Origin of the sequence: Nocardia sp. CA-135398 (assembly GCF_050955845.1) — a bacterium.
GTDB lineage: Bacteria > Actinomycetota > Actinomycetes > Mycobacteriales > Mycobacteriaceae > Nocardia.
Genome location: NZ_CP192084.1, coordinates 5,734,901 through 6,657,646, shown reverse-complemented (window position 1 = coordinate 6,657,646; position 922,746 = coordinate 5,734,901). Strand labels below are relative to the sequence as shown.

Below are 922,746 nucleotides of genomic sequence, written 5' to 3'. Positions count from 1 at the left end.
ATTGCCACCCGCGACGAGGACGACGGCTCGCAGCTGAGCGAGAAGGAACTCGTCGACACCCTGATGCTGGTCATCAATGCCGGTCACGAGACCACGGTCAATCTGCTCGACCAGGCGATCTTCATCCTGCTCACCCATCAGGAACAGCGCGCCGATCTGGTCGAGGGCCGGGTGCCGTGGTCGGATCTGGTGGAGGAGACGCTGCGCTACGAGGCGCCGGTCGCGCACCTGCCGCTGCGCTACGCGGTCGAGGATATCGAGCTCGGCGAGATCCGAATTCCCAAGGGCGAGGCGATTCTCGCGTCCTACGCCGCCGCGGGCCGCGATCCGAATCTGCACGGCGCCACCGCCGCGACATTCGACCTGCACCGAGTCAATAAGGAACACCTGTCCTTCGGGCACGGCGCGCACCACTGCATCGGCGCCCCGCTCGCTCGGCTGGAGGCGACCATCGCCCTTCCGGCCATCTTCGAGCGCTTCCCGAATATGCGGTTGGCCGTGGATCCGGCGGAGTTGTCGCCGGTCGGCAGTTTCATTTCGAATGGACACCGCGCGCTGCCGGTCTTCCTGGACTAGACCGTTGTCGGGGTGCCGCACAGCGGCACCCCGCTCGATCCCGCGGTGTGAACGCGGCAACGGTCATATCCGGCAATTGCCGCGCAACGTGAGTTATGGGGTTGTCGGTTGTTCCTGGGGCGGTATCGGGGAGACGGCGCCATCGATCGCGCCGACCGCTGCGCCCACTGCCGCGCCAGCCGCTGCGAATGGTGCGGCGATCACCGTGTAGCCGATGGCCGCGCCGATGACGGGTACGACCACGAGTCCCGCGGGGGCGAAGACCAGTCCGGCGACGAGACCCGAGACCGCGCCGACGACCGCGCTGGTGGCCGCGAGCGGCGTGGACACGGTGGCGCCCACCGCAGCGCCGACGAGCGCGTCACCGATCACGGCATCGGCGATATGGTCCGAACGTGTGCGTTCGACGCCCACCGACTGAAGGCCTTGGGACAGTGCGGCTTCGGTACCAGCGGACGCGTCGTTGATCTGGGTGGCCTGTTCGGGCGAGAGCCAGTCCGGGCGATCGATCCGGATATTGCCGACGCTGACCCGGTTGGTAGGGGCTGCGGATGCCGGTGGACCCTGGTCCGGCTGCGCCGCGTTATCGGTGGGGGCGGGCGCTGCGGGATCCGGATCGGCCACGAATGTGGTGGCGCTCCGCAGTGGTAAGGGTGCGAATGCGGCGTTGTCGTCGATCGGAGCCGATGGTTCCGCAAATCCGTATGGAGTCGGATTGCCGAGTGTTTGTGCATCAGCGGTCGCGGGCGCGGTGCCGATGAGGATGACGGACAGCGGAACCGCACTGGCCAAGGCGAATGCGGCGGTACGTCGACAGATGGGTCGAATCTGAGCGGCGGGCTTATGTGTGCCCATAAATAACCTCATTCCGAACGTCGATGCCTATTTACCTACATTCGGAACAGTCGGCCTTTCGGATGAAAACGCGCGGGGGCAATTTGCCGAGTCCGCCGCCGGGTATACAGCGACCATGACCGGACGAAAGATCGATCCGCGGACAACCGAGAACGCCGAGGGTGACTTCGCGGACGAGCACAGCAAACCCACGCATGCCGACGAACATCCGCAGGAGGAGCAGTTGGAGACCGACGAATCGACGCCCGAGTCCTACGGCGGCTCGGACATCTGACGCCGACGGCGCGCGGTACGAATCCGTACCGCGCGCCGGCGGACTCAGGCGACCGCGACCAAGCGCGCGGCGTTGGCCGACTCGTCGTCGGCGGCCTGGTTGGCGGCCAACTCCGCCTGTACCCGCTCGCGATAGCGGGTGATTTCGCGATCGGTGGTCGCGGCATCCCAGCCGAGTCGAGCGCCCATGAGGTAGGCCACCGCGGGTGCGGCGGTCAGGCCGCGGTCGGCGGCCTCGATCGAGATGCGGGTGCGGCGGGTCAGGACATCGTCGAGATGCAGTGCGCCCTCATGGGACACCGCGTAGACCACCTCGGCGCCGAGGTATGCCCCGGCACCGGGCAGCGGCTCGGCCAATTCCGGTTCGGCGGCGATCACCTCGAACAACTCGGATACGCCCGACCCATAGCGCCCGAGCAGGTGCTCGACGGTCGCGACGGACAGACCGGCCCGCTGCGCGACGCTGTTCACATCGGCCGCCAGCTCCTGGTATCCGACGGCGCCGAGCAGCGGCAGGTGTTCGGTCACCGACGGTGCGGCCGCCCGACCGAGACCCTTGACGGCCGCGTCCACCACATCGGCGGCCATCACACGGTAGGTGGTGTACTTACCGCCCGCGATCACGAACAGACCCGGAACCGGTTCCGCGACAGCATGTTCGCGCGAGAGCGTCGCGGTATCGGCGGACGCGCCCGACAGCAGCGGCCGCAGCCCCGCGTAGGTACCGACAATATCGTTGCGGGACAACGGCTCTCGCAGCACCGCATTCATATGGTCGAGGATGTACTGCACATCGGCATCGCTGGCCACCGGATGGTTCTTGTCCAACGCCCAATCGGTATCGGTGGTGCCGATGATCCAGTGCCTGGCCCACGGGATCACGAACAGCACGCTCTTCTCGGTGCGCATGATCAGACCGGTATCCAGATCGAGCCGATCGCGCGGGACCAGGATGTGCACGCCCTTCGACATGCGTACGTGGAATGGGAAATCCACGCCGGTCATCTTGTTCATCTCGTCGGTCCAGACGCCGGTCGCGCTGATCACCCGGCGGGCGCGCACGGTGTATTCGCGACCGGTCTCCACATCGGTGACATGTGCGCCGATCACCCGCTCGCCGTCGCGCAGCAGTCCGGTGACCTTGGTGCGGGTGAGCACGGTCGCGCCGTGCTGGGCGGCGGTGCGGGCGATGGTCATGGTGTGCCGGGCGTCGTCGACCTGCGCGTCGAAGTAGCGGATCGCGCCGATCATCGCGTCATCGCGCAGTGCGGGCGCCAATTCCATTGCGCGCGTGTGCGACAGGTGCCGGTGCATGGGCAGCGCCCTGGCCCCGCCGATGGTGTCGTACAGTGCGACGCCCGCGCCGATGTAGGCGCGCTCCCAGACCCGGTGCTGCAGTGGCAGCAGGAACGAGACCGGGCGCACCAGATGCGGGGCGAGCCGGTGCAGCAGCAGGCCGCGCTCCTTCAAAGCCTCACGCACCAGCCAGAAGTCGAGTTGCTCCAGATAGCGCAGGCCGCCGTGGATGAGCTTGCTGGATCGGCTCGATGTGCCCGCCGCGAAATCCCGTGCCTCGACCAGGGTGACGGTCAGCCCGCGGGCGGCGGCATCGAGTGCGGCACCTGCTCCGACCACACCGCCGCCGATTATCAGTACGTCGATTTCGTTGTCGCCCAATGTGTCCAGTGCATCGGCGCGGTAGTTCGAGTCCAAACGTGCGGACACGGTATGTCTCCTTGTTTCGGTGCTGTTGAGTCTTCGAGCGCGGATCTCAGTCGTCGACGTCGATCCAGTCGAGCGTGCGTGCGACCGCCTTCTTCCAACGGGCGTAACCACGTTCGCGCTGCTCCGCGGTCCAGGCGGGCGTCCAACGCTTGTCCTCGCGCCAGTTCTGCACGAGTTCGTCGGTGTCGCTCCAGAATCCGACGGCCAATCCGGCGGCATAGGCCGCGCCGAGTGCGGTGGTCTCCGCGACCACCGGCCGGGATACCGGCACATCGAGGAAGTCGGCCTGCAATTGCATGCACAGTTCGTTGGCCGTGACGCCGCCGTCCACGCGCAAGGTGTCCAGGCGCACACCGGAATCGGCCTCCATCGCCTCGACGACATCGCGGGTCTGATAGCAGATCGACTCCAGCGTGGCCCGTGCGAGATGGGCATTGGTGCTGTAGCGCGACAGCCCGACGATCACACCGCGGGCGTCCGAACGCCAATACGGCGCGAACAGGCCGGAGAACGCGGGCACGAAGTACACCCCGCCGTTGTCCTCGGCCTGCCTGGCCAGCGATTCGCTTTGCGCCGCACCGGAAATGACGCCGAGCTGATCGCGCAGCCACTGCACGGCCGAGCCGGTGACCGCGATCGAACCCTCCAGCGCGTACACCGGCTTCTCCGCGCCGAACTGGTAGGCGACGGTGGTGAGCAGTCCGTGCTGTGAGCGCACGAGTTCGGTTCCGGTATTGAGCAGCAGGAAGTTTCCGGTGCCGTAGGTGTTCTTGGCCTCACCGGGCCGGAAGCACACCTGACCCACGGTGGCCGCCTGCTGATCGCCGAGTACACCGGCCAGCGGTACCTCGCCGCCGAACGGTCCGTCGGCGCGGGTCCTGCCGAACAGTTCCGGATTCGACGAGGGCGCGATGGTCGGCAGCATGGCGCGCGGAATTCCGAAGAGGGACAACAGTTCGTCGTCCCAGTCGCAGGTCTCCAGATCCATCAGCATGGTGCGGCTGGCATTGGTCGGATCGGTGACGTGCACGCCGCCATCGATGCCACCGGTGAGATTCCACAGCAGCCAGCTGTCGGTGGTGCCGAAGACCGCCTCGCCCTGGTCCGCGTCGGCGGCGACACCGGGGACATTGTCCAGGATCCAGCGCAACTTGCCGCCGGAGAAGTAGGTGGCGGGCGGCAAACCCGCCTTGCGGCGGATGATTTCGCCGTGACCCGCGCGTTCCAGTTCGGCGGCGATCTTGTCGGTGCGGGTGTCCTGCCAGACGATGGCATTGCAGTACGGCCGCCCGGTCCGGCGATTCCACACCACGGTGGTCTCGCGCTGATTGGTCACCCCGACCGCGGCCAGATCGCTCGCAACGAGATTCGCCTTGTTCAAGGTGGACACGATGACCGAGCGGGTGCGCTCCCAGATCTCGGTCGGATTGTGCTCGACCCACCCCGCGCGCGGCAGGATCTGCTCGTGCTCGAGCTGGTGCCGGGCGATCTCGTTGCCGCGGTGGTCGAACACCATGAAGCGGGTGCTCGTGGTGCCCTGGTCGATGGCACCGACGTACTGGCTCATCGCCGTCCTTTCGGAGAACGCGTCGGGAGTGAAGGCAGCGACTCCGGCGAGCGCACCGGCCGAGTGGCTTTGGGCAACAACACATTCGCGACCACGCCGACATCGGACAGGAATCCTGTGTCGAGCGCCGCGTGTACGAATATCGCGCCGAAGTTCACCGTTGAGCCTCCGTCTGCAAAAGCCCGCCGCGGTTGCGGCCGCTGAGGCGACGTTACGACCGGATTGCCGGAACGGACATAGTGCGCGTTCGACAATGCCGAACGATCGTGATGGACGTCGCCGGTCCGTGGGTGTTCGACATTGTCGAATCATCGGGATAGGTTTCGGCGTATGCCCGGTCCGATCCAATCGATCGAACGAGCGGCGGCCGTTCTGCAGCTGCTCGCTCGGGGTTCCGGCCGTCTCGGCGTCGGCGAAATCGCGGGTGCGCTCGGGCTGGCCAAGCCGACCGCGCACGGCATCCTGCGCACATTGCAGGGCGTCGGGTTCGTCGAACAGGATCAGGCCAGCGGCAAGTACCAGCTCGGCGCGGCCGTACTGCATCTCGGGACGAGTTATCTCGACAACAACGAACTGCGCTCGCGGGCGATCAACTGGTCCGATGCGCTGGCCGCGCGGACCGGAGAGTCGGTGCGAATCGGTGCCGCGGCCGACGACAGCGTGGTGGTCGTGCACCACGTCTTCCGGCCGGACAACACCGAACAGGCGCTCGAGGTCGGTGAACTGCTACCGGCGCACGCGACCGCGCTCGGCAAGGTACTGCTCGCCTATGACGCCGAGCTCGCCGCCGCGGTCCGCGGTGCTGAATTGGCGCCGCTCACCCGGCGCACCATTGTCGATCGGGCGGCGCTCACCCGGGCGCTTGCCACGGTCCGGCAGACCGGATGGGCCGGGGAGACCGAGGAATTCCGGTCCGGGATGGCCGGTATAGCCGCGCCGATCCGGACACACGGCGGACTCGTGGTCGGTGCGATCGGGATCAGCGGCCCGGTCGATCGGCTCTGCGATCCGCAGCTACGGCACCGGCCGACGCTGGTCGGGCACGTCCGCGATGCCGCGCATGCGGTATCGCGGGACCTCGGTGCCGGACACTGAGCTTCGTCCAGTCCTACAGAAAGTGGCCGATGTCGCAACGCTATGTGCTGGCGATCGATCAGGGCACCACCTCCACCAGGTGCATCCTGTTCGATCAACGCGCCCGTCTGGTCGGCGTGGCACAGCGCGAACACCAGCAGCACTATCCGCGGCCCGGCTGGGTCGAGCAGGATGCGCTGGAGATCTGGCGCAATGTCGAGCGGATCGTGCCGCAGGCGTTGCGGGATTCCGGTATCGCCGCGGAACAGGTTGCGGCCCTCGGCATCGCGAATCAACGCGAGACCACGGTGGTGTGGGATCGCCGCACCGGTGTGCCGATCCGGCGGGCGATCGTCTGGCAGGACGTGCGCACCGACGAGTTGGTGCGCGAATTCGAAAGCAAGCCAGGTGCGGAACGGATTCGCGAACTGTGCGGCCTGCCGCTGGCCGGTTACTTCGCCGCGCCACGGTTGCGCTGGCTGCTGGATACCATTGCGGGACTGCGGGATCGGGCCGAGCGCGGGGAAGTGCTTTTCGGCACCATGGAGACCTGGCTGATCTGGAATCTGACCGGTGGGCCGGACGGCGGTGTGCATCGCACCGATGTCACCAATGCCAGCCGCACGCTGCTGATGAATATCGCATCTCTCGGCTGGGGTCGAGAACTGTTGGAGTTCTTCGGAATTCCGGCCGCGATGCTGCCGAGCATTCAGCCGTCCACCGCGTCCTATGGCACGACCAGTCGAGTGGTGCCCGGAATCCGGATCGCGGCCGCGCTCGGCGACCAGCACGCCGCACTCTTCGGCCAAACCTGTTTCGCGCGTGGGGAAACCAAATGCACCTACGGCACCGGTGGCTTCCTGATGATGAATACCGGGCGCGAGTTGGTGCAGTCCTCGCACGGTCTGCTCACCACCATCGGCTATCAGATCGAGTCCGAACCGGTGTACGCGCTGGAGGGGCCGATCGCGGTCACCGGCTCGCTGGTGCAGTGGGTGCGCGACAATATCGGTCTGGTGTCGAGTGCGCCCGAGATCGAAACGCTCGCTCGCACAGTCGAAGACAACGGCGGCTGCTATATCGTGCCCGCATTCTCCGGTCTCTACGCACCGCATTGGCGCAGTGACGCAAGGGGTCTCATCATCGGTCTGACCTCCTACATCAACAAGGGCCACCTCGCCCGCGCCGTCCTGGAGGCCACCGCATGGCAGACACGCGAAGTCGTCGACGCCATGAACGCCGACTCCGGTCTCCAGGCCCGCACCCTGCGCGTCGACGGCGGCATGACCTCCGACAACCTGCTCATGCAGATCGTCGCCGACGTCCTCGATATCCCCGTCATGCGCCCCTTCGTAGCCGAAACCGTCTCTCTCGGAGCCGCTTACGCCGCCGGACTAGCCGTCGGCTACTGGCCGGACCTCGAAGGCCTGCGCAACAATTGGCGGCTCGCCGGACAATGGCGGCCCCAAATGGACCCCACCCACCGCGAAGACGAGTACCACAACTGGAAACGCGCCGTAGCCCTGACCTTCGGCTGGTCGCGCTCGAAGCGATAAGTTGTGGTGATCTTTGCGGGGCTCGTCGGTGGCGGAGAGGGATCCAGATGATTGTGTCACGCGTTGTCGGCGTTGTGGTTGTCTTGTAACGACTCGGCGAAAAACCTGGATCGAATACGGCAAGGAGTCGCGATGGGTATCTCACTCGTCAAGGGGCAGAACGGTTCGCTCGCGGCATCGAATGTCGTTGTCTCGGTGCGGTCTATCGCCCCCGCCGATGTCTCGGCGCTATTGGTGACCGAAGCGGGACGCGTTCGCACCGACGCCGATTTCGTCTTCTTCAATCAGCCGCAGGCCCCCGGCGTCGAGCTGCGGTCGGGGACGCCTGCGGCGCTCGCCGTTTCCGCGGCTCATGTGCCCGCCGACATTGCCCAAATACGGGTGGTCATCACATTGGGCGAATCCGGGGCAACTTTCGGACAATTCGCGCCGCCGGTTGCCACCGTCGCAGACGCATCCGGGAATGTGCTCTACGAGTACGTGATCGATGGACTCGACAGCGAATCTGTCGTTATCGCATTGGAACTGTATCGGCGTAATTCCGAGTGGAAGGTCCGCGCGGTCGGACAGGGCTATGCGGGCGGATTCGCCGCGCTGGTCACCGACCATGGGGTGAGCGTCGACGACGAGCCCGCGCCCGCCAGCGCGCCAGAGGTCCGCACCGTACCCGGCGAAGCCGAACTTTCCTTCGAGAAGCGCGCCAAGCTAGACCTGCGCAAACGTGAGGTCGTCAAGGTGCTGATCAACAAGAACGCCTTCGGAATTCGCGCCCGCGTCATCCTGGTCATCGACAAAACCCTCAGTATGAGCGGGCAATACAGCAAACAGGTCGTGCATCGCGTTGTGCAGCGGATGATCCCGGTGGCCACCCAGCTCGACGAGGACGGCACGCTGGAGGCCTACCTCTACGCGCTGTCCTTCGCGAAACTGCCCGATATCACCGTCGAGCACGGCGAGGCATGGGCTCAGACCTTCTTGCATCTCACCGGCACTCACCAGGGCATCGACTACGCCAGGATCGGCGGCCGCAATGACGAACTGCCGATCATGCGCGACATCATCGCCTCGCTGCGACCCGGCGATGCGCCGACCCTGGTGCTGTTCTTCACCGACGGCGGCTTCGCGAAGAAGCGCGAAATCGCCGCACTCATGCGCGAAGCGTCCCGGCTGCCCGCCTTCTGGCAGTTCGTCGGCCTCGGCCGGGCCAACTACGGCCTGCTGCGCACCCTCGACGAAATGTCGGATCGCGTCGTGGACAACGCGGGCTTCTTCGCTCTCGACGACATCGATCAGGTGGACGACGCGCAGCTGTATGCCCGGCTACTGGGCGAATTCCCGGACTGGCTACGGGCGGCCGGGCAGGCGGGCATCCTGCGCTGAATCGTGCCGGTCCGCAGTCGAAGTCGCGGATTCAGCCGATGACGGCGTTCATGATGGTGCCCGCACTGGTGGCCACCACACCGCCGATCATGGCTCCGGCCACCATCTTCGGCGATTCCAGACCGCCGCCGGTCCACTTCTCCCAGGCGAAGCGGCCACCCGCGTAGATGATGGCGACTATGCCCGCGAGCAGCACGAACCAGGTGAAGTAGCGGACCAGTTGAAGAATCTTGTCGGACACCGGAGGGGCCTCAGGGGTGGGGTTGCCGATCTGCGCCCAGGTGTCGTAAACGGTGGCCAGGATCATCTCGTGTTGCTCATTCTGGATGCGGGACAAGGGGGTTAACTCGCTCCCCGCGATGGTATCGGTTTCTCGGCGACCATGCAGTCACGATCTTCGCCGCCTTGCGAGACCTCTCGTTGTGCGGATCATGGAGAGGGCGTGATAGTCGAGGAGTAGACGATGAACATCTATCTGATGTCGATCGGCGATGCCTATGCGACGTTGGCGCAGATTCAGAATCCGACGCCGCAAGCTCCGCCGCTATCGGACAAGCTGCTGCAGATGGTGCGCTATCTGACCTGGTTTGCCCTGCTGTCCGGAATAATCAGCATCATCTATGCGGGCGGCCGGTTCGCCTGGGAGAAATGGAGCGGCGGCCCGATGCAGTCGCCGAAGATGGTGGCCGGAGCCATGATCGGTGGTGTTGTCGCCACCAGTGCGGGCACTATTATGAATTCGATTCTCGGCACCGGCTGATCGCCGAAAACCCGGCCGCATCGCCGCTTGCCCGGTTTATGGCAAATATGTGGCTATACTCCGGCTGATCTCTCTCGAAGTTGTCCGACCTGATCGGGAAGTAGGGAGAAGGCATGAGTATGTCGCGGCGATCAATGCTGCTGGCCGGTGCCGTTACGGGCGCGGGCCTGGTCGCGTGCGGCAAATCGGCGGATTCCGGTAGCGCGGCGAGTTCCGGCAGTGTGCCGCCGAGTGATCCGCGTTCGGTCGCGACCGACGCCTATATTTATGGATTTCCGCTGGTGTTGATGGATGTCACGCTGCGGACGAATACCGCCGCCGTAGCCGCCAATCGGATGGCGGCCATCGGTGCGGTGAATCCCAGGCTGACCGCGGTCGTCATGCCGAATATCGACACTCTGTATGCCACAGCCTGGCTCGACCTCGGTGCCGAACCGGTGGTGCTGCAGGTTCCGGCAATGGACGGCGACCGGTACTGGATCATGCAGCTCCTGGACGCCTGGACCAACACCACGCACAGTCCGAGCAGCGTCGCACCGCAGCTGCCGCCCGGTCAGGATCCGCCGTACGGGTACGTGATCACCGGCCCCAATTGGTCTGGCGCGCTGCCGGATAACCTGACCAGACTGGCGATGCCCACCGACACCGCATGGCTGATCGGTCGCATCGAACTGCGCAATCAGGCCGACCTCGCCACCGCCCAGAGCCTGCAGCAGCAGGTGCAGCTCGCACCGCTGAGCGCCTGGCTGCGCGGTGAACGGCCGACCCCGGTGATCAATCCCGATATGTCCACCCCGATCTCGCCTCCGCAGCAGGTTGCCCGGATGGATGGGCGCACCTTCTTCGACCGGCTGTGCGCCCTCATGCTCACCAATCCGCCGGCCCCCGCCGATGCCCCAGCGCTGCAGCGTTTTTCGAAAATCGGCATCCGGCCGGGCGGCACCATCTACGGTACGTCGGTCGCCGATCTCGACGCGGCCGTTGCGGCGGGCCAGATGCGCATACCGGACTATGCCAACCCCAAGGCCAGACGTGAGAACGGATGGGGTTTCGCGACGAATCTCGGCACCTACGGCACCGACTACTCATTGCGTGCCTCGACCGCGTGGACCGCGCTCGGCGCGAATCTGCCCAAAGACGCCGTCTATCCGGAGATCAGCGCGAATGCGGGGGAGCAGGACGCGCCGCACAGCTACCGGCTGCACTTTCCGCCGGGCGAGACTCCACCCGCGCGGGCCTTCTGGTCGCTGACCGCCTATACCGCCGAACGTTATCTGGTGCCGAACCCGGCTGGCATCTACGCGATCGGTCATCAGCGTCCGGTCGTACCGCTGCCGGACGGCTCGGTGGAACTCGCCATCCAGGCCGCCGATCCGGGAAGTGATGTGCCATACGGTAATTGGCTGCCGATCCCGGAAACCGGCACCTTCCGGCTGGCGCTTCGCCTGTACGTGCCCGAGGAGCGCGCGCTCGATGGGCGCTGGCAACCCCCGAGTCTGAACCGAGTCGGGTGAAGGAGATTCGACGGGCATCGGCAACAGCCGGTCCTGACCGTAGTGCCGTAGGAGGCGAGAAACTATGGGCCGCTTGGCATTTCCGATCTCGGTCGCAGCGACGGCAATGCTGGTATTCGCCGCGCCGATTGCCGCCGCCGAGGTGGGCGATGAGGACGGTGTGCCGTCGCGAACTGCCTTCTCCTTCCGTTCGGTGATGCCTGGCGTCCAGTGGGGCACCAGCAACGAATATGAGATGCGCACCGGGTTGTCGCTGGTCAAGCTCTATATGGTCGACTACGCGCTGCATCGAGGGGACGGGTCGGCGACGGATCTGGCGTTGGCGGAGCGGATGATCCGCTATTCCGACGACTCCGCGGCCGATGAGCTCGGCGCGAAGTATCCGCAGGCGATCGATGCCATCGCGGCGGAGTACCGCCTGACCGCTACCAAATCGGGCCCTGCCTGGGGCATGTCGTACACCAGCACCGCGGATGTGGCCACCTTCCTGGCGACGAAGAAGCGCACCGAACCCGGTTCGCCGATCTTCGGCTGGATGGCCGCGGCGGGTGAGCAGGCGGCCGACGGCACCGCACAGGATTGGGGGACCGCGCGGCTGCCCGGCGTCGTTGGCAGCAAATGGGGCTGGTCCGACAGCGGACCTCTGGAGGTGGCCTCGGCATCGTTCGGCGAGAGTTTCGCGGTCGCGGCGCATACCCGCGGCACCCCCGAGGATCAGACGGCCGATGTCTCGGCCACCATGCCGTTTCTGATACTGGCCCTGGTCGCGCGCGTGGCGGGATAGACGGCGATCAGTCGTCGCCGTCCCAGGTCCAGTGCGGCACCGCGCGGATCAGGTGCAGTTCGTCGTCGGATTTGGCATGCGAATTCTGTTGTGCCACTCGGGCGCCGAATTCGGCATGCTCGCGCACCGCGTCCCGGAAGGCGGGATCGTCTGATAGGCCCGCCTCCTCGAACGCTTCCAGGTACAGCTCGGCGAAGCGTTCGCGCTGTTCGTCGGTGATTTCGAGGCCGCGGTGCACGGCGATGATGTACTCGAAGCCGAGGTCGCGGGTGAATCGGTCCGGGCCGCCGAAGGATTCGGCGGTGAACCAGGTGAGATGGTCGACGTGCGTCGGGCGGCGTTCGGTGAACTGGGTTTTCAGCACCGGATCGTCGAGGACCTTGTCGTAGAAGGCTTCTTCGACGCGATGCAATGCTTCGTCGCCACCGGCGTGCTCGTACAGGCTGGGCATGGGGACCTCCGAACAGTGACCTGTTGGGTCCCATTACAGGCTGGTTCACCCGGTCGCGTCCACAGTTTCGCGACAAGCGATCAACCTGGCAATTTATAGCCGTCAGCTATCTAGGGCGAGCGACCGTGCCGCTATCGCAACTGGAGTAAACGGCGTTTACTAAACGCTATTCACAAAATCGAGGATGTGTGGTTTCATCGGCTTGTCCACATAGTTCTTACCCGCCCCGCCGGCTCCGCCGGCTGCCATCCCCCAGTGTCGTGAGGTCTGCAGCCCAAGTCAGACCGGTAGGAGATAGCCGTGACCGTGACCACGCCATCGATTCCCGCGGGATTCGACTTCACCGACCCAGATCTGCTCTCCGCCCGCCTGCCCATCCAGGAATTCGCCGAGCTGCGCCGGACCGCCCCGGTCTGGTGGTGCGCGCAGTCCGGGCGGGCCAGCGGCTTCGATGACGGCGGCTACTGGGTCATCTCCAAGCTCGACCACATCAAGGAGATCTCGAAGAATCCGGAAGTGTTCTCCTCGCACGAGAACACCGCGATCATCCGGTTCAACGAGGAAACCACCCGCGAGCAGATCGACCTGCTCGGCAATATGCTGCTGCTCAATCAGGATCCGCCCCAGCACACCAAGACCCGTCGCATCATCTCCAAGGGCTTCACTCCGCGCGCGGTGGAGAGCCTGCGCGCGGCGCTCACCGAGCGCGCGGCCCGAATCGTGCACGAGGCCAAGCAGACCGGTCGCGGCGACTTCGTCGAACAGGTCGCCTGCGAACTGCCGCTGCAGGCCATCGCCGAACTGATCGGGGTGCCGCAGGACGACCGCAAGAAGCTGTTCGACTGGACCAACCAGATGATCTCCTACGACGATCCGGAATTCGACGGCAATCACCACGCCGCCACCGCCGAGGTCATGGGCTACGCCTGGAATATGGCCGAGGAGCGGCGCAAATGCCCGGCCGACGACATTGTCACCCAATTGATCAATGCCGACATCAACGGTGAGAACCTTGGCTCGGACGAGTTCGCGTTCTTCGTGATCCTGCTGTCGGTCGCGGGCAATGAGACCACCCGCAATTCGATCACCCACGGCATGAAGGCCTTCGTCGACAATCCGGACCAGTGGGAGCTCTACAAGGAGCAGCGGCCGCGCACCGCGCCCGATGAGATCGTGCGTTGGGCCACCCCGGTGACCGCATTCCAGCGCACCGCCACTCAGGACACCGAGGTCGGCGGCCAAGAGATCAAGAAGGGCCAGCGCCTCGGGCTGTTCTACAGCTCGGCCAATTTCGACGAGGACGGATTCGAGGATCCGTTCACCTTCAATGTGCTGCGCAACCCCAACCCGCACGTCGGCTTCGGCGGCACCGGCACGCACTACTGCGTCGGCGCCAACCTGGCCCGGCTGCAGATCGATCTGATGTTCAACGCCATCGCCGATGTGATGCCGAACCTGCGTCAGGTCGCCGATCCGGTGCGGCTGCGCTCGGGTTGGTTGAACGGCATCAAGCGCTGGGAAGTCGAATACGCTTGAATTCCTTTGTGAACGTTCCCAAGCCGCGGGGGCGGGCGCCGGTGGTTTCGGATGCGGATATCCGCCGGGTGGCTCGCGCACTGCTGGTCGAGCACGGTCCCGATGCGGTCACGCTGCGGGCGATCGCGCGTGAACTCGGCATTACCGCGCCCGCGCTGTATCGGTATTACAACTCGCGTGAGGACCTGTTGGAGAGTCTGCGCCTGGAGTTCTGTGCGGACCTCGCCGCCGAGCTGTCCGAGCAGATCGCCACGCTGCCCGATGACGGCGCGGTGCAATTCTTCGCCATCTGCAAGGGATTTCGGCGCTGGGCGCTGGCGCACACCAGGGAATTCACCCTGGTGTTCGCCTCGCCCGGCGCGGGCCGCGCGCGCATGCTGCGCCGATTCGACGAACCGTTCGGACGGATCTTCCTCGCGGCCGCCGGTCGGCTGCTGGCCACCTACGATGTCGTTACCCCACCGACCGATGTGATTCCGGCGGAGCTGCGCGATGACCTCGTGCTGTTCCAAACCGAGCTGCTGGCAGCGCTTTCGGAGTCCGGGCAGAAATTTCCGGCCGAAAAGCTCGACCTCGGCGTGACATATCTGATGATCCAGATCTGGGCCCGGCTCTACGGGCACGTCACGCTCGAGGTATTCGGGAATTATCCGATCCCGCTGTCGAATCCGGAGATTCTGTTCGATGCGATGCTGGCCGATCTGGGGCGCACGGCCGGGTTGATCAGCGAGTGAGTCGGCGGGACAGCCATTCGGCGTAACCGATGCCGATTGCATCGCCGTTTCCGTCCAGGCAGAGCGCGCCGGACCGTAGGGCACGCCCCGCGCGGCCCGGAATGGGTACCGGGAGTGGCAGCACCTTGCGGCCGGTGTGTGCGCGGTAGATATCGGCCAGTTCGGTGAGGGTGTGCACGGTCGGTCCGGCGATATCCGGGATGCGTCCGGCCGGGCCGTTGTCCACCGTGTCGGCGAGTCTTGTCGCGACGGCGTCGACATCGATCGGCTGTATCTTCGCCGACGAGCGCGGTGCGAGCCGCCAGCGTGCCGATGCGGCGAGGATTTCGGTCACGAGTTCGTGGAATTGACTGGCGCGCAATAGCGTCCAGGGGATCTCGCCGGTGCTGACCACCTGCTCCTGTTCCACCTTCGCGCGGTAATACCCGAAGGGGACGAGATCGCAACCGACGATGGAGATTTCGACGTGGTGGCCGATACCCGCCTGCTTTTCGGCGGCCAGTAGTCGGCGCACGCCGTCCACCATGACCGATCGGGTCCGGCTGCGGGCGCTGACCGCGTCGACGACGGTGTCGCAACCGTCGAGTGCGGATTCCAGACCGGAGCCGGTGGCCAGATCCGCGGACCGATGCTCCTGAGTTCGATCCGCGGGGGCGGTTCGGCTCACCACCCGGACCTGATGTCCGCGTGCGTTCAGCTCTCGTACCACCGAGGCCCCCAGGACCCCGGTTCCACCGATTACCGCTACCTGCATTGATCCTCCCAAACGGCGCTGTTCGGTATTGGACGCTACGGTGACATGACGGACCGCTCAACGTGCTTCATCGCATATGCATTGTTCGCCACATCGGTATTCCGGTGTGTGATTGTGTGCGGTATCCGCCTCAGATCCGCGCGCCCTTGGCGCGATTGCAGGCGCGGCAGAGGATCTGCAGATTGGTCGCACTCGTCGCGCCACCTCGGCTCAGCGGAATGATGTGGTCGAATTCGAGATAGTGGCCGTCGCCGCATTCGACACACTTACCGCCGTCACGTTGCCACACCTCGGCCTTGACCTCCTGCGGAATGCTGCGCGTGTCGCGCTGGCCGGGCGTGAGCACCAGGCGTTTGGCGACCCGCAGCGCCCCTTCCAGCGCGGCCGCGACGTAATCGGGATCCTCGACATCGAAGGTGGCCCCACCACGGGACGAGGTCGCCGCGACGACCACCGAACGCTGCTCTACATGCACCGAAACCACCCTGTTCCACGGCAATTCGGTGCCGGTGTCGGTACCGACGAACCGCAGCTTCTTATTGCTGGCGATCAGCCTGCCGTCGGTGAGTTTCGGCCCCCTGGCGAGCTGGCGGACGTGCACGGCGGGCAGATCGACGTGCACCTTCTCCTCCGGATCCAGGTGCAGCCCTGGCGTCCGCACCACCGGCAGATCCCCGCCGCGCAACCGCGACAGGGTGCGGCCGCGATACATTCGCCTGCGCAGATCCTCGACCAGCGGTCCGCTGAGCGCCAATTCTTCGATCGCGTACTCGAACGCCTCGAACTCGGTCTGCTCGATCTCGCCATCCGCGAACGCGAAGGTGACCAGCCGCTCGACATAGGTCAGCGCCACATCCCGCAGCGCTGCCCGGCCCAGCCCCTCGTCGATTCGCTGATACCGCAGCGACGCCCACAGCGCGTCCCACTCCGCACCCCGCGGCCCGGCCGCGGTCAGCGCGCGCCAGGCCTGGGTATGCCAGTGCGTCAGGAATTCCTCGATCTCGTGCTCGCAGCTCTGACACGGTGCGAGACCACCGAACAGCTTGCGGCGCCGGAGATTTCCGCACCGTGCGCAGCCGCGCGGGCCGGGCGGTCGCTGTTCGTAGGTGGCACCGGTCCATTCGGCCCCATCCCACCATCGCAGCCGTGCGGGGTTCTCGGGGTCCGAATGCCAGTCCGCGCGTTCGGGATTCGGCGGTGCTGGTGTCGGCGGTTCGACCTCGTGCCGCTGGCGCTGAAGGTCCACGGGCCTGCCGGGCCGCGGTCGAGCAGGTCGTTCGTCGGCCGAGTCGGCTCGGTCCCGGGGGCCTCTCGCGGCGGTGAGGTGCCAAGCCTGATCCGCGCGGTTTGTGCCGAGGGTCCGTGGTCGGACCGGTGCATCGGGCCGATCGTGCTGTTCGGTCGGGTCCGCGTGGGTGCCGTCCTGGTTCCACGGCGCACTGTCGAGCTGCCTGGGACCGGCCAGCGCAGTGCCGGTCGAGATACGTTGCTGCACTGGGTAAGTGGGTGTCCGGTCCGCGTGCGAGCGATCGGGTGTCGGTTCGGCGGGGTCTTCGATGGTGACGCCGAATTCGGTGACGAGGCCGGGGAGCCCGCTGGCCCAACCCTGGCCGATCGCGCGGAAGCGCCACTGGCCGTCGCGGCGGTAGAACTCGCCGAACATCATCGCGGAGACCGCATCGGAATCGGTGATCTCGAACTGGGCGATCGGCCCATGCGCGGCCTCGATGGTGAGGGTCAGATCCGTGATATCGCCGAAGGTGCCGTCGTCGACCGATCCGGCGACCACGATCCGCGCCACATCCGGTTCGGTGCGCGGTAGCGACACACTCAGCCGCGCCGTGCCGGGTGCCGGTTCTTGATCGAGCGTCACCGCCTGCGACACATGTCGTGGTGCATTGAAGAACACCAGATCCCGATCGGTGCGCACCGTCCCGGCCTGCGCCAGCAACAACGCATGCGCATCCACCGCATGCCCCGACCGCCATGAAACAACCACGGCAAGAAGGGAAGTCGGCACTGCCGCATTGGCCCCTTTACTGAGTTTCATCGTGCTCGAACTATGCCACGAACCACCGACACGCCGACGCCGGCGGTCCATATCTTCGGCGGTGCGAGCGAGTGCTCGCGGACGCGACACAAACTGATCGGTCGGGGATATCCGGCCTCGCGGGCTATGGGTGCGGCAGAGTGAAGGGATGACTACCCCGAAGGGAGGGGGCCGGAAGGCCTCGACTCCGAAGGTGCCGGGTGGGCGAGTGCCGAGTCCCGGCGATGTTCTGGCGGCCGCGCAATCGGCGGTCGAGGCGGCACAGTCGGCTGCGAGTCAAGTATTGGATGCCGCACAACTCACGGCTGGTCAGGCCTTCGATGCGGCGGTGCGCCTGCCGCCGGCCTCGGCGCAGCTCGCGGCGCAGCTGCCGGATCTGATCGAGAGACTCTCGATCGCCATCGACCGGCTCAACTCCACCGTCGACCGCATGGACCGCACCCTGGCACTGGCGGATCCGGCCTTCGCCGCCTACGACCGACTGCTGCCCCGCCTGGAGGCAATGATCGGCTTGGGTGAAGACCTGTTCAACGCCCTCGCCAAACTCCCTGGCGTCTCTCTCCTCGGCCGACTTACCGGCAAACCCGCCGAACCTCCGCCGCCGCCACCCGAGCCCCCGAAGCGCACCCGCCGACGCAAATAGCGGCACTTTGTGCGGGCTCCCGAGGGGTGCGAATTCGAGCGGTTGGGCGGGCGCTCAGTGGGCTGCGGCGCGGTGGGTGGCGGCGGCCTTGAGCAGGGTTTCGTGGTACTCGTCCTCGGGATCGGAGTCGAGGACGATGGCACCGCCCGCACCGATGCGCCAGCGGCCGTCGTGGCGAACCGCAGTGCGGATGACGATATTGAGGTCGGCGGTGCCCGACAGCCCGAGGAAGCCGATGGTGCCCGAATAGATGCCGCGCGCTTCGGTTTCCAGTTCGTCGATGATCTCCATGGTCCGCAACTTGGGCGCTCCGGTCATCGAGCCGCCCGGGAAACACGCACGCAGACAATCGATCACATCGACGTTCGGCCGCAGTGTGCCGCGCACGGTGGAAACCAATTGGTGCATGGTCGAATACGTCTCGGTGGCCATCAATTTCGGCACGTGCACACTGCCGACCTGACAGACCCGGCCCAGGTCATTGCGCAACAGGTCGACGATCATCAGATTCTCGGCCCTGGTCTTGGGACTGTCGGCCAGTTCGCGCCGCAGCCGCTCATCCTCGGCGGCGGTGGTCCCACGCGGCGCGGTGCCCTTGATCGGCTTGCTCTCCACGGTGCGGGCACGGTCCACCTTGAGGAAGCGTTCCGGTGACGAGCAGGCGATTTCGAGATCGTCGAAGCGCAGATACGCCGCATAGGGTGCGGGATTGCAGCGGCGCAGCGTGCGGTAGAAATCGAGCCCGTCCGATTCGGCGGCCACCATGGACGCGGTGTCGGTTATGCAGATCTCGTAGGACTCGCCCGCATGCAGCCGCTCCTGGCAGACGGCGATATCGGCGAGATACCGCTCCCGACCGCGGGTGAACAGCGGTCCGACGGCCGCGGTATCGGAGCACACCTCGAGCGTCGGCGGATTCGCCCATGTCGGTAGGGATTCCAGTATCTCGTGGGTGTCACGCAACCAATCCGCGCCCGCCCGAAGGGCTTCCGGCGTTGGATCGGTGAGTGCGAGCAGATGGGTGCGCCCGCCGACATGGTCCACGACCACGATCCGATCGGCGAAGATCCACTGCGCATCCGGTGTCGAGGCGCGATGCACGGCATTCCCGCCACAATCGGCCTTCACCTCATAGCCCAGGTAGCCGACGTAACCACACGCGAAATCGAAAGGCAGATCGGGTAATTCGGTATGTCTCAGATGTAGCTGTCCGGCGAGATAGTCGAGAATTCCGCCGGGCACGGTCCGCCGGTTACCGTCCGAGGATTCGACCGTCACCGCGTCCTCGCCGACCCGGTAGCGGATCACCTCGGCCAGCGGCCCGCTGGCATCGCCGAGAAAGGAGAACCGATCCAGTCCCGGTTCGACATGTTCGCTGTCGAGCCAGAATGCGGTGGGGGAGTTGCCATATAGGCGCAGGAACGCGGCCTCGGTATCGATCGCCCGCTCGATCACCGAATGCCGCAGCTGCCAGGAGCGCCGGGATTCGCGGAACTCGTGTCTACCCGTCAGCGGCTCGGCATTCTCGAAGGGCGCGATAATGCTGGACCGAATTCGCTGGCCCGCAGTGAGTTTCGCGAAATTGCCGAGCAGTGCCGCACCGTACTCGCTGGCAATCGATTCGGGATGGAACTGCACCCCCCACTGCGGTCTGCTCCGGTGTCGCACGCCCATGATCACCCCATCCGCCGCGACGGCGGTGATGTCGAGACTGTCCGGCAGCGGCCGCTGCGCGCACAGCGAGTGGTATCGCACCGCGGTGAAACCCTCGGGCAGCCCGGCGAACAGTTCGTCGCCGTCGTGCTCGATGTGGTCGAGATAGCCGTGCCGCGCGACGGGCGCGGTCGTCACGATGCCGCCCGCCGCGACGACGATGGCCTGATGTCCGAGACAGACGCCGAGCAGCGGCAGTTCGGTCTCGCGGATCACCGCGGCCGAGATACCGATATCCCGGCCCACATCCGGGCGACCCGGCCCGGGGGAGATGACCACATTGTCGAAGCGCTCCAGCCGCAGCCGCGCGATATCGTCGACCTCGTCATTGCGCACGACCGTGGGTTCTTCCCCGTTCACCTCGCTGATCAGCTGATACAGGTTGTAGGTGAACGAGTCGTAATTGTCGATCAAGAGCGTGCGCATCGTGCCCCGAACCCTACGCCGCGCCGGTCGAAGCAAACTGTGGTCATGTGCCTTCAGTTAGGTTCGTCGCGTGGTGCACAATGTGGGACATGTCAGAGGTGGATCGTGAGCTAGTCGACTTCGCCGTCGTCGGCAAATGGATGGACGAGCAGGGGCTGCCTGCCGGTGAGTTCGAGGATGTGACCGCGCTTGGCGGCGGCACTCAGAACATCATGCTGCGCTTCGCGCGCGGCGGCCAGGACTATGTGCTGCGCCGCGGTCCGAAACACCTGCGCGCCAAGAGCAATGAGGTGATCCGTCGCGAGGCGCGGCTGCTCGGCGCGCTCGACGGAACCGGCGTACGCGCGCCGAAGGTGATCGCCGCCTGCCCGGACGAATCCGTCCTCGGCGCGGTGTTCTATCTGATGGAACCCATTACCGGATTCAACCCGCAGAACGAATTGCCCGAGTTGCACGCGGGAGATCCGGAGATCCGGCGGCAGATGGGGCTTTCCGCGGTGGAGGCCATCGCCCGCCTCGGCTCGCTCGACTATCAGGCGCTCGGACTCCGGGACTACGGCAAGCCGGACGGCTTTCTGGAGCGGCAGGTGCCGCGCTGGCTCGGTGAGCTCGAGTCCTATTCGGCCAATGCGGGATATCCGGGCCCGGAGATTCCCGGTGTGCAGCAGGTCGGGGAGTGGCTGGATCGGAATCGGCCCGCACAGTGGACACCCGGCATCCTGCACGGTGACTGTCACCTGGCCAACATGATGTTCTCCTACGACGGCCCGGAAGTCGCCGCGATGGTGGACTGGGAGATGTCGACCATCGGCGACCCGCTGCTCGATCTCGGCTGGCAGATCGCGACGCGTCCGGAGCCGGGGACGACGGGCGCGGCGTTGATCGGCAAGCTCGGCGCGGTCGGCGGTCTGCCGACGCCGCAGGAGATGATCGAGCACTACGGCAAGTTCTCCGGTCGCGACCTGAGCAATGTCACCTGGTACACGGTGCTCGCCTGCTTCAAGCTGGGAATTGTGCTGGAGGGCACACATGCTCGCGCATTCGCCGGGAAAGCCCCGAAGCAGGTCGGTGACTTCCTGCATGCCATCACACTCGAACTCTTCGAGCGGGCACATCGTCTGATGGCGTGAAGCGCCTGTCGGGATCTTGCCGATAGCTGGCTGAATATCTATCGCTGAAGATATTCAGCCAATCTAAGGTAGCCGCATGCCAATCGTTCCCGACGTCAAGAACTGGACCTGGGTCCTCGAACGACCGTGTTCCGAATGCGGATTCGATCCGGAGTCGATCACCTATGCGGCGGTGCCCACCCTGGCCCGCGAATACGCGGGCCGCTTGGCGGCAACGCTCGGGCGTACCGACGCCGCCGTCCGGCCGGACGACTCCACTTGGTCGGCGCTGGAATATGCCGCCCACGTTCGCGATGTCTGCCGGATCTTCACCTACCGCGTGGCCGTCGCGGCTCGCACCGATGCGGTGGATCCGAAGGTGCCCGGGTTCGACGCGCAAGGCCTCGAGGCCGCCGACGGCGTCCCGGTGTTCTCCAACTGGGATCAGGACGTCACCGCCATCGCCGATCAATACGACAAGCAGGATCCGCGAAAGGTCGCCGCGGAGCTGACCGACGCGGCCGAGGCCGTCGCGAACGCCTTCGCGTCGGTCCCCGCAGCCGCCCTCGGCAACCATGCGCGGCGCAGCGACGGCTCGGTCTTCACGCTCGAATCCCTGGCCGCCTACTTCCTGCACGACGTAATCCACCATGTGCACGACGTGCGCGGCTGAAGTCGGGCAATATCGGATTCGATCGGGTTCGCATTGGGGTCGAACTGGAACTCGTTCGGGGGTTCGGTCAATCCGTGTCGACGAATTTTCGATCCAGTACTAGAACGCGTTCCAGTTTTCTCGTAGTGTGGGTGCAGTCACATAGAAGCCCGTGCATGCGAGAGGTCGACACGAATGAAGACGAAAGGCGCGATCCTGTGGGGGACCGACCAGCCCTGGTCGGTCGAGGAGATCGAGGTCGGCGATCCGGTATCCGGTGAGGTTCAGATCCGGATGGAAACCGCCGGTATGTGCCACTCGGACCACCACATCGTCACCGGTGCGACGCCGATGCCCGCATTCCCGGTGATGGGCGGGCACGAGGGCGCGGGCGTCATCACCAAGCTCGGGCCGAACTGCCCCGCCGATCTGCAGGTCGGCGACCACGTGATCCTGTCGTTCATCCCGGCCTGCGGTCGCTGTCCGGCGTGTGTGAGCGGCAATATGGCGCTGTGCGATCTGGGCGCGGGCCTGCTGATGGGCCAGGCCATCAGCGATGGCACCTACCGCATCCAGGCGCGCGGTGAGAACGTCATCCCGATGTGCCTGCTCGGCACGTTCGCGCCGTATATGACGGTGCACCACACCTCGGTGGTCAAGATCGACCCGAGCATTCCGTTCGAGGTCGCCTGCCTCGTCGGCTGCGGCGTCCCCACCGGCTTCGGCTCCTCCACTCACGTCGCCCAGGTCGCGCCCGGCGAGACCGTGGTGATCGCGGGCATCGGCGGTGTGGGCATGAGCGCGCTGCAAGGCGCGGTGCTCTCCGGCGCGTCCAAAGTCGTTGCCATCGACCCGAATCCGTGGAAGCGCGAGCAGGCGCAGAAGTTCGGTGCGACGCACACCTACGAGAGCATGGCCGCCGCCATCATGCCGCTGATGGAGGCCACCGAGGGCCGGATGGCGCAGAAGGTCATCCTGACCATGGGTGAGATGCACGGCGAATACATCGAAGAGGGCCTCATCCTCACCGCCAAGGCGGGCACCCTGGTCGTCACCTCCATGGGCCGGATGGACGAGAACGATGTCAAGCTGAACAGCTTCCTGCTGTCCATGCTGCAGAAGACGGTCAAGGGCTGCATCTTCGGTGGTGGCAACGCCCGCCAGGATGCGCCGCACCTGCTGTCGCTGTACAAGTCGGGCCAGCTGAACCTCGACGATATGGTCACCCGTCAGTACTCCCTGGAGCAGATCAACGAGGGCTACCAGGACATGTTGGACGGCAAGAACATTCGCGGCATCATCAGGTACACCGAGGCCGACTGGTAAGCCGTCGGGTCACCGCTCGGCGAGCTACGGAATCGGCTTGCCGAGCGGAATTTCGGTGGGGCAGCGCGGTAGCGAGGAACGTGCCAACTCTGCGCTCGATACGGCAGTAGACCTGCCCGAACTCAATCGATTTCACAAACTAACGTATTAACGTGTGAGACATGGCCGGTACGCATGTGAAGCGGGCGTACAAGTATCGCTTCTACCCCACCGAACAACAAAAGCGGGAACTTGCGCGCACGTTCGGGTGCGTCCGTGTGGTCTACAACAAGGCCCTGGAAGCTCGCACCGCCGCGTGGTACACCGAGCAGCGGCGGGTGAACTACAACGACACTTCCGCGATGCTCACCGCGTGGAAGAAAACCGACGAGTTCGCGTTCCTATGCGACGTATCGTGCGTGCCATTGCAGCAAACACTGCGCCACCTCCAAGGAGCGTTCGCGAACTTCTTCGACAAGCGAGCGCGCTATCCGCGGTTCAAGTCGAAGAAGAAGTCCCGCGCTTCCGCCGAGTACACGAGGTCGGCGTTCCGGTACCGCGATGGGCGGCTGACCTTGGCCAAGATGGCCGAACCACTGGATATCGCATGGTCGCGTCCCTTGCCGGATGGCGCGGAACCGTCCACGGTTACAGTGTCGCGGGATGCTGCGGGTCGCTGGTTCGTGTCGCTGCTGGTGGAAACCGGCATCGCGCATCACTCCCCGACGTCGAGTGCGGTCGGGGTCGATGCGGGGATCACGTCGTTGCTGACGTTGTCTACCGGGGAGAAGATCGCCAACCCGAAATATCAGCAGCGCGAACACGTTCGGCTGGTGAAGGCCCAGCGGTCTCTGGCTCGGAAGGCGAAGAAATCAGCTAACCAGGACAAGGCTCGCCGGCGGGTTGCGCGTGTCTACGCGCGCATCGCTGATCGCCGTCGAGACCATCTGCACAAAGTGACTACTCGGCTCGTTCGTGAGAACCAAACGATCGTGATCGAGGACCTCAATGTCGCAGGGATGCTGCGGAACCGGAGTGTGGCGCGTGCGATCTCCGACGCCTCGTGGTCGCAGTTCCGGTCCATGCTGGAGTACAAGGCCCGCTGGTACGGACGTGAGGTGATCGCTGTCGATCGCTGGTGCCCGTCGAGTAAGACCTGCTCGGTGTGCGGACTGCTGCTCGACAGCCTGCCGTTGCACGTACGGGAATGGATATGCCGCTGCGGTGCGACCCATGACCGGGACGTGAACGCGGCGAATAACATTCTGGCCGCCGGGCTGGCGGTGACGGCCTGCGGAGGCGGTGTAAGACCAACCCGACGAACGTCGGTGCGGCTGTCGCCTGTGAAACAGGAAGCCCAACCTGTGAAGGTTGGAGTTCCCGCCTCTTGGTTTGGGAATGAAGCCAAGATCAGTTGATGGTACCCCGGGGCTGCCGGCCCGGCCGGGGGCGCGGCATCGTCTACCGCCTTTCCCGCGAGGACGGTGCGGGCGCGTCGGAAACCGGCGTCTCGTACGCTCGTTTCGTGCGTGCATTCGAGCAGATCAAGGACTGGCCGGTTCGGCATGCGGCGGCGGGTGTCGTCACCCGGGACGGGGCGCGGACGGCGGGTGATACCGAGCGCGTGTTCCCGCTCGCTTCGGTGACCAAGCCGCTGGTCGCCTACGCGGTACTCGTCGCGGTGGAGGAGGGCGCGATCGAACTCGATCAGCCCGCCGGACCGCCGGGAGCTACCGTCCGGCATCTGCTCGCGCACACTTCCGGCATCGCCTTCGACACCACCGAGGTGATCGCCGCGCCGGGCACCCGACGCATCTACTCCAGCGCCGGATTCGAAATTCTCGCGGCCTTCGTCGCGGAACAGACCGGGATCGCGTTCCCGGAGTACCTGCGCGAGGCCGTATTCGAGCCGCTCGGCATGACGGCCTCGGTGCTGGCCGGTGCGGCCGGACATGCGGGCCGGTCCACCGCGGCCGATCTGATGCGCTTCGGTGCGGAACTGCTGGATCCCCAACTGATTTCGACGCAGACCCACGCCCAGGCGACCACGGTCGAGTTTCCCGGACTCAACGGTGTGCTGCCGGGTTACGGATCGCAGCGTCCCAACGACTGGGGACTCGGATTCGAGATTCGCGACGGGAAATCACCGCACTGGACCGGCGGATCGAATTCCGCAGGTACCTATGGCCATTTCGGGCAGTCCGGCACATTTCTGTGGGTCGATCCCGAATTAGGGGTGGCGAGTGTCGCTTTGAGCGACGAGAATTTCGGCGACTGGGCACGGGAGGCTTGGCCCGTCTTTTCCGATGCGGTGATCGCCGAGGTGATCCTCGCCAGGAACTCGGTTCCGAAGTAACAGCTCGGACACGCCTCCGAAGTAACATGTGTAACTCGGGGCACTCCAGTACACTCGGGCAACGCCAGTACGACGGATCGTTGGGGAAGACGTTTCTCGTCGAAGCTGGAGGTGTCAGTGGTGCGCGCATCGAGTCAGTTCGCCGACGCGACGGCGGGTGTGGTCTACATCCACTCATCGCCAGCTGCGCTGTGCCCACATATCGAATGGGCACTCACCTCGGCCCTCGGCTCGCCCGCGAAATTGCGCTGGACCGCGCAACCCGCCGACGGACAGCTGCGGGCGACCACCGACTGGATCGGCCCGGTCGGCACCGCATCGCGAATTGCCCAATCCTTGCGGTCCTGGCCGGTGCTGCGCTTCGAGGTCACCGAGGACCCCAGCGACGGCGTCGACGGCGAGCGCTACAGCTTCGTCCCGACCCTCGGACTATGGCACGGCTCCACCTCCGCCAACGGCGATGTCACCATCGGCGAAATGCGCCTGCGCGCCATGCTGCAAGCCAACAGTGAACTCGGCAACTACACCGGCTACGACCTGGCGACCGAACTCGATCGTGCGCTTGGCACCCCCTGGGACGAAGACCTGGAGATCTACCGCCACGGCACCGAATCCGGCGCCGAGGTCACCTGGCTGCGCCGCGACGTCGGCTGATCGCGCCGTCAGCACGAGAATGCGCTGGTGCAGCGGTCTCTCGACGTTTGCCGCCACAGACGCATTCTCGGCTGTCGCGCGTCTCAGGCGAGTAGGTGTTCGAGGGCTAGTTGCTGGAGTCGGACGAAGCCGAAGTCTCGTTCGGCGGCCTTGTCGGGGTCGAAGTCGTCGTCACGTAGGAATGCTTCGATCGACTCGCCGTTGTCGAGGGTGGGTTGTGCCAGGTCGAGGACCCCGGAGTAGGTCATCGCCTCCTGGACGCGGGAATCGGCGCGGAAGGCGCGTGCCTTGTCGGCGAGCATCAGATAGGTCGCCATACAGGCCTTGGCCGATTCCCATACGCCGGTGAGGTGTTCGGTGCGCGATGGCTTGTAGTCGAAGTGCCGTGGTCCGGTATAGCGCGGGCCGTCCGGGTAGCCAGGGAAACCGTTTTCCAGCAGGTCGACGGTGAAGAATGCGGACATCAGGTCGCCATGTCCGAAGACCAGGTCTTGGTCGTATTTGAGACCGCGTTGGCCGTTGAGGTCGATGTGGAACAGCTTGCCGCTCCACAATGCCTGGCCGAGGGCGTGCGTGTAGTTGAGGTTGGCCATCTGTTCGTGGCCGGTTTCCGGATTGAGGCCGACGATATCGCCGTGCTCCAATTCGGCGATGAGCGCGAGTGCGTGGCCGACGGTGGGCAGGAAGATATCGCCGCGCGGCTCATTTGGCTTGGGCTCCAACGCGATTCGCAGGTCGTACCCCTGCGACTTGATGTATGCGGCGACCGTATCCAAACCCTCCTTATAGCGCTCGAAGGCGGCGAAGATGTCCTTGGATCCGTCGTACTCGCTGCCCTCGCGGCCGCCCCACATCACGAAGGTGGTGGCGCCGACCTGCGCGGCCAGATCCACCGCGCGCAGGATTTTGCGCAGACCGAAGCGGCGGATGGAGCGGTCGTTGGCGGTCAGCCCGCCGTCTTTGAAGACCGGATGGGTGAAGGTGTTGGTGGTGACCATTTCGATGGTGAGACCGCTGCGATCGGTCGCGTCTTTGAGGCGCGCGAGGTTGCGCTCTTTGGTGGCGTCGTCGGCATCGAACGGGAATACATCGTTGTCGTGGAAGGTGATTCCCCAGACGCCGAGTTCGGCCAGGCGTTCGGCGTACTCCCACGGTGCGAGTGTCGGTCGGGTCGGCAGGCCGAAGGGATCGGTACCCGTCCAGCCGACCGTCCACAGGCCGAAGGAGAATTTGTCGTCGGTGGTGGGTTGACGGGTCACGCGATGCCTCCCAGATGTGTCTACGACGGGGCCCGACATCCGGTGTACCCCTCGGCGAAGTATGCCGCGCCGCGCCGTGATCCGGTGAGCATTGCGAGTTCCCCGTGCTGGCGCTCGATGTCGAAGAGGGAGGCGCCGTCGATCGAGTGCAGCAGGGTCGTCGCCCAATAGGAGAAGTGCTGTGCCTGCCACACTCGGTCGAGTGCGCGATCGGTGTACTGCCGCAACGATTCCTCGCCACCTCCGGCGAAGTAGTCGACGAGGACTTCATGCAGTACCCGCACGTCCGCGAGTGCGAGATTCAGGCCCTTCGCGCCGGTCGGTGGGACGGTATGGGCGGCATCGCCTGCCAGCAGGAGTCTGCCGTGGCGCATCGGCGCGGTGACGAATGAGCGGAACGGCAGCACCGTCTTCGCGCTGATCGGTCCCTCGTGCAGCGCGAAGCCGTTGCCGTTGACGCGGCGGCGCATTTCGGCCCAGATCCGCTCGTCATCCCAGTCTTCGGGGCGCTCGGTGGGCGCGCATTGGAAATACATGCGCTGCATCGTCGACGTGCGCTGGCTGACCAGAGCGAAGCCGTGTTCGGAGCGCGCGTAGATCAGCTCCGGATGTGACTGCGGCGCTTCGGTGAGGAAGCCGAACCAGGCGAAGGGATATTCGCGAAACCATTCGGTGCGCAGACCATCCGGAAAGGCATGACGGCAGATCGAGCGTGAACCGTCGGCACCCACGATCAGATCGGCCGCCAACCGGGCCGGGCGGCCGTCCGCCTCGATGAATGTCACCACCGGCGGATCGAGGGAAACCGCGGTATCCCGGACGCCGTAGCGGACGTCACCGCCGTCGGTCTTACGGCGGTCGGCGAGGTCGATGAACACCTCGGTCTGTGGATACAGCCACACCGATTCGCCGACCAGTTCCCGGAAATCGATCCGATGGTTGTCACCGTCGAAGCGCAGCACCACACCGTCGTGCCGGTCGCCTTCGGTGAGTACGCGATCGGAGACGCCGGAATCCACCAGCATGCGAACCGAACCCGCCTCGAGGATGCCCGCGCGAATGGTGGTCGCGATCTCCTCGTGTGTGCGGATATCGATGACGACCGAGTCGATCCCGCTGCGATGCAACAGATGTGACAGCAGCAGACCCGCCGGACCCGCGCCGACAATGGCGACCTGCGTGCGCGTATTCCTCATAGCGCGAACCCCTTCGAAGTGTCGAGGGTGGCGGGTGCTGCCGATCGAATGCTCAGCCGGGTTACCGTCGTCATCGCGAGCATGCCGACGCCCGCCACCGCGGCGAAAAAGTAGAAGCCCCATGGGTATGCGGATCCGGCGACGATGAGCCATCCGGTGATGGTCGGACCGAAGATCGCGCCTAGCCGACCCACACCCGAGGTGATGCCGAGGGCGGTGGCTCGCACCTCGGCCGGATATGCCTGCGTGACATAGGCATAGATGAGCACCTGGGCCGAGAATACGAAGATGCCGGTGACCAGTACCAGCGCATCGAGCAGCACGGTGCTGGAAACCTTGATACTCAGTAGCGCCAGCAGCACTGCGGCGGCCGAGAACCAAACGAGGACAATCGGTTTCGTGCCGCGGCGGTCGGCGAGTGTCCCGGCGACGAGCAGCCCGATGACCGCGCCGACATTCAGCATCAGCAACAGCGTCAGCGAGGTCGACATGTTGTATCCGGCGTCATGCATCAGCTTCGGCAGCCAGGTGTTGAGTCCGTAGACCAGCAGCAGGCCCATGAACGAACCGACCCACACCCCGAGCGTCGTGCGCAGATAGCGCGGTGCCAGCAGGACAGTCGGCCGTACCGGTTCGGGCGCGGCCTTGGCGGCCAGATACGCCTCGGATTCGGGCAGTTTCGCCCAGATCAGCGGCAGCAGCAGGAATCCGGCGAAGCCGCCGAGGTAGAACAGCGGCTGCCAGTGCGGAACGAGTTGTAGCGCGATGAGCGAGCTGATCACCGCGCCGGTGTGATAGCCGGTCATGGTGATGGTGCTGGCGAACGCGCGGCGGGCGGCGGGGACCTGCTCGGCCATGAAGGTCAGCGCGGTCGGCAGACAGGCACCGAGCCCGATCCCGGCCAACAGGCGGAACAGGCCGAAAACGGTGACCGATCCGGCCGCCGGGACGGCCGCGGTGAACGCCGAGAACAAGGCGATCGAGGCGAGCAGGACCTTGCGGCGCCCGTACCGGTCGGCCAGCGGTCCGCCCGCCGCGCCGATGGCGACACCCACCAGTGAGATCGTCGCGACGAAAGTCGCTCCGGCCGCGGTGAATCCGATGTGGTGCTGCTCGATCAGGGTGGGGATGACGGCGCCGAGCACGACCAGGTCGTAGCCCTCCAGCAGGACGATGAGCCAGCACAGCGCGGCGGGCCACGACGACAGCTTGTTCATGATGATTCGTTTCTGCAGATTCGGGCCGGTCATAGCGGGCCCTGATTGTGATGGCTCTCACGCTAAAATGACCGGCAATCAGAAATCCAATTGATATTTTTCGCGTTTCACATAGAGGAGATCTATGGCAGCCGAGTTCGATCTGAACCTGGTGCGCACCTTCGTGCTGCTGTACGAGACCAGGAGTGTCACGGCCGCCGCCGACCTACTCGGAGTTACCCAGCCGACGGTCAGCTATGGGCTCGGCAAGTTGCGGCGGCGGCTGGGTGATGAGCTGTTCGTGCGCGGTCCGGGTGGTCTGGTACCGACCGCGGAGGCCGAGCGGTTGTATCCGCCGCTGCGCGCGGCCGTCGCGGGAGTCGATGAAACACTCGGTGCCGCAACCGAATTCGATCCGACCCGGCCGGCCCGCTTCGCGCTCGGACTCTCCGACCTCGGTGAGGTGACAGTGCTGCCGCTGGTGCTCGCCGAATTGGCGGTACGGGCACCACAGGTGACGCTGCAGGTCGAGGCATTCGATGTCGATACCGCGACCGATCGGCTGGCCCGCGGCGAGGTCGACGTGGTCGTGGCCAGTCCGTTACTCGACGCAACTCGGCTGACTCGGACGCCACTGTTCACTGAGGGCTATGCCGGGCTGGTCGCGATGCAACACCCTCGACTGCGCGGTGCTTCCGCCACTCGAACCGAACTGGATCGTGAGCGGCATATCGTCGTCGAGGGCGTGACGGGCCACCCCGGTCCACGCAAGGCGCTGCGCGAGCATCACCTCGAAGATCGCGTCGCCGTGCGCGTCACTCGATTCGCCACCCTGCCCTATGTGGTGCAGGACAGTGAGCTGGTCGCCATCGTGCCCGAACGGGTGGCGCACGCGTTGGCACGCACCCATCCGGTGCGCGTATTCACCCTCCCGTGGCCCATCGAGCCGGTGGAGGTGGCGGCCTATACCCGGCGTGCACCTGGTCGGGCGGCGGCTCAGGGTTGGTTCCTGGAGGTGGTTCGGGCGGCGCTGGCGAATCTGGCGTCGGTCAGCCCAGCCGGGTAGTCGGTTTCGCGGCGGTGAAATCCGCTTCGATTCGGTGGGCCGTCTGCAGGCGTGGAATCAGTTCGGCCCGAATGGATTCGATGCTGCGCCGTGATCGCCGCATTCTCCGCGCGCCTGACATTCCGCATCCGCTCGAAGACCTCGGCGCACCGGACGCGGCCCCGCTGTCACGCGAGGACTATTCGCGCCCGCGCGCCGAGGGCGATCGGGGCGGAGCGATGCACGGTGCGGGCGGATCAGGCGGCGAACAGGCCGACCAGGGTGCCGCTGGCGATGACGTGGTCCGTGATGGCGGATCGAACCACGTCGGCCGTGGTGTCCTTGGTGAATCCGGCCGGTTGGTCCAGGGCGTAGAGGCGGAAGAAGTACCGGTGCGGTTTATCGCCTACCGGTGGGCGCGGACCGCTCCAGCCGACTTCACCGAAGTCATTGGGACCCGCCACCGCCCTTGGTGGCGGCGCCTCCGCCCGGATGCTGGTCGCGTTCGGCGCGATGCCGGTCAGCAGCCAATGGGTAAACGGGCCGCCCGGTGCGTCCTCGTCCTCGCACAGCAGGACGAGCTCTGCGGCGTCGTCGGGGATACCACTCCATTCGAGCGGCGGAGCAACATTGCCGCCGTCGTAGGAGTAGCGGTCCGGAATTGTCGAGTGGTCGGTGAATGCGGCACTGTGCAGGTCTACGCGCACCGGTGTCCGTCGCACGTCGTGTTGGTGGCTGGTGGGATTCGGCATGTTTTCCTCCGGTCGACGGGCTTCTGGTTCGAAGCTGCCCGGAGATCCGAGGTCCGCGCTGTGCCTCGTCCTCGCCGAGCAGCGTCACTGTGCGGGTTGCCACTGGACAGTCCGCTAAACCGTGGCTACCCGGACTGGACCGGGCAGCCGAGCATCAACCGCCTATCGGGCAGCTCGTCGATCTCGACCAGGTACCAACACGGTGGCGCAGGCGGTGAGCACGATGTCGCCAGGCGCGGCGTGCTCGATCGGCTGATAATTTCGTCATCACTGAGATCGCTCGTCAAATCTGCCTGCGGACAATCTGACGTTTTCATCATTTTCGCTTGACAGCGAGTGTGATCGTGACTGATTATTTCATCAACAACGTCGTGGAGGTAGCTGTGCCAAGCATCGACAAGGGGTCGGCGCCGGACGGACGATTCGCGTCGGCAAGCGAGAACTCATCGAGTTGCGTCTAGCCGGAAGGGCATCGCTGTGAAAGATTCTTATCCGCCGATGGTCAGCCGTCGACGTGCGCTCGCGGGCGCGACGCTGGGCACCCTCGGTGCGGCCGCCGTGGCAGCACTGCCGAGCGCCAATGCGGCCCCGGCCCGCGCCCAGCGGCCCGCGCCGTCGGGCACCTATCGCATCGATCTGCACGCGCATTTCCTGCCGCCGGATTACCGTGCCGCACTGCTGGATCACGGTCACCTCACCATTGGCGGCTACCCGACGCCGCAGTGGTCGCCGGAGGCGGCGGTGGCCTTCATGGACTACTACGGCATCCAGGCGCAGGCATTGTCGGTATCGGATCCGGGGGTGTCGTTCCTGGCCGGTAAAGAGGCCAGCGATATGGCCCGCTATTGCAATACCTATGCCGCCGGGCTGTTCCGCTCGAATCCGACGCGGTTCGGCGCGTTCGCCGTGCTGCCGATGCCCGATATCGCGGCCTCGATCGCCGAGGCGATCTACGCACTCGACGAACTGCACCTCGACGGTGTGATCCTGCTGTCGGCCTATGACGGTGTCTACCTGGGTGATCCGCGCTTCGAACCGCTGATGATCGCATTGAATCAGCGCAACGCCTACGTCTTCGTGCATCCGGCCGCGATTCCGGATGCGGCCAAGCCGAAGCTGCCGCTGCCGGACTTCCTCGAGGAGTTCACCTTCGACACCACGCGTGCGGCGACGATGATGATGGTCACCGGAATGACCCAGCGCTACCCCGACATTCGCTTCCAACTCGCGCATGCGGGTGGCACGGTGCCATTCCTGTCCTGGCGCATCAGTGTCGCGTCGCAAACGGTAATCGGCGAGTTATGGCCGCAGGACCTGCCGAAACCGTCGGTGCTGGATATGCAGAACCAGATCTCGCGCTTCTACTACGACACCGCACTCAGCGGTTCGGCCGCTGCGATGTCCGGGGTGCTCGCCGTGACGAACCGTGATCACATCGTCTTCGGCTCCGACTGGCCCTTCAGCGCGCTCACCCTCCCGCAGAGCGGTTCGCACGATCCCGCGCCCGGGCTCAGCGATATCTTCGATGCCGATCAGCGCATCGAAGTCGAACACCACAATCCGCTGCGGCAACTGCCACGACTGGCCGCAGCGGTCAACAGCTGATCAGAGCTGGGGCTGCGGCGGCAATTCACTGGACACCAGCTTCTGCGCGCTGCGCTTGTTCATGCCGAACATCCGCAGCACGTGCAGGGTCATCTCGTCGGTGAGCGCTCCGGCGTCGGCTTCGGGCCGGGCGTCGAGCAGTTGCAGCAGTCCCAGCAGCGCCCCGCCCGCGGCCATGATCGCCATATCCGGGTCCATCTGCTCGAACCGGCCCGCCGATTGGGCGGCCATGATGTCGCGGCGGGCGCGCGGGGCCAGGCCCTCGTCGCGCAGCAGCACCGACGTACCGGAATTCAGGATCACCCGCACGCCCTCCGGGATCTGGCGCTGCAACCGGCCGGTCATCCGGAAGCTCACCGCGAATACCTCGGCCGGATCGTCGTACAGGGCGACGATCTCATCGCGCATCTCGCTGTAGATCTGCAGCACCGACCGCACGGCCTCGTCGAACAACTGCTCCTTGGACTGGAAGTGGTTGTAGAACGAGCCGAATCCGACATCGGCCGCATCGGTGATCTCCTGGATGCTCACCGCGGATCGCCCCTCCGACAAGAACTTGCGCGCCGCCCCGATCAGCGCGTTGCGCGTCCGCTCGCGCCGCCTGTCGATGCGGTTGCCCACCACCCCTGTCACCATGTCCTCTTCCCTCGATTCCGTTATCGAAATCGTATCTGATAAAAGAATCAGAGTCGATCGCGGAGGCAGTGCGGCGAAGTCGACCTGGTTGCCACCCTCGGCCGCACGGAAACCTCCGCGGTGAGCACGACGACCGTCGAGGCGAGTAGCAGAACTCGAGCGCCAAAGGCCTGATCTCCCAACGGCCAGGGGGGCGTCACGGATTCGGTTCCGGCTGAACGTAACTATCGACGCGACACCTCGCGCTTCTTAGTGTTCGTTGATGTGACAACCAGCGACCAGACCCAGGCCGACCCGAGCGCCGACTGGAGCTTCGAGACCAAGCAGATCCACGTCGGACAGGCACCGGACGGCACGACCAATGCCCGCGCCCTGCCGATCTACCAGACCACCTCCTATACCTTCCGGGATACCGCGCATGCGGCCGCGCTGTTCGGTCTCGCCGAGCCGGGCAATATCTACACCCGCATCATGAATCCGACCCAGGATGCGGTGGAACAGCGCATCGCGGCGTTGGAGGGCGGTGTCGCTGCGCTGCTGCTGGCCTCCGGTCAGGCCGCGGAGACCTTCGCGATCCTGAATATCGCCGGTGCGGGCGATCACATCGTGTCCAGCCCGCGGCTGTACGGCGGCACCTACAACCTGTTCCGCTACTCGCTGCCGAAATTGGGCATCGAGGTCAGCTTCGTCGACAATCCGGACGATCCGGACCAGTGGCGTGCGGCGATCCGGCCGAATACCAAGGCGCTGTACGGCGAAACGATCTCCAACCCGCAGAACCACATCTTCGACATTCCGGGCATCGCCGAAATCGCCCATGCCGCAGGCGTTCCGCTGATCCTCGACAACACCGTCGCGACGCCGTACCTGATCCAGCCGCTCGCCCACGGCGCCGACATCGTGGTGCATTCGGCGACAAAGTATCTGGGCGGGCACGGTGCAGCCATCGCGGGTGTGATCGTCGACGGTGGCACCTTCGATTGGACCGGTGGCCGCTTCCCTGGCTTCACCACGCCGGATCCGAGCTACCACGGTGTGGTGTACGCCGACCTCGGCGCTCCCGCCTATGCCCTCAAGGCCAGGGTGCAACTGCTGCGCGATCTCGGCTCGGCCGTCTCGCCGTTCAACGCCTTCCTGATCAGCCAGGGGCTGGAGACGCTGAGTCTGCGGATCGAGCGGCATGTGCAGAACGCGAAGGCGGTCGCGGACTTCCTCGCGGCCCGTCCGGAGGTGACCTCGGTGTCCTACGCCGGGCTGCCGTCCTCGCCGTGGTACGAGCGCGGTCGCACCCTCGCGCCCAAGGGCGTCGGTGCGGTGATCGGCTTCGAATTGGCCGGTGGGATCGATGCGGGTAAGCGTTTCGTCGAGGCGCTGACTTTGCACAGCCACGTGGCCAATATCGGCGATGTGCGTTCGCTGGTGATCCATCCGGCCTCGACCACCCATTCCCAGCTGACTCCGGAAGAGCAGTTGGCCGCGGGCGTCACTCCGGGCTTGGTCCGGCTCGCGGTCGGCATCGAGGGGATCGACGATATCCTCGCCGATCTCCGTGCCGGATTCGCGGCCGCTCAGTAGTCGACGTGTCACCCACTGCCAGTCGTGCCGCCGGGGTCGCATTGCGCGGCCTCGGCCGCAGGTTCGGCGCCCATACCGTCCTGCGCGATATCGAATTGGAGATCGCGCCGGGTGAGGTGATCGCGCTGGTCGGTCGGTCCGGCAGTGGGAAGTCGACACTGCTGCGGGTCATCGCCGGATTGGACGAGCCGACCGAGGGCGAGGTCGTGCTCGACGGCCGCCCCATGCGCGGCATCGACCCGCGCTGTGCGGTGGTTTTCCAGGAGCCGCGGCTACTGCCGTGGCGCGATCTCGCGGGCAATGTCGCATTGGGTCTGCCGCCGACCATTTCGCGAGCCGAGGGCGAGGCCGAGGTGCGGCGCGGGCTCGAAATCGTCGGCTTGGCCGGATTCGAAGGACATCGACCGCGGCAGGTGTCCGGGGGTATGGCGCAGCGAACGGCATTGGCTCGTGCGCTGGTTCGGCATCCGGGCGTGCTGCTGCTCGATGAGCCGTTCGCGGCGCTGGATGCGCTGACCAGGCTGCGGATGCAGGATCTGCTCGACGAGGTGCAGCGCGCCGCTGGCATCACGGTCGTACTCGTCACCCACGATGTGGACGAGGCGCTGCGCCTGACCGACCGCGTTGTGGTACTCGAAACCGTCAGTGGTGAAACGGGTTTCACGATCGGTACGGCCATGGCGGTATCCGCCGATCGGCCCCGCGACGATTCCGACCCACGGTTGGCCGCACTGCGGCTCGACCTACTAGAACGACTCGGCGTTCCGCGCCGCGCCACCGTCAAGGAGACACTCTGATGAGACGAGCCACAATCGTCCTGGCAGCCGTCGCTGCGACGGTGATGACGCTGCTTTCGGGCTGTGCGGAGGGCGAAAAGTCCGGTGCGGCCGGTGCGGGTGCCGATGAGGTGCGGCTGGACTACGCCTACTACAACCCGCTGAGTCTGGTCATCCGGGACCAGCACCTGCTCGAGAAGTCCGGCGCAAAGGTGACCTGGGTGTTCTCCGCGGGCAGCAACAAGGCCAATGAGAGCCTGCGCGCCAATGCGATCGATGTGAATTCGACCGCGGGTTCGGCGGCACTGCTGGCGAAGGCCAATGGCACACCGCTGCAAAGCATTTCGGTCTACAGCAAGCCGGAATGGACCGCGCTGGTCGTCGCGAAGAATTCACCCATCACCTCGGTGGCCGAGTTGAAGGGTAAGAAGATCGCGGCGACGAAGGGCACCGACGCCTATTTCACACTGCTGCAAGCACTTCAGACGGCCGGTCTCACCGCCAAGGATGTTGAAGTGACCAACCTGCAGCACGCCGACGGCAAGACCGCGCTCGAGCGCGGCGATGTCGACGCCTGGGCGGGCTTGGATCCCTATATGGCGCAGACCCGACAGGAGCAGGGATCGCGATTGCTCTACCGCAACGCCAACTTTCAGACCTATGGCGTGCTCAATGCTCGCGCGGATTTCATCACCCAGCATCCCGACCGCGTCCAGACTGTGGTCAATGCCTATGAGCAGGCGCGGGTTTGGGCGCTGGAGCACCCGAACGAACTCGCGCAGCTGTTGGCAACGGAATCGAAGACTTCCCTCGATGTTGCCAGGGAAACTCTCGAGCGCACCGTCTTGAAGGTCGATCCGGTGCCGGGCGAGGTCCAGCGGGCGGTGCTCACCCCGATCGTGCCGATCATCGTGGCCGACGGTGACGTGCGATCGAAGGAAGCCGCCGAGACCGCACTCGGCGCACTCTTCGAGCCGAAATTCGCACAGCAGGCCCTTCGGTGACGGTGACGCAGACCGCGCCGCCACGCGCTGTGCGTCGGATCCGTTGGGACCGGGTGGCGCTCGGACTGGTCGTGCCCGTGCTGCTGCTATTGCTGTGGCAAGGGGTGACCTCGGCCGGACTGTATTCGGCGAGCCAGCTCGCGCCGCCCGCGGAAGTGCTTGCCGCACTGCGGGAGTTGGTGCAGCGCGACGAATTGTGGAGCCATCTGGCGATCAGCATCCAGCGGGTGCTGCTCGGATTCGTCAGTGGCGCGCTCATCGCGCTGGTGCTCGGTGCGGTGGTCGGGCTGTTCGATAGCGCGCGGGTGCTGTTGGCGCCGACGGTCGGCTTGTTCCGCACGGTGCCGTCGCTGGCGTGGGTGCCGCTGCTGCTGTTGTGGCTCGGCATCGGCGAGGAACCCAAGATCGTGCTGGTGGCGATCGGTGCGTTCTTCCCGATCTACACGACAACCGCGTCGGCTCTATCGCAGGTCGATCCACACCTGACCGAACTCGGCCGGGCCTACGGACTGCACCGGGCCGCGCTGTTGTTCTCGATCCAATTGCCCGCGGTGGCACCGGCTGTCGTCAACGGCTTGCGACTCGGCTTGGCGAACGGCTGGCTGTTCCTGGTCGCGGCCGAGCTGATCGCCTCGTCGAAGGGACTCGGATTCCTGCTGATCGACAGCCAGAACAGCGGCCGCACCGACATCATGCTGCTGGCCATTGTGCTGCTGGCCTTGCTCGGTAAGATCAGCGACACCGTATTCGCCATCGCGGAAACGAAATTGATCGACAGCCGGTTCTGAAAGCAGCGGCTCGGCACCGGGCGCTTGCCGAAATCCGGACCGGCGGACTTGCATTCGATCTGATCGCAAACCTGTTCTGCAGGAGCGCAATACGGTTGTCTCGAGCAAATGAGCTCTGTACGACGTCGGCCGTTGAAAACAGTTACCGGAGTCAGCGGCGCGGTGAGCGTCTATGCGGCCGCGATCGATCCGCACGAATCGACGGTCGCGTCCTCGATCGAGATCGCCAGGATCGCCGAGGCCAATAAGTTCGACGCCCTGTTCGCCGCCGACCTGTTGAGCTTCGGCGCGCAGGGCGCGATCGGCGCGCAGGAGCCGCTGATCTTCCTGTCCGCACTGAGCGCGGTGACTTCGCACGTCGGCTTGATCGCCACCGTGACCAGTACCTTTCATCACCCCTTCAATCTCGCTCGGCTGTTCGGAACGCTCGACCATGTGAGCAACGGCCGCGCGGCCTGGAATATCGTCACGTCCTCGGTCGGTGAAGAGAACTACGGCGATCAGGATCTGCCGAGTCCGGAAGAGCGGTATGCGCGCGCGACCGAATCACTCGAGGTCGTCAATGCGCTGTTCGACAGCTGGGAACCGGGGGCACTGACCCCCGACGGGCATGGCGGCGCGGTCCTCGACGCGACCAAGGTGCGCCCGATCGACTACGCGGGGCAATACTTCACGGTCCGGGGGCCGCTCAATATCCCGCCATTGCCGCAGCGCCGCCCGGTCCAATTCCAGGCCGGTCAATCTGCGGGCGGTATCGAACTCGGCGCACGGTTCGCCGAGGTCGTCTTCACCTCGCTGCCGACGCTCGAAGACGCGGTGACCTATACCAAGACGATTCGCGCCCGTGCGACGGAACTCGGTCGCGCACAAGGATTACCGCTGATCATGAGTTCGTTCCACGCGACTTACGGGGCTACGGAGCAGGAGGCGCGCCGGTTGGTCCGCGAGGCGGCCGAAGCGACCGACTTCGATGCGGGGCGAATCCAATTGGCGGATATGTTCGGCGGTGGTATCGATCTTTCGGAGCTGGCCCTGGACCGGCCGATCCCGGAATCGCTGCTGCCGGAGCTCGATTCGGTGAACCGTCGCCGTGGTCGGGTGGAGATCTTCACCAGGTTGGCGGCGTCGGGACGCACCCTGCGCGAGCTGATCATCGCGGCGAAGGACACCGGTCACTGGGCTGCTGCCGGAACGCCGGAACAGTTGGCGGATGCCGTCGAAGAGCGTTACCGCGCAGGCGTTCTCGATGTCATCTCGTTGGGTGGGCTGGCCGATTCGCGAACTCGGGACTTCGTGACCAATGGACTCCTGCCCGAATTGCGCCGTCGGGGCATCGCCGGAAACGATTATGTCGGTGACACTTTCCGCGAGAATCTGGAACTACCCGCGCTGCCCGAGCGCTGAGTGCGCTGTCCACGCCGGGCGTTGCTGCGCGGCGACCGGCTGAGCGGTTTCGGTGGCTAGTTCGGCGTTACCGCGAGGCCGGTTGGGGATGGTGCCTGCACCAGTGTCAACAGCGAGCGCTGGCGCAGGGTGAATCCCAATGTCTCGTACAGACTGATCGCCGTCGCGTTGTGGGCGACGGCGTGCAGGAACGGCGTCTCGCCACGCGCCCGGATGCGTGCACCGACCGCACGGGTCAGGCGGGAGGCGAAACCGCGGCCACGGAATTCGGCATCGGTACACACGGCGCTGATCTCGGTCCAACCCGGCGGGTGTAGCCGCTCGCCCGCCATTGCCACCAGCTTGCTGTCCACCCGAATCCCGAGGTAGGTGCCCATTTCAATGGTCCGAGGCGCATAGGGGCCGGGTTCGGTGCGGGCGATCAGCTCCAGGATCTCGGGCACATCAGCGGCCGTGAGCACCTCGAGATCCGGATCGTGGGCGACGCGTAGTGCGGTGCCGTCCATTTGCACCGAACCGAATTCGTTCAGCACCGTCCAGCCTTCCGGTGGCACGTGACCGTAGCCGCGCAGTGCGGTGCTGCCGCCCGGTCCGAGCAGCGTGGCCAGATCGGCCCAATCCTGTTCGTCCAGGGCCGGCGGATGGCCGACGAACCTGGCGACCTCCGGGTCGTAGCGGCCGATGCGACCCACCCAGCGGGCGAAGCGGCGGTGCTCGCCGCGCAGCGATGCCCGCACCGGATCGTCGAGCGGGTGCAGTGGGGTGGTGATGTCGATGGTCGACTCGGTGGTCATCGCGCATTCCTCCGCAACAGGGTCCGACCGGAGAACGTTAGCGAGGCACACGAGCGTCGGCACCGGTTGCGCTCAGCGGAATTTCTATCCGGCGCGCTCGTCGATTCCGCTTCGCTCGCAGGGTATTTCCCAGCGCTCGAGCAGATCTCAAACGTTGACAGCATCGAGTCGGTCCCGCCACGAATATCGCCTGGCCACGCGATACGAGGTTTTCGCGGAGTCGTGCCCGGCAGCGCAGTGTCCGGTCGGATCCGACGCTTCAGCGGGCGGCAGCGGTTTCGCGCGTTGCAGGACACAACATTCGCGCATGCACAGGAACGGGAGACGATGGCACCGAAACAACTACACCTCGGCGTCGCGCTCGATGGAGCGGGCTGGCATCCCGCCGCGTGGCGGGAGCCGAACTCCCGACCCGCCGAGCTGTTCAGCCCCGGCTATTGGACCGATCTGGTCGCCACCGCGGAGCGCGGCCTACTCGATTTCGTGAGCATCGAGGACACCCTGCGGATTCCGGGTACGCCGCACGAGCCATCCGATGACGCCGTCGACCGGGTGCGGGCCAGGATCGATGCCAATCTGATCGCCGCGCGGGTCGCGCCGGTCACCCGGCACATCGGGCTCATTCCGACCGTGACGGTCACCCATACCGAACCGTTCCACGTCTCCAAGGCGATCGCCACCCTCGACTACACCTCGCGCGGCCGGGCGGGCTGGCAGGTGCGGGTATCCAGCAGCGCCGAGGAGGCCGCGCACTTCGGCCGTCGCGAAGTGCACGAACTGACGGCCGCCGATATCGCGGAAGCTGTTGCCTCGGGCGTATTTCCGAAGCAGGCGCACGAGCTGTTCGAGGAGGCCGCCGATGCGGTCGAGGTGGCGCGGCGGCTGTGGGACAGCTGGGAGGACGATGCGGAAATCCGCGATGTGGCGACCCGCCGTTTCATCGATCGCGACAAACTGCACTACATCGATTTCGAGGGCCGCTTCTTCAGTGTCCGTGGGCCGTCCATCACACCGCGTCCGCCGCAGGGGCAGCCGGTGGTCGCGGCGCTGGCACACGGGCCGCTGATCTACGAATTCGCCGCTCGCTCAGTGGATCTGGTCTTCGTCACGCCGAGCCTCGCGGCCGGTCCTCGTGCGCTCCTGGAGCAGGTTGCGGCGGCGGGAGCCGAACGCGTCGGCGAACCGCTGCGGGTCTATGCGGATATCGCCGTCTTCCTCGACAGCGACCAGGAGACGGGTTCGCAGCGCCTGGCGCGGCTGAACGAGCTCGCCGGTGCCGAATTCGTCTCGGATACAGCCTCTTTCGCGGGCAGTGCCGACGAACTCGCCGAACTGCTCACCGCATGGAGCGAGCAGGGGATCGATGGCTTCCGGCTTCGACCGGGCGTCGCCGTCGATGATCTGGCCGCCATCACCGACCGGCTCGTTCCCGCCCTGCAACGCCGCGGTGTTTTCCGCACCGGCTATCCGGACGGTCCGCTGCGCGCGCTGCTCGGCTTGCCCACCGATGTTCCCAACCGTTACGCGACTGCCTGAGCGAGGTCAGCATGAGTACTCCACGTAAGCAGGTCATCCTGGGCGCCTACCTCGGCGGCGTCAACCACCACACCTCGTGGTGGCATCCCGAGGCGGGCAGCCAGATCGACTTCAGCAGTTTCGAACACACTGCGCGCACCGCCGAACGCGGCAAGTTCGACTTCTTCTTCCTCGCCGAAGGTCTCATCCTGCGCGAACGCGCGGGCAAGATCTTCGATCAGGACATCATCGGCCGCCCCGATACCTTCACCGTGCTCGCCTCGATCGCCGCGGTCACCGAACATCTCGGGCTGGCGGGCACGATCAACGCCACCTTCAACGAGCCCTATGAGCTGGCCCGCCAGCTCGCGAGTCTGGACCACCTGTCCGGCGGTCGCGCGGCCTGGAATGTGGTGACCTCCTTCGACGCCTTCACCGGCCAGAACTTCCGTCGCGGCGGGTTCCTCGACCCGGCCGACCGCTATGTGCGCGCCGAGGAAACCTTGAATGCCGTTCGTGCCCTGTGGGATTCGTGGGACGCCGCCGATATCGTCGCCGACAAGGAGTCCGGCCGGTTCCTGGCCCGCCCGGACGCCGGGGCATTCGCCTTCCACGGCAACCAATTCGATATTTCCGGCCGATTCACCGTGCCGCGCAGCCCGCAGGGGCGGCCGGTGATCCTGCAGGCGGGTGTCTCACCGCAGGGTCGCGCCTTCGCCGCCGCCAATGCCGACGCCATCTTCTCCCCGTACGGCAAGCTGCCGGAGGCCGCGGACTTCTATCGCGATATCAAGGCGCGCGCGGTCGCGGCCGGACGTGCGGCCGATGACATCAAGATCCTGCCGTCGGCGAGTTTCGTACTCGGCGATACCGAGGCCGAGGCGATCGAGAAGTTCCACACGGTGCGCAACGAGCAGGTCACCGGACAGACCGCGCTGATCCTGCTGGAACAGATCTGGAATCGCGACCTGTCCGGATACGACCCGGAGGGCCCGGTACCCGATATCGATCCGGATCCCGATGCGCCGCCGATCATCCAGGGGCGAGCCTTCGTCCATCAGGACCGCTTCGCAACAGTTGAGCGCCTGCGCCAAGTGGCCGAGGCCAAGAAACTCACCCTCCGTGAGGTCGTCATCGATCAGTTCGAACGCGGGCCCCTGGTGGGCACTCCCGCCCAAGTCGCGGAGCAGATCGACACCTTCGTCCAGCACGACGGCTCCGACGGCTTCATCCTCGGCTCGCATCTGGTGCCTTGGGGCATCGACGAATTCGTCGACGAGGTGGTGCCGCTGCTGCAGGACCGCGGTGTGCTTCGCACCGAATACAGCGGGAACACGCTGCGCGACAACCTCGGCCTGCCGAACATCCGGTCCACGGTCTCGGCCTGAACTCGATAAGATATGGAACTCATATAATCTCGGGTAGGATCGTGCGCATGAGTGCAGATAGTTACCGTCGGACAACCAACACCATCAACAAGGTCATCGTCGGGCTGCAGCGGGTAGGCGTCGCCTTCGGCCCGATGCAACTGCTCACGGTCGCGGGACGGCGCAGCGGGCAGTTGCGCACGTTTCCGATCGCGGTGAACACGCTCGACAGCGGTCGCTTCATCTTCCAGGCGTTCCCGAAGGCGGCGTGGGTCGCGAATGCCCGTGCGGCAGATATCGTTACGCTGACACGTGGCCGAAAGTCGTCGACGGCGCGCCTGGTCGAGGTGCCGGTGGACGAGCGCCCGTCGCTACTGCACGAATTGGTGTCGACGAGTCCGAAGAGCGTCGGCAAGCGTTTCGTCACCACCGGACTGGCCGAAGCCGCCACTCCCGATGGCGTGGCCGCATCGGCGCATCGAATCGCGGTCTTCCGCGTCGTTCCGGTCTGACGGAGCGAATCGGACACCTCGGCGAGTCGTATCTGCCCCTCGCCTACGTATGATACGAAAACCGTATAAACGTAGGCGAGGTGGCGGAATGAGTTCAGTAACGGGTCGTACTTCGACGCGCAGCCGTCGGCGGTTGACGGCCGACGTGCGGGAAGCGTTGCGTGACTTGAATATTCAGCTGTCCCTGCTCAATCGCCGTTTCGGTGTCCGGGTCGAACTCAAGGACGTCGACTGGACTTGTCTCGACCTGATCAACCGGCACGGCCCGATGTCCCCGACGGCGTTGGCGCGCCGCGCCGGACTGCACCCCGCGACCATGACCGGAATCCTGGATCGTCTGCAGAAGGGTGGATGGATCGTCCGCGAACGGGATCCGGACTCCACGGATCGCCGCGCGGTCACCTTGCACCCTGTGCGCGAACGGAATTCCGAACTATTCGAGCTGTTCTCCGGCATGAACAACCGCATGGATGAACTCTGCTCCCGCTACTCCGAGGCCGAACTCGAGGTGATCGCCGACTTCCTACAGCGAACCGGAGTGGCGGGTCAGGAGTCCGCCCAGGAGTTGGCGGAGGGTGTTCGAACGAGTCCCAGCTCGCCACCAGACCTGATCGGCCCGGCTCGGTAGCATGCAACGCATGGCCATCAAACTCGAGAACGTCGGCATCGCCGTTCGCGACCTCGAAGCAACGATCGCGTTCTTCACCGACCTTGGTCTCACCGTCGTCGGCCGTGACACGGTCAGCGGCGAGTGGACCGACACTGCCGTCGGCCTTGATGGCAACCACGCAAACATTGCGATGCTCCAGACGCCAGACGGTCATGGTCGCCTCGAGCTCTTCGAGTACATCCATCCCGAAGCGATCGAGTCGGAGCCCACTCGTCCCAACGAGATCGGCATGCACCGCGTCGCGTTCTCAGTCGATGACATCGACGAAGCCCTCGAGATAGCGGCGAGGCACGGCTGCCGTCCGCTTCGTGGCGTGGCGATCTATGAGGACGTCTACAAGCTCACCTACGTCCGCGGTCCCAGCGACATCATCGTGATGCTCGCCCAGGAGCTGAAGAAGAGCTGACGGCCGATCGACCCACTCAGGGTGTGTTGCCAGACCTCGTCGAGGTCGCAAGTCTGCCCACTAGACCATCACCGCGCAGCCGTCGCCCTCAAACGCCGTGATCGCCTGACCCGAGCATTATCAGACACGCTCTAGATGGCCGACTCGCATGGGCCGAAAGTTGAACTCGACGTCAGAATCGAATACGGTGGCGACCTATATTGCCGTGGTAGACGAGGTGACCCGTGGACTCACGTAATCTGCTGGACGAGTGGCTGGGGCTCAATAGTCGCCAGGTCGCGACCAATGGGATCGAGTTGCGGGTCGTCGAGCATGGCGACGGGCCTGTTGTGGTGTTCTGTCACGGTTTTCCGGAACTCGGATTCTCTTGGCGGTATCAGGTTTTCGCGCTTGCCGAGGCGGGGTTCCGGACGTTGACGCCGGATATGCGTGGATATGGTGGCAGCTCCCGGCCGAGTCGGATCGAGGACTACGACATGGCCACGCTGTGCGCGGATCTCGTGGGACTGCTCGATGAGGTCGGTGTCGAGGATGCGATTTTCGTCGGCCATGACTGGGGTGCGTCGGTGGTGTGGCAGTTGGCCCTTCGGCATCCGGAGCGGGTGCGGGCCGTTGCGGGGTTGAGCGTTCCGGCCACACCGCGGTCGGTCGCGCCGCCGATACCGATACTGCGGTCGCGGCTCGGCGACGACTTCTATATGTGTTGGTTCCAGGAACCAGGTCGCGCGGACGCGGAGCTCGCGTCGAATGTGCGTCGCACCCTGCTCCAGGACGATGTCGTCAGTGCCCGGGATATGTTGAGCGGCAACGGTTCCGAGATGGCGGCTCCGGCCTGGCTGAGCGAGCAGGAACTCGGTCACTACATAGAGAGCTTCACGGCCACGGGCTTCACCGGCGGCCTCAACTACTACCGCAACCTCGACCGCAACTGGGAACAGAGCGCCCACCTGGCCGATGCGAAGATCCATCAGCCCGCGCTGTTCATCGCCGGATCGGAGGATGCCGTCATCCGCTTCACCCCGATCGCCAAGATGGCTCACATACTGTCCGATCTGCGGGCGTCCATTGTTCTGGACGGAGCCGGACACTGGATTCAACAGGAGCGTGCCGCCGAAGTCAGCGCCGCGCTGATCGATTTCGCCCGCGGCGTCGGCTGAAACGCCTACCCGACCACCTGCCGATAGCGTGCGGACAGCAGCTGCGGGAAGCCGAGGCCACCTTCGATCACCCGAATCGCCAACGGCGAAGCGAGCGCCCGCAGGCGCGCACATCCGGCTTCGCCGATAGCTTCGTACGGATAGATCGAGAGTTCGTCGGTCCGGCTCTCGATCGCGCGGCGACGCTCGGCGCCGTGCTCACTCAGCGCGAGGGAATCGTCCACCAACCATCCACGCTCACGAAGCCGTCGCACACCGTCGGCCCAGTCCGCCTCGCTCCAGGATCGGCTGGCGCGCAACACTTCCGGCAATATCTCACCGGTCGCGCTGTGCGTGATCAATGCCTCGATTCCGTCCAGGCCCTCCGTCAGCAGCATGGCGACGTGTCCGTCGCCGCGGTACTCCCGCAGCAGTGTCTGTGCATGCCACAGCACCAGATGCGGTTCGTCGGGCCATGGCAGCGCCGCATGCGCCGCGAACAGCGGACGGCCCTGCGGGCGTTCGCAAGCACGCTCGGCCGCTTGCCGGGCAAGGTCGGCGGCCGCACCGACCTCGGGGCCGGCGATGTCATCGCCCCACGCCTGCCGAAGCGACCGATCGACCGCATGCATCCGAGCTCGGAAAACATCTGCGGGAGAGGCGATTTCCCATGCGGCCGGGATGACGGCCCGCACCGCGGCCGGATTGAAATTGAAGAACGTGGCGATGGTGACATCGGCGGGCACCGGTCCGAATGCCGCGGACCGGGACGCGAAGTACATCATGCGCGGATCCGTAATGCCCAACTCGCGGTAGGCATCCGGGCCGTGCGGGGTGAAGTAGATCACCCCGTGTATCGGCTCGAGTGCGCGGAACGTCAGATGGGCACTACGCGGGGAGACGGCAGTCAACGGCGTTGCTCCGGTATCTATTCGGATCACTTCTCGAAGTACCGGCGCGGATTGCGCACCAGAATCGCGTCGATATCGTCGTCGGTGAGTCCCCGCGCTATCAGCGCCGGAATCACATCTTCACTGATGTGCCGGTAGTTCCACCGCGGCGCCACCTGTGCTTTGGCCTCCGGATCGAACCAGTCGATGTGGCACGCGGCGTCGTGTGCGATAACGACCTTGTCCAGGTAGCCGCGGCGCACCAGTTCGACGATGGTGTCGATCCGATCCTCGAACGGCAGCAGGACATCGAGCCCGAATCGATCCATGCCGAGCAGCGATCCAGCGTCGGCGAGTTCGGTGAGGTAATCAATGTCGGTGGTGTCGCCGGAGTGGCCGATCACCACGCGACTCAGGTCCGTGCCTTCCTCGGCCAGCACCCGCTGTGCCACCAGCCCGGACCGGGTGTGCGGGTTGGTGTGTACGGTGATCGGCGCACCCGTCTGCGCCGATGCCTGCCCGACCGCGCGCATGACCCGTTCGACGCCGGGCGTCAGTCCGGGTTCCTCGATGGCGCACTTGAGGAATCCGGCGCGCACACCGGTATCGGCGATGCCCTCCGTGAGGTCCTTGACGAACATTTCCACCATCGGCTCCGGGCGGTCGAACAGCAGACCCGGCCCGGTGTAGTGGAACTGGAAGGGCACATCGTTGTAGGTGTAGATGCCGGTGGCGACGATGATCCGCAAATCCGTTCTGGCCGCGATCTTCTGGATGCGCGGCAGATAGCGGCCCAGCCCGAGCACGGTCGGGTCGAGGATGGTGTCGATGCCGAGGGATTTCAACTCGTCGAGTTGCTTTACGGCATCGTCGACCCGGGCGTCCTCGTCCCAGTCGGCGTAATTCTGCCGGAATTCCTCGCCGAGTACGAAGACGTGCTCGTGCACCAGGACGCGGCCGAGTTCGGCGGAGTCGACGGTTCCGGTCGCGGTGGGGATTGCGGTCATCGGCTCGCCTTGTCTGTGAAGAGGTTCGGATCGAGAGCGCGTTTGAGGATCTTGCCGGTGGCGCCCTTGGGTAGCTGGTCGGTGAAGGCGAAGCGATGCGGCACCTTGTACGCGGAGAGCCGCTCCTTGGCCCAGGACCGCAGATCCGCCGGATCGAGTTCGACCCCGGGTGTGGCGGCGACGACCGCGCCGACCTCCTCGCCGTAGTGATCGTCCGGAATACCGATCACCGCGACTTCGACGACGTCCGGATGCTCGTACAGCACTTCTTCGACCTCGCGCGGATAGACGTTGTATCCGCCGCGAATGATGAGATCCTTTGCGCGGTCGACGATGTAGACATAGCCATCGGCGTCGACGCGGCCCAGATCGCCGCTCTTCAACCAGCCATCGGACAAATCGGCGGCGGTGGCGTCGGGCCGGTTCCAGTACCCCTTCATGATGCTGGGGCCGCGCAGGAAGATCTCGCCGACGGTGTCTGGGGGCAGTATTTTTCCGTCGGGATCGCGAACCTCGATCGATGTCCCGGGCAGCGCGGCGCCGACCGAACCCACCCGCTGTTCGCGATTCAGCGGGTTGTAGGTAGCCGCACCGGTGGATTCGGTGAGGCCATAACCCCCGAGGATGGTGCAGCCGAAGCGTTCCGAGAAGGCCCGGATCACCTCACCGGGCAGCGACGCCCCGCCGGATGCCGCCAGCCGCAGGCTCGCGAAATCGGCCGTGCCGTAGTCACCGGCCGCGTGCAGCATGGCATTCCACATGGTCGGCACACCGGCGACGTGGGTGAGCCGCTGATCGCGGATCATCGCGATCATGGCCCGGGGTTCGAAGGGCGTCACCATGGCGAAGGATGCGCCCGCATGCAGTGCGGTGAGCAGACATACCGCCTGCCCGTAGACATGGAACAGCGGCAGTCCGGTGCCGAAACGATCGTCCGGGCCGAGTTGCAGCTGATCGGTGAAGATTCGAGCGGTCTCGGTCAGGTTGGCGACGGTGAGTTCGACGCCCTTCGGTTTGCCGGTGGTTCCGGAGGTATAGAGCAGCACGGCGGTGTCGTCGGCGCGTCGGCGCACCGGTTCGTCCACGGGCTGGGCCGTTTCGGCATGCGCGCCCGGCGCGAGCACGACCAATGGCAGATTTCGTTCGGCGGCCGCTTGGCGTGCGGCCTCCTGCGCGCCGTGCCATGCGATGACGATCCGCGCACCGGAGTCGTCCAGCACGTACCCGATTTCGGGCGCGGTAGCCATGGTGTTCATGGTGATGGCGATGGCGCCGATGAGCTGCGCGCCCAGATATGCGACGACGAATTCTCCGACGGTGGGCGCCACCAGCAGTACCCGATCGCCCGTGGCGATGCCGGATTCGCGCAGCAGACCACCGTAAGCCGCACTGCGCCTGGCCAATTCGCCGTAGCTGAGCTTTGTGTCCGCGGTGAGCAGCGCGATGGCATCGGGGCGTTCGGCGGCGTGCTGCCAGCACCGGTCGGCGACATTGGTCGGCTGATCCGATGCGGTTGGGGAAGCCGGATTCGCAGGCATGGCTTGCTCCAGTTTCATGAGTGGGCGAGAACTGATGTGACCCAGGCCACGTCAGTGGGTCGGACGCTACTTGAATTTGGCGTCATGTTCAATAGATGTTGTGCCGATACGGGTTGCCCAGCGACGTCGTGGGGTCGCGGGAGCGGCGGGCGCTGTTACGATCCACCACGTCAGCGAGCCGGACGACAGCGAGTGAGGCAGTGAACGCCCAGGAAGCCACCGAGGACCAGCCCGGTCGGGTGCCCCCACGGAGTAAGCGTGGCATGCGCACCAGGTCCGCGCTGGTGACCGCGGCGCGTGAGGTGTTCGAACGCGACGGCTTCCTCGACGCCAGGATCAGTGATATCTCCAAGGCCGCCGGGGTCGCCTCTGGATCGTTCTACACCTATTTCGACAGCAAGGAAGAGGTGTTCGCCGCGGTCGTCGAGCAGGTGCGCGAGGAAATGCTGCACCCGCACATTCGGGAGCGGGTCGGCATCGATGACCCGCGCGAACTGATCGCCGCCGCGAATCGCGAATATCTGCTGTCGTATCGGCGCAATGCACGGCTGATGGCCGTGCTCGAGCAGGTGTCGAAGATCGATGAGAAGTTCCGGGTGCTGCGCTTCGAGCGTGCCCTGGCCTTCGTCGATCGCAATGCCGAGATGATCCGGAATCTGCAGGATCGTGGTCTGGTGGACGCCGAGTTGGACGCCGAGGTCACGTCGCTGGCCTTGTCGAGCATGGTGAGCCGAATGGCGTATTTCGTATTCGTCGAGGGCAGGAAGGTGTCCTTCGAAAAGCTGGTGAAAACGCTGAATCAGTTGTGGTTCAACGCTCTTCAGTTGAAAGAAGCGCCCTGAGCAAGACGCTGTGACCTGTATCACCTGACGCGGAGCAACTTCTGAACTTGACGTCGGAATCAAGTTCGGTGAGTCTGGGTCACGCAGGTCGGGCATCAGGAGAGGCTTACATAATGGGTCGTTTCGACGGAAAGACGGCGATTGTCACCGGAGCCAGCCGCGGTATCGGGCTGGCCATCGCGCAGCGGCTGGTTGCCGACGGTGCGCGGGTCTGTGTGACCGCCCGCAAAAAGGACGCGCTGGACGCGGTGGTCGCCGAACTCGGCGGACCCGAGCACGCCATCGCCGTCGCGGGACGAGCCGATGACGTCGAACATCAGACCGAGGCCATCGAGCGCACGCTGGAGACCTTCGGTTCGGTCGACTTCCTGGTCAACAATGCCGGTATCAACCCGGTGTACGGGCCGATGGTCGAGCTCGACCTGGCCGCGGCCCGTAAAGTCTTCGAGGTGAACTGCCTCGCGGCGATCTCCTGGGTGCAGCAGGCGCACAAGGCATGGCTGGGCGAGCACGGCGGCTCGGTGGTCAATGTCGCGTCGGTGGCCGGAATCAAGCCCGCGCCCGGTATCGGGTTCTACGGGGCGACCAAGGCGATGCTGGTGCACATCACCCAGGAACTCGCGGTCGAACTCGGCCCGTCGATCCGGGTGAACGCGATCGCGCCCGCCGTGGTCAAGACCCAATTCGCCACCGCGCTCTATGACGGCCGCGAGGAGCAGGTCGCCTCGGCGTATCCGCTCAAGCGGCTGGGTGTACCCGAGGACATCGGCAGTGTCGCCGCCTTCCTGCTCTCCGAGGACGCGGCGTGGTTGACCGGCCAGCTGATCGTCGTCGACGGCGGTGTCACCCTGACTGGAGGCGTGGCGTGAAGGCTTGGCGGGTAACGGAATTGGGCGAACCGGCGCAGGTATTGCGCCTGGTCGAACTGGAGCAGCCCGAGCCGGGTCCCGGCCAGGTTGTGGTGCGGACCCGCGCCGCGGCCGCGAACTTCCCGGACGTGCTGATGTGCCGGGGCGAGTACCAGATCAAGCCGGAACTCCCGTTCACTCCCGGGGTGGAACTGTGCGGTGAGGTGGTCGCGGTCGGTGCCGACGTCGACGGCATCGCGCTCGGTGACCGGGTGCTCGGCAGTACGGCGCTGCCCTGGGGCGGGTTCGCGGAACTGGCGGTCATGGACGCCGCGGATGTCTTTCCCGCTCCCGCGTCGCTCGACGACGCCGAGGCCGCCGCCCTCTTCATCGGCTACCAGACGGGCTGGTTCGGACTGCATCGGCGCGCGGGTCTGCGGGCAGGGGAGACGCTCCTGGTACATGCGGCGGCCGGTGGCGTCGGTAGTGCGGCAGTGCAATTGGGTAAGGCGGCCGGAGCCCGGGTGATCGGGGTGGTCGGCAGCGCGGCCAAGGCCGAGGTCGCACGGGCACTCGGTGCCGATATCGTGGTGGATCGCAGCGCAGAGGATTTTGTCTCGGTCGTGCGGGACGCGACCGACGGTCGCGGTGCGGATGTGGTGTACGACCCGGTCGGTGGTGAGGTGTATCAGCGGTCCACCAAGTGCATCGCCTTCGAGGGACGCATCCTGGTGGTCGGTTTCGCGGGCGGGCAGATCCAGTCCACCGCACTGAATCACGCACTGGTGAAGAACTATTCGATCCTCGGCCTGCACTGGGGCCTGTACCGCGCCAAGGATCCGCAGGCGGTACGCGATTGCCATCTGGAGTTGACCGGGCTGGCCGAGCGGGGTTCGGTGAAACCCTTGATCGGCGAGCCGCTTTCGCTGGATGACGTGGCTGCTGGACTGCAGCGCCTCGCCGACGGCAAGACCGTCGGCCGTGTGGTTTTCGAACCGTGAACGGTGCCAATCGAATTCGACAAGGGAGAACCGTAATGAGCAGTGAGACAACCCGTACCGCCATCGTGACCGGCGCAGCGCGCGGAATCGGTGCGTCCGTCGCAAAGCGGCTGGCGGCGGACGGATTCGCGGTAGCCGTCCTGGATCTCGACGAGCAGGCTTGCAAAACCGTTGTCGCCGAGATCGAATCGGCCGGTGGCCGGGCACTCGCGGTGGGCGCGAACGTCGCCGACGAACAAGCCGTGGCTTCGGCGGTCGAGCGGGTCGCCGCGGAACTGGGCGCGCCGACCGTCCTGGTGAACAATGCGGGCATCATCCGCGACAACATGCTGTACAAGATGAGCGTCGACGACTGGGACGCGGTCATGGGCGTGCACCTGCGCGGATCCTTCCTGATGAGCCGCGCGGTGCAGAAGTATATGACCGATGCGGGCTGGGGCCGCATCGTCAATCTCTCCAGCACTTCGGCGCTCGGGAATCGCGGCCAGGCCAACTACGCCGCGGCCAAGGCCGGATTGCAGGGATTCACCAAGACTCTCGCGATCGAACTCGGCAAATTCGGCGTGACGGTGAACGCGGTCGCGCCGGGATTCATCGAAACCGAGATGACCGCCGCTACCGCCGAGCGCATGGGTGTTTCGTTCGAGGAGTTCAGCAAGACCCTGGTGGCGCGGATTCCGGTGGGACGCGTCGGCAAGCCCGAGGATATCGCGCACACGGTGTCGTTCTTCGTCAGCGAGGGCGCGTCGTATGTCACCGGCCAGGTGCTCTACGTTGCCGGCGCGCCGACGGTCTGAGGCGCGAATATGAAGGTATTCAATGGAATCGGTGAACTCGAGCAGGCCGTCGGTACCCATCTCGGCTACAGCGAATGGCACACCGTGACCCAGGAGCAGATCGATCTGTTCGCCGAGGCGACCGGTGACCGGCAGTGGATTCACGTCGATCCGGAGCGGGCCGCGCAGGGACCGTTCGGCACCACCATCGCCCACGGCTATCTGACCCTGTCGCTACTGCCGCTGCTGGTGTCGCAGGTGTATCGCGTCGACGGGCTGAAGATGGGAATCAACTACGGCAGCAACAAGGTTCGCTTCCCGTCGCCGGTGCCGTCGGGTAGTCGGGTGCGGGCGGGAGTGGAACTGGTGAAGCTCGAGCCGACCAGAGCGGGGGTTCAGGTGACGGCTCTGGTGACCATCGAACGCGAGGGTGGCGACAAGCCCGCCTGTATCGCCGAAGCGCTGTCGGTGCTCGTGCCCTGACAGAAGTAGCCGCCGGACTCCTGTATCCGGCGGCTATTCGTTCGAGCGAATACGCGAAACGGCCTGTCTCCCTGGCAGTATCGGGAGGCAGGCCGTTTCGTCTCAGAACCCGGCTTCGGTGGCGATTCGATCGGCGGTTTCGGCGAGCCCGTCGACCAGATCGGTAGTCGGAATGCCCGCTGCGGCACGGTTGCGGGGGTCGTCGAGCGTGCGGCGGTACACACCCTCGGCGATGACCGCGAGCTTCCACAGGCCGAGCGCATGCCAGAACCCGAGCGCCCGCCGATCGCGTCCGGTGATCGCGAGATACTCCTCGACCAGTTCGGCGCGGGACGGAAAACCCGGGAGCAGGCACATTTCCGTGCCCGGAATGGCCGCTTCGCCGGGCATCGGCCAGTAGGCGAGCAGACTGCCGATATCGGCCAGCGGATCGCCGAGGGTGCACAGCTCCCAGTCGAGCACGGCGGCGATCGCGCCCGTCTCCGGTGTGGTGATCACATTGCGGAGGTTGTAATCGCCGTGCACGAGCGCGAGTTCGCGCTGTTCGGGAACGGCGGCGCGGAGCCGCTCGGTGAGGCGGTCCAGCAGCGGCAGGTCCCGTGTCTTCGACTTCTCCCACTGTGCCGACCATCGTTTGAGCTGTCGCTCCGCATACGGCTTGTGACTGGCCAGATCGTTCAGTGCCGTGGCTTCCAGATCGACGGCATGGATGCGGGCCAGCGTCCGCACCAGCGACAGCCCGGCGCTGCGGCGCAGGTCGAGGCTGAGTCCTTCGGCGGTCTCGACTCCGTCGATGACCAGTCCGTCGATGAATTCCATCAGCACGAGCGAGATTTCGCCCTCCTGCCGGACATCGTGGACCCGCGGCACCGGGACATCGGTGGGCGCGAGCGCCGCCATGACGCGAGCCTCCCGCGCCACATCATGCGCGGACGCCAGCAGGTGGCCGAGCGGCGGACGGCGCAATACCCAACGCCGCCCGTCCGCGTCGGTGATCAGGAAGGTCAGATTGGACTGGCCGATCCCGACCCGTTCGGCCCGCACCGGGGTAGTACACGTCGAACCGAGCGAGGACACCCAGTCCGCGAACGCGGCCGCATCGATATCGAAGCCGGTCGCGTCCGCGGTGGGCTGAATGAGCCCGTTACTTGTCTGCATTCGTTCCTGTCCGTCCCTACGCCCCGGCCCTGAACTTACCGAGTTCGGCGCGCGCGATGGCTCGTTTGTGTACTTCGTCCGGTCCGTCGGCCAGACGCAAGGTGCGCAGGTGCGCGTACATGCTGGCGAGCGGGAAATCGTCGGTGACTCCGGCGCCGCCGTGCACCTGGATGGCCCGGTCCACGATCCGCAGCGCCATCTCCGGTGCGGCGATCTTGATCGCGGCGATCTCGACCTGGGCCGCCTTATTGCCGACGGTATCCATCATCCAGGCGGCCTTGAGCGTCAGCAGCCGCGCCTGCTCGATATCGATGCGTGCCTCGGCGATCCAGTCCTGGATATTGGCGCGCTCACTCAGCTTCTGCCCGAAGGTGATTCGCGATTCGGCGCGTGCGCACATCAGCTCCAGTGCGCGTTCGGCCATACCGATGGCGCGCATGCAATGGTGGATTCGGCCCGGTCCGAGCCGGGCCTGGCTGATCGCGAAACCCTCACCCTCGCCCTTCAATACGTCCGTGACCGGAACCCGCACGTCGGTGAAATCGATCTCGGCGTGGCCCTCGCGGTCGGCGTAGCCGAAGACCGGCAGATTGCGCATGATCGTGACACCCGGCGCATCGATGGGAACGACCATCATCGACTGCTGCCGGTGCTTGGGCGCATCCGGATCGGTCTTGCCCATCACGATGAGCACCTTGCAGTTCTTGTGTAATGCGTTGGAGGCGAACCACTTCCGACCGTTGAGCAGATAGTGGTCGCCGTCGCGCGTCATGCTCAGCTGGATATTGGTGGCGTCGGAACTGGCGACGGCGGGCTCGGTCATGGCGAAGGCGGAGCGGATGGTGCCGTTCAGCAGCGGCTCCAGCCAGCGCTCCTTGTGCTCCTGGGTGCCGAAGAGGGTGAACACTTCCATATTGCCGGTGTCGGGCGCCGAACAGTTGCACGCCTCCGGCGCCAGATGCGGACTGCGGCCCATGATCTCGGCCAGCGGGGCGTATTCCAGATTGGTCAGGCCCGGACCCCATTCGGGATGCGGATGGAACAGATTCCACAGACCGCGGGCGCGAGCCTCCGTCTTGAGATCCTCGACGATCTGCGGATGGTGGTGCGGATCGCCGGATGCCGCCACCTGCTTTTCGTATTCCGACTCGGCCGGGTATACGCATTCGTCCATGAAGGCGCGCAGATCGCGTTGGTACCGCTGGCTGCGCTCGGACGTGCCGAACAGGTCCATCGAGGCTCCGATCGTTGGTGCGAGCGGTCGAAAGAGACTGCGCCGCAAGGTGGGTGGGTCAGCTGGGCGTTTGTAGCGCGGGCCACAACATGGCGGCTGTCGATGCGGCGTCGCGGTGCACGATGCCGCCGAGTCCGAGCAGTTCGGCCGCGGTGATGTTCTGCTCGAGGTCGTCGACCATGATGGTCTGCTCGGGCGCGACACCGAGCCGTTCGCAGCCGACGAGATAGGCCCGGCGCGACGGTTTGCGGGTGCCGATCTCCGCCGAGATGGTCACCGCGTCGAACATGGCTGGTAGGTCGAAGCCCGCGTAGCAGTCGTCGCCGAGCGAATTCGACAGCAGGCCGACGCGATAGCCCGCCGCGCGGACACCGGCGACCAGCTCGATCATCTCCGGGTCGGGATGCAGCCGGGACTGGATGCGATCGATAAGGCCCGCATCGTCGATTTCGGCGCCGTGCGCGCGCAGCCGCCGCGCGAACCCGACCTCGAATTCACGCTGACCGATGCGGCCCTCCTCGTGATCCACCAGCAGCGCACTGCTTTCCGGATCGCGCGCGAGCAGTCGCAGCGGCAGCCGCGGGTCGCCGATCTCCGCGCCGAACTCGGCGAAGGCGGCCAGTACGGCGGTGGTGAGCACGCCGCCGAAATCGAACAGCACGGCCGTGCGCCCACTCATGACAGCGATCTCCGATACCGCTGCATGCCCGCGATCCACCGGTCGTGGTCGGAAGCCTTGCGTTGCAGGAATTCTCGGACCTCCTCGTGTGGTAGCACGAGGAAACGCTCGGCCTCGATCGCCTCGATCACCCGATCGGCCACATCGAGGGGAGCCAGCACCGCCCCGGCTCCGGTGACGGCCCGGGTGGCCAGGTCGCCGTCGGATCCGCCGTCTGTGCCGAGTCCGGTGAGCAGGGCGGTATCGACACCCATCGGGCACAGACAGCTGACCCGCACACCCAGATCCCCGTAGGTCACCGCCAGCCATTCGGCGAACCCGACCGCCGCGTGCTTGGAGACGGTGTAGGTGGCCGAACCGATCTGGGTGAGCAGTCCCGCCGCCGATGCGGTGCTCACGAAGTAGCCGCTACCGCGCTCCAGCCAGCCGGGGACGAGTAAGCGCGCCGCCCGCACGTGCGCGAGGGTGTTGACCTCGAGTGCTTGTTCCCACTGCGCGTCGGTGGCGTCCAAGCCGGGGCCGCCGCCGACACCGGCGTTCGCGAAGAAGATGTCGACCGGGCCGAATTCTGTTGTGGCCGTGTCGATGAGCTTGCGCAGGTCGGATTCGGATGCGGCGTCACCGGCCTGTCCGGACACCGCGCCGGGAAATGCCTCGGCCAATTGCCGTGTCGTCGCCGCGAGCCGGTCCGCGTCACGGTCGGTGATCAGGACCCGGGCGCCGTGCTCGAGCAGGCGTTGCGCGATGGCCGCACCGATGCCGCCCGCGGCGCCGGTGACGATCGCGACCGTGTTCTGCACGCGCATCAGTTCGCCTCGGCATTCAGCCGGACCAGCATCTTGCCGGTATTGGCACCGCGCAGCAGGCCGAGGAAGGCGTCGACGGCGCTATCGATACCGGTCAGCACCGTGGTGGGGACGCGGAGACTGCCGTCACGCACCCAGTCCGCCGCGAGCGCCGCGTACTCCGTCGCGAGTTCCGGGTGGTCGGTAACGATGAAGCCGCGCAACGAGAGTCGGCGAACCACCGCCAGCGCCAGATTCTTCGGGCCGGGCGGCGGAGTTTCGGCGTTGTACCCGGCAACGGCTCCGCACAGGGCGATTCGCCCGTAGTCGTGCATCGAGGCGATCGCCGCCTGCAAATGGTCGCCGCCGACATTGTCGAAGTAGACATCGATGCCGTCCGGGGCGGCCTCGTGCAACCGTTTCCCGAGGTTGCCCGCCCGATAGTCGATCGCGGCGTCATAGCCGAACTCCTCGACCAGCCGCCGTGCCTTCTCCGGACCTCCGGCCGAGCCGATGATCTTGGACGCGCCGAAGTGCCTGGCCACCCGGCACGCGGCCAGACCGACGGCGCCCGCAGCACCCGAGATGAATACGACATCACCCGGCCGGACCGGCGCGATTTCCTTCAGCCCCACATACGCCGTCAGCCCTGGGATGCCGAGCGGGCCGAGGTAGGCCTCGCCCGGGGCAAGCGCGGTGTCGACCACGCGCGCCTGCCCCGCCTCCAGCAGCGCGTACTCTCGCCAGCCGAGATCGTGCAGCACGGTCGCGCCGACTTCGATTCCCGGTACGCCCGAGGCGACGACAGTGCCTACCGCCCCGCCGTCCATAGGCTTGTCGAGCCGGAACGGGGGAATGTAGGACTTCACGTCGTTCATGCGGTTGCGCATATAGGGATCGACGGACATCCAATCGTTGCGAACCAGCAACTGCCCGCTGCCGGGATCCGGAACATCCGTGGTCACCATCCGGAAGTCGGATGGTGCGGGTTCGCCGGTGGGCCGGGCCACCAGATGTACCTCTCGGCTCTTCACGACCAGAAACCTCCATGTTCAAGCGCGCTGACCGGGGCGTTCGTCAGGAACACCGACCTCGGTGGGGAGCGGATCGAGCTCCGTACGGCTCCGACACTAATTGAAACTGACGTCGGATTCAATTGTTGCCGCACCGTGCCGTCGGTGGGACACGGGCGACGATCCGCGGCGCCAGCCGAACGAGGGGTCGTCCGGCTGGATCCCTCCGCTGATGACGATCAGTATTCGAGTTCGGTCCAGGGAATGGTGATCGGGAACGGGAAGTCGAAGTCGATGCCGTTGGGGTTGTCGTGGGTCCACTCGTCGATGAGAAGGTAATTGGCCGGGCGCAGGGGGTGGACGCCTTCCGGGAGACTGCCGTGCGCGGTCTCGAGGGCGTACGCGCGAACTACCGCGATGGCGCTGGCCTCGCGGGCCAAAGTGACCTCCCAGTACCAAGGAATTCCCGCGCTGGCGTAGCGGCCTTTCTTCGCTTCCATATCGTACTGGGTATTGGACGGGGACAACACCTCGCCGACGAGCAGTACGTCACTCGCGCGGACGTCCTGGTAAGGGGATTCGAGACAGCGGTGTACAAGGAAATCGGGCGTCACGAAGTCCGACTTCCCGGTCGTCCCGAAGAAGACGTTGGTCTCGAGGTTGGCGCGCCAGCAATGTGCGGTACGCGCCGACATGTCTTCGCGTGCGCAACGTTCGAAAGCGTTGGTCAATCGGCGCATGAACACCTGGTGTTCACCTGGGCCCCGGCGAAGCCAGACCACGCGACCGTTCCACAGCTCGATCTGGTCGGCTATCTCTTCGGGAAGTCGTTCCAGTTCCTCCCAGGTCATGTACTCGGGGAGGTCGGGCCGCTCGAGGTGCGGAGTGGACATGCCGCAATGTTAGTGGTCGCGCCGCACCCCGCGTATTAATCGAGCAGCTCCGCGAGGGCATCGCGTAGGTAATCGGCGATATCCCACACATCGGGCACCGCGTCGGGGCAGGCGAGGATGCCGAAGTCGAGGTGCCCGTCGTAGGACATGACGGTGATGTTGAGGCCGCCGGAGAGTTCGGTGAGCACCGAGACCGGGTAGCTCGCGCTCACTCGGCTGCCCGCGGCGTAGAGCGGGAACTGTGGCCCCGCCACATTGGAGATGATCACATTGGCCAGCGGTAGCGCCGACGCCGAGACCCGCAGCAGCGTGCGGGTGGCCAGGCCGTGCAGTAGCGGCGGGATCATCGATGTGGCCTCATGCAGAACGGTCGGCGAGTTGGACCGGAACCGTTGTTTCACCTCGAGCAGGTTGCTGTGCAGGAGTTTCATCCGGTGCTGTGGTTCGGGTTCGTCGATCGGCAACTCGCACAGCATGATCGAGAACTGGTTTCCGGCGGTGCCGAGTTGTTCGGCGGTGCGGACGGAGGCCGGGACGGCGGCCAGCAGTGGCCGGTCGGCCGGTGCGTCGTGTTCGATGAGCCATCGGCGCAGTGCCGAGGTGCACAGGGTCATGACGACATCGTTGACGGTACCGCCGAAGCTGTTCTTCACCACCTTGACCTCGTCCAGCGAAAGCGAGGTATAGGCGAAACTCCGATTCGCGGTGGTGGGGCCATTGAACGGCACCGCGGGATGCTTCTTCCCGATATCGGCAAGCGCGCGCAGCAGCGTGGGACCCATGTGCATCGACGATCGCACGCGGTCGGACTGGCGGGTGAGGGCGTTCGGGACACTGCGAACGAGCATTTCGGCGGTGCCGGGGGTGCGGTGCAGGCGAACGCCGTCGGCGGGGACCGGCACCGAGTGTGGTTCGGCCGTGACATCGAGCAGCGCCGCCATGATTTCCGCCGCCGATACGCCGTCGATCACCGCGTGGTGCACCTTGGTGTAGAGCGCTTGGCGCCCGTCGGGCAGTCCCGAGATCAGTCGGCATTCCCAGAGCGGGCGGGTTCGGTCCAGCGGTATCGCGTGCATGCGGGAAACGAGCTCGGCCAGTTGTACTTCGGTCGCTTGGTGGGGCAGGCGCGTTTCACGGACGTGATATCCGAGATCGATCTGGGCGCAATCCTCCCAATACGGCAGGTCGAGGCCGAGCGGGACGGTGCGCAATCGCCACCGCAGTGGTGCGAGCATGGGCAGCCGATCGGCGATCAACCGACGCACGGCGGTGACAGTCAGCGGCTCGGCGGCGGGCTCCAGCAAGGTGATCGCACCGACATGCAGTGGCGTACTAGGCGATTCGCCGTCGAGCAGTTGTAGGTCGAGCGAACTCAGTTGCCGCGGCGTCCGATATTCATTCGACAGCGGGATCGTGACGTCCGGCGCGATGGTAGCCATACGATCTGGGCTCGCCGCGTACTGTTCGCCCGGTGTCGTGATCCGGACACCCAGCTGGCTGGCGCCGGGCGCCGTCGACCGGGCGGCACCCGGTTCGTGGCATGCGAGATCGTCGAGGTGCGTCTGGTCCGTGATGGTCATGCGCTCTCCCATGTTGTCGCTGATGACTCGGGGACGACGCTGTCGATCCAAGATGCGAAGTCACGGTAGTGCCAGAGTGTTCGGATCCTGTTGTGCATCACTTGCGGGGGCGTTAAATCTGCGCAAACACGCGGCAAGTGCTGCTGGGCCAGCGCATACGACAGATCCGGTGGGCGCTCCGGCTATGAGTGCGGTGAAGTGCGAGTGGGACGACCACGCTGCTCGGACCGTCCTCAGCGCGATCGGCGTGGCCTGGGCGCAGACGGCGCTCTCCCCGGGTGGCTCGGCCGAGAGCGGTGGCGTGGACGCCGTAGGCCAGCCACGCCGGGCCACTCCGAGTCCGCTCGTGCTGGCTCCGGCGATCACCGCGCCGTTCCTGGCCCGCCGAGTCGCCCATCGACACCCCATTCGAGGCATCATCCGTCGCGGGTTCCGATGGTGCGCTGCAGCAGGATGAAGGCGAGTAGCAGGACGCCGATGAAGATCTTGGTCCACCAGGAACTCAGGGTGCCTTCGAAGCTGATGATCGTTTGGATCACGCCGAGGGTCAGCACGCCGAGTACCGAGCCGAGGACGAATCCGGAGCCGCCGCTGAGCAGGGTGCCGCCGATGACGACGGCGGCGATGGCGTCGAGTTCCATGCCGACGGCGTGCAGGCTCCAGCCGGACAGGGTGTAGAGCGTGAACAGGATGCCCGCGAGTGCCGAACAGAAGCCGCTGATCGCGTACACGGCGACCTTGGTCCTGGCCACCGGCAGCCCCATCATGAGCGCCGACTGTTCATTGCCGCCGATCGCATACGCGGTGCGACCGAGTCGGGTGTAGTGCAGAACGACGAAGGCCGCGGCGACGATCACCAGCGCGACGAGCATGCCCACCGTCAGGAACACATCCCCGCCGAGCCGGAATCGACGCTGCGCCAGATCCGTGTACACCGGATCGGTGATCGTGATCGAATCCGTGCTGATCACATACGCCAGCCCGCGCGCGAGGAACATACCGGCCAGCGTCACGATGAACGGCTGGATCTCGAAATAGTGGATGACCGCGCCCATCGCCGCTCCGAAGAGCGTGCCGCCGACCAACATCAGCGGCATGACCAGCAGCGGCGGCCACCCGTGCACGGTCACCAGCCACGCCGATACCACGGTGGACAGGGCCAGCACCGCACCGACCGACAGATCGATGCCGCCGGTGAGGATCACGAAGGTCGTCCCGACGGCGAGGACGAGCAGAAAGGCGTTGTCTATGAACAGGTTCACGAAAACCTGCGGGTAGCCGAACGCCGGATAGCGGATCACTCCGACGCCGTAGATGACGGCGAACAGTGCGGCGGTGGCCAGCACCGGAATGTATCGACTGTGGTGTCCGCGAATCGTTGGTCGGCGCAGCGCAGGGGACTTGGCCACGGCCTCGGTCAGCGCGTTCATATCGTCGCCTCCGTCGGTGTCGATGGGGTGCGGATCGGTGCGCGGCGACGGCGAAATACCTTGGCGCGGAACGCCGGTGACTGGATCAGGCACACCGCGATGACCACGACCGCCTTGGAAACCAGCGTCGTCTCCGGTGGCACCCCTACGGTGTAGATCGTGGTGGTGAGCGTCTGGATCACCAGCGCACCGAGCACGGTGCCGCCGAGCTGAAATCGCCCACCGGTCAGCGCGGTACCCCCGATGACGACCGCGAGAATCGCATCGAGTTCGATCCACAATCCGGCGTTATTGCCATCCGCCGCAGAGACATTCGAACTGATCATCAGCCCCGCGATCGCCGCGCAGCAGGCACAGACCGCGTACACGGCGACGATCAGACCACCGGCCCGGATGCCGACCAAACGTGCCGCCTCGGCATTACCGCCCACCGACTCCAACAGCAGCCCGAGCGCACTGCGCCGCAACAACACCGCCAGCCCGACGAATACAGCGGCGGCGACCAGGACGGGCACCGGCAACCCGAGCAGATAGCCACCACCGATGACCTTGTACGGCGCACTGTTGACCGTGATGATCTGTCCCGAGGTAATCAGCTGTGCGACACCGCGTCCGGCCACCATCAGGATCAAAGTCGCCACGATCGGCTGAATCCCGAAGCGCGCCACCAGCAGCCCGTTCCACAACCCGAGCACGACCGCCACACCGAGCGCGATCAGCACGGCGACGGCGACGCCTCCGGCATCGGCCTGATCCGGCATATTGCTGATGTGCAGGCAGGCCAGCGCGCCCGCGATCGCCACGACCGTGCCGACCGACAGGTCGATGCCGCGCGTCGCGATGACCAGCGTCATGCCGAGCGAGATCAGCACCAGTGGTGCGCCGTAGCGCAGGATGTCGATCAGGCTGCCGTAGAGGTGTCCGTCCTGGATGCGGATCGAGAGAAAGCCGGGTGTGAACGCGACGTTGACGATCAGCAGGGCGATGAGTGCGGCCGCGGGCCAGAACAGGTGGTTTCGGAGGATCGTCATGAAATCGCCCCGCTCGCAATGGTTTCGGTGAGGCGGTCCATGGTCAAGCTGGCATCGTTGACCAGTTCGGCGACCAGCCGCCGATCGCGCAGGATCGCCACCTTGTGACTCAGCCGCAGCACTTCCTCGAGTTCGGCGGAGATGAACAGCACCGACATGCCCTCCTCGGACAGCGAGATGACCAGCCGCTGGATTTCCGCCTTGGCACCGATATCGATGCCGCGGGTCGGCTCGTCGAGGATCAGCAGTTTCGGCCGAGTGGCCAGCCAGCGGGCCAGCAGCACCTTCTGCTGGTTGCCGCCACTGAGGAATTTCACCGGCGTATCCGGATCGGCCGGGACTATCCGCAGCGACGTGATGTACCCGGCGACGAGCTCGTCACGCTTGCGCGCGGACAGCGGTCGGGCCCAGCCGCGCGCGGCTTGGACCGCGAGCACGATATTGTCGCGCACCGACAGGTCGAGGATCAGGCCCTGGGATTTGCGATCCTCGGGGCAGAAGGCGATCCGATGGTCGATCGCGGTGCGTGGGGAACGCAGTGCTGTCGGCGTTCCGGACACGCGGAGATCCCCGGTGGACGCGCGGTCGGCACCGAAGAGCAGCCGCGCCACCTCGGTGCGGCCGGAGCCGAGCAGTCCGGCCAATCCGACCACCTCGCCGTCGCGGACAGTGAGATCGAACGGCGCGACGGAATTGCGGCGCCCGCCGATTCCGGTGGCCTGCAACAGCGGATCGTGCAGTGCCACCACCGCGGTATCCGGTTTCTCGTGTTCGATTTCGTCGAGCGTGCTCAGCGCGGTACCGAGCATGTGCGCGATGAGATCCTTCTGGGTCAGCTGCGCCACCGGATACTCACCGACCAGGGTTCCGTTGCGCAGCACCGTGGCTCGGTCGCAGATCTCGAAGATCTGGTCGAGGAAGTGGGTGACGAACGCGATGGCCACGCCCTCCGCGGCGAGTCTGCGCATCACCGCGAACAGTTGCTCGACCTCACCGGTATCCAGCGACGAGGTCGGCTCGTCGAGGATGAGGACCTTCGCATCCAGGTCGACCGCCCGCGCGATGGCGATAAGTTGTTGCACCGCGAGCGAATACGAGCCGAGTTGAGCGGCCACATCGATGTTCAGATGCAGTCTGTCCAGCAGCCGGGCGGCATCGCGACGCATAGCGGCGAAGCGGATCAACCCGGACCGCCGCGGTTCCCGTCCGATGTAGATGTTCTCCGCGACCGACAGATTCGGGCACAGATTCACCTCCTGATAGACGGTGCTCACCCCGGCCCGCAGCGCCTGCTGCGGGCCGGTGAATCGCACTGGGCGACCGTCGAGTTCGATGGTCCCGGCGTCGGCGTCGTGGATTCCGGTGAGCACCTTGATCAGGGTGGATTTGCCCGCGCCGTTCTCACCGACCAGTGCGTGTATCTCGCCGGGGAACAGTCGCAGGTTCACCTCGGACAGCGCGGTGACACCGGCGAATCGTTTGACGATGCCCGACATCCGAAGTGCCGGTGTCACAGTGTGTTCCGACATGCACTCCCTCCGGCTCAGTACGTCCGGGTGGGCAGCGCGGCGGCGGCCTGGTCCTGGGTGTAGACGCCTTCGTCGGTGACGATCCGCTTGGGCGTCGGGTGACCCGCCACGACCTCCTTGGTGATATCCATCAGCTTCGGGCCGAGCAGCGGATTGCATTCGACGACCACATTGATCTTGCCGTCGGCCATGGCCTGGAAGGCATCGTGGGTCCCGTCGATCGAGATGATCTTGATGTCCTTACCCGGCTTCAGCCCGGCCTCCTCGATCGCCTGGATCGCGCCGAGCGCCATATCGTCGTTGTGCGCGTAGAGCACGTTGATATCCCGGTGCGCGGCCAGGAACGCCTGCATGACCTCTTTACCCTTCGCGCGAGTGAACTCCGCGGTCTGCGATGCGATGATCTTGAACTTCGGGTCGGCGCCGATGACCTCCTGGAAACCCTTCTTCCGATCGGTCGCGGGCGCGGATCCGGTGGTGCCCTGCAGTTCGGCGATGTTCACGGTGTCATTCGAATTCTTGGTCGCATCGACGAGCCAATTCGCCGCCCTGCGGCCCTCTTCGACGAAATCCGAGCCGAGGAAGGTGACATACAGCGAGGTGTCGGCCGAGTCGACCGCGCGGTCGGTGAGGATCACCGGAATCTTGGCGTCCTTGGCCTCCTTCAGGACGGTGTCCCATCCGGATGCGACGACGGGGGAGAAGGCGATGACGTCCACGCGCTGCTGGATGAAGGTGCGGATCGCCTTGATCTGGTTTTCCTGTTTCTGTTGGGCGTCGGCGAATTTCAGCTGTATTCCGGCCGCGGCCGCGGCGTCCTGGATGGATTTCGTATTCGCGGTGCGCCAACCGCTTTCGGCGCCGACCTGGGAGAACCCGAGTACGGTCTGGTCGCTTCCCGAGCTGCCGCAGCCGACGGCTGTTGCTGCGGTGAAGACAAGTGCGCTGGCGGTGATCAGAAGCCTCTTCAACACGATCAGGCTCTCCCTCGAATTGTGAAACGTGTTGCACCGAGGTGCGGTAGTCCTGTTAGTGTTAGCGCTCACATTCTTCTAGTCAAGAGCTCTGACGGCCGTAATCTGGTGGCGACGACCGGATATCGGTTGCCGAGGTCGGTACGGCAGTTCGGGTCGTGCCGCGGCCATTGGCGGTGTGAGCGTTAACCTGGGGAAACCGGGACGAGACGCTGTGGAAGGTGAGATGTGAGGGACAGGGACGGATTTGCCGCCGGGGACACCTCAACGGCGGTTCGCCCGACGGGTGCGCGCCCGGCGGTGATGACCGATGTCGCCAAACTCGCCGGAGTCTCCCACCAGACCGTGTCGCGGGTGCTCAACGGCAGCGCGAACGTGCGCCCGGAGACTCGTGAGCGGGTATTGCGCGCCGTCGAACAACTCGGCTACCGCCCCAACGCCATGGCCAGAGGGCTGGTCAGCAGGCGCTCGAATATGCTCGGCGTGGTCAGCTTCGACACCATCCTGTATGGGCCGGCGTGCACCCTGCTCGGCATCGAACGTGCCGCTCGCACAGCGGGTTACGGTGTCAGCATCTTCGCGCTGGAGACGGTGGACCGCTCCAGTGTGTTGGCGGCCGCGAACAGTCTGGCCGATCAGGGCGTGGACGGGATCATCGTCATCGCCCCGCAGATGGCCGCCGCCGCGGCACTGCACAATCTGCCCGAACGCCTGCTCGCCGTCGCGGTCGAGGCCGGACAGGACAGTGGCTTGCCGTCGGTTTCGGTGGATCAGGTCGAGGGCGCCCGGCTGGCGGTGCAGCATCTGCTCGATCTCGGGCATCGCACGGTATGGCAGGTCGCCGGTCCCAGTGACTGGTTGGAGGCGCGCGACCGCATCGAGGGTTGGCGACGGACACTGGAGGCCGCGGGCGCACCGATTCCCCCGGTGATCGGCGGGGATTGGAGTGCCCGCTCCGGCTACGAAGCGGGCCTGCTGCTCGCCGCGCAGCCCGATGTGACCGCGGTATTCGCGGCCAATGACCAGATGGCGCTCGGCATGCTGCGCGCCTTCACCGAACGCGGTATCCGGGTGCCCGCCGACATCTCGGTGGTCGGTTTCGACGATATTCCGGAGGCCGCCTATCTTTCGCCGCCGCTGACGACCGTCCGACAGGACTTCGACGAGGTGGGTCGCCGCAGCATGCAGATCTTGTTGCGGCTCTTGGAATTCGACGGCATCACCGCCGGACCGGCATCGCCTTCGGTGCTGCCGACGCTGGTCACGCGCGACAGCACGGCGGCACCGGCCCAGCGGTGATGGGTCAGGCCGCCGCGCGCTTCTTGTTGTAGACGTCGAATGCCACCGCGGCCAGCAGCACCAGACCCTTGATGACCAGCTGCCAGTCGCTACCGACGCCGAGCATCGACATGCCGTTGTTCATCACGCCCATCACCAGTGCCCCGACGATCGCGCCCACGACCGTGCCGATACCGCCGCTGGCCGACGCGCCACCCACGAATGCCGCGGCAATGGCATCGAGTTCGAAGTTCTGTCCCGCCTTCGGAGTCGCCGCGCCGAGCCGGGCCGCGAAGATGACACCCGCGAGCGCCGCGAGCACGCCCATATTCACGAAAACCCAGAACGTATTCGCCTTGGTATTCACCCCGGACAACTGTGCGGCCTTCTCGTTGCCGCCGACGGCGTAGATCCGCCGCCCGATCACCGAGCGGTTCATGACGAACGAATACAGCACGATCAACACGATCAGAATGACGCCGATAATCGGAATCCCGTTGTAGGACGCCAATACGAAGCTGAATGCCAGGATGACCGCGCCGAGCGCCGTCAACTTCGCGATGAACAGCGAGCGTGGTCCGGCAGGCAGGCCATAGGAATGGCGGCGCTGGCGCACCCGCCATTGCGACCACACCAGCGCCGCGACCGCGAGCACGCCGATGAGCAAGGTCAAACCGTTCAGCTCACCCACGCGCAGCCGGATGGCGATCCCGTTGAACCCGGCGAACTGAACGGCATGCAGCGGCAACCAATTCGGGAGATATCCGGCCGCGATATTCACGAAGCCCTGCGGGAACGGGCCGATCGACTGGCCCTCGAGTACCAGCTGCGCCAGACCACGGAACAGCAGCATGCCGCCCAGGGTGACGATGAACGCCGGAATTTTGACGTAGGCGATCCAATACCCCTGCCACGCACCGATGGCCGCGCCCATCCCGACGGCCGCCAGCACAACCACCGGCCAGGGCCAATGCCACTGCACGATGGCGATACCGGTCACCGCGCCGACCAGCGCGCACAGTGATCCGACCGATAGGTCGATGTGCCCGTTGATGATCACCAGCATCATCCCGATGGCGAGCACCAGGATGTAGCCGTTCTGCAGGATGACATTCGTGACATTGAGCGGCGTCAACAGACTGACGCCGTCGGAAAGTTTTGCCGTGGTGAGGATTTGGAACAGCAACGTGATCACCACGAGCGCCACGATCATGCCGTATTGGCGCACGTTGCCGCGCAGTGTGCGGCGAAGCGCCGCGAGCGCGCCGACCTGTTTCTGCTCGACGGCCTTCGCGATGACCTCGGCGGAATCGTCGTCTTCGAGCTTGTCCAACAACGTCATTCGGATACCGCCTCGGCTGTGGCGGTGCCGCGTGTCATCAATTTCATGACAGCCTCCTGTGTGGCTTCGTGTTTCGGTAGTTCACCGGTGATCCGGCCCTGGCTCATCGCATAGACGCGGTCACACAGGCCGAGCAATTCCGGCAGTTCCGAGGAGATGATCAGCACGCCTTTTCCGGCGGCGGCGAGCTGCTGAACGATCAGGTAGATCTCGTATTTGGCGCCGACATCGATGCCGCGGGTCGGCTCGTCGAGGATCAGCAGATCGGGTTCGGTGAAGATCCATTTGCCGAGCACCACCTTCTGCTGATTCCCGCCGGAGAGATTGCCCACCTTCTGGAATACCGTCGGCGTCTTCACGGTCAGCCGGGTGCGCAGGCGCTCGGCTTCGACGATCTCCCGGTGGGTGTCGATGACGGTGTGCCGGGAGACCGCGGGAAGATTGGCGAGGGTCATATTGCGGCGGATGTCCTCGTCGAGGATCAATCCGTATTGCTTGCGGTCTTCCGAGACATAGGCGATCCCGGCACCGATAGCGTCACTTACCGACGAAACTTTCAGTACCGCACCGTCTTTGCGAATCGTGCCGCGAATATTTCGGCCGTAGGACCGGCCGAAAACACTCATCGCCAATTCCGTGCGCCCGGCGCCCATCAACCCGGCGATACCGACGATTTCACCGCGCCGCACATTCAGCGCCGCATCACGCACGATCCGCCGGTCGGCAATAGTCGGGTGGTCGACATTCCAGTCGGCGATCTCGAAGAACACCTCGCCGATCTGTGGATCCGCCCGCGGTGGGAACCGGTGATCGAGATCACGCCCGACCATTCCTTTGATGATGCGATCCTCGGTTACCTCCGCGGCCGCCGCGTCCAGGGTCTCGATGGTCCGGCCGTCACGCAGCACGGTGATCGAGTCGGCGACGGCCAAAACCTCATTGAGCTTGTGCGAGATAAGGATCGAGGTGATGCCCTGCTCACGCAGTTGCCGCAGCAGCGCGAGCAGGCTCGCGCTGTCGGTCTCATTGAGCGCCGCGGTCGGTTCGTCGAGGATGAGCAACCGCACCTGTTTGGACAGCGCCTTGGCGATCTCCACGAGTTGCTGTTTTCCGACACCCAAAGCGGCGACCAGCGTTTCGGGATCCTCGACGAGACCGACCTGCCGCATCAGCAGCATTGCCTGCCGATTGGTCTCGTGCCAGTCGACGGTCCAGCTGCGCAGCCGTTCATTGCCGAGGAAGATGTTCTCCGCGATCGAAAGCTGCGGCACCAGCGCCAATTCCTGGTGGATGATCGCGATACCCGCCGCCTCGCTGCCGCGAATATCCTTGAACGCCACATCGGTACCGTCCATGCGTATCTGTCCGCTGTAGGAGCCGTGCGGGTAGACGCCGCTGACCACCTTCATGAGCGTGGATTTGCCCGCGCCGTTCTCGCCGACCAGAGCGTGGATTTCGCCGTCGGCAACCGCGAAATCCACCGCGTCCAGCGCCTTCACACCCGGGAATTCCATGGTGATCCCGCGCATTTCGAGAATGTGCTTGGTCATGCTGTGTCCTTCTCTGCATACCGGAGGGGCCCTCTGTGGTTACGCAGGCTGCCTCCTCCGGGCCCTGACTCGGCCATGCGGGGCCTTCCGGGTCGTCAGGCGAAGTCGCGCTCGGAGTAGTAGCCGGAGTCGATGAGCACCTTGCGGTAGTTGTCCTTGTCGACCGAGACCGGTTGCAGCAGATACGACGGCACCTTCTTCGCGCCGTTGTCGTAGGAGGTGGTGTCATTGGTTTCCGGTGTGCCGCTGGTCAAGATCGCATTGACCATCTGCACGGCGCGTTTGGCGAGGTCGCGGGTGTCCTTGAAGACGGTCATGGTCTGCTCGCCCGCGATGATCGACTTCACCGATGCCTTCTCCGCGTCCTGACCGGTGACCACCGGCATCTTCTTATCGCCCCTGCCGTAACCGACCGCCTTGAGGGCCGAGACGATGCCGATGCTGAGACCGTCGTAGGGGGACAGCACGGCGTCGATATTCGCGGTGGAGTAATTGGCGCTGAGCAGGTTCTCCATCCGGGACTGGGCGGTGGCGCCCTCCCAGCGCAGGGTGGTCACCTGGTCCACGGCGGTTTGCCCGGAGCGCACGACCAGCTTGCCGGAGTCGAGATAGGGCCGGATCACCGACATGGCACCGTTGAAGAAGTAGTAGGTGTTGTTGTCATCGGGGGAACCGGCGAACAGTTCGATCGAGAACGGGCCCTTGCCATCCCGCAGACCGAGTCGGTCGACGATGTAATTCGCTTCCAGCACACCGACTTTGAAGTTGTCGAAAGTGGCGTAGTAGTCGACGTTCGTGGTGTCGCGGATGAGCCGGTCGTAGGCGATCACCGCGATCTTGTTCGACTTGGCCTGCTGCAGTACGCCGGTGAGCGATTTGTTGTCGATCGCCGCGATCACCAGCGCCTTGACGCCCCGGGTGATCATGTTCTCGATCTGCGAAACCTGCGTCTCGATGACGTCCTCGGCGTACTGCAGATCGGTGTCGTATCCGAGGTCCTTGAACTGCTTGACGATATTGTTGCCGTCGGCGACCCAGCGTTCGGAGGATTTCGTCGGCATGGCGATGCCGATCGTTCCCCCCGCCGCGGACGAATTCCCGCTGTCCTCAACGGAACACGCGGCGGCCAACAGCGCGGCGACACCGGCGGCGCCTGCGAAAAGTCCGCGTCGGTTGATGGTGGGCATGGCACAACTCCTTGACTAGACCTGGACGAACTCGATGCCGGTGAGCTGACAGAAGACCTGCCAGTCGGCGGCGTGGTGGCCGATATTCATGACTTGGTGATGCGGCCCGCCCGCGGTGAGCCAGCCGTCCATGCAGGCACGCACGCCACTCGCCGGCCGGAACTGGCCGTAGGGCATTTCCAGGGCGGGCAGTTGCTGGCTGTCGAGGACCTCGCCCTCGGCCACCACCATTCGGAACTTTTCGCCGCCGAGCGAAACCAGGCAGGCCAGCGTCGCGGGCCCCGGCCGGTAGCGGAACAGGAAGGTCGGCGGTTCGTCGAGATTGCCGATGCCGAGTTCGCGCCGAATCAGCCGGACCGGTTCATCGTCGCGCGCTATGCGCCAATTCCCTTCGCCCATATGGCTCATCAGGATCGAGTCGGAGGGGAAGTCCATCGCGTACATCTCGGTGAAATGGCCGTCGCCGATCAGCTGATGACCCGCGTAGACCATGGCGGCGGCCATCGCATCGCCCTCGGCGCCATAGCCGTACCCCTTGGCCATCAGACTCGACGCCGCGGCCAGCGGCAGCCGCTGGAACCGGCCGTCCTCGCCGATCGCGTCGAAATGCGTCGAGTACGCGCCGTAGCCGCGGTCGGTGAGAATGCGTTCGATGGCGATCTGCATCCGGGCGTGGTCCTCGCGTTCCGCACCGGTCAGCGCCGGATCGATGGCGAATTCCCGGTCCTCCCATGCCATCAGCGCCGCCACCTCGTCATCGGTCACGGCCTGGCTGCCGCGATAGAGGTCGCCGGGTGCGACGAAGCTGATCTCCGGACCGAGCGCCCGCAACAGTGCGTTCTCGTCGACGCGGATATCGCCCATATCGTTCATGGCATAGCCGAATACGCCGACCTTCAGCGACCGCCATGCGGTGACCGCACGTGCGGCTCGCACCCAACGATCGACGCGCACAGCGAATTCCGGGCTCTTCCAATCATCGGTGACGACCGTGAACGGACGGTCGGCCCGGACCATCGCATTCGCGGTGTCCTGGGCTCCGTGAATGCCCTGGTTGTAGGTCATATCCGCCATATCCCACGCGGGTGTGACGGCCGGTTCGGGTTGAATATTGGCCAGTAGCACCGGAAGTCGGTTCTCGTTGAACAACCGCGCCACCCGCATCGCCGGGCCGTAGGTGAGCATCACCACCATGACGCCGTCGAGATCGGCATTGACGAATTCGCGCATGACCGCCTCGGCGTCGCGACGGTCCTTGACCGGGCGTCCGACGGTCCAGTCGGCGATGTCGGCGAGTTGTTCGGCGATGTCGTGGGCGTAGCGGTCCTGGCGCTCCGCGATGCCCGGGATCATGTCGTCGTAGAGGGCCTGCATGATGCCGAGTAGGCCGATGCGTGGTTTCGGGTTCATCGAGGACGTACTCCTTTGTCGGCGGCCGGAATTCAGTGCTGGCCGTATACGTTCTGGTAGCGGTCGTGCAGGCTGTCCACATCTGCCTGCGCGATGGGGACCGGTTCACCGAGCTGACGCGCGATATGCACGGTGCGAGCCACGTCCTCGCACATGACGGCCGCCTTGACCGCGGCACGGGCGTCGCGGCCCACCGCGAAGACGCCGTGATTGCGCATCAGGACGGCGGGGGAGCGGTGCCCCGACAGCGTCGCGACCACACCTCGGCCGATATCGTCGTTGCCGATCAGCGCGAAGGGACCGACCGGAATTTCGCCGCCGAACTCATCGGCCATCGCGGTCAGCGCACACGGAATCGGTTCCGCGCGTGCGGCCCACGCGCTCGCGTAGGTCGAATGGGTATGCACCACACCGCCGACCTCGGGCATGGCCCGGTAGATATAGGCGTGCGCGGCGGTATCGCTGGACGGTGCCAGATCGCCCTCGACCAGCTTGCCGTCGAAATCGCAGACCACCATCGAATTCGGGGTGAGTTCGTCATAGGACACCCCGCTCGGCTTGATGACCAGCAACTGCTCGCCCGGTACCCGGGCCGAGACATTGCCCGCGGTCCACACCACCAGACCCCAGCGCAGTAGTTCTCGATGCAGATCGACCAGCTGCTCGCGCAGCCCGGTAATGGCGGTTCGACTCATGCGGTGGCGACTTCCCTTCGTGCGCTGTTGCGGATGCGTCGCAGCCGGTGCAACATCTCGGTGCCGCCGCGGCCGAAATGGTCGTGTAGGGCTTGGTATTCGGCATAGAGGGCGTCGTAGGCGGCGGTGCGTTCGGGATCGGGAAGGTAGGCGTTGCGGTGCACTCGGCCCATCGCCTTGGCGGCGGCACGGACATCCGGGTAGGCCCCGGCGGCGACAGCGGCATGGATGGCCGAGCCGAGCGCCGGGCCCTGATCCGAGCCGATGATCGACAGCGGTAACCGCGTCACATCGGCGTAGATCTGCATCAGCAACGAGTTCTTCAGCAGGCCACCGGCAATCACGAGTTCGTGAACGGGTACGCCTGCGGCATTGAAGGTTTCGATGATGGTGCGGGTGCCGAAGGCGGTGGCCTCCAGCAGTGCGCGATAGATGTCCTCGGGTTTCGTCGCGAGCGTGAGGCCGACCAGGACACCGGACAGATCGTGATCGACCAGTACCGAACGGTTTCCGCTGTGCCAGTCCAGCGCGACCAAGCCGTGCTCACCGACCCGCTGCCGCTGCGCCAACGCAGTCAGATATGCGTGGGCATCCAGGCCGCACGCGGCGGCCTCGGCGTGATAGCTGCTCGGCAGCGACGAGTCGACGAACCACGCGAAGATATCCCCGACCCCGCTCTGCCCCGCTTCGTAACCCCAACTGCCACTGGTGATTCCGCCATCCACCACCCCGCACATCCCGGGTACCTCGGCGAGGTGATCGCTGTTCATGACATGGCAGGTGGAGGTCCCCATCACCGCGAGCAGCTGCCCGTCATCGACGGCCTGTGCGGCGGGCGCGGTGACGTGCGCGTCGACATTGCCGACAGCGACCGCGATCCCGGGCCGCAGCCCCGTCCATCCCGCTGCCCGCTCGGTCAGGCCGCCGGCACGGCCACCGAGCGGGGACAGCGGGTGGACCAGCTTGCCGACCGCGAAATCGGCGAAGTCCGGATTCAGCGCAGCGAGGTAGTCGCGGCTCGGCCAGCTTCCGTCCTGGTGAATTCCCTTGTAACCGGCCGTGCAGACGTTGCGAGTCTCGCGGCCACACAGCTGCCAGACGATCCAGTCCGCCGCCTCGATGAAACGCTCGGCCCTGGAATAGATCTCGGGATCTTCTTCCAACATCTGCAGCGCCTTGGCGAACTCCCACTCCGCCGAGATCTTGCCGCCGTACCGGTTGATCCACGGTTCGGCTCGTTCATGGGCGAGGGTGTTGATCCGGTCCGCCTGCGCCTGTGCCGCATGGTGTTTCCACAACTTCGGATAGGCGTGCGGACGCCCCGCGAACTCTGGCACCCGACATAGCGGTGTCCCGTCGGCAAGTGTCGGCAGCACCGTGCAAGCCGTGAAATCCGTAGCGATCCCGATGACATCGGCCGGGTCGACCCCCGAATCCGCCAGCGCCGCCGGTACTGCCATCCGCAGCACATCGAGATAATCCTCGGGTTCCTGCAACGCCCAATCCGGTGGCAGCTCGACGCCCGTCACAGGCAGCGCGCGATCGATGACCCCATGCCGGTATTCGCTTACCGCACTGGCGAACTCGGCTCCATCCCGCACCCTGACAACAACTGCCCGCCCGGACAACGTGCCGAAGTCGACACCAACCACATACGTGTCCGCCACTGTGACGCTCCTAACAATGTTAACGCAAACATTGTTAGCGCGAACATTTGCTCCGTGTCAAGGAGTCACTGGTTTAGTGCGTTGTGATCGCTCACGTTGCGGTGTGGCCGAGTCTCCGGCGGGGCACGGTGAGGTCCACCGTGCCCCGCCGGAGGTGGTCAGGAGCGGACGAAGCGCAGCAATGCCTCGTTGACCTCCGCGGCGTGGGTCCACAGAAGCCCGTGCGGGGCTCCCTCGACCTCGACGTAGTCGGCCTCCGGGAAGGCTTGGTGGAAGGGGCGTCCGGTCGCGTCGATCGGCAGGATGTTGTCGCTGGTGCCGTGCAGGATGAGCGCGGGCTTGCCCGAGGCGCGGACCGCGGCGACGTCGTCGCGGAAATCCTCGATCCAGGAGGAGACGACCGCGTAGGCGGCTACCGGTGCCGAGCCGGTCGCGGTGTTCCAGTTGGCGGTGACGGCCTGCTGGCTGATCCTGGTGCCGAGTGTCTCGCCGAGGTTGTAGAAGTCCTCGTAGAACTTGGTGAACCAGGCGAACCGGTCGGCGCGGGCGGTCTCGGCGATGCCATCGAAGACCTCCTGCGGCACACCGGTCGGGTTGTCGTCGCGCTGTACCAGGAACGGTTCCAGTGAGGCGAGGAACGCGAGTTTGGCGACACGCTCATGGCCGTACCTGTTGACGTAGCGGGCGAGTTCGCCGGTGCCCATGGAGAAGCCGACGAGGATCACCTCGCGCAGGTCGAGCGTCTCCAGCAGCGTATTGAGGTCGGCGGCGAAGGTGTCGTAGTCGTATCCGGTGCCGACCTTGCTCGACTGCCCGAAGCCGCGGCGGTCGTAAGTGATCACGCGGTAACCGGCGGCGATCAGTTCGCGGCTCTGCCGCTCCCAGCTGTGGCCGTCGAGTGGGTAGCCGTGGATGAGCACGATCGGCTGACCGGTCCCGTGGTCTTCGTAGTAGAGCTCGATGGGTGTGCTGTTCTCGGTTCCGACGGTGATGGTGGCCATTGCCATCCTCCTGAATTCAGCTGGAGAACGGTCGTTCTCCGGACTGTGCACTACGCTAGAGAACGGACGTTCTCAGCGCAAGGGGAAAGACCATGATCGACGACACAGCAGCTCGGGATCAGGTGCTCGAAGCAGCCGACCGACTCTTCTATGCGCGCGGAGTCCAGTCCGTGGGCATGGACGCCGTCCGGGGCGAGGCGGGGATATCTCTGAAAAGGATCTACTCCCTGTTCCCCTCCAAGGACGACTTGATCGTCGGTGTCCTGAATCGCCGCAGGGCGCAATGGAACGCCGGTATCGCCGCCAGCGCCGAGAACGCGGTCACCGCACGCGAGAAGGTGCTGTCCGTCTTCGACTTCCTCGACGTCTGGTTCCGCCAGCCCGACTTCCACGGCTGCGCCTTCATCAACATTTTCGGTGAACTGAGCGCCGGTTCGCCGAACGTCACCCGCGTCGTGCACGAACAGAAGGACGACTTCCAGCGCTACCTCGCCCAACTGGTCCACGACGCGGGTGCCCCCGAGGCTGTCGCAGCGCAGATCGCGATTCTCGTCGAAGGCGCCCAGACCACCGCCGCTATCGCAGGGCAACCTGACGCCGCGGCCCACGCCCGCGCCGCCGCGGCAACCCTTCTCGACGCCGCCATCGGCTCCGCCCGGTCTTAGAAACCCCTATGGCCGACCAGGTTTCGGCTGAACGTATCGGTGCGCGGACTACCCCGCGGCGGCCGCGGGAACGGCGGTGCGATCCGGTGCGCCCAGCTGCGGGTAGGTCGGGTACTCGATGCCCGAGATGTACTGCACCGTCCGCACAACCTGGCAGGAATAGCCGAATTCGTTGTCGTACCAGAGGTAGAGGATCGCGGTGTCGCCGTCGACGATGGTGGCATTGGCGTCGACGATGGATGCCGCACGGGATCCGATGAAATCGCTCGAGACCACGTCGGTGGCCGCGGTGTAGTCGAGGTTGCGGCTCAGTGGTCCGGACAGCGATACCTGGCGCAGGTACTCGAGCACTTCGGTCTTCGTGACCTCGCGCTCGAGTTGCAGGTTCAGGATCGCGACCGAAACATCCGGAGTGGGAACGCGAATCGAGTTGCCGGTGATTTTGGCCTTGAAGTCCGGCATCGCCTTCGCGACCGCGGATGCGGCGCCCGTTTCGGTGAGTACGAGGTTGAACGGTGCGGACCGACCACGACGGTCGGCCTTGTGGAAGTTGTCCAGCAGGTTCTGGTCGTTGGTGAACGAGTGCACCGTCTCCACGTGACCGCGGACGATGCCGTACTCGTCATCCATCGCCTTCAGCGGCGGCACGATCGCGTTGGTCGTGCACGAGGCGCACGAGTAGATCTGCTCCGACAGATCCAGGTCGCGGTGGTTGACGCCGTGCACGATATTCGGCACATCGCCCTTGCCTGGCGCGGTGAGCACAACCTTCGCGATGCCGGGACGCAGGTGCTGCGACAGTCCGTCGCGGTCACGCCACTTACCGGTGTTGTCGATCAGGATCGCCTTGTTGATCCCGAACTCGGTGTAGTCGATCGTGCTCGGATCATCGCTGTAGATGAACTTGATGACGTTGCCGTTCGCGATGATCGTGTCGTTGTCGACGTCGACCTTGATCGTTCCGTTGAATTGCCCGTGCACCGAATCCCGCCGCAGCAGCGATGCACGCTTGGCCAGATCACCCTCGCCACCCTTGCGCACTACCACGGCCCGCAGGTTCAGCCCGTTGCCGGACCCGACCTTCTCGATGAGCAGACGAGCGACCAGACGACCGATCCGCCCGAATCCGTACAGCACCACGTCCCTGGGGCCTTGCGGCTCGGCCTTGTTGCCGTCGGTGACATCGGCCAGCACCGCAGCGGTGAACTCCGGAATCGACAGTCCACGACCATCAGTGCGATAGGCCATCACCAGTCGACCGAGGTCGATCTTGCACGGTCCCAGATCCAACGCGCTCAGCACTTCGAGGAATGGCAGTGTCTCCTCGATCGAGAGCTCCTCACCCTCGATCTGTCGCGCGAACCGATGCGTCCGCAGAATGCTGATCACCGACTTGTTCACCAGCGACCGGCTGTGCAGGAGGATGGTCACACCCTTCTCGCGATACAGCCTGCCAATGATCGGAATCATCGCCTCCGCCGAAGCCTCGTGAGCGTTCCAGCGGTCAAGATGGTCGGTAGTCAACACAAGCCCCTCGGCGTTCCTCGATCTGTACGGTGATCGATGCTATCCAGGGCCGCGCTATCACAAGGCCCCGCTACCCCCCTGTGAGGTCGACTCGCCGGCGCGGTTGGCGGTGGGACACGCGGCGCGAGCGCACCGGCGACCGAAACTGGCATCGAGGATTGTCACCTGATGGCAAGGCCGGCGGACGTATGATTCCCACGGCATCGTTTGGGCCGGTGCCTTTTGCAGAGTGGGTCGCCGACGCCGCGCGGGATGGATGACGACTCGTCGGCTGGCCATTTCAGGTAGTGCTACGACCGTGACCAGAGCATTGCTGGCGTCGTTCCAGGTGATGGCAGCGTCGATGACATCCAGGGTTGGCCGATTACCGTTCGAGAATCGCCGGCGCCGCTGCCTCGGTCCGCTGTGGTGAGGTCCCCGACGCCGCCGCTCCCCAGGGAAAGCGAGGATACCGATGTCTACTCATCAGGCTGTTCACGTGCAGTCCGCCGGTGCGGCGTTGAAACTGGTCGATGTCGAAACAGACGCGCCGCCTCGCGACCATGTACGCCTCGCGGTCTCGGCGTGCGGGATCTGCGGCACCGACCGAGCGTTCGTCAGCGGAGCATTTCCGGACATGTCGTGGCCGCTGACACCGGGCCATGAGATCGCCGGCACCATCGCCGAACTCGGCGCCGGCGTCGACAACTACGTCGTCGGTGACCGCGTTGCCGTGGGCTGGTTCGGTGGGCATTGCGGCAAATGCGTCCCATGCCGCGGCGGCGACTTCATCCACTGCCAGAACATGCAGGTCCCCAGCTGGCAGTACCCGGGCGGATACGCCGAGTCGGTGACCGTGCCGGCCAATGCGCTGGCCCGCATCCCTGACGCGCTCTCTCTGGCCGAGGCCGCGCCGATGGGTTGCGCCGGAGTCACCACCTACCACGCGCTTCGCGAAACCCGGGCGGTACCCGGCGACCGCGTTGCCATTCTGGGTATCGGCGGATTGGGCCACCTCGGCGTGCAATTCGCCCGCGCGATGGGCTTCGAGACCATTGCGATCGCCCGCGGCGCGGCCAAAGCCGAAGACGCCCGCGCGCTCGGCGCCCACCACTACATCGACTCGACCGCTGCCGAGGTCAGCCAAGCGTTGCGGGGACTCGGCGGTGTATCGGTTGTCCTGGGCACCGTGGGCAACGCCAAAGCCATGGCCGAAACCGTCGATGGGCTACTACCGCGCGGCGAGCTCATCACCATCGGGGTCTCCGCCGAGCCATTGCCGATCAGCCCGATGCAGCTGATCACCCGCGGGCTCAGCGTCACCGGCCACGCCTCCGGCACCGCCCGCGATATCGAGGAAACAATGCAATTCGCGGTCCAATCCGGCGTGCGCACACGAATCCAACAACGGCCGCTGGATCAAGCCGCCGAGGCATACACCGCAATGGAACAGGGACAGGCCCGATACCGCATGGTCCTCACGGTCTGACCGACCAGCGTTGGCCGCAACGCAACGCCGACCAACTTCGGCACGGCTTTGTCAAAGGAGTTGGGGCCGAAGAACATTCGCATCAACTCCATTAGCCCGGACCTGTGACGACCGGGCTGTGGCTGGACGAGGGGGAGTGATCGACGCGATCGCCGATAACATCGGTCAGAAGAGCTCGTCGACCAGTCACTCTCACAGAACAGAAGGAAATTCGTCACCAAGGGCTCCGGTCATCCGGCGACTGCGTACGGGTAGGCGGGGGCACGGCCCTGGAAGGAAAGAATCCGCGGATTCTGGACTCGGCCTTCGCGGATCTCGATCGCCCGCCGGATCGTCTCGTTGCCGTCCCAGGCGTCGGGGCCCGCCATTACGATCGGCAGGAACTCCAGAAGGGCTTCGGAGTTCTCCCAGGTCGCGGAGTTCCACAGGAATGAGGGGCTGTGGTCGACGCTGTAGTAGTGCAGGTTCTCGCCGACGATGAACATCGGGTCCGCGAAGGAGGTCGGACGGGCCCATTCGAAGCCCATGGCCTCGTCGCACGAGACGTCGACGAACAGCGTCCCGGCGCGAACAGCTCGAGATCCTCGTTCATCACGAACATCAGCGGTTCCTCGGTGTCCTGCAGGATGCAGTTGACGACCACGTCGTAGTTCGCGAGCACCTGTGCCAACGGTCCCGGTTCCGGAGCTTTCAAGGCGAGGGTCCGAGCCGGGCTCTCCGGGTCGCGCGGCGCCAAGTGCGCATCGGAGTAGCCGAACCGGTCGCCGTAGCCACACTCGAGGTACAGGCGGTCGCGACTTCCGGGGTCGATCCGATCCAGGTGCGCCGGGTGGATCGCCAGCCGGTGCTCGTCCTGTTTGCGAGAGGTCGCTACGACACCGACGGTTAGTTGCTTCACGAACTGAGCCTCCGCACGCTGACAACTGCACAACTGAGCCCTGCCGGGCGGGCACGATGGCACGTTCGATGATGACAACCGCACCAGTCACGCACTGGAATTCCGCATATCACGCGACGCTGTCGGTCCGCGTTCCGGACGGTTCGTGCCGACGCATAGCCGATCCCAATAGCCCTGGGGCACTGTCGATTACAGCCCAGCATGGGAGAACAGTCCGGGCGAGCCGATCGCCTGTTGCGCAACCGGCTCGGCCGACTCGGTGCGTCGTCCGGATTCTCGTATGATCCGCTCGAACAGAGCTGAGTAGGCATCGATCATGCGATCAGCGGTGAAACGTTCGAAGACATCGTCCCGACATGCGGAACGATCGAGTTGCCCGACTTTCGACACCGCCGCGACCGCACCGGCGACATCGGCGACGAGGAATCCGGTCCGACCGTGGCGGAGGATCTCCGCGATCGAGCCCAATGGTGTTGCGATGACCGGTGTTCCGGTCGCCATGGCTTCGATGACCGACAGACCGAACGGCTCGGCGAAACCGACCAAGTGCAGTAGTGCGCGGGCGCCACCGAGTAGCGCATCCCGATCGACCGGCCCGACCGGACCGAGATAGGTCACATCGGTGCCGGTGAGGTGCGGTTCGACCGCCGAATGGAAGTATTCCTCGTCTTGAATCACACCCGCGATGATCAATGGCAGTCCGGCCTGGCGCGCCACTTCGATCGCCAGATGCGTCCCTTTGTCGGGATGAATTCTACCCAGAAACAACAGATATTCGCCGTGCTCCGGCCGGAATGTGAACTGGGCGAGATCGATACCGTGATGAATCGTCGCGGCATAGCGCAGGTCCGGGTCGCGATCGGCATCGGCGGTCGCCACATAGTGGGCAATATCACCGAATTCCCGATAAACCGGAACAATTTTCGGCGAGGAGCGGCCGTGAATCGTCGTCACCATCGGCGTCGTCACCAGTCGGCTGTAGGTCAGCGGCATGAAGTCGAAATGGTTGGCGATGATGTCGAATTCACCGGCTCGCGCGAATACCGTCGAATTATGGAGTGCTTCAAAGACTTTCGCATCCGCATCGGCCGTCTCCTCATACCCCGACGGTACGGCGGAGACCAGCCGTGCCGAGGTCTCGGAGTCCGCCGTCGCGAACAGTGTGACATCGTGCCCGCGCGCGACGAACCCCTCGGCCAGCGTTGAAGCGATTTGCTCCCGCGGGCCATAGTTTTTCGGAGGTGAACGGTGGGCGACCGACGCGATAACGCCGATTCTCATAGAATCCTCGATTACTGGCGGCAATACCGCCGAAAGTCGACCCAGATGTGGACCAACATGATGCGGTGATCATATCACACCAATTTGCGCCGATCCGAGTGTTATGATCGAGACCTGGTTGCCGATCCCTTCGTGCCTTTCCCCGGAGCGGATTCTCAAGCGCTTCAGCGCAACGATCAGCCAGTTGAGTGGCTGCAGACAGCGGCACCGTCGGCGCTGCCTCGAATGAGAAAGGCTGACGTAGTGTCGGTTCGGTCCTACGGCGTTCTGAGCACCTATTCACCGACCCAGTGCGGGCTGGCGGCCTTTACCGGCGCATTCGTCGACGCATTGACCGGGCCCGGTGAAATCGGTGTCGTGCCGGTCGATTTCGGGCGCCGCCCGACGGTCGGCGTCGTCGCCGTGGTCGACAGTTCGGATCCGACACCGCCGCCCGAGGTGGCGCATCAGTGGGAGCGCAGCGACCGCCGCGGGGCCGCCGCCGCGGCCACCGCACTCAACCGTTTCGATATTGCGATCGTCCAGCACGAATTCGGTGTCTACAGCGGGCGGGACGGCATCGATGTCCTCGAAACCGTTCGCGCCCTTCGGGTTCCGACCATTGTCGTGTTGCATACGGTGCCGGTCACTCCGACACCGCAGCAACGGACGATCCTCGAGCAGCTCACCCGCAACTGCGCGGCCGTCGTCACCACGACGAATACGGCCCGCCGACGACTCATCGACCACTACCCGGTCGACCCGACCATGGTCCGGGTAATTCCGCACGGCGCCACGGACAATCGCTCCGGACAGCCCGGCGACCAACACCAGCCGATCTCCCGGACACCGGTAATCCTGACCTGGGGACTGCTCGGCGAAGGCAAAGGCATCGAATGGGGCATCGACGCGATGGCCCACATCGCCGACCTGCGCCCGGCCGCACATTACCGGGTGGTGGGACAGACACATCCGAAAGTGCTCGCGCGCCACGGTGAGTCCTATCGCACCGGTCTCCGCGACCGCGCCCAGCGCCGCGGTGTCACCAATGCCGTGCACTTCGACGCCCGCTATCTGGCCGATGTCGAGCTGTACCGGCTGATCCGCCAGGCCGATGTCGTTCTGCTGCCCTACGATTCACGCGAGCGGGTGACATCCCGTGTGCTGAGCGAAGCGATCGCGGCGGGCAAACCGGTGATATCGACCGCTTTTCCACATGCCGAAGAACTGCTGTCGACCGGTGCGGGCCTGCTGGTCGATCGTGAGTCGCCGACCGATATCGCCGCCGCACTGCGCCGCGTGTTCACCGAACCCGGCCTCGCGGCAAGAATGCGAGCCGAAGCGAAACGCATCGCCCCAGAACTGCTGTGGACTTCGGTAGGCCGTAGGTACCGAGACCTGGCCGCGGAAACGCTGCGGACCGACACGAAGCTGGCTACGGCATGAATACCATCAGCGTCTCCTACACGCACCTCTACCGTCTCAGCGACGAGTGCGGCATCTTCGAACACGCGAAGTTCAGCACGCCGCGCACCGAAAACGGCTACTGCGTCGACGATGTCGCGCGTGCCCTCGTGGTGGCCGTCCGCGAACCCGAGCCGAGCGAACAACTACGCGACAACATCGCGGTGTATCTGGACTTCATCATCGCGGCACTGAACGAGGACGGAAACTGCCACAACCGTCGAGGCGCGGACCGGAGTTGGCAGGACGAACCGAGCGTCGAAGATCACTGGGGCCGTGCACTGTGGGCACTCGGCTCGGTCGTCGCCCGCAAACCCGACCTGGCGCAGGTCGCGTTGGCGCACTTCACCATTGGGGCGCGACGGCGGTCGCCATTTCCTCGGGCAATGGCCTTCGCCGCAATCGGCGCGGCCGAGGTGCTGCGCGTCCAGCCAGGAAACACCCCAGCGCGTGAACTACTGGCCAGTGCCGCCGCCGCGATCGGCCCGCCGACCCGTCGTCTCGACTGGCGCTGGCCCGAGCCGCGGTTGCACTACGCCAACGCGGTACTGGCCGAAGCACTGCTCGCCGTCGGCACCATGCTGCCCGGACAGGGCCGCGTCTATGCCGATGGACTCGCGATGCTGCGCTGGCTCCTCGAAATCGAAACCTCGGGCGACCACTTATCGGTCACCCCGGTCGACGGCTGGGCGACCGGCGAAACCCGGCCCGGCTTCGACCAGCAACCCATCGAGGTCGCGACCCTCGCGGACGCCTGCGCCCGCGCCTACGACGACACCGGCGACCAGCACTGGAAGGATGCGGTACTGCTGTGTGAAGCGTGGTTCCGCGGCACGAACGACGTCGACACTCCCCTGATCGACCCGGTCAGCGGCGGTTGCTGTGACGGACTCGAACACACCGGCCGCAACGAGAACCAGGGCGCCGAGTCGACGCTCGCGCTGATCGCCACCCAGCAGCACGCACGCCGACTTACCCGGACACCGTAGCGGCAGATCTCGTGGCAGTGCACGGCCGTTCTGGGCGGTGGCTTGGATGAACGCCGAACTATCTTCTGGGGCAAGGGATTGCGCAGCGCGCGACAGCTGGGCCGCTGCCGTGAACTCAGCGCCGGTCAGTTGCTGCCGTGCTGGTGTTTCCAGGCACATGCCGCGATTTCACTTGCCCCGCCTCGTCCGCGAGCTTCCATGCCGGGTGCCCCGTGCCGCTGCAGCGGTCCTGCGTAGCCGAGATGCTGCCGGATGCGAACGAGTAGTTCACCGGGCGGAGTGGCGGAGTACGCCGCAGCGGAGAGGTAGTCAATGAGTGGACTCGGGTCCGCGCTCGGGCGCGGCCTGTAGATCGGGCGCGGCGGCGGCCAGCAATTCGTCGCGGTCGCGGCTCAACGGAGGATAGATACGCCGGGTGTTGATGGCGCGCTTGGTGTTCTTAGCCTCCTCGCCGCACGCGACCACATGGCGGTCCCAGCCCTCGGTGTACACCGCGCCTGCCGGTCCCAGATCGAGAACCGTTACATACCAAGGGATCCGCAGCGGCTTCATGGGTTCGCCCAGCAGATCGCCGATGACGTTGTATCCGGCCCAACGGCCCATCGGGCGGCTGTGCTGGCAGGACATCACCGACATATGCTCGTCGTCCATTTTCGCGGCGGCGACGTCACCGGCGGCGAATACCGCGGGCACACCGCAGACTCGCAGGTAATCGTCGACGGGGAGTCGCCCCAGCCGGTCACGGTCGACCCCGAAGTCCGCGGTCAACGGGTTGGCCCGCATGCCAGCACACCAGACGACGGTCGCGGCGGTCACCACTTCACCGGAGGTGAGCGTCACGCCGCGCTCGTCGATGGCGATGACCCCGACGCCCAACTTGGTCTCGATCCCGATGCGGGCCAGCGCGGCCTCGATGACCGGACGCGCCGATGCGCCCATGTCGGAGCCGACGAGTGGGTTGCGGTCGATCAGGATGACCCGAGGTGCGACGACACGTGGCGCGAAGGCGTCGGTGAGCATCGCGGGCAGCTCGGTCGCCTCTTCGATCCCCGTCAAACCCGCTCCGACGACGACCACTGTCGCGGCCGCCGGGTCAGTGGGGCCCTTTCCGAGCCGGCGCAGGTGGGCTTGCAGTCTGGTCGCCTCGTCATGGGTGTCGATGTCGAATCCGAACTCCCGCAGGCCAGGGATATCGGGCTTGGCGACCTGGCTGCCCAACGCGAGCACGAGCCGGTCATAGCCGTGAGTCCCCGCAGTGGATTCCACGACCCGCGCCAGCGCATCAATCGCCGTCACTTCACCGATGATGTGCTCGATTCCGACCGGATCGAGAAGAGCGCTGAGCGGGATGCGGGATGTGCTCAGATCGGTCTCATAATCGCGCACGCGGATGTCGTGGTACGGCGTGGAACTGATCATCGTGACGTCGACGGTTCCGACCGCCACGCCGAGCTCGTCCAGCCGCCGGGCCGCCGCGAGCGCCGCCCAGAGGCCCGCGAACCCGGACCCGAGAACCACGACCCGCGAAGGATCCGTCACGGCAGCGCGCTGCACCTCGTCATTCTGCGCGGCGCTCTTCGATTTGTCTGGAGATTGTGATGTCGCGATAGCGCCGCCGCTCATGTGACCCACCGATCACCGCATGTCATGCGGTACTGGTCGTACACCGACGATTGCGCCCGACTATTGATCATCCGGCCTGGCCGAATCAACTAGTCTGGGGCTACCTGCTCGCGGGCGCGGGTTGGAATGCAAGCGAGTACGGCCGTTAGCCAGACAAGTGGTCACGGGACGGCACAATGGGTGACATGTCAGTGGGTGGCGCGGACGCCACTTGGGGGCCAGCGCAGGCGTTCGGACGCTATCAGCTTCTGTCGCTACTGGGCCAGGGCGGCATGGGCCAGGTGTGGCAGGCGAATGATTCGCTGACCAACCGGGTGGTGGCGCTCAAGCTGTTGCCCGAGCGCTTCGCCGATGACGAGCAGCTGCGCGAGCGCTTCCGTCGGGAGTGCCGGGCGGTGGCCCAGTTGACCGAGCCGCATGTGATCCCCATCCACGACTTCGGCGACATCGACGGTCGGCTCTATCTGAATATGCGCTTGATCGAGGGCACTGACCTGCGCAAAGTGATTTCGCGTGAAGGGGCCTTGTCGCCTCGGCGGGCAGTGGCGATCATCGCGCAGGTGGCTGGAGCACTGCAGGCGGCCCACGACGCCGGGTTGGTTCATCGCGATGTCAAACCCACCAACATCCTGTTAGGGGCCGAGGAGTTCGCCTACCTGATCGACTTCGGGATCGCCCACGCCGCCGACGACCGTACGCTGACCACGGCCGGCGAGACCATCGGCACCGTCGCCTACATGGCTCCGGAGGAGATCGGCTCGGAGGTCAAGGCCGATGCCCGGGTGGACGTGTACGCGTTGACGTGCGTACTGCATGAGTGCCTGACCGGCCGGCCGCCGTTCGCGAGCACCTTGGGGATGCAGGGGGTACTGGCCCATCACCTGCACACCCCGCCGCCGCGTCCCAGCACGACTACCCCCGATGTACCTACTGCGTTCGATGCGGTCATCGCCAAGGGAATGGCCAAAGACCCCGACGATCGTTACCAGACCGTGCGCGAGCTGGCCGATGCGGCTTGCGCGGCGGTGGGCGATTCCGCGGTCAGCACCAGCGGGGGCGTAGCGGCACGCCTCGGGCGGCGAATCAGATTGTCGCGCAAGGCCGCCGGGCTGCTCGCCGCCGCGGTCGCGGTGACGGTGGTGGCCGCCGTAGCTGTGGTCATCGGTGTCCAACGGGAATCAGGCGGCGGTGGCAGCTCGCCCGCACCTATCGCCGGGGGCTACTCGCCACAGACTTCCCTGCCGTTCAGCGAGGTAACCCTCCCGACCGGCGTGGCGGTCGACGCTGCGGGCGACGTGTACGTCACCGACATGGGTGACGATCGGGTGATGAAATTGGCGGCGGGTGCGTCGGCGCCGACTCCGCTGCCGTTCACCGGCCTGAAGAATCCTCAGAATGTGGCGGTCGACACTGCGGGCAACATATACGTCAGCGATACGAGTAACGATCGGGTGATGAAATTGGCGGCGGGTGCGTCGGCGCCGACTCCGCTGCCGTTCACCGGCCTGAAGGACCCGCGTGGTGTGGCGGTCGACAGGGCGGGAGACGTATATGTCGCAGACCGGGGTAATGATCGGGTGTTGAAATTGGCGGCGGGTGCGTCGGCGCCGACGACGCTGCCGTTGACGGGGCTCCAAGGTCCCGATGGTGTGGCGGTCGATATGGCGGGCAACGTATACGTCACCGAATTGGGTACCGAGCACGTGACAAGGTTGGCGGCGGGCGCGTCGGCACCGACCATTTTCCCGTTCACCGGGCTCAAAGATCCCCAGGGTTTGGCGGTCGATGCGGCGGGGGACGTGTACGTCGTGGACTGGGGTAACAAATGGGTGGTGAGGTTGGCGGCGGGAGCGTCGACGCCGACCCCGCTACCATTCACCGGCCTGAAGAATCCCCAGGGTCTTGCGGTCGACACAGCGGGAGACGTATACGTCACCGACCTGGGCCCCGATCCGGTGGTGAAACTCCCGATCGGCTGAACCACCCAGACCTACCCGATCCCAGTGGTGCCGCAATCGGGAAGGCACGGCGGGCGTTTGCGTCACTGTCGCCCATGACATAGCTGCCTCACCGAATGGCTCCATGGCTGAGCTGACACCGAACCCGAACCAGGAGAACAACATCGGCGAAGCTGCACCGGAGCCGGCACCCCGGCGACCTGCCGGATGCGCATCTGCTGTAGGCGCGGTGATCGTGTTCATCGCGGCCCTCTTCTGGCCCGAGCGCATCGCGAAAGTTCGCACGGTGGAAGCGATCCGGCAGCGTATCGAGTCCGAAGATGATCCGCCGCCACGGAGTTACCGATAGCTTTCACACGCCAGACATGGGTGATGTTGCGGTGCAAGGTATTTCACGGTCCGCCCATGGGTCGGAAGCGAGTGTGGCGGACCGACTTCAGCGAGTTCGAAACGATCGGTGGTGGGATCTGGTGGAGGTCTTCTCATCGGCGGAAAACGCGTAATCGCCTGCGACTAACTGGTTTTCGTTCCAGATGCCGACGTACAGGTCCAGCATCCAACAACGATGTCAGCGGGTAGGCGGCTCGAATGTCAAGGGGGGTTGCACCGTCGGTCAGGCAACGACGTGGCAGCTGGCAGTGATCGTTCTCGGGGAGGATTCCGCAGGTGCTGCGCCGGGACGTCGGGACAACGAGGTTGCCGGTCAGGCGCTAATGGATCCATTCGGGCCGTCGCAGCCACCTGGCCTCACTCCCGAAAGTGACCGAAACATTGCACCAACAAGTAACGGCACGTTTAATAGTGGGGCAACGGTGACGTAACTCACAGGCAATCTGGCCTTCCGGGCTGGCCGAGGGGAAGCCACATGCGACAGTATCTGCCGAGGCTTGATCCGGACTTCCGTCTTCGCTGGTCCAAGGCATGGGACCCGATGTGCTGGTCGCCATGGGCCGTACTCGGACGATGTCGGGTCTGGGCCGCCGCCACCCGCCCCCGGCGCATCGCCGTCCGTCTCCTCATCACCTTGCTGGTTCTGCTGGTGATCTGGCCCCTCTCGGGCGGTGCCGCCGCCGGGCGCGCGGACACGGTCGGCGGCGGCAGGAGCATATCCGCGATCGACGGACTGGCCTGGACGGATATCCGCGACTCGTCCGGAATTCCGTTGTCGGACTACCTGTTTGCGACCGACAGCAGCATTCTCAACCCGCGGGAGACGGCTTTTGCGATGGTGTTGGGCCTGCTCTTCACGGTGTACATGGTCATCGTGATCAGTGCGATCTGGCTGACCGGCTTCGTGGTGAGTTTTCGCTGGCTCGATTGGCTCAGCAAACCGTTGAATGCGGTCGCCGACGGCCTGAGGGATCAGATCGCGACCCCGATCATGCTGACCGTGGCGGTGTCTATCGGCGCATTCGTCGTGGCTTGGTTCGTCGTCCGTGGATACCACGCCAAGGCTGCACTACAGGTCGTGTTCATGCTGGTGGTAGGCGTGGTCGGCGTCGGCTATCTGGCGCATCCGCTGGCCGTTGTGTTGTCGTCGAACGGCCTTCTGGCCCAGGGGCGCGACGTCGGGATCTCGGTCGCGGCGGGGCTCAACGGCGAATCCAACGCGGACCCGAGAGCAATTGTCGCCGACCTGAACAGCACCGTGGCCGACAATTTCGCTCGACATCCGCTGCAGGTATGGAATTTCGGTCATATCATCGACGATTCGCCGAGATGCCGTACAGCCTGGTCGTCCGGAACTCTAGCCGGCAGTGAATCGCAGGTCGCAAAAGGCATGCGCGACTGCGGTGACGCCTACGCCTACGCCAAGATCAGGAATCCGAGTCCCGGGCAGATCGGCACCGGGCTGATACTTCTTATTTTCGGCACCATCCTCCTGCTGTTCATGTCCTATCTTTCGATCAAAATCTTCCTCGCCGCACTGTCGGCGGTCTTCCGCGCGATCTTCCTCATCCTCTGTTTCGCCGTGGGGGGTTTCATACCGGGTCTTCCTCAGACAATTCTGGTGCGCAACGCGGTCGGCATTGCAGCCGATACCGGGTCGCTGGTGGGCTACATCGTGTACTTAGGCGGTTACTCCCTTGTGCTGGAAGATGTCTTCGAATCGGCACCGGGCAGCGGTACCGCCACGATCTTCGTCGGCGGGGTCGTGCTGATCGCAGGCTTCGCACTGGTGCGACGTCTCGATCTCAACATGCTCGGTGCCCAGAGTCAGACCGTCGACAAGATTCGTGCGGTGCTCGAGGGCAGGCCGCCGGCCGGCGGGCCAGCTACCGACATCGGCACGGCGGGCCTGCGCTACTCGCTGTCACCGGGCCATGTCATGGGAACGGCAATGCGTGGTATCGCCGAATTCAACGCGAACCCCGTAGCGTCCTTTATGTTCCGTCGCCCATCACCGTTGACGTATTACTCCGGGCGCATGCAGGAAATGAATTACCTGAATTACGAATTGCTCCGAGGAAATGTACCGCCGCGGGCCGCCGGGAGCTGGATGGCGCGGCTCACCTTGGGAAAGAATGCGCACGATGCGGCCGCCAGGGCTGCCGCGGACGACTTCGGCGGCACCAACGCGCGAGCCGCTTCGGCAGCCATGACTACAATTCTCAGTCTCGGTGCGGACCGCGCCGACGCCATCGGTGCTCTCGCTGTCGCCCGCTTTCCCAACCAAATTCGCAGATGGGCGGCCGAGGCGCATGCCCGTACCATGCAGTCCGCCGATGACAACCCGGTGGAATACGGCCCGCTGAAACGAGTTGCGGCCGCCTTGGACCTGGCCGAAAACTCCCGCCAATACGGTGGCGCCGAGCGAGACGCCCACAATGCCCAATTCGCGGAATCCGCGGCACTGTTCCACCGCCTCAGCCCCCGGCCCATGCGCAATCGCAGTGATGCGGATTGGGAAACCGATCCATTGGTCCGGGATACGGTGCGGCGGAACTATGCGACGTTCGATGATTTTCAGCGTGTCGTAACACCAGAAAGGTTTGCACAAGCCGATGAAGACACCCGCAGGTACATTGCGTACCGGCTTTCCCGGGATCTGGCCGAAACGGGAGAACGATATTACCGAACTCCGGACGATCAAATTCTCCGCCAGGAAGCGATACGGCAGAAGAATAGGGCCGTATATGTCGATCTGCGACTAGCTGGAACCAATATAGGCCCGTGGACGAATTAATTTCCATCGACAGGTTGGGTGATCGTCAAGTGACAACATCGCAAAAAGAAGTAATCCGGAGCCTCGTTCCCGCCCGAATGGACCGGCTGCCGTGGACGAAGTTCCATTGGCTCATCGTCGTCGGTCTCGGTGTGTCCTGGGTTTTGGACGGTATCGAGATCCAGATTGTCAGCAGCATGGGCGGGCCCCTGCAGCATGCCGGCACCCTACATCTGACAAGCGGGCAGGTCGGCGCGATGGCGTCGTGGTATCTGGCGGGGCAGGTCGTCGGCGCGCTCGTGTTCGGCCGGCTTACCGACCGGCTCGGACGCAAGCGACTGTTCATCCTCACACTGGCGATCTACCTGATCGGCAGTGGTCTCGCCGGGTTCGCCTGGAGTGCCTGGTCGCTGTATCTGTTCCGCTTCATCGCAGGCACCGGAATCGGCGGTGAATACACCGCGATCAACTCGGCCATCGATGAAATCATGCCTTCCAGGTATCGCGGCCGCGTGGACATCGCGATCAACGGGACCTATTGGGGTGGCGCGGCAATAGGCGCGGCGGCCAGCCTGATCCTGTTCAACGAGCGATTCATTCCAACCGAATGGGGATGGCGGCTCGGCTTCTTCATCGGACCCGTCCTCGGATTCATCATCATATTCGTGCGCCGCCACATTCCCGAAAGCCCGCGCTGGCTGCTCACCCACGGGCGGGCAGCCGAAGCCGAACGCACCGTCGATGAGATCGAAGCTCAGGTCCGCGGCCAAGGCGTCGAACTGCCTCCGGTCGATGACAGCAAAGCCCTCGACATCGTCGACACCGACCGGCTCTCCTATATTCAGATGGCTCGGATCTTCTTCGGCCGCTACCCTTCCCGGTCTTTTCTCGGCTTCACGATGATGGCAACGCAAGCATTCCTCTACAATGCAATCTTCTTCACTGTCGGTTTGGTGCTGATCAATTTCTACGACGTCCCAGCCGATCACACGGGATACTATTTCTTCCCGTTCGCCATCGGTAACTTGATCGGCCCATTGGTACTCGGCCCCCTCTTCGACAACATCGGTCGCCGGAAGATGATATGCGCGACCTACCTGGGCTCCGGTTTCCTGCTTTTCGTTTCCGCATGGGCATTCAATGCAGGCATTCTCGACGCCACCACCCAGACTCTCTTCTGGTGCGTCATCTTCTTCTTCGCCTCGGCGGGGGCGTCTTCTGCTTATCTCACGGTCAGCGAGATCTTCCCGCTGGAATTGCGCGGTCAAGCCATATCGTTCTTCTTCGCCATCGCGCAGGGCACTGGCGGGGTCGTAGCGCCGTTCCTCTTCGGGCATCTGGTAGGTGGCGCCGACAACCCGAGTCCCGACCGGTTCCCGCTCACGGTGGGGTACATCATCGGCGCCGGGTTCATGATCTTCGGTGGTCTGGTCGCCTGGTTCTTCGGCGTGAACGCCGAAGGCCAGTCCCTGGAGGACATCGCGGATCCGCTGTCCGTGGCGAAACCAACGGAACAACCTCCTGCCATGATCAGCGAACCGTTAATTGATGGCACATCATCTATCGATCCATTGAAGAGGAACTAGCGCGATGGTGCAGCCAACTCCTTGGCGAGCGAGTGGAGACCGGCAGCAGCAGGCAGGCTCGACGAGAAGCTCTCCGGGCCGTGCCCGGAGGCGCCGGGTCGACCTCGCCAAACTCCGGATGAGGGTGCAACCGCTGGCGACCCTGCTCCGTGACAACTCGGGTTACCTGTGTGCCGCGATCGGGAGCATCATCACGTTCACCCTGTTGTTCAAACCGTGGCTCGCCACGGGCGGCCCCGACGGCACGATCTGGAGCAATGCCTTCGGCCAAACCCACATCACCACCACGCTCGTGGGTCTCTGGTCGAAGAATCCACCGGCCCACTCCAACCTCAGCGGCAAGTGGGCCATTCTCGCCAGCATCGCGATCTTCCTGACCATCCTCGCCGCGTCGATCAATCTCTGGGCGCGCACCAAGGCCCTTGCTGGTTTGACGACCGTTTCCGCGGTGGCAGTGGCGCTTTTCATCGCGTTCACGCTGGTCTATCTCAACGGGAAGGGACCGGAGCTGCGCTCCATGATCGGCTCCGGCCCTCCGACCGACCTCGGGACCCAGGTCGGCTTCGTGATCCGGTGGGCCTCGGGCAATGGACAATATCCAGTGCCGGGGCTACGGAAGGTCGAGTTCGAGACCGCGAAACTTACCGATACCGCGTGGCTGGCCGGTGCGACGGCGATGTTCTCGGCCATCGCGGCCATCGCGCAATGGGTTCAGAGAATGAAGTCGGGCTACAGCACCGGCTTAGTGAAGGCCCTTGTTTCTGCTCGAGCACTACCGCGACCGTCGCATCCTCCGCGCCCATGATCTTCTCCAGCAGCAGCGTGGAGCAAAACGTGGAGCAGCCTGTCGTTTCGTGTCGTTGGCCGGAAACTGGCGTCAGCGAGGGTTGGTGACCGAAATGCTTTGCTGTGGAGGTTGATTCGCTGGATCGGTGGGCGTGTGGTGGTTGCATGTCGGTTCGTGGGTGATGAGGACCGGGGCAGGGTACGGCCAGTTCGGTGTGCTGTCGCGGGTCGAGCTGGAGCGGTTCTTTCATCTCGATGCCAAGGATCGCCTCGTGTGCGGTCTTCGCCGGACTTGGCTGCCAGCAGGTAGGTCCGGTCGCGGACGGTGACCAGTCCGATCGGATCGACAATATGCGAACGAGGCGCCTTGTCGGGTGCGGCGTAGTCGAAGCGGAGCCTGTGCCCAGTGAGTACCGCATGGCGGACCTCGCTTATCACCCCGCTCGCCACCTCCTCGGTGACCAGTCGCCGTGAGAGCAGGTCGGCCTCCGGCTCGACCAGGAAGCGCTTGGCGGCGGCGTCCAGGCTGGCTCGGTGGCCCTCCGGCAAGGCGTCGACCACCTTGCGCATCGCGGAGGCGAGGGCTGTGCTGAGGCCGAAGATCTTCTCGCCGCGTCCAGATCCGGCTGTGAGCAGTGCGAGGGCTTCGTCGTGGTTCAGACCGGTCAGTTCGGTGCGGAAGCCGGGTAGCAGCGAGAACCCGCCGTGCCGGCCACGGTCGGCGTAGACGGGGACGCCTGCGGTGGACAGTGCTTCGATGTCGCGCAACACCGTACGTGCAGACACTTCCAGCTCGCTCGCCAGTTCGTCCGCGGTCATCCGACCACGCTGGCGCAGCAGCAGCACCAGCGAGACCAACCGATCCGCACGCATGGGTTCATTCTCGCCAAAAAACACGACACAAGGTGTCGTGATTTCTTGGAAGGCTGATCTTGCGGGTGTCGAAGACGGTGGCTACCGAGTCGCCGGGCGCTCGCGGTCGCAACGATTTGGAGTGGCAATGGAACGAACAGCAGTCAACCCGGTGACGTGGTCGCTCGAGATGGGGTTCAACCAGGGTGAGGTCGTCTCCGGGGAGACCCGAACCCTGTACATCTCGGGGCAGACAGCGATGAGCAGCGAGGGCAGGCCCGAGCACGACGGAGACATCGCGGCGCAACTCGCGCTAGCAGTGGACAACCTCGAAGAGGTGCTCGGCGAGGCCGACATGTCGCTGGCGAACCTCGTCCGTCTCAACGTCTACACCACCGACGTGGACGCGCTGTTCCCGCACTACGGTGTCCTCGCCGGACGGCTGGGAGCCGCAGGTGTCGCCCCTACGACCACGATGCTCGGGGTCACCCGTCTCGCGATCCCCGGCCAGATGGTCGAACTCGAAGCAACCGCCGTCGCGTAGCGCGACCTTGCCGCTCCTGCTGCTCACGCCGATTCATTTCGGCGCGAGCAGCGGGCAGATGGGGAACATCCGATACCAAAGATGAAAACGATCGGCGTTTACGGCTTCGACGCTGCGTCCTTCCCACGACGGTTGCGGGAGGCGAGAGTCAGCCTGTTGCTTGACGTGCGTCAACGTCGAGGGGTCCGCGGAACCGAGTACGCCTGGGCCCACTCGCTCCAGTCTTGCCTTGGTGCCCCCCCGTTTGCCCCACGAACTGCGTGTGGGGCAGAGGTTTTGAACGAGCTAACGCTTGTCTACCTGCATCTTCTTCGGTGGGCGCAGAGGGGTTCGAACCCCCGACCGCTGGTGTGTAAAACCAGAGCTCTACCACTGAGCTATACGCCCGGGATCCGTCGGTGGGTGACCGACGGGCCGGTCTAGGACTCTAGCGCGGCTAGCGCTTTCTCCCAAGCCGCCTGGTCACGGGCCTCTCCGGGGCCGTTCATTTCGGCGAAGCGGATGACGCCGTCGCGGTCGACGACGAAGGTGCCGCGGTTGGGGTAGCCGGATTTCTGGTTGAAGACGCCGTAGGACTGGGCGACGGCACCGTGTGGCCAGAAGTCGGACAGCAGCGGGAAGATGTAGCCCTGTTCGGCCGCCCAGATTTTATGGGTGGGCGGCGGGCCGACGGAGATGGCGAGGATTTCCGCGTCATCGTTCTGGAACTTGGGTAACTCGTCGCGCACCTTGCACAGCTCACCCTGGCAGATGCCGGTGAAGGCAAGCGGATAGAACACGATCAGCACGTTCTTCTTGCCCCGGTAGTTCGAGAGCGTGACGTCCTGGTTGTTCTGATCCTTGAGAGTGAAATCCGGCGCGAGCGTGCCGACTTCCAGTGGGCCAACCTCGACTGGCATCACTGATCCTCCTCGTGTCGGGCTTCACCGGGCGGTGAAACACCGCCCGGTGAACCATAGCGAAAGCGGTCAGCGCTGTTTCGAGGGTGCCTTGGGCTGCACGAGGCGGCTGCCGGACCAGGCACCGAGGCTGATCGCCGAGGTTTGTGTCAGACCCGCGGTGGGTGCTGCTTCGGCGATATCGCTTGGATCGACATGACCAGGTTGGCCGGTCTTAGGGGTGAGTACCCAGACGAAGCCTTCGTCGGCCAGTGGCGTGATGACATCCATCAGCTCATCGGCCAAGTCGCCATCGCCTTCTCGCCACCACAGCAGGACAGCGTCGACAACCTCGTCGGAGTCTTCGTCGACCATCTCCCCACCGCTGGCCTCTTCGACGTCGGCCCGCAGGTCGTCATCGGTGTCCTCGTCCCAGCCCAGCTCCTGGACAACCATGCCGTGTGTAATGCCAAGCTTCTGAGCGTAGTTCTGCGCGTCCGCCGCGGCGACCACGGTGGTGTCCTCCTCAACTCCAGACAATAGGTAGTTGCAAGCGAACATGGTTATCGCCTCGAGCGCAAGCTGATCGGACGAAATACCCATGGAATGTCGCATGACAACCTCGTGTCGTTGGCCGATTTTCGCCACCGGCACCCGGTTCGTGGGACGAGTTCAGCGTTTCGGGCAGGCGTCCTTGACCGCATTGCGCGCGTCGTTGACGCGCTTGCTCGCATCGTTGAGTGCGCCGACCGGAGCGGTGTAGGTCATCTTGCGGGTCTCTGCCGCGAGCTGGCGTGCGGCGGCGACGTATTCGGTGAATTTGGCCTGCAGGTCGGCGGGCAGCGCGCCGTTGGCGTTGTTCACCCCGGTCTCGACCTTGGTCGCGGCGTCTTCGAGGGTTTTGGCCGCGGTATCGCGCTTGGCGTTGTAGTCCGCGGCGTTCGCATCGTGCGCGTCTACGAATTCGTTGTACTTCGAAACGCCGACACCTGTGGTTGTGGGGAATTGACCGCAGTTGTCGCTGATCGCCTGGGCCTGGGCCGCCGCCTTGCGCGATGAGGTCGCCGCCGCGGAGGAGGAGGCCGCTTCGGTCTTGTAGGCGGCCAGCTCCGAGGTGTTCGGATTGGCAACGCCGTCAACGTGTTTCGCGCATCCCGCGATGGTCAGGCCGACCACGACCGCCGCTGCCGCGCACACCGCTGCGAACCCGCGTGGGTCCAGCACCTTCATTGTCCTCCGTGCCTCTCTGTGTCACCGGCGGTCCTCGACTCACGTTCCCTGCGGAACCGTACTGCAGATGCCCCTGACATGATGACCTGGGCCACATCTTCCGCAAGGATGGAGGTGCGCCCGAACCTTTCGTAAAACGGGTGGTCCGCCAACCAAGTGTGCCGCCCGGGGAAACAGACGCCCATCAGCTTGTCCACCCCTGTACGAGGAGCAGATTTGACCGACCTGATCCACTCTTCCGCGCCAGCGAAATCCGCTGGCACCGACTCCGCGCCGCGCGATCCGAGTGGATCGCAAGTGCCGCCTGCGGGCGGGCGGGTGCGGGTTATCCGCGAAGGGGTGGCGTCCTATCTACCGGACATCGACCCGGAGGAAACCTCCGAATGGCTCGAATCGTTCGACGACATGCTCGACCGGGAAGGTCCGGGCCGCGCGCGTTACCTCATGCTCAGGCTGTTGGAACGCGCCGGTGAGCGTAGGGTCGCCATTCCATCCCTGACCTCCACCGACTACGTCAACACCATCCCCACCGAGAACGAGCCGTGGTTCCCCGGCGACGAAGAGGTGGAGCGGCGTTTCCGTGCCTGGATCCGCTGGAACGCGGCGATCATGGTGCACCGGGCGCAGCGTCCCGGCATCGGTGTCGGCGGCCATATTTCGACCTACGCCTCCTCGGCGGCGCTCTACGAGGTCGGCTTCAACCACTTCTTCCGCGGTAAGGACCATCCCGGCGGCGGCGATTCGATCTTCATCCAGGGGCACGCCTCGCCGGGCATCTATGCCCGCGCCTTCCTCGAGGGCCGGTTGAGCACGGACCGGATGGACGGCTTCCGGCAGGAGTACAGCCATGGCGGTCCGGGCCACGGCCTGCCGTCGTATCCGCATCCGCGGTTGATGAACGACTTCTGGGAGTTCCCGACGGTGTCGATGGGCTTGGGCCCGATGAACGCCATCTACCAGGCGCGGTTCAACCACTACCTGCACGACCGCGGCATCAAGGACACCTCCGATCAGCACGTCTGGGCCTTCCTCGGCGACGGTGAGATGGACGAACCGGAGTCACGCGGCCTGATCCAGGTGGCCGCCAACGAGGGGCTGGACAACCTGACCTTCGTGATCAACTGCAACCTGCAGCGTCTCGACGGCCCGGTGCGCGGTAACGGCAAGATCATCCAGGAACTGGAGTCGTTCTTCCGTGGCGCGGGCTGGAATGTCATCAAGGTCATCTGGGGCCGGGAGTGGGACGCGCTGCTCGGCGCGGATCGCGACGGCGCGCTGGTGAACCTGATGAACACCACCGCCGACGGCGACTACCAGACCTACAAGGCCAATGACGGTGCCTACGTCCGCGACCACTTCTTCGGCCGCGACCCGCGCACCAAGGCCCTGGTCCAGGACCTCAGCGATCAGGAGATCTGGAACCTCAAGCGCGGCGGTCACGACTACCGCAAGGTCTACGCCGCCTATGCGGCCGCGATGGCGCACAAGGGTCAGCCGACGGTGATCCTGGCCAAGACCATCAAGGGCTACACCCTCGGCAAGCACTTCGAGGGCCGCAATGCCACCCACCAGATGAAGAAGCTGACCCTGCAGGACCTCAAGGATTTCCGTGACCTGCAGCGGATTCCGATCTCCGATGCCGAACTGGAGAAGGATCCCTACCTGCCCCCGTATTACCACCCGGGCATGGAGGCGCGCGAAATCCAGTACATGCTCGATCGCCGCAAGGCGCTCGGCGGCTTCCTGCCCGAACGGCGTGCCGTGGCAAAGCCGCTGCAACTGCCCGGGGACGAGGCATACAAGTCGGTGCGCAAGGGTTCCGGCAAGCAGAATGTGGCCACCACCATGGCCCTGGTCCGGCTCATGAAGGAGCTGCTGCGGGACAAGGAGATCGGCAAGCGGATCGTGCCGATCATTCCGGACGAGGCCCGTACCTTCGGTATGGACTCGTGGTTCCCTTCGTTGAAGATCTACAACCGCAACGGGCAGTTGTATACCTCCGTGGACGCGGAATTGATGCTTGCCTACAAAGAGAGTGCCGTCGGGCAGATTCTGCACGAGGGCATCAACGAGGCCGGATCGACCGCATCGTTCACCGCGGCGGGCACGTCGTATGCCACGCACGGCGAGCCGATGATCCCGCTGTACATCTTCTATTCGATGTTCGGGTTCCAGCGCACCGGCGACGGATTGTGGGCGGCGGCAGACCAATTGGCGCGCGGCTTCGTGCTCGGGGCAACCGCCGGGCGAACGACGCTGACCGGTGAGGGGCTGCAGCACAACGACGGTCACTCGCTGCTGCTGGCTTCCACCAACCCGGCTGTGGTGACCTACGATCCGGCGTTCTCCTTCGAGATCGCGCATATCGTTCGCGATGGTCTGCGTCGCATGTACGGCGGCGGAACCCCGGTGCCCGGTCCCGGCGCACTGCCCGGCACGCATCCGCACGGTTCGGCGGGCGGTTTCGGCGGCGAGGACGTCTTCTACTACATCACCCTCTACAACGAGCCGTATGTACAGCCTGCCGAGCCCGACGATCTCGATATCGCCGGACTGCTCAAGGGTCTCTATCTGTACAAGCGCGGCGGTGCGGGCGATGTGCGCGCCCAGATCCTGGTCTCGGGCGTCACGGTGCCCGATGGCGTGCGCGCCCAGGCGCTGCTCGCCGAGGAGTGGGGTGTGCAGGCCGATGTGTGGTCGGTGACCTCGTGGGGTGAGCTTCGCAAGGAGGCACTCGACAAGGAGGTCGCCCAGCTGCGCAATCCGGGCACCGATGCGGGCGTTCCGTACGTCACTCAGGCGCTGGCCCGGGTCGAGGGTCCGTATGTGGCCGCGACGGATTGGATGCGCGCGGTGCCGGATCAGGTGCGCAAGTGGGTGCCCGGCGACTTCACCACGCTCGGCACGGACGGTTTCGGTTTCTCCGATACCCGTCCCGCCGCGCGGCGGGTCTACAACGTCGACGCGCAGTCGATCGTAGTCGCGGCCCTGGCCGCACTCGGCCGCACCGGCAAGATCGATCCGGCCAAGGCCGTGGAGGCGGCGGCAAAATACCGCATCGATGATGTCGACGCCGCGCCGAAGTCGGCTCCCGGCACCGAAGATGAAGTCGCGTAGCGGACGATTGGATGGTGGAACGTAAACCGCCGCGGCCGCGTCGGATCTCCGAAGGCTCCTCCGAGCACGAGGTGTATCTGCCGACGGGCGCGCTCTCCCCGAACCGGCAAACCCGCGACCCGCTGCCGGACACGCTGCTCAAACGCGTGAAGCAGTTCTCCGGACGCCTCTCCACCGAGGCGGTCGGGTCGATGCAGGATCGGTTGCCGTTCTTCGCCGATCTGGATGCCGCGCAACGCGCTGGCGTGCAGATGCTGGTGCAGACCGCGGTGGTGAACTTCCTGGAATGGCTACAGGATCCCGATAGCGATATCCGGTTCAGCCTGGACGCCTTCCAAGTGATCCCGCAGGATCTGGCGCGGCGGCTGACGCTGCGCCAGACCGTCGACATGGTCCGCGTGGCCATGGAGTTCTTCGAACAATGGCTGCCCGCGCTCGCGCGCAACGACCGGCAGCTGGTCGCACTCACCGAGGCGGTGCTGCGCTACGGACGCGAGCTCGGGTTCGCCGCCGCCTCGGTGTACGCGAGCGCCGCGGAATCACGTGGCGCGTGGGATACCCGTCTCGAGGCATTGGTCGTGGACGCGGTGGTGCGCGGCGATACCGGCCCGGACATGCTGTCGCGGGCCGCGACCCTGAACTGGGATGCCACCGCTCCGGCGACCGTGCTGGTCGGTACGCCGCCGGGGGATCAGGGCGTCTCGATGGTCGGCTCGGTGCACACCATCGCCGCGCGGCACGGTCGCGCGGCGCTGGCCGTGGTCCAGGGTTCGCGGCTGGTGATGGTGGTCAGCGGGAATCTGGGCGATACCTCTTATGCCTCACCATTTCTCGCGGATCTGCTGGCCGAGGTGTTCTCCGATGGTCCGGTGGTGATCGGCCCGACCATGCGTACGCTCGGCGCGGCGCATGCCAGCGCGGTGGAGGCCCTGGCCGGAATGGAGGCCGTGGTCGGCTGGCGCGGGGCTCCGCGGCCGGTGCACGCTGCGGAATTGTTACCGGAGCGGGCACTGTTGGGTGACCGAGCTGCAATCGACGCGTTGAACGAGTATCTTGTCCTACCGTTGGCCGCCGCCGGATCGGCGCTGGCCGACACTCTCGAGGCCTATCTGGATTGCGGTGGCGCGGTCGAGACGTGTGCGCGTCAGCTGTACGTTCATCCAAATACGGTCCGCTATCGGCTCAAGCGGATAGCGGAGATCACGGGGCGTGATCCGATGAATCCGAGGGACGCCTACGTGCTCCGGATCGCCGCCACAGTAGGTCGTTTGACACGAACCCGTAACGAATCGTCGACTTCTGCCCCAGAAGTCACTCAATTCCCGGTAGGGCACGAAGGCCTGTAACGCATCCGGCGAAGCGGTCGATCTGGACAACCCACATGCGCTTTTGTGGGACCCCCACAAAAGCGCTCCGCAAGGTTCATTCGCGTCGACATCTCGTGCGGCACACCTCACAGTGTTTTCTTAGAGGTGTGATCGCGTTGTTCGCCCCAGGACAGGGGTCCCAGACACCCGGCATGCTCGCGCCTTGGCTCGACCTTCCCGGCGCGACTGATCGCCTCGCCCTCTGGTCCAAGGCCTCCGGCCTGGATCTGGTTCGGCTCGGCACCAGCGCTACGGCGGAGGAGATCACCGATACGGCCGTTACCCAGCCGCTCGTGGTCGCCGCCGCACTGCTGGCCTTCGCCGAAATCGAGTCGGATTCACTTCCGGCCGATACCATCGTTGCCGGACATTCGGTCGGTGAACTCGCCGCCGCCGCGGTCGCCGGAGTCATCTCCGCCGACGATGCGGTGCGACTGGCCGCCATCCGCGGTGCGGAGATGGCCAAGGCGTGCGCACTGGAGCCGACCGGCATGTCCGCGCTGCTCGGTGGCGATGAGGCCGCCGTGCTCGCCCGGCTCGAAGAGCTCGAGCTCGTCCCGGCCAACCGCAATGCCGCGGGTCAGGTCGTGGCCGCCGGACGTTTGACCGCCCTCGCGGAACTCGCCGCCAACCCGCCCGAGAAGGCGCGGGTGCGTGCGCTGCCCGTCGCGGGCGCGTTCCACACCGCGTTCATGGCCCCGGCTCAGGACGCTGTGACGGACGCCATATCCAAGATCGCACCGAACGAGCCGACCCGGACCCTGCTTTCGAACTTCGACGGCAAGCCGGTTACCTCGGGAGCCGATGCGGTCGCTAAGCTCGCGGCGCAGGTCACCCGGCCCGTCCGGTGGGACCTGTGCACCGCGACCGTCCGTGCAGCGGCGGTTTCGGCAGTGGCGGAGCTGCCGCCGGCGGGCACGCTCGTCGGCATCGCAAAACGGGAACTGAAGGGCACACCGACACTGGCCCTGAAGACCCCCGAAGACCTCCCCGCGTTGGCCGGGCTCACCATTTCCGGCTAGCTTTCCCCCCGCGACCGTGTAACCCAACACACGATCGTGACCGAGCGGACGGTAACCATCGGCCCGCTCGATTCGAAAAACAACAGTGAAGCCCTACAAAGTAGATAAGAAGGGAGCCACGAAGTGGCCGCTCTGACCCAGGAACAAATCGTCGAGGAACTCGGCAAGATCATCGAAGAGGTGACCGGTATCGAGCCCTCCGAAGTGACGATCGAGAAGTCCTTCGTCGATGACCTGGACATCGACTCGCTGTCCATGGTCGAGATCGCGGTTCAGACCGAGGACAAGTACGGCGTCAAGATCCCGGACGAGGATCTGGCCAGCCTGAAGACGGTCGGCGACGCAGTCGGCTACATCCAGAAGCTCGAGGCCGAGAACGCTGAGGCGGCCGCGGAGCTCAAGGCCAAGTTCGACGCCGAGTAGGGCCGACACCGTGACCACTCCTTCCACCTTGAACGGGAATTTCCCCAATGTCGTCGTCACGAGTATGGCGGCGACCACGTCGATCGCTGGTGATGTCGATGCGACGTGGAAGGGACTCCTCAACGGCGAGAGCGGTATCGACGTTCTCGAGGACCCCTTCGTCGAGGAGTACGACCTTCCGGTCCGCATCGGCGGTCACCTGAAGGTCCGGCCAGAGACCCTGCTGAGCCGTGTCGAATGTCGGCGCATGGCCTACGTCGAGCAGCTCGCGACCGTACTCGGTCGCGAGGTCTGGCAGAACGCGGGCAGCCCCGAGGTCGACCCGGAACGGCTGGGTGTGGCGATCGGTACCGGGCTCGGTGGCGGTGATGCGCTCATCGACTCGGTCGACAAGCTGAAGAACGGTGGCTATCGCAAGATTTCGCCGCTGGCTGTTCAGATGGTCATGCCGAATGGTCCGTCGGCCGTCGTCGGTCTCGAATTGAAGGCCAGGGCAGGAGTGGTCACTCCGGTCTCGGCATGCTCATCGGGCTCCGAGGCCATCGCCAATGCGTGGCGAATGATCGTCATGGGTGACGCCGATATGGTCGTCACCGGTGGTGTGGAGGGTTTCATCGACGCGGTGCCGATCGCGGCATTCACCATGATGCGCGCGATGAGCACCCGCAATGACAACCCGAAGGGCGCCTCGCGTCCGTTCGACAAGGATCGCGACGGTTTCGTCTTCGGCGAGGCCGGTGCGCTGATGGTCATCGAGACCGAGGAGCACGCCAAGGCTCGTGGCGCGACGATCCATGCGCGCCTGCTCGGCGCCGGAATCACTTCCGACGGTTACCACCTGGTCGCACCCGATCCCACGGGTGACGGTGCCGCCCGGGCGATGACGCGGGCGATGCAGACCGCGGGTCTGACGCCCAAGGACATCACCCACATCAACGCGCACGCGACCGCGACACCGATCGGCGACACCGCCGAAGCGAATGCGATCAACAAGGCCGTCGGCAACCATGCTTCGGTGTACGCGCCGAAATCCGCGCTGGGACATTCGATCGGCGCGGTTGGCGCACTGGAATCGATTCTGACCGTGCTCAGCATCCGCGACGGCATCGTGCCGCCGACCCTGAACCTGGACAACCAGGATCCGGAGATCGATCTGGATGTGGTGCACGGCGAGGCTCGCCGTCAGGAGATCGAGTACGCGATCAACAACTCGTTCGGATTCGGTGGGCACAACGTCGCGCTCGCCTTCGGTCGCGCATAGCCGCGCGGTATCTGATTTGGTCTGTGCGGAGCCCTCGGCGGTTACGCAGGCTGCCTCCTCCGGGGCTTGACCGCGCAGACCGGCCAGACTGCACAACGATCTCCGGTGGGGTCGACCAACGCCAAAGTCGGTCGACCCCACCGGCGTTCGCCATACGCAGCCGCGGTAGCGGCGCACTTGCTCGAGGTGAGGAGTAAACGCGATGACAATCATGGCTCCCGCGTTTCGACCAGAAACTGAAACCGATCCGCGTGATCCGCTCGGTCGGCTCCAACGCTTCTTCGACCCTGGAACCGTTCTCCCGCTGCATCCGCGCGACAAGTCCGGTGTGCTCGCCGCGATCGGCGAGGTAGACGGTGTCCGCACCGTCGCCTACTGCTCCGATGCCACCGTCATGGGCGGCGCGATGGGCGTGGAGGGCTGCAAGCACATCGTCGACGCGATCGACACCGCCATCGATTCCGCCATTCCGGTGGTCGGCATCTGGCATTCCGGCGGCGCTCGACTGGCCGAGGGGGTCGAGGCGCTGCACGCGGTCGGTCTGGTCTTCGAGGCCATGGTTCGCGCATCCGGTCTGGTGCCGCAGATTTCGGTGGTGCTCGGCTTCGCGGCCGGTGGTGCCGCCTACGGTCCCGCGCTGACCGACATCGTGATCATGGCGCCCGAGGGTCGGATCTTCGTGACCGGTCCCGATGTGGTGCGCAGTGTGACCGGTGAGCAGGTCGATATGGCCACCCTGGGCGGTCCGGAGACGCACGGCAAGAAGTCCGGTGTCACGCATATCGTCGCCAACGACGAGGCCGATGCGCTGCATCGTGGTCGGCGTCTGGTGTCGATGTTCGCCGAACAGGGCGAATTCGATCTGGTCGCGGCCGCGCACGGTGATGTCGATCTGAAGGCGATGATGCCGGAATCGGCCAAGCGCGCCTACGACGTGAAGCCGATCGTCCACGAACTGCTCGACAACGTCGACGGTGAGTCCTCGTTCGAAGAGCTGCAGGCTGGTTACGCGCGCAGCATCGTCACCGGTCTCGGACGGCTCGGCGGGCGCACCGTGGGTGTGCTCGCCAATAACCCGATCCGCCTCGGTGGTTGCCTGAACTCCGAAAGTGCCGAGAAGGCAGCACGTTTCGTGCGGTTGTGCGACGCTTTCGGCATTCCGCTGGTGGTGCTCACCGATGTGCCCGGTTACCTGCCCGGTGTCAGCATGGAGTGGGAGGGCGTGGTGCGGCGCGGCGCGAAGCTGCTGCACGCATTCGCCGAGGCTCGGGTGCCGCGGGTCACGCTGGTCACCCGCAAGATCTACGGTGGCGCCTACATCGCGATGAATGCCCGTTCGCTCGGTGCGACCGCGGTGTACGCCTGGCCCGGTTCCGAGGTCGCCGTGATGGGCGCCAAGGCCGCGGTCGGCATCCTGCACAAGAAGGCTCTCGCGGCCGCGCCGGAGGAAGAGCGTGAGGCGCTGCACGAGCGTCTGACGGTCGAGCATGAGCGCATCGCGGGCGGTGTCGAGCGGGCCATGGCGATCGGTGTGGTGGACGAGATCATCGACCCGGCCAAGACGCGTAGCACCATTGCCGCGGCATTGGCAGCGGCGCCGGTGCGCAAGAGTCACCACAAGAACATTCCGCTGTAAATCGAGTTGGGAAAGCGGGCCTCGGGATTCCCAGGGGCCCGCTTTTCGTTCGTATTGTTCTGCTCGGCGGACCTGGGGTGACGATCGGGTTTCCGGGCGGCAATATAGTTGAAACTTCGGCGATACGAATAGCTCGTATGTTGCGCGCATGAGCGTGACGATCGAAACCACCGCAGCAGCCGACCCGGTGCGGAAACCGCCCTGGTACCGGTCGCTATTCCTGCAACTGCTGGTGGCGATCGTGGCCGGAATTCTGGTCGGCAAGCTGTGGCCCGGCTTCGGCGCGGATCTCAAACCGCTGGCCGACGGATTCATCAAGCTGATCAAAATGGTGATCGCGCCGATCATCTTCTGCACGGTGGTGCTCGGCATCGCCCATGTGGGCGATATGAAGTCGGTGGGGCGGATCGGTGTGAAGGCGCTGATCTACTTCGAGGCGATCACCACCTTCGCCTTGCTCTTCGGCTTGCTGGTCGGCAACCTGGTGAAGCCGGGTGCGGGCTTTCATGTCGACGCGCAGACCCTGGCGACCGGTGCCGAGAAGATCGCGAAGACCACCAAGAACGGCGAGCTGCCGCATACCGTCGACTTTTTGCTGAATATAATTCCGGCGTCGGTGATTTCGGCATTCGCGGAGAATGCGTTGCTGCAGGTTTTGTTCTTCGCGGTGCTGTTCGGTTTGGCGCTGGCTAAGTTCGGCGAACACGGCCCGCCGGTGATTCTGGAGGCGGTCGATCACATCGGGAAGATCTTCTTCACGATCATCGGCTGGATTATGAAATTGGCACCGATCGGCGCGTTCGGGGCGATGGCTTATATCGTTGGGCAGTACGGACTTTCCGCACTCAGCAGCTATGGCAAGTTGATTGCTTGTTGTTATGCAGCGGCGGTGTTGTTCCTGCTGGTGCTCGCGGTGGTGGTCCGGGTCTTCGCGGGGGTGAGCCTGTGGAAGCTCGTCAAATACATCAAGGACGAGCTGTTCCTCGCGCTGGGCACCGCGTCGACCGAGGTGGTGCTGCCGCGGATCATGATCAAGCTGACCGAGGCCGGTTGCTCCCGGGCGACCACCGGGCTGGTGATACCGACCGGGTATTCGTTCAATCTCGATGGCGCGACGCTGTATTTGTCCATCTGCGTGGTGTTCCTGGCGCAGGCGCTCGGGGTGGATCTGAGTCTCGGCGAGCAGATCACCGCGGTCGGCGTGCTGATGCTGACCTCGAAAGGTATGGCGGGTGTGCCGGGTTCGTCATTCCTGGCGCTGTCGGCGACGATCACTGCGATCGGGCACGGTTCGATTCCGGTGGCGGCGGTCGCGCTGCTACTCGGGGCCGACCGGCTGATGGATTCGATGCGGGTCACGGTGAATCTGCTCGGCAATTGCGTCGCGACATTCGTGGTCGCGAAGTGGGAGGGCCAGTTGGATTCGGAGCGAATGCGCAAGGTGCTCGATGGGGAAGCGGTGCCGCCGTTGGAAGACAAGGACCCGATGGTCGCCTACTCGGGTGCAGAGGCTTGAGCATCGGTGCCCGGCGGTAAGCCGCCGCCGGGCACTGCTGGCTCGGTAGCATCGACAGGTGCGCTACGAGGAACTTGCCGATGAGCCGTGTTCGATCACGCGGCCGCTGGTGATCCTGGGCGACCGCTGGACCCTGGTGATCCTGAAATATTCGTTCGCGGGCGTCCGGCGATTCAACGCATTCCACAATGTGCTCGGTATCTCCCGGAGCCGATTGCAGGATCGGCTCGATCGACTGATCGAACACGGAATTCTGGTCAAACAGAAGGCGGCCGTCGGCGCGCATGAGGAATACCGGCTGACGCCCAAGGGACACGACATCTACCCGATCCTGATGGCGATCCGCGACTGGGGCGATACCTACATGGCCCCGGACGGTCCACCCGTGCACTACCGCCACCGGGACTGCACGGGCGAGGGCCACATCAAATTCGAATGCGACTCGTGCGGAACCGAACTCACCGCCCGAGACATCTCCGCCGACCCCACACCCCAAGCCAGCCGCCAAGCAGGCTAGCCCCGCCACCCCGCGCTGTCGTATAACGAGTGAGTGCCTCGCAAGCTAGAGCCTGTGCGAGGCACTCATTGGATATGCGACAGCGCAATTATGAAGCGAGGCGGGCCTTTTCGGTGGGCGCGCGGGTCAGCGAGGGAGGCACGGTGTCGGGCTGGCCTCAGGATCGCGGCGTTAGTTTGTGTGCCAGGCGGTGACCTGGTCCAGGTCTTCGCGGGCGGTGCGAAAGGTATTGATCGGATGGGCCGGGTCTGGATAGCCGAAGGAGATCGCGGCGACCACTCGGCGGTGTTCGGGCAGGTCGAAGTAGGTGCGCAGGAAGGGGATGTAGGAGGCGAGGGCGGCTTGGGGTGCGGCGCCGAGGCCCAGGCTATGGGCGGCCAGGAGGAAGGTGCCGATATAGAGGCCGCAGTCCCTGAACGGCGGCCGCGATCAACCGCTGGCGCTCATGTGTCGCTTTGCCCGTGCGCCTCCCTCGACGACGCGAAACCGGTTGACCGCGTTACCGCCTCGGTTGCGGCGTGACGGGGCAGAATCCCAGACATGAATCCCGGCGAGCCCGCCGCGCGCGACCGCAAACGACACGGTAGGCACTACACGCCACCCGCCCTTGCGCGCTTTCTCGCGCGGCGGCTGCTCGAACATGCGCCGGGTGGCGCGGTGTTGCGGGTGCTCGATCCGGCCTGCGGCGATGGTGAATTGCTGCTTGCGCTGGATGGGGTGGTGCGGGAGTTGTTGCCGGGGGTGCGGGTGGAGTTGGTCGGGTACGACCTGGATGCGGCCGGGGTGGCGACGGCGCGCGAGCGCGCGGCGGCCGTAGGTGTCGCGGTCGAGTGGCATGTCGGGGATTTCCTGACCGAATCGGCGGGGATCGCGGCGGGATCGTTCGATGCGATCATCACCAATCCGCCGTATGTGCGGACCCAGCAGTTGGGTGGGACGACCGCGCGGTTGCTCAGCAAGCAGTTCGGGTTGCAGGGGCGGATCGATCTGACCCATCCATTCGTCGCCGTTGCCCCGCGCCTGCTGCGGTCGGGCGGGGTGCTCGGGTTGCTGTGCGCCAACCGGTTTCTCACCACCAAGGCCGGTGCGAATATTCGGAGTCTGCTGCGCACCGAGTTGGCTCCGGTCGAGCTGTACGATCTCGGCGATACGAAGTTGTTCGAGGCGGCGGTGCTGCCCGCGGTCACCATCGCCACCCGCACGCCATCGCACGCGGTCTGCCGCTACGTTTCGGCCTACGAGGTGCAGGCTGCCGAAACCATCTGTGGGACAGATCTTTTCGAGGCACTTGCCGCCGAAGACAGTCACTGTGTCGAGCATGCTGGGCGCACTTTCGCGGTCGAGGTCGGTACGTTGGCGACGGGTGACCATGCGGTGATCGGTCCGGCTTCCGGCGATCAGATCGCGGGGGATGGAGCGATCCGAAGCGATCCGATGGTTGCCTGGCCGATCACCGACTCCGGCCATGGTGACGATGCGGATGCGGGGTCGGGCTGTGACGCGGATGGGGACGGCGGCGCGTGGCGGATGTCCCGGCCGGAGGTCGACAGGTGGCTTGCGGAGGTAGCGGCCGGGACCTGGCGGACATTCGGTGCCGTGGGGCGGATTCGGGTGGGGATCAAGACAACTGCGGATCGGGTGTTCATTTCCGATCGGTGGGGCGAGATGCGGCCGCGGCCGGAGGGGGAGTTGCTATTCGATTTGATCACCCATCAGGATGTCGATCCGTGGCGGATCTCGCGGGAGCGCGACGTACGGGTGCTGTATCCGTATGACACGGCGCAGCCCGCGCGCATGCCCGTCGACCTGCGGGAATTTCCTGGCGCCGCGGCATATTTGGAGTCACATCGGCAGACGTTGGCCGGTCGGCAATATCTGACCGACAGCGGCAGGGAATGGTTCGAGATCTGGGTGCCGCAGCGGCCGCACCTGTGGCGGGTGCCGAAGGTGGTCTTTCCCGATATCAGTGAGCGGGCGCGATTCGCCTTGGATCGGTCCGGGGCGGTGGTGAACGGCGATTGCTATTGGATGTCGCTCGCCGATCTCGGGGTGGACGGCGCCGCGGAGCGGTTGGCGTATTTGCTGATGGGCGTAGCGAATTCGGCGTTGGGGCTGCGATTCTACGATGCGGTGTGCGGGAATCGGCTGTATTCGGGTAGGCGGCGGTGGATCACCCAGTATGTGTCGCGGTTGCCACTGCCGGATCCGACCACGATGCGGGCGGGGGGCGTCGTCGAATTGGTGCGCGAATTCATCGACGACGACAGGGTGCCCGACGCGAATTCGCTCCGGTTGCTCGATGAGTGGGTGGCGGCCGCGTTCGGCACCCGGGCATTCGAAACGCGTTGACGGCTATGCGGTGGCGCGGACGCCGACCATCGGCAGCAGGGTGCGTCGCGCGAAATCCCGACCCGCCGCCACATCATCGATCGGAATGAGCCCGTCGGGCGTCAATGCCAGCGACAGCGCCAGCCGCGCCATGATCTCGGCGACGAGTTCGAAGTCGAAATCGTCATCCGCGCCGCTGCGGAGTTCGCGGAGCTTCTCCGCCAGATAGCTGCGCCCGACCGCGAGAATCGGTCCGGCCTCGGTGGTCAGTCGGGGCAGGATGAGATCGGGCTCGGTGCGCAACAGCCGCCGCAACAGTTCGTTGCCCGCGATCGCGGTGATGACCGCGACGAAGATCTCGATCAGCTGTTCCTCGACGCCATCGACCTTTTGCACCCGCTTATCGATCTCGGCGACGAAACGCTGCGCCTCGCGCACGCTGACCGCCTCGACCAGTTCGTTCTTCGATTCGAAGCGGCGATACAGGGTGGCCGGGCTGATTCCGGCGCGGCGGGCGATCTCGCCCATGCTGGTGCGTTTGATGCCGAAGTCCAGGAACGCCGACAGTGCGCTCTCCAGCAGTTTCTCGCCGTCGCTGACGGGCTTTTCCAGGATGCGCTGGAGGATGGGCGGAACGGTCGGCATCGAGGCTCCAGTCGAAATCGGCTCGGGACGCCGATGGTTTCCGGGCGTCGCGACGGTGCGGGTGAGTGCCGTTCATTATTTCACCGGGGCGCGGCGGTTCGACCGCGGATCGGCACCAGAGCTCGACAGGCGACAGGCGCACGCGCGACTATGTGCGCGGCAGATCCAGTTCCGCCATCTCCTTTTCGATCGCATTCGCGGCGAAATCCACTCCACTGGAGCGCAACTCGTGCACCCGCCGCTGTAGCGCCTCGATCCCACCCGGTTGGGCCGCGATATCGGCCACGCTGATCCGCCCCGACGGCCGGTGCATGCTCTGCTGCACGTACGCCACCGTGATACCTCCTACCTGCACACGCTTCGCGGCCACCATCCCGGTGGGCTCGCCCTCCGCGCTACAGGCCACTCGACAGCTGCGTCGGCGGGAGATCCCGGGACACCGGGCACGCTGGCAGCATGCTATCAGCGATTTAGTTTGGACAATTGATCAGTGTGCTCTGTCTCACACCTGCTTCGCGTCTCGGTGGTTGGCCATGTTGTGGAGGTACACAGCGCCATTCAATCGGATGCCGTCCTGCTCGGCCTCGCTCAACTCGCGCCGCACCTTGCCGGGCACACCCGCGACCAGCGAACCGGGCGGAATCTGGGCACCCTCCGGAATCAGGGCGTTGGCGGCGATCAGACTCCCCGCGCCGATCACCGCGCCATTGAGCACCGTGGCGCCCATGCCGACGAGCACATCGTCGCCGACGGTGCAGCCGTGCAGGATCGCATTGTGTCCCACCGAAACTCCGGTGCCGACGGTCAGCGGGAAGCCGGGGTCGGCGTGCAGTACGCAGCCGTCCTGAATATTGGTGCGCGCGCCCACGCTGATCGCTTCGAGGTCGCCGCGCAGCACCGCGCTGTACCAGATGCTCACCTCGGCGGCGAGTTGCACGCGTCCGATCACGGTGGCGTTCGGTGCGATCCACGCGGTCTCGTCGATTTCGGGTGTATGTCCGCTTACCTCGATCCTCATGCCGAAAACATAAAGGGCCCGAAGGCGGCGGAGCCGACGCGGGGGTGGGCGAACGAAATCCCGTCGCTGTTACTGCGCGGCCGAGTATTCGAGCACCGGCGTTCCCGCGAACAGTGCGCGATGCGCGGCCGGGCTGGTGCCGAGGATGCGGTGGAAGTGGTGGCGCAGGCTGACCGCGGTACCGAAGCCGGTTTCGGCGGCAATGCGATCCATGGTGTCGGTGGTGGATTCCAAGAGTAGTCGGGCGCGATCGGTGCGCTGTTGCAGCAGCCATTGCTGTGGACTGGTCCCGGTGCGTTCGCGGAAGCGGCGGGTGAAGGTGCGTTGGGACATGAGGGCGATGCGGGCCCAACTGTCCAGGTCGATCGGCTCGCCGAGATTCGTACGCGCCCAGACCATTGCGCGCTCGATCGGATCGTCGTCGGCGGCTTCGGGTACGGCGACCGGGATGTACTGGGCCTGTGATCCGCTGCGGTGCGGAGCGGTCACCAGCGACCTGGCCAGTTCGGTGGCGGCGCGGCTGCCGAGATCGTCGCGGACCAGGTGCAGGCAGCAATCGAGTGCGGCGGCGACGCCCGCGGAGGTGACGATATCGCCGAGGTCCGTCCAGAGGGTGTCGGCGCGGACCCGGACCCGCGGATAGGTCGCGGCCAACTCGGCGGCCGCGGCCCAGTGGGTGGTGACTTCCCGACCGTCCGCCAAGCCGCTCGCCGCCACCGCGAAGGAACCCAGGCACAGGCCGACGATCCTGGCACCCCTGGCATGTGCGGCATGGAGTGCGTCGCGCAGTTGCTCGGAGATGCCCATGCCGCGCTGCCAGCTCGGGATCACCACCAGGTCGGCGCGCTCGAAGGCGTCGAGTCCGGTCTGTACGACGATGTCGAAACCGGCCGGGGTGTGCAGCGTGCCGGGCTGTTCGGCGCACACCTCGACGCGATAGTCGGGTGTCCCCTCGGTGCCGACCCGGCCGAAGACCAGCGTCGGCACCGACAGATGAAAGGGGATGACCCCATCGAAGGCCAGAGCGGCTACGGAACGCATGGCCCGATATTATCGCTACACGGCTCGCGGGCCACTATTGATCGAATATCGGGCCGACAAGTATTGATCCCATGACCGAGACGATCGCACGCACAACGTTCGAAGCCCTGCACATCGGCGGGCCCACCCTGCGCTTCCGGTACGGCACCCTGACCTGGCTCACCGATCCGACCTTCGACGCTCCGGGTGACTACCCCGGCCCGATCACCCTGCACAAGCTCACCGGTCCGGCGGTTCCGGCCGATCAGGTGGGACCGGTGGACGTCGTGCTGCTCTCGCATGACCAGCACGACGACAATCTGGACCACTCCGGCCGGGAATTCCTCTCGACCGTGCCGACTGTCCTGTCGACACCGGATGCCGCCGGTCGCATCGAAGGTGTTCGGGGACTTGCGAATTGGGAGACCGTCACACTGGATGACGTGCGCGTGACCGCGGTGCCCGCACTGCACGGGCCGACGGGGTGCGAATCGCAGACCGGCGTGGTCACCGGGTTTGTATTGCAGGCCGAGGGGCTGCCGACCGTGTACGTGTCGGGTGACAACGCATCGGTCGAGCTCGTCGAGCAGATCGTGGCGCGGATCGGCCGGATCGATATCGCGATCCTGTTCGCCGGTGCCGCGAATGTCGGCCGGTTCGGCGATATCGATCTGACGCTGAACGCCCGTACCGCGGTGCAGGCCGCCGAGGCGCTGGGTGATGCGGTGATCGTGCCGGTGCACGCCGAAGGGTGGGCGCACTTCAGTGAGACGCTCGAGCGCCTGGAGCGGAGTTTCGGGTACGCCGGGCGTGGCGCGCAGCTTCGGATTCCGAAGCTGGGTGAGACGTTCACTGTGTGAGCGACCTCGGAAACCGACGGCGCCGCCAGCGCGGCGTTCATGGCGCGGGGACCGTCGGTGGTCCACGATGGCGATATGAGGATCGCAGTTCCGCGGGAGGTCAAGGAGCAGGAGTTTCGGGTGGCGCTCACCCCGGCCGGTGCCGGGGAACTGGTGCGGCACGGGCATGAGGTGCTGATCCAGGCCGGTGCGGGGGTGGGGTCCGGGTTTTCGGATGCGGACTATGTCGCCGCGGGTGCTCGGATGGTGCCCGCCGCCGAGCAGCTGTGGTGGGAGGGCGAGTTGGTGCTGAAGGTCAAGGAGCCGATCGCCGAGGAATATCCGCGGCTGCGGCGCGAGCAGGTGCTGTTCACCTATCTGCATCTGGCCGCGTCGCGCGAGTGCACCGATGCGATTCTGCGGTCCGGGATCACCGCGATCGCCTACGAGACAGTGCGGGCGGCCGATGGGTCGCTGCCGCTGCTCGCGCCGATGAGCGAGGTCGCGGGCAAGCTCGGCCCGCAGGTCGGCGCGTATCACCTGATGGCGCCGCTCGGCGGTGCCGGGCTATTGCTCGGCGGCGTGCCCGGGGTGCTTCCGGCCCATGTGGTGGTGCTCGGCGGTGGCGTCGCGGGGACGAACGCGGCCACCGTCGCGGCCGGGATGGGTGCGAAAGTCACTGTGCTGGATACGAATTTGACGCGACTGCGCGAGCTCGACGCGCGGTTCGAAGGGCGTGTCTCGACGGTGGCCGCGAATGCGGTCGAGATCGAGCGGGCCGTACTGGCGGCGGATCTCGTCATCGGTTCGGTGCTGGTGCCCGGCGCGCGGGCGCCGAAGCTGGTGTCCGAGGAACTGGTTCGCGGTATGCGGCCCGGCTCGGTGCTGGTGGATATCGCCATCGATCAGGGCGGTTGCTTCGCCGGTTCGCGTCCGACGACGCATGCGAATCCCACTTTCCGCGTGGCCGATTCGCTGTATTACTGTGTGGCGAATATGCCGGGCGCGGTGCCGCACACCGCGACCGTGGCGCTCACCAATGCCACCCTGCCGTATGCGCGGGCGATCGCCGATCACGGGTGGCGAGAGGCGTGCAGGGCGCATCCCGATCTGGCACAGGGCGTCACCGCGGACAAGGGACGGCTGCTGTCGGCGGAGGTTGCGGCGGCGCACGGATATTCGATACCCGAACCGGTTGGGTTGGCTGGCTGACGTGGTGCGATTGCGCGGCCGCGCAATGAGAAGGGCGAAAGCGTGACTGCTGGATTTCTGCGGCGGGCAGTGGTTATTGCATTGTTCCTGGTGCTGTTTCCGTCCGTCGGTGCGGCGGTTGCGGCACCGACGGCGGAGGGCGTCGATCCGGCGGCCGTGGATCGGTATATGTCCGAATACCTGTCCCGGACGAGGTTGCCGGGGGCTTCGATCGCCATTACCCACGGGGATCAGGTGGTGTATGTCGCTGGGTACGGTCACGATTCGAGCGGTGCGGCGATCAGCGCGACCACGCGGATGCCGATCGCTTCCGTGAGCAAGTCCATGACGGCGTTGGCCGTGCTCCAGTTGGTCGATGCGGGGAAGGTACGTCTCGACGCACCCGTGCGTGACTATGTCACCGACTTTCGGTTGGCCGATTCGCGCGGTGATCGGATCACGGTGCGGGAGTTGTTGAACCAGACGTCCGGAATGTCGGATACCGCATTTCCCGATCTGCGGCGGCCGCAGGCCGATTCGCTGGCCGGAGCGGTCGATCGACTACATGCGGCGAAATCGGCCGCCGATCCTGGGACGGAATTCCACTATCACAACCCGAATTACCAGGTGGCCGCTCGGTTGGTGGAAGTGGTCAGCGGGGAACCGTTCGCGGACTATATGCGGCGAAATGTTTTCGGGCCCATCGGAATGCGTGAGAGTACGACGGTGAATTCGGCGCACGACGCCGAGGATGTGACGCATGGATACATTCGGGCATACGGCTTCGCGATACCGGTTGCCGAACCGGACTGGTTCGTCGGCGGTAGCCACGGTGTGATCACCACGGCCGCCGACCTCGCTGCGTGGCTGATCACCCAGAACAACGGCGGCGTGGCACCGGACGGGCGGCGGGTGGTGTCGGCGGCGGCGGTGACCGAGATGCACACCCCATCGGGCGTCGGCGACGACGAGTACGCAATGGGTTGGCAGCGTGCGCAATCCGATCAGATCGTGCACTACGGTGACTGGTTCACCTATACCGCCGCGCAGGTCCTGCTGCCCGACACCGGGTACGGTATCGCCGTCATCGCCGATACCGGCTTGGCACTCGAGGACGATCCCAGGATCATCGCGCAGGGCTTGGTCGATCTCACCCACGGCGGGTCACCGGATGTGCACCGCCCGTGGAGCGTCTACGCCGACTGGGGGATGGCACTGCTGACGCTCGGGACGATTGTCGGCGGGGTGCTCTGCCTGGTGCGATCGCGCCGTTGGGCCGACCGTCAGGCCGCCCGGCCCAGCTGGCTGATCGCCCTGCGCCAGTTGCCCTATCTCGCTGCGATACCGATCCTGATCGCGTTGCCGCAGCTCGCGGGTCTGGTCTTCCGTGGCCGAGCTGGAACCTTTCTCCAGGTGACCTATGTATGGCCTGCTCTCGTGGTGTTTCTCGGTATTGCCGCGATCGCGGGCGGATGCGTTCTCATCGCCCGCTGTGGGTGGCTCATCGTGTTGCGGCGCAACCGATCCGGGACCGATGCCGAGCGCGAAGCGCCGGTGGCCCGAGCACCCGCCTAGCGGCCAGCGGCCCGCACATCGAAATGTGCGGGCCGCCTGGATTTATTCGGCGTTCGGACCGAGATACCAGTCGGGGGCGCCTTCGGTGGGCAGGTCGTGCAGCTTATCCGGGTTGCGGACCACATTGATGGCGACGATGCGGCCGTTATCGATGGTGAAGGAGAAGACGCCGGTGTGGTTGCCGTCGAAGACGACCAGACCGGGCGCACCGTTGACCAGGACCGCGCGGCCCCACGCGCCCGCCGCGGACGGTGCGTGATACCAGCCGAGCAGCATCTTCGCGATGAGTTCGGCGCCGCGCACGGGTTGGCGGATGGCGGGGACCTTGCCGCCGCCGTCTGCGGTGAGGCTGACGTTCGCGTCGAGCACGCCGAGCAGCGCGCTCAGATCACCGGAACGCCAGGCCACCGCGAAGGCCGAGACGACCTTCTCCTGTTCGTCGGGTGAGGCGGGGAACCGGGGTGTGCCGTCCTCGACGTGCTTGCGTGCCCGCGAGGCGAGCTGTCGCACCGCCGCCGGTGTGCGCCCGACGACCTCGGCGACCTCGGGACCGCTCATACCGAATACATCCTGCAATACGAATGCGGTGCGCTCGGCGGGCGAGAGGGATTCCAACACGACCAGCAGCGCCGTGGTGACGCGCTCGTCCTGGGTGATCCGATCGGCCGGATCGTCCCAGGTGGTGACCTCGGGTTCCGGCAGCCATTCACCGACATACTGCTCGCGCCGGGCGCGGGCCGATCCGAGCTGATCGAGGGCCAACCGCCCGGTGACCGTGGACAGCCAGGCCCGCAAATTCTCGATCTCGCCCGCGGTACCGGCTTCGTACTGGCGCTGCAGCCGCAGCCACGCGTCCTGCACCACATCGTCGGCATCGGTGAGGCTGCCGAGCGTGCTGTAGGCGAGCCTGCGCAGATACGGCCGATGCTCCTCGAAACGCCGAGCCAACTCGGCCTGGTCGATGGGTTCGGAGGAAGGCTGGTCTGCGGTCACTGGTCTCGCCGTTCGGTCGTACGGCCCCGTCAGGGGCGAGCTTATGCGTCGTCATGCTGATGACGACGCAGGGCTAGCGAGTGTGACATCTCGACTGGCACGGCGCGCTGGCGGGCTGCTCGCGGCGACCGGCTACCCTCGCCGGGTGCGAACGGGGACTTCCAGGGCGGCCGGGCTGGTGCTGGGATTCGCGCTCGACCGTGCGTTCGGTGATCCGCGCCGGTGGCATCCGGTGGCCGGATTCGGTACGGCGGCAAGTGCGCTGGAGCAGGTGACCTATACCGATCGGCGTTCGGCGGGGGTGGTGCACGAACTGGTGTTGGTCGGTGCGACAACGGCGTTCGGATTCGGGCTACGGCGCAGTGGGGTGGTCGCGACTGCGCTGGCGACGTGGACGGTGCTCGGCGGGCGCAGCCTGGTGCGCGCCGGACGGGAGATGGCCGACCGGCTCGACTCCGGTGATGTGGCGGGTGCGCGGGCGCTGCTGCCTTCGCTGTGCGGGCGGGATCCGGCGGTGCTCGATGCGGACGGATTGGCGCGCGCCGCATTGGAATCCATTGCCGAGAACACCTCGGATGCGGCGGTCGCGCCGCTGCTGTGGGGCGCTGTCGCCGGGACGCCCGGGCTGCTCGGCTATCGCGCGATCAACACACTCGACGCGATGATCGGCTACCGCAACGAGCGGTACCTGCGCTTCGGCTGGGCCGCCGCCCGCGTGGACGATCTGGCCAATCTGCTGCCCGCGCGAATCACCGGCATGCTCACTGCCGCGTTCGCCCCCGCGGTGGGCGGCCATCCGGCGGACGTGCTGCATGCCTGGCGACGAGACGCGGGCAAACACCCCAGCCCTAATGCCGGGGTTGTCGAGGCCGCGATGGCAGGTGCGCTCGGTGTCCGGCTCGGCGGGCGGACTCAATACCGGTACGGCACCGAACTGCGTCCAACCCTGGGTGACGGTCCCGCACCGCAGGTCACGGATCTCCGGCGCGCTGTACGTATGTCGGAGGCGATCCAGGTGGGCGCGGTCCTGGCCGCCGCGCTCTGGTCGATCCTGCGTCGCTGATCCGCCAGTGGCGGCGTGCTCTGTTCGCTTGGCAGCAATTGCCTGATCGGCGCAGAAATCGCACGCGCAGACCCGGTTGGACCCGGTGAGCAGGGTCCCGCCGCGGTGGTCAGTCCTTCGCCCAGCCGCTCGAGGCTTGCTCGCGGCGGCTTGTCTCGCCGCTGGTGGTCAGCGCGTGCCGCCGTAACGGTCGGCAAGGCGCTGCTCAGTGGTGGATGCCGGTGCGGGGGTTGGGGTTTCGGATAGGGTTGGTTCCGGGGTGGCGGTGGCCTTTTCCTTGCGGCGCTCGCGGATCTCGGCGTAGATGAAGTAGCCGAGGCCGAGGGGAGCCATGATGCCGAAGGCCAGCCATTGCAGGCCGTAGGAGAGATAGGGACCCGCATCGAGTTGCGGGAGAGGGGTGGGGGTGAACGCGCCGGGCTGATTTTCGCTCAGCTGCAGGTATCCGCCGCGTTCGCCGGTCGGGATGACGGTCAGGGGCTCCTGCAGGACGGTCATCTCCTGGGTGGTGTCCACCGAGTACACCTGTCGGTGGCCGTCCTGGACGGTCGGGTCCTTACCCGGGGTGACGCCCTCGGACATCCGGATGCGCGCCTCGATCTTCTGCGGTCCGGCGGGCGGGTCCGGAATCTGCGGTGGTCGGGAGCCGTCGACGGCCGCGACCAGACCGCGGTCGATGAGCAGGATGCGGCCGTCGTCGAGTTCGAAGGTGGCCAGAACCGAGTAGCCCGGCGCGCCGTCGAGGTGGCGCAGCCGGACCAGCACGGTCGAGTTGGGCATATAGCTGCCCGTCGCCGTGACACGTCGCCATTCGGCGTGCGAATCGGTGCTCTGGTCGTCCAGGACCGTGGCGATATCGATCGGGGCGGCGTCCACCGAATCGGCGATCAGTTGGTTGCGGTGCGAGGTGGTGGTGTTCTTGCCGAGCTGCCAGGGTGCGAGCACGGTGAAGCAGAGGTAGGCGAAGGCCGCCACGAGTACGGCCAGGATCAGCCAACTCGGGCGCAGCAGGAAGGTCAGTCGGCGCATCACGAGCGTCCGTCGGAGACGTAAGAGACTGCTTGGTCTGGTACTTGTCCGGACTCGTTGCCACTGAGGGGGCTGAGGCCGTCTGCGGCTGTAGCGATGGCGTGGGGTGTGTCGACTGTGCGGCCGTGGGCGGTTGCGTCAGGGTGGGCCGAGCGGGGGATATCGCCCGGCTCCGCGTCGTCGGCGTGGGCGGAGCCGATTGCGCCGATCGCTTGGCCCACGTCGCGGGTGTGCAGGGCGAGTGTGGTGTCGGCGGCTCGGTCCGTGGAACCGGGGCGTGCGGCGAGGGCGGTGCGTACCCAGTCCAACAGTCCCGGGATGGCGGCTGCGATCTGGTCGTGGACCAGGTCGAAGTCGGCGGTGTCGCCGTAGTACGGGTCGGGGACGTCGAGGGTGTCGGCGGCGGGGTCGAAGCTGCGGAGCAGGCGGCGGCGCTCCGAGGGTATGCCGAGCGTGGCGAGGCGGCGTTCGTGGCCGGTGTCGAGGGCGATCAGCAGGTCGGCGTCGCGGTGTCGGTCGCCGAATTTCGCGGCGATGTGGCCGGTCGGGTAGCCGTGGCGGCGCAGTGTGGCGTTGGTGCGGGCGTCGGCGTCATCTCCGGCGTGCCAGCCGTCGGTGCCCGCGCTGCTGACCCGCACGCGGTCGGCGAGTCCCGCGCGGGACAGGTGTACCGCGAACATCTTCTCCGCCATCGGCGATCGACAAATGTTGCCGGTACAGACGAATGACACGTGCAACTCACCCACGACAGCCATTCTGGCCGGTCGTCCCGACGGACCGCCACGTAGGGTGTTTTCCCGTGTCAGCCGAGCGAGTCGAGCACGCGAAACTGCGTCACCACGGTGATGTCGACGCGCGGCCCGGCATGCTCGATTTCGCGGTGAATGTGCAGGGCAGCGCGCCGCCGGACTGGCTGCGCAACCGCTTGGCCGCGCGTCTGGACGACCTCGGCAGATATCCGAGCGCGGCCGACGAACTCGCCGCACGCACCGCGGTCGCGGCCCGCCACGGCCGCAGCGCCGACGAAGTGCTGCTGCTGGCGGGCGCCGCCGAGGGTTTCGCCATGCTGCCCCGGCTCACACCGCGACTGGCCGCGGTGCTGCACCCCTCGTTCACCGAACCCGAACTGGCGCTGCGCGAGGCCGATATCCCGGTGACCCGCGTCGTACTCGAACCGCCCTACACCCTCGACCCGGCGCTCGTCCCCGTCGCGGCCGACCTGGTGGTGCTCGGTAACCCGACCAACCCCACCTCGGTCCTGCACCCCGCCGACACCATCCGCGCGCTACGCCGACCAGGCCGCATCATCGTGGTCGACGAGGCCTTCGCCGATGCGATTCCCGGCGAACCGCAGGCACTGGCCGCTTCGCCCGCACCGGACATCCTCGTCCTGCGCAGCCTCACCAAAACCTGGGCGCTGGCGGGTCTGCGCTGCGGCTACTTTCTCGGCGCCCCCGAGCTGCTGGCACGGCTGAGTCACGGCCGCGCGCACTGGCCGCTCGGCACACTGCAACTGGAAGCGATCACCGCGACCGCCGCGCCGGACGCGGTCGCCGCGGCACAGCGGCGAGCGCACACGATCGCCGCCGAACGCGACTCGATGATCGAACGACTGACCGTGCTGGGCATACACGTCCACACCCCCGCCGGCGGACCATTCCTACTGCTGCGCGTGCCAGATGGTGAACTTTTGCGAAAGCACCTGTCGGACCAGGGAATCGCGGTCCGCCGCGCGGACACCTTCCCGGGCCTCGGACCGGATTACCTGCGTGTTGCCGTCCGCGCTCGCGCCGAGGTCGATCGGTTGATTGCCGGAATCCATGCGGCAGGGGTTTGATGTCGGCCAAGACGGATTGTCGTTGTGCTTCGTCCGTCCCGCGCGGTGCGGTGCCAACTATGGCGTGCAGGATTCAGATGCGACGGCAATCCCGGCCGCATGGAAGTACCTGCCCGCCACTGGACGGCGGAGTGCTGGAATTCGGGCGGTGTGGTGGGACGGCGCTCGCCCCGGAGCGCCGGGCGTTGGCCGGTGATCTCGAGTAGTCGGAAGTGGTCGGGATATGGAGGTAGGCGGATGACGACGCTGGCGGATCTCATCGGGGTGCTCGACGCGGCTTATCCGCCGAAGTTGGCGGAGTCGTGGGATTCGGTGGGGTTGGTATGCGGCGACCCGGGGGATGAGGTCGCTCGGGTGCTGTTCGCGGTGGATGCCACTGCCGCCGTAGTGGATGAGGCGATCGATTGGCGCGCACAGGCTCTGGTGGTGCATCATCCGCTGCTGCTGCGCGGGGTCGACACCGTCGCGGCCGATACGCCCAAGGGCGCTCTGCTGCATCGGCTCATCCGCTCCGGGTGTGCTTTGTTCGCGGCGCATACCAATGCGGATTCCGCTGATCCGGGCGTTTCCGATGCGCTGGCCGATGCGCTCGGACTCACGGTCACCGGCCCCTTGGATTCGAAACCACAAGCCGCCGTGGACAATTGGGTGGTGCAAGTGCCACGTTCGCATGCGGATGCGGTGCTGGCGGCGCTGTTCGCGGCCGGCGCCGGTGGCAGCGGAACCTATCGTGACTGCGCTTTGCGGGTGCCGGGAGTCGGACAGTTTCGTCCGGTGGCGGGGGCGAATCCGGCGATCGGCGCCGTCGGGGAATTGCAGCGGGTCGACGAGGACCGCCTCGAAGTGATCGCACCGCCATCGGCGCGTACGGCCGTGCTGGCTGCGCTGCGGTCGGCACATCCCTACGAAGATCCCGCCTATCACGTCACCGAGCGCGCGGCGCTGCCATCCGGGCTCGGCATCGGTCGGGTCGGCACCCTCCCGGATCCGGAGTCGTTGCGCGAGTTCACCTCTCGGGTTGCCGCCGCGTTGCCCGCGACCATTTGGGGTGTCCGTGCGGCCGGTGACCCGGACCGCATGATCCGGACCGTCGCGGTATGCGGCGGCGCTGGCGACTCCTATCTGGACACGGCGGCGCGCTTCGGCGTCGACGCCTACGTCACCTCCGATCTGCGTCATCACCCGGTCGACGAACACCTGCGTCGCGGCGGCCCCGCCGTGATCGATGCCGCCCACTGGGCAACCGAATTCCCTTGGTGCGCACAGGCGCAGACGGCGGTCCGAACCGCCCTGCCCGACCTCGAAACCCGTATTTCCACGCTGCGCACCGACCCGTGGACGATCGCCGCCCCGTGACCCGATCCCGAAGCATCCAGTGCGACGGCGTGTTCGGGCGTGTTGCCGGACTTGGTATCTGGTTCAGGTGAGTTGACCCGCCCGCTCGGGGTACAACTACCGCATGAATTTCCCGGTGGACTTCGGGATCGTGCAGATCGGCCTGATGCTGATCATCCTGGTCGCGGTCGCGTTGCTGATATCGGCGCTCGTCATGGTGCGCAAGGTCGGATTGCGGGTTTTGCTCGGGCGCGGCGCGGGCGGACTAGCGCTGTTGGTCGTCGCGGTACTGCTGCTGTGGGTGATCACGCTCGTCCAGACCTTTCTCGGACTGAGCGGGGAGGTCAAGGCGGCGCACGTGGTGGTGAATCAGGTTGCGGGCCAAGATCACCGGCTCGAGGTCGACCTCACCCTCTACGGCGACGAGCACCATCCCGACAAGCACGAGAAGTATCAGGTCGAGGGTGACCTATGGGTGCTGCAGGCCAATATCGTCGAGTTGGAACCCTGGGTGAACGCCCTCGGCTTCCATTCCGGCTACAAGGTCACCCGCCTCTACGGCCAACGCCTCGACGGCGTCGCCACCACCCAGAACCAGATCTTCGTCAACGGCGACGACCAGGACTTCTTCAACGATATGCGCAACCATAAATGGTGGACCGATCCCTTCGTGCGCTCCGCCTACGGCAACGCCGTCATCGCCACTCCCGGCAGCTACGACGTCTTCATCTCCCGCGACGCCATCAAGACCCGCGCACCCGGCAGTTGACGCACACACCGGATAAGACGGGCACCACCACCGCCGGTCCGCGCTTCTTCCGCGGTCGATGACGCACCGACCACTCCCCTCGGACCGAATCACCGGCCATCCGGGGTACGGTTGAAGACTGGCATCGCCACCCCCGTGGCTCGCGTGCCCCCACATCCGTCCCCAGCGTCCAGGAGTTTGTCCGCGTTGAATGTCGAACCGCCTGTCCAGGCCAAGCTGCTCCAGCTCGCCGCCGTCGACGCCGAATTGACGCGGATCGCGCATCGGCGCACCGTGCTGCCCGAGCAGCAGGAGGTGGCGCGGCTGGAGGCCGAGCGGAACGGCCACAAGGACGCGGCGGTGGCGGTCGAGATCTTGCTGGACGATCTCGACCGCGATATCCGCAAGCTGGAGGGCGAGGTCGATGCGGTGCGCAAGCGCGAGGAGCGCGACCGTGGCATGTTGACCGCTGGTTCGGTGAGTGCCAAACAGCTCTCGGAAATTCAGCACGAACTGGGCAGCCTGGAGCGGCGCCGTTCGGTGCTCGAGGACGAGCTGCTCGAGGTGATGGAACGCCGTGAGGCCTCGGCATCCGATCACGATCACGCGGGTGCGCGGCTCAGCAAGACCGAACAGGAGCTGGCCGACGCGCAGCGCCTGCGTGCCGAGGCGCTCGCGGATCTCGATGTGGCACAGGGCCGTTGCGATGCCGACCGCAAGAATCTGGTCGCGCTGTTCCCGGACGAACTGCTGAGCATCTATGACCGGCAGCGCACCCAGCACGGCACCGGCGCCGCGCTGCTGCAGGCCCGCCGATGTGGCGCGTGCCGGATCGAATTGGACCGCGGTGAGATCGCGCGGATCGCCAAGACCGCGCCGGATGTGATCGTGCGGTGTCCGGAATGCGGTGCGATCCTGGTGCGCACCAAGGAGTCGGGTTTGTGAGGTCTCCGGTGCGGGTACCAGTACTCGCGTCGGTCCGCTCCCAGCGACGGATGGTCGGCTGTCGAACAGGACGAGGGGAACAATGACCGAGCGCGAGGTGATCGTCGAGGCCGATGGCGGTTCCCGGGGCAATCCGGGCCCGGCCGGTTACGGCGCGGTCGTCTTCGCTGCCGATCACACCCGTATCCTCGCCGAGCGCAGGGAATACCTCGGCATCACCACCAATAATGTCGCCGAATACCGCGGGCTCATCGCGGGTTTGGAGGCGGCGGCGGAGTTGGGCGCGCGCGTGGTGTCGGTGCGCATGGATTCCAAGCTGGTCGTCGAGCAGATGTCCGGACGCTGGAAGGTCAAGCACGCGTCCATGATTCCGCTGGCCGACCGCGCCCGCAGGCTGGTCAGCGGATTCGACAGCGTGACGTTCAGCTGGATTCCGCGCGCCGAGAACTCCCACGCCGACCGGCTGGCGAACGAGGCGATGGACGACGCCACGTTGATCGGCGAGGTGCACGCCGCCGAGCGGCAGTTACTCGATGCGGGCGCGGCCGCCGCCACGCTGGGAGAGGAGGTGCGCGAGGCCGAAGAACAGCTGCTCGGCTGGACCGATGAACCCCCGGCGTCCGCCCGCGGCGCCGAAGCCGAGCTGTCGAGCTGGATCGATGAAGCCAGGGACGCACAGTCGACCGCGGCTGATTCCCGAGCCGCCGAAGGTCCGACGCCGACCGCCGCCGAAAAGGCGCCCGGCTGGACCGGCGCGACCGGCCGTCCGACCCGCTTCCTGCTGCTGCGCCACGGCCAGACCGCGCTCTCGATCGAGCGCCGCTACTCAGGTCGTGGCAACCCGCCGCTCACCGATCTCGGCCGGGAACAAGCCGCGCGCGCCGCGAAAATGCTCGCCGCGAAGGGCGGAATCGCCGCCGTGGTCACCTCCCCGCTCGGCCGGTCCCGCGAGACCGCCGAAGCCGCCGCCACCGTACTGGGCGTGCCGATGCACGCTGTGGATGGCCTCACCGAAACCGACTTCGGCGCATGGGAGGGGCTCACCTTCCTGGAAGCGGCACAACGAGATCCGCAGCTGCACGCCCGCTGGCTCGGCGATCCGTCGCTGCCCGCACCGAACGGTGAGAGCTTCGACCAGGTCCGCGAACGGGTCGAGGCGGTCCGTCGCGATCTGGTCGCGCGGTTTCCGGGCCAGAACATCGTGGTGGTCAGCCATGTGACCCCCATCAAGACCTTGCTGCAACTGGCGCTCGGCGTCGGCCCGTCGCTGCTGTATCGCCTGCACCTGGACCTGGCGTCGCTCTCGATCGCGGAGTTCTATCCGGACGGCGGTTCGTCGGTTCGGTTGGTCAACGACACGTCCTACCTCTGAGAAATTTGGGCATCGGACCAACCCCATCTTTTTCGCGAACCGTGAATTATGGCCCATCACAATGGATTCGGCTTGTCGAAACGACCCCTTTGGGTGGAATCTCACACGGTAACGTTTCAGACACGGTTATAGCGGTAGGCTTCGGATCGGTCAGGCACAGGCATCCCGCCCCGCCTGTCTGGTCGGGGATAACGAAGGTCTTCGAACAGTGCTGCTCGGGGGGATGAGAACCTGCGGGCAGCGTTGCTCGGTGGTCGCTTCGAACGATGAAGTGTCCTGTGCGGTCGAGTGATTCGATGGAAGCGCAGGTTCGAATGAGTAGTCCGATCAAGGTTATCGTGCTCGGTGCGGGGATCGGAGGGCTCACCACGGCCGCCGCATTGCGACAGGCGGGCTTCGCGGTCGAACTCTATGAGGCCGCATCCGAGCTGCGTGGCCAGGGATTCGGACTTTCGGTGCAGGCCAACGGAATCAAGGCACTGCGCGCAATCGGCCTCGGTATCGAGGAGGAACTGTTCGAGCGTGGCGGCAAGGTCGAGACCTTCCGCTTCAACAACCCCGACGGCACGCCGATCCGAGTGCTTCCGGTGCACCGCCAGGACGAGCGGCTCGGCGCACCGAGCGTCGCGCTGCACCGCAAGGATCTGCACGCGGTTCTGCTGCGCGCGATCGGCGACACCCCGACTCATGTTGGCGCACAAGCGACTCGGTTCATCGATGACGGTGAGCACGTGCGTGTCGAATTCGCCGACGGCCGCATCGCCGAGGGCGATCTGCTGATCGGCGCCGACGGCATCCACTCCGTGGTGCGCGCCCAATTGCACGGCCGCGCCGAACCGCGCCCCGGCAATTTCGTGGCCTGGCTGGCCTGCATTCCGTTCGAACATCCCGCCGTGCCGCGCGGCTACTCCGCTCACTATTGGGGCGCCGGAATGCGTTTCGGCATCCACGACATCGGCCACGGCCGGGTGTACTGGTGGGGCACCATGACCATGCCGGGCGCGCAGGCCGCCGATTGGCAGGGCACCAAGGAAGATCTGCGGCGGCTCTATGCCGACTGGGCGCCGGAGGTGCGTGCCTGCGTCGATCAGACCGATTGGGCCGACGTGCTCGCCGTGCCCTGCCAGGACCGGCCGCCGCTGGACGGCTGGGGTCGCGGCCGGGTCACCCTGCTCGGTGATGCCGCGCATCCCATGCTGCCCAGCCTCGGCCAAGGCGCCAACTCCGCTATCGAGGACGCGGTCGTACTCGCCCACACGCTGAAGACCTCGCTGGATCCCGTTGCGGGCCTGCGTCGTTACGAGCAGACGCGCGCCGAGCGGACGGCCATGTTCGTCAACGGCTCGTGGTCGCTCGGGAAGGTCGAACAGACGACCGACCCCAGGTTGGTCACGGTGCGCGACACCTACTTCCGGCACGCCCCCACCGAATTCTTCCTGCGCGAATTGGCCAAGCCGATGTCGTTCCCTCCACTGGAGGGACCGACCGCGCGGCTGCCACGCCAGCTGTCCCCGGTGGAGCGCTGGCACTGGATCGCGGATCAGCTTGCGCCGCTGCATATTCTGGCCCGAGTGCGAGTGCACGGCTCGATCACGGCGGAGCAGGTGCGTACCGGTCTGGACGAAGTGCAGCGTCGACATCCGCTGCTCGGTGTCGCGGTGGCGGCCGAACCGGACGGCACCGCACCGCGTTTCGTGCCGGTGCCGACGCCGATTCCGCTGCGGGTTGTCGAATCCGCCGATCCGGATGCCTGGCTCACCGAGGTCGACGAGGTCGAATTGCGCGAACCCTTCGACTGGCACTCCGGTCCGCTCGCGCGCGCCGTGCTCATCACGGATGCGACCGGTGCGACCAGCGATCTGATCGTCACGCTGCACTATGCGATCGCCGACGGCGAGAGCGCGATGTCGGTGGCCAAGCAGGTGCTGCAGGTCGCCGCGGGCGATGGCCTCGAGCTCGAGCCAGCCCCGGTCCGACCGGGTCCGGAGCAACTGTTCCCGGCAAAGTTCCAGGGCGCCAAGGGCTTCGGTCGCACCGTCGGATCGCTGCTGCGCGACCAGAAGTCGCAGTTGAAGCGGCCGCGCCGAGTCGAGCCGACCGAGCTCGCACCGCCGTCGCGGCGACGCAGCCGGGTCCTGCACCGCAGCCTGGACGCCGATCAACTCGACGCATTGACCGCAGGTTGTGAACGCGAAGGCGTCGGCCTGCAGGCCGCGCTCTCGGCGGCGCTGCTCATCGCGGCGGCCCGCGAGTCGGGCACCTACACCGAATCCTGGTACACCGTCGGCAGTTCGGTGAACTTCCGCGGCCACCTCGGCGGCGTGGTCGCCGACACCGAGGTAGGCACCTACCAGGGCATGATCGCGACCCCGGCGAAATACGCGCCGTGGTCGTCGCTGTGGCAGATCGCCGCCGAGATCGAGCGCGAGTACGGCGCACGGATGGACCGTCGCGACCATCTCGCGGCATTGAGCCTGCTGAAGGTCGCCGCACCGAAATCGGTGGCCGCCAGTGCATCCACGGTAAAGCTGATGGACACCCGCGGTCCAGGTCACCTGTGTATGACCTACCTGGGTAGCTACGCGTTCCCGGACAAGATCGGCGCGTGGCAGCTCTCGGGCGCGCAATTCGTCTCGGGCATGTCGGTGAGCGGCTTCATCATGGCCACCGCCAATGCCACGCACGGCGAATTGTCGTTCAACCTCGGCTATGTCGAGCCAGCGGTGTCGCGCGAGCGCGCCGAGCGTCTTGCCGATGAGAGTGTGCGCGCGTTGCTGTCGGTGATCTGACCGGCTCGCACCCATAAACGAGCGCGAATCCCGGCATCGATGTCGATGCCGGTAATTCGCGCTGTCTGAAAACTGGATACAAGTGGTAACAGCTTTGCGTTTCGGCGTCATCAGGGGTGGGTCCTGGACAGTTTGCGCACGGTCTGTGCCGCGACTGTCGCGATAGGAGTGACTGTGACGTCGGAAACCAGCGCAAATCCCGAGAGACCCATCGAAGCATGGCCGGTGAGCGCATATCAGCGCGATGTACTCGGCCTGGCATTCCGGCTGGCGCCGGAACCTGTTGCGCAGCAGACCTATAGCCTGCGCATCGATGAGCCGCTGGATATCGAGCGGCTGCGCGCATGCTGGCAGCGAGCACTGATGAGCGATGACGCATTGCGACTGCGCTTCGCCTTCGAGAACGGCGAGTTCCGCCAATGGATTTCGAATGAGATTCCGCCGGTCGAGGTCATCGACCTGACCGGTGCACCGGATCCGGAGGCAGCTACCCAGGAATGGCTGTGGCGCGAGGTCGGCGCGCCGGAGCGGCCTGATCGGCCCGCGCGGCTGGCCGCGGTGGTGGACAGGCCGGACCGGTTCTTCCTTTTCATATCCTTCCACCACGCGCTGGCCGACGGCTATGGCATGAATCCGGTCATCGCCACGCTCGATACCAGCTACAAGATGAAAGACGTTCCGCTCGACCAGCTTGCGATGCCCGAGCCCGCCGACGAGCACACCGATCGTTCCGTGGCCACCTATCGTCGAATCGTCGCGGACGACGCGGCGTACCGGGCATCCGACCAGTACACGGCCGACCGTGCCGGTCTGCTCGCCGCGCTCGACGGCGTCGAACCAGCCTTGTTCGCCAACCGGACCAGCTCGCCGAGAATCGCCCGCGGCCACTACAACACGATGATCTCGGGAAAGTACCTCGATCGTGTCCGTGCCACCGGTGTGACCGTCTTCGCGTATCTGACCGCCGCGGTGGCAACGTATCTCGCGACGGTGCACCGCACCGATCAGGTGGTGATCGGCGTCCCGATGCTGAACCGGCACTCCGCGGAGACCTATCGCACCCAGGGCCATCGCGCCAATGTGGTCCCGCTGCCGGTACGCGTCGATCGTGAGGTGCCGCTCAGGCAGATCGCGGAGCAGGTGACCCAGCAGATTCGAAAGCTCAAGAAGCATCAGCGCTTCCCGTACGGCGAGCTGACCCGCGCACTGAATCCGGATCCGGCGGCGCCGCCGCTCTACGACGTCGCTTTCTCGCACACGAAACTGCCCGATGCCGATTACGTCCACGAACTGCTTTCGAAATGGACGGTGCACAATCCGGGTTCGGTGACCAACGCACTCACCATCGTCACCGCGGAAAACGGTCGGGACGGCTCGATCAGCCTCCAGTTGTTCTACGACACAGACATTTTCGACGCGAGCTTTCCGATCGAATCGGCACTGCGCGGTGTCGGCGAAATGGTGACCGCATCGCTGGACCATCCGGAGACCGCGGTGCGTGCGCTGCCGCTGCTTTCGGAGCGGGCGAGTGCCGAAGTGGCTGCTTTCGAGGCGGGTCCGCGCGTTGAATTCCCATACACCACCATTGATCGGCTCTTCACCGAAACGGCCGCCGAACATCCGGACCGGGTGGCGGTGGTGTCGGCCGACTCCCGCGAACTCAGCTACGCCCGATTGTCCGCTCTGGTGGACGGATTCGCGGCGCGTCTGCACGAGCTCGGCGTCACCGGCAACGAGTGCATTCCGATGGTCCTGCCGCGTTCGGCCGACATGCTCATCGCGGTGCTCGGCATCCTTCGTGCCGGATGCGCCTACGTGCCGCTCGATCCGGATTATCCGGCGGCGCGTATCGAAACGGTACTCGCGGACTGCGAAGCGCGGTTCGTGGTCGCCGGAAGTGAACATGCGCGGGTCTACCAGGATCTCGGCGTCACTCGTATCACGGTGGCCGACACACTGCCCGGCACCGCCGAAAATGTCTCGCACCCACACGATTTGAGTTATCTCATCTACACCTCGGGCTCGACCGGTGTGCCGAAAGGCGTGATGGTCGAGCATCACTCGGTGGTCAACCGGCTGACCTGGATGCAGCGCCGCTACCCGCTGTTCGCCGATGATGTGATCCTGCAGAAGACGCCCGTCACCTTCGACGTTTCGGTGTGGGAGCTGTTCTGGTGGGCGATCACCGGAGCCAAGGTGGCGCTGCTCGAGGTCGGCGGTGAGCGGGATCCGCGCCGCATTGCCGAGGCCATCGAGGCGAATGCGGTGACCGTCATCCACTTCGTGCCGTCCATGCTGGCGGCCTTCGTGGACGAACTGGAGGCCGATCGCACGATCGTGCCGCGCATCGCGGGCCTGCGCCAGGTGTTCTGCAGCGGCGAGGCGCTGCCGCCCGCACTGGTCCGGCGCTTCCACGCCGCCTTCGCCGCGGTCGCGCAGCGGGCGCCGCAGTTGGTGAACCTCTACGGCCCGACCGAGGCCACCGTGGACGTCTCGTATTTCGATTGCCCGCACGGTGATTCGCTCGATCTGGTGCCCATCGGCCGTCCGATCGACAATATCGACCTGCTGGTGCTCGATGAATCCGGACGCCGCATGCCCATCGGTGTACCCGGTGAACTCAATATCGCCGGAGTCGGCCTCGCGCGCGGCTACCGTGGTCGACCGGACCTGACCGCGGCCGCATTCGTCGACGATCTGACCGTGCCGGGCAGACGTCGCTACCGCACCGGTGACCTGGCGCGCTGGCTGGTCGACGGCACCCTGGAATACCTGGGCCGCTTCGATGATCAGGTCAAGATCCGCGGTAACCGGATCACGCTCGGCGAGGTGCAGAATGCGATCCTCGGCTGCGCGGGTGTGCGTGCGGCTGTCGTCGTCGACGAGCAATCCGAGACGCATGGACCGCATCTGGTCGGATATTTCGTCGGCGACGACGTGACCGGTGACGAGATCGCCGAACAGATCGCGATTCGCCTGCCGCGCTACATGATTCCGACCCGCCTGCTGCGCGTCGATCGTATTCCGTTGACTCCCAACGGCAAGACCGATCGCAAGGCACTGGCACGGGCGGCGGCGGTTTCGGAGCATGCCGACTTCGTCGGTGTGCCGATCGAACCGCGGCTGGGTTCGATGGCCGCGCCTGCGGCGCGGACGCCGGTCGAGGCCGAGCTGGCACAGGTCTGGCGGACCGTGCTCGGTATCGACTCTATCGGTGTACACGACAACTTCTTTACCCACGGCGGCGACTCCATACTCGCGCTATCTGTGCGCACCGCCGCCGAACGCGCCGGACTGTTCTTCGATGTGGATGCCTTCTATGAGCATCCGACGATTGCCGAATTGGCCCGGATCGTCTCGGATGGCCCGGGCGGCAACCGGATTCGCATCGCCGATCCATTGGCGACGGTGCCGCTGATCGACCGCGCCGCACTGCATCGGGCCGAGGATGCCTTCCCGGCCACCGCATTGCAGCTCGGCATGCTCTTCCACAGCATCGAGCGCGCCGATTCGGTGACCTACAAGGACGTATTCCGGTATCGGTTCGAAATGCCGTGGGACGCCGCGCGATTCCACGCCGCATTCGACCGGTTGGTGCGTCGACAGCCCGCACTGCGGTCCTCGTTCGAGCTGAGCAAGTATTCGGTCCCGCTGCAGGTGGTGCACAGGACGATCGAGTACGAGCTGGAGGTCGTCGATGTCTCCGATCTCGATCCGGTGCTGGCCGATCAGGAGGTGGAGGACTACACGCAGGAGCGCAGGCACGCCCGGTACGACCTCGCACGCGCGCCGCTACATGCCGTCCGGGTATTCCTGCGGCCGTCCGAAAGCGCCCTTCAGACCGTCGATCTGGTGCTCAGCTTCCACCACGCGATTTTGGATGGGTGGAGCGTCGCGACCTCGGTGCTCGAACTGCTGGTCGACTACCTGAACAAGCTGGGACTTATCGAAACCCGTATCGATGACACGCCGCATGCGGCCACCGTCCTCGCCGAGTATGCCCGGTCCGAAATCGCTGCGGTGCACGATGATTCGGCCCGCGAGTACTGGCGCGAGGCGTTGGCCGGAGCGGACCCGACCGCGCTTACCGCCCTTGGCGTCCACGAGGGCGCGGGTGCGGAGGAACCGGAGGCCGCCGCCGTGGTGCCGCGTCGGCTGGCTGATCGGGTCACCGCATTCGCCGCCCGGCATCAGGTGCCCGAGAAGGCGGTCTACCTGGCGGCGCACTGCCTGACCCTGCGCACGGTGACCGGCCGCGCCGATATCACCACCGGTGTGGTCAGCCACGGGCGACCGGATCGGGCAGGTGCGGAAAGCATTGCGGGCCTGTTCCTGAACACGCTGCCGATAAGGCTGGACGACACCGCAACCACCTGGCGCGCGGCCGTCGAGCAGATAGCGCGCCGGGAGCGCGACGCCTACCCGCACCGGCGCTATCCGCTGCGGTCGATCCTGGCCGATGGCGGGCCCGCCTTCGAGACGGCATTCAACTTCATCAACTACCATCTGTTCGCACCGATCCTCGGTGCGGACCGAGTCACCCTGCGCGACTTCGACGTTCGCGAGGACACCAACTTCCAGCTCTTGGTCACGGTGGCCCATGACCCGCGCGATGGCCGAATGTGGTTGCGGGTCAACGGTGATCACACGCTGACCAAGGATCAATGCGAGACCGTCGCGGTCACTCAGCTGCGCATATTGGCGGCGATCGTGGCGGATCCGGATGCGGCGATCGATCGTTGCACCGGTCCGGCGACCGCGCGCGATGTCGGCACACTGGTCGCCGACGCGGCCGCGCTCAATCCGCACACCATCGCCGTCCAGGGCGACGAATCCAGCCTCACCTACGACGACCTGATCGAGCGCAGCGAGCGACTTGCCCGGTGGCTCAACGGTTTGGGGATCAGATCCGGCGACCGGATCGGCATCCTGATGAGCCGTCGCCCGGAATTGGTGCTGCTGGTGCTGGCACTCATGCGGATGGGCGCGGCCTGCGTGCCGCTCGATGTCAGCTATCCGCGGGCCCGGCTGAATCTCATGATCGACCGCGCCCGCCCACACCGGGTGATCGCCGACGCCGCCTATGCCGAGATCGTCGACGATGTCCGACTGGTGCTGGACACGGCGGAGGTGTTCGATCCGACCGCTGACAGTGACATGGATTTCGCTGTTCCGGATTACATTTCGCCCGACGCGCTGGCCTACGTGCTGTTCACCTCCGGCTCCACCGGCGAGCCCAAGGGTGTGGCCATGCCGCACCGCGGCCTTACCACGCTGGTGGATTGGCAGAACCGCAGCCCATCGGGCCTGAACCTGGCCAGCACATTGCAGCTGGCGCCATTGAGCTTCGATGTGTCGTTCCAGGAGATCTTCACGACCCTGGCCGCGGGTGCCACGCTGCGGATGAGTTCGGCGGATTTGCGCTCGAATGTCGAGGAATTGCTGAATATCGTTATCGCCGAAGGCATAGAGCGGCTGTTCCTGCCCTATGTCGCACTGCAGGCCTTCGCGGAGGCCGTGGTCGCCCGGCGGAAGTTCCCGGTCGACCTCAAAGTGCTCGCGTCCTCCGGTGAGCAATTGCGCATCACCGACGAGATCCGCGCACTGTGCAGAGTGGTGCCGGGGCTACTGCTGGAAAACCAATACGGCCCAACGGAATCCCACGTCGCGACCGTATTCACCCTCGCGGGCACACCCGACGACTACCCGGCGCTGCCGCCCATCGGCCGCCCGGTCGACGGCGATACCGTCGAATTGCTCGACAATGCGCTGCGTCCGGTGGCCGACGGTGTGATCGGTGAAATCTACCTCGGCGGCCGTTCCCTCGCCCGCGGCTACCAGGACCGAGCGGCGCTGACCGCACAGCGCTTCGTGGCTGCGCACGGCGGCGCGATCCTTTACCGCACGGGTGATCTCGGCGTCCGGCTGGCCTCCGGCGATCTGGTATGCCTCGGCCGCAGTGACAGTCAGGTCAAGATCCGGGGCTTCCGGGTGGAGCCCGCCGAGGTGGAGCTGCACATCCTCGGACTGGTCGAGAAGTATCCGACCATCACCGAAGCGGCCGTGGTGGCACGGGGATTCGGCGGGATCGACGGTGCGCTGATCGCCTTCCTGGTCGGCGACGCCGAACAGACCGATCTGACCGCGCTGCGCCACGATCTACGCGGCGTACTGCCCACGCATATGGTGCCTTCCCGATTCGTCTTCCTCGACGAGCTGCCCCGCACACCCAGCGGCAAGCGTGACGACGGCGCACTTCGCGCGATCGTCGAATCCGCACCGGAATCAATTGCCGCACAACGTGAACCGGCCGACGAATTCGAGCACTCCGCGGTCGAACTCCTCGCCGAATACGCCGGACTGCGCTCGATCGGTCTCGACGACGACTTCTTCGCGGCGGGCGGCACCTCCATCGGCGCTATGCGCGTGGTGATGGGGTTGTCGCGGCGCTTCGGCACCGAAGTGCCATTGGATTCGTTCATCGGCGCGCCGACGGCTGCCCAACTCGCGGCGCTGATCCGGTCCGGAAATACCCGGCGCACCTTCGATCCGCTGGTGCCGATCACGGTCGGCGGGCATAAGCCACCGCTTTTCCTGGTGCATCCGATCGGCGGAAATGTGCTGTGCTACTTGGCACTTGCCCGCTACCTCGATCCGGATCGCGCGATCTACGGGCTGCAGGCCGCCGGTGCGGATGCGGGCAGCACGCCGGAGAAGACGATCGTCGGAATGGCCGAGTCCTATCTGGCGGCGGTGCGTCGCGTGTATCCGGAGGGGCCCTACCACTTGGCCGGGTGGTCCTTCGGGGGCAATGTCGCGCTCGAGATGGCGCGGCAACTGCCCGAGCGGGAGGTGGCCAGTGTGACGCTGCTGGACACCATGGCCTTGCGCGAGCAGGCTCGCGAACCCATTGCCGAGGAGCAGCTCATTCGCTGGTTCTTCCTCGAATTGCTGTGGTACGCACGCGGAAACAAGGCCGCGCTCGTCGATTTCGAACCCGACGTACACGGATCCGAGGAACTCTTCGACGCGATGCTCGCCGAGTCGATCCGGTCCGGCATCCTGCCCGCCGACAGTTCACCGCAGGCGATCCGGCGGCTCTACGAGGTGTTCTACGCCAACTACACGGCGTTGCTGGACTACCGGCTCGAACCCTATGACCGCGATTTCACCCTGCTGCGCGCCGAGGAGGGCCTGCCGCCGGGTGTGGATCTCGCGCATCAGGCCGTCGGCAGCATGTTCGACAGCGCGAACAACGGGTGGCAGCAGTACGCGGCCCGGCGCTTCACGCTGGTCCCGGTGCCCGGCGACCACCTGCACATGATGACCGAACCGCACGTTCGCGAGGTCGCGGTGCAGTTGGACTCGGCGCTGGCGGCGGCCGATCCGGATCCGGACCGGGAGCTCGGCGCCGAAATGCTCGACGCCTGATCGGTTTGCCCCCGATGGTTACGGTTAACCGGAAGCGTGAACTAGAGTTCCGGAGTGGCCGCAGCTATCGGGGGCGGCTCTCCGTCATGTGTGCGCGATTGGCTGACGACTGTGTCGATTCCGATGTCGGCCAGCGCTTTTCGAGAAGGAGAGTGGTTGCCGTGAAGTTGGGGATGATCGCGCTGTGCTCGGCCGTAGTGGGACTGGTGGGGACAGGAACCGCGCAGGCCGCCGAAAATGCCGTGGTCGGCGGCGGTTCCGGCCTGGTCTTCGACAACAACGCCGCGTGCTCGCTGACCGCGATCGGCCACGACAGCGCCGGGCACCTGGTCGGACTGACCGCGGGCCACTGCGCCCCGACCGGTGCGCGATTCGGCGCCGAGCGCTTCCTGGACGCCGGAGTGATCGGCACGGTCGCGTTCTCCGATGACGGCGAAGGACTCGATTTCGCTGTGCTGCAATTCGATTCGGCCAAGGTCACGCCCGTGCGCAATGTCGGCCCGACTACCATCGCGGGATTGGGCGCGGCACCGGTTCCCGGTGAGTCGGTGTGCACGAGCGGGCGCAGCAGCCGATTCGACTGCGGCGTGGTCTGGGGTTCGCTGGACGGCACGACGATCAACCAATCATGTTCCAAGCCTGGCGATTCCGGTGGACCGGTCACCGTCGGTGATCGACTGGTCGGCATGAATCAGGGGCGGCTGACCGGAATGAACGGCGTCGGATTCAACATTCCATGCATCTTCCCGGCGATACCCATTCACTCACCGGCATTCTTCGCGCCGATCGAGCAGATACTTCAGGCCGTGGACGCCACCGGCGGGGTCGGCAGCGGATTCCAACTCATCTGATTCGGCGCGAGTCCGCGCAGTGCTGCTGCGGTGAATTCGTCCAGTGGGTAGAACAATTCGATCGCGAGTTCGGATAGCGTGACATCCGCGGGCGCGCCGAACGTGGCTATGGTGCTGAACATGCGAAGCTCGCCGAACGGAGTTCGGATGCGCAGCGGGACCTCGATCGGATTGGGTTGTGCCGCATCGTCATCGGGTGCATCGTTGAAATCCGGCGGTAGGGGTTGGGCGGCGACCTCGTCGTTGGTCTTGGCGTTCTCAGGTCTGCTCGAGTTGACCGGGCTCGGCGTCGCGTTCCTGCTGATCGGCGCGCTGTGGGTTGCGGTCTTCGCGGCGCTGGAGGTCAGCGGGGTGCGGCGGGCGGGATTGTGGACTCGGTGCCGGAGCTTGTGTGACCGTCGAGATGTGATTCGCGAGGTCGAGCCGGATCGACACCGGACGTCATCGCAATGTACATCTCATTCTCCAGGCGCGGATCATCCTCGCCGCAGCGCTGTCGGCGTCCGGTAAACGCGAAACCAGTTCGTAGATACAGGGACTCGGCGTGACGGTTGCCCTCGACGACCCAGAGCCGAAGTTCCCCGTGACGATGCGCCCTGGTCCAGTCGATGGTGGCAGCTAATAGGCGGTCCGATGCTCCGGTGCCGCGTGCGCACGGATTCACCCAGACCGACACCACGATCGGCGGGCTGTCGTCGGCCTTGGTGACGATACCCGCCGAGCCGACGACCCGGCCGTCGCGCTCGGCGACGAACAGCAGCCGCGTACCCATCCACTGCCGCCACTGCGGCTCATCCCACCGCGATGCGACCGCTAATGTCGAAGCGAACGTCCCCGCTGGCGATCCCGCCAGGGCATCGAGCCGAATCTCCCGGGCGACCGTCCACTCGTCCCCACCCAACTGCCGCACCCTCATCAGGCGATCGTAATGCGCTGAGTCGGCAGCTCAGCGTAGTCGGCCGCGACGGTTCGTCAGTCGTCCGGCGTGTATCGCTTGGCTGTGCGGTGGTTCGGTTGTCTCGGTGTCGCGTTCGTGGGCGAGATCCAGCATGGCAAGTCCGGTTTCGCGGATCAGCCCATCCAGATCGTCGAGCATCGCGGCGATCGCATCGCTCGCCGTTCGTAACTCTGCGGCGCTCGGGTCCGGCCGATCGAAGACCATGCGGAGTTTGTGTAGCCGCAGCCCGGTATCGAAGAGGCGGCGCACCAGCCGATCGCTGGAATCGGCGAACGCGGTGGCGTTTCCGGATAGCTCCTTGGCGGGGCCGAATGATCGTCGCGGCCGACTACGCCACGTGCTTCGGCTGCTGCTACCGCGGGCGCCGGTCCGGGAGCTCGACCGCACATCGTCGGGCATCGAAATTCCTCCTGAGTATTGGTGGGCCACGTTTCGGGACCCGGAGACGTGGCCGTTCTACTGCGCCCGATTTCGGCGGGTATGAACGGCTCCTTCGGAAACCGCTACCTGTTTATCCTTCGTACCGTGTAATTGCTTGGTAGGCAACATGATCACCGCCTGTCCGGTATGAGGTGACCGATACGGGCTGCTTCACGCCGCGAACTGGTGGACAATGGGGTATGGCAGCACACGGTGTGCGGGAGTCACGCGAACTGTCGGTCGATACCGCACTGCACCTGCTTGGCACGATCGGATTCGGGCGTGTCGCCTTCTCGCGCTACGCCTTACCCGCGATTCGCCCGGTCAGCCACGCGATGGTCGAGGACCATCTGGTCATCTATGCCGACGCCGCGACGACCGGTTCGCTCGATCGTCAAGTCGTGGCCTACGAGGTGGACGCGATCGACCACCAAACCTCTCTCGGCTGGTGTGTGATCGTGACCGGTATCGCCGACACCGTGCGCGACCAACACGAAATCGTGCACTACCAACAGTTCTTGCCCGCTCGGACTGTCGGTGCCGGTGATCGAGTGACCAGAATCCTGCCCGATATCGTCACCGGAATCGAGTACGTGGGGCCGGAAGCGGTCGATCGGTAGTGGCTCACAGGTCCGGAATCCTCTCGGGGAGTAGCGGTTCTAGTTTGGTGAGGAAGCGCGCGAAATGTGGATCGGCGTCGGTGCGGTCGAAGGTGTCGATATCCCACCAGCGTGCCGCACCGAATTCGCCCGGGTCCAAGGTGTATTCGCGGGTGCGGTCGCCGCGGATGACGTACCAGAGGCTGACATCTCGATGTCCGCTGTGGGTGCCGACGGTCGTGGTCACGGTGAGGAACAACGGTTCGGTTCCGATGACGGTGAATTCGGGATCGATGCCCAATTCCTCCGCGGCCTCGCGTCCGGCGGCCGCCAGCGGGTGTTCTCCCGGCGAAATATGACCGCCGGTCGGCAGCCACAGTCCGGCGAGGAGATGGCGGCCGAGCAGGACGCTGTGCGCTCGCGGGTCGACGAGCACCACATACGAGACCAGATGTCGTGGCGGAGTGTCGGGTTTGACGCGACGGAACACATCATCGGTCGAGGCCAGCCAGGCCCGGGTGTCCTCGATATGCTGTCGCTCGAGCGCGTCGAGCGGCGTGATCCCGTCGACGATCTCGGCGACGGTCGCGGTCGCGGGGTTCATGGCAGGCGACTGTAGTCGCGGGCACCGACAGGTTCGCCCAGCGCGGGCTATTCGAGGACCACCGGGCGCAGCCGGGTGGTGTAGACCCCCGCACGATCGAGTGCATCGGCGGCGGCATCGAGCTCGATCATGGTCTCCTCGAAGACTTCTCGCGCCCCGGCAATGCAGTATGCCGGGGTCGTGAGCGCCCCGATTCCCTCGGTATCGACCAATATCCCCGAGGCCTGCAACGAACCGTAATCGGCATCGAGCCCGGCCAGTTCCCCACGCAGTTCCCGCAGCCGATGAAACACCTGCTGTCGCCGAATCTCCAACGCCAATGGATCGGTCATCCCATGCTCCCCACCTCCGAGGTGAACTCCACCGCAATCTACCGCGACCTACCTCGATGGCTCGAACTCCAGCAGCACCGGTCCCTGCGGAAGCGGGAAGAAACTGTGGTGAGTTTCCGGATCGACGGCAACCGTGTGCGCGCCGTCGGCGAGATGACTCGACCCGAGCGCGGTCGTATGCCCCGCACGCTGCTCGAACAGATTCACCCAACCGCTCTCGGCGGCCACATACAGCCGCTGCGCCGAGCCGTCATAGACCAGCACATCGGGAGTTTCGCCGGCGCTGTTCTCGCCGACCACATTCCGTCGGGTGAGATCGACCGTGACCAGACGGGCATTGTCCTCACACCCCACGAACATCAGCCGATCAGCGGTGTCCAATGCCTGCCCGTGTGGTCCAGCGCAGCCCGGCACCGGAATCCGATCGGTCACCGCGAGCGTCTCCGGATCGATGACCGCGAGATCGCCCTTGCCCTGCACGGCGACAACCATGCGATCGGCATCGGCGTCGTAGACCACATTGCCCACCTCCCCGCCCAGTGACACTGTGCCACGGACGGTTCCGGTATCCGCATCGACAACCGTCTCGGTGCCGGCGCGTTGATCGGTGGTCCACACCGCACCGCGTCGCGGATCGTAGGCGAGTCCGTCCGGATATTCGCCGGTCGGTGTGGTCCACACGATCGTGCCGGTCTCCGAATCGATGGCCGCGAGCTGGTTGCGTCCCGTCGCGGTCGCGTAGGTCCGCCGCCGCTGTGGTACCGCCAGCACACCGTGCACGTCCGGCAGGTCCGATATGGTGCGCACCACCCGATGCGCACGAATATCGACCTCGACAACCGCGCCCGCACCCATATGCGCCACCCACAGCCGGCCGGATCCGCTGTCGAGGCTCATATAGTCGAATCGCACTGCCGCACCGGGCAAGTCGACCTGCCCGACCTGACGCAGCGGCAGTGCGTCGGAGGGCACCGAGGTACCGCACCCGGCCGCCATCATGACAACCGCGCAGGCCAGGCCCATCCGCCACATCGATCCCATCGAGCCTCCCGTGGAGGTGATCGTGGTTTCAGGCTAGTGAACTCAGCACAGGCCCGCGAGTTTGTAAAGCACCAGGGACCCGGCGACGGCCACGTTGAGACTGTGTCCGGTGCCCACCATCGGGATCTCGACGGCCATATCCAGCAGCTCCAGCCCCTCGGGTGGGATACCGGTGGACTCGTGGCCGAGCACGATGACGGTGCGTTTGCGGGCGACGGGCAGATCCGCGAGCCGAATGGACTCGTCGGTCAGCTCGACGCCCACGATCGCCGAACCTCCGCCCCGTTGCCGCTGCAGCCACCGATCGACCCGCCCGTCGATCCAATGCACGCACTGCCGGTGGCGCAGCGTATTGCCATGGTTGAGCGCATCCGGCACCCACGGCCGCCGCGGCACCGCCATACACGCACCGACCGCATCACATGTGCGAAGCAAAGTGCCGAGATTGACACCGTGCTTGGGCCAAAGCGGTGCCGCGAGTAGATGATTCCAACAGCCATGCGAACGCGGACGGCGCTGCCGGCGGATCTCGGGGCGGGTACGCACCCGCGCCGCCGTCACCGGCGCGCGGGAATACCCTTCCCGAGGGAGCGGAAGTCTTGGCAGACAATGAATTCCATCAGCGAGATGCTTCGCGGCGCATCCGAGCCATCGCCGTGGCCGATCATCCTGACGACCGACCGTACCGTTCCAGCATACCGTCGGTATTGCGGCATGCAGTGCGCGATCGCGCTGGGTCTGCGTCGCGCGCCTCGCTTAGTAGACGCTGCCTGGTCGAGCAATTCTATGCTGAGACCGAGGCAACCACCGAACCCGGGTGCGCGATAGCGTACGGGTATGCAAGTCGATCAGCTGCCATGATTACTTCTGCCATCGTGCATGGGTAATCAAGCCGATAGCCCTCGTTCGGCATTCCGGCGCCGTCAGCGTCGTTTGTCGAGTGCTGCTCCGATCAATTTACGTGCAGCCTCACCGGTCACGGACTGGCTGACCAGGATATCGAACGTCCGGTGATACACCTTTATTTCTCTGGGCTGAGTAATGTTCAGCTCTGCCGTGACACCCTCAACCAAAACCATTTTTGAGTCGAACATCACGAAGCTGGTGGTTGCGGTTTCGAACGGTGCCATAAAGGGAACGATCCCCAACGTCACCCGCGGCATTCCCTGAACGGCCAGCAGTCGGTCTAGTTGTCCGATCATGGTCTGATCGTCTCCGACCGTCGTATATAGAGCTTGTTCGGCGATGACGAAGTGGAATAGATGATCTCGCTGGTACAAGACCTGTTGGCGTTGCATCCTCTTCGAGACGCCTTCGTCTAGATCGTTTGGTATCTGCTGGAACTCGATAACCTTCCGCAGGATGCCGGTAGCGTATTCGGCCGTTTGGAGCAGGCCCGGAATCAGCACAGACTCATACCATCGGAGTATCCGAGCTTCGGATTCCCATTTGATGGATGCTTGTTGGCGGCGCTTGGTTCCGGTACCGAGGATCTTCCGCCATTCGAGGTATGCGGATTCTATGTTTTGCCGAGTAGCGAGCAGGTCCGCTAGCTGGTCTTCCGCCATGCACTCTCGGCAGTATGCGTATATATCGTCAGGCGACGGCTTAATTCTGCCGTACTCGATCTTCGAGACCTTGCTCGGGTCCCAGTCGTTACGTCGCGCTAGTTCTGCGCCGGATATACGCGCAGTAAAACGAATCTCCCGAAGCCGTGCCCCGAGAGATTCGCGTTGCTGGTGTACGGAATCGGTCACCGCGTGACGTACTCCGAATAGGGTACAGCCAGAGACCAGAACCGTTCTTTTAGTCCGTGGCAGTAAGCGGCAATGTACGGGTCGGTAGTTACCGCCCCGGACCAGCCCCCGGAGTCTCCAAACGCAGAGAATATGACTAGCTCATCATCGAACAGCCAGAAATCATCCGGTGGCACTTCCCCGGCGAGATGCCGGGGAAGGTACCGGATGTCCTCACCAGCTCGAGTGTTGAGTTCTGCTGCGGCCATCGAGAATCGGGTGTAATCGGTGTGCGGCTCGGTGACGATCCGCACCCGTGTAACCGCTACGCCGCGGTTGACCGTTTCCTGTATCAGGTTCGTCCAGTCCTGGAACCATTCGTAGTCATCTGGCTCGCCCGCCAGGAATCGCCGTAGCGGTTCGCTCTCGTACGGCTCGGCGTAGGAGTCGAGCACTTCGAGATGAAATGCTTCCCGCTTGCAGGACCGGAGTAGATCCGGGAAACCTTCATCGGCCACTAGCCGCACCGTAGAACGTCCTTTCTAGCTTCGGGACCTCGATAGCCGTCTCGTCGTCGGCCAGGTCGAGCTGGCTCAGTGTCTCGTCATCTGTGATCGGTCGACCGGTCAGCCGGAACGTACCCCGGCCGGTGTCGGTCAACGTCGCACCGATGAACGTATCCGGCTCCAAGAAGCCGAGCAGTAGGTGAGGTAGCTCAACGGTATCGGTCCGGTCTGTCTTCCATGCTTGGACGACGTACCCGCCAGGGTCGTTCGCCAGCAAGGTAGGACATCCGTTGTTGGTGCTTCCGCCTTTGCCTAGAAAACGTAACGACATCGCTGTACCTCCCTGTTGAGTCGTGCATGAGGTTGCACACACCTAATCGATTGTGGCTCAGCGATACTGGCTGTGCAGTGGGAATCTTCGATCTGTGCATGATTGAGCATGATCGTGGACCGACACGGTAAGCGGTTCGTAGCGTTCGAGTCGGCCCCCGTGGCATGTGACGCCAACCGGTCACGGGGTGCCTACCAACATCGGACTACAGGAGTCGAGATGGACAGGCGCACACGACTGTTCGTGTTCCCAGGCGGGTTGTTGGAGGTCGCCGACTACGGCGACGGGGACGACTGTCCGGGTGTGTACCTGGAGTTGCAGACTCGAACCGATCGTGTGCTACCGCAACGGGTTCCGGGTGCGGAGATAGCCGCGCCGAGTGGCCCGGTCGAGCCAGCCGACACCGAGACGTGCGCCACAGTGCTGCGACTGCTCCGAGACCTGCCGTGATCATGCTCGGGTGGGTCGTGTGCTTCGGCCTGCCGATGGCGGTGACGGTCGGAGTGATCGTGTGGCCGGAACGGATTCCGAAGGACCACACCGTCAGGGGGATCCGCGAACGGATCGAACGCGAGGACACGGGCGGGATGAAGCCCGACCCGTCACGGGAGTACTGATCGGCTCCCGGCTGGTCAGGTTATTGTGAACGCGAAAGGGTTGCAGTACAACTTTTCTCGGCCAAAAGGGCGTCAGATGGGGTAGCCGAAGCTGATTTTGCGGGTGGTGGGGTCGGCGGCGACCAGGCGGACCTGGACTTGTTCGCCTTCCGGGGGTGCACCTATGCAGGGGCCGACTACTGGCGGGTCGGCGATGAAGACCTCGGCGGGGCGGGTGCCGTTGGCTTCGCGTACTACTACGGCTTCGAAGATCGCGCCGCTGCGTTCGGCGAGCAGGGTGGATTCGGTGAGGTCGATGCAGGCGCGTTCCACCTTGCCGGCGAGGCTGTCGCTGCGCTTCATCGATTCGGCGGTGGGGACCAAACCGTCGCGAACCCATTGCGGGACTTCGGTTCCGGCGCAGCGGGCGAGGCAGATCTCGGTGGCGAAACGGTCGGCGAGGCGGCGCAGCGGTGCGGTGACGTGTGCGTAGGGCGCGCCGATTGCGCTGTGCTGCAGGTTGTTCACGGTTTGCGGGTTGCTCGGTGGCCTGGCATTGGTTCGCCCGCCGCCCACCGAGCCCGCGTTACCGACCGCACCCCTGCTGTTCGCCGAGCCCTTGCCGCCGTCCGCGCCCGTGCCGCCTGACGTGCCGACGCCGCCGACGGAACCCACCCTGCCCGGCGAGCCCGTACCGCCCCGTGACCCCGCGCCACCCAGCGACTCGGAATAACCTGCCGACCGCGAATTACCCTCCAGCCCCGCACCGCCCGCTGCCCCCGCACCGCCCGCCGACCGCGCACCGTCCGCCGACTGAGCACCCACCCCAGAACCATTCGCCCCTGCGACAGCCCCATCGAGCACCGTATATCCGGCACCACGCAGCAACCCGGTCGCCTCGGACATCAACACCAACGTCGCGGGCGCATTCGGATCGAGCCCGGCCAACATCCGCCCGACGGACTGATCCGCGGGCCAGTCAACCCCCAACGCCGCGGCGGTCCTGCGCATCGAATCGATCGCCGAATCGGCGGGCGGCGGCATCGTCCGCAGCAATGCGATCCGCTCACCGACATTCGGCGCATCGTCGGATCCAGTGCCGTTCAACATGATTCGCGCCGCACACATGCCGGTCAGCAGGGAAATCTGTTCGTTCCAGTCATCGGCGGCGGTGCGCGGTTCCACCACCAGACGCCAGTGGCCGACGGCCTTGTCGTCTCGGATAACGCTCTGGGCGGGCAGGCGCAGTCCGATCGCGCCGCGGGCCAGCCCGGCCTCGATGCGCCGCTTGCCGAATTCCGGCAGGGCCGCGATCGAGGGATGTAGGCGCTTCGCGTCGGCGTCGGCCTGGACGCTCGCGTAGTCGAGTCGAGCCCGCGAGCGCACGGTCGCTCGGATCACCGAGAATCGTCGCGGTTCCGCGTTCTCATCGCATTCGATGGTCCATAGGGCGGCGGGCCTGGTCTGGTCGGGCAGCAGGCTCGCGGAATTCTCCGAAAGGATCGGCGGGTGCAGCGGCACGGTGCCGTCGGGGAGATAGAAGGTCTGGCCGCGCGCGCCCGCTTCCTGGGCCAGCGGGCCCGCGGGATCTATTACGGCGCCGACATCGGCGATCGCGTAATGGACGGTGAAACCGGAAGAGGTGTGTTCGATATGCACCGCCTGGTCCAGATCCATGGCGCCGGGCGGGTCGATGGTGACGAATGGAATATCGGTTCGATCGGCGCGAGCGCCCGCGAACGCGTCGATCGCGTCGCGGGCCGCCGCGGTGGCCTCGGCGGGATACGCCGAGGCCAATCCGAATTCGGATCGAATGGCGCCGAAATCGACCGGCGCCGACACGATCCGCTGATGGAGTTCCACGCTGTCGCAGTCGGTTGGTTACTGCAGTGCCAGCATGGTGCCGTTCAATTCATTGAGCGGGCCGTACACGGTAAAGGTCACCCGTCCACCCGGGACGCTGGCGGAAACGCCCGCCGCCGCGTCCAGCGCGTCGCCGAACGACGCCGCCGACGGATGCGGCAGACCAGCGATGGCCTGCCCGATGTGGTTCTGGTGCACCCAGGCGGTGTCGGCCGAGTTGAGGTCGACCTGGACCCCACCCGCCAGCGGGGTGACCGCGACCGCCGAGGCGGCCCCGGTGCCCAGCATGGCGAAAACCGATGCGGCCCCGGCGATCAGCGCACCGGTGACCAGTGAACGAACAATCCGCATAGAGTTGTGACCTGCTTCCGTGATCGAAGAATGTGAGTTTCGTGGCGGACCGGCAACGGGTCTTACCAACGGCGCCTACTCTATGACGTCGCTCACGTTCTAGGCCAGTTCCTACCGAATCGCCATGCCGGACACGCCGAACCCGGCGGCGTCACAGCCCGGCTGCTAGGGTTCCCCGGCGTGGCGGGATCGAGCTTTTCCCGCACATTCGCAAGTGACCCGTACGTCGACAATTGGGAGTTATCCACTGATGTCAACGATTCTTTTCGATTACCTGATGCCGCTGCTCGGTCCCGACCAGGCGGCGTATTGGGCTCAGGTTTTCATGGTCAACCCGCTCTGACCTCACCGTCAACGATGCGGTCTTCGTCGCCTTCCGTTAACCACACGGGAGGCGACGTTTCCCAAGTGCCGCTAGCATCCCGCTGCGTGACCAGAACTACCGCCGCAATCGCGGCAAGCTCCGCCGTGTTAGCCCTGCTCCTTGCCGGTTGCGGCGATGACAAAGACTCTTCCGCAACGCCAGCTTCCGCGACGACTTCGGCAGCCAAGTCCGCGGGTGGCGAGACGCTGGACAACGTCAAGGCGGGGACGTTCGTCGTCAGCTACCGCAGCGCCTTCCCCAAGCTCGCCGAGGGCAAAGACGACGTCAAGATCCGCGACATCCTGGTCGATACCTGCAAGGACATCAAGGACGGCAAGGGCGAGGACGAGGTCGTCCAGAACGTCATCAAGCGCACGAAGGGCGCCAGCCAGGCCTCCAAGGAAGAGGCCCAGGCGATCTATCAGATGGCGAAGATGCTCTGCTGAGCTGAAATTTCAATCCTTCAGCCACGGTAGGTAATTGGGCAGGTATTTCAATACATACCCCACGGTGATCATGACGATGATCGCGATCACGGGAATCAGTATGGACATCGGCCCGGTTTCCTTACGTTGTTCCGATGCGGTCGTACGGCGCAATCACTGCCGTACCCGTATCGGTATACGCCCGTCGTGTTACGGACGCATTCCATCTTGTTCGGCTACGGGCGTGTTGCCCTGACCCAGCGCGGGCGTCGGCTCGGGCGGGGTGATCTCCGGTGTGGATTCGGATGCCGTCGGGGTGGGCTCGGCCGCGGTGCCGGCGCCGGTCGTCCCGGACGGCGTACCCCGTTCCAGGAACCGCAGCAACTCCACAGGGAACGGCAGCACCAATGTCGAATTCTTTTCCGCCGCAACCTGAACCACGGTCTCCAGCAATCGCAGCTGCAGTGACGCGGGCGATTCCGCCATCTGCGCCCCCGCCTGCGCCAACTTCGTCGACGCCTGCAATTCACCCTCGGCGGAAATCACCCGCGCCCGCCGTTCCCGTTCCGCCTCGGCCTGCCGCGACATCGAGCGCTTCAGTGAATCCGGTATCGACACATCCTTGATCTCCACCCGATCGATATGGATACCCCAGCCGAGGGCCGGGCTATCGATCATGATCTCCAGCCCCTTGTTCAGCTCCTCACGATTGGACAACAGGCTGTCCAGATCACTTTTTCCGATGATCGAACGCAAGGACGTCTGCGCCACCTGCCCCACCGCGAACAAATAGTTCTGCACCTCGACTACCGCGCAGACCGGGTCTATCACCCGAAAGTAGACCACGGCGTCGACGCGCACCGTCACATTGTCGCGGGTGATGCCGTCCTGCGCGGGTACCGGCATGGTGACGATCTGTGTGGAGACCTTGCGCATCCGGTCGACGAACGGAATCAGCATGCGCAGTCCCGGATCTCGGGTCCCGACCACCCGACCGAACCGGAATACCAGCCCCTTCTCGTATTGGGTGACAATGCGCGCGCTCATCGCGGTGATTACCCCGCCCGCGATCGCCCCCACCCCGAGAATCGCCCCGATAACAGCAAGAATATCCATGGCTACACCCCATGCGAAGTGCCTGACCGCACCGAATTCCGGCTCAGCGGTCACTTCCATCATGGCACCGGCGAGCACCGGATTGCAGGGGCGGACGAGTTGGCCTGTAAGCCGGATCCTGTCCCCGGTTCACACCGGGTGACGGCCATCCATCTGGACACACCGTTGCCGGGTGCCTCGAGCGGTCCACCCGCAGGCTCGGGCGAGCAACCCTCGAACACCTGCGCAGCCGCACCGCCAACGATGCGACCTTCGACCTTGCTCCGGGCGGGGTTTACCTAGCCGCCCCGGTCACCCGGGGCGCTGGTGCGCTCTTACCGCACCGTTTCACCCTCACCGCACGATCCCGAGGGATCGTGGGCGGTCTGTTTTCTGTGGCACTTTCCCGCGGGTCACCCCGGGTTGCCGTTAGCAACCGCCCTGCTCTGTGGAGTCCGGACTTTCCTCGGCGACGGGCGGCGGCACTCGCGTACCCGTTCCCATCACCGCGGCCGCCCGGCCAACTCGTCCGCAGCGTTTAGCCTACTTTGATCACGGGGTAACTTGTTCATTGGCCTGACCCGCGATCGGTCGGAGCGCAAGAGTTCGGACCGAAACAGTACGGTGAGGTGCCATGGAACGTGTCGAGGTCAGTTTTCCGTCGGGTAGCGAGCACTGCGCTGCCTGGCTGTATCCCCCCGCTGGCATCCCCAAGCCCCGCCCACTCGTGGTCATGGGGCACGGACTCGGCGCAAATCGGGAGATGGGTCTGGATAGGTACGCCCGGCGCTTCGCCGCCGCCGGCATGGGTGTATTGGTATTCGATTACCGGCATTTCGGGGCCAGCCAAGGTGCGCCACGTCAGCTACTACATATCGCCCGGCAGCGCGAGGACTGGCGCTCGGCCATCGCTTACGCGCGCACCCTGCGCGGCTTCGACGCGACCCGAATTGCGCTGTGGGGCACCTCTTTCGGCGGCGGCCATGTGCTGTCGGTCGCCCCCGACGACGACTACATCGCGGCCGTCGTCGCCCAGGTACCGTTCACCAGCGGCCTGGCATCGGCGCTGGCGAAGGGCCCGACCAGCCTGACCAAGGTGGCCACCATCGCGGCCACCGATCTGCTCGTGGGCCCGATCCGGCGCAAGCCCGTTCGCGTCCGGTTGGCCGGTCGCAAGCGTTCGGCGGCGCTGATGAGCGCGCCGGACGCGCCTGAGGGTTACGGCAGGCTCGCCGATGAGAGCGAGACCTACGAACCGAAAGTCGCTGCCCGCGTGGCATTCTCGACGCTGTTCGATTCGCCCGGCCGCCGGGCCAAGGCGTTGAAGATGCCGGTCTTCTACGCGATCGCCGATAACGACACCATCGCGCCACCGAAGGCGACACTGCGCGCAGCGGAACGCACCAAGCATGCGATCGTAAAGCGTTATCCGGTAGGGCATTTCGATGTCTACTTCGACGATATCTTCGAGCAGACGGTGTACGACCAGACCGAGTTCCTGGTTTCGGTGCTGCGGCCCTAGCTGCCGCGCTGACCACGGCCGGATTCGCCTTTCCGTGCTGATGCCTCCCACCGCCCGTCTCGACCGCCCTGTCGCGTCCTGTCGATGCGCTGTCAGGCTTGGCCGATGGCGGGCGGGGTGCCCGGCCAGTCAGGCCGATGCGAACGCGGCTGCGGCGGGATATTTGGCCAGCGCTTCGCCCGCGGCGACCTCCTCGGCGTCGGCGAGCAATTCATAGATGGTGGCGTTGACGCCGGTGGCGTGGGTTTCGGCGGCACGGGCCAGGATGGCTTCGCGGGATTCGACGGCGTCGCGGTGGTCGCCGAGTACGTTTTGCAGGCGTTTCGCTTCGGTGCCGAGATCCTTTGCGGCATCGCCGAGTACGTCGATCGCGCCCTCGCACGAGTAGCGCAGGCGTTTGGCGCCCTTGCGGATATCGTGCAGCAGTTCGACGCGCTCGGCGGGGGAGACGGCGGGTTCGGCAAAGACCAGCCGGCGTAGGCGCTTGTGGTCCTTGCGCAGAATGCGTTCGAAGACTTCGGCGGCGGGCTGTTTCGATTTGTCGGCATCGAGCGGCGGGTCGGTACGCCAGGTCGAAAGACGGTGGCGCAGTGCGTGATAGCGGTGGTGGTCCAGGGCTTTGAGAACCTCCGCATGCGCGGTCCGGTATCGGTCGCGTTCCGCATCGACCAGTTCGGTGCGCACGTACTCGGTGGTGCCGGGCACATAGGCGCTGCCTGCTGCCTTGGGAACGGCCGATTCCATTGCGAGGCGGGCGAATTCATCCTGCGGTGCGTGTGCGGCCAGCAGTGCCGTGAACCGTTCCGCCCGCACTTCGGCATCGCGCGCCACGCCGAGTAGATCGGCCAGCCACTTCAGTTCGTGCTGCATCTCGGCGACCGGCGTGGCGTCGAAGAGCGCGCGGTAGGAGCGCAGCACACTGCGCAGTCTGCGTGTCGCGACCCGCATCTGGTGCACCGAATCCCAGGCGTCGGCGCGGACGTCCGGTTCGGCGGCCAGCAGCCGGTCGACGTCGTCACGCAGTGCCGCGACGATGGCGGTTCCGGCCGTGACCATGATCAGCTCACCTTCGCGAATCCATCGGTCGCCTCGACGAGATGGTGGGTGATTCCGGGTTCGGCCGCGGCGTGACCGGCATCGTCGACGATGTGCAGTACCGAACCGGGCCAGGCGCGATGCAGCTCCCATGCGCTGGTCGCCGGGCAGACGACATCGTGGCGTCCCTGCACGATAACGGCCGGGATATGCGCGATCTTGTCGATATCGCGCAGCAGTTGCCCTTCGTCTAGGAATCCGCCGTTGACGAAATAATGGTTCTCGATCTTGGCGAAGGCCAGCGCGAACCGCGGCTCGGCGCTGTCCTGCACCCGATCCGGGTGCGGCAGCAGCGAACTCGTCGCACCCTCCCAGGTGGACCAGGCGATGGCGGCCGCTTCGGCGACCTGCTCGTCGGCGGAGTGCAGCAGCCGGTGATACACCTGCACCAGATCGCTGTCACGCTCGTTCTCCGGCACCGGGGCCAGGAATTTCTCCCACTCGTCGGGGTAGATATAGCCCGCGGCGCCGTTGTAGTACCAGTCGATTTCCTTGCGCCGCAACAGGAAGATCCCGCGCAGCACCAGTTCGGTGACCCGCTCCGGATGCTGTTGCGCGTAGGCGAGCGCGAGCGTGGAACCCCAGGAGCCGCCGAATACCTGCCAGCGGTCGATGCCGAGATGAATGCGCAGCGCCTCGATATCGGCGATCAGATGAGCGGTGGTATTGGTCGCCAGACTCGCCCCGTCCGCGATATGCGGCGTGGACCGCCCGCAGCCGCGCTGATCCAACAGCACGATCCGGTAGGCGGCCGGATCGAAGAACTGCCGGTGGAACGGTTCGGTGCCGCCACCGGGTCCGCCGTGCAGGAACACCACGGGCTTACCGTCCGGATTGCCGCTGACCTCCCAGTACACGGCCTGGCCCGCGCCGACGTCGAGCATGCCGGTGTCGTACGGCTCGATCGCGGGGTAGAGAGTTCGCATCAGAAGGCGATTCCCGAAGCCAGATCGGGAAGTTCCAGCGCCTCGATCGCCTGCTGGTGCACATCGGCGCAGCTCTTGGTGGTGATCCGGTCGATCATCGCCTTATCGGCGAGCACATGGCCGTTGATGCCGCCATTGCGCAGCGCCCATTCGTGCACCAGCGCGTTGAGCCCGATCCGGCCGAGCGTCGGACCCTGGACCCGCCAGTTGGACAACTCCGGGCGGATCATGTCGCACAGTTGGGTGGCCGACGCATCGGAGATCGCCAGGGTCGTCGTCGGTGCGCTGGTGGTCTTGCCCGCGCTGGTGGCCGTCGCCGATCCGGTGGTCGAGCTCGAGCTGCCGGTGGGCGCCGGGCTGGAGTCGTTTCCGCAAGCGGTGAGCGCGGCGGCGGCGAAAATACCCGCCACCACTAGCGTGCTGCGTGAAATCCAACGGGGTTGCGGCATCGGTACCTCTGCTCGTGTCGGCATTGTCGGCTTCGAGTCTGCCATTATTTGCCGCGCGTGGCCCGCGTGAGTTTTGCCGGACACTATCGATCAAACCTGGCCGAAGCCCGCGCGCAGATCGTCGAGCAAGCCCTGCCGGAAGCGCGCGAACCGCGGTGGGGACGCGTCGATGGTGCGCCAAGGATGCAAGGCGACCAGTGGTGCCAGCCGATCGGCGAGGGCGATTTCGGCGTCGGTAACGGCGCTGGCCCGCCGCCAACGGTCCAGGTATTCGGCGCGGTGTGGACCACGCAGCACCCGCCAGGACAGCAACGGGTGGGTAATCACCGCATCGCCCCAGTCGAACAGCATGTCCGAATCGGTGAACACGTTGCCCGGCTGCAGATCATTGTGCTCGATGCTCAGCCTGCCGGATTCGGCGAGCGCCGCGGTGGCTTCGGTGATCGCCGCGCCGAGGCCGGGAACGCGTGGCTCGAAATGCCGATACACCGTGATCAGTTGTGGTGGCGGCAGATACGGTGTGCCGGTGTCGCGCAGTTCATCGATGTGATCGCCCACCGCCACCTGGAGATCGGCGTAGCGGCGGACCAATTCTGTCCACGCTGCCGTCGAATCCCGTGCGGTGGCACCACCGTCGGGACTGAGTATCCAGCCGCGATCCGGTTGCACCGCAAGCGGTTCGAGCACGCTACCGGGCCGCAGCCGGGCCAACGTCTGCAGCAGCGGGCCCTCGTGCGCACTGGCACGAGCATTGGCCTTCAACCACACCGGACCAGCATCGGTCGGGATGCGCACGATCAACGACCACGCCCGCCGTCGTGTTTCCTGCGGCGTTCCAACGATTTTCACGCCGCGATCGGTGAGAACACCGGTGGCCCAGTCGAGCATCGGTTGCACGGGTCGGCCGAGCAGCGCCGCTGGCGCGTGTACTGCTCGGCCGGTCATCGCGAACTCAGAAGCCGTGCTCGGGGCCGGGGAAGGTCCCGCGCCGCACCTCGTCGGCGTAAGCGGCTGCGGCGGAACGCAATTCATCACCGATCCGGCCGAACCGCTTGACGAACTTGGCGGTCTTGCCGCTGGTGTAGCCCGCCATATCCTGCCAGACCAGCACCTGCGCATCGCATTCCGCGCCGGCGCCGATGCCGACGGTCGGGATGGTCAGCTTGCGGGTCACCTGACCGGCCAATTCGGCGGGCACCATCTCCATCACCACGGAGAACGCACCGGCCTCCTGGACCGCGATGGCATCGGCGATGAGCTGCTCGGCTCCGTCACCGCGTCCCTGCACCCGGAAACCACCGAGGGTATTGACGCTCTGCGGGGTGAAACCGATATGCGCCATTACCGGAATACCGGCCGAGGTGATCAGCGCGATCTGCTCGGCCACCCGCTCACCACCCTCCAGCTTGATCGCGTGCGCACCGCCCTCCTTCATGAAGCGGGTCGCGGTGGCCAGCGCCTGCTGCGGCGAGGATTCGTAGCTGCCGAACGGCAGATCGGCCACCACCAGCGCATGCGGTGCACCACGGACCACACCGCGCACCAGCGGGATGAGCTCGTCGACGGTGATCGGCACGGTGGTGTCGTAGCCGTAGACGACGTTGGCGGCGGAATCACCCACCAGTAGGACCGGAATTCCGGCCTCTTCGAAGATGCGAGCGGAGGAATAGTCGTAGGCGGTCAACATCGACCACTTCTCGCCATCGGCCTTCATCTGCTGCAGATGAGGTACCCGCGTCTTGCGCTTGGTCGGCTTGGCAGCCACCGGGGCAGCGCCGTAGGCGGGGGTTTCCGATTCGGATACGGACATCATCGTCCCTTTCGTGGTTGTCGCCTCGAGGCCCTGCGGGTCCCCGGGTTTGTATGACGAATCCAGTGTGCACCCCCTGCGCGGCCCGTTTAAGGCCATAAGCGGTGCAATTGGTCACATCGCAAGCCGCAGCGCGGCGACTGGGACAGGCATGCCAGGATCTTCCCCATGTCTGTGGTGCGGAGCGGGTCGCGTGGGGTGCTGGTCGCGGTGGCGTTGGCGGTGGTGGCGGCCGGATGCAGCGCGGCCGAGGAGAAGCCGGGCAGTGCGTTGCCCCCCACGCCCGCGGGTCTCGAAAAGTTCTACAGCCAGACCGCGAACTGGGGTTCCTGCGACGATTTCGGCTCCCCGGACGACCGCCTCTCCCCGAATACCGAATGCACGCGCATCACCGTGCCCGTCGATTACGCCAAGCCGGACGGCGCGACCGCGCAGATCGCGCTGGCCCGAATTCCGGCCAGCGGCAAGCGGATCGGCTCACTGCTGCTCAATCCGGGTGGTCCGGGCGTCTCGGGTTTGTCGATGGCGGGCATCGCGGGCAAGACGCCGCTGGCCGAGCGTTTCGACCGGGTCGGGTTCGATCCGCGCGGTGTCGGCTCCTCGATCCCGACCGTCGCCTGCCTGACCCCGCAGCAGAACGACGCCGAACGCGCCGAACCGCCGACCGACAACACCCCGGACGGTATTGCCAAGGCCGAGGACGAGAACCGTCAGTTCGTCGGCCACTGCGTCGAGCGCACCGGCACCGAATTCCTGGCCCATGTCGGCACCCGCGAGGTGATCCAGGACATGGACGTGATCCGCGCGGTCCTCGGCGATCCGAAACTCAGCTACCTCGGCTACTCCTACGGCACCAAGCTCGGCTCGGCCTACGCCGAGAAGTTCCCGGACAATGTGCGCGCGCTGGTGCTCGACGGCGCGGTGGACTCATCCCAGGATCCGATCCAGGAATCGCTGCGTCAGGCGGCCGGCTTCCAGCAGGCCTTCGAGGCCTACGCCGCGGAATGCGCCAAGCAGGCGGACTGCCCGATCGGCACCGATCCGGCCCAGGCGGTCGCGAAGTTCCGCGCGCTGGTGAATCCGCTGGAGACCAAACCGGCCGCGACCACCGATCCGCGCGGCCTCAGCTACGGCGACGCCATCACCGGCGTGCAGCAGGCGCTCTACTCCGATGATTTCTGGAAGGTGCTCACCCTCGGCCTGTCCGAATTGCGCGACGGCCGTGGCGACACGCTGTTGAAACTCGCCGATCTGTACGACGGTCGCCGCGACGACGGCAGCTACGACAACACGCAGGAGGCCTTCAACGCCATCCGCTGCGTCGACGATCCGCCGATCAACGATCGTGCGGTTGCGGGCCGACAGGACACCGAATACCGCAAGGCGGCACCGTTCCTGGACGACGGCCGTGGCACCGGGACCGCACCGCTGGAGTTGTGCTCGGTCTGGCCGGTGCCGAACACCAGCACACCGCACAAGGTTTCGGCGCCGGGTCTGCCGAAGACGGTGGTGGTCTCGACCACCGAGGATCCCGCGACGCCGTATCAGGCCGGTGTCGACCTGGCCGACCAGTTGGGCGCCGTGCTGATCACCTACAAGGGCAACCGGCACACCGCGGCACTGGTCGCCGGTGACCAGTGCCTCGACGACGCGGTGATCTCCTACCTCACCGATCTGAAGGTTCCCGAGGCCGGTCTGACCTGCTGACCCCCGCTGACGAGTACGCCACGCCGAGGCTCGGCTCCGTCGTGCGCGGGGTGCACTGTGCTGGTGGTTCGCCCGCTCACGAGGCGATCTTGCACCTCGTGCGATTCATTCCGAATGATGGGATTGCAATCCCTAAGCGTGTATGTAACACGGATTTAACGCCGGGTGCTTACGCTCGGCGACATGGATCGCCAGAAGGAATTCGTGCTGCGGACGCTCGAAGAACGGGATATCCGCTTCGTGCGTCTCTGGTTCACCGATGTGTTGGGCTATCTGAAGTCCGTTGCCATCGCTCCGGCGGAGCTGGAGGGCGCCTTCGAAGAAGGCATCGGCTTCGACGGCTCGGCCATCGAGGGCTTCGCCCGGGTGTCCGAGGCCGATATGGTGGCGCGGCCGGATCCCTCGACCTTCCAGGTGCTGCCGTGGTCGACGAGTAAGGGCCACCAGCACTCCGCGCGCATGTTCTGCGATATCACCATGCCCGACGGTTCGCCGTCCTGGGCCGACCCGCGGCATGTGCTGCGGCGTCAGCTCAACAAGGCCGGTGATGTCGGGTTCAGCTGCTATGTGCACCCCGAGATCGAATTCTTTCTGCTGGAAAACGGCCCGCAGGACGGTTCCATGCCGACCCCGGCTGATTCCGGCGGCTTCTTCGATCAGGCCGTGCACGATTCGGCCCCCAACTTCCGACGCCACGCCATCGACGCGCTCGAGTCGATGGGCATCTCGGTGGAGTTCAGCCACCACGAGGGCGCCCCGGGGCAGCAGGAGATCGACCTGCGCTACGCCGACGCGCTGTCCATGGCCGACAACGTGATGACCTTCCGCTACCTGATCAAGGAAGTGGCCATCGACGAGGGCGTGCGCGCGACCTTCATGCCCAAGCCGTTCGCCCAGTACCCGGGCTCGGCCATGCATACCCATATGAGCCTGTTCGAGGGCGAGGCGAACGCCTTCCACGATGCCGACGATCCGCAGAATCTGTCGGTGACCGCACGCGCCTTCATCGCGGGCATCCTCGAGCACGCACCGGAGATCAGCGCGATCACCAACCAGTGGGTGAACTCCTACAAGCGACTCATCCACGGCGGCGAGGCGCCGACGGCGGCCTCGTGGGGTCGGTCCAACCGCTCCGCGCTGGTCCGGGTGCCGATGTACACCCCGAACAAGTCCTCCTCGCGCCGCGTCGAGATCCGCAGCCCAGATTCGGCCTGCAACCCCTACCTGACCTTCGCCGTGCTGCTCGCGGCCGGTCTGCGTGGCATCGAGAAGGGCTACACGCTGCCGCCCGAGGCCGAGGACGACGTGTGGTCGCTGACCGCCGCCGAGCGGCGCGCCATGGGCTTCCGCGAGTTGCCCGGCACGCTCGACGAGGCGCTGCAGGCGATGGAACGTTCGGAACTGGTCGCCGAGACGCTCGGCGAGCACGTTTTCGACTTCTTCCTGCGCAATAAGCGGCGGGAATGGGCGGACTACCGCAGCCAGGTGACCCCGTACGAGCTGAAGGAGTACCTCGGCCTGTAGCCGGTTAAACCAGGCCTTGTCGGCTACGTTTACGACTCTTTCCACCCCGGCCGGGTGGAAAGCGATGATCGGCCAACTAAGTTGGACTTATGGTCCGGCCGCCGTCTGCTCGTTCAGCTGTCCCCGGTGTCGGTCGGCTCGGCTTACTCGAGCCGACCGCCGCCGCCTCGTTACGAGAGTTGGCTTGGGACAATATCGACAGCATTCCCCTGCTGTGGGCGCTGTCCCGCGCACCCGATGCCGATCTCGCGCTGCTGACCCTGACGCGATTGCAGGCCGCGCTCGGCGATGACTGGTCCGAGCTCGATTCGACGCTGCGGACCGATACCGCCTTGCGCGGCAGGCTTTTCGCGCTGATCGGATCGTCGAGCGCGTTCGCCGATCATCTGGTCGCCGACCCGGCCGCATGGCGAATTCTGCTGCGGGACAAGCTACCCGCGCGTGCGGAGTTGATCGCCGACCTGCTGGACGCGGTGCGGGCGGTACCGGCCGATGGCCCGCATGCGGATGCTGTGCTGTACCGGGCCGAGCTCTCCGGTCCCGAGGCAATTCCGCTGCTGCGCAAGCGATATCGCGATCAGCTCATGCTACTGGCCGCACTGGATCTGGCGGCCACCGTGGAGAACGAGCCGGTGCTGCCGTATCAGGTGGTCGGTCGCCATCTCACCGATCTCGCCGATGCCGCATTGACCGCGGCGCTGGCGGTGGCGGTGACCCGGGTCTGCAAGGACGCCCCGGTGCCGGTGCGGCTGGCCGTGGTCGCCATGGGTAAGAGCGGGGCGTGCGAACTCAACTACGTCAGCGATGTCGATGTCGTGTTCGTGGCCGAACCGGCCGATGCCACCGCCACCCGGTTGGCCGCGGAGATGATGAGCGTGGGCAGCGCGGCCTTCTTCGAGGTCGATGCGGCACTGCGGCCCGAGGGCAAGGCGGGTGCGCTGGTGCGCACCCTCGACTCGCATATCGCGTACTACAAGCGCTGGGCCCGGACCTGGGAGTTCCAGGCACTGCTCAAGGCGCGGCCGATGACCGGTGATCTGGCGCTGGGGGAGCGGTATCGCGACGCGCTGATGCCGATGGTGTGGACCGCCTCCGAGCGCCCCGACTTCGTCGCCGATGTGCAGGCGATGCGGCGCCGGGTAGAGGATATGGTGCCCGCGGATCTGCGCGAACGCGAGCTCAAACTCGGCCACGGCAGCCTGCGCGATGTCGAATTCGCCGTGCAGCTACTGCAATTGGTGCACGGTCGGGTGGACGAGACCTTGCACGTGCAGGACACCGTCGAGGCGCTGACGGCGTTGGCCGCTGGCGGGTACGTCGGCCGCGACGATGCCGCGAACCTCACCGCCTCTTATGAATTCCTGCGGCTGCTCGAACATCGGCTGCAGTTGCAGCGGCTCAAGCGCACCCACACCCTGCCCGCCGCCGATGACGAGGAGGGCATGCGCTGGCTGGCGCGCGCTGCGCATATCCGCCCGGACGGACGGCAGGACGCGGTCGGCGTGCTGAGCACTGAGATTCGCCGAAATGCGGTGCGGGTGCGGCGATTACACGCCAAACTCTTCTATCGGCCGCTGCTCGAATCGGTGGTCAAAATGGATCCGGACGCGCTGCGGCTCAGCCCGGACGCGGCGATCCGGCAGTTGGCGGCGCTCGGCTACGCGGCGCCGGAAAACGCACTGGGACATCTGAAAGCGCTCACCGGCGGGGTATCACGCAAGGGTCGGATTCAGGCGCTGCTCTTGCCGACCCTGCTCGAATGGCTCGGGGACACACCGAACCCCGATGCCGGACTGCTCGCGTACCGGCGGGTCTCGGAGGGGCTGGACGATCAGATCTGGTTCCTGCGTGAATTGCGTGACGAGGGCGCGATCGCACAGCGGTTGATGATCGTGCTGGGGTCCTCGGAATATCTGCCGGATCTGCTGATCAACGCACCGGACACGATCCGGATGTATGCCGACGGTCCGGGTGGACCGCTATTGCTCAGCCCGCAGCCCGAAGACGTCGCGCGCGGGATCCTTACCGCCGCGGCGCGCTACGACGATCCGAAACGTGCTGTGGCCGCGGCCCGTTCGCTGCGCCGACACGAATTGGCGCGGGTGGCCTCGGCCGATCTGCTCGGCATGCTGGATGTGCCGCAGGTGTGCCGGGCATTGTCCTCGGTGTGGGTCGCGGTGCTGGAAGCCGCACTGCGCGCGGTGATTCGGGCCAGTGAGGTCGAACTCGGGGCACCCGCACCGGCCGATTTCGCGGTGATCGGCATGGGTCGACTCGGCGGTTTGGAACTCGGCTACGGTTCCGATGCCGATGTGTTGTTCGTCTGCGATCCGCGTCCCGGCGAGGACGAGACCAAGGCCGTGAAATGGGCGATCGGCGTCGCGGAGAAGGTGCAGCGGTTGCTCGGCGCGCCGAGCACCGATCCGCCGCTGCAGGTCGACGCCGGACTGCGCCCTGAGGGTCGCAACGGTGCCCTGGTGCGCACGTTGGCCGCCTATGCCGCCTACTACGAGCAGTGGGCGCAGCCGTGGGAGGTGCAGGCCCTGCTGCGCGCGCATCAGGTGGCCGGGGATCAGGACCTGGGTGTCCGGTTCCTGCGCACCATCGATAAGGTGCGCTATCCCGAGGGCGGGGTATCGGCGGAGGCGGTGCGCGAGATCCGCCGGATCAAGGCCAGGGTCGATGCCGAACGTCTGCCGCGCGGTGCGAATCCGGCGACCCACACCAAGCTCGGGCGCGGTGGCCTCGCCGATATCGAATGGACCGTACAGCTGATGCAGCTGCGTTACGCCGACGATGTGCGCGCACTGCACAACACCTCGACGCTGCAATGCCTCGATGTCATCGAGCAGACCAAATTGCTTGCCGTCGAAGATGTTTCGCTGCTGCGCGAGGCCTGGATCACGGCGACCAGGGCGCGCAACGCACTGGTGCTGGTGCGTGGCAAGCCGGCCGACCAACTACCCGGCCCGGGCCGTCTACTATCGGCCGTCGCGCGGGTCGCGGGGTGGCCCAACGATGACGGCAGCGAGTTCCTGGACAACTACATGCGCATCACTCGGCGGGCGAAAGCGGTGGTAGAGCGCGTCTTCGGTGGCTGAGTCCGCTCAGGGCAGGGTGATACCGGCGCGGTCGGCGCGTTTCTGTCCCCATTCGTAGAGGGCGGTGAGTACCGGGACCAGGCTCCAGCCTTCCTCGGTCAGGTCGTATTCGACCTGGGGTGGCACGGTATCGAAGGTGGTGCGGCGGATGAGGCCGTCGGACTCCAGGTCGCGCAGCTGCTGGACGAGCATCTTCTCGCTGGTGCTCGGCATCAGGCGCCGCAATTCGCCGTATCGTCGCACGCCCTCCTTGAGGTGGGCCAGGATGACCGGCTTCCATTTGCCGTCGATGAGATCGACGGTCACCTCCACCGCGCAGTAATAGCGCTTCTCCGGCATCGCTCGCCTCCGGTACTCACCAAAAAGTGCGTTCTTGTAACACTGTAATCATCGGGCTTACATGGAACTCGCACTGCGGCGCGGCCGCACCACATTCTGCAGACATGGAGTTCGATTTCCCATGAAAGTCATCGTTTTCGACAGCTTCAAGCCCGGCGTGACGATGGAGACCATCACCCCTTATCTCCCCGAAGAGGTCGCCAACGTGTGGCGGCTGTGGAAGGCGGGCATCGTGCGCGAGAACTATGCGCGCGCCGATGAGCCGGGCGTGGTGATCGTATTCGAGGTCGACAGCGTCGAAGAGGCCAAGCGTTATGTCGAGGATTTCCCGCTGACCAAGGCCGGTCACCTGGAATGGACCTATGTTCCGGTGCAGGCGCCGCTCCCGCTGGAGGCGCTGATGGATCCGTCCGTCGATGTCGCCGAACCCTACGACCGGACCAAGGTGGGATCGGTCTGATGCAATATGCCTACGGTCTGAGCATTCCGCGGACCCTCGCGGATGCCTGCGATCCGACCAGGATGGCGCTGCTGATCTACGACATGCAGGTCGGCATCGTGCGGCAGCTGCCCGACGGCGACAAGGTCGTCCAGACCTGCGTGCAGCTGCGGGATGCGGCGCGGGAGAACGGTTTTCGCGTCTTCTACACCCGGCACATGTCGCTGCCGCCCGCGGCGGCCGGTGTCTCGCAACTGCGCACGGCCATGGAGTGGCAGCGAGTCGACGATCCGAACGAGGTGAATTCCAGCTTCCCGCAGGGTTCGCCCCAATATCAGCTCGTCCCCGAGCTGACGCCCGGTCCGAACGAGGTGGTCATCGATAAGATCACCATGTCCGCCTTCGCGGCGACGCCGCTCGATTTCGCCTTGCGCGACTTGGGCATCGACACCTTCGCCATTGCGGGCATCGCGCTGGAGGTCGGCATCGAACCCACCGTCCGGCACAGCCTCGATCTGGGCTATCTCCCGATCCTGGTGACCGATGCCTGTGGTGCGGGCCATCCGGCCGCGGCCGAACGCTCCTTGGCCACTCTGGCTTTCGCCGGTGGTTCACTCACCACGGATGCCGCCGTACTCGTCGAGCGGATGCACCGCCACTGAGCGGAAGCCGCGCCGGGACATACATCGCGACCACCCCACTCCGCTGGCAAGTGTAGGGGACGCGGCACCTCCACAGGATCTCCACAATCGCCGCACCTGGTCTCCATCGCAGCCGGTTAGGGTCAGGCATGCGTAAATGGGTGGACCGGGTGATGCTCGGGCTGGGGTGGTGTGCCTCGGCGGCGGGAGTTCTCGGGATCGTGCTGCATTTCGGGACATGGCGACGGCAGGCTTGGGTGCTGTTGGCGTCGGGGGCCTCGTATCTGATGCTCGGGGCGGTGCTGGGGTTGGTGTTGTTCCTGATCGCGCGGGGATGGAAGAGTGCGGCGGCGGCCGGGGTGATCGTCGCGGCGGTGTTGTGGACGCAGGTGCCGATGTTCGTGCCGGAGGGACGGGCCGCGAGTGGGCCGGAAGTTTCGGTCATGCAATCGAATCTGTTGTTCGGGGCAGCGGATGCGGCGGCGGTGGTTCGAGCGGTGCGGGAGAACCGCGTCGAGGTGCTCACGGTCGACGAGCTGACACCGGAGGTCGGGCAGCGCCTCGCGGCGGCCGGAATCGATGAGCTACTGCCGCATCAGTTCCTACAAACCCGTGGGGGCGGCAACGGCACCGGGATCTACAGCCGATATCCGTTGCGCGACACCAAGAAATACGACGGCTTCTGGATGAACAATCTGTCCGCCACCATGGAGCATCCACAGCGCGGGCCGGTCACGGTGTTCGCATTTCATCCGGTGCCGCCCTCGGTCGACTTCGCCGCGTGGAGTTCGGAGCTCGACAAGATCCGCGAAATACTCGACGCACAACAGGGTCCCGCGATCGTCGGCGCGGATTTCAATGCCACCCGCGATCATTCGGCATTCCGTGATCTGCTGCGCGGACGGTTCGTCGCGGCGGCGGACAAGGCGGGCGCCGGACCGCTGCTCACCTATCCCGCGGACCGCCGGTGGGGTCCGGTGATCGGCATCGACCACATTCTGGTCGCTGACGGTACGGCGGCCGACGTCCGCTCGCTCACCATTCCCGGATCGGATCATCGCGCGTTACTGGCACAGGTGCGGTTGAACGCCTGACGCAGCGAATGCGCTCAGACGTATACGCGCGCAGGGGTTTCTGCGATTACCATGTGATCGCTCGATGGGCAAGCGTGCACCCATCGGGTCGGGTTCGCCGAGGACGGACCCACAGTGAGTTCGGGGAGGAAAGATCTGATGAGGACGAGACGGCTGCGGTTCGGGGTGGTCGCGGTATTGCTGTTGGTCGGCGCGGCGCTGGTCGGCTGCGATGGCAAGACGGGCCAGCAGCGTGCGAGCGCGGTGACCGCGGACAATCCGTGGGAGCTGACCGGCGCGGTCACCAACAACGGTCCGAGCGGCCCGCGCAAGGGCGTCCCGGACGCGGCGCTCACCGCGGAGAACGGCGACGGCGGCGCGGTCGACAAACTCGCCCTCAACACCATCGCCGATCTGGAAGACTTCTGGAAGACCGAGTACGGCAAGAACTTTCCCGGCACCTTCAAGCCGGTGAGTCGCTACATCTCCTGGGATGCCGAGGCCGCCAAGGAGCAGGCGGTCAAGTTCTGCAAGTCCAGCACCTATCACCTGGTCAACGCCGCCTACTGCAGTGTGGACCACACCATCGGCTGGGATCGTGGTGTGCTGTTGCCGCTGCTGCAGGAGAAGTACAGCGATATGGCGATCGTGATGGTGCTCGCACACGAATACGGTCACTCCATCCAGGGCCAGGCCAAGATCGCCGGATTCTTCACCGGGTCGCTGGTGCGTGAGCAGCAGGCCGACTGCCTGGCCGGTGTCTTCCTGCGCCATGTGGCGGAAGGGAATTCGGCGCATTTCACGCTGAATATGACCGACGGGCTCAATGCGGTGCTCGGCGCCACTATCGCCGTGCGCGATGCAGATCCGGATAACCCGAAGAATGTGCACGGTTCCGCCTTCGAGCGGGTGACCGCGGTGCAGATCGGCTATACCGACGGTGCGCAGGGCTGCAAGAAGATCAATAAGAAGGAGATCGAGCAGCGTCGGGGCACCCTGCCGACAACATATGAGGACGGCGAAGAGGATGCTCAGCTTGCGGTCGACGTGGCATCGCTGACCAGCCTGAGCCAGGCACTGGCGAAGATCTTCCCGCTGCGGCAGGCTCCGCAGTACGACTACAACGGGATCATCGCGAACTGCTCGAAAGTGACTGCCACCGAACCCGTCTCGTACTGCCCGAGTTCGAACAAGATCGGCATCGATGTGCCCGAGCTCGCCAAACGTGGCGGGGCGATGAAGGGCGACGACGAACCGCTTTCGGCGGTGGTGGACGGTGACTACAACGCCTTCGCCGTGTTCATCTCGCGCTATGTCCTTGCGGTGCAACAGGAACGCGAGCTCTCGATCAGCGGAGCCGAGACCGCTGGATTGCGCACCGCGTGCCTCACCGGCGTCGTGACGACCAAGCTGAGCGAGCCGGGCAGCGATCCACGACTGTCGGCGAACGACCTCGATGAAGCGGTCTCCGGACTGCTCGCCGACGGTCTGGTCGCCAGCGATGTGGACGGCAAGGTGGTGGCGAGCGGCTTCCAACGATTGGAGGCGTTCCGCACCGGAGTCCTCGACGGCGAGCAGGCCTGCCTGACGAACTACCGCTAGCGGCTCACTCGTCCGCTACGTGGGCCTGCAGCCACTCCAGGACATCGGAGAGCACCTTGTCCTGTTCGGGTTCATTGAAGACCTCGTGGTAGAGGCCCTCGTAGCGGATCACCGTGAGATCCTTCGAGCCCGCGCCCCGCTCGATCAGATCGGTGCTCGACGGTGCGGCGATGACGTCGGCCGTGCCGTGCAGTACCAGCAGCGGCACGGTGAGCTTGTCCAAACGGCTCTTGACGAACTCGGTGGCATTCAGCATCTCCATACCGGTGCGGGCCGGGAGCTTGCCGCGGAAGACCAGCGGGTCATTGTCGTAGGCCCGGACCACCTCGGGATCGCGGCTGATCATCGACGAATCCAGTTTCAGCACACCGGTATTCGGCGCGAACCGGGACAGCAGCGGGCCGACCAGGCGCTGCAGCGGATTGCCGACGGCGATATCCAGCGGCGGCGCCGACAATACGATGCCGTCGACGTCGATCGGCGCCCGGACCGCCAGATACAACGTGATCAGACTGCCCATCGAATGCGCGAGCAGGAACCGCGGTAAATCCGGATGTTCGCGGCTCGCGATCTTCAGCATCTCCGCGACATTGTCGGCCGAGCCCGCCATCGAACCGATATTCGCGTTATTGCCCGCCGACTTGCCATGGCCGATATGGTCCAGCGCGTAGACCGCGAAACCGTTGTCCGCCAGGCGCTTTCCGACATGGGCATAGCGGCCGGAATGTTCGGCGACGCCGTGCACGAGCACGATCACCGCACGCGCCGTGGTATCGGGAAGCCATGCGCGCCAAGCGATTCGGCTGCCGGTACCGTCGAACTCACCCTCGGTGCCCGGTGTCGGCTCGACGGGTCGGTCGGTCGTCGGATCGGTTGTCATGCATCGGCTCCTTGGGTACGTGGCGGCGCCGCGAGCTGATCGATCAGCCGCCGATTGAACTCGATGAGCCGAGCGTAGTTCACCAGCGAGATGCGCTCATCGGTTCCGTGGATCGATTCCACATCGGCCTTGGTCAGCAGGATCGGGGCGAAGTTGCACCGGGTCGCGGCGAGGTCGTGGTAGTGCCGGGAATCGGTCGCGCCCGGGACGATGCCGGTGGTGACCGCGATGCCAGGGACGACGGACTCGGCCAGGCCCGCGATCATGTCGAATGCCGGGCCGGGCGGCTTGCCGGGTGAGGGCTCGGAGGTCATGCCGATGAGTTCTATCCGCACGTCCGCGTCACGCACCACCTTGCGGCAGTGTGCGAGCACCGATGCGACCGAATCGCCGGGCAGAATGCGGAAATTCACCAGGGCCTCGGCCTGCTGTGGCAGCACATTCGGTTTGACGCCGCCGCGGATGACCGTCGGCGCGGTCGTGGTGCGCACCAGCGACTCGGTTTGCGGCCGCGCCGCGAGCACCCGAGTGATCACCGGCGTGGCCAGCCCGGCGAATCTGAGCAGGCGGCGGCGATATGCGGGCATGACGTGGCGCAGCCTGGTGACCATGTCCGACACTACCGGCGTCAATCGCAGCGGCATCGGATGGTCCTGGATTCGGCTCACCGCGCGGGCGATCCGTCCGACCGCGGTCTGTTTGCCGGGCATGGACGAATGCCCGCCCACCGCCGATACCGAAAGGCGAACGGTCGCATAGCCTTTCTCGCCCACCATGATCGAAGCCACCGGTTGATCTATGCCGTCGGCGATACCGTCGAGGATGACGCCGCCCTCGTCGAGCAGCAGATCCGCGTGCACGCCGGATTCCCTCAGCCGCTGGGCCATTCGCACCGCGCCGTCATCGCCGAACACCTCTTCGTCGTGCCCGAAAGCGAGATAGATGGTGTGCCGCGGGCGAATTCCCGCGGCGAGTGACGATTCCACCGCTTCCAGAATCGCGATCAATCGACTCTTGTCGTCGATTGCCCCACGGCCCCATATGAATTCGTCATCCACCACGCCCGCGAACGGCGGATGCGTCCACCGCTGTAGATCATCGACCGGAACCACATCCTGATGGGCGAGCAGAATCGCCGACACCCGATCCGGTTCGACGCCCGGCCAGCGATACAGCCTGCTGTGCCCGAACCGCTCCAATTCCAGTTCGGCGTGGACCAGTGGGAACGACTGCTCCAGGTGCGCGCCCAGCCGGAGGAATTCGGCGTCGCTGGGCTCGGCGGGTTCCGCGGTATCCGGCGGCTCGTAGGAAACTGTCGCGCAGCGCAGGGCCTGCGCGAGGCGTTCGGCGACGTGCGTATCGACGACATCCGGTGTGCTGTGGGTCTGCGCGGCATTGCCTGTCATCGAGGGCCGGTCTCATTCGACAAATTCATGGGCATCACTGCATTGTTCAACACCTCGGGCCCGAGTGTGCGCACCTTCTGGACGCGCCACTTCGCCCAGGCCTCGCTGGTGCCGCCGGTGAGGTCCGGGGTGCGCGGGATGCTCAGCAGGGGCAGGTCGAGGCGGGCCGCCAGCACGGTGACCTGGGCATTGGCGGCGGCATGGGACCAGACATCGTCGACCACATCGGTGATCCGGACGCCGAGGCGGTGCCCGGCGATGATCGGCCAGTCCTGCGCCAACAGTCGGATATCGGCGGTATCGGCGACCGGAGCGATGCCGCGGGTGATGATAGTGCCGCGGCCGTCCGGGGCGATATCGAACAATTCGACCGCGACCGTCGCGGTCGGCGGACCCGACAGGCGCAGCGTTGCCGTCGGAATTCCGGAGATGTGCTGAGTGGTGCTGAGCGGTTCGGAAATGGACCAGATTTCGCGGTCGGGGCCGGGCAGCAGGCCGCGATCGGTATAGGTGCCGGTGCGCAGATCGATCGGAATGCGGCGCGAGTCGGCGGGCGGCCATGCGGTTTCGGAGCGCCAGCCGCCATCGAATTGGCCGACCGTCACGCGCGGGCCCGGCACCTCGATATCGCGGTCCGCGACATGCTTATCGAAAAAGGCGAGTAATTGGGTAGCGAAATCCGGTGCACCGCATTTGCTATCGCAATCGCTGTGGCCCCACTGGCCGAACCAGGCGCGATGATCGCCGGGTCCGAGCGCATTCCAGACGTCGAAGATGCGATACGCCCGGGTGTTGTAATCGAGAAAGCCCTGGCCGACGAACAACGGAATGGTATTGCCGCGCAACTCTGCCACGAGATCACGCTCGCGCCAGAACGGGGTGCTGGCGTCATGGTTGGTGGTGTTCGCCGCGTATTGCTCGTAGCACCCGGCCGAAATCTGGACCGCATTGGACTGGTACTCGGGGGAGTCGTCGGGGCGACCCGGTGTGGACGCGATCAGCAGATGCTCGAAACCCGTCATTTCGGCCGGGCGAATGCCGCTCTCGGTGACCGGCTTTCCGGAGAACTTCCAGGCGACGCCCTGCATGTACATGTACGCGTACGGGTCGACATCCGGTCCGAACGCCGCGACGGCGGCAAGGCCCGCGGGTGCGGCGGCCAGCGCCATCATCCCGGTCCAGGCCTCGTAGGAGGTGCCGATCATGCCCACCCGACCTGTCGACCACGGCTGCCCCGCCGCCCAGGCCACGGCGGTCGCAACATCCGAACGCTCGCCCGGCCCACCGAAATCCGGGCATCCGGACGAGCCGCCGTAGCCGCGCAGATCGACGATGACGTAGGTATAGCCCGCGTTCAGGAACATCGCTACATGTAGATCATCGGTGGACGGACCACCCTCGAGCCGCGGCACACTCAGATACGCGGTATGCGAGCGATACGGGCTGACGGTCATGACCACCGGCGTGCGGGTATCCGCGGCAATGCCCTCGGGGCGCAAGATATCGGCGTGCAGCCGGGTGCCGTCCGGCGCGGTGATGAAGCTCTGCGACCACTGATACGGCACACCGACCGGGTCCGCGGCAGTCACCGGCGCCAGTACGCCGAGCATCAACAGAACCCCGGCCAACCCGCGCAACAGCACCGAACCCACAGTCACCCGAGAACTATCGACCTCTGCTGGTCGATAGTCCAGCCCCCGGAACGGGGGTGCCGCTCGGCGCTCCGCGGTCGGACCGAGGGCCGGCTATTTGCATTCGCTATCGACCGGGTGAAGGGCGTGCTCGGACAATAAGATTCGGCTGGTGTCTGAGGCAGCGCGGCGTATGATCGGCCCAGTGCGAGTCCCCGGGGGGAATATGAGTGAGCCGGTGACCACGGATTGGGAGCCATTCGCGCGGTCGCTGGCACAATGTCTTTCCGAACTACCCTCCCGGGCAACGCTGATCATCGCCGCGCCCGGCAATCGATATGTCCAATTCGTGCAATACGACATCAAACTGTCCGTCGAACTGGCGGGCAATTCCTATCTCGCGCAGCCCATCTCGCCGACCGGTGAACGCACGCTGCGCGATCTCGGCTGGCGCGAACCCGTCGCACGGCGCGAGATCGACAACTGGACCCGCACCCTGTTCTGGCCGCTGTCCGCGGACACTCTGCTCGGACTCGCCCGCTCGGTCGCCGTCGGCCTGCACGACGCGCTCGGCGTCGGCACGCCCGCGCAGCTGCGCGCTATGGGATGGACCGAGAGCTCGGGTGATCTGGATCTCACCGCATTGGGCGAAATCGCGCGTCGCGGCGTGAACTGACGCGGTGCGGAGACCCGCCCGACGTGCCACTATTCTGTGAATATGGCAGTAGGCAAGGGCGGCACGCCGTCCAAGGAAGCGAAGGCCGCGGCGAAGGCGGCCCGCAAGCAGCAGTCGAAAGAACGCCGCCAGCAGCTCTGGCAGGCGTTCCAGATGCAGCGCAAGGAAGACAAGCTGCTGCTGCCGCTGATGATCGGCGCCATCGTCGGCATCACGGTCGTATTCCTGGTGGTCGGCCTGATCTTCGGCCTGCAGTGGTACCTGCTGCCGCTCGGCCTGCTGCTCGGCGTGCTCGTCGCGTTCATCATCTTCGGGCGCCGGGTGCAGCGCAATGTCTACGCTAAGGCCGAGGGCCAGGCGGGCGCGGCGGCCTGGGTGCTGGACAACCTGCAGGGCAAATGGCGGGTCAGCAATGGCGTCGCCGCGACCACCCAGCTGGACGCGGTGCATCGGGTGATCGGTCTGCCGGGCGTCATCCTGATCGGTGAGGGTTCCCCGCAGCGGTTGAAATCGCTACTGGCCCAGGAGAAGAAGCGCACCGCGCGGCTCATCGGCGACACCCCGATCTACGACATCATCATCGGCAACGACGAGGGCCAGATCCCGCTGAAGGAGCTGCAGAAGCACCTCACCAAGCTGCCCCGCAATATCGATACCAAGCGCATAGACCTCATCGAGGGTCGCCTGTCCGCGCTGAGTTCGCGCAGCGGTCCCGCACTGCCCAAGGGCCCGATGCCCGCGGGCGCCAAGATGCGCGGAGTGCAGCGCACCATCCGTCGGCGCTGATCCCTGCTTCGAGGCCCGCATCCGATGGGATGCGGGCCTTCGCATTTCTAAGAGGTCGTTCCGGTTCGCCCGTTGTCGAGCAACCAGGTGATCCGGTCGTAGCCGATGGCGTGGTAGACGACGAGCACCGCGGTGAAGGCCAGGGCCCAGCGCGGCAGTCCCGCGATCCAGAATGCGGCCGCGCCACCGAACAGCACCACGAGCTCGACCAGCAGACGTACCCAGCCGTCCACCGCGACCGGGGCCTTTCCGCTGCGGCTCGGATCGCCGGGCACCGCGAACGTTCCCCAAGCCGCGGCGGCGGCCAGCGGCAGCAGGACAACCAGCACATAGCGCCAGGGCGAATCGAATGCGCGCCAGCCGCAGACCGCGAACGAGGAAATAGCCGCGAGTTCGAGGAACAGGCGGACGGCCAGCATGACCGGATTCAGAGACACCGCCGGAGCGTACTGCCGCGACGCCCGCCCGGCGACGCTAGCGGGAGCGGACGACCGCGGTGCCGGTGGCGCGGTCGTGCATGCCGCGACCATCGGCGTCGGTGAACAGCGCAGGAACCACGAAGACCAGCAGCACCTGGCGGGCCAACGCACGCACGACACCGACGGCCACCGGCGCATCGACACGGATGACGCGCAGGCGCAGGAAGTACTGACCGGGCGTGTACCCGAACAACGACACCGCGACGACCCCGATCGCGAACCACACGAGCAGATTGGGCGTCGTGAGCGCACTCACAATCGCCTCGAAGTTCGACGGACGCGGCTTCCCGGCCGGAATATCCATCCCGGAGATGATCTTGTCCGGATTCGGCCGCACGATGATCGCGGTCACACCGAGGGAGATGAACCAGTCCACCACGAGTGCGACGATGCGTCGGAACATGCCGACCAGCGACCCCGCCCCCGAGCGCGGCAGCCCCAGGGTCTGACCGGGGAACTCGGGGGTTGCCGGATCGCCCGGGTCCGCCGAAGGTCCGGAGAGCCAGGATCCGCTGATGCGTGCCATAACCCCCAGAATAGGCCTCTACGACCGGTCGTAGGACATCGCATTAATCGGAGTTGACCTCGGCGGGCGCTGGTAAAGATGGCAGGACTACCATGCTGTTCGAGCCCGGGTGGTCCGAAACACCTGGCCCGCCGCACGTGTAACACTGGCGAAACACAGCCTTGATTGCTGGGAAACACCGCGTCCATACCGTCTGGACGCGACGAACCCATGCAATCGACACTGGCTGGGAACCGATCCGTAAGGAGAACAAGTGACGTTCAGCACGGCCGACGAGGTCATCAAGCACATCAAGGAAGAGGAAGTCGAATACGTCGACATCCGCTTCAGCGATCTTCCCGGTGTGCAGCAGCACTTCTCGATCCCCGCGAAGGCTTTCACCGCTGACCTCGCTGAGGAAGGGCTAGCGTTCGACGGCTCCTCCGTCCGTGGCTTCCAGTCCATCGACGAGTCGGACATGCTGCTGCTCCCTGACTTCAGCACGGCTCGGCTGGACCCGTTCCGCCAGGCCAAGACGCTGAACCTCAACTTCTTCGTGCACGACCCGTTCACCAGGGAGGCCTACAGCCGCGACCCGCGTAACGTCGCGCGTAAGGCGGAGGAGTACCTGCGCTCGACCGGTATCGCCGACACCGCGTACTTCGGTGCCGAGGCGGAGTTCTACATCTTCGACTCGATCCGCTACGACTCGGCCATGAACGGCGCCTTCTACGAGATCGAGTCGGTTTCGGGCTCCTGGAACACCGGTGCGGAGTTCAACCCGGACGGCACCCCCAACCGCGGCTACAAGGTCCGTAACAAGGGCGGTTACTTCCCGGTCGCCCCGTACGACCACTACGTCGACCTGCGCGACAAGATCTCGACCAACCTGCAGAACGCGGGCTTCGAACTCGAGCGCGGCCACCACGAGGTCGGCACCGCCGGTCAGGCCGAGATCAACTACAAGTTCGGCACCCTGCTCGGCGCGGCCGACGACCTGCAGCTGTTCAAGTACATCGTCAAGAACACCGCGTGGGCCGAGGGCAAGACCGTCACCTTCATGCCGAAGCCGCTCTTCGGTGACAACGGCTCGGGCATGCACGTGCACCAGTCGCTGTGGAAGGACGGCAAGCCGCTGTTCCACGACGAGGCCGGCTACGCGGGCCTGTCGGACCTGGCGCGCCACTACATCGGCGGCATCCTGCACCACGCGCCGTCGTTGCTGGCGTTCACCAACCCGACCGTGAACTCCTACCACCGCCTGGTCCCGGGCTACGAGGCCCCGATCAACCTGGTGTACTCGCAGCGCAACCGCTCCGCCGCGGTCCGCATCCCGGTCACCGGCAACAACCCGAAGGCCAAGCGCATCGAGTTCCGCGCGCCCGACTCCTCGGGTAACCCGTACCTGGCCTTCGCCGCCATGATGATGGCCGGTCTGGACGGCATCAAGAAGAAGATCGAGCCGAAGGCCCCGGTCGACAAGGACCTCTACGAGCTCCCGCCGGAGGAGGCCAAGGGCATCCCGCAGGCCCCCACCAGCCTGGCCTCGGTCATCGACCGCCTCGAGCAGGACCACGACTACCTGACCGAAGGCAACGTCTTCACCCCCGACCTCATCGAGACCTGGATCAACCTCAAGCGCGAAAACGAAATCGCGCCGGTGAACCTGCGTCCGCACCCGTATGAGTTCGAGCTCTACTTCGACGTGTAAGCCTGACCTGTGCGTCTACGCCTGATTCGGGCGTTCGGTACGCAGTAGACGAAATCGAGTCCACCCGTTCGGCGATTGCCTGGCGGGTGGACTCGTCTGTATCCGGCCGTAGGTGTCGAGCGGGGTGTTCGCGATGGTGACCGGAGTTCTCGAGCGCTCACTCAGATGCACCAGACGACACTGCCGAGGGGGATACACCACGTAGCTGATCCGAATGATCCGTCGACCTGAGTGGTCGAGGACGACGGAGGTGCCGCGGCAGTCGAATCGGCAGCGGCTGCGGGCGCCGCGAGGACGAGCAGGGGCGCGGCAATAACAGTCGCGGCTAGGGTTTTGACGATCTTGCTGGACATTTTGCTTCCTTACAGCGAGCTTTATGACGTCCGCGTAGTAGGCCGCGCTGCCGAGCTACCGGACTGGGGCTGCGAATGCGTTACATGCCGAATCGACTTTGCAACACGCGATTCGCTACTTGGTGAAGTACATGATGCGTCCCGATAGGAACGCGCATTCGGGCTGGCCAACAGCTGCAGCATCGACCGGACCGAACAAGACGTCATTTGATACCGGCGGAAGGCGTCAACAACAGCGTACCGCTGGCTACCCGAGCTACTGAAGAACGACCGCCACATCGTGATTCATGGTGAGCCCATCGGAGCCTTGCTGAACCACTCGCGCCGCGTCTATGTCTGGGCGGCTGCCTACGGCAGGCAGCAGGGCATCCGGTACGACGCTGAGCTGCTGTTCGCGGCTGCGATGTTCCACGACATCAGCCTGGTACCGGAGTTCGACAGCCACACCGTCTCCTTCGAGGAGGCCGGCGGCCATGTCGCCCGGGTGTTCGCCGCCGGCGCCGGTTGGCCGAGCGAGCGCCGCGAGCGCCTCGGCGAAGTGATCGTCAGGCATATGTGGCCTGACGTGGACGTGGCCGATGATCCTGAAGGTCACTTGCTGTGGCGGGCGGCGGCATTGGACATCGTGGGGAAGAACATCGACGACTTCAGCCCCGCCTTCCGTGCCGAAGTACTCCAGCAGTACCCCCGACTCGGGCTGGCCGACGAGTTCCTTGCCTGCTTCCAGGCTCAGGCCGACCGGAAGACCGGCGGCTCCGCCGCACGCGCAGTGCAGTCCGGCCTCGCCACCAGGATGGCCGCAAACCCCCTCGACGCCGGTTCCGAGCGCACGCCCGACGAAAACTAGCAACGGGCCAGATGGAACGACAGCCTGGCATACGGGACCGACACATACGATGCTTCGCCGCTGCGGCGCGATAGGTTGCAACCGTATTGCCGTGCGGGCAATTTCGAGTAGGCATATACTGTTTCGGTACCACCGCAACCGATCTCGGGTTTTGTTGGCGAGGTGGGAGCTTTTGCGTCCGAGGTACAGTCTGAATCCCATTGAGCGGCACGGGAATACCGGTGAGTGGGGTAATAGCGGCGGGTTCGGTGCGAAGTGGCGCACCAGGGGTGGGGTGGGTTCTACTGTCCCGCGCCATGAGGATTTCACTTGTTTCACTAATAGGTGCTGCCGCCGCGGCATTGGCGTTGACCGCGACGGGGGCGCAGCCTTCGGCGGTGGCCGAGCCGAGTGTTGCGGCTGCCGGCGGGAAGATCGATCTGCAGGGCGCGGTCAATGTCCGGGATATCGGGGGGTATCGGACTTATGACGGGGCAACGGTCAAGTCCGGGAAGGCTATTCGGTCGGATTCGTTGGAGAAGTTGACGGACTCCGACGTGCAGAAGCTCGGCACCCTGAACCTGAAGGCCGTTATAGATTTGCGGACACCCGCGGAGGTGCAGTTCGCGGGGGCCGACAAGGTGCCCGCGGGGGTGCAGAAGGTGGCGCGGCCGATCGATGACACCGGGCTGTTCCAGCAGATGCTTGCGGCCATTCAGTCTCGGGATCCGGTGAAGCAGGAGGAACTGCTCGGGAACGGGAAAGCCGAGGAGATCATGGCGAATGTATATCGGAGCTTCTTCACCGATGATTCGCGGGCGAAGTTCGGGCAGACGATTCGGGATCTCGCGGCAACCGACCGGGCGACCCTGTACCACTGCACCTCGGGTAAGGATCGGACTGGTTGGCTGACATATGTGGTGTTGCGCGCGGTCGGAGTGCCGGAATCTACTGCGCGACAGGACTATCTGCTGTCGAATCAGTACCGGGCTGCCGCGGACGCCAAGTTGCGTGAGCAGGTGAAGCAGGCAGGACTGATGCAGAACCCCGATCTGCTCATTCCGCTGCAAGAAGTTCGTACCGAGTACTTGGATACCGCGATCGCCGAGATGGAACAGACCTATGGCGATTTCGGAAAGTTCCTGACCCAGGGCCTCGGCCTCGACGGCGGCACCCTCGTCCAACTCCGCAAGAACCTGGTGAACTGACGCAAACCCGTCGGGCCCACTCCTCTCCGAGGAGTGGGCCCGAATCCGCGCGCTGTCGCACAACCATTCACGATCGCGCACACAGCCTGTGCGAACTCCGCATCCCTTGTGCGACAGCAGAAGTTCAGATCGGGAGGACCCACTCGACCAGGTCCCATAGTGAGACGCCTCCGGTGCCGAATGCCGTGACCAGGGTGTAGGCGATGAGCGCGTCCTCCAGGGTCGGCTGCCAAACGGTTACCTTGTGGTCGCGCGATCTGAAAGGCAGTGCCCATGCGACATCGATCTGGTGCGTTCCGGTCAGCATGAATTCGCCGAGAACATGCTCGCCGTGGCTCTTCTGCCCCAGCATCAAGGTGCTGGAGTGCAGATTTGTCGGCATGAGCCGCATAGTCTTGCCATCGACCTCGGCAACCGCTCGATAGGTCCACCGGTAGTAGAAGTGCCCGCGCCCGACCGTCAACCTGATGGGGCGATCATTGATCGAGGCCCGCAATCGCTTCGCATTGCGGGTTCCGATGGGAACACGCTGACGTGTGCGCGGACCGATGCGCTCGATGGTCACCACGGTGGCATCGTCGAATACCGGTGTGGTGATGACTCTTTCGTCGCCCCGCGTGATCACGAGCTTGCCGAAATGCTCGGTGTCGACAACAAAACGCTCTGGACTGCTCACCCGGCTCCTTCGACGCTAGCGAAACATCCTGTGGCGCTGGGTATCAGCCCGACTTCTTGGCCTGCTCGCGGACCGCGCCCGCCAATGCGTTCGGCATCGGCTCGTGCCGGACATACGAGCGCGTGAAATCACCCGCGCCATGTGAGAGTGAGCGCAGATCTATTGCGTAGCGGGTGAGTTCGACTTCGGGCACCTCGGCGTGGATGCGGGTGCGGCCGGTGCCGTGCGGTTCGGTACCGAGGACGCGTCCGCGGCGGCCGGACAGATCGCTGAGTACCGGACCGACGTAGTCGTCGGTTACCACCACCCATACGTCGGCGATCGGTTCGAGTAGGTCGATACCCGCGGCGGCCGCGGCTTCACGCAAGGCGAGCGCGCCCGCGGTCTGGAATGCGGCATCGGAGGAGTCGACCGAATGCGCCTTGCCGTCGAACAGCGTGACACGCATATCGACCAGCGGGTACCCGGCCGCCACCCCGCGCGCCGCCTGGGCGCGCACCCCCTTTTCCACCGACGGAATGAACTGCCGCGGTACGACTCCACCGACCACCCGGTCGACGAATTCGATACCCGATCCGCCGGGCAGCGGTTCCACCTCGATCTCGCAGACCGCGTACTGTCCGTGCCCGCCCGACTGTTTGACGTGCCTGCCCTTACCGGTCGCCTTGCCCGCGAATGTTTCGCGCAGCGCGACCTTGTGATCGATCACGTCGACCTGCACGCCGAACCTGGTGCGCAACCGCTCCAGTGCGACATCGCGGTGCGCCTCGCCCAGACACCACAGCACGATCTGATGGGTATCCGGATTCTGTTCCAGCCGGACCGCGGGATCCTCGGCCGCGAGCCGGGCCAGACCGCTGGAGAGCTTGTCCTCATCCGCCTTGCTGCGTGCCTGAATGGCGATGGGCAGCAGGGGATCGGGCATCTGCCATGGTTCGATCAGCAGCGGGGCGGCGGTGCCGGACAGGGTATCGCCGGTTTCCGCGTGGCTCAGCTTCGTGACATAGGCGATATCACCGGCGATCGCCTGGCCGAGTGGGCGCTGCTGTTTGCCGAACGGTGCGGTGATGGCGCCGATGCGCTCGTCCACAGCGTGGCTTTCATGGCCGCGGTCCTCCAGTCCGTGGCCACAGACATGCACGGTGTCGTCGGGTCGCAGCGTGCCGGAGAAAACGCGGACCAGCGAGACGCGCCCGACATACGGGTCCGAGGCCGTGCGGATCACCTCGGCGGCCAACGCGCCGTCGGGATCGCAGTGCAGCGGGGTCGGCGCGGCGCCGTCGGAGGTGGTGGTCGCCGTGACCGCATGTTCCGACGGTGTGGGGAATCCGCCGGTGATCAACTCCAACAGTTCTATGGTGCCGAGGCCCTGTTTGGCCCCCTCGGGAGCGGGCGCGCCGAACAGCACGGGATGGAAGCTGCCCCGGGCGACCGCGCGTTCGAGGTCCTCGACCAGTGCCGCCAGCTCGATCTCCTCGCCGCCGAGATAGCGCTCCATCAACGTCTCGTCTTCGCTTTCGGCGATGATGCCCTCGATCAGCCGGTTGCGCGCCTCCTCCAGCAGCGGCACCTGATCGGCGGACGGTTCGCACTGGACTTCCTCCCCGGAGGAGTAATCCGCGACGCAGTGCGGCAGCAGTTCGACCAATCCGGTCACCGGGCGATGACCGTCCGGACTCTTCGGCCCGTACACCGGAAGATGCAGCGGCAGAATGTTTTCCGAGGAACCGCCGCCGAGCACCAGCCGACAGGTCTCGGTCATCTCGTCGAATTCGGCGCGTGCGGTATCGAGGTGGGTTATCACGATGGCCCGCGGCATCCCGACCGCCGCGCACTCCTCCCACAGCGCGCGGGTCGCGCCGCTCACCGCCTCGGCGCCCTCGGCCGCGGAGATGACGAACAGGGCCGCATCCGCCGCGCGCAGACCCGCGCGCAGCTCACCGACGAAATCGGCGTATCCGGGGGTGTCCAACAGATTGATCTTGATCCCGTGCCACACCATCGGTACCACCGACAACTGCACCGATCGGTGCTGGCGGTGTTCGATCTCGTCGTAATCCGATAGCGACGTCCCGTCCTCTACCCGGCCCGCGCGATTCACCGCGCCTGCCGTGAGCGCCAACGCCTCTACCAACGTGGTCTTACCCGACCCACTGTGCCCGACCAGCACCACATTCCGGATGTCCTCCGGCCGCTGCGCCGTCATAGCCTTACCGTTGGTCCCTGCGGACGCACTCGCTTTCTCGACCATGTGTCTCGCTTCCTCGGTCGACACCTGCGGTCCTTCGAGCTTCCCACCAGCGGTCCAGTCGCGTGTGCAGATCGGGCGATCCAGTGTGTTCATCTGCACGTGGGGTTGCGGCCATGTGCGGATCGGCCGCGCATTGCGCAAGTGCGGCACAGGCGCGTGGCGCGGCAGTGAAACGCCACTGGCGATCGAACCCAGCAGCATCAGCCGCCTGGTCCGATCGCCGCAGCGACACTCAGCCGCCGAAGCGTGCCAGGACCGAGCTGGCCTCCTGGGAGGCGGTGCCCTCCTGGGCGAGATGCGCCATGGCGGGGGAGATTTCGCGGCCGTGGTGGGCCATTGCCTGGGCGTAGAGGCGGCCCGCGCGGTAGGAGGAGCGGACCAGTGGTCCGGCCATCACACCGGCGAAGCCGATTTCCTCGGCCATGCGGGAGTGCTCGACGAATTCCTCCGGCTTGACCCAGCGGTCGACCGGGTGGTGGCGCGGGGAGGGGCGCAGGTACTGGGTGATGGTCAGGATGTCGCAGCCAGCGTCGTGCAGGTCGCGCATGGCCTGGGTGACTTCCTCGGGGGTTTCGCCCATGCCGAGGATCAAGTTGGACTTGGTGACCAGGCCGTCTTCGCGGGCAGCGGTCAGCACGGCGAGGGAGCGCTCGTAGCGGAATGCCGGGCGGATCCGCTTGAAGATGCGCGGCACCGTCTCCAGGTTGTGCGCGAGCACCTCGGGGCGGGACGAGAAGACCTCGGCCAACTGCTCGGGGACCGCGTTGAAGTCCGGGATGAGCAGTTCGACGCCGGTGTTCGGGTTCAAAGCCTTGATGGCCCGGACAGTTTCGGCGTAGAGCCAGGCGCCGCCGTCCTCGAGATCGTCGCGCGCGACACCGGTGATGGTGGAGTAGCGCAGGCCCATCGCCTGGACGCTTTCGGCAACCCGGCGCGGCTCGTCGCGATCGAGTGCGGCGGGTTTGCCGGTGTCGATCTGGCAGAAGTCGCAACGGCGGGTGCACTGTTCGCCGCCGATCAGGAAGGTGGCCTCACGGTCTTCCCAGCATTCGAAGATATTGGGACAGCCCGCTTCCTCGCACACCGTGTGCAGGCCTTCGCGTTTCACCAGGCCCTTGAGTTCGGTGTACTCGGGGCCCATCTTGGCTCGGGTCCGAATCCATTGAGGCTTGCGCTCGATCGGGGTCTCCGCGTTGCGCGCCTCGATGCGTAGCAGTTTGCGTCCTGCCGGTGCTGAAGCTGAGGTCACTCGATCGACCTTACGCCTGCCGTGCGCCGCCGTCGGATGCAGTCCGTCACTGTCCGTGGCAACGCGACAGCAGCCGACTCATTCGGCGCTCGCGGACCCCACAACCGGTGCGGCACGGACGATATCGTGTGCGGTCACCGGAAGTTCGCCATTGAGCGCGCGGGTGATCGCATCGGCGACAAGCGGCTTGACTTCGGTCACCGTGACCTCGCGGCCGAGTTCACGCGTCAGCGTGGTTACCCCGGCGTCGCGAATGCCGCACGGGACGATGGCCTGGAAGCCGTCGAGTGCGGAGTTGCAGTTCAGCGAGATACCGTGCAACGCGACGCCCTGCTGGACCCGCACACCGATCTGGGCGACCTTGCGCTCGGAGTAGAGCTCGGTCGCGGCCAGCCAGACACCGGAACGGCCCTCGACCCGGCCGCAGTCCAGCCCGAGGTCGGTGCAGACGGTGATCAGCGCTTCTTCCAGCCTCCGGACGTAGTGCACGACATCCACCGGCTCGGCCAGCCGCACGATCGGGTAGCCGACCAGCTGACCCGGCCCGTGCCAGGTGATCTTGCCGCCGCGATCGACCTGAACCACCGGGCTGCCGTCCATCGGCAGATCCTCGGCCTCGGTGCGGCGACCGGCGGTGTAGACCGACGGATGCTCCAGCAGGAGCAGATGGTCGGAGCCCTCCCCGGCGGCCCGCCGCGCGGCGATCGACCGCTGCATATCCCAGGCACTGTGGTAATCGATGAGTCCGAGATCCTCGACCACGATCGGGGTCGTATCGAATCGGGCGGACCAGGTGGTGCGCGTGTCGTTCACGTCATTGACGGTACGCCGAGTGTGACGATTCGATAAACCAACCCGATGTGGGCGATGCCACAGGGTTGCCGGGTTTGGTATTGGGGCATATGTGCGCGCTGGCCCAGCGGCTGCCGTCAGTCGCCCTCGATCGGCAGCGTCAACTGCATCAGGGTCAGGTCCATCCACCGTCCGAACTTCCGTCCGACCTCCGGCAGTACCCCGACGGTGCGGAAGTCGAAGCGCTCATGCAGCGCGATCGAACCGGTATTGCCGGATTCGATGGCGGCGACCATGGCGTGCACGGTGCCCGCCTGGCGGGCGCGCTCGATCAGCTCGGTGAGCAGGGCGCTCGCGATACCGCGGCGGTGGAAACGGTCGGCGACGTAGACCGAATTCTCCACGGTGAAGCGGTAACCCGATCGGGTCCGCCACGGACCGTAGCTGGCGTAACCGGCGACCTCGCCGCCGATCTCGGCGACCAGAATGGGCAGCCCGGCGGCGGTGCGCCCGCGGAACCAGGCGCGTCGATCATCCAGATCGACCTGCTCGTGATCCCAGATGGCGGTCGAGGTGGCGATATTCGCGTTGTGGATGACCAGGATCTCGGGCAGATCGCCCTCGCGCGCGTCCCGAATGACGGTGGCGGGTCGGGTGTCCAGCTCGGTCATCGATCTACTCCATGGTGGGTTTTCGGCTGCGGCGTCAACGGTCGTCATCGCGGCCGAGGGCGGCCGCCAGCGCCGCGCCGATCGTCTGGTGCTGGAACGGATAACCCGCCTGTTCCAGTGCCGTCGGAATCGCGCGCGGCCCATTCAGGATGGCCTCTTCGGCGAATTCGCCGATCAGCGCGCGTAATGCGAACGCGGGCACCACGAATGGGGTCGGCCGGTGCAGCACGCGGCCGAGTGCCCGATTGAATTCGGCATTGGTGACCGGTGCCGGACCGACCGAATTGATCGGCCCGGCAATGCTGTCGTGGGTGAGCGCGAAGATGATCGCACCGATCTCGTCGGCCATCGAAATCCACGGCGTGTACTGCCGTCCATTACCCAGTCGGCCGCCGAGGCCGAGCGTATACAGCGGCTGCAGCATGCCGAGCATGCCGCCGTACTGGGAGAGCACCACGGCACTGCGCAACAGCACCGTGCGCACACCAGCATCGACGGCCGGTTTGGTCGCGGCCTCCCAGTCCCGGCAGAGGGTGGCGAGGAAACCCGTTCCCGCAGGGGTGGTTTCGTCGACCACCCGGTTGCCGGTGGCGCCGCCGTAGTAGTGCACGCCGCTGGCATTCACCAGCACCGGCACACCGGCGGCGGCCACCGCATTGGCCAACACATCGGTCGGGGTCAGGCGACTGTCGCGCAGCTCCTGTTTATAGCTGCCGTTCCAGCGCCGCCGTCCGATGCTCGCCCCGCAGAGGTTGACCACCGCGTCGGCGCCCCGCAGGGCCCGCTCGTCCAGATCGGCGCGAGCGGGATCCCAACGGTATTCGTCCGGCGCGTTGGGGGAGCGGCGTACCAATCTGGCGACTTCGTGCCCTTCGCGGCGCAGCGCCGCGACGAGTGCCGTCCCGATCAGCCCGGACGAACCGGCGATCACCACCTTCATGCGCGACAGACGACCCTTTCCGACTACAGACCGAGGTCCGCCTCGAACGCCGCTTCCTCGAGCCGGTGCCGGATCGTGGTCAGGAAGCGACCGGCATCGGCGCCGTCGATGAGGCGGTGATCGTAGGTGAGCGGCAGGTAGCACATGGACCGGACGCCGATGGACTCGTTGCCGGTCTCATCGGTGACCACCACAGGACGCTTGACGATCGCACCCGTGCCGAGCATGCCCGCCTGCGGCGGAACCAGGATCGGGGTGTCGAACAGCGCGCCCTGGCTGCCGATATTGGTGATCGTGAAAGTGCCACCGGCCAGCTCGTCCGGCTTGAGGCCGCCGGTGCGTGCGCGGTTGGCGATATCGGCGATCGCGCGGGCGAGTCCGGCCAGCGACAGGTCGCTGGCGTTGTGGATCACCGGGGACAGCAGACCCTGCTCGGTGTCGACGGCGATGCCGAGGTGCACCGAGGCGTGGTAGGTGATCTCCTTGGTGGACTCGTCGTAGCTGGCGTTCACGTTCGGGTGCACGCCGAGCGCCTCGACGACCGCCTTGGCGAAGAACGGCAGGAACGTCAGGTTGACGCCCTCGCGGTCCTTGAACGCGGCCTTGGCCTGGCTGCGCAGCGCCGCGATCTTGGTGACATCCGCCTCGTGCACCTGGGTCAGCTGCGCGGTGGTCTGCAGCGATTCCCGGGTCTTGGTCGCGGTGATCTGGCGGATGCGGCTGGCCTTCTGCACGGTGCCGCGCAGATGCGCCAGCTGCGAGGTGGCCGCGGCGGCGGGCGCCTTCGCGGCCGGTGCGGCTGCCGCGGGGGCGGCTGCGGCCGGAGCCGGTGCCTTCTTGGCCTCGACGGCGGCGAGCACATCCTGCTTGCGGATGCGTCCGCCGACACCGGAGCCGGTGACGGTGGCGAGGTTGACGCCGTTCTCCTCGGCCAACTTGCGGACCAGCGGGGTGACGTACGGGGTCGCGCCGTTGCCGGAGGTGTCCTGGGTGGGCGCCGGAGCCGTGGCGGCCGGGGCCGGAGCAGGCTTGGGTGCCGGTGCCGGTGCCGGTGCCGGGGCCGGAGCCGGAGCCGGAGCGGGGGCAGGTGCCGGAGCGGCGGCCGCGGGAGCCGGTTCGGGCGCGGCTGCCGGTGCCGGTGCGGGGGCTGCCGGTGCCGGTGCGGGGGCTGCCGGTGCCGGTGCGGCGGCCGCGGGGGCGCCGCTGCCGATCACGCCGAGCTGTCCACCGACGGCGACGACATCGTCTTCCTGCGCGGAGATTTCCAGCAGGGTGCCCGCGACGGGCGAGGGGATCTCGGTGTCGACCTTATCGGTGGAGACCTCGAGTAGCGGCTCGTCGACGGCGACCTGGTCACCGACCTGCTTGAGCCAACGGGTGACGGTGCCCTCGGTGACCGACTCACCGAGTTCCGGCATCTTGACCGGGGTGCCCGACGCGGCGGCGGGCTCGGCCGCGGCGGGAGCCGCGGGTGCGGGGGCCGCAGCGGCGGCGGCCGGCGCGGGAGCCGGTTCCGGCTCCGGTGCCTGGGCGGGTGCAGGCGCGGCTTCAGGTGCGGGTGCGGCGGCGGGCGCGGGCGCTTCGCCGGCTTCGCTGATCACACCGAGCTCACCGCCGACCTCGACGACGTCATCCTCGGCGGCGACGATCTTCGACAACACACCCGCCGCCGGCGACGGGATCTCGGTGTCGACCTTATCGGTGGAGACCTCGAGCAGTGGCTCGTCGACCTCGACCGTGTCTCCTTCCTGCTTCAGCCACCTGGTCACCGTTCCCTCGGTGACGCTCTCACCAAGAGCCGGCATCTGGACGGAGAAGGCCATGTCCGTTGACTCCTCTGACTGCTCGACGGGTTCTACAACAGTTGATCTCACTGCGGACACCCACCGCGGGTCGCGATGGGTGTCCGAAAGCCACCGATCATTGTGCGTGGCACCGGAGATCTGTGTGGTTCTTGTACCGCGATCCATCCTTGCACTCGGCCGCGAGACGTGTAGCACAGGGCAGCGAACTGCACGGGGCTGGCAAGATGGAATGACCGGTGCCGAGCACTTGGTCACCGGGGTGAGGAGGTCGGCGTCGTTGGGTTTGCTGGATCGTTTCCGAGGCGGCGCAGCCCGGGGTGGCAGCGGTTTACGTGGGGGTTCGAGTAGTGGCGATGATGCTCGCTATCTCGCCGAGTGGGTGCGTACCCATACCGGGGTGGAGGGCTACGTGGAGCCCAAGACGACCGTGACGGATGTCACTGTCGTATTGATCGCGGCCGACGGCGAATGGACCCGTCGCGTCGTCGGCGAGCGTGGCGCGAAACGGCTAGCCGCAGATTTGCGGATTCCCGTTTACGACGTCCGCAAGACCGGTTATCCGCAACGGATGCGCGACTACGACGCGCGCAAGCGGATCGAACGCAAGCGCGCGCTGGAACGCGATCTGGGCGAGTTGTAGGGCTGTTCTTTTCGTTCAATTTGTTCGCGGACCGCGGTACGACGTCCGGGAATCCGGACGCCGCACCGACATTCGGTTACTCCGCCGCGTCCTCGTGCGCGATGTCCTCGATCACCGAGACCAGGGTGCGGACCGGAACCCCGGTGCCGCCCTTGCCGATGTAGCCGAACGGGCCGCCGGTGTTGTACGCCGGACCCGCGACGTCCAGGTGCGCCCACTGCACACCCTCAGGGACGAACTCCTTCAGGAAGATCGCGGCCGAGAGCATGCCGCCCCAGCGGTGCGGTGCGACATTCGCCAGATCGGCGACCTTGGAGTTCAGATCGGCGCGCAGTTCGGTGGGCAACGGCATGGCCCAGCCGTTTTCACCAGCCAGCCGCGACAGCCGGGCGACGCGGTCGCGGAATTCGTCGGTGCCCATCACGCCGGGGGTGCGGGTGCCGAGCGCGACCATCTGCGCGCCGGTGAGGGTGGCGACGTCGATGAGGTACTCCGGATCGTCCTCGCTCGCGCGCACGATCGCGTCGGCCAGGATCAGGCGGCCCTCGGCATCGGTGTTCAGCACCTCGACGGTCTTACCGCCGTACTGGGTGAGTACATCGCCGGGGCGCTGCGCGGTGGCCGACGGCATGTTCTCCGCCATAGGCACGGTCGCGATCACCGTGACCGGTAGCTTCAGCTCGGCGGCGGCGATGGTCGCGGCGATGACCGCGGCGGCGCCCGCCATATCGGAGGTCATATTTTCCATATTCGCGGCGGGCTTGATGGAAATGCCGCCGGTATCGAAGGTGATGCCCTTGCCGATGAGCGCGACCTTCTTGGCGCCACCGTTGTAGGTCAGGCGCACCAGGCGCGGCTGACGCGAGGAGCCCTTGCCGACGCCGAGCACGCCGCCGTAGCCGCCGTCGGCCAGCGCCTGCTCATCGAGCACCTCGACTTGCAGACCCGCCGCCTCGGCCAAAGCCTTTGCCCGGGTAGCGAATTCGGCCGGGTACAGGTGACTCGGCGGAGTGTTGACGAAATCGCGTGCGGTGGCGATGGCTTCGGCGATCACCCGGTCGTGGTCGAAGCCCTTGCTGTGCGACACGCTCGGGTCGCCGACCAGGAGTTCGACCTTGCGCACCGGCTGCTCGTCCGGCTTGCCGTTGGCATTCTCGGATTTGAACGCGGTGAAGGAGTACGCGCCGAGGAAGAACCCTTCGGCGGTGGGGCCGATGCCGCCCTCGAGACCCGAGAGCGTCGTCACGGCCGAGCCGATACCGGTCAGTGCGCGGCCAGCGACACCGGCCGAGCGGCGGATCTGTTCGGCATCGATCTTGTCCGCGGCGCCGAGTCCGACGGCCAGCACGCTTTTCACGTCGAGGCCGGTGGGCGCCGGAATCCGGGTGAGCTCCTCGGCCTTACCCTTCGCGCCGACGGCGCGCAGCTGTTCCTGCAGCGCCGCGCGGACATCCGAGGCGAGGATGTTGTCGACGAATTCGTCCTCCAGTGTGGCGATCGTCGGGCCGTCGTCACCGGACACCAGGCCGATCACCAACACATCGGTGTCGGCGCTGATGGTGTCGACCAGGTCCAGGTCCGGTCCGAGCGAGCGATCTGCAACAGCGGTCATGGGCACAGGCTATTCGGTCTGCTTCGGGTGGCGCATCGCGACGCCACCGCCGGGCTAAGCTCGGCCGGTGACCGATGCGAACCTGCTGCAAGGCCCGATTCATGCTGTGCACGTCGAACTCGGGGCGAAGTTCGCGCCGTTCGGCGGCTGGGAGATGCCGGTCTCGTACGCGGGGACGGTCGGCGAACATCAGGCGGTTCGCACGACCGTCGGGCTGTTCGATGTGAGCCACCTCGGCAAGGCAACCGTCCGCGGCGCGGGGGCGGCGGAGTTCGTGAACTCGGCGCTGACCAATGATCTCGGTCGGATCCGGCCCGGCAAGGCGCAGTACACGCTGTGCTGCGCGCCCGACGGTGGTGTGATCGATGATCTGATCGCCTATTACGTCGGCGATGACGAGATCTTCCTGGTACCCAATGCCGCCAATACCGCGGCGGTGGTCGCCGAACTGCAGAAGGTCGCGCCGGAGGGCATCACGGTGACCGATGAACATCGCGAGTACGGCGTGTTCGCGGTGCAGGGACCGCGCTCGACGGAGGTGCTCACCGCGCTCGGGCTGCCGACCGATATGGAGTACATGGCCTACGCCGACGCCGAATGGGACGGCCGCCGGATTCGGGTCTGTCGCACGGGATACACCGGCGAACACGGCTATGAGCTGCTGCCGCGGTGGGCCGATGCCGAGCCGCTGTTCCGTGCGCTCGTCGAGCAGGTCCGCGCGCACGGTGGACAGCCCGCCGGGCTCGGTGCCCGCGATACGTTGCGCACCGAGATGGGGTATCCGTTGCACGGACATGAACTGTCGCTGGAGATTTCGCCGGTGCAGGCGCGCTGCGGGTGGGCGATCGGCTGGAAGAAGCCCGAGTTCTGGGGCAAGGACGCACTGGAGCAGGAGAAGTCGGCCGGTCCACGTCGAATGCTGTTGGGGCTGAAGGCACTCGACCGCGGTGTGCTGCGTCAGGGACAGACCGTGCTGCGTGATGGTGAGCCCGTCGGCGAAACCACTTCGGGCACCTTCTCGCCGACGCTGCAGATCGGCATCGCCCTCGCACTGCTCGATACCGCTGCGGCTATCGAACCCGGCACGGAGGTCGAGGTCGATGTTCGTGGGCGACGGTTGCGGTGCGAGGTCGTGCGCCCGCCGTTCGTCGACACCAACACCAAATAGGCGGTACCGCGGATTTCGGCAGGCGACGCGGACACGTTCGCGGCGCGCCGACACTCGCACCGCGGCAAAACCGCGACCGATAGGATCTGCCTCATGACCGCTGCCGCACAGTTCACCCATGTTCCGCATCCCGCGCCCACCCCGGCGCAGCGGGTACAGGAGATTCTGGCGGCACCGGGCTTCGGACGCTTCTTCACCGACCACATGGTCTCCATCGAATACACCGAGGGTGAAGGCTGGGGCAATGCCAGGGTCGAGCCGTACGGGCCGCTGGCGCTGGATCCGGCGACGATGGTGTTCCACTACGGCCAGGCCATCTTCGAGGGTCTGAAGGCCTACCGGCAGAACGACGGCAGCGTCTCCTGCTTCCGCATCGACGCGAATGCGACGCGCTTCCGCAAGTCCGCGCGTCGGATGGCGATGGCGGAACTGCCCGAGGAACTCTTCATCGAATCCGTGCGTCAACTGCTCGAGGTCGATAGCCGCTGGGTGCCCGCGGCCGGTGGTGAGGAGTCGCTGTACTTGCGGCCGTTCATGTTCGCCACCGAGGCCGGGCTGGGTGTGAAGCCCGCTTCCGCTTACAAATACCTGCTGCTGGGATCGCCTGCGGGCGCGTACTTCCCGCGCGGTGTGAAGCCGGTGCGGGTCTGGCTGTCGACCGAATATGTGCGGGCCGCGCCGGGCGGCACCGGTGAGGCGAAGGTCGCCGGTAACTACGCGGCATCGCTGCTCGCCCAGGCGCAGGCCTCCGAGAAGGGCTGCGATCAGGTCGTCTGGCTCGATGCCTGCGAGCGTCGCTATGTCGAGGAGATGGGTACCAACAACCTGTTCTTCGTCTTCGGTTCGGGTTCCGAGGCGCGGCTGGTCACCCCGGAACTGTCCGGATCGCTATTGCCCGGCATCACCCGCGATTCGCTGCTCACCCTCGCCGCCGATTCGGGCTATGTGGTTGAGGAGCGCAAGGTTTCGGTGGAGGAGTGGCGCAAGGGTGCCGAATCCGGTGAGATCACCGAGGTTTTCGCCTGCGGCACCGCCGCCGTGATCACGCCGGTCGGCTGGGTTCGCTCCGCCGATGGTGAGTTCGCCGTCGGCGGTGGTGAACCGGGCGAGGTCACCATGGCGCTGCGTGACACCCTCACCGGGATCCAGCGCGGCACCTTCGAGGATATCCACGGGTGGATGCGCGGCATGTGACTACGGCAGTCTCGCGAAGTGCCGCGGTCGTGTGCCGTTCGCGGATCAGCTGGGCATGAAGGTGCGCCATTCCTCCAGGGTTTGCGGGCGCATGACGTAGTTGGCGTCCTTGACTGTGGACAGGGTGGCGGAGGGGTCCTGGGAATACCAGTGACCGGGGTAGACGACCGGGTCGCCGGATAGCTCGGCTAGGTAGCGCAGGCTGCGGAACATGGCATCGGAGTCGCCGCCGGGGAAGTCGGTGCGGCCGCAGCCGTCGATGAAGAGGGTGTCGCCCGCGATGAGGCGATTGTCGAACAGGAAGCACTGGCTGCCGGGGGTGTGGCCGGGGGTGTGCAGCAGTTCGATATCGAATGCGCCGACGCTGACCTTGTCGCAATGCTGGTGGCCGGTGAGTTCGCTGGGCGCGATGCCGGTGACATTGGCGACCCAGGACAGCTCCTCGGCATTGACGTGCACCGGCACGCTCGTCTTTTCGAGCAGCTCCCGCACCCCGCGCAGGGTGAATCCGAGCATGGTGCCGCCGACATGGTCCGGGTGGTGATGGGTGGCGAGCACCCCGGTCAGCCGCAGCCCGTCCGCCTCGGCGATATCCACCAGATCACCTGCCGCATAGGCCGGATCCACCACCACACACTCGCCGGTCTCCCGATCGCCGATCAGATACGCGAAATTTCGCATCTGTGTCGCGATCGGATCACCCACGGCGAAATCTCGACCGGACAGCAGTTGACGAAAATACAGACGTTCGGAAGGCATGCCGTCCACTGTATTGCCTGACCCAGACAATGCGCGCACCATGCCAGCTATCTCGGTGCGGAATGCATCAGGATGCGCGTGACGGCGTGCTCGTGTGTGAATGTCCTGTCGGCGAGCGCTGGACAGACGGGGTCGGTATCGTCGCTGCTGGCCCGTTCGATTCAGGCCCGCGGTGGATCCGAACCTGCAGTGCGTCTTTGGGATGAATGTGCTGCCGTGCCGATTTCACGCTCGGACCATCATTGCGCTCGCTGGCGGCATATGTCCGAAATATCCAGGGCGGCAAGGCAACACGCTGCCAGTGACACGGATGCCGGTCGGCGGAGTCAGGTGCCCAGTGTTGATCCGGCGGCGGTGATCGCGACGGATATTTCGAGTGTCGCACCGAGGATGTCGCCGGAGAGTCCGCCGAAGCGGTGGACGCAGTGTCGGACCAGCAGGACCGAAATGCCCAGGGCGACAAGGACAACGGTGGGGCCGAGCCAGCGGTGGTCCGGGACGGCGAGGACGCCGGCGGCGACGGCGAGTGCGGACCAGAGTGCGATGGTGATCGGGCGTTGGGTCCCCGCTACCAACGCGCCGAAACCCGTATCGGGCGCGGCTGCTATGCCACGCCGACACGCGAGGACCACCACCACTCGACCCACGGCCACCGCGAGCAGCACCGCGAACCAACGCTCGGCCTGTGCCAGCGCGGCGAACGAAAATGCTTGGAGCCCAACGGCGAACACTAATGCCGCCACCCCGAACGGACCCGTGTCGCCACTCTTCGATATCGCCCTGGCCCGCTCGGGCGGACCATAGGACCCCAACCCGTCCATCGTGTCGGCCAACCCATCCAGATGCATCCCGCGAGTGACGAGCGCCAACCCGGCAACCACCACCAACCCCGCGACCGTCGCACTCGCCCCACCCCACACCAACACCCAAAGCACCCCGGCCGCGGCCACCCCGAGCCCCGCCCCCACCAACGGCGCCAACCCGATCGCCCGCCCCGCCGCGCTCCGATCGACATGCTCCGGCCCGCGCACCGGCAACACCGTCAGCCACGACACCGCAAGCCGCACACCACTCATATTCGCCGACCTGAACTGCACGCAATTGGTCGGCAGCCGCCGTCGGCGGTCACCGTCTACTTCCGCAAGTCCGGTTGCGCGGTCGCTTCGGCGGCGAGGCTGGTCTCGGCCTCGGTGGCCGAATCGGCCGTGCTCACACCGGCTTCCGCGAAGGTGGCCATGTCGGCGAGGGTGGCTACGGCGGCGCGGAGGACGGGGAGGGCGGTGAGGGCGCCGGAGCCTTCGCCCAGGCGCATGTCCAGGTCGAGCAGGGGCTCGAGGCGGAGGTGGCGCAGGGCCAGGGTGTGGGCGGGTTCGGTGGAGCGGTGGCCAGCGAGCCACCAGGCGCTGGCACCGGCGGCCAGATCTTCGGCGACCAAGGCGGCCGCGGTGACGACCACGCCGTCGAGGATGACCGGTGTGCGGCGGGTTGCGGCTTGGGCGAGGAAGCCCGCCAGGGCGGCGAAGTCGGCTCCCGCGGCTACCCGCAGCAGTTCGACCGGGTCCTTGGCGACCGGGCGGGCACGGCGCATCGCGTCACGGATCGCGGCGACCTTGCGGATCCAGCCCGCATCGTCCACGCCGGTACCGCGGCCGACAGCGGCGATGGGTTCGGTGTCGGTGAGGGTAGCGATGAGGACGGTGGCGGGTGTCGTATTGCCGATCCCCATATCGCCCGCGATGAGCAGGTCGGCGCCCGCATCGATCTCCTCGTCGGCGATCGCCTTGCCCGCGGTGAGCGCGGCATGGATCTCGTCCTCGCTGAGCGCGTCTTCGCGATCGATCGCCCCGCTGGAGCGCCGCACCTTGTACTTGGCGACCTGCGGCTCGGTATCGGCATCGACCGACATATCGACGACCCGCACGGTTGCGCCCGCCACCGAAGCCAGCGTATTCACCGCCGCGCCGCCGCCGAGGAAATTGGCGACCATCTGCGCGGTCACCTCACTCGGATATGCCGAAACACCATGGCGCGCAATGCCATGATCCCCAGCGAACACCACCACCCGCACCCGTTCGAACTGCTTCGGCGGACAGACACCCTGGCACGCCGACACCCAATTCCCGAGCGTCTCGAGCCGCCCGAGCGCCCCACCGGGTTTGGTCAGCTGCGCCTGCCGCTGCTCCGCCGCCGCTCGAACTCCCGCGTCGGGTGGCACCACCGGTCCGAATCCGTCTGTCACTATCGAGCCTTTCCGGGTCGGGGCAGTTAATTCCTACACCGCGCAGTCCATATCCGGCCCAATCTTGCCGCCACCCCACCGATCCGCACCACCCGCCCCGCACCCGACGCCTCATCTCGCCCTCGCCACCCCACTCGGGCGGTCCGCATGGCGCGTCTTGCACCGTTCCGGAGAGTGCGGCTATCGCCGGTGGCGCGGCGTGATCGTTGCGGTTGCTATTGTTTTGTGCGGACTGCATCCCCCGCCCTGCACCCAATGCTTCGTCCTGCGCTTTCGCGGCCCCATCCGGCCGTTCCGGATGGTGCATCCTGCACGGTTCCGGAGGTGCGGCCATTGCCGGTGGCGCGGCGTGATCGTTGCGGCTGTCCGCCTCTATTTTTATGGGAACTGCATCCCGCCCGCACTCGATGCCTCGTTCCGTGCTCGCCGCCACACTCGACCGCACAGCGCGTACGAGGGCGCGGCCCTCGCGACGTGATCGCCGCGGCCGTGCGTTCCTATTTCAGGCGAAGGGGGAGTCCGGCGACAACCAAGAAGGCTTCATCGCAGGTTTGCGCGAGGCGTTGGTTGAGGATGCCGATTTCGTCGCGGAAGAGGCGACCGGAGCGGGTGGCGGGGATGACGCCCATACCTACCTCGGGGGTGACGATCACCAAGCGGCCGGGGTAGCCACTGACCGCGGCGACCAAGGCGTCCGCGTCGGGGGCGACGGTGCCGCGCGGCGCGTCCCAGGCCTCGCGGGCGTCGATCCGGGCGGTGAGCCAGGTGCCGATATCGTCGATCAGTGTCGTTCCGGCCGGGGGAGCGGCGGTGAGAACCGTTGCGGGATCGGCGCTTTCGAGGACCGTCCAGTCCGCGGGCCGGCGATCGCGGTGGCGCGCGATGCGTTCGGCGAAGTCGAGATCGGCCGGATCGGGAATCGCGGTGGCGATATACCGCACCGGACCGCCCTCGGCCGCCAACACCTCCGCGAAGGTCGACTTACCGGATCGCGCGCCGCCGAGTACGAGGATGCGGTGCGCGCGGCTGCTGGTAGATGAGCGGTCCGACACGGCAGCACCGTATCAATCCGCCGCGCTTATGCCTGCACGTCGCTGGCGCTCGGTTCCGGCATGACGCGTTGGCGGCTGCGTTGATAATTCGCTCGCTATGCGCGCTGCTCGGTCGGCTCGGCGCCCCCGAACCGGCGGCGATACTCGGTCGGTGCGATGCCGACGACCTTCTGGAAGTGATGCCGCAGCAGCGCACCGGATCCGAAACCGGCTTGTGCGGCGATCTGTTCCAGCCCCTCGTCGGTGTCCTCCAGCAGATGCTTGGCGTACAGCACCCGCTGATTGGTCAGCCATTTCACCGGTGTGGTTCCGGTTTCGGCGGCGAAGCGGCGGGCGAAGGTGCGGGTGGACATCATCGAGCGGGCGGCCAGGTCGTCGATAGTGTGCGGCAGGTCGAGGTTCTCGTTCATCCACTGCAACGTGGAGCTGAGGCTGTCGGAGGTGCATTCGGGTACCGGACGCTCGATGAATTGGCGCTGCCCGCCGTCACGCTGCGGTGGCACCACCATGCGCCGGGCGATCGCATTCGCGACGGAACTGCCGATCTCCCGGCGCACCAGATGCAGGCAGGCATCGATGCCCGCCGCGGTCCCCGCCGAGGTGATCAGGTTGCCCTCGTCGACGAACAGCACATCGGGATCGACCGTGGCCAGCGGAAACTGTGCCGCCAACTGGTCCACATAGCGCCAGTGCGTTGTGCACTTGCGCCCGTCGAGCAGCCCGGCCGCCCCCGCCAGGAACGCACCGGAACATACGGTGAGCACGATCGCTCCGGCCTCCGACGCCTCCTGGATCGCGCCGATGACCCGCGGATCGAGCCCATGCTCGACGGCCGATGCCGGAAAGGCCGGAATCGCGACCAGATCGGCCTTCACCAACTCCGCCAGCCCGTACTCCGGCGTGACGGTGATACCCGGGGTCGTGGATGGCAGGGGCTTCCCCGGCTCGGCCCCGCACACCTTGAAATCGAATCCCGGCAGTCCGTCCGCGGTCCGATCGAGCCCGAAAACCTCACAGACCACACCGAATTCGAACATGGCCAAGCGCTCGGAGAGCACCACCGCGACCTTGGACAGCATGCGGTCAGCATACCTGGCTGGATCTTTACGAACAATGTCAGAACAGCCACTTTCGGCGGTAAATCACCGAGCGCAAAATTACTGCCATGATTACTTTTCTCATCAGCATGGCGGTCGTAGTGGGCTTCGCGGTCCTCATTACACGAGGCGGCGGTCACGCCGGATCGGCGAATGTCATCGATCGCGACGCCCAGCGCTTGCAGTCCGATCTGTCCGCCATCGTCGCCCACTCCCATCACCATTGAGGGCTGCTGCACGTGGGCTATCGGCTCTATTGCCGCTCTTGCTCTCCAGACCACTGCGGAGCGAGTCTTACGAGCGACCCGTTCGCGGCCCGTCTCGCGTCCGAGTCGTCGAAGCGCATGCGACGAAGTCGCGAGTCTACGGCGCCGCTAGCGACTGCTTGCAGGTCGCTCGAAATGGTCGGCCGCGAGACATTGGGGGCCGCGAACACGCAGCGCCGAAGGCGCTGCAAATCAAACACTGTCGCCGGGGCCGACCCGCGGCTTCGGCGCCCGCATCTTGCGAATCTGCGAGGCGCGGACAAAGGCGTACCAACCCAGCTTGTAGCCGGTATCGGTGCTCTCCGGGAATCGCTCACGCACCCGCCCGTTGACGATCCGGCCGAGCAGGAAGCCCTCGGCGATCATGAAGAACATCATCACCAGCATGGCCAGCGTCACAATCGTCTGCAGCGCGGGCGCGACGAACATCGACAGGATCAGGACCAGCGCCATCGGCATGAACAATCCGACCAGGTTGCGCCGGGCATCGACGATATCGCGCACGAAGGCCCGCACCGGACCCTGATCGCGCGGCAGCAGATATTTATCCTCGCCCGCGAGCATCCTGGCGCGCCGGTCCTGGGCTGCCAGCCGACGCTCGGCGGAGGCCGCCTTGCGGTCCGCGCGGTTACCGCGGGTGGCCTTGCGCCGGGCGCGGGCCTCCTTCGCGGTGAGCGGGGCCGGAGCCACCGGACCGCGTCGCTTGCCTTGGGCGTCACGACGTTTCGGAGTAGGTCGGCCCTTGCCCTCGGTGACGGTGGCCGCTTTAGTGGTGGAGACTGCGGTCGAGCCGCCGTCCGAGCCCGCCGTCTGGTCGGCGCTCTCGTCGGTGGTGCTGGACTCGCCGCGACGGAACAATTTCACGCGACCAGGCTATTCGATGCGGTACCCAGCAGGAAATGAGGTCGGTGGGAGGTTGTGGCCACCGCGGTACCCGGTGATGGCAAGATGGGGGAATAACAGCCCGCTGAGTGGTGTTGACAGCCACGAGCCGTGCGCTGTTCACGGGTTGAACACAGCTGTCTTGAGGAGAGTTCATGACTGTGCAAGACGAGACGACCACCCACGGTGTGACTCTGACCGATGCCGCCGCCAGCAAGGCGAAGGCGCTGCTCGACCAGGAGGGTCGCGACGACCTCGCCCTGCGTATCGCCGTGCAGCCGGGCGGCTGTGCGGGCCTGCGCTACCAGCTCTTCTTCGACGACCGCTCGCTCGACGGTGACCTGACCGTCGACTTCGGCGGCGTCAAGCTGGCCGTCGACCGGATGAGCGCGCCGTACGTGCAGGGCGCCTCGATCGACTTCGTCGACACCATCGAGAAGCAGGGCTTCACGATCGACAACCCGAACGCGACGGGTTCCTGCGCCTGCGGCGACTCCTTCAACTGACACCTGCGCGCCCGACTCGCCGAGCGGTATCGGGCCCCGGTCGCCCCTGCTGTCGACGCGGCGATTTCGTAAGTACACCCGTCGGGGACGTCCAGAACTGAACTGGGCGTCGACCGCCGGTCCGCGACGAAAGCCTTGGGCCACTCACCGATCGGCAAGAGACTCGGGGAGGCGGGTGAGCTACGGTGAAGGCGCGGGTTTTGTCCCGCGCCTTTCGTCGTCTGCCGCCTACTCGAAGGGGCTCAGCCTCGTGTCTATCGCCGTGTCCGCGTCCATCGCAACCGACCACCTCATGCGTTTCCCCGGACGGTTCGCCGACGCGCTGCTGGCCGATCAGCTCGACCACGTTTCGGTGAGTTTTCTCGTTGATGATCTGCAGATCCGCAAGGGTGGTGTCGCGGGCAATATCGCTTACGCCATGGGGGTTTTGAACCGCACGCCGCTGCTCGTCGGCGCGGTCGGCGCCGATTTCGCCGAGTACGGCGCCTGGCTGGAGAAGCATGGCGTCGACTGCTCCACCGTCAAGATCTCGGACCGGGCGCATACCGCGCGCTTCGTCTGCACCACCGATGACGATATGGCCCAGATCGCGTCGTTCTATCCGGGCGCGATGAGTGAGGCCCGCGATATATCGATCGGCGAACTCGCCGAGCAGCACAGCCTCGACCTGGTGCTCATCGGCGCCAACGATCCGGAGGCGATGCTGCGCCACACCACCGAATGCCGCGAACTCGGCATTCCGTTCGCCGCCGACCCGTCCCAGCAGCTGGCTCGCCTCGACGGTGATCAGGCCGTGCAGCTGATCGACGGCGCCGCATACCTTTTCACCAATAAGTACGAGTGGGCGCTGCTGCTGCAGAAGACCGGTCTGAGCGAGGAAGAGGTCGCCCGCAAGGTCGGCATCCGGGTCACCACGCTCGGCAAGGACGGCGTGCAGATCTTCGACCGCGACGGTACCGAGGTGACTGTCGGTGTGGTGCCCGAGGTCGACAAGGTCGAGCCCACCGGCGTCGGCGATGCTTTCCGTGCGGGTTTCCTCACTGGCCACACCACGGGTCTGTCGCTGGAGCGCTCCGCCCAATTGGGTTCGCTCATCGCGGTTCTCGTCCTCGAGACCATGGGCACCCAGGAGTGGACCCTCAACAAGGACGACGCTCTCGAACGCCTCACCAAAGCCTACGGCCCCGAGGCCGCTGCCGATATCAAGCCCCTGCTCTGAGGCACGCCGATCTCGACGGCCGCACCGTATTCCGGTGCGGCCGTTCGCATCTGCTCACTGCGCGCCTTTCAGCGCCGCCCGCGCCGATTTGGGGTGCCGCGCATGCTCCAGCGCCGTCCATCCATGCGCGGCGTACGAAAGGATGCGCGGCACAGTCGCATTGCACGGTGCCGCGTCGCTCTGGTCCCGCGTTGCGCACACATTGGGTCCCGCTGCGCACGAATCGCCCGCGGGTCGGCGGGCGAAACGTGCGCGTTCCCACTGACTACAGCGAGACCGGGTAGACCGGCTCCTGAATATCGGGAGTAATGCGCTTCTCCACGAAGATCCCGTGCCAGACCATGAAGACCAGCAGCGTCCACAACCGGCGGCTGTGATCGCCGCGGCCCGCGCGGTGGTCTTCGAGCATGCCCTTGATCGCGCCCTTGTCCAGCAGGTGATCGGTCTGCGATTCGGCGATCTGCAGGTGCGCCCAGTCGTAGAGTTCGGTGCCGCGCAACCAATGCCGCAGCGGAACCGGGAAACCCAGCTTCGCCCGGTGCAGCACATGCGGCGGGACGATGCCCTCGAGCGCTTGGCGCAGTGCGTACTTCGTGGTCTCCTTGGTGATCTTCTGCTCGTAGGGCAGCTGCTCGGCGACCTTCAGCACCTCGGAATCCAGGAACGGCACGCGCAGCTCGAGCGAATTCGCCATGGTCATCTTGTCGGCCTTGACCAGGATGTCGCCGCGCAGCCAGGTGTAGAGATCCAGATGCTGCATGCGCGCCACCGGGTCCCAGCCGCGCGACTGCGCGTAAATCGGCGCGGTGACGTCCTGATGGGTCCATTCCGGCCGGAATTCGCGCAGTACCGCACGCAACTGCGCATCGCTGAAGCTGCGCGCATTGCCGTAGTAGCGCTCCTCCAGCGGGAGCGAACCCCGGTGCAGCAGGCTCTTACCGCGGGTGCCGTCCGGAATCCGCTCCGAGAGCTTGCCCGCCAGCTTGCGCACGCCACGCGGCAAGTGCTCGAAAGGCTTGAGCGACAACGGTTCCCGGTAGATCGTGTATCCGCCGAACAGCTCGTCCGCGCCCTCGCCGGAGAGCACCACCTTGACGTGCTTGCGCGCTTCCTTGGCCACGAAGTACAGCGGAACCAGCGCCGGGTCGGCCACGGGATCGTCGAGGTACCAGACGATTTCGGGGATCGCGGCCGCGAATTCGGCGGGGGAGACCACCTTCACGATATGCCGCGCGCCGATCGCCTCCGCACTCTCGGCCGCCACATCGACCTCGGAGTAGCCCTCGCGTTCGAAGCCGGTGGTGAAGGTGATCAGCTTCGGGTTGTGCCGCATGGCCAGCGCCGCGACCGCGGTGGAATCGATGCCGCCGGACAGGAAGGATCCGACCGTCACATCCGCGCGCATATGCTTGGCGACCGAGTCCTCGAGGGCCTCGGCGATATCGCGATAGCGTGCGGCCGCCGAACCGGGTGCGAAGGCCCGCACCTTGAACTGGGGGTCGAAGTAGCGGGTGATCTGCGGCGCCACACCGGCCCGCACGGTCGCGTGGTGCCCGGATTCCAGCCGACGGATGTCCGTGTGCAGCGTTTCCGGCTCCGGCACGTACTGCAGCACCGTGTAGTGCTCCAGCGCCCGCGGGTCCAGCGCATCGGACAGCCCGAGCGCGGGCAGCAGCTCCAGCAGACTCTTCTTCTCACTGCCGAACGCGGTCCCGCCGGGCCCGGTCGCCAAGAACAGCGGCTTGATTCCGAACGGATCGCGCGCCAGGAACAGCTCCTGGGTTTGGGTATCCCAGATCGCGAACGCGAACATGCCGCGCAGCTTGCGCACCGCCTCCGGCCCCCAGTAGTGGAAGGCCGCGACGATCGCCTCGCTATCGCCCTCGGTCTCGAAGATCCTGCCGTCCGGGTACTCCTCGGCATGCGCCTTCGCGAGTTCCTCGCGGATCTCGATGTAGTTGTAGATCTCACCGTTGAAGGTGAGCGCGTAGCGCTCCCGATTTTCCGCCGGACCCCAGCGCAGCGGCTGGTGCGAATGCTCGATATCGATGATCGACAGCCGGTTGAAGCCGTAGATCACATGATCGTCGTGCCAGGTCCCGCGCTCGTCCGGGCCGCGATGGCGCACGCAGTGCAGCGCGTCGTACACCCGCTCCACGACGTCGTCGGTTGCCGCATCAGATGTCAGAAATCCGAGCAGTCCACACACGGCCTCGGCAACCTCGTTTCCTACTTGGTACGGGCGCTGGCCCGATTCATTGGGTGGCTGCGCCCGATAGGTGGGCGCACAGGACGAAATCTCGTGTCCGAGTATGCCGCACAGGGCGGATTCGTGTGTCGCGCCCACCGGACAGACGCACTGCGAAATGTTGTGTCCGCCTGCATCGCACCTGCCCGATCCGGTCGCGGCGCACGCCGTGTACTGCGACGATGTCCGGGTGACCCGATCAACCCCCGCGTCGGTGGAGTGTCGAATGCGACCCGACGTCAAACGGGGCGCCGGTTTGGTCTACGCTGCGTAGTACTCAGGACATTCTCAGTTGGATCGCGCGCGAAGCAAGCGGCCGACGGAATGCCCTGAAACGTGCTTAGGACGTACCGCCGGGCGATCGCAACCCGGGCGGTGCACTGTCGGAATGTGTGGCGACCAGGAAGGCGTGAGCGTGGCGCACAAGGCGAGCGAAGAGATCGGGGCTCGACCCGTGAAGGGTCGGCAGGGCCGTCTCCTTCGACGGGTCGGCTTGGCGGTGTCCTTGGGGATCACCGCGATGCTCGTCTCGGGCTGCTCGATCGACAATGTTTGGCTGCGATTCGGCTGGCCCTCGGGCATCACGCCGCAGGCCACCCGGATGCGGGAACTGTGGACCTGGTCGGTCATCGCGGCATTGGCGATGGGCGTGCTGGTGTGGGGTCTGACCTTCTGGACCGTCACCTTCCACCGCAAGAAGAAGGACTCCCCGGAGTTCCCGCGCCAGACCGGTTACAACGTGCCGCTGGAACTGACCTACACGGCCGTGCCGTTCGTCATCATCGCGGTGCTGTTCTACTTCACCGTGGTCGTGCAGAACTACGTGCACGAGAAGGTCGCCAACCCGGACGTGACCGTCGACGTGACCGCCTTCCAGTGGAACTGGAAGTTCGGCTACCGCAATGTCGACTTCAAGGACGGCTACCGCTTCGACGGCATCGACAAGGCCCGCGAGGACGCCAACCAGGAGCAGCTCGAGGAGTACAAGGAGCGGACCAAGGACGGTCACCCGCAGCCGGGCCCGGTGCACGGCAAGCCGGAGAACGACATCCTGTCCTATCTGCACTACGACAAGATCGAGACCGTCGGCTCCAGCAGCGAGATCCCGGTACTGGTGCTGCCGACCGGCAAGAACATCGAATTCCAGCTGGCCGCCGCCGATGTGGTGCACGCCTTCTGGGTGCCGGAGTTCCTGTTCAAGCGCGACGTGATGCCGAATCCGAAGGAAAACCACTCGGATAACGTCTTCCAGATCACCAAGATCGAGAAAGAAGGCGCGTTCGTCGGCCGCTGCGCCGAGATGTGCGGCACCTTCCACTCGATGATGAACTTCGAGGTCCGCGCGGTATCGCCGGAGAAGTTCACCAAGTACATCGATGCGCGCAAGGCGGGTAAGACCAACGCCGAGGCGCTCGAGTCCATCGGTGAATCCCCGGTCGCGACTTCCACCCAGCCGTTCAACACCAAGCGCGACACCAAGAGCGCGTCCGCGGTAGAGAGCAAGTGAGGACTGAGCTGAAATGAAGATCGAAGCGCGGATTTTCGAACTGCTCACGGTGTTCTTCATCATCGTGGCAGTCGTGTACGGCTACTTCACCGGCCAGTCGCGGACCGGTGTCGAGTGGGCGGGCACCACCGCGACGGTGCTGACCGCCGGTCTGTCGCTGATCATCGGCACCTACTTCCGTTTCGTCGCACGTCGTCTCGACCTGCGTCCGGAGGACTACGAGGATGCCGAGATCGTGGACGGCGCGGGCGATCTGGGCTTCTTCTCGCCCGGTAGCTTCTGGCCCATCACCCTGGCCGGTGCGGGCTCCATCACCGCCCTCGGCCTGGCGTTCTTCCAGTTCTGGCTGATCGGCATCGGTGTGGTCTGCATTCTCGGTGCGGCCGCCGGTCTGGTCTTCGAGTACTACCTCGGCCCCGAAAAGCACTGAGCGAATAGCTATTTCCGAAGCGCCCCACCGGATTCGGTGGGGCGCTTCGGCGTTTCGGGATCAAACCGCACGGGCGGTCAGAGCGAGGCGAGGCGGGAGAGGATGCGGTTGGTGCAGCGCGGCGCGACACCGGCCAGCCCACGCAGCGTGCGCGCGAAGCGGGGTTCCAGGCGGGCAGGGCGGGTGCGGATGGCCGTTTCGATCAGGCGGGCGGCGTCGGTCGGTTCCAGCGCGGGTTCGGTGACGTAGTGCGCGATGGTGCCGGTATCCGGTTGCACGGCCGGATATTGGACGGCGGTCACCTGGATGCCGCGGGGCGAGAGTTCGGCGTCCGCGCATTGACCGAAGGTGGTCCAGGCGGCCTGGGAGCTGGCGTAGGAGGCGAAATTCGGGGTGGCGCCGGTCTTCAGGCTCCACGGGCCGACATTGATCACATGGCCGGAGCCGGATTCCAGCATGGCGGGCAGCAGGCCGAGGGTCAGGCGCAGCGGACCGAAGTAGTTGGTCGCCATCATGCGCTGGTAGTCGCGGAAGCGGTCCAGGGATTGTGAGACGGGTCGTCGCAGCGGGCGGCCCGCGTTGTTGACCAGCACATCGACCCGGCCGAAATCGCTGAGCACCCACTCGACCAGCTGATCGACATCACCTAGTGCGGAGATATCGCAGCGGAACCAGTTCGCCGCACCGCCCGCATCGACGATCTGATTGCAGGTGGCGACGAGTTGATCCCCGCGCCGCGCGACCAGCAGCAATTGCGCGCCCTGCTCGGCAAGCAGCATGGCGGTGGCGCGACCGATCTCCGAACACGCGTCCGTCACGAGAATCCGTAGCCCCTCGACCGATTCGGGCCGCTGACGCTTGCGGTCCGGCAAACGGGGTGGGGCAGTGCGGAATTCGAGCATCAGAGCAACCTTCACCGTAGATGGGCTGAACCAACGCATCGACACCCCGCCGACAGTGCCGAAGTCGACCGCCGTCGCCAACAGATAGCCGAACCGCTCGATGGCGGTAAAGCTATTTGTCGGCGACTATATGCGGCGCGACACAGTCTAATCCGTGGAGTCGTACCGCAGGGCGTGTTCGGATGTGCAGATCTCGTCGATTCCGGTGACGATGTCGCGCAACAGTTCTGAGGGCAGCGCCGAGGGCCGCAAACGGCAGGTGAAGGTGATCAGTCCGTGGTCCTCGACCGCGAGTCCGCGCGCTTGCGCCTCCGCACGCAGGTACTTCGAGCGCACGCCGTAGGTCATCGCGGAGATGACGGTGAAGCAGCCGGTCCGTTCCCGGTGTCCAGCAAACAAATCGTGCAGTCTGTAGAAAACCGAGGCGTAGGTCGACAGCGGCGCGAAAATCGCCACCCGGTAAGCGGGTCCGCGTTCGGAGGAGCTGATGACGGTATCGGCCAGATACTCAGCGTCACGCAGCGTCAGCACCTTCGGGGCGAACATGAGCGCGCCCGCCGCGGCATTGCGCACCGGCGCGCCCGCGCGCCCGCCCGCGGCAGAGGCGATGACGCCCAACGACTTCCTGGTCTTGGTGCCGACCTCACGACGCGCACGCAGCGAACGCGTGGGCGTGGTGGGGTAGAGGCTCGACCACTGACCGAACCGCACGGTCCCCAACTGCACGTGTCCGGTGCCGACCGGACGCGACACCTTCAGCGGCGCGGTATCGACCCAACGACCGACCTGCAGTGCGACATTGCCCGGCCGGGCGATTTCGGCGTAGGCGTGTTCGACGAAGGAGTCGAAGTCCAGGAAGCGATCGGCATCGGTGGTGAGCCAGGTGTGGTCCTTATCGATATCGACCGCATCGAGGGTGAGCGCGGTGATGATGCCCGCGCGCCCGCCCGCGCCGAGGATCCGGTGGAAGCGCTCGGTGTGGTGGTTGCGTCCGCAGGTGCCGATGCGTCCGTCCGGATCGACGTACTCCAGGTCCACGATCTGATCGATGAACATGCCGTACTTGTGCGATGCCGTGCTGACACCGCCGACCGAGGCGAAACCGCCCGCGGTGATATCGCGGTGGTCGCCGACGATCGGCAGACCGAGTCCGTGCGCGCCGAGGCGACGATCGATATCGGAGAGTTTGGCCCCCGCCTGCACGCGCACGGTGCGCCTGCCGAGGTTGATATCGAGCACCGCGTTCATCTTGCGCAGCGAAACCACCGCGCGCGGATCGGGTAACGACAGACCATCGTCGATCGGTTCGCCGCCACGCACCGTGAGGTTCTCCGCGCGACCGCGTGAATTCCGCACCGTACGAACGACATCCGCGGTGTCACGAGGTAGATATTCTTCGGCGGCGACAGTGTGCGGCGTGCTCATGGACCGAAAGCTAACCACAGCGCGGCCTCCGATGCTCGTTCGATCTTGTCTGTTATCGGACCGGCGGCGCGAGCCGCTGGCTGAACAGGACGGATCCGGTCGCATCGCAGAGATTGACCGTCAGTTCCCTTGACTTGCCGTCGATCAGCACCTCGCCGAAATGTTGGAAGCCGTCCAGCGGTGCGGCGTTCTGAACGGGCGGCGCGTGCACGAAAACCGCCTCCGGACCGAAGGTGCCGTCGAGCGGATTCGGGCCGAACGCACCGGCATTCAGCGGTCCGGACACGAACTCCCAGAACTCGTCGAAGTCGGTGAAGGCGGCGCGCGCGGGCGAGTAGTGGTGAGCCGCGGTGTAATGCACATCCGCGGTCAGCCAGACCACGCCGCCGACCTTGTTCGCCTTGATCGCCGAGAGCACTTGCGCGATTTCGGTTTCCCGGCCGGACGGGGCGCCGTTGTCGGCATTGGCGGGGCCCTCGTAGGCCGTCACTTTCTGTTCACCGTCCTTGACGACAAGGCCGAGCGGCAGATCGTTGGCGACGATTTTCCAGGTGGCCTTGGAGTCGCGCAGACCTTCGATGAGCCACTTCGTCTGTTCCGGACCGAAGATGCGACCGTTGGGTCCGTTGTCGATGTCGTTGGTGTCCTTATAGGTCCGCATATCGAGCACGAAGATGTCCAGCAGCGGGCCGTAGGAGATCTTGCGGTAGAGGCGGCCGTCGACGGCCTCTTCGGGCTCCAATGGCATCCACTCGTGGAAGGCCTGCCAGGAGCGCGTCGCCAGGGTGTCCATGCTGCGCTCGCGGTAGCCCTTGGTCTCGGCGACCAATCCGCCGTGGTACCAGTTGTTGACGGTTTCGTGGTCGTCCCACTGGACCACCTGAGCGACCGCGGCATTGAAGCGACGGTAATTCTGGTCGGTCAGGTTGTAGGCGTAGTTGCCGCGGAACTGGTCCAGCGTCTGCGCGACAGCGCTTTTCGCCTCGGAGACGGTATTGCGCCAGATCCGGCCGTCGGGCAGCGTCACCGATTCCTGCAGCGGAACATCGGCGTAGATGGAATCGCCGGAGTGGATGAACAGGTGCGGGTCGCGCGCGGCCATGGCGGAGAAGATCTTCATACCGCCGAGTTCGGGGTTGATGCCGTAGCCCTGGCCGACCACATCGCCGGACCACTGCAGTTTGATATCGGACGCGCTGCTGGGCACGGTGCGGAAGACGCCGGTGATCGGTTCGGAGCTGGCCCCGTCCTCGCCTTCGAGGGTGACCCGATAGTGCACCTGCTGGCCCGCGGGCAGACCGTTGACGCGCACGCGTCCGGTGCCGTCGGAATCCGGGGTGAGCAGCGGGCCGGTGAATCGTTTGGCGTCGGTGAAGGATTCGGTGGCGGCGGTCTCCACGATCAGCTTCGCGGGCTGATCGGAGCGCGCCCAGATCAGCGCGCCGTCGGTGCGCGGATCGCCCACCGCGACGCCGTGCGTGAGATTCGGGCGCGCGCGCACCAGTGCGGGCCCGTCGTTCGAGCAGGCCGCCAGGGCGGGGAGCGCGACGAGACCGAGGGCGGAGGTGCGCAGCAGGGTGCGCCGGGAGACGCCGAAGTCCGAACCAGTCATCGGCCCACCTTGGCGCAGGGAGCCCAACACCATGTGAACTCCCATCGTCGACTGGGCCAACAGGCGAGGCGGTATCAGCTGCGCGGTCGGAGTTCGATGATCGGGATGAGCCGGTCGGTCTTCTTCTGGTAGCCGAGATAGCGCGGTTGCACGGCCGTGATCTGCTGCCAGGCCTGTTCACGTCGTTCGCCGTCCAACTGTTCGGCCGTGACGTGGTACTTCGTGCCGCCCACCTCGGCCCACACTTGATCCGGATGCGCGGCGATATTGTGATACCAGCCCGGATGCTGGATCGCGCCGCCCATGGAGGCGACGACCAGCCAGCCGCCGTCATCGGCCGGGAACCGGCTCACGGTCACCCGACGTTCCGCACCGCTCTTCGCGCCGACGGTGGTCAGATACACCAGGTCCATCCCCATGAATCGGTCGTGGCGGAATCGGTGATATCGCTCCATCGCCCGGGTGAGGAAACGGAATACCGGATTGGGTGAGGGCGGTCGGGAACCCCGGGTTCCCGCCGGAATCTTCTGAAAGCTCATGATCCGCTCCCATACCGCTCGGAACTGTCTCCCTGACAGCATTCCACTTCGGTGATCATTTCGTGGCCGGTCGCCAGATGATCGAAGACCCCGAGCCGAGATGGCTCGGGGTCTTCCGGGCGCCTTCAGATGGTGTTGTCGCAGAGGATTTCGAATGCGCGGACGGCGTCCTCCGGGAAGACGAGCACGCGATGGCGGGCGGGGTTGGCCGAGCCGATGGTGGCGCGGATCCCGTTATCGCGCAAAAGGTCGCGGACCGTGCGGGCGGTGGTTTCGGTGGCCACCGTCGCGGCCGCGACAAGCAGGCCGAAGTCCTCGGTAACCGGCTCATGCGAGCGCGTGAGCCACATCATGGGGTGTGCCTTTCGCCGTCGGAGATTCGGTCCTGGTACTTCTGCAGCACGGCGAGCTGTTTGCGCTCCTCGGCGTGCTCGATCTCGAAGAATCGCTCGGATTCCGCCACCGGATCGGGCCGCAGAAAGCTGCCGGTTCCCGGTTTGCCCGCCGAACCGAGTTTGTTCATCTTCTTCGGGATCGCCGCGCCCTGGTAGGCCAGTGGGATCGGATGGCCGTGCTCGTCGACCGGTCCGAGCGCCTGGTGCACCTCGACGTACTCACCGTGCGGCAGTCGCTTGATTATGCCGGTTTCGATGCCGTGCTCCAGCACCGCCCGGTCACTGCGCTGCAGACCGATACAGAACCTATAGGTGATGAGGTACGCGATCGGCGGCGCGACCAACAGGCCGATGCGGCCCATCCAGGTGGTGGCATTGAGCGAGATGTCGAACTTCAACGCGATGATGTCATTGACGCAGCTGAGCGTCAGCACCAGATAGAAGGTGATCGCCATCGCGCCGATTCCGCTGCGCACCGGCACATCTCGCGGCCGCTGCAACAGATTGTGCGCCGCGTAATCCTTGGTGAGTCGCTTTTCGATCCAGGGATAGGCGGGCAGGATCACGATCACCAGCCCCATCACCAGAGCAACCCAGAACGCCGCCGGAATGGTGTAGTTGCCGAGGTATATCTCCCACGGCGGCATGAGCCGGGCCAGGCCGTCGGTCCACATCATGTAGAAGTCCGGCTGTGAACCCGCCGACACCTGCGCCGGGTTGTATGGCCCGAGCTCCCAGATCGGATTGATCTGGAAGACACCGCCCATGACCGCCACTGTGGCGAGGGTGAACATGAAGAACGCACCCTGGTCCGCGGCGAAGACCGGCACGATGCGCGCACCGATGACATTGCGCTCGGTGCGGCCGGGCCCCGGGAATTGCGTGTGCTTCTGATACCAGACCAGGGCGATATGCGCGGCGATCAGCGCGAGCATGATGCCGGGGAACAGCAGCACATGCGTGATGAACAGGCGCGGAATCAGCACGTCGCCCGGAAATTCGCCGCCGAACAGGGCGAAGTGGATCCAGGTTCCGACGATCGGGACGCTCATCGCGATACCGCCGAGCGGTGAACGCAGGCCGGTGCCCGACAGCAGGTCATCGGGCAGGCTGTAGCCGAAGTAGCCCTCGAACATGGCCAGCACCAACAGCGTCGAGCCGATCACCCAGTTCGCTTCGCGCGGTTTGCGGAACGCGCCGGTGAAGAAGATCCGCAGGCAGTGCACGATGATCGCGGCCAGGAACATCAGTGCGGCCCAATGGTGTACCTGCCGGACGAACAGACCGCCGCGCACCTCGAACGAAATGTCCAGTGAGCTGGCATATGCCGCCGACATGTGCACACCGCGCAGCGGTTGATACGCGCCGTCGTAGACCACCTCGGTCATCGACGGATCGAAGTACAGCGTCAGGTAGATGCCGGAGATCAGCAGAATGATGAAGCTGTACAAGGCGATCTCGCCGAGCAGGAAGGCCCAGTGCGTCGGAAAGACCTTATTGATCGACCGTTTCACGAAGGCCGCGGCACGGTAGCGCTCGTCCGCGGCGTCGGCATGGTTGGCCGCGCTCGAGCTCATCGCGGGGTCCCGTCCGAGCCGAGTGGTGCCACCTCGTAACGAATGAACAGCACAGGCATTGAAATCTCCTTCGCGATCGGAAGCCGGTACGCATAAGACGGTTGAGCGGTCCGAAACGTGACGGCCTGGATGCGAGCGGTGCTGCTGTGTGACGGAGATCTCGTCAGGGGTCGGGGAGTTCGTTCAATGCGGCGAGGAAGTCGTCCGACGGATAGATGCAGAGCGACTCACCGGTGTGCTGGGAGGCGGCGGCCAGCTCGATGGCGCCACCGTGCCACCAGTAGACATCCTGGCTGACCGGCCACGGGCGCTGCGTGTAATCGAGCACCGCGACCTGGGCAAGCACCGTGGTGGCCTGGACCACTTCGAGATTCGCCACGGGGTGGGCGTAGATATGGCGCTGGGTCGGCACCACGAATACCGCACCCGCCGGTCCGATCACCGGATACTCGTCGAGCCAGCACGCGTGCGCGGTGATGTAATCGGAAATGCCGCACAGCATGGTGATCTCGACACCGTCGGCGGTCGGCGTATCGATCCTATGGGTGAGCACTTCCAGCGGACCGTCGCCGCGGGTGTTCTGCTCGGCGAGGGCGAACAGGTCGTCTTCGTCGATCGGCCACTGCCGCAACATCGCATAGGTGACCGGAGCCATGGTGTGAACCTGATCGATCAGCACCCTCTGGATCAGCCCTGGCGCGACCTGGCGACGCACCACATCCGGCGCACCGCCGTGCCCGGAGTAGAGCCGAGTCCTGATGAGACCCTGCATCATCGCGAAGTCACCGGTATCGAGCGGATCACTGTCGACCTCCAGATCGACCAGCCCGGTACTCAGATAATCCGCCACCAGTGCGGGCCACTGATCCGGCGGCTCATCCGCGGCCATCCGCCGCAAATTCGTCAGCCCGACCATCACATCCCCCGCCGGCCCGGACAACATCACGTCATCGGCCGCCGCAACATGACACGAATACCCCAGCTGATGCGCCGCCGCCACAGCGAGAGACAACAACAGATCCGGCGCTACCTCCGACACCGTGACTCCCTCGCTCGTCTTGCGGTGCACCAGCTTTCACCACCGCACGCCCGCAGTTGCCGCACTCGGAACACGTACCCCCCCGTGATTGTGCCCTCCAGCCGCGACCCGCACCCCGGTGTTGGGCCAGATCGCTCAGCTGTCAGACGCCATGGGTTCGGACCGTCGTCCGCCCGCGTGGCGGGTTCTGCGCCGCTGCCACGAACGCCGCACATGCATCGGGATCTTTATCCCCGGTGGCTGTTTCGACTCCGCTATTGACATCCACCGCGAACGGACGCACCCGTGCGATGGCATCGGCGACATTGTCCGGACCGAGACCACCGGCGAGGATCACCGGGCAGCCCAGTTCCCGCAGCGCCGCCACGACGGCCGCACTCACCGACCAGTCGTGTGTGCGTCCGGTCCCGCCCAATCGATCCGCCGTGCGCGAATCGAGCAGCACCGCATCGCAATTCGCGGCGGCCTGACGTGCGATATCCATGGCCTCGGGTCCGGTGACATGCACAGCCTCGATGATTTTTCGGCCACCGGCGCTCTTGCGAACTTCACGAACCGTGTCGATGGTGACCAGCCCGTGGACCTGGATCGCGTCCACCCCGACGCGGTCGGCCAGATCCACGATCGCCGCCGCGTCCTCCAGATGGGTGACCAGGACCCGGGTGACGAAGGGCGGAGCGAGCCGCGACAGCGCCGCGGCGCGCTCGACGTCGAGGGCATCTTCGCTGAGATGGGTGATACCGGAGATGAATCCGATGGCGTCGGCACCGGCGGCCAGCGCGATCCCCAGATCGTCTTCGGACCTGATCCCGCAAATCTTGGCGCGCACCGTCACGAATGAACGATATGCGCACCGGGCGGTCGAGTCGCCGAAACAGAACGAGCCCGGTGCGTTCGGCACCGGGCTCGTGGAGGTCGGAGGGCCTAGCTGGCGGCCGTCTCCGGGATGCGGGTGGGTTCGGGGGCGGAACCGCTGGGGACGCCCTTCTTCAGGCTGGCTGCGTAGACGTCGACGTATTCCTGGCCGCCGAGTCGCATGAGTTCGTACATGACCTCATCGGTGACGGCGCGTTCGACGAAGCGGTTGCCGCCCATGCCCTCGTAGCGGGAGAAGTCGATGGGGGCGCCGAATTTGACGGTCACCTTGTGGCGGCGCCAGCGGAACGGGCCGGGCGGGCAGACCTCGAAGGTGCCGATGACGGCGACCGGGATGACGGGGACGCCGGTCTCGAGCGCGAGGCGGGCCAGGCCGGTCTTGCCCTTGTATAGGCGACCGTCGGGGGAGCGGGTGCCCTCCGGGTAGAGGCCGACGAGGTGACCCTTGTCGAGCAGTTTGCGCGCGGCATTGAGCGCGTCCTCGGCCGCGGAGGCGCCGCTGCGGTCGATCGGGTACTGCCCGGTGGCGCTGAAGAAGAACTTCTGCAGCCGACCCTTGAAGCCCGGGGCGGTGAAGTATTCGGCCTTGGCGAGATAGCTGATCCGACGCGGGCTCATCAGCGGAGCGAACAACCAGTCCGAGAAGGACAGATGGTTCCCGGCCAGGATGGCCGGTCCGTCGGCGGGGATATGCTCAACGCCTTCGACCGTCGGACGGTTGTAGAGGTGCATGAACGGTCCTGGGAACAGGTACTTCAGCATCCAGTAGAGCATGGCGTCCTAACCCCCGCGGCCGGGATCGTTTACGGGTACAACCGTCAATTGCCGACTTTACCGCTGGGTACAGATCACATCCAAGCCGAGCGGCGTATCTCACCACATGTTCTCGAGTACTGATAACCGACCGCTCAGTGGGTGGAACGAGCCACCCAGGAACGGCCGCGGCCGGTCTCGGCAAGCGTGGCCCTGGCGAGCTCCGCCGCGCCGATCATCCCCGCCGCCTCGCCGAGCTGCGTGGTCCGGATCCTGGCGAGCGGTCGATGGCCCGCGCCGGTGATCGCCCGCGCGTACTCCTCGCGCGCCTCGTCCAGGAACTGCGGGGCCGAACTGCTTACGCCACCGGCGATCACGATCAGTCCGGGATCGAAGATATCGCTGACGAAGGCCAGCCCGAGCCCGAGCCAGCGGGCGAATTCGGCCATAACCGCAACGGCCAACGGGTCGCCGTCCTGGGCGGCCCCGGCAACCCGGCGTCCGGTCAGCGAACCGGGATCGCGCAGCACCTCGCGCGCGAGCACCGTCGAATGCACCGGGTCGGTGGCCAGCATTTCGATCGCGGTATCGACCAGAGCCGTTCCGCTGCAATACCTTTCCCAGCAGCCACGCTTACCGCACGGACAGGACCGGCCCTGCGGCACCACCTGCAGATGTCCCAGCTCCGGCGCGACGCCGTGCGTGCCCCGATACAATTCGCCGTCGATCAGCAGCGCCGCGCCGATGCCGGTGCCGATCGCGACGAGCACCGAATTGTGCCCGCCCGCCGCCGCGCCGAATCGGTACTCGGCCCACATGGCGGCATTGGCGTCGTGTTCGAGGATCACCGGTAGTTCGAGGCGTTCGGTGAGCCGCTGCGCGACCGGGGTGTCCTGCCAGGGCAGGTGCGGTGCGAAGCGCACCGTCGAGCGATCCGCGTTGATGAATCCGGCCACCGCCAGGCCGACCGCGCTGATCGGATGTCTGCGGCACAGTTCGCGGACCGCGCGGTCCAGCGCATTCTCCAGTGCCCGCGCCGAATGCGGTGTCGGCGCCACCACGGTGTCGAGCACCTCGCCGTCGCCGTCGACCACCGATGCGCGAATATTGGTGCCGCCGACGTCGATTCCGACGGTCAGCGGTCGCGCATCCGCCACTCGTGCCGTCATGCCTTGATCGTCACGGGGATGCCGATATAGCGGGATCGCTTGCGCCCGGAAGGTTTCGGCTGCGGTGCGCGGGTATCCGCTTCGGCGGGTGCGGATTCCGCGTCCGGTGTGTCGTCCTGCTGACCGTGAGCGAACGAATGATCATGCGGCACACCGTCTTCGGGCATCACCGGGTCGACCGGCACTCCGGCGAGGGCCTCGCGCAGCACCGTGACGATCGCGGTCCCGTGATCGGCCACCACCGCGAGCACGTCGTGATGTTCACCGCGCACCAGCGCCGCGGCCGCGCAGACCGGGCACCAACTGCAGTTCGACCAGTCCGGCTGTCCGTCGGCGGCGCGCCGCAGCACGGGTTCGACCCGTTCGAGCACCGCCTCGGCCAGCAGCTTCAACTCCGCGGCGAATTCGCCGAGGCCCTCACCGGGCTCGGCAGCGCCGGGCCATTCGTTCGAATCGCTCATGCCTGCGCCTCGCTAGCACTCGGCTCCGGCATGCGCGATGCGCGCTGTGACATGATTCGCTCGCTCATACCGGCCACGCTTCCGGGTCCGGGAGGAACCGCACGATCAGATGGCCGTTGTCGAGTTCGGCGCCGTCGACCGTGCACCGTCGTAATACCGGCGCCAGGCGCACCCGGCGTCGGACCCCGTCCGCTCCCACGATCAAATCGTCCTCCACTCGTCCCAGTCGCAGCGTCGCCGGATCGACGACGGGCAGGTGCATCCGCAACGCGTACACCGAATGCAGACCGGTGCCCGATTCCAATCGAACCACCGGCTCGCCGGAACTTGTGCGAGCCTTCGCCGGATTGTCGCTCAGCTTCGAGTCGACATTCAACCGCTCACCCGAATCCATCGCATACGACAGCGCGGACAGGGACGTGAGCCCGACCGGTTCGGGCCCGGTGTGCTGTGCGATCAGCACCCGTGTCCCGTTCATACCCCGTTGCAGCCGGTTCACCACATCCAATTGCTCGGCGCGTCGATTCAGATACCACTGCACCGCGGGATGCGAGGCCACCTCCAGTGCGGTCGGCGGGGGCACGGCGGGCAGCACCTTGTTCACCACCACCGCGTCCAACCGCAGACCGAGTAGCGCCGCCGCCGAACGCATCCGCTCCGATTCGGCGATGGCGACCTGTTCGGCGACAGTGATCAGCCGCGCACCGGTGCGTCCGTGATCGGCCAGCAGATCGCGCACCTCGGTCACCGACTTGACGATCCGCTCGACCGTGCTGGCCAGCACCGCGCGCCGCAGATCGGCGCCGACCATACTCATCGCCCGCGCATGCGGCGGCCACATCCGCTCCACATATCCGAGCAGCGTTTCCGGCGCGGTGATGATGCGCAACATATCCGCCGAGGGCGGGCAGTCGACGACGATCACATCCCAGTCGTCCTCGGCGGCGAACTGGGTGATCTCCACCAGCATCAGCAGCTCCTGCACACCGGGCAGTCCGGTCAGCTCGGCCGGATCCAGTGCGGCCAGGTCGATGCCGTGATCGTGGTCGGTTCCGGTCGCGAGCACGCGCACCACCTCGCGGAACCGATCCTCCAGCAGCGCAAGGGAATCGACCTCGATGACATCGAGGCCGGGCAGCACGCTCGCGACGCCGGGCACGGTTCCGGGATCGTGCGGGAATCGGAAGCCGAGCGCGTCGCCGAGCGAATGCGCCTGATCCAGCGAGGCCACCAGCACCCGCTGCCCCGCCCTGGCATAGGACATGGCGGTAGCGCAGGCCAATGTCGTCTTGCCGACCCCGCCTTTGCCGATGAATAGTTCGACCCGAGTACCGGCCCCCTCGGGCTTGTGCGCGATCAGCCTTCGACCCGTTTCTTCAGTTCCTTGAGCGCGGTATCGGTGATCACCTTCTCGGCCTTGCGCTTGAACATGCCGATCATCGGGATATTCAGGTCGACGGTCAGCTCATAGATCACCTCGGTGGTGCCGTCGGGCTGGTCGACGAGTTCGTAGGTGCCGTCCTGCGCCTTCTGCAGATCACCGCTGATCAGCGTCCAGCTGACCGATTTATCGTCGGGCCGCCAAGTGTAGGACAGCACATAGGTGTCCTTGACGACTCCGGCATCCAGCACGAAGCGCGCGGTCCTGGCCCGGCCGTCGGCGCTCTTCTCCAGCACCTCAACGGTTTTCGCCGCCGAGACCCACTCCGGGTAGGACTCCAGATCGGCGATGACGGACATCACCCGCCGCGACGGTGCATCGATGATGATCGACCTCTGGGTCCTGTCGGCCATGGCGGACAACGATTCCTTTCAGCTGCTGTGCTGTGCTCGTGTGCGTCAGCGGGCGGTCGGGGCGGCGTGTGCCGGGGCGACACCGGCCGCGCGGCCCGCCTCGAGCCTGGCCTTGATCTCGAACGACATATCCTTGCCCGCCACCCGGCGCGCCCGATTGGCCGCGGCCGGATCCCGGGTCGGCGCCTTCGGTTCGGCGTGCAGGAAGTAATGCAGGATCACCCCGTCCAGGGCGGGCTCCAGCCATACTTCCATGGTTCCGGTCAGCGCACCGGTGACCGACCAGCGAATACCCTTGTCGGCCCGGTCTTCCCGGACGCCGAGGGTCAGATCGGGCCACCAGCGGCGCCAATTGTTCGCCCCGGCCAGGATCTCGGCGACCGCGGCCCCGGGGGCGGCGACAAACGTCTGATCAGCGACCTGAATACTGCTCACGGCCCGAGCGTAGTAGATCACAGCCCCAACTTGTGAGCCGCCGTCGCGTTTATTGCAGCAGTTGACGCAGCCGAGCGCCCAGGCTGTCCCAGCGCCACTGTTCCTCGACCCACGCGCGTCCCGCGGCGCCCATCTCGGCGGCGGCATCGCGATCGGACAGGATCTCGACGATGGCATCGGCGATCTCGGTGCTCTTGCGTCCGTCGACGACGCGGCCGGTCTTGCCCTCCAACACAGTCTCCGGCGCACCACCCGAACGTCCGGCGACCACCGGCACTCCGGACGCGGAGGCCTCCAGGTACACGATGCCGAGACCTTCGACATCGAGCCCGGCCCCTCGGGTGCGGCTGGGCATGGCGAACACATCGGCAAGGGTGTGGTGGGCCGCGAGTTCGCTGGACGGGACCCGGCCGGTGAAGACCACGTCATCGCTGACGCCGAGGGCCATTGCGAGCGCGTGCAACTTGTCCTCGTACGGTCCGCCGCCCGCGATCACCAGCACCGCACCGGGAATCCGCGCGCGGATCTCCAGCATGGCGACGATCAACGCGTCCTGTCCCTTGCGCGGAACCAGGCGGGACAGGCAGAGGATGGTCGGGCGATCGCCGAGGCCGTAGCGCTCGCGCAATTCCGCGCGCGCGGCCGGATCCGGCCGGAACACCTCTGTATCCACTCCCGGCGGCAGATATTCGAGCGCGGCATTCGGCCCGAACGCCGAGGCGAACCGGCCGCGGGTGTATCTGCTGACATAGGTGACGACATCGGTGTGCTCGCCGATCGCGCGCAGTGCCTGCCGCGCACCCGGCAGCATGGACCAGCCGACCTCGTGGCCGTGGGTACTCGCCAGAATCCGGGTGGCGCCCGCGCGTCGCAGCATCGGCGACAGCAGTGCCAGCGGCGCCGCCGCACCGAACCACACCGTGTCGCAGTTCTCGCTGCGCAGCAGGCGCGTGGCCCGCCGCAGCACCAGTGGTGTCGGCAGCATCAGCGTGGTCGGATGGCGCACCACCTGGAACTTCTGTTTAGCATCGAATTTCAGATGACTGTCGCCACGCCACCGCGGAGCGTAAACGACCAGATCATCGGGCGGCAGCTCACCGGCCAACGCCTGCAGATACGACTGGATACCGCCCGGCCGCGGCGGGAAATCATTGGTAACCAGCAGAGTTCGGGCCATGCGAACAAACTACTGGGTGGGATTTACCGCGCCTTCGGCACTCTGTCTATTTGCCGCGGCTCCGCCGCGGCGTGTTCGCGGCCCCTGGTGTCTCGCGGCTGACCCTTTCGAGCGACCTGCAAGCAGTCGCTAGCGGCGCCGTCGAGACTCGCGACTTCGTCGCATGCGCTTCGACGGCTCGGACGCGAGACGGGCCGCGAACGGGTCGCTCGTCAGACTCGCTCCGTGGTGGTCGGTGATGGCGGGGTGTTCGGCACCTGATGCACTCGGTGGGAGGAGTCCCGTGCCTGCGGCGCATGCGCTTCGACGGCTCGGACGTGAGACGGGCCGCGAACGGGTCGCTCGTAAGACTCGCTCCGTTGTGGTCGGGGATGCGGCGACGCTCGGCTCAAGTGGCTCGGGCCGACAACCAACCGCGCCAGGCGGCGACCAGTTCGTCACGGCTGGTGCCGAGGACATCGCGCATGATGCGGTCCTCGCTCGCGGGATCCTGTTTGCCCGCGGCGATGCGCCGGTAGAGCTCGACCAGGCGCGGCTGGTCGAATTTATCGGCGACGAACGCGCAGACGGTCCATGCCTGCTCATAGGCGGCGACGGCACCGCTGCCCGCGAAGTCGGCGGCGGTCGGGAGATCGCGCGGGACATCTCCGGCGCGAATGCGGGTGGTGACCGTCGGTGCGATATCGGCGAAATGGTGTCCGGTGCCGAGGTGGGCCACGAATTCGGCGAAGCCCTCGAGCATCCACTGCGGTGCGCCGTCGACGGTCTGGGCCCGGGTGGCGATATGGGTGAGCTCATGGCGCAGCAGGGTGCGCAGACCGTCGGCGTCGAGGCGACGTCCGGCATCGGAGCTGAAGACGACGCGCTGGCCGGTCGGCTTGGTGCCCGGTACGAACGGATCGGCGACCGAGGCCGCGGCGACATCGGCGGGCATGCTCGCACCCGAGCGCACCAGCGCGGCGAACTCCGACGGATTCGACGCGACGACCACCATCGCGGACTCGGCCCAGTCCGGCCCCCACACTCCGGTCACGGCCGTGGTCGCGGCGGCGAGTTCGCCCGCGAGCGTATCGATTTCGGCCCGCTGCCCCGGATGACCGACGACCAGGGACTGCTGGCCGCTCCCGGTCGGCACCTGCTCGGTGACCAGCTGTCCGAAGGGTTCGAGTGTGCGCCGCACCGCGGCAAGGCGCGGATCGTCATCGGCGGCGCGCAGGCTGCCGATCGAAGTCGGCTGGGCCGCATGCAGTTTCGGCAGTACCGAATTCGGCATCATCAGCAGTGCACCGCAGGTGCCGGTCAGTACTGCCACCATCGCGACGGTGGCGACGAACTGGAAGCGGCGCCGCACGAACAACCAGGCGCGGGCCCGCCGAAAGCTACTCATAGCTGTTCAGTATCGCCGAGCCGAGTGATAGGGCGTCGACCCCATCGGCGCAACGGCTACCGGAACCCCGAATGTGGAGGCGTGCAGCATCAATCCATTACCGGCGTAGATGCCGACATGGGAGATATCGGAGTAGAAGAACACGACGTCGCCGGGTTGCAGATCCGCCTTGTCCACCGGGGTGCCGTAGCTGGCCTGCTGCGAACTTGTCCGCGGCACATCCTTGCCGACCTGTTTGAAGGCCCACTGCACCAGGCCGGAGCAATCGAACTGATGCGGTCCGGTCGCGCCCCAGACATAGGGATCGCCGATGCGGGTGAGTCCGGCGGCCAATGCGCTGGTGCCGCTGCCGGGAACGAGTCCGCGCAGCAGGGTGTCGGTATCGAATCCGGGTGGGAAGGGCGATCCGGCCAATGCCGATTTGTCCTTGGTGGACAACTGACCCCACGCCTCGACCACCTGCGCGATGGATCCGGACAGACCGGCTCGCTTGCGCTCGAGGTCGGCACGCACCTGGTCGGCCTTATCGGAGGCCGCGCGGGCGGTATCGGCGGCGGCGCGTGCGGCCTTTTCCGCGTCGGTCGCGGCGGCGGTTGCCTGCTTGTAGAGATTGAGCTGCTCGGAGTTCTTGGCCGAGATCACGTCGATGGTGGACATCTGGTCGAGCAGACGCTGCGGCGAATCGCTCAGCAGCACAGCGGAGAGGCGGCTGGTGCGCGCGCCCTGATAGGCGGCGATTACGGTGCGATCGACAATCGGCTGGAACTTGCGGACTTCCTCGCGTGCCGCATCGGCGGTCTGCGTCGCCGCGGCGAGTTTGGCGTCCGCGTCGTGCAGCACGCCGAGTTTGGTATCGAGGTCGGCCTGTGCTTCGAGTGCCTGCTGATTGAGCTGCTCGGATTCGCGAGACAGATCGATCATCCGCTGCACGGCCTCACTGGCCGTGCTCGGCATGGCGGCCGGATCGGCTCCGGCTGGACTGCCACCGCAGAGTGCGGCGACTAGGACCGCCGCCGCGAATGCCCCTCCCACCAGACGTTTCGTGCGATGTCTCCGGTGATGTGCTGTCACAGCGCGCCAGGCCCCGTTTCTCTCGTGAAGCGATCTTGTCGCCTCCGTAAGCTGCGGAACCTCTGCGGCGAACTCCGCAACCCGGGAAGGTCTCGATTAGGTTACGGAACGGCGTAGCTCTGTGTCCAGTGGGCCACAAAATGATCACTCATGCCGTCCCGACGCCCGGCCGCTTCGTAGTGGCCGGGCGCGGTGATCGAAAGACTGCTCAGAAGCGGCGCGCGCCGGAGATCGGCATGGAGGAGATCGGCGCGAGTTTCACCGGGGTGCCCGAGGTGGAAGCGTGGACGACGTTGCCGTCACCGGCGTACAGGCCGGAGTGGCCGCCACCGTAGAACGACACCAGATCGCCCGGCTGCAGGTCGTCGAGCGATACCGGGCTGCCCGCGTTCAGCTGCTCACCGCTGGTGCGCGGCAGCTCGAGACCGGCCTGCTGGTAGGACCACTTGACCAGACCTGAGCAGTCGAAGGCGTTCGGGCCCGCGGCGCCGTAGACGTACGGTGAGCCGATCTTGCTCATCGCGGCGTCGAGTGCGATATCGCCGACGGACTTCTTGGGGGCCATGAACGGCAGCGGTCCGGGGTTGGGCACCTCGATGCCGGGGATGCCCTGCGGGATCGGGATCTCGTTCGGCACGTCGAAGGTGCCGACGCCGGGGATGGTGACCGGCTGGGCCGAGGCGGGCGCGGCGGGCAACAGGAAGACGCCGAGCGTGGCAGCTCCGACGGCTCCGGCCGCGACGGCACGCTTGGCATGTCGCTTGACGGTGTTGGTCGCCATGATGCGGTACTTCCAATCTGCCCCACGACGCCGCACCCGGTGATGCAGCGGACTGCGTGTCGAAGCACCGTCGGGTGGTGCGTCGAACTCCGTGAGGTCTCGAAAAGGTTACGAACACATCACGGTGGTTTGTAAAGTCGGAGACATCCGAAATGGCGGTGCTCAACAAATTTGCGGCCGAATATGTGCGACTTCAGTCACACCAATCACGAAACGATAACTACGCGCGATTTCCCAGGGCTGGCGGCATCGCTGCCGAGCCTTCCGTCGTCCGACCTCGGCGTGTCTCAGACGCGGGGTTTTCCGGAATCTCCCCAGGTCGTGACGGTATCTCGGCTCGTGCTCGGTCGGGCAAGTCGGACCGAACGGTCTTCTCTTTGGCGTCGCGGGCAGCACGCCGAGGGTGGTGCGGCAGGGCACCCGGGCGTGTCCGTCCGATTGATGTAATTTGCTTACCAATGTGATGTGCGCCACTTTTTGGTGTTCTAGATCATTTTGTGGGAATCAGCGCGAAATCCTCGCCGTGTAATTCGGACATTTCTCTGGTGAAATCCCAGGTGGCTTTCCCCGCGGTTCGTGTCGTACCGAGGCCATACGCTGCACGCCGTGCCCGATCCGACGCCGCGCCAGGCCGCCGCACTGCAGTTGGCCTTCGACGAGCTCGAGACCCCGCTCTACGACACCACCTTCGTGGTCGTCGACCTGGAGACGACGGGCACCAGCCCCGAAGGTGACGCGATCACCGAGATCGGGGCGGTGAAGGTGCGCGGCGGTGAGGTGCTCGGGGAGTTCGCGACCCTGGTGAATCCGGGACGGGCCATACCACCCGCGATCGTGCAGATCACCGGGATCACCACCGCGATGGTCTACGAGGCGCCACGGATCGAGGCGGTGCTGCCGGGTTTTCTCGAATTCGCCAAGGGCGCTGTGCTGGTCGCGCACAACGCCCGCTTCGACATGGCCTTTCTGCGTGCCGCCGCGGCCCGGATGGATACACCGTGGCCGAGCGGGCCGGTGTTGTGCACGGTGAAGCTGGCGCGGCGCGTGCTCGCCCGCGACGAGGCGCCCTCGGTCCGGCTCGGTGTGCTCGCGCCGCTGCTCGGTGCGAGCACCCAGCCGAACCATCGGGCCCTCGATGACGCCAGGGCCACCGTGGACGTGCTGCATGCCCTCATCGGACGGGTCGGGAATCTCGGCGTGCACAGCCTGACCGAACTGCTCGACTATCTGCCGAATGTCACACCGCGCCAACGCGCCAAGCGGGTGCTCGCCAACGATCTGCCGTCGAGTCCGGGCGTCTATCTCTTCCGCGGGCCCTCGGACGAAGTCCTCTATATAGGCACGGCCGTGAACCTGCGCCGTCGCGTGCGCAATTACTTCACCGGATCCGAGACCCGCGGCCGGATGAAGGAGATGGTCTCCCTTGCCATTCGGGTCGACCACGTGGTGTGCGCGCACGGCCTGGAGGCCGGGGTGCGCGAGCTACGACTGATCGTCGCGCATACCCCGCCCTATAACCGGCGCTCGAAGTTCCCGAAGCGCGGTTGGTGGATAACGCTGACCGACGAACCGTTTCCGCGATTCGCGATCGCGCGCACACCGACCGCGGATGCTTTGGGGCCCTTCCCTTCTCGGATGGCCGCGAACGACATCGCGCTCACCATCGCGGAGCACAGCGGCCTGCGCACCTGCACCACGCGACTGCCGCGCGACGGTCGCCACGACTGCCCGCCCGCCGTGGTCGGCGGCTGCCCGGCGGCAGTCGGTGACACTCCTATATATAGAGAGGAATACGAACCCGCCGCCGCGGCCGTTCGGGCGCTGTTCGCGGGGCACGGCGACGCGCCGCTGCGGGCCATGCTCGACCGCATCGAAACCCATTCGCGAGCAGAGCATTTCGAGGCCGCCGCCAGACTGCGCGACCGGACCGGCGCGGTGGTGCGGGCACTGCACCGCACCCAACGGCTCGCCGCGGTGGCGCGGATAGCCGAACTGATCGCGGCGCATCCGGACGGCGCGGGCGGTTGGGAGTACGCGGTGATCCGCTATGGGCGGCTGGCGGGGGCCGGAACCTCGGCGCGGGGTGTGCCACCCATGCCGGTGATCGAACGCATCGTCGCGGCCGCGGAGACCGTACTGCCGGACCCGATCCCGCCATTGCGCGGTGCGTCGCCGGAGGAGGTCGGTCTCGTGACGCGATGGTTGGGACGGCCGGGGGTGCGGATCGTGCGCACGAGCGAGGGCTACCGCGAACCGATCCGAAGCGCCGGACGCTGGGCCGGGTGGGCGGATCTCGCCGATGCGGCCGCGCGGGCCCGGCTGCACGGACCGGAGGCCGAACTCGCGCAGTACCACGATGGTGACCGCCTAGGCTGACAGCCATGATTACCGCGATCGTGATGATCCAGGCCGAGAACGCCCGCATTCCGGAGACCGCACAGGCGGTTGCCGATACCGAGGGCGTCACCGAGGTCTACTCCTGCGCGGGCGATGTCGACCTGATCGCGATCGTGCGGGTGCGCGACCACGAGGAGATCGCCGAGGTGGTGACCGGCCGGATCGACAAGACTCCCGGCGTCGCCCGCACCACCACGCATATCGCCTTCAAGTCGTATTCCCGCGCCGACGTCGAAGCGGGCTTCTCCCTCGGCGAGTGAGCCGTAATCAGGGAATGCGGAGAGAAGAACCGGAGAAGGTTCGGGAGGCGCCGGACGGGAGTACCGCGCTGGCTTCGCCCCGGCAACCGGCCATATAGAAGACGGTGATGGTCGCGTCGGTGTGGTTCTCGATGGCCAGGGGGGCGGCGCCGCCACCGATTTGCAGGCAGCCCGACGGTTCGCGGTAGACCATCCCGTTGACGACCAGACTGCCCTGTGCCGCGTGTGCGTCGGGTGCGCTGGCGACCGTCGCCGCGATCGCCAGCACGGCTAGTGCCGCGTAAACGCCCCGCTTCATCGTGTGCTCCTCAGCAGTCGAGCCGGGCGGCGTACGCCCGACGCGAAACGGGGCAACGCCGGATTGCCGCGTCACTGTAACCTGTACCGCCACAAGAGGTCTGCCGACATGCGGCGCCCGATTCGCGGCGCGGGAGTCAGTTATCGCCGAGGGTGTTGGTGAGTTTGGCCCAGCGGTCGAGCAGGGCGGCGGATTTTCCGGTGTCGATGGCCTCGGCGGCGCGATCGATGCCCGCGGCGATGGCGTCGTGGATATCGGCATCCGGATCGCCGACACCCTGAGACCAGTCGTAGGCGACGATGGCGGCGGCGGAATTGAGCAGTACCGCGTCGCGCACCGGGCCGGCGGTGCCCGCCAATACACTGCGCGCGACACCCGCGTTGACCTCGGCGTCGCCGCCGCGCAATGCGTTCAGATCGACGCGCGCGATGCCGATGCGGGTCGGATCGATGGTGGTCTTCCGCAGTTTTCCGCCCGACACGATCCACGCGTCGGTGGTGTCGGAGGTGGTGATCTCGTCCAGCCCGTCATTGCCGCGCACCACGATCGCGCTGGCGCCGCGCTCGGCGAATACCCCGGCGATCACCGGCAATAGCTCGGGAAACGCGCAGCCGACCAGCCCGGCACGCGGTTGCGCGGGGTTGGTGAGCGGGCCGAGCACATTGAAAACAGTGGGTATGCCGATTTCCTTGCGGGCCGGACCGGCGAAGCGCAACGCGGGGTGGAACAGCGGCGCGAAGCAGAAGCCGATGCCGACCTCACGCACGCAGCGAGCCACCGCCTCGGGGCCGAGGGCCAGCTTCACGCCCAACGCCTCCAGCACATCGGCGCCGCCGCTCTTCGAGGAGGCCGCGCGATTGCCGTGCTTGACCACCGGCACACCGGCCGAGGCCACCACGATCGAGGACATCGTCGAGATATTCACCGAACCGGACCGGTCACCGCCGGTCCCGACAATGTCGACCGCATCGCCGTCGACATGGACCAGGCGGGCGTGGCCGAGCATGCCCGCGGCCATGCCGGACAGTTCGACAGGAGTCGGGCCCTTGATCTTCATCGCGACACCGAACGCGGCGATCTGTGCCTGCGTCGCATTGTCGGTGAAGATCTCATCGATCACCCAGGTGGTGTCCTCCGCCGCCAGATCGCCGCCATCGGCAAGGGTCCCGAGTACTTGGGGCCAGCTGCGCATGTCCACTTCTCCTGTCACCACTGGTTCGCGCACCAGTCTGTCGCGATAGAGCGTAGTGGTCGAGGCGTTATCAGCGCTGCGCGGTCGCGGAACCCGGTTGCAGGGCGTCCCAGCCGTCCACGACGCCGTCGTGACGCTGGGCGAGACCGACCATCCTGTTCCGCTCCTGCGAACAGTGCAGCGAATCGAGTAGCTGAACCCGTTGCAGGATCAGCGATTCCAACTCGTGCGGACCTTCGGTGCGTGGGGCCGCGGTGTAGCCGTCTTGGGCGGCAACCGCACAGACGTCATCAATCCGATCAGGCGGAATACGCAAATGATGGCGCAGCAGGGCGGGTTCGTCGGCTTTGAGAGCCGAGGCGCGCGAGAGTGTTGTCGAACACGCCTCGGAGTCATCGAAGCACTCCGCGACGACTACTAGATCGGAACGGGTCGGATCGAACGGTTCGGGTTCGTTCCCGCCGAACAGCCGTTGCCACCACCGCGTCACATCCGCCTCCTGATCTCAGCTTTTCCTTATTCGCGTCTGCCATGCTCGCCGCGAGAGTCGCACCGCTCGTCCCACCTGCGCGCCGCAGCCGCGCGCGCCCGTGATCAACACGCCGACCCCCTGGTCGAGACACCATCTGTCCGTGCGTTTTCCGACACGGGAGGACAAGTTTCGCACCCGGGTACTTGTGTCGTACTACGACGAGTCATACTTACCCCCGTGACGACCGCAGTAGGGACCCCAGGATCGGCCATAACTCAGCGTGTGCATTCGCTGAACCGGCCCAACATGGTGAGCGTCGGTACCATCATCTGGCTGTCCAGCGAGCTGATGTTCTTTGCCGGGCTCTTCGCGATGTATTTCGTCGCGCGCGCCCAGGCCCACGGCAACTGGCCGCCGGAACCGACCGAGCTGAACCTCAAGCTTGCCGTGCCGGTCACCACCGTGCTGGTCGCCTCCTCGTTCACCTGCCAGATGGGTGTGTTCGCGGCGGAGAAGGGCGATGTGTTCGGCCTGCGCCGCTGGTACGTCGTCACCCTGATCATGGGTGCGCTGTTCGTGTCGGGTCAGGGCTACGAGTACACCAACCTGGTCAAGGAGGGCACCTCGATCTCGAGCAGCGCCTACGGCTCGGTGTTCTACATCACCACCGGTTTCCACGGTCTGCACGTCATCGGCGGTCTGATCGCCTTCGTCTTCCTGCTGGTCCGCACCAAGGTCAGTAAGTTCACCCCGGCACAAGCCACCGCCGCGATCGTCGTCTCCTACTACTGGCACTTCGTCGACATCGTCTGGATCGGGCTGTTCGCCACGATCTACTTCGTCCGCTGAGCCGGGCCAGTACCCCGAATCTTTTGCACAAGTCGGTTCCGTCTACTCCAAAGGGACACAGATGAGTTCATCTCCCCCGTCAGCGCCAGAGCCCGCCAGCCCCGGGAACGGCGAGGCCAGCAAGATCCGCAAGCAGCGCCGCATGCGGCGTCGCGTCGCGGGTGGGCTCGCGCTGCTGGTGGGCCTCGTCGGAGCCGGATTCCTCGCCACCGCGATCACGCCGGACCCGCAGGTCGCGACCGCGAACGAGGACCAGTCCGCGCTGATCCGCGACGGCAAGCAGCTTTACGAGACCTCCTGCATCACCTGCCACGGCGCCAACCTGCAGGGCGTGCCCGACCGCGGTCCGAGCCTGGTCGGCGTCGGTGAGGCGGCCGTCTACTTCCAGGTCTCCTCCGGCCGCATGCCGCTGGCCGCCAATCAGGCTCAGGCGACGCGCAAGCCGCCGAAGTTCGATGCCCACCAGACCGATGCCCTCGGCGCGTACATCGCCGCCAACGGCGGCGGCCCCTCCGTGGTACGTGACGCCAACGGTGAGATCGCCCAGGAATCGCTGCGCGGTCCGGATGTCGCCCGTGGTTCGGAGCTGTTCCGGATGAACTGCGCGTCCTGCCACAACTTCACCGGCCGCGGCGGCGCGCTGTCCTCCGGTAAGTACGCGCCGCCACTCGAGCCCGCCAATGAGCAGCAGATCTACGACGCGATGCTCACCGGCCCCGAGAACATGCCGAAGTTCTCCGACCGGCAGCTGAGTCCGGAAGAGAAGCGCGACATCGTCGCCTACGTCAAGAACGCCACCGAGGAGAGAAGCCCGGGCGGCTGGGATCTCGGCGGGTTCGGCCCCGCGACCGAGGGCCTGGCCATGTGGGTGGTCGGCATCACGCTCGTCGTCGGCGCCGCGATGTGGATCGGATCACGTTCATGAGCAATAAGGAGCCAACTGACATGGGTCGGCCGGATGAGGGCCACGACGGCGCGGAGCCGTCGAACGAGCGGGTGAACACCACACCGGCTGAGCCCACCGAGGAAGAACTCGACGCGATGTCGCGCGACGAGCTGGTCAAGCTCGGCACCGAGCGCGACGGCGTCGACGTCGCCTACCGGCGCGAGCGGTTCCCGGTGCCGGGCACCCGCGCCGAGAAGCGCGCCGAGCGGCAGGTCTCGTTCTGGTTCGCGGTCTCCGGTATCGCGGCCGCGGTCCTGGTCGGTGTCTTCCTGTTCTGGCCTTGGGAATTCAAGGGCAAGGACGAGGACGGCCACACCGCCTACTCGCTGTTCACCCCGCTGGTCGGCCTCAGTTTGGGTATCTCCGTGCTGGTCATCGGCGTCGCGGTGGTGCTGATCCGCAAGAAGTTCATCCCGGCCGAGCTGTCCATCCAGGACCGCCACGACGGGCCCTCGCCCGAGGTCGAGCGCCGCACCCTGGTCGCCGAGCTGCAGGACGCGCTGGACACCTCCACGCTGGGTCGTCGCAAGATGATCACCCGGACCGCGGGCGCCGGTGTCGGCGTACTCGGTGTCGGTGCGCTGCTGGTCTTCGTCGGCGGCCTGATCAAGAACCCGTGGGCCAAGGGCGACAAGTCGCCGCTGTGGGTCTCGGGCTGGACCCCGGATTTCGAGGGCGAGACGATCTACATCCGTCGCGACACCGGTCGCCCCGAGGACGTCGTGCTGGTGCGTCCCGAGGATCTGGACGCGGGTGCCATGGAGACGGTGTTCCCGTGGAAGGAGAAGTGGCGCGGTGACGAGCACGCGACGCTGCAGTCCCTGCGCGGTATCCGCAACGCCGTCATGCTGATCCGGCTGCGCACCGAAGACGCGCAGAAGGCCATCAAGCGCAAGGGGCAGGAGAGCTTCAACTACGGCGACTACTTCGCCTACTCGAAGATCTGCACCCACCTCGGTTGCCCGACGTCGCTGTTCGAGCAGCAGACCAACAAGATCCTGTGCCCCTGCCACCAGTCGCAGTTCCTGGCGACCGAATGGGGTAAGCCGGTCTTCGGTCCCGCCGCTCGCGCACTGCCGCAGCTGCCGATCACCGTCAATTCCGAGGGCTACCTGGTCGCCGCGGGCGACTTCATCGAGCCGCTCGGACCGGCCTACTGGGAGCGTCGTTCATGAGTCGGGTTGCAGCCCAAGCCAACGAGGCCGACGAGCGGTACCGCGCCGCGGCGTTCGTGAAGCGGTCGATCAACAAGGTCTTCCCGACCCACTGGTCGTTCCTGCTCGGCGAGATCGCGCTCTACAGCTTCATCATCCTGCTGCTGTCGGGTGTGTATCTGACCCTGTTCTTCGATCCGTCGATGAGCGAGGTCGTCTACAACGGCGCCTACCAGCCGCTGCGTGGTGTGACCATGTCGCGGGCCTACGAGACGGCGCTGAACATCTCCTTCGAGGTGCGCGGTGGTCTGTTCGTGCGCCAGGTGCATCACTGGGCCGCACTGCTTTTCGCGGCCTCGATCATCGTGCACCTGTTCCGCATCTTCTTCACCGGTGCGTTCCGCAAGCCGCGTGAGGCGAACTGGGTCATCGGCTGCCTGCTGTTGATCCTGGCCATGTTCGAGGGCTTCTTCGGTTACTCGCTGCCCGACGACCTGCTCTCGGGTACCGGTCTGCGGGCCGCGTTCGGCGGTATCACGATGAGTATCCCGATCATCGGCACCTGGATGCACTGGCTGATTTTCGGCGGTGACTTCCCCGGCGACATCATCATCCCGCGCCTGTATATCGCCCACGTGCTGCTGTTCCCCGGCATCTTCTTGGTGCTGATCGCCGCGCACGTCGCGCTGGTCTGGTACCAGAAGCACACTCAGTTCCCCGGTCCGGGCCGCACCGAGAACAATGTCGTCGGTGCGCGCATCGTGCCGGTGTTCGCCTCCGATCAGGGTGCGTTCTTCGCCTTCACCCTCGGCATCGTGGCGATCATGGCCGGTGTGCTGCAGATCAACCCGATCTGGAACATGGGTCCGTACAACCCCTCTCAGGTGTCGGCGGGTTCGCAGCCCGACTTCTACATGATGTGGACCGACGGTCTGGCGCGTCTGATGCCGCCGTGGGAGCTCTACATCGGGCATTACACGGTTCCGGCCGTGTTCTGGGTGGCGATGATCATGGGCCTGGTCTTCACGGTGCTGATCGCCTACCCGTGGATCGAGAAGCGCCTCACCGGCGACGATGTGCACCACAATCTGCTGCAGCGCCCGCGCGACGTGCCGGTGCGCACGGCGATCGGTGCGATGTCGATCGGTTTCTACGTGGTGCTGACGCTCTCGTGCGTCAACGACATCCTGGCGCTGAAGTTCGACATCTCGTTGAACGCCACCACCTGGATGGGCCGCATCGGTCTGCTGGTCGTGCCGCCGGCGGCGTACTTCATCGCCTACCGGTTCTGCATCGGTCTGCAGCGCAGTGACCGCGCGGTGCTCGAGCACGGCATCGAGACCGGTGTGATCAAGCGTCTGCCGCACGGTGAGTACATCGAGGTGCACCAGCCGCTCGGCCCGGTCGACGACCACGGCCACCCGATCCCGCTGGAGTACCAGGGCGCGACGGTGCCCAAGAAGATGAACAAGCTGGGTTCGGCCGGTAAGCCGGGCACCGGTAGCTTCTTGCGCGCCGATCCGCTGCACGAGATCGAGCAGGCCTTCGAGGACGACCACGCGGAAGAGCACAAGCAGCTCGCCGTCCTGCAGAAGGTCCAGCAGAAGGCGAACGGTCAGAACGGTAATCACTCGCACTGACGGATAAGCGAAAGGCCCCGAGTCGAATTCGACTCGGGGCCTTTCGCTTTAAAGGGATACCCGGCGGCGGGCGGCCTCGATGGCCTCGAATTTGGCCAGGTTGTGGCGGGCGTCGGCGAGGGCATCGTGGGCGTCCGGGGGGACCGGAGGCAGTTCGGGACGGCCATGGGCCTCCCAGTGCTGACGCAGTTCGTTGGTATAGCGCGGCAGGGCATTGGGCAGATCGACCATCGAGCCCCAGAGCTGGCACAGCGCGACGTGGTCGTAGGCGGCCACCCAGGCCCACAGTTCTGGTTGGACCGATGGCCGGGGCACCAGGAATTTATAGAGGTCGTCGCGGATCTGTTTGCGACTGCGCCACAACGGTGATGTGGACGGAGGAAGCTGTGGTAAGACGTATTTGCGTACCCACGGGCCTGCGCGATCGGGGTCGAATTCTGTGGAGACCGCGTAATATTCGCGGCCGTCTTCGCAGACAACGCCGATTGACACCAAGTCTATTATCTTGCCGTCTTCAATGAATTCTGTGTCATAAAAATACCTCAATCACTTCCGCCTTCCTGATAGCATGAACCCACGTATTTCGGCGACATGGGGGTGTTGTGAAAGAGTCTGCTTCGTGCAGCGAGTCCGATTGTTTTCGGCCTGTGCGGCTTCGGGGATTGTGTAATAAGCACTACAACGCTGATCTTGGTCGAAGATATCCGCGGTGTTCGGTCGAAAGTTGTTCTCGGCCAGCCATTCTCAAGCATGGCATCTGCAAGGCGCACATGCATAAGTTGCGGCGCTGGGGTGCGATCGAAGCGGCTCCGGGACGTGGTGCGCCAGGGCGTCGGCGAAAGAGTTCGCACGATGGTCGCCGTATTTCGTCGTGTGGTTACTGGATGCTGCGACTCGCGGAGGGCGGCTGGGAATTGGAGCATCGATTGATAATGGAAGCCCAACTCGGCCGAAAGCTGCAGCCGGGTGAGAACGTACATCACATCAACGGAGACAAACTCGATAATCGGCCGGAGAATTTGGAGCTCTGGCTCACCCGGCAGCCGACTGGTGCCCGTGTGGAAGATCTGGTGAAGTGGGCTCGGGAGATTATCGAACAATATGGAAATGACTATTGATTTTACCGCGGTGGCGGGCGGAAGTCGGGATCCCATTGCGATCATTCGGTGGCCTTCGAAGTACCCACAGATGTAAACCATATGTGGCGTGCTTCCTGTGTGGTGCAAAGGGGCACCACGGAGGGTGAGGATTTGTTACACCTCGATGTGAGGGATCAGCCCTACCTCCGGGTATCTACGCTTGTCGGGTATCCGTATTCTGAACGGGTGAACTGGACCGTCGACGTACCCATCGATCGCCTGCCGGAGCTGCCGCCGCTGCCCGCAGAGCTGCGGAGGCGGCTGGACGACGCGCTGGCGCGTCCGGCGCTACAGCAGCCGGCGTGGGATCCGGAGCAGGCGGCAATGATGCGCACTGTGCTGGAGAGCGTGCCGCCGATCTGCGTGCCCGCCGAGGTGGAGGAGTTGCGCACACAGCTCGCGGAGGTCGCGCGCGGCGAGGCCTTCCTGATGCAGGGCGGTGACTGCGCGGAGACCTTCGCCGACAACACCGAACCGCATATCCGCGGCAATATCCGTACCCTGCTGCAGATGGCCGTCGTGCTGACCTACGGCGCCAGCCTGCCGGTGGTCAAGGTCGCGCGCATCGCGGGCCAGTACGCGAAGCCGCGCTCCTCGGACACCGACGCGCTCGGCCTCAAGTCCTACCGCGGTGACATGGTGAACTCGCTGGTCGCGGATGCGAAGGTGCGCGAACACGACCCGTCGCGACTGGTGCGCGCCTACGCCAACGCCAGCGCCGCCATGAACCTGGTGCGCGCGCTGACCGGTGCGGGCATGGCGGATCTGCACCGCGTGCACGATTGGAACCGTGACTTCGTCGCCCAGTCGCCCGCCGGTGCGCGCTACGAGGCGCTGGCCGAGGAGATCGACCGCGGCCTGGCCTTCATGACCGCCTGTCGAGTGAACGATCCGAGCCTGCAGTCCGCGCGCATCTACGCCAGCCACGAGGCGCTGGTGCTGGACTACGAGCGCGCCATGCTGCGCCTGGGCGAGAACCCGGCGGGCGAGCCGGTGCTCTACGACCTATCCGCGCACTTCCTGTGGATCGGCGAGCGCACCCGTCAGCTCGACGGCGCGCATATCGCCTTCGCGGAGCTGCTCGCCAATCCGATCGGCCTGAAGATCGGTCCGACCACCACGCCGGATCAGGCCGTTGAGTACGTCGAGCGGCTCGATCCCAATAACGAGCCGGGCCGGTTGACCATCGTCTCGCGCATGGGCAATACCAAGGTCCGCGACGTCCTGCCGCCCATTATCGAAAAAGTGCAGGCGACCGGACACCAGGTCATCTGGCAGTGCGACCCCATGCACGGCAACACCCACGAGGCATCCACCGGCTACAAGACCCGGCACTTCGACCGGATCATCGACGAGGTGCAGGGCTTCTTCGAGGTGCACCACGCACTGGGCACCCATCCCGGCGGTCTGCACATCGAACTGACGGGTGAGGATGTCACCGAATGCCTCGGTGGCGCCCAGGACATCTCCGATCTGGATCTGTCAGGTCGCTACGAGACCGCATGTGACCCGCGGCTGAACACCCAGCAGTCGCTGGAACTGGCCTTCCTGGTCGCGGAAATGCTGCGCTGACCAAGGCTTTTCCTTTGTCGTCATGGCAGCGCCGTCAGCGAGACGGTGCTGCCCGCCTCGACATTGGAACCCACGCCGGGAACCTGGCCGATCACCACGGAGCTCTCGGACGGTGCGAGCTGACGCACCGCAACCACCAGGCCGAGCGCCTGCAGCTTGGAGCGGGCGTCGGCGACGCTCGAGCCGACCAGCAGGGGCACCTTCACGGCATTCGAGACGATAAGGGTGACGCCGTCGCCGGACTGGATCGTGGCGCCCGCGGCCGGTTCGGTGGCGATGACCTTATCCGCCTCGATCGTGCGGTCGTACTGAGCCCTGGTCTCGCGCACCGTGATTCCGGCCGCGGTGAGCGCCTTGTTCGCTTCCTCGGTGGTCTTGCCGCGCAGATCGGGCATCTTGACCGGCTGAGAACCCTTGCTGCGGTACACCTTTACCTGCGCGGCCAACGGCAGAACGGTGCCTGGGGCCGGTTCCACCTTCGCGACGGTGCCCTTGGACGCGGTGCTGCCGGCTTCGCCCGCGTCCACCGGTTGCAGTCCGGCATCGCGGATGAGCTGGTTGACCTTCGAAATGTCGTCGCCCGCTTTGATATCCGGCACGCGGGGTTTGCCGCTGGAGATCAGCACGGCCACCGTCGAACCCTTGGTGACCTTGGACCCGGCCGAGGGATCGGTGCCGACCACGCCGCCGACCGGGATGGTGTCGGAGGTCTTCTGTCTGATCTCGGTGTCGAAACCGGCTTCCGTCAGCGCCGAAATCGCGCTGTCCTGATCCTTCCCGGCCACCGACGGGACGGCCGAGTAGCGCCCGACGCCCAACCACCAGCCGCCGATCCCGACGAGCAAGGTCAGGATCGCGACGATGGCGACCCACAGCAGTACCGTGCGACGCGACTTGTTCCGGTCGTCCGCGAACGGTGACGGCTGCGGCGAATGCGATGGCGCATAGTGATCGCGGTAGTTGTCCGGAGGCCCGTAGTTGTCGGGCGGACCGTAATCGGGCACCCGCGGTCGCGCCGCCGTGACGACCTTGGTGTGCTGTGCGGACGGTGGCGGTGCCGCTGCGACCCTGGCCTGCTGCGGGGTCGGCGCGGCGGTCTTGAAGCTGGCGCTGAGATGTTCGGCCGATTCCTGCGGTGCGGGCACCCGATAGGGCGGCAGATTCAGCGCTACCCCGATCGCATGCAGCTCGGCCGCCATCTCGTTGGCATCGGCGAAGCGGTGCGCGGGTTCGCGGTTGGTGGCCCGCGCGATCAGCTCGTCGAACTCCGGCGGTACCCCGTCGATGAATTCGCTCGGGCTGGGCACATCGTTCTCGATGCGCTGATACGCCACCGATAGGGAAGTGTCGCCGGTGAACGGAACCCGGCCGGTGAGCAGTTCGAAGATCAGGATGCCGAAGGAGTAGACGTCGCTGCGGGAATCGGCGGTGCCCGCGGTCACCTGTTCGGGGGACAGATAAGCGGCGGTGCCGAGAATGACGCTCGCCGAGGTGGTGTTCGCGGCCGCGACGGCCCGTACCAGACCGAAATCGGCGATCTTGACCTCGCCGGAATCGGAGATCAGCACATTCTCCGGTTTGATATCGCGATGGATCAGGCCCGCCGAATGCGCGACGCCGATCGCGGCCAGTACCGGCTCGGCGACCGCGCGCACCGCATGCGGCGGCATCGGACCGCGTTCACGCAGCAGCTCGCGCAGCGTGCCGCCCTCGACCAACTCCATGATCAGGAACGGATATTCGCCGTCCACGCCCTGGTCGTAGACCGCGACCAGGGACGGATGCTTGAGCTTGGCGACCGCGCGCGCTTCGAATTCGAACCGGGAAAGGAACTGGGGATCGGCGGCGAACTTGGGATCCATCACCTTGATGGCGACCGGACGGTCCAGGCGGGTATCCACCCCTCGGAAGACCATCGACATCCCGCCCCGCGCGATCGGCGCATCGATGCGGTAACGCCCCTCCAGGATTTGCCCGATCAAGTGATGTCCTCCGGCTTTCACAAATTTCTCACCCCTCGCTCCGATGCGACAAGCGATCGACCGCCTCGCGCGGCCCGCTCACGATCGTAGCCGTGTCGATCGGCTGTGTTTTTGGCCGCGCGGGCGCGGCGTGTTCGTGGCTGGCCAGGGGCGGACTCATCGGGGCGAATCGTGCGGGAACGGTCCAGGGTGTCTCGAACCACTCGGCGCGGGACCGTCTACCGTTATCCGGGTGAGTGCATTTCCTTGCAGTGACGATGTTCTTCCCCAGTCGGAGGCGGTGATCCCGCTGCCCGAGGTGGCCGACAAGCTCGGGCTCGTGGTGACCCGGGTGCATCAGATGCTGCGCGACCACCAGTTGCTCGCTCTACGCCGCGACGGCGTAGCCGGCGTGCCCGAGCGATTCTTCGACGACACCGGCGCGATCGTGAAGTCGCTGCCTGGCCTGATCACCGTCATGAAAGACGCCAAATACACCGATGAGGAGATCCTGGAGTGGATCTTCACCGACGACGAGAGCCTGCCGGGTAAGCCCGTCGACGCATTGCATGGTCCGCTCGCGCGCGAGGTACTGCGTCGTGCGGCCGCGGAGCCCTTCTGAATTTTGGCCGCGCGGACGCGAGACGGGCCGCGAACGGTCGCTCGTGAGACTCGCTCCGTGCTGGTTGCGTTTGCGATCGAGTCTCAGAGCCGCAGCGCTGCGGAGGTGAACTCGATCGCCGCGACCCGCAGGCGTACGTGGCGGGGGACCACGGCGCGGCGCGCGAACACCGCGTAGTCGGAGTGTTCGATTTCATCCAGGATGCCGGAGTAGAGCGTGCTCGCGGTGCGGATGGCGGGGCGCACCCGGGGGGCGAGCAGGTCGATACCCGGGTTCGCGAAGCGGTAGAGGTCGCGGTTGATCGCGATCAGGTGGGCCAATGCGCGGCGGACGCGCTGATCGGTGTGGCCGATGCGGTGGCAGTGGGCCAGCAGGTCCGCGTCGACGCCGAAGGCCGCGAGTTCGTCGGTGGGGAGGTAGATCCGGCCTCGGTCCAGATCCTCGGCGACATCGCGGAGGAAGTTGGTGAGCTGGAACGCCTCGCCGAGTGCGGCTGCGGCGGGTTCGGCCTCGGCCACCGGGACGACCGTGCCGAATACGGGCAGCAGTTGCAGACCGATCGCGGCCGCGGAACCGCGCATGTAGTCGCGCAGTTCGGTCATGGTCGGGTACTGGGCGCGGAAGTGCGCGGTGCCGGGCACATCCATTCGCATGGAGTCCAGGAAGGTCCAGAAGTGCTGTGGCGCAATGTCATAGCGCTGAATGGTGTCGGCCAGTGCGGCGAGTACCTGGGTGCGCCGGTCGACGGGAGGCTTCGCCTGCTCCAAGGCGACGCGCAGTTGCTTCTCGACCAGATCGAGTTCGCCCGCGGGACCGTGTTCGGCGTCGTAGGTGGGGTGGTCGACGATGTCGTCGACCATACGCGCGAAGGCGTAGAGCGCGTGGACCGCGGGTCTTCGTGGTGCCGACAGCAGTCGGGTGGCGAGGAAGTAGGTGCGTCCGTGTTCGGCGGCGATCGCACGGCAGACGCGGTATGCCGCGGCCAGTTCGGAGCCGCGGGCGGTAAGAGCGACCTCGGTCATGACCGGGTGACAGCGACCGGATTGCTCTCCGGCGGGGTGGCGCGCAATCGCAATGGGTCGACACGCCGCAGCGACATGGCCGCGACCACGGCGGCGAAGGTCGCGGCGGCGACGTGTCCGAAGCTGTAGAGCCCGATCGAGCCGTCCGGTTGGAAGACCAGCATCAACCAGGTACACAGTCCGACCAGCACCATCAGCGTGGTGGTGGACAGTGCGAACCCGGCGGCCAGCGCCAGCGGCCAGGAGTAGTACCAGGGCAGCGCGGCGGGCGAGAGGATGACGATGGCGACGAAGGCGATGAGGATGCCGAAGACCGCCTCGCGTTCGCTGTGCCGGAACCGCCACCAGGTCCACCCCAGCACGGCGATCAGCGCAAGCGCGCAGAGGGCGCGGGTCACCGCGAGTACCGGATCCATCGGGAACGGCGTCACCCAGCGAACCATATGCGCCATGATCGTGGGCAGCGAGAGCCAGTTGATGATCTTCTTCGAGCCCGACAGCGCGGTCAGCCAGCCGATGCCGACCCCGGCGATGGCCGAGGCGGCCACGAAGACGACCGCGAAGACGCTCAAACCGAGTCCGGCGATCTTGGCGAACATCAGCGCCGGATGCGGCACTTCCGCGCTCGGTCGCGCGGGTTCGGCCTCGGTCTCGACGCTTTGGGTCGCACCCGGTGATTGGGCGGCGCGTTGCAGCGCGCGGCGTTCGCGCTCGTGCAGCATCCAGATCCACACCAGGAACGGCAGCGCGACACCGGCGGTCGCCTTGATGGCGACGCCGATCGCGACGACAACGATGCCCGCCACATGATGGCGCTCGAGCACCAGTGCGATGCCCGCGCACATGAGCCCGACCATGAGCATTTCGTTGTGCACGCCACCGATGAGATGGATCAGAACCAGCGGGTTGAGCACGGCCAGCCAGAGCGCGACGTTCGGCTTACCGCCCAGGTGCTTGGTCAGGTATGGCACCGCCCACATCATCAGCGCCAGGCCGGGCAGCATGACCAGCCGCAGCGCGATGGTGCCTGCGACCACGTTATCGCCGGTGATCGCGGTGATCGCGTTGCCGAGCAGGAGGAAGATCGGACCGTATGGCGCGGTGGTGGTGGTCCAGACCGGGCTCACATTGTCCAGCAGCACACCGGGATTGGCGACCGGCGGGGAGACGTAGGGATCGAAGCCGTCGCGTAGCAGCGCGCCCTGGGCCAGATACGAATACGCGTCGCGGCTGAACATTGGTACCGCGAACAGCAGCGGGAAGATCCAGATGCCGACGATCGCGCGCAGCTCGTTCAGCGTGACTCCGGCGTCGGGCCGGTCGCCGAATCCGATCGTGGTGCGGCCCAAGCGCACCCAGGCGGTGATCATCAACAGCACACCGACCCAGATGACCATGGTGGACAGCACATAGCCATGCCCGAATCGCAGCCAGGACAGATGCATCGCCTCGAGCAGCGGATCGCGCTTGCGGACGCTGCCCGCGCCGAATCCGCCGAAGGTGATCATCAGCGCGCCGACGAAACCGAGCAGCGCCGAATGTCCCTCCGGGCTGCGGGCGAAGTCGGCGGTGGTCCGCAGCCAGGTCCGGAATCCGTGTTCGGCGACGGCCGCGGTTGTCCGGCGCGCGGGGTCGCTCGATGGACGCGCCTCGTCTTCGGTCGCGGTGATCGAGTTGTCGGTGGGCGCGGCGGCCGTCGTCTCAGGGGGATGCATGTGGTGTCGGTCCCCCCGGAGTGGTCGGCGGTCGCAACCGCAGGCGAATAGGTCGGGCGATAGTTTATCGGCTCGCCGGGAACACTATCCCGCTGGTGCGTGGGGATTCATCCCGAGCGGGTCGTGCGGTGCCGATAATTCGGTTTGCCGCCAGTTTTCCAGACAGCAACGTGGTCGGCACTCCAACACCTGGAGTGGTGCCACAACCGGCGATAACCACGTTGTCGCTGCCGCCGGAAAAATTGCGCGGACGAAATGGGCCGGTTTGCCGGAACAGATGGGCCGCGGAGAAGGGTGTGCCAGCGAGCATGCCTTGTTCGTGCCAAGTGCCGGGTGTGTCGAGATGGTCGACGGTGAAGTGTTCGGCGATGCCGTGATATCCGCGTTGCGCCAACACATTCAGTAGTTCGCGCAGGTAGGAGGGGCCGAGCCGGTCCCAGTCCAGCGGTGCGGCGTCGAGGTTGGGGCAGGGGGCAAGCAGCGAGAACGGCTCGTGCCTGCCGTCGGTGCGGTCGATGTAGAGCGCCGGATCGGTCAGCGCGGGTCGAGTGAGCAGCAATGAGGGGTCGCTCATCAGGCGGCCGCGGCCGGGGCGGGCGGCGATCTCGTCGAAGGTCCGATCCCAGGCGTTGCCGAAATCGATGGTGTGGTGGGCCTGGATCGGCCAGGTCTCGGCGATGGCGGCGGGGATGGTGCCGTGTGCGACGACGGCCGAAGGTGCGGCGCGCAGCCGACGGCGACGGCGCACGCCGAAGCGCTCGTGCGCACCGAGATCGACGGTGAGGACGACGGCGTCGCAGTCGAAAGTGCGCCCGTCCGTGGTGCGGACCTGTTCGGCTCGGCCGCCCGCGTATTCGATTCCGGTGACCTCGGTATTCAGCTCGAGTGTGCCGCCCGCCGCGGTGAAGGCGTCGGCGAGTGCGGCGGTGATGGCGCGCATGCCGCCCTCGGGGAAGTAGACGCCCAGTGAGGTATCCATATGCGGGATCGCGCCGTATACGGCCAGTGCTTTCGCCGGGGCCATACCCGCGTAGAGCGCCTGGAAGGTGAACAGTCGGGCCAGCCGGGGATCGCGCAGGATGCGGGAGACGCGCGGGCCGAGTCGGCCGAATCCGCCCAGCCGTACGAGTGCGGCCAGTGCGCGTCGTTTGGCGGGGTAGCGGACCATATCCAGCGGCGAATCGAAGTTCGTGTCCATGAACTCGGTGAATTCGGCCTGGTAGATCTCGGCGAGCCAGTTGCGCAGCCGTCGGTAGCGCAGCGCCTCGTCATCGCCGCACACGCGGGCCACCTCGATGGCCATGGCCTCGGGCTCGGCGTAGACGCGAATGTTGGAGTCGTCGGCGAAGCGGGCGTGATAGCTGGGGGTGAGTTGCTGGATGCGCAGTGGTGGCGTGCAGGTTTCGGGGGTCGCGCCGACCGCGGCGAGGGCGTCGGCGATCAGCTCCGGCAAGGTGAGTACCGTTGCACCGGAGTCGATTTCGTAGTCGGGGCCGCGATACAGGCCGACTCGGCCGCCCGGATGATCGGCGCGTTCCAGCAGGGTGACCGTGCGCCCGGCCCCGGTCAGATACAGGGCGGCCGCGAGGCCGGACAGGCCCGCGCCCACCACCACGACGCGATCGGTCGGTCCCGCAACGGTTTTCATGTGGATCTCCTCGCGCGGTCGCGGCTAGTGCGTGCGACTCGTCGCGGCCATGGCCATGGCGCGCAACCGCTCCTTGGCCTCGGGTGTGGCGGTACTCGATGCGAGCGCGGCCAGACCCTGTTCGGTGAGTTCGGTGATGCGGCGCTCGACCTCGTCGACCGCGCCGAGTTCGGTGATCACCGCGCGCAACCGCTCGACCTGATCCGCGGTCAGGTCGGTGCCGATGCTGGTGCGCAGCAGATCGGCCGCGGCCGGATCGGTGGCATCGGCGCGCTGCAGCGCCTCGGCGACGAGCACGGTGCGCTTGCCCTCGCGCAGGTCGTCGCCGGAGGGCTTGCCGGTGACCGCGGGATCGCCGAAGACGCCGAGCAGATCGTCGCGCAGCTGGAAGGCGATGCCGATGTCGGTGCCGAAGGTCCGGTAGGCCTCGATCAGCTGCGGATCGGCGTCGGCCAGTGCCGCGCCGAGGTGCAGCGGGCGCTCCACGGTATAGGCCGCGGTCTTGTAGCGGTTGATGCGCAGCGCCGCCGCGACGGATTCGTCACCCGCCGATTCACCGTGGATATCGAGCAGCTGACCGCCGAGCACCTCGGTGCGCATCAGCGCCCAGACCGGCGCGAATCGGCCGAGCGCCGCGGCGTCGAGTCCGGCGCTGTGCACCATGTCATCGGCCCAGGCCAGCGCCAGATCACCGACCAGGATGGCGACCGAGGTGCCGAAGTGTGCGGCATCACCGGCCCAGCCGTGGTCGCGGTGGCGCTGTTCGAAGTCGACGTGCACGGTGGGGAAGCGGCGGCGGGTGCGCGAGGAGTCGATGATGTCGTCGTGGACCAGCGCGCAGGCCTGCACCAATTCCAGTGCGGCACAGGCGTTCAGGACCGCGGCGGCGGACGGGCCGGTGGGATCGCCGCCCGCGCCGAGCCAGCCGGTCCAGGCGAAGGCCGGTCGGGTGCGCTTACCGCCGCGCAGTACGAACAGTTCCAGCGCGTCCGCGGCCTGGACGAAGACCGGACCGAGCGGTTCGACGATGGGGCGGCGGGTCAGGAAAAAGGCCTCGAGCGCGTCCTCGACCGCCGCGACGAAGCCGGGAGTGCCCGGCGTGTGGTTCCCGGGCGGGGTGGCCTGAGGCGTCTGGATACCGGTTCCGGCGGACAGGGGAGCCTCCAAGGTCGTGCGGGTGCTGGTGCGCGCGGTGGATCGTGGGCGCTATAGGTACTTCGGTGCCGAGCGGCGACGGTCGCGCGTGTCGTTCGGCGATTAGCGAACGTGTCGCCTGGTCGCAGAATACGCGTACGGTTGCGACGACCTGACGGGCCGGTATCCGCTCACCACTACACTGAACCGGTGACTTTCGACAACGTGCGGGGAAGTTCGACCCCTGGCCGGCCGTCCCCGACGCCACCGATCGTCTCTGGAACACCCTCGGTTGTTCAGAGTTTGCGGACCCATTCCGGGGGCTCGGTGCCCTTCTCGGTGGAGTTCAATCCGCCGCGTGACGCCGCGGGCGAGGCGCGGTTGTGGCGCGCCGCGCGCACCTTCGAGCGCATGCATCCGGCCTTCGTCTCGATGACCTACGGCGCGGGCGGCACCACTCGCGACCGCACCGTGCGGATCACCGGCGCGCTGGCCGAGGAGACGACGCTGCTGCCGGTCGCGCATCTGACCGCCGTCGAGCACAGCGTCGCCGAACTGCGCTCGCTGGTCGGCGCGTACGCCGATTCGGGCATCCGCAATATCCTGGTGCTGCGCGGCGACCCGCCCGGCGATCCGCTCGGTGAATGGCGCAAACATCCCGAGGGTGTGGCCTATGCCGAGGAACTGGTGCGCATCGTGCGCGACCTCGGCGACTTCCACGTCGGTGTCGCCTCGTTCCCGCAGGGCCACCACCGCTCCCCGGATCTGGAGCACGACACCGCGTACCTGGCCGCGAAACTGCGTGCGGGCGCGGAGTATTCGATCACCCAGATGTTCTTCGACGTCGAGCACTATCTGCGGTTGCGCGATCGCATCGCCGCCTTCGACCCGATCGAGGGTGCGAAGCCGATCATTCCCGAGCTGATGCCCATCACTTCGTTGCGCACCGTGGCACGCGCTGAGGAACTGTGCGGGCGTCCCTTGCCGTCCGCTGTCATGCAGCGCTTGCGCAAGGCCGCCGGTGACGGGCCGGAGGAGAACAATGCCGCGGTCCGCGAGGTCGGCATCGAAATCGCCACCGAAATGGGCCAGCGCCTCATCGATGAGGGCGCACCCTGCCTGCACTTCATCACGCTGAACTTCGCCAAGGCCACCGGTGAGGTGCTCACCAATCTCGGCTACGGCGTAACCGCCGCACCTACCTCCCCGAGTCTTCTGCCGGTCGTGGGTGCCGCACCGGTGGCGTCGCGGGCCGATCGTTAGATCGGGGCCGGGTGCTGGGGGTGCTGGCTATGCCGCGCGTGCGGTCCGCAGCCCCCACGCATCGGCTAGGAGCCGGTGAGATTCCAGTCGGTCCTCGTGACGATGCGTGATGCTGGTGACGAGCAGTTCGTTCGCACCGGTGACCCGCTGCAGGGCCTGTAGCCGTTCGACGACGGTGCCCGGACTGCCGACGAATTGCGTGGCGAGGCGGTCGTCGACAAGTCGGCGCTGCTCCGGAGTCAGCGGGGTCGCGGTATCCGGATCGAGGTATTCCGCCGCGCCCGCACCGCTGCGGATGCTGTGCACCCAGTGACCGTAGGTGGCGGCCAAGTGCTGGGCGCGCGCGTCGTCGGGGGCGACGACCACGTCCGCGGAGATCACCACATACGGCTCGGCGAGGTCGGCCGAGGGCCGGAAGGCCGTTCGATAGGCCGCGACCGCATCCAGGGCGGTGCCGGGCGAGACGTGATAGGCCGCCGCGAAGGGCAGGCCGAGTTTGCCCGCCAATTCGGCGCTTTCACTGGCCGAGCTGCCGAACAACCACAGCTCGACCTGTGCGCCCTCGCCCGGAACCACATGTAGCGCAATGCCTTCGGCGCTCTTGTAGGTTCCGTTGAGCAGCGCGCGCACCTCCTCGACCTGGTCCGGGAACTCCGGTGCCTGCGCGCCCTGCTGTTGCAGTGCGCCGAGCGAGGCGATGAACCTCGACCGGTCGGTGATCCGTCCCGGATCGAACGGCGGTGGAACCACCACGCCGTCGCGGACCTCGGTGCGTCCGGTCACGGTATCGACGACCGGGTGACCGCCCTTGGGATGCGCGGGTTGTGCGCCGAACTGGGTGCGCCGATGGCCCGATCGGCCCAGGCCGAGGTCGAGTCGGCCCGGGTAGAGCGCGTCGATGGTGCCGAACGCTTCCACGATCGATGCCGAGGTGTGGTGGCCGACCTGAACCGCGCCCGACCCGACGCGAATCCGGGTGGTTGCCGCGGCGACCAAGCCGATCAGTGTGATGGATGAGGAACTCGCCACCGAGACGAAATGATGTTCTGCCAGCCAGTAGCGGCGGTAACCCCACTGCTCGGCGTGCTGGGCCAGATCGATGGTGTTGCGCAGGGCCTGCTGCGCGGTCGATCCGGCGCTGATCGGAGCGAGATCGAGGATGGAAAGCGGGATCGTCATGCGGACCGTCCTAGGCGCGGATGCTGTTCGCCCGCTTCGATGGCCACCCGCAGCCGGTTTTCCGCGGGTGCCAGCGGGCAGGTGGCGAAATCGGTGAAGGCGCAGGGCAGATTGGCCGTCCGATTGAAGTCGAGGCGTACCGTGCCATCGGCTTCGGGTGCCGCGACGGCCAGCGACCGGGCCGCCGGATAGGTGGTGACGCCGCTGGTGGCGTCGGTGAACAGCACTCGCAGGCTGGTCGGCTCGCCGAACGCGATGACCCGCTCGGTGACCTCGCCGATGGTGAATTCGATGGTGCCCGAGGCGGTGTGGTGGTGTTCGAGTCCGTCGACCACGGCTCCGGTGGTGATCGTGCGTGGCTGGTCGAACGGTTCGAAGCGACCCTCGACTACCCAGCGCGGGTCCGGAGCATAGGTCGGGATGCCAGCGAAGCTGAGCAGTGTGGGGGAGGCCGGGTCGTGCACGCGCACCGCGTAAAGGCCGCTGCGACGAATCACCTCGAGCACCCGATTCTCGTGCAGCACCTCGAGTCCCGGCGCGCCTTCGGCCGGTGTGACGATCTGGACACCGGCGATGTCGATGCCCTCGAACTGCAAGCGGTCGGCGGGCCGGGCGGTGATGAACACCTTGTCGTCGGTGACCCACCAGGTACCGGGAACGTCGGGGATGTGTTCGGGTTGGTCGGTGAGCCAATGTAATCCGGTCAGGCTCAGGAAGCCGAGCGGATCGCGCAACTGGTCCTCTCTGCTGTGGTGCCAATGCGCCCACTCGGTTTCGAAAAGGCTGGTAATGCTGGTCGTCATGGCGCTGTTACTCCTTCGAGTGTGGGAATGGTGCGGGCCGAGCCTGTCATCAGGCCGCCCCCGGTGCGGTGACGTGCACTGTGGGAATGGCCGACAGCAGTTCGCGGGTGTACTCGTGCTGTGGGTTGTCGAAAATGTCTGCGGTGGCGCCGGATTCGACAATGCGACCGTCGCGCATGACCGCGACACGGTCGCTGATGCGGCGGACCACGGCGAGGTCGTGCGAGATGAACAGGTAGCTCAGTCCGAGTTCGGTTTGCAGGCGGTCCAGCAGTTCCAGGATCTGCGCCTGGACGGAGGCGTCCAGTGCCGAAACCGGTTCGTCGAGTACGAGCAGGTCCGGGTGCAGGGCCAGCGCGCGGGCGATGGCGACGCGTTGGCGTTGTCCGCCGGAGAGTTCCGCCGGGCGGCGCTGTGCGAAGTTCTCCGGCAGCGCGACCTGGCCGAGCAGTTCACGCACCCGTTCCTGCCTGGCCTTGCGATCGCCGACGGCATAGGCCCGCAGCGGCTCCTCGATGATCGCACCCACCCGCCAGCGCGGATCCAGTGAGCCGTAGGGATTTTGATAGACCACCTGGAAGCGCTGGCGCAGGTCGCGCAGCCGTCCACCTTTCACTGCGGTCAGGTCTTGTCCGTCGAAGGTAATCGCGCCGCTATCGGGTTCGGTGAGTCGCAGGGCGATGCGCGCGGTGGTCGACTTGCCGGAGCCGGATTCGCCGACCAGCGACAGGGTTTCGCCGCGACCGAGTTCGAATCCGACGCCCGCCACCGCGGTGACCGAACCACCGGCCGGTGCGCGGAAGCGCTTGTGCACATCGCGGACGGTGAGCAGCGGCGGACCGGCGCTCACCCGTGGCGTGCGGAACCCGTCGAACGGGGCCAGGCTCGGCGAGGCGGCGAGCAGGCGCTTCGTATACGGATGACGCGGTTCCGTGAGCACCGTCGCGGTCGGACCGGTTTCGACGATCTCGCCACCGCTGAGCACCACGATCCGATCGGCTCGCTCGGCGGCGATCGCCAGATCGTGGGTGATCAGGAGCACCGCCGTGCCGCGTGCCGCGGTCTGTGCCGCGAGCTTGTCGAGTACCCGTCGCGCCACGGTGGCGTCGAGCGCGCTGGTCGGCTCGTCGGCGATCACCAGCTCCGGTCCGGCGATGAGCGCTGCCGCGATCAGCACGCGCTGCCGCTGGCCGCCGGACAGTTCGTGCGGATATTGCGCCGCCCGCAACTCCGGCCGGTCCAGGCCGGCGTCGGCGAGCAATTCGATCGCCCGCGCCGCCGCATCGCGACGATCGGCGAGTCCGTGCACGAGCAGCGCCTCGGCGACTTGATCACCCACGCGCCGCACCGGATTCAGCGAAAGTCCCGGATCCTGCGGCACGAATCCGATCCGTGCACCGCGAATCCGGCGCAGCGCCCGCTCGGATCCGGTATCCACCGTCTGTCCATCGAAGGCGACGGCACCGCCGGTGATCTCGGCATTGGGACCGAGCAATCCGATCACCGATTGCGCGAGAGTCGACTTACCGGAACCGGATTCACCGACCAGCGCGACGACCTCGCCGCGTGCCACGGACAGGGATACGCCTTTGAGCGCGGCGACATCGCCGCTGTCGGAGGCGTAGCGCACGTGCAGTCCGTCGATGCGCAACAGTGCCGCTGGCGACCCATTCGGTCCATGTGTGACGTCGCGGATATGCGGCGTGCCGTCCGTCGGTTCGGCGGACGTGCTGCGCTCACTCATGCGCTGTGACTCCTTCCTACGGCGCGGCCGAGGCGTTGGGCCGAGAGGACGACGACGATGATCACCAGGCCGGGCAGGGTGGTCATCCACCATGCCGTGGCGAGGAAATTGCGTCCCTCCGATATCAGTGAGCCCCATTCGGGGGTGGGGGGTTTCGCGCCGTAGCCGAGGAAGCTCAGCGCCGAGACCGATAGCACCGCCATACCGAATTCGACCGCGGCCAAGGCGAGTACCGGCTGATACGAGTTGGGCAGGACATGTCGGGCCAGCACCGTGTACCAGCGGACCCCGGCCGCATGTGCCGCCTCCACATACGGCGCCTGCCGCACCCGGAGCACCTCCGAGCGCATGACCCGCGAGAAGTTGGCGATCAGCGAAACACCCACCGCGACGGCCACATTGCGGGTACCGAAACCCAGTGCGGTGACCAGCGCGAGGGACAGCAGCAGCGACGGAATCGACAGCAGCACGTCGACGAACCGCATGATGACGGTGTCGACGAAGCCGCCGATCGATCCGGACAGCAGCCCGAGTATGGACCCGGCGACCAGGGCGATGGCAACCGCGGACAGGGTCGCGGTGAGCGAGAGTCCCGCGCCGTGCACCATGCGGGTGTACAGATCGCGCCCGAGATTGTCGGTGCCGAACCAATGTCGGGCACTCGGGCTCTGGAACTTCTGCGCGGGCACACCGGTCAGTGGATCGCCACTGGCGAAAACCGAAGGGAAGAGCGCCCAGCCGAGCGCAAGCACCGCGACGGCACCGGACAGGATCACTACGACATTGCCGCGCAGCGACTTCCAGCGCAGTGCCGGTCGGCGCAGTCCGGGTAGTGCGAGCCGCGGCGACTCATCGGCGACATCAACCATGATCGGTCACCTGCTTTCGGCCGGGCCACGGTGCGAGACCGTGGCCGCTGACTCCGGCCGTCGGTGCCAGTGCGGCGTTATCGCGCGCCGTAACGAGGAGTAGCTCAGGCACGGACGGCCACCTCCTCCGCGATATCGGTATCGGAACCGGTTGTCGCACGGCGGGATCGACCGGCGATGCGTGGATCGAGCAGCGGATACAGCAGGTCCACCGCCAGATTCACGGTGACGAAGACGGTCGAGGTGAGCAGCACGATGCCCTGCACGACCGGAATGTCCTGGGCCAGTACCGAGGTCTGGGTGAGCCGACCCACGCCCTGACGGGCGAAAACGGTCTCCACCACGACGGATCCGGCGAGCATATTGCCGACCAGCACCCCGGCAATGGTGAAGGTCGGCACGCTGGCCGGACGCAGCACATGTTTGCGCAGCACCCATCCGCGCGAGCCGCCTTTGGCGAGCGCCACATCCACAAACGGTTGACGCCAGGTCGAAGCGAGGCCAGCGGCGAGCACTTGGGCCAGCACCGCCCCGATCGGGATGGCGAGGGTGAGCGCGGGCAGCACCGTGCCCTCGAGACCGTGTCCGCCGAAGGCCGGGGCGAGCCGCCAGTGGAACGAGAACAGTTGCAGCAGTAGCAGTCCGGTCCAGAATGTCGGCACCGAAACCCCGAGGGAGGGCAGCGAACCGAGTGCGTCACGCAACCAGGGGCGGCGGACGTAGGTCGCCGCGAAGGCCACACTCACGCCGCCGAGCACCGCGAAAACCAGTGCCAGACCGGCCAATCCGAGGGTATTGGGCAGTGCGTCGCCGAGTGCGGTCGTGACCGGCTGGCCGGTGCCGATGGAGTGCCCGAGGTCGCCGGTCAGCGCGTGGGTCAGCGCGGTCCAATACTGTTCCCAGAGCGGACGATCGAGTCCGTAGCGCGCCTGCAGTTCGGCGATCGCGGCCTTGTCGATCGGGGTTCCCGCGCCCGCACCGTCGGCCGCGATGGAGACCGGGTCGGCGGGCAGCAGGTAGAGCACCACGAACGAAATGGTGAACGCCGCCCACAGCACCCATATCGCCTGCAGAATCCGCACAACCACATACCGAGCCATGGCTACCGCCCGCTCAACCAGGTGTCGAAGAACTGCAACCGAGCCGAGGCCTCGAACTTCAGATCCTGCACGCTCTGCGCCGCACCGATGGCCTGTGACAGTTCGACCGTCGGAATCCACAGCCCCGCATCGAGTACGGCCTGTTGCGCGGTGCGGACCAATGCGGTGCGTGCGGCGGTGTCCGAGGCGCTCAGCTGACCGTCGAGCACATCATCCAATGCCGGGATGCGTTCGCGGGCATTGAGATTGCGCCCGTCGACACTGAAGGAGGTGCGCAGAATGTCACCGTCGGCACGAGTGGTGTTGTAGTAGGTGGTGTCGAAATCCTTGACGTTCTGTCGTGCTGTGCTCTCCGGACCCGACACCAGATCCAGCTTCAGCTCCACACCCACCTGGCGCAGCTGCTGCTGCACCAGCTCCAGGATGGCCTGATTGCCCGCGAACGCCTGACTGAACAGCACCGAGAAGGACAGGCGTTCACCATTTTTCGCGCGGATACCGTCACCTCCGGGCGTCCAGCCCGCCTGGTCCAGGATGCCGCGCGCCTTGGCCGGGTCGTAACTCAGTCGGGCCGAAAGATCCTGGTAGCCGGGCGTGCTGCTGGCCAATGTGCTGGTGGCGGCTTTGAACTGCGGGCCGAGTACGGTATCCACCAGCTGTTTCCGGTCGATCGCGGGCAGCAGGGCCTGGCGCACCGCGGCATCGCGCAGCGGCCCACGGGTGACGTTGGTCTGGAAGCCGAACGGCACACCGGGATTCGCGGTGCTCAATACCCGCCCGCTCGCGGCCTCGATCTGCGGTGCGTCCTGTGGCAGCGCATCGCTGACGGCGTCGAGCTGGCCGGAGATGAGACTGCCGGTGCGGACACCGGATTCGGGCACCACCGTGAACTCGATCTTGTCCAGATATGCCGCGCCCTGATGGGCGAAGACCGCCGAACCCCAGCTGTATCCGGCACGCTTGGCCAGGGTGGCCGAGGCATCCTGGCGCCAGGACGCATAGGTGAACGGACCGCTGCCGACATTGTCGCCCAGGCAGCGCTGATCGGCGGGCTTCGCCGTGGTGACATCGCCCTGAATGCCGAGCTGCGCGGTCGAGGACGCCTGCAGGAACTGGGCATTGGGCTTGCTGAATTCGACCCGTGCGGTCAGCTTGTCGACCGCGGTGGTGCCGACGTAGTTGGTCAGATAGCTGGAGCCGAGCGGCGCCTTGGCCCCGCCCAGTTTGATCACCGAATCGAAGGTGTTGCGCACCGAATCCGCGGTGAGCGGGGTGCCGTCGCTGAAGGTGACACCGTCGGCGAGATGGAAGGTGAACACCTTCGCGTCGGGGGAGATCTCCCAGCTCTTGGCCAGCCACGGCTTGATCTCACCGGTCTTCGGATCCTGATCGGTCAGCGAATCCACGATCTGGCGGGTCACATACAGCGTCTGATTGGTGCCGGACTGCGCCGGATCCGAGCACGTCGGCGCCTGCGAAAGGCCATAGCGCAGGGTGCCGCCCGGTTGTGGCGGACCCGCGTCGGCGCCGCCGGTAGCCGAATCACTGCCGCAGGCGGCGAGACTCGCGGCCGCGGTGACGGCGGCGGCCACGGCCGCGATTCGGTGGCGGGGACGGATCACTGTGGTACTCCAGATGTTTCGGTGCGGACGAGTTCGCCGCGGGAATCGATGTCGTATTCGATGGGACGTGCGGTGGCGCGACCGTTCGGAGCGGTGGCCAGTGGTCGGCTCGGAATGCGTCGGCGTAGTTCGGGTGCGACTTCGGCCTGGAAGAGTTCGAGGCTGGCGCGATGTTGCGACTCGCCGCGGCCGTCGCGTTCGGCGGACAGATGGATCACCTCGTGCCCCAAGGCCTCATGCTGGCGCCCCACCTTGTCGATCACCTGCTCCGGGCTGCCGACCAGCGCCGAACTGCGCGCGACGAAATCGTCGAGCGTCTCGAAGACGATCGGCAGCCCGAGCTTGCGCGCCAACCCGAGTCGAGCCTCGAAGATCGGGCGATACACGTCGAGTGCCTCCTGTGACGTGCGCGCCACATGAAATCCCGCGGTGCCCGCGCCGACCAGGGCCTCGGCCGGATCGTGCCCGTAGTGCTCCCAACGCTCCCGATAGTGGCGCACCAGTTCGGCATACGGTTCGATCGGATTGGTGACATTCGCCGAGAACAGCGGATCACCGTGGCGCGCGGCGAGTTCCACCGAATCGCGGCTGGTCGCGCTGCCGTGCCAGATGCGAATACGCGGCTGCCATGGCCGCGGCAGCGCCTTGGCCTCGATCAGCTCCGGCCGGAATCGGCCCGACCAGGTCACGGTGTCGCTGTCCCACAGCGCCCGGAACAGTTCGTAGCCTTCGCGATTGCGATCCCACTGGTCCTCGGCGGTGACGTGATACAGCTTCGCCTGCGCCGCACCGTTGCCTTTACCGATGATCAGTTCGAGGCGGCCGCCGGAGAGATTGTCCAGCGTCGAATAGTCCTCGAACGCGCGCACCGGGTCCAACAGACTCAGCGTGGTGACGGCGGTGAAAAGACTGATCCGCGCGGTGACCGCGGCGATATGGGACAGGATCACCGGCGGTGCGGCCGAGAGGAACGGATCCTCGTGCCGCTCACCGACGGCGAAGCCGTCGTAGCCGAGTTCCTCGGCGATGCGAGCCTGGCCGATGACATCGAGTAGTCGGTCCCTGGTCTCGGGCAGCCGACCGGTATGCGGATCCGGCACCCGGGTGACGAGGGTGAACAGCAGGAACTTCATGCGTTCACGACTTCTTCGGTAGGCCGGGCGGATTGATCCGCGAACTCGGCACGGTCTCGGTCCGCAACCCCCAGCGATCGATGACCTGCTGGTAGGTGCCGGTCTGGATGGCGTTGTTGATGGCCTTGTTGATGGGGCCGATCAGCCCGTTGTCCTTCTTGGTGAGCACACCGATCTCGCCCTGCAATGTGTCACCGGCGCCGGAGAAGGTCGCGACGATCTTGGTCTGATTCGCCGTGCTGCTGTGATAGATCGCGGACGGGTTCGGGCCGATGTAGCCGTCCAGGCGCTGTGAGGCCAGCGCCAGGTAATAGTCGGTGACCTGCTGGAAGTAGGCGATATCGATCGGGCGCAGGCCCTCGGCGATATTCTGCTCGTTCCACTTGACCAGCAGCTGCTCCTGATTGGTACCGCTGCCGACGCCGATCCGCTTGCCCGCCAGGCTCTTACGATCCTTGTATTCCAGCGTGCTCTGCTTGGGGATCTCCAGCGCGACGGTGTCATTGCGGTAGGTGGCGAAGTCGTATTTCTCCTTGCGCTCCTCGGTCACGGTGACGTTGGAGATGAAGACATCGGCCTCGCCGGAGTCGACCCGCACGAAGTTCTGCGACCAATCGGCCACCTGCGCAACGAGTTTCAGCCCGAGGATATCGGCGACGAGTGAGGCGAAATCGACCTCGGACCCGACAATGGTCTTATCGTCGGTGGCGTAGAACCGCAAAGGCGGTGCGGCACCGCCGGATCCGGTGACAACCAGCGTGCCGCGATCCCGAATGGCCTGCGGCAGTTCGGCGGCAATGGCGTCGACCTTGGGCGCGTGGATCCGGCCGGACTGACCGGGGGAGAGGTCGAAGGTGATCGAACCGGCGGGCTGCGCGGAGTTTTCCGCGTCCGGATCGGTGCCGCAGCCGGTGGCCAGCAAGGCGACCGTGGCGGCCAGGCCGACCAGGGCAGAGAGCTTCATCGAATACCTGTTCATCGGGGAGCGCGCACCGCGCTCAGCGGACTCGGGACAGAAATGCGCGGGTGCGCGGGTGTTGCGGGTTGTCCAGTACGTCGGCGGGCGGACCTTGTTCGACGACCACGCCGCCGTCGAGGAATACGACGGTGTCGGCGACCTCACGGGCGAAACCGATTTCGTGGGTGACGATCACCAGTGCGGTCCCGCCGTCGGCGAGATCGCGGATCACATCGAGGACTTCGCCGACGAGTTCCGGATCCAATGCGGAGGTGGGTTCGTCGAAGAGGATCACCGGCGGTCGCAGTGCCAACGCGCGCGCGATGGCCACGCGCTGCTGTTGACCGCCGGACAGCCGCCGCGGATAGGCGTCGCTCAGTTCGCCGATGCCGACCCGCGCGAGCAATTCCCGTGCCTCGGTCTCGATTTCCGCACGCGGGCGGCCCTGCGCGGAAATCGGTGCGAGCGTGACATTGTCGAGCACCGTCAGATGCGGGAAGAGATTGAACTGCTGGAAGACGAAGCCGATATGCGAGCGCTGCTTGCGCACTTCGCGGTCCGACAGCGCGTGCAACTTATTGCGGCGCAGCCGATATCCGATCAACTCGCCGTCGATGTGCACGGTGCCCGCATCCAGCGGCTCCAGGTGATTGACCACCCGCAGCAGCGTCGACTTGCCGGAGCCGGACGGTCCGATCACGGTGACCACTTCACCGGCGCGCACGGTCAGGTCGATGCCAGCCAGTACGTCGGTGCCGCCGTAGGACTTTCGCACGCCGCGCACTTCGACTGCCGCCGCCACCGGCGCGCTCATCGGGTTGCCCCGCGCGGTGCGGCGGAACCGACTTCGGCGATTTCGCGTAGCCTGCGCCACACCCTCTGCACCGGTGTCGGTGGCGGCGTGCGGTGCGCGCCCTTGGCGTAGTGGCGTTCGATATAGAACTGCACCACCGACAGAATCGTGGTCAGCACGATGTACCAGACGGTGGCCACCATGAGCAGTGGCACCACCCGGCCGTTGCGCCCGTAGATCACCTGGACCTGGTAGAACAGTTCCGCGATCGCCATGACCGACACGATCGAGGTGCCCTTGAACAGGCTGATCACCTCATTGGTCGCATTCGGCAGAATCGAGCGCATGGCCTGCGGGACGATGACCGTGCGGAACTGGCGCACCCGTGGAATGCCCAGCGCCGCGGCCGCTTCCAGCTGCCCCGGATCGACCGAAATGTATCCGGCCCGGATGATCTCGGCCGCATACGCCGCCTGATGCAATGCGAGTCCGATGACCGCCGCGGTGAACCCGCTGATCACCCCGTTCACCTCGAAGGTGAGAAAGGAAGGGCCGAATGGGATTCCGAGCGAAATCGTGTTGTACAGGTAGGCGATGTTGAACCAGAACAGCAACTGCACGATCAGCGGAATCGAGCGGAACGCCCAGATATAGACCCACGAGATCACCCGCAGCACCGGATTATTCGACAGCCGGGCGATCGCCAATGCCGTGCCGATCAGGAATCCCAGTGCCGTACCCCACAGGGTCAGCTCCAAGGTGACCTTCAGCGCCGACAGCACCGATTTCGCGGTGAAGTACTTGGCGAACGTCGACCAATCCCAGCCGGGGTTGGTGGCCAGTCCGTGGATGAATTGTGCGAGCAGTACCAGTGCGATGGCACTGACCACCCAGCGCCACGGGTGCCAGGACCTGGCGATCGCGGGTGCATCGGTGATGCCTGCGGTAGCGGCGGGTGCACCCGATGCGGCGGCATCGGGTGTGTGGGCACCCGGTATCGGTACATCCGATACCGGAGTATCGGATGCGACGGACGCGCTCATGGTTCCGGTTCCTCCATCGTTCCCGGCGGAAGCACCCGCACCCGGTGACCGGGGGGTTGCTGCGACGTCGATGAGCCAGGTCTCTCGGTCGCTCTGGATGGTGTGTCCGACGCCGAGCACGGGTCGGTCAATGGGTCTAGCCGAAATATCATGCGAAGCAGGCGAAGTCCGGCACAAGGGTACGAATCAGCCTGAGCGCAGACCTTGTTTACATGGCCATGAGCAGGCACTATTGGCCCGGTTGTGCAGTGGATCGTGGCATTTCGGATATGGTTCTGCGCGCGCTGTTCGTCCGGATTGCCCCGCTGTGGTTTGCCGCGGCGGCGCGCGGCACGACCGTGTCGCTCGCCGAAATAGCCGCTGTTGCGAAGGTTTGCCGGAGTACTCTCGGACCTCGATTCGTGCCCGACGATGAGGAGGTTCGCCGTGACCCTGCTGCGCCGTCTGACGACGCTAACCGCCATCGCGACCGGTTCGGTCGCGCTGGCTCTCTCCCCCGGCATCGCCGCCGCCGGTCCGGCGCCGATGCCCGAACCAGCTGTTCCGGCCGCGACCTCCCCGCCTGCCCAGGCCGCGCCCGGTGATCTGTTGGCCGCTTACCGAACCGTTGTCGAGGCGCTGCGCACCTTCGGCATCGACCCGTTCCTATATCCCGCCGTCGCGCCGTTCTGCTCGGCCACCGGCAGCCTCGGTCTGGTCCCCGCCGTTGCGGGGGCGGTGCCCGGCCCGTGGCCGAAAGCTACGGTGGCCATTCCGGGCCTCGACCCGGCCGCCGTCAAGGCGGGGCAAGTCATGTTCACCTTCGTCCCCTACGGCCTCGGCCCGGACGGCACCAACGCCACGGGCATGAATGTCGCCTGGGTCAACCTGGCCAATGGCCGCAGTGGCGTCACCGCCATGGGATCGATCCCCGATGTGGTCCGCACGATGGTGCCCGCCGAAACCCCGACCGAGATAAGGCCACTGGCCGAACGTGCCATCCAAGACTTCTTCGCCGCCTTCCCGGTCGGCGGGGTACGCGCGGTTCCGGTCGACACCGGATCCGGCACGGTACTCGCCGCGGTCTTCGGAACCGTCGACAACGGCGGCAAGTCCTGCTTCTTCCTCCCGACGATAGGACTCACCTCGGTGCGCTGACTACGTCTCGGCCGATGCCGCCATGGATTCCACCTGATCTTGATCAGCGGGTGGGTGTGAGGGGGCGGGCCTTCCAGGTCAAGGTGTTGTGGTGGTGGGCGCGGCGGGAGCGGGTCCAGAGGCGGAGGTAGGCGTCGATGGAGAGTGGATGTGCCAGGGCCGCGAGGATGTCCGTGCGGGTCGTGGTGCCGCGTTCCAGTGAGCGCGCGAGGAGGCGGCTGGCGACTGCGGCGCTGTAACCGATGAGACCGGCGGTGCGTACCGAACCTCGGCCACCGATCGCAGCCAGTGGGGGCACCCAGTAGGCCAGTGCCGCAACAGCTCCCACTGCCGCACCGCCGGTTGTCCTACCGCCGTAGGCGGACCACAGCCAGCGGCTGTAGCCGTCCTCCAGTTCGGCTGCGCCGCGGTACATTCGGGTGCTCGCCGCTCGGCCTGCCGCGACCAGCGCGGTCCGGCGACCCGAACGACGCAGTGCGCGAGCGATATCCAGGTCCTCGGTGGGGCTCGCGGCGACCGCGGTGTGACCGCCGATGGCGCGGTAGGCGGTTGCGTCGAAGACCAGGAACTGGCCGCATGCGACTGCCGTCGAGGGGCGCAGGCTGCGATTGGCGGCGACGATCGGCAGGCTCGCCGCCCACGACCAGCACAGCAGCGGCTGCACCAGCGCCTCGGCCAGTGATTCGGTCGCCTGGTACGGCCACGGTGACAACAAGGCGGCTCGGCTACGGCGCAATTCGGCGGTCGCCGCGGCGATCGCATTCGGTGCCAATCGCACGTCGGCGTCGAGAAAGATCAACACCGTGGCATCCGCCAATTCGGCCAGTCGCGCGCAGGCTGCGGCCTTCCCGGTCCATCCGGGTGCGGGTTCGGCCTCGGAACGGAACACCGTGAAGCGCGAATCACCCGCGATCGCTTCGAGTGCGGCCGCTTCGGTCCCGTCCGACGACGCATCGTCGAGAATCAGCACCCGCAGGCGCGGCACACCCACTTGACCGCGGAGATCATCGATCAGTTCGGGCAGTCGCGCGGCCTCGTCGCGAGCCGGGATACACACCGTGACCGGCTCGATCACCGTAGTAGGTCCGGTCGACAGCCTGCGCACCGTCACGCGGTTGAATAATGCGGTCCCGCAACCGAACAGCGCGATACCCGCGCCCGTCCACGCGGCGATCGCCGCGCCGGTGCGCAGGGTTCGCGTCAGCGGCGGGTCAGTGAACGCCACAGATTGCTCAGTGAGAAGTCGCTTTCGGGTGCACCGGGCGGCGCCGGATTGCGGTCCATATAGGCGATGGCGGCGATGATCGCGGCGACGGCCAGAGTGATACCGCCGACGATGCCAGCCCAGCCCGCGAAGGAGCGGGTGTTCGGGTCGGAATAGCTGACCTCGGCGCGCACCGTGGAGACATCGCCGGGCGGCAGTTTCCAGGAGACGGTCGAGTCGTCCTCGCGATTGCCATTGGTCTTGGCGACGCGGGCTGGGAAAGCCACCGTGAACTGCACGTCCGACCCATGCGGCGGAACGGATTTCAGATCGACCCGGCCATTGAGGCTGACCAGGTCGCCGGTGCGCTGGAACGACAGGTTGAACATGCCCTGGGTCTGATCGGAGAGCGCGCCGAGTTGGCCGACCTCGCCGAAGGACAGATCCTCGAAGAACACCTTGCTGCCGACATAACCGTCCTGGCTGTACGGCTCCACCCGCACCTTCGCGGCCAGCGAATCGGGCGCCTTCAGCTGCGGGCCCTTGTCATTGGCGTCCGCGGGCACCACCGCTGCCACGATCCGACCGGAGACCCGGTCATTCGACGACACACCCATCGACACCTGCACCCGCAGGCAGCCCGCGAGCATGGGCACCAGCATCGCGGCAAGCAGCACCGCCGCGGCCACCCGCGCAGCGGGCCGGGGAGAACGCGGCGGTAGAACCGGTGTGTCGGGCATCGCGGTGAGAGGACTCGGCTGCACGGCACACATCGTGCCAGGCCCTCGCCCCGAATTGCCACGCGACGGGCGGAATGCACGCCGCCGAAGTATCGGACAGGTCGTATCAGCCCAGCCTGGTCGCGACCGACCGCACCAGCAGCGGCACCCCGAGCACCCCCAGCCCGACACACCCGTACCAGGCCGAATACGGCAGATCGAGGAACACCGCGTGTGCGAGCGTCGACCCGAGCCAGGTCCATATGAACACCGCCACCGGCACCACCACGTCCGCCGATATCGGCTCTCGGTATCGCTGCTCCGGAGTGATCGAGTCAGGAAACTCCCGTGCGGCGGCTCCCGCCGCCGGTCCCGTGTCGGCGATCAGTGCCTCCGATGTCGACAGCTGATGCTGTGCCGTCTGCACGCTCGCCGCGAACGTGTTCGCACCTCTCGTTCCGGCCGCGCGATCCAGGCCGATGAGCAGCAACGCCATCACCAGCGCCACCGCGAACCACCCCAGATAGTTGGTGTATGGAATGTCGGTGAGCCCGGGCAGCCCCCGACCGGTGGCACACCAAGTCCACTGTCCGTCCGCCACCATCTGCGGATCGAGGAACAGATCCCAGCCAACGGCCCCCACTGCGGTCAAAACAACTCGCCCGGCCCACCGTCTGCTCGACAAGCCCGCGACCACCCACACCGGATACAGCCCACCGGTCCAGGCCAGCGCGACCACCAACGGCACTCCCGCCACCGCGGGCCCCAACCTGCCGTCGGCATACTCATAACAGCCGAACGGGAACCCTGTTGCGGTACCGATGATTTCGGCAAGCAGACCGAGCCCGGAGACAATCGCCACGAACCCCAAGGCATACCGGACACCACGCGTCGCTCCCGCGTGCACCAGCGCCGTCCCCGCCGACAACAACACGACCGCCTGGGTCACCCGATCGCGAGCAACACCCGAGGCGAGCGGATAACCGATCTGCACGAGCACGAGCAGAACCGCCGAGACCGCGGGCACCAGCAACCGCGGCGTCCATCGAAAGTCCACCGTCGACCGCGGGTGCCGACCCGCGCCACGCCAACTTGCCAGATACCTGTGAGCACCGCGAAGGGCAGAATCCGTTGCGGGTGAGGCCTCGGCCCGCCCGATGCTCTCCGCATTCGCCGTGCCGTGGATGTCGGAGTCCGTTGTGTCGGAGGGTGCCCGTCCGATGGTCTCTGCATTCGCCGGACCGTGGATGGTGGAGTCTGTTGTGTCGGAGGCCCCCGCGCGCCCGGTGGTCTCCGGACTCGCCGAGCCATAGACATCGGAGTCCGTTGTGTCGGAGGGTGCCCGCCCCATGGTCTCTGCACTCGCCCCACTGTGGACGTTGGAATCTGTCGCGTCGGAGGCCCCCACCCGCCCGGCATTCTTCGGGCGAGGGCTTTCCACCCCGGACGTGCATCGCCCGTCCGGCTCCGGCACGGCTGGCCCAGTGGGCTCCGTCATCGCCTGCGCAGCAGCGGAAGCCGGTTGCGCCGTCGATCACGCAGCACCAACTGCGCCGCGCTGCGTCCGCTCGCTCCGGACACCCCGCCACCCGGATGCGTCGACGCGCCGGTGAGATACAAACCCGGCGCGCCGGGCACCCGCTGCCCGGACAGCTCCGGCAGCGGCCGCCACAACATCATCTGATCCAGCGACATCTCCACGTGCATCACATTTCCGCCGCGCAACCCCAGTTCGCGCTCGAGATCGACCGGGGTCTGCACATGCCGCCGCAGCACATTCGCCGCGAAACCCGGTGCGTAGGAATCGACTTCGGCGATGATTCGATCCGCCTCCGACTCCGCGTGCGCGGCCCAGTCACTCCCGTCGGCCAGCTCGTACGGATGCCACTGCGCCCACAGGGAGAGCTGATGCTCATCGGCGGGGGCGATGCTGGGATCCAGCGCGCTGAAACTCATGGCCAGCACCACCGGACGCGGCGGCAGATCACCAGCTTGCGCCGCACCGTGCGCCCGGCGCAGCTGCCGCCGGTCGGAGACGAGAAACTGCAGACCATTGGCGGATTCGGCGGTCGAGCTGCCCGGATACTGCGGCAGCGCGGAGGTCGCGAGCCGCACCACCATGCCGATACCGGGTCCGACCCGGATCCGCCGCCGCCAGCCGTCGAGCACCGCATCGTCGAATCCGCCGTCCCGCAGCAGATCCAGTGTGGTCAGCACATGGCTGCCCGCGATCACGGTGTCCGCGTGCAGACTTCGCCCCGCCGCTGTGCGCACCTGCCAGCCCGCTCCGGCCTGCCGCAGCTCGGTGACCGCATCACCCGCCGACACCACACCGCCATCGGCGCGCAGCCGTGCCACCAATGCGGTTGTCAGCGCCCCACTTCCGCCCACCGCCCGTCCCGGCGGCAGCGTATGCATCAGCGCGGCGAATCCGACCATCGGCGCGGTCCCCGGTTCCGACATCGGCGGCCCGGACTGCGCACCGAACCAGGCCAGCGACGCCTTGAGCCGCTCGTCGTCGAAGTAGCTGTCCAGCAGTGCATCGCCGGTCTGCAGGAATTCCCGCGACAACGCGCTCCCGCCGTCGCGCGCGTCCAGCCCCCAGAACGAACGCAGCAGCCGACCCGGCGTGGGCGCACCGCAGAACGCGCGCATCACCCGCGCCGACCGCGGTCCCCAGACCTCGACGAAGCGCCGATACGCCGCCGCGTCCCGCGCACCGCAGACCTCCGCGATCCCGGCGCAGGTCCGATCGAGATCACGATGGAATACGATCGGCGCGCCGCCGTCCGGTCCCGCGGGTGTGAAACCCCAAGGATCACAATCCATATAGCGCAGCCCGAAGCGCGACAGCTCCAGTTCCTCGATGATCCCGGTATGGCGCACCATGATGTGCGCCGATGATCCGCGATCGACCAGATGACCGGGAAAACGTTCGACCGTCGACACCGCGCCGCCGAGCACCTTGTCGCGCTCGAGCACCTCCACCCGTTCCCCGGCACGCGCCAGATAGCAAGCGGCGACGAGCGCGTTGTGGCCCGACCCGACGACCACAACGGTCACAGAGGCAGCCGCCGTCCCAGGATCGCGAACGGCCTGGTATCCCCGGCGAAGACGAAATTGCGGATCACATCGGTGAATCCGAGTCGCCGATATAGCTTCCAGGCCCGGTTGGCCTCGCCGTGCACCTCCGGTGTGGACAGCAGTACCGCGCTCTCGGTGCGGTCGGCCAGCAGCCGCGTCAGCAGTTCGCTGCCGATGCCGCGCCCCTGCGCCGACGGATGCACGTGCAGCTCGGTCAGTTCGAAATAGTCCGAAAGCAGTTCGCGCGCGGAATGTTCCGGCCAGCCCGAGCGGCGCATCCCGCTGTGCACCTGCTGGTGCCACCATTGATGGGCGGCGCCGCGATAGCCGTAGGCGATGGCCACGATCGGCGCGGTCCGCAGGTCGATCTGTCCGGAATCATCCGGGATGACGGCGGCGACGCCCTGCCAGCCGACGCGGGTGGTGTGCTCGGTCCACATCGGCGCGCGATGGTGTTCGGTGCCGTGCGGATATTCCATCGCCGCGACGTACACCGCCAGTGCGTCGTGCAGCCGCGAGCGCAGCGCCGCGACGGAGAGGTCGATGACGACAGGGGCGTTGGCGGGGATGTGTTTGGGCTTGACGGCTGTCATGGCTCTCGTCGGTCCGCGGAAAGTTGTCGGTGGGTGTCCTTATATTCAATCTCAATTCAAACGTTCGAATACCTGTTCGATCCTCGCGGTGCTGGGAACTCGGCATTCGCGCCCAGGATAGGCCAGGTGAGCGACTCGGAGGGACGGCTGATGTCTGGTCGGATCGAACACCCGGGGCAACCGGGCAGGGCGGGCAAGCTGCTGCAGCGCGCGGACGGCTTGCTGATGCAGGCCGCGGGGGAACGCGACCCGCGCGAGCGTTTTCGGACCGCGTATCTCGCCGCACTGCGCGGTGCCGGTGCCGTGCTCGCGTTCACCGGAGCCGACGCCGCACCGCGGGTGCGATCGCGCAATGCCTGGGTACTGATGCAGCGTGCCGCGCCCGAATTCGTCATGTGGGCCGACTACTTCAGCGCTCGTTCGGAGATCAGGGCGGCGTTGGAGGCGGGGCTCGATCGCGATGTGGATGATCAGCAGGCCGACGAGTTCTATTCGCGGGTGGGCGCATTCCTGCACGACGTGGAAGATCTGCTGAATGCCGGGGCTCGGTTGCGCCCCGCGCCGGGCTGGTCCGGCGGCATGACCGCTTAGTTATCGGCGAGTAGGTGGTACGGCACTGATCGAACTCGTATCATTGGTGGCAGATAGCCGACCTTGGCTATCTGTCGCCTACCCGGAGGCGACAGCCACGTCCTAGTGCCGGGGGAGGTACCGTGCCACTCTCCGAGCACGAGCAGCGCATGCTCGAACAGATCGAGAGCGCGCTCTATGCTGAGGATCCGAAGTTCGCGTCGTCCGTCCGCGGCGGACGCCTTCGCTCGACCTCGAGTCGTCGCAGACTCCAGGCCGCGGCCTTGTTCGTCCTCGGCCTGTTTCTACTCGTCGCTGGCATAGCCGCTCCGGTGAAGCTCGGCGACTTTCCGATCATCAGCCTGATCGGATTCATCGTGATGTTCGCTGCGGGCGTGCTGTTGCTGCTCGGCAGTTCCAAGGGCATCGCCAAGGGCGACCGGTCGGGCAATGCCCAATCCGGTGGCGCGAGTGGCGGATCCGGCGGACGTGCGCGAGGGCGCAAGTCCGGTGGTTTCTCCGAGCGCATGGAGGATCGGTTCCGCCGTCGCTTCGATCAGGAGTAGCGCGCCCGTAGCCGACATCGACATATCGAACGCGCCGCCGCACCGAAAAGGTGCGGCGGCGTGTTCTCATGCGTCGACTGCAAGGCTGCTGCATACTCGCCGCGCGCGGTTCCCCACAATGCCCCACGATCTTCCCCCACAACCTCCCACCGCCCACCTCCACGTCGTCCCGTGACCGGCCGAAACCGGGGGAACCTGGGCGTTTGCTGATAGTTGTCGGGCGCTTGTCTCGCCGTGCGGCGCGTGTCGCCAGAACACGGAAAAAGTTCTCCACCACGGTGATAGCTGGGATGACCTGCGCAATCGACGACGCGGGGAGCCAGATCACCCCGAGTTTCGATTGAAAGTGGGGGAAAGTGGGGTAATGTGGAGCGCGCACAAGAGGAAGGGCATACATCCGAGGTGATCGTGCTCCCCGTACCACGGGGTTGATCCGGGAGGTAGCGGGTTGTTTCTCGGTACCTATACACCTCGGTTGGATGACAAGGGGCGACTGACGTTGCCTGCGAAATTTCGAGACGATCTGGCGGGAGGGTTGATGGTCACGAAGGGTCAGGACCACAGCCTTGCCGTATATCCCAAGGAAGAGTTCACCGCCCTCGCACGGCGAGCCGCGGCGGCATCTCGAAGCAATCCGCAGGCGCGCGCGTTCGTCCGGGCACTCGCGGCCGGTACGGATGAACAGCGTCCGGACGCCCAGGGCCGGATCGTGTTGTCGGCCGATCATCGTCGCTACGCGAACCTTTCGCGGGATTGCGTGGTGATCGGATCGGTCGATTTCCTCGAGATATGGGATAAGCAGGCGTGGGAGTCCTACCTCGCCGAGCACGAGGAGGACTACGCACAAGCGAGAGACGAGTCGCTGGGCGGAATCTTCTAGCCCTGAGCGAACGAGTGCCACGCGGCCTCTGCCCGGACGCGCGGACCCTGACGTACTTCCCCGACGCCAGGTGCCGAGGCTCCGGTCAGAGACCCCGCGGCATTCGTATTTTCGAAGTAGCTGTGTAACAAGGCGACCCCGCAGCGAGTGATCCCACTGACACGGCTCGATGCGCGACGACGCGAGGCAGGATTCCGGGAGGTCGAGGTGAACCGTGAACAGGACGGTCCTCGCCATGTTCCGGTTCTGCTCCAGCGAGCCGACGCGCTCCTCGGTCCGGCACTCGCCGAACCCGGCGCGGTATATGTCGACGCCACATTGGGTTTGGGTGGACATGCCGAACACTTCCTGCGGACCTACCCGAATATCCATCTCATCGGACTCGATCGCGATACCCATGCGCTGGAATTGGCCGGTGCGCGATTGGCTCCGTTCGCGGACCGAATCACCTTGGTACACATCCGATATGACGGGATCGCGGCCGCACTGAAACAGGCCGGCCTGCCGACCACCGGTTCGGTGAGCGCCATCCTGATGGATCTCGGCGTGTCCTCGATGCAGCTCGACGAGGCCGAGCGCGGCTTCGCCTACTCCGTCGACGCGCCGCTGGATATGCGGATGGATCCGACCACGGGCATCACCGCCGCGGATGTGCTCAATACCTACAGCCACGGTGATCTGGCGCGGGTGCTGAAAACTTATGGCGAGGAACGCTTCGCGGGCAAGATCGCGTCCGCGGTGCTGCGCCGTCGCCAGCAGAAGCCGTTTCGCACAAGTGCCGAATTGGTCGAATTGCTTTATGCGACAATCCCGGCCGCTGCCAGACGGACGGGCGGACATCCGGCGAAGCGGACCTTTCAGGCGCTGCGAGTGGAGGTGAACGGCGAGCTCGATTCGCTGCGCGCCGCCCTGCCCGCCGCCCTCGATTCGCTGCGGGTCGGCGGCCGGATTGTGATCATGTCATATCAGTCGCTCGAGGATCGGGTGGTCAAACAGGAGTTGGCGCCGCGCACCACATCGCGGACACCGGTCGACCTGCCGGTCGAATTGCCCGGTATGGGACCGGAATTCAGGTTGCTGACCCGGGGTGCCGAGAAGGCGACCGAACAAGAGATCGAAGAAAACCCGAGGGCGGCGCCGGTGCGGATGCGCGCGGCGGAGAGAATCCAGGAGGGGACAGCATGAGTGTGCGCACGCGTACCGTCGAGGCGCCGGGCCGGATCGCCCGCCGGGTTCAGGCCGCCGAGCGGGTGAAATCGGGTGCCGCACAACGGGCCTACGCCAAGCGCCGGATGCGGGCCGAGCAGTCGGGGGACCATCACGATCTGCCCAAGCGGCGCACTTCGGCGATGGCCGGGCGAATTCCGTTCGTGGCGGCCATCATCGCGCTGCTCGGCTGCGGTCTCGCGCTCACCCTGCTGCTCACCACCCGTTCGGCCGAGGACAGCTATCAGCTCGGCGATGCCAGGGCGACCAATCGCAAGCTGGCCGATGAGCGCGCGGCGCTGCAGCGCGAGGTGGAGGCCGCCGATTCCGCGCCCGAACTCGCCGCCCGGGCCCGCGAACTCGGGATGATTCCGGCCAAGGATCCGGCCCGACTGGTGATCGGACCCGATGGCGGGGTCACGGTGATCGGCAAGCCGACGCCCGCACAGGGCGCACCGGTGCCGCCGCTGAACAGCTCGCCCGCCACCCCCACCCCCCCGCCGACAGGCAATGCCCAGGCTCGCGGTGAACGGTTGGTTCCGGTGACGACCCCGCCGAATACCGGTCAGCCCGCGAATGCCGTTGCGGGACAGGGGAGCCCGACGCCGAGCCCGACACCTGCGAGCGCGGTGCCGACGCCGAGTGCCGTCGCGCAGGCTCCGGCGGAGACACCGCAACCGGAAACTCCGCAGCCCGTCCCCGCGCAAGCCCAAGCGCCGCAGCCCGAGACGAACCGATCAGCGCCCGACCCTGACGAGGGCGCCCGATGAGCATGCGGCAGACCAGGCCCGCGTCGCGTCAGCGCCGCGGGCCGTCGGCAGCCGAGGCGGGCTCGACCAGAGCCGCCGGAACATCGAGGACGGCAACCGCATCCAGACCGCGGACGGCCGCCCCGGATCGGCCGCTGCGCCTGCGTCTCGGCGTCGGCCGGGTGATCATGCTGATCGCACTGGCGGTCGTCGCGCTCCAATTGCTGTGGGTGCAGAGCATTTCCGCGCCCAGCCTGTCCGCGCAGGCGGCCAGCCAGCGCACCACCCGCAAGATCGATACCGCGACCCGCGGCCCGATCACCGACCGCTACGGAAAGTCCCTGGCCTACACCTTGAGCGCGCAGGCGCTGACCTTCCAGCCGGTGGTCGTGCGCAAACAACTCGCCGATGCGAAGGAGAAGTCGGCCAAGGCCCCGGATCCCGATGAGCGGCTCAAAACCATCGCCAAGACCATCCACGACAAGATCGGCAAGGACGCACCCGCGGAATCGGCGCTGCTGGACAAGCTGAAGAGCGACACGCCGTTCGTCTACCTCGCCCGCAATGTGGATCCGCGCATCGCCTCCGATATCACCGTGCAATTTCCCGAGGTCGGCGCCGAACGTCAGGATGTGCGCGAATATCCGGGCGGCTCGCTGGCGGCCAATCTGCTCGGTACCACCGGATGGGACGGACACGGCCAGATGGGGCTCGAATCGTCGCTCGACTCGCTGCTGGCGGGCACCGACGGTTCGCACACCTATGACCGCGGCTCCGACGGTGCGGTTATTCCTGGCAGCTGGCGCGATAAGCAGCCCGCGGTGAACGGCTACTCCGTCGAACTGACCCTCGATTCGGATCTGCAGTACTACGTGCAGCAACAGGTGCAGCAGGCCAAGGAGATGTCCGGCGCGAACGCGGCCTCGGCCGTGGTACTGGATGCGAAGACCGGCCAGGTGCTGGCGATGTCGAATGACAACACCTTCAATCCCGCACTGGGACCGCAGCATTGGGGCAATGCCGAAATGCAGAACCCCTCGGTGCAGGACCCCTTCGAACCCGGTTCGGTCAACAAGATCGTGACCGCGGCCGCGGCCATCGAATACGGCTTGACCAATCCCGATGAGGTGCTTCAGGTGCCCGGCGAGATCCGGATGTCGGGCGTCACCGTGCACGACGCCTGGGAGCACGCCACCGTGCCGTATACCACCACCGGCATCTTCGGTAAGTCGTCCAATGTGGGCACGCTGATGCTGGCGCAGCGGGTCGGTGAGGACCGGTTCGCGGATATGGTCAATCGCTTCGGGCTGGGCCAGCGCACCGGAGTCGGGCTGCCGGGCGAGAGCCCGGGTCAGGTTCCCGCTCGCGACCAGTGGTCCGGCGGCACCTTCGCGAACCTGCCCATCGGACAGGGACTTTCGATGACCACACTGCAAATGACCGGGATGTACCAGGCGATCGCCAATGGTGGTGTGCGGATTCCGCCGCGCATCGTCAAGGCCGAGACCGCACCGGACGGCACCCGCACCGAGGAGCCGCAGCCCGACGGCGTGCGCGTGGTGAGCGAGCGGACCGCGGCCACGCTGCGCACCATGTTCCAGGCGGTCGTGCAGCGCGATCCGATGGGCGTGCAGATGGGCACCGGTTCGTCCGCGGCCATCGATGGCTATCAGGTGGCGGGCAAGACCGGCACCGCGCAGAAGGTCGATCCGAGTTGCCGCTGTTATTCGACCTCGTCGTTTTACATCACCTTCGCCGGTATGGCCCCCGCGGACAACCCGCGCTACGTCATCGGCCTGATGCTCGACGCACCGATTCGCAGCTCCGACGGCAGCGGTGGCGGGTCGGTTGCGCCGCTGTTCCACAACATCGCCTCCTGGGCGCTGCAGCGCGACCGTATCCCGCCATCACCCGAGCCGTCGCGACGGTTCGTTCTGCAGGCTTCATAAGATTGGAGCCGCGTTGCCCGGCCGTGAGCCGACGTCGGTAACCTGACTCGACACCCGATCCCATCCATGCCGATTCCCGAGAGGAGCCCTGTGCCCGCGCAGTCCAGCCAGCACGTGCTCCGGCCGACCCACCCACGGTCGACGTCGCTGTCCACCGTGCTGGCGCTGACCGGTGCCGGCTCGTCCCGAGCCGACCTCGCGCAGATCCAGGTCACCGGCATCGAGCAGCGCTCGCATGCGGTGCAACCGGGTGATCTGTTCGCCGCACTGCCGGGCGCGCAGGCGCACGGCGCCCGTTTCGCGCGCGATGCCGTCGAACGAGGCGCGGTCGCGGTCTTCACCGATCCGGCGGGCGCGGAACTGGCGGGCGAGCTCGATGTGCCGGTACTGGTGCGCGAGCAGCCCAGGTCGGTGCTCGGCGAGCTTTCCGGCGAGATCTACGGCAATCCGTCCGAGCGGCTGCGCATCGTCGGCATTACCGGCACTTCCGGCAAGACGACAACCGCCTATCTGGTGGAGGCCGGGCTGGCAGCCGGCGGGCTGTCCACGGCGCTGATCGGCACCATAGAGACCAGGATCGGCGGTCGTCGGGTGCCGAGCGCGTTGACCACGCCCGAGGCGCCGCAGTTGCACGCCATGTTCGCGCTGATGGTCGAGCAGGGTGTGGACGCGGTAGTGATGGAGGTGTCCAGTCACGCGCTGGCACTGGGCCGGGTGGACGGTGTGCGCTTCGCGGTGGGCGCGTTCACCAATCTCTCCCAGGACCACCTGGACTTCCACGCCGACTTCGAGGATTACTTCGCCGCCAAGCGCAGGCTTTTCGAACCGGAGTCGCCGATCGCCGCACGCACGTCGGTCATCTGCATCGATGACGAATGGGGACGGCGTCTCGCCGCCGGTCTGGTGGATCCGATCACCGTCTCCACCACCGGTTCCGGCACGTGGCAGCTGACCGGCGCGGTAACCGCGCACGGCGGTGAACAGGAATTCACCGCCGCCGGACCGGAGGCGAATGTCGATGTGCGCCTGCGGCTTCCAGGGCGCTACAACGTCGCCAACGGACTGCTCGCGGTCGCGGTGTGCACCGCCGCCGGAGTGGATCCCGCCGTCGCCGCACCCGCACTGGCCACCGTCGACGTGCCGGGCCGGATGCAGCGGGTCGAGCGCGGACAGGACTTCTTGGCCATCGTCGACTACGCGCACAAGCCAGCGGCGGTGGAGTCGGTGATCGCCACGCTGCGCGGTCATCTGGCGGCCGATACCGGCGGTCGGCTGGCCGTTGTCGTCGGTGCGGGCGGTGACCGGGACGCGGGTAAGCGACCGCTGATGGGTGCGGCCGGTGCGCGCGGCGCCGATCTGCTGATCATCACCGATGACAATCCGCGCAGCGAGGATCCGGCCGCGATCCGCGCCGCGCTGCGCCGCGGTGCGCTCGAGGTTCCAGAGGCCGAACGGGGTGTGGTGCGCGAAATCGGGGACCGGGCCGCGGCCATCGCCGCCGCCGTCGACTGGGCCCGTCCCGGTGACGTGGTGCTGGTGGCCGGTAAGGGACATGAGGCAGGGCAGGAGATCCAGGGTGTGAAGCATCCGTTCGACGACCGCGAGGTGCTCGCGGCGGCGTTGGAGCGACGGGGGCGGGGCTCGCGGGACGACAACACCGCCGCGGGAGCGACGGGCCCGGAGGCGGTAGCGCAGGGTGACCGCGTAGGGCCCCGGGAGCGCGGCCGATCCAACACTGAGCAGAGTCCGCAGGGGTCGGACGCGGAGGACTTGACGGTTTCATGATCGAGATGACACTGCGGGAGATCGCGGCGGTCGTCGGCGGCACGCTGCACGACGCCCCCGACCCGGAGGTGACGGTTACGGGTTCGGTCGAATTCGATTCGCGCCGAATCGGTTCCGGGGACCTTTTCTTGGCCCTGCCCGGTGAGCACGCCGACGGCCACGACTATGCCGAGGCCGCCGTCGACGCTGGTGCGGTCGCGGTCCTCGCGGCTCGCCCGGTGGGTGTGCCCGCGATCGTGGTGACGCCGAGTCCGGGTACCGTGCCAGCGAAATCCGTTGCGCTGGTCGGTGATTCGGACGGGTCGGGCGCCGCGGTACTGGCCGCGCTCGCTACCCTCGCCAGGGTGAGCGTCGAACGTCTTTCCGCGGCAGGCGGACTCACCGTGATCGGGGTGACCGGCTCATCGGGCAAGACCTCGACCAAGGATCTGCTCGCGGCGGTGCTCACGCCGCTGGGTCCGGTCGTCGCACCGCCCGGATCGTTCAACAACGAACTCGGCCATCCGTGGACCGCGCTGCGCGCCGACGCCGATACCCGCTTCCTGGTACTGGAAATGTCGGCACGCGGACCGGGCCATATCGCCGCGCTCGCACAGGTCGCGCCGCCGAAAATCGGTGTCGTGCTCAATGTCGGCACCGCCCATCTCGGTGAGTTCGGCAGTCGCGAGGCGATCGCGCAGACCAAGGGCGAACTCGTCGAGGCACTGCCGTCGACAGGTCTGGCGGTACTCAATGCCGACGATCCGCAGGTTGCCGCCATGGCCGCACGCACGCAGGCCCGCGTGGTGACGGTCGGCCAAGCGGGCAATGCCGAAATCCGCGCCACCGATGTACATCTCGATGCCGAGGCGCGCGCGGGCTTCACCCTGCACACCAGTAGGGGCAGCGTCCCGGTGCGGCTCGCCGTGCACGGCGAGCATCAGGTCGGCAATGCGCTGTCCGCCGCCGCCGTCGCACTCGAATGCGGTGCGGACCTCGACACCGTCGCGCAGGCACTCGGCGGGGCGCATGCCGCATCGGCGCGCCGCATGGATGTGCGCACCACCGCCGACGGCATCACCGTCGTCAACGACTCCTACAACGCCAACCCGGATTCGGTGCGCGCCGCGCTCAAGGCGCTGGTGACCATGGCGCGCGCGGGTGATACCCCGCGCCGCAGCTGGGCGGTACTCGGCGAAATGGGTGAACTGGGCGAGGAATCCGTCATCGAACACGACCGGATCGGCCGCCTCGCGGTGCGCCTGGATGTCTCCCGGCTGATCGTGGTCGGCACCGGAAGGCCATCCCACGCGATGCACCAGGGCGCGGTAATGGAAGGCTCGTGGGGCGAGGAGTCGATCCTCGTGCCCGATATCGGCGCGGCGATCGCGCTGCTCGACGACGAGGTCGAGCCGGGCGATGTGGTGCTGGTCAAGGCGTCCAAGGCGGTCGGACTGTGGGCGGTCGCCGAACACTTGACCAGCGCGGAACGTGCGGGAATCAGTCGGGGTAGCACGGAGGCGCTTGGATGAGACAGATTCTGTTCGCGGCGGGGATCGCGCTCGCGGTCTCCATCCTGTTGACGCCGCTGTTGATACGGATCTTCGCCAGGCAGGGCTTCGGGCAGGAGATCCGGGTCGACGGTCCGGCCAGTCATCAGGCCAAGCGCGGCACCCCGACCATGGGTGGTGTGGCCATCCTGGTCGGCATGTGGGCCGGTTACCTCGGCTCGCATCTGATCGGCATCGGCTACGACGCCGACGGGCCATCCGCCTCGGGCATTCTGGTGCTCGGACTGACCACCGCACTGGGTGTGGTCGGCTTTCTCGACGACTTCATCAAGCTGCGCAAGCAGCGCAATCTGGGGCTTTCGGCCGCGGGCAAGTACATCGGTCAGATCAGCGCCGCGGTGCTTTTCGGCATCCTCGCCTTACAGTTCCGCGGCGGCAACGGGTTGACCCCGGCGAGTAAGCATCTGTCCTATGTCCGCGATATCACCACGGTATCGATGGGCGTGATCATCTTCCTGTGCTGGGCCTGTCTGCTCGTCGTGGCCTGGTCGAATGCGGTGAACCTGACCGACGGCCTCGACGGTCTCGCCGCGGGTTCGATGAGCCTTGTGCTCGGCGCCTACGTGATCATCACGTTCTGGCAGTACCGCAATGCCTGCGCGACGATCCCGGAAGCGGGCTGCTACAACGTGCGCGATCCGCTGGACCTGGCACTGGTCTGCGCCTCGGCGGCCGCCGCGTGCGTCGGCTTCCTGTGGTGGAATGCCGCGCCCGCCAAGATCTTCATGGGCGATACCGGTTCGCTGGCCCTGGGCGGCATGCTCGCGGGTCTGTCCATCACTACCCGCACCGAGTTGCTGATGGTCGTGATCGGTGCGCTGTTCGTCGCCGAGACCGCCTCGGTGGTGCTGCAGGTCGCGGTGTACCGCACAACCCGCAACCGGCTATTCAAGATGGCGCCGTTCCATCATCACTTCGAACTCAGCAAGTGGGCCGAGACTACGGTGATTATTCGGTTCTGGCTGTTGGCGGCGATGGCGTCGGCGGTCGGGCTGGGCCTGTTCTACAGCGAATATCTCTCAGCGGTCGGGTGAAGTAGCGATGGTCGAACATTCTCCGCGGGCCCTGCGAACACCGGGGCCCATGCTCGAATTCCTGCGTGGCCGTGACGTTCTGGTGGCCGGATGGGGTGTCTCGGGTCGCTCGTTGATCGAACCGCTGCGCGATATCGGCGCGCGTCCGGTGGTCACCGACGGCGGCGCCGCCGCATTGGCCGAAGCGGCCGAACTCGGTCTGGACATCGCGACCTGCACCGAACTGGAAACCGCGGACTGGAGCCGCTTCGCGCTGGTCATCACCAGTCCGGGCTGGCGGCCGGATTCGCCGGTGCTCGCCGCCGCGGTGACCGAGGGCACCCCGGTCTGGGGCGACGTCGAATTCGCCTGGTGGGTCGACCAGGCCAGGATCTACGGTCCGGTCCGCAAATGGCTGGTGGTGACCGGTACCAACGGCAAGACCACCACCACTTCGATGGTGCATTCGATCCTGCGCGCTGCCGGTATCGCCAGTGTCGCCTGCGGCAATATCGGGCTGCCGATCCTGGACGCGCTGCGCCGCAATCCGGGTCCGCAGGTGCTCGCCGTCGAACTGTCCTCGTTCCAATTGCATTGGGCGCCTTCGGTGCGGCCGGAGGCCGGTGTGGTGCTGAATGTGGCCGAGGATCATCTGGATTGGCACGGCGGCCTCGACGCCTACGCCGCCGCCAAGTCCAGGGCGCTGTATGGCCGCGTCGGTGTCGTCGGACTCGACGATCCGGTGGCCGCCTCGCTGGCCCGGCGCAGTAAGGCGCGCCGGACGGTCGGCTTCCGGATCGGCGTCCCCGCCGACGGCGAACTCGGTGTCGTGGACGGCAAACTGCTCGACCGCGCCTTCACCAAGGCCGCCATCCTGGCCGAGGTCGGTGATATCAGCCCCAAGGGACCCGCCGGCGTCGCCAATGCACTCGCCGCCGCCGCGCTGACCAGGGCCATCGATGTGGCACCGCAATTCGTGCGCGAAGGTCTCATCGAGCACAAGGTCGGTCCGCATCGGGCCGCGTTCGTGCGCGAGGTGGCCGGTGTCGAATTCATCGATGACTCCAAGGCCACCAATCCACATGCCGCCCGTTCATCGATACTCGGTCACCCACAGGTGGTTTGGATCGCCGGTGGACAGTTGAAGGGTGCCTCGGTCGAGGATCTGGTCGAGGAGATCGCCGATCGCCTCGTCGCCGCCGTGCTGATCGGGGCCGACGCGCCGGTGCTCGCGGCCGCATTGGCGCGACACGCGCCCGAGGTCCCGGTTGTCGAGGTCCGCGCGGGAGACCATGCAGGGATGGGTGACGCCGGTGCCGATGAGACAGCCGACGCTGTGATGGCGCGGGCCGTGCGCGCCGCGGCCGGGCTGGCCCGTGCCGGGGACGCCGTTCTACTGGCTCCGGCCGCGGCCTCCTTGGATATGTTCGCCGATTACACCCACCGCGGGCGCAGCTTCGCCGCCGCGGTGGCCGCGCTGGAAGACGGTGACATCGGGCGGCATCTATGACCGAGACGACACGGCGGAATCGGCTGGCGGCCACCAAATTCGGCGCCTGGCTGGCGCGCCCGCTCGCGTCGTTCCATCTCGTCGTCACGATCGCGACACTGCTGACGGTGCTCGGTCTGGTCATGGTGTTGTCGGCATCGAGCGTCGAGGCGTATGTCGATGGCGGGTCGGCGTATTCGCTGTTCATCCAGCAGGCCATGTTCGCCGCGGTCGGCGCGGTGCTGTTCTATCTGGCACTGCGGATTTCGTTGCGGCGACTGCGGCAATGGTCGTTTCCGCTGTTCGCGATCTCGGTGCTGGCGCTTTTGCTGGTGCTGATTCCCGGCATCGGCTCAGAGGTGCAGGGTGCGCGGCGCTGGTTCTTCATCGGGCCGGTCTCGGTGCAGCCATCGGAGATCGTGAAGGTGACGCTGGTGGTGTGGGGTGCGCATCTGCTCGCCTCGCGTCGCTCGGAACAGGCCAGCCTGAAGGACATTCTGGTGCCGCTGGTGCCCGCCGGTCTGCTGGTGTGCCTGCTGGTCGTGCTGGAGCCGAATCTGTCGACCACCATCGCGCTCGGCATCGTCCTGGCCGCACTGCTGTGGTTCGGCGGGCTTCCGGTGCGGTTGTTCGTCACCATCGCGATTTCGGGTGTGATTGCCGCGGGCGTGCTCGCACTGTCCGCGGGGTATCGCTCGGACCGGATGCGCGCCTTCTTCAATCCGGGCGACGATCCGCAGGGCATCAATTATCAAGCGCGCCAAGCGCTGTACTCGCTGGCCGACGGCGGCATCTGGGGTCGCGGTCTCGGCCAGAGCCGGGCCAAATGGCAGTACCTGCCGAATGCGCACAACGACTTCATCTTCGCCATCATCGGCGAGGAACTCGGATTCCTCGGCTGCGCACTGGTTCTGGGTCTGTTCGCACTGTTCGTCTACACCGGCCTGCGCATCGCGAGCCGTTCGGTCGACCCGTTCCTGCGGCTGCTCACCGCGACCGCGACGACCTGGATCACCGGCCAGGCGCTGATCAATATCGGCTACGTGGTCAACCTGCTCCCGGTGACCGGTCTGCAGCTGCCGCTGGTTTCGGCGGGCGGTTCGTCGCTGGCGATCACCCTGTTCATGTTCGGCATCATCGCCAACGCGGCCAGGCACGAGCCCGAGGCCATTTCGGCGCTGCAGGCCGGACAGGACGGCCGATTCAGCCGACTGCTGCGACTGCCCAAGCCGGAGGTGTACTCACCGGCGAAGGCGGATGCGGCACGGGCCCGATCGGCGGCGGCCAAGGCCAAGGCGGCCGAGCAGCGGGCCAGGGCCGAACGGGCCAAGGCCGAACGGGCGCGGGCCGCGCTGCCACCGGGGCGGCGGACCCAGTCCGAATCCGCTCGACGGCGCGTGCCGGAGAGCCGGGGGACGAGTTCGCTGCGGGCGACCAGGGCATGGGAGCCGAACTATCCGATAAACCATGCGAGAGATCGGGGAAGATCCAGGTGAGTGCGGAGCGACCCCGCAAACCACTGTCGGTAATCGTCGCGGGCGGTGGTACCGCGGGACATATCGAGCCCGCGCTGGCCGTCGCCGACGCGCTGCGGCGACTCGACGATTCGATCCGGGTCACCGCACTCGGCACCGAACGCGGACTCGAGACCAAACTGGTGCCCGAGCGCGGCTATCCGCTGGAGTTGATCCCACCGGTTCCGCTGCCGCGCAAGCCGAGCGCCGATCTGCTGCGGCTGCCCGGCCGTGTCCGCGCTTCGGTGGCCAAGACCAGGGCGGTCATCGATGCGGTAGACGCGGATGTGATCGTCGGTTTCGGCGGCTATGTCGCACTGCCCGCCTACCTCGCGGCGGGGCGTGGCGTGCTCGGCCGCAGGCGCGCGGTGCCGGTGGTGGTGCACGAGGCGAATGCCAAGGCGGGCATCGCCAATAAGGTCGGTGCGAGGCGCGCGGCCAGAGTGCTTGCCGCCGTACCCGATTCGGGTCTGGCCAAGGCCGAGGTCATCGGCATTCCGGTGCGCGGGTCCATCACCTCGCTGGATCGGGCCGGGCTGCAGGCCGAGGCCCGTGCCCATTTCGGACTCCCCGCCGAGGGACCGGTTCTGCTGGTCTTCGGGGGCTCGCAGGGTGCGGTCTCGTTGAACAAGGCGATCTCCGGCGCGGCGGCACAGCTGGCCGCGGCGGGCGTCTCGGTGCTGCACGCGCACGGACCCAAGAACACCCTCGAGGTCCCGGAATCGGATGAGGGTGCGGCGCGGTATATCGCCGTGCCGTATGTTTCCCGGATGGACCTGGCCTATGCCGCCGCCGATGCGGTCGTCTGTCGCTCCGGTGCGATGACTGTCGCCGAGGTGTCGGCGGTCGGCCTGCCCGCGTTCTATGTGCCGCTGCCGCACGGCAACGGTGAACAAGAACTCAATGCCAGGCCGATCGTGCGCCAGGGGGGTGGCAGAATCGTCCCCGATGCCGAGCTGACCCCGAAATACGTGATCGACGAGGTGATACCGCTGCTGACCGACCGCGCACGGCTGATCGAAATGAGCCTGTCCGCCGCAGGCGCCGGACACCGCGATGCCGCCGACGAGCTCGCGCGCATTGTCGTCGAGGTGAGCGGCCGGTGACCACGGGAGCCGATGCCACCGAATCCGGGGCGGTCGGCGCCGCGGGAGCGACGGGTCCGGACGCGGTAGCGGAGAATAACCACGCAGGGCACCGCGAGCGCGGCCGATCCAACACTGCCGGCGGCGAGGCGCGCTCGGCGCTGCCACCCGAATTGGCGCGCGTGCATATGGTCGGGATCGGCGGGGCGGGCATGTCCGGCATCGCGCGGATTCTGCTCTCGCGCGGTGGCTCGGTCTCCGGTTCGGATGCCAAGGAGAGTCGCGGTGTGCTCGCGTTGCGGGCCCGCGGTGCGCAGGTGCGTATCGGTCACGACGCCAGCGCCCTCGATCTGCTGCCCGGCGGCCCGACCGCGGTGGTCACCACCTATGCCGCCATCCCCAAGACCAATCCCGAACTGGTCGAGGCGAATCGGCGCGGTATTCCGGTGCTGTTGCGCCCCGCCGTACTCGCCTCGCTGATGCAGGGGCATCGGACACTGCTGGTCTCGGGCACACACGGCAAGACCTCGACCACATCGATGCTGATCGTGTCGTTGCAGCACTGCGGATTCGACCCGTCCTTCGCGGTCGGCGGCGAACTCAACGAGGCGGGCACCAACGCCCACCACGGCACCGGCGAAATCTTCGTCGCCGAGGCCGACGAGAGCGACGGCTCACTGCTGCAATACGACCCGGATGTCGCCGTGGTGACCAATATCGAATCCGATCACCTGGACTTCTTCGGCTCCGATGAGGCCTACGTCCAGGTCTTCGACGATTTCGCCGACCGTCTCGGCCCCGGCGGCCTGCTGGTGCTGTGTCTGGACGATCCCGGGTCGCGGGCGCTGGCCGAGCGGGTCGGTGCGCGATTGGCGGAGCGGAACGTCCGGGTGCTCGGCTACGGATCGGGTGAACTCTCCGACGCGCCGGTGCCGGTCGGCGTGCGGCTGCACAGTTGGGAGCCGCGCGATGTCGGCGGGCTGGCCCAGTTCCAGCTCGCCGATGAGGCCGCGCCGCGCACCCTGCGACTGGCCGTGCCCGGTCGGCATATGGCGCTCAACGCGCTGGCCGCGCTGCTCGCCGCGCGCGCAGCCGGTGCGGATGTGGACGAAATCATCCAGGGGCTGGAGGGTTTCGGCGGTGTGCATCGCCGGTTCCAGTTCGTGGGCCGGGAGAACGGCGTGCGCGTCTTCGATGATTACGCCCACCACCCGACCGAGGTGCGCGCGGTCCTCGGCGCGGCCGCGGAGCTGGTGCAGCAGGAGGCGCGTGACGGTGCGCGGTCCCGACAGGGCCGGGTCATCGTGGTGTTCCAGCCGCACCTCTACAGCCGCACCGCCACCTTCGCCCAGGATTTCGGCGCGGCGCTGAGCCTTGCCGACGAGGTCGTCGTGCTCGATGTCTACGGTGCGCGGGAGAAGCCGCTGCCCGGTGTCAACGGCGCGCTCGTCGCCCAAGCCGTCACCAAACCCGTGCACTACCAGCCGGATATGTCACGGGTCGGCCGCCAGGTCGCGGGCCTTGCGCTGCCCGGCGATGTGGTGATCACCATGGGCGCGGGCGATGTGACGATGCTCGGCAGCCAGATTCTCGATGGGCTGCGAGCGCGTCCGCAATACGGGCGGTGACCCGCGATGCGAACCGCCGGTGACTGGTTCGACCGGGCACAGCGGGTTCGGCTGCGTCGGTGGAGTTTGCTCGGCGTGTGCGTCCTTACCGTTGTCCTCGTACTGGCATGGTTCACCCCGGTGTTTTCGGCGAGCACGGTCGAGATCGACGGTTTGGTCGCGGTTCCCGAGGAACAGGTACGCGACGAACTCGAGATCCCGTCCGGCCGCTCGATGTTGCGCATCGACACCGATGCGATGGCCCGGCGGGTGGCGAGCATTCCGAAAGTCCGCACCGCACGGGTGCAGCGCGTATTTCCGTCCACCGTCAAGGTGACGGTGGTCGAGCGCACGCCGGTTTTGTTCTGGGACAGCCCGCAAGGCGCGCATCTGCTGGACGCGGAGAGTGTGGAATTCGCGATCGAGGACGCACCCATCGGCGTCGCGAAGCTCATTACCGAACATCCGGGCGGCGACGATCCGGTCACCCGGGCCGCGGCCTCGGTGCTGTCGGTACTGCCTGCGGCGCTGGTCGTGCAAGTGGACGAGGTTGTCGCGCGGTCGATTTCGGATATTTCCCTGAACCTGCGCGACGGTCGCGCGGTACTGTGGGGAGGAACTAATGACGCGGAACGCAAGGCGGCCGTGGTGATGCCGCTGTTGACCCGCGATGGAACGGTGTTCGATGTTTCGAGTCCGAATCTGGTCACGGTAAAGTGATCGATACCCATTGTGCCCAGGGGTTTTTCGATGGAACTGTGACCGCAGTGGGAACAGCCCAACGAAACCATGGGTTCGGGGGCAACCGTTCACGATACGACGTGTTGCGCGGCGAGACGAGAGGGATCACACAAGATTCTGTCAGTCGTTTCGGCGCGCCTGCGCGCCTATCGCGGCGGCTGCGAATAGCGTTCCGCAGCAGTCGGATACTTGACATAACGCTAACCCTATGGTTGAGCTTTAGGGTTTGCCCGGACTTGCGACAGACCGCATGTCGAGAATTCGAAAACGACAGACTTTAGATCGAAGGAAGGCGAGAGCCCATGACGCCCCCGCACAACTACCTTGCTGTGATCAAGGTCGTCGGTATCGGCGGCGGCGGTGTGAATGCCGTCAACCGGATGATCGAACAGGGACTCAAGGGAGTCGAGTTCATCGCGGTCAACACCGACGCGCAGGCGCTGCTGATGAGCGATGCCGACGTCAAACTCGACGTCGGCCGTGAGCTCACCCGCGGTCTCGGCGCCGGTGCCGACCCGGAGGTCGGGCGCAAGGCCGCCGAAGATCACAAGGACGAGATCGAAGAGGTGCTCAAGGGCGCCGACATGGTCTTTGTCACCGCGGGCGAGGGCGGCGGCACCGGTACCGGTGGCGCGCCCGTCGTCGCGAGCATCGCGCGCAAACTCGGCGCGCTCACCATCGGTGTGGTCACCAGGCCGTTCTCCTTCGAGGGCAAGCGCCGTGGCAACCAGGCCGAGGTGGGCATCAACCTGCTGCGCGAATCCTGCGACACGCTCATCGTCATCCCGAACGATCGGCTGCTGCAGCTCGGCGATGCGGCGGTCAGCCTGATGGACGCCTTCCGCTCCGCCGATGAGGTGCTGCTCAACGGTGTGCAGGGCATTACCGACCTGATCACCACCCCGGGTCTGATCAATGTCGACTTCGCCGATGTGAAGAGCGTGATGTCCGGCGCGGGAAGCGCTTTGATGGGCATCGGCTCGGCGCGCGGCGAGGGCCGTTCGGTCAAGGCCGCCGAATCGGCGATCAATTCGCCACTGCTCGAGGCGTCGATGGACGGTGCGCACGGCGTACTGCTCTCGATCGCGGGCGGTTCGGATCTGGGTCTGTTCGAAATCAACGAGGCGGCTTCGCTGGTGCAGGAGGCCGCACATATCGAGGCGAATATCATCTTCGGTACCGTCATCGACGATTCGCTCGGCGATGAGGTTCGCGTCACGGTGATCGCGGCCGGTTTCGACGGCGGCGGTCCGGCTCGGCGCACCTTCGAGGCGGGCCGCGGCGCGATCGGTTCGGCTCGGGCCGGTGAGCTCGCCCAGAGCAGCCGGACCAGTGAGATCGCCGCCGCCGCGCGCACCGAAACCGCTTCCGCCGCAGGTCAAACCGGCTCCACCAGGGGTGCGGTGCCCAGCTACCGGGATTCCGAACGGGCCCGCACGCTGGCCGAGCCGACGGTCGCGCACAATACGCGCTCGCATATCGAGCCGCCGGATTCCGATGACGACGACGACGTCGACGTGCCGTCGTTCATGCGCCGGTAGGTCATAAGCAAATCGTTAGGCCGGACTGGCACACTGGGCGGTATGCCCAAGCAACAACTGATTTCGTACGTACATGGGTAACTCGTCGGGGACGCCCAGCACTCAGCCAGACACACGACCGTCGGCCCGCGACGGCGCTGTCGATAGGCACGACGACCGGCAAAAGTTCCGGGGCGGCGGGGGAGCAGCGCCGACACTGACCGTTCGACGGGTGACGACCACGAGGGCGGGTGGTTTCTCGGCGCCGCCATACGATTCGTTCAATCTCGGGGATCATGTGGGGGACGACCCGGCGACCGTGCAGCGGAACCGGGACCGGCTGGCCGAGGGTATCGGCCTGACACCGGATCGGCTCGTGTGGATGGAACAGATCCACGGGCGCAATGTCGAAATCATCGATGGGCCATGGGATGGCCCGGTGCCCGTGACCGACGCATTGGTGACGACCGTGCCGGGTCTGGCACTGGTGGTGCTCACCGCGGACTGCGTGCCGATCCTGCTATCCGATGACGAGGCGGGTGTGATCGCGGCCGTACACGCCGGTCGCATCGGTGCGCGCATCGGCATCGTGCCGCGGGTGCTGGACGCAATGGTTTCGGCCGGTGCCCGCATCGAGCGGATCGGCGCCTTCCTGGGTCCGGCCGCATCGGGTCGTCAATACGAGGTGCCCGCCGCGATGCGCGCCGATGTCGAGGCGCATCTGCCCGGCAGTGCGACAACCACCGTGCGTGGCACGCCCGCACTCGATCTGCGCGCCGGAATCAGCAGGCAGCTCACCGAAGCGGGAGTCGGCGGGGTCGCGATCGATCCGCGCTGCACGATCGAGGACAAGACGCTGTTCAGTCATCGCCGCGGCGCACCGACCGGGCGCATCGCCGGTGTCATCTGGATGCAGGCGGACGCATGAGTCCCGAATCCATTGCGGCCGAAGCCATGGACGGTCGGACCGCCGAACTCGCGGCGAATCTCGCCGATCTGAACAAGCGAATCGGCGCGGCCTGTCATGCGGCCGGGCGTGCTCCGGGCTCGGTGCGGCTGCTGCCGGTGACGAAGTTCTTCCCGGCCACCGATATCGCCATCCTGCATCGCTTGGGCTGCAGGGAATTCGGCGAGTCCAGGGAGCAGGAGGCCACCGCGAAGGTCGCCGAACTGACCGACCTCGCGGATGTGCGCTGGCACATGATCGGTCGGCTGCAGCGCAACAAGGCGAGGGTCGTCGCGCGCTGGGCACATGCCGTGCACTCGGTCGACAGCGAACGCCTGGCAACGGCCCTTGACGCCGCAGCGCGAGCCGCCTTGGACGCGGGCGAGCGTGGCGAACCGGTTCGAGTATTGGTCCAGGTGAGCCTGGACGAGGATCCCGGTCGCGGTGGTGTGGCCCCGGAAGATCTTGTGGCACTGGCCGATCGGGTGGCCACCGCGCCGGGATTGCAGCTCGCGGGCCTGATGGCGATTCCCCCGCTCGACGCCGTGCCCGACGCTGCTTTTGCGCGCCTTGCGCATTTGCATGCCCTGATACGCGCGGACCATCCCGAAGCGATCGAACTCTCCGCGGGAATGTCGAGCGATCTGGAATCGGCGATCGAACACGGTTCTACCTGTGTGCGTGTCGGTACCGCCTTGATGGGCGCTCGACCGATAACCTCGGCGTAGCAAAGAAACCTCATCAGTCACATTCGACACATATGCTGGGACTGGAGAGGACTGAGCAAGACTTCAACACCCGGCCGCCACCGGGGCCGAAGGAAGGTCTATGAAATGAGCACGCTGCACAAGTTCAAGGCGTACTTCGGCATGGTTCCGCTCGAGGATTACGAAGACGACTATGTCGCCGAACCCGCCCCCCGGGGTGCGGACGAGCGCGGCTCACGTCGTCCCCGGCCCCGTGACTATTCCGAGCGCGCCGGTTACGGCGCGGACCGCTATGCCGAAGACCGCTACGACGATGAGCCGGATTACCCTGAGCCGGCCTACAAGTCGCCGTACAAGGCGGGATATCCGGTGTCTCGGCGCGACGATTACGTCGACGAGCCCTATGTGGACGACCGCTACGACGCGCGGCCCCGTCCGACCAGGATCGATGCCGCGCCGGGCGCGTCCCGATTCCGTGCGGGCGGCAATGCGCCGATGCTTCGGGGAGCCACCAGGGGTGCGCTCGCCGTCGATCCCGAGGCCGAGGAGCGGCGACTGGAGGAGCGCGTGCGCCCCGAGCCCGCGCCCGCACGTCGGCCGGGGATCTTCGAGGACGGAGGTCCCTTGTCCAAGATCACGACGCTGCGCCCGCGCGATTACAGCGAGGCCCGCATCATCGGTGAGCGCTTCCGCGAGGGCAATCCGGTGATCATGGACCTGGTCGATCTGAGCAATGCCGACGCAAAGCGGCTGGTCGACTTCGCCGCCGGCCTCGCCTTCGCGCTGCGTGGCTCATTCGACAAGGTGGCGACCAAAGTGTTCCTGCTCTCACCCGCCGATGTCGATGTCTCGGCCGAAGAACGTCGCAGGATCGCCGAAACCGGCTTCTACAACCAGAAATAGCGCTGTGATCCGGGGGTTCTGTTAGACCCGTTGCGTATGGGGCGGTGTGGTCATTTTGCGCGACGCGGATTTTGGGGCAGAGTGAGATCGTGGCCTTGTTTGCGGTGCTCTACTTCGTACTGTTCATCTTCTGGCTGTTGTTGATCAGCCGAGTGATCGTGGAGTTCATCCGCAGCTTTGCCCGCGACTGGCGCCCTAGCGGCTTCGTCGTCGTCATCCTCGAGGTGATCTTCACGATCACCGATCCTCCGGTGAAACTCCTGAGGCGGTTGATACCACCGGTGTCATTGGGAGGAATTCGGCTCGATCTGTCGATTATGGTCCTGCTTTTCGTCGTCTTCATCTCGATGACGTTTGTGGGCGGCCACGCCGACGGGTAGCCCTGGTGTGACAGAATGAACCGAGAAGATAGCTTGCTAGATCTGCTAGATCTCCAAAAGACGCGTGAAGGGATCCTTCCATGCCGCTGACCCCAGCCGATGTGCACAACGTCGCGTTCAGCAAACCGCCGATCGGGAAGCGCGGCTACAACGAGGATGAGGTAGACGCCTTCCTGGATCTCGTGGAGCAGGAGCTCTCGCGTCTGATCGAGGAGAACGCTGACCTGCGCCAGCGGGTTGCCGAGCTCGATGCGGAACTGGCCGACGCCAAGAAAAATCGCGGTCCGGCCAATGCCGCCCAAGTCAAAGCACCGGTCCAGCAAGCTCCGCCGCCCCCTCCCGAACCCATCAAGCCGCCGGTGCAACAGGCCCCGCCGCCGCCTCCGATGCCGGTCGCGGCCCCGGTAGCCAAGGATGCGCCGAGCGCGGATGCGAATCTGCAGGCGGCCAAGGTGCTCAGCCTCGCCCAGGAGATGGCGGACCGGCTGACCAGCGATGCGAAGCTCGAAGCGGAGAACCTGCTTTCGAATGCGCGCGCCAATTCCGAACGCCTGGTCGGCGATGCCAGAACCCGTTCGGAGGCGATGATCGCCGACGCGCGGCAGAAGTCGGATGCGATGCTCTCGGATGCCCAGACCCGTTCGGACAACCAGCTACGGCAGGCCAAGGAGAAGGCCGACGCACTGCAGGCCGATGCCGAGCGCAAGCACACCGAGATCATGGCCACCATCACCCAGCAGCGCAGTGTGCTGGAGAGCCGGATCGAGCAGCTCAAGACCTTCGAGCGGGAGTACCGCGTGCGGCTGAAGTCGTACCTGGAGTCCCAGCTCGAGGAGCTGGAGAACCGTGGCTCGGCGGTGCCGGTGGACGGCGGCGAGGCCTTCGTCGATACCAATACCGCGAACAATCTCGCTCCCGCCTCGTTCGCCAAGGGCGCCAAGTAATCTCGTAGTAGAGAGTTATCTCCGCTGTAGTTGCTGTTCGAGTAGCTAGAGGTACGCCGAGCCGCCTGGCATGCCTAGGGGGTCAATATGCTCGTCTTGACGCTGGTCCTTGCCGCGATCGGGTTCGCCCTGCTAGTGGCCGCGCTGACCACCGGGTCGGTGCTGTGGGCCTGGGGGTGCATCCTCATCTGCATCGTGGGTGCTGTGCTATTGCTGGTGAGCGCGCTTTCCATGCGCAGCTCCGAGGGCGATTCCGCGCCGCCGCCTGGTCGGCATGCGAAACGGTAAGTTGTGGGCCCGACAAATTGGTTTGACCGTCCTGGTTAGAATCAAACATGTAATCGGCGTAGATCCGGCTATCACCGGGGAGTCTTCGGAAGAACGGTGCGCACACCGCACTCAGTAGAACCGAACGGGTGAGCCCGTCACAGCTCGAAACGAGAGGTCCTGGTTGGTCGCGGATCGGCGCGCCGCCCGGACAAGCGGGGTGGTACCGCGGTTTCGACGCAACCGGCGTCGTCATCGTCCCCGTGCTGACACATACGCGCCACGGCGCGGCGGCACGAGGAGACGGGATCCGCGATGGCGGACGAACCTTCCAGCAGCGCATACCCCCGCGTCGATCTTGCGGGCCCTGGCAGCGGGGCATCCTTCCCTGACCTGGAGCGTCGGGTACTCGACGCGTGGGCCGCCGACGACACCTTCCGCACCAGCATCGAGAACCGCTCGGGCGCGGCCGAGTTCGTCTTCTATGACGGTCCGCCGTTTGCCAATGGTTTGCCACATTATGGACATCTGCTCACGGGGTACGTCAAGGATCTCGTCCCGCGTTTCCAGACGATGCGCGGCAAGCGGGTCGATCGACGTTTCGGCTGGGACTGTCACGGATTGCCCGCGGAAATCGAAGCGGAAAAGCAGCTCGGTATCACGGACAAATCACAGATCGACGCGATGGGGCTCGCGGAATTCAACGCGGCCTGTAAATCTTCGGTTCTGCGCTACACCGGAGAATGGCGTGATTATGTGACGCGTCAGGCCCGTTGGGTCGACTTCGACAACGACTACAAGACGTTGGATCTCGACTTCATGGAGTCGGTGATGTGGGCGTTCAAGTCGCTGCACGAGAAGGGCCTGATCTACCAGGGCTTCCGGGTGCTGCCATACAGCTGGTACGAGCAGACCCCGCTGTCGAATCAGGAAACCCGGCTCGACGACGCCTACAAGATGCGCCAGGATCCGGCCGTCACGGTGGATATGGTGCTGCGCGTCCCTGGCGAGCATCCGCTGCACGAACTCGACGGCGCCAACGCGCTCATCTGGACCACCACGCCGTGGACGCTGCCGTCGAACCTGGCGATCGCCGTGCATCCGAATGTCCGCTATATACATGTGCGCGGCGCCGACGGCAAGCGCTATCTGCTGGCCGCCGAGCGGGTCTCGCACTACGCCCGCGAATTCGGCGACGAGCCCGAGGTGCTCGGCGAGTTCGACGGCGCCGCGCTCGCGGATCTGTCCTACGCCCCTCCGTTCGACTTCTTCGTCGGTCATCCCAACGCGCACCGCGTGCTGACCGCCGACTATGTGACCACCGACTCCGGCACCGGAATCGTGCACCTCGCACCGGCTTTCGGTGAGGAGGATATGGATGTCGCCAGTGCCAACGGCATCGAGCTCGTGCAGCCGCTGGATCCGGGCGGCAAGTTCACCTCGATGGTGCCGCCGTACGAGGGGCTGATGGTCTTCGACGCCAATCCGGTGATCATCAAGGATCTCAAGGCGACCGGAAAGCTGCTGCGGCACGAGACGATCGAGCACTCCTACCCGCACAGCTGGCGCTCGGGTCAGCCGCTGATCTACATGGCGGTGCCGTCCTGGTTCGTCGCGGTGACCAAATTCCGCGACCGAATGGTCGAGCTGAACCAGCAGATCACCTGGGTGCCCGAGCACATCCGCGACGGACAGTTCGGCAAGTGGCTCGAGGGTGCACGAGATTGGAATATCAGCCGTAACCGGTACTGGGGCAGTCCGATCCCGGTGTGGGTCTCCGATGATCCGGCGTACCCGCGCATCGATGTCTACGGCTCGCTGGAGGAGTTGGAGCGTGACTTCGGCGTGCGCCCGACCGATCTGCACCGGCCGATGATCGACGAGCTGACCCGGCCGAATCCCGATGATCCGACCGGCAGGTCCACCATGCGCCGAGTGCCGGAGGTGCTGGACTGCTGGTTCGAGTCGGGCTCGATGCCGTATGCCCAGGTGCACTACCCGTTCGAGAACAAGGAGTGGTTCGACAGCCACTTCCCGGGCGATTTCATCGTCGAGTACAACGGGCAGACCCGCGGCTGGTTCTACACCCTGCACGTGCTCTCGACCGCGCTGTTCGACAGTCCGGCCTTCAAAACCGTTGCCGCGCACGGCATCGTGCTCGGTGACGACGGACTGAAGATGAGCAAGTCCAAGGGCAACTACCCGGATGTGAACGAGGTGTTCGACCGGGACGGCTCCGATGCGATGCGCTGGTTCCTGATGAGTTCGCCGATCCTGCGCGGCGGCAATCTCATCGTCACCGAGCGCGGCATCCGCGAGGGGGTCGGCCATGCGCTGCGCCCGCTGTGGAACGCGTGGACCTTCCTGCAGCTCTACGCCTCGAAAACCGGTGTGTGGCGCACGGATTCGCCGCATGTGCTGGATCGCTACATCCTGGCCAAGCTGGCCTCGACCCAGGCCGTGATGACCGATGCGCTCGAGGTCTACGACATCGCGGGCGCCTGCGAGGAATTGCGTTCCTTCGCCGACGCGCTCACCAATTGGTATGTGCGCCGGTCGCGTTCGCGCTTCTGGGAAGAGGATCGGGATGCGGTCGACACACTGCATACGGTGCTCGAGGTCGTCACCCGGCTGGCCGCGCCGTTGCTGCCGCTGATCTCGGAAGTGATCTGGCGCGGGCTGACCGGCGAGCAGTCGGTGCACCTGGCCGATTGGCCCAAGGAGGGTGAGCTGCCGGAGGATCCGGATCTGGTCGCCGCCATGGACGAGGTGCGGGTGGTGTGCTCGACGGTGCTGAGCCTGCGCAAGGCGAAGAACCTGCGGGTGCGGCTGCCGCTGGCCGAGGTCACCATCGCCGCGCCCGATGCCGAGCGGCTGCGGCCGTTCGCCGACATCATCGCCGATGAGGTGAACGTCAAGAAGGTCGACCTGACCACCGATGTCGCCGTGCACGGCCGTTTCGAGCTGGTGGTGAACGCCCGCGCCGCGGGACCGCGCCTCGGCAAGGATGTGCAGACGGTGATCAAGGCGGTGAAGGCCGGCGAATGGTCCGAGAACGCCGCCGGTGTGGTCACCGCGGCGGGCATCGAACTGTTGCCGGAGGAGTACACCCAGCGCCTGGTCGCGGCCGAGCCGGAGTCCACCGCGGCGCTGCCCGGCAATGCCGGTCTGGTCGTGCTCGATTCGGTGGTGACCGAGGAACTGGAGGCCGAGGGCTGGGCCCGCGATGTGATCCGCGATCTGCAGGAGACGCGAAAGTCCCTGGGGCTCGACGTATCCGATCGCATCACCGTGGTGCTCGCGGTGCCCGCCGATAAGCAGGTCTGGGCACAGACCCACCGCGATCTCATCGCGGGCGAAATCCTGGCCACCGAGCTGACTTTCGGTGAGCCGGGCGCGGATGCCGCCGAAATCGTCGGTGGCGTGCGGGTGTCGATCGCGAAGGTCTGATACGGCCGGAACGCGGTGCTCGGGGCGGGATCTGGAGATCCCGCTCCGAGTTGCATCGCGACCCTTCGGATGTGATGTAGATCACATGCTGGAAAATAGCTGATTTCGTTGTCGTGCTCGCACAATGCCCGGCACAATCGGCATGTTGCTGCTGGTGTGCAGATCTACTTCTGTGACGGCAGTGAATGTTCGTGCTTGAACTGCTCTACCTGAAATACCTTGCGCCGCACGTGGATACGTGCCGCAGCGCAGGTGCAGTGACGTGCGGTTCCTTCCCCGGTATCGAGGCCGGTACTGCGCGTCGACCGGGTCGACGGAAGGGGCGAGCATATGACCACCGAGCGCAAAATGGCGTTGCGGCGGATAGCTATCGGATTTCTGGTATCGGCCGTGATGATGCTCGTCCTGGCCGGACCGGCGCGCGGTGATACCGGAAGCGCGTCCGGTTCGGGTAGTTCCGGCTCCGCATCCGGTAGTTCCGGCAGTTCCAGCGGTTCCGCTGCCCTGCCGCTGCCGAGTATCGCCGGACTCGGCGCCCTGACCGCGGCCTACACCCAGATCGGCAAACCCTACGAATGGGGCGCCACCGGCCCGTTCGCCTGGGACTGTTCGGGGCTGGTCCAGTGGGCCTTCCGTCAGGTCGGGGTGAAACTGCCGCGCACCACCTGGGAGCAGGCCAAGGTCGGCGCCACGGTTCCGTTCCCGGCCCTGTCGCTGGGTGATGTGGTAATCCTCAATGACGACGCCTCGCATGTCGGCATCTACGCGGGCTCCGGGCAGATCCTGGACGCGCACGACTGGGGCGTTCCGGTGGGTCTGCATCCACTCCGCGACTTCGACATCTACACGATCCGTCGTTTCTGATCCGGATCGGTGACGTTTCCCCGATCAGCTCAGTTGCGCGTAGATGGCAAAGGTGTGCCAGCACTGGCCGACGACAAGGTCGTCATCACGCCCTGTCCTAGGCGAACCCGATATCAGTCGACGAGCTGACGCAGCAGCGGCCCGTACTGCGGATGCGTCAGCGCCGAGGCGAATTGGGCGACCAGGTAGTCGGCCGGATTACCGGTGTCGTACCAGCGGCCCTGGATGACCTGGCCGAAGACCGGATTGTCGGCGGCGTGCACATTGATCGCATCGGTGAGGTACACCTCGCCGGTGCGATGTTCGTACCACTGCTCGGTCTGTCGGCGCAGTTCGCAGATGATGCCGGGGGTGACGACGTAGCCGCCGATCGCGGCATAGTTCGACGGTGCGTCCTCGGGCTTGGGCTTTTCCCGCAACCCGGTGATGCGCAGCAGGCCGTTGCCCTGATCGTCCGCGACGACCGGGACGCCGTAGCGCTGGGATTCGGACGGATCCATCGGCATCAGCGCGAGCACCGGCGCGTCGGTCGCCTCGTAGGCGTCGATCAGCTGCTGGGCCCGCGGCACCCCGGCGACGAAGACGTCGTCGGGCCACAGCACCAGCATCGGCTCGTCGCCGAGATTACGGGCCGCATTGAGCACCGGGGTGCCGTTGCCGTATGGCCCGTGCTGATCGAGGTAGGTGATATGCCCGAGTCGGGACAGCTCGCCGACCTCCTCCACCGCATCGGCGAACGCGTCCTTGCCGTCGGCGCGGAGCTGGGCCACCAGCGCTGGATTCGGGCGGAAATGGTCCTGGATCAAGGACTTTCCGCCGCTGACCACGATGGTGATATCGGTGATTCCGGAAGCGACCAGCTCCCGGACGGTGTGCTCGATGACCGGCTTGTCGCCGACCGGCAGCATCTCCTTGGGGATGGCCTTGGTCAGCGGGAGCAGCCGGGAGCCGATTCCGGCGGCCGGTATCACGGCCTTACGGATCTTCATGGTCCGATCATCACATACCCGACCGGGTCCGAACCGGTGATCCCTCCGCTTGGTCTGGGCATGTCGAGGCGGCAACACATCGGTATCTGGCCTGGTCACGGGCGGTCGAGCAGGGCAGAGCGCCGGGGCCGCCCGGTCGTCGCGCCGCGAAGATCGGGTAGCAATTTCGCAGAAATTACTCGGCTGACCCACATCCGGCACCCAGGTCGGCTGCCGGATTCACAGGTTTACGCCAGTCGCGCGGTGGGCCGACCTGTCGGTGCGACCGCGTAGATTCCGGTGCGTGAGCACCGACAACACCGCTGTGGCCGCCGGCGGAGGCGCGTCCGTGCGAACGGCTCGGCGGTGGGTGCTGCACATCGATATGGATGCTTTCTTCGCTTCGGTCGAACAATTGACCCGGCCCACGCTGCGCGGGCGCCCGGTGTTGGTGGGCGGCACCGGTGGACGCGGCGTGGTCGCGGGGGCGAGCTATGAGGCGCGGGTATTCGGTGCGCGCTCGGCCATGCCGATGCATCAGGCGCGGCGGTTGGTCGGGGTGACCGCGGTGGTGGTGCCGCCGCGCGGTGTGGTCTACAGCGTGGTCAGTGCGCGGGTGTTCGACGCGCTGCGCAGTCGCATTCCGGTGCTGGAGACATTGTCGTTCGACGAAGCGTTCGGTGAGCCCGCCGAGTTGGTGGGTGCGACCGTCGAGCAAGTGCGCGAATTCTGTGAGGACCTGCGTGCGCTGGTGCGGGAGCGGACCGGGCTGGTCGCCTCGGTCGGTGCGGGCACCGGTAAGCAGCTGGCCAAGATCGCTTCCGGAATGGCCAAACCCGATGGGGTACGGGTGGTTTCGCCGGATGAGCAGCAGCAACTGCTGGCCGGGCTGCCGGTGCGCAAGCTGTGGGGTATCGGTCCGGTGGCCGAAGCGCGGTTGCGTTCGCTCGGTATCGAGACCGTCGGCGCCTTCGCTGCGCTGCCGGAGTTGGAGGCGGTGTCCATTCTCGGCGGCAGCGTCGGCGCGGCACTGCACCGGCTGGCCCGCGGCATCGACGACCGGCCGGTCGCCGAGCGGGCCGAGGCCAAACAGATCAGCGCCGAGAACACCTATGAGACCGATATCGTCACGATGGCTCAGCTACGTCCGGCGATCGAGACCATGGCGGCGGCCGCGCACCGCCGTCTGGAAAAGGACGGCCGGGCCGCACGCACCGTGGTGCTGAAGCTGAAGAAATCCGATATGAGCATTGTGACCAGGTCGTTCACCTTGCCGTATGCGACGACCGAGCTCGCCACGCTGACGACGGCGGCCCAGCGCTCGGCCATTGATCCGGCCGAGCTCGGGCCGATTCGGTTGGTCGGGGTGGGTTATGGCGGGTTGTCGACGGTCCGGCAGGAGTCGTTGTTTCCGGAGTTGGATCAGGCTCCGGTCGAGGACGCGGGTGTCTGGGAGGGCGACGCGCCGCACGCCGATGATCGGGGCCGACCGGCGGGGCCGCCCACAGTTGAGGACGGCAGCATAGAGTTCGGCGCGGGAGCGTCGGTCGAGCCGCTGGGCGTCGAGGTGATGGACACCGCGACATCCTCGGTCCCCGCGACCACGCGGCCGAGCGTCGGTGCAGCTCAGGACGATTCGCCGGTGCGGAACGCGACGCTGTGGTATCCAGGACTGGATGTCACGCACCCCGAATTCGGGCACGGGTGGGTGCAGGGCGCCGGGCTCGGTGTGGTTACTGTTCGGTTCGAGACCAGCTCGACAGGGCCCGGTCCGGCGCGTACCTTTGCCGCCGACGACATCAGTCTGTCCCGGGCGGATCCGCTCGGCAGTCTCCGCTGACAGGTAGCCTGGGTCATTCGTGCAGCGTCGCCGGTTCGGGTGACGGCTGCCGTTGGTGGAACGACATGTACCTACTCGAACGTAAAGGACGAGCAGTTGAAGCTTCGTAAGACTGGACGCATCGCCATCGCCGCCTTGGCCGTCGTCGCCGCACTCGGCATGACCGCCTGCAGCGATGACAAAGACAGCAAGCCGGCCGCGAAGACCAGTACCAGCGCCAAGGCCTCGGCCAACGCGACCACCAATCTGCCGCCGGTCCCCTCCGTCGCGGAACTGAACACGCAGCTGCAGCGTGCCCTCGATCCGTCGATACCCAATTCGGAGAAGCTCGACGGCGTGCAGGGCGCCGAGGCCGATCCGGAACTGCCGAACCGCCTCGCCGAGGCCGCCAAGAACGCCAACATCAGTGTGACGGTCACCGATGTGACCAGCTTCGGCGACAGCGTCAATGCCAAGGCCAAGGTCGTGCTCAACGGCCAGGAGAACATTATCGACGTGCCGTTCGTCGCCGAGAACGGCAAGTGGAAGATCCAGAAGGCCTGGGCCTGCACCATGCTGACCAACCTCGGCCAGCAGTCCTCGGCCTGCGGCTGAGTTCCCTCCGTAGCGACTGCTTGCAGGTCGCTCGATAGGGTCAGCTGTCGCGGCCGACCCGGTGTCGGCCGCGCTGGCTGTGTGCTTGCTGAGAATCAATGCCGCACGCCGGCAAGAACTTTCGTTAGACATCGTTACCGTTAGGATCAGGCCCCGTGGCTGACACGATGGTGTGGGCGGGGCAGCCGTCCGTCGAGGAATCCGAACTCGGGACGGCACAATCGAAGACGCGGAGGGGTTGGGCCGGGCCGGTCGCGCTGGTCGCGGGCCTGTTGGGCGCATTGTTCGCCGTCGCGGTGCCACTGCTGCCGGTGCGGGTGGACGCGGCGACGCTGACCTGGCCGCAGGCGGGTTCGGCGCACAGTATCGAGGCGCCGCTGATCTCCTATGCGCCACTGACTTTCGACGCCACCCTGCCGTGCACGGCGATCAATCAGCTCAGCGCGAAGGGCGGAACGCTCGCGGCGACCGGGCCCGATGGCGCGCCGGATCTCGAGCGCTACGGCTTCGTCGCCCGTGTACAGGCCGGAGCCGACACTCCGGCGCGGTTGGATGTCGTGCTACGCAATCAGGCATTGCTCAGCGTGCCGGTGGCCGAACTGGTTCCGGGCTGTGAACTCACCGTGCACGCCGATAACACCAGCGCGACCGCCACGCTGGTCGGATTCGAGGCGCCCGGATTCCCGGTGCTGCTCAATGGCGACTACCGGCCGCAGATGGTCGGCATCTTCAGTGATCTGGCCGCGGCCGATGGTGCGCGCGTCACTGCCGAACTCGACACCAGGTTCTCCTCGACGCCCACTCCGGTGAAGCGCGCGGCGATCTGGCTCGCGGTGTTGTGCACGATTGTCGCGCTGGTCGCGCTGTATCGGCTCGACCGGGTGGACGGTCGTCGGGTGCGTCGATTCCTGCCGCAGCGCTGGTGGACGTTCACACCGCTCGATGCGGTGGTGCTCGGCACCATGGTGGTCTGGTACTTCATCGGGTCGACCACCTCCGATGACGGCTATCAGTTCGGTATGGCACGTGCGTCGGGTGTCGCGGGCTATATGGCCAACTACTTCGCCTACTTCGGGGTGCCCGAAAATCCGGTCGGCACACCGTATTACGACCTGATCCGGATCATGACGCAGGTCAGTACCGCCAGTCCCTGGGTGCGGCTGCCCGCGCTGTGCTGCGGCGTGTTGATGTGGCTGCTGCTCAGCCGTGAGGTGGCGCCCCGGCTCGGGGTCGCGGTGCGGCGCAACCGCGTCGCGATGTGGACCGGTGCACTCGGTTTCCTGACCATCTGGCTGGCCTATGACAACGGGCTCCGTCCGGAACCGCCGGTCGGGCTGGGACTGCTGCTCACCTGGTGTCTGGTCGAGCGTGCCATTGCCACCCGGCGGCTGTTGCCAGCCGGATTCGCGATCCTGGTCGCGGCCTTCGCCTGTACGGCCGGGCCGTCGGGTGTGATCTGTATCGCGGCGCTGCTGGCGGGATTGCGGCCGGTCGCGCGAATCATCATGGACCGCACCGGGACTCGGGGTTCGTTGCGTGACAGGGTGGTCGGCTATGCGGTGCTGCTCGGCCCGCTGCTGGCCGCCGGTGTCGTGGCGCTGGCGATCATGTTCGCCGATCAGCCTTTGGCGGCGATGTTCGAGATGAAGCGGATCCACCACATCGTCGGCCCGGATGTCGAGTGGTTCAACGACTATCTGCGCTATCAGTATCTCTTCCAGGGCGAGACGGACGGCTCGGTCGGCCGCCGGATCGGTGTGCTCGCGATGTTGGCGGGGCTCATCGTGTGTGTCATTGTCCTGCTGCGCAAGGGCGGTCGCATTCCGTTGCTGGCGGCGGGGCCGACCCGACGCATTCTCGGTGTCACCGTCGGCGCACTGCTGCTGATCATGGTCACGCCGACCAAGTGGACCCATCACTTCGGTGTATACGCGGGCGTCGCCGGTGCCGTCGCCATGGTCACCGCGATGGCCGTAGCCCCGAGGGTTCTGCGGGCGCCGCGCTATCGCGCGCTGTTCGCCGCGGTGGTCGCGTTCCTGCTCGCACTGGTGTTCTCCGGCCCCAACAAGTGGTGGTACGTCTCGTCGTACGGCATTCCGTGGTGGGATAAGCCGCCGGTGATCGCCGGTGTCGAGCTCAACAAACTATTCCTGCTCGCTGCCGCCGCATTGCTGGCGGTAGCCGCGTGGTGGCATGTGCGGGCACCGGAACCCGGTACTCCGCATCGGGTTTCGCGTCTCGCGTGGCGGGTCTCGGTGCTGCCGCCGCTGACCATCGCGCTGGCACTGCTCGTGGTTTGGGATGTCGGCTCCTTCGCCAAGGCGGCCGTGACCCAGGGCCCGGCGTTCTCGCTGGCGCGCTCGAATATCGAGGCGCTGACCGGGAAGACGGCGGGTCTGGCCGGTCATGTGCTGGTGGAAACCGATCCGAATGCGGGCATGCTGCGGCCGCTCACCGGCGATGCGGTGAGCACGCTAGCGGGCACCGGTACCGGATTCACCGGTTCGGGCGTTGCCGCCGATCTGCGCCCCGACGACGATTCGAGTCCGACCGGCAGCATCGCCGACGCGCTGAGCAGTAAGTCCGCCTCGGAGAACACCGCCGGAACCGCCACCGCCGCACTGCCTTTCGGGCTGAATCCGGCGACCACACCGATGCTCGGCAGCTACGGCTCCGGTGACGCGGGGCCCGCCGACCTGACCACCGGCTGGTACCGGCTCCCGGAACCCGGTGACCGCCATGGCATTATCGCGCTGACCGCGGCGGGCCGGATCCGCTCGGTGGACGCCGACGGTATCGTCACCCCGGGGCAGACCCTCGAAATCGAATACGGCGCAACCGATTCCGCGACCACCGTGCAGCCCATGGGCAAGGTCACCCCGATCGATATCGGACCGGCGCCGTCCTGGCGCAACCTGCGTGTACCGTTCAGCGAAATCCCCACCGGCGCGGATGTTATCCGGATCGTCGCCGTCGACCGCGACCGCAATCCGAAGCAGTGGCTGGCCGTCACCCCACCGCGGGTGCCGCAGACCAGAACGCTGAACGATGTTGTCGGCGCCCAGGTTCCGGTCCTCACCGACTGGATGGTCGGCCTGCAATTCCCCGACCAGCGCCCCTACGACCACCGCGACAATATCGCCGAGGTCCCGGCCTACCGCATTCTCCCGGACCGTCCTGGCGCCGAAATCACCACCCTTTGGCAGAGCCACGACGGCGGCGGCCCGCTCGGCTGGTCCAATATGCTCCTGCGTCCGCGCACTCTGGCCACCTACCTCGACCAGGACTGGCGTCGTGACTGGGGCGAACTCCAACAACTGGTCCGTATCGACCCCAAGGCCGACCCCGCCAAACCGGAAATCACCCAACAGGACCACTCCGGCTTGTGGACCCCCGGCCACATCAACACCGCCTACTGACCGGCGTCGACGAACTGTCGGTGCCCGGCGCGAGGCGGCTAGAGCTTGGTCGCGATGCGGATGGCCAGGGTGACGAGGTCCGCGGCGGTGTAACCCGGGTAGCCGTGCAAGAGTTGACGCCAGTGGTGCGGGATGGCGGTGGCGCCCCAGCGGGCGCCGAGCAGGCCGCCCGCGATGGCGGCGGTGGTGTCGGTGTCGCCGCCCGCGCGGACGCAGAGTTCGAGGGCACGGGGGAGGTGGTCCGGGCCGGAGGCGTCGGCGGTGGTGATGGCCCACCAGGCGGTCTGCAGCGCGTGGATGACCCAGCCGTTGTTCGAAAAGTCTTGCGGGGCACCGGCTTCGGCCTGGTCGAGTAGATGGGTCCAGTAGGCGGCGCTCGGTGCGGCGTCGACGAAGTCGCGGACACCGTCGAAGGTTCCGGTGAGTACGGCGTGCCGGATGGCGTAGGTCCAGATCTTGCAGGCCTCGATGGCCTGCTGGTCGTGATGGGTGAGTGCGCCGATCGCACCGGCCATGCGGACGCATTCGTCGGCATCGCCGAGGTAGGCGAGGGCGACGGGCGCGGTGCGCATCAGCGAACCGTTGCCGCCGGTCTTGCCGTGCAGGGACATTGCCTGCATCTGCATCTCCCTGGCCGAGCGCGGGCGCACCGAGAGCACGGCGCGGGTCTGGATGCCGATATCCGGGGGATCGGAATCGAACCACTGGACGAATCCGGCCGCCACCTCGTCGAGATCGATGCCAGGCCCCTTATCCGCGGCCAGCGCGATGGCAATCGCCATCGATGTGTCGTCGGTCCACTGCCCCGGCGCCCATCGGCACGGCCCGCCGCCGATCATATCGATCGCGACATGCGGTCCCGGCCAGGTGAATTCGTACCCCGCCCCGAGCGCATCGCCCGCCGCGGTGCCGAGCAGCACCCCCGCCGCTCGATCCAGTTGCGCATCGTCCAGCATCAAGAAACCTTCCGCCGCCTGCGGTTTTCGCGGCCAATGTACCCGAGGACGCGGGCGATTCCGTCCTGTCGAAATCGACAAGCGATCGCGCGGAAAACTGTGCCCGCACTACGAACCCATGGCTGGGAAGGGCAGGTCAGCGGCGGTCTGCTGAACTGGCCGGTTCGGGCGGCGCGGTCCTGGTCCGCCACCGACCGCGGATCAGCGCGTCGGCGGTGAATATCGCCAGTGCCGCCCAGATGAGCGCGAAACCGGCCCACCGCGACGCGGGCATCGGCTCATGCGCGACGGCCACGCCCCAGGCCATCTGCAGCGCGGGCGTGAGGTATTGCAGCAGCCCCATGGTCGAGAGCGGAACCCGTTGCGCGGCAACGGCGAACAGCAGCAGCGGCAGCAGGGTGACCGGACCGGTGGAGATCATCAGTCCGGAATGTGCGATGCCACTGGCGAATTCACTGCGCCCGGTCACCGCGAATACGATCACGAAGGCCAGTGCGAATGGTGCGGCGACCAGACCCTCGGCCGCGATTCCGTGCAGCGCGTCCAGCGGAATCACCTTCTTCACCAGCCCGTAGGTGGCGAATGAACAGGCCAGTGCCAGCGCGATGAGCGGTGGCCTGCCGTAGTCGACGGTGAGCACGGCGACCGCGACCGCACCCAGCCCCAGCGCAGCCCACTGCGCCCTGGCCAACCGCTCACGGAAGATCAGCACGCCGAATGCCACGGTCACCAGCGGATTGATGAAATACCCCAGCGCACACTCCACCACATGCCCGGAGGTGACGCCGTAGACATACACGCCCCAGTTGATCGATAGCGCTGCGATGGCCACCGCCGCCATCCGCCAGGTGCGCGGGGCGATTCCGCGCAGCCCGGCGAGCTGCCCGGTGATCGCCAGTACCACCAGCACCAGCACCAACGTCCACAGAATTCGCTGCGCCACCACCTCGGCCGGACTGGCGAAGGCCAGCAACCCGAAGTACGCCGGAAATAGCCCCCAGATCAGAAATGCGCCTGTACCGAACACCACACCCGGGACCGCCCTGCTTCGCTGCACCCTACCGACCGTAGTTCTCGGTAGCCTTGCGGTCATGTCGATTACCGTGCCCCATACGGCCGTCATCGGGCTGACCGCGGCGGAGGTCGAGCAACGTCGCCGCGACGGGCTGACCAATGATGTGCCGGACCGGGCCAGCCGATCCGTACGCGACATCGTCCGTGCCAATGTCTTCACCCGGATCAATGCCATCCTCGGTGTGCTGTTCATTCTGGTGCTGGCGACCGGCTCGATTATCGACGGCATGTTCGGTCTGCTGATCATCGCCAATAGCGCGGTCGGCATCATCCAGGAGGTCCGCGCAAAGCGCACCCTGGACCAATTGGCCATTGTCAGCCAGGCCAAGCCGACTGTGCGCCGCGACGGGCAGGCGCTCGAGGTGGCGCCGAAGGAGGTCGTCCTCGACGATCTGATCGAGCTCGGCCCCGGCGACCAGATCGTCGTCGACGGTACCGTCGAGGCGTCCGCACTGCTCGAGGTCGACGAGTCGCTGCTCACCGGTGAGGCCGATCCGGTGGACAAGCCGATCGGCGCGGCGGTGATGTCGGGCAGCTACGTCGTTTCCGGCTCCGGCGCCTACCGTGCGACGAAAGTCGGTAAAGACGCCTACGCCGCGAAGCTGGCCGAAGAGGCGAGCAAGTTCACGCTGGTCAAGTCCGAATTGCGCAGCGGTATCGACACCATCCTCAAGGTCATCACCTATCTGTTGATTCCGGCGGGTCTGCTGAGCATCTACAACCAGTTGTTCTCCAGTAAGGAGTCCTGGCGGCCCGCGGTCACCGGCATGGTCGCGGCGCTGGTGCCGATGGTGCCCGAGGGCTTGGTGCTGATGACCTCGGTCGCCTTCGCGGTCGGCGTGGTGCGTCTCGGCAGGCGCAAATGTCTGGTGCAGGAATTGCCCGCCATCGAGGGGTTGGCCCGCGTCGATGTGGTGTGCGCGGATAAGACCGGCACGCTCACCGAGAACGGGATGCGCCTGTCGGATATCAAGACGCTCGGCAGGTTCGACGACGCCGAGGTGCGACAGGCCTTGGCCGCCATGGCCGCCGACGATCCGCGCCCGAATGCGAGCGTGCAGGCCATCGGCGAGGAGCTGACCGATAAGCCGAATTGGCGGCACACCGCGGTCGCGCCGTTCTCCTCGGCGAAGAAGTGGAGCGGGTTCTCCTACGGCGAGCACGGCGACTGGCTGCTCGGCGCACCCGATGTGCTGCTGGATCCGAGTTCGGAAGATGCCCGTGTCGCAGAGGAACTCGGCTCATCGGGCCTGCGCATTCTGCTGCTCGCGCGCAGCGACCGTCCGGTCGATGCCGCCGACGCACCGGGCGTCGTCGACCCCGCCGCCCTGGTCGTGCTCGAGCAGAAGGTGCGTCCCGATGCCCGCGAGACCCTCGATTACTTTGCCAGCCAGCAGGTTTCGATCAAGGTGATCTCCGGCGACAACGCCGTCTCGGTCGGCGCGGTGGCATCGTCACTGGATCTGCGCGGCGGAGATCACGCGGTGGACGCCCGCGAATTGCCCGAGGACCGTGCCGCACTCGCCGATGTACTCGAGCGCGAGACCACCTTCGGCCGGGTCCGCCCGGATCAGAAGCGAGCCATGGTGGGCGCCTTGCAATCTCGCGGTCATACCGTCGCGATGACCGGTGATGGCGTGAACGATGTACTGGCACTCAAGGATTCCGATATCGGTGTGGCCATGGGTTCGGGCAGTCCGGCAACGCGCGCGGTCGCCCAGATCGTGTTGTTGGACAACAAATTCGCCACCCTGCCGTACGTGGTCGGCGAGGGCCGCCGGGTGATCGGCAATATCGAGCGGGTCTCGAATCTGTTCCTCACCAAGACCGTGTATTCGGTGCTGCTCGCCTTCCTGATCGGCATCGCCGGTGTGGGCTCGCAGATCTTCGACTACGAACCGATCGGATATCCGTTCCTGCCAAGGCATGTCACGATCGCGGCCTGGTTCACCATCGGCATTCCGGCCTTCATCCTCTCGCTGGCTCCGAACAATGAACGCGCCCGCTCCGGATTCGTCCCGCGCGTCATGCGTTTGGCGATTCCCTCCGGTGTGGTGATCGGCATCGCCACCTTCGTCGCGTATCTGATCGCCTATGCGGGACCGCACGCCACCTTCGAGCAGAAGGAGCAGGCGGGCACCACCGCGCTCATCACCCTGATCATGATCGCGGTGTGGGTGCTGGCCATCGTGGCCCGGCCATACGTGTGGTGGAAGGTGGTGCTCATCGGCGCCTCGATCCTCGCCTATGTGTTGTTGTTCACAATCCCGTTCACCAGGCATTTCTTCAAACTCGACCCCTCGAATATCGAGCTCACCACCGCGGCGTTCATCTGCGGCGCCGTCGGCATCGTGCTCGTCGAGGCCGCCTGGTGGATCGCGGGCGCAGTTCAGGGCGACAAGCACACGCTACTTCCGAGCTCACCGGGCGGGAGTGCCTGAACAACTGGACGCCCGACCCGCCGCGCCGCGAGATACCTTGTGCGAAGCGATCATTCAGGGTTGGAGTACCTTCTCGACTATGGAGGTATTGCTGCACCAGATCGACGCGTTCGCCGACGCACCGTTCTCTGGCAACCCGGCCGCGGTCATGCCGCTGTCGGCATGGTTGCCGGACGAGCTGTTGCAACATCTGGCCGAGGAGAACAATCTCGCCGAGACCGCCTTCTACACCTTGCAATTACCCGTCGAGGCGGGCGGCCCGCCCGGTGAGTGGCCCGCCGTGCACCTGCGTTGGTTCACCCCGACCAGGGAGGTCGACATGTGCGGCCATGCCACCATGGCGACGGCCGCGCAGCTGCTCGAGGACATCCATCCCGGCGAAGATCGGGTGAGCTTCTTCACCCGCAGCGGCTGGCTACACGTCGACCGCACCGATGACGACGAATACGTACTCGACCTACCCGCGCTGGAATCCAAGGAGGTCACGCCCGATCCCGCGCTGGTCGATGCGCTCGGCGTCCGTGCGGTGCGTGCCTACACCGGATTCGACGAGGTGATCGTGGTCGGATCCGAGCGCGAGGTGCGCGAGGCGCGGCCGAATTTCGCGGCGTTCCCGCCGCTGGCCTTCGATGCGGTACTCACCGCGCCCGGCGATACCGTGGACTTCGTCTCCCGGGTCTTCGGTCCGGATCTCGGCGTGGTCGAGGATCCGGTCACCGGATCGGCGCACGCACAGCTGGTTCCGCTGTGGAGCCGCGAATTCGGCCGGACCGAATTCAGCGCCCGTCAGTTATCGAGCCGCGGCGGCAACTTGCACTGTGAACTCGCGGGCGACCGGGTATTGCTCACCGGCCGCTGTCGCCGATACCTGGATGGTGTTGTGACACTGCCGGATTGACCCCGCGGCTACTGATCCGGGACGGGGCCGTCATCGGTACCTGGCAGCGCGATGTCCTCGTACTCCGGCAGTAGTGGAACGATGGCGAAACTGGTGGCGACCGCGTCGGCGGGCAGGGCCTGTACGGCGCGGATGTCGTTCTGGGTCGCGAGATTCCGGAGCTGGGGCAGCGATCCGCGGACCACGAGACCGACGGTGCATGCGCACCCGGCGCGCAGCCGACCCGCCGTCACCGCATTGATGCGATCGGTGCGTTCGCCGGCCGCGCGCTGTGCCAGCAGTTGCCAGGCGGCATTATCGGCGGACGCCACGGCTACCGCATTTCCGGCCGGCAGTTGCACCGTGACGATCGGGGTGTTCACCCGTGGGATCCACACATGGTGGCTGGCCCCGGCAATGCGCAGGCCGCCACTGTGTGCCGGAATCTGGTCTGGGGTAAGGGATTCGGTGAACGAGACCAACGCCCAGTGCTCCTCGGTATCCGAACCCGACAGCGAATCCCGTGCCCGCGCGAGATAGTTCGCGACGTGCTCACCTCGTTCCGGTCCGAGCCGATCGGTCGAAATGCCGGACGGCCGTGGGGGATTGAGTACACCGAGCACCACGATCAGCACTACGAAACCGACGGCTCCGACGGCAATGGCAATGCGGCGCAAGGTTTCAGGCATTGCGCAACACGTCGAGGGCGTTCTTCAGATCGTCCGGATACTCGCTGGTGATCTCCAGATAGCGGCCGTCGGCCGGGTGGTTGAACCCCAGCGAACGCGCATGCAGCCACTGCCGTTCCAGCCCGAGCCGCTCCGCCAGCCGCGGATCCGCACCATAGGTGAGATCACCACAGCAGGGGTGGCGGATCGCGGAGAAATGCACCCGGATCTGGTGGGTGCGCCCGGTTTCCAGATGAATATCGAGCAGGCTGGCCGCCTGGAACGCCTCGACGGTGTCGTAGTGGGTAATGCTCGGTCGTCCGTCCGCGGTGACCGCGAACTTCCAGGCATCGCCGCGAGCCCGGCCGATCGGCGCATCGATGGTGCCGCTGCTCGGATCCGGATGTCCCTGTACCAGCGCGTGATAGCGCTTATCGACGGTGCGCTGTTTGAATGCCCGCTTGAGCACGGTGTACGCGTGTTCGGACTGCGCGACGACCATCACTCCGGAGGTACCGACATCGAGCCGGTGCACAATGCCCTGCCGCTCGTGCGCGCCCGAGGTCGAGATGCGATAACCCGCCGCGGCGAGTCCGCCGACCACCGTGGGCCCGGTCCAGCCGACGCCGGTGTGCGCCGCGACGCCGACCGGCTTGTCGACCGCGACGATGTCATCGTCGGCGTAGAGGATCTTCATGCCCTCGACCGGTTCGGGCTCGATGGTGAGTTCCCGTTTCGGTTCCGGGAACTCGACCTCGAGCCAGGCTCCGGCGACCAGCCGATCCGATTTGCCCGCGGCGACGCCGTCGAGTTGCACCGAACCCTCCTCGGCCAGCGCCGCGACGGCGGTGCGGGACAGTCCGAGCAGTCGGGACAGCCCGGCGTCGACGCGCATGCCGTCGAGTCCGTCGGGTACCGGCATGGTCCGAGTTTCGCTCATGCCTCCACCTCGCTGGCGCTCGGCTCCGGCATGCGCGAAGCACGCTGTGACATGGTTCGCTCGGTGCGCTCGCTCACGCCGCATTCCCCTTGCTGCTGGCCGCACCGTTGGCGCCGTTGCCGGAAGGCTCGTCCGGCTCCGCGGAGTTGTCGGTGACGGTTTCTTCGGTGTGACCGTGTCCGGCGCGTGTGCCATCGGGTTCGAAGCCGAAGATCGTCAGCACCACCAGCAGGATCGCACCGCATACGATCGAGGAATCGGCGAGATTGAATACCGGCCACCAGCCCACGGCGATGAAGTCCACCACATGTCCCTGCAGCGGTCCTGGCGCACGGAACAATCGGTCGACCAGATTGCCGAGCGCGCCACCGAGCACCATGCCGAGCCCGATCGCCCACCACAGCGAGCGCAGCGTGCGCCCGATCCGGATGACCCCGATGACCACGGCCGCGGCGACCAGGGTCAGCAGCCAAGTCATGCCGGTGGCCATCGAGAACGCCGCGCCCGGGTTGCGTACCAGCGACAATCGTGCGAAGTCGCCGATGATCGGCACCGGATCGCCCGGGGTCAGCTCGGCCACGACAATGGTCTTGGTGAGCAGGTCCAGGCCGAGCAATACCGCCGCGATGATCAGCAGCGTGCGTAGCCGCAGCGGTGCGGCGGGCTTGCCGGGATCGGCGGTCGGGGTCGGAATCTCTGTGTCGTCGCCGGGGCGTACCGCGTTATCGGCGGGGTTGTCCTCGGGCGGCCGGTCGTCACTCACGCCGACCATCATCTCTCGAGTAACGATTTGCCCTACGCACGCGGTCACCTGCATGTCCCAGCTGACACTCAGGAAGCGGTCGTACTCTGATGCTCGTGACGGTGTTGTCTTCCTCCCACGTACCCCGAATCGCGCGCTCGGGTGTGCTGCTGATGGTGCTCGCGGTCGGATTGTCCGCGTTCGGTGTCGGCTGTAGTGACGGTGCCGAGTCGCGCGTCGAGTCCGATAGCACCGAGCCGGTCGGCATCGGCAAGGAAGTGACCGTGCCGATTTCGGCCGCGGTCGCCACCGTCGTCTCCGCGGGTGCGGAGCCGCGGTCGCTGCTGCGTCCCGACTATCCCGCGGGCACGGTACAGCAGGTGACGCTGCGCACCGACCACCACATCGAGCAGCAGATCAATGATCAGCCGCCGAGTGATTTCTCCTCACCCGCGCTGACGATTCCGATGACGGCGCAGACCGATGGTGACGGTGTCGAGCTGACGCTCGGCACCATTTCCTCCCCGGATCCGTCGCTGGCCAAGGCGCTCACCGCCGCCGATGGTTCGCACGCCGGATTCGATATGAGCGAACTCGGCGCGATCACCGCGCTGCGGCTGGCACCGGCGCCGGATACCTCCAATACCGCCCGCGCCGCCTTGGAGCAGGCCTTCTATCAGGCGGTCTACCGTTCGATCACCTTTCCGGACCAACCAGTCGGTGAGGGTGCGGTGTGGACGGTGCGTCAGGAGGTCGACGGCGGTGTCGCACTCGAGCAGGTGACCACCGCGACGCTGACCAAGCGCGAGGACGACCGGCTGACCATCGAACTCGATGTGACCCAGGTACCGAAGTCGCCGGTGTGGTCGCTGCCGAACAACGCGGGCACCCTCGACATCAAGGATTACGTCATGCAGGGCTCGGGCACGATCACCGTCGATCTGGGTCTGCCACTGCCGGTGGCGGGCTCGATCACCGTCGGCGGACATCAGGCCTACCGCGATCCGCGCAGCGCCAGCATGCTGCAGCAGACGATCAATACGCAGGTCACCTGGAACGAATGAGTCCGTAGCTGTTTGCGCCGATCAGACATGTCGTGCGCGGGTGAGGAATAGGCTCGCACCTGTCCGACAAAACGCCTCGATCGGAGGTAACTCATGTCCGATGTGAAACCGATCCCCGAGGGTTATCCGGTGGTCTCGCCGGGATTGGCGATCGATGGGGCCGCTGCCGCCATCGACTTCTACAAGAATATTTTCGGCGCATCGGAGCGGATGCGCATGCCTGGACCGGACGGCAAGATCGCGCACTGCGAACTCACTTTCGGCAATTCGCTCATCATGGTCGGCGATCCGGCCCCGGATATGGATTTCCTCGACCCGAAGACGGTCGGCGGCACTCCGGTCAATCTCTATGTCTATGTCGAGGACGCCGATGCCGCGTTCAACGCCGCCCTCGCCGCCGGCGCCAAGGAACTCACCCCCATGACCACCCAGTTCTACGGCGATCGCAGTGGTGCGTTCGAGGATCCGTGGGGTCACCGGTGGACTGTCGCCACGCACGTCGAGGATGTGCCGCCGGACGAGATGGACCGGCGGATGGCCGAACTGTTCGGCGGGTCGTGAGCGTTCCTGCGATCCGCCGCGCGGTCGGTATGCCGCGCGGCGGGTAGCGTGCTGGTTATCCCGCGACGATCGAGTCACCCTCGACGTGAACGGATTTCGGAGCGAGCGGCTGGGTGGCCGGGCCGTTGACGACCGACCCGTCGAGACCGAATTTGCTGCCGTGGCAGGCGCAGTTGATGGTGCCGCCGGATACCGTCGCGACCTTGCAACCGGCATGTGTGCAGGTCGAGGACAGGCCGACGAAGGATCCGGCGTTCGGCTGGGTTATCACCACATCGCCCTTGATCACACCGCCGCCGACCGGCACCTCGGCGGTCGAGGCAATGGCATTCGGCTGTCCGGCGGCCACATTCGGACCGGTCGATCCGGCGGCCTTGGGCGGTTCGGCCGCCGGGGGGTCGGTCTTGCCGTAAGTGGTGCACGCGGTCAGCGCGGCAACGGCCGCCGCCGCACCGGCGCCCGCGATTACCACCCGGCGGCGGTCGAGGACGAGATCATCGTTGGTCATAACGCACTCCGATCAGAAGGTGATGCCGTTGACGATCGCCGTCGCATTCGGCGCGGCCGCCAGCACCGCTGTTCGATCTGTCCACGTGGCAGACCAGGTGAGCGGTTCAACGCCGACATCCGCAGCAGCGGTAAGCGGCGTGTCTCGTGGCGTGTCGGTTCCTGACGTGAAGCGGCGGACCCGGTCCCCCTCATCGTTGTGGTGGCCGGGTCCGCCGCTGGGGGCGGCGCCTATCCGCGGGCGATGGCCTCGAAGACCAACGGATCGACGAGGGTCGACGTATCGCCGAGTTCTCGACCCTCTGCGACATCGCGGAGTAGGCGGCGCATGATCTTGCCGCTGCGGGTTTTCGGGAGTTCCGGGACGATATGGATCTCCCTCGGTCGGGCAATGGGGCTGATCTCCTGGGAGACAGCGGCTTTCAGCGCACCGATCAGCTCGTCGCCGGAATTGTGCGCGCCCGCGGTGAGGATGACGAAGGCGACGATGGCCTGTCCGGTGGTCGCATCGTTCGCGCCGACCACCGCCGCCTCCGCGACCGCGGCATGTCCGACGAGTGCGGATTCGACCTCGGCGGTGGAGATCCGGTGGCCGGAGACATTCATGACATCGTCGACCCGGCCGAGCACCCAGAGGTCGCCGTCGTCGTCGAGCTTGGCGCCGTCACCGGCGAAATACCAACCGCGGTCGGCGAATCGGTCCCAGTACGTCTCGCGGAATCGGTCCATATCACCCCAGATACCGCGCAGCATCGAGGGCCACGGCTCATCCAGCACCAGCAATCCGGAGCGCCCGCGGGGGAGTTCGGTGCCGTCGTCGTCGACGATCTTGGCGGAGATGCCGGGCAGCGCGGTCATGGCCGCACCCGGTTTGGCTGCCGTCACACCGGGCAGCGGTGCGATCATGATGGCACCGGTCTCGGTCTGCCACCAGGTGTCCACGATCGGAGTCCGATTGCCGCCCAATACCTCTCGGTACCAGCGCCAGGCTTCCGGATTGATCGGCTCGCCGACGCTGCCGAGCAATCGCAGCGAGGTCAGGTCGTGCCGGTCCGGAATCTCGCGACCCCACTTCATGAAGGTCCGCACCAGGGTGGGGGCGGTGTAATAGATGGTGACGCCGTACTTTTCGATGATGTCGAAATGCCGGTGCTCATCGGGAGAGTTGGGGGTGCCCTCGTAGACGACCTGGGTCGCGCGGTTGGCGAGCGGACCGTAGACGATATAGCTGTGTCCGGTGACCCAGCCGATATCGGCGGTGCACCAGTAGACGTCCTGTCCCGCTCGGTGATCGAAGACGTTGTGGTGGGTGTAGGCGGCCTGAGTCAGATAGCCGCCGGTGGTGTGCAGGATGCCCTTCGGCTTTCCGGTGGTGCCGGAGGTGTAGAGGATGAACAGCGGATGCTCGGCGTCGAAGGCCTGCGCCTCGTGATCGGGGGAAGCGCCGGTGACGGTGTCGTGCCACCACAGATCGCGGCCCTCGGTCCACGGCACCTCGATATCGGTGCGGCGCACCACGAGTACGTGCTCAACGGTGTGCGCGCCATCGGCCAGTGCCTCGTCGACGGCGGCCTTCAGCGGTGCGGCGGTACCGCGCCGCCACTGCCCGTCAGTGGTGATCACCAATCGGGCCCCGGCATCGTCGACTCGCTGGCGCAGCGCGGTCGGCGAGAATCCGGCGAATACCACCGAATGGGTGAGCCCGAGCCGGGCGCAGGCCAGCATGGCGACGATCGCCTCCGGCACCATCGGCATATAGATGGCGACCCGATCGCCGGTCCGCAGCCCGAGCTCGGTGAAATAGTTTGCCGCCCTTGATACTTCGGCGAGCAACTCGGCGTAGGTGATATCGCGAGAGTCGCCCGGCTCGCCCTCCCAGTGGATGGCCACCTGCTCGCCGTATCCGTCGAGTACGTGCCGGTCCACGCAGTTGTAGGCGACATTGAGTCTGCCGTCGACGAACCATTTCGCGACGGGCGCGTCGCTCCAGTCGAGGACCTGCGTCCACGGTTGATGCCAGTGCAACCGCCGAGCCTGTTCGGCCCAGAACTCCAGTCGGTCGGCGGCGGCGCGGTCGTACAGTGCCGCATCGGCATTGGCGCTCGCGGCGAATGCCGCATCCGGCGGGTATCTGGTCGGGTCGGTGGTCACACTGGTCAACGTCGATCTTTCCTCTCGAAACAATAAGGGCAGCAGTCGGATTCGGTCAGTGCGCGACTGCCTTTTCCGCGCCGACACCGGTGAGCGAGCGAACCTCCATCTCGGCCTGCTTCGCCGGATCCTCCGACCTACGCCCGCCGAGGAAGGTGCCGACCACGCCGAGTACGAAAGCCAGTGGGATGGAGACGATTCCGGGATTCGACAGCGGGAACCAATCGAAATCAGAACCCGGAATCATCGAGGTCTTCGTCCCGGATACCGCGGGGGAGAACACGATCAGCACAATGGTCGAGATCAGGCCGCCGTACATGCTGCACAGGGCACCGGTGGTGTTGAACCGCTTCCAGAACAGCGAGTACACGATGGTCGGCAGATTCGCCGCCGCGGCGACCGCGAAGGCCAGCGCCACCAGGAAGGCGATGTTCTGACCGTTGGCCAGGATGCCGAGGCCGATGGCCAGCGCACCGATCACCACCGCGGTGATCCGGGAAACCCTGACCTGCTTGTTCTCGTCGACCTGCCCCTTCTTGATCACGCTCGCGTAGATATCGTGCGCGAACGATGCCGACGCGGTGATGGTCAGGCCCGCGACGACCGCGAGGATGGTGGCGAAGGCGACGGCGGAAATAACGCCGAGCAGGATTACCCCGCCGAGCTCGAAGGCCAGCAGCGGCGCCGCCGAATTCTGCCCGCCCGCCGCGGCGAGAATGCGATCCGGTCCGACAATGGCGGCCGCACCGTACCCGAGTACCAGGGTGAACAGGTAGAACGCGCCGATCAGGCCGATCGCCCAAACCACCGAGCGCCGTGCCTCTTTCGCGGTCGGGACGGTGTAGAAGCGCATCAGCACATGCGGCAGACCGGCGGTGCCGAGCACCAGCGCCAGGCCGAGCGAGACGAAGTTCAGCTTGGATGTCGCGCTGCCGCCGTACTGTGCGCCGGGGGCGAGCACGTCACGGGCGGCCACGCCCTTGGCCTTCGAGCCGTGCACCGCATCCTGTGCCGAGCCGAGGATGTCGGAGAAGTTGAAGCCGAACTTGGCGAACACCATTACCGTCATCAGCGCAGCGCCGGTAATGAGCAGCACCGCCTTGATGATCTGCACCCATGTGGTGCCCTTCATGCCGCCGACCAGCACGTACACGATCATCAGCACGCCGACCACGGCAATGACGATGCTCTGCCCGGTCTTATCCGAGATGTCGAGCAGCAGCGCGACCAGACCGCCCGCGCCCGCCATCTGCGCAAGCAGATAGAACAGCGAGACCGCGAGCGTGGTCAGTGCGGCGGCGGTGCGGACCGGACCTTCTTTCAACCGGAAGCTCAGCACATCCGCCATGGTGAATTTGCCGGTGTTCCTGAGCATTTCGGCGACCAGCAGCAACGCGACCAGCCAGGCCACCAGAAACCCGATCGAGTACAGGAACCCGTCGTAGCCGTATACCGCGATGGCGCCCGCGATGCCGAGAAAGCTTGCGGCGGAAAGGTAATCGCCCGCGATGGCGATGCCGTTCTGCGGGCCGGAGAAGCCGCGGCCGCCGGTGAAGTAGTCGGCGGCGGTGCGGTTATTGCGGCTGGCCCGGATCACCACGACCATCGTGATCGCCACGAACAGGCCGAAAATGGCGATATTCGCGGCGGGATTGCCGACCGTCTCCCCGGCCGACAGGTATTGGGTCCTCACGCCTGGTCTCCCTCGAGGTAGTTGCGGATCGACGCGGCGCGCGGATCGAGTTCCTTATTGGCGAAACGGACATACAGCCAGGTGATCACGAATGTCGAGACGAATTGCCCTAGGCCGAGCAGTAGGCCGAGATTGATATTGCCGATGACCTGGGTGGCCATGAAGCCGTGCGCGTAGGCGCCGAGCAGCACATAGCTCAGGTACCAGACCAGGAACAGCGCGGTCATCGGAAAGATGAAGCGGCGCAACCGGCTTCGCAATTCCTGGAACTGGGGACTCGACTGGACGGCGGCGAAATCCTGCGCCGTCGGCGTGCGCCGCGGTGGCGTGCCGTCTTTGTCGAGGTCGATACTGGTCATCGCAGGGTCCTAGCGTGTGACGTGACTTACTGTCCGCCGACCATAAGGGGACGCCCATGAAGGATTCATGATGTGGCGTGGATCACTCTGTGAAGGCGCCGGTTTGTGCGGTGAACGGTCGGCTGGCCGCGACGAACGGTCAGCGGCTCAGCCCGATGGCGCGCTCCCGGTCCGCGCCCAAACCGAGCCGCTCGGGCGCGTGCATCCGGACGAAGACGCGCCCCACCGTGCGCGCACTCTGACCCCGCGTCAGCACGCTGACCAGGATCATCGCCGCGAATGCCAGCGGTACGCTGAGTGCGGCCGGATAGCCGATAACGGCCGCGGGCCAGCCGTTCGCCAGCTCGTCGGAGATGCCGCCGGTCACCGAAACCGCCGTCGCGCCGCCCGCCGCCAGACCGCCCGTGATCAGTCCGGTAGCGGCGCCCTTGGCGGTCAGACCACGCCACCAGATGCCGAGCACCAGCAGTGGACACAGTGTCGAGGCCGCGACCGAAAAGGCAAGGGCGACAGTGCGGGACAGATCGAGCGAGACCACCATGACCGAAACGGCAAGGGGCACAGCACCGGCGAATACCGCGGCGGCCCGGAAGTCACGAATCCGTCCGCGCAGCATATCCGTACTGAGCACACCCGCGATGCTGACCAGCAGCCCGGACGAGGTGGAAAGGAACGCCGCGATCGCACCCGCCGCGGCCAGTGCCGCGAGGAGTTGTCCAGGCAGGCCAGCCAGCACCGACCCGGGCAGCAGCACCACGGCGGCATCGGAGGTACCGGTGATCAGCAACTGCGGCACGTACAGCCGCGCGAAAACCCCCAGCAGAATGGGGAAGAGGTAGAACACCCCGACCAGACCGATCACCGCTAGCGCGGTCGTACGCGCCGCGCGTCCATCGGGATTCGTATAGAACCGCACCAGCACGTGCGGAAGTCCCATCGTACCCAGGAAAGTGGCGATGATCAGCGAATACACCTGGTAGGTGGGATGGGTGCCGCCGAATCCGCCGCCGGGTGCCAGCCAGGCCGCACCGTCGGTCGGCGCTCCGGCCACCACCGGCACGGCCGAGCCCGCCTCCAGGGTCAGCTCGGTGCCCGCCGCCAGTTCGTGTGCGCCGGGTGTGAGCAGGACCGGACCGTCTACCGCGCGATCGTCGAGCGTGCCGGTGATCGAAACCTGTTGCGGCGCTCCGATCCGCACCAGCACGCCGGTGCTGACATCAACTGTGGTGCGCTCGGTGACCACCGGGGGAGCGGGTGTGCCGAGTTCCCGATCCTCGGCCAGGAAATGTCCGAGCAGCACCAGTGCCGGAATCGCCACCGCGGTCAGCTTCAGCCAGTACTGGAAGGCCTGCACCAGCGTGATCGACCGCATACCGCCACCGGCCACATTCGCGATGATGATCGCGCCCACCGCCACCGCGCCGACCCATTTCGGCACATTCAGCAGGATATGCAGCGTGAGCCCCGCGCCCTGGAACTGCGGAATGAGATACACCCCGCAGACCAGCACCACCACGACCGCGGCCAACCTGCGCAGCCGCAGCGAGCCGAGCCGGAACTCGGCGAAATCGGGCACCGTATACGCGCCCGACCGCCGCAGCGGCGCGGCAACGAACAGCAGTAGTCCGAGATATCCCGCGGTGAACCCGACCGGATACCAGAGCGCGTCCGCGCCGTATTTGGCGATCAGTCCCGCGACACCGAGAAATGAGGCGGCCGAGAGGTATTCGCCGGAGATCGCCGCCGCATTCCAGCGCGGCCCGACGCTGCGTGAGGCGACCAGGAAGTCGGAGGTGGTGCGCGCCAACCGAACACCGTAGACGCCGATCGCGATCGTGGCGAGGGCGGCGAACAGCAATGCGAAAACCGTGAGCGCGGGGGCCGTCGCCGTGTTCATGGCGCGCCTCGATCCGTTCCGGCGTCCGGTCGGCACGGTCGGTGCACAGCATCGGGTTGTGCCGCGGCGCGGTCCGTTTCGGCGCTGTCGGCCGAACTCCGTACGAGACGAGGGGGCGCGGTGTGTGGATACCCGGCCGAGCGAGGGTGGGCTGGATGTGTTGCGGCGCGGGACATCTGTCAGTCCTCGGCCAGATCCAGGAAGTCCTGCTCATTGCGTTCGGCGAGTCGGACGTACAGCCGCCCGGCGCCGTACAGCACCGGGTACACGGCAATGCCGAGCAGCAACCACGGCAGCCGCACCCCGAGCAGAACCAACGATCCCGCCGAACCGAGCCGGAAAAGCACCGGGAGCGAACACAATACGAGCACCATGACCAATCCGACCCGCACCGCCAATCCCAACTGCGCCCGAATCAGCCCGCCGATCAGCGCCTCGCCGATCTCGGTCTGCTCGACCACCTCCGTGCGGGTCCGCGCGCGCCGCGCGCCACGGCGTTCGGCGAGCACGACGCGCTGTCTGGTCGGACGCTGCGGAGTGGTCACGGATTCGTCCACTGCTGTCGCGGCCCGTGCACCAGTCGCTGCTTGAGCTCCCGCACCTGCCGACGGCTGACCGGCAGCTCCACTGCCGCGGCATTCCCATCGGCCCGCAGCCGGACCACCGTTCCGGTGCCGACCGTGCGCAGCCCGGTCACCAGCCGAAGCGCTACCAGATAAGACCGATGCACCCGCAGGAATCCGGCGTTCTCCCAACGCGATTCCAACGCCGACAACGGAATCCGCACCAGATGCGAGCCGCCGCTGGTGTGCAGTCGCGCGTAATCGCCCTCCGCTTCCACCCAGCTCACGCTCGACCGGTGCACCAGCGTGGTGACCCCACCCAGCTCGACCGGGATCACCTCATTGGGATCGGTGCGCGGTGCCGCGACGGCCGGGGTAGGTGTCGCGCGTGCCGTGACGATCCGGCGCACCGCCTCCGCCAACCGCGCCTCGCGCAGCGGTTTGAGCAGATAGTCCACCGCCCCCAAATCGAAGGCCGCGATCGCCTGATCATCGTGGGCCGTCACGAACACCACGGCGGGCGGGTTCGCGAACTCGGACAGGATGCCAGCCAGTTCCATCCCGTCCAGCCCGGGCATATTGATATCGAGGAATACCGCGTCGATCGGATGTGCCCGCATCAGCCGCAATGCGCTGGTCGCATCGTTCGCGCTGTGGATCTCACCGACGCCCGGCTGGGCGCGCAGCAAATACACCAGCTCGTCCAGAGCGGGCTTCTCGTCGTCCACGGCGAGCACACGCAGTGCGGCGGCGGACTGGTCGGTGGTCCGGGTCACAGTCGTTCCATCGTAAGCGGAGCCTGTTCACGGCTGAGTCTGATGTCGACACCGGGGCGAATCGGGGCTGGCTTCGCACGCTTCGGCCCGGGCAGGCATGTGGGGTCACGCCTGGATGCCAGCGCGGAACTTCGGAACGCGCAGACTCACCTTCGTGCCCGCGCCGGGGGCCGTCTCCACGATCAGGCCGTAGTCATTGCCGAAGGCGGCCCGCAGCCGGTCATCGACATTGGCCAGACCCACATGGGCGGATTCGCCGGAACCCGCTGGGCCGGTTCCGGTTTCGATGGCATCGAGGGCACCGGAGCGCAGCAGATCCGGATCCATCCCGATGCCGTCGTCCTCGACGCTGATCACGCAGTCGGTACCCGCATCGGCCGCGACGATCGTGACCGTGCCGCCGCGCGTCGCCCCGGCCAAACCGTGCCGAACCGCGTTCTCCACCAATGGTTGCAGCGCCAGGAACGGCAATACGACGCCGAGTACCTCCGGTGCGATCTGCAACCGCACCTGCAACGCATCACCGAACCGGGCGCGCTCCAGCGCCAGATATCGCTCGATATTGCGCAGTTCGTCGGAGAGCAGCGTGAATTCGCCCGCGACGCGGAAGGAATATCGGGTGAAGTCCGCGAACTCCAGTATCAGCTCGCGCGCCCGATCGGGATCGGTACGCACGAAGGACGCAACGGTATTGAGCGCGTTATAGATGAAATGCGGGCTGATCTGGGCACGCAACGCACGCACCTCGGCCCGATCGAGCCGGGCCCGCGAGGCGTCCAATTCCGCCAATTCCAGCTGCCCACAGGCATATCGCGCCACCTCAGCGACCGCACCCAGCCGCCCCGGCTCCGGCTTCCCAGTGGTCACCACGCCCAAAGCGCCTGCCACCCCGGCATTTTCGATGAGCAGTGGCTGCGCGATCAGCGTCCGCCCGGCATGTTCACTGCGACCCGGTCCCGACACCAGCACCGGCCGCTCGGTCGCCACCGCCCGCCTGGCCGCATCGGCGAAGGGTTCGGCCAGATCCGAATGCGGTCCGTCCCAAGCCAGCAATATGCCATCGGGATCGGCGACGCCCAACGCGTCGGCTCCGGTCAGTGTGCGCAGATGCGGCGCGGCTTCCTGAGCGGACCGATCGTTCAAACCCTGCCGCAACGGGCGGGCGGCCAGTGACGCCGTATGCAGTGCGCTGTACACCGCCCGCTCGGCCGGAGTGGTCACCACCCGCCGCGTCCGTGACCAGACCAGCAGCGCGCCGACCATCAATACCGCCCCGGCCACCGCCGCGACTACGGCGGTCGTCATCGCGCTTCCACCGAACGTCTCCGCCACAGCCACCTCATCGCCTGATTATCGCGGCGGGCCGACCGAATCCGCGCCCGGCAGTGCCGATCGGCCCAACAGCACCAGCAGAATCAGCGCCGATCGGTCCCGTGCGCCTGCAGAATCCGTGCCGACAGCGCCGATCGACCTGACGGCACCGCCAGAATCCGCATCCCGCTGGGCCCGGTTGCCGATCAGCGGTGCCCAGGGGCCCTGCCGGATACAGTCGTGCCCATGACCGCGGGCTACTCCGGGACGCCGCTGGCGAAGAAGATCGGAATCAAATCTGGCCACCGGGTGCTGCTGCGGCATGCACCCGCGGGCTGGCGGATCCCCGATCTGCCACCGGACGTCGCGATCGTCACTGATGAGCCCGAGTCCGCGGACGTCATGCTCGTTTTCTTTCGCGAACTCGCCGACCTGGCCGAGCAGGCTCCGGAACTGGCCGCCGGACTGAAAGCGGGCGCGATGCTGTGGATCGCCTGGCCGCGCAAGGCGGGCGGGCACGTCAGCGATATCGCCGAGAACGATCTGCGCGAGTTGCTGCTCCCGATCGGCGTCGTCGATGTGAAGGTTGCCGCGCTCGACAACGATTGGTCCGGTTTGAAATTCGTCTGGCGCAAGCGCGCTTGATCGAGGGCTCGCGTAGGGTCGAGCGATCCGCGAACCACCCCACTGTCGCGGAAATCGGACAGCCGCAACAGTGGTCGCGAGACGCGCCGGTGATCTTCACCACCGACACGCCGAGCACCTGCGTCAGCCCGGCGCGGGAAGCCGAACTCGTCGGTGGGGACCCCTAGAATCGCTACACCAACCCCCGTCGAGACCTTGGGAGGAAGGACCGTCTTGGCCGCCTCGTCCGGATCGTTCGTTCACCTGCACAATCACACCGAGTACTCCATGCTCGATGGTGCGGCCAAAATCTCTCCGCTCTTCGCCGAGGCAAAGCGGCTGGGCATGAACGCGGTCGGGATGACCGACCACGGCAATATGTACGGGGCGTCGGAGTTCTACAACTCCGCCAAGAAGGCCGACATCAAGCCGATCATCGGCATCGAGGCCTACATCGCACCGGGTTCCCGGTTCGACACCAAGCGCGTGCAGTGGGGTGATCCCAGCCAGAAGGGCGACGACGTCTCCGGTTCCGGCGCCTACACGCATATGACCATGGTCGCGGAGAACGCGACCGGTCTGCACAACCTGTTCAAGCTGTCCTCGCTCGCCTCGCTGGAAGGTCAGCTCGGCAAGTGGGCGCGCATGGACGAGGAGATCATCGCCGAGCACGCCGCGGGCATCATCGCCACCACCGGCTGCCCCTCGGGCGAGGTGCAGACTCGGCTGCGCCTCGGCCACGACCGCGAGGCACTGGAGGCCGCGGCCAAATGGCAGGAGATCTTCGGACCGGACAATTTCTTCCTCGAGATCATGGACCACGGCCTGTCCATCGAGCGCCGGGTCCGCCAGGGGCTGCTCGAGATCGGCAAGAAGCTCGGGATCCGGCCGCTGGCCACCAACGACTGCCACTACGTCACCAAGGACGCCTCGACCAATCACGAGGCGCTGCTGTGCATCCAGACCGGTAAAACACTCAGCGACCCAACGCGTTTCAAGTTCGACGGCGACGGCTACTACCTGAAGTCCGCGGAGGAGATGCGGGCGATCTGGGATATGGAGGTGCCCGGCGCCTGCGATTCCACCCTGTTGATCGCCGAGCGGGTGCAGTCCTACGACGAGGTGTGGCAGCACCGCGACCGGATGCCGATCTTTCCGGTGCCCGATGGCCACGACCAGGCCAGCTGGCTGCGCCACGAGGTCGACCTCGGACTTCGCCGTCGCTTCCCGGACGGCGCGCCGCAGGAGTATCTGGACCGCGCACAATACGAAATCGGCGTCATCCTGGAGATGGGCTTCCCGGCCTACTTTCTCGTCGTCGGCGACCTGATCAACCACGCCCGCGAGGTCGGTATCCGCGTCGGTCCCGGCCGTGGTTCGGCGGCCGGTTCGCTGGTCGCCTACGCACTCGGCATCACCAATATCGACCCGATTCCGCACGGTCTGCTCTTCGAGCGCTTCCTCAATCCCGAGCGCGTATCGATGCCCGATATCGATATCGACTTCGACGATCGCCGCCGCGGTGAGATGGTCCGCTACGCGAGTGAGAAGTGGGGCGCCGACCGGGTCGCCCAGGTCATCACCTTCGGCACCATCAAGACCAAGGCCGCCATCAAGGACTCTGCGCGAGTGCTGTTCGGTCAGCCCGGTTTCGCCATCGCAGACCAGATCACCAAGGCGCTGCCGCCGCCGATCATGGCCAAGGACATCTCGGTTTCCGGTATCACCGACCCGGAGCACGAGCGGTACAAGGAGGCCGCCGAGGTTCGCGAACTCATCGCGAACAATCCGGATGTCGCCAAGATCTACGAAACGGCGCGCGGTCTCGAGGGTCTGATCCGCAACGCGGGTGTACACGCCTGCGCGGTCATCATGTCCTGTGATCCGCTCACCGATGCGATCCCGGTCTGGAAGCGGCCCCAGGACGGTGCGCTCATCACCGGCTGGGACTATCCGTCGTGTGAGGCCATCGGCCTGCTGAAGATGGACTTCCTCGGTCTGCGCAACCTGACGGTGATCGGTGACGCGCTGGAGAATATCCAGGCCAACCGCGGCATCGACCTGGATATGGACCGGTTGCCGCTCGACGATTCGCGCACCTACGAATTGCTTTCCCGCGGTGAAACTCTCGGCGTGTTCCAGCTCGATGGTGGGCCCATGCGCGATCTGCTGCGCCGCATGCAGCCGACCGCGTTCGAGGACATTGTCGCCGTAGGCGCGCTGTATCGCCCCGGCCCGATGGGCATGAACGCGCACAACGACTATGCCGACCGCAAAAACAACCGGCAGGAAGTCAAGCCGATTCATCCGGAGCTGGAGGAGCCGCTCAAGGAAATCCTCGGTGAAACGTACGGCCTGATCGTCTACCAAGAGCAGATCATGCACGTCGCGCAGAAAGTGGCCGGCTACTCGCTCGGTCGAGCAGATATTCTGCGCCGCGCGATGGGTAAGAAGAAGGCCGAGGTGCTGGCCGCGGAGTTCGAGGGCTTCGAGCAGGGCATGCAGGCCAACGGATATTCCAAGGCGGCCATCAAGGCGCTGTGGGACACCATCCTTCCGTTCGCCGGTTACGCGTTCAACAAATCGCACGCCGCCGCCTACGGCCTGATCTCCTACTGGACCGCATATCTCAAGGCGAACTATCCCGCCGAATATATGGCGGCCCTGCTCACCTCCGTCGGCGACGATAAGGACAAGGCCGCGGTCTACCTGTCCGATTGCCGCCGCCTCGGCATCACCGTGCTGCCGCCGGATGTCAACGAGTCCGAGATGAACTTCGCCTCGGTGGGTAAGGACATCCGCTTCGGCCTGGGCGCGGTGCGCAATGTCGGTGCCAATGTCGTCTCCTCGATCATTCAGGCGCGCAAGGAGAAGTCGAAGTTCACCGATTTCTCGGACTATCTGAACAAGATCGACGCCATCGCCTGCACCAAGAAGGTCACCGAATCCCTCATCAAGGCAGGCGGATTCGATTCGCTCGGACATCCGCGCAAGGGTCTGCTGCTGGTGCATTCCGATGCCATCGATGCGGTGATGTCCACCAAGAAGGCCGAGGCGATCGGCCAGTTCGATCTGTTCGGCGGACTGGACGACGGCGACGATTCGGTGGCCTCGGTCTTCAATGTGAAGGTGCCCGACGAAGAGTGGGAGACCAAGCACAAGCTGGCGCTCGAGCGGGAAATGCTGGGCCTGTACGTATCCGGACATCCGCTCAACGGCGTCGAACATGTGCTTGCGGCACAGGCGGATACGGCGATTCCGGCCATTCTCGAGGGCGATATCAAGGACGGCGCCCAGGTGACCATCGGTGGCATCCTCGCCTCGGTCAACCGTCGCATCAATAAGAACGGCCTGGCCTGGGCCTCGGCGCAGATCGAGGATCTGACCGGTGGTATCGAGGTCTTGTTCTTCCCGCAGGCCTATTCGGTGTACGGCGCGGACGTGGTGGAGGACGCGGTCGTGCTGGTGAAGGCCAGGGTGTCGGTGCGTGATGACCGGATCTCCTTGATCGCCAACGATCTCGCCGTCCCCGACCTCTCCTCGATCGGTGTGGCCAAGCCGCTGGCGGTCGTCATGCCGACCCGCCTGTGCACGCCGGACAAGATCGGCGAACTCAAGCGCATCCTGTCCAGACATCCGGGCACCGCGGACGTCCACGTCCGCCATGTGGGCGCCCGCGACAACACGTCATTGTGGAAATTGGATGACAGCCTGCGGGTTTCACCGTCCTCGGCCCTGATGGGTGACCTGAAGGCCCTGCTCGGTCCAGGTTGCCTCGCGAATTAGCGCTACGGCTGGATCGGTAGCGTCGCCGATTGTCGGCGATCCCGCGCACGAGGAGCACGCCGATAAAGGCGATGATTTCCACCTTCGGCTATGCGTTCAGACAGTAAGTTCGGCCATTGCGTGATCCGCCGGGCTGACCGCCTCGACCTGCTGGGCCCGGCGGTGTAGCGCGGCCGCCCATGCGACGGTGGCCAGTGCCGCGAGGCCGAGGGCAACGCCGATCCAGCCGACCGACGGGTAGCCGAGGCCGCCGCCTATGGCCAGCCCGCCGAGCCACGGGCCGACGGTGATGCCGACATTGAATGCGGAGAAGTTGACCGCTGTCGCGAGGGTCGGCGCAGCCCCGGCCAGCGCGAACACCCGAGTGTTCAGTGCGGGATTCGTGGCGAATCCGAAGGCGCCCAATAGGAATACCAGGATTACGACGGGTACGGGCATGGTTGCGGTCAGTGCCAGCACTGCCGAGATGCTGATCACCCCGATCATGCCGATCGTCAGTAGGCGGAATGGATGGGCATCGGCGGCGCGCCCGCCGAGCGTGATGCCGATCAGGGCGCCGATGCCATACAGCGTGAGCACCAAGGGAATCCAGGTCTCCGCGATGCCGGTGGTGCGGGCCATGAGTGCGCCGAGGTAGGCGAAGGTGACCAGTAGCGCGCCGGTCGAGAGCGCGGTTGTGCTGTAGGACAGCCAGAGACGCGGGTTGATCATGGTACGTAGTTCGCGGCGCAGGTTCGGCACCTCGGCGGGGCGTCCGGCCGGAATCTCGGCCGCCACCCCGGCCATGGCCAGCGCGGACAGGATGGCGACCGTCCAGAACGCGGCCCGCCAGCCCAGATGCTGGCCGATCACCGTGCCCGCCGGGAGCCCGACGATATTGGCCACGGTCAGTCCGCCCGCGACAATGCTCATCGCCCGACCGCGCGCGTTCTCGGGCACCAGACCCAGCGCCGTGGTCGCGGCGACCGCCCAGAATCCGGCGTAGACGAATGCGCCGACGACCCTGGTTCCGAACAGCACCCAGTAGCCCGGGGTCAGCGCGGCCACCACATGCGCGGCGATGAACACCCCGAGAAAGGCCAGCAGCGCGGTGCGGCGCGGCCAGCGCAGGGTGAGCACGGCGAGAGCGGGCGCGCCTACCAGCATGCCCAGTGCGAATGCCGAAATCAGCAGGCCCGCTCGGGGGATGGAGACACCCAGGTCGGTGGCCATTTGGGTGAGCAGGCCGGAGAGCATGAGCTCCGAGGTTCCCTGGGCGAAGATGGATAGCCCGAGTATGTAGACGGCGAATGGCATCGGGAGCCCTTTCCAGTTTTGGATTGATCAGTTCAAAATTGAGACAAAAAGAAGCTGAATCGCTCAACCTGCAGCACCCTGAGTCGGGCAGCGTGGCACGTGTCGAACGCTGTGCTGGATGAGTCGCGCCGGTGTGCGCTGCTGGTTCGGCGTGGGTGGTGGCCGAGGTCGGCGTCAGAGCACGCTCAATGCTGTTGTCGCGATCGCCTCCATGGTGTCCTTATCGGCTCCACCGCGCGCCGCGACGCGCATACCGCTGATCGTGGTGACCACGAAATGTGCCAGCGTGCGGGCGTCTTTGCTCGCATCGATCTCGCCGGACCGCTGACCCGCCCGGATAACCGTGGTCAATGCGTCGAGCCTGCGCTCCAGGTCGGCGCGCAATGTCGCCGCCACATCCGGATCGCGCGGCGCCAACTCGACCGTCGAGTTGACCACCAGACAGCCGATGGGGTCGTCGGCCGGTGCGTCGATGGTCTGGCGCAATAGCGTGCGGATTTTCGCCCGCGCGGGGAGATCGCTGTCGAGCACGTCGAAAATCGAGGCGTTCTTGCTGCTCATGTATCGCCGCAGTGCCCGATCGAACAGCTCGTGCTTACTTGTGAAGGTGTTGTAGATACTGCTTCGACCCAAACCTGTTGCCTCGCAGAGGTCTTGGGTCGAGGTGCCCTCGTAGCCCGCGGCCCAGAACGCCCGCATGGCCGCGTCCACCGCCCGGTCCTCGTCGAATGCCTTCGGTCGTGCCATGGGTGCACGCTAGCATATTTTGAACTAGTCAGTCCAATATGGCTACGGTGAGACCGCGGTTCCGAGCGAGAGCGCCGCGAGGAACTTCGGTCCGTCCGCGTAGAACTCGTCGAGCTCGCGGATTTCGAATCCGGCGCGCTCGACGGTGCCGCGAATATCGCGATCGAGATTGCAGCCGCCCGCGATCGCCTTCTCGATCGGATTCAACCGGTGCTGCCATGCCTGGACGCCCGGATCCGGCGCGAGCCCGTGTTCGACGAAATGCAGCGTCCCGCCGGGGACGAGCACCCTGCGCACCTCGGCCAGCGCGGCCGCGATATCCGGAATGGTGCACATCGTCCAGGTCGAGAGTGCGGAGTCGAAGCTGTTATCGGCGAAGGGCAGCGACTGACCGTCGAGCCCGGCGCGTTCGATCGGCACGGTCGCCTCGGCCAGGCGCTTATCCGCCAGACGCCAGCCGAGGTCGGCGGGTTCCACGGCACTGACCGACTCGACGGCGGCCGGGTAGAAGGGGATGTTCAGCCCCGATCCGAAGCCGATTTCCATCACGCGTCCGTGCAGCCCGGCGCAGGCGCGCTCGCGCTGCGGATTGTTCATCTTGGCCCCGCAGACCAGATTCACCAGCCGCGGTACGACCTGATCGTTGTAGATGCCCACGCACTCACTCTGTCAGGGTCCGTGTGCCGCAGGCAATGGTCAGCCGGTCGAAAGGGCGGGTCCGATGTCGACGGGCCGACTGTCCGGCGACATGCGATGCTGGCTCGGTGACCTTGTTCGAGGTATGGGCTCCACGACCGGAACGGGTGCGTATCGAGGTCGATGGCGCCGTGCATCCGATGACCAGGTCCGGCGACGGTTGGTGGCGGGCCGAAGTGCTCGCGGTACCGGGCACGCGCTACGGCTATCTGCTCGATGACGATCCGACCGTCCGGCCCGACCCGCGCTCGGTGCGGCAGCCCGACGGCGTGCACGGCCGATCGGCGGTACACGCCCTCGATCCGGCCGGGTGGACCGATGCGGGCTGGACCGGCCGCCCGCTGGCCGGTGCGATCATCTACGAGCTGCATCTGGGCACCTTCACCCCGGAGGGCACCTTCGACGCCGCCGTCGAGCGTCTCGACCATCTCGTCGAACTCGGCGTCACCATGGTCGAGTTGATGCCGGTCAATGCCTTCGACGGCAGCCACAATTGGGGCTACGACGGTGTGCTCTGGTATGCGGTCCACGAGCCCTACGGTGGGCCGGATGGTTTGCAGCGCTTCGTGAACGCTTGCCATGCACAGGGTTTGGCGGTCGCCCTCGATGTCGTCTACAACCATCTCGGACCCTCCGGCAATTATCTGCCCCGTTTCGCGCCCTATCTGACCGAGGGGCGCAATACCTGGGGTCAAAGCCTCAATCTGGACGGTCCAGCCTCGGATCCGGTGCGCCGCTTCATAATCGAGAATGCGCTGCGCTGGCTGCGCGATTTCCATATCGACGCCCTGCGCCTGGACGCGGTGCACGCACTCGTCGACCGCACCGCCACCCACCTGCTCGCCGAACTGGCCGCCGATACCGAATCCCTTGCCGCCCATGTGCGTAGGCCACTGACCTTGATCGCGGAGAGTGACCTCAACGATTCCCGCCTCATCACTCCACGCGCCGCGGGTGGTTACGGCCTGACCGGCCAATGGAACGACGACCTGCACCACGCGGTGCACACCGCGGTTTCCGGTGAGCGTCAGGGCTACTACGCCGATTTCGGTTCGCTGCGCTGTCTTGCTCAGACACTGACACGCGGATTCTTCCACGCCGGAACCTATTCCAGCTTCCGCGGTCGGATCCACGGCCGTCCGATCGATACTCGACTCATCCCGGCGAGTGCTTTGCTCGCCTACACCTGCACCCACGATCAGATCGGCAATCGGGCGATCGGTGACCGGCCCAGCGCCTACCTGACCGACGGACAGCTGGCGATCAAGGCCGCGCTGGTGCTGTTCTCGGCATATACGCCCATGCTGTTCATGGGGGAGGAGTGGGGCGCGCGCACCCCGTTCCAGTTCTTCACATCGCATACCGATCCGATGATCGCGGCCGCCACCGCCGCCGGCCGCAAGGCGGAATTCGCCGAACACGGCTGGGACAGCGACGATGTGCCGGACCCGCAGGAGCCCGAAACCTTCCTCCGGTCGAAGCTGGATTGGTCCGAACTCGAACATGATCGCCACGTACGACTGCTGTCCTGTTATCGAAAGCTGATCGGTTTGCGACGCGAGCGGGCCGAGATAACGGACCCGTGGCTCACACAGTTATCTGTCGACTACGACGAGAACGCTCGCTGGATCGCGGTGCGCCGCGGCCCGCTGACTTTGCTGTGCAATCTCTCCGAAGAGCAGGTCACCGTGCCTTTCGCCGGACTTTCGCTGCTGTCGTGGGAACCCGCGACCGAAGGCGTCTCCGCGACGGAGATACCGGGCCATTCGTTCGTGATACTCGCGGGTACATAGTGGAACCCCAGCTCGGACAGCGATTGCCGAAAACCTGCTGAATGTAACTGTCCGAGACACAATATTGCCGAGTGTGACCAGCGCTATTACCGTTGAAATATGAGCAACGTGGCTCCATCCGGGGATCTAGCGAATCTCCCCGATGGGATGGGTGGCAGCGCCGCCGCCGAATTCGCACCATTGGTACGCGCATTCGCGAAGGTCTTCGGGCACCGTCGGGGGGCGGGCGGCGCATTGGCCGTACATCTGCGCGGTGAGCCGCTGGTCGACATCTGGACCGGCAGCGCGGGTGACAAGCCGTGGAGCCAGGACACCGGCACGATCATCTTCTCCGCCACCAAGGGCATCACCGCAACGGTTATCCACCGGCTGGCCGATCGCGGTCTGCTCGACTACGAAGCGCCGATGGCCGAGTACTGGCCCGAGTTCGGCCAGAACGGCAAGGGCAATATCACCATTCGTCAGGTGATGACGCACAGCGCCGGACTCGGTGGCCTCAACCCGATCGCGGCCGGACTCGAGGATGTGCTCGACTACCAGTTGATGGAGCAGCGCCTCGCCGCCGCGAAACCCGATCGCCTGCTCGGCACCCCCGCCTATCACGCACTCACCTTCGGTTGGCTGCTGGCCGGATTGGCTCGCGCCATTACCGGCCAGGGGATGGCGGAGCTGTTCCGCACCGAGGTTTCCGAGCCGCTCGGCATCGACGGCCTGCATCTCGGCAAGCCGTCCGCGCAATCCTCGACCGTCTATGCGCCGCTGGCGGGGTCTCAGCTCAGTCTGATCGGAAAGCCGGTCAGTACAAGGTTTTTGGGTCGCAGCTATGGTCTGCCGGGCGCACTCGGCGCGGCTGCGCGGTGCCTATTCCTGCCCGGACTGGAGACCATCCTGGAGGGCGAAATGCCGCCGATCCTCGATACCGAACTCGGTGCGGGCAACGGCGTCTGCACCGCCCCCGCCCTGGCCACCATGTACGGCGCGCTGGCAAATGGCGGTATGGCGGGCGGCGTGCCGTACCTGACACCGCAGACCATCAAGGCGCTCAGTCGAATTCGGACCTTCCGACTCGACCGCGCCCTGTTCTACGCGCCGATGCTGTGGCGTCTGGGCTACCACTCACTGCCGATGCCCGGCGCATACGGCGGCTTCGGCCACATCGGCCTCGGCGGCTCCTTCGGCTGGGCCGAACCCCGCCTCGGCCTGTCCGTCGGATTCGTACACAACCGCCTCTCGGCCGCGCAGCTGAGCTTCGACCAGGCCACGGCTGGTTGGCTGTTGCCGATGGTCATGCAGGGCCTGCGTACGACCCGCCGGTCCGCGGTACCGGTGGAGACGCCCGAGGCCGCGTAATCGACGATCCGCCATCACCTGCCGGGCAGCGCCGAGCGTGCTGACGACGGAAGAGAGATCGGCGGAGTTCTGACCGGGCGCACAGTGCGGCCGCGCGGACCGTGTCCGCGCGGCCGGTGGCGAAGACCTCGGCGGTCGACGCTCAGGTGAGGTAGCGGTAGGCCGGGGAATCCGGTTCCAACCGCTCGCACTGGATCGGCGACTCTTCCATCCGCTGCAGCAGCGGGCCGAGCCCCTCCGGCGCACCGAGTTCGATACCGACCAGTGCGGCACCGGTTTCCCGGTTGTTGCGCTTGACGTATTCGAACAGGGTGATGTCGTCGTCGGGACCGAGCACCTCGTTGAGGAAGCGGCGCAGTGCGCCCGGCTCCTGCGGGAAGTCCACCAGGAAATAGTGCTTGAGTCCGCGGTGCACCAGTGAGCGCTCGATGATCTCGCCATAGCGGGACACATCGTTATTGCCACCGGAGACCAGGCACACCACCGTCGAACCGGGTTCGATGGCGATTTCGGCCAACGCCGTCACCGACAGCGCGCCCGCGGGTTCGGCGATGATGCCCTCGTTCTGGTACAGCTCGAGCATGGTGGTGCAGATCGCGCCCTCGTCGACCTGCATCATGCGGAAAGAGCCCGCGCCCCTTGGCGATTCGGTCGCGGTCAGCAGCGGCAGCGAACCGTGCGAGACCACCCGGCTGCCGAATCCGGCGACCGCCGCATAGGGCAGCTGACCGATCCGGCGCACCGCGGCGCCATCGACGAATGGATCGATCCCCGGCAGCGTCACCGGACCGCCCGCGACCAGCGCGGCGGTCATCGAGGCCGCGCCCGCCGGTTCGACACCGAGGATGCCGGTGCTCGGCGAGCGCTCCCGCAGATAGGTGCCGATACCCGCCAGGCAACCGCCGCCGCCGACCGGGATCACCACCAGATCCGGCGTCCGGCCGCCGAGCTGTTCCAGGAATTCGGGCGCGATGGTGCCCTGGCCGGCCGCGGTGCGCGGATCGTCGAACGGCGGCACCATGGTCGCGCCGGTGCGCTCGACATCCTCGACGGCGGCCGCGGCGGCGGCGTCGTAGGTTTCGCCGACCGCGATCAGCTCGACGAACTCGCCGCCGTGCACCCGGATGCGGTCGCGCTTCTGCTTCGGCGTGGTGGTCGGCACGTAGATGCGACCCTGGATGCCCATCGCATTGCAGGCGAAGGCCACGCCTTGGGCGTGATTACCGGCGCTTGCCGCGACCACGCCCGCGGCTCGCTCGGACGCGGTGAGCTGCACGATCAGGTTGTAGGCACCGCGCAGCTTGTAGGAACGCACGGCAGTGAGGTCTTCGCGCTTGAGATAGACCTGCGCCCCGGTCAGCGCGGAAAGCCGGGGACTGTGCTGCAGCGGGGTGGCCTCGATAATGTCGGCAATTCGCTTGGCGGCGGCGTCGATCTCGTCCGCGGTCAGCGCGGGACGGGATGTGGACTGGTCGTCGAGAAGTTCAAGCGGATTGGACACTCGAAATATGCTGCCACCCGCCGCGTCGGGCGGACGCGGCGGGTGGGAGTCGGAGGGCAAACGATCGGTTTACCGGCGTGAGCTACTGCGGAGTCAGGACGAAAACCGGAATCTCACGGTTCGTCTTGGTCTGATAGTTCGCGTAATCGGGCCAGACCTCGACCGCGCGCGCCCACCACAGCGCCTTCTCCTCGCCGAAGACCTCGCGCGCGGTGTAGTCCTTGTTCACGGTGCCGTCTCGCAGCTCGACATGCGGCTCGGCCTTGATATTCCAGTACCAGACGGGATGCTTCGGCGCGCCGCCCAACGAAGCGACCACAGCGTATTCGCCGTCGTGCTCGACCCGCATCAGCGCGGTCTTGCGCAGCAGCCCGGTCTTCGCGCCCTTGGTGGTCAGCACGATGACGGGCTTGCCCTGCAGCGTCAGGCCCTCGGTGCCGCCGGAATTCTCGATCAACTCGGCCTGCTCACGGGCCCAATCGGATGTGCTCGGTGCGTACTCACCTGTCAATGGCATGACACCCGCAACAACGCGAAGCCCGCCTCTGTTCCCCGCGAAATGTTAGGTAGCCCGAACTTCCTCATCCGTGTAGCCTGACGACATGGCAGTGGTCCCCCTTCAGGCCCGCCCCACGGCGGTAGATATCGCTGGCAGCGCGTGGCCGATGTACAAACTCGAGGCGATCGCCCTCGGGCTGGTCATCTGCCTGGTCCTCGCACTGATCACCGGATCGCTGCAGGTCGCCGTGTTGGTCGCCGCCGCTGTCGGAACCGGCCGCTGGGTCGTCGGCCGAGTAGGCGCGCACCGGCGGGCGTAGTCCGGGCGCGCACTGCCGCCGAGTGGCTCTTGGTCGAATGGTCGCTCGAGACCGACGTGGCCATGGACGCCATCCTATTTCAAGATCAGGTGGCACTGGTGGCGGCATCGGCCGAGAGGCCCCGCCACCAGTGCCACCTGATCTTGATCGAGACTTAGGCGATGTCGAGGGGGAGGCTGGGGAGTTCGGTGCGGGAGAGGACGCCGAGTTTGGGATAGGCCTTGTAGAGGTGGTGGCCTACGGTGCGGGGGCTGAGGAAGAGTTGGGCGGCGATGTCGCGGTTGGACATTCCTTGGGCGGCGAGGCGGACGATCTGGAGTTCCTGCGGGGTGAGGCGGGCGAGGACGCCGGTAGTCGGGCGGCTTGTGCTGCCGACGCCGAGGGCGGCCAGTTCGGTGCGGGTGCGGTCGGCCCACGGAGTCGCATCGAGGCGGTCGAAGGTCTCCAGGGCGGGCTGAAGGTGGTTGCGCGCCTCGGTCTTTCGACGGTTGCGGCGTAGCCATTCACCGAAGAGCAGTTGGGTCCTGGCCTGTTCGAAGGGACGTCCGCCGCGTTCGAGTGCGGCTTGAAAGTGGCTCTCCGCCTTGGCTTCCGGCCCGGCCAAAGCCAGACAGCGCTCGACGAGCGCGGTGACCCACTCTTGTCGCGAGGCCGTGGCCCAGCCGCGAAGCCGATCCAGCGCGTCACCCGCTCGCTCCGGACTGCCCATGCGTACCGCCGCCTCGATCAGGTCCGGTAGGGCGCGCAGACCGATCACATGGTGGCGGGCGGGTTCCACGGTCAGCAACTCCAGCCGGGACAGTGCACCGTCGACCTTGCCGAGCCCGAGATCGAGCACGCCGAGCGCCGCCAGCGTCCACGGTGCGCCCGGCGCGGCCGCACCACCGAGTTCCTCGGCGAGGGCACGATCGACGAACTCTCGGCAATCCTGTTCACGCCCCTCCAACGCCGCCAGATAGGCGAGGTAGCTCGACATCTGGCTGATCCAATGCCGCTGCCCGATATCCTGGGCGATCCGCAGCCCTTCGAGCGCGGCGATGCGGCCCTCGCGCGGTCGGCCGAGGAACAGTTCGGTCTCGGCGCGGAAGAACAGCAGGGTCGGCAGCAGCGCTATGCGGCCCTGGTCGCGGCATTCGGCAATGAGGGTCTGCGCCAGCTCCGCGGCCTGCTCGTCCTGCCCGACGACCAGCCCGGCACCGCACATCTGCACCAGATCGCGCGGGCTGTCGGCGCCGTTGCGGCGGGCGGCGGCGGCCGCGTCGCGCAGGTCGATGGTGAATCTGCCGTCTATGCCCGCGACCGTGTATCGGGCGATGGGTGTCATCGGTTCGGTGTCGGGCAGGTCCAATGTGTTGATGTGCGCGGCGATCTCCGCGAGTTCCGGTGCGCCGAGGTACCAGGCCGTATGCACCGCCTGCATGAGAATACGCGCGGCTCGGGCCGGATCGTCGGTACGCACCTGATCGGCGCCCGCGAGCAGCAGCCGGTGCGCCGAGAGTGGTTTGCCAGCACCGAATTCCGCGGTGGCGCGCACCAGATCCAGTCGGGCTCCGAGCATTCGGTCAGTGCTCAATCCGGCCGCGCGATCGGCCAGTCGGCTCGCCCGGTCCAATTGGCCCGCCTCACTGGCGGTTTCGGCGGCCGCCACCAGCCGCCGGACACGGGCGATGGCGTCGGTGCTCAAACCCGCGGCGCGTTCGTAGGCGGCCACGGCCCCGGAATAGCCGCTGCGCCGCCGTGCCCGATCGGCCGTGTCCTCGAGCGCTGCGGCGGTGGTCTCATCCGGTCCGGTCGCCGCCGAGGCCAAGTGCCAGGCGCGCAGGTCGGCATCCTCGGGCTCGGTCAGCGCGGTGGCGAGGGCGGCATGCGCGGCGAGCCGCTGCGTCAGCGGCGCACCCTGGTAGACGGCCGAGCGCAGCAGGGGGTGGCGGAAATTCACGCTCACGCCGTCACTGACGACCAACCCGGTGTCCGCGGCGGGCTGTAGGTCCGGTAGCCGCGCCCCGAGCTCATCGGCGGCGCGCAGCACCGTGCTGAGATCGTTGGTACCCGCCGCGGCCGCAATCAGGAGCAATGTCCGGGTGGCCGCGGGCAGTCTGGTCACTTGGCCGTGAAATGCCACCTGGAGCCGCTGGGTCAGCGGCAGGGGATTCGGCCCGTGACCCGATTCGGCGTCCTCGGCGGCCAAAACCGCGGGCAACTCCAGCAGCGCGAGCGGATTGCCGCTCGCCTCGGCCAGCAACCGGTACCGGATGGCGGGTGAAAGCCCCGGACCGCGACTGTCCACCAGCGCGGCCGCCGACTCCTGGGCCAAGCCGGTCAGCCTGAGTTCGGGCAGGCCGGGCGCGGGGAAATCCCGCTCGCCGGTGCGCGTCGCGAAGATGATCACCACACCTTCGGCATCGAGTCGCCGCGCCGCGAACAGCAGCGTCTCCGCTGTCGCCCGATCCAGCCAGTGCGCGTCATCGATCAAACACAGCAGTGGCCCCTCGGCCGCCTCCTCGGCCAGCAGTGACAGCACCGCCAACCCGATCAACATCCGATCCGTCGGATCATGCTGAGCCAGACCGAACGCACCGCGCAGCGCATCCCGCTGCGGTGCGGGCAACCCGTCCACCAGTGCCATTCCCGGCTTGATCAGCAGATGCAGCCCCGCGAACGGCAACTCCGCCTCGGACTCGATTCCGGCACTGCGCACCGCCGGAATCCCCTGCGCCGCCGCATAATCCAATAACGCCGTCTTACCGATCCCCGGCTCCCCGCGCACCACGAGCGCCCCGCTGCGTCCGGCGCGAGCCGCCTCGAGAAGCCGATCGATCCGAGCTTGTTCGACTTCTCTTCCGTGGAGCATCTGCCCACCGTAACCGTCGAACGAGTCCGAGTGACCGACACCCGTTTCATCGGCGCTTCGACGGCAACCGATCGCGGTCTTCGGCGACCCCACCTGGTTGTAGCCGCGCTAGGATACTCGCGAAAATCCCGTTCGCCGCAGGCTTTTGCGTTGAAAGACAACATTTTCATTAACATCCGCAGCCGCCGCATCGATGATTCGGGTAGTCGAGTACGCAGGATTCGACGGTAATCGGGGCGGAGGATTCATCCATGAAACGACTGGTGGTCTGCTGCGACGGCACTTGGAAGGCCGAATCGAGCAGCACGGTATCGAATATCATCAAGATCGCGCAGACGATCCGGTACGAGGCGCCGGGACCGTCGGGGGAGCCGATCCAGCAGTGGGTCAGCTACGTATCCGGGCCGGGTGCCCGCGGTTTCCTCGCCGACCGTCTGATGGGTGGTGCGTTCGGACTCGGACTCGAGGCGAATCTGTCCTCCGCGTACTGGCATCTGGCACTGAACTGGCAGCCGGGGGACGAGATCTACATCTTCGGCTTCAGTCGCGGTGCGTTCACCGCTCGTAGCCTGGCCGGTCTGATCGGCCGCATCGGGATCATGACACCGGATGCGATGATCGAGGGAAAGTACCCGGACGCCTTGCGAATTCACCATCAGCCGGCGCCGGCGCGGACCCCGGAGAACCCGGATCCGAAGGAACCGCAGGAGTGGATCGACTTCCGCAAGCAGAACTGCTGGGACGCCCCGGCCAAGATCGACTTCATCGGGGTCTTCGATACCGTCGGCGCACTGGGCGTGCCCGGACTGACCTCGCTGCGGCACCGGTTCCACGATGTGAAGCTCGGACGCAATGTCTACTGCGCGCGGCAGGCGCTGGCGCTCGACGAGCGGCGGCGCAATTTCGAACCATGCCTCTGGGAGGTGCCGATCGAACCGGATGTGAAGTACTCCCACGACTACGACCGAGTGAAGCAGGTCTGGTTCGAGGGCGTGCACAGCGATATCGGCGGCGGCTACCAGGAGTGCGGACTCTCCGATATCACCTTGCAATGGATGGTCGAGCAGGCCGAGGCGGTCGGGCTCGCCTTCGACCGCGACCGGTTGGAGGGGCTGTCCCAGCGGTGCGCGACCGCGGGTGCGAAGCATATGGAATTGCATCGCTCGCTCGGCATCGGATACCGAATCCTCAATGTGCTGCGCACCATTCGCCAGCCGCGCAACCCGCGGTTCTACTGGGACTCCTGGCGGCGGCTGTACACCGAGGGTGATCGTGGCGTGCGCCTGGCCTCCACCGTGCAGGACGCCACGGACTACCGCCCCGCGAATCTGCGGCGCTGGCTGCAGGACAATGACGGGATGGTCCCCGAGACGCTGATCGAGAAGACCGGCACGGTAACGGCCATTGCGCCGGAGGAGCCCTCAGCGCACCAGTAGCGCCACCGGCAGCCGGGCGAACAGCTTTTCCAATCGGGCCCGGCCCTGGAAGGTGTGGCCGGTCAGCCGATCGGTCCAATTGCCCTGCGGTAGTTCCAAAGTGGTATCGGCCCACCCGGTTTCGGCCAGACCGAGGCTGTGCCGGGTGGCGGCCACGATCACCTCGGGCGTCTCCCCGGCCCGGCCGCGCGCGTAGGCGACCAGTCTGCTCTCCTGCTCGCCCGTGGCGAACAGGGGCAGGTAGGTGCCGCCGACGAAACAGTCCGGACGTTCGCGGCGCAACCACAGCGCATAGGCGACGATCCACATCTTCGCCGCGCCGGTGGTGTCCAAAGCCGGTGTGCCGGTGAGCGATTGCAGCAGTCCCGCACGGGCCGCGAAGTCCACCGGGCGGCGATTGTCCGGATCGACGAGCGTGTCCTCCCAGAGCTCGCAGCCCTGGTAGATATCGGGAATTCCGGGTCCGCACAGCTGAAGCAGTTTCTGTGACAGCGAATCCGACCAGGCGTGCGGGGCGAGTTCGTGCACCAGATCACCGATTTCGGAGCCGACCGGTCCGTCGATCACCGCGTCCAGCCAGCCGTGCACCTTCGTCTCGAATTCGGCATCCGGCTCCTCCCAGGAGGTGTGCACACCGGCCTCGCGAATCGCCTTCTCCGCGAACAGATGCAGTCGCTCGCGCAGCCCGGCCACCGAGGACGCGGGGCGGCCATCGGCGGGCCAGACGCCGAACATGTTCTGCAACAGGAACAATGTCGTCGCACCGTCGGGACCGGGAGTGATCTCCTGCCAGGATTCGACGGCACGCGCCCAGGTCTCCGCGGCCTGGGACAGCACCCCGATCCGGGCCCGCACATCCTCACCGCGCTTGGTGTCGTGTGTCGACAGCGTGGTCATGGTGGCCGGCCAGCGTTGCGCGCGTTCGCTATTGGAGAGGTGGAATTCATTGAGCGAGTGGCCGAATCGGGCCGGATTGCCGCCCACCTCCTGCAGCGATACCAGCCGCGCCGCCTGATAGAACATGGTGTCCTCGACGGCCTTGGCGGTGATCGCACCGCAGACCTGACTGAATCGAACCGCCGCCTCCCCGTCGGATGCCAGCGCCGCCACCAGCACGCTCAGCGGCGCCGTCAGCTCGCTATTGCGCTTCTCCACCTCGGCGACCACCGCGCCGGTCATACCGGCCAGCGGCGCGTAATCCACCCGGTAGACCGGCATGAAGGCAAGCACCTCGATGGTGGCATTGGTCAATGCCATGGTATCGAAGCTTTCGGCATGCGCGTCGCGCTTGATCGCGGCGACCAGGCGCCGAATCTCCGGGGCCAGAATATTCTCCGCCACCGCGCGTTTGATGCGATGTTCGGTCTCGCCGATCCAGGCGCGGTCGCTGCCGTGTCCGGCGAGTTTGCGCGACAGTTCGGTCAGCGTCTGCTCACCGTCGGGGTCGATCAGCACGCCGCCGTAATCGGACAGGGCGTCGTAACCGGTGGTGCCGTCGACCGGCAGCGTCGCATCCAGCGGTTCGCGGTTGGCGAGGATCTTTTCCACGAGTAGTAGCCGGTGCGGGCCGATGAGCCGACGCAACTTCGTCAAATACGCGGTGGGATAGGACAATCCGTCCGGATGGTCGACCCGGACACCGTCGATCAGATCGTGTTCGCACCATGCGGCCAGCTCGCGGTGGGTGATCTCGAAGACCTCGGGATCCTCCTGGCGCACCGCGGCCAGGCTGCCGACCGCGAAGAACCGCCGGTAGGTGCACAACCCGGCCTTCCAGCTGACCAGCCGGTAATGCTGCTTGTCGTGGATGCGCAGCGCATTGTCGCCGTCGGTGCCCGCCGCGATGGGGAAGCGCAGATCGTGCAGTGCCAGCATCGGTTCCGAACCGGTTCGGTCCACCGTCAGCGCGGCGGGATCGTTTTCGCTCTGCAGCACCGGCAGCGCCAGCCGACCGCCCGCGCCGTTGCCCGCACTCCAATCGATATCGAAGAAGTGCGCGAACTGCGATTCACGGCCGTTGCGCAGCACATCCCACCACCACGGGTTCTGCCGGGGATCGGCCACACCGACATGGTTGGGCACCAGGTCGACGATCAAACCCATACCGCGGCTGCGCACTTCGTCCGCGAGCGCCTTGAGTCCGGCCGGGCCGCCGAGGGCCGCCGAAACCGTGGTGGGATCGGTGACGTCGTAACCGTGTGTCGAGCCGACCGTCGCGGTAAGGATCGGCGACAGGTACAGATGCGAAATACCCAGCTGCTGTAGGTATTCCGCGATGGCGCGGGCATCGGTGAAGGTCAACGCGTCGGGGCGCAGCTGGAGCCGGTAGGTGCTGCGGACCGGTGTCTGTCGGGCCGGAGTGCGGCCGCGGGAGATGGGATCGGTGTGGTGGGTCTGCATATCGGACTTGCGCGTCTCGATCTTCGGCGTCTCGGTCATCGGCGGTTTCGGTTATGCGGGGCAGTGGAGGACGAGCAGACAGCGGGCGGGGACGGCGATGGTGCTCGCCGCCGGATAGGTGGCATCGGCGCGGCCGTCGGGTGCCGAACAATCCAGTGCGACAGCCCATTGCGCGCCGTAGTCGGAGTTCGGTAGCGCGAAGTCCAGGCCGCTGTCGTGGGCGTTGAAGCACAGCAGGAACGAATCGTCGGTGATGCGCTCACCGCGTGGGCCGGGTTCGTTGATGCCGAGGCCGTTGAGATATACCGTCAGCGATTTGCCGAAGCCGCTGTCCCAGTCCGCGGGTGTCATCTCCTCACCCGCCGGGGTGAGCCAGGCGATATCGCGGGCATGATCTTTCGAGCGGATCGGTCGGCCGGCAAGGAAGCGGCGGCGTCGGAATATCGGGTGCGCGGTGCGCAGTGCGATCACCCGCTTGGTGAATTCGAACAGGTCCGAATTCGTCTGCATCAGCGACCAATCCATCCAGGCCAGCGGCGAATCCTGGCAGTAGACATTGTTGTTGCCCTGCTGTGTCCGCCCCATCTCGTCGCCGTGCGCGAGCATCGGGGTGCCCTGACTGAGCACCAGCGTGGCCAGCAGATTGCGACTCTGCTTGGCGCGCAATGCGAGTATCTCGGGATCGTCGGTGGGTCCCTCCACCCCGCAGTTCCACGAGCGGTTGTAGCTTTCGCCGTCGCGATTGCCCTCGCCATTGGCCTGGTTGTGTTTGTCGTTGTAGGACACCAGATCCCGCAGCGTGAAGCCGTCGTGCGCGGTGATGAAGTTGATACTCGCGCTCGGCCTGCGCCCGGTCGCCTCGTACAGATCCGAGGATCCGGTGAGCCGGGAGGCGAATTCGCCCAGGGTGGCGGGTTCGCCGCGCCAGTAATCGCGAACGGTGTCGCGGTACTTGCCGTTCCATTCGGTCCACTGGCCGGGGAAATTGCCGACCTGGTAGCCGCCCTCTCCGACATCCCACGGCTCGGCGATGAGTTTGACCTGGCTGACCACCGGATCCTGTTGCACCAGATCGAAGAAGGTGGAGAGCCGGTCCACATCGTGCAGTTCCCTGGCAAGCGTGGCGGCGAGATCGAAGCGGAAGCCGTCGACGTGCATATCCAGGATCCAGTACCGCAGCGAGTCCATGATCAGCTGCAGGGTATGCGGATGGCGCACGTTCAGGCTGTTACCGGTGCCGGTGTAGTCCATGTAGTGCGATGGGTCCTCGTCGACCAGGCGATAGTAGGCGGCATTGTCGATACCGCGGAAGGCCAGGGTCGGCCCGAGGTGATTGCCCTCGCCGGTGTGGTTGTAGACGACATCGAGGATCACCTCGATGCCCTCGGCATGTAGCGCTCGCACCATGGCCTTGAATTCGGTGACCGCCGCGCCGCCGCGCGGGCTGGCGGCATATTCGTTGTGCGGGGCGAGATAGCCGAAGCTGTTGTAGCCCCAGTAGTTTCGCAGGCCCTGATCCAAAAGGACGCGGTCGTGCAGGAATTGGTGCACCGGCATCAGCTCGATCGCGGTGATGCCGAGTTCCTTCAGATGTGCCACGATCGCCGGATGCGCGATACCCGCGTAGGTGCCACGCAATTCCTCCGGAATATCCGGATGGGTCATCGTCATGCCCTTGACGTGCGCCTCGTAGATAACCGTTTCGTGGTAGGGCCGATTCGGCGGACGGTCGGCGCCCCAGTCGAAGAACGGGTTGATCACCACGCCGGTCATGGTGTGCCCCAGCGAATCCTGGCCGTAGGTGTAGAGCGCGGAGTCGTTGTCGAATTCGCCGTCGAAGGCCTTGCCGTAGGGATCGAGCAGCAATTTGCTTGGATCGCAGCGCAATCCGTGCTCGGGATCGTAGGGGCCGTGCACCCGGAAGCCATAGCGCTGGCCCGGTCCGATGGTGGGCAGATAGGCGTGCCAGACGTAGGTGTCGACCTCTTCCAACGGCACTCGGGTTTCGGTGCCGTCCCTGGCGATAAGGCACAACTCGACCGCGTCGGCAACCTCGGAGAACACCGAGAAATTGGTGCCCGCGCCGTCGTAGGTCGCGCCCAATGGGTAGGCGGTTCCGGGCCAGACACCGAGGGGTGTCACCTCACCGGGCGCTGCGTCGGGCTGAGCCATGTCAACGACACTAGCGCCAGCCGGATCGCCCGCCGTGCGGGTGGTTGCGACCGGGGCGAGTCAGACCTGGTCGGGCCCGGTTTCGAGGCAGCTCCGCCGGTAGCGTGGCAATCCCGGTTCATTGCCGCGGCGGCAGTACCAGTCGCCAGGTCTGGCCGACCAGATCGTGGCCGAAGCTGTGGTGCGGATTCGATTCCACGAGTTCGAAACCCGCGCGCTGATAGATATGCCGTGCCGAGGTGAGGATGTCGTTGGTCCACAGCACCATGTCGCGGTAGCCCACCTCGGTGGCGAATCGCACGCAACGCTCGACCAGCGCGGAGCCGACGCCCAGGCCGCGCGCGGTCGGCTCGACGAGCAGTAGCCGCAGGCGCGCCGTGGTCTCGTTCTCCGCGACGCAGAACACGCAGCCCACCGGTTCGCCGTCGTATTCGGCGATCCAGGCGTGTTCGCGGTGCTCGTCGTGGTCGTCCAGATAGTCGGCGACAATGCGGGCCACGAGGGCCTCGTAGCTGGTGTCCCACCCGTATTCGGCGGCGTAGAGCGCGGCATTGCGATGGATGACCCAGCCGTAATCGCCTGGTTTGGGGGCGCGCAGCACCAATTCGCCTTGGCTCGGTCCGTCGAGAATGCGCTGGATGGTGCGCATGGAGGTGATCAGTCGCGCGCGCTCGGCCGGTTTGTGCGCATTGAGCAGGTAGCCGACTTCGGCGCTCGAGCGCCGATTGAGCACGGCGAAGATCTCCCTGCCACGTTCGGTCAGCCGGACCTCTTGGCGTCGCCCGTCGATTTCGGAGCGATTGCGCTGGACAAGTCCGTCCTTTTCGAAGCGGGTCAGGATGCGGCTCAGATAGCCGGGGTCCAAGTCGAGCGTGCGCCGCAGGGTGACGACCTCGGTGGCGCCGGAGTTGGCCAGTTCGAACATGATTCGCGCTTCGGTGAGCGAATATTCGCTGTCCAGCAGGCCCTCGCGCAGTACCCCGATGACTCGGGTGTAGCGGCGGTTGAATTCGCGCACGGCGTCGATATCGGCGGCGGCAACGGTGGTCACGGCGGCTCCCAATCTTTGACTGAGTCAAAGGATACGTCGGAATGCTCGCATCGGTGCGCACATTGGACCGGGGATCGTGCGCGCGCAGCTCGAGTGGTAACTTGAACACCGTTCAAGCCCCCTGCTGGGCTGTCACGCGACCGCGAGGAATCCTGTGGCATTGACCCCCGACGAAATCACCGCCATCGACGCCGAACATGTCTGGCATCCCTACGGCGGCTTTCCCGCGACGACCGAACCGCTGGTGATTTCCGGTGCTTCCGGAACCCGGCTCACCCTCGCCGACGGTCGGGAGCTGGTCGACGGGATGAGTTCGTGGTGGGCCGCCATCCACGGCTATCGGCATCCGGTGCTGGATGCCGCGCTGGTGGCGCAGTCGCAGCGGATGAGTCATGTGATGTTCGGCGGGCTCACCCATGAACCGGCGGCCCGGCTGGCCGCACTGCTCGTCGAGCTGACGCCCGCCGGTCTGGACAAGGTTTTCCTGTGCGACTCCGGTTCGGTATCGGTCGAGGTCGCGGTGAAGATGTGCCTGCAGTACTGGCGCGCGGCGGATAAGCCGGAGAAGCGGCGGCTGCTCACCTGGCGCGGCGGGTATCACGGCGACACCTTCACCCCGATGAGCGTCTGCGACCCGCAGGGGGGCATGCACGCACTGTGGACCGATGTGCTCGCCGAGCAGATCTTCGCCCCGGCGCCGCCGCGCGAGTATTCGGCCGAGTATGTGGCCGAGTTCGAGCGGTTGCTGGCCGAGCATGCCGATGAGCTCGCGGCCGTAATCGTGGAGCCGGTCGTGCAGGGCGCGGGCGGGATGCGCTGGCACGATCCGCGGTATCTGACCGATCTGCGGCGCCTGAGCGACCAGTACGGGGTGCTGTTGGTCTTCGATGAGATCGCGACCGGATTCGGGCGCACCGGAGCGCTTTTCGCGGCCGATCACGTCGGGGTGAGTCCGGATGTGATGTGTGTCGGCAAGTCGCTCACCGGTGGATATCTGACCTTGGCCGCGGCGCTGTGTACCTCACGGATCGCGCAGACCATCAGCGCCGAGCACGGCGGGCTCATGCACGGTCCGACCTTCATGGGCAATCCGCTGGCCTGCGCGGTTGCCGTGGCCTCGATCGAGCTACTGCTGCAACGGGATTGGCGCGCCGAGGTGAGCCGGATCGAATCGGAACTGGAAACCGGTCTGGCCCCGGCGCGTTCGCTGCCCGGGGTGGCGGATGTGCGGGTGCTCGGCGCGATCGGTGTCGTGCAACTCGATCATCCGGTGGATATGCGCAAGGCCACGCACGCCGCCGTCGAAGCGGGCGTCTGGCTGCGCCCGTTCCGCGATCTGATCTACGCCATGCCGCCCTTCATCAGCACGACCGAGGACATCGAACTCATTACCGCCGGAATGGTCGCCGCCGCCCAGGCCTGATGCCTCACGCGCGTTTGTGGATGCGGTGTTCGGTTCCCGCGCTCTCGGGACGGTCGGTGTCGGAGACGATCTCCCAGACCCGGAAGACACAGTGGTAGTCGTCGGCCCAGCCGCAGGCGATCAGCAGATAGTTGTCGCCGTCGCGCAGCAGGATCCGGCGGCCAGGAAGTCTCGGATGCTGCGGGGTGAAAGTGGGCACGAGCGAGTGCAATTTGGTCAGGGCCTGTTCGCGAGTGCCGACCACCTCCGCGAGTACCCGAGGCGACCAACGCTTGTGCTCGCCGGAACCTGTTGTCTCTTCGACGACTATCGCCCACCGTGGCATTCGGCCCTGCTCCCTTTGGCGGAAATGCCGCGCCACCGTTGGTCGGTGGCGACCTACAACGATTGGCTCCCACGGTACCGCACCTGACCCTGGGCAGGCGCCCTGAACGGTGTTCAAGTATGCTGCGGAGCTGTGACTACCGATCCGTTGCGCTGGCTTGACGAACGTGCCGCCGAGCGCGTGCGCGCCGGGTTGCGCCGTGAGCTGCGACCCCGTGCGGCACAGTCGCCGTCGATCGACCTCGCCTCCAATGACTACCTGGGGCTGGTGCGTCATCCGGAGGTGATCGAGGGCGCGATCGCCGCCGTGCGCCGCTGGGGCACCGGATCGACCGGATCCCGACTCGTCACCGGGACCACGGCCGAACACGAGCAGCTCGAGACCGAACTCGCCGAATTCGTCGGCGCCGAGGCCGGTTTGGTCTTCGCCTCCGGCTATGCCGCCAATCTGGGGGTGGTGACCGCACTCGCCGGGCGGGGTGCGCTGGTCGTCTCCGATGCGGGCAGTCACGCTTCGCTGGTTGATGCCTGCCGACTCTCGCGCTCACGGGTGGAGATCGCCGCGCATCGCGATGTCACGGCGGTCGAGCGGTTGCTGGCCGAGCGCAGCGAGCAACGGGCGCTGGTACTTACCGATTCGGTCTTCAGCGCCGATGGTGATCTGGCGCCGCTGGCCGAGTTGCATCGGGTCACCCGGGCCAATGGTGCGGTGTTGATTGTGGATGAGGCGCACGGGCTCGGTGTGCGCGGCGCGGGTGGGCGCGGGCTGGTGCACGAGGTCGGATTGGCGGGGGAACCGGATCTCGTCGTGACCGCGACCTTGTCGAAAGCCCTTGCCGCACAGGGTGGTGTGGTGTTGGCGAGCGAGCGGGTGCGTGCGCATCTGATCGATGCGGCGCGCACATTCATTTTCGATACCGGACTCGCACCCGCCGCCGTCGGTGCGGCGCGGGCGGCACTGCGGATATTGCGTAGCGAGCCCGAGCTGGCGGGCCGGGTGTTGGAGCGAGCCGCCGATATCGCACGCATTGCCGGTGTGGCGGAACCGGATTCGGCGGTTGTCTCGGTTGTGCTCGGCGAGGCGCAGGTCGCCTATGACGCCGCGCAGGCATGCCGCGAACGTGGACTCGACGTCGGTTGCTTCCGTCCGCCGACGGTGCCCGAGGGGACATCGCGGCTTCGGCTGACCGCACGGGCGAATCTGACTCCCAGCGAACTCGACACCATCGCAACGGTGCTCGGCGAGGTGCTGGCGCAGGCGCGTGGATTGGTGAGCGCATGAGTGTGCTGTTCGTGACCGGTACATCGACAGAGGTCGGCAAGACCGTGGTGACCGCCGCGCTCGCCGCCGCCGCGTTGGCGGCCGATCGGTCGGTGGCCGTGTGCAAACCGGCCCAGACGGGTATGGCACCGGGCGAGCCCGGCGATCTCGCCGACGTCGAACGCCTCACCGGTGTGACCCGAACGGTCGAGATTGCCCGCTATCCCGATCCGCTGGCTCCGGATACCGCCGCGCAACGGTGCGGGCAGCCGCTGTTGACACTGAGTGAAACCGCCGCCGCCATCGATTCGCTCGCCGATGCCGACCTGACCTTGGTCGAAGGGGCGGGCGGATTGCTGGTCCGGCTCGGCGAATTCACGCTGCTCGAGCTGGCGCAGAAGCTCGATGATCCGGTGCTCGTGGTCGCGGCCGCCGGGCTCGGCACCCTCAACCACAGCGAATTGACCACGCGCGCACTGTCATCCGCCGGCGTCCGCTGTGCGGGGCTGGTGATCGGCTCCTGGCCCGATTCGCCGGGGCTGGCCGAAGTGTGCAATCGCACTGATCTGCCTCGGGTTACGGGAGTGGAGTTGGTCGGTGCGGTGCCCGCGGGTGCGGGGGCGTGGGATCGTGAGCGGTTCGCTGCCGCCGCACCGGGTTGGTTTACTCCGGGTTTGGACTTCGCTGGGCTGGTAGGTCTCTGAGGTCGGTTGGTCGCCGGATTCCAGCGCTCGAGCTGTGCGCAGTTCTGCGACCTCGATCTGCTGGTCGTAGGTTTGTCGGCGAATATGATCGCCTGCGGCTCGGTGACGGCCGCGCGTACTCGCCTGGCAGCACTCGCGAACCGTACCTACAGTGGGATAGATGTCGCCGTTGGACGATCGGCACCCGTCCACCGTCTCGGACTGGGATGACGCGCGACGGAGGGCTCGGCTTCGGGAGACTCGTCTCGGGCACGGGTGGCAGACGTTGCGTCGTACCAGGTTGGCGCTGCTGCGGGTCGCCTTGATATTGCTCGCTGGGCTCATCGTGTTCGCCCAGTACTGGGTGCACGACGTCACCCCGGAACGTGATCGGCTCGCGCGCACGGAACCCGCGGTGCTGCCGATCGCCACCCCCGCGCACGATCGCGACTGGGACACCGTCGTGGTCGATATGGTCGGACTCGGTGGACTCAATGCCAGCAATACCGCGGCCGCACTGCCCGCCCTCAGCGATATGGGCGTGGTCTGGGCCATCAAATACGACAATCAAGGTATCGACACCAAGGTGATCGCGGATCTGATCATCCGCGCCGCCCAGATGTCGGGGCTGAAGAACATCGTGCTGGTCGGACACAGTATGGGCGGGGTGATCGCGCTCGAGGTCGCGCGACATGTCCACCTCGACAGCGACCTACGCCTGGTCGGGGTGATCCTGGACTGCACGCCGGTGGATCTGAATGCGGTGCGTCCGGAGAGCCGCGGCGCGGGTGAGGATATGGTGCGCTGGATGGGCTGGCTGCCGGGGGCGCGGGAGAGCCGTACGCTGCGGCTGGCGGTCGAAACCTATGCGCGCCGTGACCGATTCATCGAGCGCGGTGCCAATGGGCTGCCCGGATTCCGGCTGGAGCCATTGCGCGATGTCGTCGAAGAAGTGTTGCGCGAGAAGGTGTTCTCCAAAGACGTGGCCAGCAACGGACTGATCGAGACGCAGTTCCTGGCGATCGTGGCGGGCGGTGCGATCAACGATCTGCGCGCGCTGTCCCGGCCCACCGAGGGCAAACCGCGCCCCGCCATCGTCTTCATCCGCCCGCGCAATCCGGACAGCGACCGGGTGGTGGATGTCGAGTACTCCCATCAGGTGCTCATCGAGCGGGCAGGTGGCGTCGACGGCTCGCTGCTGGTCGTGATGCCGCGAAATACCGGGCACGCCAATCCGATGCAGCGCCCCGAGGAGTACAACAAGATCATCGACCAGCAGATCCTGCCGTACATCCAGCGATATCAGGATCAGGTGCGCGCGACGATCTCCGCAGCGGCACCGCGCTGAGTGGGAATCGGATGCCGAGTTGGAATCAGGCCAAGGCAAACCGTATGCGTGCCGGTTTCGTCTTGATTCAATCACCGCATGTTCCGACCACGTACGTTCCTGACCGGCCTGCGCGGCCGCACAATCGCCGCGTTGCTCGCCGCGGCGACCGTTGCGAGCCTGGGTGTGACCGGCTGCGCGAGCGACGATAAGCCGGTCGGTAAGACCGACGCCCCGCTGCCAACCGAAATCCCCGCCGGCACCAAACTCGTGCTCGCCGATCAGTCCGAGCGTTTCAAGTCGGTGCTGCAGTTCTCCGGCGAGCTCGACAAGTTGCCGTTCAAGGTGGAATTCGCCAATTTCGTCGGCGGACCGGCGATTCTGGAGGCCTTCCGTGCGGGCGCCGCCGATGTCGCGACGGTCGGCGATGTCCCGCCGATCCATGCGCAGGTGGCCGGGCAGGATGTGCCGATCATCGCCGCCTACCAAACCAATTCCACCGCACTGAAACTCGCGGTGGCACCGGGCAAGACGGTCGCCACGCTCGCCGATCTCAAGGGTAAGAAGATCGCCTACGCCGAAGGCACCGCCCAGCAGGCCGCGGTGCTGCGGGCCTTGGCCAAGGCCGGGCTGAAGCCCGCTGACGTGCAACTGGTTCGGTTGCAGCTCGCGGAATTCCTGGATGCCGTGCGTACCGGGCAGGTGGATATCGCGCCACTGATCGAGCCGAATGTCACCCGGCTGTTGCGCACCCCCGGAGCCTCGCTTATCCCGGATTCGGAAACCACCGGCATCTACGGTGGCCTCGCCTACTTGTACGCGCGCCGCAGCGTGGTGACGGATCCGGCCAAGGCCGCCGCGACCCGAGCACTGGTCGCCGCATATATTCGCGCCTACCAGTGGGCCAATACCCACCAGGATGAGTGGGCGCGCAAGTACTACGTGGAGAACCAGAAGGTCAGCGCCGATGATGCCAAGCGCATTGTCGACTCGCTCGGCACCTATGTCTTCCCGCATCTTGATCAGCAGCTCGTCGATCGCCAGCAGGGCACCATCGACGCGATCGACAAGGCGGGCGAACTGCCCAAGAAGGTGCGTGCCGCGGACGCCTTCGATCTGCGCTTCGACGCCGTCGTCACCCAGGCCGTCACCGAGAGCGGCGCCGCATTCGAGCCGAAGGCGAAATAGCGATGGCCACCGTGGATGTCGGCGTACTCGGCCGGATCGGACAAAGTTCGCGCACCGCCGCCGAGCCGGTTCTGGCGCGGCGCAAGTCGACTCGGCCCCGGCTCGGGCCTGGCCGCCCGATTCCGTTCGGGATCGCCATCGGACCCGCGCTGCTGATCGCGGCATGGTTGATCGGATCCGCCACGGGCGCATTGGATGAGCAGACACTGCCCGCGCCCTGGACGGTCGCCGAGACCGCACGCGATCTGCTCGCCGACGGCAGGCTGCAGTCGAATCTGGTGACCTCGCTGAAGCGCGCGGCCTGGGGTCTCGGGCTCGGCGTGGTGATCGGTGTCGTGCTGGCCTTGGTCGCCGGGTTGAGCCGTGTCGGTGAAGCCTTGCTGGACGGGCCGATCCAGATCAAACGCTCGATTCCGACGCTCGCGCTGATCCCGCTGTTCATCGTGTGGTTCGGCATCGGTGAGGAAATGAAGCTCATCGTCATCACGACCAGTGTGGCGATTCCGATCTACATCAATACCCACGCGCAGCTGCGCGGCGTGGACAGTCGATATGTGGAATTGGCTGCGACGGTGGGCCTTTCGCGGTGGGGTTTCATTCGCCGGATCGCGCTGCCCGGTTCGCTGCCCGGATTCTTCACGGGGCTGCGGCTCGCGGTCACGATTTCCTGGCTGGCGCTGGTGGTGGTGGAACAGGTGAATGCCACCAGCGGCATCGGCTATCTGATGACGCAGGCGCGCACCTACGGTCAGATCGACGTCATCGTCGTCGGCCTGGTGATCTACGGCCTGCTCGGACTGTTCGGCGATCTCGCCGTGCGCGCGACGGAACGGAGGGCGCTGTCATGGCGGCAGACGATCGCGGACTGAATGTGGTCCGAACCCGCGGGCTGCGTAGGGGTTTCGGCGATCGCGTTGTGTTGCACGGTATCGACCTCGATATCGCGCGCGGCGAATTCGTCGCTCTGCTCGGGCGCAGTGGTTCGGGTAAGAGCACCTTGTTACGTGCGCTGGCCGAGCTGGATCGCGACGTGCTGGGGTCGGGTGAGTTGCGGGTGCCGACGGAACGTGCGGTGGTCTTCCAGGATTCGCGGCTGCTGCCGTGGAATCGGGTGCTGGACAATGTGACTCTCGGTTTGAAGGGTGCCGATGCCGCCGAGCGTGGTCGTACAGCGTTGGCCGAAGTCGGCCTCGCGGGCCGGGAAAAGGCATGGCCCAAGGAGCTTTCCGGAGGTGAGCAGCAACGGGTCGCCCTGGCGCGTTCGCTGGTAAGGGAGCCGGAGTTGCTGCTGGCAGACGAACCCTTCGGGGCACTGGACGCGCTCACCCGCATCAAAATGCATGTGCTGTTGCAGGATCTGTGCGCCAGGCACAAGCCAGCGGTCTTGCTGGTGACGCACGATGTCGATGAGGCGGTACTGCTCGCCGACCGCGTGCTCGTCCTGGACGAGGGGCGCATCGCGGTCGACCAGCGCATCGATTTGGAACGTCCACGCCGACATATCGATCCGGACTTCAACCGGCTGCGCGAGCTGCTGCTGTCCAGCCTCGGCGTCGATGTCGCGGCCTTGCACGATGAGAAGAAAGCCTCATGACACGCCAACTCAGCCTGAATGCGTTCATCTACCCCTCCGGACATCACGAGGCGGCCTGGCGGCACCCGCAGAGCCGACCCGACCGGATCTACGATGTCGCCTACTACCAGGAGATCGGGCGCACGGCCGAAGCCGCGAAACTCGACGCGGTGTTCTTCGCCGACGGGCCCGCACTGCGTACCAATGTGAAGCACAATGCGGCCGCCGGGCTGGAACCGATCACGCTGCTCACCGCGATCGCGACGGCCACGACCCATCTCGGGCTGATCGCCACCGCATCGACCACCTACTACGAGCCATACAACCTGGCCCGGCTGTTCTCGACACTGGATCACATCTCCGGCGGTCGGGCCGGCTGGAATATCGTCACCACCGGAACCGACCTCGCCGCGGCGAATTTCGGGCTCGACAAACATCCCGATCACGCGACGCGGTACGCGCGGGCGCGGGAATTCGTCGATGCGGTCGTCGCGCTGTGGGACAGCTGGGAGGACGACGCCATCCTGCTGGACCAGGAAGCGGGCGTCTACGCCGATCCGGACAAGATCCATCCGATCGATTTCGTCGGCGAATACCTCAGTGTGCGTGGGCCGTTCAACGCACCGCGCACTCCGCAGGGGCATCCGGTGCTCGTACAGGCCGGTGCGTCGAATGACGGTCGGGCGTTCGCGGGCAAGTACGCCGAGGCGATCTTCACCGCGCACCAGCGGCTCGAGGATGCGCAGGCGTTCTACGCCGATATCAAGGCCAAGGCCGCCGAATTCGGTCGCGCCGCCGAGCAGATCAAGATCCTGCCCGGGATCAGCCCGTTCATCGGTGATACCGAGGCGGCGGCCAAACAGTTGGAGCGGGAGTTCAACGAGCTCACGGTGCCCGAATACGGACTGAAGCAGTTGGAGGGCATCGCGGGTGAGAGCCTGCGGCACCTGCCGCTGGATGAACCGGTGCCGCTCGAATTGTTCAGCGACGCGGGCGATGTCACCGATAACGAGCGCAGCCGTCGGCAGGTGGTCGCCGGAATCGTGCAGCGGGAACGGCCCACCGTGCGCGGACTGCTGCACCGGCTCGCCGGCGCCCGCGGACATCGGGTCTTCGCCGGTACGCCGGAGCAGGTCGCCGACACCATCGAGGAATGGTTCCGCAACGGCGCCGCCGACGGTTTCAACGTGATGCCGCCCTACTACCCGGGCGGTCTGGAGGTCTTCGCCGAGCAGGTCGTCCCGATCCTGCAGCGGCGCGGCCTGTTCCGCACCGAATACACCGGAACCACGCTGCGCGACCACTTCGGTCTGCCGCGTCCGGAAAGCCGGTACGCCCGGCGGCCGGCACTCGCCCAGTGAGCGTTTGTCCTCGGCAGCCACCCATGACGCGGCCGCTGTGAGCGAGCGGGTCGGCGTCACAAAGCAATCCGTTCGACTGCGCTCGCTGGTGTGGACGGTGTTCGTGCCGGTGGTGCTATACGGCATCGGATCTGGTGCGGCGGCCCCGATGTACGCGCTGCGGGCATTGGATCTCGGTGCGTCGGCCGGTGTTGCCGGAATTGTCGTCGCGCTGAGCGGGTTGGGGATGGTGCTCGCGGATCTGCCCGCGGGGCGGATCGTCGCGCGCATCGGGGAACGCTTGGCGATCGCCGTGGGTTCGGGCCTCGGGCTGGTCGGGGTGTTGTGTGCGATCCTTGCCCCGAATACCGGGGTGCTTGCGGTTGGTGTGCTGCTCAATGGAACCGCCAGTGCGGTATGGGGTTTGGCGCGACAGTCCTACATCGTGGCCGTTGTGCCACCGGATGAGCGGGGGCGTGCGTTCTCGGCGCTGGCTGGCGCCTCGCGCCTCGGATCCTTCTGTGGGCCGTTCGTCGGGGCCGGAATGGTCTACGCGATGGGGCCGAGCGGTGCGCTCTGGTTGCAGTTCGGTACCACCGTCGTAGCGGGCGCGGCAATGCTCGCCATCCGGTCGGCCGACGGTGACGATGCGGACGCCGCCGATCACACCCTGCGCTCGGTGGTCGTCGAAAACCGGAGGGTACTCGGCACACTCGGTCTGGCGGCGCTGCTGATGGGTGGTGCGCGCGCGACCCGCACCGCGCTGCTACCGCTGTGGGCGGCGCATATCGGCGTGGGTGCCGCGGCAACGAGCCTGATATTCGGCATCGCCGGGGCCATGGACGTGCTGCTGTCCTATCCGGGCGGCATCCTGCTCGATCGGTTCGGCAGCCGCGCCACCGGGGTTCCGTCGATGTTGCTGTTCGGGCTCGGCTTCGCGGCGCTTCCGTTCACCTCGACGGCGCTCGAACTCACCGGTGCCGCAGTACTGCTCGGGCTCGCCAATGGTGTCAGCAACGGCATCATCATGACCGTCGGCGCCGACGTCGCACCGCCGGGACACCGTGCGGAATTCCTCGGCGCCTGGCGGCTGACCCACGACATCGGCATGTTCGCCGGTCCCATCGCGGTCGGCTTGATCAGCGCCGCAACAGTTCTCGGCGCCTCAGCGCTCGCCGTCGCCGCGGCGGTATTCGCGGGCGCGGTCGCCATGCACCGCTGGTTTCCGGGTGCCTACCCCGTCCCGCTCCGAGACGCACGTCGCGCGACCGACTGAGCGCTCGCACCGCCGCCGATCGGTGCGCTGCGGTGGCAGATTCATAACGCGGTTGATCACCGAACCGAACTGATGCCGCCGCCCAGGCGCCAGTGCCCATCGCACAATTGCGCCTCGCATATGTCGCACCGTCTATTCGGTGTGCTTGCGCAAAGTCTGCACCGATGCGCTAGTGGTGGCACTTCAGGACACCGACCGTGCTCGGCGCACTCTTCCCAGCTATGGCGCAAACCTAGTGCGTACTTCGCATAGGTTGCACCTTGTGCGAGGTGCTCGCTGGGTATGCGTGGCCGCGTTTGGGTTCCTCAGGGCGCTGGTCGGGTTCGGCCGAGGTAGGCGAGGAGTTGGTCGCCAGGGGCGGTGGTCGGGGGTTCGATCGGCGCAGCGAACAGTGGCGATCGGTCGGCGATCGGGACGAGGTTCGGTGCTACCGAGAGCAATTCGCGGGCGAGGTGGTCCGGGATAGGTGGTGCATCCGATTGGGTGGCGGCGAGATCCCAGGCGTGCACTGCCAGTTCGAGAGCGCCGACGGTGCTCAAGACGCGAGCGGGTACCGGCCTTCCGAAGACGAGCACCGAGTCGGGGTGCTCATTCGCCCAGTCGCCGAGCAGGGCCACGGCTCGGCTCCGAATATGCAGCGTCCCGGCACAATTCGGCAGCGGTTGGCCCGGCATAGCAACCTGCCCGCCCGTCAGGCCTTCGCGCAACGCCGCGATGGACTCGTCCACATGCGCGAGCAGCATGCGCGTATTCCAGCCCCGGCACGGTGTCGGCCCCGACAGGTCGGAACCGGGCCCGGGCAGCACCGACAGTAGATACGCGACCGCCCGCTCGAGCAGGTCATCGCTCATGGCAGCGCAGGCCCGGGCGACGCGTTCGCCAGCAATGACGTGGGCAGTCCGAACGCCGCGAACATCGAGCTGTCGTGATACGAGACGACATGCGCGACCCCGGTGGGGGTAACCGTAAGGATCTGCAGCGATTGCGCCTGACCGCGCAGGTAGAACGCGAATCCGGGCTGACCGTTCGCGGCGATCGGCACCATCCGGACCTCGCCCGCGCGATACGGACACTTCGACCGAACCAGCTCCACGATCGTGGTATTGCCGCGGAACCATTCCTCGATCGGCGGCATCTCCCACACCGCATCCGACCGCAACAGCGTGACGAGGGTATCCATGTCGGCGGCTTCGAACGCGGCGGCATAGCGGTCCAGCAGGGCGCGGATCTCGGGATCGTTCGGTTCGGCCACCGGCGTGTCCGGTTCCAACTCCGCGAGCGCGGCATGTGCGCGCTGCAGCATGCTGTTGACGGCGGCCACGCTGGCCCCGATCAGCTCGGCGACCTCGGCGGCCTTCCAGCGCAGCACATCTCGCAATATCAGTACCGCACGCTGACGCGGCGGCAGATGCTGCCAGGCGGCGATCAATGCCAGCCGCATACCCTCGCGCGCTGCGACGATGGCTGCCGGATCCGAGGTCTCGGGTGCGATCAGCACATCCGGCATCGGTTGCAGCCATGGGGTTTCGGGCGCGAAGTGAACCGCACGTGTGGGATCCGCGGTGGGCTCGGCCAATACGGTGGGCAGTACGCGGCGTCGGTGTTCGAGCTCATTGAGGCAGGCATTGGTGGCGATGCGGTACAGCCAGGTCCGCATCGAAGCGCGTCCCTCGAAATCGCCGTACCCGCGCCAGGCCCGCAGCAGCGTCTCCTGCACCAGATCCTCGGCATCGTCGACCGAACCGAGCATCCGATAGCAGTGCGCGAGCAGTTCGCGCCGATAAGGCGCGGTTCGCGCGGCGAATTCGTCGCTGTCTGTCATGTGCTGTCCTTCCGGGGGAATGGTGTCCCTCGAATATCGACCGCCGTGCCGCCCGGAACTCATCGGTGCGATGAGTTTCGGGCCGCGGCCGGTCGGTATCTGTGCGTGTCCGAACCATCGGGCGCGCCGAAACCACAGGAAGGACCACCGTGAGCACACCGATCGTTGTTTCGGCGGTGACACAGCGCTGGGTATTGGTACTCGGCGCGGTCGCGTCGCTGATGGCGGCACTGGACACCCTGGTCGTCGCCACCGCACTCAGCACCATCCGGCACGACCTGGGGGCGTCACTGCAAACGCTCGAATGGACCGTCAACGGATATAACCTCAGCTTCGCCGTCCTGCTGATGACCGCGGCGGTACTCGGCGACCGCTTCGGACGTAAGCGGATGTTCATGGTCGGGCTCGGCATCTTCGTCGCCGCCTCCGCAGCTTGCGCGATATCGACCACCGTCGCGACCCTCATCGTCGCGCGAGTGGTGCAGGGCATCGGCGCGGCATTGATTATGAGCCTGGCATTGGCGCTGGTCAGTGCGGCATTTCCGCCGGAGAAGCGCGGTATGGCCATGGGGCTGCTGCAGGGCATCACGGGTCTCGCCGTAGCGTGTGGTCCGCTGGTCGGCGGGGCCGTTGCGGAGGGATTGTCCTGGCAATGGATCTTCTGGCTGAACGTGCCGATCGGGCTGCTCGCGCTCCCATTGGTGGCGGCCCGGGTTCCCGAAGGCTTCGGCGCCGACACCGCGGTGGACGGCACCGGATTGGCACTGGTCACCGACGGCGCATTCGGTGTGGTGTGGGGTTTGGTACGCGGCAATATCGCGGGCTGGTCGAGTTCGGAGGTGCTGATCGCACTGGTCGGCGGAATCGCACTGCTGATCGCCTTCGCGGTCTGGGAAGCACGTGCACGCGAGCCGATGTTCCCGATGCGGCTTTTCGTGAATCGCGGTTTCGCGGCGGGCAATACTGCCATATTCCTCACCTTCGCCGCTCTGTTCGGCGAGGTGTTCTTCTACGCGCAGTTCCTGCAGGCGGTCCTGCACTACGGTCCACTCGGCGCCGGATTGCGGCTGCTGCCATGGACTCTCACGCTGTTCTTCTGCGCACCGGTCGCGGGTGCGCTGGCCGACCGGATCGGGGAGCGGCCGCTGATGGTGAGCGGGCTGGCCTTGATGGCGGGTGGCATGTACTGGATCGCTGCCATCGCCGATCCGGCAATGACATACGGCTCCTTCGTCGTTCCGTTCATCGTTTCCGGCGTCGGCACCTCGATGGTGTTGCCGTCGGCGCAGAGTTCGGTGGTCGGCGCGGTGGAACACGCGATGCTCGGCAAGGCGGCCGGTGCCAACAGCATGATGCGCGAGCTGGGCGGCGTCTTCGGAATCGCCATCGCGGCAGCGGTTTTCGCCGCGACCGGTGGCTACGGTTCAGTGGATGAATTCACCACCGGATTCGGCTCGGCGATCAAAGTCGGTGCGGCATTGGCCCTGCTGGGGGCATTAGTCGCGCTCGCATTGCCTGGGCGTCGGGTGGCGGCAGTTGTTCTCGACGAGGCCACCGTATCGGTCTGAGTCCGGTCAATCCTTGTGGAGCGAAATGCTTTCCAGCCATGGGTGATCGGGGTGCACCCGGGAGATCCACTCGAACAGTCGGGACCTTTGGGATCGGTCCATCACGGGTAGCGCACGATGGAAGTCAGCTTCGTCCTTATCGCGGCGCGCCTTCGCCTTGAACAGCAGTGCGACCTCGGGAGTCGCGTACGGGATGCCCTCGCTGGTGTGGCGAATCAGTTCTTCGTAGGGCAGGGTGATCGATGGGTCGCGGCGGCACACCCATCGATCGCCGACGTGCGGTTCACGGAACACGTCGAGCCGATAGAACCCGGTCGCGGGTTCGCGTAGCCAGGTCTGATGGAACTCCGCCGACCTAGCCGGAAACGACCGGATTCGATCGTCACCGACGACATCCCACTCGAAGCCGGGAAATGCAGCGAAAACCTCGCCGAATCTGCCTTCGGGCACACCGATTTCGAGGTCGCTGTGCTCCCGAGCCGCGCCGCCGGTGAACAGATCCAGCGCCCACCCCGCGGTCACGCACCACGGAACCGTGACACCGGACAGCCGCTCCGCGACTTCGGCAGGCGTCCACGCCGCCCACAGTTTTTCGCATTCCTCGGCCGAAACCACGCGCCCGTCCTCGACTGACCCGCCACCATCCGGATCAGCCATCTGGTCGTTCCTTCCTGGCGTATGCGCCGACGAAGGATTCAGCGTACGCGGGTACCGAGCAGGTGCCGCACACCGCCGACGAACAGTTGCAGACCGAAGTCGAAACGTGCTGTCGCGTCCGGGGTTTCGTTCAGCGGTGAGGCATCCTCGGTCAACGCACCTGCCGAATCCATTTGCATCCTGGACTGTTCGTCCACGGTTTGTCCGAGCACGTAGTACAGCAGCGTGTATGCCGCGAGTTCCGCTTCCGGCCGCGGCATTCCACCGCGGATCGCCGCGCCGACGAGTCGTTCCCGACCCTTGCTCGTGGTGAGTCGGGAAGCGTAGGTGGCCGACACCAATTCCGCGCCGTCGCGATAGGCGAGCAGACAACCGCGCAACCGATGCGCCAATTCGGTGATCTGCCCCGACCAGTCCTCGGCCTCGATCGGATCCTCCATCGGGGCCAGGATGCGGTCGGCCACCGCACCGAGCAGCGCCTGTTTATTGGGGAAGTGCCAGTACAGCGCACCGGGCTGGACCTGGAGTGAACCGGCGAGCCTGCGCATGGTCAGGTCGGCGAGACCGTACTGGTCGAGAATGGCGATGGCGCCGTCGACCACGTCCGCGCGGTGCAGCTGCACGGTGTTTCCTTCCCCGAGGTGCTTTGACTCACTTGTTACCGCTACCCTAGCCTGAACACCGTTCAAGTTGCACGGCCACCTCGGCCGGACGAAGGGATTCGTGCAGTGACCCAGGCACCCGTCCAAACCGATATTCTGGCGACCGCCCGCGAGCAGGTGCTCGAGCGCGGCGAAGGCCTGACCCAGGAGCAGACCCTCGAGGTGCTCCGGCTCGGCGACGACCGGCTGGAGGAACTGCTCGCCCTCGCGCACGAGGTGCGCATGAAGTGGTGCGGTCCCGAGGTCGAGGTCGAGGGCATTATCAGCCTCAAGACCGGCGGCTGCCCCGAGGACTGCCACTTCTGCTCGCAGTCGGGTCTGTTCCAGTCGCCGGTGCGCGCCGCCTGGCTCGATATCCCCAGCCTGGTCGAGGCCGCCAAGCAGACCGCCAAGACCGGCGCCACCGAATTCTGCATCGTCGCCGCCGTGCGCGGTCCGGACGAGCGGCTGATGGCGCAGGTCGCCGCCGGTGTCGAGGCCATTCGCAACGAGGTCGACATCCAGGTCGCGTGCTCGCTCGGCATGCTCACCCAAGAGCAGGTCGACCAGCTCGCCGCCATGGGCGTGCACCGCTACAACCACAACCTCGAGACCTCCCGTTCGCACTTCCCGAATGTCGTCACCACGCACACCTGGGAAGAGCGCTGGGACACCCTGCGCATGGTGCGCGAGGCCGGTATGGAGGTCTGCTGCGGCGGCATCCTCGGCATGGGCGAAACCCTGGAGCAGCGTGCGGAATTCGCGGCGAATCTGGCCGAGCTCGAGCCCGACGAGGTGCCGCTGAACTTCCTCAACCCGCGTCCGGGCACCCCGTTCGGTGACCTCGAGGTGCTGCCCGCCGCCGACGCGCTGCGCGCGGTCGCCGCCTTCCGGCTCGCGCTGCCGCGCACCATGCTGCGCTTCGCGGGCGGTCGCGAGATCACCCTCGGCGACCTCGGTGCCAAGCAGGGCATCCTCGGTGGTATCAATGCCGTCATCGTCGGCAACTACCTGACCACCCTCGGTCGTCCCGCCGAAGCGGACCTGGATCTGCTCGGTGAGCTGAAGATGCCGATCAAGGCGCTCAACGAAACACTCTGATCCAGGTGGATCGGTCACGAAAGAGGCTGGCGCCGTGAGTACTGTCATGGATATGGACGAGCGCTACAACCCGTTCACCGGCAAACGCATCGTGCCGGGGCTCGACGATCCGGTCCCGGCCGCCGCGGCGCTGGGACTGGAACCGCCGCGCTTCTGCGAGCAGTGCGGTCGCCGGATGATCGTGCAGGTCAGCCCGGACGGCTGGTGGGCGAAGTGCTCGCGGCACGGTGTGCTGGATTCGAAGAATCTGGAACACCGCTAGTGGTGGCCGAATACGGCGCCGTCGTCACCGTGCCGCCCGGAGCGGCCCGAATGGTGGGTGTGCGGCGTGAGCTGCGGGCGTCCGTGTTGATCGCGGTCGGGGTGGCGTTGCTCGGCGTGCTCGGTGGTGTGGTGTGGGCATTCGTCGCGCCCACCGAGCAGTATCTGGTGGTCAAGGCGCGTGCCGGTGCGGTACCGGCCAAGGGCGCGGCCCTGACCGGGGAGAGTGTGCACCAGTTCGACGCGCTGGCGATCTTCGTCTGCATCGGCGCGGTGCTGGGTGTGGTGACGGCGATCGGCGTATGGCGTTGGCGTCGCGTGCGCGGACCGCTGCTGCAGCTGGGCCTGCTGATCGGTTCCGGCGCAGGCGCTTACGTGATGTCGAAGGTCGGCGAGCAGATCATGCAGTGGCAGCATCCGATGCCGTACGACCCCGCGGTCGGACAGATCGTGCGGCTGCCGGTGGAGGTCGGCAGTTGGCTGGCGCTGATCGTGCAACCCCTGCTCGCCTCGCTCATCGTGCTGTTCCTCGCGGCACTCAGTCCGACAGAGGATCTCGGCACCGGCTTCAGCGGACCGTTCGGTGATGCGCGGCCATACTTCACTGCGGCAAGCGGATTCGCGGCCGTCGACAATGCCGATTCGCATCGTGGCGCTGCGAACGGCGGGCCGGTGCCCTACGGTGTGCCGTATGGCGGCTTCGGACCGCCCGGTTCGGATCGCGCGCGCTGACGTTATCCGAACCGTTGCCCGCGCGGCGGCACAGTCGTACCAGAACGGCCTAGAATTGTGGGACACGCTGTGCGTTCAGAGAGGAACGGATCGTGGCGTTCGTCGGTAGCGGACCAGTGGTCGAAGAACTCGATGCGAAATTCTGGCGGGTCGTCGAGCCGCTCGTCTATCACGGTGCCACACAGGAATTCGTCATCCCAGCGGGCTTTCGCACCGACTTCGCCTCGGTGCCACGGGCATTGGTCTGGCTGGTACCCCGCTACGGCGCCTACACCCGCGCCGCCATACTGCACGACTATCTACGGAGTTCACATGAGGTGAGCGCCGCCGACGCGGACGGCCTGTTCCGGCGCTGCCTGCACGAGTTCAATGTGTCGATACCGCGCCGGTGGATGATGTGGGCCGCAGTGCGTTTGGGCAGCGGACTGCGCGGGGCAACACTCGGCGATATCGCACGCTTTCTGCTCGTCGCGATCCCCTCGATTCTGTTCCTGGCGATCCCGGTCGCCGTGGTGCAGATATTCCTGTGGCTGTTCTGGATAGTCGAGTTGCTGTTCTGGGTGGTGGCGCGCGTCGGTCAGCGCACCGCTGCCCCGCCACCACAACCACAGATGAAGACCGCATGACCGTCCGGTCCGGAACGCACCTTCCGCAGTCCTACCTCGGTATTCGCGCGTCGTGATCCAGGTTCGCGTGCGCGACCCGTCCTGATCTCATTGCACGCCAGGGTATCGCTCCCGCTCTCGAAACATGCAGGGGGACAGATGGAATCGCGTCCGCGACCGTCGCCGAGAACCTTCCGAACCGCCGAGTGTATGAAAAATCAGTGGTGGCGGCGTTGGGGCCGCGGATACCGTTGGCGCACAAGGTCGAGCAATGGGAAGGAGGTGGCGATGAGCGAGGACGTGTTGATCAGGCATGGGCAGGGGGTGCTGGTTCCGGAGGCCGGGGAGCGGGCTGATCTGGTGGCTTGGCGGCGGCGCGATGCGTTGCGGCGGTCCAGTGCCGCGCAGCCGATTCCCAGTGCGCGGCGGTATCGGCGGAAGACGAAACATAAGGGGCGGGAGCGGGATTGAGGTCGCTCCGTAATCGACCCCGTTTTCGCGTGCGGTTGCATGTGAAGGCGGGGTCTTTGTTGTAGGCGGGGGACGAGCCGTTGTTTCTCTGGTCCAGTTCCGACGATGTGCTCAGTCGGCTCCCCGAGCACTCCGGGGCAGCACGTGAATGTGATGGCGAGCAAGCGGGTGCTGGCGCGCGGCCTGTCCGGCGCCTGGTCTTCCGGGCGTAACCGTCTGGTCGCATTCGGTGAGCAACCTGTCGGCGGCGAGGCCGGAAAGTGCTCTGCCACAGGTCTTTCACCGACTCACGGCACCGTGTGTCGGTCTGGTACGGAACGTCGAGCGGCCTGCTCCTTCCGGTCCGGATAACTCGTATACGACTGTGACCAGCCGTATTCGGCGACTCTGCCCAGCGCTCCGTACCGCTGCGCGCGATCGGTCCGTACCGTCCGAGTTGTTCGATTCGTTCGAACCGCGGAGCCGGATTTCGGTCTCGACTCCGCGAAGCACCGGAAGGATTCAGCGATTCGGAGGGGGAGAGCAATGTCCTGGAAATCGGTGTTCGGGAAATCGGCGGTGGCGGGTGCCGTACTGGCGATCGGAATGATTTCCGGCGCGGCACAGGCGACTGCCGAACAGCCGGGCCAGTTGCCGGTCACCCGGGTCGAGGCTGCGGCCGCGTTCCCGTGCATCTGGCCGGTGTGCGTTTTGAGCTCCGGGCACCTGGGTGTGCCCGGCGGGCTGTCCGAGTAGAAGGGGAGTGCCTCGGTCGATGATGACCGGGACACGCTCGGATGCCGTGGCCCCTACGGCAGTGGCCACGGCACAGTCCATTTCGGGCTCGGCGACCGGGTTTCGGTCACCGAACTAGGGGGCGATCGAGGGCAGGCGATCGCGGGGGTCAGGTGGGTGGGCGCAATGCGGCGAATTCGTCGGTGACCCGGAGTTCGGAATCGGTGAACCGATAGACCGCCGCGGGGCGTCCACCCGCCCGGCCGGGGGATGCGGTCGCGCCGGTCGGCGTGATCACCTTGCGGCGGGTGAGGACGCGCTGCAAGTTCGTCGTATCGACATCGTAACCAAGTGCAGCACAGTAGATTTCGCGCAGCGTTGACATGGTGAAGCGCTCCGGTGCCAGTGCGAAGGCGATATTGGTGTAGGACAGCTTCGCGGCGAGCCGGGTGCGCGCGTGTTCGACGACCGTGCCGTGATCGAACGACATGCGTGGCAGCTGGGAAACCGGATGCCAGGTGGTGTCCGAGGGCAGCTGCGGGTCCGCGGTGAGCGGGACCAGACCCAGATAGGCCGAGGCGATCCGGCGCGGCGCGGGCACCCGGTCCGGATTGCTGAATACCGACAGCTGCTCCAGATGCGCCAGCTCACGGACATCGACCTTCTCGGCGAGCTGGCGACGGGCCGAGACATTGAGGTCTTCGTCATCGCGCAACCGCCCGCCAGGTAGTGACCAGGTGCCCTTCTGCGGGTCGAGTGCGCGCTCCCACAGCAGCACAGCGAGTTCGGTCCGCTGACCGGGTGGGCATGGCCGAATCAGCTCATCTGTCATGCGAGCAGGGCTGCTACCTGCACTGATGTCCTCGAGGAAGCGCCGAACCTGGAACACCGCGGTGAGGGTTTCGTGGATGGTGCTACTATGGGCCACGTTTTCGATTATAAGTCGAAAACCTGGTTTGGTGCGAATCGGCTGGCATGTGAATACGCACAAGGGCCGAGCGCACGAGGAGAGGAGCCATCCATGGCGACCATGGGTGTGAAGCTGGCGCCCCCGCTGATGGGGCAGGTAGTCGACGGTCCGACCGGATTCTCCGGTGTCGAGGCCACACCGGAGTGGGCGGCCGAGGTCAAGCGCCTCGCCAGGGAGCGCAACGCGACGATTCTCGCGCACAACTACCAATTGCCCGCGATCCAGGACGTGGCCGACCACGTCGGTGACTCGCTGGCGCTGTCGCGCATCGCGGCCGAGGCCCCCGAGGAAACCATCGTCTTCTGCGGTGTGCACTTCATGGCCGAGACGGCCAAGATCCTCAGCCCCGAGAAGACCGTGCTCATTCCGGACCAGCGGGCGGGCTGTTCGCTGGCCGATTCCATCACCGCCGACGAATTGCGGGCCTGGAAGGCCGAATTCCCGAATGCGGTGGTCGTCTCGTACGTGAACACCACAGCCGCGGTGAAGGCGCTCACCGATATCTGCTGCACATCCTCGAACGCCGTCGATGTGGTCGCCTCCATCGATCCCGACCGCGAGGTACTGTTCCTGCCGGATCAGTTCCTCGGCGCGCACGTCAAGCGGGTCACCGGCCGCGCGAATATGCACATCTGGGCGGGCGAATGCCATGTGCACGCCGGGATCAACGGCGACGAACTGACCGAACAGGCCCGCACCCACCCGGATGCCGAACTCTTCGTGCACCCCGAATGCGGTTGCGCCACTTCGGCTTTGTACCTCGCGGGTGAGGGCTCGTTCCCGGCCGACCGGGTGCACATTCTGTCGACCGGCGGGATGATCGATGCCGCCAAGGCCGCGAAGTCGAATCAGGTCCTGGTCGCCACCGAGGTCGGCATGCTGCACCAGCTGCGCAAGGCCGCCCCCGGCATCGACTTCCAAGCCGTGAACGATCGTGCGTCCTGCAAGTACATGAAGATGATCACCCCGGCGGCGCTGCTGCGCTCGCTGGTGGAGAACACCGATGAGGTGCACGTCGACCTGGAAACCGCCGCGCTGGCCCGCAATTCGGTGCAGCGCATGATCGAAATCGGCAATCCGGGCGGTGGCGAATGAACGGCCGCGATCGGAGCGCGACATGCGCGCTCGTCCGGAGTGGCGGTGCGGAATGAGCGCCGGGGTGGTCGGTAGCGATCCCGCTGCCGACCAGGTCGAGAAGGGCGGGGAGGCATGAGTTCCGCGCCGCGGATCGACTGGGAAGCCGCGGCCGATCTGGTCGTGATCGGCGGCGGTGTCGCCGGATTGACCGCGGCACGGACGGCGTCGCTGCGCGGTCTGCGGGTGCTCATTCTCAGCAAGGGCGGCCCGACGGATACCGCGACCCAGTACGCCCAGGGCGGTATCGCCGTTGTCGCGCCGCATGAGGATTCGGTGGAATCGCATGTGCTCGACACGGTCGAGGCCGGTGCCGGACTGTGTGACGAGGCCGCGGTGCGGTCGATCGTCGAGGGCGGTCAGGCCGCCGTCGCCGCGCTGACCGATCTGGGCGCGGTCTTCGATCTCGCTCGGGACGGTCAGATCTCACGCACCCGTGAGGGCGGGCACAGTACGCGGCGGATCATCCACGCCGGAGGTGACGCCACCGGTGCCGAGGTGCAGCGCGCGCTGAATGCGGCCGGACTGCCGATCCTGTTCGGTGCCGCGGCACTGGAAGTCGTTACCGGGCGGACCGGCGTGCAGGGCGTGATCGCGGTGTCGGAGAACGGGTTCGGGGTCGTGCACGCACCGGCGGTGCTGCTGGCCACGGGCGGGCTCGGACAGCTGTACGCGCTGAGCACGAATCCGCCGGGTGCGACCGCGGACGGCATCGCGCTTGCGCTGTGGGCCGGTGCCACGGTGGCCGATCTCGAATTCGTGCAGTTCCATCCGACCGTGCTCTACACCCCTGGTGGACTCGGCAGGCGCCCGTTGATCAGCGAGGCCGTCCGCGGCGAGGGCGCGATACTGGTCGATTCCGAAGGGAATTCGGTCACCGCCGGGGTGCACCCGCGTGGTGATCTGGCACCGCGCGATGTGGTGTCGCGTGCGATCGCCGCACGGATGCGTGCTCTCGGCACCGATCACGTCTATCTCGATGCCCGCGCGATCGACAGCTTCCCAAGGCGGTTTCCGACGATCACCGCATCCTGCCTGGCCGCCGGGATCGACCCGCGTACCGACCTCATTCCGGTCGCACCCGCCGCGCACTATCAATGCGGCGGGGTCGTGACCGACACCCATGGCCGGACCGCGGTTCCCGGTCTATACGCCGCGGGCGAAGTGGCGCGGACCGGCCTGCACGGCGCCAACCGGCTGGCCTCCAACAGTCTGCTCGAGGGATTGGTCGTCGGTGAGCGGGCCGGGATAGCCGCTGCCGAACGTCTCGACGAGGAAGCGCACGTCACGGACGTGTCCTTCCATACCATTCCGCGCGCGGCCCGCGCCTTGGTGCAGCAGTCGATGACACTGCACGCCTCGGTGGTTCGCGATGCCGCCGGATTGGCGGAGGCGGCCGTGCGGTTGCGTGATGGCGTGTCGCACAGTGCGGCAAGTCGATTGCGCGCCGAGCGGAGCAGCGCCGACCAGCGATTCGCGGGTGCGGCGCTCGAGCTCTCGGCGCTCGACAACAGCGGAGCGGTGAACGCCGGTGCGGCGGTGCACGACACCGCGGACCTCAACGCCGCGGCCGCGGCACAACGCATCACCGCATTCGAGGACGCCGCCCTCACCCTCACCGGCCAGGTCCTGCTGCTCTCCGCGGCAGCCCGCACCGAAAGCCGCGGCTCGCACACCCGCTCGGACCACCCGACCCCCGACGACCGCCAACGCCGCAGTCGCGCAGTGCGTCTGGGACCTGAAGGTCATCCCGTCCCCGCCCCCGACGGTCTCGACCTCACCAGCTGGACCCAGGACGCCATTCCCAGCGCCTCATGATCGCGGCAATACCCGAGAACAGCGAATGCGCGCGATGCGGGCAGTAGGACAAGGAGTGCACTGATGGGACTGGATACCGGCCTGGATCGTGACGAGGTGCTGGCCCTCATCCGCACCGCGCTGGATGAGGATCTGCGCTACGGCCCCGATATCACTACGGCGGCAACGGTTCCCGCCGACGCGGTGGTGAAGGCGTCGGTGGTTTCGCGCCGGCCGGGCACGGTGGCCGGGCTCGATGTCGGGCTGCTCGTGCTCGACGAGGTGATCGGTGCGGGCAATTACGAAATCACCGATCGGGTCGCCGATGGCACCCGCGTCGAGCCGGGTCGGTCCGTGCTCGGGCTCGTCGCGCCGACTCGCGGCCTGCTCACCGCCGAACGCACCATGCTCAACCTGGTCTGCCACCTGTCCGGCATCGCGACCGCGACCGCCGCGTGGGTCGACGAGGTCGCTGGCACCAACTGTCGCATCCGCGACAGCCGCAAAACCCTGCCCGGCCTGCGTTCCCTGCAGAAGTACGCGGTGCGCGTCGGCGGTGGCGTAAACCACCGCATGGGCCTCGGCGACGCCGCCCTGATCAAGGACAACCATGTGGTAGCCGCCGGTTCGGTGGTAGCCGCCCTGCGCGCTGTCCGCGACTCGGCCCCCGATATCGCCTGCGAGGTCGAAGTGGACAGTCTCGAACAACTCGATGCCGTCCTGGCCGAAAACGTCGAACTTGTGCTACTCGACAACTTTCCGCTGTGGCAAACCCAAGCCGCCGTCCAACACCGCAACGCCCAAGCCCCGGACACCAAGCTCGAATCCTCCGGCGGTCTGACCCTCGCCGACGCCGCCGACTACGCCCGTACCGGTGTCGACTACCTGGCCGTAGGTGCCCTGACCCACTCCGTACATGTCCTCGACCTCGGCCTGGACATGTAGTAGTCAGGCGGTGAGTTCGCGTTCCAACGGTGTGCGGAATCGTGGGATGGCGCGAACTTCGCCGTACCAGGTGGCGATGCGCTCGGCTTCGGCTTCGATGCGCGATTCGGCTTCGGAGCCGATGTCTTCCAGTAGGCGGTAGACGATTTCGCCATCCTTGCGTTGGGCCCAGCCGCCGACTATGCGGCCGTTGCACCAGATGGTCGGGCCGACGTTTCCGTTGCGGTCGAAGAGGATCGGGGCGTGTGGGCCGAGGTACCAGTCGCGGGACTGCCAGCCCATGGGGGTGGGGTCGAGTGCGGGGAGCAGTGCGGCCCAGGGTTCGGGCTCGGGGGTCGGCTCTTGGTCGTCGGCGAGTAATAGCCCGGTGGTGCCGTCGAGATCGACCTCCACCACATCGAGTTGGGCCAGGCCCGTCCGAACCTCCGCAAGTGTCCAGCCGGTCCACCACTTGATATCGGTGACGGGCGCGGGGCCGAAGGCGTAGAGCCACTGCCGGACGAGTTCGGCCCTGGCCGCATCGGCCGACATGGTCGCAACGCCTTGCGGCAGCCAGGTTTCGATCGGCGACCAGGTGTATTGGCTGCTCGTCCAGCCGCCGTTCGGGCGCCCGCGCACGATGCGGCCCTCGACACCGAGGATCACGAGCACCCAGGTGGTAATGCTGGTCGGACGCGAATACGCCTTGTCCGGAGCGGGATTCACCTGCGTGCGCAGCCGAGGCACGTCCTTGCTCAACTGTGCGCCGGTCGCGGCCCCGCGCGCCAGAAGTGCCTTGTGCGTTTCGACTTCGACGTCGGCGAGCCAGGCGCGCACATCCCCGTCGACAACTCCGGCCTGCTCGATGAACCTGCCGTAGGTGCGACGTTGCTTGTCCGCCAACGCATCCGCGCACGACGCCTGCAATACCGGCAGCAATTCGACCGGTGCGACGAACATCGTGCGCCGCATCGCCAGCAAGCGCAGCAGTGTCCGATCGTCGTACAGCGCCTTCTCGACATGGGCGGGCTCGGCGGTCACACTGCGAGCGCCCACCGACAGGTACACCGTTGCCGGATCGGTCGCATGCAGGACAACCAGGGATCGGACGATCTCGGCAATGTCATCGGTGCGACAAGCTGGCGTGAGCCGATGTCGTCGCGCGAGCCGAGCCCGCCGTTCCGCCGCATCAATCGAACGCATATGCGAATAGTAGCGGTCGGAAGCTCCGCCGAATTACCTCGGCTGCCAGGCGCGCACCAGATCGAGCAGGCCCGGGAAACGCGCGTCGAGATCCTCGATTCGCACCCGGCTGCGGCGCTCCAATCCGTACTGCCGCTGACGGGTGACACCGGCCTCGCGCAGCACCCGGAAATGGTGCGTCAGTGTCGATTTCGGCCGATCGATCTCGAACCAGCCGCAGGAGCGATCGGTCTCGGGGGATTCGAGCAGCAGTTTACGCACCATGCTCAGCCGCAGCGGATCGCTGAGCACGCCGAGCACATCCTCGAGCCGCAGTTCGGCACGCGTCGGCTCGGGCAGCGTGGTCGCGACGGTCTCGGTCGACGGCATCGGCTCTCCTGTGCATCGGCGAATCCTTAGTTCGACTTCTATCGTACTAGATGTTAAGTTCGACTCCCGTCGTACCAGTACGAGAAATATCGAACCATGGAGGTTGGGATGACGACCCTCGCGGCGAAACCGGAAATCGAGGTGCGGCGCAACGGCGCCGTCTGGCTGGCGGCATGGCCCGTGCTCGCGGTGTTCGTGCTCTCGAATGCGCCGACCCCGCTCTATGTCGTGTGGCAGCACCGGCTCGGCTTCTCCTCCGGCACGTTGACCGCCGTATTCGCCTGCTACATCGTCGGTCTGCTCGGTGCGCTGCTGGTCGCGGGAGTTGTCTCGGACCGGATCGGCCGCAAGCCCGTACTGTTGCCCGCGGTAATTCTGGCGATGCTCGCGTGCGTACTGTTCGCCACCGCGAATTCGGTCGCGATGCTGGCGATCGCGCGTCTGCTCACCGGAATAGCGGTCGGCGCGGCCGTCTCGGCGGGGATGGCGGCCGTCACCGATATCGGCGGCCTGGAGCGCAAACGCCTTGCCGCCCTTGCGGCCTCATCGGCCATGGTGCTCGGCGCCGGCTTCGGTCCGTTGCTGGCCGGTCTGCTGTCGCAGCTCGTGCCCGGCCCGACCATCACCATCTTCGTGGTCGAAATGGTGTTGCTTGCTTCGGCTTTCGCGGTCATCGCGCGGCTCGATCTGCCATCCGGAACTCGCGGACGCGGCCCATGGATCCGCATCCCCTCGGTCGCATCCGGCGGACGCACCGCCGTGCTGCTCGGCATCGCGGTGTTCGCGCCGGGTATCACCGCGACATCATTCGTGCTCTCGCTCGGCCCCTCACTCCTGTCGAATCTGTTGGGCGCCACCAACCGAGTACTCGCGGGCGGCTTGGCCTTCGTCATGTTCCTCGGCGCCACCGGCATCCAATTCGCGGTGCGGCGGCTGCGCCTGCGCACGATCCTGCTCGGCGGCACCGCCGCCACCCTGCTCAGCATGATCACCCTGGTCGCGGCGCTCCGGTTGACATCGATGGCGTTCTTCGCCGCCGCCGCGATCCTCGCGGGCATCGGCCAGGGTATGGGCCAGTTCGGTGGTCTCACGGCCATCAGTGCGAGCGTGCCCGCTGGTCGGCTCGCCGAGGCCAATGCCGCCCAGAATGTCGGCGGTTATCTGCCTGCCGCGGTGCTACCGCTCTCGGCCGGATTCCTCAGCGACGCAATCGGTTTGCCCGCGGGCACGACGACCTTCGCGGGCATTGTCGGTGCCGCGGCGGTACTCGGCGCGGTATTCGTCGCGACTCGCCCCCGCACCGCGACCGGACAGCGATAGCCGCATGTCATCATTCCAGCATGAGACACCTCCTGCTGACGCTCGGCTGCGCGCTGTTCGCCGCGGTGTCGACGACAAGCCTTGTCGCACCGTCGGTTTCGGCCGAACCCGAATGCGCGGTCCAAGTCGACGTGCGCCCGGTGACCCTCACGGTGGACGGTGAGGACGCCACCGGCCGGGTCTACGAGCCGTATCGCTGTGCGGCGGGTGATCTGACGCCGCGCGATCTGGTCGTCGCGGTCCACGGCCACGACGGCACCTCCGCCGATTACGCCGGATATCTGACCTCGATCGCCCGCCGCACCGCGACCCCGATCCTGTCCATGGACGCCCGCAGCGCGACAAGCGTCTGGCGCACCGGCGACTGGAATCTGTGGGAGGGTTGGCGCGATATCGTCACCGCCACCCAGTGGTACAAGAACGAGCACCCGACGATCGGCCGCACGGTGCTGTGGGGCTGGAGTCAGGGCGGCACCATGAGCGGACTCGCGGTGGCGCACGGTCCACAGGGACTCTTCGACTACTGGGTCGACAATTACGGCCCGGCGGACGATTTCACCATGTGGATCGCCTCGGCGGGCGTCGATCCGGCCCTGCCCGCCCAGATCGAACGCGATGCGGGCGGCTGCGCCCCGACGGTGTGCCCGCAGGCCTATGCCGAACGTTCGCCCGTTCTACTTGCCGCACGAATGAGCATGAAACGCGCCTTCCTCATCCACGGCACCGGTGACGATGTGGTGCCGTACCCGGCGACCCTGGAAATGCGCGCCGGACTACTCGCCGCGGGCAAGCCCACCTCGATGTACACGATCGTCACCGGTCGCGATCTCAACGGCACCGTGGTCCCCGGCGATCACAGCGTCGGTCCCGCGTACTTCGAGGGCGGCTGTGTCGTCGAGCGCCTGCTGCTCGGTACCGAACCCGTCGACGGAGCCGATCGCGACTATCTGGTCGACGTCGCCCACGACATCGTGACCGCTCCCGCGGCACCGCCGAACACCAAATGCGCCGCGTAGGGAACACCTGTCGGCGCGGTGTGGTTCATTCGGGCAGAACCGGATACAAGGAGAGGTGCAATGAAGCCGAATGACCCCGCGTACCACTGGAACGGCGCGGAATTGGACCTCGACGCGTACCTGACTCGCATCGGCTACACCGGCGACCGCACCCCGACGCTGGCCACCCTGCGCGCCCTGGTCCACGCGCACACCACCACGATCCCGTTCGAGAACCTGGAATCCATTCTCGGTCGCCCCGTCCCGCTGGATCTGGAATCGTTGCAGGACAAGATGATCCGGAACCGACGCGGCGGCTACTGCTACGAGAACGTCGGCCTGTTCGCCGCCGCGCTGGAACGGCTGGGCTTCGGCGTGACCGGTCTCAGCGGCCGGGTCACCATGGGCGCATCCGACGGTCTGCGCCCGGCCACGCACGCCCTGCTGCGTGTCACCACCGGCGATGACGATCGCGTCTGGATCTGCGATGTCGGCTTCGGCTCCGGACCGCTCGCGCCCTATGAACTGGTCGAAGGCGGCGAATTCGCGCTCGGCGACTGGCGCTTCCGCCTCGAACACACCACCGGCGAACTCGACAGCGACCTGTGGGTGCTGCACCAATTCGGCCGCGACGGCTGGATCGACCGCTACACCTTCACGCTGAACCCGCAGTACCGGACCGATTTCGCGGTCGGCAACCACTTCGTCTCCACCTCGCCGCGCTCACCGTTCACGACCCGGCCGTTCGTGCAGCGCTTCCTCCCGGACGTCCACCACGTACTGGACAACCTCACCCTCATCACCGAATATCCGAACGGCTCCAGCGAAACCCGCGAACTCGAACTCGCCGAACTTCCGAAAATCCTCACCGAGGTCTTCGATATCGCCCTGTCCGAACCCGACGCCACCGTCCTCGCCCAGGGGCCCTGGCTCACCTGAAAATCCGCTCCGTGCGGGCTACCCAGGCTCGTCGCCGTCCGGCACTAGAGTCGGCCGGGTGCGTGCTTACCGGAATCTTCTCGTTCTGTTCGCAGCCTCCGCCCTGGCCCTGAGTGGTTGCAGCTCAGGGCCGGACCAACCCGACAGTGTCGCCGGGCAGTTCGCCGATGCGCTCAGCCGCGACGATATCGCCGCGGCCGCCGCACTCACCGACGATCCTGCCAAGGCGTCGGATGCGCTGGGCAAGCTATACGACGGGCTCGGCAAGGATGTGAAATTCGAGGTCCGCAGCGCGGAGAAGAACTCCTTCACCCTCGCTGCCACCTGGAAGTTCGGCAAGAACGAGTGGAGCTACACGACCAACGGTTCCGCCAGTGATTCCGGCGACGGCTGGAAGATCAAATGGGATCCCAATGCCATCGCGCCCGGTCTCGCCCTCGGTCCGCTGAGCTACGCCACCACCTATCCGAAGCCCGCGCGCGTTCTGGAGGCATCGGGCGGTGAGTTGATGACCGAGCAGGTGGTCACCCTGGTGAACGTCGCGCCGGGCGCCGACACAACCGCGCTCGCGGCGGTACTCGCTCCCGTCGCCGCCGACATCACCGCGCAGTCATTGCAATCGGATCTGGCTGCGGCACAGGGCAAGTCGATCACCGCGGTCACGCTGCGCGATGCCGATATCGCCCCGATCCAGACCGCGCTCGCCGCGATTCCAGGCGTCACCCTCGCGCCGCAGACCCGCCTGCTCGCCACCGATAAATCCCTCGCGTCACCGGTGCTGTCCGGCCTCGCCGACCTCTGGCAGCGCTCCGCCGACGCGGCGGCAGGCTGGGCGGTGCGGGCACAGACCGCCGACGGCACCGAACGCGTCGCCGGACCGGATCCGAAACCCACCGCGGATATCGTCACCACACTCGACACCGATCTGCTGCGCTACGCGGAGAGCGCGTTGACGCCGATCACCCAGCCCGCCGCGATCGTCGCACTGCAACCCTCCACCGGAAAGGTGCTCGCCGTCGCGCAGAACGCGGCCGCCGACGCCCAGGGACCGATCGCGCTCACCGGTCTGTATCCGCCGGGTTCGACCTTCAAGACCGTCACGGTCTCGGCCGCACTGCAATCCGGTGCGGTGACACCCGACACCGTGCTGCCGTGCCCGGCCACCGCGAATATCGAGGGCCGCCGTATCCCCAACGACAACAACTTCGACCTCGGCACTGTGCCGCTGCACACCGCCTTCGCCCAGTCCTGCAACACCACCATGGGGCAACTCGCGGTGAACCTCGCACCGAACGGCCTTACCGACGCCGCGGCACAACTGGGCCTCGGCATCGACTTCGTCACACCCGGTCTGACCACCGTCACCGGCAAAGTGCCGACCGCGGACACTCCCGCGCAGCGCGTGGAGTCCGGCATCGGTCAGGGAAAGGTGACCGCATCGCCGTTCGGCATGGCGCTGGTCGCCGCATCCATCGCGCGCGGATCGATGCCGCTGCCGATGGTCGTCGACGGGCAGCCCGGCGTGGCCGATCACACCCCGGCGCCACTGCCGTCGACCACCGATGAGCAGCTGAAAACCATGATGCGCGAAACCATTACCGGCGGCACCGCCACCGCCCTGCGCGATATTCCCGGCCTGATCGGCAAGACCGGCACCGCCGAGTACATCGATGACAAGCACGCGCACGGCTGGTTCGTCGGCATAGACGGTGACCTGGCCTTCGCCGTATTCGTCAGCGATGCGAACAGCTCGGGTCCGGCCGTGGAGGCCGCAGGCCGTATGCTGCGTGCACGGCATTGAGCAATACTGTCGAATCGGCACTGCGTTAGCATTCGGCGCCTTGTGGGCGGCGAATATACCCCCGCAGCCGCGTGCCGAGGATTGCGCCCCGCTACACTCGTCGGCGGAACGCGTTGATGGTCAATACGCGTGATGTCACGATTTCGAGAAGGTTCGGAGTAGGCGCCATCGATACCGGTCAATTGATCGCGGAGCACTACCGCCTGGTCGAGCGGATTGGTAGCGGCGGCACAGGTGTTGTTTGGCGTGCCGTCGACGAACGCCTGCAACGCTCGGTCGCGGTGAAGCAGATCCACATCAAGCCCAGCCTGCCCGAAGCCGAGCGCGACGTGGTGCGTCAGCGTGCGTTCCGCGAGGCCCGCAATGCGGCGCGCTTCCAGCATCCGAATGCCATCGTCGTCTTCGACATCACCGAGCACAACGGCGATCCGTGCCTGGTGATGGAGTATCTGAAGTCGAAGAGTCTGGCCGGCGTGATCTCCGCGCAGGGCATGCTGCCGCTGACCCAGGTCGCGCGGATCGGCGAGCAGGTCGCCTCGGCGCTCATCGCCGCGCATCACGCCGGAATCGTGCACCGCGATGTCAAACCGGGCAATATCCTGCTCGACGACACCGGCACGGTGAAGATCACCGACTTCGGCATCTCCCGCGCCACCGGTGACGTCACCCTCACCGAGACCGGCCTGATCTGCGGTACCGCCGCCTATCTCGCCCCGGAGGTGGCCCGCGGCGCCGACCCGACGCCCGCCGCCGATGTATTCGCCTTGGGTGCAACGCTTTTCCACGCACTCGAGGGCGAGCCGCCGTACGGTTCCAGCGCCAACCCGCTCGCCGTGCTCTACGCCGCGGCGAACGGCCAGGTGAGCGAACCGCGGCATGCGGGCCCGGCGACCGACTTCCTGCTGGATCTGCTCAGCCCGGATCCCACGGAACGGCCGACGATGCGCGCGGCCCGCGAACATCTTTCCGCGCTCGCCGATTCCGGTTCCGCACCGGTGCACGCCGGATTCGTACCCGCCAGTGAGGCTTTCGGTCGGCACGGCGAATCCGCCACCCGCGCGCTTCGCCCGTCCGCGAATCCGACGCCGGAGCACCAGCCGACCGCTCGGCAGCCACGTCCGGCGCCGCCATCGCGAAATTCCGCCCGTCCCAACAACTCCGGTGCGTCGCATCCGAGCACTGCCGCGCATCCGCGGACCGCGACGCAGCCGCGTCCGGCGCCGCGCAAGTCCGGTGGCAAGCGCAAGGCCGTACTGGTCGGTGCGACCATCGGTGCGGTGGTTGCCGTCGTAGCCATCCTGATCGGTGCGCTGAATCAGTCGGGCACCAATACGCCGTCGGTGCAAGCGAGTCCGCCTTCGTCATCCGTGTCCAAAGGCACCAGTTCCACCGCCGCCGCGGGGGCCCCGGGGCAGACGAAGAGCGTCGGCCAGGCAGACTCACGGCAATCCATCGATCAAGTAGTGGACTTCTACAACAACCTCATCTATCTGAGGTTCGCGGCCGCGTGGAAACAGTTGACGCCCGCTGCCCAGCGGGTCTACGGCGGTCAGTCGGCCTTCCAGGATTACTGGACGCAGAATCGGGTCACGGGCTTCAACACTGTTGATGCGGCCGGTGGTGGTACGGGCGCCAACTCAGACGGTTCGGTGGACGTCAATGTGGCCAGCGTGACCTATGCGAGCCAGAACAGGTCGGTGACGCTGCGGTTGATCAACCCCGGCAGCGGGACCCCGCTCATCGACAGCGATACCCGCAGCGGCGACGCTCGCTGAAACGAGTTGTCCCGCAGCGGGATCCCGCCTAACGAGATCCGGAACGCACTGACGTCCGCGCCCACGTCGCCAGCAACTGCAATGCGGTCGCGCTCGGCGAATCCGGTTCGGTGGTGTGCATGATCAGCGCCTGATCCGGATCGTCGGGCAGACGCAGGGTTTCGAAGCCCAGCTCGAGTCGGCCGACAACCGGGTGCAGATAGCTGTACCGCCCGTGCGTCTTGTCCTTGAGTTCGTGACGCTGCCACATGATGGCGAAGTCGGCGGAGTTCGCGCTCAATTCCTCGATGAGCGAAGCGATTCCGGCATCGCCGGGATTGCGCGCCATATCCAGGCGCAGATAAGCCACGACATCGGCGGCCTTGGCCGCCCAGTCCTCGTACAGTTCGCGCATCCCCTCGTCGAGGAAGACCAGTCGCGCGAGATTGCGTTCGCGCGGCGGCAGGGCGGCGAAATCGGTAATGAGCGCGGCGGCAAGGGAATTCCAGGCGAGCACATTGGTGCCACGGCCCACGATGTAGGCGGGCACATCGGCGGCGGTGTCGAGCAGTCTGCGCAGTCCGGGGCGGACTTCCTGTTCGGCCGGTGGCTCCTCGCCGGACCACGGCCGCGCCAGTCGATATAGATGCTCGCGTTCCACCGGATCAAGTCGCAGCGCCTGCGCGACGGCATCCAGCACCGACTCCGAAAAGTGCAGGGTGCGGCCCTGTTCCAGACGCACATAGTGATCGACACTGACCCCGGCCACCATGGCCAATTCCTCGCGGCGCAGACCTGGCACCCGGCGGCGGCTGCCGTAATCGGGCAGGCCGACCTGCTCCGGGCTCAGCCGCGCCCGTCGGGAACGCAGGAATTCGCCGAGTTCGGCACGTCGATCCAGACTCACGTCGTCCAGTATCCAGGTGGTTGCCGGACCGCATCCTGGTCATGCCGTGCCCAGGCTCGCGCGGCGCTGTTTGTCGCCGCTGTCCGCGCCGAAAGTAGTAATCACCGCCGGAACGGTTCCGGCGGTGAACGGAGACAGACACAATGAGCAACACCCGCCCCCTCGGCGACACCGGCATGGACATCACCCCGCTCGGCTTCGGCACCTGGGTCTTCGGCGGATCCGGTTGGGAGTACTCGTGGGGCGCCATCGATGACGCCGATTCGATCGCCGCGATTCGGCACGCGGTGCACGCCGGAATCAACTGGATCGATACCGCGGCCGCCTACGGCGTCGGCCACGCGGAGGATGTGGTCGGCCGCGCGCTCGCCGACATCCCGGAAGCCGAGCGACCCTATCTCGTCACTAAAACCGGCCTGATCTGGGAAGAAGGCGACGACCGTTCCGGCCCGCCGCGCCGGATCATGCGGCCCGATGTGGTGCGCAAGGAAATCGAGGATTCACTGCGTCGGCTGCGGACCGACCACATCGATCTGTATTTGGTGCACTGGCCGGATACCGGCGCGGTCTTCGTCTACGGCGCCGAGGGCGAGGCCAACGACCAGGCGACTCCGCTCGAGGAGTACTGGCAGGTCATGGCGGATCTGAAGAAGGAGGGCAAGGTCCGCGCGATCGGCCTGTCCAACCACGACGCGGCCCAACTCGAGGTCGCCGAATCCATCGCCCATGTCGATGCGATCCAGCCGCCGTTCTCGGCGATCAACCGCTCGGCCGCGGCCGATATCGCCTGGGCACACGAGAACGGCACCGGCGTCATCGTCTACTCACCACTGCAATCGGGCCTGCTGACCGGCACATTCACCGAGGAACGCCTGCGCAATCTGCCCGATGAGGACTGGCGCGGTTCGCATCCGGACTTCACCACCGGCCTGTCCGCCAAGCTCGCCCTCGTCGACGCCATCCGCCCGATCGCGGCCCACCATGGCGTGACCGTCGCCGAGGTGGCTCTGGCCTGGGCGACCGCATGGCCCGGCATCACCGGCGCGATCGTCGGCGCACGTAACGCCGCTCAGATCGACGGCTGGCTCGGTGCCCGTGACCTGACGCTGACCGCCGACGACCTGGCCGCGATCGAGACCGCCATCACCACGACCGGGGCGGGCACCGGTCCCGCCCGCGCCTAATTTCCGAGGAACCACCATGACACTGCATGTCGTCGCCGAATTCCGCGCGAACTCGGGCTCCGAAGACCGCCTGCGCACGGCACTCGAAGCAATGATCGAACCGTCTCTCGCCGAGCCCGGCTGCCTGAACTACCACCCGTATACCGATCCCAACGATCCTGCCCACATGGTCCTCGTGGAGGAGTGGACCAGCCTCGAAGCCCTCGATGAGCACTTCACGACGACGCACTTCTTCCATGTGCGTGACGTACTCGACCTGATCCTCGCCGAACCGATGATCATCAAGCGTCTCGTCTCGGCCTGACATCCGCCGCGCCCCGGTCGCTATCCAGACCGGGGCAGGCGGCCGTACTTCGCGACACATCCGGCGACCGCAGCGGATAACGGGTGGCACCGGACCGATAGGCTGGTAACTGGAGCGGAGCGGAAAATACCGACCGCTCGGCGTCGGCCACGGCGTCCGAGAATCAGGACAGACAGGATCGCAGACCTCATGACATCCCGCCTCGAGCTCGCCCGCGTTGATCTGCGCGGCCGTACTCCCTCCGCTGCCGAGCTGCGCACCGCGCTGCCGCGCGGGGGAGTCGACGTGGACTCGGTGCTGCATCAGGTGCGACCGGTAGTGGAGGCGATCCGGGACCGCGGCGTCGCGGCGGCGCTGGAGTTCAGTGAGCAGTTCGACGGCGTCATTCCGGCGAGCGTGCGGGTACCAGCGGCCGAACTCGATGCCGCGTTGGAGAAGTTGGATCCGGCCGTACGCACCGCGCTCGAGGTCGCGATCGAACGGACCCGCAAGGTGCACACCGACCAGCGCCGCACCGACACCACCACCGAGGTCGTGCCCGGTGGCACGGTCACCGAACGGTGGGTACCGGTCGAGCGGGTCGGGCTCTACGTGCCCGGCGGCAATGCCGTCTACCCGTCGAGCGTCGTAATGAATGTGGTGCCCGCACAGGCGGCGGGAGTCGACTCGCTGGTGGTGGCCTCGCCGCCACAGGCACAGTTCGGCGGGCTGCCGCACCCGACCATCCTGGCGGCCGCGAAGCTGCTCGGCGTCGAGGAAGTATGGGCCGTCGGCGGTGCGCAGGGCGTCGCGCTGCTGTCCTACGGCGGTATCGACACCGATGGTGCGCAGCTCGAGCCGGTCGACCTGATCACCGGTCCCGGCAATATCTTCGTGACCGCCGCCAAGCGCCTGTGCCGCGGCCTGGTCGGCATCGATGCCGAGGCGGGCCCCACCGAGATCGCGATCCTGGCCGATGCCACCGCCGACCCGGGCCACGTCGCCGCCGATCTGATCAGCCAGGCCGAACACGATGTGCTCGCCGCCAGCGTGCTCGTCACCGACAGCGTCGAACTCGCCGATGCGGTGGACGCCGCGCTCACCACCCAGATGACCGTGGTCAAGCACGCGCACCGGGTGCGAGAGGCATTGTCCGGCAAGCAATCCGGCACCGTGCTCGTCGACGATATCGAGCAGGGCCTGCGGGTGGTCAATGCCTACGCCGCCGAACACCTGGAGATCCAGACCGCCGATGCGCCGGGCGTCGCGGCCCGAGTGCGCAGCGCCGGGGCGATCTTCGTCGGTGCCTACGCCCCGGTCAGCCTCGGCGACTACTGCGCGGGGTCCAATCACGTACTCCCGACGGCGGGCTGCGCGCGGCACTCCTCGGGGCTGAGCGTGCAGACCTTCCTGCGCGGCATCCACGTCGTCGAATACACCGAGGCCGCACTCAAAGACGTCGCCGGGCACGTGGTCGCCTTGGCCAATGCCGAGGACCTGCCCGCACACGGCCAAGCCGTACAAGCGCGATTCGAGGCATTGGCATGACCCCCGAGATCACCGTGCCCGGCTCCGACATCAGCCTGGACGACCTACCGTTGCGCGAGAATCTGCGTGGCAAGAAGCCTTACGGCGCACCGCAATTGACGGTGCCGGTGCAGCTGAACACCAATGAGAACCCGCACCCGCCGAGCCGGGCCCTCATCGACGACGTCGCCGAATCCATTCGCTCCGCCGCCACCGACCTGCACCGCTACCCGGACCGCGATGCCGTCGCGCTGCGCACCGACCTGGCCGAATACCTGACCCGCCAGACCGGTGTCGCGGTGCACACTGCCAATGTCTGGGCGGCCAACGGCTCCAACGAAATCCTGCAGCAATTGCTACAGGCCTTCGGCGGACCCGGCCGCAGCGCACTGGGTTTCGTGCCGTCCTACTCGATGCACCCGATCATCTCCGAGGGCATCGATACCGAATGGGTCGAGGCGAAACGCAATGCCGACTTCTCCCTCGATATCGACTACGCGCTCACCGTCATCGCCGAGCGCCGGCCCGATGTGGTCTTCGTGACCAGCCCCAATAACCCGACCGGACACAGCATTCCGCAGGCCGACCTGGCCCGGATCCTGGCGGCGGCACCGGGCATTGTGGTTGTCGACGAGGCATACGGCGAATTCTCCGCCGAGCCGAGCGCGATCGCCCTCATCGACCGGTATCCGACGAAACTCGTGGTCAGTCGCACCATGAGCAAGGCATTCGCCTTCGCGGGCGGCCGCCTCGGCTACCTGGTCGCCGCCCCCGCGGTGATCGACGCGATGCTGCTGGTGCGACTGCCGTATCACCTGTCGGTCGTCACCCAGGCCGCCGCCCGCGCGGCCCTGCGCCACGCCGATGAAACCCTCGCCAGCGTCGCCGAACTGGCGGCACAGCGCGACCGGGTCGCGCAAGCGCTGGCCGCCATGGGTTTCGCGGTGATCCCCAGCGACGCCAACTTCCTGCTCTTCGGTCATTTCACCGACGCCTCCCGCGCCTGGCAGCACTATCTGGACCGCGGCGTGCTGATCCGCGATGTCGGAATTCCGGGATACCTGCGCGCCACCATCGGCCTGGCCGCCGAGAACGACGAATTCCTGCGCGTCAGCGGCACATTGGCCGAAACCGACCTCACCATCCGATGAATCCGCCTGTGGAGGAAGCAAAGATGAATCGCACCGCGCGGGTGGAGCGCGTCACCAAGGAATCGAATATCGTCGTCGAACTGGACCTCGATGGCACCGGCAAGACCGATATAGCCACCGGTGTTCCGTTCTACGACCACATGCTGACCGCGCTCGGCGCACACGCCAGCTTCGATCTGACGGTGCGCGCCGAGGGGGATATCGAGATCGAGGCGCACCACACCGTCGAGGACACCGCCATCGTCTTCGGCCAGGCACTGGGTAAGGCACTGGGCGATAAGTCCGGCATCCGCCGTTTCGGCGATGCGTTCATTCCGATGGACGAGACCATGGCGCACGCGGCAGTGGACGTTTCCGGTCGCCCGTACTGCGTGCACACCGGCGAACCCGATCACCTGCTGCACGCGGTGATTCCCGGTTCCGGACCCGGCGCGCCCTATTCCACCGTGCTCAACCGGCACGTTTTCGAGTCGATCGCGCTGAACGCCCGCATCGCCCTGCACGTGCGCGTGCTGTACGGCCGCGACCAGCACCACATCACCGAGGCCGAATTCAAGGCGGTCGCGCGGGCCTTGCGCGCCGCGGTCGAACTCGACCCGCGGGTGAGCGGTGTGCCGTCGACGAAGGGGACGCTGTGACAACCAAATCCGTCGCCCTACTCGACTACGGCTCCGGCAATCTGCACTCCGCGCACCGCGCGCTGATCCGCGCGGGTGCGAATGTCGAGGTGACCGCCGATGCCGATATCGCACTGGCCGCCGATGGACTCGTCGTCCCCGGCGTCGGTGCGTTCGCCGCGTGCATGGCCGGGCTGCGCGAGGTGAGAGGTGAGCGCATCATCGGTCAGCGGCTGGCCGGTAGTCGTCCGGTGCTCGGTATCTGCGTCGGAATGCAGATCCTGTTCGAGCGTGGGGTGGAATTCGGGGTGGAAACCGAAGGATGCGCGGAATGGCCTGGCGTGGTCGAGCGCCTGTCCGCCCCTGTACTCCCGCACATGGGCTGGAATACGGTGTCGGCTCCTACCGACAGTGTCCTGTTCGCCGGAATGGCGAGCGATACCCGTTTCTATTTCGTGCACTCCTATGCCGCACAGACCTGGGATCTGCCACCGAGTGAACACTTCGCGGCGCCGAAGCTCACCTGGGCCGAACACGGCGTCCCATTCCTGGCGGCCGTCGAGAACGGTCCGCTGTCGGCAACGCAGTTTCATCCCGAAAAGTCCGGTGATGCGGGGGCCCAGCTGCTCCGCAATTGGGTGAACTCGCTGTAAACACCCGCTGGCCAGGCGATTTGACATCGTGCACGGCGGTAAGTAACTTTGTCCAAGTCAGAGCGACACGGACACCGACCCGGAGCCCAAAGCGCAGCGGAAACGTTGAGCACAGCGGCCTGGGAAACGAGGTAGGACGAGGAGCGCCTGACGATCACACTGGTTCGGAAGGTTCCTGATTTTGTGTCGGGAGTCGGCTGGGCTAAGCTTCACCAAGTTGCCTCACTGAAGCCCGGATTTACGCCGGAGTGAATGTGTGTGCGTGTGTTCTTTGAGAACTCAATAGTGTGTCGATGAATGTCAGTGCCAATAGTTTTATTGGTTCCGGCCCTTTCATACCCCCGTGTGATTGGGTTGGACATTTAGTCAGCAAATATTTTTTGTTGGCGTTTGATTTTGCCAAGGTTTTCGGACTCTGGTTAATTCTTCTGATTGCATCCTTTTTTGGAGGGTGTGGTTGAGAGTCTTCAACGGAGAGTTTGATCCTGGCTCAGGACGAACGCTGGCGGCGTGCTTAACACATGCAAGTCGAGCGGTAAGGCCCTTCGGGGTACACGAGCGGCGAACGGGTGAGTAACACGTGGGTGATCTGCCTCGTACTTCGGGATAAGCCTGGGAAACTGGGTCTAATACCGGATATGACCTCAGGATGCATGTCTTGTGGTGGAAAGATTTATCGGTGCGAGATGGGCCCGCGGCCTATCAGCTTGTTGGTGGGGTAATGGCCTACCAAGGCGACGACGGGTAGCCGACCTGAGAGGGTGACCGGCCACACTGGGACTGAGACACGGCCCAGACTCCTACGGGAGGCAGCAGTGGGGAATATTGCACAATGGGCGGAAGCCTGATGCAGCGACGCCGCGTGAGGGATGACGGCCTTCGGGTTGTAAACCTCTTTCGACAGGGACGAAGCGTGAGTGACGGTACCTGTAGAAGAAGCACCGGCCAACTACGTGCCAGCAGCCGCGGTAATACGTAGGGTGCGAGCGTTGTCCGGAATTACTGGGCGTAAAGAGCTTGTAGGCGGTTCGTCGCGTCGTTCGTGAAAACCTACCGCTCAACGGTGGGCTTGCGGTCGATACGGGCGGACTAGAGTACTTCAGGGGAGACTGGAATTCCTGGTGTAGCGGTGAAATGCGCAGATATCAGGAGGAACACCGGTGGCGAAGGCGGGTCTCTGGGAAGTAACTGACGCTGAGAAGCGAAAGCGTGGGTAGCGAACAGGATTAGATACCCTGGTAGTCCACGCCGTAAACGGTGGGTACTAGGTGTGGGTTTCCTTCCACGGGATCCGTGCCGTAGCTAACGCATTAAGTACCCCGCCTGGGGAGTACGGCCGCAAGGCTAAAACTCAAAGGAATTGACGGGGGCCCGCACAAGCGGCGGAGCATGTGGATTAATTCGATGCAACGCGAAGAACCTTACCTGGGTTTGACATACACCAGAAACACCTAGAGATAGGTGCCCCCTTGTGGTTGGTGTACAGGTGGTGCATGGCTGTCGTCAGCTCGTGTCGTGAGATGTTGGGTTAAGTCCCGCAACGAGCGCAACCCTTATCTTATGTTGCCAGCGCGTTATGGCGGGGACTCGTGAGAGACTGCCGGGGTCAACTCGGAGGAAGGTGGGGACGACGTCAAGTCATCATGCCCCTTATGTCCAGGGCTTCACACATGCTACAATGGCCGGTACAGAGGGCTGCGATACCGTGAGGTGGAGCGAATCCCTTAAAGCCGGTCTCAGTTCGGATCGGGGTCTGCAACTCGACCCCGTGAAGTTGGAGTCGCTAGTAATCGCAGATCAGCAACGCTGCGGTGAATACGTTCCCGGGCCTTGTACACACCGCCCGTCACGTCATGAAAGTCGGTAACACCCGAAGCCGGTGGCCTAACCCCTTGTGGGAGGGAGCCGTCGAAGGTGGGATTGGCGATTGGGACGAAGTCGTAACAAGGTAGCCGTACCGGAAGGTGCGGCTGGATCACCTCCTTTCTAAGGAGCACTTCTACGTAACTCTTCGAAGAGTCGAATGATGTTGCGTCAGAGACCGTTTAGTTCTCACATGTGGAACTGCGGACGCTCATGGGTGGAACACTGACAAGCTCTTCTCATTCACAACAGTCCTGTGTGGTTGTTGGAGCAGATATATCGGCACACTGTTGGGTCCTGAGAGAACACGCGAGTGTTTCTTTCGGAGCAAAATAACGATCTGTTCGGGTTCCCGGTCATACCGGCTTCAGTTTTCGGACTGGGGTGCTGGTGTCGGAGTTGGATTCGAGTGGGTGTGTTGTTTGAGAACTGCACAGTGGACGCGAGCATCTTTGTTTGTAAGTGTTTAAGAGCGTACGGTGGATGCCTTGGCACCAGGAGCCGATGAAGGACGTAGGAGGCTGCGATAAGCCTCGGGGAGCTGTCAACCGAGCTGAGATCCGAGGATTTCCGAATGGGGAAACCCAGCACGAGTGATGTCGTGTTACCCGCATCTGAATATATAGGGTGTGTGGAGGGAACGTGGGGAAGTGAAACATCTCAGTACCCACAGGAAGAGAAAACAATAGTGATTCCGTGAGTAGTGGCGAGCGAAAGCGGATGAGGCTAAACCAGTTAGATGTGATAGACGGCAGTTGTTGTCTGGCTGGGGTAGTGGGGCTTTTCTTCTCTGATCTGCCGGTCAGGGCGAGAGTCAGAAACCTAGATGTTAGTTGAAGTGGTCTGGAACGGCCCGCCATAGACGGTGATAGTCCGGTAAGCGAAAACATTTAGGCTCTCGTGGAAAGTGCCCGAGTAGCAGCGGGCCCGTGAAATCTGCTGTGAATCTGCCGGGACCACCCGGTAAGCCTGAATACTCCCTGGTGACCGATAGCGGACTAGTACCGTGAGGGAAAGGTGAAAAGTACCCCGGGAGGGGAGTGAAATAGTACCTGAAACCGTGCGCTTACAATCCGTCAGGGCCTGCGAGTGACTTTGTCGCTGTGGGTGATGGCGTGCCTTTTGAAGAATGAGCCTGCGAGTTAGTGGCATGTGGCGAGGTTAACCCGTGTGGGGTAGCCGTAGCGAAAGCGAGTCCGAATAGGGCGTTTCCAGTCGCGTGTTCTAGACCCGAAGCGGAGTGATCTACCCATGGCCAGGGTGAAGCGACGGTAAGACGTCGTGGAGGCCCGAACCCACTTAGGTTGAAAACTGAGGGGATGAGCTGTGGGTAGGGGTGAAAGGCCAATCAAACTCCGTGATAGCTGGTTCTCCCCGAAATGCATTTAGGTGCAGCGTCACGTGTTTCACACCGGAGGTAGAGCTACTGGATGGTCTAGGGGGCCTACAAGCTTACCGAAATCAGCCAAACTCCGAATGCCGGTGTGTGAGAGCGTGGCAGTGAGACTGCGGGGGATAAGCTTCGTAGTCGAGAGGGAAACAGCCCAGATCGCCGGCTAAGGCCCCTAAGCGTGTACTAAGTGGAAAAGGATGTGGAGTCGCGAAGACAACCAGGAGGTTGGCTTAGAAGCAGCCATCCTTGAAAGAGTGCGTAATAGCTCACTGGTCAAGTGATTCTGCGCCGACAATGTAGCGGGGCTCAAGTACACCGCCGAAGCCGCGGCATTCACACATAACACCGAGGTTGGTCTACGGATCTTCTTCCAGTGGTGTGGATGGGTAGGGGAGCGTCCTACAGCCATGGAAGCAGCAGCGTGAGCTAGTTGTGGAGGCTGTGGGAGTGAGAATGCAGGCATGAGTAGCGAAAGACGAGTGAGAAACTCGTCCGCCGAATGACCAAGGGTTCCTGGGCCAGGTTAATCCGCCCAGGGTGAGTCGGGACCTAAGGCGAGGCCGACAGGCGTAGTCGATGGACAACGGGTTGATATTCCCGTACCCGTGTATCCGCGCCCAATGGCGAATCAGTGGTGCTAAGTATCCAAAAGCGGATGGACTCCCTTCGGGGAGCTGGAAGTGGCTGCATACGACCCTTGCTGTAGTAGTCAAGCGATGGGGTGACGCAGGAAGGTAGCTGGGCCAGTCAGTGGTTGTACTGGTGTAAGCCTGTAGGGCGCAACATAGGCAAATCCGTGTTGCATCAAGCCTGAGAGGTGATGCGTAGCCGATTGAGGTGAATTCAGTGATCCTATGCTGCCGAGAAAAGCCTCTAGTGAGTTGGTACACGGCCCGTACCCCAAACCGACACAGGTGGTCAGGTAGAGAATACTGAGGCGATCGAGAGAACTGTGGTTAAGGAACTCGGCAAAATGCCCCCGTAACTTCGGGAGAAGGGGGACCACGTCTGGTGAACGGATTTACTTCGGGAGCTGGGTGTGGTCGCAGAGACCAGAGAGAAGCGACTGTTTACTAAAAACACAGGTCCGTGCGAAGTCGTAAGACGATGTATACGGACTGACGCCTGCCCGGTGCCGGAAGGTTAAGAGGACCGGTTAGCTGCTTCGGTGGCGAAGCTGAGAATTTAAGCCCCGGTAAACGGCGGTGGTAACTATAACCATCCTAAGGTAGCGAAATTCCTTGTCGGGTAAGTTCCGACCTGCACGAATGGCGTAACGACTTCTCTGCTGTCTCAACCACAGACTCGGCGAAATTGCATTACGAGTAAAGATGCTCGTTACGCGCGGCAGGACGAAAAGACCCCGGGACCTTCACTATAGCTTGGTATTGGTGTTCGGTACGGTTTGTGTAGGATAGGTGGGAGACTGTGAAACATGCACGCCAGTGTGTGTGGAGTCGTCGTTGAAATACCACTCTGATCGTATTGGACCTCTAACCTCGGGCCATGATCTGGTTCAGGGACAGTGCCTGGTGGGTAGTTTAACTGGGGCGGTTGCCTCCTAAAATGTAACGGAGGCGCCCAAAGGTTCCCTCAGCCTGGTTGGCAATCAGGTGTCGAGTGCAAGTGCACAAGGGAGCTTGACTGTGAGAGTGACAGCTCGAGCAGGGACGAAAGTCGGGACTAGTGATCCGGCACCGGCAAGTGGAAGCGGTGTCGCTCAACGGATAAAAGGTACCCCGGGGATAACAGGCTGATCTTCCCCAAGAGTCCATATCGACGGGATGGTTTGGCACCTCGATGTCGGCTCGTCGCATCCTGGGGCTGGAGTAGGTCCCAAGGGTTGGGCTGTTCGCCCATTAAAGCGGCACGCGAGCTGGGTTTAGAACGTCGTGAGACAGTTCGGTCTCTATCCGCCGCGCGCGTCAGAAACTTGAGGAAGGCTGTCCCTAGTACGAGAGGACCGGGACGGACGAACCTCTGGTGTGCCAGTTGTCCTGCCAAGGGCACTGCTGGTTAGCTACGTTCGGAAGGGATAACCGCTGAAAGCATCTAAGCGGGAAGCCTGTTCCAAGATGAGGTTTCTCACCACCTTCGAGTGGTTAAGGCCCCCCACAGACCATGGGGTTGATAGGCCAGAACTGGAAGCCCGGTAACGGGTGTAGGTGACTGGTACTAATCGGCCGAGGACTTACCAACAAAGAAGCTACGCGTCCACTGTGCAGTATCTGAAACAACACACAGACACTGCAGCAGACAAATGTTCACAGGGGTTTTCACTCCTGGGGGTTTGTCGCGCTGTGTGTGGATAGTTTCATAGAGTTACGGCGGCTATAGCGGTGGGGAAACGCCCGGTCCCATTCCGAACCCGGAAGCTAAGGCCACCAGCGCCGATGGTACTGCACTCGACAGGGTGTGGGAGAGTAGGACACCGCCGGAACATCCTTAAAATTTAGCACAGTTAGGAGGCTGCACACAGCGTATCAGAGCCACCGCAATGTATTTCAGTGCATCGGGCGTGAGCTAGTTCTTGATCGAGCGGCGAGCCTGTAGCTGGGCGCTGTCAGCTGCTGCACGACCCGCCGCCCAACCATTGGCGTTGCCGATGGAAATCCCGCGGTCTCGGATAGTGGGGAACAGCGCGTCGAACGCCTCATCCACTTTGTGTTGGTGGGAGCGGAGCGCCGGAAGCAAACGCGCCGGATCAGAGGATTCCGCAATTGTCGTCTCATTCGCTTCTTCGAGTCGCTCACCGATGCGCGTTGCATAGGCGATAAGGAACGACTTGCGATACGCGCGGCTTCTGGCATCGGTGCTGCGCTTCGATTCGTTGCCGCTGGCGATCATCGCTCTGGTGGCCTGAACGAGCAACGAGGTCGTCAGCAATTCGACTGCCTCCAGGTCACTTTCATCACCGACGACTGTCATGAATCCGAATGCCGAGGCGAAGATCGCGCGGCACAGGTTGGCTTTGGTGACCACATCGATCAGCAGCGCTTTCGCGTCGACATAGGGGGTGTCCAACCAGATCCGGCACGCGCCGGGCAGATCGGGCACGGCGTTGTCCGCGTCGACGAGTACCCGATCGAGCGCGTATTTGGTCATCAGCTCCTGGGCTTTGGCCGAAAGTGCCTCCGCCTCTTCGGGATATGACGTCGACTCGGCCTTCGCGAGCAGTCCGCGGACTCGGCTCAGGACCTTGGCGTCGACCCCGTGGTGGTGTGCTGTGGCTTGCGGCCGTGCAGTGCCGGGCAAGGGCCGGATCAGCTCCAGCTTGGGTAGTCGGATCAACATCGCGAGTGCCTCGACCACAGTTGTTACCGCCTCTGCGGCAGTCAGCAGTTGCTTCGCGGCCCACTGGCCGAGGTGCGGTTCCGATGCGGACCACCAGATGTCTGCTCCCAGCTCGGTGAGCTGCAACTGCCAGGTCTCATCGACCGATTTCGGCGGGAAAGGCCGGACGTAGGCGGCCATGACATCGATGAGCAGCGCGATCGCGAACTGGTCCACGCGTCGCCGCGCGACCTGGTGGATATCTTCCGGAAGCCAGCCGTATTGAAAGATTCGGCCGATGATGTGCTGTGCCGCCAGGTGCGCGCCGTCCGCCTGCTCGCGTGTCAGCGGCTCGCGCCCGACGAGCTGCTGCGCGAATTGCTCAGCGGCGCGGGCATTCCCCTGTGCGGCCTCCATGGCCGTGGCCATGATCACGTTCGCGATCTGTTCGGAATCCTGCGGCCCACTGGACTGCGCAGACCAGAATGCGGAGCCATTGGCAACGCCGTGCTCGCCCGAGCGCCGTCGACGATTTTGCTTGCCCACGACCGATCCCCCTCACATAGTCCGGAGGCAACTTCGCCCACAACCGTATAGGCAGGGAGAGGCCGAGGATGACGTGCATCCAATGTGGCGTGTATCGGAAGCCGTCGGATGCGGGAACACAGGAAGTCGGCGGCTCTCCGGAAAGACCCTGAGCTGGAGGCCGGCTAAATGGGGGATGCGTCCTGATCCGCCGGGCCGGAGTGCGAGCCTACGGTTGTGCCGAGGAAGTCGCAGTGAAATCCGTCACGGTTCAGTTGACCGTCATCGGGGACTATGCCGCGGTTGCGAGCTTCGCGTTCGCGGCCGCACTCACCGAGACGATCATGCTGTATCCCAATATCTTTCGTGATGTACCCGAATCGCTGGTGCAGACCCAGCAGTTCATGAGTGAGGTCGCGGTCGGTGATGTGATGCGCCCGCTCGGCGGCGTGCTGACGGTGTGCGCGCTGGTCGCCTGTGCTGCAGCGGTCCGGTATCGCCTCGCACGGGGATGGGTCGGCGCGTCGATGATGTCTCTCATCAGTGGCCAGTTCTTGTTGTCGATCCTGTACCTGTGGCCTCGCGCGACGATTCTGTTCGACGAACGCTCCCGGCACAGTCTCGCCGAAATCGAGAGTGCGGCCACCGAATTCCAGGTGGGCGAGTGGATTCGGATTGCGGCAGCGCTGGCGACCGCGGTATTTGCGGTCGCCGCCACGCTGAGTTGTTATCGCACACGGGTTCTCGCCACGGTCGACGCACGGCTCGAGCAGCTGGCTCAGGGGCGGGCGCCCGTGGACCACAGCGGCGTTGTCTCCACCCGTGACAGCCGCCAGCCTGCCGCCGTGCGGACCGCATCGAAACGATAGATCTCGCCGAGGGTGTACTGCGGCTCCGAAACGGCGGCCGTGGCAGGTGCGAAGGTGGCGATGAGATTCGCCCGCACCTCGGCCGTATCGCCGTGCAGATCGATCATCACATTGGTGATGAAGTGCTGAATGCGCTTGTCATCGGAGTGATTTCGACTCGCCTGCGCAATCAGCGCGTCGCGACCCTCGGCCTGACCGCCGGGTGTCTTCGCGGTCGCATCGGCGGTGTAGATCGTGTGGAAGTCGTCGAAGCATCCTTCGTCCAGCGCTCGGCCCAATTGGTCTACCAGTCCGGTGATCTCGTTGCGGTCCATCAGTTCGTCGAGCCGATGCGTGTCGTTCTTGGTGGCGGTGCTGCAGGCGGCGAGCAGCGCCAGCGGCAGTGCGACGAGGGGAAGGTAGCGGCGGATCTTGCTCATCGGTCGAACCTTTCGGATTAAACGTTGGTAGATCCAACGTTGGTTGGTCCAACAATAACAGATCGTGGGTGTAGCCAACAAGTCTTGCTACATTGCCCTCATGGAGATCGCGCACGAGGACACCCCGGGCAGGCTGCGCGCCCTGCCCACCCGACTGGTGAACCAGGTGGCCATCCTCGCCAACCGGGCGACGGAGCGCGCCTTCGAGACAACCGGATCGCGCCGCTACCACTACGCGCTGTTGACCACGCTCGGCGAATTCGGCCCCGCCAGCCAGGCCGATCTAGGCCGTCGCACTCGAATTGATCGCAGTGATATCGTCGCCGCCCTGAACGATCTGGCCGAACGCGGCTTGATCGAACGCGCCCCGGATCCGAGCGACCGCCGCCGCAATATCGTCACCATCACCAAGGCGGGCGGCCGCCACCTGGACGAACTGGACCGGCGGATCGAAGGCGCGCAGGACGAACTACTCGCCGCTCTCTCCGCGGCCGAGCGCCGCGAACTGGTACGGCTGCTCACCCGGGTCCTCGATGATCATGTACAAGGGTGAGCGCGCCCCTATTTCCGCAGGCCGGGGATAGGGTGCGCGAAGCGAGCAACTAAACTGCATCCGTGAGTCTTGTGCTGCTACCTGCTGTCGACGTCGCCAATGGAGAGGCCGTGCGCCTGGTTCAGGGGGAGGCGGGCAGCGAAACCAATTACGGCTCCCCGCGCGATGCGGCACTCGCCTGGCAGAAAGCCGGTGCGGAGTGGGTACATCTGGTCGATCTGGATGCGGCATTCGGCCGTGGCTCCAATCGTGAACTGCTGGCCGAGGTGGTCGGCGAACTCGATGTCAAGGTGGAGCTGTCCGGCGGCATCCGCGACGATGAATCCCTGGAGGCCGCGCTGGGTACCGGCTGTGCCCGGGTGAATCTCGGCACTGCCGCGCTGGAGGATCCGCAGTGGTGTGCCCGCGCCATCGCCAAGCACGGTGAGCGCATCGCCGTCGGTCTGGATGTGCGGATCATCGACGGTGAGCACCGGCTGCGCGGCCGCGGCTGGGTCAGCGACGGCGGTGATCTGTGGGAGGTGCTCGAACGCCTGGAGCGTGACGGTTGCTCGCGCTACGTGGTGACCGATGTGACCAAGGACGGCACCCTCACCGGCCCCAACTTGGATCTGCTGCGCGAGGTCTGCGCCGCCACCGACGCGCCGGTCGTCGCCTCCGGCGGTGTTTCCACCATCGAGGATCTGATCGCCATCGCCGAACTGGTGCCCGAGGGTGTCGAGGGTTCGATTGTCGGCAAGGCGCTGTACGCGGGCCGCTTCACGCTGCCCGAGGCGCTGGCCGCGGTCCGCTGACGATTCGATGACCGCCAACCGCCTCGACACCGAACTACCGGCCCTGCTCGACGTCGCCGGCGAAATCCTCGACGCCGCGAGCCCGCGTTTCGTCGAGGGGGTCGGCGCGCCGAGCGCGGTTGCCAAGGGCCGCAACGACTTCGCGACCGAACTCGATCTGGAGTTGGAGCGCACCATTTCCGCGCAGCTCGAGCAGCGCACCGGAATCGAGGTGCACGGTGAGGAATTCGGTGGTCCGCAGCTCACCTCGGGGACCGCATGGGTGCTCGATCCGATCGACGGCACCTTCAATTACTCATCGGGACATCCCCTTTCGGGCATGCTGCTGGCACTGGTGCACGAGGGGGAGCCGCTGCTCGGACTGACCTGGCTGCCGTTGCTCGGCCAGCGCTATTCGGCGGCCGTCGACGGCCCGGTGCTCCTGAACGGCCAACCGCTGCCGCGCCTGCCACACGGGAAACTCGGCGAGGCGATGATCGGCTTCGGCGCGTTCAATGTGGACTCCGCCGGACGCATTCCCGGCCGGTTCCGTTTCGACCTGCTCGGTCCGCTGAGCAGGCTGTCCTCGCGGGTTCGCATGCACGGCTCCACCGGCATCGACCTCGCGTTCACCGCATCGGGTGTACTCGGCGGCGCGATCGTCTTCGGGCACCATCCGTGGGACAACGCCGCAGGCGTCGCGCTGGTGCGCGCGGCGGGTGGGGTTGTCACCGATCTGGCGGGGGAGCCGTGGACCATCACCTCGGGTTCGGTCCTGGCCGCCGCGCCGGGCGTGCACGAGGAGCTGCTCGAGATGATTTGCACGGTCGCCGACGATGCGTGAGGCCGTGCACGAAGGACACTGGGCGATGGCAGTCGACGCAGTGGGCCGGGTGGGTGAACACAGGGTGATGGCAGTTGGCGCAGTCGGTCGGGTGGGTGGACCCAGGCCGCTGGCAGTCGGCGCAGTCGGTCGGATGGGTGGCCCCAGGCCGACGGCAGTCGGCCCAGTCAGCTGGGCGGGTGAACACAGGGTGATGGCAGTCGGTGTTGTGGCCCGGGTGGGTGAACGCAGGCCGATGGCAGTCGGCGCAGTCAGCGGGGTGGGTGCACACAGGCCGACGGCACTCGGTGCAGTCGGTCGGGTGGGTGAACACAGAGGGATGGCGGCTGGCGCAGGGGCCGGGGTGGGTGGACATAGGGGAACGGCAGTCGGCGGGGTCGGTAAACACAGCAAGTTTCGAAGAAGGGTGAGCCGATGACGTTGGCGGTACGCGTTATTCCGTGTCTGGATGTCGACGCGGGCCGGGTGGTCAAGGGTGTCAACTTCGAAAACCTGCGTGACGCGGGCGATCCCGTCGAACTCGCCGCCGCCTACGATCTGCAGGGCGCCGACGAACTGACCTTCCTCGACGTCACCGCCTCCACCGGCGACCGCGGCACCATGATCGATGTGGTGACCCGCACGGCCGAGCAGATCTTCATCCCGCTCACCGTCGGCGGCGGCGTGCGCACGGTCGAGGATGTCGACCGGCTGTTGCGTGCCGGCGCGGACAAGGTGTCGGTGAATACCGCCGCCATCGCGCGCCCCGAGGTTTTGCGGGAAATGTCGCAGCGCTTCGGCTCGCAGTGCATCGTGCTGTCGGTGGATGCCCGCACCGTTCCTGACGGCCAGCCCGACACGCCGTCCGGCTGGGAGGTCACCACACATGGCGGCAAGCGCGGCACCGGTATCGATGCGATCGAATGGGCCATGCGCGGAGCCGAACTCGGCGTCGGCGAGATCCTGCTCAACTCGATGGATGCCGACGGCACCAAGGCGGGCTTCGACCTGCCCATGATCAAGGCCGTTCGCGAGGCCGTCTCGGTGCCGGTGATCGCCAGCGGCGGCGCCGGTGCCGTCGAACACTTCGCCCCCGCCGTCCAGGCAGGCGCGGATGCGGTCCTGGCCGCCAGCGTCTTTCACTTCGGCGACCTCACCATCCCCCAAGTAAAAGCCGCCATGCGCGCCGAACAAATCACTGTCCGCTAACCCCAAACGGAGCTGGCGCATAACCAGTGACTGCCTCGCACAAGGTATAGCCTGTGCGAGGCAGTCCGCAGGGGTGCGACAGCTCAAGTTGTTTGCGGTCGGTACATCGGTCGTCGCGCTTTCTGCGGTGAAACTCGCAGTGCCGTAATGCCGATGCCCGCTGTGGTCGCGGGTGCCGAGCCGATGGGGCCGGTCATGGTCGCGGCGATGGGTGGCAGGCGCTGCGTGTGACCGCCGAATTGGGTGACGGCACAATGCAATTTCTGGTCGGTCCGAAAGTATTGGGCGAGCACATTGTCGAGCCGATCACTTCGGCCGCTGAACAAGCCGGACGTCCTCGTATTGTCGCCATCGTGCGTGGTCAACGCCGATATCGACAGCACTCGAGCGACGGCGGCCGAACAAACGGCTAATTCATCGAGATTCCGTCGTATCGGCGAATGATCGAACTATCGCACCGAGCTCGCCGTAATCGGTGACGAACAGCCCCGCCGATCAGATCGACGCTTACTTCGAAGGGGGCGCGACCGATGTCGTTGTGGCCCAAACAGATCTGGTCTCCGAGGCCGACAGTCGGCGCACCTGGCAGGTCCTCGGTGAGCTGAATCGCACTCGGACAGCTTGACATTCTTCGGATTCTTATGCCGCCACGCCGGGGCGGTGATTGCTATCTGCCCGATAGTTACCCAGGCTTAGCGACCATGTCCGCCACGTGTCCCGCATGCTCCTGGCCATCGCCGATACTGGTGTCGACACACGGTTCGGTTCGCTATCTGCGTTGCGTCTGTGGCAAATGGCTGGTTGCCCATCGGGGCGGGGTGAACCTGGTCACCGGCCGGGCCGCCTGCACCAAAAAGCCTGTGGCCGAACATCTCGAACTGATTCCGCTGCCCGAGGAGTAGGAGCTTTCGCATCGGGTGCGTTTCGGCACTACACGAAGTGTTCCGGTGGGCAGCTCCATGTATAACGGTGATATGACTCTCGACCCCGCCATCGCCGCCCGGCTCAAGCGCAATGACGCCGGACTCGTCGCCGCGGTCGCGCAGGAGCGCGGTACCGGCGATGTGCTGATGGTTGCCTGGATGGACGATGAGGCGCTGGCCCGCACGCTGGAAACTCGCAAAGCGACCTACTATTCGCGTTCGCGCCAGCAGTACTGGGTCAAGGGCGAAACCTCCGGCCACACCCAGTACGTGCACGAGGTCCGCCTCGATTGCGACGGCGATACGATCCTGCTCGTCGTTGACCAGGAGGGCGCGGCCTGCCACACCGGCACGCACACCTGCTTCGACTCCGACCTGTTGCTCGCCGACAGCTGAACCCGAACCTGCTATGGATTCGGTTGCTCGCCGCGCTCCTCGACCGGCGCTGACCTGCCGTTGGACTGACTCAGAGTGTCGCTGAGCTGCCTGACGAGCAGTTCGCTGAGATCGGCCAGTTGCGCCGTCTGTGCGGCGTCGAGACCATCGAAAACCAACTGCCGCACCGCTTCCAGATAGCCGGGCGCCGCCTCGACGATCTTCGAGTAGCCGTCGTCGGTGAGCACCGCCTGCACGCCGCGGCGGCCGGTGGTTGCTGAGCGTTGCGCCCAGCCCATTCGCTCCAGCTTCGACACCACGTGGGACAGCCGCGATAGCGATGCATTTGCTTTGTGGGCGAGCTCACTCATCTGCAGCCGATGGCCGGGCTCCTCGGATAACAGTGTGAGCACCCAGTATTCGAAATGTGTCACCCCGGATTCGCGCTGCAGCTGGGTATCCAAAGCGCCTGGTAGACGTGTCATCAGCGCGACAATCGCGCGCCAAGCTCGTTGTTCGTCCGGGTCGAGCCACTTCGTCACTGGGTGCCTTCTTTCGAGCCAAGTGACGTCTTATGGTTAGCGAACCTAGCGATTAACGAAAAGCGTGTTCACGGTCACTCGCGTGAATGAGTTTGCCACGACTTCGCTCGACCGTCATGGACTTGGTCAGTGACGTGAGGTCACTCACAGGGCCGCAGGGCGTGTCGGCTACGTGTCCTAGGTAACTTTCGGCGTTTGCGCAGTGGCAGCGGGCGGCGTCGGCGCAGTCTGTTTGCCCGGATGCCTGCGCCGCCAGCGGCGCCAACCGATCAGGCCTACCGCGGCGAGGAAAACCGCGACCGCCACGATGGCGCCGACCAGTGACGCGCCACGGAAGGCTGGTGCGTCGACATCGAGAATCCGTTGACCGGCATGTGCGGCACTACTGTCACCGAGCACGATCGACAGTGTCATCAGATTCGGAATCGCGATGATCAACGCGAGCAACGCGGCGGCGCCCGCGATGAACTTTCCGGCTCGCCGCTTCCAGATCAGCGCGGCGCACAGCAACAGCAACAACGGGATGGCGGTGCCGAGCAAGCCGTACACCAGACCCCAACCGATGCCCTTGCTGAAACTACCGCTGACCAGCTCGGCGACGCGCTGTGCCCACCAGCGCGGGATGAAAGCCGCCAGAATGAAGTAGGCGATGATCAGTACGGCGATGACCGCAAGTGCGCCGATGATCCGCGTGCGCCACGTGGTCAGCGTGGATTTCTGCCCGTCCGGCCGAACCTCGCTCGTAGTCATGAATCCAGCGTATGTCGGGCAACCAGCAGATCGACGGCGTTGGACCTGGCATTTTTCGCGGTGTTACCGCGGGCATGGCTACTGCAGAGCGCGCTCGCGTAGGAACTTCAGCGCCTCGTCCGCGTGTACATCGGCCCGCAACTCGCCGGTGATCACCTTGGCGACCTTGCGATCCCGGTCGATCACGAAGGTCTGCCGCTTGACCGGTGCGAGCTTGCCGAGCAGTCCGCGCTTCACCCCGAATGCCGAGGCGATCTTGCCGTTGGCATCCGACAGCAGCGGGTAACCGAGGTTCTGCTTGGACGCGAATCCGGCCTGGGTGTCGACGCCGTCGGTGCTGATGCCGACGCACGATGCGCCAAGCGCGGCGAATTCGCCGGACAGATCGCGGAAGTGGCATGCCTCCGCCGTGCAGATCGGCGTATTCGCGGCGGGGTAGAAGAACAGCACCAGCGGACCGTTCGCGAGCAGCGCATCGAGCGAACGCGGGGTGCCGGATTGATCGGGAAGCTCGAATTCGGGAGCGAGCTGACCTGTCTGCATAGTGGGGACAGTACCGGGCGCGAGGTCGGTTTGCCGCCCCCGCGCTCGGTCCCTGTCATGCCGGAGACCGGAATGACGGGTTCTTATCGCGACTAAGCGCCGATGAGTGCGGCGACCTCTGGATTTTTGATCTGCATGACATCGAGAATTCCGTGTGCGCGCAGCAGCGGCCTGAGTTCCCTGATCCGGTCGCTGTGAGTGGCGTACTCATCCGGAAAATGGTGCTTGTCCAGGGCTTCCAGCGCCTTCACGTAGGTGACGAAGGAAGCTAGGGCGTTCACCTGGTTGGAACTCGGTGATCCGGCCATCGAATGCAGGCCGACCATCCGCGGGGGTTGACCGGGCAGGCCAGAGCCGGCGGCGTGCCGCCCCTCCGGCGCACCTGGTGGCGAGGGGTACATCAGTTGTCTCCTCTCGAAATGGATACCGCGTGTGAGATCGAACGGGGCGAGTGTAGTGACGGCGGTCACCAGCCCCGACAGCACGTCGGAACCGGACAGTCGGTTCAGGAGGATGGGACGCGCCGACAAGGCTGTCGGTGCCGCCTGGGATGATGGACACATGCCTGGCGCGTCCACTCCCACCACCACGACCCGCGAACAGTTCCACGAACTGGCCGCGGAGCATCGGGTGGTTCCCGTGACCCGAAAGGTGCTGGCGGACTCCGAAACTCCGCTGTCGGCCTACCGCAAGTTGGCCGCGGATCGGGCCGGTACCTTCCTGTTCGAGTCCGCGGAGAACGGACGGTCCTGGTCGCGCTGGTCGTTCATCGGCGCGGGTAGCCCGTCCGCGTTGACGGTCGTCGACGGCGAAGCGGCCTGGCTCGGCAACACCCCCGCGGACGCGCCCTGCGGTGGCGATCCGCTGGTGGCGCTGCGGGAAACCCTGCAGTTGCTGCAGACCGAGCGGCTGCCCGGTCTGCCTCCGCTGACCGGCGGCATGGTCGGCTACCTCGGTTACGACGCGGTGCGTCGGATCGAGCGACTGCCCACCCTCGCCGTCGACGATCTGCGGCTGCCCGAGATGGTGCTGATGCTCGCCACCGATCTCGCGGCCTTCGACCATCACGAGGGCGCGATCACGCTCATCGCCAATGCGGTCAATTGGAACGGCACCGCCGAACGGGTCGACGAGGCCTATGACGACGCGGTGGCCAGGCTGGACCGGATGACCGCCGCGCTGGCCGCGCCCTCGGAGTCGACGGTGTCGATCTTCGATCAGCCCGACCCGGAGTACATCCGCCGCCGCACCACCGAAGAATTCGGTGCGGGCGTGCGACGTCTGGTCAAGGAGATCGAGGCGGGCGAGGCCTTCCAGGTGGTGCTCTCGCAGCGCTTCGAAATGGATTACGACGGTGCGCCTTTGGACCTCTACCGGATGCTGCGCGCCTCCAATCCGAGCCCGTACATGTACCTGATCCACATCCCGGACGGCGACGGCGGCACGGCGTTCTCGATCGTCGGCTCCAGTCCGGAATCGCTGGTGACCGTGAAAGAGGGTGTGGCGACGACACATCCGATCGCGGGCACCCGGTGGCGCGGCGCCACCGAGGAGGACGATCTGTTGCTGGAGAAGGGACTGCTTGCCGACGAGAAGGAGAATGCCGAGCATCTGATGCTCGTCGACCTCGGCCGCAATGATCTCGGCCGGGTCTGCCAGCCGGGCACGGTGCGGGTCACCGAGTACCGACACATCGAGCGCTACAGCCACGTCATGCATCTGGTCTCGACGGTCTCGGGGCGCCTCGCGCCGGGCAAGATCGCATTGGACGCGGTCAATGCCTGCTTCCCCGCGGGCACGTTGTCCGGTGCCCCGAAGGTGCGTGCGATGGAGCTCATCGAGGAACTCGAACCCACCCGTCGCGGCGTGTACGGCGGCGTGGTCGGCTATCTCGACTTCGCTGGCGATGCGGATACCGCGATCGCCATCCGCACCGCACTGCTGAAGGACGGTACCGCCTATGTGCAGGCGGGTGCGGGCATCGTCGCGGATTCGGATCCGGACTACGAGGACGTCGAATCCCGCAACAAGGCCATGGCGGTGCTGCGGGCGGTGGCGGCCGCGAAAACCGTTCGGGCGTATGGCGCACCCGCGGACGGCAGCGCGGAATGACCGATTCCGAACCCGCCGATACCGGGCCGACCGCCTCGGCGGACACGCAGACCTCGAAACGCAAATATCCGGTCGGCGCGATCGTCCTGCTCGCCGTCGCCGCGGCGGCGCTGTGGGGCTCCTCCCGAATGACGTGGGTGACCGTCTCGTCCACCGACGGCCTGACCGAACCGCGCACCGACAAACTCAACGGCGGTGTCTGGTTCGGTGCGCTCACGCCGCTGGCACTGGTACTGCTGGCCGCCATCGCCGCGGTACTGGCGACACGGGGCTGGCTGCGGCGGATGTTCGGCGTCCTGATCGGTCTGGTCGCGGCGGTGACGGCCGTTCCCGCGTTCGCGTTATTGACCAGATCCGGCGCGGCCGCGACCCGTGCCGCCACCCTGGCGGAGCTGCCCGGCCGTGCGACCGTCACCGACGTGGTCACTTCCCAGTTCCCCGCCGTACTTTCGTTGCTGGGAGCGCTGGCGGCCTTCGTGGCCGGTGTCCTGCTTGCCCGCATGCCCCAGGACGCCGCCCGCCTGTCCGGTAAGTACGACAATCCGGTCTTCCGCAGGGCCGCCGCCACCGAACAGGTGACGCGTCAGCGCACCGACGAGGCGGTGGGCGATACCGGACAGCTTTCCGAGCGCGTGCTCTGGGATGCGTTGGACGCGGGCACCGACCCGACCGAACAAGCGGATGGATCCGTTTCGGCCACCGACGATTCCGCCGATCATGATCAGCGGAAACAAGGGCATCGAGGTGTCTGAGCAGGTGACTACAAACCCCGGCGCAGTTGCGCCACAAGCAGCCATTTATTCTTTGTCAGCATCGGTGAGACAGCGCCTGGGGGGATTCTCAGGCAGCAAGTCCGTCTCCCCAGAAAGGATTCGAGCCAGATGACGGTACTCGACTCGATTCTCGACGGGGTCCGCGCGGATGTGGCCGCTCGGGAAGCCCTCATGGACTTCCAGGCGATCAAGGCGGCCGCGGCCGCGGCGCCCGCGCCGCTGGACGCCCGCGCCGCGCTCCTCGAAGACGGCATCGGCGTCATTGCCGAGGTCAAGCGGGCCAGCCCGTCCAAGGGGGAGCTCGCGGATATCCCGGACCCGGCGAGTCTGGCCAAGGCCTACGAGGACGGCGGAGCGCGCGTCATCAGCGTGCTCACCGAGGGGCGCCGCTTCAACGGGTCGCTCGATGACCTGGACGCGGTCCGCGCCACCGTGAACATCCCGATCCTGCGCAAGGATTTCGTCGTCGGGCCCTACCAGATCCATGAGGCCCGCGCGCACGGCGCCGACGTCATCCTGCTCATTGTGGCCGCCCTGGAACAGGACGTGCTGAGTTCGCTGATCGACCGCACCGAATCGCTCGGCATGACCGCCCTGGTCGAGGTGCACACCGAGGAAGAGGCCGACCGCGCCCTGGAGGCCGGTGCGTCTGTGATCGGCGTGAACGCCCGCAACCTCAAGACCCTCGAGGTCGATCGTGATGTCTTCGCGCGCATCGCGCCCGGTCTGCCCACCGAGGTCATCCGCATCGCCGAATCCGGTATCCGCGGTACCGCCGACCTGCTGGCCTACGCCGGTGCGGGGGCGGATGCCGTGCTCGTCGGCGAGGGGCTGGTCACCAGTGGCGACCCGCGCGCGGCCGTTTCCGAACTGGTGACCGCGGGCACCCACCCGTCGTGCCCGAAGCCCGCGCGGCGGGGTCGGTGACAAAGGTGACGGCACTGCCCAAGGCCTCCGACGGTATCCACGAGCGCAGCGACCACGAGCCGGATCCGGGCGGTCACTTCGGCGTTTACGGCGGCAGGCATGTGCCCGAGGCGCTGATGGCGGTGATCGAGGAGGTCACCGCCGAATACGAGAAGTGTCGACTCGATCCCGCCTTCCTCGACGAACTGGACCGGCTGCAGCGCGACTACACCGGCCGCCCGTCGCCGATCTTCGAATGCCGACGGCTCGCCGAGCATGCCGGTGGTGCGCGCATCATCCTCAAGCGCGAGGACCTGAACCACACCGGTTCGCACAAGATCAACAATGTGCTCGGCCAGGCCTTGCTCGCCAAGCGCATGGGCAAGACCCGGGTGATCGCGGAGACAGGCGCGGGTCAGCACGGCGTTGCCACCGCCACCGCGTGCGCGTTGCTCGGCCTCGAATGCGTCGTCTATATGGGTGCGGTCGATACCGCCCGCCAAGCGCTGAATGTGGCCCGCATGCGGCTGCTCGGCGCCGAGGTCATCTCGGTGCGCACCGGTTCGCAGACTCTCAAGGATGCGATCAACGAGGCGCTGCGCGACTGGGTCACCAATGCCGAGGCCACCTACTACTGCTTCGGCACCGCCGCGGGCCCGCATCCGTTCCCGATGATGGTGCGCGATCTCCAGCGCATCGTCGGCTTGGAGGCTCGTGCTCAGGTGCAGGCGCTCACCGGTCGGCTGCCCGACGCGGTCGCCGCCTGCGTCGGCGGCGGCTCCAACGCCATCGGCATCTTCCATCCCTTCATCGACGATCCCAGCGTGCGGCTGATCGGCTACGAGGCGGCCGGTGACGGTGTCGAAACCGGAAGGCACGCAGCGACTTTCACCGGGGGTACACCCGGCGCGTTCCAGGGTGCGTACTCGTATCTGCTGCAGGACGAGGACGGCCAGACCATCGAATCGCATTCGATCTCGGCCGGTTTGGACTATCCGGGCGTCGGTCCGGAACACGCCTACCTCAAGGACATCGGTCGCGCCGAGTACTACCCGATCACCGATATCGAGGCGATGGACGCGCTGCTGCTGCTCAGCCGCGCCGAGGGCATCATCCCCGCGATCGAATCCGCACATGCGGTGGCCGGTGCGCTGAAGCTCGGCAAGGAACTCGGCAAGGGCGCGATCATCCTGGTGAACCTGTCCGGGCGCGGCGACAAGGATATGGACACGGCGGCACGATGGTTCGGGCTGTTCGATGACCACGCCGACAAGGAGAGCCACCAGTGAGTCAGCAGTCCCGCCTCGCGAACACCTTCGCCGCCTGTCGCGCGGAGGGCCGCGCCGCGCTGATCGGCTATCTGCCCGCGGGCTACCCGGATCTGGCCGGTTCGATCGAGGTGTGCCGCACCATGGTCGAATCCGGTTGCGACATAGTCGAAGTCGGCGTCGCCTACTCCGATCCGGTGATGGACGGCCCCACCATCCAGGCCGCCGCCGACCAGGCGCTGCGCGGCGGTGTCCGGGTCCGCGATGTGTTCTCGGTGGTCGAGGCGATCACCGCGGCGGGCGGTAAGGCCGTCGTGATGAGTTACTGGAACCCGGTCCTGCAGTACGGCGTAGACCGTTTCGCGCGCGATCTGGCCGCCGCTGGCGGTTCCGGCATCATCACCCCGAACCTCATCCCGGAAGAGGCCGACAGCTGGTTCGTCGCCTCGGCCGCACACGATCTGGACCGCATCTTCCTGGTCGCGCCGTCGTCCACCGAGGAGCGTCTGGTCAAGACGCTGGGGGCCAGCCGCGGCTTCGTCTACGCGGCCTCGACCATGGGTGTCACCGGTGCGCGTGACGTGGTCTCCTCCGCGGCTCCTGCGCTGTGCGCGCGCATCCGCGCCCACTCCGATATCCCGATCGGTGTCGGCCTCGGCGTGCGCAATGGTGCGCAGGCGGCCGAAATCGCCTCCTACGCAGACGGAGTCATCGTCGGCTCGGCACTGGTGACCGCCGCGGCCCATGGACTCGATGCGGTGCGCACTCTCACGGCCGAACTGGCCGAGGGTGTTCGGTCCGCGACCGTCGCCTCCTAGCCGCCCACGAGAGGGGCACGCCGACCGCGAATCTCGCGATGTGGCCGTGCTCCGCTACGGTTGGGGCCGTGACCTTACGAGTCCTCGCAGACAGCGTCCTGAGCAACGGTGCCGTCACCGCTGATGTGCTGGCCTACATTCCTAGCCCGTCCCAGGGCGTATGGCATATCGGTCCATTCCCGCTACGGGCCTACGCCCTGTGCATCATCCTCGGCATCGTCGTCGCCATCTGGTGGGGTGAGCGGCGCTGGCAGGAGCGCGGCGGGCAGAAGGGCGCGATTCTCGATGTCGCGATGTTCGCGGTGCCTTTCGGTCTGGTCGGCGGCCGGCTCTATCACGTCGCCACCGACTGGCAGAAGTACTTCGGCGCCGACGGCCACCCGATCGATGCGCTGAAGATCTACCAGGGCGGCCTCGGCATCTGGGGCGCGGTCTTCCTCGGCGGCGTCGGCGCCTGGATCGGCTGCCGGGTGTACCGAATCCCATTGCCCGCGTTGGGTGATGCGATCGCGCCGCCGATTCTGTTGGCCCAGGCCATCGGACGGCTCGGCAATTACTTCAACCAGGAGCTCTACGGCCGCAAGACCGATCTGCCGTGGGGTCTGGAGATCTACCTGCGCTTCGATTCCGATGGCAAGCTCGACATGATGAACGGCGTCTCCACCGGCGTCGTCGACAAGGTTGTGCAGCCGACGTTCCTGTACGAGATGGTCTGGAACCTGCTGATCGTGGTGCTGCTGGTGCAGCTCGATAAGCGCTTCCGGATCGGGCACGGCCGCCTGTTCGCGCTCTATGTCGCCGGATACTGCCTCGGCCGATTCTTCGTCGAACTGCTCCGTGACGACGAGGCGACCAAGATCGCGGGAATCCGCATCAACTCGTTCACCTCGGCGATCGTATTCCTCGCCGCGGTTGCCTATTTCGTGTTCGCGACGAAGGGCAGGGAGACCGCCGATCAACTGCAGCCGTCGACGGTCGCGCGGCCGTGGCCGTGGCAGATCGGGGCACTGCGCGCGGCGGGCGCCGAATCCGAGGCCGCGTCGAAGGCCGCCGCCGCTGCGGAAGCAGTGCGACCGAAACACAGTGTCGGGAAAAGGGAAGCCGAGCCTGGCGCGGGCAAAGACGCGGAATCAGGACTCGGGGACGACGTGTCGGATCAGAATGGCCCGGAGAAGGACGCGGCTGCCGAGAATCCGGATCCGACGAAATCCGAGAACTCCGGCAACGAACCGGAGACCATCGGCGATAACTCAACGGAGTCCGAAACCTCGGACGCCGAGCGGGGCAAGGTCGATACCTCGAAAAAGGACGGCTGATCCCATAACGACTTGGGCAACCCGGCGGGGCACAGAGTAGACACGCGTACGCGTGTCCGCGACGATACCCTCGGGTGCCCAATTGCCCGGCAAAATACGCGGGGAGGCGGGTGAGTGCCCGCCGAAATGCACGAATGATGGAGGACATTTAGTGACCGACCCCTACCAGAACCAGCCAGGCTTCGGCGGCCCGCAGTACGGTCCGCCCGGGACGGGGCCGGACCTGAACAAGCAGCCCGAGGCGCCGGGTCAGCAGTACCCCTCGGATCCGTACAACCAGCAGCAGCCGCAATACGGTCAGCCCCAGTACGGTCAGCCGCAGTACGGCCAGCCCGATCCCTACGGTCAGCAGCCGGGCGGCTACCCGCCCGCGCCGTACCAGGGCGGCGGCTACAACCCGAACGATCCGGAAGCGCCCTACGGTCGCGACCCGTTCGGCGTGCCGTTTTCGGATAAGCAGAAGCTGACCGCGGGTCTGCTACAGATCTTCCTCGGCGGCTTCGGCGTCGGCCGTTTCTACACCGGCCACACCGGCATTGCCGTGGCGCAGATCGCGGTCACCTGGCTGACCTGTGGTTTCGGCGGCATCTGGCCGCTGATCGACGGCATCATGATGCTGACCGGCAAGGTGCCCGACAGCCTCGGGCGGCCATTGCGCGACTGACCGCCGCAAACAGTTGACCGACGGGCCGGCCGCATCGCACGACGATGCGGCCCGGCCCGTCGCCATTTTCGGCAGGCTGTGCGAGGATTCGGCGCACCATGATCGCAATACTGTCGGTCGGCGTCGTCCTGGCGTAGCCTGAGCCGGGTTTTTATGCCGTGTCTGGATGGTGTTCGTAGTCCAGACACCGAAGAGAGGGACTTCCGTGCGCCGCAAGCTGTTCGCCGCCGCCATGCTCGCCATCGTCACCGCTACCGGGCTCACCGCCTGCGGCAGCAGCAGCGATCCGAACGTGCTGAAGGTCGGCACCGAAGGCACCTACTCGCCCTTCAGCTACCAGGGCTCGGACGGCAAGCTCACCGGCTACGACATCGAGGTCATCCAGGCGGTCGGGGACAAGATCGGCAAGAAGATCGAGTTCGTGCAGACACCGTGGGACGCGATCTTCGCCGGTCTCGAGTCCAAGCGTTTCGATCTGGTCGCCAACCAGGTGTCGGTCACCGACGAGCGCAAGGCCAAGTACGCCCTTTCGCAGTCCTACACCACCTCCGAGGGCGCGATCCTCACCCGCGCGGACAGCAACAACATCACCTCGCTCGCGGACCTGAACGGCAAGACCAGCGCACAGTCGGCGACCAGTAACTGGGCCAAGGTCGCCCAGGGTGCGGGTGCCAAGGTCGAGGCGGTGGAGGGCTTCGTGCAGGCGGTCCAGTTGCTGAAGACCGGCCGCGTCGACGCGACCGTCAACGACAGCCTGGTCGCGCTCGACTACATCAAGAAGAACGGCGACACCGGCGTCAAGATCGCCGCCAAGGCCGGTGAGGTCAGCAATCAGGCCTTCGCCGCCCGCAAGGACGACGCGCTGATCGGTCAGGTGAATACCGCGTTGGATCAGCTGCGCGCGGACGGCACGCTGGCCAAGATCTCGGAAAAGTACTTCGGCACCGACGTCAGCAAATAACCGCCCGTGGATCCCGCGACCAGGGAACTGATCTGGCACAACCTGTGGCCGATGCTGCAGGCCACGATCGACAAGACCATCCCGCTCACCGCGATCAGTTTCGTCATCGGTCTGGTCATCGCGTTGTTCGTGGCGCTGGCGCGGATGTCGCCGCTGTGGTTGCTATCGGCGCCCGCACGGTTCTACATCTCGATCATTCGCGGCACGCCGCTGCTGGTGCAGTTGTTCATCGTGTTCTACGCGCTGCCGCAGTTCGATATCGTCATCGATCCGTTCCCGGCGGCGGTGATCGCATTCAGCCTCAATGTCGGCGGTTACGCCGCCGAGGTCGTGCGCGCGGCCATCCTGAGTGTCGCGGAGGGGCAGTGGGAGGCGGCCAAGGCGCTCGGCATGTCGTATGCCCAGGAGTTGCGGCTGATCATCCTGCCGCAGGCCGCCCGCATTGCCGTGCCGCCGCTGTCCAACACGCTCATCTCGCTGGTCAAGGACACCTCGCTGGCCTCGACCATCCTGGTGACCGAACTACTGCGCACCGCGCAGTTGGCCGCGGCCCCGACGTTCGACTTTTTCGCCCTGTACGGCGTCGCCGCGCTGTATTACTGGGTGATCTGTCTGGTCCTCGGCGTCGGTCAAACGCGCCTGGAAACTCGGCTGTCCCGCCATGTCGCACGATGACGAGGCCCTTTGTACTTTCCACTAAGCCTTCGTACATATTTTTCACCTAGCTTTCACCGAGGCCACAGCAGGCCAGGGGTGCTACACGGGACTAGGCTCTACTCGTGATGCGACGGACGAAGATTGTGTGCACTCTCGGCCCAGCGACCGCTACCGAGGAACGTATTCGGGAACTCGTCGAGAGCGGCATGGATGTGGCGCGGCTGAATTTCAGCCATGGCGAACACTCCGACCATGCCGAGAACTACAAGAAGGTGCGGCAGGCCTCGGACCATATCGGCCGGGCGGTCGGCATTCTCGCCGATCTACAGGGACCGAAGATCCGGCTGGGCCGCTTCATAGACGGCAAGACCGTATGGGCCAACGGTGAAGAGGTCCGCATAACTGTCGATGACATCGATGGCACCCATGATCGTGTCTCCACTACCTACAAGGAGCTGGCCAAGGACGCCAAACCGGGCGACCGCCTGCTCATCGACGACGGCAAGGTCGGCGTCACGGTCATTCGGGTCGAGGGCAACGATGTCGTCTGCCGGGTGACCGAGGGCGGACCGGTCAGCAACAACAAAGGCGTCTCGCTGCCGGGTATGGATGTCTCCGTGCCCGCGCTGTCGGAGAAGGACATCGAGGACCTCGAATTCGCGCTCAAGCTCGGCGTCGACTTCATCGCGCTGTCCTTCGTGCGTTCACCCTCGGACGTCGAACTGGTGCACGACGTGATGGACCGGGTCGGCCGCCGCGTTCCGGTGATCGGCAAGTTGGAGAAGCCCGAGGCCATCGACAATCTCGAGGCCATTGTGCTGGCCTTCGACGCGGTCATGGTCGCGCGCGGTGACCTCGGTGTCGAATTGCCGCTCGAGCAGGTGCCGATCGTGCAGAAGCGGGCCATCCAGATGGCTCGCGAAAATGCCAAGCCGGTCATCGTCGCGACTCAGATGCTGGAGTCGATGATCGAGAACTCCCGCCCGACCCGCGCCGAGGCCTCCGATGTGGCCAATGCGGTACTCGACGGCGCCGATGCGGTGATGCTGTCGGGTGAGACCTCGGTCGGCGCGTACCCGATCGAGACGGTACGCACCATGGCGCGGATCGTGCACGCGGTGGAGACCGAATCCACCCGGGTGCCACCGCTGACCCACGTGCCGCGCACCAAGCGCGGTGTCATCTCCTATGCCGCCCGCGATATCGGCGAGCGGCTCAATGCCAAGGCGCTGGTCGCCTTCACCCAGTCCGGCGATACCGTTCGCCGCCTGGCTCGTCTGCACACCCCGCTGCCGTTGCTGGCGTTCACCCCCCTTCCCGAAGTGCGCAGCCAGCTGTCGCTCACCTGGGGCACCGAAACCTTCATCGTCCCGACGGTGGACAGCACCGATGCGATGATCCACCAGGTGGATGTAGCACTGCTGTCCATGGAGCGATATCAAAAAGGTGATCTGGTGGTAATCGTGGCAGGCTCCCCGCCCGGTACTGTCGGCTCCACCAATCTGATCCACGTGCACCGTATCGGTGAGGAGGACCATTAGTCGTGACTGCTTCGCTAGGTGGCGCTGTCGGCCTCGGGGCCGCAGCGGAGGGTACCGATCTCGACGTGCTGCTCGGACTGCTCGATCTGGAACAGGTCGACGAGGATGTCTTCGTCGGCCAGCATCCGGAGAAGGTCTGGAGCCGCACGTTCGGCGGTCAGCTGGTTTCGCAGGCGATCATGGCGGCGGGGCGGACGGTCGACGGTGACCGTCCGCTGCACGCCGTCAACGCGCATTTCGTGCGTGGTGGCGATGTGAAGAAGCCGATCGAATATCAGGTCGACCGCCACCGCGACGGGCGTTCACTGGCCAACCGCACGGTCACCGCGACCCAGGACGGTCAGGAGCTGTTCGTCATGCTCGCCGCGTTCCAGGATTGGGGCAAGGGGCTCGAGCACGCGCACGCTCAGCCGGAGGTGCCGGATCCGGAGACGCTGCCGCGCGTCGAGGAGAGCTTCGCGGGCTTGGAAGACAAGCTGGAGATGTTCGTCAAGGCGCCGCATCCGATCGATATGCGCTACACCAACGACCCGGCCTGGATCCTGAAGGGCACGGGGGAGCGGCTCAACCACAACCGCGTGTGGATGCGGGCGGATGGCAGACTGCCCGATGATCCGCTGATTCACGTTGCGACGCTTGGCTATTCGTCCGACACCACGGTGCTGGATTCGATAATCACCACGCACGGCCTTTCCTGGGGTCTGGATCGCATCGTGGCCGCGACGATCAACCATTCGATCTGGTTCCACCGCCCGTTCCGCTTCGACGATTGGGCGCTCTACGCGACCGAGTCCCCGGTGGCCGCCGGATCGCGTGGTCTTGCCACAGGCCGATTCTTCTCCCGCAGTGGCGAATTGCTTGCCACCACGGTCCAGGAAGGCATCATCCGCCACTTCCCGGCGCGCCGCTGAGTCCGGGTGCCCATGTGTTCGGCGGACAGTGACAACTGATTTCGCAAGCACATGGGTAACTCGTCGGGTACGTCCAAAAGTCTTGTGGCACACGACGCCGGACCTGTACGTGACCTCCGTGCTGCCTGACTGGCATGGCCTCAATATCCGGGGAGGCGGAATCGTTCGCGCTCGGTTTCGAAGTCGAAGCTGTCGCGGCGCTGCACACGGATGGTTCGCGGGATCGCCAGATCCATTGGGCAGCTGGCGGTTTCCAACATCAGGCGCTTCTCCAGCGCGCCCAGGCTCGGTGCGGTCAGATCGCGCGGCGCACCGACCAGGCTGAGGGCGATCTCATAGGTGCGTCTCGCCCCGTGCTCTTGGCCGGGATGCTCTACGCGCCACTGGGTTTCGAGTAGTAGGTGCTCCGGTGCGTCGGGCTCGACGGGCAATGTGAAGCGCCACGCGAAGACATCGCGGTCCTGGAGGTGGTCGTCCACCACCTCGCGCACAGAATCGACAACGCGATCGAGGGCTTCCGGTGTGACATAAACATGGAGCGAAACATCCGAAATTCGTTTCGGCATGTCTGATTCCTGTCGTGTGTCGAACCATCAACGGCGGAAGTTATTCCGCGCGCGAGTGTAATCCCTTTACCCGCTAATTGGACACCGGGCCCTGCGTGTCAGCGGATCCGCTGGGCGGCAAGGAAGGCGGCCAGCGGCGCGGGACGCGCCCCAGGGGCCACTACGAGGCCGTTGCGTTCGTCGTCGACGGGCCTTTGCTGCTCGTGCGGCGCCAAGGCCAGCAGCAGCGGTACCAATGCTTCGGCGATGCGGTCACCGACCTCGCAGAACGCGGCCTCCGACAGGCCGACGGGGTCGGTGATATTTTCCCGCCCGACAAGGGCGAGATCGTGGCGGGCGCGGTGCAGATCGGCTATCGTCTCGGCGCCGGTGACCTTGGCGATCCGATGTGCTTCCAGCAGGGTGAAGGTGCGTGATCCGGCCCCGAATGCCAGCTGTGCCGCCTGATCCCGGATCTGCTCGGTCATGGCGAGCACCAGATCGGCGCGGTCGATCAGTTCCGGCTTCAGCTTGCGGGCCCGGAAATGGTCGGCGTCGGCGCCGAGTCCCTCGATGGTTCGCGCGGCGAGCGGTTCGATCGGAAAGCCGACCAGCGCACGGGTTCCCGCACTTTCCGCGGTGAGGCCGGGCAGGTTGTATTCGACCGCTACGGCGCGGGTCAGTCGCTCGGCGATAACCGAACGGCAGACATTGCCGTTGCAGACGAACAGGACGTGCATGCGGATACGGTAGGCCGCGCACGGGCCGACCAGAAGGCCGTCGGCATCGAATCACAGCCCGCAAAATACATATTCATCTGCTGGTCAAGTGCCGTACACGAAGTACGCCCCGGTATTCGGATAAACGCTCGATACGTGTTGCCGTCAGGCGGTCGATCGGTAATCGAGGTCTGGGCGTCCTGCTGAAGGTACCCGGCGCGAGCGGTTTCGACGATGCCGAGTATTGCCACGGTTGGGGATCGGATTTACTCGGACTCCCCACGGTAGTAAGCGGATTCGGCGACCACGGGTGCCACCTCGGGCGCTTCGCCGTACACCCGTTCCCGCGCCGTGAACATCCGGCCGCGCGAGGCCACGACCGGTGCGAACCGCGGCAGTCCGGAGCCCGCCCCCATATCGTCGTACATGGCATCGATACCGCCGCGCATGAAGTAGGCCTCATGCCAGAACCCGGTTCCGCCGGAGTCGCGCAGAAACTTCTGCCACCAATCCCGATGCGGCGCAGAGCGTGTCCATCGTTCCAGCGAATCCAGATCCCGCCAATACTGCCGCGCTCCCCAATGCGGCGGAAACAGCGACCAGATCACGTCCTCGTGCGACAACAGCCCGTCCGGCCGATCCTTGTGCGACCGATACAGTTTCGGGCCGAGACCGAGCAATCGCAGGAATCCGCGCGGCTTGCGCACCCGCATCCCGAGATAGATGACGACCAGATCCGGATACCCGGACAGATCGACAGTGGTCCTGTTAACCCGCATCGAGGCACCTCCGTGTCCGGCTGCCCACATGCAACCCTACGCCCGAAATACGAGACAGCCCGCGCCGGAGTTCGATCGTCGCCCGAGCGGGCCTCGCGCGAGAACGGCCCGTGCTCGCCAAGAGCACGGGCCGCCTATCTGGTGCCGATTGTGGGACTCGAACCCACACGTCCTTTCGGACAACGGTTTTTGAGACCGTCGCGTCTGCCAGTTCCGCCAAATCGGCGCACCGGTGGGAAAGCATAGCGGGTCACTGTCGAAAATCACGAATGGGCTGGGTCCGAAGTGATAGACGCCCGGTTTGCGCAGGGTATATGGGTTGTATGCGGAACTGAAAGGTACTCTTTACATCACTCGACGGCGACAGTGTGGGGCGATGGACCGGTGCCCCGGACCGCGGCCACTCCTTCGCGTGTCGGGGACACGGCATCGGAACCAGAGGGGTCTACCTATGAGCAACACAGCAGGGGGCGCCGGCACGAAGCGGGACGCCGGGGCGAAGCGGGTCGTCGTCGCGGAAGACGAAGCGCTCATCCGGATGGATCTGGTGGAGATGCTGACCGAAGAGGGCTATCAGGTTGTCGGTGAGGCGGGCGACGGCCAGCAGGCGGTGGATCTGGCGGTGGAGCATCGGCCCGATCTGGTCATCATGGATGTGAAGATGCCGCGCCGCGACGGTATCGATGCCGCCGCCGAGATCGCATCGAAACGCGTTGCGCCGGTTGTGATTTTGACCGCATTCAGTCAGCGCGATCTGGTCGAGCGGGCGCGCGACGCCGGTGCGATGGCGTATCTGGTCAAGCCGTTCACGAAATCGGATCTGGTGCCCGCCATCGAATTGGCGGCCAGCCGCTTCCACGAAATCACCGCGCTGGAGAGCGAGGTCGCCAATCTGGCCGACCGCCTCGAGACGCGCAAACTGGTCGAGCGGGCAAAGGGCGTGCTCATGCAGACCCAGGGCTTGTCCGAGCCGCAGGCATTCAAGTGGATTCAACGTACCGCGATGGACCGCCGCACTACCATGAAGGCGGTAGCCGAGGTGGTGCTGGAGAATCTGGCCCCGAAGTAGGCCCGTTCGTGCGCCCCGGCCGTTCAAGGCCGGAAACTTTACATTCCGGAAACCCGATCGCGATGAAAAATTCGAAACGATGTCGATCGGATGATCCGAATGTGATGCGCCGCTAACGTACCAACGCTATGTTCTGACCGGGCTGACGTGGTCGGCCTCCTCGGAGGAGAGCCCGGGGGAGCACAGGACGTAGAGGTGAAACGTGCTTAGTTCGACATGGCGCAGTCGTTCGATGCGGGGTGCATTGGCCATCGGTGCCGCCGCCGCGCTCGTGCTGACGGGGTGTAGCGATAAATCGACCGACGGTGGTTCGGGCACCTCCGGCACCAGTGGCGCGGGCGGTCTGAAGATTCAGCCGGTCATGCAGATCGACGCCAACGGCAAGCAGGTGCCGAAGTCGGACAGCGCCTCGGCCGCCGACCCTGCGGGCGACGGCAAGGCCACCTGCCCGGCCGGTACCTCGATCGCCATGGCGGGCGCGCTCACCGGCCCGGACGCGGCCCTCGGCATCAATATCGTCGACGGCGTGAAGCTCGCGCTGGACAAGCACAACAAGGCCAACCCGGGCTGCAAGATCGAGCTCAAGCAGTTCGACACCGAGGGCGACCCGCAGAAGGCCACCCAGGTCATCCCACAGATCGTCAACGACAAGTCGATCATCGGCCTGGTCGGTCCGGCGTTCTCCGGTGAGACCAAGGCCACCGGCAAGATCCTCAGCGATGCCGGACTGGTTTCGACGACCGCCTCGGCCACCAATGAGACGCTGACCCAGAACGGCTGGACCAGCTTCTTCCGCGGCCTGGCCAATGACGGCGTGCAGGGTCCCTCGGTGGGCAAGTACCTGGTCAACACCGCGGGCTACAAGAAGGTCTGCGTCATCCAGGACAACACCGACTACGGCACCGGTCTGGCCAAGACGATCATCGAGGGCCTCGGTTCGGCCAACGACGCGTCCTGCAATGCCAGCATCAAGAAGGGTGACAAGGACTTCTCCGCCACGGTCACCAAGATCGCCAGCGCCGCGCCGGACGCCGTCTTCTACTCCGGCTACTACTCCGAGGGCGCGCCGCTGGCCCAGCAGCTGAAGTCCGGTGGCGTCAAGGCGGTCTTCGTCTCCGCCGACGGCACCAATGATCCGCAGTTCGTCGCCCAGGCCGGTAGCTCGTCCAAGGGCGCGGTACTGTCCTGCCCGTGTGGTCCGGCGCCGGACAAGTTCACGGCGGACTACAAGGCACTCAACGGTGCGGAGCCGGGTGTGTACTCGGTCGAGGGCTACGATCTGACCACGATCTTGGCCAAGGGTATCGACGGCGGCAAGCTGACCCGTCCGGACCTGCTGGAATACGTGCGGTCCTACGACGGCAACGGTCTTGCGCGCCAGTACAAGTGGAACGCGACCGGTGAACTGACCAACGCGCTGATCTGGATCTACGAGGTCAAGTAGCCCTAGACAATCCGCACGGCGGCACGTACAGGGGTTCGTGGAATCCCCGTACGTGCCGCCGTGTCGGATGGGCGAATGAATGAGGGCAAAAGACGAATGACATCAACGGCATTGGCCGGTGTAGCACAACTCGCCGGCGGTTCGATCGACTTCAATTACCACGGAGTGATCGATAACTTCTGGCGACTGACCGTCGACGGGGTGACCTACGGCTCAATCTATGCCTTGGTCGCCGTGGGCTATACCCTGGTCTACGGCGTATTGCGGCTGATCAATTTCGCCCATTCGGAAATATTCATGCTCGGCATGTTCGGTCAATTGGTCGGGCTCATGCTGTTCGGATTCGTGGCGAATCCCGATGTATATACCCAGGGCATCATCCTGACCGTCACCTATCTCGCGTTGGCGATGATCATCGGCATGCTGGTGTCCGGTGGCGCCGCGGTCGGATTGGAGCGCGTGGCCTATCGGCCATTGCGCAAACGCGGGGCCAAACCGCTCAGCTTCCTCATCACCGCGATCGGCATGTCGTTCGTGATCCAGGAATTCGTGCACTTCATCCTGCCGAAGATCAATCCCAAACTCGGCGGCACCAATGCGCAGCAGCCGATCAAACTGGTCGAGCCGAGCGTGCAGTTCAGTTTCTTCGGCGCCGAGGTCGACAACATCAAGCTGCTGATCGTGCTCGCGGCGATCGCGCTGGCGATCGTGACCGAGGTGCTGATCAACCGGACCAAATTCGGGCGTGGCATCCGCGCCGTCGCCCAGGATCCCGATACCGCGACGTTGATGGGCGTTTCGCGGGAACGGGTCATCATGTTGACCTTCTTCATCGGCGGTGTACTGGCCGGCGCGGCCGCGTTGCTGTACGCGATAAAGATCCCGCAGGGGATTATCTACTCCGGCGGATTCATCCTCGGCATCAAGGCATTCAGCGCCGCGGTGCTCGGCGGCATCGGCAATCTGCGCGGCGCATTGCTCGGCGGCATCCTGCTCGGCGTGGTCGAACAGTACGGCCAGTCGCTGCTCGGTTCGGAGTGGCGCGATGTCGTCGCGTTCGTGGTGCTGGTGCTGGTGCTGATGGTGCGACCGACCGGCATCCTCGGTGAGAGTCTCGGGAGGGCCCGCGCATGACCGACTCGACCAAAACCCCTGATTCCGTGCCCGAGACGTCCAAGGCGGCCACGCCGAGACACGGTGTCGGAGATTCGATTCGGACCTGGTGGGACGGCCTGAGCCGCCCCGCGCAATGGGGTGTCGGCGTGCCGATCCTCATTCTGCTCGCACTGCTTCCGCTGTTCCCCCCGCCGCTGCTGGATACCCCCGGCTACAACTTCGGCCTGGTCATGGCGCAGGTCGCGATGTACGCGCTGATCGCCATCGGCCTGAATGTCGTTGTCGGACAGGCGGGTCTGCTCGATCTCGGTTATGTCGGCTTCTACGCCATCGGCGCGTATACGGTCGGCCTGCTCACCAGTCCGAACAGTCCGTGGAATCAGACCGACGGCGGCTGGCTGAATCCGACCTGGGCCTGGATGGCCTGCCTGCCGATCGCGGTCGCGGTGACGGCCATTTCCGGCATCATTCTCGGAACCCCGACCCTGCGGCTGCGCGGTGACTATCTGGCGATCGTCACCCTCGGCTTCGGCGAGATCGTACGACTGCTCGCCGACAATCTCTCCGATATCACCAACGGCAGCCTGGGGCTTTCCGGTGTCGCCTTCCCACACATCGGTGAGTCCGCCAGCAAGCCGGAGGGTGTGTTCTCCGGCGGCAACAGCGGCAATGCCGATAGCGCGAATCTGCTCGACCGGGCCAGTTACGGCACCTGGTGGTATTGGTTCGCGATGGTGCTGGTGATCATCGTGCTGCTGATCGTCGGAAATCTGGAACGCAGCCGGGTCGGCCGCGCCTGGGTGGCCATTCGCGAGGACGAGGACGCCGCCGAGATCATGGGCGTGCCGACCTTCAAATTCAAGCTCTGGGCCTTCCTGATCGGCGCTGCCGTCGGCGGCATGTCCGGTGCGATCTACGCCGGTCAGGTGCAGTTCATCAATCCGACCGGATTCAACATCATCAATTCGATGCTGTTTCTGTGCGCGGTCGTCATCGGCGGTCAGGGCAATAAGCTCGGAGTCATCTTCGGCGCGTTCATCATTGCCTATCTGCCCGCGCGGCTGCAGTCGGTGAAATTGGTGAACAATGAATCCACCGGGTACATCCTGTTGGCGATCGATGTGCTGATCTTCGTCGGGCTGATCCTCGTGTGGAAGTACAAGGGCGACAGTCTGGGTGCGTGGCCACGGCGCGGCTGTATTACCGGCATGGTTGTCACCGGCGTCATGGGTGCATTGTTGCTCGGCAGCGTGCTGCTGTTCCGCGTCGGCGGTGCGCAGTCCCTCGGTGACCTCAAGTACATGTACTTCGGAATTACCTTGGTGGTCATGATGATTCTGCGGCCACAGGGTCTGTTCCCGGTGCGGCAGAAGCTGCTGACCTTCGGTAGGCAGGTTTATCAGGCTGTGCGCAAACCGGGTGAGCGTGAATTGATCGGAGCGGGACGATGACCGGGCCGGGCGCGGGTGACGCGCTGTTCGACAACGAGGATATGGCGGCCGGATATGCGGCACCGCCCGAGGTCGAGAGCGCGGGCGAGGTCGATGTCACCGCCGTGATCCCGGTGCTCGCCGATGCCGAGGTCGTCGCGGATGTGGTTGCCCCGCACCGTGAAATCGAGACCGCGGTCGGTGCGCCGCTGCTGCGCACCGATGAGCTCACGGTGCAGTTCGGTGGTCTGACCGCATTGGACAAGGTCAGCTTCGAGATTCGTCGCGGCGAAATTCTCGGACTGATCGGACCCAATGGTGCGGGCAAGACGACCTGCTTCAACGCCATTACCGGTGTCTACAAACCGGCCTCGGGTCTGGTGTATTTCGACGGCAAACCGCTGACGAAGACCAAGCGCAACGAGATCACCCGGCTCGGTATCGCCCGTACCTTCCAGAATGTGCGGCTCTTCGGCGAGATGACCGCGCTGGAGAATGTGGTGGTGGGCACCGACGCCAGGCATAAGACCTCGGTGCCGGGCGCGATCTTCCGCACTCCGCGGCACCGCAGCGAGGAGAAGGATGCGATCGAGCGCGGCATGGCCCTGCTCGAATTCGTCGGCATCGCACCGCGTGCGGTGGAGAAGGCGCGCAATCTCTCCTATGGCGATCAGCGCCGATTGGAGATCGCCCGCGCGCTGGCAACCGAGCCGAAACTGCTCTGCCTGGACGAACCCGCCGCCGGGTTCAATCCGAGCGAGAAGTCGGCGCTGATGGATCTGATCCGCAAGATCCGCGACGACGGGTTCACCGTGCTGCTGATCGAGCACGATATGCGCCTGGTCATGGGTGTCACGGACCGGATCGTGGTGCTGGAGTTCGGCCGCAAGATCGCCGATGGGCTGCCCGCGGATATCCGCGACAACCCGGATGTGATCGCCGCGTATCTCGGTGTGCCCGATGCCGAGGCAGCGGCGGCCGAAAAGGCCACCGCCGTAACCGAAGTGGTCGAACCGGAACAGCCCGTCCACGAACCTGCTCCGGCCGTCGGCGAGCATCGCAAGCCGGAGTCGCGCGATTTCAGCGAAGCGCCGCCGCTGCTCGAGGTCGACGACATGGTCGTCAACTACGGCAGAATCCAAGCGCTGCACGGCGTTTCGCTCCGGGTCGCCGAGGGCGAGCTGGTGACCCTGCTCGGCGCCAATGGCGCGGGTAAGACCACTACCATGCGCGCGCTCTCCGGCCTGCTGCCGCTGACCCGCGGCAAGATCAGGTTCGAGGGCCGCGACATCACCCATATGAAGGCGCACGAGCGGGTGACGCACGGGTTGATCCAGGCGCCGGAGGGCCGAGGTGTCTTCCCCGGTATGACGGTCCAGGAAAACCTCGATATGGGTTGCTATGGAAGGGCTTTCAAGCAGAAGGCGGAATACGGGCAGACGCTGGAGTGGGTTTTCGAGCTCTTCCCGCGACTGTCCGAGCGACGCAAGCAGGTCGGCGGCACCCTTTCCGGCGGTGAGCAGCAGATGCTCGCCATCGGCCGCTCGCTCATGGCCCGTCCGCGTCTGCTGTTGCTCGATGAACCGTCGATGGGCTTGGCGCCCATGGTGATTCAGCAGATCTTCCGGATCATCAGCGAGATCAACCAGCAGGGCACCACGGTGCTGTTGGTCGAGCAGAATGCCCAGCAGGCGCTGACCCGCAGCGACCGCGCCTACATCCTGGAGACCGGTGAGGTGACCAAGAGCGGTATCGGCGGGGACCTGCTCACCGACCCCGCGGTGAAATCCGCCTACCTGGGCGTGGGCTAGAAGTCGGACCGTCCGTGGTCGCCTCGAGGCAAGATGGCGGCCACGGACGCTGGCCCGCGTTGGGCGCTGGCGCGCCCGATGACCCCTATGGAGGAATGGCGCTGTGGACGGGCACGACGAACTGACGAATCTGGCCGACCGCTATTGGGACAGCGTGCTGGCGGCCGCGCCGAGCACGGCCACCCTGCTCGGTGACCACCGCTTCGACGACCGCGTCGAGGACCTCTCGCCCGGGGCCGAGCAACGGTTGTTGGCGACCTTTCGCGAGTTGCGCGATCAGGTCGACGCCCTCGACGCCGAAAAACTGAACGGCACCGACCGGGTCACCCGCAGCCTGCTGCGCACCGAATTGGATTCGGCCATCGACAATCTGGGGTGGCGACCGACCGAGCTGATGTCGGATCAGATGGACGGCGTGCACGCCGGAATGCTCATGATGGCGCCCCAGATCAAGGCGACGGAGCCGCAGCACGCGCATGCCCTTGTGCAGCGCCACCGGCAGTTCGGCACCCTGCTCGACCAGGCGGTCCAGCAGTTCCGCAACGGTTTGGCGGCGGGCCGCGCACCCGCGCGGATCACCATCGAACGCTCGCTCAACCAACTCGACGGCTACCTGGCCTCGGATATCGCCACCGATCCGTTCACCACCTTCGCCGGACCGGCGGACTGGGATGGTGCGGCGGCGTGGCGCGCCGAACTCACCGAGGTCGCGCGTGCGGTGATTCGCCCTGCCTTCCAACGCTATCGGGACATCCTGGCCGACGAACTGCTGCCCGCCGCCCGTCCCGACGACAAATGCGGCCTGGTCTGGCTCGGTGCCGACGGCGAGGACATCTACCGGCGGCAGCTGCGCCGCCACACCACCCTGCCCGATCTCGGCGCGGACGAGATCCACGAACTCGGCCTTTCCGAATTGGTGCTGCTGCGCACGGAATACGCCGCGATCGGCACCCGATTGTTCGGCACCACCGATACCACCGAAATCTTCACCCGCCTGCGCCGGGATCCCGAACTGCGATACGTCAGTGGCGAGGAGATCATGGCCGATGCGCAACGCGCGCTCGGTGCGGCGGTCGCGGAGATGGGCAACTGGTTCGGCCGGCTGCCCAAGGAATCCTGCGATATCGCCCCGGTGCCGGACTTCCTGGCCGCGGATGCGCCCGCGGCGTACTACTTCCAGCCCGCGGCGGACGGCTCCCGGCCGGGCACTTACTTCGTCAACCAGCACGAACCCACCGGCCGCAGCCGCTACGAGACGGCGGCGGTCGCCTACCACGAGGCGATTCCTGGGCATCATCTGCAGCTCACCATCGCCAATGAACTCGATCAGCTGCCGCGCTTCCAACGGCAGTCGTTCGCGAATACCGCCTTCGTCGAGGGTTGGGCGCTCTATACCGAACGCCTCGCCGACGAAATGGGTTTGTACGACGACGATTTGGCGCGCATCGGCATGCTGGCCGCCGATTCCTGGCGTTCGTGCCGACTCGTCGTCGATACCGGAATCCACGCCAAGGGCTGGAGTCGCCAGCAGGCCATCGACTTCATGGTGGCCAATGCGCCGGTCGGGCTGGCCGAGATCGAGGTCGAGGTCGACCGCTATATCGCGATTCCCGGTCAGGCCGTGGCCTATAAGGTCGGTCAGCTCGAGATTCGTCGGCAACGTCGGCAGGCGGCCGAACGACTCGGCGCTGACTTCGACATCAAGGCATTCCACGATGTGGTGCTCGGCTCGGGTTCGGTCAGCCTGCCGGTGCTGCGCGAACTCGTGTCCACACTGTGACCCGTTGAGCGGTTCTCTGAGTTGCGGCCCGGTCCGGGCCGGAGTCCAATGAATGTGCGGTGATCGAGCTCTCTAGGTAGGTCATGAACAGCACGTTCGGCTCTCGGCTCGGTCCGTTGCGCGGCAATCGCATGGTGCTGATCTGGGTGGTGCTCGGTGTGGTGGGTGCACTCACCGCGACGGTTCTGCTCGTGACCGGACATTCCGCGGATACGGGTGAAATGCGTACCGCGCGTACGCTTTCCGATTATTCGACGACACCGGGATTCACCGGTGCCCTGCCCGATTCGGTGAATCCGATCGGCGATGCCGCACCCCCGGTCGCCTTCGCGCCGCTGGCCGGGTTATCGCAGGCCGGGATGGCGGTGGCGTCGAGCCGCGCGGTGCAGGCGCTGGCCGACCATCCGCTCTTCGCCCAGCACGTCGGACTCGGCAGGGTCGATTGCAAACTGCCCGCCTGGCACGACGATCCGGAGGCGGCGCGGGCCTTCTACCGGGCCGCGATCGCTTGCCTCGACGCGTCCTGGGAACCGACATTGCGCGGCGCCGGACTGCCGTTCCATCCGCCGAAGCTACTCGCCCCCACCGAATCCCGTGATGTGGCAAGCCAATGCATGCAGCGGCTGCGCAACGGGCCGGCAACGTTCTACTGCGCCGCCGACGAAACCCTGGTCCTGCCCTACGATGCCATGCGACCGCTGTCCAGTGGTTCGCGCCGCGGCGCCCAATTGGCCGTTCTCAGTACCGAATACGGCCACCACGTGCAGAACCTGATCGGCGTCATGCAGGCCTACAACGAAAAGCGTTCGACCCTCGGCAGGGACAGCACCGCCGGTCGCGAACAAAGCCGCCGCATGGAGTTGCAGGCCCGCTGCTTCTCCGGCATGTTCCTCGGCACCAACTTCGGCCGTGCCGATATCGATGAACAGACCTGGACCGAGGCCTCCCACACCGTCCAGAGCGGCCACGCCACCCGCGACGCACGGATGCAGGGCACTGAAGAGAACGTATGGGGTTGGTGGAAATGGGGTTCCGACAAGGGCGATACCTGGGAGTGCAACACCTGGTACAGCTCCCCGGCGCACGTGGAATGAGTGCGTGCCGCGGTCAGCGGTGCGCTTCGGTCAGCACCTCGACGACGGCCGCGGTGTCCAGGTAGAACGGTCGGATCTCGGCGATCAGGCCATCGCGAAAGGTCATCAGCTGCATTACCGAGGTCTCCAGCATCCGGCCGGTGGCGCGGGCCAGCATGCGGCCGCGGTTATAGATGACCACCGCGTCGCCGTCCACCACGAACCGCTGCTCGAGGAACTCCAACGATGCCCAGGTGCGGCTCATCGCCGCCATGAATTGCGCGATGCCGTCGGGGCCGTGCCATTCGCCGCCGTAGGGGAGGTGCTCGGCTTGGTACATGACGACATCGGGGGCCAGGCAGGCGGCCATCGCATCGAAGTTCGCGCCCTCGGTGATGTAGGCGGCTTCGGCGGCGAAGAAGTTCTGCAGTGCTGCGCGGGTTGTGGTCACCAGGAAATCATGGCCGCCGGGGTGAAGCACTTCTGGCGGAAATCGGACGGCTCACTGGGCTCGGATCAGAAGGGGGTGCCGCGGCTGTGGATTGTCGGTGGGGCTACCTAGACTCTCAGGCGTGACCCCAGCGACTACTGATCAGCGTTCCCGCGTCGTACCCGTGGCAGCCAGTGACGCGGGTGGTGAGCGGCCGACGTTGTTGCTGTTGGATGGGCATTCGATTGCCTACCGCGCATTTTTCGCGCTGCCCGCGGAGAACTTCAAGACGGTCACCGGGCAGACCACGAACGCGGTGTACGGATTCACCGCGATGCTGATCAACCTGTTGCGGGACGAGAAGCCGACGCATATCGCGGCGGCCTTCGACGTCAATCGCAAGACCTTCCGCACCGAGGCGTATCCGGAGTACAAGGCGGGGCGCAATGCCACGCCCGATGAGTTCCGCGGTCAGGTCGAACTGACCAAGGACGTGCTCGGCGCCATGGGCATCCCGGTCATGGCGATCGAGGGTTTCGAGGCCGATGATCTGATCGCCACCATCGCGACTCAGGCCGTGGCCGAGGGCTTCCGCGTGCTGATCGTCTCCGGTGATCGCGATGCCATCCAGCTGGTCAGCGATGCGGTCACGCTGCTCTACCCGCGCAAGGGGGTATCCGATCTCACCCGGTTCACCCCGGATGAGGTGATGGCCAAATACCAGCTCACCCCGGCCCAGTATCCGGACTATGCGGCCCTGCGCGGCGACCCGAGTGACAATCTGCCGGGCATTCCGGGCGTCGGGGAGAAGACCGCCGCCAAGTGGATTCGCGAATACGGCGATCTGACCACCCTGGTCGACAAGGTGGACGAGGTGAAGGGCAAGGTCGGCGACGCGCTGCGCGCCAACCTCAGCAGTGTGGTGCTCAACCGCCAGCTCACCGAGATGGTCCGCGACGTCCCGCTGCCATACACCCCCGACCAGCTGGCCCAGCAGCCGTGGGACCGCAATAAGATCCACCAACTCTTCGACGATCTGGAGTTCCGGGTACTGCGCGACCGGCTCTTCGAAACCCTCGCCCCGCCGGAGCCCGAGGCCGAATCCGGCTTCGAGATCAGCGGCGGCGCGCTCGAGGTCGGCGCGGTCGCCGCGTGGCTCACCGAACACGCGAAAGTAGGTGTCCGCCATGGCATTTCGGTGGTCGGCACCGGCACGCCCGGTAATGGCGACACGCGCGCGCTTGCCATCGCCGCCGCGGACGGCGAGAGCGGCTACATCGATGTCTCCGTGCTGACCCCGGAAGACGAAGTCGCACTTGGCGCTTGGCTGGCCGATCCGGCCGTGCCGAAGGCGCTGCACGAGGCCAAGGCCGCGATGCACGCGCTGCGCGGTCGCGGCTGGACCCTCGGCGGTCTCACCAGCGATACCGCCCTGGCCGCCTACCTGGTCCGCCCCGGCCAACGAAGCTTCAATCTCGACGATCTCTCGCTGCGCTATCTGCATCGTGAACTGCGCGCCGAAACCGCGGAAACCCCGCAGCTGTCGCTGCTCGACGAAGCCGACACCGTGGACGCCGAGCTGGCACAGACCGAAATGCTGCGTGCCAGGGCGGTTCTCGACCTGGCCGAGGCGCTCGACGGCGAACTGCGCCAGATCGAATCCAGCGCACTGCTCGACGATATGGAATTGCCGCTGCTCGGTGTGCTCGCCGAATTGGAGAATGCGGGCATCGCGGTCGATACCGATCAGCTCGAGTCCCTGCAGCGGCAATTCGCCGACAAGGTCACCGATGCGGCCAATGCCGCCTATGGCGTGATCGGCAAGCAGATCAACCTGGGCTCACCCAAGCAGCTGCAGGTGGTGCTCTTCGACGAACTCGATATGCCGAAGACCAAGCGCACCAAGACCGGCTACACCACCGACGCCGACGCGCTGGAATCGCTGTTCGAGAAGACCGAGCATCCGTTTCTGCGGCATCTGCTCGAACACCGAGATGCCACCCGGCTCAAGGTCACCGTGGACGGTCTGCTGAAATCCGTCGCCGACGACGGCCGCATCCACACCACCTTCAACCAGACCATCGCCGCCACCGGCCGCCTGTCCTCGACCGAGCCGAATCTGCAGAACATCCCGATCCGCACCGACACCGGTCGCCAGATCCGCGATACCTTCGTCGTCGGCCCCGGCTACCAGTCGCTGATGACCGCGGATTACAGCCAGATCGAAATGCGCATCATGGCCCACCTTTCCGGTGACGAAGGCCTGATCGAGGCCTTCAACTCCGGTGAGGATCTGCACACCTTCGTCGCCTCCAAGGCCTTCGATATCCCGCTGTCGCAGGTGACGCCCGAAATGCGGCGCCGGATCAAGGCGATGTCCTACGGCCTCGCATACGGTCTGAGCTCCTACGGCCTTTCGACGCAGCTGAAGATCAGCACGCAGGAGGCCAAGGAGCAGATGGAGGTCTACTTCGACCGCTTCGGCGGCATTCGCGACTACCTCTACGAGGTGGTCGAACAGGCGCGCAAGGTCGGCTACACCGAAACCCTCTTCGGTCGCCGCCGCTACCTGCCCGATCTGGACTCCAGCAACCGCCAGCGCCGCGAGGCCGCCGAGCGCATGGCTCTCAACGCGCCCATCCAGGGCACCGCCGCCGACATCATCAAGGTCGCGATGATCAACGTGCACAAAGCGATCAAGGAGGCGGGTCTGCGCTCGCGCATGCTGCTGCAGATCCACGACGAACTGGTCTTCGAGGTTGCCGAGGGGGAACGGGACACCCTGGACGCACTGGCCCGCGAACAGATGTCCTCGGCGATCACGCTGTCGGTCCCGTTGGACGTCTCCGTCGGCACCGGCCGCAGCTGGGATTCCGCCGCGCACTGATCGATGATGCGGCACACCGGATTTCCGGTGTGCCGCATCGCATTTCAGTGCCCGGCAGCAGTTCCATCATGCTGCCCGACCAGATCGACACTCGCGTCGGCGAATGCCTTGGTGGCAGCTCTGGCGACTGTGCGGATACACGTCAGACCGCTGGATCGTTCATGTCCGAATGACGTCGCACCAGCTTCGCCGATCCGGCGCTCAGATCGATCTCATCGCGCGGCGGGGCCCCGTCCGACTTATCTTCTTTATGCATCAAAGCCGTCTGCCGCTGCTCGAATTCGTGATGCTTCGAACCTTGAAAGGCCGCGGCGACCAGTTCGAATCCGGTCGCGGAGACCGGGGTGTGCTTGCGATTTTTGAACCACGGCAGGATCCGACTTCCGGTGAGCCGATTCCACAGCACCTCGACGAATGCGAGTCCGATCAGCAGTATGGCCAAACCGGGAATGGTCATGGCGACAAGGGCACCCATGTGACCGAAAGTACCGACGCGACCGCGGCTTGCCATCCGTCCTTGGTGCTATGCCCCTGAGCTGCGACGATGATACTCGCGAGTAGGCGCGACGAGGTGACAAATGTGGTTGCTATCGAGGGAAGATCGCCCTATTCTGGTCCGCGTGCCGAATCCCGCCGACCGCCACAGCGCCGCGCTCCATGTCGCAGACCGCGACAGCGCAGTGCTAATTCCGCTTACCGCGATGGTGGCAACCCGGCGACTTCTCGTAGTAACCCGCCGTAGCGGGGTCTGATTCGGACCGGCCCCCTCGCTGCGGGCTACTCACTACTTACTGCTGGTCCCCTCTGTCAATGAGAAGACAATCCTCGGGAAGACCTCCGCACAATGACCATCCTGACTCTTGATCCCAACATGTTCATCGCCGCCGCCCCCAAGGCGCTGCGCGCCGAATGCGCCGATCTGACACCTGCGCAGTTCCACCACCGCTATTGCGAGCACACCGGCCCGATTCGGGTCGGCGACTGGTCGCCCGCGGGCAAGCGGAGCGCTGAGTTCACGGCCACCCTCGAATTCGCCGACCACCTGCGCACGGTGATCGCCACCGGCAGTCCGGTCGCCGCGATGACCTCGGCCCTCTATGACGAGGGCTATCCGGTCGAAATCCTGCAATTCCACCAGCGCCGCACCGCTGCGGGTACCGCGACGTTCGTGCAGTGCGAATGCAACGGCAGGCGCGGCTGGGGCGCGGCCATGGCCGACGACGGCGCCGAATCGACGGTGCGCGCCATGATCGCGGGCGTCAACAAGCTCGGCGCCTGAGCGAGGCGAAAACGCAACGGGCCGTTCACATTCCACCGACTGTGAACGGCCCGTGCGAGTTCGACTTACTGACCGGCCTGCTGCTCGGCGAGCTGCTTGCGCACCTCGTCCATATCCAGCGCCTTCACCTGGGTGACCAGATCCTCCAGCGCGGCGGGCGGCAGGGCGCCGGGCTGCGCGAAGACCAGTACGCCCTCGCGGAACGCCATGATGGTGGGAATCGAGCGGATGTTGGCGGCGGCGGCCAGACCCTGTTCGGCCTCGGTGTCGACCTTCCCGTGCACGACATCGGGATGCTTGTCCGAAGAGGCCTCGAAGGTGGGTGCGAAACTCTTGCACGGACCGCACCAGTCGGCCCAGAAATCGACGAGTACCACGTCGTTTCCGGTGACGATCTCATCGAAATTCTGTTGGTTCAGCGTCTGGGTGGCCATGACGTCCTCTCGTGTCGTATGTCGCCAGCTATAACGTCCGGCGCGGTATATATCTTCCGGCGGTGCCGCTATCTTCCTCGGGCGACCGGCCACTCGCGCCGTTGATCGCCGTCCCAACGGCGGATACCCACCACCGTGGCCGGGAAATCACGGTCCCTGGCGACGGCGTGGATCGCCTCGCCCAAATGGTGCGGGGGCACCCGTCGGGCCAGCGTGATGTGCGGTGTCCATTCGTCGGGTCGCACATTCGACGGTATGCCGGGACACGGCGAAACGACCGAGAAAATACGACGTTGCATGGCGAGCAACTGTTCCGAGGGCACCACCGACCGAACCAGGATCGGATGGCGCGCGCCGAAGACCAGCAGCCCGCCGAGTCGTATCGGAATCGGCCGGAAACTCAGCTGGTCCAGCGCGTGATCGATGCGCGGCCAGATCTGCCTGGCCACCGCGATGGTGATATGCGGCCGATTGGTTTCGACATGCTTGGCGGCCAGACTCGGAATGCCCGCATCCGCGAGCAACTGCCACTGCCGCCGGATCTCCGCATCGGCCACATCGTCCAATAACAATTCGACCGACTGCACCATAGTTCACGAGAGGTTAGCCGCCCGCGCGGCTCGATGGGCGGCGAACACGCGGCCCAGTTGTCGGCGCACGAACCGTGGCGCGGGAGGATGGCCCGGTGAACCGTATGCGTCTCGGCCTCATCGAAGGTGACGGCATCGGCCCCGAGGTGGTCCGCGCCACCAGCGCGGTGGTCGACGAAGCACTCGCCGCGGTCGGCGCGCCCTCGGTCGACTGGGTTCGGTTGCCGATGGGGCAACGCGCCATCGAGGAATTCGGCGATCCGCTGCCGGAGCAGACGCTCGCGGCTCTCGACGAACTCGACGCCTGGATCCTCGGCCCGCACGACAATGCCGCCTACCCGCCCGAACTTCGAATCGCGCCAGGTGGCGTCATCCGCAAACGCTTCGGGCTCTACGCGAATATCCGCCCTGCCCGTGCCTTCGCCGGAATCAAGGCGAGCGCTCCCGATATCGACCTGGTGATCGTCCGGGAGAACAGCGAGGGTTTCTACGCCGACCGCAATATGTTCGCCGGGTCGGGCGAGTTCCGGCCCACCCCGGACGTGGCGATGGCGGTCGGCCTGATTACCAGGCAGGCCTGTGAGCGGATCGCGCACGAGGCCTTCCGGCTCGCGGCCGCGCGGCGCAAGCGGGTCACCATCGTGCACAAGGCCAATGTGCTGCCCATGACCATGGGCCTGTTCCGTGACGTCTGTTATGAGGTCGCCCGCGGCTATCCGGGCGTCGAGGTCGACGACGAACATGTCGACGCGGCCGCCGCCCATCTGGTCCGTGCGGCCCGCTACTACGACGTGCTGGTCACCGAGAACCTCTTCGGGGACATCCTCTCCGATCTCGCGGGCGAGCTGAGCGGCTCGCTCGGCCTCGCCGCATCGCTCAACTGCTCGGCGACCAAGGCGATGGCCCAGGCGGTACACGGCGCCGCGCCGACACTGGCCGGACACAATCGCGCAAACCCGGCGGCGCTACAGCTCTCGGCGGCAATGTTGTTGCACTGGCTGGGAATTCGCGACAACAATCGCACGCTGTCGAGTGCGGGTGAACGTATCGAACGCGCTGTCGCGGCCACCTTTGCCGCGGGCATCGCCACCGCCGACCTGGGCGGTCTCGCCTCGACCAGTGAATTCACCGAGCAGGTCGGCGCCAGGGTGCACCGGCGCTGACCCGGAGCGGCGCGGCGACCAGGAACCCGATTCATTCGAACATCGGACCGTCCGGTAGGGTCCAGCGCCGGTGCCTGAGTGTTTGCTGTGCTCGGAGTGTTCCGCACGGAACGGATAATCTTCCGTTACTGTCCAGCACGAAACGCCACGATCGCTTAGATTGCCAAACGGGTGGTGACACCCGGGTTTCTCGAATCCGAAATGTGGAGGGCTGCTGTGTCTGTTCGATCGGTTCTTGGCAGGCGCGCCCTGCAAGCGATGTGCGTACTCGCCGGTGGTGCACTGGTGTTGACGGGCTGTAGCAACTCCGAGGACGATTCGCCCGCGGTGGCGAAGGTGCAGGGTATCGACAAGTTCGATACGGCCGCCGCGCTGCTCCCGGACAAGATCAAGCAGTCGGGCAAGCTCGTCGTCGGAGTGAATATCCCCTATCAGCCCAATGAGTACAAGGATCCGAGCGGCAAGATCGTCGGCTTCGATGTCGACCTGATGGATGCGGTCGCCGCGACCCTCGGTCTCAAGGCCGAATACGTCGAATCATCCTTCGAGAAGATCATTCCCGCGATCCAGGCGGGCACCTACGACGTCGGCATGTCCTCCATCACCGACTCGAAGGAACGCGAACAGAGCGTCGACTTCACCACCTACTTCAACGCGGGCAGCCAGTGGGCGCAGCAGACGGGGAAGCCGGTCGACCCGGACAATGCCTGCGGTAAGCGGGTCGCGGTGCAAGCCACCACGGTTCAGGACACCGACGAGATCCCGGCGCGCAGCAAGAAGTGCGAGGCGGAGGGCAAGCCCGCCATCGATAAGAAGCCGTTCGACGAGCAGAGCGCGGCGACCAACGCGCTGGTACTCGGCCAGGTCGATGCGATGTCGGCGGATTCGCCGGTGACCGCGTACGCGATCAAGAAGAGCGACGGCAAGATCGAGGCGGCGGGCAAGGTCTTCGACTCCGCACCCTACGGCTGGGCCATCCCCAAGGGTTCGGCGCTCGGCAAGGCGCTGCAGGCCGCCGTCCAGCACCTGATCGACAACGGTAAGTACGTGGAGATCACCAAGAACTGGGGTGTGCAGGAAGGCGCGATCACCAAGTCGGTCATCAACGGCGCCGCGAGCTGATCGATGTCGTCATCCGAAACCACGTCGGCGCCCGGCGACAACACCGGGCCCGGCGGGCCGATCGACGCGGCAGAACCGGAGCCGATCAAGGCCGTTCCACTACGCAGGCCGGGCCGCTGGATCGCCGCGGCGATCATCCTCGCCCTGCTCGGGCTCTTCATCTACGGCGCGGCCACCAATCCCGCGTACGGATGGGGCACCTATCGAAAGTATTTGTTCGACAGCCGGATCGCCTCCGGCGCCGTGGTCACCCTCGAGCTGACCGTGCTCGCGATGGCGATCGCCATCGTGCTCGGCGCGTTGCTCGCGGTGATGCGTCTTTCGCCGAACCCGGTGCTGCGCGCCGTGGCGTGGGTGTATCTCTGGATCTTCCGTGGCACACCGGTTTTCGTGCAGTTGGTCTTCTGGGGTCTGTTCCCGTCGCTGTACAAGTCGATCCAGCTCGGTGTGCCGTTCGGGCCCGAGTTCGTGCGGGTCGACGTGCAGGGATTGCAGGCCGCGTTCACCTTCGCGGTGATCGGCCTCGCCCTGAACGAGGCCGCGTATATGGCCGAAATCGTCCGTGCCGGAATCAATTCCGTCGGCGAGGGGCAGCGCGAGGCCTCGACCGCGCTCGGCATGTCGTGGTCGCAGACCATGCGCAGGACCGTGCTGCCCCAGGCCATGCGGGTGATCATCCCGCCGACCGGTAATGAGCTCATCGGCATGCTGAAGACCACCGCGCTGGTCACGGCGATCCCGTTGAGCACCGATCTGTACGGGCGGGCCCGTGATATCTACGGCGTGAACTTCCAGCCGATTCCATTGCTTTTGGTCACTGCCACTTGGTATCTCGCGGTCACCAGCTTGCTGATGGTCGGTCAGTATTACCTGGAGCGCTACTACTCGCGAGGCGCGTCCCGGCAGCTGACCGCCAAGCAGTTGCAGGAATTGGCCGACGCTCAGACGATTGTGAAGGCGAAATGAGCGTGACGACAGACAAGGTCGAGCCGACCGGCGCACAGCCGATGATCCGCGCGGATCGGGTGTGCAAGAACTTCGGTGCGCTGCAAGTGCTCAAGGGCATTTCGCTCGAGGTCGGCCGTGGCGATGTGCTGTGCCTGATCGGGCCTTCGGGATCGGGGAAATCGACCTTCCTGCGCTGTATCAACCACCTCGAGCAGGTGAATGCGGGTCGGCTCTATGTCGACGGCGATCTCATCGGCTATCGCGAAAAGGGTGGCAAACTCTACGAATTGCATCCGCGTGATGCGGCCAAGCAGCGGCGCGATATCGGCATGGTTTTCCAGCATTTCAACCTCTTCCCGCATCGGACCGCGCTGGAGAACATTGTCGAGGCGCCCATTCAGGTGAAGGGCATCCGCAAGGCGGATGCGACGGCGCGGGCGCATGAGCTACTGGACCGAGTCGGTATGGGGGACAAGGCGAATGCCTATCCGGCCCAGCTCTCCGGCGGTCAACAGCAGCGCGTCGCCATTGCCCGCGCGCTGGCCATGGATCCCAAGCTGATGCTCTTCGACGAGCCGACCTCGGCGCTGGATCCGGAGTTGGTCGGCGAGGTGCTCGGGGTCATGCGGGAACTCGCCGCCGACGGCATGACGATGGTAGTGGTGACCCACGAAATGGGTTTCGCCCGTGAGGTTGCCGACCAACTGGTGTTCATGGACGGCGGTGTGGTCGTGGAGGCGGGTAATCCGCGCGAAATGCTCGCCGACCCGAAACATGAACGCACCAAGGCATTCCTGTCGCGTCTGCTCTGAATTCAGCTCCCGCCCAAGCCGATACGGAGTTGTCCGAGTAGGACTTTCGCCGCCGGACTGCCCGGACGATCGCGCCGCCACGCCAGCGCGAGTTGTCCGCGCAGCTCCGGTTCGGTGATCGGCAGTACCCGGACACCGAATGCCGCGGCCTCCTCGGTGGTCAGCGCGGGCACCACCGCGATGCCGAGGCCGCGGGCGGCGAGTCGGAGCAAGAGCGGGGGAGCGGCGGCCTCGAATGCGATATCGGGCTCGAATCCCGCTGCGGCACAGGCGCGATCGAATACGCCGCGGATGCCGGTGCCGCGCGGTAGACAGATCAGCGGTTGCCCGCGCAACTGCTCCAGGGTGATCGAGGCACGCTTCGTGCCGCCGGGCGCGAGGGCTGCGACCACCGGGGTATCGAGCACGACGTCGATGCCGATCTCGGCGCCGATCTGCGCGCCGGTCAACCCGACCAGGGCGATATCCAGCTCACCGCTGCGCACCGCCGCGAGCATCCGTTCGGAGGTGTCCTCGGTCAGGCTGATGCCGACCTGCGGGTGGTCGTCGTGAAAATCCGCGAGCACCGAGGAGATGTCGAATTCCTCGTCGCCCGCGCCGGAGATGCAACCGAGGCGGACGTGGCCGCGCAGCAGTCCGGTGAATTCGTCCACCGTCGCGGTGATCCGCTCGGTCGCCGCCAGCGCGGCCCTGGCATGCGGTAGCACCGCCGCGCCCACCTCGGTCAAGGTCACCGAGCGGCCGCCGCGATCCAGCAACGGTTGTCCCAGTTCGTGTTCGAGCTGGCGAATCTGTGCGCTGAGACCGGGTTGAGCCAGGTGCAATCGGGCGGCGGCACGGGTGAAATTGGCTTCCTCGACCACGGTGACGAAGTAGCGGAGCTGGCGCAGTTCCATAACTGTTGATTATAGGATCGAGCAGAACTATCTGTTGTACTTCTGACTCGGCTCGCGGCATTGTCTGAGGCATGGGAAACATCGCAGAGATCATCGACATCTTCACCGGCCCGGTCTTCCGTCCTGGCGATGGCGGATACGACGAAGAGATCGCAGGCTTCCAGGCCGCATACCACCACCGCCCGGCACTGGTCGTCGGCGCGGTGCACGCCGAGGACGTGCGCAGTGCGGTGGAATATGCCGCGCGCCAAGGACTTCCGGTCGCGGTCCAGGCCACCGGGCACGGCCTTTCGGTCGCGGCCGACGGCGGTGTGCTGATCAGCACACGCCGGATGACCGATATCCGAATCGATCCGCAGACGCGCACCGCCCGCGTCGGCGCCGGAGTGCGGGCGGGCGCGCTGGTCGAGGCCGCCGCACCGTACGGACTGGCGCCGTTGAACGGATCCTCGCCGTCGGTCGGGGTCGTCGGCTACAGCCTCGGCGGCGGATTGGGTCTGCTGGCACGGCAATTCGGCTACGCCGCCGAACATGTGCGCGTCATCGAGATCGTCACGGCGGACGGTCGGGTTCGCACGCTGACCCCGGGCGACGAGCTCTTCGGCGCGGTGCTCGGCAGCGGCGGCAACTTCGGCGTGGTGACCGCGCTGGAACTGGAGTTGGTTCCGGTCGCCACCGTCTACGGCGGCCAGTTGGTCTTCGATACACCATTGGTCGAGCAAGCCCTGGCAGCCTGGAAGGACTGGACCGCAACGCTGCCCGACGAGTTGACGTCGACGGTCACCGTGATGACCTTCCCGCCCATTCCGCAGATTCCGGAACCGCTGCGCGGACGCTATGTCGCATCGATTCGGATCGTCTACAACGGATCCGCCGAGGAGGGTGCGCGTCTGGTCGCGCCATTGCGCGCGGTCGGGGATCGTCTGAAGGATGACCTGCGGGTCATGCCGTACACCGAATCGCACACCATCCACAGCGATCCCGATCACCCGCATGCCTACGCCGCCACCAATGCACTGCTCGGTGAGCTCACCGGAGAAACCTTGTCGGCCTTGGTCGAGGCCACCGGACCCGCGTCGTCGATCCAGGCGGTGGTCGATATTCGCCACCTCGGCGGAGCGCTGGGCAGGCGGGGACCCGCGGGGATCAGCGTGGACAACCGGGACGCCGAGTACATCGTTCGCGTCATCACCATGCCCGGCCCCGATGCGGGTGACGCCGCACCCGAGGACCATGCGGCAGTCCGCGCGGCACTCGCGCCGTGGACCGTGGGTTACAGCCTGAACTTCCTCTACGGCGCGGGTGCCGCCGCCGACGAGGCGCAGACCCGAGGTGGCTATGCACCGGACAGCTACGCCCGGCTGGCCGCGCTGAAGGCGAAGTACGACCCGCGCAACATGTTCCGCTTCAACCGCAACATCGCACCCGCGAACTGACCATCGCGACCGCCCCCGGCACCTGTCGCCGGGGGCGGTCGAGTGCTATCTTCGTGATATCACTTTGATACTCGGAGGATGTCATGAAGCTTCGGTCGGCGTTCCACGTCAACGGCTTTCTCGTATTGGTCTCGTGGTTTGTCCTCACGCTCCTGATCGGTGGCGGCGCCATCGCCGGATACGCGGTGGCCGCGCACAACGACAATGTGCCCGCCATGGTCGGCGCGATCATCGCGACCGTGCTCGTAGTCGTGCTCCTGCTGCTGGTCACCGGGCTGACCGTGGTCAATCCCAATGAGGCCAAGGTCGTTCAGTTCTTCGGCCGCTACATCGGCTCACTGAGCGAACCAGGCTTCTACTCCGTTGTGCCGTTTACCGACCGCCGCAGCATCTCGCTGAAGGTACGCAACTTCGAGACCCAGAAGCTCAAGGTGAACGATGCCGACGGCAATCCGGTGGAGATCGCCGCCGTGGTGGTCTACCGGGTGGTCGACAGCTTCAAGGCTGCATTTTCGGTCGACGACTACGAGGAGTACGTGGAGACCCAATCCGAGGCGGCCGTGCGACACCTGGCCACGACCCACCCCTATGACGGGCACGACCAGAACACCACCAGTCTGCGCGACGGCGCCGAGGTGGCCGAGGAGTTGACCATCGAACTGCGCGACCGCACCGATCTGGCGGGCATCGAGGTCATCGAGGCCAGGATCACCCACCTCGCCTACGCGCCCGAGATCGCCCAGGCCATGCTCGTGCGGCAGCAGGCGGCCCAGGTGGTCGCCGCGCGCACCCGCATTGTCGAGGGCGCGGTCGGCATGGTCCGCCTCGCGCTGGACCGGCTCGCCGAACAGGGCGTTGTCGAACTCGACGAGGAACGCAAGGCTGCCATGGTCTCCAACCTGCTGGTCGTCCTCTGCGGTGACCGCGCCACCCAACCCGTCGTCAATACCGGCTCGCTCTACTCCTGAGTCGCCTGATGGCCGAGCGCAAGAAGATCCTGCTACGCCTGGACCCGGCGATACACGAGGCCATTGCCCAATGGGCCGCCGACGACCTGCGCAGTATCAATGCCCAGATCGAGTACGCACTGCGCCTCGCGTTGAAACAGGCGGGGCGCGTGGCGAAATCGAAGCCGGCTGACGAGTAGCCGGAATGGGCTCTGGCGCAACGATGCCGAACGCCCACACACGGGTGTTCGGCATCGTCGGCTGTCGAGGTGTCAGTGCGCGAGTTCGCCGAGGAGGTCGAGACTGTCGGCGTACAGCGCGTGTTGCGCGTCGCGGTCATAGGACGCCGGCGATGACGGTTTCGCGGTACGGCCCACGAAATGCTGGCCGGTCACCTTGTCGAGCGACGGATCGGTGACCAGCCACGCGAGATCCTCGCCCGATCGGCGCGGCGTATTCACGCCGGGCAATAGCACCAGACCCCGAGCGACCGTGCGCCACAACAGTTTTGCCGCCGCTCCGGCATCCCTGGCGAGTCCGGTGCCCGGCATCAGTCCCGGATCGAAGGCATTCACCGTGATGCCGCGCGTCTCGAACTGGCGCGCCAATTCGTAGGTGGTCTGCAGATTCGCCAACTTAGAGGTGCTGTAGCGGCGACGTCCGTCGCGCTGCGCGGATTCGGTCGGATCGGGTGGGTAGGCGAGTTCGCGGACATTGGTATCCAGCGGATCGGGCATGCCGGTGAACTGATCCGGATTGTGCGTACCCGAGGTGACGAAGACGATGCGCGCGGGTGCGATCAGATCGTCGACCAGTGCTCGGACCAGAGCGACGTGCCCGAGGTGGTTGACGCCGAAGGTGGCTTCCACGCCGTCTTCGGTGTAGCTGCGGCGGGTGAACTGCAGTCCGGCATTGCACACCAGTGCGCGCAACGGGGGCAGTCCGCGGCTGCGGAATTCGGCGGCGAAATGCGCGACGGAGGCCAGTGCGCCGAGGTCGAGCGTTACTGCTTGTGCGCCGATGGCGCCGGCTTCCGCCTGGGCGCGGTCGGCGTCGCGCCCGGTCACGACGACCGTCCACCGTGGCTCGGCGGCGAGTGCCCTGGCGCATTCGCGGCCGAGTCCGCTGGTGCCGCCGGTGATCACAACAGTTCTGTCACTTGTTGTCATATGGCAGAGTCTGCCATATGGCGCGCTGTGCGACAATACTCGGATGTCGTTGCGGGATCGGAAGAAGGAGCGGACCAGGCGCGCGATCGCCGATGCCGCGCTGCGGTTGTTCGTCGAGCGCGGGTACGACGCCGTGACCGTGGCGGATATCGCCGCCGAGGCCGAGGTGGGGACGCGCACCTTGCACCGCTACTACGCGAGCAAGGACGAATTGCTCTTCGCCGAGGACGACGAACATCGCGCGGAACTGGCCAGGCTGCTGGCCGACCGCCCGGCCGACGAATCCCCGGAGGAGACCATGGCCGCCGTCATCGGCCCGCTGGTCGAACGCTTCGCCGACCGACTCGCCGACGCGCGCGCCCGCGATGCGCTGATCGCGGCCAACCCGGCCCTGCAGGCTCGCGAGCTGGCCAAACGCAATGCAGTGGAATCTCTTGTCGCCGTACACCTTGCGCGCCGATCGGGGGTAGCGGCGGGCACCGATGTGCGGCCGCTGCTCTGGGCCAAGGTCGGCATGGCCTGTTTCTTCGCGGGCTATGAGATCTGGTTGCGCACCGGCGGGGACCTCGGCTCGCACATCGGCGATGCGCGAGCCGCATTACTCGACGGATTCCGATCGGCCGGTATCTGATTCGGTGTCTCAGGCCGAGCGCGAGCGACAGCACCGCCGCCCGCCTCGATCCGAACTTCGCGGCCCTCCCGGCGTTCTGAGAACTACGTGTTGACCGGTTTGTGGGTGACGAAAATGGCGGTGCCGGGGAACAACTCGCCACGCAGCGGACTCCACTGACCCCACTCCCGCTCCAGCCATTCCGGCCAGTCCGGTTCGACGATGTCGTCGAGCAGCAGCCCGGCGGCAACGATCTCGCGCACCCGATCGCCGATGGTGCGGTGGTGTTCGACGTAGGTCGGCGTGCCCGCACTGTCGACCTCTACATATGGCGTGCGGTCGAAATAGGGGATCGAGGCGGTCAAACCGGCGGGCCCTGGGTCGTCCGGAAATATCCAGCGCATCGGATGGTTCACCGAGAACACCCAGCGACCGCCCGGCCGCAACACCCGCGCAACCTCGCGCATCACCTGTTCGGAGTCCGCGACGAATGGGACGGCGCCGAAGGACGAACACGCCAGGTCGAAGGATTCATCGGCGAACGGCAGTGCCTCCGCCCCTGCCTGCACCAAGGGCACCCGCGGCCCGCCGCGCGCCATTGCCGCGAGTCCGCGCGCGAGCATCCCCATGGACAGATCGAGTCCTACCGGGCGCGCGCCCTGGCCCGCCAACCAGCGTGAACACGGCGCGGATCCGCACCCGATCTCCAGGATCCGCTTGCCCGCGACCTCGCCGAGGAAATGCATATCGCCCTCGTGCAGACCCTCCGGGCACCAGATGAACTCGCCCTCGGGGGAGTCGACGCCGAGAAAGTCGGCGTGGGTTTCGTGATACTGGTCGGCATCGGCGTCCCACCAGCGCCGACTGGCCTGCTGGCTGGCGGCCGAACCGATTCTGGTCCGCGCGGTCGCGGTGGTCCCGAGCAGTGCGTTTGCCTGCGTATGACGATCTTCCGACACGTCGTCAGACTATCCCGGCGTGGCGTCGGGACCGGTTTGCCCGGCTGGACCAAGGTCGCGTACGCTGAACGCGCGAGTGCCTTGGGTACTGCCCGTACCGGTGTCATTGCAGTAACAATCTGCGGCGGCAACTGTACAGAAGTAACGCCAACACCCGTGCTGAGTTTCACAAGCGTTTGCGTGCGGTACGTTCATTATGTCCGTCACGTCGCGTCATCGCGGTGAGATCGCAGCGTACCGAAAGTTCCAATGTCCGCAACCGACCACAATCCGTCCGGAGCAAACCGACACATGCCCACCACCGTCACCTCGCCGCAGGTAGCCGTCAACGACATCGGCTCCGCCGAGGACTTCCTCGCCGCCATCGACGCCACGATCAAGTACTTCAACGACGGCGACATCGTCGAAGGAACCATCGTCAAGGTCGATCGCGACGAGGTCCTGCTCGACATCGGTTACAAGACCGAAGGCGTCATCCCCTCTCGCGAACTCTCCATCAAGCACGATGTCGACCCCAACGAGGTCGTTTCCGTGGGCGATGAGGTCGAGGCTCTTGTTCTCACCAAGGAGGACAAGGAAGGCCGCCTGATCCTGTCGAAGAAGCGGGCGCAGTACGAGCGGGCGTGGGGCACCATCGAGGAGCTCAAGGAGAAGGACGAGGCCGTCAAGGGCACCGTCATCGAGGTCGTCAAGGGTGGTCTGATCCTCGACATCGGTCTGCGCGGCTTCCTCCCGGCCTCCCTGGTCGAGATGCGCCGGGTCCGCGACCTCCAGCCCTACGTCGGCAAGGAGATCGAGGCCAAGATCATCGAGCTGGACAAGAACCGCAACAATGTGGTCCTGTCCCGCCGCGCCTGGCTTGAGCAGACCCAGTCCGAGGTCCGCAGCGAGTTCCTGCACCAGCTGCAGAAGGGCCAGGTCCGCAAGGGTGTGGTCTCCTCGATCGTCAACTTCGGCGCGTTCGTCGATCTCGGCGGCGTCGACGGTCTGGTGCACGTCTCCGAACTGTCCTGGAAGCACATCGACCACCCGTCCGAGGTTGTCGAGGTCGGCAACGAGGTCACCGTCGAGGTTCTCGACGTCGATCTGGACCGCGAGCGGGTTTCGCTGTCGCTCAAGGCGACCCAGGAAGACCCGTGGCGTCAGTTCGCCCGCACCCACGCGATCGGCCAGATCGTGCCGGGCAAGGTCACCAAGCTGGTTCCGTTCGGTGCGTTCGTGCGTGTCGAAGAGGGCATCGAGGGCCTGGTGCACATCTCCGAGCTGGCCGAGCGCCACGTGGAGGTCCCGGACCAGGTCGTCGCGGTCGGCGACGACGCGATGGTCAAGGTCATCGACATCGACCTGGAGCGTCGCCGGATCTCGCTGTCGCTGAAGCAGGCGAACGAGGACTACCACGCCGAGTTCGACCCGTCGAAGTACGGCATGGCCGACAGCTACGACGACCAGGGCAACTACATCTTCCCCGAGGGCTTCGATCCCGACACCAACGAGTGGCTCGAGGGCTTCGACAAGCAGCGCGAAGAGTGGGAAGGCCGGTACGCAGAGGCCGAGCGTCGCCACAAGATGCACACCGCGCAGATGGAGAAGATGGCGGCCGACGCCGCGGCCGAGGCCGCGAACGGCGGCGGTGCGTCGGGCAACTACTCCTCCGAGAGCGGTTCGCAGGCGTCCTCCGGCCAGGCCGAGACCGCCGGCGGTTCGCTCGCCAGCGACGCCCAGCTCGCGGCCCTGCGGGAGAAGCTCTCCGGCAACGCCTGATTCGTAGAGCAGTAGCGAAGGCCCCGGTCCGTTCGGACCGGGGCCTTCGTGTTGCTCGCGGGAGCTTTCAGCGGATGTTAAGGATTCGCCAATGTCGTTGCGTGAGCCTCGGTGTCGAGAACAACAGCGACACGGCGAACCGACCTACTGTGGCAGCGCCTGGACCTCGGTCGTCGCGCAGATGGTGACCTGACCTCCACGGTAACTCTCCCCAAGAAATGGCGAAAGGTGCTCTGACCTACGATGATTCGGCAAACGTGGCTCCGGCCGCGCATGCTGAAGACCAGTCCGGCACCAACTGCACCCCACCGAGCCACCGGTTGAGTGCAGTCGTTCCGCGCCTGGCGCGTTGGGTGTGCGTCAACTGAATTCATCAGGTAGTTCTGCGGATTCGCCGGTAGTGTGCGCGGGCATGGGGAGCAATCCGGGCAAGAACGAATATCTCGACCAAGTGGTGGCGCAGCAGGCGGCACTGGAGGGGGATCTGCGGACACGCAAGCCGACCCCCGCACCCGCGCAGGCATTCGCCGGGGCGCCATCCGCACCGGGCGGTCCGGCGCCGCGCGGCGCGATCGCCAAGCGGGCGGATCGGGTCGGGCCGACACCGCAGGGTAGCGGCCCTGGCCCAGTGGAGGTTCGGGTCACCGGATTCTGGCGCTGGCAAACGGTTTTGGTGCCGCCCAATGCCTTCGTCGTGCACACCCGCCGCGGTCGCGGCGAACCGCTGCACATCGGACTCGGGGTGTCGTTCCGCTTCAATCCCGCGACGGATTCGTATCTCGTTGTGCCGGGCGCGATGCAGACGATTCTCATCAATGCCTACTGCATCTGCAGTGAATTGCAGGGCGTGCTGGTACAGGGCTATGTGCAGTGGATCATCGAGGATTTCGCCACCGCCTATCGCAAGCTCGACTTCTCCGATGCCGAAGATCCCATGCGGCTGGTCAATATTCAGCTGCGCGAGCAGGCCGAGGCCGCCATCAAGGACAAAGTCTCCACGATGGGCGTGCGCGATGTGCTCAGCGATAAGCAGCCGATCATCGAGGAGTTGACGGCGCGGCTGCGGGCGGTCGCCGAGGGCAGCGCCGATCGAAATACCAAGGCGGACAGCGATCGTGGGCTCGGTCTGCGCATTGTCACGGTGCAGATCAAGGAGGCGGTGGTCAGCTCCTCGACGCTATGGGAGAACCTGCAGAAGCCCTACCGCAGCGAACAGAACCAGATTGCCCGCCTTGCCGAACTCGCTGCGCAGGAAGTACTTTCGGCCCGCGAGACCGAGGCGAATCGCCTCGCCGAGGAACGCAGGATCGAGAACGAGCGGGAATTGGCCGAACTGCGAGCGCGCAGCGAGGCCGCTCGATTCGACCGGGAGACCGCGGAACAGCTGCGGCGCACCACCCGTGCACACGACGATCAGCGCACGGTGGCCGAGCTCGCCAAGGAGACCGCACTGCACGCGCTGCGGCTAGAGCGCGAGCAACACGGCGAAGAGGCCGAAAACTTGCGCAGGAAGCTGGAATTGCGGGAGCTGGAACTCGACGGTGAGATCGGCGTCGCGGCCCGTCGCGCGCGGGCAGCGCATGATGACGCCCTGCTCGATCTGGAACGGGATCGAATTCGGATCGACAATACGAATCACCGCTCGGCTGCGGCCACACATGCGCAATTGGTGGATTCGCTTCCACAGATCGTCGCGCAGTTGCCGACGCCCGCCGAGCTGAAGACCTATCAGCTGGGCGGCGACTTGTCCGGACTGTCAACGCTCATCGGCCAGCTGACACGCGTGCTCGATGCCTGGTCGACAGCGCGGCCCGTCCCGGAGTCCAGCAGGTCCGCGCTCGATGAGTAGCGCTGCGCCGCAGATCATCTCGACTGCCAGCGCGGTACGAGGCGAGGCGGCGTGCGCCATGCCGACCGGAATCGCTTGGCGCTACGTCGGCTCGCGTAGGCTCTGGCGTCGGTGCACGTAGATGGCAAGGGTGCAGGCGAATAGGCGACATCCGGCTCGACCGAGCCCATTCGGACCTGGCCACAAAGGAAGGGAACACCACGCATGTGCGCAGCGAGTCCGTTGAGCGGTCTCAACCGTAGGCAGTTCCTGGCGAAGGCCGCCGCGGCCGGAGCGGTGGGCGCGCTGGCGTCCTGGGCCGATCCGATCATCGAACGTGCCTACGCCGCCGATCCGGCCGGGACCGGCGGCCTCGGCGATATCGAGCATTTCGTGCTGCTCATGCAGGAAAACCGTTCCTTCGACCACTATTTCGGCACCATGTCCGGCGTGCGCGGCTTCGGTGAGGCATCCAAGGCCTGGCAGCAGTACGGCTGGACGCCCGGTGTCGGTCCGACCCCGGACGGTTTCGTGAACCCGTTCCGTCTCGACACCACCCGTGGCGCGACCCTCGACGGCGAATGCATCAACGATCCGGACCACAGCTGGGGCGGTATGCACCAGGCTTGGAACAACGGCGCCAACGATCAGTGGATGCCGATGTCCATCGCCAGTGTCGGCCCCGCCAACGCGCCCGCGGCCATGGGTTACTACCTGCGCGAGGACATTCCGATCCACCACGAACTCGCCGATGCGTTCACCATCTGCGACAACTACCACTGTTCGGTCCTCGGCCCGACGGATCCGAACCGGCTGTACTGGATCAGCGCCACCATCGACCCGGATGGTGTTGCGGGTGGACCGCTGCTGGAGACGCCCACACTGATCCCGCAGCACGTCTACAGCTGGCGGACCTACCCGGAGAACCTCTCCGAGGCGGGCGTCAGTTGGAAGATCTACAACAACCGGGATGTGGGCCCGCTGTCCTCGGTGATCCTGGACGGCATGCTCGGCTGTTTCACCCAATCCGCGGATCCGAATTCCGAATTGGCCCGGCGCGGTCTTGCGCCGGTGTACCCGAACGACTTTCAAGCCGATGTCGCCAACGACACGCTGCCCGCCGTGTCCTGGGTGATTCCGTCTTTGATCAACTGCGAACATCCCGCGTTGCCGGCGGCGTTCGGCGCGTTCGGCATCGTGCAGCTGCTCGATATCCTCACCTCCAATCCGAAGGTGTGGGAGAAGACCGCGCTGATCATCAGCTATGACGAGAACGGCGGCTTCTTCGACCACGTCACCCCGCCGACCGCACCCGCTGGCACACCGGGTGAATTCGTCACCGTCCCGCTGGATGGGGTGAAGGCCGCCAAAGGTATCGCGGGTCCGATCGGTTTGGGGTATCGCGTTCCCGGCCTGGTGCTTTCGCCGTACAGCCGCGGCGGGCTTGTCGCATCGGAGACCTTCGATCACACCTCCCAGTTGCGGCTGCTGGAGACTCGTTTCGGCGTGGAGGTGCCGAACCTGACACGGTGGCGGCGCAGCGTCACCGGCGATATGACCTCGGCCTTCGATTTCGGCTCGACCCCGAATGCGGCCAGGCCGGTGCTCAGTGATCCGAAGCCGAAGATGGATGCCGCGATCGCCCAATGCGGCCCGAATATCGCACAGGGCACCACGAACTCCGGTGTCCCGTATCCGGTGCCGCCCAACCAGATGCCGACCCAGCAACCCGGTTCGCGACGCCGTCCGAGTGGCATCGTGCGGGGCTAGGCCGCGGAAGCCGGTACGGCAGCACGAAGTGACCCAGCCCTGAGAGGGCTGGGTCACCGGAGGTTTGTCACCAGATGGGCGGCAGAAGTCAGCTGGCGGTCGCAGGCACCCAGTACGCGGTCGCGGCGGCGGAGCGTTTTCGCATGGCCGCGAAGCTGTGCCGAGCGGGGCTGATCAAAGCAGTGAACCACGAGCGGCGGTGCTCGGCGAGCGCTGCCGCGACGGCGGGGTGCTTGATGCAGTGCATGCCCCCCGCCTTGCCCAGGCGGTGGCGACCCGCCTGGTTGATTTTGGTGCCCAATGGTGTTCCTTTGCTTGCTGGTGCTGGCCTGGATCGCCACGGCGAAGATTAGTCGAACGAAAGTGTTCGGCACAGTATTTTGCACGAGTAATTGCCTCGGCGTGTCGGAAAGTCGTCGTTCGGCGGCGGGAATCGACCGGAAATGTTGCGAGATGGTCTCGGCCCAGTCACGGATCGGGCAAATGGTGTTTCACAAGGTGGAATGGGCGACGCGAGTGGGTATTCCGGCCGATTGGGTGGATTGCGCGCACAGGGGGTTGCGTTCGGCGCGATAGCGCGGATGCGAGACTGGTCGAATGTTACGGATCGGCCTCACCGGAGGCATGGGAGCGGGCAAGTCGACGGTGGCGCGGATTCTCGCCGATCTCGGCGCGGTGATCGTCGATTCCGATGTGATCGCCAGGGAGGTCGTCGAGCCGGGTACCGAGGGCCTCACGGCGTTGGCGGCGGCGTTCGGACCCGACATCCTCGCCGCCGACGGCAGCCTCGACCGGCCCGCGCTCGCGGCCAAGGCATTCGGATCCGACGAAGCGCGTGCCACGTTGAATTCGATTGTCCATCCATTGGTCGGTAAACGAACCACGGAATTGATTTCCGCCGCGCCGTCGGATGCGATTCTCGTTCAAGATATTCCACTTCTGGTGGAAAACGGTCTCGCGCCGCTGATGAATCTCGTATTGATCGTCGACGTTCCCGCGGAAACGCGGATACGGCGATTGGTGGAATTCCGCGATGTTTCCGAAACGGATGCCCGCGCGCGTATTTCGGCGCAGGCCACCGATGAGCAGCGCCATGCTGTCGCGGATGTGCTGTTGGACAATAGCGGCGAGCCGGGCGCCATTGATCCGGTTGTGCGGCAGTTGTGGACGCAGCGACTGGTGCCGTTCGAGCAGAACCTGCGCACCGCGACACCGGCGCGGCGCAAGCAGCTGCGGGTCGTTCCCGCGAACCCGGAGTGGGCGACGCAGGCGCGGCGGCTCATCGCTCGGCTGTGGGTGGCCTGTGGTGCGGCGGCATCGCGGATCGACCACATCGGCTCCACCGCGGTGCCGGGATTGCCCGCCAAGGATGTGATCGATGTGCAGATCACCGTCGCGGATCTGGCGGCCGCCGATGGTCTGCGAGAGGCGTTGGGGGCGGCCGGTTTTCCGGTGCGGCCCGATATCACCGGCGATAATCCGAAGCCTACGGCGGCGGATCCGGCGGGCAGCGATACGGCATTGTGGGCCAAGCGGTTTCACCAGAGTGCCGATCCGGGGCGGTTGGCGAATGTGCATATCCGAGTCGCGGGTTCGCCGGGGCAGGAGTTCGCCTTGCTGTTCCGGGACTGGCTGATTGCCGACGCGGCGGTGCGTGCGGAGTATCTGGAGGTCAAGCGCGAAGGCGAGGCCAAGGCGGCCGGGCTGACCGGCGAGGCGGCGACGCTGGCGTATCTGGATGTGAAGGAACCGTGGTTCGACGCCGCCTACGCGCGGGCCGCCGCCTGGCGTGACAGCGTCGAACGCTGAGCTACAGCCAGGTCAGGGTGATGTCGAGGGTCTCGAGCCAGCTGTCGAGAGAGTAGCCGTTGGCGGCGATGCCATCGATCGCGATGGACGCGTGTTCGATGGCGGCCTGGGCTTCGGGCGGGGTGATGAATCCCGCGGTGTGCGCGGCGAGTAACTCGTCCACGTCGAGCAGTTCGATCTCGCGCCCCGAGCGCACCACGATATCGAGGTAGTGGTCCACCGACTTCCACTTCTTCGGGCCGACCTCGGTGAAATGGCCGAGATCGAGGTAGTAGTCCTGGTCGCGCTGGTGCGCGGGGTGATAGTGGAAGATCGTCACCCGAATGGCCAGCCCGGGCAGCAGCCACGATTCGATGTAGTGGAACTGCGGGTGATCGGAGGTGCGCGCCATGTACAGGCCCCACGGCTCGGTCCGGTAGCGCTCGACCGGCCGGACGAAGCCCTTCGGGTCCGTGTTGGTCAGGTCCGCGAGGTTGAAGTACTCGACCTTGGGCCTGTGCACGTCCACTGATGGTGCCTGTGTCATGCAAATAGAATCTACCGCCGCTGCCGCGCCGTCGAGTGGTACGGCAGCGGTCGGTCGGACCGGATCGGGGCTACATCCAGGTCAGTGTGATCTCCTTGGCGGCAAGCCACCGCTCGACCTCGTGTCCGTGCGCGGCCAGGCCCTCCATCGCCTTGGTCGCCCGCTCCAGCGCGTGATGCGCATGCGTCGTATCGATCAGACCGGCCGAATGAGCCGCCAGCAGATCGTTCACGCCGCGCAGTTCGGCCGCGCGGGAGTGGCGCACCGCGATCTCGAGGTACTGGTCCATGGACTTCCAGCGCTTGGGCTCGATCCGGGTGTACTCGCCGATATGCAGGCAGTAGTCCAGGTCGCGGTGATGTCCGGGCTGGTAGTGCACGATCGTGACGCGTAACCACAGTTCGGGCAGCAGCCAGGTCTCCATGTATTGGATCCGTGGACCGCCGACCGTGCGCGCCACATACAGACCCCACGGCTCGACGTGCACGCGGTCGATCGGGCGCACGAAACCCTTGGGGTCGGTCATGGTCAGCTCGGCGATATTGAAATGTTCGATCTTCGGTCTTAGTTGGGTGGTGGTCATCGGCGATCCCGGTGCGGCGGCAGTGGTGGTGGGCTGGCTCAGGGGAGTGATCCCCCGGAAATCACGCGCGACGAAACCGGCGATACCGGTCACAGCGGGCGCGGCGGCAAGCAGTGGAATCAGAGCACTCATGGCCTCATCCTCAAGTCCGACAACTAAATCAGGCTACACCCGCCGAAGCTGCTTCGTTGATGCTGAAAAAGAGACGAATTACGTTGCGGCAACAGACATTAATGTCCGTTTACCTGCCCTATAGGACAGGTAACGGATTGTGCGTCAGCGCCGGTGCGTCGGATCGCGAAAGCGTACGCCGATCGTAATCCGGTGCCGGGCCGGTCGGCGGCGGATCCGCCGGGCCGCGGAATCTGTCGGTGCCTGCGCCTAGGCTGGTCACCATGGCATTCGCAACCGAAATCCCGGCGGAAGGCTACGAGGACCGGGGTACCCCGCTGGCGCATTCGGAGTTCCGGCCGGTCGGGGAGATCGAGCGGGCCGATGGGCAGTTCCAGGTCGTCAGCGAACACCGGCCGGCCGGCGATCAGCCCGCGGCCATCGCCGAACTCGAGCGCCGCATCAAGGCGGGCGAGCGTGACGTGGTGCTGCTCGGCGCGACCGGCACCGGCAAATCGGCCACCACCGCGTGGCTGATCGAGCGACTGCAGCGGCCGACGCTGGTGATGGCGCCGAACAAGACCCTCGCCGCGCAGCTGGCCAATGAGCTGCGAGAGATGTTGCCCAACAATGCCGTCGAGTACTTCGTCTCGTACTACGACTACTACCAGCCCGAGGCCTATATCGCGCAGACCGATACCTATATCGAGAAGGACAGCTCGATCAACGACGATGTCGAGCGGCTGCGGCATTCGGCCACCTCGAGTCTGCTCTCGCGCCGCGATGTCGTGGTGGTCGCGTCGGTATCGTGCATCTACGGTCTCGGTACGCCGCAGTCGTATCTGGATCGCTCGGTGCAGTTGGACGTCGGCACCGAAATAGATCGCGACGCATTCCTGCGACTGCTGGTCGATGTGCAGTACACCCGCAACGACATGTCCTTCACCCGCGGTTCCTTCCGGGTGCGCGGTGACACTGTCGAGATCATCCCGTCCTACGAGGAACTCGCGGTGCGCATCGAATTCTTCGGCGACGAGATCGAGGCGTTGTACTACCTGCATCCGCTCACCGGCGATGTGGTGCGGCAGGTCGATACCGTCCGGATCTTCCCGGCCACGCACTATGTCGCGGGGCCGGAGCGGATGGAGCGCGCTGTCCGCGAGATCGAAGCCGAACTCGAGCAGCGGCTGGCCGAGCTCGATCGCCAGGGCAAACTACTGGAGGCGCAGCGGCTGCGTATGCGTACCCAGTACGACCTCGAGATGATCCGCCAGGTCGGGTTCTGCTCGGGCATCGAGAACTACTCGCGTCATATCGACGGCCGTCCGGCCGGGTCCGCACCCGCGACGCTGCTGGACTATTTCCCGGACGATTTTCTGCTCGTCATCGACGAGTCGCATGTCACCGTTCCGCAGATCGGCGGCATGTACGAGGGCGATATGTCGCGAAAGCGCAATCTGGTCGAGTACGGGTTCCGGCTGCCGTCGGCGATCGACAACCGACCGCTCACCTGGGAGGAATTCGCCGAGCGGATCGGGCAGGCGGTCTATCTGTCGGCCACGCCGGGGCCGTACGAACTCGGCCAGGCCGGTGGTGAGGTGGTCGAGCAGGTGATCCGGCCGACCGGTCTGGTCGATCCGCAGGTCGTCGTCAAGCCGACCAAGGGCCAGATCGATGATCTTGTGCACGAGATCCGGCTGCGGACCGAGCGCGACGAACGGGTGCTCGTCACCACGCTGACCAAGAAGATGGCCGAAGATCTCACCGACTATCTGCTCGGACTCGGTGTCCGGGTGCGGTATCTGCATTCGGAGATCGATACGTTGCGTCGGGTCGAGCTGCTGCGACAGCTGCGACTCGGCGAGTACGACGTGCTGGTCGGCATCAACCTGCTCCGCGAGGGTCTCGACCTGCCCGAGGTGTCCCTGGTCGCGATCCTGGACGCGGATAAGGAGGGCTTCCTGCGCAGTAGCACCAGCCTCATCCAGACCATCGGCCGCGCGGCGCGCAACGTCTCCGGTGAAGTGCACATGTACGCGGACAAGATCACCGACTCGATGCAGCACGCGATCGAGGAGACCGACCGGCGCCGGGCCAAGCAGATCGCCTACAACGAGTCGATGGGCATCGACCCGCAGCCGCTGCGCAAGAAGATCGCCGACATTCTGGACCAGGTGTATCAGGAGGCCGACGACAGCGAGGTGGCCGTCGGCGGTTCCGGCCGCAATGTCAGCCGGGGCCGCCGCGCCCAGGGCGAACCGGGGCGGGCGGTGAGCGCCGGTGTGTACGAGGGCCGCGACGTCAAGTCCATGCCGCGGGCCGAATTGGCCGATCTGGTCAAGGAACTCACCGCGCAGATGATGAATGCGGCTCGCGAGTTGCAGTTCGAATTGGCCGGTCGACTGCGCGACGAAATCGCGGATCTGAAGAAGGAACTGCGCGGGATGGACGCCGCGGGGTTGAGTTGAGCGGCGGCGTCTTTCGACGCCGCCGGGCTCGGCGTGACTCAGCTCTGGGTGGCCAGCCATTCGTTGACGCGGCGCTCGGCCTCTTCGCGGGAAACATTCTCGACCTTGGTCAGCACCGCCCAGCGGTGGCCGAAGGGGTCGATGACCACGCCGAAGCGGTCGCCGGTGACGAAGGTCTGCGGTTCCTCCGCACTACGAGCGCCGTTCTCGATGGCCCGCTCGATGACAGCGTCGACGTCGGGGCAGTAGTGCACGATCGAGGTGTGCACCCATTCGCCATTGGGAGCCAGCAGATTGTTGTCCGGAATGGGCATGCCCAGTTGCAGGGTCGAGTCGCCGATCTTCAGTTCGGCGTGCGCCGGCTGTCCGTCGGGGAGATCGTTGCGGCTGATCACCTCGGCCTCGAAGACGTTGGTGTAGAACTCGATTGCCTTATTGCCGTCGGGGACAGCCAGAAAGCAGGTGATGGAGTGGTAACCGTCGGCGATGGGGTTCACGGTGTTCGTTGTTTCGCTCATGCCGATAAGCCTCGTCGAGCGCGGCGAAGTGGTCTTGTAAGAAAGCGACAGTCGTGACCGGGCCGGCTGACGCCCCGGTTCCGGTGCCCGCGTCCGACAACATGAAGGGCATTCTGCATCCCGCCGAGCAGGCCAGGCATCGCTCGTTGGCGCGGCTGTCGGCCGGACCGGAGGTCGGGCAGTTCGTCGAGTGGTATTGGTCGGTGCGCTGGGATCTGACCGGTCGGCCGCCGTACTACGCCGAGGTGCTGCCGTTCCCATGCGTGAACGTCACCTTCGAACGCACCGAAGCCCGCACCGGTGGTTTCGTCAACGGCGTCTGCACGACGAAGTTCGTCCGGGAGCTCAGCGGTGCGGGAGAGACCTTCGGCGCCCGCTTCCGCGCCGGTGGATTCGGCGCGTTCACCGGACTGGATGTCGGTGCGTTCCGGGACACCGCCGTACCGCTGACCGACGTGCTGCCCGAGGCCGCCGGACTGACCGAGCGGATATTGGCCGAATCCTCGGATATCAAGCGCCGCACCATAATCGAGGATTTCCTGATCGGTCGAAAGGCCGCGGCGGATCCCAACTATCGACTGGTGTTGCGCATCGTCGCCGCCATGGAACAGGATCTGGAACTGACCCGGGTCGACCAGGTCACCGATCGGTTCGATATCCCGATCCGCACATTGCAGCGGATGTTCCGGCGCTATATCGGCGCCGGACCGAAATGGGTGCTGCGCCGATACCGGCTCCAGGACGGCGCCGATCTACTCGCGGGCGGGCGCATCGAAGATCTCGCGGCGCTGGCGACCGAGTTGGGTTATTTCGATCAAGCGCATTTCTCCCGGGAGTTCACCGCGGAAGTCGGAATGGCTCCGCTGGAATACGCCAAGAATTCGCTACGCTCCCGTAACGAGGTTACTTCGAAGGTCGTTCCGACCAGAATGTAGTTTGCAGGACCGCTCGCGTTCGACCGCTTCGAGCACGAATCGGAATCGGCCCTTCACATCGGCGAGTGAGGAGTGGCGATGGATGTCTTGGTGTTGATAGGGCGCGTACTTTTCGTGGTGTTGTTCTTCAGTTCCGCGGTCGGACATTTCACGCAGACCGACGCGATGACCGAATATGCGCGGATTCGCGGCCTGCCGCAGCCGAGGGTCGCGGTGCTGGCCGGTGGTGTCGTGCTGGCCCTCGGTGGCCTCAGTGTATTGCTCGGCGTATGGGCCGACCTCGGGGCACTGCTGCTGGTGATCATGCTGGTGCCGACGGCAGTGCTGATGCACCAGTTCTGGAAGGAGATCGAGCCGGAGGCCAAGCAGGGCGAGATGATCCACTTCAACAAGGATCTCGCACTGGCCGGCGCCTCGCTGATGTTGTTCGCCTTCTTCGCGCATGTCGACGAACTCGGATTGACCATCACCGGACCGCTTTTCACCGGTCTGTAGATACCACCGGATTGTGCCGATCGCGCCGATATTGTGAGCCGTATAGCCACAGCCCGCATTTTCGGTCCGACGGAGCTCCATCAGGAGTAACTGGGGAACCGGCTGGATGCCGTCGGCCCGGCCGGGAACGTTCTTACCGGTCGCGGTCGGGCCGACATTGCCGTCGTATAGCGGCTTCGGCCCGGTAAATGTGATGAATATCCCAGGGGGACAAGAAGGTTCGGGCCGGTTGTGATGTATCACAAGTAGTGAACCGGCAAATTAGGTCCGCCCAGGTCGCAAAGGCCCTACGGCATTCCCCGGATGAACCCGAGTCGGTAAACCCGGAACTCCCGCAGTGTGATGTGTTGCGATTTCTGCTATTTCCGGCCGATTTGCCGCTATGGTCGACCCCAGTCGCCGCGCGGGTGCCACGACTCCACGTGGCACCGGCGCAGGCACCCGACACCACATAGTTGGAGGAGAAATGACCGCCTACCGGACCATTGTCGTCGGTACCGATGGCTCGGACTCGTCGTACGTCGCCGTCGACAAGGCCGCCTCGCTGGCCGCGGCCGCGGGTGCGACCCTGGTCGTGGCCTGCGCGTACTACCCGACCGACGATCGCGACGTGGCCGCCGCCGCCGATGTGCTCAAGGACGAGGCCTACCAGGTGCGCGGCTCCGCGCCCACCAATGAAATCCTGCGCACCGCCCGCGGCCGCGCGACCGCAGAGGGCGCCAAGGAGATCGTCGAGCGTGCGATCGTTGGTGAGCCCGTCGAATCGCTGCTCGCGCTCGTCAAGGAGGTCGAGGCCGATCTGCTGGTCGTCGGTAACCGCGGCCTGAACACCCTGGCGGGCCGGTTGCTGGGTTCGGTGCCCTCGGATGTGGCGCGCAAGTCCCGTTCGGATGTGCTGATCGTGCACACCGTCAGGTAAGTAGCAGAGCCGAAACGACAGCCGCACATTCCTCGGGGATGTGCGGCTGTCGTCGTTCTCGTCAATCCAGTCCGCTGAGCACCGGTGGCAGGTCGCCGGTGTGCACCACCGCGAGTCGCTGGGTCGCACGGGTCAGTGCCACGTACAGGTCGTTCATCCCACGTGGTGAATCGTCGAGGATGCCCTGTGGTTCCACCAGATAGACCGCGTCGAATTCCAGGCCCTTGACCTCGTGCACCGTCAGCACCCGAACGGATTCGCCCGCCAATTCGGCGAATTCCGCGACCAATTCATGCGGTGTGATGACGGCCGTGGTACCCGGGCCGGTCTCCGCGGCTACCAATTGTGCTACCGCACTGCGCAATTCGCTCGCATCGACGGCGTGGGCGCACGGCCGCACACCGGTCTCCCGCACCGACCGCGGCACTGCCGCAGCCGGATCGATTTCGGCGAGCACATCGCCCGCGACCGCCATGATCTCCGCCGGGGTCCGGTAGTTCACCGTCAGCTCGGTGAGTTTCCACCGTTGTGCCACATAGGGTTCCAGCATCCGCTGCCAGGACGATGCGCCTGCCGGATCGCCGGTCTGCGCGACATCGCCGACCACCGTGACCCACCGGTTCGGGATGCGGCGCATCACCATTCGCCAGGCCATTTCCGAAAGTTCTTGCGCCTCATCGACGATCACGTGGCCGTAGGTCCAATTGCGGTCGCCCGCCGCGCGTTCCGCGGTGGTCTGCCGGTTGCGCACATCCTGACGTTCGGCCAGCTGGCTGGCGTCGATCAGGTCGTAGGCCATCAGGATCTCCGGATCGAGGTCGTCCTCGAGATCCTGTGGCGCCGAACCGGTCAGGATGTCGAGTGCGTCCTGGGCCTCGGCTATTTGCGCCCGCCAGCGGCGGCGGGCGCGTTCGCGTTCCTCGGTGTCGTCGATACCGAGCAGTTCGGCGAGTTCGTCGAGCAGCGGTGCGTCCGGCGCGCTGAATTCGCCGTTGTCCGAGCGCATGAGTTCGGCTCGGTCGGCCGGATGCAGACCGCTCGCGGCCCGGTCCAGTCGCTTGGGATCGGCCAGCAGATCCGCGAGCACCTCCTGCGGCGACAGGATCGGCCAGAGCTTGCCGATGGCCGCCTGGATCTCGGGATCGGCGCGCATTTCGTCCCTGATCTCGGCAAGATCGGTGCGGCTGAGCAGACTTTCCTTACCCGCCCCGTCTCCTGCCGTCCCCCGGTGGCCGCCGGACAGATCCGCGCCCATGGTCTGGGCCAGCTGCTCGGTGAGCGCGTCGATGACCGAGGAGGCGAAGATCGGCCGGGCCAGATTGTGCGGCCGCCGCGAGGAGCGAGCCCGGCCGCGCGCCTTGGTGGCGATCTTGCGATCGAGTGTGACCGGGTAGCCGTCGAAGGCCAGGCGTATCGGTTCGGCGGGCACCTCTTGACGGTCGCGCACCGCCTGCTTGAGCACCTCCAGCATGGCCAGGGACCCCTTGATCTCACCGGCGCGCAGCGAATCCTCGCGGGTGGCCTTCACCCCCGGATACAGATCGCCGATGGTGGACAGCAGCACGCCGGTCTCACCGAGCGATGGCAGCACCTGGCCGATGTAGTCGAGGAAGGTGGCGTTCGGGCCGATGATCAGCACACCGCTCTTGGCCAACTGCTGACGGTAGGTGTAGAGCAGATACGCCGCGCGGTGCAGTGCGACGGCGGTCTTGCCGGTGCCCGGACCGCCTTGGACCACCAGCACGCTCTTGTGCTCGGAGCGAATGATCGCGTCCTGCTCGCTCTGGATGGTCTCGACGATGTCGTTCATATGGCCGGTGCGCGCCGCATTGAGCGCCGAGAGCAATGCGCTCTCGCTGCCGACTCCGCCCTCGCCATCGGAGACCCCCGCGGTCCGTGCCGCGTCGAGGTCCAGGTATTCGTCGTTGATGGCCGTGACTCGCCGATTGCGGGACCGGATATGTCGGCGCCGGATCACCCCGTCCGGTGCGGCGGTCGTCGCCAGATAGAACGGACGGGCCAGCGGCGCGCGCCAATCCAGCAGCAGCGTCTCGTAATCGTCCTTCTCGTCGAGGATGCCGAGCCTGCCGATATACCGGTATTCGCCTTCTTGGCCGCTAGCGACTGCTTGCGGGTCGCTCGAAACTGCGTCGCTAGCGACTGCTTGCGGGTCGCTCGAAACTGCGTCGCTAGCGACTGCTTGCAGGTCGCTCGAAACTGCACTGCCGTCGAGGTCGATGCGGCCGAAACACAGGCCGTGTTCGGCGGCGTCGTATTTGGCCAGGTCCTCGGAATAGAGCTGACTGAAGGATTCTCGTTCGGTGCGGGCCTGCGGGGTGCCACCGGTTTCCAGCAGGACGGTACGCAGTCGTTTCGTGGCGTACTCGCGCATATCGTCGAGTCGTTCATAGAGCACGGACAGGTAGGCCTGCTCCTGGTCGATCTCGCGGTTCCGCTCGGGTGCGCCGTCGTGCGCGTCACGATCCTGAGTGAGGCGGTCGGGCAAACTGAACTCCTTGTCACCGCGATGAGCTGGTGCACACGCAGGTCACGGTGCACGCGAACGCCATTGAAAACAGAGTTTTCGAGTCTACTGCCGGTTCGGCGGGCTCGCTGTAACCGCAGGTAGCGGGTCCGTGGCCAGCACCGGCGTGAAATGTTGGACGACGGGGAACGGTTCGTAGAAGTGATGCAGCAGTTGCTTCCAGCGCTGATATCCGGCGGACCCGCGGAAGCCGTCGACATGGTCGCTCAACTGCTCCCATCCGACCAGCAGCAAATAGGTGTCGGGCGCCTCGATGCATCGAGACAGCGATAGCGACCGGAAGCCGGGCGTACCCTCGATGATCGGTCTGGCCTCGGCGAACGCCGCCTCGAAGGCCGCCGCATCGGAGGGGCGTACGGGCAACAGCGCGTGTTCGATGATCAATGGAAAACCCTCAGGAAGCGTGCGTGTTATTCGGTCTGCGGCCCAGGCTGGGGCCTTCTCGGTGGCCGGTCGGCTTGGCACGGTACATCGCCAGATCGGCATCGTGCAGCACCGCCTCGGGTGTGCGGTTATCGCCCTCTTCGAGTTCGGTCACGCCGATCGAGGCGTTCACCTCGATCCGGTGCCCGCGCGCGATGATCGGCTCGGCCACGGTCGAGCACAGCCGCAGGACCAGCGATTCGAGATCGACGCGCCGGTTCCGGCCGGACAGCAGCACCAGGAATTCGTCGCCGCCGAGTCGGCCGACCAGATCCGTGCCGCGCAGTGCGCGTTGCAACCGCTGGGCCACGATCTGCAGCACGGTATCGCCGATCGCGTGGCCGAGGGTGTCATTGATCGCCTTGAAGCCGTCCAGGTCGATGAACAGCACCGTGGAGACCGGCAGATCCTCACTGGCGGCCAGCGCATTGGCGAGCTGGGACAGGATCAGCGAGCGATTGGCCAGTCCGGTCAGCGAATCGTGCGTGGCTTGGAACTCCAATTGCCTTCGACTGGCCCGGAATTCGGTGATATCGGCGAAGGACGACACCGCGGGTGAATCCGGATCGCCCGGATTGAGCAGCCGCGAACTGCCGGACAGCCAGCGCCGCTGGCCGTCGTGCCGGTCGACGCCGAAGATGTATCCGGTAATCGTTTCGCCGGTCGCCAGGGTGCGCGCGACCGGATGCCGACTCGGCGGAAGCGGTTGGGCATTGGCGTCGAGCAGGATCAGCGGCAGCTCGTCGATGGTGGCGCCGATGAGTTCGCCGGTGCGTTCGTCGGTCCCGAAGATCCGCACCGCCGCGGGATTGGCCGATTCGATGCGGCCGTTCCGGTCGATCACCACCACGCCCTCCTCCAACTGCGAGACCACCGTGGTGAAGTGCTGTTCGGCCCGGCGCTGCGCTGCCTCGGCGGCGCGCTGGGCGGTGAGATCGTGGATGACCACCTGATAGGCGAGATGGTCGTGCCATGCGGTGAGCACCGAAACAGTCTCCACCGGGACGATCTCGCCGTCGACCCGGATCAGCTCCATTTCGGTGGGCTCGGAGGCCGCGCCCGCGGTGGTCAGCTGGCTGATGCGGTCCACCATGCCGGGCACGGAGTCGGGATGGACGAATCGGGTCAGCGGCTGGCCGATCACCTGATCGGCGCTTTCGGCGGCCAGCATGCGCGCGGTGGCCTGGTTGGCGTACACGACGGTGCCGCGCTCATGTACCACGATCCCGTCCGGGGTGTGTTCGACCAGGGACCGGTAGCGCTGGGCCAGCTGCTCGGCGTCGACCCCGGCGTCGACTGCCTTGTCCTGATCCACTCGAACCCCCGATCGTCGACCCAATCATGGCCATTGGAACATGGGATTATTCTGGTCTCGACGTGTACAAGATCACATCGTCGACGCTATTGCTTCGCTCACAGTCCGGGCACCCCAGCGGCCGCCTGTGTGTTGATCATTACCGAACCCGGATTTGTGAACATTTCTCGAGCCGAACGTCGCTTCGGCCCCGGGAGCCGGTGAAGGAGCGATGCCATGTCGGGTACCGACCCGAACAATGAAAAGCGCCATCAAGATCATATGACGATCGCCGGGATCGGTGCGGTCAGCGGGTACGGCTGGGGTCGGGAGACCCTGTGGCAGGGACTGCTGAGCGGGAAATCCGCGGCCTCACTACAACCAGGCTACGGCGTCGGCCGCGATGAGCACGCCTGGGTTTCGCTGATTCCCGATGGCGGCGATCCCATGGTGAGCACCAGCATCTACGGGCGGGCCATGCAGGAGGCGAGTCGTGAGGCGATCGCCGACGCGTCTGCGCGCGGTTGGCGACCGGGCCGCACCGTCGGCCTGCTGCACGCCATCGTGCTCGGCGACGTCGCCGACTGGCGCGAGTTCTATCTGGCCGATGACGGTCACCGAAGCTCGCGCGAATACCTGCGATTACTGCCCTCCACACCGATCTCGGTGCTACAGCAGGAATTCGGCTTCCACGGTCCGTCGATGAATGTCTCGGCGGCGTGCAGTTCGGCGAACGTCGCGCTGATCACCGCCAAACTGTGGCTGGACTGCGGTGTCGCCGACGACGTGATCTGTGTCGCCACCGATATGTCGGCCACCCCCGAGATGCTCGAGCACTTCGTTCGGCTCGGCGCCGCGGTCGGCGATGCCGAACCGCTGTCGGCATGCCGCCCCTTTCAGGAGGGCAGCCGCGGTTTCAGTATGGGTGAGGCGTCGGTCGCCTTCGTCCTCACCCGCTCGGTCGAACGGCCCTATGCCGCGGTGCTCGGCGGTGGTATGACCAATGATGCCTATCACGTGGTTTCGGTCGATCCCGGGCACACCCAGATCTTCGACTGCGCGCGCCATGCGCTCGCCGACGCCGCTATCGCCCCGACGGACGTGCGGTATTTCAACGCGCACGGCACCGGCACCCGGCAGTGCGATGCGGCCGAGCGAGATCTGCTTCGGCGCATGTTCGACGATCGGCCGCACGTCTATTCGGTCAAGCCGCTGGCCGGGCATTGCCAGGGCGCGGCGGCCGGTGTCGAGGTGGCCGCGGCGGCACTGGCCTACGACCGCGGCATCGTGCCCGCCGCGCCGATCGTCGCGCCCGCCTACGAGCGACTATTGGATGGACCGACGCCCTTCGAGGGCGGGATCACGGTCAAGCTGTCGCTCGGCATGGGCGGCCATAATTCGATGGTCGTGCTCGGTCCCGTCGACCGAGCCCACTGACGGAAGCGGCACCGACCAGGACAATTTCGTGCCGGGCATGCTTTCCGTTTCATGCGAACCCGCTACCGCGGTCCCGATGGTGAATCGCCCGTCCGACTTCTCCGCCCGCTGCTCCAGATTCCGCAATCCGCTGCGGATCACGTGATTCGGGATGCCCCAGCCGTCATCGGTGACCACAATGGTCAGATCATCGGCCACGCTGATCTCCACCGAGACGGTCGCTGCTCCGGAATGCCGCACCGCATTGCTCACCGCCTCGCGCACCACCGCCTCGGCGTGATCGGCCAATTCGGCCTCCAGCACCGACAGCGGGCCGGTCACCTGCACGGTGGCCCGCAGCGGCGAATCGGTGGTCTGCTGGCGCACCGCGTCCTCGATCCGCTGCTGTAATTCGATGCTGCCGCCATTGCCGCCGTGCAGATCGAAGATGGAGGTGCGGATCTCCTGGACCACCTCCTGCAGATCCGTGATGACCGTCGAAAGGTGTTGGCGCACTTCGGGAACCTCGGCGCGCGGCACCGCGCTCTGCAAGGTGAGCCCGATGGCGAACAGCCGCTGGATCACATGGTCGTGCAGGTCGCGGGCGATGCGGTCGCGGTCGGCGAGGATATCGAGTTCGCGCATCCTGCGCTGGGTTTCGGCCAGCTGCATGGCCAGTGCGGCCTGGTCGGTGAAGGCGTTGGTCAGCTCGACGAGTTCGTCGGTGTAGGGCGGTGCGCCGATGGGACGCACGGTGACCAGCGTGCCGAGCGTCGCGTCGGGTGTGCACAGCGGCAGGATCAGCGCGGGGCCGACATCGTGCAGCGGTACGCCGAGGTCGATCAGGGCGGCATCGTCGAAGCGCAGCGGGGTGCGACGGGTGAAGGCCTCGCCGAGTGCGGTGCCGTCGGCGACCACGGTCAGTCCGTCGAATCCGCTACCAGGACCGGACCATTGGGTGATGACGAGTTCGGAGACCGCGGCGGGTTCCAGTTGCGGTATCACGGTGCTGGCCAGGAACGACTGATGCGATCCGGTCAGTGTGCGCGCATGGTCGACGACATGGGCGAGCACCAGATCGGGTTCGGTGCCCGCGAGGAATTCGGTGGCGATATCGCGGGTGGCCTCGATCCAGGCCTGTCTGGTGCGCGCCGATTCGTAGAGCCTTGCGTTGTCGACCGCGATACCGGCCGCGGCCGCCAGCGCCTGCACGAGCACATCGTCGTCCTCGGTGAACGGCTGACCGTTGGCCTTCTCGGTCAGGTAGAGACTGCCGAAGACCTCGTCGCGGATGCGAACCGGGACGCCGAGGAAGGTGTGCATCGGCGGGTGGTGTTCCGGAAATCCCACGGACGCAGGGTGTTTCGAGAGTTCGTCGAGGCGAAGCGGTTTGGGCTGGGTGAACACCTCGCCGAGTACGCCGTGCCCGGCGGGCAGTCGGCCGATGCGCTGCCTGATGGTGTCGTCGATGCCCTCGTCGAGGAATTGGGTGACCTGCTGTTCGTGCCCGCGTACGGCCAACGCGCCGTAGCGGGCGTCGACCAGGCTGATGGCGGTATGCACGATGGCGCGCAGCGTTTCATCGAGGTCCAGGCCGGAGGTGACGGTCAGCATCGCCTCGACCAAGCCGTCCATCCGGTCGCGTGAATCGATGATCAGCTCGACGCGTTCCTTGACCTCCGACAGCAGCTCCCGGAGCCGAAGTTGCGACAGCGTGTCGCGTACCGAGTAGAGGCCGCTGCCCAGCTCTTCGGTCATGACGGCATCCTGTTCTGGCAGGCGCGTAACAGCGCGTACGCCAGTCTAGTTGGTCGATCGAGGACTTTCGGCCCTGTTCGCGGTGGCGTAGCGGTGATGGCATGGTCGCACACCGGGAATAGAAAGTAGGGATGTCCTATGAATTCGCCGTTGCGTTCCTCGGAGCTGTGGGCCACTGCCGCCGACCCCGAACTGGCCGTGACCACCCGGGGTGCGGTGCCGCCCGCGGATGTGACCAGGGCGGTGCGGGGGATCGGCCGCGTACTGCGCCGGTACCACCTCGACGCGGCGGCACGGGTGCGGGTAACCGCGCCGGTGGATTCGGACGAACCCACCTTGGTACAGGCCAACATTCGCATACACGACACCCCGACCCGGGTGCAGGTCACCGGTCCACGCGGCTTCGCGGTGACTTTCGCGGTGGAACGGCTGGACCGTCAGATCGCCCGGTTGGCGACCAAACAGTCACGCGAGTGGCCCGATCCGGCGCGTCCGCCCCTGGCCAGGGTCACCGAGCCGCGCCCGATCGTGCGGAGGAAGCGCTGCGCGTTGCTGACCGGTACGCCCGCCGAGGCGACGGCGGTGATGGATGCGATGGATTACGACTCCTACCTGTTCATCGATGCCGAAACCGGTGAGGATGCCCTGGTGAGCTGGGCGGATCCGATAGGTGTCCGGCTGACCAGACAGCGCACGACACAGCCGCCGCAGGCGCCGGCGCAGCGGCCGCTCACGGTGAATTCCCTACCGCTGATCATGGATTCGGAGTCGGCGCCGACCCTGATCGAGGAGGCGGCGGTGACCAGGCTGTGCCGCAAGGGACTGCCGTTCCTGTTCTTCACCGATGCCGACAGCGGCCGCGGCCGCCTGCTGTACCGCCGCTACGACGGGGATCTCACTATCGTCGTTCCGGTCGAAATCCGCTAGCTCTGACGCAATTTGGAGGCCAGCACCGCGGCCTGGGTGCGGCGTTCCATTCCGAGTTTGGCCAGTAACCGGGAGACGTAATTCTTTACTGTCTTCTCGGCCAAAAACATTCGTGCCGCGATTTGTCGATTGGTCAATCCCTCACCGAGCAGCGCGAGCAGTCGTCGTTCCTGTTCGGTGAGGCCCGCCAGCGGTCCGTCCTTTTCGGTGCTGGAACGTAGCCGGGCCTTGAGTGCGGCCGCCGCGCGGTTATCCAACAGCGAACGTCCGGCACCGACCTGTTTGATCGCCTCGGCCAATTCCATACCCTTGATGTTCTTCACGACATAGCCACTCGCGCCCGCGAGTATCGCATCCAGCATGGCGTGTTCATCGGTGTAGGACGTCAGGATGAGGCAATGCAAATCGTCGATTTCGGCGAGCAGGTCACGGCACAGTTCGATACCGTTCCCGTCGGGAAGTCGGACGTCCAGTACAGCGACATCGGGTCGCAGCGCGTGAATACCGGCCATGGCGTCGGCGACGTCCCCGGCCTGGCCGATGACGGTGAGTTCCGGATCGCTCTCCAGCAGGTCGACGAGGCCGCGTCGGACGATCTCGTGGTCATCCACGAGGAACACTGTGATCACGCGACCTCCTTTGCGGTGCAGGGGATCTCGAGCGCACCCTGCGTTCAGTCCTACCCGACAAGGTAGCCCTCGGCGAGCCGCGCCGGTATATCGGAAGCGACAATTTCGAGTAATGGCAACTCGAATTTACCGGCGCACGCTATCGAAACGCCGGTAAAAACCGACCGCTCGAATGATATTGTGCGCATCGGGGTTCCGGGTATGCTGGGGCCGAAGTCATTCATAGCGGGATTAGGCAGCGCGGCCTTGGAGGGCCCCATGCAAAGGTGTCTCGAACAATGAGATATTCAGCGACGCTCGATTTCGGCAATATTTTCGGTCCGCCGCAGAGCTGTCCCGATTGCGGTTCGCAGGGTATCGGCACCCTCGTCGACCGCCGGGACACTTTGTTCCGGTGTCGCGAATGCGGCGTGCAATGGCGGTTCGCGCAGGGCCGCGCCATTCGGGAGATTCCCGTTATCGATCCGGAGCTGGGACCCGAAGAAGTGTGGACGTGTCCGTGAAGATCGGGCCGATCGCACCACACCGATTCGGACCGCTCCGCGTTGGCTACCTCGTCTTCGTCGGCCGGATGAAAGTGGAGCAGGACGGCGCACCGAAAACCGGTGACGATCACCGAGTTCCATGATCCGCGGGGATGCCGCCACTACACTGAGCGGGTGCGTCCACTGATGGGAGCCGACGACCCCGAACCGCACGAGGAGCCTTTGGCGTCTCGGGTAGCGCTGGTGCGGTGCGCCGATGCGCTGGAGCGGCTCGACACCTTCGACCGACGGGCCCGCCATCAGGCCGCGCAGCACTGGTTCAACCCGCTGCGGTCGGCCCGCAAGCCCGAACGGCCGTATCGACGCATCCTGACCGGTGAGCGGACGAGCCGGGCCGTGCTGCCCACCCCGGTCGCTTGACGAGCCCCTGGGGTGACGGCGCCGATCCCAGGGCGCCACGAGCCGTTGCCGGGGTGACACTGGTCGAGGGCTCGACCTTCTGCATCAGCGAGGACGGCGGTGTCATCAGCCCGAATCGGGCCGAGGGCTTGTTCGTGCGCGACACCAGGGTGCTGTCCCGGTGGCGGCTGACCGTCGACGGGTCGGCGCCGCAACCGCTCGCCGTCCAGCACACCGAACCCTTCAGCGCGACCCTGCTGGCCAGGACGCCGCCGCGGGCCGGGCGGGCCGACAGCACCGCACTGGTGACCATCGCGCGGTATGTCGGCGACGGCATGCGCGAGGACGTGACCGTCCGCAATCTCTCCGGTGCGGCGATCAGCTGTGCCGTCGTGCTCGAGCTCGATGCCGATTTCGCCGATCTGTTCGAGGTGAAGGAGGGCCGCATCGGCGACAGCGTGGTGGTCACCAAGAGCAAATCGACGGCGGGCACGGTCGAGATCAGCCGGACCGATCTTCCGCTGGCGGTGACGGTGACCGCCGCGGGGGCGACCGCGGTCGATCGCGAATTGCGCTGGCAGGTCGATCTGCCCGGGCGCGGCGAATGGTCGGTATGCATCCAGTATCAGCCGACGCTCGGATCGGCGGTGACGCCGCGGCATCTGTGTGGGAATCCGATATCGCACAGCGCGCCCGCCGTGCGGATGCGCGAATGGTACGAGAATTCGCCGTCGGTGCAGACCGACGATCAGACCCTCGCCGCGGTGCTGCGGCGTGCCGTCGTCGATCTCGGCGCACTGCGCATCTTCGATCCCGGTCATCCGGAGCGGGCGGTGGTCGCCGCCGGGGCGCCGTGGTTCATGGCGCTGTTCGGGCGGGACTCGCTGCTGACCTCCTGGATGGTGTTGCCGCTGGACCGGCGGCTGGCCGTCGGCACGCTGCAGAGTCTGGCGGGTCTGCAGGGCACCGAGGTGCGCCCGGTGACCGAGGAGGAGCCGGGGAAGATACCGCACGAGGTGCGGTTCGGGCGGGCGGCGACGACTCTGCTCGGTGGTGACACCGTGTACTACGGAACCGCCGATGCCACACCGCTGTTCGTGATGTTGCTCGGTGAGCTGCACCGGTGGGGACTGGATGCCGAAACCAGGGACGAACTGCTGCCGCACGCGGACCGGGCGCTGGAGTGGATCGAGCAATGCGGTGATGCGGACGGCGACGGATTCGTCGAGTACCAGCGCGCGGCCGATCACGGCTTGGCGAATCAGGGATGGAAGGACTCCTGGGACGGGGTGAACTTCGCCGACGGCAGGCTGCCGGATGCGCCGATCGCGCTGGCCGAGGTGCAGGGATATGTGTACGCGGCATATCTGGCGCGGGCCGAGCTCGCGACCGATGTGGGCGATCACCGGACCGCCGACCGGTTCCGCGTCAAGGCGGCCGCCTTGAAGGACGCGTTCAACAAGGCGTTCTGGTTGCCCGAGCACGGTTGGTACGCCATCGGTTTGGATGGGGACAAGCGGCCGATCGACGCGCTGACCTCGAATATGGGGCACTGCCTGTGGACCGGCATCGTCGATGCGGACAAGGCGCGCTCGGTCGCGGATCACCTGCTGTCGCCGGAGATGTTCAGCGGATGGGGGATTCGCACCTTGGCCACCAATATGGGTGCCTACAACCCGGTCAGCTATCACAACGGATCGGTGTGGCCGCACGACAACGCGATCTGCGCCGCCGGACTGATGCGCTACGGCTTCACCGAACACGCCAACCGGGTGATCGATGGAGTGCTCGACGCGTCGACCCGCTTCGGCTATCGACTTCCCGAGCTGTTCAGCGGTTTCGACCGTGCGGAATTCGACGCGCCGGTGCCGTATCCGACCTCGTGCTCACCGCAGGCGTGGGCGTCCGCGGCGCCGCTGCTTTTCATGCGGAGTATGTTGCGGTTGGAGCCGGGCACCGGGTCCGCGTCGGTCGCTCCCGCGGTGCCGGATCGGTATCTGCCGTTGCGGGTCAGCGGAGTGCGGGTGGGGTCGGATGTGCTCACCGTCACCGTGGACAATGGGGGCTGGCAGCTCAGCGGATTGGCCGGAAAGCTGCGTCGATCCGACTCCTGACCTGGACCGATGACCGGGTAACCCGGCGCGCGACGAAACTTGTCGGTGGGTCGTCCTAGCATGGCGCTGGGGGTTATCACGTCTGTTGGACCGACACGATCGAGAAGGGACACCTGGTGGCGGAACGCCTCACTGTGCGCGGAGCTCGGGAGCACAATCTCAAGAGCATCGACCTCGATCTGCCCCGCGACAGTCTCATCGTGTTCACCGGTCTATCCGGTTCGGGCAAATCCAGCCTCGCCTTCGACACGATCTTCGCCGAGGGCCAGCGCCGCTATGTCGAATCGCTGTCGGCCTACGCCCGCCAGTTCCTCGGGCAGATGGACAAGCCGGACGTCGACTTCATCGAGGGACTTTCGCCTGCCGTCTCGATCGACCAGAAGTCGACCAACCGCAACCCCCGGTCGACGGTCGGCACCATCACCGAGGTCTACGACTACCTGCGTCTGCTGTACGCGCGCGCGGGCACGCCGCACTGCCCGGTCTGCGGTGAACTGATCGCCAAGCAGACTCCGCAGCAGATCGTGGATCAGGTGCTGGCCATGGAGGAGGGCATCAAATTCCAGGTGCTCGCTCCGGTGGTGCGCACCCGCAAGGGCGAATTCGTCGATCTGTTCGACCAGTTGAACTCCCAGGGCTATTCGCGCGTCCGGGTCGACGGGGTGGTGTATCCGCTCACCGATCCGCCGAAGCTGAAGAAGCAGGAGAAGCACGACGTCGAGGTCGTGGTGGACCGGCTCCAGGTGAAGCCGAGTTCCAAACAGCGCCTCACCGATTCGATCGAGACCGCGCTGCGGTTGGCCGACGGCATCGTGGTGCTGGACTTCGTCGACCGCGACGAGCACGCCCACGATCGGGAGCGCCGCTTCTCCGAACGCCTGGCCTGCCCCAACGGTCACCCCCTCGATATCGAGGATCTCGAACCGCGCTCGTTCTCGTTCAACTCGCCCTATGGCGCGTGCCCGGACTGCACCGGACTCGGCATTCGCAAGGAGGTCGATCCTGATCTGGTGGTGCCCGATCCCGAATTGAGCCTGGCCGAGGGCGCGATCGCACCGTGGTCGCGCGGGCAGACCGCCGAATACTTCACCCGGCTGCTGTCGGGTCTGGCCGAATCCATCGGATTCTCCATGGATACGCCGTGGCAGGACCTGCCGCCGAAGGCACGCAAGGCGGTGCTGGAGGGCAGTTCGGATCAAGTGCACGTCTCCTACACCAACCGGTACGGGCGCAAGCGTTCGTACTACGCCGATTTCGAGGGCGTCATGCCGTTCCTGCAGCGGCGCATGGAGAGCACCGAATCCGAGCAGATGAAGGAGCATTACGACGGGTACATGCGGGATGTGCCGTGCCCGGTGTGCAACGGTGCTCGGCTGCGTCCGGAAATTCTGGCCGTCACCATCGCCTCGGGCGGTGAGCAGAAGTCCATCGCCGATGTGAGCGAATTGTCCATCGGTGATTGCTCGGCATTCCTGAACGCCTTGACGCTGGGGGAGCGCGAGACCGCCATCGCCGGGCAGGTGCTCAAGGAAGTACAGGCCCGCCTCGGGTTCCTGTTGGATGTCGGACTGGAGTATCTGAGCCTGTCGCGGGCCGCGGCGACGCTGTCCGGTGGTGAGGCCCAGCGCATCCGGTTGGCGACCCAGATCGGATCCGGGCTGGTCGGAGTGCTGTATGTGCTCGACGAACCGTCGATCGGTCTGCACCAGCGCGACAACCGGCGGCTCATCGAAACCCTCACGCGGTTGCGCAATCTCGGCAATACGCTGATCGTGGTCGAACACGACGAGGACACCATTCGGGCCTCGGACTGGGTGGTCGATATCGGTCCGCTGGCCGGTGAGCACGGCGGTGAGGTCGTGCACAGCGGTCCGTATCAAGAACTGCTCACCGATCCGAAATCGCTGACCGGCGCCTATCTTTCGGGCCGCGAGCGCATCGAGGTGCCGATGGTGCGGCGACCGGTCAGCAAGAAGCGGCAGCTCACCGTGGTCGGCGCGAACGAGCACAACCTGCGCAATATCGACGTCAGCTTCCCACTGGGTGTGCTCACCGCGGTCACCGGCGTTTCCGGTTCCGGTAAGTCCACGCTGGTCAACGACATTCTGGCGACCGTGCTCGCGAATAAGCTGAACGGTGCGCGGCAGGTGCCGGGTCGGCACACTCGGATCAACGGTCTCGATCATCTGGACAAGCTCGTGCAGGTGGATCAGTCGCCGATCGGCCGGACGCCACGTTCGAATCCGGCCACCTATACCGGCGTATTCGACAAGATCCGGACCCTGTTCGCGGCCACCACCGAGGCGAAGGTGCGCGGCTACCAGCCGGGCCGGTTCTCGTTCAATGTCAAGGGCGGCCGTTGCGAAGCATGTTCGGGCGACGGCACTTTGAAGATCGAGATGAACTTCCTGCCGGATGTGTATGTGCCGTGCGAGGTGTGCCACGGTGCCCGATACAACCGGGAGACACTCGAGGTGCACTACAAGGGCAAGACCATCGCCGAGGTGCTCGATATGTCGATCGAGGAGGCCGCGGGGTTCTTCGAGCCGGTCACCTCGATCCACCGCTACCTCAAGACGCTGGTCGATGTCGGCCTGGGTTATGTGCGTCTCGGACAGAGCGCACCGACTCTGTCCGGCGGTGAGGCGCAGCGCGTCAAATTGGCGGCGGAACTACAGAAGCGCTCCACCGGACGCACCGTCTACATCCTCGACGAGCCGACCACCGGTCTGCACTTCGAGGACATCCGCAAGCTGCTGCTCGTCATCAACGGCCTGGTGGACAAGGGCAATACGGTCATCGTCATCGAACACAATCTGGACGTCATCAAGACCTCCGACTGGGTTGTCGATATGGGTCCCGAGGGCGGTTCCGGCGGTGGCACGGTGGTCGCCGAGGGCACTCCGGAAGACGTCGCCGAAGTAGCACCCAGCTACACCGGCCAGTTCTTGAAGGAAGTCCTGGCGCTGCCCGCCGCGACCGAGCCCAAGGCTCCGGCCAAGAAGGCGGCGAAGAAGGCCCCCGCCAAAAAGGCCGCAACCAAAGCTGCGGCGAACAACTCCTCGACAACGAAGGCGGCGACGACCAAGATTCCGGCACCCAACCCCACCGCCGCGAAGCGCGCCGCACGAAAAGCCGCCGCACTGCGCTGATCTCGCCCGCACGCCTGTTGGTTGCCCGACACCGTCTGTATCGGTGTCGACACCGAGACAGCGGGCGTCCGGGCAGACGGGTTGGACGCCGGTGGCGCGAACGACCGCACGCTGATACCGAGGAGCGGACAGGCGAGCTCAGTTCTTGGGTCGACGTGCTGCGCTTGTCCTCCAGCCAAAGAGGGCGAAAGAGGTTGTTGATCCAGCCATCGAGCCCGGGCTAGCTCGAGCGGTTCGCGATGATGTGGATCAGTTCGGCGAGTTCCTTGTGTCTGGACCACATCGGCCAGTGGCCGGTGGGCAGATCGATGTATTCGGCGTCGATTTTCGACAACTCGGCGAACAGCGGCTCCTGACCCGCGTCGCGGAGTTGTCTGACCAGATCGGCGGTAATGCTGTTGCAGATCACCGTCGTCGGGATGGCAAGACGCGCCGGGGAATCGCTCAGTCGCAGGGGAGCGGCGGCGACTCCGGCGGGTTCGGAGACGGCACGCTCGCGGAATCGGGCGAGGGATACCTCGTCCAGTCCGGTGAGGCTATTGCCGTCGGCCTCCAACTGGTCCCAATCCGGCAGCGCGAGTTCGCGAACGGTCGCATCCAGTGCGGAATTGAGGATGAAGCCATTCGGTAGCGGAGCGGCGTCGACATATATGCCGCGACGGAAGCGTTCCGGTGCGATATCGGTGGCGAGATAGGCGGCCGCCGCGCCGCCGGAGTGCGCGACGACCACCACCGCTTCATCCGGGGCGATTTCGTCGAGGATGGCCTGCGCCTGCATTTCCAGGGTCGCGTCCAACCGGTCGTCATCGGCCGGATCGAGTCCGGGCAGGGTCAGCGCCGAAACGTCGTCACCCCGGTCGCGCAAATCGGCCGCGACGTCGTCCCAGGCCCACGCGCCGAGCCAGAATCCGGGAATCAGAAGTATCCGTGCCATTCAGTGAGCATCGCATGCCGAACCCGGTGGAACGCAAATCCGCAGCAATTTGTCTGGGTCACCGAGATGGCCACGCGCACAAAGCATTTCATTGTTCACAAGATGAACTACTTCGGGTCGAGTGGGATTGCCCGGTGAGATCGACGGGCAGTGGCGGCACGGATACCGGTGTGCCTACGAGCTTCGAGCTGGACCGAACCACCGCGTCAATGCGTTCCGGAGTCGGTCATCTTCGGTACCGACATCACCTGCCCAGGCCACATATCCGTCCGGTCGGATGAGTAGCGCGTGCGCGGGCGCGTCCGGACAGGTCGCGATCACGGTGTCGACGCGGTCGTTCCAGTCGCCCGCGATATCGGCGAACCGGCTGTTCTCGGTCAACTGGACCAGTACAGCTCGTGCCGAGTGCAGCAGATCGGCGATACGCGTTCGGCCGTCGGAGGTTTCGAGGGTGAGGTCCGGGACCATGCGACCGGACAGTGGATGCGGATCGCCGATGTCGTAGCGGATATCGGATCCGGCGAGCAGATGTGCGATATGTCCAGCGCTTTCAGGTGCTTTGAGTAGTTCGCCCATGAAGTTGCGCAGCGCGGTGACTTCCGGACCGGGCGCCATCAGTGCGAGCTGGGACAGTGAGTGCATCATTACGCGCTCGCCGACCGGGTATCGCTCGGAGTGATAGGTGTCCAGCAGGCCCTCGGGTGCCCAACCGTTCACCTGGGCGGCGAGCTTCCAACCCAGATTGGCCGCATCCTGCAAACCGAGGTTGAGGCCGGGGCCGCCCATCGCCGAGTGCACGTGGGCGGAATCGCCGAGCAGGAACACATTTCCGGCGCGATAGCGTTCGGCCAGTCGAGTGTTCTGACCTTCGGTCCGGCGCAAGGCGTGCGGGCCGGATCCGGGCGGTGGCGCGATCGGCAGGTCGACGCCTAGCACCCGCCGCAGACTCGCGCGCAGCTCGTCGAGCGTCATCGGCGTGTCCTCTGGTACCGGATCGCCGTCGAATTCCATGGTCGCGACCAACGGGCGGCCGCGTTCGAGCTCTGCGAAGATGAACATGCCACCTTCGAGTCGGTTATGTCCGAACGGAAGTCGCCCGAGGCCGGGAATCAGGATGCCGCCGTCTCCGGTTCGCAGTTCCTCCGGCACGCTCACATGTGCCATCCGGACCAACTTCGATGCGTTTGTGCTGCCGGGGAATTCGATTCCGGTGTGTTTGCGGACGAAGCTCTTGCCGCCGTCGGCCGCGACCAAGTAGGTGGTGGTCAGATCGTACTCGCGGTCGGGGCCCGTCACTGTGACGGTCACGCTTCCGTCCTGCTGGACCAGATCGGTGAGCTCATGGCCCCAGCGGATTTCGATACCGAGTTCGCGTGCCCTTTTCTCTAACAGGCGAACCAGTTTCGGCTGGGGGATGAGCAGCGCGTACATCGGATTGTTCGCGACTTCGGCGAATGACACCGGCATCCCGCTGAACAGACAACCGGGCACGGGCTGCGGAGCGCCCGGCGCGCCGCCGAATTCGTGGTATAGGCCGCGCATATCCAGCAGCCGAATCACCTGGCCGACAAGGCCGTTCGCTTTCGGCTCGGCGCTGGGCTCGCTCAATTTCTCCAGCACGATGGGACGCACGCCGGCCAGTGCGAGTTCGCAGGCGAGCATGAGCCCGTTCGGCCCTGCACCGGAAATGACTATGTCGGAGGAGTTTTCGGGCATGACAAATACACCTCTTGTTGCCTTTGAAAAGTGAGTGTGCGGTGAGTCAGTCGCCGACGGAAGGTGTGGGAAGTCCCGCGGCTACCTCGTCGATGGCTTGTCGTAGCAGTGTGGTGAGCAATACCGGCGGATCCGCGTACACATAGGTCGCGGTAGCGGCCTGGTAGATCGCGCCGATCGCGCCGACGACGAGGCGTGGATACAGATCGCGGGCCGCGTCGGTTCCGGTGCGGGCCGCGATCGCCTCGATCCAGTCGTCGGATACCGCCTTGGACACCGCGGTTCGGGTCTCGGGTGCCTCGAGCAATTCGCGAATGACCGCCAGTTGGCGCGCGGTCGGCGGGCGGTCCCCGGCGCCGTCGACTTCGAGTGGTTCGAGAATCGCCGCGGTGATCGCGGTCCAGAGCGGCTCGGCCGCGGGCCGGTTCCGCAGTGCGATCAGACTGCGCTGGATCCGCTCGGTCTGCCGGTAGGCCAGCGCCTCGTGCTTACCGGTGAAGTAGTTGTTGAAGGTCCGGACCGACACGCCCGCGCGGGCGGCGATGTCCTCTCTGGTGATATTGGCCAGTCCGCGTTCGAATGCCAGCTCGAGCGTCGCATCGCTGAGTGCCTTGCGGGTGTCGAGCTTCTTGCGCTCGCGAAGGCCGAGGACTTGCTCATCTGGCATGACACCAGAGTACGACGAAACTTGCCCAGCGGGCAATGTTTCCCGCTGGGCAAAATTTCGTGGCTAGGCGTAGACCGGACCGGTGTACTTCTCGCCCGGCCCCTTGCCCGGCTCGTCCGGATGCGCCGAGGACTCGCGGAAGGCCAGCTGCAACGACTTCAGTCCGTCGCGATACGGACCGGCGTGCGGACCGAAGTATTCGATGGACGAGGTGACCAGCCCCGCGAGCGCGGTGATCAGGCGGCGTGCCTCGTCCAGGTCGCGGCGCGGACTGTTGTCGGGATCCTCGTCGGCGAGTCCGAGCTTCTCGGCCGCAGCGCTCATCAGCATCATCGCGGCGCGGCTGATGATCTCGACCGCGGGGATATCGGCCAACTCGCGGACATCGGTCGGATCGGATACTGCCTCGTCACTCATAGGCACGAGGATGGCATCGTGGTGGTCGGGCGCGGTCGCCGGGGCGGGGCGATTCGGCGATAGCGAGTGGGAATGTTAGACTTTCCGCTGACGACCGCCCCGGGCTTGCTCGGGGCTGATAAGTGGAGCCCGACTCCCACCGTTGCCGACGAGCGATCGTACTGGTTAAACGGTCCGGTCCCCCGCCCTTCCGGGGCGGGTTTCTTGTGCGGACGGTCCTAGCGGGGATCATCACGGACAAGGACGACACGAGCACGCTCGTGGTCGAAGGCCGGTCGACTCGGGCCCCGTTGCGGAATACCGCACCGGGGCCTTTGTGTTGAAAAGGGGTTGCCGTTATTGCGTGCGGTCGTCTGACGACACCGCTTGACCTAGGAGGCCCCATCAGCACTGAGACCCGCATCAACGATCGCATCCGCGTTCCCGAGGTCCGACTCATCGGACCGGGTGGTGAACAGGTTGGGATCGTGCGTGTTGAAGATGCACTACGCGTCGCCCTCGAGGCGGATCTCGACTTGGTCGAGGTCGCGCCGGATGCCCGTCCACCGGTCTGCAAGATCATGGACTACGGCAAGTTCAAGTACGAGACGGCGCAGAAGGCGCGCGAGTCTCGCAAGAACCAGGTGCAGACCGTGATCAAGGAGCAGAAGCTCCGTCCCAAGATCGACGACCACGACTACGAGACCAAGAAGCGCAACGTTGTTCGCTTCCTCGAGGCCGGCTCGAAGGTCAAGGTGACGATCATGTTCCGCGGTCGTGAGCAGTCGCGCCCCGAATTGGGCTTCCGACTGCTGCAGCGTCTGGCCTCCGACGTCGCCGAATTGGGTTTCGTCGAGACCTCCGCCAAGCAGGACGGTCGCAATATGACCATGGTCCTCGCGCCGCATAAGGGTGCGAAGACGCGGGTGAAGGCGCAGGAGGATTCGCGGGCACCGCGTCCCGCGGCCACCGAAGCGCCTGCCGCTCCCGCACCTGCCGCGGGCGCACCGGCCGCCGAACAGGCCGCGCCGGCCGACCCGCAGTAATACCGATCAGAAAACCGGTGGTCCGACGCGGACCACCGGTACGAGACAGATAGAGGAATCCATGCCGAAGATGAAGAGCCACAGCGGCGCCTCGAAGCGATTCAAGGTTTCGGGCCGTGGCAAGCTGCTGCGTCAGCAGGCGAACCGTCGCCACCTGCTCGAGCACAAGTCCACTCGCCGGACTCGTCGTCTGGACGGCACGGAGGCCGTCGCGTCTGTTGACGTCCCTCGCGTCAAGCGCCTCCTGGGTCTCTGAGACCTAGCTACTCCGTAGCGACTGCTCGCCAGTCGCTCGCAAAGGCCAGCACCCGCGCGACCGGGGATTCCGGACGCCGACCACCGACCAATTCTTGGGCGTGACGCATGCGCCCCCTAGATCGACAAAGGACTGACCCATGGCACGCGTCAAAAGGGCCGTCAACGCGCAGAAGAAGCGCCGTTCCGTTCTCGAGGCCTCCAAGGGCTACCGCGGCCAGCGCTCGCGGCTGTACCGCAAGGCCAAGGAGCAGCAGCTGCACTCGCTCACCTACGCCTACCGGGACCGCCGGGCGCGCAAGGGTGACTTCCGCAAGCTCTGGATCGCCCGCATCAACGCCGCGGCACGCCTGAACGACATCACCTACAACCGCTTCATCCAGGGCCTCAAGGCCGCGGGTGTCGAGGTGGACCGCAAGATCCTCGCCGAGCTGGCAGTCTCCGATGCCGAGGCGTTCGCCGGTCTGGTCGCCGTCGCCAAGGCCGCCCTCCCGCAGGACGTCAACGCCCCCGCCGCCTGATCCGGGCTGCGTGACGACACAGCATTCGGAACGACCCGTGGATGCGCTCTCCGAGCACAATCCGCGGGTCGTTTCCGCTGTCAAGCTCCAGCGCGCCGCGCATCGCCGCAAGACCGGGCAGTTCCTGGCCGAGGGCGCGAATTCCGTTGCGGCGGCGCTGGAAACCGATCGGGTGCGCGAGCTTTTCTATTCGATGCACGCCGCGGTGCGGGAGCATCAGCTGATCGCCGGGGCCGCCGCCGCGGGCGTGCGCACCACGCTGGTCAGCGACCGCGCCGCCGAACACCTCGGTGAAACCGTCACCGCACCTGGGCTTGTCGCGGTGTGCGACCAGATCGACGTGCCGCTGGCGGACGTACTGGCCGAGCGACCGACACTGCTCGCCGTACCGGTGGAGATCGCCGAACCCGGCAATGCGGGCACCCTGATCCGCGTTGCCGACGCGGTTGGCGCGAATGGCGTTGTGCTGGCAGGGGATACCGTCGATCCGCACAATGGCAAATGCGTTCGCGCCAGCGCGGGCAGCCTGTTCCACGTGCCGATCGCGCGGCATCGCGATATCGGCGAGGTGCTCGATGCCATTGCGGCAGCGGGCATTACGGTGTTGGCCACCGCCGCCAAGGGGGAGGTCGACCTGGACGAGGCCGACGAATTGCTTGCTGGTCCGGTGGCCTGGCTGTTCGGCAACGAGGCACACGGTCTAGATCCCGCCGTCGCCGCACGCGCGGATCATCGCGTGCGAATTCCCATTCACGGCCGCGCCGAGAGCCTGAATCTCGCCGCAGCCGCCGCGATCTGCCTCTACGCCAGCGCCCGGATTCAGCACGCGAAATAGACTGGGCGCGAACTTTCAGCGCAACCCCCGAGCTGGTGTGAGCCCGTACTGACGCGGCTTCGTCGCAGGCTGCGGTGCCGATTGGTTCAGGAGCCTGGCGTGATCGGAGGAGATCGATGAGCAGCACGCCCATTCAGCCACGACCGCTGACCGATCTCGAATCCGATGTCGTCACCAAACTGCTGTCCGTCGGCGGCGCCGGCGCTGACGAGTTTCGCACGCAGATCCCGTACTCGCAGGTCGTCGCGACCTGGGGCGTCGGGTCACCCAGCGTAGATCTGGCTGTGCGGCCGGGGGCCGCGCATGCTGCGGGCTGTGCCGATGGGATCTTCGCCGATGGCGCGGTCACCGACCGCAACGGATCACCGGTCGGCGAAGTCATCCTGTGGGTCGAGAACGGATGGCTCAGTGGCATCGAGTACGCCTGGCATACCGACGAGCGTCCTCGCGCTCTGCCGGAACCGGCGCAGATCAAGGTTCTTCGAACCAGTTGACGCCACCGGCCGATCTTTCCCAGACACGTACCAAGGAACACGGGGGATGGTTGGTGGTGGCGCGGGATTCTTGACGGGCTTTCGCTCAACCGACCACCATGAATCTTCCGTAAACCGTGGGTGCTAGGCGACTTCTATCGCCGCATCCAGTCACCCCGATGGCCGTCCCCGCCGAAACCCGCCCAGGCGCCCGCCACAACAACTACCGCATCAAAGCCCGACGAAACCGTCAGCACCAGCAATCGTGGAAGCTGCGGATCGGGTTGGGGGAGGCCGACTTCGGGTGCGGTGGCCGCGCGAGCTGGAGGCGTAGCCCTTGCAGACCGACACAACGGGCGTGTGCTCCGTGCGATGGCGGCGCTCAGCCTGCGATGATCGCCTCGCGCTTATCGAATCCGCGCACCAAAAACTTCAGCATCAGGCGGATGGCCACTCCGGCCTCCTGCTTCATTCGCGCCAGCTCCGGTTCGGTCGCGTGTTGGAGCACGCGGGGCACCTCGAACTTCAGGTTGCCGCCCTGCTTTGCCGCCTTCTCGATGCGGGCCCAGTCTTCGAGGCTGACGTACTCGTCGATAATCGGGAACACCACCTTTTCCTCGTCGGCGATGTGCTCGGAGAGCAGTGCGTGTGCGGTTTTCAGCGTGTCGGCGAGTTCGGTTGCTGCCGCTTGTTTATCGCTGGCTGCGGCGAACGCGAACGCGCGTGCACGTAGTGTCGCCAGCAACTCGTCGACGTGGATGTGATCGTCTTCGAGTTCGCGCACGTCGACGGCGGGACCCGCGGACGCGATGAGGACCGGCCAGAGCACATCGTCCTCGATGGTGTGGTGATGGTGGATGGAGTCGCAGAGCAGGTTCAGGTATTCCGCGATGGCCGCGGCGCGTCGGGGCGGGCAGGGGGATCCGGCCGCGATCTGGGCGGTGATCTGCGCGAACCGCCGGGTATCGGAGATCATCCCGCGGTGCGCGATTCTCATCCCGGTGATGTCGGGGGTCACGCGGGTGGCGACGGCGGTGTCGGAATTGCTGGTCATGTCGGCTCCTCGAAAGTTGCGGCCCGCGAGCGTGGTGGCGGGCAGTTCGCGCTTTGTTGGAGTAACGATGCATCGCGTCGCTTGCACCGAACTTATCGGTGACTTAAGGCGGTTTCGCTTCCTGCGCGATGCCGACAATGAGTCCGTTCGGCTGCGGGACGCACCGCGCGACCTCGGTGCACGGCTCGATGCCATTGCGGCGGGCGGATATTACCGTGCTCGCCACTGCTAGGCACGGCTGCGGGACGCACCGCAGGCGGCCTCGGTGCACGGCTCGATGCCATTGCGGCAGTGGGCATTACTGTGCTCGCCACCACTGGGCACGACTGCGGCCCACACCGCACGCGATATCGGCGCACCGCTCGATCCCATTGCGGCAGCGGGCATTACGATGCTCGCCACCGCTGGTCAGGTGAGCTGTCGCATATCCAGTAATGCTCTCGCATAGGTTCTAGCTTCTGTGAAGTAGGCACTGGATATGCGACAACTGGGCTCGACGGGTTCGAATGGCCGGGCTAGGGACCGGCGGTGTGCCGCCTGGGGTTACTGGGAGGTCAACCGCTTGGCAGGCGTGGAAGCCGCCGATGCTAGGGGACGGGTGGGGTGCCGCCGGGGTTACTGGGAGGTCAACCGCTTGGCAGGCGTGGAAGCCGCCGATGCTAGGGGACGGGTGGGGTGCCGCCGGGGGTTACTGGGAGGCCAGCCGCTTGGCAGGCGTGGAAGCCGCCGATGCTTGGGGACGGGTGGGGTGCCGCCGGGGGTTACTGGGAGGCCAGCCGCTTGCCAGGCGTGGAAGCCGCCGATGCTAGGGGACGGGTGGTGTGGCGCCGGGGGCTACTGGGAAGCCAGCCGCACGCCAAGCCCGGAAGCCGCCGATGAGGTCGGTGGCTTGGTGCAGGCCGAGTTCGAGGACGTCGGCGGCGGCGAGGCTGGAGGCGTAGCCCTCATTGCAGACCAACACCACCGGAGTGTCCGCGGTGAGACCGGGCAGTCGGTGCGCACCGGTCGGGTCGAGGCGCCATTCCAGCACGATTCGTTCCACCACGACCGAGCCAGGGATTTCGCCCTCGGCGAGGCGGTTAGCGTGTGGGCGGATATCGACCACCAGTGCGCCCTCGGCCAGCAATGCCGCCGCTTGCTCCGGGTCGACGCGATTCAGCTTGGCTCGCGCTCGGTCGAGCATGTCCTCGGTGCTGATGGCGCTACCTTCTTTCATGGCCGGGACCTCCGGGGAACGCTCGCGTCTGATGACTGCGCCTCGCTAGGCGTGGCTCCGTCGTGACCACCTTGGCGACTGTGTTGAATGTTCGCTCGCTCATACGCCCACGAAATCCGTGAGAGTACGGTACTCGCGGACTGGTCGCAGCGGTGGTGAATACGCGTGCACCGAGGCGGCCGGGCGGGTGCTGTGATTGCGCAGCCGATGCGCGCGTTCAGGTCCGAAGGCGACGGTTTCGCCCGCCCGCCATTGCGTTGTGCGGACCGGGCCACCGGGGTGGCAGTATTCCTCGCCGAGCTCACCGATAGATACCGTGAACGAGCCGGACGCACCGCCGTGATCATGCGGTTCGGTGCCCTGTCCCGGTGCCCACGACAGCAGCCACACTTCGACGCCCATGGTCAGCGCCAGCCGGGTCCACCAACGTTGCTGCGTATCGAACCGCACGATGTCCAGCAGCGGTGTCGCGAGGGCATCGGTGACCGACCTGGTCAACTCCCGCAATTCCGCGGGTGACCACAGGGTCCGCTCCGGACACACCGCCTCGCGCATCAGCGGTATATCGACCGCGGGATGAATATCGTTGGTGTGCTTGAGATTCACCGGCAGTGATGTGGTCAAGCGAGCTACTCCTGACATGGTCGTGGTGGACGATCAACTGCGCTGCCAACAACCGCGACGAAGCGGTCTCGCGCATTTTCCGGCACCACGACGCCGTTGCCATCGGTCTCGATCACCATGAGCAAAACCCGCCCGCGCACCGTCATCGCTGAGGCGTACCCGCTGGAGGCAGCGCGCCAGTGCCGCGGCAAGTGTTGGCGGAGATGCATCCAATGACCGCACCGCCCGGGCTTTCCCAGCGACTACCAGCACCTTTCCGTGCTGGTTGCGGCAAGTGTGGGCGGAGATGCATCCGGGAACCGCCACCGCTCGGGCTTTGCCGCCGAGTAGCAGCCCCTTCCCGTGCTGGCCCAGCTCATCCAGGCGTGCGCGCAGGGCGGGACGGGTCCAACCGCATGGGCAGACGCGCTAATCTCCCTCGGCGCGGAGGTTTTCGAGTAGTTCGAAGGCCCAGCGGGCCTCGACCGCGCCGGGACCGGCCACACCCATGGCGGTCATTACGGTCAGCAGCATGCCGGTGCTGAGGAAGCGGCGCATTTCCATGACGGATGCGCCGGTGAGTTCTTCGACCACTCGGCAGATGCCGCCGAAGCGGGCGCGGACTTCCGGACCGATGGCTGGATCGGACGCGGCGGCGAACGAGTGCAACAGGACCAGGAGTAGTTCGCGTTCGTTGAGGAATGTCTGGTAGCCGGTGCCGAGGGCGCGGATCTTCTCCTCCGGGGTCGACTCCGGCGTGATGTGCTCGGCCGCGGCCGCGCGGAAGACCTCCTCGATGCGATCGCACACCTGATGCGTCGCGGCCAGGAATAGCTGCTGTTTGCTGCCGAAGAGGCGGATCACATACGGCTGCGAAACCCCGGCCAGCCGCGCGATCTCATCGGTTTTCGTTGCGGCATAACCCGATTCGGCGAAGGCGGTGACAGCGGCGCGCAATACTTCCGCGCTGCGTTCGGTCGCGGTCATCCGGGTTCGGGTTGAACTCGCCATCGTGCTCCACTTCGTCGTCGCTTGTTGACATGTTATCAGCCGATGCATACTCTTCGTGCAGTAAGTTATCAGTCGATTACAACAAAGGCTGGACATGTCCGAGACACTCGTAACCGCCGATCCGCAGGTGTCCGTCGAACCGCGCGCGGGCAGGCGGTCGCTGGCCGCCGTGCTGGCAGCCGTCGGCATCCCGATGTTCATGGTCACGCTGGACAACCTGGTGGTGACCAATGCGCTGCCGGTGATCCGCACCGAACTCGGCGCCTCCCTCGCCGATCTGCAATGGTTCGTCAACGCCTACACGCTGGCGTTCGCATCGTTGCTGCTCACCGCCACGTCGATCGGTGACAGGCTCGGCCGCCGCCGAATCTTCCTGGTCGGTATCGCGATCTTCACGGCGGCATCGGCGGCCTGCGCGCTGGCCACCGAGCCCTGGATGTTGATCGCCGCCAGGTCGATTCAGGGTTTCGGTGCGGCCGCGGTAATGCCGCTTTCGCTGACCCTGCTGTCATCGGCGGTCCCGGAGAAGATGCGCAGTGCCGCCATCGGCATCTGGGGTGGCATCTCCGGACTCGGCGTCGCGCTCGGCCCGCTGATCGGCGGGGCGGTGGTCGAGGGGCTGAGCTGGCAGTGGATCTTCTGGGTGAATGTGCCGATCGGCGTGCTGGTGCTGCCCTTCGCGGCATGGGCGCTGACCGAATCGCACGGGCGGGCCAAGCGGCTGGATCCGCTCGGGCTGGTGTTGTCCGCGGGCGGTGTGCTCGCGGTGGTGTGGGGCGTGATCCACGGCGCCGGTGACGGCTGGACCTCGACCGGCGTGCTGACCGCGCTGATCGGCGGGGCAGCATTGCTCGGACTGCTGATCGCCTGGGAGTTGCGGACACCGGATCCGATGCTGCCGCTGCGGTTGTTCCGCTCCCGGGCATTCCGGGTGAGCAATACGACCGTCTTCACCTTCTCGGTCGGCGTCTTCGGCTCGATCTTCCTGCTTGCGCAGTACTTCCAGGTGGTGCAGGGGTTGGGGCCGCTGCAATCCGGCATTCGGACCATGCCGTGGACGATGGCACCGATGGTGGTCGCGCCGCTGGCCGGATTGATCGTGGATCGGGTCGGTGCGCGGAATCTGCTCACGGCCGGACAGACAATGCTGGCGGCGGCGCTGGCCTGGATGGCGGCGGTGACCGCGGTCGACGCGAGCTACCTCGCATTCGTCGGGCCGTTCCTGCTGGGTGGTGTCGGGATGGGACTGACCTTCGCACCCGGTGCGACCGTGGTGATGGCCAGTGCCACACCCGAGGATCGGGCGATGGCATCCGGCACCAACAGCACGATTCGGGAAGTGGGTGTCGCGATGGGTGTCGCGGTGCTGGCGTCGGTCTTCGCCTCATACGGTTCCTACGTCGACCCGCAGAGCTTTGTCGACGGGCTGGTTCCGGCGGTGTGGGTCGGTGCGGCCATCGTCGCGGTGGGCGCGCTGGTGTCGCGGCTATTGCCGAGCCGGATTACTGCTGCGGACTGACGAAGCCGCAGGTCGGCGACCGGCGGCGCACTCCACGCACCAGAACAGCGTGTGGTGGGGGACCTCCGCGCCGGTGGATGGCCGGACCTTCCCGGACAGCGCCTCGATGATCGAGTCATCGGTGCGGATGTCGTAGTGCGCTCGTCCAAAGGCCAACGGCCGGAGGGCGAGCGCACTTGGTTCGGCCGGGGCTGGGTGCGCAGTTCGTTCAGCCCGGGCTGTATGCGTACTGCGTTCGGCTGGGCTGGGCTGTACGTACTGCGTTCGGCCGCGACATGTCGCGTGCTGTCGTCCACCCCGCCCATCGAGCGCTCGGGCAAGGCCGGTTCTCGGGCGTTACGGGCACTGCGATTTCGACGACGCGCCGCAGCCCGGTCTGGCCTGGGGGAACGGCGCGACCGCGCGCTGGCATACCGTTGGCAAGCGACACAGCGGTAATCCGGATGAATCGGCCCTCACGCATCGAATACGATTCGACCAGCAGCAATGTGGGTAGGCAATTACGCGGACCCGCGAACCGATCCCCAGGGGAGAGACGAACGATCGTGGCCGACGACAACGATGGAGTCGAGAACGCAGCGCTGAGCGAGGAGGCATTGGCCGCCGCCGCGGCGGAGGCCGAGAAGGCGTTTGCGGCGGCCGCCGATCTCGATGCGCTCGCGGTGGCGAAGACCGAGCATCTCGGCGGTAAGGCGCCGCTGGCCTTGGCGCAGCGCGCGCTCGGCAGCCTGCCTAAAGCGGAGAAGGCGGATGCGGGCAAGCGCGTGAACGTCGCGCGGGCGCGGGTGTCGGAGGCCTTCGAATCGCGCCGCACGGTGCTGCTCGCCGAGCGCGACGCGGCCGTACTGGTCGCCGAGACGATCGATGTGACGTTGCCCGCGCGCCGGGACGCCCTCGGGGCTCGACATCCGATCACGGTTATCTCCGAGCAGGTCGCCGATGTCTTCGTCGCGATGGGGTGGGAGGTCGCCGAGGGGCCCGAGGTCGAGACCGAGCACTTCAACTTCGACGCGCTGAATTTCCTGCCCGACCATCCGGCGCGCACGATGCAGGACACCTTCCATATCGCGCCCGAGGGCTCGCGGCAGGTGCTGCGCACGCACACTTCGCCGGTCCAGGTGCGTTCGCTGCTCGAGCGCGAACTGCCGATCTATGTGGTGTGCCCCGGTCGGACCTTCCGCACCGATGAGCTCGACGCCACCCACACGCCGGTCTTCTCCCAGGTGGAGGGCCTGGCGGTGGACAAGGGCCTGACCATGGCGCATCTGCGCGGCACCCTGGACGCGTTCGCGCGCGCCCTGTTCGGGCCGGACACCCGCACGCGCATGCGCCCCAACTACTTTCCGTTCACCGAGCCGTCGGCCGAGGTCGACGTGTGGTTCCCGGATAAGAAGGGCGGCGCTGGCTGGGTCGAATGGGGCGGCTGCGGCATGGTGAACCCGAAGGTGCTGATCGCCAGCGGGATCGATCCCGAGGTGTACAGCGGGTTCGCGTTCGGGATGGGGCTGGAGCGGACCCTGCAGTTCCGCAACGGCATCCCGGACATGCGCGACATCGTGGAGGGCGACGTGCGTTTCACGCTGCCCTTCGGTATCCGGTCCTGAGCTGGTCGATTCCAACGAACCTTCGATCGAGAGAGCGAAACGTCAAGTGCGAGTAGCGCAGTCCTGGCTGACCGAAATCCTGCGACGGACCACCCCCGACTGGTCGGTGACGCCGGAGGAGCTCGATGCCGGATTCGTCCGCGTCGGGCTGGAGGTCGAAGAGGTCGACAAGCTCGAGCCGGTGCACGGTGATATCGATAAGCCGCTGGTGGTCGGCCGCGTCGCCGAGATCACCGAGCTGACCGAGTTCAAGAAGCCGATCCGGTTCTGCAAGGTGGATGTCGGCAACCCGGAGTTGCAGGAGATCGTCTGCGGCGCAACGAACTTCGCCGTCGGCGATCTGGTGGTCGTGGTGCTGCCGGGCGGGGTGCTGCCCGGCGGATTCCAGATCTCCTCGCGCAAGACCTACGGGCATGTGTCCAACGGCATGATCTGCTCGGTCGCCGAACTCGGTATCGGCAAGGATCATTCGGGCATCCTGGTGCTCGAGCCGGGTACCGCCGAACCGGGCACCGACGCCAATGAGCTGCTCGGACTCGACGATACGGTGATCGAGCTGAACATCACGCCGGATCGCGGGTACTGCTTCTCGACCCGCGGGCTGGCGCGCGAGCTGGCTTGCGGATTCGATCTCGAATACGCGGATCCGGCGGTGCGGACCCTGCCCGATGACGAGCAGGACGCGTGGCCGGTCCGGCTCGAACCGGAGTCCCAGTGCACCCGTTTCGCGGTGCGCCGGGTCACCGGTATCGACCCGAATGCGGTGAGCCCCTGGTGGTTACAGCGTCGGCTGCTGCTCTCGGGTGTGCGCCCGATTTCGCCCGCGGTCGATGTCACCAACTATGTGATGCTCGAGCTCGGCCAGCCGCTGCACGCCTTCGATGCGGCCAAGCTCAATGGTGGTCTCGTCGTGCGCACCGCCGAAAAGGGCGAGAAGCTGCGCACGCTGGACGAGGTCGAGCGGGAGCTCGATGCCGAGGATGTGGTGATCGCCGACGATTCCGGCGCGGTCTCCCTCGCGGGCGTAATGGGCGGTGCGACAACGGAAGTCGGCCCGGAGTCGACCGATATCGTGCTCGAGGCCGCAACCTGGAATCCGCTGCTGGTCTACCGGACCGCGCGCAGGCACAAGCTGGTCTCCGAGGCCGGTAAGCGTTACGAGCGGGTCGTGGATCCGGAGATCAATGTCGCCGCGCTCGATCGTGCCGCCACGCTGCTGGCCGAGATCGCCGGTGGCACTGTGGAATCCGCGCTCACCGATGTGCGGGTTCCGGTGCCCGCCGCGCCGCCGATCCGGATCGATATCGATCTCGCCGATCGGGTGGCTGGCGTGGTGTATCCGACCGGAACGTCGGCGCGTCGGCTCGCCCAGATCGGCTGCACGGTCGAGGTGGGCGTCGATGAGGCCACCGGGCACGGACAGCTCGTCGTCACGCCGCCGAGCTGGCGGCCCGATCTGGCCCAGCCCGCCGACCTCGTCGAAGAGGTGCTGCGGCTGGAGGGGCTGGAGCAGATTCCGTCGGTCATTCCGACCGCACCGGCCGGGCGCGGGCTGACCGCCGCGCAGCGTCGCCGTCGGGCGGTGAGCCGGGCGCTGGCCTTCGCCGGATGCGTCGAGGTGCCGCCGCCGCTGTTCCTCGCTGCCGGGATTTTCGACGTCTGGGGCTTGGACGCCGACGATCCGCGCCGCAACACCACGCGGGTGCTGAACCCGCTCGATGTGGAGCGCGCGGAATTGGCGACCACGCTGCTGCCGGGGCTGCTGGAAGTGGCCGCGCGCAATATCTCTCGTGGCGCGCGCGATCTCGCGATCTTCGGGATCACGCAGGTGGTGCTGCCCGGTCCGAATGTGCGCGCGGTGGCGGCGCTGCCGGTGGATCGACGTCCGACCGATGCGCAGATCGAGGAACTGCTCGATTCGCTGCCCGCGCAGCCGGTGCACATCGGCGCGGTACTGACGGGTCGGCGGGAGCCGCGCGGACCGTGGGGTGCCGGGCGAACGGCCGAGGCCGCCGATGCCTTCGCACTCGCCGACGCCGTCGCCGATGCGGCGGGGGTGAGCATCGAGCGCCGTCCCGCGGTTTACCTGCCGTGGCATCCGGGGCGGTGCGCCGAGTTGGTGGTCGATGGTCAGGTCATCGGGCATGCGGGTGAATTGCATCCGGCTGTCTTGGAGCGGGCGGGTCTGCCGCCGCGCACCTGCGCCGTCGAACTCGATCTCGATGCGCTGCCGCTGCGTGAATCTCGGCCCGTCCCAGTGGTTTCCCCGTTCCCGGCGGTGCTGCAGGACGTCTCGGTGAGCGTCGCGAAGTCCGTGCCCGCGGCCTCGGTCGAATCGGCGCTGCGCGACGGCGGCGGAACGTTGCTCGAGGATATCGCCCTGTTCGACGTGTACGAGGGTGCGCAGGCGGGCGAGGGCCGCAAGTCACTCACCTACGCCCTGCGTTTCCGCGCCACCGACCGAACCCTGACCGAGGACGAGGCGAGTGCCGCGCGCGACTCGGCGGTCGCGGCCGCCGCCGACGCGGTCGGTGCGGTACTGCGCGGCTGATGAACTGGAATCGGCCCCGGGTGCTACTGCGTCCGGGGCCGATTTACGTTGCGCCTCGGCGGGGCGCGCGATCCGTGCGGGAAGGTAGTCGAGACCCGAAAACAGCTGGTGCGGTGATGATCAGGATGGTTCCGGCGGCCAGCGCGATGCCCGACCACAACGGCAGGGATGTCGCCGGGGTGTGGCTCAGCAGGGCGGCTCCGAGTGCGGAGCCGCCGGTGATGCCGAGTTGGTAGGACACGACGTAGGCACCGGACGGGATGTCCGGAGCGTCCGTAGCCGTGCGTAGGACGGCGTGTTGCAGGATTACCGGCAACGCCGCTGCGGCGGTGCCCCACAGCATTACGAGGACGAAGACGATCCAGCCGAGGTGCGCGATGCCGAGCGCCGTCACCGCGCATGTCAGCGTCATGGCCACGGCGAGAGCGGTGCGACGTGGATGGGCGTCGAGCACGCGTCCGACGAGAGTCACACCGAACAAGCCCGCAATGCCGTACCCGGCCAGAACGACCACCAGCAGCGATCCACTCAACCCAGCCGGCGCGATCAGCAGTGTCAGGTAGGTGTAGCTCACGTAGTGGCCGACGACGAGTGCGATCGTGACAAGGCAGACTGTGAGAACCGGTCCGGGACTGACGGTTCCGCAGGTGCGCACGCTGCGCGGCGGTGGGGGTGTTTCGGGTAACGCGGCTCGCAGCAGGACTGCGGTGGCGCCCGCGGCGCCGGCGAGCACGATCGAGGCTGCGCGCCAACCCAGTTCGTGCGCCAGGCCGGTGGCGATCGGCGCTCCGGCGATCATGCCCAACGAAGAGCCCGCGAAGACCGCCGCCGTCGCCCGCCCGCGCTCTGCGTCCGGTGCGTACCGTGCCGCTACCACGGGGACCTGCGACCACACCAGGCCGTGTGCGACCGCCGCCACGCCGCGTGCCAGTGCCGCCACCGTGAAGTTCGGAGCGAGACCGAATGCGACCTGCGAGAGGGCCAGCAGCACAAGGGATATGGTGAGGGCGCGCCGCCGGTCCAGCTGCCGGGAGGCCCACACCGCGGGTAGTGTCGCAGCCCCGGCCGCGATCGCGTACGCGGTGAGCAGGAGGCCGGCCGTGGCGGGGGCGACGTGCAAACCGATGGCGAGATCGTCCAATGCGCCGATCGGGAAAAGCTCGGCGGTCAGGTACACGAACAGCGCGAGGCCCAGCACCGCCAATCGTCCGTACAGTGCACCGGTCGTGGTCGTTTGCGTCATCGCGGCAGGCGGTCCAGGAAGGCGGATACCTCCGCAACCCAGGGCTCGGCCTCCGCGGGCGTGAAAATATGGCCGGCCGAGGGGTATTCGATCAGCTCGGCACCGGCGATGCCGGAAGCCAACTGGCGAGCGGTATCCGGTAGTACGACCCGGTCCTCGCCACTCACGATGACGAGGGTGGGAACGTCGACGGCGGCGAGCAGCGGTCGAATATCGGTGCGGCTCACCAGCTCTACATGATCGGCGCCGCCGACGGGGTAGCCGGCGCGGATCTGCCGGACCGCCGCCGCGTGCTCGTCCTCGGACAGACTTGTGAGCGTTCCGGGTGAGTTGGCGTAGAAGAGCAACTCGGCCAGGATGTCGAAATCGCCGTGCTCGGCCAGATGCCGCCACACCCGGCCCAGTGCACGTGCCTGCGCGTCCGGATACGTCAGCCCAACGGTGAGTACCAGCGCGCTGACGTGCGCGGGATGCCGGGTGGCGGCGGTCACGGCTACCGCGGAACCCAGCGAAAGCCCGACGATCGGAAATCGTTCGGCGCCGGCCGCCAAGGCGGTCGCGACCACCGTGTCGGCGAGTTCATCGATCGACAGCGGCGCGGTCGCCTTCGGTGTTTTGCCGGCGCCGGGATAGTACGGTCCGACGAATCGCCGATCCGCAATGGTGTCGATGAGTGGCGAGAAGTTCTCGCGGACACCACCGCCGGCGCCATGGGCGAGGGCGACCACCGGGCCGGTACCGCTGTCGACGACGTCTACCTGGTCCAACAACTGCTGACGCTGCGCATCGGAAATCATGCGGCGAACCTAAGCGTTGACGTTGGCGTGAAGGTCAAGACGGATTCCGAACACTGAGGGAGCGGCATGCGGATCGGTGAACTCGCCCGCCGCTCGGGCACGACGACGCGCGCATTGCGCTATTACGAGGAGCAGGGCCTGCTCGAGTCCGAACGGACCGGCAACGGCTACCGCGACTACGGCGAGGCGTGTCTGGTGCGAGTCCGCCAGATCCGGGCACTGCTCGACGCCGGATTCAACTCGCAAACTGTTGCGCAACTGCTGCCGTGTGCCAGCGGCGCGCGTCCACAGCTCGAACTGTGCCCCAACGTCGTCGCGGCCATGCGAACAACCCTGCAGCGCATCGAATCCGACCTGGAGACCCTCAACAGTCACCGTGCGACGGTGACCTCGTTTCTCGAGGGTGAATCATCCTCGGGTTCTGCCTGAGGAGATCCGTGCCGCAGATCCGTCCAGGCGCACGGGTTGCCCGAAGCCCGTGCAATTTGAACAGGACGGCCTCCATTGCCACTTTTCGCGCAGTACCGCGTCGGCCGAAAAATGCAGCGGGATGCCGGGTTCCATCTCGTGTGCGCCGACGCCCTCGACGATATCCCGCGGAATGTCGCTCGAGGATGGGCGCCGCCGCCGATCGTGGCGTCCGATAGACATACGAAATAGCCAGTGCGGCAAAGGAATTCGGACGATCGCCAGTGCGAAGTTGGTCTCGTTCGGGAGCGGGCCGGTATTGATGGCGTCGGGATACCGTTTGATATGGTATGGACCGCTGGACGGGTCGAGAGGGTGGGGATGGCTTACCGAGTGGAGTTGATGCTGCTCGCGGTGGCGGGGCGAATCGCCGGGCGGGTCGTCACGAATACCGCGCACTGCGATGCCGAATCGTTGGGTGGTTGACCCATGAGATTCGGGATGTTCGACTGGAGCGCAGGCGATCTCGGCTCCGCAATGCTGGAAAGTCTCACCGACTGGATCGCGGGGGAGGAACGTAAACCGGGCGTCGATCCCGCCGCTGTGCAGACCGAATTCAATCAGCAGCGCGACGGTGTGCGCGGCACCGCCAATGGAATCGGCTTTCAGGGCGACTACCGACCGCGTTCGGTGAAGAGCCGTGACGACTTCGATTCGCCGACTACCGCACAGCTGCGCGAGAAGGTCGACAAGATCGATCTCACCGCCGTCGACAATCTCGCGACCGCATGGAATGAAATCGGCAAACGCGCCGAAACCTCGTTGAATACCTTCAACGACGCGATCAAGCGCGCGACCGACGAAAGCATCTGGAAGGGCGCGTCGCGCAATGCCGTTGCCAAGGCGGTCAGCGACTACAGCACCCAGGCCGTGCAACTCGCCAACGCCGCCAAGCTGACCGGCAGTAAGGTCGCCGAATTGAAGACCGGTCTGGAACCGACGAAAGCCCTTGTGCCGCATGCTCCCGACCTCCGGTCGAATGTCGAGAACGCCCGGCATTGGATCGCGGGACGCGGGTGGCGCGATAACGACGAGGCCGAGAGCACCGCGCATGCCGAGGCGGTCCGAGTACTGAAGACTGTGTACGCGCCGGTGATCGAGGAGACCGACACCAACGTGCCGGTCATCCCGAAACCGGATAATCCCACCGCGAAGCCGAGCGAAACTCCCAACACCGGACCGGGACCTGGCGGCGGCCAGCCCGGTTCCACTCCCGGCGGCAACCAGCCGACGGAGAAGAAGGAGCCCACGGGCACCGAGCAGAGTCCATCCACCGATCCGTCGAGTACCGAGTCGACGGATAGCTCGACGACGCCCTCCACGAGCACCGAGCCGACCACGACCAAACCGGATACCACCGCCACCAACCCGTCGTCGACGACAAGGCCGACCACCACGGGTTCGCCGACCACCACCGGCAGCCCCAGCGGCACCCCCGGTTCGACCACTCAGTCCCCGGGCCGAACCGTCACGGGCACACCGAGCGGCACCGCCACGCCCGCCGCGGCGGCCACGACGACCACCGCCAGCACAGGCCGCAACGGCATGTCCGGCATGGGCTCGCCCGGCAATCGCGGCGGCAAGGACGAGAACGAGTCGAGCAAGGGCATCCCCGACTACCTGATCAACCAGCAGAACGGCGAAGAGCTCATCGGGCTCACCGATGCACCCAAGACGGTCCCGCCGGTCATCGGCGAGTGAACAGCGTCAGACAGGACGACCGCATGACAACCGCGCGGCGGTGGCGTTTCACCGCGCTCGAATTCCGAGTGCTCTGGGAATCGACCGGACGGGATGTGCTCCCGTATCCGCTGCGACATCGTTCCACCGAGGTCTACCAAGAGGATTCGGATCGGCTGCGTCGGGCTGCCGCCGAGGTAGTAGTGCCGCAACTGAACGAGGATCTGGTGCGCGCCGTCGAGGTACTGCTGGCGCCGGAGGCGCGGGTGGAGGTGGCGGGCTTCCGTGGTCCGCGCAACGAGCACAAGATCCGCGCGCACGGTGGCGTGCATTTCCAGCACGGCGCACTGGCGATCCAGCAGCCGGGACCCGATCACGAACACGGCGGGGATGTGGACCTGCTGTTCCTATCGGCCGATGATCTGGTCCCCGCCGTGGTCGATGTGTTGCCGGAATCCCGTCCTGGACAAGGTAAACCGATGCAGGTACCGGTCGAGGAGTTGGAGAAGCCGCCGCCTGTGGTGCGTGACGCGTGGCGGCCGACGGTGCGCGAGGAGTTCGACAAATTCTTCCGTCGGCCGACGACCGCCACCGTGCACGTCGGGGTGTATCCACTCGGCAGTGTCGACAATCGGCATACCAAGGGTCGCAAGGACTTCCAGATCACCGATTTCGAAAATGACGGCCGCTATGTCAGTTTCGGCAGTCGAACCGTGATCGTGAAGCCGACCGATCGCCAGCGCATTACCGCGACGCTGCGCGAAATGGTCGGCCGCACAGTCGAAGAGGTCCGCAACGGCGATCATTTCGCACGCTGATGGCTCAGCCTTCGACCTCGCCCAGAATCCCGAGCACCACATCCGAGGTGTAGAACGGCTCCAGCCGCTCGCGAATCAGCTTGCCCAGCACACCATTGCGCTTCGCACCTTCGATGACGGCGGGACCGTACCGCAGGATCTCCTTGGCGATATCGTCGCCGGACAGCCCGAGTTCCGGCAGCATGGCGGCCAGCGTGTAATCGCCGTACTTGGTGAAGAATACGTCCACGCACTCGTCCACGAGCAGCCCGAAGTACTCCTTCTCCCTGGTAGTGATAGCGATCTCGTAGCAGAGCAGCACCAGTTCGTTGAGATCCTTCTGGGTCAGATACTCCCGCAGTCCGCTCACCGGCTCATCGGCATGGATATCCCAGAACTCCATCGCGGCATCGTGCACGGGTGCGTCGCGCAACATCTCCCGAATCGCATTGTTGGTGCGCTTGAGCGCGAACACCGCGCCCTTGCCCGCCATATCGCCGATGAAGGTGCTCTCGGTGGCCTTCTTGGCGGATTTGGCCGCCGACTGTCCCATGGAGATCAGCGATGAGACACCGGGAATCTTGCCCGCGATCTGCTTATTCGCCTCCATGAAATCCGAGATGAGCTTATCCACGAACTTGGATGCGACGGTGGCAACCAGCGGGCTCTCGGTAAGCCGCTCCAGGATGCGCTCCTGCGCCTGGTGCATGCCGAAGATCTTCTCCAGTAGCGCCTCGACCGGTTCGCGGTCGACCACCTGGCCCAGGGTGTAGTCGTTGTTCTCGGCGATATTGTCGTAGATCGAGTCGGCGAATACGCCGACCATATCGGCGATGACCGGACTGCCGCCGATCAGATCGATGACGGTGCGGACGGTTTCCTTGGCATCGTCGATGCCGACGACATCACGGAAGACGAGGGTGTCGGCCACCCCGAGCACCGATTCCACGTCCCGGGCGACGACCTCGGTGAAGCGTTCGCCGCTCACCTCGGCCAGCAGGAATTCCACTTGGGCATCGAGTAGCCGTTCGGCGATCGCACGCGGCTCGCTCATCGAATATCACCATCACATTCGTAGTCCGTCGCGCTCGGTCAGCTTACGGATCGTTCGATTCGACGTCGTTGCCGTGCAACGATTTCCGTATCTGTGCCAGACGCTCGCGCGCCGCTTTCTCGCGCGCGTCCCATTGTTCGTCGGCGCTGCGGCCCGCAGGAGTCTGCCGGTCGAGTTCGCCCATCCCCTGCGCGGTGCCGAAGCGCTGCTCGACCTTATCGCGAACTGACTCAAAAGTAGGTACGCCGCCGGACGAATATCCGCCCACTTCCGAGCCGGACGGGATACCTGTCGGCGGTACCGGTACCGCTGGTACCGGGGAATAGCCTCCGACCTGCCCGGATGTACCGGTGCCCGCGTCTCGGTCATGCGATTGCGGCGTCACAGTGGTGGGACTCACAGCCGCCTCGGAGCTCGCATGACCGAGTCCAGTGGCCTCCGCAACCGCGGTGTGCACCCATGAGAGCCGAGGTCGCCCCGCGGTGGCAGCGCCGAGCACCGCCAAGAGTTCGTCATCGGACAGTGCCGCGAGCCGCGCGGTGATCTCACCCAAATCGCTCATATCGCCAGGCTACGCACGAGCGCGATCAGGGGGTGAGCAGATCACTCGCCCAGGAGCGGATCAAACCCTGCCAGTCGACTCCGGTCGACATGATCAGATCGTTGTGATGCCCGCCGGGAAAGACCACCAATCGCTTCGGCTCGGGCGCGGCCGCGTACAGCCGCTCGGCATGCCGCACCGGCAGGAGTTCGTCCTGGTCGCCGTGCATGATCAGGACCGGTGCGCGCAGCTTGCGGATGCGACGCAGGCTCGGATAGGCGTCCGGGACGAATGGGCTGGGCAGGAAGGGATAGACCGAGCGGGCCGCGTCACGCAGGCCGGTGAAGGTGGACATCAGCATCAGTCCCGTGGGCGGATGCTCGGTCGCCAGTTCGAGCAGTACGCCGCCGCCGAGCGATTTACCCAGATAGAGGAGGCGATCCGGATCGACGCCCGGCTGTTCCAGTAGCACCCGTCGGGCCGCGTGGGCGTCGAGATAGGTACCGTACTCGGTGGGTCGCCCGGTGCTGCGGCCGTAGCCGCGATAGTCGAAAGTCAGTACGTCCAAACCGATTTGGGTCAGCAGCGCGTAGATCGGCACCCGGTCGCCGATATTGCCCGCATTGCCGTGCGCGAACAGTACGTGCCCGATCGAGCGTGCGGCGGGCAGCCACCAACCCTGCAGCGTCTCGCCGTCGGGCGTGCGGATGGACAACTCGGTGTAGTCCAGGTCGAGGATCGACGGCGTCTGCACGATCTGCCGATCGGGCATGAAGGTCAGCGCATTGAGGATCGGACTGGCCGGATGTCGCATGCCATCGTTCTTACCCGGAACCCGCCACCGCTGCGCGCCGACTCCCCGAACGCACTACACCTCGACGACGTCGACGCCCTTCCAGAACGCGACCCGATCGCGCACCTGCTCGGCCTCCGGCTTCGGATCCGGGTAGTACCACGCGGCATCCGGATTCTTCGCGCCCTCGACCTCGACCGTGTAATACGACGCGAGCCCCTTCCACCCGCACACGGTATGCGTATCGCTGTCCCGGAAGTACTCCGACTTCAACGCCCCCGCCGGGAAGTAATGATTACCCTCGACCACCACGGTGTCGTCACTCTCGGCCAACACCGTGCCATTCCATACGGCTCGCACACTCATCGAATCTCCCACCGTCGCACTGAATTCCGCCGCGGACAAACCACAGGTAGCGTATGTAACCCAGCCCACATCCGCCCTATTCCCGGCGGCCGATATCGCCAATCGTGCTCGCGACGCCGCACACGATCTCCGCGCACCGGTTGCCCGGCGATCACCGCGTGGCCGTGATGAACGGGTGCGTTACGGCCGATAGCCGATCAGGACGCGGGAGGCCACACGCCGCGCATGGTCTCTTTTGCGCTCATACGCCGAGGCCCGCTTTGAGGGCTGGCCAGGATTTGGGCAGTGCGGCCTTCCAGTACGGCCACGAGTGCACGCCGACGGCGGCGTAATCGATGGAGAGGTCGGCGCCGAACAGTTTCATGGCGGGTGCGGTGGCGAGGGTGCAGTCATGCGAGATCTGTTCGATCTCGTTCGCCCGGATCGGGTCGTTCGGCCACGACCAGCGATCGTCGAATGGGGCATCGTCGGGGCCTGGCACGCCGGTGCCGACGTACAGGTGGACCGGCTTGCCGCGCAACGCGTCGAGGTGCTTGCTCGGATCGTGCGCCGCCCACTCCGGGTTGCCCGCGCTGCCCCACATGTTGTCCGGGTTTCCGCCCCTGGATTCGACCACCGGGCGCACCGAGAACTGCCCCAGACCGTCGGTGGAATAGCAACCGCTGAAGGCTGCCAGGGCGCGGAACATATCGGGGTGCCGCACGGCCAGAATGGCCGCCGCGCCCGCTCCCATCGAAAGTCCGCCTACGGCGTAGACCCCGTTGCCTTTCAGCTCGCGGTCGATCAACGGCGGCAGCTCCGAGGTGAGAAAGGTTTCCCACTTCTGGTGCCCGAGTTTCGGGTCGTCCTTCAACCAGTCGGTGTAGTAGGTTCCGCCACCACCGACCGGCATCACCACATTGACCGGCTTGTCGGCGAAGAATTCCTTGGCGCCGCCACGCAGCGTCCAAGTGCTGGCCGACTGCGATTCCGACGCCCCGTTTCCATCGAGCAACAGCAGGGTCGGCCGGGATGCCGATTGGTTTGCCGGTACCAGCACATCGAGGTGGATGGTCCGATTCATCGCGGGGGAGCGCACGTACATCTGCCATTGCTGCGCGGAGGTGTGCTCGATCCGCTCGACGGTGGCGGCCGCATTCGCCTGCGGCGCCGCGACGATCAGTGGGGCGACCGCGACCGCCACGGTCGCGGCGGCCGCCGCCATTCGCCGGAACCCCCGGCTTCCTCGCAACACCGACATACGCAAACCCATGTACACCCTCATCGACGGTTGGCCTCTGTGGGAGGCCGTGCAATTTTCGCGTCGACAATGCCATGAAGCGTCATGTAATCGGGGGCAGCGGATTCCCACAGTTGGTGAGTCGACTGCGGGCATCGACTGGTGACCATTCGAGCAACGGGAGGTTGCGTTCTCGAGAGTTTGTCGAGGGGAGCGAAATGGTGGTTGTGGGCGCCGTGCCGAGCGACCAGTTGACTACCCTCGATGGGTGGGGCGGCTTGGGTTGGCGGGTGCTAGGGCCGGGTGAACTCGCCGTTCTGGATGTCTGCGGTGAAGGCGTCCCACTCGGTGGGGGTGAAGACGAGCGCTGGGCCGGTTGGGTTTTCGAGTCTCGTACTCCGACCATGCCACCGTCGAGGTATGCGACCTCGACGCAGTCCGAACCGCTCGTGCTGCGGCTGCTCGAGAAGCATCTGAAACTGCCGCGGTTATGAGATGCGATGCAGAGTGCTGGGCGAAAGCGATTACGGCCCAGGGGTATTCAGATAGCTACAGTTTGATTGATGGCACCAGAAGGACCGGGCGTGTGGCATTAGCCGCCCGTTGATTGTGTGTTGGTATTGAAGTGGATGGAGTTGGTGACGTCTTGGCCGGTGATGCGTTTGATGGATAGAGCCATGATCTGGCCCATATCTTTGACGACCTCGATGTGCTCACGGATGATGGCATCGATGGAGTTGTTCTCGCCGCTGGCCTGGCCTTTGAACATCTTGGCCAGTTCGTCGGCCATGTGGAAATCGCCGAAGCCGGAGACGTTTTGGGCGTTTACCGACAAATTAAGCATGTCGTTAAGGTCTTCCAGACGTTGATCGCACGCGGCCATACACTGCTTAGCCGCCTCTTCGCTGTCCAGATAGAGCTCTCCGGACCTTGCCTGGGCGGCGAAGCGCGCCCACTGTGCTAGTTCGGTTTCGCTCATGATGTACCCCCTCGATTTACTGCGGTAAGACCGGAATGATCGCGTCACCGATCCGGTAGAGCACCTTGCACGGGTCCTCGGGATTGTCCAAGGACGCCTTGTTCAAGACCCGAAGCTGGAGGACGCCCTGAGTTGCTGGAAAGAGAACATCACAGCCCAAGTCCTTGGAAGCGCCAGCGACCTTGAACTGCCTGCCCTTTCGGCCAGCGACAGTGACATCCTGAAAGTCGACGTTGCCTTCCTTGTGCTCGAACTCCGCGACGGTGCGCGCGGTCGAGAAGACGGTCACGTAGTATTTCGTCCCTTTCCAATTGCAGATTTCCCAACCTGACTGGTGAACGCCCGCAATACCGCTTTCCTTCGTCGCCGGATCCACGCCAGCGGCGCTCAGCGCACTATCCGGGATGCCAGTGCACGGATCGAACAACTTCACCGACGCCGCACTCGTCGCACTGCTCGCGCTCGGATTACCGCTCTTCGAACTCCCGCACGCGACCAACCCCGGCAGAACAGCCCCCGCGAGCAGTAGAAACTTCCATCCGTGTGCCATCCCCGCCCTCTCTACCTGCGACTTCTGAAGATCTTGACCCTATCAAACGATATGTGGCGCAATGGTGGTCGCGATGGCGTGCGGGCTTTGAGGATTCGGTGCAGAATCGTGCGCGCTGAAACACTCGGCAACCCGGTCTGCGACGGCCGTCACGTCACACCTTCGTGCGGCGAGCTGTGAGCGGATCGATACCGCGGAAACGCTGGATTACCAGCGTGTATACAAACGTGCCCGATGTCCGTTTTGTCTAATTTTCGCGTTGACAGTCGCATACCCCTGCAGCAGGCTGCTGCGTGACTTTCCGTGCGTTCGCGGTGGAGCTGTCACGGCTTGGCAATCGGAGGAGCAGGGTGGTGCGTTTACGTCAACGGTCGGAAAAATCCGGTGGCACACCGGGTGTGACCGCCGACCTCGGAGGTGAACGCCAGGTTGCCGGGAACAGAATAGTGCGACCGCGCACGATCAAGGGGCAATTGGCCCGAATCCTCGTCGTCTCACTGGTATTGGTGCTTGCGCTACTCGGCTTGACGGTCGCCCGCGAGGTCGAAGCCTTCCGCGACAGCGGTGACACCGTGCACGCGGTCTCGCTCGCACTGGTCGTACAGGATCTGGTGCAGGAGGCGCAGCGCGAACGCGGGCTGAGCAATGGCCTGCTCGGCGGCGATATCCGGCTGGTACAGGCGGTGGCCGACCAGCGGGTCCAGACGAATCGGGCGCTGGCCGCAGCCGAGGCGGCGGCGGCCGGGAATGCGCCGGGCGCGGACCGAGTGCGTTCGGCGATCGGCCAATTCGATGCGCTCGATGCGACCCGCACGCAGATCGATGCCCGCCGCACCAGCAGGCAGGCCGCCTTTCAGTTCTATACTGACGGAATTTCCGCGCTGAATCGGCTGACGCTCGGGCTCGATCGGGCGCGCGACGCCGAGGTTCGGCACGGTCTGGAGGCGCTGTACGCGCTGGGCGAGGCCAAGGAGCAAACGGCCAAGGAGCGCGGATTCCTCAATGGCGTCTTCGCCGCCGATGAGTTCCGCAATGGCGAGTATGTCGAATTCCTCGATATCCGCGCCGCCAAAATGGCCGGTCTGACCGCCTTTGCGCGGGACGCGACCGCAGCACAGCAGGCCAGGCTCGATGACGCACTGCGCAGCGAAAACGCCATCAGGGCAGGCGAATCGGAGCGGATCGCGATCGCGTCGAGCGCCGGTCCGCTGGTGCGTCCGGTGGATCCGAGCACCTGGTGGGCGCAGATGACGACGGTCATCGATGAGCAGCGCACGGTGCAGCAGGCCGTTGGTGACGATGTGCAGCGGCGCGCGGCGGCGCTGCGCAGGGATGCGTTCCTGACGCTCGGCGGCTTCCTGCTCGCCGCGCTGATCGCCATTGCCGCCGAGGTGGCGCTGGTCTACGCCAGTGTGCGCGCCATCGTGCGTCCACTCGCCGAGCTGGCGGCGGAGGCCGATGATGTCGCCAATCATCGGCTGCCCGGGGTGATCGCGGCCTGGCGGGAATCCGATGACACCCAACCGGATCCGCCCGCGGCGGTGCGGACGCCGCGTGGCGCGAGTGTCGAAATCGCCGCCGTGGCAGGGGCATTGGACGGTGTGCAGACCACCGCCTTCGAATTGGCCTCGGAGCAGGCGCTGGTCCGCCGCAATACCACCGAATCGATGGCGAATCTGGCGCGGCGCAACCAGAATCTGGTTCGCCGTCAGCTCGGCCTGATCAGTGAATTCGAACGCGAGGAACTCGATCCCAAGGCGCTGTCCAATCTGTTCGAACTCGATCACCTCGCCACCCGCATGCGGCGAAATGCCGAAAGTCTGCTGGTGCTGGTGGGTGCGGGCAGCCCGAGGCGCTGGGCCGAGCCGATCGCGCTCACCGATGTGATTCGCGCCGGGTTGTCCGAGGTCGACGACTATCGCCGGGTGGTGCTGCGGCGGGTGGACGATATCGCCATCACCGGGGCGGTGGTCAGCGATCTCGCGCATATGCTGGCCGAGCTGATCGAGAACGGGTTGGCCTTCTCCCCACCGGATATGGAGGTGGAGATCTACGGGCGCAAACTGCCCACCGGATATCTGCTCGCGGTGGTGGATCACGGTGTCGGCATGCCGGTGGCACAGCTGGACGAGGCGAATGCCCGGCTGCGCGGCGAGACCGATTTCGTCGTAGCGCCGACCCGCTACCTCGGCCACTACGTGGTCGGCAGGTTGGCGCGGCGGCTCGGGATCGATGTCGAGTTGAATGTGTCGCCGGTGAGCGGAATCGTCGCGAGGCTGCTGTTGCCCGCGGGAATCATTGCAGGAGAGAAGGATCGGCGCGCCCCGGGGGATCGGCGCGAGACGGCTGCGGGGTCTCCCGGAGTGGTGCCGGGTGCACAAGATCCTGCCGAGTCGGCGGCGGGCCGTCTGGTCGGTGATTCGAAGGGATTTCTTGCGCGCGAAGCTGTTTCGGCGAGATCGATGCTCGACTCGCCGAGGCATGGTGCACCGGTCACCGCTGCTCCGATCAACGGTGACCGGGTCCATGGTGCGCCTGTCAACGGTGCGCCGATCGACAGTGGTCCGATCAACGGCGCTCCCGGCAGGGCTCCGCTCACCGGCGCTCCGGTCAGTCGTGGTCCAGATGGCGCCTCGAACGGTGGTCATTCGGTAAGTGGCACTCCGATCGGCGATTCTCGAGTAATTGGTGCTCCGGTCGGTGGCGCGGCCGATGGTGCTCCGGTCGGCGGCGTTGCGGTCAACGGTTCTCCGGTCGTTGGTCCTGCTGAGGTAAAAGATGCTCCAGTTCGTGGTACTCCGGTCGGCGGTTCTCTGGGTGCTTCTCTGACCGCCGAGGCTGGCGCAAGCGGTTCTCCAGTCGGTAGCGCCGGGGTAAATGACGTTCCTGTTGGTGGCGTTGCGGTCAACGGTGCTCCGGTCGATGGTGTCGCGTTAAACGATGCTCCCATCGGCGGTGCGCCGACCAGTGGCGCTCCGGCACCCGACGCGCCCATGCATCATGCGCGAATGACCGGCGGGTCCGACCCCGACGGCTCCGGGCCTCGGCAATCGAGATCCGGTGGACCCGCGCATTCACGACCGGGATTCGCGTCGCCGACATCGGTGCCGTTCGCCCACTTCCTTTCCACGCCGGACGATTCCGGCGACGGTGTCGTGTCGACCGCGAGCGGGCGCGAGGGGGCCATGCCGATCGGCGATTTGGCCGCGCCAGAGAAAATGGGCCCGGCCAGGGGCGATGGAGCCGTCTCGACCGGCGATATGGCCGCGTCGAAGATGACGCACCCGCCCAGGGGCAATGGGGCGGTGCCGGTCGGCGGTATGGCCGCGTCAGAGATGACGCACCCGCCCAGGGGCGATAGCGCCGAGTCAACCGGCGATATGGTCGCCTCAGAGATGACGCGCCCATCCAGAGGCAATGGAACTGCGAACGATGAGGCCAACCGATCCCTGACCGGCCTGCCCTCAGTCAACGGATCCGATCACCCTGCCGACGGCACGCTCACGGCCGGAGGGCCGCTGCCCGCCGCATCTTCGGCGAGCGATTCCCTGTGGCAGATACCCGAATCAGCAACAGCGGCACCGGAATCCGCTGCGGCCGGTGTGCAGCGGACTCGGAACGGATTGGTCAAGCGCAACAAGCGGGCACGTGCCGCCGGAAGCGACAGCGCGCCAAGGGTTCTCACCCCGCACCCGCCGAGTGCGCCGGCCGTCGAACGCTCACCTGTCGAAATCCGCAGCATGCTCGCGGCTTTCCGGGCGGGACACGAGCGCGGCACATCGGCACCGCCGCGAGCGGAGACGAACGAAAACATCCCGAGCGTCACGGATTTGGCGCAAACCTCGGCTTCACCCACCACCGCAGAGGAGATTCGGTGACCACCCACATACAGACCGCGGACCCGCATACCTTCAACTGGATGCTGGCCAATTTCGTCCGCAATACCGACGGCGTCCGCGACACCGTCGCCGTCTCCTCCGACGGCCTGCTCATCGCCATGTCCGATGGCCTGGACCGCACCGGCGCGGATCGACTCGCCGCCATGGTCTCCGGCCTGTCCAGCCTGGCCCGAAGTGCTTCGCGCAGTTACGCGTTCGACGGTCTGAAGCTGATCATGATCGAGATGAAGCGCGGCTTCCTGCTGGTATCCGCCCTCGGCGACGGTAGCTGCCTGGGGGTCATCGCCGACGGCGGTTGCGATGTCGGTCTCGTCGGCTACGAGATGGCGGTGCTGGCCGAACGCGCCGGTGCCCTGCTCGACCCGGTGCTCATCTCGGAATTGCGCGAGTCGTTGCGCAGATGAGAGATCCATACCGGCCGCGGTTGCCGGACCCGCGGATGATCCCGGTGAACCAATCTTCCGGCTGGCTCGCGGCCGACCGGTCGCCGAAAGACAGTCCGGATGAGCAGGCTCCCGACGATCGATTCGTGCGCCCGTTCGTTGTCACGGCGGGACGCACCACGCCACTGATCGACGGGCTGCGCATCGAAACACTGGTGCGGGCAACGCCTGCCGCGCTGTCCGCGCCGCTGCATTTCGAACAGCGCACCGTCGTTCGGCTGTGTCAGCAGCCGCATTCCATTGCCGAAATCGGGACGGCGCTGCACGTTCCGGTGGGCGTCGCGAAGGTGATCGTCAGCGATCTCGCGGCCGCCGGGCATGTTTCGGTCCGGGACGCCCCCGAACTTTCCACCGCAGCCATCGAGAGGATCAGGGACCTTGTACGGGCACTCTGAATATCGGACACCACAGGTCGAGCGGCCCATGCCCTCGTCGGTCAAGATCGTGATCAGCGGCGGATTCGGTGTCGGCAAAACAACATTCATCAGCGCGATCTCCGAGATCGAGCCGCTGGTGACCGAGGCGGCGATGACCGAGGTCGCCATCGGCGTCGACGATCCGGGGCATCGCGCGGATAAGACCCAGACCACCGTCGCCCTCGACTTCGGCCGCATCACCCTGGACAGCTCGCTGATCCTCTACCTGTTCGGCACCCCCGGCCAGGACCGCTTCGTCTTCCTGTGGGACGACCTGGTCGACGGCGCGCTCGGCGCGGTGCTCGTGGTGGACACCGGCCGGGTCGAGGACTGCTACCCGGTGCTCGACTACTTCGAAGAGCACAACACCCCATTCGTGGTGGTGGTCAACCGTTTCGAACAGGGCGAGCACTTCGAACTCGACGAGGTCCGCGAGGCACTGGAGCTCGACGAATGGATCCCCCTCCTGGAATGTGATGCGCGAGAACGGAGCTCGGTAAGGGACGTGCTCGTGGCACTGCTCGAACAGGTGCTGCTCCAGCGCCTGTCCGCCCCACCCCTACAAGCCCGCGAGGTCGTCTGACCCCATAACCTGGCGCTCGTGGGTGGGCATAAGGAACGGATGCTGCGCGGGGAGTTGTACCGCGACAGCGATCCGGAATTGGTGGCCGAGCGCGTCCGGGCACAGCGGTTGTGCGACGAGTTCAACCGCACTGGTCCGGGGGAAACCGAGCGCCGCGATGCGGTGCTGCGACAGTTGCTCGGCAAGCTGGGCGAGGGTTCGTGGATCATGCCCCGATTCCAGTGCGACTACGGCTATCTCATCGAGATCGGCGCGAACAGCTTCCTCAACTACGACGCGATTCTGCTGGACTGCGCGCCGATCGTGATCGGCGACGACGTATCGATCGGGCCGAGATGCCAACTGCTGACCGCGCTGCATCCGATGGCGGACCATGAGGCGCGCAGGCAGCGCTGGGAGTCGGCGGCGCCGATTCGGATCGGCAACAATGTGTGGTTCGGCGGCGGGGTCATCGTGTGCCCGGGCGTCACGGTCGGGGATGATTCGGTCGTGGGTGCGGGCAGTGTCGTCGCCCGGGATCTGCCGTCTCGGGTGTTCGCGGCGGGCAACCCGGCGCGGGTGCTGCGGGAGTTGTGAGCGCATCGGCGAGCCGAAAGATATTCACCGAGATCGCAGATTTTCGCGAGATCACCGATGAGTTCCGGACGCACTCGCCGTCTTTGCTGGTGATACCGCTCGACACAAGGAGATATCAATGAGCAACGGCAAGGATTTCACCCTCACCCACGTCGCCGTCCTGGTCGGTGACCAGGACAAGGCGCTGGAGTTCTACCGCGATGTCATCGGCTTCGAGGTTCGTCAGGATATGCCGTTTCCGGGCGGCCGCTGGCTGACCGTCGGTCCGGCGTCGCAGCCGGGTATCGAATTCATCCTGGAGAACCCGGAGATGAACCCGAACGAGACCGCCCGCGAGGCCGCCGAGGCCCGGCTGGCCAGTGGTGCGCAGGGCACCCTGATCTTCACCACCGAGGCCGTCGACGACACCTTCGCCCGGCTGCGCGATGCGGGTGTCGATATCGATCAGGAGCCGATCACCCAGCCGTACGGCGTCCGTGACTGCGGTTTCCGCGATCCGTGGGGCAACCACCTGCGGTTCTCCCAGCTGCTCGGCTGATACGGCGAGGACCGCCCGAGGCGAATGTCACCGCCGATGGTGTGGCACCGGGCACTAGGGTCGAAATATGACCGAAGAGCGGATCGAGACGGAACAGGACGCGACCCGGCCCCTGCGCGATGACATCCGCTTTTTGGGCGGTGTCCTCGGCGACACCATCCGCGATCACGAGGGCCCCGAGGTCTTCGATCTGATCGAGCGGGTGCGGATCGAGGCGTTCCGGGTGCGGCGCGAGGAGGTCGAGCGCAGTGCGGTGGCGGAGATGCTGGACGGCGTCGAGATCGCGGTCGCGCTGCCGCTGATCCGCGCGTTCACCTATTTCGTGCTGCTGGCGAATCTGGCCGAGGATATCCAGCGCGATCGGCGGCGCGCGGCGCATGAGGCGGCGGGGGAGCCGCCGCAGGATTCCTCGCTCGCGGCGACCTACCGCAAACTCGACGCGGCGGCGCTGGATGGCACCGAGGTCGCCGAGCTGCTCGCCGACGCGTTGGTCTCGCCGGTGATCACCGCGCATCCGACCGAAACCCGCCGCCGCACGGTATTCGATGTGCAGACCCGCATTACCGAGTTGATGCGAATGCGGCAGCGCTATACCGAAACCGAGCGGGCGCGTGCGGATCTGGAGCTGCGCATCCGCCGCCAGGTGCTCTCGCTGTGGCGCACCGCGCTGATTCGATTGCAGCGCTTGCGGATTCAGGACGAGATCGCGGTCGGCCTGCGCTACTACGACATCACGCTTTTCGACGTCATTCCGGCGATCAACGCGGAGGTTCGGGCGGCGTTGCGATCCCGGTGGCCGGGCGCGGAACTGCTGCCACGTCCCATCCTGCGCCCCGGATCGTGGATCGGTGGCGATCGTGATGGAAACCCTTATGTGACAGCGGATGTCGTGCGTCAGGCGGCATCGCAGGCATCGGCCGTGGCGTTCGGACGGTATCTGCACGAACTGGTGGAGCTGGAGAAGTCACTGTCGCAATCGGCGCGGCTGGTGCTGGTGACACCTGAGGTTGCCGCACTGGCCGAGGCCGGTTATCCCGATCCCGCGACGCATTCGGATGAGCCGTATCGCCGTGCGCTGCACCGGATTCGGGCGCGGCTATCGGCATCGGCGGTTGCCGCGCTCGGCGAATTGCCCGCCGACGGACTGGATATCGAGGCTCCGGCCTACCCCAGCCCGCAGGCGGTACTCGACGACCTTGACGCAGTGGACGTCTCGATGCGGGCCAGCGGTGACGGTCTGCTCGCCGACGACCGCCTGGCCGCGTTGCGACATGCCATCGAGACATTCGGTTTTCATCTGCAGGGCCTGGATATGCGGCAGAACTCGGAGGTGCACGAGCAGGTCGTCACCGAGTTGCTGGCCTGGGCGGGGGTGCATCAGGACTATGCGAATCTCGCCGAATCGGAGCGGGTGGAACTGCTCGCCGCCGAGTTGCGTACCCGCCGTCCGCTGCTCGGCCCGCATGCGCGGCTGAGCGAACTCGCCGCCAAGGAACTCGATATCGTCCGTGCCGCACGGGATGTCGTGCACACCTTCGGCGCCGAGGCGGTACCGAACTACATCATCAGCATGTGCACCTCGGTCAGCGACATGTTGGAAGCGGCGCTGCTGCTGAAGGAGGGCGGGCTGCTCGATCCCGGCGAGCCGGATGGCCCGCCGAGCTGTCCGGTGAATATCGTGCCGCTGTTCGAGACCATCGAGGATCTGGGTGCCGGTGCGGCGACCCTGGCCGCGGTGCTGGATGTCCCGGTGTATCGAGAGCTGGTGGCCGCCAAGGGAATGCGGCAGGAGGTAATGCTCGGATACTCCGATTCCAATAAGGACGGCGGGTATCTGGCCGCCAACTGGGCGCTCTATCGTGCGGAGCTGGATCTGGTGGAGGTGGCGCGCAAGACCGGAATTCGCCTGCGGCTCTTCCATGGTCGCGGCGGCACGGTCGGTCGCGGTGGCGGGCGCAGCTATGACGCGATTCTGGCCCAGCCCGTCGGCGCCGTGCGTGGTTCGCTGCGGTTGACCGAGCAGGGTGAGGTGATCGCGGCCAAATACGCGGAATCCGGTGCGGCGCATCGCAATCTGGAGTCGTTGATCGCCGGCACGCTGGAGTCGACGCTGCTCGATGTGGAGGGGCTCGGTCCCGATGCCGAGCCGTCCTATGACCTCATGGACGATCTGGCGGCGCGTGCTCGGGCGGCGTACACACGGCTCGTGCACGAAACACCGGGATTCGTGGAGTATTTCCGGCAGTCCACACCGGTTGCCGAGGTCGGCGATCTGAATATCGGCAGTCGCCCCGCCTCCCGCAAGCCGACGAATTCGGTGAGCGATCTGCGGGCCATCCCGTGGGTGATGTCGTGGAGTCAGGCCCGCGTCATGCTGCCGGGCTGGTACGGCACCGGTGCCGCGCTGGAGGAGTGGGTCGCCGGTGATCCCGACCGCTTGGCGGTTCTGTCCGACCTCTATCGCCGCTGGCCGTTCTTCCGGACGGTGCTGTCGAATCTGGCCCAGGTCATGGCCAAGAGTGACCTGGATATCGCGGCCAGGTACGCCGAACTCGTCGACGATGTGGCCTTGCGCGAGTACATCTTCGGGATGATCCGAGACGAGCACGCCCGCACCATCCGCATGCACGCCGCGATCACCGGCAACGATCACCTGCTCGCCGACAACCCGTCGCTGGCGGAATCGATCCACAACCGCTTCCCATACCTGGAGCCGCTGAACCAGATGCAGGTCGAGTTGCTGCGACGACTGCGGGCGGGCGACGATTCCGAACTCGTCAAACGCGGCATCCTGCTGACCATGAACGGACTCGCCACCGCGCTGCGCAACTCCGGTTAGCGCTTCCGCCGAACGTAGTCGAATGGTGGTCGCCGACGCCGAATTCGGCCGCCGTATCACTACGCTCGGCGAGAGGCAGCAATCTGGACGCGGAATGAGCTATGCCGACACGATAGCGAGCGCATCGATTTCGACCAGCATTTCCTCGCGGGGCAGGCCGGTGAATACCGTTGTGCGGCTGGGTAATACGTCGCCGGTGGTGTTGGCGGTGACGAATTCGCCGTAGGCGTCGTTCATGACGGCGAAATCCTCGCGCTTGGTCAGGTAGACGCGCAGCATCACCACATCGTCGAAGCTGGCCCCGCTCGCCTCGACGATCGCCTTGACATTCTGCAGGGTCCGAATCGTCTGGGCGGCAACGTCACCGGGGAAGAGGTATGCATTCGTTGCCGGGTCCACCGGGCCCTGGCCCGAGACCTGCACGAACGGACCCTTGCGCACGCCCTGGGAGAAGGTGTGCGCGGGTGCGGGCGCATCGGTAGTGCGGATGGCGATCTTCTCACTCATGGTTGGCCTTTCGTTGCGGTACGGCCGGGAGTCCAGCCGAGTTCGGCAGAGATGGCATCGGCCGCTGCCCGGACCCTCGGCAGTTCGGCCAACACCTGGTCGTGGTCGAGCAGCATGTCCGGCACCGACATCGAGACCGCGGCGACCACCGTCCCGGTGCCATTGCGCACCGGAACGCCGATGCAATTGACGAAGCTCTCGTGTTCCTCTTGGTCTTCCGCATAGCCCTGTGCCGCAACGAGTTCCAGCTCAGCGAGATAGCGCTCGGGGGTGCGGATGGTGCGGTCGGTGAACTTGTGATAGTCGAGGCGTTCGGCGATCGTTCGCCATTCCGCCCGCGGCTGCGCGGCGACGAGCACCTTCCCGACCGCCGTGCAGTGCAGCGGGGCGGGGCGCCCGATGCGGGAGTACATTCGCACGCTCTGGATGGCGTCGAATTTGTCGATATAGATGGCATCGCCGGATTCATAGGTCGCCAGGTGAATCGTCTGTCCGGTAGCGGAATTCAGCGCGCTCAGGTGCGGGCGGGCGAGGGTGCGGACGTCACGCTGTTCCAAGGCTCGGTTGGCGAGTTCGAAAAGCCGGGAGCCGAGGACGTACTGGTGCTGGCTGTCATGGGTGACGAAGCGCTGCGACTCCATGGTCTGCAGCAACCGCAGCACCGTCGACTTGTGCACGCCGAGTTCTCCGGCCAGCTGATCGAGCGAGCGGGCATCCTCCCCGAGCGAGAGCAGGATGGTCAAGGCGCGCAACAAACTCTGACTCATGAGGCCACATTCTCTGCTACGACATCTCTGCTGTAATGCACACGCCCCCAAGCGGACTCGTCGAGCAGCGCCAACGCCTGCAGCGCACCGGGTGAAGGCAGCTCCGCCACATCGCCGGTTCCGGTCAGCGCGGCGGCGGCGCACAGATGCCCGAAGCGCAACCGCTGCTCCAGCGGGCGGCCGTGCAGCAGCGCGGCCAGATATCCGCCCGCGAAGGCATCACCGGCGCCGATCCGCTCGGTGATCTCGAGGTCCAGTGCGGGTACTTCGACGCGCTCGGTTCCGGAGAATCCGGTGACCGAATGCTCGTTGTTCTTGACCACCAGGTGTTGCGGCTCCGGGAACAGTGCGCGTAATCGGTCGGCATCGGCGGTGCCGAAGACGGCGTGCGCCTCATCCGCGCCGAGGAACACCACATCGCAGCCCCGCACATGGCGAGCCAGCACCTCGGCCGCCTGCTCGACACGCCCCGCCCACAGTGCCGGACGGTAATTCAGATCGAAGCTGACCACCTTGCCCCGGCGAGGAAGTGCGACAAGGGATTCCGTCAATCCGGTCGCGGATTCCGAGAGCGCGGTGGTGATGCCGGTGAAGTGCACGAGGTCGCAGCGCTCGAGCAGTCCGGCCGCGGCCGTCAGATCGGCGGTGGACAGGGCGCTGGCGGCGGAACCGGTGCGGTAGTACAGCATGCGGCTGGCTCCATCGGCCAGATCGTTCGACTTGCCCGAGCCGCTGCCGCGCTCCTTCACATAGACGGCGGTCGGACGCGCGGGATCGATGACAACCGCCGAAACATCCACGCCGCGCGCGGCGAGGTGTCCGGTCAGATACCGGCCGAATCCGTCGTCGCCGACCCGGGAAATCCACGCCGCGGCCACCTCGAGCTGAGTGAGCACGGTGGCCACATTCGCCTCGGCGCCGCCCGCGGTTCGCTCGAAGTTCTCCGAGTCCTCCAGCGGACCGGGCCGCGCGACCAGCACGGCGAGCCCCTCGCCGATGGTCACCGCCCGCGGGCGGGGCGACGTAGTAGGACACGTCACATCGATCTCCCTTCTGCCCTTGCGGCCATCGGCCATCCAGTGCAGAATAACCACACAAAACACGATGTGCAACAAGCGTTGCAAAATATGCAATGCATACGAAGTATGATTCGGCGGACGCGATTCCGCGGGAAGGAGCGACATGGCGATCGATGAGAAAGCCGTTGCCGCACTGGCGGATCGGATGCTCGGGCCCGAGCACAAGGGTCTGCCGCCCGCGGCATGGGGTCGCACGGTTCGCGACTTCCTGGACTCCGCGCCGCACCTCGACGAGTTCGAAACCCCGGTATTGACCGTCGACCGCGCGGCCGTCGCGGCGAATGTCGCGGTAATGGCCGATTGGGCGGCCGCCGCGGGCGTGCGCCTGGCGCCGCATGGGAAGACCACCATGGCCCCGCAGCTGTGGGCCCAGCAGTTGGCCGCCGGGAGCTGGGGCATCACCTTCGCCACCGTGTGGCAGGTGCAGGTGGCCCGGTCGTTCGGGGTCGGCCGGATCGTGCTGGCCAACGCGCTCGTCGATCCGGTGGGATTGCGCTGGGTCGCCGCGGAATCGGCGCGGGATCCGGAGTTCGAATTCTTCTGCTGGGTCGACAGTGTCGAGACCGTCGCGCTGATGGAGCAGCACCTGTCCGGTACTGCGCGCATTCGGGTGATCGTCGAACTCGGGGGGCCGCACGGACGCACCGGCGCACGCACGGTCGAGCAGGCGCATGCGATCGCCGAGGCCGTCGGCCGCGCCGAGCGGCTGACGCTGGCCGGAGTCGGCGGCTATGAAGGTGCGCTCGCCCACGATCGCACCCCGGACGGGATCGCCGCCGTCCGACACTACCTGGACGAAATCGCCCGCCTACACCGCGAACTCGCGGCTGCGGGACGCTATCCGGAGGATGCGATCGTCACCGCGGGCGGCAGCGCCTTCCCGGATCTGGTGGTCGAATGTCTGGCCGGACTCACCGAGGAGCAAGGTGTTGCGACCACGGTGGTGTTGCGCTCCGGTGCATACATCATTCACGACGACGGTTTCTACGCGGGCATCTCGCCGCTGGCCGCACCACGCAGCGAACGACCGCTGCGCTCGGCGATGCACGGGTGGGCGCGGACCGTATCGCGACCCGAGGCGGAGCTCGCGCTGCTCGATGCCGGTAAGCGCGATCTGCCATTCGATGAGGGGCTTCCGGTCCCGCAATTCGTTGCGGGACCGGAGGTTTCATTGAATCCGGCGGCACACGTCAGTGCGCTCAATGATCAGCACACCTTCCTACGGCTGCCGGGCGGTGCCACCGGCGACCTGCCGGTCGGCAGTGTGGTGCGGCTCGGTCTGTCGCATCCGTGCACTGCATTCGACAAGTGGCGGCTGATCCCGGTCGTCGACGATGCCGATGCGGAACGGCCGCGCGTCGTCGACCTCGTCCACACCTTCTTCTGACGAGTAGCCATGACGGACTTAGTGTTTCGCGATATCGATGTCATCGACGGCACGGGAGCGCCACGCTTCCGCGCCGATGTCGGCATCGATCGCGGACGGATCAGCACGATCGCCGACCCGCGAACGATCACCGAGGCGGCCGGATTCATCGATGCACCTGGTTCGGTGCTCGCGCCCGGCTTCATCGATATGCACGCGCACTCCGATCTGCATCTGCTCACCGAGCCCGGGCATTTCCCGAAGATCAGCCAGGGCGTCACCACCGAGGTCATCGGCCAGGACGGACTCTCCTACGCCCCGATCGATGACCCCACCGTGGCGGTGCTGCGACGTCAGATCGCCGGGTGGAACGGCAATCCCACCGACCTGGACTTCTCCTGGCGCACGGTCGCGGAGTACCTGGACCGGCTCGATCAGGGCATAACACCGAATGCCGCCTATCTCGTACCCCAGGGCACGCTGCGGCTGCTGGTGGTCGGCAGCGAACAGCGGCCAGCGACGGTGGCGGAGATCCGGCGGATGCGGGAACTGCTCGCACAGGGACTGCGCGAGGGTGCGGTCGGTATGTCGAGTGGGCTCACGTATACGCCCGGAATGTATGCGGACACCGGGGAATTGGCGGCGCTGTGCGAGATCGTCGCCGAGTACGGCGGGTTCTATGCACCGCATACGCGCTCGTACGGCAAAGGTGCGTTGGCGGCGTACGCCGAGATGATCGGCCTGGCCCGCAGCACCGGCTGTGCACTGCATCTCACCCACGCGACCATGAACTTCGGCGTGAACCGTGGGCGCGCACCGGAATTCCTGGCGCTGATCGATGCGGCCAGGGCCGAAGGATGCGATATCACGCTCGACACCTACCCGTATCTGCCCGGCTCGACGACACTTTCGGCGCTGCTGCCCAGTTGGGCGATGTCCGGTGGGCCGGATGCGGCACTGGCTCGCATCGATGATCCCGAGATGCGTGCGCGAATCACGTCGGACGTGAACGTGCACGGTTCCGATGGCTGCCACGGCGTCACGGTCGAATGGGAGACCATTCAGATCAGCGGTGTCGCGAATTCGGAACTGGGGGAGTACGTCGGCAAGACCGTCGCGGAAATCGCGGCCGATACCGGTCGCGCACCGGTCGCGGTGTTCTTCGACCTGCTCCGCCGAGATCAATTGGCCACCACCATCCTGCAGCACGTCGGGCACGAGGAGAATGTGCGCGCCATCATGGCGCATCCGGTCCATATGGGCGGAAGTGATGCACTGCTCGTCGGGGATCGGCCGCACCCGCGCGCCTGGGGTACTTTTCCGCGCTATCTGGGTCATTACGTCCGCGAACTCGGCGTGCTCGGGCTGGAGGAGTGTGTGCACCACCTCACCGGGCGGCCCGCCGAGCGGCTGCGGCTGAGCGACCGCGGACACGTATTCACCGGGTACGCAGCGGATCTCGTGCTGTTCGACCCATCGACCATCGCCGATACCGCGACCTTCGACAACCCGAAGCAGCAGGCGCGCGGCGTTCAGCACGTGCTGGTCAATGGCGAGTTCGCCATCGAGAACGGTGCGCCCACCGGCAAGCTCGCCGGGCGCGCGCTGCGCATGGACGCCACGCGGAAGGAGACATATTGAACGCCATGAGCGCTCTGGAAGTCATGCGCGCCGACCGCGTGCTGAGTGTGGTGCGGGCGCCGGAGATTCCGGATCCGCTGGCACTCGCGGACGCGTTGGCGCGCTCCGGGATTCGTACCTTGGAGCTCACCTTCACGACACCGGGTGTGCTCGATTACCTGCGTATCGCCGCGACGGCTCCAGATGCGGTCGTCGGTGTCGGAACCGTAGTGCATGCCGATCAGGCCAAGGCCGCGATCGATAACGGTGCGCGGTTTCTCGTCACACCCGGTGTGCGTGCGGAGGTCGCGGCCGTCGCGGCCGAGCGCGACATTCCGGTCGTCATGGGCGCTTTCACGCCCACCGAGGTACTCACCGCACTCGACCTCGGCGCCGCCGCGGTGAAGATTTTCCCCGCCAGGGCGCTCGGTCCCGGCTATTTGAAAGACCTGCGCGGCCCCTTGCCCGATGTGGCGCTCATTCCCTCCGGGGGCGTCAATGCGGGCAATGCCGCCGAATTCCTCGCCAACGGAGCCGTGGCCGTGACCGCGGGTACCGATGTCGTGGCCCCATCCGACGTCGCCGCGGGCCGATGGTCCGAAATCGCTTCGCGTGCGGCGTCATTCGTTCGATCCATGAATTGAGAGGTACCCATATGGGCGCCACTGTCGACTGGCTGCGCACCACCACACCAGGTTTGCTGGTGCTGTGCGGTCTCGCGATTGCCGTACTGCTGTTCGGCATTATCAAGGTCAAGCTGGAGCCGTTCATCGCGCTACTGCTCACCGGACTCGGGTTGGCGCTGGCCGCCGGACTACCGGTGTCGAAGATCGTCGGTACCGCGATCAAGTCCGGTGATTCGCTGCTGGAGACCGGTTTCGGCGGCATACTCGGGCATATCGCGGTCATTATCGGCCTCGGCACGGTGCTCGGCGCGATCCTCGAACGCTCCGGTGGCGCCGACGTCTTGACCGGCAAGCTGCTGGGCGTCTTCGGTGAGAAGGGCGCTCCGGTCGCCATGGGGCTGCTCGGGCTCATCTTCGGCATCCCGGTCTTCTTCGATATCGGCATCTTCGTGCTCGCGCCGCTGATCTATGTGGCCGCCAAGCGCGGTGGCCGATCGCTGGTGCTGTATGCCATGCCGATGTTGGCCGGTCTGTCCATGACCCACGCTTTCCTGCCGCCGCATCCAGGTCCGGTGGCACTGGGCGGTCTGCTCGGGGTGAGCCTCGGCTGGCTGATCATCATGGGATTCATCTGCGGCATACCGGGTTTCATTGCCGCGGGCATCGTGTGGGGCACCTACATCGGCAAGCGCGTGCAGGTCGAGGTGCCCACCGAATTCCTGGTGCGGCCGGAGGTCGAGCCTGCGGGCAAGGGCGAAGGTCCGGGCACCGCGACGGATCCGGAGACCGTGCGCACCGAGGCCCGCCCGCCCGCGGTCGGGCTCATCGGCGGCATCATCGCGATTCCGTTGGTGCTCATCCTCGGTGCGACCTTCGGCACTCAGTGGCTGGACAAGAGCTCGCGACTGCTCCAGGTGCTCACCTTCCTCGGCACACCCGCTGTCGCGCTGCTGATCGCGGTGCTCGTCGCCTTCTATCTGCTCGGTGTGCGGCGCGGTTCCAGTGTGCAGGAACTCAGTACGCTGACCGCGGAATCGCTGAAGCCGGTCGGCATGCTGTTGCTGGTGGTCGGTGCGGGTGCGTTCTTCGGAAAGGTCATCTCCGCGACCGGAATCGGCACCGCACTCGCCGACACCATGTCGGCCGCCGGACTGCCGGTGATCGTGCTCGCCTACATCATCAGCTGCGGCCTGCGCATAGCCCAGGGTTCTGCCACGGTCGCCATCGTGACCACCGGCGGCATTGTCGCGCCGCTGGTCACCGGGCACGGCTACTCGCAGATGGCCATCGCGCTCATCGCCATGGCGATCGCGGCGGGTTCGATCATCCTCAGCCATGTGAACGACGGTGGCTTCTGGATCATTTCGAAGTACTTCAACCTGACGGTGAAGCAGACACTGCAAACCTGGACGGTGCTCGAAACCGTGCTGTCGGTGGTGAGTTTCGCGGTCGCGGCGGTGCTGTTCGCGATTGTCGGCTGAGCTCGGCTCTGCCCGGCGATCTCGGTGCCGGGCAGTTCAGTCGAAGTTCTGGAGTGCGGCGACGCAGCGGTCGGCTTGGGCACGAATCGCCGCGACGAGTTCGGGTGGGCCGCTGAGCAGGGTGAAGTCGATATCGACCGAGGTGATCATCCAGACCAGCGCCTCCGGGGTGTCCGCGCCGACGTGCAGTTGGCAGCTGTGGTCGTCGACGGCTTCCAGGACGCCCATGCCGGGCCAGACGTTCGCCGCGGCATCCTCGGCGGACTTGTGCAACAGGGCGATTGCTTGATGCGGCCACGCCCGGGAGGACAGTTGTAGCGAAAGGTGGGCCGCGACATCGCCTTCCGGGAGTTCGCGCGGAGTAAAGCGCGGGCCGGTCGGTGTTCGTGTCGAGATGCGGTCGGCTCGAAAAGTGCGCCAGTCACCGCGATCGACATCCCAGGCGACGAGGTACCAGCGCCTGCTGAAATGCACCAGGCTGTGCGGCTCCACCGTACGACGGGTGGTGGCGCCGCTGTGCGCGCGATAGTCGAAGCGCAGTCGCTCATGCCGTTGACAGGCCTCGGCGACGGCCATCAAGGTGTCCGGTTCGACCGTGGCGTCCGGCGTCCCGACCCGCACCGTCGCACCACGCAGCGTGCGGACCCGGTGGCGCAGTCGCGGCGGCAGCACCTGCTCGAGTTTGGTGAGGGCGCGCAGCGACGCCTCCTCGATGCCCGCGACGGTGCCGTCGGAGGCGCTGCGCAGGCCGACCGCCACCGCGACGGCCTCCTCGTCATCGAGCAGCAGTGGCGGCAGCGCGGCACCGGCGCCGAGCCGATAGCCCGCTGTGCCCTGAGTGGCAAGCACCGGGTAGCCGAGTTCTCGCAGCCGATCCACATCGCGGCGGACGGTGCGGCCGGTGACGCCGAGTCGTTCGGCGAGTTCGGTTCCGGTCCAGTCGCGGTGGGTCTGCAGCAGGGCGAGCAGTTTGAGTAGGCGCGCCGAGGTCTCCAACACGAAATCCAGGATGTCAGATGCTTAGGAACGATTCTGTCCTAAGGGCGTCATACCGTCGTTTCCATGAGCACCGAACAGGACATCCGCCCCTTCCGCATCGAGATCCCGCAGGACCGGATCGATGATCTGCACGCCCGGCTGGCGAATACCCTGTGGCCGGATGAAATCCCGGGCGGCGGTTGGGACAAGGGCGCATCGATCTCGTATCTGAAGGGACTCGCCGAGTACTGGCGGTCCGAATACGATTGGCGCGCAGTCGAAGCGCGACTGAACGAGCTGCCGCAGTTCGTCACCGATATCGACGGACAGCAGGTGCACTTCCTGCACGTCCGCTCACCCGAACCCGATGCCGTGCCGCTGGTTCTCAGCCACGGCTGGCCCGGCTCGTTCATCGAATTCCTCGATGTGATCGGACCTTTGAGCGATCCGCGGGCGCACGGCGGTGATCCGGCCGATGCGTTCCATCTGGTCATCCCGTCGTTGCCCGGATTCGCCTTCTCCGAGGTAGGGCCGAAGGTCGGGGACGGTTCGACCGAACAGTTCGCGCAGGTGGTGGCGAAGCTGATGGCGCGGCTCGGCTACGACCGGTACGGGGCGCAGGGCGGCGATGCGGGATTTTTCGTCTCGACCGAACTCGGGCGGATCGCCACCGACCACCTGCTCGGCATCCATGTGAACGGGCCGATCACGCTGCCGTCCTGGAGCGATGACGGAACGGAACCGGACTACAGCCCGCAGGATCGGGCGAAGCTGGACAAACTGACCGGGAGCGAGAGCTACACCCGGTTCGGCTACGCGATGGTGCAGGCGGGGCGTCCGCAGACCCTGGCCATCGGCATACACGATTCACCCGCCGGGCTGCTGGCCTGGATCGTGGATCTTTTTCAGCGCTGGACCAATCCCGCGCTCGAATTGCCCGACGAGGCGGTGGACCGCGATGCGCTGCTGACCAATGTCAGCCTCTATTGGTTCACCAGGACATTCGTCTCCTCGATCAGGCTGTACGGGGAGGGGGACTCGTGGGGGATGCCAGCGTGGAATTCCGGCGTGCCGACCGCGGCGGCGGTATTCGCCGGTGACAACTCCATTCGCGTGCTCGCCGAGCGGCAGCACAACATCGTGCGGTGGACCGAATACGACCGGGGTGGGCACTTCGCGGCAATGGAGGCACCGGACCTGCTGACCAGCGACGTGCGCGCGTTCTTCCGCTCGCTGCGCTGATCGGGTGTGCGGCTCGCGCCAGGCTGGCTCAGCGAGCGCGCGGGCCTCGATAGCGCTCGGCCATCGCGAAGGCCGTCGCGGCGAGCCGGTCGCGGAATTCGGGCGGGTCGAGAACCTCACAGAATTCGCCCAGCGGCAGGATCGCACCCGCAAGGACCTCGTAGGACTCCGACGGAATGGTTACCTCGACCCAACCATCGGCGTCCGGTTCGGTTGCCGATGCCATCGCCTCGGCGACCGCGGCGGGCTCGTTCATCAACCGGAGCAGTCGCAGCTGGGTAGCCGCGATCCGGCAGCGGGCCCGCACGCGCAGCATCGATCGGGCGAAATCGTCGGCGGATTCCGACCAATGCTCGGCGAGATCGAAATCTTCTGGCCGCGTGAAGGTTTCGTCGACCGGCTCGGCCGATGCGATCCGGCTGACGCGATAGGAGCGGATGGCGGATCCGTCGCGTGCGACGAGATACCAAGTCCCGGCTTTCAATACGAGGCCCAGCGGATCGAGGCGGCGTTCGACGGCGCGATCCTTGCGCCGATAACGGATATCGAGTCGCCGATCATGCCACAATGCATCGGCGACCGTTGCCAGCGTTGGTGTTTCGTCGGGGCGATGGAACCAGCCCGGCGCGTCCACGTGGACACGTTCCGCGATTCGCGTTGCCCGGCCGCGCAATTCGGGTGGTAGTGCGGCGAGCACCTTGAGCTGCGCGGTCGCCAATACCGTGCCGAGTCCGAGATCGGCGGCGGCCGCGGGTTGTCCGGCGAGCAGTACCGCATCGGCTTCCTCGGTGGTGAGACCGGTCAATCGGGTGCGGTACCCGTCGACCAGCCGTACGCCGCCGGTTCGCCCCGGTTCGCTGTAGATCGGCACGCCCGCCGCGGACAATGCCTCGATATCGCGGTACACCGTGCGCACCGACACCTCCAGCTCGCGCGCCAGCTCCGGCCCAGTGGTCCGGCCGCGGGTCTGCAGCAGCAATAACAGCCGCACCAGTCGACTCGCTCGCATGATTTCGAGACTAGCCGTAAAACTTGACAGAAGATGTCAGGTTTGGCCCGTACCGTCGACCCCATGACCACATGGAGTCAGTTCACCGAAGAAGCCCCACACATCGCCGCCGTGTTCACTCGTCGGCACCAGGCCACCGGCAATCTCTGCATGCTCGCGACCCTGCGCTCGGACGGCTTCCCACGAATCAGCCCCATCGAACCGCGGATCTTCGAGGGCATGCTGGTGATCGCGGGCATGCCGAACACCACCAAATTCAAGGACCTCGCCCGCGACCCACGCTTCTGCCTGCACACCGCAACCGTCGACACCCAAGTCGGCGACGGTGACGCGAAGCTCTTCGGTACCGTCACCGACCTCCCGGACAAAGAAGTACACGCCCGCTTCGCCCAACAACTCTTCGACGAAACCGGATTCGACATCCGCGACCAAGAATTCGACCACTTCTACACCGCAGACCTGACCAGCGCCTCCACCGTCGAGGTCATCGACGATCACCTGGACATCACCATCTGGAAGCCGGGGCAGGGGGAGCGGGTGGTGCGCAAGCACTGAGTGCTCGGTTGACGGTGATCAGGCTGGGCAGTTTGGCATGGTCACTACCGGGCGGTCTCGGTGCTGCGGGTGGAGGCCGCCGTGCAGTCACGCCGCCACTGCGGTGCGAGCGATGGCGAGCTGGGCGCTGACCCGTCAGTCCGGCGTGAGCTGGGCCGCGATCGACGCAGGAACTGGAACGCCGCGGCGGCGCAGATCAGCCGTGAAGCGTTGTACCAGTGGATCATTCGGCGTAGCGGTCATGGCGACGATCTGTCGGGTCAGACGCGGTTTCATGCTGGCCACCGCGCCAGTGAACGACGCGGCCAATGCGGTGGTCGGGACCAGTGCGATGCCGAGTCCGGCGGCCGCCAGCTGGGCCGCGGTGGTGACCTGGCGAGTGCGGGTTGCCGCGGTGAGCGTGACACCGTGGTCGGCGGCGATCTCGTCGAGCCAGGTGCCGAGGCCGTTGTCCGGGTGATAATGCACTATCGGGTGGCGTGCTAAATCAGCGAAAGTCACTGCCGCACTTGACTGTTCGTTGGCAGGAAGGGCCGCGACGATCTCCTCTTCGCCGATGACATCCAGAGACCCGTCCCAGCGCGAAGGCTGTGGGCCGACGGCGATATCCACCTGCCCCGATACGGCGAGTTCGGCCAGCGCGTCGGCGCTCGATTGTTCCGTCAGTGCGAGGTAGATACCCGGGTACCGCCGATGCCAGGCACGCAGGACCGGTGCCAGCAGTCCGGCCGTCATGCTCTCGGCACAACCGATGCGAAGTTGTCCGTCGGTGCCCGCGGCGACGGCGCGGCCCGTATTGACGACACGTTCCGCGGCGGCGAGCGCGGCCCGCGCGTCCGCGACGATCGCGCGACCCGCCGCGGTCGGGCGTACGCCACGCGGCAGCCGCTGCACCACCGGCGTGCCGATTTCGCGTTCCAACGCCGCGAGCTGATGTGACAGGGCGGGCTGCGACATGTGCAGGCGCGTGGCGGCTTCGGTCACGGAACCGCAATCCAGCACCGCCACAAGGCATTCCAGGGCGCGCAGTGTTGCCATTCGTAGATCTTATCGAAAGCTGACAAAAGATTCATAACGCGACGGGATTGCCGGGCAGCCGAACCACGTTCGATCTCGGTGAAAGGCAACCACTACGGAGGAGGCAAGACATGTCGGATGCGATGAATGGGAAGAAGCTGCTCGTCATCGGGGGACGTTCCGGAATCGGGCGGCAGATCGCCGCGGACGCTCTCGATGCGGGTGCAGATGTCGTGCTCGCGGGCCGGGATCGCGAGGCCGTCGATGACGCGGTCGCCCGGATTGCGGACCACTACGCGAGCGCTCTCGATGCCGACGCGCTGGGCGCACGAGTGGTCGGTGCGACCGTCGACCTGAACGATGAGGATTCGATCCGCCTGCTCGCCGAGCAGATCGGCGACCTGGACTACCTGGTCTCGGTGGCCGCCGCACACGCCAATGGTCCGGTCGCGCAGTTGGATCGAACCGCGGTCACACGGGCTTTCGATGCGAAGGTCATCGGCCCGCTGCTGCTCGCCAAGCACTTCGCCCCCCGAATCCGCGGCGAGGGAGCGATCCTCTTGTTCTCCGGTGTCGCGGCTTGGCGGCCCGCGCCAGGTCGGTCGGTCATGGCAACCGCCAACGGCGCGGTGAGCTTCCTCGCCGCAGCGCTCGCGGTCGAAATCGCCCCGATCCGCGTGAACGCGTTGTCCCCGGGCATCGTCGATTCCGGATCCTGGGACGCATTGGGCACGGACAAACAACCGTTCCTCACCACCGTCGCTGCCGCCAACCCCGCCCGCCGAATCGGCCGACCATCCGACATCTCTGCCGCCGCCCTCCTAGCCCTCACCAACCCCTTCCTGACCGGCACCACCCTCCACATCGACGGCGGAGGCCGCCTGGCATGAGCTACCACCAGTCGCATTCGCCATTGCGCTGAGCGGTCGGTATCTGGGCGAAGCGGATGCGCACTATCGGGCGGTCGGCATCACCGCCCAGCTAGGAACTCGTCTTCTGCTGGATAGTCGAAGAACTGGCCGAAGTATGGATCGTTGTCAGGGGGCAGGATTCGCGAGGGATCGCCGGATCTTGCCGCGGAAATCAGCCAGTCGAGTTGCGCGGTAACGGTTGTCGCGTAGTCGCCGACCGGTTGATAGCCGAGTGCGACGGCCGCGGAGGTGTCGAGGACGACGGGGTGGGCCGAGTCCCATGGTGTGCGGCCCAATGGCTGATCGTCGAGCAGGGCCTCGGTCCAATCGTGCACGAGATGACGGGCGACGATGCGCGAAATGCCGAGGGCAGTAGGAGCGTCCGGGTCCGCGATATTGAGGATGCGAGTGCCGGGATTGTGCGCGACGGTTTCGACCAAAGCCGCGATATTGGCCGCAGCGGTGGTGTGGACGATCCCATTGCCTCGGCGGCGCAACAGGATCGAGCGGCGTCCGTCGAGGATTCGTTTCACGAAAACCCATTCGCGTGGGCGACGGTTGCCGACACCATGGACGCGCGATGGTCTGAGCACGGTGATCGGAAGGCCGCTGTCGAGCGAGATCTGTTCTGCGGCAACCTTATTCGCGCCATATCCGGCGCGCGAGTTGTAGTCGATATCGCTTGGCGGCATTGTCGGTGCGGATTCGTCCAGTGGGCCGTCGAATCGAGGCTCGATATCCGAATTCGAGTGGTTACCAGCGGAATCGATATATACCGCCTTGCTGGACAGCAGCACCGTCGAACCGGCATCCCTCGCTAGTTCCACCAGCGCACGAGCGTCGTCGGCGGTATAGCAGACGCAGTCGACCAGGAGATCCACCCCGGCGGCCAACTCCCGGTTCATGTCCGCGCGGTCTGCGGCGATGAAACCGACACCGGCCGTGTGGAGTTCGGCGGGCAGGCTGGTGCGTCCGGTCGCTCGCACCTGCCAGCCCGCAGCCGCCAGGCGCAGTGCGATCGCGCGTCCGATCACACCGGAACCACCCACGATCAGTGCATGAGGCACTAGCCGATCCTAGAGCACCTGCAGGTTGTGAACTCGGCCATCAATTGGCGAGGTGAGATCGTTCCCGCGCCGTTGCGGCCGAGTCGGCGCAGGAGGTCAGCGTGGATCGCCGTGGTACAGATGGTGATTCGGGAGATGGATTCCGGGAGCAGCGTTAGCGCCTTGATCGCTGCGGCGGCTGGGGTGCACGTCATGGCCCGGCTACTCACCGTAGTGGTAGCGACATGCGAAGATTACCGCCGTGTCCTCGTCGATCTTGTAGACAATGCGATGCTCGCCGGTGATACGACGCGACCAGAGTCCAGACAGGTTGTGGCGCAATGGTTCCGGCTTCCCGATGCCCTCGTATCCGTTGCGTTTTATGTCTTCGATCAGGGTATTGATGCGTCGCAACGTTTTTCGGTCGTTTGCCAGGAACCATTGGTAGTCTTCCCACGCCTCGTCCATGAAGGTGAGTTTCACTTGCTCGCCTTCACCGCCCTGGTCCTCGGGGACTTGGTTGTCTTGGCCGCCTTGCGGGCCTTCTTGGCAGGCTTCGGTGCATCCGCCTCCGGTGCTGGCTCGTCGTCATCGGGCACATCGACGAGTTCGCGCGGTGTGCCACCGCCTGCCCGGTATGCGGCAATCGCAGACTCGAGACGCCGGGCATTCGCAGGGCTGCCAAGCAGGTAGGCAGTCTCCTTCAGCGCTTCGTACTCGCTAAGTGCGATGACTACGGCCGGTGCGTGTCCGGCGCGGGTGATCACGACCTCTTCCATATCTTCGGTGGCGGTGTCGAGAACGTCGGCTAGCTTGGCTCTCGCTTCGGTATAGGTCATCGGTCGCATATCTATACTGTACAGAAATCTGTACAGGTCGGAAAACAGCCCCTGGCATGTCACTGCTCATGAAGTACCTGGCCTGGCTGTGGTCAGCGAGCCGATGGACTTTTGCGATGCTCGGCATGCTAGTTCGCGGAGGTGAGTGCGTCTCTGCGCCGCCGCAGAAAGGTCTGTTCGGCGGTGTTCTCGGTGTGGGTGATGGCGGCATCGTAGGCGTGGATCGCGTCTGCGGTGCGGCCGAGTCGGCGCAGGAGGTCGGCGCGGATCGCGTGGTAGAGGTGGTGATTCGGTAGTTTGATTTCGGAGAGCAGCGTGAGCGCCGCATCCGGACCCTCGACCTCGCCGACCGCCACCGCGCGGTTCAGCGCTACCACCGGACTCGGTGCCATGGCGGCCAACTGGTCGTAGAGTTGCAGGATTTGTTGCCAGTCGGTGGATTCCGGATCGGGGGCGTCGGCGTGTACGGCGTTGATCGCGGCTTGGATCTGGTAGGGGCCGGGTTGGTTGCGGCGCAGGCACTCTCGGACCAGGGCATGGCCTTCGGTGATGAGGGCGCGGTCCCAACGGTGACGGTCTTGCTCGGGTAGTGGCACGAGCGACCCGTCCGGTGCGGTGCGGGCGGCTCGGCGCGATTCGGTGAGCAGCATCAGTGCGAGCAGTCCATGTGCTTCCGGTTCGTCCGGCATCAACTCGATGAGTAAGCGCCCCAAGCGGATTGCCTCGGTGCACAGGTCGGTGCGAATCAGACGATCGCCGGAGGTGGCGGTATGGCCCTCGGTGAAGATGAGGTAGATGACGGCCAGTACGGCGCGCAGGCGAGCGGGCAGATCGGCGTCGCGCGGGACTCGGTAGGGGATGCGGGCGTCGCGGATCTTGCCCTTGGCACGGACGAGGCGTTGCGCCATGGTCGATTCGGACGTCAGGAAGGCGTGCGCGATTTCGGATGTGGTGAGACCGCCGAGCAGTCGCAAGGTAAGTGCCACTTGGGCATTCAGCGATAGTGCCGGGTGGCAGCAGGTGAAGATCAGCCGGAGGCGGTCGTCCTGGACGGCGCTCATATCGTCGGGCTCGTTGTCGGCATGTAGGAGTGCGGCCTCGGCATGGCGGTCATCGCGAGATGCCTCGCGCCGCAGGCGATCGATGGCTCGGTTGCGTGCGGTGGTGATGATCCAGCCGGGCGGGCTCGGTGGGAGTCCATCGGTCGGCCAGCGTTGTACGGCGGCGGTGAACGCGTCCTGCACCGCGTCCTCGGCGATGGTGATATCGCCGAAGACGCGGATCAGGCTGGCGACCGCGCGGCCGTAGTATTCGGTGAATACGGCCGCGATCGCGGCATCGGCGCTCAATGATCGGCCAACGGCCGGACCTCGATCGGCAAGGTGATCACGGCGGCCATCTTCTTGCCCCAGTCGAGCGCCTCGTCCAGATCGGCCGCCTGAATGACGGTGAATCCGCCGATGTGCTCCTTGGTTTCGATGTATGGGCCGTCGGTGACGAGCATGTCGTTGCCTTGGGCGCGCACCACGGTTGCGGTGCTCGGCGCATGCAGGCCCGCGGCGAAAACCCAGGCGCCCGCAGCACGCATCTCGTCGTTCAGCGCGTACAGATCGCGCATGATCTCGTCGAGATTGTCCGGCGGCGGTGTGTCGTCGGGCTGATAGATGCTGAGCAGATACTCCTTCACGACTCCTCCTCATACCCGCTGGTAGGTGGCGATCACGACGCCGGTGGGGGTGGTGACGCTATCGGCGAGTCGCAGTTCGCCGAAGTCCGCGCCTTCGAACAGCCGCCGCCCGCCGCCGACCACGATCGGATGGATCAGCAATAGATACTCGTCGACGAGATCGTCGCGCATCAACGTTCGCAGCAGATCGCCACTGCCGAGCACCACGAGATCCTGCCGCAGTTCGCGCACCGCGGCGACGACATCGCCGCCGAGCAGCGTGGAGTTTTCCCATGGCAACGGTTCGGTCAACGTTCGAGACGCCACGAACTTCTCTGTCTTGTTCAGCACCTCGGTGTACGGATTGTCGGTTTGGTGCGGCCAGTAGCCGTAGAACTGCTGGTAGGTCCGCCGTCCGAGCAATAGCGCACCGTGATGGGTCGCCATATGTTCGCCCATCACCCTGGCCTGCATCGGGTCGTCGTGGCGATGGGCCCAGCCGCCGTGGCGGAAACCGTCCCGCGGGTCCTCATCGGCGCCGCCGGGGGACTGCATGACGCCGTCCAGGGTGAGGTGCTCGACCGCGATGATCTTGCTCATGGGAAGTCCTTTCCGTTGGCCGGTCGGTTACCGGCTTCACCGCCTACACGAACGGCCCTACGTCGAATCGACATCGCGGATGAAAATTTCTCGACCCGGATATTTCGGTGCCCGCCGAAAAAACCCGGCGCGATCATGGAGTGGTGCAAACCCGAGGAGCCGAGCTGGCCGGACTGGCGTCCCTGCTGGCCGACCGCACCCGCGCCGAGATGTGCCTGGCCCTGGTCGACGGTCGCGCTTGGACGGCGGGTGAGCTGGCCCGCCATGCCGGGGTGGCGCCATCTACCGCGACCGAGCATCTGAACCGGTTGTTCGACGGCGGTCTGCTCATCGAACGCCGTCAGGGCAGGCACCGCTATGTGCAGCTGGCCAGTCCGCAGGTCGCCGAGTTGTTGGAGACGATGGTCGCCCATCTGGAACCGGTACGTCCGCAAGCCACGACGCTGCGCGCGTCCACCGCGGCGGCCGCCCTGGCTCGCGGACGGACCTGCTACGACCATCTCGCCGGCCGACTCGGCGTCGCGATCACCGCCGCCATGATCGAGCGCGAACTACTCGACGACGAGAGCGGGTTCGCCCTCACCGAGGCGGGCTTGGCATGGCTGACGGGCCCGATGGGCATCGAGCCGAACACGCTGCGCACTCGCCGACCGACCGCCCGGCCCTGCCTCGACTGGACCGAGCGCCGCACCCACCTCGGCGGTGCCGCGGGAGCGCAATTGTGCCGCCGACTTCAGGCACTGGATTGGGTCCGGCGAATCGGGTCCGGTCGCGCCGTCCGCCTCACATCGCAGGGTGAGATCGGTTTGCGCGCGGTGCTCGGTATCGATCCCGCAACGGTCGCCTGAGCCGCAGCCCGCTTCGCGCGTCCGCGAGGGCGCGCAGCTGCTGGCCACGCTTGCCGCGCTCTGGCACGTCTTCGAGTGCGGAATCTCATCGACGCGATTGACCCGCCATCTCCCGGGTATCACTGCCCGGGCGATGTGAAACCGCCTGGTGACGTGGGAGGGTATCGGTAGAGCGGGACCCGGTTTATGAATGGGCTTGCATAATCGTGCATAATCATCACATGGTTGATTCGTCGGGCAACCCTGTCTTGCGGGTTGCGGTGGCCGGTGCGAGTGGATACGCCGGCGGTGAGGTGCTGCGCCTATTGCTTGGCCATCCGGCCTACCGTGACGGGCGCCTGGTCATCGGTGCGCTGACCGCGGGCTCGAATGCGGGCAGCAAGCTGGGGGAGCTGCAGCCGCATCTGCTGCCGCTCGCCGATCGAGTGCTCGCGCCGACCACGCTCGACGAGCTGGCCGGACACGACATCGTCTTCCTCGGCCTGCCGCACGGGCAGTCCGCCGCCATCGCCGAGCAGCTGCCGGAGTCGACGGTGATCATCGACTGCGGCGCCGACTTCCGGCTGACCGATGCGTCGGCCTGGGAGAAGTATTACGGCACCACCCACGCGGGCAGCTGGCCCTACGGCCTGCCGGAACTGCCGGGCGGACGCGAGCGGCTGCGCGGGGCGCGCCGGATCGCCGTTCCCGGTTGCTATCCCACGGTCGCCAGTCTCGCGCTGGCACCGGCGATCGCCGCCGGAATCATCGAGCCGAAGGTGCATGTGGTCGCGGTGAGCGGTACTTCGGGCGCGGGTCGCAAACTCGATATCGGTCTGCTCGGCTCCGAGGTGATGGGTTCGGTGCGGGCCTACGGCATCGCGGGCGCGCACCGGCACACCCCGGAGATCGCGCAGAACCTACAGGCCGCAGGTGGTAGCGAGGTCGCGGTATCGTTCACCCCGGTGCTGGCGCCGATGCCGCGCGGCATCCTCGCGACCTGCACGGCCCCGACCCGAGTCGATGCCGAACAGGCTCGCGCGGTCTATGAAAAGGCTTACGCCGATGAACCATTCGTGCAGCTGCTGCCGGAAGGCACACTGCCGCAGACGGGTTCGGTGCTGGGCTCCAATGCCGTCACCCTCCAGGTCGCGGTGGATGCCGACGCCGGACTGCTTGTGGTGATCGGCGCGATCGACAATCTGACCAAGGGCACCGCGGGCGCCGCGGTCCAATCCATGAATCTGGCCGTCGGATTCGACGAGACCGCAGGACTTTCCACCGTAGGAGTGGCACCGTGACGACGATCGAAACCTCGGAAGGAAAACTGGTCCGGAGCCAGGGCGTGACCGCACCGCTCGGCTTCCGGGCGGCGGGCATCGCCGCGGGCATCAAGGCCAGCGGCAAACCCGATCTGGCACTGGTATTCAACGAGGGGCCGGAATACGCCGCCGCTGGCGTATTCACCCGCAACCAGGTGAAGGCCGCACCGGTGCTGTGGTCGCAGCAGGTGCTCACCGGTGGCCGGTTGCGCGCGGTGATCCTGAATTCCGGCGGGGCCAATGCCTGTACCGGTCCGGGCGGATTCCAGGACACCCACCAGACCGCCGAGGAATTGGCCAAGGCGCTGAGTAATTGGGGCACCGAAACCGGCGCGGGCGAAATCGCGGTCTGCTCAACGGGTTTGATCGGCGATCGGCTGCCGATGGACAAGGTTGTTCCGGCCGTCACCGAGATCGTGCACGAAATGGGCGGCGGACTGTCCGGCGGACTCGATGCGGCACACGCGATCATGACCACCGACACCGTGCCCAAGGAAGCCGCCTTCCACCACCGCGACAAATGGAATGTCGGCGGCATGGCCAAGGGTGCGGGCATGCTCGCACCGTCGCTGGCGACCATGCTGGTGGTGCTCACCACCGATGCCGCCGCGAGCGCCGAACAACTGGATCGCGCGCTGCGCAACGCGACTCGGCTCACCTTCGACCGGCTCGATGTCGACGGCTCCTGCTCGACCAATGACACCGTGCTGCTGCTCGCCAATGGGGCGAGCGAGGTCACGCCGTCACAGGAAGACCTCGACGCCGCGGTGCTCGCGGTCTGTGACGATCTGGCCGCCCAACTGATGGCCGATGCCGAGGGCGTGACCAAGCGGGTGCGGATCACCGTCGCCGGTGCGGTCTCCGAGGACGAGGCGCTGATCGCGGCGCGCGCCGTCGCCCGCGACAGTCTGGTCAAGACCGCGCTTTTCGGTTCCGACCCGAACTGGGGCCGGGTGCTCGCCGCCGTCGGCATCGCCCCGATCACCCTGGATCCGAACCGGATCTCGGTGTCGTTCAACGGAAATCCGGTCTGCGTGGACAGCGTCGGCGCGCCGGGTGCGCGCGAGGTCGACCTGTCCGGCGCCGATATCGAGGTGCGGATCGAACTGAATGTCGGTGACGGCACCGCCACCGTGCGCACCACCGACCTGTCGCACGGCTATGTCGAAGAGAATTCGGCCTATAGCTCATGACCAGCGATGCGGTGCAGGAACTTTCGGCATTGGACAAGGCGCACGTCCTCGCCGACGCGTTGCCGTGGCTGCAGAAGTTCCGCGACAAGATCGTGGTCGTCAAATACGGCGGCAACGCGATGATCGATGCGGAGCTCAAACAGGCCTTCGCCGCCGATATGGCGTTCCTGCGCACCGTCGGCGTCCATCCGGTGGTGGTGCACGGCGGCGGACCGCAGATCAGCGCGATGCTGAAAAAGCTCGGTCTGCAAGGCGAATTCCGCGGCGGCTTCCGCGTCACCACACCCGAGGTGATGGATGTGGTGCGGATGGTGCTGTTCGGTCAGGTCGGGCGCGAACTCGTCGGGCTGATCAACGCGCACGGTCCGTACGCGGTCGGCATCTCCGGTGAGGACGCGCGGCTGTTCACCGCGACCCGGCGCACCGTCGATGTCGACGGCGAGGCCACCGATATCGGTCTGGTCGGTGATGTCACCGAAGTGAATGCCGAAGCCGTGCTCGACCTCATCGGCGCGGGGCGCATTCCGGTGGTCTCCACCATCGCCCCGGACGCCGACGGCGTGGTGCACAACATCAATGCCGATACCGCCGCCGCCGCACTCGCCGAGGGGATCGGCGCGGAAAAGCTGGTGATTCTGACCGACGTCGAGGGCCTGTACACCGACTGGCCGGACCGTTCGTCGCTCACCTCGCACATCGACGCCGCCGCATTGGCCGAGTTGCTCCCGCGACTGGATGCGGGCATGGTGCCCAAGATGGAAGCCTGCCTGCGCGCCGTGCAGGGCGGAGTACCGACCGCACATGTCATCGACGGTCGAGTCCCGCATTCGGTGCTGTTGGAACTGTTCACCGGAGAAGGAATCGGAACGATGGTGACGCCCGCCCCGCTCCCGACGAGCGCGGCGGACACACTGAACGGAACGAAAATATGAGTGACACAGCAGAGCTGCAACAGCGGTGGTCCGCCGCGTTGATGAAGAATTACGCCACGCCCAAGGTCGCGCTGGTGCGCGGTGCCGGTGCGGTGGTCTACGACGCGGACGGCAGACGCTACATCGACTTCCTCGGCGGTATCGCGGTCAACAGCCTCGGCCACGCCCATCCGGCGATTCTGGAAGCCGTCACCCAGCAGCTCGGCACGCTGGGCCACACCTCGAATATCTACGCCAACGAACCGGTCATCGAACTGGCCGAACGGCTGCTCGCGCACTTCGGCGACGGTGAATTCGGTGACGGCCACGGACGCGCGTTCTTCTGCAACTCCGGCACCGAGGCCGTTGAGGCGGCGTTCAAAATGGCGCGGCTGACCGGTCGGCCCAAGATCATCGCGACCGATGAGGCATTCCACGGCCGGACGATGGGCGCGCTGGCGCTCACCGGACAGCCGTCCAAGCGGACGCCGTTCGAGCCGATGCCCGCCGGTGTCGTCCATGTGCCCTACGGCGATGCGGCGGCACTCGAGGCGGTGGTCGACGAGGACACCGCGGCGGTATTCCTCGAACCGATCATGGGGGAGAGCGGCGTTGTCGTGCCGCCCATCGATTATCTGGTGAAGGCGCGGGAGATCACCGCGCGCCACGGCGCGCTGCTGGTACTCGACGAGGTGCAGACCGGTATCGGCCGGTGCGGAAAGTTCTACGCGCACCAGGCATTCGGCATCGTGCCGGATGTGATCACCCTCGCCAAGGGGCTCGGCGGCGGACTGCCGATCGGTGCGGTGCTGGCCACCGGACCGGCCGCCGATCTGCTGACGCCGGGCCTGCACGGCACCACCTTCGGCGGCAATGCGGTCTGTGCCGCGGCGGCTTTGGCGGTTCTGCGGACCATTGATGAGACCGATCTGCTCGCGCATGTCGAATCGGTCGGCAAGCGGCTCAGCGACGGCATCGAACTGCTCGAGCACCCGCTGATCGATCATGTGCGCGGCGCGGGGCTGCTGCTCGGTATCGTGCTGACCGACGATATCTCGGCCGAGGTGGAGAACCGGGCGCGGGAGGCGGGCTATCTGGTGAATGCGCCCAAGCCCAACATCATTCGGCTCGCGCCGCCGCTGGTGCTCACCGAGACCCAGTCCGACAATTTCGTCGGCGATCTGCCCGAGATCCTGGACGGTGCGATCGCGGACGCCAAGGGGGCCAAATGAGTACAGCATCGCGGAGCGATTCCACGAGCGGCGGCGGGCCGGTCCGGCACTTCCTGCGCGACGATGACGTCACCCCTGCCGAACAGGCCGAAATCCTCGCTCTCGCAGCGGAATTGAAGAAGGATCCGTTCGCGCACCGGCCTTTGGACGGGCCGCGCGGGGTCGGGGTGATCTTCGAGAAGAACTCCACCCGTACGCGGTTCTCGTTCGAAATGGGTATCGCGCAGCTCGGCGGGCACGCGGTGGTGGTCGACGGTCGCGACACCCAGCTCGGACGCGAGGAGACGCTCGGCGATACCGGCAAGGTGCTCTCGCGCTATGTCGATGCGATCGTGTGGCGCACCTTCGAACAGGTGCGTCTGGACGAAATGGCCGTCACCGCAACGGTTCCGATCGTCAACGCCTTGTCCAACGAGTTCCACCCGTGTCAGGTGCTCGCCGATCTGCAGACGCTCGCCGAGCGCAAGGGCAGTCTGGTCGGACGCAACCTCACCTACTTCGGTGACGGTGCGAACAATATGGCGCACTCGCTGCTGCTCGGTGGTGTGACTGCCGGGCTGAACGTAACCATCGCCGCGCCAACGGGTTTCGAGCCGCTGCCGTGGATCCTGGAGGCCGCGCGCAAGCGGGCCGCCGAGACCGGTGCGACCATCACCCTGACCGGCGATCCGGTCGCCGCCGCGGCGGGTGCCGATGCTCTGGTGACCGACACCTGGACCTCCATGGGACAGGAGAACGACGGCCTCGATCGCATCGGCCCGTTCCGTGCGTTCCAGCTCAACGACGATCTGCTCGCCAAGGCGCAGCCGGATGTCGTTGTGCTGCACTGTCTTCCGGCTCATCGCGGTGAGGAGATCACCGACGAGGTGCTCGATGGACCGCACAGCGTGGTGTGGGACGAGGCGGAGAACCGGCTGCACGCACAGAAGGCGCTGCTGGTGTGGTTGTTGGCCAAGAGAGGTGAGGCTCGGCCATGACAGTCCAGCCTGACGCGGGCAAGTCCGCCCCCGCTATCGCTCGAACCCGCGCCGGTCGCCAGTCCCGCATCATCGAACTGCTGACGGCGCACGCGGTCCGCAGCCAAACCGAACTCGCCGCACTGCTCGCCGCCGAAGGCATCGAGACCACCCAGGCCACCCTGTCCCGCGACCTCGATGAACTCGGCGCCGTGAAGTTGCGCGCCGCCGACGGTGGTGCGGGCGTCTACGTGGTGCCCGAAGACGGCAGCCCCGTGCGCGGCGTCACCGGCGGCACCGATCGCCTGTCCAAACTCCTCGGCGACCTGCTGGTCTCCACCGACTCCAGCGGCAATATCGCCGTGCTGCGTACCCCACCCGGCGCCGCCCACTACCTGGCCAGCGCCCTCGACCGCGCCGCCCTCCCCTTCATCGTCGGCACCATCGCGGGCGACGACACCATCGCGGTAATTGCCCGCGAACCCCTTACCGGCGCCGAACTAGCCGCCAAAATCGAGGCACTCGCCTGAGCCGGAATACATCCTCGGCGCGGTCATGCCGCAATTGGTGACGCACACCTAGTGACTACCTCGCACAGGGCACAACCCATGCGAGGTAGTCACTGGATATGCGATGCGATCGCAGGGTCAGCCGAAGGGGTATTGGCCGCCGCCATGCGGGGTGTTGCTGGGGGTGCCGACGTTGATGATGTCTTGTACGAGGTCGACCAGGGCGCGGCCGATGTCGAGGACGTCGTTGCCGAGGGTGCTGAATTCTCCTGCTATGAGGTGCAGCAGCATGGGGTCCGTCCTTTGCCCGCTCCGACAGTTACCGGATAAAGCGTGACATAGGCGCAAGGGGGTGCCAAGGTGCTAGCGAGAAGGTGGAACTCGGACCCGGTTGTGAATGGGCTTGCATCATCGTGCATAATCATTTGCATGACGGTGCGGGCCGCCTGACGTGCGATTTGGACGCGTCGGTGAGCGCCGCGCCCCGCCGCCCGCAGATGCGGGCAAGACCTGCAGACAAGCACGAAACCGAGGAGCACAAAGACATGTCCGAGCGCGTCGTACTCGCCTACTCCGGTGGGCTCGATACCTCCGTTGCGATCAGCTGGATCGGCAAGGAGACCGGCGCCGAGGTCGTGGCGGTCGCCATCGATCTGGGCCAGGGCGGCGAGGACATGAACGTGGTGCGCCAGCGTGCGCTGGACTGCGGCGCCGTCGAGGCGATCGTGGTCGACGCGCGCGACGAATTCGCCAACGAGTACTGCTTGCCGACCATTCAGACCAACGCCATGTACATGGGCCAGTACCCGCTGGTCTCGGCGATCAGCCGTCCGCTCATCGTCAAGCACTTGGTCGAGGCCGCCAAGTTCCACGGCGCGACCACCGTCGCGCACGGCTGCACCGGTAAGGGCAACGACCAGGTCCGCTTCGAGGTCGGCATCGGCGCGCTCGCCCCCGACCTGAATGTGATCGCCCCGGTCCGCGACTACGCCTGGACTCGGGAGAAGGCCATCGCCTTCGCCGAGGAGAACCAGCTCCCGATCAATGTCACCAAGAAGTCGCCGTTCTCGATCGACCAGAACGTGTGGGGCCGTGCGGTGGAGACCGGCTTCCTCGAGGACCTCTGGAACGCGCCGACCAAGGACGTCTACGGCTACACCTCGGACCCGACGGTCAACTTCGAGGCGCCCGACGAACTCATCGTCAGCTTCGACAAGGGTGTGCCGGTCGCCATCGACGGCCGCCAGGTCAGCGTGCTCGAGGCCATCGTCGAGCTGAACCATCGTGCGGGCCGCCAGGGCGTCGGCCGCCTCGATATGGTCGAGGATCGGCTGGTCGGCATCAAGAGCCGCGAGATCTACGAGGCCCCCGGCGCGATCGCGCTGATCACCGCGCACCAGGCCCTGGAAAACGTCACCATCGAGCGCGAATTGGGTCGCTACAAGCGGCAGGTCGAGCAGCGCTGGAGCGAGCTGGCCTACGACGGCCTCTGGTTCTCCCCGCTTAAGCGCGCGCTGGACGCCTTCGTCGCCGAAACCCAGCAGCACGTCACCGGTGATATCCGGATGGTGCTGCACGGCGGTTCGGTCGTGGTCAACGGCCGCCGCTCCGAGCAGTCTCTCTACGACTTCAACCTGGCCACCTACGACGAGGGCGACACCTTCGACCAGTCCCTCGCCAAGGGTTTCGTGCAGATCCACGGCCTGTCCTCCAAGGTCGCGGCGCGCCGCGACCTCAACCAGAAGTAGGCAGTGCGCCTTCGTTCGGGCCAGACGCAAGAGCGACCGACTTCGTCCGACTGCGGCTACTAGGCTCGATCGGGTCGGCGCGCCGTGAGTCGCCGACCCGAAAGGAGCGTCATGCGGACCGACGACGACAGCTGGGATATCGAATCGAGCGTGGGCGCCACCGCCCTCGGCGTCGCCGCCATGCGCGCGGCCGAATCCCGCCGTCCGGACGCGCTGTTCCACGATCCCTATGCCGAGCTGCTGGTGACGGCGGTCGGCTCGGAGTCGTGGACGCGCATCGCCCGCGGTGAGGTCGAGGGCCTCGAGGCGGCGGCGACCCGGGCGATGGGCCCGATCATCGGCTCCTTGATCGCTCGCACCTGCTACTTCGATGCCTACTTCCAGGATGCGGCCGCCGACGGCATCAACCAGATCGTCATCCTGGCAGCGGGTTTGGATGCCAGAGCCTACCGCCTCGAATGGCCTTCCGGTACAACGGTATTCGAACTCGATCTGCCAAAGGTATTGGAGTTCAAGGCGATCGCGCTCGCGGATGTCCAGCCTGCCGCGGAACGGCGCGAGGTCGCGGTAGACCTGCGCCAGGACTGGCCGACCGCGATGCGGGAGCACGGATTCGACCCGGCCGTGCCGACCGCATGGCTGGTCGAGGGACTGCTGCGCTACCTCCCTGCGGACGCGCAGGACCAACTGTTCGAGAACATCGTGGCGCTGAGCGCGCCGGGCAGTCGCATCGCGATATACCGCTCCGGAGGTTCCGCACCGGACCCGAACAGATTGCGCGAGGCGGAATCCGCCGGACTCGACATCCGGGTCGACGTCGGTGACCTGTGGTACTCCGACGAGGGCCGCAGCGATCCGATCGACTGGTTCACCAGCCAGGGCTGGACGATAACCCGGGCCGATCCGGTCGAGGTACTGCGCGGCCACGGCCGCGAAGTGCCCGAAGACGCCGCCGCGAAAATGACCACCGACACTTTGTTCACCGCCCGACGACCCGGAGGAGACAGCACACGATGACGCAGAGCGGCAGCACCAACGAAGGGGCGCTCTGGGGCGGACGTTTCGCGTCCGGACCGGCCGCGGCAATGGCCGCGCTGAGCAAGTCGACCCATTTCGACTGGGCGCTGGCTCCCTACGACATCCGCGCGTCGAAGGCGCACGCGCGCGTGCTGCACAAGGCGGGACTGCTGTCGGAAAGTGACCTCGCCGCCATGCTCGCCGGACTGGATCGCCTTGCGGCGGATGTGGATTCGGGTGCGTTCGCCCCCGCCGAGGCGGATGAGGACGTGCACGGCGCGCTGGAGCGCGGACTGATCGACCGGGTCGGCGCCGAACTCGGCGGACGACTGCGGGCCGGTCGATCGCGTAATGACCAGGTGGCCACGCTCTTTCGGATGTGGCTGCGCGATGCGGCGCGCCGGATCGCCGCCGGACTGCTCGATGTGGTCGACGCGCTGGTCGCCCAGGCGGCCGCGCATCCGGATGCGGTGATGCCAGGCAAGACACATCTGCAGGCCGCGCAGCCGGTGCTGCTCGCACATCATCTGCTCGCACACGCGCATCCGCTGTTGCGCGATATCGATCGGCTGCGTGACTTCGACAAGCGCGCGGCGGTGTCGCCGTACGGTTCCGGCGCGCTGGCCGGTTCCTCGCTCGGACTCGATCCGGAAGCCATCGCGGCCGAACTGGATTTCGATGCCGCGGCGGCGAATTCGATCGATGCCACCTCCGCACGTGATTTCGCGGCCGAGGCGGCCTTCGTACTCGCGATGATCGGTGTCGATCTGAGCCGGATGGCCGAAGAGGTGATCATCTGGAGTACACCGGAATTCGGCTATGTCACCCTCGCCGACGCCTGGTCCACCGGCTCTTCGATCATGCCGCAGAAGAAGAATCCGGATGTGTCCGAGCTCACCCGCGGCAAGGCCGGGCGTCTCATCGGCAACCTGACCGGACTGCTGGCCACCCTGAAAGCCCAACCGCTGGCCTACAACCGGGACCTGCAGGAGGACAAGGAACCCCTCTTCGATTCGGTCGCCCAGCTCGAGCTGCTGCTTCCGGCCATCGCGGGCTTGGTCTCGACGCTCACCTTCCACACCGAGCGAATGGCCGAACTCGCGCCCGCCGGTTTCACCCTCGCCACCGATATCGCCGAATGGCTTGTCCGGCAGGGTGTTCCGTTCCGCATCGCGCATGAGGCCGCGGGTGCGTGCGTGCGCGCCGCCGAGGCGCGCGGCGTCGGCTTGGACGAGCTGACCGACGAAGAATTCGCCGCCATCGATCCGGCATTGACTCCCCAGGTCCGCGAAGTGCTCACCGTGCAGGGCTCGATCGCCTCCCGCAATGCGCGCGGCGGAACCGCGGGCGTCCAGGTCGCCGCCCAACTCGACGAAATCCGCAACGCCCTCGCCGAACTGCGCTCCCTGTTCCCCTAGCAACCCTCGCGCACCCTCAACGACCAAGATCAGGTGGAACTGGCGGCGGCATCGCCCGAGAAGCCTCGCCACCAGTGCCACCTGATCTTGATCCAGCGCCCTCCCATGGGGGCGGATTTCGCACCAGAGACAGCGCGGAGCGGCGAGTGCCGGCATTGCGTTCGGATCGCCCAGTTGGACCGCGCGATGGGTCAGGGAACTCCTGCCCGATAGCGTCAGCGCCCTAAGAGGTCCGCGACCCGCGTCAGTGGGGCGACGAGGTTCGGGATGGCCTGCGGGTGGCCCAATTGGCCTAGGCGGTAGGTCAGCAGGTCCTGTCCGACCAGGCTCCAATCGGGCACGGCTGCGGCCAAGTGGGCATCCATCAGCGGTTTGCCCACCAGCCAGCGGGCGAAGCTCGGGTCGGCGGACCTGATCCGGAAGCGGGCATCGAATGCCTCGTTGCCGGTCGCCGTGGGCCGGTCGCCGAACAGCGCGCGGCCGACCTTCGATATCGCACCGCGGCTGATGACGGCGACGGACGGGAGCGGGCGATCCAGCACGACCACGACGGCGACGTAGTGATGCGTCTGGGTCCTAGTGGAGTTACCGCTCGATGTGGTCGTCGTGTACGAGTGTTCGGCCACGGTCACCAGGCGGCCGCCCATCGTCCCGGACAATGTCACGCCGAGAGCTTGCCTTCCGCCACCGGGCAGGCGTGACACCCAAGGAGCCTTCGAGCGCTCCGCGAACGACCAACCGTGCTGCACCGCCCACTGCCACAGCGCCCGCTTGCGTTGGCGCTCGGCACGAATCGCGAGCGGCAGTACCACGCTCAGGAGCACGATCGGCACCCCCGTCAACAGCGCCATCACGATCACCAATACCGCCAGAGCCACCCCATCCATCGGATCCTCCCCTCGGTCGGCGAGTGCCGCGAACCGAAGACACGTTCACGGCGATTGCCAGCGCCGCCGAAAACCGGCGGCCTGCGCGCCAGTCTGCGGTGGTGATCTTTCGATCCATCGGTGCAAACGCTTAATGCCGCACCGGTTTACGCTGCGCCGATGACCCTGTTGCTGCTGGCGCTGGCCATCGCCTCCGAAATCACCGCGACCGTATCGCTCAAAATCTCCGACGGTTTCACCAAATTGGTGCCTTCGATCATCGTCGTCATCGGCTACGGCGCGGCCTTCTTCTTCCTGTCCCAGGCACTGAAGCGCGGTATGCCGATCGGCGTCGCCTACGGCATCTGGTCGGCGGTCGGCGTCGCGGCCATCGCCCTCATCGGTGTCCTATTCCTCGACGAAAGACTTTCGCTGATCCAGGTCGGCGGCATCGCCTTGGTGATCCTCGGCGTCCTGGCACTGGAACTCGGTGGCGCACAGTGATATCCGCGCTCAGCGATCGTCGGTGGTTGTTGAATGACCGATCGGTCTCGTTGCGCCCTGCGCATTTTGTCGAATTCGTCCCATGGGAGGTGGCGGCGAACGTAGCATCGGCCGATGGATCGGACGTTTGCTCAGCTGAGTCGACGCGGGTGACGGTATGGCATCGGAACCGGGCGATGTAGTACTCGAGGCCCAAGCGTTGGTGAAACGTTACGGCGGTGTCGAGGCGTTGCGGGGAGCCAACTTTCAGGTGCGCGCCGGTGAGGTCGTCGCATTGATCGGCGATAACGGCGCGGGAAAATCCACGCTGGTGAAATGCCTTTCCGGGGCGGAACAGCCGGATTCGGGGACCATCCTGCTGGACGGTTCGGAAACGGTGCTCAGCTCACCGACCGCCGCACGCAGGCTCGGCGTCGAAACCGTTTACCAGGACCTCGCCGTCGCACCCGATCTGGACCCGGCCGCCAACCTCTTCCTCGGCCGGGAACTGGTTCGCCGCGGATTGGCGGGCAGACTCGGCATGCTCGACAAGCGGGCGATGCGAACCCAAGCCGTCGAACACTTCCGACGCCTCGGCGTGACGTTGCAGAGCACCGATGTGCCGATCGGCGCACTCTCGGGTGGACAGCGCCAGAGTGTCGCCGTGGCACGCGCGGTGCTGTGGGCGAGCAAGGTCGTCTTCATGGACGAACCGACCGCGGCCCTCGGCGTTGTGCAGCGCGAGCGGGTGCTCGAGGTGATCGGCAATGTGCGCGATCAGGGCATTGCCGTCGTCCTGATCAGCCACAATATGCCCGAGGTACTGGCGGTGGCCGACCGGATCGAGGTGCTGCGCCTGGGCAAACGGGTGGCCCGATTCGTCGCCGCCGACGCGACCCTGGAGCAATTGGTCGGCGCGATGACCGGCGCGCTGTCACATGAGGACGCGGCATGACGAAAGCTGCGGTGGAGACCGACGGCGCGCCCGATTTGCCGGAACGCACTGTACTGCAACGACTTCTGGGCGCGAGCACGCTGTGGATCGGTGTAGTGCTGATCGTACTGTGCGTCGTCTTCAGCATCCTTCGTCCCGACGCGTTTCCGACTCGCTTCACCCTGCAGACCCTGCTGATCGAAACCTCGGTGCTGCTGGTGCTTTCGGTCGGTATGACCTTTGTGATCATCACCTCCGGCATCGACCTCTCGGTCGGCATGGTGCTGATCTTCGCCGGCGTGCTCGGCGCGAAAACGATGGAATGGCTGAGTCCCGACGAGAACGCCACCGGGGCGGGGTGGGGGATTATCGGAATCGGCTTCCTGATCTCCATTGTGGGCGGGGGCATCTGGGGATTGCTCAATGGAATTCTGGTGGCGAAGGCCAAGATTCCACCGCTGATCGTCACACTGGGTTCGTTCGGCGCGGCACTCGGTGCGGCACAACTGATCACCGGCGGTGTCGACACCAGGACCGTGCCCGATAAGCTGCGCAACTCGTTGGGTTTCGGGACATCACTCGGCGGAGTACCGAATCTGGTGCTCGTCGCGGCGGCGGTGACAGTGCTCGCCGCCTGGGTGCTGCACACCACCCGATTCGGCCGCTACACCTACGCGATCGGCTCCAATGAGGAGGCCGCGCGGCGCTCGGGCATCGCGGTGACCCGTCACCTCGTGCTGGTCTATCTGATGACCGGATTGCTCGCCGGGCTGGCCGGATTCATGAATCTGGCCTACTTCGGCACCACCACCATCGGCGGACACGGCACCGACAATCTGGATGCCATCGCCGGAGTAGTCATCGGCGGGACAAGTCTTTTCGGTGGAATCGGCACCATCCTCGGCACGGTCATCGGCGTCTTCATTCCGTCCGTGCTGCGCAAGGGGTTCGTCATCGCGGGGGTGCCGGTGTTCTGGCAGCCGATCGCGGTGAGCGCGGTGCTGGTCGGGGCGGTGTGGTTCGACCAGCTGCGCCGCCGGGCCCGGGACCGCAAGTAGAGGTAAGCAGTTACAACACTGCGCGATAAGAAAATAAGGCGGAGGTAGCCGAATGAGGGTGGCGAAACGGACCGCGGTGGTGATCGGCGCAATGGCGGCGGTCGGCGCGCTGGTGGTGGGATGTGGTGGCTCGGTGAACACTTCCGGCGGCACGGATGCCAAGAAATTGGTGCTGATTCCCGGTGTCGCCGACGAACCGTTCTACATCTCCATGCAGTGCGGCGCGCAGGACGAGGCGAGCAAACTCGGCTACAAGCTGGAAACGCAGGCGCCGACGAAATTCGATGCGGGCGCGCAGACTCCGGTGCTGACCGGTGTGGTGGCCAATAAGCCAGGCGGCATCCTGATCGCCCCGACACACGCGCAGGCGATGGCGAATCCGATCAAACAGGCCAAGGATGCCGGGATCAAGATCATCGAGGTCGATACCGCACTGGACGACACCTCGATCGCGCTGTCATCGATCGCCTCCGATAACAAGAAGGGCGGCGAACTCGCCGCACAGACGCTGGCCAAGCTCATCGGAGACAAGGGGCCCGTGCTGGTGATCAATACCAAGGCCGGAACTTCCACCACCGACGCGCGTGCACAGGGCTTCGAAGATGCGGTGAAGGCCTTCCCCGGCATCACCTCGCTCGGCGTGCAGTACAACAATAATGAAGCGGCACAGGCGGCTTCGATCGTCACCGCGACGCTGGCCGCCCATCCCGACCTCGCCGGGATCTTCGCCACCAACCTGAGCTCGGCCGAGGGCGCGGCCACCGGATTGCGCAATGCCAATAAGCTCGGCCAGGTCAAATTGGTCGGCTTCGACGCGAGTCCCAAACAGGTCGAGGATCTGAAAGCCGGTACCGTGCAGGCACTTATCGCACAGGATCCGGCGGGGATCGGCGCGAAGGGCGTCGACGAGGCCGCGGCCGCACTGGAGGGCAAGCCGGTCACCCGCAATATCCAGACCGATATGGTGGCCATCACCCAGGCCGATATGGACGCCAATTCGAAGTATTTCTACAAGCGCAAGTGCTGACGGGATCGACGTCGGGTCCGAGTACGCTCGGACCCGCTCAGTCCTCCACGCGAACCGCGTACCCCGAATTCTCCAGCGCGGCAAGCACATCGTCGCGATGCGTCGGACCACGGGTCTCCAATGTCAGCGACACCTCGACCTCGTCGACCGCGAGCCACCCGCCGGTCCGCGAGTGCACCACATCCACCACGCTCGCACCGGTCTTCCCGACCACCGCGAGCAATCCGCTCAACGCACCCGGACGATCCGAAATTGTCACTCGCACAGCCAGATAACGCCCAGCCGCACCCAGACCGTGCCCGATGATCCTGGTCAGCATCATCGGATCGATATTGCCGCCGGACAGGATCGCGCACACCGGCCCGCGCAATCCGAGTTCCGTTGGTTCGCAACTCATCAGGGCCGCCACCGCAGCGGCACCAGCGGGCTCGACGATCAACTTCGCGCGTTCCAGACACAGCAGCAGCGCCTTGGACAGCGCATCCTCATCCACCGTCACCACCGCGGGCACATGCGCCGCGACGTGCGCGAACGGCACCTCGCCTGGCAGTCCGACCGCAATACCGTCGGCCATGGTCGACATCCGCGCCACCCGCACCGGCTTACCCGCCGCCAGCGAATCCGGCCATGCCGCCGCCTCCGCCGCCTGCACTCCAATCACCCGTACCTGGGGAGCGACATGATGCAGGGCGATGGCAACTCCGGCGAGTAGCCCACCGCCACCGGTCGGCACGATTACCGTCCCGACCTCGGGCATCTGCTCGATGATCTCCAGGGCCACCGTCGCCTGTCCGGCGACGATATCGGCGTGATCGAACGGATGGATCAGTGTCGCACCGGTCCGCTCGGCGAAATCGAGTGCGGCATCCAGCGAGTCGTCGATGGTCTCACCGACCTGCCGCACCTCGGCACCATATGCCTTGGTGGCCACCAACTTCGGCAGCGAAGCGCCCACCGGCATGAATACCGTCGAGCGAATCCCGAGTGAAGCCGCGGCCCATGCCACTCCCTGCGCGTGATTGCCCGCACTGGCCGCCACCACGCCGCGCGCCCGATCTTCTGCCGGGAGGTTCGCGATCCGGAAGTACGCCCCGCGCGGCTTGAACGAGCCGGTCCGCTGCAGGTTCTCGCACTTCAGTCGCACCTCGGTTCCGGCACGCTCGGATAGCACCCGTGACGCGACCATCGGCGTCCGCCGAATCACCGGCGCCAATGCCGCCGCGGCCGCCTCGATACGGTCCAGGTCCAGCAATTCCATGGCCCCATGTTGCCAGTTGCTGTGCACCCAGCGCCCACTCCCGCACGCAATCCGCGGGATCCAGTAGAATCTGCTCAGGAATGGGCGCTCAGGCCAATCCCGCCTTAGCCAAGTTATGCGCGATCGCACCGAGCCGCGCTAGCCGGGCATCACCCAACGGCGTCAGCTTCCCACCGAGTCGATTGGTGACGAAGGCCAGCGACATCCCGGTGGCCGGATGGGCGAACGCCCCCGAACCGCCGAGGCCGAAATGACCGAACGCGGAGACGGGTTCGGCCTTCGACGGCTTCATCGGCACACCGTGGTAACCCAGCGCCCACGGAATGCGAAACGCCAGAACGTAATCGGGAGTGAAGACCTGACGCCGCGTAATCAGCTCGATAGTCTCCGGCCGTAGCAACTGGAAGTCCCCGAGCCGACCATCGGTTGCGAGCGCGCTGTACATCCTCGCCAGGGACCGCGCCGAGAAGACGCCGTTGACGCCTGGAATCACCGAATCATGCAGGCGCGGATCGGAAACCATATCGGCGAATCCGCGCGGCGTGGTTTCCGCAGCCGCCGCGAAGCGAGTCCGGCCCATGAGCCGCGCACTGTTCTCCCAACTCATGCCCGCGACAGTGAGCCGAGGAAAGTTGGTGGCTATGCGGCCGCGCTCGGATTCCGGCACCCGGAACCAGAGTTCTTCCGCCGCAAGCGGTTCCGCGTTTCCGTGCGCAACACCTCGGTGAAGTCCGAACCGGAGACCCGCCGGATCAGCTCGGCGACCAAATGACCGAAGGAGATTCCGTGATAGCCGCTGGTCACCAGGTGACGTGGATCGGGGGAGCAGGCCGCTAGTGCGGCGGTGACCTCGGCATCGTCCAAGAAACGCGCCACCGGCCCCGGCAGCAGATCGCGCAGCCGATGCAGGCCCGCCCGGTGCGTGAGCATTTCCCGCACGGTAATGCGCTCCTTGCCCGCCGCCGCGAATTCGGGCCAGTAGGTGGCGACCGGTTCGTCGTAATCGAACAGTCCGCGCTCGGCCAATCGGTGCGCCAGCGTCGAGACCACACCCTTGCCGGTGGAATAGGCCATGGCCACGGTATCGGCGGCCCACGGCACGCCCGGATGCGCGAATCCGGCCCACACATCCACCACCGGTTCGCCGTGCTGATAGACCACGAGCGCGCCGCCGCCGTCACTCGGCCGACGGAACAGCCTGTCGAATTCGGCGACCAGACGCACATAGCGGCGATCCACCGACTGCGTTGTCGTAATTGTCATCGGAATACCTCTGTCATTCGACCGACCAACAGCATGGCACGACGGCCTCGTGGCCCATCGACGTGCCGAACTTCCAACCGTGAGACCAGTCGGTTCGGTGAACTTTTCCTGACCGTCACATCCGCGACGGAGATCGCAACACGGCTCGCATAGCGTGTCCGCATGCCCCCGAGACGACGATCGGCGCTACTGGCCAGGTTGGTTGTCGACGAACCAGGCCGACCGCAAGTGATCCTCGGCGAACTGCGCCGGGTGATTCTGGACGGTGCCGTGCCGCCCTGCACCGTGATCCCGCTGCGCGAGGTCGCCGAATTGTTCGGCGTCAGCCACATTCCGGTGCGGGAGGCGCTCAAGACATTGATCGGGGAGGGGTTGGTCACGCATCGGCCGCACGGCGGCTACGCGGTGGCCCAGCTGACCTCCAATGAGCTGCGCGAAATGTATATCGTGCGGGAGACCCTGGAAACCGCCTCACTCGCCGCCGCGGCGCGCAATGCCAGCGACGCCGACCGCGCCCACTTACTCGAGGTGAATTCGCTACTGGAACAGGCGATTCGCGATGACGACCCGGTCGCCTACCATCGCCAGTCACGTCATTTCCACGTGGCACTGACCAAACCGTCGCGGATGTTCCGGCTGATGCACATGCTCGAATCGGCGTGGAATGTCACCGAGCCGGTGCAGTCGATGGTGCATATCGGCCGCGGTGATCGGGTGCGCCTGCACACCGATCACGCGCTGATGCTCGATGCGTTCATGGCCCGGGATGTGGATCGCCTGCTGCTGATCGCCGAACGGCACCACCGCAGGCTGGAAACGGTAATCGCGACGCTGCCCACCGATACCGGGCTGCTCGCGCCGGAAGATATATCGATCGCGCAATAGCCGGGCAATAACTGCGCAACGGCGGGGCAATGCGCGGTTTCTACCGTCGTTTCGATCACAGTTTCACCTTCGGATGGGAAACACCATGACCGAAACGCTCACCACCGCGGCGCCGCCCGTACCGGCGCCGCCCGTACCAGCGCCGCCCGCCTACGCCCCACGGCTGACGAACGCGGATCTGGCCCCACTGCGCAAGCAGACCTGGGGTACCTACAACATCTTCGCGTTCTGGATGTCGGACGTGCACAGCGTCGGCGGCTACGTCACCGCGGGCAGCCTGTTCGCACTCGGACTCGCCAGCTGGCAGGTGCTCGCGGCGCTGCTGATCGGCATCACCATCGTCTATTTCTTCTGCAATCTGGTCGCCAAGCCGAGTCAGGTGACCGGGGTGCCGTATCCGGTCATGTGCCGCAGCGCATTCGGGGTGCTCGGCGCGAATATTCCGGCCATCATCCGTGGTCTGATCGCCGTCGCCTGGTACGGAATCCAGACCTTCCTCGCCTCGGCGGCACTGGATGTCGTACTGGTGAAACTGTTTCCGAGCCTGGCCCCGTATGCGGTCGTGGACGACTATGGGTTCCTCGGTCTTTCGCTGCTCGGGTGGGGCAGCTATCTATTGCTGTGGGTGGTGCAGGCCTGCGTGTTCTGGCGCGGCATGGAATCGATTCGCAAGTTTATCGACTTCTGCGGTCCCGCCGTGTATGTAGTGATGTTCCTGCTCTGCGGCTATCTGATCGCCAAGGCGGGCTGGAGCGCCATCGACCTGAAGCTCGGTGAGGTGAAGTACTCCGGCTGGGCCTCGGTGCCGGTCATGCTCGGTGCGATCGCGCTGGTTGTGTCCTATTTCTCCGGTCCGATGCTGAACTTCGGCGACTTCTCCCGCTACGGAAAGAGTTTCGCGGCGGTGCGGCGCGGCAATCTGCTCGGGCTGCCGGTCAACTTCCTGCTGTTCTCGCTGCTCGTAGTAATCACCGCGTCGCTGACGGTCCCGGTCTACGGTGAGCTGATCACCGATCCCGTTGCGACGGTGGCCCGTATCGACAGCACCTTCGCCATCGTCCTTGGCGCGTTGACCTTCACCGTCGCCACCATCGGCATCAATATCGTCGCCAACTTCATCTCGCCGGCCTTCGACTTCTCGCACGTCAGCCCGCAGCGGATCAGCTGGCGCGCGGGCGGCATGATCGCCGCGGTCGGATCGATTCTGATCACGCCATGGAACCTCTACAACAATCCGGAGGTCATCCACTACACCCTGGAGGTGCTCGGCGCATTCATCGGCCCGCTGTTCGGTGTCCTCATCGCCGACTACTACTTGGTGCGCAAACAGCATGTTGTCGTCGACGACTTGTTCACCTTGTCGCAGACCGGAACCTATTGGTACAGCAAGGGTTACAACCCGGCGGCGATCATCGCCACCGCCGTCGGCGCGATCGTCGCGGTTATCCCGGTACTCGCCAAGGACGTCACCGGCATGTACACCGCCGCGCAATACAGCTGGTTCATCGGCTGCGGACTCGGCTTCCTCACCTACTACCTGCTGGCCACGCGAACCCGGTTGGCAGTGCGGGGAGTCAGTGCCTGATGCGCATCCGGGTCGTCAACCCGAACACCACCCGGGCGATGACCGACACGATCGAGCAGTGTGCCAAGGCCGTAGCGGGTCCGGGCACACTGCTCGACGCGGTCACCGCCGAGATGGGACCGGCATCGATCGAGAGTCACTACGACGAAGCCCTCAGCGTCCCAGGCATTCTCGCCGCCATCCAACGCGGCGAACAGGAAGGTATCGATGGCTACGTGATCGCCTGCTTCGGGGATCCGGGCTTGGATGCGGCCAGAGAACTGGCACGCGGCCCGGTGGTAGGTATCGCGGAGGCGGCAATGCGCACCGCGAGTCATCTCGGCGGCGGCTTCAGCATCGTCACGACACTGAGCCGTACCGTCGGCCGAGCGGATGAACTGGTGTATCGCTATGGCCTGCAACGCTTTTGCCGCGGCATCCACGCTTGCGAAATCCCGGTGCTCGCACTGGAAGATCCGGATGCCCGCAAAATCATCACCGAGGCATGTCGCCACGCGGTCGACGCCGATGGCTCCGATGCGGTCGTCCTCGGTTGCGCGGGCATGGCCGAGCTATGCGACCACATTCGCGACGAGATCGGCGTACCGGTGATCGACGGCGTCGCCGCGGCCACCCTCACCGTGCAGTCGCTGATCACCCTCGGCCTGCGCAAATCGGGTAGGGGAGAGTTCGCCACGCCACCGCCGAAGTCGTACCGCGGTCTGCTGCGTTCGTTCGGCTCGGACCTCTGATCCATCAGGCGGCGGCGGTCAGAGTCTCCATCGCCGCGTCGGGATCGTCGACATCGACGACGAGACGGGTGAATCCGGGGCCGGCGAGGTCGATGAGAATGGCTTTGCCATCGAATCTGGTGTCCCAGAACTCTTTTCGGTGCCTGCCCCGGTAGGTTCCGGCCGCGATCACGCCGGGAAAGAAGGTGCCCGGTGCGCGGACCCACGGCGGGCGCAGATCGACGGGGGCGGGGGTTACCCCTGTGATATCGGCTAGATCGAAGGTCACGTGCTCGCGCAGGGCCAGCAGTCGATGCCCGCCGAGCACATGAACCGTCACCTTATCGTCCGTGACTTCGACTTCGACCATCGTGCACCTCGCTGAATTCAAGACCTCGTACGCAATCCAGGATCCGAGTCGCTCCTGTTCGTACCCTGTGTCGTGCCTGTGATTTCTCGAAGGCTTTGTTCGGCGTTACAAGTGCCGCATTTCGGCACGAAATACTTGCTGAAACGTAGATATGCGCATCTAAATATGTGAGCCACCCGGAGGCGAGGATGTGACTCACCACAAAACCGGCAAGGAGGAGACTTCTCCGGCTGCGGTCTACCCGGTTCGACTGGCTTGTAGGTCGATCGAATCAGGCAGTTGCGAAAGACGCAGCCAGCCGACTCGAGCTCGCCCGGACACGGCCGAGGCAGTTATGCGCGGATCACCACCGACTACGAGATCACGCCGGAGATGATCGGTGCCTGCCTCGGCCTACGTACCGGCATCGGCCGGGTCGGGTGGGGACCTTCAGAGGACCCGAACAGCTTCTTCCGCGATATCGAGCACACCGAGCAACCATGGGGTGTAGCTCGCCGGATCGTCGGCGATCGCGTCCCGCAGCGCCTCCGGCTGGATCCACGCGTAGTCGGCGACCTCCGCCGGATCCGGTCGCGGCGCCGCGGTCCGTAGGAACTCGGCATCGAGCCGCCCGATGAGCACATGATCCCATTCGTGCTCCACCCGACCGGTCGCGGAATCCTGCGCGTGATACCGGAAGATGCCGACCTCGGTCAGCGCCGTGGCCAAACCCAATTCCTCGGCCAACCGGACCGCGGCGGCCGCCGCCACCGGCTCACCCGGCGCGGGATGACCGCAGGCGGTGTTGGCCCACAGCAGCGGAAACCGCGTCTTCACCGCGGCACGCTGCTGCAACAGCACCCGACCCGCGTCGTCGTACAGCAGCACCGAGAACGCGCGGTGCAGCAGCCCAGGCGCGGTATGCGCCTGGGCTACCGGGCACACACCGACCGCGTGCCCGGCCTTGTCGACGAGCTCGACGGGCAGGGCTTCGCGGTCGGTGACGGGTTTGGCGAGCGTTTCGGTCACCGACCCACCTTATCGGCGGCGATCAGCAGGTATTGGAAGCTGCCCTCCTTATAGGCGGTCAGGAATGGCTTCTCCACCCCGGTCGCCAGTTCGGATTCGGTGCGCAACTCCCAGTACGGGATGGTGGCGGCGGTCAGATCGATGACATTGACCGGCACCAGATTGTTGTCGGCCAAGGCCCGGAAGTACTCGCTGCGCGGATGGATCATGCAGCCGTAATGGGCGTCGATCCAGCTGACCGATGCCGAGCGACCGCCGTTGACATCGTTGGAGCAGCCGGTGATGCAGACGTAGCGACCGCCAGGTTCGAGCAGCCGGGAGAACTCCTCGAACAGCTCGCCGAGGTCGACATACATGGTGGTTTCATTGGTCCAGATACCGCGCATGGATCCGTTGTCGAAACCGGTGTCGAGCATATTCCGGAAATGGAAGCGCACCTTGTCCGCGACACCGCGGTGGGCGGCCTGATCATTGGCGAAGCCGACCTGGTATTCGGAAATGGTGACGCCGTCGACCTGACAGCCGAAACGCTGATTGGCCATAAAACTGGTGCCGCCGCGGCCGGATCCGCCGTCCATGAGCCGATCGCCCGGCCGGATATCGCCGAGGTGGTCCAGCAGCAGCGAAGCCTGCGCGGTCTCGAGGCGGTGTAGTTCCTTGACGAGCCGTTCCTCGCGGGAATCCGCGGGCCCGGCCAGCGCCGCCTGATCGGGTTCGCCGATGCCGTAGTGGTGGTGGAACAGCCCGTCGACCTCACCGAGTTTGGTATTGACCCGGTCGTCGTTCGGGTTGTTGTTCCAGTACTCGGCAACGGCTTTCTGGTAGCTGGTGCGCAGGACGGACCCCGTGGCGGGATTGAGCATGGTCATGCCTGATCATCCTCTCGTGTTCCGGTACTACTGATTTCGTTGCCGTACTGGCTGATTCGATTCGTAGGCCGACGCGGTACCTAATCCGGTGGGGCCGAATGGAATTCGACCCCACCGGGATTCCGGCTCGGCTGCTGCCGGCGCGGCCCCCTGCGCCACGCCGACAGCGATCGATGGGGCATGAAACGCTACCGGTGGCGGCTGGAGACCAGCCGCCCTGATAGTAGGTGTGCGTGCGGGGTCGGGTACCTCAGTAGTAGGTAATCCCGCTTCGGTGGTGGTGGACGTCGGAAGTAGGAGTGCAGCCGCACCCAGGCCGCTGGGTCCGAGCAGGCTGCGCGGAACAATCGTCTCAGGTTGGGTAGGTCGGTCCAGTTCTGGCGAATCAGCTTCCACCACCTGGGTTTCGGTTGATTCGGGTATTGCTGTGCATTCGGGTAATTCCGTACTTTCCGGTGTATCGGTGTTTTCAGGTGAAGCCGAGGTTTCCGGTGCCGGAACCTCCAGCGGGAGTGTCGGTGGAGCGGTGGTGTCGAGGTTGGACAGCAGTGCCGCCACAGCGGCGGCCACCTCGTGGGTGGCCGGTGGTGCCGAGGCGCGGGAGTGCACCGACATCGGTCATCACCCCGGTCAGTCCGCCTGCCGGGCGACCAGGACGTTGTCGAGCACGCCCAGCGCGTCCGGCACCAGCACGGCCGCCGAGTAGTAGCAGCTGACCAGGTAGGAGATGATCGACTGGTCATCGATGCCCTTGAAGCGGACGTTCAGGCTCGGCTCGTATTCGTCCGGGATTCCGGTCTGGTGCAGTCCGATGACGCCCTGATCCTTCTCGCCGGTGCGCATTGCCAGAATCGATGTGGTCTGGGTATCGCTGACCGGGATCTTGCTGCACGGATAGATCGGGACGCCGCGCCAGGCGAACACGCGGTGTCCGTCCACCTCGACCGGATCCGGATACAGGCCGCGCTTACTACATTCACGACCGAAAGCGGCAATCGCCTTCGGATGTGCCAGAAACAGTTTCGTGCTGCGCCGCATACTCAGCAGCTCATCCATATCGTCCGGTGTCGGCGCGCCGGACTCGCTGTAGATGCGCTGTTTCAGGTCGCAATTGTGCAGCAAACCGAAATCGGGATTGTTGACCAGGTCGCTCTCGCGCCGCTCGTAGAGCGCCTCGATGGTAAGTCGGAGCTGCTGTTCGACCTGGTTCATCGGATCGTTGAACAGGTCGGCGACGCGAGTGTGCACCCGCAGCACGCTCTGCGCGAGGCTGAGCTCGTATTCGCGCGGGGCGGCGTCGAGGTCGACGAAGGTGCCCTCCAGCAACGGTTCACCGAAGTGACCCGAGGAGATCTCGATATTCGCCTCGCCCTTGGTATTTTGCGGGCGCGCCGGTGCGGCGGCGACACGGGACAATTGCTCGCGCAGCGCCGGGGTGGACTCGAGCATTTCTTCGAGCGTTTGCCGGGGCAGCACAAGCATGGTGGTCTGGGTGACGGTTTTGACCGTCACCGGCCAGATACCGGACCCGTCGATGAGGGTTTCATCGCCAAAGAAATCACCGCCGCCGAGCATGCCGAGCTTGGTTTGCTCGCCGAATTCGCCGGTGCCGATCTTGCTGAGTTTGCCGTGCACGATCAGCATGACCTGATTCATCGGATTGCCGAATTCGGCGACCACCGTACCGGGTTCGAGATCGCGCTGCTGGAAACGCTGAGCGAGCGCGCTCAACACCTCTTCGTCGTCGAAGTCCCGCAATTGCGGAAGTTCGGTGAGTTCCATCGGGATCACTCTGGCTTGCGAGCCGTCGATGACGAACTCGACCTCACCGTTGCCGACGGTGTGCGTCAGGCGTCGGTTCACCCGATAGATACCACCGTTGACCTGCGTCCACGGCAGCGAGCGAGTGAGCCAGCGTGAGGTGATGCCCTGCATCTGCGGCTCGGACTTGGTGGTGTGCGCGAGCTGATGGGCGGCACCGGTGCTGAGGCTCTTGCGCCCGTTGGTTTCTGCTTGGACTGGCATTTCGATGGTCATGCGTGGTCCTCACCTGAGATGGTCACCGAGACGGTCGATTGTGCTGTACTTGTGGTCGATGGCGTTTCGAAATCTGCGGTGGTGCACAACAATTCGACAGGCGGCGAGCCTGCTGGGTATGGCGGCATGGTTGCCGGGAGAAGTGGTGGGACCGAGGCATGCGAACGGTAACCGACTCTCCCGTGCGAATTGGCTTACGCGACATTGCGTTCCGAACGGGATCGATCCTAAACCGCGAAAGATGCTGTGCGCACACGAATCTCGAAGATGAAGCCATGAGAATGCTGGTATGTTTTTCGGATGGTTACGACATGACCTCGATGCGGATAACTGCCGATAACGACCCGGAAGAATCGGCGCGAACCGAGCCAGGCTGTACGGTCGGTATCTTTTGCGCACCGCCGCCGCGAACATCCCGCATCATCGGCCCCGACCTGGCATGGAACCCGTCACAGCCGACCCATAATGGATACACGGTGTGGGAAGCTCGTCTGAGCACATCGGGGTGTGTGATGCGGGTCACTTTGCAGGGTATGGCCAGGAGCGATCGTGAAGTTGAATGTGGAAAGTGTGGTCGGGTCGGTGCAGCGGTTGATGGCAACGGCCCAGAACGGCCTCGAGGTCATCCGCTTCGGCGGGTTGACCCACGATGTCGAGTCGTCGCCGTTCGAGATCGTCGAACGGCGCAGAATGTATCGGCTGCGCCATTACTTCCCCGACGATCCGACGCCGGATCGCCCGGTCGCGGTCCTGGTACCGCCGCTGATGGTCAATGCCGATATCTGGGATGTGAACGCCGACGACGGCGCGGTCGGCATTCTGCACCGCGGCGGAATCGACTGCTGGGTGGTCGATTTCGGTTCGCCCGCCAGTGAGGAGGGCGGCTGGGAACGGGATCTGGCCGATCACGTCCTGGCGATCAACAGCGCTATAGATACGGTCTGCGACGCGACCGGCAGCAATGTGCACCTGATGGGATACTCGCAGGGCGGCATGTTCGCCTATCAGACCACCGCCTACCGCTTCGGCAAGGGCGTGGCGAGCATCGTGACCTTCGGCAGCCCGGTGGATGTGGTCGCGGGTATGCCGTTCGGACTGCCCTACGGCATGGTCTCCGATGTCGCGGAGTTCCTGGCCGACCATGTGGTGACCCGGCTACCGATCACCGATTCGATGGTTCGGCTCGGCTTCCAGATGCTCGATCCGGTGAAGACCGCCAAATCGCGCATCGACTTCCTGCGCCAGCTGCACGATCGGGAGGCATTGCTGCCGAAGGAACGTCAGCGTCGGTTCCTCAACAACGACGGTTGGGTCGGCTACGCAGGTCCGGCCGCGGCGGATCTGCTCAAGCAGTTCGTCGCGCACAACCGAATGATGCTCGGTGGCTTCGTGATCCGGGACCAGCCGATTTCGCTGGCCGAGCTGAAGTGCCCGATCCTGGCCTTCGTCGGCGAGGTCGACGATATCGGCCAGCCCGCCGCGGTGCGCGGCATCGTGCGGGCCGCACCCAACGCCGAGGTATACGAAGCCAGTTTGGTGGCAGGACATTTCGGCCTCGTCGCGGGCAGCATGGCGACCAGGCACACCTGGCCGCTGGTGCGTCAGTGGATCGATTGGATGGACGGCGATCAGCCGCTGCCGCCGGAGATCGCGCCGATGGCCGAACATGTCGCGACCAACCGGCCGAATTCGGCGGCCACCCGGGTTGTGCACACGGCGGCCACCCTGGCCGAGGCGGGCGCGGGCGTCGGCAAGGCGCTGGAGGGCATTGCCAGCAATACCGTGCGCGGTTCGATCGAACTCGCCGGTGAGGCCGCACGCGCACTGCCGCGGTTGACCCGGCTCGGCATGATCCAGCCGCATACCCGTATCTCGCTCGGCCGCTTGGTGGCCGAGCAGGCCCGGCGGGCGCCGCTGCGCGATCTATTCCTCTTCGACGATCGCGTGCACACCAACGCGGCCGTCGACGCGCGCATCGATAATGTCGTGCGTGGGCTCATCTCCGTCGGCATCCGCCCGGCCATGCGCGTCGGTGTGGTGATGGAGACCCGGCCGAGCGCGCTGGCCACCGTGGCCGCGCTCTCTCGCCTCGGCGCGGTGTCGGTATTGCTCGCCCCTGGTGGCGAGTTGGATCGGGCCATCGAACTCACCGGGATCAAAGCCTTGGTCTCGGATCCGGAGAATCTGCGATCGGCGGCGGCTACCGGCACCCGGGTGCTGGTGCTCGGCGGCGGTTCCGCGCGCACTCTCGACATTCCGTCTGGCGCAGACGTGATCGATCTGGAACAGATCGATCCCACCCGGGTGCAGCTGCCCGCCTGGTACCGCCCGGATCCGGGTCTGGCTCGCGAATTGGCCTTCGTGCTGGTCACCGGCACCGGCGACCGCCTGGAGACCAAATACATCACCAACCACCGCTGGGCGCTGTCCGCCTTCGGCACCGCGACCTCGGCCGACCTGGATCGCAAGGACACCGTCTACTGCCTTGCGCCACTGCATCATTCGTCCGGTCTGCTGGTGAGTCTCGGCGGTGCGATCGCGGGCGGCAGCCGGATCGCACTGGCCAGGTCGCTGGACCCGATCCGGTTCGGCGAGGAGGTGCACCGCTACGGCGTCACGGTGGTCACCTACACCTGGACCATGCTGCGCGACATCCTCGACGCCGAAGTCTTCCCGGCCGGACACCAGCACCCCATCCGCCTGTTCATCGGCTCGGGCATGCCAGCGGGCCTGTGGCGACGCACCACCGAACAGTTCGCCCCCGCCCGGGTGCTGGAGTTCTACGCCTCCATCGAGGGCGATGTGGTGCTGGCCAATGTGGCCGGTGTGAAGGCGGGCTGCAAGGGTCGCCCCGTGCCGGGCACCGCCAAGGTGGAGTTGGTCGCCTACGACCCGGTCACCGAGCAGATTCAGACCGACGGGTCCGGTTTCGCGCGTCGGTGCGCCGATAACGAGGTCGGTCTGCTGGTCGGCAAGGCGACCGAGGGTATCGACCTGTCCGATGGCGGGCTCCGCGGGGTATTCACGGCGGGCGATGCGTGGATGCCGACCGAAAATCTCTTCCGCCGCGACAGCGACGGCGACTACTGGCTGGTCGATCGCAGGGACACGGTGATCCACACCGAACGCGGTCCGGTCTTCACTCAGCCCATCGTCGACGTGCTCAACGACATCACCGCGGTCGATATGGAGGTCGCCTACGGACTGCCCGTCGGCGAACATGCGCTCGCGATAGCGGCGGTCAGCGTCCGCGCGGGCTTCCGGCTGGAACCCAAGGATGTGACCGAGGCGGTCCGCGCACTCGATCCGAACCAGCGGCCCGACATCGTGTACGTCGTCGACGCGATCCCGCGCAGCTCCTCCTACCGCCCGTCGACGCGGGCCGTGCAGGCGGCGGGCCGTCCCGAGCCGGGTCCCGATACCTGGTGGTACAACCGGGAATCCGACGCCTATGAAATCTTCACCGAGGACGAGGCCGGAACCATCTTCGGCGCCGAATGAACGCGCGTCCCGCCGTTCCGGATTCGGCCGGAACGGCGGGGTAGCGTGGATGCCAGGTCCGCGGCGACAACGGAGGTTTCGAGATGTCGTGGAAGGTCAAACTGGGCGTCGGCATATTGGCGCTGCTCGGCGCGCTGATGGTGATCGGGTTCGTGAAGAGTCTGGTGCTGTCCCTGGTGCCGCTGGCGATCCTGCTGTTGGCGGGTTACGGCGTATATCGGGTGTATGTCGGCAGTCGCGGCAAAGCCACCGACGCCGAAGCCCAAGTCCCACAGCTGCCGAACACCACAGCACCCGCGCTCCCGACCCGCCCGACGAAGGACGCGGCGACCAGACTCCGCGAGATCCGCGAGGAAGCCGCCCGCCAGCAGGGTCAGCGTTAGGCAGGGTACGCTTGGCGCGCCGGATCGTGTTGGCGAGCCGGTTGATTCATTACCGAGAGGGCGCTGCCCGGGCGGGCTGCCGGTGCATCCGGCGATGACATGGTTGCCGGGTCGACAACTGTTCAGGGGTGATGTGAGGCCGAGCCTTATCTACCGCAACGGAACCATCTACGAGCTGTTGATGCGTGGGCTGTACGGTCGGCACTACCCGGCTCGGTTCCGCGCGATCGCCGAGCTCGTGCCGGATGGCGCCAGCGTGGTCGACGTGTGCTGTGGGCCCGCGACGCTGTACACCCGTTATCTGTGCGACCGGTCTATCGACTACACCGGACTCGACCTCAACGGTCGATTCATCGCCAGGCTGGCCAGGGCAGGCGGACACGGTGTGGTGTGGAACTTGCGTTCCGATATCCCGCTGCCCGAGGCCGACTACGTCATCATGCAGGCGAGCCTGTATCACTTTCTGCCCGAGCCTGCTCCGGTCATCGATCGGATGTTGGCGGCGGCGAGAAAACAGGTGATCATCGCGGAGCCGATTCGCAACTTGGCCACCAGCGACAACCGAGTGCTCGCCGCGATCGGACAGCGGTTCACCGATGCGGGCGACGGCGCACAGGCGCGTCGATTCGGCGAGGCGAGCCTGGACGCGTTCTTCCGCGGTTACGAACCGCGCGTGGTACAGCGGTCGCTGATCGCCGGTGGCAGGGAGAAACTGTTCGTGCTGACCGCGTGAGGCGGGACCTCGCCTAGACGGTGTACGCGGTGACCGCGTCGATGACCCTGGCGATCTGCTCGTCCGTGAGGTCGGGCCAAAGTGGCAGGCGCACAATGGTTCCCGAGAATTCGGCGCTGCGCACACAAGGCCGCGGGGTGCGGCCCAGTTTGAGTCCGGCCGGGCTGGAATCCAGCGGAACGTAATGGAACGGCGCCGAAATACCGCGTGCGGCCAGATGCGCGATCAGATCGTCGCGCTGCCGTTCGGTCGGTGTGCGCAGGTAGTACAGATGCGCGGTATGTGTCCGGTCCTCGGGCACCGCCATGAGTCGGACATCGTTGCGGCGCGCCCAATCCGGCAGCGCGGCGGCGTATGCGTCCCAAACCCGGTGCCGCCCGGTCTGTATCGTCTCGAATTCGTCCAGCTGCGCGTCCAGCACCGCCGCGTTGAGCTCGCTGGGCAGGTAGCTGGAGCCGATATCCTGCCAGGAGTATTTGTCCACCGCACCGCGTAGGAAGCGGGCCCGATCGGTGCCCTTCTCGCGGATGATCTCGGCGCGCGACATCAGGATCTCATCGGTGAGCAACAGCGCACCGCCCTCGCCGCAGTGCACGTTCTTGGTGTCGTGGAAGCTGAGTGTCCCGAGGGTGCCGAGGGTGCCGAGTGGGCGATCACGCCACCGACCGCCGAGGCCGTGCGCATTGTCCTCCACGATGGCGATGCCGTGCGCCTCGCCGAGAGCGAGCAGACCGGCCATATCGGCGGCCACCCCGCCGTAGTGGATGACGACAACGGCCTTGGTTCGCTCGGTGATCACCGCAGCGACCGATTCCGGATCCAAATTGCCCGTTTCCGGGTCGATATCGGCGAAGACGCAGGTGGCGCCGCGCAGTGCCATCGCCGTCGCGGTCGAGGTGAACGCGAAACTCGGCACGATCACCTCATCGTCGGGGCCGAGCTCGAGCAGCAGACCCGCCATCTCCAGCGCGGAGGTGCACGAGGTGGTCAGCAGCGCATGCGGCGCCTCGGTGATGGTCTTCAGCTTCGCCGTGGCCGAGGCGGTGAACCGCCCGTCGCCGTGACTGTGGTCGGAGGCGAGAACGGCCTCCAGATTGGCCAGTTCCCGGCGGGCCCGGAACGGGCGGCTGAAGATGACGCGGTCAGTGCTCAACCCGGTCGTTCCCCCTGCTGGCGGTGGTCGTGGTCATTTCTCGGTCCTCGGCCGGGCGCGGTGTCGGCGACCCGACGGTCAGATACAGCGGCTTGCCGACGAGGATATGCAAAGCCACACCGAGGTATTCGGCGATGAGTCCCAGCGAGAACAAGATCGTTCCCGAACATAGCAGCAGCACAACGATCATCGAGGCCCAGCCCTCGGGCGCCCAATTATCGGTGGTGAGCGCCTCGTATACGACGAACGCGGCCATCACGCCACCGGCCAGCGCGAGGGTGACCCCGAGCAGGCTGACCAGCCGCAGGCCCCGGGTACCGCTGCACAGCACCATCTTCCAGAACAGCGAGAACAGGCGGCGGTAGTTGTAGCCGGATTCCTCGCGGCCCTCGGCGCGCAAGGTCACCGGCACCTGCGCGACGGTGCCGACCACCCAGGTCAGCGCGACGTCGAGATAGGCGCCATTGGAGGCGACCTCGGCGAGCTGGCGGCCGATATCGCCGCGGATGAGCCGGTAGCTTTCGAACCGGGTGGAGTCCGGGAACGCGAAGATCGTCGCGAGCACCACCTTCGCGCCCCGCGAGGTGATGTTGCGCAGGAATCCGTGCGGACGGGTGTTGGTCGGCTTCGAATAGACCAGATCGGCGCGCTCGGCCAGGGCCGCGTCCAGGAATGCGCCGATGAAGGCGGGATCGTGCTGGCCGTCCTCGTCCATGGTGACGATCCAGTCGCCCTGGGCGGCCGACATTCCGGCAATGGTCGCGGCGTCCTGCCCGAAGTTGCGGCTGAGCCAGACGACGCGGACCTCGGGATAGGTCTGCTCCAGTTCCTGCAAGACCACATCGGAGCGGTCGGGCCCGTGGTCGTGTACCAGGATGATCTCGCCGACCGTGTAGGCGACGCCGCCAGGGGTGTCGGTGGGATCGGTCAGCCGATGCAGTTCTTGGACCAGTCCACCGATGGTTTCCTCGCCCCGATAGATCGGGACCACGACCGATACCGCGTGCGGCTGGTCGGCGCCCGGTCGAGCGGAGCGTCCGTTGGTCGCCCCCGCGGGCGCGCGGTTGGGGTGGGCGCTGGGAATCGGCATCAGCTGGATCAACTTTCGATGACGGTGCGTGCCGGTACTCTCCGCTGGACAGCGGAGCCCGAGCCGCCGTGAACTTTAACACGGTACGTATCCAGCATTCCGGAGCAGCTCATCGCCCCATCATGGTGGTGGCCGTGGTTCGGTGCCAAGCTCGACCGTGCGCTGTAGGGTTTGGAACTCGTGACGGTTGGTGCAGTGACGGAGGCGAAAAGCGCAGGACCCGACGCCCGCGACAGGGAACCCGATTCGCGTCGGGAGGTGTACCGGTGGGGTGGCGTCTGCACACTCGGTGTCATCGCGGGGTACCTGGCGGTCCTGCTGGCCAATGCCAGGCACTTCTACACCGACGACACCGAATCCCAGTACACCGGACTCTGGGTGGGATTGGGACACGCGCTACGTGACGGCACCTTCCCGGTGCTGGTGCCCGAGCGCTGGATGTCGGGCAACAACACGATGGATGATGCGGGCCTGTTCAACCCGCCGCAGCTGTTGATCGATCTGATCGCACCATCGGTCGACAACATGGCGGTGTACGCGACCGTCGTCAAGCTGATCTTCGCGATCATCGCGGCGCTCGGTGTCTACCGGATCTGCTTGGTCTACGGCGCAAGGCCGGTGTGGTCCGCGGTCGCGGGTGTCGCGTTCCCGCTGTCGGGTTTCTTCCTGTTCTTCGACGAAGCCAGCTGGATGACCGCGCTCACCGGTACCGCGTGGCTGGTCCATGCCTGGGCGTCGTCGGTGCGATACACCCGCGGTCTGGGTGGGCCGATTCCGGTCTTCGGCTACCTCTACCTGGCCATCTCCACGCAGTACATCTTCCCGGCCGTGGAGTCGGCGCTGATGCTGCTCGCCGTCGCGGTGGGCGAGCTCGTCTACCAACGCAGATGGCAGCCGGTGGCGCGGTTGACCGTCGCCGCGACGGGTGCCGGTCTGGCCGGGTTGCTGACCTTTCTGCCGAGCATGCTCTCGGCGAAGGTGACCTGGCGCGGCACCATGGAGATCAATAACGACCAGTTCCTGACGGTGCCGTGGTCGGAATCGCTGAATGCCAGTCTGCCGAGCACGTTGCCCGCGTTCACCTCCTGGTGGGGTTATATCCAGCCGATGCCGGTCACCTATATCGCCTGGTTCCTGATTCCGGCGTTGGCCTTCATCGATTGGCGACGCGCCCGCGAATCCTGGCGCGAGCTCAGCGGGGTCGCCCTGTTCGCGATCATCATGCTGATGTGGAGTGCCGGACCGGGTTCGATCGGTCCGCTGCGCTGGCCCGTGCGGGTGCTGCCTATGCTCGCGCTCGGTCTGCTCGTGCTGGTCTGTGTGTTGCTCGGGCGCTACGCCACCCTCCGTGATCTGAAGAGTCGCGGCATCGCCGCCGGGCTGCTGATCGGTCTGCTGTGGGTGCGGTCCTTCTCCGCGGATCCACACAATGTGATCCGGCATGTGCTGGCGGCCGCCGCGATCGGCGCCCTCGTCGCCGGGGTGGTATGGCTCGGACGTAATCGGAGTCTGGCCAGCGCGGGCGTGCTGACCATCGTCGCGATGTTCCCGATCGCGTTCTATCAGGTCAATGCCGCTCAGCCGACACCGATGACCTGGCATCTGCCGACCAACAGGTCCGAGGCGAAGGCCGCGTTCCCGGACTTTCCCGGTACCACGATCCAACTCGGCGAGCGTGGGCTGCTGCAGCGCGGTGATATGAGTCTCGACGGCGCCTATGGATCCTTGGTCTTCGGCAACTACGCCAAATCGCTCGAGCTGACCTATGTCAACGGGTACACCCCGACCGGTCACTTCTATTTCGGCGAACTGCTGTGCATGCGCTGGGACAGCAGCGTCTGCCCGGATGCCTATCGGCGGATGTTCGCCCCGGAGCCGACCACCGGGCGTCCCCTTGTCGATCTGATGAAGCTGGACCGGGTGGTATTGCAGCGCGCCCTGTTCCCCGACGCGCGCAGCCAGGCGGCACCGGAGGGCTGGAAGTGGGTCGACTATCCCGGCCATGAGCGCTACATCTCGGTACTGGAACGCGTGGACGGTCCGATCTCGGCGGTGAACGGGCGGGTCGCGGATGCGAAAAATGTAACGGCGACGTCGATTTCGGAGACCGATACCACCAGCCGGGTGCGGGTGTCCTCGGCCGGTGGCGGCAAGGTGGTATTCGCGCGCCTCGGCTGGCCGGGTTATCGGGTGACCCTGGACGGTAAGCAGATCCCGATCACCACCGTGGCGAAGTCCTTTGTCGCCGTCGACGTACCCGCTGGCACGCAGAACGCCGAACTGATGCTGACCTGGCGGCCGCCGGGCTGGAAGATCGGCATCGGCACCACGGCGGTCGGTGTTGCCGCCATCGGGGTGCTGCAGTGGCTGTGGGTGCGATCGCGGCGTCGGGACCCGGAGCCGCCGGCCACGGATCCGAGCCCCGGCGAGCCGGATCGTGAACTGGCGGACGTGGTCTCGTAGCGGTCGATCCGCGCAGGCCCGATCGGAGGTGTCCCTCGACCAGTGCGCCCTGTAGGGTCTGGAACTCGTGGTGGAAAGTAGCGCCCCCGCCCGGCGGGACGTGTACAAGTGGGGATTCATAACCGCGCTCGGTGTGATCGCCGGATACGGTGCCGTCCTGCTGGCCAATGCCAGGCACTTCTACACCGATGACAGCGAGTCGCAGTACGGCCCGCTGTGGGTGATGCTCGGCCGGTCCCTGCGCGATGGACAATTCCCGGTGCTGGTCCCCGAGCACTGGATGGCGGGTAACTACGCCATCGAGGAGGCGGGCCTGCTGAATCCGCCGCAGCTGTTGATCGATCTGATCGCGCCCTCGGTCGACAACATCGCGCTCTACACCACCGTGGTCAAGCTGATTTTCGCGGTCATCCTCGGGACCGGTGTGTACCGCGTCTGCCTGGAGTACGGGGCGAGGCTGCCGTGGGCCGCCGTTGCGGGCGTGTCGATTCCGTTCACCGGTTGGCTGCTGTTCTTCGACGAGGCCAGTTGGTACACCGCCTTCACCGGTACCGCGTGGCTGGTGCACGCGTGGGCATCCGGCGTGCGCTACGCACGGGGGCGCGGCGGGCCGGTCCCCACCTTCGTTTTCCTGTACCTGGCCATCTCGGTGCAATACATTTTCCCCGCGGTCGAGGCCGGGCTGATGATCGGCGCGGTGGCCGTGGGTGAGGTTGTCTACCAACGCAAATGGCAGCCGTCGCTGCGACTGCTCGCGGTCGCGGGGTGTGCCGCGGTGGCAGGGGTGGCCACCTACCTGCCGAGCATGCTGTCGGCCAAGGTGACCTGGCGCGGTACGGCTCAGATCAATAACGACCAGTTCCTGACCGTGCCGTGGTCGGAATCGCTCAATGCCAGCCTGCCCAGCTCGTTGCCCGCGTACACCTCCTGGTGGGGTTATGTGCAGCCGATGCCGGTGGTCTATATCGCCTGGTTCCTGATCCCGGCGCTGGCCTTCGTCGACTGGCGCAAGGCGCGGGCGTCCTGGCGGGAGTTCAGCGCGATCGCGCTGGTCGCGCTGATGGCGCTGATGTGGACGGCGGGGCCGGGCACCATCGGGCCACTGCGCTGGCCAGCGCGGGTGTTGCCGATGCTGGCCCTTGGACTGTTGGTGCTGGTGTGCGTGCTGCTCGGCCGCTTCGCCACCTTCGACAATTGGCGTGGTCGCGGTATCGCCGCGGGTGTGTTGATCGGGCTGCTGTGGGTGCGGTCGTTCTCGGCGGCGCCGCGCGAGGTCGTCTGGCACGTGGTGGCGGCGGTCGGAATCGCCGTACTGGGCGCGGCGGTCGTGTGGCTCGGGATGAAGAAGAGCATGGCCGCGGCCTGCGCGTTGACAATCGTTTCGGTGTTCCCGATCGCCTTCCTGCAGGTGCATGCGGCGCAGCCGACGCCGATGAGCTGGAACCTGCCCGAACAGCGGTCGCAGATGAAGGCCGCCTTCCCTGAATTTCCGGGCACCACTCTGCAATTGGCCGATCGCGGACTGATCCGGCCGGAGGATCGTTCGTTGCGGGGCGCGTACGGATCGCTGGTCTTCGGTAATTACGCCAAGGATCTGGAGAAGACCTACGTCAGCGGCTATACGCCCAACGGGCACTTCTGGTTCGGTGAAATGCTGTGCATGCGATGGGACACCAGCGTCTGTCCCGACGCCTTCCGGCGGGCCTTCGCGACGGAGCCCGCTACCGGTAGGACGATCGTCGACCTGATGAAGGTGGATCGGGTAGTGCTGCAGAAGGCGCTGTACCCGGACGCGCGCAATCAGCCCGCACCGCCCGGCTGGCAGTGGGTCGACTACCCGGGCCACGAGCAGTACATCGCGGTGCTCGAGCGAGTGGGTGGACTGCTCTCCGCGCAGAACGGCAGGGTCTCGGCGATCTCCGGCGGCACCGCGACATCGGTATCGGAATCGGAGCTGACCAGCCGGGTCCGCGTGAGTTCGGACAACGGTGGCCGCGTGGTCTTCGCGCGGCTGGGCTGGCCGGGCTATCAGGTGACGCTGAACGGCCGGGCGATCCCATTCGACGTGGTCGCGAAAACCTTTGTTGCCGTGGATATTCCGGCTGGCACCAAGAACGGTGACCTGGTGCTGACCTGGCGGCCGCCGGGGTGGAAGATCGGCGGCGTCGCGATCCTGCTCGGGCTGTGCGGAATCGGCGCATTGCAATGGATATTCGTGCGCGGTCGCGAGCGTGACGTGGACGTGGACCGGACCGAACCGCCGGTGACCGCGACGGTCTCGGAACCCGATCTGGCGGGAGCCGCTCGTTGACAGCTGACCAGCAGGCCGAATTCGCGGCGGATCATGCGGGTGCGACCGGTGCCGAGGATCCGGGTCTGCTGCTGCGGTTGGTGCGTCGGCAGGAGATCGCCTTCGCGATGGTCGGTGCGTTCAATACCGCGCTCGGTATGGGGCTGACAGTGCTGTGGCTATCGGTGCTCGGGAGTAATGTGCCGCCCGCGGTCGCGGTGGTCGCCGCCTATGCCGTCAGCATCGTCATCGCGTTCGTGCTGCATCGCACGCTGGTCTTCCGCGTGCGCGGACATATGCTGCGCGATTTCGTTCGCTTCGTGGCGGTCAATTCCGGGGGCCTGCTGATGAATATCGCACTGCTGTCGTTGGCCGTCTCGGTGCTGCATCTGCCGAGTAGACCGTCCGCGGTGGTGGTGATGGGTCTGGTCGCCGTCGCCAGCTTCTTCGGGCATCGCTACATCTCGTTCCACCGGGCGCCCGTGCCCGAATCGCCATCCGCAGGTTCCGGTGCGGAGCGATCCTAGGCGCCGGGTAAGTTATCGATCATGCCGGAGGAAACCGCCTTGGACGCCACCCTGTTGAGTCTGCTCGCCTGCCCGCAGGACAAGGGTCCGCTGCTGTTGGTCCGCGACGACAAGGGCGCCACCGCGCTCTACAACCCGCGCCTGCGCCGCGCCTACCCGATCGAGAACGGCATTCCGGTGCTGCTGATCGATGAGGCCCGCGATGTCACCGACGCCGAGCACGCCGCGTTCACCAGCCAGCACGCCGACGCCTGAGCAACCATCCACGCGGTGGCGCACGATAGCGTGCCACCGCGAATTACCCTGCGGGAGTATCGATTTCGCCGGTGAGATAGCGCTGCAGCGTGGGGGCCACGGCCGCGACCAATTCGGGACTCGGCATCGAGGCCAGCGGTTCTATCTCCAGGATCTTGCGCGCGACCAGCACGCCGATCATCTGTGTTCCCACCAGCGCGACCCGGGCGCGACCGTCATCCTCGGGTTTCGCGATGCGCATGCGTACCCGTTCCAGGACGACATCCAGGACAAATGTCCTGGCCAGCGCGGTATCGCCGCCGGCGAGGATGCTGCGCACCGCCGCGACTATCCCGGGACCAGCGGGGGAATCCCATACCGCGACCACCGAGCCGAGAATGGTTTCGCCGAGCCGATCCAACGGTGCGGCCTCGATCAGGCGCAGTGTCGCCTCTGGATCGATCGGCAACTCGACCACCGCGGCGAACAGCTGCTGTTTGGTCCCGAAATAGTGGTGGACCAGCGCGGGATCGACCCCGGCGTCGGCGGCGACGGCGCGGATCGAGGTCTTGTCGAAACCGATTTCGGCGAAGCGGGCGCGGGCGGCCGCGAGGATGTCCTCGCGCGCGCCCGACCGACCCGGCCGACGACCGGAGCGAGTGCCCCGGTCGCCATTGCTCGTCGGGTCCGACGCGATCTCTTCGGCCGTCACGCGGTCCGCCGTCGTAGCGTGGCCGCGCCCAGGCAGAGCGCGACAATGGCGAATCCGGCGACCACCGCCAGATCGCGCAGCATCTGACCGGTGACATCCGGATGCGTCGAAACCTGTTGCAGCGCATCGACCGCATAGCTCAACGGCATCACATTGCTGATCGCCTCCAGCCAACCGGGCAACTGCCCGCGCGGAACAAGTAAGCCGCACAGGAAGATCTGTGGCGCGACCACCACCGGCATGAACTGCACGGCCTGGAATTCGGTGCGCGCGAAGGCACTTGCCAATAGTCCGAGTGCGACGCCGCAGACCGCATCGACCATGGCGATCACCACCACCCAGGCCGGACTGCCCGCCGAATCCAGCCCGAGCAACCCGAAGGAGACCAGACAGGCCACCGCCGCCTGCGCCGCTGCGGCCACCGAGAACGCGGTGCCGTATCCGGCGAGCAGGTCGAGCTTGGACAGCGGGGTCGTCAGCAGCCGCTCCAGGGTGCCCGAGGTACGTTCGCGCTGCATGGCGATCGCGGTGATCAGGAACATCACGATGAACGGCAGGATGCCGAGCATGCTGATGCCGACACGGTCGAAGATCGGCACCGGGTTCAGAGGGTTGGTCGGAGTGTCCTTGTAGATGAAATAGAGCAGCGCCATTAGAACCGCGGGAACCACGAGAATCATTGCGACAGTGCGATGGTCGTTGCGCAGTTGACGGAGGATGCGTCCGGTTGTCGCGGCATAGGGACGCAGCGTCGGCGTCCGATGGCGCGGTACGAGGGTGGTGGTCATGCCGCACGTCCCATCGTGATCAGGGTGAGGAAGGCTTGTTCGAGGTTCTGCTCACCGGTCTCGGTGCGCAGTTCGTCCGGGCTGAGCTCGGCGAGCAGATCGCCCTCGCGCATCAGCAGCAGTTCGTCGCAGTGTTCGGCCTCGTCCATGACATGGCTGGAGACCAGCAGTGTCGTTCCGTTCGCGGCCAATTCGTGGAATTTCTTCCACAGGTCGACGCGCAGTACGGGATCCAGCCCGACCGTCGGCTCGTCCAGGATCAGCATCTCCGGCTGCGCGACCAGGGCGCAGGCCAGCGAGGCGCGGGTCTTCTGACCGCCGGAGAGTTCGTCGCCGCGCTGATGGGCGTGATCCAGCAGGCCGACGGCGCCGATGGCCTCGTCGGTGTCATCGCGATCGCGGCCGTAGAGCGCGGCATAGTAGGCGACGTTCTCGCGCACGCTGATATCGGAGTAGATGCTCGGCGCCTGGGTCACATAGCCGATCCGGTGCCGCAATTCCGCTGAGCCCGCGGGCAATCCGAGCGCGGAGATCTCGCCGGACGCCACGATCTGGGTGCCGACGATGCTGCGCATGAGCGTGGTCTTACCGCATCCCGACGGTCCGAGCAGTCCGGTAATGGAACCGCGCGGGATGGTCAGCGAGATGTTGTGTAGGACTTCGCGGCCGCCACGGCGCACGGTGAGGTTGCGCACCTCGACGGCGTGGGATGAGTGCAGGTCCGTCATGGGACGCCTCAATTCATCGAGTGTTGAATTCACTGTGTGATGAATTTAGCGCGCTCTGGTCCCGTGGGCAAGACCCGTTAGTGATGATGTGCCGGTGTACCGGCCGACTGACCGGGCTCGACCACGACAAACTGGCCCATCATGCCCTGGTCCTCATGCCAGAGCAGGTGGCAGTGATACATGTACGGCGAATTCGGATCGGCGGGTCCGTCGAACCGCATGGCGAGCTTCGCGGTGGCATTCGGCGGCAGGAAGATGGTGTCCTTCGGCCCGGTCAGCGCGGCGGGCGGCGGTGCGCCGTTCAGTTCGAGGACGCGGAACTGCACATCGTGAATGTGGAAGTTGTGCGGCATGCCGTCGTTGTTGTGCACCGCCCAGGTTTCGGCCGTGCCCCGAGTGACCGTCAGATCTATTCGGTCCATTGCCATCGGACTGCCGTTGATTCCACTCAGATTCAGTTCGAAGTTTCGCTCGCGAACCGAATCCGAGCCGTCCGGTGTGGACGGATATGCCAGTGCCGCAGGCAATTCCGGCGATGGCCGCAATGTCGATGCCGCGCGCAGTTCGAGGATGTCGAAGCTATCGTCTCCGCCCGCGAATCGCTGCGTCCAGAAGCTCAGTCCCGCATCGAGTTTCGTACTGCGCAGCACCGCCCGCTCGCCGGGGCGCACACGAACCACGATCTCGGCGCGTTCGCCCGGCGACAACCGCACCCGATCGAGTACGGCCGGATGTTCGAGTAGCCCGCCGTCGGTGCCGACCAGCGAGAAGCGGCGGTCATCGGCGAAGCCGAAGGTGTAGACCCGCGCCGTCGAAGCATTGAGCAGCCGCAATCGCACGAGCTCATCGTCGACATTCCGGTACGGCGTCAGGGTTCCGTTCACCATGGTCCGGTCACCGAGGAACCCGACGTCGCGAAATATGCCATGCGACGAATCGAGCTGATCGCCACGGAATTTCACATCCTGGACGATGACCGGCAGATCATCGACGCCATAGTTGTTCGGCAGCGAAAGTCCTTCGGACACTTCGTCATCGAGTAGAAACATGCCCGCGAGCCCACGCCGGACGTGCTGTTCGGTCGCGCCGTGCGGATGTGGGTGGTACCAGAGCGTGGCGGCGGGCTGGTCCACGGTCCAATGTGGTGTCCAGGTGCTACCGGGCTGCACCATCTGGTGCGGCCCGCCATCCATCGTCGCGGGCAGATGCATCCCGTGCCAGTGCACCGTCGACTGCTCCGAAAGATTGTTCCGGACTTCGACTTCCACCTTCTCGCCGCGCCGCGCCCGCAGCGTCGGGCCGAGATAGTCCCCGTTGAACCCCCACGTCGCGGTCGCCTGTCCAACCCGGAATTCCCTTTGTCCCGAACGCATTTCGAGCTCGAAGACGCGCGTTCCATCGGCTCGCACCCGGGACTGCGCCAGCGGCGGAATCGCCAGCTCATTGTCGAATTCAGCACTGCCGACAGTGGATACGGACGCACTGCTGTAGACCCACGTGACGCAGCCGCCGACCGATAGCAGCACCACCATCGTGACCGCCGCGAGAACCAGGAGAAACCGCCGCAACCGGTGCGGACGGGAAGTCGAAGACATGCCGCTGACGGTATGGATCACCGGCCCCTGACCACATCCGGGAGCGTCCCCATTTCGCCCCTGATCCGATGTGTGTCCCACGTCACATGGCACGGCTGTCACGTCCATTGGCGGTGCTTTGTCCGATGGTCGTCACCAACCAACAAACCTGCCCCGGTGACAACGACCATGGGAGCAAGCCATGACCACGCATCGGATCGTCGTACTCGGCGCGGGCTACACCGGCATGCTGGCCGCCATCCGGCTGGCCCGGCGGACCCGCAAGCTCGACGTCGAGATAACCCTCGTCAACCCTTCCGCCCGCTTCACCGAACGGCTGCGCATGCACCAGATCGCCGCGGGGCAGGAGTTGGCCGATAACCGGATCCCGGAGATCCTGGCGGGTTCGGGCGTCGAATTCGTCCAGGGCTGGGCGAGTTCCATCGATCCCGAGGCGCAGCGGGTCTACGTCGACGGCGCCGGAACACTGCACTACGACGAGCTGATCTACGCCCTCGGCAGCAGCACCGACACCAGCGTTGTGCCCGGTGCCGCCGATCATGCCTGGACCCTGAACGACCCGCGTACCGCGCACCGTTTCTCCGAACGCCTCGCGGTGGTAGCGGCCGATGCCGGCACCGTCGCGGTCTGCGGCGGCGGTCTGACCGGTATCGAGGCGGCGGCCGAAATCGCCGAGGGCTACCCGGGCCTGCGCGTGACGCTGATCAGCAGCACCGAACCCGGCGCGATGATGGGCGATAAGGCGCGCGCCTACCTGAACAAGGCGCTCGATCGGCTCGGCGTCGTCCGGCAGGTCGGCCAAGCGGTCACCAAGGTACTACCGGACGCGGTCGAACTCGCCGACGGCGAATTGGTTCCGGCCGATCTGACGTTGTGGACCACCGGCGTCCGCGTCTCGCCACTGGCCGCACAGGCTGGCATCGAAACCGATGCGCGCGGGCTCATCGTGGTCGATCCGACCCTGCGGTCGGTTTCGCATCCGAACATTCACGCCATCGGCGACGCCGCCGCGGTGCGCCAGGCCTGGGGCCAGATCCACGGCACCTGCCAGTCCGGTATGCCGACCGCCGCATACGCCGCCGACGCCATCGCGCGGCAGCTGAAGGGCAAGAAGGTCAAGCCATTCCGATTCGGCTACTTCCACCAGCCGGTGAGCTTGGGCCGCAAGGATGCGGTCATCCAATTCACCGAGGCCGACGACACCCCGGGCCGGTTCTACCTGACCGGACGCGCCGCCATCCTGTACAAGGAAGGCGTGAGCAGCAGCCCGGTGCCGAGCTTCGAGCTCAGCAAGAAGATGACCGTCTCGGTTCAGCTGTCCAAAGGCGGCAAAGCCACGCGTCGGCCCGCATGACGGCACAAATCTGCCGCTCGCCGGGAAACCATCGGCGGGCGGTAGATTGTCTTTCGACGACGTGACGATTGTTTTCGGAAGTACAGGGGTAACTCGCCGGGTACGCTCGAGCCTTGCTGCGCACCGTACGCAGGACCCGAACGCGATTCACCCGCACTTGACTTGTATGGCCTGAAATCCGGGGAGGCGGACGAGTCTGATGGTCGACGCAACGTCCACGCAGGATCCGTTCATCGAACACCGGCGGCTGCTGTTTTCCACCGCCTACCGGATGCTGGGAACCGTCACCGATGCCGAGGACATCCTCCAGGACACCTGGCTGAAGTGGAATGAGACCGATCAGTCGACAGTCCAGCATCCCAAGTCGTATCTGGTGCGCACGGTCACCAACCTGTCATTGAATCGGCTCACCTCCGCCAAGGCCAAACGCGAAACATACGTCGGCCCTTGGCTTCCCGAACCCCTGTTGACCTCACCGAATATCGCCGAGGAGACCGAGTTGGCCGACACCGTCTCCACCGCGATGCTGGTGGTCCTGGAGACCTTGAATCCGGTGGAGCGCGCGGTCTTCCTGCTGCGCGAGGTCTTCGGCTACAGCCACGCCGAAATCGCCGACACCCTCGACAAGCCCGAGGCCACCGTCCGGCAGATCGCGCATCGGGCCCGTTCACATGTGCAGTCGCGCCGCCCGCGCTTCGATACCGATAAGGCCGAGCGCACCCACATCACCGAACAGTTCATGGCCGCCTGCGCCGGTGGCGATCTCAACGCGCTGATGAATCTGCTCGCCCCCGATGTCACCTCGTGGTCCGATGGCGGCGGCGTGGTCACCGCGGCCCGGCGTCCGCTGTACGGACCGGATCATGTGGCGCGCTGGGTCCTCGGCGTACTCGCCAAGCCGTCGGTCGCGGGCATCGTCCTCGAGCCCGCGCATATCAATGGCGAACTCGGTGCGCTGGCGCGCATCGACGGCAACCCGGTGGCGGCGTTCACCTACGACATCATCGACGGCCACATCCAGAACCTGCGCTTCCAAGTGAACCCGAGCAAGCTGAAGGGGCTCTACATGGGAACCGACGTCATCGGGTGACCACTCGGCGGGTCAGGCCCGGCATGTTGCTCTACGATCCTGCCGTGACCAGCCAGACCACCGAAACAAACGTGGACGGAGGTCAGGTTCGGGTTTCCACCCTGGAGCTGTTCTTCGATCTCGTCTTCGTCTTCACCATCACCCAGCTCACCCACGTCTTCACCCACCATCCAGGCTGGGAGGCGCTGGCCCAGGTAGTGGTGCTGTTCGGGGTGATCTGGTGGATGTACAGCGGCTACGTCTGGCTCACCAACGAAGTGGCGCCGAGCAATCCGCAGCGCCGCACGCTGCTGCTGATCGGCATGTTCGGCTTCTTCGTACTGGCGCTGGCGATCCCGGACGCGTTCCACGGCACAGGTCTGGCCTTCGGTCTCGGGTACGTCCTGGTCAACACGGTGCACACCGGGCTGTTCTGGGTCAGTGGCGGTACCTCGGCCAGCCAAGCGATCAAACGCATCGCGCCGCTGAATGCCCTCGCGGCAGGGCTCGTGCTCGCGGGCGGATTCGTGCACGACTGGTGGCAATACCTGTGCTGGGGCCTGGCATTCGCGGTGCAGATACTGAGCCCATACCTGGTCGACACCCGCGATTTCGTGGTGCGGGCCAGCCACTTCTGCGAGCGCAACGGGCTGGTGATCATCGTCGCCATCGGTGAATCGGTCGTCGCGATCGGTCTGGGTCTGGCGGGGGAGAAGCTCACCGTGCCGCTGACCGCCACCGTCGCACTGGGACTCTGCTTGGCCTATGTGCTGTGGTGGGCCTATTTCGGAATCGATGACGAGCGCGGCGAGCACGCACTCGCCGCGGTCCCGGCTCGGGAACGCTCACGTCCCGCGGTGCTCGCCTACGGCTATGCGCTCTATCCGCTCTTGATCGGCATCACCGTCACCGCGGCGGGCATCAATATGACCATCGCGCATGGCAATGAACCCGCTTCCATCGCCGCCGCCACCGCACTCTCCGGCGGCGTCGCGCTGTACTTCTTCGGCCAATTCTGTTTCCGGCTCGCCCTCGGTCTGCCGCGCCCGTGGTCGCGACTGCTCGCGGCCGCGGCGGTGGCCACGACCATTCCGATCGGCATCGCATGGTTCGCCTGGGCACAGCTCGCGGTGTTGGTCGCGGTCGGCTACGCCTCGGTGATCATCGACGATCTCGTCACGCTGCGCTCGGGGCAGCACAGTCGCTACGTCTGACTTTCGGGAACAATGGAGAGTCGTGCGCAATGAGGAACTCGCGGTCGAACCCCCCGCCGCGGCTCGCCGACTGCTCGGCTCGACGCTGTGGTCCGGACCGGTCGGCGTGCGAATCGTCGAGGTCGAGGCATATGGCGGCGATCCGGCCGGACCCTGGCCGGATCCGGCATCGCATTCCGGACGCGGGCGGACCAAACGCAATGCGGTGATGTTCGGGCCCGCCGGAGTGCTGTACGTCTACCTCAGCTACGGCATGCATATGTGCGTGAACGTGACCAGCGGACCGGACGGCACGGCCAGTGCGGTACTCATCCGGTCCGGCGAGGTGATCGCAGGGTTGGAGGCGGCTAGGTCGCGACGACCCGCGGCCCGTAGCGACGTCGATTTGGCAAGGGGCCCTGGGAATCTCGGCAGCGCGCTCGGAATCACGCTGAGCGACTACGGAACTCCGCTCTTCGACCCGGCCTCGCCGATCCGGTTGGAGCTGAACGGCGCGATCGACCCCGCCGAGATTTCCGACGGACCGCGCGTCGGGGTCAGCAGCGCGGCGGATGTGCCGTGGCGATTCTGGCTCGCATCACCGGCGGTCTCGGTCTACCGGCGCAGCCCGCGCGCGCCAATCGAAGCGGTATAACGCCAGGTCACAAGAATTTTCGGGGTCAGCGATGAGTTTTCGGAGCGGTGTCCGTCCTATCTGTTGAACGCGCTCCACCCGGTGCGACCGACCCGAAGGAAAGACAGATGACCACCATCGCCCCCGCCGCCCCGACCATCACCACCACCGCCGTTGCCCACCGTCCCGGCAAGAAGATGAATGTAGCGCTCTGGACCGTGCAGATCCTGCTCGCGCTGTTCTTCATCATCGCCTCCGCCGCTCCGAAGCTGCTCGGCGCGCACGCGGCGGTCGAATCCTTCGACACGATCGGTTGGGGCCAGTGGTTCCGCTACTTCACCGGCCTCGTCGAACTCGCTGGCGGCATCGGCCTGCTGGTGCCCCGCCTTACCGGCCCCGCGGCCGTCGGCCTGACCATCACCATGGTCTGCGCCGCCCTGACCCAGGTGTTCCTGCTCGGCGCGGCCGCCCTGGCGCCCTTTCCGCTGGTGCTCGGCGTGGTGTTCGTCTGGATCGCCTGGCAGCGCCGCGACAGCATCATCGCGGTGCGGGAGCTGCTGGCCCGCTGAACATCTGAATAGCGCACACGATCGGCAGACTTCGGTCTGCCGATCGTCCTCGCCTTTACCGAAAATGGTTCGCCGTGCGTGGCGGCGCACGGCGACACTGAGGGGCATGCCGGTCGCGGGGACCGGTGCGGAAAGATGGGGCAGCGTGAGCGAACGAAGTGAGCGAACCATGTGCCAGCGCGCATCGCGCACGCTGGAGCCGAGCGCCAGCGAGGCGGAGGCGTGAGCGGCGACATCATCGACGAATTGACCTGGCGCGGACTGATCGCACAGTCCACCGACCTGGACGCCCTGCGCGCGGCGGTTGCCGCCGGGCCGCTGACTCTCTATGCCGGTTTCGATCCCACCGCGGCCAGCCTGCACGCCGGACATCTGGTCCCGCTGCTGGCGCTGAAGCGGTTCCAGCGTGCGGGCCATCGCCCGATTGTGCTGGCCGGTGGCGCCACCGGGCTCATCGGCGACCCGCGCGACGTGGGTGAGCGCACCATGAATTCGACCGATACCGTCGCGGAATGGGCTGGCCGGATCCGCTCGCAGCTCGAGCGCTTCGTCGACCTCGACGACTCACCCACCGGCGCGATCATCGCCAACAACATGGACTGGACCGGCCAGCTGTCGACCGTGGACTTCCTGCGCGATATCGGCAAGCACTTCTCGGTCAATGTCATGCTGGCCCGCGACACCATCAAGCGCCGCCTGGACGGCGAGGGCATCTCCTACACCGAATTCAGCTACATGCTGCTGCAGGCCAACGACTACCTGCAGCTGCGCCGCAACTACGGCTGCACATTGCAGGTCGGCGGTTCGGATCAGTGGGGCAACATCATCGCGGGCGTCGAGCTGAACCGGCGCGTCGACGGAGCGGCGGTGCACGCGTTGACCGTGCCGCTCGTTACCTCGGCCGACGGTAAGAAGTTCGGCAAGTCGACCGGTGGCGGCAGCCTATGGCTCGATCCGGAAATGACCAGCCCGTACGCCTGGTACCAGTACTTCGTGAATACCGCCGATGCCGATGTCGTGCGGTACCTGCGCTGGTTCACCTTCCTGTCCCGCGACGAGTTGGCCGAGCTGGAGCTGGCCACGGCAGAGCGTCCGCACGCGCGGGAAGCCCAGCGCAAGCTGGCCGAGGAAATGACGAATCTGGTGCACGGCGAGGCGAATACCCGTTCCGTGCAGTTGGCGAGTCAGGCCCTGTTCGGCCGCGCGGATCTGCGTGAACTCGATGAGCCGACCCTGTCGGCGGCCCTGCGCGAAGCCGCGGTCGATGGCACGGTCGCCGAGATCGGGGCCGGTGAACCGAGCACGATCGTCGATCTGTTGGTCGCCTCCGGACTGTCGGAGAGCCGTGGCGCCGCACGTCGGGCGGTGAACGAAGGCGGAGCGTCGGTGAACAACGAGCGGATCTCGGATCTGGAATGGACCCCCGCCGACACCGACTACCTGCACGGACGGTGGTTGGTGCTGCGCCGCGGTAAGCGGAACTTCGCCGGCGTACTGCGGGCAGGCGCATGAAGATCACGTGGCTCGGGTCACATTCGGGTGACCCGAGCCCGTTTTCCGGGCTGCCAGATGGCCTCTGACCTGCGAAATGACATCTGTGTAGTGCGGATTTGACTCGACGTTCTCCGCCGCGTAACTTTGTCCAAGTCAGAGCGACACGGACACCGACCCGGAGCCCAAAGCGCAGCGGAAACGTTGAGCACAGCGGCCTGGGAAACGAGGTAGGACGAGGAGCGCCTGGCGATCAGCATTGCTGGATCGGACGAGCGGACTTGACTCTGCGCGGACGGTTGGCTAGGCTAGGAAAGTTGCCTCAACAAGCCCCCCGAGAGAATCTGGGGTCGAGTTGCGTGCGTGTGTTCTTTGAGAACTCAATAGTGTGTCGATGAATGTCAGTGCCAATAGTTTTATTGGTTCCGGCCCTTTCATACCCCCGTGTGATTGGGTTGGACATTTAGTCAGCAAATATTTTTTGTTGGCGTTTGATTTTGCCAAGGTTTTCGGACTCTGGTTAATTCTTCTGATTGCATCCTTTTTTGGAGGGTGTGGTTGAGAGTCTTCAACGGAGAGTTTGATCCTGGCTCAGGACGAACGCTGGCGGCGTGCTTAACACATGCAAGTCGAGCGGTAAGGCCCTTCGGGGTACACGAGCGGCGAACGGGTGAGTAACACGTGGGTGATCTGCCTCGTACTTCGGGATAAGCCTGGGAAACTGGGTCTAATACCGGATATGACCTCAGGATGCATGTCTTGTGGTGGAAAGATTTATCGGTGCGAGATGGGCCCGCGGCCTATCAGCTTGTTGGTGGGGTAATGGCCTACCAAGGCGACGACGGGTAGCCGACCTGAGAGGGTGACCGGCCACACTGGGACTGAGACACGGCCCAGACTCCTACGGGAGGCAGCAGTGGGGAATATTGCACAATGGGCGGAAGCCTGATGCAGCGACGCCGCGTGAGGGATGACGGCCTTCGGGTTGTAAACCTCTTTCGACAGGGACGAAGCGTGAGTGACGGTACCTGTAGAAGAAGCACCGGCCAACTACGTGCCAGCAGCCGCGGTAATACGTAGGGTGCGAGCGTTGTCCGGAATTACTGGGCGTAAAGAGCTTGTAGGCGGTTCGTCGCGTCGTTCGTGAAAACCTACCGCTCAACGGTGGGCTTGCGGTCGATACGGGCGGACTAGAGTACTTCAGGGGAGACTGGAATTCCTGGTGTAGCGGTGAAATGCGCAGATATCAGGAGGAACACCGGTGGCGAAGGCGGGTCTCTGGGAAGTAACTGACGCTGAGAAGCGAAAGCGTGGGTAGCGAACAGGATTAGATACCCTGGTAGTCCACGCCGTAAACGGTGGGTACTAGGTGTGGGTTTCCTTCCACGGGATCCGTGCCGTAGCTAACGCATTAAGTACCCCGCCTGGGGAGTACGGCCGCAAGGCTAAAACTCAAAGGAATTGACGGGGGCCCGCACAAGCGGCGGAGCATGTGGATTAATTCGATGCAACGCGAAGAACCTTACCTGGGTTTGACATACACCAGAAACACCTAGAGATAGGTGCCCCCTTGTGGTTGGTGTACAGGTGGTGCATGGCTGTCGTCAGCTCGTGTCGTGAGATGTTGGGTTAAGTCCCGCAACGAGCGCAACCCTTATCTTATGTTGCCAGCGCGTTATGGCGGGGACTCGTGAGAGACTGCCGGGGTCAACTCGGAGGAAGGTGGGGACGACGTCAAGTCATCATGCCCCTTATGTCCAGGGCTTCACACATGCTACAATGGCCGGTACAGAGGGCTGCGATACCGTGAGGTGGAGCGAATCCCTTAAAGCCGGTCTCAGTTCGGATCGGGGTCTGCAACTCGACCCCGTGAAGTTGGAGTCGCTAGTAATCGCAGATCAGCAACGCTGCGGTGAATACGTTCCCGGGCCTTGTACACACCGCCCGTCACGTCATGAAAGTCGGTAACACCCGAAGCCGGTGGCCTAACCCCTTGTGGGAGGGAGCCGTCGAAGGTGGGATTGGCGATTGGGACGAAGTCGTAACAAGGTAGCCGTACCGGAAGGTGCGGCTGGATCACCTCCTTTCTAAGGAGCACTTCTCCAGACATGTCCACATAGGTGGGAGTGTTGTTCTGGCAGAGACCGTTTAGTTCTCACATGTAGAACTGCGGACGCTCATGGGTGGAACACTGACAACCTCTCCCGCGCATGGTCGAAGCTCAGTCTTCGGTCGCGGTGGATATATCGGCACACTGTTGGGTCCTGAGAGAACACGCGAGTGTTTCTTTCGGAGCAAAATAACGACAAGACCGAGCGGTAGTCATACCGGCTTCTGTGGAAGTGCTGGTGCTACATCGGGTTTCGGTTTTGTGTGTTGTTTGAGAACTGCACAGTGGACGCGAGCATCTTTGTTTGTAAGTGTTTAAGAGCGTACGGTGGATGCCTTGGCACCAGGAGCCGATGAAGGACGTAGGAGGCTGCGATAAGCCTCGGGGAGCTGTCAACCGAGCTGAGATCCGAGGATTTCCGAATGGGGAAACCCAGCACGAGTGATGTCGTGTTACCCGCATCTGAATATATAGGGTGTGTGGAGGGAACGTGGGGAAGTGAAACATCTCAGTACCCACAGGAAGAGAAAACAATAGTGATTCCGTGAGTAGTGGCGAGCGAAAGCGGATGAGGCTAAACCAGTTAGATGTGATAGACGGCAGTTGTTGTCTGGCTGGGGTAGTGGGGCTTTTCTTCTCTGATCTGCCGGTCAGGGCGAGAGTCAGAAACCTAGATGTTAGTTGAAGTGGTCTGGAACGGCCCGCCATAGACGGTGATAGTCCGGTAAGCGAAAACATTTAGGCTCTCGTGGAAAGTGCCCGAGTAGCAGCGGGCCCGTGAAATCTGCTGTGAATCTGCCGGGACCACCCGGTAAGCCTGAATACTCCCTGGTGACCGATAGCGGACTAGTACCGTGAGGGAAAGGTGAAAAGTACCCCGGGAGGGGAGTGAAATAGTACCTGAAACCGTGCGCTTACAATCCGTCAGGGCCTGCGAGTGACTTTGTCGCTGTGGGTGATGGCGTGCCTTTTGAAGAATGAGCCTGCGAGTTAGTGGCATGTGGCGAGGTTAACCCGTGTGGGGTAGCCGTAGCGAAAGCGAGTCCGAATAGGGCGTTTCCAGTCGCGTGTTCTAGACCCGAAGCGGAGTGATCTACCCATGGCCAGGGTGAAGCGACGGTAAGACGTCGTGGAGGCCCGAACCCACTTAGGTTGAAAACTGAGGGGATGAGCTGTGGGTAGGGGTGAAAGGCCAATCAAACTCCGTGATAGCTGGTTCTCCCCGAAATGCATTTAGGTGCAGCGTCACGTGTTTCACACCGGAGGTAGAGCTACTGGATGGTCTAGGGGGCCTACAAGCTTACCGAAATCAGCCAAACTCCGAATGCCGGTGTGTGAGAGCGTGGCAGTGAGACTGCGGGGGATAAGCTTCGTAGTCGAGAGGGAAACAGCCCAGATCGCCGGCTAAGGCCCCTAAGCGTGTACTAAGTGGAAAAGGATGTGGAGTCGCGAAGACAACCAGGAGGTTGGCTTAGAAGCAGCCATCCTTGAAAGAGTGCGTAATAGCTCACTGGTCAAGTGATTCTGCGCCGACAATGTAGCGGGGCTCAAGTACACCGCCGAAGCCGCGGCATTCACACATAACACCGAGGTTGGTCTACGGATCTTCTTCCAGTGGTGTGGATGGGTAGGGGAGCGTCCTACAGCCATGGAAGCAGCAGCGTGAGCTAGTTGTGGAGGCTGTGGGAGTGAGAATGCAGGCATGAGTAGCGAAAGACGAGTGAGAAACTCGTCCGCCGAATGACCAAGGGTTCCTGGGCCAGGTTAATCCGCCCAGGGTGAGTCGGGACCTAAGGCGAGGCCGACAGGCGTAGTCGATGGACAACGGGTTGATATTCCCGTACCCGTGTATCCGCGCCCAATGGCGAATCAGTGGTGCTAAGTATCCAAAAGCGGATGGACTCCCTTCGGGGAGCTGGAAGTGGCTGCATACGACCCTTGCTGTAGTAGTCAAGCGATGGGGTGACGCAGGAAGGTAGCTGGGCCAGTCAGTGGTTGTACTGGTGTAAGCCTGTAGGGCGCAACATAGGCAAATCCGTGTTGCATCAAGCCTGAGAGGTGATGCGTAGCCGATTGAGGTGAATTCAGTGATCCTATGCTGCCGAGAAAAGCCTCTAGTGAGTTGGTACACGGCCCGTACCCCAAACCGACACAGGTGGTCAGGTAGAGAATACTGAGGCGATCGAGAGAACTGTGGTTAAGGAACTCGGCAAAATGCCCCCGTAACTTCGGGAGAAGGGGGACCACGTCTGGTGAACGGATTTACTTCGGGAGCTGGGTGTGGTCGCAGAGACCAGAGAGAAGCGACTGTTTACTAAAAACACAGGTCCGTGCGAAGTCGTAAGACGATGTATACGGACTGACGCCTGCCCGGTGCCGGAAGGTTAAGAGGACCGGTTAGCTGCTTCGGTGGCGAAGCTGAGAATTTAAGCCCCGGTAAACGGCGGTGGTAACTATAACCATCCTAAGGTAGCGAAATTCCTTGTCGGGTAAGTTCCGACCTGCACGAATGGCGTAACGACTTCTCTGCTGTCTCAACCACAGACTCGGCGAAATTGCATTACGAGTAAAGATGCTCGTTACGCGCGGCAGGACGAAAAGACCCCGGGACCTTCACTATAGCTTGGTATTGGTGTTCGGTACGGTTTGTGTAGGATAGGTGGGAGACTGTGAAACATGCACGCCAGTGTGTGTGGAGTCGTCGTTGAAATACCACTCTGATCGTATTGGACCTCTAACCTCGGGCCATGATCTGGTTCAGGGACAGTGCCTGGTGGGTAGTTTAACTGGGGCGGTTGCCTCCTAAAATGTAACGGAGGCGCCCAAAGGTTCCCTCAGCCTGGTTGGCAATCAGGTGTCGAGTGCAAGTGCACAAGGGAGCTTGACTGTGAGAGTGACAGCTCGAGCAGGGACGAAAGTCGGGACTAGTGATCCGGCACCGGCAAGTGGAAGCGGTGTCGCTCAACGGATAAAAGGTACCCCGGGGATAACAGGCTGATCTTCCCCAAGAGTCCATATCGACGGGATGGTTTGGCACCTCGATGTCGGCTCGTCGCATCCTGGGGCTGGAGTAGGTCCCAAGGGTTGGGCTGTTCGCCCATTAAAGCGGCACGCGAGCTGGGTTTAGAACGTCGTGAGACAGTTCGGTCTCTATCCGCCGCGCGCGTCAGAAACTTGAGGAAGGCTGTCCCTAGTACGAGAGGACCGGGACGGACGAACCTCTGGTGTGCCAGTTGTCCTGCCAAGGGCACTGCTGGTTAGCTACGTTCGGAAGGGATAACCGCTGAAAGCATCTAAGCGGGAAGCCTGTTCCAAGATGAGGTTTCTCACCACCTTCGAGTGGTTAAGGCCCCCCACAGACCATGGGGTTGATAGGCCAGAACTGGAAGCCCGGTAACGGGTGTAGGTGACTGGTACTAATCGGCCGAGGACTTACCAACAAAGAAGCTACGCGTCCACTGTGCAGTATCTGAAACAACACACGAATCCCGTGTTTCGGGGTTATCGGGGTTTCAGGGGCTCGGCCCTCGAAACTTTCACCGGTGAACCTGTCACGGGGTGTGGATAGTTTCATAGAGTTACGGCGGCTATAGCGGTGGGGAAACGCCCGGTCCCATTCCGAACCCGGAAGCTAAGGCCACCAGCGCCGATGGTACTGCACTCGACAGGGTGTGGGAGAGTAGGACACCGCCGGAACATCCTTCACGATAGGGGACCCAGAGCCTGGGTCCCCTATCGTCGTTTTTGCACCTATATCTATGCGCGTTCGGGCCCGACCGCCGACACGTGATTGAATTCAGAGGTTCGACAACCTCTGGCGGAACCTAGAAAGGGGCCACCGTGTCGGAACAGAACGACGGCCGGAAGTCCTTCCGGCAGGGCGGTCCCGATCGCGATCGAGGCAGCGCCTCTCGCGGCTCCTCCGACCGAGGTGATTCCGGCGAACGGCGCGGCTTCAAACGCGGCAGCGACTCGTCCCGGAGTGGCTCGAACGACCGCGGCGACTTCAACCGCCGCAACGATTCCAACGATCGCAGCTCCGGTGACCGCGGCGGTTTCAAGCGCAGCGGCTCCAGCGACCGTGGTGACTCCGGTAGCCGTGGTGGTTACAACCGCGGTGCTGATGATCGCGGTGGGTTCAACCGCGGTGACCGTAGTGGCGAGCGCGGTGATTCCGGCGACCGTGGCGGTTTCAGCCGCGGCGGTTCAGGTGAGCGCGGTGGTTTCAAGCGCTCAGGTGATTCCGCTGACCGTGGTGGATTCAACCGTGGCGGCTCCGGCGAGCGCGGCGGGTTCAACCGCAGTGCCGATTCGAGTAGACGCGGCGATGCGGGCGAGCGTGGTGGCCGAGGTGGCTCCGGCGAGCGCGGCCGTTTCGATCGGGGTGATTCCGGCGAGCGTGGCTTCACCCGTGGCGGTGAATCCGGCGAGCGGCGCGGCTTCAAACGCGGAGCCGATTCCGGACAGCGCGGTGATTCCGGCGATCGAGGTGGCTTCGGCCGCAGCGGTTCTGGGGACCGTGGCGGTTCCAGCCGTGGTTCAGGCGAGCGCGGTGGTTTCAGCCGTGGTGGTTCGGGCGAGCGTGGCGGTTTCGACCGTGGTGGTTCGGGCGAGCGCGGCGGTTTCAGCCGTGGCGGCAGCGGTGATCGCGGTGGTTTCAAGCGCGGTGGCGACTCGACTCAGCGCGGCGACGTGACCGAAGGCGGTGGGTTCAAGCGCCGCGATGACGCCGGTCAGCGTGGCGGTTTCAGCCGTGGTGATTCCAGTGGTCGCGGCGATTCCGGCCAGCGCGGCGGCTGGAATCGCGGCGACGACGCACCGGATCGCCGTCGTGGTGGCGAAGGCGCACGTGCCGGGGCCGGTTCGGCTGAGCGACGCGCAGCCCGCCCGGAAGAGCCGGATCTGCCCGATGACGTGCAGGCCACCGACCTGGAAACCGAGGTGCGCCGCGACCTGTTGAGCCTGGACAAGGGCAACGCCGAAACGGTGGCCCGACATCTCGTGATGGCGGCCCGGCTTATCGACGACGACCCGCGCCTTGCCCTGGCGCACGCACGGGCGGCGCGCCAACGCGCTGGCCGCATCGCTGTGGTCCGCGAAACTGCGGGCGTCACCGCTTACCACGCGGGCGAATGGGCCGAAGCCCTTTCCGAATTGCGCACCGCCCGCCGGATGTCCGGCGGTTCCGGTCTGCTTGCCGTCATGGCGGATTGCGAACGTGGCCTCGGCCGCCCCGAACGCGCCATCGAACTGGGTCGTAGCGACGAGGCCAGAGCTCTGCGTGGTGACGAGGCCACCGAACTTCGCATCGTGGTCGCCGGGGCCCGCATGGACCTCGGTCAATATGACCAGGCCGTGGTCACTTTGCAAACCTCGGAACTCGACCCCTCCCGGACCGGCTCCGCTGCCGCCCGCCTCTTCTATGCTTATGCCGACGCGCTGGTCGCCGCAGGCCGCACCGCCGAGGGCCTCACCTGGTTCCTCAATGCCGCCTCCGCCGACCTCGACGGCGAAACCGACGCCGAGGAACGCGCCGAAGAACTGACCGGCGACTCCGAGCTGTAGCCCCGGCTGCTGGATCTCGTCACCGACGAGTTCCTCGACTGAAGTAACAGTGAGCGGCCGACCTGTCGACAGGAAACGAGCGAGCGTGCCAGGTTGTGCTGGCACAGGCGGTGCACTGATCCGCGTCGCTGGTTGGCCATGGCGAAGGCATAGCTGCGAAAGATTGGGGCACATAGTCCACGACGCGGATCGAGCGACTGGTCGATACGACCCGCTCGGAGCGCCTGGCGCGGCATGGCTGTGGAACCCGAGGTAGGGACTGTCGGTTCGACCCGGTCGACATATACGCCCGTCTCGGGCGCTGACCGTGGCGGCGGGCGCTGCCCCAAGGGGCGATATCACGCAACGTGCTGCCAGTTCGGGCGTGCGTTCGGAATAGGGTCGCCGCATACGGACGGTCGAGGCCGTCATTTTCCTGTCGGCGGGCTGGCGTAGGGTTCGGGAAGTGTCGGTCGGTTACGTGGAGTGAGAGTGGTGTGAAGCGGCTACGAGAGCGGTATGAAGCCCTGCTGCTGGATCTGGACGGCACGCTGTATCGCGGGCCCGCGGTGATCGAGGGTGCGCCGGAGGCATTGGCGGATTCCGTTGTGGCACAGCGGCTTGTGTATGTCACGAATAATGCGAGTCGTGGTCCGGATGTGGTTGCGCGGCATTTGGCGGAGCTCGGATTCGCGGCGGAAGCCGACGATGTCGTGACCAGTGCGCAGGCCGCGGCACGGTTGTTGGCGCAGCGGCTCGATTCCGGGGCAACGGTTTTGATCGTCGGCACCGATGACCTGGCCAAGGAGGTCGAAGCGGTCGGGCTGCGTTCGATCCGGCGCTTCAACGGTGCCGCGCCCGATGCTGTCGTACAAGGACATTCACCCGAAACGGCGTGGCCGGATCTGGCCGAGGCGGCCTATGCGCTGAGCGCCGACGCATTGTGGGTCGCCGCCAATACCGATAAGACGCTGCCGAACGAGCGCGGTCTGGCGCCCGGCAACGGAGCCATGGTCGCTGCCCTGCGTGCCGCCTCCGGCAGGGAGCCGGTAGTAGCGGGCAAACCTTATACGCCATTGCTCGAGGACGCCTTGGTGCGCGCCGGAACGCGCAGTGCGCTGGTGGTAGGCGACCGTCTGGACACCGATATCGAGGGCGCCAACCGTGTCGGCCTCGAATCGCTGCTGGTCTTGACCGGCGTGAGCACACTCGACGAACTGCGCGACGCCCCCGCGGATCTGATCCCGACCTATGTCTCGGAGTCGTTGGACGCACTGAATCACCCGCCGGTCGAGGACGCGGCAACCGACCTCGCCGAGGACTTGGCGGAACGCCTACGCCGTAACCCGGGACGAGCCGTAAGGGTGCGGGCGCCCGGTTCGGAAATCCGATAGCGTTGACCCCACGATGACTACTCCGATGCCACGCCCCAACGGACCCGGCTCGAACGGACCGCGCCCCGGGCCACCGCTGCCCGGCCAGCATTTGCCGGGTGCACAGGGACGCCCGGAGCCTGCCGATCCGACGCGGATCCGCGCCGAGATCGACAGTCTGCTCGCCGAACTCGACGCCCGTCCGGCCTGGACCGGCCTGGCGGCGCCCCCGCCGACGGACTCCGACTCCGGCGCCGATATCACCCGGCGCGCCCGCATCCTGGAGCAGGCACATGAGGTGCTCGTACAGGCACTGGCCACGGTGGACAAGATCTGAGGTGGCCAGGCGCGCGCGGGTGGACGCCGAATTGGTTCGCCGCGGATTGGCGCGATCGCGTGAACACGCGGTCGAGCTGATCGGTGCGGGCCGCGTCCTGATTGCTGGAACGGTTGCCGTGAAGGCGGCGACCGCCGTGGAGGCGGGCACGCCCTTGATCGTGCGCGCGGAGCCCGACGAGGTGTCGTGGGCGTCGCGTGGTGCGCACAAGCTGCTCGGCGCACTCGAGGCGTTCGAACCCCAGGGTTTGACCATCGCGGGCAAACGTTGCCTGGATGCCGGTGCCTCGACCGGTGGGTTCACCGATGTGCTGCTTTCCAGGCGGGCGCGTGAGGTCGTCGCCGTCGATGTCGGCTACGGCCAGCTGATCTGGCGGCTGCAGAACGACGACCGGGTGCGGGTCTTCGATCGGACAAATGTCCGCGCCATCACCCCCGAATCCATCGGCGGCACCGTCGAACTCGTCGTCGGCGATCTGTCTTTCATCTCGCTGAATCTGGTGCTGCCCGCGCTCGCGGCCTGCTCGGCGCCGGGCGCAGACCTATTGCCTATGGTCAAACCCCAGTTCGAGGTGGGCAAGGAGCGGGTAGGCTCCGGCGGAGTGGTGCGGGATCCCGCATTGCGTGCGGAAGTGGTGCGCGATGTCGCGGCGGCCGCCGCCGAATTGGGCTTGCGCACCCTCGGGGTGGCGGCCAGCCCGCTGCCGGGGCCATCGGGCAATGTCGAATACTTTGTATGGCTGCGCAAGGACGGGCAGTTCGAGTACGACGGCGAGCAGGTTGCGGCCCTCGTCGAACGTGCGGTTGAGGAGGGTCCACAGTGAACGCGCTGACGCCGCCCGCATCCCGAGAGATTCTGCTGGTTTCGCATCCGGGCCGGGCGGAGATCATCGAAACCGCCCATCGCGTCGCGAAGATTTTCGCGGACGCGGGTATCGGGCTGCGCGTGCTCGCGGACGAGGCGGACAGCACCCGATTCGACTGTGAGCCCGATACCGCGGGCAGGACGGCCGTCGCGGAACCGGGCGGATATCCGGCGCGCGTGGTCGAGCACTGCCCGGACGCGGCGGTCGGCTGCGAGATGGTGCTCTCGCTCGGCGGTGACGGCACCTTCCTGCGTGCGGCCGAATTGGCCAGGCCAGCGGGGGTGCCGGTGCTCGGAATCAACCTGGGCCGCATCGGGTTTCTCACCGAGGCCGAGGCCGAACATCTGGATGAGGCATTGGCCAGCGTGGTCCGCGGCGACTACCGCCTCGAGCATCGGATGACCATCGATGTGAATGTCCGGGTGGACGACGAGATCGTCGAAACCGGTTGGGCGCTCAATGAAGCCAGCATCGAGAACGCCTCGCGCATGGGTGTGCTCGAGGTGGTCCTCGAGGTCGACGGGCGGCCGGTTTCCCAATTCGGCTGCGATGGCATCCTCATCGCCACACCGACCGGATCGACCGCCTACGCGTTCTCCGCGGGCGGCCCGGTGGTGTGGCCGGAACTCGAAGCGCTGCTGGTGATTCCGAGCAATGCGCACGCCCTGTTCGCGCGGCCGCTGGTGACCAGTCCGGAGTCCAGGATCGCGGTCGAATCCGTTGCGGTGGGCCATGATGCGATAGTTTTCCTGGATGGCAGGCGCACCCTGGCATTGCCGAAGGGCGGGCGACTCGAAGCGGTCCGCGGTGCCGAACCGGTGCGGTGGGTGCGGTTGGATTCCGCACCGTTCGCCGACCGGATGGTGCGCAAATTCCAATTGCCCGTGACAGGCTGGCGTGGCCGACGGCGAACGGAGAGCATACGTGCTGACAGAGATCAGGATTGACGGGCTTGGCGTCATATCCACGGCCACCGCGCAATTCCATCAGGGTCTGACGGTTCTCACCGGTGAGACCGGTGCCGGTAAGACCATGGTGGTGACCAGCCTGCACCTGCTCAGCGGTGCGCGGGCCGATGCGGGACGCGTTCGGTTGGGTGCGGACCGTGCCGTGGTCGAGGGACGGTTCACTGTCGACGAGGTGAATACGACCGCGCAGAAACAAGTGCAGGAAGTCCTGGAATCGGCTGCGGCCGAACGCGATGACGACGGCAGCATCATCGCGATCCGCACCGTCGGCAGTGACGGACGTTCCCGCGCGCATCTCGGTGGGCGCGGCGTACCCGCGTCCGTCCTGGCCGATTTCACCGCGCCGTTGCTCACCGTGCACGGTCAGAACGACCAGTTGCGGCTGCAGCGTCCGGATCAGCAGCTGTCCGCGCTGGATCAGTTCGCCGCCGATGCGGTCGGTTCGCTGCTGCGCAAGTACCAGGCGCAGCGGCGATCCTGGCTCGACGCCCGCAATGAGCTGCTCGAACGGACCGCGCGCAGTAGGGAACTCGCGCTGGAGGCCGACCGGCTGAAGCAATCCTTGTCCGAAATCGATGCCATCGCACCGGAACCCGGCGAGGATGTACGCATCGTCGATGAGGTGCGCAGGCTCAGCGATCTGGATTCGCTGCGTGAGGCCGCGGCGGTCGCGCACGATGCCTTGGCCGGTCCCGCCGATTCGCCCGAAGACGGTTCGGGCGCACTGGGATTGCTCGGCGCGGCGCGCGCCCGCATCGAATCGGCCCACGATCCGGCGCTGACCGCGCTCGGGCCACGGCTCGGTGAGGCCATCGCGGTGGTCGTCGATCTCACCACCGAGCTCAGCGGCTATCTGTCGGATTTGCCGTCGGACCCCGGCGCTTTGGATTCGCTGCTCACCCGGCAGGCCGAATTGAAATCGCTGACCCGCAAGTACGCGCCGGATATCGACGGGGTGATCGCGTGGGCGGATGAGGCGCGCACGCGTCTCGGCTCGCTCGATGTCTCCGAAGAGGCGTTGGCCGCGCTGGCGGCGCAGGTGGATATCGCCGCAGAACGTGTTCGTGAGGCGGCACGCAAATTGACTGCGGCGCGCACCAAATCGGCGGGCAAGCTGGCGTCGGCGGTGAGCGCCGAACTCGGTGGGCTCGCCATGGGGAAGGCGAAGCTCGAGGTCGTGGTCCGGCCGGTGCCCGCGAGTCCGCAGGATTCCGCGCCGCTGACGGTGGACGGGCAGGAATTGCATGCGGGTTCGACGGGTGTCGACGAAGTGGAATTCCGGCTGTCCGCGCATTCCGGCGCGCAGTCATTGCCGTTGAGCAAGAGCGCATCCGGTGGTGAGCTGTCGCGTGTGATGCTGGCGCTGGAAGTGGTGCTCGCCAGTTCGGATCATGGCGCGACCATGGTGTTCGACGAGGTCGACGCCGGTGTCGGCGGCCGGGCAGCGGTCGAGATCGGCCGTCGGCTGGCCCGGCTCGCGCGCACCCATCAGGTGATCGTGGTGACCCACCTGCCGCAGGTCGCGGCATTCGCCGATACCCATCTGGTGGTGGACAAGTCCGATGACGGTAAGGGCAAGGTCAACAGCGGCGTCCGGGCATTGACCAAGGATGAGCGCGTCATCGAATTGGCCCGGATGCTGGCCGGTCTCGATGACACCGAAACCGGCCGAGCCCATGCCGAGGAACTGCTCGAAACCGCTCGCGCCGAACGCGCCCTCGCCTGAAAGGGTTCAGCGCAGGGCTTTTTGGGCGCCCTTGATGAACTGGTTGATGAGGTTCTTCAGGCCGAACTCCAGCACCTTCGCGGGGACGGGAAGGCTGGGTTCGGACTCCATCGTGTAGGAGACCAGGGTGCCGTTGTCGGCGTCGGTGAAGGTGATGGTGCCGACATGCCGCTTCACCGGGACACCCTTGATGATCTTGTATTCCATCAGTTCGCCGGGAACCAGCTTGGTGGTCTCCTCGACGAAGCCGACACCGGCCTTGCCGATGAGGTACTGCGCGCCGACGCCGGTCGGGGTAGGCGAGCCGGGGGTCTTCAGGGTGAAGTCGACCGGGATGTAGGGGTTGATGCCGTCTCGCTCGGTGAAGAACTTGTAGACGACATCGCGCGGTGCCGCGATCACGGCGTCGACGGTGCTGCTGACCATGGTGACTCCTCTTCGAGATATCTGTGACCCGCAGCATACGGGTACTGGGCGACGCGCTTCCGGCGCGGCGTGGTGTTCGTGTTATCACAGTGACGAATGTGACTGGTGATTCGGCGCGCCTCCACCAATGGTTGAGGGTTGGCGGCCAAGATCGGCCGCATGAAGATGTTGGCGTTGTTGTCGAAGAACACCGAAGCGCTACCCGGGCTGACCGGGACAGCACGGGTTGACCGCAACACCAGGCGTCTGCTGAAGCGGGTCGGGCCCGGTGATGTCGTAATACTCGATGAGATGGATCTGGATCGGCTCACCGCCGATCGGTTGGTCGAGGCGGGCGTGGCCGCCGTGGTGAATACTTCGCCCTCGATCTCGGGCCGCTACCCGAACCTGGGACCGGAAGTACTGGTCGCCAACGGAATTCTGCTGCTGGACACCGTCAGCTCGGATGCCTTCCGGATCAAGGACGGCACCAAGGTCCGCATAGATGAGGGCGTCGTCTACTCCGACAAGTTGGTCAAGAAGGAGCCCGAGGTCCTGGTCACGGCCATCGAGCTGACCGAATCCGATATCGCCGAGCGGATGATCGAGGCGCGCAACGGCCTCGCCGACCATCTCGAGGCGTTCGCTGGCAATACCATCGAATTCATTCGCACCGAAAGTGCGCTGCTCATCGACGGTATCGGGGTGCCGGAGCTAGGGCTGGACTTGAGGAATCGGCATGTGGTCGTGGTGGCCGACGGCCCGGACCATGCGGACGACCTCGAGCGACTGAAGCCGTTCATCAAGGAGTACGCCCCGATCATGGTCGGCGTGGGCCGCGGCGCGGACACCCTGATGAAGCAGGGCTATCGCCCCGATCTGATCGTCGGCGACCCGGACGAAATCACCACCGCCACCTTGAAATCCGGTGCCGAGATGATCCTGCCCGCCGAGACCGACGGCCACGCCAAGGGGCTGGAGCGCATCCAGGATCTCGGCATCGGTGCGACGACATTCCCGTCCTCCGGCGCACCTTCCGACTTGGCGTTGCTGCTGGCGCACCATCACGGCGCATCGCTCATCGTGACCGCCGGTGCCCCCGCTTCGCTGGACGATTTCTTCGACCGCGGCCGCCGCGAGAGCAATCCGGCGACCTTCCTCACCCGACTGAAAATCGGCACCAAACTCATGGATGCCAAGGCCGTCGCCACGCTCTATCGAAACCGGGCGTCCGGCACCGCCATCGCGATGGTCGTACTCGCCGCCTTGGTCGCGGTGATCGTGGCCATGCTCGCCTCCAATATGGGAACTGACGCACTGGATTGGGCTGCCGATACCTGGAATCGGTTCGAGCTCTGGGCCCAGGACCTAGCCGGTTCCGGAGGCAACCGATGATTTCGATTCGGCAGCACGCGGTTTCGATCGTCGCGATCTTCCTGGCCCTCGCCCTCGGCGTGGTGCTCGGGTCGCAGACGGTGGCGGCGGACCTGCTGTCCGGATTGCGCGCGGATAAAACGGATCTGCGCAAACAACTCGATGTGGCCACCGATCAGAATCGGCGGTTCGGCGAGGAAATGAATGCCGCGGACCGGTTCATCGCCGGATCGGCGGGACGCATCCTCGGCGGCACATTGACCGACCGCAGCGTCGTGGTTTTCACGACGCCCGACGCCGAACCCGCCGATGTCGAGGCCGTCGCAAAAGACCTGGAAACCTCGGGCGCCGCCGTGACCGGCCGCATCGCACTCACCGACGCATTCCTCGACGCTGCCGAGGGCGACCGGATGCGCACCGCGGTCACCAATGTCATCCCTGCTGGGGCGCAGTTGCGCACGGGGCAGGTGGATCAGGGCAGTATGGCGGGCGATCTGCTCGGCCTGGTGCTGCTGCTCGATCCGGCGAGCGCGCAACCGCGCAGCACCCCGCAGGAGTTGAGTCTGGTGCTGGAGACATTGCGCGGCGGCGGGTTCCTGGCCTACGGCGACACCCCGGCGCAGGCCGCGAACCTCGCCGTCGTTGTCACCGGCGATGGCGCGAAGTCCGCCGAGAACAGTCAGGGCAGCAATGTCGCTCGATTCGCGGGTGCCCTGCGTGGTCGTGGTGCGGGTGCGGTGCTCGCGGGCCGATCCGGCGCCGCGGACAATCCGGGCCCGATCGCGCTCATTCGTTCCGACGCCGCACTGGCCACGGCCGTCACCACCGTCGACAATCTCGACCGCGATATCGGCCGGGTCACCACCGTGCTCGGCCTGAGCGAGCAGCTCAACGGCGGTGCGGGACGATACGGAACCGGTACCAAGGCGACCTCCCTCACACTCGTCGCACTGCCCTCGAGCTGATCCGCCCGACCCGCACTGCCCCGGGCTGCGAACATGGTGCACGGGCCGGATCCCATCGATGGCAGCGACTCGGTGGCAAACGTGCGTGGCGTGTGATCAGACCAGCAATTTCGTGTTACCGTGAAGACCCGTGGGTCATACACGGAATCAGGCGCGAACGGCCACGAAGCACATCTTCGTCAGCGGTGGTGTCGCCTCCTCATTGGGTAAGGGTCTTACCGCCTCCAGCCTCGGTCAGTTGCTGACCGCGCGCGGACTGCGGGTGACCATGCAAAAACTCGACCCGTACTTGAACGTCGATCCGGGCACCATGAATCCGTTCCAGCACGGAGAAGTGTTCGTCACCGAAGACGGCGCGGAGACCGATCTCGATGTCGGCCACTACGAGCGGTTCCTCGATCGCGACCTGTCCCGGGACGCGAATGTGACTACCGGGCAAATCTATTCGTCGGTGATCGCCAAGGAGCGCCGCGGCGAATACCTGGGTGACACGGTGCAGGTGATCCCGCACATCACCGATGAGATCAAGAGCCGGATCCTGGCGATGCAGGGCCCGGATCTACAGGGGCAGGTGCCCGATGTGGTGATCACCGAAATCGGTGGCACCGTCGGCGATATCGAATCGCAGCCATTCCTCGAGGCCGCGCGCCAGATCCGCCATGATGTGGGCCGGGACAATGTGTTCTTCCTGCATGTATCGCTGGTGCCCTACCTCGCGCCATCGGGTGAGCTCAAAACCAAGCCGACCCAGCATTCGGTGGCCGCGCTGCGCAATATCGGTATCCAGCCCGACGCGCTGATCCTGCGTTGCGATCGCGAGGTGCCGCAGGCGCTCAAGAGCAAGATCGCGCTGATGTGCGACGTCGATGTGGACGCGTGCATCTCCACGCCGGACGCGCCGTCGATCTACGACATTCCCAAGGTGCTGCACCGTGAGGGGCTGGACGCCTATGTGGTGCGCAGGCTCGGGCTGCCGTTCCGGGATGTGGACTGGACCGTGTGGGGCGATCTGCTGGATCGGGTGCACCAGCCGCGGGAGACGGTCGAGGTCGCACTGGTCGGCAAGTACGTCGATTTGCCCGACGCCTATCTGTCGGTGACCGAGGCGTTGCGCGCGGGCGGATTCGCCTCGCGGGCCAAGGTGAATATCCGCTGGGTGCAGTCCGATGAGTGCGAGACTCCCGCGGGTGCGCAGGCCGCGCTGCGCGATGTGGATGCGGTGCTGATTCCGGGCGGGTTCGGTATTCGTGGCATCGAGGGCAAGGTCGGCGCCATCAAATATGCGCGGACCAGGGGGCTTCCGCTGCTCGGCCTGTGTCTTGGCCTGCAGTGTGTGGTCATCGAGGCCGCGCGGTCGGTCGGTTTGGCCGAGGCCAATTCGGCCGAATTCGAGCCGGACACACCGCATCCGGTGATCTCCACCATGGCCGACCAGAAGGAGATCGTCGCCGGTGAGGCCGATCTCGGCGGCACCATGCGCCTCGGCGCCTATCCGGCGACGCTGCAGAAGGGGTCGGTGGTCGCGCAGGCCTACGGCACCGACCAGGTCTCCGAGCGGCACCGCCATCGCTACGAGGTGAACAACGCCTACCGCGACAAGATCGCCACCAGCGGCTTGAAATTCAGCGGCACCTCCCCGGACGGGCATCTGGTCGAATTCGTCGAGTTGCCCGCGGATAAGCATCCGTTCTTCGTGGCCACCCAGGCGCATCCGGAACTCAAGAGCCGCCCGACCCGGCCGCATCCGCTGTTCGCGGCGCTGATCGCGGCGGCGCTGAAATATAAACTGGCCGAGCGGCTTCCGGTCGATATCCCGGACGAAGAGTTCGCGAACGCAGATCAGGCGTCCTAGATGAGTGATAACGGGGGAGCCCAGCCGGGCAGCCACGACTTCGAGACCGTGGCGAGCAAGACCATGTACAGCGGTGCCATCCTCGCGTTGCGGCTCGACCAGGTGGCCATGCCGGGCGGCCGCATCGTCGAGCGCGAGGTGATCGAACACCATGCGGCGGTCGCGGTCGCGGCCATCGATGATTCCGACAATGTGGTGTTGATCAGGCAGTATCGCCATCCGATCGGTCGGCGGCTGCTCGAGCTGCCCGCCGGACTGCTCGATGTGCCCGGCGAGGATCCGCTGGCGGCGGCCAAGCGCGAATTGGCCGAGGAGACCGGACTGGCCGCCAGGGAATGGTCGGTTTTGGTGGATGTCGCGCTTTCGCCTGGATTCACCGATGAGGCGCTGCGGGTGTATGCGGCGCGGGATCTGTACGAAACCGACCGGCCGGAGCCGGAATTGGAGGAGGCGGACCTGGAATTGGTACGCCTGCCGGTGGACGAGGCCGTGCAGGCCGCTTTGGCCGGTGAGATCGTCAATGCCACGGCCGTCGCCGGTCTGCTCGCGCTCGCGGCCGCCAGGGCGGGCGGGGTGCGCTTACGTCCGGCCGCCGCGCCGTGGCCGGGGCAACCCACCACATTCCTGCGCCGCAAGGCGCAGCGGCAGTCCGAAGACTGACGGGTCCGGGTGGTGCTCGCGCGGGAGGTAGACGCCTACCTCGATCATCTTGCGGTCGAGCGCGGCGCCGCCCGCAACACCCTCGGTGCGTACCGTCGCGATCTCGTTCGGTATCGGGATTTCCTCACCGGGCGCGGGATTACGGCATTGGAGCAGGTTTCCGAATCCGATGTCGCGGAGTTCACGATGGTGCTGCGGGCGGGTGGTCGGACGCATCCGCCGCTGGCCGCGAGTTCGGTCGCTCGTGCGCTGATCGCGGTGCGGGGGCTGCATCGTTTCGCCGCGGCGGAGGGTGTGACGAGTACCGATGTCGCGCATGCGGTGAAACCGCCTACGCCCGGACGGCGATTGCCGAAGGCGCTGCCATACGACCAGGTATTGCGGTTGCTGGCGGCCGCGGGGGGCGGGCCGATCGATGACGCGAATGGGCCTGGAACCGACGGCGGGCCGCGCGGATTGCGCGATCGGGCATTGCTCGAGCTGCTGTATTCGACCGGGGCGCGGATTTCGGAGATGGTCGGGCTCGATGTGGACGATCTCGATACCGAGGAACGGGCTGTTGTGTTGCACGGCAAGGGCGGCAAACAGCGCATGGTTCCGATCGGCAGGCCCGCGCTGGCGGCGGTCGATGCGTACCTGGTGCGGGGTAGGCCGGTGCTCGCCGCGAACGGGAAAGGAACTGCGGGCGCACTGTTTCTGAATGCGCGCGGTGGACGGTTGTCGCGGCAGAGTGCCTGGCAGGTTTTGCAGACCGCCGCCGAGCGGGCGGGCATCGGGGCCACGGTTTCGCCGCATACGCTGCGTCATTCCTTCGCAACGCATTTGCTCGACGGGGGCGCGGATGTGCGGGTGGTCCAAGAACTTCTGGGCCATGCCTCGGTGACGACCACGCAGATCTACACCTTGGTCACTGTGAACACGCTTCGTGAGGTTTGGGCCACCGCTCACCCCCGCGCTCGCTGACCCGGCTAGCGCGCTGTTCCGCGTGCCGCGCTTGGGTTTACCGATGATCCGTGAGTTGGACCAGGCCGCACCATCACACGAAGTCCACGGAAATCTTCTATGTCCTGGACGGGACAATGGAATTCCTGGTCGATGGCGAGCATCACGCGGTCGCGAAAGGTGGTCCGGTGGTGGTTCCGCCGGACACTGTGCATGCCTTCGGGGCGTCCGCGGACGGTCCCGCCGAGTTCTTCGCGGTCCTCACACCCGGTATCGTCCGGTTCGAGTACTTCCGGCAGCTCGGTCGTATCGCTCGGGGTGAGGCGGATTGGGACAGCATGGATGAACTCCACGATTGGCGTAGGGGGAGTGGCCGCCCGCGCAGGTAAACGCGGGTGTCGCGTGTCCGAGCGTGGGTCTTGCGCCGTCAAGCGGTAGCGTCTATCGAGAGCTGGACCGCACGAAAGCGAGGTCGGGCCCTGATCGGCCTCGCTACGCTCGGGCAGATGATGCCGGAGGCGGCGAAGGCAACGGGCAGGAACGTATAAGGAGCAGCGGATCGTGACGACAGCCGGTGCGGCAGAGCCGCCGATGAGTGCTGGGGCGCAGCCGCTTACGGGTCCCCGGACGGGTCCGTACTCGGCAGCCGCGGCGGAAACGCTGTGGGGCGAAGGCGCCGAACCCGTCCCCGACGATGCGACCCTCGGCCCGACCGGGCGCCCGCTGCGTGTCGTACCCGATCCACCGCCGGTCGACCATCACGGTGATGCGCTGATCGTCGCGATGTGCAATCAGAAGGGTGGCGTCGGCAAGACCACCTCGACCATCAACCTGGGCGCCGCGCTCGCGGAGTTCGGTCGGCGGGTGCTGCTGGTGGACCTGGATCCGCAGGGTGCGCTGTCGGCGGGATTGGGTGTGGCCCACCACGATCTCGATATGACCGTGCACAACCTGCTCATCGGATCCAAGGTCACGATCGACGAGGTCCTGATGGAGACCCGCGTCGAGAATCTGGATCTGCTGCCGAGCAATATCGATCTGTCCGCGGCGGAGATCCAGCTGGTGAACGAGGTCGGCCGGGAGCAGACGTTGGGTCGTGCGCTGGAATCGGTGCGTGATCGCTACGACTACATCCTCATCGACTGCCAGCCGTCGCTCGGTTTGCTCACGGTGAATGCGCTGGCCTGCTCCGATGGCGTGATCATTCCGATGGAGTGCGAGTACTTTTCGCTGCGCGGGCTTGCCCTGCTCAACGACACCGTGGAGAAGGTGCGGGACCGCCTGAACCCGCGGCTGAGCCTGTACGGCATCGTTGTCACCATGTTCGATGCGCGGCTACTACATTCGCGTCAGGTCATGGCGCGCGTCGTCGAGGTGTTCGGCGACCTGGTGTACGACACGGCGATCGCACGCACCGTGCGATTTCCGGACGCCAGCGTCGCGGGTGAACCCATCACCACGTGGGCGCCGAAATCCAGTGGGGCCGAAGCATATCGGGCGATGGCGCGGGAAGTCATCCACCGGTCCGGCCGGTGATCGGCGGTACGGAACCGGCGCCATCGACGAACACGGATACGCTCGGCTCGGGGTCTGATGAGTTCGTCGATCGGGACTCCGACGCCGGGCGTGCCGCGTCCGCCGCGGACGATCCGCCCGGTAGACCTGGCGGCAGCGAGCCGACGGCGCAGACATCCGGGTTCCAGCTGCGGCTGAGCAACTTCCAGGGGCCGTTCGATCTGCTGTTGAACCTGATCAGTTCGCGCAAACTCGATGTCACCGAGGTCGCGTTGCATCAGGTGACCGACGAATTCATCGCCTACACAAAGGCTTTGACCGCCAGCATCGGGCAGCAGGCGTTGCGTGCGGACAAGATCCTGGATCAGACCACCGAATTCCTGGTGGTCGCGGCGACATTGCTGGATCTCAAGGCAGCGCGACTGCTGCCCTCCGGTGAGGTGACCGACGCCGAGGATCTCGAACTGCTCGAGGCGCGCGACCTGCTCTTCGCGCGGCTGCTGCAATATCGGGCGTTCAAACAGGTAGCCGAGTTGCTCGGGGAACTGGAAGCGGTCGCGTTGCGGCGCTACCCGCGCGCGGTCGGACTGGAGGACCGCTACGCCGACCTCTTGCCCGAGGTTACGCTGGGAGTTGACGCACATCAGTTCGCCGCGATCGCCGCAACGGCCTTCCGGCCGCGCCCGGCGCCGCGGGTCGGACTGGACCATCTGCACCAGCACGCCTTCTCGGTCGCCGAACAGGCCGCGCTCGTGCTCGAGCAGCTCAAACTGCGCGGACCGGGTGGCTGGACGACCTTCGGCGAACTGGTCGCCGACTGCGATGTGCCGATCCAGATCGTCGCCCGCTTCCTGGCACTGCTCGAGCTGTACCGGGGCAAAACGATCGAGTTCGACCAGCCCGACCCGCTCGGCCCGCTCTCGATCAGCTGGATCGGCGACCCCAAGGACGAGACCGCAGACATCGTGACCATCGAGGAGGACTACGGGTGAGTGAGCGCACCGACGATGCGACACCCCTCGAGCACAATGGCATCGAGCACGCGGTCGTGAACGAGCAAGTCGATGGTGATGACCGTGCGCTGATCGCGCAGCGCGACGACGCAGGCGTGGCGGAATCGGGCGACGAGGTGGCGTCGCCTGGTGATGAGGGCATCGAAGGCGTCGCGCAGGCGGGCGTGCCAGGATCCGACGGCAGTGCTGGTGCGGCGGAGGCTGTGAGTAGTCCAATCGTGAAGACCGATTCTTCGGGCACGGCTGGGTCGGGCGCCAGCGAGCAGGCAGCGCCGAGCACTGATGGTGACGGGTTTGTAAAAGGCCGAAGCGATGCGCCGCCTGCCACCGGTGGTGGCCAGGTAGCCGCAGTATCCGGCCGGGTGGCGAAGACCACCCGGGCGACGAAGACCGAAGACAGCGCCGGTTCCGGCGACGACGTGGCGGAGTTCACGCCCGAACCGCTGGATGACGATGAATTCCGGTCGGCGTTGGAGGCGATGCTGCTCATCGTGGACGCTCCGGCCCCGGTAGAACTGCTGGCCGACGCGTTGCAGGACAAACCGGTGCGGGTGGAGCGGGCGCTGCACGAAATGGCCGCGGAACTGTCCGCGCGGGCCAGTGGCATCGATCTGCGTTTCGTAGGTGACGGGTGGCGCTTCTATACTCGCAGCGAGTACGCGCCGTATGTGGAACGGATGCTGCTCGACGGCGCTCGGTCGAAATTGACCAGGGCCGCTTTGGAAACATTGGCGGTGGTGGCATACCGCCAACCGGTGACCCGGACCAGGGTCAGCGCGGTGCGCGGCGTGAACGTCGACGGCGTGATGCGAACCTTGCTGGCTCGCGGATTGATCGCCGAGGCCGGAGTCGACCCGGAAACGAACGGTACGCAGTACTGCACGACCGAACTGTTCCTGGAGCGGATCGGACTCGCATCGCTGTCCGATCTGCCGCCACTGGCGCCCCTGCTGCCGGGCGTCGACCTGATCGACGAGATCAACGAGAGCCTGGACACGGACCCCCGTTACACCAGGCTGAAGAAATCCGCCGAGACCGATTTGGATCTCGGTACCGAAGAAGACTGACAGGACAATATGAATACGCCCGCTCGCCGAGATGGCACACCGGATCGTAGGACCAGAAGCGACCAGCCCGCCAGGGGCGGCGCAGGCCGAAACGCACGCGATACGCGTTCGGCGCAACGGGGAGGCACCCAGCGCGGGGCCGCATGGGGCGGCTCCTCGCAAGGGGGATACCGGGGGAGTTCAGAAGGCGGCGATCGTGGTTACCGCGGTTCGTCGCAGGACGATCAGCGCGGCTCCTCGCGTGGCGGCTACCGCTCGCAGGGTGAAAGCGGCTATCGCGGTTCCGCCGAGCGCGGTTCTGATCGACGTGGCTCGTCGCAGGGTGGTTATCGCGGTTCGTCGCAGGGTGAAGGCGGCTATCGCGGCTCTGCCGAGCGCGGTTCTGATCGACGTGGCTCGTCGCAGGGTGGTTATCGCGGTTCGTCGCAGGGTGAAGGCGGCTATCGCGGTTCCGGCGAGCGTGGCTCCGATCGACGGGGTTCCTCGCAGGGCGGCTCAGGCTATCGGGGTTCGCAGGGCGGTTCCGATCATGGTGGTTCGCGTGCCGACGCGTATCGTGCTGGCGGACAAGGCGGTTCGACATCACGCACCGGTGCTTCGCGCGGCTACGCACCGGGAGGCGCTGCGCAGCAAGGCAATCCGTCGCGCCGGACGACGTCTGCAGCGATGTCCGCGCCTGTCGGGAAGAAGCCCAAGAATCCGAAGCCGCAGAAGAAGGTCGTCTCCGCCCCGCTGCTGAGCAACGCCAAGCCCGCCAAGAAACAGCACGTCGACCAGCCCGCCGAGGGCGGCCACGAGAAGTTGCCGTGGGGCGAGGGCGAGCGGCTGCAGAAGGTTCTCGCCAAGGCCGGTGTCGCCTCGCGCCGCGCCGCCGAGGAGATGATCGCCCAGGGCCGGGTCGAGGTCGACGGCGCGATCGTCACCGAACAGGGCCTGCGGATCGATCCGCAGCACGCCGTGGTCCGCGTAGACGGCACCCGCGTGATGGTGCGTGAGGAACTGGTCCATATCGCGCTGAACAAGCCCAAGGGCTGGCAGTCGACCATGTCCGACGATCTGGGCCGCCCGTGTGTCGGCGATATCGTCGCCGAGCGCATCGCGGCCGGTCAGCGTCTGTTCCATGTCGGCAGGCTGGACGCCGACACCGAAGGTCTGCTTTTGCTCACCAATGACGGCGACCTCGCGCACCGGCTCATGCACCCGTCGTTCCAGGTGCCGAAGACCTATCTGGCGACGGTAAACGGTGAGGTGCACAAGTCGGTCGGCAAGCGCCTGCGCGACGGTGTCGAACTCGACGACGGTCCGGCCAAGGTCGACCGGTTCCAGGTGCTCGAGCTGGGCGAGGGACGTTCGCTGGTCAAGATCGTGTTGCACGAAGGGCGCAAGCACATCGTGCGCCGACTGCTCGACGCGGTCGGCCATCCGGTTACCCGGTTGGTGCGCACCAATATCGGTCCGGTCGCATTGGGCGACCAACGGCCTGGCACGCTGCGCGTGATCGGCCGCGATGAAGTCGGCAAACTTTACGAGGCGGTGTCGTTGTGAACGGTGTAGAGATTCCCGTGGAGGTCCCTGCGATGGTTGAAGGCAGCACGCCGCTGGTCGTTGCCATGGACGGGCCCTCGGGCACCGGCAAGTCCAGCGTGTCGCGGCGCCTGGCCACGCGGCTCGACGCCAGCTATCTCGATACCGGCGCGATGTACCGCGTCGCGACGCTGCGGGTGCTGCGGGCCGGTGTCGAGTTGACCGATTCGGCAGCGATCGGCGCCGCGGTGAAGGAACTTCCGCTGACCATCGGCACCGATCCCAGCCGCGAGCTGATCCTGCTCGACGGTGAGGACGTCTCCTCGGAGATCCGTGGCAATGCCGTCACCAAGGCGGTGTCCGCGGTGTCCGCCGTGGCCGAGGTGCGTGATCTGCTCGTCGCGTTGCAGCGTGAAATCGCCTCCGCCGCACAGCGAATCGTGGTCGAGGGGCGCGATATCGGCACCGTCGTGCTGCCGGATGCCGACGCCAAGATCTACCTCACCGCCTCCGCCGAGGCCCGCGCGCAGCGGCGCAACCAGCAGAACATCGCCGAAGGCCGCGGCGACGACTACGAGGGTGTGCTCGCCGACGTGCAGCGTCGCGACACCCTCGACTCCACTCGCACGGTGTCCCCACTGCGTCCGGCCGACGACGCGGTGCAGGTCGACACCAGCGAACTGAACATGGACGAGGTCATCGACGAGCTGTACCGCGTTGTGGTGCGGCAGGTTTCGATCGGCCGGACAGGTAGGGCACAGTGAGTGAAGACGTTCTCGCGGGGGATGGCGTCTGGAGTGACGAATCCGATTGGGAGATAGCCGATCTCGACAGTGACTTCGGTGCCGACGAACACCTCGCGATGCCGACGGTTGCGGTCGTCGGCCGCCCGAATGTCGGCAAATCCACCCTGGTGAACCGGATCCTCGGTCGTCGTGAAGCCGTCGTCGAGGATATTCCCGGCGTGACTCGGGACCGCATTTCCTATGAGGCGAACTGGGCGGGTCGCCGTTTCCTGGTGCAGGACACCGGTGGTTGGGAGCCCGACGCCAAGGGCCTGCAGCAGTCGGTCGCCCGCCAGGCCGAACTGGCCATGGAGACCGCCGACGCGATCCTGCTCGTGGTCGACGCCGTGGTCGGTGCGACGGCCACCGACGAGGCCGCGGTGAAGAAGCTGCGGCGGTCCAAGATTCCGGTGATCCTGGTCGCCAACAAGGTCGACGACGAACGCGTCGAGGCCGAGGCCGCCGCGCTGTGGTCACTCGGTCTCGGTGAGCCGCGCATGGTCAGCGCCGCGCACGGCCGCGGCACCGGTGACCTGCTCGACGATGTCCTCGAGGTCCTCCCGGAGACCCCGCGCGAAGGCACCGGCGGCACCGGCCCACGCCGGGTCGCGCTGGTCGGCAAGCCCAACGTCGGCAAGTCCAGCCTGCTCAACAAGCTCTCCGGTGATGAGCGTTCGGTCGTGCACGATGTCGCGGGCACGACCGTAGACCCGGTCGACTCGCTGGTCGAATTGGGCGGCAAGATCTGGAAATTCGTCGATACCGCGGGTCTGCGTCGCAAGGTCTCCCATGCCAGCGGCATGGAGTTCTACGCGTCACTGCGCACCAAGGCGGCGCTGGAGGCCTCCGAGGTCGCGATCATGCTGATCGACGCCTCCGAACCGATCACCGAACAGGACCTGCGGGTGATCAGTATGGTCGCCGACTCCGGTCGCGCGCTCGTGCTGGCTTTCAACAAGTGGGATCTGGTCGACGAGGACCGGCGCCTGCAGCTCGACAAGGAAGTCGACCGGGATATGGTCCGGGTGCCGTGGGCACAGCGCGTCAACATCTCCGCGCACACCGGTCGGGCCGTCCAAAAGCTCGTTCCCGCAATGGAAACCGCGCTGGAATCGTGGGATAAGCGCATCCCGACCGGTCGGCTGAACAACTGGCTGAAGGAAGTCATCGCGGCGACGCCGCCGCCGATGCGCGGTGGCCGATTGCCGCGTGTCCTGTTCGCGACGCAGGCCACCACCCGGCCACCGACCTTCGTGCTCTTCACGACGGGGTTCCTGGAGGCGGGCTATCGCCGGTTCCTGGAGCGTCGTCTGCGTGAGGAGTTCGGCTTCGACGGTTCGCCGGTTCGTATCTCGGTTCGCGTGCGCGAAAAGCGGGAACGCAGGAAGTAGGCCGTTCGGAACGGGCGTCGTTGCCTGGCAACGGCGCCGGTTCCCGGGTGCGTCATCCGGTTGCGCTGCACTCCCGCCGCCTGTTCCGTCGCGAAAGCCTTTGCGGCACGGGACGATACGTCCTTCATATATCTGCTCTGCGCTGACGCCCAGTAGCGAAGAACAGGAAGCCCTACTGCTGCACAACTTCCACGCACGATCCATGTCTGCGCACCTGCTGCTGTATGGATTCGCGCTGCCCGACGGTTGGTAGGGCTGGCCGCGCTGACACCCGACCAATTATTCGTACCGTCAAACGTGCGGGTTCGCTGCTCCTCTGACGTGTGCTGCGTCACGATGCCGAGCCGCCACATCCGGCGTAAATTCGTTAATTAGCGAAATGCCGAAGGGAGGTGGATGTGCTCGACGAGTGCAAAGCATTGGCGAATGAGACCCGCTTGCGCATCCTGGCGTGGCTCAAGGACCCGGACGAGAACTTCCCGGTGCGAGGCGATGACACCGCCGAGTTGGGGGTGTGCGTCGGCCTCATCCAGCAGAAGGCCGGGACCTCGGCCTCGACCATATCGGCGCACCTCGCGATCCTGCAGCGCGCCGGATTCCTCAGCGCCACCCGACGCGGCCAGTGGACCTACTACCGCCGCGACGAAGCCCGCATCCGGGCCTTCACCGAAGAACTGCACCGCGTTCTCTGAGCTACGAAGGAAGTCTTATGTCCACCGCACTGTCGATCCTCGACCTGGCGTCGGTCGCACCCGGCCGCACCGCACGCGACAGCTTCGAAAACAGCGTCGCGCTGGCCAGGGCCGCCGAGCGCAGCGGTTATCGGCGCGTCTGGTACGCCGAACACCACAACATGGGCTCGATCGCGTCCAGCGCCACCAGCGTGCTCATCGGTCACGTGGCTGAGCACACCGAGACCATTCGACTCGGCGCGGGCGGCATCATGTTGCCCAACCACTCGCCGCTGGTGATCGCGGAGCAATTCGGCACGCTGGAAACGCTGTTTCCCGGGCGGATCGACCTCGGACTCGGCCGCGCGCCCGGCAGTGACCAGAAGACCATGTTCGCGCTGCGCCGCAATCCCTCCTCGGCGGACACCTTTCCACAGGATGTGCTGGAGCTGCAGGGCTATCTGTCGGGCAACTCGCGGGTGCCAGGTGTGCAGGCCGTGCCGCGCGCGGAAGGCATTGTGCCGCTTTACATTCTGGGGTCGTCACTATTCGGTGCGCAGCTCGCGGCGCAACTCGGCCTGCCGTATGCCTTCGCATCCCATTTCGCACCGGACGCACTGCACCAAGCGGTCGCCGTCTACCGGGACAGTTTCCGGCCGTCGGAGCAGCTGGCCGAGCCGTATGTGATGGCCGGTGTCAATGTGTTCGCGGCCGAGGACCACGATGCGGCGGTGACGCAGAAGACGATCTCCTACCGTGCTCGTGCCCGGGCCATGATTCGGCGTGGTGCGGCGGGCGCGGACTTCACCGATGAAGAGATCGACGCTTTCCTCGCCTCGCCGAACGGCAGCCAGCTCAGCGCGATGACCCGATACACCGCGGTCGGCACACCCGCCGAAGTCCGTTCGTACCTGGCGGATTTCGCGGATTCCATTGATGCGGACGAACTTATCGTCGCCCATCACGCCACCGAAATCGATGACCGTCTCCGGTCCGTCGAACTCATCGGCGGTCTCATCGGCGAGCCCGTCGCTCGCTAACTCAATGACCCGCCGACGATCAGATTCGCGGTGATGGTGCCGTCGGCTTCCTTATTGCCGTAGACGACGATCGCGGCGCCGACCCTCACATCCGACATGCTGCTGCCGGTGAGGACAAGCACCCGGGTATCGGGGTTGACACGAACGTTCGTCGTTGCACCCAGAATCCCTTGCACCGCAAGCGTTTTGCCATCGTTGGCGGTGACCTTGCCGATGGTCAGCCCGTGATCGACCTGGGCCGCGTTCGCCCGGGCGGCGGTGGCATCGGTGGGCGTCGACCCGGCGGTCGGTGCCGAACCCATGGACGCGATGAAGAAGTACATCACCAACGAAAGCAGGACCGCGAAGCTGGTTCCGATGAGCATGCCGAGGTCGGGATAGTACTGCCCTCGCTTCGACGGGATCGTGATGGCAGTGAGTATCACCGGGTCGATGGCCAGCTCTGCGCCGCCGCTGGACTCCTTGCTCGGGAGGCCCTTGGGCTGGTTCGACCACGGCGTGGCCGTGGAACTCATAGCTTCAACGTTATTTAACCGAGTGCGAATACCTATCGCCACTGACGGGAGCACTTCGCCGCCGTTGACACGCCGAGCGGGTCGGGGTGCGGCCGAGGCGGCGGTACCTGGCATTATCCGTGCATGGTCATTCCCAGCGTGCTGCCGGAACGCCCTACCGTCGGAACTCCGTTCGAAACCGGTTGGCCGGTCCGCCTCGCCGATACCGACCGGGACCAGCGTCTGCGTCTCGACGCCATCGCCCGTTACCTGCAGGACATCGGCTTCGAACACCTCGAGGCCGTCCAGGACGGCGACATCCACCGCGGCTGGGTTGTCCGCCGCACCGTCATCGACGTCCTGAAGCCCATCGAATTCGGCGAGCACGTCACTCTGCGCCGCTGGTGCTCGGCCCTTTCCAACCGCTGGTGCAATATGCGAGTGCAGATCTGCGGCAGCAAGGGCGGTCTGGTCGAAACCGAAGGATTTCTCATCCATTTCGGCACCGAATCCGGTGTTCCCGCCCGCATGAGCGACCGCTTCATGGCACCCATGCTCGCCAGCACCACCGAACACCGCCTGCGCTGGAAAGCCGCACTCACCGACCCACTACCCACCGGCCCCGACATCGAGGAAGTGCCCTTCCCCTTGCGCGTCGCCGATTTCGACTGGCTCGACCACGTCAACAACGCGGTCTACCTCAGCGCCCTGGAAGAACTCCTGGCCGCGCACACCGACCTCACCTCCGGGCCCCACCGCACCGTCATCGAATACTCCAAACCGTTGACGGCAGGCGAGCAGGTCCGCGTAGTCGGCCGCCGCACCGGCAGCACCCTCGATGCCTGGTTCGCCGTAGCCGACGACCCCCGCGCCGCCGCCCGCGTCACCCCACGATGACTCCAGCCCCACCCGCCACACCGATAACCAGGCGATTCGGCGTCTGACCTTCCCCTGAGGTAATCTTTCCGAGCGCCCGAACACCAGGCGCAACGGGCTGTGGCGCAGCTTGGTAGCGCACCTGACTGGGGGTCAGGTGGTCGCAGGTTCAAATCCTGTCAGCCCGACAGTAAAACCCCTTCCGACCTGGGTCGGAAGGGGTTTTTGTTTTCAGGTCGAGGGTCGGGATTTGATCCGATCCCACATTAATCTCACACTTTCGGGCTTATTCGCCCCGTGCCCATCGCTCGAGGACGTCCCGATTGTCCGGCACCGTCTCCGGGATGTCGATGTAGTGGCCCTTCGCTACAGCCGTGGTGTTACCCAGCTGGCGGGCCGCGCGCTCGGGGTCGTCGTACTCGTGGTCGACGGCGGTGGCGGCGCCCTTGCGGAAGGTTCGCGGTGTGATCCATGCGAAGGTTTCGCCGCGGGCGGCGCGCCAGGTTCTGCCGAAGTTGTTCGGATTGCGCAGTGTCCCGACTCGGGACGGGAACAGCAATCCCATCGGGTTCGGCTGCCGGGAGGTCTTCAGGTGCTCGATGGCCTCGCGGATCGACTCGATGGTGTGTGGTGGCAACAGGATTCGGCGCCATCCGTTTTCGGTCTTCGGAGCGGGCTTTCGCACCCATCCGCCGGTGCCTTTGCCTTTCTGCTCGACCAGGGTTCCGGTGATGTCCAGATACGGGTCTTCGGCATCGAGATCGATATCGTCGAGTAGTAGCGCGAATACCTCGTGCGGGCGCATGCCTGTCCCGGTGATCACATCGATTACCCACACCACTGCCCAGTCCCGTGCGGGCCCGGTCGTGTAGGCAGGCGTACCGGGGATCTCCTCACCGCGAGCCCACGCGCGGACCTGGGCACGGAAAGCGGGCAACGCGTGCTGGTCTTGGACCTTGCCGCGCGCTTGCTTTTTGCGCCGGGTGAATGCGCCGACGCCGTCGATCGGGTTCGTCTCGACGGCACCGTGGCGGACGGCGATCTGCAGCATCGCGCGTAGGACGATCTTGTGCTGCTTGGCTTTGCGGCGTAAACCCAGGCTCACCAGCCGTTTGAGGTGCCGGTCCAGTTCTCCTGCCGTGGCTTGCCAGACCTGAAGGTTGCCCAGGGAGTTCTCGATCTTGATCGTCTTGGGGTCGGCACGCTTGTCTTTCGACACGTAGATTTCGCGGCGGTAGTCCTCGATGTTTCCGTCGGTGTAGGCGTCATCACCCTCCAGTTCGACGAGGAGTTCGGCGGCCAGATCGATCAGCTTGGTGGTGCGGGTGATGCGCCGAGATCCCAGTTGTTCGCGGTGGTCGCGCATGGCTTCGGCGAGCCGGTTGCGTGCGTCATCGGCGGTAACACCGATCCGCTCGATCTGGGTACTTCCCGCGGCACCATAGAACCGAACGGTGGCGCGCCAGCGTCCGTTCTTCTGCTTCTTCGGCTTCGTCGGTGTGCCGAAGGTCCCAATTGGTTTGGGGAGTCTGCCGCCCAATTGTGCTTTCTCCGTTCGGTACTCGATGTGCGGATTGCTGCGTGTTGCGCTTTGTCGAGTCGGGGACCTAAGTGGCCCGACAGGTCCGTGCGGTGGCTTCGTCGGATTGACTGATCGGCCGAGGTGGCTAGCGATGCCCAGCAGCGACGAGTCTCGAAGATCGAAAACTCGCTTTCAAGACCCGAAAGTTTGCTAATTAATAGCTGCCAACGGCAATGCTCAGCCTGGTTGCAGCGATTCCATGGTGAAACCGCCCGCGACAACGGACAATTGGGACGAGTGACTGCCTTGCGCTCGGTGCGCAGCAACACAGCAGCCGGTCACGTCTTGTCCAGTTGTTCTTGCTCCCAGGCGAGTAGATCGCTCAGTCGATAGCGCCGGTACCGTCCCATTCGTGCGAATCGAGGACCGCGTCCAGCGCTCGCCCAGGCGGCAAGAGTCTTCTTCGGAATCTTCAGCCGTTCGGCGACATCGTCGGTGCTGAGCCAGACCACGTCACCGCTCATCGAGGTCTCCATGCGAAACCGCCGCAGTGCACTGGCTGTCGATGTGTTCGTCGCCGAGGACGCGATGAGCCGAACAGGACTGTGCTACAGGCTGATTCGCTTCTCGTCGGTGCACAGGTGGCCCGGAAGACTCCCCCCGGAGTCGGTGCGCACCGACGAAACTGAGTGGCAGTCCATGGCCAGTGACCGAAGTGATGCCAAGCGGTCGACGGGGCCAACTGACAGCGATACGTCCTCGTTTGGAGTCCCGTGTCCCGAACATGGACAGCGCTGTTGTGCCTGGTGGCATGGCCGCGCTGGAAGAATCAACGGGGAGTGGATACATGGGTTACTCATTCCTCACCCGATCCGCGATTCATCCCCAACCTCCATGAAACCCCAAATCCCACATTTTCGCCACCGATCTTGTATCGGCGGTCGCTTTTCATGTGCGCGCCAGCCTTCACATTCGGTCGACAACTCGGGGAGCATGAGGTTGCCCGTCGACCGGAGCTGGCGCTGGATATGGCCAAAGACGATCGCCGAACGAAGCTTTCGGTTATCGGGGCCGAGAGCTTCACGGTGCGCTTGAAGACGCTGTCGCATCCGGTCGGCGGAACCCGTGGAGCGCTGAAAGTTCGAGTGCCACAGTCACATCGAGGTGAAGACACGTGTCTGTGTCCAGGAAACCTTGAAGGACAAGGGAAGTGCGCCGACTGGAGCGAATCGGCACGCTGGCGCTGGACTACCGTCTGTATTCGTTCGGGTGCCCACGTGGATGGTGGCGACCAATCCGCTTTTGCGTCATCGTCGCGGCGATAGCCGCCTGAGAACCTTGGCGGCGGCGCCCCTGTATCCGGCTAGCGCGTGAGTGAGTTCCTCGGATGATCCAGCAGAGCCTGCCGGGCTGATTCCCATGGGAAGAGCGGGATCTGGTTAGCGTCGTTCTCCGGCTCGTGGGGCTGATTGGTCAGCATGGTCACGCCCCATTCGGTCAACTTCCCGATCGCGTCCTGGATTGCGGGAAAACCGAGGTGAGCTCGATTGGAGAACGGCACGGCCACGACGGGCAGACCCTTGCCGACAGCCTCTACTAGCAAGCCGAGTACGAGAGTGTCGGAAATTCCGGCCGCCCACTTGGCCAACGAATTGGCGGTGATCGGCGCTGCGAGCGTGGCATCAGCGGGTCGGAGCACGTCGGGCGCGCCGGGTTCCTTGTATTGGCTGCGCACGGTATGCCCCGTCTTCGCGGCCAGGGCGGCGGCGTCGATGAATTGAAGGCCGTGCGGGGACGCGATGACGCATACATCCCACCCGTCGGCTTCGGCTAGGGCGCCTAGCTTGCCACCTCGTGAGCGGGCGGCGATCCGGTGACGATGGCGTACAAGACGGGATTTCCCTCGTCGTTCATCGCTCCATCGTGTCAGCCTGCCCGCAACTGCGCCGACATGCGGGGTGGCTACGCTAGAACGGCGCCGACCCGTTGAGCAAGGCGGCCCAGGTCGTCGGTTGACAGGTCGGGGCGGGACCTACGCCATGTGCCCGACCAGCTCGCGGACGATGTTCGTGCTTCGAACACGCTGCGGTGCAACATGTCTGAGCGCAGCAGTGCATTCAGAGATTGCCGATAGTTGCGTTGCACTGCGTGCGCCCGTCCGACTTCGACAAAGTACTGCGCCTTGCGGCCAGCCGCCTGACATTATCAAATCCACGCCTCTTTTGGGGTTCATGTCCGGAGGGGGAACTGACCCATATCCCCAACCTTGTTTATGCGGCTGACCTCTGCAGCTTCCTTGAATGTCGTAGGGTCCGGGACGGCGTAACTGATTCGCATCACAACCCGGACGAGATCGTTCAGTTGAGAATTGCGTCCACGAATGTGGATCTTGGTCATCGCCTTCGTTCGCCTGGCTTAACAGGTGAACCATGGCGGGGTTCGCCGCGGACCTCGGCGGCGTGGACCTACAGTTGCATCCTGCAATCCTGGTGCCTGCCTGGTTCTTTATTGGTCATGAAGTCGGCACAAGGATTCGCCTGGATCCCATCTTTGACCGACAAAGCCCGACAAAACCCGTTTATGCAGGTACATCGATTGTGGTCGTCCTATGGCGGCTCGCCGTGTCCCATCATTTCCCGGCGTGACTCCGCGCTAAATCGTAGAAAAATCGTAAATCTGGGTCGGGCCGTTGTGTGTCCGGCAACGCAGCAGTCGATGATGCCAGCCGCAGCGTCGCCGGTCACGTGGGTTCCCTCGAGACGAGCAAACGTCGGCACTGGAAGCCAAGCGGCTAGCGGCGGGCCGCCGCTAGCGTGAGTAGGAACCTGACGGCGAAGACCCTGCGACCGAGCATCGCCGAACAACCTATGCGTTTGATTCGGGCTGCGAGAACCGGCCGATCTCTACCAACGGCGATCACCGCTTGCCAGAGCAGACTACTAATCGGTGTGTCGGCAAGCCGACAGATGTGGCCGCGAGAGGTGTTGCGACGCTTGTGGTATCAGCAAGCTGGTGTGAAGTTCGCTTGTCACTCGGCAAGCACGACACCAGCCGTACTGACTTACCCTCCCGCAACTCGTTCACGAATCGGTATTCATCCCGACGTGGTCACTGCCCGTGGTTCTGTTCGCAGGCCCAATATTGCTCAGTTCGATCAGGACCGGACCGCCATCGTTGTTATTTTCTCCCCACGCCCAGCCATAACACTCCTCGTCAATCGCAGCCATACCCTCGATGGCGCGGGCACGAAGCATGGCATATTGGGTTTCGAGCGCAGGTCCAAAGTCGTCCTCATGGGCGATCACCCACACCGCCTCGCCAGACGCCAGCGAGATTCGACCGACGTCACCGATGTGGTTCATGACCGTCAGGTCGTCACGGTCACGAGCACCGAGAAGGACGATGAACCGCATCGACTTGCCTGATCCTGGACTTGGAAACCATTGCACTTTGTTGACGGAGCGTTCTGGAAAAGCGGGTACGAGGGCTGATGTCGGCACGTTGATCGTTGCCGCGAGCCTCCAGCCTCTGGCGCACTCTGGGGTGTGGTTCCACCGGGACAACACGCGATCCTGGTCCGGCTTCAGCCGAACCGCGGCAGCCTCTTTGGTCAGGGCCATCCGCCATTTGGCCGGGTGCAGGCTGAGTTTCATATCTCCCATGCCAGTGCGCAGGCCGATGTAGACGTCCCCATTCTTCTCGCCAATCACTGTCCAACTTCTGGACCGCAGACCATCGGGACTTCCGACGGCCCAACGGATAACACCACGTCTCTCGAAGATCTGAGGTTCCGGCGGTAGCAGTGACATCTGTGCATGCTCGCACAACGGGTGAGCCAGTGCGCCTGAGTTTTATATGAGCGATCTATGGCCACTTGGCCCGTACGGTGCTGGCGCATTTTGCGTCCCGCGCGCCTTACTTGCGAGTACATGGGTAACTCCATGTACTCACATGGAACTAGCTTGCGATTGGCATCGTTGTCAAGCGCGGGCACCCGTTGAGTGTAGTTGGTCTCATTGGGCCGCTGAGCTGCGGATACATTGGATACCTACCCGCTCTCGGGTGTGATGTCGATTGCTAGCGTTGGCGTGTTCGAGCGTCGTTGGTTGACGTCAGCCATTAAATGGCGGGTTTGATGACAAGTAGCGGGGGCTGGTCAGCAACCACGCCGGTCACGAACGAATCGCGCATGGTGGAACGTCGGCAATGACCGTATGTCCCTGGCCGCCGCGCAGCGCAATGCGCGCACCGCTATCACCCACACACAGCAGCGACGTCGCGACGATGGGCCATCCCGTCAACGAGGTAGTCCCAAACCGCGGCGAGAATCGGGAACGGACTCGTTGTGTGCCCGTCGGCTGCCTCACCTCGGACCTCAAAGTTGCGCCGTAGCTTCACCATTCTTCCGCTTGCAGATTGTCGCATGCGCGGCGTATTGCGGTCGCCACGGCAGACCATCGCCGCGCGGATCGACTCGCCACTGAAGCTCAGAGTCCATTCATCATCTGAGTAATAGGCGAGGTCACAACTGACCGTGCGTCCGCCGACTCCAGTTAGCATAAATCCATCAGTCAAGTTTTCGGCTTCAAGATCGACGCCAACTCCCGCCAGCGATGACAGGCTGTCCGTGAGCCAGGCGAGAGCAATGGCTGGCGTGTTGAACCACCGTGGTTCCGCTTCGGCGCGAGCCTCGCCTGCGGCAGTGACACCATTTACGTTGCCGTCTGAAACCTCCGCGACGAGCGGAACTTTGATGACAGCGTTCTCATTGGTGCCCTGCCAGGACCGCACAGTCCCATCGTCGCCGATCTCTCGCCTACTGAGATCAAGGTCACCAAAGAGAATTGCCTCGAACTCGATTGTGGCGTCGACAGCACCACCACTGACAACCTTGAGCTTCGTCATCCCAACCAGCAACGGTTCAGGGAGAATTCGGACATCTATTGCATCGAGCCCCTCGCCACCCCCACCTCCGAATGACTCGTAGTCGACGGAGATATCGTCTACTTTGAGCCAGGCATCAGTGACTACCCGCAGCCCTTTGTTCACTTCCCGGTGGCGGAGCTCAAGCAGATGGTGCGCAACGATGGCCGTCATCTGTTCGGATGCATTGGCGACCGCCGCAATCGAATCGAGCAGTCGATGTTCGGGCCGGACGTAGATATCCTCCGTGGAGATCCCCAGCCGCTGCATCGTGCCGTAGACGTCTTTGCTGTTCTTGGTGAGGAAGACAATTCGGCTAGGTTCGTTATTCGCGGCAATCAGAGCATCTCGCACCCACGACGAATCGGCCGCGCCGGTACGGACACCTTGTCGTACGGTCCCGGCCCCAGTCCGAAGTATCTGATCTCGGATACCCGCAACAGCTGCCGCCCCGTTCATCGGCAAGACCGTGACGTTGTCGACGGCGTTCACAGCCTCCAGCAGTTGGTTGAGCATGACTGAAATATCCTGCGACAGAGGAAGTCTGTCGTCCACCAGTCCTGCCCTCCGGAGGCTCGTCCACGACGGGATGATCAGTTCAATATCGTCGACGGCGTGTCTGGCCCACTCCATGACGACCTGTGTTGGGATCCAGACTTTTACGCGCAGTTTCGCAAGTCTTCTGGCGAGGTCCCGTAGGCGGGTGATGTCGAGTGTGCCTCGGCCCCAGAGGTTCGTATCGATGACAACCGCTGTCGGTACCCACCTCATCGGTTTCGGTAGCTCGTAGGATCCCACGCCGTCAGATTGTGCCTGGCAATGATCCAACTGTCCCCCGGTTTAATTGACCGGTCAGAGCAACGGCCCGTCACGGCCATACGCACCGATCCGGACTGTCAAAGCGGCGTCACCGGTGAAAATGACAACCCCCCTGATCGTTTGAGCCAAGGAGTAGCGCCGATGTCCAAGCGACCGGACGAGACCTGGTACCGGCTGCGGGAGTGGACCCATGGACAAGCCCCCTCAGAGCGCCTTGCCGCGCAAGTTCTGCTCGCCGAGGGCTACAAGAATCTCGACCCCTCTCGCCCGCTTGGCGGGCCGGACGGCCGCCGAGACGCTATCGCCGATCGCGACAGGAAGAAATGGATCATGGCCGTGTACTTCCCCCGCGGGCAACAGAGCGTCGGCGCAATCAAGAAGAAGTTCCTGGCGGACTTGGCCGGCATCGATTCGAACGGTGCCGACGGCATCGCCTTCGTCACCAACCAGGAGCTGACGATCAACGAACGGGACAGGCTGGTTGGCATGACCGACAAGGCAGTCGAGTTGTACCACCTGGAGCGCTGCGTTGCGGTGCTCGACCAGCCGCGCATGGGTCCGGTTCGTCGGCAGTTCTATCTAGAGGACGAGAATGCCGAGGAGCGGCGACACGCGACACTGACAGGTGGTGACACCTACGCGCACGTCATGCTGTACCACTTCGACCTCGTCGAAGCGGTGGCCCAGCAGTTCATCGTCATCAAGGACGGCGAGTACCCGCTCTACAACGTCAGCATCCGGATCATCGACATGGACACCGGCCAGCAGCAGTACGCGCAGGAGTGGGGCGACGTCGATGCACCCGCCTATTTCCGGTCAGCGAAATGGTCGTTGAAAGACGAGAACTACCTTCGGGTGTTCTTCACAGCCCGGAATGGTCACTGGCATCAGGACCTGATTCTCATGCGTTCCGAGCAGGACAGATGCTGGCTCGCGGCGACGAGGGTGTTCGGTCTCCAGCAAGCCCCTGATCTCCAGCACATCGACACCGAGTTCCGGGGACGGTTCGGCGACCCCGTATGGAAGCCCTGACGACTACCGCCCCGACCTGGGCCGACCGAACCGTTCGACCACATTCCTCGTGTTCAATAACCGAGAAACATGGGACGGATACCACCTCGTGCGCCCTGCGGGGGTGGGGATCCCACTGTCGTTGAGCACTCGGCAGATGGCACGGTATCCAGTTCCACCCCGGTGCATTTCGACGATCTTGCTCACGACGTCGTCGGGACACAGTCGGGGCCGCCCCCTGCGGCGTGGCGCGGTCATCGCTGGGACCGGCGCCGCAGTTGGCGGCCTTGACTCCGCGGTGAGCGCCGAACGCGAAGTACGGCGGCCACCAACCACAGAAGCGCCTCAAGAGCTGCCTCGAACAACTGGATTGCTCGGTCCCCGCGGGCGTCCGGGCAGAACAGAGCAACGAGGGCAGCGACCAGGGTGAGCAAAGTCATTGCGACCAACGGTGTCAGCACAATGGCCCCGAGCAGCTGGGATGCAGTTCCCCAGGCGAAGGTGGACAGGTCCAGCAAGGTGCACTCCTGTGGCGAGCACGGGGAGCGCACGGTCTATCAACGTGGGATGCGCTTGCCCCGCAGGTGGTTTGGAGGTGAGGAAGCACCTGCGGTGTTGGGGCCTCGGCATACGCGTGGTGAGGCAGCGACAGCCCTGCCCGGGTATCCGGGTACAAGGAGTCGCTCGGCAAGGACACGAATGGCGGCAGAAGCCGCTTGGCTTGCTTCGGCGGAGAGGCAGCGTCGGGGTACACCCAGCGCTTCACCGAGTCCAACGACCGTGCCGACGGTGAACAGTTGTGCCCGAGCGCGGTGGTAAGTGGTCTCCGCTGCGCGGAGCAGGACCTCCAGTGCGTGGTGGAACGCCGCGCGGGATGCCTCCGAGCCAGGGGACGCACCCGCTCGGATCATCCTGCGGCGTCGTTGCAGCCAGTCTGCAAGCAAGCGGTCGTCGCGCCTCGGGTAGCCGCCTGCGGGTGCCACGGGCGGCAAGACCACACTGCCCATTGCCAACGCTTCGCGGGCGAGCCTTGATGCCTGCTGGAAATTGAAATCGAGATAGACGGCATCCGTGGTGAGCGCGGACTCGGTTCCTACTCTGCCGAGCGCTCGACGTTCAACGTCAGTGAGAGCAAATCGGAGTGTGGCGGACCGGAAAGATCCAGAGCGGTGCAGCCACCTGATGCCATGTCGGGATTCACTTAGGCCATCAGCGTGGAGATGCGCCTGATGCTTGTCGAGGTGGCACATTTGGATGAGGCTGCGCCGCACCATCTCCTTGTTGAGTGAGCGCAAGATATCGAGGAACGCACTGTTGTCGATCTGAATGAAGCCAGCGGCTTTCCGCCATCGCACGTCGGACTTTGAGGTGTCGTGCCACAACGCGAGCATGTTCAGGCGCTCGATCTCATGATCGAGCGACACCACGGACGCTGTCGGGGTCATGTCGTCAGCGTAGAGGCGCGTTGGCTCTGTTCCGCTAATTTCTGGTCGAAACCAGGTCGGACTACGTCGTTTCGGCCGCCGCGACTGCTGCAGTGGTGGTCACTGGTCCCGCCCCAGTCCAGGTCTCGCTGTGCTTGGACCGCTCACACGGCCTCGTGTGTCCCCGCGGCCGTGCCTCGCCGCACGGCTGCGGCTGTGCGGCGCAACCGCCAGACGTGGCAGCGCTGCCACCGCTGGCCTCCAGCAGGTGTCGCGACGCCTTCATCATTGAGAACCTCGCTGATCTGCGAATCCGACAACCCGTCCGCCGACATCGCCAGCACCCGTTCCAACACCACGGTCGGGCACAGCATCGGCCTACCTCGCCCCCGCACCGCACTCACCGACGACCACCTCGCCGCAGCATCGCCAGCAGATCGCCCAGCACCAGCTGCGCCCGGGCGGACCGCTCGCCACCAGCCAGCACCGCCACCAACGCGGCAACGACCACCAACACCACGATCACGATCACCGGCAGCGCCAGCACCCACCACGGCATGGTGGGCTCAGGCTGCGCCGCCACGAACAGCAACAACGAGAAAAACACGCAATCCTCCTGCGCGAGAACGCGGGACAGCGTGCGAACGTACCTAGACGCGCACCAATCCCGCAGGTTGACAAGAAAGCTGGGCCAACCTACGGACATTCGGGCCACGAGTAAGGCGACGGCGCGCAACGAACAACCGGCCAGGCGGCTCACTCGCGCACAAATGACGATGCAACAACAATGCCCGAAGCTGATCGAGCGCGTGAATCAACGAATAACGACACCGGTAGTAGTCCGACGGTAGATGATCCTCAAGACCCACCACCCGCAGCGGCTGGGCCGGATCTACATCGTCAGGCAGCCACCCGCTCACGGCACGACGAAGGTGGCTACTCAGCCTTTCGCAGTCCAAAGCAGCTCTGACAGAATCGAATACGAGGAAGCCTCGCGGTTCTACATGGCCAGCCGCGTGCAACTCGACCTCACGCTCAGGTGTCAGGCTCTCCACCCACACGACCACATGACCCATATCCGTGCGTGAAACCAGATCAAGCCCCACATCGAACCCGGCACTTGACCACGGCTTGTCGGAGTGACCCAGCAGACGCTCCAGCAGGACAGCAGTGTCGGGTTCGGGTGTACTCCAACGAAGAGGGCGGCCTAGTTGAGCCCAACGCCAATGCCAGAAATGCTCTGCAACACGGATCATCAGCTCATACCAAGGCAATTGACGCGGGTCGATATCGTCCGGCGACGCCACCTCGCCCCAGTCCCATCGATGGAAAGGGCGCAGGTGCGGCGGCCAATCGCGGGGATTGCTGTCCGCAAGGGACAGCATCGCATCAATCGACGCTCCAGCCGACAACACCATGATCCGAGACTAGCTCCGGCTCAACAGTGTTCGTATATTCGAGTGCTCGCCCGTCAGCAGAAGCCTTGAGCTTCTCGTGGCTGGCGTGCTTGCCGCGCGGTACCGGTGCTGCGCGGATTTTGGCGATCGCGGCCTGTAGTTGGCTGGTTTTGACCTTGATCTCCGCGATAGCGGCGTCGAGGTCTGGGTTGTCATGCATTCAGCGGATCCGCGAACTCGGCCCGCATGGCGGGATCGTTGCCGATTTTCTTCACAGCGTCCAGGGGACTCGTCGATCCGAAGTACGACTTCATCGTCGCTTTGGTCGGGTCGGCTCCCCGGGCTCGCAGCAGGCGGACAGTGCCGATCGGGTCCGCGCCCGAGGACATGATCGCGCAGTAGAACGCCTGGCTGCTGGGCGAGAGCCTCGCCCTCGGCTCTGTCGGTGAAGATGCTTTGGAAGTCTGCTTCCGGGTTCGTTCGTGCTGTCTGGTTAGCGAAATACCGACTGCTGCTTTCCGTTCGGGGTGCTGGCCTTCGCTCCAGGGGTAAGCGCCAGTCGTCGTTGATCCGGTATTCGAAGGCGACGAGCCTGCCAGTGAGCTGGTCGCCCAGTTGCATCCGTCGCCGCTAGTTGAGCTGCAACGTGATTCGCAGCTGTCGCGTTCCACCCCCCGTCCACGTCCGCTGTTTCGAGACAAGCCCCACTCGCCCATACCGAGAATTCGGTGCCTGGATTTGGAAGCGGATGGCCGAGTCGCGGTCACCAGAGCCACTCGATGATACGGGTGCCGAGTTCGCCCAGGGCGCCGCTCACGACCCAGACGCCAGCGGTGGCCGAGGCAGTTACCAGCGGGGTGCGGACGCGGTGCCAGCATCGGGATATCCAGTTCGGTCCGGTGGGGTTGGAGCAACCGGGGGACTGTTGGGGGGTGGTGTCGGTCATCGGGTGGTCTCGCTTCCGGTCCGTGTGGGTTGTTGTGACCATGAAGCGGTGCGGATTCGATACCGTACAACGCGTCGATGCAGCTACGGTGGGGTGAAATCGCATGTAGGGACAGGTTTCTCGTTTCCGTCGAGTCGGGTCGAGTCGGGTACGAGTCGAGGAAGGAGACGCTGGGTGGGTGAGCAGGCGACCACAGCCTGGCGGGGGGCGGCACGGGAACGGTTCGTGACCGATCTGGCTGCGTTGCGTACTCGGTCTGGGTTGAGTGCGGGCAAGGTCTCGCAGTGGATTCGGCAGCGTCGTAACCGGTCGGTGTCGGCGGCGACGATCAGTGACTGGTTCAAACCCGATCCGCGTATCCCTCGTGGTGACGAGGATTTCGGACTGGTGTTGGAGTGCCTGCACACTGCGGCATCGTTGCCGTGGCCGGGGACCGCGCAGGCCCACTGGAGGAGGCTGCGCGCTGCCGCCTATGCCGAATCCCGATCGGCCACAGGTACCGAGGGTCTGGCAGCTGACCGGGATCAGGTTGTCGTAAAAGCACTGTCAGAGACGCCAGCGGGGGTGGCAGCGAGCGATCTGGCGCTGGTCGCCGCCGAGCGGGATCCGCAGCTGGGGCTGCCGCTGGCCGAGGTGGTTGATCCGTTCCTGTTGGAGGTGCACGAGCCGATCACCGCCGACCGGGCCGGTGAGCATCAATCGGTGTTGCCGCCGTATGTGCGTCGTGTCCACGATGACCGCTTGGCCGTGGTGGTGGGTCGGGCGGTGGCGGGTGAGAGTGGGGTCGCGATCTTGTTGGGTGGGTCCTCAACGGGCAAGACGCGGGCGTTGTGGGAGGCACTGGCCCCACTGCGTGAGCAGGGTGGGTGGCGGTTGTGGCATCCGCGGTTTCCGACTCGTCGACAGGATTTCGACGAGTGTCTGTCGCGGGTAGGGCCGCGGACAGTGTTGTGGCTCAACGAAACCCAACGCTATCTGCCGGTTTCGTCACCCGAGGAACGCGAGCGGGCCGCCACCGCGCTGAGCAGGCTGCTCACCGATCCTCGCTGCGGACCGGTATTGATCCTGGGCAGCCTGTGGCGCGAGCACTACAACACCTTGTGCACGGACGCGGTCTCGGAGACCCGCAAATTGCTCAACGGAGTGATCATTGACGTGCCGCCGACGTTCACCGGCACCGATCTCGAAGCGATGCGACGCGCCTCTGGCAGCGATGCGCGGCTTGCGCTGGCGTGTGAGTCGGCCGAGGGCGGGCAGATCACCCAATATCTGGCTGGCGGGCCGGAACTGATCGACCGCTATCGACGTCAGGTCTCGGTCTCGGCGCAGGCGGTGATCGAGGTAGCGATGGACGCGCTGCGGTTGGGTCACCCCAACACGTTGCCGTTCACCCTGCTGCGCGACGCCGCAGCCGCCTACATTCCCGACACCGTCTGGGATGGGTTGGGGGAGAACTGGTTCGAACTTGCCCTTGCGGAGACAAGCCGGAACTGTAAGGGGGCGCGGGGGCCGATTACCCTGATCCGTGATCGACCGCTGTCCTCCGGCACCAGTCGCGCGGCTAGGCGGAGTGGGGTGTCGGTGGTCGGGGAGCCGGTGTATCAGTTGGCCGACTACCTCGAACAGTTCGGGCGCAGCGAGCGCGCAAACCTGATTCCGCCGATCGGGTTCTGGGAAGCCGCCGCTGCCCACACCCAGCCGAATCACCAGCACACCTTCGCCGACGCTGCATCGGATCGTGGCCTGTACCGCGACGCCGCTCAACTATGGAAGAACGCCACCGGGCACGGCGAGATCGAAGCGGCGAGATCCCTCGTAGCCAAACTCCATGCCCTGTTCCACAACGACCATCGACCCGCCGCGTGGGCTGCTGCTCATGTTGCTCTCGACGACCCGCTCGAGGTGGCTGGATTGTTGGATCAGTTTCAGCGAGTGGGGGCCGAGGAGCAGGTAAGCGCGTTGGCGGAGCGGGCCGCTGCTCACTTCGTCCTCGACGACCCACAGCGCGTGGCCTTGCTGTTGGAAAGGTTACGGAAGGTGGGGACCGAGGAGAAGTTGCCGGTGCTGCTGGCTCGCGATCCCGCTACTCACGTCGCCCTAAACGACCCATATTGGGTGGCTCGGCTGTTGGGCGTGTTGTGGGAGGTGGGGGCCGAGGAGCAGGTGCGGGTGTTGGCGGGACGGGCCGCTGTCCATGTTGCCCTCGACAACCCAGACGGAGTGGCCGAGCTCTTGGACGGGTTGCGGGAGGTAGGGGCCGAGGAGTTGGCGGAGGTGTTAGCGGGGCGGGCCGCTGCTCACATCACCCTCGACTCCTACAACGTGACCGTGCTGTTGGACGGGTTGCGGGCGTTCGGGGCCGAGGTACAGGTTGGGGTGTTGGCGGAACGAGCCGCTGTGCATGTCGCCCTTGACAACCCGGAACGGGTGGCCAGGCTGTTGGGCGCGTTGTCGGCGGTTGGGGCCGAGGAGCAGGTGCGGGTGTTGCTGGCTCGCGATCCCGCAGTTCATGTTGTCCTCGACGACCCGACAGGGCTGGCCGAGTTGTTGGGCGTGTTGTCGGAGGTGGGGGCTGAGGAGCAGGTGGGGGTGTTGGCGGAGCGGGCCGCCGTCCATGTTGGCCTCGACAACCCAGCCGGAGTGGCCCGGCTGTTGGATGGGTTGTGGGAGGTGGGGGCTGAGGAGTTGGTGGGGGTGTTGGCGGAGCGGGCGGCTACGCATGTCGCCGTCGACGACCCGTATCGGGTGGCCGTGCTCTTGCGCGGGTTGCGGGCTGCGGGGGCTGAGGAGCAGGTGGGGGTGTTGGCGGAGCGGGCGGCTACGCATATCGCCCTCGACAATCCGGAGAGGGTGGCCGTGCTCTTGCGCGGGTTGCGGGCTGCGGGGGCTGAGGAGCAGGTGGGGGTGTTGGCGGAGCGGGCGGCTACGCATATCGCCCTCGACAACCCGTACAAGGTGGCCGTGCTGTTGGGCGGGTTGCGGGCTGCGGGGGCTGAGGAGTTGGTGGGGGTGTTGGCGGAGCGGGCGGCTACGCATGTCGCCCTCGACAACCCGTACAGGGTGGCCGTGCTGTTGGGCGGGCTGCGTGAATTGGGCGCCGAGGAGCAGGTGCGTGTCCTATTGGCCCGCGATCCTGCCGCTCGTGTCACCCTCGACCAGTCGGAGGAGGTCGCCATGCTGTTGGGAGCGTTGCGCTGGGTGGGCGCCGAGGAGCAGGTGCGTGTCCTATTGGCCCGCGATCCCGCCGCTCACGTCACCCTCGACCAGTCGGAGGAGGTCGCCACGCTGTTGGGCGGGTTGCGAGCGGCGGGCGCTGAGGAGCAGATAGCGACTATTTGTGGGCGGCTGCCAGCCGCAGGCATGTTCGAACTGTACTTGGACACCTCGCCTGAGTTGAAGAAACAGCTGCTCTTTGGCCGGGAGCCGGACGGAACTCCTGCCGAGGCATGGTCGTGGAGCGATCTGGCGTAGGGCGGTGCGGTGGGTTCAGTCGTGCGGATGTTGCAGTTCTAGCGGATTGACCTACGCCAGCGAATTCCTTTGGCGCCCTCCACAACAGCCCCGCTGACTTGGATGAGGTGATCGAGAGCCTCACGATGTTGCTGCCATGCGTTCTCGACTGCGTCCTCATCCCGCTGATCTTGTCGCCAAGCTTTGCCCAGCGCCCCACCTGCAGCCTGCATGTTCTGCAACGCATCGTGCAGCGCTTCATCCCTGCAAGCGACCTTCAAGCGGGCTTCGGCCAGCCGGTATTCGGCTAAGGGCCACTCGGATACAGGCCCCCGTAACCCGAGTGCGCGCTCCTCCCATACCCGATTCCGGATATCTTCCTCTAGCGCAATCACCTGCGCACACTGCTCCGGGACGAGGTCAACGAGTGCGTTTCGCCGGTCTGCCAGCCGTATGGCGTACTGGCCAATGATCGCGATCAAACCCCCGGTGACTGCCCCAACCAAAACGAACCAGCCTTGCATGACTTCAGTGTCCTGGAGCGACAGCGCGGGTGCCAGGTCCTCCGCACTTCGGTATTGTCGAGCGCTCAAAGGAGGCGGTAGATGCTCGGGCGGGCGGCGAGGTCGAAGCGGGAGGTGATCGAAGTCGATTACGTGGATCGCGTCGGTGATGTCGTGTATCGGGTTGCGTGGGGTGAAGTCCAGATAGCAGGGCGCCGTCGATGACTCGGAGCAGGTTCAGGCGACGATGTTGGCGTGGGAGCAGACAGTCGCCGCCGATCGCGAGCATGACCTGATGAGCCCTGGCGACAGAATATGCAGCAGCCCCAGTCTTTCCGGTGTGGATGATGGGCTCAGACTACCTCTATCTCGAATTTTTGTTCGAGGTCGTTGAGCATTGCTTGTAGGGGTGCCCAGCAGAGTCCGACGCTGTCGTTGTCGAAGTCGGGGTTGTCGGCGAGTTCTTTGCCGGGGTGGATGTAGTTGCGGAAGTTGCGGACGGTGTGCATGAAGGTTTTGGCGTCGAGTTGTATCCATCCGCAGGCGTGGGCGGTGTCGATCAGTGAGGCGAGGTTGGGGTGGGGGTTGGTGGCGAATTTTCCTTTGCTGTCGACGAATTTGTTGTTGCGGCAGCGGTCGTCGCGTTCGGTGAGCATTGTGAGGAGCATGCCTTCGACGAGGCTGCCGATAGCGATGACGGCCATGGTGTATGCGCCGTTGCGTTGGCAGATTCGGGCTTCGCCGGCTCGTTTGGTGAGTGTTTCCGCTGTTTGCTGGTTGCCGATGAGTCGGTGTATACGGGTGTCGAGGTCGTGGGGTTCGGCGTTGAAGGATCCTGTTCCGTTGGCGCCGAGTTCAGCGATCACGGGTCGGCCGCCGGTGTCGAGGATGGTGAGTCCCTCGGCGGCGAGTACGGTGTTGACGGCGTCACGGAATATTTGTGCTGCCGCGTGCCCTTCGTCGTATTCGAGGGGGTCGCAGACCCGGCACAGCAGACGTTCGAGATCGCGGTCGGGATCCTCGCGTTCGTCGAGTTGCTCGATGAGCCAGGGGATCCGGGGTGTTCCATCGTATTCGGGGGGATTCTGCCAACCGGCTTGTGCAAGTAGCGATTCGAGTTCGCGGCCGGTTCGTGCGTAAGGTCCGTCAGGGTCGATGATGATTCGCGCCAGTCGTTCCACGGTCTTGGGATCCAGAGTGGCCATTTATGATTCTTCCTTGTCTCGTATGCGCTGAGCTTCGTCGAGCGCGCTGCTCAGACGGGCGTCGATCTTGCTGCCGCGGCGTTTGAATCCCAGATCGGTGCGGATCTGCCGTGTCCGTTCCTCACGGTCGAGTAACAGTCCATCCGACATGCGCCACAGGAACATCGCGACCACCTGTTGGTGGGTGTAGCCGTCAATCGGTAGGCCGGGGTGGACGTCGGGTCGTGGCAGGGTCGGGCGGGCGTGTGTCGGGAACTCGGGGACAGAGCGCTGCGGCGTGGTGGTTTCCGGGGTGGGCTTCGTATCAGCGAGTTGGACGGCGCGTTCCCAGGCTTCGATGGTGCGGCGTAGTTCTTGTTCCGGGTGGGTGAACCAGGCTGATGCCCAGATGCGGTGGAATCGCCAGCCGAGTCGTTCGAGGTGTTGTTGACGCAGCCGGTCTCGGTCTCTGGCGCTGGTGCTGCGGTGGTAGCTGTCGCCGTCGGCTTCGACGGCCAGGACCATGTGGCCTGGTTTGTCGGGGTGGGCGAGTGCGAAGTCGATGCGGTAGCCCGAGACTCCCCACTGTGGGATCACTGCGATGCCGTGTCCGGTCAGTCCGTCGAGGATTGCTTGTTCGAAGCCGTTGAGGTCGGTCGCGGTTGGGCGGGCTACCGGGTCGGTGTGGCCGTGGTGGCTTGCGGCTTCCAGGTAGCGGCGCAGCATTTCTGTGCCGGTCATTCGACCGTCGGGTTGCAGGGCGCCGGGTGGAAACGAGCAGACAACGGTCATGCGCCGTTTGGCTCGGGTGACCGCGACGTTGATGCGTCGTTCAGTGCCTTCGTGGTTCAGCACGGCGAAACCCTGCTTGTTGACACCGCCTGTGGCGTTCTTCGCGACTCCGACGCTGAGGATAATGGCGTCGCGTTCGTCGCCCTGGACGGTTTCGATGTTCTTGATGAAGAAGCGTTGAGTGGGCCCGTGGTCCTCGGCGAAGAACTCATCCAGCTCCGGCCTGTGTTCACGGGCTCGCCGAAACGCCATGTCGAGTTTCTTCTGATGTGTGACGCCCAGAGTGATGACACCGAGGCTTTCGTGTGGCTGGTTCGCGGCGTGCTCGAAGACCAGTTCTATGACTCGTTCGACTTCCGCGTCCGCGGATCCACGTTCACCGGGATGGACTCGGCCGTCGACGGTTTCGAGTCGCACTGGTGGGTCGGTGCGGGCTCCGGGGAAGGTGACCAGTTCGCGGTCGTAGATTTCTTCGTTGGAGAATTGGATCAGTCGTTCGTCCTGGCTGCGGTAGTGCCATTGCAGGCGGCAGCGGTTGGGGATCAGTGGCTGGAGCGTGGTCAGGATCGACTCGTAGTCGCGCAGTTCCACATGGTCGTTGTCTTCGGGGTCTGCGTCGTCGGTGTCGGCGCGGTCGAAGAACGTCGTCGGTGGCAGTTGTTTGTCGTCGCCTGCGACCACGAGGCGTCGCCCGCGCATGATCGAGGTGATCGCGTCGTGGGGCTGCACCTGGCTGGCTTCGTCGAAGACGACGATGTCGAACAGCTGTTGTGCGGGTAGCGCTTGGCTGACCACCAGCGGCGACATCGCCCAGCACGGACGCACCGCCAACATAACATTCGGTGCTTCGGAGACCAGTTTGCGGACACTGCGGTGGCCCCGCTTCTTCTTCGCCTCGCTACGTAACAACGTGTACTCGGCATGGTGATCGATACTCACTTGCTGAGCGGCGCTCGCGACCTGGCGCAGGATTCGACGCACCGCGAGGTCTTGATGGTCCTGATCGCTGTGCTTGAACCGCTCCACGAGCTGGCTGTGTGAGTCGACCTTGAACTCGCGCAGCGGCTGGCAGGTGAGCATGAACTCTTCCTCGAGCGAGCGCATCAGCGCATGTCGGAATAACGTCACCGACTGTTCGGGATCGACAGCGCGAGTAGCGATCTCGTTCAACAGCGCCTCCAGTCCAGCGTTGCGCAGCCGCGCCCACTGTGCGGTGAGATCGGGCAGGAACGGAACCATCGCGCGATCCCCGGCCAGCACCTGCAGCTCCCGGTCGATCTCGTCGAGGGGCTGCTGATCCAACGTTAGACTCGCGCACATCGCGATCGCCGCCAGCTGCTCCCTCAAACGCCCGTACTGATGACCGACCGCCCGGAAATCACCGATATCCGCGGGTCCGGTACCAGCACCGGACATCCGCCGCCATTGTTCGAGCTGGTCGATGACCTTGGTGACCTCCACCCGCAGAACGGACTTGTCGGTAATACCAGCACGGTTGTGCCGCAGCTCTTTCAGCAATGCTGATCGGCGCCGCCACCCCAGTTTCGGTTCCTGACCGCGGCGCTCACGCCACGACATCGTCGCCATCTGATACTCGGCCAGCGGGCGGGCGAAGATATCACCACCCAGTGTTGCCGCGCTGTCCGACATCGCGCTCAGCAGGTTCAGAGTGCGGTCCCATCCCTGGAAATCGCGTGGCTCGGGCAACCCCACCTGCGCGACCAGCTCTCGCATGCTCGTCTGGCTGTGGCGCAGTGTGCGGGTGGTGACCTCCTCCAACTGCGCCAGCACCTGGCGCGCGTCCTCGACCGTCGACACACGCGCCCTCCACCATGGTGATTCTCGGCGAATGAGCCGCAGGCCACCGTTGGCAACGAATTGCTGAAGATCCTCCTCGATAGCCCGACGCACCTCCGGGGTGAAATGGGTCAAGGTCCCCAACCGCAGGGTCGTCTCGATACCGCCGCGTGATCGCACCAGCGCCTCCCGCACCTGATACGGGCTCAACTGCCACGGTGCACGGCAGGTGTGCACAGCCTGCACAAAGTCATTCAACTTCCTGCGACTGCGCTCCAACTCCCGATCCAGCTCCGTGCCTTCGGCGACAGGAACGCGAACCAACTGCTCGAAGCTTTCGGCCAACTGCGCCGCCACCGCGCGACCAGTGACCCTGGACTGGTGCAGATCCAGCACCAAACCACCCAAACCGATCTCGGTGAGCCGATTGGTCACCGCCTCGATCGCGGCGCGCTTCTCCGCCACGAACAAGATCTTCAACCCCGCCGCAGCCCCCGCCGCGATCAGATTGGCGATGGTCTGACTCTTCCCGGTCCCCGGCGGCCCATCGATCACCACATGGCGATCGGCCAGGGCTGTTGCCACCGCACGATACTGGGACGAGTCCGCGTCCAAGACCAAGTAGTCATCCCGCGGTCGAACAGCATCAGGCGCAGCGGGTGTGTAGAGACCACCCGTGCCCGCATCCACACCAGTGAGCCCACCACTTGCAAGCGCCACGATCAGGTCGTGCTCGGCAAGCAACACCGCCGCGGACATCAAGTCATCGACCATCGGCAGTTTCGAGTAATTGCAGATACCGACCGCGACCATCGCCGCCAGATCGAGAGTGACTCCGTGCTCACCAGCGGCGTCGGCGATCACACGAAATACACGTTCACCGTTCAGCCAACCCCCGTGGGCTGGACTCGATGTCAGCGCCGTTCGTCAGTTCGTCGAGTACCGCTGTGTCGACCCGCACACCGTATTCGCGCTCCAAACAATGCAGAAGAACCGGGTTCAGCTCCGGCTCAGCGGTGACCTGCAACGAAAAATCGTTCTCCGCGGCCGTACGGGCCTGAATCGCGATCTGATACAGCAGCAGCGGCGCCCGCAACGCAATCGGCGCCCGCGCACCTCCACGCTTGCCCCCATCGCTGGACACGCGACCGAAAACCAGACGTCCGACATCGACGCCCTGCTCCTCACTGAAACTCCGGATCCTGCGCACCACATTGCGGGTGCGGGTACACGCCTCCCGATACCCCTGCTCATCGCCGAACAGCTCCCTCAACCTCACCGCATCCCCCGAGAGCAGCCGCCCCACCGCTCTTTCCGGACTCGACGCAAGATCCAGCGTCGCCGTCTTGGTGATCCTGAAATTCAACAGGCTGTTACGGCTGTCGAGCTGAATAAGCTCCTTTGCCCACTCCTCGGCCTTGCCTTGCAGCACATCCGCCAGATCCCGCAACTGGCTCGTCATGAGCACCACTCCAGAAGAAGCTAACTTGAACGAGACTGCACAGACCACCCCGCAGTCCCCCGGCCAATGCCGAGTCCGACAGTATGGCTGAACAGTCACGAGCGTTCAACTCGGGGAACAACATTCCCGGTCGTGCCACGAAATCACGGACACATGTTGGCGCACTTCAATGAGTGAACGGCTCTGTCCCACTTTCGGTGGTGGTGGACGAATTATGGTTTACCCCAGTAGAGTTCGATGTCTGAGCAGGGAAAACCCTGCGCGGCTGTACATTTGGCGCTTGATCAGCTTCGTTTATCGTGTTGACGCCCTCGGTGAGGCCACTGCTGAAGGGCAGGGTCAGCCCGGCGACGACGGCGTCGTGGTCCTGGTCGAGGCCGGTCAGGAACGGTTCGAGTTCGACGAGCCCGGCCTCACGGACCTGTTTGATCCAGGCGGCGATGTCGGTGCCGCGTCGTTCGGTCATCAGCTGCGCAAACTCGCGCACCACGTCGGCGAGCGTGGTCATTTCGGGGCAGGCGGCCAGCAGTTCGTCGAGGTGAGCGCCGTCAGCGGGGCAGCGGAGCAGATTCGCAGACCTCGCCGCTCGGGCTGAGCAGGGTCGGCGCGGCTCTGACTCAGATCAACCTCAGTAGCGATCGCACCGAGGTTTCGATTGCGTAGTTGCTGCTGAGTAGTTAGGTCCGCCAGCCTTGTTGGTTCATGCGTTCGAAGTAGGCGTCGTCGTCGGCTTGTATCTCGGCTTCTGATTTCGGCTCACGCTGTTCGACGGGGGTTTTCTGTCCGCTGCCCAGACGTTGGAGTTGGTCGCGGATCCGCGGGTCGGCTTTGTTGACCAGATGCTTGACCTTGGCCTTTGCGTCAGCTCGCGCTTTGCGGTGGCAGTCTCGCAGCACTGCAGTGAGTTGGCTGCTGGGTGAGCGCATAGCGCCTGGCGCGATCTGCAGATCAGTGATGTCTCCGTCGGCGTCGACTTCGACGAGTACTCCACGTGCTTCGCTGCGGCCGCGCACCACAGCGATCGCTGCGGCGAGTTGCTGGCTGTGGCTGCGGATCTCGGCGAGTTCTCGTTGAAGTTGGCGCTCCCATTCCTGGATGTCTGTAGTCACGGTGAGCGCAGACCTTTCTCGGCGGGAACCGAGTAGACCACGTCGCCGGGTTCGATTCGAGACGACACCTCGGTGGAGAAGACGAGCGAGAACTTGCCCGGCGCGGGCTGGTGGAAGTCGAGCGCTTCCAGAACGCCCCGGTAGGTCGTTCCGTCTTTCTTATGCAGCTCGACCTGTTGGCCCACTGTGAAGTCTCCGACGGCCCGGCCGACGACGAACGGGTTCGGTCGGAAACTGACCGGGAAGATGTCTTCAACATAGAATTCGCTCACTGCTCATTCTCCTTTCTTCCCTGCGAGATATCGTTGCCAGAAGGCTTCATCGGCGGCGTATGCCTCGTCTTCCAGCTCTCTGGTCACTCCTGTTCCCACTCTGCCTTGTGCGTACTGGTCGATGTGCACGCGCTCGTGCACCAAGTTGCGCAGCAGTGTTTGTTCATCGGCAAATGCGCTGGGGGCCAACGCGATATGTCCGGGGGCGGTGCTGGCGCTGGCCTCCATGTAGTCGAAGTAGCGCACATCATCGGCGGAGCTTGCTACGTCCACTCGGATGCCCGTGAGGTCGACACCGGCTCGGCGGGCGTATTCCTCGATGGTTTCTTGGGTCATCGGCAGATGGTTTCCGCTTTCGAGAACCTCTTGGTTCGTGCGGGGTCCCATCCGGGAGAACAGTTGCCCATCGGTTAAGACGGCGTCGCGTCGTGCAAACGGAGTCATTTTTATCTTGGCGGCGCTGACCCAGTTGCGGACTCGCTCGAACAGCGGCTTGAGTCGTTCGGCAAGTGGTTTCACGACATCGGTGATGAGCTTTGTCAGCTTCGTCGCGAGTTCGCCGATGAATGTCGTGATCCGGCGGGCGCGGATCGCGATACGTCCGGCCAAGGCCGCGTTGCCAACCCATTCGGACAGGGTTGCAGTGAATGGCGCCAGCGCTGCGAAAGCGACCTCGCCGGCAGCGGTTTCGATGGCGATTCCGCGTAGTTCCTCCAGGATCTTGTGGTGTGCCTCGTCGAGGTGGTGGGCGTACTCACCGCAGGCATCGCCGAGTGTTTGGCATGCATCGGCCAACGCGGTGAAATCTGTTTGCCGGGTCTGGCAGGTACTGGCGGCGATCTCGATCTCGGGTGACTGTTGGTTGTTGAGGAGCTCAACCGCCTGCGGGGCGAGACCTGCGACGGTGCGGTAGTCGGCCGCCGCGGTGTGCCAGGCAATCTTGGCGGCATTCAATTGGTCTTGATGACCGTTTGGCCAAGCGAATCCGACGGCGTCCTTGATGATGGACCATCCGAACGGTTCAGGGATTCCATCCCCAGCTGCTGAAGGGGCGTCTCCCGGGAGGCAGGGATCGGTCGAGAGCTGTGGTGTGGTGGGCGGTTGTTGATCGGCTGGGTTCGCACCGGTCTCGGCAACCTGGTGGTTGAAGGCTCCGGCAACGATCAGGTTCCTGGTCTGGCCGCACGCGGTCGCCAGCTTGGACGAGGTCGATATCGCAAGCTCGGCGGCTTCGTCGTAGCCTGACGCCCACTGCCCGCCGACGCTGTCGCTGCCAGCCATCCCCGCGTACGTGGTCAGCACTGCGACCAACGCGGAGTGGGTGGTTACCGTGTCGGTAGACATCTGGCCGAAAACCTCACCGGCAGAGGTGTATTCAGCGCCTCGGTGCACGATGAGCGGCACTGTCGGTGTTGTCACTGCGGCCACATCCCGACGTTCGTTTGAACTGCAGTCGTGTAACTCGTGTGCGCTCGACGGGCCACCGCACGCAACTCGTCGAGGTTTTCCCGCATCTCTGCGGCGCCCGCCATCCAACTATCGTGGGCGGCGCGCTGAGCCTGGGCTGCCTTGCTCGACCACGTCTGGTGCAGGTCAGCGATATGCCGGTCGACTTCACCCAACCAGCCCTCAACGGTGCGCCCGAACTTATCCATCGTGTCGATCGCGGCATCGAGCTGCTCGAGATCGACGCGGTAATCATCACCGATCACGGCAGATCCAATCCCTGTAGTCCGGTGATCGCATCCTGGTTGGTGGTATCCCGCGCCTCGTACTGGTTCGCGGCTTCAGCGAGGTTCGCGGAGGATTCCTCCAGCGCGGCGATGACCGTCTCGGCACCGTGCTTCCACTCGAGCCAGGACTCGTCGTAGGCGCTTGCGGCTTTGCCTTGCCATCCATCGGCGAGCAGTTCCTTACCGATCGTGTCGTCGAGCTTCTTCAGCTCGTCTCGGATCGCCTGGGCCTTACCCGAGGTAAATCGTGCCGCCTCGCGTAGCCGGTCCACCTCGACCTGGAGCTCCCCGGACACCCCGCCTCCCTCCCTCGTGCAGCTCGCCCCTGAACTATATGACGCAGAGCGCACCCGCCCGGTTCCACACCATGGCATACCTGGACAGCTACGCCCGTTGAACCGTCTGGTGGATGTTGAGCCACTCACGAATGGGTCAGCCGGTTCAACAAGTCCCGGCTGATGCACCGGGCTCCGACGCGGCACTGGAAGTATCCCTACTTGGGTGGCACTCGTCGATCATGGTGGCAGGGACCGCGCTGGTTGGATGATGCGTGGCGGCGGATGTGCGGCTACCCAAAGTCTGGAGGGGACTTGTTGGTGGATCAGCAACGGGTGTCGGAGGACGAACTGGGCGGGTGGGGCGCTCAGGCACCGGATGATGATGCGGGGATCACGATGGCACGCAAGGAGTTTGAGCGCACTGGCTACGCCGCTGTGTCAGGGTTGATGCCTGCTCAGCTGCGTCGGCGGTCGCCGCCTCAGAAGCTCTCCAGTTGGTAGAGCACTCGGGTGTGCGGCGTGATCTCGTTCTCGCCGCGACCGGATACACGCCGCGGCGGATGCGGAATGTGACTCGGGCCGACATCGCGTGCAACGGTTCGGTGATCGAGGCGATCTACGATTCCGCGACGACAACACAGCTGCTGTCGGCAGTGGCTGGGGAACCGGTATTTCGGTGTCTGTACGAGCCCGAGCAGTTTGTGATCACCAGGCTGGAGGAAGCTGGTGATACGCATGGATGGCATTGGGACGATTACAGTTTCGCATTGGTGTGGGTGGCCCAATGTCCACCGGCCGACGATGGCGGGTTCGTGGAGTGTATCCCGGATACGGTGTGGGACAAGGCGAAGCCAGAGGTAGCCCGGCACGTGCGGGATCGAGTGGTACACACCTTGAGTGTCGGGGCGGGAGATGTGTACTTGATGCGGACGAACACAACGGTGCATCGGGTACACCCGATCCGGCGCGGGCGACGCACGATTGTCAACATGGCATTCGCGTCGGCGGGAGAGCTGAACGCGGCGGTGTCGCACGAGACGATGGACAGCCTGTGGTCGACGCCAGGGGCCGAGTGGACGGGAGCTGACCGGTGCAACGCCTCGAATTGCGTTCTGTGGACGGTATTCGGCTGGACACAGCGGTCCACCACTGCACGGTCGAGCCCGCATTAGGAGTGGTGCTGTTGGTGCACGGCATCACTGTGGACATGGACGAGGGTGGGGGCATGTTCGTCCGGTTGGCGCACCAGTTGGTGTCGCAGGGGTTCGATGTCGTGCGGTTCTCCTTAAGTTGGTTGGTGTTCAGTACGTTGTGCTGGACCCCGGGCGGGTCGGGTGAGGCTTGTGTTTTCTTGCCGGCCTTGGTGGTGCGGCTCGAAAGGAGTGGCCGCCCGGCCTGTCTGGACGTTCCTGGCCGCTGATTGAGAACTGCGGACTATCGCTTGGTTTAAGGAGATGACGGCGGGCTCGTCCATGGGTTGACCTGTAAGAACCGCACTGATGGAGGTCGGGTTGGGCAAGCTGTGGGTCGGTATCGACGTGGGCAAGGAAACCCACTGGGCCTTCGCGATGGACAGCGACGGCAACCGAATCCTTTCGCGCAGGGTGGCCAACGACGAAGCGGCAGTGTCGCAGTTGCTCGCCGATGTCACCGCACTGGAAGCCGATGAAGTGACGTGGGCGGTGGACCTGACAACCGTGGAATCGGCTCTGCTGCTTGCGATTTTGTGGGACCACCAGCAGCGCGTGATGTATCTGCCGGGCAAGGCCGTCAACCATGCGGCAGCCGGATATCGCAGCGAAGGCAAGACCGACGCCAAGGATGCCCGTATCATCGCCGATCAGGCCCGCATGCGCCGCGACCTGGCCGAACTGCGGCCGACCGACGAATTGATCCTCGAACTGCGCCTGCTCACCGGCCGCCGCACCGATCTTGTCTGCGACCGTACTCGGACCATCAATCGACTGCGCCAGCAGCTCACCGCGATCTGCCCGGCCCTCGAACGCGCCGCCGACATCGCCCACCAGCGTGGCTGGGTGCTGTTGTTGTCGCGATACCAGCGCCCCAAAGCAATTCGCCGCGCTGGCACCGCCCGTCTGATCAGCCTGCTCACCAGCCTGGGCGTGCGCGAGCAGACCGCGACCACCGTCGCTTCGGCGGCGGTCGCCGCGGCCAAGACCCAGACCACTCGTCTGCCCGGCGAGGATGTCGCCGCCGAGCTGGCCGCCGAGCTGGCGAAAGAGGTGATGCGCCTCGATGAGCAGATCGCCGAACTCGACTCCGCCATCGAGGCCCGATTTCGCCGCCATCGATTCGCCGAAGTGATCACCAGCATGCCCGGCATCGGGTTCCGTCTCGGGGCCGAATTCCTCGCTGCCGCAGGCGATCCCGGCTGGTTCGCCTCCGCCGATCATCTGGCGGCCTACGCCGGGCTCGCGCCGGTGCCCAACGATTCCGGTAAACGCACCGGACGCCTGCACCGACCTCAACGCTACAACCGCGCCCTGCGCAGGGTGTTCTACATGTCCGCACTCACCAGCATCCGATGCTGTCCCACCTCCCGCGCCTACTACGACCGCAAACGCACCGAAGGCAAAGGCGCCAAAGGCGCCACCATCGCCCTGGCACGCCGTCGCGTCAACGTCCTGTGGGCCTTGCTGCGCGACAACCGAACCTGGGAGCCCACAGCAGCGACTACCGCCGCCCGAGCGGCTTGACATTGTCATTGAGACTCCTTTCGAGGGCACGGTGGCAGCGGTGGAACGCAGTAGGGAGTGACGATCGCCGGTGAATGCCTGGATCTGCAGGCCGCGGTGACCGCGGTCCGCGAGCGATTCGCTGGGCAGCGAATGTCGATTGTCGCGGCGAGCTTCGGTGCCGTGTCGACGGCACTGTCGCTGTCGTGGCTCGATGATCTCTACCGGCTGGTGCTGTGGAACCCGGTGCTGGATCTGCGGCGCACATTTCTGGTTCCGGAGTTGGCGTGGGGCGAGCAGAATTTCGGCGCTGTTGGGCAGAAAGGTCTGGCCGACAATGGTTTTCTGCTCGTTGACGGGGAGTTTCAGCTCGGCCGTGTTCTGTTCACTGAGTTCGCGCATTACCAGCCGCTGGATGACTTCCGTGCCGCAGATGTGCCGACGCTGATCGTGCACCGCGACCACGACACGGTAGTGTCGTATGACGTCGCCGCCCAGGCCGCGCGATCACGATCACACACCACGCTGCACACGATTGCCGGGTCGGACCCACGGATTCGACTCCCGGCACGCGAAGACGAAGCGATCAGCACGACAGTCGACTGGCTGCTCGAACAGACAATGTCGTGACGGGGTGAAGCTCTCGCAGCTGTATGCGCCGATCCGACTCGGCGAGTCCGTGATCGTCGGGGAGCATTGCACGCTCGGGTATCCGAAGGAAGCCCGCATCCGAAACGCGCAACGCGTGCAGCACACGATCGGTGAGCTTGTCCACCCGGCTGGACAGGCTGCTCGGCGCTGCTGAGCCACGACGAGGCAAGATCGAGATCGACGGCTGCCATGTGGAGCAGATCGGTCAATCGGTGAAGTTTGCTTGCGCACACGAATGCGGTGAGTTCGTCGGCGGGACGGTCGTCACCGCTGACACATAATCCAGACCGGCGCCTTCGCGACCTCCAACGGCACTACGGTCGTCTCTATGGTTGGGCGATGGTGGACTGCTGGGAGTCCTGTCTCGTCTCCAACGTTGCGGCACATCCGCGTCGACACTCTGATCTCTACATGATCGAGCGCAAACTTATCCGCTACGCCAAAATGACGTCCGATGGCCAGGAACAAAACCCGTTCGTCTGAGGCGTCGGGCGCGATCGCACGCGGCCAGCCGAAACCGAGACCTTTCATGGCTGCGACTTCGGGAACATCCGGGCGTACGCGGATGTGCTGGCTCGGTGTGAAGTGGTTCAATGATGTATCGACGGCTACAGCCTCGTGAGGCCTTCAATCTTCTTCACCAGCTCGCCGATCTGCGTCGCCCACCGAACAGCAGCCGGTATGGTGTCGATCTTCGGCTCGAATGAATCCAGCTCACCTACAGGAACCCAGGCGTAATCCGAGTACTCCTCGTCCAGTTCGATGTCGCCGCCTTCGTACTCAGCGTAGAAGTGCGGCAGGACCATGCTGTTGCCGTCCTTCTTCTTGAAAAGGATGTTGTACGAAAGGTTTTCGGCGATTGCGATGATGGCCGCCTTGCCGATCTCCTCTTCCTTCTCGCGACGGATCGCATCCAGGATGGAGCCGTCGGTGGTCTCCATCTTCCCGCCGATGAGGGAGTAGACGCCGTCGTAGTCGGCTTCTCCCTTGCGCCGAGCCAGCAGGACGCTGTCAGTCGCGGGGTCGATGACCACGAGCTTCTGACAGTACTGAAAGTGAGTTTTGTCGCTCATGCGGCTGTGTCCAATTCCTTTCTTACCGCAGCTTCTTCGGTTGGGTAGTGCGGCTGCCGTCCACGTATACCGTGATCCCGCTCAAGTTTGCCTGGTAGCCCGCGAGGTAGGCGTCTTTGACGTCTTCGGCCGTGGACCTGGCCGGGAGGTTGATCGTCTTCGCGATGGCCTCATCGGTGTACCGCTGCAGCGCGGCAGCCATGGCAACGTGCCCATTCGTGCTGATGCCTGCTGCCGAGGCGAGGAGCTGCCGGACCGGCGCTGACTGTGCCGCGTGGTCGGCATAGATCGACTGGCCGTGTTTCATCCACACGATTTTCTCCAGTTGATCGAGGACGGCCTCGTTCGCGGCGAAGGTATCGAAATGCGGTTCCACCCCCGTGGAGGCGTCGATGATCAGGGCACTTCGGCCGGTTGGCGGCAAGGCGATCGTCGAGACGTTGCGGAGCATGCAGGTCGCAGCAATGTATCGCGAGAGTGCACGCCAGTCATCGGCCGCTACGGTGCCGGAGGTCAGGTCTCCGTAGAGCCTCTCAATATGTCCTGGCTGCCCGCGGTGACGGTTGCCCACGACCATCGTCCGCATCGCACCGCACGGACCGCGCGTCTCGGCCAAGCGGACGGAAGCTTCCTTGGACGCGAAGTTGATGAACGACAGTATGTCCGTCATCAGGTCGCGGGCGGGAGCCGAATCATAGTGCAGGCCTATGATGCTGAGGGCGTCGGCGACGCCGCAGAGGCCGATGCCGATCTTGCGTTTCTGATGCGAGATGTACTGTGCCCGTGGCCCGTTGAGGTTCTGCTCGCTGACTGCGAGGCAGTTGTCTAGTGCGCGGGTCATCAGGGCGGTGGTCTGTTCGAGCCTCGCGAAGTCAGCGACGGGCTGGCCCGCGCTGTCGGTCGAGACGAATTTGCCGACGTTGAGATAGCCGAACTGGCACGTCTCGCCCGCGATCAGTCCGACCTCGGCGCACGGAGCGGTCGTCGTGTACGCGCCCATGCCGGGAAGTGGGTTGCGGGCGTTCATCCGGTCGAGGAACACTACACCAGGATCAGCGCAGATTGCTGCGGCATAGCAGAGATCATCGAACAGGTGACGGGCACCGACCTGACGGCCATCCTCCAGCTCGACTTGTTCGCCTGCATGGACCGCAGTCATGAACACGTTGTCGAGGTTGACGGAGATGTTGAACTTCCAGTCGGTGGCACCGGAGGCGGCGTCGGCTTTGGCGGCGATGAACTCGTGAATCTTCGGGTGCCGGACACTGAGGATCGCCATGTTGCCGACGGGCCGGTCTTCCCGGCCGGACGTCGCGCTGTCGACCGCCACCTGGTTGAGAAACCGTAGTGTGACCACGGGATCCTCAGTCGTGTCGAGATTGAACCCGGTCCCCATACCCTGCTCGTGAAGCACGACGACTTCCTCGCGTAACCGTTGTGCATCGGACGAGCCGACGTCCACAGTCGGCACCGCGCACGCGGTAAGCGGCCGGTCAGCGTAGCGGCCCGCATTCGTCATGATCGGCGTGCTCATGACGATTTCCCGACTGTCGAAGGCAGATTCGAATTCGGCGGCAAAGGTCTCGGCCTGGCGCTGGCCGCAGAACGTCGCGTCTTGCTCTGCTAGACAGTGTGTTACGCGCTCGACCATGGCCGCTGGCGTCTCCTCTGGGCTGATAATCCTGCCGGTTCGAAGGATGTGCTCAGCCGATGCGGACGGGTAAAAGCGAGACATGATCAGCTCATTTCAATGACGCGAGCGCTTTTGGTTCGAGGTCTGAAGGCAGCACGCAGTAACTCCCGACAGCCGCAAGGCGTCTGTGGGAGTGCGGCACTGCGCGGGCTATTTCGGTGTGCGGCTACGTGGCACCGGGCGGACCGGTCACGGTCACCAGGCCCCACCGTGTGGCGTCTCCGGTAGCGGAGGCGAACTCCTCGACGCTGTTCACCACTCGGCCTTCGGTCAGATCAACGCCGAATGAGGCGAGGGCAACACCGGTTACCTCAGCGATCATGGAGTGTGCGGTGGCCTCGATCGCCTTCTTGTGCTCGACCAGGACCCATCGGTTCACGGCCGGCACATGGACCACCCACCGGATACCGCAGCAATGCACCTTCACCAGGTACTGACGCAAAGCCGTTCACTCCCCTCGCAGCAGATGGTGGGCACTCGGCACCAAGGAGATACAAGCCAATTGTGCTGTCCCGAGCAGGCTTTCACTGGTGCCGAGCGCCTGATCATCGACGGTAGAAGACCAGCTCAACGCGCTGCCAGGCTTTTGCTCGGATTTGCTTCGGGCATGCCTGGACCATTGACCGGCCGCCGCGTGACGAGCCACGATGACGACGTTCGAGCAAATTCGCGCATCATCAGATCAAGGACGGTCGCCATGCGTTTACGATGCCTCGGTGTTGGTAGTCAGAACGGAACGTGCCCAACGCTTTTCGCGTCCGATCAGGGAACGTATGTCATCCAGGGATGGCGTACCGAACCGGACGGCTCCGTGATCGAGATCCCGCACATGCTGCTGGGCTTTCTGGAGACCGGCACCTGCCTGGGGACGCCGCTCACGGATACCGGGCGCGGCACGTTCACGCTCAGCGGCACCCCCGTAACGGACCTGGAAGCCCTGCGGCAAATGGAGCTGCCCGATCACGAAACAGCCATCGAAGTGCCGATCGGAAAGGAAATCCGGCCCGTATGAAGCTGATCCAGGGCGAGAACTTTGTCGACCTCTTCCGCACTGGTGCGTGGAAGCGGGCCTTCCACCTGGAAACTCAGGACGAGTACCTCGTCGCCGATGAGCACGAGCCGTTCCGCAAGTTCCTCGCCGGAGAGCCCGACGACTACGAATGGTGCCGCTCCTGGGACGACCTGATCCGCGACGTCACCAGTCTCGGCAAGCAAGTGCACCGGGTGCGGCTGGTCAGCGTGCCGCACGTGGACTACACCCGGTTCGGACTGACCATCGCCCCGCTGAACATCGAAGCGGGTGAAGAGATCAAGTGGCTCCCGCGGCCCCTGATCGACCCAGCTGAGCTGACCAGTGATGACTACTGGTTGTTCGATGACCACCTGGTCGTTTTCGTCACCTTCAAAGACGATGGTGACTTCGGCGGGTTCGCTGTCACCGAGGATCCAGTGATTGCGGCTCACCTCGTGGCCATTCGCGACAAGGTGTGGGGCCTCGGCATCCCGCACGCTGACTATGTGGGAAGCGACTACGCTGCTGCCAAGTGACCAGCTCCAGCGTTCGTGATGCCAGAGAGGCATTAGGCTCCCGTCTTCGGGAGCTACGCAAAGATGCGGGCCTCTCTGGCGTCCAGCTGGCCGAGCTGGCCGGGTGGCACTCCTCCAAAGTCTCGAAGATCGAGAGCGGCAAGCAGACGCCGGCCGAAGCCGACATCCGCATCTGGTGCCGCCACTGCAAAGCCAGAGAGCAGATACCCGATCTGATCGCCACGCTGCGCAACGTCGAAGCCGCCTACGTCGAGTGGAAACGTATCGCTGGCATCCGGCGCAAGCAGCAACAACTGCACACCTTGGAAGAGGACACGCGGCTGACGCGCTGGTTCGAGCCGGTCATCATGCCGGGCCTGCTTCAAACCCCGGATTACATGCGCGCCATGCTCACCAAGGTCGCTGCGTTCTACGCTCACGACGAACCCGTTGATGACGGCATCACTGCTCGGTTGGAACGGCAGCAAGTCCTTCGGCACGGCAACCATCGATTCAATTTCGTTCTCGCCGAACAAGTTCTGTACACCACTGTCGGCTCGGACGACGTGATGATCGGTCAGCTCGACCATCTGCTCAGTGTGATGCGTCTGCCGAACGTGGTGGTGAGCATCATCCCTGCGATGTCCGACTACCAGGTGCCGACAACGAACTTCGCCATCTTCGACCGCAAGGTGGCCCATGTCGAAACGATCTCGGCTGAGCTGACTATCACGCAACCGCGGGAACTGGTGCTGTACGAGCAGGTATTCCAGACACTGCTGAACCAGGCGGTCGTTGGTGAAGCGGCTCGGGACCTCATCGGCAAGGCAATGGGACGGCGACAGCCGCAGTCCACTGGCGGACCGTGACCCCCGCCTTGATAGTTCTGAAAGGTCAGCGGCTGGCCGCCAGCCCCAGAAGCTCACGAACCTCCGGCACCGTTGCATGCGGATGAATCTCCTGCACGACGCTGTCGATAGTGGACTGCAGTCGCGTCGACGCGACACTGTTGATCTGGTCGAAGTGGTCGATCAGGATCTGGCAGCCGTCTGCGATCTCGCCGCCTTGAATGTGGTTCTCGGCCAACTTGATACGCCACCCGACATTCTCCCGTGGCCATGACGTCGTGCCGTCGACTGCCTCTTGCAAATAGGCCGTCGCGGTGCGGTGGTCACCGATCCGCATGTACGACCAGCCGGTCATGCCGGCCAGGGCCGCTGGTGGCAGATACACCCAGTCCGGATCGTGACCACGACCCGATTCGTAGGCACGGTGCGCTCGGCTGATGGCATTCGTCATCGCGCTTCCGTCGCCCACCGTACTGTGGGCGCCTGCTTCGTAGATAGCACCCAAGGCACGCACTCGCGGCCCACCGTCGCGACGCGCCGCAGTTTGAGCGGCGTCGGCCAGATTGACCCCGTCTCTGGGACGCGCCTCCCTCGAGGGTTTCGACGGGCCGAAGCCACCTTGGAAGCTCTGCATACTGGCGTTGAGCAGGGCATGGGATGCCGCGAGCCCGTTACCGGCGGCAGCTGCGGTCTGTGCCGCTTCCGCGTAGTAGCGCCGCGCTTGGTCCAAGCGGCCCGCGTCGTAGTGAACCCATCCGGCGGCGGTCATCATCTCGGCGGCGGCACTGGTGAGCTGACGACCGATGGCCTCGCTGTAGCTGGCGGCACTCAGCAGCTGCTCGACGTACCGAACTTCGTTGGCAGCGAGGCGACACAGCCGATCACCGCCAACGAGCAGATCAAGCTCATGGATCTGGTTTGTACTGGCGTTGATCTCAGCGATATCGGCGGCACCGACATGGATGGTTCCTGTGGATGAAGCTGCGGCAACGGCTTGTCCCGTGGCACCGACAGTCGTGGCGGTTCCGGCTCCGAATGCGCTGGCTCGTAGGAAATTGCGACGATTCACGTCTGCCTCCTCGTCCGACTCCACTACCAGTATGGCAAGCGGAACGTGAAGCGCCTTGGCAATTCGTCGCAGGACCCGTACGTCGTGCACGGCGGCACCATCGTGTTCGAGCTGCGAAATGACGGGCTGGGTGTAGCCGAGGATGGCTCCCAGCTCGGTTTGGGTCATCCCGAGTGATTTACGAACTCGGCGGATGACCTCGCCGGTTGTCATGTGCATCCTGCTGTCTCCGCTCTTAAATGAACGTGCATTTGCAAGATCGGCTAAACGCTCGGGACCCGTTGCCGGTCAAGGGTTTTCGTCCCTGACGGCACCATATACGGTTTTCCGAATATTTTAGAGGTTTCGCCTATTTGCGCCGGTCAACGGCCAAGAACCACCTTACGGTCGGGACCGCACCCGGCACCGGGACGACGCCTTCAGCCCCTCGGGCGGGCGCACCGGTCGCCGGAGAGGCTGGCAGACCGGTGGCTACGAGCCCTCGGTGCCGGGTGCATCTCCAATCCCGCTACGAACCGAGGTCCGACATGCACACCCTGGCCATGCACCAGACAATCGCGATGACCGAGCAGGAAACACACTCCGCGCCTGAGATTCCGTTCAGCGTCGACCGAGCCCACCTTGTCGTGCAGTTCCACATTGCCTGTCGCGCAATGTGCTGCCCGCGCAAGGCTGCCGCACTCCAGGTTCTCGCTGAGGCCGGCCGCTTGGTGCCGTCCACGACGCATCAGCGGTGAGCGGGATGAACCCACTGCCCGAACAGGGCGGATCAGAGGATCGCCCGTCTGGCACCAGCGACTCGGAGTCCGGTGTTGAAATCCCGGAGTGGGCACCAATTGAGCCGCTTCCGTCGAGCGAGATGGTCCTCGCTGCTTTCGCGGGCATGGTGCCGGTAACGGCGACTGACATCCTCGATCCGGCTGGGGAGTTTGTTGAATGCCAACGCCAGTACCGGTTGGCGCTCGCCGTGCTCAGCCAGACGGGTGCATCTGCCGAGCAGATGAAAGAAGCTGCCGCAGAGCTTGTCTCGGCGAGGTCGGATATCGAGATGCTGATCATGGTCATCGACGAGTCGGTGGCCGACCGGCTGTTGCGGCGTCGGAAGGACGAGTTGCGCGTGCGGCCGGTGATACCTCGTGCCGGAACCGCGCCGAACGTCGTTGTGCATACGGAGTCGGTCGGAATGATCGCTGCCCGGATGGCCGATTTGTGGGAGAGGTTGGTCGCGAAGGCATCGGACCTGGACGAACTGCCGGAGGCTTACCAGCTGTGCGAGTTGTGTGCGGCCTATGACGTTTTCGCGGCCGAGATCGAATCTGGCCGGCGCCTGCCGCCAGGGTTGTGATCCACCATGCGCCCGGCAAACCCACCGCGCCGCATCCGGCACATTCACATCGAGTCCGGCGCGTTGAAGCTGGATTACCAGGCTTCGGCCGAGCAAGCGCAGAACGTGGCTGACGCGTTGATGGGCAACGGCTACTCGGAGTTGAAGCTACGAATCACCGTCGACGACAACGTTGCCGACGATCTGCCTGCACTTCCCTGCGCCGAGCTGTGGGAAGAGTAATGCCGTCCCCAGACCCATTGCCGCACAGAACATTTGTCCATGCAGATAGCAAGCTGGCTGAATTCATGTGCCAGGTGTCCTTGCTGGAGTTGACGGTTGAACGCGCTCGAGAGCTGCGGCGCATCCACCGTTTTGATCATCCGGACGAGTGCATTGTGCATCTCGAGGCGGCGTATCTGCTGCTGATCGAGGACGGCTCCTGAATGACGGTATCACTCGTTTGGCTCCTCTGGCCTACCTCGGTGATCTTCACGGCGGTGCTGAGTTACCGGGTTGGTGCCTACTGGGATTCGGACGGTCACTCAGGGCGACACCGAGCGGGACGGATGCCGCGTCATGATTTGTGGGACGGCGAGCTGGTCGAGGATGAAGTGATCCGACCGCCATCATCGTTGCCACTACGGCCGGTGCGCTGGTGGAGCGACGAGGACGATACGGAAGTGCTGCCGCAGATTGAAGATGAGTGAGCGAGATTGTAAGAACACTTGTTGCGGGAGAGTAACTTTCGCTGAGCATGTACCGGGCTGGCGGCACGGGTGTGCTCTGCGCAACGCTTCCGGCTGAAGAGTTGGCGCCGATGTTTCGCGGTGGCCGACGTGGCTTGTGATATCCGCGGTTAAAGCTCGAGATCGTAGCCGCGCTGTGGCTCGCCAAGTTCGACAGCATCGTCGAAGCTGTCGAATGCGTCGTCTTCGGGGGCGCTGAGTTGTTGGCGTAGTTGTTGTTCGCTGGCGGCTTCGGTGGGGTTCAGTTGGGTGCGTCGGTGTTGTTCGGTTAGCAACTGGTCGAGTTGTTGTTCGAAGTCGGCGATGCGAGCGGCGTGGGCTTGTTCGGCTGTGTCGATGTTGGCTGGCTGTGGGGTGGTGGGTGTGGGGGCAGGGCGAGTGTCGGCGGTCAGGATGTGTTCCCATTCTTCGGCGGGGCCGGCGATCTGTAGAGCGCGACGTTGGGCGTTGCGGGCGGTGGTGCCTGCGGAATCCCTGAGGTTGGTGCGGCGTTGTCGTTCGGTTTCGAGGCGGGCGATCTGGGCGTTGAGGGCGCGGCGTTGGCTGCGGCGGTAGACGGGTGTGTTTGCGAGTGTGGTTCTGGCGCTGTCGAGTTGGGTGGCGAGGGCGCGGACGGCGTGTTCGGCGTCTTCGAGTTCGCGGATGCTGGTGTGGGCGTTGTGGATGGCTTGGCGTGCTTCTTGCTGATGGCGGTCTGGTTCTTCGTCGTGGGGGTCGGGCGGGTTCGGGTGGGGGTTGTAGATGATTGCGTCGGTGTCGGCGAGTGCGATGCGCTGGTAGAGGTCGTTGATGTTTTGTTGGAGTTCGGTTTCGCTGAGCATTGCGAGTGCGTCGAGCGTGGGTGCGGTGACGGGTTCGGGGAGGGGATGAGCTGTGGCCCATGCGGTGATTTGCGCGCGGGCGAGGGGGCCGCTGGCGCGCCAGTCGCGTCGCAGTATCGCGCGGGCTGCTTCAGGTGGGTGGGTGGCGGCGATGTGGTCGCAGCGGGCTCGGATGTGGTCGGTGGTGTCGTGGTCGGGGATGCCGGGTTCGTTGTTGTCGCGGCAGTCGCCGCAGAGTCCGTCGTCGCTGCGGCGCAAGGCGATCGGCGTGATGTCGATGCGGGCGCGTTCGAGTCCGCAGCAGACGCAGCTGAGGCCGTGGCTGTCGGGAATGGCGGCGAGGTCGTAGTCCAGGACGTAGCCATCAGGCTGTGATTCGGGGAGGACGTCGTGGTGGTAGTGGTGGGGAACTCCTTCGGGGAGTGGCTGATCGAAGGGGTTGTCGTCGAGATTGGCGCGTGTATCGAGGTAGTCCTGGACCGCTTTCGCAGTATCTTCGTCGATCGGCTTCGGGGTCGAGTCGGGTCGACTCGACCCTGTGCGGGTGGGGAGGTCGCGGGCGGCTTCGTGGCGCCGGTTGCGGCGATACGTGGGTGCGACGGAGTCGGTGGCTGGTTGGTATACGTGCGGATCGCTGTTGGGTGTGCAGGCTTCGATGAGTGCGCGATGCTCGGGAAATTGGTCGGCGGCGTGGCGTAGCCGAGCGAGCGCAATGGGAAATACGTAGTGGTACAGGGTTTCCGCGACGCGTTCGATGATTGCACGTTGTTCATCGGTGGCGTTGTCGGTCAGTTTGCGGAACGCGGCAGCGGCGGTACGGATCTGTCCGGTCCGCAACAATTCTGCGATCTCGCCGGTGTCGACCGGGATGCTCTCGGCGTCGAAATCACCACTGTGGTGGTGTGTTTCCGGATGGTCCCCAGTGGTGGTGTTGGAGGGTCGGTCGGATTCGGTGTCGGCATGCGTCTGAGGTTCGGCGTCGATGTTAGGTGCGTTGTTGATGGGGTTGTGTTGTAGGAGTGCCTCGATGCGCCATGCGAGTGCGCTGGCGAGTTGGTCGGGTCGTAGTGATTGGGTGTTGGCGGGTTGGGCGGCTTGGAGGAGTTCGTGTGCGGTGGTGAGGAGTTCATGAGGTGTCCAGTCGGTGCCGGTGGCGCGGTCGATGGCCGCGACGATGCGCGGCCACGCCGGATCGTTGATCACCCGGTCGGCGGTGTCGGTGCCGAGAATGTCGTGCAACTCGGTGGTCCATGTCGGGCGCAGATCGCGGTCACCACTGGTGATGTCGAGGGCGGAGGGTTCGAGTTCCAGGCGTGACCACAATGCGGCGGCGGGCATTTCGTCGGGCAGGGGTCGGAGGGCAGCGGCGTCGCGGAGGCGGGTTCGGATGTCGATTCCGGCGCGGTCGGCGAGGTCGAGTTTGTCGGCGAGGGTGGGCCAGTAGGGGTCGGTGGTGATGCGTTGGTCGAGTTGTTTGATCACGGGCGACCATGTGGTGACGGGCCGAACGATGTCGCCGATGGCGTCGACGACTTGGGCGTGGAGTAGTTGCTGATGTTCGCGTTCCAGGGTGCTGTGGCGGGCGGGTCCGGTGGGGCGTAGGTCGCGGTCGTCGACATGTAGGGAGGCTCGCCATACCGCGAGGTCGGCGAGTAGTTGTGGGTCGCTTCCGATGAGGGGTCGTGCCCAGAACGGTGCTGTGGCCGCGGTCCAGTCTCGGGCGTCGGTGCGGATCGTGGTGGCGAGGTCGGTGACGATCCGCGCTCGCGCCGCGAGCTGTCCGGGATCGGTGTCTTCGTCCAGGCCGCGAGGCAGTCCCCGTGTCCAGGGCAGCGGCCCAACCCCGCACGAATGCGTACCGGAGGAATCCAGGCGCCAATCCAACACGGCGGCAACATCGTCGGCGGTGTCGAGTTCCCGCACCGACGCAGCAGTGTGCAATGCGGTGATCGGATCAGCTCCGGTGAGTGCGATGCTCGCGAGGTGTTGCCGCAATATCGGGTAGGCGGGGCAGTCGGTGAGCCCGTTGTGCAGTGCTTCGGCGGCGGTGTCGAGTGCGGCGAGTCCGTCGGTGCCGAGGGCGTGTTCGGCGGCGACGCCGATCGCGTCGAGGTAGATATCGACCGCGTGACCGATGCGGCGCAACGGATTCAGTGCGTCCCGTAGCTCGGTGTGCGCGGATTTGTGTGTGCCGTCGCGCCCGAAAATGCGTAACAGTACTTCGACCGCGGTGCGCGGAAACACCGCCGGCTCGCTGTAAAACGATGCCTCGTTGCCGTCCAAAGTTGTTGGTAGGTAGGCGTGGTTGGTGTGCGCGCCGCGTGTCATCGCGACATACAACTGCGCGCGAGTTTCGTATCCGGTGAGCGCGACGTGACACGTTTCGGCGGTCACTCCTTGTGCAGAATCGATCGTGCTCGCGTACCCGAGCCGCACAAACGTGGACACGTATTGCGCGGGAAGTGTCACCGTGTGACCGCGTTCGCGACCCGGACGGAGGTGGGTGACGGTCAAACTTCCGTCGTCGTGCACTTCGGAAACGAGCCACCGATACCCGTTGCGAACCCAATCCGCATCGCCCACGCGCAGTCGTCGATCGTTGCGGCGGGTCAGGATCGTGTCACCCACCGACGCGTGAAGCCCGTCAGCGAGGGCGCATTCCGGGCCGACATGTGCACCGGAACGCGCGATCCGATCCTCGCGAGCGCGCTGGTTGAGCTCACCGACGACGTCGTGGGTGGCCGCGAGCATGATGCTGTCGCGACCGCCCAGGTGGTCGTCGATCCAGCCGGTGTAGGTGTCGTCGCGGGTGGTAGCGGCGGAGCCGGAGTGGATGCGGCGGTGATCGAGGTAGAACCCGAGGGCGGCCGGATCCCCCTCGCGTAACAGCAAACTCGCCGAGGCTTCGCCAGGAGAGGCGAAGCGCACGACGTGGCTGAGGGTGAGCGCAGCGTTGCTGGTGGCGTCGTTCATGTCGGTGTGGGCGCCACCGGCCTCGATGGAGGGCAGCTGTTTCGGGTCACCCAGGCAGCGGATCGTCGCGTCCCGTCCGGCCAGGAATTGGAGTAGGCGCAGCCGTTTGAGGTTCCCGATTTTGATGTGTTCGTCGATGATCACCAACGTGTCGGAGTCGATTTGCAGCACCCATTGCGGCAGCGATGGTGGTGGTTGATTTCCGTCGCGGGCACGGTTTTCTAGTGTCGGTGTGTGGCGGTCCAGGACGTCGAGGAGTTTGTCGACGGTCTCCACCCGTGCCCCGATCGATGTACCCAACTCCGCTGCCGCGGCCGCGGTGGGTGCTAGACCGAGGACGGTGCCGCCCCTGGCGTGCCAGGCCTCGGTGAGCACCCGCATCGCGGTGGTCTTGCCGGTACCGGCGGGGGCGTCGATGGTGTGCACCCGCAACGGGGACGACGCAAATCCGTGCACGGCCGCGATCTGCCCGGCGTTGAGCTGTTTGTCGGGGTGGGTGGTGTTGTATGCGTGGACCGCTTGTTCGATGGTGGCGGACGGGATTTGGCGGCCTCCGGGTTGGACCGCGAGGTCGATCAACTGCTGGGTGACACCCAAAACCTGCTGGGAGGTATAGACCTGAGACCCGGCGCGGGTGTGCACGCTGGAGCCGTCGCGGCGGGCGAACATCACCGGCACCGCTTGTAGTCGGGGCTCGTCGGCGATATCAGGGTCACCACGCGCGATCACCGAGCTCGGTGACAGTGCCTCGGTGACGACGGCGTCGGCGATGCGTTCCCACTCGGAAAGGCGGATGTGTCCGCGGATTTGGCGTTCGGTTTCGCTGCGGATGTGGTGGTGTTGCCAGGTCGAGCGCTGCGCCGACACCGTTTCGACCACCGTCGCGGCGGTGCGCGCGATCCACGCCTCATCAACGGCCGCACGCGCCCGCCGCACCGGATTCAGGGCGGCGGAAACCATCCGTGCCAACTCCTCCCGGCCACCCAACACCGTGAGGGCTTGGGCGCGCCAGTCGCTGCGCTGCTGGGCGCGTGAGCGTTTGAGGTGTTTGTCGGGGCGGGTTTGCAGGGTGGCGCGGTCCATCAAATCGAACATCTCCGCCGGTAGCGGTTCGCGCCCGAGGCGGCGTTGGAACTGCACGGTGAGCCGTCCGAGATGTTTGGTGATCGCCGCATCACGCGCAGACCACAACTCGTTCAACTGGGTTGGGATGCCGACGATTTCGCGGATCGGGCGTTTGGACGGGTCCAGGCCGGGCCGTTCGGTGAACTGGACACCGACCATGTCCTCGAGGAACAGCTCCAGGCTGGTGTTGTAGATCTCGGAGACGGTGACCACGTTCTGGTAGATCATCGCGCCGTCAAGGGTGCGCCACTGCCCATCCAGTGCGCGGACACGGTTGGCGATGAGCATGTGCGTGTGCAGGTCCGGGTCACCGGCACGGCTTTCTCGATGGGTGAACATCGCCGCAACTAGGCCCTCGACATCGACTTGGCGGACACCGTTGCGCCCCAATCTGGTGAAGATCGCGTGCTGTTCCAGCCATCGCACTGCCACCTCGACCGCGGCGTGGTGGGCGTCTTCGATCTTCTCCGCGACCGCCCTCGGTGCCAGCGCCCAGAGTGTGGAGACGGACTTGACGGGACTGAATGTGATGTCGAAACCCGCGACCGCGGTCGCTTTCGGGCGTGAGTTCCGTGCCACCCAGCTCGACAATTCACGTGCGTCCAAGGGTGCGCGGTCGTACTGTTCGGTGAACATTTCCGTCGCGATTTCGGTGCGGATCCGCGCGCGAATGTCATCGGGAATGTCGTCATCGAGGTCTGAACCGTTCGCGGTATTGTGTTCCTTGTAGGCTTGCGCGCACCGTTTCCGGTATTCGGTGACGTCGGAATAGACCCGGAAAGGATGCCCCAACTTCGATGCTTTATCGGCCGCGCGCGAGGCGTCTTTGATTTTCGCACCCGCATCTATCTGCTCGTCGAACGTGCGCGCTTCGATCGCGTCAGCGTTCGGGTGACGACCCAACCCGAACAGGGACTTCATCTGATCCTCGGTCACCTCGTCACCGAGTCGGATCCCCAACGCCGCCAACCCAGTACCGTGCCAACGCCCCGGCGACTCCCCATGAACCGAGTAGTAGTCGGCAAGGCTGGACCGGCCGCGAGCGGGATCATCATTCGCGGCCACATTACGCAGGTAATACTGGTAGCCATTTCCTGCGACGACTTTATGCAGTGTCGCGGTCATACCTCCAGCAGGCACCACATCCGCGATAAAAGCCAGGCCCGCAATTCACCTAATTATCGGCAAATCAAAGAAAACCCCTGGTCGTTATAAAATTGTGACAGACGTGGACGCTGGGGAATGATAAATGATGTATCAACAATCTTGGAATCAGTGCAAGAGGGGCGCGTGGTAACTGTTCCCGATAGTCCGCCTGGGAGACCGCGAGGTTGTCGCGTTTCCGGCGATAGTCCCGGTTCGCGTCCTCGATGCAAGAGGTCTGCTTGTGAGAAAGAGATAAAGAGAGGGGAGTAGGTGAGGGGAGTAGTGGAAGAAGTGTAAGTGGTGAGGAATGCGGGTGGGTAGATGGGGGTGATGTGTGTGGAGAAGTGATGAGGTGAAGAGTGAGGGAGACATGGTGGTCGGGAGAGTTTCGGCGTGAAGGCCGGGACTGTGTGCGCGGTCCCAGCGCTCGCCGCCGAAAGTTCGGGCTCAGTCGAGCGGTGCGGCGATGCGCGTCCACCCGGCGGACTCGCAGGCGTAGTGGCGGTCGTCGATGGCGACGACGTCGGCCACCGACAGCGACCGCAACGGTTTGTCGGCCCACGCGTCGGCGTGGGCGTGGTCGTCGGGGTGGGTGGGGTGGCCGTTGAACGCGGCGAAGGCGCGTTCAAGGATTACCGCGTCGGCCGGAGCCCCTTCGGCGGGGACGTTGTACTGGTAGGCGAGGACCAGCGGCGCGTCGGGGGTGTAGCCGTGGAGCAAGGAGTACGGGGCGCGGTTGAGGAACACCCGCACGGAGACGACACGTCGATGTCGTGCGAACGCGCGGCACAGCACTGTGGTCAGGCGGCGCAGGCGGGCGGTGTATCGCGTGGGCTCCTGAAGGTTGGGGTGGTGGACCGGTCCGCCGTGGGCGCGAGGCAGCCACGGCGGACCGGCGATCAAGGGGAGACAGCGGATGTCGGGTCAGGCTGCCTGCGACTGACGAGGGCGGGCGGGAATGAGGCCGAGGTCGATGCGGCAGGTGAGGCAGTAGTTGTCGGCGTGGATGACGGCGTAGCGGGTGCAGCCATCGCAGCGGCCGTGGCGCTGATCGGCTCCCAACCTCGCCCGACCCTTCCGCACGGTGGCGCGGGGACGCGGTGCTACCTCGGCGGCGAGCTGGAGCGGCTGGGCTGGGTTCGGGGTCAGCTCGGGATGGGTGGCGAGGAAGCGGGTGATGTGGCGGCAGATCGGGTGCGGTGCCGCGCGGTGCCAAACTTCGACAATTAAGGCGTGCGCCGCGGCGGGGTAGGTCGAGGCGAGGAACTCACAACGAGAGACCACGAAGTCCTCGACGGTGAACTCCTCTGGCAGCGGCGCTATCCCGGGACGGTCGTCGGAGCGGCAGGAATCACAAAGCCCGTCATCGGAAACCAACCGGCCATGGCGGATGTGGATGGGGCGCTGGTCGGTCATGGGGCGTTCGATGAAGCAGGACACGCACCGCCATCCCATGACCGGGACCATCGCGGCGTCGTCGTAGTCCAGGCCGTTGCCCTCGCGGGGGATCTCGGGGCGGGCGTCGTCACGCACCCGCAACCGGGTGCGGGCGTCGGCGAACGCCTTCGCCTCGTCCTCGGTGATCCGGCGGCCGCGCCTCGGCGCACCGACAGAGCCGCGACGACGCGAACGTCGACCACGCAGCGCGGTGTCTTCGTGGCTGTCGAAGTAGTCGCTGGTGCGTTCGTCGTACGTCTGGTCGGTGTGCTCGCCGTCGCGGCGGGTGTTCCAGGCGGTGCGGTGCTCGGTGTCGTACTGGCTCGCAACATAGTTGAGGTAGACGCGGTCCCACAGCTGAGTGGCTTCGGCGTGGTCGCGGGCATAGCGACGGCGCTGGCGCTTGGCGCGTTCGTCGTCGGAATCGGGGTCGGGCACCGGAACCTCGATCGGGCGCTGCGGCGGTTCGGGTGCGGCGTCGGGGTCGGCGATGGTGGTGCCGTCGGTGAACATGCTGCTGGTCGTGTACCTGGTGATCATTGCCTCGGTCGCGATCGCATACGGCAGCAGGTGGGCACGGTGATCCCCGGGAATGCTCGGCGTCGCGATGGGGCGGGTCTGGGTGCGCGCGGCGACCTTGTCGGGTGCGAGGCGGGCGGCATCGGTGGCTCGCGAGGGCGCACGCTGGGTGATGAGCGGCCGGTAGCGGTCCCGCGCCGGCATCGGCGGGAGTTCGGCGGCGGTGTAGGAGATCTCGACGATCTCCGGTAGTTCCCGGGTGTGCAGGCCTGGGTCGGTGTCGGGAGCGCAGTGGCTGATCAGCTCCCGGCGTTCGGCGTCGGCCGCCTTCCACATCGCGTCGAGCCGCTTGTGCGCGGTCGCGAACGGGTAGCGGGTGAAGATGTCGGTGAGCTCGTCGAGGAACACACGCTCGGTCGGTGTGGCGAGAGCGAGCACGTCGGGGAACATCTCGCGTGCGAGGCGCGGGTTCTCGACGTGGAAGAGGCAGTCCAGGTGGAATAGAGCATCGAGGAAAGCACTGGGCATGAGGAATGTCCTGTCTCGCGAGGAAAACGAAACCCACCCCGGGGAATCGCGCTGCGCTTTCCGCAACACGAGGGGTGGGCGGCTGGTCGGGTGACCCGCCTGAAGGGCGATCGACCAGGGCGGTGAACGACGCGCCGGAGGGAACGCGCCGAAACGGGTGGGCGCGAATTTTCTGCGCACACAAACCAACTCGCGCCCGAACCGCTGGGCGTCGCGCCGGAGGGAAATTCGTGCGCGCACGGGCGCGGGTCCGCAGACGCGGCGCGCGCCACCCTGGTAGCCCTTCACTCAGGCGGGGCGCTCGACCAGACGAACACCCCGGCCACCCCAGCTGACCCTGTTGTGTTCTTCTTTCGCGAGACGGGGGTCAGGCCACCAACAGCGGACGGTCCGCGAAATAGGCATCGGCGTCGGCTTCGCCGCGTCGGCGGCGTGTGGCGCTGCGTTCGTCGCGGGCACGGTGGCGCAGCGTCACGGCTCCGATAGGCCGGGGCGTGTGGCGGGCGCGGCGGCGCGCGATCGCCTCGGGCGCGGTCCGTGCCGCCTCGGTGGCCGCGGTTGGGGTCGCGTGCAGGCGAAGGTCGTCGGCGAGGTCACGGACCGGGGTCCGCGCCCACCGACCGAGTTCGACCTCCACCGGTACCTCGACGGCGTCAGCGGTCGCGTACAGACCGGTATCACCGTCGGTGATCTCACCGGGTTCGACCTCGGGTGTGCCGAGGCGGGAGCGTGCGATCGAGACTACCCGTGCCAGCGCCGTTTTCGGGCTGTGGGCGAAGGCCCGGTGGATCAGTCCCAGAAACGCCCAGTCTTCGGCAGTGACGCCGTCGAGCGCTTGGCGGATCTGCAGTCGCGCCCGATACGGTTCGGCGTCGATCAGCTCGGCGAGGGCAGCGATATCGGACAGCAACGGGGTCACCGCGATCGCGGTGCGGGAAGGAGAGGTCATAGTCACATCGGCTCCTGATCACGAAAGTGGAATGGACAGGCGGGATTCGCGTCGGCGTGCGAAACGGTGCCCGGCGGCGATCGCCGGGCACCGTATGGTGAGCGGGTAGGTCAGAACTGGGGGTCGTCGTTGCTGGTGCCGCCGCCGAAGGAGCCCGCGCCGTTGGCCGCCCACGGGTCGTCGGTCCCGCCGGTGCGGCTGGTGGCTGTTGCCGCGCCGACCAGTTCCCCGGACCGGTCACCGGCATTGCGGCGAGCGGCCGAGGACCTGCGACCGTTGTCGCCGTTGGTGCCTCGTTTGACACGGCTGACTTTCGCGGTGGCATACCGCAGGGATGGGCCGAGTTCGTCGACTTCGAGTTCGGTGGTGGTGCGGTTCTGACCGTCGGGGGTCTGCCAGCGACGCTGCCTGAGTCTTCCGGTGACGATGATGCGGGCTCCGCGGGTCAACGATTCCGCGGCGTTCTCCGCGGGCTCGCGCCAGATGTTGCAGCGCAGGAACAACGCCTCGCCGTCTTTGAACTCGTTGGTGGTGCGGTCGAAGTAGCGGGGTGTGGAGGCGACGGTGAAACCGGCGACCGCAATACCCGCAGGCGTGAACCTCAGCTCTGGCGAATCAGTCAGATTTCCTATCACGGTGATGACGGTGTCTCCGGACATTGTTGTGCTCCTTCACTATTGGCGGGTATGTGGTGCGATCACGGCGCGGTGCGGTGTCAGTGGTGTGCGCCGCTCGGTCGCGGTCTCGACGGCGGCGATCACGAGGGTGACGGTGGGTGACCGTGTGGGCATGGTTGTCGCCGATGAGTCGGTGATGGCCCCGTCGAGACCGCCGCGGGGGCGGTTGCGGGCACGGCGAGATCCGGCCGCCGCACCGGGTGGGCCTGCCCTGCGGCGTTGATCGATGCTGCCCGGCGGGCAGGGCAACGACCAGTGCCCGACCGCCGATTCGTCAGGTGCCGTTGTCGGTGAGCGAGAAAGCATGGAAGGCCGTCGCGGACAGAGACATCAGGCAGAGCCCCGGCCCGACACAGCGCAACGCAGAACGCCACCCCCGGAAGCGACGGGTTGACCGTGGACGTGAAAAGCAAGCGGCAGTAGGGAGGTGGATGCCCCCCCGGAGGGGGAGGGGTACATCCACTCTCGCGCCACGGCGACAACGGGTGTTGATGCGGGCAGCATCGGAATCGTTCAGCGGTGACGAATGCTGTGGTGCGTAACCCCGACGACCCGGACCCGACCCCGCAACCAGGCTAGCCTCGGGGCCGGGGTGCTGGTGTCGAATCGTCGCGGCTGGTGCGATGGTGGTCGAGGGGTTCGGCGGACAGGGCGATGTTGGTGGTGCGGTCGGGGATACCGGGGGAGTGGATCAGGATGTCGATCCCGGCGGTGATCGCGCGCGGGGAGGCGGGGATCGCCTGCCAGGGATGGTGGCGGTCTTCGTCGAGTTCGGGAAGGTTGGCCTGGATCCACGCCACCAAGCCCCCGGCGTCGGTGATCACGTGCCGATCCGATCGGCGGTGGTGAGGTGGTCGTGGCAGGCGCGGATTATTACGTCGGCGCCTTCGGGCATGCTCACTCCTTGGCGGGGTGTTGGGGTGTGATGGACTCGATGAACCGCACAGCGGCAAAAACACTCGGGAACTGAGCCGTGGTCGATGACGGTGTGGTGGCGGTGCACGCTATGGACACGGACACGGTCGTGGTGATGCCCGCCGACGGTGGTGATCGTGGCTGGCGGCGGCACGGCGCCGGCGATGCAGTTCGACGGCGAACAACGCGATCACGGGGTCGGCGTCGATATCGGCGAGTGGTGCGTGTCGGTGAGGACGCTCAGCCGCTGGTGCAGCAGATCCTGGATACGCGCGAGCCCGTGGTGACGGGTGCGGTAACCGAAGCAGTCATCGAGGCGGGCGAGGACGTGGCGCAGGAACATCACCTCTGCCGCGTCGAGGCTGGGCGGGACCCTGCTGTCGGCGCTCATAGCCGCGCACGCCAGCACACCAGCGGGCGCGTGAGCCGCCGCCGGTATCGGCCCGCGAGGGTAGCGGCGAGCCCGTCCGCAACGTAAGGTCCCAGATCGCGGTAACGCCAACCGATTCGGAGGTTCTCGATCTGACCTAACACCAGCGGCACGTGATAGCGGTCGGTGCAGGTGGTGACGGGTGGGTCGTCGAGGCCGGACAGCCGCTGCTGGCGGCGGGCGTTTATCGGGTGGTCGGGCCTAGGTCGATGCCGAGGTCGGCGGCGATGCCGAATCCACAGTGGGCGAGGCGGCGCAGCGTATCCGGGCGCATCCCGGTGCGCAGCGATATTTCCAGCAGTCTGGCCAAGGAATGTGTGGGGTCGGCGTCCAAGGCGGCGTGCACGGCGATACCGGCCAGGGGGCCATCGCCGCGGATGTAGGCGCTGTAACCGAGAAGTGTTGCGGCATCGGCACGATCGCTGCCCGAGCAGGCTCGCGCCAGGACGATCCACAGATTCTCCGCCGCGGTGGCGTGGTCACCGACCGCGAGGGCCAACAACGCATCGCGCACCATCCGATCACGCACTGCCGCAGCTAGCTCCGCACAATCTGTGGCCGACAGGACCGCGCCGGAGTCGATGTTCGCGATCTGGGACAACACCAGTTCGAGTGCGCCCCGCTGGTATCGGTCGGGGTCACCTTGGCGGACCGCTTCCGTGTGGCGTTGCCGTGCGAGGGTCAGGGCAGCATCGAGGTGAGCGGTGACCTGCTGGGCGAGTTCAGTGTCGGGGGTGAGCAGATCGGTCAGTTCCGAGCGGGTGCGGCGGATCGGGCGACCGGCGAGCACATGCGCCACCGTCACCATCGACGTCGCCGGATCCGGCAGCGCCCCATGATGATTCGCATCCAGCAGACTCCACCATCGCTGGCCCGCCTCGATCGCGCCCACCTCCCAAGCACCGGCGAGGAACACCTCCTGCTGCGCGAGCCACCGCGTGAACCCGGCGATGAGTGTGCCCCACGGCCCGATACCCGCCGCGCTATGTCCGCGCGTGCGGCGGGGTTCGCGCACCCGATCATCGACGATCACCGCGAGCACCTCCGAGGCTCCTGCGGCGGCACAGATCTGCATCACTGACCGCGCGTACGCTGCGGACTGACCACGCCGCGGGCCGGAGGCAGGGGGCAGATCGAAACGGACCACCGCATCGATGATCGGAGCGCGCTGCGGATCCGGGGAACTGGCCAGCACCGCGACGACCAGCGACCGTTGCGGTGTGAACCCGACCATCGCGGGCACCGCGGCAATCAATTCCCCGGGCTCATCGACATGCAACGCTCCGGCCGCAGCGTGGTGCTGGCGTTGCTGATCCGCAGCTGAGGAGGTCGAATTGCTGGCTTGCCTCCGGGCGTCTTCGGTGTTGTCGGACATAGGTTTTCATCTCCTTTTTGCGGATGTGGGTGGTCGATGCCGGGACGCCGCAGGTTGTCGGTGTCGAATGCGGCGGTTGCCGGCTCGACAGATGCGACGGGTTGGTGCCGATACCGTGGCCGGGTGGGCGCAGTGGCCTGCCCGGCGCAGCAGATCCCAGGGGGCGGGGCGAGTTGGATTGGCCGCTGCCTCGATCGGCAGGGTTAGGGCGCAGGCTCGGGTTGCGAGATGGCACGACGAGAATCAACGCGAATATCCGGCGTAGATCGATGACGGCGGGGAGGAGATCGGTATGCGGCCGGCCGTTTGCACTTACCCGCGGAGGAGTTCGGGTGGGGCGGGGTTCGTTGGCTACGCGGACCGCCGGAGGACCGCCGACATCGTGGTGGACCAAGCGGCGGCACGGCGCCGCGCCCGTGCAGGCAGGATCGGAATGAGACAGCGTGCGTGCGGTCGTGGGGTCGTGGACGCGCGGGCTTGCTGATCTACAGTGCGGTGATCGGGTTGTCGTCGAGGTCGACGCGGTAGGTGCGGCCGGGTTTAGTGGCGCAGCCGTCGGGGGCGTGTGCGGCTGTAGCGGAATCCGTTGTCGACGGTGCGTTGGGCTTCGTTGGCGGTGAATCCCTCGACGCCGAGATGGGTTGCGGCGGCGTCGATGAGGACGGTGCGGGCATGGTGTTCGCTGAGTTCGTCGGCGGCCACGAGCCGCCCGAGGACCAACGCCGATCGGAACAGGGTGTGGTTGCGCAGGTGCACCCGTGCGCGGGCGACCTGCTCGGCTTCGGCGGCCAGGATCGCCGCCAGATACGAATCCGGCGCCACCGCTACCGAACTCGACCAGCTGCCCGGCGCGACTGGAGGGCGCGGAGGCGGAATGATCCGTTGTATCAGCATGTCGGGAAGATCGGCGACCGGCCGGTGCACGGCGACGGTGTAATCGCCTTGTGGGGTGCGGGATCCGGGGGCGACGATGTAGCCGCCGTGCCCGCGGGAGTCGATGCCCTCGCCGATGCGTGCGACCGTGCTCCGCAACGGCGGCTCGTTCGGGGCACGAAAGTACAGGTGCCAGCCACCGGGGGTGGCGATCGTCAACGTCGACGGCACGGGCCACGGCAGATGCTCGGTGAGCCGAGCCAGGCCCTCGGCCAGATCGGCGGCGGGCGGAATCATATGTCGCGCGTCGAGATCGATCACGTGCAGACCACTGGGCCGACCGGTCGCGATCGCCACGTTGTAGCGCGGGTTGTAGCCCCACCAGCGGTGAATGCGATCTTCGTCGGTGCTGGCGAGTTCGGGCCAGCGTTTGATCGCCGGTGTTTTCCCACCGGGGCGCAGCGGGAACACCGGCCAGCCGCGGGCCGCGGCAGCGAAGGCCACCGCTCGCAGATCCAGGACAGCGGTCACGGGATGGACACCTCCTGCGAAAGGTTCAAGGGCAGGGACGATCCCGGGTGTGCCGGTGCGCGGGCCGTAATGAGCCAGCCGCACACCGGCATCCGGGTGGAGAAAACAGGTCGGTCAGGCGGCTTCGGCCTGCTGCTCGTCGGGTTCGGTGCCCGGGGTGTCGATGTCGATGGCGTCGGAGTTGACCTCGCCGAGGGCGGCGAGTTCGACGGGCACGAGTTGATGGCCGAGTTCGTGCAGGAATTTCAGGTAGCGGCGCACGCCGCGGTCGGCGTAGCGCCACAGTTCCTTGGTGGCGCGGTTTTCGTAGGCGCCGAGCACCAGGGCGAGCACGATCACCTGGCAGCGGGCCGGTTTCGCGGTGTCGAGGGTGGCGAGTACGTCGTCGCGGGTGCGGAAACCGTTGACACCGAGCAGTTCCACCGCGGTGGCGAAGGCGTTGTATTCGCTGAGCAACCCGGCATCGGAGACCAGGGCGCTGGCCAGGAACGCCGCGGCCTGCACCGGAGGAGTCTTGCGCGCAAGCAATCCGGTGACGAACTCGGTGCGGGTGGTTTTGGCCGCGACCCCCTGCTTGTTGAGTTCACGCACCCGCCGCCGGGCCAACCGCTCCTTCTCGCGTGCCTCCGCCTGGGATTGGGCGGCGGCCTGAGCGGCGGCGGCACGCCGTGCGACGGCGAGCTCCTCACCCTCACCCTCGCCCTCGCTGTGCCCGCCCTGGTCGTCCTGGTCGTCCTGGTCGACGTCGCTGGTGTCGATGTCGTCGATACCGATCTCGGTGTCGGTGTCGTCGCGCTGGCGCAGACCGGCCGCGTCGAGCAGGTCACGGGGCAGAAAGTATTCGGCGAGGATCCGTTCGCGCTGCGCGACCTCGCGGGCGTGACGCAACCCCTCGGCGGGTTCGGCATCGGGGCGGTCGCGGGTGTCGAAGTCCACGGTGTCGGGGTCGACGAGGGCACCGGTGTCGACCTCGACCCACACCAGCTCCTCACCGATCTCCAACCACACCAACCACAAACCCGGATTGGCGTTGATGTGGGCGATATCGACGGCGGCGCCTTCGGCGTCGACCAGCTCGGCCGCCGACACCAGCGGCCCGTCGTCGCTGAATTGTTCGGTGTCGGGGTAGTCGGTGAGGATCCCGAACCCGGCCTCGGCATACGGCAACGCCGCGGCCAGGTAGTCGCGTGCGTCGGCGCGGTCGGTCGCGATCCGGTTGGCCTCGTAGGAGAACCAGTTGCGGTTGGCGCGCAGGAGCCGCTCGACGGCGTCCGTGTCGCCGAGATTGTCGTATTCGGCGATCACCGCGGCTTGTTCGAGGTCGTATTGGCCCTCATCGATCAATCCGCGTGCGGTGGCGGAGGTTCCGATCTTGCCCGCGCGTTTGACCTCGTCGCGTTTGGTTTGCAACGCCTTCGCTACCCGGGTGACTGAGGCTCCGAGATCGAGCATCTGCGCGATGCCTGCGGCGCGGTCGCCGTCGGTGAGCGGGATCCGGCGGTCGTTGAGGGTGATCTGTTCGGTGATGCGGTCGATCTCGGCTTCGTCGGCATCCACCGAGGGGTCGAAGTCGGTGATCCACACCGGCACCTCGGTCTGGGCGAAGGCCAGTGCGGTGAGGGTGCGGACTTGCCCGTCCCGCACGACGTGGCGTCCGTCGGGCATGCGGATCACCTTGATCGGGTTCTTCACCCCGTGCTCGCGGATGGAGTCGGTGTAGTCGGGGTGGTCTTCGAGCCGAAAACTTTTGCGCACGTTCTCCGAAATTTCGAGCAGTGCCGGATCCATCATCGGCCCCCGACCCGGCACCGGCGTGGGCACCGCGCGGTTGGTCTCCGAGGCGGCGTCGAGTGCCGCAGGGTCGTTTTCGTGGATGGCGGTGTCGGTGTCGGACATGAGTGTGTCGGTGTCGTGCGACATTGGAGCGTGCTCCTATCGTGAAACAGGTAGGCACCGGCCAGCTTTGGACTGGTCGGTGCCTACCTGAGAGCGGATATGACAGGTATGAACTGGAATCGGCCCGCCTGGTGGGGCGGCGGCGTGGTGAAGCCGTTCGCGCGCTAGGTGTTGGTGCGGGGTGTGACGTTGATCGGATGCAGGAACCGCGCCCCGTAGTGGCCGGGGTCGCTGTAGCACCAGTGCTTGGCTTTCCAGTCCGGGTGCTGCTCGCGCCAGCGGGTGACGGTGTTCTCACCGAGGGCGGTGACGGTTCCGGCGGTACCGAAATGTTCGGCGCTGTCGAACTCCGCGCGGGTCAGGGTCAGGGTGTCGGGCATGCGGAACAACCTCCTCGAGGGTTCGGGGCCACAAGAGCCCACAGGATGGATAAGGGGAGAACAACGACAACGTCCGGTCGGCCAAGGCGCGCGGGCCTGTCGCCGCCGATGGTTCAGACGAGCGACATCGCTTGCAGAGCAAGGTCGTCGAGAGTGTCGGCGCGGTCGGCGTCGGGGATGGTTTGGCTGTAGCTGGTGACCGCGTTCGCGATCCCGGCGGCGGTGAGCTGACCGCCAGCGATGAAATGCGACAGGATCCCGGAGCGTTCGTCCTCGGTGAACCCCAACTTCTTGGCGACGACCTCGATCGTGCGGTCAGGATGCGCGACCGGGGTGGTGGCGTGGCGTTCCAATTCGGTGATTCGGGCGGCCAGGAATTGCGGGGATAGCCATTCGGCGACCTTGTCGCGGGTTTCGGCGGTGATCACCGCGAGCCGTTTGCGGTAGGTGTCTTGTGACCAGCCGCCGATGCCGCCGATCTCGAGGCGGTCCCCGATGTGGCGTTTGGTGTAGGCGAACATCGGCAGGGTGAGCCCATTGCCGCAGATCTCGACGACTAGTTCCGGTTTCAAGGTGACTGCGTGGTGGCCGATCTCGGAGTTGGAGAACCGGAACCCCGCGAATACGATCGGCTCGCTGCCGGGCCGATAGCCGCGCCCTTCGCGGGCCGCGATCGGGCGCCACCGATCCAGATCGCCGGCGGCGCGGCGGCGTTCGGCCTCGAGTTCGGGGTTGGCGAACGGGGTCCGATAGTTCGCCAGGAAACTCGGTGCCAGCGCCCGCACCTTCGGCGAGTACACCTTGCAGTGCATGGAGGACTCGGTCAGATCACACGAGCGGACCGACACATCCGCATCCGCTTGGCGGATGCCCTCCAAGACAGCGGTGAGGACGTCGAGGTTGTCGATGATGCCGTAGCGATCCGAGAGCACCGCCCGCAGAATCCCGGGCTCGCCCGCGACGCCGGAGGTGAACAACCGCAGCAGAAACGATCGATCATCGCCCGCACTTGTCAGGCGTGGGTCGTCGGAGCCGTGCAGTAGGCCGTTGACGTTGGCGTCGTAGAGATCGGTGCGCGACTGCTCCCGTAACCACTTCAGATACCCGACGGGGATCTTCAGCTTCGCTCCGAGGCTCGAGTCGGCGGCGGCGGTCGGCCGGTAGAGGCCGTCGACGAGGGTGAACCCCCGCTCGTCCAGGACCGGTTCGACACCTGACAACTGCAGCAGGCCATCACTGGCCCGCAACGCAGACGCGGGGGCGACAACATCGAGTTTGGCGGCCTGCTGGGCATTCAGTAGCCCGACCAGGTCACCTAGTTCGGCGTGACGTCCAGAGGTAGCGATCGACATAAGTCAAAACTCCTTTCCGACAGACGGATACGGACCTCAGAGCAGGCGGTGCAGGCGTTAGGTCGCCCGCAGGGTTCAGTGCTGTTGACGCAGCGCCTGCACCGGCGCCCACTCGTCGACCTCGGCTCGGGCGTAGCGTGGCGACGGAATACCAATTGCTCGAGGGTTTGAATGTGTTCCAGGGCGCCCGATGTCCGACAGGGCTACGCTGGCGTCGGCCCGGGGCAACAGGTCGGTGGCGGGGTGCAGCCAATTCAGGACTTCACGCAGTGTCGACGCGCCGAGCACAGTGATGCCCTCGATCGGCGGCAGATGTGCGGCGTGCTCGGCGGCGAGGACGGCGTAACGGAAGCGGGCCTGCGCGGCGGCGGTGACCGCGCTGGTGACCGCCGCGATGGTGCGGGCGTCGCTGGCGGGTCGTAGTTTGCCGTCGAGGCAGAGCTCGGCCAGGAACACGACCTGGTCCAGATTGCGCCAGTCCGGGGCTGTGGCCAGCGCGACGATGGTCACCGCGGCGGCGAGATCGTGCAGCGGACTGGTCTCATGGGTCCCGAGCCGGTACAGGCGGAACCCTTCCGGGGGATAGTGCGCACCGGAATTATGGACGGCGGCGTAGACCCGAGCGCGGACTTCCGGGCCGAGCGGATGCGCCGTGGGTGCGTCGGCGACCGGGTCCGCGACAGCGGCCGGGGATGCGGCGACCAGGGCCACCTCGGCGGTGTCCGCGTGTGCGGTGAGGGTCCAGGCGAAGAAGTCGATCATGATCGCACCAGCTCTCGGTTGGTCGGCATTGTGGGCTAGGGGACGGGTTCGGACGGCAGTTGGCCGCCGATGAGGTAGATGTCGCCAGGAAAGGCGATCGCTTCGGCGGCAGGAGTGAAGGGCCAACAATCAGGCCGCGTTCACGGGCACACCGCCGGGGGCCCGGTGATGGCGTCGTACTCCGGGCCTGCGCCGATGTCACGGCCCCGGCACCAATTCGTCCACGCGTCAGCGATATTCGGGCGCGAACCACCGGCGGCGACAAGCACGGCGAAGGCATGCCCGAAATCGATCGCCTCCCCAGAACCGACCCCGCGCGCGTCGCACCAGCGACGCACGTAGCCGATCGCCTCGAAACACAAACCTCCGCCGTCCGGTTCCGCATTGCCTCGCGGCACTGCTCCAACTCCGGTACCCGGCTCACCGGCCCACTCCGGATTCCTCGGCAAGGCCGCCACAGATCATCCACCCCCGCCACGTACCTGGGTTCGAGGGCACGACGGTGCGCCGCCGGGCGAGAAAGCCGGCGGCGCTTGTCGCCGCGACTGGTTCGAGTGCGGACATGACGAACAACTCCTACTTGTCTAGTAATGGTTAGTTCAGTCGGTTCCTGACGCCATTGCGGGATCGACGAAACCGACCCCGCACTCATGCGGGCGCCTGGCGGCATCGACAGGGTTTTCAGGCAGCGGCAGAGGGCAGATAGGCGCAGGCCTCGACAATGACCCGGACCTGGTTGTGGACCTCTTCGGGCCAGCACACACCGAGACCGACACCGCGAACTCGTTGACCGGCAATGCGAGTCGATTCGCCGTGCAACCGGCCTGGTTCGCGGCGGTGTGCGCTCGCCCGAACCATCCCCGGACCGGTGACCGGTTGCGGCGGGGTGGCACGGCGCCCGAACGTGCCTGCCTTCCCGGGTGCCCTGCACCGACCGGCCCAGCGCATCCCACGCCTGCTCGATCACATGCCGGTGCCTGTGCTCATCGCCCGACGCGGTCGTCGCGGGCAGTTCGATCCTCGGAAGTCGTTGAACGACTGGAACGCTCGCGAGATCGCATCCGGGAACGTCTAGCCTGGCACGTCAGCGAGCGCGAGCCGTCCATGAGGCGGTGAAGCGGTATCTCACCGGCTGGTAGGCAATCACCGTGTGTGGAACTAAGCGCGGCAGCGAGATCACGGCAGCAGATCACCGACGTCGAGGGGTACCAGCTCCCCCGGCGAGTTGATTTTGTACGACTTGGCCTTAGCATGCGCCGCTTCGCCGCTACCCTGGAGCTCAGGGAAGGACGTGGATCGGCTGGTCAGGAATCGTCGTGGACGACATCCATAAGCCGTCGCGCTCTCGCGCGAAGAGTTCACCCGAATTCGTTGAACGGCTTGAACGTTCCCGCGACCGCATCCTTGCGCGGCGTGCTGCGACGCGGGAGAAGGAGAAAGTCGTGACCGCAGCAGTAAAGCGGTATATCGGTGTTTGGCAAACGATCGGCGCGGTCGAGCGCCGCCGGGACAGCGAGATCGCCAGGCTCCAGCAGCGGATCGTCGAGGTCCGGGATGCTGCTGAGATGGAGATAGCCGAGCATCGGACTGAGCAAGCGGTCGCTGCGGCTGTGATTCGCGACCAAGGTCACGACGCCGATGACATCGCCGATTTGTTGGAGATCACTCCGAAACAGGTGCGCCAACTTCTGTCCGCTGCTCGCGACGCCGCAGCGATCGGCGCGCAGTCCGCAGAAAGCGCTGAGCGCGACAAGCAGTCAGATGTTCGGACAACAGCGAGGGACAACGGTCGGGCCGACAACGGTAAGGACCAACAGTTGAGCAAGCCCAACCCTGGGTCGCCGCCGACGGTAGTGAACAACCGACAGCCGAATTCGTTGGCACCGGAGCCGAAATGACATGCGCATGGTGTAAAAGCGTCAATAACACGGGCTGTACTGGCGTGTCGGTCAAATGTTGGCGTAGCCTCCGACGTTTCGCACTACCCAGGTGAACTGATGCGGAGATACTGACTGCCGCGCAGGCACATCCGGAGCAGGCGAAAACGGCCAGAAGCATAGTCCGCACCCGTGGCAGTACTGGCCGGCCCGCCATACTGGCGCAGCTGCTGACGCTCCACGCCCAATACGGTTGTTACGCCGGACACGTCGGATCGCTACCAAGAACACAAGGGCAGGCGGCGTTGCCAGGCAAGTAAGGACAGTGAGGCGGGAAGGAGCATCCAGCCGGCGCCAAGGTCGGGTGGTGGCTGCAAGACTGCGGCGGTCATAACTGGGAGTGCGAGAAGGAAGGGGATCGCCAACAGAAGACCGACCGCGACGAGTCGGCCTGATGTGCGCAGCGGCGGTGCGAGCGCGAGGGCGCCGGCGAGGTTTGAAGTCTGTGTCCGTTCGATCGTCGCGGAGCCGAATACCGGGACGAGTCCGGTAGTTCCGATTCCTATGCCGGAGTAGTGGTCGGTGCCGGTGACCGTGTGGACACCGCTCTGACGTATCGCGGGCACGCTTTGGATCCAATCGGTGCGCCCGCAGGTGGGGCAGGAAATATCGACGTCCATGCCTACGTCCCCTCCCGACGTGGTCGCGCCGCGGTGACGTCTGCTACGCAAAAGTTTGTCTGCTGATGTCTGATGCTGCGACGAAAGTTCCTTACATGGAACACTCTTGGCGGCCAGATGTCGAGATTGATGGCGGTCGCCGTGTGCGATCGGCGCGAACGTCGGCTTCATTGGTCGTCCTTGGATTTGTAGTGCCGTGGTTAGTGCTGTGGATCTTTGGGCGCACCTAATGGGCGAGATCCGGGGTGGTTGTTGCCAACACACTGGCTTGCCTGTCACAAGTGGGTTCAACGGTCAGTGCGTAGTGATCTGTGAACGGGTGGATGCATTGTTCCCGTGCCGATCGGGCTGGATCTCGGCTGCTTGGCTGATGATCCTGCTGACGGTGGATCGGCTGCGGTTGATCTCACGAGCGATCTGAGAGATGTTCCATCCGCTGTCGTGACGGAGCGCAAGGATCTGAACCACTTCGGCAGGGTCTCGTCGGTGGGCGGTGTCCTGATCGCAAATATAGGCGGCAAGTTCAGTCCAGCGTTCCGGGGATCGACAGCCCCAATAGATCGTGTGCACGGTGGATTGCGTCGCCTCCGTCGTGTGGGCACGGTGACTCACCGCCACCGCCAGGTCTGCGACGTGCTCGACAGCAGGTTGTTGGGCGCTGTGCATTGCGGTCTCGGTTCCGCTGTTGGAATGAGCGAGTGCGAGTAGAGCGACCGTCGATTGAGCCATCGATCCTTCGACGATCAGCGGCCACAACCACGCCTCGCTCACGGGAACTCCTGCCAGCAGCGCCATCGCTCGGAGCGCGGTGAACGAGAGCCAGAACGCTCCGGCAGCAATCAATACCGTCATGGCGGTTGCGATGAGTCGTGTGGCGTGTGCGGCCGCGTGCGCACGTAGCAGGATCGAGACGCCATGGACCGCGAACAGCAGTGCGATCGGAGGAACAATCGCTACGGATGCGGCGACGACCGGTGATGCAACGGTGTGTAGGACGGCCTGTGTTGCGTTGCCAGCGATGCTGACACCGGCGGCTGCGATCAACGTGCACCAGAAGAATGCGTGCGCACGCGGCGTGCGGTCGGCGATCGTTGCCGAACACGGAGCAACTGTCGGGCCTGGTGAGGCTGTCGTCGGCGTCGTTTGGTCGGAGGGAGACATGGATTCCTTCCTGGGATGCCCGTCAGTGTGCGGACGCCGTAGTCGCTGGTCGGTAAGCAGGAGCGAGCGGATGCGGCTCGCGGGTGAGAACTGCTAGGGCAGCGGCGACTTCATGAAGATGGGCTTTGACATAAGTGGCGGTGGTGCCGTGGGTTTTGCCTCGGTGGCCCGCGTATTCGCGGGCAACGGCGTAACTGAAGGTGCGTTCGACCCACGTCAGGGTTGTGTGGCGCAGCCAGTGTGCGGTGATACCTCGGCTTGCGACCCACGGCAGAGATTCACCGATTCGCTGCCAGAGATGGTCGTAGCGGCGGGAGGTTATCGGTTTGCCGTTGCGGTAGCGCAGCAGTCGCCCGGACTGTGGGCTGTGGCGTTCGGCCGCGTGAGCGAGCAGGTGCCGCATCAGGGTGGGGGAGACGGGCTGCCAGCGTTCGGTGGCGTCTTTCTCCCGCAGGTAGATCAGGCACATGTCGGGGTCGAGGTCGTGGGGGCTTAGGGCGAGCGCACCGCTACGGCGGCAGGCGGTTTCGATGTGCAGGCGCAGGATCAGTGAGTCGAGTTCGGGGTCGTCGCCGGTGGTGGCGGCGACCTGGCAGATCTCGGTGAGTTGGTGTGCTGGGATCGCGTAGCGGTGGGAGCGTTGCCGGGTCGGGATGCTCAGTCGTCGGGCTGGGTTGTCGGACGGGCGGATCCAGCCGTGGTCCTCGGCGTAGCGGTACACACAGCGTGTGGCTAAGACGAAATGCTCGGCGGCACTGGTGCCTCCGCGAGATGCACGATTCATCCGGCTCGACGCTTGGACCGCTTGGGCCATCTCGTCGAGACGGCGGTCGCGCCATAGTGTTTCGAGCCGGGTCAGCGGTGCACCGTAGGTGCCGCGGGTCCCCGCGGCGAGCGTCGCGCGGACCTGGGGGACGACCTCACCGAAGGTCGGAGCAGGGACACCAGCCGTGATCAGATCGGCGGGGGCGATCCCCATCTGGGAGAGCAGCAGCTTGGCGGCGGCCACCGTTTCCGCGTTCGCGGCGGGCTGGATGGACGTCGTCATGGGCGCACCGCCCCGGCGAGGTTCACGCTCGCGGCACAAAGCTCGTCCAGGGTGGCGCGAGGATGCACAACGAGGCGACTGGTGCCGCGGTGCCCGAGCAGCAGCACCTGATCGCCGACGAACAAGCACACCACCCGTCGCTGCCGATACGGGATGCGGAAGTAGCCCTCGCGGGTGACGATCGCCTGACCGTTCGCCTTCGGAGCGACGGTTAAGCCGTGATCCTCGGACTCGCCTCCGCGACGGGGCATCCCTTCCGCACCCAGCTCGACGACTTCGTCGACGTCCGTCCCCCCGTGGTTGCGCGAGCCGTCGACTACCTGCACGACCACGTCGCCGACCCGATCTCCGTCGCCGACGTCGCACGTCACTGCGGCATCAGCGTTCGGTCGCTGCAGGACGGCTTCCAGCGGCACATCGGCAGGTCCCCGTCCGCCTACCTCCGGACGCTGCGGATTCGGGGCGTCCACGACGAGCTCGTCGAGACGTCGCCGCAACAGGACACCGTCGCCGCCGTCGCCCACCGGTGGGGCTTCGTGCACCTGGGGCGGTTCGCGTCCCTCTACAGCGCCGAGTTCGGCGAGACGCCCTCGCAGACACTGCGCCGCGTCTACTGAGTCGCTGGCCTTCAGGACGGCGTTCGATCCGCGCATATCGGACAGCAGTCATGCGCGTTCCGGATCGGCTCTCGGGCGGCGACGCTTCTAACGTGTTCAACGACCGCTGTGGCGGACGCCACACCGCAGGACGGCAGAGCATATGCCGCTCCCGCGACGGACTGCGGACCCGAGCGCGGTCACCACTCGCCAGGAGGACCCGATGACTATCACCACATCCGCCGACGTGCCGGTTTCCGACTACGACCCCTACGACGACGCGAACCTGCTGGACCCGTGGGAGGGCTACCGCCAGCTGCGCGACGCGGGCCCGATCGTGTGGCTCCGGAAGTACGAGATGTACGCCGCCACCCGCTACTCGACCGTGCGCCGAGTGCTCGAGGACTGGCAGACGTGGTCGTCCGCGTATGGCGTGATGATGAACGACGAGATGAACCAGGTGCTCCGCGGGAACACCCTCTGCAGTGACGGCGCTGACCACGACGCCCTGCGCCGGGCGGTCATCCGACCGCTGCGTCCGACCTCGCTGAAGGCACTGAGCGACGACATCACGCGCGAGGCGGTGCTGATCACCGAGCGGCTGGTCGCGCGCGGCCGGTTCGACGCGGTAACCGAGCTCGCCCATCACCTCCCTCTCGCCGTGGTCTCCAACATGGTCGGCCTTCCCGAGGAGGGACGCGAGCACATGCTGGTGTGGGCCTCGGAGATGTTCAACTGCTTCGGCCCCCGCAACGAGAGGACCGTCTCCGCCTTCCCCGTGCTGGAGGAGATGGTCAACTACGCCGCCACCCAGGCGGTGCGCGGCAAGCTCAAGCCGGGCAGCTGGGCCGAGGCGCTGCACGACGCAGCCGACCGCGGCGAGGTGCCGCGCGAGGCCGTCCCGGTCATGATGATCGACTACATGGGCCCGAGCCTGGACACCACGATCTTCGCGATCGCCAATGCGGTGGACCTCTTCGCCCGCCACCCCGACCAGTGGGACCTCGTCCGTGCAGACCCGTCGCTGATCCCGGGAGCGGTCAACGAGGTGCTGCGCCTCGAGTCGCCGATCCAAGACTTCTCCCGCTACTCCGTGCAGGACTACGACCTCGAGGGCATCACCATCCCGGCCGGCTCCCGCGCGATCGCGTTCTACGGCGCGGGCAACCGCGACGAGCGTGAGTTCGTCGAACCGGACACCTTCGACGTGCGCCGCAACCCCCGCAACCACCTCGGCTTCGGGGCCGGCCCGCACCAGTGTGTCGGCATGAACCTGGCCCGGATGGAGATGAACGCACTCTTCACCGAGCTGGCGAGGCGTGTCGAGCGCTTCGAGATCCAGGACTCCCGGCGGAGCCTGCACAACATCCTGCGCGGCTTTGACAGGTTGGAGGTCACCGTCTCGTGAGCGAGGTCTCCCTATTTGTACGAGGCGAGGAGGCGACGGCGCAGATGCTGGATGTCGTGGTGGCAGGCTTGGAGCAAGTGGCAGACGGCGTCGTCGCCCTCACTCTCTCCTCGCCCGACGGTACGGACCTGCCCGCCTGGGAGCCGGGTGCCCACATAGACCTGCACCTGGGCGACGGCCTGATCCGGCAGTACTCCCTGTGCGGGGATCCGTCTGATCGCGCCAGTTGGCGCGTCGCCGTGCTGCTCGAGCCGGATGGAAGAGGAGGCTCGGCACGCGTCCACGCGCTGCGCTCGGGCGACCGCCTCGTCGCAGGCGAACCGCGCAATCACTTTCCCTTCCTCGACGGCGTCGATCGCTACGTGTTCGTCGCAGGGGGCATCGGCATCACGCCGCTGCTTCCGATGATCGCCGCCGCGGAGGCCGCGGGTGCCCTGTGGACACTGCACTACGGCGGACGGACCCGGGCTTCGATGGCGTATGTCGACGACCTCACCACCAGGTACGGCGACAAGGTTGTCGTACTGCCGCAGGACGAGGTCGGGCTGATCGACCTCGCGACAGTGCTGGCCCGACCCGCGCGGGGCGCGCTGGTCTATTGCTGCGGCCCGGAGCCCCTGCTGGCAGCGGTCGAGGAACGGACACAGGATTGGCCACGTGGGCTGGTGCACATGGAGCGATTCTCTGCCAAGGAGCAGGAGCCCTCGACGTCAGCCGACTTCGAGGTCGAGTTCCGCGCCTCCGGACGTACCGCCATCGTCCCGGCCGGGGTCAGCATCCTCGAGGTAGCCCAAGCCGCCGGCATCCCGGTCGAGTTCTCCTGTGGCGACGGCATCTGCGGCACGTGCGAGACGCTCGTGCTCGAGGGTGTTCCCGAGCATCGGGACTCCGTGCTCAGCCCGGCCGAGCAGGAAAGCAACGAGGTCATGATGATCTGCTGCTCGCGGTCTCGCTCGGTCCGCCTCGTCCTGGACCTGTGAGGCGGCGACTCTCCTGCCGCCCTCAGCAGCCGCCACACTCTCCTTCACTTGTCTTAAACGGACCCCGCGCATGCCCGATGACACTGCCCTCTCCGAACTCACCGCCTCAGCATGTGGGTGACACTGAAGCCGTCGACGGCGCCGTCGAGGGCTTCGCCCACCACGGCTCGCCGCCACGTCGTCGGGTGAGATCCTCTCCTTCCACGCCGGTCGGTTGGTCGTCTTCGGACCGGACGGCGACGTGCGCCGCACCCTGGCCGTCGGACTCACCGAGGGCCACGGCCTGACCGTCGTCGAGGACAACGGACGCGAGTCGCTGTGGATTGCCGACCCGGGCTTCGCGATCGCGTGCGGAACCGGCGCTGGCGACGGCAAGCTTCCGCCGACCTTCGGTACCGGTCTCGACCTGACGGTGGCTCCTGGTCGCGTCGTCCGGGTCTCTCTTGAGGACGCCATTGAAAGAGAGCTGCCGACACCACCGCACCTCGATGACGCGCCCGGCCCATTCTCGCCCTACGCGCCGACCAGCGTGGCGGTCGACGAGCCCGGCTTCAGTGGGCGGCGACATCTGGGTGGCAGACGGCTACGGAAGCAACGCGGTGCACCGGTTCGACGCGTCCGGACGCCATCTCCTGACTCTGACCGGCGCGGAGGGGCCGGTCGCTTCGACTGCCCCCACGCGGTCTTCATCCACCGCCGAGAGGGCCGCAATCCCGATGCGAGACCGTCAACGTCGGCGCGGGCCCGGTCCCCGACCAGCTCGAACATCTGCTCGGAGCACCCGAGGTGGACGCCGCCGTCGACGCGGTCGGCTTCGAGGCGCGCAGCCAGGGCCACGGTGCCGGCGCAGCGGATGGCACGCGTTCCCGGTGCGTCTTGGTGGGCCCGTCGGCGAAGCAGCCCAAACTGGACGCTCACCAGCAGTGACAGCGGTCACCACAACGCTGCCATTCAATGGGATGGTGGTGGTGACGCCAGTCACTTGCGACCGACAATCTGCGCAGGTCCATCGCAGTCTCGCCGCCGATCGTCCGCGTCGGCCGCTACAACTTTCGATCGTGAAGGCGAACCTATGACACGGCGCGCATCCCAGCCCACCACCCTTTGCGAGGCGTTCCAGCGCGTCGCTGTCATCGATCCCCACGCCGTTGCCGTGCGCAATGTCGGCGGCTCCCAGACCCTGACCTGGGGCGAGTACGCCGACAAGGTCCGCCTCGTGGCGGCAGGCCTGGCCAGCCTCGGCGTCGCGCGGGGTGACACCGTGGCTCTGATGATGTCCAACCGGATCGAGTTCTATCCGGTCGATGTCGGGGCACAGCACCTCGGCGCGACGTCGTTCTCCGTCTACAACACCTTGGCAGCCGAGCAGCTGGAGTACGTCCTCTCCAATGCTGGCAACAAAGTTGTCGTGTGCGAGCCACAGTACGTCGAGGTGATCCGCGCCTCCCGAGTCCCGATCGACCACCTCATCGTGCTCGACGAAACCGTCGACGGCGCGATCACCCTTGACGACCTGATGGCGCGCGGATCTGCCAACACCACCTTCGACTTCGAGGCGACCTGGCAGGCGGTGCAGCCCGACGACGTCGTCACGCTCATCTACACCTCAGGCACGACCGGCAACCCCAAGGGCGTCGAGATGACGCACTCCAACATCGCCTTCGAGTGCGCCGCGGTGACGTCCGTGCTCCCTGTCAAGTTCGGGGACCGGATTACGTCTTTCCTCCCGTCGGCGCACATTGCCGACCGGTGGAGCGCGCTCTATCTGCAGATGTGGGCTGGGATCCAGATCACCGTCGTACCCGACTCGCGCCAGATTGCCGCCGCCCTCCCCGACTGCCGGCCGACCATCTGGGGCGCCGTGCCGCGGGTGTGGGAGAAACTCAAAGCAGCCATCGAGAACATCGTCGCCACCGAGCCCGACGAACAACGCCGTCAAGGCATGCAGTGGGCCTTCGCCGTCGCGTCCCGCAAGGCGCGGGCGGACCTCGCTGGCGAGCCGGTCTCCGACGAGTTGGCTGCGGAGTACGCCAAGGCCGACGCCACCGTGCTGTCGCCGGTGCGGGCCAAGCTCGGCTTGGATCAACTGGGGTGGGCTATCTCGGGGGCCGCTCCCATCCCGGCTGAGACGCTCGCGTTCTTCGGCGGTCTTAGGGTGCCGATCACCGAGATCTGGGGAATGTCGGAGCTCTCGTGCATCTGCAGCGTCGTGCCGCCGGCCGAGTACCGGCTCGGGACTATCGGCAAGATCGTCCCCGGCATGGAGGCCCGGATCGCCGACGACGGAGAGTTGCTGGTCCGCGGGCCGCTGCTGATGAAGGGCTATCGCAAGGAGCCCGCCAAGACCGCCGAGGCCATCGACTCCGACGGATGGCTGGCGACCGGCGACGTGGTGACGATGGACTCCGACGGCTACCTCAGGATCATCGACCGCAAGAAGGAGCTGATCATCAACGCGGCCGGCAAGAACATCTCACCGGCCAACGTCGAGAACGTCATCAAGGCCGCCACTCCACTAGTCGGCGGCGTCGTCAGCATCGGCGACGCTCGCGCATACATGACGGCCTTGGTCACCCTTGACGCCGAGGCCGCCGCCGCGTACGCCGCGCGCCGAGGTCTGCCGGACGTGTCGGCCAAGGCACTCGCCGAAGATCCCGAGGTCGTCGCCGCGATCTGCGCCGGTGTCTCTGCCGGTAACGCGAAACTATCCCGGGTCGAGCAGATCAAACGGTTCCGGATCCTGCCCACCTTCTGGGAGCCGGGTGGCGACGAGCTCACGCTCACCATGAAGGTGCGGCGGAAGCCGATCCATCAAAAGTACGCCGCCGAGATCGCCGAGCTCTATTCCGCAACACCCGGCCCCGGGGTACTCGAACCGACGGCGGCCAGCTGACGCTTACGCGCGATCTTCCCGATTGGAAGAGATACCTCGAGGCGCCGTTCGATGCGGTGGTGGCGACGATCAGCGAAGAGAGCAACAGTGACTGACGTCGCCCCGATCGTGGGTTTCGAGCGCCCTCCATCAACCCTCCGGATTCGGCCTGAACGTGAGGGGAGCGGTCGGCTGAAGCGGAACCGATAGCGAGGACTCCTCCTTGTCGACACGGAGGATCCGGCGGCATCCCGCAACGTTCGGTAGCGGTCTGCAAGGCGCCGATCGAACCCAGAGGGTTGAGGTTCAAATCCCCGCGCTACTCGCCGAGGCCCGCGATCGTTCAGCGTCTCCCACCAACCAGCGCATTGCCCGGCGCCCCCGCAGCCGATCGCCGACCACGTCCAAATGGCACCGAGACCGGGGCACCGTGGACGGTTCGGTCGCGCGGGGCCCAAGGATGCCGGTGGGGCTATATTCAGGTAGCTCGTCGAAGGAGGGCCAAGTTGGCCAGATCTACCTCTGGGGAGTCGGTCCTGGAACGCGTCGTGCGCATCCTTGATGCGTTCGGGCCAGACACCCCGGCGCTGCAGGTCTCGCAGATCGCCACGCGAGCCAAGCTCCCTCTCTCGACCGCCTCGCGCATGGTCGACGAGCTCATCGACCAGGGCTTGTTGCGGCGCGATGCCCACCGCCAGGTGCGAATTGGTGTCCGCCTTTGGGAGCTCGGCCAGCGCGCCTCACCCACGCTTGGGCTGCGCGAGGCAGCTCTGCCGTTCATGCAGGACCTGCACGCGGTCATCGGCCACCACGTTCAGATAGGTGTGCTGCAAAACGACGAGGTGCTCTTCATTGAACGACTGAGTGCACGCAGCTCGGTCATCAACATCACCCGCATCGCCGGACGGCTCTCCCTCCACGCCTCCTCCTCCGGGCTGGTCCTGCTTGCACACGCAGGGCGCACCCTGCAGCAGCGCATCCTGAACTCTCCGATGGAGCGCTTCACCGACGCGACCATCACCACCGAGGCAGCACTGCGTTCCGAACTAGCCCGCATCCGACGCGATGGCTACGCATTCTGCCCCGGCTACATCCACCCGGACGCCGCCGGCATCGCCGCCCCCATCCGGGACAGCAGAAACCGCGTCATCGCAGCGCTTTCGGTCGTCGTACCGAACGACGACGCCGCGTGTTCACACATCCCCGCGCTGCTCGCTGCGGCACGGGGAATCCACCGCGTCTTGGTGGGCCCGTCGGCGGAGCAGCCCAAATTGGAAGCTCACGAGCAGTGACAGCGGTCACCACGATGCAGCCATTCAATGGGATGGTGGTGGCGACGCCAGTCACAGGCGAGCGACAGTCTACCCATGTCCATCGCAGTCTCGCCCGGTCGTGCGGTCGCATCGACCGCTACGACGTTAGTCGTGGCCTCCAAACGCATCGTCGCCGACGGGGTCGCCCAGCTCACGCTGCGTGATCCCAGCGGTGCGCGGCTGCCGGACTGGGCGCCCGGAGCGCACATCGACCTTGTACTGACCACGCCCGACGGCTCGCAGTACTCACGGCAGTACTCCTTGTGCGGCGACCGATGGGACGCCTCGACCTACCAAATCGCGGTCCTCCGTGAACCCGCCGGCCGCGGAGGCTCCGCGCTGGTTCACGACCACCTCGCCGAAGGAGACCTCGTTGGCGTCGGTGGCCCGCGCAACAACTTCGCCCTGGTTCCGGCCGACCGGTACCTCTTCATTGCGGGCGGCATCGGGATCACTCCCATCCTCCCGATGGTTGCTGCAGCTGAACGACTCGGTGCCAGCTGGCAGCTGGTCTACGGCGGACGTACGCGCGCCTCGATGGCGTACCTGCCCGAGCTCCAGACCTATGAAGATCGGGTCCAGGTGTGCCCGCAAGACGAGTTCGGCCTGCTGGACCTGGCCGCTGCACTCACGGACTTCGAGCACGGCACCGGCAAGGTTTACTGCTGCGGGCCCGCGCCCCTCCTGGATGCGCTGGCCTCGGCGACGCACGAGTGGCCAGCCGGAGCAGTGCGAACCGAGCGCTTCGTACCGAAAGAACAGGAGGCTCCGGCGCGTACGACCTCGTTCGTCGTCGACCTCGCCAGGACTGGCGGATCTGTGACGGTCGAGCCCGGTGTGTCGATTCTCGACGCCCTCGACCGTCATGGAGTGAACGTTCTGTCCTCGTGTCGGGAGGGCACGTGCGGAACCTGTTTGACAACCGTCCTCGAGGGCGCGCCGGACCACCGCGATTCGCTCCTCTCCGACGCCGAGCGGGAAAGCGGTGACTGCATGTTCGTCTGTGTATCGCGCTCCATCGGTGACCGACTCGTGCTGGACCTGTGAGGAGAGAGTCATGACTATTCCGAATCTAGAGCCTGCTCGGCTCTCGCTCGAGGCCGCGGAGCCACTCGACGGCCCCGGGGGCGTTCCGACAATCGACGCCGACCCGTTCGGGCACGACATCCTCGAGGACCCGTCGGAGTTCCACGAGCAGCTGCGTGGGGCCGGCCGGGTCGTCTACCTGTCCCGCTACGACGTGTTCGCGATGGGGCGCTACGCCGACGTCCGGGCTGCGCTCGTCGATTGGCAGTCGTTCCAGTCCGCAGCAGGAGTGGGCCTCAGCAACTTCAAGTACGAGAAGCCATGGCGGCCGCCGAGCCTGCTGCTGGAGACCGATCCGCCGCACCACGACGCACCACGCGTCGTGCTCTCCTCGATCCTGTCGGTTCGTGCCCTCCGAAAGCTCCGGGACAGCTGGATGGCTGACGCCGAGCAGCTGGTCGGTGACCTGGCCGAACGAGCGACCGGCAAGGTGCTGGAGATCGACGGGTACGCTGACCTGGCGGCCGCGTTCCCCATACGAGTGTTCCCCGACGCGGTAGGCATCGGAAAAGAAGGCCGCGAGAACCTTCTGCCGTACGGCGACCACCTGTTCAACGCCTTCGGTCCGAGCAACGACCTGGTCCAGAAGGGCGCGGACCGCATCGGCGTCATCTCCGCATGGGTCAACGCACAGTGCGCCCGCGACGCCCTAACCGCCGGTGGGTTCGGCGAGGCCATCTGGGCGGCGGCTGACCGCGGCGACATTACTCACGAGCAAGCACCCGTCATCGTCCGCTCACTGCTCTCCGCAGGCGTCGACACCACCGTGCACGGCATCGCGGCTGTTCTCCACGCCTTCGCCAGCCACCCGCACGAATGGGACGCACTCAGAGCCGACCGCGACCGCATCCGCGTCGCCTTCGACGAAGCCGTTCGCTGGGAATCCCCCGTACAGACGTTCTTCCGCACCGCCACCACAGACGTCCAGATCGGCGACGTCACCATCCCGGAGGGACGAAAGATTCTGATGTTCCTCGGAGCCGCCAACCGCGACCCGCGCCGCTGGGACAACCCCGACGTGTACGACCTCGCCCGAGACCCCTCCGGGCACGTGGGCTTCGGCATGGGCATACACCAGTGCGTGGGACAGCACGTAGCTCGGCTCGAAGCCGAGGCGCTGTTGCACGCCCTTCTCGACCGCGTGTGCCGCATCGAGATCGCTGAGACGCCTGAACGTCACCACAACAACACGCTCCGAGCGTGGAAGTCGATCCCGCTGCGGATCCACCTCAGCTGACTCCCTATGGGGGATCGCCTGTCAAGCGGGTCTCTTGTTCACCTGGGCGCCGGGTGCCGCTGAGGATCGTTGGTGGGGAAGGTCGCCCCGTAGCAACGGTCTTGCTGGGACTGTTTCGGGGCCTTCCCCGTCTTCTTGCTGCGGCGTCGGGCCCGGGCCTCGGGTGGGACGGTCCAGTGTTCGGCGACGAGGTTCTCAGCCCCTTGGCGCACAAACACGCATTGGCAGTCATCCACGGGCAGCGCATGAAACGTGAGAAGCGAGCGGGCGGTTAGCTCATCGGCAGCATGACTGTGCGGGAAGGAAACGGCTGAGGAGGGAGGTGTGCGTCGGTGATCTCGAAGGCTGGAAACTCTGCGGCCAAACGGCGGCCGCGGAGTCGGCGTGCCATGATCCTCGACGCGGCCCTCGACACCTTCGCGCACGGCGGCTATCACGGGACATCCATGGCCGATATCGCTGCGGCGGTGGGAATCTCGGCTCCGGCGTTGTACCGGCATTTCCGCAACAAGCGGCAGCTGCTGGCGCAATGCCTGCTCGCCGGTCTCGACGGCACTCTCGCCCGGCTCGAGGCCGCCCACCGCGCCGACGAATCCGGTGCGAGCGTGCCGGTGGAACTGGTGCGGGTCGCGCTCGAATTGCGTGAACTCCCCAGGCTGTGGCAGTTGGAGTTTCGCAATCTCACGCCCGAGGAACCGAGCGGCGGTTCTGGTCCGTGCGTCCCGGCTCACGGGCTATCTACGGCGCTGGATCCGGGGCCGTCGACCGGAGCTGGGCACCGCGAACATCGAGCTGCTGAGCTGGTGTGTACTGTCGGTCGCTGTCAGCCCGGCCTATCACCGGACCGAGCTGCCCGCGCCGATCGCGGCTCGGGTTCTCGATTCCGTTGTCTCCACGATGATCTGGACCCCTTTGCCGGAACCTCCCACAGGTGTGGTGACCAGACCGACAGGCATCGATGGTGCCAATACCGAACTGAACCGGGCTCTTCGGTCGGAACGTATGCTCGCCGAGGCGGCCAAACTGTTCAGCACCCGCGGCTACGCCGCCGTCGGGATCGAAGACATCGGCGCGGCGGTCGGCGTTTCCGGACCCGCTTTGTACTACCACTTCTCGAGCAAGGCCGAGGTTCTCGACAGGATCGTGCGGAGGCAGGACGAGTGGTTGCAGCTGGCGGTCATGCGGGCGGTTTCGGACACCCGTAGCGCCGAGGCGTCGATGCGTTCGCTGATGCGCAGCTTTGCCCGCTTCGGAGTCGATGAGCCCGACCTGCTGGCCATCACGGTGAGCGAGACCCGTCATCTGCCCGCTGACGCGGTGCAGCGGGTGCGTCTGGACGGCATCGCCCAGTGGAGTCGCATGCTGCAGGCTGCCCGGCCCGAGCTTCCGGCTGCGGTGGCGCGCTTGCTGATTCGGGCTTCCACCACCGTCGTCATCGACGCGGTGCGCAATCCGCGCCTGCGTCGCCGGAGCGATCTCGTCGACGTGTTGGTCGCCGTCGGTGCGCGTATCGGAGAGGCGCCGATCGGCTAACGCGCACCGGCCCAGTGAATTACGCCACTTAGCGGCCATTCACTTATTGGTTCGAATTGCCTGCTACCTGTGCGCAAAAGGATTGAATGCCGTAACCGTCTTACTTAGCGGTCATTAACAGTTGATTGTCAGGCTGTTGATCGTGATCCAAGGTGGCCGGTGAGCGATCAAATCTGTGCGCTCTGCTGCGACTCGTGCGGTAATCCTCCGCTTCTTCTCGAAAGGTGGCGCCGTGGGCCATTACAAGAGCAATGTCCGCGATCTCGAATTCAACCTGTTCGAGCTGTTCGGTCTCGATGTCGTCCTGGACGCCGGTGCCTTCGGGGACCTCGACCCGGACGTCGCCCGGACCATGCTGACCGAGGCCGCGCGACTGGCAGCGGGGCCGGTGGCGGCGCCGTTCGCTGAAACCGACCGCACTCCACCGGTTTTCGATCCGCGGACCCACTCGGTGCGGTTGCCGGAGACGTTCAAGCGTGCTGTGCGTGCGTGGTACGACGTCGAGTACTGGCGGGTCGGCAAGGCCGAGGGGATCGGCGGCGTGGCAGCGCCCGCCATGCTCGCCTGGGCGTTGAGCGAGTTCGTGCTCGGCGCACAGCCGGCCGCGTACATGTATCTGACAGGCCCGATGATCGCGAATGTCGTGCACGGCGTCGGCACCGAGCAGCAGCGGCACTGGGCCAAGCTGATGGTGGACCGCAACTGGGGCGCGACCATGGTACTCACCGAGCCCGACGCAGGGTCGGACGTCGGCGCCGGACGTACCAAGGCGATCCGGCAGGACGACGGCTCCTGGCATGTCGAGGGCGTCAAGCGCTTCATCACCGGCGCGGACTCGGACGATCTGTTCGAGAACATCGCACATCTGGTGCTGGCACGGCCCGAAGGCGCGGGCCCCGGCACCAAGGGGTTGTCACTGTTCTTCGTGCCGAAGTTCCACTTCGATCCCGAGACCGGCGAGCCGGGCGAACGCAACGGAGTCTTCGTCACCAATGTCGAGCACAAGATGGGCTTGAAAGCGTCGGCGACCTGCGAACTGACCTTCGGCGACCACGGCACGCCCGCCGTGGGCTGGCTGGTGGGTGAAGAGCACGACGGCATCGCCCAAATGTTCAAGGTGATCGAGGAAGCCCGGATGATGGTGGGCACCAAGGCAATCGCCACCTTGTCCACCGGCTACCTGAACGCGCTCGACTACGCGAAACAACGAGTCCAGGGCGCCGACTTGACCCGGCAGGCCGAGAAAACCGCCCCGAAGGTGACCATCATCCACCACCCGGACGTGCGGCGCTCACTGCAACTGCAGAAGGCGTACGCCGAAGGGCTGCGCTCGATCTACCTCTACACCGCCGGGCACCAGGACGATGCGGTGGCCCAGCATCTTTCGGGCGCGGATCCGGAACTCGCCGCCGCGGTCAATGATCTGCTGCTGCCGATCGTGAAGGGCGTCGGCTCCGAACGTGCGTACCAGTATCTCGCCGAATCGCTACAGACGCTGGGCGGCTCGGGCTTCCTGCAGGACTACCCGATCGAGCAGTACATTCGCGACTCGAAGATCGACTCGTTGTACGAGGGCACCACGGCGATCCAGGCGCAGGACTTCTTCTTCCGCAAGATCGCCCGCAATCGCGGTGTCGCACTGGCGCATGTGCTGGGGCAGGTCCGTGCCACCGCCGAATCCGAGAGCTGGGCACAGCTGAAGGTGGCCCGGGAGCTGCTGGCGACGGCGGCGGATCGGGTGCAGGACATGGCGGGTGCGTTGACCGGCTACCTCTTGGCCGCGCAGGAACAGCCCGACGAGTTGTACAAGGTCGGCCTGGGTTCGGTCCGGTTCCTACTGGCGGTCGGTGATCTGCTGGTGGCCTGGAGACTGCTCGTCGGAGCCGAAACGGCCCTTGCCGCACTGGATTCCGATCCTGCCGACTCCGATCGTGCGTTCTACGACGGCAAGGTCGCCACGGCGACCTTCTTCGCCCAGCAGATTCTGCCGCGCCTGGACGCTGACAGCGCGATCATTTCGGATCTCGACGGTGAGATCATGACCCTCGACGAGGACGCGTTCTGACACGAGCAGAGCCAGTTCTGCGACGAAACCCTCGGAACGCCCGAGGGTTTCGTCGTTTTCGACTCGAAGTCCTCCACACGGCACACCCGTCAGATCATCTCGAGTCCAAGGTCGGCGCAACGGTGGCGCAAGGTGTCGAGCCCGAACGCATCGACGGCACCCACGACACCGGGGGTGAATACCCTGAGATCAGATATTTGCTACCGATCGGTGAGTCGTCTCTCCCGCAGGTCATCAGAGAGTCGGCCTTGGCATTACGGTCGTGCGGGAACCTGCGAGGAATTCGTATCGGTCTATGGCAGCCGGATATTCGGCAACGGTGCCTGAACTCCTCGGATCTGGCTGTCAGTCTCCATCGCCCGGGCTGATGCCTCTGTCGAGAAGACCGATGACGGTCGCAAGGAGCAGTTCCATGCGGTGACCCTTGGCGCGCAGCCGATCGGCGCGCCAGTTCAGGGCCAGCACGCCGTTCATCACTGCCCACAGCACGGTCGAGGTGAGCTCGGGATCGAGGTCGGCGGCGATGGTTCCGTCGGTGATTCCATCGGCGAGCGCGGAGGCGAGTTTCGTGTTCTGTTCTTCGATGAGATCGGCGACGCGTGCGAGCGCGCGTGGTTCGTTGGGCGGGTCGATGAGCAGCCGGAATTGGTGTGGTCGTTCGGCGGCGAACCGGGCGTATGCCTCGGCTGCTCGCAGGATCCGTGCCCGGGGCGACCCGGGCGCGGCGTAGGCGTCGTCCATGTACTGGCGGTTCTGTTCCAGCGCTCGTTCGGCGACCGCGATCAGCAAGGCCGAGCGCCCGCCGATCCGGTTGTAGATGGTCTGTACCGCGACGTCGGCCCGCTCGGCGACGGCCTCCAGGGTGAGGGCGTCGGCTCCGTGGGCGAGGACGAGGCTTTCGGCGGCGTCGACGATCGCTTGCTGGGTGGCTGCGGCCCGTCGTGCCGTTCGTGTCATGCCTGCGGAGTCCATGCGCCCACTGTACGGCCAGCATGGAGCGGCCTCCATTGTTGGAATGCCTTCCATTTTTGGAACCTATCCCATATATTGTGTGGTGCCGGTCATAGTCGACCGGTGAGAGCAAAGGAGTTAGCCGATGGGTGATCGCCTCGAAGTCCGGTTCCCGTCCGGCCCCGCGGGGCTGGAGTGCGCTGCGTGGCTGTATCTGCCGGCCGGCGGTCCGGCCCCGATCATTGTCATGGCACATGGTCTGGGCGGTATCCGCGAGATGCGGCTCGACGCCTACGCCGAGCGTTTCCGTGCCGCCGGGTATGCCTGCCTGGTTTTCGACTACCGGCACTTCGGGGCCAGCGACGGCACGCCACGCCAGCTGATCGACATTCGTGAGCAGCTCGCGGACTGGGCCGCGGCGATCGCGTTCGCACGCTCGCTGGACGTGGTGGACACGAGCCGCATCGTGTTGTGGGGAACGTCCTTCGGTGGCGGACACGTCCTGGTGGCCGCTGCTGCCGATGGCGACATCGCGGCGGTGGTCGCGCAGTGTCCTTTCACCGACGGTTTCGCCTCCGTACTGGCGATGCCGCCTTCGAACGCTCTGCGTGTCACCGCGCGAGCGGTGCGCGATCTGATCGGGTCGTATGTGGGCAGGGAGCCGGTAATGATCGCCACGGCGGGGCGGCCGGGTTCGACCGCGCTGATGGCGTCGCCGGATTCGGAGCCGGGCTATCTGGCGTTGGTGCCGGACTCGGCGCCGTTCGCCAACGAAGTCGCGGCCCGGGTCGCATTGTCTATCACTCTGCACAGCCCGGGGCGTAGCGCCGCGAAGGTGAGCTGCCCGATCATGTTCGCCATCTGTGAACAGGATGCGGTCGCACCGGCGAAAGCCACTCTGCGCCATGCGAGTAAGGCTCCCCGTGGGGAGATCGCGCTGTATCCCGTAGGGCATTTCGACATCTACGTCGGTGACTGGTTCGAGCGCGTCGTCGCCGACCAGATCGCGTTCCTGCACGCTCACGTCGCATCGCGCGTCACCGTCGAGGAGTCCGAACGATGACCCGCTATCCACTCGCAGGCCGCACGGTCGCGTTGACGGGTTCCACCGGTGGGCTCGGCAGTGAATTGGCCCGAGCCTTGCGTGCCCGCGGAGCGAACCTGGCACTGCTGGATATCGACGTCGATAACGTGCGTGCGCAAGCGGCCGCGCTCGGTACTGCGCGTCAGGCTCGCGGTTGGCATGCCGATGTCCGCGACATGACCGGCCTGACCGAGGCGATGAACGCGGCCACCGAGCATTTCGGCGGTCTCGATGTCGTCATCGCCAATGCCGGAATCGACACCATGGCTCCCATGGCCACTCTGGATCCCGCGGCCTTCGAACGTGTCGTCGACATCAACCTCACCGGTGTGTGGCGCACCTTTCGCGCCGGGCTGCCCGGCGTGCAGGCCAATCACGGCTATCTGTTGGCGATTTCTTCGATGGCCGCGTTCGTCCACTCCCCGTTGCAAGCGCCGTATACGGCCACCAAAGCCGGTGTCTGGGCGATGTGTGACAGCATCCGCCTCGAACTGCGCCATCGGGGTGTCGGAGTCGGCAGCGTGCACCCGACCTTCTTCCGCACCCCGATGATGGACGACGTCATCGCCGATCCCGCCGGTCGAGTGCTGTGGGGCGGCAATGAGAAAGGGCTGTTCAAGATGGTGCCCAGCGCCACGGTCGTGCGCGGCATCGTGCGCGGCATCGAACGGCGCTCCGAGCTGATCGTGGTGCCGAAACGCAACTCGCTCATCGCCAAAGCGCCCGGCCTCTTCCGTCCGGTGCTGGACCGCGTCGCCTGGAAGGACACCACCATCGCCCACGCCACCGAACTGGCCGCTCCGGCCGGTTGGCACGACCACCGAGCTATCGACCGCCATACCGCAACCGCGGACTGACCCAAGGGAGAAGACGTTGTCCGAGATCTGGCCCCTCGCCGGAAAGACGATCCTCATCACCGGCGCAGCCGGCGGCATCGGTGCCGCCAGCGCCATCGCACTCCACACCCGCGGCGCCAACGTCGTGCTCACCGACATACACCTGGATGGTGTGGAGCGGCTCGCTGATCGGCTGGGTGGGAGCCGCGTGCTGCCTCTCGCACTCGATGTCACAGACCCCGACAGCCTGACGGACGCGGTCGAGCAGTCGGTGGAGAAATTCGGCGGCATCGACGTCACCTTCGCCAACGCGGGTATCGCCGCTGCCACGCCCAGCACCATCTTCACCAGCGACCCAACCGAATTCGAGCGCATCATCGAGGTCAACCTGCTCGGTGTGGTCCGGACCGTGCGTGCGACGCTGCCCCAGATCGTCGCAAGCAAGGGCCATGTGCTCGTCACGGCCTCGGTCTACGCGTACTTCAACGGAACGATCAACGCCGCGTATGCCATGTCCAAAGCCGGTGTCGAACAATTCGGCCGGGCACTTCGCACCGAACTCGCCGTGCACGGAGCCACTGCGGGCGTGCTGTATCCGGGCTGGGTGCGTACGCCGATCGCGCAGAGCGCCTTCGGTGGCAACGATCTCGTCACCGCGATGCGTCGGCAGCTCTATCCTCGTTTCCTCGCGGAGGCGATCGAGCCCGAGACCGTCGCCGCTCGTATCGTGGAAGGCCTCGAATCGCGGTCTCCACGCATCATGGTTCCCAGTAGGTGGGCGCCGATCTCCGCGCTGCGCGGCGTGGTCAACCCGTTGACGGACTGGGCTCTCGAGCGCAATTCGCAACTGCGAGAACAGCTACGACAGCTCGAACAAAGGGCTCAGTCGAGTATCCGACCCGGGCAAGGTAGCGAAAGCACGCAAAGCGGCCGAGAAACTCGGTCCGCCTCTCCAGCCGCACAGTAGGGCGCCGATTCGCTCGGATTGCGCGGCGGTGGCTCGACCATCTGCACGTAGTAGATCCGGGCCAGCTGGGGGTCTTGGTGTCGGGCGTTGTCGGCGGCCCGGATCAGGGTGGTGCGCAGCAGCGAGGAGCCGGCCTTGGACATGGTTGGCCCTTGCGGTCGGTGTCGCCTGTTTCGGATGCCTTGGGCACAAGCCCGGTGTAGGAGCGAAAGGCCTTGCCGTTGGGGAACCGGGTCGGGTCCCCGATCGCGGCGACCAAGGGCGGGCCCGCTGATCTGGCCACGCCGGGCAGGCTGCGGGCCAGCTCGAGCGGATCGACCCAGTAAGGCTTGGCCGCAGCTCGCCCTGTCGAGCATGACTACGCAGAGTCCGTCCGGTTGCGTATCCGCGGCGCTCGCCGTTCTACGGCGCCACCAGTCGTTGATCTTGGACGACGGCAGCGATTGCTCACACCATTCTCATTGAATGAAAGAACGGTGGTGTATTGAGTGCCGGAATGGTTGCCTTTGCGAGCGCGGCGATTGTTACTGGCCATCCGCCAAGGCGAACCTTTGATCGAGTAGGAAATGCCCATGCGTAGAGTTATTTTCGATGCCGACCACGAAGCCTTCCGCAAAACGGTGCGTTCGTTCATCGAGGCGGAGGTGGTGCCGGTATATGAGCAGTGGTGTGCGGCTGGGATCGTTCCGCGCGAGTTCGCATATAAGATAGCGGAATTGGGCCTGTTCGGCGTCGAGGTACCCGAACAATACGGCGGCGCGGGTGTCGAATCGTTCAAGTTCGCCGCCATCGTTACTGAGGAAATCCACCGCGCAGGTGTGAGCTTCGGCGGCCTGGTTTCCCACAATTATTTGTGTCTACCGTATCTGACCAAGCTCGCCGACGAGGAGCAGAAGCAACGATGGTTGCCCACCTTCGTCACAGGTGAGACCATATTCGCCATTGCGATGACCGAACCGGGCACCGGCTCGGATCTGGCCGGAATGCACACTACCGCAAAGCTTTCCGAAGACGGAACACACTACGTACTCAACGGCGCCAAGACGTTCATCTCGGGAGGGATGAACGCCGATCGCGTGATCGTCTGCGCGCGAACCGCACCTCCCAAGGACAACGATCGCCGCTATGGCATATCGCTACTCGTGGTCGACGCCCCGGGATTCACTGTGGGCCGCAAACTGGACAAGATAGGACTGCATGTCTGGGACACAGTAGAGCTGAACTTCACCGATGTCAGGGTGCCAGCTGAGAATCTGATCGGCGAACAGAACCGAGGCTTCGACAACCTCGGCCAGAACCTTCCCCGAGAGCGTCTCTCGATCGCCGTCGAGGCCTATGCGCAGGCCAAAGCCGCCGTGCAGTTCGCAGCGGACTACACGCGGCAGCGGCGGGTGTTCGGCCAGCTCGTGGCCGACTTTCAGAACACCAAATTCGAACTGGCGGCGTGCCAGGCCGACGTCGACGCGGCCGAGGCCGTCGTGGACCGCGCAATCGAGGCATATGATTCCGACTCGCTGACTCCCGCAGACGCGGCATCGGTGAAACTGTTCTGCACCGAAGTGTCGGCGCGGGTGGTCGACCGTTGCCTGCAGCTGCACGGGGGCTACGGCTACATCACTGAGTATCCGATCGCACGCTTGTATGCCGATAACCGTGTCAATCGCATCGTCGGCGGCACGAGCGAGGTCATGAAGACGATCATCGCCAAGAACATGGGACTTTGAGCCGCGATACCGGCACAGGGTACCGCGGATGCTGCATCGCGCGCAGTCCGGCCGACATCACGCGGTGACCACCCTCTATCCGGCTACGACACGCTCAGACATTCGCTGGCGTCCGGTCGTACACCATCCTGCTGGACTTAACCAGAATCGACTGGTGATTGTGTGGCATCCAGTGCCTCGATGGCCTCGCGGCACCAGTCAGCCCAGGCGCGTTCTATTGCCAGCCCCGCCTTGAGGACCGTGTGCCTAATCTTCTCGGCGTCGGTGCCAGTGGCCGAGAAGTCACGCTCTTCGATCTGTCGATAGGTCGCGTACGTCTTTTCATGTACCTCGAGATGGTGTGCCACTTCATCGCGAACGTCCTCGAAGGACCCGATCGCGGCCGCGGCGCGCAATCGCACCATCAAGGCCTCCCTTGGTGGAGTCGGCTGAGAGATTTCACCTACCCACTCGCGCAGGGCAGCGGTTCCCTCACGCGTGATCGAGAACCACTTGGGCTGACCACGTCCAGGGGCCTCGAGCTGGGCAACCTCGGCGACCAGGCCGCCGGTGCTGAGTCGATCCAACTCGCGATAGATCTGCTGGTGTGTGGCCGACCAGAAGTAGCCGAACGATCGGTCGAAGCGCCGAGCGAGCTCGATGCCAGTCGATTCGCGTTCGGCCAATGCGGTCAGGATCGCAAACTGCAGTGTCACCGGCCCATGATAGAGAGCATCAACCGGGCAGATCGCGGACCGGGTCACGGCTGTCGCCTGCCAGCGTGATGATCAGACGACTTCCTCACGAAGCGCATGAAAGCTACGTCCATGTGACGAGTGGCACACGTTTATGCAACTAGTTGCATAAACGTCAGGGCGGCGATATCTTCGGGCGCAGCGCACTGCTTGCGTGGCCTATCCGCTGCGAGACGAATTCTTCGAAGGACCCGCCATGGCCGTACCCGCTCTTTCTGGCCGCTTCACACCCGCCACTAGGCAATCGGTGCGATGGGCAGGGGGTACTGCATCTGACGACCGAATACCTCAACACACGTAAGCAATTCGGCGTCACGCTCGGCCACTTCATGCGCAGGCTCACCGTTATCGACCATCTCCTCGGAGACCAGCGCTACCACTTGGCATCACTTAGCACGCCGTGCGAGACCACGACCTCGTCGAAGCAATCTGAAACAACGAGAAAGGCATCCAGATGACAACGGTGTCCGTTGTGGCCAGCTCCACGGAGGGCGGCGTATCGACTGTTCGGCTGTGTAGGCCGCGCAGCCTCAACAGCCTGAACCTCGAGGCCAAGACCCAACTGTTGACCGCTCTGAACACCGCCGGTGGCGACCCGAATGTTCGCGCTGTGGTGATCACCGGAACCGGAAAGGCCTTTTGCGTCGGCCAGGATCTCAATGAAATGCAGTCCGGCGAGCAGAGCGTCTCACCAGGCGACGCGGTCAGGGAGCACTACATCCCGATCATCCGAGCGATCACGACCATGCCGAAACCCGTGATCGCGGCGATCAATGGGACGGCCGCGGGAGCGGGGTTGTCACTGGCGCTTGCCGCCGATATCCGCATAGCCGCCGACTCGGCAAGGTTTACTACCGCATTCGCCGGGATCGGACTGGCCTGCGACACCGGGATCTCCTGGACACTACCTCGCGTGATCGGGCACGCAGCGGCCCTCGATCTACTATTACGCCCTCGACTCATCCCGGCGGCAGACGCGCTGCGCCTCGGTCTCGTTCATCAGGTGGTCAACGACGAGGATTTCAGCGATATTGTTCGCGACACTGCCGCTGAATTCGCCGCGGGGCCGACCGTAGCGCTGGCGTCGATCAAGGCCGCGGTGAACCGAGCTGCCACCTCGACACTCGACGATGCCCTCGAGTTCGAAGCGACGCAGATTACTCTCACGAGTGCTTCACTCGATCACAAGATCGGCGTCGAGGCACTTTTGGCTAAAAGTAAGCCGCAGTTCACCGGCCGCTGAGCTACGAGGCACGTACACAATGCTTTCGCGGGGATCGAAACTTTCGACTTACTCGGCTGCGAAATACAACATCGGCAACAGGTATTGTGCTGCGGCGAACCGCGAAATCGGGGATTAGTTCAGGAAACCGGGTCGTGATTGACATCGCCCGAGATGAGCGTGTCGGCACCACGGTCAGATATAAGAGATAGCCGTCTTCGTCCAGGTGGCCGATATCGCCGCTTGGTGAGGGCCGAGAAGGGACACTCAGCCGAGGAAAATGGCAGGACGCAAAGCAGCTCCGCGGGGGACATCGTGCGGAAGCTGCGCCGTGTCGACGAGGCTGATCGCCGCCGGTAAGACCGGTGAAGAGGTAGCCGCCGAGATCGGGGTGTCGACGGCGACGTTGTACAACTGGCGCCGCCAGTACGGTGGCGTGGACACCGAGGCGGCCAAGGGGTCAAGGAGATGCGCGAGCAGAACGCCCAGTTGAAGCGGCTGCTGGCGGATGCGGAGCTGGAGAAGGAATTGACCGTTGACAATATTCCTCTCATTCAATGGAAAGTCGCTCCTTTGCGAGGCGACGGCGGTCCAAGCTAGAGGCAAGATTTTCAGCACCCGATGATTAGTGGGTGGGAAACGCTTTTCGGTGTGGCGCGTCTGGATCCATGGAAGGGTCTCTTTCGTTCCCGCAGCAGTAGTGGCGCGTGGCTTAGCTTTCACCCCGTTCAACGCGGCTCGCCTGCTTGCGACGAGAGGCGACGACGCCCGTGGGCGGCAATCAAATCATTCGCCCAAAGTCAATTCGGCACCACTGGGAATGTTCTCGGCGAACGCGATTCACCGTAAACGAAGGGCATCACTGTGACAGAGCAAACCATCACCGACACCGCAGTCGGTATCGTCGGCGCCGGTCCTGCGGGACTGATGTTGTCGCATCTGCTGGCTTTAGCCGGCATCGACTCCGTTGCAATCGATATCCGCACTCGTCAGGAGATCGAGCAATCTCATCGTGCCGGAATCCTCGAGCGCGACAGTGTCGATATGCTCGTGAACAGTGGAGTCTCTCGCGTGTTGCGTGACGGGCATGAGCACAAGGGCATTGACCTGCGCTTTGCCGGAGAGAGCCACCGTATCGACTTTCAAGGATTGGTTGGCGCTTCCACCTGGCTTTACCCGCAGACCGACGTGTTCGTCGACTTGGCTGATGCCAGACAGCGAGATGGTGGTGATGTCCGTTTCGGGGTGACTGGAACCGAGGTGCTCGATCTTACCGAACCCCGTCCACGTATCCGTTTCACCGACGCCGATGGTAGGCGGCACGAGCTCAGATGTCGCTATATCGTCGGTGCAGACGGGTCGCGGAGTCACTGTCGGTTCGTGGTTCCGGAGTCGCACCGGCGGTGGTACTTCCGTGAGTACCCGTTCGCATGGTTCGGCATCTTGGCCGAAGCGCCCCCGAGTGCGCCCGAGCTCGTCTATGCCCGATCGGATCGCGGGTTTGCGCTGATAAGTCAACGCACGGAAACTCTGCAACGCATGTACTTCCAGTGTGACGTCACCGAGAATATCGACGACTGGTCCGATGACCGGATCTGGCACGAGTTGCAAGCCCGTGTCGCCGGTGCGGATGGATTCAGTTTGCGAGAAGGTCCGATCATCGAGAAATCCGTCCTGCCATTCCGCAGCTTCGTCCACGAACCGATGAGGTACGGCAACATGCTGCTTGCCGGTGATGCCGCCCACACGGTGCCACCGACGGGAGCCAAAGGACTAAATCTTGCCCTCGCTGATGTCCGAATCCTCGCCGAATTGCTCGGCCGCGCGATCGGTGAGAACGATCCACGAGCATTGGAGCAGTACAGCTCGCGCGCACTCTCGCGGGTATGGAAGGCGCAACAGTTTTCTTATTGGATGACAACGATGTTGCATCGACTGCCCGAAGCCACGGATTTCGATGACCGTCGCCAGATCGGCGAGTTGGAGGCACTGGTTGGGTCGGATGCTGGGTCGCGGTACCTCGCAGAGGCTTACACAGGCTGGCCCGACTCGGAAAGATCCGAAGGCACACCGCGCCGCGGGTCGCCCGATCGTCCGCTTGTTCTCGGCTCGAGGTGACACCACAATCAAATGGGTGACCGGAATTCGACCGAGTCCGTCATTCGTGCATCGCCGACGCTCGGCCTCCGCCCGAACCACGTTGCGTGGCGGAGAAATTGCACATAGTCGTCGGACACGGCGTGTCGTTGAGCGCGCTTGACGACGAAATGATGCACCGACCTGTTATGAGATGAGTTCATCGACCATGGATTCGGCCCCGTCTCGGCGACCGCGGTCGGTGGTATCCAGTGTGTGAGGTGATCATGACGCGTGCAGGCCTGCGGCCACCCACAGTGATCGAGTGATCGGACATCGGCCGGTGAAGTGGTGCCGGACAATCTGCACCACGAGGCAGCGACCCTGCGACCGCCGGTGGCCGCGGGCGCGACGGTCTGCACACGGAGGGGACGGACTCGGCCTCGAGCCTTGTTTTAATCGACTGATTAACTACGGCTGTATCCGGAGTGTTATGGCGAGCAGGACCAGGATGACCGCCTCCGAACGGAGCGAGCAGGTGCTCGGCGTGGCGATCTCCGCATTCGCCGAATCCGGTTACACCGCCACCGGGACCGATGAGATCGCTCGGCGCGCCGGTGTCTCACAGCCGTACGTCATCCGCCTGTTCGGCACCAAACAGAACCTCTTCGAGGCCGCCTTGCACCGAGTGTGCGACCGGATCGAGGAGATCTTCCGTATGGCACGGTCGAAGGAGGTGCCCGAAGCAGACCCCGATGCGGCCCTGGCAGCGCTAGCCAGCGGCTACAGTCTCTTCCTGGCTGAACGAGAACTGCTCCAACTGCTGCTGCATGGCTTCGCGGCCAGCACTGCCCCGGCGATCGGCGACCAAGTCAGGGCCCGCCTGGGCGGGATCTACTACTTGATCCGCGACCTGACCGGAGCGCCAGAAACCGAGGCGCGTCGCTTCCTCGCCACCAGAATGCTGCTCACCGGGATGAGCGCGACGCACGTGGCGGGACCGGACGCAGTGCCCGCCGCCTGGGCGCAGGAGATCCTCCGGAACCTCAGCACACAAGGCGGCTAACATCCAAGTGGCTTCGCGTTGCAGGCCAGCTGTTGTGGGTCATGAGCATTTCGCTGAGATCTATGGGGCGTCGTTGTCGAAGGAGACCGTGTCCCGGATCACCGACGCGGTGGTCGCGGAGATGCAGGAGTGGTTGAGCCGGCCGCTCGACGAGGTGTATGTTGTGTGCTCACCGAGATCCGCAACCGCGGCACCAAGGACGTGTTCTTCCTGGTCTGCGACGGCCTGAAAAGGCCTGCCGGAGGTGGTGGGGAACGTGTGGCCGCTGGCCACGGTCCAGACCTGCATCATCCACTTGATCCGCAACACCTTCCGGCTGGCCGGCCGCCAGCACTGGGTGCGCATCGTGTCTCAACGCGTCACCCTGGGTAGCTATAGAGATCGATGCAACATCGGTCTTTCACTGAACGAAAGGCACGCGAGAGACGCGGCCTGTCCACTCCGGCTTCCAACTTCGCCGGAGCGGTCCAAGCAGTGACTTCACGAGTCCCGTGCACCCTGATTATGTATCGCTGGCCAGCCGTTGTGCCGTCTACCGGCACACCCTATTCGGGCCGCTGCTGCCAGTGATTCCACTGCAGGAAGTGTTCGACAGGGGCGCGGTTGACTGGGCCGAATCGACCGAGGGGGTAACCAATTGGCACGAGGGCGAATGTACGGACGTTGCGTGGTAAGCCGAGTATGTCTTTGAGTTCGCGCTCAAACATCAAATGCGTGGTGGTCAGGCTGGCACCCAGGCCGGACTCGCGGGCGGCCAGGAGCAAATTTTGAACCGCCGGGTAGACGCTGGCGGCGATGGATAGGCGTCCGAACTTGGCGAAGTTCGCACCGCCGGTCACGGCTCGGCGGATACCTAGGTCTCGGAAAGCACGTGCGACCGACCCAGTATGGGCGAGCCAAGCGTGCATGTTTGACGACACATCACAGCACACCACGATCAGCGCGGGCACGTCTTCGAAGTGGTCGGCGAGATGCTGCCCCGCCGCCAGCGTGCGCTGAAACTGCTCCGGTGACATTGTCGGTGGACACGCGTCGGCCTGCGCGGTGATGTAAAAGCGTTGAGCTCGCCTGCACAGCGGCGCAATTCGCGCGATTTGGGTTCGGTCGTCAACCACGATGTAGCGAGCGGTCTGCGAGTTGCCGCCGCTGGGCGCCCACGACGCAGCCCGGATCAGCCGTTCGATCACCTCACGCGGCACCGGCTCCGGTTTGAGTCGGCGCATCGCGCGCATCGTGCTCATGACGTCATACAGATCGCTGGCCGGCGGCCGCGTCGCTTCTTCCTTCGGGTCCGGCGGGATAGCTGCAGTGTGCTCAACAGGCGACACAGCGATGGGCTGATCCATTTATTGGTTTCTCCTCGTCTTGGTCGGTGGCGTTTTAGGAGGGGGCAGAAACTGGCCGCTCTAGGTATCCAATTGACACCAGGTCCGTCCCGGCGCCGGCGGTCGCAGTGGGCTTCGGCGGAGGTCATCAGACGACCTGATTCGATGCGTTCGGGAGGAGTGGGCGTCAGGACTCCTTCCGCAGACAGGGTTCGGCGGTGACGTTGCCCGCTCATGGGTATGCGGCCCGCGAAGGAGGGGCGCCTTACCCGGTGGTGCCTACAAGGTCACCGCACTGCGTCACTGAGTGACACCCCTCACAGCATCGACCGAAGTGGCGCAGACCACATCGGTTGAGGTACCCGTCCCCATACCTGTGGGCATACCTGTCTTTGCCCTGAGCCATGTTGCATTCGCGAACCGGTTTCTAGCGTTGAGGCGGCCGGCAGGTGAGGTTGGTCGACGCCAATTGCCATGCCACGCGGATCGGTCACCTCGGGGTGAGGCTCCCCCCGAAGCGTGGAGGCATGGGCTTGGAGGATCATGAGTCGTGCCTGAGAAGCGTCAACGGCACCGCTATCGCCGTCGACGGTGGGATGAACCTTGGACGGGTGTGAGATTTCAGGAGGCTCGGCTCGCCATCCACGCGGCCACCTGAGCTCGGGAACTGAAACCCAGCTTGGCGAGTATCCGCTCAACGTGACCGTCGGCCGTTCGTTTCGAGATGACAAGCCGCTCTGCGATCCCGCGATTCGAAAGACCGGTTTCGATCAGCGCAGCGACTTCGATTTCTCGCTTCGTCAACGGTTCACTCGGTAAGCGTGCGGATCTATGCGCCCCGTCGAGCACACCGAGCACGTAATCGATCACCTCGTCGAAATGGTGAAGGGGACTTTCACCATTTCGCTGGATCGAAGAAGGCTCGGTCTGATGTGGGCTGTGGGCCACGGCGAAACCGGACAATTGCGGGCCGAACGCGTCGATCGTGGTACCCATGGAGCGCCACACGTCAGCCGCGGTACGTGACAGAACACGCGCCCGGGCGAATTGCTTGCGGTCGTTGGCAATCCATGCCAGCAGCTCGGTCGTGAGTGCGACCGCAAAACCGTCGGGGAGTTTTCGCCGCATGGTTAACACCTGACGTGCCGATCGTTCTGCCTCATCAAGGTGACCCAACGTCCAATGCGCCACGGCGGCCGTCCACTCGGCGTACCCGCGCGCAGATCGTTCGCCATAGGTCTTCTCGCACACGACCGCGGTTTCGCGGGCTTCGGCCAGCGCTTCCTCCGCGCGGCCGTCGAGAGAAAGCGCGCCGGCAAGCATGTAACGAGCCGTCAGCTCCATCTCATGATCTCGACGGGCGTGGTGCCCCTCCGCAGCGAGCCGAAAGCCGTTCGCGGCGGCGGCAGAATCGCCGGCGAATATCGCGAGCAGCGCCCTCAAGTGGTGCACATGCGCGTCGAACATCCCGTCATTCAATTGCTCGGCAAGTACATTGAGCTCATCGAGCCAGCGCTGGGCTCCGTCCTGATCACCTTGCAACAAAGCAATCCAGGTGACGACCCACAGGCAGTCCGCGCGCGCAGGCGATGCTTCTGGCACAGCCGCTAGCATGGACTCGATTCGCATACGGCCTTCCGCGAGGCGTCCGCCCGACAGCCAGTGGTAGCGCAGCCACGCCAGCAGTTGTAGCGCCGTCTGCTCCTCGCCGGCCGTCGTGGCGCTCCATTGCACTGCTGCCACGTAGCTTGGGTGATCGAATTCCATCCGCAGGATGAGTGTGTCCTGATGCGGACCACACCATTGCTGCAACATCTGCCCAGCCCGTCGCAGCATCGCATCGCGGTGTCTCCGGTGCAATTCATCGGTCTCGCCGGCTTGGTCGGCCAATTCGGCGGCCACCTCACGCACGACCGCCCCGACGTGGTACCGCATCGCAGTCGCACTGCGGTCGGTAAGCAAAATCGATTGGGCGACAAGCCGATCGATGGCATCGATCACGTCATCGGGGCCGAATTCGCCGAACGCACAGACTTGCTCTGCAAGTTCGAGGTCGAACGTGCCGGGGAACACGGACAGCCGTCGCCATAGCACCTGCGCGCTCTTCGGGCACAGTTCGTAGCTCCAGTCCACCATTGACCGCAGTGACCGATGACGCGGCGCGGAGCGCGCATCCGAAGCGGTCAATGATGTCAACCGCTTGCTGAATCGCTCGATGACCTGCTCGACCGTCAGGGCTCGGAGTCTGGCCGCCGCAAGTTCTATAGCCAGCGGTGAACCCTCCAGCAAGCGACACAGCCCAATGACGGCCGCAGCATTGTCGTCGGTGATGTCAAAATTCGGATCGACCGCGCTGACACGCTCCAAGAGCAGACTCACCGACCCGTCGGTGATCAGCTGTTCGGCCGGCGTGCCCGGTTCCGGCACGCTCAGGGGTAGCACCGGCCGAAGCGCTTCGCCGACGACACCGAGCTGCTCTCGGCTGGTGGTGATCACGCGGATTTGGGGCGCCTCGCGGAGGATGACCGGCAGCGTCGTCCGCACTGCCGCGAGGACGTGCTCGCAGTTGTCGAGGACCAACAGCAGTCTGCGGTCCGGCAGGAAGGACAGCAGCTTCTCGCGTAGGCCGGTCGCGGACTGGTCGCTGATACCAAGGGCGCTGACGATCGCCGACTCGACCTCGGAGACTTCGGCGCCGACGCTCAAATCGGCGAGCCGCACCAACCAGGCACCGTCGGGAAATTTGTCGCGTGCGCGGTATGCCATCTCCAAGGCAAGCCTGGTCTTGCCGACGCCGCCGGGTCCGGTGAAGGTCAGCAGCCGCGACTGCGACAGTGCCCGCAAAGCGGCGTCGAGGTCTTGCCTGCGGGCGACGAGCCGGTTCAACGGGGGACCGACCCGCTCTCCTCGACGTCGAGGGCCCAGGCGTGAGCTCACGCAGAAATCTTAACCTGCTGGGCAAGGCTGACCGGCTGGTCTGCCCAGCTTTTCCGATTGTTGTCTCCGGTCGGACACTGGTGGGTGGGTGTCCTGATCAAGCTGTGGCTGGTGGGCCGGTGGCGAAGGCGGCGCCCCAGAGGGTTGTCCATGGTGTGGTCCAGGGCCAGTGCGTGGGGCAGATGCGGCATGTGGCGGCGTTGTGGTCGGGCGAGCCGGGCGGGGACGGTGACGAGCTGTCGGCGCAGGGTGGCGCCGCGGGCGGTGGCATGCCGGTGGCTGGTGACGGTCTCCGGCCCAGCGTCGTGACCGGCGTCGGTCAGTTGCTTGCGGACCCGCACGATGAGGTCAACAACCTCGGCAGGCAGCGCGGTCGGGGAGCTCGTCGGCCTTCGCGAGCCGGGCTCGAGTGCGACCTCGGCGGGGGTCTGGTGGTCGACGAATAGGGCGGTGCTGACCAGACGGTCCTTCGAGGTGGTCTCGGCATGGCCGAGCATCGAGAACCCCCGGTGACGCGGCTCGCGCACGGGAACAGGTATGCGAACGGGTATGGCAGTGGGCACATGTACCCGTGTGGGCTCCCGGCAGATCGGGGATGGTCCAGTGTCATGAGTCACAATCACGTGGACGCCGTCATCGTCGGCGCAGGATTCGCCGGCCTCTACGCCACCTACCGCCTTCGGGACCAGCAGGGCCTTTCCGTCCAGGCCTTCGAGGCGATGTCAGGACCGGGCGGTGTCTGGTACAGGAACCGCTATCCCGGCGCCCGATGCGACTTGGAGAGCATGTGGTACTCGTATTCCTTCGACGAGGACCTGCAGCGGGAATGGCGTTGGACCGAGCGTTTCGCCTCCCAGCCCGAGATCCTGTCCTACCTCGAGCACGTGGCGGACCGGTTCGACCTGCGGCGTAGCTTCCGGTTTAACACGCGGGTCACCTCGGCAGTCTGGCTTGACGACGCCGATCGCTGGGAGGTTCGAACTGACGACGGTGCGGTCACGATGGCTCGGTACTTCATCAACGCCACCGGAGGGTTCTCCGTGTCGAAGCCAAACGATTTTCCCGGTCAGGACGATTTCGCGGGCACGATCGCCCACACCAGCCATTGGCCGGCCGAGGGTGTGGACCTGCGTGGCAAGCGCGTGGCTGTGATCGGGACGGGGTCGACCGGGATCCAGGTCATCCAGACGATTGCGGCTGAGGTGGGCGAGCTCACGGTCTTCCAGCGCACTCCGAACTACGCGTGCCCGCTGGGCAACGGCCGGCTGTCCGACGAGGAGTTCGCCGAGATCGTCGCCGACTACCCCCGACTGCGCGCGGAGGCCAGGACCTGCTTGGCCGGCGCACCGTATCCACGCGCCCAGCGGCCGGCCCTGATGGACCCGCCGGAGCTTCGGCAGAAGGTCTACGACCAGAATTACGAGGCCGGCGGCTTCCGCATGCTGACCTCCACGTACACCGATCTCATGACGGACGCCGCCGCCAACGAGACCACGGCGGAGTACATCCGCGGAAGGATCCGGCAGCGCGTCAACGACCCTGAGGTCGCGGAGCTCCTCTGCCCCAAGGATCACCCGTACGGCGTGAAGCGAGCCACGTTCGAGTCCGGCTACTACGAGGTGTTCAACCTCCCGCACGTGCGTTTGGTGGACGCGCGATCGACCCCGATCGAGAGGATTACGAGCAGGGGAATCGCGACGACGGACCAAGAGTACGAATTCGACGTCATCATCCTGGCGACCGGGTTCGACGTGGGTGCCGCCGCTCTTCTCCAGATGGGCGTCGTGGGTCGCGAGGGCCGCAAGCTGGCCGATCACTGGAGCGAGGGCCAGCGAGCGTACGTGGGGATGGGCACGCACGGGTTCCCCAACCTGTTCCACATCAACGGCCCACAGAGTGGGGCCGCGCTGTCCAACAACCCGATCGGCATCGAGGACAGCGTCGACTTCGTGAGCGGAATCATCGCGCACGCCGATGCCGCCGGTTGCGCCCGTGTGGAGGCGAGCGAGTCGGCGGAGAACCGCTACAACGAGCTCGTCATGGAATGCGCGAATGCGACGCTGGTCCCGACTGCGACCACCTGGTACATGGGAGACAACATCGCGGGCAAGCCGCGCGCCGCGCTCTCCTTGTTCACCGGCGGTCCGATGTTTCGGGCGATGTGCGCCGAGATCGAAGCAATGGGATATGCCGGGTTCTCGTTCGACCAGGACGAGCAGCCGCTGTCGAGCCTGGTGCAGGTGGATGGCTCCGCGGTGTTCTTCCTCGCCGGCATGATGAACGGCGGGGTCAAACCACTCGAGGAGTGCAACCTCGAGGAGGCGCGGGCGGCCATGGACATGTTCAAGTTCTTCCAGGCGCCGCTTCCATCCGACGTCTCCATCAGTGAGGTGGACTTCCCCGCCAGTGACGACGGTCGAAAGCTCCGCCTGTACCACCCCAACGAAGCGTCGGGACCGCTGCCCGTGGTCCTGTTCGTGCATGGTGGCGGCTGGATCGGCGGCACCCTGGACGCGTTCGACGAGCCGTGCGCCGCTCTCGCCCACAACACCGGGGCCTTGGTGGTTTCGCCCGAGTACCGACTGGCGCCCGAGCACCCCTTCCCGGCTGCGGTCGAAGACACGCTGACGGCCCTGCGGTGGGTCGCGGACAACATCGCGACGTACGGCGGAGATCCGGAGCGGATTGCCGTCGGCGGCGAGAGCGCGGGCGGCAACCTCGCTGCCGTCGCCGCCCAGCGCGCTCGCGACGAGGGTGGCCCCCGACTCACCGCGCAGGTGCTCGTCGCTCCCGTCACGGACCCGTTGGCGGAGACGGAATCACGCAAGCTGTTTCCGAACGGCCCCGTGCTGTCGATGGAGCTCTGTGCACGGATGGCCGAAATGGTCGTCACGGATCCCGCCGATCTGACCTCGCCCCTGATCGCTCCTGCCCGGGCTGCAGACCTGTCCGGTCTCCCGCCCGCCCTGGTGCTCACCATGGGGGTCGACCCGCTGCGCGATGAGGGTGAGGACTACGCCCGCGCGCTGGCCGCGGCAGGTGTTCCTGCGGAGTCACGCCGGTTCGAGGGCCTGATCCACACCACTCTCTCAATGTCGGGCCCTATCCCGAGGGCCGCAGAGGTCCAGGACGCTATCGCGACGTTCCTCGTCCCGCTGTTCTCCGCCAGCAACGCGCGACGACAGCCGGCATCTGACCCGAAGAAGGCGGCGCAGTGAGCGGGTTCAAGGATCTGGCGGGCAGGGTCGCGGTGGTGACGGGCGGCGCATCGGGAATCGGCGCCGGCATCGCGCGGCAGTTGGCTGCGGAGGGCATGCGGGTGGTGATCGCCGACGTCGAGCGGGACCGACTCGAACAGGCGAGTGCCGAGATGGGTGTGCTGGGTCTGCAGGTGGACGTCGCCGACTCCGACAGCGTCAAGAACCTCGCCGACAGTGTGCTCGCTGAACTCGGCGCGGTGCACGTCGTCGTGAACAACGCCGGCGTCGGCGCGGCTGCCAACATCGTCGACATGTCGCTGACAGACTGGCGTTGGGTCCTTGATGTCAATCTCTATGGGGTCATTTACGGTGTGCATCACTTCCTGCCGCTGCTTCTCGAGAACACCGAAGGTGGCCACATCGTCAACACCGCCTCGATCGGCGGGTTGGCCGCGATGCCCGCTTTCGGTGGCTATTGCGTCTCGAAGGCCGGCGTTGTGGCATTGACAGAGACCCTCGCGCTTGAACTCGAGCTCGCTGAGTCCAAGGTCGGAGCATCCGTGTTGTGCCCGGCCACAGTACGTACGAATATCAAGAACAGCTCCCGCAATCGCCCGTCGGGATCGGAGCGAGGGGGTTTGTCCGACATCGATGTGGAAGCCGTGACTGCCGACCAGGGCTTGCGCTGGTTGGAGCCCGATGATGTCGGGCGCAGCGTCGTCAACGGTATCCGCGCTGGCGATCGCTACATCCTCACCCATCCCGAGACTTACCCGACTGTGCAGGCGCGACATGACGCGATCGCCGATGCATTCACCACCGCGTCGCTGCGCTTCTGACAACTCTTCGCTAGTTCTAGCTGATACCTGCGGCTTCGGTCTGATGGACATTGGCCGCAGGTTCAGCGCGCGTAAGTCAGGCGATGAGCCAGTCCGTCGGCGGTATGGGCCGACGGACTGGCTCATCGCCTGCAGTGCTGGGCTGGTCACCACATGGGTGAGCGGGTGTGAATCGTGGGAGCTGCTGCACGGAGAGGTGACAACTGAAATGGCTTGCCCATAGGCGGGCCTGAGAGGATGTCACTGTGCCCAAGCCGTATCCGAAGGAGTTCCGCGACGACGTCCGGGTCGCCCGCAAAATGGTTTGGGCTCGACTCGGCGTGAATCCGAACAGATGGCCGTTGCGCGAACGTCCTCACTCGGCGACGCCGGCCCACCAAACTGCGGGTAGTGGATCAGGCTGGCGGTAGCGACCGAGTGACCACGGCACGCCGTCGTACGTCGCTGGGGCGTTCACCGAAGCGGCGGGTGAAGGCGTTGGAGAAATGGGCGGCCGATACGAAGCCGCATCGGCGAGCGACCTCGGCGATCGTCATCGACGTGGCCTCCGGCGTCTGAAGCAACGCTCGGGCAGCCTCCAACCGGCGTCCCAGCACATACTCGGGCAGCGTGGTTCCCGCCTCGGCGAGCAGACGCGAGAGATGCCGTGTGCTGATGCCAACGGCGGCGGCGACCCGCCGCGCGGACAGTGCCGAATCGCGGTAATGCGCGTTGATATAGGTGTCCACAGCCCTCGAGTGCGCCGGGCGCAGATCGTGACGGCCAGGCGCGCATAGCGCCGCGACCAGATCGAGTAGAGATTCCTCGGCAACCGGTTGCGTCTCGTGAGCATCTACGGCAGCGCCCACGCATCGCGCCAAGGCATATGCGATCGGCTGCTCATCGTTGCCGAAATCACGGACGATGGGCCGCACAAGCTGGTCGATGTCGGTGACTGCGGCGAAAAGCTCGCGCGGGATCTTTAACACCAGCTCCTCGAGACCTTGAGAGAAGCCCCGCATAAAGGGCCGGTCAGCGTCGCATATCAACAACTGCCCCGGTCGCAGCGACCAGACCCCATCCTCGTGGTAGAAGAACGCCTCACCCACCAAATTGAAAAACAACGCCACCGACTCCGTCGGGCGCGCCTTTACCAGCGTCTCGTCGCGTTCCACCACGTGTGAAGTGGCGCGGACCCTCGCCAAGTGCATTCGGTCCAACTGAAGGTTGATCTCAGTCGCCTCGAGCACTTCCGCGCGCAAACTCCGACAACGCAGGCCGATCAGAGCGGTAGCGTTGTGGCTTTCCCACAGTTCCACCCGCTGCTGATCGGGCAGACCGACAGTCGTGAACGCGCGCGGCCGCGCGGGCATGGTCTGCATGACAAGAATCTACTACTAGGAGACTGCTGAATAAGTGGGTTTGGGGGCGGGAAGAGCGCCGACAAGGCTGTCTGTGCGGGGTGTGAGGTCAGGCCCTCGTGAGGGTCGACAGAGTGGTCGTTGTTCCCGCCGGTGTCAGTATGAGGTGCGGGGCTGGTCGGGGTTCGCGGGTTCACCGCCCTCAGGCGATGGCCCAGAGGTTGTCGATGCGGTCGAGTCCGAGGGTGAGCAGTCGGCGCAGGTTCAGAGCGGCCATGCGGGTGTGCAGCCATTGGTTGTTGGCGCGAACGCCTCGGTAGCGCAGTGTCCGGCAGCGCCCTTTGGGGCCGATAAGCCAGGCGATGGACCGTTCGACCATGGGCCGGTGGCGGCGGTAGGTGGTGAGGAGGTTGGTGTTCTCGCGCCGGTCGTGGCGGGCTCGACGCAGGTGGGCATCGTGTTCGTGCAGGTTGAGGGTGCGGCCGTCTGTTCGGGTGGTGCATCGTTGGCGCAGCGGGCAGCCGCGCGGTCCGCGTCCTGGCCGCCGTTGCCGGTTCGGATGTCTCGCCATACCGCGGTGCGAGTGTTGCTGCGGATTCCGCTCCCGCACCGACCGATTCCACCGGTCGTCAGCGTGGACGACTTCGCGCTGCGGCGCCGGAACCGTTACGGCACTGCGGTCATCGACGCGGTTACCCACGAACGGATCGGTGTCCTGGCCGATCGCACACCATTCTGCCCCGCGTTCGTCGCGTCCAACCTGGTTGCTTGATAGCAGCCCGGCCGTCGCCTCGGCTGGTGCCCCTAATGGCCCACCGCCGCCAGAGCAGCAGTCAGTCTCCGGACGATTCCCGTCGGCGGAAGAGTGTTCGTGTCCTCCCATGCCGCTGCGGCCTGTAACAAGCCCCTGACCAGCGCGTGGTTGTGGTGGTTTCGTGGCGGGGTGGGAGTCCACTCAAAGTTTATGCAACTAGTTGCAAAATCGGTTGGTCGGTCATAACCTGGCCTGCGCAGGTCGCGCACGGCCTGGTTGGAATATATGGAGGAACCGATGGCATTGCCCGACGTACTGATGCGGCCCCTGTCCCTGCCGGTGGTGGCGGCGCCGATGTTCATCTCGTCGGTGCCAAATCTCGTGACCGCGCAATGCCAGGCAGGAGTGGTGGGCTCGTTCCCGGCGTTGAACGCTCGCCCGGCATCACTGCTCAACGACTGGCTCGACCAGATCACCGAGGAGAACGCGGCCTATGCACTCGCGCATCCGGACGCACCCGTCGCGCCTTTCGCGGTGAACCAGATCGTGCACCGCTCCAACGACCGCCTCGACCACGACATGGGTGTGATCGTCGAGCACCAGGTGCCGATCGTCATCACCTCCCTGGGCGCACGACCGGAAATCAACGACGCCGTGCATTCCTACGGCGGAATCGTGCTGCACGACGTAATCGACAACGAGTTCGCCCGCAAAGCCATCGACAAAGGAGCCGACGGGATCATCGCCGTAGCCGCGGGCGCGGGCGGGCACGCCGGCAGGCAGTCCCCCTTCGCCCTGCTGCGCGAGATTCGCGAATGGTTCGACGGCCCACTGCTTTTGTCCGGAGCGATCGCCCACGGCTCCTCCATCCTCGCCGCACTCGCTGCAGGCGCCGACTTCGCCTATATCGGAACCCCATTCCTGTCCACCACCGAAGCCAACGCCCCCGCCGGCTACAAACAGATGATCGTCGATTCCACCGCCAAAGACATCGTCTACTCCAACCTCTTCACCGGCGTCCACGGAAACTACCTCCGCGGCAGCATCCTCGCGGCCGGGCTCGACCCCGACAACCTGCCCGAATCAGACCCCTCCGCCATGAACTTCGGCAGCGGCGGCAACATGAAAGCCAAAGCATGGCGCGACATCTGGGGCTCCGGCCAAGGAATCGCAGCCATAAAAAAGACCATGACCGTCAATGACTTCGTCACCCAACTCAAAACCCAATACGACCAAGCCCGCAACAACCTCAACCACAAAACCACCCCACACCAACTCCAAACCATCCATGACCCCCACGCCACACCCAACCACACCAGCGCGGTCGGCCGAGCCCAGCGATGATCTCGGCTGACCTCGACGCCCCGATGCCTCGAATCCAGTCCAACTCAGTTGGCTCAGCCGACGGTGCCCGGATTTACGTTCACGCCTCACCTGGCCTGAGGAGATCGCTCGATCATGCGGCCAGTGCTGCTCAGGCCGATAACCAGTGCGCAAACATCAACGCCCTGTTGGCGGCCGCTGCCAGTCTTGGCGAGACCGGTGCCGATACGTTTACCCAGAGCCGGTACCCCGTGCGCAGGGCTGTCGATCCAGTACACACGAGTCAACTTTTCGAAAAAAGAATACGGAATTGCTCTCCGCAGACGATGCGAATCCTCGAGTCGCAAGCTGCCGTCGGCGGAAATGGGAACTATACCTTGGCACTAAACGAAGTAATTGGTGCCGGAACCCATACGTGTACCCCGATCGAATCAGCCGAAGCGTTATGAGGCGAGCGCGCCGGTCGACCCGGCCGTGGGACGGGCAACTCCCGCAACGGGACCCGCTCCAAAACCGTGGTCACCGAGATCGGGCCGGTCGAGATCGATGTGCCCCGGGACACGAACTCCAGCTTCGAAAGGGACACCATGGAAAACGATGCCCTGGGGCGCATTGGGAAATTGCTTGGGCTCACGATCGAACAAGCGAACGGCGATACCGTCGTTCTGGCGCTGCCGATCCGGCCGGACCTGTGGCAGCCGGACGACATCGTCCAGGGAGGTATCTATGCGGTCCTCACCGAAGCGGCGGCGAGCCTCGGAGCGCATCTATGGTGGGGTGATCGGGGACGAGTCGTCGGTGTGAACAACAACATCGACTTTCTCCGTTCCGTTCACCAGGGCACACTCCGGGCCACCGCGAACCCCATTTCTCGAGGTGATCATCAGCAGCTCTGGCTCGTTACTGTGGTGGACGAATCCGGCAGGCAGGTCGCGATAGGTCAAGTGCGCCTTCAGAATTTGAGCCTCGCAACACCGAGTAGTGGCAGGTCATCTGGTGCGTGACAGTCCACACCAGATTTTGCACGGCTCACACCGGCGGCCGGGTCAGCTGGCAGTTAGTGAGGTCCCCGATGTCGGTGGTCTTGCCCGCGACAACTTCGTCGCGTCAGATGTTGGCCTGCACGAAGCGGAGGGCCGTGTCGGCATTCCACAGTAGGGCGGGTTGCAGGACCAAGCTCCTCGATCTCGGCGGCGCCCACCTCATGGTGGGGGCGAGGCACCTGCCGCCGTAGTCCCAGGTCAGCACGAGCTAGCCCGATCGTGAAAGCAACATCGAGCTACCGGGGTGGCAGCCGCGATGGGCGGAGACATCCTCGGGCCCGAATCCAGTCGGTCCCTGCTGTGGGGTGGTGCTCGACTCGAGCGATAATCGGGGCCGCAGGCATCATATATGGGCGCAAAGACTCTGAGGGAGCGTGCCACGATGCCGCGTTATAGAAGGCCTGACGGCGATATTCCGGCGACTCGAGCGCTGGCCGTCGGCGGGCACCGGCCGAGTCGACGGGGACGCCTCGTGCTGTGCCGGACGATCCTCGGTAGGCAGGCGGGCACATGCTGCTAAGACAGCTGGAATATCTCATTGCACTGGCGCGTGAGGGGCATTTCGGCCGGGCCGCGGAGGCATGCAACGTTTCTCAGCCTGCGTTGTCAGCCGGGATCCGTAAGCTCGAGGACGAACTTCACGTCCATATCGTCCTCCGCGATAAGCGGTTCGAGGGTTTCACCCCCGAGGGCAGACACGTACTGAAGTGGGCGCAGCGCATGCTCGCCGAACAGGAAGCGCTGCGCCACACCCTCGCCGACATGCGAGCCGGGTTGTCCGGCATATTGCGCATCGGGGCGATCCCCACGGCTCTCACCGTCGCGTCTCTGCTGACCACCCCCCTCTACCAACGACACCCGATGGTTCGGTTCTCTTTGGAGTCGATGTCGTCTCGCGACATCGTGGCGCGGCTCGACAGTTTCGACATCGACGTGGGGATGACCTACGTCGACGGCGAACCGCTGGGGAAGGTTCGAGTTCTTCCCCTCTATCGCGAACGGTACTTATTCCTCACGCCTCGCGCCGACGAGTTCACTGGAAGGACGTCGGTTGGTTGGGCGGAGGCGACGTCGGTGCCTCTTTGCCTTTTGACACCTGCCATGCAGAACAGGCGGATTCTCGACGGCCACTTCGCCGCTGCCGGCGTCGAAGCCACGCCTGTGGTCGAGACCGACACGGTCTCAGCAATATACGAGCATGTCGCGTCGATGGAGCTGTCCAGCATCATTCCGCACGCCTGGCTGCACGGCTACGAGGTACCGGAGGGCACCCGGATCTTGACCCTGCCGCCCCCGAAAAGGGCATTCCATGTCGGTCTGGTTCTGCCTACCGGCGGACGGGAGACGATGCTTGCCCGGTCGCTGGTCGATACCGCCGCCGAGGTAGACGTCGGCAGTGAACTGGAGCTCGCAGTCGCGGCCCGGCGACTGAATTCGTGAATCGACATAAGCGCACCGCAGCAGCGATGATAAAAGCGATTAATTATATGATCCAAATTTGATATTTGACGCGAATCAAGGTGTCGATTTAGTTTTGCCCACGACTAGAGAGCGTGGAGCGATTCATGAAGAGAGCCACTACGGATCTGCGGGAGCTGGTCCGCTCCGTTGTAGATTCGAATCGACATCTGCGAGGCCCGCTTTTGGTGGTACTACGTGAGATTCAGGATCACCTGGGATACATAGATACCGACGTGGTCCCCTTGGTAGCCGCCGAACTGAACCTTTCACGGGCCGATGTACACGGCGTGGCCACTTTCTATCGGGATTTCCGATCGGAGCCGACAGGTCGGAAGATCCTTCGGATCTGCCGCGCCGAGGCGTGCCAGGCGATGGGTTCTGAACCGTTGGTCGGTGCTTTGGAGCAGGCATTGGGCATAAAGGTGGGCCAGACAACGGCCGATGGCTCGATCACGCTCGATCAAGTGTTCTGCCTGGGAAACTGCGCCCTGGGTCCGGCCGTGCAAATCGACGGACGTTTGTACGGGCGGCTCGATCGGGAGCAGCTCCTCGCCATGGTCGAGGAGGCGCGCCCATGATCACGGTCTACGTTCCCCAGGATTCGGCCGCGAAATCGGTTGGTGCCGACGAGGTCGCTCGCGCGGTCGAGCACGCGGCTTCGGCCACAGGCCGCCGAATCCGGCTGGTACGCACAGGAACCCGGGGGATGCTCTGGCTGGAACCACTGGTCGAGGTCGAAACCGAACTCGGCCGTGTGGGCTATGGGCCGGTCCGAGCCGCAGAAGTTTTCGATCTGGTGACGCACGGGATGCTCGAGGGGATCCCGAACGACCGCTACCTCGGTGTCGTGGCGGAATTGCCGTGGATGCGTGATCAACACAGATTGTGCCTGGCCCGCGTCGGAGTCACCGATCCATTGTCTCCCGAAGACTATCTGAGCCACGGCGGTCTCACTGGGCTTCGGCGTGCGTTCGAACTCGGCCCCGAGGCGGTGGTGGCGGCGGTATCTGCTTCCGGGCTTCGTGGCCGAGGTGGCGCAGGCTTTCCGGCGGGAATCAAATGGAAGACCGTGGCGGACGCCGAAAGCGGTCTGAAGTTCGTGTGCTGCAACGCCGATGAAGGCGACAGCGGCACCTTCGCCGACCGCATCGTTCTAGAGGGCGACCCGTTCAGCCTCTTGGAGGGCATGATCATCGCCGGGTACGCCGTCGGTGCGGCAGAAGGCTATATCTATCTGCGCTCCGAGTATCCGGACGCGGCGGCCGTGGTCCGGGAGGCGATTGGGATAGCCCGCGCGAATCACTGGCTCGGAGAGAACATTCTGAACTCCGGCTTCAGCTTCGACATCCAGCTGCGAATGGGTGGAGGCGCCTACATCTGCGGCGAAGAAACCTCCATGCTGGAGAGCTTGGAGGGCAAGCGTGGCATGGTGAGAGCCAAGCCACCGATACCGGCCGTAACCGGACTTTTCGGCCGGCCGACACTGGTCAACAACGTGCTGACACTGGTCAGTGTCCCCACCATCCTCGCCGACGGCGACGAGGCATATGCCGAGCTGGGGGTCGAGCGTTCACGGGGTACCCAGGTATTCCAGTTGGCCGGCAACATCGCGCGCGGCGGAGTGTTCGAAACCGCCTTCGGCATCTCACTGGCCGAACTGATCCTCGAATACGGCGGCGGCACTCGCTCCGGGCGCCCGATCCGCGCCGTTCAGGTCGGCGGACCGCTCGGCGCCTACATTCCGAGTTCGCAGCTCGACCTTCCGATGGACTACGAGGCCTTCACCGCCGCCGGGGCGATGCTGGGCCACGGAGGCATCGTGGTGTTCGACGACACCGTGGATATGGCCGCGATGGCGCGGTTTGCGATGGAGTTTTGCGCCGAAGAGTCGTGCGGTAAATGCACTCCCTGCAGGATGGGCTCCGTGCGCGGCGTCGAAGTGATCGATCGCATCCTCGGCGGGGAGGATACGGACGGGAACCTCGCCTTGCTCAACGATCTGTGCGATCTGATGACCGACGGCTCGTTGTGTGCGATGGGCGGCCTCACACCGAATCCGGTGCGCAGTGCCCTCTCGCACTTTTCGGAGGACTTCACCGCTCGCCACGAGGAGAAGCGATGACCATGTTCAAGGAGCGCGACCTCGGAACCCCTGCGCCGCCGCCGGACGCCACGGCGGTGACAGTCGAGATCGACGGTCTGCCCGTAACAGTCGGCGAGGGAACCTCGGTGCTCCGCGCAGCCGCATCCGCCGGAATCGACATTCCGAAACTGTGTGCCACCGACAGCCTCGACGCGTTCGGCTCCTGCCGGCTGTGCCTGGTAGAAATCGACGGTCGCCGGGGAACGCCGGCTTCCTGCACCACTCCGGTAGCCGAAGGAATGCAGATACGCACCCAGACACCGCGGCTGGCGAAACTGCGGCAGGGCGTGATGGAGCTCTACATCTCCGATCATCCGCTGGACTGCCTGACATGTCCGGCCAACGGCGACTGCGAGCTGCAGGACATGGCCGGTGTCGTCGGGCTGCGTCAAGTGCGCTACGGATTCGAAGGCCAGAACCACCTCGAACTCGAAAAGGACCGCAGCAACCCATATTTCGACTTCGATCCTTCGAAGTGCATCTCCTGCTCCCGCTGTGTTCGTGCCTGCGGAGACATTCAGGGCACGTTCGCGCTCACTATCGAGGGACGAGGCTTCGATTCCAAAGTATCTGCGGGCGCGGGGGAGAAATTCGCAGACTCCGAGTGCGTGTCCTGCGGCGCGTGTGTCCAGGCCTGCCCGACGTCGACCTTGCAGGAGAAGTCCGTTGTCGAGCTGGGCATCCCGACTCGAACGGTGCTGACGACGTGCGCCTACTGCGGGGTTGGGTGCTCGCTCAAGGCGGAACTGCGCGGTGACGAGCTCGTTCGAATGGTCCCGGACAAGAACGGCGGCGCGAACGAGGGACACGCATGCGTCAAGGGCCGCTTCGCATTCGGCTATGCCACCCATCCCGATCGCATGCTCGAGCCGATGATCCGCGAGCGCCCCACCGACGACTGGCGAGTGGTCGACTGGGACACGGCGATCACTTACGTCGCCGAAAAGATGCGACAGATCCAGGACCGCTACGGGGCTGGAGCAGTCGGAGGGATCACCTCGTCGCGCTGTACCAACGAAGAGGTCTACGTCGTACAGAAAATGGTGCGAGCGGCGTTCGGTAACAACAACGTCGATACGTGCGCGCGAGTATGTCATTCCCCGACGGGCTACGGCCTCAAGCAGACATTCGGCGAATCGGCTGGAACACAAGATTTCCGATCGGTCGCCGATGCCGACGTCATCCTTTTGGTCGGAGCGAATCCCACCGACGGTCATCCGGTTTTCGCCGCGCGGATGAAGCGGCGGCTGCGGGAGGGCGCCCAATTGGTGGTGATCGACCCACGCCGGGTCGACCTGGTCCGGTCTCCACACATCGAGGCGGCTCACCACCTGCAACTCAACCCCGGAAGCAATGTCGCGATCGTCAACGCCCTGGCCCATGTGGTGGTAACCGATGGGCTGGTCGACCGGGAGTTCGTCGACGCCCGGTGCGAAGGGTTCGACCAGTGGGCAGAATTCATCGCCCGGCCGGAGCACAGCCCCGAAACGGTCGAACCCATCACCGGCGTACCCGCTCAGCAAGTGCGAGCCGCAGCGCGGCTGTACGCGACAGGCGGTAACGCAGCGATCTACTACGGGCTGGGCGTAACAGAACACAGCCAGGGTTCCACGACGGTCATGGCCATGGCCAACCTTGCCATGGCCACCGGGAACGTCGGTCGAGAAGGGGTAGGAGTCAACCCGCTGCGCGGCCAGAACAACGTCCAGGGTTCCTGCGACATGGGTTCCTTCCCGCATGAGCTTCCGGGCTACCGGCATGTCTCCGACGACGTCGTGCGCACCGCGTTCGAAAACCTCTGGCAGCGCCCACTCCAGTCCGAGCCCGGCCTGCGCATTCCGAACATGTTCGACTCGGCCATCGACGGCTCCTTCCGCGGTTTGTATGTCCAGGGAGAAGACATCGCTCAGTCCGACCCGAACACGAACCACGTCGCAGCGGCGTTGAGCGCGTTGGACTTGCTGGTCGTGCAAGACCTCTTCCTCAACGAGACGGCCAAATTCGCTCACGTCTTTCTGCCGGGGACCTCGTTCCTGGAGAAGAACGGCACCTTCACCAACGCCGAGCGTCGGATAAATCGTGTGCGACCGGTCATGGCACCTCGCACCGGCAAGCACGAATGGCAGATCCCATGTGAAATCGCCACCGCCATGGGCTACCCCATGTCCTATGACGACCCGAGCCAGATCATGGACGAGATCGCCTTACTCACACCGACATTCGCCGGCGTATCCTTCGCCAAACTCGACAGGCTCGGCAGTGTGCAATGGCCGTGCAACGACACGGCGCCCGAGGGGACGCCGATCATGCACGTCGACGAATTCGTCCGAGGCAAGGGCAGATTCGTCCCGACGGTCTTCGTCCCGACGACCGAGCACACCAGCCGCAAGTTCCCCCTGATCCTCACCACCGGCCGGATCCTCAGCCAATACAACGTGGGTGCGCAAACACGCCGAACGCCCAACGTCTTCTGGCACAAGGAAGACGTGCTGGAAATCCATCCGCACGATGCGGAAGGACGAGGAATCACCGACGGTGCCGAGGTGACGCTGTCGAGCAGAGTGGGCACCACCACCCTGCACGCAGTGCTCTCGGATCGGATGCCGCCGGGGGTGGTATACACGACCTTCCACTATCCGACAACCGGAGCCAATGTCGTGACGACCGACAACTCCGACTGGGCCACCAATTGCCCCGAATACAAGGTCACTGCTGTACAGGTCGCGCTGCGTACCGGGAGTGATGCCGCCACAGTCGGCGATCGATTCGATACTCTGGCTGTACCGAGGAAGTAGAACGAAAATGGGCTCTCTCCCAGCCATGAGGCTTGCCACCGAGATCGCGGCCCAGTTCCGGCATATCCCCCCTGACGCGGCTGCCGCGACAATCGCCGACCATATCCGCAAATTCTGGGAACCGCGGCTACGCGCGCAGTTGCTCGAGCAGGTCGCCCGGGCCGGCGCCGGGTGCGATCCTCACGTGGCAGCCGCGGCGGACATTCTCGCGAATTCTGCGAGCTAAGCGGTCTTGCGCCTTCGAAGGACGACACCGGAAGGACACCAATGGGGCGTGTGACCACGCGGCGGCCGGTTGTTCACATTCGCGACGGCCGATCTTCGCGCCGTCCCGACACTCTGGTGGCCGAGGAGCCGATGGAGATCAGGGTGGGTGCACAGCCTCTGACTGTGACGATGCGGACACCGGGCCACGATTTCGACCTGGCCGCGGGATTTCTCGTGAGCGAGGGCGTGATACACGACGCGAAACAAATAAGCGCCATCCGCTACTGCGCCGGCGGCACCGCCGACGGCGGAAATACCTACAACGTGGTCGACGTCGTCCTCGCACCCGAGGTGAACCCGCCGGATGCATCGCTGGAACGCAATTTTTACACGACCTCGTCCTGCGGGCTGTGCGGGAAGGCGAGCCTGGAAGCCATCCGGACCACCGCGACCTGGACCGTCGGCAGTGATCCGCTGCGCACCTCTCCGGAGGTGCTGGCGTCACTGCCCGGCCGACTTCGCGCAGCCCAGGCGGTATTCGACAGCACAGGCGGACTGCACGCAGCCGGATTGTTCACCGCTGACGGTGAACTGCTTTGTCTACGAGAGGACGTAGGGCGTCACAACGCGGTGGACAAGGTGGTCGGACATGCACTGCTCACCGGGCTCCTCCCATTGCGGGAGACCATCCTCATGGTGAGCGGCCGTGCGTCCTTCGAACTTGCGCAGAAGGCAGTCATGGCGGGGATTCCACTGCTCGCAGCGGTTTCCGCCCCTTCGGCGCTCGCCGTCGACCTTGCCGCGAGCCACGGACTCACACTTGTCGGCTTCCTCCGCGGTACGTCCATGAACATCTACACCGGGACGGAACGGCTGCAGTCCAAGTCCTCTTGATCCGGGTCGATGTCGAGGCCGACGGATCCGACGGTGCTGGCCGGCACGTCGACCATCGTTTTGACCTATGCCGCGCGCAGCGTAGTACTCGATCATACGGTCCGTCACGTGGCGATCGTCATGCCACCGCCGCTGCATCGCGGGCATCGCAAAGCGGTTAAGCAGCTCCAGCCCACGCACAGTCAACGGCGTGAACAGGGAGGACAGATCGAGTCTCGCCGTGCCGCGTTTGCTGGCTTTCACACCCGCCGCCCGGCTCCTCGGCGGTTCAGTAGCCGCGCGCGATCCATTCCGACAGGTGTGGCGCCTCGCCGCCGATCGTCGTGCTGTCACCGTGTCCGGTATAGACCCGGGTGTGTTCGGGCAGGCTGAGGATCCGCTCGCGGATGGAACCGATGATGGTCGGGAAGTCCGAGTAGGAACGTCCGGTCGCGCCGGGCCCGCCGGAGAACAAGGTATCTCCGGAGAACAGAGTTTCGGCTTCGGGCAGGTACAAGCACACTGATCCCGGCGAGTGACCCGGCGTATGGATCACCTGTAGCTCGGTGCCGGCCACGGCAATACGCTGGCCATCGGTGAGCGACCAGTACTTCTGGCCCGGATGGCTCAGTTGCCATAGGGGGTCGTCACCGGGGTGGAGCAGCACGGGCGCGAATAAATCTTCGGCGAGTTGGGGCGCGAATGTGACGTGGTCGTTGTGACCGTGGGTGCAGACAACCGCAACGACGTCACGGTCGCCGACGGCCTCGACGATGGGTTTGGCCTCGTGTGCCGCATCGATGACCACCGCACGGTCGTCATCGCCGATCACCCACACGTTGTTGTCGACTTCCCACGTGCCGCCGTCGAGCGTGAATACCCCGGAGGTGACAACGCGATCGATCCGGAATTCTCCACTCACAGCACGACCACCGAACGCAGCACCTCGCCCTGGTGCATGGTGTGGAAGGCCTGCTCGACTTCATCGAGTCCGATGCGCTCGGTGACGAACTTGTCCAATGGCAGTCGTCCCTGCTGGTACAGGTCGACCAGCATGGGGAAGTCCCGTTCGGGAAGGCAGTCGCCGTACCACGAGGACTTGAGCGCGCCGCCCCGTGAGAAGAAGTCGACCAGTGGCATATCCAGGCGCATATCGGGGGTGGGCACGCCGACCAGTACGACGGTGCCGGCGAGGTCACGGGCGTAGAAGGCCTGTTTCCAGGTTTCCGGGCGGCCGACCGCGTCGATGACCACATCGGCGCCGAAGCCGCCGGTGAGGTCCTGAATCGCGGTTACCGCATCGGTTTCGGCCGCATTCACGGTGTGCGTGGCGCCGAGCTCGGCGGCCCAGGTGAGCTTGCGAGCGTCGCGGTCGACCGCAATGATCGTCGACCCGCCGGCGAGATGTGCCCCGGCGATCGCGGCGTCTCCGACTCCGCCGCAACCGATGACGGCCACGGAGTCGCCGCGTCCGACACCACCGGTGTTCACGGCCGCGCCCAGGCCCGCCATAACGCCACAGCCGAGGAGTCCGACGACGGCTGGGTCGGCGGTGGGATCGACCTTGGTGCACTGGCCGGCATGGACGAGTGTCTTCTCGGCGAAGGCACCGATACCGAGCGCCGGGGTGAGTTCGGTGCCGTCGGTCAAGGTCATCTTCTGTGTGGCATTGAAGGTGTCGAAGCAGTACTGGGGTCGGCCTCGCTTGCATGCGCGGCAGCGGCCGCATACGGCACGCCAGTTCAAGATCACGAAGTCGCCGACAGCGACGGAATCGACTCCGGCGCCGACGCTTTCGACGGTACCGGCGGCTTCGTGGCCGAGGAGGAACGGAAATTCGTCGTTGATGCCACCCTCGCGGTAGGTCAGGTCGGTGTGGCAGACGCCGCACGCCGCGACGGCGACGACCACCTCGCCCGGCCCCGGGGCGGGCACGATGATATCGGTCAGTTCGACGGGCGCGCCCGACTTGCGAGCGATGACTCCACGAACCTGCTGTGGCATAACTGGGATCCTCCGAAACCGTCGATTGCTCGTACATGCGATCACGCGCATGCGTCCATGGAGGCTAGCGCTCGTCGGCGATATGCAAACCTGACCATATTCCTGGTCAGAACTGTCCTTTTGGCGGGGCCGACCGATTCACCGTCGGTTGGCGGACCTACACTTGACTGAGTGAGTGATGCTGCTGTCCTGCCTGCGAGCGATCATGCCGCGACCCTCGAAGAGCTCCGGAAGGTCATCGATGGCCCGCTCACCGATATCGCGAGGCGTTTCTCGCGTTTTCTCGGCGGGCGTTGGCCGCATCGCGCTCTGGTGATTTTCACGCGAGAATGCACCGGCCGGCCCGGGAAAGTCGCGGGCGCTGCCGATATCATCGACCGGATCACCATTGCCGAATTAGAGGAACTGAAATCGTCTGTCGGGCTGGGCCTTTCGTATGCGGGTGAGGCGGCACTGACCGGTAGCCGACTGTGGGTCTGGGCTATCCGAGACATATCGGGGACACTTCTGGTGTTGGTTCCGCACACTTCCAGCCGAATACCCGCGCTGAAAGAGTTGGGTAGCGTATTCGGAATAGTGGCGACATCGATTCGTCAGCAAGTTGTCCAGTCGAGTCCGGAGTATCTTGCCGAATCTCGGGCAGCATCTGCTGCGCGGGCGCGGACTTTTGCGGAGATGAGCGCTGCGCACGAGGCTGCGCTTGCTCGTATTCTTCTAACCTTGCGCTCGGCGAATCTGGACGATCGCGCCGCGCGGTCGATGGCGACCACGGCCGTATCGGACGCCTTGATCGCTTTGCGATCACACGAGGCCAGCCATAAGGCATTGGCCGAGGAAGCGCCGGGACCAGCCTTCGCGAGGCTGGGCCGGGAAATCTCGCCTTTGTTGCATCATCAGGGCGTTGAAGCAGAATTCGCGGCACCGCCGCTCGACGGCCGTCCGATTCCTGGGGAAGTCGCCTCGGGGGCGCGGGCGATGACCCAGGCAGCGGTGCTCGCGCTGGTTACCCAGCACGATCTCGACCGGGTGCGCATCGCGTGGGAATACGCTGACATCGACCTTGTGGTCGATGTTCGCGACCGTGCGGGCGGGCAGTTGGATCTGCAACTGGTGCGCCAGAACTTGGAAAGTCGGGTGGCGATGCTGCAGGCCGATCTCCAGATCGAATCGCTACCGGGCTGGGGGAGTCGGGTGCAGATCCGGATTCCGCTCGATCCGCCTAGGGCACTACCCAGCCCGCCGGAACTCTCGCTCTTGAACCGCCGCGAGCGGGAGGTGCTCGCGTTGGTTGCGATGGGTAAGCGCAACAAAGCAATCGCGACGGAACTGGGTGTTGCCGAGAGCACTGTCAAGTTCCATGTCGCCGGCGTGCTGAAGAAGCTCGAAGTGTCGTCTCGGGGCGAGGCCGCCGCCATAGGGATGCGCGCCGGCCTTGTTCCCCGACCCGATATGCCGTTTGAGCTCGAGCGCTGACGAGGCGGTCGATACTCGTGGCTGTGGTCAGCCGGCGACAGCCGAGTGTGGATCGCCCAGTGCCGCCGTTGCCGCCTGCAGGGCTGCTCGGAAGCCATGCGGTGGTATCGGCCTAATCCGCCGCCCAGGTAGCGATCTGTACTCGCGAGGCCAGGTCCAGTTTGGTCAGGATATTGGCGACATGCCCTTCGGCGGTTCGCTGAGAGATAACCAGCCGTGCGGCGATCTCTTTGTTGGACAGTCCAGCGGCGATCAGGTCGACGACCTGACGTTCGCGCTTGGTGAGTTTCCCGGTCGAGGGAATAGCCGGCGTCGACGTATCGGCATGCTCGCCGAGTGCGAAGGCAATCGCCGCATCGAGGGCCATCGCGGAGCCTTTGCTGTATTCCACCTCGAATACTCGTGCCCCGAGTGCCTCGCGACTCCGGCGGATGCAGTCGTCGTGGAAGATGTGCAGATCGTGGAACGGGTATGTCGAAGTGCCGATGCGGCCCAGTGCATCAGCGGCCCCGAGCAAGGTAGCTGCTTGCCGGCCGTTGCCTCGGTCGGCCGCGATCCATGCCGAAATCTCGAGATGAGAGGCAGCCATCACCGGATCCGCAACCGGTCGAGTCGATCGCAGCCCTTTCTCCAACAAGACTGCAGCACGGTTTTTTTCGCCTTCTCGCCAGACGACGAAATCGATAGCCAGATGCGCCCACGAATGGAAGAGCGTTTCCCCTGCGGATTCGGTGATGGCGAGTACAGCGTCGTAGCAAGTGCGAGCTTGCTTGGTTTCCCCTTGCAATGCGTGAGCCCATCCGAGCCATAGCAATGTGTCGAGACGTGAGCAGAGGTCGCCGGAGACTTCGTAGAACTGGAGGGCAGCTGCAAGGAGGGCCGCCGCACGCGCTGTGTCACCACCACCGCCGGCGAGAATTGCGTTTGCCTCCGCGTGTGCGCGGAGCGCATCAACGAGCGGGTCGCGCGTCTGCTCGGCCAAAGTCGCGAGATCGCTCAAATGACTGTCGGCGCCCGCGGTATCGCTCTGGATGGCAGCGATGACACCGGCGGCGAATAACGCCCTGGACCGGGGCGCGGTTGCTCCGCTGGAAAATCGGGAAAGGGTCCGTTCGCACCAACGGCGCCCCTCGCCGAGCCGTCCGCGCAGGGGCCAGAACCGGTAGAGCGCACCGGCGATCTGCAAGGCGGTCTCATCGCCGTCGGCTACACCGGATTCCAACGCTTTCCGCAGGTTCGGCAGCTCCCGGTCGAGGCGGGCAACCCATTGCAGTTGGTGCGGGCTGATCCACTGCTTCTCCGCTTCGAGCACCAGGCGGTGGCACCATTGCCGATGTCGGCGACTGAGTTGGGGATAGTCGCCGTCCTCCTCTGCCCTTTGTCTGCCGTATTCCTGGACTGTTTCGAGCATCCGGAAGCGGATGCTGTCGTCGGCGTCGTCGCGAATCAGAATGGACTTGCTGACCAGCGCTGAAAGCGCGTCGAGCAATTCTGCTTCGGTGCCGCCGGTGGCGCAGAGTTGCTCGGCGGCATCGAGTTCGAAGCCCCCTGCGAAAACCGATAGCTGTTTCCACAGTCGCTGCTCGGCCGTTGTGCACAGGTCGTAGCTCCAGCCGATGGACCATTGCAGCGTTTGCTGCCGTTTGGGGGCGGTGCGACTACCCCGGGTGAGTAGGGAGTAGCGATCGTCGAGTCGGGACAGGATCTGTTCGGGGGTCATCGTGCGAATCCGGGCGGCGGCGAGTTCGATCGCCAGTGGCAGCCCGTCGAGCCGGGCGCAGATCCGGCTCACGCTGTCCCGATTGGCATCGGTGAGCTGAAAGCTCGGCACGGCGGCGGCGGCTCGCTCGGCGAACAGAGCGAGTGCGCCGTCGGGCGCTGTTCGCGGGCGCGACGGGACTGAGGAAGCCGAAATTCTCAGCGGGGGTATCGCGGCCAGCGATTCTCCACCGATGTTCAGTGCCTCGCGGCTCGTCGCGAGAATTTTCAATCGCGGGCACGCCCGTAGCAAGGACTCGGCAAGTTTCGTGGCGGACTCGATGACATGCTCACAATTGTCGAGCACCAGCAGCAGCTCTCGGGAAGCAAGATATCGGATCAAGAGGTCCGACGTCGGTTCTGCGCCGCGGTGCCGCAGGCCGAGACCGGTGGCGACGACCTCGGGCACCAGCGCCGGGTCCTGCAACTCGCCCAGCTCGACGAGCCACACGCCGTCGGTGAAATCGCTCGCGAGCTTGCGAGCCACTTGGAGTGCGATGCGCGACTTACCCACTCCACCGATGCCGGTCAGAGTCACGAGCCGTGAGGTGGCCAGCCGGTTTTTCACCTCTGCTACTTGCGCGCGCCGGTCGATGAAACTGGTGAGTTCGAGAGGCAGGTTTCCCGCAGTGTTGTCTCCGAGGGAGGGGAGAGGCGGACGTTCGATACCGGGCCCGGCCCGCAGTGCCATCTCGTCCACCACCAGACCATGATTGCGCTCTATCTCCCGCAGCTGATCACCAAGCATTCCGGCAGTGGGGCGGTCGGTGGGGTGCGGTGACATTGCCGTCTCGACTACCGCACTCACATCGTCGGGAATGCCCCGCTCGCGCAGATCCGGAACGTCGTGTTCGGCGATACGCAGGAACTGCGCGACCACCTGCTCGCCGCTGCGGCGCTCGAAGGCCGCATGCCCGGTGAGCGCGCAGAACAGAGTGGCCGCCAATCCGTAGACATCGGAGGCACGGCTGGGTGCAGTGCCCTGCAGTATCTCAGGGGCGGTGAAGGCTGGTGAGCCGGTCATGGTGCCGGTCGCCGTATGAAAGCCGCCGGTGATGTGAGCGATGCCGAAGTCGGTGAGCGCGGGTTCGTCGTAGTCGGTGAGCAGGATGTTGCCCGGTTTGACGTCGCGATGCAAGATTCCGGCACGGTGCGCGGTTTCCAGCGCGCCGGCGATCTTGACTCCCCATCGCAGCACGTCGTGCAGTGGTTGCGGGCCCTGGCGGCGGATCAGATCTTCCAAAGAGCCGCGCGCCAGGTAGGGCATCACGAGATAAGGACGGCCTGTTTCGGTGGTGCCGACTTCGAGCATGTGCACGATGTTCGGATGCCCGGTCAGCCGTCCCATGGCTCGCTGCTCACGCAAGAACCGCTCCCGGTTCTCGTCGAGCTCACCGGTCAAAACCTTGACCGCGACCGTGCGATCGGCCGCGGCCTGGGTGCAGCGGTACACTTCCCCGAATCCGCCTCGCCCGATCTCAACGACATCCGCGAAACCGGCAGCAACCAACTCCGTGACGACATCTACGCCGACATCACGCTGGGTTCGGTCGCAATCCTTTTCGTCCATGGTCGTTCGTTTGCTGCCCGGCGGGCACATCCAGGATATCCCGCCGACGGCGCATCCCGGAGCTCCTGCAGCAAGCGGTGCGCGGTCGACAGCGGCATCTCGCATCGGCGGGCGATCTCGCTGAGACTCAGCTCCTGGTGCTCGATATCGAAGGAGTCCAGGATTCGGAATGCCCGGCCGATGACGGAGCCGGTAGGACCCGCCGGCGGCCCTCTGGTCACCATCGGAATTTACCAGGACAGCCTCACAGCGTCCGCCAGCTTCGCCCGGCCAACGCTGTGACTCGGTCCGCCCCGGACGGCCCCGCAGTGCGCGCCGGATACTCCTCGGGCTGATCGCCGAGCATCGCCTAATAGTGCAGGAGCGGATCGATCACACGCCAGGATTGCTCTATTTCCTCCCGCCGCGGGAACAACGTCGAGTCCCCGCACAGCACATCGTGGATCAGGCGTTCGTATGCCTCAGGCGCCGGGTCGAACATCGAATCGAAATCCACCGATAGGCTGACCTGTCGCACAACCGATCCCGCGCCGGGCTCCTTCATGCCGATATGTAGTTCGATACCTTCGTCCGGCTGCACACGAAACACCAGAGTGTTGGGCGCCGGATCGAGCGGCGCCGCGCCGTCGCGCCGAGACGGCGGCGCGAAAACCACAGCGATCTCCGTTTTGCGACACGGCATCCGCTTTCCGGTCCTCGATCGCCCCACCACAGTTGCGCTCCGAGGCTCGCCGCCGCTTCGGTGAGGATCGCATAGATACCTCCCTGGACGATGTCGTCCGGCTGCCACAGGTCCGGCCGGATCGGCAGCGCCAGAACGACGGTATCGCCGTTCGCTTGTTCGATCGTGATCCCAAGCAATTTCCCAATGCGCCCGAGGGCGTCGTTTTCCATGGTGTCCCTTTCGCGGCGGCGGCGACACCGGGAAACCGAACTGGTGGTACGCGGCCGAGGGGCGCTCACGCGGTCAAGGACCGCGCGATGATTTCTTTCATGATCTCCGTTGTTCCCGCATACAAGGTCGATCCGCGGGCATCGACGAAGTCGCGAGCAACGGAATACTCGGTGATGAACCCGTAGCCGCCGTGTAGTTGCAGGCATCTGGCCACTACCCGCTGTTGAAGCTCGGTCGTCCACCACTTCACCATCGCGGCGTCGACCGCGGTGAGTTCTCCGGCGAGCAGGGCTTCGGCACATCGGTCGAAGAACACTCGGGCGATTTCCACCTCGGTGGCGAGTTCCGCGAGGGTGAACTTGTTGGCCTGGAAGTCGATAACCGGCCGACCGAATGCCGTTCGCTCGGAGGTGTAGTCGACAGTGTTCTGCAACGTGCGCTCCATCGACGCTACTGCCGCGGCAGCGACACTCATCCGCTCTTGTGCGAGATTGTGCATCAAATAGCCGAACCCGCGCCCCTCCTCGCCGATGAGATTTGCCACGGGGACGCGGACGTTGTCGAAGAAGAGTTCTGCGGTGTCCTGCGCCTTCAGTCCGATCTTGTCGAGCTTGCGGCCACGTTCGAAGCCCGGCATGCCTCGCTCGAGCATCAGCAGACTGATGCCTCGGCTGCCTTTTTCAGGGTCGGTCACCACCGCGGTGATCACCAGGTCGGCATGGATGCCGTTGCTGATGAACGTTTTCGCTCCGGTCACGACGTAGTGGTCGCCGTCGCGTACGGCCGTGGTGCGAATTGCCTTCAGATCACTTCCTGTTCCGGGCTCGGTCATGGCGATCGCCGACACCGCGGTGCCCGCACACAGCCCGGGCAACCACCGACTCTTCTGCTCCGGCGTGCAGAGCGCGTTCAGATAGGGTGCTACGAGATCGTTGAATCCACTGATGTTCATCGTGAGAGCTGCCGCACCGATCTTGCAGAGTTCCTCGATGATGATCAGGTTGTAGCGGAAGTCCCGCACGCCGCCTCCGCCGAACTCTTCGTCGACGTCGATTCCCAGTAGTCCGAGTCCACCGGCGCGTGTGTAGAGCCGGCGATCGACCATTCCATCGCGTTCCCAATCCGCTAGGAATGGAACGACTTCGGAGGCGAGGAACTTGTTCACTGTGGAACGGAACGCCTCGTGCTCGGCCTCGAACAGCTTGCGCTTCATACTGCGATACCGCCTTCCGGATCGTCGATGAGCCGAAGGCGGATCACTCGAAGAAGCGGTAGAGAGCCTCGACGACGACCGCCGGCCGCTCGCTGTTCTCCAACTCGATGACACCGTCGACGGTCAACTGCACCCCACCCTTCGGCAGCTTTTCGACCGACTTCAAGGTGGCGACGAGGCGAATCCTCGCGCCGGCGGGGACGGGGCTGGTGAAGCGAACCTTGTTGAGTCCGTAGTTGATCGCGGTGGTCGTGCTGTCCACGATGAGCACTTCTGACCACATCGGGATGATCAGCGACAGAGTGAGGTAGCCGTGTGCGACCGGTCCCCCGAACGGGCTCTCCTTCTTCGCACGTTCGACGTCGGTGTGAATCCACTGGTGGTCATCGGTGGCGTCGGCGAAGGTGTCGATCTTGTCCTGTCCGACGGTGAACCACGAGCTGGTGCCGAGTTGCTGTCCGGCGAGTGACTCGAGGTCGGCGAGTGTCGCGACGCGAGTGGTCTGCGCGGCTGTGGTCATCATGCTCTCCTTGCTGTCGTGGTTGCGGTGTTGTTGGCGTCATCGCTGCGCGATGCGGAGGACGTCGCAGGCGTTGGCCTTGAACAGCAACGGCTCGACTTCGGGTTTGATGGTCAGTTCGGCGAAATCCTTCATCCACCGGTCCACGTGGATGACCGGCGAGTCGGATCCGAAAAGAGCCTTGCGGCGCAGGGGGCCGTTGATCGCTCGGACCAGTTGCGGCGGAAAGTATTTCGGGGACCATCCCGACAGGTCGATGTAGACGTTCGCCTTGTGGGTCGCTATGGAGATCTGAGAGTCGACCCACGGCACGGCAGGATGCGCCATGACGATCGTGAGTTCCGGGAAGTCCGCGGCGATGTCGTCGAGCAGCATCGGATCCGAGTAGCGCAGTTTGATTCCGTTGCCACCGGGCAGGCCCGCACCGATACCGGTCTGTCCGGTGTGGAACAACGCCGGCACACCCATCTCGACTAGTGCCTCGTACAAGGGGTAGAAACGTCGGTCGTTGGGGGCGAAGTTCTGCATGCTGGGATGGAATTTGAAGCCCCGCACGCCGTAGTCCGCGACGAGCATCCGCGCCCGCCTGACGGCCGCCTTGTCCTGCAGCGGATCGACGGAGCCGAACGGGATCAGGATGTCGTTGTTGCGCGCCGCGCCCTCGGCGATCTCCTCCACCGAATTGGGCGGATGCGCCATTGCGGATGTGGCGTCGACTGTGAATACGACCGCCGCGATGTTGCGCGCGCGGTAGTAGTCGGCCACGTCATCGACGGTCGGGCTCTGGTTGTCGTCGGACTTGAAGTACTTCTCCACGGCCGCGAGGGATACGCCGTCCAAGGCGTGGTGGCCACAGCTGTCGAGTTGAACATGCGCGTGGAAGTCGATGGCCTGGACGGCGTCGACATCGACGCCGAATTCGTATCGCGTGGTCATGGCGTCAGGCCTTCGCCGTGAGTTCCGCCGGAAACTCCTCGCCCACTGACTCCACACTGTCCGCGAAATCCGCGGGCCAACGCTCGGCTACCTCGTCTGCGCCGAAACCGCCGCGGTGATATGCGGTCGCGGTCAGCTTCGGATGAGACCACAGCGCGAGACGGTCTCCACCGACCGAGAAGGCCTGGCCGGTAATACCGGCGGCCGCGTCCGACGCCAGGAAGGCGATGAGACCGGCCGCGTCCTCCGGCGTACCCATCCCCACCTCCCGGCGCATGACGTCGGGGAGCGTGCCGGTCCGCTTCATCTCCTCGATGTGGGGCGCGAACAGCGGAACGGTCTCGGTCATCGCGGTGACCGCGACGGGGCATACCGCGTTCGCGGTGATCCCCGCCCGCTCGAGTTCCATCGCCCAGGTCCGGACCATCCCGACGATCCCGGCCTTGGCGCCGGAATAGTTTGTCTGGCCGAAGTTTCCGCGCTGGCCCGCAGGGGAACCGATCGCAATGATGCGGCCGCCGTCGCCCTGTTCACGGAACCGCTGGACCGCGGCTCGCACGCAGGTGAAAGTGCCCCGCATGTGAACATTGATCACCGCGTCGAAGTCCTCGTCGGTCATCTTCCACAGCACCTTGTCGCGCAGGATCCCCGCATTCGTGACCATGACATCGAGGCGGCCGAACTGCTCGACCGCCGCGGCCACCAGTCGCTCCGCGGTCTCGGTGGACCCGACCGCGCCGGCGAGGGCCGCTGCGCGGCCTCCCGCGGCCACGATCTCGGCCACGGCCGCGTCGGCAGTGCTTTGGTCCACATCGTTCACGATCACCGCGGCGCCGTGCCGCGCGAGTTCCTTGGCGTATGCCAGCCCCAGACCACGACCGCTACCGGTGACCACGGCTACTTTGTCTTCGAGATGCATTCTTACTCCTACAGATTCGATAAATCGGTGATACTCATCCGCCATGGGGGCTGGATGCGTCGGACAACAGCGCTTCGTCCCGGAGAACGCGCCGGAGGATCTTGCCGGACGCAGATTTCGGGATCCGATCGACGACCACGACGTCGCGCAGCTTCTTGTACGGTGCGACCCGCTCGGCCACGAAGGCCATGATCGACGCCACGTCCGGGATGTCCGGCCCGTCGACGACCACGTAGCCCACCGGTAACTCACCTGCTTCGGGATCCGGAAGGCCGATGACGGCCGCGTCGACGACTGCCGGATGCTGCAACAGCACGGCCTCCAACTCGGCCGGGGGGACCTGATATCCCTTGTACTTGATCAGCTCTTTGAGCCGGTCCACGACATAGAACTCGCCGTCGCGGACATGCAGGATGTCTCCGGTGCGGAGCCATCCGTTCACCAAGGTGGCAGATGTCTCTTCCGGCATGTTCAGATATCCCTGCATCACCTGCGGGCCGCGCACCCACAGCTCGCCGGTCTCTCCCGGGGCCACGTCGATCCCGCTGGCCGGGTCGACGAGACGCGCCTCCGTTCCCGGAACCAGTCGGCCAACCGCATCTGCCGGCGTCGAGTCGTAATCTCGGAAGGCGACGTTGTGCGTGCCGGGAGCCGCTTCGGTCATCCCGTATCCCTGCCGGATCACAATTCCGGTGCGTTCGAACGCTCTGTCAGCGAGTGCCTTGTCGAGTGGAGCAGCTGCCGACAGAGCTCTCGTCATCGACGAAAGGTCGTACTGCGCGACTTGGGGAGCATTTGCGAGTGCCAGCACGACCGGGGGCGCGAAGTGTCCGACGGTCACCCGTTTCTCCTGCACGATCCGCAGATACCAGTCCAACTCGAAGCGCGGCATGGTGATGACTTTCGCGCCCGACCGAATCGAAAGGTTCATGATCACGGAGAACCCGTAGATATGAAACAGGGGCAGAAAGGCGCATACCACGTCGTCGCTGGCGAGCGGCCAGCCATGCTGTATCTGCACGAGGTTGGCCACCAAATTGCCATGGCTCAACATCACGCCTTTGCTCGTTCCGGTGGTTCCACTCGAAAACGGGAGTACGGCGAGCTCGTCCGGCGACGACGGCTGATATGACTTCGCCGGCTCATACTCGAACAGCGCAGCGAACGCCGTCCCGGATTGCTCGCCGACCAGGGAGAACGTTGCCTGAACGGCGGTATCCCGGACGACTCGGGAGATGCGGTCACCATCGACCGCGTGGATGACGGCCGTCGCCCGCGCGCTGCGCAACTGACTGCGGATCTCGTCATCGGTGAACAGTGGATTCACCGGGCTGACGATGGCACCCGCTCGGAGGACGGCGTAGACGGCGACGGCGAACAGCGGCTGGTTGTGGCTGATCAACCCCACCACGTCGCCCGGCCGGACGCCGGCCGCGGTGAGCCCGGCGGCCGCGCGCGCGGACAGGTCGTCGAGCTGGCCGTAGGTGATCTCGGCACCGGACGCAGCATCCGTGATGGCCACACGGTCGGTCCGAGTACCAGCATCCGCTAGGACGAAGTCGGCAAGGTTCACCAACGGGACATCGATTTGAGGGATTTCAGATTTGTAGATCAAGCGAGGCGCTCCTACCACGGGCGATGCATCCGGCTCGCGAACGGTCCGATACTCTCCGGGTGAATCTATGACATATTCGTGTCGCCCGTCAATAAATCGTTAAACTTCCGAGGTGTGGCAAGGTAGCCGAATCGGCTCATAACGACATCAGGCGGCACACCGGCCGCCCTCGCAGCGATCTGGAGGTGAGGGAACTGTCCTCGTCGAATCCGTTCCCCGAGAACGCAACACCTGCCGATCCCGGTCGCCGAGCCACACCCACACAACTTCTCCTCGCCTTCTTCGGCGCCTTCGTCGCGGACCAACCGCAGCGAGAGCGAGTCCACGGGCGCGTGATCGTCGACCTGCTCGAATCGCTGGGTATCAGCGAGGGAACCACCCGTGTCACCCTGAACCGGATGGTCAACAGCGGTCTTCTCGACCGTCGGCGCGCCGGCCGAACGATGACCTACGGCCTGACCCCGCACGCTGTGGACGTACTGGCCGAAGGTGGCCGCCGAGTCGGTTCTGCGGAGCCGTTCCACCGGGACGACACAGAATGGACACTGCTCAGCTATTCCATTCCCGAGACGCGTCGGGACGTACGTCATCGACTGCGGTCGCAACTGCTGTGGCTCGGCTTCGGACGCATCCGGGACGGGATGTGGATCGCCCCCGGCAAGGTCGACCTCACCCCTGTACTGGAGACGCTCCAAGTCGAGAACGCCATCGCCTTCGCCTTCGCCGGCTCACCGGTCGACGCCGTGTCCACGCGCGATATCGTCGCGGCGGCATGGGATCTCGACGCACTTCGCGCGCGCCACGAAAAATTCATCGAGACGTGGCGCTTGGACGAGCCGGCCCCTGCGGACGCCTTGGCGGCACACACCGCGATGATCGCCGACTGGCTCGAACTCCTGCGGACCGATCCCCGTCTCCCCGCAAAATTCCTTCCCGCCGACTGGCCTGCGTCCCGCAGCGTAGCGGTGTTCCGACAAGCCACCGAACGCCAACTTCCGGCGGCGAACGAGGCGCTCGATCGAATGATCGAAGCGGTCGAACATCGCAAATGACACCAAGTCTTTTCAAGGAGAAGTCGTGAAGCTCGCCGAACCCGAAACACCGCGGCGGGGTGCACGATGGTCTTGAAACCGGCACCGCAGACACCGCTGACCGCGGCCGCGCTCGCCCAAGTGCTCACCGATGCCGGGCTGCCCGGGATGTCCTCGAGGTCATCCGTACCAGCCGCGCGGGCGAGGTCATCGAACCGGTCGTGCGCGACCCGCGGCTGCGCAGCAAGCTGGCGGGAAAGTCGCTGCGCCGGCCGATGATGGACCTACTCGCAGCTACCCGAAGACATCGACGTCCTCGCTCTGGGTTTGCTGGAGACCGGTGTCGTGAAAGGCGACCGTATCGGTATCTGGGCGCCGAACATGGCCGAGTGGACGCTGCTGCAGTACGCGACGGCGAAGATCGGCGCCATCGGGCGAGTGGGACGGATTGCTGGCGGCGGGGCATGGTGCGCCATCGATCCACGCCCCGACGGGAGCAGACCAGCACGGGGGTCTTCGTGTGCCCTCCATCGAGGAAGCATTTGCCACCGTCGCCGCCCGCTATGGCGTGTACGTAGTGCCGCAATGCTTCGCAGAAGCCCTCGGTCACGCCAACATCGTCTATCGCCGCATCATGCTGGTTGGTTCATCCCGGACCCCGAGGTCGCCCGCCTGGTCTGCCTCGGCCAATTGGCGACCATGCTGCGCGACGGGCGCACCGGCACCGCTACGTGGGGGCACTGGCGAGCGGGATGACCATCGTCGTGCGGCGTCTCTCGACCCGACGCTGTGACGTCGTTCACAGTCGGTTAACGATCAGCGCCGAAATGGACGTGGGCAACAGGTCCGCAAGGGCGCAGAATCTGGTTTGTCTTAATCTGTCAGCCCGAAACTTTGGAGCATCACATGCTCGAAGACGTCCCCGTCATTGACGCCGTCGTCCATGCCTACAACATCGACCCCTCGAACTTCGCGAACAAGTGGGGGCGTCCTTCGGCGGAATTGGTTACCGCAGCAACCTACGCTGCCCAAATTCCCGGCTATCGAGTGCCGGCAAATGAGTACATGCGCGATTGGAGCATGGAAGAGACAGCCTCTCTGGTATTCCTCGAAAGCAACACCGATCTTGCAGTGCATCACGTCCTTCCGGTCGGCGCTTTCAAGGATGGCATGGCCTCGGTAGAGAAGACCCATGAAGCAATCTCCCGGTGGCCCGATCGCTTTATTGTCTACGCCGGCGTCGACCCGATGGCGGGCCAGGCGGCGATCGATGAATTCGACCGGCAGTTCGAGCTCTTGGGTAATCCTCCTGGCCTGAAGCTGTACCCGAACAGTTGGCTCGATGATGAGGTTCTGGGCTGGAAGATGGACGATCCGGAGATCGCCTTTCCGCTGTTCGAGCATGCACTGAAGCGTGGGGTCAAGACAGTCGCGATCCACAAATCCGTCCCTCTGGGTCCGTACGCCATGGAACATTATCGCGTCGACGATATCGACCGCGCGGCAATGGCCTTCCCGGGCCTGAATTTCGAGATTGTGCACGGCGGCTCCGCCTTTATCGAGGAAACAGCCTGGCAAATCGCTAGATTCCCCAACGTGTTCGTCAACCTGGAGATCACCTGTGCGATGGCGGCGATCAAGCCCAAGATGTTCCAGTATGTGATGGCCGGCCTGCTGTCAGTGGGAGGCCCGTACGCCGCTCAGCAGATTGTCTGGGGGACCGGGGCCATGGCGTACCACCCGCACCCGCCGCTTGAAGCGTTCTGGAACTTCCAGTTCGACCAGGACGTCATGGACCACTACGGCGTGCCCCAGTTCACGCGTGAGATGAAGGCCGGGGTCCTGAGTGGAAACTATGCCCGGATCATGGGAATCGATGTGGCCGAGCGTCTAGAGCGAATTGCCGACGACGAGTTCAGCAAGGCCAAGGCGGAGGGTATCGCACCGCCCTACTCCACCACGCGATCGGCGGGCACGAATGAGTGAGCAAGCCGCGCAATGGCGAGGCGCCGACCTGGACATCCCTGTGATCGATGAGGACATCGCCGCGGCCCTGCGAACAGTGATCGACCCTTGCAGTGCAGCGACTGGTGCACCGCTCAGTCTGCTCGAGATGGGGCTGGTCCGTCGGGTGGAGCGGAACGGCTCCCACGTGGTGGTGGATCTTCGACTCACGTCACCGATCTGTTGGAACGCGGCTCCAATGAGAGAGGCCGTTGAGCGGGCCGTTGCTGAGCTTCCCGATGTGGACTCGGTCGTCTGCAACGCCGATCACGGGATGGATTGGACGCCCGCGAACATGACCTCTGACGCGAAGCGCCGACTGCAAGTCATCCGACCCGTGCCGGCTCGGTGACCGACCTGCACTGTCATTCGGCCCGCTGGGACCGAAAACAATCCAACGATTAATGAAAGACACTAGTCCATGGCCACGCTTAAACCTGTCGACGAGAGGTTCTTTTCCACCGCTCCGTTGCGCTACAGCCACACTTGGACGATTCCCAAACCCGCAGAGGAAGTTTGGGCCGACCTGGTCGCTGACAGGCCGCTGCAATGCATCCCGCGGCTGACACTGAGATGGACCTCCCCACGGCCCCTGAGCGTCGGGGCGACCAGGCGCGCGACGTTTATGGGCATTCTCAAACTCGATGAGAACTTCTTCATCTGGGATGAGGGACGCCGCTACACATTTTATATCCCCAAGTCCAACCTGCCGCTGTACCGCAGCTTCGCCGAGGATTACCGTGTTGAGCCGTTGGGAGCAGACCGCTGCCAGTTCAGCTTCCGCGCCGCGGGCGATCCCACGTTCGTGGGCAGGCTCGGCGGGCCGATCCTCGGGCGGTTCTTCCGCGACGCGTTTGACGCCATCGGGCGACATTTCGACGCGCTGCCCGCCGCGCAGCACGGTGCACCACAACCCGACGAAACCTGACCCGGCCGACTCATGCCGGGCCGCGCACAGATCAGTGATGTTCGGCGGCGAATTGGCTCCCGCGGCGCCGCTTCGCGCCACTGAGTGTGCTTCTTTTCAAACAGCGCTGTCGCCTCGGCGCCGCTCCAGCATGGCGGGAGCATGCCCCACTTTCCCGTACCTCAGCGCTATCGCATGGCGATGGCGGATCACACAGAAGGAGAAGCTACGTTGCCTAACATTCGCACCCGCCACGTTCTGGTCGACGGTATCCGTACCCAGTACCTTGAAGCCGGAGATGGCGAAGAGACCATTGTCCTGTTGCACGGCGGAGCTTTCGGCGAAGACGCCTGGCTGAGCTGGGAGCCGAACATTCCCGCCCTGTCGGAGCGTTATCGCGTCGTCGCGCCGGACTGGCTCGGCTTCGGCGGCACGGACAAGGTCCGCGACTTCGTGTCCGGCGCCGGTCGAATGATCGACCACATGACCCAGTTCCTGCGGGTGATGTGCATCGAGAACGCGCACTTCGGCGGTCTCTCGATGGGTGGCACCATGCTGCTCAAGGTCGCGGCGCTTGGAAAGCCGGCCTGGCCTATTCGTTCGGTGTTCGTTGCCTCCGGCGGCGGATTCATCCCGGCGAACGACGCTCGCCAAGTCCTGCTCGACTACGACCAGACCATCGACAAGATGCGCCAGTTGGTCACCGTCGCCTACGCCGACCCCAAGTTCGCTGAGGACGACGAGTTCGTGAAGCTGCGCTGGGAGAAGTCCCTCGTCCCTGGGGCTTGGGAGGCAAGCGCATCGGCGCGGTTCAAGGCGCCTGCGACCCCTCCCCGCTCAGAATTCGGCCTGCCCGATGACACGCCGTACGAGCAGATCTCGGTTCCGGTCCTGTATACGGCTGGAGGTAAGGATCAGCTCCGAGAGCCGGGCTACGCGACTGAACTTGCAAAGCGCACGCCGGACGCCCGGCTGGTCGAATTCCCCGAATGTGGTCACGTTCTTAACGTCGAGTCCGCCGACGAGTGGAACAAGCTCGTCCTCGGGTTCCTGTCGGACGTCTCAGGGTCTGCCTGATCCACCGCAGTCGGCCGCCCTCGCCGCCGCACTCCCGACACCATCCGGAGCCGCCCCGGTTATCCATCAGGCGGTCGAAACCCTCGGAAGGGAATTCACAGTGGTCAAGCTCGTCCTCATCGTCAAGAAGCACGCCGAAATGAGCCTTGAGGAGTTCAACAGCCATTGGAGAACTGAACACGCCCAGCTCGTGCAGAAGTTCGGCGAGACGCTGCGCATCGAGAGGTACGTGCAGTCGATTCGAATCCCGTCGCCAGGCGTGGACCACCTGCGCGCCGAGCGCGGGTGGACCGGCGAAGCTGAGGCCTCCGGGGTCGCGGAGCTCTATTGGGACTCCGAGGAGGACATGCTTGCGGGCATGTCGAGCCCCGCAGGGCAGGCGGCAATGGCAGACCTGGCGTGCGCCAAGCTGGGAGAGGTCTTGGAGGTCTTCATGACCACCGAGAACGTCGTCATCGGCCGCTGAAGCCGTCGGTGGGCGGGCCTGCGTCGCCCGTCCACCGTCAAGACGTCCTGAGCGGGCGCTACATCACTGCGCTGCGACGGCCGGAGCTCGTCCTCGGCTTCGTGGCGGAAGTATCGAAGGCTTCCTGACCGACCGCCTTCGGAGCGAAGGCCACGGGCATCTCGCTCACGCACACCCTGCAGATGGATCCGCTCGGATCCCTGTATCAGATGTTGGAAAACAAATTGGAAAGGAATTGCTCCAATGGTGAAGCTCGTACTCATCATCAAAAAGAGGGCCGACATCAGCCAGGCGGACTTCGAGAATCACTGGCGCGGCGCCCACGCCCTGCTCGTGCAGAAGCACGCTGAGACGCTGCGCATTAAGAAGTACGTCCAGTCGATCGGCTGTCAGTCAGAAGTTGTGGCGCAATTGCGGGCTGAGCGTGGCTGGTCCAGCGAGACCGAAGTCGACGGAGTGGCCGAGCTTTACTGGGACTCGGAGGAGGACATGGCTGCGGGGATGTCGACCCCCGAAGGGCAGGCGGCCATGAAAGAGCTGGGTGAGGACGAGCTCAACCTCGGAGACGCTCTCGATGTATTGATGACGAAGGAGAACGTCGTCATCAACCGCTGATCTTGTCGGTGGGCGGGCGGGTCTCGTCCGCCCACCGACAACCCCATTTCGTTGTCGACGATGACTCGGCGGGATGTCGGTGAGCACGTCGGGTCTGTACGACCGGGAGGTGGCGGCCCCCATACTCTGCCAACCGGTACTTGGAGAAAAGAATGATCGGGACTCTTCCGCAACACCCAAAGCTGGGACCGACAGGCCTCGACGCTCAGGTTCCCACCGAAGTGGCTGACCTTCAGCGCGAGTCACGCAAGTTCGCGCGCGAAGTCATGCGACCGGTAGCCGCAGAACTGGACAAGATGTCTGCAGATGACGTTGTGCGACCAGGTTCGCCCCTGCATGACTTTCTGGCTGAGGTCAAGCGCACAGGTCTCGCCGACCTGGGTGCACTCGTCCAGCTCCCGCCGGAGGAGCAGGCATTGATGATGCCGGTTCTGATGGAGGAACTCGGTTGGGGAGACGCCGGCCTCGCCACCCTGTCAATCGTGCGAGACGTCGCGAAGTTCACCGCTTTCAGGCTGAATAGCGCGGAGCTGATCGAGCGTGTCGGGGATGGACTTGGATGCTTCATCGGTAGTCAGCCCGATCGCGGCAGCGATGCGATCGACCACCTGGGGTTGGAGACCTATCCCGGGATGCGCCCCACAGTCGGCAACCTCACGGTACGACGGGAAGGTGCCGACTACGTGGTCCAGGGGCAATCGTCGCAGTGGATCTCAGGCGCGCCGGTCGCATCGTGCGGGATCCTCCAGGCCGCCTGTGACTTCGGTGAAGGCTTCTACGACCCTGAAGGTCGCCTCAATTACATCGGTCTCATGGTGCCTCTCGATGAGCCCGGCGTGAGCAAGAGCCCTCCGCTCTCGAAGATCGGTCAGCGGAGTCTGCCGCAGGGCGCCATCTATTTCGACTCGGTGCGGGTGCCGGCAGAGTTCGTCGTCGCCGAAGGGATCGATGCCCATCGAGACCTTGCGACGAATCTCGCCCTGGCCAAGACGATTGTCGCGACCGCGTTCGTGGGTGTAGGGCGTGCGGCATTCGACTATGCCTTCGCCTATACCCATGAACGTTCGCAAGGCGGTGTGCCGCTGATCAGGCACCAATCTGTGCGAGCGCGGATCTTCCAGATGTGGAACAGGCTTGAAGCGTCTCGCGCTTTGGTGCGCCGTGCGGTCGCCTATCACTACGGACCGTACGGACCGAGTGCCATTGGCAGCATCACCGCCAAGGTGCACGCGACGGAAGCGTCGTTCGCGTTGTCTCAAGAAGCGATGCGGCTCTTCGGTGCGAACGGCTTGACGCCGGAGTACCCGGTCGAGAAGTTGCTTCGCGACAGTCAGTCGTCGCTGATCGAAGATGGTGAGAACACGATTCTGGGGATCAACGTCGCCGCCATGCTCGCTCGTCCGGATTTGGCGGACGTGTGATCGCAGACCCCCTGAGCTAGCTGTAGTTCCCCGCCCTTGTTCGCGTACCCTCGAAGTATTAACCGAACATTCGGTATGTATCAAGTTTGGGAAGGGTCGCTTTCGAAACATTCGAGACCGATGCGTCAAGATGGACGCATGACTTCGGCGCGCACAGCCCAGACCGCGAGGCGTCCCGGCCGGCCCGGGTACGACCTGGACTCCCTGCTGTCGGTCGCGGTCAAGGTTTTCAACGACAAGGGCTACGACGCCACCAGCATGGAGACGCTCGCAAAGCGTCTCGGCATCGCCAAATCGGCTATCTACCATCATGTTTCGGGTAAGGGAGAGCTTCTGGAGCTCGCGCTGTCGCGGGCGCTGAACGGACTGCTGGCCGCGACGACGGAGGAGCAGGCGACCACTGGACGTTCCATCGATCGCCTCGAGTACTTCGTGCGCCGCAGCGTCCAGATCCTGATTACCGATCTGCCCTACGTGACCCTGCTGCTTCGCGTGCGCGGAAACACCCCGGCGGAGAAGCGCGCACTTGCCCGCCGCCGCGAATTCGACGCCTTCGTCGCCGGACTCGTCGAAGCCGCCGCCGCGGAGGGCGATCTGGCGCCGGATATCGATCCCGCACTGGTCAGCCGCCTGATCTGGGGCATGGTCAACTCCATCGTCGAGTGGTATCGCCCCCGCGGGGACAACACCGCCGACCAGATCGCCGACGCCGTGGTCGCCATCGTGTTCCAGGGGCTGCGTCACCCCAGCCCGGACGCTTCCTGACCCCCTTTCGCCTGCCGCCCATTGACAGGGGAAGAACTCTCACGGATGGTAATTATCGACCGAATGTTCAGTTCAAAGGGAGGCTCTATGACCGAGTTGCTGCGCAACTATGTGGGCGGACACTGGTACACCGCGCCGGATGCGGGCACACCACTCCACAGCGCCGTGGACGGCAGCGTGGTGGCTCGCATCTCGTCGACCGGCTTGGACACCGCGCACATGGTCGACTACGGCCGCACCGTCGCAGGGCCCGCGCTGGCGCAGCTCACCTTCCATGAGCGCGCCGCCGCTCTGAAGGCCCTGGGCACGTACCTGCTCGAGCGCAAGGAGGAGTTCTACGCACTGTCCTCGGCCACCGGCGCGACCACCCGCGATTCCGCGATCGACATCGACGGCGGCATCGGCACCTTGCTCAGCTACGCGAGCAAGGCGCGCCGCGAACTACCGAACGACACCGTGTACCTCGACGGCGCGGTGGAGCAGCTCGGCAAGGCCGGCACCTTCGTCGGCCAGCACATCTACACCTCGCGACGTGGTGTGGCCGTGCAGATCAACGCGTTCAACTTTCCGGTCTGGGGCTTTCTCGAGAAGCTTGCGCCCGCGTTCATCGCCGGTGTGCCCTCGATCGTGAAACCGGCCAGCCAGACCGCCTACCTCACCGAACTGGTCGTCCGCCGCATCATCGATTCCGGCCTGCTGCCCGAGGGGTCGGTGCAGTTGGTGTGCGGTGGCGTCGGCAGCCTGTTCGAGCACCTGTCGGGACAGGACTCGGTGGCATTCACCGGCTCGGCCGATACCGCCGCGATCCTGCGCGCGCACCCGACCGTGATCCGCGAGGGCGTGCAGTTCACCGCCGAGGCCGATTCGCTCAACGCGTCCATTCTCGGCGCCGACGTCAGCGCCGACAGCCCGGAATTCACCTTGTTCGTCAAGCAGTTGGTCACCGAGATGACCGCCAAGGCCGGCCAGAAGTGCACCGCCATCCGTCGCGCCCTCGTGCCCGAGAACCTGGTCGACGCGGTTGTGGAAGCGACCGCCGAACGCCTGGGCAAGGTCGTCGTCGGTGCACCCGGCGCCGAGGGCGTCACGATGGGCGCACTGGCCGGCCTCGATCAGCGCGAGGAAGTGCGAAAGTCCGTGCGGGAGCTGGCGACCACCTCCCGCATTGTGTTCGGCGACCCGGACACTGTGGAGGTCACCGGAGCCGACCCCGCCACGGGCGCATTCCTGTCGCCGATCCTGTTGCGCTGCGACAACCGCGACGCCACCGAGCCACACGAAATCGAGGCTTTCGGCCCGGTCGCCACCGTCATCGGCTACCGCGACACCGCCGACGCGGTCGAGCTGGCCGCGCGTGGCAAGGGCAGCCTGGTCGCCTCGGTCGTCACCGCCGATACCGCGATCGCCCGCGAAATTGTCCTGGGCCTGGCCCCCTACCACGGCCGCGTCCTCGTACTCGACACCGTGGATGCGCGCGAGTCCACCGGACACGGATCCCCACTGCCGGTCCTGGTGCACGGCGGCCCCGGCCGCGCCGGTGGCGGCGAAGAACTCGGCGGCATCCGCGGCGTCTTGCACCACATGCAACGCACCGCCGTGCAGGGCACGCCGGCCGTACTGACCGCGGTCGGTGGCCGCTGGGTCACCGGTGCCGAGCGGGTCCACGGCGATGTGCATCCCTTCCGGAAGAATCTGGGTGAGTTGCGCATCGGCGACACCATCGTCGGCGGTCCCCGTCAGGTCACCCTCGACGACATCGCGCATTTCGCCGAGTTCACCGGCGACACCTTCTACGCGCACACCGATCCTGAGGCCGCGGCGGCCAATCCCCTCTTCGGCGGGATCGTGGCGCACGGTTATCTCGTGGTGTCGCTGGCGGCGGGACTATTCGTCGACCCGGCACCCGGCCCGGTCCTGGCCAACTTCGGCGTCGACAACCTGCGGTTCCTCACCCCGGTCAAGGCCGAGGACTCGCTGACCGTGACGTTGACCGCCAAACAGATCAGCCCCCGCGCCGCCGCCGGATACGGCGAGGTCCGCTGGGATGCCACCGTGACCAACCAGAACGACGAGCTCGTCGCCACTTACGACGTTCTCACGCTCGTCGCCAAGCCTGAAGGAGAAAGCAAGTGACGTACCAGATTTCGGTGTGCTACGGAAAGCCCGACGATCCCGCCGCATTCGATGAGTACTACCGCTCGACCCACATCCCGCTCACCGAGAAGGTCCCCGGTCTGTCCGGCTTCACCTGGGGTATCTGCCGATCCCTGGACGGATCCGAACCGCGGTTCCACGCGGTCGCGCACCTGCAGTTCGCCACCGAGGACGACCTGCAGCAGGCCCTGGCCTCGCCGGAAATGCGGGTCGCGGGCAAAGACGTCCGCAACTTCGCCACCGGCGGCGCAACGATGTTCGTCCAGAATCTCGAATCGGTGCGCTCCGAATGACGACCGTCGGCCAGGCCGCCGTCGAGACGGCGCGGCAGATGTTCGCCGCCGACATCGCCTCGCGCGCACTGGGTATCGAGCTCGTCGAACTCGGTCCCGGGCACGCCACGGCATCGATGCTAGTGACCGAGCCGATGCTCAACGGGCACGGCATCACACACGGCGGCTATGTCTTCCTTCTTGCCGACACCACCTTCGCCCTGGCGTGTAACAGCCACGGACACAGCACCGTTGGCGCCCGCGCCGATATCCGCTATCTCCGCCCGACCCGGGCAGGCGACGTTCTGACCGCCGCGGCCGTCGAACGAGCCCGGTTCGGCCGCAACGGAATCTACGACGTCACCGTCTCCGATTCCGACTCCCAGGTCGTCGCCGAGTTCCGCGGTGACAGCAGGATCGTCTCACCAACCTGAGCCGACATCCCCACCGCGCCTGGTGCTGACCGCCCCGCTCCAGAGGGCCGAACTGGCCGGCTTGCCGAGAGGCAAGCCGAGTAGATCGCTCAAAGTTCAACTGTGGGAGTGCAGCGGCATCCCGGACAGCGACAGCATCGCCTCCAAGAGCCTCTGCGAGCAAATGACGGTCGCAGAGGCGCGGGCTGGCCGCGCCTGGCTGCAGGCCTGCCCGAACTTGCGGATCCTGGTCACCGGTCGCGAACCACTCGATATTCCCGGCGAGGCGGTCCTTCGAGCTCGGTGATCAGGCGCGCGGTCGGACGCTGCTCGGTGTAGTTGGCTTTGGACAACGACTTCGTCGGTGACGAGGCCTGGTCGGAAATCTCTGTGGCAACCTGGACCAGTTCGCGGGCCAGCGTCGATGAGCCCCGATCGACCACGCTGATGGTGAAGGGGCTCGGTGCAAGGTCGATGACGGGGCGATGGACGATGTTGGCGTGGCCAAATGTTTCAGCGACGCATCGTGGTAGTAGGTACACGCCATAGTGGGCGGCGACCGTGGCTAGCGCTTCCTCGATGGAATGCGTGCGAGGACCCAAAACCGGTCTGCTGCCATCCGGGCGTGGATCGATAGCGCACCACGCGATGTAGCCGGGGTCGACGGAGTCGGACAGCACGATCGGCTCATCTCTGAGGTCGGAGGCCCGCAGATCGCGCGGCAGCCTCGCGAGAGCGCTGTCTGCGTGCAGCAGGGCGACGCGAGGTTCGCGCCACAGCACATCGGTGTGTATCCCGTCGAAACCGTATGGGCCCCAGAGGAAGGCGGCGTCCAGCTCGCCGCTGCGCAATGCGTCCGGGATGTTGTCACGGTGTACCTGCTTGAATTCCAGACGCGCTGCCGGAAACCGTTGAAACGCCGCTGCAAAGATGTCGGCGGTCAGTTTCCCTGGGCCGGCGTGCATGAAACCGATTTGCAGCGACGGTGTATTCCGGCGTGTCCTCCAGGCGGCGATGCGCTCGTGTGCCGCGACAGCCTCTCGCGCCAATGGCAGTAGTTGCTGGCCCGCTGTCGTCAGCTCGACCTTGCGGGAAGAACGTTCGAACAAGGGGGTACCAAGGGACTTCTCGAGGCGGCTGATCTGCTGGCTCAGCGCCGGGGTCGTGAGGTACAGCCCGCCGGCCGCGCGTCCGAAGTGCAGTTGCTCGGCAACCGCCACAAATGCGCGCAGCGCGGCCGGGTTCAGCTCCGCCACCTGACCTCCTTTGTTCACATCATGTAAACGATGTGTTCCATAACGGAAATTGTCAAGACCCGCAAGGAGCACCAGACTCATTCGTACCCTGCCAACTGAATCCTGGAGCAATTTCATGATCGAAGATGTACCCGTCATTGACGCCGTGGTCCACTCCTACAACCTCGACGAATCCAACTTCGCGAACAAATGGGGTCGCCCTTCGGCGGAATTGACCGCCGCTGCCACCTACGCGGCGCAATCGGTGGGCTACCGGGTGCCGGCAAGTGAGTACATGCGCGACTGGACGATCGAGGAGACCGCCTCGATGGTCTTTCTCGAGAGCAACACCGACCTCGCAGTGCACCACGTGCTCCCGGTCGGTTGTTTCAAAGAAGGCATGGTGTCGGTGGAAAAAACCCACGAAGCCATTACCCGCTGGCCGAATCGGTTCATCGTCTATGCCGGCGTCGACCCAATGGCAGGCCAGGCCGCGATCGATGAATTCGACCGGCAGTTCGAGCTATTGGGCAACCCCCCGGGGCTGAAGCTGTATCCGAACAGTTGGCGCGAAGACGAAGTGTTGGGGTGGAAGATGGACGACCCGGAGATCGCCTTCCCGCTCTTCGAGCATGCACGTAAACGCGGCGTGAAGGTGATCGCGATCCACAAAGCGGTCCCGCTGGGGCCATATCCTCTGGAGCACTACCGCGTCGACGATATCGACCGCGCGGCCATGAATTTCCCGGACCTGCAGTTCGAGATTGTGCATGGGGGATCCGCCTTCCTGGAGGAGACGGCATGGCAGCTCGGTCGGTTCCCGAATGTATTTGTCAACCTCGAGATCACGTGTGCAATGGCGGCTGTCAAGCCGAAGATGTTTCAGTACGCGATTGCTAGTCTGCTGTCGGTCGGCGGTCCCCTGGCGGCGCAGCAAATCGTATGGGGCACAGGCGCTATGGCGTACCATCCCCATCCGCCACTCGAGGCGTTCTGGAATTTTCAATTCGACCAGGACGTGATGGACCACTATGGCTTGCCACAGTTCACGCGCGAGATGAAGGCAGCAGTGTTGGGGGGAAACTATGCACGAATCATGGGAATCGATTTGGACGAGCGTTTGGCATTGATCGCCGATGACGAGTTCAGCAAGTTGAAGGGCGCTGACGTGGCGCTGCCGTACTCCACGACTCGATCGGCGGGCAAGAATGAGTGATCACCCCGCACCGTGGCGGCGCACCGGGGTTGATGCGCCGGCAATCGATGACGACATCTCGGCTGCGCTGCGCACGGTTATCGATCCCTGCAGTGCCGCAACGGGCTCGCCCCTCAATCTGCTGGATATGGGGTTGGTTCGCCGTGCAGAGCGGATCGGCTCCCGAGTGGAGGTCGAACTGCGGCTCACAGCACCGATCTGTTGGAACGCCGCACCGATGATGGAGGCCGTCGAACAGGCCGTCAGCCGAATTCCGGATGTGGACTCCGTCGCATGTACCGTCGATCACGGTATGGAATGGACACCGGCGAACATGACAGCAGAAGCCAAGCGACGGCTACAACTCATCCGCCCCGTGCAGGCTCGGTAACGGTGTCCAAGCTCCGCACGGACATTCAGTGCTAGCTTCGTCCAAACACGACCGAAGCATTCATCCACAACAACGCGGCGACATATCAAACGACACATCAAAGGAGAACCTAGATGGATGGAATTCGTAGCCGATACGTCCTAGTTGACGGCATTCGAACCCACTATCTCGAAGCCGGCGACGGGGAGGAGACCGTCGTCCTGTTGCATGGGGGCGCCTTCGGCGAGGATGCGTGGCTGAGCTGGGAGAAGAATATTCCTGCTCTCGCCGAACGTTATCGCGTTGTGGCGCCTGACTGGCTCGGTTTCGGCGGCACCGACAAAATCCGTGACTTTGTGTCCGGGGCCGGGCGAATGATCGACCACATGACCCAATTCCTGCGGGTGATGTGCATCGAAGACGCACATTTCGGCGGCCTTTCCATGGGTGGCTCGATGTTGATCAAAGTTGCGGCTGCCGGAACCCCGCAATGGCCGATTCGTTCGGTCTTCCTTGCATCTGGTGGCGGATTCATTCCGGCAAATGAAGCCCGCCAGGTCCTGCTCGACTACGACCAGACGGTAGAGAAGATGCGGTCGTTGGTGCGAGTGGCCTATGCCGACCCGAAATGGGCTTCCGACGACGAATTCGTGAAACGACGCTGGGAAAATTCGTTGATTCCGGGTGCGTGGGAAGCGAGCGCATCTGCCCGTTTCAAAGCGCCCTCCGTGCCGCCGCGATCCGACTTTGGCCAGGCCGACGATACGCCATATGAACAGATTACCGTGCCGGTCCTGTACACGGCGGGAGGAAAGGACCAGTTGCGCGAGCCCGGATACGCTGCCGACATCGCGGCTCGTACCCCGAAGGGTCGGGTGGTGGAATTTCCTCATTGTGGCCATGTCCTCAACTTCGAGGCGCCCGAGGAGTGGAATGAGCTGGTTCTGAAATTCCTCACCGAAATTTCAGAACAGCGCTGACCCAGGCAGGGTCGGGTGGCCCGAGGGGATTGCACCCTCGGGCTCCCACAGAACCGGGCGTAACGGTCTCCCGTTACCCGGCTCCTGTCGTCTTGATCATCAGCGGATGTGTGACCCATGCCCAGTGGGCGAACCCACGTGAGTAGCGGGTCGTGAGCCGTTGCCAGGCCGCACGGGCCTTGCGGCGGGCTCGGAACCGTTTGTGTTTCTTGCGGATCCACCGCACCAGGTAGGTGTTGCTGCGGGCCAGCAGGCCGGACAACGCCGAGGGGTAGAACGCCCCGTAGTAGTTCATCCAGCCCCGCACGACCGGATTGATCATGCGGGCGATTCCGGCCAGGCCGAGGTCGGTGCGTCGATGCAGCTGCCATCGGCGTACTCGTCGGCCCAGCTGTTTCAAGGCGTCGGCGCTGATCGCCGGCACGAACGCGGTGAACACCGCCCGTGCCGGTCCCGCGCCGCCCGAGCCCGGAACGTGTAGCCCAGGAACGTGAACGACGTATGCTCGAACGAGCCGCGCCGATTTCCGTCCTTGCAGTACACGATCCGAGTCTTGTCCGGGTGCAGCCGCAACCCGACCCGGTCCATCCTGTCCCTGATCGCCGACAACACATATCGCGCCTGGCGTTCGCTGACGCAATGCACGACAGCATCGTCGGCGTAGCGTTCAAACGGGACGGCCGGGAAATTCCTGGCCATCCACGCATCGAATGCATAGTGCAGGAACAGATTCGCCAAAATCGGCGAGACTGCCGACCCCGCGGGGTTCCGCGGTCGCGGGCCTGTAACCGGCCGCCGGGCAGTGCCAGCGGCGCGGCAAGCCACCGCTTCACATACAGCACCACCCATGGCTGATCGGTGTGGCGTTCCACCGCTTTCACCACGAGATCCCAGGGCACGCTGTCGAAGAATTTCGCCACATCCAGATCGATGACCCAGTCGTACCGCCAACAGCGGCGCCGGGCCGCACCGACCGCGTCCAGCGCCGATCGCCCCGGTCGGTAGCCGTAGGAGTCCGGATGGAACACCGCTTCCGCGCTGCCCTCCAGCCTCGCCGCGACCACCGTCTGCGCGATACGGTCACCGACGGTCGGCACGCCCAGCGTCCTGGTCCCCTTGCCATGCGGCTTCGCGATCTCCACCGCCTTGACCGGCGGCGGAAAATAGCTGCCCGAGGACATCCGATTCCAGATCTTGTACAGGTTGCCCTTCAGATGACGCCGCAGGTGGTGACCGCCGCACATAACCCTTACCTCCTCGTATCGGCCGGGTGCCTGGTTGATGTGCTGTGGGCCCTGCTGCGTGACAAGGCCCTTCCGCACCGAGCTCCGGAGCGTCGACCGGGTCCCGGTGGCGTTTTGTCACCGTTGTTGAGATACCTTCCGTACCCGGTCCCATTCGCCGGGCTCGAACTCGCCGGCGACCAGGCGGGCCTCTAGGCTCTGCGGGTCCTCGACGGCCGGGCGCGGTGGCGGCGTGGCGGTGGTGTAATCCCACAGGACGCGTTCGACGACCACGAGACTGAAGCTGGCCTGTGGATCGATTAGTCCTTGGGCGGCGTCGGTGACCGCTGTGTCCTGCTCGCGCTCATCGTGCCAGGCTCGGAGTTGATCGAGGTCAGCGAACCACAGCTCCTCGATCCCGGCGTAGGTCTGCACGCCACCCGCCGCGAACAGCGAACCCTCGAACAAGGTGGCGTCCAGCGGCAGTTGCGTGCTCTGCGCATAGCGCAGAAGCCGACCGTGTCCGGCCAACTTCACGACGGCCGGCGCGTAATCGGTGCGCCACCGTCTCGCGAACGCATGCTGCTCCAGCAGTGGATCGCGGGCGATAAAGTTGACCAGTTTCACCCCGCCCCGACCGGTGAAGGGGACCGGTTGGTCGTGGAGCACCTCGCCCTCGACCAGCTCTAGGACGAACGACCCGTTACCGAAATCGTGATCGCCCATCCGTCGCGGGTAGTCCGCGGCCTGGAAGATCGCAAACAGGGCATCCAGGCTGGGAAGCCAGTGGTCGGACATGCCGTACCAGTCCTGCGGATGCCTGCCGTACTGGTAGTGCTCGTCAGTGGCACCGCGGGCGCGTCGATGCTGTGCGTAGCGCTCGAATCCGCGCATCACGCTCGGTGTCGTGATCATCAAGCTGGGGTGGATGACACCCCATTCGTAGTTGAACTGGTCCAGCGTCATCCCGTCGCGCGGATTGACGGTCAGCATGAACTTCATGACCATGAGGTCGCTCCTCGCGCTTCGCACGTCTTCTTACCTTGCACGTGGACAGTGTGTGGGGAACCGGTGCGTGTAGTCCACGTCACATTCGGCGGCCATCGTTCACGGCTTGTTAATCCGTATACCTGCGAGCGTGAACCGGCGTGCGTCGGTCACCATTCGCGAGGCCCGCTGTCCGAAGTGCACACGTCCGGTGACCCAGCGGCCGCCACGTAGCTCTGCAGCAGTTCGCGCATTTAACTGGCCATTCGGTATGTAAGTGCCATCCCTGAGAACTGCGCGCGTGTCAAGGGGTCTTCAGGTGGTTGGTTGGCCCGGTGTGGCGCAGGCCGTCATAGGTCCATCTTGGCGCATGGCGCCTCGGTGCCCGCCTAACCATCGGCCACGGGTTGATTACTGACTGAATGTTCGGTAATAATTCGATGTGGATCGGATGAGGAGCGGTGATGGGCGGAGTCTTCCTCACCCCTTCGCCGACGACATCGCGCAGGCGGTGCTGTTCGAGACCGAGGAGAAACACACCCGGATGACCGCATTCCTGGAGAAGAAGGCATGACCGAACCGACCTTCCCGCAACGAGTTGCCGTCATCGGCGGCGGGCGCATGGGCGCAGGCATCGCGCAGGTGTTCGCGACACTCGGCAGCACCGTCGTCATCGCCGAGGCGAGTGACCGCGCGGCCGCGCTGGACCGGGTCGCCAACGGCCTGCGCCGCGCCGCCGAACGTGGGGCACTCGACGGGCGCGACCCCGCAGACGTCCTCGCCACCGTCAGCACCGTAGCGGGACCCGCCGACCTGCCCGCCGACGCCGACCTTGTCCTGGAGGCCGTGCCGGAAGACCCGGCGCTCAAGGCCGAGGTGCTGTCCGCCGCCGACAAGATCGTCGGCCCCGGCGCGGTGATCGCCAGCAACACCAGCTCGCTATCGATCACCGAACTCGGTGCGGCACTGGACAATCCGCAGCGGTTCCTCGGCATGCACTTCTTCAACCCGGTGCCCGCCTCGGTCCTGGTGGAGATCGTGCGCGCCCCGTCGACCGAACCGGCGGTGGTCGAGCGGGTCCGTGGCTGGGTCGCCGCGCTGGGCAAGGCCGAGGTCCTGGTGAACGACTCACCGGGCTTCGCCACCAGCAGGCTCGGCGTTTGTCTCGGACTCGAGGCGATCCGGATGGTCGAGGAGGGCGTCGCCGACCCCGCCTCCATCGACCGTGCCATGGAACTGGGCTACCGCCACCCGATGGGCCCGCTGCGCTCCACCGACCTGGTCGGCCTGGACGTGCGGCTGGCCATCGCCGAACACCTCGCGGCCACCCTCGGGCCGCGTTTCGCGCCGCCCCTGCTGCTACGCGAGAAGGTCTCACGCGGCGAGCTGGGCCGCAAGACCGGCCAGGGCTTCTTCACCTGGGACACCACATCGATCGGAGGACGAGCATGACCACCGGAACCAGCACCGTCGACCTCCGCGTCGACCATGCACTGGCCACCATCAGGCTGACCCGCGCCGCGGCCTCGAACGCGCTCGACCTGGCAACCAAGAACGAGCTGCTGGCCGCCGTGCGCCGAGTCGCCGCCGACGAGAGGATCCGCGCTGTGCTGCTCACCGCCGACGGCAAGAACTTCTGCGTCGGCCAGGACCTGGGCGAGCACGTCGAGGCGTTGCACAACGACGCGACCACCGCGATGGATACCGTTGGCGCCCACTACAACCCGCTGCTGCGGGCAATACACGACCTGCCGGTGCCGGTGGTCGTCGCGATCCGCGGCGCCTGTGTCGGCGCGGGCCTCGGTCTCGCGTTGGCCGGTGACATCCGGGTAGCCGGGGCCGGCGCGAAGTTCGCGACGGCGTTCACCGGCATCGGCCTGGCGGCCGACTCCGGGCTCAGTCACGCGCTCGTGCTGGCGCTCGGCGCCAGCCGCGCGGCCGGGCTGATGTTGCTCGGTGACCGCTTCACCGCTGAGCAGGCGTTGGACTGGGGCCTGATCCACCGGCTCGTCACCGACGACGAGGTGGAGGCCACCGCCGCCGAACTCGCCGCCTCCTTCGCGCAGGGGCCGACGGCCGCCTACCGGCAGGTCAAGAAACTGCTGTGGGCCGAATCCGCCGGCTTGGCCGAGGCGCTTGAGCGCGAGCGCCTCGCGCAGGAGGCCCTCGGTGCGAGCCACGACCATCGCGTCGCCGTCGAGGCGTTCCTGACCAAGACCGCGCCGGTGTTCACGGGGCGGTGACCAGTATGTCCGCACACAGCGAAGAGAGGCCGAGAATGACCACCTCGACGGCAGAACTCGAGCGGGACTTCAACGAGATTCTCGCCCGCGACCAGCGGATCGAGCCGCGCGACTGGATGCCCGACGGCTACCGCAAAACCCTCATCCGCCAGATTGCTCAGCACGCGCACTCCGAGATCATCGGTATGCAGCCCGAGGGCAACTGGATCACCCGCGCGCCGTCGCTGCGCCGCAAGGCGATCCTGATGGCCAAGGTCCAGGACGAGGCAGGCCACGGGCTCTACCTGTACTCGGCAGCCGAGACGCTGGGCGCCGACCGCACCGACCTCACCGACAAACTGATCGAGGGCAGGCAGAAGTACTCCTCGATCTTCAACTACCCCACACTCACCTACGCCGACGTCGGGGTCATCGGCTGGCTGGTCGACGGCGCAGCCATCTGCAACCAGGTCCCGTTGTGCCGCAGCAGCTTCGGGCCCTATGCCCGGGCCATGATCCGGGTTTGCAAGGAGGAGTCGTTCCACCAGCGGCAGGGCTATGAACTGCTGCTGACCATGATGAGCGGCACCGATGCCCAGCGTGCGATGGTGCAGGACGCCGTCGACCGCTGGTGGTGGCCGTCGCTGATGATGTTCGGTCCGCCCGACGACAAGTCGCCCAACACCGCGCAGTCGATGGCCTGGCGGGTCAAACGGCACACCAATGACGAACTGCGCCAGCGGTTCGTGGACATGACCGTGCCGCAGGCCGAGGTCCTCGGCGTGCGACTGCCCGACCCCGAGCTGACATGGAACGAGCAGCGCGGCCACTACGACTTCGGAACCCCCGACTGGGACGAATTCGCCGCCGTGGTTGCCGGGCAGGGCCCCTGCAGCGTCGAACGCATCGCCAATCGCCGCGGCGCGCACAACAACGGCGCCTGGGTCCGCGAGGCCGCGGCCGTCTTCGCCACACGAGAACGATAGGGCATCCACCGATGACCGATACGAAGCCCACCGGCGTGCGCGCCGACTGGCCCCTCTACGAGGTGTTCGTGCGCGGTAAGCGCGGCCTCAACCATGTCCACATCGGCTCGCTACATGCCGCCGACGACGCGATGGCACTGCGCCACGCCCGCGATGTCTACACCCGCCGCAACGAAGGGGTCAGCATCTGGGTGGTGCCCTCGTACGCGATCGTGGCCTCCAGCCCGTCGGAGAAGGACCCGTTCTTCGCCCCCAGCGGCGACAAGGTCTACCGCCACCCGACCTTCTACGACATTCCCGATACCGTTCCCCACATGTGAGGCCGCTGCGATGATCGATCACGACTCCGCCTTCAGCGGACTTGTCGACGGTGACGGGCACGGCCAGTGGGCCTTCGGCACCAGCTTCGACGACCCGCTGGCCGGCGTGGACACCACCGTGCCCGCCGATGTCGACACCGCCGCGCTGGCGGTCTACTGCTTGATGCTCGGCGATGACGCCCTCGTCGCCGCCCAGCGCCTGTCCGAATGGGCGGCGCGCGCCCCGGAACTCGAAGAGGACGTGGCGCTGCTGAACATCGGCCTCGACCTGCTCGGCCAGGCGCGGCTGCTGCTGGCCCGCGCGGGCGCCGCCGATCCCACGCTCGTCCCGGTCCTCTCCGACACCTCCCCGGTGCCGGCCGAGGACGCGCTCGCCTTCTTCCGCGACGACCACGCCTTCCGCTGCGTGCGGTTGGTCGAGGTGGGCAACGGCGACTTCGCCCGCACCATCGTGCGGCTGCTGGTGTTCACAATCTGGCGGCTGGCGGTGTTCGACCGGTTGCGCGACTCCCGAGATCCTGTGCTTGCCGCCGTAGCCGAGAAGGGCGTCAAGGAACTTACCTACCACCGCGACTACGCCGCCCGATGGACGGTGACGCTGGGCCGCGGCACCGAGGAATCGCGGCGCCGGATGACCGAGGCGCTCTCCTTCGTGTGGCCGTTCGTCGATGAACTCTTCGCGCCCGCCGCCGAGGAAGTGGCACTCGCCGCGGCTGGAGTCGCGGTGGAACCGCGCGAGGTGCGCACGGAATTCGATCGGGTGCTGGCGCAGGTGCTGCACGCCGCCGAGCTGCTCACGCCGCCCGCGACGTCGGTCGGCATGGTCGGCGGCCGGGCAGGCCGCCAGGGCCTGCACACAGAGGCCCTGGGACCGCTGCTCGCCGAGATGCAGTGCGTTGCCCGCGCGCACCCGGAGGGGAAGTGGTAACCGCGGCCGTGGACGCGCGCCGCCTGGTCGAATCGGTGCCGGACCCGGAAATGCCGATGCTCACCCTGGCCGACCTCGGTATCGTGCGGGGCGTCGAGGTCGACACCGACGGGACGGTCGCGGTCACCATCACGCCCACATACTCCGGCTGCCCGGCGATCGCGACCATCCGCGCCGACATCACCGGCACGCTGCGCAGCCACGGCTACCACCATGTCCGCCTGGACACGGTGCTCTCGCCCGCCTGGAGCAGCGATTGGATCAGCACGGAGGGCCGACGCAAGCTGCGCGAGCACGGCTACTCGCTGCCCGGGCCCGCCCCGCGCCGCGACAACGGACCCGTTCTGCTGGTGCTGACCGCCCGGCCCCGCGCGCTGACCTGCCCGAGCTGCGGCTCGCACGACACCCGGGTGGTAGCGGAGTTCGGCGCGACCTTGTGCAAGGCCCTGTATCGATGCGCGGCCTGCCATGAACCGTTCGAACACGTGAAGGAAATCTGATGAGTACTCCCGTGCAGAACGCGCGCCCGCGACCGGCCCGCAACCGGGCATTCCATGCGTTGCGCGTCGCCGACGTCGAGCGTCTGTGCGACGACGCCGTCGCGATCGTCCTCGACGTGCCCGCCGAACTCACCGAGGAGTTCGCTTTCCGGCCCGGCCAGTCGCTGACCGTGCGCCGCGTCATCGACGGCGTGGAGCACCGCCGGTCCTATTCGATCTGCGCGCCGGTGGGCACCCCGCCCCGGATCGGGGTGCGGCGGGTCTCCGGGGGAGCGGTGTCGACCTGGCTGGTCGATGGCGTGCGGCCGGGCGACCGGCTCGAGGTCCAGGGTCCCAGCGGGTCGTTCGCCGCCGACCCCGAGGCCGGTGGCAGGCACCTGCTGATCGGGGCGGGCTCGGGGATCACGCCGATGCTGTCCATCGCCGCCTCGGTGCTGACCAACCCCGACAGCGAGGTCGTGCTTCTCTACGGCAACCGCCGGGTGCGGTCGGTGATGTTCGCCGACGAGATCGCCGACCTCAAGGATCGCTACCGCGACCGACTCGACGTCATACACGTGCTCTCCCGCGAACCCCGCGACGTCGAGCTGTTCACCGGCCGGCTCGACGCCGACCGGCTGCGCGCGATCCTGTCCGCCCTGGTTCCGATCGCTGATATCGACGACATCTGGCTGTGCGGCCCGTTCGGCATGGTCACCGACGCGCGCGCGGTCCTCGCCGAGTTCGGCGTCGCGCCCGAGCGCGTCCACTTCGAGCTGTTCTTCGTCGAGGACGTGCCGCCAGCCCACCCCGAACACGACGAACCCGGCGTCGAGGGCCCGACCAGCTCGGTCACCGTCATCCTCGACGGCCGTAGCACCACCGGCCGGCTACCGCGCGACCGCAGCATCCTCGATGCCGGGGAGCAGATCCGCTCCGATCTTCCGTTCGCCTGCAAGGGCGGCGTCTGCGGCACCTGCCGCGCCAAGATCACCGGCGGCGAGGCCGACATGCGCCGCAACTACGCCCTCGAGGATTCCGAGGTAGCAGACGGCTTCATCCTCACCTGCCAGACCTATCCCGTCAGCGACTCGGTCGTCGTCGACTTCGACGCCTGAGCGGGCACCACCTCCGGAAGTCATCATGAGCAGCGTTGCCCCCACCACCCCGCAGCCCCGCTGCGACCGTATCGAATTCGCCTCCCGGGACGAGATCTCCGCACTCCAGCTCGACCGTTTGAAATGGTCGCTCGCCCACGCCTATGAGAACGTGCCGCACTACCGGGCGGCCTTCGACGCCGCAGGCGTGCATCCGGCCGACCTCACCGACCTGTCCGACCTGGCGAAGTTCCCGTTCACCACCAAGCTGGACCTGCGGGCCAACTACCCGTTCGGCATGTTCGCCGTCCCGCAGGAGCGGGTCTCACGCATCCACGCCTCCTCCGGCACCACCGGCCAGCCGACCGTCGTCGGCTACACCGCGGGCGACCTGAGCAACTGGGCCGATCTCATCGCGCGCAGCCTGCGCGCCGGCGGCGTGCAGCCCGGAGACAAGGTGCACATCGCCTACGGCTACGGTCTGTTCACCGGCGGCCTCGGCGCACACTACGGCGCAGAACGCCTGGGCTGCACCGTGATTCCGATGTCTGGGGGCATGACCCAGCGTCAGGTGCAGCTGATCAGCGACTTCCGCCCCGACGCCATCATGGTCACCCCGTCCTACATGCTCACCATCCTCGACGAGATGATCAATGCCGGCATCGATGTCACCGCGACCTCGCTACGGGTGGGCATCTTCGGCGCCGAGCCGTGGACGGAGACCATGCGGGTGGAACTCGAGCAGCAGCTCGGCATCGACGCCGTCGACATCTACGGCCTGTCCGAGGTGATCGGACCCGGCGTGGCGATGGAGTGCGTGGAGACCAAGGATGGCCTGCACGTCTGGGAGGACCACTTCTACCCCGAGATCATCGACCCCGAGACCGGCGAGGTCCTGCCCGACGGTGAGGAAGGTGAGCTTGTGTTCACCTCGCTGACCAAGGAGGCGATGCCCGTGATCCGCTACCGCACCCGGGACCTGACCCGCATGCTGCCCGGCACCGCACGATCGATGCGGCGGATACAGAAGATCACCGGCCGCAGCGACGACATGATCATCCTGCGCGGGGTCAACCTGTTCCCCACTCAGATCGAGGAACTCATCCTCACGGTGCCTGCCCTGGCGCCGCAGTTCCAGTGCGTGCTCGACCGGCCCGCCAGGATGGACGTGCTCACCGTCCGCGTCGAAGCCCGTCCGGGCACGACCGACCAGCAGATCAACACCGCCGCGTACGAGTTGCGCAATGCCGTGAAGAATCGGATCGGCGTTACGGTTGAGGTAGAGGCGTTACCATCCGGCGCTTTGGAGAGGTCTGTCGGCAAAGCACGCCGTCTGATCGATAATCGACCCCGATGACGCGGCGGTCACCTGCTGCCCATGCTGAAAATCGTTGCCCGCGTACCCCAATCAACTATCGACGGCATTAACGGTCGACTGAAACCACCCAAATATGCTACAAAATGTATGTTGTACGTGCGTATCGTGTAGCATAAATTTTGGTCGTCCGGTGGGTCCGAGCGAGCGCAATGCGATTGATGCGGCGATGGTCGGCGCGCTGCATGAGGTAGGCGCCGAGTTGGAGGCCGAACCGAAAGTTTTGGTTGTGACCGGCGGCGTCGAGGGCGTGTTCGCGGGTGGCGCGGATATCGGGCAACTGCTCCGGCGACGCTCTTCGGACGCTGGACGGAATCAACTTGAGATTGTTCGAACGTATTCGCGCGCTACCGATGCCGACCGTTGCGGCGGTGGACGGCTGGGCGCTGGGCGGGGGTGCGGAACTCGCCTACGCATGCGACATTCGGGTCGGGACACCACGGGCGATGTTCGGTCAGCCCGAACCGCGGCTCGGCATCCTTGCCGGGGCCGGTGCGGCATTCCGCCTGGTGCGGCTGCTCGGCGAGAGCGTCGCCAAACAGGTGCTCTTGGCTGGGCGAACGCTCGACACGGAGGAAGCGTTGCGGTTGGGGCTGCTGCTGGATGTGGGAACCGGCGCAGCTGTTCGATACGGTGGATGCCGTGGTCGACCGGATTCTGCGTGGTTCGGCGATGGCCTTGCGGCTGACCAAGTTCGTGGCCGACGCGCCCGCGCATCCCTACACGGATTTGCTGGCTCAGGCGGTGCTCTTCGAGGATCCTGAGAAGTTCGAGCGGATGACGGCGTTCGTCGATCGCAAGCGCGACAAAGAAACCGAACGTGGCTGAGTTCCTCGTATAGAGCGGTGCCGACCGTCTGCCTGCGCGCCGCAGCCTGACCAACGGCTATCCGATGAGCATGGACACGGCGCCGGTGTGCCGGCCGTGCGATGCGAGGATGGGACACTTTCTATTTGGGATCGCAGGCTGTGTAGAAGGGCGTGATGTGGCCGGTGCAGCGCAGGGCACTGAGAAGGAAGGTGGGCGAAATGGTGCTGTGCCCACGGTCAGCCGTCGTCGTGAGGTGGGTGAGGGCAGTGCCCGTTCACTGCTCATGACGATTCTGGGTGAGTTCGCGCTTCCGTTCGGCGAACCGGTCTGGACGGCGACACTGGTCCGGGCGCTCGCAATAGCGGGGGTGGAGGAGAAGTCGGCGCGTCAGTCGCTCGCGCGGACGGCTGCGGAAGGTTGGCTGGTTTCCGAGCGTGTCGGTAGGCGCGTCCGCTGGAATCTGACCGAGTCGGGGCGGCGGCTGCTGGTCGAGGGCGCGAACCGGATCTATGCCTTCGGTTCCGGCGAGCAGTCATGGGATGGACGTTGGTTGGTGGTTCTCATCTCGATCCCGGAGTCGATGAGGGGACTGCGGCACAAACTACGCACCCAGTTCAGCTGGATCGGCTTCGGTTGCCCGTCTCCGGGAGTATGGATCACGCCCCACATCGCCGCCGAAGCCGAGGCGAAGGCGGTGCTCGACGAACTCGAACTGTCCGGCAAGGCCATGTCTTTCGTCGCCGAATACGGACCCCTGGGCAATCAGCGGGACATGGTGGCCGCCGCGTGGGATCTCGGCGACATCGAGCAGCACTATGAGGATTTCATAGACGAATTCGGTCGGCTCTCTCCGGTGACATCCGATGAGATTCTCGCCGCGCAGATTCGGCTCGTTCACGAATGGCGACGCTTCCCCTTCCTGGATCCGCAATTGCCGGGACTGTTGCTGCCCTCGAATTGGAGTGGCACGGCGGCAACGAAGTTGTTCCAGGACAAGCACAGCGCGTGGCGAGAATCCGCCCGCCGCCGTTGGAGCGAGCTGGCGGCGGCCGATCGTTGACCGCGCTGTGCACGGTCATGTCAGCATGTCGCCGTGGCGGGGGAGACGGATCGTGGGGACGGGACCGCGGCGGTGAGCTCAGCGACGAGGTCGGCTCGGTTTTCGCGAACCGCGCGTTGATTGACGTAGCCCTTGTCGGTGATCTCCCCGGCGTCGAGCGCGGGCGGATCAGTCAGCACGAGCACCCGGTCCACCCGCTGCGACGACCCCGCGCCGGAGGCTGCCAATCGGCGGAGACAGTCTGCGAGTTCCGCACGGAGGCCGTCCTCGGGCATCCCGTCGCTGTTGACGCGGTGGAGGTGGTCGGGATGCAGCCACACCAGCGCTGCGACGAATTCCCTGTCATGGCCGCAGATCACGGCATCTTGGAGCAATCCGGCCGAGGCCGACAAGAGTTTCGGTCGCAGGGTGCCCACGTGTACGAAGGTGCCTGTCGACAGTTTGAAGTTCTCGGCGATCCGGCCTCCGAAAACCAGACCCTGGTTCGGATCGTGCTTGTCGACGAACGAGACCAAGTCGCCGGTGCGCAGAAAGCCCTCGGCGTCGAAGGCTTCGGCATGCAGCTCCGGACGGCCGTAGAATCCCGGGGTCACATTCGGCCCGCGCACCAGCAGCTCGTACGCAGTGTCCGGTTTGCTCTCCGGCGTGGTCGCCGAGGGGACCAATTTCAATTCCATACCCGGTAGCGGCACGCCGATCGAATCGCTGCGGGTGGCGGCGAAGTGTGTGGTGGTGGCGGCGGGCACTTATATGTGACAATCATGCAAACTGGCGGACCGTTCGTCAATAATGACGACTGGCATATTAAAAGTGACGATCTGTACGTGACCAGGTGTCTCATCACACACTCAGCCCGGTGCGGCACGTGAGATGCTCGCATGTATGACCACTTCGGAGTCTTCGCCGAGTGCCCGCCGCATGCGATCCGACGCGGCACGAAATCACGCCAAGATACTCGCGGCGGGGGACCGCCTGCTCGCCGAACGTGGTTTGGATGTCACGCTCGACGATGTGGCCGCCGCCGCGCAGGTCGGAGTGGGGACGGTGTACCGGCGGTTCGCGAATAAATCCGAGTTGATCGCCGAGATCACAGGTGGATACGTCACTCGGATGGAGGAGGCTGCTGCGGCGGCCGAACGGAACCCGGATCCGTGGTCGGGGCTGGCGGGTCTGCTCGAGCGAACCTGTGAGCTGGTGGCCGGAAATCGGGGACTTGCCGCTGCCATGAGCGAATCAGCCGACGGCGCAAGGATCTTCGCGCGTTTCGAAGCGGCTGTCGCGCCGGTTTTGGAGAACTTGGTGGACCGGGCCCGGGCCGGCGGTGCCGTGCGAGCGGATCTCGCCCTGGCCGATGTTCTGGCATCGTTCTCGATGGTGCACGCCGTCGCGTCCTTCACCGGAGCGGTGCGGCCTGGTAACTGGCGGCGGTATCTGGCGTTGCTGTTGGACGGAATGCGGTACCCGGGCGCCCCGGCCGTCGAGCCCGCGCTCACCATGGCGGAGATCCGGAGCGCGCGGGCGATCGCGGCGGCGCGGGACCGTCGCTGAATCAGAGAGACGGACAGCCCGGTACATCAAGAGTGACGGCGGTTGCCTGGCCCGTGCTCAGGATGCGTTCGCCGGTACATGTTTCCGGATGAATGCGATCTGTTCGCGGATGACGTTCTCGAATGCGTCACCGACGTAGATGTCGAAGTGGCCGGCGTCGTAGTGGATCACCTCGCTGCGAGCGGCTTGCGCGGCGTACTTCTCGGTCTTGCGGGGCGGAGTGACACTGTCGCGGTCGCAGATGCAGAACAGGGTCGGCGTGCGGATGTCCTTCGCACGGCGGCCGGGGCGATAGCGGGGCACCTGGAACATCACCCGCGCCGGAACCATGTCCGGCCATTCGGTGAGATTCGACGCCGCCAGGATGGCCTTGAAGCCCTGCAGCGAGTCCGGTGAGCTCATGATGGCGAGATCCCCGGGCGCGCCGACCACGCCGATACGAATCGGCTCCAGCCCGCGGTGGGCGGCTCGCCGATCGCGGATCGCCTGACGCATCAGCTTCATCGCCGTGAAGAACGGCATCGACATTCCGGCGGCCAGACCATCGGTGAACGGGCACTGGGCGATAGTGGCCGCGATGGCCGGATCGTTCGCGGCCGTGGTGATGACGTGTCCGCCCGCGAAGGAGGTTCCCCAGAGAATCACCCGATCGGCGTCCGCCTGCGGAATCTGGCGAGCGAATGCGACCGCGGCCCGCCAGTCTTCGAGTTCGCGGTCGACATCGACGAGTTCACGCGGTTCGCCGCTACTGTCCCCGAAGTGGCGGTAGTCGAAAACCAGGCAGGCGTATCCCTCGTCGAGGAAGCGCTCAGCGTACCGGTCGAGTCCCATCTCCTTGATTCCGCCGAACCCATGGGCGAGGACGATGATCGGCGCCGGGTTCGTCGCTGTGGCACCGGCTGGTAGGTAAAGCCATGCGCCACACCAGCCTTCGCCCGATTCGAACCGGACGTCGTGGCGCGCTGTCGATGTGTTGGTCATGATTGGTTCCCTTCTGCGGGTTAATGCCCGGCCAGCCAGGCGTCGGTCTGTCGGCGTGCGATCGAGACGAGCCTGTCGTATCCGCAGTTGATGTCGATGAGGTGGGACTCGAACAGCGGAATCTCGTTGATGCGGTCGGGGCGGGATGTGGGCCACATTTGCGGCTCGTACATCCCTAACCTCACCGCATGCAAGAAGAAGATTTGAGTGTCGTGGCGAGCGCTGCCAGGCGAGTGGCGCGCGAAGCGATCCTCGTGGATGTTGCCGACAACGTGTCACGCGTGTTGGCGACTACATCGGTTCTGGGTTTTACCGAAACGACCGAATTGATTGATGGGACTGAAACGCTCGTCGCCGCCGGAGCCGGTTGCGTAGCTGTCACCCGGGACTCGAAAGGCGCACTCGTCGTCACGAACAACGACGTAGTCGAGACTACCGTCTATGACGTCGATGTGGTCGACACGTCTGGCCGTGGCGATGCATTCTCAGCGGAATTCCTTCGCGGCCGCTCGCTCGGATCGGACCTTTGCGGCAGCGGCGAATTGGGCTACGCCACCGCTGCCCAGGTTGCCGGCGGTCTCGGTACTGGCGCAGAGAACTACTCTCTCGAGCGTGTTCGTGAGTTCTCCGAGAACACGTTGGTACTCGAGTGACGAACGCACGATCGAAGGTCACCGTCGTCGGGGTGGCCGTTGCGTACGGTGCACAGGGCCTGGGCTACGCGGCGATGGTCACAGCCATGCCAGCCATCAAGGAGCGTGTCGGCTTATCCGATGCCGGCGTGTCAGCGGTGCTGCTCGTAGTCTGCATCTGTGCTGCGTTGGGATCGGTGCTCGCGGAAAGGGGCTCAGTTCGTTGGGACAGTAGAACTGCGGTCTGCGCTGGATTCGCAGTCCAGTTCGCGGCCATGCTCATCACTAGCACGACCCACTACCTCCCGAGCAACCTCGCCTCCGCGACCCTGTTCGGCCTCGGAGTGGGCATGGTCGATGCGGCAGTGAACATGCAGGGAGTGGCAGTTCAGTCGCGTGGCGAAACCTTGTTGCTCGGTCGGTTCTATTCCGTATTCACGGCCGCAGGAATTCTTGGGGCCCTGGCCTCCTCTGGTTTCGCAGCGATTCACGTGTCGCCGATCAGGCTCGTCACGGTCATCGCATTCGTACAACTCGCCGTCGCCATCTCGGGTTGGTTTCGACTCGACACGCAACCTCCTGGGGGTACAGCGTCGACATCAGCCAGTACGTGCAGGTCCTCCGCCGTGCTTCCGCACCGCGCGATCTTCGCGATTGGCTCGTTGATTTTTGTCGTTTACGTGCTGGATGCGTCGGTGTCGAGTTGGAGCACGATCTACCTCTCGGAGGGGCTGCTTACCACCGCGGCTGCCGCGCCGATTGGTTATGCCGCCTACCTGGGTCGTCTTGGTTACCCGGCTCGTGATCGACGATGCCGCGAATCACTGGGGTAGGAGGCTCATCGGAACTCTCGCTGCGACCATTGCTGCAGCCGCGTGTTTCGCTGTTGTGTTCGGACCTCAGGTCTGGGTCGCGAACGCCGGCCTGGGCCAGTCGGCGGCCGTGGTGGGTGGATAGAACTGCCTGGGTTTGCCGGGTGCGGGAGCAAGGACTGTGTCGCTGAAAGCCCAGGCGCCGACCGGAAGACGCGCAGCTGGGCTGACGTCAGGGCAAGAGAACGCCAGCGGCCCTCGACGTATACGCGGCACCTGGACGGCTACCCGCGCTCGTTACCGCCCCCCATACCCCGAGGTAAACCTGCGTTGGCATGTCATCGTCGTATGGAGGTGCAAGGGGGTGGGCTTCACCGGTGAGTTCTAAGGGCCATCGCTACTTCGAGCATTGACCCTTTCGTGTATGTCAGTGTGGCGCTTACCGATTCGATGGCTCGCTCGGTGGTCGTCCTGTTGATCGGGCCTACGAACGCCGCTCACTTCCGTCGCCGCTCGCTGGCCGTTCGAACAGTGGGGCCGATTCCTGCCCGAACACCACCGCCGCCAGCATCCTCGAACCTAACGCGCGCACAGCGGATTTCGCAGACGTGCCGTGCGCGGGATACATTGCTACCGTCAACCGCACTGAGCGATCGGTTGGTAGGCGCGAATACCCCTGAATGAGCCTCGAACCGTCGCAGACCGGTCCGAGGCTCATTCGGACTCTGTGGTCGGGCAGATGGCGGCTCTCATGACGCCGCAGCGTTCGAAATTGCTGATAGATAGCTCATGGTGGAATGTGCCGGCGTGTCCGCTCCTCGACACGCCGAATGGAGTCGGCGACCAGACCATTCGAACGTCGGCCGGTGGAACTGGCGCCGGGGTATACCCAGCACGTCGAGGTTGACGTCGCCCAGGGAGGGCAGCCGACCGGCGAACATCGCCGCCAAGTAGGGCATGGCGCTGAACTCGTCGACCGTCATCGCGGGCCGGGACCATGCGATTGTCTGCGTCCGCACGGCCAGTATGCGTTCCGGGGCCCGGAGGGCTATGTCGAAGTCTGCGCCTGCAATTCGGACCAGTAGCTCTGGGCGGGTGCATGCCATCTCTCGTGGCAGCGATGGAACAGTTCGGCGGCCTGTGGGCCCGGCCAATCGTGGTCCAGCAATTCGCGAGGCAGCGCGGGGTCGATGAACGGAAATCGCCGCCACGCCTGCACCAATCGCATCTGGGCGACGAAGGCGGTCTCGGGAGTAGTCACGGTCATGTTGTCGAAGGTGTGCATGAAGTCGGCGTACCGCTGTTCGACGTCGTCGAGGGCCCAGGCGTCAGCGATCAGCCGGTCGGGGTCGCCGATCGGTGTGAGCCGGCCCGTCCAGGCGAACGCGCGATCGGCCAGGCCCAACTCGTCGACGACGGCAGAGACGTCGGACACCTTGGCAACATCGGGCACGATCCAGATGCCGGCACTCGGTGACCCCATGCCGAGCCATGTCAATCGCGTGCGAAGCCGATGCCGCAGTTGACGTTGGGTTTCGGGGATGGCGACCCACAAGACGAGCCAGTTGCCGTCCCACGATGGGGTGTTGCGGAGGAAGGTATAGATCCGGCGTGTGCCCTCTGCGAGCAGCCGAGTCCCCGGCGGAGTGATGTGCCAGCACACCCTGCGGCCGGACTTCTCGGAATCGAGTACGCCATCGGCCGCCGAGCGCGAAATGGCTTGGCGCGCGGACTTTTCCTCGATACCCAGCGTGCCGAGGGTGGTGACGAGGGTGGCGGTCCAGACCGGTACGCCGCGCGGGTGCACGAACTCACCGAGCAGTGTCAGCAGCAGGCTTCGAGCACTCGCTGATCCCACCTCTCGGCGGCGCGTCCCCGCAGTGAGGACGTCCTCCTCGTCGAAGCGTGGCATCGCCTTCACTCGCTTCACCCTTTCGGTGCCATTGATCCTCGAGCCGCAGTCGGTTCACCGCGCCATCGGTCCAAGTTACTCGATCGAAAACGCGATTTCGGTCGGTGACGTGCGGCCACCGTGTGGGAGGAACAAGATTAATACTACATATACTTGATGAATCGCAATGTCTATGTAGAGTATGGGCGGTGAAGGTAGTCAGCGAAGGGCGGTTCACGTGATCAACGATCGGACGGTCATCGATGCGCATGTGCATGCCCCCGTGCTCAGTAGCCTGCGGCCTGCCTGGTTGACATGGGCCGATGAGTTCTCCGGTGATCACTCCTGGCGCAACGCCTATCGCGGCGACAGGCCGGATCCTGCGGCGTTGGATGCGCTGCTGCATTCGGAGGGGGTCGACCATGCGTTGCTGTTCTGCGAATACAGCCCACGGGCGACCGGCGTTCAGGCGATCGAGGATGTCGTTCCTCTCGCTCAAGGAAGCCCCGGCCGGTTCAGTCTGGTCGCAAACCTCAACCCGCACATCCATTTTCCGTTGGTCGGTGAGTTGCAGCGACAGCTGGACCTGGGTGCCGTGGCGCTGAAGCTGCATCCTGTGCACGGGTGCTTCGATCCGGGGGACAAGGAGTTGTATCCGGTCTACGCGCGGTGCAGCGACCTCGGCATCCCGGTGATCTTACATTCGGGAACGTCCAGCTTTCCGGGCTCCCGGACCAGCTGCGGGAATCCGGAACTGCTCCTGGATGCGATCGACTACTTCCCTGAACTGAATTTCATCTTCGCGCACGGTGGACGTGGCTGGTGGTATGACGCCGCGGCGTTCATGGCACAGACCAAGCCGAATGTGTGGCTGGACTTGGCGGGGCTACCGCCGAAGAAGCTGCCCGAGTACTACCGGCGATTCGATCTGGCCCGGATCGCGCGAAAGATGATCTTCGGCACCGACTGGCCGGGCGTACCGGGCGTCCGCCGCAACGTCGAGGCGCTGATGGGGCTGGGGCTACCCGAGGACACGTTGACCGGCGTGCTCGCGGGCAATGCTCGCCGCGTCTTCACCCGTCTCCCTTCGGATCTTTGAGGATGTCATGAATCGACCAGTCTCGAAAGTCGGTGTTATCGGTGGCGGCACCATGGGCGTCGGAATCGCCTATGTGTTCGCGCAATCCGGTTGCGAGGTCACCATCGCCGAGCCGGATGCCACCCGGGCGGGGGAGGCCTCGAAGACCATTCACGCACGTGCGCAGCGTCTCCGGGACGCGGGACGGCTGTCCGAGGACCGCGCTGCGCACATCGGATCGGCGGTGCGAACAGTCGACAGTGTGGCGGCGCTGCCGGTCGACCTGGATCTGATCGTGGAAGCGGTCCCGGAAAGTGTCGACCTCAAGCACACTGTGCTGGCCGCCGCAGAGGATCGTGCCCCGGCGATACTTGCCACCAACACCAGCGCTCTGAGTATTGCGACGCTGTCGACGCCGTTGCGGCGACCGGAGAATCTGATCGGGCTGCACTTCTTCAACCCGGTCTGGTCGATGCCGCTACTGGAAATCGTATGCAGTGAGCAGACCGCGGCGCCCGTTGTCGAGGCTGCGCAAGCGATCGGGGCGCTGATCGAGAAGGAGACGATCGTCGTCCGCGACGTTCCGGGTTTCGCCACCAGCCGCCTCGGAGTGGCATTGGGACTGGAGGCGATCCGAATGGTCGAGGACGGGGTCGCCACCGCCGAAGACATCGACCGCGCAATGGTTCTCGGGTATCGACACCCGATGGGCCCGTTGCAGCTCACCGATCTTGTGGGCTTGGACGTTCGGCTGCATATCGCGCGGCAGCTCGCGGAGACCCTCGGGCCTCGGTACGAGCCGCCGAGGTTGTTGGAGGAGAAGGTCCGGGCCGGCGAACTCGGCAAGAAGTCCGGCCGGGGCTTTTTCGATTGGAGCGACCGGTGACCGCCGGAAGCAGCCTACGTATCACCGAGGCCGACGGCGTCGTCGAGATCGTGCTCGATCGTGAACGCGAGCGCAACGCGATCGATGCGGAGATGGTCGCCGAACTCCATGATGTGTGCACCGACCTGGAGCGACGGCCTCGCCCGGCGATCATTACAGGTGGCGCCAACGGAATCTTCGCTGGTGGCGCCGATATCGCACAGCTGCGGGAACGGGGCCGCGCTGATGCTCTCGCGGGCATCAATGTGACGTTGTTCGACAGGATCCGGGCGCTGCCCATGCCGACGATCGCCGCGGTCGACGGGTATGCCCTGGGCGGCGGCGCCGAGCTCAGTTACGCCTGTGATTTGCGAATCATCACTCCCCGAACCGTTTTCGGGCAGCCTGAGCCGCAGCTGGGCATCATCGCGGGAGCCGGTGCGACCTATCGGCTCGTGCGGCTCGTCGGTGAGAGTGTCGCCAAGCAGGTATTGCTCGGCGGTGCGCGGATCACTGCGCAACGTGCTCTCGACCTCGGCCTGGCGATCGATGTTGTCGAACCTTCGCAACTGCTGGTCGCCGCTCATGACCTCGCCGCTTCCATGCTGCGTAGTTCGGCGATCGCCCTGCGGATGACGAAATTGGCCGTCGATGCAGGCCCGGATGCCCACCCGCAGATCGAGCTGGCGATTCAGGCGCTGCTGTTCGAAGACGACGAAAAGTACGAGCGCATGGACGCATTTCTCAATCGCAAAAACGCTACCGGGAGGACGGAACGATGACCGACATTCTGCACAGCTACATCGGCGGTCGATGGGTGGCCCCGGATGACGACGGCCGCCCGCTGTCCGATGCGGCGACCGGCGAGGAGGTCGCGCGGATCTCCGACGAGGCGCTCGACTACGCGGCTGTACTGGACCATGCTCGCGCTGTCGGTGGGCCGGCGCTGCGTGAATTGACGTTCCGGCAGCGGGCCGCAATCTTGAAGTCGTTGGGCAAACACCTGTCGGCGCGAATCCCGGAGTTCACCGAGGTCTCGTTTCACACCGGAGCAACGCGCCGCGATTCCGCTGTCGACATCGACGGAGGTATCGGCGCCCTGTTCGTCTACGGCAGCAAGGGTGCCAGGGAACTTCCCGATGACACCATTCTGCGCGATGGTGAGTTCGAGTCCCTCGGCAAGTCAGGGGCTTTCGGAGTGCAGCACATCACCACGCCGCTGTTGGGCGCCAATGTACAGATCAACGCGTTCAACTTTCCGGTGTGGGGGATGCTCGAGAAGTTCGCGCCAGCGTTTCTCGCAGGCGTTCCGAGCATCGTGAAGCCGGCGAGCCAGACCGCCTATCTCACGGAAAAGGTTGTGCGCGACATCGTAGCGTCGGGCTTGGTCCCCGAGGGTGCGCTGCAATTGGTGTGCGCGCGGCCGGATGGCCTTCTCGATCTGCTGACCGGCCAAGACCTGCTGTCGGTCACCGGATCTCACACGACTGCGACAGCGCTTCGCCGCCATCCCGTCGTCGCCTCGAATGCGGTGCGGTTCACCGCTGAGGCGGATTCGCTCAACAGCAGTATTCTCGGCGCGGACGTTCGGCGCGACAGCCCCGAGTTCGATATCTTCGTCCGCGGCCTGGTCACGGAGATGACCCAGAAGACAGGCCAGAAGTGTACGGCGATCCGCCGGGCGTTCGTTCCGCGCGCTCTGCTGGACGACGTGGAAGCCGCTGTGGCAGAACGCCTGTCGAAGCTGACCGTAGGGGATCCACGCGACGAGAGCGTCCGGGTCGGCCCGCTGGTCGGGCAAGGACAGCGTGACGACGTTCGTGACGCGGCGAGGAGTCTGGCTCGGGCGGGGCGCACCGTCTTCGGCACCATCGACACGGCCCCGGAGAACTTCTCTGCCGCAGCGGATTTCGTCAATGGCGCCTACATGTCACCCGTGCTCCTGAGGTTCGACGATGCCACCGCGCAGGAGCCGCACTCGATCGAGGCGTTCGGCCCGGTGAGTTCGTTGCTGCCCTACGACGGTCTCGACGAGGCGTTGCAACTGGTCGCCCGCGGTGAGGGCAGCCTCGCCGCGTCGATCGTGACCGCCGACCCTGATATCGCGCGCAAAGCGGTCATCGCGGCGGCGCCATGGCACGGACGACTACTCGTCCTCGACGCGGACAACGCCGGTGAGAGCACCGGACACGGCGCTGCGGTTCCGCACGCCGTCCACGGAGGGCCCGGGCGTGCCGGTGGCGGCGAGGAACTGGCAGGGCTGCGCACCCTCGGCCACTTCATGCAGCGGACCGCAGTCCAGGGCGGCCCCGCCTTCCTCGACACCCTCGGTGTCGCATGACCGCGCGCCCGTCCGCCGTAGTACTCGGCGGGGGTGGTGGCATCGGTGCGGCGGTAGCTTCCAGCCTCGCTGAATCGCACGCCGTGCTGGTCGGCTATCACCGCAACGCGGAGCGCGCCGGGGCGGTGGTCGACAAGATCATCGGCTCGGGCGGAACGGCGGTGGCGTGCGGTACCGACGCGACCACCGGTGCCGGTATCGACGCGGCTCTGACCGCCGCCGAGGAGCTCGGGCCACTCCGCACTGTAGTGCACTGTGTCGGGGCCTGGGATTACACACGGGTGACCGACCTAACCGAAGCGGTCATCGACCGTGACTACCGGATCAACCTGCGGTCGGCGCTGCTGACACTCGCTGCCGCCGGCAATCGCGTCGCCGACCATGGGCGAATCGTCGTGCTGTCCAGCGCTGCCGCATACCTGGCACCGGCCCGCCAGTCCGTGTACGTCGCGATGAAAGCGGGACTCGAAGGTGCGGCGCGAGTGGCAGCCAAGGAGCTGGGCCGCCGTTCTATCACCGTCAACGTCGTGCGGCCCGGAGCGACCGACACCGAAACATTGCGATCGTCCACAGATCCCCGTGCCATCGACGCGATGTCGAAGTCCAATACGGCGCGACGCCTCGGTACGCCAGAGGACATCGCCCGCGTGGTCGCATGGCTGACTTCGGCGGAAGCGCAATGGGTTACCGGCGCGACAGTTGATGCGACCGGCGGATTGTGGTGAGTCGGCATTCGGCTCGATCACACGCAAACGATCTACATATCTGTGGACGTTTCGCAATTGTTTTGTAGAATGAATGAGTATTCGAAGCACAGGAGGGCACTATGACTATCGAGCAGGAGCGCACCGGCGCTGCGCCGCAGCCGACCGGTCCGCTCAGCAAGATCGACTACAGTCAGCGGATTCCGAACAATGTCAATCTCTCCGAGGATCGCCGCCTGCAGCGAGCCCTCGAAAGCTGGCAGCCGAAGTTCCTGAACTGGTGGAAGACGCTGGGGCCGGCGCTACCGACCAGGGATGTGTATCTGCGCACCGCGATCGCGGTGGGCCGTGACGGTTGGGCGCACTTCGACCACGTGCCGATGGAGGAGTACCGCTGGGGCATCTTCCTCGCCGAGCGCGATCCGGATCGGAAGATTGCTTTCGGTAAGCACAAGGGCCAGCCCGCGTGGCAGGAGGTGCCGGGTGAGTACCGGGCGGAACTGATGCGCCTCATCACCGTGCAGGGCGACACCGAACCGGCCTCTGTCGAACAGCAGCGGATTCTGGGCAACACCGCGCCGAGCCTCTACGATCTGCGAAACCTCTTCCAGGTCAACGTGGAAGAAGGCCGGCATCTGTGGGCGATGGTGTACTTGCTGCAGGCGTACTTCGGGCGTGAAGGCCGTGAGGAAGCCGAGCAGCTGCTCAAGCGCAACTCCGGTGATCTGGATTCGCCGCGAATTCTGGGTGCGTTCAATGAAGAGACCACCGACTGGCTGCAGTTCTTCATGTTCACCTACTTCACCGACCGAGACGGCAAATACCAGCTCGGCACCCTGAAGGAGTCCGCGTTCGATCCGCTGGCTCGCACCTGTGAGTTCATGCTGAAGGAGGAGGCGCACCACATGTTCGTCGGCACGACCGGCGTACAGCGGACCGTGGAGCGCACGGCCGAGTTGATGGTCGAGCACAACACAGCGGACATCTTCCCGTATGGCGGCATCCCGCTCGCGGTCATCCAGAAGTACCTCAACTTCCAATTCTCGGTCTCCATGGACCTTTTCGGTTCCGAGCAGTCCACCAACGCCGCCGCCTACTACACCGGCGGACTGAAGGGGCGGTGGCAGGAAACGCGCCGCAAGGACGACCACGTACTCACCGATGCCACCTATGTCGTGCGGACCGTGCGCGACGGAGCGATCGTCGAGGAGGAGGTGCCGGCCCTGACCGCACTGAACCTGGACCTGCGCGACGAGTACGTTGCCGATTGTGAGAACGGTGTGCGCCGCTGGAACCAGGCGCTCGAGGATGCAGGCCTGGAGGAGCGTCTCGTACTGCCGCACGAGGGTTTCAATCGCAAGGTCGGCAACTTCGCCGGCCACTTCGTCTCCCCGACCGGCGAAGTGCTCACCGAATCCGAGTGGAACGAGAACGTCGGAAACTGGCTGCCGACTTCCGAGGATCGGGCACGAGTCGCCGAATTGATGGTGCCGCACTACGAGCCCGGCGATTTCGCCGGCTGGATTGCGCCGCCGAAGTCCGGAATCAACGACATGCCAGTGGAGTTCGACTACGTCCACCTGCGTGACGAAGCCCTCGCGTAGCCGTTTCGATGAAAGTAATCGTCACGCTGGGCCCGGACCAGCAATCGGCGGCCGCCGAAGCTGCGGCCGCCGAGGCCGCGGGCTTCGATGGGGTCAGTACGGGAGAGCATCTGTTCTTCCATGGCGGTATGCCGAACGCGTTCGTGCTCCTCGCCGCGGCGGCGGGGGCAACGACGCGTGTGCGCCTGTTGTCCTCGCTGACCGTGCTGCCGCTGTATCCGGCCGCACTTGCCGCCAAACTCGCTACCACCCTCGATCAGGCCTCCGGTGGTCGTTTCGATCTGGGGGTCGGAGTCGGCGGTGAGTACCCGAAGGAATTCGTAGCCGCCGGAGTACCTGTGCACGAACGCGGGCGCCGCACCGATGAGGCGCTGGAGGTTCTCACTCGACTGTGGTCAGGGGAGAACACCGATTTCCAGGGTGCGTACACCACGATTTCCGGAGTGCGAATGCAGCCGCCGCCGGTTCAGCCCGGCGGACCGCCCATCTGGGTCGGCGGCCGCCGACCGGCGGCTATCCGCCGGGCCGGCAGGTATGCCGACGTGTGGTTCCCCTACATGTACAGCCCGGAACAATTCGCCGAGTCGTTGGCGCGAGTCCGCGACGAGGCCGAGCGAAACGGCCGCGATCCCAGCACAATTCGCGGCGCCATCCATTGCTGGGGCGGCGTCGACGAGGACCCGGCTCGTTCGCGCGCCGAAGTGATCGACATGGTGAGTACGACATATCAGCAGGACTTCACCGGGCTCGCCGATCGGTATCTGTTGCACGGGACCCCGGAGCGGGTGCGGTCCAGGATTGTCGAGTATCAGGACGCCGGGGCGAGTGAGCTCGTCTTCTGCCCGGTGGGGGAGGGGGTGCGTCGCGATCGCATCGTCGAGCTGTTCGCCGCCGAGGTCCTGCCCAGCCTGCAAAAATCAAAATACTCTACAAGCCTTTTGTGATTCGTACTCTTTCAGTAGTATGAATGACAGGCGAGCGGAGACCCTGTCAGGGTCCGCCCAAAGTTCGAGAGGTATCTATCTATGACTGTCACCGACATGCCTGCCACGGGAGCCCCGAGTGACGTCCCGGTTGTCGAATTCGAGACCGATCCGGCTCGCTATCGCCACTGGAAACTCGACATCGACGGTTCGGTTGCGACGCTCACGCTCTTGGTCGACCCGCACGGGGGACTGGTGCCGGGCTACGAACTGAAGATGAATTCGTACGACCTGGGCGTCGATATCGAGCTCTACGACGCGGTGCAGCGGTTGCGTTTCGAACATCCGGAAGTCAAGGCTGTCGTCGTCACCGGCGGTCTGGATCGTATGTTCTGCGCGGGCGCCAACATTCGAATGCTCGCGCAGTCGGCGCACGCGTGGAAGGTGAATTTCTGCAAGTTCACCAACGAAACCCGTAACGGGATCGAGGATGCCTCCGAATACTCCGGGCAGACCTACATCGCCGCGGTCAACGGCACCTCCGCCGGCGGCGGATACGAACTCGCCGCGGCATGCGACCAGATCGTCCTCATCGACGACGGCTCTTCTGCTGTATCGCTGCCCGAGGTGCCTCTGCTCGGCGTGCTCCCTGGAACTGGCGGCCTGACCCGCGTCGTCGACAAGCGCAAGGTGCGCAAGGACCGTGCGGATATTTTCGCCACGAAGTCCGAAGGTGTGCGCGGAGCCACGGCGGTCGAATGGGGCCTGGTCGATGAAACGGCACCGCGAGCCCGCTTCGACGAGCGGGTGCGTGCTCGGGCCGCCGCGGCCGCTGCCGGCTCACGGCGACCGGACGCGGCGGCGGGTGTCGAGTTGACACCTCTGCAGCGGACGGACATTGGCGACGACATCGGATATCGGCATGTCCACGCCAAGCTCGTGCGGGATGAGCGACGAGTCGAAATCACGATCCAGGGCCCCACGTCGGCGCCTCCGGAAGATGTCGATGCCGTCGTAGCGCAGGGAGCCGACTACTGGCCGCTCGCCCTCACCCGTCAGCTCGACGATCTCATTCTTCGGCTGCGGACCAACGAACCGGACCTGGGCACTTGGGTCTTCCGTGTGGTCGGCGATCCGGAACTCGTCCGGGCCTACGACAAGCAGTTGCAGGACGAGGGCGACAATTGGTTCGTCAACGAAGTCCGCCTCTACTACAAGCGCACGCTCAAGCGGCTCGACGTCACCAGCCGCAGCCTGTTCGCGGTCATTGAGCCGGGCAGCGCATTCGTCGGCCTGCTGCTCGAATTGGCGTTGGCGAGTGACCGGCAGTACATGCTGGATGGAGTGTTCCAGGATGTCGACGCCGATGCGAAGCCGGCAGCCATTGAACTCACCGATTCCAACTTCGGCACCTATCCGATGGGTAATGGGCTCGCCCGCCTGGAGTCTCGTTTCTACGGGCACCCTGAACAGCTGGAGGAGGTGCGCGCGCACCGCGGGCAGGAGCTGTTTGCCGCGGACGCCGACCGGCTCGGGCTGATCACCACCGCCCTCGACGACATCGACTTCGCCGAGGAATTGCGGATCGTGTTGGAGGAACGCGCGTCGCTGTCGCCCGACTCGCTGACGGGAATGGAAGCCAACCATCGCTTCGTCGGCCCGGAGAGTCTCGAAACGAAAATCTTCGGCCGTCTGACTGCGTGGCAGAACTGGATCTTCATCCGCCCCAATGCCGCCGGACCCGAGGGAGCCCTGCGCCGATACGGCACCGGGCAGCGGGCGAGCTTCGACATGAAGCGGGTCTGATCGCCTCGATGTGGAAACCGCCGCCGCGCAACGTCTTCGACGTAACCCGCGTTGGCGGATATCCGCCTCCGTCTTTGCACCAACCGAATCGGAGCTTCCATCATGACCACGTACTCCGTGGACCTACTCATCGTCGGCGCGGGACCCGTCGGCTTGTACGGCGCCTACTACGCGGGAGTGCGCGGGCTGAAGACGGCCGTGATCGACTCACTGTCGCAGCTCGGCGGTCAGATCACCGCCATGTATCCGGAGAAGCAGATCTACGATGTTGCCGGCTACGCCGCAGTCAAGGGTCGCGCGTTGGTCGCTGAGCTCGTTCAGCAGGCGGCCTCCGCGGATCCGATGTATATCCTCGGCCAGGAGGCGCAAGAGCTCCGCACCGACGCCGGCGGCAGGCACCACGTCCGCACCAGCGGCGGGGACGAAATCGACTGCGGGGCGATCGTTATCACAGCGGGGATCGGAACCTTCACGCCACGGCAGTTGCCCGCCGGCGAAGACTTCCTGGGAAACGGTCTCGAATACTTCGTGCCGGACCCGACTACGTACACGGGCACCGATGTGGTGATCGTGGGTGGCGGCGACTCCGCACTCGACTGGGCGCTCATGCTCGAGAAGGTGGCGAACTCGGTCACGGTCGTGCACCGGCGCAAGGCTTTTCGGGCTCATGCGGCGACAGTGGCGCAGGTCGAGGAGTCCGCTGTCGCGTTGGTCACCGATGCCGAGGTCAGCGCGCTGGTCGGCAACGGCTCGATCACCCACGCCGAGATCGCGGTCAAAGGCAGTGCGGAACTCCGGCGTCTGCCGTGCCAACGCGTCGTCGCGGCTCTCGGCTTCATCGCCAATCTCGGCCCCTTGCGGGAATGGGGTCTGGAACTGCGCGACAACCGCCACATCGTGGTCGATTCGGCGATGCGTACCGCGGTCCCGGGCGTGTACGCCGCGGGTGACGTCGTCGAGTACGACGGCAAGGTTCGCCTCATCGCCGTCGGTTTCGGGGAGGTGGCGACGGCTGTGAACAATGCCGCCGTCCACCTCGACCCGCATCAGCAGCTGTTCCCGGGCCACTCGACCGACCAGCTGCCCGAGCCGGTCACCGCACCGGCCTAGGAACTCGAATCTCAGGCTGCGAAGGAGAGAGCAATGCCGTACGTGATCGCCGGACCGTGCATCGACGTGATGGATAAATCCTGTATGGAGGAGTGCCCCGTCGACTGCATCTACGAAGGGGAGCGCAAGCTCTATATCAACCCGAAGGAGTGCATCGACTGCGGTGCCTGTGAGCCGGTGTGCCCGGTCGAAGCGATCAGCCAGGACCGGCGAGTGGATGCGGAAAGTGCGGCCTTCGTCGAGGACAACCGTCGCTTCTTCACCGAGACGCTGCCCGGCAGGGACGAGCCGCTGGGTGCGCCCGGCGGAGCGCAGAAAATCGGCCGGATCGGTGCTGATACACCGATGGTGTCGCAGCGGTGACAGGTTCCGGACCGCGCGCGGCGGTGATATGTGAGCCCCTCCGTACCCCGGTCGGACGATTCGGCGGGGTCTTCAAAGACATCCCGCCCGAGACTCTCGCGGCGACGGTCATCCGGGAGTTGCTGGAACGCACCGCAATCGACGGCAATCTGATCGATGACGTCATTCTCGGGCAGGCGACACCGAATGGCGATGCGCCCGCCATCGGCCGAATCGCAGCGCTCGAGGCCGGACTCGGCGTGGAAGTGCCGGGGATGCAGGTCGACAGACGCTGCGGTGCCGGGCTGCAGGCTGTTGTGCAGGCATGCATGCAGGTGGCAACCGGAGCAAGCGATCTGGTTCTGGCCGGCGGTGTCGAGTCCATGAGCCGGGCCGAGTTCTATACGACCGGGATGCGCTGGGGGGTCAAAGGCGCCGGCGTCGCACTCGACGATCGTCTGGCGCGAGCCAGGGTGACCGCGGGAGGGAAGAACTTTCCTGTGCCCGGCGGCATGATCGAAACAGCGGAGAATCTGCGCGCTGAATACCGAATCGGGAGAACCGAACAAGACGCATTGGCGCTGCAGTCACATCAGCGAGCGGTTGCTGCTCAGCGCTCCGGCGTCTTCGCCGACGAGATCGTCGGCGTCTCGGTCCCGCAACGGTCTCGAGAGCCGGTCCTCGTGACAGAGGACGAGCATCCACGTGCCGACGCCACGATGGCCTCTTTGTCGGCGCTGCGGCCCGCTCGTGCCGATCTGGACCCGGACTCCACGGTCACGGCAGGCAACGCCAGTGGTCAGAACGACGGTGCCGCTGTCTGTCTCGTTACCACGGCTGAACATGCTGCGCGGCTCGGCCTGCGGCCGATGGCGCGACTGGCGTCATGGGCCGTAGCGGGTGTCCATCCGCGAACGATGGGGATCGGCCCCGTTCCGGCGACGACACGGGCGCTGACGAAGCTCGGCCTGACACTCGCGGATATGGACGTCATCGAGCTGAACGAGGCGTTCGCGGCGCAAGTCTTGGCAGTGCTGCGGGTCTGGGGGATCGATGCGGACGATGCCCGCCTCAATCCGCACGGATCGGGTATCTCACTCGGCCACCCGGTGGGCGCCACCGGCGCCCGCATCCTCACAACTCTGGTTCGCGAAATGGAGCGCCGTGAAGCGCGGTACGGACTGGAGACCATGTGTATCGGCGGTGGTCAGGGCCTTGCCGCAGTCTTCGAACGCGTATGAGCGGCTCTCACGCCAGGCGACGCTCGGCGATGTGAGATCCAAATTTATTAGACAAAATCGTGCAGTCGCGCGAAGTAAATGTAGTAGTTTTGAGTGACGCGCGACACGAAAGGAGCCACCGTGACCGTGGTCGAGTCCATCGGCGACACGTCGAAATCTCCCGGTGCGCATGCCCTCGGAAATCGCGCGGTTATCGCGCGCAGCGGGCGTCGTTCCGCCCGTGGGCGGGGACGTGCTGCCGCAGTGTCCGTAGCCGTGCTGTGTCGCCGAGTCGGCGCGGGCGTGGCGTCCGAGGCCGAACAGGTGTAGAGGGATGACCGGAACTGCCCCGGCGGGTTTCAATGCCGCCGATTATCTGCTTCATGCTCGAATTCGTGAGGGAGTCAGTGACAAGCCTGCGCTGCTCGGCACGAGATCGTTGAGCTATCGGGAATTGTCCGATGAGGTTGCTCGTGTGGCAGGAGGCCTGCGCGGTCTCGGTCTACGCACGGACGACAGGGTCATGCTCGTGATGAGCGACGACGTCGAGATGGTGGTCACCATCCTCGCCGCCTTTCACGCCGGCCTGGTCGCAGTCCCGGTGTCGACGATGCTCGGCGCCGCCGAGCTGGAGAAGCTCATTGTCGACTCGGGCGCGCGAGCGGTCGTTGCGACACCGGAGTTCGCCGAGACGATGTCGCAGGCTGTAGCCGAGGCCGCGTCGGTCGAACATGTCGTCGTAGTCGGAGAACTGCTGGCCGCGCCGCGGTCGGGCGTCACACTGCACGAGTGGAAGAACCTTGTGCAGGAGCCGATCGGTGTCGCCGAGACAGGGCCGGATTCGTGGGCCCTGTGGCTCTACACGTCGGGTACGACCGGCACGCCGAAGGCCGCCCTGCACCGGCACGCGAATATCAAGTGGGTCTACGAAACCTACGGCAAACAGACATTGAAGATTCGTTCGGACGACATCTGCCTTTCGGTGGCAAAACTGTTCTTCGCGTACGGGATCGGCAATAGTCTGTTCTTCCCACTCGCAGCGGGCGCAACATCACTTTTGATGCCGTCTCGGCCGACACCGGAATCGATCGGAGCGCGCCTTGCCGAGGGCCGTCCGACGCTGTTCTTCGCGGTTCCCACCTTCTACGCCACCATGGTGAACTCGGCGTTGCCGGCCGATGCACTGGCATCGGTGCGACTGGGCGTGTCGGCGGGTGAGGCGTTGCCTGCGGCGCTGCAGGAGAAATTTCGTGCCCGATTCGGTGTCGACATCATCGATGGCATCGGTTCCACCGAGGTTCTGCATATCTATCTGTCGAATCGGGAGGGTGAAACCAAGCCCGGAACGACCGGAAAACCGGTGCCCGGTTACGACGTGGAGATACGCGACGACTCTGGGACAGTCGTCGGCCCCGGTACGCCGGGACGTCTGTATGTCCGCGGTGAGTCGATCGCCTTGGGATACTGGCACCGCACCGACGCCTCGCGAAGCGTGTTCGAGGGCCCCTGGCTGTCCACGGGCGACACCTACATGCAAGATGACGACGGCTACTACCACTGCCTGGGGCGATCCAACGACCTGTTGAAGGCCGGCGGTATCTGGGTGTCTCCGGCAGAAGTCGAATCCCGCCTGCTGGCGCACCCAGCTGTCGCGGAGGCTGCCGTCGTCGGCGTGCCCGACTCGGCAGGTCTCGACAAGCCTGTCGCGGCGGTTGTGCTTGTCGAGGGCAGTGCGACGACAGTAACGGCGGACGAACTCATCGGGTGGTGTCGCGAAGAGCTCGCCTCGTTCAAGCGACCGCGAGATGTTGTATTCGTCGACGAGCTGCCCAAGACCGCGACCGGAAAGATCCAGCGTTTCCGCGTGCGGCAACAAGTCCTGAGTGCTGATTCCACGACGCTGTGAGTTAGCGGGCATACAGCATTCTCGGCGAAGCCTCGGCTTCGCCGACCGATAAATGGTGTCGAACGGGGCGTAATGCACACCAACTCCGACAAGTTCGCGATCGACGAAGAGAGCGTGCGAGTCACCGACCGGAAGACCTACGCCGCCGGTGTGAAGGCGGTGATGGTGTCGCTGGATCGTGGGCTGGAACAGATGGGCCCGGTTCGGACGGTTCGAACACTGCGGAAGCTGAACCAACGCCACGGGTTCGACTGCCCGGGGTGCGCGTGGCCGGAGACACCGGGACACCGGAAGTTGGCCGAGTTTTGCGAGAACGGGGCCAAAGCCGTTGCGGAGGAAGCGACCACACGCACTGTCGGTCCGGCCTTCTTCGCTGCTCGAAGGAGACCGTGTGGACCTGGTTTCCGAATGGAAGCTACCCGATGGCTCGGTCGAAGAACGCCGTGCGGAGGACTTTCGCCTCGTTCCCTATCCCACTCCGACCGGCAATGCGGCTGCCTATTATCCCGAGACCAACCCGCTGGTTCCATTGGATCATGTAGCGACAAAATCCAACACTCCGGTATCGAAGGCGATCGTCGTCCGGCTCGAACGGCGGGGTGGCTGACGAGCCCTGCTGCGTTTTGGGCCTCCTGATGGATCTCACATCAGTGTGGTCCGTGCGTTCTGGACCAGCTACAGAAACGCGCCTCCCTGGACATGAGTTGTAGCTCAGTGGCTGAGTGCGGAACGGCGAACTGCACTCGGCGGTTCACCGAAGTGTCGACGGAATACGCGGCTGAAATGCGCCACATCGCTGAATCCCCAGCTGAAGGTGACATCAGTTACTGACGGCGGGTTTGTTGTGGCGAGCTGAGCGCGCGCGCCTTCCAAGCGCCGACGGCGAACTCTGGCTGCGATGGACTCCGATTCGCCTTCGAAGAGGTTGTACAGCGTACGCAGAGAGATACCATGGGCGGCCGCGATGCTCTCCGGCGACAAGCCGGCGTAAGTGAGGTGCTCATCGATGTAAAGCTCGACCGCCTCGCGCAAAGCCGTACGTGACGCGACGGCGGCTGTATATGCCGACGAACCAACGAGGCCTCGGAGGAATTCGAAAGTGGCCGCCGCGGCAGATCGTCGGCCGATAGCGTCCAGGTTGGGCAGTTCATGAATCAATTGATCGGTGAACGCGGTGAACAATCGGACCAGCGATGCGCGCCCGCGCAGCGGGCTCCCCGCGACCCCGGCGAGGCGCGGGCAACTGGCCAATGCTCGCTCACGTGGGATTATGACGGTTCGTTTGACCAGAGGGGATAAAGCCTCCGCAGTGAACGGTCGAGTGCTGTCCCATACGATGACGTTGCCAGCCCGGACGTGTGCCGAGGACCGACCGTGACCGACCATCTCCTGCCCACTGATCAGTAACTGGATGCCGAAGACATCGGAGTCGTCTCGAGCCAACTGACGACCGCCCCGGTGGACGCTGCATCGTGTGGCTGCCACATCAACAAACGCGAGGTCGTCGAACTCGACACGTGTGATAGCGGAACGAAACGTCTCATCACGCAGGCTGGTGCGATGGACCGTGCAGCTTGCGTGAGTGGCGCTGAGCTGTTCTGCGAAGTCGGTCGGTGTTACCGCCTGGCTCGACAGGCACCCCCCGGGGGTTGCCCGTCGCCTCTGGGCAGCGCCGTCGCTCATGGGTGCAACATCAGACAGTTTCTGTGCGACCCGGTGCGGAAATTGTCAAAAATAATGTGCACGCACGGTCAAGCGCCGGATGGCGTCGACGTGGTGTGCTCGAAACATGGAAACTGCACGTGAAGATGTTGATTTCACTGCCAGCAGCGGCGCGACGCTGCGCGGCTGGTTCTACCCGCAGGCGGACACTGCGCCGTGTGTCGTTCTACAGCACGGCTTCTCGGGTGTGAAGGAATTCCACCTGGACCTCTACGCGGAGCGATTCAGCGCCGCCGGGCTGGCGTGTCTGGTCTATGACCACCCCGGTTTCGGAGGCAGCGACGCCGCTCCTGGTACGCCACGACAGGAAGTTGATCCGTGGCAGCAGATCCGCCACATTCAGGATGCGATCACCTACGCTCAGTGCCGCGACGAGGTCGACGCTGACTGGATCGGACTGTGGGGATCGAGCTACGGAGGCGCTCATGCGTACGTGACCGCGGCCATCGACCGTCGGGTCAAGGCAGTCGTGTCGCAGGTGCCGGTGATCTCCGGTTCCCGTACGTTCGAGTCTTTGGTGCCGATCGGCGCACGGGCACACGCGGACGCCCTCTTCGCTGCTGACCGCCAGGCCCGCATGCAGGGACAGGACCCCATGATCATTCCCATCGTGGATGCCGATCCATTGGCCAATTGTGTTCTGCCCACTCCGGATTCCTACGAATTCTTTATCAGCACTCAGGCCGAGCGTGCCCCCGAGTGGCGCAACGAGACAACTGTGCGTTCGATGGAACTGTTCCGCGGCTACGAACCGGGAACGTACCTGCCGTATGTGTCGCCGACGCCGCTGCTGATGGTTGTGACCCCGACTGACCGTATCGCCGCCAGTGAAGTCACGCTGGCCGCCTACGAGGCCGCCGCGCAGCCGAAGAAACTCGAACTGATCGGCGGTGGCCACTTCGACGCTTACACCGGGGCGAACTTCGAAGTCGGGTCGGCCGCAGCTCTGAGCTGGTTTGTCGAGCATCTCCTGGAAAAGAAGCGTGCGAGCGCCCTTTCCCGCGCCGTCTGAAATGGCCTATAGGTTCATTGGTGTGCCGAGGTCGTGGCACGCCAATGGGCCGTGGAATTCCGTTAGGCCAGATAAATTCATATGATCAATCTCCCTCCGAGGTTCAGAATCCCCTCGGCATTAGCGCCGACGTCCGCTCGATTCTGCGGGGTGCCCAAGGGAGTAACCCGCTCGCCTGCTTCGGTACCTGGTCTGCCACGAATGCCGCCGGGGTTCATCGGCGACCTCGACGTGTACTCGATCTTGCAGGGTCGGGGCATCGCGACTTGCGTGCAGGCGTGTCCGCGAATGCTGCTCGGCTACCTTTGGCGGACCAGTCTGGATCTGCCCGAGGCGGCAAGCTTCCGGGGGCTGGTCGCCGAACGCACTGCCTGCCAGGTTCTCAACGAACTCGGCGTCCGGGCCGCCCGAATCTTGGTGGGCGCTGCGGGGTAGTCACAATTCGCAATATGCTACTAAACTATTGAGGAACGATATAGTTATAGTAGAGAATAAGAGGATGCGATCGGCTGCACGGGGTTGTGCGCCGAGTTGGAGTCCGAGCCGAAGGTTATGGTGCTCACCGGCGGCGTGGGCGGGGTTCGCCGGCGGTGCGGATATCGGCCAATTGCTGGAACGTCGATGTGAGGACGCGCTCGACGGGATCAACCTGCGGCTGTTCGAGCGAATTCGCGCCTTGCCGATGCTCACTGTGGCAGCGGTCGACGGCTGGGCGCTCGGCGGGGGTGCCGAGGAGGCGCTCCGGCTGGGCTTGTTGATCGAGGTGGCCGAGCCCGAGTTGTTGTTCGCCGCTGCCGACGCGATTGTCGGTCGCATGCTGCGCGGTTCCGCGATGGCATTGCGTTTGACCAGCTGGCGGTGGATGCGCCCGCTGCCGCGCACCCGCAGGTGGATCTGTTGGCCCAGGCCGCGTTGTTCGAGGATGCGGAGAAGTTCGAGCGGATGTCGGCGTTTGTCAATCGCAAGCGGGCGTAACTTCATAGCCGTGTCCGGGAGCGGGGCGTCGGGGGAGCGGGTGCGACACTTCTAGCTTGGAAATGTCGGAGGTGAGGGAGGGCCGAGCGTGGCCAGTGCACCAAAGGACGTTGAGAAGACCGCTGAGCGCAACGGCGGCGTGCCTACGGTGAGCAGGCGACGCGAGGTCGGCGAGGGTAGTGCGCGGTCGTTGTTGATGACTATTCTGGGTGAGTTCGCCCTGCCCTTCGGCGAACCGGTGTGGACGGCGACATTGGTGCGGGTGCTGAGCATGGCTGGCGTCGAAGAGAAATCGGCACGCCAGTCGCTGGCGCGCACGGCGGCCGAAGGATGGATCGAGTCCGATCGCGTCGGTCGCAGGGTGCGCTGGACGCTGACCGAGGCCGGGCGGCGGCTATTAGTCGAAGGTGCGCACCGGATTTACGCGTTCGGCTCCGGCGAGCAGTCGTGGAATGGCCGCTGGCTCGTCGTGCTGATCTCGATTCCCGAGTCGATGCGCGGTCTGCGGCATAAGTTGCGTACCCAGTTCAGCTGGGCCGGTTTCGGTTCCCCGTCGCCGGGCGTGTGGATCACACCCCACATCCCCGCCGAGGCCGAGGCCAAGGCGGTGCTCGAAGAACTCGAGTTGTCCGGCAAGGTGATGTCGTTCGTCGCGGAGTACGGGACGCTCGGAAACCAACGCGACATGGTCGCCGCGGCGTGGGACCTCGATGAAATCGAGCGCTACTACGAGGAATTCATCGGCGAGTTTGCGAATCTGTCACCTAGCTCCTCCGATGAGGTGCTGGTCGCGCAGATTCGGCTGGTGCACGAATGGCGGCGGTTTCCCTTCCTGGATCCCCAATTGCCGCGATTGTTGTTACCGCCGGAGTGGAGCGGCACGGCGGCGACCAAGCTATTCGAGGACAAGCACACGGCATGGCGGGACACCGCACGTCGCCGCTGGAGCGAGCTGGCGGTCGAGGACCACTGAATCCGGCGGATAAGGAGGCTCATTCGGCGGGTATGACGAAACTCTTCGACCCGTCCAGGGTTGGAATACATGTTTATACCCGAATCGCGCAGGAACTCAATCGAAGTCAAGTCGAATCCGTCGCGTGATTCAGCGACCCCAGCGTCCGTGCGGTTCGCGTGGGCCCCATCTTGGTGAGCCCGTGTTGCAATGCGACAAGGACGCCGGGAATTCCCGCGGCATAGGTTTTGGCTGGACCGACTTCGACGCGCTCGCCGACTTCGTCCGCGCTGTACTCCGCTGTCATCTCAGCGTGCTGTCGATGCTTCTCGGCAAATCGTTCGTTCGGAGGGGATCGCAGCGCACACCTCGGCGACCAAATGGGCCCGGTTTTCCCGTACGGCTCGTTGGTTGATGTAGCCCTTGTCGGTGATCTCGCCCGCGTCGAGTTCGGGCGGGCCGGTGAGCAGGAGCAGGCGTTCCACGCGCTGCGAGGAACCGCTGCCCGCCGCCAATCGGGCCAGGCCATCGGCCAGTTCGGCCCGCAGGTTGTGGTCGGGGACTCCGTCCGCGCCGACTCGACCGGCGTGGTCGGGATGCGTCCAGGCCAGTGCCGCGACGAACTCGCCGTCTTGACCGCAGATCACCGCATCCTGCAGCAGTCCGGCACACGCCGAAAGCAGCTTCGGTCGTAAGGTACCGACGTTCACGAAGGTGCCGGTGGAGAGTTTGAAGTTTTCCGCGATCCGGCCGCCGAACAGCAGCCCTTGATCAGGCTCGGCGGGGTCCACCATGGACACCAGATCGCCGGTCCGCAGGAACCCCTCCGCGTCGAACGAGTCGGTGTACAGGTCGGGTCGGCGATAGAACCCGGGTGTCACATTGGGGCCGCGCACCAGCAGTTCGTATTTCGCGCCGACGGGAAGAAGCTTGGCTTCCACACCGGGCAGTGGCACCCCGATCGAGTCGCTGCGACTCACCGAGAAGTGCGTGGTCGTCGCGGCGGGGGCGGTTTCGGTCATGCCCCATGACGTGGTCATCCGGATCGATGAGCCATGCTGCGCGGCAAGCGATTCCAACCGATCCCACAACTCTTGCGGCAGGGCCGCCGCCGCGAAGAACGCGATACGCAGGTGCGCGAAGAACAGCTTCGCGGCCGCTGGGTCACGTTCCAGGATCGGCACCAGAGCCGCGTAGCCCGCCGGGACATTGAAGTACACGGTCGGTTGCACGTCGGCGAGGTTGTCAATGGTCCTGGCGATCAGATCCGGGGTCGGGCGGCCGGTGTCGATCCACAGGCTGCCGTGGTTGACGAGCACCATACCGACGTTGTGGTTGCCGCCGAAGGTATGACTCCAGGGCAGCCAGTCCAGCAGGACCGGCGGCTCGGTGGTGAGGAACGGCCACACCTGCCGCATCTGCTGCTGGTTCGCCGCGAGCATCCGGTGGGTGTTGATCACGCCCTTCGGTGTGCCGGTGGACCCGGACGTAAACATGATCTTGGCGGTCGTTTCCGCGCCGACGCCGGCGAACGCCCTGTTCACCGCCATGGTGGGTTCGGCCTCGATGTCGGCCAACGGGATGCAGCCGGCCTCGGCGGAGCCGATCAACACTGATTCCGCGCCAATCGCGCGCACCGCGGCGGCGTAGTTGGCGTCCTCGGCGAAAACGGCCGCCGGTTCGCAGGTCTGCGCAATGGCGCGCAGCTTGGCATGGTCGGTGCTCTGCAGGGAGTAGGCGACACTGGTCGGCACCACCGGGCTCCCGATCGTGTACGCCGCCAGTGTCAGCAGCAAATTCGAGATGCTGTTGCGAGACAGGATCAGAATCGGCCGCCCCGCCACACCGCGATCGAGCAGGCCCTGGGCGATCCGGTCGACGCGTGTCCGGGCATGCCTCCAGGTGCACACATTCCATCCCCCATCGGCCGGTTCGGCCACCAGGGTGCGATCGGGATGCGCGATCGATCCGGCGCGGAACGCATGCAGGACAGTCGGCGGATGGGGCTCCAGGGGTTGTCTCGACGACAGCACCACGGTGTCGTCGGGGCGGTGCTCGGCGGTGATGGCGGGGCTGGCAAAGAAGCGGTCGGACATCTCGATATCCCGTCGAATGTGGTCTACGGCACGCCCAATATTCTACAGTAATAAATACTTAGTCAAGCGACATGTAGATTGATGATTGGAGATTCCGATGAATCCAGCCATACCCCTCGGTGCAGCGTGGACCTCGCCGTTCGCCAAGTGGGGCGGCGCGTTGTCCGAGGTGAGCAGCCTGGAACTGGCCGCCGCGGTGACGAGGGCCGCTCTCGAAGCGCGCGGGTTGGATCCCGCTGAATTGGGCTCGCTGGTGCTGGGCACTACAATCCCGCAGCCCGAGGCCTTCTACGGCGCCCCGAGCCTCGCGGCCGCGATAGGTGCACCGGGAATCTCCGGTCCGATGGTTGCCCAGGCCTGCGCGACGTCGGTACTGGCATTGCGGGTTGCCGCGGAAGGTATCCGAACTGGTTCGGCCACAACGACTCTGGCCGTGCTGACCGACCGCACTAGCAATGGGCCCCTCTTGGTGTATCCCCGGCCGGGAGCCGGCGGTGGCGCGCCGGGCACCGAGAACTGGGTGCTCGATTCGTTCGCTCGGGACCCCGGGACCGGGCAATCGATGCTGGCTACCGCCGAAGCTGTGGCCCGGGAGGAAGGCATCGAACGCGCCGAGCTCGACGACGTCACCGCACTGCGGTACAGCCAGTACGCGGGCCGCCCGATGGGTGCGGATCATCTGGTCCCCGTCGTGATCGAAAGCCGCCGCGCGGCAATCAAATTGACCGATGATGAAGGTGTGCAGTCCTCCACCCGCGAGCAGTTGGGGGCGCTGCGTCCGGCGGCTCCCAACGGTCTGCACAGCTACGGCGCCCAGACTCATCCAGCCGACGGTGCCGCGGGTGCGATCGTGACCAGCCCGGATCGAGCTCGTGAGCTCGCCGCGGGCGCGGGCATCGTCGAGTTGCTGGGGTTCGGTCAGGCACGAGTGGAGGCAGCACGGATGCCTCAGGCTCCGGTGCCGGCCGCGCGGCGCGCGCTCGAGGCGGCCGGTCTGGCGATCTCCGATGTCGACCTGGTGACGACGCACAACCCGTTCGCCGTCAACGACGTCTACTTCGCTCGACAGACCGGATTTTCGCTCGAACGGATGAATATCGACGGCTGCAGTTTGGTGTTCGGTCATCCGCAGGCGCCGACCGGGCTGCGGTCGATCGTTGAGCTGATCGCGGCGTTGCGTCGCCGCGGCGGTGGCATCGGCCTCTTCACCGGATGTGCGGCCGGTGACGTGGGGGCCGCGGTTGTCATTCGAGTTACCGACTGATTGGGCTTGACCATCATGTTCATACCCAATGGTTTGTGTTGTTAGTAGGGTCATTGGTGGAAGTTGGAGAAGACCATGGGCGATCTGTTCGATACGCGGTCGAGACCTGACCGCGAGCGGATGGAGTTCTGGCTCGACACGGTGTGCCGACAGTTCTTCCCCGTTGCGATCGACCCGCGTCACGACGCGAAGCCGCAGGCAGCGATGCGCTGCGGCCGGTTCGGCGACGTCGGCATGCGCAAGGTGTTCGGTGGTGATCACATCTATGTTCGTACCGAGCGGGAGGTCAAACGGGGCGATCCCGATACCGTGCAGATCGGGATGCCGATGCGCGGGTCCTCGATCCTGATCCAGGACGGGCGGGAGGCGGTGCTCGACGGCGGCGACATGGTGATCTACGACAGCGCTCGCCCCTTCACGCTCGTTATGGAGGACCATTTCGAGTGGCAGGTCTTCCTCATCCCCAAAGCGAAAGTCGGCAAGTCCGATGCCGAGCTGTCCACGATCACCGCACGCAGGCTGGACAGCTCGGCGGGGTTATCCGCGGTCGTCTCGCATTTCCTCAGTGATATAGGTGCGCACGCGGGCGAGCTGGACGAGGCCGGTGCGGCCGCCTCGGTGGGCAACACCGCAGCCGATCTGGTGCTGACTCTCATCGGCGCCGCACTCGGTCGCGCCTATGCCGGCGACAATCCGACCGCGATATTGCGGGAGGCGGCGCTGGCGTTCATGGAGCGTGAGCACGCCGATTCCGGATTGGATCCGGCGACCGTCGCGGCGGCGGTCTGTGTGTCGGTGCGGCGGCTGCACGCGGCGTTCGAGGGCACAGGCGCGACCGTGATGGACACATTGCGTGACATCCGGCTGTCGGCGATCCGCCGGGATCTGCAGGATTCTCGCTTGGCGCACTTGGCGATTCAGCAGATCGCGGCCGCGCACGGTATCCCGAACGCCACGGTCTTCGCACGCCTGTTCCGCGCCGCGTTCGGTTGCAGCCCACGCGTTTTCCGGGCGGGCACCACGGGCGGAATGCCCGCCGTTTAGCCGACGAATCGACTCTCCGCGCAGAAAAGTCCACTGGCAGTGCCGGAACCGGCTGATCTTATTGATGCGGATAGTGCATGTGAGCATGCTCACTCCATGCCACAGGTTGTGGCATGGATCACCGAGATAACGGTCGGTGATGCACTGTCCGATTGGAGCCAAGTACCGATGTACAACGTAGACATCGACACCGGCGGCACCATGACCGACGGACTGGTGAGCGGAAGCGACAGAGTCGTTTCGCTCAAAGTGGAGACCACTCCACACGATATGACCGTCGCATTCATGAACATTCTCGAGGCCGCCCGCGCCGCCTTCGAATACTCCGACCTGCGCTCCCTGCTGCAGGATGTGGAGGTAATTCGTTGGTCGTCGACCATCACCTCCAACGTGCTCGCACAGCGGACCGGCCCGAAGCTGGGGCTGCTCGTGTCGGCCGGCCACGAGAAGGACCTCTACAACGAGGAGGCGGCCGCCACCGTCGTGGGCTCGTTGATCTCGGCCGAGGATATTTCCGGAATAGCCGACAACGCCTCCGAAAGCGAGGTCCGCAAGGCCATCAAGGCGTTGTTGGACAAGGGAATCCGGCGCATCAACGTGAGCCTCGGAAACGCATTCCCGGACAACTCCGCGGAACTCGAGCTCATCGACATGATCTCGTCGGACTATCCGGATCATTTCCTGGGTTCCATTCCGGCACTCGGCGGCAGCGAAGTAGTGCTACGGCCGGATGCGAGCACCCGGACCATCGCATCATTGATCAACGCGTATGTGCATCCGTCACTGGCGAACACGCTGTACCGCGCCGAGGAGCAGGTCCGTGACGAGCACGGCTGGACCGGCAATGTGCTCATCGGGCATATCAACGGCGGTGTGGCACGTATCGGTAAAACGAAGGCGTTCGACACCATCGAATCCGGACCGCTGTTCGGAACGCATGCCTGTGCGCAGGCAGCCGCGAAGTATGGCGATGAGAAGGTCATCGCGATCGACGTCGGCGGGACGACCGCCAAGGCGAGCGCCGTGCGCAACGGCAGCGTCGTGCTCGAGGAGGCCGGTGACTTCTTCGGCATTCCGCTGCAGCTGGATCTCCCCATGCTGCGCTCGATCGCCCTCGGCGGCGGCAGTGTCGCGGCGGTGGCGGACGGCAAGGTCACCCTGGGGCCCGAAAGCATGGGCGCGGCCCCCGGCCCCGCCTGCTACGGCCTCGGTGGTCGCAAGGCGACCATCACCGATGCCTTCGTGGTAGCCGGATTCGTCTCCCCCACAGCATTTTTGGGTGGTAAGCGAGTGTTGTCCGTCGAGAAGGCGCGGGCGGCATTGGACAAGCATGTCGGCAACCAGCTGGGCCTGGACTCCGAACAAGCCGCCAAGGCGGTTGTCGAGGCGGCCTGGGACGCGGTGGCTCAGCTCGCCCGGGAAACAGCCGAGGAAGCGGGCTGGGATCCGGCCGAAACCACGATCTACGCCTACGGCGGCAACGGCCCGCTGTTCGTGACCGCGGTGGCCGAGCGACTGGGCGCGACGACCGCGCGGTTCTTCCGCTACGGAAGTGTCTACTCCGCCTTCGGATCCGCACTCTCGGACGTGGTGCACGTCTACGAATCGGCACTGGTCGACGACATCGCTCACGAGAACGTCTTCGACCAGCTCGCCGTCGAGGCGCAACGCGATCTGCGCGGTGAGGGCTTCGACGCCGACAAGGCCACGCTGACATGGGAGTTACGTTCTGGTTGCGGCTCCGTCCGCGGCGTCGCCGAGCGGCCGGGCGCACTGGCCGCCGATTTGGGTGATGTGGCGACCCTGGTCAAGCTCTCCGCGAGCTTCCCTCTCCCACGACTGGAACAGCCTGCGATGCAAGGCAAACCGCTCGCGGCCGAGCATCCCACCCGGGAATCGGTGTACGGGCGCAACGGACGGCTGACGGCGTATTCGGGCGACGAAGCGGTCGCTGTCGAAATTCCGGGACCACTGCTCGTCGACGGTGGGTCCTACACCTGGCTCGTCACCGGCGGCTGGAACCTGGCCTGTGACCGACACGGTGACGCTCTGCTCACCAGGAAGGCGGTGTGACATGACGTTGCTCCGTTTCGCCGAATACGTCGACGTCGATCTCGACGCCGAACGCTGGCAGTGCCACAGCTGCGGCACAGATCTCGGCAGCGCACGCGAGGACTACAAGCGCGGACTGCTGGTAGCCGAACGCGACCCCGCCGAAATCCATCCGAAGCGGCTCGACGGCGAATTCACCTTCGCCCCGAACGGCGACTGGATTCGGATCGTCGAGTTCTACTGCCCGAAGTGCGGGCGCCAGGTGGAGTCCGAGTACCTGCCGCAGGGACATCCGCTGACCCGCGACACCGAATTGGATATCGACTCGATCAAAGAGCGGCTGGCAGCGGGCCGGTCGCGCATCAACGACGAAGGCAAGCTGGAGGTTGCGCGGTGAAAGCCATCGACATCGACGTGGGCGGCACGTTCACCGACCTCGTTCTGACCTGGGACGAGAAGCGAGTGGTCGCGAAATCGCCGACGACCCCGTACGACCTGTCCGTGGGTTTCCTCAACGTGCTCAACGCTGGTGCGGGGCAGTTGGAAATGGCCCTGGACGATGTGCTGCCGCAGATCGAGATCGTGCGGTACTCGACCACGGTCGCGATGAACCGCCTGATCGAGCGCAAGGGTCCCCGGCTCGGATTGCTCACCACCGAAGGACATGAGGACGCGATCCTGATCGGACGCGGCGCACAGTGGACCGACGGCACGCGGGTCAGCGAGCGTCGCAATCTTGCGGTGCAGCACAAGCCGAAACCTCTGATCGATCGTGACATGATCGCGGGCGTACGCGAGCGCATCGACTCGACCGGAAAAGTGTTGCGGCCCTTGGACGAGGACGATGTGCGGGCCAAACTGCGCCAGCTCGTCGACAATGGCGCTCGCGCGATCGCGGTGTCGTTGCTGTGGTCTTTTCAGAACCCGGCACACGAGCGATTGGTCCGCAAGATCATTCGCGAGGAGTACAAGGGCTACCACGTCGGCTACCTGCCGGTCGTGCTCTCCCATGAAGTCGTTGGCAAGGTCGGCGAATACGAGCGCACCATGACCGCGGTGCTCGACGCCTACCTGCAGACGAGCATCAAGTTCGAGCTGGAAACGACGTGGGACCAGCTGCGCAATCACGGGTACCGGGGCACGTTCCTGCTGACCCACAACACCGGCGGCAGCGCGGAGATCTTCAAGACCACCGCCAGCCGCACCTTCAACGGCGGACCGGTGTCGGGTTTGATGGGCTGTTTCCACATCGGCAAGGCACTGGGCTATCCGAATGTGATCGCCGCGGATGTGGGTGGCACCAGTTTCGACACCGGTATGGTCGTCGACGCTTCTGTCCGCTCGTATGAATTCCGGCCGATCATCGACCGGTGGATGGTGGGCATCTCGATGCTGCAGACCACCACCATGGGCGCGGGCGGCGGATCCATCGCATCGATCAATGAGCTGCTCGGCGGACGCCTCGAGGTCGGCCCGCGCAGTGCGGGTTCATATCCGGGACCGGTCTGTTACGACCTGGGCGGCACCGAACCGACGGTCACCGATGCCGATGTCGTGCTCGGCTACATCGCCCCGGACGGGTATTTCGGCGGCAAGATGCCGCTGAGCAAGGAGAAGGCCGTCGAGGCGGTTCGCACGAAAATCGCCGAGCCCCTCGGTGTTTCAGTGGAGGAAGCGGCCGCACTCATCCGTCGCGTAGTCGAGGAGAACATGGCCTCGGCGATCAAACGCGAGGTGCATCTGCGCGGCTATCACCCAGAAGACTTCGCGCTGTTCGCCTTCGGCGGCGGCGGCCCGACCCATGTGGCCGGCTTCCGAGCCGAGGTGCCGCAGGCAGTCATCTTCCCGCAGGCGCCGGTCTTCTCCGCGCTCGGCAGCTCGGTCATGGACATCATGCACGTCTATGAGGAGAGCGGCCGCATGCCCTTCATGCAGCCGGTCACCCAGCAGATCGTGCTCGACCGCGACGCCTTCAACGCCAAGGTGAACGCCTTGCGGGACAAGGCCCTCAAGGATCTCGAGGCGGAGGGGCTGGACCAGCGTGAGACGGTGTTCACCGTCGAACTGGACATGCTCTACGGCGGTCTGGTTCAGGTGAAACGTGTTGCCTCGCCGCTGATCACGATCGACAGCGAGCAGGACGCGCAAGTGGTCTACGACGCCTTCGAGAAGGAGTTCGCCGAGTCGTTCTCCCCGTTCGTGGTCAACAAGCCCGGCGGCGTCTTCATCGACGGCATCGTGCTCAAGGCCACCGTGATCACCGAGAAGATGGATCTGCCGGTCTATCCACTGGTCGGCGAGGACCCGTCGGCGGCGGTCACCGGTAGTCGTTCCGCGTACTGGCCGCAACTCGGCAAGTCCGTGGACACCACCGTCTACTCGTTCGACGGCCTGCTGCCCGGCAATGTCGTCGACGGTCCGGGCATCGTCGAGATGGAGTTCTCGACCGTCGTGGTCCCGCCGGGGGACCAGCTGCGCATCGACGAGCACGGGCTCGGCCTCCTCGAGGACGCCGGGTTCCACCGTGCCGACCCACCTATCGAAGGCACTAGGGAAATGGAGCTGACGCAATGAGTTACCCGTCGCTCGAGGAGAAACTGGCGGCGCTCAAGGTGACGCCGGCTACCGACCACGAAAGGCAGTGCGCTGCCACGCTGCCACCCGGCAGCTACGAGATCGCGGTCCAGCGCACCGCGGATGTCCTCGACGAGGGATACGAGATCTTCATGCGCTCGTCCCGCTCGTCCATGGGCGTCGCGGGCGACTCGATCGTGGCCATGTTCAACGCCCACGGCGACCTCGTGAACGCCTCCGCCGGAACGTATTTGCACGCGGTGATCCCACCGATCGTCATAAAATACATCCTGTCGCGGCACGCGGAGAACCCCGGCATCAACGACGGCGATATCTGGTACACCAATGACGCCCTCTACGGCGGCATCCACAACCCGGACCAGGTCGCGATCATGCCGGTGTTCTTCGAGGGTGAGCTGGTGGCCTGGACGGCGGCGCTGTCGCACACCACCGAGACCGGTGCGATCGAGCCTGGCGGCATGCCGCTCTCGGCCACCTCGCGGTTCGACGAGGGCATGAACCTGCCGCCGATGCGGGTAGGCCAGAACTTCCGGATCAACGACGACATCCTGGAGATGTTCGCCGCCTTCGGTATTCGCGCCGAGGCGAATGTCACCGTCGACATGCGTGCCAGGGCGACCACCGCCGACCGGGTCCGCGTGCGCCTGCTCGAGATGTTCGAGCGGGTGGGCAAGGACTTCATGACCGGCCTGTTCCGCCGCATGCTCGACGAAGCCGAGTCCGGTGCGCGGACCCGCATCGCCGGGTGGGCGGACGGCACCTACCGCTGTGTCACCTTCAGCGACGCGGCGGGCCTGGAGGCGGGTCTGATGCGCAACTGCGCAATGACCTTCACCAAGAAGGCCGACACGATCACCGTCGACTTCACCGGCACCAGCCCGGAGAACCCGTCGAGCTACAACGCGCACCCGCAGGCGGTGATCGGGCATCTGGCGAATTACATCTACGAGTACGTCTTCCACGACCTGCCGATCAGCTCGGCGACATTCGCACCGCTGAGCTTCGTGTTCCCGGCCAATTCGATGCTGTCGCCGGATGCCCGCGCGGCCACGTCGAACGCGGTCATGGCGGCCACCGGTGCGATGAGCGCCATCGCCAACTGTGTCAGTCGGTCCCGCTACGCCTCCGACGACTGGGAGCAGGTGGCTGCCAGCCAGGGCAACGGCGGCAACGCCTCCGTGCTGGCCGGCGTCAGCCAGTGGGGCGCCAACTTTGCGGACATGATCGCCTACCCGATCAATACCGAGGGGCAAGGCGCGCGAGCGACCCAGGACGGCATGGACGCATACGGCTTCCCCTGGTGTGCCTTCGGCCGCGCCCCCGACGTGGAAAGCATGGAAAACGAGTTCCCCATGCTGATTCCGCTCTCCTCGCACTGGCGTGATTCCGGCGGCGCGGGCAAGTACCGCGGCGGCGTCGGCACCGCCCAGCTGTGGGTCGCGCATCACGCTCCGATGGTGTTCGCCATGGCGATCGCGGACAACTCCCGGGTGCAGACGCCGCAACCGTTGTTCGGCGGCTACTCACAGCCGACCGTGCCGGGGATCGTGCTCGCCGACGTCAACGTCACCGAGGCGATGGCCTCACTGGAGTCGGGCGAACTCACCCTCGAGGCTCTGCTCGACGGCTCGTTCGGCGGTCATCCCGTCGCGGGCACCTACGGCAGCGCCATCCACCCGGTCATGAACGGCGAGACCGTCATCATCGGATTCTCCACCGGCGGAACGGGATACGGCGATCCGCTGGACCGTGATCCGGAGGCGGTGGAACGCGACGTGACCAAGAACCTGGTCTCCGAGCAATTCGCCCATGACATCTATGGTGTCGTGCTCGACCAGCACGGCCAGCTCGACGCCGCCGCGACCGCGAACCGGCGCGCCGAACTCCTCGGGCAGCGGCTCGGCCGCGGCAAGCCCTACGACGAGTTCGTGGCGGACTGGTCGCAGCGCAAGCCGGACGAAGCGATCCTGAACCGCTTCGGTTCCTGGCCGGACGGCGCTGTGCTCGAGCCCCTGATGCGCCCGTAGCCGGTCGCCCCACACGCCCGTGCGAGGCGCGGACCCACCCTTATCCATCACAGCGCCTCGCACGGCTCTCAACTCCACCCGCTCGAAGGATTAGTATGTCGACGAAGACAGCGATCGTTACCGGTGCCGCCGGTCAGATCGGCGCGGCAATAGTTTCCGTCCTTACTACCGTCGGGTGCGGGTTTTGGCCGTGGATCGTGACAGAGATGCGCTCGGCCGGTTCGACGGCATGGACGGGGTGATCGGGTATGGCGCGGATGTCACTGTCGAACAGGACGTTCAAGGCTATGCCAGGGCCGCCGCCCAAGCGTGGGGTCGCGTCGATATGTTCGCCAACAACGCGGGCATCGAAGGATCGGTCGCACCGATCCCGGACTACGACACCTCGGAATTCGACCGAGTGATCGCGGCCAACGTACGCGGAGCGTTCCTCGGCTTGAAATATGTTCTGCCGCTGATGTCTTCAGGTGGCGCGGTCGTCAATATGTCCTCGGCGCTCGGGCTGGTCGGCGCTGCTGGTATCGCCCCCTACGTCGCCAGCAAGCACGCGGTGATCGGGCTGACGAAATCCGCCGCACTCGAGCAGGCTCCCAACAACATCCGTATCAATGCTGTCTGTCCAGGTCCCATCGCCGGGCGCATGATCGACGACCTCGAGGCACGCGCCTTCGCTGGAACCGACACGACGTTTGCGAATTTCGTGCCGCTCGGTCGCCATGGTGATGCCGAGGAGGTCGCGGATTTCGTCGTTTACCTGTTGAGCGAGAAGGCCTCATACCTGACCGGGACAGCCCATTCCGTCGATGGCGGATTCGTAACGGCCTGAGGCAGAGAAGAAGGAAGCACTGTGGCCATCAATGAAGTCTTTGATCTGAGTGGCAAAGTCGTTTTCGTCACCGGTGCCGGTGCCGGTGCCGGTGCCGGACTCGGCGTCGAGTTCGCCGAATCTGCCGCTGATGCGGGCGCGGATGTCGTCCGTGCCGACATCAATCTCGAAGGCGCCGAGCAGACAGCGGAGAGCGTCGAGAAGCTCGGGCGCAAGGCGCTTGCCGTCGAATGCGATACCACCAGCATAGAGCAGGTGGAATCCGCTGTAGCGCAGACGATCTCGGTCTTCGGAAAGGTTGATGTGCTGATCAACAACGCGGGTATCGCGGACCCGGTCCCGGCGCGCCTGCACGAGTACGACGTCGACAATTGGCGTCGGGTTCTCGATGTGGATCTGAACGGTGTTTTCAACTGTTCGAAGGCGGTGCTCGGCCATATGGTCCAAGCTGGCAGCGGCAAGATCATCAATATCGCTTCGATGTCGGGCCTGTCCGGGTCGTCCAGTGTCTTCCCGATTCCCGCCTACAACGCGTCGAAGGGCGCTGTGGTCAACCTGACGCGAGAGCTGGGCTTGCAGTACGCGGCCGATGGCATTCAGGCGAACGCGTTGTGCCCCGGGTTCTATCGCACTCGGCTGGCGGGTGGCGCCTATGACGATCCCGATTTCGTCGCCGCCGTCACGGCGTTCACGCCGATGCGGCGCGTTGCGAAGGCCGCCGAAATTCGTGGCCCCGCGCTGTTCCTGGCCACTTCGGCTTCGGACTACATGACCGGCCAGACGCTGGTCGTCGATGGTGAATGCTTGGCGAAATAGCCTCCGTAGCAACAGGATCGAGGTAGGAAATGTCGATGGCCACGCTGCCGCGGATGCGGCTGAAGGCATTGTCACAGGGGCGCGGCGACGGTCAAGGTTTCGCGGTGCCGCTGGCGGCGCAGTTCGCCGCGCGGATCAACGAACGCGATTGGGAGGACTTCGCGTTCGATCCCACCCAGCTCGCGAACGGGATGCGCGATCTAGTGGATGCGTTGCGCCCCGACGGAATCCCGGTCACGCTGCCGGAGTTCCTGACCGGTGGCCCGCTGGATCTGGCGTCGTCGGAGCATCTGCGGGTGGCCGTCGAAGCGACCGATCGGTTGCGGGCTTCGCTGGGGGATCGGGTGGCGCTGGTGGCGTGCCTGCCGGATGCGGAGGCATTCCTCGGCGGTGCCGCGACTTTGATCGACGTGGCCAAGGCCTTCCTCGCTGCGGGCGCGGATGCGATCGTGGTGCTGGATCCGGTGGGCGCGAGCACGTCCGTGCCGCTGACCTCGCTGGCGAATATCGCTCGGTTCCACCAGGCGTTGGCATTGGGATGCGATCCGGGCCAGGGGCTGGCGAGGGTCGAGCGGATTCCGCTCATCGCGCCTCGGCGGGCTGCCGGTGTCGCGATCACCGAAAACGATGTGCCCCGTGCGGTGGATCTGGATGTACTCGAGGAATGGGTCGACGCTGTTCGGGGATGAACGCTGACCTCTCCGTCAAGTAGCGATCACGGTGACCTCGCCCATCAATGCCCGGGGCGCTGCCAGCCTGCGCGACCGGAGTAGCGGCGTGACGCTCCAACTCGGTGACACGAGCGGCCAGAAACTCCGGGGACAGCCACTCGGCGACCTTGTCGCGGGTTTCCGCGGTGATCACCGCCAACCATTTGCGGTAGGTGTCCTGCGACCAGCCGCCGACACCGCCGATGTCGAGTCCCCGACGTGGCGTTTGGTGTAGGCGAACAACGGCAACGTCAGCCCATTACCGCAGATCCGGACCGCCAGCTCCGGTTTCAACGTGACCGCGTGATGCCCGATTTCGGAGTTGGAGAACCGGAACCCGGCGAACACGATCGGCTCGCTGGGTGTCGAGGAGATCACCGACCATCACGCCGAGTTCATCGCCTCGCTCGGCACCGACCCGGTGATCATCGGCCACTCCGTGGGCGGCCTGGTGACCCAGCTTCTGCTGGATCGCGGTATCGGCGCCGCCGGCGTCGCCATGCACCCCGCACAAACCAAGGGCGTGTGGGGGCTGCCGCCGGTGCAGCTGCGCACCGCCGCGCTGTGGTGGGCAACCCGTTCAATCTGCACAAGGGAATCGGCCTGACAGCCAAGCAATTCCACTATGGGTTCGCCAACGCGCTCGAGGAGGACGCGGCGCTCGAGGCGTGGCGAACCTTCCATGTCCCGGCCCCGGCCCGGGCGCTGTTCCAGGCGGCGCTGGCCAACTTCACCCCCGGCGCGGTGACGAAGGTCGACTACCGCAAGCCGGACCGCGCGCCGCTGCTGTTCGTGGCCGGAGGCTCGGACCGCACCGTTCCGGCCTCGGTCGTGCGGGAGAACTACCGCCGCTACAAGACTGGCACGGTGGAAATCACCGAATATCCGGGCCGATCGCACTTCACCGTCGGCGAACCCGGCTGGGAGGCTGTGCTCGACAACACCATCGGCTGGGTCGAGAACAAGACCGCGTAGTCGCGTGGGTTCAGCTGAATCGACGCTGTTCCGGCCAGGTTCGACCGCCGTCAGCGCGGCGTCGGGCAATGTGTACGGAACCGGCTGTCGTTCTGTCTCCCTATCGAAGGTGAGGAAATGTCGGGGGCCAGCCCGAATCCGGTGCTCACCTCGAGTCGACGCGACACACCCAGGTCGTCGAGCTGAGTTTCGAGGGATACGGCGGAGGGTGAGGAGTTAACCGATGGCTACCGGTTTCAGTCCTATTGCACATTTGCGACATGTTGGGATCGCCGTACCGAATTATGAACGGGCGATAGAGTTCTACAAAGAAGTATGGGGTCTGGTGCCAGTCGCCAGCGACACCGGCGTGACATTCTTCGGTACCCCCGCGGATTCCGAGCATTATATTCTGCGAGTCCGTGACGATCGTCTCAAGCGACTCGACCTGATCGCCTTCGCGGCAGCATGTTGCTTGCTGGTTAGTTCTTTCAGCCGCTTCGATTCAGCGCTCAATCTGGCGGGTGGTCCCTCCCATGCGGTGGCGGCCGATCGCAATTGCCAAGAGATAGCTGACGGCGGAGTCTGTCGGCGCGTCCGCTTTACGACACGCCGAACAGGTCGGCGACCAGACCTTCACACGTGCGCCGGTGTATCTGACACGGTGATTCCGGCGGGGCATCAGAATCGAGTCGAAGGATGGCACCGATTCGTGCTCGGCGGAAGAAAGCCAACCCAGGTTCCCCGATTCGACCCATCCCACCAAAATCTCACACTTTCGATGGGAAATGTCCGGATCCTATGGGTGCTGTTCAGCTCGCGGATTTCAGCGAAACCCATTCTGATCAGGCAGGATAGGATCCATTGAGACCGACTGGGCGGACTAGAACCTGTGTCAGGTGGTCGCAGGTTCAAATCCTGTCAGCCCGACGGATGAAACCCCTTCTGACCTCGGTCGGAAGGGGTTTTCTCGTTCCACGACACGCCGTGGCATTCGAACCGAGCCAGCAAAATCTCATACTTTCGGCTCGCGTCCGCGTGCCCAGGCCTCGAGTACGGCTCTGTTGTCGGGCACGGTCTCGGGCACGTCGATGTAGTGGGTCTTGGCCACCGCGGTGGTGTTGCCGAGCTGCCGGGCGGCCCGCTCGGGATTGTCGCAGGCGTTGTCGACCGCGGTGGCGACGCCTTTGCGGAAGGTGCGCGGGGTCACCCAGGCGAATTCGCTGCCGCGGGCGGCGCGCCAGATGCGGCCGAAGTTGTTGGGGTTGCGCACCGACCCGTTGCGGGCGGGGAACAGCAGCCGGTCCGGGTTGGGGCGGGCGGTGACCTCGAGGTCCTTGATCGCCTCGCGGACCGCTTCGACGGTGTGTTCGGGCAACAGGATTCGCCGCCAGCCGTTCTCGGATTTCGGTGCGGGTTTGCGCACCCAGCCGCCGGCGCCGGCGCCCTTGACTTCCACCAGGGTGCCGGTGACATCGAGATAGGGGTCGCTGGCGTCGAGGTCGATATCGTCCAGGAGCGCGAACACCTCGTGCGGGCGCATCCCGGTCCCGGTGATCACATCCACCACCCAGACCACCGTCCAGTCCCGCGCCGGTCCGCGCGTATAGCCGGGTGTGCCGGGGATGGCCTCACCGCGGGCCCACGCCCGTACCTGGGCTCGGAACTGCGGCAGCGCGGTGTGGTCTTGTACCTTGCCTCGGGCCGGGTTCCGACGGCGCACGAAGGCGCCGACCCCGTCCACGGGGTTTGTTTCCAGTGCGCCGTGACGGACGGCGATCTGCATCATGGCCCGCAGAATGATCTTGTGCTGCTTGGCCTTCCGGCGCAGCCCGAGCGCGATCAGCCGTTTGAGGTGCCGGTCGATCTCGCCGGACGTGGCCTGCCACACCTGCAGGTTCCCAACCGAGTTCTCGATCTTGATCGTCGCCCGATTGGCGCGGCGATCCCTGGATACATACACCTCGCGTCGATAGTCCTCGATGTTGCCCTCGGTGTAGGCGTCGTCGTTGCTCAACTCGAGCAGTAGTTCCGCGGCCAGGTCGATCAGCTTGGTCGTTCGGGTGATCCGCCCGTAGCCGATCTGTTCCCGATGATCTCGCATCGCCTCGGCCAGGCGATTGCGCGCTTCGTCGGCACTTTCCCCGACGCGTTCGAGCTGTACCCGACCGGCAGCGCCGTAGAAGTACACCGTGGTGCGCCAGCGTCCGTTCTTCTGCTTCTTCGGCTTCGTCGGTGTGCCGAAGGTTCCTACGGGCTTGGGGAGTCTGCCGCCCAATTCTGCTTTCTCCCTTCGGTACTCGATATGTGGATGCCTGGGGTGTTGCCTTGAGGAGTCAGACTCCGATCTGTTCCCACCAGCCGTCGATGGCTGCGATGCCGGGTGCTGCGACGGTGTCGTCGAGGGGTGCGGCATCCATGCGCACCGATCCCTCGGGCAGGCCGTAGCGCAGCCCCATATCGGCGCAGAACACGAGGTTTCCCGCGATGATCAGGTCCAGCCCGGTCAGGTAGGCGGCGAGACCTTCACTGGCGTCGGGTAGGAGTTCGCTGCGTAGTGTCAGATAGAGGGTGAGAATCCGGTCGCGCAGTCGTACGCCGCGGATGATCGCGTCTTCGGGGCTCAGGCCGGGATCGTCGTGTCGCAGCGCCGCGAATATGGTCTTCTTGTCGGTCTCGACGATCGATTCCTTCAGGTACGAGTATCGATCGTTGTCGAGGGCGTCGACCATCATGGCCGCGTCCGCCGCGGCCCGGACCTTGGGGTGCGCCCACTCCTCGAGGCTCGGATTCTGTTCGGGGACCGCGTAAGCGAACGCCGCTGCGGCGTAGCAGCCGGACATGACGTACCGGAAGGACAGGTAGTCGTGGACAGTGAGGTCCTTCACTGCGTGCAGGCAGTTTTCCCAGGCGAGTCCGTGCATCCAGTGCGATTGGGCCGAGGAGAAATGCTGCCATTTGGCGGGGGTGAGCAGACTGCGGATGTGGGAGAAGGCTTCGGCCAGGGCCAAGTCCATGGGGAGGCCGTCGGGCGGGCAGGTGCGAGGTTCCTCCATGATTCTGGCCCACCGTGCCGCCATCGCCCCGAATTGTGCTGGGTCCCTGATCTGTTGCACCATCTCGTTGGCCAGCCAGGCGCACACGTTGTATTTGGACAGGGCCCTGGCCAGCTCTCCCCGCGCGTGGGGGGTGAAATAGGAGTTGAATCCCGCACCGGCCTGGGCCAGCATCTGCGCCTGGTTCTCGTCGTCGGTGAGGTTCATGGCGAATATCCAGTCGTACATTTCCTGAGCGACCGCGTCGTGCTCCGGGCTGAGTTCCGGTGTGAGCGGGCAGTAGAACGACAAGAGGGCGGGCGGGATTTCCATCAACGATGCCTGTCTATGGTGTTCGGGAGTGTGAGCGCAAGGATTGGAGCATGGGCACCGAGCCGTTCATGGCTCCGGGACCGCCTGCGTCGCTGCGGGTTTCGACCGTGAATCCTCGGCTCGAGCCTTGTCGACTGCTGCGGCGGCCAGCTGACGTAACCGGTCGGCGGCGGCGGGTGCAAACAGGTCGGGGGCGAGTGCGGTGAGGGCACGGTGGTGGCGGTCGGCGATCATGTCCTCGACTGTGGCGCGAGCGCCGGTGGCGGTGAGGATGGACCGGACCCGGTCGGCGCCGGGCTCGTCGAGGTCCGGGTCGCCGACGAGCTGATCGAGGACGCGGCGCTGGTCGGGGTCGGCGTTGTGCAAGGCCACCGCGAGCAGGGCGGTGTGTTTGCCGGTGCGTAGGTCGTCGATGGCCGGTTTGCCGGTGTGCTCGGGGTCGCCGAACACGCCAAGGAGGTCGTCGTGCAGTTGGAACGCTTCACCCAGCGCGGTCCCGTAGGTCGAGCATGCGGACAGCAGCTGCGGCCCGGCCCCGGCCAGGGCGGCGCCCACCCGCAGCGGATAGTCGACGGTGTACGCGGCGGTCTTGTATCGGGCAATGGCCAAGGCCGCGTCGAGGTCGGCGTCGCCCGCAGCGGCCAGATCCAGATACTGCCCGCTCATCGTCGCCACGCGCATGGCGTCCAACAACGGCCATACCACCGCGGCCTGAGAAGTGTTCAGACCGGCGGCGTGCACCAACTCGAATGACCATCCCAGCGCCAGATCTCCCAGCAGGATCGCGGTATTCACCCCGAGCCGTTCGGCATCGCGGTGACCGGAATGACAGGCGGCGATACGGCGATGCGCGGCAGGACGACCTCGACGAAGATCGCTGCCGTCCATCACGTCGTCATGGATCAGGGCGAAGGCGTGAAACAGCTCCAGTGACGCAGCCACCCCCACCACCTGGTCGGACAACCTCCCACCCCCGTCGGCTGCGAGCCACCCGTAGCAGCACACCAACGGCCGCAGGTACTTCCCGCCAGCGAGGAACTCCCGCAGCCAGCCCACGAACATCCCCACCTGAGGTGTCACCGCAGCACGTTGCTTCTCGGCGAGGAACTGCGCCAGGGCCGACTCGACCGCGGGCCCGTACTCGTCCGACTCCCAGCCCGGCGATCTCAACGTGCGCAACAGATATCTCCCCGCGTTATGTGTAACCACCTCGTCGACTCCGCACCGCCGGGTCCAAGATCAGTCCGCCATCATCGTCGGACTCCGTCGCGGAGTGCGGAGACGAGCCCAGCATAGAGCTGGCAGCAGGTTCGGAGTCACTCACAGAACCGGGGTACGTCACGAGATATGTTGGAGGATAGGGGTATACGCGCGTGATGTCACCCAGTCACGACGGCTCCAAGAGTGCGTCACAATTGGCGCAGCCGCGGCTGGCTTCCGCGTTTCGGGTCCGATATCTAGTACACACGACCTGTCGAGGAGAGCGTGACCGCAGATCTTCACAGGTTCAGTCATCCATCACCTCATGCGCCACGGCAGCCATTTTCGCCGCGCTCCTCCTACGAGCAGGCTGTTCATGTACGGCGGTGCGCAACGAAGGCGGGCTGTCGGGACGCTGCAGCCCACTCTGGACGACGGTGAAGAACCTGTGCTTCCAGGAAGTTGTGGTCGTCGGCCAGCACCGGGAACCGGCGGTCGCGCCGGGCGCATAGGGTCGCTGGTCCTGGCGATCCCGGATTCTGGCAGGAAACTTGTCTACGCTGGCAACGTCGGAACCGGCTTCACGCGGGGGATGCTGGCCGACCTGGAGGCGAAACTGACTCCGTTGCAACGTGATACAGCATATGCGTTCTGCGGGGCAAGTATTCGCGGTGTGGTCTGGGTCGAGCCCTGCTGCGTCGGTGAAGTCGCCTTCACCGAGTGGACTCGCGAGGCCATCCTGCGGCACCTGCTGGCGCGGTGCGCGACATCGATCCCCGGCGCGTCCCGCCACGGACCGGCTGACCACCAACCTGCACCCGGTGACCGAGATGTCTGCGCCACCGAACAGCCTGTCCGCTCAATGCTCGCTCGGCTCGCCGCGACATTGGCCGATATGACCTCTGTCCGCGAAAGACGGCGCTGCACAACGATTCCCACGGATAAGCGGCGTGCGGCCGGTAGTATCCATAGGGGCCGTTCATGTCCGTCAAAGGGATGATGTGGGCCGCGGGACCGCTACCACGCAGTCGCGCGCACTACTCGGTAAAGGTGTCCATCATGGGTCTTCCAGCCAGCAGCCCCGACCGAGACAAGCTCGTCACCGAGCTGCCCGAACAGCTCCGCAAACAGCTGAAGGTCGGAGCCGGCCAGTTCGGCATCGGGGTCCAGACCGCTGTGGGACAAGCCGTCGCTGGATGGTGCGAGCTGGAATCAATACCCGCCACTATTGACACGGCGGGGGTCGAGTCGTTCGCGACCTTCCTCCCAATCGGACAGTGGGAGGAATTCCGGAGTATCGCCCAACAGCGCCGCGTGCCGCTGGTTCAGTCAGGGGTCGCCCAGGCAGTCCACATGTGGCTGGAGGCCAACCGCCTAGAGAAACCACCCAGGCGAGACTCGATCATCCTCGGCTGAGCCGACCAGAACATTCAGGAGTTCTGGTTTAGCCGAGTGTGGCACGCATGCGATCACTGCGGCGGCGCTGGGGTCGTTCACGACCGCCGATATCCGCAGCCGCAATTGCAGAGGTTAGCGCAATGGAGAGGTGGAAGAATGAACCGACTTAAAAGGCTGGCAGCGGCGCTGTGTGCGGCTCCTATGGTGATTCTGGCGCTGTCTGGCCCGTCAGCGCAGGCTGATAGCTCTTGGGCTACCGGCCCTGTAGTGGGGGCGGCTGGTAAATGCATGGCCGTGAGCGGGGGCGGCTCAGCGGATCGTACGCCGATCGTGTTGGAAGACTGTACCGGCGCAGTGAATCAGCAATGGGTGGTTGAGCCTGACGGCTCCCTGAGCGCTCTTGGCAAATGTCTTGGCGTTGTCGGCGCCGGAACCGAGAGTGGAACCCTGACCCATCTGTATACCTGCAACGCAACAAAAAGGCAGCAGTGGAGGTCAGACGGATCGAGGCTGCGTAACGTGCAGACCGGTAAGTGCCTGGATATCGTGGACGGCTCCACCGATAGCGGTGCCCGGCTTCAGATTTGGGATTGTCATGAGGGGGCGAACCAGAAGTGGAGCCTCCCTAGGACCGGCCCTGTCGTCGGGCCTGACGGCAAGTGCATGGACGTTTACGGGGGCTCAGATGCCGCGGGCACACCGATTGTGTTGTGGCCCTGCCTTGGGGGAGCGAACCAGAGGTGGACCGTTAACGCAGACGGCACGCTGCAAATCCTCGGAAAATGCCTTGCCGTAGACGGTGGCGCCACGAAGAACGGCACGCGAGTGCAGTTGTGGCCCTGCAATGGATCACAAGCGCAGCGGTGGGAAAAAGGCGGCACAGCAACGCGTTCTACGCTCCGTAATCCTCAGTCGGGTCGATGCCTGGACGCCGAGGATGTTTCTGATGGCACCCAGCTGCGGATTTGGGACTGCCACGGGCAGCCGTGGCGCCTTCCGGCCGACATCAACTAGAACAACTCTACCGAGGCCCAAGCACAGATTTACCTGACCGACTGTATCCATTGTTACGGCGAGACTTTCCAGCAGGGCTACAGACGGTCTAGGAAAGCGATACCAGACATGGAGGATAGAGAAGATGAAAACCTGCCCGGCGACGGTACTGCGGCGCGTATGGCGAGGGGCCGTGATCTCGATCATGACCCTCGGAATTTTTTCGACAATGACGCCGACAGCCTCTGCCGAGATCATCGAAGTTGGCGTCGCGGATTCGACCGGGAGGGACAAATTGGCGGAATGCGAGAGCGGTAACGTTAGCTGTACATGGACCCTCGTAGGGGTCGGTAACGTGCTCGAGACGCCACATGTGCAATTCAAGCAGGTGGGTTCACCGGCAAAAAATTGCAGCTCGGCCAGCATGGTGCAGACCGTCACATGGAATGATGAGACGAAGGCTACGTACACCTTCGGCGTGAACATCGGTCCGACTAATGCGAGTCTGGCCTTTGGAGCCTCATCCGAGACCGCACACTCCGAAGGCGGAAGCACTCAGGTGACGGTGGAGGCTGGGCGCATTGCTTTCATCGAACGTGCGCAAATCATGAAGGTATATTCTGGGTACTTCGAGACTCACTATATGGAAGGTGGTGCCCAGTTTCCTGCCGAATCTGCTACCCAATATCGGATCTACGTTAATATCTTCAAAGCTGTCCCGGATGGAACAGACGGTAAGTATTCAACTATTCAAACAACGACTCGCGATCTGAGTGATGAAGAATGGTCGACCTGTTAGCCCAACCAGTGATTTAAGGATTTTACCTGATAGGGTCTGCGGCCGGAGGTGTGTGGATGCCGGGTTCGTGGCAGGTGCCCACCACCGCGGCGATCTCGCGGGCTCGGGTGAAGCTGGGGCCGGCGCCGTTGAAGGCGTTGTTCGCCGGGGTCGCCCGGCCGCTGGCGGTGAAGTCGGCTCCTGGTGGCTGGTATCGGAGCTGGCGGCTGATCGCCGTGGACGGCAATCCAGGGTCGGGCAACCCGCCAGGTGTGTAGCCGCGCACCTCGATATCGCGCCAACGGCGATAGGTCGCCGGGGCATCCGTTCGATCCCCTCCCGGCCCGCGCCATGACTATAAGTCGCCGGTGCCGTTCGGCCATCGGACTGGCCACGCCGCCCGCCCGCGAACGCCGGATGCTGCCGCTGCCGCTGCGGAATCGGATTCCCGGCAACATTTTTCGCTTTGACCTGCCAGCCATAGAACCGGTTGACCGCGGTGACCTCTCGATCCCAGGTCCCATGGTCGACCCGTGGGCCGGCAGGATCTTGGCGCCGCCAGACCAGGTAGGCCAGATTGTCTGCTGTGGTGGCGTCCCGCCAGGACGAGCGGTTTCGGTTGTGCCACAAGAAGTTCAGGAACGCTTTCACGTCGTGATCCGACGGGCAGGTGAGGAATGGATCCAGATCGACAGGCCGTTCGCCAAGACCGAGGAGGTCGATCTCGCGGCCGTACTCACCAAGGTCGGAAGCACGGTCACCGTCGGCGGGGTTGTCGTGGTGGGTGAGCAGCTCATGCTGCGGCATGCGCTTCTGCTGACCGAGGCCCTCGAGCCGACGACCGCTACGACGGCGACGCCTTCAAGTATGAGGCCCCGTTGGGAATGATCGTGGACGAGGCCAGGATACTGGGGCGGCAGCTCGCCGGCCACAACGACGACTTCTGACCAGCGCCGCCGGGGTGGCCACGGCCAGCCCGGCATCGAATCCGGGTGCTGCGTTCGTCATTCAGCATCACGCGAACCGGACCCAGAATTTCAAGGACTGATAAATGGACACTGTTCGGATGGATGGTTGGCAACTGCGGGGGACGGCTTTACTCGACCACCGTAGCGAGATCTGCTGCCACACATTCCGTTCGATCCTCCCGGCCGCTTGCCCGAGCGTCATTCTTCGGCAGTAACGCTAGGAAGTTGCGAACGAGAGCTCGATCGTCATCGACCCGGTGCGCCACGTAAACGGTTGTCGTGGCGGTGGTTTCGGCGAGTGGCACGATGCGCACGGTCTGCGGCGCGGTGAACGTCGCGCTGCGCGGTGCGATGGTGACGCCCAGCCCCTCACCCACTAGGTAGAGGATGGTGGTCCAGTTGTTGCCCTCCTGCACGATGCGGGGCCGGTAACCAGCTTCCACCAGGGGCCGCAGATTCTTGTCGTGGGCATGGGAGCCCGCGGCCCGGGGGAAGAACACCAGCGGGTCGTCGGCGAGGTCGGGGCCGGTGAGGGCGGCATGGTCGGCCAGTGGGTGATCGACCGGCAGCACCGCCATGAACGGCTCGGTGACCAGCGGGAATACGACGGTGTCTGGCTGCTCGTCGGGGTCGCGCACGATCGCCATGTCGAGTGCGCCGTGGCCGAGCTGCGCCATCATGTGGGTGGTGTAGCCCTCGATGAGCTCGATCTGGACCAGCGGGTAGCGGTCCCGGAACTGCCGGACACTGCGCAGCGGTTTCAGTGGCAGCACCGATGGGACGAAGCCCAGGTAGAGCCGCCCCTGGCTGCCCTGGCCGATGCGCGCGACCTCGTCGAGGTCGCGGGTCGCGTGACCGAGGATCGCCGCGGCCCGCTCGCGCAGTACCTCTCCCGCCGGAGTCAGGGCGACACTGCGCGAGGTGCGATCGAACACGCGGGTTCCAAGCAGAGTCTCCAGCCGCTGGATCTGCTGAGTCAGCGCAGGTTGAGCGATGTGCAGCCGCGCGGCCGCCCGGCCGAAATGCAGCTCCTCGGCGACCGCCAGGAAGTAGCGCAGGTGCCGTAGTTCGACCCCATCAGTCATAAGTTCAACATATCAATCGGACCTATCAAGTATTGGACGTGATGATTCGCGGCCGGGCATGCTGACGATGTGACACAGCAGACCGAATCCGTTGCCACCGAACAGATCGACACCATCGTCGTCGAGCCGATGTCTGGCCCGGCCGATGCGCGGGCGTTCAAGGAACTCAACGAGGAATGGATCGTCGAGCTGTTCTCCCTCGAACCCGCCGACTCCGTCAAACTGGACAACCCCGAGCGCGAGATCGTCGCCAAGGGCGGACAGGTACTCATCGCCCGCGACGGCGACGACATCGTCGGATGTGTGGTGCTGGTGTCGGAGGGCGATGGCGTGTTCGAGCTGTCGAAGATGGCCGTGGCGCGGGACCGGCGCGGCCGCGGCCTCGGCCGCATCATCCTGCAGGAGGCCATCGACTACGCCCGCCGGCAGAGCGCCACGGCGCTGTTCCTCGGTAGCAGCACCAAGTTGGCCGACGCTGTGCATCTGTACGAATCGATCGGTTTCGTGCACGTCCCGAGCGATCAGATCGGGCCGATGCCGTACGAGCGCGCGGATGTGTTCATGCGGTACGAGCTGGACTGAAGGCTGCGCCGGATGTGTGCGGTGCCGTTGCCCGTCGGAAGCAGCGATTGTCTGTGCGATTGGCCAACTACAACCGCCAGCCACAGCCGGGGTTCGCGCCTCGACCGGCGGCGGGCCTACTGTCGATCTGAGAGGCCAACTATCGGTCCTTGTCACATCATGCCGCCTATCGCGCGTTCTCGGTGACAGATGTCCTGATCAAGTGACAGACACGGCGGTCAGTCACAGTGCCCGAGTCACGCTTTACTACCAAACGCCCGCCCAAGCTTTCTTGCGTCAACCTTCTGGCAGGAACTGGCTGGTCAAAATGTTGATGCCATGATTCGTGCCTCGCATAGCCGTCTTGTGGGCGTTGTTTGGTACTTCCGCTTACATCGTGTGGAGGCGCTCGTACGTCAGGATTTGCGGTCCCTGTCGGCCAGGCCGGGGCGATTGCTTGGTTGTCGGGTGCGTAGCCCTCGAGGCGCACCGACGCACCGCTTGATGGTCTTGTTCTGGCGGTCAGCAGTATTGCTTCATTTCCGTATCGCCACCGCATCATCACAGGTCAGCCCTCGTTTTCTCCGGGGCTTTCTTGTCTGTGGGGTATTCGGGGGGTGGGGGGTATTCCGGGCGTGAGGGCACCACGAAGCGGTGCCCTCACAGCGCTTGCGATGCACCGTCGTTATACGGAACTCGAGAAGAGGGAGGCTTCCATGAGCACAGCAGCTATCGCTATCGAGGCCATTACCACGGTCGCGGGTACCGGCACCGAGGGCTACAGCGGCGACAACCGGCCCGCCACCGACGCCGACCTTGACTACCCGGAGGGTGTGGCGGTGGACGGGGCGGGCAACCTCTACATCGCCGAACGCTACAACCATCGGGTGCGGAAGGTGGATCATGCCACCGGTGTCATCACCACGGTGGCGGGTACAGGCACCGCGGGCTACAACGGCGACAACAAGCTCGCCATCGACGCCGACCTCAACGCCCCGTTCGGGGTGGCAGTGGACGGGGTGGGCAACCTCTACATTGTCGACCGCGTCAACTATCGGGTGCGGCGGGTGGATCATGCCACCGGTGTCATCACCACGGTGGCGGGTACAGGCACCGCGGGCTACAACGGCGACAACCAGCTCGCCATCGCCGCCGACCTCAATGTCCCGGAGGGTGTGGCGGTGGACGGGGTGGGCAACCTCTATATCGCCGACCTCCACAACCATCGGGTGCGGAGGGTGGATCCAGCCGGGGTCATCACCACGGTGGCGGGTACCGGCGCCGAGGGCTACAACGGCGACGACCAGCCCGCCATCCACGCCGAACTTGACTACCCGGAGGGTGTGGCGGTGGACGAGGCGGGCAACCTCTACATCGCCGAACGCTACAACCATCGGGTGCGGAAGGTGGATCATGCCACCGGGTTCATCACCACGGTGGCAGGTACCGGCACCGAGGGCTACAACGGCGACAACCAGCCCGCCATCGACGCCGAACTCCACTACCCGAACGGTGTGGTGGTGGACAGGGCGGGCAACCTCTACATCGCCGATGAAGGCAACCAGCGGGTGCGGAGGGTCGATCCAGCCACCGGGTTCATCACCACAGTGGCGGGTACCGGCGCCGCGGGCTACAACGGCGACAACCAGCCCGCCATCGACGCCGACCTTGACTACCCGGAGGGTGTGGCGGTGAACGGGGCGGGCAGCCTCTACATCTCCGACACTGTCAATCATCGGGTGCGGAGTGTGGAGGCTGTCGTCTTCTCGGTTGCTCAGGATCCACCGGATCCGGTGGTGATGACGGCGGGGGTGAGCACGCAGCTGGCGTTCACGGTGTCGGCGAACACCACGGTTACCGGTCAGACCATCACCCTCGATTTCCCGTCAGGCGTCGGTCTGGCACCGAGCGGTGTCGTCCGCTACGTCTGCCCGGACACCGGCACCGACACAGAGCTGCCCGTCACGGTCGGCGCGGACGGGTCGGTGAACGTCATCGCCGAGGAGATCACGACCTCGACGACATGCTTCTACACCGCCGACGTCTGGGCCCCGGCCTTCATCGAGGGGGTCTTCGGGGGTGTCCTCGAGGGCGCCATCTCGATCGGCGGCACCACCGAGCCGATCCGCTTCCGCGTGGCAGAGCCTGTCTTCACGGTCGTTCAGGATGCCCCGGATCCGGTGATGATGACGGCGGGGGTGACCACGCAACTCGAGTTCACGGTGTCGGCGAACTGCACGGTTCCCGCCGGTCAGACGATCACCCTCGGTTTCCCGTCCGGGGTGGGCTTGGCGCAGGGCGGTGTCGTCCGCTACGTCTGCCCGGACACCGGCACCGACACAGAGCTGCCCGTCACGGTCGGCGCGGACGGGTCGGTGAACGTCACCGCCAGCGAGATCACTGCCTCGACGACATGCTTCTACTCCGTAGATGTTCAGGCCCCGGTTTTCATCGAGGATGTCCCCGAGGGCACCATCTCCATCGGCGGCACCACCCAACCGATCCACTTCCGCGTGGAAGAGCCTGTCTTCACCGTGGTTCAGGACCCACCGGATCCGGTGGTGATGACCGGAGGGTTGACCACGCAGCTGAAGTTCACGGTGTCGGCGAACTGCACGGTTCCTGCCGGTCGAACCATCACCCTCGGTTTCCCCTCCGGGGTGGGCTTGGCGCCGGGCGGTACCGTCCGCTTCCACTGCCCGGACACCGGCACCGACACGCCGCTGCCGGTCACGACCGGCCCCGACGGGTCCGTCATCGTCACCGCCAGCGAGATCACCGCCTCGACGACATGCTTCTACACCGCCGACGTCCAGGCCCCGGCGATGCCCGGAGGCACCGTCGCCGTCGCCGGCACCAGCCAGCCGATCCACTTCAGCATCGAGGCAGCTCCCTCACAGACACGTGCAGTACACCGTCGTTATGCGGAACGTGATAAGAGGGAGGCTTCCAAGAGCACAGCACCTATCGCTTTCGGGCTCATCACCACGGTGGCGGGTACTGGCACGCAGGGCTACAACGGCGACAACCAGTCCGCCGTCAACGCCGACCTCGACATCCCGTGCGGTGGGGTGGTGGACGGGGCGGGCAACCTCTACATCGCCGATGTCGGCAACCAGCGGGTGCGAAGGGTCGATCCAGCCGGGGTCATCACCACGGTGGCGGGTACTGGCACGCAGGGCTACAACGGCGACAACCAGTCCGCTATCGACGCCGAACTCGGCCAACCGCGCAGTGTGGCGGTGGACGGGGCGGGCAACCTCTACATCGCCGACCGCAACAACCAGCGGGTACGGAAGGTGGATCATGCCACCCGGGTCATCACTACGGTGGCGGGTACCGGCACCTACGGCTACAACGGCGACAACCAGCGCGGCATCGACGCCGAACTCAACGTCCCGTTCGGTGTGGTGGTGGACGGGGCGGGCAACCTCTACATCGCCGACGTCGGCAACCAGCGGGTGCGAAGGGTCGATCCAGCCGGGGTCATCACCACCGTGGCGGGTACCGGCACCGGCGGCTACAACGGCGACAACCAGCCCGCCATCGACGCCGACCTCAACCAACCGCGCAGTGTGGCGGTGGACGGGGCGGGCAACCTCTACATCGCCGACCGCAACAACCAGCGGGTACGGAAGGTGGATCACGCCACCGGGGTCATCACCACGGTGGCGGGCACCGGCACCTACGGCTACAACGGCGACAACCAGCCCGCCATCGACGCCGACCTCAACTACCCGGAGGGTGTGGCGGTGGACGAGGCGGGCAACCTCTACATCGCCGACCTTTACAACCAGCGGGTGCGGAGGGTCGATCATGGCACTGGGATCATCACTACGGTGGCGGGTACCGGCACCGGCGGCTACAACGGCGACAACCAGCCCGCCATCGACGCCGACCTCAACTACCTGGAGGGTGTGGCGGTGGACGAGGCGGGCAACCTCTACATCGCCGACACCGGCAACCAGCGGGTGCGGCGGGTGGAGGAGGCTGTCGTCTTCTCGGTTGTTCAGGATCCACCGGATCCGGTGGTGATGACGGCGGGGGTGAGCACGCAGCTGGCGTTCACGGTGTCGGCGAACACCACGGTTACCGCCGGTCAGACCATCACCCTCGGTTTCCCTTCAGGGGTGGGTTTGGCGCCTGACGGTGTCGTCCGCTATCGCTGCCCCGACACCGGTATCGACACTTCGCTGCCGGTCACGGTCGGCCCCGACGGGTCGGTGAGCCTCACCGCGCCGGAGATCACCGCCTCGACGGCATGCTTCTACACCGCCGACGTCCAGGCCTCGACGATCCCCGAGGGCACCGTCTCCATCGGCGACACCACCCAGCCGATCCACTTCCGCATCAACCTGTAGACACATCTGGTGTAAGCGGTGCGGGGACCGGACGGGTGGATCACGATCATCGGGGTCCGCCCGGCCGGGCAACGTCGTGAACACGACGAACAATCCGGGTTCGGGCTGGTACGACATCGAGAGCGGTCGCGTCTATGCCGCGACCGATGGATACATCACCCCGAAGACCGGACGCCTCATCAATGGGCCGGACATGCGTTCATAGCCTGTGTCTGTGCATGGAGGAGATGTGGGGAGCCATCGTGCGGCACTGCCCCAGGCGGTGACCGTTCGACCGGCTCAGCCCGACGCGGCCCGGGAGGTTCGCGTGAACTGGCCGGGTCCGTGTCGTCGATTACTAGGTGAGCGCACGATCTTGTAGGAGGGGCAATGACCAGAATCGATCCGCAAAACTTCACCACCCTGCTCGACACCATCGCCCAGCGCCGCAGCGCCGGCGACGAAACAGTTTCGGCGGAGTCCTCCACTCGCATCCTCGCCCCCGAAGTCAGAGCGGCGAATATTCCGCAGGAGGTCAAAGACGCCGTTCAACCCGCCGAGACCGGCATGCTGAACCAGCTCGTCCACACCGGCGCCACCGCATCCGAGGATGCTCAGCGCGTCCTCGCCGGTGCCATCGACGCCGACGCCTTCGGGGACCGGATCAGTCAACTGATGGACAGCGCTATAACCCAGTTCGGTCAGCTGCAGGACTCGACCACTGCAAAACTCAGGGCCCTCGGCAACCAGCACCCCGACTGGCAACAGACGATCATCTCCGTATTCCAGGCGGTCAATAACCTTCTTCTCAATGCACTGGACACGGAGTGCGACTTCCTCACATTGCTGGTGTCGGACACGCCCCATCAGGCAGGTCGTGTGAACACATTTTTCGGCGACTTGGTGTCCCGCATCGAGGATGGGTGGAGTCAGATAGTGGGGTGATACCGAAAGCCCACGACCGGCGGTGGGCGGTGGCACAGCAGCTGGCAAACCAGGGCACCCAGACCACGCATTTCAACACCTGACCGACGGTCCCAGAACACCCTCCGGGACCGTCGGCCATGTGCCGCAGCCGTCGGCAGGGGCCCGACCGGTGTGTTCGCCGCGCACGGCCTGGGGGCCGACGGGCTGGGCTGTCGGAACGGTCGGCGAATGTGCGGAATCAGAACCGGTCTCGACGCGATCCTGATTCAATTGATCCGGAGATTCGCCTTGGAAGAACCGACTACGAGATCAGTGTGGCGTGACCGGCGGTGGAGGGACATCCGGTGGCGCCCTGTTCACACGGTGAGGACGCACCCATGGCTGAATTCGATGGCACGTATCCGATTGTCACCACGCCGCCCGGCGGCGGTTCCGCGCTGAAGCCCTGGCACCCCGATCCGAACCGTTGTGGATGAGACTGCCCGACGAGACGTGATTCCTCCTGGGTGGTGAATCACGTCTCCTGGGGCTGCTGCTCACACTCTGCACCGTGCGAACAGGAGCTTCTGTAAGCCGCGGCGCGGGCGCTGGTCTCGGCGACCTGTTCGTTCGGCTTCCACTCGAAATGGCGCGGGCTTCAAGCGGTCTGGCCGGGTTCGCGTCACCGATTCTGTGTGGCCAGCGCAACGAGCTGCAGGAGAGGACAATGACCAGAACCGACATGCCGGTAAACCAAAAGACCATGCCTTTGTCTAGGATTCAGGAGCCTGTCGAGCGAAACTCGGTCGGCCCGTTCCAGCTGTTCAACGACACCGATAAGCACGTCTCGGCCACCGTGACAGCCGGGGATAGCGGGCCCTTCGTAGCCGTCATCCCGCTGGCCCCCGGCGCCACCAGCGATCCGATCGAGTACGGCGACTGGGCAGACGTTCTGTTCACAGAGTCCGGCCACCAGCAAGAAATCATGTTTATGCCTAATATCGTGTGGTGGTACAGCGTCACAGGGCACATGACGCCGAACGAAGTGAACAGGGTAAGTTCCCTCAGTTGATCGGGCTGCGGGATCGGTAGAGGCAGTATTCGATTACTCAATAGTGGCCCTACCGATCCCAACTCCCGAACCGACCTGGCCGTCCAGAGGGCACGCGACGTGCTGTCAGTAGCACGAGTCAGGGCGTGGGGCTGAATCTCGCTGCCCTGATGGCTGGTTCGTGATCAAATGCTAGACCGACCTGCCTTTCAAAACGTCCGGAGATGCCGCATACCGCGATGACCAGCCAAAACAGGCCATCGAAAGATCAACGGACACAGCCGGTGTAGACCACACCGGGTGTTTGATCACCGAGCGCCTGGTGCGGTCTGATCGTGTTGTAGATGATGCGGAACCGGTGGGCCTCCATGTCGAGCGCGTCGCCATCGGTGATCGGGCCGCGGAAGAGGTGCTCGTATTTCAAGGTGCCGAAGAAGCGCTCGATCACGCCGTTGGTTTGCGGTGAGCGCACCCGGGTGCGGACGTGGCGCAGTAGCGGATCCGGTCCGGCGAACGCGGTCTTGAACACCTCCCCGCGGAAACACGGCCCGTTGTCCGACACCACCGCGATCGGCGACGCTGCCATGCCGATCACTTCCCCGACCGGCCTGAGCACCTCGGCCATCCCTCGATCGGCCCTCAGATCGTCCAATCCCAAGACACGCTGGGCCTCGGCAACTGCGAGCCGCAAACACGCCAAAGCATCGGCACCGCGCCCTGTCGGGGTCACGGTGACGGCCAGGCAGTACTTCGTGGCGTAGTCGATCACCGCGCAGATCCGCCAGATCCCGCCACCGCTCGTTTCGAACTCGCTGAAATCGGTCTGCCACACTCGATTGCGGTGTGTCGGTGGATCGCGGAACACCTTGCGCCGCAGCGCTGCCCACGACTTGCGGTCGGCCCGATACCCCACAGGGAGCAGCAACCCACGCCGCCGCAAGGCTCGCTCCACGGTCGAGGTGGATACCTCGTAGCCGTCGGCGCGCATCAACGCCGCGATCTTGCGATGCCCCCAGGCTGGCCATTCCTCGGCGTACTTCGCCGCGATCGGCTCGAACCGCTCCACCTTCGGCGAAGGCCACGGACCGCGCAGCGGATCCCCATCGCGCAGCCGAGCCAGCCGCCGACGATAGGTGCGCTCCGGGATGCCGGTCAGTCGAGCGAACCTCGAAACCGGCAGTGCCGCTGCCGCTCTCAGGGCTTCGAGGTCAACGAAGGGACCTGATCAACCAAGGCAGCGCCGTGCTGCCACACCCGCAGCTGCACGGTGGCCTCGGCCAGCGCGAGCTTCAGTTGTCCGTTCTCCATCCGTAGCCGCCGCTGCTCGGGCGAACCCTGCAATCCGGCCCGACCGGAAGGAACCTCATCGAGCGCCTTGGTTCCGGCTTCCAGGAACGCTTGCTTCCACTTGCCGATCGACGCCGTACTCACTCCGCGCCTTCGGGCGGCCTCCGCGGCACTCATCTCCCCGGGCAGCACCGACAACACCACCGCAACTTGTCCTCGACCGGAATCTTCGACCGCAGCGACCTAGCCACAGACCGGCTCCTTCCTGGCTCGACGTGCCCGGAGCGTAAACCGAGCAACCCTGCCAGAAAGTTTGACGCACTAGAGCGCTGTATCGTCGAACATATGTTCGAACCGTGCGGTATTCTCTATGGATGACTGCCCGCCTGCTCTACATGGTCGACGGCAAAGTCGTGCCGCCCGATCGTCTGGTGCGCACCGCTGCCGGGTGGGTCGAGCCCGCGCCGGTGCGTTGTCCGCGCGTTATCTGGCCCCAATGAACTCTGACCTGCACGTTTGCTGCGTAGGTTGTCGGTCGTTGTCAGCGCTTATAGCTACGCGGGCGAATTCCGACATCGTCCATCGGCGATCGGCGAACTATGGTCTCGGGTCATTCCCTGTCGAGATTGGTTGATGTCGGTCGAGAGCGATGTCGCTGACGAGGGCGTCTCAGGCTGGTGTTGACTGCGGAACGCAGGCTTATGTCGATATTCCGATTTCGGACCACCAGAGGCTGGCGCCGCCCTGCGATGCGACATGCATCGATGTGGACTGTCCTTGGTCCCTTGGCTGGTCTGCCAGGCCGAGACGTGGCAGAGCGCGGAGCGTGGAGTCCGTCGAACAGGGCTGCCTTTGATGAGAAGTACAGCAAACTTCCCAGCGCATGCGGATTCGCGATGGATCGTGCATGGATTCGACACTTTTGGGCAAGGATATCGGCCAGAGCGCTGATTTAATGTTTGGTGTCTTCATTATCTGCCTGAAGTCCGCTACACCAAGGAGGGGTGACTGATACGGATGATGGAATCCCTACCGTGACGCCGTTTCGCATCAATCGTCTGCCCGATGGACTTAAGATCGATAAACGCTCGATGCTGCTCGACTAACTCCATGAGAACGTCCGCGCGACGGCCCAAGTGGTAAGCCGGTCGGGTCACTGGAGTGGAGTGCGTGCCAAGGTGTAACTATCTAGAGCCAAGAGAACTGACTCTCTGGATATTGAGCCAACAAGGAATGCCGTGTATGAAATACTGACCGCAGAGCTGAATGAATCCTATACGGAGATCGGGAGCGGAGTGCATGTAATCCGCATTCGTTACGTTGAGCTTGCGGTCATTTCTTATTGTGAATGCACTCGCATTATCGGTCGTGCCGTTTGTATAAAATGTGCCGATAGTTGGCATATAGACTACGAATTTCCTGTGCCGTTCCCGTTCGAGCGTGTGAAGGCGTGGTCGCTGCGTGACCTGATCGGTGTCGGCCGACTGGGCGTCGGTCATGGATTGACCATGCCGGGAACGAGCATCAAGGCCGTTGTGACCAGCACTGGAGGACTGATGCCGCTAGAGGGCAGAGTGTTGGAAAACCCGGTCGCCGCTGACAACGCGGTCATCGACCAGCGACACCCTATGGCTAGTGCCTTCTCCGGAAAGGTTGGTCTGGTAATGGACTGGTGGGGCGATCGCGGGTCTGCCGGTGAGCCAGAGGTATTCGTCCGGCGTTGTCCGAGCAGGGCTGGGCCATGACGGCCGAACTATGGTTTGCGCCTGGAAGTGATGTGCACCTGCGGATCTGGTTGGGTGGCATAGTCTTCGACTACGCGGCCACCGTTGTGGCGGCCCGCAATGTGATCCACGATTGGAGCCGAAAGCGTTGGTTCACAATCGAATTGATCCGCGACACCATCGAGGAACGTCTACTGCTGCCACGCCTGCCGTACGAACGATTGTTCCTCGGGCCATGACAAGCAGGTGTAGAGCCGTGCTTTCCGATAAGCGGATCAACCTTTACGGACGAGGCACTAGGGCTGGGGAGAAGGGCGCAGACGGGCAGATGCGCGTTCGGTCTGCGGTGTCGGTGAGCAGTTATACTCAACGCCGCAATATCTTTCGCTACAGCAGTAGGGATTGGGTGTGATGCCGCCGAAACAGGTGCGGCAGCGTCGCAGTCCAACCCAGGAACGCGCCAAGGCCACACGTCGGCACATCCTGGATACCGCGGCGAAGCTGTTCGGTGAACGGGGAATCGATAACACCTCGACCAACCGGATCGCAGCGGAAGCCGAGGTGAGTGTCGGCACTGTCTATCGGTATTTCGCTGACCGTTCGGTCATGGTCGATGAGCTTCTCGAGTGGTTGCTCGTGACTGTCGAGCAGCGCATCAAACAGTGTCTGGACGAGCTGGCCGAGAAATCCAACCCGGAGTTGATTGCCTCAATTCTGACCGTCGCCACCGATGTGCTGGTGGACAACGCGTCTTTGGTGCGGGCGTTGGTGGCTGATCTACAGTTCTACGACACTGTCATTCCCGAATTCGAGCCTCGCCTCCACACGGTGATCGAGACGCTCATAAGCCGAATTCTCGGTCCCGGCGACGAGCACCAACGTCGCCGGACGACCTCCACAGCGCTCGATACCATGTTCGTCATTGTCTTGCGCACGGCACTCGAATCCGACAGCGTGTGCCGCGGCGAGTACATAGCGGCGACCTCCCGAATGATCACACACTGGATCGAGCCTCAACCATTACCGGAACCCGCAGATGGCGGATGCGTTACTCGAGAAAGGTAGGCTGCCAAAGTGGACAATCCGTTCGGCCCTGTGGGCACCGCGCGCTACGTTCTATTGACAAGTTTCAAGAAAGATGGGTCGCCGATCTCAACCCCTGTGTGGGTGGCGCTCGATAACGGCAAGCTCTATATCTCGTCCGAGCCCGATGCCGGAAAGGTCAAGCGCATCCGACGCAATTCGGATGTCACTCTGCAACCATGCAATGTCCGCGGCAAGACGCACGGTGAGATCGTGAAAGGCACCGCCGTTCTGCTCGACGAGGCCGCCAGCGTAAACGCGCGCAATGCGATCAGGCGCCGCTACGGGATACAGGGCTGGATCGCCTATCTCGCCAGCCGGTTGCAGCGCGGCAAGAACGCCAACATAGGAATCGAAATCACCGCGGCCTGACCGCCGGAATCTATGCAGCCCGGCGAACCGAGATGTGCCCGCCCCAGAGGCAATCACCGCTGAGGTCCGGATTACCTGCTGGTCAATCGCTTGCTGATCGGGTGCGGGATGCGAATCCCATCGCGTCCTGGCTGGGCGGTGCTCCGAAAAGACGGCGGTATTCTCGGCTGAACTGGGATGGACTGTCGTAGCCAACGAAATATCCGATGTCAGCGACATCTTTGGGATTTGCCGCCAAAAGGAGACGGGCCTCGTGAAGTCTGATCTTCTTCTGGTACTGCACCGGGGTCGTCTGGGTGACGGTCCGGAAGTTGCGGTAGAAGGCCGAGGGGCTCATCCCGATGAGTTCGGCGAGGTCTTCTACCAGGAATGGCTCTCGGTAGTGTTGCCGGATCCATTGCACGGCTTTGGCTATGGGGGAAAGCCTGGGATCGGCGAGTCCGATCTGGCGGACCGTCGCGCCGTGCTCGCTGGTGATCAGCCGCCACAGAATCTCCCGTTTCACCAGCGGTGCGAGGATGTCCCTGTCGCCAGGGCGGTCGAGCAGCCGTACCAGCCGCACAGTGGCGTCGAGCAGTTCGTCGGAGGCGGTGCTGAACGCGATCGCCGGTGGCGCGGCGTCGTCGGTATCCGGAATGGTGCCGGGGCCGGCCTGCAACACCAGCTCGGCGACCTCTGAGGCTTGCAGTAGCAGGCACAGGCCGAGCACTGGCCGTTCCGGTGTGGCGTCGGTGAATCGGCATTTGAGAGGCATGGCGATGGATGTCACCAGGTACTGCCCGGCCCGGTAGTCGTAGACGTGCTCGCCGTAGGCGAGACGTTTGGCGCCCTGGGCGATCAGCGTCATACGCGTTCTGGCCATGGACGGCGGTGCCGGCAAGTCCGACTCCTCCCGGCCGACCAGCAGGTCCTCAATGGCCGTCGCCCCGTCGTCTCGGGCGTGGCGGTCTAACAATATGCAGAGCTCGTCGAGCAGCATGGGCCGGATTTTAGTGCGCCAGGTGTGCGAGGACGATGACGCATCCGAGGATGAATTCCAGGGCAGCGAAAGGAGTCTCAATGACAATGTCAAGCCGCTCGGGCGGCGGTAGTCGCTGCTGTGGGCTCCCAGGTTCGGTTGTCGCGCAGCAAGGCCCACAGGACGTTGACGCGACGGCGTGCCAGGGCGATGGTGGCGCCTTTGGCGCCTTTGCCTTCGGTGCGTTTGCGGTCGTAGTAGGCGCGGGAGGTGGGACAGCATCGGATGCTGGTGAGTGCGGACATGTAGAACACCCTGCGCAGGGCGCGGTTGTAGCGTTGAGGTCGGTGCAGGCGTCCGGTGCGTTTACCGGAATCGTTGGGCACCGGCGCGAGCCCGGCGTAGGCCGCCAGATGATCGGCGGAGGCGAACCAGCCGGGATCGCCTGCGGCAGCGAGGAATTCGGCCCCGAGACGGAACCCGATGCCGGGCATGCTGGTGATCACTTCGGCGAATCGATGGCGGCGAAATCGGGCCTCGATGGCGGAGTCGAGTTCGGCGATCTGCTCATCGAGGCGCATCACCTCTTTCGCCAGCTCGGCGGCCAGCTCGGCGGCGACATCCTCGCCGGGCAGACGAGTGGTCTGGGTCTTGGCCGCGGCGACCGCCGCCGAAGCGACGGTGGTCGCGGTCTGCTCGCGCACGCCCAGGCTGGTGAGCAGGCTGATCAGACGGGCGGTGCCAGCGCGGCGAATTGCTTTGGGGCGCTGGTATCGCGACAACAACAGCACCCAGCCACGCTGGTGGGCGATGTCGGCGGCGCGTTCGAGGGCCGGGCAGATCGCGGTGAGCTGCTGGCGCAGTCGATTGATGGTCCGAGTACGGTCGCAGACAAGATCGGTGCGGCGGCCGGTGAGCAGGCGCAGTTCGAGGATCAATTCGTCGGTCGGCCGCAGTTCGGCCAGGTCGCGGCGCATGCGGGCCTGATCGGCGATGATACGGGCATCCTTGGCGTCGGTCTTGCCTTCGCTGCGATATCCGGCTGCCGCATGGTTGACGGCCTTGCCCGGCAGATACATCACGCGCTGCTGGTGGTCCCACAAAATCGCAAGCAGCAGAGCCGATTCCACGGTTGTCAGGTCCACCGCCCACGTCACTTCATCGGCTTCCAGTGCGGTGACATCGGCGAGCAACTGCGACACTGCCGCTTCGTCGTTGGCCACCCTGCGCGAAAGGATTCGGTTGCCGTCGCTGTCCATCGCGAAGGCCCAGTGGGTTTCCTTGCCCACGTCGATACCGACCCACAGCTTGCCCAACCCGACCTCCATCAGTGCGGTTCTTACAGGTCAACCCATGGACGAGCCCGCCGTCATCTCCTTAAACCAAGCGATAGTCCGCAGTTCTCAATCAGCGGCCAGGAACGTCCAGACAGGCCGGGCGGCCACTCCTTTCGAGCCGCACCACCAAGGCCGGCAAGAAAACACAAGCCTCACCCGACCCGCCCGGGGTCCAGCACAACGTACTGAACACCAACCAACTTAAGGAGAGGAACTCTGCCGGGCGGATGGGCAGACCTTTCAGAGCGATGGAGAGCATCCGTCCGGCGAACCCGAGGAAGATCGGTACAGCCAGCAGGTAGATCAGTGGACCGTGGTCGTGATCGCGGATGGTGATCCCCGCCCAGATGAACATGGGAGCCCAGCCGATGTAGACACCTGCCATGAAACGGTGGATGTGGTCCGCGGTCGCGTCGCCTCCCTTGGCTCCCTGCACTATCTGCAGCCCGGCACCGGCAACGATTACGGCTGCGGTCAGCAGCAGACAGACCATGACGGTGATGTTGGAGGCGGTGAAGGAAGCGGGGCCGTCTGCCAGCGTCAGTCCTTGTGTGTCCATAGTGAATTCGCTCTTTCGGTAGTGCGGTTGGTCTGCGCGCCGTCGCGCATTGTTCAGGCTTGTTCGGTGGGACGGACGAGGAGTTCAGCGACGGCGACGTGCCGGGGGCGGGTGACGATGTAGCCGACGGTGTCGGCGATGTCTTCGCCCTGCAGCCGTTCGATGCCGCCGATACCGGCGGCGATCTGTTCCTGGACGGCGGGTAGGTTGTGCGAGCGCAGTTCGGTGTCGACACTGCCGGGCTCGATCACCGATACACGCACGTGCTGGCGCGTCAGTTCCTGACGCAACGCCTCGCTGAAGGCACCGACACCGAACTTGGTGGCGCAGTACACCGCTGACATGCCGAAGGCCATCCTGCCGGCGAGTGAGCCGATGTTGACGATGTCGGCGACCTGACGTGGCCCATCGGCGGCCGCCTTGACCAGGTGCGGGATGGCCGCGTGGGTGCAGTACATCAACCCCATCAGGTTGATGTCGATCATGCGCCGCCAGTCGTTCAGGTCCGCGCCCGGGGCGGGACCGAGCAGCATCAAACCGGCATTGTTGACCAAAATGTCAAGGCGGCCAAGACTTTCGACCGCCCGGTCGACCGCGTCGGCAGCGGCGTCGGCGTCGGTGATGTCGGCGGACACGACAGCGGCCTGCCCACCCGCATCGGAGATCGCCGACGCAAGGTCGCTAAGACGGTCTTCGCGGCGGCCGACCACGGCCACGGCCGCACCCTGGCGGGCGAGCTCCAACGCAGTGGAGCGGCCGATTCCGCTGGAGGCTCCGGTCACCAGGGCGACAGTTCCGGCGAGACGAGTCATGGTCCTTACCTTTCGAAGAGTGTCGACATTTCCGAGTGCCCCCACACCTGAACGAGACGACCTATTCAAGCACCGTGACCTGCGGAAACGTTAGAACGATGCTGGCTTGGCCTTGCCTAATCCTCGCGTAGGACCGGAGACCCGGCCCACAGGTCCTCCCGATCTCGACCTCGATGACCGTCCCAGGATCCAGTGCCGTCAATATTCGTGGGCGACACGCTCCGGCCGCGAGTGAGGTCGGCCGATGTGCAGCACGTCCGACATGATCGGTGAGAGCACAGGCTCATGGCGCTTACCACACAGTTCGACACGGCCATGGTGAGGCTGTCAAGCGAGACCACGACCTCAGGATTTCGCCGATGCACCATCAGCCTCGTTCAGACTGACGTCGAGATTCACCGATGTAGCCAGCGTTGCATTCTCAGCGAATGGGGGAGACCGATCCTGGGCTGAGTTGTGCGACATCGTCGATGTGTGCCTGTCGCGAGGCGGCGAGGTCTTCTTGTAACACCTCAACCTGCTGTTGCTTCTCGGCAAGTCGGCGTTTGAGGGTGGCCTTCTCGGCGGCGAGCCTATCGTGGTCGAGTTGGAGACGGGAGTGGATGTCGGGATCCACTGTCACAGCGGCGAGTTGGGCGCCGAGCTGGAGTTCGCGTTGCCGCCGCAGCTCTGTGATGGTCTCTCGCAGTTGCGTTATAACGGTCTTCTGCTGGGCGATCTTCCGCGCGAATGTTTGATTCTGGGCCTGTAGGCCCTGGAGGGTCTTGCCACCGCCATGTTCGTGAGCTGGAGCGATGCGGGCCCGGCTGGCGGCTTCGATCATCTGCCCGAGTTCGGGGTGGCTGTGGATGAACTCGCGGGAAACGCGCGCCCGTCGGGCGACGTTGGACTTGGTGATCGGCTGCCGGGCGTCTTCGAGAAGTTCGCCCAGCGCAGCCCTGACGGCGTTCTTCTTCTGCTGGGCGCGGTCCTTGTTGTAGCGTGCCAGAGCGGCGGTCGCGGCGCTGCCGCTCATGCGCCGACCACCTCCTTCAGGCGCGCACGCAGGTCGATCCGCCGAGGCGTAGATGCTCGTCGGCGGATGTCGGCCATTGTTTGCAGGGCGTCCTCGATACCGTGGCGCTCAGGTTCGGGTAGTTGGGTCAGGTAGGCGTCGATACCGTCGATGATGGCGTCGCAGTGGCCAATTCGAGCGTGGAAATGGTCGATCATGTGCGCAGGTGCGTTGATCACTTTCGCCCGTTCGAGCTGCACTTTCAGATCGAAGCGTTTGGCAACCATCCCTTCTCGTTCGAGAGGGTCAACGCGGAAGAACGGACAGGACTCGCAGGCGTGGTTAAGCATGCAACCGTTGCCTCCCATCGCCACATTCTGCGGCTCTTCGCAGTGCCCCAGCGACACGGGCACTCGGGTGAAACCGTCACGCTCACGGTTGATTTCGACCACGTTGCCCAGGAAATCGAGCCTTCGGGGCGTGATGGCGGCCAGGGCCTGCTTGCGTCGTCGAGCGGTGACCTCGAAGTAGGACTTCGTGGTTGCGAAGTCCTGGTGGTCCATGAGGTCTTGCAGCACGTCCGGTGGCGTGGTGCTGCGTCCTTCGGCATCGACGGCGTCGGCGTAGCGCTGCGCGAAGGCGTGGCGCAAACCGTAGGCGTCGATTCCGCTCATATCGAAGTTGATCAGATTCCCGTTCACCCCAGCGACCGGTCCGGGGAACGGCGCTTGCTGCTGCACGACCTCGATCAATTCGCGAATGCGCCTGGTGAGGAACTCCGTTCGGTAGGTCTGGCCGCCGCGGCGGCCCGCCGGTGAGGGGAACAGCCATGTCGACTCGATGCCGTGGTCACGTTTGATCTGCTGCCATTGCCGGATCACGTCGTGTGTTTCCTGGTGGATGGGCAGCCGCTTTCCGGCCCGCCGCGGCGCCTTGATGCGTTCCCACTCCAGAAACGGGTGGCCCGCGCTGTCGTAGGAGATGCAGTCCTCGCGCAACTGCATGGTTTCCACCGGCCGCCGCCCGCATCGCTCGTGCACGTAGATGAGCGCGCGTGCTTCCATCGTTTGGTAATCGCTGCGGCGGGTCAGCAGGTGCAGGTGATCCATCAGCCAGTCCACGATGGGCTGAGGGATGTAGCGGAACGGTTCATCCGGATTGCATGGGGCCCGCGCTGCCGCATGCGGGGCTGGGCGGTGCTTGTCGATGTTCCTGCCGAACCGCGGCGAAACAGTGCTCCAGATGTGGGCCAGGTCATCGGTTCGGTGCCCGTAGTCGATCAACCGCCACAGCAGCGTCATCCGGCGCCGCTGCTCGATGGCGGCCGGCCATCGTGCGATGACGGCCCGGACCACGGCATCGATATCGTTGGAGCCCAACTCATTCGGGTGCCGCCCGTGCGTGCTGATCACGTCGTCAGCGACCAGCCAAGCGCCCACCATCCGAGTGATCGTCGTCGAGTGGACTCGAACAGTGCGCAGCCAGTGGGAAATGGTTTCGGTAATCCAGGACTGCCGGAAACCGCGCAGGTCCGCGACCGCGCACGGGCCTGGGCTGCGATGGTCGCTCAGGTCCAACTCCGCAAGATGGACCACCAGCGGGTCACGATCGTCAATGCCCGACCACCGGCGGTGTTCCTGCGCGATCCAGCGCAGGCAGCACGTGAGGAACGCGCGCTTCTTTCGGTGGCGGTCCGACCCGCCGCCAACCAGCATGCAGACATCGAAGCCGACCAGGGTCTCAACACCGTGTCGGCGGGCTGCGAGATACAGATCGCGCGCCCATTCGGGATTGAGTGCTCCTGTCCGAGCCGCAGCATCGCGACGCTGCAAAGCGAGCAGCAACTCCAATCCGCTAGTGCCCTTCATGAGCCCGAACGGCACCGCGCCCAGAATGGACAGCGTATTGCCCGTGCCGGTGTCAACAGGTTCGGCACCGCGCGCCAGCCACAGATCCACATCGGGCTCAGGGAACAGCCCGCGGCGGTTCCACGTGGTGATCCATGACCGTGCCTGTCCCCGATGCCAGATACACAAGCCGCTACTGTACGTCCGGTCCTGGAGACACCCTGCGACCACGCACTGCGGTTTGGGAGCCAACACGCTGGGCCGAGTCTGAACGATCCAGGTTGCGACGCCGATGTCGTCGCTGTGGCGAGCTCGAAATCTATTGAGCTGCTTGGCATGCACCGCGCACAACCCATTCGGATCGACCGAACGTAGGCACCCGACCAGACAGACCCTGGGCCGCGGTGCTGGTGGCCGCCGCACCGGGTCGGTGAGGCAGAACTCCGCTAATGGCATCGAGGACCCGCTCCGCCGATATTCGCTGCGGCAGGACTCACACAGCCGACTCCGAGACGACGACAACGGGCACCCCACTCGCTCGCAGTGGCGCAGTACTGTGTCGAGGTTGTCCGGTGACGGAATGAACAACAGTTGGTCGTGGTCGTATTCGCCCCGACGCCATGCCGGGTCTATCACCGACATCAGGTGCTCGTGCCACGACACGACCGGGACCCGCTGCTCGGTGAAGCGGCCGGCGCGAGAGCCCTCACCTGTCCCCGCACTGCAGCGCGGGCCTGGCCGCCATCGCCATCATGGCCGCCTTCATCGCCGCCTCCTCATCGTGGGTGTAGATCCGGGTCGAACTCAGCACCGCGTGCCCGAGGATCTCCTGAACGACATCGAGCGGAACCGGATCGCAGTCCAGCCCGCGGACCAGCTTCGTCGCGAGCGTGTGCCGCAAGGTATGTGGGCCACCGATGTCGAAGTCGATGCGTTTCGAGCAGCGCTCCATCAGCCGTCTCACCGAGCTGTAGGTCATGGCCCTACCCAACCAGCGAACCTCGCAGTAGAGGTTCACGAACAAATGCGCGCTGACGTCGGCAATTCCGTGCGCGGCCAGGGTCCCCCGCCGCTCCAGGGCATAATCGACGTAGCTGTCAACAACGTCGCAGTGCACAAACAACATCCGCGCCTTGCCCTTAGCCCGGACTCCGTTCTCCACCGGATTGTCCACGCGGACATGCAAATGCGGGTCGACGTACCGACACCGCAGCTGCGGCGAACCACCACCGAAATGCACATCGGCGACGAACAACGACAACGCCTCACCCACCCGAATACCGGTCGTGTTCAACAAGTCGACCAAAAACCGATCCCGACACGGAAGCGACAGCTCCGCCAGCCGATCACGCGCCCCGCCATTATCAATCCACTCGGGCGGGCCACCTCCGAATCGCTTGGTACGCAGCTCATCCACCAACACCCGCCGCACCGAGCCATGCTCGCCACCACTGGCGGTGCCGGGAGCGAAGTACTTCAGCTCAGTCATCCGCGACATCAGATCACCGCCTAGCAGCGCGTGCCCATCGGCCCACTCGTAGAACGAACGAACCGCCACCATCCACACACCGACCGTCGATTGACTACGAAAACTACTGCAGCCATGAGGGTTAGAGACCGCAGTGGCGGTGAGCGTGCGTCTCCACAACACCAGATGATTCAGCGTGGCCTTGCGCCAGTCCATCGTCAGCGCGCACCACGACAAGTACCACGCCACCCGGCTCCCATAAGACCGAACCGTATTCGGCGACCGGCCCGCATCCGTCAGAAACTGCAGCCACGCTGTCCCTTCCGGATGCAGGAACCCGTCACCGTCCACGATCACGAACAGCTTTTCCCCTGAGGTTCCCCCGCTGAGCCGGAGAGCTGATTATCTGGTTCCGGCTGGAACCCGTTGATGGTAGCTGGCCTCGTACTCGTCCGGTGATTGCCAAGCCAGCTTCCGCTGGATGCGTTGGGTGTTGTACCAGCCGTCGATGTAGGAGAACAATGCGTTCTCGGCGTCTTCCCTTGTGCGCCAAGAGTTCCGGTACACCAGCTCGGTCTTCAGCGTGGAGAAGAAGTTCTCCATGAGCGCATTGTCATAGCTGTCTCCGACCGAGCCCATCGACTGGGCAATCCCGTTGTCCGCCAACCTGTTTGCGAATCGAATCGCCGTATAGGTCGAGCCGCGGTCGGAATGATGGACCAGTTGCCCGTCGCGAACGTCGCGCACCCACACCGCGTATTCGAGCGCCCCGAGCACCAGCTCGGTGTCGCAGCGATTCGAGCATTTCCAGCCCACGATCCGGTTGGAGAACGCGTCCCTGACCGCCGCGAGCCAGAACACGCCCTCGCCGGTCGGAATCCGCGTCGCATCCGCCACCCACAACCGATCCGGCGCGGCCGCGGTGAAGTCGCGGTTGACCAGATCCGGTGCCGGCGTGGCCCGCCGATCCTGCCGAGTCGATGGAATGCGCCACTTCTTGCGCCCGAACGCGCCCTGCAACCCCGCCCGCCGCATCAGCCGTTCCACTCGTTTGCGGCCGACCGCGATGCCTCGGCGGCGCAGCATCGTGTGCACCCGCGGTGATCCGTAGGTGCCACCGGAACTGGTGTGGATATCGATGATCTCAGCCAGCAACTGTTCATCGGCCAGCCGCCGCTGCGACGGGGCCTTCGCCTGCTGCAGCCACCCGTAAAAGGTCGACGACGCGATCCCCAGAACCCGCAATACGAGCTCGACCGAGTGCTGCGGGTGATCTTTCACGAACCGCACGATCACCTCCGGGGCTGGCCGAGCTCCGACGCGAAATACGCACTCGCATCACGCAATACCGCATTGACTCGCTCGAGCTCGGCCACCCGCTTCCGCAGCTGCTTGTTCTCCTCGAGCATGTCGGTCGTCGGCCGATCGCTCCGCTCGCCGGCGTCGGCCTCGGCCTGGCGAATCCAGTTCCGCAACGCCTCATGATGCACCCCGAGCTGCTGGGCCAGCTTCCGGATCGTCGGCTTGGGATCCGACTCCCGATACAGCCTGACCGCCCGAGCCCTCAGCTCGTCGGGATACTTCTTCGGTGCAGCCACTGATGAACTCCTTCCGGTCCTATCGGACCACGGATTGGAGCTCTCCGTGAAAGCGGGGGAACCTCAGGCGTGTGTTGATCTTGTCCGAATGTTGTTGCCGCACTTGAATAGTCTGCTGATCCAGGATGTTCGAGCTTAGGCCGATACCGTAGTCGTGGACGCTGCTGTTGCCACCTCGATGGCCCGGTGCACGGGATGCGGAACCTCTTCCAGTCGTGTGCATTCCCGTTATCGCCGCCGGCTCGCTGATGCCGCTGTCGCCGGGCAGAGGATGGTCCTTCGGCTGGTCGTGCGTCGGTTCTTCTGTGTGAATACCGATTGTCGGGCAAAGACTTTCGCTGAGCAGGTCGATGGGCTGACGGTGAAACGGTCACGGCGGACCGATCAGCTGACCGTGATGCTCACCAGGATCGCGGTGGCGCTGGCGAGACGTGCCGGGGCACGGCTGGCGGCCCAGCTGGGGTTGCCGGGCTCCCGGGATACGCTGCTGCGGTTGGTCCGTGCGTTGCCGGACCCGCCGGTCGGTGCGATCACCGTGCTCGGGGTCGACGATTTCGCCGTCAAACGATCCCGCAAGTACGCCACGATCCTGCTGGACATGGCCACCCACCGGCCCATCGACGTCCTCGACAGCCGCGAGGCCGACCCGTTGGCGGCGTGGCTGTCGCAGCACCCGGAGATCGAGGTGATTACCCGTGACCGTTCCGGCGCCTACAGCGAGGCCGCGCGCCGCGGCGCACCGCAGGCCACTCAATGCGCGGACCGCTGGCACTTGTGGCAGAACCTGTGTCAAGCCGTGGAGAAAACAGTTGTGGCGCACCGTGGTTGTCGGATCGAATCATCAACTCCCAGTACCGATCCCAGCGACGCTGCCCACCATACTCCTGAAGCATTCACGGGCGAGACTCCTGAAGCATTCACGGGCGAGGACACCACGCGCGAGGTTACCGAAGACACGGCGCTGCCGCCTGAGCGCCTTCGCGGTGGCGGATACGCGGGATTGCGTGCACGCGCCCTCGAACGGTACGAGGCGGTGCAACGGCTGCGCGCTGAGGGTAAAGGGCTGCGCACCATCGCCAGAGAACTCGATATCGATCGGAAAACCGCTCGCCGGTTCGCTCTCGCTGCCGGCCCGGAGGACGTCATCGCCGCCGCGACATCTCGCGCCACGATGATCGATGAGTTCGCCCCGCATCTACTCACCCGCTGGAACGCCGGACACAACAATATCGCCGCCTTGATCACCGAACTGCGCGAGCTCGGCTATCGCGGCAGCCCCAACAACGTCTACCGCTTCCTGCGGCCTTACCAGGCCAGCAAGCCCTCACCTCGACCGGCAGTCCCACCACCGAAACCGTGTGTCAGTCGCTCTCCGGCGAATATCTCGTTTAATTGATCTCGAACTGTCCGCGCTTCGCGCATCATCGCCGGTTCTCACCCGCCGGATTTTGTCGGCTGCCGTCGCTTCTCCCGCAAGCCGCCGACGATCATGCGCATGCCCTCGCGATGCCGAGATTCGAGTTCCGTCAAGTCGCCGGTGTCGACCCACTGGATGTAGGCATGGACGCTGGTGTGCACGATCAGGCGTGCGGGCAGTTCGCGCAGGAATGGGTCGTCGTCGAGATCGAAACGGGTGGAGAGGAACTCGGTGACCGGCTGTTCCATGTGCTCACACCATTCCATCCAGCGCAGACGGAACGGGGGAGTCTTGACGACCAGGGACATGAACTTGCGGTCGAACTCTTCGAAGTGTCGGCGTCGGATTTCCGTAGTGAACGCCCGGACCAGCGTTTCGACCGGATCGTCCTGCGGCCCGGCGGTCTCGAACACCTCGGTGGTGGTGGATCCGAAGCGTCGGAACAGCGGGATGGCCACATCCTCCTTGACGGGGAAGTGGCGATGGAAGGTACGCGGGGAGATGCCGACGATCTCGCAGATGCGCTCCACAGTCGCGGAGGTATCGCCATCGGTGACGAACAAATCACGCGCCGTCAAGGCGATGGTGAGCTTGAGTTCTTCGGCGCGGCGCTCGGTCAGGGTCTGTCTGGCCGGTTTGCTCACTTGCTGACTCCCTCACTCTTCACTCGATTTCACATTATCGCGATCCTGTGGTGAGCATCCGCGGTCTCGTACCTGTGGGGCGAGCCGATGTGACCTGCTTTACATAGAGCCGCGATTGTGTCTACACTCACACCTGTCAGATTCTGACATCTAGTCAGAGTATGACATAAACGTCAGCGGTCGGAGGTACACGTGGCAATGACGCAAACCGAAGAGGCCCCCACCGCGATGATCGACCGAGTGTCATCCGTGCTCGACGCCTTCGTTGGACAAAGGCCGCTCACCCTGGCCGAAATCGCCAGGCACGCACACCTTCCACGCTCGTCGACGCATCGCATTCTGCAACGGCTGGTGGAGCTGGGCTGGGTGGAGCGATCGGGATTCGAGTACGTGCTGGGCATACGGATGTTCGAGCTCGGCGCACAGGTCGTAAGACAGCGCAGTGTGTACGAGGCCGCGCTGCCGGTGATGACCGATCTGCATCGCCGAAGCGGATACACGGCCTATCTGAGCATCCTGCTCGGAGGAGAAATCATGCACATGGAGCGGGTTGGCTTGTGGCCTGCGGTCGGCCGGGAGTGGGGTGTGGGCGCGCGGCAAGCAGCTGAACTCACCGCGCCTGGACGGGCCTTGTTCGCCGAAATGGAGCCGGACGAGTGGCCCGAGCTCGAATTCGCCTCTGCGCCGACCTGTTACAGCGTCCGTGCCAGGTCGCAGTTGGAGCGTGAGGTCGCGCGTGTGCGCGATCGCGGTGGTATCGCCGTGGACGCGCAGGGTTGCGCTCTGGGGGTCACCGTTGTCGCCGCACCACTGGCGTTCGACGACTCGGGCAACCGAGTGGCCCTATCGGTATGCGGACCTACCAATTCGGTGCGCATCGAAACCATGGCCGCTGCGGTTCGCAGTGCTGCCGTCGAGATCGGATACGCGGCATCGGGGGTGCCGCGAATGCGCAATCGTCCGCTGCGTCCGGTGCCGGCGCTGACCGGTTTTCGGTGAGTGGGAGCTCGGCTTTCCCGCTTTCCCGCCGATTTCCAGGATGAACGCGAGTGGTTGCGAGTCCGTCGGGACGCGTTGCCGGTAAAGAGATTTGGAGGAGCGATGACATCACTGGAGTCTCAGGATATCCGTGTGATCGAGGCAGGCGCGCCGCCCGTGCGATACGCGCGCGGCTGGCACTGTCTCGGCCTGGCAGATGGATTCCGGGATGGTAAGCCGCACGCCGTACAGGCGTTCGGAACCAAGCTGGTGGTGTTCGCCGACAGCAAGGGCGGACTGCACGTGCTCAACGGCTACTGCCCGCACATGGGCGGTGACCTCACCATGGGTACCGTCAAGGGCGACGCGGTGGCTTGTCCTTTTCACGACTGGCGCTGGTCGGGTTCGGGTCGCTGCACGGGCATTCCGTATGCCCGCCGGGTGCCGCCGCTCGCGCGCACCAAGGCGTGGCCGGTACTCGAGCAGAATAAGCAGCTGTTCGTCTACCACGATCCGCAGGGCAATCCGCCGCCACCGGAGGTCGCGATACCCCGAATCGACGCGGTCTATTCCGACGAATGGACGGACTGGACCTGGAATTCGGTGCTCATCGAGGGATCGAACTGCCGGGAGATCGTCGACAACGTGGTGGACATGGCGCACTTCTTCTACGTGCACTACTCGTTCCCCACCTACTTCAAGAACATCTTCGAAGGCCATGTCGCCACCCAGCACATGCGCTCGCGCGGCCGCGGAGACATCGTGCTCGGGTCGAACTACACCAAGCGTGCGGCCGATGACGAGGATGCCGAAAATAGTTCGGACGCAAGCTATTTCGGACCCTCATACATGATCGACTGGCTGCACGGGAATGCCGGAGCGGTGCGGACCGAGACGGTCCTCATCAACTGCCACTACCCGGTGACGTCCACCAGCTTCGTCCTGCAATGGGGCGTGATCGTGAAGAAGCAGCCGGGCGTATCCGACGAGATGGCGCAGAAGATCGCCGAGGCCACAGCGAAGGGCGTCGAAGTGGGCTTCCTGCAGGACGTGGAGATCTGGAAGAACAAGACCCGCGTCGACAATCCGCTGCTGTGCGAGGAAGACGGACCGGTGTATCAGCTTCGCCGGTGGTACGAGCAGTTCTACGTGGACGTCGACGATGTCACCCCGGCGATGACCGACCGCTTCGAATTCGAGCTGGACACCGAGCGCGCTATCGAGTACTGGAAGCGGGAGGTCGCCGAGAATCTGGAGCGGCAGGGCGGAGTACCAGTGAACCCGGTCGAGCAGCGGCCCGCTGCCGCCACCACCAACTGAGATGGCGATGCGGGCAGAGCGCACAACGCAGGTGCGCGAGTTCCGGGTGCTGGACATGACATCCGGCATTACAGGTCCCTACGCCACGAAGCTGCTCGTGGACGCGGGCGCGGATGTGGTGAAGGTCGAGCTGGACGCCGGTGACGAGTACCGGCGGTGGTCGGCGTCGGGAGCCGACCTGCACGGTGCGGACGGGGCCATGTTCCGATACCTCAATGCCGGAAAGCGTTCCGTGCTGGGCGATTGCGCCGATCCCGAGATACGTGCGCTGCTGGCCGGAGCCGATCTGCTGGTCGAGGATCGGTTGACCGATTCCCAACTCGCTGCGATCCGGGCGGAGTATCCCGCGCTGGACGTCGTGTCGATCTCACCATTCGGCAGATCCGGGCCGTGGTGCGATCGGCCGTGGACGGAATTCACCCTGCAGGCGCGCGCCGGCTCGACCGGTGTTCGTGGCTTCCGCGACCGCCCCCCGGTGCACGCGGGCGGACGGCTCGGTGAATTCATCGCGGGAAGTTACGCGGGGGCAGCGGCCATGGTGCTGCGCACCGCCGCGCGCCGCCACCGGCACGGCGGCGCGCACGTCGACCTTTCGATGCTCGAATGCGTTTGCGTCGCGATGTCGTTGTACACCCCACTGACAGTGTCTCTGTCGGGGCTGCAGCCGCCCGGCCGGACGGTGGAGATCCCGTCGGTGGAGCGCAGCGCTGACGGCTGGGTCGGCTTCTGCACCATCACCGGGCAGATGTTCCAGGACTTCCTGCTCATGATCGGCCGCGCGGATCTGCTCGACGATCCGAAGATCGTCGATCCCAAGGCGCGGCAGGAGCGATATGGCGAATTCCAGAAGGCGATCGAGGAGTGGACCAGTGCGCTGCCCACAGCCGCGATCGAGGAGATCGCAAGCGCGATGCGGATTCCGGTGTCGCCGTTGGGAACTCCCCGCACCGTCACCGGCAACGCACACTTCGCGGCGCGCGAGATATTCGTGACGAACCCCTCCGGCGGTTTCCCGCAGCCGCGGCGTCCGTACCTCCTCGACGGCGACGCAGGCGAGAGTCCCAGGCCCGCTCCGCTCCTCGGTGAGCACACCGGCCGGGTGCTGTGGAGCCCGCGGCGCGGTGTCCGGCGCGCGGATGGTTCGCCGTTGGCGGGTTTGCGCGTACTGGATCTGACCGGATTCTGGGCTGGTCCAGCCGCTACTCAACTGCTGGCCGCGTTCGGAGCTGAGGTCGTGAAGGTCGAATCGACGCAGCGACCCGATGGCATGCGGTTCACTTCCACCAAGCCTCCCGATTTCGAGGGGTGGTGGGAGTGGGGCGCGGTGTTCCAGGGCGCGAACGCCGGCAAGCGCGGCATCACGTTGGATCTGTCCCGACCCGAGGGCCGAAGGACGCTGTTCGCGCTGGCAGCGGAATCGGATGTGCTGATCGAGAACTTCTCACCACGTGTGCTCGACAACTTCGGCATCACCTGGGATGCCTTGCAGGAGGTCAACTCCCGGCTGACCCTGGTCCGAATGCCCGCCTTCGGGTTGGACGGGCCATGGCGTGATCGGACAGGCTTCGCGCAGACGATGGAACAGGCCACCGGCCTGTCGTGGATGACCGGATACCCGGACATCGCGCCCATGGTTTTGAAGGGCGCGTGCGATCCCGTCGCTGGATTGCACGCGGTAGTGGCCACCCTCGCCGCCCTGGAACGCGCCGACGTGGCAGGGCGTGGGGTCTTCGTCGAGGTGCCGATGGTGGAGACCGCGCTCAATATCGCGGCCGAGGTGGTGATCGAATTCGCTGCCTACGGTGCGGAACTCGTGCGCGAGGGCAATCGCGGACCGGTCGCCGCACCGCAGAACCTGTACCGCTGCGCCGGACCGGGTGGTGACGCATGGCTGGCGCTGGCCGTCGCCACCGACGAGCAATGGGCCGCGTTGCGGGTGGCCCTCGGAGACCCGGAATGGGCGCGCGAACCGGAGCTGGCGACCGTTTCGGGCCGCCGCGGCCTGCATGACGAGATCGATGCGCGACTCGCTGAGTTCTGCGCTGACCGGGACGCCACCGAATTGTCCGAAGAGCTTGCCGCGCAGGGTATTCCGGCAGAGTTCGTGGTGCCGCCAGCCTACGCGTGGGACAACCTGCAATTCGCCGCCCGCGAATTCACCGAAATCGTCCGCCATCCGCAGCTGGGCGATTACCGCCTACCGGGTCTGCCGCTGCGCTTGGCGGATCGGCGGGCGCCCTGGTTTACCGCTCCCGCTCCGACGCTGGGACAACACAACGACCCGGTGTTGGGCGAGGTCGCTGGTCTGTCCCCCGACCGTATCGCGGAGTTACGCCGGATGGCTGTGATCGGCGAGCGGCCGGACAATCTGTAGAACCGGAGATTCGTTGAGTAGACACCCTTTCCGCGACGTGGCCATCATCGCCGCGTTCAATACGCCGCAGGCGCGGGTGCTGGAAGGCCATACCGCCTTCTCCATCACCCTCGACGCGGCGCGCGGCGTCCTGGCCGAGGCCGCGGTCGAGGTGACCGAGGTCGACGCCGTGTTCAGCAAGCACGCGCCCGAGTTGATTCACGCCCTTGGCATCGGACCGGTCTGGAATTCCAACTCCAAGAGCGGGATCGCCGGTGTGCTGCAGGCGGCGAGCTTGGTAGCCACCGGCCTGGCGCAGACGGTCCTGCTGGCCGATGGCGAGGCGGGGATTTACACCGAGCGTTCCGCGACCGCGCCGTGGACGCGTCCGTCCAACGAATTCGTCGCTCCGTTCGGGCTGTATACGGCCGCGGAATTCGGATTGATCGCGCGGCGGCACATGGACCGCTACGGCACCTTGCCGGAGCAGCTCGCCGAGGTTGCCGCCACGATACGCAACAACGGGCACGTCAATCCGGACGCGATCTACCGCGGCAGGGGACCTTTCACCCCCGCCGACGTGCTGGCCTCGCGCATGATCGCCGAGCCGTTTCATCTTCTGGATTGCGCCATGACTTCCGAGGGCGGCTGTGCGGTGCTTATCACCACCGCTGAGCGCGCCGCCGAACTGCCCGGCACACCGGTCTACATCCTCGGCGGCGGGCTGGACACGCTAGGGCCGGCCTATCGACATGCTCCGGTCTGGGACCTCACGGGCCGCGGCAGCGATATCCCGAACGGCTATGTCGGACGCCGTGCCGCCCGAAAAGCGTTCGCCATGGCGGGATTGCGTCCGGCCGACGTCGACGTGTGCGAGCTCTACGACCCGTTCTCGTTCGAAATCATCAGGCAGTTCGAGGCTTTCGAGTTCTGCGGTGACGGCGAGGGCGGAGATTTCGTTATGGGCGGCCGGATCGCACCAGAAGGCGAGTTCCCGATCACCACCGACGGTGGGCTCATGTCCTACAGCCACGGCGGTGGCATGGTGCAGCTCAGTCAGCGCGTCGCGCGAGGCGTACACCAGTTGCAGAAGCAGTGCCGCAGCCGCCAGATCGCCGACGCGCGAGTGGTGTTGTGCAGCAACGGCGGTGCGGGCGCGCTGTTCACCGACGTCGTCCTGCTGGGGAGTGAACGACCATGACCATGCTGCGACCTCAGCATGCTGGAATCCCGCTCCCGCAACCAACCCCGGTTTCGGGGCCGTTCTGGGATGGCTGCGCGGCCGGAGAGCTGCGCTATCAACGTTGCCGGACGTGCGGGCACGCGGAATTCGATCCGGTGTGGGTCTGTCGGCACTGCGGTTCGGACGACATGGCCTGGCAGGTGAGCGACGGGCGAGGAGAGGTGTACTCGCACACCGTCGTATGGCGGCCACAGACACCGGAATTCACCGTGCCCTACGCGGTAGTGATCGTGAACTTCGACGAGGGCTTCACGTTGTTGACCAATCTTATCGGCTGCACCGTCGAGGACGTGGTGACCGGTATGCGAGTGCGGGTCGTGTTCCACCAGATCGGTGGCGGCATCACGCTGCCGTACGTGGAGCCGGATCCGGAGGGAAATCATGGGAATTGAACTGATTCTGGACATGGCAGGCGACGGGCTCGCCGACCGGGTTGCGCTGGGACGCCGGACGGATGGCCTCACCTACGCGGACCTGACGCGGGCCGCGGACGGTGGCGCCGCGGTGCTGCGGGCCGCGGGCGCGGGCAGCGTGGCCTATGTCGGGTTGAACGGTCCGGTGCTGCCGGCGTTGGTGTTCGCAGCGGCGCGGGCGGGAATTCCGCTGACGCCGTTGAATTATCGGCTGTCGGCCGACCAGCTCGGCGAGCTCCTGTCCGAACTGGAAAGCCCGTACCTGGTGGCGGACCGGGCCTTCGCGCATGTGGTCACTGCCGACACGTGGTCGCAGGATTGGCTGGAGCTGGCCCGGTGCACCGATCCGGTCGATGCCATCCCGGCCGCCGATAGCGATGCGGCGGTGGTGCTGTTCACCAGCGGCACCACTGCCAAGCCGAAAGGCGTGGTGCTGCGGCATTCACACCTGCTCAGCTATGTGCTCGAAACGGTGGAATTCGCTTCCGCCGCGGAGCCGGACGCGGTGCTGGTGAGTGTGCCGCCGTATCACATCGCGGGAATCGGCTCGGTGCTGAGCAACCTGTACGCAGGTAGGCGAATGACCTACCTTCCGGACTTCACTGCCCGCGGCTGGCTGGACCTCGTACGCGCGGATCGAGTGACGCACGCGATGGTGGTGCCGACCATGCTGGCCCGAATCGTGGCCGAACTCGACGGTGCGCCCGCCGATGTGCCGACGTTGCGTTCCATCGCTTATGGCGGTGCCCGGATGCCGGCGACCGTGCTGCGGGCGGCGTTGCGCGCGTTCCGGGACACGGATTTCGTGAACGCCTACGGTCTCACCGAGACCAGCTCCACGATCGCGGTGCTCGGACCGCAGGACCATCGCGCGGCGCTCGCCGGTGACTCGGCGGCGGTGGCGCGGCTGGCATCGGTCGGGCGCATGGTGCCCGGGGTGGAATGCCAGATCCGCGGTGAGGACGGGAAGCCATTGCCGCCCGGTGAGACCGGTGAGATCTGGGTGCGCGGCGCCCAGGTGTCGGGAGAGTACCGGGGCATCGGCTCGGTACTCGACGCCGACGGCTGGTTCCCGACTCGCGACCGCGGGCGCCTCGACCAGGAGAACTATCTGTTCGTCGACGGTCGCTCCGACGACACCATCATCCGAGGCGGCGAGAATATCGCGCCGGCGGAGATCGAGGACGTCCTGGTCGAGCATCCCGCGGTAGACCAGGTCGCCGTGCTCGGCGCGCCCGATGAGGAATGGGGCGAGCGGATTGTCGCGGTCATCGTGCCGGTTTCCGGTACGCAGCCGGACACCGAAGATCTGCGCGCATATGTGCGCGCCCGCCTTCGGGGTTCACGCACCCCCGACGACATCGTCTTCCGTACCGAACTGCCCTACACCCCAACCGGCAAACTGCTGCGCCGCGAACTCGCGCAGCAGCTGAGCTGACAGCAGAGAGAAGAATCATGAGTACAGATCACGCCGCCGAGCTGTTCGGACTCACCGACGCGGTCGCGCTGGTCACCGGTGGTGCGGGCGGCATACCCAAGGCCACGGCCATCGCCCTCGCCAAGGCGGGTGCGCATGTGGCTGTCGCCGACATCGCAGATGAGTTCACCGCGCAGACGGTCGAGGAGATCGAAGCGCTGGGCCGTCGCGCCATCGGACTGCACGCTGACGTACGAAGCCCCGAGAATGTCCGGGCGATGATCGAGGAGACCCGGCGCCGACTGGGCCCGATCACCGTCGCAGTGAACGGGGTCGGCAGTCTGGGCGCCGCCACGCCGAAGTCCTTCCTGGACTTCACCATTGACGACTGGAACGGCCCGGTGGAGCTGAATCTCACCTCGACGATGCTGTGCATGCAGGCCGAGGCCATCGCCATGATCGAGGATGGTGTGCCCGGCCGGATCGTGAACTTCGGATCCACGAGTGGTCTCGTGTCCGCGCCCTCGGTGTCGCACTATGGCGCGGCCAATGCCGGGGTTATCCATCTGACGAAATCCGTTGCCCTGGAGCTGGCTTCCTACAACGTCCGCGTCAACTGTGTCGTTCCGGGTACGCATGACATCAACCGGGCAGGCCGAGAGACGCCCACGTCCAAGCGGCCGGAGCAGGCCGAATTCCTGCGCAAGGCCGCCGCCGCGACACCGCTGCAGCGGCTCGGGCTGGCCGAGGAGACGGCGGGCGTGGCGTTGTTCCTCGCGTCGGATCTGTCCTCGTATATGACCGGGCACGCCGTGGTCTCCGACGGCGGCATCGTGCACACGACGCAGCGGCCGCCGGTCGGCGCACTGAAGCCCTTGGCGCTCAGCGGGATCGGCGGCGGCGGACATGACTGAGCTCGAGATCATCGACTGCCACAGCCATATCCTGCGCACCGCCGACCACAGCTGCGACCTCTACAGCAACTTGCTGCGCTTCAGCGCCGCCATGGGCCTGCCCGACAAGCCCGGCTTCTCGGGCACCCCGGATGAGGCCGAAAAGGTCATGGCCGCAACGGGTATCGCGCACATGAACATCCTCATGTTCACCTGGTCGGGCGCCTATTGGCGGCAGGGCCGCAACATCCTGCCCGACGACCCCACCGACCGGGAACACGAGGCGCAGGAACTGCGCTGCCGGATCGTCCGCCGCATCCGGGACAACAACACATGGGCACTCGAACAAGCCGCCCGCAGCCCCCGGCTGAGTTGTTTCGTCGGCGTCGACCCGGTGCTGATGGACGAGCAGTCTCTGCTCACCGAGGTGGAGACCGGGATCAGCCGCGGTGCTCTTGGGGTCAAGCACGTGCCGATGAACCACGGCATCGAGGGCGACGATCCGCGCATGTGGCCAGTATTCGACTACTGCGCCAGGGCGGGCATCCCCATCCTCACCCAGGCGGCCGGTTTCATGCCGGGCCGGCCGGCGCGCTACGCCAAGGCGCTGCAGGAGTTTCCGAACCTGAATCTGATCTTCGCCCACCTCGGGCACGATCGACAGTTCGGGCAGGGAGCCGACGCAGAAGTCCTGGAGCTCGCCCGACAGCACTCCGGTGTGCACACCGACGTCTCGCTGCGGTTGATCGAGGTCGCGGAAGGACACGTCAGCGCCGACGACATGGTCGCTCACCTGCGCGCCATCGGCACGGACCGGATTCTCTTCGGTAGCAACTGGGTGATCAGCGAATACCTGTGGCTGCGGTCGCGCCCGGGCGTCACACCCGCGACCAGCCACGATCGGCTCGACAAGGAGATCGAAGTGTTAGAGACGCTGCCGCTGACGGACGACGAACGGACCGCCTTGGCCGCAGGCAATTTCCGGCGACTGACGGGACTGAGCCTATGACCACGGCGCTGCCGCACGTCGCGGTTGTGACCGGTGCCAGCCGCGGTATCGGTCGCGCCATCGCCCGCAGGCTGGCCTCGGAAGGGATTGCGGTAGCAGCGGTATCGCGGTCGATGCGTGCCGGTGACGGCAAGCTCGCCGGATCGCTGCAGGAGACGGTTGCGCAGATCACCGCAGACGGTGGCCGCGCGGTCGGCATCCAGTTCGATCTCGGCGATACCACCACGGACCGGCGTGAGATCATCGCGACCGCGGCCTCCGTATTCGGCGCGCCGGTGGATATTGTCGTGAACAATGCCGCTGCCACAAGGCATTTCGATCGCCGGTTCGCGGACATGACCCGGCAGGCGTTCTTCGAAGCGGTCGAGACGAACGTATGGGCGGCTTGGGAACTAGCCGCCGCGGCGGTGCCCGGCATGCGGGAACGAGGGGCAGGCTGGATTCTCAATATCTCCTCCTCGCAGGCAGGTCCGCGGCTCGGTCCGCCCTTCGCGGACAACCCCACCAATGGCGCGGCGCTTTACGGCGGCACGAAGGCGTTCATCGACCGCATCACCACCGGGGCGGCGATGGATCTCTACGACGACAACATCGCCGTCAACACCCTGGCTCCGGAATTTCAGGTGGCGACCGACAACGCGCTCTCCGTCGCGGGTGTCCGCAAGGACAATTCGGAACCCGAGGAGACGATTGCCGAGGCCGCGCTCGCACTGTGCACCGGCAACCCGAAGACCCGCACCGGTCGGGTGAACTACAACCTCTCGCTTCTCGTCGAGCTCGAGCGTCCCGTACATACCGTCGACGGGCGCCACCTGGTTCCAGGCTGGCAGCCGAGTGACATCGATTCCGCCAGGCTTCGCACGCCATACCTGAAAACCGGTACATCGCACTAATTTCCGTACGGAGGCCTCACATGCCACTACAACCGTGGATGAAACTCATATCGGTCGACGACCATCTCATCGAGCACCCGAAGGTGTGGGCCGATCGGCTGCCGGGGAAGTTCCTCGAAAGCGGACCCCGCATCGTGGACGAGCCCTCGTCCTCGGGCGGGCTCCCGATCCAGGTCTGGCACTATCAAGGCAAGCGTTTTCCCGCCATCGGCCTCAACGCCGTCGCGGGGAAGAAGCCGGAGGAATTCGGCGTCGAGCCCGTGCGGTATGCCGACATGATCCCTGGCTGCTACGACCCGAAGGCCCGACTGGTCGACATGGATCTCGACGGCGTGTGGGGCGCGGCGAACTTCCCTTCCTTCCCCCGCTTCGCGGGAGCCCTGTTCACTGCGGAAAGCACCGATTTCGAGCTCGCGCTCGCGTGCGTACGGGCCTACAACGATTTCGTCATCGACGAGTGGTGCGCCGCCGCACCGGATCGTTTCATCCCGCTCATCATCCTGCCGCTGTGGGATCCCGACTTGTGCGTCGCCGAGATCCGTCGCTGTGCGGCCAAAGGCGCCAAGGGAATCACCTTCCCGGAGAATACGGTTCCGCTCGGCCTGCCATCGATCTACACCGACCATTGGGACAAGGTGTTCTCTGCGGCCGAGGAAACGAACATGCCGCTGTGCATGCACTTCGGCTCGTCGGGCTCGCCGCCGGCTACCGCGCCCGAAGCTCCCTACGCCGTGACCATCTCGCTGTATGGCACCAACTCGATGTCGGCTACCGCACACCTGCTGTTCTCACCGGTCTTCCACCGGCACCCGAACCTGAAGGTCGCACTGTCGGAAGGCGGTGTCGGCTGGGTGCCGTATCTGCTGGAGCGAATCGACGGCACCTGGCACCGGCATCGCTGGTACCAGAACGTGGTCAAGGATGTGCGGCCGTCGGACCTTTTCCGCAAACACATCTATGGTTGCTTTATCGACGATGTGGCGGGTCTGAAGGCACGCCACGATATCGGCATCGACAACATCACCTGGGAATGCGACTACCCGCATTCCGACTCGTACTGGCCGCACAGTCGAAAATATGCAGAAAAGGTCTTCGCGGACATTCCTGACGCAGAGGTGCACAAGATCGTCGAGTTGAATACGCGAAAACTGTTCGACTTCTTCGACCAGGAGGCGAGCTGAATCATGCCGGAACACGATATCGATGCTTCGGACTGGACCGAACAGGACCTGCTCACTCGGGAACTGGCCACCGAGCGACTGGCCGAGGATGAGCTGGAGACGGTCGCTGAACTCGAACGACTGCGGTCGTCGGGTCAGGTCGCGCCCGAAGCCGTCGAACTGCTGGAGCGGCGGTTGAGAGCTCTGGCCGCGAGCCGATCGAATATCGCGGCGAATCGATAGTTCGCGTAGGCGAAGCACTCCGGTCAGCGCTGCCCGGTATCCCGGTTCCGAGTCGGGATACCGGGCATTCGTATTCGCGCCGTTGAATTCTTGTTCGCGGCGGGGCACACGGCAACGGGAGCAGTTCGAAGCCAATTCCAGTCAATGGAATTCCGGTGAAAGGGCACGTCACCGAGCACATATCGTGCGTGTATCGCGGCAATCGGAAACCTGCCGCCATGATCGACGCAGGCATGAAGGGCCGGTGCATGAATCCCATTCCCAGCTACAGCGGACTGCTCGCGGGGCTACGAGTTCTCGAGGTCTCCCGGAGCATCGCGGGGGCGTATGCGGGCAAGCTGTTCGCCGATGTGGGTGCCGAAGTGCTGCTCGCGGAACCGACGGATGGACACCCGCTGCGTGGGCGTGGCGAACCTGGAACGGACGCACCACTGTTCGGTTTCCTGGCGGCCGGGAAGACCGTGACCCGCATGTCGTGGCCAGAGTTGGCTGCCGACGCCGATGTCGTGATCTTGGAATCCGAAACCCGGCCTGATGCCGAGTTACTGAATCGTCTCGCCATGCGAGCGGTGGTCATCGCGATCACACCGTGGGGATTGACGGGCCCGTGGGCGGAGGCCGACCGGCCGTGGACGCAGTTCACAATCGAGGCCGAGGGCGGGTCCCTCAGCAACAGAGGTGAGCCGGGCTCCTATCCCGTGGCCCTGGGTGGCAACGAAACTCTCTGGGTCGCAGGCGCACTCGCCGCGACAGCGGGTCTGGGCGCACTGGCCGGGCTGGAGCGCGATGGACGGGGCGAACTCGTCGACCTGTCCCTGCTGGAGGTGACAACCTACTCGGCGACCATGTTCGCCGACGTCTCGGCCACAGTGAGCGAGGCCATGCGGATCCCGAATGTGCTGCGCCGGCGGCTATTGCCGTCGGTGGAACCCGCTGCCGACGGCTGGGTCGGGTTCAACCTCGCCTCCGCACAGAATCTCGAGGACTTCCTGATTCTGATCGAACGACCGGATTGGCTAGACGACGAGGGGATCAAAACGCACCAGGGCCGGTATGCGCGTGGCAAGGAGTTCTCGGCGGCGGTGCATGCCTGGACCAAGCGACATACCGTCGCGGAAATCGTGGAAATCGCAGCGGCCTTCCGTATTCCCTGCGCACCGGTGCACAGTGCGAAGACCATTCTCGATGACCCACAAGTGGTCTCCCGTGGTTTCTACGTCGAGGATGCTTCCGGCAGGTTCCGGCACCCAGCGGTTCCATTCCTATTCGACGGACAACGACCGTCCCCGGCACATGCGCCAGAAACGGTGGCCGACAAGGGTTTCACGCCCGCCACCCGCGTGCCGCGAGATGACCGTGAATTCCCACAGTCAGAAGCGCTGCCGTTGGCCGGTATCCGGGTGATCGACCTGGGAAACTGGTGGGTCGGCTCGCTGGTCGGAACGCTGCTGGGCTCGCTCGGCGCCGACGTGATCAAGATCGAGTCGGTCCGCCGGGTCGACGGCGCGCGCATGCTCGGCGGCACCATCACCGATGCGCCCGACTGGTGGGAATACGGCTGGGTCAATCTCGGTGCGAACCACAATAAGCGGGATGTCACCCTGGATCTCACCGATCCTGAGGGCCTCGAGCTCGTCAAGAGACTCATCGCGGATGCCGATGTGCTGCTGGAGAACTTCGCGCCGCGGGTCCTGGACAATGTCGGGCTGGACTGGGACAGCGTGCGGGCGCTGAATCCGCGCATAGTCATGCTGCGCATGCCCGCCTTCGGGCTGGACGGGCCACGCCGCGACATGGTCGGCTACGCGCAGACCGTCGAGCAGTATTCCGGAATGTGCTGGCGCACCGGCTATCCCGACGGTGAGCCGATGAATCCGAGCGGGCCTGCCGACCCGATGGGCGGCTCGAACGCCGCCTTCGCGCTGCTGGTCGCCCTGCGTGAGCGCAATCGCACCGGGCGCGGCATGTTGGTCGAATCTCCGCTGGTGGAAGCCGCGCTGACGATGACGGCCGAGCAGGTCGTGGAGTGGACGGCGAACGGCACGCTGCTCGAACGCGACGGCAATCACGCGAAAGGCCGGGCACCGCAGGGCGTCTACGCCGCGAAGGGGGTCGAGCAGTGGTTGGCGCTGTCTGTGGTGACCGACGAGCAGTGGCGGAAGCTGATGTCCTACACCGGAATTCAGTCGTGGGATGACTCGGCTCTGGCGACTGCTGCCGGTCGCTGGGAGCAGCGATCCCGGCTCGACCGGGACCTGAGCGCCTGGGCCGCCGGTCGTCACGCGGCGACGACAGCGGCCGAGCTGGTATCGAACGGAATCCCCGCAGCACATGTGGTCGACCAGCGCTATGTGCACGCCCACCCGCAGATCACGGCGCGCGGCTACTTCGAGGACATCGACCACCCGGTACACGGGACCATTCCGCTTCCGGTGCTGCCGTTCCGATTCGGCCGCATTCCACGCTGGTCTCGGCTGGCGCCGCCGACCGTAGGCCAGCACAACGTCGAAGTGCTCGAAAAGGAACTCGGACTGTCCCGCGCCCGCATCGACGAACTCACCGAGCGCGGGCTCATCGGCTACCGGCCCGCCGGGCTGTAGTCCCCACCGATCGAAGGAGATCACCGCATGACCACGACCCTTCCCGCCGCCCGGTTGGTAACCGGATTCAGCTGGACCGAATGTCCGCGCTGGCACGACGGCCGCTTCTACTTCACCGATCTCTACAGCGCACGCGTCGTCACCGTCGCCGCGGATGGCACCACCGAAACCGTCGTCGACCTGTCGGATCGCGAAGCAGCCGACGGTCAGCGAATCGTCGCCTCCGGCACCGGCTTTCTGCCCGACGGCCGACTGCTGATCAACTCCATGTTCGAACGGATCGTATTGGTCCATGACGGCACCACCACGACGGTGTACGCCGATCTGCGCGATGTGGCCGCCAGCCCGATCAACGACATGGTCGTCGACGCCGCCGGGCGCGTCTACATCACCCAGCTCGGCTTCAACCTGTTCATCGGTGAGAGCCCGAAGGAGTCGCCGATCGTCGTGATCGAGCCGGACGGCACCGCGCGCACCGCCGATGAGGCCGGTCCGCTCATGGGCGCCAACGGCATCGCCATCTCCGCCGACGGCACCACGCTGGTGACCGCGGAAACCTACATCAGCCGGATCACCGCGTTCGACGTCGACGCCGACGGAAAACTCAGCGGGCGGCGTACTTTCGCCGAGGTCGGGCCCGATAGCTACCCGGACGGCTTGTGCCTGGACGAGGACGGCGCGGTGTGGACCGGCTTGACCGCCAAGGGCCGGGTAGTGCGTGTGCTCGACGGCGGTGAGATCACCCATGAGGTCACACCGCCAGCCCCCGAAGCGGGTATTGCGACGGCATGCGGCCTCGGCGGTCCGGACCGCCAAACCCTGTACCTGTGCTGCGGGTTCGAGGTCATGGACTTCGACAAGTCGGTGCGGGAAGGCCAGGGCAGCATCTGGACCGCCGAGGCGCCCGTCTCCGCTGGGACGACCCGCCCCTGAATCACCGACAGCCGAGAGGATACGCACATGGCCGGACCACTTTCCGGGCTGCGAGTCGTCGAACTCGCCGGCCAAGGGCCTACGCCCTTGGCGTGCATGCTGCTCGCAGACCTGGGTGCCGACGTGGTCCGAGTGGATCGCGCGGTCGGATCGGCCTGGCACACTAGTGATCCCGTCGACGACGTGTTCGGCCGCGGCCGCCGCTCGATTGCGCTGGACCTGAAGGACCAGCGCGGTGTCGATCTGGCACTGCGGCTGATCGAGCGATCCGATGTCCTGATCGAAGGCTTCCGTCCAGGAGTGACCGAGCGGCTCGGTCTCGGGCCACAAGTCTGCCTGGAGCGCCAGCCCCGCTTGATCTACGGCCGGATGACCGGATGGGGCCAGGACGGTCCCCTCGCGACCACCGCCGGCCACGATATCAACTACCTGGCGCTCTCCGGTGCGCTGCACGCGATAGGGCAGGCCGGTGGTCCGCCGGTTCCTCCGCTCAACCTGGTCGGTGACGGCGGAGGCGGCGGCATGCTGCTCGCGTTCGGTATCGTGTCCGCGCTGCACGCGGTGAATCGCACCGGCCGTGGTCAGGTCGTCGACGTCGCCATGATCGACGGCGTCGCAGCCCTGCTGGCCCCCTTCTACACTGCGGCGGCCACCGGTGGCTGGGGACCGCGCGGGACGAACCTGGTCGACGGTGGCGCGCCCTTCTACACCGTCTATGAAACTGCCGACGACCAGTACGTCGCCGTCGGCGCACTCGAACCCGTCTTCTATCGCGAACTGCTGAAACGACTGGGGCTCAATGAATTCGATCCCGACCGACAGATGAATCGGGACGAATGGCCCACCCTGCGGATCGCGATGGCGGCGGTTTTCGCCACCCGCACCCGCGAAGAGTGGGTTGTGGAATTCGCCGACGCGGACGCCTGCGTCACGCCGGTGCTGAGCCTGGCGGAAGCGCCCGGGCACCCACATCACGTGGCGCGCCGCGCCTTCGTGAACCTGAGCGACCGGCCGCATCCCACATCCGCGCCCCGATTCGGCCACACCCGGCCCGAAGACCCGCGCCCGGCCCCGGCGATCGGTGAGCACACCGACGCGGTGCTCGCCGAACTCGGGCTCACCACCGACGAGGTGGCCGCCGCCAAACTCGCCCGCTACGTGGCCTGAGCGCCGCACCATCCTGGAACTGCTGGAGGACTCCCATGACACAGTTGGACTTCGCCGATCGCGTCGTCATCGTGACCGGCGCCGGACGCGGCATCGGCCGTGCGCACGCCGAACTGCTGGCTGCCCGCGGCGCGGCCGTCATCGTCAACGACACCGGCGGCGCGATCGACGGCAGCGCCCTCACCGAGGATCCGGCCGCCGAAGTGGTCGCCGCCATCAGCGCCGCCGGTGGCAAGGCCGTCGCGTCGTCCGCGTCGGTCGCCACGGAGGAAGGCGCACAGTCGATCATCGACACCGCGATCGCGAACTTCGGGCGGCTCGACGCGGTCATCAACAACGCGGGTATCTACTCCGTGAAACCTTGGACGAGCGTCACTCTCGCGGAATACCAGGCATTCCTGGACGTCCACTTCTTCGGCAGTCTGCTGGTAGCGCGGGCGGCGTGGCCGCACCTGATCGCTTCCGGTCAGGGCCGGGTCGTCAACACTGTCTCCGGCGCCATACTCGGCGTACCGGACATGGTGCACTACGGATCGGCCAAGGGGGCGATCTTCGGCCTCACCCGCAACCTCGCCGTCGCGGGCCACGAGCACGGCATCAAGGTCAATGCCATAGCTCCTGGCGCGGGCACCCGGATGATCGACGAGGCGGCCGACGCGCTGCCGCCGGGCACCGCCGAGTACATGAAGCAGTCCATGCCGCCGGAGCTGGTGGCACCGGTCGCGGCATATCTGTCGCACGAAAGCTGCACTGTCACCGGCGAAATCCTCAATGTCGCAGGAGGCGGTGTGTCCCGTATCGCCTTCGGCTACACCGCCGGGATCACCGACACCGCGCTCACGCCGGAGGGGGTCGCTGCCCGCTTGGATGCGATCCTCGCGCTGGGTGAACTCCAGCCCGCACCGCTGATGCTGCCGACTCCCGCCACCGGCGCATGACCACCGACGACGTGTGGACCGTCGAGGTGAAACGCGACCTCTGCGTAGGCAATCGCATGTGCGTCGCCTCGGCCCCCGACGTCTTCGAGATCGCCGACGGCAAATCTCGGGCGCGATCGGCCTATTGGTCGGCCTCGCCCGCCCTCGTCGACGCCTTCGAATCGTGCCCGGTCTCGGCGATCGTGCTGCGTGACGAGACCGGCGCCGAGATCGAATCCGAACCCTGAATCTGGAGAAAACAATGACCGAATCCGTTGCGGTGTACCCGTTTCCGGCTGTGCCGCCCGATCGGGCCGTCGAGCTGATCCAACAGGTGATAGCAGACCGGCCGATGTCCAAGATGACCATGCCATTCGGCGGTGACGTGTGGGTGATCCACCGGTACCACGCCGCCAAGCAGGTGCTCGAGAACCCTGTGTTCGTGCGCGGTCCGTTCGCCCGCAACGAGCGGGAGATCCCGTACTTCGTGCAATTCCCGGACTTCTTGAAGCAAACTTTCCAGTTCGCCGATCCGCCGGACCACACCCGGCTGCGCAAGCTGGTCGCAAAGGGCTTCACCGCCCGCCGGGTCAACAAGCTCCGCGAAGGAACGCTGCTCATTGCCGAGGACCTGCTCGACAAGATGACGGCGAAGGGTGCGTCGGCGAATCTGCATGAGGATTTCTCGTTGCCACTGCCGATTCAAGTTATCAGCGAGCTGCTCGGCGTCCCGCTCTCCGACCGCGACAAGTTCGTCGCTTGGAGCAAGTCGACGCTGGCGACCTCGGGTATGACCGAGGAAGAGGTGCTGCAGGCGGGCGCCGAGCTGTACATGTACCTTGCCGAACTGATCGCTGCGCGCCGCGCCGAACCGCACGACGACCTGCTGAGCGTGCTCGCCGCCGCCGAGGACGCCGACGAAACCCTCACCGACGCCGAGATCCTGCCGATCGCCATGCTCCTCATCGTCGGCGGCTTCGACAACACGGCGAACTTCATCAACACCGCCGTCCTCGCACTGCTGCGCAATCCAGACCAGTTGAAGCAGCTGCTGGCGGATATCGACGCTGTCGTCGGCACCACGGTCGAGGAGGTGTTGCGGCACGGCACCTTTGCGGTAGGACAACCCGTTGCGGGCGGCAACGGCTTGCCCCCATGGATTGCCTCCGAGGACGTCGAACTCGATGGGCAGGTCGTCAAAAAGGGCGAAGCGGTGCTCATCGATCCCGGCTGCGCCAACCACGATCCGGCCATGTTCGCCGACGCGGGGACATTCGATGTCACCCGCAAGTCGAATCTGCATCTCACCTTCAGCCACGGCCTGCACCATTGTATCGGCGCACCGCTGGCCCGGATGGAGATGCAGGTTGCGCTGAGCTCGCTGTTCCGCAGATTTCCTGCCCTGCAGCTGGCAGGCGAACCCGAGTACGCGACCGAATACCTCACGGCCGGCATGAAACTGCTGCCGGTCACCTGGTGACCCGATGACCGAGGAGTTCTTCCGCATCGCCGTCGTGGGGACCGGCCCGGCCGGTCTCTACGCGGCGGACGAGCTGGTCCAGCAAGACCGAATTCCAGTGCGGGTCGATCTCATCGACCGGTTGTGCACCCCGTTCGGCCTGGTCCGCTACGGCGTCGCGCCCGACCACCCCCGGATCAAATCCGTGACAGGGGCATTGAGCACGATCCTCGAACACCCGTTGGTGCGGTTCCTCGGGGGCGTCGAATTGGGTTCGGACATCGGACGATCCGATCTACTCGCCTGCTACGACGCGGTGGTGTATGCCACGGGCTTAGCGGCGGACCGTCCGCTCGGCGTGCCGGGAGAAGAGCTGCCCGGCAGTCACTCGGCACGAGAGCTGGTCTCCTGGTACAGCGGGCATCCCGATGCGGCGCAACCGTTTTCTCTGGATGCCGAGCGGGTCGCTGTCGTCGGCGCCGGGAACGTGGCCTTGGACGTTGCCCGAATTCTCACCAAACCGGCTGCGGCACTCTCATATACGGACATGCCGGAACCGGTGCTGGCGGCGCTGCGTGCCAGCGCGGTGCGTGAGGTGACGGTCATCGCCCGGCGCGGTCCCGAGCACACCCGTTTCACCACGAAGGAACTCCGGGAGCTGGACACGTTGGACGGCGTGAGTATCCGAGTCCCGGCCGACGAGACACTGCCCGCATCCGACACCGTGGCGGAGCGATCGGTTCGCGCCAATCTCGCACTGTTCGAGAAATGGTCCGGCGTACCGGCCGGTGAACGCACCATCACCTTCCGATTCTGGCGGCGGCCCATTGAGATTCGTGGCGAGAAAGCGGTACGGGAGCTGGTACTCGAGCACACGGCCCTGGATGACACAGGTCAGCTCGTCGCCACCGGTGGCACGGAGACCCTGCCCGTCGGCGTCGTGCTGCGTTCGGTCGGCTATCACGGCATGCCGATCGCGGGCCTGCCCTTCGATCGATCGCGCGGCGTGGTCCGGCAGCATGCCGGGCGGATCGTGGACGAGGAGGGGCGAGCCTGCTCGGGCGAATACGTGGCGGGTTGGCTCAAGCGCGGTCCGTCCGGCGTGATCGGAACCAACCGGGCCGATTCCGCTGACACGATCGCCGCGCTGCTCGACGATCTGTCGACCAGCGGCGGCCCCCGCGCGGTCCGGTCTTTGGATGATCTGCTGGCCCGTAACGGAAGTCGGCCCGTTCCGCTATCTGGCTGGCGGGCAATCGACTCCAGGGAGATCGCGCTCGGTGCGGAGGCTGGCCGCGACCGCATCAAGATCACTGACTGGTCGGTCCTGCGCACATTGGGCGCCCACGAGGCACCCACACCAGTCGTCTCCAACTATGGAAGGGAGTAGCCGATGCCATTCCTGATCGGCGAGGCCTGCGTGGATGTCATGGACCGGTCGTGCACCAAAGTGTGCCCGGTCGACTGCATCTACGTCGGCGAACGCAAGCTCTACATCAACCCGGCCGAGTGCATCGACTGCGCGGCGTGCGAGGCCGAGTGCCCCGTCGAGGCCATCTACATCGACGACGACGTCCCCACCGAGGAGACGTGGCTCATCGACGACAACGCCCAGTTCTTCACCGAGGCTCTGCCGGGAAAACAAGCGCCGCTGGGCAATCCGCGCGGATCCCGCAAGGTCGGACCGATCGGCGTGGACACCCCGCGTATCGCGATGTTGCCCCGCAAGGAAGGGAACTGATGCCGAAGATCACCACGCTCGACGAATTCGAGGAGGCGTACAAGGCGCGCCTCGGCGAGCCCATGCTGCCGAAGCGGGACTGGCGCACCGTCACTCAGGAGTGGCTCGTGCGCTACGCCGAAGGTGCCGGGGATTACAACCCCCTGTACAGAGATCCCGCATATGCCGCCGAGGGGCCCTTTCACGAACTCGTCGCGGCGCCGGGCTTCATATTCTCGATCGACTTCGGTGCGGACGCGTCGATCTGGGGCCACATCCCCGAGTCGGACATCTCCATGAAGGACATCACGGTCCTGTACCTTGGCGCGTCTATCGAGTGGTACCGACCGATCCGGCTGGGTGATCGGGTCCGATCGTTCGAGATTCCCACCGACATCCGCAGGGTCACCATGCGTCAGATCGGAGAAGCCCTGATCTGCACAGGCACAACGGAGTACTGGAATTCGCGTGGCGAGCTGGTGGCGAAGCTGAGCAACGATATGCTGCGCTTCCCGAATCCCGGTACAGGTGTTGAATCTTCGCCCGCAGCCGACGACTCGGCCCCGCGCATCGCGCCCGACCCGCTGGTGTGGCAACGCACCCGTCGCGGCGCGGAACCTCGTTTCTGGGACTCGGTTTCCGAAGGCGCGGCCATTCCCGAGCTGCCCAAGGGCACCTACACCACCACCGAGCTCTACCTGTTCGCGCATGGAGCGTTGACGATCGGCCGTAGCCGGCAAGTGGACGAAGGCACGATCGATATGGGCGCCGGCGGTCGGGCCGACCCCGAATACGCGCGCAAAACGCGGGCGCAGGCTTCGACATTCGACTATGGCCCGCAGCGGATCTGCTGGCTCATCCAGGCGGTGACCGACTGGATCGGCGATCACGGCACCCTGGTGCGCATCGAGACTCGGTTGCGGCGGCCGAACCTCATCGGCGACACCAATACGGTGCGGGGCCGGGTGCGCCGCACCTATCAGGTCGGTCGCGACGAGCTGTTCGCCGATGTCGAGGTCGAGAACGTCAACCACGCCGGCGTCGTGACAGCCAGTGGTCTCGCCACGGTGAAACTTCCCGCGCGCGATGCGGTTCCGGCAGACAGCTTGATCTTCGGGCCGAACGCCGAATCTCGGCCCGGCGTTTACCACTGATCGAAAGGACGCTCAATCATGGAACTGCGACCAGGCATGCGATTGAACAGCGCCATGTCCTCAGCCGAGGTGATCGTCGTGCGCGCACCTTCCGGAGATGTCGATATCCGGTGTGGCGGTCGCCCGATGGTGGTCGGTGCCCCGCCTGCGGAGACCGGGCCGCCCAGCGGTGACCCGCTGCTGCTCGGAAAGCGCTACTGCGATGAGGACGGAACCGTCGAACTGCTCTGCACCAAGCCCGGACTCGGCGCGCTGAGCCTCGGTGGTGTTCCGCTCACGGTGAAGGTGGCCAAGCCGCTGCCCGCCTCGGACTGATTAAGGACATTCGAATGAACAAACTCTGCCGTGATCTGGGAATCGAATACCCCATCTTCGCCTTCAGCCACTGCCGCGACGTGGTCGCCGCGGTCTCCCGGGCAGGCGGAATGGGCGTACTCGGCGTCGTCGCCATGTCTCCGGAGGAGATCGACGTCGACCTCCGCTGGCTGGAAGAGAATTCCGGCGGCCACCCCTACGGCGTGGATGTCGTGATACCGGTGAAGACTGTCGACCGCGAGGCCGGACTGGCCAGTTCGGAGCAGACACTCGACCACCTGAAACAGATGATCCCGCAGCAGCATCGGGACTACGCCGAGGATATTTTGCGCCGCTACAATGTAGCGCCCCTGCCAGAAACCGATGGGCAGCACCAGGACTTCGCCGCCGAAGGATTCACCGCAGCAGGCGGTGGAGAACAGATCGAGGTCGTGCTGAACCATCCGAGCAGCCTGATCGTGAGCGCTCTCGGGCCGCCGCCGGCCTGGCTGGTCGACCGCGCACACGAGCGCGGCACCAAAGTCGGTGCGCTGGTGGGCAAACCGCAGCACGCCGAGCGCAACGTCGAACTGGGCCTGGATGTGATCATCGCCCAGTCCTACGAAGCGGCCGCCCACACCGGCGAGATCGGTTCCATGGTGCTGGTGCCCGACGTCGTCGACGCTGCCGGTGACATCCCGGTGCTCGCAGCCGGCGGTATCGGCTCCGGGCGCCAGATGGCCGCCGCCATGAGCCTGGGCGCACAGGGCGTCTGGACCGGGTCGATCTGGCTGACCTGCCGGGAGGCACCGGCCGAGCCGCGGCACGTCGAGCGCATCCTCGAGATGACATCTACCGACACCGTGCGCTCGAAAGCGCAGACGGGCAAACCGAATCGGCAGATCCGCACACCCTGGACCGAGGCATGGGATGACCCGTCCAGCCCTGGGGCTTTGCCCGCGCCGCTGCAGTACATCCTCTACGCCGACGCAACCGCCCGGGCCAAGCGGGCCGGGGTGGAGGAACTCGTCGGCGGTCCGGTCGGACAGATCGTCAGCCGCATGAACAAGGTCCGTTCCGCGGGCGAGATCGTGCTCGACATGGTCGAGGAGTATATGGACACCCTGCAGCGCATGCGCTTTCAGCTCGAGGAGCTGGAACGGGAGTGATCTGTAGCGCGAGGGCGCGGATGAATCCGTCACGTATCGATCGGTGCATTCGACACAGTAGCGAGGGGTTGCGATGACCGTGCGGACCGAACGAATCGGTCAGGTTCTGGTGATTCGGATGGATCGCCCCCACAAGCGGAACGCGATCGACGCGGAGATGACCCTTGGTCTGGACCGGGCTTGCAACGAACTCGACGACGACCCCGCACTACGGGTGGCCGTGCTGACCGGAATCGGGCCGGTCTTCTCGGCAGGGGTCGATCTGCGCACCGGCCCCGGGGATGCCACCGATCGTGGAGGTGAACTCGGCGTCGTTCGCCGCGAACGGGGGAAACCGCTGATTGCAGCGGTGGAGGGTGCCGCCCTGGGCGGTGGAATGGAGCTGGTGCTGGCCTGCGATCTCATTGTCGCTACCCGATCTGCGCGATTCGGCTTGCCGGAACTGTCACGAGGGTTGGTTCCGAGTTGTGGCGGATTGTTTCGCGCTCGTCGCGCGCTGCCGCTCAACATCGCGAAACAAATACTGCTGACTGGTGATTCGCTCACCGCTGAGCGCGCCTATCAGCTCGGCCTGGTCAATATCCTGACCGTCGACGGAGCGGCCGAGCAGGAATCGGTGAACCTGGCACAGCGCATCTGTCGGAATGCTCCGGTGTCGGTCCATGAAAGCCTCAGGGCCGTAGAACGATTGAACTCCGCCGACGACGCTGTCGCCTGGCGGATTACTGATGAGGCCGTTGCGGCCGCCTTCGCCTCGCCGGACAAGTCGGAGGGCGTCGCCGCCTTTCTGGAGCGTCGTGCTCCCCGCTGGACCGGAGCCTAGGGCCATGGCTGGGGAAGCGCGCACTCTGCCCGCCAGGACCTCTGGACAGCAGGGTCTGCGGGGGAACCCGCAACTCGGGGACCCGTTGGCGGGCTTGCATGTCACCGTGCCCGGATCGGACGCAACCGCCTGGCATGCGGGAAGGATGCTCTCGTGGTTGGGCGCGGCGGTCGTCTGTGATGCGCAACCGACTGGTGAGCCGGAGCAGTGGGCGGCGTCCGGCCTCATGGCACTCACGGGTCTCCGTGATGGCGTCCCCCTGGCGGCGCCCGGTCAGGTCGCGAGCGCTGTGGAAGGTGCCCTATTGGCCATCCGACTTCTTGCTCGCGTCTGCGGACGCGAGGTCGAACTCCCCGATGCGCGGCTACTTTCCGAGCGAGCGGCTTACGCCGGATTACACAGGGACGCACCACGATCCCCAGGAGGATCGTTCCGGATTCTGCGTGCCGCCGACGACTGGCTCGGAGTCAATCTAGCTCGGTCCTCGGATATCGAGCTCCTACCCGCATGGTTGGAGGAACCGGATCCGGTACTCGACCGCGCGGTCGCGCAGCGAAGCGCGGTCGAATTAGCCGCAGCGGCAAGGGTTCTCGGGCTGCCGGTGGCAGTCTTGGGTGGGAAGCCGGATGAACAGCTGATCGCGCGTGGTCAGTGCGAAGGGGTGCATCCCTTCAAGCTGACCGGTCGGTCCCGATCCGACCAATGGACTCTGCCACCGACCGTGGTGGTCGATCTGTCGTCGCTGTGGGCGGGCCCGCTGTGCGGGCATCTGCTGAACGCGCTCGGCGCTCGGGTGATCAAGGTGGAGAGCATCCATCGCCTGGACGGCGCACGCGGTGGACCGCGGCGGTTCTACGATCTGCTGCACGCTGGCCAAGAATCGGTAGCGATCGATTTCACTACGGTCGCCGGTCGTGCGGTCCTGGCGCAGCTGATCGATATCGCCGATGTCGTGATCGAAGCGTCCAGACCGAGGGCGTTGGAGCAGCTCGGAATTCACGCTGAGGAAGTCCTGTCCCGAGGTACCGACAAGTGCTGGGTGAGTATCACCGGCTACGGCCGCGTCGGCCCGTGGTCGAACGCGGTCGGATTCGGCGATGACACGGCCTTCGCTGCGGGACTCGTCGCCTTCGATCCCGAAACGGGAATTCCGGCGCCCTGTGGCGACGCGATCGCAGACCCGGTCACGGGGGTGAATGCGGCGTTGGTGGCGCTGGCCTGCCGGATGTCGGGCGGGTGGTGGCTGGCCGATCTCGCCATGCGCGAGCAGGTCGCCGCCGCGCTCGAAACCCCGAGCGAACCCGCTCATGCGGTGGAGGCGGCCGATCCCACCGCGCGCTCACCCTGCGGCACGGCGCCAGCCTCCGGGGTCGATACAACTCGTGTTCTAGCGGAATTCGGGATCGGCCCGAAATGAGGTCCACCGTTATCCTCGACGCCGAGGTCGCCGGGCGCACAACGGATATCCGGATCATCGATGACGTTGTCGACGAGATCGGGGTCTTACGGCCGGGGCCGGAGGAGCTCGTGATCGAGGCGCGCGGTGGCGCCCTCCTGCCTGGTCTGCACGACCATCACCTCCACCTGCTGGCCTTGGCTGCTGCCTCGGCCTCGGTACGGTGTGGGCCGTCGGATGTCGACGGGATAGACCGTCTGGCTCGGACATTGCGGTCCGCACCGGGGTGGTGGGTGCGCGGTGTCGGCTACCACGAGAGCGTCGCCGGAATACTGGACCGGTATGCCCTCGACCGGTTGGTCCCTGATCGTCCGGTGCGGATTCAGCATCGTGGTGGTGCGCTATGGATGCTCAATTCTCTGGCGCTGCAGGAACTTCGGATGCAGGAGGAATTCGAGGACGGACTGCTGTGGCGACATGATGATCTACTCCGCGAACGACTGGGGGAACATACGGCGCCCGACTTGGCTGCCGTTGGCCGCCGACTGGCCGCACTCGGCATCACCGGTGTCACCGACGCCACCCCGAACCTCTCACAGGGGGCCGTTGACCTACTGGCGAGAGCGGAGTTGCCCCAACGAGTGCATCTGCTCGGTGCGCCCAGCGATGCTGAACTGTTCGACGGACAGACCGTCGGGCCGTGGAAAATCCTACATTCCGACCATGAGCCGCCGGACTGGGAATCGCTGTACGAAGAGGTGCGCCGGGTACACGCGACAGGTCGACCGGTTGCGATACACGCGGTGACACGTGAGTCCCTCGTCCTGGCGCTGGCCGTGCTGGCAGAGGCCGGGCCGTTGCGTGGCGATCGGATCGAGCATGCCTCGGTCCTCGGTAGCGATGCAGTGCCGCTGCTCGTCGAGTCCGGGGCCACCGTCATTACCCAGCCTGGATTCGTCACCGAACGCGAGCGTGAATATCGCTGTGGCGTAGTGGAATCCGAGCACGAAGACCTGTATCGCTATGGATCGCTGCTCAGGGCGGGAGTGCAGGTCGCACCGAGTAGTGACGCTCCCTATGCGTCGGAGGACCCGTGGCGCACCATTGCCGCCGCCGCGACTCGGAACCTGGCGCCGACGGAACGCGTCGCCCCGCAACGCGTGCTCGCCGGGCTCTTGGCGCCATTGGGCGAACCGGGAGGAAACCCGCGCCGCGTGACAGTCGGAGAGTCGGCGGACCTGTGTCTGCTCGCCGTGCCGCTCGGCGAGGCGCTGGACGCACCCGACGCCGCCATGGTCGTCACCGCAATCTGTGCTGGCGATGTCCAAAACGAGGCCCTCTTGTGAGGAGATCGCTTCCATGAATGAGCCTCTGGCACAGCAACTTGCGTGCCCTTTACGTGTACCGGATCGAGTGGAGTCCGATCGTGGAGCGTTGACCGAGGAGTTCTTCGACCCGTTGGAACCCCCGCTACTGGACGACCACGGGCGAGTGCGGGGCGCGGTCTGCGTAGTCGATCTCGATTCGGCCGATCCGAGCACGCAACTCATCGGCAATGAACCGATCCGGATCGGCGTCGCGGCCCGAGCACTCGGAACGCGAGCCCGCAATCTCGCCGCCCGACTCGATGCGACGGTTCTGCGATCGGAAGCGGCTGATGAGCCGTGGCTGATCGGGGTTCCGGACCCACTCGAGGCTGTCGATGTTCTCTGCCGCAGTGCGGATGCGAACCCGCATGCTGCGCTCGTACTCGCGCAGGTCTTGCGCGCGACCGGCACCCGGGCGCACACCGCCCTCGACATCGAATCATTCGCCTATTCCATGCTTCTCGGCGGCCCGGAGTTCGCACGCTGGTTGTCGTCTCGCGGCCCGCGTTCGGAACCCTCTGCTGCACAGGGAGTTCCGGTTCTGGTTGCACGTACAGGAGATTGCCTGACAGTCACCCTCAACCGACCCGACCGTCGTAATGCCTACGGCCGGGAAATGCGCGATGCCCTCGTCGAGGCGCTCCGACTTGCTCTGCTCGATGACACCGTGAACAACGTAATTCTCCAGGGTGCGGGTCCATGCTTCTCTGCGGGCGGCGATCTCACGGAATTCGGCACCGCACCCGAGTCCGTGACCGCACACTTCCTCCGAACCTCATCGGGGGCCGGACGCTTGCTGTACCAGCTGGAGCGCAAGCTGGAAGCCAGACTCCACGGGTCGTGTATCGGTGCAGGTATCGAGCTCCCCGCGTTCGCCGGTCGCGTGACAGCCGCACGTGGCACAGTGTTCCGACTGCCGGAGATCGGTATGGGACTTATTCCGGGTGCTGGGGGAACCGTCAGCATCACACGTCGAATAGGTCGGTGGCGCACCATGTTTCTGGCATTGACCGGTCAGCCATTGGATGTCGATACCGCACTCGGCTGGGGACTGATAGATGCGATCGAATAGCGGTTGCTACGCCAGATGTGTGATTTCAATGAGTGGAAGTGTGGCTCGTCGCAGAGGCAATCCCGGCCGAAGATCGTTTGAACGTATTCGTCCGGCCGTGTGAAGCAGGCCCGACTTTCATCCAGACCGCATCGAACGGTCTTTTCGCTGGAGGCATTTCATGACGTCCAATGCGTCGACCTGGGACCACGAAGTCGACATTCTCATAGCCGGAAGCGGCGCCGGGGGAATGGTTGGCGCGATAGCCGCACATGATGCCGGATTGAGCGCACTCCTCGTAGAAAAGGCCGACGGGTTCGGCGGCTCCACCGCATTGTCCGGCGGCGGCGTGTGGATTCCGGACAATCCTGTGCTCCGCAAGCTCGGCCGCGGCGACGACCGTGCCGAAGTACGCAAGTACCTGCAGGCAGTGGTTGGGGATCGGGTACCGGCTGCGCGCCTGGACGTTTACGCCTACCGTGGCCCCGAGGTCATGGAAATGCTGGAACGAGTCAGCCGCCACATGGCATTCACCTGGTGCCCGGGCTACTCCGACTACCACCCGGAGGAACCGGGCGGCCGGCCGATGGGCCGGACTATTGAGCCCAAGCCGATAGACGCGCGTCTGCTCGGCGAGGAGGAGTCGCAACTGCGCGCGATGGACGTTCCCGCGCCCATGGGCCTGTGGATGACAGGGTACGAGGCGCGCACCCTCATGATGCTCAAGCGCACCTGGCGTGCCTGGCTGATGATCCCGGTAGCGGGCTGGCGTGTGGTCTCAAATGTGTTCCGACGTCGCCACATGAAAACCCTCGGTGCGGCACTGATCGCCCGATTGCGCCTGACCATGCGGGATCTCGGCATTCCGATGTGGCTCCGGTCTCCGATCACCGAATTGATCGTCGAGCACGGCCGAGTGGTCGGCGCGGTGGTCGAGCGCGAGGGCACCCCGCTCAGGGTCCGTGCACGCCGCGGCGTGCTGCTGGCGACCGGCGGATTCGACCACGATCCGGTGCTCCGCGAGGAACACCTGCCCGAACTCGGCCGGCCCGATTTCAGCATGGGTGCACCGGAGAACACCGGCGATGGCCACCGGATCGGTGAAAAATTAGGTGCCGCAACCGATCTCATGGACGACGCTTGGTGGATGCCGGGGATTGCCCTGCCCCGCGGCGGCGTCTTCCCGTTGGTATCGGAACGCTGCATCCCGCCCATGATAATCGTCAACAACGACGGCAAGCGCTTCACCAACGAGTCCTCGCCCTACGTGAATTTCGTGCATGCCCAGCTCGAAGGCGGCTATGTGCCGATCTACGAGATCTTCGATGCCAAGGCGCGCAAGCGATACCAGTTCGCCGGTATCCTCCCGGGCCAGGAGTTCCCACGTTCCTGGTACAAGAGCGAATTGGTCACGAAGGCAGACACTCTCGACGAACTCGCCGAAAAGATCGGTGTCCCCGCGGATAACCTGCGGGCCACGGTCGATCGTTTCAACGAGTCGGCCCGAATCGGACGCGACGTGGACTTCGGCCGCGGCGACAGCGCCTACGACCATTACTACGGTGACCCCACCCTCCCCAACCCTGTCCTCGACGTAATCGAGGACGGCCCCTATTACGCCGTCCGACTCGAGGCAGGGGACCTGGGTACAAAAGGCGGCTTGGTAAGCGATGAAGTCGGTCGGGTACTGCGAGCCGACGGCAGTGCGATCGAGGGGCTCTATGCCGCAGGCAATGTCTCGGCCTCGGTGATGGGCAATGACTACGCAGGTGCCGGTGCGACCATCGGACCCGCCATGGTTTTCGCCTATCTCGCGGCCCGGCACGCCGCCGGGCGCACGTTCTCGTCCACGACGGATGGTCGACAGGCAGCCATCGGCGCGTAGAAAGACAGTGAGCCCGGGGAAGCAATGCTCCCCGGGCTCAGTGCTGTTGAAATCGATCGGCGAGAGCCATTGGTCCGGCCGCTATTCTCGATCGACTCGGGCGATGACCTCTCGGGCGACCTCTGTCCTGCCTGCGAAGTTTGGATGGTACGAACCAGCAAGGGAGGCAGAAGATTCCGGACTGAGGTGACAGGATTGATCAGGCCGTGCACCCACGGGCTCAGACTGCAGGCCGTGTGGCCCTCGGCCTTGGGAACCGAGATCGTCTCCGCTCCTGTAGCTTTCGCCGCCGCTGGGTGGCGTGGGCGGCATTCTCGCCCGCAAGGTCGGTGCTACTGACTTATCCGGCGACCCAGGTGACAGTCTCCTCGACGGTAGCTCGGTGGGTCCGGAAGCCATTCGCCGGATGGTCATGATCGGGCCGGCCGAACGATATACCGCAAACGACCAGCCGGTTCTCGGGCAGGCCGAAGTGCTCGCGAATGAAGGGGGCGTATCCGGCGAGCGCCGCCTGTGGGATGGCACCGAGGCCGAGGCTCTGCGCGGCGAGTAGGAACGTCTGGACATACAGGCCGCAATCCACCGCACCGTAAACACCGAGTTCGGCTTCGGTCGTGACGATCGCGGCGTGGGGCGCACCGAAGAGCTCGAAGTTCTTTGCGGCTTGTTTGGCCGAGGCCGCTCTGTCGCCCCTGGCGATACCAATGCTCTCGTAGAGCTGGAAGCCGCATTCACGGCGGCGGTCGCGGTAGACACCGGAATACTGTGAGGGAAAGGAGAAGTCCGGAGTGAGTTCGGCCGACGCGACATGTCCGGCGAGCGCCGCGCGAAAGCACTCCGTGCCCTCGCCTTCAGTGATAAGCACCTGCCAGGGCTGGGTGTTGCACCATGAGGGCGACTGCCGGGCCAGGCCGAGTACATGTGTAATGGTCTCGCGGGGAATCGGTTCCGGCAGAAATCCCCGGCAGCTTCGCCGATCTGTCAGCAGCCGGCTGAGGCTGGCGGTGTCGTCGGTCGCGCGGGCTTCGGTAGTCTCCATGCGGTCAATCCCTTCCATCAACGGTCCCATTGGTGGCCGCGGAGGCTTCATCTGGGGTAAGTCACGCCGGGGCGCGTGCGAACGATTCGAAGTCGCGCTTGCCGCCGCCGTGATAACGGAGGTAGAGCGGGTGCTCTCCCTCGATGCCGATCGTGGTTTTACTCGCTACCCATGCGGGTGTTGGGCTCACGGTTATGGAACCGACAGGTTCCGTGCAGTGTGGAGATCTCGAATCGGCCGAAGCTCCGCCCGCGTATCCACACGGTTTGTGTTCGCCTACCTCCCCGCTCTGCTAGCCGCGAGCCGCGAACCCATCAACGCAGAGCGGACAGGTTCGTCCGCCGACGCCTGATCAGGTGGCTGTTGCCGAAGCGTCTGCCACGAATCCCTAAAACACGCAGTGGGTCCAGGGCGAAAGCCTTGGACCTATGGCTCTAGATCTAGAAGAGTGCGTCATGCGAAAACGCCATTGGTACAGGACGGCTCATTCCGCGATCCTGCGTGCAGCAGCGCGGCCTGCTCGGCGGCCGTAGAAGCTTCCATCACCGAGGGAAGCGCCGCTGGCGTAGCCGCCAGCGCAGATGCCCGAGGTGCAACGCCCTGCGGCGAACAGACCGGGGATGGGGTCACCGGAGACGTGGAGGACCCGCGAGTCGAGGTCGGTGGCGAGACCGCCGAGTGTGAATCCGCCGGTGCATTCGCGGAGATCGTAAGCCGCCAGCGGCGTGGTTATCGGTTGGACCCATTGCCGCTTCTTGCCGAGCAGCGGGTCGGCGCCCTGGCGAGCATGCTGGTTGTACACATCGATAGTGGTCTTCAAAGCGCCTGTGGGAAGGCCGATCTCGGCTTCGAGCTCTTCCACCGTCTCGGCTGCCCAAGTGGGTGGCCGACGCATGGCCGCGCTGGTGGATTCGGTGGCGAAGGCGGCTTCGAGGGACGGCTCGTCGATGATGAGGTAGGCCTGGTTGTCCTGCTGGTTGAGCGTGGCTTGGCCGATGCGGCCCGGGTAGGTGTCCTCAGGGATGTAGCGCTGGCCGCGGCCGTTGACCAAGATGCCACGGACGAGCACCTGCGGGTCGGCGAAGAACGCGACTTCGGCGGCGTCCATATGGGCCAGTTGTGCGCCGAGTGCCTGGGCGACCTGGATGCCGATCCCATCGTGTTGCTCGATCGAAGCGGCGGGTCTGCCGATCAGTCGCGGCGTGAAGGTGGCGACCATCTGCTGGTTATAGGCGAAGCTGCCGGTAGCCAGCACGACTCCGCGGCGAGCGCGAACGGTCAGCCGGCGGCCATAGCGTTTGGCCACGACACCAACCGTACGGCCATCGTCGTCGATGATCAGTCGCTCGATCCGGATGTCGTATTCGGCTCGCACTCCGACGGATTCGGCGGTGTCGGCGAGCGGTTTCATCAGCATGTAGCCTCCGCCTCGCTCACCGGTGCGTTTATCGGTCATCTGCGGCAGGTGTCCGCGGGGCGCGGGCGAGGCGATCGTATTGAGGGGCGCGGCGTTCTCGCCGCCGGAGTACATCAGGCCGTGGTCGCCGGGTGGTTCCCATCCGGGCTCGCCCCAGAATTCTTCTTTGAACGGAACACCTTGCGCGACAAGCCATTCGAAATGTTCCACACTCCCCTGGCAATAGTCGTGGATCTTGGCCGAATCGGCACCAGGTCCGAGCGCGGCGAGCAGGAATGCCTCCATGTTCTCGGCTGTGTCCTCGAACCCGAGCGCTTTCTGGAGCGGCGTGCCGCCGCCCAGATAGATGAAGCCGCCCGAGAGCGCGGCCGCGCCACCCCAGCCGCCGGTGCGTTCCAGGATCAGCGTGTCGGCGCCCGCACGGGCCGACTCGATCGCCGCGCACACTCCCGCGACACCGTAACCGGCGATAACGACGTCGGCTGCCAGGTCCCACTCTGAGATGGTGTTCGCATGCTGTGGACGCACATTCTGGATGTCTGACATGTTCATTCGGTTCCTGACTGGAAGGAACGGGGGCCACGGCTGATCTCCCTCGGTTCCGTCGAGGGAGACCTGCCGCTCATTGTCGAAGCAAGGACCCCGTCAGCTGAAATCCCACTTGTGGCCCCAGTAGCTGTCGGCCGTGATTTCCTCTGCGGTGTAGGAGGTTTCATCGACCAGCTTGCCGTTGTAGCCGACCTCGAGGTCCCAACCGCCGGGGGTGCGGACGTAGAACGAGACCATCTTGTCGTTGGTATGGCGGCCCAGTGTCGAGGACAAGTGCCAGCCTGCTTTCAGCACGCGATCGAGTGCTCGGCCGACCTCGTCGAGGGTCTCGCATTCGACCATGATGTGCACCAGCGCAGGCGCTTTCAGATTGGCCGATGGAAGGATGGCCAGGCTGTGATGGCGGGCGTTGACCCCCATGAACCGCAACCGGATCGGCGGTGTCTCGGATATGCGGAAGGCTCCGCGAGGCAGGAACCCGAGCGTTTCCGCGTAAAATCGATGCGCGCCGTCCAAGTCGTTGACTGGCACGACGACATGGCCAGCGCCGAGTTCACCTGTCACGAACCGATTTCCGTACGGCGTCGCGATCGGACTGTGGTCCAGGGCTGGCCCGAAGAAGACCTCGACCGGAGTGCCGCCGGGTGCTTCGAAGGCAATCCCCGCCTCGACACGACGTATGTCGGCTTCTTCCTGCGAGAGCGGTTTCGTCGCTACGCCGGCGTTCTCTACAGCTGACTGCACCCGGCCCAGAGCTTGGTAGTCGCGAACCTCCCAGCCGACCGCCTCGACGCGGTCCTCGTCTCCCGGCAGCACCACGATGCGCCCGGCCCGCTCATCCATCCGCAGATAGAGTGCCTCGGGCTCGGGGCCGTTGCCTTCGGCGAACCCGATGGTCTCGAAAGCGAAGGTGCGCCATGCGCTCATGTCGGTGGCGCGCACGCGCACGTAACCGAGTGCGCTGATGTAGCTCATGTCTGCCTTTCTCGTCGTCGTTAACCCGCGCGCCAGCTCAGATCATCGCGCGCAGTGGGCCTTCCGGCTCGATGCCCATCGAGGTGAGTGCCGCCGAGTGGTAGAGGGAGCCGGGAGTATGGATGGCGTGCTGCAGGCCGACGTGGGCGTCGCGCCAGAATCGCTGCATGACGTTCTGCCGCCGTACCGCATTGCCGCCGGAGCGCGCGAAGATTTCGTCGACCGCCGATACCGCTCGCCACGCGCACCGAATTTGGTTGCGCCGCACGATCGAACGGTCTTCGAAGGTGATCGGTTTGCCCGCGTCTGCCAGATCGTAGAGTCGGCTGACACCGTCCAGCAGTTGGGTGCGTGACGCGGCGATCTCTGTTGCCGCCTCGGAGATGGCGGACAGCACGTAGGGGTCGTCCTTGATCTTGGTGCCCATCGCGGTAACGCGATCGCGCTGATAGTCCAGATGCGCCGCGAGCGCGCCTTCGGAAATGCCGATGACCGCAGCAGTGATACCGAGCGGGAACATCGCCCAGAAGGGCAACCGGTACACGGTGTCGGTGCGGCCTGCCCGCTCGGCCGCGATCCCGCCCGCAGCGACCTCCTCCGAATCAATGGTGCGATAGGCGGGGATGAAGGCGCCGTCCACAATGACGTCCTTGCTGCCGGTGCCGGACAGCCCGATGACGTCCCAGGAGTCGTCCACGATCGTGTAGTCCTTGCGGGGCAATACCACATGCAGTGCCTTGCGTGGATTGGTGGGTTTGCCATCGGCATCACCCACCAACGCGCCGAGGAAGATCCAATCGCAGTGATCGGTGCCGGAGGAGAAGTTCCAGCGTCCCTTCAGGATGTATCCGCCCTCGGTCGGGGTGGCGATGCCCTGCGCGGCATATGGCGAGGCGATCCAGGTATCCGGATTCTCACTCCACACCTCGTTCTGCAGCCTGCGGTCCATCAGCGCCATTTCCCAGGGATGGACGCCGCCGACACCGCACACCCAGCCGGTCGAGCCGCAGCGTTGTGCCACCGCCATGACCGCTTCGGCGAAGTCGCGGGGGTGCGCGGCGTAGCCGCCGAAGTCGGTGGGCTGCAATAGCCGCATCACGCCCGCCTGCCGGATGAGCTTGACGCTCTCGTCCGAGAGTTTGCCCAGCCGCTCGGTGTCCTCGGCTGTCGCGGCGAGCTGTGCAGCGACTTCCTCCACCCGACCAACAACTTCGTGCGACATGCACGCACCTCCAACTGAAGTCAGTTAATTCCCGGACTCGGGACACATTGACGCTAGGTCGGACAGGCGGCGGGCACGAGCCTGGTTTTCGGTGATCGGAACAGAATCTCGCGTGTCGCGCGGAATCAGTCGGCGTAGCGGGCAAGGATGAGCTGCGCGGCTTGGCGCAAGTCGGCTTCGGCGCGCGCGGCGGGGGTGTGTTGGCTGAGGCAGGACACGAGTACACCCCACCAGCTGTAGACGAGCAGGCGAATGGCGCCGCGATCCTGCCCGTCCGGAGTGGCTACGCCCAGAGTGCTGAGGATCGCTCGTACGAGCGCGGATTCTGTTGAGGGAAAGTGTATTTCGCTCGGCGAATCGGTCATGTACTGGCCGGCCGTGGCGCGCAGCATGGCCCCGCACAGCCGCGGTTCGCGCAGCAGCGCACCGTTCAGCGCAACCAAATTCTCGCCGATCTCGACCACCGGATTCGTCCCGCTGTGGGCCCATTCCTCGGCGGTGAAGCGGCTGATCCGGTCCTCGAATAGCGCCGCGAACAATTTCGTCTTGGACGGGAAATAGCGGTACAGCGTGCCGATCGCCACACCCGCGCGCTTGGCGATGTCCAGCATTTGCACGCGATCGAATTCGGCGGTCGCACCCAATTCTGCGGCGGCCTCGAGCATGCGTTCCCGGCGCGCAATCTGATTTCGTGACACCGGTGATGCGGGAGGTCGCGCTTCAGCGATTCTCGCCATTGCCCCTTGTCCTCAACGCTTGCCGAATCATCGTTGCTTCAGCATAAGTGCCGACGGCGGTCAAGCCGTGTCATCCCGGTCCGGCCGGGTCAGGAAGGCCACGACGGCGCTCTCCCACGCATGCTTCTGCTCGATCATCACCCAGTGTCCGCAGTTGGGAAACACGTGCACCTCGACGTTCGGGATCGTGCGCATGGGCAGCAAAGCCATGTCGACCGGGCTCACTCGGTCGTCTCGACCCCAGGTGATCAGCATCGGTGATGTGATCTTGTGCAGCATCGCCCAAGCCGGTGGCTGATCGGATTTCGCGGCCGCGGCCATGGCGGCCTCCATCGCCTTGCGGCTGTACATCCGGCGTGCCGCGGCAAGCGTCTCCGGATCGGTGGCTTGCGTCCAGCGCTGCTCGATCATTTCCTCGGTCACGACCTTTGGGTCGTAGACCATCGAATGCAGCCAGCGCAGCAGCGATTCCCGCGATGGATTGTCGGTGAAGTCCATCAGTAGGTTGATGCCCTCGCCCGGGGCGGGGCTGAAGATGTTGCGGCCGACTCCGCCTATCGTGACTATTCGGCGAAAGAGGTCAGGGGTCGCGACCGCGAGGTTGGCCGCGACAATGCCGCCCATCGAATTCCCGACGACGTCCACTCGGTCGAGCCCAAGGCCGGTGAGGAAGTGTCGGACCGCCTTGGGAGCGGCGAGCATCGGATGTTCGTCGGTCGGGTCGCTTACGCCGAAACCCGGGAATTCCAGTACGAGGCAACGGAAATGGCGCGACAGCGCGTCAAGATTATCCCGGTAGTTGCGCCACCCCGTGACGCCCGGGCCGGAGCCGTGCAGTAATAGCAACGGCGGGCCGTCGCCGGTCTCGTGGTAGCGCAGTACGCCCTGGTCGGTGTGCAAGTCGCGTAACGTGTTCTCGTAGTTTGCTTCGGTCATGGTTGTGGGTGCCTCTCCTCGGGAACGATCGGACCGCAGCGTAGGCGACCGGACCGGAGTCGTATGTGGGTGTGTCTCGCACAGCGAACAGCGTTGTGTCCGTGGGTATCACGCTTGATGTGGCGCTGGCCCGATCGCGGTGCGGATTAGTTCGTCGGTGATCGCGCGCGCCGCGTGCGCCACCAGTGGGGCCACGCGTTGCAATACCGACTGAGTGTCACTGGCGACGGAGATCGCACCCATCGAGCCTTCAGGGCTGCGCAGCGCGACCGCGACGCAGCCGAGCCCGGGAACGAATTCTCCGAACTCATGTGCGGCACCGCTCCCGCTGCGGATGCGTCCGAGTTCAGCGTGCAGTCGCCCGATATCGCCGATGCTGCTCGCAGTGCATACGGGGACTCCGGTCGCGTACTGGACATCTATGCGCTCCGGCGTCAAGCGTGCCAGCATCGCCTTGCCGAGGGCGGTGCAGTGCGCGGGTGCTCGACCGCCGACGCGCGATGGCACATCGATGGCGGCTGGGCTGGCCACTTTGTCGAGGTAATAGACCTCCGGCCCGTCTAGGACGGCCAGGTGTACAACGAGTTTCGTGCGAACCGCGAGATCGTGGAGGATTGGGGCCGCGGCCGCGCGCAGCCCGCTTTGCCGCGGTTCGCGCCCGCCGAGCCCCAAGGATCGTTCACCGAGGCGATAACCGGTAGCGGTGCGATCGAGCCAGCGCAGGCGAGCGAGTTGTTCGAGAATGCGATACGTGGTCGAGCGCGGCAGATGCGTTCGTAGCGCCACCTGCTCGAGCGTCCGGACGGTACTTGGACGCTCGAAGACATCCATGATGACGGTGATTCGCTCGGCCATCGACGGGGGAGGTCCAGGCTGTGTGATCACGTATTCGGCGGTTCTACTCAACGCTGAGGTCATGCCACCCACCTCCAAAAATGAAATCAATTCTAATTTCAAGCTAGCAGTAACCAGTGAATGTAGGAAGGCAGAGAAGCTCGGCGACCGCCTGGTGTTCCACTGAGTGGACAGGGGTTACGGAAGTCTGGGAGAGACCCTGGTCGCGGTACCGGATGGCAGGTGAATGCACATCGGCCCCACCGTCGACGGCGACGGTGGGGCCGATATTTCCGCGACCGCCACCATAGGCGGACGCGGTCGGCTCGCCGAGGGTATCGGGGTCTCGGCCGAGCCGCGCCATCGCTCCAGGCGGGACAGAGCGGCGGCGCTGCGCTGGATTCGGAAGTTCGAAGACCGATTCGCAGCGCGGGATGCGGGTCCGCCCTGTGCGCACGGTAGGAAGGCGGACTCGCGGCCGGTCAGCTCGAAGAGGGTTCGAGCACCGGCAGTTCACCGGATTCGACTGCGCAACGAATGGATTCGCGCAGCCGCGGGCAATCGCGGAATACCGGTTCGGCGGGCGAAGCCGGGAAACCGAGGCGTTGATGACAGGAGGAGAGGGCATCCTCGTCCCACTGGACGCTGGTCTGCTGCAAGCTGCTCTTGCGCACCAATACGTGCGCTCCGCATTCCTGGCAGCGCACCGGTCGCATAGGCATCGAACATAGGCGGTCGTCGGTCCTGATGGTCACGATGTGGAGTCCTCCCGCTGCTCGAAGATCTCTCGAATCCCCTTGTCTCGTGCCTGTTCTAGCACCGGCTACGACGGGTTTGTTGGGCACGATTCCGCTGAGCGAAACGCCGCTGCCGCAGCGCGTGCGACACGCTCGAGGCGACGGTTTCGCTGACTGGAATAGCCGCCGGGGTGCAGCGTCCAGGCCTGCCTACCATCGGCGCAATCATGAGCGAGAGGGTCACGATGGACTGGGTGGACACTGCGGTGGGGTGGGACAGCGACTGCGACGTGCTGGTGGTGGGTTCCGGCGGCGGCGCGCTGACCGGCGCGTATACCGCCGCGCGGGAAGGCCTGCGGGTGCAGCTGGTCGAGGCCACTGGCAAGTTCGGCGGCACTACCGCCTATTCCGGTGGCGGTATGTGGTTTCCGTGCAATCCGGTGCTGCGGCGCGCGGGTGACGACGACTCGATGCAGGACGCACTGGCCTACTTCCGGTCCGTGGTAGGCGACCGCACACCCGCCGAACTGCAGGAGGCGTTCGTGACCGGCGGTGCGCCACTCGTCGAATACCTCGAATCCGATCCCGCATTCCAGTTCCAGGTGCTGCCCTGGCCCGACTACTTCGGCAAGGCCCCCCATGCCCGACCGGACGGCCGACACATCGTGCCTGTTCCATTGCCCGCGGAGCGGCTGGGCGAGCAGCGCGCGCTGCTGCGCCCGCCGCTGGGGACCGACCGTGGCGATCAGGAGCTGCCGGCGGAACTCGGCGGCGGCCAGGCCCTGATCGGCCGACTCCTGATGGCGCTGAGCAAGTTTCCGGACGCGGAGCTGCGCACCAACGTCTCCTGCAAGGAGCTGATCCGGCTCGGTGGCCGGGTGGTGGGCGCGGTGGTCACCACCCGTGACGGCCTGCAGCGAATCCGGGCGCGGCGCGGCGTGCTGGTTGCAGCCGGTGGATTCGAACGAAATGCGGCTATGCGCAAGGCACACGGGGTGCCGGGATCGGAGCGCGATTCCATGTCGCCGCCCGGAAACCGTGGTGCGGCGACAGAAGCCGCGATGGCGGTGGGTGCAGATGTCGACCTGATGTCGGAGGCGTGGTGGGCACCTGGGCTGACGCATCCCGATGGCAGCTCGACGTTTTCGCTGTGGTTCACCGGCGGCATTCTCGTGAATAGCGAGGGCAAGCGGTTCACCAACGAATCCGCGCCCTATGACCGATCCGGCCGGAGTGTGCTCGGTGAGCTGGAAGCAGGTCGAATCACTCTGCCGTACTGGCTGATCTATGACAGCCGAGCAGGGGAGCTGCCGCCGGTGCTGTTCGCCGGGGTTCCGCTCGCCGATCACCGCAGCTACATCGACGCCGAACTCTGGCACACCGCGGACTCCTTGGATGCCCTGGCGGAGCGTATCGGCGTTCCGGCCGCTGCGCTCACCGAAACCGTTGAGCGTTTCAATGCTCTCGCCGCCACCGGTGTGGACGAGGATTTCGGCCGTGGCGACGAACCGTTCGACCGCTCGGTGCCAGGTAGTCCGAATCCCTTGGCGCCCATCGTGAACCCCCCCTTCCGCGCCGCCGCCTTCGGATTGTCCGACCTCGGCACGAAAGGAGGATTGCGTACCGATGCCCGTGGCCGGGTCCTCGACACCAGCGACGCCGTGATTCCCGGCCTCTATGCCGCCGGCAATTCGATGGCCGCCGTCAGCGGCACCGTCTACCCCGGTGGCGGTAATCCGATCGGCGCGTCAATGGTTTTCGGCCATCTCGCTGCCTTGGACATGGCGGAGGAGGACGTATGACCATGGTTTCGCAGGACGGTAGTGCACTCGCGGTCACGGATTTGAAAGCCGTCCTCGCCCGCTTCTGCACCGGCGTGACCGTCGTCACGGCTCACCATGATGGTGAGCCTGTTGGTTTCACCTGCCAGTCGTTCGCCTCCCTGTCTCTCGATCCGCCATATGTGATGCTGTGCCCGGCTCGCACCTCGACCACATGGCCGCGTATCCGCGCGGCCACCGATTTCTGCGTGAATATCCTTGCTGCCGATCAGGAAGCGCTCTGTCGTCAGTTCGGTCGCAGCGGCTCGGAAAAGTTCGCCGGAATCGACTGGGCCGCTTCGCTGAACGGCTCGCCCTTGCTGGCCGGCGCGATCGCCTCCCTGGACTGCTCGTTGGAGCGTGAGGTGGACGGTGGCGATCACACCGTTGTCATCGCACGTGTCACCGGGGTCGCCCAGCACAGCGACATGTCGCCGCTGCTGTTCTATCGCTCCGCTTTCGCCGCCATCGAGCAAGAAACATGAGGAACCGTCAGCATTGGGGTCTTGCGGCTCGCAGACCGCGCAACCTCGATGTCTCGTATGCGTTCTCAGGAACCGTTCCAGCGCGGAGCGCATGACTGGGTATTCACCGCTGGGTATGCACTCATTCGAGCCGGCCGCAGCTTCGGCGACCAGGTTCGCGGGAAAACCGCAACGGCTCGCACCCCGCCGAAGTCGGATTCGCTGATGCGTACCGAGATACCCTGCCGTGCAGCAAGCTTCGTGACGACATACGGAAATCGCCGCTCAATTTTTCCAACCTGAGATCGGGTGCGGCACATAGCATCTCGTTACGTTCGGCGAACACCGTCGATGGCATGCCGATACCCCGATCGCGGATTTCCACGACGTCACCGCGCCCTACCACGCCGCGCTGACCTCAACCTGGGTGCCCGCGGGGAGAACGCGGTCGCGTTGTCCATGAGTCCGGCCGGCAGGCGAATAAGGGCGGCCACCATGGTTTCGGCGATCGAGATCCCGGGCAGGTATCCGGCGCAACGCCTGCGACCGGTGCGGAGAGCGGGCGTGCTCGGCGCGACGCTGTCGGCAGTTTGTTCACACCTTCGACGGCTGCCGAGTCGGACGTCAGTGTGCTGCGGCACCCGCCTGCAGAGAACTGCCCCGGGGTGATGTGGCGAGTCCCCAGGGCAGTAATTCTGGTAGGCCGTTACTCGGAGGCCGAGGCGTAGCGTGCCCCGAACTCGTGAATGCTCTTGACCACGTGGTTGATTTCCTCGTCACTGAGCCCGTGGCTCATACCGAGCGACATGCCACGCTCGAACACCTCGTCGGCGTTGGGCAGGCCACCCTCGGGGATGCGGTATTCGACGTTGCGCATCATCGGATGGCGAGTTACGTTGCCGCTCCAGACGGTCCGGGTGTCGATGCCGGCCCCTTCCAGATGCTCCTGCAGGTCCGATCGCACGAAACCGGCCTCTTCACGAATGGTGACCGGATAGCACAGCCAGGCAGTATGGAACTCCGGGAGTTGCTTGGGAAGCCGGAACAACGTCGGGTAGCTGCCGAACGCGGCGGTGAATGCCTCGAAGATCTCCGCGCGGCGGGCATAGTTCTTGTCCAGCTTCGACAACTGCACAAGACCGAAAGCCGCGCCGAGTTCGGAGGGCTCGAAGTTCCAGGGCAGGACATCGAAGATGAAGTCGTTGTCGTAGGCGACGCCGTCGAGATCCTCGCGGAACACGCGGCCGGTGCGGGCAGCCTGCGAACCGAAAAGGTGTGGCTCGGAGCGGCGACCCCAGCGGCGCAGCATGAGACCCTTGTCGCGGAGCTTCTCGTCATCCACGCACACCATGCCACCGTTGCCGGCGCACGTGATGATGTGCGCCATCGCGAAACTGGTGACGGTAATGTCGCTGCGGCTGCCGGTCTTGGTGCCGCGCAATGTGGTTCCGATGCAATCGCAGGAATCCTCGATCACCTTCAGGCCGTGCCGATCGGCGATGGCACGGATGGCGTCCCAGTCCGGTGCGTTGCCGGCCAGGTTCGGGACGAGGATCGCCTTGGTCTTCTCGGTGATCAGTTCCTCGATCTTGGAGGTGTCGACATTGTAGGTGTCGGGCTCCACGTCGACGAAGACCGGAATCCAGCCGCCGCGCACGATGGGCGATACGTCGGTGGAGAAGGTCAGGGGAGAGGTAATAACCTCCGCGCCCTTCGGCAGGTCGAGCAGTTCCAGCGCGAGGTACAGCGTGGACGAGCCGGAATTGCACATCAGGCCGAGCTTCTTGCCGTAGAGCTCGGCGACGCGCTGCTCCATCTCGGCGACATTCTTGCCGATCTTCATGGCGTAAGGCCCGCCACGCAATACCTCGAGACAGGCATTGATCTCGGCCTCGTCGTGCACGCTGCGCGCGTAGATGACCCGGGTCACTGTATTCTCCTCGTTTTTTCTGGAAACTGTTGGGGTGGAATAGGTCTCGGTGTCGGAATGGTTTACGAATAGGTGATCTTCACGGCGTCGCTCACCGGAACGGCTTGGCAGGCGAGGACGTAGCCCGCCGTGAGGTCTTCTTCTTCGAGAATTTCGTTGCGCAGCATCTTCACCTCGCCGTCGAGTACACGACATGCGCAAGCGCTGCAGGCGCCTTCGCGGCAGGAATAGGGTGCGGCCATGCCAGCGTTGAGCAGCACGTCCAACAGCGGTCGGCCGCGCGGCCAGGCGTGAGTGGTGAGTTCCCCGTCCAGATCGACCTCCACGCATGCGGCATCGTCGAGGTTCGAATCCGGTTGGTCGGCTGCGGGGGACCGGAAAGGGTCACGCTCGAGAGACACGAACTTCTCGATGTGAATCCGCTCCCGTGGGAAATCCAGCAGTCGCAAGGCATCCGAAGCAGCCGCCATGAAAGGCTCTGGGCCGCACAGATAGGCCTCGCGGGAGGTGAACGGGCGCACGATCTCTCGCAACTGCGCCACCTCGGGGAGACCCTGCACGCTGACCAGCCAATGGATCACGACGAGCCGATCCGGATGAGTACGGGCAAGAAGCGCGAGTTCCTCTGCGAAGATCACCGACCGATCATCGGAATTGGCGTAAACCAATGCGATATGGCCGGTTCCCACATGCAGCGCGGATTTGATGATCGACATCACGGGCGTGATGCCGCTGCCCCCGGCGAAGAACAACAAGTCCGAGGACAGCGCCTTGGGTGTGAAAATACCTGCGGGAAGCAAGGTTTCGATGACATCGCCGGGGGCGATGTGGTCGCATATCCAGTTCGATGCGAGCCCGCCGGAGACCCTTTTCACGGTCACCATCGGCGCCTCGCCCGTGTGTGGCGAGGAGGCCAGCGAATAGCATCGTGCGATTGCTCCGCCCGCGGCGGGAATGCGCAAGGTGAGGAACTGGCCAGGCGTATACCGGAATTCGTCGGGAACTTCGAAGACCAGCGAGCGACTGTCGGCGGTCTCCGCGACGACGTCGATCACACGCATCTTGTGCACAACGGGATCCAGCATGCCTGCTTCCTAATGTTCTTCCGCCGATCCGGCGGGCCGAAACGCCCGAGGCGGGCGGCAAGGTCTGTCCCAGCCGATTGTGCTCAGCCCGACCCAACGAAGTGGCCTGGGATTTCACTGACTGAAAAAGTGCGCCATCTCGCCGGCTTGCCCCACTGCCGCCTGTGCTGTCCCACGGGCGCCGTAGCGGTGACCGGCGCGGCTCCGATCCGTCGCCGATTCGTGCGATGATCAGCTGCGCGACCTGAGTCGTGCCCCACTGGTTCGAATGGATACTCCCTGCCGCGGCGGAACCGGTAGGGGTTAGTGGATTGACCAGGCCGGTCACCCACGGCTCGGCTGCGCACGCGCCGTGGCTGTCGGCGTTGGGCGAGGAGATCGTCTCCGTACCGGTCGCCTGCGCGGCCTGCCGGTGGCTGTGATGAGTCCGTCGTAGATGTGCCGCGCGGCGACGGCCTGGGCGGGTCGCATCGGCAAAGCCGGACAAGTTGCGGCGTCAGCCGCCAGGGCGGGCAGATACTGGATCAGCAGTACGGTCGCCTGTGGTGCTCTCGCGCGCACGGCGTTCACCCACCGTGGTGATCGAGCGCTCTACCGTGTCGAAGTCGGCTTGCGTGGATTGTTTTGTGCCGGTTACGGTCTCGCACACGCCCGGCAGCACGCCGAGGTACTCGGCGCAGACGCTTGCCCCGGTCATGGACCCGACCAGGTTGAGGTCGTTGCCCCCGATGGTGATCGTCACCAGTCGAGTGTCGTCGGTGACTGCGTCGATCTGCACCGGTACGACCGCACCGTCGGGTGTGTGCTGTGGTGTGTCGAGGATATTGGCCGTCGTCGCCCCGCCGCAGCTCACGTCCACCAGGTCCAGCCCCGTGGCCGTGGCGACCTGATGCGGATAGTTGTGCGCCGAGCGGGAACACGACGTGTCGACGATATCCGGCAGGCCGGGTCCGGAGGCGTACGAACTGCCCAGCGCCACGTACCGCGCGCCTGCGGGGATCGATTGCGCGGCAGCGTGTCCGGCACATAGGGCGAGTGTGGCGGCGAGCGCTGCGCCGGCGATGGGGATCGATCGAGGTGTCATGGCAACCCGCCATGGTGAATGAAACGTTTCATTCCACATTTGAACACGGGGTTGCGGCTGAGTTCCCGATTCGTGGCGCAGGCCGGACCTGGCGACGGGTGGGTGCCGCGCAGTGACCGCTCGCGGCGAGGGCTCGTGGAAAGGCAAGGCCTCGTGCCGTTCTCGAGCGACATCGAGCACTCGGGTACTGGGCGAAACCCCACCTATCTCATTGATTAAATCAATGATTGAAAAACTGATTGAGGCATGGTTTGCTGTGGTTCATGGCAGAGAAGCTTTCGGTGGGCACGCGTGGTCGTCTGCTCGCTGCGGCCGAGCGGTTGTTGCTGACCGAGCGTTACGACGAGGTGTCGGTGCGTGCGATCTGCGCGGAGGCCGGCGCCAATCCAGCTGCGGTGCATTACCACTTCGGGTCCAAAGACGCACTGGTCGCGGCGCTGCTCGAAGACCGGCTGGGGCCGTTGTGGGCCGACCGGCTGTCGGTGGTGACCGACCAGCGCGGCTCTGTGGGCGACGTGGTCGATGCGGTACTGGAACCGTTCGTGGCGTTGGCCGATGATCCGGTGGGCCGCTTGCATTTACGGCTGCTGGCTCAGTTCGTGCTCGGCCGTCACCCGGCGCTGTGGAGTCAGCGGTGGTTCCGGATGACCTCCTGGGTGGGGCTGCTGCCGGATTTGAGTGAGGCCGAGAGCCGCCGCCGCTGGGCACTGGCCTTCGACCTGATCATCATGCGGTTCGGGGGAGCCGAGTCGCAGGAGCGGGAGATGTCGCAGGCGGCCGTCGCCGCATTGCGGGGATTCGTGGTGGCCGGTTTGACCGCCCCGTCGAAAGAGAAGAAATGACAAGTACGGAAATGAGCACGATCTTCGCGCCGGCCAAACTCGGCCCGCTGACATTGCGCAACAGGGTGATCAAGGCGGCGACGTTCGAGGGACGCACTCCTGAGGCGCTGGTGACCGAGGAACTGATCGCCTTCCACCGCGAAGTCGCGGCCGGCGGCGTCGGCATGACCACCGTCGCCTACTGCGCGGTCGCACCCGGTGGCCGCACCGACCGGCATCAGATCTGGATGCGCCCGGAGGCTGTCGCCGGTCTGCGGCGGCTCACCGATGCCGTGCACGCCGAAGGCGCGGCGGCCAACGCGCAGATCGGGCATGCGGGTCCGGTGGCCAATGCGGCCTCCAACGGCTACCCGGCTCTCGCGCCGAGCCGGATGTTCAGCCCGCTGGGGATGAGGCCGATGGCGGTGCCCAAGGAGCATGAGATCCCGGAACTGGTTGCCGCGCATGCCAATGCGGCGCGACTGGCCGCCGAGTCCGGGTTCGACGCGCTCGAAATCCATTTCGGTCACAACTATCTGACGAGTTCGTTCCTGAGCCCGCGGCTCAACCGGCGCACCGACGGCTACGGTGGCACCGCCGAGAAGCGGGCGCGCCTGGCGCGCGAAATCGCGTTGGCGGTCAAGGAAGCCGTGGGCGATCGGCTGGCGGTGACGGCCAAACTGAACATGGAGGACGGTGTCCGCGGCGGGCTGACGGTCCCGGAGTCGCTGCAGGTGGCGGCATGGCTGGAGGCCGACGGCGCGTTGGACGCCCTGGAATTGACCGCGGGCAGTTCGCTGCTGAACCCGATGCTGCTGTTCCACGGTGACGCGCCGCGCCGGTCGTTCGCGAAAGTGCTTCCGGTGCCGGCGCGTTGGGGCTTCCGCGCAGTGGGCCGCTCGTTCCTCAAGGAGTACCCGTATCAGGAGGCATACCTGCTGGAGCGGGCCCGTCATTTCCGGCGTGAGCTGTCCATGCCGCTGATCCTGTTGGGCGGCATCACCAATCTGGACACCATGCGGCTGGCCATGACCGAAGGCTTCGATTTCGTCGCCATGGGTCGTGCGTTGCTGCGCGAGCCGAATCTGTTGCACCGCATTCAATCCGAGGCCGGCACTCGTTCGGCGTGCATCCACTGCAACGAATGCATGCCCACCATCTACACCGGCACCAAGTGCCTCTACCGGCTCGGCAGCCCGGTGATCGCCGAATCGCTGCCGGTCGTCAACGGAAAGTCGCAGGTGCAGGCATGAGTGAGCGAGTCGCGGGCAAAGTGGCCCTGATCAGTGGTGGCGCGCGTGGGATGGGCGCGGCCCATGCCCGAGCCCTGGTCGAAGGTGGTGCCCGCGTCGTCATCGGAGATCTACTCGAGGCCGAAGGCAAGGCGCTGACAGCCGAATTGGGTGAGGTTGCCCGCTTCACCCACCTCGACGTCACCGACCCGGACAGTTGGAAGCGCGCTGTGCGTACTGCCGTCGAAGAGTTCGGTGGGTTGACGGTGCTGGTCAACAATGCCGGAATCGTCAACGGCAACACCATCGTCGATTTCGAGCTGTCGGCCTGGCGCCAGATCATCGACATCAACCTGACCGGAACCTTCCTCGGTATCCAGGCATCGGCCAAGGCCATGATGGACGCTGGCGGCGGCTCGATCATCAATATCTCGTCGGTGGAGGGTTTGCGCGGCAGCGCCGGATTGCATGGCTATACCGCCACCAAATTCGCGGTGCGCGGCCTGACCAAGTCGGCCGCACTCGAACTGGCCCAGTACAACATTCGCGTGAATTCGGTGCACCCGGGCATGGTGCGCACACCGATGACCCAGGGCATCCCGGAGGACTTCCTGCAGATCCCCCTCGGGCGCGCCGCCGACGCGAGCGAGGTCGCGAACCTCGTTGTCTACCTGGCCGGCGACGAATCCAGCTACACCACCGGTGCCGAACACGTCATCGACGGCGGCCTGATCGTCGGCGTGCCGCACAAGTCGTTCGGATGACCGGACGTGAGGCGCACCTGTAATTACCACGGAAGAAATGGACTATGACGGGACGATTGTCCGGACGGGTCGCCTTGATCAGCGGTGCAGCATCGGGAATGGGCGCTTCGCACGCCCGGGCCTTCGCCGAGGAGGGCGCATCGGTCGTGATCGGCGACATCGCGGACGAGGCCGGAACACAGCTGACAGAGGAACTCGGCGACCGAGCCGCCTATGTCCACCTCGACGTCACCCGCTCCGAAGAGTGGGAGGCCGCCGTCGCCGCGACGGTGCGGCGCTTCGGCAAGCTGGACGTGTTGGTGAACAATGCGGGCATCCTGGACGGCGGCCCGCTGGGCGCCTACACCGAGAAGCAGTGGCAGCGGATGCTGGCCGTCAATCTCACCGGTCCGTTCCTCGGCCTGACCGCGGCGCGGGACGCGCTGGTCGCGGCGCGGCCGTCGTCGGTGGTCAACATTTCCTCGGCCGCCGGAATCCAGGGCGTGGCCGGCATGCACGCCTACACGGCATCGAAATTCGGTGTCCGCGGGCTGACGAAATCGGCTGCGCTGGAGTTGGCTCCGCACGGTGTGCGCGTCAATTCGGTCCATCCGGGCGGCATCCTCACCCCGATGATCGGCGCGATGGCCGGTGACATCACCGTCGACCGCGCCGAGAACACCCTGGCCCGTCTGGGTCTCCCTGAGGAGGTGACCAGTCTCGTTGTCTTCCTGGCCAGTACCGAATCCAGCTACTGCAACGGTGCGGAGTACGTCGTCGACGGCGGCATGACAGCGGGATCCACCTTCGGCTGATTCGGGAGCACTGTTCCATGGGGCCGACCCGCCAGCGCCGCCGGGCGTGCAGCGCTGGCGGGTCGGCCCGCGCGAGCCACTCGGGGAAGACCTGCGGCGGCGAGTACGCGGCCTGCGCCGGGTCGGAACCTTCACCCGAGCTTCGGTGCGGTGGATGGCAAAGAACTACGTTGGCGCCGACCACATGGAACGGTTGGCTCGAGACCTACCTGGCGGTTCCGACCTCACCGGCTTTCCGCCGCCCCTCATCATCAACTCCGATCGCGATACTCTGCGCGCCTCTGGAGAAGAGTTCGCTCGGGAGTTGCTCGAGTACGACCGGCCGGTGCAGGCCATATACGAGCCGGGCACATCGCATGGTCACCTCAATCGTCCTGCACGGCCAGAATTCCGGCGAACCATAAACACCGCCGCGGCGTGGTTCACCTCCGCCTCCACCCCATAACAGCGCTTCCGCAGAAAGACCAACTGGCCTGAGGTGTATCGGTGACTGGAACTCCCGCGTCGACGCCACGCAACTAATCGGCAAGCTCGGAGAACACCTCGAGCATCGCCATCCCCATATCCAGAACAGGAGCATCATCCATGGCATCTCTGCAGCGCTATACCGACCGCCGTGTCCTCATCACCGGTGGAGGCTCCGGCATCGGACAGGCCACCGTGCTGCGCATTCTCGAAGAGGGCGGACGCGTCGTCGCGGCCGATATCAGCGAGCCGGGATTGAAGGACACCGTCGCCAAGGCCGACGCCTACGCCGATCGGCTCACTACGGTCCTCGTCGACGTCGGCGATGAGGAATCGGTGAAAGCCGCTGTGGCCGAGGCGGTCCGGACACTCGGCGGACTGGACACTCTCGTCAATGTCGCAGGCATCCTGCGCTCGGCGCATTTCGTGGAGACCACCCTCGCCGACTTCGAGAAGGTCCTTCGGGTCAATCTCGTCGGAACTTTCCTCGTAACCAAGGAAGCGATCCCTGCGCTGCGCCAAGGCAATGGGCCCGCAGTCGTGAACTTCAGTTCGACGTCCGCGAACTTCTCACACCCGTATATGTCTGCTTATGCCGCATCCAAGGGCGGTATTCAGTCCATGACCCATGCGCTGGCTATGGAGTTCAGCAAGGACGGCATCCGATTCAATTCCGTGCAGCCGGGCTCGATCTCCTCCGGAATGACCGACGGAACCGGCGAATCCAAGTCGAGCATCGGTCCCGGCCTGCCTTCGGACACGAACTTCGCCCTGTTCGGCAAAACTGCTCCCATGCTGCCGCTGCCCAACGGAGCGATTTTCGCCCAGCCAGATGCCGTGGCCGCGGTAGTCGCGATGCTTGGTTCTCCCGATGCTTACTTCATCACCGGCACCGAGGTGCGTGTCGACGGCGGTTCGCATATGTGACGTATGTCGGCCCTTTGGCCGACCCCGTTCCAGTAAGCAGAAGACGGCACGCAGGACGAGGTTCGCGGGCGGTAATCAGGTATCGCCGAATTCCGTGCGAGACAGGAGTTACCCATGGCCGCAACCTCATCCGCGGACGCAACTCGACCTGATAGGCGTGTCTTAGGCCGAGTCGCCCTATCGAGCCTGCTCGGGACAGCAATCGAGTATTACGACTTTCTGCTGTACGCCACCATGACGGCACTGGTCTTCCGCCAGGTGTTCTTCCCCAACTCCGACCCAGCGTTGGCCACAATCGCTGCGTTCGGAACCCTTGCGGCGGGATATGCGGCGAGGCCGATAGGTGGGATCATCTTCGGGCACTTCGGCGATCGCATCGGCCGCAAGAGGATGCTGGCGCTGACGATGACTCTGATGGGTGTAGCGAGCTTCCTGATCGGTGTGCTGCCGTCGTACCACCAGATTGGTGTCGCGGCACCGGCTCTGCTCGTGTTGTTGCGTGTTGTGCAGGGTGTCGCGATCGGCGGTGAATGGGGCGGGGCGACGCTCATGGTCACCGAGCATTCGGGTCGGGAGCGTCGTGGCTCGTGGAATGGTGTGATGCAGATGGGATCCCCGTTAGGATTCCTGCTGTCGACAGCAGTCGTCACTGTCGTCACATGGTTGCCGAAGGACGCGTTGCTGTCCTGGGGTTGGCGGATACCTTTCCTGTTCAGTGCACTACTGCTCGTCGCAGGCCTCTACATCCGCCTCGGAGTCACCGAAAGTCCGGTCTTCCAACGGGCTTCGTCGGGGCGACCTGGTCAAATCCCCCTGGCGAGCGTGCTGCGCCGACCACGCAACTTGATCCTGGCGTGCGCGGTCGGTATCGGCCCTTTCGCGCTGACCGCATTGATCAGCACTTACATGATCACGTACGCGACGGGGATCGGATACGAAACATCGAATGTCATGACCGGGCAGTTGTTTTCGTCCGCAACAGCGCTGCTGACCATCCCGCTGTTTTCGGCAATCTCCGACGTGGTCGGCCGTCGCACAGTCATCCTTGCCGGGGCCATCGGGATAATCATCTACGCATTTCCCTTCTACGCACTGATCGATTCGGTCTCCACGCCCAGGCTCGTCACCGCGATGGTCCTCGGTCAGTTAGTGCAATCGGCGATGTATGCCCCACTAGGAGCACTTCTTTCGGAGATGTTCAGCACGAATGTCCGCTATACCGGCGCCTCTATGGGCTACCAACTGGCCGCGCTCATCGGTGCTGGTTTCACCCCGTTGTTCGCGAGCAGCCTACTCGGCGACAACCTGCGCAGCACGCCGTTGGTAGTTTTGGCGATCTGCTGTGGGGCGGTGACGATCGTCGCGATTCGGCAGATCAGCGAAACAACCGGCAGCGATTTGGCAGATATCTCGGGCAAGGACCCGGCCGCGGCTATCCCCACATCCGAGTGATCACTGCCGGTTCGGACTACCCGTCCACTCATTGGAATCTCGCGGATTATCGTCCGGATCTGTCGCATATTTTTGCGAGGTGTTCAAAGCCAGGCTCGGTGTTCGGGGCCGTATATTGGCCATCGCTCTTATTCCGAGCGTGACGATGTTGGCCGCGGGAGTCGGTGCCGCTGTTTTCCTTGTGAATAACGGTCAGCACGCAAAGAATTGGGCCGATCGGGCCAGTCAGGCCACCGCGCCCACGATCACGATGGTTGAGGCCATCCAGCAAGAACGGCAGTTGACGCTATCCGCGCTTTCGGATGGCGAACACCATGTCAACGACCTCCGTATCGCACGCCAGCGCGTCGATTCGACGCTGCAGTCGATGGCTGCAGTCGGCGATGCCCTCGCGGAATTGGCGCCGGACGCGTTCAACGACAGAATGGCGACATCCAAAGCGCTACTCAGCCAGATCCCAGCGGTGCGGAGTCGGGCAGATGCGGCGCAGTTGCCTGCCGCCGAGGCGTACGATTTCTACAACCAGGCTGTCGATGTTGTGACTGCGGGTTCTCTGGTCGCCGCGAAGGCCGCGCCTGACGCCGCTACGGCGGTGGCACTCACCTCTGCGATCACTTTGTTCCGGGCCCAGGAAGCTATGTCACGGAGTGCCGCGCTGGCCGTCACCGCCTTCAACGGCATCGGATGGGCCGGCGACAACTTGATTGAATACAGCCGCCAGGTCGGTCTCTACCGCAGCACAATCGCCGAGATCGCCCCCGAACTCAACGAAGGCCTGCAAGATCAACTGCGGGTGCTGACCAGCAACACGGCTTGGCGTGACTCGAACACCGTGGCGGACGCCATCATTCAGCGTGGCCTGCCGTCTCCGAGCGACAAGCCGGTCGCACCCCCAATTAATTTCGCCGCCTGGCAAGGGGCTGCTGCAACGGTCAGCACCGCCCTGCTGGATTTGTGGCGGGCACAGAGCGTCCAAGCTCAGCAATCCGCGACGGACGCTGGCGAGCGAACTGCTACGAACTCGATAATCGGCGGCGGCGTCGCCTTGCTGGTTGCCATAGCCGCATTCGCCGCGGCCGTCGCCCTGGCCAATCGGTTCATCGCACGTTTGGTCCAACTACGTCGCGACACCCTCGAACTCGCCGATGAACAGCTACCCGACATCATCCGCCGCATCCATGACGGCACGCCGGTCGACCTCGACACCGAAATGGCTCACATCGACCATGCGGACGATGAAATCGGCCACGTTGCAGCGGCTTTCAGCCGTGCTGAGCAGGTCGCGGTGTCTGCGGCTGTAGCGGAAGCGAAAACCCGCGAAGGCGTCAACTCGGTGTTCCTCAATATCGCGCACCGTAGTCAGCTCGTGGCCCATCGTCAGTTGGAGATCCTGGACCGAGCCGAACGCGCTTTGGAGGATCCGGTCCATCTACAGACTTTGTTCCAACTGGATCATTTGGCGACTCGCGCCCGGCGCAACGCCGAGAACCTCATCATCCTCGGCGGCGAACAACCGGGCCGCCAATGGCGCAACCCGGTCCCCCTATCCGAAGTAGTCCGCGGGGCGATGGCGGAAACCCTGGAGTACACGAGGATTCACACGGCGCACCTAGCCGACGTTCATATTGTCGGCACCGTGATCGCCGACCTTATCCACCTGTTGGCCGAGCTCATGGACAACGCGACGGCCTTCTCGCCACCGGAGGCGCGCGTCGAAGTTCGCGCCACGGTTGTGGGACGCGGGGTTGCGATCGAAATCAGTGATCAAGGCTTGGGTATGACAGATGCGGAACTTGCCGAACGCAATGACATGCTGCGCGATGCACCTGACTTCAGTGTCGCGACCCTTTCCAGCGACTCCCGACTCGGTCTGTTCGTCGTCGCGAAATTGGCTGCCCGTAACAGCATCTCGGTACGTCTCTCCGAATCCGACTACGGCGGCGTGCGCGCGATCGTATTGATACCGACGGACCTCGTCACACCGGTCTCGGCCTCCCGCACTTCGCCCCCTTTGTCGAGTGAGCCGCACGACTCCCCGCGGTCAACCGCCGAGCCGTACTCAACGTTCGAACCCGACAGGTCCGGGCCACGGCACTATGTTCGACCGGCCGGGATCGTCGAGCCCGAGCCGCTTAGCGATGCCGCAACGATACTTCCCGATCCGTCCCCACCTCCGTCTACCGCAGCCACCCCCGCTGCGCCCGCCGGTTGGTTCTCCGACCTCACTGACACCGAAGCCCCGGACAGCCGACCGCCGCTGCCGCGGCGCCGCAGGCAGAGCAGTCTTGCTCCGCAGCTGGCACATGAACCCACACATAGCGGTCAGCACCAGCTGCCGAATACACCTCGGCCGGAACGCTCCGCGGAACAGGCCCGGGACCTGTTCTCCGCCATTGAGGCCGGTACCAAACAGGGCCGTCATGCCAGTCCTGACAACGATTCCACGGCTTTCAACGAATACCGTGCACGATCCGAAGGAGAAGACGGGTGACAGTCTTCGTCAAGCGACACGATGCGATCGCGGTCGTCACGATCAACCGACCCGAGGTACGCAATGCATTGGACGCCAACACGATCGCCGGGATCGGTTCAGCTCTGCAGTTTGCCGAAGAAGACACGGATGTGCGTGCAGTTGTCCTGACGGGCGCGGGAGATCGAGCGTTCTGTGCGGGGATGGATCTGCGGGCGTTTGCCTCGGGTGCGTCGCTATTCGACGATAGCCGCCCGGGCTTGGAGTCGATCACTCAGCGAACCTTCCCGAAGCCGGTTATCGCCGCGATCAACGGCGCCGCACTGGCCGGTGGATTCGAGCTGATGCTCGCCTGCGACCTCGCGGTGGCGGCCGAGCACGCGACCTTTGGACTGCCCGAAGTCAAACGTGGCTTGGTCGCAGTAGGTGGCGGCACAAACCTGCCGCGGCGCATACCGCTGGCTGTCGCACTGGAACTGGGGCTCACCGGCGAGAGCATCAACGCCGCACGTGCTTTCGAGCTGGGACTGGTGAACCGGGTCGTCCCGGCCGCGCAGCTGCTAGCGGAAGCACTCGAGCTCGCGGGACTGATATCCCGGAACGGTCCTCTGGCGCTGCGAATCACAAAAGAACTGATGCTGGCGCAGGCGTCGGGAGCGACGCCGCAGGAGCTTGCCCCGGCTACAGCGCGAGTGCTGCGCAGCGCAGATGCGAAAGAAGGCGCAACCGCCTTCGCGGAGAAGCGGGTACCGCGCTGGACGGGCGTGTGAGTTCCGTTGGCCGCGACAACAACTACACAAGAAAGTGCGACGGTGACTACCTCCGCTTCCGGTAACCTCGACTGGCTCCTTGACGACCTCGTGACGCGGCTGGTCGGTGTGCACTATGCCGTGCTGCTATCGACCGACGGGCTACTGCTCGCCCGATCCACGTCCATCGACCGAGACAACGCGGAGCGTTTCAGTGCCATGTCATCAACACTGCAAAGCCTCGCACGCAGCGCTGGAAGTCATTTCGGCGTTGGGCGGGCTCGGCAAACCGTCATCGAACTCGACCACGCGTTCCTGTTCGTAACGGCGGCGGGTGACAACGCCTGTATCGCATTACTCGCGGCGGAGACCGCACATATGGGCATGATCGCGTACGAGATGAACCAGGCAGTGCAGAGCGTCGGAACCCACATGTCGGTCGACAAGCGAAGCGGTGAACTACATCGGGTGGATCCGAAACGGCCATGACACTCAAACCCAAACCCGTTACGCCGGATCAGCTCGCCATGTCGGTGAAGATCCTCATCGCAGGTGGCTTCGGCGTCGGCAAGACCACCATGGTGTCCTCGATCAGCGAAATCACGCCGCTGCACACCGAAGAGCTGATCACCGAACTCAGTGCCGGAGTAGATGATCTGGTAGGTGTGGAAGATAAGAAGACCACCACAGTGGCTCTGGACTTCGGCCGCATCACGATCGACCACACATTGGTGCTCTATCTGTTCGGCACGCCCGGTCAGGACCGATTCTGGTTCCTCTGGGATGAACTCTCGGTTGGCACGCTCGGTGCTGTAGTGCTCACCGACACCCGGCGCCTCGAAAGTTCCTTCGCTGCCGTCGACTTCTTCGAGAACCGCGGGATTCCGTTCATCGTCGGCGTGAACTGTTTCGATAACGCACCGAGGTATTCGGTCGAGCAGGTTCGCGACGCACTCGATCTCGAACCGCATACGCCGGTGCATCTCTGCGATGTCCGTAGGCGCGACTCGAGTAAGGATATTCTCATCAACTTGGTCGAATACTTGATCTACCGAGCGGACGCCGCGCTCCGCTGAGTCTGCGGCGTCCGCCCAGTGTCGTCAGACGCCGCTGGCAGGGAGGTGAACGTCGTATTGCTCCTTTCAGTGGCCGGAATCGGACAGATCGGCGAGCAGCTTGTCTTGGTAGAGATGTCCCGAGAGATCGACGAGCACAATGAGAGGGGACATCCGATGAGCGCGAGCCTGCAGGGCCGAGTGGCACTGGGTGACCGGCGGTGGGGCGGGGATCGGCGAGGGAATCGTCCGCCGGTTCTCCGAGGAGGGTGCGCAGGTCGTGTTGGCCGACCGCGGCTCTGGAGAGGCAACAGCCAATCGAGTCGGCGGCCTGCATCTGCCCACCGACGTGACCGAACGAGCACAGGTTGAGGCTGCCGTCGCCGCCACTGTCGATACCTACGGACGGATCGACATCCTGGTCAATAACGCCTCCAGCGGAATGACTGTCTCGCGCGTCGTCCAACTGGTGCCATTCGTTGTACTCGCGGTGCAGACGCGGTTCGGTCAGTTCGATAAACGAGAAGAATGCGCGCTCGGAAAACACTGAAACCTCCAGTCATAGCCACCCGGATCCGATGGGGGAGACAATCCGCAGATTCCGAACGGTAGGCCAGTTCGCGAACTGGTCCACTGCAACGTTCCATCTATCGGAATACCGGCTGCTCAGTGCAGCCGGTGCAGTCCAACCGATCACATACCGGGTGCGGCGTTCGACTGCTGCTCCAAGATGTGGGGGTAAGCGGCGGCGAACCACGACTGCTCATCGCTGGTCAGGCTTCCGAGTTCGAAGCAGCGGCGACCCCAGGACTCGATCAGCCTGATCATCGTGGGCGAATCGTAGATGTCCCGCTCACAGCGGAACCGCCCGTCGCCCGCGTAGTCGAGAATGCTGATGTTGTTCTCCTCGTACGAGCCGCCGTCGCCCGGATCCCGCAGTACGTTGCGCAGTTCGCAAACGATGCGCCCATCCTTTAGATCGAGCAGATGCCAGGCTTCGGGGTAGCGCATCGCAGAACCGGGGAATGTACCGAGTGTGGCGGTGACCCAGGGCCGTATCTCCGCATGGCCCCGCATGATGCCCTGCATCGGATCGATATAGATGGCGTCCGGCAGGAATAGCTGCACGAACGGCTCCCAATCCCCAGATTCGGCCGCAGCGGCTACCGTATCCGCATGTAATGCGAAGGCATCTTCCAACTCTCGGACAGTCCAAATGTCAGTCATGTGATTACCCTCCCAACGCACACAAGCACTCATGCGGCGATCGTCCGGTGAGCGGAACGGCGCGACTTATGTTCGGCATGCCCGAGCCGATGTTTACAGCGCGAGCGGCGACCACATCGCCAGTCAGTACGCTGATGTGCGGTCTAGGAGCCGCGCTGTCGCAAACACCGCACCTGCGCACCCCCAACTACGCAGGTATAGCCGCGATAGGCGTGCCGGTGGTCAACGCACTCAGAGCACGCGCGGGGCATCTGAATGGAGCCAGGCGACATTATCGCGGGCGGAGTCTGCCGCCTCGTTCCGCTACCAGCGACGACGGAAGTTCCACTGAATGGACGATAGTGGCGCGAAGCATCACCCCACGTTGCAGCATTGCCGATCATGTTCGCGGCACCGAAGGGATATCTATGGCGCGCGTCGACTTGCTGCCCACCGTCGCTCAGGTCTTGGCTTTGCCGCACCAGGCGCAGGATGTCGTCACACCGGACTTCATCGATGAGAACGGCCATATGAACATTCGCCACTACTTGGAGTTCTGCTCTGATTGTGCCGAAACTGTCGTCAAGGACATCGGTGTCGACGACACCTATCGCGCCGTACGGAGAATGGGGTTGTTTGCGGCGGAGCACCATTTGCGTTACTACAGTGAGCTGCACGAAGGCGACACATTCTCGGCACATTCGCGAGTGCTTGGCCGTACCGACAAAGCAGTGCAGATGCTGACCTTCCTGCTCGATCGATCCCACGATCGACTTGCCAGCACCGTCGAACTCGTCCTGGTCCATGTCGATCTCGAGCGTCGACGATCGACCGCGTTTCCGCAGGATATCGCTGCAGGATTCGACAAGTACATCGCCGTTTCCGATGCTACGGATTGGCCCGCACCGACCTGCGGAACGATGAACGTCGGTCGATGACCGCGTGGCCGCATCACCTCGACGAGTAGGGAAATCGGAAACAACGCTCTACGGACCACGTATCGCCCTCGACGGTGGAACGGGCGGAATGTCCTGATCTGTAGCGCATCTCGGCGCTGTGCCGGTCGTGTGACAGGCGGCATGAGCGGACGTAGTGCGGCGGTGGCCTACCGAAGCGTCATCCCGCTCGACACGTTTGTCGGTGGTCTCCGTGACGAGCTCGATCACGCGAAGGTTGCACAACGGGATCTCGTATGCCTACTTCCTGGCATCTTCGCCGGGTGCGGCAGACGCAATCGCCCGACCAGGGCGGTCGTGGTCATTCGAGGTGATTGTGGTCGCCTGCGTCCCGCGATGGTACCGGGATGTCCACCGACCGAAATCCTTCGGCCAGACAGTGTTTCGGTGAGTGAAATCGACCGATAGCGCACATCGGCGGCTGTGACATGGTTCACGCCATTCTCTTTGGTTACAAATCCCGAAAGGGGTTGGAATGTCCACAACTTCCACACTCGATGACGCAGGGGCGTCCAACAGTCCGGACGTTACCGGTCGACTCGAAGGTGCGTCGAAACTACGCATCTTCTCCTTGCTCGCGATCATTGTGCTGTTCAGCGAAATCGCCCCGATCCAGTACACGATGGTCGCTGCCGCCCTCCAGAAAATTGCTCCCGCTTTCCCGCAGGCGGGGGCAAATATCACCTGGGCGATGATCGTTTTCGGGCTGATCGGGGCCTCGGCGTCGCCGCTGATCGGCAAGATGAGCGACGTGTGGGGGAAGAAGAGGATGTTTGTCCTGTGTGGCGTCCTGTTCGCGGTCGGTTGTTTGATCTCCGCGACGACCAGCAGCTGGCCGATCTTCCTGGTGGGCCGCTGCCTGCAGTCGTTCGCCATAGCGACCGTGGTCGTGGCCTACGGATTGATCCGGGATCTGATGCCACGCAAGTACGTGACGATCGGGCTGGGCGTCACCTCGACGGGATTCGGCTTCTCGGCCGCTGTTGCACCGCTGTTGGCCGGTTGGTTGGTCGACAATTACAGCTGGCGGGCGATGTTCTGGTTCCTGTTCGCGTTCACCATGGTGTTGTTGCCGCTGGTACTAGTGCTCGTGCCGGAGTCGAAGCTGCGCGTCCGCGAACCCATCGACGTCGTTGGGGCTGCGCTGATTTCGATCGGGGCCGCATTGATCTTGATCTACGTCGACAAGGGCCACGATTGGGGCTGGGCCCGCCCCACCACTCTTGCCTGGCTCGTCGGTGGCCTGCTCCTGCTCATGGCATTCGTCGTTGTCGAATTGCGTGCGACCACCCCGATCATCGATATGAAGATGCTGTTGCACCCACGTATGAGCCTGGTGATCCTCAGCGCATTGCTGGCCTCGTGCATCATCGGCGTCCAGGGGTACGCCATCGCTTACATGGTGCAGACACCAGACGAGGGGGTGATCAAACAAGGCGTGATTCAAGGAACGCTCGCGAAGGTTGCCGAGATGACCGGTCAGCAAATGCCACCCGAGCTTGTTCAAGTCACTCTTGATCCGGGTTACACGTACGGCGACGGTTTCGGATTGCTCGACTTCGCCGTGAAGATTTCACTGATGCAAGGTGTGCTGTCGATGATCATGGGCATCGTTGCGGGTGTGGTTGCCCGCAAACTCGGTGCACGGCTCCCGCTGTTGTTCGCCGTCGCGATATTCGCGGTGGTCGGAGTTGCCCAAGCGGTCGGTCCGCACTCGTGGCAGTTGTTTGCTGTCACCAACGCGGTGTTCGGGCTGGCTCTCGGCTGTTACTACGCCGCGGCCCCGAATCTGATCGTCGAAGCTGTACCTCAGGAACAGCAAGGCATCAGTGTCGGCATGCTGGGAGTCGTGCAGAGCATGGGCGTCGCGATTGGTGTCGCGATCGTCACCGCATTTGTCAACGCCAACCCGCTGCAGGCCAGCGTGAGCGTAGCTGGACAACCGCCGCAAACCACAGTGATCCCACAGGTATTCGCTGACCGAGGTTATGAATTGGGGTTCTGGTTCGGGGTCGTTACCGCGGTTGTCGCCCTGATCATCGCAATACTCATGCGACATGGAAGGACGCCCACCACCGGAGGTACCGCGTACTGATCGGCTCGTGCCCCTGGCAATCGAATTTACGCCTGCCCCGTTCCGTCCGCCGACAGGCGGACGGAACGGGGCAGGTACGCCGCAAATCACAACCAGGTCGACGACCGAGTGCCGATGACCAGGCTGCAGCGAAGTGGTCTCGGTAGCGCGCATCGGTCACCGCGGCGTACCAATTGATTGCGACTGGCAGCGGAGACCGTGGTGCGCTCGATATCTTAGCCCTGCCGATTTCCGATGTTGCGGAGTCGGCGTCCGCTTCAATTGAGGCCCAGAGCCGCGTCTCACGCTCGTTCAACCATCGGGGTTCCGCCACCACTGCGGCCTACCAGAACGAAGCTGTCGTCTTGCCGGTCGAGGTCAAGGCCGAGTTTCTCGCCCGGCTCGTCGACGCCGGGCAAACGATGCTCGGTCCTCCGAGGCCATCAGAAATGCGCGGCACCGCCATCGATGGAGAGTGGCTGGCTCGCTCGTCATCACCGGTAACCACGGCGATCTGGGTGGCCAGTTGCCGCTCCTTCGCCGGGCCGCCTGGGACTGGGCCGCGCGCCGTAGCCTTTCAGTACGCGCTGGCAGGGAGAGGATCTCCCGGGTGAGGGCGGCCCGCCTGGCCTCAGCCTTGCCGATGCTTCCCGGCCTGTCGTGATTCCGAATTTGATGCCATAGCCGCGCGGCGTGACCGGCGATGGCGTCGCCGCTGATAGCTGTTCCCGAACCCGTTCAGAGGCGCCCATCCGGACTGAGTCCTCGGTCGAGGATGTTGATGACGGTGGTGATGAGTAGCCGCATGTGGTCACCCTCGGCACGCAGTCTGTCGGCGCGCCAGTTCAGAGCGAGCACACCGTTCATGGCCGCCCACAGCGTCGTCGAAGTGACCACGGGATCGAGGTCGGCGGTGATGGTTCCGTCGGTGATTCCATCGGCGAGCGCGGAGGCGAGTTTCGTGTTCTGTTCTTCGATGAGGTCGGCGACGCGTGCGAGCGCGCGTGGTTCGTTGGGCGGGTCGATGAGCAGCCGGAATTGATGGGGCCGTTCGGCGGCGAATCGCGCGTAGGCCTCGGCAGCTCGCAGGATCCGGTCCTTGGGTGAACCGGGGGCAGCGTAGGCGGCGTCCATGTACTGGCGGTTCTGTTCCAGTGCTCGCTCGGCGACGGCGATGAGCAGGGCCGAGCGCCCGCCGATCCGGTTGTAGATCGTCTGTACCGCGACATCGGCCCGCTCGGCGACGGCGTCCAGGGTGAGGGCGTCGGCTCCGTGGGCGAGGACCAGGCTTTCGGCGGCGTCGACGATCGCTTGCTGGGTGGCTGCGGCCCGTCGTGCCGTTCGTGTCATGCCTGCGGAGTTCATGCGCCCACTGTACGGACATCATGGATTGGCCTCCATTGTTGGAATGGCTTCCATTTTTGGAACATATTCCATATAGTGTGTGGTGCCGGTCATAGTCGACTGGCGAGAGCAAAGGAGTTAGCCGATGGGCGATCGCCTCGAAGTCCGGTTCCCGTCCGGCCCCGCGGGGGTGGAATGCGCTGCGTGGCTGTATCTGCCGGCCGGCGGTCCAGCCCCGATCATCGTCATGGCACACGGTCTGGGCGGTATCCGCGAGATGCGGCTCGACGCCTACGCCGAGCGTTTCCGTGCCGCCGGGTATGCCTGCCTGGTTTTCGACTACCGGCACTTCGGGGCCAGCGGCGGCACGCCACGCCAGCTGATCGACATACGTGAGCAGCTCGCGGACTGGGCCGCGGCGATCGCGTTCGCGCGCTCGCTGAACGTGGTCGACACGAGCCGAATCGTGTTGTGGGGAACGTCCTTCGGTGGCGGACACGTCCTGGTGGCCGCTGCCGGTGATGGCGACATCGCGGCGGTGGTCGCGCAGTGTCCTTTCACCGACGGTTTCGCCTCCGTACTGGCGATGCTGCCTTCGAACGCTCTGCGTGTCACCGCGCGAGCGGTGCGCGATCTGATCGGGTCGTATGTGGGCAGGGAGCCGGTAATGATCGCCACGGCGGGGCGGCCGGGTTCGACCGCGCTGATGGCGTCGCCGGATTCGGAGCCGGGCTATCTGGCGTTGGTGCCGGATTCGGCGCCGTTCGCCAACGAAGTCGCCGCCCGGGTCGCATTGTCTATCACTCGGCACATCCCGGGGCGCAGCGCTGCGAAGGTGAGTTGCCCGATCATGTTCGCCATCTGCGAACTGGATGCGGTCGCACCGGCGAAAGCCACTCTGCGCCATGCGAGTAAGGCTCCCCGTGGGGAGATCGCGCTGTATCCCGTAGGGCATTTCGATATCTACGTCGGTGACTGGTTCGAGCGCGTCGTCGCCGACCAGATCGCGTTCCTGCACGCTCACGTCGCATCGCGCGTCACCGTCGAGGAGTCCGAACGATGACCCGTTATCCGCTCGAAGGCCGCACGGTCGCGTTGACGGGTGCCACCGGTGGGCTCGGCAGTGAATTGGCCCGAGCCTTGCGTGCCCGCGGAGCGAACCTGGCACTCCTGGATGTCGACGTCGATAACGTGCGTGCGCAAGCGGCCGCGCTCGGTACTGCGCGTCAGGCTCGCGGTTGGTTTGCGGATGTCCGCGACATGACCGGCCTGACCGACGCGATGAACGCTGCCACCGAGCATTTCGGCCGTCTCGATGTCGTCATCGCCAATGCCGGAATCGACACCATGGCTCCCATGGCCACTCTGAATCCCGCGGCCTTCGAACGTGTCGTCGACATCAACCTCACCGGTGTGTGGCGCACCTTTCGCGCCGGGCTGCCCGGCGTGCAGGCCAATCACGGCTATCTGTTGGCGATTTCTTCGATGGCCGCGTTCGTCCACTCTCCGTTGCAAGCGTCGTATACGGCCACCAAAGCCGGTGTCTGGGCGATGTGCGACAGCATCCGCCTCGAACTGCGCCATCGGGGTGTCGGAGTCGGCAGCGTGCACCCGACCTTCTTCCGCACCCCGATGATGGACGACGTCATCGCCGATCCCGCCGGTCGAGTGCTGTGGGGCGGCAATGAGAAAGGGCTGTTCAAGATGGTGCCCAGCGCCACGGTCGTGCGCGGCATCGTGCGCGGCATCGAACGGCGCTCCGAGCTGATCGTGGTGCCGAAACGCAACTCGCTCATCGCCAAAGCGCCCGGCCTCTTCCGCCCGGTGCTGGACCGCGTCGCCTGGAAGGACGTCACCATCGCCCAAGCCGCTGAACTGGCCGCCCCGGCTGGTTGGCACGACCACCGAGCTATCGACCGCCATACCGCAACCGCGGACTGACCAAGGGAGAAGACGTTGTCCGAGATCTGGCCCCTCGCCGGAAAGACCATTCTCATCACCGGCGCAGCCGGCGGCATCGGTGCCGCCAGCGCCATCGCACTCCACACCCGCGGCGCCAACGTCGTGCTCACCGACATACACCTGGATGGTGTGGAGCGGCTCGCGAATCGGCTGGGTGGAAGCCGCGTGCTGCCCCTCGCACTCGATGTCACAGACCCCGACAGCCTGACGGACGCGGTCGAACAGTCGGTGGAGAAATTCAGCGGCATCGACGTCACCTTCGCCAACGCGGGTATCGCCGCTGCCACGCCCAGCACCATCTTCACCAGCGACCCAACCGAATTCGAGCGCATCATCGAGGTCGACCTGCTCGGTGTGGTCCGGACCGTGCGTGCGACGCTGCCCCAGATCGTCGCAAGCAAGGGCCATGTGCTCGTCACGGCCTCGGTCTACGCGTACTTCAACGGAACGATCAACGCCGCGTACGCCATGTCCAAAGCCGGTGTCGAACAATTCGGCCGGGCACTTCGCACCGAGCTCGCCGTGCACGGAGCCACGGCGGGCGTGCTGTATCCGGGATGGGTGCGTACGCCGATCGCGCAGAGCGCCTTCGGCGGCAACGATCTCGTCACCGCGATGCGTCGGCAGCTCTATCCTCGTTTCCTCGCGGAGGCGATCGAGCCCGAGACCGTCGCCGCTCGTATCGTGGAAGGCCTCGAGTCGCGATCTCCACGCATCATGGTTCCCCGTAGATGGGCGCCGATCTCCGCGCTGCGCGGCGTGGTCAACCCGTTGACGGACTGGGCTCTCGAGCGCAATTCGCAACTGCGAGAACAGCTACGACAGCTCGAACAAACGGCTCAGTCGAGTACCCGACCCGGGCAAGGTACCGGAATCGCGGAAAGCGGGCGACAAACTCGATCCGCCTCCCCAGCCGCACAGTAGGGTGCCGATTCACCACAATGGGTCTGCCGCACAAGTCTCGTGCGGCAGACCCATTGTTGTGCCCATGTCGTGACAGCGTGTTCGTGACCGAAGTCGCTCGGCGTCAAGACTCGAACCGAAATGCCGACGGAATCGTCGGTGCGAGAGAGAGTTTCCGCAGCGCCGCCAGTGCGGCGTTGTGCCCGGCCATTCCGTGCGCGCCGGGCCCTGGCGCGGCCGCGGCGGAGCACAGGAACATCGTGCCCGCGATGTGGTAGGGACTCAATGTCAAGGCGCAGTATGGATTGCCGCCTCGGGACTTCCGGAATGCTGGGCAAACTGTGCTGAGGCCGTCACGGTGGAGGATGTTGCGCGCCGGATCTCGACCCGATGGAGGCCCCCGCCGAAGTCGACCTGAACTGGCCGCCCAACTCGTCCACCGCCTGCCAGGCCAGGTCATCGTCGACTTCGATGACCTGGCCGCATCTGGTAACGTCGACGAGCTCTTTCGCGGGCTGCCGCGCAGCGGCACCAAGGCGGTTGTACGGATCGGCGGCGAGGCCTGAGCCAGGCCCCCGATCGGTCCGGGTGCGGTTTCCAGCGAGCTGTGTCTCAGCGAGCCGCAGCGATGAGTAGGGACTCGATATCGGCTGCGGCGGCGGGTTTGCCTGGGTCTTCGGCGAGTCGGGCGAAGTCGCCCAGCGCCAGGTAGGGTGCGACGAAGGCCGGGGTGCCCAGCGCCATTCGCCAGCTGTCGTGCAGCGATCCCGCGTCCACGCTGTCCCAGCCGATGGAGTCGAGGAACGCTGCCACCTGTTGCTTGGCGGGCTCGTCGTCGCCTGCGACGGGAAGCGCGCTGCGATCCGTCGCTCCCCGAGGCCGGGCGAGCGCGGTGATGTGCGCGGCGAAGATCGTGTTGAAGACCTTCACGACGCGGCTGCCGGGCAGCTCGCGCTGAACGAGCTCACTGGTGGTCGCCGTGCCGTCGGCGAGCTCGGTCGGGGGGTCGCCGTCACGGGATGGGTCGAAGTTCGTCGCGTCGAGGACGATTCGGTCGGTCAGCGCCTGTGCCGGGAGGTCTCGGTAGGCGAAGAAGGGCACGGCGACCAGGACGAAGTCACCGGCGCGCGCCGCATCAGCGGGGGTCGCGGCCCGCGCTCGCTCGCCGAGGCGCGCGACGAGCCCGCCCAGCGAGTCGGGGCCACGGGTGTTGGCAAGCACGACGGAGTGGCCGGCGGCGACGGCCGCCTGTGCCACGCTCGCGCCGATGTTGCCGCTGCCGATGATGCCGATCGTGGATCTCACTCACATACCTCCCAGTGCAAGGCGCCGACCAGTTCGGGGTCAGTCATCGTCCTGTTACTCGTGATCCGGTCTCGATCTACGACTGCCACGTCAGTTGTTCGCGGGTGCGTAGTTCGCGGGCACGCCGGTGGCGCGGCGCATGAACGCGTCGAAGACGCGGTTGGGCAGCGTGTTGTGCAGGAAGATCATGGGCTTGGCGCCGAAGCCGACGGCGTAACGCGTCTTGGGCCGGCGTGCCCGGACGGACTTGACGATGGTCTTGGCGATCAAGTCCGGCGAGGACATGCGGCGTTCGTTGGCCTCCGAACTGAGCGAGTCGGCCACGGCGTTGGCCTGCGGGGCGTACGGGCCGGTGCCGGAGGCAGCGCGCGCCCTCTGCGCGGCGATGCCGCCCCACTCGGTCTTGATCCCGCCTGGTTCGATCACCACGACGTTGATGCCGAAGGGCGCGAGCTCCAGGCGCAGGCAGTCGCTTAGTGCTTCCAGCGCGAACTTCGTGGCGTGGTACCAGCCTCCCAGCGGGGTGCACATGCGGCCACCCACCGAGGTGATGTTGACGATGGTTCCCGAGCGCTGCGCCCGCATGTGCGGCAGGGCCAGCTGGGTCAGGCGCGCCGCGCCGAACACGTTGACCTCGAACTGTTCCTTGGCCTCCTGCAGGGGTACGTCCTCGACGGCGCCGTAGGAACCGTAGCCGGCGTTGTTGACGAGGACGTCGAGCCGTCCGGTTTCGGCGATGAGCTTCTCGATGCCTTCCTGCATGGAAGTGTCGTCGGTGACGTCCATGGCCAGCAGCCGGATCCCCTGCTCGGTCAGGTGTTGCATGCGCTGCACACGCCGCGCCGCGCCGTAGACGGTGTACCCGGCCTCACGCAGCGCGAGCGCGGTGGCCTCGCCGATCCCCGACGAAGCTCCGGTGACGAGTGCGACCTTGGTGGTCATGGTGGCGATCCTTTCGGTGGACGTGGTGACCTTTCGCCATGAACGCTAGAAGTGGATCCGCGGCCTGGCACTAGCGTGGCGCGCCAACTGACTTGCGTATGACGCCAGCTTTTCGATGGCGCGCATGGCGAGAGGAATGGCGCCATCTGTTGGTGACAGGCATGCCGGTGGTCGTTACGCTCCCGTCGTGAGCATCGGACGATTCACCCTGGATCCCAGCATCAAAGCCCTGCTGAAGGACCTCGGTGTGTCATCCGCCCGGGTGCTCCGGCGCGCCCAGCTGCCTGCCGACCTGTTCGGCCGCGGCCCGGTCGACCTCTCCGTCGAGGAGTACTTCCGGTTGTGGGAGGCACTCGACGCCGAGAGCGGCGATCCGGACCTGGCTGTCGCGATCGGCCGGTCGATCTCGGTCGAGATGTTCAACCCGCCGATCTTCGCCGCCCTGTGCAGCCCCGATCTGCGGACCGCGGCCGAGCGCATCGCCACCCACAAGCCCCTCGTCGGGCCCCTGCACCTGCGGCTCGACAACGACGACGAAGGCTTGACGATCAGCTTCCGGTGGCCGCCGGACACGCCCCCGCCGCCGCTGCTGGCCGCCGTCGAGATGGTGTTCTGGGTGGCTCTGGCCCGGATCGCGACCCGCCACGACGTCCGGGCGGTCCGGGCCACCGATCCCTGGCTCCCCGCCGAGCACGCCGGCCTGGACGACTACCTCGGCGTAGAAGTCCACAGCGGAAAGACGCACGCGATCACCTTCGCGCTCGCCGACGCGAACCGCCCGTTCCTCACCGAGAACGAGGAACTCTGGCGGTTCTTCGCCCCGGAACTCCGCAGACGCCTGTCCGACCTGCAGGCGACCGCCAGCGTCGCCGAGCGGGTGCGGGCCGCGCTGCACGAAACACTTCCCGCCGGCGGAAGCTCCATGACCGCGGTCACCCGTCACCTCGCCGTCAGCAACCGCACCCTGCAACGACAACTGCAACTCGAAGGAACCACCTTCCAGGAAATCCTCGCCACGACCCGCGAAAACCTGGCCCGCCACTACCTCGGCAACAGCACCATGCGCACCGCCGAAATCGCTTACCTGCTTGGTTACGACGACACCAATTCCTTCTACCGCGCCTTCCGCACCTGGACCGGAACCACCCCCGACGCCCTCCGGACCGCAGCCGTCGCCCGAGCCTGAACGCCCACCTTCCGGGAGCGCTGTTCAGACCAGACCCTCACTGAGGCTGTGGAGGGCCCGATCCAGCACCTCGCACAGCACCTCACCTGGATCGGCGAGCCAGTACTCGTAGGACGCCACAGCGACGCCGAGGGCGGAATAGGCAACCGTTTGAGGAAGGAGTTCGTCGGCGGCCACGCCCGAGCCTGGTGGCCACGAAATCCGCGACGACGTCGCGCCATTCCCGGTAGCGAAAGGTCGAATGGGCGTGCAGCGCAGGGACTTTCAGAATGAGTTCCATCCGCCTTCGATGCCACGGGACGTGCTCCGGGTCGAATCGATTGAAGTCGACGACCACACTGCGGACCGCATCCATGACCGGCTGGTCGGCTGGACACGCCGCGAACCGTTCGCGCATCAGCGCCAACTGCTCGTCGAAGCTGCCCCAGACGACGTTCGTTCTTGGAACCGAAGTACCGGAAGAACGTCCGTTTGCTGACACCGACGGCCGCGGCGATGTCCTCAACCGTGGTGGCCTCGAATCCGTGGCGATCGAAGAGTTCGAAGGCGGCAGCGCTTTTCCGACGCCGGTGCAGTGCGGATAGACACGTTTGCCGACTTCGGTAAACATTCGTACGGAGTGCGCCGAAGGAACCTGCGCAACGTATACGGTCATGTTTCGTCGAGTACGGCCAGTTGGCGGTTTCACCGGTTCGTTCGACGAGCCGCGACAGATGTTGCTGCGACCAGGTTCCGATGAGCTGAGTAGCGGTGTCTCCGAGTCGAATCAGCCTAGGCCCCAAGGTGTATCGACGATTCGGCAATTGGCGGACGTAGCCTCGGTTCACGAGAGTTCTGATGATCCGATGGATTGTCGGCAACGGCAAGTCGACGGTTTCTGCCAGCTCCGTCACGCCGATCGGCCCGCCCGACGTCGACCGGTGTGATCGTGGCCGAGCACGAACTCGTCGCCCCCGGTGAAGCTTCGATTTCCGATGATCACTACGACGTGCCCCGCCCGGCACCCAGCCGCTGACCACGCCCGAAAACCACTGTCGAGCAACAGTTCTGCGCACTCGGCGACAAGGCCGAAGCGTCCGTCGTTGGCGCGGCTGCGATCGGCAACGCCCGCCTCGGCGCCGAGGAATCCTCGACGAAGCCGCCCAGACCGCCGACCCGATCCACCTCACGAGAGTCTTCGACATCGCCGCCAAGACGGCAATGACCTACGTCCAGGCCGCCCACCCGAACGACACTCGACGACACCTCGATATCGATGGGCGCCATAGCTTGCACCGACAGGCGGCCTCTGAGAGTTGGACGGCCGCGAGGGGGATCGGTATCGAAGTCGGCGTGAGACTGGACCTAATGGGAGGTGATCAGCAGTTCTCACCCGGGGTGACCTGGTTTTAGGGAAAGCTGATCAATCGAGCCGCTGGCCGGTGAGCACTCTCGTGACCTGGAATGATGTCCGATTCCTAGTGTTAGGTCGTGCCCCGGCCGGTCGGCGAGGTCACCTGTAGCGCTGGTGGGGTGTCGTGCCGATCGAGCACTGATCCATTAGGTCGCCGTCGGGTTGTCGTCCTGATTGGGTACCGGGTAGCTCCACGGCAGGCTGTGGAGCTGCAAATCCGGGTGGCGGCCCTCGGCGAATCCGGTCCTGACGAAGCCGACGGCCTCGAACACGGTGCGGCCCATCCAGGAACTGCCCGGCCGACGCAGTTCGCGCAGGAGAGCGCGTGCGAAGTACGTCGGAATACCGCGGTGAATGGCCTTCTTGGAGACGAAGGTCATCGGGACGAACATGTGATCGTGCAGGTTCTGCCCGACCGGCAGGTCCGCCTTCACCTCGATCCCGAGCTCGCGCAGATGCGCGGCCGGACCGATACCGGAGAGCATCAGCAGCCGCGGCGAGCCGATCACCCCGCAGGAGACAATGACCTCCTTGCCAGCGCGCAGGATGCGACGTGCGCCATCGCGGTCGGCGATCTCGACGCCGGTGGCGCGGCCCTTCTCGATGACGATGCGCAACACGTGGACTCGCGTGATCACCTCGAGGCCGGAGTTCGGACGGTCGGTGAGGAACGCGCGAGAAGAGCTGTAGCGCAAGCCGTTCCGCACGCTTTGCTGGAAGATCGAGATGCCTTCCTGCGATACGCCGTTGTAGTCCTCGATGATCGGTGCCCCCAGAGTCTGCGGCGCCGCGACCATGAACTCCTCGGTGATCGGGGTGAGATCCTGCTGGCGGGTGACCTCGATGGGGCCGCCTGCGCCGCGATAGTCGTCGGCTCCGCCCTCCCAGTTCTCGAGACGCTTGTAGGCGGGCAGGATCTGGTCGTAGCTCCAGCCGGTGTTGCCCTCGGCGGCCCAGGAGTCGAAGTTGGCGCGGTTGCCGCGCACGAAAAGCATGCCGTTGACCGAACTGGATCCACCGAGCACCTTGCCGCGAGTCATCGGGATTTCGCGGTCGTTGGCGTGCTTCTGCGGGACCGAGTACTGCTTCCAGCACACCTGCTTCTTCAGCCGCGGAATGGTGTGCACCATCGTGATCAGGCCGGGACTGGTGACCAGCCGAGTGTTGTCCTCGCGCCCGGCCTCGAGCAGGATCACCTGGGCGCCGTGCTCGGTCAACCGGCCCGCGACGACAGCGCCGGCGCTACCAGCGCCTACCACGATGTAGTCGGCTTCGCTCATGAATATGCCTGCCTGACTTGGTATTCCACCGTCGCTGCGCGCGGCCTACGCATAACGGACACGCCAGTGTTTGATGCCGTTGATCCAACCCGAACGCAGACGCTCGGGCTCGGACACCTGCGACAGATTCGGCATCACGTCGGCGAGGGCGTTGAACATCAGGTCGATTTCCAGCCGGGCCAGGTTCGCGCCGACGCAGTAGTGTGCTCCGGTTCCGCCGAAGCCCAGATGCGGGTTGGGGTCGCGCAGGATATCGAAGCCGAACGGATTCTCGAACGCGTCCTCGTCGAAATTGGCGGAGCTGTAGAACAATCCGAGGCGCTGTCCCTCGCGTATCAGTTGTCCGCCGAGGTCGGTGTCCGCGGTCGCGGTGCGTTGGAAGGCGGATACCGGAGTCGCCCAGCGCACGATCTCGTCCGGAGCCGTGCGCGGACGCTGCTGCTTGAACAGTTCCCACTGGTCGGGGTGGTCGATGAACGCCTTCATGCCGTGTGTGATCGCATTGCGTGTGGTTTCGTTGCCCGCCACCGCCAGCAGGATGACGAAGAAGCCGAATTCCTCCGATGCCAGAGCTTCCCCGTCGACATCGGCGTGCACGAGTTCACTGACGATGTCGTCGAGCGGGTTGGAGCGGCGCTGCTCGGCCATGTTCCAGGCATAGCCCAGGATCTCCACCGACGCGTTGGTCGCCGCATCCGTGGTGGTGGTGTCACCGTATTCCGGGTCGTCGTAGTTGAGCATCTGGTTCGACCAGGCGAACAGCTTGCGTCGGTCCTCCTGCGGGACGCCGAGTAGTTCGGCGATGGCCTGCAGGGGCAGTTCGACCGCTACCTGTTCGACGAAATCCCCGTCGCCGTTTTTCTTGGCCGCGTGCACGATGGCGGCCGCCCGCTCGGTGAGCGCCGCGCGCAGGCTCTCGACCGCACGCGGGGTGAAGCCCTTGGAGATGATGCGCCGGATCTTGGTGTGCTTGGGCGGATCCATGTTCACCAGCAGCGCGCCGGTGAGCTCGATCTGCTCGGGCGTGGCCTCGCCGGGCAACCGGATGATCGAGCCCTTCCGCTGTGAGGAGAAGATCTCCGGTTTACGCGAGATCTCTTTGATGTCTTCGTGTTTGGTGACGACCCAGTAGCCCCCATCGCGGAAGCCGCCCGACTGCTCGTCGGTCTGGGCGTTCCACCACACCGGTGCGGTGCGGCGTAGCTCGGCGAATTCTCCACGGGGGTTTCGGGTTTGCCAGAGTGCCGGATCGGTGAAATCGAATCCTGCGGGGATGGACGGCGCTGACAAAGCTTCCTCCTGAAAGGCCGACGTCGTTGTGGACCGGGATGTCCGAGGTCACTTCCCCCGGCGGCGGTAGCGGACGCGGCACGGCTGTTGCAGCTGCACCACCATCTTGGAGTGGTCGTTGCGGTAGGTGTCCGACGGCTGGGCCAGCTCGAATTCCCAGTCCCGCAATAGAATCGAGAAGATCGCCTTGAGCTGCATGAGCGCGAACGGTGCGCCGACGCAGCGATGCCGACCGGCGCCGAAGGGAATCCAGGTCCAGCGATTGACGGTGTCTTCTTGCCGCGGATCGAGGTAGCGGCTCGGATCGAAGGCATCCGGGTTCGGGAAGTCCTCCGGAATCCGGTTGGAGATCGCGGGAGTCGCGGCAACCATGTCACCCGGCGCGATCCGGTTGCCGCACACTTCGAACTCGTCGCGCGCGATACGCATCAGGATGATCAGGGGCGGATGCAGACGCAACGTCTCCTTCAGAGTGGCCTCCAGCTTCGGAATCTGTCGCAGCGCATTGTGACTGACCGCTGAGCCATCGGAGTACAGCTCATCGAGCTCGGCCACGACGGTGGCCAGAACCTCGGGCTGGCGCAGCAACTCGATGATCGTCCAAGCCGCTGTGCCGGAGGTGGTGTGGTGGCCGGCGAACATCATCGAGATGAAAATGCCGGTGATCTCGCTGGCGGAAAACCGCGGTGCCCCGTCTTCGTCCTTCACCGAGATCAGGACATCGAGCATGTCGCGCTGGTCTTTTCCGGTCGGCGGGTTCGCCTCGCGCTGATCCATGATCGCCTGCACCAGTTCGACCAACTTGGAGCGAGCTTCGTCGCGCCGCTTGAAGCTCTCGATCGGCGCGTAGGGATCCACATAGGCGAGTGCGTCGGTGCCTTGCTCGAGCTCGTGGTAGAGGTGCGCGAAGCGCGAGTCGAGCTGGTCGCGGAACTTCACCCCGATCAGGCAGGCCGAGGAAGTGTAGATAGTCAGCTCGGCGAAGAACTCGAGCAGATCGATCTCGCCCTCGTCATCCCATCGGGCGAGCATCCGATCCACTTCGCGCTCGATGGTGCCGGCATGCCCGCGCATGTGGTCCGCGCGCAGGGCCTGGTTGTGGAGCATCTCCTTGCGGCGCTCAGGTGGGGCGTCGAAGACGACGCCTTCGCCGAAGATCGGCTTCATGAACGGGTAGGCCGCACCCTGATCAAGGTCCTCGTCGCTGGCGCGGAAAAAGAACTCATTGGCCTCCGAGCCGGACAGCAGAATCACATCGCGCCCCGCGAGTTCGAAGGAACCGACATCGCCGCATTCGGCGCGCACGCGTCGCATGAGGGCGATCGGATCTGTGCGGAACTCTTCGAGATGCCCGTGTTCGTCTTCGCCCCCGGACACGCGCTGCGGCTTGACCAGCGTCATTGGAAATCCTTCCCGGAATACCTGTCCAGACACATATTGGACATGTGTCTGGACAGTACTATGGTTCGCAGCTCGCGACAAGACTCGCCGTCGTGGCGGGCGGTTGTGTGGGTGCCTGAGCGAAAAGGCCGCGCTGAGACGTGGTTGAGCGATGCGGTTGTCGACTAGCGCAAGCGTCACGTGCCCAGATCCGATATCGAGATCGAGAACGCCGCAGCGTTGACTACGCCATGAACCCTGGCGGTCCTAGCTCCCGCCGACCGGGTGCGCCGCAGGCGCGACGGTAGCCGGGGGTACGAGTCCCAGCTCGGCGTCGGCGAAGGTTGTGGCCATCTCGATCAGCGTGGATGCGTCCGCGGCCTGGGTCAGTCGCTGCGTGAACAGCCCGTCCACCGCCACGATCAGCTTGAACGCACTCGTCGCCGGATCCTCGACTCGGAACACCCCGAGCCTGATCCCCTCGTGCAGAACATCTTCAACCGCATCCGACCACAAGCCATTCTGTCGATCCAACTCGGCACGTAGCGCATCGTTGGTCCGGCCGAGCCGCCACACATCCATACAGATCGCGGCCCCGCCGGTGTCCGATGTCTCCAGGGTGCGCACGAGTTGGGCGATCTTGGCGGGCGGCGACACGACGGCAGCCATGGCCTCGCGCAACTGTTTCAGGTGCGACTCGCTGACACTGCGAAAAGCGGCGGTTACAATCGCCATCCGATCCGCCCTGGATGTCGGTCGGGAGCGCGTTGAAGCCGGTGGGCTGCTTCCACGAAGCAGCCGCGTGACTATTCCTGCCGGTTTGCCATGCCATATTTTCAACGCATTTCAGGCGCGACACACTAGTCGGTGAGGAAATTGGTTACCTGGCTGGCGAACTTCTCGGCGTTTTGGAACAGGAATGCGTGACCTGCGTCGCTGTAGAGGAGCAGGGTGGCCGACTCGAGGTGCTGGACCGCGAAATAAGAGGCCATCGCCGGGGTCATCGCGTCTTGTATGCCGTTGGCGTAGAGGACTGGATGCTTGATGGTTTGCAAGTTCGCGCGGACTTCATCGGAGGGAGTCGACGCGATTTTGGCGATCGCGGCGAACTGGCCCTGCACGGCTGCCTGCGAGACGTTGGGGCGGCCGGTGGTGAGCCGAGTGGAGACCCTGGCGAGGTATTCGTAGCCGGCGGTGCGACCGGCGTCGGTCTCGGGGAAGAACAGGTATACCAAGTCGGCGTCGGTGATATCGGGCTTGGTGAAAGTGGCGCGGACCTTCTCGCTCGGGGGTTGCGCGCCGGGCACGGAGCCGCCTGGCGTGCTGGCCGCCACGATGAGTTTGCGGACGAGGTCGGGGCGGCGCAACGCCACCTGCTGGGCCACATTGCCGCCGAGCGTCCAACCGAGCAGGTCGACTTCGGCGAGGCCGATCGCTTGGATGAATTCGATTGCGCCGTCGGCGAATCCTTCGATGGAGTCACGTGGTTCACCGGTGGTGTAGCCCACCCCGATGTCGTCGAACACGATCACGTCGTGCTCGGCTGCCAGGTGATCCAGCAACTGCGGATCCCACCAGTCGATAGTGCCGCGGAAGCGATTGAGCAGGACCAGGGGGACGCCTCCGCGTGGGCCGATGCGCCGATAGGTGAACCGAGCCGAGGGGCCGTCCACGGACAGGTCCTCGGCGGCGTCCGATAGATAGGTGCTCATGTAAAGCGTTCCTTTCTCGATGTCGGGCGATTCAGGCGGGCAGCCGGTTGAGCTTGCGGAGTTGCTGGTCGAACATCCGGGCGGGAACGAGGCGGCGCATGGTGCCCACGCGCCCGCTTTGGCCGACGGGATAGCGCAGTTTCGGCTTCGAGTCGGTCGCTGCCGCGACGATCGCGTTGGCGACGAGGCTGGGATCGTCCCCGCCCTTGACCGCGTCGGCCATGTACTCCGCGAAGACCTGCCGATGCTGGGCGTAGACGTCCAGTGGCAGGTCGGGCGACACACTGTTCGCGTCGAAAGCCGTACTGGTCCAAGCGGGTTCGATGAGCAGGACCCGCACGCCGTACTCGCGAACCTCATGGTCGAGGGACTCGGAATAGCCCTCGACGGCATGCTTGGATGCCGCATACACCGCCATATAGGGCTGAGGCATGAAGCCGACGATGGAGGAAATATTGACGATGCGCCCACTGCCTCGGGCGCGCATATGCGGTAGCACGGCGTTCGTCATCCGCAGCACGCCGAAGAAGTTGATATCGAAGACTTTCTGCGCCTGGACAACCGAGCTTTCCTCCGCGGCGCCCGCTGAGCCGATGCCAGCGTTGTTGACCAGCACATCGATCTGCCCGCACCGCTCGATCACCTGCGCGACCACAGCGGTGGCCGAGGCTTCGTCGGTGACGTCGAGGTCGAGAAAGGTTACGCCCTCGGGCGGGGTGAGGTGCGTGGTGTCGCGGCCGGTTCCGATCACTCGGAAACCCGCCTCGACCAGTGCGAGAGCTGCTGACTTGCCGATACCGGACGATGCACCTGTCACCAGGGCTACCGGTTGTGTTGTGGTCATTGTGAACTCCTTGGAAAGTGCGGGGATCGGCATATTCGACGTGCGTCGCGCTGCCGATGAGTGGTGAGTGTGTCGGCGTTCGCCTACCTGCCACCGGCGAGTTCGGGATATAGAGCCGATGGGTCGGCGGCAAGCCCGGCTTTGACCTGTCGTGTCAGGTCGTCGGCGAGGACTTCGAGTGCGTTGGCCTCGATACCGTCGAGGGCTTGATCCGCGACACTGTGTGGCGAGGACTTGGGCGCGTCGATTCCTGCGGTCAGATCGGTGTCGACGTAGCCGACATGCAGTCCGGTGACGCCGATACCGCGAGGGTTCAGTGCAAGGCGTAGGGCATTGGTCTGCGACCACAGTGCGGCCTTGGACGCGCTATAGGCATCGGTGCCCGGGACGACGATCCAGGAAAGCGCCGAATGAATGGTGAGGATGTGGCCACCACCGTTGCGTTCGAGGATCGGGGCGAACCCGCGGGTGACATGGAGCGCGCCGTAGAAGTTGATCTCGAACTCCCGGCGGATGTCGGCGATGGGCGAGTCGAGAAACGATGAGCCGAACGAGGCCCCGGCATTGTTGACAAGGATCGTCACGTCGGGTGCGTGCTCGGCCAAAGCTGCCGCGGAGTCCGGGTCGGTGAGTTCCAGTGCCAACGGGATGGCGTCCGGGTGAGTGATTGTGCGGGGGTCGCGGGCGGTGGCGTAGACCTTGCTTGCCCCACGCGCGTAGAGCTGTTCTACCAGCGCTTTACCGATGCCGCGGCTACCGCCGGTGACGAGTGCTACCGATTCTCGGATCTTGGTCATGGGCTACCTTCTCTGTGGAAACCGATCTGTTTCCACCACTGTAAACAGATCGGTTTCCAAAACGCAAGAGGATCGGTAATCTGGGGCTATGAACGACCCGACACCGCTCGCGGCACCGACCGGCGCTGCCTCCACGCGCGATCGGCTACTCGACGCCGCCGCGCGACTGTTCTACGACGAGGGCGTTCACGTCGGAGTCGACGCGTTGTGCCGCGCCGCCGGTGTGTCCAAGCGCTCGATGTACAAACTGTTCGGCAGCAAGGACGAACTGGTGGCCGCCAGTCTGGAACGCTCCGCACCCGAATATCAGGCCGCCCTGCTGCCGCCCGCCGACGACGACCGGCCGCCGCGGGCGCGGATCCTGCACGTGTTCGAACGATTGGAATACCTCGAGCCGGTACAGGACTTCCGTGGCTGTCCCTTCGTTGCGGCTGCGGTCCAACTCAAATCGCCCGAACATCCGGGGAGTCTGGTCGCCCGCCGACAGAAGGACCGGTTGACCTCGTTCTTCCGGTACGAGGCCGAACGCGGCGGTGCGCACGATCCCGCTCTGCTTGCGCGGCAGTTGACCCTCGTATTCGACGGAGCCAGCGCCCGATCGGTCGTGCAAGCACAGGATCTCGACGGACTCGCCGTCGCGACCGCCGCCACCCTGCTCGACGCCGCCGGCGTCGCATCGGTACCTCCCGCCGATAACGTCGATCACACTGCGTCCGCCGCAGCCGCAAAACATTCGGCCTGAGTCGAATCCTGTTGCCCTCGGATCATCCGCTCGACCATGCCGCTCCTCGTGAACGGAACTGCGATTTCGCCGGTCTCGGTCGATACTTCGGGTATTCCAGCTGGTCATCGACCCACGCTGCATCGTTGAGGCGTTCGCTGCGTGTAGGCCGGTAGGGTGCCTGACCTGATGGCGCACGTGAACTTCCGGTTTCGGAGCGCGCTAGCTGGACGGTTGACCAGTATTCTGCTCGGAGAATTAGGGTCACGGGGATCAGCTTGGGCCGGTTCGTGGTTGCTGGCTGGCGTACCGTGCGCCCGAGGATCAGAGGAGCTCCCTGTGACGTTCGTTTCCCGCCGATTGATACTGGGTGGCGCCGCCGGTGTGGTGGGGACCGCTTTCGCGGCAGGTGCCGCCGGTGCGACGCCTAGGTCCGGCGAGCGTCCTCGACGAGAAGCGGATGGCCAAAACTATCTGATCGGATGCGGCATCGCAGATGTCACGGGCGCCGTGGCAGGTCAGGGAATGATGGGTTATTCGGATCTCGAACAGGTCGCCACTGGGCTGCTGATGCGGTGCTGGGCTCGGGCTTACATCGTGATGGACAGGACAACCGGGGATCGCGTGGTGTTCGTGAACGTCGACATCGCCTGCCTGTTCCAGTCGGTGCACCTTGCCGTACTACAGCTGTTGACGTGGCGCTTCGGCGACCTCTACACCGAACGCAACGTCAATATCAACGCCACCCATAACCACAACTCCTGTGGCGGTACCGCGCGCGAATACGCGTACTCGTTGGCCGCCAACGGTTTTCAGCAGAATTCGCACGAGGCCGAGGTGCGCGGCATCGTGGCCGCGATCGTGCACGCTCATGAGCGGCTGGCGCCGGGAACGATACTGCTGGGCCACGGTGAATTGCACGATGCGAGCGCGAATCGTTCTCGTGTGGCATTCGAACTCAATCCCGCCGAGGAGAAGGCGGAGTTTCCCAACGCCATCGATCCCACGATTACCGTGCTGCGATTGCAGCAGGGCGGCAGGGACGTCGGTGCCATCACATGGTTCGCGACGCACGGCACCTCGCTCACCGATCGCAACACGCTGATCGCCGCGGACAACAAAGGCTATGCCAGCTATCGCTGGGAACACGATGAGATGGGCGTGCGCTACCTGGACGGTCAGCCGGGTTTCATCGCCGCGTTCCCGCAGACGAATGCGGGGGATATGACCCCGAATCTCGATCTCGTGAAATTCCACCCGGGTGGGCCCACCGACTCCAACCGGGCGAATTGTGCGTTGATCGGTGAGCGCCAATATCAGGCTGGCCGTGCGGCTTTCGCGGCAGCGCGGCCGATGGCCAGTGGGGGTGTCGACGCGGTATTGCGCTATGTGGACATGAGTGAGGTGTCCATCGACGGTGCATACATCCCGGACGGAAAGAGCGCCCGGACATCGCCCGCGATGATGGGTGCCGCGGCGATGGCGACAAGTACCGAAGACAACTGGAGAAGCCAGCTCTTCTTCCTGTTCGAGGGTGTACAGAATCCGCTGGTGGATGCGCTCGGTGGTGTGGATGCGCCGATCGAGCAATGGGTGCGTGACGTCCAGGCCCCCAAGCTGATCGGTGTTCCGCTGGGAATTCTGCCGCCCAGGCCCTGGGTGCCGTCAGTGGTGCCGATCCAGATCATGCGCATCGGCGATCTGGTGCTCGCCTCGGGGCCTGCTGAATACACCGTCGTATCGGGATTGCGTATCCGGCGTGTGGTAGCGCGCGCATTGAATGCGCCGGTCGAGAACGTGATCGTGCAGGGCTACGCCAACGGTTACAGCGGCTATGTGACTACCCCGGAAGAGTACGTGTCGCAGCAGTACGAAGGTGGGGAGACGCTTTACGGGCGCTGGACCCTGCCTGCGTACATGCAAGAATTCGACCAATTGGCACGAGCTTTGGCCGCGCGGGTAGATCTGGGGCGCGGACCCGCTCCGTTGGACTGGTCCGGCGGACCGCAACCCGACCTGCTGCCCGCCGTACCGCCGGACGCTCCGGTCACCGGCCTGCGATTCGGTGACGTCATTACCGCTCCACAGCAGCAATATCACGCTGGGCAGACGGTCGACGTGCAGTTCGCGGGCGCGCACCCGAACAACGATTTCCACACCGGGGGAACCTATTTCGAGGTGCAACGTGCGGTCGGCGACGACTGGCGGCGAGCTTTCGACGACAACGACTGGTGCACGGAACTGCACTGGTCGCGGCCGGACGGACAGCCGACGGCCTCGATTATCGGTATCCAGTGGGCCATCCCGGTTGACGTCGACTCCGGACGCTATCGAATCCAGTACACAGGCAACAGCCGGGATGCCGCGGGCGGGCTGACCGGATTCACGGCCACGACTCCAGAGTTCCGCGTCGACTGAGTGCGGTTGCCTGGGGAGGAGGGTGGCTGAGCCGGACAAGCTGGTGGGCGCCGCGGTCATTCCGGTTCAGTCGTCTGATCGACAGTCCGCCAATATCTTCGGATTGGCTTCTCGAACTGTTCGCCGCGCAGAACGCCTCAAAGACCTTGCGGTGCCCAGTGTTCCACGGGTGCAGTCGCCGGTCAGGATCGAGGCATTCTTGCACCCCTTGCTGCCAACGCTGGGCCATGTAGGTGGTGTGCGCGAGCGCGCTGGCGCGGTTTTAGCTGGGTCAGCAGTTCGTCGATGTTCACACCAGGATCATGTGCTACTGCCCCTTCGGCGCTTGTCCGAGCTTCGCACCCTGCCGTTACCAGCAACGCACGTCGGGGGCCGGGCATCGAGCACGAGCCCGAAACTCACATAGCCGAAACCGAATTCGATCCTCCGACCTACGAGTTCACCGTGTCGGGCGACCTCGTGTCGCAACGTCGAACAGTGCGTGCTGTGGAGCCGATTACGCCAACTCACAGCAGCCGATTCCTGATCTGGTGATGGCAGTTGTGGGATTTGGTCCGGACGGTGGGGGAGGCCTACTACCATCAAGGCCAATTTTCTTGTGGCATCGGATGTTCGGGAGGTCGGGGCGATGTTCGGTACGAGGTGCGCGCTGGTCGCTGTCGCGGGGGCCGCGACGATGACGCTGTGCTCGACACCGGTGAGTGCTGCTCCCGAGGACGAGTTCATCACGTTGAATTCCGTGGTCACGCCGTCGCCCGACGGCTTGCATGCAACTGGCACCTATCGGTGTGAGAGCGGTATCGGATATCTCGACGTCTCCGCGCAGATGGAAACCAATGGCAGCGGCACGATCCAGCTGACCAGTTCCCCGCCGGGGCTGACCCTGCAATGCACAGACAGGGTCGAGAGTTGGTCCGTTGTGCTGAAGCCGTCCAATGGGCTGCCGGTGCTCGTGCCCTACACCGAGGGCACCGGTACTGCGCAGCTGAACAGGAAATATTGGAAGGCCGATTCCGGACAGGTGGCTCTCCACCTCGGGTAACCCGCAATACCGTGCGCCTGACCATGAGCCCGGTCATCGCCCTGACTTCGGCGACCGGGCTGGTCGGGCATGTGCTCGCCGCCGAGTCCGAAGACATCCATTTGCGCGGCAAGTCCGTCGCCGAACTCGCCGACCATGTGCTGCCGAGCCTGACCGCTGCCATGAGCCTGCTCGGCACGCAACACCCGGATGAGGCCGACAACTTCCGCGGCACCGTCCTGGTGGCCGTCGAAGCCGCCGCCGGGTCCGGCAAGGGCGAGCCCAGCCCCGCTGTGGCTGTGATGGCCCGCAAGATCAGCGCGGCCCTAGACGCCGCCTGACGGGTACGGGGCTGGTCGTGGGTCCTGTCCGGACCCCACCACACAGCTACCGACCGTCGAACCTCAGGGTGCGGCCGCGTGGCCGTGGGGAAATACGCGATAGGCCGGATGAGCGGATATGGGGACGCCGCCGCGCCGCCGCGACTCGACCGCGTGCCTGCGCACCGGGCGGGCGTTGCGCGTCGCCCGAGCCCGCACCCGTGGACGCAGCAAGAAGTTCGTCGGCCCCGACAACCTGATCCGCCACCGCCCAGCCGAGGCTCGGGATCGTGCTATCGCCGGGTAAGGGGATCTGATCCTGGGCCTGGCAGCTCTGCGATCGGCACCCTCGTCGAGCGGACCACCCGATTAACCATGCTGCTGCACCTGCCGCGCATATCCGCTTTCCGATCACGGTGGCGGCAGGCGGCATCCCCGAGAGCCTTCGGTGGTCGATAAGTGAAAGTGATCGTAGGCGGCCCGAATCGGTGTTGTTCCCGGCGCCCGCTTCTCGCAGGCTTGGGCAGCACATAGGGAAACACAGACTGCATCCCCCGGTGACTCGGGGTCCAATCTTGGACAATCGGGAGAACAATTGTCACGCACCAGGTTCGTCGTAAGCGCTTTCGCTTCTCTGGCGCTGGCCGGCACCGCGCTGGCCGGAAATACCTTCACGAGCACCCCAGCCTCCGCTGATGTGCTCACCGACCCGGGCGCCTCGGTCGCCGACCTCAACCCTGGCCCTGCGGTTCCCGCGGTCGCCGACCTCAACCGCGATGGCTACCCGGACGTCGTGTTCAGCGACTTCGTTCTCGGGAACGGTGTGTCGGTTTTCCTGGGCAAGCCCGGCGGGGGTTTCCGGCCCACGGTCCGCTACACCACCGGTGGTCAGGCGGACTACGTCGCCATCGCGGACTTCAACCACGACGGCAAGCTCGACATGGCCGTCACCAACTTCACCTCGAACGACGTCTCCATCCTGATCGGCAACGGCGATGGCACCTTCGCCAAGGCCGTCAACTACTCGACCGACCTTGCCCCCGGGGCGGTGGTCGTCGGCGACTTCAACCACGACGGCAACCCCGACATGGCCACCTCCAACCAGGCACCGTCGATGTCCGTGCTTTTGGGCAACAGCGACGGCACCTTCGCCAAGGCCGTCGACTACTCCAGCAACCTGGGCGTCGGCTCCGGGTCCGCCGACGCCGCGGACTTCGATGGGGACGGCAACCTCGACCTGCTACGCGGCAACTACGTCAACAGCACCATCCAGATCTACCGCGGCCACGGCGACGGCACCTTCGCCACCCCGATCACGTTCAGCGAGGGCGCCCTGACCGCCTGGTACGGCATGGCGCGCGACATCAACGGCGACGGCAAGCCCGACATCCTCTTCTCCAACCTCGCCGGCGGCACCGTGTCCACGCTCTTCAATAACGGGAACGCCACCTTCGGCGCGCCCAAGGCATACCCGACCGGCGGCCTGCTCCCGCAGTGCTTCGACCTCGCAGACATCAACGGCGACGGAAAGATCGACATGCTGGTCGCCAACGGTGGCACCTCGAGCATCGGCGTCCTGCTGGGTACCGGCAACGGCACCTTCGGCGCCCCCCACACATACCCCTCCGGCGGGCTCGTCCCGCTGTCCACCCCGGTTCTCGCCGACTTCAACGGCGACGGAAAGGTCGACGTGGTCATCGGCAACACCGGCTCGGGGAACATCACCCTGCGCTACGGCAACGGCGACGGCACCTTCGGCTCCCCTATCGACTACGCGGCCTGATCGACCTCGACAGGCGCCGGTGGGCACCTGTCACCGATCTCGAACGTGCCCGTCGCGCGATAACGCCATCATCGCGCGGCGGGTATGCCACGTTCCTGGTCGACGAAGCCGCCCTGACGGGGGAGCAGGCGAAAGCCGTCGACGATGACGCGCGCTGTTTCGGCCGGACGGCCGACATAGCCGCGCATGACATCGGTGCCGCGCACGACCACTCACCATCCGTGCCAACTCGGCACCCGAGTCGTCGATGGTACGAATCTCCTGTCCCGGCAAGGGGATTCCCACGGTTCGGGATCGGCGGGGACCCGCGAGCGGGTTGATGATGGTGCCAAATTTCCCTCGGACAGCCAGTACCCGTCGATGAGGGGGAACGCGTAGCGGGCCTCGAACCGGGTCAGCAACTCGGCCGAAGCCGTTGCCGCGCCGCAGATTCCGAAGTACAAGGACGACGTGTCGGGCCGGATGCTGTCCGGGAGCGCCGCAGGAATGGCATCCGCTGCAGAAGGTCGGACGCTCGGATTCGACGAGGTGGAAGAAGGACTGACATCCGACGGGCGACACTGCCGCTTGATGAGTGGTCGTTCACGGCGTAAGAACCGCCACATGAACGAGAAAGGCCCCGCACCTCGATGGTGCGGAGCCTCTCCAAGTCACGCTGAATCAGATAGCGCGGACATCCTGGGCCTGCGGACCCTTCTGGCCCTGGCCTACCTCGAACTCCACGCGCTGGCCCTCTTCGAGGGACTTGAAGCCCGACCCGCCGATAGCCGAGTAATGCACGAAGACGTCAGGGCCGCCTCCGTCTTGAGCGATAAAGCCGAAGCCTTTTTCACCGTTGAACCACTTCACACTGCCTTGAGCCATGTTATTTACAACTTCTTTTCTGTAGGTGAGCCGTGCAGATCGCTTCGATAAGCCCGGTCTCAACAGACAACTATGCCATGCCCCGCAGAATTCGCACGTCGGGGGCTCGTATACCGAGGGCTCGGCAAGGGTCGGCCGCAGTCATGAGGCCTGAAATATGCTCGCCGGGTTGTTCGGCGTCCCGCAGATCGGGTCGGACTCGACAAGCGGTTGTGCACCGGTCGAGGTGCTGGGCAGGGACATGCACGACGCGAGCCCGTCCGAGATTGCCGGGCGCGGTGCGTCATCGAGTCACAGAGAAGTCAAAATTGGCCTACCCCAACATCTTCCGCGCGAAGGGTGGTCCAATTTCATGATCAACCGTTGTAGATGACTCGATGTACCCAGGCCGCCGGTCAGCTTGCCGGGTTGGCCGTCGACCCGCGCGTCCGCCACGCGATGACCGCCTATGCCCGCTCCATACTCGACCGGCGAACTGCCCGCCCCGCGGTATCCCCGCAGTCGACCCGGGCACTCCCGGCCCACCGTGCGGCTTTCCCGCCGGAGGCCATGTCATGGGTGCGGAGTTGGTTGGTGGACACCGGCCTTGCCGCGTCCGCAGCCGAATTGAACCACCGCCGGTGGGCAGGAGCGTTCCAGCTAGCGGAAGCCATGGCCCCCGCCATGCCCCCAACGGACGCGGCCCGTGAACAAACCGTCCTCAGCATGGCCATGCTCTGCCTTGTCTGGGACGACATCTTGGAGGATCCGCAGTTGACCGACCTGCAAGCCATCACCGCGCTGAAGCGTGGCCTGGTAGCAACACTGCGCCAGGACCCGCAGAAACCGTGGCGGCCAGGCGCGCTCCCGACGGCTTGGGCGAGTATGTGGCCGCGCTTGCGCGAGGGCCGCAGCGCCAGCTGGCAGAAGCGGTTCCTCGACGGCCTCGAGGAGTGGTTCGAAGCCTGCGAACGCGAAATGCACCATCGCATCACCGGCTACATCCCCTCCACGGCCGACTATCTGCCGTTGCGGAGAGCGACCAGTGGGTTCGACGTCGCCCTCGCCGCGCTGGAGATGTACCACGACATCGAACTGCCGCCGAAGCTGAGCAGCCACCCCGTGATCCGCCGTCTCGAGGAACTCGCCTTCTTTGTGGCGTTCGTGGAGAACGACCCGGTGGGATTCGATCAGGACGAGGCCGACCAAGTCCCCTACAACCTGGTCCGGGCGGTCCGTCACGAGACGGGCTGCACCCGCGACGAAGCCATCGAGCAGGTGCGCCGCCAGCTCGCGGAGCGCCGCGCCCAGCTCGACGCGGTGATCCGCTATATCCCCGCGCTGCTGCGGATCCTTCCCGGCCTATCCGGCCAGGGGAAGAAGTACGCGGCGATCTTCGAAACCACGACGAACATGGCGCTGTCGGTGCCGCAGAGCGATCGGCACACGCAAACCTCCGGGTCCGAAGGGCCGGAGCCGGATTTGGAACGCCTGCGCCGCGAGATCTATCACCCGGCAGCCGACCCGGCGCATGCCGCGCCGTAATCCCTATTGGGGTGTCCCGTGCGATCGACTGTGCAGTGGTCGCGCGGGACAGCGGTCAGTGTTTCGCGGGCTGTCCGGGGACGCCGAGCGGCGTTGTGGCGCTGAGAGCCGAACGAGTCCGAAGACGGTACAGGCAGTGCCGTTATCGAAGATCAGCGCTTGTATTCGTCACCGCCGGATGGAACGGCAGCGCCCGTCCGGTGGCGGCACCGACGTGGCTCAGGCGAGTGCACCGCGAAGGTCGGCACGGTCATGGGCGCATAACCAAGAAGTAGCGACGTGGTGCCGGTTCCGCGGAGTAGCCTTCCGTTGCATGAGCGCATGCGAGGTTTGCGGTAACGAATACGCTATGCCGATCGTCGTCGAGGCTCAGGGAAAACGGCATGTCTTCGACTGCTTCGAATGTGCGATCCACCGCATGGCACCTATATGCGAGCACTGCGAGTGCAAGATCATCGGCCACGGTGTGGAGGCGGATGGTCGATTCTTCTGCTGCGTGCACTGCGCGGTGTCCGAGGGGGCCAGAGGCTTGGTCGACCACGTGTGACGGCGGTGCTGTCCCGGGACCGAGGGTTCTTCTCGGCATCCCGGCGCAGGAGCGGTCAGTCGTATGGAGTTCGAGCTGCTCGGTGTCGGGGCGATGAACTCGCCGCGGTACCGTCCCGCTGGGCTGCTGGTGTGCTCCTCCGAGTCGCGAATCATGTTCGGCGGCGGCCCGGGAGCCGAGCCCAGCGGCCGTATCGACACCTGGCTGCTCACCGACAACCGTGCCGAGCTCATCGGGCGGATACGCCGCCTTGCGCGGGTTTACGACACCGAACCCGCAGTCGGCTCTTACCGTGATCGAGCACTGCGGGTCGACCCGTGCCCTGTCGTGCACACCAACCACCCCACCTTTGGCTATCTCATCTCCTGCGGCAGCCGTCGGGTGGTGTGGGCACCCGAGTTCTGGCAGTTCCCACCGTGGGCGGCTGGTGCGGACCTGATGTTCGCCGATGCCGCGGGCTGGACTCGGCCGATTCGTTTCGCGCGCAACGTCGGCGGGCACGCCGCCGTGTGCGACACCGCCCGCCTCGCCCGGGAAAATGGTGTTCGACGACTGGTTTTCGCTCACATCGGCCGCCCGTCGATCCGTGCCATCGACCGCGGCGCCGTCCCGGAATTCGGCGAGTGGGGGGTCCAAGGCCGGACCTACCACTGTTGACGAAGCACCGCGCGGGCGGTTTCAGCGCGGCAGGATGCCACGTTCGTGGGCGGTGGCTCGGTTGAGTCGGGTCGATACGCGGGTGGCGAGAGCCGCGCCGCGCATCAACCATCGGAAGCTCTTGGATGATGGTCCTGGGAGCAGTCCGGCCAGTTGCACGCCGTCGATGAGGTCGTAGAGGGTTTCGCCCTCGTACATCAGGTGGTCGGTATTGAAGTGGTATCGGTCCACCGCTGTGCATTGGATGAAGGCGCCGTTGCCGGGGAGGGCGACGGTATCGGTGCCGTAGGGGTGCAGTTTCAGTGGGCCGACGAGGTGGCCGCTGCCGTAATACCGGACGACAATGCGTACCTCGCCATCCGGCGCCACGTCGAGGTAGGACTGTCCGGGGATCGGGTCGTAACGCCAGTCGGGGATGGCATCGAAGAACGCGAAGTTGTACTCCACGAATTGATCGAGGCCGATCATGGTGGCGCCCAAGGTCGTAACGTCTTTGTAGCGCAGATTCTCGGTGTAGAGCTCGTGGTTGTGGCTCATGTCCCGGGTCTGCCAACTCCACCAGTACTTCTTCGCCCACTCGAGTGTCCAGGCGATGTCGAGGCCGTGCTGGTGGTAGAACTCGATCTTCTTTTCGTACTCGTCGAACCATTGCTGGGTCATTGCGGTGAGGGCCGGTTCATCGAGGACCTTTACGGGTTCGGCCCGGTTGTTCAGGATTCGCGGTATCGGCTGCGCCAGGCGCGGCTGGCGCAGCGATCGTTGGAATTTCTCTTCATCGAACATCGACCACTCCATCGGGAAGCAACTGGTTTCCGATTAGGGTGATTGCTAATGTGGCGCCGTGTCAAGGAGTTACGGTGGACGGGCGGCGGAGGATCGCGTCGCCGAACGGCGAAACCGGCTCGTCGACGCCGGTGTCGAAGTGGTCGGGCGCGGCGGCGTTGCTGCCTTGGGTATGCGGGCGGTGTGTCGGCAGGCGGGGTTGAGCCAGAAGTTCTTCTACGAGAGCTTCTCGAACATCGAGGCGCTCCTGCATGCCGTGTACGCGGCTGCCCTGTCGCGGATGGAAGACGCTGTCGCACCGGCAGTGTCCTCGGGTGACTTGCGCGGCGTATTCGATGCCGCCGCGCGCCTCATGGAAGCCGACCCGCGCATCTGCCGCATCCTGCTGATCGAGCCGCTCGCCGATGTCGGCCTGAGGCGTCACGTGCGAGCGACCACCCCGGGAATCGCCGTGTCGGCGCTGGGTGGTCTCATCGGCGGTGCACCCGATGATCCTCTGGTCAGGATGCGGTTCTCGGCGCTGTTCGGGGCGCTTATCTCGCTGTTCGTGGAGTGGACCGAGGGAAACCTCGGTACCGACCGCCGCGCCTTCGTCGATCACGTCACCGAGGTGGCCAAGCAACTGGTCGGTCCGCGGTCGGCGTAAACCGCTGAAGGTTTCAGTACGCCCACGACGGGTAGCCAGCAATTCCCGGCGGGGCGCCGGTGGTTTTCCTGATGTTCGGTCGGCTGCACGGAGTTGGTTCGGAAGGAGAACCGACATGTCCCTCGCTCCGCTTCTGGCCGAAGTCACGAACCTCAACCCCGAAACGCCGCCGCTGTCGGAGCGGTTGATCAGGCTGGTCGGGTTCGTCACCTGGCTGCATTGCGCGGCGACCATCACCGGCGTGGTCTGCGTCTGTGCTCAAGCCGCCTGGGCACGCGGCCACAGCAGCCCGATCAGGTTCACCACCGTGCTGCTGCGCGCCGCCCTCGCCACTGCTGTGGTGGTGAGCGCTGGTCTATTGCTGGAATCCATAATCCGGTAGCCGCTCAGGCGCGGGCTGAGAATAACTCTGCGCGGGCTGGCGAGCATCGGACCCGTCGGAAACATCGCACACGCTCGCCTCGCCACCGGCGGGGCTGGACGAGGTGGATCCGGGTCATGCGCGTATTCAGGCGTCGGGCTGCGCAAGCCGATGCGCACCGTCGGATCTCGTTGAGCCCACAGTTGTCGCTGTGTTTGCTTCTGGTGTACGCGCAGTGCTATTTTCCCAGCCCATCGGCTATTTCCAATGTATCGCTGAGAGTTTGCCGATAAGGTCGCACGTGAGCTCGGACTTGCTGGTCAAACGAATGCCGTGAACTACCCATGGAGGTCATGGTCTTGACTCGTCGGTTTCTTCATTCTTTCTTCAGGCGCAGCGGTTCGGTCCGGGTCCTCGGTGCGCTCGGTAGCGCGGCACTCGGGTTGCTGCTGGCGACGACGGCAACTGCGGAACCGTTGTATCCGCAGCCCGATCCGGACCCGTTCTTCGCCGCCCCGGCGGACCTGGCGGCGCACCGGCCCGGTGATGTGCTCGGCGTGCGGCCGATGCCGCCCGTGGTGCTCTTCCCCGGCGCCACAGTGACGCTGGTGGCATTCCGATCCACCAACTCGCACGGCGCGCCGATCGCGGCCACCACCACGGTTCTCACCCCTGTCGGCCATCAGCCCGACGGGCCGCTGCTGTCCTATCAGCACTTCATCAATGCGCTCGGCACTGCCTGCGCGGTATCGCATCAGCTGTACAGCGGCGATCCGAATCTGGTGACGACGGCGTCGATGTTGAACACGGCGCTGGCGCAGGGCTGGAGTGTCGCGCTGCCGGATCATCTCGGCCCGAACTTCGCTTTCGGGGCGGCGCGTCTGGGCGGCCAGATCGTCTTGGACGGTGTCCGTGCGGTGAAACGGTTGCCCGAGCTCTCCGTGCAGCACAGCCGGGTGGTGCTGGCCGGTTACTCCGGCGGCGGCATGGCCACCGGATGGGCGGCCGCGCTGCAGCCGTCGTACGCGCCGGAACTGGAGCTCGAGGGCGCGGCCGTCGGCGGCGCCCCGATGAATATCGAGGCGATGGCGGAGGCGGTGGGCATGGAGACGCACCCGGCCTTCGGTCTGGCCATGGCGGCGGCGATCGGCCTGGAGCGCGAGTATCCCGACCGGATACCGATCAGCGCGTATCTCAACAAGCGCGGCCTGGCGATCCGGGACGCCATGGCCAACAGTTGCACCAACCAGATTCTCGCCACCGGTATCGGCGGCAGTGCGCGCGAATTCCTTGCCAGCAGCCCTACCGCTGCGTTTCCTGAGGCTCGGGCGGTGTTGAAGGAGAACAGCCTGGAAATGTACCCAGGGATTCCGGAAATACCGGTGTTCGAATGGCATTCGCCGACCGACCCCCTGATTCCGATCGACGCGATCGACCATGTCAACAGCCGCTGGTGTGCGGCCGGGGTGCGGCTGCAGACGATGCAAGTGCCGGCGTTCGAGCATCTGTCGGCCGCGGTGATCGGCGCGCCTGGGGCATTGACCTGGCTGCACGCCCGGATTCTCGGCGAGCCCGCACCCGCTACCTGCTGACGGATCGGCACCCGAGCGGCGTCGCCGCCGTGCAGTTGCCGCAGCGAAGTACCTGCGGCATCGGGTGGTGCGCGAAGACGGTGTGTGACGCCGGATTTCGACGATCGGCGGCCCCGGCGATGCTTCTCCGGGTCCGCCGAATTCGGCCGCTGAGCCCGGCAACGGTACCGATTTCCGGCCCGAGGTCGATGGTGTGCGCAACCGGTGGCGGTGCTGCCGTCCATTCGGGCGTTGGCCTATCGCCTCCTATGTGGTGTCGGGAATCGGCGTCCAGGAAGGACTACCTCGGCGGCCAGGAGGAGTGCGGTGGGTACTGGTGCTGCGGGTATTGGCCGGGTGGCTGTTGGGTGGGGGGTTGCTGCCACTGCGGTGCGGGCGGGGTTCGCGGCACTGGCGGCCGGGCCGCCGCGATGATCGCCGTTATCGAAGCGCCCAGGGCGAAAAGCGCGGCGGGAATGCCTAGGGCGAAATCTTTGACCTCGGCGTAATCCGAGTGCTGCGCCGTACCGACCACGAGCGACAGACCCGGGGCGAACAGCGTGCCCGCGGCGACGGCGGCGAGCGCACGGAAAGCGCCGTTCTTGGCACCGGCGCCGGTCACCAAGACAATTGCCGCCACCACGGCGATCGCGGCGCAGAGCAGGAACGGGATGTTGTCACCGAAATCGAGGTAGTCGTTGGTGAATCGCCAGATTCCCGTCAAAAGCGCGGACAGGATGAGCAGTCCCGCGGTGACCCAGTCCAGCGGCGAGGCGCCCGCCCGCGGCGGCGCACCGAACCCTCGCGGCGGATACTCGGGACGCTGCTGCGGATACGGGTACCCTTGCGGATTGGGGTAATTCCCTTGCGGCGGAAACGATTCGGGTTGATGTGGCGTAACCACGGCGAACTCCTTGCTGACCCCCGGGGCCGACGTGCGATCGATCAGGTCGGTCCGGCAACCATACCGAACCAGGGGGCCACCGGCCTGCCAGTCCTACGGCCCGACATATAACTGCTCGTTGGGGAGCCGCGGCAGACCGCGCCCGTCGTCCGGGATTACCGAAACGGCGTCGACATAGTGGTGGGTCCTCTGGTCTTCGATGAACTGCTGGGCGGCGCTGGCCCGCGCTATGAAGTCCAGGATCATTCCGCGCAGGTGGACTCGCAGGTGCACGTCCGGCTCATCGGATGGTCTTGCGGTCGGTGCTCCCGGGGATGTGCACGCATCGGTGAGCATGGTCGACCGCGGTACGGGATGCCATTTCATCGGTTCACGCAAATTCCGAACAGCTAGTTCCTCGGTAAAGCGGTATTCCAATACTCGTCCAGGACCGTCTGCCGACCCTTCCCACCGATGGTGAACGGAGCAGATGCCGCCGCTGCTCCAGGTGGCCTCGGCGGTCCTGTTGCCGACGGTGGCGCTGCGGCCGTGCTCGTGCTCGGCACCGAGCCATTCGGCCGATCCGGACGGGGAACCGGCCCCGCCCGTACCGCCGGAGCGTCATGCCAGATCGGTGGCGATGATCTTTTCGATATTGCGTTCCGCGAGACCGGTAATCGTCAGGAAGGGATTGACGCCGGTGCTGCCCGGGATCAGCGAGCCGTCGATAACGTACAGCCCGGAGTATCCATTGAGCCGGCCGTAGTTATCGGTGGCCTGTCCGAGCAGGCAGCCGCCGAGGGGGTGATAGACGAAGTCGTCGCCCCAGACCTTGTAGACGCCGAAAAGATCGGATCGATAGACCGTGCCCGCCTTGGAATTGATGGCGTCGAAGACGCGTTTCGCCGCATCGATCGAGGGCTGGGTGTAGGACGCCTGCCAGGACAGATCTACTCCGCCGGTGGACGAGTTGTAGGTGAACTTGGCGCGGTTGGGGTTCTTGGTGATCGCCAGATAGAGATTCACGCCGTTCTCGGTGCTCGTTGGGAACGGGGCGATTTCGGCGAATACCGGACCGTTCGCATCGGCCCAGTTGTCGATGCCCATGCAGGGAATCGCGGATTGCAGCGCGCCGGTCAAATCCAGTCCGGCCCGGCCGACCATCACATTGCCGTTATTGCCCCAGCCCGCGCCGACCGAATCGGCCAGGTTGGGCAGCTTGCCCAGCGCCTTCATGGTGACAAGCAGCTTGCTGGTGCCGACACTGCCCGCCGCGAAGAAGACCTTGTCCGCGGTGACGGTCTTGGTCGCCACCGTATTGCCGAGCACATCGATCTGGGTGATGACCACGGTGTATCCGCTGGCGGCCGGTGCCACGCCGGTGACCTTGTGCAGCGGCGAGATGCTCAGGTTGCCGGTCGCGGCGGCCACCGCAAGATAGGTCTTGTCGAGTGAGCGCTTTCCGTAGTTGTTGCCATAGATGACCTCACCGGCCAGCGCCGAGCGGGTAACGGTATTCGCCTGCTCCTTCTGCATATAGCTGAAGTCGTAGACGTTGGGCACGAATGTTGTTGTGTAGCCCGCTTTGTTGGCGGTCGTGCGACTGACCCGCGCGTATTTGTAGCATTCGGCGGATTCGAACCAGGCCGAGTCGACATTGTTGACGCCGAGCGCGGCCTGAGCCCGGGGAAAGTAGGTGGAATACATCGTCGTCGCGTCGACTGATGGCAGGATCTGTTGGAAGTAGTCCTGTTTGGGCAGCGGTGCCATGCCGCCGTTGACCAGCGAGCCGCCGCCGACCCCGCGGCCCTGATATACCCGGGTCGCCGCGAAATGTTCCGAATCGAGGACACCGGCGTCGCTCGGGCTGATGTTCCGGTTGATATCGGCGCCGACGAAATAGCCGACCGGCTGTTCGGTCCTGGTTCGGAACCAATACGACCGCTCATCCGGATCGAGCATGGTGCAGAACACTTTTCCGTCCGAACCGGGTGTGTTCCAGTTCTGTCCCATCTCGATCATCGCGACCTGCTTGCCCGCCTGACATAGGCGCAGCGCGGCGACCGCACCGCCGTAGCCGCTGCCGATGATCAGATTCGGCACGTGATCCCCGTTGCCGATGGGTGCCGCCGACGCCTTGGCGGTCCACGCGGCCGGGCTGAGCGCCATCGCCCCGGCCGCAATTGCAGTGCCCGCCAAGAATTTCCGGCGATTCATCCCTTGGCGAACGCCGGTGTTGGCCGAGGGGCGTCGGTCGTACATGAGCGAAAACCTTCCGATGTGAGGCGTAGGAGAGTGCCTCGAGTCGGCAGACTGTAACAGGTTCTAGTTGAGCGTTTGAGCAAATTCTGATGTTGACGTGTCAAACTGCGGGCGGCGTCTTTCGTCACGGCGGCGGTCGCTCAATAGTTTTGGCTCACAACCAATTTCGATATTGACGTCGATGGGGTGAAATCCGGCGATGCGTCGGAAGCGCTGTGCCGCGCTCAGCTCGGCCCGGTGATTCCGCGTCGGTAAACGAACGTGGTCACGAGTCGGCGTGACGGCTACGCAATCGGTACTCGAACACGCCTCTCGGTTCACCTCGGCCGAAATATTGGTCGTCGTGTTCGACGAATTCGAACCCGGCCCGCTTGAACAAGTTCGTCGCGGCCTGGTTGTCGGGTCGTACCGTCAGATAGACGACCTCGGCTCCATCTGTCCGGCACTGCTGCAGCATGTGCTGCAGCAGTGCCGGACCGTAGCCCTTGCCCTGGTGTTGCTCGGCCACCGCGAATGTGAACAGCAGGGCCCGCCCCGCCTTCCGCAGTGTCAGCGCATAGCCGATCACCCTGCCGTCCAGCTCCGCGACCAGCCAGTCGGATCCGTGCAGGTCGTAGAGCTGGCGCAGCATCAGATACAGGTACGGCTCGGCGAACACCGCGGCCTCGATGGCCGCGATATCTTCGATATCGGCCAAGCGTGCCTGCCGGTAGTGCGGTTGCGGCGCTCTTGCGATGTCCATGAGCTTCCTGGTGCCGGGCATAGGCCGTCGCGGACCACTGCACCAAGAACGATACGCGGCTGACCAGCATCGGTGAGAGCGGCAGTGGATCGGAAATGACGACAGAACCGACGAACATCAGAGGTGCCTGTGCGCCAGTGATTTTCGGAAAATTTGGGGTCGGCCAGCATGTCGGACGGGCTCAGTCGTGACAAATCCAAACAGATCCGAAGTGTGATTCCGCCGCGACATAGTCTGGCCTTCGTCGGGGTGGTGTCGAATTCGGGAGGTGTCGGATGTCGAGTCTCCGGACTGTCGTCGTCGCGAGCGTGGTGGGTTGCTCGTTGCTGATGGGGCCGGTACCAGCGCAGGCCGACCCGACCGAAGGTGCGGCAGCCCCTGTGTCACCTGGACCGTCCGACCTGCAGCGGTGGATCGATGCCCACATCCCCGCACCTTCGCTCGCGCCCGCCGCGGCACCGCCGTCGGGCGCGGTGCCCGCGGACTTGGCGGCGTTGTGGCAGGCGGTGCGGTCCGCGCCGTCGGGGGATCGGATATTCGACGAGTGGCCGGATGGGCTCGATGGTCTGGCTCCCGGCGACATCGTCGAGTGGCGTGATGTGACTGCGACGTCCGCACCGCTGGCGATTGTGCCGATTCATCGTGCGATCCTGCTGAAGTTCCGTACGACGGACGCATCGGGCCTGCCAGCCTTCGGCACCGCGACATTGGCGATTCCGTCCGCCGCATGGACGGGTCCGGGGGATCGGCCGGTGTTGGTGAATGCCTTGCCGATCAATTCGCTCGGGCTCAGCTGCACGCCGAGCTACGCGATGGCACACGGGCTGCACAGCAAGTTCAATGCCGGTGATCTGTTTCCGCCGAACACAGCCTGGGCGCTCAGCCGCGGCTATGCGGTGCTGATTCCCGACCACGAAGGTCCGTTGATGGCCTACGCCGAACCGAAGGTCGCCGGACATGTGCTGCTGGATTCCATTCGCGCGGTACGCAATATGCTGCCGACGGCGTTCACGGACAGCCGTTTCGCGATCACCGGATATTCCGGTGGGGCGATCGCGTCGTATGCGGCCGCGATGCTACTCGACGAGTACGCGCCGGAACTATCGGATTTGGTGGTCGGGGCGGCCATGGGTGGACTCGTCACCGACTATCGAATGGTTGCCAGCCGATTCAACGGGAACTCCGCATCCGGCATTCTGCTGGTTGTCGCGCTGGCGATGAGCCGCGAGCATCCGGAGATTCTCGGCTATATGAATCATCTGGCACAGTGGGCGGCGACTTCACCGATCAAGGACACCTGCGGGGACAGCAACGGCCCGCTCGGTGTGGTCGGTGTCCCGATCGATGCCGCCGCCAATATCAGTGCCCCGCTGACCAGCGATCTCGCTGATCGGATCTTCGGCCAGCTGAGCCTGACCGACCGTACATCGGGTGTGCCGCTCTACATCTACCACGCCGCCAGCGACATCTGGATCCCGCACGAGAACGGCGACGATCTCTACCGTGACCAATGCGCGCGCGGCGTCCCCGCGGTGCACCGCACCGAACCCGGCGAGCACGTTATCGCCCTGTTCACCGGCTTCCCTGGGCAGATCGGCTGGATCGACGGACGTTTGCGTGGCGAGCCAGCACCGAGCGAATGCCCCGCGCACTGAGTTCGGCCTCTGGTGAGACACCGCTGAGAAGCCATCTCGCGGACCTCTGCTGATAATTTCAGCCGAGTGCCCTATGGGGGAGCGCGATCGCGTCGGCTGTGACTACGCTGGTGGGGCGGCTAGTGCGTTGCAGTTGCGAAAGGTGTTGCTACAGGTCCTGATTCGGTGCGATGCGGGTGCGTCCACAGGCCGCGGCGTTCCAGAATGGGCAGCACGCCCTCGCCGAACCAGTAGGCCTCTTCGATGTGGGGGTAGCCGGAGAGGATGAAGTGGGTGATGCCGAGGTCGGCGTACTCGATCAGGCGGTCGGCGACCTCCTCGTGCGAGCCGACCAGGGCCGTGCCCGCCCCGCCGCGCACCAGACCGACACCCGCCCACAGGTTCGGCGCGATCTCCAGACGATCGGTGCGGCCGCCGTGCAGGTCCAACATGCGGCGCTGGCCTTCGGATTCGCTGCGCGCGAGACTGGACTGCACACGGTCGATTTCGGCGGGGTCGAGGCCGGACAGCAATCGATCGGCAACCGCCCACGCCGCTTCGGAGGTGTCGCGGCTGATGACGTGAATGCGTAAGCCATAGCTGAGTTCTCGGCCTTCGGCGGCGGCGAGCCCGCGAATCCAATCGAGTTTCTCGCCGACCGCGGCGGACGGTTCACCCCAGGTGAGGTAGGTGTCGGCATAGCGGGCCGCGACGGGTCCTGCTGGTCCGGAGGAGCCGCCGAAGAAGACCGGTGGGATCGGGTCCGGATGGTTGTTGAGCAGGGCATCGCGGATCTGAATGTGGGTGCCCTCGAAGCTGATCGGTTCGCGGGACTCCCACAGCTCGCGTACGACGTGCAGGAATTCGGCGGTCCGTGCGTAGCGCTGTTCCTTATCGAGGAAATCGCCATAGGCCTGTTGTTCGTGCGGCTCGCCGCCGGTCACCACATTCAGCAGCAGGCGGCCGCGGGAGTGGCGCTGGTAGGTCCCGGCCATCTGCGCGGCCAGGGTCGGGCTGAGCAGTCCGGGGCGGAAGGCCACCAGGAATTTCAGTGTTTCGGTGGTTTCGACGAGCATGGCGGTGGTCAGCCAGGCGTCCTCGCACCAGGCGCCGGTCGGGGTGAGGACCGCCTCGAAACCGTTGTCCTCGGCCGCCGCGCCGATCTGGTTGAGGTAGCGCAGCGATGCCGGACGGTCACCGGACATCGACGTGCCGTGACCACCGGCGATCAGGCCGCGCGAATCGCCGTAGGTGGGCAGAAACCAATGGAACGACAGTGACATCGACAACTGCTCCTCGCGGGTTCGGATGCCGTTTCAGGGCACGGATGATCGCGATGCTGCCAGCGTGACCGAGTCGTGTCACCGATTGGAATCTGTGTGGTTCTTACCCCTACCAGCGTGTTTCGATCGCGGTGCGGATAACTGGTGAGCGGACGGTAGGTCCGCGCGATCGTGGAGTGATGACATCCACCGAGGCTAAATCCACCACAGACTCCGACCTGGATGCGATCTTCGGGCCGATCTTCGACCGCATCGCAGAGGGCGCGGTCGAGCGCGAGATCGATCGTCGGCTGCCCTTCGAGGAGGTGGGCTGGCTGCGCGCGGCCAAATTCGGTGCGTTGCGGGTGCCGGTCGAATTCGGCGGCTACGGCGTCACGGTGCGACAGCTGTTCCGGTTGCTCATCGAGCTGGCGGCCGCCGAATCGAATCTGCCGCAGGCGCTGCGGGTGCACTTCTCCTTCGTGGAGGACCAGTTGCTCGCCGAGCCGGGGGAGAGTCGCGAGCATTGGCTGCGTGCCGCGGCCGGCGGGACGCTCGTCGGCAACGCGATCACCGAGCCGGGCGTCGGCGCGGTCGACCATTACCGCACGCGGCTGACCAAGGATGGGGATCGGTGGCTGCTCAACGGCACCAAGTACTACAGCACCGGTTCGCTTTACGCGGACTACATCCTCGCGGCGGCGGATCGTGACGGTGAGCGGGTTGGCGTCCTCATAGACGCGAATGCCGATGGCGTTCGCCAGCACGACGACTGGGATGGCTTCGGTCAGCGGCTGACGGCCAGCGGCACAACGGAATTCGCTGATGTCGTAGTCGAGCCTGAGCGTATTCTCGGGCCCGGCTACGGTGCGCCTGGACCGACCTACGCGACTTCCTACCTGCAGTTGGTCCAGCTTTCGGTGCTCGCCGGTATCGCGAAGCGCGCTGAGCGCGATGCTCGCGAGTGGGTGGCGGCGCGCACCCGCGGCTACACCCATTCGGCCGCCGATCTGCCGCGCCAGGATCCGTTGGTGCAGCAGGTGATCGGACGGCTCTCCGCCGCCGCCTTCGCCGCCGAGGCAACCGTGCTCGCCGTCGCCGACGTACTCGACAAGGTCCTGGCCGGCGGCGCGCAGGACGAAGCCTCCGTCGTGGCAGCGGAACTCGCCGCCGCACAGGCACAACTCGCGGTCATCGATCTCGTATTGCCCGCCACCACACTGCTGTTCGAGGTGGGCGGCGCGTCGGTCGTCTCCGAGCGGCTGCGGCTGGATCGGCACTGGCGCAATGCCCGCACCATCTCGGTGCACAATCCGGCCATCCAAAAGGCCAGGGCGATCGGTGATTATCTGCTGAACGGCACGCAACTGCCGTTCGCTTGGAGTGCTGGTGAGCGCAAGCCCGCGACGGGAGCCGAGCAGTGACGCGCCGCATTCGCTTCAACGCTTTCGATATGAACTGCGTCGCGCACCAATCACCCGGTCTGTGGCGACATCCAGACGACCAGTCGCACCGGTACAAGGAACTGAACTACTGGACCGAATTGGCAAAGCTGTTGGAGCAGGGCCGTTTCGACGGCATTTTCATCGCCGACGTGCTCGGCACCTACGACGTATACGGCGGCAACGACATCGCGGCCCTGCGCCAGGGTGCCCAGATTCCGGTGGCCGACCCGCTGCTGCTGGTCTCGGCAATGGCCGCGGTCACCGAACATCTCGGCTTCGGCATCACCACCGGCACCGGCTTCGAACACCCCTACCCATTCGCGCGTCGGCTCTCCACCCTCGATCACCTGACCAACGGCCGCATCGGTTGGAATGTGGTCACCGGCTACTTGCCCTCGGCCGCAAGGAATTTCGGTGCGGATGACCAGCTGGACCACGACGAGCGCTACAACCAGGCCGACGAATACCTCGAGGTGCTGTACAAGCTGTGGGAGGGCTCCTGGGAGGACGATGCGGTCGTTCGCGACGCCGCGCAAGGCATCTACGTCGACCCGGCGAAGGTGCATCACATCGGTCATCGGGGTACGCACTACCAGGTGCCCGGCATCCACCTGTCGGAGCCGTCGCCGCAGCGGACACCGGTGATCTACCAGGCTGGTGCATCGCCGCGTGGTGTGCGCTTCGCCGCCGAGAACGCCGAAGCGATATTCGTAGCTGGACCTTCGAAACGGATTCTGGCGCAAACCGTTTCCCGAATCCGTGACGCATTGGAGGCGGCGGGCCGGGATCGGTACTCGGCCCGTATCTACGCGCTGGCCACGATCATCACCGACGCCACCGACGAGGCGGCACACGCCAAGCACGAGGAGTATCTGTCCTACGCCAGCGTCGAGGGCGGGCTGGTCTTCATGTCCGGCTGGATGGGCATCGATCTGTCCAGTTACGACCTGGACGATCCGATCGGCCAGGTGCAGAGCAATGCTATTCAGTCCGCCGTGGCCGCCTTCCAGGAATTCGACGACGACGGCCGGGAATGGACCGTTCGCGATATCGGCCGCTGGGCCGGGATCGGCGGGATGGGACCAGTCTTCGTCGGGTCAGGCGTCACTGTGGCCGACCAGCTCCAGGACTGGGTCGCCGAAACCGACCTGGACGGCTTCAACTTGGCCTACGCCATCACCCCTGGCAGCTTCGAAGATATTGTGCGCCATGTGGTTCCGGTGTTGACCGAACGTGGCGCGTACACCGCCGACTACACACCGGGAACCCTGCGAAACGCCTTGTTCGACAAGGGGGATCGGCTGCCGCAAGAGCACCGCGGCGCCCGCTATCGCGTCGGTGGTTCACTGTCGACGACATTGCCCGACGCCGTATCACGCCCGGGAGCCACCGCCGCCGCCACTTGATCGAGCGAATTCAGGAAGGCCTGGGCGATGGATTCCAGGCCTTTCCGGTCGACATCGTCGAAGCGGTTCGGTTGTGGGCTGTCGAGATCGAAGACGCCGACAAGGATATTGTCGCGCACCAGCGGAACCACGATTTCCGAGCGCGTCTCGGCATCGCAGGCGATATGCCCGGGAAATGCATGCACATCGGGCACCAGTTGGGTCTTTCGGGTATCGGCGGCGGTACCGCAAACCCCTTTGCCGATGGCGATGCGCACGCAGGCCGGTTTGCCCTGGAACGGGCCGACCACCAATTCGTGTCCGTCGAAGAAATAGAAGCCGACCCAATTCACCTCGGTGAGGGCGTGGAAGACGAGCGCGGCCAGATTCGCGGCATTCGCGATCCGATCGGTCTCGCCCGCGACCAGCGCCTCGGCCTGCGCGATGAGCTGGCGGTACCGTTCGGTCCGGTCACCGGTCAGTGCGGAAACAGTGAACGACATGGCTGAATCGTAGGGCAGCGATGATCGGACGCGTTCGGCGCGATCGCGAATTCCAGGTCACCCCATTGATTCTCGATGATCGCAACACTGCAATCAGCGCGGCTGTGGACGGACCATGATTGGCATGACATCGCAGAATTCCCGCTCCACACGTTCGGCCGCGGTAATCGGCGCCGGTCAAACCGGTGTCACTGCGGCTCTCGGATTACTCGACGCCGGATTCGACGTCACGCTGTATAGCGACCGCGATCAGCGGTCATTGCGCGACGACGTACCCGCCACCGGCACCGCACTCGAATTCGGGGAGACTCAACAGGCCGAATCCGCGCTCGGTCTGGACACCTACACCGGCCGCGCACCCCGGCATACCGGGCTGAGCGTGCGCATCGCCGGACCCGCACGGGAGGAATTGATCCAATTCGACGGTCATTTCGACGGATATGTCGGAGTTGCCGTCGATACCCGGTTGAAAGCCGACGAACGGCTGACCGCGTTCCTGGAACGCGGCGGACGTTTCGTCGTCGAGCAGGTGACGCCCGATAAACTGGACACTATCGCCGCGGCCGCCGATCTCACGCTGGTCGCCACTGGGCGCGGCGGGCTTTCCGACCTGTTCGCGATCGATCCGGCACGCACCCCGTACGACGCGCCGCAACGGTCGCTGCTCACCGTCACCGTGACCGGAATCGGCCACGACGAAAGCGTTTTCGCGCACCGCAGCCCGGCCGGTGGCGCGCACAGCGGTTTCTCCATCTTCGCCGAACAGGGCGAGGGCTGGTGGGGGCCGTACCTGCACAAGGACGCGGGTCCGAGCTGGGCATTCCTCGGCTGGGCGCGGCCGGGCAGCGAATGGGAAAGTCGTTTCGCCGCAGCGGATTCGGCCGAATCGGCGCATCGGATCGTGCAGGACCTCTACCGCGACTTCATCGATTGGGATCTGCCCGAGGTGCTCGAAACCCGGGTGATCGCCGAGGATCCGCATTCCTGGCTCGAGGGTGCCGTCCGGCCGGTGGTTCGGTCCGGAGTCGGGCGCACCGCTGGCGGCCATGTCGTCGCCTCGCTGGGTGACACCTCGGTCGCCTACGACCCGATCGCGGGTCAGGGCGCCCAGAGCGGACTTATCCAGGCGCAGCGGCTGATCGCGGCGGCCGCCGTGCACGAGGGGCCGTTCGACGAGCATTGGATCAGCGCGCAGTACGCGGCATTCTTGGCCGCGCGCGGGGATGCGGCGAATAAGGTCACCCGCTTGTTCCTCGGCGATCCGGAATTGGCGGATATCGGCAATCAGCTCTTCGCCGCCGCCGCGGTCGATCCGCGCTTCGCCAGTGCGCTCGTCGGACTGCTGCACCGTCCGCAGCCATTTGTCGGCGTCGATTCGCTCGACGCGGCCGCCGAATTCATCACCCAGGTCACCGGCGAGGATGCCGAGGCGCTGCTCGGACGGTTCACACCGGCCGGACGATTCGGTCGATCCGGTTACCGCCTCGCCAACGTCTGATCGCTACACCCATCCGATCGCACAGATTCAAACCCTCCTGTCGGTGGGCTTGTGGTGCTGGAGTGGAAGGGGCGCACGGTGCGCCCCTTCCTGGCGATAGACGGTTCCCGACATCAATGGAGTAAGCATGACCACAGAGCACATCGCCGATCAGATCCGGTTCGCCTACTGGGTGCCGAATGTCAGCGGGGGGCTGGTCACCAGTGATATCGAACAGCGCACCAGTTGGGACTTCGAATACAACAAGAAGTTGGCGCGCACCGCGGAGAACAACGGTTTCGACTATGCGCTGTCCCAGGTCCGCTACACCGCCTCCTACGGTGCGGAATACCAGCACGAGTCCACCTCGTTCAGTCTCGCGCTGCTCGGTGCGACCGAGCGACTGAAGGTGATCGCCGCGATTCATCCCGGACTCTGGCATCCGGCGGTGCTGGCCAAATTCGGCGCCACCGCCGATCACCTCTCCAATGGTCGTTTCGCCATCAATGTCGTATCCGGTTGGTTCGCAGGGGAATTCACCGCACTCGGCGAGCCGTGGCTGGAACACGACGAACGGTACCGGCGCAGCGCCGAATTCCTCGAGGTGATCCGCAAGATCTGGACAGAGGATGATGTCAACTACGGTGGCGATTTCTACCGCATCCGCGATTTCACGCTGAAGCCCAAGCCGCTGAACACCCCCGAACGCCCCAATCCCGAACTTTTCCAGGGCGGTAACTCGACCGCGGCGCGGCGCAATGGTGGCCGCTACGCCGACTGGTACTTCTCCAACGGCAAGGACTTCGACGGCGTCACCGAGCAATTGGATGAGCTGCGCACAATTGCGCAGGCGAACCAGCGCGAGGTCAAATTCGGTCTGAACGGCTTCATCATTGCCCGTGACACCGAGAAGGAAGCCCGCGATACCCTGCGCGAAATCATCGAGAAGGCGAATAGGCCCGCGGTGGAGGGCTTCCGGGACGCCGTGCAACAAGCCGGTGCGTCCACCAAGGACCGCAAGGGGATGTGGGCGGATTCCACGTTCGAGGATCTCGTGCAGTACAACGACGGATTCCGCACCAAGCTGATCGGCACACCCGAACAGGTCGCCGAGCGCATCGTGGCCTACAAGGAGCTCGGCGTCGACCTGGTTCTGGCCGGTTTCCTGCACTTCCAGGAGGAGGTCGAGTACTTCGGCGCGAAGGTGCTGCCGCTGGTTCGCGAACTGGAGGCCGCACGCACGCCCGCCGCGGTGGGACACTGATGACCGCCGTCGTCGCCGACCGGATCGAATCCGCCGCACACGCGTATTCGGTGGCCGCACAGCTTGCTTCGGAGTTCGCCGTCGGCGCGTCGGCGCGTGATCTCGGCCGGGAGCTGCCCTTCGCCGAGGTGGATCGACTCGCGGCGAGTGGGTTGCTCGCGATCACCGTGCCCGCGGCATTCGGGGGCGCGGATCTGTCGCCGAGTGCGGTGGCGGAGGTAGTGCGCATCCTGGCGGCCGCCGACCCGAATATCGCGCAGATTCCGCACAGTCACTTCGTGTATCTGAACCTGTTGCGGTTGGCGGGTACCGCGGACCAGCAGGCGCGTTATTTCGGACAGGTGTTGGCGGGTGCTCGGATGGCCAACGCGCAGTCCGAGCGCGGTGGTGCGACTGTCGCCGATATCGCGACGACGGTGCGTCCGGCGGGTGATCGCTTCCGTATCGATGGCGTCAAGTTCTACTGTACGGGTTCGCTTTTCGCGGATCTGCTCGCGGTGCTCACCCGGCTCGACGATCCGGAAGGCGACAGTGGACTGCCTGCGGGGGAGTACATCGCATATCTGCCAGCCGATACCCCGGGCGTGCGAATCGTCGACGACTGGAACGGCATCGGTCAGCGCACCACCGGCAGCGGGACCATCGAATTCGTCGAGGTGCTCGTCGGGTCGGATCAATTGATCGCCCGCTCGGCGGCGGTGCACGCGCCGACTGGTTACGGTGCCTATGCGCAACTGCTGCATGCCGCGATCGATACCGGCATCGCCCGCGGTGCGCTCAGGGCGGCAACGGAATTCGTGCGCAGCACGAGTCGGCCATGGTTCGAATCGGGTGTCGACCGGGCTATCGACGATCCGCTGCTGATCCAGCGTTTCGGTGAGTTGTCGGTCGCGGTGACGGCGGCCGAGGCCACACTTACCGCCGCCGGTATTGCCGTCGACACCGCCGTCAGTGCCGCCGAATCTGTTGCCGCGGCATCGCTTGCCGTGGCCACCGCCAAAGTACTCGGCGATCGCGCGGCCAACGAGGTCTCGGCGGCATTGTTCGAGGTCGGCGGGACACGCAGTGCCGCAGCGGATCTGAACCTGCACCACTTCTGGCGCAATGCCCGCACCCATACACTGCACGACCCGGTCCGGTGGAAATTTCAGCACATCGGTCGGGCATTACTGCACGACACCGCGCCACCGTTGCACGGCGTGATCTGATCGAGCGAGAAGAGGATACGGAAGTGACAGTCACGGTAGTCGTCGGGAACCCGAAGCCAGCCTCTCGTACCCTGACCGCGGCGACGCTGGTCGCCACGGGGTTACGCCCGGACGTGGAACCGGAGGTGATCGATCTGGTCTCCTTCGGTGCGAGCTTGCTGTCCTGGGGTGATCCAGCGGTCGCGGATGCCGTTCGCGCAGTGGCGAATTCGGAGCTGGTGGTCTTCGCCAGTCCGACCTTCAAGGCCACCTACACCGGTCTGTTGAAGCTGTTCCTCGAACAGTTCGAGGGCGGCACCGGACTGGCCGATGTGGTGGTGGTCCCGCTCATGCTCGGTGCGGGCCCCGCGCATGCGCTCGCCCCCGATCTGCTGCTCAAGCCGGTTCTGGTCGAACTCGGTGCGACGGCCGCGCTGCCCGGTCTCTACCTGTCGGACAGCACATTTCAAGAGGACGGCGCCATCGCGCGCTACACCGAACGCTGGCGCCCGGTCGCCGCGGCTCTGGCTTCGAAGGCGGCCGAGCATGCATGAGCTCTTCGAATTTCCGTCCGACGGCTCCGGACTGCGTCGGGTATTCGCCAGCTTCCCCAGCGGTGTCGTCGCGGTCTGCGCCGAAATCGATGGCACGCCACACGGTTTGGCGGTGAGCACCTTCGTCCCGGTCTCGCTGGACCCGCCCCTGGTGTCGTTCTGCGTGCAGAACAGCTCGGCGACCTGGCCGAAGCTCGATACCGCGACGCACCTCGGTCTGAGCCTGCTCGGTACTGATCAGGAGCACGCGGCTCGGGCACTGAGCAATCGCAACGGCAACCGTTTCCACAATGTGGATGTGCACCGCGGTGCGGCCGACGCGATTTTCATCGATGGTGCGACGGCGTGGATCGAGGGCGCGGTCGAAGCCCGCATCCCGGCGGGCGATCACACCGTGGTCATCCTGCGTATCAACCGACTCGCTGCCCGCGATGACGCCGAGCCGCTGATCTTCCACGGCAGCAGGTTTCGCAGCCTGCACCCGTATCGGGAGATCACCGAGATCGCGAGCTGACGGCCGAGAACTACTACCGGCCACACAACCACCGCGCCGATCGCGGCGACTAGTGCGACGGCGAGCAGATGCCACGGTCAGGTCGGGCGGGGTGCGGTGCCGCCTGGGAAGGTGGCGACGCGGACACCCGCGTATTCGGCTTGGACTTTGTAGTAGCGGTTGGTCGGGCCGTAGGCGGCATAGAAGACGAAGCCGCGGGTTTCGGGGTCGGCGAAGGGTGCTTCGGCGACAAAACGGGCCAGGATCGGGTCGAGATGGGTTGGAAAGCTCGATGGTTCGCACCGCACCGGGAAGCAGATGCGCTGCATATGCGATGAGGTCCAGGAGAAGGTGCGGTAGAGGTTGAAGGTGCGGGCGAGTAGGGCGAGTTCGGTGTCGGTCGGTGCGGTGAAGTCGAGTTCGGCCAGGATCCCGGTGATATCCGCGGTGGTGAGATGGCCGGGCTCGAAGACATTCGAGTAAAGGTTCATCGTGCGGGCATCGAAATCTACTGCGAGAATCCCGATTCGGCCGCCATAGCGGGATAGGTGGTCGGCGTGCGCACGTGCCGACTCCGGAATTCCGGCGAAGCCGAGAACCCGCTCCACACTGAGCAATTCGGGAAAGACCAGCCAGATCTTCTGCACCCCGCCGGCGAGGGCGAGATCGACGCCCGAATTGACCGACACCTCAGCCGAGATCTCGGCCAGCAACTTCTCCATCGGATGGCCGGTGTAGGTGAGAAGTCCCGCGCCACACAGTTTCTCGATGAGTTCGGTCGGCTCGCCAGGGTGCATCACCCGGGCATTGACCTCGCGCTCACCCACCGGATGCGTGGTGGTGCGCACGCCGACGACGGAGTTGGTCCACAGGTCAGCGAGGGTTTCCAATACCGGATCCACGATCACGGGGTCGTAGCGAGCCTCGGCCAGGCGCGCATACTCTCGCAGATCCTTCCGGAGTTGATCGAGTGTCCTTGCCATGCCGTTCATCGTCCCGGAAATGTTCGCCCGAGCGCAGCGCTTCGCATGATCTCGCGGACGATGTCATAGCGCCTGTGATGCTGGCCCTTCGCGTTCGCCGATCTGCGCCCGCTGTTGCGGTAGGTTCCGCCTGTGGCTTTGAACTGGAAACTGGTCATAGACACCAGCAACGCACCCGTCCTCGCCGACTTCTGGGCTGCGGCGCTGGACTACGAGATCGAGGACCCGAGCGCGCTCGTCGAGCACCTGCTGTCGGCTGGCCAGCTCCCGCCTGATGCGGTCGTCGAACATCACGGCCGCAAAACCTTTCGCGGCTATGCCGCCATCCGTCACCCCGACGACCCCTTCGACCCGGTCAGCGGCGTCGGCCGGGGTCGGCGACTACTCTTCCAAGACGTTCCGGAGGAAAAATCCGGTAAGAACCGTCTACACATCGACGTGCACAGCGAGCCCGGCACCCTCGATGCGCTCGTTGCGCGGTTGGAAACGTTGGGAGCGACCCGGATCCGCGAAATCGATAAAGGACCAGCCGGTCACTGGTGGGTTATGCGCGACCCCGAAGGCAACGAATTCTGCGCCGCATAGGTCGGGTGCGGGCGGGTGTTGCCCACCCGCAGCCCTTCAGTGGTCAGGCCGGAACCCGTTCGGCGGCAAGGAAATCGTCGACGAAGCCCAGCGCCCGGTCTTCCAAGCCCGCATAGTGGGCTTCGCGGACCGCGCCGGTGAGGGCTTCGTCGAACAGCAGATTGCCCGCGTCATCCAGGCGCTGCTGCTTCTCTTCCGCGCCGGGCAACAATCCCACCGACGACTGTGTGAGGCCGCAGTAGTAGGCGATACCGTCGTTGAGTTGTGCGCTGAGCGCGTCCTGCATGAGCTCGACGACCGCGTCGTCGGCCGCCGCGCCCGCCAGGCCCAGCCACAGCATCCGCTTGCCCGCGAGCCTGGGTTTGCTGCGGCCGTAGGCGAATCCGTAGTTCCACACCCGGTCGATCCAGCCCTTCAGGATCGCCGGGACATGCATCCAGTACACCGGGAACACCGCGACGATCACGTCGGCGGCGAGGATGCGCCGCATATGGTTCTCGACTTCGGGGGAGTAGGACTTCTCCCGATTGCCCCATTCCGGGAGGTCGGCGGCGGTCATCCGGGGATCGAAGTTCTCCGCGTGCAGGTCCAGCAGGTCGATCCGGTAGCCGATCGCGGCGAGCCGACGGGTGGTCAGTTCGGCGATATGGGCGGTCAGCGAATCGGGCCGAGGGTGAGCGACGACGACCAGCGCGGTACGGGTGGTCGCGGTGTCCACGGTCGGGTTGTGCTGCACGGGGCCTCCTCTGTGGGTCCGGAGTTCCGGACGATCGGTTGTGCGGTCTGGGTTTCATTCCACACCCCGGGCAATGGACGATCTATGGGTAAGGATCTACATTCGATAGGAGTTCGTCTACGCTCGGTGGTGTGGATCCATTGAGCAAACTGCTGAGCGGAATCCGTGCCGAGGGAGCTGTGCTCACCAACGCGGTCTTGGAAGCACCATGGAGCATCCGGTTCGCCGACGAAGCACCGCTGACCATGGTCACCGTGCTGCGCGGTGCGGGAACACTGCTGCTGCCCGGCGGTCTCGAGCGTCGGATCACGGTAGGGGACACCGCGATTGTGCGCGGCCCGGAAACGTTCGTCCTCGTCGACCGCGCGGATACCGTCGGCCTGCCGCACGAGGAATACGAGGTCGCCTGCTTCGCGCCGGACGCGAAATGCGATCCCGCGCTGGACGGCGGTCGCTGGGGGAACGACCCCGCCGGTGAGACCGCTCTGATCGTCGGCGCCTATCGGGCGTCCGGTCGGCGCCACGAACGGTTGCTGCGTGCTCTCCCGCCCGTCCTGGTCGTGACCGACGATGTGGAGGTGTGCGCGTGGATGGAGTCGATCGCCGCGGATGCGGCCCGGCGTCCGGCCGGAGCGCAGGCGATGATGGACCGGCTGCTCGACTGGGCGTTGGTGTGCACGCTGCGCGACTGGTTCGACCAGCTGGACGCTGACGCGCCGGGTTGGTATCGCGGTCCGGCCGATCCGGTGGTCGGTCCGGCGTTGGAGGCAATGCACGGAAAGCCGTCCGCCGGTTGGACGGTCGCGTCGCTGGCCTCCATGGCGGGGGTATCACGGGCGCTGTTCGCACGGCGCTTCTCCGAGGTCATGGCACAGTCGCCGCTGGCGTATCTCACCGAATGCCGGATGGATGAGGCGGAGGAACTACTGGCCGACCGGAGTCTCACCGTGGCGCAGGTGGCGAAGGCGGTCGGTTATGCGGACGCTTTCGGTTTCAGTGCGGCGTTCAAGCGGCATCGGGGTATCCGCCCCAGCGATTTCCGCGCCACCGCCGATCTCGGAGCATGAAGCCGTCGGGGCCGCCTACGCGATCGGGCTGTCGCCGACTCGTGCACTGAAATCCGTTGTGATGCCCCGCCTTCCACATTCATCGGCCGTCAGGCTTCGAAGCGTTGCCGGGCGGACTCGATGTGCTGGAAGTATCGGTAGGTCCACTCGCACATTCCGTCGACCGTCGCTCGAAGTCCGTGGCCTGCTTCGGTGAGGGTGTATTCGACTCGGGGCGGGACGGTGGGGTGGATGGTTCGCTCGGCTAGGCCGTTGCGCTCCAACATACGCAGATTCTGGGTCAGCATCTTGTGGCTGATGCCCTCGACTCGGCTGCGTAGCTCGCTGAAGCGCAGGGTGCCATCCCCCAGGGCCTCGATGATCAACAGCGCCCACTTGTTGGCAACTTCGGAGAAGATCTCCCGCCCCAAAGAGTCGGCTCGCCGCAGGTCGGCATTCTCGGCCGAGCCGCTGAGCTGCTTGGTCACCATAAGGTTCCTCAGTCACTGAAAAGTGCGTTCTTCCATGTCAACGCTCACTCTCCTACAGTTCCTGAGTAACCACAAGAGATCAAAGGGTCGCTTGACGAATACGGGCTTGCAGGAGCCTGGACAAGGAGCAGGACAACATGGCCATCACGCTGAAGAACCCCGAGGGACTGCCGAAAATCGATGTCTACCGGCAGGTGGCGATCGCCTCGGGTTCGAAGTTGGTCTTCATAGCCGGGCAGGTCGCCTGGGACGCGGAAGGGGTCACGATCGGCGAGGGCGACCTCGCCGCGCAGGTCGAACAGTGCTACCTCAACATCGCCACCGCACTGGGCGAGGCCGGCGGTTCCTTTGGCGACGTAGCGAAACTGACCTTCTACGTCGTGGACTGGACTGCCGACAAGATGCCCGCGCTCCTGGAGGGAATCTCCCGGGCGACCGCGAAGCTCGGGATCACTCCGGTGCCGCCGACCACACTGATCGGCGTCGCGTCGCTGGACGCCCCCGAGCATCTGGTCGAAATCGAAGCCACCGCAGTCCTCGACTGAATATGTACAGCCAGTCCAGGAACGCCGGTATCTCGGCGCATCACGCCTCCTCGAGGTTGGTGCGTCCGGTGCCGGGGGAGTCGACACCCCGGCACCCAGACGACTCGGTGGGTACACGCAGATTTGCCCATTCGCGGACCGCACTCGCGAACAGTTCGACTGCATCGGATGGTGCCCCGCTGTAGCTGGTTGGCGGACCGATGAATGGATCACGCTGCGGCAGTGTCGAATTGGTCATCACAGATCAACCATCTATCCGATTCCCGACTGATTGAAGCCACACGACCACTACGCAACCTCTACGCTGCGACTACAGACCAACGATTGCGGGTGGGCGGATCGTGATGATCGTGAGTTGGACAGGTATCCCGCACCGGCCAGCACACCGCCCACACCAACACCACCGATCGGCGATCCATCCGGAATCGGCTGCGACGCAATCGTTCCCGTTCTGTCGGCCGAAACTTCGCCCACCGCAGGCGGGGTCGGTTCGGCGCAGATCTCGCTCATCGTTTCCCACGGGATCGCCAGTCGCGACATGCGGTGCTATTCAGCTGTTCGGTCAGCTTCGTGATCTAGCGACGCAGCTGCTCGACTTGTTCAGCGGCGGCTGCCTCACGCCGGTGCAGCTCTGCACGCCACGACATCATCGCCCACCCTGCATCGACGGTAAACTCCACAGTGGCCCAAGCGTTTTCGCAGGTCTGCCCACCTGGGTCGCTAAACGATCAGTTTGGCTCACAGGCACCAAAACACGCACAGGGGTGCCGCAGATCGTCCGCAGTAGGGACGGTTGCCACGCGCCGCCGCAGGAGAAATCGGCGAAGTTGCGCTGAGCAGGAATTTTGTGTGAAGGTGCTTCGGTGTAGAGCGGCCGGCGCACGGCCGAGAGGGGAGGTCCGATGTCGGAGACTTTCAAAGTCGATCCGGCCGCAGTGGACGCGTTCGCCGCGGCTTTGAAGACGCTGGCCGAGGCCAATGCGAATGTCGCAACCTATCTGGACAAGTGGCTGGTCTTGGACAACACCGTGTGGGGCGAGGGCGGGCTCATCCGGGTCGGGCTGAGCGCCGTTGCCGAGGCGCACGACAAGCTGAAGCCCAATTACGCCACCCTCGGCACCCTCTCCGAGGCTGCGGCGACCGAATTGACCAAGGTCGCACAGGTTTACCGGACCACCGACCACGCGCGCGCCGACGAGTGGGACCGCAGGTACCCCACAGGCAGCAAGTGATGACCAAGACGCCGTCCGAATACCTGGCGGAACCGTCGCTCGAGGACCCGCTCAACGACAGTTTCGAGTTCCTCATCACCTCGAACGCCATTTCGCCTACGTACTGGGCTTGTAAGTGGTGCGAAAACGTCCTCGGGACAGACCCGTTGAAGTGGTTCACCACCAAGATCTCCGGTGATTGGGAGGCCTTGCAGAAGGCGGGCAAGGCGGTAGAAAACCTCGCGCCCGCCGGGAACGCTGTCATCCCGGGCACGCGCAAGCCCAACCGCGATCGCGTCGTCACCCCGACTGATGACGAGGACGAGGACGACGAATACTTCCGTGACCGCCAGCAGCGCGGATGGCTGCAGTGACCAGGGCGCGGGTGGTCTTCGACACTGAGATCAACCCGGAGTGGACGCTGATTCTCCCGGCGGCACCGACGGAGCTCGTTCTCACCGAGCCGATGCCGGGGTTGTGCAGCGAGCACGGTCGCACCGCCAGTGAGACCCGTTCCTTCGCAGTGAATTCCAGTGGCCCACTATCGGAGTTGCCGACACCGCGAGCCATGTTGCGCTCCATGAAACCAAAGCGGCGGGCCCCCGTCCTGGCGCGCGTCCGCTTCGACTGCCCGGCCTGCGAGTTCTGCCTCCTCGAGGTTCGGCGCTTTCGTCGAATCGCGCTGCTGGCACTGCTGGCGATACCGCTGACAATCGCGGCCGTCCTCATCGCACGGGCGCTCGAACTCGAATCGCTCTATGTGCCTTTGGCTTTCGTGAGCGTGCCCGGATGCATGCCGATCGCGTTGCTGGTGGCGATGCTGTCTTGGAGTCGCTCCGGCTATTTCGCCGATGTCTGGATGAACGAAACAGCCGACCAGCTGATCGTTTCCGCGCACCCGGATTTCGTGGCCGCGGTCGAGCACAATCGGGCGGGGAATCGCTGAATACCCCACTTGAGCCCAACACCGCAGGGGCCCAAGTCTTTTCGCTGTTCCGCCCACCGGAGCCACTAAACGATCAGTTCGTTCACAGCACGTAGTTAGTAGACAACGCACTGGGCACATCCTCATGTGGTCTTTGCTATTCACTTCCGCGCCGCTTGCGCTTGGGCTTACGCTGCGACACCCGGACCGGCCAGCACACCGCCCACGCCAACACTGCCGACGGCACACCTGCCGCCAGCACCAGCCCGGCCGTGCTCCAGCTCACCCCTGCCTCCCCGACGAGAACACGGTCCATCGAGCGAAAGACATTCGCGGAGTCACGGTTTCGACGTCCGCGACACACATCACCGCATGCAGCATCAGCACATCCATATGCAGCTGCGACGGCATGATCACCGCATCCACATCCGCATTCCGAACCTGGTCGACCAGCGGCACCAGCGTGATTTTCGGCGGCCATACCAGTGCGTAGCCGAGTCGCCGCGCCAGCCGCCGCACCTGCGCGGCATCCCATTCCGGCATTCCGGTGACTGCTGGGTCTATCCAGCCCAGCGCGGTCGGACGCGGCCTCATCGCTGCCTTGTATCGCGGGGTACGGGTGTCGGTGTAAGCCGTGCGGCGAGTGCTGCTGCATCGGCACCGGGGTCGGTCAGCCCATCCAGTACATCCAGCAAGGTCTGCAAGTCGGGGCCAGGCGCCGCCGCTGGCTTGGGGTCAAGGAAATCGCGACAGTCCAGCCGCTCTGCGTGGCAACGAGTCTCGATCACGCGCTCCGGCCCATTGGTCGGTTCGAAGCGGACGGCTTTCGGTCTTCTCTCGTCAGCATCGGCGGATGTGGATCGCCACGGCGTGTACTGCTGGCAGCTATCCATGTCCGGGCTCATTCCGTGCTGTCCTCCTGATCGCGTACTGGTAAGCACCTCCTGCCGAGCAGCAGTCGCCACCGACCGGGTGGTTTGGCTGCGCGGTCGATGTGCCGATGGGGAACACGGCATCGACTCGGCGGTGCTGCGACGAACGGTTGGCACGCCCGGTGGCGGGGGATGCGGCACCCCGGCACCAGGACGATTGCGCGGGCACAGGCTGGTCTGCCCAGCGGACCGCGTACGCGAATCGACCACATCGACTGGTGCACCGCAGTAAACGGCCGGTGAACCGATGAACGGATCACGTTGCAGCAGTCCTGAATCGCGCTCCACCGCTCTCGATCGGCGGCGGTTCGGGTTTCGCGTGGTCACCGCCCCTCCTGACCGGTGTCCTCCGCGCCCGGATCGGCGTGAAGTTTCCCCACGACATAGACCAGCCATACTCCGCAAAGCAGGGTGGGTAAGCACGATGATCAGCGGCGATTTGAGCGGGCATTGGACTGCACCCCCTTGGTTGTTCGGTTTCGTAGATCTGTTGTCAGGCAGAGGGTTTGGTGCAGGTCGGGCAGTCGTCGGGCGAATCGGTGGGGTGCGGATGTCCCGTCTCGACTAGGCGTGTCCAACAGCCCCGCAACATCTCACATGTCCCAACCGTGCAGTCGGCGTGTAGATCGCGGGAGATCTCCCGATGCATCTGCGCCGGTGCCATCGCCTGACTCGGATACCGGTGCTCGATGGGATCGGCGGCCATATCAGAACCCCTGGTGCGGAACGTCGGCCGGGACGAGCCGACCGGCCTCGATGAGCCGCTTCTTCGCCTGCGCCTTGACCGGGCACATCGACGCCGCGCAGTCCAGGTGAGCCTGCATGGTCGTGTGGGCGTATTCGATTGTCATCACGGGCAATTCGCTGTGGTTTGTTATCGGCAGGCCGTGCATACGGATACTCCGAACGTGGGTATGGGTGTCTGGAATGCCCGGTAGCCGAGGCCGAAACTGCCTGTGCAGCAGAGTGATTCACTGAGGCAGCGGGTGCATCCCGACTACCGGGGTGATTTCAGTAGTACGCTTCCCAGCAGAGCTGTGGAAGATTTCAGCACGTGAATTGAGCAAGTTTGCTCCAAAATTCCACGGCGAGGGGCAAACTGATTCCAAACCGACATCACCCGATAGCGAGGCTAAGGAATGTCCATCGGTTCAACGGGTTCCACTCTGCCGCGTCGTATGCTCGGCCGAGCGCTCAAGCGGTTGCGGGAAGGATCGGGCACACCGCCGAAGGTTGCGGCGCAGGCCATTCGGGTATCGGTGCAGACGTTGTGGCGGATCGAGACCGGACAACAGGGACCGAAGCTGAAAGAGATTTATGTGCAAGCGCTCTGCCAGCTGTACGGAGCGGCATCGGACGAGACCAAGGTGCTTGTCGGTCTCGTAGAGCTGGCCGAACAGAAGAACTGGTGGCACCCGTACGAGGATGTGATCCCAGAAGTCTTCGCCCTGTTCATCGGCCTGGAAGAGTTTGCCCGCGAGCTTACGACCTTTCAGCTCACACTAATGCCGGGTCTACTCCAGACTGCCGATTACCGACGCGCCGGTGTCTGGGCGCTGCAGCCGCAGGCCAGTCCGACCGAGGTGGAGCGCAACGTAGAGCTGACGATTCGGCGGCAAGAGCGGCTTCAAAAGGATAGCCAGAACTTTACTTTGCATGCTCTGTTGTGCGAGTCGACGTTGCGCTACCCGATCGGCGGTCCGGCAGTCATGGGACGCCAACTCCGCCACCTCGAGCAGGCGACTCAAATGCCCAACGTGTCGATTCGTGTCGTACCCCTCAGTGCCGGAATGCATATCGGCCTGCAGGTAGGCAGCTTCGTCTTGCTGGAGTTCCCCGAACATCCGACCGCCTACTTGTCGGAGCCCCCGGTGGTGTACGTGGATGGGTACACCGGCGCCCTCTACCTGGAACGTGAGCCGGAGATTCGCCAGTATCGCTTCGGACTTGCAGGCATCCGGCGTGTCGCGTTGGATGAAGGAAAATCCAGGGAACTGGTGGCCCAGATAGCAAGGGAGTACGAAGGGTGAGCATCGACCTATCGGGGGCGAACTGGTTCAAGTCCAGCCGCAGCAAGGACGCCCAGGCCTGCGTAGAAGTTGCACACCTCAACGGGGGCATGGTTGGCGTGCGCGACTCCAAGGATCGCACCGGTCCGGCGCTGGTTTTCAGTCCTGCGGAGTGGGATGCCTTTGCAGCAGGAGTCAAAGAAGGCGAGTTCGATCGCGCCTGATCGGCGGTCGACACTCGAAACCGAATGAACCCAGGCGCTTTCGTCGCCTGGGGTTCTTCCGTTCCCGTTTTCCTTGCCCGCGCGTCGGCGACGGTAGGTGGACCTGCGTCGGTTCGGCTGACGATGGCGACATATGAAGCAACCTCGGCATCGCATCCAACGTCATCGTTGTTGGCGTGCGCCCGGCCCCGATAGAACCCACATTCCGCAGAAGCCACCATCGCCTTTACGCGCTGGCGATTTGGCCGGTACGGTCTAGACGAGCTTGCAGGGGGCGGGGAAGCCGGTCCGGCCCCGGGTCTGATGGCACTGGCGCGAGAGGACGAGATGGCCTGCTGGAGTGGTGTATTCCGGGGTGTAGTGCTCGGTGCCGGGCTGATCATGCTGGTTTCGGCGTGCAACTCCGATGGGGAGTCGAAGGGCAGCACCAACAACAGTGCGTCGGCAACGCCGACCATCGCAGCGGATGTTCCAGCCGGATTCGACGCGTGTAAAGACCTCCCGCAGGCTCTCATTCAGTCGGAGAAACTGAAGAACAAGGGGGATGACATCGCAAATAGGCCCGGCGGCTTCAAGTGGCGCGGCTGCGGTTGGGTGCAGGCTGGCGGCGACGGATACGCCGCCACGATCGACACCACCAACATCACCTTGGCGATGGTGCGAACCAACAAGGACTTTACGGTGGATGAGGAGCTCACGGTCGCCGGACGGGCTGCACTCACGTCCCACGTCAGCGGCCAGGATCCGCACGCGGACTGCGTCATTAACGTCGAGCTGAAAGGCGGCAGCCTCGAGGTCAGCATCGACAACCCGCCTACGGGCAAACCGACTGCCGCCCAGCACTCTTGTGACATCGCTAAGCGTCTCGCGGAGCAGATCGTTCCAGCGATACCCACGACGCTCTGAACTTGTACCGACCTCCGGCCGATCCCGGCCGCAGTCCTGGGGAGGAATACCGACTATGAGCGATACGACGACGCCGTCTGCGGGTCCGCTGGCCAGCGTGATCAAGGACGCTCAAGAGGGCAACCTGACCGTCAGCTTCAGCAATGAAGTGCGCGTCAACGCCGCCGAATTCGTCTATATCGAACGAGACTGCGAAGCCTTCAAGGAAGAGATAAAGAACCTTCAACGGATCGCGCAGAACATCTCGCGCCGTGAGCACTGGGGTCTCGGGGAGACGACGGACGGCATGACCTCGGCCGCCACACTGGTGGCTCGCTTCCGCGGCAAGGCCAAGATTGTCAACACCGCCACCGACACGGACAACAACGTCTACGACATCCTCCAGCAGCACTACCAGATCGTCGACGACATCCAAAACCTCCACCGCACAATCGCCCAGAAGTACATGGAGCAGGACGAAAAGTTCGCCGCTCACTACAACGAGTTGACAGCGAATGTGGAACGCAGCCAGATCGGCACCACCCCGACCCAACTGGGCGTGATTTCACCCCCGGTCGTCGGTGCCTCGAAATGACTGATTCGAATCATCCAGGGGCGCGCTGGCCAGCGCGGTCAATGACGCCCGGAGGCTGAACTGCCCCGCAGCGGCCGACCATATACGACCGGCACAGGAGCCCCCAGCCCGCACGGGAGCGACAGATCTGTATTTGACGCATTCGGCACTGAATGTCGAGATCCACAGTCGCGCTATGGGATTCGATGCGGGTGACCCCAACACGGCAGCCGCCCGAGCCGACACGCTGACCTAAACACCCAGTGCCCCAAGCTCTCCCACGTCGCTCTATCGCTACCCCGACGGGCATCGGTTAGGATTCGCATCATGAGTGATGGGGGGACACCAGCCTCTGGCCAGAGCCTCGCTGTGGTGCCTGAGAAGGTTCGCGACGTCGGCAAGTACGTCTACGAGTTGGCCGAAGCACTGCGATCGGCATTGGACTCCGCGGCTAAGGACGTCGCGTCACTGACCGATGGCAGCTGGACCGGTGATGCGGCCAACGAATTCTCCGAGGGCTGGACAGAAGTGCGTGACGGCGGTGTCCAGATCATGACCGCTCTGACCGGCATGGCGGAGAAGCTGGGCGTCACCGCCGACACCTACCAGGTGGGAGATGAGAGCAACGCCGCCACCTTGAACACTTCGAGTTTGGATCTGCCATGAGCTCTCAGTTTTCGGTCGATCTCGACCATCTCGACGAGATCGTGGTCCGTCTGTCGGGTCTGGCCGGGTTCATCGGCGAGCATCTCGATGAGATCGATGACAGGGTAGCCACCCTGGTCGGCAGTGGGTGGGAAGGCGTTGCCGCCCAGGCATATGCCGATGCCCACGCTCAATGGGTCATTGGGGCAAGGGAATTCGTCGAGGGTGTGAAGGATGTGAGCGACGCAGCCAAGGCGGCCCACGCGCGCTACAGCACCGCCCACGACACCAATTACAAAATGTTCTCCCAGGGATAAGACACATGGGTGTACTGGTTATCGACTGGCAGACCTACTACGACGCCGGCAAGAAATGCCACGCCCTGGCCACCGATCTCCGTACCGCCGACAAACCGGTCCACGATGCGGTCAAAGGTGAATGCGCGGGCATGGCCGGTAACACCGCGGGCTGCGAACAATGGGGCAAGACCTACGATCGCGTCGCCCAGGAAACGATGCAGACCTGCACGAACCTGGCCGATGCCCTCACCAACTTCGGCAACATGCTCTACGCCGCCGGGTACAACTGGGCACTGTCCAACAACGCCAACCCAATGCCCGACCGCCCCACAGTGACGGCGATGTCGGAGTACAAGGTGACAATCCCGACTTCGGTAGGCAACAACGGCGACGGCGTCACCGAGGGAAAGGGCAGTGTCCCCGGCTTCTACGACGCCCTGGTCGGGAAGGTCCAGGAAGAGTTCGGAAGCAAGTTGCCCAACGGCAACAAAGACAAGCTCGCCAAGGCCGCATCGACATGGAAGACGTTCGCCGAACATAAGACCATCACCGATGCTGCGTCCAGGATCAACGAGATCACCAATCTCTTCACCGACATTCAGGACAAGAAAGGTCTCGACCCCCTCCTTGGCCACCTCACCACCCTCAATGGCGGCGCCACCCAGCTGGCCTCCGCATCCCTCAGCCTCGCCACCCCTGTTGCGGAATACAGCACCGCCACCTCCGAAACCCGCGACAAATTCCGCGACGCGGTCACCAACGCCCTGATAGCAGCCGGAACCACCGTCGTCATCGGCGTCGCCGCCTCCTGGATCACCGCCGCCCTCAGCGACGTAGCCGCCGGCGTCGGCGTCGTAGCGATCGCCGGCAACACCGCCAGAGTGCTCAAAAGCACCTACGACGCAAGCAAACTCATCAAAATAATCGGCACGGGGGCAGCGGTCGCGGGTGCCGCAGCCTTCACGGTCACCGCGTTCGACAAGGTCCCCAGCCTCACCGATATCGCCACCAAACTCGGTGCCATCATCGTGATGAAGGTATTCATCGATGATGCCGATTCGGATGACATCAATCCGAACAGCCCTAGCGGCGCGTTTACCACGGCCTCACAGACAACGAAGGTCAACAAGATCGCCAGCTACTACGGTGTGCCAGCGAAAGACGTCAAAGACGCCATCCACAGAATCAAGGCTTACGGGGCGTGGCGCGGGGATGGTGCGAATAAGAATCCAGATGTGGTGGTCGATCTGGAATCCGGTGAGGTATACGTGAAGAAGCCGGACGGCACCGCGTCAGACGATAGTATTGGAAATATCCGCGACGAGCTGGAAAGATGACGAAGGGGAGATGTGAACTCGGAGATTAAAGAATACGACGACAGGTGGATAATACAACCTTTACATGGAAGCCGTATTGCCAATATAGAATGGCGGCCTGATGGATTCGAATTCCACCTCGATTCCGGATTCAGGATAGCTGCCGGATACGGTGCCGAACTCTCGCCACGCTCTCTTGCTGAAGACGATCCTAACCGTCATGTGATCACGCACTGGCCGAAATCCGAAATCGAAAGGACGCTTACGGCGCCAATCGTATCGCCAGTATTCTTTAAGTCCGGCAGCTTGCGAATCGGCTTCCGGAATGGGTGGAATATGTTTGTGTCCGATCGGCACCCCGAGGTGCCAGCTGAGGTTTTCTGGGGCGATATACTCATTTGGAACCGCTCGGGTATCGCAAATCAGTCAGATTATCCGGTCGTGGCCGTAGATAAATGGTCGGGTGCCAGAATTCAGGCACCCCCGTGGCCATCTCGGCCAGCCGACCTCGTAATAAACTACGACTCAGATGATATCAACGATTGACCTGGGTTCAGTCACCGACCGGTAGTTCTCCGGCGTCACTACGGTATATACTGAAGACAAATATGTTTACGGTCGAAGCGTAGTCCAAACCCATTCCTATCGAGCAATGGCGGAATGCTATTATTGGAGCTAATCCCGGCGCTACGATCAAGGAAGTAGGGTAATGAATTCTGGCGACTTTATTACTCGACTGAAGCGGTATGGAGACCTGGAGTGGTACCGCCACGCGGGCGGCATCGGTGAAGACGGCACTCCTGCCCCGCCGCTTGTTGTCTGGCGTTTCCCTGAACCTCAGCCGGCTCGTGTTGCTGAACTGTTGCATGAGGCCGCTTTTGCCGAGGATCGAGAGATCGACTGGTTGTTCGACACTGCCCGACGAAATTGGGTGCTCGTACCTTTACGAGTAATGACTGAAAAAGAACTTCACGGACTGGCAACCGAAGCGCAAGCTGCGGACCTTTTAGTGAGGACGGATCGAAAGTTCTGCCAGCGTTCGGTACGGGATTTCAAGAGAATCATCGCGGCGTTGGATCGATATTCTGGCAACAGTACGTAGCCAGATGATTCTGCGGCCAATCTCGACGCCCGCTTGCCATAGGTCGGAATCAAGGGTTTATCGGAACCCGAACCCCGAGGTGCGGAGTCGTTCTGACGGGTATAGCCCCGGTGCGCAACAACTGCGGCGACATATGCAAGCAGGTCGTCGTCGGACACCGGTCATGGAGTTCGGTCAGCTCCCGGAACGCAGACAGTCGTTGCTTCGGATGATGCTGGGATCTGCCGTCGACGCCGGACGCAACAGGGGGAACGGGCGTTTCGACGTGGCGGTCATGGGGCGGCCGAACTCTCTCTCAGCTCTCGCGATCTTCCGGTGGCGAGTTTACGGGTCGCAGTCAGCGCCCTACATGGTGAAGACGATCCGAGGGATCGGCGTGAACTGCCGGATCCGCTCAGGCGTCGAGGTCGGTGGCGACGAGTTTGGCTACGAGCTCGAGTGCGTTCGGGTCTTCGCTGGTGACAACAACCTCGGTGCCGTAGGCCGCGCCGAGAGTCATGATCATCAGCGCGGAACCTGCGTCTACCGGCTCGCCGTCTACGAGGGAAAGGGTTACTTCGGCGCCGGAGTCGGTGACTGTTTCGGCGATGATGTTGGCGGGGCGGGCGTGCAGGCCGATGGTGGAGGCGACGGTGACGGTGGTGCTGGCCATGGGATTCTCCTTGGGTGAGAGGGGATTTCAGGCGGTGGCGAGGGCGGGAGTGCGTGGTTTGATGAATTCCTTGGCGGCGGTGACGCAGAGGGCGGATACGGCGGTGCCCGCGACGAGGGCGGCGAGGAACCAGACGATGTGGCCCACCGCGAAGAAGACGAAGATGCCGCCGTGTGGTGCGCTGAGCGTGGTTCCGGTGGCCATGATCAGTGCACCGGTGACCGCGCCACCGGCCATCATCGAGGGGATCACGCGCAGTGGGTCGGCGGCGGCGAAGGGGATCGCGCCTTCGGAGATGAAGGAGGCGCCGAGAAGCCATGCGGCCTTGCCGTTTTCGCGTTCGGCCGTGGTGAACAGGCGGGGCCGCAGCACGGTGGCCAATGCCATGGCCAGCGGCGGGACCATGCCCGCGGCCATGACGGCGGCCATGATGCGCAGCGAGGCCGGGTCGGTGACCGAAAGTCCGGCTACCGCGAAGGAATACGCGGCCTTGTTGACCGGGCCGCCGAGGTCGAAGCACATCATCAGGCCGAGGATGGCGCCGAGGGCGAGGGCGGAGGTGCCGGTGAGGCTGTTGAGCCAGTTGGTGAGGCCGCTGGTGATCGCGGCGAGCGGCTTGCCGAGGAAGATGAACATCAACGCGCCGACGATCAGTGAGGCGAACAGCGGGATGACCACGACCGGCATGAGTCCGCGCGCCCATTGCGGGGCAGGCGATTTCGCTACCCACAGGGCCGCGAATCCGGCGATCAGACCACCGACGAGGCCGCCGAGGAATCCGGCGCCGACGAAGACGGCCACCGCACCGGCGGTGAATCCCGGTGCGAGACCCGGTCGGTCGGCGATGGCGAAGGCGATATATCCGGCGAGGGCCGGTACCAGGAAGCTGAATGCCAGCGAACCCAGTTGGAACAGCACCGCGCCGAGATAGGTTGGTAGGCCGCCGTCGGGTAGTGCCGTCAGTGAGTTGTCGAGCACGATCTTCTTGGCGTGGTCGGCGATTTCGTAGCCGCCGAACAGGAATCCGAGCGCGATGAGCAGGCCGCCAGCGGCGACGAACGGGATCATATAGCTGACGCCGGTGAGCAGGATCTGCCGCAACCGGGTGCCCCAGCCGAGTGTTGCCGGAGCCGAATCACCCTCGGGGCGTGCGGATCCCGCGACGGTTGCGGCGGTGGGGTCGAGGGCAGCGCGCAGTGCGTCGGCGACCATCGTGTCGGGCTCGTTGATCGCCCGCTTGACTCCGGATTCGATGACCGGCTTACCCGCGAACCGTTCCCGGCCGCGGACGCCGACGTCGGTAGCGAAGATGACCGCGCTTGCGGCGGCGATGGTATCGGCGCTCAGCAGGGTGCTGCCGCTGGAACCCTGAGTCTCGACATGCACTGTGACGCCCGCACGGTCACCGGCGGCGACGAGGGAGTCGGCGGCCATATAGGTGTGGGCGATGCCGGTAGGGCAGGCCGTTACCGCGACGATCGTGCGCCCGGCAGCGGGGTCGGTCGTTTCATCCGAAACACCCTCGGGCGCAGGCATTGTCGTGCTGAGCGATGCGCCGACTCCATTCGCTGCCGGACTGGTTGTGCCATCTGCGGCGTCTTCTGATGCGCCGATCGAGGCCGCGGGCGTGGCGTTCGAAGCTGTTTGTGACACGGCTGCGCCGATCGAAGGCGCTGATGGCGCGGGAGTGCCGTTCGCGGCTGCCTGGGATGCGCCGCCGTGATCTGCTCGGGACGCGGCCGCGCCTGCGGAAGCCGTGCCGTTCGCGATGGGTGCGGCCGCGGCGTTCGAAGCCGCCTGGGACGTGGATACACCGTCCGTCGCAGCGGGTGTGACGGTGCCGTTCGAACCCGTCGGGGACGCTTGTGCGCTGCCGATTGAAGCAGCGCCGGGCGCGCTGCTCGAAACAGCGCCAGGCGCAGCCTTTTTCGGCGTCATCGCAGGCTTCTGCGCGATCACATCCGTAACCAGCGCAACCACCTCATCGGCACTCGCGGCCCCCCGCAACGACCCAACGAACTCCGGCCGAACAAGCGCCCGAGCCAAACTCGACAACAGCTTCATATGCTCCGCCCCAGCACCTTCCGGCGCGGCGATGAGGAACACCAGATCGGCGGGCCCATCGGCTGCACCGAAATCCACCGCGGGCTCCAACCGGGCGAACCCGAGCGACGCACTGGTCACGGCGGAATTCCGGCAGTGCGGAATCGCAATCCCGCCGGGAAGCCCTGTCGCGGACTGTGCTTCGCGCGCAAGTGCCGCATCACGCAATGCCTCGGCAGAGCTAGCGCGCCCATTGTCGGTCAGGCGCTGCGCGAGCGTCGCGATCACCGTTTCCTTGGCGCTGCCTAGGTCGGTATCGAGGCTGATCAGCTCGGTGGTGATGATCGAATCAGGGGAGTGGGCCATCGCAATGTCCTTCAGCGACTGTGCAGGGATTCCAACGTCGTGACGGCCACGGCGCGGGGGTCGGTGTGGTGTGGGCCGGGCAGCCCGGTCCCTGGCAGCGCGGCGGCGGCGCTGCCGTAGGCGACGGCGCGGCGCAGCCGATCCGGCGCGTCCAGCCCGTCGAGGTCGGCGAGCAGGTATCCGGCCAGCGCGGAATCGCCTGCTCCCACGGTGCTGCGCGGGGTGATGGCGGGTGCGGCGGCATGCCACGCGCCGTCGGCGGTGACCAGCACGGCTCCGGCCGCGCCGAGCGTCGCGAGCACGGCATCGACGCCGCGAGCGACCAGCGTGCTCGCCGCACGCGCGGCGGCGACGGGATCCTCGAGTTCGGCGGGGTCGCCGTGGGTGAGCTGGGCCAGCTCCTCGGCATTCGGCTTGAGCAGTTGCGGCGCAGCCGATTCCAGCTCGGCGGCCAACGCGAGCAGGGGAGCGTCGGAGGTATCGACCGCGACCCGAGTACCGCGCAGCCGGTGCAGCAGATACGCGTACCAGTCGGTGGGGACGGCGGGCGGCAGGGATCCGGACAGCACCACCCAGCTCGCCTTTTCGGCGAGTTCATCGAGCTGATTCGCAAGTGCGGCAAGGCATTCGGCGGACAGCGATGGTCCGGGTTCATTGATCTTCGTGGTGGTGCCGTCGCGTTCGGCGACGGTGAGATTGGTGCGCGCCGGGGTGGCGCACGGCACCGCGCGGTGCTGGATATCGGCATCGGTGAGCATGCGCAGCAACGGATCACCGGCATTGCCAGGCAGTACCGCAACGGTCTCGACGCCGGCGGCGGCGATCACCCGAGAGACATTGACCCCCTTGCCGCCGGGCTGCGAGAGCACGGTCTCGGCACGGAGGACGGCACCGCGCCGCAATGGCTCGCGCAGGCTGACGGTGCGGTCGACGCTCGGATTCGCGGTGAGGGTGACGATCATGCCGTGACCACCTCGATGCCGTATTCGGTGAGTTCGTTGTGCACCGAAGGCAACAGCGCGGTATCGGTGACCAGCACGTCGAATTCCTCGACCGAACCGAAACTCAGCAGATCCTCGCGCCCGACCTTCGTGGCATCGGCGACCACCACGGCCCGGTGGGCGCTGGCGATCATGGCGCGCTTGACCGCCGCCTCGTCGGGATCGGGGGTGGACAGTCCGTGGCCGATGGTCAGCGCATTGGTCCCGATGAATGCCACATCGACCCGCAGTTCGCCGAGCACCCGCAGCGCCTCCGCACCGACCGCGGCCTGCGTGACACCCCGCACCCGACCGCCGATCAGATGCAACCGCACCCCGCCGAATCCGCTGAGCCGGGCCGCGATGGGCACCGAGTTCGTCACGGCGACGAGTTCGCGGTCGGCGGGCAGGGCGGCGGCCACCCGAGCGGTAGTGGTCCCGGCATCGAACAGCACGCTGCCGCCGGTCGGTGGCAGATAGTCCAGGGCCGCCTGGGCGATGCGGTCCTTCTCGGCGGCACGCGTGTGTTCGCGCTCGGTGGTGCCGAGTTCGATCGCGGTGAGCGCCGCCGCGGGCACCGCACCGCCGTGCACCCGGCGGATCAGTCCCATCCGATCGAGGACCGCCAGATCGCGGCGCACTGTTTCGGTGGTGACCCCGTATTGCTCGGACAGATCGGCGACCGATACGCGCCCGCGTTGCCCGACCAGGGCGGCGATGGCCTGCTGGCGCTCCTCTGCGTACATCCGATCCTCCGATTGTCAATGTGTGTTTATGTTGTTTTATGCCCGTCTATGTTGCTTTGTCAAGAGATTTGAGTAGTCTGGATCACATCGAGCCGAGCTGAGTAATCGGTCGCACTCACTCGACATCGGCGTGGAGGAGGAATCGAATGTCCGGATCACCGCAGGCCACAGGCTCCGTGCGGGTAGCACGCAGCGCCATGACGTTGCGGGGCACCCCGGCGGTGCCCGGAATCGCCGCCGCGCCCACCGTGCGGCCGGCGCCGCGGATCCGAGTGGACCTTCGTTCCGAACCGGTCGCCGAGTCCGATCGGGCATCCCAATACGAAGCCTTCCTGGCCGCGACATCGGTGGTTGCGCGGCGCTTGCGTGAGCGCGCGAGCCGCGCGAGCGGGGCGGCCGCGGAAGTGCTCGCCGCGAATGCCGCCATGGCCGCCGATCGTGGCTGGCTCAGTGCTGCCGAGAAATTGATCGCCGCGGGCAGTCCCGCCGCCGTGGCGGCGACCGCGGCCACCGATCAGTTCGCCGAGGTGTTCACCAAGTTGGGTGGGTTGATGGCAGAACGCGTCACCGACCTTCGCGATGTTTGTGACCGGGTGGTCGCCGAGCTGGCCGGTGCGCCGGAACCGGGCATTCCCACGCCCGCGCGGCCATCGATCCTGCTCGCCGAGGACCTGGCTCCGGCCGATACCGCCGGTCTGGATCCGAATCTCATTGTCGGCCTTGCCACTTCGCGCGGCGGCCCGACCAGCCACACCGCGATCATCGCGCGGCAACTCGGTATCCCGTGCGTGGTCGCGATCGCCGGACTCGACGATGTGCCCGCCGGAGTCGACGTACTGATCGATGGAGCGGCCGGACAGGTCGCCATCGGTCCCGACCCGGAAGCCGCCGCCCGTGCCGTGGCCGAGTACCGCACTCGAGAATCGCGAACGGCGGCCTGGACCGGTCCTGGCGCAACCGCGGACGGGCACCGGGTCGAGATTCTCGCCAATGTCCAGGATGGGGCCGGAGCCC

858 protein-coding genes, 3 tRNA genes, 6 rRNA genes, 1 other RNA gene, 22 pseudogenes and 1 riboswitch (2 of these 891 only partly in view) are annotated in these 922,746 nt (G+C 65.3%); of the genes and pseudogenes, 520 read left to right on the top strand and 370 right to left on the bottom strand.

Features of this window, described 5'->3' with window-relative positions; translation table 11 throughout:
* On the top strand, positions 1-576 hold the end of the coding sequence (locus ACQP1T_RS29505; protein WP_433756300.1) for a cytochrome P450 family protein. 645 nt of this gene lie to the left of the window's left edge; only the last 576 of its 1,221 coding nucleotides appear in the window; its start codon lies off the left edge, out of view; the stop codon is at positions 574-576.
* A 93-nt stretch (positions 577-669) separates the two neighbouring features.
* Here the strand turns inward: ACQP1T_RS29505 and ACQP1T_RS29500 are convergent, their stop codons facing one another.
* On the bottom strand, positions 670-1,431 hold the full coding sequence (locus ACQP1T_RS29500) for a hypothetical protein (protein ID WP_433756299.1): 762 nt from the start codon (positions 1,429-1,431) through the stop codon (positions 670-672).
* A gap of 115 nt (positions 1,432-1,546) precedes the next feature.
* On the opposite strand from ACQP1T_RS29500, the gene ACQP1T_RS29495 reads away from it, so the two are divergent.
* Positions 1,547-1,705: a hypothetical protein gene (locus tag ACQP1T_RS29495; protein WP_433756298.1), complete on the top strand. Its 159-nt coding sequence runs from the start codon at positions 1,547-1,549 to the stop codon at positions 1,703-1,705.
* Positions 1,706-1,749: 44 nt separating this feature from the next.
* On the opposite strand, the gene glpD is transcribed toward ACQP1T_RS29495, so the two are convergent.
* Both glpD and glpK (ACQP1T_RS29485) read right to left on the bottom strand, forming a co-directional pair.
* On the bottom strand, positions 1,750-3,429 hold the full coding sequence (gene glpD / locus ACQP1T_RS29490; RefSeq protein ID WP_433756297.1) for a glycerol-3-phosphate dehydrogenase: 1,680 nt from the start codon (positions 3,427-3,429) through the stop codon (positions 1,750-1,752).
* Positions 3,430-3,475: 46 nt separating this feature from the next.
* Positions 3,476-4,996, bottom strand: a complete 1,521-nt coding sequence (glpK, locus tag ACQP1T_RS29485) for a glycerol kinase GlpK (protein ID WP_433756296.1) — start codon at positions 4,994-4,996, stop codon at positions 3,476-3,478.
* A 330-nt stretch (positions 4,997-5,326) separates the two neighbouring features.
* Here glpK (ACQP1T_RS29485) and ACQP1T_RS29480 point away from each other — a divergent pair, with 330 nt between their 5' ends.
* From ACQP1T_RS29480 to ACQP1T_RS29470, 3 genes are all read left to right on the top strand, one after another.
* Positions 5,327-6,091 carry an IclR family transcriptional regulator gene (locus ACQP1T_RS29480; protein WP_433756295.1) on the top strand — a complete coding sequence of 255 codons (765 nt, stop codon included), beginning with the start codon at positions 5,327-5,329 and terminating at the stop codon, positions 6,089-6,091.
* 29 nt (positions 6,092-6,120) lie between these two features.
* The gene (gene glpK / locus ACQP1T_RS29475; protein ID WP_433756294.1) at positions 6,121-7,626 is read left to right on the top strand and encodes a glycerol kinase GlpK; all 1,506 of its coding nucleotides are present in this window, start codon (positions 6,121-6,123) and stop codon (positions 7,624-7,626) included.
* 132 nt (positions 7,627-7,758) lie between these two features.
* Complete coding sequence (locus tag ACQP1T_RS29470; RefSeq protein ID WP_433756293.1) at positions 7,759-9,006, top strand: vWA domain-containing protein; 1,248 nt, start codon at positions 7,759-7,761, stop codon at positions 9,004-9,006.
* Positions 9,007-9,037: 31 nt separating this feature from the next.
* Here ACQP1T_RS29470 and ACQP1T_RS29465 read toward each other — a convergent pair whose 3' ends face one another.
* Complete coding sequence (locus ACQP1T_RS29465; protein ID WP_062992471.1) at positions 9,038-9,313, bottom strand: hypothetical protein; 276 nt, start codon at positions 9,311-9,313, stop codon at positions 9,038-9,040.
* A gap of 171 nt (positions 9,314-9,484) precedes the next feature.
* On the opposite strand from ACQP1T_RS29465, the gene ACQP1T_RS29460 reads away from it, so the two are divergent.
* The 3 genes from ACQP1T_RS29460 to ACQP1T_RS29450 all read left to right on the top strand — a co-directional run bounded on the left by ACQP1T_RS29460 (position 9,485) and on the right by ACQP1T_RS29450 (position 12,064).
* Complete coding sequence (locus ACQP1T_RS29460; protein WP_433756292.1) at positions 9,485-9,766, top strand: hypothetical protein; 282 nt, start codon at positions 9,485-9,487, stop codon at positions 9,764-9,766.
* Positions 9,767-9,879: 113 nt separating this feature from the next.
* The gene (locus ACQP1T_RS29455; protein ID WP_433756291.1) at positions 9,880-11,280 is read left to right on the top strand and encodes a DUF1254 domain-containing protein; all 1,401 of its coding nucleotides are present in this window, start codon (positions 9,880-9,882) and stop codon (positions 11,278-11,280) included.
* A 64-nt stretch (positions 11,281-11,344) separates the two neighbouring features.
* A complete protein-coding gene (locus ACQP1T_RS29450) occupies positions 11,345-12,064 on the top strand; it encodes a hypothetical protein (RefSeq protein WP_433756290.1) in 720 nt (239 codons plus the stop codon).
* Between the two features lie 7 nt (positions 12,065-12,071).
* On the opposite strand, the gene ACQP1T_RS29445 is transcribed toward ACQP1T_RS29450, so the two are convergent.
* Entirely contained in the window at positions 12,072-12,515 is a 444-nt protein-coding gene (locus ACQP1T_RS29445) for a group II truncated hemoglobin (RefSeq protein WP_433756289.1), read from the bottom strand.
* 306 nt (positions 12,516-12,821) lie between these two features.
* On the opposite strand from ACQP1T_RS29445, the gene ACQP1T_RS29440 reads away from it, so the two are divergent.
* Together ACQP1T_RS29440 and ACQP1T_RS29435 are read left to right on the top strand one after the other, a co-directional pair.
* Complete coding sequence (locus ACQP1T_RS29440; protein WP_433762416.1) at positions 12,822-14,051, top strand: cytochrome P450; 1,230 nt, start codon at positions 12,822-12,824, stop codon at positions 14,049-14,051.
* Between the two features lie 8 nt (positions 14,052-14,059).
* On the top strand, positions 14,060-14,785 hold the full coding sequence (locus tag ACQP1T_RS29435) for a TetR/AcrR family transcriptional regulator (protein WP_433756288.1): 726 nt from the start codon (positions 14,060-14,062) through the stop codon (positions 14,783-14,785).
* On the opposite strand, the gene ACQP1T_RS29430 is transcribed toward ACQP1T_RS29435, so the two are convergent.
* Positions 14,775-15,539: an SDR family oxidoreductase gene (locus ACQP1T_RS29430; protein ID WP_433756287.1), complete on the bottom strand. Its 765-nt coding sequence runs from the start codon at positions 15,537-15,539 to the stop codon at positions 14,775-14,777. The genes ACQP1T_RS29435 and ACQP1T_RS29430 overlap by 11 nt on opposite strands.
* A 130-nt stretch (positions 15,540-15,669) precedes the next feature.
* Entirely contained in the window at positions 15,670-17,589 is a 1,920-nt protein-coding gene (locus ACQP1T_RS29425) for a TerD family protein (protein WP_433756286.1), read from the bottom strand.
* A gap of 148 nt (positions 17,590-17,737) precedes the next feature.
* On the opposite strand from ACQP1T_RS29425, the gene ACQP1T_RS29420 reads away from it, so the two are divergent.
* On the top strand, positions 17,738-18,232 hold the full coding sequence (locus ACQP1T_RS29420; protein WP_433756285.1) for a hypothetical protein: 495 nt from the start codon (positions 17,738-17,740) through the stop codon (positions 18,230-18,232).
* 54 nt (positions 18,233-18,286) lie between these two features.
* On the opposite strand, the gene pabB is transcribed toward ACQP1T_RS29420, so the two are convergent.
* Positions 18,287-20,371, bottom strand: a complete 2,085-nt coding sequence (gene pabB / locus ACQP1T_RS29415) for an aminodeoxychorismate synthase component I (RefSeq protein ID WP_433756284.1) — start codon at positions 20,369-20,371, stop codon at positions 18,287-18,289.
* A gap of 80 nt (positions 20,372-20,451) precedes the next feature.
* On the opposite strand from pabB, the gene ACQP1T_RS29410 reads away from it, so the two are divergent.
* The 6 genes from ACQP1T_RS29410 (at position 20,452) to ACQP1T_RS29385 (ending at position 26,447) form a co-directional block, all read left to right on the top strand.
* Positions 20,452-21,501: a phosphotransferase family protein gene (locus ACQP1T_RS29410; protein WP_433756283.1), complete on the top strand. Its 1,050-nt coding sequence runs from the start codon at positions 20,452-20,454 to the stop codon at positions 21,499-21,501.
* A gap of 76 nt (positions 21,502-21,577) precedes the next feature.
* A complete protein-coding gene (locus ACQP1T_RS29405) occupies positions 21,578-22,153 on the top strand; it encodes a DinB family protein (RefSeq protein WP_433756282.1) in 576 nt (191 codons plus the stop codon).
* A gap of 174 nt (positions 22,154-22,327) precedes the next feature.
* Positions 22,328-23,458, top strand: coding sequence for an NDMA-dependent alcohol dehydrogenase (locus ACQP1T_RS29400; protein WP_433756281.1), 1,131 nt, complete (start codon positions 22,328-22,330; stop codon positions 23,456-23,458).
* A 161-nt stretch (positions 23,459-23,619) separates the two neighbouring features.
* Positions 23,620-24,855, top strand: a complete 1,236-nt coding sequence (locus tag ACQP1T_RS29395; protein WP_433756280.1) for an RNA-guided endonuclease InsQ/TnpB family protein — start codon at positions 23,620-23,622, stop codon at positions 24,853-24,855.
* Positions 24,856-24,962: 107 nt separating this feature from the next.
* The gene (locus ACQP1T_RS29390; RefSeq protein ID WP_433756279.1) at positions 24,963-25,793 is read left to right on the top strand and encodes a serine hydrolase domain-containing protein; all 831 of its coding nucleotides are present in this window, start codon (positions 24,963-24,965) and stop codon (positions 25,791-25,793) included.
* Positions 25,794-25,913: 120 nt separating this feature from the next.
* Positions 25,914-26,447: a DUF3145 domain-containing protein gene (locus ACQP1T_RS29385; protein WP_433756278.1), complete on the top strand. Its 534-nt coding sequence runs from the start codon at positions 25,914-25,916 to the stop codon at positions 26,445-26,447.
* Positions 26,448-26,530: 83 nt separating this feature from the next.
* On the opposite strand, the gene xylA is transcribed toward ACQP1T_RS29385, so the two are convergent.
* Genes xylA through ACQP1T_RS29370 form a run of 3 tightly spaced genes read right to left on the bottom strand, consistent with a single transcriptional unit; the run spans position 26,531 to position 30,119 of the window.
* On the bottom strand, positions 26,531-27,706 hold the full coding sequence (gene xylA / locus ACQP1T_RS29380) for a xylose isomerase (protein ID WP_433756277.1): 1,176 nt from the start codon (positions 27,704-27,706) through the stop codon (positions 26,531-26,533).
* 20 nt (positions 27,707-27,726) lie between these two features.
* Positions 27,727-28,902 carry a 4-hydroxybenzoate 3-monooxygenase gene (locus tag ACQP1T_RS29375; RefSeq protein ID WP_433756276.1) on the bottom strand — a complete coding sequence of 392 codons (1,176 nt, stop codon included), beginning with the start codon at positions 28,900-28,902 and terminating at the stop codon, positions 27,727-27,729.
* Positions 28,899-30,119 (bottom strand): MFS transporter, encoded by a 1,221-nt coding sequence (locus tag ACQP1T_RS29370; protein WP_433756275.1) that lies wholly within the window; start codon positions 30,117-30,119, stop codon positions 28,899-28,901. Before ACQP1T_RS29370 ends, ACQP1T_RS29375 begins: the two co-directional genes overlap by 4 nt.
* Before the next feature lie 124 nt (positions 30,120-30,243).
* On the opposite strand from ACQP1T_RS29370, the gene ACQP1T_RS29365 reads away from it, so the two are divergent.
* Complete coding sequence (locus tag ACQP1T_RS29365) at positions 30,244-31,164, top strand: LysR family transcriptional regulator (protein WP_433756274.1); 921 nt, start codon at positions 30,244-30,246, stop codon at positions 31,162-31,164.
* A 236-nt stretch (positions 31,165-31,400) separates the two neighbouring features.
* On the opposite strand, the gene ACQP1T_RS29360 is transcribed toward ACQP1T_RS29365, so the two are convergent.
* A complete protein-coding gene (locus tag ACQP1T_RS29360) occupies positions 31,401-31,895 on the bottom strand; it encodes a YbhB/YbcL family Raf kinase inhibitor-like protein (RefSeq protein WP_433756273.1) in 495 nt (164 codons plus the stop codon).
* A gap of 498 nt (positions 31,896-32,393) precedes the next feature.
* Here ACQP1T_RS29360 and ACQP1T_RS29355 point away from each other — a divergent pair, with 498 nt between their 5' ends.
* Positions 32,394-33,500, top strand: coding sequence for an amidohydrolase family protein (locus ACQP1T_RS29355; RefSeq protein WP_433756272.1), 1,107 nt, complete (start codon positions 32,394-32,396; stop codon positions 33,498-33,500).
* On the opposite strand, the gene ACQP1T_RS29350 is transcribed toward ACQP1T_RS29355, so the two are convergent.
* Positions 33,501-34,136: a TetR/AcrR family transcriptional regulator gene (locus ACQP1T_RS29350; RefSeq protein ID WP_433756271.1), complete on the bottom strand. Its 636-nt coding sequence runs from the start codon at positions 34,134-34,136 to the stop codon at positions 33,501-33,503.
* A gap of 264 nt (positions 34,137-34,400) precedes the next feature.
* On the opposite strand from ACQP1T_RS29350, the gene ACQP1T_RS29345 reads away from it, so the two are divergent.
* From ACQP1T_RS29345 to ACQP1T_RS29325, 5 genes are all read left to right on the top strand, one after another.
* Positions 34,401-35,711, top strand: coding sequence for a bifunctional o-acetylhomoserine/o-acetylserine sulfhydrylase (locus ACQP1T_RS29345; RefSeq protein ID WP_433756270.1), 1,311 nt, complete (start codon positions 34,401-34,403; stop codon positions 35,709-35,711).
* 5 nt (positions 35,712-35,716) lie between these two features.
* Positions 35,717-36,508: an ABC transporter ATP-binding protein gene (locus tag ACQP1T_RS29340; RefSeq protein WP_433756269.1), complete on the top strand. Its 792-nt coding sequence runs from the start codon at positions 35,717-35,719 to the stop codon at positions 36,506-36,508.
* Complete coding sequence (locus ACQP1T_RS29335; RefSeq protein WP_433756268.1) at positions 36,508-37,491, top strand: aliphatic sulfonate ABC transporter substrate-binding protein; 984 nt, start codon at positions 36,508-36,510, stop codon at positions 37,489-37,491. Before ACQP1T_RS29340 ends, ACQP1T_RS29335 begins: the two co-directional genes overlap by 1 nt.
* 89 nt (positions 37,492-37,580) lie before the next feature.
* Entirely contained in the window at positions 37,581-38,279 is a 699-nt protein-coding gene (locus ACQP1T_RS29330; protein WP_433762414.1) for an ABC transporter permease, read from the top strand.
* A 108-nt stretch (positions 38,280-38,387) separates the two neighbouring features.
* Entirely contained in the window at positions 38,388-39,683 is a 1,296-nt protein-coding gene (locus ACQP1T_RS29325) for an NtaA/DmoA family FMN-dependent monooxygenase (protein ID WP_433756267.1), read from the top strand.
* A gap of 56 nt (positions 39,684-39,739) precedes the next feature.
* Here ACQP1T_RS29325 and ACQP1T_RS29320 read toward each other — a convergent pair whose 3' ends face one another.
* On the bottom strand, positions 39,740-40,477 hold the full coding sequence (locus ACQP1T_RS29320) for a GNAT family N-acetyltransferase (protein WP_433756266.1): 738 nt from the start codon (positions 40,475-40,477) through the stop codon (positions 39,740-39,742).
* A 327-nt stretch (positions 40,478-40,804) separates the two neighbouring features.
* Between ACQP1T_RS29320 and ACQP1T_RS29315 the strand changes: the two genes are divergently transcribed.
* The 6 genes from ACQP1T_RS29315 (at position 40,805) to ACQP1T_RS29290 (ending at position 46,104) form a co-directional block, all read left to right on the top strand.
* On the top strand, positions 40,805-42,013 hold the full coding sequence (locus ACQP1T_RS29315) for an LLM class flavin-dependent oxidoreductase (protein WP_433756265.1): 1,209 nt from the start codon (positions 40,805-40,807) through the stop codon (positions 42,011-42,013).
* An 11-nt stretch (positions 42,014-42,024) separates the two neighbouring features.
* The gene (locus tag ACQP1T_RS29310) at positions 42,025-43,380 is read left to right on the top strand and encodes an NtaA/DmoA family FMN-dependent monooxygenase (protein ID WP_433756264.1); all 1,356 of its coding nucleotides are present in this window, start codon (positions 42,025-42,027) and stop codon (positions 43,378-43,380) included.
* 47 nt (positions 43,381-43,427) lie between these two features.
* Complete coding sequence (locus tag ACQP1T_RS29305; protein ID WP_433756263.1) at positions 43,428-43,871, top strand: nitroreductase/quinone reductase family protein; 444 nt, start codon at positions 43,428-43,430, stop codon at positions 43,869-43,871.
* Between the two features lie 88 nt (positions 43,872-43,959).
* Positions 43,960-44,499 (top strand): MarR family transcriptional regulator, encoded by a 540-nt coding sequence (locus ACQP1T_RS29300; RefSeq protein WP_433756262.1) that lies wholly within the window; start codon positions 43,960-43,962, stop codon positions 44,497-44,499.
* Positions 44,500-44,509: 10 nt separating this feature from the next.
* Positions 44,510-44,947, top strand: a complete 438-nt coding sequence (locus ACQP1T_RS29295; RefSeq protein ID WP_433756261.1) for a VOC family protein — start codon at positions 44,510-44,512, stop codon at positions 44,945-44,947.
* A 224-nt stretch (positions 44,948-45,171) separates the two neighbouring features.
* Positions 45,172-46,104 carry an alpha/beta fold hydrolase gene (locus tag ACQP1T_RS29290; protein ID WP_433756260.1) on the top strand — a complete coding sequence of 311 codons (933 nt, stop codon included), beginning with the start codon at positions 45,172-45,174 and terminating at the stop codon, positions 46,102-46,104.
* Positions 46,105-46,109: 5 nt separating this feature from the next.
* On the opposite strand, the gene ACQP1T_RS29285 is transcribed toward ACQP1T_RS29290, so the two are convergent.
* Genes ACQP1T_RS29285 through ACQP1T_RS29275 form a run of 3 tightly spaced genes read right to left on the bottom strand, consistent with a single transcriptional unit; the run spans position 46,110 to position 49,518 of the window.
* Positions 46,110-46,994 (bottom strand): SCO6745 family protein, encoded by an 885-nt coding sequence (locus ACQP1T_RS29285; RefSeq protein ID WP_433756259.1) that lies wholly within the window; start codon positions 46,992-46,994, stop codon positions 46,110-46,112.
* 26 nt (positions 46,995-47,020) lie between these two features.
* Positions 47,021-47,980 (bottom strand): phosphotriesterase family protein, encoded by a 960-nt coding sequence (locus tag ACQP1T_RS29280; RefSeq protein WP_433756258.1) that lies wholly within the window; start codon positions 47,978-47,980, stop codon positions 47,021-47,023.
* A complete protein-coding gene (locus tag ACQP1T_RS29275) occupies positions 47,977-49,518 on the bottom strand; it encodes a long-chain-fatty-acid--CoA ligase (RefSeq protein WP_433756257.1) in 1,542 nt (513 codons plus the stop codon). The genes ACQP1T_RS29280 and ACQP1T_RS29275 overlap by 4 nt, the downstream gene beginning before the upstream one ends.
* A gap of 263 nt (positions 49,519-49,781) precedes the next feature.
* On the opposite strand from ACQP1T_RS29275, the gene ACQP1T_RS29270 reads away from it, so the two are divergent.
* The 5 genes from ACQP1T_RS29270 (at position 49,782) to ACQP1T_RS29250 (ending at position 53,468) form a co-directional block, all read left to right on the top strand.
* Complete coding sequence (locus ACQP1T_RS29270; RefSeq protein ID WP_433756256.1) at positions 49,782-50,360, top strand: TetR/AcrR family transcriptional regulator; 579 nt, start codon at positions 49,782-49,784, stop codon at positions 50,358-50,360.
* 110 nt (positions 50,361-50,470) lie between these two features.
* Positions 50,471-51,229 (top strand): SDR family oxidoreductase, encoded by a 759-nt coding sequence (locus ACQP1T_RS29265; protein ID WP_433762413.1) that lies wholly within the window; start codon positions 50,471-50,473, stop codon positions 51,227-51,229.
* Positions 51,226-52,209, top strand: a complete 984-nt coding sequence (locus ACQP1T_RS29260; protein ID WP_433756255.1) for an NADPH:quinone oxidoreductase family protein — start codon at positions 51,226-51,228, stop codon at positions 52,207-52,209. Before ACQP1T_RS29265 ends, ACQP1T_RS29260 begins: the two co-directional genes overlap by 4 nt.
* 35 nt (positions 52,210-52,244) lie before the next feature.
* Positions 52,245-53,006: a 3-oxoacyl-ACP reductase FabG gene (fabG, locus tag ACQP1T_RS29255; RefSeq protein ID WP_433756254.1), complete on the top strand. Its 762-nt coding sequence runs from the start codon at positions 52,245-52,247 to the stop codon at positions 53,004-53,006.
* A gap of 9 nt (positions 53,007-53,015) precedes the next feature.
* Positions 53,016-53,468, top strand: a complete 453-nt coding sequence (locus ACQP1T_RS29250; protein ID WP_433756253.1) for a MaoC family dehydratase — start codon at positions 53,016-53,018, stop codon at positions 53,466-53,468.
* A 102-nt stretch (positions 53,469-53,570) separates the two neighbouring features.
* Here ACQP1T_RS29250 and ACQP1T_RS29245 read toward each other — a convergent pair whose 3' ends face one another.
* The 11 genes from ACQP1T_RS29245 to ACQP1T_RS29195 all read right to left on the bottom strand — a co-directional run bounded on the left by ACQP1T_RS29245 (position 53,571) and on the right by ACQP1T_RS29195 (position 65,774).
* Positions 53,571-54,626, bottom strand: coding sequence for a phosphotransferase family protein (locus ACQP1T_RS29245; protein ID WP_433756252.1), 1,056 nt, complete (start codon positions 54,624-54,626; stop codon positions 53,571-53,573).
* Positions 54,627-54,642: 16 nt separating this feature from the next.
* Positions 54,643-55,860: an acyl-CoA dehydrogenase family protein gene (locus ACQP1T_RS29240; RefSeq protein ID WP_433756251.1), complete on the bottom strand. Its 1,218-nt coding sequence runs from the start codon at positions 55,858-55,860 to the stop codon at positions 54,643-54,645.
* Positions 55,861-55,918: 58 nt separating this feature from the next.
* Positions 55,919-56,539: an HAD family hydrolase gene (locus tag ACQP1T_RS29235; protein ID WP_433756250.1), complete on the bottom strand. Its 621-nt coding sequence runs from the start codon at positions 56,537-56,539 to the stop codon at positions 55,919-55,921.
* Entirely contained in the window at positions 56,536-57,345 is an 810-nt protein-coding gene (locus ACQP1T_RS29230) for an SDR family oxidoreductase (protein WP_433756249.1), read from the bottom strand. Before ACQP1T_RS29230 ends, ACQP1T_RS29235 begins: the two co-directional genes overlap by 4 nt.
* Entirely contained in the window at positions 57,345-58,358 is a 1,014-nt protein-coding gene (locus tag ACQP1T_RS29225; RefSeq protein ID WP_433756248.1) for an NADP-dependent oxidoreductase, read from the bottom strand. The genes ACQP1T_RS29230 and ACQP1T_RS29225 overlap by 1 nt, the downstream gene beginning before the upstream one ends.
* A 218-nt stretch (positions 58,359-58,576) precedes the next feature.
* On the bottom strand, positions 58,577-59,230 hold the full coding sequence (locus tag ACQP1T_RS29220) for a Uma2 family endonuclease (protein ID WP_433756247.1): 654 nt from the start codon (positions 59,228-59,230) through the stop codon (positions 58,577-58,579).
* 35 nt (positions 59,231-59,265) lie between these two features.
* On the bottom strand, positions 59,266-60,810 hold the full coding sequence (locus tag ACQP1T_RS29215; protein WP_433756246.1) for a WS/DGAT/MGAT family O-acyltransferase: 1,545 nt from the start codon (positions 60,808-60,810) through the stop codon (positions 59,266-59,268).
* Between the two features lie 416 nt (positions 60,811-61,226).
* On the bottom strand, positions 61,227-62,240 hold the full coding sequence (gene yjfF, locus ACQP1T_RS29210; RefSeq protein ID WP_433756245.1) for a galactofuranose ABC transporter, permease protein YjfF: 1,014 nt from the start codon (positions 62,238-62,240) through the stop codon (positions 61,227-61,229).
* Positions 62,237-63,271 carry an ABC transporter permease gene (locus ACQP1T_RS29205; RefSeq protein WP_433756244.1) on the bottom strand — a complete coding sequence of 345 codons (1,035 nt, stop codon included), beginning with the start codon at positions 63,269-63,271 and terminating at the stop codon, positions 62,237-62,239. The genes yjfF and ACQP1T_RS29205 overlap by 4 nt, the downstream gene beginning before the upstream one ends.
* Positions 63,268-64,800 carry a sugar ABC transporter ATP-binding protein gene (locus ACQP1T_RS29200; RefSeq protein ID WP_433756243.1) on the bottom strand — a complete coding sequence of 511 codons (1,533 nt, stop codon included), beginning with the start codon at positions 64,798-64,800 and terminating at the stop codon, positions 63,268-63,270. Before ACQP1T_RS29200 ends, ACQP1T_RS29205 begins: the two co-directional genes overlap by 4 nt.
* 14 nt (positions 64,801-64,814) lie before the next feature.
* Positions 64,815-65,774 (bottom strand): ABC transporter substrate-binding protein, encoded by a 960-nt coding sequence (locus ACQP1T_RS29195; RefSeq protein ID WP_433756242.1) that lies wholly within the window; start codon positions 65,772-65,774, stop codon positions 64,815-64,817.
* A gap of 228 nt (positions 65,775-66,002) precedes the next feature.
* Between ACQP1T_RS29195 and ACQP1T_RS29190 the strand changes: the two genes are divergently transcribed.
* Positions 66,003-67,073: a LacI family DNA-binding transcriptional regulator gene (locus ACQP1T_RS29190; protein ID WP_433756241.1), complete on the top strand. Its 1,071-nt coding sequence runs from the start codon at positions 66,003-66,005 to the stop codon at positions 67,071-67,073.
* A gap of 4 nt (positions 67,074-67,077) precedes the next feature.
* On the opposite strand, the gene mmsB is transcribed toward ACQP1T_RS29190, so the two are convergent.
* The 7 genes from mmsB to ACQP1T_RS29155 all read right to left on the bottom strand — a co-directional run bounded on the left by mmsB (position 67,078) and on the right by ACQP1T_RS29155 (position 75,904).
* Positions 67,078-68,394, bottom strand: coding sequence for a multiple monosaccharide ABC transporter permease (gene mmsB, locus ACQP1T_RS29185; RefSeq protein WP_433756240.1), 1,317 nt, complete (start codon positions 68,392-68,394; stop codon positions 67,078-67,080).
* A complete protein-coding gene (gene mmsA, locus ACQP1T_RS29180) occupies positions 68,391-69,944 on the bottom strand; it encodes a multiple monosaccharide ABC transporter ATP-binding protein (RefSeq protein WP_433756239.1) in 1,554 nt (517 codons plus the stop codon). Before mmsA ends, mmsB begins: the two co-directional genes overlap by 4 nt.
* A 95-nt stretch (positions 69,945-70,039) precedes the next feature.
* Complete coding sequence (gene chvE / locus ACQP1T_RS29175) at positions 70,040-71,131, bottom strand: multiple monosaccharide ABC transporter substrate-binding protein (protein ID WP_433756238.1); 1,092 nt, start codon at positions 71,129-71,131, stop codon at positions 70,040-70,042.
* A 15-nt stretch (positions 71,132-71,146) separates the two neighbouring features.
* A complete protein-coding gene (locus ACQP1T_RS29170) occupies positions 71,147-72,541 on the bottom strand; it encodes an L-fucose/L-arabinose isomerase family protein (RefSeq protein WP_433756237.1) in 1,395 nt (464 codons plus the stop codon).
* Between the two features lie 32 nt (positions 72,542-72,573).
* Complete coding sequence (locus tag ACQP1T_RS29165) at positions 72,574-73,236, bottom strand: L-ribulose-5-phosphate 4-epimerase (RefSeq protein WP_433756236.1); 663 nt, start codon at positions 73,234-73,236, stop codon at positions 72,574-72,576.
* Positions 73,233-74,903, bottom strand: coding sequence for a ribulokinase (araB, locus tag ACQP1T_RS29160; RefSeq protein WP_433756235.1), 1,671 nt, complete (start codon positions 74,901-74,903; stop codon positions 73,233-73,235). Before araB ends, ACQP1T_RS29165 begins: the two co-directional genes overlap by 4 nt.
* A 158-nt stretch (positions 74,904-75,061) precedes the next feature.
* The gene (locus ACQP1T_RS29155; protein WP_433756234.1) at positions 75,062-75,904 is read right to left on the bottom strand and encodes an alpha/beta fold hydrolase; all 843 of its coding nucleotides are present in this window, start codon (positions 75,902-75,904) and stop codon (positions 75,062-75,064) included.
* Positions 75,905-75,996: 92 nt separating this feature from the next.
* On the opposite strand from ACQP1T_RS29155, the gene ACQP1T_RS29150 reads away from it, so the two are divergent.
* Positions 75,997-76,569 (top strand): TetR/AcrR family transcriptional regulator, encoded by a 573-nt coding sequence (locus ACQP1T_RS29150; protein WP_433756233.1) that lies wholly within the window; start codon positions 75,997-75,999, stop codon positions 76,567-76,569.
* A gap of 48 nt (positions 76,570-76,617) precedes the next feature.
* On the opposite strand, the gene ACQP1T_RS29145 is transcribed toward ACQP1T_RS29150, so the two are convergent.
* Entirely contained in the window at positions 76,618-78,093 is a 1,476-nt protein-coding gene (locus ACQP1T_RS29145) for a glyceraldehyde-3-phosphate dehydrogenase (protein ID WP_433756232.1), read from the bottom strand.
* Positions 78,094-78,550: 457 nt separating this feature from the next.
* On the opposite strand from ACQP1T_RS29145, the gene ACQP1T_RS29140 reads away from it, so the two are divergent.
* Positions 78,551-79,564, top strand: a complete 1,014-nt coding sequence (locus ACQP1T_RS29140) for an alcohol dehydrogenase catalytic domain-containing protein (protein ID WP_433756231.1) — start codon at positions 78,551-78,553, stop codon at positions 79,562-79,564.
* Positions 79,565-79,794: 230 nt separating this feature from the next.
* Here ACQP1T_RS29140 and ACQP1T_RS29135 read toward each other — a convergent pair whose 3' ends face one another.
* A complete protein-coding gene (locus ACQP1T_RS29135) occupies positions 79,795-80,091 on the bottom strand; it encodes a hypothetical protein (protein ID WP_433756230.1) in 297 nt (98 codons plus the stop codon).
* Positions 80,092-80,300: 209 nt separating this feature from the next.
* On the opposite strand from ACQP1T_RS29135, the gene ACQP1T_RS29130 reads away from it, so the two are divergent.
* Entirely contained in the window at positions 80,301-80,453 is a 153-nt protein-coding gene (locus ACQP1T_RS29130; RefSeq protein ID WP_433756229.1) for a hypothetical protein, read from the top strand.
* A 198-nt stretch (positions 80,454-80,651) separates the two neighbouring features.
* On the opposite strand, the gene ACQP1T_RS29125 is transcribed toward ACQP1T_RS29130, so the two are convergent.
* A complete protein-coding gene (locus tag ACQP1T_RS29125) occupies positions 80,652-81,767 on the bottom strand; it encodes a glycosyltransferase family 4 protein (RefSeq protein ID WP_433756228.1) in 1,116 nt (371 codons plus the stop codon).
* A 219-nt stretch (positions 81,768-81,986) separates the two neighbouring features.
* Here ACQP1T_RS29125 and ACQP1T_RS29120 point away from each other — a divergent pair, with 219 nt between their 5' ends.
* Complete coding sequence (locus ACQP1T_RS29120) at positions 81,987-83,168, top strand: glycosyltransferase (protein WP_433756227.1); 1,182 nt, start codon at positions 81,987-81,989, stop codon at positions 83,166-83,168.
* Complete coding sequence (locus ACQP1T_RS29115) at positions 83,165-84,175, top strand: glycosyltransferase (protein WP_433756226.1); 1,011 nt, start codon at positions 83,165-83,167, stop codon at positions 84,173-84,175. Before ACQP1T_RS29120 ends, ACQP1T_RS29115 begins: the two co-directional genes overlap by 4 nt.
* Before the next feature lie 309 nt (positions 84,176-84,484).
* Here ACQP1T_RS29115 and ACQP1T_RS29110 read toward each other — a convergent pair whose 3' ends face one another.
* On the bottom strand, positions 84,485-85,714 hold the full coding sequence (locus ACQP1T_RS29110) for an NAD(P)/FAD-dependent oxidoreductase (RefSeq protein ID WP_433756225.1): 1,230 nt from the start codon (positions 85,712-85,714) through the stop codon (positions 84,485-84,487).
* A gap of 269 nt (positions 85,715-85,983) precedes the next feature.
* Between ACQP1T_RS29110 and ACQP1T_RS29105 the strand changes: the two genes are divergently transcribed.
* The 5 genes from ACQP1T_RS29105 to ACQP1T_RS29085 all read left to right on the top strand — a co-directional run bounded on the left by ACQP1T_RS29105 (position 85,984) and on the right by ACQP1T_RS29085 (position 93,313).
* Positions 85,984-87,777, top strand: coding sequence for a serine/threonine-protein kinase PknD (locus tag ACQP1T_RS29105; RefSeq protein WP_433756224.1), 1,794 nt, complete (start codon positions 85,984-85,986; stop codon positions 87,775-87,777).
* 103 nt (positions 87,778-87,880) lie between these two features.
* Positions 87,881-88,105, top strand: coding sequence for a hypothetical protein (locus ACQP1T_RS29100; RefSeq protein WP_433756223.1), 225 nt, complete (start codon positions 87,881-87,883; stop codon positions 88,103-88,105).
* A gap of 675 nt (positions 88,106-88,780) precedes the next feature.
* Positions 88,781-90,943 (top strand): hypothetical protein, encoded by a 2,163-nt coding sequence (locus ACQP1T_RS29095; RefSeq protein WP_433756222.1) that lies wholly within the window; start codon positions 88,781-88,783, stop codon positions 90,941-90,943.
* Positions 90,931-92,508: an MFS transporter gene (locus ACQP1T_RS29090; RefSeq protein ID WP_433756221.1), complete on the top strand. Its 1,578-nt coding sequence runs from the start codon at positions 90,931-90,933 to the stop codon at positions 92,506-92,508. The genes ACQP1T_RS29095 and ACQP1T_RS29090 overlap by 13 nt, the downstream gene beginning before the upstream one ends.
* Positions 92,509-92,632: 124 nt before the next feature.
* Complete coding sequence (locus ACQP1T_RS29085; RefSeq protein WP_433756220.1) at positions 92,633-93,313, top strand: hypothetical protein; 681 nt, start codon at positions 92,633-92,635, stop codon at positions 93,311-93,313.
* On the opposite strand, the gene ACQP1T_RS29080 is transcribed toward ACQP1T_RS29085, so the two are convergent.
* The gene (locus ACQP1T_RS29080; protein ID WP_433756219.1) at positions 93,238-94,167 is read right to left on the bottom strand and encodes a helix-turn-helix transcriptional regulator; all 930 of its coding nucleotides are present in this window, start codon (positions 94,165-94,167) and stop codon (positions 93,238-93,240) included. The two genes, ACQP1T_RS29085 and ACQP1T_RS29080, sit on opposite strands and share 76 nt — an antisense overlap.
* 127 nt (positions 94,168-94,294) lie before the next feature.
* On the opposite strand from ACQP1T_RS29080, the gene ACQP1T_RS29075 reads away from it, so the two are divergent.
* Complete coding sequence (locus ACQP1T_RS29075; protein ID WP_433756218.1) at positions 94,295-94,690, top strand: RidA family protein; 396 nt, start codon at positions 94,295-94,297, stop codon at positions 94,688-94,690.
* 315 nt (positions 94,691-95,005) lie between these two features.
* On the opposite strand, the gene ACQP1T_RS29070 is transcribed toward ACQP1T_RS29075, so the two are convergent.
* From ACQP1T_RS29070 to ACQP1T_RS29055, 4 genes are all read right to left on the bottom strand, one after another.
* A tRNA-Val gene (locus ACQP1T_RS29070) sits at positions 95,006-95,077 on the bottom strand.
* Between the two features lie 32 nt (positions 95,078-95,109).
* The gene (locus ACQP1T_RS29065) at positions 95,110-95,589 is read right to left on the bottom strand and encodes a peroxiredoxin (protein WP_433756217.1); all 480 of its coding nucleotides are present in this window, start codon (positions 95,587-95,589) and stop codon (positions 95,110-95,112) included.
* Positions 95,590-95,658: 69 nt separating this feature from the next.
* Positions 95,659-96,081: a DUF3052 domain-containing protein gene (locus ACQP1T_RS29060; protein ID WP_062990488.1), complete on the bottom strand. Its 423-nt coding sequence runs from the start codon at positions 96,079-96,081 to the stop codon at positions 95,659-95,661.
* 159 nt (positions 96,082-96,240) lie between these two features.
* Positions 96,241-96,798, bottom strand: a complete 558-nt coding sequence (locus tag ACQP1T_RS29055; RefSeq protein ID WP_433756216.1) for a hypothetical protein — start codon at positions 96,796-96,798, stop codon at positions 96,241-96,243.
* A 297-nt stretch (positions 96,799-97,095) separates the two neighbouring features.
* On the opposite strand from ACQP1T_RS29055, the gene aceE reads away from it, so the two are divergent.
* The 8 genes from aceE to ACQP1T_RS29015 all read left to right on the top strand — a co-directional run bounded on the left by aceE (position 97,096) and on the right by ACQP1T_RS29015 (position 107,657).
* On the top strand, positions 97,096-99,915 hold the full coding sequence (gene aceE, locus ACQP1T_RS29050; protein WP_433762411.1) for a pyruvate dehydrogenase (acetyl-transferring), homodimeric type: 2,820 nt from the start codon (positions 97,096-97,098) through the stop codon (positions 99,913-99,915).
* Positions 99,916-99,926: 11 nt separating this feature from the next.
* Positions 99,927-101,261, top strand: coding sequence for a PucR family transcriptional regulator (locus ACQP1T_RS29045; RefSeq protein ID WP_433756215.1), 1,335 nt, complete (start codon positions 99,927-99,929; stop codon positions 101,259-101,261).
* Between the two features lie 128 nt (positions 101,262-101,389).
* On the top strand, positions 101,390-102,304 hold the full coding sequence (locus tag ACQP1T_RS29040) for an ACP S-malonyltransferase (protein ID WP_433756214.1): 915 nt from the start codon (positions 101,390-101,392) through the stop codon (positions 102,302-102,304).
* Positions 102,305-102,427: 123 nt separating this feature from the next.
* Positions 102,428-102,727 (top strand): meromycolate extension acyl carrier protein AcpM, encoded by a 300-nt coding sequence (acpM, locus tag ACQP1T_RS29035; RefSeq protein WP_063040462.1) that lies wholly within the window; start codon positions 102,428-102,430, stop codon positions 102,725-102,727.
* Between the two features lie 10 nt (positions 102,728-102,737).
* Positions 102,738-103,988: a KasA/KasB family beta-ketoacyl-ACP synthase gene (locus tag ACQP1T_RS29030; protein ID WP_433756213.1), complete on the top strand. Its 1,251-nt coding sequence runs from the start codon at positions 102,738-102,740 to the stop codon at positions 103,986-103,988.
* A gap of 202 nt (positions 103,989-104,190) precedes the next feature.
* The gene (locus ACQP1T_RS29025) at positions 104,191-105,624 is read left to right on the top strand and encodes an acyl-CoA carboxylase subunit beta (protein ID WP_433756212.1); all 1,434 of its coding nucleotides are present in this window, start codon (positions 104,191-104,193) and stop codon (positions 105,622-105,624) included.
* A 148-nt stretch (positions 105,625-105,772) separates the two neighbouring features.
* The gene (gene dctA / locus ACQP1T_RS29020; RefSeq protein WP_433756211.1) at positions 105,773-107,140 is read left to right on the top strand and encodes a C4-dicarboxylate transporter DctA; all 1,368 of its coding nucleotides are present in this window, start codon (positions 105,773-105,775) and stop codon (positions 107,138-107,140) included.
* Between the two features lie 58 nt (positions 107,141-107,198).
* Positions 107,199-107,657, top strand: coding sequence for a winged helix-turn-helix transcriptional regulator (locus ACQP1T_RS29015; protein ID WP_433756210.1), 459 nt, complete (start codon positions 107,199-107,201; stop codon positions 107,655-107,657).
* 171 nt (positions 107,658-107,828) lie between these two features.
* Here the strand turns inward: ACQP1T_RS29015 and ACQP1T_RS29010 are convergent.
* Positions 107,829-108,068: pseudogene (locus ACQP1T_RS29010) on the bottom strand (nitroreductase family protein); the annotation flags it as partial.
* Between the two features lie 129 nt (positions 108,069-108,197).
* Between ACQP1T_RS29010 and ACQP1T_RS29005 the strand changes: the two are divergent.
* The gene (locus tag ACQP1T_RS29005; RefSeq protein ID WP_433756209.1) at positions 108,198-110,006 is read left to right on the top strand and encodes an Eco57I restriction-modification methylase domain-containing protein; all 1,809 of its coding nucleotides are present in this window, start codon (positions 108,198-108,200) and stop codon (positions 110,004-110,006) included.
* Positions 110,007-110,009: 3 nt separating this feature from the next.
* On the opposite strand, the gene ACQP1T_RS29000 is transcribed toward ACQP1T_RS29005, so the two are convergent.
* From ACQP1T_RS29000 to ACQP1T_RS28985, 4 genes are all read right to left on the bottom strand, one after another.
* The gene (locus ACQP1T_RS29000; protein ID WP_433756208.1) at positions 110,010-110,630 is read right to left on the bottom strand and encodes a TetR/AcrR family transcriptional regulator; all 621 of its coding nucleotides are present in this window, start codon (positions 110,628-110,630) and stop codon (positions 110,010-110,012) included.
* 148 nt (positions 110,631-110,778) lie between these two features.
* On the bottom strand, positions 110,779-110,964 hold the full coding sequence (locus ACQP1T_RS28995) for a hypothetical protein (RefSeq protein ID WP_063040439.1): 186 nt from the start codon (positions 110,962-110,964) through the stop codon (positions 110,779-110,781).
* A 168-nt stretch (positions 110,965-111,132) separates the two neighbouring features.
* Positions 111,133-111,648 carry a gamma carbonic anhydrase family protein gene (locus ACQP1T_RS28990; RefSeq protein ID WP_433756207.1) on the bottom strand — a complete coding sequence of 172 codons (516 nt, stop codon included), beginning with the start codon at positions 111,646-111,648 and terminating at the stop codon, positions 111,133-111,135.
* Positions 111,649-111,717: 69 nt separating this feature from the next.
* Positions 111,718-112,689, bottom strand: coding sequence for a GlxA family transcriptional regulator (locus ACQP1T_RS28985; protein WP_433756206.1), 972 nt, complete (start codon positions 112,687-112,689; stop codon positions 111,718-111,720).
* Between the two features lie 71 nt (positions 112,690-112,760).
* On the opposite strand from ACQP1T_RS28985, the gene ACQP1T_RS28980 reads away from it, so the two are divergent.
* From ACQP1T_RS28980 to ACQP1T_RS28970, 3 genes are all read left to right on the top strand, one after another.
* A complete protein-coding gene (locus ACQP1T_RS28980) occupies positions 112,761-113,528 on the top strand; it encodes an MBL fold metallo-hydrolase (protein ID WP_433756205.1) in 768 nt (255 codons plus the stop codon).
* Between the two features lie 75 nt (positions 113,529-113,603).
* Positions 113,604-114,719, top strand: a complete 1,116-nt coding sequence (ald, locus tag ACQP1T_RS28975) for an alanine dehydrogenase (protein WP_433756204.1) — start codon at positions 113,604-113,606, stop codon at positions 114,717-114,719.
* A 69-nt stretch (positions 114,720-114,788) separates the two neighbouring features.
* Positions 114,789-116,273: a serine hydrolase domain-containing protein gene (locus ACQP1T_RS28970; RefSeq protein ID WP_433756203.1), complete on the top strand. Its 1,485-nt coding sequence runs from the start codon at positions 114,789-114,791 to the stop codon at positions 116,271-116,273.
* 42 nt (positions 116,274-116,315) lie between these two features.
* On the opposite strand, the gene sigJ is transcribed toward ACQP1T_RS28970, so the two are convergent.
* The gene (gene sigJ, locus ACQP1T_RS28965; protein ID WP_433756202.1) at positions 116,316-117,266 is read right to left on the bottom strand and encodes an RNA polymerase sigma factor SigJ; all 951 of its coding nucleotides are present in this window, start codon (positions 117,264-117,266) and stop codon (positions 116,316-116,318) included.
* A gap of 145 nt (positions 117,267-117,411) precedes the next feature.
* On the opposite strand from sigJ, the gene ACQP1T_RS28960 reads away from it, so the two are divergent.
* The gene (locus ACQP1T_RS28960) at positions 117,412-118,329 is read left to right on the top strand and encodes a cobalamin biosynthesis protein (RefSeq protein ID WP_433756201.1); all 918 of its coding nucleotides are present in this window, start codon (positions 117,412-117,414) and stop codon (positions 118,327-118,329) included.
* 168 nt (positions 118,330-118,497) lie between these two features.
* Here the strand turns inward: ACQP1T_RS28960 and ACQP1T_RS28955 are convergent, their stop codons facing one another.
* Positions 118,498-119,358: an SURF1 family cytochrome oxidase biogenesis protein gene (locus ACQP1T_RS28955; RefSeq protein ID WP_433756200.1), complete on the bottom strand. Its 861-nt coding sequence runs from the start codon at positions 119,356-119,358 to the stop codon at positions 118,498-118,500.
* A 293-nt stretch (positions 119,359-119,651) separates the two neighbouring features.
* Positions 119,652-120,113, bottom strand: a pseudogene (locus tag ACQP1T_RS28950) (low molecular weight protein-tyrosine-phosphatase); the annotation flags it as partial.
* Positions 120,114-120,157: 44 nt separating this feature from the next.
* On the opposite strand from ACQP1T_RS28950, the gene cobC reads away from it, so the two are divergent.
* The 9 genes from cobC (at position 120,158) to ACQP1T_RS28905 (ending at position 136,666) form a co-directional block, all read left to right on the top strand.
* The gene (gene cobC / locus ACQP1T_RS28945) at positions 120,158-121,195 is read left to right on the top strand and encodes an Rv2231c family pyridoxal phosphate-dependent protein CobC (protein ID WP_433756199.1); all 1,038 of its coding nucleotides are present in this window, start codon (positions 120,158-120,160) and stop codon (positions 121,193-121,195) included.
* A gap of 77 nt (positions 121,196-121,272) precedes the next feature.
* Positions 121,273-121,401 (top strand): hypothetical protein, encoded by a 129-nt coding sequence (locus ACQP1T_RS28940; RefSeq protein ID WP_433756198.1) that lies wholly within the window; start codon positions 121,273-121,275, stop codon positions 121,399-121,401.
* A gap of 31 nt (positions 121,402-121,432) precedes the next feature.
* Positions 121,433-122,551: a Nif3-like dinuclear metal center hexameric protein gene (locus ACQP1T_RS28935; protein ID WP_433756197.1), complete on the top strand. Its 1,119-nt coding sequence runs from the start codon at positions 121,433-121,435 to the stop codon at positions 122,549-122,551.
* A gap of 103 nt (positions 122,552-122,654) precedes the next feature.
* Entirely contained in the window at positions 122,655-123,299 is a 645-nt protein-coding gene (locus ACQP1T_RS28930) for a hypothetical protein (RefSeq protein ID WP_433756196.1), read from the top strand.
* A gap of 186 nt (positions 123,300-123,485) precedes the next feature.
* Positions 123,486-124,223: a zinc ribbon domain-containing protein gene (locus ACQP1T_RS28925; protein ID WP_433756195.1), complete on the top strand. Its 738-nt coding sequence runs from the start codon at positions 123,486-123,488 to the stop codon at positions 124,221-124,223.
* An 82-nt stretch (positions 124,224-124,305) separates the two neighbouring features.
* The gene (locus ACQP1T_RS28920; protein WP_433756194.1) at positions 124,306-125,595 is read left to right on the top strand and encodes a bifunctional RNase H/acid phosphatase; all 1,290 of its coding nucleotides are present in this window, start codon (positions 124,306-124,308) and stop codon (positions 125,593-125,595) included.
* A 314-nt stretch (positions 125,596-125,909) separates the two neighbouring features.
* Positions 125,910-128,384, top strand: coding sequence for an FAD-dependent monooxygenase (locus ACQP1T_RS28915; protein ID WP_433756193.1), 2,475 nt, complete (start codon positions 125,910-125,912; stop codon positions 128,382-128,384).
* 225 nt (positions 128,385-128,609) lie between these two features.
* A complete protein-coding gene (locus tag ACQP1T_RS28910; protein ID WP_433756192.1) occupies positions 128,610-135,815 on the top strand; it encodes an amino acid adenylation domain-containing protein in 7,206 nt (2,401 codons plus the stop codon).
* Positions 135,816-135,976: 161 nt separating this feature from the next.
* Positions 135,977-136,666 carry a S1 family peptidase gene (locus ACQP1T_RS28905; RefSeq protein ID WP_433756191.1) on the top strand — a complete coding sequence of 230 codons (690 nt, stop codon included), beginning with the start codon at positions 135,977-135,979 and terminating at the stop codon, positions 136,664-136,666.
* Here ACQP1T_RS28905 and ACQP1T_RS28900 read toward each other — a convergent pair.
* From ACQP1T_RS28900 to ACQP1T_RS28890, 3 genes are all read right to left on the bottom strand, one after another.
* Complete coding sequence (locus ACQP1T_RS28900; protein WP_433756190.1) at positions 136,615-136,788, bottom strand: hypothetical protein; 174 nt, start codon at positions 136,786-136,788, stop codon at positions 136,615-136,617. The two genes, ACQP1T_RS28905 and ACQP1T_RS28900, sit on opposite strands and share 52 nt — an antisense overlap.
* A 221-nt stretch (positions 136,789-137,009) precedes the next feature.
* On the bottom strand, positions 137,010-137,582 hold the full coding sequence (locus tag ACQP1T_RS28895) for an N-acetyltransferase family protein (RefSeq protein WP_433756189.1): 573 nt from the start codon (positions 137,580-137,582) through the stop codon (positions 137,010-137,012).
* Positions 137,583-137,612: 30 nt separating this feature from the next.
* Positions 137,613-138,023, bottom strand: a complete 411-nt coding sequence (locus ACQP1T_RS28890; protein ID WP_433756188.1) for a hypothetical protein — start codon at positions 138,021-138,023, stop codon at positions 137,613-137,615.
* Positions 138,024-138,244: 221 nt separating this feature from the next.
* On the opposite strand from ACQP1T_RS28890, the gene ACQP1T_RS28885 reads away from it, so the two are divergent.
* Positions 138,245-138,664, top strand: coding sequence for a pyridoxamine 5'-phosphate oxidase family protein (locus ACQP1T_RS28885; RefSeq protein WP_433756187.1), 420 nt, complete (start codon positions 138,245-138,247; stop codon positions 138,662-138,664).
* Positions 138,665-138,668: 4 nt separating this feature from the next.
* Here the strand turns inward: ACQP1T_RS28885 and ACQP1T_RS28880 are convergent, their stop codons facing one another.
* From ACQP1T_RS28880 to ACQP1T_RS28850, 7 genes are all read right to left on the bottom strand, one after another.
* Complete coding sequence (locus tag ACQP1T_RS28880) at positions 138,669-139,247, bottom strand: NUDIX domain-containing protein (protein ID WP_433756186.1); 579 nt, start codon at positions 139,245-139,247, stop codon at positions 138,669-138,671.
* A 47-nt stretch (positions 139,248-139,294) separates the two neighbouring features.
* Complete coding sequence (locus tag ACQP1T_RS28875) at positions 139,295-139,579, bottom strand: hypothetical protein (protein WP_433756185.1); 285 nt, start codon at positions 139,577-139,579, stop codon at positions 139,295-139,297.
* 48 nt (positions 139,580-139,627) lie between these two features.
* Entirely contained in the window at positions 139,628-140,620 is a 993-nt protein-coding gene (locus ACQP1T_RS28870) for a YncE family protein (RefSeq protein ID WP_433756184.1), read from the bottom strand.
* A 42-nt stretch (positions 140,621-140,662) separates the two neighbouring features.
* Complete coding sequence (locus ACQP1T_RS28865; RefSeq protein WP_433756183.1) at positions 140,663-141,166, bottom strand: TrmH family RNA methyltransferase; 504 nt, start codon at positions 141,164-141,166, stop codon at positions 140,663-140,665.
* Positions 141,167-141,543: 377 nt separating this feature from the next.
* On the bottom strand, positions 141,544-142,377 hold the full coding sequence (locus ACQP1T_RS28860) for a helix-turn-helix domain-containing protein (protein ID WP_433756182.1): 834 nt from the start codon (positions 142,375-142,377) through the stop codon (positions 141,544-141,546).
* On the bottom strand, positions 142,374-142,874 hold the full coding sequence (locus ACQP1T_RS28855; protein WP_433756181.1) for a DUF6879 family protein: 501 nt from the start codon (positions 142,872-142,874) through the stop codon (positions 142,374-142,376). The genes ACQP1T_RS28860 and ACQP1T_RS28855 overlap by 4 nt, the downstream gene beginning before the upstream one ends.
* A complete protein-coding gene (locus ACQP1T_RS28850) occupies positions 142,864-143,139 on the bottom strand; it encodes a hypothetical protein (RefSeq protein WP_433756180.1) in 276 nt (91 codons plus the stop codon). The genes ACQP1T_RS28855 and ACQP1T_RS28850 overlap by 11 nt, the downstream gene beginning before the upstream one ends.
* Before the next feature lie 273 nt (positions 143,140-143,412).
* On the opposite strand from ACQP1T_RS28850, the gene ACQP1T_RS28845 reads away from it, so the two are divergent.
* Both ACQP1T_RS28845 and ACQP1T_RS28840 read left to right on the top strand, forming a co-directional pair.
* A complete protein-coding gene (locus ACQP1T_RS28845) occupies positions 143,413-143,643 on the top strand; it encodes a hypothetical protein (protein ID WP_433756179.1) in 231 nt (76 codons plus the stop codon).
* Positions 143,640-143,810 (top strand): hypothetical protein, encoded by a 171-nt coding sequence (locus ACQP1T_RS28840; RefSeq protein ID WP_433756178.1) that lies wholly within the window; start codon positions 143,640-143,642, stop codon positions 143,808-143,810. Before ACQP1T_RS28845 ends, ACQP1T_RS28840 begins: the two co-directional genes overlap by 4 nt.
* 72 nt (positions 143,811-143,882) lie before the next feature.
* Here the strand turns inward: ACQP1T_RS28840 and ACQP1T_RS28835 are convergent, their stop codons facing one another.
* Both ACQP1T_RS28835 and ACQP1T_RS28830 read right to left on the bottom strand, forming a co-directional pair.
* A complete protein-coding gene (locus ACQP1T_RS28835) occupies positions 143,883-145,652 on the bottom strand; it encodes an RNB domain-containing ribonuclease (protein WP_433756177.1) in 1,770 nt (589 codons plus the stop codon).
* An 18-nt stretch (positions 145,653-145,670) separates the two neighbouring features.
* Positions 145,671-146,003: a hypothetical protein gene (locus tag ACQP1T_RS28830; RefSeq protein ID WP_433756176.1), complete on the bottom strand. Its 333-nt coding sequence runs from the start codon at positions 146,001-146,003 to the stop codon at positions 145,671-145,673.
* Between the two features lie 429 nt (positions 146,004-146,432).
* Between ACQP1T_RS28830 and ACQP1T_RS28825 the strand changes: the two genes are divergently transcribed.
* Positions 146,433-146,813 carry a hypothetical protein gene (locus tag ACQP1T_RS28825; RefSeq protein WP_433756175.1) on the top strand — a complete coding sequence of 127 codons (381 nt, stop codon included), beginning with the start codon at positions 146,433-146,435 and terminating at the stop codon, positions 146,811-146,813.
* 189 nt (positions 146,814-147,002) lie between these two features.
* Here ACQP1T_RS28825 and ACQP1T_RS28820 read toward each other — a convergent pair whose 3' ends face one another.
* Together ACQP1T_RS28820 and rnpB are read right to left on the bottom strand one after the other, a co-directional pair.
* On the bottom strand, positions 147,003-147,908 hold the full coding sequence (locus tag ACQP1T_RS28820; RefSeq protein WP_433762410.1) for a slipin family protein: 906 nt from the start codon (positions 147,906-147,908) through the stop codon (positions 147,003-147,005).
* A gap of 91 nt (positions 147,909-147,999) precedes the next feature.
* An RNA gene (rnpB, locus tag ACQP1T_RS28815) (RNase P RNA component class A) lies at positions 148,000-148,415 on the bottom strand.
* A gap of 106 nt (positions 148,416-148,521) precedes the next feature.
* Here rnpB and ACQP1T_RS28810 point away from each other — a divergent pair.
* On the top strand, positions 148,522-149,409 hold the full coding sequence (locus tag ACQP1T_RS28810; RefSeq protein ID WP_433756174.1) for an alpha/beta hydrolase: 888 nt from the start codon (positions 148,522-148,524) through the stop codon (positions 149,407-149,409).
* A gap of 129 nt (positions 149,410-149,538) precedes the next feature.
* On the opposite strand, the gene ACQP1T_RS28805 is transcribed toward ACQP1T_RS28810, so the two are convergent.
* The 5 genes from ACQP1T_RS28805 to panB form a co-directional block, all read right to left on the bottom strand.
* Complete coding sequence (locus tag ACQP1T_RS28805) at positions 149,539-150,465, bottom strand: CHAD domain-containing protein (protein WP_433756173.1); 927 nt, start codon at positions 150,463-150,465, stop codon at positions 149,539-149,541.
* Positions 150,466-150,467: 2 nt separating this feature from the next.
* Positions 150,468-151,430 carry a prolyl aminopeptidase gene (pip, locus tag ACQP1T_RS28800; RefSeq protein ID WP_433756172.1) on the bottom strand — a complete coding sequence of 321 codons (963 nt, stop codon included), beginning with the start codon at positions 151,428-151,430 and terminating at the stop codon, positions 150,468-150,470.
* Entirely contained in the window at positions 151,430-151,840 is a 411-nt protein-coding gene (locus tag ACQP1T_RS28795; protein ID WP_433756171.1) for a hypothetical protein, read from the bottom strand. Before ACQP1T_RS28795 ends, pip begins: the two co-directional genes overlap by 1 nt.
* Before the next feature lie 129 nt (positions 151,841-151,969).
* On the bottom strand, positions 151,970-152,824 hold the full coding sequence (locus tag ACQP1T_RS28790; RefSeq protein ID WP_433756170.1) for a phosphotransferase: 855 nt from the start codon (positions 152,822-152,824) through the stop codon (positions 151,970-151,972).
* A gap of 7 nt (positions 152,825-152,831) precedes the next feature.
* Positions 152,832-153,689, bottom strand: a complete 858-nt coding sequence (gene panB, locus ACQP1T_RS28785; RefSeq protein WP_433762408.1) for a 3-methyl-2-oxobutanoate hydroxymethyltransferase — start codon at positions 153,687-153,689, stop codon at positions 152,832-152,834.
* Positions 153,690-153,857: 168 nt separating this feature from the next.
* On the opposite strand from panB, the gene ACQP1T_RS28780 reads away from it, so the two are divergent.
* The 3 genes from ACQP1T_RS28780 to ACQP1T_RS28770 all read left to right on the top strand — a co-directional run bounded on the left by ACQP1T_RS28780 (position 153,858) and on the right by ACQP1T_RS28770 (position 160,021).
* Positions 153,858-155,396 carry an alpha/beta hydrolase gene (locus ACQP1T_RS28780; protein ID WP_433756169.1) on the top strand — a complete coding sequence of 513 codons (1,539 nt, stop codon included), beginning with the start codon at positions 153,858-153,860 and terminating at the stop codon, positions 155,394-155,396.
* Between the two features lie 183 nt (positions 155,397-155,579).
* Positions 155,580-156,920, top strand: a complete 1,341-nt coding sequence (gene glnA, locus ACQP1T_RS28775; protein ID WP_062990318.1) for a type I glutamate--ammonia ligase — start codon at positions 155,580-155,582, stop codon at positions 156,918-156,920.
* 89 nt (positions 156,921-157,009) lie between these two features.
* Complete coding sequence (locus ACQP1T_RS28770) at positions 157,010-160,021, top strand: bifunctional [glutamine synthetase] adenylyltransferase/[glutamine synthetase]-adenylyl-L-tyrosine phosphorylase (RefSeq protein WP_433756168.1); 3,012 nt, start codon at positions 157,010-157,012, stop codon at positions 160,019-160,021.
* A gap of 6 nt (positions 160,022-160,027) precedes the next feature.
* Here ACQP1T_RS28770 and ACQP1T_RS28765 read toward each other — a convergent pair whose 3' ends face one another.
* Positions 160,028-160,360 carry a winged helix-turn-helix transcriptional regulator gene (locus tag ACQP1T_RS28765; RefSeq protein WP_433622591.1) on the bottom strand — a complete coding sequence of 111 codons (333 nt, stop codon included), beginning with the start codon at positions 160,358-160,360 and terminating at the stop codon, positions 160,028-160,030.
* A gap of 121 nt (positions 160,361-160,481) precedes the next feature.
* Here ACQP1T_RS28765 and ACQP1T_RS28760 point away from each other — a divergent pair, with 121 nt between their 5' ends.
* The 4 genes from ACQP1T_RS28760 (at position 160,482) to ACQP1T_RS28745 (ending at position 164,115) form a co-directional block, all read left to right on the top strand.
* On the top strand, positions 160,482-160,820 hold the full coding sequence (locus ACQP1T_RS28760) for a hypothetical protein (RefSeq protein WP_433756167.1): 339 nt from the start codon (positions 160,482-160,484) through the stop codon (positions 160,818-160,820).
* A complete protein-coding gene (locus ACQP1T_RS28755) occupies positions 160,820-161,461 on the top strand; it encodes a cysteine hydrolase family protein (RefSeq protein ID WP_433756166.1) in 642 nt (213 codons plus the stop codon). The genes ACQP1T_RS28760 and ACQP1T_RS28755 overlap by 1 nt, the downstream gene beginning before the upstream one ends.
* A 128-nt stretch (positions 161,462-161,589) precedes the next feature.
* Positions 161,590-162,534 carry an endonuclease/exonuclease/phosphatase family protein gene (locus tag ACQP1T_RS28750; RefSeq protein ID WP_433756165.1) on the top strand — a complete coding sequence of 315 codons (945 nt, stop codon included), beginning with the start codon at positions 161,590-161,592 and terminating at the stop codon, positions 162,532-162,534.
* A gap of 138 nt (positions 162,535-162,672) precedes the next feature.
* The gene (locus ACQP1T_RS28745; protein WP_433756164.1) at positions 162,673-164,115 is read left to right on the top strand and encodes a metallopeptidase; all 1,443 of its coding nucleotides are present in this window, start codon (positions 162,673-162,675) and stop codon (positions 164,113-164,115) included.
* A 4-nt stretch (positions 164,116-164,119) separates the two neighbouring features.
* Here ACQP1T_RS28745 and ACQP1T_RS28740 read toward each other — a convergent pair whose 3' ends face one another.
* From ACQP1T_RS28740 to ACQP1T_RS28730, 3 genes are read right to left on the bottom strand one after another with little or no spacing between them, the layout of a single operon-like run.
* Positions 164,120-164,995, bottom strand: a complete 876-nt coding sequence (locus tag ACQP1T_RS28740; RefSeq protein ID WP_433756163.1) for an alpha/beta hydrolase — start codon at positions 164,993-164,995, stop codon at positions 164,120-164,122.
* Positions 164,992-166,401 (bottom strand): M20/M25/M40 family metallo-hydrolase, encoded by a 1,410-nt coding sequence (locus tag ACQP1T_RS28735; protein WP_433756162.1) that lies wholly within the window; start codon positions 166,399-166,401, stop codon positions 164,992-164,994. Before ACQP1T_RS28735 ends, ACQP1T_RS28740 begins: the two co-directional genes overlap by 4 nt.
* Positions 166,398-168,059, bottom strand: coding sequence for a CocE/NonD family hydrolase (locus tag ACQP1T_RS28730; RefSeq protein WP_433756161.1), 1,662 nt, complete (start codon positions 168,057-168,059; stop codon positions 166,398-166,400). Before ACQP1T_RS28730 ends, ACQP1T_RS28735 begins: the two co-directional genes overlap by 4 nt.
* A gap of 199 nt (positions 168,060-168,258) precedes the next feature.
* Here ACQP1T_RS28730 and ACQP1T_RS28725 point away from each other — a divergent pair, with 199 nt between their 5' ends.
* Positions 168,259-168,708, top strand: a complete 450-nt coding sequence (locus ACQP1T_RS28725; RefSeq protein ID WP_433756160.1) for a TY-Chap domain-containing protein — start codon at positions 168,259-168,261, stop codon at positions 168,706-168,708.
* Between the two features lie 42 nt (positions 168,709-168,750).
* Positions 168,751-169,494, top strand: coding sequence for a DUF4191 domain-containing protein (locus ACQP1T_RS28720; protein ID WP_433756159.1), 744 nt, complete (start codon positions 168,751-168,753; stop codon positions 169,492-169,494).
* A 47-nt stretch (positions 169,495-169,541) separates the two neighbouring features.
* Here the strand turns inward: ACQP1T_RS28720 and ACQP1T_RS28715 are convergent, their stop codons facing one another.
* Together ACQP1T_RS28715 and ACQP1T_RS28710 are read right to left on the bottom strand one after the other, a co-directional pair.
* Positions 169,542-169,931: a YrdB family protein gene (locus ACQP1T_RS28715; RefSeq protein ID WP_433756158.1), complete on the bottom strand. Its 390-nt coding sequence runs from the start codon at positions 169,929-169,931 to the stop codon at positions 169,542-169,544.
* A gap of 37 nt (positions 169,932-169,968) precedes the next feature.
* Positions 169,969-170,499 carry an RDD family protein gene (locus ACQP1T_RS28710; protein WP_433756157.1) on the bottom strand — a complete coding sequence of 177 codons (531 nt, stop codon included), beginning with the start codon at positions 170,497-170,499 and terminating at the stop codon, positions 169,969-169,971.
* 253 nt (positions 170,500-170,752) lie between these two features.
* Here ACQP1T_RS28710 and glnA (ACQP1T_RS28705) point away from each other — a divergent pair, with 253 nt between their 5' ends.
* From glnA (ACQP1T_RS28705) to ACQP1T_RS28695, 3 genes are all read left to right on the top strand, one after another.
* On the top strand, positions 170,753-172,189 hold the full coding sequence (gene glnA, locus ACQP1T_RS28705; RefSeq protein WP_433756156.1) for a type I glutamate--ammonia ligase: 1,437 nt from the start codon (positions 170,753-170,755) through the stop codon (positions 172,187-172,189).
* 660 nt (positions 172,190-172,849) lie between these two features.
* Positions 172,850-173,389, top strand: a complete 540-nt coding sequence (locus ACQP1T_RS28700) for an HD domain-containing protein (RefSeq protein WP_433756155.1) — start codon at positions 172,850-172,852, stop codon at positions 173,387-173,389.
* Positions 173,390-173,685: 296 nt separating this feature from the next.
* Complete coding sequence (locus ACQP1T_RS28695; RefSeq protein WP_433756154.1) at positions 173,686-174,576, top strand: tyrosine-protein phosphatase; 891 nt, start codon at positions 173,686-173,688, stop codon at positions 174,574-174,576.
* Positions 174,577-174,700: 124 nt separating this feature from the next.
* On the opposite strand, the gene ACQP1T_RS28690 is transcribed toward ACQP1T_RS28695, so the two are convergent.
* From ACQP1T_RS28690 to sucB, 7 genes are all read right to left on the bottom strand, one after another.
* Positions 174,701-175,252: a hypothetical protein gene (locus ACQP1T_RS28690; RefSeq protein WP_433756153.1), complete on the bottom strand. Its 552-nt coding sequence runs from the start codon at positions 175,250-175,252 to the stop codon at positions 174,701-174,703.
* Positions 175,253-175,295: 43 nt separating this feature from the next.
* Positions 175,296-177,503, bottom strand: a complete 2,208-nt coding sequence (locus ACQP1T_RS28685) for an elongation factor G-like protein EF-G2 (protein ID WP_433756152.1) — start codon at positions 177,501-177,503, stop codon at positions 175,296-175,298.
* Positions 177,504-177,735: 232 nt separating this feature from the next.
* Entirely contained in the window at positions 177,736-178,752 is a 1,017-nt protein-coding gene (gene lipA / locus ACQP1T_RS28680) for a lipoyl synthase (protein ID WP_433756151.1), read from the bottom strand.
* Positions 178,753-178,830: 78 nt separating this feature from the next.
* On the bottom strand, positions 178,831-179,565 hold the full coding sequence (gene lipB / locus ACQP1T_RS28675; protein WP_433756150.1) for a lipoyl(octanoyl) transferase LipB: 735 nt from the start codon (positions 179,563-179,565) through the stop codon (positions 178,831-178,833).
* 116 nt (positions 179,566-179,681) lie between these two features.
* Positions 179,682-180,215 (bottom strand): N-acetyltransferase family protein, encoded by a 534-nt coding sequence (locus tag ACQP1T_RS28670; RefSeq protein ID WP_433756149.1) that lies wholly within the window; start codon positions 180,213-180,215, stop codon positions 179,682-179,684.
* 34 nt (positions 180,216-180,249) lie between these two features.
* On the bottom strand, positions 180,250-181,155 hold the full coding sequence (locus tag ACQP1T_RS28665) for a TIGR01777 family oxidoreductase (RefSeq protein WP_433756148.1): 906 nt from the start codon (positions 181,153-181,155) through the stop codon (positions 180,250-180,252).
* Between the two features lie 23 nt (positions 181,156-181,178).
* The gene (gene sucB / locus ACQP1T_RS28660; RefSeq protein ID WP_433756147.1) at positions 181,179-182,978 is read right to left on the bottom strand and encodes a 2-oxoglutarate dehydrogenase, E2 component, dihydrolipoamide succinyltransferase; all 1,800 of its coding nucleotides are present in this window, start codon (positions 182,976-182,978) and stop codon (positions 181,179-181,181) included.
* 259 nt (positions 182,979-183,237) lie between these two features.
* On the opposite strand from sucB, the gene ACQP1T_RS28655 reads away from it, so the two are divergent.
* A complete protein-coding gene (locus tag ACQP1T_RS28655; protein ID WP_433756146.1) occupies positions 183,238-183,600 on the top strand; it encodes an oxidoreductase in 363 nt (120 codons plus the stop codon).
* A 76-nt stretch (positions 183,601-183,676) separates the two neighbouring features.
* Here the strand turns inward: ACQP1T_RS28655 and ACQP1T_RS28650 are convergent, their stop codons facing one another.
* Positions 183,677-185,212, bottom strand: coding sequence for a leucyl aminopeptidase (locus tag ACQP1T_RS28650; protein WP_433756145.1), 1,536 nt, complete (start codon positions 185,210-185,212; stop codon positions 183,677-183,679).
* A gap of 67 nt (positions 185,213-185,279) precedes the next feature.
* Between ACQP1T_RS28650 and gcvT the strand changes: the two genes are divergently transcribed.
* Complete coding sequence (gcvT, locus tag ACQP1T_RS28645) at positions 185,280-186,380, top strand: glycine cleavage system aminomethyltransferase GcvT (protein WP_433756144.1); 1,101 nt, start codon at positions 185,280-185,282, stop codon at positions 186,378-186,380.
* Between the two features lie 93 nt (positions 186,381-186,473).
* Positions 186,474-187,574: a branched-chain amino acid aminotransferase gene (locus tag ACQP1T_RS28640; protein ID WP_433756143.1), complete on the top strand. Its 1,101-nt coding sequence runs from the start codon at positions 186,474-186,476 to the stop codon at positions 187,572-187,574.
* A gap of 45 nt (positions 187,575-187,619) precedes the next feature.
* Here ACQP1T_RS28640 and ACQP1T_RS28635 read toward each other — a convergent pair whose 3' ends face one another.
* The 5 genes from ACQP1T_RS28635 to ACQP1T_RS28615 all read right to left on the bottom strand — a co-directional run bounded on the left by ACQP1T_RS28635 (position 187,620) and on the right by ACQP1T_RS28615 (position 192,703).
* Positions 187,620-188,333: an MBL fold metallo-hydrolase gene (locus ACQP1T_RS28635; protein WP_433756142.1), complete on the bottom strand. Its 714-nt coding sequence runs from the start codon at positions 188,331-188,333 to the stop codon at positions 187,620-187,622.
* A gap of 326 nt (positions 188,334-188,659) precedes the next feature.
* Positions 188,660-189,409 (bottom strand): adenosylcobinamide-GDP ribazoletransferase, encoded by a 750-nt coding sequence (locus ACQP1T_RS28630; RefSeq protein ID WP_433756141.1) that lies wholly within the window; start codon positions 189,407-189,409, stop codon positions 188,660-188,662.
* 56 nt (positions 189,410-189,465) lie between these two features.
* The gene (gene cobT / locus ACQP1T_RS28625; protein WP_433756140.1) at positions 189,466-190,572 is read right to left on the bottom strand and encodes a nicotinate-nucleotide--dimethylbenzimidazole phosphoribosyltransferase; all 1,107 of its coding nucleotides are present in this window, start codon (positions 190,570-190,572) and stop codon (positions 189,466-189,468) included.
* Positions 190,573-191,069: 497 nt separating this feature from the next.
* A complete protein-coding gene (gene cobU, locus ACQP1T_RS28620; protein ID WP_433756139.1) occupies positions 191,070-191,624 on the bottom strand; it encodes a bifunctional adenosylcobinamide kinase/adenosylcobinamide-phosphate guanylyltransferase in 555 nt (184 codons plus the stop codon).
* A 95-nt stretch (positions 191,625-191,719) separates the two neighbouring features.
* Positions 191,720-192,703: a helix-turn-helix domain-containing protein gene (locus ACQP1T_RS28615; protein WP_433756138.1), complete on the bottom strand. Its 984-nt coding sequence runs from the start codon at positions 192,701-192,703 to the stop codon at positions 191,720-191,722.
* 86 nt (positions 192,704-192,789) lie between these two features.
* On the opposite strand from ACQP1T_RS28615, the gene ACQP1T_RS28610 reads away from it, so the two are divergent.
* The gene (locus ACQP1T_RS28610; RefSeq protein ID WP_433756137.1) at positions 192,790-192,948 is read left to right on the top strand and encodes a hypothetical protein; all 159 of its coding nucleotides are present in this window, start codon (positions 192,790-192,792) and stop codon (positions 192,946-192,948) included.
* A 231-nt stretch (positions 192,949-193,179) separates the two neighbouring features.
* Here ACQP1T_RS28610 and ACQP1T_RS28605 read toward each other — a convergent pair whose 3' ends face one another.
* Positions 193,180-193,851, bottom strand: a complete 672-nt coding sequence (locus ACQP1T_RS28605) for a DUF3043 domain-containing protein (protein ID WP_433756136.1) — start codon at positions 193,849-193,851, stop codon at positions 193,180-193,182.
* 173 nt (positions 193,852-194,024) lie between these two features.
* Here ACQP1T_RS28605 and ACQP1T_RS28600 point away from each other — a divergent pair, with 173 nt between their 5' ends.
* A complete protein-coding gene (locus ACQP1T_RS28600; RefSeq protein ID WP_040688522.1) occupies positions 194,025-194,375 on the top strand; it encodes a HesB/IscA family protein in 351 nt (116 codons plus the stop codon).
* Between the two features lie 250 nt (positions 194,376-194,625).
* Positions 194,626-195,594 carry a carbohydrate kinase family protein gene (locus tag ACQP1T_RS28595; protein ID WP_433756135.1) on the top strand — a complete coding sequence of 323 codons (969 nt, stop codon included), beginning with the start codon at positions 194,626-194,628 and terminating at the stop codon, positions 195,592-195,594.
* A 265-nt stretch (positions 195,595-195,859) separates the two neighbouring features.
* Here ACQP1T_RS28595 and asnB read toward each other — a convergent pair whose 3' ends face one another.
* A complete protein-coding gene (gene asnB / locus ACQP1T_RS28590; protein WP_433756134.1) occupies positions 195,860-197,803 on the bottom strand; it encodes an asparagine synthase (glutamine-hydrolyzing) in 1,944 nt (647 codons plus the stop codon).
* A 493-nt stretch (positions 197,804-198,296) separates the two neighbouring features.
* On the opposite strand from asnB, the gene ctaC reads away from it, so the two are divergent.
* Positions 198,297-199,349, top strand: coding sequence for an aa3-type cytochrome oxidase subunit II (gene ctaC, locus ACQP1T_RS28585; protein WP_433762406.1), 1,053 nt, complete (start codon positions 198,297-198,299; stop codon positions 199,347-199,349).
* Positions 199,350-199,362: 13 nt separating this feature from the next.
* Positions 199,363-199,779, top strand: coding sequence for a cytochrome c oxidase subunit 4 (locus tag ACQP1T_RS28580; RefSeq protein ID WP_040688533.1), 417 nt, complete (start codon positions 199,363-199,365; stop codon positions 199,777-199,779).
* 77 nt (positions 199,780-199,856) lie between these two features.
* Here ACQP1T_RS28580 and ACQP1T_RS28575 read toward each other — a convergent pair whose 3' ends face one another.
* From ACQP1T_RS28575 to ACQP1T_RS28490, 18 genes are all read right to left on the bottom strand, one after another.
* Entirely contained in the window at positions 199,857-200,681 is an 825-nt protein-coding gene (locus tag ACQP1T_RS28575) for an SDR family NAD(P)-dependent oxidoreductase (RefSeq protein WP_433756133.1), read from the bottom strand.
* Positions 200,682-200,828: 147 nt separating this feature from the next.
* The gene (locus ACQP1T_RS28570; RefSeq protein ID WP_433756132.1) at positions 200,829-202,106 is read right to left on the bottom strand and encodes an FAD-binding oxidoreductase; all 1,278 of its coding nucleotides are present in this window, start codon (positions 202,104-202,106) and stop codon (positions 200,829-200,831) included.
* 52 nt (positions 202,107-202,158) lie between these two features.
* Entirely contained in the window at positions 202,159-203,718 is a 1,560-nt protein-coding gene (locus tag ACQP1T_RS28565) for an alkaline phosphatase D family protein (protein WP_433756131.1), read from the bottom strand.
* 74 nt (positions 203,719-203,792) lie between these two features.
* Positions 203,793-204,257, bottom strand: a complete 465-nt coding sequence (locus ACQP1T_RS28560; RefSeq protein ID WP_433756130.1) for a nitroreductase/quinone reductase family protein — start codon at positions 204,255-204,257, stop codon at positions 203,793-203,795.
* A 125-nt stretch (positions 204,258-204,382) separates the two neighbouring features.
* Positions 204,383-204,610, bottom strand: a complete 228-nt coding sequence (locus tag ACQP1T_RS28555; RefSeq protein ID WP_433756129.1) for a hypothetical protein — start codon at positions 204,608-204,610, stop codon at positions 204,383-204,385.
* Positions 204,607-206,229, bottom strand: a complete 1,623-nt coding sequence (gene qcrB / locus ACQP1T_RS28550; protein ID WP_433756128.1) for a cytochrome bc1 complex cytochrome b subunit — start codon at positions 206,227-206,229, stop codon at positions 204,607-204,609. Before qcrB (ACQP1T_RS28550) ends, ACQP1T_RS28555 begins: the two co-directional genes overlap by 4 nt.
* Positions 206,230-206,392: 163 nt before the next feature.
* A complete protein-coding gene (locus ACQP1T_RS28545; RefSeq protein ID WP_433756127.1) occupies positions 206,393-207,268 on the bottom strand; it encodes a hypothetical protein in 876 nt (291 codons plus the stop codon).
* Positions 207,269-207,410: 142 nt separating this feature from the next.
* The gene (locus tag ACQP1T_RS28540; RefSeq protein WP_433756126.1) at positions 207,411-208,103 is read right to left on the bottom strand and encodes a phosphoribosylanthranilate isomerase; all 693 of its coding nucleotides are present in this window, start codon (positions 208,101-208,103) and stop codon (positions 207,411-207,413) included.
* Positions 208,104-208,192: 89 nt separating this feature from the next.
* Positions 208,193-208,918 (bottom strand): lysophospholipid acyltransferase family protein, encoded by a 726-nt coding sequence (locus ACQP1T_RS28535; protein WP_433756125.1) that lies wholly within the window; start codon positions 208,916-208,918, stop codon positions 208,193-208,195.
* A gap of 134 nt (positions 208,919-209,052) precedes the next feature.
* A complete protein-coding gene (locus ACQP1T_RS28530) occupies positions 209,053-210,066 on the bottom strand; it encodes an ROK family protein (protein ID WP_433756124.1) in 1,014 nt (337 codons plus the stop codon).
* The gene (locus tag ACQP1T_RS28525) at positions 210,063-210,527 is read right to left on the bottom strand and encodes a hypothetical protein (RefSeq protein WP_433756123.1); all 465 of its coding nucleotides are present in this window, start codon (positions 210,525-210,527) and stop codon (positions 210,063-210,065) included. The genes ACQP1T_RS28530 and ACQP1T_RS28525 overlap by 4 nt, the downstream gene beginning before the upstream one ends.
* A 64-nt stretch (positions 210,528-210,591) precedes the next feature.
* Complete coding sequence (locus tag ACQP1T_RS28520; protein WP_433762404.1) at positions 210,592-211,884, bottom strand: ArsA family ATPase; 1,293 nt, start codon at positions 211,882-211,884, stop codon at positions 210,592-210,594.
* Entirely contained in the window at positions 211,884-212,321 is a 438-nt protein-coding gene (locus tag ACQP1T_RS28515; protein ID WP_433756121.1) for an SRPBCC family protein, read from the bottom strand. Before ACQP1T_RS28515 ends, ACQP1T_RS28520 begins: the two co-directional genes overlap by 1 nt.
* Before the next feature lie 45 nt (positions 212,322-212,366).
* Positions 212,367-212,756 (bottom strand): polyketide cyclase / dehydrase and lipid transport, encoded by a 390-nt coding sequence (locus ACQP1T_RS28510; protein WP_433756119.1) that lies wholly within the window; start codon positions 212,754-212,756, stop codon positions 212,367-212,369.
* 49 nt (positions 212,757-212,805) lie between these two features.
* Positions 212,806-213,933, bottom strand: coding sequence for a glycosyltransferase family 4 protein (locus ACQP1T_RS28505; protein WP_433756118.1), 1,128 nt, complete (start codon positions 213,931-213,933; stop codon positions 212,806-212,808).
* Between the two features lie 388 nt (positions 213,934-214,321).
* Positions 214,322-215,320 (bottom strand): hypothetical protein, encoded by a 999-nt coding sequence (locus tag ACQP1T_RS28500; protein ID WP_433756117.1) that lies wholly within the window; start codon positions 215,318-215,320, stop codon positions 214,322-214,324.
* A gap of 6 nt (positions 215,321-215,326) precedes the next feature.
* Positions 215,327-216,352 (bottom strand): NlpC/P60 family protein, encoded by a 1,026-nt coding sequence (locus ACQP1T_RS28495; RefSeq protein ID WP_433756116.1) that lies wholly within the window; start codon positions 216,350-216,352, stop codon positions 215,327-215,329.
* Between the two features lie 247 nt (positions 216,353-216,599).
* A complete protein-coding gene (locus ACQP1T_RS28490; RefSeq protein WP_433756115.1) occupies positions 216,600-217,172 on the bottom strand; it encodes a C40 family peptidase in 573 nt (190 codons plus the stop codon).
* 606 nt (positions 217,173-217,778) lie between these two features.
* Between ACQP1T_RS28490 and ACQP1T_RS28485 the strand changes: the two genes are divergently transcribed.
* Positions 217,779-219,548, top strand: a complete 1,770-nt coding sequence (locus tag ACQP1T_RS28485; protein ID WP_433756114.1) for a DEDD exonuclease domain-containing protein — start codon at positions 217,779-217,781, stop codon at positions 219,546-219,548.
* Between the two features lie 5 nt (positions 219,549-219,553).
* Positions 219,554-219,829, top strand: coding sequence for an Lrp/AsnC family transcriptional regulator (locus tag ACQP1T_RS28480; RefSeq protein WP_433756113.1), 276 nt, complete (start codon positions 219,554-219,556; stop codon positions 219,827-219,829).
* Between the two features lie 7 nt (positions 219,830-219,836).
* Here the strand turns inward: ACQP1T_RS28480 and ACQP1T_RS28475 are convergent, their stop codons facing one another.
* From ACQP1T_RS28475 to ACQP1T_RS28465, 3 genes are all read right to left on the bottom strand, one after another.
* Positions 219,837-220,127 carry a hypothetical protein gene (locus ACQP1T_RS28475; protein WP_433756112.1) on the bottom strand — a complete coding sequence of 97 codons (291 nt, stop codon included), beginning with the start codon at positions 220,125-220,127 and terminating at the stop codon, positions 219,837-219,839.
* Positions 220,128-220,263: 136 nt separating this feature from the next.
* Positions 220,264-221,319 carry an anthranilate phosphoribosyltransferase gene (gene trpD, locus ACQP1T_RS28470; protein WP_433756111.1) on the bottom strand — a complete coding sequence of 352 codons (1,056 nt, stop codon included), beginning with the start codon at positions 221,317-221,319 and terminating at the stop codon, positions 220,264-220,266.
* Between the two features lie 70 nt (positions 221,320-221,389).
* On the bottom strand, positions 221,390-221,809 hold the full coding sequence (locus ACQP1T_RS28465) for a hypothetical protein (RefSeq protein WP_433756110.1): 420 nt from the start codon (positions 221,807-221,809) through the stop codon (positions 221,390-221,392).
* A 219-nt stretch (positions 221,810-222,028) separates the two neighbouring features.
* Here ACQP1T_RS28465 and ctaE point away from each other — a divergent pair, with 219 nt between their 5' ends.
* The 4 genes from ctaE to qcrB (ACQP1T_RS28445) all read left to right on the top strand — a co-directional run bounded on the left by ctaE (position 222,029) and on the right by qcrB (ACQP1T_RS28445) (position 226,380).
* A complete protein-coding gene (gene ctaE, locus ACQP1T_RS28460) occupies positions 222,029-222,640 on the top strand; it encodes an aa3-type cytochrome oxidase subunit III (RefSeq protein ID WP_327096839.1) in 612 nt (203 codons plus the stop codon).
* Positions 222,641-222,701: 61 nt separating this feature from the next.
* Positions 222,702-223,565: a cytochrome bc1 complex diheme cytochrome c subunit gene (gene qcrC / locus ACQP1T_RS28455; RefSeq protein WP_433756109.1), complete on the top strand. Its 864-nt coding sequence runs from the start codon at positions 222,702-222,704 to the stop codon at positions 223,563-223,565.
* A gap of 20 nt (positions 223,566-223,585) precedes the next feature.
* Positions 223,586-224,761, top strand: a complete 1,176-nt coding sequence (gene qcrA / locus ACQP1T_RS28450) for a cytochrome bc1 complex Rieske iron-sulfur subunit (RefSeq protein ID WP_433756108.1) — start codon at positions 223,586-223,588, stop codon at positions 224,759-224,761.
* Positions 224,758-226,380 (top strand): cytochrome bc1 complex cytochrome b subunit, encoded by a 1,623-nt coding sequence (gene qcrB, locus ACQP1T_RS28445; RefSeq protein ID WP_433756107.1) that lies wholly within the window; start codon positions 224,758-224,760, stop codon positions 226,378-226,380. The genes qcrA and qcrB (ACQP1T_RS28445) overlap by 4 nt, the downstream gene beginning before the upstream one ends.
* Positions 226,381-226,428: 48 nt before the next feature.
* Here the strand turns inward: qcrB (ACQP1T_RS28445) and ACQP1T_RS28440 are convergent, their stop codons facing one another.
* Positions 226,429-226,926, bottom strand: coding sequence for a polyadenylate-specific 3'-exoribonuclease AS (locus ACQP1T_RS28440; RefSeq protein ID WP_433756106.1), 498 nt, complete (start codon positions 226,924-226,926; stop codon positions 226,429-226,431).
* A gap of 338 nt (positions 226,927-227,264) precedes the next feature.
* On the opposite strand from ACQP1T_RS28440, the gene ACQP1T_RS28435 reads away from it, so the two are divergent.
* Entirely contained in the window at positions 227,265-227,498 is a 234-nt protein-coding gene (locus ACQP1T_RS28435; protein WP_433756105.1) for an HNH endonuclease, read from the top strand.
* Between the two features lie 207 nt (positions 227,499-227,705).
* Positions 227,706-229,091 carry a class II 3-deoxy-7-phosphoheptulonate synthase gene (locus ACQP1T_RS28430; protein WP_433756104.1) on the top strand — a complete coding sequence of 462 codons (1,386 nt, stop codon included), beginning with the start codon at positions 227,706-227,708 and terminating at the stop codon, positions 229,089-229,091.
* Between the two features lie 20 nt (positions 229,092-229,111).
* Here ACQP1T_RS28430 and pknB read toward each other — a convergent pair whose 3' ends face one another.
* On the bottom strand, positions 229,112-231,073 hold the full coding sequence (pknB, locus tag ACQP1T_RS28425; RefSeq protein ID WP_433756103.1) for a Stk1 family PASTA domain-containing Ser/Thr kinase: 1,962 nt from the start codon (positions 231,071-231,073) through the stop codon (positions 229,112-229,114).
* 232 nt (positions 231,074-231,305) lie between these two features.
* On the opposite strand from pknB, the gene ACQP1T_RS28420 reads away from it, so the two are divergent.
* Entirely contained in the window at positions 231,306-231,674 is a 369-nt protein-coding gene (locus ACQP1T_RS28420) for an Rv2175c family DNA-binding protein (RefSeq protein ID WP_040688576.1), read from the top strand.
* 83 nt (positions 231,675-231,757) lie between these two features.
* On the opposite strand, the gene ACQP1T_RS28415 is transcribed toward ACQP1T_RS28420, so the two are convergent.
* From ACQP1T_RS28415 to ACQP1T_RS28400, 4 genes are all read right to left on the bottom strand, one after another.
* On the bottom strand, positions 231,758-232,696 hold the full coding sequence (locus ACQP1T_RS28415; RefSeq protein WP_433756102.1) for a phytoene/squalene synthase family protein: 939 nt from the start codon (positions 232,694-232,696) through the stop codon (positions 231,758-231,760).
* Positions 232,693-234,411, bottom strand: a complete 1,719-nt coding sequence (locus ACQP1T_RS28410; RefSeq protein WP_433756101.1) for an alpha-(1->6)-mannopyranosyltransferase A — start codon at positions 234,409-234,411, stop codon at positions 232,693-232,695. The genes ACQP1T_RS28415 and ACQP1T_RS28410 overlap by 4 nt, the downstream gene beginning before the upstream one ends.
* A gap of 64 nt (positions 234,412-234,475) precedes the next feature.
* The gene (gene crtI, locus ACQP1T_RS28405; protein ID WP_433756100.1) at positions 234,476-236,059 is read right to left on the bottom strand and encodes a phytoene desaturase family protein; all 1,584 of its coding nucleotides are present in this window, start codon (positions 236,057-236,059) and stop codon (positions 234,476-234,478) included.
* 24 nt (positions 236,060-236,083) lie between these two features.
* Complete coding sequence (locus ACQP1T_RS28400; protein WP_433756099.1) at positions 236,084-237,226, bottom strand: polyprenyl synthetase family protein; 1,143 nt, start codon at positions 237,224-237,226, stop codon at positions 236,084-236,086.
* Positions 237,227-237,403: 177 nt separating this feature from the next.
* Between ACQP1T_RS28400 and ACQP1T_RS28395 the strand changes: the two genes are divergently transcribed.
* Positions 237,404-238,456, top strand: a complete 1,053-nt coding sequence (locus ACQP1T_RS28395) for a methylenetetrahydrofolate reductase (protein ID WP_433756098.1) — start codon at positions 237,404-237,406, stop codon at positions 238,454-238,456.
* Positions 238,457-238,483: 27 nt separating this feature from the next.
* On the opposite strand, the gene ACQP1T_RS28390 is transcribed toward ACQP1T_RS28395, so the two are convergent.
* The 10 genes from ACQP1T_RS28390 to ACQP1T_RS28345 form a co-directional block, all read right to left on the bottom strand.
* Positions 238,484-239,635, bottom strand: coding sequence for an LLM class flavin-dependent oxidoreductase (locus ACQP1T_RS28390; RefSeq protein WP_433756097.1), 1,152 nt, complete (start codon positions 239,633-239,635; stop codon positions 238,484-238,486).
* Complete coding sequence (locus tag ACQP1T_RS28385; RefSeq protein WP_433756095.1) at positions 239,632-240,438, bottom strand: DUF1684 domain-containing protein; 807 nt, start codon at positions 240,436-240,438, stop codon at positions 239,632-239,634. The genes ACQP1T_RS28390 and ACQP1T_RS28385 overlap by 4 nt, the downstream gene beginning before the upstream one ends.
* Positions 240,439-240,487: 49 nt before the next feature.
* On the bottom strand, positions 240,488-242,182 hold the full coding sequence (locus ACQP1T_RS28380; RefSeq protein WP_433756094.1) for a dipeptide ABC transporter ATP-binding protein: 1,695 nt from the start codon (positions 242,180-242,182) through the stop codon (positions 240,488-240,490).
* The gene (locus tag ACQP1T_RS28375; protein WP_433756093.1) at positions 242,179-243,051 is read right to left on the bottom strand and encodes an ABC transporter permease; all 873 of its coding nucleotides are present in this window, start codon (positions 243,049-243,051) and stop codon (positions 242,179-242,181) included. The genes ACQP1T_RS28380 and ACQP1T_RS28375 overlap by 4 nt, the downstream gene beginning before the upstream one ends.
* Positions 243,052-243,155: 104 nt before the next feature.
* Positions 243,156-244,151: an ABC transporter permease gene (locus tag ACQP1T_RS28370; protein ID WP_433756092.1), complete on the bottom strand. Its 996-nt coding sequence runs from the start codon at positions 244,149-244,151 to the stop codon at positions 243,156-243,158.
* 2 nt (positions 244,152-244,153) lie between these two features.
* Positions 244,154-245,773, bottom strand: a complete 1,620-nt coding sequence (locus ACQP1T_RS28365) for an ABC transporter substrate-binding protein (RefSeq protein ID WP_433756091.1) — start codon at positions 245,771-245,773, stop codon at positions 244,154-244,156.
* A complete protein-coding gene (locus tag ACQP1T_RS28360; protein ID WP_433756090.1) occupies positions 245,770-246,906 on the bottom strand; it encodes an LLM class flavin-dependent oxidoreductase in 1,137 nt (378 codons plus the stop codon). Before ACQP1T_RS28360 ends, ACQP1T_RS28365 begins: the two co-directional genes overlap by 4 nt.
* A 4-nt stretch (positions 246,907-246,910) precedes the next feature.
* Positions 246,911-247,885 (bottom strand): ABC transporter substrate-binding protein, encoded by a 975-nt coding sequence (locus tag ACQP1T_RS28355; protein ID WP_433756089.1) that lies wholly within the window; start codon positions 247,883-247,885, stop codon positions 246,911-246,913.
* Between the two features lie 19 nt (positions 247,886-247,904).
* Positions 247,905-248,678, bottom strand: coding sequence for an amino acid ABC transporter ATP-binding protein (locus tag ACQP1T_RS28350; protein ID WP_433756088.1), 774 nt, complete (start codon positions 248,676-248,678; stop codon positions 247,905-247,907).
* Positions 248,675-249,700 carry an amino acid ABC transporter permease gene (locus tag ACQP1T_RS28345; protein WP_433756087.1) on the bottom strand — a complete coding sequence of 342 codons (1,026 nt, stop codon included), beginning with the start codon at positions 249,698-249,700 and terminating at the stop codon, positions 248,675-248,677. Before ACQP1T_RS28345 ends, ACQP1T_RS28350 begins: the two co-directional genes overlap by 4 nt.
* 10 nt (positions 249,701-249,710) lie before the next feature.
* Positions 249,711-249,804, bottom strand: a riboswitch (SAM riboswitch).
* Between the two features lie 322 nt (positions 249,805-250,126).
* Here ACQP1T_RS28345 and ACQP1T_RS28340 point away from each other — a divergent pair.
* Positions 250,127-250,837 carry a hypothetical protein gene (locus ACQP1T_RS28340; protein WP_433756086.1) on the top strand — a complete coding sequence of 237 codons (711 nt, stop codon included), beginning with the start codon at positions 250,127-250,129 and terminating at the stop codon, positions 250,835-250,837.
* A gap of 43 nt (positions 250,838-250,880) precedes the next feature.
* Here ACQP1T_RS28340 and ACQP1T_RS28335 read toward each other — a convergent pair whose 3' ends face one another.
* The 5 genes from ACQP1T_RS28335 to ACQP1T_RS28315 all read right to left on the bottom strand — a co-directional run bounded on the left by ACQP1T_RS28335 (position 250,881) and on the right by ACQP1T_RS28315 (position 256,437).
* Complete coding sequence (locus tag ACQP1T_RS28335; RefSeq protein ID WP_433762403.1) at positions 250,881-252,011, bottom strand: glycosyltransferase; 1,131 nt, start codon at positions 252,009-252,011, stop codon at positions 250,881-250,883.
* A gap of 26 nt (positions 252,012-252,037) precedes the next feature.
* On the bottom strand, positions 252,038-252,814 hold the full coding sequence (locus ACQP1T_RS28330) for an LppM family (lipo)protein (RefSeq protein ID WP_433756085.1): 777 nt from the start codon (positions 252,812-252,814) through the stop codon (positions 252,038-252,040).
* Between the two features lie 73 nt (positions 252,815-252,887).
* Positions 252,888-253,817, bottom strand: a complete 930-nt coding sequence (locus ACQP1T_RS28325; RefSeq protein ID WP_433762402.1) for a carotenoid biosynthesis protein — start codon at positions 253,815-253,817, stop codon at positions 252,888-252,890.
* Between the two features lie 437 nt (positions 253,818-254,254).
* A complete protein-coding gene (locus tag ACQP1T_RS28320) occupies positions 254,255-255,823 on the bottom strand; it encodes a phytoene desaturase family protein (RefSeq protein ID WP_433756084.1) in 1,569 nt (522 codons plus the stop codon).
* Entirely contained in the window at positions 255,820-256,437 is a 618-nt protein-coding gene (locus ACQP1T_RS28315) for a GNAT family N-acetyltransferase (RefSeq protein ID WP_433756083.1), read from the bottom strand. The genes ACQP1T_RS28320 and ACQP1T_RS28315 overlap by 4 nt, the downstream gene beginning before the upstream one ends.
* A 150-nt stretch (positions 256,438-256,587) precedes the next feature.
* Here ACQP1T_RS28315 and ACQP1T_RS28310 point away from each other — a divergent pair, with 150 nt between their 5' ends.
* The 23 genes from ACQP1T_RS28310 to ACQP1T_RS28200 all read left to right on the top strand — a co-directional run bounded on the left by ACQP1T_RS28310 (position 256,588) and on the right by ACQP1T_RS28200 (position 283,122).
* Positions 256,588-257,028, top strand: coding sequence for an SAV_6107 family HEPN domain-containing protein (locus ACQP1T_RS28310; RefSeq protein WP_433762401.1), 441 nt, complete (start codon positions 256,588-256,590; stop codon positions 257,026-257,028).
* 122 nt (positions 257,029-257,150) lie between these two features.
* A complete protein-coding gene (locus tag ACQP1T_RS28305) occupies positions 257,151-257,573 on the top strand; it encodes a DUF3040 domain-containing protein (RefSeq protein ID WP_433756082.1) in 423 nt (140 codons plus the stop codon).
* 448 nt (positions 257,574-258,021) lie between these two features.
* Positions 258,022-258,453 (top strand): division/cell wall cluster transcriptional repressor MraZ, encoded by a 432-nt coding sequence (mraZ, locus tag ACQP1T_RS28300; protein ID WP_036535307.1) that lies wholly within the window; start codon positions 258,022-258,024, stop codon positions 258,451-258,453.
* Between the two features lie 207 nt (positions 258,454-258,660).
* On the top strand, positions 258,661-259,638 hold the full coding sequence (gene rsmH / locus ACQP1T_RS28295) for a 16S rRNA (cytosine(1402)-N(4))-methyltransferase RsmH (RefSeq protein WP_433762400.1): 978 nt from the start codon (positions 258,661-258,663) through the stop codon (positions 259,636-259,638).
* The gene (locus ACQP1T_RS28290; protein ID WP_433756081.1) at positions 259,635-260,429 is read left to right on the top strand and encodes a hypothetical protein; all 795 of its coding nucleotides are present in this window, start codon (positions 259,635-259,637) and stop codon (positions 260,427-260,429) included. Before rsmH ends, ACQP1T_RS28290 begins: the two co-directional genes overlap by 4 nt.
* Positions 260,430-260,431: 2 nt before the next feature.
* Positions 260,432-262,357 (top strand): peptidoglycan D,D-transpeptidase FtsI family protein, encoded by a 1,926-nt coding sequence (locus ACQP1T_RS28285; protein WP_433762399.1) that lies wholly within the window; start codon positions 260,432-260,434, stop codon positions 262,355-262,357.
* A gap of 66 nt (positions 262,358-262,423) precedes the next feature.
* Complete coding sequence (locus tag ACQP1T_RS28280; RefSeq protein WP_433756080.1) at positions 262,424-264,142, top strand: UDP-N-acetylmuramoyl-L-alanyl-D-glutamate--2,6-diaminopimelate ligase; 1,719 nt, start codon at positions 262,424-262,426, stop codon at positions 264,140-264,142.
* Positions 264,139-265,653, top strand: a complete 1,515-nt coding sequence (locus ACQP1T_RS28275; RefSeq protein ID WP_433756079.1) for a UDP-N-acetylmuramoyl-tripeptide--D-alanyl-D-alanine ligase — start codon at positions 264,139-264,141, stop codon at positions 265,651-265,653. The genes ACQP1T_RS28280 and ACQP1T_RS28275 overlap by 4 nt, the downstream gene beginning before the upstream one ends.
* Positions 265,650-266,726: a phospho-N-acetylmuramoyl-pentapeptide-transferase gene (mraY, locus tag ACQP1T_RS28270; protein WP_433756078.1), complete on the top strand. Its 1,077-nt coding sequence runs from the start codon at positions 265,650-265,652 to the stop codon at positions 266,724-266,726. Before ACQP1T_RS28275 ends, mraY begins: the two co-directional genes overlap by 4 nt.
* 49 nt (positions 266,727-266,775) lie before the next feature.
* Complete coding sequence (gene murD, locus ACQP1T_RS28265; protein ID WP_433756077.1) at positions 266,776-268,215, top strand: UDP-N-acetylmuramoyl-L-alanine--D-glutamate ligase; 1,440 nt, start codon at positions 266,776-266,778, stop codon at positions 268,213-268,215.
* Positions 268,212-269,690 carry a putative lipid II flippase FtsW gene (gene ftsW / locus ACQP1T_RS28260; RefSeq protein ID WP_433756076.1) on the top strand — a complete coding sequence of 493 codons (1,479 nt, stop codon included), beginning with the start codon at positions 268,212-268,214 and terminating at the stop codon, positions 269,688-269,690. Before murD ends, ftsW begins: the two co-directional genes overlap by 4 nt.
* Complete coding sequence (gene murG, locus ACQP1T_RS28255) at positions 269,687-270,814, top strand: undecaprenyldiphospho-muramoylpentapeptide beta-N-acetylglucosaminyltransferase (protein WP_433756075.1); 1,128 nt, start codon at positions 269,687-269,689, stop codon at positions 270,812-270,814. The genes ftsW and murG overlap by 4 nt, the downstream gene beginning before the upstream one ends.
* 167 nt (positions 270,815-270,981) lie before the next feature.
* Positions 270,982-272,421 carry a UDP-N-acetylmuramate--L-alanine ligase gene (murC, locus tag ACQP1T_RS28250; RefSeq protein ID WP_433762398.1) on the top strand — a complete coding sequence of 480 codons (1,440 nt, stop codon included), beginning with the start codon at positions 270,982-270,984 and terminating at the stop codon, positions 272,419-272,421.
* Between the two features lie 6 nt (positions 272,422-272,427).
* Positions 272,428-273,120 (top strand): cell division protein FtsQ/DivIB, encoded by a 693-nt coding sequence (locus ACQP1T_RS28245; RefSeq protein ID WP_433756074.1) that lies wholly within the window; start codon positions 272,428-272,430, stop codon positions 273,118-273,120.
* A gap of 323 nt (positions 273,121-273,443) precedes the next feature.
* A complete protein-coding gene (gene ftsZ, locus ACQP1T_RS28240; protein WP_433756073.1) occupies positions 273,444-274,682 on the top strand; it encodes a cell division protein FtsZ in 1,239 nt (412 codons plus the stop codon).
* Positions 274,683-274,878: 196 nt separating this feature from the next.
* A complete protein-coding gene (pgeF, locus tag ACQP1T_RS28235) occupies positions 274,879-275,589 on the top strand; it encodes a peptidoglycan editing factor PgeF (protein WP_433762397.1) in 711 nt (236 codons plus the stop codon).
* A complete protein-coding gene (locus ACQP1T_RS28230; RefSeq protein WP_433756072.1) occupies positions 275,586-276,335 on the top strand; it encodes a YggS family pyridoxal phosphate-dependent enzyme in 750 nt (249 codons plus the stop codon). Before pgeF ends, ACQP1T_RS28230 begins: the two co-directional genes overlap by 4 nt.
* Positions 276,336-276,440: 105 nt before the next feature.
* A complete protein-coding gene (locus ACQP1T_RS28225) occupies positions 276,441-277,217 on the top strand; it encodes a cell division protein SepF (RefSeq protein WP_063041949.1) in 777 nt (258 codons plus the stop codon).
* An 89-nt stretch (positions 277,218-277,306) separates the two neighbouring features.
* Positions 277,307-277,597, top strand: coding sequence for a YggT family protein (locus ACQP1T_RS28220; RefSeq protein ID WP_040688811.1), 291 nt, complete (start codon positions 277,307-277,309; stop codon positions 277,595-277,597).
* Between the two features lie 80 nt (positions 277,598-277,677).
* Positions 277,678-278,541, top strand: a complete 864-nt coding sequence (gene wag31 / locus ACQP1T_RS28215) for a DivIVA-like cell division protein Wag31 (protein WP_433756071.1) — start codon at positions 277,678-277,680, stop codon at positions 278,539-278,541.
* 87 nt (positions 278,542-278,628) lie between these two features.
* Positions 278,629-278,829: a hypothetical protein gene (locus ACQP1T_RS28210; protein ID WP_062988683.1), complete on the top strand. Its 201-nt coding sequence runs from the start codon at positions 278,629-278,631 to the stop codon at positions 278,827-278,829.
* Between the two features lie 294 nt (positions 278,830-279,123).
* Positions 279,124-282,258: an isoleucine--tRNA ligase gene (ileS, locus tag ACQP1T_RS28205; protein WP_433756070.1), complete on the top strand. Its 3,135-nt coding sequence runs from the start codon at positions 279,124-279,126 to the stop codon at positions 282,256-282,258.
* Positions 282,259-282,588: 330 nt separating this feature from the next.
* Positions 282,589-283,122 (top strand): NlpC/P60 family protein, encoded by a 534-nt coding sequence (locus ACQP1T_RS28200; RefSeq protein WP_433756069.1) that lies wholly within the window; start codon positions 282,589-282,591, stop codon positions 283,120-283,122.
* 113 nt (positions 283,123-283,235) lie between these two features.
* On the opposite strand, the gene ACQP1T_RS28195 is transcribed toward ACQP1T_RS28200, so the two are convergent.
* Positions 283,236-284,111 carry a UTP--glucose-1-phosphate uridylyltransferase gene (locus ACQP1T_RS28195; RefSeq protein WP_433756068.1) on the bottom strand — a complete coding sequence of 292 codons (876 nt, stop codon included), beginning with the start codon at positions 284,109-284,111 and terminating at the stop codon, positions 283,236-283,238.
* 364 nt (positions 284,112-284,475) lie between these two features.
* On the opposite strand from ACQP1T_RS28195, the gene ACQP1T_RS28190 reads away from it, so the two are divergent.
* From ACQP1T_RS28190 to ACQP1T_RS28180, 3 genes are all read left to right on the top strand, one after another.
* Positions 284,476-285,930 carry a DNA polymerase IV gene (locus ACQP1T_RS28190; RefSeq protein ID WP_433762396.1) on the top strand — a complete coding sequence of 485 codons (1,455 nt, stop codon included), beginning with the start codon at positions 284,476-284,478 and terminating at the stop codon, positions 285,928-285,930.
* Between the two features lie 96 nt (positions 285,931-286,026).
* Positions 286,027-286,524: a hypothetical protein gene (locus ACQP1T_RS28185; RefSeq protein WP_433756067.1), complete on the top strand. Its 498-nt coding sequence runs from the start codon at positions 286,027-286,029 to the stop codon at positions 286,522-286,524.
* A 167-nt stretch (positions 286,525-286,691) separates the two neighbouring features.
* Complete coding sequence (locus tag ACQP1T_RS28180; protein ID WP_433762395.1) at positions 286,692-289,943, top strand: arabinosyltransferase domain-containing protein; 3,252 nt, start codon at positions 286,692-286,694, stop codon at positions 289,941-289,943.
* Positions 289,944-289,981: 38 nt separating this feature from the next.
* On the opposite strand, the gene ACQP1T_RS28175 is transcribed toward ACQP1T_RS28180, so the two are convergent.
* A complete protein-coding gene (locus ACQP1T_RS28175; RefSeq protein WP_433756066.1) occupies positions 289,982-290,899 on the bottom strand; it encodes an ADP-ribosylglycohydrolase family protein in 918 nt (305 codons plus the stop codon).
* A 136-nt stretch (positions 290,900-291,035) separates the two neighbouring features.
* On the bottom strand, positions 291,036-291,992 hold the full coding sequence (rarD, locus tag ACQP1T_RS28170; RefSeq protein WP_433756065.1) for an EamA family transporter RarD: 957 nt from the start codon (positions 291,990-291,992) through the stop codon (positions 291,036-291,038).
* On the opposite strand from rarD, the gene ACQP1T_RS28165 reads away from it, so the two are divergent.
* Both ACQP1T_RS28165 and ACQP1T_RS28160 read left to right on the top strand, forming a co-directional pair.
* A complete protein-coding gene (locus ACQP1T_RS28165; RefSeq protein WP_433756064.1) occupies positions 291,991-294,414 on the top strand; it encodes an HAD-IC family P-type ATPase in 2,424 nt (807 codons plus the stop codon). The genes rarD and ACQP1T_RS28165 overlap by 2 nt on opposite strands.
* A gap of 79 nt (positions 294,415-294,493) precedes the next feature.
* Entirely contained in the window at positions 294,494-295,312 is an 819-nt protein-coding gene (locus ACQP1T_RS28160) for a PhzF family phenazine biosynthesis protein (RefSeq protein WP_433756063.1), read from the top strand.
* 8 nt (positions 295,313-295,320) lie between these two features.
* On the opposite strand, the gene ACQP1T_RS28155 is transcribed toward ACQP1T_RS28160, so the two are convergent.
* The 3 genes from ACQP1T_RS28155 to lspA form a co-directional block, all read right to left on the bottom strand.
* Entirely contained in the window at positions 295,321-295,980 is a 660-nt protein-coding gene (locus tag ACQP1T_RS28155) for a hypothetical protein (protein WP_433756062.1), read from the bottom strand.
* Complete coding sequence (locus ACQP1T_RS28150) at positions 295,973-296,899, bottom strand: RluA family pseudouridine synthase (protein ID WP_433756061.1); 927 nt, start codon at positions 296,897-296,899, stop codon at positions 295,973-295,975. Before ACQP1T_RS28150 ends, ACQP1T_RS28155 begins: the two co-directional genes overlap by 8 nt.
* Positions 296,900-296,972: 73 nt before the next feature.
* A complete protein-coding gene (gene lspA, locus ACQP1T_RS28145) occupies positions 296,973-297,674 on the bottom strand; it encodes a signal peptidase II (RefSeq protein WP_433756060.1) in 702 nt (233 codons plus the stop codon).
* A gap of 77 nt (positions 297,675-297,751) precedes the next feature.
* Here lspA and ACQP1T_RS28140 point away from each other — a divergent pair, with 77 nt between their 5' ends.
* A complete protein-coding gene (locus tag ACQP1T_RS28140) occupies positions 297,752-298,705 on the top strand; it encodes a hypothetical protein (protein ID WP_433756059.1) in 954 nt (317 codons plus the stop codon).
* A 93-nt stretch (positions 298,706-298,798) separates the two neighbouring features.
* Positions 298,799-299,266 (top strand): VOC family protein, encoded by a 468-nt coding sequence (locus tag ACQP1T_RS28135; RefSeq protein ID WP_433756058.1) that lies wholly within the window; start codon positions 298,799-298,801, stop codon positions 299,264-299,266.
* Between the two features lie 55 nt (positions 299,267-299,321).
* On the opposite strand, the gene ACQP1T_RS28130 is transcribed toward ACQP1T_RS28135, so the two are convergent.
* The 8 genes from ACQP1T_RS28130 to ACQP1T_RS28095 all read right to left on the bottom strand — a co-directional run bounded on the left by ACQP1T_RS28130 (position 299,322) and on the right by ACQP1T_RS28095 (position 308,517).
* Positions 299,322-299,774 (bottom strand): Rieske (2Fe-2S) protein, encoded by a 453-nt coding sequence (locus ACQP1T_RS28130; protein WP_433756057.1) that lies wholly within the window; start codon positions 299,772-299,774, stop codon positions 299,322-299,324.
* A gap of 230 nt (positions 299,775-300,004) precedes the next feature.
* A complete protein-coding gene (gene acs / locus ACQP1T_RS28125) occupies positions 300,005-301,933 on the bottom strand; it encodes an acetate--CoA ligase (protein WP_433756056.1) in 1,929 nt (642 codons plus the stop codon).
* A 46-nt stretch (positions 301,934-301,979) separates the two neighbouring features.
* Complete coding sequence (locus ACQP1T_RS28120) at positions 301,980-303,617, bottom strand: solute symporter family protein (protein ID WP_433756055.1); 1,638 nt, start codon at positions 303,615-303,617, stop codon at positions 301,980-301,982.
* Positions 303,614-303,976, bottom strand: coding sequence for a DUF485 domain-containing protein (locus tag ACQP1T_RS28115; RefSeq protein WP_433756054.1), 363 nt, complete (start codon positions 303,974-303,976; stop codon positions 303,614-303,616). The genes ACQP1T_RS28120 and ACQP1T_RS28115 overlap by 4 nt, the downstream gene beginning before the upstream one ends.
* A gap of 139 nt (positions 303,977-304,115) precedes the next feature.
* Entirely contained in the window at positions 304,116-305,873 is a 1,758-nt protein-coding gene (locus ACQP1T_RS28110) for a cation acetate symporter (protein WP_433756053.1), read from the bottom strand.
* A 179-nt stretch (positions 305,874-306,052) separates the two neighbouring features.
* Entirely contained in the window at positions 306,053-306,418 is a 366-nt protein-coding gene (locus ACQP1T_RS28105; protein ID WP_433756052.1) for a hypothetical protein, read from the bottom strand.
* Positions 306,415-307,212, bottom strand: coding sequence for a LytR/AlgR family response regulator transcription factor (locus ACQP1T_RS28100; RefSeq protein ID WP_433756051.1), 798 nt, complete (start codon positions 307,210-307,212; stop codon positions 306,415-306,417). Before ACQP1T_RS28100 ends, ACQP1T_RS28105 begins: the two co-directional genes overlap by 4 nt.
* A 105-nt stretch (positions 307,213-307,317) precedes the next feature.
* Positions 307,318-308,517, bottom strand: a complete 1,200-nt coding sequence (locus ACQP1T_RS28095) for a histidine kinase (RefSeq protein WP_433756050.1) — start codon at positions 308,515-308,517, stop codon at positions 307,318-307,320.
* Positions 308,518-308,769: 252 nt separating this feature from the next.
* On the opposite strand from ACQP1T_RS28095, the gene ACQP1T_RS28090 reads away from it, so the two are divergent.
* Together ACQP1T_RS28090 and dnaE are read left to right on the top strand one after the other, a co-directional pair.
* Positions 308,770-309,168 (top strand): DUF3052 domain-containing protein, encoded by a 399-nt coding sequence (locus ACQP1T_RS28090; RefSeq protein ID WP_433756049.1) that lies wholly within the window; start codon positions 308,770-308,772, stop codon positions 309,166-309,168.
* A 213-nt stretch (positions 309,169-309,381) separates the two neighbouring features.
* Positions 309,382-312,933, top strand: a complete 3,552-nt coding sequence (gene dnaE, locus ACQP1T_RS28085; protein WP_433756048.1) for a DNA polymerase III subunit alpha — start codon at positions 309,382-309,384, stop codon at positions 312,931-312,933.
* A gap of 96 nt (positions 312,934-313,029) precedes the next feature.
* On the opposite strand, the gene ACQP1T_RS28080 is transcribed toward dnaE, so the two are convergent.
* The 3 genes from ACQP1T_RS28080 to ACQP1T_RS28070 all read right to left on the bottom strand — a co-directional run bounded on the left by ACQP1T_RS28080 (position 313,030) and on the right by ACQP1T_RS28070 (position 315,633).
* Positions 313,030-314,229, bottom strand: coding sequence for a Cmx/CmrA family chloramphenicol efflux MFS transporter (locus ACQP1T_RS28080; RefSeq protein WP_433756047.1), 1,200 nt, complete (start codon positions 314,227-314,229; stop codon positions 313,030-313,032).
* 174 nt (positions 314,230-314,403) lie between these two features.
* Positions 314,404-314,976: a TetR/AcrR family transcriptional regulator gene (locus tag ACQP1T_RS28075; RefSeq protein ID WP_433756046.1), complete on the bottom strand. Its 573-nt coding sequence runs from the start codon at positions 314,974-314,976 to the stop codon at positions 314,404-314,406.
* Between the two features lie 42 nt (positions 314,977-315,018).
* The gene (locus ACQP1T_RS28070) at positions 315,019-315,633 is read right to left on the bottom strand and encodes a class I SAM-dependent methyltransferase (protein ID WP_433756045.1); all 615 of its coding nucleotides are present in this window, start codon (positions 315,631-315,633) and stop codon (positions 315,019-315,021) included.
* A gap of 107 nt (positions 315,634-315,740) precedes the next feature.
* Here ACQP1T_RS28070 and treZ point away from each other — a divergent pair, with 107 nt between their 5' ends.
* Together treZ and ACQP1T_RS28060 are read left to right on the top strand one after the other, a co-directional pair.
* On the top strand, positions 315,741-317,465 hold the full coding sequence (treZ, locus tag ACQP1T_RS28065; RefSeq protein WP_433756044.1) for a malto-oligosyltrehalose trehalohydrolase: 1,725 nt from the start codon (positions 315,741-315,743) through the stop codon (positions 317,463-317,465).
* A 99-nt stretch (positions 317,466-317,564) separates the two neighbouring features.
* Positions 317,565-318,815 carry a serine hydrolase domain-containing protein gene (locus ACQP1T_RS28060; RefSeq protein WP_433756043.1) on the top strand — a complete coding sequence of 417 codons (1,251 nt, stop codon included), beginning with the start codon at positions 317,565-317,567 and terminating at the stop codon, positions 318,813-318,815.
* A 142-nt stretch (positions 318,816-318,957) separates the two neighbouring features.
* Here the strand turns inward: ACQP1T_RS28060 and ilvA (ACQP1T_RS28055) are convergent, their stop codons facing one another.
* Positions 318,958-320,316: a threonine ammonia-lyase IlvA gene (gene ilvA / locus ACQP1T_RS28055; protein WP_433756041.1), complete on the bottom strand. Its 1,359-nt coding sequence runs from the start codon at positions 320,314-320,316 to the stop codon at positions 318,958-318,960.
* Between the two features lie 82 nt (positions 320,317-320,398).
* A complete protein-coding gene (locus ACQP1T_RS28050) occupies positions 320,399-320,833 on the bottom strand; it encodes a nitroreductase family deazaflavin-dependent oxidoreductase (RefSeq protein WP_433756040.1) in 435 nt (144 codons plus the stop codon).
* A gap of 85 nt (positions 320,834-320,918) precedes the next feature.
* Here ACQP1T_RS28050 and ACQP1T_RS28045 point away from each other — a divergent pair, with 85 nt between their 5' ends.
* A complete protein-coding gene (locus ACQP1T_RS28045) occupies positions 320,919-321,134 on the top strand; it encodes a hypothetical protein (RefSeq protein ID WP_433756039.1) in 216 nt (71 codons plus the stop codon).
* 154 nt (positions 321,135-321,288) lie between these two features.
* On the opposite strand, the gene ACQP1T_RS28040 is transcribed toward ACQP1T_RS28045, so the two are convergent.
* The gene (locus ACQP1T_RS28040; RefSeq protein WP_433756038.1) at positions 321,289-323,985 is read right to left on the bottom strand and encodes an ATP-binding protein; all 2,697 of its coding nucleotides are present in this window, start codon (positions 323,983-323,985) and stop codon (positions 321,289-321,291) included.
* A gap of 251 nt (positions 323,986-324,236) precedes the next feature.
* Here ACQP1T_RS28040 and ACQP1T_RS28035 point away from each other — a divergent pair, with 251 nt between their 5' ends.
* Complete coding sequence (locus tag ACQP1T_RS28035) at positions 324,237-325,421, top strand: DUF2235 domain-containing protein (protein WP_433756037.1); 1,185 nt, start codon at positions 324,237-324,239, stop codon at positions 325,419-325,421.
* Here the strand turns inward: ACQP1T_RS28035 and treY are convergent.
* From treY to ACQP1T_RS28020, 3 genes are all read right to left on the bottom strand, one after another.
* On the bottom strand, positions 325,407-327,821 hold the full coding sequence (treY, locus tag ACQP1T_RS28030; RefSeq protein WP_433762394.1) for a malto-oligosyltrehalose synthase: 2,415 nt from the start codon (positions 327,819-327,821) through the stop codon (positions 325,407-325,409). The genes ACQP1T_RS28035 and treY overlap by 15 nt on opposite strands.
* 51 nt (positions 327,822-327,872) lie before the next feature.
* Positions 327,873-329,993, bottom strand: a complete 2,121-nt coding sequence (glgX, locus tag ACQP1T_RS28025; RefSeq protein WP_433756036.1) for a glycogen debranching protein GlgX — start codon at positions 329,991-329,993, stop codon at positions 327,873-327,875.
* A 118-nt stretch (positions 329,994-330,111) separates the two neighbouring features.
* A complete protein-coding gene (locus tag ACQP1T_RS28020) occupies positions 330,112-331,044 on the bottom strand; it encodes a bifunctional helix-turn-helix transcriptional regulator/GNAT family N-acetyltransferase (protein WP_433756035.1) in 933 nt (310 codons plus the stop codon).
* A gap of 154 nt (positions 331,045-331,198) precedes the next feature.
* Between ACQP1T_RS28020 and ACQP1T_RS28015 the strand changes: the two genes are divergently transcribed.
* Positions 331,199-332,467, top strand: coding sequence for an adenosylmethionine--8-amino-7-oxononanoate transaminase (locus ACQP1T_RS28015; protein ID WP_433756034.1), 1,269 nt, complete (start codon positions 331,199-331,201; stop codon positions 332,465-332,467).
* 4 nt (positions 332,468-332,471) lie between these two features.
* Here ACQP1T_RS28015 and ACQP1T_RS28010 read toward each other — a convergent pair whose 3' ends face one another.
* A complete protein-coding gene (locus ACQP1T_RS28010; protein WP_433756033.1) occupies positions 332,472-332,792 on the bottom strand; it encodes a hypothetical protein in 321 nt (106 codons plus the stop codon).
* Positions 332,793-332,924: 132 nt separating this feature from the next.
* On the opposite strand from ACQP1T_RS28010, the gene ACQP1T_RS28005 reads away from it, so the two are divergent.
* The 8 genes from ACQP1T_RS28005 (at position 332,925) to ACQP1T_RS27970 (ending at position 341,439) form a co-directional block, all read left to right on the top strand.
* Positions 332,925-334,073 carry an 8-amino-7-oxononanoate synthase gene (locus ACQP1T_RS28005; protein ID WP_433756032.1) on the top strand — a complete coding sequence of 383 codons (1,149 nt, stop codon included), beginning with the start codon at positions 332,925-332,927 and terminating at the stop codon, positions 334,071-334,073.
* Positions 334,070-334,756, top strand: a complete 687-nt coding sequence (gene bioD, locus ACQP1T_RS28000; protein ID WP_433756031.1) for a dethiobiotin synthase — start codon at positions 334,070-334,072, stop codon at positions 334,754-334,756. The genes ACQP1T_RS28005 and bioD overlap by 4 nt, the downstream gene beginning before the upstream one ends.
* A 160-nt stretch (positions 334,757-334,916) precedes the next feature.
* Entirely contained in the window at positions 334,917-336,083 is a 1,167-nt protein-coding gene (locus ACQP1T_RS27995; RefSeq protein WP_433756030.1) for an alpha/beta fold hydrolase, read from the top strand.
* Positions 336,084-336,161: 78 nt separating this feature from the next.
* On the top strand, positions 336,162-337,250 hold the full coding sequence (locus ACQP1T_RS27990) for an ABC transporter substrate-binding protein (protein ID WP_433756029.1): 1,089 nt from the start codon (positions 336,162-336,164) through the stop codon (positions 337,248-337,250).
* 2 nt (positions 337,251-337,252) lie between these two features.
* Positions 337,253-338,119, top strand: a complete 867-nt coding sequence (locus tag ACQP1T_RS27985; RefSeq protein ID WP_433756028.1) for an ABC transporter permease — start codon at positions 337,253-337,255, stop codon at positions 338,117-338,119.
* Positions 338,095-338,844, top strand: a complete 750-nt coding sequence (locus tag ACQP1T_RS27980; protein WP_433756027.1) for an ABC transporter ATP-binding protein — start codon at positions 338,095-338,097, stop codon at positions 338,842-338,844. The genes ACQP1T_RS27985 and ACQP1T_RS27980 overlap by 25 nt, the downstream gene beginning before the upstream one ends.
* Positions 338,841-340,184: an LLM class flavin-dependent oxidoreductase gene (locus ACQP1T_RS27975; RefSeq protein ID WP_433756026.1), complete on the top strand. Its 1,344-nt coding sequence runs from the start codon at positions 338,841-338,843 to the stop codon at positions 340,182-340,184. The genes ACQP1T_RS27980 and ACQP1T_RS27975 overlap by 4 nt, the downstream gene beginning before the upstream one ends.
* Positions 340,185-340,221: 37 nt before the next feature.
* Positions 340,222-341,439, top strand: coding sequence for an MFS transporter (locus ACQP1T_RS27970; RefSeq protein ID WP_433762393.1), 1,218 nt, complete (start codon positions 340,222-340,224; stop codon positions 341,437-341,439).
* A 305-nt stretch (positions 341,440-341,744) separates the two neighbouring features.
* Here ACQP1T_RS27970 and ACQP1T_RS27965 read toward each other — a convergent pair whose 3' ends face one another.
* Together ACQP1T_RS27965 and ACQP1T_RS27960 are read right to left on the bottom strand one after the other, a co-directional pair.
* Positions 341,745-342,290, bottom strand: coding sequence for a maleylpyruvate isomerase family mycothiol-dependent enzyme (locus tag ACQP1T_RS27965; RefSeq protein ID WP_433756025.1), 546 nt, complete (start codon positions 342,288-342,290; stop codon positions 341,745-341,747).
* Positions 342,287-343,261, bottom strand: a complete 975-nt coding sequence (locus tag ACQP1T_RS27960; RefSeq protein WP_433756024.1) for a sigma-70 family RNA polymerase sigma factor — start codon at positions 343,259-343,261, stop codon at positions 342,287-342,289. Before ACQP1T_RS27960 ends, ACQP1T_RS27965 begins: the two co-directional genes overlap by 4 nt.
* A gap of 149 nt (positions 343,262-343,410) precedes the next feature.
* Between ACQP1T_RS27960 and ACQP1T_RS27955 the strand changes: the two genes are divergently transcribed.
* Entirely contained in the window at positions 343,411-344,829 is a 1,419-nt protein-coding gene (locus tag ACQP1T_RS27955) for a DHA2 family efflux MFS transporter permease subunit (RefSeq protein ID WP_433756023.1), read from the top strand.
* Between the two features lie 6 nt (positions 344,830-344,835).
* Here ACQP1T_RS27955 and ACQP1T_RS27950 read toward each other — a convergent pair whose 3' ends face one another.
* Together ACQP1T_RS27950 and ACQP1T_RS27945 are read right to left on the bottom strand one after the other, a co-directional pair.
* The gene (locus ACQP1T_RS27950; RefSeq protein WP_433756022.1) at positions 344,836-345,486 is read right to left on the bottom strand and encodes a nucleotidyltransferase domain-containing protein; all 651 of its coding nucleotides are present in this window, start codon (positions 345,484-345,486) and stop codon (positions 344,836-344,838) included.
* Positions 345,487-345,524: 38 nt separating this feature from the next.
* Positions 345,525-346,109 carry a TetR/AcrR family transcriptional regulator C-terminal domain-containing protein gene (locus tag ACQP1T_RS27945; RefSeq protein ID WP_040688744.1) on the bottom strand — a complete coding sequence of 195 codons (585 nt, stop codon included), beginning with the start codon at positions 346,107-346,109 and terminating at the stop codon, positions 345,525-345,527.
* Between the two features lie 105 nt (positions 346,110-346,214).
* Between ACQP1T_RS27945 and bioB the strand changes: the two genes are divergently transcribed.
* The 6 genes from bioB to ACQP1T_RS27915 all read left to right on the top strand — a co-directional run bounded on the left by bioB (position 346,215) and on the right by ACQP1T_RS27915 (position 350,032).
* Positions 346,215-347,228 (top strand): biotin synthase BioB, encoded by a 1,014-nt coding sequence (gene bioB / locus ACQP1T_RS27940; protein WP_433714785.1) that lies wholly within the window; start codon positions 346,215-346,217, stop codon positions 347,226-347,228.
* Positions 347,229-347,274: 46 nt separating this feature from the next.
* Positions 347,275-347,490, top strand: coding sequence for a hypothetical protein (locus ACQP1T_RS27935; protein ID WP_174415049.1), 216 nt, complete (start codon positions 347,275-347,277; stop codon positions 347,488-347,490).
* Positions 347,491-347,492: 2 nt separating this feature from the next.
* A complete protein-coding gene (locus ACQP1T_RS27930; RefSeq protein WP_433756021.1) occupies positions 347,493-348,221 on the top strand; it encodes a DUF2567 domain-containing protein in 729 nt (242 codons plus the stop codon).
* Positions 348,222-348,313: 92 nt separating this feature from the next.
* Positions 348,314-348,847 carry a DUF1353 domain-containing protein gene (locus ACQP1T_RS27925; RefSeq protein ID WP_433756020.1) on the top strand — a complete coding sequence of 178 codons (534 nt, stop codon included), beginning with the start codon at positions 348,314-348,316 and terminating at the stop codon, positions 348,845-348,847.
* Positions 348,848-349,114: 267 nt separating this feature from the next.
* Positions 349,115-349,297, top strand: a complete 183-nt coding sequence (locus ACQP1T_RS27920) for a hypothetical protein (protein WP_433756019.1) — start codon at positions 349,115-349,117, stop codon at positions 349,295-349,297.
* Positions 349,298-349,822: 525 nt separating this feature from the next.
* Complete coding sequence (locus tag ACQP1T_RS27915) at positions 349,823-350,032, top strand: hypothetical protein (protein WP_433756018.1); 210 nt, start codon at positions 349,823-349,825, stop codon at positions 350,030-350,032.
* A 148-nt stretch (positions 350,033-350,180) separates the two neighbouring features.
* Here ACQP1T_RS27915 and ACQP1T_RS27910 read toward each other — a convergent pair whose 3' ends face one another.
* Positions 350,181-350,939 (bottom strand): NUDIX hydrolase, encoded by a 759-nt coding sequence (locus ACQP1T_RS27910; protein ID WP_433756017.1) that lies wholly within the window; start codon positions 350,937-350,939, stop codon positions 350,181-350,183.
* Positions 350,940-351,032: 93 nt separating this feature from the next.
* On the opposite strand from ACQP1T_RS27910, the gene nadA reads away from it, so the two are divergent.
* The 3 genes from nadA to nadC all read left to right on the top strand — a co-directional run bounded on the left by nadA (position 351,033) and on the right by nadC (position 354,857).
* Complete coding sequence (nadA, locus tag ACQP1T_RS27905) at positions 351,033-352,076, top strand: quinolinate synthase NadA (protein ID WP_433756016.1); 1,044 nt, start codon at positions 351,033-351,035, stop codon at positions 352,074-352,076.
* Positions 352,077-352,190: 114 nt separating this feature from the next.
* Complete coding sequence (locus tag ACQP1T_RS27900; RefSeq protein WP_433756015.1) at positions 352,191-353,933, top strand: L-aspartate oxidase; 1,743 nt, start codon at positions 352,191-352,193, stop codon at positions 353,931-353,933.
* Between the two features lie 63 nt (positions 353,934-353,996).
* Positions 353,997-354,857, top strand: coding sequence for a carboxylating nicotinate-nucleotide diphosphorylase (nadC, locus tag ACQP1T_RS27895; protein ID WP_433756014.1), 861 nt, complete (start codon positions 353,997-353,999; stop codon positions 354,855-354,857).
* Positions 354,858-354,860: 3 nt separating this feature from the next.
* On the opposite strand, the gene ACQP1T_RS27890 is transcribed toward nadC, so the two are convergent.
* A complete protein-coding gene (locus ACQP1T_RS27890; protein WP_433756013.1) occupies positions 354,861-356,039 on the bottom strand; it encodes a winged helix DNA-binding domain-containing protein in 1,179 nt (392 codons plus the stop codon).
* Between the two features lie 33 nt (positions 356,040-356,072).
* Positions 356,073-356,408, bottom strand: coding sequence for an ArsR/SmtB family transcription factor (locus ACQP1T_RS27885; protein WP_433756012.1), 336 nt, complete (start codon positions 356,406-356,408; stop codon positions 356,073-356,075).
* A 108-nt stretch (positions 356,409-356,516) separates the two neighbouring features.
* Between ACQP1T_RS27885 and ACQP1T_RS27880 the strand changes: the two genes are divergently transcribed.
* The 5 genes from ACQP1T_RS27880 to ACQP1T_RS27860 all read left to right on the top strand — a co-directional run bounded on the left by ACQP1T_RS27880 (position 356,517) and on the right by ACQP1T_RS27860 (position 363,238).
* Positions 356,517-357,728, top strand: coding sequence for an MFS transporter (locus ACQP1T_RS27880; RefSeq protein WP_433756011.1), 1,212 nt, complete (start codon positions 356,517-356,519; stop codon positions 357,726-357,728).
* Positions 357,729-357,748: 20 nt separating this feature from the next.
* Positions 357,749-358,744, top strand: a complete 996-nt coding sequence (locus ACQP1T_RS27875; protein WP_433756010.1) for an alpha/beta hydrolase family protein — start codon at positions 357,749-357,751, stop codon at positions 358,742-358,744.
* Between the two features lie 60 nt (positions 358,745-358,804).
* Positions 358,805-359,662, top strand: a complete 858-nt coding sequence (locus ACQP1T_RS27870; protein ID WP_433756009.1) for an arylamine N-acetyltransferase family protein — start codon at positions 358,805-358,807, stop codon at positions 359,660-359,662.
* A gap of 58 nt (positions 359,663-359,720) precedes the next feature.
* A complete protein-coding gene (locus ACQP1T_RS27865; protein WP_433756008.1) occupies positions 359,721-361,463 on the top strand; it encodes a penicillin-binding transpeptidase domain-containing protein in 1,743 nt (580 codons plus the stop codon).
* Between the two features lie 116 nt (positions 361,464-361,579).
* A complete protein-coding gene (locus ACQP1T_RS27860; protein WP_433756007.1) occupies positions 361,580-363,238 on the top strand; it encodes a protein kinase domain-containing protein in 1,659 nt (552 codons plus the stop codon).
* A gap of 28 nt (positions 363,239-363,266) precedes the next feature.
* On the opposite strand, the gene ACQP1T_RS27855 is transcribed toward ACQP1T_RS27860, so the two are convergent.
* Positions 363,267-364,124, bottom strand: coding sequence for a helix-turn-helix transcriptional regulator (locus ACQP1T_RS27855; RefSeq protein WP_433756006.1), 858 nt, complete (start codon positions 364,122-364,124; stop codon positions 363,267-363,269).
* 143 nt (positions 364,125-364,267) lie between these two features.
* Here ACQP1T_RS27855 and ACQP1T_RS27850 point away from each other — a divergent pair, with 143 nt between their 5' ends.
* The 9 genes from ACQP1T_RS27850 (at position 364,268) to rrf (ACQP1T_RS27810) (ending at position 375,235) form a co-directional block, all read left to right on the top strand.
* Positions 364,268-365,308, top strand: a complete 1,041-nt coding sequence (locus ACQP1T_RS27850) for an aldo/keto reductase (RefSeq protein WP_433756005.1) — start codon at positions 364,268-364,270, stop codon at positions 365,306-365,308.
* Positions 365,309-365,324: 16 nt separating this feature from the next.
* Positions 365,325-365,612: a putative quinol monooxygenase gene (locus tag ACQP1T_RS27845; protein ID WP_433756004.1), complete on the top strand. Its 288-nt coding sequence runs from the start codon at positions 365,325-365,327 to the stop codon at positions 365,610-365,612.
* Between the two features lie 189 nt (positions 365,613-365,801).
* Positions 365,802-367,139 carry a histidinol dehydrogenase gene (hisD, locus tag ACQP1T_RS27840; protein ID WP_433756003.1) on the top strand — a complete coding sequence of 446 codons (1,338 nt, stop codon included), beginning with the start codon at positions 365,802-365,804 and terminating at the stop codon, positions 367,137-367,139.
* Entirely contained in the window at positions 367,136-368,269 is a 1,134-nt protein-coding gene (locus tag ACQP1T_RS27835) for a histidinol-phosphate transaminase (protein ID WP_433756002.1), read from the top strand. The genes hisD and ACQP1T_RS27835 overlap by 4 nt, the downstream gene beginning before the upstream one ends.
* Before the next feature lie 23 nt (positions 368,270-368,292).
* The gene (hisB, locus tag ACQP1T_RS27830) at positions 368,293-368,907 is read left to right on the top strand and encodes an imidazoleglycerol-phosphate dehydratase HisB (protein ID WP_433193344.1); all 615 of its coding nucleotides are present in this window, start codon (positions 368,293-368,295) and stop codon (positions 368,905-368,907) included.
* A complete protein-coding gene (gene hisH / locus ACQP1T_RS27825) occupies positions 368,904-369,539 on the top strand; it encodes an imidazole glycerol phosphate synthase subunit HisH (protein WP_433756001.1) in 636 nt (211 codons plus the stop codon). The genes hisB and hisH overlap by 4 nt, the downstream gene beginning before the upstream one ends.
* Positions 369,540-370,006: 467 nt before the next feature.
* Positions 370,007-371,525 (top strand): 16S ribosomal RNA (locus tag ACQP1T_RS27820).
* Positions 371,526-371,858: 333 nt separating this feature from the next.
* Positions 371,859-374,994 (top strand): 23S ribosomal RNA (locus tag ACQP1T_RS27815).
* 124 nt (positions 374,995-375,118) lie between these two features.
* Positions 375,119-375,235: ribosomal RNA gene (rrf, locus tag ACQP1T_RS27810) — 5S ribosomal RNA — on the top strand.
* The 16S, 23S and 5S rRNA genes sit together here, the layout of an rRNA operon.
* A gap of 83 nt (positions 375,236-375,318) precedes the next feature.
* Here rrf (ACQP1T_RS27810) and ACQP1T_RS27805 read toward each other — a convergent pair.
* Positions 375,319-376,614, bottom strand: coding sequence for a DUF2786 domain-containing protein (locus tag ACQP1T_RS27805; RefSeq protein ID WP_433756000.1), 1,296 nt, complete (start codon positions 376,612-376,614; stop codon positions 375,319-375,321).
* A gap of 233 nt (positions 376,615-376,847) precedes the next feature.
* Between ACQP1T_RS27805 and ACQP1T_RS27800 the strand changes: the two genes are divergently transcribed.
* Positions 376,848-377,462 (top strand): hypothetical protein, encoded by a 615-nt coding sequence (locus ACQP1T_RS27800; protein ID WP_433755999.1) that lies wholly within the window; start codon positions 376,848-376,850, stop codon positions 377,460-377,462.
* Here the strand turns inward: ACQP1T_RS27800 and ACQP1T_RS27795 are convergent.
* Complete coding sequence (locus tag ACQP1T_RS27795; RefSeq protein ID WP_433755998.1) at positions 377,372-377,881, bottom strand: nuclear transport factor 2 family protein; 510 nt, start codon at positions 377,879-377,881, stop codon at positions 377,372-377,374. The genes ACQP1T_RS27800 and ACQP1T_RS27795 overlap by 91 nt on opposite strands.
* A 100-nt stretch (positions 377,882-377,981) precedes the next feature.
* Here ACQP1T_RS27795 and ACQP1T_RS27790 point away from each other — a divergent pair, with 100 nt between their 5' ends.
* The 8 genes from ACQP1T_RS27790 (at position 377,982) to hisI (ending at position 382,558) form a co-directional block, all read left to right on the top strand.
* Positions 377,982-378,434 (top strand): MarR family winged helix-turn-helix transcriptional regulator, encoded by a 453-nt coding sequence (locus tag ACQP1T_RS27790; protein ID WP_433755997.1) that lies wholly within the window; start codon positions 377,982-377,984, stop codon positions 378,432-378,434.
* Positions 378,435-378,496: 62 nt separating this feature from the next.
* A complete protein-coding gene (gene priA, locus ACQP1T_RS27785) occupies positions 378,497-379,228 on the top strand; it encodes a bifunctional 1-(5-phosphoribosyl)-5-((5-phosphoribosylamino)methylideneamino)imidazole-4-carboxamide isomerase/phosphoribosylanthranilate isomerase PriA (protein ID WP_433755996.1) in 732 nt (243 codons plus the stop codon).
* Between the two features lie 7 nt (positions 379,229-379,235).
* Positions 379,236-380,051 (top strand): inositol monophosphatase family protein, encoded by an 816-nt coding sequence (locus tag ACQP1T_RS27780; RefSeq protein ID WP_433755995.1) that lies wholly within the window; start codon positions 379,236-379,238, stop codon positions 380,049-380,051.
* Between the two features lie 414 nt (positions 380,052-380,465).
* Positions 380,466-381,239: an imidazole glycerol phosphate synthase subunit HisF gene (gene hisF / locus ACQP1T_RS27775; RefSeq protein WP_433755994.1), complete on the top strand. Its 774-nt coding sequence runs from the start codon at positions 380,466-380,468 to the stop codon at positions 381,237-381,239.
* 227 nt (positions 381,240-381,466) lie between these two features.
* Positions 381,467-381,652, top strand: coding sequence for a hypothetical protein (locus ACQP1T_RS27770; RefSeq protein WP_433755993.1), 186 nt, complete (start codon positions 381,467-381,469; stop codon positions 381,650-381,652).
* 62 nt (positions 381,653-381,714) lie between these two features.
* Complete coding sequence (locus tag ACQP1T_RS27765; protein WP_433755992.1) at positions 381,715-381,864, top strand: hypothetical protein; 150 nt, start codon at positions 381,715-381,717, stop codon at positions 381,862-381,864.
* A 76-nt stretch (positions 381,865-381,940) separates the two neighbouring features.
* Positions 381,941-382,141 carry a hypothetical protein gene (locus tag ACQP1T_RS27760; RefSeq protein WP_433755991.1) on the top strand — a complete coding sequence of 67 codons (201 nt, stop codon included), beginning with the start codon at positions 381,941-381,943 and terminating at the stop codon, positions 382,139-382,141.
* 72 nt (positions 382,142-382,213) lie between these two features.
* Entirely contained in the window at positions 382,214-382,558 is a 345-nt protein-coding gene (hisI, locus tag ACQP1T_RS27755) for a phosphoribosyl-AMP cyclohydrolase (RefSeq protein ID WP_062993581.1), read from the top strand.
* 11 nt (positions 382,559-382,569) lie between these two features.
* Here the strand turns inward: hisI and ACQP1T_RS27750 are convergent, their stop codons facing one another.
* The 4 genes from ACQP1T_RS27750 to ACQP1T_RS27735 all read right to left on the bottom strand — a co-directional run bounded on the left by ACQP1T_RS27750 (position 382,570) and on the right by ACQP1T_RS27735 (position 384,773).
* The gene (locus tag ACQP1T_RS27750) at positions 382,570-383,022 is read right to left on the bottom strand and encodes a MarR family winged helix-turn-helix transcriptional regulator (protein ID WP_433762392.1); all 453 of its coding nucleotides are present in this window, start codon (positions 383,020-383,022) and stop codon (positions 382,570-382,572) included.
* A gap of 234 nt (positions 383,023-383,256) precedes the next feature.
* Complete coding sequence (locus ACQP1T_RS27745) at positions 383,257-383,829, bottom strand: permease (RefSeq protein ID WP_433755990.1); 573 nt, start codon at positions 383,827-383,829, stop codon at positions 383,257-383,259.
* Between the two features lie 78 nt (positions 383,830-383,907).
* Positions 383,908-384,372 carry a peroxiredoxin gene (locus tag ACQP1T_RS27740; RefSeq protein WP_433755989.1) on the bottom strand — a complete coding sequence of 155 codons (465 nt, stop codon included), beginning with the start codon at positions 384,370-384,372 and terminating at the stop codon, positions 383,908-383,910.
* 92 nt (positions 384,373-384,464) lie between these two features.
* Positions 384,465-384,773 (bottom strand): hypothetical protein, encoded by a 309-nt coding sequence (locus ACQP1T_RS27735; protein ID WP_433755988.1) that lies wholly within the window; start codon positions 384,771-384,773, stop codon positions 384,465-384,467.
* Positions 384,774-384,933: 160 nt separating this feature from the next.
* On the opposite strand from ACQP1T_RS27735, the gene ACQP1T_RS27730 reads away from it, so the two are divergent.
* From ACQP1T_RS27730 to ACQP1T_RS27680, 11 genes are all read left to right on the top strand, one after another.
* Positions 384,934-386,484 carry an anthranilate synthase component I gene (locus tag ACQP1T_RS27730; protein WP_433755987.1) on the top strand — a complete coding sequence of 517 codons (1,551 nt, stop codon included), beginning with the start codon at positions 384,934-384,936 and terminating at the stop codon, positions 386,482-386,484.
* A complete protein-coding gene (locus ACQP1T_RS27725; protein WP_433755986.1) occupies positions 386,481-387,236 on the top strand; it encodes a TIGR02234 family membrane protein in 756 nt (251 codons plus the stop codon). Before ACQP1T_RS27730 ends, ACQP1T_RS27725 begins: the two co-directional genes overlap by 4 nt.
* 129 nt (positions 387,237-387,365) lie before the next feature.
* On the top strand, positions 387,366-388,184 hold the full coding sequence (gene trpC / locus ACQP1T_RS27720) for an indole-3-glycerol phosphate synthase TrpC (RefSeq protein ID WP_062993563.1): 819 nt from the start codon (positions 387,366-387,368) through the stop codon (positions 388,182-388,184).
* Positions 388,154-389,452 carry a tryptophan synthase subunit beta gene (trpB, locus tag ACQP1T_RS27715; RefSeq protein ID WP_433755985.1) on the top strand — a complete coding sequence of 433 codons (1,299 nt, stop codon included), beginning with the start codon at positions 388,154-388,156 and terminating at the stop codon, positions 389,450-389,452. Before trpC ends, trpB begins: the two co-directional genes overlap by 31 nt.
* Entirely contained in the window at positions 389,449-390,249 is an 801-nt protein-coding gene (gene trpA, locus ACQP1T_RS27710; protein ID WP_433755984.1) for a tryptophan synthase subunit alpha, read from the top strand. Before trpB ends, trpA begins: the two co-directional genes overlap by 4 nt.
* 68 nt (positions 390,250-390,317) lie before the next feature.
* Positions 390,318-391,565 (top strand): prolipoprotein diacylglyceryl transferase, encoded by a 1,248-nt coding sequence (gene lgt / locus ACQP1T_RS27705; protein WP_433755983.1) that lies wholly within the window; start codon positions 390,318-390,320, stop codon positions 391,563-391,565.
* 151 nt (positions 391,566-391,716) lie between these two features.
* Positions 391,717-392,229 carry a TM2 domain-containing protein gene (locus tag ACQP1T_RS27700; protein WP_433755982.1) on the top strand — a complete coding sequence of 171 codons (513 nt, stop codon included), beginning with the start codon at positions 391,717-391,719 and terminating at the stop codon, positions 392,227-392,229.
* Positions 392,230-392,395: 166 nt separating this feature from the next.
* Entirely contained in the window at positions 392,396-393,190 is a 795-nt protein-coding gene (locus tag ACQP1T_RS27695) for an amino acid ABC transporter substrate-binding protein (protein WP_433755981.1), read from the top strand.
* Between the two features lie 6 nt (positions 393,191-393,196).
* Positions 393,197-393,865: an amino acid ABC transporter permease gene (locus ACQP1T_RS27690; RefSeq protein ID WP_433755980.1), complete on the top strand. Its 669-nt coding sequence runs from the start codon at positions 393,197-393,199 to the stop codon at positions 393,863-393,865.
* Positions 393,866-393,969: 104 nt separating this feature from the next.
* Positions 393,970-395,388 carry a pyruvate kinase gene (gene pyk, locus ACQP1T_RS27685; protein ID WP_433755979.1) on the top strand — a complete coding sequence of 473 codons (1,419 nt, stop codon included), beginning with the start codon at positions 393,970-393,972 and terminating at the stop codon, positions 395,386-395,388.
* 2 nt (positions 395,389-395,390) lie between these two features.
* Positions 395,391-396,299, top strand: a complete 909-nt coding sequence (locus tag ACQP1T_RS27680) for an acyl-CoA thioesterase (RefSeq protein ID WP_433755978.1) — start codon at positions 395,391-395,393, stop codon at positions 396,297-396,299.
* A gap of 140 nt (positions 396,300-396,439) precedes the next feature.
* On the opposite strand, the gene ACQP1T_RS27675 is transcribed toward ACQP1T_RS27680, so the two are convergent.
* The 4 genes from ACQP1T_RS27675 to ACQP1T_RS27660 all read right to left on the bottom strand — a co-directional run bounded on the left by ACQP1T_RS27675 (position 396,440) and on the right by ACQP1T_RS27660 (position 398,568).
* On the bottom strand, positions 396,440-396,865 hold the full coding sequence (locus ACQP1T_RS27675; RefSeq protein WP_433755977.1) for a hypothetical protein: 426 nt from the start codon (positions 396,863-396,865) through the stop codon (positions 396,440-396,442).
* Between the two features lie 98 nt (positions 396,866-396,963).
* Positions 396,964-397,584, bottom strand: coding sequence for a low molecular weight phosphatase family protein (locus ACQP1T_RS27670; RefSeq protein ID WP_433755976.1), 621 nt, complete (start codon positions 397,582-397,584; stop codon positions 396,964-396,966).
* 245 nt (positions 397,585-397,829) lie between these two features.
* The gene (locus ACQP1T_RS27665; protein ID WP_433755975.1) at positions 397,830-398,342 is read right to left on the bottom strand and encodes a monooxygenase family protein; all 513 of its coding nucleotides are present in this window, start codon (positions 398,340-398,342) and stop codon (positions 397,830-397,832) included.
* Between the two features lie 139 nt (positions 398,343-398,481).
* Positions 398,482-398,568: transfer RNA gene (locus ACQP1T_RS27660), tRNA-Leu, on the bottom strand.
* Positions 398,569-398,793: 225 nt separating this feature from the next.
* On the opposite strand from ACQP1T_RS27660, the gene ACQP1T_RS27655 reads away from it, so the two are divergent.
* From ACQP1T_RS27655 to ACQP1T_RS27620, 8 genes and pseudogenes are all read left to right on the top strand, one after another.
* A complete protein-coding gene (locus ACQP1T_RS27655; protein WP_040688928.1) occupies positions 398,794-399,411 on the top strand; it encodes an ANTAR domain-containing response regulator in 618 nt (205 codons plus the stop codon).
* A gap of 232 nt (positions 399,412-399,643) precedes the next feature.
* Positions 399,644-400,855, top strand: coding sequence for a branched-chain amino acid ABC transporter substrate-binding protein (locus tag ACQP1T_RS27650; protein WP_433755974.1), 1,212 nt, complete (start codon positions 399,644-399,646; stop codon positions 400,853-400,855).
* A 96-nt stretch (positions 400,856-400,951) separates the two neighbouring features.
* On the top strand, positions 400,952-401,989 hold the full coding sequence (locus ACQP1T_RS27645; protein WP_040688934.1) for a branched-chain amino acid ABC transporter permease: 1,038 nt from the start codon (positions 400,952-400,954) through the stop codon (positions 401,987-401,989).
* Complete coding sequence (locus ACQP1T_RS27640) at positions 401,986-403,422, top strand: branched-chain amino acid ABC transporter permease (protein ID WP_433755973.1); 1,437 nt, start codon at positions 401,986-401,988, stop codon at positions 403,420-403,422. Before ACQP1T_RS27645 ends, ACQP1T_RS27640 begins: the two co-directional genes overlap by 4 nt.
* A pseudogene (locus ACQP1T_RS27635) lies at positions 403,419-404,369 on the top strand (ABC transporter ATP-binding protein); the annotation flags it as partial. The gene ACQP1T_RS27640 and the pseudogene ACQP1T_RS27635, both read left to right, overlap by 4 nt.
* Positions 404,370-404,516: 147 nt before the next feature.
* Positions 404,517-405,212 carry an ABC transporter ATP-binding protein gene (locus ACQP1T_RS27630; protein ID WP_327102034.1) on the top strand — a complete coding sequence of 232 codons (696 nt, stop codon included), beginning with the start codon at positions 404,517-404,519 and terminating at the stop codon, positions 405,210-405,212.
* Between the two features lie 103 nt (positions 405,213-405,315).
* Complete coding sequence (locus tag ACQP1T_RS27625) at positions 405,316-406,992, top strand: DUF885 domain-containing protein (RefSeq protein WP_433755972.1); 1,677 nt, start codon at positions 405,316-405,318, stop codon at positions 406,990-406,992.
* 83 nt (positions 406,993-407,075) lie between these two features.
* Positions 407,076-408,086 (top strand): neutral zinc metallopeptidase, encoded by a 1,011-nt coding sequence (locus ACQP1T_RS27620; protein WP_433755971.1) that lies wholly within the window; start codon positions 407,076-407,078, stop codon positions 408,084-408,086.
* Between the two features lie 13 nt (positions 408,087-408,099).
* Here ACQP1T_RS27620 and ACQP1T_RS27615 read toward each other — a convergent pair whose 3' ends face one another.
* Positions 408,100-408,516 carry a nuclear transport factor 2 family protein gene (locus ACQP1T_RS27615; protein WP_433755970.1) on the bottom strand — a complete coding sequence of 139 codons (417 nt, stop codon included), beginning with the start codon at positions 408,514-408,516 and terminating at the stop codon, positions 408,100-408,102.
* 121 nt (positions 408,517-408,637) lie between these two features.
* Here ACQP1T_RS27615 and polA point away from each other — a divergent pair, with 121 nt between their 5' ends.
* Positions 408,638-411,382 carry a DNA polymerase I gene (gene polA, locus ACQP1T_RS27610; protein WP_433755969.1) on the top strand — a complete coding sequence of 915 codons (2,745 nt, stop codon included), beginning with the start codon at positions 408,638-408,640 and terminating at the stop codon, positions 411,380-411,382.
* 142 nt (positions 411,383-411,524) lie between these two features.
* Here the strand turns inward: polA and ACQP1T_RS27605 are convergent, their stop codons facing one another.
* Entirely contained in the window at positions 411,525-411,857 is a 333-nt protein-coding gene (locus ACQP1T_RS27605; protein ID WP_433755968.1) for a DUF6191 domain-containing protein, read from the bottom strand.
* A 369-nt stretch (positions 411,858-412,226) separates the two neighbouring features.
* Between ACQP1T_RS27605 and ACQP1T_RS27600 the strand changes: the two genes are divergently transcribed.
* Positions 412,227-412,661, top strand: a complete 435-nt coding sequence (locus ACQP1T_RS27600) for a 2-keto-3-deoxygluconate kinase (protein ID WP_433755967.1) — start codon at positions 412,227-412,229, stop codon at positions 412,659-412,661.
* Positions 412,662-412,726: 65 nt separating this feature from the next.
* Here ACQP1T_RS27600 and trxA read toward each other — a convergent pair whose 3' ends face one another.
* Positions 412,727-413,095: a thioredoxin gene (trxA, locus tag ACQP1T_RS27595; RefSeq protein ID WP_040688945.1), complete on the bottom strand. Its 369-nt coding sequence runs from the start codon at positions 413,093-413,095 to the stop codon at positions 412,727-412,729.
* Between the two features lie 68 nt (positions 413,096-413,163).
* Positions 413,164-413,685, bottom strand: coding sequence for a 2'-5' RNA ligase family protein (locus ACQP1T_RS27590; protein ID WP_433755966.1), 522 nt, complete (start codon positions 413,683-413,685; stop codon positions 413,164-413,166).
* Between the two features lie 104 nt (positions 413,686-413,789).
* Here ACQP1T_RS27590 and ACQP1T_RS27585 point away from each other — a divergent pair, with 104 nt between their 5' ends.
* The 4 genes from ACQP1T_RS27585 (at position 413,790) to ACQP1T_RS27570 (ending at position 417,730) form a co-directional block, all read left to right on the top strand.
* Positions 413,790-414,848 (top strand): isocitrate/isopropylmalate dehydrogenase family protein, encoded by a 1,059-nt coding sequence (locus ACQP1T_RS27585; protein WP_433762391.1) that lies wholly within the window; start codon positions 413,790-413,792, stop codon positions 414,846-414,848.
* Between the two features lie 258 nt (positions 414,849-415,106).
* Entirely contained in the window at positions 415,107-415,970 is an 864-nt protein-coding gene (locus ACQP1T_RS27580; protein ID WP_433762389.1) for an ABC transporter substrate-binding protein, read from the top strand.
* A gap of 3 nt (positions 415,971-415,973) precedes the next feature.
* Entirely contained in the window at positions 415,974-416,936 is a 963-nt protein-coding gene (locus ACQP1T_RS27575) for an amino acid ABC transporter permease (RefSeq protein ID WP_433755965.1), read from the top strand.
* Positions 416,937-416,977: 41 nt separating this feature from the next.
* On the top strand, positions 416,978-417,730 hold the full coding sequence (locus ACQP1T_RS27570; RefSeq protein WP_157110474.1) for an amino acid ABC transporter ATP-binding protein: 753 nt from the start codon (positions 416,978-416,980) through the stop codon (positions 417,728-417,730).
* 2 nt (positions 417,731-417,732) lie between these two features.
* On the opposite strand, the gene ACQP1T_RS27565 is transcribed toward ACQP1T_RS27570, so the two are convergent.
* Positions 417,733-418,626, bottom strand: coding sequence for a LysR family transcriptional regulator (locus ACQP1T_RS27565; protein WP_433755964.1), 894 nt, complete (start codon positions 418,624-418,626; stop codon positions 417,733-417,735).
* A gap of 71 nt (positions 418,627-418,697) precedes the next feature.
* Between ACQP1T_RS27565 and ACQP1T_RS27560 the strand changes: the two genes are divergently transcribed.
* From ACQP1T_RS27560 to ACQP1T_RS27550, 3 genes are all read left to right on the top strand, one after another.
* A complete protein-coding gene (locus ACQP1T_RS27560) occupies positions 418,698-420,062 on the top strand; it encodes an FAD-binding oxidoreductase (RefSeq protein WP_433755963.1) in 1,365 nt (454 codons plus the stop codon).
* 83 nt (positions 420,063-420,145) lie between these two features.
* A complete protein-coding gene (locus ACQP1T_RS27555; protein WP_433755962.1) occupies positions 420,146-421,030 on the top strand; it encodes an SPFH domain-containing protein in 885 nt (294 codons plus the stop codon).
* Between the two features lie 8 nt (positions 421,031-421,038).
* Positions 421,039-421,209 (top strand): toxin-antitoxin system HicB family antitoxin, encoded by a 171-nt coding sequence (locus ACQP1T_RS27550; RefSeq protein WP_433755961.1) that lies wholly within the window; start codon positions 421,039-421,041, stop codon positions 421,207-421,209.
* A gap of 72 nt (positions 421,210-421,281) precedes the next feature.
* On the opposite strand, the gene ACQP1T_RS27545 is transcribed toward ACQP1T_RS27550, so the two are convergent.
* Positions 421,282-422,178, bottom strand: a complete 897-nt coding sequence (locus ACQP1T_RS27545; protein ID WP_433755960.1) for an SDR family NAD(P)-dependent oxidoreductase — start codon at positions 422,176-422,178, stop codon at positions 421,282-421,284.
* Positions 422,179-422,221: 43 nt separating this feature from the next.
* On the opposite strand from ACQP1T_RS27545, the gene ACQP1T_RS27540 reads away from it, so the two are divergent.
* On the top strand, positions 422,222-422,809 hold the full coding sequence (locus tag ACQP1T_RS27540) for a TetR/AcrR family transcriptional regulator (protein WP_433755959.1): 588 nt from the start codon (positions 422,222-422,224) through the stop codon (positions 422,807-422,809).
* An 83-nt stretch (positions 422,810-422,892) separates the two neighbouring features.
* Here ACQP1T_RS27540 and ACQP1T_RS27535 read toward each other — a convergent pair whose 3' ends face one another.
* Positions 422,893-423,747, bottom strand: coding sequence for a class I SAM-dependent methyltransferase (locus tag ACQP1T_RS27535; protein WP_433755958.1), 855 nt, complete (start codon positions 423,745-423,747; stop codon positions 422,893-422,895).
* A 291-nt stretch (positions 423,748-424,038) separates the two neighbouring features.
* Between ACQP1T_RS27535 and rpsA the strand changes: the two genes are divergently transcribed.
* The 3 genes from rpsA (at position 424,039) to ACQP1T_RS27520 (ending at position 429,106) form a co-directional block, all read left to right on the top strand.
* The gene (rpsA, locus tag ACQP1T_RS27530) at positions 424,039-425,508 is read left to right on the top strand and encodes a 30S ribosomal protein S1 (protein WP_433755957.1); all 1,470 of its coding nucleotides are present in this window, start codon (positions 424,039-424,041) and stop codon (positions 425,506-425,508) included.
* Positions 425,509-425,920: 412 nt separating this feature from the next.
* Positions 425,921-427,357, top strand: a complete 1,437-nt coding sequence (locus ACQP1T_RS27525; RefSeq protein ID WP_433755956.1) for an SPFH domain-containing protein — start codon at positions 425,921-425,923, stop codon at positions 427,355-427,357.
* Between the two features lie 204 nt (positions 427,358-427,561).
* Complete coding sequence (locus ACQP1T_RS27520) at positions 427,562-429,106, top strand: phospholipase C (RefSeq protein ID WP_433755955.1); 1,545 nt, start codon at positions 427,562-427,564, stop codon at positions 429,104-429,106.
* 88 nt (positions 429,107-429,194) lie between these two features.
* Here the strand turns inward: ACQP1T_RS27520 and ACQP1T_RS27515 are convergent, their stop codons facing one another.
* Positions 429,195-429,407, bottom strand: a complete 213-nt coding sequence (locus ACQP1T_RS27515; protein WP_157110460.1) for a hypothetical protein — start codon at positions 429,405-429,407, stop codon at positions 429,195-429,197.
* A gap of 296 nt (positions 429,408-429,703) precedes the next feature.
* Between ACQP1T_RS27515 and coaE the strand changes: the two genes are divergently transcribed.
* A complete protein-coding gene (gene coaE, locus ACQP1T_RS27510) occupies positions 429,704-430,915 on the top strand; it encodes a dephospho-CoA kinase (RefSeq protein WP_433755954.1) in 1,212 nt (403 codons plus the stop codon).
* Between the two features lies 1 nt (position 430,916).
* Here coaE and ACQP1T_RS27505 read toward each other — a convergent pair whose 3' ends face one another.
* Together ACQP1T_RS27505 and ACQP1T_RS27500 are read right to left on the bottom strand one after the other, a co-directional pair.
* Positions 430,917-431,441 carry a DUF402 domain-containing protein gene (locus tag ACQP1T_RS27505; RefSeq protein ID WP_433755953.1) on the bottom strand — a complete coding sequence of 175 codons (525 nt, stop codon included), beginning with the start codon at positions 431,439-431,441 and terminating at the stop codon, positions 430,917-430,919.
* Between the two features lie 70 nt (positions 431,442-431,511).
* On the bottom strand, positions 431,512-432,156 hold the full coding sequence (locus ACQP1T_RS27500; protein ID WP_433755952.1) for a DUF402 domain-containing protein: 645 nt from the start codon (positions 432,154-432,156) through the stop codon (positions 431,512-431,514).
* 263 nt (positions 432,157-432,419) lie between these two features.
* Here ACQP1T_RS27500 and uvrB point away from each other — a divergent pair, with 263 nt between their 5' ends.
* Positions 432,420-434,603 carry an excinuclease ABC subunit UvrB gene (gene uvrB / locus ACQP1T_RS27495; protein ID WP_433755951.1) on the top strand — a complete coding sequence of 728 codons (2,184 nt, stop codon included), beginning with the start codon at positions 432,420-432,422 and terminating at the stop codon, positions 434,601-434,603.
* A gap of 38 nt (positions 434,604-434,641) precedes the next feature.
* Here the strand turns inward: uvrB and ACQP1T_RS27490 are convergent, their stop codons facing one another.
* Positions 434,642-435,121, bottom strand: coding sequence for a VOC family protein (locus tag ACQP1T_RS27490; RefSeq protein WP_433755950.1), 480 nt, complete (start codon positions 435,119-435,121; stop codon positions 434,642-434,644).
* 53 nt (positions 435,122-435,174) lie between these two features.
* On the opposite strand from ACQP1T_RS27490, the gene ACQP1T_RS27485 reads away from it, so the two are divergent.
* The 3 genes from ACQP1T_RS27485 to ACQP1T_RS27475 all read left to right on the top strand — a co-directional run bounded on the left by ACQP1T_RS27485 (position 435,175) and on the right by ACQP1T_RS27475 (position 437,470).
* Positions 435,175-436,056: an AraC family transcriptional regulator gene (locus ACQP1T_RS27485; RefSeq protein ID WP_433755949.1), complete on the top strand. Its 882-nt coding sequence runs from the start codon at positions 435,175-435,177 to the stop codon at positions 436,054-436,056.
* A gap of 78 nt (positions 436,057-436,134) precedes the next feature.
* A complete protein-coding gene (locus ACQP1T_RS27480) occupies positions 436,135-436,551 on the top strand; it encodes a DoxX family protein (RefSeq protein ID WP_433755948.1) in 417 nt (138 codons plus the stop codon).
* Positions 436,552-437,017: 466 nt separating this feature from the next.
* The gene (locus ACQP1T_RS27475) at positions 437,018-437,470 is read left to right on the top strand and encodes a universal stress protein (protein ID WP_433755947.1); all 453 of its coding nucleotides are present in this window, start codon (positions 437,018-437,020) and stop codon (positions 437,468-437,470) included.
* Positions 437,471-437,531: 61 nt separating this feature from the next.
* Here ACQP1T_RS27475 and ACQP1T_RS27470 read toward each other — a convergent pair whose 3' ends face one another.
* The 3 genes from ACQP1T_RS27470 to ACQP1T_RS27460 form a co-directional block, all read right to left on the bottom strand.
* The gene (locus ACQP1T_RS27470; RefSeq protein WP_433755946.1) at positions 437,532-439,976 is read right to left on the bottom strand and encodes a HelD family protein; all 2,445 of its coding nucleotides are present in this window, start codon (positions 439,974-439,976) and stop codon (positions 437,532-437,534) included.
* An 84-nt stretch (positions 439,977-440,060) separates the two neighbouring features.
* The gene (locus ACQP1T_RS27465; protein ID WP_433755945.1) at positions 440,061-440,399 is read right to left on the bottom strand and encodes an antibiotic biosynthesis monooxygenase family protein; all 339 of its coding nucleotides are present in this window, start codon (positions 440,397-440,399) and stop codon (positions 440,061-440,063) included.
* A gap of 10 nt (positions 440,400-440,409) precedes the next feature.
* Positions 440,410-441,753, bottom strand: a complete 1,344-nt coding sequence (locus ACQP1T_RS27460) for a diguanylate cyclase domain-containing protein (protein ID WP_433755944.1) — start codon at positions 441,751-441,753, stop codon at positions 440,410-440,412.
* 216 nt (positions 441,754-441,969) lie between these two features.
* Here ACQP1T_RS27460 and ACQP1T_RS27455 point away from each other — a divergent pair, with 216 nt between their 5' ends.
* A complete protein-coding gene (locus ACQP1T_RS27455; RefSeq protein WP_433755943.1) occupies positions 441,970-443,169 on the top strand; it encodes a beta-ketoacyl synthase N-terminal-like domain-containing protein in 1,200 nt (399 codons plus the stop codon).
* Here the strand turns inward: ACQP1T_RS27455 and ACQP1T_RS27450 are convergent.
* On the bottom strand, positions 443,059-444,906 hold the full coding sequence (locus ACQP1T_RS27450) for a GAF domain-containing sensor histidine kinase (protein ID WP_433755942.1): 1,848 nt from the start codon (positions 444,904-444,906) through the stop codon (positions 443,059-443,061). The two genes, ACQP1T_RS27455 and ACQP1T_RS27450, sit on opposite strands and share 111 nt — an antisense overlap.
* A gap of 138 nt (positions 444,907-445,044) precedes the next feature.
* On the opposite strand from ACQP1T_RS27450, the gene ACQP1T_RS27445 reads away from it, so the two are divergent.
* A complete protein-coding gene (locus ACQP1T_RS27445) occupies positions 445,045-445,833 on the top strand; it encodes a sigma 54 modulation/S30EA ribosomal C-terminal domain-containing protein (RefSeq protein ID WP_433755941.1) in 789 nt (262 codons plus the stop codon).
* On the opposite strand, the gene ACQP1T_RS27440 is transcribed toward ACQP1T_RS27445, so the two are convergent.
* A complete protein-coding gene (locus tag ACQP1T_RS27440; RefSeq protein ID WP_433755940.1) occupies positions 445,830-446,462 on the bottom strand; it encodes a response regulator in 633 nt (210 codons plus the stop codon). The genes ACQP1T_RS27445 and ACQP1T_RS27440 overlap by 4 nt on opposite strands.
* Before the next feature lie 278 nt (positions 446,463-446,740).
* Here ACQP1T_RS27440 and ACQP1T_RS27435 point away from each other — a divergent pair, with 278 nt between their 5' ends.
* From ACQP1T_RS27435 to uvrA, 4 genes are all read left to right on the top strand, one after another.
* Positions 446,741-446,965, top strand: coding sequence for a hypothetical protein (locus ACQP1T_RS27435; protein WP_433755939.1), 225 nt, complete (start codon positions 446,741-446,743; stop codon positions 446,963-446,965).
* A 156-nt stretch (positions 446,966-447,121) separates the two neighbouring features.
* The gene (locus ACQP1T_RS27430) at positions 447,122-447,367 is read left to right on the top strand and encodes a hypothetical protein (RefSeq protein ID WP_433755938.1); all 246 of its coding nucleotides are present in this window, start codon (positions 447,122-447,124) and stop codon (positions 447,365-447,367) included.
* Complete coding sequence (locus ACQP1T_RS27425; RefSeq protein WP_433755937.1) at positions 447,364-449,460, top strand: amylo-alpha-1,6-glucosidase; 2,097 nt, start codon at positions 447,364-447,366, stop codon at positions 449,458-449,460. Before ACQP1T_RS27430 ends, ACQP1T_RS27425 begins: the two co-directional genes overlap by 4 nt.
* Before the next feature lie 116 nt (positions 449,461-449,576).
* Positions 449,577-452,612, top strand: coding sequence for an excinuclease ABC subunit UvrA (gene uvrA / locus ACQP1T_RS27420; protein WP_433755936.1), 3,036 nt, complete (start codon positions 449,577-449,579; stop codon positions 452,610-452,612).
* Positions 452,613-452,832: 220 nt separating this feature from the next.
* Here uvrA and ACQP1T_RS27415 read toward each other — a convergent pair whose 3' ends face one another.
* From ACQP1T_RS27415 to ACQP1T_RS27400, 4 genes are all read right to left on the bottom strand, one after another.
* Positions 452,833-453,546 (bottom strand): alpha/beta fold hydrolase, encoded by a 714-nt coding sequence (locus ACQP1T_RS27415; RefSeq protein WP_433755935.1) that lies wholly within the window; start codon positions 453,544-453,546, stop codon positions 452,833-452,835.
* A 174-nt stretch (positions 453,547-453,720) separates the two neighbouring features.
* Positions 453,721-455,262 carry an FAD-dependent monooxygenase gene (locus ACQP1T_RS27410; RefSeq protein ID WP_433755934.1) on the bottom strand — a complete coding sequence of 514 codons (1,542 nt, stop codon included), beginning with the start codon at positions 455,260-455,262 and terminating at the stop codon, positions 453,721-453,723.
* Between the two features lie 46 nt (positions 455,263-455,308).
* Positions 455,309-455,929: a TetR/AcrR family transcriptional regulator gene (locus tag ACQP1T_RS27405; RefSeq protein ID WP_433755933.1), complete on the bottom strand. Its 621-nt coding sequence runs from the start codon at positions 455,927-455,929 to the stop codon at positions 455,309-455,311.
* Between the two features lie 63 nt (positions 455,930-455,992).
* Entirely contained in the window at positions 455,993-456,346 is a 354-nt protein-coding gene (locus ACQP1T_RS27400) for a DUF1844 domain-containing protein (RefSeq protein WP_062986815.1), read from the bottom strand.
* A gap of 338 nt (positions 456,347-456,684) precedes the next feature.
* Between ACQP1T_RS27400 and infC the strand changes: the two genes are divergently transcribed.
* The 5 genes from infC (at position 456,685) to ACQP1T_RS27375 (ending at position 459,476) form a co-directional block, all read left to right on the top strand.
* Positions 456,685-457,371, top strand: coding sequence for a translation initiation factor IF-3 (gene infC / locus ACQP1T_RS27395; RefSeq protein ID WP_433762387.1), 687 nt, complete (start codon positions 456,685-456,687; stop codon positions 457,369-457,371).
* A gap of 61 nt (positions 457,372-457,432) precedes the next feature.
* Positions 457,433-457,627 (top strand): 50S ribosomal protein L35, encoded by a 195-nt coding sequence (gene rpmI, locus ACQP1T_RS27390; protein ID WP_040689021.1) that lies wholly within the window; start codon positions 457,433-457,435, stop codon positions 457,625-457,627.
* Between the two features lie 139 nt (positions 457,628-457,766).
* The gene (gene rplT, locus ACQP1T_RS27385; RefSeq protein WP_040689024.1) at positions 457,767-458,147 is read left to right on the top strand and encodes a 50S ribosomal protein L20; all 381 of its coding nucleotides are present in this window, start codon (positions 457,767-457,769) and stop codon (positions 458,145-458,147) included.
* A 37-nt stretch (positions 458,148-458,184) separates the two neighbouring features.
* Entirely contained in the window at positions 458,185-458,982 is a 798-nt protein-coding gene (locus ACQP1T_RS27380) for a TrmH family RNA methyltransferase (protein WP_433755932.1), read from the top strand.
* A gap of 116 nt (positions 458,983-459,098) precedes the next feature.
* Entirely contained in the window at positions 459,099-459,476 is a 378-nt protein-coding gene (locus ACQP1T_RS27375) for a hypothetical protein (protein WP_433755931.1), read from the top strand.
* Positions 459,477-459,837: 361 nt separating this feature from the next.
* Here ACQP1T_RS27375 and ACQP1T_RS27370 read toward each other — a convergent pair whose 3' ends face one another.
* The 4 genes from ACQP1T_RS27370 to ACQP1T_RS27355 all read right to left on the bottom strand — a co-directional run bounded on the left by ACQP1T_RS27370 (position 459,838) and on the right by ACQP1T_RS27355 (position 463,339).
* The gene (locus tag ACQP1T_RS27370; protein WP_433755930.1) at positions 459,838-460,509 is read right to left on the bottom strand and encodes a hemerythrin domain-containing protein; all 672 of its coding nucleotides are present in this window, start codon (positions 460,507-460,509) and stop codon (positions 459,838-459,840) included.
* 805 nt (positions 460,510-461,314) lie between these two features.
* Entirely contained in the window at positions 461,315-461,725 is a 411-nt protein-coding gene (locus ACQP1T_RS27365; protein ID WP_433755929.1) for a rhodanese-like domain-containing protein, read from the bottom strand.
* Between the two features lie 99 nt (positions 461,726-461,824).
* Positions 461,825-462,349, bottom strand: a complete 525-nt coding sequence (locus ACQP1T_RS27360) for a cysteine dioxygenase (protein ID WP_433755928.1) — start codon at positions 462,347-462,349, stop codon at positions 461,825-461,827.
* Positions 462,350-462,757: 408 nt separating this feature from the next.
* Entirely contained in the window at positions 462,758-463,339 is a 582-nt protein-coding gene (locus tag ACQP1T_RS27355) for a TetR/AcrR family transcriptional regulator (RefSeq protein ID WP_433755927.1), read from the bottom strand.
* A gap of 94 nt (positions 463,340-463,433) precedes the next feature.
* Between ACQP1T_RS27355 and ACQP1T_RS27350 the strand changes: the two genes are divergently transcribed.
* From ACQP1T_RS27350 to pheT, 3 genes are all read left to right on the top strand, one after another.
* Positions 463,434-464,858: an MFS transporter gene (locus ACQP1T_RS27350; protein WP_433755926.1), complete on the top strand. Its 1,425-nt coding sequence runs from the start codon at positions 463,434-463,436 to the stop codon at positions 464,856-464,858.
* A 545-nt stretch (positions 464,859-465,403) separates the two neighbouring features.
* The gene (gene pheS, locus ACQP1T_RS27345) at positions 465,404-466,462 is read left to right on the top strand and encodes a phenylalanine--tRNA ligase subunit alpha (RefSeq protein WP_433755925.1); all 1,059 of its coding nucleotides are present in this window, start codon (positions 465,404-465,406) and stop codon (positions 466,460-466,462) included.
* Between the two features lie 46 nt (positions 466,463-466,508).
* The gene (gene pheT / locus ACQP1T_RS27340) at positions 466,509-469,013 is read left to right on the top strand and encodes a phenylalanine--tRNA ligase subunit beta (protein ID WP_433755924.1); all 2,505 of its coding nucleotides are present in this window, start codon (positions 466,509-466,511) and stop codon (positions 469,011-469,013) included.
* A 43-nt stretch (positions 469,014-469,056) separates the two neighbouring features.
* Here pheT and ACQP1T_RS27335 read toward each other — a convergent pair whose 3' ends face one another.
* Both ACQP1T_RS27335 and ACQP1T_RS27330 read right to left on the bottom strand, forming a co-directional pair.
* Positions 469,057-470,256, bottom strand: coding sequence for an MFS transporter (locus tag ACQP1T_RS27335; RefSeq protein WP_433755923.1), 1,200 nt, complete (start codon positions 470,254-470,256; stop codon positions 469,057-469,059).
* Positions 470,253-471,053 (bottom strand): alpha/beta fold hydrolase, encoded by an 801-nt coding sequence (locus ACQP1T_RS27330; protein ID WP_433755922.1) that lies wholly within the window; start codon positions 471,051-471,053, stop codon positions 470,253-470,255. The genes ACQP1T_RS27335 and ACQP1T_RS27330 overlap by 4 nt, the downstream gene beginning before the upstream one ends.
* Positions 471,054-471,119: 66 nt before the next feature.
* On the opposite strand from ACQP1T_RS27330, the gene ACQP1T_RS27325 reads away from it, so the two are divergent.
* The 3 genes from ACQP1T_RS27325 to ACQP1T_RS27315 all read left to right on the top strand — a co-directional run bounded on the left by ACQP1T_RS27325 (position 471,120) and on the right by ACQP1T_RS27315 (position 474,019).
* Positions 471,120-471,482: a MerR family transcriptional regulator gene (locus ACQP1T_RS27325; RefSeq protein WP_433755921.1), complete on the top strand. Its 363-nt coding sequence runs from the start codon at positions 471,120-471,122 to the stop codon at positions 471,480-471,482.
* Between the two features lie 468 nt (positions 471,483-471,950).
* Positions 471,951-473,222, top strand: a complete 1,272-nt coding sequence (locus tag ACQP1T_RS27320; RefSeq protein WP_433755920.1) for a hypothetical protein — start codon at positions 471,951-471,953, stop codon at positions 473,220-473,222.
* A gap of 23 nt (positions 473,223-473,245) precedes the next feature.
* Positions 473,246-474,019 carry an ESX secretion-associated protein EspG gene (locus ACQP1T_RS27315; protein WP_433755919.1) on the top strand — a complete coding sequence of 258 codons (774 nt, stop codon included), beginning with the start codon at positions 473,246-473,248 and terminating at the stop codon, positions 474,017-474,019.
* A 4-nt stretch (positions 474,020-474,023) separates the two neighbouring features.
* On the opposite strand, the gene ACQP1T_RS27310 is transcribed toward ACQP1T_RS27315, so the two are convergent.
* The 8 genes from ACQP1T_RS27310 to ACQP1T_RS27275 form a co-directional block, all read right to left on the bottom strand.
* On the bottom strand, positions 474,024-475,052 hold the full coding sequence (locus ACQP1T_RS27310; RefSeq protein WP_433755918.1) for a hypothetical protein: 1,029 nt from the start codon (positions 475,050-475,052) through the stop codon (positions 474,024-474,026).
* 43 nt (positions 475,053-475,095) lie between these two features.
* Positions 475,096-475,614 carry a PspA/IM30 family protein gene (locus ACQP1T_RS27305; RefSeq protein WP_433755917.1) on the bottom strand — a complete coding sequence of 173 codons (519 nt, stop codon included), beginning with the start codon at positions 475,612-475,614 and terminating at the stop codon, positions 475,096-475,098.
* A 25-nt stretch (positions 475,615-475,639) separates the two neighbouring features.
* The gene (locus ACQP1T_RS27300; RefSeq protein WP_433755916.1) at positions 475,640-476,407 is read right to left on the bottom strand and encodes an alpha/beta hydrolase; all 768 of its coding nucleotides are present in this window, start codon (positions 476,405-476,407) and stop codon (positions 475,640-475,642) included.
* A gap of 54 nt (positions 476,408-476,461) precedes the next feature.
* The gene (locus tag ACQP1T_RS27295; RefSeq protein WP_433755915.1) at positions 476,462-476,752 is read right to left on the bottom strand and encodes a DUF427 domain-containing protein; all 291 of its coding nucleotides are present in this window, start codon (positions 476,750-476,752) and stop codon (positions 476,462-476,464) included.
* 241 nt (positions 476,753-476,993) lie between these two features.
* Positions 476,994-477,956 carry an alpha/beta hydrolase gene (locus ACQP1T_RS27290; protein WP_433755914.1) on the bottom strand — a complete coding sequence of 321 codons (963 nt, stop codon included), beginning with the start codon at positions 477,954-477,956 and terminating at the stop codon, positions 476,994-476,996.
* A gap of 118 nt (positions 477,957-478,074) precedes the next feature.
* The gene (locus ACQP1T_RS27285) at positions 478,075-478,473 is read right to left on the bottom strand and encodes a DUF397 domain-containing protein (RefSeq protein ID WP_433762385.1); all 399 of its coding nucleotides are present in this window, start codon (positions 478,471-478,473) and stop codon (positions 478,075-478,077) included.
* Between the two features lie 90 nt (positions 478,474-478,563).
* Positions 478,564-478,950: a hypothetical protein gene (locus ACQP1T_RS27280; protein ID WP_433755913.1), complete on the bottom strand. Its 387-nt coding sequence runs from the start codon at positions 478,948-478,950 to the stop codon at positions 478,564-478,566.
* Positions 478,951-478,966: 16 nt separating this feature from the next.
* A complete protein-coding gene (locus ACQP1T_RS27275; protein ID WP_433755912.1) occupies positions 478,967-479,500 on the bottom strand; it encodes a DUF3558 domain-containing protein in 534 nt (177 codons plus the stop codon).
* 446 nt (positions 479,501-479,946) lie between these two features.
* Here ACQP1T_RS27275 and ACQP1T_RS27270 point away from each other — a divergent pair, with 446 nt between their 5' ends.
* The 7 genes from ACQP1T_RS27270 to ppc all read left to right on the top strand — a co-directional run bounded on the left by ACQP1T_RS27270 (position 479,947) and on the right by ppc (position 488,794).
* Positions 479,947-483,378, top strand: coding sequence for a nitrate- and nitrite sensing domain-containing protein (locus ACQP1T_RS27270; protein ID WP_433755911.1), 3,432 nt, complete (start codon positions 479,947-479,949; stop codon positions 483,376-483,378).
* Positions 483,375-483,803 carry a roadblock/LC7 domain-containing protein gene (locus ACQP1T_RS27265; protein WP_433755910.1) on the top strand — a complete coding sequence of 143 codons (429 nt, stop codon included), beginning with the start codon at positions 483,375-483,377 and terminating at the stop codon, positions 483,801-483,803. Before ACQP1T_RS27270 ends, ACQP1T_RS27265 begins: the two co-directional genes overlap by 4 nt.
* Before the next feature lie 35 nt (positions 483,804-483,838).
* Entirely contained in the window at positions 483,839-484,237 is a 399-nt protein-coding gene (locus ACQP1T_RS27260) for a DUF742 domain-containing protein (protein ID WP_433762384.1), read from the top strand.
* 28 nt (positions 484,238-484,265) lie between these two features.
* Positions 484,266-484,841, top strand: coding sequence for a GTP-binding protein (locus ACQP1T_RS27255; RefSeq protein ID WP_433755909.1), 576 nt, complete (start codon positions 484,266-484,268; stop codon positions 484,839-484,841).
* Positions 484,842-484,880: 39 nt separating this feature from the next.
* Positions 484,881-485,417 (top strand): sugar O-acetyltransferase, encoded by a 537-nt coding sequence (locus tag ACQP1T_RS27250; protein ID WP_433762382.1) that lies wholly within the window; start codon positions 484,881-484,883, stop codon positions 485,415-485,417.
* A 118-nt stretch (positions 485,418-485,535) separates the two neighbouring features.
* Entirely contained in the window at positions 485,536-485,955 is a 420-nt protein-coding gene (locus ACQP1T_RS27245) for a VOC family protein (protein WP_433755908.1), read from the top strand.
* A 67-nt stretch (positions 485,956-486,022) separates the two neighbouring features.
* Positions 486,023-488,794 (top strand): phosphoenolpyruvate carboxylase, encoded by a 2,772-nt coding sequence (ppc, locus tag ACQP1T_RS27240; protein ID WP_433755907.1) that lies wholly within the window; start codon positions 486,023-486,025, stop codon positions 488,792-488,794.
* A gap of 99 nt (positions 488,795-488,893) precedes the next feature.
* Here the strand turns inward: ppc and ACQP1T_RS27235 are convergent, their stop codons facing one another.
* From ACQP1T_RS27235 to ACQP1T_RS27225, 3 genes are read right to left on the bottom strand one after another with little or no spacing between them, the layout of a single operon-like run.
* Positions 488,894-489,301 carry a RidA family protein gene (locus tag ACQP1T_RS27235; protein WP_433755906.1) on the bottom strand — a complete coding sequence of 136 codons (408 nt, stop codon included), beginning with the start codon at positions 489,299-489,301 and terminating at the stop codon, positions 488,894-488,896.
* Complete coding sequence (locus ACQP1T_RS27230) at positions 489,298-490,068, bottom strand: IclR family transcriptional regulator (RefSeq protein ID WP_433755905.1); 771 nt, start codon at positions 490,066-490,068, stop codon at positions 489,298-489,300. Before ACQP1T_RS27230 ends, ACQP1T_RS27235 begins: the two co-directional genes overlap by 4 nt.
* Positions 490,065-491,162, bottom strand: a complete 1,098-nt coding sequence (locus ACQP1T_RS27225; RefSeq protein ID WP_433755904.1) for a sugar kinase — start codon at positions 491,160-491,162, stop codon at positions 490,065-490,067. The genes ACQP1T_RS27230 and ACQP1T_RS27225 overlap by 4 nt, the downstream gene beginning before the upstream one ends.
* A gap of 88 nt (positions 491,163-491,250) precedes the next feature.
* Between ACQP1T_RS27225 and ACQP1T_RS27220 the strand changes: the two genes are divergently transcribed.
* From ACQP1T_RS27220 to ACQP1T_RS27205, 4 genes are read left to right on the top strand one after another with little or no spacing between them, the layout of a single operon-like run.
* A complete protein-coding gene (locus ACQP1T_RS27220; RefSeq protein WP_433755903.1) occupies positions 491,251-492,534 on the top strand; it encodes an amino acid deaminase in 1,284 nt (427 codons plus the stop codon).
* A gap of 9 nt (positions 492,535-492,543) precedes the next feature.
* Positions 492,544-494,154: an N-acyl-D-amino-acid deacylase family protein gene (locus tag ACQP1T_RS27215; protein ID WP_433755902.1), complete on the top strand. Its 1,611-nt coding sequence runs from the start codon at positions 492,544-492,546 to the stop codon at positions 494,152-494,154.
* A 5-nt stretch (positions 494,155-494,159) separates the two neighbouring features.
* Positions 494,160-494,777: a bifunctional 4-hydroxy-2-oxoglutarate aldolase/2-dehydro-3-deoxy-phosphogluconate aldolase gene (locus ACQP1T_RS27210; RefSeq protein ID WP_433755901.1), complete on the top strand. Its 618-nt coding sequence runs from the start codon at positions 494,160-494,162 to the stop codon at positions 494,775-494,777.
* 11 nt (positions 494,778-494,788) lie between these two features.
* Positions 494,789-496,240: a GntP family permease gene (locus ACQP1T_RS27205; RefSeq protein WP_433755900.1), complete on the top strand. Its 1,452-nt coding sequence runs from the start codon at positions 494,789-494,791 to the stop codon at positions 496,238-496,240.
* A 36-nt stretch (positions 496,241-496,276) separates the two neighbouring features.
* Here ACQP1T_RS27205 and ACQP1T_RS27200 read toward each other — a convergent pair whose 3' ends face one another.
* Positions 496,277-497,239, bottom strand: coding sequence for a helix-turn-helix transcriptional regulator (locus ACQP1T_RS27200; protein ID WP_433755899.1), 963 nt, complete (start codon positions 497,237-497,239; stop codon positions 496,277-496,279).
* Between the two features lie 63 nt (positions 497,240-497,302).
* Between ACQP1T_RS27200 and ACQP1T_RS27195 the strand changes: the two genes are divergently transcribed.
* Positions 497,303-498,460, top strand: a complete 1,158-nt coding sequence (locus ACQP1T_RS27195) for an epoxide hydrolase family protein (RefSeq protein WP_433755898.1) — start codon at positions 497,303-497,305, stop codon at positions 498,458-498,460.
* A 28-nt stretch (positions 498,461-498,488) separates the two neighbouring features.
* On the opposite strand, the gene ACQP1T_RS27190 is transcribed toward ACQP1T_RS27195, so the two are convergent.
* Positions 498,489-499,469, bottom strand: a complete 981-nt coding sequence (locus ACQP1T_RS27190; protein WP_433755897.1) for a helix-turn-helix transcriptional regulator — start codon at positions 499,467-499,469, stop codon at positions 498,489-498,491.
* Between the two features lie 63 nt (positions 499,470-499,532).
* On the opposite strand from ACQP1T_RS27190, the gene ACQP1T_RS27185 reads away from it, so the two are divergent.
* Positions 499,533-500,024, top strand: a complete 492-nt coding sequence (locus ACQP1T_RS27185) for a pyridoxamine 5'-phosphate oxidase family protein (protein WP_433755896.1) — start codon at positions 499,533-499,535, stop codon at positions 500,022-500,024.
* Between the two features lie 135 nt (positions 500,025-500,159).
* On the opposite strand, the gene ACQP1T_RS27180 is transcribed toward ACQP1T_RS27185, so the two are convergent.
* A complete protein-coding gene (locus ACQP1T_RS27180) occupies positions 500,160-501,062 on the bottom strand; it encodes a LysR family transcriptional regulator (protein WP_433755895.1) in 903 nt (300 codons plus the stop codon).
* 110 nt (positions 501,063-501,172) lie between these two features.
* Here ACQP1T_RS27180 and ACQP1T_RS27175 point away from each other — a divergent pair, with 110 nt between their 5' ends.
* A complete protein-coding gene (locus ACQP1T_RS27175; protein ID WP_433755894.1) occupies positions 501,173-501,931 on the top strand; it encodes an SDR family oxidoreductase in 759 nt (252 codons plus the stop codon).
* An 80-nt stretch (positions 501,932-502,011) separates the two neighbouring features.
* Here ACQP1T_RS27175 and ACQP1T_RS27170 read toward each other — a convergent pair whose 3' ends face one another.
* From ACQP1T_RS27170 to ACQP1T_RS27145, 6 genes are all read right to left on the bottom strand, one after another.
* Positions 502,012-503,019: an NAD-dependent epimerase/dehydratase family protein gene (locus ACQP1T_RS27170; RefSeq protein ID WP_433755893.1), complete on the bottom strand. Its 1,008-nt coding sequence runs from the start codon at positions 503,017-503,019 to the stop codon at positions 502,012-502,014.
* Positions 503,020-503,220: 201 nt separating this feature from the next.
* Positions 503,221-503,466, bottom strand: coding sequence for a Txe/YoeB family addiction module toxin (locus ACQP1T_RS27165; RefSeq protein ID WP_433762381.1), 246 nt, complete (start codon positions 503,464-503,466; stop codon positions 503,221-503,223).
* An 11-nt stretch (positions 503,467-503,477) separates the two neighbouring features.
* Positions 503,478-503,846, bottom strand: coding sequence for a type II toxin-antitoxin system Phd/YefM family antitoxin (locus tag ACQP1T_RS27160; protein ID WP_433755892.1), 369 nt, complete (start codon positions 503,844-503,846; stop codon positions 503,478-503,480).
* A 119-nt stretch (positions 503,847-503,965) separates the two neighbouring features.
* Complete coding sequence (locus ACQP1T_RS27155) at positions 503,966-505,186, bottom strand: RNA polymerase sigma factor (RefSeq protein WP_433755891.1); 1,221 nt, start codon at positions 505,184-505,186, stop codon at positions 503,966-503,968.
* A complete protein-coding gene (locus tag ACQP1T_RS27150; RefSeq protein ID WP_433755890.1) occupies positions 505,183-505,524 on the bottom strand; it encodes a YciI family protein in 342 nt (113 codons plus the stop codon). The genes ACQP1T_RS27155 and ACQP1T_RS27150 overlap by 4 nt, the downstream gene beginning before the upstream one ends.
* Before the next feature lie 9 nt (positions 505,525-505,533).
* Positions 505,534-506,103 carry a dihydrofolate reductase family protein gene (locus ACQP1T_RS27145; RefSeq protein ID WP_433755889.1) on the bottom strand — a complete coding sequence of 190 codons (570 nt, stop codon included), beginning with the start codon at positions 506,101-506,103 and terminating at the stop codon, positions 505,534-505,536.
* A gap of 143 nt (positions 506,104-506,246) precedes the next feature.
* Between ACQP1T_RS27145 and ACQP1T_RS27140 the strand changes: the two genes are divergently transcribed.
* The 7 genes from ACQP1T_RS27140 (at position 506,247) to ACQP1T_RS27110 (ending at position 513,074) form a co-directional block, all read left to right on the top strand.
* The gene (locus ACQP1T_RS27140; protein ID WP_433755888.1) at positions 506,247-506,951 is read left to right on the top strand and encodes an ArsR/SmtB family transcription factor; all 705 of its coding nucleotides are present in this window, start codon (positions 506,247-506,249) and stop codon (positions 506,949-506,951) included.
* A 221-nt stretch (positions 506,952-507,172) separates the two neighbouring features.
* On the top strand, positions 507,173-508,231 hold the full coding sequence (gene argC, locus ACQP1T_RS27135; RefSeq protein WP_433755887.1) for an N-acetyl-gamma-glutamyl-phosphate reductase: 1,059 nt from the start codon (positions 507,173-507,175) through the stop codon (positions 508,229-508,231).
* Positions 508,228-509,445, top strand: coding sequence for a bifunctional glutamate N-acetyltransferase/amino-acid acetyltransferase ArgJ (argJ, locus tag ACQP1T_RS27130; protein WP_433755886.1), 1,218 nt, complete (start codon positions 508,228-508,230; stop codon positions 509,443-509,445). The genes argC and argJ overlap by 4 nt, the downstream gene beginning before the upstream one ends.
* A complete protein-coding gene (argB, locus tag ACQP1T_RS27125) occupies positions 509,442-510,377 on the top strand; it encodes an acetylglutamate kinase (protein WP_433755885.1) in 936 nt (311 codons plus the stop codon). Before argJ ends, argB begins: the two co-directional genes overlap by 4 nt.
* Positions 510,374-511,588, top strand: coding sequence for an acetylornithine transaminase (locus tag ACQP1T_RS27120; protein WP_433755884.1), 1,215 nt, complete (start codon positions 510,374-510,376; stop codon positions 511,586-511,588). The genes argB and ACQP1T_RS27120 overlap by 4 nt, the downstream gene beginning before the upstream one ends.
* The gene (argF, locus tag ACQP1T_RS27115; RefSeq protein ID WP_433755883.1) at positions 511,585-512,565 is read left to right on the top strand and encodes an ornithine carbamoyltransferase; all 981 of its coding nucleotides are present in this window, start codon (positions 511,585-511,587) and stop codon (positions 512,563-512,565) included. Before ACQP1T_RS27120 ends, argF begins: the two co-directional genes overlap by 4 nt.
* The gene (locus ACQP1T_RS27110; RefSeq protein ID WP_433755882.1) at positions 512,562-513,074 is read left to right on the top strand and encodes an arginine repressor; all 513 of its coding nucleotides are present in this window, start codon (positions 512,562-512,564) and stop codon (positions 513,072-513,074) included. The genes argF and ACQP1T_RS27110 overlap by 4 nt, the downstream gene beginning before the upstream one ends.
* A 117-nt stretch (positions 513,075-513,191) precedes the next feature.
* Here ACQP1T_RS27110 and ACQP1T_RS27105 read toward each other — a convergent pair whose 3' ends face one another.
* A complete protein-coding gene (locus ACQP1T_RS27105; RefSeq protein ID WP_433622318.1) occupies positions 513,192-513,344 on the bottom strand; it encodes a hypothetical protein in 153 nt (50 codons plus the stop codon).
* 254 nt (positions 513,345-513,598) lie between these two features.
* On the opposite strand from ACQP1T_RS27105, the gene ACQP1T_RS27100 reads away from it, so the two are divergent.
* The 3 genes from ACQP1T_RS27100 to argH all read left to right on the top strand — a co-directional run bounded on the left by ACQP1T_RS27100 (position 513,599) and on the right by argH (position 517,236).
* A complete protein-coding gene (locus ACQP1T_RS27100; protein ID WP_433755881.1) occupies positions 513,599-514,801 on the top strand; it encodes an argininosuccinate synthase in 1,203 nt (400 codons plus the stop codon).
* 111 nt (positions 514,802-514,912) lie between these two features.
* Positions 514,913-515,818 carry an SAM-dependent methyltransferase gene (locus ACQP1T_RS27095; RefSeq protein ID WP_433755880.1) on the top strand — a complete coding sequence of 302 codons (906 nt, stop codon included), beginning with the start codon at positions 514,913-514,915 and terminating at the stop codon, positions 515,816-515,818.
* Complete coding sequence (gene argH / locus ACQP1T_RS27090) at positions 515,815-517,236, top strand: argininosuccinate lyase (protein WP_433755879.1); 1,422 nt, start codon at positions 515,815-515,817, stop codon at positions 517,234-517,236. Before ACQP1T_RS27095 ends, argH begins: the two co-directional genes overlap by 4 nt.
* A gap of 215 nt (positions 517,237-517,451) precedes the next feature.
* Here argH and ACQP1T_RS27085 read toward each other — a convergent pair whose 3' ends face one another.
* A complete protein-coding gene (locus tag ACQP1T_RS27085; protein ID WP_433755878.1) occupies positions 517,452-518,123 on the bottom strand; it encodes a hypothetical protein in 672 nt (223 codons plus the stop codon).
* Between the two features lie 159 nt (positions 518,124-518,282).
* Between ACQP1T_RS27085 and ACQP1T_RS27080 the strand changes: the two genes are divergently transcribed.
* The 4 genes from ACQP1T_RS27080 (at position 518,283) to ACQP1T_RS27065 (ending at position 521,604) form a co-directional block, all read left to right on the top strand.
* Positions 518,283-518,606, top strand: a complete 324-nt coding sequence (locus tag ACQP1T_RS27080; RefSeq protein ID WP_433755877.1) for a DMT family transporter — start codon at positions 518,283-518,285, stop codon at positions 518,604-518,606.
* Between the two features lie 157 nt (positions 518,607-518,763).
* Entirely contained in the window at positions 518,764-519,540 is a 777-nt protein-coding gene (locus tag ACQP1T_RS27075; protein WP_433755876.1) for an ATP-binding cassette domain-containing protein, read from the top strand.
* On the top strand, positions 519,537-520,577 hold the full coding sequence (locus tag ACQP1T_RS27070; RefSeq protein WP_433755875.1) for an ABC transporter permease: 1,041 nt from the start codon (positions 519,537-519,539) through the stop codon (positions 520,575-520,577). The genes ACQP1T_RS27075 and ACQP1T_RS27070 overlap by 4 nt, the downstream gene beginning before the upstream one ends.
* Before the next feature lie 52 nt (positions 520,578-520,629).
* A complete protein-coding gene (locus tag ACQP1T_RS27065) occupies positions 520,630-521,604 on the top strand; it encodes an ABC transporter substrate-binding protein (protein ID WP_433755874.1) in 975 nt (324 codons plus the stop codon).
* Between the two features lie 37 nt (positions 521,605-521,641).
* Here the strand turns inward: ACQP1T_RS27065 and ilvA (ACQP1T_RS27060) are convergent, their stop codons facing one another.
* Together ilvA (ACQP1T_RS27060) and ACQP1T_RS27055 are read right to left on the bottom strand one after the other, a co-directional pair.
* Positions 521,642-522,862: a threonine ammonia-lyase gene (gene ilvA, locus ACQP1T_RS27060; RefSeq protein ID WP_433755873.1), complete on the bottom strand. Its 1,221-nt coding sequence runs from the start codon at positions 522,860-522,862 to the stop codon at positions 521,642-521,644.
* A gap of 88 nt (positions 522,863-522,950) precedes the next feature.
* Positions 522,951-524,125, bottom strand: a pseudogene (locus ACQP1T_RS27055) (serine hydrolase domain-containing protein).
* Between the two features lie 162 nt (positions 524,126-524,287).
* On the opposite strand from ACQP1T_RS27055, the gene ACQP1T_RS27050 reads away from it, so the two are divergent.
* The 3 genes from ACQP1T_RS27050 (at position 524,288) to ACQP1T_RS27040 (ending at position 527,326) form a co-directional block, all read left to right on the top strand.
* Positions 524,288-525,010 (top strand): GntR family transcriptional regulator, encoded by a 723-nt coding sequence (locus ACQP1T_RS27050; protein ID WP_433755872.1) that lies wholly within the window; start codon positions 524,288-524,290, stop codon positions 525,008-525,010.
* 85 nt (positions 525,011-525,095) lie between these two features.
* Entirely contained in the window at positions 525,096-526,595 is a 1,500-nt protein-coding gene (locus ACQP1T_RS27045) for an NCS1 family nucleobase:cation symporter-1 (RefSeq protein WP_433755871.1), read from the top strand.
* Positions 526,595-527,326, top strand: coding sequence for an aspartate/glutamate racemase family protein (locus ACQP1T_RS27040; RefSeq protein WP_433755870.1), 732 nt, complete (start codon positions 526,595-526,597; stop codon positions 527,324-527,326). Before ACQP1T_RS27045 ends, ACQP1T_RS27040 begins: the two co-directional genes overlap by 1 nt.
* Before the next feature lie 4 nt (positions 527,327-527,330).
* Here ACQP1T_RS27040 and ACQP1T_RS27035 read toward each other — a convergent pair whose 3' ends face one another.
* The 4 genes from ACQP1T_RS27035 to ACQP1T_RS27020 all read right to left on the bottom strand — a co-directional run bounded on the left by ACQP1T_RS27035 (position 527,331) and on the right by ACQP1T_RS27020 (position 531,589).
* Positions 527,331-527,675 carry a hypothetical protein gene (locus tag ACQP1T_RS27035; protein WP_433755869.1) on the bottom strand — a complete coding sequence of 115 codons (345 nt, stop codon included), beginning with the start codon at positions 527,673-527,675 and terminating at the stop codon, positions 527,331-527,333.
* Between the two features lie 429 nt (positions 527,676-528,104).
* Positions 528,105-528,683 (bottom strand): isopentenyl-diphosphate Delta-isomerase, encoded by a 579-nt coding sequence (gene idi, locus ACQP1T_RS27030; protein ID WP_433755868.1) that lies wholly within the window; start codon positions 528,681-528,683, stop codon positions 528,105-528,107.
* Positions 528,680-529,552, bottom strand: coding sequence for a geranyl diphosphate 2-C-methyltransferase (locus tag ACQP1T_RS27025; RefSeq protein WP_433755867.1), 873 nt, complete (start codon positions 529,550-529,552; stop codon positions 528,680-528,682). Before ACQP1T_RS27025 ends, idi begins: the two co-directional genes overlap by 4 nt.
* 630 nt (positions 529,553-530,182) lie before the next feature.
* Entirely contained in the window at positions 530,183-531,589 is a 1,407-nt protein-coding gene (locus ACQP1T_RS27020) for a family 2B encapsulin nanocompartment shell protein (RefSeq protein WP_433755866.1), read from the bottom strand.
* 549 nt (positions 531,590-532,138) lie between these two features.
* Between ACQP1T_RS27020 and ACQP1T_RS27015 the strand changes: the two genes are divergently transcribed.
* The 3 genes from ACQP1T_RS27015 (at position 532,139) to ACQP1T_RS27005 (ending at position 536,206) form a co-directional block, all read left to right on the top strand.
* Positions 532,139-535,090 carry an acyl-CoA synthetase gene (locus ACQP1T_RS27015; RefSeq protein WP_433755865.1) on the top strand — a complete coding sequence of 984 codons (2,952 nt, stop codon included), beginning with the start codon at positions 532,139-532,141 and terminating at the stop codon, positions 535,088-535,090.
* Positions 535,091-535,173: 83 nt separating this feature from the next.
* Positions 535,174-535,473 carry a hypothetical protein gene (locus ACQP1T_RS27010; protein ID WP_433755864.1) on the top strand — a complete coding sequence of 100 codons (300 nt, stop codon included), beginning with the start codon at positions 535,174-535,176 and terminating at the stop codon, positions 535,471-535,473.
* Positions 535,474-535,606: 133 nt separating this feature from the next.
* Positions 535,607-536,206, top strand: a complete 600-nt coding sequence (locus ACQP1T_RS27005; protein ID WP_433755863.1) for a class I SAM-dependent methyltransferase — start codon at positions 535,607-535,609, stop codon at positions 536,204-536,206.
* A 13-nt stretch (positions 536,207-536,219) separates the two neighbouring features.
* Here ACQP1T_RS27005 and rffA read toward each other — a convergent pair whose 3' ends face one another.
* Together rffA and ACQP1T_RS26995 are read right to left on the bottom strand one after the other, a co-directional pair.
* Positions 536,220-537,359, bottom strand: a complete 1,140-nt coding sequence (gene rffA, locus ACQP1T_RS27000) for a dTDP-4-amino-4,6-dideoxygalactose transaminase (RefSeq protein ID WP_433755862.1) — start codon at positions 537,357-537,359, stop codon at positions 536,220-536,222.
* The gene (locus ACQP1T_RS26995; protein ID WP_433755861.1) at positions 537,349-538,449 is read right to left on the bottom strand and encodes a glycosyltransferase family 2 protein; all 1,101 of its coding nucleotides are present in this window, start codon (positions 538,447-538,449) and stop codon (positions 537,349-537,351) included. Before ACQP1T_RS26995 ends, rffA begins: the two co-directional genes overlap by 11 nt.
* A 258-nt stretch (positions 538,450-538,707) precedes the next feature.
* On the opposite strand from ACQP1T_RS26995, the gene ACQP1T_RS26990 reads away from it, so the two are divergent.
* The 4 genes from ACQP1T_RS26990 to ACQP1T_RS26975 all read left to right on the top strand — a co-directional run bounded on the left by ACQP1T_RS26990 (position 538,708) and on the right by ACQP1T_RS26975 (position 543,984).
* Positions 538,708-540,912 (top strand): hypothetical protein, encoded by a 2,205-nt coding sequence (locus ACQP1T_RS26990; protein WP_433762379.1) that lies wholly within the window; start codon positions 538,708-538,710, stop codon positions 540,910-540,912.
* 70 nt (positions 540,913-540,982) lie between these two features.
* Entirely contained in the window at positions 540,983-543,223 is a 2,241-nt protein-coding gene (locus ACQP1T_RS26985; RefSeq protein ID WP_433762377.1) for a hypothetical protein, read from the top strand.
* The gene (locus ACQP1T_RS26980; RefSeq protein ID WP_433755860.1) at positions 543,220-543,729 is read left to right on the top strand and encodes a GtrA family protein; all 510 of its coding nucleotides are present in this window, start codon (positions 543,220-543,222) and stop codon (positions 543,727-543,729) included. The genes ACQP1T_RS26985 and ACQP1T_RS26980 overlap by 4 nt, the downstream gene beginning before the upstream one ends.
* A 21-nt stretch (positions 543,730-543,750) precedes the next feature.
* Positions 543,751-543,984: a Trm112 family protein gene (locus tag ACQP1T_RS26975; RefSeq protein WP_040689305.1), complete on the top strand. Its 234-nt coding sequence runs from the start codon at positions 543,751-543,753 to the stop codon at positions 543,982-543,984.
* Positions 543,985-544,027: 43 nt separating this feature from the next.
* Here ACQP1T_RS26975 and ACQP1T_RS26970 read toward each other — a convergent pair whose 3' ends face one another.
* The 4 genes from ACQP1T_RS26970 to ACQP1T_RS26955 form a co-directional block, all read right to left on the bottom strand.
* On the bottom strand, positions 544,028-544,675 hold the full coding sequence (locus tag ACQP1T_RS26970; protein ID WP_433755859.1) for a TetR family transcriptional regulator: 648 nt from the start codon (positions 544,673-544,675) through the stop codon (positions 544,028-544,030).
* A complete protein-coding gene (locus ACQP1T_RS26965) occupies positions 544,672-545,463 on the bottom strand; it encodes an ABC transporter permease (RefSeq protein ID WP_433755858.1) in 792 nt (263 codons plus the stop codon). Before ACQP1T_RS26965 ends, ACQP1T_RS26970 begins: the two co-directional genes overlap by 4 nt.
* Complete coding sequence (locus tag ACQP1T_RS26960; protein ID WP_062986672.1) at positions 545,460-546,191, bottom strand: ABC transporter ATP-binding protein; 732 nt, start codon at positions 546,189-546,191, stop codon at positions 545,460-545,462. Before ACQP1T_RS26960 ends, ACQP1T_RS26965 begins: the two co-directional genes overlap by 4 nt.
* Positions 546,192-546,268: 77 nt before the next feature.
* Positions 546,269-547,786 carry a multicopper oxidase family protein gene (locus ACQP1T_RS26955; RefSeq protein ID WP_433755857.1) on the bottom strand — a complete coding sequence of 506 codons (1,518 nt, stop codon included), beginning with the start codon at positions 547,784-547,786 and terminating at the stop codon, positions 546,269-546,271.
* 181 nt (positions 547,787-547,967) lie between these two features.
* Between ACQP1T_RS26955 and ACQP1T_RS26950 the strand changes: the two genes are divergently transcribed.
* From ACQP1T_RS26950 to recN, 16 genes are all read left to right on the top strand, one after another.
* The gene (locus ACQP1T_RS26950; RefSeq protein WP_433755856.1) at positions 547,968-549,140 is read left to right on the top strand and encodes an NAD(P)/FAD-dependent oxidoreductase; all 1,173 of its coding nucleotides are present in this window, start codon (positions 547,968-547,970) and stop codon (positions 549,138-549,140) included.
* 199 nt (positions 549,141-549,339) lie between these two features.
* On the top strand, positions 549,340-550,230 hold the full coding sequence (locus ACQP1T_RS26945) for an RNA polymerase sigma-70 factor (protein ID WP_433755855.1): 891 nt from the start codon (positions 549,340-549,342) through the stop codon (positions 550,228-550,230).
* A 44-nt stretch (positions 550,231-550,274) separates the two neighbouring features.
* Positions 550,275-551,423: a low temperature requirement protein A gene (locus tag ACQP1T_RS26940; RefSeq protein WP_433755854.1), complete on the top strand. Its 1,149-nt coding sequence runs from the start codon at positions 550,275-550,277 to the stop codon at positions 551,421-551,423.
* Positions 551,424-551,445: 22 nt separating this feature from the next.
* The gene (locus tag ACQP1T_RS26935) at positions 551,446-552,057 is read left to right on the top strand and encodes a DNA-3-methyladenine glycosylase (protein WP_433755853.1); all 612 of its coding nucleotides are present in this window, start codon (positions 551,446-551,448) and stop codon (positions 552,055-552,057) included.
* A 107-nt stretch (positions 552,058-552,164) separates the two neighbouring features.
* A complete protein-coding gene (locus ACQP1T_RS26930) occupies positions 552,165-552,605 on the top strand; it encodes a DoxX family protein (RefSeq protein ID WP_433755852.1) in 441 nt (146 codons plus the stop codon).
* 222 nt (positions 552,606-552,827) lie between these two features.
* A complete protein-coding gene (tyrS, locus tag ACQP1T_RS26925; RefSeq protein ID WP_433755851.1) occupies positions 552,828-554,117 on the top strand; it encodes a tyrosine--tRNA ligase in 1,290 nt (429 codons plus the stop codon).
* A gap of 547 nt (positions 554,118-554,664) precedes the next feature.
* Positions 554,665-556,183 (top strand): 16S ribosomal RNA (locus ACQP1T_RS26920).
* Between the two features lie 327 nt (positions 556,184-556,510).
* A 23S ribosomal RNA gene (locus ACQP1T_RS26915) occupies positions 556,511-559,646 on the top strand.
* Between the two features lie 139 nt (positions 559,647-559,785).
* Positions 559,786-559,902 (top strand): 5S ribosomal RNA (gene rrf, locus ACQP1T_RS26910).
* A 406-nt stretch (positions 559,903-560,308) separates the two neighbouring features.
* On the top strand, positions 560,309-560,902 hold the full coding sequence (locus ACQP1T_RS26905; RefSeq protein WP_433755850.1) for a hypothetical protein: 594 nt from the start codon (positions 560,309-560,311) through the stop codon (positions 560,900-560,902).
* On the top strand, positions 560,899-561,771 hold the full coding sequence (locus ACQP1T_RS26900; protein ID WP_433755849.1) for a tetratricopeptide repeat protein: 873 nt from the start codon (positions 560,899-560,901) through the stop codon (positions 561,769-561,771). The genes ACQP1T_RS26905 and ACQP1T_RS26900 overlap by 4 nt, the downstream gene beginning before the upstream one ends.
* 476 nt (positions 561,772-562,247) lie before the next feature.
* Positions 562,248-563,144, top strand: coding sequence for an HAD-IIA family hydrolase (locus ACQP1T_RS26895; RefSeq protein WP_433755848.1), 897 nt, complete (start codon positions 562,248-562,250; stop codon positions 563,142-563,144).
* 13 nt (positions 563,145-563,157) lie between these two features.
* Positions 563,158-563,460, top strand: a complete 303-nt coding sequence (locus ACQP1T_RS26890; protein WP_433755847.1) for a hypothetical protein — start codon at positions 563,158-563,160, stop codon at positions 563,458-563,460.
* Position 563,461: 1 nt separating this feature from the next.
* The gene (locus tag ACQP1T_RS26885) at positions 563,462-564,283 is read left to right on the top strand and encodes a TlyA family RNA methyltransferase (protein WP_433755846.1); all 822 of its coding nucleotides are present in this window, start codon (positions 563,462-563,464) and stop codon (positions 564,281-564,283) included.
* Complete coding sequence (locus tag ACQP1T_RS26880; RefSeq protein ID WP_433755845.1) at positions 564,280-565,272, top strand: NAD kinase; 993 nt, start codon at positions 564,280-564,282, stop codon at positions 565,270-565,272. The genes ACQP1T_RS26885 and ACQP1T_RS26880 overlap by 4 nt, the downstream gene beginning before the upstream one ends.
* Positions 565,250-567,019 (top strand): DNA repair protein RecN, encoded by a 1,770-nt coding sequence (gene recN / locus ACQP1T_RS26875; protein ID WP_433755844.1) that lies wholly within the window; start codon positions 565,250-565,252, stop codon positions 567,017-567,019. Before ACQP1T_RS26880 ends, recN begins: the two co-directional genes overlap by 23 nt.
* A gap of 6 nt (positions 567,020-567,025) precedes the next feature.
* On the opposite strand, the gene ACQP1T_RS26870 is transcribed toward recN, so the two are convergent.
* Positions 567,026-567,445 carry an SRPBCC family protein gene (locus tag ACQP1T_RS26870; RefSeq protein WP_433755843.1) on the bottom strand — a complete coding sequence of 140 codons (420 nt, stop codon included), beginning with the start codon at positions 567,443-567,445 and terminating at the stop codon, positions 567,026-567,028.
* 159 nt (positions 567,446-567,604) lie between these two features.
* Between ACQP1T_RS26870 and steA the strand changes: the two genes are divergently transcribed.
* The 14 genes from steA to ACQP1T_RS26800 all read left to right on the top strand — a co-directional run bounded on the left by steA (position 567,605) and on the right by ACQP1T_RS26800 (position 582,223).
* Entirely contained in the window at positions 567,605-568,819 is a 1,215-nt protein-coding gene (steA, locus tag ACQP1T_RS26865; protein WP_433755842.1) for a putative cytokinetic ring protein SteA, read from the top strand.
* Positions 568,816-569,763, top strand: a complete 948-nt coding sequence (locus ACQP1T_RS26860; RefSeq protein ID WP_433755841.1) for a copper transporter — start codon at positions 568,816-568,818, stop codon at positions 569,761-569,763. Before steA ends, ACQP1T_RS26860 begins: the two co-directional genes overlap by 4 nt.
* A gap of 130 nt (positions 569,764-569,893) precedes the next feature.
* Positions 569,894-571,615 carry a CTP synthase gene (locus ACQP1T_RS26855; protein WP_397056270.1) on the top strand — a complete coding sequence of 574 codons (1,722 nt, stop codon included), beginning with the start codon at positions 569,894-569,896 and terminating at the stop codon, positions 571,613-571,615.
* The gene (locus tag ACQP1T_RS26850) at positions 571,616-572,275 is read left to right on the top strand and encodes an NUDIX domain-containing protein (protein ID WP_433755840.1); all 660 of its coding nucleotides are present in this window, start codon (positions 571,616-571,618) and stop codon (positions 572,273-572,275) included.
* A gap of 12 nt (positions 572,276-572,287) precedes the next feature.
* Positions 572,288-573,238: a site-specific tyrosine recombinase XerD gene (gene xerD / locus ACQP1T_RS26845; RefSeq protein ID WP_433762375.1), complete on the top strand. Its 951-nt coding sequence runs from the start codon at positions 572,288-572,290 to the stop codon at positions 573,236-573,238.
* Between the two features lie 50 nt (positions 573,239-573,288).
* The gene (locus ACQP1T_RS26840) at positions 573,289-573,606 is read left to right on the top strand and encodes a cupin domain-containing protein (protein WP_433755839.1); all 318 of its coding nucleotides are present in this window, start codon (positions 573,289-573,291) and stop codon (positions 573,604-573,606) included.
* Positions 573,607-573,808: 202 nt separating this feature from the next.
* Positions 573,809-574,753 carry a ParA family protein gene (locus ACQP1T_RS26835; protein WP_433762374.1) on the top strand — a complete coding sequence of 315 codons (945 nt, stop codon included), beginning with the start codon at positions 573,809-573,811 and terminating at the stop codon, positions 574,751-574,753.
* A gap of 167 nt (positions 574,754-574,920) precedes the next feature.
* A complete protein-coding gene (locus tag ACQP1T_RS26830) occupies positions 574,921-575,724 on the top strand; it encodes a segregation and condensation protein A (RefSeq protein ID WP_433762372.1) in 804 nt (267 codons plus the stop codon).
* 440 nt (positions 575,725-576,164) lie between these two features.
* On the top strand, positions 576,165-576,812 hold the full coding sequence (gene scpB, locus ACQP1T_RS26825; RefSeq protein WP_433762371.1) for an SMC-Scp complex subunit ScpB: 648 nt from the start codon (positions 576,165-576,167) through the stop codon (positions 576,810-576,812).
* Between the two features lie 666 nt (positions 576,813-577,478).
* Positions 577,479-578,357 carry a pseudouridine synthase gene (locus ACQP1T_RS26820; protein ID WP_433755838.1) on the top strand — a complete coding sequence of 293 codons (879 nt, stop codon included), beginning with the start codon at positions 577,479-577,481 and terminating at the stop codon, positions 578,355-578,357.
* A 32-nt stretch (positions 578,358-578,389) separates the two neighbouring features.
* Positions 578,390-579,100: a (d)CMP kinase gene (gene cmk / locus ACQP1T_RS26815; protein ID WP_433755837.1), complete on the top strand. Its 711-nt coding sequence runs from the start codon at positions 578,390-578,392 to the stop codon at positions 579,098-579,100.
* Positions 579,097-580,512 carry a ribosome biogenesis GTPase Der gene (gene der / locus ACQP1T_RS26810; protein ID WP_433755836.1) on the top strand — a complete coding sequence of 472 codons (1,416 nt, stop codon included), beginning with the start codon at positions 579,097-579,099 and terminating at the stop codon, positions 580,510-580,512. Before cmk ends, der begins: the two co-directional genes overlap by 4 nt.
* A gap of 398 nt (positions 580,513-580,910) precedes the next feature.
* Positions 580,911-581,204: an ArsR/SmtB family transcription factor gene (locus ACQP1T_RS26805; RefSeq protein ID WP_433755835.1), complete on the top strand. Its 294-nt coding sequence runs from the start codon at positions 580,911-580,913 to the stop codon at positions 581,202-581,204.
* A gap of 17 nt (positions 581,205-581,221) precedes the next feature.
* Positions 581,222-582,223 carry an LLM class flavin-dependent oxidoreductase gene (locus tag ACQP1T_RS26800; protein ID WP_433755834.1) on the top strand — a complete coding sequence of 334 codons (1,002 nt, stop codon included), beginning with the start codon at positions 581,222-581,224 and terminating at the stop codon, positions 582,221-582,223.
* Here the strand turns inward: ACQP1T_RS26800 and ACQP1T_RS26795 are convergent.
* Positions 582,220-582,738: a hypothetical protein gene (locus ACQP1T_RS26795; RefSeq protein WP_433755833.1), complete on the bottom strand. Its 519-nt coding sequence runs from the start codon at positions 582,736-582,738 to the stop codon at positions 582,220-582,222. The genes ACQP1T_RS26800 and ACQP1T_RS26795 overlap by 4 nt on opposite strands.
* A 123-nt stretch (positions 582,739-582,861) precedes the next feature.
* On the opposite strand from ACQP1T_RS26795, the gene ACQP1T_RS26790 reads away from it, so the two are divergent.
* The gene (locus ACQP1T_RS26790) at positions 582,862-583,614 is read left to right on the top strand and encodes an acyl-[acyl-carrier-protein] thioesterase (RefSeq protein ID WP_433755832.1); all 753 of its coding nucleotides are present in this window, start codon (positions 582,862-582,864) and stop codon (positions 583,612-583,614) included.
* Positions 583,615-583,707: 93 nt separating this feature from the next.
* Positions 583,708-583,781 (top strand) — tRNA-Pro (locus ACQP1T_RS26785).
* Between the two features lie 98 nt (positions 583,782-583,879).
* On the opposite strand, the gene ACQP1T_RS26780 is transcribed toward ACQP1T_RS26785, so the two are convergent.
* The 3 genes from ACQP1T_RS26780 to ACQP1T_RS26770 form a co-directional block, all read right to left on the bottom strand.
* On the bottom strand, positions 583,880-585,133 hold the full coding sequence (locus tag ACQP1T_RS26780) for a hypothetical protein (protein ID WP_433755831.1): 1,254 nt from the start codon (positions 585,131-585,133) through the stop codon (positions 583,880-583,882).
* A gap of 320 nt (positions 585,134-585,453) precedes the next feature.
* Positions 585,454-585,639 carry a helix-turn-helix domain-containing protein gene (locus ACQP1T_RS26775; protein WP_327097336.1) on the bottom strand — a complete coding sequence of 62 codons (186 nt, stop codon included), beginning with the start codon at positions 585,637-585,639 and terminating at the stop codon, positions 585,454-585,456.
* A gap of 839 nt (positions 585,640-586,478) precedes the next feature.
* Positions 586,479-586,889: a flavoprotein gene (locus ACQP1T_RS26770; RefSeq protein WP_433762370.1), complete on the bottom strand. Its 411-nt coding sequence runs from the start codon at positions 586,887-586,889 to the stop codon at positions 586,479-586,481.
* A gap of 655 nt (positions 586,890-587,544) precedes the next feature.
* Here ACQP1T_RS26770 and ACQP1T_RS26765 point away from each other — a divergent pair.
* On the top strand, positions 587,545-587,760 hold the full coding sequence (locus ACQP1T_RS26765) for a hypothetical protein (protein ID WP_433755830.1): 216 nt from the start codon (positions 587,545-587,547) through the stop codon (positions 587,758-587,760).
* A gap of 435 nt (positions 587,761-588,195) precedes the next feature.
* Here ACQP1T_RS26765 and ACQP1T_RS26760 read toward each other — a convergent pair whose 3' ends face one another.
* Together ACQP1T_RS26760 and ACQP1T_RS26755 are read right to left on the bottom strand one after the other, a co-directional pair.
* Positions 588,196-588,825: a hypothetical protein gene (locus tag ACQP1T_RS26760; RefSeq protein WP_433755829.1), complete on the bottom strand. Its 630-nt coding sequence runs from the start codon at positions 588,823-588,825 to the stop codon at positions 588,196-588,198.
* A 544-nt stretch (positions 588,826-589,369) separates the two neighbouring features.
* Positions 589,370-590,836 (bottom strand): hypothetical protein, encoded by a 1,467-nt coding sequence (locus ACQP1T_RS26755; RefSeq protein WP_433755828.1) that lies wholly within the window; start codon positions 590,834-590,836, stop codon positions 589,370-589,372.
* Positions 590,837-590,998: 162 nt separating this feature from the next.
* On the opposite strand from ACQP1T_RS26755, the gene ACQP1T_RS26750 reads away from it, so the two are divergent.
* Positions 590,999-591,889, top strand: a complete 891-nt coding sequence (locus ACQP1T_RS26750; protein ID WP_433755827.1) for a hypothetical protein — start codon at positions 590,999-591,001, stop codon at positions 591,887-591,889.
* Positions 591,890-591,892: 3 nt separating this feature from the next.
* Here the strand turns inward: ACQP1T_RS26750 and ACQP1T_RS26745 are convergent, their stop codons facing one another.
* The 7 genes from ACQP1T_RS26745 to ACQP1T_RS26715 form a co-directional block, all read right to left on the bottom strand.
* Positions 591,893-592,126, bottom strand: coding sequence for a recombinase family protein (locus ACQP1T_RS26745; protein WP_433755826.1), 234 nt, complete (start codon positions 592,124-592,126; stop codon positions 591,893-591,895).
* A 299-nt stretch (positions 592,127-592,425) separates the two neighbouring features.
* Positions 592,426-593,313, bottom strand: a complete 888-nt coding sequence (locus ACQP1T_RS26740; protein WP_433755825.1) for a hypothetical protein — start codon at positions 593,311-593,313, stop codon at positions 592,426-592,428.
* Positions 593,314-593,456: 143 nt separating this feature from the next.
* On the bottom strand, positions 593,457-593,696 hold the full coding sequence (locus ACQP1T_RS26735; RefSeq protein WP_433755824.1) for a hypothetical protein: 240 nt from the start codon (positions 593,694-593,696) through the stop codon (positions 593,457-593,459).
* On the bottom strand, positions 593,693-593,899 hold the full coding sequence (locus ACQP1T_RS26730; RefSeq protein WP_433755823.1) for a hypothetical protein: 207 nt from the start codon (positions 593,897-593,899) through the stop codon (positions 593,693-593,695). Before ACQP1T_RS26730 ends, ACQP1T_RS26735 begins: the two co-directional genes overlap by 4 nt.
* Before the next feature lie 43 nt (positions 593,900-593,942).
* Entirely contained in the window at positions 593,943-594,710 is a 768-nt protein-coding gene (locus tag ACQP1T_RS26725; protein WP_433755822.1) for a hypothetical protein, read from the bottom strand.
* Entirely contained in the window at positions 594,682-594,909 is a 228-nt protein-coding gene (locus tag ACQP1T_RS26720; RefSeq protein ID WP_433755821.1) for a hypothetical protein, read from the bottom strand. The genes ACQP1T_RS26725 and ACQP1T_RS26720 overlap by 29 nt, the downstream gene beginning before the upstream one ends.
* Positions 594,902-595,078, bottom strand: coding sequence for a hypothetical protein (locus tag ACQP1T_RS26715; RefSeq protein ID WP_433755820.1), 177 nt, complete (start codon positions 595,076-595,078; stop codon positions 594,902-594,904). The genes ACQP1T_RS26720 and ACQP1T_RS26715 overlap by 8 nt, the downstream gene beginning before the upstream one ends.
* A gap of 731 nt (positions 595,079-595,809) precedes the next feature.
* On the opposite strand from ACQP1T_RS26715, the gene ACQP1T_RS26710 reads away from it, so the two are divergent.
* Both ACQP1T_RS26710 and ACQP1T_RS26705 read left to right on the top strand, forming a co-directional pair.
* Entirely contained in the window at positions 595,810-599,106 is a 3,297-nt protein-coding gene (locus ACQP1T_RS26710; protein ID WP_433755819.1) for a hypothetical protein, read from the top strand.
* 98 nt (positions 599,107-599,204) lie between these two features.
* A complete protein-coding gene (locus ACQP1T_RS26705; RefSeq protein ID WP_433755818.1) occupies positions 599,205-599,396 on the top strand; it encodes a hypothetical protein in 192 nt (63 codons plus the stop codon).
* A 545-nt stretch (positions 599,397-599,941) separates the two neighbouring features.
* On the opposite strand, the gene ACQP1T_RS26700 is transcribed toward ACQP1T_RS26705, so the two are convergent.
* Genes ACQP1T_RS26700 through ACQP1T_RS26690 form a run of 3 tightly spaced genes read right to left on the bottom strand, consistent with a single transcriptional unit; the run spans position 599,942 to position 604,823 of the window.
* On the bottom strand, positions 599,942-600,793 hold the full coding sequence (locus ACQP1T_RS26700; protein WP_433755817.1) for a hypothetical protein: 852 nt from the start codon (positions 600,791-600,793) through the stop codon (positions 599,942-599,944).
* Positions 600,794-604,225, bottom strand: a complete 3,432-nt coding sequence (locus tag ACQP1T_RS26695) for an AAA domain-containing protein (protein WP_433755816.1) — start codon at positions 604,223-604,225, stop codon at positions 600,794-600,796.
* A gap of 13 nt (positions 604,226-604,238) precedes the next feature.
* Entirely contained in the window at positions 604,239-604,823 is a 585-nt protein-coding gene (locus ACQP1T_RS26690; RefSeq protein ID WP_433755815.1) for a DUF4011 domain-containing protein, read from the bottom strand.
* A gap of 280 nt (positions 604,824-605,103) precedes the next feature.
* On the opposite strand from ACQP1T_RS26690, the gene ACQP1T_RS26685 reads away from it, so the two are divergent.
* A complete protein-coding gene (locus ACQP1T_RS26685) occupies positions 605,104-605,418 on the top strand; it encodes a hypothetical protein (protein ID WP_433755814.1) in 315 nt (104 codons plus the stop codon).
* An 82-nt stretch (positions 605,419-605,500) separates the two neighbouring features.
* On the opposite strand, the gene ACQP1T_RS26680 is transcribed toward ACQP1T_RS26685, so the two are convergent.
* From ACQP1T_RS26680 to ACQP1T_RS26660, 5 genes are read right to left on the bottom strand one after another with little or no spacing between them, the layout of a single operon-like run.
* Complete coding sequence (locus ACQP1T_RS26680; RefSeq protein WP_433755813.1) at positions 605,501-605,932, bottom strand: YbaB/EbfC family nucleoid-associated protein; 432 nt, start codon at positions 605,930-605,932, stop codon at positions 605,501-605,503.
* Complete coding sequence (locus ACQP1T_RS26675; protein WP_433714338.1) at positions 605,929-606,204, bottom strand: hypothetical protein; 276 nt, start codon at positions 606,202-606,204, stop codon at positions 605,929-605,931. Before ACQP1T_RS26675 ends, ACQP1T_RS26680 begins: the two co-directional genes overlap by 4 nt.
* A gap of 3 nt (positions 606,205-606,207) precedes the next feature.
* Positions 606,208-607,623: a hypothetical protein gene (locus ACQP1T_RS26670; RefSeq protein ID WP_433755812.1), complete on the bottom strand. Its 1,416-nt coding sequence runs from the start codon at positions 607,621-607,623 to the stop codon at positions 606,208-606,210.
* Entirely contained in the window at positions 607,620-607,916 is a 297-nt protein-coding gene (locus ACQP1T_RS26665; protein WP_433755811.1) for a WXG100 family type VII secretion target, read from the bottom strand. Before ACQP1T_RS26665 ends, ACQP1T_RS26670 begins: the two co-directional genes overlap by 4 nt.
* The gene (locus tag ACQP1T_RS26660) at positions 607,913-608,233 is read right to left on the bottom strand and encodes a WXG100 family type VII secretion target (RefSeq protein ID WP_433755810.1); all 321 of its coding nucleotides are present in this window, start codon (positions 608,231-608,233) and stop codon (positions 607,913-607,915) included. The genes ACQP1T_RS26665 and ACQP1T_RS26660 overlap by 4 nt, the downstream gene beginning before the upstream one ends.
* Before the next feature lie 467 nt (positions 608,234-608,700).
* Between ACQP1T_RS26660 and ACQP1T_RS26655 the strand changes: the two are divergent.
* The 4 genes and pseudogenes from ACQP1T_RS26655 to ACQP1T_RS26640 all read left to right on the top strand — a co-directional run.
* Positions 608,701-609,387 (top strand): annotated as a pseudogene (locus tag ACQP1T_RS26655) (HalD/BesD family halogenase); the annotation flags it as partial.
* 327 nt (positions 609,388-609,714) lie between these two features.
* Positions 609,715-610,932, top strand: a complete 1,218-nt coding sequence (locus ACQP1T_RS26650) for an IS110 family transposase (protein WP_433754477.1) — start codon at positions 609,715-609,717, stop codon at positions 610,930-610,932.
* Positions 610,933-610,989: 57 nt separating this feature from the next.
* A complete protein-coding gene (locus ACQP1T_RS26645; RefSeq protein WP_433755809.1) occupies positions 610,990-611,541 on the top strand; it encodes a prolyl oligopeptidase family serine peptidase in 552 nt (183 codons plus the stop codon).
* A 137-nt stretch (positions 611,542-611,678) separates the two neighbouring features.
* Positions 611,679-611,843, top strand: a complete 165-nt coding sequence (locus ACQP1T_RS26640; protein ID WP_433755808.1) for a hypothetical protein — start codon at positions 611,679-611,681, stop codon at positions 611,841-611,843.
* A 327-nt stretch (positions 611,844-612,170) separates the two neighbouring features.
* Here ACQP1T_RS26640 and ACQP1T_RS26635 read toward each other — a convergent pair whose 3' ends face one another.
* The 3 genes from ACQP1T_RS26635 to ACQP1T_RS26625 all read right to left on the bottom strand — a co-directional run bounded on the left by ACQP1T_RS26635 (position 612,171) and on the right by ACQP1T_RS26625 (position 614,707).
* Positions 612,171-612,635: an NUDIX hydrolase gene (locus ACQP1T_RS26635; protein WP_433755807.1), complete on the bottom strand. Its 465-nt coding sequence runs from the start codon at positions 612,633-612,635 to the stop codon at positions 612,171-612,173.
* A gap of 22 nt (positions 612,636-612,657) precedes the next feature.
* Entirely contained in the window at positions 612,658-614,370 is a 1,713-nt protein-coding gene (locus ACQP1T_RS26630) for a ribonucleotide reductase N-terminal alpha domain-containing protein (protein ID WP_433755806.1), read from the bottom strand.
* A 124-nt stretch (positions 614,371-614,494) separates the two neighbouring features.
* Positions 614,495-614,707 carry a hypothetical protein gene (locus ACQP1T_RS26625; protein WP_433755805.1) on the bottom strand — a complete coding sequence of 71 codons (213 nt, stop codon included), beginning with the start codon at positions 614,705-614,707 and terminating at the stop codon, positions 614,495-614,497.
* Positions 614,708-615,139: 432 nt separating this feature from the next.
* Between ACQP1T_RS26625 and ACQP1T_RS26620 the strand changes: the two genes are divergently transcribed.
* Genes ACQP1T_RS26620 through ACQP1T_RS26610 form a run of 3 tightly spaced genes read left to right on the top strand, consistent with a single transcriptional unit; the run spans position 615,140 to position 616,724 of the window.
* Entirely contained in the window at positions 615,140-615,340 is a 201-nt protein-coding gene (locus ACQP1T_RS26620; RefSeq protein WP_433755804.1) for a hypothetical protein, read from the top strand.
* Positions 615,337-615,876 carry a DUF6879 family protein gene (locus ACQP1T_RS26615; RefSeq protein ID WP_433755803.1) on the top strand — a complete coding sequence of 180 codons (540 nt, stop codon included), beginning with the start codon at positions 615,337-615,339 and terminating at the stop codon, positions 615,874-615,876. Before ACQP1T_RS26620 ends, ACQP1T_RS26615 begins: the two co-directional genes overlap by 4 nt.
* Positions 615,873-616,724: a helix-turn-helix domain-containing protein gene (locus tag ACQP1T_RS26610; RefSeq protein WP_433755802.1), complete on the top strand. Its 852-nt coding sequence runs from the start codon at positions 615,873-615,875 to the stop codon at positions 616,722-616,724. Before ACQP1T_RS26615 ends, ACQP1T_RS26610 begins: the two co-directional genes overlap by 4 nt.
* Before the next feature lie 25 nt (positions 616,725-616,749).
* On the opposite strand, the gene ACQP1T_RS26605 is transcribed toward ACQP1T_RS26610, so the two are convergent.
* Positions 616,750-617,985: a helix-turn-helix domain-containing protein gene (locus ACQP1T_RS26605; protein ID WP_433755801.1), complete on the bottom strand. Its 1,236-nt coding sequence runs from the start codon at positions 617,983-617,985 to the stop codon at positions 616,750-616,752.
* A 529-nt stretch (positions 617,986-618,514) separates the two neighbouring features.
* On the opposite strand from ACQP1T_RS26605, the gene ACQP1T_RS26600 reads away from it, so the two are divergent.
* From ACQP1T_RS26600 to ACQP1T_RS26585, 4 genes are all read left to right on the top strand, one after another.
* Positions 618,515-619,117 (top strand): hypothetical protein, encoded by a 603-nt coding sequence (locus ACQP1T_RS26600; protein WP_433755800.1) that lies wholly within the window; start codon positions 618,515-618,517, stop codon positions 619,115-619,117.
* Between the two features lie 6 nt (positions 619,118-619,123).
* A complete protein-coding gene (locus ACQP1T_RS26595; protein WP_433755799.1) occupies positions 619,124-619,339 on the top strand; it encodes a hypothetical protein in 216 nt (71 codons plus the stop codon).
* A 74-nt stretch (positions 619,340-619,413) separates the two neighbouring features.
* Positions 619,414-619,542 (top strand): hypothetical protein, encoded by a 129-nt coding sequence (locus tag ACQP1T_RS26590; RefSeq protein WP_364352026.1) that lies wholly within the window; start codon positions 619,414-619,416, stop codon positions 619,540-619,542.
* Positions 619,543-619,806, top strand: a complete 264-nt coding sequence (locus ACQP1T_RS26585; RefSeq protein ID WP_433755798.1) for a hypothetical protein — start codon at positions 619,543-619,545, stop codon at positions 619,804-619,806. It begins immediately after the preceding gene.
* A gap of 149 nt (positions 619,807-619,955) precedes the next feature.
* On the opposite strand, the gene mobF is transcribed toward ACQP1T_RS26585, so the two are convergent.
* From mobF to ACQP1T_RS26515, 14 genes are all read right to left on the bottom strand, one after another.
* On the bottom strand, positions 619,956-625,889 hold the full coding sequence (gene mobF, locus ACQP1T_RS26580) for a MobF family relaxase (RefSeq protein ID WP_433755797.1): 5,934 nt from the start codon (positions 625,887-625,889) through the stop codon (positions 619,956-619,958).
* Between the two features lie 468 nt (positions 625,890-626,357).
* A complete protein-coding gene (locus ACQP1T_RS26575; RefSeq protein WP_433755796.1) occupies positions 626,358-626,813 on the bottom strand; it encodes a hypothetical protein in 456 nt (151 codons plus the stop codon).
* 21 nt (positions 626,814-626,834) lie between these two features.
* A complete protein-coding gene (locus tag ACQP1T_RS26570; protein WP_433755795.1) occupies positions 626,835-628,394 on the bottom strand; it encodes a hypothetical protein in 1,560 nt (519 codons plus the stop codon).
* Between the two features lie 367 nt (positions 628,395-628,761).
* On the bottom strand, positions 628,762-629,343 hold the full coding sequence (locus ACQP1T_RS26565; RefSeq protein ID WP_433755794.1) for a hypothetical protein: 582 nt from the start codon (positions 629,341-629,343) through the stop codon (positions 628,762-628,764).
* 110 nt (positions 629,344-629,453) lie between these two features.
* Positions 629,454-630,002 (bottom strand): single-stranded DNA-binding protein, encoded by a 549-nt coding sequence (locus ACQP1T_RS26560; protein ID WP_433755793.1) that lies wholly within the window; start codon positions 630,000-630,002, stop codon positions 629,454-629,456.
* Positions 630,003-630,595: 593 nt separating this feature from the next.
* Entirely contained in the window at positions 630,596-630,844 is a 249-nt protein-coding gene (locus ACQP1T_RS26555; RefSeq protein ID WP_433755792.1) for a hypothetical protein, read from the bottom strand.
* Positions 630,845-631,125: 281 nt separating this feature from the next.
* Positions 631,126-631,326 carry a hypothetical protein gene (locus tag ACQP1T_RS26550; RefSeq protein ID WP_433755791.1) on the bottom strand — a complete coding sequence of 67 codons (201 nt, stop codon included), beginning with the start codon at positions 631,324-631,326 and terminating at the stop codon, positions 631,126-631,128.
* A 223-nt stretch (positions 631,327-631,549) separates the two neighbouring features.
* Positions 631,550-632,740 carry a DUF4192 domain-containing protein gene (locus ACQP1T_RS26545; RefSeq protein ID WP_433755790.1) on the bottom strand — a complete coding sequence of 397 codons (1,191 nt, stop codon included), beginning with the start codon at positions 632,738-632,740 and terminating at the stop codon, positions 631,550-631,552.
* 540 nt (positions 632,741-633,280) lie between these two features.
* Positions 633,281-634,144, bottom strand: a complete 864-nt coding sequence (locus ACQP1T_RS26540) for a bifunctional DNA primase/polymerase (protein ID WP_433755789.1) — start codon at positions 634,142-634,144, stop codon at positions 633,281-633,283.
* Between the two features lie 114 nt (positions 634,145-634,258).
* Positions 634,259-636,040, bottom strand: a complete 1,782-nt coding sequence (locus ACQP1T_RS26535) for a ParB/RepB/Spo0J family partition protein (RefSeq protein WP_433755788.1) — start codon at positions 636,038-636,040, stop codon at positions 634,259-634,261.
* Positions 636,041-636,204: 164 nt separating this feature from the next.
* Positions 636,205-636,420, bottom strand: coding sequence for a hypothetical protein (locus ACQP1T_RS26530; protein ID WP_433755787.1), 216 nt, complete (start codon positions 636,418-636,420; stop codon positions 636,205-636,207).
* A 113-nt stretch (positions 636,421-636,533) separates the two neighbouring features.
* Entirely contained in the window at positions 636,534-637,772 is a 1,239-nt protein-coding gene (locus tag ACQP1T_RS26525) for a hypothetical protein (RefSeq protein ID WP_433755786.1), read from the bottom strand.
* Between the two features lie 75 nt (positions 637,773-637,847).
* Positions 637,848-638,534: a magnesium chelatase domain-containing protein gene (locus ACQP1T_RS26520; RefSeq protein ID WP_433755785.1), complete on the bottom strand. Its 687-nt coding sequence runs from the start codon at positions 638,532-638,534 to the stop codon at positions 637,848-637,850.
* 140 nt (positions 638,535-638,674) lie between these two features.
* Positions 638,675-638,992: a hypothetical protein gene (locus ACQP1T_RS26515; RefSeq protein ID WP_433755784.1), complete on the bottom strand. Its 318-nt coding sequence runs from the start codon at positions 638,990-638,992 to the stop codon at positions 638,675-638,677.
* A gap of 858 nt (positions 638,993-639,850) precedes the next feature.
* Between ACQP1T_RS26515 and ACQP1T_RS26510 the strand changes: the two genes are divergently transcribed.
* Positions 639,851-640,432 carry a hypothetical protein gene (locus tag ACQP1T_RS26510; RefSeq protein WP_433755783.1) on the top strand — a complete coding sequence of 194 codons (582 nt, stop codon included), beginning with the start codon at positions 639,851-639,853 and terminating at the stop codon, positions 640,430-640,432.
* 953 nt (positions 640,433-641,385) lie between these two features.
* On the opposite strand, the gene ACQP1T_RS26505 is transcribed toward ACQP1T_RS26510, so the two are convergent.
* Genes ACQP1T_RS26505 through ACQP1T_RS26495 form a run of 3 tightly spaced genes read right to left on the bottom strand, consistent with a single transcriptional unit; the run spans position 641,386 to position 643,551 of the window.
* On the bottom strand, positions 641,386-642,252 hold the full coding sequence (locus ACQP1T_RS26505; protein ID WP_433755782.1) for a DUF2637 domain-containing protein: 867 nt from the start codon (positions 642,250-642,252) through the stop codon (positions 641,386-641,388).
* 22 nt (positions 642,253-642,274) lie between these two features.
* Positions 642,275-643,300, bottom strand: a complete 1,026-nt coding sequence (locus ACQP1T_RS26500) for a tyrosine-type recombinase/integrase (RefSeq protein WP_433755781.1) — start codon at positions 643,298-643,300, stop codon at positions 642,275-642,277.
* Positions 643,297-643,551 carry a hypothetical protein gene (locus ACQP1T_RS26495; RefSeq protein ID WP_433755780.1) on the bottom strand — a complete coding sequence of 85 codons (255 nt, stop codon included), beginning with the start codon at positions 643,549-643,551 and terminating at the stop codon, positions 643,297-643,299. The genes ACQP1T_RS26500 and ACQP1T_RS26495 overlap by 4 nt, the downstream gene beginning before the upstream one ends.
* On the opposite strand from ACQP1T_RS26495, the gene ACQP1T_RS26490 reads away from it, so the two are divergent.
* The 10 genes and pseudogenes from ACQP1T_RS26490 to ACQP1T_RS26445 all read left to right on the top strand — a co-directional run bounded on the left by ACQP1T_RS26490 (position 643,519) and on the right by ACQP1T_RS26445 (position 656,390).
* A complete protein-coding gene (locus ACQP1T_RS26490) occupies positions 643,519-643,917 on the top strand; it encodes a helix-turn-helix transcriptional regulator (RefSeq protein ID WP_433755779.1) in 399 nt (132 codons plus the stop codon). The genes ACQP1T_RS26495 and ACQP1T_RS26490 overlap by 33 nt on opposite strands.
* 202 nt (positions 643,918-644,119) lie before the next feature.
* Positions 644,120-645,304, top strand: a complete 1,185-nt coding sequence (locus ACQP1T_RS26485) for a cytochrome P450 (RefSeq protein WP_433755778.1) — start codon at positions 644,120-644,122, stop codon at positions 645,302-645,304.
* Positions 645,305-645,348: 44 nt separating this feature from the next.
* Positions 645,349-646,284 carry a PDR/VanB family oxidoreductase gene (locus ACQP1T_RS26480; RefSeq protein ID WP_433762368.1) on the top strand — a complete coding sequence of 312 codons (936 nt, stop codon included), beginning with the start codon at positions 645,349-645,351 and terminating at the stop codon, positions 646,282-646,284.
* A 1,072-nt stretch (positions 646,285-647,356) separates the two neighbouring features.
* On the top strand, positions 647,357-649,177 hold the full coding sequence (gene fadD11 / locus ACQP1T_RS26475) for a fatty acid--CoA ligase FadD11 (RefSeq protein ID WP_433755777.1): 1,821 nt from the start codon (positions 647,357-647,359) through the stop codon (positions 649,175-649,177).
* A 485-nt stretch (positions 649,178-649,662) separates the two neighbouring features.
* The gene (locus ACQP1T_RS26470) at positions 649,663-650,448 is read left to right on the top strand and encodes an IclR family transcriptional regulator (RefSeq protein ID WP_433755776.1); all 786 of its coding nucleotides are present in this window, start codon (positions 649,663-649,665) and stop codon (positions 650,446-650,448) included.
* An 81-nt stretch (positions 650,449-650,529) separates the two neighbouring features.
* Positions 650,530-651,516: a PDR/VanB family oxidoreductase gene (locus tag ACQP1T_RS26465; protein ID WP_433762366.1), complete on the top strand. Its 987-nt coding sequence runs from the start codon at positions 650,530-650,532 to the stop codon at positions 651,514-651,516.
* Positions 651,491-652,792: a cytochrome P450 gene (locus ACQP1T_RS26460; RefSeq protein WP_433755775.1), complete on the top strand. Its 1,302-nt coding sequence runs from the start codon at positions 651,491-651,493 to the stop codon at positions 652,790-652,792. Before ACQP1T_RS26465 ends, ACQP1T_RS26460 begins: the two co-directional genes overlap by 26 nt.
* 389 nt (positions 652,793-653,181) lie before the next feature.
* Positions 653,182-653,310, top strand: a pseudogene (locus tag ACQP1T_RS26455) (helix-turn-helix domain-containing protein); the annotation flags it as partial.
* A gap of 484 nt (positions 653,311-653,794) precedes the next feature.
* Positions 653,795-654,325: a TetR/AcrR family transcriptional regulator gene (locus ACQP1T_RS26450; RefSeq protein WP_433755774.1), complete on the top strand. Its 531-nt coding sequence runs from the start codon at positions 653,795-653,797 to the stop codon at positions 654,323-654,325.
* Positions 654,326-654,557: 232 nt separating this feature from the next.
* Complete coding sequence (locus ACQP1T_RS26445; RefSeq protein ID WP_433755773.1) at positions 654,558-656,390, top strand: acyl-CoA dehydrogenase; 1,833 nt, start codon at positions 654,558-654,560, stop codon at positions 656,388-656,390.
* 345 nt (positions 656,391-656,735) lie between these two features.
* Here ACQP1T_RS26445 and ACQP1T_RS26440 read toward each other — a convergent pair whose 3' ends face one another.
* Entirely contained in the window at positions 656,736-657,347 is a 612-nt protein-coding gene (locus ACQP1T_RS26440) for a TetR/AcrR family transcriptional regulator (protein WP_433762365.1), read from the bottom strand.
* A gap of 139 nt (positions 657,348-657,486) precedes the next feature.
* Between ACQP1T_RS26440 and ACQP1T_RS26435 the strand changes: the two genes are divergently transcribed.
* From ACQP1T_RS26435 to ACQP1T_RS26425, 3 genes are read left to right on the top strand one after another with little or no spacing between them, the layout of a single operon-like run.
* Positions 657,487-658,404: an alpha/beta hydrolase gene (locus ACQP1T_RS26435; RefSeq protein ID WP_433755772.1), complete on the top strand. Its 918-nt coding sequence runs from the start codon at positions 657,487-657,489 to the stop codon at positions 658,402-658,404.
* On the top strand, positions 658,401-659,282 hold the full coding sequence (locus ACQP1T_RS26430; RefSeq protein ID WP_433755771.1) for an SDR family NAD(P)-dependent oxidoreductase: 882 nt from the start codon (positions 658,401-658,403) through the stop codon (positions 659,280-659,282). The genes ACQP1T_RS26435 and ACQP1T_RS26430 overlap by 4 nt, the downstream gene beginning before the upstream one ends.
* A 16-nt stretch (positions 659,283-659,298) precedes the next feature.
* On the top strand, positions 659,299-660,228 hold the full coding sequence (locus tag ACQP1T_RS26425; protein WP_433755770.1) for a short-chain dehydrogenase/reductase: 930 nt from the start codon (positions 659,299-659,301) through the stop codon (positions 660,226-660,228).
* A gap of 103 nt (positions 660,229-660,331) precedes the next feature.
* Here ACQP1T_RS26425 and ACQP1T_RS26420 read toward each other — a convergent pair whose 3' ends face one another.
* The gene (locus ACQP1T_RS26420) at positions 660,332-660,532 is read right to left on the bottom strand and encodes a transposase (RefSeq protein WP_433762364.1); all 201 of its coding nucleotides are present in this window, start codon (positions 660,530-660,532) and stop codon (positions 660,332-660,334) included.
* 268 nt (positions 660,533-660,800) lie between these two features.
* Between ACQP1T_RS26420 and ACQP1T_RS26415 the strand changes: the two genes are divergently transcribed.
* Positions 660,801-661,952, top strand: coding sequence for an acyl-CoA dehydrogenase family protein (locus ACQP1T_RS26415; protein WP_433755769.1), 1,152 nt, complete (start codon positions 660,801-660,803; stop codon positions 661,950-661,952).
* Positions 661,953-662,089: 137 nt separating this feature from the next.
* On the opposite strand, the gene ACQP1T_RS26410 is transcribed toward ACQP1T_RS26415, so the two are convergent.
* Positions 662,090-662,695 carry a PadR family transcriptional regulator gene (locus ACQP1T_RS26410; RefSeq protein ID WP_433755768.1) on the bottom strand — a complete coding sequence of 202 codons (606 nt, stop codon included), beginning with the start codon at positions 662,693-662,695 and terminating at the stop codon, positions 662,090-662,092.
* Between the two features lie 445 nt (positions 662,696-663,140).
* On the opposite strand from ACQP1T_RS26410, the gene ACQP1T_RS26405 reads away from it, so the two are divergent.
* From ACQP1T_RS26405 to ACQP1T_RS26385, 5 genes and pseudogenes are all read left to right on the top strand, one after another.
* Positions 663,141-663,929 (top strand): enoyl-CoA hydratase/isomerase family protein, encoded by a 789-nt coding sequence (locus ACQP1T_RS26405; protein ID WP_433755767.1) that lies wholly within the window; start codon positions 663,141-663,143, stop codon positions 663,927-663,929.
* A gap of 259 nt (positions 663,930-664,188) precedes the next feature.
* Positions 664,189-664,401, top strand: coding sequence for a transposase (locus tag ACQP1T_RS26400; RefSeq protein WP_433755766.1), 213 nt, complete (start codon positions 664,189-664,191; stop codon positions 664,399-664,401).
* Between the two features lie 371 nt (positions 664,402-664,772).
* A complete protein-coding gene (locus tag ACQP1T_RS26395) occupies positions 664,773-666,026 on the top strand; it encodes a 4-hydroxybenzoate 3-monooxygenase (protein ID WP_433755765.1) in 1,254 nt (417 codons plus the stop codon).
* A 469-nt stretch (positions 666,027-666,495) separates the two neighbouring features.
* Entirely contained in the window at positions 666,496-667,050 is a 555-nt protein-coding gene (locus ACQP1T_RS26390; RefSeq protein WP_433755764.1) for a TetR/AcrR family transcriptional regulator, read from the top strand.
* Positions 667,051-667,096: 46 nt separating this feature from the next.
* Positions 667,097-667,387, top strand: a pseudogene (locus tag ACQP1T_RS26385) (transposase); the annotation flags it as partial.
* A gap of 208 nt (positions 667,388-667,595) precedes the next feature.
* On the opposite strand, the gene ACQP1T_RS26380 reads toward ACQP1T_RS26385, so the two are convergent.
* From ACQP1T_RS26380 to ACQP1T_RS26370, 3 genes and pseudogenes are all read right to left on the bottom strand, one after another.
* A complete protein-coding gene (locus tag ACQP1T_RS26380) occupies positions 667,596-668,396 on the bottom strand; it encodes a nitroreductase family protein (protein ID WP_433755763.1) in 801 nt (266 codons plus the stop codon).
* 600 nt (positions 668,397-668,996) lie between these two features.
* Positions 668,997-671,261 (bottom strand): ATP-binding protein, encoded by a 2,265-nt coding sequence (locus tag ACQP1T_RS26375; protein ID WP_433755762.1) that lies wholly within the window; start codon positions 671,259-671,261, stop codon positions 668,997-668,999.
* 148 nt (positions 671,262-671,409) lie between these two features.
* Positions 671,410-671,584 (bottom strand): annotated as a pseudogene (locus tag ACQP1T_RS26370) (IS1380 family transposase); the annotation flags it as partial.
* Positions 671,585-671,920: 336 nt separating this feature from the next.
* Here ACQP1T_RS26370 and ACQP1T_RS26365 point away from each other — a divergent pair.
* Complete coding sequence (locus tag ACQP1T_RS26365) at positions 671,921-674,530, top strand: flavin-containing monooxygenase (RefSeq protein WP_433755761.1); 2,610 nt, start codon at positions 671,921-671,923, stop codon at positions 674,528-674,530.
* Positions 674,527-675,351: an SDR family NAD(P)-dependent oxidoreductase gene (locus ACQP1T_RS26360; protein WP_433755760.1), complete on the top strand. Its 825-nt coding sequence runs from the start codon at positions 674,527-674,529 to the stop codon at positions 675,349-675,351. Before ACQP1T_RS26365 ends, ACQP1T_RS26360 begins: the two co-directional genes overlap by 4 nt.
* Positions 675,352-675,746: 395 nt before the next feature.
* On the opposite strand, the gene ACQP1T_RS26355 is transcribed toward ACQP1T_RS26360, so the two are convergent.
* Both ACQP1T_RS26355 and ACQP1T_RS26350 read right to left on the bottom strand, forming a co-directional pair.
* A complete protein-coding gene (locus tag ACQP1T_RS26355) occupies positions 675,747-676,712 on the bottom strand; it encodes an AraC family transcriptional regulator (protein WP_433755759.1) in 966 nt (321 codons plus the stop codon).
* Between the two features lie 181 nt (positions 676,713-676,893).
* A complete protein-coding gene (locus tag ACQP1T_RS26350; protein WP_433755758.1) occupies positions 676,894-677,262 on the bottom strand; it encodes a transposase in 369 nt (122 codons plus the stop codon).
* Here ACQP1T_RS26350 and ACQP1T_RS26345 point away from each other — a divergent pair.
* The 11 genes and pseudogenes from ACQP1T_RS26345 to fdhD form a co-directional block, all read left to right on the top strand.
* Positions 677,197-677,421, top strand: a pseudogene (locus ACQP1T_RS26345) (ISL3 family transposase); the annotation flags it as partial. The gene ACQP1T_RS26350 and the pseudogene ACQP1T_RS26345 overlap by 66 nt on opposite strands.
* Positions 677,422-677,742: 321 nt before the next feature.
* Positions 677,743-678,789 carry an NAD(P)H-dependent flavin oxidoreductase gene (locus ACQP1T_RS26340; protein ID WP_433755757.1) on the top strand — a complete coding sequence of 349 codons (1,047 nt, stop codon included), beginning with the start codon at positions 677,743-677,745 and terminating at the stop codon, positions 678,787-678,789.
* A 455-nt stretch (positions 678,790-679,244) separates the two neighbouring features.
* Positions 679,245-679,346: pseudogene (locus tag ACQP1T_RS26335) on the top strand (transposase); the annotation flags it as partial.
* 9 nt (positions 679,347-679,355) lie between these two features.
* Positions 679,356-679,772: a PaaI family thioesterase gene (locus tag ACQP1T_RS26330; RefSeq protein WP_433762362.1), complete on the top strand. Its 417-nt coding sequence runs from the start codon at positions 679,356-679,358 to the stop codon at positions 679,770-679,772.
* A 549-nt stretch (positions 679,773-680,321) separates the two neighbouring features.
* Positions 680,322-680,495: pseudogene (locus ACQP1T_RS26325) on the top strand (LysR family transcriptional regulator); the annotation flags it as partial.
* A 36-nt stretch (positions 680,496-680,531) separates the two neighbouring features.
* The gene (locus ACQP1T_RS26320; protein WP_433762361.1) at positions 680,532-681,251 is read left to right on the top strand and encodes a LysR family transcriptional regulator substrate-binding protein; all 720 of its coding nucleotides are present in this window, start codon (positions 680,532-680,534) and stop codon (positions 681,249-681,251) included.
* A gap of 125 nt (positions 681,252-681,376) precedes the next feature.
* Positions 681,377-681,850, top strand: coding sequence for a formate dehydrogenase subunit gamma (locus ACQP1T_RS26315; RefSeq protein WP_433762359.1), 474 nt, complete (start codon positions 681,377-681,379; stop codon positions 681,848-681,850).
* Positions 681,847-683,394 (top strand): formate dehydrogenase beta subunit, encoded by a 1,548-nt coding sequence (locus ACQP1T_RS26310; RefSeq protein WP_433755756.1) that lies wholly within the window; start codon positions 681,847-681,849, stop codon positions 683,392-683,394. Before ACQP1T_RS26315 ends, ACQP1T_RS26310 begins: the two co-directional genes overlap by 4 nt.
* Entirely contained in the window at positions 683,391-686,210 is a 2,820-nt protein-coding gene (gene fdhF / locus ACQP1T_RS26305; RefSeq protein ID WP_433755755.1) for a formate dehydrogenase subunit alpha, read from the top strand. The genes ACQP1T_RS26310 and fdhF overlap by 4 nt, the downstream gene beginning before the upstream one ends.
* Positions 686,158-686,436: a formate dehydrogenase subunit delta gene (locus ACQP1T_RS26300; RefSeq protein WP_433755754.1), complete on the top strand. Its 279-nt coding sequence runs from the start codon at positions 686,158-686,160 to the stop codon at positions 686,434-686,436. Before fdhF ends, ACQP1T_RS26300 begins: the two co-directional genes overlap by 53 nt.
* 41 nt (positions 686,437-686,477) lie before the next feature.
* Complete coding sequence (fdhD, locus tag ACQP1T_RS26295; protein ID WP_433755753.1) at positions 686,478-687,311, top strand: formate dehydrogenase accessory sulfurtransferase FdhD; 834 nt, start codon at positions 686,478-686,480, stop codon at positions 687,309-687,311.
* A gap of 268 nt (positions 687,312-687,579) precedes the next feature.
* Here the strand turns inward: fdhD and ACQP1T_RS26290 are convergent, their stop codons facing one another.
* A complete protein-coding gene (locus ACQP1T_RS26290; protein WP_433755752.1) occupies positions 687,580-688,212 on the bottom strand; it encodes an MBL fold metallo-hydrolase in 633 nt (210 codons plus the stop codon).
* Positions 688,209-689,294 (bottom strand): S-(hydroxymethyl)mycothiol dehydrogenase, encoded by a 1,086-nt coding sequence (locus ACQP1T_RS26285; RefSeq protein WP_433755751.1) that lies wholly within the window; start codon positions 689,292-689,294, stop codon positions 688,209-688,211. Before ACQP1T_RS26285 ends, ACQP1T_RS26290 begins: the two co-directional genes overlap by 4 nt.
* A gap of 171 nt (positions 689,295-689,465) precedes the next feature.
* On the opposite strand from ACQP1T_RS26285, the gene ACQP1T_RS26280 reads away from it, so the two are divergent.
* A complete protein-coding gene (locus ACQP1T_RS26280; RefSeq protein ID WP_433755750.1) occupies positions 689,466-690,767 on the top strand; it encodes a LuxR C-terminal-related transcriptional regulator in 1,302 nt (433 codons plus the stop codon).
* A 112-nt stretch (positions 690,768-690,879) separates the two neighbouring features.
* Here the strand turns inward: ACQP1T_RS26280 and ACQP1T_RS26275 are convergent, their stop codons facing one another.
* From ACQP1T_RS26275 to ACQP1T_RS26235, 9 genes are all read right to left on the bottom strand, one after another.
* Entirely contained in the window at positions 690,880-694,095 is a 3,216-nt protein-coding gene (locus ACQP1T_RS26275; protein ID WP_433755749.1) for a protein kinase domain-containing protein, read from the bottom strand.
* A complete protein-coding gene (locus ACQP1T_RS26270; RefSeq protein WP_433755748.1) occupies positions 694,050-694,319 on the bottom strand; it encodes a helix-turn-helix domain-containing protein in 270 nt (89 codons plus the stop codon). Before ACQP1T_RS26270 ends, ACQP1T_RS26275 begins: the two co-directional genes overlap by 46 nt.
* A gap of 125 nt (positions 694,320-694,444) precedes the next feature.
* Positions 694,445-694,750, bottom strand: coding sequence for a hypothetical protein (locus ACQP1T_RS26265; protein ID WP_433755747.1), 306 nt, complete (start codon positions 694,748-694,750; stop codon positions 694,445-694,447).
* Positions 694,636-694,989: a PaaI family thioesterase gene (locus ACQP1T_RS26260; protein ID WP_433762582.1), complete on the bottom strand. Its 354-nt coding sequence runs from the start codon at positions 694,987-694,989 to the stop codon at positions 694,636-694,638. Before ACQP1T_RS26260 ends, ACQP1T_RS26265 begins: the two co-directional genes overlap by 115 nt.
* Before the next feature lie 65 nt (positions 694,990-695,054).
* Positions 695,055-696,203 (bottom strand): acyl-CoA dehydrogenase family protein, encoded by a 1,149-nt coding sequence (locus tag ACQP1T_RS26255; protein WP_433755746.1) that lies wholly within the window; start codon positions 696,201-696,203, stop codon positions 695,055-695,057.
* A gap of 43 nt (positions 696,204-696,246) precedes the next feature.
* Complete coding sequence (locus ACQP1T_RS26250) at positions 696,247-696,723, bottom strand: MaoC family dehydratase (protein ID WP_433762357.1); 477 nt, start codon at positions 696,721-696,723, stop codon at positions 696,247-696,249.
* A 39-nt stretch (positions 696,724-696,762) separates the two neighbouring features.
* On the bottom strand, positions 696,763-697,659 hold the full coding sequence (locus tag ACQP1T_RS26245) for an amidohydrolase family protein (protein ID WP_433755745.1): 897 nt from the start codon (positions 697,657-697,659) through the stop codon (positions 696,763-696,765).
* A gap of 4 nt (positions 697,660-697,663) precedes the next feature.
* Positions 697,664-698,578: an SDR family NAD(P)-dependent oxidoreductase gene (locus ACQP1T_RS26240; RefSeq protein WP_433755744.1), complete on the bottom strand. Its 915-nt coding sequence runs from the start codon at positions 698,576-698,578 to the stop codon at positions 697,664-697,666.
* Between the two features lie 34 nt (positions 698,579-698,612).
* Positions 698,613-700,193: an AMP-binding protein gene (locus tag ACQP1T_RS26235; RefSeq protein ID WP_433755742.1), complete on the bottom strand. Its 1,581-nt coding sequence runs from the start codon at positions 700,191-700,193 to the stop codon at positions 698,613-698,615.
* Positions 700,194-700,378: 185 nt separating this feature from the next.
* Between ACQP1T_RS26235 and ACQP1T_RS26230 the strand changes: the two genes are divergently transcribed.
* The 14 genes and pseudogenes from ACQP1T_RS26230 (at position 700,379) to paaI (ending at position 711,339) form a co-directional block, all read left to right on the top strand.
* A complete protein-coding gene (locus ACQP1T_RS26230) occupies positions 700,379-701,245 on the top strand; it encodes a PaaX family transcriptional regulator (protein WP_433755741.1) in 867 nt (288 codons plus the stop codon).
* A 66-nt stretch (positions 701,246-701,311) separates the two neighbouring features.
* Entirely contained in the window at positions 701,312-701,503 is a 192-nt protein-coding gene (locus ACQP1T_RS26225; RefSeq protein ID WP_433755740.1) for a hypothetical protein, read from the top strand.
* A pseudogene (locus ACQP1T_RS26220) lies at positions 701,504-701,656 on the top strand (AMP-binding protein); the annotation flags it as partial. It lies immediately after the preceding gene.
* 474 nt (positions 701,657-702,130) lie between these two features.
* Positions 702,131-703,210, top strand: coding sequence for an amidohydrolase family protein (locus ACQP1T_RS26215; RefSeq protein ID WP_433755739.1), 1,080 nt, complete (start codon positions 702,131-702,133; stop codon positions 703,208-703,210).
* Positions 703,203-703,580 carry a metal-sulfur cluster assembly factor gene (locus ACQP1T_RS26210; protein WP_433755738.1) on the top strand — a complete coding sequence of 126 codons (378 nt, stop codon included), beginning with the start codon at positions 703,203-703,205 and terminating at the stop codon, positions 703,578-703,580. Before ACQP1T_RS26215 ends, ACQP1T_RS26210 begins: the two co-directional genes overlap by 8 nt.
* A 69-nt stretch (positions 703,581-703,649) precedes the next feature.
* On the top strand, positions 703,650-704,156 hold the full coding sequence (locus tag ACQP1T_RS26205; protein ID WP_433755737.1) for an SRPBCC family protein: 507 nt from the start codon (positions 703,650-703,652) through the stop codon (positions 704,154-704,156).
* Between the two features lie 210 nt (positions 704,157-704,366).
* Positions 704,367-705,212: an alpha/beta fold hydrolase gene (locus ACQP1T_RS26200; RefSeq protein ID WP_433755736.1), complete on the top strand. Its 846-nt coding sequence runs from the start codon at positions 704,367-704,369 to the stop codon at positions 705,210-705,212.
* A 100-nt stretch (positions 705,213-705,312) separates the two neighbouring features.
* Positions 705,313-705,678, top strand: coding sequence for an EthD domain-containing protein (locus ACQP1T_RS26195; protein ID WP_433755735.1), 366 nt, complete (start codon positions 705,313-705,315; stop codon positions 705,676-705,678).
* 243 nt (positions 705,679-705,921) lie between these two features.
* Positions 705,922-706,293 carry an EthD domain-containing protein gene (locus ACQP1T_RS26190; protein WP_433755734.1) on the top strand — a complete coding sequence of 124 codons (372 nt, stop codon included), beginning with the start codon at positions 705,922-705,924 and terminating at the stop codon, positions 706,291-706,293.
* 152 nt (positions 706,294-706,445) lie between these two features.
* Positions 706,446-707,714, top strand: a complete 1,269-nt coding sequence (locus ACQP1T_RS26185; RefSeq protein ID WP_433755733.1) for an acyl-CoA dehydrogenase family protein — start codon at positions 706,446-706,448, stop codon at positions 707,712-707,714.
* A 138-nt stretch (positions 707,715-707,852) separates the two neighbouring features.
* Positions 707,853-708,479 carry a TetR/AcrR family transcriptional regulator gene (locus ACQP1T_RS26180; RefSeq protein ID WP_433755732.1) on the top strand — a complete coding sequence of 209 codons (627 nt, stop codon included), beginning with the start codon at positions 707,853-707,855 and terminating at the stop codon, positions 708,477-708,479.
* Positions 708,480-708,566: 87 nt separating this feature from the next.
* A complete protein-coding gene (gene paaZ, locus ACQP1T_RS26175) occupies positions 708,567-710,612 on the top strand; it encodes a phenylacetic acid degradation bifunctional protein PaaZ (RefSeq protein WP_433755731.1) in 2,046 nt (681 codons plus the stop codon).
* Complete coding sequence (locus ACQP1T_RS26170; RefSeq protein WP_433755730.1) at positions 710,609-710,926, top strand: EthD family reductase; 318 nt, start codon at positions 710,609-710,611, stop codon at positions 710,924-710,926. Before paaZ (ACQP1T_RS26175) ends, ACQP1T_RS26170 begins: the two co-directional genes overlap by 4 nt.
* Positions 710,923-711,339: a hydroxyphenylacetyl-CoA thioesterase PaaI gene (paaI, locus tag ACQP1T_RS26165; protein ID WP_433755729.1), complete on the top strand. Its 417-nt coding sequence runs from the start codon at positions 710,923-710,925 to the stop codon at positions 711,337-711,339. The genes ACQP1T_RS26170 and paaI overlap by 4 nt, the downstream gene beginning before the upstream one ends.
* Before the next feature lie 230 nt (positions 711,340-711,569).
* Here the strand turns inward: paaI and ACQP1T_RS26160 are convergent, their stop codons facing one another.
* Positions 711,570-712,574 carry a LysR family transcriptional regulator gene (locus tag ACQP1T_RS26160; RefSeq protein ID WP_433755728.1) on the bottom strand — a complete coding sequence of 335 codons (1,005 nt, stop codon included), beginning with the start codon at positions 712,572-712,574 and terminating at the stop codon, positions 711,570-711,572.
* A 115-nt stretch (positions 712,575-712,689) separates the two neighbouring features.
* Between ACQP1T_RS26160 and ACQP1T_RS26155 the strand changes: the two genes are divergently transcribed.
* From ACQP1T_RS26155 to ACQP1T_RS26145, 3 genes are all read left to right on the top strand, one after another.
* Positions 712,690-713,769 carry an amidohydrolase family protein gene (locus tag ACQP1T_RS26155; RefSeq protein ID WP_433755727.1) on the top strand — a complete coding sequence of 360 codons (1,080 nt, stop codon included), beginning with the start codon at positions 712,690-712,692 and terminating at the stop codon, positions 713,767-713,769.
* Positions 713,762-714,139: a metal-sulfur cluster assembly factor gene (locus ACQP1T_RS26150; protein WP_433755726.1), complete on the top strand. Its 378-nt coding sequence runs from the start codon at positions 713,762-713,764 to the stop codon at positions 714,137-714,139. The genes ACQP1T_RS26155 and ACQP1T_RS26150 overlap by 8 nt, the downstream gene beginning before the upstream one ends.
* A 113-nt stretch (positions 714,140-714,252) precedes the next feature.
* Positions 714,253-715,098 carry an alpha/beta fold hydrolase gene (locus ACQP1T_RS26145; protein ID WP_433755725.1) on the top strand — a complete coding sequence of 282 codons (846 nt, stop codon included), beginning with the start codon at positions 714,253-714,255 and terminating at the stop codon, positions 715,096-715,098.
* 73 nt (positions 715,099-715,171) lie between these two features.
* Here the strand turns inward: ACQP1T_RS26145 and ACQP1T_RS26140 are convergent, their stop codons facing one another.
* From ACQP1T_RS26140 to ACQP1T_RS26130, 3 genes and pseudogenes are all read right to left on the bottom strand, one after another.
* Positions 715,172-715,522 (bottom strand): group II intron maturase-specific domain-containing protein, encoded by a 351-nt coding sequence (locus ACQP1T_RS26140; RefSeq protein WP_433755724.1) that lies wholly within the window; start codon positions 715,520-715,522, stop codon positions 715,172-715,174.
* Positions 715,495-716,279: pseudogene (locus ACQP1T_RS26135) on the bottom strand (reverse transcriptase domain-containing protein). The gene ACQP1T_RS26140 and the pseudogene ACQP1T_RS26135 overlap by 28 nt, the downstream one beginning before the upstream one ends.
* A gap of 180 nt (positions 716,280-716,459) precedes the next feature.
* Positions 716,460-717,329, bottom strand: coding sequence for an EthD domain-containing protein (locus tag ACQP1T_RS26130; protein WP_433755723.1), 870 nt, complete (start codon positions 717,327-717,329; stop codon positions 716,460-716,462).
* 460 nt (positions 717,330-717,789) lie between these two features.
* Here ACQP1T_RS26130 and ACQP1T_RS26125 point away from each other — a divergent pair.
* The 12 genes and pseudogenes from ACQP1T_RS26125 to ACQP1T_RS26070 form a co-directional block, all read left to right on the top strand.
* A pseudogene (locus tag ACQP1T_RS26125) lies at positions 717,790-717,882 on the top strand (enoyl-CoA hydratase/isomerase family protein); the annotation flags it as partial.
* The gene (locus tag ACQP1T_RS26120) at positions 717,879-718,760 is read left to right on the top strand and encodes a 3-hydroxyacyl-CoA dehydrogenase family protein (RefSeq protein ID WP_433755722.1); all 882 of its coding nucleotides are present in this window, start codon (positions 717,879-717,881) and stop codon (positions 718,758-718,760) included. The pseudogene ACQP1T_RS26125 and the gene ACQP1T_RS26120, both read left to right, overlap by 4 nt.
* Positions 718,757-719,551, top strand: a complete 795-nt coding sequence (locus tag ACQP1T_RS26115; protein WP_433755721.1) for an enoyl-CoA hydratase/isomerase family protein — start codon at positions 718,757-718,759, stop codon at positions 719,549-719,551. The genes ACQP1T_RS26120 and ACQP1T_RS26115 overlap by 4 nt, the downstream gene beginning before the upstream one ends.
* Positions 719,552-719,586: 35 nt before the next feature.
* The gene (gene paaA / locus ACQP1T_RS26110; protein WP_433755720.1) at positions 719,587-720,516 is read left to right on the top strand and encodes a 1,2-phenylacetyl-CoA epoxidase subunit PaaA; all 930 of its coding nucleotides are present in this window, start codon (positions 719,587-719,589) and stop codon (positions 720,514-720,516) included.
* Between the two features lie 11 nt (positions 720,517-720,527).
* Positions 720,528-720,836 (top strand): 1,2-phenylacetyl-CoA epoxidase subunit PaaB, encoded by a 309-nt coding sequence (gene paaB, locus ACQP1T_RS26105; RefSeq protein ID WP_433755719.1) that lies wholly within the window; start codon positions 720,528-720,530, stop codon positions 720,834-720,836.
* A 10-nt stretch (positions 720,837-720,846) separates the two neighbouring features.
* Entirely contained in the window at positions 720,847-721,764 is a 918-nt protein-coding gene (gene paaC, locus ACQP1T_RS26100; RefSeq protein WP_433755718.1) for a 1,2-phenylacetyl-CoA epoxidase subunit PaaC, read from the top strand.
* Positions 721,758-722,264, top strand: a complete 507-nt coding sequence (paaD, locus tag ACQP1T_RS26095) for a 1,2-phenylacetyl-CoA epoxidase subunit PaaD (RefSeq protein ID WP_433755717.1) — start codon at positions 721,758-721,760, stop codon at positions 722,262-722,264. Before paaC ends, paaD begins: the two co-directional genes overlap by 7 nt.
* A complete protein-coding gene (gene paaE, locus ACQP1T_RS26090) occupies positions 722,264-723,361 on the top strand; it encodes a 1,2-phenylacetyl-CoA epoxidase subunit PaaE (RefSeq protein ID WP_433755716.1) in 1,098 nt (365 codons plus the stop codon). Before paaD ends, paaE begins: the two co-directional genes overlap by 1 nt.
* A 25-nt stretch (positions 723,362-723,386) precedes the next feature.
* Positions 723,387-724,697, top strand: a complete 1,311-nt coding sequence (gene paaK / locus ACQP1T_RS26085) for a phenylacetate--CoA ligase PaaK (protein ID WP_433755715.1) — start codon at positions 723,387-723,389, stop codon at positions 724,695-724,697.
* A 371-nt stretch (positions 724,698-725,068) separates the two neighbouring features.
* Positions 725,069-725,263, top strand: a pseudogene (locus tag ACQP1T_RS26080) (enoyl-CoA hydratase/isomerase family protein); the annotation flags it as partial.
* 94 nt (positions 725,264-725,357) lie between these two features.
* Positions 725,358-725,543: a hypothetical protein gene (locus tag ACQP1T_RS26075; protein ID WP_433762581.1), complete on the top strand. Its 186-nt coding sequence runs from the start codon at positions 725,358-725,360 to the stop codon at positions 725,541-725,543.
* A gap of 208 nt (positions 725,544-725,751) precedes the next feature.
* Positions 725,752-726,585 (top strand): PaaX family transcriptional regulator, encoded by an 834-nt coding sequence (locus ACQP1T_RS26070; protein ID WP_433755714.1) that lies wholly within the window; start codon positions 725,752-725,754, stop codon positions 726,583-726,585.
* A gap of 20 nt (positions 726,586-726,605) precedes the next feature.
* On the opposite strand, the gene ACQP1T_RS26065 is transcribed toward ACQP1T_RS26070, so the two are convergent.
* The gene (locus tag ACQP1T_RS26065; protein WP_433755713.1) at positions 726,606-727,331 is read right to left on the bottom strand and encodes a hypothetical protein; all 726 of its coding nucleotides are present in this window, start codon (positions 727,329-727,331) and stop codon (positions 726,606-726,608) included.
* 136 nt (positions 727,332-727,467) lie between these two features.
* On the opposite strand from ACQP1T_RS26065, the gene ACQP1T_RS26060 reads away from it, so the two are divergent.
* Positions 727,468-728,133, top strand: coding sequence for a TetR/AcrR family transcriptional regulator (locus ACQP1T_RS26060; protein WP_433755712.1), 666 nt, complete (start codon positions 727,468-727,470; stop codon positions 728,131-728,133).
* Between the two features lie 57 nt (positions 728,134-728,190).
* On the opposite strand, the gene ACQP1T_RS26055 is transcribed toward ACQP1T_RS26060, so the two are convergent.
* Both ACQP1T_RS26055 and ACQP1T_RS26050 read right to left on the bottom strand, forming a co-directional pair.
* On the bottom strand, positions 728,191-729,114 hold the full coding sequence (locus ACQP1T_RS26055; RefSeq protein WP_433755711.1) for an alpha/beta hydrolase: 924 nt from the start codon (positions 729,112-729,114) through the stop codon (positions 728,191-728,193).
* Between the two features lie 20 nt (positions 729,115-729,134).
* Entirely contained in the window at positions 729,135-729,287 is a 153-nt protein-coding gene (locus ACQP1T_RS26050) for a hypothetical protein (protein ID WP_433755710.1), read from the bottom strand.
* Positions 729,288-729,302: 15 nt separating this feature from the next.
* Between ACQP1T_RS26050 and ACQP1T_RS26045 the strand changes: the two genes are divergently transcribed.
* From ACQP1T_RS26045 to ACQP1T_RS26035, 3 genes and pseudogenes are all read left to right on the top strand, one after another.
* Positions 729,303-729,767, top strand: a complete 465-nt coding sequence (locus ACQP1T_RS26045) for a PfkB family carbohydrate kinase (RefSeq protein WP_433755709.1) — start codon at positions 729,303-729,305, stop codon at positions 729,765-729,767.
* Entirely contained in the window at positions 729,764-730,579 is an 816-nt protein-coding gene (locus ACQP1T_RS26040; RefSeq protein ID WP_433755708.1) for a hypothetical protein, read from the top strand. The genes ACQP1T_RS26045 and ACQP1T_RS26040 overlap by 4 nt, the downstream gene beginning before the upstream one ends.
* A gap of 446 nt (positions 730,580-731,025) precedes the next feature.
* Positions 731,026-731,136: pseudogene (locus tag ACQP1T_RS26035) on the top strand (ATP-binding protein); the annotation flags it as partial.
* 470 nt (positions 731,137-731,606) lie between these two features.
* Here ACQP1T_RS26035 and ACQP1T_RS26030 read toward each other — a convergent pair.
* On the bottom strand, positions 731,607-732,470 hold the full coding sequence (locus tag ACQP1T_RS26030; RefSeq protein ID WP_433762356.1) for a PaaX family transcriptional regulator: 864 nt from the start codon (positions 732,468-732,470) through the stop codon (positions 731,607-731,609).
* Positions 732,471-732,687: 217 nt separating this feature from the next.
* On the opposite strand from ACQP1T_RS26030, the gene ACQP1T_RS26025 reads away from it, so the two are divergent.
* From ACQP1T_RS26025 to ACQP1T_RS25955, 15 genes and pseudogenes are all read left to right on the top strand, one after another.
* Entirely contained in the window at positions 732,688-733,548 is an 861-nt protein-coding gene (locus ACQP1T_RS26025; protein WP_433755707.1) for an amidohydrolase family protein, read from the top strand.
* A gap of 7 nt (positions 733,549-733,555) precedes the next feature.
* Complete coding sequence (locus tag ACQP1T_RS26020) at positions 733,556-734,413, top strand: 3-hydroxyacyl-CoA dehydrogenase family protein (protein ID WP_433755706.1); 858 nt, start codon at positions 733,556-733,558, stop codon at positions 734,411-734,413.
* The gene (locus tag ACQP1T_RS26015; protein ID WP_433755705.1) at positions 734,410-735,174 is read left to right on the top strand and encodes an enoyl-CoA hydratase/isomerase family protein; all 765 of its coding nucleotides are present in this window, start codon (positions 734,410-734,412) and stop codon (positions 735,172-735,174) included. The genes ACQP1T_RS26020 and ACQP1T_RS26015 overlap by 4 nt, the downstream gene beginning before the upstream one ends.
* Positions 735,171-736,733 carry a phenylacetic acid degradation bifunctional protein PaaZ gene (gene paaZ, locus ACQP1T_RS26010; RefSeq protein WP_433755704.1) on the top strand — a complete coding sequence of 521 codons (1,563 nt, stop codon included), beginning with the start codon at positions 735,171-735,173 and terminating at the stop codon, positions 736,731-736,733. Before ACQP1T_RS26015 ends, paaZ (ACQP1T_RS26010) begins: the two co-directional genes overlap by 4 nt.
* Positions 736,730-737,458 carry an SDR family NAD(P)-dependent oxidoreductase gene (locus tag ACQP1T_RS26005; protein ID WP_433755703.1) on the top strand — a complete coding sequence of 243 codons (729 nt, stop codon included), beginning with the start codon at positions 736,730-736,732 and terminating at the stop codon, positions 737,456-737,458. Before paaZ (ACQP1T_RS26010) ends, ACQP1T_RS26005 begins: the two co-directional genes overlap by 4 nt.
* 101 nt (positions 737,459-737,559) lie before the next feature.
* The gene (boxB, locus tag ACQP1T_RS26000) at positions 737,560-739,041 is read left to right on the top strand and encodes a benzoyl-CoA 2,3-epoxidase subunit BoxB (RefSeq protein ID WP_433755702.1); all 1,482 of its coding nucleotides are present in this window, start codon (positions 737,560-737,562) and stop codon (positions 739,039-739,041) included.
* Between the two features lie 8 nt (positions 739,042-739,049).
* The gene (locus tag ACQP1T_RS25995) at positions 739,050-739,985 is read left to right on the top strand and encodes an LLM class flavin-dependent oxidoreductase (protein WP_433755701.1); all 936 of its coding nucleotides are present in this window, start codon (positions 739,050-739,052) and stop codon (positions 739,983-739,985) included.
* 81 nt (positions 739,986-740,066) lie between these two features.
* Entirely contained in the window at positions 740,067-741,770 is a 1,704-nt protein-coding gene (gene boxC, locus ACQP1T_RS25990) for a 2,3-epoxybenzoyl-CoA dihydrolase (RefSeq protein ID WP_433755700.1), read from the top strand.
* Positions 741,771-741,872: 102 nt separating this feature from the next.
* Positions 741,873-742,880 (top strand): NAD(P)/FAD-dependent oxidoreductase, encoded by a 1,008-nt coding sequence (locus ACQP1T_RS25985; protein ID WP_433755699.1) that lies wholly within the window; start codon positions 741,873-741,875, stop codon positions 742,878-742,880.
* A gap of 33 nt (positions 742,881-742,913) precedes the next feature.
* Positions 742,914-743,243 (top strand): ferredoxin, encoded by a 330-nt coding sequence (gene fdxA / locus ACQP1T_RS25980; protein ID WP_433755698.1) that lies wholly within the window; start codon positions 742,914-742,916, stop codon positions 743,241-743,243.
* On the top strand, positions 743,240-744,463 hold the full coding sequence (locus ACQP1T_RS25975) for an acetyl-CoA C-acetyltransferase (RefSeq protein ID WP_433755697.1): 1,224 nt from the start codon (positions 743,240-743,242) through the stop codon (positions 744,461-744,463). Before fdxA (ACQP1T_RS25980) ends, ACQP1T_RS25975 begins: the two co-directional genes overlap by 4 nt.
* Positions 744,464-744,583: 120 nt before the next feature.
* Positions 744,584-744,772: a hypothetical protein gene (locus ACQP1T_RS25970; RefSeq protein ID WP_433755696.1), complete on the top strand. Its 189-nt coding sequence runs from the start codon at positions 744,584-744,586 to the stop codon at positions 744,770-744,772.
* Between the two features lie 4 nt (positions 744,773-744,776).
* The gene (locus ACQP1T_RS25965; protein WP_433755695.1) at positions 744,777-746,348 is read left to right on the top strand and encodes a benzoate-CoA ligase family protein; all 1,572 of its coding nucleotides are present in this window, start codon (positions 744,777-744,779) and stop codon (positions 746,346-746,348) included.
* A gap of 72 nt (positions 746,349-746,420) precedes the next feature.
* Positions 746,421-746,726 (top strand): annotated as a pseudogene (locus ACQP1T_RS25960) (hypothetical protein); the annotation flags it as partial.
* A gap of 13 nt (positions 746,727-746,739) precedes the next feature.
* Positions 746,740-746,955, top strand: coding sequence for a hypothetical protein (locus tag ACQP1T_RS25955; protein WP_433762580.1), 216 nt, complete (start codon positions 746,740-746,742; stop codon positions 746,953-746,955).
* Positions 746,956-747,059: 104 nt separating this feature from the next.
* Here ACQP1T_RS25955 and ACQP1T_RS25950 read toward each other — a convergent pair whose 3' ends face one another.
* Entirely contained in the window at positions 747,060-748,031 is a 972-nt protein-coding gene (locus ACQP1T_RS25950; RefSeq protein ID WP_433755694.1) for a helix-turn-helix domain-containing protein, read from the bottom strand.
* 106 nt (positions 748,032-748,137) lie between these two features.
* Between ACQP1T_RS25950 and ACQP1T_RS25945 the strand changes: the two genes are divergently transcribed.
* The 3 genes from ACQP1T_RS25945 (at position 748,138) to ACQP1T_RS25935 (ending at position 751,030) form a co-directional block, all read left to right on the top strand.
* Entirely contained in the window at positions 748,138-749,082 is a 945-nt protein-coding gene (locus ACQP1T_RS25945; RefSeq protein WP_433755693.1) for an alpha/beta hydrolase, read from the top strand.
* A 201-nt stretch (positions 749,083-749,283) separates the two neighbouring features.
* Positions 749,284-749,517, top strand: coding sequence for a hypothetical protein (locus ACQP1T_RS25940; protein ID WP_433755692.1), 234 nt, complete (start codon positions 749,284-749,286; stop codon positions 749,515-749,517).
* 628 nt (positions 749,518-750,145) lie between these two features.
* Complete coding sequence (locus tag ACQP1T_RS25935; protein ID WP_433755691.1) at positions 750,146-751,030, top strand: PaaX family transcriptional regulator; 885 nt, start codon at positions 750,146-750,148, stop codon at positions 751,028-751,030.
* 106 nt (positions 751,031-751,136) lie between these two features.
* On the opposite strand, the gene ACQP1T_RS25930 is transcribed toward ACQP1T_RS25935, so the two are convergent.
* Both ACQP1T_RS25930 and ACQP1T_RS25925 read right to left on the bottom strand, forming a co-directional pair.
* Positions 751,137-751,316 (bottom strand): hypothetical protein, encoded by a 180-nt coding sequence (locus ACQP1T_RS25930; RefSeq protein WP_433755690.1) that lies wholly within the window; start codon positions 751,314-751,316, stop codon positions 751,137-751,139.
* Position 751,317: 1 nt separating this feature from the next.
* The gene (locus tag ACQP1T_RS25925; protein WP_433755689.1) at positions 751,318-753,105 is read right to left on the bottom strand and encodes a feruloyl-CoA synthase; all 1,788 of its coding nucleotides are present in this window, start codon (positions 753,103-753,105) and stop codon (positions 751,318-751,320) included.
* Positions 753,106-753,202: 97 nt separating this feature from the next.
* Between ACQP1T_RS25925 and ACQP1T_RS25920 the strand changes: the two genes are divergently transcribed.
* The 12 genes from ACQP1T_RS25920 to ACQP1T_RS25865 all read left to right on the top strand — a co-directional run bounded on the left by ACQP1T_RS25920 (position 753,203) and on the right by ACQP1T_RS25865 (position 766,261).
* The gene (locus tag ACQP1T_RS25920; RefSeq protein ID WP_433755688.1) at positions 753,203-754,369 is read left to right on the top strand and encodes a thiolase family protein; all 1,167 of its coding nucleotides are present in this window, start codon (positions 753,203-753,205) and stop codon (positions 754,367-754,369) included.
* Between the two features lie 75 nt (positions 754,370-754,444).
* Positions 754,445-755,413, top strand: coding sequence for an AraC family transcriptional regulator (locus ACQP1T_RS25915; protein ID WP_433755687.1), 969 nt, complete (start codon positions 754,445-754,447; stop codon positions 755,411-755,413).
* A 96-nt stretch (positions 755,414-755,509) separates the two neighbouring features.
* Positions 755,510-757,486 (top strand): hydantoinase/oxoprolinase family protein, encoded by a 1,977-nt coding sequence (locus ACQP1T_RS25910; RefSeq protein ID WP_433755686.1) that lies wholly within the window; start codon positions 755,510-755,512, stop codon positions 757,484-757,486.
* Position 757,487: 1 nt separating this feature from the next.
* Complete coding sequence (locus ACQP1T_RS25905; RefSeq protein ID WP_433755685.1) at positions 757,488-757,862, top strand: acetone carboxylase subunit gamma; 375 nt, start codon at positions 757,488-757,490, stop codon at positions 757,860-757,862.
* Positions 757,859-760,039 carry a hydantoinase/oxoprolinase family protein gene (locus tag ACQP1T_RS25900; protein ID WP_433755684.1) on the top strand — a complete coding sequence of 727 codons (2,181 nt, stop codon included), beginning with the start codon at positions 757,859-757,861 and terminating at the stop codon, positions 760,037-760,039. The genes ACQP1T_RS25905 and ACQP1T_RS25900 overlap by 4 nt, the downstream gene beginning before the upstream one ends.
* Positions 760,036-762,087 (top strand): hydantoinase B/oxoprolinase family protein, encoded by a 2,052-nt coding sequence (locus ACQP1T_RS25895; RefSeq protein WP_433755683.1) that lies wholly within the window; start codon positions 760,036-760,038, stop codon positions 762,085-762,087. Before ACQP1T_RS25900 ends, ACQP1T_RS25895 begins: the two co-directional genes overlap by 4 nt.
* Positions 762,088-762,277: 190 nt before the next feature.
* Positions 762,278-762,913 carry an SDR family NAD(P)-dependent oxidoreductase gene (locus ACQP1T_RS25890; protein ID WP_433755682.1) on the top strand — a complete coding sequence of 212 codons (636 nt, stop codon included), beginning with the start codon at positions 762,278-762,280 and terminating at the stop codon, positions 762,911-762,913.
* Positions 762,914-762,934: 21 nt separating this feature from the next.
* Complete coding sequence (locus ACQP1T_RS25885; RefSeq protein ID WP_433755681.1) at positions 762,935-763,729, top strand: SDR family NAD(P)-dependent oxidoreductase; 795 nt, start codon at positions 762,935-762,937, stop codon at positions 763,727-763,729.
* Between the two features lie 35 nt (positions 763,730-763,764).
* The gene (locus ACQP1T_RS25880) at positions 763,765-764,418 is read left to right on the top strand and encodes a hypothetical protein (protein ID WP_433755680.1); all 654 of its coding nucleotides are present in this window, start codon (positions 763,765-763,767) and stop codon (positions 764,416-764,418) included.
* A 343-nt stretch (positions 764,419-764,761) separates the two neighbouring features.
* Entirely contained in the window at positions 764,762-765,046 is a 285-nt protein-coding gene (locus ACQP1T_RS25875) for an alpha/beta fold hydrolase (RefSeq protein WP_433755679.1), read from the top strand.
* A complete protein-coding gene (locus tag ACQP1T_RS25870) occupies positions 765,004-765,414 on the top strand; it encodes an alpha/beta hydrolase (RefSeq protein ID WP_433755678.1) in 411 nt (136 codons plus the stop codon). The genes ACQP1T_RS25875 and ACQP1T_RS25870 overlap by 43 nt, the downstream gene beginning before the upstream one ends.
* Positions 765,415-765,637: 223 nt before the next feature.
* The gene (locus ACQP1T_RS25865) at positions 765,638-766,261 is read left to right on the top strand and encodes a hypothetical protein (protein ID WP_433755677.1); all 624 of its coding nucleotides are present in this window, start codon (positions 765,638-765,640) and stop codon (positions 766,259-766,261) included.
* 147 nt (positions 766,262-766,408) lie between these two features.
* Here ACQP1T_RS25865 and ACQP1T_RS25860 read toward each other — a convergent pair whose 3' ends face one another.
* The 3 genes from ACQP1T_RS25860 to ACQP1T_RS25850 form a co-directional block, all read right to left on the bottom strand.
* The gene (locus ACQP1T_RS25860; RefSeq protein ID WP_433755676.1) at positions 766,409-767,671 is read right to left on the bottom strand and encodes a site-specific integrase; all 1,263 of its coding nucleotides are present in this window, start codon (positions 767,669-767,671) and stop codon (positions 766,409-766,411) included.
* Positions 767,672-767,729: 58 nt separating this feature from the next.
* The gene (locus tag ACQP1T_RS25855; RefSeq protein ID WP_433755675.1) at positions 767,730-768,761 is read right to left on the bottom strand and encodes a terpene synthase family protein; all 1,032 of its coding nucleotides are present in this window, start codon (positions 768,759-768,761) and stop codon (positions 767,730-767,732) included.
* Between the two features lie 66 nt (positions 768,762-768,827).
* On the bottom strand, positions 768,828-769,940 hold the full coding sequence (locus ACQP1T_RS25850) for a polyprenyl synthetase family protein (protein WP_433755674.1): 1,113 nt from the start codon (positions 769,938-769,940) through the stop codon (positions 768,828-768,830).
* Between the two features lie 346 nt (positions 769,941-770,286).
* On the opposite strand from ACQP1T_RS25850, the gene ACQP1T_RS25845 reads away from it, so the two are divergent.
* From ACQP1T_RS25845 to ACQP1T_RS25820, 6 genes are all read left to right on the top strand, one after another.
* Entirely contained in the window at positions 770,287-770,961 is a 675-nt protein-coding gene (locus ACQP1T_RS25845; protein WP_433755673.1) for a hypothetical protein, read from the top strand.
* Positions 770,962-771,020: 59 nt separating this feature from the next.
* Positions 771,021-771,377: a hypothetical protein gene (locus ACQP1T_RS25840; protein ID WP_433755672.1), complete on the top strand. Its 357-nt coding sequence runs from the start codon at positions 771,021-771,023 to the stop codon at positions 771,375-771,377.
* 138 nt (positions 771,378-771,515) lie between these two features.
* The gene (locus ACQP1T_RS25835; protein ID WP_433755671.1) at positions 771,516-772,373 is read left to right on the top strand and encodes an RICIN domain-containing protein; all 858 of its coding nucleotides are present in this window, start codon (positions 771,516-771,518) and stop codon (positions 772,371-772,373) included.
* Between the two features lie 124 nt (positions 772,374-772,497).
* Entirely contained in the window at positions 772,498-773,151 is a 654-nt protein-coding gene (locus ACQP1T_RS25830) for a hypothetical protein (protein ID WP_433755670.1), read from the top strand.
* A gap of 56 nt (positions 773,152-773,207) precedes the next feature.
* Complete coding sequence (locus ACQP1T_RS25825) at positions 773,208-773,408, top strand: transposase domain-containing protein (protein ID WP_433755669.1); 201 nt, start codon at positions 773,208-773,210, stop codon at positions 773,406-773,408.
* Positions 773,409-773,784: 376 nt separating this feature from the next.
* Positions 773,785-774,018, top strand: a complete 234-nt coding sequence (locus tag ACQP1T_RS25820) for a hypothetical protein (protein ID WP_433755668.1) — start codon at positions 773,785-773,787, stop codon at positions 774,016-774,018.
* A 208-nt stretch (positions 774,019-774,226) separates the two neighbouring features.
* Here the strand turns inward: ACQP1T_RS25820 and ACQP1T_RS25815 are convergent, their stop codons facing one another.
* A complete protein-coding gene (locus ACQP1T_RS25815; protein WP_433755667.1) occupies positions 774,227-775,183 on the bottom strand; it encodes a LysR family transcriptional regulator in 957 nt (318 codons plus the stop codon).
* A gap of 69 nt (positions 775,184-775,252) precedes the next feature.
* On the opposite strand from ACQP1T_RS25815, the gene ACQP1T_RS25810 reads away from it, so the two are divergent.
* The 5 genes from ACQP1T_RS25810 (at position 775,253) to ACQP1T_RS25790 (ending at position 782,062) form a co-directional block, all read left to right on the top strand.
* On the top strand, positions 775,253-775,765 hold the full coding sequence (locus tag ACQP1T_RS25810; RefSeq protein ID WP_433755666.1) for a GNAT family N-acetyltransferase: 513 nt from the start codon (positions 775,253-775,255) through the stop codon (positions 775,763-775,765).
* Between the two features lie 695 nt (positions 775,766-776,460).
* Positions 776,461-780,105, top strand: coding sequence for a hypothetical protein (locus ACQP1T_RS25805; RefSeq protein WP_433755665.1), 3,645 nt, complete (start codon positions 776,461-776,463; stop codon positions 780,103-780,105).
* A gap of 76 nt (positions 780,106-780,181) precedes the next feature.
* Positions 780,182-780,310, top strand: a complete 129-nt coding sequence (locus ACQP1T_RS25800) for a hypothetical protein (protein ID WP_433755664.1) — start codon at positions 780,182-780,184, stop codon at positions 780,308-780,310.
* A 164-nt stretch (positions 780,311-780,474) separates the two neighbouring features.
* Positions 780,475-781,029, top strand: coding sequence for a hypothetical protein (locus ACQP1T_RS25795; protein WP_433755663.1), 555 nt, complete (start codon positions 780,475-780,477; stop codon positions 781,027-781,029).
* Positions 781,030-781,717: 688 nt separating this feature from the next.
* Positions 781,718-782,062, top strand: coding sequence for a hypothetical protein (locus ACQP1T_RS25790; protein ID WP_433755662.1), 345 nt, complete (start codon positions 781,718-781,720; stop codon positions 782,060-782,062).
* A gap of 247 nt (positions 782,063-782,309) precedes the next feature.
* Here ACQP1T_RS25790 and ACQP1T_RS25785 read toward each other — a convergent pair whose 3' ends face one another.
* Together ACQP1T_RS25785 and ACQP1T_RS25780 are read right to left on the bottom strand one after the other, a co-directional pair.
* Entirely contained in the window at positions 782,310-783,107 is a 798-nt protein-coding gene (locus tag ACQP1T_RS25785; RefSeq protein WP_433755661.1) for a transposase, read from the bottom strand.
* Between the two features lie 128 nt (positions 783,108-783,235).
* Positions 783,236-783,520 carry a hypothetical protein gene (locus tag ACQP1T_RS25780; protein WP_433762354.1) on the bottom strand — a complete coding sequence of 95 codons (285 nt, stop codon included), beginning with the start codon at positions 783,518-783,520 and terminating at the stop codon, positions 783,236-783,238.
* 182 nt (positions 783,521-783,702) lie between these two features.
* Here ACQP1T_RS25780 and ACQP1T_RS25775 point away from each other — a divergent pair, with 182 nt between their 5' ends.
* The 6 genes and pseudogenes from ACQP1T_RS25775 to ACQP1T_RS25750 all read left to right on the top strand — a co-directional run bounded on the left by ACQP1T_RS25775 (position 783,703) and on the right by ACQP1T_RS25750 (position 786,507).
* A complete protein-coding gene (locus tag ACQP1T_RS25775) occupies positions 783,703-783,828 on the top strand; it encodes a hypothetical protein (protein WP_433755660.1) in 126 nt (41 codons plus the stop codon).
* 738 nt (positions 783,829-784,566) lie between these two features.
* Positions 784,567-785,073, top strand: a complete 507-nt coding sequence (locus ACQP1T_RS25770) for a hypothetical protein (RefSeq protein WP_433755659.1) — start codon at positions 784,567-784,569, stop codon at positions 785,071-785,073.
* Positions 785,070-785,291 carry a hypothetical protein gene (locus ACQP1T_RS25765; protein ID WP_433755658.1) on the top strand — a complete coding sequence of 74 codons (222 nt, stop codon included), beginning with the start codon at positions 785,070-785,072 and terminating at the stop codon, positions 785,289-785,291. Before ACQP1T_RS25770 ends, ACQP1T_RS25765 begins: the two co-directional genes overlap by 4 nt.
* Before the next feature lie 172 nt (positions 785,292-785,463).
* Positions 785,464-785,658, top strand: a pseudogene (locus tag ACQP1T_RS25760) (TetR/AcrR family transcriptional regulator); the annotation flags it as partial.
* Positions 785,659-786,117 carry a hypothetical protein gene (locus tag ACQP1T_RS25755; RefSeq protein ID WP_433762579.1) on the top strand — a complete coding sequence of 153 codons (459 nt, stop codon included), beginning with the start codon at positions 785,659-785,661 and terminating at the stop codon, positions 786,115-786,117. It abuts the pseudogene before it with no gap.
* 9 nt (positions 786,118-786,126) lie between these two features.
* Positions 786,127-786,507 (top strand): PPOX class F420-dependent oxidoreductase, encoded by a 381-nt coding sequence (locus tag ACQP1T_RS25750; RefSeq protein WP_433755657.1) that lies wholly within the window; start codon positions 786,127-786,129, stop codon positions 786,505-786,507.
* Between the two features lie 82 nt (positions 786,508-786,589).
* Here ACQP1T_RS25750 and ACQP1T_RS25745 read toward each other — a convergent pair whose 3' ends face one another.
* From ACQP1T_RS25745 to ACQP1T_RS25705, 9 genes are all read right to left on the bottom strand, one after another.
* Positions 786,590-787,486 carry an AraC family transcriptional regulator gene (locus tag ACQP1T_RS25745; RefSeq protein ID WP_433755656.1) on the bottom strand — a complete coding sequence of 299 codons (897 nt, stop codon included), beginning with the start codon at positions 787,484-787,486 and terminating at the stop codon, positions 786,590-786,592.
* A gap of 89 nt (positions 787,487-787,575) precedes the next feature.
* Complete coding sequence (locus ACQP1T_RS25740; protein WP_433754477.1) at positions 787,576-788,793, bottom strand: IS110 family transposase; 1,218 nt, start codon at positions 788,791-788,793, stop codon at positions 787,576-787,578.
* A gap of 79 nt (positions 788,794-788,872) precedes the next feature.
* Positions 788,873-789,361 carry a DUF4345 family protein gene (locus tag ACQP1T_RS25735; protein ID WP_433755655.1) on the bottom strand — a complete coding sequence of 163 codons (489 nt, stop codon included), beginning with the start codon at positions 789,359-789,361 and terminating at the stop codon, positions 788,873-788,875.
* Positions 789,362-789,414: 53 nt separating this feature from the next.
* Positions 789,415-790,173: an SDR family NAD(P)-dependent oxidoreductase gene (locus tag ACQP1T_RS25730; RefSeq protein ID WP_433755654.1), complete on the bottom strand. Its 759-nt coding sequence runs from the start codon at positions 790,171-790,173 to the stop codon at positions 789,415-789,417.
* Positions 790,174-790,594: 421 nt separating this feature from the next.
* A complete protein-coding gene (locus ACQP1T_RS25725; RefSeq protein ID WP_433755653.1) occupies positions 790,595-791,188 on the bottom strand; it encodes a DUF6262 family protein in 594 nt (197 codons plus the stop codon).
* The gene (locus tag ACQP1T_RS25720) at positions 791,185-793,203 is read right to left on the bottom strand and encodes a tyrosine-type recombinase/integrase (protein WP_433755652.1); all 2,019 of its coding nucleotides are present in this window, start codon (positions 793,201-793,203) and stop codon (positions 791,185-791,187) included. The genes ACQP1T_RS25725 and ACQP1T_RS25720 overlap by 4 nt, the downstream gene beginning before the upstream one ends.
* Positions 793,204-793,720: 517 nt before the next feature.
* Positions 793,721-794,833: a tyrosine-type recombinase/integrase gene (locus tag ACQP1T_RS25715; protein ID WP_433762352.1), complete on the bottom strand. Its 1,113-nt coding sequence runs from the start codon at positions 794,831-794,833 to the stop codon at positions 793,721-793,723.
* Positions 794,834-794,884: 51 nt separating this feature from the next.
* Complete coding sequence (locus ACQP1T_RS25710; protein WP_433755651.1) at positions 794,885-795,763, bottom strand: IS3 family transposase; 879 nt, start codon at positions 795,761-795,763, stop codon at positions 794,885-794,887.
* A gap of 11 nt (positions 795,764-795,774) precedes the next feature.
* Positions 795,775-796,080: a transposase gene (locus ACQP1T_RS25705; protein WP_433755650.1), complete on the bottom strand. Its 306-nt coding sequence runs from the start codon at positions 796,078-796,080 to the stop codon at positions 795,775-795,777.
* A 154-nt stretch (positions 796,081-796,234) separates the two neighbouring features.
* Between ACQP1T_RS25705 and ACQP1T_RS25700 the strand changes: the two genes are divergently transcribed.
* Complete coding sequence (locus ACQP1T_RS25700) at positions 796,235-797,476, top strand: ISL3 family transposase (protein ID WP_433755649.1); 1,242 nt, start codon at positions 796,235-796,237, stop codon at positions 797,474-797,476.
* Between the two features lie 38 nt (positions 797,477-797,514).
* Here ACQP1T_RS25700 and ACQP1T_RS25695 read toward each other — a convergent pair whose 3' ends face one another.
* Positions 797,515-798,141 carry a TetR/AcrR family transcriptional regulator gene (locus ACQP1T_RS25695; protein ID WP_433755648.1) on the bottom strand — a complete coding sequence of 209 codons (627 nt, stop codon included), beginning with the start codon at positions 798,139-798,141 and terminating at the stop codon, positions 797,515-797,517.
* A gap of 198 nt (positions 798,142-798,339) precedes the next feature.
* Here ACQP1T_RS25695 and ACQP1T_RS25690 point away from each other — a divergent pair, with 198 nt between their 5' ends.
* The 27 genes from ACQP1T_RS25690 to ACQP1T_RS25560 all read left to right on the top strand — a co-directional run bounded on the left by ACQP1T_RS25690 (position 798,340) and on the right by ACQP1T_RS25560 (position 827,998).
* Entirely contained in the window at positions 798,340-799,140 is an 801-nt protein-coding gene (locus ACQP1T_RS25690) for an IclR family transcriptional regulator (RefSeq protein WP_433762351.1), read from the top strand.
* A 102-nt stretch (positions 799,141-799,242) separates the two neighbouring features.
* On the top strand, positions 799,243-800,439 hold the full coding sequence (locus tag ACQP1T_RS25685; RefSeq protein WP_433755647.1) for a Rieske 2Fe-2S domain-containing protein: 1,197 nt from the start codon (positions 799,243-799,245) through the stop codon (positions 800,437-800,439).
* Positions 800,440-800,446: 7 nt separating this feature from the next.
* Entirely contained in the window at positions 800,447-802,813 is a 2,367-nt protein-coding gene (locus ACQP1T_RS25680) for a CaiB/BaiF CoA transferase family protein (protein WP_433755646.1), read from the top strand.
* 13 nt (positions 802,814-802,826) lie between these two features.
* Positions 802,827-803,993, top strand: a complete 1,167-nt coding sequence (locus ACQP1T_RS25675) for a thiolase family protein (RefSeq protein ID WP_433755645.1) — start codon at positions 802,827-802,829, stop codon at positions 803,991-803,993.
* Positions 803,990-804,427 (top strand): Zn-ribbon domain-containing OB-fold protein, encoded by a 438-nt coding sequence (locus ACQP1T_RS25670; protein ID WP_433755644.1) that lies wholly within the window; start codon positions 803,990-803,992, stop codon positions 804,425-804,427. The genes ACQP1T_RS25675 and ACQP1T_RS25670 overlap by 4 nt, the downstream gene beginning before the upstream one ends.
* A complete protein-coding gene (locus ACQP1T_RS25665; protein ID WP_433755643.1) occupies positions 804,417-805,886 on the top strand; it encodes a class I adenylate-forming enzyme family protein in 1,470 nt (489 codons plus the stop codon). Before ACQP1T_RS25670 ends, ACQP1T_RS25665 begins: the two co-directional genes overlap by 11 nt.
* Positions 805,887-805,903: 17 nt before the next feature.
* Positions 805,904-806,779 (top strand): SDR family NAD(P)-dependent oxidoreductase, encoded by an 876-nt coding sequence (locus tag ACQP1T_RS25660; RefSeq protein ID WP_433755642.1) that lies wholly within the window; start codon positions 805,904-805,906, stop codon positions 806,777-806,779.
* Positions 806,772-807,767 (top strand): amidohydrolase family protein, encoded by a 996-nt coding sequence (locus ACQP1T_RS25655; RefSeq protein ID WP_433755641.1) that lies wholly within the window; start codon positions 806,772-806,774, stop codon positions 807,765-807,767. Before ACQP1T_RS25660 ends, ACQP1T_RS25655 begins: the two co-directional genes overlap by 8 nt.
* Complete coding sequence (locus tag ACQP1T_RS25650; protein WP_433755640.1) at positions 807,764-808,660, top strand: SDR family NAD(P)-dependent oxidoreductase; 897 nt, start codon at positions 807,764-807,766, stop codon at positions 808,658-808,660. The genes ACQP1T_RS25655 and ACQP1T_RS25650 overlap by 4 nt, the downstream gene beginning before the upstream one ends.
* Positions 808,661-808,680: 20 nt before the next feature.
* Positions 808,681-809,841, top strand: coding sequence for an amidohydrolase family protein (locus tag ACQP1T_RS25645; protein WP_433755639.1), 1,161 nt, complete (start codon positions 808,681-808,683; stop codon positions 809,839-809,841).
* 3 nt (positions 809,842-809,844) lie between these two features.
* The gene (locus tag ACQP1T_RS25640) at positions 809,845-810,063 is read left to right on the top strand and encodes a hypothetical protein (RefSeq protein WP_433755638.1); all 219 of its coding nucleotides are present in this window, start codon (positions 809,845-809,847) and stop codon (positions 810,061-810,063) included.
* 248 nt (positions 810,064-810,311) lie between these two features.
* Positions 810,312-812,663, top strand: a complete 2,352-nt coding sequence (locus ACQP1T_RS25635; protein WP_433755637.1) for a CoA transferase — start codon at positions 810,312-810,314, stop codon at positions 812,661-812,663.
* A 27-nt stretch (positions 812,664-812,690) separates the two neighbouring features.
* Positions 812,691-813,596: an SMP-30/gluconolactonase/LRE family protein gene (locus ACQP1T_RS25630; protein WP_433755636.1), complete on the top strand. Its 906-nt coding sequence runs from the start codon at positions 812,691-812,693 to the stop codon at positions 813,594-813,596.
* Positions 813,597-813,623: 27 nt separating this feature from the next.
* Complete coding sequence (locus ACQP1T_RS25625) at positions 813,624-814,763, top strand: CaiB/BaiF CoA transferase family protein (protein WP_433755635.1); 1,140 nt, start codon at positions 813,624-813,626, stop codon at positions 814,761-814,763.
* Between the two features lie 35 nt (positions 814,764-814,798).
* On the top strand, positions 814,799-815,701 hold the full coding sequence (locus ACQP1T_RS25620; protein ID WP_433755634.1) for an SDR family NAD(P)-dependent oxidoreductase: 903 nt from the start codon (positions 814,799-814,801) through the stop codon (positions 815,699-815,701).
* Positions 815,698-815,928: a ferredoxin gene (locus tag ACQP1T_RS25615; RefSeq protein ID WP_433755633.1), complete on the top strand. Its 231-nt coding sequence runs from the start codon at positions 815,698-815,700 to the stop codon at positions 815,926-815,928. Before ACQP1T_RS25620 ends, ACQP1T_RS25615 begins: the two co-directional genes overlap by 4 nt.
* A gap of 14 nt (positions 815,929-815,942) precedes the next feature.
* Entirely contained in the window at positions 815,943-817,160 is a 1,218-nt protein-coding gene (locus tag ACQP1T_RS25610) for a cytochrome P450 (RefSeq protein WP_433755632.1), read from the top strand.
* 4 nt (positions 817,161-817,164) lie between these two features.
* Entirely contained in the window at positions 817,165-818,529 is a 1,365-nt protein-coding gene (locus ACQP1T_RS25605; protein WP_433755631.1) for an FAD-dependent oxidoreductase, read from the top strand.
* Positions 818,530-818,532: 3 nt separating this feature from the next.
* Positions 818,533-818,880, top strand: a complete 348-nt coding sequence (fdxA, locus tag ACQP1T_RS25600; protein WP_387297432.1) for a ferredoxin — start codon at positions 818,533-818,535, stop codon at positions 818,878-818,880.
* Positions 818,880-820,013, top strand: a complete 1,134-nt coding sequence (locus ACQP1T_RS25595; RefSeq protein WP_433755630.1) for an FAS1-like dehydratase domain-containing protein — start codon at positions 818,880-818,882, stop codon at positions 820,011-820,013. Before fdxA (ACQP1T_RS25600) ends, ACQP1T_RS25595 begins: the two co-directional genes overlap by 1 nt.
* Positions 820,014-820,031: 18 nt before the next feature.
* Positions 820,032-820,328: a hypothetical protein gene (locus ACQP1T_RS25590; RefSeq protein ID WP_433755629.1), complete on the top strand. Its 297-nt coding sequence runs from the start codon at positions 820,032-820,034 to the stop codon at positions 820,326-820,328.
* A gap of 14 nt (positions 820,329-820,342) precedes the next feature.
* The gene (locus tag ACQP1T_RS25585) at positions 820,343-821,476 is read left to right on the top strand and encodes an NAD(P)H-dependent flavin oxidoreductase (RefSeq protein ID WP_433755628.1); all 1,134 of its coding nucleotides are present in this window, start codon (positions 820,343-820,345) and stop codon (positions 821,474-821,476) included.
* Between the two features lie 73 nt (positions 821,477-821,549).
* Positions 821,550-822,299 (top strand): enoyl-CoA hydratase-related protein, encoded by a 750-nt coding sequence (locus tag ACQP1T_RS25580; protein WP_433755627.1) that lies wholly within the window; start codon positions 821,550-821,552, stop codon positions 822,297-822,299.
* A gap of 4 nt (positions 822,300-822,303) precedes the next feature.
* Positions 822,304-823,716: a CoA transferase gene (locus ACQP1T_RS25575; RefSeq protein WP_433755626.1), complete on the top strand. Its 1,413-nt coding sequence runs from the start codon at positions 822,304-822,306 to the stop codon at positions 823,714-823,716.
* Positions 823,713-825,041 carry an amidohydrolase family protein gene (locus ACQP1T_RS25570; protein ID WP_433755625.1) on the top strand — a complete coding sequence of 443 codons (1,329 nt, stop codon included), beginning with the start codon at positions 823,713-823,715 and terminating at the stop codon, positions 825,039-825,041. Before ACQP1T_RS25575 ends, ACQP1T_RS25570 begins: the two co-directional genes overlap by 4 nt.
* Before the next feature lie 88 nt (positions 825,042-825,129).
* Positions 825,130-826,134, top strand: a complete 1,005-nt coding sequence (locus ACQP1T_RS25565; RefSeq protein ID WP_433755624.1) for an enoyl-CoA hydratase/isomerase family protein — start codon at positions 825,130-825,132, stop codon at positions 826,132-826,134.
* Positions 826,135-826,294: 160 nt separating this feature from the next.
* Positions 826,295-827,998, top strand: a complete 1,704-nt coding sequence (locus ACQP1T_RS25560; RefSeq protein ID WP_433755623.1) for an FAD-binding protein — start codon at positions 826,295-826,297, stop codon at positions 827,996-827,998.
* A gap of 340 nt (positions 827,999-828,338) precedes the next feature.
* Here ACQP1T_RS25560 and ACQP1T_RS25555 read toward each other — a convergent pair whose 3' ends face one another.
* The 8 genes from ACQP1T_RS25555 to ACQP1T_RS25520 all read right to left on the bottom strand — a co-directional run bounded on the left by ACQP1T_RS25555 (position 828,339) and on the right by ACQP1T_RS25520 (position 836,429).
* Positions 828,339-829,067: a nitroreductase gene (locus ACQP1T_RS25555; protein WP_433755622.1), complete on the bottom strand. Its 729-nt coding sequence runs from the start codon at positions 829,065-829,067 to the stop codon at positions 828,339-828,341.
* 454 nt (positions 829,068-829,521) lie between these two features.
* Positions 829,522-831,000 carry an FAD-dependent oxidoreductase gene (locus ACQP1T_RS25550; protein ID WP_433755621.1) on the bottom strand — a complete coding sequence of 493 codons (1,479 nt, stop codon included), beginning with the start codon at positions 830,998-831,000 and terminating at the stop codon, positions 829,522-829,524.
* Between the two features lie 99 nt (positions 831,001-831,099).
* Positions 831,100-831,978 (bottom strand): VOC family protein, encoded by an 879-nt coding sequence (locus ACQP1T_RS25545; protein WP_433755620.1) that lies wholly within the window; start codon positions 831,976-831,978, stop codon positions 831,100-831,102.
* A gap of 37 nt (positions 831,979-832,015) precedes the next feature.
* Positions 832,016-833,200 (bottom strand): acyl-CoA dehydrogenase family protein, encoded by a 1,185-nt coding sequence (locus tag ACQP1T_RS25540; protein WP_433755619.1) that lies wholly within the window; start codon positions 833,198-833,200, stop codon positions 832,016-832,018.
* Between the two features lie 125 nt (positions 833,201-833,325).
* Positions 833,326-833,898, bottom strand: coding sequence for a TetR family transcriptional regulator (locus ACQP1T_RS25535; RefSeq protein ID WP_433755618.1), 573 nt, complete (start codon positions 833,896-833,898; stop codon positions 833,326-833,328).
* Positions 833,899-833,997: 99 nt separating this feature from the next.
* Positions 833,998-834,873 carry an alpha/beta fold hydrolase gene (locus tag ACQP1T_RS25530; protein WP_433755617.1) on the bottom strand — a complete coding sequence of 292 codons (876 nt, stop codon included), beginning with the start codon at positions 834,871-834,873 and terminating at the stop codon, positions 833,998-834,000.
* A gap of 108 nt (positions 834,874-834,981) precedes the next feature.
* Positions 834,982-835,791 (bottom strand): IclR family transcriptional regulator, encoded by an 810-nt coding sequence (locus tag ACQP1T_RS25525; protein WP_433755616.1) that lies wholly within the window; start codon positions 835,789-835,791, stop codon positions 834,982-834,984.
* 398 nt (positions 835,792-836,189) lie between these two features.
* Complete coding sequence (locus ACQP1T_RS25520; protein WP_433762349.1) at positions 836,190-836,429, bottom strand: ferredoxin; 240 nt, start codon at positions 836,427-836,429, stop codon at positions 836,190-836,192.
* A 242-nt stretch (positions 836,430-836,671) separates the two neighbouring features.
* Here ACQP1T_RS25520 and ACQP1T_RS25515 point away from each other — a divergent pair, with 242 nt between their 5' ends.
* Positions 836,672-838,246 carry an FAD-binding protein gene (locus tag ACQP1T_RS25515; RefSeq protein ID WP_433755615.1) on the top strand — a complete coding sequence of 525 codons (1,575 nt, stop codon included), beginning with the start codon at positions 836,672-836,674 and terminating at the stop codon, positions 838,244-838,246.
* Positions 838,243-838,749 carry a flavin reductase family protein gene (locus ACQP1T_RS25510; protein WP_387297463.1) on the top strand — a complete coding sequence of 169 codons (507 nt, stop codon included), beginning with the start codon at positions 838,243-838,245 and terminating at the stop codon, positions 838,747-838,749. Before ACQP1T_RS25515 ends, ACQP1T_RS25510 begins: the two co-directional genes overlap by 4 nt.
* Positions 838,750-839,434: 685 nt before the next feature.
* Here the strand turns inward: ACQP1T_RS25510 and ACQP1T_RS25505 are convergent.
* The 3 genes from ACQP1T_RS25505 to ACQP1T_RS25495 form a co-directional block, all read right to left on the bottom strand.
* Positions 839,435-840,658, bottom strand: coding sequence for a DegT/DnrJ/EryC1/StrS family aminotransferase (locus ACQP1T_RS25505; RefSeq protein WP_433762347.1), 1,224 nt, complete (start codon positions 840,656-840,658; stop codon positions 839,435-839,437).
* Positions 840,659-840,720: 62 nt separating this feature from the next.
* On the bottom strand, positions 840,721-841,743 hold the full coding sequence (locus ACQP1T_RS25500) for a 2Fe-2S iron-sulfur cluster-binding protein (protein WP_433755614.1): 1,023 nt from the start codon (positions 841,741-841,743) through the stop codon (positions 840,721-840,723).
* Between the two features lie 496 nt (positions 841,744-842,239).
* Complete coding sequence (locus ACQP1T_RS25495) at positions 842,240-842,722, bottom strand: GDSL-type esterase/lipase family protein (RefSeq protein WP_433755613.1); 483 nt, start codon at positions 842,720-842,722, stop codon at positions 842,240-842,242.
* A gap of 368 nt (positions 842,723-843,090) precedes the next feature.
* Here ACQP1T_RS25495 and ACQP1T_RS25490 point away from each other — a divergent pair, with 368 nt between their 5' ends.
* The 12 genes from ACQP1T_RS25490 to ACQP1T_RS25435 all read left to right on the top strand — a co-directional run bounded on the left by ACQP1T_RS25490 (position 843,091) and on the right by ACQP1T_RS25435 (position 854,106).
* Entirely contained in the window at positions 843,091-843,669 is a 579-nt protein-coding gene (locus tag ACQP1T_RS25490) for a TetR family transcriptional regulator (protein ID WP_433755612.1), read from the top strand.
* Positions 843,666-844,901, top strand: coding sequence for an NADH:flavin oxidoreductase (locus ACQP1T_RS25485; protein WP_433755611.1), 1,236 nt, complete (start codon positions 843,666-843,668; stop codon positions 844,899-844,901). Before ACQP1T_RS25490 ends, ACQP1T_RS25485 begins: the two co-directional genes overlap by 4 nt.
* Positions 844,898-845,644, top strand: coding sequence for a glucose 1-dehydrogenase (locus tag ACQP1T_RS25480; protein ID WP_433755610.1), 747 nt, complete (start codon positions 844,898-844,900; stop codon positions 845,642-845,644). The genes ACQP1T_RS25485 and ACQP1T_RS25480 overlap by 4 nt, the downstream gene beginning before the upstream one ends.
* A gap of 44 nt (positions 845,645-845,688) precedes the next feature.
* A complete protein-coding gene (locus ACQP1T_RS25475) occupies positions 845,689-846,438 on the top strand; it encodes a glucose 1-dehydrogenase (RefSeq protein WP_433755609.1) in 750 nt (249 codons plus the stop codon).
* A gap of 46 nt (positions 846,439-846,484) precedes the next feature.
* On the top strand, positions 846,485-846,883 hold the full coding sequence (locus ACQP1T_RS25470) for an alpha/beta hydrolase (RefSeq protein WP_433755608.1): 399 nt from the start codon (positions 846,485-846,487) through the stop codon (positions 846,881-846,883).
* A gap of 140 nt (positions 846,884-847,023) precedes the next feature.
* Positions 847,024-847,830, top strand: coding sequence for an SDR family NAD(P)-dependent oxidoreductase (locus ACQP1T_RS25465; RefSeq protein WP_433755607.1), 807 nt, complete (start codon positions 847,024-847,026; stop codon positions 847,828-847,830).
* 114 nt (positions 847,831-847,944) lie between these two features.
* Positions 847,945-849,282 carry an MFS transporter gene (locus tag ACQP1T_RS25460; protein ID WP_433755606.1) on the top strand — a complete coding sequence of 446 codons (1,338 nt, stop codon included), beginning with the start codon at positions 847,945-847,947 and terminating at the stop codon, positions 849,280-849,282.
* A 145-nt stretch (positions 849,283-849,427) separates the two neighbouring features.
* Positions 849,428-851,773: a sensor histidine kinase gene (locus tag ACQP1T_RS25455; RefSeq protein WP_433762345.1), complete on the top strand. Its 2,346-nt coding sequence runs from the start codon at positions 849,428-849,430 to the stop codon at positions 851,771-851,773.
* Positions 851,770-852,522 (top strand): enoyl-CoA hydratase-related protein, encoded by a 753-nt coding sequence (locus ACQP1T_RS25450; RefSeq protein ID WP_433755605.1) that lies wholly within the window; start codon positions 851,770-851,772, stop codon positions 852,520-852,522. Before ACQP1T_RS25455 ends, ACQP1T_RS25450 begins: the two co-directional genes overlap by 4 nt.
* Positions 852,523-852,564: 42 nt before the next feature.
* Positions 852,565-852,990: a roadblock/LC7 domain-containing protein gene (locus tag ACQP1T_RS25445; protein ID WP_433755604.1), complete on the top strand. Its 426-nt coding sequence runs from the start codon at positions 852,565-852,567 to the stop codon at positions 852,988-852,990.
* Positions 852,987-853,577: a GTP-binding protein gene (locus tag ACQP1T_RS25440; protein ID WP_433755603.1), complete on the top strand. Its 591-nt coding sequence runs from the start codon at positions 852,987-852,989 to the stop codon at positions 853,575-853,577. The genes ACQP1T_RS25445 and ACQP1T_RS25440 overlap by 4 nt, the downstream gene beginning before the upstream one ends.
* Positions 853,578-853,767: 190 nt before the next feature.
* Complete coding sequence (locus ACQP1T_RS25435) at positions 853,768-854,106, top strand: SDR family NAD(P)-dependent oxidoreductase (protein WP_433755602.1); 339 nt, start codon at positions 853,768-853,770, stop codon at positions 854,104-854,106.
* 143 nt (positions 854,107-854,249) lie between these two features.
* Here the strand turns inward: ACQP1T_RS25435 and ACQP1T_RS25430 are convergent, their stop codons facing one another.
* Positions 854,250-854,783 (bottom strand): nuclear transport factor 2 family protein, encoded by a 534-nt coding sequence (locus tag ACQP1T_RS25430; RefSeq protein ID WP_433755601.1) that lies wholly within the window; start codon positions 854,781-854,783, stop codon positions 854,250-854,252.
* 68 nt (positions 854,784-854,851) lie between these two features.
* Between ACQP1T_RS25430 and ACQP1T_RS25425 the strand changes: the two genes are divergently transcribed.
* Together ACQP1T_RS25425 and ACQP1T_RS25420 are read left to right on the top strand one after the other, a co-directional pair.
* Entirely contained in the window at positions 854,852-855,700 is an 849-nt protein-coding gene (locus ACQP1T_RS25425; RefSeq protein WP_433755600.1) for a thioesterase family protein, read from the top strand.
* A gap of 493 nt (positions 855,701-856,193) precedes the next feature.
* The gene (locus ACQP1T_RS25420; protein WP_433755599.1) at positions 856,194-857,813 is read left to right on the top strand and encodes an MFS transporter; all 1,620 of its coding nucleotides are present in this window, start codon (positions 856,194-856,196) and stop codon (positions 857,811-857,813) included.
* 717 nt (positions 857,814-858,530) lie between these two features.
* Here the strand turns inward: ACQP1T_RS25420 and ACQP1T_RS25415 are convergent.
* On the bottom strand, positions 858,531-859,142 hold the full coding sequence (locus tag ACQP1T_RS25415) for a TetR/AcrR family transcriptional regulator (RefSeq protein WP_433762344.1): 612 nt from the start codon (positions 859,140-859,142) through the stop codon (positions 858,531-858,533).
* Between the two features lie 139 nt (positions 859,143-859,281).
* Between ACQP1T_RS25415 and ACQP1T_RS25410 the strand changes: the two genes are divergently transcribed.
* From ACQP1T_RS25410 to ACQP1T_RS25400, 3 genes are read left to right on the top strand one after another with little or no spacing between them, the layout of a single operon-like run.
* The gene (locus ACQP1T_RS25410; protein WP_433755598.1) at positions 859,282-860,199 is read left to right on the top strand and encodes an alpha/beta hydrolase; all 918 of its coding nucleotides are present in this window, start codon (positions 859,282-859,284) and stop codon (positions 860,197-860,199) included.
* Entirely contained in the window at positions 860,196-861,077 is an 882-nt protein-coding gene (locus ACQP1T_RS25405) for an SDR family NAD(P)-dependent oxidoreductase (RefSeq protein WP_433755597.1), read from the top strand. The genes ACQP1T_RS25410 and ACQP1T_RS25405 overlap by 4 nt, the downstream gene beginning before the upstream one ends.
* A gap of 15 nt (positions 861,078-861,092) precedes the next feature.
* The gene (locus ACQP1T_RS25400; RefSeq protein ID WP_433755596.1) at positions 861,093-862,022 is read left to right on the top strand and encodes a short-chain dehydrogenase/reductase; all 930 of its coding nucleotides are present in this window, start codon (positions 861,093-861,095) and stop codon (positions 862,020-862,022) included.
* 591 nt (positions 862,023-862,613) lie between these two features.
* On the opposite strand, the gene ACQP1T_RS25395 is transcribed toward ACQP1T_RS25400, so the two are convergent.
* Both ACQP1T_RS25395 and ACQP1T_RS25390 read right to left on the bottom strand, forming a co-directional pair.
* The gene (locus tag ACQP1T_RS25395) at positions 862,614-863,306 is read right to left on the bottom strand and encodes an NADPH-dependent F420 reductase (protein WP_433755595.1); all 693 of its coding nucleotides are present in this window, start codon (positions 863,304-863,306) and stop codon (positions 862,614-862,616) included.
* A gap of 90 nt (positions 863,307-863,396) precedes the next feature.
* Positions 863,397-864,248: an oxidoreductase gene (locus ACQP1T_RS25390; RefSeq protein ID WP_433755594.1), complete on the bottom strand. Its 852-nt coding sequence runs from the start codon at positions 864,246-864,248 to the stop codon at positions 863,397-863,399.
* A gap of 187 nt (positions 864,249-864,435) precedes the next feature.
* Between ACQP1T_RS25390 and ACQP1T_RS25385 the strand changes: the two genes are divergently transcribed.
* On the top strand, positions 864,436-865,434 hold the full coding sequence (locus ACQP1T_RS25385; RefSeq protein ID WP_433755593.1) for an AraC family transcriptional regulator ligand-binding domain-containing protein: 999 nt from the start codon (positions 864,436-864,438) through the stop codon (positions 865,432-865,434).
* Between the two features lie 24 nt (positions 865,435-865,458).
* Here the strand turns inward: ACQP1T_RS25385 and ACQP1T_RS25380 are convergent, their stop codons facing one another.
* From ACQP1T_RS25380 to ACQP1T_RS25370, 3 genes and pseudogenes are all read right to left on the bottom strand, one after another.
* Positions 865,459-865,611 carry a hypothetical protein gene (locus tag ACQP1T_RS25380; protein WP_433755592.1) on the bottom strand — a complete coding sequence of 51 codons (153 nt, stop codon included), beginning with the start codon at positions 865,609-865,611 and terminating at the stop codon, positions 865,459-865,461.
* 64 nt (positions 865,612-865,675) lie between these two features.
* Positions 865,676-865,789 (bottom strand): annotated as a pseudogene (locus tag ACQP1T_RS25375) (mycofactocin system transcriptional regulator); the annotation flags it as partial.
* Positions 865,790-865,984: 195 nt separating this feature from the next.
* Positions 865,985-866,333, bottom strand: a pseudogene (locus tag ACQP1T_RS25370) (IclR family transcriptional regulator); the annotation flags it as partial.
* A gap of 14 nt (positions 866,334-866,347) precedes the next feature.
* On the opposite strand from ACQP1T_RS25370, the pseudogene ACQP1T_RS25365 reads away from it, so the two are divergent.
* A pseudogene (locus ACQP1T_RS25365) lies at positions 866,348-866,557 on the top strand (IS21 family transposase); the annotation flags it as partial.
* A gap of 416 nt (positions 866,558-866,973) precedes the next feature.
* Here the strand turns inward: ACQP1T_RS25365 and ACQP1T_RS25360 are convergent.
* The 7 genes from ACQP1T_RS25360 to ACQP1T_RS25330 all read right to left on the bottom strand — a co-directional run bounded on the left by ACQP1T_RS25360 (position 866,974) and on the right by ACQP1T_RS25330 (position 874,130).
* Positions 866,974-868,107, bottom strand: coding sequence for a GMC family oxidoreductase (locus ACQP1T_RS25360; protein WP_433755591.1), 1,134 nt, complete (start codon positions 868,105-868,107; stop codon positions 866,974-866,976).
* A 45-nt stretch (positions 868,108-868,152) separates the two neighbouring features.
* Positions 868,153-869,397 carry a cytochrome P450 gene (locus tag ACQP1T_RS25355; protein WP_433755590.1) on the bottom strand — a complete coding sequence of 415 codons (1,245 nt, stop codon included), beginning with the start codon at positions 869,395-869,397 and terminating at the stop codon, positions 868,153-868,155.
* 48 nt (positions 869,398-869,445) lie between these two features.
* The gene (locus ACQP1T_RS25350) at positions 869,446-870,798 is read right to left on the bottom strand and encodes a cytochrome P450 (RefSeq protein WP_433755589.1); all 1,353 of its coding nucleotides are present in this window, start codon (positions 870,796-870,798) and stop codon (positions 869,446-869,448) included.
* Between the two features lie 246 nt (positions 870,799-871,044).
* The gene (locus ACQP1T_RS25345; protein ID WP_433755588.1) at positions 871,045-871,512 is read right to left on the bottom strand and encodes a TetR family transcriptional regulator C-terminal domain-containing protein; all 468 of its coding nucleotides are present in this window, start codon (positions 871,510-871,512) and stop codon (positions 871,045-871,047) included.
* Positions 871,513-871,637: 125 nt separating this feature from the next.
* Positions 871,638-872,489, bottom strand: coding sequence for an alpha/beta fold hydrolase (locus ACQP1T_RS25340; RefSeq protein WP_433755587.1), 852 nt, complete (start codon positions 872,487-872,489; stop codon positions 871,638-871,640).
* A gap of 31 nt (positions 872,490-872,520) precedes the next feature.
* Complete coding sequence (locus ACQP1T_RS25335) at positions 872,521-873,333, bottom strand: oxidoreductase (RefSeq protein WP_433755585.1); 813 nt, start codon at positions 873,331-873,333, stop codon at positions 872,521-872,523.
* An 83-nt stretch (positions 873,334-873,416) separates the two neighbouring features.
* Positions 873,417-874,130, bottom strand: coding sequence for an SDR family oxidoreductase (locus ACQP1T_RS25330; protein ID WP_433755583.1), 714 nt, complete (start codon positions 874,128-874,130; stop codon positions 873,417-873,419).
* Between the two features lie 88 nt (positions 874,131-874,218).
* Here ACQP1T_RS25330 and ACQP1T_RS25325 point away from each other — a divergent pair, with 88 nt between their 5' ends.
* From ACQP1T_RS25325 to ACQP1T_RS25300, 6 genes and pseudogenes are all read left to right on the top strand, one after another.
* Entirely contained in the window at positions 874,219-874,872 is a 654-nt protein-coding gene (locus tag ACQP1T_RS25325) for a TetR/AcrR family transcriptional regulator (protein ID WP_433755582.1), read from the top strand.
* Positions 874,873-875,190: 318 nt separating this feature from the next.
* Positions 875,191-877,269: a neutral/alkaline ceramidase gene (locus ACQP1T_RS25320; protein WP_433755580.1), complete on the top strand. Its 2,079-nt coding sequence runs from the start codon at positions 875,191-875,193 to the stop codon at positions 877,267-877,269.
* A 628-nt stretch (positions 877,270-877,897) separates the two neighbouring features.
* Positions 877,898-878,311, top strand: coding sequence for a hypothetical protein (locus ACQP1T_RS25315; protein ID WP_433755578.1), 414 nt, complete (start codon positions 877,898-877,900; stop codon positions 878,309-878,311).
* Between the two features lie 23 nt (positions 878,312-878,334).
* Positions 878,335-878,631: a hypothetical protein gene (locus tag ACQP1T_RS25310; RefSeq protein WP_433755577.1), complete on the top strand. Its 297-nt coding sequence runs from the start codon at positions 878,335-878,337 to the stop codon at positions 878,629-878,631.
* A 136-nt stretch (positions 878,632-878,767) separates the two neighbouring features.
* A pseudogene (locus ACQP1T_RS25305) lies at positions 878,768-879,063 on the top strand (IS30 family transposase); the annotation flags it as partial.
* A 244-nt stretch (positions 879,064-879,307) separates the two neighbouring features.
* On the top strand, positions 879,308-880,393 hold the full coding sequence (locus ACQP1T_RS25300) for an FG-GAP repeat domain-containing protein (RefSeq protein ID WP_433755575.1): 1,086 nt from the start codon (positions 879,308-879,310) through the stop codon (positions 880,391-880,393).
* Between the two features lie 68 nt (positions 880,394-880,461).
* Here ACQP1T_RS25300 and ACQP1T_RS25295 read toward each other — a convergent pair whose 3' ends face one another.
* Positions 880,462-880,605 (bottom strand): hypothetical protein, encoded by a 144-nt coding sequence (locus ACQP1T_RS25295; protein ID WP_433755573.1) that lies wholly within the window; start codon positions 880,603-880,605, stop codon positions 880,462-880,464.
* 448 nt (positions 880,606-881,053) lie between these two features.
* Complete coding sequence (locus ACQP1T_RS25290) at positions 881,054-881,257, bottom strand: cold-shock protein (RefSeq protein WP_062987488.1); 204 nt, start codon at positions 881,255-881,257, stop codon at positions 881,054-881,056.
* A 573-nt stretch (positions 881,258-881,830) separates the two neighbouring features.
* On the opposite strand from ACQP1T_RS25290, the gene ACQP1T_RS25285 reads away from it, so the two are divergent.
* Positions 881,831-882,781, top strand: coding sequence for a terpene synthase family protein (locus ACQP1T_RS25285; protein WP_433755571.1), 951 nt, complete (start codon positions 881,831-881,833; stop codon positions 882,779-882,781).
* 610 nt (positions 882,782-883,391) lie between these two features.
* Positions 883,392-883,985 carry a hypothetical protein gene (locus ACQP1T_RS25280; protein WP_433755570.1) on the top strand — a complete coding sequence of 198 codons (594 nt, stop codon included), beginning with the start codon at positions 883,392-883,394 and terminating at the stop codon, positions 883,983-883,985.
* Positions 883,986-884,006: 21 nt separating this feature from the next.
* On the opposite strand, the gene ACQP1T_RS25275 is transcribed toward ACQP1T_RS25280, so the two are convergent.
* Complete coding sequence (locus ACQP1T_RS25275) at positions 884,007-884,768, bottom strand: nuclear transport factor 2 family protein (protein WP_433755568.1); 762 nt, start codon at positions 884,766-884,768, stop codon at positions 884,007-884,009.
* Between the two features lie 58 nt (positions 884,769-884,826).
* Between ACQP1T_RS25275 and ACQP1T_RS25270 the strand changes: the two genes are divergently transcribed.
* From ACQP1T_RS25270 to ACQP1T_RS25260, 3 genes are all read left to right on the top strand, one after another.
* Positions 884,827-885,414, top strand: a complete 588-nt coding sequence (locus ACQP1T_RS25270) for a TetR/AcrR family transcriptional regulator (RefSeq protein WP_433755567.1) — start codon at positions 884,827-884,829, stop codon at positions 885,412-885,414.
* Between the two features lie 115 nt (positions 885,415-885,529).
* Complete coding sequence (locus ACQP1T_RS25265) at positions 885,530-885,796, top strand: hypothetical protein (protein ID WP_433755565.1); 267 nt, start codon at positions 885,530-885,532, stop codon at positions 885,794-885,796.
* Between the two features lie 332 nt (positions 885,797-886,128).
* Positions 886,129-887,367, top strand: coding sequence for a lipase family protein (locus ACQP1T_RS25260; protein WP_433755564.1), 1,239 nt, complete (start codon positions 886,129-886,131; stop codon positions 887,365-887,367).
* A gap of 280 nt (positions 887,368-887,647) precedes the next feature.
* Here ACQP1T_RS25260 and ACQP1T_RS25255 read toward each other — a convergent pair whose 3' ends face one another.
* The 4 genes from ACQP1T_RS25255 to ACQP1T_RS25240 form a co-directional block, all read right to left on the bottom strand.
* Positions 887,648-888,250 carry a hypothetical protein gene (locus ACQP1T_RS25255; protein ID WP_433755563.1) on the bottom strand — a complete coding sequence of 201 codons (603 nt, stop codon included), beginning with the start codon at positions 888,248-888,250 and terminating at the stop codon, positions 887,648-887,650.
* A gap of 93 nt (positions 888,251-888,343) precedes the next feature.
* Positions 888,344-888,616, bottom strand: a complete 273-nt coding sequence (locus ACQP1T_RS25250) for a hypothetical protein (protein ID WP_433755561.1) — start codon at positions 888,614-888,616, stop codon at positions 888,344-888,346.
* A gap of 234 nt (positions 888,617-888,850) precedes the next feature.
* Positions 888,851-890,491: a GMC oxidoreductase gene (locus ACQP1T_RS25245; RefSeq protein WP_433755560.1), complete on the bottom strand. Its 1,641-nt coding sequence runs from the start codon at positions 890,489-890,491 to the stop codon at positions 888,851-888,853.
* Between the two features lie 265 nt (positions 890,492-890,756).
* A complete protein-coding gene (locus ACQP1T_RS25240) occupies positions 890,757-891,233 on the bottom strand; it encodes an N-acetyltransferase family protein (protein ID WP_433755559.1) in 477 nt (158 codons plus the stop codon).
* A gap of 275 nt (positions 891,234-891,508) precedes the next feature.
* On the opposite strand from ACQP1T_RS25240, the gene ACQP1T_RS25235 reads away from it, so the two are divergent.
* On the top strand, positions 891,509-892,888 hold the full coding sequence (locus ACQP1T_RS25235; protein ID WP_433755557.1) for a lipase family protein: 1,380 nt from the start codon (positions 891,509-891,511) through the stop codon (positions 892,886-892,888).
* A gap of 119 nt (positions 892,889-893,007) precedes the next feature.
* Here ACQP1T_RS25235 and ACQP1T_RS25230 read toward each other — a convergent pair whose 3' ends face one another.
* Positions 893,008-894,150: an LLM class flavin-dependent oxidoreductase gene (locus ACQP1T_RS25230; protein WP_433755556.1), complete on the bottom strand. Its 1,143-nt coding sequence runs from the start codon at positions 894,148-894,150 to the stop codon at positions 893,008-893,010.
* 179 nt (positions 894,151-894,329) lie between these two features.
* Between ACQP1T_RS25230 and ACQP1T_RS25225 the strand changes: the two genes are divergently transcribed.
* Both ACQP1T_RS25225 and ACQP1T_RS25220 read left to right on the top strand, forming a co-directional pair.
* Positions 894,330-895,553, top strand: coding sequence for an acyl-CoA dehydrogenase family protein (locus tag ACQP1T_RS25225; RefSeq protein WP_433755554.1), 1,224 nt, complete (start codon positions 894,330-894,332; stop codon positions 895,551-895,553).
* A complete protein-coding gene (locus tag ACQP1T_RS25220; protein WP_433755552.1) occupies positions 895,550-896,980 on the top strand; it encodes an LLM class flavin-dependent oxidoreductase in 1,431 nt (476 codons plus the stop codon). Before ACQP1T_RS25225 ends, ACQP1T_RS25220 begins: the two co-directional genes overlap by 4 nt.
* Here the strand turns inward: ACQP1T_RS25220 and ACQP1T_RS25215 are convergent.
* Positions 896,902-897,462 carry a GAF domain-containing protein gene (locus tag ACQP1T_RS25215; RefSeq protein ID WP_433755551.1) on the bottom strand — a complete coding sequence of 187 codons (561 nt, stop codon included), beginning with the start codon at positions 897,460-897,462 and terminating at the stop codon, positions 896,902-896,904. The genes ACQP1T_RS25220 and ACQP1T_RS25215 overlap by 79 nt on opposite strands.
* 124 nt (positions 897,463-897,586) lie before the next feature.
* Here ACQP1T_RS25215 and ACQP1T_RS25210 point away from each other — a divergent pair, with 124 nt between their 5' ends.
* From ACQP1T_RS25210 to ACQP1T_RS25190, 5 genes are all read left to right on the top strand, one after another.
* Entirely contained in the window at positions 897,587-898,960 is a 1,374-nt protein-coding gene (locus ACQP1T_RS25210) for a styrene monooxygenase/indole monooxygenase family protein (RefSeq protein ID WP_433755550.1), read from the top strand.
* Positions 898,961-899,087: 127 nt separating this feature from the next.
* On the top strand, positions 899,088-900,203 hold the full coding sequence (gene sfnG, locus ACQP1T_RS25205; RefSeq protein WP_433755548.1) for a dimethylsulfone monooxygenase SfnG: 1,116 nt from the start codon (positions 899,088-899,090) through the stop codon (positions 900,201-900,203).
* The gene (locus tag ACQP1T_RS25200; RefSeq protein WP_433755546.1) at positions 900,203-901,411 is read left to right on the top strand and encodes an SfnB family sulfur acquisition oxidoreductase; all 1,209 of its coding nucleotides are present in this window, start codon (positions 900,203-900,205) and stop codon (positions 901,409-901,411) included. The genes sfnG and ACQP1T_RS25200 overlap by 1 nt, the downstream gene beginning before the upstream one ends.
* Positions 901,412-901,434: 23 nt before the next feature.
* Positions 901,435-901,944, top strand: coding sequence for an NADPH-dependent FMN reductase (locus tag ACQP1T_RS25195; protein ID WP_433755544.1), 510 nt, complete (start codon positions 901,435-901,437; stop codon positions 901,942-901,944).
* Positions 901,937-902,458, top strand: coding sequence for a flavin reductase family protein (locus tag ACQP1T_RS25190; protein WP_433755543.1), 522 nt, complete (start codon positions 901,937-901,939; stop codon positions 902,456-902,458). Before ACQP1T_RS25195 ends, ACQP1T_RS25190 begins: the two co-directional genes overlap by 8 nt.
* A 77-nt stretch (positions 902,459-902,535) precedes the next feature.
* On the opposite strand, the gene ACQP1T_RS25185 is transcribed toward ACQP1T_RS25190, so the two are convergent.
* Entirely contained in the window at positions 902,536-903,420 is an 885-nt protein-coding gene (locus tag ACQP1T_RS25185) for an aromatic prenyltransferase (RefSeq protein WP_433755541.1), read from the bottom strand.
* A gap of 132 nt (positions 903,421-903,552) precedes the next feature.
* Between ACQP1T_RS25185 and ACQP1T_RS25180 the strand changes: the two genes are divergently transcribed.
* Positions 903,553-904,005 carry a VOC family protein gene (locus ACQP1T_RS25180; protein ID WP_433755540.1) on the top strand — a complete coding sequence of 151 codons (453 nt, stop codon included), beginning with the start codon at positions 903,553-903,555 and terminating at the stop codon, positions 904,003-904,005.
* Positions 904,006-904,048: 43 nt separating this feature from the next.
* Here the strand turns inward: ACQP1T_RS25180 and ACQP1T_RS25175 are convergent, their stop codons facing one another.
* Positions 904,049-904,741: an NAD(P)H oxidoreductase gene (locus ACQP1T_RS25175; protein ID WP_433755539.1), complete on the bottom strand. Its 693-nt coding sequence runs from the start codon at positions 904,739-904,741 to the stop codon at positions 904,049-904,051.
* A gap of 131 nt (positions 904,742-904,872) precedes the next feature.
* Here ACQP1T_RS25175 and ACQP1T_RS25170 point away from each other — a divergent pair, with 131 nt between their 5' ends.
* Positions 904,873-905,808, top strand: a complete 936-nt coding sequence (locus tag ACQP1T_RS25170) for an AraC family transcriptional regulator (RefSeq protein WP_433755537.1) — start codon at positions 904,873-904,875, stop codon at positions 905,806-905,808.
* 89 nt (positions 905,809-905,897) lie between these two features.
* Here ACQP1T_RS25170 and ACQP1T_RS25165 read toward each other — a convergent pair whose 3' ends face one another.
* Complete coding sequence (locus tag ACQP1T_RS25165) at positions 905,898-906,278, bottom strand: winged helix-turn-helix transcriptional regulator (protein WP_433755536.1); 381 nt, start codon at positions 906,276-906,278, stop codon at positions 905,898-905,900.
* Between the two features lie 137 nt (positions 906,279-906,415).
* Here ACQP1T_RS25165 and ACQP1T_RS25160 point away from each other — a divergent pair, with 137 nt between their 5' ends.
* A complete protein-coding gene (locus tag ACQP1T_RS25160) occupies positions 906,416-906,823 on the top strand; it encodes a RidA family protein (protein ID WP_433755534.1) in 408 nt (135 codons plus the stop codon).
* A 40-nt stretch (positions 906,824-906,863) separates the two neighbouring features.
* Here the strand turns inward: ACQP1T_RS25160 and ACQP1T_RS25155 are convergent, their stop codons facing one another.
* Complete coding sequence (locus ACQP1T_RS25155; RefSeq protein WP_433755533.1) at positions 906,864-907,061, bottom strand: hypothetical protein; 198 nt, start codon at positions 907,059-907,061, stop codon at positions 906,864-906,866.
* Between the two features lie 664 nt (positions 907,062-907,725).
* Between ACQP1T_RS25155 and ACQP1T_RS25150 the strand changes: the two genes are divergently transcribed.
* Genes ACQP1T_RS25150 through ACQP1T_RS25140 form a run of 3 tightly spaced genes read left to right on the top strand, consistent with a single transcriptional unit; the run spans position 907,726 to position 908,980 of the window.
* Positions 907,726-908,055 carry a type VII secretion target gene (locus tag ACQP1T_RS25150; protein ID WP_433755532.1) on the top strand — a complete coding sequence of 110 codons (330 nt, stop codon included), beginning with the start codon at positions 907,726-907,728 and terminating at the stop codon, positions 908,053-908,055.
* Positions 908,055-908,408, top strand: a complete 354-nt coding sequence (locus ACQP1T_RS25145; RefSeq protein WP_433755530.1) for a hypothetical protein — start codon at positions 908,055-908,057, stop codon at positions 908,406-908,408. Before ACQP1T_RS25150 ends, ACQP1T_RS25145 begins: the two co-directional genes overlap by 1 nt.
* Positions 908,396-908,980: a hypothetical protein gene (locus ACQP1T_RS25140; RefSeq protein ID WP_433755529.1), complete on the top strand. Its 585-nt coding sequence runs from the start codon at positions 908,396-908,398 to the stop codon at positions 908,978-908,980. Before ACQP1T_RS25145 ends, ACQP1T_RS25140 begins: the two co-directional genes overlap by 13 nt.
* A 136-nt stretch (positions 908,981-909,116) precedes the next feature.
* Here the strand turns inward: ACQP1T_RS25140 and ACQP1T_RS25135 are convergent, their stop codons facing one another.
* The 3 genes from ACQP1T_RS25135 to ACQP1T_RS25125 all read right to left on the bottom strand — a co-directional run bounded on the left by ACQP1T_RS25135 (position 909,117) and on the right by ACQP1T_RS25125 (position 910,742).
* Entirely contained in the window at positions 909,117-909,245 is a 129-nt protein-coding gene (locus ACQP1T_RS25135; protein ID WP_433755528.1) for a hypothetical protein, read from the bottom strand.
* Complete coding sequence (locus ACQP1T_RS25130) at positions 909,242-909,553, bottom strand: hypothetical protein (protein ID WP_433755527.1); 312 nt, start codon at positions 909,551-909,553, stop codon at positions 909,242-909,244. Before ACQP1T_RS25130 ends, ACQP1T_RS25135 begins: the two co-directional genes overlap by 4 nt.
* 1,045 nt (positions 909,554-910,598) lie before the next feature.
* Positions 910,599-910,742, bottom strand: a complete 144-nt coding sequence (locus ACQP1T_RS25125) for a hypothetical protein (RefSeq protein WP_433755526.1) — start codon at positions 910,740-910,742, stop codon at positions 910,599-910,601.
* A gap of 288 nt (positions 910,743-911,030) precedes the next feature.
* Between ACQP1T_RS25125 and ACQP1T_RS25120 the strand changes: the two genes are divergently transcribed.
* From ACQP1T_RS25120 to ACQP1T_RS25085, 8 genes are all read left to right on the top strand, one after another.
* Positions 911,031-911,921: a helix-turn-helix domain-containing protein gene (locus ACQP1T_RS25120; RefSeq protein ID WP_433755525.1), complete on the top strand. Its 891-nt coding sequence runs from the start codon at positions 911,031-911,033 to the stop codon at positions 911,919-911,921.
* Positions 911,918-912,124, top strand: a complete 207-nt coding sequence (locus ACQP1T_RS25115) for a DUF397 domain-containing protein (RefSeq protein WP_433755524.1) — start codon at positions 911,918-911,920, stop codon at positions 912,122-912,124. Before ACQP1T_RS25120 ends, ACQP1T_RS25115 begins: the two co-directional genes overlap by 4 nt.
* A gap of 303 nt (positions 912,125-912,427) precedes the next feature.
* Positions 912,428-913,030 (top strand): DUF3558 domain-containing protein, encoded by a 603-nt coding sequence (locus ACQP1T_RS25110; RefSeq protein WP_433755523.1) that lies wholly within the window; start codon positions 912,428-912,430, stop codon positions 913,028-913,030.
* A gap of 55 nt (positions 913,031-913,085) precedes the next feature.
* Entirely contained in the window at positions 913,086-913,604 is a 519-nt protein-coding gene (locus ACQP1T_RS25105) for a hypothetical protein (RefSeq protein WP_433755521.1), read from the top strand.
* A 351-nt stretch (positions 913,605-913,955) separates the two neighbouring features.
* Complete coding sequence (locus ACQP1T_RS25100) at positions 913,956-914,249, top strand: WXG100 family type VII secretion target (RefSeq protein WP_433755519.1); 294 nt, start codon at positions 913,956-913,958, stop codon at positions 914,247-914,249.
* Complete coding sequence (locus tag ACQP1T_RS25095) at positions 914,246-914,545, top strand: WXG100 family type VII secretion target (protein WP_433755518.1); 300 nt, start codon at positions 914,246-914,248, stop codon at positions 914,543-914,545. Before ACQP1T_RS25100 ends, ACQP1T_RS25095 begins: the two co-directional genes overlap by 4 nt.
* Before the next feature lie 5 nt (positions 914,546-914,550).
* Positions 914,551-915,864 carry a hypothetical protein gene (locus tag ACQP1T_RS25090; protein WP_433755517.1) on the top strand — a complete coding sequence of 438 codons (1,314 nt, stop codon included), beginning with the start codon at positions 914,551-914,553 and terminating at the stop codon, positions 915,862-915,864.
* A 688-nt stretch (positions 915,865-916,552) separates the two neighbouring features.
* Positions 916,553-916,945 carry a hypothetical protein gene (locus tag ACQP1T_RS25085; protein ID WP_433755516.1) on the top strand — a complete coding sequence of 131 codons (393 nt, stop codon included), beginning with the start codon at positions 916,553-916,555 and terminating at the stop codon, positions 916,943-916,945.
* Between the two features lie 394 nt (positions 916,946-917,339).
* Here the strand turns inward: ACQP1T_RS25085 and ACQP1T_RS25080 are convergent, their stop codons facing one another.
* Genes ACQP1T_RS25080 through ACQP1T_RS25065 form a run of 4 tightly spaced genes read right to left on the bottom strand, consistent with a single transcriptional unit; the run spans position 917,340 to position 921,732 of the window.
* The gene (locus tag ACQP1T_RS25080; RefSeq protein WP_433755515.1) at positions 917,340-917,597 is read right to left on the bottom strand and encodes an HPr family phosphocarrier protein; all 258 of its coding nucleotides are present in this window, start codon (positions 917,595-917,597) and stop codon (positions 917,340-917,342) included.
* Positions 917,598-917,624: 27 nt separating this feature from the next.
* Positions 917,625-920,006: a fructose-specific PTS transporter subunit EIIC gene (locus ACQP1T_RS25075; protein WP_433755513.1), complete on the bottom strand. Its 2,382-nt coding sequence runs from the start codon at positions 920,004-920,006 to the stop codon at positions 917,625-917,627.
* Positions 920,007-920,017: 11 nt separating this feature from the next.
* Complete coding sequence (gene pfkB, locus ACQP1T_RS25070) at positions 920,018-920,968, bottom strand: 1-phosphofructokinase (protein WP_433755512.1); 951 nt, start codon at positions 920,966-920,968, stop codon at positions 920,018-920,020.
* Positions 920,965-921,732: a DeoR/GlpR family DNA-binding transcription regulator gene (locus ACQP1T_RS25065; protein WP_433755511.1), complete on the bottom strand. Its 768-nt coding sequence runs from the start codon at positions 921,730-921,732 to the stop codon at positions 920,965-920,967. Before ACQP1T_RS25065 ends, pfkB begins: the two co-directional genes overlap by 4 nt.
* Before the next feature lie 146 nt (positions 921,733-921,878).
* Here ACQP1T_RS25065 and ACQP1T_RS25060 point away from each other — a divergent pair, with 146 nt between their 5' ends.
* A protein-coding gene (locus ACQP1T_RS25060; protein WP_433755510.1) for a putative PEP-binding protein crosses the window boundary here: on the top strand, positions 921,879-922,746 show its 5' portion. Its footprint extends 845 nt past the window's final position; only the first 868 of its 1,713 coding nucleotides appear in the window; its start codon is at positions 921,879-921,881; the stop codon falls past the right edge of the window.

Coding starts and splice junctions, on each gene's coding strand:
- ACQP1T_RS29500 (WP_433756299.1), bottom strand. CDS start 1,431: ATGGGCACACATAAGCCCGCCGCTCAGATTCGACCCATCTGTCGACGT.
- ACQP1T_RS29495 (WP_433756298.1), top strand. CDS start 1,547: ATGACCGGACGAAAGATCGATCCGCGGACAACCGAGAACGCCGAGGGT.
- glpK (WP_433756296.1), bottom strand. CDS start 4,996: ATGAGCCAGTACGTCGGTGCCATCGACCAGGGCACCACGAGCACCCGC.
- ACQP1T_RS29480 (WP_433756295.1), top strand. CDS start 5,327: ATGCCCGGTCCGATCCAATCGATCGAACGAGCGGCGGCCGTTCTGCAG.
- glpK (WP_433756294.1), top strand. CDS start 6,121: ATGTCGCAACGCTATGTGCTGGCGATCGATCAGGGCACCACCTCCACC.
- ACQP1T_RS29470 (WP_433756293.1), top strand. CDS start 7,759: ATGGGTATCTCACTCGTCAAGGGGCAGAACGGTTCGCTCGCGGCATCG.
- ACQP1T_RS29465 (WP_062992471.1), bottom strand. CDS start 9,313: ATGATCCTGGCCACCGTTTACGACACCTGGGCGCAGATCGGCAACCCC.
- ACQP1T_RS29460 (WP_433756292.1), top strand. CDS start 9,485: ATGTCGATCGGCGATGCCTATGCGACGTTGGCGCAGATTCAGAATCCG.
- ACQP1T_RS29455 (WP_433756291.1), top strand. CDS start 9,880: ATGAGTATGTCGCGGCGATCAATGCTGCTGGCCGGTGCCGTTACGGGC.
- ACQP1T_RS29450 (WP_433756290.1), top strand. CDS start 11,345: ATGGGCCGCTTGGCATTTCCGATCTCGGTCGCAGCGACGGCAATGCTG.
- ACQP1T_RS29445 (WP_433756289.1), bottom strand. CDS start 12,515: ATGCCCAGCCTGTACGAGCACGCCGGTGGCGACGAAGCATTGCATCGC.
- ACQP1T_RS29430 (WP_433756287.1), bottom strand. CDS start 15,539: ATGCAGGTAGCGGTAATCGGTGGAACCGGGGTCCTGGGGGCCTCGGTG.
- ACQP1T_RS29425 (WP_433756286.1), bottom strand. CDS start 17,589: ATGAAACTCAGTAAAGGGGCCAATGCGGCAGTGCCGACTTCCCTTCTT.
- ACQP1T_RS29420 (WP_433756285.1), top strand. CDS start 17,738: ATGACTACCCCGAAGGGAGGGGGCCGGAAGGCCTCGACTCCGAAGGTG.
- pabB (WP_433756284.1), bottom strand. CDS start 20,371: ATGCGCACGCTCTTGATCGACAATTACGACTCGTTCACCTACAACCTG.
- ACQP1T_RS29410 (WP_433756283.1), top strand. CDS start 20,452: ATGTGGGACATGTCAGAGGTGGATCGTGAGCTAGTCGACTTCGCCGTC.
- ACQP1T_RS29405 (WP_433756282.1), top strand. CDS start 21,578: ATGCCAATCGTTCCCGACGTCAAGAACTGGACCTGGGTCCTCGAACGA.
- ACQP1T_RS29400 (WP_433756281.1), top strand. CDS start 22,328: ATGAAGACGAAAGGCGCGATCCTGTGGGGGACCGACCAGCCCTGGTCG.
- ACQP1T_RS29395 (WP_433756280.1), top strand. CDS start 23,620: ATGGCCGGTACGCATGTGAAGCGGGCGTACAAGTATCGCTTCTACCCC.
- ACQP1T_RS29375 (WP_433756276.1), bottom strand. CDS start 28,902: ATGAGGAATACGCGCACGCAGGTCGCCATTGTCGGCGCGGGTCCGGCG.
- ACQP1T_RS29370 (WP_433756275.1), bottom strand. CDS start 30,119: ATGAACAAGCTGTCGTCGTGGCCCGCCGCGCTGTGCTGGCTCATCGTC.
- ACQP1T_RS29365 (WP_433756274.1), top strand. CDS start 30,244: ATGGCAGCCGAGTTCGATCTGAACCTGGTGCGCACCTTCGTGCTGCTG.
- ACQP1T_RS29360 (WP_433756273.1), bottom strand. CDS start 31,895: ATGCCGAATCCCACCAGCCACCAACACGACGTGCGACGGACACCGGTG.
- ACQP1T_RS29355 (WP_433756272.1), top strand. CDS start 32,394: ATGGTCAGCCGTCGACGTGCGCTCGCGGGCGCGACGCTGGGCACCCTC.
- ACQP1T_RS29350 (WP_433756271.1), bottom strand. CDS start 34,136: ATGGTGACAGGGGTGGTGGGCAACCGCATCGACAGGCGGCGCGAGCGG.
- ACQP1T_RS29335 (WP_433756268.1), top strand. CDS start 36,508: ATGAGACGAGCCACAATCGTCCTGGCAGCCGTCGCTGCGACGGTGATG.
- ACQP1T_RS29325 (WP_433756267.1), top strand. CDS start 38,388: ATGAGCTCTGTACGACGTCGGCCGTTGAAAACAGTTACCGGAGTCAGC.
- ACQP1T_RS29320 (WP_433756266.1), bottom strand. CDS start 40,477: ATGACCACCGAGTCGACCATCGACATCACCACCCCACTGCACCCGCTC.
- ACQP1T_RS29315 (WP_433756265.1), top strand. CDS start 40,805: ATGGCACCGAAACAACTACACCTCGGCGTCGCGCTCGATGGAGCGGGC.
- ACQP1T_RS29310 (WP_433756264.1), top strand. CDS start 42,025: ATGAGTACTCCACGTAAGCAGGTCATCCTGGGCGCCTACCTCGGCGGC.
- ACQP1T_RS29305 (WP_433756263.1), top strand. CDS start 43,428: ATGAGTGCAGATAGTTACCGTCGGACAACCAACACCATCAACAAGGTC.
- ACQP1T_RS29300 (WP_433756262.1), top strand. CDS start 43,960: ATGAGTTCAGTAACGGGTCGTACTTCGACGCGCAGCCGTCGGCGGTTG.
- ACQP1T_RS29295 (WP_433756261.1), top strand. CDS start 44,510: ATGGCCATCAAACTCGAGAACGTCGGCATCGCCGTTCGCGACCTCGAA.
- ACQP1T_RS29280 (WP_433756258.1), bottom strand. CDS start 47,980: ATGACCGCAATCCCCACCGCGACCGGAACCGTCGACTCCGCCGAACTC.
- ACQP1T_RS29275 (WP_433756257.1), bottom strand. CDS start 49,518: ATGCCTGCGAATCCGGCTTCCCCAACCGCATCGGATCAGCCGACCAAT.
- ACQP1T_RS29270 (WP_433756256.1), top strand. CDS start 49,782: ATGCGCACCAGGTCCGCGCTGGTGACCGCGGCGCGTGAGGTGTTCGAA.
- fabG (WP_433756254.1), top strand. CDS start 52,245: ATGAGCAGTGAGACAACCCGTACCGCCATCGTGACCGGCGCAGCGCGC.
- ACQP1T_RS29250 (WP_433756253.1), top strand. CDS start 53,016: ATGAAGGTATTCAATGGAATCGGTGAACTCGAGCAGGCCGTCGGTACC.
- ACQP1T_RS29245 (WP_433756252.1), bottom strand. CDS start 54,626: ATGCAGACAAGTAACGGGCTCATTCAGCCCACCGCGGACGCGACCGGC.
- ACQP1T_RS29240 (WP_433756251.1), bottom strand. CDS start 55,860: ATGGACCTGTTCGGCACGTCCGAGCGCAGCCAGCGGTACCAACGCGAT.
- ACQP1T_RS29235 (WP_433756250.1), bottom strand. CDS start 56,539: ATGAGTGGGCGCACGGCCGTGCTGTTCGATTTCGGCGGCGTGCTCACC.
- ACQP1T_RS29230 (WP_433756249.1), bottom strand. CDS start 57,345: ATGCGCGTGCAGAACACGGTCGCGATCGTCACCGGCGCCGCGGGCGGC.
- ACQP1T_RS29220 (WP_433756247.1), bottom strand. CDS start 59,230: ATGTCCACTCCGCACCTCGAGCGGCCCGACCTCCCCGAGTACATGACC.
- ACQP1T_RS29215 (WP_433756246.1), bottom strand. CDS start 60,810: ATGACCATCACGGACCAGACGCACCTCGACGATCTCGCATGCCACGAA.
- yjfF (WP_433756245.1), bottom strand. CDS start 62,240: ATGAACGCGCTGACCGAGGCCGTGGCCAAGTCCCCTGCGCTGCGCCGA.
- ACQP1T_RS29205 (WP_433756244.1), bottom strand. CDS start 63,271: ATGACGATCCTCCGAAACCACCTGTTCTGGCCCGCGGCCGCACTCATC.
- ACQP1T_RS29200 (WP_433756243.1), bottom strand. CDS start 64,800: ATGTCGGAACACACTGTGACACCGGCACTTCGGATGTCGGGCATCGTC.
- mmsB (WP_433756240.1), bottom strand. CDS start 68,394: ATGACGTTGTTGGACAAGCTCGAAGACGACGATTCCGCCGAGGTCATC.
- mmsA (WP_433756239.1), bottom strand. CDS start 69,944: ATGACCAAGCACATTCTCGAAATGCGCGGGATCACCATGGAATTCCCG.
- chvE (WP_433756238.1), bottom strand. CDS start 71,131: ATGCCCACCATCAACCGACGCGGACTTTTCGCAGGCGCCGCCGGTGTC.
- ACQP1T_RS29170 (WP_433756237.1), bottom strand. CDS start 72,541: ATGAACCCGAAACCACGCATCGGCCTACTCGGCATCATGCAGGCCCTC.
- ACQP1T_RS29165 (WP_433756236.1), bottom strand. CDS start 73,236: ATGAGTCGAACCGCCATTACCGGGCTGCGCGAGCAGCTGGTCGATCTG.
- ACQP1T_RS29155 (WP_433756234.1), bottom strand. CDS start 75,904: ATGGCCACCATCACCGTCGGAACCGAGAACAGCACACCCATCGAGCTC.
- ACQP1T_RS29150 (WP_433756233.1), top strand. CDS start 75,997: ATGATCGACGACACAGCAGCTCGGGATCAGGTGCTCGAAGCAGCCGAC.
- ACQP1T_RS29140 (WP_433756231.1), top strand. CDS start 78,551: ATGTCTACTCATCAGGCTGTTCACGTGCAGTCCGCCGGTGCGGCGTTG.
- ACQP1T_RS29135 (WP_433756230.1), bottom strand. CDS start 80,091: ATGGGCTTCGAATGGGCCCGTCCGACCTCCTTCGCGGACCCGATGTTC.
- ACQP1T_RS29115 (WP_433756226.1), top strand. CDS start 83,165: ATGAATACCATCAGCGTCTCCTACACGCACCTCTACCGTCTCAGCGAC.
- ACQP1T_RS29105 (WP_433756224.1), top strand. CDS start 85,984: ATGTCAGTGGGTGGCGCGGACGCCACTTGGGGGCCAGCGCAGGCGTTC.
- ACQP1T_RS29100 (WP_433756223.1), top strand. CDS start 87,881: ATGGCTGAGCTGACACCGAACCCGAACCAGGAGAACAACATCGGCGAA.
- ACQP1T_RS29080 (WP_433756219.1), bottom strand. CDS start 94,167: ATGCGTGCGGATCGGTTGGTCTCGCTGGTGCTGCTGCTGCGCCAGCGT.
- ACQP1T_RS29075 (WP_433756218.1), top strand. CDS start 94,295: ATGGAACGAACAGCAGTCAACCCGGTGACGTGGTCGCTCGAGATGGGG.
- ACQP1T_RS29065 (WP_433756217.1), bottom strand. CDS start 95,589: ATGCCAGTCGAGGTTGGCCCACTGGAAGTCGGCACGCTCGCGCCGGAT.
- ACQP1T_RS29055 (WP_433756216.1), bottom strand. CDS start 96,798: ATGAAGGTGCTGGACCCACGCGGGTTCGCAGCGGTGTGCGCGGCAGCG.
- ACQP1T_RS29045 (WP_433756215.1), top strand. CDS start 99,927: ATGGTGGAACGTAAACCGCCGCGGCCGCGTCGGATCTCCGAAGGCTCC.
- ACQP1T_RS29025 (WP_433756212.1), top strand. CDS start 104,191: ATGACAATCATGGCTCCCGCGTTTCGACCAGAAACTGAAACCGATCCG.
- dctA (WP_433756211.1), top strand. CDS start 105,773: ATGAGCGTGACGATCGAAACCACCGCAGCAGCCGACCCGGTGCGGAAA.
- ACQP1T_RS29005 (WP_433756209.1), top strand. CDS start 108,198: ATGAATCCCGGCGAGCCCGCCGCGCGCGACCGCAAACGACACGGTAGG.
- ACQP1T_RS29000 (WP_433756208.1), bottom strand. CDS start 110,630: ATGCCGACCGTTCCGCCCATCCTCCAGCGCATCCTGGAAAAGCCCGTC.
- ACQP1T_RS28990 (WP_433756207.1), bottom strand. CDS start 111,648: ATGAGGATCGAGGTAAGCGGACATACACCCGAAATCGACGAGACCGCG.
- ACQP1T_RS28985 (WP_433756206.1), bottom strand. CDS start 112,689: ATGCGTTCCGTAGCCGCTCTGGCCTTCGATGGGGTCATCCCCTTTCAT.
- ACQP1T_RS28980 (WP_433756205.1), top strand. CDS start 112,761: ATGACCGAGACGATCGCACGCACAACGTTCGAAGCCCTGCACATCGGC.
- ald (WP_433756204.1), top strand. CDS start 113,604: ATGAGGATCGCAGTTCCGCGGGAGGTCAAGGAGCAGGAGTTTCGGGTG.
- ACQP1T_RS28955 (WP_433756200.1), bottom strand. CDS start 119,358: ATGCGCCGACTGACCTTCCTGCTGCGCCCGAGTTGGCTGATCCTGGCC.
- ACQP1T_RS28940 (WP_433756198.1), top strand. CDS start 121,273: ATGCGACGGCAATCCCGGCCGCATGGAAGTACCTGCCCGCCACTGGAC.
- ACQP1T_RS28935 (WP_433756197.1), top strand. CDS start 121,433: ATGACGACGCTGGCGGATCTCATCGGGGTGCTCGACGCGGCTTATCCG.
- ACQP1T_RS28930 (WP_433756196.1), top strand. CDS start 122,655: ATGAATTTCCCGGTGGACTTCGGGATCGTGCAGATCGGCCTGATGCTG.
- ACQP1T_RS28920 (WP_433756194.1), top strand. CDS start 124,306: ATGACCGAGCGCGAGGTGATCGTCGAGGCCGATGGCGGTTCCCGGGGC.
- ACQP1T_RS28915 (WP_433756193.1), top strand. CDS start 125,910: ATGAGTAGTCCGATCAAGGTTATCGTGCTCGGTGCGGGGATCGGAGGG.
- ACQP1T_RS28900 (WP_433756190.1), bottom strand. CDS start 136,788: ATGTTCAGCACCATAGCCACGTTCGGCGCGCCCGCGGATGTCACGCTA.
- ACQP1T_RS28895 (WP_433756189.1), bottom strand. CDS start 137,582: ATGAGGGTGCGGCAGTTGGGTGGGGACGAGTGGACGGTCGCCCGGGAG.
- ACQP1T_RS28890 (WP_433756188.1), bottom strand. CDS start 138,023: ATGCCCGACGATGTGCGGTCGAGCTCCCGGACCGGCGCCCGCGGTAGC.
- ACQP1T_RS28885 (WP_433756187.1), top strand. CDS start 138,245: ATGGCAGCACACGGTGTGCGGGAGTCACGCGAACTGTCGGTCGATACC.
- ACQP1T_RS28880 (WP_433756186.1), bottom strand. CDS start 139,247: ATGAACCCCGCGACCGCGACCGTCGCCGAGATCGTCGACGGGATCACG.
- ACQP1T_RS28875 (WP_433756185.1), bottom strand. CDS start 139,579: ATGACCGATCCATTGGCGTTGGAGATTCGGCGACAGCAGGTGTTTCAT.
- ACQP1T_RS28870 (WP_433756184.1), bottom strand. CDS start 140,620: ATGGGATCGATGTGGCGGATGGGCCTGGCCTGCGCGGTTGTCATGATG.
- ACQP1T_RS28845 (WP_433756179.1), top strand. CDS start 143,413: ATGGACAGGCGCACACGACTGTTCGTGTTCCCAGGCGGGTTGTTGGAG.
- ACQP1T_RS28830 (WP_433756176.1), bottom strand. CDS start 146,003: ATGCGGATTGTTCGTTCACTGGTCACCGGTGCGCTGATCGCCGGGGCC.
- ACQP1T_RS28820 (WP_433762410.1), bottom strand. CDS start 147,908: ATGGATATTCTTGCTGTTATCGGGGCGATTCTCGGGGTGGGGGCGATC.
- ACQP1T_RS28810 (WP_433756174.1), top strand. CDS start 148,522: ATGGAACGTGTCGAGGTCAGTTTTCCGTCGGGTAGCGAGCACTGCGCT.
- ACQP1T_RS28805 (WP_433756173.1), bottom strand. CDS start 150,465: ATGGTCACGGCCGGAACCGCCATCGTCGCGGCACTGCGTGACGACGTC.
- pip (WP_433756172.1), bottom strand. CDS start 151,430: ATGCGAACTCTCTACCCCGCGATCGAGCCGTACGACACCGGCATGCTC.
- ACQP1T_RS28790 (WP_433756170.1), bottom strand. CDS start 152,824: ATGACCGGCCGAGCAGTACACGCGCCAGCGGCGCTGCTCGGCCGACCC.
- panB (WP_433762408.1), bottom strand. CDS start 153,689: ATGTCCGTATCCGAATCGGAAACCCCCGCCTACGGCGCTGCCCCGGTG.
- ACQP1T_RS28780 (WP_433756169.1), top strand. CDS start 153,858: ATGTCTGTGGTGCGGAGCGGGTCGCGTGGGGTGCTGGTCGCGGTGGCG.
- glnA (WP_062990318.1), top strand. CDS start 155,580: ATGGATCGCCAGAAGGAATTCGTGCTGCGGACGCTCGAAGAACGGGAT.
- ACQP1T_RS28770 (WP_433756168.1), top strand. CDS start 157,010: ATGGTCCGGCCGCCGTCTGCTCGTTCAGCTGTCCCCGGTGTCGGTCGG.
- ACQP1T_RS28765 (WP_433622591.1), bottom strand. CDS start 160,360: ATGCCGGAGAAGCGCTATTACTGCGCGGTGGAGGTGACCGTCGATCTC.
- ACQP1T_RS28760 (WP_433756167.1), top strand. CDS start 160,482: ATGAAAGTCATCGTTTTCGACAGCTTCAAGCCCGGCGTGACGATGGAG.
- ACQP1T_RS28755 (WP_433756166.1), top strand. CDS start 160,820: ATGCAATATGCCTACGGTCTGAGCATTCCGCGGACCCTCGCGGATGCC.
- ACQP1T_RS28750 (WP_433756165.1), top strand. CDS start 161,590: ATGCGTAAATGGGTGGACCGGGTGATGCTCGGGCTGGGGTGGTGTGCC.
- ACQP1T_RS28745 (WP_433756164.1), top strand. CDS start 162,673: ATGAGGACGAGACGGCTGCGGTTCGGGGTGGTCGCGGTATTGCTGTTG.
- ACQP1T_RS28740 (WP_433756163.1), bottom strand. CDS start 164,995: ATGACAACCGATCCGACGACCGACCGACCCGTCGAGCCGACACCGGGC.
- ACQP1T_RS28735 (WP_433756162.1), bottom strand. CDS start 166,401: ATGACAGGCAATGCCGCGCAGACCCACAGCACACCGGATGTCGTCGAT.
- ACQP1T_RS28725 (WP_433756160.1), top strand. CDS start 168,259: ATGAGTGAGCCGGTGACCACGGATTGGGAGCCATTCGCGCGGTCGCTG.
- ACQP1T_RS28720 (WP_433756159.1), top strand. CDS start 168,751: ATGGCAGTAGGCAAGGGCGGCACGCCGTCCAAGGAAGCGAAGGCCGCG.
- ACQP1T_RS28710 (WP_433756157.1), bottom strand. CDS start 170,499: ATGGCACGCATCAGCGGATCCTGGCTCTCCGGACCTTCGGCGGACCCG.
- ACQP1T_RS28695 (WP_433756154.1), top strand. CDS start 173,686: ATGAGGATTTCACTTGTTTCACTAATAGGTGCTGCCGCCGCGGCATTG.
- ACQP1T_RS28685 (WP_433756152.1), bottom strand. CDS start 177,503: ATGGTCGAGAAAGCGAGTGCGTCCGCAGGGACCAACGGTAAGGCTATG.
- ACQP1T_RS28670 (WP_433756149.1), bottom strand. CDS start 180,215: ATGACCGAGCTGGACACCCGACCCGCCACCGTCATTCGGGACGCGCGC.
- ACQP1T_RS28665 (WP_433756148.1), bottom strand. CDS start 181,155: ATGAAGGTGGTGATCGCCGGTTCGTCCGGGCTGATCGGGACGGCACTC.
- sucB (WP_433756147.1), bottom strand. CDS start 182,978: ATGGCCTTCTCCGTCCAGATGCCGGCTCTTGGTGAGAGCGTCACCGAG.
- ACQP1T_RS28650 (WP_433756145.1), bottom strand. CDS start 185,212: ATGACCGCTGTTGCAGATCGCTCGCTCGGACCGGACCTGGACCTGGTC.
- ACQP1T_RS28640 (WP_433756143.1), top strand. CDS start 186,474: ATGACCGCTGCCGCACAGTTCACCCATGTTCCGCATCCCGCGCCCACC.
- ACQP1T_RS28635 (WP_433756142.1), bottom strand. CDS start 188,333: ATGCCTTCCGAACGTCTGTATTTTCGTCAACTGCTGTCCGGTCGAGAT.
- ACQP1T_RS28630 (WP_433756141.1), bottom strand. CDS start 189,409: ATGAGTGGTGTGCGGCTTGCGGTGTCGTGGCTGACGGTGTTGCCGGTG.
- ACQP1T_RS28615 (WP_433756138.1), bottom strand. CDS start 192,703: ATGCTGTCCAAGGTCGCGGTGGTGCTCTCCGAGCGCTTGGCCATGTTC.
- ACQP1T_RS28610 (WP_433756137.1), top strand. CDS start 192,790: ATGATTACTTTTCTCATCAGCATGGCGGTCGTAGTGGGCTTCGCGGTC.
- ACQP1T_RS28600 (WP_040688522.1), top strand. CDS start 194,025: ATGACTGTGCAAGACGAGACGACCACCCACGGTGTGACTCTGACCGAT.
- ACQP1T_RS28580 (WP_040688533.1), top strand. CDS start 199,363: ATGAAGATCGAAGCGCGGATTTTCGAACTGCTCACGGTGTTCTTCATC.
- ACQP1T_RS28575 (WP_433756133.1), bottom strand. CDS start 200,681: ATGCTCGAATTCCGCACTGCCCCACCCCGTTTGCCGGACCGCAAGCGT.
- ACQP1T_RS28570 (WP_433756132.1), bottom strand. CDS start 202,106: ATGAGCACGCCGCACACTGTCGCCGCCGAAGAATATCTACCTCGTGAC.
- ACQP1T_RS28565 (WP_433756131.1), bottom strand. CDS start 203,718: ATGACTGGTTCGGACTTCGGCGTCTCCCGGCGCACCCTGCTGCGCACC.
- ACQP1T_RS28560 (WP_433756130.1), bottom strand. CDS start 204,257: ATGAGCTTTCAGAAGATTCCGGCGGGAACCCGGGGTTCCCGACCGCCC.
- ACQP1T_RS28555 (WP_433756129.1), bottom strand. CDS start 204,610: ATGATGTGGCTCACGCGCTCGCATGAGCCGGTTACCGAGGACTTCGGC.
- qcrB (WP_433756128.1), bottom strand. CDS start 206,229: ATGAGCTCGAGCGCGGCCAACCATGCCGACGCCGCGGACGAGCGCTAC.
- ACQP1T_RS28535 (WP_433756125.1), bottom strand. CDS start 208,918: ATGCTCTACTGGATGCTGAAGTACCTGTTCCCAGGACCGTTCATGCAC.
- ACQP1T_RS28530 (WP_433756124.1), bottom strand. CDS start 210,066: ATGACGGCACGAGTGGCGGATGCGCGACCGCTGACCGTCGGAATCGAC.
- ACQP1T_RS28525 (WP_433756123.1), bottom strand. CDS start 210,527: ATGAGCGATTCGAACGAATGGCCCGGCGCTGCCGAGCCCGGTGAGGGC.
- ACQP1T_RS28515 (WP_433756121.1), bottom strand. CDS start 212,321: ATGGCCGACAGGACCCAGAGGTCGATCATCATCGATGCACCGTCGCGG.
- ACQP1T_RS28505 (WP_433756118.1), bottom strand. CDS start 213,933: ATGGCCCGAACTCTGCTGGTTACCAATGATTTCCCGCCGCGGCCGGGC.
- ACQP1T_RS28500 (WP_433756117.1), bottom strand. CDS start 215,320: ATGAGTAGCTTTCGGCGGGCCCGCGCCTGGTTGTTCGTGCGGCGCCGC.
- ACQP1T_RS28490 (WP_433756115.1), bottom strand. CDS start 217,172: ATGGCGACCAACACCGTCAAGCGACATGCCAAGCGTGCCGTCGCGGCC.
- ACQP1T_RS28480 (WP_433756113.1), top strand. CDS start 219,554: ATGATTACCGCGATCGTGATGATCCAGGCCGAGAACGCCCGCATTCCG.
- ACQP1T_RS28475 (WP_433756112.1), bottom strand. CDS start 220,127: ATGAAGCGGGGCGTTTACGCGGCACTAGCCGTGCTGGCGATCGCGGCG.
- trpD (WP_433756111.1), bottom strand. CDS start 221,319: ATGCGCAGCTGGCCCCAAGTACTCGGGACCCTTGCCGATGGCGGCGAT.
- qcrC (WP_433756109.1), top strand. CDS start 222,702: ATGAGTTCATCTCCCCCGTCAGCGCCAGAGCCCGCCAGCCCCGGGAAC.
- qcrA (WP_433756108.1), top strand. CDS start 223,586: ATGGGTCGGCCGGATGAGGGCCACGACGGCGCGGAGCCGTCGAACGAG.
- qcrB (WP_433756107.1), top strand. CDS start 224,758: ATGAGTCGGGTTGCAGCCCAAGCCAACGAGGCCGACGAGCGGTACCGC.
- ACQP1T_RS28435 (WP_433756105.1), top strand. CDS start 227,265: ATGCTGCGACTCGCGGAGGGCGGCTGGGAATTGGAGCATCGATTGATA.
- ACQP1T_RS28415 (WP_433756102.1), bottom strand. CDS start 232,696: ATGACCGAGGTCGCTCTTACCGCCCGCGGCTCCGAACTGGCCGCGGCA.
- ACQP1T_RS28410 (WP_433756101.1), bottom strand. CDS start 234,411: ATGCATCCCCCTGAGACGACGGCCGCCGCGCCCACCGACAACTCGATC.
- crtI (WP_433756100.1), bottom strand. CDS start 236,059: ATGAAAACCGTTGCGGGACCGACCGATCGCGTCGTGGTGGTGGGCGCG.
- ACQP1T_RS28390 (WP_433756097.1), bottom strand. CDS start 239,635: ATGACGATCCCGCTTTCCATCCTCGATCTCGCTCCGATCAGCGCCGGA.
- ACQP1T_RS28385 (WP_433756095.1), bottom strand. CDS start 240,438: ATGACGACCAGCATTACCAGCCTTTTCGAAACCGAGTGGGCGCATTGG.
- ACQP1T_RS28380 (WP_433756094.1), bottom strand. CDS start 242,182: ATGAGTGAGCGCAGCACGTCCGCCGAACCGACGGACGGCACGCCGCAT.
- ACQP1T_RS28375 (WP_433756093.1), bottom strand. CDS start 243,051: ATGGTTGATGTCGCCGATGAGTCGCCGCGGCTCGCACTACCCGGACTG.
- ACQP1T_RS28370 (WP_433756092.1), bottom strand. CDS start 244,151: ATGGCTCGGTATGTGGTTGTGCGGATTCTGCAGGCGATATGGGTGCTG.
- ACQP1T_RS28360 (WP_433756090.1), bottom strand. CDS start 246,906: ATGAAGTTCCTGCTGTTCACCCTCGTCACCCGGGTGCCGGATCCGCAT.
- ACQP1T_RS28355 (WP_433756089.1), bottom strand. CDS start 247,885: ATGAACAGGTATTCGATGAAGCTCTCTGCCCTGGTCGGCCTGGCCGCC.
- ACQP1T_RS28350 (WP_433756088.1), bottom strand. CDS start 248,678: ATGAGCGCGCCGGTGGCGGCGGCAGTCGAAGTGCGCGGCGTGCGAAAG.
- ACQP1T_RS28345 (WP_433756087.1), bottom strand. CDS start 249,700: ATGAGCGCGTCCGTCGCATCCGATACTCCGGTATCGGATGTACCGATA.
- ACQP1T_RS28330 (WP_433756085.1), bottom strand. CDS start 252,814: ATGTGTGCCGTGCAGCCGAGTCCTCTCACCGCGATGCCCGACACACCG.
- ACQP1T_RS28315 (WP_433756083.1), bottom strand. CDS start 256,437: ATGACAGCCGTCAAGCCCAAACACATCCCCGCCAACGCCCCTGTCGTC.
- ACQP1T_RS28310 (WP_433762401.1), top strand. CDS start 256,588: ATGTCTGGTCGGATCGAACACCCGGGGCAACCGGGCAGGGCGGGCAAG.
- ACQP1T_RS28290 (WP_433756081.1), top strand. CDS start 259,635: ATGAGTGTGCGCACGCGTACCGTCGAGGCGCCGGGCCGGATCGCCCGC.
- ACQP1T_RS28285 (WP_433762399.1), top strand. CDS start 260,432: ATGCGGCAGACCAGGCCCGCGTCGCGTCAGCGCCGCGGGCCGTCGGCA.
- ACQP1T_RS28280 (WP_433756080.1), top strand. CDS start 262,424: ATGCCGATTCCCGAGAGGAGCCCTGTGCCCGCGCAGTCCAGCCAGCAC.
- ACQP1T_RS28275 (WP_433756079.1), top strand. CDS start 264,139: ATGATCGAGATGACACTGCGGGAGATCGCGGCGGTCGTCGGCGGCACG.
- mraY (WP_433756078.1), top strand. CDS start 265,650: ATGAGACAGATTCTGTTCGCGGCGGGGATCGCGCTCGCGGTCTCCATC.
- murD (WP_433756077.1), top strand. CDS start 266,776: ATGCTCGAATTCCTGCGTGGCCGTGACGTTCTGGTGGCCGGATGGGGT.
- ftsW (WP_433756076.1), top strand. CDS start 268,212: ATGACCGAGACGACACGGCGGAATCGGCTGGCGGCCACCAAATTCGGC.
- murC (WP_433762398.1), top strand. CDS start 270,982: ATGGTCGGGATCGGCGGGGCGGGCATGTCCGGCATCGCGCGGATTCTG.
- ACQP1T_RS28245 (WP_433756074.1), top strand. CDS start 272,428: ATGCGAACCGCCGGTGACTGGTTCGACCGGGCACAGCGGGTTCGGCTG.
- ftsZ (WP_433756073.1), top strand. CDS start 273,444: ATGACGCCCCCGCACAACTACCTTGCTGTGATCAAGGTCGTCGGTATC.
- ACQP1T_RS28230 (WP_433756072.1), top strand. CDS start 275,586: ATGAGTCCCGAATCCATTGCGGCCGAAGCCATGGACGGTCGGACCGCC.
- ACQP1T_RS28225 (WP_063041949.1), top strand. CDS start 276,441: ATGAGCACGCTGCACAAGTTCAAGGCGTACTTCGGCATGGTTCCGCTC.
- wag31 (WP_433756071.1), top strand. CDS start 277,678: ATGCCGCTGACCCCAGCCGATGTGCACAACGTCGCGTTCAGCAAACCG.
- ACQP1T_RS28210 (WP_062988683.1), top strand. CDS start 278,629: ATGCTCGTCTTGACGCTGGTCCTTGCCGCGATCGGGTTCGCCCTGCTA.
- ileS (WP_433756070.1), top strand. CDS start 279,124: ATGGCGGACGAACCTTCCAGCAGCGCATACCCCCGCGTCGATCTTGCG.
- ACQP1T_RS28200 (WP_433756069.1), top strand. CDS start 282,589: ATGACCACCGAGCGCAAAATGGCGTTGCGGCGGATAGCTATCGGATTT.
- ACQP1T_RS28195 (WP_433756068.1), bottom strand. CDS start 284,111: ATGAAGATCCGTAAGGCCGTGATACCGGCCGCCGGAATCGGCTCCCGG.
- ACQP1T_RS28190 (WP_433762396.1), top strand. CDS start 284,476: ATGGATGCTTTCTTCGCTTCGGTCGAACAATTGACCCGGCCCACGCTG.
- ACQP1T_RS28180 (WP_433762395.1), top strand. CDS start 286,692: ATGGTGTGGGCGGGGCAGCCGTCCGTCGAGGAATCCGAACTCGGGACG.
- ACQP1T_RS28175 (WP_433756066.1), bottom strand. CDS start 290,899: ATGCTGGACGATGCGCAACTGGATCGAGCGGCGGGGGTGCTGCTCGGC.
- ACQP1T_RS28165 (WP_433756064.1), top strand. CDS start 291,991: ATGTCGATTACCGTGCCCCATACGGCCGTCATCGGGCTGACCGCGGCG.
- rarD (WP_433756065.1), bottom strand. CDS start 291,992: ATGACCGCAAGGCTACCGAGAACTACGGTCGGTAGGGTGCAGCGAAGC.
- ACQP1T_RS28160 (WP_433756063.1), top strand. CDS start 294,494: ATGGAGGTATTGCTGCACCAGATCGACGCGTTCGCCGACGCACCGTTC.
- ACQP1T_RS28155 (WP_433756062.1), bottom strand. CDS start 295,980: ATGCCTGAAACCTTGCGCCGCATTGCCATTGCCGTCGGAGCCGTCGGT.
- ACQP1T_RS28150 (WP_433756061.1), bottom strand. CDS start 296,899: ATGAGCGAAACTCGGACCATGCCGGTACCCGACGGACTCGACGGCATG.
- lspA (WP_433756060.1), bottom strand. CDS start 297,674: ATGATGGTCGGCGTGAGTGACGACCGGCCGCCCGAGGACAACCCCGCC.
- ACQP1T_RS28140 (WP_433756059.1), top strand. CDS start 297,752: ATGCTCGTGACGGTGTTGTCTTCCTCCCACGTACCCCGAATCGCGCGC.
- ACQP1T_RS28135 (WP_433756058.1), top strand. CDS start 298,799: ATGTCCGATGTGAAACCGATCCCCGAGGGTTATCCGGTGGTCTCGCCG.
- ACQP1T_RS28130 (WP_433756057.1), bottom strand. CDS start 299,774: ATGACCAACGATGATCTCGTCCTCGACCGCCGCCGGGTGGTAATCGCG.
- ACQP1T_RS28115 (WP_433756054.1), bottom strand. CDS start 303,976: ATGACCAGTATCGACCTCGACAAAGACGGCACGCCACCGCGGCGCACG.
- ACQP1T_RS28110 (WP_433756053.1), bottom strand. CDS start 305,873: ATGAACACGGCGACGGCCCCCGCGCTCACGGTTTTCGCATTGCTGTTC.
- ACQP1T_RS28095 (WP_433756050.1), bottom strand. CDS start 308,517: ATGACGACCGCCGTAGTCGCGGCGGTGGCCGGGGCGGTATTGATGGTC.
- ACQP1T_RS28090 (WP_433756049.1), top strand. CDS start 308,770: ATGACCGCGGGCTACTCCGGGACGCCGCTGGCGAAGAAGATCGGAATC.
- ACQP1T_RS28080 (WP_433756047.1), bottom strand. CDS start 314,229: ATGCCATTCGCCGTCTACATACTCGGGCTATCCATCTTCGCCCAGGGA.
- ACQP1T_RS28075 (WP_433756046.1), bottom strand. CDS start 314,976: ATGGCACGACCGAAGGCATTCGACGAGGACCGGGCGGTGGACGCGGCC.
- ACQP1T_RS28060 (WP_433756043.1), top strand. CDS start 317,565: ATGAGCAACGTGGCTCCATCCGGGGATCTAGCGAATCTCCCCGATGGG.
- ACQP1T_RS28050 (WP_433756040.1), bottom strand. CDS start 320,833: ATGCCATTGACAGGTGAGTACGCACCGAGCACATCCGATTGGGCCCGT.
- ACQP1T_RS28045 (WP_433756039.1), top strand. CDS start 320,919: ATGGCAGTGGTCCCCCTTCAGGCCCGCCCCACGGCGGTAGATATCGCT.
- ACQP1T_RS28040 (WP_433756038.1), bottom strand. CDS start 323,985: ATGCTCCACGGAAGAGAAGTCGAACAAGCTCGGATCGATCGGCTTCTC.
- ACQP1T_RS28035 (WP_433756037.1), top strand. CDS start 324,237: ATGAAACGACTGGTGGTCTGCTGCGACGGCACTTGGAAGGCCGAATCG.
- treY (WP_433762394.1), bottom strand. CDS start 327,821: ATGCAGACCCACCACACCGATCCCATCTCCCGCGGCCGCACTCCGGCC.
- glgX (WP_433756036.1), bottom strand. CDS start 329,993: ATGGCTCAGCCCGACGCAGCGCCCGGTGAGGTGACACCCCTCGGTGTC.
- ACQP1T_RS28010 (WP_433756033.1), bottom strand. CDS start 332,792: ATGCCACGGTGGGCGATAGTCGTCGAAGAGACAACAGGTTCCGGCGAG.
- bioD (WP_433756031.1), top strand. CDS start 334,070: ATGAGTGTGCTGTTCGTGACCGGTACATCGACAGAGGTCGGCAAGACC.
- ACQP1T_RS27995 (WP_433756030.1), top strand. CDS start 334,917: ATGTCGCCGTTGGACGATCGGCACCCGTCCACCGTCTCGGACTGGGAT.
- ACQP1T_RS27990 (WP_433756029.1), top strand. CDS start 336,162: ATGTTCCGACCACGTACGTTCCTGACCGGCCTGCGCGGCCGCACAATC.
- ACQP1T_RS27985 (WP_433756028.1), top strand. CDS start 337,253: ATGGCCACCGTGGATGTCGGCGTACTCGGCCGGATCGGACAAAGTTCG.
- ACQP1T_RS27980 (WP_433756027.1), top strand. CDS start 338,095: ATGGCGGCAGACGATCGCGGACTGAATGTGGTCCGAACCCGCGGGCTG.
- ACQP1T_RS27975 (WP_433756026.1), top strand. CDS start 338,841: ATGACACGCCAACTCAGCCTGAATGCGTTCATCTACCCCTCCGGACAT.
- ACQP1T_RS27965 (WP_433756025.1), bottom strand. CDS start 342,290: ATGAGCGATGACCTGCTCGAGCGGGCGGTCGCGTATCTACTGTCGGTG.
- ACQP1T_RS27960 (WP_433756024.1), bottom strand. CDS start 343,261: ATGACAGACAGCGACGAATTCGCCGCGCGAACCGCGCCTTATCGGCGC.
- ACQP1T_RS27950 (WP_433756022.1), bottom strand. CDS start 345,486: ATGGCTGATCCGGATGGTGGCGGGTCAGTCGAGGACGGGCGCGTGGTT.
- ACQP1T_RS27935 (WP_174415049.1), top strand. CDS start 347,275: ATGGATATGGACGAGCGCTACAACCCGTTCACCGGCAAACGCATCGTG.
- ACQP1T_RS27920 (WP_433756019.1), top strand. CDS start 349,115: ATGAGCGAGGACGTGTTGATCAGGCATGGGCAGGGGGTGCTGGTTCCG.
- ACQP1T_RS27915 (WP_433756018.1), top strand. CDS start 349,823: ATGTCCTGGAAATCGGTGTTCGGGAAATCGGCGGTGGCGGGTGCCGTA.
- nadA (WP_433756016.1), top strand. CDS start 351,033: ATGGCGACCATGGGTGTGAAGCTGGCGCCCCCGCTGATGGGGCAGGTA.
- ACQP1T_RS27900 (WP_433756015.1), top strand. CDS start 352,191: ATGAGTTCCGCGCCGCGGATCGACTGGGAAGCCGCGGCCGATCTGGTC.
- nadC (WP_433756014.1), top strand. CDS start 353,997: ATGGGACTGGATACCGGCCTGGATCGTGACGAGGTGCTGGCCCTCATC.
- ACQP1T_RS27890 (WP_433756013.1), bottom strand. CDS start 356,039: ATGCGTTCGATTGATGCGGCGGAACGGCGGGCTCGGCTCGCGCGACGA.
- ACQP1T_RS27885 (WP_433756012.1), bottom strand. CDS start 356,408: ATGCCGTCGACCGAGACCGTCGCGACCACGCTGCCCGAGCCGACGCGT.
- ACQP1T_RS27880 (WP_433756011.1), top strand. CDS start 356,517: ATGACGACCCTCGCGGCGAAACCGGAAATCGAGGTGCGGCGCAACGGC.
- ACQP1T_RS27875 (WP_433756010.1), top strand. CDS start 357,749: ATGAGACACCTCCTGCTGACGCTCGGCTGCGCGCTGTTCGCCGCGGTG.
- ACQP1T_RS27870 (WP_433756009.1), top strand. CDS start 358,805: ATGAAGCCGAATGACCCCGCGTACCACTGGAACGGCGCGGAATTGGAC.
- ACQP1T_RS27860 (WP_433756007.1), top strand. CDS start 361,580: ATGGTCAATACGCGTGATGTCACGATTTCGAGAAGGTTCGGAGTAGGC.
- ACQP1T_RS27850 (WP_433756005.1), top strand. CDS start 364,268: ATGAGCAACACCCGCCCCCTCGGCGACACCGGCATGGACATCACCCCG.
- ACQP1T_RS27845 (WP_433756004.1), top strand. CDS start 365,325: ATGACACTGCATGTCGTCGCCGAATTCCGCGCGAACTCGGGCTCCGAA.
- hisD (WP_433756003.1), top strand. CDS start 365,802: ATGACATCCCGCCTCGAGCTCGCCCGCGTTGATCTGCGCGGCCGTACT.
- ACQP1T_RS27835 (WP_433756002.1), top strand. CDS start 367,136: ATGACCCCCGAGATCACCGTGCCCGGCTCCGACATCAGCCTGGACGAC.
- hisB (WP_433193344.1), top strand. CDS start 368,293: ATGAATCGCACCGCGCGGGTGGAGCGCGTCACCAAGGAATCGAATATC.
- ACQP1T_RS27795 (WP_433755998.1), bottom strand. CDS start 377,881: ATGAGCAAGATCCGCCGCTACCTTCCCCTCGTCGCACTGCCGCTGGCG.
- ACQP1T_RS27790 (WP_433755997.1), top strand. CDS start 377,982: ATGGAGATCGCGCACGAGGACACCCCGGGCAGGCTGCGCGCCCTGCCC.
- ACQP1T_RS27780 (WP_433755995.1), top strand. CDS start 379,236: ATGACCGCCAACCGCCTCGACACCGAACTACCGGCCCTGCTCGACGTC.
- hisF (WP_433755994.1), top strand. CDS start 380,466: ATGACGTTGGCGGTACGCGTTATTCCGTGTCTGGATGTCGACGCGGGC.
- ACQP1T_RS27760 (WP_433755991.1), top strand. CDS start 381,941: ATGTCCGCCACGTGTCCCGCATGCTCCTGGCCATCGCCGATACTGGTG.
- hisI (WP_062993581.1), top strand. CDS start 382,214: ATGACTCTCGACCCCGCCATCGCCGCCCGGCTCAAGCGCAATGACGCC.
- ACQP1T_RS27750 (WP_433762392.1), bottom strand. CDS start 383,022: ATGACACGTCTACCAGGCGCTTTGGATACCCAGCTGCAGCGCGAATCC.
- ACQP1T_RS27745 (WP_433755990.1), bottom strand. CDS start 383,829: ATGACTACGAGCGAGGTTCGGCCGGACGGGCAGAAATCCACGCTGACC.
- ACQP1T_RS27740 (WP_433755989.1), bottom strand. CDS start 384,372: ATGCAGACAGGTCAGCTCGCTCCCGAATTCGAGCTTCCCGATCAATCC.
- ACQP1T_RS27735 (WP_433755988.1), bottom strand. CDS start 384,773: ATGTACCCCTCGCCACCAGGTGCGCCGGAGGGGCGGCACGCCGCCGGC.
- ACQP1T_RS27730 (WP_433755987.1), top strand. CDS start 384,934: ATGCCTGGCGCGTCCACTCCCACCACCACGACCCGCGAACAGTTCCAC.
- ACQP1T_RS27725 (WP_433755986.1), top strand. CDS start 386,481: ATGACCGATTCCGAACCCGCCGATACCGGGCCGACCGCCTCGGCGGAC.
- trpC (WP_062993563.1), top strand. CDS start 387,366: ATGACGGTACTCGACTCGATTCTCGACGGGGTCCGCGCGGATGTGGCC.
- ACQP1T_RS27695 (WP_433755981.1), top strand. CDS start 392,396: ATGGTGTTCGTAGTCCAGACACCGAAGAGAGGGACTTCCGTGCGCCGC.
- ACQP1T_RS27675 (WP_433755977.1), bottom strand. CDS start 396,865: ATGCCGAAACGAATTTCGGATGTTTCGCTCCATGTTTATGTCACACCG.
- ACQP1T_RS27670 (WP_433755976.1), bottom strand. CDS start 397,584: ATGCACGTCCTGTTCGTCTGCAACGGCAATGTCTGCCGTTCGGTTATC.
- ACQP1T_RS27665 (WP_433755975.1), bottom strand. CDS start 398,342: ATGCGGGTTAACAGGACCACTGTCGATCTGTCCGGGTATCCGGATCTG.
- ACQP1T_RS27655 (WP_040688928.1), top strand. CDS start 398,794: ATGAGCAACACAGCAGGGGGCGCCGGCACGAAGCGGGACGCCGGGGCG.
- ACQP1T_RS27650 (WP_433755974.1), top strand. CDS start 399,644: ATGCGGGGTGCATTGGCCATCGGTGCCGCCGCCGCGCTCGTGCTGACG.
- ACQP1T_RS27645 (WP_040688934.1), top strand. CDS start 400,952: ATGACATCAACGGCATTGGCCGGTGTAGCACAACTCGCCGGCGGTTCG.
- ACQP1T_RS27640 (WP_433755973.1), top strand. CDS start 401,986: ATGACCGACTCGACCAAAACCCCTGATTCCGTGCCCGAGACGTCCAAG.
- ACQP1T_RS27630 (WP_327102034.1), top strand. CDS start 404,517: ATGGTCGTCAACTACGGCAGAATCCAAGCGCTGCACGGCGTTTCGCTC.
- ACQP1T_RS27620 (WP_433755971.1), top strand. CDS start 407,076: ATGAACAGCACGTTCGGCTCTCGGCTCGGTCCGTTGCGCGGCAATCGC.
- ACQP1T_RS27605 (WP_433755968.1), bottom strand. CDS start 411,857: ATGGGTGCCCTTGTCGCCATGACCATTCCCGGTTTGGCCATACTGCTG.
- ACQP1T_RS27600 (WP_433755967.1), top strand. CDS start 412,227: ATGACCATCCTGACTCTTGATCCCAACATGTTCATCGCCGCCGCCCCC.
- trxA (WP_040688945.1), bottom strand. CDS start 413,095: ATGGCCACCCAGACGCTGAACCAACAGAATTTCGATGAGATCGTCACC.
- ACQP1T_RS27590 (WP_433755966.1), bottom strand. CDS start 413,685: ATGGTGCAGTCGGTCGAATTGTTATTGGACGATGTGGCCGATGCGGAG.
- ACQP1T_RS27585 (WP_433762391.1), top strand. CDS start 413,790: ATGCGTCTCGGCCTCATCGAAGGTGACGGCATCGGCCCCGAGGTGGTC.
- ACQP1T_RS27580 (WP_433762389.1), top strand. CDS start 415,107: ATGTGCGTACTCGCCGGTGGTGCACTGGTGTTGACGGGCTGTAGCAAC.
- ACQP1T_RS27575 (WP_433755965.1), top strand. CDS start 415,974: ATGTCGTCATCCGAAACCACGTCGGCGCCCGGCGACAACACCGGGCCC.
- ACQP1T_RS27570 (WP_157110474.1), top strand. CDS start 416,978: ATGATCCGCGCGGATCGGGTGTGCAAGAACTTCGGTGCGCTGCAAGTG.
- ACQP1T_RS27565 (WP_433755964.1), bottom strand. CDS start 418,626: ATGGAACTGCGCCAGCTCCGCTACTTCGTCACCGTGGTCGAGGAAGCC.
- ACQP1T_RS27560 (WP_433755963.1), top strand. CDS start 418,698: ATGGGAAACATCGCAGAGATCATCGACATCTTCACCGGCCCGGTCTTC.
- ACQP1T_RS27555 (WP_433755962.1), top strand. CDS start 420,146: ATGAAGCTTCGGTCGGCGTTCCACGTCAACGGCTTTCTCGTATTGGTC.
- ACQP1T_RS27550 (WP_433755961.1), top strand. CDS start 421,039: ATGGCCGAGCGCAAGAAGATCCTGCTACGCCTGGACCCGGCGATACAC.
- ACQP1T_RS27545 (WP_433755960.1), bottom strand. CDS start 422,178: ATGACAACAAGTGACAGAACTGTTGTGATCACCGGCGGCACCAGCGGA.
- ACQP1T_RS27540 (WP_433755959.1), top strand. CDS start 422,222: ATGTCGTTGCGGGATCGGAAGAAGGAGCGGACCAGGCGCGCGATCGCC.
- rpsA (WP_433755957.1), top strand. CDS start 424,039: ATGCCCACCACCGTCACCTCGCCGCAGGTAGCCGTCAACGACATCGGC.
- ACQP1T_RS27525 (WP_433755956.1), top strand. CDS start 425,921: ATGGGGAGCAATCCGGGCAAGAACGAATATCTCGACCAAGTGGTGGCG.
- ACQP1T_RS27520 (WP_433755955.1), top strand. CDS start 427,562: ATGTGCGCAGCGAGTCCGTTGAGCGGTCTCAACCGTAGGCAGTTCCTG.
- coaE (WP_433755954.1), top strand. CDS start 429,704: ATGTTACGGATCGGCCTCACCGGAGGCATGGGAGCGGGCAAGTCGACG.
- ACQP1T_RS27505 (WP_433755953.1), bottom strand. CDS start 431,441: ATGACACAGGCACCATCAGTGGACGTGCACAGGCCCAAGGTCGAGTAC.
- ACQP1T_RS27500 (WP_433755952.1), bottom strand. CDS start 432,156: ATGAGTGCTCTGATTCCACTGCTTGCCGCCGCGCCCGCTGTGACCGGT.
- uvrB (WP_433755951.1), top strand. CDS start 432,420: ATGGCATTCGCAACCGAAATCCCGGCGGAAGGCTACGAGGACCGGGGT.
- ACQP1T_RS27490 (WP_433755950.1), bottom strand. CDS start 435,121: ATGAGCGAAACAACGAACACCGTGAACCCCATCGCCGACGGTTACCAC.
- ACQP1T_RS27480 (WP_433755948.1), top strand. CDS start 436,135: ATGGATGTCTTGGTGTTGATAGGGCGCGTACTTTTCGTGGTGTTGTTC.
- ACQP1T_RS27475 (WP_433755947.1), top strand. CDS start 437,018: ATGACCGCCTACCGGACCATTGTCGTCGGTACCGATGGCTCGGACTCG.
- ACQP1T_RS27455 (WP_433755943.1), top strand. CDS start 441,970: ATGTCGGGTACCGACCCGAACAATGAAAAGCGCCATCAAGATCATATG.
- ACQP1T_RS27450 (WP_433755942.1), bottom strand. CDS start 444,906: ATGACCGAAGAGCTGGGCAGCGGCCTCTACTCGGTACGCGACACGCTG.
- ACQP1T_RS27445 (WP_433755941.1), top strand. CDS start 445,045: ATGAATTCGCCGTTGCGTTCCTCGGAGCTGTGGGCCACTGCCGCCGAC.
- ACQP1T_RS27435 (WP_433755939.1), top strand. CDS start 446,741: ATGAGATATTCAGCGACGCTCGATTTCGGCAATATTTTCGGTCCGCCG.
- ACQP1T_RS27415 (WP_433755935.1), bottom strand. CDS start 453,546: ATGGCACGGATACTTCTGATTCCCGGATTCTGGCTCGGCGCGTGGGCC.
- ACQP1T_RS27410 (WP_433755934.1), bottom strand. CDS start 455,262: ATGCCCGAAAACTCCTCCGACATAGTCATTTCCGGTGCAGGGCCGAAC.
- ACQP1T_RS27405 (WP_433755933.1), bottom strand. CDS start 455,929: ATGCCAGATGAGCAAGTCCTCGGCCTTCGCGAGCGCAAGAAGCTCGAC.
- ACQP1T_RS27400 (WP_062986815.1), bottom strand. CDS start 456,346: ATGAGTGACGAGGCAGTATCCGATCCGACCGATGTCCGCGAGTTGGCC.
- rpmI (WP_040689021.1), top strand. CDS start 457,433: ATGCCGAAGATGAAGAGCCACAGCGGCGCCTCGAAGCGATTCAAGGTT.
- rplT (WP_040689024.1), top strand. CDS start 457,767: ATGGCACGCGTCAAAAGGGCCGTCAACGCGCAGAAGAAGCGCCGTTCC.
- ACQP1T_RS27375 (WP_433755931.1), top strand. CDS start 459,099: ATGAGCAGCACGCCCATTCAGCCACGACCGCTGACCGATCTCGAATCC.
- ACQP1T_RS27370 (WP_433755930.1), bottom strand. CDS start 460,509: ATGACCAGCAATTCCGACACCGCCGTCGCCACCCGCGTGACCCCCGAC.
- ACQP1T_RS27365 (WP_433755929.1), bottom strand. CDS start 461,725: ATGAAAGAAGGTAGCGCCATCAGCACCGAGGACATGCTCGACCGAGCG.
- ACQP1T_RS27355 (WP_433755927.1), bottom strand. CDS start 463,339: ATGGCGAGTTCAACCCGAACCCGGATGACCGCGACCGAACGCAGCGCG.
- ACQP1T_RS27350 (WP_433755926.1), top strand. CDS start 463,434: ATGTCCGAGACACTCGTAACCGCCGATCCGCAGGTGTCCGTCGAACCG.
- ACQP1T_RS27335 (WP_433755923.1), bottom strand. CDS start 470,256: ATGACGCAAACGACCACGACCGGTGCACTGTACGGACGATTGGCGGTG.
- ACQP1T_RS27330 (WP_433755922.1), bottom strand. CDS start 471,053: ATGATTTCCGATGCGCAGCGTCAGCAGTTGTTGGACCAGGTAGACGTC.
- ACQP1T_RS27325 (WP_433755921.1), top strand. CDS start 471,120: ATGCGGATCGGTGAACTCGCCCGCCGCTCGGGCACGACGACGCGCGCA.
- ACQP1T_RS27320 (WP_433755920.1), top strand. CDS start 471,951: ATGAGATTCGGGATGTTCGACTGGAGCGCAGGCGATCTCGGCTCCGCA.
- ACQP1T_RS27315 (WP_433755919.1), top strand. CDS start 473,246: ATGACAACCGCGCGGCGGTGGCGTTTCACCGCGCTCGAATTCCGAGTG.
- ACQP1T_RS27310 (WP_433755918.1), bottom strand. CDS start 475,052: ATGAGCGAGCCGCGTGCGATCGCCGAACGGCTACTCGATGCCCAAGTG.
- ACQP1T_RS27305 (WP_433755917.1), bottom strand. CDS start 475,614: ATGAGCGATTTGGGTGAGATCACCGCGCGGCTCGCGGCACTGTCCGAT.
- ACQP1T_RS27300 (WP_433755916.1), bottom strand. CDS start 476,407: ATGCGACATCCGGCCAGTCCGATCCTCAATGCGCTGACCTTCATGCCC.
- ACQP1T_RS27295 (WP_433755915.1), bottom strand. CDS start 476,752: ATGAGTGTGCGAGCCGTATGGAATGGCACGGTGTTGGCCGAGAGTGAC.
- ACQP1T_RS27290 (WP_433755914.1), bottom strand. CDS start 477,956: ATGGCGGCGGCCGCCGCGACCGTGGCGGTCGCGGTCGCCCCACTGATC.
- ACQP1T_RS27280 (WP_433755913.1), bottom strand. CDS start 478,950: ATGAGCGAAACCGAACTAGCACAGTGGGCGCGCTTCGCCGCCCAGGCA.
- ACQP1T_RS27275 (WP_433755912.1), bottom strand. CDS start 479,500: ATGGCACACGGATGGAAGTTTCTACTGCTCGCGGGGGCTGTTCTGCCG.
- ACQP1T_RS27260 (WP_433762384.1), top strand. CDS start 483,839: ATGATCCCGGTGAACCAATCTTCCGGCTGGCTCGCGGCCGACCGGTCG.
- ACQP1T_RS27255 (WP_433755909.1), top strand. CDS start 484,266: ATGCCCTCGTCGGTCAAGATCGTGATCAGCGGCGGATTCGGTGTCGGC.
- ACQP1T_RS27250 (WP_433762382.1), top strand. CDS start 484,881: ATGCTGCGCGGGGAGTTGTACCGCGACAGCGATCCGGAATTGGTGGCC.
- ACQP1T_RS27245 (WP_433755908.1), top strand. CDS start 485,536: ATGAGCAACGGCAAGGATTTCACCCTCACCCACGTCGCCGTCCTGGTC.
- ppc (WP_433755907.1), top strand. CDS start 486,023: ATGACCGAAGAGCGGATCGAGACGGAACAGGACGCGACCCGGCCCCTG.
- ACQP1T_RS27235 (WP_433755906.1), bottom strand. CDS start 489,301: ATGAGTGAGAAGATCGCCATCCGCACTACCGATGCGCCCGCACCCGCG.
- ACQP1T_RS27230 (WP_433755905.1), bottom strand. CDS start 490,068: ATGAGTCAGAGTTTGTTGCGCGCCTTGACCATCCTGCTCTCGCTCGGG.
- ACQP1T_RS27220 (WP_433755903.1), top strand. CDS start 491,251: ATGGCGATCGATGAGAAAGCCGTTGCCGCACTGGCGGATCGGATGCTC.
- ACQP1T_RS27215 (WP_433755902.1), top strand. CDS start 492,544: ATGACGGACTTAGTGTTTCGCGATATCGATGTCATCGACGGCACGGGA.
- ACQP1T_RS27210 (WP_433755901.1), top strand. CDS start 494,160: ATGAGCGCTCTGGAAGTCATGCGCGCCGACCGCGTGCTGAGTGTGGTG.
- ACQP1T_RS27205 (WP_433755900.1), top strand. CDS start 494,789: ATGGGCGCCACTGTCGACTGGCTGCGCACCACCACACCAGGTTTGCTG.
- ACQP1T_RS27195 (WP_433755898.1), top strand. CDS start 497,303: ATGAGCACCGAACAGGACATCCGCCCCTTCCGCATCGAGATCCCGCAG.
- ACQP1T_RS27190 (WP_433755897.1), bottom strand. CDS start 499,469: ATGCGAGCGAGTCGACTGGTGCGGCTGTTATTGCTGCTGCAGACCCGC.
- ACQP1T_RS27185 (WP_433755896.1), top strand. CDS start 499,533: ATGACCACATGGAGTCAGTTCACCGAAGAAGCCCCACACATCGCCGCC.
- ACQP1T_RS27180 (WP_433755895.1), bottom strand. CDS start 501,062: ATGGCAACACTGCGCGCCCTGGAATGCCTTGTGGCGGTGCTGGATTGC.
- ACQP1T_RS27175 (WP_433755894.1), top strand. CDS start 501,173: ATGTCGGATGCGATGAATGGGAAGAAGCTGCTCGTCATCGGGGGACGT.
- ACQP1T_RS27165 (WP_433762381.1), bottom strand. CDS start 503,466: ATGGACGAGGCGTGGGAAGACTACCAATGGTTCCTGGCAAACGACCGA.
- ACQP1T_RS27160 (WP_433755892.1), bottom strand. CDS start 503,846: ATGCGACCGATGACCTATACCGAAGCGAGAGCCAAGCTAGCCGACGTT.
- ACQP1T_RS27145 (WP_433755889.1), bottom strand. CDS start 506,103: ATGAGCAAGATCATCGCGGTCGAGCACCTCACCCTGGACGGCGTCATG.
- argC (WP_433755887.1), top strand. CDS start 507,173: ATGGTTGATTCGTCGGGCAACCCTGTCTTGCGGGTTGCGGTGGCCGGT.
- argB (WP_433755885.1), top strand. CDS start 509,442: ATGACCAGCGATGCGGTGCAGGAACTTTCGGCATTGGACAAGGCGCAC.
- ACQP1T_RS27120 (WP_433755884.1), top strand. CDS start 510,374: ATGAGTGACACAGCAGAGCTGCAACAGCGGTGGTCCGCCGCGTTGATG.
- argF (WP_433755883.1), top strand. CDS start 511,585: ATGAGTACAGCATCGCGGAGCGATTCCACGAGCGGCGGCGGGCCGGTC.
- ACQP1T_RS27110 (WP_433755882.1), top strand. CDS start 512,562: ATGACAGTCCAGCCTGACGCGGGCAAGTCCGCCCCCGCTATCGCTCGA.
- ACQP1T_RS27105 (WP_433622318.1), bottom strand. CDS start 513,344: ATGCTGCTGCACCTCATAGCAGGAGAATTCAGCACCCTCGGCAACGAC.
- ACQP1T_RS27100 (WP_433755881.1), top strand. CDS start 513,599: ATGTCCGAGCGCGTCGTACTCGCCTACTCCGGTGGGCTCGATACCTCC.
- ACQP1T_RS27095 (WP_433755880.1), top strand. CDS start 514,913: ATGCGGACCGACGACGACAGCTGGGATATCGAATCGAGCGTGGGCGCC.
- argH (WP_433755879.1), top strand. CDS start 515,815: ATGACGCAGAGCGGCAGCACCAACGAAGGGGCGCTCTGGGGCGGACGT.
- ACQP1T_RS27085 (WP_433755878.1), bottom strand. CDS start 518,123: ATGGATGGGGTGGCTCTGGCGGTATTGGTGATCGTGATGGCGCTGTTG.
- ACQP1T_RS27080 (WP_433755877.1), top strand. CDS start 518,283: ATGACCCTGTTGCTGCTGGCGCTGGCCATCGCCTCCGAAATCACCGCG.
- ACQP1T_RS27075 (WP_433755876.1), top strand. CDS start 518,764: ATGGCATCGGAACCGGGCGATGTAGTACTCGAGGCCCAAGCGTTGGTG.
- ACQP1T_RS27070 (WP_433755875.1), top strand. CDS start 519,537: ATGACGAAAGCTGCGGTGGAGACCGACGGCGCGCCCGATTTGCCGGAA.
- ACQP1T_RS27065 (WP_433755874.1), top strand. CDS start 520,630: ATGAGGGTGGCGAAACGGACCGCGGTGGTGATCGGCGCAATGGCGGCG.
- ilvA (WP_433755873.1), bottom strand. CDS start 522,862: ATGGAATTGCTGGACCTGGACCGTATCGAGGCGGCCGCGGCGGCATTG.
- ACQP1T_RS27050 (WP_433755872.1), top strand. CDS start 524,288: ATGCCCCCGAGACGACGATCGGCGCTACTGGCCAGGTTGGTTGTCGAC.
- ACQP1T_RS27045 (WP_433755871.1), top strand. CDS start 525,096: ATGACCGAAACGCTCACCACCGCGGCGCCGCCCGTACCGGCGCCGCCC.
- ACQP1T_RS27040 (WP_433755870.1), top strand. CDS start 526,595: ATGCGCATCCGGGTCGTCAACCCGAACACCACCCGGGCGATGACCGAC.
- ACQP1T_RS27035 (WP_433755869.1), bottom strand. CDS start 527,675: ATGGTCGAAGTCGAAGTCACGGACGATAAGGTGACGGTTCATGTGCTC.
- ACQP1T_RS27025 (WP_433755867.1), bottom strand. CDS start 529,552: ATGACCATGCTCAATCCCGCCACGGGGTCCGTCCTGCGCACCAGCTAC.
- ACQP1T_RS27020 (WP_433755866.1), bottom strand. CDS start 531,589: ATGACCATCGAAATGCCAGTCCAAGCAGAAACCAACGGGCGCAAGAGC.
- ACQP1T_RS27010 (WP_433755864.1), top strand. CDS start 535,174: ATGTCGTGGAAGGTCAAACTGGGCGTCGGCATATTGGCGCTGCTCGGC.
- ACQP1T_RS26995 (WP_433755861.1), bottom strand. CDS start 538,449: ATGCCGATTCCCAGCGCCCACCCCAACCGCGCGCCCGCGGGGGCGACC.
- ACQP1T_RS26975 (WP_040689305.1), top strand. CDS start 543,751: ATGCCGGAGGAAACCGCCTTGGACGCCACCCTGTTGAGTCTGCTCGCC.
- ACQP1T_RS26965 (WP_433755858.1), bottom strand. CDS start 545,463: ATGACCACCACCCTCGTACCGCGCCATCGGACGCCGACGCTGCGTCCC.
- ACQP1T_RS26960 (WP_062986672.1), bottom strand. CDS start 546,191: ATGACGGACCTGCACTCATCCCACGCCGTCGAGGTGCGCAACCTCACC.
- ACQP1T_RS26955 (WP_433755857.1), bottom strand. CDS start 547,786: ATGTCTTCGACTTCCCGTCCGCACCGGTTGCGGCGGTTTCTCCTGGTT.
- ACQP1T_RS26950 (WP_433755856.1), top strand. CDS start 547,968: ATGACCACGCATCGGATCGTCGTACTCGGCGCGGGCTACACCGGCATG.
- ACQP1T_RS26945 (WP_433755855.1), top strand. CDS start 549,340: ATGGTCGACGCAACGTCCACGCAGGATCCGTTCATCGAACACCGGCGG.
- ACQP1T_RS26930 (WP_433755852.1), top strand. CDS start 552,165: ATGACCACCATCGCCCCCGCCGCCCCGACCATCACCACCACCGCCGTT.
- ACQP1T_RS26890 (WP_433755847.1), top strand. CDS start 563,158: ATGACTACTCCGATGCCACGCCCCAACGGACCCGGCTCGAACGGACCG.
- ACQP1T_RS26870 (WP_433755843.1), bottom strand. CDS start 567,445: ATGGTCAGCAGCACCGTCGACGCCGTGATCGCGGCACCGCGCGATGTC.
- steA (WP_433755842.1), top strand. CDS start 567,605: ATGAAGATGTTGGCGTTGTTGTCGAAGAACACCGAAGCGCTACCCGGG.
- ACQP1T_RS26860 (WP_433755841.1), top strand. CDS start 568,816: ATGATTTCGATTCGGCAGCACGCGGTTTCGATCGTCGCGATCTTCCTG.
- ACQP1T_RS26850 (WP_433755840.1), top strand. CDS start 571,616: ATGAGTGATAACGGGGGAGCCCAGCCGGGCAGCCACGACTTCGAGACC.
- ACQP1T_RS26835 (WP_433762374.1), top strand. CDS start 573,809: ATGAGTGCTGGGGCGCAGCCGCTTACGGGTCCCCGGACGGGTCCGTAC.
- ACQP1T_RS26820 (WP_433755838.1), top strand. CDS start 577,479: ATGTCCGCGCCTGTCGGGAAGAAGCCCAAGAATCCGAAGCCGCAGAAG.
- cmk (WP_433755837.1), top strand. CDS start 578,390: ATGGTTGAAGGCAGCACGCCGCTGGTCGTTGCCATGGACGGGCCCTCG.
- ACQP1T_RS26800 (WP_433755834.1), top strand. CDS start 581,222: ATGTCCACCGCACTGTCGATCCTCGACCTGGCGTCGGTCGCACCCGGC.
- ACQP1T_RS26795 (WP_433755833.1), bottom strand. CDS start 582,738: ATGAGTTCCACGGCCACGCCGTGGTCGAACCAGCCCAAGGGCCTCCCG.
- ACQP1T_RS26790 (WP_433755832.1), top strand. CDS start 582,862: ATGGTCATTCCCAGCGTGCTGCCGGAACGCCCTACCGTCGGAACTCCG.
- ACQP1T_RS26775 (WP_327097336.1), bottom strand. CDS start 585,639: ATGAGCGGTGACGTGGTCTGGCTCAGCACCGACGATGTCGCCGAACGG.
- ACQP1T_RS26765 (WP_433755830.1), top strand. CDS start 587,545: ATGGCGGGGTTCGCCGCGGACCTCGGCGGCGTGGACCTACAGTTGCAT.
- ACQP1T_RS26750 (WP_433755827.1), top strand. CDS start 590,999: ATGTCCAAGCGACCGGACGAGACCTGGTACCGGCTGCGGGAGTGGACC.
- ACQP1T_RS26745 (WP_433755826.1), bottom strand. CDS start 592,126: ATGACCGCGCCACGCCGCAGGGGGCGGCCCCGACTGTGTCCCGACGAC.
- ACQP1T_RS26740 (WP_433755825.1), bottom strand. CDS start 593,313: ATGACCCCGACAGCGTCCGTGGTGTCGCTCGATCATGAGATCGAGCGC.
- ACQP1T_RS26725 (WP_433755822.1), bottom strand. CDS start 594,710: ATGGTGTTGTCGGCTGGAGCGTCGATTGATGCGATGCTGTCCCTTGCG.
- ACQP1T_RS26720 (WP_433755821.1), bottom strand. CDS start 594,909: ATGCATGACAACCCAGACCTCGACGCCGCTATCGCGGAGATCAAGGTC.
- ACQP1T_RS26715 (WP_433755820.1), bottom strand. CDS start 595,078: ATGTCCTCGGGCGCGGACCCGATCGGCACTGTCCGCCTGCTGCGAGCC.
- ACQP1T_RS26700 (WP_433755817.1), bottom strand. CDS start 600,793: ATGGCCACTCTGGATCCCAAGACCGTGGAACGACTGGCGCGAATCATC.
- ACQP1T_RS26690 (WP_433755815.1), bottom strand. CDS start 604,823: ATGACGAGCCAGTTGCGGGATCTGGCGGATGTGCTGCAAGGCAAGGCC.
- ACQP1T_RS26650 (WP_433754477.1), top strand. CDS start 609,715: ATGGAGGTCGGGTTGGGCAAGCTGTGGGTCGGTATCGACGTGGGCAAG.
- ACQP1T_RS26635 (WP_433755807.1), bottom strand. CDS start 612,635: ATGAGCGACAAAACTCACTTTCAGTACTGTCAGAAGCTCGTGGTCATC.
- ACQP1T_RS26630 (WP_433755806.1), bottom strand. CDS start 614,370: ATGTCTCGCTTTTACCCGTCCGCATCGGCTGAGCACATCCTTCGAACC.
- ACQP1T_RS26615 (WP_433755803.1), top strand. CDS start 615,337: ATGAAGCTGATCCAGGGCGAGAACTTTGTCGACCTCTTCCGCACTGGT.
- ACQP1T_RS26605 (WP_433755801.1), bottom strand. CDS start 617,985: ATGACAACCGGCGAGGTCATCCGCCGAGTTCGTAAATCACTCGGGATG.
- ACQP1T_RS26600 (WP_433755800.1), top strand. CDS start 618,515: ATGAACCCACTGCCCGAACAGGGCGGATCAGAGGATCGCCCGTCTGGC.
- ACQP1T_RS26595 (WP_433755799.1), top strand. CDS start 619,124: ATGCGCCCGGCAAACCCACCGCGCCGCATCCGGCACATTCACATCGAG.
- ACQP1T_RS26585 (WP_433755798.1), top strand. CDS start 619,543: ATGACGGTATCACTCGTTTGGCTCCTCTGGCCTACCTCGGTGATCTTC.
- mobF (WP_433755797.1), bottom strand. CDS start 625,889: ATGACCGCGACACTGCATAAAGTCGTCGCAGGAAATGGCTACCAGTAT.
- ACQP1T_RS26570 (WP_433755795.1), bottom strand. CDS start 628,394: ATGCCCAGTGCTTTCCTCGATGCTCTATTCCACCTGGACTGCCTCTTC.
- ACQP1T_RS26565 (WP_433755794.1), bottom strand. CDS start 629,343: ATGACCTCTCCTTCCCGCACCGCGATCGCGGTGACCCCGTTGCTGTCC.
- ACQP1T_RS26560 (WP_433755793.1), bottom strand. CDS start 630,002: ATGTCCGGAGACACCGTCATCACCGTGATAGGAAATCTGACTGATTCG.
- ACQP1T_RS26550 (WP_433755791.1), bottom strand. CDS start 631,326: ATGAGCGCCGACAGCAGGGTCCCGCCCAGCCTCGACGCGGCAGAGGTG.
- ACQP1T_RS26545 (WP_433755790.1), bottom strand. CDS start 632,740: ATGTCCGACAACACCGAAGACGCCCGGAGGCAAGCCAGCAATTCGACC.
- ACQP1T_RS26535 (WP_433755788.1), bottom strand. CDS start 636,040: ATGTCCGACACCGACACCGCCATCCACGAAAACGACCCTGCGGCACTC.
- ACQP1T_RS26530 (WP_433755787.1), bottom strand. CDS start 636,420: ATGCCCGACACCCTGACCCTGACCCGCGCGGAGTTCGACAGCGCCGAA.
- ACQP1T_RS26525 (WP_433755786.1), bottom strand. CDS start 637,772: ATGTCGATCGCTACCTCTGGACGTCACGCCGAACTAGGTGACCTGGTC.
- ACQP1T_RS26520 (WP_433755785.1), bottom strand. CDS start 638,534: ATGATCGACTTCTTCGCCTGGACCCTCACCGCACACGCGGACACCGCC.
- ACQP1T_RS26505 (WP_433755782.1), bottom strand. CDS start 642,252: ATGTCTCCCTCCGACCAAACGACGCCGACGACAGCCTCACCAGGCCCG.
- ACQP1T_RS26500 (WP_433755781.1), bottom strand. CDS start 643,300: ATGACGACGTCCATCCAGCCCGCCGCGAACGCGGAAACGGTGGCCGCC.
- ACQP1T_RS26495 (WP_433755780.1), bottom strand. CDS start 643,551: ATGCCCCGTCGCGGAGGCGAGTCCGAGGATCACGGCTTAACCGTCGCT.
- ACQP1T_RS26485 (WP_433755778.1), top strand. CDS start 644,120: ATGACTATCACCACATCCGCCGACGTGCCGGTTTCCGACTACGACCCC.
- ACQP1T_RS26480 (WP_433762368.1), top strand. CDS start 645,349: ATGCTGGATGTCGTGGTGGCAGGCTTGGAGCAAGTGGCAGACGGCGTC.
- fadD11 (WP_433755777.1), top strand. CDS start 647,357: ATGACACGGCGCGCATCCCAGCCCACCACCCTTTGCGAGGCGTTCCAG.
- ACQP1T_RS26450 (WP_433755774.1), top strand. CDS start 653,795: ATGCTCGCCGAGGCGGCCAAACTGTTCAGCACCCGCGGCTACGCCGCC.
- ACQP1T_RS26440 (WP_433762365.1), bottom strand. CDS start 657,347: ATGACACGAACGGCACGACGGGCCGCAGCCACCCAGCAAGCGATCGTC.
- ACQP1T_RS26435 (WP_433755772.1), top strand. CDS start 657,487: ATGGGTGATCGCCTCGAAGTCCGGTTCCCGTCCGGCCCCGCGGGGCTG.
- ACQP1T_RS26430 (WP_433755771.1), top strand. CDS start 658,401: ATGACCCGCTATCCACTCGCAGGCCGCACGGTCGCGTTGACGGGTTCC.
- ACQP1T_RS26415 (WP_433755769.1), top strand. CDS start 660,801: ATGCGTAGAGTTATTTTCGATGCCGACCACGAAGCCTTCCGCAAAACG.
- ACQP1T_RS26405 (WP_433755767.1), top strand. CDS start 663,141: ATGACAACGGTGTCCGTTGTGGCCAGCTCCACGGAGGGCGGCGTATCG.
- ACQP1T_RS26400 (WP_433755766.1), top strand. CDS start 664,189: ATGGCAGGACGCAAAGCAGCTCCGCGGGGGACATCGTGCGGAAGCTGC.
- ACQP1T_RS26390 (WP_433755764.1), top strand. CDS start 666,496: ATGACCGCCTCCGAACGGAGCGAGCAGGTGCTCGGCGTGGCGATCTCC.
- ACQP1T_RS26380 (WP_433755763.1), bottom strand. CDS start 668,396: ATGGATCAGCCCATCGCTGTGTCGCCTGTTGAGCACACTGCAGCTATC.
- ACQP1T_RS26365 (WP_433755761.1), top strand. CDS start 671,921: ATGAGTCACAATCACGTGGACGCCGTCATCGTCGGCGCAGGATTCGCC.
- ACQP1T_RS26355 (WP_433755759.1), bottom strand. CDS start 676,712: ATGCAGACCATGCCCGCGCGGCCGCGCGCGTTCACGACTGTCGGTCTG.
- ACQP1T_RS26350 (WP_433755758.1), bottom strand. CDS start 677,262: ATGGCGAGACATCCGAACCGGCAACGGCGGCCAGGACGCGGACCGCGC.
- ACQP1T_RS26340 (WP_433755757.1), top strand. CDS start 677,743: ATGGCATTGCCCGACGTACTGATGCGGCCCCTGTCCCTGCCGGTGGTG.
- ACQP1T_RS26330 (WP_433762362.1), top strand. CDS start 679,356: ATGGAAAACGATGCCCTGGGGCGCATTGGGAAATTGCTTGGGCTCACG.
- ACQP1T_RS26320 (WP_433762361.1), top strand. CDS start 680,532: ATGCTCGCCGAACAGGAAGCGCTGCGCCACACCCTCGCCGACATGCGA.
- ACQP1T_RS26315 (WP_433762359.1), top strand. CDS start 681,377: ATGAAGAGAGCCACTACGGATCTGCGGGAGCTGGTCCGCTCCGTTGTA.
- ACQP1T_RS26310 (WP_433755756.1), top strand. CDS start 681,847: ATGATCACGGTCTACGTTCCCCAGGATTCGGCCGCGAAATCGGTTGGT.
- fdhF (WP_433755755.1), top strand. CDS start 683,391: ATGACCATGTTCAAGGAGCGCGACCTCGGAACCCCTGCGCCGCCGCCG.
- ACQP1T_RS26300 (WP_433755754.1), top strand. CDS start 686,158: ATGCCGCCACAGTCGGCGATCGATTCGATACTCTGGCTGTACCGAGGA.
- fdhD (WP_433755753.1), top strand. CDS start 686,478: ATGGGGCGTGTGACCACGCGGCGGCCGGTTGTTCACATTCGCGACGGC.
- ACQP1T_RS26285 (WP_433755751.1), bottom strand. CDS start 689,294: ATGCCACAGCAGGTTCGTGGAGTCATCGCTCGCAAGTCGGGCGCGCCC.
- ACQP1T_RS26275 (WP_433755749.1), bottom strand. CDS start 694,095: ATGGACGAAAAGGATTGCGACCGAACCCAGCGTGATGTCGGCGTAGAT.
- ACQP1T_RS26270 (WP_433755748.1), bottom strand. CDS start 694,319: ATGGTGACCAGAGGGCCGCCGGCGGGTCCTACCGGCTCCGTCATCGGC.
- ACQP1T_RS26260 (WP_433762582.1), bottom strand. CDS start 694,989: ATGGAAAACGACGCCCTCGGGCGCATTGGGAAATTGCTTGGGATCACG.
- ACQP1T_RS26255 (WP_433755746.1), bottom strand. CDS start 696,203: ATGAAGCGCAAGCTGTTCGAGGCCGAGCACGAGGCGTTCCGTTCCACA.
- ACQP1T_RS26250 (WP_433762357.1), bottom strand. CDS start 696,723: ATGACCACAGCCGCGCAGACCACTCGCGTCGCGACACTCGCCGACCTC.
- ACQP1T_RS26245 (WP_433755745.1), bottom strand. CDS start 697,659: ATGACCACGCGATACGAATTCGGCGTCGATGTCGACGCCGTCCAGGCC.
- ACQP1T_RS26240 (WP_433755744.1), bottom strand. CDS start 698,578: ATGCATCTCGAAGACAAAGTAGCCGTGGTCACCGGTAGCGGTCGTGGT.
- ACQP1T_RS26225 (WP_433755740.1), top strand. CDS start 701,312: ATGGTCTTGAAACCGGCACCGCAGACACCGCTGACCGCGGCCGCGCTC.
- ACQP1T_RS26215 (WP_433755739.1), top strand. CDS start 702,131: ATGCTCGAAGACGTCCCCGTCATTGACGCCGTCGTCCATGCCTACAAC.
- ACQP1T_RS26210 (WP_433755738.1), top strand. CDS start 703,203: ATGAGTGAGCAAGCCGCGCAATGGCGAGGCGCCGACCTGGACATCCCT.
- ACQP1T_RS26205 (WP_433755737.1), top strand. CDS start 703,650: ATGGCCACGCTTAAACCTGTCGACGAGAGGTTCTTTTCCACCGCTCCG.
- ACQP1T_RS26190 (WP_433755734.1), top strand. CDS start 705,922: ATGGTGAAGCTCGTACTCATCATCAAAAAGAGGGCCGACATCAGCCAG.
- ACQP1T_RS26185 (WP_433755733.1), top strand. CDS start 706,446: ATGATCGGGACTCTTCCGCAACACCCAAAGCTGGGACCGACAGGCCTC.
- ACQP1T_RS26180 (WP_433755732.1), top strand. CDS start 707,853: ATGACTTCGGCGCGCACAGCCCAGACCGCGAGGCGTCCCGGCCGGCCC.
- paaZ (WP_433755731.1), top strand. CDS start 708,567: ATGACCGAGTTGCTGCGCAACTATGTGGGCGGACACTGGTACACCGCG.
- paaI (WP_433755729.1), top strand. CDS start 710,923: ATGACGACCGTCGGCCAGGCCGCCGTCGAGACGGCGCGGCAGATGTTC.
- ACQP1T_RS26155 (WP_433755727.1), top strand. CDS start 712,690: ATGATCGAAGATGTACCCGTCATTGACGCCGTGGTCCACTCCTACAAC.
- ACQP1T_RS26150 (WP_433755726.1), top strand. CDS start 713,762: ATGAGTGATCACCCCGCACCGTGGCGGCGCACCGGGGTTGATGCGCCG.
- ACQP1T_RS26145 (WP_433755725.1), top strand. CDS start 714,253: ATGGATGGAATTCGTAGCCGATACGTCCTAGTTGACGGCATTCGAACC.
- ACQP1T_RS26130 (WP_433755723.1), bottom strand. CDS start 717,329: ATGGTCATGAAGTTCATGCTGACCGTCAATCCGCGCGACGGGATGACG.
- ACQP1T_RS26120 (WP_433755722.1), top strand. CDS start 717,879: ATGACCGAACCGACCTTCCCGCAACGAGTTGCCGTCATCGGCGGCGGG.
- ACQP1T_RS26115 (WP_433755721.1), top strand. CDS start 718,757: ATGACCACCGGAACCAGCACCGTCGACCTCCGCGTCGACCATGCACTG.
- paaA (WP_433755720.1), top strand. CDS start 719,587: ATGACCACCTCGACGGCAGAACTCGAGCGGGACTTCAACGAGATTCTC.
- paaB (WP_433755719.1), top strand. CDS start 720,528: ATGACCGATACGAAGCCCACCGGCGTGCGCGCCGACTGGCCCCTCTAC.
- paaC (WP_433755718.1), top strand. CDS start 720,847: ATGATCGATCACGACTCCGCCTTCAGCGGACTTGTCGACGGTGACGGG.
- paaE (WP_433755716.1), top strand. CDS start 722,264: ATGAGTACTCCCGTGCAGAACGCGCGCCCGCGACCGGCCCGCAACCGG.
- paaK (WP_433755715.1), top strand. CDS start 723,387: ATGAGCAGCGTTGCCCCCACCACCCCGCAGCCCCGCTGCGACCGTATC.
- ACQP1T_RS26060 (WP_433755712.1), top strand. CDS start 727,468: ATGACCACTTCGGAGTCTTCGCCGAGTGCCCGCCGCATGCGATCCGAC.
- ACQP1T_RS26055 (WP_433755711.1), bottom strand. CDS start 729,114: ATGACCAACACATCGACAGCGCGCCACGACGTCCGGTTCGAATCGGGC.
- ACQP1T_RS26050 (WP_433755710.1), bottom strand. CDS start 729,287: ATGTACGAGCCGCAAATGTGGCCCACATCCCGCCCCGACCGCATCAAC.
- ACQP1T_RS26045 (WP_433755709.1), top strand. CDS start 729,303: ATGCAAGAAGAAGATTTGAGTGTCGTGGCGAGCGCTGCCAGGCGAGTG.
- ACQP1T_RS26030 (WP_433762356.1), bottom strand. CDS start 732,470: ATGCCACGCTTCGACGAGGAGGACGTCCTCACTGCGGGGACGCGCCGC.
- ACQP1T_RS26020 (WP_433755706.1), top strand. CDS start 733,556: ATGAATCGACCAGTCTCGAAAGTCGGTGTTATCGGTGGCGGCACCATG.
- paaZ (WP_433755704.1), top strand. CDS start 735,171: ATGACCGACATTCTGCACAGCTACATCGGCGGTCGATGGGTGGCCCCG.
- ACQP1T_RS26005 (WP_433755703.1), top strand. CDS start 736,730: ATGACCGCGCGCCCGTCCGCCGTAGTACTCGGCGGGGGTGGTGGCATC.
- boxB (WP_433755702.1), top strand. CDS start 737,560: ATGACTATCGAGCAGGAGCGCACCGGCGCTGCGCCGCAGCCGACCGGT.
- ACQP1T_RS25995 (WP_433755701.1), top strand. CDS start 739,050: ATGAAAGTAATCGTCACGCTGGGCCCGGACCAGCAATCGGCGGCCGCC.
- boxC (WP_433755700.1), top strand. CDS start 740,067: ATGACTGTCACCGACATGCCTGCCACGGGAGCCCCGAGTGACGTCCCG.
- ACQP1T_RS25985 (WP_433755699.1), top strand. CDS start 741,873: ATGACCACGTACTCCGTGGACCTACTCATCGTCGGCGCGGGACCCGTC.
- fdxA (WP_433755698.1), top strand. CDS start 742,914: ATGCCGTACGTGATCGCCGGACCGTGCATCGACGTGATGGATAAATCC.
- ACQP1T_RS25965 (WP_433755695.1), top strand. CDS start 744,777: ATGACCGGAACTGCCCCGGCGGGTTTCAATGCCGCCGATTATCTGCTT.
- ACQP1T_RS25950 (WP_433755694.1), bottom strand. CDS start 748,031: ATGAGCGACGGCGCTGCCCAGAGGCGACGGGCAACCCCCGGGGGGTGC.
- ACQP1T_RS25945 (WP_433755693.1), top strand. CDS start 748,138: ATGGAAACTGCACGTGAAGATGTTGATTTCACTGCCAGCAGCGGCGCG.
- ACQP1T_RS25940 (WP_433755692.1), top strand. CDS start 749,284: ATGCCGCCGGGGTTCATCGGCGACCTCGACGTGTACTCGATCTTGCAG.
- ACQP1T_RS25930 (WP_433755690.1), bottom strand. CDS start 751,316: ATGACAGCGGAGTACAGCGCGGACGAAGTCGGCGAGCGCGTCGAAGTC.
- ACQP1T_RS25925 (WP_433755689.1), bottom strand. CDS start 753,105: ATGTCCGACCGCTTCTTTGCCAGCCCCGCCATCACCGCCGAGCACCGC.
- ACQP1T_RS25920 (WP_433755688.1), top strand. CDS start 753,203: ATGAATCCAGCCATACCCCTCGGTGCAGCGTGGACCTCGCCGTTCGCC.
- ACQP1T_RS25915 (WP_433755687.1), top strand. CDS start 754,445: ATGGGCGATCTGTTCGATACGCGGTCGAGACCTGACCGCGAGCGGATG.
- ACQP1T_RS25910 (WP_433755686.1), top strand. CDS start 755,510: ATGCCACAGGTTGTGGCATGGATCACCGAGATAACGGTCGGTGATGCA.
- ACQP1T_RS25905 (WP_433755685.1), top strand. CDS start 757,488: ATGACGTTGCTCCGTTTCGCCGAATACGTCGACGTCGATCTCGACGCC.
- ACQP1T_RS25895 (WP_433755683.1), top strand. CDS start 760,036: ATGAGTTACCCGTCGCTCGAGGAGAAACTGGCGGCGCTCAAGGTGACG.
- ACQP1T_RS25880 (WP_433755680.1), top strand. CDS start 763,765: ATGGCCACGCTGCCGCGGATGCGGCTGAAGGCATTGTCACAGGGGCGC.
- ACQP1T_RS25865 (WP_433755677.1), top strand. CDS start 765,638: ATGGCTACCGGTTTCAGTCCTATTGCACATTTGCGACATGTTGGGATC.
- ACQP1T_RS25855 (WP_433755675.1), bottom strand. CDS start 768,761: ATGGAAATCCCGCCCGCCCTCTTGTCGTTCTACTGCCCGCTCACACCG.
- ACQP1T_RS25845 (WP_433755673.1), top strand. CDS start 770,287: ATGCGCCACGGCAGCCATTTTCGCCGCGCTCCTCCTACGAGCAGGCTG.
- ACQP1T_RS25840 (WP_433755672.1), top strand. CDS start 771,021: ATGGGTCTTCCAGCCAGCAGCCCCGACCGAGACAAGCTCGTCACCGAG.
- ACQP1T_RS25835 (WP_433755671.1), top strand. CDS start 771,516: ATGAACCGACTTAAAAGGCTGGCAGCGGCGCTGTGTGCGGCTCCTATG.
- ACQP1T_RS25830 (WP_433755670.1), top strand. CDS start 772,498: ATGAAAACCTGCCCGGCGACGGTACTGCGGCGCGTATGGCGAGGGGCC.
- ACQP1T_RS25825 (WP_433755669.1), top strand. CDS start 773,208: ATGCCGGGTTCGTGGCAGGTGCCCACCACCGCGGCGATCTCGCGGGCT.
- ACQP1T_RS25815 (WP_433755667.1), bottom strand. CDS start 775,183: ATGACTGATGGGGTCGAACTACGGCACCTGCGCTACTTCCTGGCGGTC.
- ACQP1T_RS25805 (WP_433755665.1), top strand. CDS start 776,461: ATGAGCACAGCAGCTATCGCTATCGAGGCCATTACCACGGTCGCGGGT.
- ACQP1T_RS25795 (WP_433755663.1), top strand. CDS start 780,475: ATGACCAGAATCGATCCGCAAAACTTCACCACCCTGCTCGACACCATC.
- ACQP1T_RS25790 (WP_433755662.1), top strand. CDS start 781,718: ATGACCAGAACCGACATGCCGGTAAACCAAAAGACCATGCCTTTGTCT.
- ACQP1T_RS25775 (WP_433755660.1), top strand. CDS start 783,703: ATGACTGCCCGCCTGCTCTACATGGTCGACGGCAAAGTCGTGCCGCCC.
- ACQP1T_RS25765 (WP_433755658.1), top strand. CDS start 785,070: ATGACGGCCGAACTATGGTTTGCGCCTGGAAGTGATGTGCACCTGCGG.
- ACQP1T_RS25755 (WP_433762579.1), top strand. CDS start 785,659: ATGGTCGATGAGCTTCTCGAGTGGTTGCTCGTGACTGTCGAGCAGCGC.
- ACQP1T_RS25745 (WP_433755656.1), bottom strand. CDS start 787,486: ATGCTGCTCGACGAGCTCTGCATATTGTTAGACCGCCACGCCCGAGAC.
- ACQP1T_RS25740 (WP_433754477.1), bottom strand. CDS start 788,793: ATGGAGGTCGGGTTGGGCAAGCTGTGGGTCGGTATCGACGTGGGCAAG.
- ACQP1T_RS25735 (WP_433755655.1), bottom strand. CDS start 789,361: ATGGACACACAAGGACTGACGCTGGCAGACGGCCCCGCTTCCTTCACC.
- ACQP1T_RS25730 (WP_433755654.1), bottom strand. CDS start 790,173: ATGACTCGTCTCGCCGGAACTGTCGCCCTGGTGACCGGAGCCTCCAGC.
- ACQP1T_RS25725 (WP_433755653.1), bottom strand. CDS start 791,188: ATGAGCGGCAGCGCCGCGACCGCCGCTCTGGCACGCTACAACAAGGAC.
- ACQP1T_RS25690 (WP_433762351.1), top strand. CDS start 798,340: ATGACGCAAACCGAAGAGGCCCCCACCGCGATGATCGACCGAGTGTCA.
- ACQP1T_RS25685 (WP_433755647.1), top strand. CDS start 799,243: ATGACATCACTGGAGTCTCAGGATATCCGTGTGATCGAGGCAGGCGCG.
- ACQP1T_RS25680 (WP_433755646.1), top strand. CDS start 800,447: ATGCGGGCAGAGCGCACAACGCAGGTGCGCGAGTTCCGGGTGCTGGAC.
- ACQP1T_RS25670 (WP_433755644.1), top strand. CDS start 803,990: ATGACCATGCTGCGACCTCAGCATGCTGGAATCCCGCTCCCGCAACCA.
- ACQP1T_RS25665 (WP_433755643.1), top strand. CDS start 804,417: ATGGGAATTGAACTGATTCTGGACATGGCAGGCGACGGGCTCGCCGAC.
- ACQP1T_RS25660 (WP_433755642.1), top strand. CDS start 805,904: ATGAGTACAGATCACGCCGCCGAGCTGTTCGGACTCACCGACGCGGTC.
- ACQP1T_RS25655 (WP_433755641.1), top strand. CDS start 806,772: ATGACTGAGCTCGAGATCATCGACTGCCACAGCCATATCCTGCGCACC.
- ACQP1T_RS25650 (WP_433755640.1), top strand. CDS start 807,764: ATGACCACGGCGCTGCCGCACGTCGCGGTTGTGACCGGTGCCAGCCGC.
- ACQP1T_RS25645 (WP_433755639.1), top strand. CDS start 808,681: ATGCCACTACAACCGTGGATGAAACTCATATCGGTCGACGACCATCTC.
- ACQP1T_RS25640 (WP_433755638.1), top strand. CDS start 809,845: ATGCCGGAACACGATATCGATGCTTCGGACTGGACCGAACAGGACCTG.
- ACQP1T_RS25635 (WP_433755637.1), top strand. CDS start 810,312: ATGAATCCCATTCCCAGCTACAGCGGACTGCTCGCGGGGCTACGAGTT.
- ACQP1T_RS25630 (WP_433755636.1), top strand. CDS start 812,691: ATGACCACGACCCTTCCCGCCGCCCGGTTGGTAACCGGATTCAGCTGG.
- ACQP1T_RS25625 (WP_433755635.1), top strand. CDS start 813,624: ATGGCCGGACCACTTTCCGGGCTGCGAGTCGTCGAACTCGCCGGCCAA.
- ACQP1T_RS25620 (WP_433755634.1), top strand. CDS start 814,799: ATGACACAGTTGGACTTCGCCGATCGCGTCGTCATCGTGACCGGCGCC.
- ACQP1T_RS25615 (WP_433755633.1), top strand. CDS start 815,698: ATGACCACCGACGACGTGTGGACCGTCGAGGTGAAACGCGACCTCTGC.
- ACQP1T_RS25610 (WP_433755632.1), top strand. CDS start 815,943: ATGACCGAATCCGTTGCGGTGTACCCGTTTCCGGCTGTGCCGCCCGAT.
- ACQP1T_RS25605 (WP_433755631.1), top strand. CDS start 817,165: ATGACCGAGGAGTTCTTCCGCATCGCCGTCGTGGGGACCGGCCCGGCC.
- fdxA (WP_387297432.1), top strand. CDS start 818,533: ATGCCATTCCTGATCGGCGAGGCCTGCGTGGATGTCATGGACCGGTCG.
- ACQP1T_RS25595 (WP_433755630.1), top strand. CDS start 818,880: ATGCCGAAGATCACCACGCTCGACGAATTCGAGGAGGCGTACAAGGCG.
- ACQP1T_RS25590 (WP_433755629.1), top strand. CDS start 820,032: ATGGAACTGCGACCAGGCATGCGATTGAACAGCGCCATGTCCTCAGCC.
- ACQP1T_RS25585 (WP_433755628.1), top strand. CDS start 820,343: ATGAACAAACTCTGCCGTGATCTGGGAATCGAATACCCCATCTTCGCC.
- ACQP1T_RS25580 (WP_433755627.1), top strand. CDS start 821,550: ATGACCGTGCGGACCGAACGAATCGGTCAGGTTCTGGTGATTCGGATG.
- ACQP1T_RS25575 (WP_433755626.1), top strand. CDS start 822,304: ATGGCTGGGGAAGCGCGCACTCTGCCCGCCAGGACCTCTGGACAGCAG.
- ACQP1T_RS25570 (WP_433755625.1), top strand. CDS start 823,713: ATGAGGTCCACCGTTATCCTCGACGCCGAGGTCGCCGGGCGCACAACG.
- ACQP1T_RS25560 (WP_433755623.1), top strand. CDS start 826,295: ATGACGTCCAATGCGTCGACCTGGGACCACGAAGTCGACATTCTCATA.
- ACQP1T_RS25555 (WP_433755622.1), bottom strand. CDS start 829,067: ATGGGACCGTTGATGGAAGGGATTGACCGCATGGAGACTACCGAAGCC.
- ACQP1T_RS25550 (WP_433755621.1), bottom strand. CDS start 831,000: ATGTCAGACATCCAGAATGTGCGTCCACAGCATGCGAACACCATCTCA.
- ACQP1T_RS25545 (WP_433755620.1), bottom strand. CDS start 831,978: ATGAGCTACATCAGCGCACTCGGTTACGTGCGCGTGCGCGCCACCGAC.
- ACQP1T_RS25540 (WP_433755619.1), bottom strand. CDS start 833,200: ATGTCGCACGAAGTTGTTGGTCGGGTGGAGGAAGTCGCTGCACAGCTC.
- ACQP1T_RS25530 (WP_433755617.1), bottom strand. CDS start 834,873: ATGACCGAAGCAAACTACGAGAACACGTTACGCGACTTGCACACCGAC.
- ACQP1T_RS25525 (WP_433755616.1), bottom strand. CDS start 835,791: ATGACCTCAGCGTTGAGTAGAACCGCCGAATACGTGATCACACAGCCT.
- ACQP1T_RS25520 (WP_433762349.1), bottom strand. CDS start 836,429: ATGCCTATGCGACCGGTGCGCTGCCAGGAATGCGGAGCGCACGTATTG.
- ACQP1T_RS25515 (WP_433755615.1), top strand. CDS start 836,672: ATGAGCGAGAGGGTCACGATGGACTGGGTGGACACTGCGGTGGGGTGG.
- ACQP1T_RS25510 (WP_387297463.1), top strand. CDS start 838,243: ATGACCATGGTTTCGCAGGACGGTAGTGCACTCGCGGTCACGGATTTG.
- ACQP1T_RS25500 (WP_433755614.1), bottom strand. CDS start 841,743: ATGCTGGATCCCGTTGTGCACAAGATGCGTGTGATCGACGTCGTCGCG.
- ACQP1T_RS25490 (WP_433755612.1), top strand. CDS start 843,091: ATGGCAGAGAAGCTTTCGGTGGGCACGCGTGGTCGTCTGCTCGCTGCG.
- ACQP1T_RS25485 (WP_433755611.1), top strand. CDS start 843,666: ATGACAAGTACGGAAATGAGCACGATCTTCGCGCCGGCCAAACTCGGC.
- ACQP1T_RS25480 (WP_433755610.1), top strand. CDS start 844,898: ATGAGTGAGCGAGTCGCGGGCAAAGTGGCCCTGATCAGTGGTGGCGCG.
- ACQP1T_RS25475 (WP_433755609.1), top strand. CDS start 845,689: ATGACGGGACGATTGTCCGGACGGGTCGCCTTGATCAGCGGTGCAGCA.
- ACQP1T_RS25465 (WP_433755607.1), top strand. CDS start 847,024: ATGGCATCTCTGCAGCGCTATACCGACCGCCGTGTCCTCATCACCGGT.
- ACQP1T_RS25460 (WP_433755606.1), top strand. CDS start 847,945: ATGGCCGCAACCTCATCCGCGGACGCAACTCGACCTGATAGGCGTGTC.
- ACQP1T_RS25455 (WP_433762345.1), top strand. CDS start 849,428: ATGTTGGCCGCGGGAGTCGGTGCCGCTGTTTTCCTTGTGAATAACGGT.
- ACQP1T_RS25440 (WP_433755603.1), top strand. CDS start 852,987: ATGACACTCAAACCCAAACCCGTTACGCCGGATCAGCTCGCCATGTCG.
- ACQP1T_RS25430 (WP_433755601.1), bottom strand. CDS start 854,783: ATGACTGACATTTGGACTGTCCGAGAGTTGGAAGATGCCTTCGCATTA.
- ACQP1T_RS25425 (WP_433755600.1), top strand. CDS start 854,852: ATGTTCGGCATGCCCGAGCCGATGTTTACAGCGCGAGCGGCGACCACA.
- ACQP1T_RS25420 (WP_433755599.1), top strand. CDS start 856,194: ATGTCCACAACTTCCACACTCGATGACGCAGGGGCGTCCAACAGTCCG.
- ACQP1T_RS25415 (WP_433762344.1), bottom strand. CDS start 859,142: ATGACACGAACGGCACGACGGGCCGCAGCCACCCAGCAAGCGATCGTC.
- ACQP1T_RS25410 (WP_433755598.1), top strand. CDS start 859,282: ATGGGCGATCGCCTCGAAGTCCGGTTCCCGTCCGGCCCCGCGGGGGTG.
- ACQP1T_RS25405 (WP_433755597.1), top strand. CDS start 860,196: ATGACCCGTTATCCGCTCGAAGGCCGCACGGTCGCGTTGACGGGTGCC.
- ACQP1T_RS25390 (WP_433755594.1), bottom strand. CDS start 864,248: ATGACCACCAAGGTCGCACTCGTCACCGGAGCTTCGTCGGGGATCGGC.
- ACQP1T_RS25360 (WP_433755591.1), bottom strand. CDS start 868,107: ATGAGCGAAGCCGACTACATCGTGGTAGGCGCTGGTAGCGCCGGCGCT.
- ACQP1T_RS25350 (WP_433755589.1), bottom strand. CDS start 870,798: ATGACGCTGGTCAAGCCGCAGCGCGTGTCCGGGGGCGAAGACGAACAC.
- ACQP1T_RS25345 (WP_433755588.1), bottom strand. CDS start 871,512: ATGGCGATTGTAACCGCCGCTTTTCGCAGTGTCAGCGAGTCGCACCTG.
- ACQP1T_RS25340 (WP_433755587.1), bottom strand. CDS start 872,489: ATGAGCACCTATCTATCGGACGCCGCCGAGGACCTGTCCGTGGACGGC.
- ACQP1T_RS25335 (WP_433755585.1), bottom strand. CDS start 873,333: ATGACCACAACACAACCGGTAGCCCTGGTGACAGGTGCATCGTCCGGT.
- ACQP1T_RS25330 (WP_433755583.1), bottom strand. CDS start 874,130: ATGACCAAGATCCGAGAATCGGTAGCACTCGTCACCGGCGGTAGCCGC.
- ACQP1T_RS25325 (WP_433755582.1), top strand. CDS start 874,219: ATGAACGACCCGACACCGCTCGCGGCACCGACCGGCGCTGCCTCCACG.
- ACQP1T_RS25315 (WP_433755578.1), top strand. CDS start 877,898: ATGTTCGGTACGAGGTGCGCGCTGGTCGCTGTCGCGGGGGCCGCGACG.
- ACQP1T_RS25310 (WP_433755577.1), top strand. CDS start 878,335: ATGAGCCCGGTCATCGCCCTGACTTCGGCGACCGGGCTGGTCGGGCAT.
- ACQP1T_RS25290 (WP_062987488.1), bottom strand. CDS start 881,257: ATGGCTCAAGGCAGTGTGAAGTGGTTCAACGGTGAAAAAGGCTTCGGC.
- ACQP1T_RS25280 (WP_433755570.1), top strand. CDS start 883,392: ATGGAGTTCGAGCTGCTCGGTGTCGGGGCGATGAACTCGCCGCGGTAC.
- ACQP1T_RS25275 (WP_433755568.1), bottom strand. CDS start 884,768: ATGTTCGATGAAGAGAAATTCCAACGATCGCTGCGCCAGCCGCGCCTG.
- ACQP1T_RS25265 (WP_433755565.1), top strand. CDS start 885,530: ATGTCCCTCGCTCCGCTTCTGGCCGAAGTCACGAACCTCAACCCCGAA.
- ACQP1T_RS25260 (WP_433755564.1), top strand. CDS start 886,129: ATGGTCTTGACTCGTCGGTTTCTTCATTCTTTCTTCAGGCGCAGCGGT.
- ACQP1T_RS25250 (WP_433755561.1), bottom strand. CDS start 888,616: ATGAAATGGCATCCCGTACCGCGGTCGACCATGCTCACCGATGCGTGC.
- ACQP1T_RS25245 (WP_433755560.1), bottom strand. CDS start 890,491: ATGTACGACCGACGCCCCTCGGCCAACACCGGCGTTCGCCAAGGGATG.
- ACQP1T_RS25240 (WP_433755559.1), bottom strand. CDS start 891,233: ATGGACATCGCAAGAGCGCCGCAACCGCACTACCGGCAGGCACGCTTG.
- ACQP1T_RS25235 (WP_433755557.1), top strand. CDS start 891,509: ATGTCGAGTCTCCGGACTGTCGTCGTCGCGAGCGTGGTGGGTTGCTCG.
- ACQP1T_RS25230 (WP_433755556.1), bottom strand. CDS start 894,150: ATGTCACTGTCGTTCCATTGGTTTCTGCCCACCTACGGCGATTCGCGC.
- ACQP1T_RS25225 (WP_433755554.1), top strand. CDS start 894,330: ATGACATCCACCGAGGCTAAATCCACCACAGACTCCGACCTGGATGCG.
- ACQP1T_RS25215 (WP_433755551.1), bottom strand. CDS start 897,462: ATGTCGTTCACTGTTTCCGCACTGACCGGTGACCGGACCGAACGGTAC.
- ACQP1T_RS25210 (WP_433755550.1), top strand. CDS start 897,587: ATGACATCGCAGAATTCCCGCTCCACACGTTCGGCCGCGGTAATCGGC.
- sfnG (WP_433755548.1), top strand. CDS start 899,088: ATGACCACAGAGCACATCGCCGATCAGATCCGGTTCGCCTACTGGGTG.
- ACQP1T_RS25200 (WP_433755546.1), top strand. CDS start 900,203: ATGACCGCCGTCGTCGCCGACCGGATCGAATCCGCCGCACACGCGTAT.
- ACQP1T_RS25190 (WP_433755543.1), top strand. CDS start 901,937: ATGCATGAGCTCTTCGAATTTCCGTCCGACGGCTCCGGACTGCGTCGG.
- ACQP1T_RS25185 (WP_433755541.1), bottom strand. CDS start 903,420: ATGGCAAGGACACTCGATCAACTCCGGAAGGATCTGCGAGAGTATGCG.
- ACQP1T_RS25165 (WP_433755536.1), bottom strand. CDS start 906,278: ATGGTGACCAAGCAGCTCAGCGGCTCGGCCGAGAATGCCGACCTGCGG.
- ACQP1T_RS25160 (WP_433755534.1), top strand. CDS start 906,416: ATGGCCATCACGCTGAAGAACCCCGAGGGACTGCCGAAAATCGATGTC.
- ACQP1T_RS25155 (WP_433755533.1), bottom strand. CDS start 907,061: ATGACCAATTCGACACTGCCGCAGCGTGATCCATTCATCGGTCCGCCA.
- ACQP1T_RS25150 (WP_433755532.1), top strand. CDS start 907,726: ATGTCGGAGACTTTCAAAGTCGATCCGGCCGCAGTGGACGCGTTCGCC.
- ACQP1T_RS25145 (WP_433755530.1), top strand. CDS start 908,055: ATGACCAAGACGCCGTCCGAATACCTGGCGGAACCGTCGCTCGAGGAC.
- ACQP1T_RS25140 (WP_433755529.1), top strand. CDS start 908,396: ATGGCTGCAGTGACCAGGGCGCGGGTGGTCTTCGACACTGAGATCAAC.
- ACQP1T_RS25130 (WP_433755527.1), bottom strand. CDS start 909,553: ATGAGGCCGCGTCCGACCGCGCTGGGCTGGATAGACCCAGCAGTCACC.
- ACQP1T_RS25125 (WP_433755526.1), bottom strand. CDS start 910,742: ATGACAATCGAATACGCCCACACGACCATGCAGGCTCACCTGGACTGC.
- ACQP1T_RS25120 (WP_433755525.1), top strand. CDS start 911,031: ATGTCCATCGGTTCAACGGGTTCCACTCTGCCGCGTCGTATGCTCGGC.
- ACQP1T_RS25110 (WP_433755523.1), top strand. CDS start 912,428: ATGGCACTGGCGCGAGAGGACGAGATGGCCTGCTGGAGTGGTGTATTC.
- ACQP1T_RS25105 (WP_433755521.1), top strand. CDS start 913,086: ATGAGCGATACGACGACGCCGTCTGCGGGTCCGCTGGCCAGCGTGATC.
- ACQP1T_RS25095 (WP_433755518.1), top strand. CDS start 914,246: ATGAGCTCTCAGTTTTCGGTCGATCTCGACCATCTCGACGAGATCGTG.
- ACQP1T_RS25090 (WP_433755517.1), top strand. CDS start 914,551: ATGGGTGTACTGGTTATCGACTGGCAGACCTACTACGACGCCGGCAAG.
- ACQP1T_RS25085 (WP_433755516.1), top strand. CDS start 916,553: ATGAATTCTGGCGACTTTATTACTCGACTGAAGCGGTATGGAGACCTG.
- ACQP1T_RS25080 (WP_433755515.1), bottom strand. CDS start 917,597: ATGGCCAGCACCACCGTCACCGTCGCCTCCACCATCGGCCTGCACGCC.
- ACQP1T_RS25075 (WP_433755513.1), bottom strand. CDS start 920,006: ATGGCCCACTCCCCTGATTCGATCATCACCACCGAGCTGATCAGCCTC.
- pfkB (WP_433755512.1), bottom strand. CDS start 920,968: ATGATCGTCACCCTCACCGCGAATCCGAGCGTCGACCGCACCGTCAGC.
- ACQP1T_RS25065 (WP_433755511.1), bottom strand. CDS start 921,732: ATGTACGCAGAGGAGCGCCAGCAGGCCATCGCCGCCCTGGTCGGGCAA.